The 901,191-nt window shown below is 63.8% G+C and carries 820 protein-coding genes, 5 tRNA genes, 4 rRNA genes, 1 other RNA gene and 9 pseudogenes (1 of these 839 cut by a window edge); 424 read left to right on the top strand and 415 right to left on the bottom strand.

The window, feature by feature from the left end; translation table 11 throughout:
- Positions 1-84 precede the first annotated feature (84 nt).
- Positions 85-522, bottom strand: a complete 438-nt coding sequence (locus ACMGG8_RS05480) for a DUF4399 domain-containing protein (protein ID WP_060841596.1) — start codon at positions 520-522, stop codon at positions 85-87.
- A gap of 132 nt (positions 523-654) precedes the next feature.
- On the opposite strand from ACMGG8_RS05480, the gene ACMGG8_RS05475 reads away from it, so the two are divergent.
- Positions 655-1,440 carry a transporter substrate-binding domain-containing protein gene (locus ACMGG8_RS05475; RefSeq protein WP_060841597.1) on the top strand — a complete coding sequence of 262 codons (786 nt, stop codon included), beginning with the start codon at positions 655-657 and terminating at the stop codon, positions 1,438-1,440.
- A 151-nt stretch (positions 1,441-1,591) separates the two neighbouring features.
- Here ACMGG8_RS05475 and ACMGG8_RS05470 read toward each other — a convergent pair whose 3' ends face one another.
- Together ACMGG8_RS05470 and ACMGG8_RS05465 are read right to left on the bottom strand one after the other, a co-directional pair.
- Positions 1,592-2,080, bottom strand: a complete 489-nt coding sequence (locus ACMGG8_RS05470; protein WP_414159277.1) for a DUF523 domain-containing protein — start codon at positions 2,078-2,080, stop codon at positions 1,592-1,594.
- Between the two features lie 2 nt (positions 2,081-2,082).
- Positions 2,083-2,715: a 2OG-Fe(II) oxygenase gene (locus ACMGG8_RS05465; protein WP_060844906.1), complete on the bottom strand. Its 633-nt coding sequence runs from the start codon at positions 2,713-2,715 to the stop codon at positions 2,083-2,085.
- Between the two features lie 162 nt (positions 2,716-2,877).
- Between ACMGG8_RS05465 and ACMGG8_RS05460 the strand changes: the two genes are divergently transcribed.
- Entirely contained in the window at positions 2,878-3,630 is a 753-nt protein-coding gene (locus ACMGG8_RS05460; protein ID WP_016963463.1) for a DUF2059 domain-containing protein, read from the top strand.
- Positions 3,631-3,723: 93 nt separating this feature from the next.
- On the opposite strand, the gene ACMGG8_RS05455 is transcribed toward ACMGG8_RS05460, so the two are convergent.
- Positions 3,724-4,662: an alpha/beta hydrolase gene (locus ACMGG8_RS05455; protein ID WP_414159276.1), complete on the bottom strand. Its 939-nt coding sequence runs from the start codon at positions 4,660-4,662 to the stop codon at positions 3,724-3,726.
- Between the two features lie 110 nt (positions 4,663-4,772).
- On the opposite strand from ACMGG8_RS05455, the gene ACMGG8_RS05450 reads away from it, so the two are divergent.
- Positions 4,773-5,351 carry a DUF6436 domain-containing protein gene (locus ACMGG8_RS05450; protein ID WP_060844908.1) on the top strand — a complete coding sequence of 193 codons (579 nt, stop codon included), beginning with the start codon at positions 4,773-4,775 and terminating at the stop codon, positions 5,349-5,351.
- 105 nt (positions 5,352-5,456) lie between these two features.
- Positions 5,457-7,865: a penicillin acylase family protein gene (locus tag ACMGG8_RS05445; protein ID WP_108545043.1), complete on the top strand. Its 2,409-nt coding sequence runs from the start codon at positions 5,457-5,459 to the stop codon at positions 7,863-7,865.
- A gap of 187 nt (positions 7,866-8,052) precedes the next feature.
- On the opposite strand, the gene ACMGG8_RS05440 is transcribed toward ACMGG8_RS05445, so the two are convergent.
- The 8 genes from ACMGG8_RS05440 to ACMGG8_RS05405 all read right to left on the bottom strand — a co-directional run bounded on the left by ACMGG8_RS05440 (position 8,053) and on the right by ACMGG8_RS05405 (position 17,236).
- Complete coding sequence (locus ACMGG8_RS05440) at positions 8,053-8,943, bottom strand: ABC transporter permease subunit (protein WP_060841603.1); 891 nt, start codon at positions 8,941-8,943, stop codon at positions 8,053-8,055.
- On the bottom strand, positions 8,940-9,821 hold the full coding sequence (locus ACMGG8_RS05435) for an ABC transporter permease subunit (RefSeq protein WP_414159920.1): 882 nt from the start codon (positions 9,819-9,821) through the stop codon (positions 8,940-8,942). The genes ACMGG8_RS05440 and ACMGG8_RS05435 overlap by 4 nt, the downstream gene beginning before the upstream one ends.
- Before the next feature lie 35 nt (positions 9,822-9,856).
- Positions 9,857-10,999, bottom strand: coding sequence for an ABC transporter ATP-binding protein (locus ACMGG8_RS05430; protein WP_060841604.1), 1,143 nt, complete (start codon positions 10,997-10,999; stop codon positions 9,857-9,859).
- A gap of 71 nt (positions 11,000-11,070) precedes the next feature.
- Positions 11,071-12,165 carry a polyamine ABC transporter substrate-binding protein gene (locus tag ACMGG8_RS05425; protein WP_414159275.1) on the bottom strand — a complete coding sequence of 365 codons (1,095 nt, stop codon included), beginning with the start codon at positions 12,163-12,165 and terminating at the stop codon, positions 11,071-11,073.
- Between the two features lie 189 nt (positions 12,166-12,354).
- Positions 12,355-13,452, bottom strand: a complete 1,098-nt coding sequence (locus tag ACMGG8_RS05420) for a polyamine ABC transporter substrate-binding protein (RefSeq protein ID WP_060841606.1) — start codon at positions 13,450-13,452, stop codon at positions 12,355-12,357.
- Positions 13,453-13,635: 183 nt separating this feature from the next.
- Positions 13,636-15,000: an aspartate aminotransferase family protein gene (locus ACMGG8_RS05415; protein WP_129405907.1), complete on the bottom strand. Its 1,365-nt coding sequence runs from the start codon at positions 14,998-15,000 to the stop codon at positions 13,636-13,638.
- A gap of 56 nt (positions 15,001-15,056) precedes the next feature.
- Positions 15,057-16,415 (bottom strand): glutamine synthetase family protein, encoded by a 1,359-nt coding sequence (locus ACMGG8_RS05410; protein ID WP_060841608.1) that lies wholly within the window; start codon positions 16,413-16,415, stop codon positions 15,057-15,059.
- A gap of 38 nt (positions 16,416-16,453) precedes the next feature.
- Complete coding sequence (locus ACMGG8_RS05405) at positions 16,454-17,236, bottom strand: gamma-glutamyl-gamma-aminobutyrate hydrolase family protein (protein WP_414159274.1); 783 nt, start codon at positions 17,234-17,236, stop codon at positions 16,454-16,456.
- A gap of 278 nt (positions 17,237-17,514) precedes the next feature.
- Here ACMGG8_RS05405 and ACMGG8_RS05400 point away from each other — a divergent pair, with 278 nt between their 5' ends.
- A complete protein-coding gene (locus tag ACMGG8_RS05400; RefSeq protein WP_047306546.1) occupies positions 17,515-18,891 on the top strand; it encodes a glutamine synthetase family protein in 1,377 nt (458 codons plus the stop codon).
- Between the two features lie 135 nt (positions 18,892-19,026).
- Complete coding sequence (locus ACMGG8_RS05395) at positions 19,027-19,665, top strand: TetR/AcrR family transcriptional regulator (RefSeq protein WP_060841610.1); 639 nt, start codon at positions 19,027-19,029, stop codon at positions 19,663-19,665.
- 4 nt (positions 19,666-19,669) lie between these two features.
- Here the strand turns inward: ACMGG8_RS05395 and coaA are convergent, their stop codons facing one another.
- The 11 genes from coaA to argE all read right to left on the bottom strand — a co-directional run bounded on the left by coaA (position 19,670) and on the right by argE (position 31,157).
- Complete coding sequence (gene coaA, locus ACMGG8_RS05390; protein WP_060841611.1) at positions 19,670-20,587, bottom strand: type I pantothenate kinase; 918 nt, start codon at positions 20,585-20,587, stop codon at positions 19,670-19,672.
- Between the two features lie 117 nt (positions 20,588-20,704).
- On the bottom strand, positions 20,705-20,920 hold the full coding sequence (locus tag ACMGG8_RS05385; RefSeq protein WP_011064106.1) for a TOBE domain-containing protein: 216 nt from the start codon (positions 20,918-20,920) through the stop codon (positions 20,705-20,707).
- A gap of 109 nt (positions 20,921-21,029) precedes the next feature.
- A complete protein-coding gene (gene ssuB, locus ACMGG8_RS05380) occupies positions 21,030-21,836 on the bottom strand; it encodes an aliphatic sulfonates ABC transporter ATP-binding protein (RefSeq protein WP_414159273.1) in 807 nt (268 codons plus the stop codon).
- A complete protein-coding gene (ssuC, locus tag ACMGG8_RS05375) occupies positions 21,833-22,621 on the bottom strand; it encodes an aliphatic sulfonate ABC transporter permease SsuC (RefSeq protein ID WP_060841613.1) in 789 nt (262 codons plus the stop codon). Before ssuC ends, ssuB begins: the two co-directional genes overlap by 4 nt.
- A 9-nt stretch (positions 22,622-22,630) precedes the next feature.
- Positions 22,631-23,779 carry an FMNH2-dependent alkanesulfonate monooxygenase gene (gene ssuD / locus ACMGG8_RS05370; RefSeq protein WP_060841614.1) on the bottom strand — a complete coding sequence of 383 codons (1,149 nt, stop codon included), beginning with the start codon at positions 23,777-23,779 and terminating at the stop codon, positions 22,631-22,633.
- Between the two features lie 24 nt (positions 23,780-23,803).
- Positions 23,804-24,769, bottom strand: a complete 966-nt coding sequence (locus ACMGG8_RS05365) for a sulfonate ABC transporter substrate-binding protein (RefSeq protein WP_060841615.1) — start codon at positions 24,767-24,769, stop codon at positions 23,804-23,806.
- A 91-nt stretch (positions 24,770-24,860) separates the two neighbouring features.
- Positions 24,861-25,454, bottom strand: a complete 594-nt coding sequence (ssuE, locus tag ACMGG8_RS05360) for an NADPH-dependent FMN reductase (RefSeq protein WP_060841616.1) — start codon at positions 25,452-25,454, stop codon at positions 24,861-24,863.
- Positions 25,455-25,765: 311 nt separating this feature from the next.
- On the bottom strand, positions 25,766-26,404 hold the full coding sequence (locus ACMGG8_RS05355; protein WP_060841617.1) for a peroxiredoxin: 639 nt from the start codon (positions 26,402-26,404) through the stop codon (positions 25,766-25,768).
- A 273-nt stretch (positions 26,405-26,677) separates the two neighbouring features.
- On the bottom strand, positions 26,678-28,063 hold the full coding sequence (locus ACMGG8_RS05350; RefSeq protein ID WP_414159272.1) for an OprD family porin: 1,386 nt from the start codon (positions 28,061-28,063) through the stop codon (positions 26,678-26,680).
- A gap of 499 nt (positions 28,064-28,562) precedes the next feature.
- Positions 28,563-29,861, bottom strand: a complete 1,299-nt coding sequence (gene argA, locus ACMGG8_RS05345; protein WP_016967643.1) for an amino-acid N-acetyltransferase — start codon at positions 29,859-29,861, stop codon at positions 28,563-28,565.
- A 141-nt stretch (positions 29,862-30,002) separates the two neighbouring features.
- Positions 30,003-31,157: an acetylornithine deacetylase gene (argE, locus tag ACMGG8_RS05340; RefSeq protein WP_060841619.1), complete on the bottom strand. Its 1,155-nt coding sequence runs from the start codon at positions 31,155-31,157 to the stop codon at positions 30,003-30,005.
- 159 nt (positions 31,158-31,316) lie between these two features.
- On the opposite strand from argE, the gene ACMGG8_RS05335 reads away from it, so the two are divergent.
- On the top strand, positions 31,317-32,684 hold the full coding sequence (locus tag ACMGG8_RS05335) for an inorganic triphosphatase (protein WP_060844914.1): 1,368 nt from the start codon (positions 31,317-31,319) through the stop codon (positions 32,682-32,684).
- A gap of 10 nt (positions 32,685-32,694) precedes the next feature.
- On the opposite strand, the gene ACMGG8_RS05330 is transcribed toward ACMGG8_RS05335, so the two are convergent.
- Positions 32,695-33,165 carry an Lrp/AsnC family transcriptional regulator gene (locus tag ACMGG8_RS05330; RefSeq protein ID WP_016967645.1) on the bottom strand — a complete coding sequence of 157 codons (471 nt, stop codon included), beginning with the start codon at positions 33,163-33,165 and terminating at the stop codon, positions 32,695-32,697.
- Positions 33,166-33,289: 124 nt separating this feature from the next.
- On the opposite strand from ACMGG8_RS05330, the gene ACMGG8_RS05325 reads away from it, so the two are divergent.
- The 7 genes and pseudogenes from ACMGG8_RS05325 (at position 33,290) to ACMGG8_RS05295 (ending at position 39,088) form a co-directional block, all read left to right on the top strand.
- Positions 33,290-33,619 (top strand): hypothetical protein, encoded by a 330-nt coding sequence (locus ACMGG8_RS05325; RefSeq protein ID WP_060841621.1) that lies wholly within the window; start codon positions 33,290-33,292, stop codon positions 33,617-33,619.
- A gap of 111 nt (positions 33,620-33,730) precedes the next feature.
- On the top strand, positions 33,731-35,509 hold the full coding sequence (locus ACMGG8_RS05320) for a GspE/PulE family protein (RefSeq protein ID WP_414159271.1): 1,779 nt from the start codon (positions 33,731-33,733) through the stop codon (positions 35,507-35,509).
- A 77-nt stretch (positions 35,510-35,586) separates the two neighbouring features.
- Positions 35,587-36,339: pseudogene (locus tag ACMGG8_RS05315) on the top strand (HAMP domain-containing protein); the annotation flags it as partial.
- Positions 36,331-37,194: a methyl-accepting chemotaxis protein gene (locus tag ACMGG8_RS05310; protein WP_372840608.1), complete on the top strand. Its 864-nt coding sequence runs from the start codon at positions 36,331-36,333 to the stop codon at positions 37,192-37,194. The pseudogene ACMGG8_RS05315 and the gene ACMGG8_RS05310, both read left to right, overlap by 9 nt.
- Before the next feature lie 124 nt (positions 37,195-37,318).
- Positions 37,319-38,239 (top strand): SPFH domain-containing protein, encoded by a 921-nt coding sequence (locus tag ACMGG8_RS05305; protein WP_047306628.1) that lies wholly within the window; start codon positions 37,319-37,321, stop codon positions 38,237-38,239.
- A 10-nt stretch (positions 38,240-38,249) separates the two neighbouring features.
- Positions 38,250-38,699 (top strand): NfeD family protein, encoded by a 450-nt coding sequence (locus ACMGG8_RS05300; protein WP_060841624.1) that lies wholly within the window; start codon positions 38,250-38,252, stop codon positions 38,697-38,699.
- Between the two features lie 71 nt (positions 38,700-38,770).
- A complete protein-coding gene (locus tag ACMGG8_RS05295; RefSeq protein WP_016966055.1) occupies positions 38,771-39,088 on the top strand; it encodes a DUF2388 domain-containing protein in 318 nt (105 codons plus the stop codon).
- A gap of 70 nt (positions 39,089-39,158) precedes the next feature.
- On the opposite strand, the gene ACMGG8_RS05290 is transcribed toward ACMGG8_RS05295, so the two are convergent.
- Complete coding sequence (locus ACMGG8_RS05290; RefSeq protein WP_060844918.1) at positions 39,159-39,833, bottom strand: TetR/AcrR family transcriptional regulator; 675 nt, start codon at positions 39,831-39,833, stop codon at positions 39,159-39,161.
- Between the two features lie 142 nt (positions 39,834-39,975).
- Between ACMGG8_RS05290 and phlG the strand changes: the two genes are divergently transcribed.
- Positions 39,976-40,860, top strand: a complete 885-nt coding sequence (phlG, locus tag ACMGG8_RS05285; RefSeq protein ID WP_414159270.1) for a 2,4-diacetylphloroglucinol hydrolase — start codon at positions 39,976-39,978, stop codon at positions 40,858-40,860.
- Positions 40,861-40,913: 53 nt separating this feature from the next.
- Here phlG and ACMGG8_RS05280 read toward each other — a convergent pair whose 3' ends face one another.
- Positions 40,914-41,516 carry a TetR/AcrR family transcriptional regulator gene (locus ACMGG8_RS05280; protein WP_016966053.1) on the bottom strand — a complete coding sequence of 201 codons (603 nt, stop codon included), beginning with the start codon at positions 41,514-41,516 and terminating at the stop codon, positions 40,914-40,916.
- A gap of 462 nt (positions 41,517-41,978) precedes the next feature.
- On the opposite strand from ACMGG8_RS05280, the gene ACMGG8_RS05275 reads away from it, so the two are divergent.
- From ACMGG8_RS05275 to ACMGG8_RS05250, 6 genes are all read left to right on the top strand, one after another.
- The gene (locus ACMGG8_RS05275) at positions 41,979-43,067 is read left to right on the top strand and encodes a hydroxymethylglutaryl-CoA synthase (protein WP_060841627.1); all 1,089 of its coding nucleotides are present in this window, start codon (positions 41,979-41,981) and stop codon (positions 43,065-43,067) included.
- 29 nt (positions 43,068-43,096) lie between these two features.
- Complete coding sequence (locus ACMGG8_RS05270; protein ID WP_016966051.1) at positions 43,097-44,293, top strand: thiolase family protein; 1,197 nt, start codon at positions 43,097-43,099, stop codon at positions 44,291-44,293.
- Between the two features lie 12 nt (positions 44,294-44,305).
- Complete coding sequence (locus ACMGG8_RS05265; protein WP_060844923.1) at positions 44,306-44,746, top strand: Zn-ribbon domain-containing OB-fold protein; 441 nt, start codon at positions 44,306-44,308, stop codon at positions 44,744-44,746.
- 207 nt (positions 44,747-44,953) lie between these two features.
- The gene (locus tag ACMGG8_RS05260) at positions 44,954-46,003 is read left to right on the top strand and encodes a type III polyketide synthase (protein WP_060841629.1); all 1,050 of its coding nucleotides are present in this window, start codon (positions 44,954-44,956) and stop codon (positions 46,001-46,003) included.
- A gap of 111 nt (positions 46,004-46,114) precedes the next feature.
- Positions 46,115-47,392, top strand: a complete 1,278-nt coding sequence (locus tag ACMGG8_RS05255) for an MFS transporter (RefSeq protein ID WP_414159269.1) — start codon at positions 46,115-46,117, stop codon at positions 47,390-47,392.
- A 6-nt stretch (positions 47,393-47,398) separates the two neighbouring features.
- Positions 47,399-48,331 carry a fumarylacetoacetate hydrolase gene (locus tag ACMGG8_RS05250; protein ID WP_060841631.1) on the top strand — a complete coding sequence of 311 codons (933 nt, stop codon included), beginning with the start codon at positions 47,399-47,401 and terminating at the stop codon, positions 48,329-48,331.
- Positions 48,332-48,338: 7 nt separating this feature from the next.
- On the opposite strand, the gene gcvP is transcribed toward ACMGG8_RS05250, so the two are convergent.
- Entirely contained in the window at positions 48,339-51,212 is a 2,874-nt protein-coding gene (gene gcvP, locus ACMGG8_RS05245) for an aminomethyl-transferring glycine dehydrogenase (protein ID WP_414159268.1), read from the bottom strand.
- A gap of 188 nt (positions 51,213-51,400) precedes the next feature.
- On the opposite strand from gcvP, the gene ACMGG8_RS05240 reads away from it, so the two are divergent.
- Positions 51,401-52,540, top strand: coding sequence for a DegT/DnrJ/EryC1/StrS family aminotransferase (locus ACMGG8_RS05240; RefSeq protein WP_414159267.1), 1,140 nt, complete (start codon positions 51,401-51,403; stop codon positions 52,538-52,540).
- Between the two features lie 61 nt (positions 52,541-52,601).
- On the opposite strand, the gene gcvH is transcribed toward ACMGG8_RS05240, so the two are convergent.
- From gcvH to ACMGG8_RS05195, 9 genes are all read right to left on the bottom strand, one after another.
- A complete protein-coding gene (gcvH, locus tag ACMGG8_RS05235) occupies positions 52,602-52,985 on the bottom strand; it encodes a glycine cleavage system protein GcvH (protein WP_060841634.1) in 384 nt (127 codons plus the stop codon).
- 52 nt (positions 52,986-53,037) lie between these two features.
- Positions 53,038-54,120, bottom strand: a complete 1,083-nt coding sequence (gene gcvT / locus ACMGG8_RS05230) for a glycine cleavage system aminomethyltransferase GcvT (protein WP_060844927.1) — start codon at positions 54,118-54,120, stop codon at positions 53,038-53,040.
- A 154-nt stretch (positions 54,121-54,274) separates the two neighbouring features.
- On the bottom strand, positions 54,275-55,891 hold the full coding sequence (locus ACMGG8_RS05225; protein WP_060844928.1) for an ABC transporter permease: 1,617 nt from the start codon (positions 55,889-55,891) through the stop codon (positions 54,275-54,277).
- 241 nt (positions 55,892-56,132) lie between these two features.
- The gene (locus tag ACMGG8_RS05220; protein ID WP_016962908.1) at positions 56,133-57,134 is read right to left on the bottom strand and encodes an extracellular solute-binding protein; all 1,002 of its coding nucleotides are present in this window, start codon (positions 57,132-57,134) and stop codon (positions 56,133-56,135) included.
- Positions 57,135-57,271: 137 nt separating this feature from the next.
- On the bottom strand, positions 57,272-58,489 hold the full coding sequence (locus ACMGG8_RS05215) for a 2-octaprenyl-3-methyl-6-methoxy-1,4-benzoquinol hydroxylase (protein ID WP_164990729.1): 1,218 nt from the start codon (positions 58,487-58,489) through the stop codon (positions 57,272-57,274).
- 9 nt (positions 58,490-58,498) lie between these two features.
- On the bottom strand, positions 58,499-58,984 hold the full coding sequence (locus ACMGG8_RS05210; RefSeq protein ID WP_108545031.1) for a DUF4442 domain-containing protein: 486 nt from the start codon (positions 58,982-58,984) through the stop codon (positions 58,499-58,501).
- Entirely contained in the window at positions 58,977-60,164 is a 1,188-nt protein-coding gene (ubiH, locus tag ACMGG8_RS05205) for a 2-octaprenyl-6-methoxyphenyl hydroxylase (protein ID WP_414159266.1), read from the bottom strand. Before ubiH ends, ACMGG8_RS05210 begins: the two co-directional genes overlap by 8 nt.
- The gene (gene pepP, locus ACMGG8_RS05200; protein ID WP_414159265.1) at positions 60,161-61,495 is read right to left on the bottom strand and encodes a Xaa-Pro aminopeptidase; all 1,335 of its coding nucleotides are present in this window, start codon (positions 61,493-61,495) and stop codon (positions 60,161-60,163) included. The genes ubiH and pepP overlap by 4 nt, the downstream gene beginning before the upstream one ends.
- Before the next feature lie 23 nt (positions 61,496-61,518).
- Positions 61,519-62,076, bottom strand: a complete 558-nt coding sequence (locus tag ACMGG8_RS05195) for a YecA family protein (RefSeq protein ID WP_016962903.1) — start codon at positions 62,074-62,076, stop codon at positions 61,519-61,521.
- Positions 62,077-62,311: 235 nt separating this feature from the next.
- Here ACMGG8_RS05195 and ACMGG8_RS05190 point away from each other — a divergent pair, with 235 nt between their 5' ends.
- The 4 genes from ACMGG8_RS05190 to ACMGG8_RS05175 all read left to right on the top strand — a co-directional run bounded on the left by ACMGG8_RS05190 (position 62,312) and on the right by ACMGG8_RS05175 (position 63,738).
- Positions 62,312-62,521 (top strand): TIGR02449 family protein, encoded by a 210-nt coding sequence (locus ACMGG8_RS05190; RefSeq protein WP_011064144.1) that lies wholly within the window; start codon positions 62,312-62,314, stop codon positions 62,519-62,521.
- The gene (locus ACMGG8_RS05185; RefSeq protein ID WP_016962902.1) at positions 62,518-62,841 is read left to right on the top strand and encodes a cell division protein ZapA; all 324 of its coding nucleotides are present in this window, start codon (positions 62,518-62,520) and stop codon (positions 62,839-62,841) included. Before ACMGG8_RS05190 ends, ACMGG8_RS05185 begins: the two co-directional genes overlap by 4 nt.
- 23 nt (positions 62,842-62,864) lie before the next feature.
- A non-coding RNA gene (gene ssrS, locus ACMGG8_RS05180) (6S RNA) lies at positions 62,865-63,043 on the top strand.
- A gap of 89 nt (positions 63,044-63,132) precedes the next feature.
- A complete protein-coding gene (locus tag ACMGG8_RS05175; protein ID WP_060841641.1) occupies positions 63,133-63,738 on the top strand; it encodes a 5-formyltetrahydrofolate cyclo-ligase in 606 nt (201 codons plus the stop codon).
- Positions 63,739-63,771: 33 nt separating this feature from the next.
- Here the strand turns inward: ACMGG8_RS05175 and ACMGG8_RS05170 are convergent, their stop codons facing one another.
- The gene (locus ACMGG8_RS05170; protein WP_085984450.1) at positions 63,772-63,918 is read right to left on the bottom strand and encodes a hypothetical protein; all 147 of its coding nucleotides are present in this window, start codon (positions 63,916-63,918) and stop codon (positions 63,772-63,774) included.
- Positions 63,919-64,115: 197 nt separating this feature from the next.
- Between ACMGG8_RS05170 and ACMGG8_RS05165 the strand changes: the two genes are divergently transcribed.
- The 4 genes from ACMGG8_RS05165 (at position 64,116) to ACMGG8_RS05150 (ending at position 69,547) form a co-directional block, all read left to right on the top strand.
- Positions 64,116-64,565, top strand: coding sequence for an EVE domain-containing protein (locus ACMGG8_RS05165; protein WP_060844934.1), 450 nt, complete (start codon positions 64,116-64,118; stop codon positions 64,563-64,565).
- Between the two features lie 181 nt (positions 64,566-64,746).
- Positions 64,747-65,712 carry an HlyD family secretion protein gene (locus ACMGG8_RS05160; protein ID WP_060844935.1) on the top strand — a complete coding sequence of 322 codons (966 nt, stop codon included), beginning with the start codon at positions 64,747-64,749 and terminating at the stop codon, positions 65,710-65,712.
- Complete coding sequence (gene rbbA / locus ACMGG8_RS05155) at positions 65,709-68,429, top strand: ribosome-associated ATPase/putative transporter RbbA (protein ID WP_414159264.1); 2,721 nt, start codon at positions 65,709-65,711, stop codon at positions 68,427-68,429. The genes ACMGG8_RS05160 and rbbA overlap by 4 nt, the downstream gene beginning before the upstream one ends.
- Positions 68,429-69,547, top strand: a complete 1,119-nt coding sequence (locus ACMGG8_RS05150; protein ID WP_060841645.1) for an ABC transporter permease — start codon at positions 68,429-68,431, stop codon at positions 69,545-69,547. The genes rbbA and ACMGG8_RS05150 overlap by 1 nt, the downstream gene beginning before the upstream one ends.
- Positions 69,548-69,648: 101 nt before the next feature.
- Here the strand turns inward: ACMGG8_RS05150 and ACMGG8_RS05145 are convergent, their stop codons facing one another.
- Positions 69,649-70,056 (bottom strand): flagellar basal body-associated protein FliL, encoded by a 408-nt coding sequence (locus ACMGG8_RS05145; protein WP_060841646.1) that lies wholly within the window; start codon positions 70,054-70,056, stop codon positions 69,649-69,651.
- Positions 70,057-70,214: 158 nt separating this feature from the next.
- Between ACMGG8_RS05145 and ACMGG8_RS05140 the strand changes: the two genes are divergently transcribed.
- On the top strand, positions 70,215-71,192 hold the full coding sequence (locus tag ACMGG8_RS05140) for an NADPH:quinone oxidoreductase family protein (protein ID WP_414159263.1): 978 nt from the start codon (positions 70,215-70,217) through the stop codon (positions 71,190-71,192).
- A gap of 12 nt (positions 71,193-71,204) precedes the next feature.
- On the opposite strand, the gene ACMGG8_RS05135 is transcribed toward ACMGG8_RS05140, so the two are convergent.
- The 6 genes from ACMGG8_RS05135 to ACMGG8_RS05110 all read right to left on the bottom strand — a co-directional run bounded on the left by ACMGG8_RS05135 (position 71,205) and on the right by ACMGG8_RS05110 (position 77,288).
- Positions 71,205-71,855: a gamma-glutamylcyclotransferase gene (locus tag ACMGG8_RS05135; protein WP_060844938.1), complete on the bottom strand. Its 651-nt coding sequence runs from the start codon at positions 71,853-71,855 to the stop codon at positions 71,205-71,207.
- 212 nt (positions 71,856-72,067) lie between these two features.
- Complete coding sequence (locus tag ACMGG8_RS05130; RefSeq protein ID WP_060841649.1) at positions 72,068-73,036, bottom strand: CDP-6-deoxy-delta-3,4-glucoseen reductase; 969 nt, start codon at positions 73,034-73,036, stop codon at positions 72,068-72,070.
- Complete coding sequence (gene ubiD, locus ACMGG8_RS05125; RefSeq protein ID WP_060841650.1) at positions 73,036-74,502, bottom strand: 4-hydroxy-3-polyprenylbenzoate decarboxylase; 1,467 nt, start codon at positions 74,500-74,502, stop codon at positions 73,036-73,038. The genes ACMGG8_RS05130 and ubiD overlap by 1 nt, the downstream gene beginning before the upstream one ends.
- 125 nt (positions 74,503-74,627) lie before the next feature.
- The gene (rho, locus tag ACMGG8_RS05120) at positions 74,628-75,887 is read right to left on the bottom strand and encodes a transcription termination factor Rho (RefSeq protein WP_016967176.1); all 1,260 of its coding nucleotides are present in this window, start codon (positions 75,885-75,887) and stop codon (positions 74,628-74,630) included.
- A 246-nt stretch (positions 75,888-76,133) separates the two neighbouring features.
- Positions 76,134-76,463, bottom strand: a complete 330-nt coding sequence (trxA, locus tag ACMGG8_RS05115; protein WP_060841651.1) for a thioredoxin TrxA — start codon at positions 76,461-76,463, stop codon at positions 76,134-76,136.
- Between the two features lie 120 nt (positions 76,464-76,583).
- The gene (locus ACMGG8_RS05110; protein WP_060844939.1) at positions 76,584-77,288 is read right to left on the bottom strand and encodes a FadR/GntR family transcriptional regulator; all 705 of its coding nucleotides are present in this window, start codon (positions 77,286-77,288) and stop codon (positions 76,584-76,586) included.
- A 254-nt stretch (positions 77,289-77,542) separates the two neighbouring features.
- Between ACMGG8_RS05110 and ACMGG8_RS05105 the strand changes: the two genes are divergently transcribed.
- The 5 genes from ACMGG8_RS05105 (at position 77,543) to ppx (ending at position 82,043) form a co-directional block, all read left to right on the top strand.
- Positions 77,543-78,328, top strand: coding sequence for a transporter substrate-binding domain-containing protein (locus ACMGG8_RS05105; RefSeq protein WP_060841653.1), 786 nt, complete (start codon positions 77,543-77,545; stop codon positions 78,326-78,328).
- 21 nt (positions 78,329-78,349) lie between these two features.
- Positions 78,350-79,018 carry an amino acid ABC transporter permease gene (locus tag ACMGG8_RS05100; protein ID WP_108545026.1) on the top strand — a complete coding sequence of 223 codons (669 nt, stop codon included), beginning with the start codon at positions 78,350-78,352 and terminating at the stop codon, positions 79,016-79,018.
- A complete protein-coding gene (locus tag ACMGG8_RS05095; RefSeq protein WP_060844941.1) occupies positions 79,015-79,665 on the top strand; it encodes an amino acid ABC transporter permease in 651 nt (216 codons plus the stop codon). The genes ACMGG8_RS05100 and ACMGG8_RS05095 overlap by 4 nt, the downstream gene beginning before the upstream one ends.
- On the top strand, positions 79,652-80,386 hold the full coding sequence (locus ACMGG8_RS05090; RefSeq protein WP_414159262.1) for an amino acid ABC transporter ATP-binding protein: 735 nt from the start codon (positions 79,652-79,654) through the stop codon (positions 80,384-80,386). The genes ACMGG8_RS05095 and ACMGG8_RS05090 overlap by 14 nt, the downstream gene beginning before the upstream one ends.
- Before the next feature lie 154 nt (positions 80,387-80,540).
- Positions 80,541-82,043 carry an exopolyphosphatase gene (ppx, locus tag ACMGG8_RS05085; protein WP_060841657.1) on the top strand — a complete coding sequence of 501 codons (1,503 nt, stop codon included), beginning with the start codon at positions 80,541-80,543 and terminating at the stop codon, positions 82,041-82,043.
- Between the two features lie 168 nt (positions 82,044-82,211).
- Here ppx and ppk1 read toward each other — a convergent pair whose 3' ends face one another.
- Positions 82,212-84,425 carry a polyphosphate kinase 1 gene (gene ppk1 / locus ACMGG8_RS05080; protein ID WP_016965639.1) on the bottom strand — a complete coding sequence of 738 codons (2,214 nt, stop codon included), beginning with the start codon at positions 84,423-84,425 and terminating at the stop codon, positions 82,212-82,214.
- Positions 84,426-84,443: 18 nt separating this feature from the next.
- The gene (hemB, locus tag ACMGG8_RS05075; protein ID WP_060841658.1) at positions 84,444-85,457 is read right to left on the bottom strand and encodes a porphobilinogen synthase; all 1,014 of its coding nucleotides are present in this window, start codon (positions 85,455-85,457) and stop codon (positions 84,444-84,446) included.
- 207 nt (positions 85,458-85,664) lie between these two features.
- Between hemB and ACMGG8_RS05070 the strand changes: the two genes are divergently transcribed.
- Positions 85,665-86,291 carry a DedA family protein gene (locus tag ACMGG8_RS05070; RefSeq protein ID WP_060841659.1) on the top strand — a complete coding sequence of 209 codons (627 nt, stop codon included), beginning with the start codon at positions 85,665-85,667 and terminating at the stop codon, positions 86,289-86,291.
- Positions 86,292-86,342: 51 nt separating this feature from the next.
- Positions 86,343-87,008 (top strand): isoprenoid biosynthesis glyoxalase ElbB, encoded by a 666-nt coding sequence (gene elbB, locus ACMGG8_RS05065; RefSeq protein WP_060841660.1) that lies wholly within the window; start codon positions 86,343-86,345, stop codon positions 87,006-87,008.
- Between the two features lie 144 nt (positions 87,009-87,152).
- Here elbB and ACMGG8_RS05060 read toward each other — a convergent pair whose 3' ends face one another.
- Positions 87,153-87,608, bottom strand: a complete 456-nt coding sequence (locus tag ACMGG8_RS05060) for a YaiI/YqxD family protein (RefSeq protein WP_060841661.1) — start codon at positions 87,606-87,608, stop codon at positions 87,153-87,155.
- 77 nt (positions 87,609-87,685) lie between these two features.
- Complete coding sequence (locus ACMGG8_RS05055; protein WP_414159261.1) at positions 87,686-89,584, bottom strand: FTR1 family protein; 1,899 nt, start codon at positions 89,582-89,584, stop codon at positions 87,686-87,688.
- A 385-nt stretch (positions 89,585-89,969) separates the two neighbouring features.
- Here ACMGG8_RS05055 and ACMGG8_RS05050 point away from each other — a divergent pair, with 385 nt between their 5' ends.
- The 4 genes from ACMGG8_RS05050 to ACMGG8_RS05035 are packed head-to-tail and all read left to right on the top strand — an operon-like array spanning position 89,970 to position 93,215.
- Positions 89,970-91,463, top strand: coding sequence for a COG3014 family protein (locus ACMGG8_RS05050; protein WP_414159260.1), 1,494 nt, complete (start codon positions 89,970-89,972; stop codon positions 91,461-91,463).
- Between the two features lie 12 nt (positions 91,464-91,475).
- Positions 91,476-91,847, top strand: a complete 372-nt coding sequence (locus ACMGG8_RS05045; protein WP_060841665.1) for a YcfL family protein — start codon at positions 91,476-91,478, stop codon at positions 91,845-91,847.
- A 33-nt stretch (positions 91,848-91,880) separates the two neighbouring features.
- On the top strand, positions 91,881-92,468 hold the full coding sequence (lpoB, locus tag ACMGG8_RS05040) for a penicillin-binding protein activator LpoB (protein WP_060841666.1): 588 nt from the start codon (positions 91,881-91,883) through the stop codon (positions 92,466-92,468).
- 3 nt (positions 92,469-92,471) lie between these two features.
- The gene (locus ACMGG8_RS05035; RefSeq protein WP_060841667.1) at positions 92,472-93,215 is read left to right on the top strand and encodes a penicillin-binding protein activator LpoB; all 744 of its coding nucleotides are present in this window, start codon (positions 92,472-92,474) and stop codon (positions 93,213-93,215) included.
- A gap of 58 nt (positions 93,216-93,273) precedes the next feature.
- Here the strand turns inward: ACMGG8_RS05035 and ACMGG8_RS05030 are convergent, their stop codons facing one another.
- The 3 genes from ACMGG8_RS05030 to ACMGG8_RS05020 all read right to left on the bottom strand — a co-directional run bounded on the left by ACMGG8_RS05030 (position 93,274) and on the right by ACMGG8_RS05020 (position 96,589).
- Complete coding sequence (locus ACMGG8_RS05030; protein WP_060841668.1) at positions 93,274-93,906, bottom strand: LysE family transporter; 633 nt, start codon at positions 93,904-93,906, stop codon at positions 93,274-93,276.
- Positions 93,907-94,097: 191 nt separating this feature from the next.
- Complete coding sequence (locus tag ACMGG8_RS05025; RefSeq protein ID WP_025130900.1) at positions 94,098-94,679, bottom strand: mechanosensitive ion channel family protein; 582 nt, start codon at positions 94,677-94,679, stop codon at positions 94,098-94,100.
- Complete coding sequence (locus tag ACMGG8_RS05020; RefSeq protein ID WP_060841669.1) at positions 94,679-96,589, bottom strand: ATP-binding cassette domain-containing protein; 1,911 nt, start codon at positions 96,587-96,589, stop codon at positions 94,679-94,681. Before ACMGG8_RS05020 ends, ACMGG8_RS05025 begins: the two co-directional genes overlap by 1 nt.
- Before the next feature lie 50 nt (positions 96,590-96,639).
- Here ACMGG8_RS05020 and ACMGG8_RS05015 point away from each other — a divergent pair, with 50 nt between their 5' ends.
- Positions 96,640-97,104, top strand: coding sequence for a TIGR02444 family protein (locus tag ACMGG8_RS05015; protein WP_414159259.1), 465 nt, complete (start codon positions 96,640-96,642; stop codon positions 97,102-97,104).
- On the opposite strand, the gene ACMGG8_RS05010 is transcribed toward ACMGG8_RS05015, so the two are convergent.
- On the bottom strand, positions 97,101-98,201 hold the full coding sequence (locus tag ACMGG8_RS05010) for an AlgP family protein (protein ID WP_414159258.1): 1,101 nt from the start codon (positions 98,199-98,201) through the stop codon (positions 97,101-97,103). The genes ACMGG8_RS05015 and ACMGG8_RS05010 overlap by 4 nt on opposite strands.
- 193 nt (positions 98,202-98,394) lie before the next feature.
- Between ACMGG8_RS05010 and ACMGG8_RS05005 the strand changes: the two genes are divergently transcribed.
- A complete protein-coding gene (locus ACMGG8_RS05005; protein ID WP_060844944.1) occupies positions 98,395-99,060 on the top strand; it encodes an FKBP-type peptidyl-prolyl cis-trans isomerase in 666 nt (221 codons plus the stop codon).
- Positions 99,061-99,119: 59 nt separating this feature from the next.
- On the opposite strand, the gene ACMGG8_RS05000 is transcribed toward ACMGG8_RS05005, so the two are convergent.
- From ACMGG8_RS05000 to ACMGG8_RS04970, 7 genes are all read right to left on the bottom strand, one after another.
- Complete coding sequence (locus ACMGG8_RS05000; RefSeq protein WP_060841672.1) at positions 99,120-99,578, bottom strand: Rsd/AlgQ family anti-sigma factor; 459 nt, start codon at positions 99,576-99,578, stop codon at positions 99,120-99,122.
- A gap of 209 nt (positions 99,579-99,787) precedes the next feature.
- On the bottom strand, positions 99,788-100,309 hold the full coding sequence (locus tag ACMGG8_RS04995) for a disulfide bond formation protein B (RefSeq protein ID WP_060841673.1): 522 nt from the start codon (positions 100,307-100,309) through the stop codon (positions 99,788-99,790).
- A gap of 166 nt (positions 100,310-100,475) precedes the next feature.
- Positions 100,476-101,714 (bottom strand): heme biosynthesis protein HemY, encoded by a 1,239-nt coding sequence (locus ACMGG8_RS04990; RefSeq protein WP_060841674.1) that lies wholly within the window; start codon positions 101,712-101,714, stop codon positions 100,476-100,478.
- Positions 101,711-102,850, bottom strand: coding sequence for a uroporphyrinogen-III C-methyltransferase (locus tag ACMGG8_RS04985; RefSeq protein WP_108545020.1), 1,140 nt, complete (start codon positions 102,848-102,850; stop codon positions 101,711-101,713). The genes ACMGG8_RS04990 and ACMGG8_RS04985 overlap by 4 nt, the downstream gene beginning before the upstream one ends.
- A gap of 16 nt (positions 102,851-102,866) precedes the next feature.
- Positions 102,867-103,634, bottom strand: a complete 768-nt coding sequence (locus ACMGG8_RS04980) for a uroporphyrinogen-III synthase (RefSeq protein ID WP_414159257.1) — start codon at positions 103,632-103,634, stop codon at positions 102,867-102,869.
- The gene (gene hemC / locus ACMGG8_RS04975; protein WP_108545019.1) at positions 103,631-104,572 is read right to left on the bottom strand and encodes a hydroxymethylbilane synthase; all 942 of its coding nucleotides are present in this window, start codon (positions 104,570-104,572) and stop codon (positions 103,631-103,633) included. Before hemC ends, ACMGG8_RS04980 begins: the two co-directional genes overlap by 4 nt.
- 126 nt (positions 104,573-104,698) lie before the next feature.
- Entirely contained in the window at positions 104,699-105,445 is a 747-nt protein-coding gene (locus ACMGG8_RS04970; protein WP_414159256.1) for a LytR/AlgR family response regulator transcription factor, read from the bottom strand.
- A 625-nt stretch (positions 105,446-106,070) separates the two neighbouring features.
- On the opposite strand from ACMGG8_RS04970, the gene argH reads away from it, so the two are divergent.
- The gene (gene argH / locus ACMGG8_RS04965; protein WP_060841679.1) at positions 106,071-107,465 is read left to right on the top strand and encodes an argininosuccinate lyase; all 1,395 of its coding nucleotides are present in this window, start codon (positions 106,071-106,073) and stop codon (positions 107,463-107,465) included.
- A gap of 64 nt (positions 107,466-107,529) precedes the next feature.
- Here argH and ACMGG8_RS04960 read toward each other — a convergent pair whose 3' ends face one another.
- Complete coding sequence (locus ACMGG8_RS04960; protein WP_060844949.1) at positions 107,530-108,189, bottom strand: glutathione S-transferase family protein; 660 nt, start codon at positions 108,187-108,189, stop codon at positions 107,530-107,532.
- A 125-nt stretch (positions 108,190-108,314) separates the two neighbouring features.
- On the opposite strand from ACMGG8_RS04960, the gene ACMGG8_RS04955 reads away from it, so the two are divergent.
- The 3 genes from ACMGG8_RS04955 to ACMGG8_RS04945 all read left to right on the top strand — a co-directional run bounded on the left by ACMGG8_RS04955 (position 108,315) and on the right by ACMGG8_RS04945 (position 112,054).
- Entirely contained in the window at positions 108,315-108,599 is a 285-nt protein-coding gene (locus tag ACMGG8_RS04955) for a hypothetical protein (protein ID WP_060841681.1), read from the top strand.
- 193 nt (positions 108,600-108,792) lie between these two features.
- Positions 108,793-109,038 carry a TIGR02647 family protein gene (locus tag ACMGG8_RS04950; RefSeq protein ID WP_016966944.1) on the top strand — a complete coding sequence of 82 codons (246 nt, stop codon included), beginning with the start codon at positions 108,793-108,795 and terminating at the stop codon, positions 109,036-109,038.
- A 169-nt stretch (positions 109,039-109,207) separates the two neighbouring features.
- Positions 109,208-112,054 (top strand): class I adenylate cyclase, encoded by a 2,847-nt coding sequence (locus ACMGG8_RS04945; RefSeq protein ID WP_414159255.1) that lies wholly within the window; start codon positions 109,208-109,210, stop codon positions 112,052-112,054.
- A gap of 6 nt (positions 112,055-112,060) precedes the next feature.
- Here ACMGG8_RS04945 and rnk read toward each other — a convergent pair whose 3' ends face one another.
- The 3 genes from rnk to cyaY all read right to left on the bottom strand — a co-directional run bounded on the left by rnk (position 112,061) and on the right by cyaY (position 113,187).
- On the bottom strand, positions 112,061-112,474 hold the full coding sequence (gene rnk / locus ACMGG8_RS04940; protein WP_011064182.1) for a nucleoside diphosphate kinase regulator: 414 nt from the start codon (positions 112,472-112,474) through the stop codon (positions 112,061-112,063).
- Positions 112,475-112,616: 142 nt separating this feature from the next.
- On the bottom strand, positions 112,617-112,850 hold the full coding sequence (locus tag ACMGG8_RS04935; protein ID WP_016966946.1) for a DUF1289 domain-containing protein: 234 nt from the start codon (positions 112,848-112,850) through the stop codon (positions 112,617-112,619).
- 4 nt (positions 112,851-112,854) lie between these two features.
- Positions 112,855-113,187, bottom strand: coding sequence for an iron donor protein CyaY (gene cyaY, locus ACMGG8_RS04930; protein ID WP_060841683.1), 333 nt, complete (start codon positions 113,185-113,187; stop codon positions 112,855-112,857).
- 239 nt (positions 113,188-113,426) lie between these two features.
- On the opposite strand from cyaY, the gene lptM reads away from it, so the two are divergent.
- Genes lptM through ACMGG8_RS04900 form a run of 6 tightly spaced genes read left to right on the top strand, consistent with a single transcriptional unit; the run spans position 113,427 to position 118,010 of the window.
- Positions 113,427-113,585, top strand: coding sequence for an LPS translocon maturation chaperone LptM (lptM, locus tag ACMGG8_RS04925; protein ID WP_082729310.1), 159 nt, complete (start codon positions 113,427-113,429; stop codon positions 113,583-113,585).
- A gap of 9 nt (positions 113,586-113,594) precedes the next feature.
- Positions 113,595-114,842, top strand: a complete 1,248-nt coding sequence (gene lysA / locus ACMGG8_RS04920; RefSeq protein WP_060841684.1) for a diaminopimelate decarboxylase — start codon at positions 113,595-113,597, stop codon at positions 114,840-114,842.
- 4 nt (positions 114,843-114,846) lie between these two features.
- A complete protein-coding gene (gene dapF, locus ACMGG8_RS04915) occupies positions 114,847-115,677 on the top strand; it encodes a diaminopimelate epimerase (RefSeq protein ID WP_047306595.1) in 831 nt (276 codons plus the stop codon).
- A gap of 13 nt (positions 115,678-115,690) precedes the next feature.
- On the top strand, positions 115,691-116,416 hold the full coding sequence (locus ACMGG8_RS04910) for a DUF484 family protein (protein ID WP_060844951.1): 726 nt from the start codon (positions 115,691-115,693) through the stop codon (positions 116,414-116,416).
- Positions 116,417-116,418: 2 nt separating this feature from the next.
- Complete coding sequence (gene xerC, locus ACMGG8_RS04905) at positions 116,419-117,315, top strand: tyrosine recombinase XerC (RefSeq protein WP_060841686.1); 897 nt, start codon at positions 116,419-116,421, stop codon at positions 117,313-117,315.
- Positions 117,315-118,010 (top strand): HAD family hydrolase, encoded by a 696-nt coding sequence (locus ACMGG8_RS04900; RefSeq protein ID WP_414159254.1) that lies wholly within the window; start codon positions 117,315-117,317, stop codon positions 118,008-118,010. Before xerC ends, ACMGG8_RS04900 begins: the two co-directional genes overlap by 1 nt.
- Positions 118,011-118,152: 142 nt before the next feature.
- On the opposite strand, the gene sutA is transcribed toward ACMGG8_RS04900, so the two are convergent.
- From sutA to glnK, 4 genes are all read right to left on the bottom strand, one after another.
- Positions 118,153-118,476: a transcriptional regulator SutA gene (sutA, locus tag ACMGG8_RS04895; RefSeq protein WP_016965454.1), complete on the bottom strand. Its 324-nt coding sequence runs from the start codon at positions 118,474-118,476 to the stop codon at positions 118,153-118,155.
- 102 nt (positions 118,477-118,578) lie between these two features.
- Positions 118,579-119,004, bottom strand: a complete 426-nt coding sequence (locus ACMGG8_RS04890; protein ID WP_060841688.1) for a secondary thiamine-phosphate synthase enzyme YjbQ — start codon at positions 119,002-119,004, stop codon at positions 118,579-118,581.
- Positions 119,005-119,214: 210 nt separating this feature from the next.
- Positions 119,215-120,552: an ammonium transporter gene (locus tag ACMGG8_RS04885; RefSeq protein WP_060841689.1), complete on the bottom strand. Its 1,338-nt coding sequence runs from the start codon at positions 120,550-120,552 to the stop codon at positions 119,215-119,217.
- Between the two features lie 33 nt (positions 120,553-120,585).
- Complete coding sequence (gene glnK / locus ACMGG8_RS04880) at positions 120,586-120,924, bottom strand: P-II family nitrogen regulator (protein WP_002555808.1); 339 nt, start codon at positions 120,922-120,924, stop codon at positions 120,586-120,588.
- A 415-nt stretch (positions 120,925-121,339) separates the two neighbouring features.
- On the opposite strand from glnK, the gene ACMGG8_RS04875 reads away from it, so the two are divergent.
- Together ACMGG8_RS04875 and ACMGG8_RS04870 are read left to right on the top strand one after the other, a co-directional pair.
- Entirely contained in the window at positions 121,340-121,600 is a 261-nt protein-coding gene (locus tag ACMGG8_RS04875; RefSeq protein WP_016965457.1) for an accessory factor UbiK family protein, read from the top strand.
- A gap of 187 nt (positions 121,601-121,787) precedes the next feature.
- Complete coding sequence (locus ACMGG8_RS04870; protein WP_414159253.1) at positions 121,788-123,281, top strand: YifB family Mg chelatase-like AAA ATPase; 1,494 nt, start codon at positions 121,788-121,790, stop codon at positions 123,279-123,281.
- 4 nt (positions 123,282-123,285) lie between these two features.
- Here ACMGG8_RS04870 and ACMGG8_RS04865 read toward each other — a convergent pair whose 3' ends face one another.
- Positions 123,286-124,500 (bottom strand): aldose 1-epimerase family protein, encoded by a 1,215-nt coding sequence (locus ACMGG8_RS04865; protein WP_060841692.1) that lies wholly within the window; start codon positions 124,498-124,500, stop codon positions 123,286-123,288.
- A gap of 113 nt (positions 124,501-124,613) precedes the next feature.
- The gene (locus ACMGG8_RS04860) at positions 124,614-125,192 is read right to left on the bottom strand and encodes a TetR/AcrR family transcriptional regulator (protein ID WP_060844953.1); all 579 of its coding nucleotides are present in this window, start codon (positions 125,190-125,192) and stop codon (positions 124,614-124,616) included.
- A gap of 113 nt (positions 125,193-125,305) precedes the next feature.
- On the opposite strand from ACMGG8_RS04860, the gene ACMGG8_RS04855 reads away from it, so the two are divergent.
- The gene (locus ACMGG8_RS04855) at positions 125,306-126,232 is read left to right on the top strand and encodes an ABC transporter six-transmembrane domain-containing protein (RefSeq protein ID WP_414159252.1); all 927 of its coding nucleotides are present in this window, start codon (positions 125,306-125,308) and stop codon (positions 126,230-126,232) included.
- A gap of 26 nt (positions 126,233-126,258) precedes the next feature.
- Here ACMGG8_RS04855 and ACMGG8_RS04850 read toward each other — a convergent pair whose 3' ends face one another.
- Both ACMGG8_RS04850 and ACMGG8_RS04845 read right to left on the bottom strand, forming a co-directional pair.
- Positions 126,259-128,235, bottom strand: coding sequence for a methyl-accepting chemotaxis protein (locus tag ACMGG8_RS04850; RefSeq protein WP_108545015.1), 1,977 nt, complete (start codon positions 128,233-128,235; stop codon positions 126,259-126,261).
- A gap of 193 nt (positions 128,236-128,428) precedes the next feature.
- Positions 128,429-129,349 carry a LysR substrate-binding domain-containing protein gene (locus ACMGG8_RS04845; RefSeq protein WP_060841696.1) on the bottom strand — a complete coding sequence of 307 codons (921 nt, stop codon included), beginning with the start codon at positions 129,347-129,349 and terminating at the stop codon, positions 128,429-128,431.
- A gap of 159 nt (positions 129,350-129,508) precedes the next feature.
- On the opposite strand from ACMGG8_RS04845, the gene ACMGG8_RS04840 reads away from it, so the two are divergent.
- On the top strand, positions 129,509-130,909 hold the full coding sequence (locus ACMGG8_RS04840) for a NorM family multidrug efflux MATE transporter (RefSeq protein ID WP_173655966.1): 1,401 nt from the start codon (positions 129,509-129,511) through the stop codon (positions 130,907-130,909).
- Between the two features lie 41 nt (positions 130,910-130,950).
- Here the strand turns inward: ACMGG8_RS04840 and ACMGG8_RS04835 are convergent, their stop codons facing one another.
- Positions 130,951-132,624: a putative bifunctional diguanylate cyclase/phosphodiesterase gene (locus tag ACMGG8_RS04835; protein WP_060844955.1), complete on the bottom strand. Its 1,674-nt coding sequence runs from the start codon at positions 132,622-132,624 to the stop codon at positions 130,951-130,953.
- Between the two features lie 267 nt (positions 132,625-132,891).
- On the opposite strand from ACMGG8_RS04835, the gene rep reads away from it, so the two are divergent.
- Together rep and ACMGG8_RS04825 are read left to right on the top strand one after the other, a co-directional pair.
- Positions 132,892-134,901 carry a DNA helicase Rep gene (rep, locus tag ACMGG8_RS04830; RefSeq protein WP_060841699.1) on the top strand — a complete coding sequence of 670 codons (2,010 nt, stop codon included), beginning with the start codon at positions 132,892-132,894 and terminating at the stop codon, positions 134,899-134,901.
- A 55-nt stretch (positions 134,902-134,956) separates the two neighbouring features.
- The gene (locus ACMGG8_RS04825) at positions 134,957-135,529 is read left to right on the top strand and encodes a xanthine phosphoribosyltransferase (protein WP_016968070.1); all 573 of its coding nucleotides are present in this window, start codon (positions 134,957-134,959) and stop codon (positions 135,527-135,529) included.
- 113 nt (positions 135,530-135,642) lie between these two features.
- Here ACMGG8_RS04825 and ACMGG8_RS04820 read toward each other — a convergent pair whose 3' ends face one another.
- The 6 genes from ACMGG8_RS04820 to dadA form a co-directional block, all read right to left on the bottom strand.
- A complete protein-coding gene (locus tag ACMGG8_RS04820) occupies positions 135,643-137,574 on the bottom strand; it encodes an acetyl-CoA hydrolase/transferase C-terminal domain-containing protein (protein WP_414159251.1) in 1,932 nt (643 codons plus the stop codon).
- A 136-nt stretch (positions 137,575-137,710) separates the two neighbouring features.
- Positions 137,711-138,127, bottom strand: a complete 417-nt coding sequence (locus ACMGG8_RS04815) for a c-type cytochrome (protein WP_011064205.1) — start codon at positions 138,125-138,127, stop codon at positions 137,711-137,713.
- Positions 138,128-138,308: 181 nt separating this feature from the next.
- Entirely contained in the window at positions 138,309-138,857 is a 549-nt protein-coding gene (locus ACMGG8_RS04810; RefSeq protein ID WP_015637462.1) for a cupin domain-containing protein, read from the bottom strand.
- Between the two features lie 132 nt (positions 138,858-138,989).
- The gene (gene alr, locus ACMGG8_RS04805; protein ID WP_060841701.1) at positions 138,990-140,063 is read right to left on the bottom strand and encodes an alanine racemase; all 1,074 of its coding nucleotides are present in this window, start codon (positions 140,061-140,063) and stop codon (positions 138,990-138,992) included.
- A gap of 92 nt (positions 140,064-140,155) precedes the next feature.
- A complete protein-coding gene (locus tag ACMGG8_RS04800; RefSeq protein WP_060841702.1) occupies positions 140,156-140,509 on the bottom strand; it encodes a RidA family protein in 354 nt (117 codons plus the stop codon).
- Positions 140,481-141,782, bottom strand: coding sequence for a D-amino acid dehydrogenase (dadA, locus tag ACMGG8_RS04795; RefSeq protein ID WP_060841703.1), 1,302 nt, complete (start codon positions 141,780-141,782; stop codon positions 140,481-140,483). The genes ACMGG8_RS04800 and dadA overlap by 29 nt, the downstream gene beginning before the upstream one ends.
- Positions 141,783-141,939: 157 nt before the next feature.
- Between dadA and ACMGG8_RS04790 the strand changes: the two genes are divergently transcribed.
- On the top strand, positions 141,940-142,428 hold the full coding sequence (locus ACMGG8_RS04790) for an Lrp/AsnC ligand binding domain-containing protein (protein ID WP_011064210.1): 489 nt from the start codon (positions 141,940-141,942) through the stop codon (positions 142,426-142,428).
- A gap of 57 nt (positions 142,429-142,485) precedes the next feature.
- On the opposite strand, the gene ACMGG8_RS04785 is transcribed toward ACMGG8_RS04790, so the two are convergent.
- A complete protein-coding gene (locus tag ACMGG8_RS04785) occupies positions 142,486-142,839 on the bottom strand; it encodes a YkgJ family cysteine cluster protein (RefSeq protein WP_060841704.1) in 354 nt (117 codons plus the stop codon).
- 148 nt (positions 142,840-142,987) lie between these two features.
- Between ACMGG8_RS04785 and ACMGG8_RS04780 the strand changes: the two genes are divergently transcribed.
- The gene (locus ACMGG8_RS04780) at positions 142,988-144,280 is read left to right on the top strand and encodes an NAD(P)/FAD-dependent oxidoreductase (RefSeq protein WP_414159250.1); all 1,293 of its coding nucleotides are present in this window, start codon (positions 142,988-142,990) and stop codon (positions 144,278-144,280) included.
- Between the two features lie 27 nt (positions 144,281-144,307).
- On the opposite strand, the gene ACMGG8_RS04775 is transcribed toward ACMGG8_RS04780, so the two are convergent.
- Entirely contained in the window at positions 144,308-144,550 is a 243-nt protein-coding gene (locus ACMGG8_RS04775; RefSeq protein ID WP_060841706.1) for a DUF1127 domain-containing protein, read from the bottom strand.
- Positions 144,551-144,730: 180 nt separating this feature from the next.
- On the opposite strand from ACMGG8_RS04775, the gene ACMGG8_RS04770 reads away from it, so the two are divergent.
- Positions 144,731-146,155: a PLP-dependent aminotransferase family protein gene (locus ACMGG8_RS04770; RefSeq protein WP_414159249.1), complete on the top strand. Its 1,425-nt coding sequence runs from the start codon at positions 144,731-144,733 to the stop codon at positions 146,153-146,155.
- A gap of 66 nt (positions 146,156-146,221) precedes the next feature.
- Positions 146,222-147,787 carry a phospholipase D family protein gene (locus tag ACMGG8_RS04765; RefSeq protein ID WP_414159248.1) on the top strand — a complete coding sequence of 522 codons (1,566 nt, stop codon included), beginning with the start codon at positions 146,222-146,224 and terminating at the stop codon, positions 147,785-147,787.
- A gap of 15 nt (positions 147,788-147,802) precedes the next feature.
- Here ACMGG8_RS04765 and ACMGG8_RS04760 read toward each other — a convergent pair whose 3' ends face one another.
- The 3 genes from ACMGG8_RS04760 to ACMGG8_RS04750 all read right to left on the bottom strand — a co-directional run bounded on the left by ACMGG8_RS04760 (position 147,803) and on the right by ACMGG8_RS04750 (position 151,052).
- Entirely contained in the window at positions 147,803-148,216 is a 414-nt protein-coding gene (locus tag ACMGG8_RS04760) for a hypothetical protein (protein ID WP_148659681.1), read from the bottom strand.
- A gap of 34 nt (positions 148,217-148,250) precedes the next feature.
- Positions 148,251-149,399, bottom strand: coding sequence for an MFS transporter (locus ACMGG8_RS04755; protein WP_060841710.1), 1,149 nt, complete (start codon positions 149,397-149,399; stop codon positions 148,251-148,253).
- A gap of 159 nt (positions 149,400-149,558) precedes the next feature.
- Positions 149,559-151,052 carry an aldehyde dehydrogenase gene (locus tag ACMGG8_RS04750; protein ID WP_060841711.1) on the bottom strand — a complete coding sequence of 498 codons (1,494 nt, stop codon included), beginning with the start codon at positions 151,050-151,052 and terminating at the stop codon, positions 149,559-149,561.
- 238 nt (positions 151,053-151,290) lie between these two features.
- On the opposite strand from ACMGG8_RS04750, the gene ACMGG8_RS04745 reads away from it, so the two are divergent.
- Positions 151,291-151,653, top strand: coding sequence for a cupin domain-containing protein (locus tag ACMGG8_RS04745; RefSeq protein ID WP_060841712.1), 363 nt, complete (start codon positions 151,291-151,293; stop codon positions 151,651-151,653).
- A gap of 58 nt (positions 151,654-151,711) precedes the next feature.
- Here ACMGG8_RS04745 and rpmG read toward each other — a convergent pair whose 3' ends face one another.
- Positions 151,712-151,867, bottom strand: coding sequence for a 50S ribosomal protein L33 (gene rpmG / locus ACMGG8_RS04740; RefSeq protein WP_003177274.1), 156 nt, complete (start codon positions 151,865-151,867; stop codon positions 151,712-151,714).
- Between the two features lie 11 nt (positions 151,868-151,878).
- Positions 151,879-152,115, bottom strand: a complete 237-nt coding sequence (gene rpmB, locus ACMGG8_RS04735) for a 50S ribosomal protein L28 (protein WP_011064219.1) — start codon at positions 152,113-152,115, stop codon at positions 151,879-151,881.
- Between the two features lie 476 nt (positions 152,116-152,591).
- Here rpmB and ACMGG8_RS04730 point away from each other — a divergent pair, with 476 nt between their 5' ends.
- Entirely contained in the window at positions 152,592-154,175 is a 1,584-nt protein-coding gene (locus ACMGG8_RS04730; RefSeq protein ID WP_414159247.1) for an ABC transporter substrate-binding protein, read from the top strand.
- A gap of 48 nt (positions 154,176-154,223) precedes the next feature.
- Here the strand turns inward: ACMGG8_RS04730 and radC are convergent, their stop codons facing one another.
- Entirely contained in the window at positions 154,224-154,898 is a 675-nt protein-coding gene (radC, locus tag ACMGG8_RS04725; protein ID WP_060841714.1) for a RadC family protein, read from the bottom strand.
- 132 nt (positions 154,899-155,030) lie between these two features.
- On the opposite strand from radC, the gene coaBC reads away from it, so the two are divergent.
- The 4 genes and pseudogenes from coaBC (at position 155,031) to argB (ending at position 159,292) form a co-directional block, all read left to right on the top strand.
- The gene (coaBC, locus tag ACMGG8_RS04720; protein WP_060841715.1) at positions 155,031-156,239 is read left to right on the top strand and encodes a bifunctional phosphopantothenoylcysteine decarboxylase/phosphopantothenate--cysteine ligase CoaBC; all 1,209 of its coding nucleotides are present in this window, start codon (positions 155,031-155,033) and stop codon (positions 156,237-156,239) included.
- A gap of 5 nt (positions 156,240-156,244) precedes the next feature.
- Positions 156,245-156,700, top strand: a complete 456-nt coding sequence (gene dut, locus ACMGG8_RS04715; RefSeq protein ID WP_060841716.1) for a dUTP diphosphatase — start codon at positions 156,245-156,247, stop codon at positions 156,698-156,700.
- Between the two features lie 285 nt (positions 156,701-156,985).
- A pseudogene (locus tag ACMGG8_RS04710) lies at positions 156,986-158,362 on the top strand (phosphomannomutase/phosphoglucomutase); the annotation flags it as partial.
- 24 nt (positions 158,363-158,386) lie between these two features.
- Positions 158,387-159,292, top strand: a complete 906-nt coding sequence (gene argB, locus ACMGG8_RS04705; protein WP_011064225.1) for an acetylglutamate kinase — start codon at positions 158,387-158,389, stop codon at positions 159,290-159,292.
- 87 nt (positions 159,293-159,379) lie between these two features.
- Here the strand turns inward: argB and pyrE are convergent, their stop codons facing one another.
- Positions 159,380-160,024 carry an orotate phosphoribosyltransferase gene (gene pyrE / locus ACMGG8_RS04700; protein ID WP_414159246.1) on the bottom strand — a complete coding sequence of 215 codons (645 nt, stop codon included), beginning with the start codon at positions 160,022-160,024 and terminating at the stop codon, positions 159,380-159,382.
- Positions 160,025-160,105: 81 nt separating this feature from the next.
- On the opposite strand from pyrE, the gene ACMGG8_RS04695 reads away from it, so the two are divergent.
- Positions 160,106-160,885, top strand: coding sequence for an exodeoxyribonuclease III (locus tag ACMGG8_RS04695; RefSeq protein WP_011064227.1), 780 nt, complete (start codon positions 160,106-160,108; stop codon positions 160,883-160,885).
- A 61-nt stretch (positions 160,886-160,946) separates the two neighbouring features.
- Here the strand turns inward: ACMGG8_RS04695 and ACMGG8_RS04690 are convergent, their stop codons facing one another.
- Positions 160,947-161,315, bottom strand: a complete 369-nt coding sequence (locus ACMGG8_RS04690; protein ID WP_016964144.1) for a DUF4870 domain-containing protein — start codon at positions 161,313-161,315, stop codon at positions 160,947-160,949.
- Positions 161,316-161,345: 30 nt separating this feature from the next.
- Complete coding sequence (gene rph / locus ACMGG8_RS04685) at positions 161,346-162,068, bottom strand: ribonuclease PH (protein WP_016964145.1); 723 nt, start codon at positions 162,066-162,068, stop codon at positions 161,346-161,348.
- A gap of 270 nt (positions 162,069-162,338) precedes the next feature.
- Here rph and ACMGG8_RS04680 point away from each other — a divergent pair, with 270 nt between their 5' ends.
- The 6 genes from ACMGG8_RS04680 (at position 162,339) to ACMGG8_RS04655 (ending at position 167,629) form a co-directional block, all read left to right on the top strand.
- A complete protein-coding gene (locus tag ACMGG8_RS04680) occupies positions 162,339-163,202 on the top strand; it encodes a YicC/YloC family endoribonuclease (RefSeq protein ID WP_414159245.1) in 864 nt (287 codons plus the stop codon).
- 10 nt (positions 163,203-163,212) lie between these two features.
- The gene (gene gmk, locus ACMGG8_RS04675; protein WP_016964147.1) at positions 163,213-163,833 is read left to right on the top strand and encodes a guanylate kinase; all 621 of its coding nucleotides are present in this window, start codon (positions 163,213-163,215) and stop codon (positions 163,831-163,833) included.
- A 168-nt stretch (positions 163,834-164,001) separates the two neighbouring features.
- Positions 164,002-164,265, top strand: coding sequence for a DNA-directed RNA polymerase subunit omega (rpoZ, locus tag ACMGG8_RS04670; protein ID WP_007921129.1), 264 nt, complete (start codon positions 164,002-164,004; stop codon positions 164,263-164,265).
- A gap of 57 nt (positions 164,266-164,322) precedes the next feature.
- Positions 164,323-166,428, top strand: a complete 2,106-nt coding sequence (gene spoT, locus ACMGG8_RS04665) for a bifunctional GTP diphosphokinase/guanosine-3',5'-bis pyrophosphate 3'-pyrophosphohydrolase (protein ID WP_060841721.1) — start codon at positions 164,323-164,325, stop codon at positions 166,426-166,428.
- Between the two features lie 24 nt (positions 166,429-166,452).
- Positions 166,453-166,833, top strand: a complete 381-nt coding sequence (locus tag ACMGG8_RS04660; protein ID WP_047306620.1) for a RidA family protein — start codon at positions 166,453-166,455, stop codon at positions 166,831-166,833.
- Between the two features lie 55 nt (positions 166,834-166,888).
- Positions 166,889-167,629, top strand: a complete 741-nt coding sequence (locus ACMGG8_RS04655) for a hypothetical protein (protein ID WP_060841722.1) — start codon at positions 166,889-166,891, stop codon at positions 167,627-167,629.
- Positions 167,630-167,671: 42 nt separating this feature from the next.
- Here the strand turns inward: ACMGG8_RS04655 and ACMGG8_RS04650 are convergent, their stop codons facing one another.
- Positions 167,672-168,529 (bottom strand): SDR family oxidoreductase, encoded by an 858-nt coding sequence (locus tag ACMGG8_RS04650; RefSeq protein ID WP_414159244.1) that lies wholly within the window; start codon positions 168,527-168,529, stop codon positions 167,672-167,674.
- Positions 168,530-168,718: 189 nt separating this feature from the next.
- Here ACMGG8_RS04650 and exbB point away from each other — a divergent pair, with 189 nt between their 5' ends.
- From exbB to ACMGG8_RS04620, 6 genes are all read left to right on the top strand, one after another.
- On the top strand, positions 168,719-169,729 hold the full coding sequence (exbB, locus tag ACMGG8_RS04645) for a tonB-system energizer ExbB (protein WP_414159243.1): 1,011 nt from the start codon (positions 168,719-168,721) through the stop codon (positions 169,727-169,729).
- 6 nt (positions 169,730-169,735) lie between these two features.
- A complete protein-coding gene (gene exbD / locus ACMGG8_RS04640; protein ID WP_016963705.1) occupies positions 169,736-170,164 on the top strand; it encodes a TonB system transport protein ExbD in 429 nt (142 codons plus the stop codon).
- Entirely contained in the window at positions 170,161-170,913 is a 753-nt protein-coding gene (locus ACMGG8_RS04635; RefSeq protein WP_060844965.1) for an energy transducer TonB, read from the top strand. The genes exbD and ACMGG8_RS04635 overlap by 4 nt, the downstream gene beginning before the upstream one ends.
- 149 nt (positions 170,914-171,062) lie before the next feature.
- Positions 171,063-171,983: a hydrogen peroxide-inducible genes activator gene (locus tag ACMGG8_RS04630; RefSeq protein ID WP_016963703.1), complete on the top strand. Its 921-nt coding sequence runs from the start codon at positions 171,063-171,065 to the stop codon at positions 171,981-171,983.
- 9 nt (positions 171,984-171,992) lie between these two features.
- Positions 171,993-174,068: an ATP-dependent DNA helicase RecG gene (gene recG, locus ACMGG8_RS04625; RefSeq protein ID WP_414159242.1), complete on the top strand. Its 2,076-nt coding sequence runs from the start codon at positions 171,993-171,995 to the stop codon at positions 174,066-174,068.
- 79 nt (positions 174,069-174,147) lie between these two features.
- Positions 174,148-175,548: an aminoacyl-tRNA deacylase and HDOD domain-containing protein gene (locus ACMGG8_RS04620; RefSeq protein WP_060841727.1), complete on the top strand. Its 1,401-nt coding sequence runs from the start codon at positions 174,148-174,150 to the stop codon at positions 175,546-175,548.
- Between the two features lie 67 nt (positions 175,549-175,615).
- On the opposite strand, the gene ACMGG8_RS04615 is transcribed toward ACMGG8_RS04620, so the two are convergent.
- The 13 genes from ACMGG8_RS04615 to tagH form a co-directional block, all read right to left on the bottom strand.
- A complete protein-coding gene (locus ACMGG8_RS04615; RefSeq protein WP_042940722.1) occupies positions 175,616-175,999 on the bottom strand; it encodes a hypothetical protein in 384 nt (127 codons plus the stop codon).
- 140 nt (positions 176,000-176,139) lie between these two features.
- Positions 176,140-177,078: a type VI secretion system-associated lipoprotein TagQ gene (gene tagQ / locus ACMGG8_RS04610; protein WP_060841728.1), complete on the bottom strand. Its 939-nt coding sequence runs from the start codon at positions 177,076-177,078 to the stop codon at positions 176,140-176,142.
- An 83-nt stretch (positions 177,079-177,161) separates the two neighbouring features.
- Positions 177,162-178,874: a formylglycine-generating enzyme family protein gene (locus ACMGG8_RS04605; RefSeq protein WP_414159241.1), complete on the bottom strand. Its 1,713-nt coding sequence runs from the start codon at positions 178,872-178,874 to the stop codon at positions 177,162-177,164.
- Positions 178,867-180,069, bottom strand: coding sequence for an ABC transporter permease (locus tag ACMGG8_RS04600; RefSeq protein WP_060841730.1), 1,203 nt, complete (start codon positions 180,067-180,069; stop codon positions 178,867-178,869). Before ACMGG8_RS04600 ends, ACMGG8_RS04605 begins: the two co-directional genes overlap by 8 nt.
- Positions 180,069-180,785, bottom strand: coding sequence for an ABC transporter ATP-binding protein (locus ACMGG8_RS04595; protein WP_060841731.1), 717 nt, complete (start codon positions 180,783-180,785; stop codon positions 180,069-180,071). The genes ACMGG8_RS04600 and ACMGG8_RS04595 overlap by 1 nt, the downstream gene beginning before the upstream one ends.
- The gene (locus ACMGG8_RS04590; protein WP_414159240.1) at positions 180,785-183,886 is read right to left on the bottom strand and encodes a serine/threonine-protein kinase; all 3,102 of its coding nucleotides are present in this window, start codon (positions 183,884-183,886) and stop codon (positions 180,785-180,787) included. The genes ACMGG8_RS04595 and ACMGG8_RS04590 overlap by 1 nt, the downstream gene beginning before the upstream one ends.
- A gap of 2 nt (positions 183,887-183,888) precedes the next feature.
- Positions 183,889-184,623 carry a PP2C family protein-serine/threonine phosphatase gene (locus ACMGG8_RS04585; RefSeq protein ID WP_060841733.1) on the bottom strand — a complete coding sequence of 245 codons (735 nt, stop codon included), beginning with the start codon at positions 184,621-184,623 and terminating at the stop codon, positions 183,889-183,891.
- Positions 184,624-185,277, bottom strand: a complete 654-nt coding sequence (gene tagF, locus ACMGG8_RS04580; RefSeq protein WP_414159239.1) for a type VI secretion system-associated protein TagF — start codon at positions 185,275-185,277, stop codon at positions 184,624-184,626.
- A complete protein-coding gene (gene tssM / locus ACMGG8_RS04575) occupies positions 185,274-188,780 on the bottom strand; it encodes a type VI secretion system membrane subunit TssM (RefSeq protein WP_060841735.1) in 3,507 nt (1,168 codons plus the stop codon). Before tssM ends, tagF begins: the two co-directional genes overlap by 4 nt.
- Complete coding sequence (locus ACMGG8_RS04570) at positions 188,777-190,102, bottom strand: DotU family type VI secretion system protein (protein WP_060841736.1); 1,326 nt, start codon at positions 190,100-190,102, stop codon at positions 188,777-188,779. The genes tssM and ACMGG8_RS04570 overlap by 4 nt, the downstream gene beginning before the upstream one ends.
- Positions 190,103-190,108: 6 nt before the next feature.
- Positions 190,109-191,443 (bottom strand): type VI secretion system baseplate subunit TssK, encoded by a 1,335-nt coding sequence (tssK, locus tag ACMGG8_RS04565; RefSeq protein ID WP_060841737.1) that lies wholly within the window; start codon positions 191,441-191,443, stop codon positions 190,109-190,111.
- A 15-nt stretch (positions 191,444-191,458) separates the two neighbouring features.
- Positions 191,459-191,968 (bottom strand): type VI secretion system lipoprotein TssJ, encoded by a 510-nt coding sequence (gene tssJ / locus ACMGG8_RS04560; protein WP_060841738.1) that lies wholly within the window; start codon positions 191,966-191,968, stop codon positions 191,459-191,461.
- Positions 191,969-192,031: 63 nt separating this feature from the next.
- Positions 192,032-193,546: a type VI secretion system-associated FHA domain protein TagH gene (tagH, locus tag ACMGG8_RS04555; RefSeq protein WP_414159238.1), complete on the bottom strand. Its 1,515-nt coding sequence runs from the start codon at positions 193,544-193,546 to the stop codon at positions 192,032-192,034.
- A 393-nt stretch (positions 193,547-193,939) separates the two neighbouring features.
- Between tagH and tssA the strand changes: the two genes are divergently transcribed.
- The 13 genes from tssA (at position 193,940) to ACMGG8_RS04490 (ending at position 212,175) form a co-directional block, all read left to right on the top strand.
- On the top strand, positions 193,940-194,959 hold the full coding sequence (gene tssA, locus ACMGG8_RS04550) for a type VI secretion system protein TssA (RefSeq protein ID WP_414159237.1): 1,020 nt from the start codon (positions 193,940-193,942) through the stop codon (positions 194,957-194,959).
- A gap of 81 nt (positions 194,960-195,040) precedes the next feature.
- Positions 195,041-195,556 (top strand): type VI secretion system contractile sheath small subunit, encoded by a 516-nt coding sequence (tssB, locus tag ACMGG8_RS04545; RefSeq protein ID WP_047289994.1) that lies wholly within the window; start codon positions 195,041-195,043, stop codon positions 195,554-195,556.
- A gap of 16 nt (positions 195,557-195,572) precedes the next feature.
- Positions 195,573-197,066: a type VI secretion system contractile sheath large subunit gene (gene tssC, locus ACMGG8_RS04540; RefSeq protein WP_016963864.1), complete on the top strand. Its 1,494-nt coding sequence runs from the start codon at positions 195,573-195,575 to the stop codon at positions 197,064-197,066.
- A gap of 118 nt (positions 197,067-197,184) precedes the next feature.
- Positions 197,185-197,673, top strand: a complete 489-nt coding sequence (locus ACMGG8_RS04535; protein WP_011064257.1) for an Hcp family type VI secretion system effector — start codon at positions 197,185-197,187, stop codon at positions 197,671-197,673.
- 160 nt (positions 197,674-197,833) lie between these two features.
- Positions 197,834-198,349, top strand: a complete 516-nt coding sequence (gene tssE / locus ACMGG8_RS04530) for a type VI secretion system baseplate subunit TssE (protein WP_060841741.1) — start codon at positions 197,834-197,836, stop codon at positions 198,347-198,349.
- Positions 198,346-200,205 carry a type VI secretion system baseplate subunit TssF gene (gene tssF / locus ACMGG8_RS04525; protein ID WP_060841742.1) on the top strand — a complete coding sequence of 620 codons (1,860 nt, stop codon included), beginning with the start codon at positions 198,346-198,348 and terminating at the stop codon, positions 200,203-200,205. The genes tssE and tssF overlap by 4 nt, the downstream gene beginning before the upstream one ends.
- Positions 200,169-201,221, top strand: coding sequence for a type VI secretion system baseplate subunit TssG (gene tssG / locus ACMGG8_RS04520; protein WP_108545005.1), 1,053 nt, complete (start codon positions 200,169-200,171; stop codon positions 201,219-201,221). The genes tssF and tssG overlap by 37 nt, the downstream gene beginning before the upstream one ends.
- Positions 201,214-203,889, top strand: a complete 2,676-nt coding sequence (gene tssH / locus ACMGG8_RS04515; protein ID WP_129405887.1) for a type VI secretion system ATPase TssH — start codon at positions 201,214-201,216, stop codon at positions 203,887-203,889. The genes tssG and tssH overlap by 8 nt, the downstream gene beginning before the upstream one ends.
- A 130-nt stretch (positions 203,890-204,019) precedes the next feature.
- On the top strand, positions 204,020-205,957 hold the full coding sequence (locus ACMGG8_RS04510; protein ID WP_060841745.1) for a type VI secretion system Vgr family protein: 1,938 nt from the start codon (positions 204,020-204,022) through the stop codon (positions 205,955-205,957).
- Positions 205,958-205,975: 18 nt separating this feature from the next.
- The gene (locus tag ACMGG8_RS04505) at positions 205,976-206,401 is read left to right on the top strand and encodes a DcrB-related protein (RefSeq protein ID WP_060844974.1); all 426 of its coding nucleotides are present in this window, start codon (positions 205,976-205,978) and stop codon (positions 206,399-206,401) included.
- A 9-nt stretch (positions 206,402-206,410) separates the two neighbouring features.
- The gene (locus tag ACMGG8_RS04500; RefSeq protein ID WP_414159236.1) at positions 206,411-210,868 is read left to right on the top strand and encodes an RHS repeat-associated core domain-containing protein; all 4,458 of its coding nucleotides are present in this window, start codon (positions 206,411-206,413) and stop codon (positions 210,866-210,868) included.
- A 4-nt stretch (positions 210,869-210,872) separates the two neighbouring features.
- Positions 210,873-211,517 carry a hypothetical protein gene (locus ACMGG8_RS04495; protein ID WP_146189190.1) on the top strand — a complete coding sequence of 215 codons (645 nt, stop codon included), beginning with the start codon at positions 210,873-210,875 and terminating at the stop codon, positions 211,515-211,517.
- 52 nt (positions 211,518-211,569) lie between these two features.
- Positions 211,570-212,175 carry an imm11 family protein gene (locus ACMGG8_RS04490; protein ID WP_129405884.1) on the top strand — a complete coding sequence of 202 codons (606 nt, stop codon included), beginning with the start codon at positions 211,570-211,572 and terminating at the stop codon, positions 212,173-212,175.
- Positions 212,176-212,193: 18 nt separating this feature from the next.
- Here ACMGG8_RS04490 and ACMGG8_RS04485 read toward each other — a convergent pair whose 3' ends face one another.
- Positions 212,194-212,331 carry a hypothetical protein gene (locus tag ACMGG8_RS04485; RefSeq protein ID WP_162492864.1) on the bottom strand — a complete coding sequence of 46 codons (138 nt, stop codon included), beginning with the start codon at positions 212,329-212,331 and terminating at the stop codon, positions 212,194-212,196.
- A 27-nt stretch (positions 212,332-212,358) separates the two neighbouring features.
- Between ACMGG8_RS04485 and ACMGG8_RS04480 the strand changes: the two genes are divergently transcribed.
- Together ACMGG8_RS04480 and ACMGG8_RS04475 are read left to right on the top strand one after the other, a co-directional pair.
- Positions 212,359-213,207: a hypothetical protein gene (locus tag ACMGG8_RS04480; RefSeq protein WP_414159235.1), complete on the top strand. Its 849-nt coding sequence runs from the start codon at positions 212,359-212,361 to the stop codon at positions 213,205-213,207.
- Positions 213,208-213,289: 82 nt separating this feature from the next.
- Complete coding sequence (locus ACMGG8_RS04475; protein WP_414159234.1) at positions 213,290-213,916, top strand: hypothetical protein; 627 nt, start codon at positions 213,290-213,292, stop codon at positions 213,914-213,916.
- 19 nt (positions 213,917-213,935) lie between these two features.
- Here the strand turns inward: ACMGG8_RS04475 and ACMGG8_RS04470 are convergent, their stop codons facing one another.
- The 7 genes from ACMGG8_RS04470 to ACMGG8_RS04440 form a co-directional block, all read right to left on the bottom strand.
- The gene (locus ACMGG8_RS04470) at positions 213,936-214,199 is read right to left on the bottom strand and encodes a hypothetical protein (RefSeq protein WP_108545003.1); all 264 of its coding nucleotides are present in this window, start codon (positions 214,197-214,199) and stop codon (positions 213,936-213,938) included.
- A gap of 35 nt (positions 214,200-214,234) precedes the next feature.
- Positions 214,235-214,660 carry a DcrB-related protein gene (locus tag ACMGG8_RS04465; protein ID WP_414159233.1) on the bottom strand — a complete coding sequence of 142 codons (426 nt, stop codon included), beginning with the start codon at positions 214,658-214,660 and terminating at the stop codon, positions 214,235-214,237.
- 127 nt (positions 214,661-214,787) lie between these two features.
- Entirely contained in the window at positions 214,788-215,159 is a 372-nt protein-coding gene (locus ACMGG8_RS04460) for a hypothetical protein (RefSeq protein WP_060844981.1), read from the bottom strand.
- A complete protein-coding gene (locus ACMGG8_RS04455; protein ID WP_231978989.1) occupies positions 215,147-215,641 on the bottom strand; it encodes a hypothetical protein in 495 nt (164 codons plus the stop codon). The genes ACMGG8_RS04460 and ACMGG8_RS04455 overlap by 13 nt, the downstream gene beginning before the upstream one ends.
- A gap of 184 nt (positions 215,642-215,825) precedes the next feature.
- Positions 215,826-216,101: an HU family DNA-binding protein gene (locus ACMGG8_RS04450; protein ID WP_011064269.1), complete on the bottom strand. Its 276-nt coding sequence runs from the start codon at positions 216,099-216,101 to the stop codon at positions 215,826-215,828.
- A gap of 189 nt (positions 216,102-216,290) precedes the next feature.
- Positions 216,291-217,439 carry an NAD(P)/FAD-dependent oxidoreductase gene (locus ACMGG8_RS04445; protein WP_060841755.1) on the bottom strand — a complete coding sequence of 383 codons (1,149 nt, stop codon included), beginning with the start codon at positions 217,437-217,439 and terminating at the stop codon, positions 216,291-216,293.
- Between the two features lie 42 nt (positions 217,440-217,481).
- Positions 217,482-217,649, bottom strand: coding sequence for a rubredoxin (locus tag ACMGG8_RS04440; RefSeq protein WP_025130776.1), 168 nt, complete (start codon positions 217,647-217,649; stop codon positions 217,482-217,484).
- Between the two features lie 202 nt (positions 217,650-217,851).
- On the opposite strand from ACMGG8_RS04440, the gene ACMGG8_RS04435 reads away from it, so the two are divergent.
- On the top strand, positions 217,852-218,415 hold the full coding sequence (locus ACMGG8_RS04435) for a chorismate--pyruvate lyase family protein (protein ID WP_129405880.1): 564 nt from the start codon (positions 217,852-217,854) through the stop codon (positions 218,413-218,415).
- On the top strand, positions 218,415-219,305 hold the full coding sequence (gene ubiA, locus ACMGG8_RS04430; protein ID WP_060841757.1) for a 4-hydroxybenzoate octaprenyltransferase: 891 nt from the start codon (positions 218,415-218,417) through the stop codon (positions 219,303-219,305). Before ACMGG8_RS04435 ends, ubiA (ACMGG8_RS04430) begins: the two co-directional genes overlap by 1 nt.
- Before the next feature lie 104 nt (positions 219,306-219,409).
- Here ubiA (ACMGG8_RS04430) and ACMGG8_RS04425 read toward each other — a convergent pair whose 3' ends face one another.
- Entirely contained in the window at positions 219,410-219,793 is a 384-nt protein-coding gene (locus ACMGG8_RS04425) for a hypothetical protein (protein WP_060841758.1), read from the bottom strand.
- A gap of 151 nt (positions 219,794-219,944) precedes the next feature.
- Between ACMGG8_RS04425 and phoB the strand changes: the two genes are divergently transcribed.
- The 3 genes from phoB to ACMGG8_RS04410 all read left to right on the top strand — a co-directional run bounded on the left by phoB (position 219,945) and on the right by ACMGG8_RS04410 (position 223,517).
- Positions 219,945-220,634, top strand: a complete 690-nt coding sequence (gene phoB, locus ACMGG8_RS04420; protein ID WP_003177195.1) for a phosphate regulon transcriptional regulator PhoB — start codon at positions 219,945-219,947, stop codon at positions 220,632-220,634.
- A gap of 96 nt (positions 220,635-220,730) precedes the next feature.
- The gene (gene phoR, locus ACMGG8_RS04415; RefSeq protein ID WP_414159232.1) at positions 220,731-222,059 is read left to right on the top strand and encodes a phosphate regulon sensor histidine kinase PhoR; all 1,329 of its coding nucleotides are present in this window, start codon (positions 220,731-220,733) and stop codon (positions 222,057-222,059) included.
- Between the two features lie 117 nt (positions 222,060-222,176).
- Entirely contained in the window at positions 222,177-223,517 is a 1,341-nt protein-coding gene (locus ACMGG8_RS04410) for a hemolysin family protein (protein ID WP_016964953.1), read from the top strand.
- 48 nt (positions 223,518-223,565) lie between these two features.
- On the opposite strand, the gene ACMGG8_RS04405 is transcribed toward ACMGG8_RS04410, so the two are convergent.
- The 10 genes from ACMGG8_RS04405 to ACMGG8_RS04360 all read right to left on the bottom strand — a co-directional run bounded on the left by ACMGG8_RS04405 (position 223,566) and on the right by ACMGG8_RS04360 (position 235,276).
- Complete coding sequence (locus ACMGG8_RS04405) at positions 223,566-224,444, bottom strand: peptidoglycan DD-metalloendopeptidase family protein (RefSeq protein WP_414159231.1); 879 nt, start codon at positions 224,442-224,444, stop codon at positions 223,566-223,568.
- Positions 224,445-224,505: 61 nt separating this feature from the next.
- Positions 224,506-224,820: a helix-turn-helix domain-containing protein gene (locus tag ACMGG8_RS04400; RefSeq protein ID WP_414159230.1), complete on the bottom strand. Its 315-nt coding sequence runs from the start codon at positions 224,818-224,820 to the stop codon at positions 224,506-224,508.
- Positions 224,813-225,148, bottom strand: a complete 336-nt coding sequence (locus tag ACMGG8_RS04395) for a type II toxin-antitoxin system RelE/ParE family toxin (protein ID WP_235759404.1) — start codon at positions 225,146-225,148, stop codon at positions 224,813-224,815. The genes ACMGG8_RS04400 and ACMGG8_RS04395 overlap by 8 nt, the downstream gene beginning before the upstream one ends.
- A 435-nt stretch (positions 225,149-225,583) precedes the next feature.
- Entirely contained in the window at positions 225,584-226,543 is a 960-nt protein-coding gene (locus tag ACMGG8_RS04390; protein ID WP_060841762.1) for a response regulator, read from the bottom strand.
- 169 nt (positions 226,544-226,712) lie between these two features.
- A complete protein-coding gene (phoU, locus tag ACMGG8_RS04385; RefSeq protein WP_016964958.1) occupies positions 226,713-227,474 on the bottom strand; it encodes a phosphate signaling complex protein PhoU in 762 nt (253 codons plus the stop codon).
- A gap of 111 nt (positions 227,475-227,585) precedes the next feature.
- Entirely contained in the window at positions 227,586-228,419 is an 834-nt protein-coding gene (gene pstB / locus ACMGG8_RS04380; RefSeq protein WP_060841763.1) for a phosphate ABC transporter ATP-binding protein PstB, read from the bottom strand.
- A gap of 104 nt (positions 228,420-228,523) precedes the next feature.
- Complete coding sequence (gene pstA, locus ACMGG8_RS04375; RefSeq protein ID WP_060841764.1) at positions 228,524-230,194, bottom strand: phosphate ABC transporter permease PstA; 1,671 nt, start codon at positions 230,192-230,194, stop codon at positions 228,524-228,526.
- A gap of 15 nt (positions 230,195-230,209) precedes the next feature.
- Positions 230,210-232,243 (bottom strand): ABC transporter permease subunit, encoded by a 2,034-nt coding sequence (locus ACMGG8_RS04370; RefSeq protein ID WP_173655967.1) that lies wholly within the window; start codon positions 232,241-232,243, stop codon positions 230,210-230,212.
- Positions 232,244-232,731: 488 nt separating this feature from the next.
- Positions 232,732-233,715, bottom strand: coding sequence for a phosphate ABC transporter substrate-binding protein PstS (locus ACMGG8_RS04365; protein WP_016964962.1), 984 nt, complete (start codon positions 233,713-233,715; stop codon positions 232,732-232,734).
- 262 nt (positions 233,716-233,977) lie between these two features.
- Positions 233,978-235,276, bottom strand: a complete 1,299-nt coding sequence (locus ACMGG8_RS04360) for an MFS transporter (protein WP_129405873.1) — start codon at positions 235,274-235,276, stop codon at positions 233,978-233,980.
- 393 nt (positions 235,277-235,669) lie between these two features.
- Here ACMGG8_RS04360 and ACMGG8_RS04355 point away from each other — a divergent pair, with 393 nt between their 5' ends.
- Entirely contained in the window at positions 235,670-236,074 is a 405-nt protein-coding gene (locus tag ACMGG8_RS04355; protein ID WP_003229628.1) for an acyl-CoA thioesterase, read from the top strand.
- Positions 236,075-236,132: 58 nt separating this feature from the next.
- Positions 236,133-237,032, top strand: a complete 900-nt coding sequence (locus ACMGG8_RS04350) for a D-hexose-6-phosphate mutarotase (protein ID WP_060841767.1) — start codon at positions 236,133-236,135, stop codon at positions 237,030-237,032.
- 216 nt (positions 237,033-237,248) lie between these two features.
- Here ACMGG8_RS04350 and ACMGG8_RS04345 read toward each other — a convergent pair whose 3' ends face one another.
- The 5 genes from ACMGG8_RS04345 to ACMGG8_RS04325 all read right to left on the bottom strand — a co-directional run bounded on the left by ACMGG8_RS04345 (position 237,249) and on the right by ACMGG8_RS04325 (position 241,084).
- Positions 237,249-237,785: a DUF3299 domain-containing protein gene (locus ACMGG8_RS04345; RefSeq protein WP_060841768.1), complete on the bottom strand. Its 537-nt coding sequence runs from the start codon at positions 237,783-237,785 to the stop codon at positions 237,249-237,251.
- A 138-nt stretch (positions 237,786-237,923) separates the two neighbouring features.
- A complete protein-coding gene (locus ACMGG8_RS04340) occupies positions 237,924-238,169 on the bottom strand; it encodes a GlsB/YeaQ/YmgE family stress response membrane protein (RefSeq protein ID WP_060841769.1) in 246 nt (81 codons plus the stop codon).
- A gap of 107 nt (positions 238,170-238,276) precedes the next feature.
- Positions 238,277-239,359, bottom strand: coding sequence for a 5-(carboxyamino)imidazole ribonucleotide synthase (locus ACMGG8_RS04335; protein ID WP_060841770.1), 1,083 nt, complete (start codon positions 239,357-239,359; stop codon positions 238,277-238,279).
- 11 nt (positions 239,360-239,370) lie between these two features.
- On the bottom strand, positions 239,371-239,862 hold the full coding sequence (gene purE, locus ACMGG8_RS04330; protein WP_016967060.1) for a 5-(carboxyamino)imidazole ribonucleotide mutase: 492 nt from the start codon (positions 239,860-239,862) through the stop codon (positions 239,371-239,373).
- A gap of 307 nt (positions 239,863-240,169) precedes the next feature.
- Positions 240,170-241,084: a LysR substrate-binding domain-containing protein gene (locus tag ACMGG8_RS04325; RefSeq protein ID WP_060841771.1), complete on the bottom strand. Its 915-nt coding sequence runs from the start codon at positions 241,082-241,084 to the stop codon at positions 240,170-240,172.
- 181 nt (positions 241,085-241,265) lie between these two features.
- Between ACMGG8_RS04325 and aspA the strand changes: the two genes are divergently transcribed.
- The gene (aspA, locus tag ACMGG8_RS04320; protein ID WP_060842033.1) at positions 241,266-242,690 is read left to right on the top strand and encodes an aspartate ammonia-lyase; all 1,425 of its coding nucleotides are present in this window, start codon (positions 241,266-241,268) and stop codon (positions 242,688-242,690) included.
- Positions 242,691-242,841: 151 nt separating this feature from the next.
- Here the strand turns inward: aspA and ACMGG8_RS04315 are convergent, their stop codons facing one another.
- On the bottom strand, positions 242,842-243,186 hold the full coding sequence (locus ACMGG8_RS04315; protein ID WP_414159229.1) for a type II toxin-antitoxin system RelE/ParE family toxin: 345 nt from the start codon (positions 243,184-243,186) through the stop codon (positions 242,842-242,844).
- Between the two features lie 12 nt (positions 243,187-243,198).
- Positions 243,199-243,447: a prevent-host-death protein gene (locus ACMGG8_RS04310; RefSeq protein WP_025131512.1), complete on the bottom strand. Its 249-nt coding sequence runs from the start codon at positions 243,445-243,447 to the stop codon at positions 243,199-243,201.
- A gap of 603 nt (positions 243,448-244,050) precedes the next feature.
- Between ACMGG8_RS04310 and ACMGG8_RS04305 the strand changes: the two genes are divergently transcribed.
- The 28 genes and pseudogenes from ACMGG8_RS04305 to ACMGG8_RS04170 all read left to right on the top strand — a co-directional run bounded on the left by ACMGG8_RS04305 (position 244,051) and on the right by ACMGG8_RS04170 (position 272,846).
- Entirely contained in the window at positions 244,051-244,404 is a 354-nt protein-coding gene (locus tag ACMGG8_RS04305; protein WP_414159228.1) for a DUF6124 family protein, read from the top strand.
- 412 nt (positions 244,405-244,816) lie between these two features.
- Complete coding sequence (locus ACMGG8_RS04300) at positions 244,817-245,596, top strand: hypothetical protein (protein WP_414159227.1); 780 nt, start codon at positions 244,817-244,819, stop codon at positions 245,594-245,596.
- 98 nt (positions 245,597-245,694) lie between these two features.
- Positions 245,695-246,339, top strand: coding sequence for a hypothetical protein (locus ACMGG8_RS04295; protein ID WP_414159226.1), 645 nt, complete (start codon positions 245,695-245,697; stop codon positions 246,337-246,339).
- A gap of 36 nt (positions 246,340-246,375) precedes the next feature.
- Entirely contained in the window at positions 246,376-247,395 is a 1,020-nt protein-coding gene (locus tag ACMGG8_RS04290; protein ID WP_414159225.1) for a beta-ketoacyl-ACP synthase 3, read from the top strand.
- Positions 247,395-248,402: an NAD-dependent epimerase/dehydratase family protein gene (locus ACMGG8_RS04285; RefSeq protein WP_414159224.1), complete on the top strand. Its 1,008-nt coding sequence runs from the start codon at positions 247,395-247,397 to the stop codon at positions 248,400-248,402. Before ACMGG8_RS04290 ends, ACMGG8_RS04285 begins: the two co-directional genes overlap by 1 nt.
- Positions 248,399-249,253, top strand: coding sequence for an MBL fold metallo-hydrolase (locus ACMGG8_RS04280; protein WP_108544992.1), 855 nt, complete (start codon positions 248,399-248,401; stop codon positions 249,251-249,253). The genes ACMGG8_RS04285 and ACMGG8_RS04280 overlap by 4 nt, the downstream gene beginning before the upstream one ends.
- Entirely contained in the window at positions 249,243-250,601 is a 1,359-nt protein-coding gene (locus ACMGG8_RS04275; protein ID WP_414159223.1) for a F390 synthetase-related protein, read from the top strand. Before ACMGG8_RS04280 ends, ACMGG8_RS04275 begins: the two co-directional genes overlap by 11 nt.
- Positions 250,589-251,743, top strand: a complete 1,155-nt coding sequence (locus ACMGG8_RS04270; protein ID WP_414159222.1) for an ATP-grasp domain-containing protein — start codon at positions 250,589-250,591, stop codon at positions 251,741-251,743. Before ACMGG8_RS04275 ends, ACMGG8_RS04270 begins: the two co-directional genes overlap by 13 nt.
- The gene (locus ACMGG8_RS04265) at positions 251,707-252,879 is read left to right on the top strand and encodes a hypothetical protein (RefSeq protein WP_414159221.1); all 1,173 of its coding nucleotides are present in this window, start codon (positions 251,707-251,709) and stop codon (positions 252,877-252,879) included. The genes ACMGG8_RS04270 and ACMGG8_RS04265 overlap by 37 nt, the downstream gene beginning before the upstream one ends.
- Complete coding sequence (locus tag ACMGG8_RS04260) at positions 252,876-253,892, top strand: Rieske 2Fe-2S domain-containing protein (RefSeq protein WP_414159220.1); 1,017 nt, start codon at positions 252,876-252,878, stop codon at positions 253,890-253,892. The genes ACMGG8_RS04265 and ACMGG8_RS04260 overlap by 4 nt, the downstream gene beginning before the upstream one ends.
- A 386-nt stretch (positions 253,893-254,278) precedes the next feature.
- Entirely contained in the window at positions 254,279-255,115 is an 837-nt protein-coding gene (locus tag ACMGG8_RS04255; protein WP_060845191.1) for an ABC transporter ATP-binding protein, read from the top strand.
- 39 nt (positions 255,116-255,154) lie between these two features.
- The gene (locus ACMGG8_RS04250) at positions 255,155-256,156 is read left to right on the top strand and encodes an ABC transporter substrate-binding protein (protein ID WP_060844999.1); all 1,002 of its coding nucleotides are present in this window, start codon (positions 255,155-255,157) and stop codon (positions 256,154-256,156) included.
- Positions 256,157-256,185: 29 nt separating this feature from the next.
- Positions 256,186-256,962, top strand: a complete 777-nt coding sequence (locus ACMGG8_RS04245; RefSeq protein ID WP_060845000.1) for an ABC transporter permease — start codon at positions 256,186-256,188, stop codon at positions 256,960-256,962.
- Complete coding sequence (locus tag ACMGG8_RS04240; RefSeq protein ID WP_060845192.1) at positions 256,962-257,726, top strand: SDR family oxidoreductase; 765 nt, start codon at positions 256,962-256,964, stop codon at positions 257,724-257,726. The genes ACMGG8_RS04245 and ACMGG8_RS04240 overlap by 1 nt, the downstream gene beginning before the upstream one ends.
- Positions 257,727-257,738: 12 nt before the next feature.
- A complete protein-coding gene (locus ACMGG8_RS04235; protein ID WP_060845001.1) occupies positions 257,739-258,275 on the top strand; it encodes a cupin domain-containing protein in 537 nt (178 codons plus the stop codon).
- A 4-nt stretch (positions 258,276-258,279) separates the two neighbouring features.
- A complete protein-coding gene (locus tag ACMGG8_RS04230; protein WP_060845002.1) occupies positions 258,280-259,158 on the top strand; it encodes an alpha/beta fold hydrolase in 879 nt (292 codons plus the stop codon).
- A complete protein-coding gene (locus ACMGG8_RS04225) occupies positions 259,155-259,988 on the top strand; it encodes an IclR family transcriptional regulator (protein WP_060845003.1) in 834 nt (277 codons plus the stop codon). The genes ACMGG8_RS04230 and ACMGG8_RS04225 overlap by 4 nt, the downstream gene beginning before the upstream one ends.
- A gap of 1 nt (position 259,989) precedes the next feature.
- Positions 259,990-260,787: an SDR family oxidoreductase gene (locus ACMGG8_RS04220; RefSeq protein ID WP_060845004.1), complete on the top strand. Its 798-nt coding sequence runs from the start codon at positions 259,990-259,992 to the stop codon at positions 260,785-260,787.
- Positions 260,780-262,462, top strand: a complete 1,683-nt coding sequence (locus tag ACMGG8_RS04215) for a thiamine pyrophosphate-binding protein (RefSeq protein ID WP_060845193.1) — start codon at positions 260,780-260,782, stop codon at positions 262,460-262,462. Before ACMGG8_RS04220 ends, ACMGG8_RS04215 begins: the two co-directional genes overlap by 8 nt.
- 10 nt (positions 262,463-262,472) lie before the next feature.
- The gene (locus tag ACMGG8_RS04210; protein WP_060845005.1) at positions 262,473-263,276 is read left to right on the top strand and encodes an aspartate dehydrogenase; all 804 of its coding nucleotides are present in this window, start codon (positions 262,473-262,475) and stop codon (positions 263,274-263,276) included.
- Between the two features lie 102 nt (positions 263,277-263,378).
- On the top strand, positions 263,379-264,875 hold the full coding sequence (locus ACMGG8_RS04205; RefSeq protein ID WP_414159219.1) for an aldehyde dehydrogenase: 1,497 nt from the start codon (positions 263,379-263,381) through the stop codon (positions 264,873-264,875).
- A complete protein-coding gene (locus tag ACMGG8_RS04200; RefSeq protein WP_414159218.1) occupies positions 264,872-265,837 on the top strand; it encodes a VOC family protein in 966 nt (321 codons plus the stop codon). The genes ACMGG8_RS04205 and ACMGG8_RS04200 overlap by 4 nt, the downstream gene beginning before the upstream one ends.
- Positions 265,838-265,864: 27 nt before the next feature.
- A complete protein-coding gene (locus ACMGG8_RS04195; protein WP_060845008.1) occupies positions 265,865-266,092 on the top strand; it encodes a recombinase-like helix-turn-helix domain-containing protein in 228 nt (75 codons plus the stop codon).
- 21 nt (positions 266,093-266,113) lie between these two features.
- Positions 266,114-267,148 carry a Rieske 2Fe-2S domain-containing protein gene (locus ACMGG8_RS04190; protein ID WP_414159217.1) on the top strand — a complete coding sequence of 345 codons (1,035 nt, stop codon included), beginning with the start codon at positions 266,114-266,116 and terminating at the stop codon, positions 267,146-267,148.
- A 58-nt stretch (positions 267,149-267,206) separates the two neighbouring features.
- Positions 267,207-268,166, top strand: coding sequence for a PDR/VanB family oxidoreductase (locus ACMGG8_RS04185; protein ID WP_414159216.1), 960 nt, complete (start codon positions 267,207-267,209; stop codon positions 268,164-268,166).
- Positions 268,167-268,626: 460 nt separating this feature from the next.
- A pseudogene (locus ACMGG8_RS04180) lies at positions 268,627-269,856 on the top strand (hypothetical protein).
- A 444-nt stretch (positions 269,857-270,300) separates the two neighbouring features.
- Positions 270,301-271,740: an alanine/glycine:cation symporter family protein gene (locus ACMGG8_RS04175; RefSeq protein WP_060841781.1), complete on the top strand. Its 1,440-nt coding sequence runs from the start codon at positions 270,301-270,303 to the stop codon at positions 271,738-271,740.
- Between the two features lie 104 nt (positions 271,741-271,844).
- Complete coding sequence (locus tag ACMGG8_RS04170; RefSeq protein WP_414159215.1) at positions 271,845-272,846, top strand: asparaginase; 1,002 nt, start codon at positions 271,845-271,847, stop codon at positions 272,844-272,846.
- A 72-nt stretch (positions 272,847-272,918) separates the two neighbouring features.
- Here ACMGG8_RS04170 and ACMGG8_RS04165 read toward each other — a convergent pair whose 3' ends face one another.
- Complete coding sequence (locus ACMGG8_RS04165) at positions 272,919-273,464, bottom strand: hypothetical protein (RefSeq protein WP_041120452.1); 546 nt, start codon at positions 273,462-273,464, stop codon at positions 272,919-272,921.
- 198 nt (positions 273,465-273,662) lie between these two features.
- Between ACMGG8_RS04165 and ACMGG8_RS04160 the strand changes: the two genes are divergently transcribed.
- The 5 genes from ACMGG8_RS04160 to ACMGG8_RS04140 all read left to right on the top strand — a co-directional run bounded on the left by ACMGG8_RS04160 (position 273,663) and on the right by ACMGG8_RS04140 (position 280,978).
- Positions 273,663-274,655, top strand: a complete 993-nt coding sequence (locus tag ACMGG8_RS04160; protein ID WP_060841784.1) for an AraC family transcriptional regulator — start codon at positions 273,663-273,665, stop codon at positions 274,653-274,655.
- A 71-nt stretch (positions 274,656-274,726) separates the two neighbouring features.
- Positions 274,727-276,649, top strand: a complete 1,923-nt coding sequence (locus ACMGG8_RS04155; protein ID WP_414159214.1) for an ankyrin repeat domain-containing protein — start codon at positions 274,727-274,729, stop codon at positions 276,647-276,649.
- A 95-nt stretch (positions 276,650-276,744) separates the two neighbouring features.
- Positions 276,745-278,670: an ankyrin repeat domain-containing protein gene (locus tag ACMGG8_RS04150; protein WP_414159213.1), complete on the top strand. Its 1,926-nt coding sequence runs from the start codon at positions 276,745-276,747 to the stop codon at positions 278,668-278,670.
- 163 nt (positions 278,671-278,833) lie between these two features.
- Positions 278,834-279,865 (top strand): histone deacetylase family protein, encoded by a 1,032-nt coding sequence (locus tag ACMGG8_RS04145; RefSeq protein ID WP_060841787.1) that lies wholly within the window; start codon positions 278,834-278,836, stop codon positions 279,863-279,865.
- Positions 279,866-279,877: 12 nt separating this feature from the next.
- Positions 279,878-280,978, top strand: a complete 1,101-nt coding sequence (locus ACMGG8_RS04140) for a polyamine ABC transporter substrate-binding protein (protein ID WP_060841788.1) — start codon at positions 279,878-279,880, stop codon at positions 280,976-280,978.
- 170 nt (positions 280,979-281,148) lie between these two features.
- Here ACMGG8_RS04140 and ACMGG8_RS04135 read toward each other — a convergent pair whose 3' ends face one another.
- Positions 281,149-282,360, bottom strand: a complete 1,212-nt coding sequence (locus ACMGG8_RS04135) for a YeeE/YedE family protein (protein ID WP_060841789.1) — start codon at positions 282,358-282,360, stop codon at positions 281,149-281,151.
- A 40-nt stretch (positions 282,361-282,400) separates the two neighbouring features.
- A complete protein-coding gene (locus tag ACMGG8_RS04130) occupies positions 282,401-283,951 on the bottom strand; it encodes a PLP-dependent aminotransferase family protein (protein ID WP_129405858.1) in 1,551 nt (516 codons plus the stop codon).
- 103 nt (positions 283,952-284,054) lie between these two features.
- Here ACMGG8_RS04130 and ACMGG8_RS04125 point away from each other — a divergent pair, with 103 nt between their 5' ends.
- From ACMGG8_RS04125 to ACMGG8_RS04115, 3 genes are read left to right on the top strand one after another with little or no spacing between them, the layout of a single operon-like run.
- Positions 284,055-284,678, top strand: a complete 624-nt coding sequence (locus tag ACMGG8_RS04125; protein WP_060841791.1) for an FMN-binding negative transcriptional regulator — start codon at positions 284,055-284,057, stop codon at positions 284,676-284,678.
- A gap of 30 nt (positions 284,679-284,708) precedes the next feature.
- Complete coding sequence (locus ACMGG8_RS04120) at positions 284,709-285,155, top strand: N-acetyltransferase family protein (protein WP_414159212.1); 447 nt, start codon at positions 284,709-284,711, stop codon at positions 285,153-285,155.
- A 19-nt stretch (positions 285,156-285,174) separates the two neighbouring features.
- Positions 285,175-285,846 (top strand): GNAT family N-acetyltransferase, encoded by a 672-nt coding sequence (locus ACMGG8_RS04115; protein ID WP_060841793.1) that lies wholly within the window; start codon positions 285,175-285,177, stop codon positions 285,844-285,846.
- A gap of 173 nt (positions 285,847-286,019) precedes the next feature.
- Here the strand turns inward: ACMGG8_RS04115 and ACMGG8_RS04110 are convergent, their stop codons facing one another.
- Complete coding sequence (locus ACMGG8_RS04110) at positions 286,020-286,919, bottom strand: homocysteine S-methyltransferase family protein (RefSeq protein WP_129405857.1); 900 nt, start codon at positions 286,917-286,919, stop codon at positions 286,020-286,022.
- Positions 286,920-287,029: 110 nt separating this feature from the next.
- On the opposite strand from ACMGG8_RS04110, the gene ACMGG8_RS04105 reads away from it, so the two are divergent.
- Entirely contained in the window at positions 287,030-287,851 is an 822-nt protein-coding gene (locus tag ACMGG8_RS04105) for an ABC transporter substrate-binding protein (protein WP_108544980.1), read from the top strand.
- Positions 287,848-288,684, top strand: coding sequence for an amino acid ABC transporter permease (locus tag ACMGG8_RS04100; RefSeq protein WP_060845021.1), 837 nt, complete (start codon positions 287,848-287,850; stop codon positions 288,682-288,684). The genes ACMGG8_RS04105 and ACMGG8_RS04100 overlap by 4 nt, the downstream gene beginning before the upstream one ends.
- Positions 288,685-288,774: 90 nt before the next feature.
- On the opposite strand, the pseudogene ACMGG8_RS04095 reads toward ACMGG8_RS04100, so the two are convergent.
- The 4 genes and pseudogenes from ACMGG8_RS04095 to ACMGG8_RS04080 form a co-directional block, all read right to left on the bottom strand.
- Positions 288,775-289,038 (bottom strand): annotated as a pseudogene (locus tag ACMGG8_RS04095) (helix-turn-helix domain-containing protein); the annotation flags it as partial.
- Positions 289,029-290,309: a type II toxin-antitoxin system HipA family toxin gene (locus tag ACMGG8_RS04090; RefSeq protein WP_414159919.1), complete on the bottom strand. Its 1,281-nt coding sequence runs from the start codon at positions 290,307-290,309 to the stop codon at positions 289,029-289,031. The gene ACMGG8_RS04090 and the pseudogene ACMGG8_RS04095, both read right to left, overlap by 10 nt.
- A gap of 271 nt (positions 290,310-290,580) precedes the next feature.
- On the bottom strand, positions 290,581-292,389 hold the full coding sequence (gene oadA, locus ACMGG8_RS04085) for a sodium-extruding oxaloacetate decarboxylase subunit alpha (RefSeq protein WP_060841798.1): 1,809 nt from the start codon (positions 292,387-292,389) through the stop codon (positions 290,581-290,583).
- Between the two features lie 100 nt (positions 292,390-292,489).
- A complete protein-coding gene (locus ACMGG8_RS04080) occupies positions 292,490-293,905 on the bottom strand; it encodes an acetyl-CoA carboxylase biotin carboxylase subunit (RefSeq protein ID WP_047306688.1) in 1,416 nt (471 codons plus the stop codon).
- Between the two features lie 190 nt (positions 293,906-294,095).
- Here ACMGG8_RS04080 and ACMGG8_RS04075 point away from each other — a divergent pair, with 190 nt between their 5' ends.
- Positions 294,096-295,058: a LysR family transcriptional regulator gene (locus ACMGG8_RS04075; protein WP_414159211.1), complete on the top strand. Its 963-nt coding sequence runs from the start codon at positions 294,096-294,098 to the stop codon at positions 295,056-295,058.
- Here ACMGG8_RS04075 and ACMGG8_RS04070 read toward each other — a convergent pair.
- The 3 genes from ACMGG8_RS04070 to ACMGG8_RS04060 all read right to left on the bottom strand — a co-directional run bounded on the left by ACMGG8_RS04070 (position 295,000) and on the right by ACMGG8_RS04060 (position 299,331).
- Entirely contained in the window at positions 295,000-295,212 is a 213-nt protein-coding gene (locus ACMGG8_RS04070) for a PA3496 family putative envelope integrity protein (protein ID WP_016966283.1), read from the bottom strand. The genes ACMGG8_RS04075 and ACMGG8_RS04070 overlap by 59 nt on opposite strands.
- A gap of 219 nt (positions 295,213-295,431) precedes the next feature.
- Positions 295,432-296,298: a transcriptional regulator HexR gene (gene hexR / locus ACMGG8_RS04065; protein WP_011064325.1), complete on the bottom strand. Its 867-nt coding sequence runs from the start codon at positions 296,296-296,298 to the stop codon at positions 295,432-295,434.
- Between the two features lie 168 nt (positions 296,299-296,466).
- Entirely contained in the window at positions 296,467-299,331 is a 2,865-nt protein-coding gene (locus tag ACMGG8_RS04060; protein ID WP_060841800.1) for a GGDEF domain-containing phosphodiesterase, read from the bottom strand.
- 247 nt (positions 299,332-299,578) lie between these two features.
- Here ACMGG8_RS04060 and uvrD point away from each other — a divergent pair, with 247 nt between their 5' ends.
- The 4 genes from uvrD (at position 299,579) to ACMGG8_RS04040 (ending at position 303,910) form a co-directional block, all read left to right on the top strand.
- Positions 299,579-301,762 (top strand): DNA helicase II, encoded by a 2,184-nt coding sequence (gene uvrD, locus ACMGG8_RS04055; RefSeq protein WP_414159210.1) that lies wholly within the window; start codon positions 299,579-299,581, stop codon positions 301,760-301,762.
- 106 nt (positions 301,763-301,868) lie between these two features.
- A complete protein-coding gene (locus tag ACMGG8_RS04050; RefSeq protein ID WP_060841802.1) occupies positions 301,869-302,309 on the top strand; it encodes an EamA family transporter in 441 nt (146 codons plus the stop codon).
- Positions 302,310-302,490: 181 nt separating this feature from the next.
- Positions 302,491-303,366: a Tim44 domain-containing protein gene (locus ACMGG8_RS04045; protein ID WP_047306692.1), complete on the top strand. Its 876-nt coding sequence runs from the start codon at positions 302,491-302,493 to the stop codon at positions 303,364-303,366.
- Between the two features lie 136 nt (positions 303,367-303,502).
- Positions 303,503-303,910 (top strand): SMI1/KNR4 family protein, encoded by a 408-nt coding sequence (locus ACMGG8_RS04040; protein WP_007927598.1) that lies wholly within the window; start codon positions 303,503-303,505, stop codon positions 303,908-303,910.
- A gap of 53 nt (positions 303,911-303,963) precedes the next feature.
- Here the strand turns inward: ACMGG8_RS04040 and ACMGG8_RS04035 are convergent, their stop codons facing one another.
- Positions 303,964-305,727 (bottom strand): cation:proton antiporter, encoded by a 1,764-nt coding sequence (locus ACMGG8_RS04035; RefSeq protein WP_414159209.1) that lies wholly within the window; start codon positions 305,725-305,727, stop codon positions 303,964-303,966.
- A 288-nt stretch (positions 305,728-306,015) separates the two neighbouring features.
- Between ACMGG8_RS04035 and ACMGG8_RS04030 the strand changes: the two genes are divergently transcribed.
- Together ACMGG8_RS04030 and ACMGG8_RS04025 are read left to right on the top strand one after the other, a co-directional pair.
- A complete protein-coding gene (locus ACMGG8_RS04030) occupies positions 306,016-306,501 on the top strand; it encodes an acyl-CoA thioesterase (RefSeq protein ID WP_060841804.1) in 486 nt (161 codons plus the stop codon).
- A gap of 262 nt (positions 306,502-306,763) precedes the next feature.
- Positions 306,764-308,158, top strand: a complete 1,395-nt coding sequence (locus ACMGG8_RS04025) for an APC family permease (RefSeq protein WP_414159208.1) — start codon at positions 306,764-306,766, stop codon at positions 308,156-308,158.
- A gap of 21 nt (positions 308,159-308,179) precedes the next feature.
- On the opposite strand, the gene pdxY is transcribed toward ACMGG8_RS04025, so the two are convergent.
- Positions 308,180-309,052, bottom strand: a complete 873-nt coding sequence (gene pdxY / locus ACMGG8_RS04020) for a pyridoxal kinase PdxY (RefSeq protein WP_060841806.1) — start codon at positions 309,050-309,052, stop codon at positions 308,180-308,182.
- A 117-nt stretch (positions 309,053-309,169) separates the two neighbouring features.
- On the opposite strand from pdxY, the gene ACMGG8_RS04015 reads away from it, so the two are divergent.
- Positions 309,170-309,562, top strand: coding sequence for a DUF3301 domain-containing protein (locus ACMGG8_RS04015; RefSeq protein ID WP_060841807.1), 393 nt, complete (start codon positions 309,170-309,172; stop codon positions 309,560-309,562).
- A gap of 7 nt (positions 309,563-309,569) precedes the next feature.
- Here the strand turns inward: ACMGG8_RS04015 and ACMGG8_RS04010 are convergent, their stop codons facing one another.
- The 4 genes from ACMGG8_RS04010 to dksA all read right to left on the bottom strand — a co-directional run bounded on the left by ACMGG8_RS04010 (position 309,570) and on the right by dksA (position 313,044).
- The gene (locus tag ACMGG8_RS04010) at positions 309,570-310,532 is read right to left on the bottom strand and encodes a CobW family GTP-binding protein (RefSeq protein ID WP_108544975.1); all 963 of its coding nucleotides are present in this window, start codon (positions 310,530-310,532) and stop codon (positions 309,570-309,572) included.
- A gap of 168 nt (positions 310,533-310,700) precedes the next feature.
- Positions 310,701-311,402, bottom strand: a complete 702-nt coding sequence (locus ACMGG8_RS04005; RefSeq protein ID WP_414159207.1) for a DUF1826 domain-containing protein — start codon at positions 311,400-311,402, stop codon at positions 310,701-310,703.
- Complete coding sequence (zigA, locus tag ACMGG8_RS04000) at positions 311,402-312,610, bottom strand: zinc metallochaperone GTPase ZigA (RefSeq protein ID WP_060841810.1); 1,209 nt, start codon at positions 312,608-312,610, stop codon at positions 311,402-311,404. Before zigA ends, ACMGG8_RS04005 begins: the two co-directional genes overlap by 1 nt.
- A gap of 29 nt (positions 312,611-312,639) precedes the next feature.
- Positions 312,640-313,044: an RNA polymerase-binding protein DksA gene (dksA, locus tag ACMGG8_RS03995; RefSeq protein ID WP_060841811.1), complete on the bottom strand. Its 405-nt coding sequence runs from the start codon at positions 313,042-313,044 to the stop codon at positions 312,640-312,642.
- Positions 313,045-313,164: 120 nt separating this feature from the next.
- Here dksA and ACMGG8_RS03990 point away from each other — a divergent pair, with 120 nt between their 5' ends.
- Positions 313,165-313,545, top strand: a complete 381-nt coding sequence (locus ACMGG8_RS03990; RefSeq protein ID WP_060841812.1) for a hypothetical protein — start codon at positions 313,165-313,167, stop codon at positions 313,543-313,545.
- 83 nt (positions 313,546-313,628) lie between these two features.
- On the opposite strand, the gene ACMGG8_RS03985 is transcribed toward ACMGG8_RS03990, so the two are convergent.
- Positions 313,629-314,852: an N-acetylmuramoyl-L-alanine amidase gene (locus ACMGG8_RS03985; protein ID WP_414159206.1), complete on the bottom strand. Its 1,224-nt coding sequence runs from the start codon at positions 314,850-314,852 to the stop codon at positions 313,629-313,631.
- 129 nt (positions 314,853-314,981) lie between these two features.
- Here ACMGG8_RS03985 and folE2 point away from each other — a divergent pair, with 129 nt between their 5' ends.
- From folE2 to thrS, 8 genes are read left to right on the top strand one after another with little or no spacing between them, the layout of a single operon-like run.
- Positions 314,982-315,875: a GTP cyclohydrolase FolE2 gene (folE2, locus tag ACMGG8_RS03980; RefSeq protein ID WP_235759363.1), complete on the top strand. Its 894-nt coding sequence runs from the start codon at positions 314,982-314,984 to the stop codon at positions 315,873-315,875.
- Positions 315,875-316,540: a metal ABC transporter ATP-binding protein gene (locus ACMGG8_RS03975; protein WP_414159205.1), complete on the top strand. Its 666-nt coding sequence runs from the start codon at positions 315,875-315,877 to the stop codon at positions 316,538-316,540. The genes folE2 and ACMGG8_RS03975 overlap by 1 nt, the downstream gene beginning before the upstream one ends.
- Positions 316,540-317,406, top strand: a complete 867-nt coding sequence (locus ACMGG8_RS03970) for a metal ABC transporter permease (protein WP_414159204.1) — start codon at positions 316,540-316,542, stop codon at positions 317,404-317,406. The genes ACMGG8_RS03975 and ACMGG8_RS03970 overlap by 1 nt, the downstream gene beginning before the upstream one ends.
- Before the next feature lie 11 nt (positions 317,407-317,417).
- Positions 317,418-318,302, top strand: coding sequence for a metal ABC transporter substrate-binding protein (locus ACMGG8_RS03965; RefSeq protein ID WP_414159203.1), 885 nt, complete (start codon positions 317,418-317,420; stop codon positions 318,300-318,302).
- Complete coding sequence (gene hisI, locus ACMGG8_RS03960) at positions 318,299-318,742, top strand: phosphoribosyl-AMP cyclohydrolase (RefSeq protein ID WP_414159202.1); 444 nt, start codon at positions 318,299-318,301, stop codon at positions 318,740-318,742. Before ACMGG8_RS03965 ends, hisI (ACMGG8_RS03960) begins: the two co-directional genes overlap by 4 nt.
- Complete coding sequence (locus ACMGG8_RS03955) at positions 318,732-319,292, top strand: DapH/DapD/GlmU-related protein (RefSeq protein ID WP_060841819.1); 561 nt, start codon at positions 318,732-318,734, stop codon at positions 319,290-319,292. Before hisI (ACMGG8_RS03960) ends, ACMGG8_RS03955 begins: the two co-directional genes overlap by 11 nt.
- A 2-nt stretch (positions 319,293-319,294) precedes the next feature.
- A complete protein-coding gene (locus tag ACMGG8_RS03950; RefSeq protein WP_060841820.1) occupies positions 319,295-320,629 on the top strand; it encodes a dihydroorotase in 1,335 nt (444 codons plus the stop codon).
- Between the two features lie 26 nt (positions 320,630-320,655).
- On the top strand, positions 320,656-322,545 hold the full coding sequence (thrS, locus tag ACMGG8_RS03945) for a threonine--tRNA ligase (protein WP_414159201.1): 1,890 nt from the start codon (positions 320,656-320,658) through the stop codon (positions 322,543-322,545).
- 82 nt (positions 322,546-322,627) lie between these two features.
- On the opposite strand, the gene ACMGG8_RS03940 is transcribed toward thrS, so the two are convergent.
- On the bottom strand, positions 322,628-323,152 hold the full coding sequence (locus ACMGG8_RS03940; RefSeq protein ID WP_016966262.1) for a DUF3617 domain-containing protein: 525 nt from the start codon (positions 323,150-323,152) through the stop codon (positions 322,628-322,630).
- A 132-nt stretch (positions 323,153-323,284) separates the two neighbouring features.
- Here ACMGG8_RS03940 and cls point away from each other — a divergent pair, with 132 nt between their 5' ends.
- Complete coding sequence (gene cls, locus ACMGG8_RS03935) at positions 323,285-324,724, top strand: cardiolipin synthase (protein ID WP_060841822.1); 1,440 nt, start codon at positions 323,285-323,287, stop codon at positions 324,722-324,724.
- A 19-nt stretch (positions 324,725-324,743) separates the two neighbouring features.
- Here the strand turns inward: cls and cfaB are convergent, their stop codons facing one another.
- The 8 genes from cfaB to hflK (ACMGG8_RS03895) all read right to left on the bottom strand — a co-directional run bounded on the left by cfaB (position 324,744) and on the right by hflK (ACMGG8_RS03895) (position 334,031).
- Complete coding sequence (cfaB, locus tag ACMGG8_RS03930; protein ID WP_060841823.1) at positions 324,744-325,931, bottom strand: C17 cyclopropane fatty acid synthase CfaB; 1,188 nt, start codon at positions 325,929-325,931, stop codon at positions 324,744-324,746.
- A gap of 85 nt (positions 325,932-326,016) precedes the next feature.
- A complete protein-coding gene (locus tag ACMGG8_RS03925) occupies positions 326,017-326,805 on the bottom strand; it encodes a DNA-binding domain-containing protein (protein WP_060841824.1) in 789 nt (262 codons plus the stop codon).
- Entirely contained in the window at positions 326,796-327,641 is an 846-nt protein-coding gene (locus ACMGG8_RS03920) for a DUF692 domain-containing protein (protein ID WP_235759354.1), read from the bottom strand. Before ACMGG8_RS03920 ends, ACMGG8_RS03925 begins: the two co-directional genes overlap by 10 nt.
- 65 nt (positions 327,642-327,706) lie before the next feature.
- Positions 327,707-327,958, bottom strand: coding sequence for a membrane protein (locus ACMGG8_RS03915; RefSeq protein WP_016966257.1), 252 nt, complete (start codon positions 327,956-327,958; stop codon positions 327,707-327,709).
- Between the two features lie 139 nt (positions 327,959-328,097).
- On the bottom strand, positions 328,098-329,999 hold the full coding sequence (locus ACMGG8_RS03910; RefSeq protein WP_414159200.1) for a cation-translocating P-type ATPase: 1,902 nt from the start codon (positions 329,997-329,999) through the stop codon (positions 328,098-328,100).
- Positions 329,996-331,054 (bottom strand): protease modulator HflK, encoded by a 1,059-nt coding sequence (hflK, locus tag ACMGG8_RS03905; RefSeq protein WP_060841827.1) that lies wholly within the window; start codon positions 331,052-331,054, stop codon positions 329,996-329,998. Before hflK (ACMGG8_RS03905) ends, ACMGG8_RS03910 begins: the two co-directional genes overlap by 4 nt.
- A complete protein-coding gene (gene hflC, locus ACMGG8_RS03900; RefSeq protein ID WP_060841828.1) occupies positions 331,051-332,091 on the bottom strand; it encodes a protease modulator HflC in 1,041 nt (346 codons plus the stop codon). The genes hflK (ACMGG8_RS03905) and hflC overlap by 4 nt, the downstream gene beginning before the upstream one ends.
- Positions 332,088-334,031, bottom strand: a complete 1,944-nt coding sequence (hflK, locus tag ACMGG8_RS03895; protein WP_414159199.1) for a protease modulator HflK — start codon at positions 334,029-334,031, stop codon at positions 332,088-332,090. Before hflK (ACMGG8_RS03895) ends, hflC begins: the two co-directional genes overlap by 4 nt.
- A gap of 245 nt (positions 334,032-334,276) precedes the next feature.
- Between hflK (ACMGG8_RS03895) and ACMGG8_RS03890 the strand changes: the two genes are divergently transcribed.
- Genes ACMGG8_RS03890 through ACMGG8_RS03865 form a run of 6 tightly spaced genes read left to right on the top strand, consistent with a single transcriptional unit; the run spans position 334,277 to position 340,026 of the window.
- Positions 334,277-334,900, top strand: coding sequence for a CDP-alcohol phosphatidyltransferase family protein (locus ACMGG8_RS03890; RefSeq protein ID WP_414159198.1), 624 nt, complete (start codon positions 334,277-334,279; stop codon positions 334,898-334,900).
- A gap of 10 nt (positions 334,901-334,910) precedes the next feature.
- Complete coding sequence (locus ACMGG8_RS03885; protein ID WP_414159197.1) at positions 334,911-336,668, top strand: bifunctional alpha/beta hydrolase/class I SAM-dependent methyltransferase; 1,758 nt, start codon at positions 334,911-334,913, stop codon at positions 336,666-336,668.
- Positions 336,668-338,014: a phosphatase PAP2/dual specificity phosphatase family protein gene (locus ACMGG8_RS03880; protein WP_414159196.1), complete on the top strand. Its 1,347-nt coding sequence runs from the start codon at positions 336,668-336,670 to the stop codon at positions 338,012-338,014. The genes ACMGG8_RS03885 and ACMGG8_RS03880 overlap by 1 nt, the downstream gene beginning before the upstream one ends.
- Positions 338,004-338,459: a hypothetical protein gene (locus tag ACMGG8_RS03875; RefSeq protein WP_060841831.1), complete on the top strand. Its 456-nt coding sequence runs from the start codon at positions 338,004-338,006 to the stop codon at positions 338,457-338,459. Before ACMGG8_RS03880 ends, ACMGG8_RS03875 begins: the two co-directional genes overlap by 11 nt.
- 9 nt (positions 338,460-338,468) lie before the next feature.
- Positions 338,469-339,092, top strand: a complete 624-nt coding sequence (locus ACMGG8_RS03870; RefSeq protein ID WP_060845043.1) for a lysophospholipid acyltransferase family protein — start codon at positions 338,469-338,471, stop codon at positions 339,090-339,092.
- A 1-nt stretch (position 339,093) separates the two neighbouring features.
- Positions 339,094-340,026, top strand: coding sequence for a phosphatidate cytidylyltransferase (locus tag ACMGG8_RS03865; protein ID WP_047290136.1), 933 nt, complete (start codon positions 339,094-339,096; stop codon positions 340,024-340,026).
- A 172-nt stretch (positions 340,027-340,198) separates the two neighbouring features.
- Here ACMGG8_RS03865 and ACMGG8_RS03860 read toward each other — a convergent pair whose 3' ends face one another.
- On the bottom strand, positions 340,199-340,672 hold the full coding sequence (locus tag ACMGG8_RS03860) for an Lrp/AsnC family transcriptional regulator (RefSeq protein WP_016966246.1): 474 nt from the start codon (positions 340,670-340,672) through the stop codon (positions 340,199-340,201).
- Between the two features lie 132 nt (positions 340,673-340,804).
- Here ACMGG8_RS03860 and ACMGG8_RS03855 point away from each other — a divergent pair, with 132 nt between their 5' ends.
- Positions 340,805-341,446, top strand: coding sequence for a LysE family translocator (locus ACMGG8_RS03855; RefSeq protein WP_375136258.1), 642 nt, complete (start codon positions 340,805-340,807; stop codon positions 341,444-341,446).
- Positions 341,447-341,617: 171 nt separating this feature from the next.
- Here the strand turns inward: ACMGG8_RS03855 and ACMGG8_RS03850 are convergent, their stop codons facing one another.
- The 6 genes from ACMGG8_RS03850 to ACMGG8_RS03825 form a co-directional block, all read right to left on the bottom strand.
- On the bottom strand, positions 341,618-343,768 hold the full coding sequence (locus ACMGG8_RS03850; RefSeq protein WP_414159195.1) for a hypothetical protein: 2,151 nt from the start codon (positions 343,766-343,768) through the stop codon (positions 341,618-341,620).
- Positions 343,755-344,960 (bottom strand): DUF3142 domain-containing protein, encoded by a 1,206-nt coding sequence (locus ACMGG8_RS03845; RefSeq protein WP_414159194.1) that lies wholly within the window; start codon positions 344,958-344,960, stop codon positions 343,755-343,757. The genes ACMGG8_RS03850 and ACMGG8_RS03845 overlap by 14 nt, the downstream gene beginning before the upstream one ends.
- A 136-nt stretch (positions 344,961-345,096) precedes the next feature.
- A complete protein-coding gene (locus tag ACMGG8_RS03840; RefSeq protein ID WP_414159193.1) occupies positions 345,097-347,136 on the bottom strand; it encodes a pyridoxamine 5'-phosphate oxidase family protein in 2,040 nt (679 codons plus the stop codon).
- Between the two features lie 25 nt (positions 347,137-347,161).
- On the bottom strand, positions 347,162-347,791 hold the full coding sequence (locus tag ACMGG8_RS03835) for a glutathione S-transferase family protein (protein WP_108544957.1): 630 nt from the start codon (positions 347,789-347,791) through the stop codon (positions 347,162-347,164).
- 125 nt (positions 347,792-347,916) lie between these two features.
- Positions 347,917-348,819 (bottom strand): LysR family transcriptional regulator, encoded by a 903-nt coding sequence (locus ACMGG8_RS03830; RefSeq protein WP_060841838.1) that lies wholly within the window; start codon positions 348,817-348,819, stop codon positions 347,917-347,919.
- Positions 348,820-348,889: 70 nt separating this feature from the next.
- On the bottom strand, positions 348,890-349,210 hold the full coding sequence (locus ACMGG8_RS03825) for a hypothetical protein (RefSeq protein ID WP_060841839.1): 321 nt from the start codon (positions 349,208-349,210) through the stop codon (positions 348,890-348,892).
- Positions 349,211-349,472: 262 nt separating this feature from the next.
- Here ACMGG8_RS03825 and ACMGG8_RS03820 point away from each other — a divergent pair, with 262 nt between their 5' ends.
- Together ACMGG8_RS03820 and ACMGG8_RS03815 are read left to right on the top strand one after the other, a co-directional pair.
- Positions 349,473-350,699, top strand: coding sequence for a PAAR domain-containing protein (locus ACMGG8_RS03820; protein ID WP_060841840.1), 1,227 nt, complete (start codon positions 349,473-349,475; stop codon positions 350,697-350,699).
- Positions 350,700-350,704: 5 nt separating this feature from the next.
- A complete protein-coding gene (locus tag ACMGG8_RS03815) occupies positions 350,705-351,166 on the top strand; it encodes a hypothetical protein (RefSeq protein ID WP_060841841.1) in 462 nt (153 codons plus the stop codon).
- Between the two features lie 149 nt (positions 351,167-351,315).
- On the opposite strand, the gene glmS is transcribed toward ACMGG8_RS03815, so the two are convergent.
- The 18 genes from glmS to ACMGG8_RS03725 all read right to left on the bottom strand — a co-directional run bounded on the left by glmS (position 351,316) and on the right by ACMGG8_RS03725 (position 370,279).
- Positions 351,316-353,148 carry a glutamine--fructose-6-phosphate transaminase (isomerizing) gene (glmS, locus tag ACMGG8_RS03810; RefSeq protein ID WP_060841842.1) on the bottom strand — a complete coding sequence of 611 codons (1,833 nt, stop codon included), beginning with the start codon at positions 353,146-353,148 and terminating at the stop codon, positions 351,316-351,318.
- 10 nt (positions 353,149-353,158) lie between these two features.
- The gene (locus tag ACMGG8_RS03805) at positions 353,159-353,926 is read right to left on the bottom strand and encodes a DeoR/GlpR family DNA-binding transcription regulator (protein ID WP_047306719.1); all 768 of its coding nucleotides are present in this window, start codon (positions 353,924-353,926) and stop codon (positions 353,159-353,161) included.
- A gap of 187 nt (positions 353,927-354,113) precedes the next feature.
- The gene (gene glmU / locus ACMGG8_RS03800; RefSeq protein WP_060841843.1) at positions 354,114-355,481 is read right to left on the bottom strand and encodes a bifunctional UDP-N-acetylglucosamine diphosphorylase/glucosamine-1-phosphate N-acetyltransferase GlmU; all 1,368 of its coding nucleotides are present in this window, start codon (positions 355,479-355,481) and stop codon (positions 354,114-354,116) included.
- A gap of 116 nt (positions 355,482-355,597) precedes the next feature.
- The gene (locus ACMGG8_RS03795; protein WP_058438442.1) at positions 355,598-356,023 is read right to left on the bottom strand and encodes a F0F1 ATP synthase subunit epsilon; all 426 of its coding nucleotides are present in this window, start codon (positions 356,021-356,023) and stop codon (positions 355,598-355,600) included.
- Between the two features lie 45 nt (positions 356,024-356,068).
- Positions 356,069-357,445 carry a F0F1 ATP synthase subunit beta gene (atpD, locus tag ACMGG8_RS03790; protein ID WP_007924510.1) on the bottom strand — a complete coding sequence of 459 codons (1,377 nt, stop codon included), beginning with the start codon at positions 357,443-357,445 and terminating at the stop codon, positions 356,069-356,071.
- Positions 357,446-357,472: 27 nt separating this feature from the next.
- Positions 357,473-358,333, bottom strand: a complete 861-nt coding sequence (gene atpG, locus ACMGG8_RS03785; RefSeq protein WP_016964880.1) for a F0F1 ATP synthase subunit gamma — start codon at positions 358,331-358,333, stop codon at positions 357,473-357,475.
- A gap of 50 nt (positions 358,334-358,383) precedes the next feature.
- Positions 358,384-359,928, bottom strand: coding sequence for a F0F1 ATP synthase subunit alpha (atpA, locus tag ACMGG8_RS03780; protein ID WP_016964879.1), 1,545 nt, complete (start codon positions 359,926-359,928; stop codon positions 358,384-358,386).
- A 21-nt stretch (positions 359,929-359,949) separates the two neighbouring features.
- A complete protein-coding gene (locus tag ACMGG8_RS03775; RefSeq protein WP_016964878.1) occupies positions 359,950-360,486 on the bottom strand; it encodes a F0F1 ATP synthase subunit delta in 537 nt (178 codons plus the stop codon).
- Positions 360,487-360,498: 12 nt separating this feature from the next.
- Positions 360,499-360,969 carry a F0F1 ATP synthase subunit B gene (locus ACMGG8_RS03770; protein ID WP_011064385.1) on the bottom strand — a complete coding sequence of 157 codons (471 nt, stop codon included), beginning with the start codon at positions 360,967-360,969 and terminating at the stop codon, positions 360,499-360,501.
- 57 nt (positions 360,970-361,026) lie between these two features.
- The gene (gene atpE, locus ACMGG8_RS03765) at positions 361,027-361,284 is read right to left on the bottom strand and encodes a F0F1 ATP synthase subunit C (RefSeq protein ID WP_002555987.1); all 258 of its coding nucleotides are present in this window, start codon (positions 361,282-361,284) and stop codon (positions 361,027-361,029) included.
- 133 nt (positions 361,285-361,417) lie between these two features.
- Entirely contained in the window at positions 361,418-362,290 is an 873-nt protein-coding gene (gene atpB, locus ACMGG8_RS03760) for a F0F1 ATP synthase subunit A (RefSeq protein ID WP_060841844.1), read from the bottom strand.
- Between the two features lie 16 nt (positions 362,291-362,306).
- The gene (locus ACMGG8_RS03755; protein ID WP_414159192.1) at positions 362,307-362,714 is read right to left on the bottom strand and encodes a F0F1 ATP synthase subunit I; all 408 of its coding nucleotides are present in this window, start codon (positions 362,712-362,714) and stop codon (positions 362,307-362,309) included.
- Between the two features lie 148 nt (positions 362,715-362,862).
- Positions 362,863-363,735 (bottom strand): ParB/RepB/Spo0J family partition protein, encoded by an 873-nt coding sequence (locus ACMGG8_RS03750; RefSeq protein WP_047306723.1) that lies wholly within the window; start codon positions 363,733-363,735, stop codon positions 362,863-362,865.
- 9 nt (positions 363,736-363,744) lie between these two features.
- Positions 363,745-364,542 carry a ParA family protein gene (locus tag ACMGG8_RS03745; RefSeq protein ID WP_060841845.1) on the bottom strand — a complete coding sequence of 266 codons (798 nt, stop codon included), beginning with the start codon at positions 364,540-364,542 and terminating at the stop codon, positions 363,745-363,747.
- A gap of 18 nt (positions 364,543-364,560) precedes the next feature.
- The gene (gene rsmG / locus ACMGG8_RS03740; RefSeq protein WP_173655969.1) at positions 364,561-365,196 is read right to left on the bottom strand and encodes a 16S rRNA (guanine(527)-N(7))-methyltransferase RsmG; all 636 of its coding nucleotides are present in this window, start codon (positions 365,194-365,196) and stop codon (positions 364,561-364,563) included.
- A 5-nt stretch (positions 365,197-365,201) separates the two neighbouring features.
- Positions 365,202-367,094, bottom strand: coding sequence for a tRNA uridine-5-carboxymethylaminomethyl(34) synthesis enzyme MnmG (mnmG, locus tag ACMGG8_RS03735; protein WP_060841847.1), 1,893 nt, complete (start codon positions 367,092-367,094; stop codon positions 365,202-365,204).
- A 943-nt stretch (positions 367,095-368,037) separates the two neighbouring features.
- A complete protein-coding gene (locus ACMGG8_RS03730) occupies positions 368,038-368,862 on the bottom strand; it encodes a phytanoyl-CoA dioxygenase family protein (RefSeq protein WP_414159918.1) in 825 nt (274 codons plus the stop codon).
- A gap of 10 nt (positions 368,863-368,872) precedes the next feature.
- On the bottom strand, positions 368,873-370,279 hold the full coding sequence (locus ACMGG8_RS03725; RefSeq protein ID WP_414159191.1) for an amino acid permease: 1,407 nt from the start codon (positions 370,277-370,279) through the stop codon (positions 368,873-368,875).
- A gap of 293 nt (positions 370,280-370,572) precedes the next feature.
- On the opposite strand from ACMGG8_RS03725, the gene ACMGG8_RS03720 reads away from it, so the two are divergent.
- Complete coding sequence (locus ACMGG8_RS03720) at positions 370,573-371,406, top strand: AraC family transcriptional regulator (RefSeq protein ID WP_414159190.1); 834 nt, start codon at positions 370,573-370,575, stop codon at positions 371,404-371,406.
- Positions 371,407-371,465: 59 nt separating this feature from the next.
- Here the strand turns inward: ACMGG8_RS03720 and mnmE are convergent, their stop codons facing one another.
- From mnmE to rpmH, 5 genes are all read right to left on the bottom strand, one after another.
- On the bottom strand, positions 371,466-372,836 hold the full coding sequence (gene mnmE / locus ACMGG8_RS03715; RefSeq protein WP_060841852.1) for a tRNA uridine-5-carboxymethylaminomethyl(34) synthesis GTPase MnmE: 1,371 nt from the start codon (positions 372,834-372,836) through the stop codon (positions 371,466-371,468).
- A gap of 79 nt (positions 372,837-372,915) precedes the next feature.
- Positions 372,916-374,616, bottom strand: a complete 1,701-nt coding sequence (gene yidC, locus ACMGG8_RS03710; RefSeq protein ID WP_060841853.1) for a membrane protein insertase YidC — start codon at positions 374,614-374,616, stop codon at positions 372,916-372,918.
- A gap of 2 nt (positions 374,617-374,618) precedes the next feature.
- Complete coding sequence (gene yidD / locus ACMGG8_RS03705) at positions 374,619-374,864, bottom strand: membrane protein insertion efficiency factor YidD (protein WP_003213574.1); 246 nt, start codon at positions 374,862-374,864, stop codon at positions 374,619-374,621.
- The gene (gene rnpA, locus ACMGG8_RS03700; protein ID WP_197662869.1) at positions 374,857-375,258 is read right to left on the bottom strand and encodes a ribonuclease P protein component; all 402 of its coding nucleotides are present in this window, start codon (positions 375,256-375,258) and stop codon (positions 374,857-374,859) included. Before rnpA ends, yidD begins: the two co-directional genes overlap by 8 nt.
- Before the next feature lie 16 nt (positions 375,259-375,274).
- The gene (rpmH, locus tag ACMGG8_RS03695; RefSeq protein WP_003213577.1) at positions 375,275-375,409 is read right to left on the bottom strand and encodes a 50S ribosomal protein L34; all 135 of its coding nucleotides are present in this window, start codon (positions 375,407-375,409) and stop codon (positions 375,275-375,277) included.
- Between the two features lie 566 nt (positions 375,410-375,975).
- Here rpmH and dnaA point away from each other — a divergent pair.
- From dnaA to ACMGG8_RS03670, 5 genes are all read left to right on the top strand, one after another.
- Positions 375,976-377,514 carry a chromosomal replication initiator protein DnaA gene (gene dnaA, locus ACMGG8_RS03690; RefSeq protein WP_060836807.1) on the top strand — a complete coding sequence of 513 codons (1,539 nt, stop codon included), beginning with the start codon at positions 375,976-375,978 and terminating at the stop codon, positions 377,512-377,514.
- 38 nt (positions 377,515-377,552) lie between these two features.
- The gene (dnaN, locus tag ACMGG8_RS03685; protein ID WP_009046209.1) at positions 377,553-378,656 is read left to right on the top strand and encodes a DNA polymerase III subunit beta; all 1,104 of its coding nucleotides are present in this window, start codon (positions 377,553-377,555) and stop codon (positions 378,654-378,656) included.
- 20 nt (positions 378,657-378,676) lie between these two features.
- On the top strand, positions 378,677-379,780 hold the full coding sequence (gene recF / locus ACMGG8_RS03680) for a DNA replication/repair protein RecF (protein WP_060836808.1): 1,104 nt from the start codon (positions 378,677-378,679) through the stop codon (positions 379,778-379,780).
- A gap of 4 nt (positions 379,781-379,784) precedes the next feature.
- Positions 379,785-382,202 (top strand): DNA topoisomerase (ATP-hydrolyzing) subunit B, encoded by a 2,418-nt coding sequence (gyrB, locus tag ACMGG8_RS03675; protein ID WP_011058394.1) that lies wholly within the window; start codon positions 379,785-379,787, stop codon positions 382,200-382,202.
- Positions 382,203-382,316: 114 nt separating this feature from the next.
- Positions 382,317-382,832: an Imm21 family immunity protein gene (locus tag ACMGG8_RS03670; RefSeq protein WP_414159189.1), complete on the top strand. Its 516-nt coding sequence runs from the start codon at positions 382,317-382,319 to the stop codon at positions 382,830-382,832.
- Between the two features lie 3 nt (positions 382,833-382,835).
- On the opposite strand, the gene ACMGG8_RS03665 is transcribed toward ACMGG8_RS03670, so the two are convergent.
- Positions 382,836-382,991, bottom strand: coding sequence for a hypothetical protein (locus ACMGG8_RS03665; protein WP_414159188.1), 156 nt, complete (start codon positions 382,989-382,991; stop codon positions 382,836-382,838).
- 22 nt (positions 382,992-383,013) lie between these two features.
- Here ACMGG8_RS03665 and ACMGG8_RS03660 point away from each other — a divergent pair, with 22 nt between their 5' ends.
- Genes ACMGG8_RS03660 through ACMGG8_RS03645 form a run of 4 tightly spaced genes read left to right on the top strand, consistent with a single transcriptional unit; the run spans position 383,014 to position 384,562 of the window.
- Positions 383,014-383,526: a DUF4265 domain-containing protein gene (locus tag ACMGG8_RS03660; protein WP_414159187.1), complete on the top strand. Its 513-nt coding sequence runs from the start codon at positions 383,014-383,016 to the stop codon at positions 383,524-383,526.
- Positions 383,527-383,565: 39 nt separating this feature from the next.
- Positions 383,566-383,703, top strand: a complete 138-nt coding sequence (locus tag ACMGG8_RS03655) for a hypothetical protein (RefSeq protein WP_414159186.1) — start codon at positions 383,566-383,568, stop codon at positions 383,701-383,703.
- Positions 383,704-383,759: 56 nt separating this feature from the next.
- Positions 383,760-384,245 carry a DUF4265 domain-containing protein gene (locus tag ACMGG8_RS03650; protein WP_414159185.1) on the top strand — a complete coding sequence of 162 codons (486 nt, stop codon included), beginning with the start codon at positions 383,760-383,762 and terminating at the stop codon, positions 384,243-384,245.
- The gene (locus ACMGG8_RS03645) at positions 384,242-384,562 is read left to right on the top strand and encodes a hypothetical protein (protein WP_181321588.1); all 321 of its coding nucleotides are present in this window, start codon (positions 384,242-384,244) and stop codon (positions 384,560-384,562) included. The genes ACMGG8_RS03650 and ACMGG8_RS03645 overlap by 4 nt, the downstream gene beginning before the upstream one ends.
- A 27-nt stretch (positions 384,563-384,589) precedes the next feature.
- Here the strand turns inward: ACMGG8_RS03645 and ACMGG8_RS03640 are convergent, their stop codons facing one another.
- A complete protein-coding gene (locus tag ACMGG8_RS03640; RefSeq protein ID WP_060842042.1) occupies positions 384,590-385,318 on the bottom strand; it encodes a response regulator transcription factor in 729 nt (242 codons plus the stop codon).
- Positions 385,319-385,551: 233 nt separating this feature from the next.
- Here ACMGG8_RS03640 and ACMGG8_RS03635 point away from each other — a divergent pair, with 233 nt between their 5' ends.
- The 3 genes from ACMGG8_RS03635 (at position 385,552) to ACMGG8_RS03625 (ending at position 389,574) form a co-directional block, all read left to right on the top strand.
- Positions 385,552-385,839 (top strand): hypothetical protein, encoded by a 288-nt coding sequence (locus tag ACMGG8_RS03635; RefSeq protein ID WP_060836817.1) that lies wholly within the window; start codon positions 385,552-385,554, stop codon positions 385,837-385,839.
- 399 nt (positions 385,840-386,238) lie between these two features.
- On the top strand, positions 386,239-387,237 hold the full coding sequence (locus ACMGG8_RS03630; protein WP_060836818.1) for a FecR domain-containing protein: 999 nt from the start codon (positions 386,239-386,241) through the stop codon (positions 387,235-387,237).
- Between the two features lie 18 nt (positions 387,238-387,255).
- Positions 387,256-389,574, top strand: coding sequence for a CHASE2 domain-containing protein (locus ACMGG8_RS03625; RefSeq protein WP_414159184.1), 2,319 nt, complete (start codon positions 387,256-387,258; stop codon positions 389,572-389,574).
- Between the two features lie 179 nt (positions 389,575-389,753).
- Here ACMGG8_RS03625 and ACMGG8_RS03620 read toward each other — a convergent pair whose 3' ends face one another.
- From ACMGG8_RS03620 to glyQ, 4 genes are all read right to left on the bottom strand, one after another.
- Positions 389,754-390,524, bottom strand: a complete 771-nt coding sequence (locus tag ACMGG8_RS03620; RefSeq protein WP_060836820.1) for a lysophospholipid acyltransferase family protein — start codon at positions 390,522-390,524, stop codon at positions 389,754-389,756.
- 82 nt (positions 390,525-390,606) lie between these two features.
- The gene (gmhB, locus tag ACMGG8_RS03615) at positions 390,607-391,140 is read right to left on the bottom strand and encodes a D-glycero-beta-D-manno-heptose 1,7-bisphosphate 7-phosphatase (RefSeq protein ID WP_060836821.1); all 534 of its coding nucleotides are present in this window, start codon (positions 391,138-391,140) and stop codon (positions 390,607-390,609) included.
- 17 nt (positions 391,141-391,157) lie between these two features.
- Positions 391,158-393,212, bottom strand: coding sequence for a glycine--tRNA ligase subunit beta (gene glyS / locus ACMGG8_RS03610; RefSeq protein WP_108544945.1), 2,055 nt, complete (start codon positions 393,210-393,212; stop codon positions 391,158-391,160).
- On the bottom strand, positions 393,209-394,162 hold the full coding sequence (glyQ, locus tag ACMGG8_RS03605) for a glycine--tRNA ligase subunit alpha (protein ID WP_003177094.1): 954 nt from the start codon (positions 394,160-394,162) through the stop codon (positions 393,209-393,211). Before glyQ ends, glyS begins: the two co-directional genes overlap by 4 nt.
- 81 nt (positions 394,163-394,243) lie before the next feature.
- Here glyQ and tag point away from each other — a divergent pair, with 81 nt between their 5' ends.
- The 3 genes from tag (at position 394,244) to ACMGG8_RS03590 (ending at position 396,051) form a co-directional block, all read left to right on the top strand.
- The gene (gene tag / locus ACMGG8_RS03600) at positions 394,244-394,807 is read left to right on the top strand and encodes a DNA-3-methyladenine glycosylase I (protein WP_060842049.1); all 564 of its coding nucleotides are present in this window, start codon (positions 394,244-394,246) and stop codon (positions 394,805-394,807) included.
- A 44-nt stretch (positions 394,808-394,851) separates the two neighbouring features.
- Positions 394,852-395,739, top strand: coding sequence for a lysophospholipid acyltransferase (locus ACMGG8_RS03595; protein ID WP_060836824.1), 888 nt, complete (start codon positions 394,852-394,854; stop codon positions 395,737-395,739).
- Positions 395,740-395,811: 72 nt separating this feature from the next.
- Positions 395,812-396,051 carry a PilZ domain-containing protein gene (locus ACMGG8_RS03590; protein ID WP_060836825.1) on the top strand — a complete coding sequence of 80 codons (240 nt, stop codon included), beginning with the start codon at positions 395,812-395,814 and terminating at the stop codon, positions 396,049-396,051.
- Positions 396,052-396,203: 152 nt separating this feature from the next.
- On the opposite strand, the gene ACMGG8_RS03585 is transcribed toward ACMGG8_RS03590, so the two are convergent.
- The 5 genes from ACMGG8_RS03585 to def form a co-directional block, all read right to left on the bottom strand.
- On the bottom strand, positions 396,204-396,521 hold the full coding sequence (locus ACMGG8_RS03585) for a tetratricopeptide repeat protein (RefSeq protein WP_060842050.1): 318 nt from the start codon (positions 396,519-396,521) through the stop codon (positions 396,204-396,206).
- A 106-nt stretch (positions 396,522-396,627) separates the two neighbouring features.
- Positions 396,628-398,001 carry a Trk system potassium transporter TrkA gene (gene trkA, locus ACMGG8_RS03580; protein WP_060836827.1) on the bottom strand — a complete coding sequence of 458 codons (1,374 nt, stop codon included), beginning with the start codon at positions 397,999-398,001 and terminating at the stop codon, positions 396,628-396,630.
- 22 nt (positions 398,002-398,023) lie between these two features.
- A complete protein-coding gene (gene rsmB / locus ACMGG8_RS03575) occupies positions 398,024-399,349 on the bottom strand; it encodes a 16S rRNA (cytosine(967)-C(5))-methyltransferase RsmB (RefSeq protein WP_414159183.1) in 1,326 nt (441 codons plus the stop codon).
- Complete coding sequence (gene fmt, locus ACMGG8_RS03570) at positions 399,346-400,305, bottom strand: methionyl-tRNA formyltransferase (RefSeq protein ID WP_414159182.1); 960 nt, start codon at positions 400,303-400,305, stop codon at positions 399,346-399,348. The genes rsmB and fmt overlap by 4 nt, the downstream gene beginning before the upstream one ends.
- A 69-nt stretch (positions 400,306-400,374) precedes the next feature.
- Positions 400,375-400,881, bottom strand: coding sequence for a peptide deformylase (def, locus tag ACMGG8_RS03565; RefSeq protein WP_011058411.1), 507 nt, complete (start codon positions 400,879-400,881; stop codon positions 400,375-400,377).
- 400 nt (positions 400,882-401,281) lie between these two features.
- Here def and dprA point away from each other — a divergent pair, with 400 nt between their 5' ends.
- On the top strand, positions 401,282-402,394 hold the full coding sequence (gene dprA / locus ACMGG8_RS03560; protein ID WP_414159181.1) for a DNA-processing protein DprA: 1,113 nt from the start codon (positions 401,282-401,284) through the stop codon (positions 402,392-402,394).
- A 94-nt stretch (positions 402,395-402,488) separates the two neighbouring features.
- On the top strand, positions 402,489-403,046 hold the full coding sequence (locus ACMGG8_RS03555) for an L-threonylcarbamoyladenylate synthase (protein ID WP_414159180.1): 558 nt from the start codon (positions 402,489-402,491) through the stop codon (positions 403,044-403,046).
- A gap of 67 nt (positions 403,047-403,113) precedes the next feature.
- Here the strand turns inward: ACMGG8_RS03555 and ACMGG8_RS03550 are convergent, their stop codons facing one another.
- A complete protein-coding gene (locus ACMGG8_RS03550) occupies positions 403,114-404,091 on the bottom strand; it encodes an NADPH:quinone reductase (RefSeq protein WP_414159179.1) in 978 nt (325 codons plus the stop codon).
- Between the two features lie 167 nt (positions 404,092-404,258).
- On the opposite strand from ACMGG8_RS03550, the gene hemF reads away from it, so the two are divergent.
- Both hemF and aroE read left to right on the top strand, forming a co-directional pair.
- Positions 404,259-405,176 carry an oxygen-dependent coproporphyrinogen oxidase gene (gene hemF / locus ACMGG8_RS03545; RefSeq protein WP_060836833.1) on the top strand — a complete coding sequence of 306 codons (918 nt, stop codon included), beginning with the start codon at positions 404,259-404,261 and terminating at the stop codon, positions 405,174-405,176.
- A 95-nt stretch (positions 405,177-405,271) separates the two neighbouring features.
- The gene (gene aroE / locus ACMGG8_RS03540) at positions 405,272-406,093 is read left to right on the top strand and encodes a shikimate dehydrogenase (RefSeq protein ID WP_108544940.1); all 822 of its coding nucleotides are present in this window, start codon (positions 405,272-405,274) and stop codon (positions 406,091-406,093) included.
- Positions 406,094-406,216: 123 nt separating this feature from the next.
- Here aroE and ACMGG8_RS03535 read toward each other — a convergent pair whose 3' ends face one another.
- The 3 genes from ACMGG8_RS03535 to betC form a co-directional block, all read right to left on the bottom strand.
- Complete coding sequence (locus ACMGG8_RS03535; RefSeq protein ID WP_414159178.1) at positions 406,217-407,785, bottom strand: SulP family inorganic anion transporter; 1,569 nt, start codon at positions 407,783-407,785, stop codon at positions 406,217-406,219.
- 108 nt (positions 407,786-407,893) lie between these two features.
- Positions 407,894-408,811, bottom strand: a complete 918-nt coding sequence (gene choX, locus ACMGG8_RS03530) for a choline ABC transporter substrate-binding protein (protein ID WP_414159177.1) — start codon at positions 408,809-408,811, stop codon at positions 407,894-407,896.
- Between the two features lie 15 nt (positions 408,812-408,826).
- The gene (betC, locus tag ACMGG8_RS03525) at positions 408,827-410,341 is read right to left on the bottom strand and encodes a choline-sulfatase (protein WP_414159176.1); all 1,515 of its coding nucleotides are present in this window, start codon (positions 410,339-410,341) and stop codon (positions 408,827-408,829) included.
- Positions 410,342-410,455: 114 nt separating this feature from the next.
- On the opposite strand from betC, the gene ACMGG8_RS03520 reads away from it, so the two are divergent.
- Positions 410,456-411,406, top strand: a complete 951-nt coding sequence (locus ACMGG8_RS03520; protein ID WP_060836838.1) for a choline sulfate utilization transcriptional regulator — start codon at positions 410,456-410,458, stop codon at positions 411,404-411,406.
- Here the strand turns inward: ACMGG8_RS03520 and ACMGG8_RS03515 are convergent.
- Together ACMGG8_RS03515 and ubiA (ACMGG8_RS03510) are read right to left on the bottom strand one after the other, a co-directional pair.
- A complete protein-coding gene (locus tag ACMGG8_RS03515) occupies positions 411,372-411,833 on the bottom strand; it encodes a DoxX family protein (RefSeq protein WP_414159175.1) in 462 nt (153 codons plus the stop codon). The two genes, ACMGG8_RS03520 and ACMGG8_RS03515, sit on opposite strands and share 35 nt — an antisense overlap.
- A 53-nt stretch (positions 411,834-411,886) precedes the next feature.
- Complete coding sequence (ubiA, locus tag ACMGG8_RS03510) at positions 411,887-412,795, bottom strand: 4-hydroxybenzoate octaprenyltransferase (protein WP_060836840.1); 909 nt, start codon at positions 412,793-412,795, stop codon at positions 411,887-411,889.
- Positions 412,796-413,023: 228 nt separating this feature from the next.
- Here ubiA (ACMGG8_RS03510) and ACMGG8_RS03505 point away from each other — a divergent pair, with 228 nt between their 5' ends.
- A complete protein-coding gene (locus ACMGG8_RS03505; RefSeq protein WP_060836841.1) occupies positions 413,024-414,022 on the top strand; it encodes a LysR family transcriptional regulator in 999 nt (332 codons plus the stop codon).
- 104 nt (positions 414,023-414,126) lie between these two features.
- Positions 414,127-414,453: a DOPA 4,5-dioxygenase family protein gene (locus tag ACMGG8_RS03500; protein WP_060836842.1), complete on the top strand. Its 327-nt coding sequence runs from the start codon at positions 414,127-414,129 to the stop codon at positions 414,451-414,453.
- 57 nt (positions 414,454-414,510) lie between these two features.
- On the opposite strand, the gene ACMGG8_RS03495 is transcribed toward ACMGG8_RS03500, so the two are convergent.
- The 3 genes from ACMGG8_RS03495 to trpB all read right to left on the bottom strand — a co-directional run bounded on the left by ACMGG8_RS03495 (position 414,511) and on the right by trpB (position 417,121).
- Positions 414,511-414,966 (bottom strand): anti-virulence regulator CigR family protein, encoded by a 456-nt coding sequence (locus ACMGG8_RS03495; protein WP_060842060.1) that lies wholly within the window; start codon positions 414,964-414,966, stop codon positions 414,511-414,513.
- Positions 414,967-415,088: 122 nt separating this feature from the next.
- Positions 415,089-415,901, bottom strand: coding sequence for a tryptophan synthase subunit alpha (gene trpA / locus ACMGG8_RS03490; protein ID WP_060836844.1), 813 nt, complete (start codon positions 415,899-415,901; stop codon positions 415,089-415,091).
- The gene (trpB, locus tag ACMGG8_RS03485) at positions 415,901-417,121 is read right to left on the bottom strand and encodes a tryptophan synthase subunit beta (RefSeq protein WP_060836845.1); all 1,221 of its coding nucleotides are present in this window, start codon (positions 417,119-417,121) and stop codon (positions 415,901-415,903) included. The genes trpA and trpB overlap by 1 nt, the downstream gene beginning before the upstream one ends.
- A 130-nt stretch (positions 417,122-417,251) precedes the next feature.
- Between trpB and ACMGG8_RS03480 the strand changes: the two genes are divergently transcribed.
- Positions 417,252-418,145, top strand: a complete 894-nt coding sequence (locus ACMGG8_RS03480; protein ID WP_060836846.1) for a LysR family transcriptional regulator — start codon at positions 417,252-417,254, stop codon at positions 418,143-418,145.
- On the opposite strand, the gene ACMGG8_RS03475 is transcribed toward ACMGG8_RS03480, so the two are convergent.
- A complete protein-coding gene (locus tag ACMGG8_RS03475; RefSeq protein WP_016965135.1) occupies positions 418,142-418,468 on the bottom strand; it encodes a DUF883 family protein in 327 nt (108 codons plus the stop codon). The two genes, ACMGG8_RS03480 and ACMGG8_RS03475, sit on opposite strands and share 4 nt — an antisense overlap.
- Before the next feature lie 157 nt (positions 418,469-418,625).
- Here ACMGG8_RS03475 and ACMGG8_RS03470 point away from each other — a divergent pair, with 157 nt between their 5' ends.
- A complete protein-coding gene (locus ACMGG8_RS03470; protein ID WP_016965134.1) occupies positions 418,626-418,841 on the top strand; it encodes a dodecin in 216 nt (71 codons plus the stop codon).
- Positions 418,842-418,975: 134 nt separating this feature from the next.
- On the top strand, positions 418,976-419,200 hold the full coding sequence (locus tag ACMGG8_RS03465; RefSeq protein WP_060836847.1) for a DUF1161 domain-containing protein: 225 nt from the start codon (positions 418,976-418,978) through the stop codon (positions 419,198-419,200).
- Positions 419,201-419,262: 62 nt separating this feature from the next.
- On the opposite strand, the gene ACMGG8_RS03460 is transcribed toward ACMGG8_RS03465, so the two are convergent.
- Positions 419,263-420,264 (bottom strand): LLM class flavin-dependent oxidoreductase, encoded by a 1,002-nt coding sequence (locus ACMGG8_RS03460; protein ID WP_060836848.1) that lies wholly within the window; start codon positions 420,262-420,264, stop codon positions 419,263-419,265.
- A gap of 241 nt (positions 420,265-420,505) precedes the next feature.
- On the opposite strand from ACMGG8_RS03460, the gene ACMGG8_RS03455 reads away from it, so the two are divergent.
- Positions 420,506-420,937: an OsmC family protein gene (locus ACMGG8_RS03455; RefSeq protein WP_060836849.1), complete on the top strand. Its 432-nt coding sequence runs from the start codon at positions 420,506-420,508 to the stop codon at positions 420,935-420,937.
- A gap of 151 nt (positions 420,938-421,088) precedes the next feature.
- Positions 421,089-421,322: a DUF1161 domain-containing protein gene (locus tag ACMGG8_RS03450; protein WP_060836850.1), complete on the top strand. Its 234-nt coding sequence runs from the start codon at positions 421,089-421,091 to the stop codon at positions 421,320-421,322.
- A 6-nt stretch (positions 421,323-421,328) separates the two neighbouring features.
- On the opposite strand, the gene ACMGG8_RS03445 is transcribed toward ACMGG8_RS03450, so the two are convergent.
- Positions 421,329-421,748, bottom strand: coding sequence for a hypothetical protein (locus ACMGG8_RS03445; protein ID WP_060836851.1), 420 nt, complete (start codon positions 421,746-421,748; stop codon positions 421,329-421,331).
- Positions 421,749-421,912: 164 nt separating this feature from the next.
- On the opposite strand from ACMGG8_RS03445, the gene ACMGG8_RS03440 reads away from it, so the two are divergent.
- Positions 421,913-423,001: an aminopeptidase gene (locus ACMGG8_RS03440; protein ID WP_414159174.1), complete on the top strand. Its 1,089-nt coding sequence runs from the start codon at positions 421,913-421,915 to the stop codon at positions 422,999-423,001.
- Between the two features lie 128 nt (positions 423,002-423,129).
- Here ACMGG8_RS03440 and ACMGG8_RS03435 read toward each other — a convergent pair whose 3' ends face one another.
- Both ACMGG8_RS03435 and ACMGG8_RS03430 read right to left on the bottom strand, forming a co-directional pair.
- Positions 423,130-423,786: an HAD family hydrolase gene (locus ACMGG8_RS03435; RefSeq protein ID WP_414159173.1), complete on the bottom strand. Its 657-nt coding sequence runs from the start codon at positions 423,784-423,786 to the stop codon at positions 423,130-423,132.
- Between the two features lie 27 nt (positions 423,787-423,813).
- Entirely contained in the window at positions 423,814-424,359 is a 546-nt protein-coding gene (locus ACMGG8_RS03430; RefSeq protein WP_235759320.1) for a gamma carbonic anhydrase family protein, read from the bottom strand.
- A 114-nt stretch (positions 424,360-424,473) separates the two neighbouring features.
- Between ACMGG8_RS03430 and prlC the strand changes: the two genes are divergently transcribed.
- A complete protein-coding gene (gene prlC / locus ACMGG8_RS03425) occupies positions 424,474-426,525 on the top strand; it encodes an oligopeptidase A (RefSeq protein WP_060841854.1) in 2,052 nt (683 codons plus the stop codon).
- Positions 426,522-426,800: a YheV family putative zinc ribbon protein gene (locus tag ACMGG8_RS03420; protein ID WP_060836855.1), complete on the top strand. Its 279-nt coding sequence runs from the start codon at positions 426,522-426,524 to the stop codon at positions 426,798-426,800. The genes prlC and ACMGG8_RS03420 overlap by 4 nt, the downstream gene beginning before the upstream one ends.
- A 121-nt stretch (positions 426,801-426,921) precedes the next feature.
- Here the strand turns inward: ACMGG8_RS03420 and ACMGG8_RS03415 are convergent, their stop codons facing one another.
- On the bottom strand, positions 426,922-427,581 hold the full coding sequence (locus ACMGG8_RS03415) for a tyrosine-protein phosphatase (protein ID WP_060836856.1): 660 nt from the start codon (positions 427,579-427,581) through the stop codon (positions 426,922-426,924).
- A 290-nt stretch (positions 427,582-427,871) separates the two neighbouring features.
- Between ACMGG8_RS03415 and ACMGG8_RS03410 the strand changes: the two genes are divergently transcribed.
- From ACMGG8_RS03410 to ACMGG8_RS03400, 3 genes are read left to right on the top strand one after another with little or no spacing between them, the layout of a single operon-like run.
- Positions 427,872-428,624 carry a gluconate 2-dehydrogenase subunit 3 family protein gene (locus tag ACMGG8_RS03410; RefSeq protein WP_108544931.1) on the top strand — a complete coding sequence of 251 codons (753 nt, stop codon included), beginning with the start codon at positions 427,872-427,874 and terminating at the stop codon, positions 428,622-428,624.
- Positions 428,625-428,626: 2 nt separating this feature from the next.
- Entirely contained in the window at positions 428,627-430,411 is a 1,785-nt protein-coding gene (locus ACMGG8_RS03405) for a GMC family oxidoreductase (protein ID WP_060836858.1), read from the top strand.
- A 12-nt stretch (positions 430,412-430,423) separates the two neighbouring features.
- Positions 430,424-431,728: a c-type cytochrome gene (locus ACMGG8_RS03400; protein WP_060836859.1), complete on the top strand. Its 1,305-nt coding sequence runs from the start codon at positions 430,424-430,426 to the stop codon at positions 431,726-431,728.
- On the opposite strand, the gene ACMGG8_RS03395 is transcribed toward ACMGG8_RS03400, so the two are convergent.
- Positions 431,715-432,131 (bottom strand): hypothetical protein, encoded by a 417-nt coding sequence (locus ACMGG8_RS03395; RefSeq protein WP_414159172.1) that lies wholly within the window; start codon positions 432,129-432,131, stop codon positions 431,715-431,717. The genes ACMGG8_RS03400 and ACMGG8_RS03395 overlap by 14 nt on opposite strands.
- A 196-nt stretch (positions 432,132-432,327) precedes the next feature.
- On the opposite strand from ACMGG8_RS03395, the gene ACMGG8_RS03390 reads away from it, so the two are divergent.
- From ACMGG8_RS03390 to ACMGG8_RS03380, 3 genes are all read left to right on the top strand, one after another.
- Complete coding sequence (locus ACMGG8_RS03390) at positions 432,328-433,386, top strand: PA0069 family radical SAM protein (protein ID WP_060836860.1); 1,059 nt, start codon at positions 432,328-432,330, stop codon at positions 433,384-433,386.
- A gap of 241 nt (positions 433,387-433,627) precedes the next feature.
- Entirely contained in the window at positions 433,628-434,362 is a 735-nt protein-coding gene (locus ACMGG8_RS03385) for a carbonic anhydrase (RefSeq protein ID WP_011058446.1), read from the top strand.
- Positions 434,363-434,454: 92 nt separating this feature from the next.
- Entirely contained in the window at positions 434,455-435,990 is a 1,536-nt protein-coding gene (locus ACMGG8_RS03380; protein ID WP_060836861.1) for a SulP family inorganic anion transporter, read from the top strand.
- A 65-nt stretch (positions 435,991-436,055) separates the two neighbouring features.
- Here ACMGG8_RS03380 and ACMGG8_RS03375 read toward each other — a convergent pair whose 3' ends face one another.
- Positions 436,056-436,706, bottom strand: coding sequence for a hypothetical protein (locus tag ACMGG8_RS03375; RefSeq protein WP_103740832.1), 651 nt, complete (start codon positions 436,704-436,706; stop codon positions 436,056-436,058).
- A 370-nt stretch (positions 436,707-437,076) separates the two neighbouring features.
- Here ACMGG8_RS03375 and coxB point away from each other — a divergent pair, with 370 nt between their 5' ends.
- The 4 genes from coxB to ACMGG8_RS03355 all read left to right on the top strand — a co-directional run bounded on the left by coxB (position 437,077) and on the right by ACMGG8_RS03355 (position 441,460).
- Positions 437,077-438,204: a cytochrome c oxidase subunit II gene (coxB, locus tag ACMGG8_RS03370; protein ID WP_060836863.1), complete on the top strand. Its 1,128-nt coding sequence runs from the start codon at positions 437,077-437,079 to the stop codon at positions 438,202-438,204.
- 82 nt (positions 438,205-438,286) lie between these two features.
- A complete protein-coding gene (gene ctaD / locus ACMGG8_RS03365) occupies positions 438,287-439,882 on the top strand; it encodes a cytochrome c oxidase subunit I (protein ID WP_060836864.1) in 1,596 nt (531 codons plus the stop codon).
- Positions 439,883-439,981: 99 nt separating this feature from the next.
- Positions 439,982-440,539, top strand: coding sequence for a cytochrome c oxidase assembly protein (locus tag ACMGG8_RS03360; RefSeq protein ID WP_060842072.1), 558 nt, complete (start codon positions 439,982-439,984; stop codon positions 440,537-440,539).
- A 33-nt stretch (positions 440,540-440,572) separates the two neighbouring features.
- Positions 440,573-441,460 (top strand): cytochrome c oxidase subunit 3, encoded by an 888-nt coding sequence (locus ACMGG8_RS03355; RefSeq protein WP_060836866.1) that lies wholly within the window; start codon positions 440,573-440,575, stop codon positions 441,458-441,460.
- A 25-nt stretch (positions 441,461-441,485) separates the two neighbouring features.
- Here the strand turns inward: ACMGG8_RS03355 and ACMGG8_RS03350 are convergent, their stop codons facing one another.
- Positions 441,486-441,689 (bottom strand): twin transmembrane helix small protein, encoded by a 204-nt coding sequence (locus ACMGG8_RS03350; RefSeq protein ID WP_060836867.1) that lies wholly within the window; start codon positions 441,687-441,689, stop codon positions 441,486-441,488.
- Between the two features lie 70 nt (positions 441,690-441,759).
- On the opposite strand from ACMGG8_RS03350, the gene ACMGG8_RS03345 reads away from it, so the two are divergent.
- The 5 genes from ACMGG8_RS03345 to ACMGG8_RS03325 are packed head-to-tail and all read left to right on the top strand — an operon-like array spanning position 441,760 to position 445,668.
- The gene (locus ACMGG8_RS03345) at positions 441,760-442,500 is read left to right on the top strand and encodes an SURF1 family protein (protein ID WP_414159171.1); all 741 of its coding nucleotides are present in this window, start codon (positions 441,760-441,762) and stop codon (positions 442,498-442,500) included.
- Positions 442,466-443,056, top strand: coding sequence for a hypothetical protein (locus tag ACMGG8_RS03340; RefSeq protein WP_060836868.1), 591 nt, complete (start codon positions 442,466-442,468; stop codon positions 443,054-443,056). Before ACMGG8_RS03345 ends, ACMGG8_RS03340 begins: the two co-directional genes overlap by 35 nt.
- Positions 443,057-443,066: 10 nt before the next feature.
- Positions 443,067-444,146: a COX15/CtaA family protein gene (locus tag ACMGG8_RS03335; RefSeq protein ID WP_060836869.1), complete on the top strand. Its 1,080-nt coding sequence runs from the start codon at positions 443,067-443,069 to the stop codon at positions 444,144-444,146.
- Complete coding sequence (gene cyoE / locus ACMGG8_RS03330) at positions 444,134-445,036, top strand: heme o synthase (protein ID WP_060836870.1); 903 nt, start codon at positions 444,134-444,136, stop codon at positions 445,034-445,036. Before ACMGG8_RS03335 ends, cyoE begins: the two co-directional genes overlap by 13 nt.
- Positions 445,033-445,668, top strand: a complete 636-nt coding sequence (locus tag ACMGG8_RS03325) for an SCO family protein (protein ID WP_060836871.1) — start codon at positions 445,033-445,035, stop codon at positions 445,666-445,668. The genes cyoE and ACMGG8_RS03325 overlap by 4 nt, the downstream gene beginning before the upstream one ends.
- A 243-nt stretch (positions 445,669-445,911) precedes the next feature.
- Here ACMGG8_RS03325 and ACMGG8_RS03320 read toward each other — a convergent pair whose 3' ends face one another.
- From ACMGG8_RS03320 to ACMGG8_RS03310, 3 genes are all read right to left on the bottom strand, one after another.
- The gene (locus ACMGG8_RS03320; RefSeq protein WP_060836872.1) at positions 445,912-446,685 is read right to left on the bottom strand and encodes a MetQ/NlpA family ABC transporter substrate-binding protein; all 774 of its coding nucleotides are present in this window, start codon (positions 446,683-446,685) and stop codon (positions 445,912-445,914) included.
- 63 nt (positions 446,686-446,748) lie between these two features.
- Positions 446,749-447,423, bottom strand: coding sequence for a methionine ABC transporter permease (locus ACMGG8_RS03315; RefSeq protein WP_060836873.1), 675 nt, complete (start codon positions 447,421-447,423; stop codon positions 446,749-446,751).
- Positions 447,423-448,430, bottom strand: coding sequence for a methionine ABC transporter ATP-binding protein (locus ACMGG8_RS03310; protein WP_414159170.1), 1,008 nt, complete (start codon positions 448,428-448,430; stop codon positions 447,423-447,425). Before ACMGG8_RS03310 ends, ACMGG8_RS03315 begins: the two co-directional genes overlap by 1 nt.
- Positions 448,431-448,642: 212 nt before the next feature.
- Between ACMGG8_RS03310 and katE the strand changes: the two genes are divergently transcribed.
- Positions 448,643-450,838 carry a catalase HPII gene (katE, locus tag ACMGG8_RS03305; protein WP_414159917.1) on the top strand — a complete coding sequence of 732 codons (2,196 nt, stop codon included), beginning with the start codon at positions 448,643-448,645 and terminating at the stop codon, positions 450,836-450,838.
- A 56-nt stretch (positions 450,839-450,894) separates the two neighbouring features.
- Here katE and ACMGG8_RS03300 read toward each other — a convergent pair whose 3' ends face one another.
- Genes ACMGG8_RS03300 through zur form a run of 4 tightly spaced genes read right to left on the bottom strand, consistent with a single transcriptional unit; the run spans position 450,895 to position 453,700 of the window.
- Entirely contained in the window at positions 450,895-451,614 is a 720-nt protein-coding gene (locus tag ACMGG8_RS03300; protein ID WP_060836876.1) for a PA5502 family lipoprotein, read from the bottom strand.
- Positions 451,615-451,651: 37 nt separating this feature from the next.
- Positions 451,652-452,440: a zinc ABC transporter permease subunit ZnuB gene (znuB, locus tag ACMGG8_RS03295; protein ID WP_060836877.1), complete on the bottom strand. Its 789-nt coding sequence runs from the start codon at positions 452,438-452,440 to the stop codon at positions 451,652-451,654.
- Entirely contained in the window at positions 452,433-453,218 is a 786-nt protein-coding gene (gene znuC / locus ACMGG8_RS03290; protein ID WP_414159169.1) for a zinc ABC transporter ATP-binding protein ZnuC, read from the bottom strand. Before znuC ends, znuB begins: the two co-directional genes overlap by 8 nt.
- Positions 453,218-453,700: a zinc uptake transcriptional repressor Zur gene (gene zur, locus ACMGG8_RS03285; protein ID WP_060836879.1), complete on the bottom strand. Its 483-nt coding sequence runs from the start codon at positions 453,698-453,700 to the stop codon at positions 453,218-453,220. Before zur ends, znuC begins: the two co-directional genes overlap by 1 nt.
- Positions 453,701-453,766: 66 nt before the next feature.
- On the opposite strand from zur, the gene ACMGG8_RS03280 reads away from it, so the two are divergent.
- Positions 453,767-454,687, top strand: coding sequence for a zinc ABC transporter substrate-binding protein (locus tag ACMGG8_RS03280; protein ID WP_414159168.1), 921 nt, complete (start codon positions 453,767-453,769; stop codon positions 454,685-454,687).
- An 85-nt stretch (positions 454,688-454,772) separates the two neighbouring features.
- On the opposite strand, the gene ACMGG8_RS03275 is transcribed toward ACMGG8_RS03280, so the two are convergent.
- Together ACMGG8_RS03275 and ACMGG8_RS03270 are read right to left on the bottom strand one after the other, a co-directional pair.
- Positions 454,773-455,723: a homoserine kinase gene (locus ACMGG8_RS03275; protein ID WP_060842080.1), complete on the bottom strand. Its 951-nt coding sequence runs from the start codon at positions 455,721-455,723 to the stop codon at positions 454,773-454,775.
- Between the two features lie 65 nt (positions 455,724-455,788).
- Positions 455,789-456,076: a DUF2782 domain-containing protein gene (locus tag ACMGG8_RS03270; RefSeq protein ID WP_047306771.1), complete on the bottom strand. Its 288-nt coding sequence runs from the start codon at positions 456,074-456,076 to the stop codon at positions 455,789-455,791.
- 74 nt (positions 456,077-456,150) lie between these two features.
- Here ACMGG8_RS03270 and polA point away from each other — a divergent pair, with 74 nt between their 5' ends.
- On the top strand, positions 456,151-458,943 hold the full coding sequence (polA, locus tag ACMGG8_RS03265) for a DNA polymerase I (protein WP_060836882.1): 2,793 nt from the start codon (positions 456,151-456,153) through the stop codon (positions 458,941-458,943).
- A 411-nt stretch (positions 458,944-459,354) separates the two neighbouring features.
- Here polA and yihA read toward each other — a convergent pair whose 3' ends face one another.
- Entirely contained in the window at positions 459,355-459,996 is a 642-nt protein-coding gene (yihA, locus tag ACMGG8_RS03260; RefSeq protein WP_060836883.1) for a ribosome biogenesis GTP-binding protein YihA/YsxC, read from the bottom strand.
- 193 nt (positions 459,997-460,189) lie between these two features.
- On the opposite strand from yihA, the gene ACMGG8_RS03255 reads away from it, so the two are divergent.
- The 7 genes from ACMGG8_RS03255 to ACMGG8_RS03225 all read left to right on the top strand — a co-directional run bounded on the left by ACMGG8_RS03255 (position 460,190) and on the right by ACMGG8_RS03225 (position 467,625).
- Positions 460,190-460,480: a c-type cytochrome gene (locus ACMGG8_RS03255; protein WP_016963939.1), complete on the top strand. Its 291-nt coding sequence runs from the start codon at positions 460,190-460,192 to the stop codon at positions 460,478-460,480.
- A 45-nt stretch (positions 460,481-460,525) separates the two neighbouring features.
- On the top strand, positions 460,526-461,131 hold the full coding sequence (locus tag ACMGG8_RS03250; protein WP_016963940.1) for a c-type cytochrome: 606 nt from the start codon (positions 460,526-460,528) through the stop codon (positions 461,129-461,131).
- Positions 461,132-461,326: 195 nt separating this feature from the next.
- On the top strand, positions 461,327-461,956 hold the full coding sequence (locus ACMGG8_RS03245) for a thiol:disulfide interchange protein DsbA/DsbL (RefSeq protein WP_016963942.1): 630 nt from the start codon (positions 461,327-461,329) through the stop codon (positions 461,954-461,956).
- A gap of 8 nt (positions 461,957-461,964) precedes the next feature.
- Positions 461,965-462,843: an endonuclease/exonuclease/phosphatase family protein gene (locus ACMGG8_RS03240; RefSeq protein ID WP_060836885.1), complete on the top strand. Its 879-nt coding sequence runs from the start codon at positions 461,965-461,967 to the stop codon at positions 462,841-462,843.
- Positions 462,840-465,047 (top strand): diguanylate cyclase, encoded by a 2,208-nt coding sequence (locus ACMGG8_RS03235; protein ID WP_414159167.1) that lies wholly within the window; start codon positions 462,840-462,842, stop codon positions 465,045-465,047. The genes ACMGG8_RS03240 and ACMGG8_RS03235 overlap by 4 nt, the downstream gene beginning before the upstream one ends.
- 103 nt (positions 465,048-465,150) lie before the next feature.
- On the top strand, positions 465,151-465,930 hold the full coding sequence (locus tag ACMGG8_RS03230) for an N-acetylmuramoyl-L-alanine amidase (RefSeq protein WP_414159166.1): 780 nt from the start codon (positions 465,151-465,153) through the stop codon (positions 465,928-465,930).
- A 75-nt stretch (positions 465,931-466,005) separates the two neighbouring features.
- The gene (locus ACMGG8_RS03225; protein WP_414159165.1) at positions 466,006-467,625 is read left to right on the top strand and encodes an EAL domain-containing protein; all 1,620 of its coding nucleotides are present in this window, start codon (positions 466,006-466,008) and stop codon (positions 467,623-467,625) included.
- Between the two features lie 4 nt (positions 467,626-467,629).
- On the opposite strand, the gene ACMGG8_RS03220 is transcribed toward ACMGG8_RS03225, so the two are convergent.
- The gene (locus ACMGG8_RS03220) at positions 467,630-469,414 is read right to left on the bottom strand and encodes an ATP-binding protein (protein WP_060836889.1); all 1,785 of its coding nucleotides are present in this window, start codon (positions 469,412-469,414) and stop codon (positions 467,630-467,632) included.
- Positions 469,415-469,424: 10 nt separating this feature from the next.
- Entirely contained in the window at positions 469,425-470,771 is a 1,347-nt protein-coding gene (gene algB / locus ACMGG8_RS03215; RefSeq protein ID WP_016963951.1) for a sigma-54-dependent response regulator transcription factor AlgB, read from the bottom strand.
- Positions 470,772-471,211: 440 nt separating this feature from the next.
- Between algB and ACMGG8_RS03210 the strand changes: the two genes are divergently transcribed.
- From ACMGG8_RS03210 to ACMGG8_RS03190, 5 genes are all read left to right on the top strand, one after another.
- On the top strand, positions 471,212-471,496 hold the full coding sequence (locus ACMGG8_RS03210) for a hypothetical protein (protein ID WP_060836890.1): 285 nt from the start codon (positions 471,212-471,214) through the stop codon (positions 471,494-471,496).
- 81 nt (positions 471,497-471,577) lie between these two features.
- Positions 471,578-471,742, top strand: coding sequence for a DUF1328 domain-containing protein (locus ACMGG8_RS03205; RefSeq protein WP_003170804.1), 165 nt, complete (start codon positions 471,578-471,580; stop codon positions 471,740-471,742).
- Between the two features lie 2 nt (positions 471,743-471,744).
- Entirely contained in the window at positions 471,745-472,212 is a 468-nt protein-coding gene (locus ACMGG8_RS03200) for an inhibitor of vertebrate lysozyme family protein (RefSeq protein WP_060836891.1), read from the top strand.
- A gap of 744 nt (positions 472,213-472,956) precedes the next feature.
- On the top strand, positions 472,957-474,288 hold the full coding sequence (gltP, locus tag ACMGG8_RS03195; protein WP_060836892.1) for a glutamate/aspartate:proton symporter GltP: 1,332 nt from the start codon (positions 472,957-472,959) through the stop codon (positions 474,286-474,288).
- A 176-nt stretch (positions 474,289-474,464) separates the two neighbouring features.
- On the top strand, positions 474,465-475,694 hold the full coding sequence (locus ACMGG8_RS03190) for a nucleoside recognition domain-containing protein (RefSeq protein ID WP_060842083.1): 1,230 nt from the start codon (positions 474,465-474,467) through the stop codon (positions 475,692-475,694).
- Positions 475,695-475,766: 72 nt separating this feature from the next.
- On the opposite strand, the gene ACMGG8_RS03185 is transcribed toward ACMGG8_RS03190, so the two are convergent.
- The 9 genes from ACMGG8_RS03185 to ACMGG8_RS03145 all read right to left on the bottom strand — a co-directional run bounded on the left by ACMGG8_RS03185 (position 475,767) and on the right by ACMGG8_RS03145 (position 485,998).
- A complete protein-coding gene (locus tag ACMGG8_RS03185) occupies positions 475,767-476,396 on the bottom strand; it encodes an ABC-type transport auxiliary lipoprotein family protein (protein ID WP_060842084.1) in 630 nt (209 codons plus the stop codon).
- On the bottom strand, positions 476,393-477,331 hold the full coding sequence (locus tag ACMGG8_RS03180) for an MlaD family protein (protein ID WP_414159164.1): 939 nt from the start codon (positions 477,329-477,331) through the stop codon (positions 476,393-476,395). Before ACMGG8_RS03180 ends, ACMGG8_RS03185 begins: the two co-directional genes overlap by 4 nt.
- A gap of 1 nt (position 477,332) precedes the next feature.
- On the bottom strand, positions 477,333-478,136 hold the full coding sequence (locus tag ACMGG8_RS03175; RefSeq protein WP_060836896.1) for an ABC transporter ATP-binding protein: 804 nt from the start codon (positions 478,134-478,136) through the stop codon (positions 477,333-477,335).
- Positions 478,133-479,281: an ABC transporter permease gene (locus ACMGG8_RS03170; RefSeq protein ID WP_060842086.1), complete on the bottom strand. Its 1,149-nt coding sequence runs from the start codon at positions 479,279-479,281 to the stop codon at positions 478,133-478,135. The genes ACMGG8_RS03175 and ACMGG8_RS03170 overlap by 4 nt, the downstream gene beginning before the upstream one ends.
- A gap of 54 nt (positions 479,282-479,335) precedes the next feature.
- On the bottom strand, positions 479,336-480,379 hold the full coding sequence (locus ACMGG8_RS03165) for a DUF5924 family protein (protein ID WP_060842087.1): 1,044 nt from the start codon (positions 480,377-480,379) through the stop codon (positions 479,336-479,338).
- Positions 480,380-480,529: 150 nt separating this feature from the next.
- On the bottom strand, positions 480,530-481,924 hold the full coding sequence (locus ACMGG8_RS03160; RefSeq protein ID WP_414159163.1) for a M16 family metallopeptidase: 1,395 nt from the start codon (positions 481,922-481,924) through the stop codon (positions 480,530-480,532).
- A 56-nt stretch (positions 481,925-481,980) separates the two neighbouring features.
- A complete protein-coding gene (locus ACMGG8_RS03155; RefSeq protein ID WP_060836900.1) occupies positions 481,981-483,639 on the bottom strand; it encodes a Na/Pi cotransporter family protein in 1,659 nt (552 codons plus the stop codon).
- Positions 483,640-483,855: 216 nt separating this feature from the next.
- Entirely contained in the window at positions 483,856-484,623 is a 768-nt protein-coding gene (locus ACMGG8_RS03150; RefSeq protein ID WP_060836901.1) for a TerC family protein, read from the bottom strand.
- A 67-nt stretch (positions 484,624-484,690) separates the two neighbouring features.
- A complete protein-coding gene (locus ACMGG8_RS03145; RefSeq protein ID WP_414159162.1) occupies positions 484,691-485,998 on the bottom strand; it encodes a CitMHS family transporter in 1,308 nt (435 codons plus the stop codon).
- 319 nt (positions 485,999-486,317) lie between these two features.
- Here ACMGG8_RS03145 and ACMGG8_RS03140 point away from each other — a divergent pair, with 319 nt between their 5' ends.
- Positions 486,318-486,719 (top strand): GFA family protein, encoded by a 402-nt coding sequence (locus tag ACMGG8_RS03140; protein ID WP_414159161.1) that lies wholly within the window; start codon positions 486,318-486,320, stop codon positions 486,717-486,719.
- A 101-nt stretch (positions 486,720-486,820) separates the two neighbouring features.
- On the opposite strand, the gene ACMGG8_RS03135 is transcribed toward ACMGG8_RS03140, so the two are convergent.
- The 11 genes from ACMGG8_RS03135 to ACMGG8_RS03085 form a co-directional block, all read right to left on the bottom strand.
- The gene (locus ACMGG8_RS03135; protein ID WP_414159160.1) at positions 486,821-488,782 is read right to left on the bottom strand and encodes a DUF4105 domain-containing protein; all 1,962 of its coding nucleotides are present in this window, start codon (positions 488,780-488,782) and stop codon (positions 486,821-486,823) included.
- A complete protein-coding gene (locus ACMGG8_RS03130) occupies positions 488,779-489,099 on the bottom strand; it encodes a DUF2388 domain-containing protein (RefSeq protein WP_016963715.1) in 321 nt (106 codons plus the stop codon). The genes ACMGG8_RS03135 and ACMGG8_RS03130 overlap by 4 nt, the downstream gene beginning before the upstream one ends.
- Positions 489,100-489,126: 27 nt before the next feature.
- On the bottom strand, positions 489,127-489,435 hold the full coding sequence (locus tag ACMGG8_RS03125; RefSeq protein WP_060836905.1) for a DUF2388 domain-containing protein: 309 nt from the start codon (positions 489,433-489,435) through the stop codon (positions 489,127-489,129).
- 100 nt (positions 489,436-489,535) lie between these two features.
- Positions 489,536-489,853, bottom strand: a complete 318-nt coding sequence (locus ACMGG8_RS03120; RefSeq protein WP_060842091.1) for a DUF2388 domain-containing protein — start codon at positions 489,851-489,853, stop codon at positions 489,536-489,538.
- Between the two features lie 167 nt (positions 489,854-490,020).
- Positions 490,021-490,230: a DUF1127 domain-containing protein gene (locus tag ACMGG8_RS03115; protein WP_060836907.1), complete on the bottom strand. Its 210-nt coding sequence runs from the start codon at positions 490,228-490,230 to the stop codon at positions 490,021-490,023.
- Between the two features lie 282 nt (positions 490,231-490,512).
- A complete protein-coding gene (locus ACMGG8_RS03110) occupies positions 490,513-490,728 on the bottom strand; it encodes a DUF1127 domain-containing protein (protein WP_003220409.1) in 216 nt (71 codons plus the stop codon).
- Between the two features lie 319 nt (positions 490,729-491,047).
- On the bottom strand, positions 491,048-492,541 hold the full coding sequence (locus ACMGG8_RS03105; protein WP_060836908.1) for an acetyl-CoA hydrolase/transferase family protein: 1,494 nt from the start codon (positions 492,539-492,541) through the stop codon (positions 491,048-491,050).
- A gap of 179 nt (positions 492,542-492,720) precedes the next feature.
- Positions 492,721-494,157, bottom strand: a complete 1,437-nt coding sequence (locus ACMGG8_RS03100; RefSeq protein WP_414159159.1) for an NAD(P)(+) transhydrogenase (Re/Si-specific) subunit beta — start codon at positions 494,155-494,157, stop codon at positions 492,721-492,723.
- The gene (locus ACMGG8_RS03095) at positions 494,157-494,480 is read right to left on the bottom strand and encodes an NAD(P) transhydrogenase subunit alpha (protein WP_005783507.1); all 324 of its coding nucleotides are present in this window, start codon (positions 494,478-494,480) and stop codon (positions 494,157-494,159) included. The genes ACMGG8_RS03100 and ACMGG8_RS03095 overlap by 1 nt, the downstream gene beginning before the upstream one ends.
- A 15-nt stretch (positions 494,481-494,495) precedes the next feature.
- A complete protein-coding gene (locus ACMGG8_RS03090) occupies positions 494,496-495,617 on the bottom strand; it encodes a Re/Si-specific NAD(P)(+) transhydrogenase subunit alpha (RefSeq protein WP_060842093.1) in 1,122 nt (373 codons plus the stop codon).
- Positions 495,618-496,068: 451 nt separating this feature from the next.
- Entirely contained in the window at positions 496,069-496,968 is a 900-nt protein-coding gene (locus ACMGG8_RS03085) for a LysR family transcriptional regulator (protein ID WP_060836910.1), read from the bottom strand.
- A gap of 158 nt (positions 496,969-497,126) precedes the next feature.
- On the opposite strand from ACMGG8_RS03085, the gene ACMGG8_RS03080 reads away from it, so the two are divergent.
- From ACMGG8_RS03080 to ACMGG8_RS03035, 10 genes and pseudogenes are all read left to right on the top strand, one after another.
- On the top strand, positions 497,127-498,308 hold the full coding sequence (locus ACMGG8_RS03080; RefSeq protein ID WP_016963707.1) for an acyl-CoA dehydrogenase: 1,182 nt from the start codon (positions 497,127-497,129) through the stop codon (positions 498,306-498,308).
- Between the two features lie 13 nt (positions 498,309-498,321).
- Entirely contained in the window at positions 498,322-499,542 is a 1,221-nt protein-coding gene (locus ACMGG8_RS03075; protein ID WP_108544913.1) for a CaiB/BaiF CoA transferase family protein, read from the top strand.
- Between the two features lie 642 nt (positions 499,543-500,184).
- Positions 500,185-501,723, top strand: a 16S ribosomal RNA gene (locus tag ACMGG8_RS03070).
- 123 nt (positions 501,724-501,846) lie between these two features.
- Positions 501,847-501,923 (top strand) — tRNA-Ile (locus ACMGG8_RS03065).
- Between the two features lie 10 nt (positions 501,924-501,933).
- Positions 501,934-502,009 (top strand) — tRNA-Ala (locus ACMGG8_RS03060).
- A 221-nt stretch (positions 502,010-502,230) separates the two neighbouring features.
- Positions 502,231-505,122: ribosomal RNA gene (locus tag ACMGG8_RS03055) — 23S ribosomal RNA — on the top strand.
- Positions 505,123-505,270: 148 nt separating this feature from the next.
- Positions 505,271-505,386 (top strand): 5S ribosomal RNA (rrf, locus tag ACMGG8_RS03050).
- Positions 505,387-505,498: 112 nt separating this feature from the next.
- Positions 505,499-505,614 (top strand): 5S ribosomal RNA (gene rrf, locus ACMGG8_RS03045).
- The 16S, 23S and 5S rRNA genes sit together here with 2 tRNA genes alongside, the layout of an rRNA operon.
- Before the next feature lie 362 nt (positions 505,615-505,976).
- Positions 505,977-507,002, top strand: a pseudogene (locus ACMGG8_RS03040) (cache domain-containing protein); the annotation flags it as partial.
- Between the two features lie 69 nt (positions 507,003-507,071).
- Complete coding sequence (locus ACMGG8_RS03035) at positions 507,072-507,857, top strand: methyl-accepting chemotaxis protein (RefSeq protein WP_372841324.1); 786 nt, start codon at positions 507,072-507,074, stop codon at positions 507,855-507,857.
- 69 nt (positions 507,858-507,926) lie between these two features.
- On the opposite strand, the gene ACMGG8_RS03030 is transcribed toward ACMGG8_RS03035, so the two are convergent.
- Positions 507,927-508,691: a thioesterase II family protein gene (locus tag ACMGG8_RS03030; RefSeq protein ID WP_060836913.1), complete on the bottom strand. Its 765-nt coding sequence runs from the start codon at positions 508,689-508,691 to the stop codon at positions 507,927-507,929.
- Positions 508,692-508,990: 299 nt separating this feature from the next.
- On the opposite strand from ACMGG8_RS03030, the gene lapG reads away from it, so the two are divergent.
- The gene (gene lapG, locus ACMGG8_RS03025; RefSeq protein WP_060836914.1) at positions 508,991-509,683 is read left to right on the top strand and encodes a cysteine protease LapG; all 693 of its coding nucleotides are present in this window, start codon (positions 508,991-508,993) and stop codon (positions 509,681-509,683) included.
- Between the two features lie 14 nt (positions 509,684-509,697).
- Positions 509,698-511,644, top strand: coding sequence for a cyclic di-GMP receptor LapD (gene lapD / locus ACMGG8_RS03020; RefSeq protein WP_060836915.1), 1,947 nt, complete (start codon positions 509,698-509,700; stop codon positions 511,642-511,644).
- Between the two features lie 56 nt (positions 511,645-511,700).
- Here lapD and ACMGG8_RS03015 read toward each other — a convergent pair whose 3' ends face one another.
- Together ACMGG8_RS03015 and ACMGG8_RS03010 are read right to left on the bottom strand one after the other, a co-directional pair.
- Positions 511,701-512,039, bottom strand: coding sequence for a hypothetical protein (locus ACMGG8_RS03015; RefSeq protein ID WP_016962584.1), 339 nt, complete (start codon positions 512,037-512,039; stop codon positions 511,701-511,703).
- A 161-nt stretch (positions 512,040-512,200) separates the two neighbouring features.
- Positions 512,201-528,160: a LapA family giant adhesin gene (locus tag ACMGG8_RS03010; RefSeq protein ID WP_414159158.1), complete on the bottom strand. Its 15,960-nt coding sequence runs from the start codon at positions 528,158-528,160 to the stop codon at positions 512,201-512,203.
- Between the two features lie 363 nt (positions 528,161-528,523).
- Here ACMGG8_RS03010 and ACMGG8_RS03005 point away from each other — a divergent pair, with 363 nt between their 5' ends.
- The 14 genes from ACMGG8_RS03005 to ACMGG8_RS02940 all read left to right on the top strand — a co-directional run bounded on the left by ACMGG8_RS03005 (position 528,524) and on the right by ACMGG8_RS02940 (position 547,206).
- On the top strand, positions 528,524-529,876 hold the full coding sequence (locus tag ACMGG8_RS03005) for a TolC family outer membrane protein (protein WP_060836916.1): 1,353 nt from the start codon (positions 528,524-528,526) through the stop codon (positions 529,874-529,876).
- Positions 529,877-529,913: 37 nt separating this feature from the next.
- On the top strand, positions 529,914-532,070 hold the full coding sequence (locus ACMGG8_RS03000; RefSeq protein WP_060836917.1) for a type I secretion system permease/ATPase: 2,157 nt from the start codon (positions 529,914-529,916) through the stop codon (positions 532,068-532,070).
- Complete coding sequence (locus ACMGG8_RS02995; RefSeq protein ID WP_060836918.1) at positions 532,060-533,427, top strand: HlyD family type I secretion periplasmic adaptor subunit; 1,368 nt, start codon at positions 532,060-532,062, stop codon at positions 533,425-533,427. The genes ACMGG8_RS03000 and ACMGG8_RS02995 overlap by 11 nt, the downstream gene beginning before the upstream one ends.
- 327 nt (positions 533,428-533,754) lie before the next feature.
- Positions 533,755-534,642, top strand: a complete 888-nt coding sequence (locus ACMGG8_RS02990) for a TauD/TfdA dioxygenase family protein (RefSeq protein ID WP_060842097.1) — start codon at positions 533,755-533,757, stop codon at positions 534,640-534,642.
- 26 nt (positions 534,643-534,668) lie between these two features.
- On the top strand, positions 534,669-535,706 hold the full coding sequence (locus tag ACMGG8_RS02985; protein WP_060836920.1) for an ABC transporter substrate-binding protein: 1,038 nt from the start codon (positions 534,669-534,671) through the stop codon (positions 535,704-535,706).
- Between the two features lie 5 nt (positions 535,707-535,711).
- Positions 535,712-536,572 (top strand): ABC transporter ATP-binding protein, encoded by an 861-nt coding sequence (locus ACMGG8_RS02980; RefSeq protein WP_414159157.1) that lies wholly within the window; start codon positions 535,712-535,714, stop codon positions 536,570-536,572.
- Positions 536,573-536,605: 33 nt separating this feature from the next.
- The gene (locus ACMGG8_RS02975) at positions 536,606-537,472 is read left to right on the top strand and encodes an ABC transporter permease (RefSeq protein ID WP_060836922.1); all 867 of its coding nucleotides are present in this window, start codon (positions 536,606-536,608) and stop codon (positions 537,470-537,472) included.
- Between the two features lie 215 nt (positions 537,473-537,687).
- Positions 537,688-538,614: a LysR family transcriptional regulator gene (locus tag ACMGG8_RS02970; RefSeq protein ID WP_060836923.1), complete on the top strand. Its 927-nt coding sequence runs from the start codon at positions 537,688-537,690 to the stop codon at positions 538,612-538,614.
- Between the two features lie 266 nt (positions 538,615-538,880).
- Positions 538,881-540,425 (top strand): MFS transporter, encoded by a 1,545-nt coding sequence (locus ACMGG8_RS02965; RefSeq protein ID WP_414159156.1) that lies wholly within the window; start codon positions 538,881-538,883, stop codon positions 540,423-540,425.
- Positions 540,426-540,439: 14 nt separating this feature from the next.
- Positions 540,440-541,510, top strand: coding sequence for an HlyD family secretion protein (locus ACMGG8_RS02960; protein ID WP_414159155.1), 1,071 nt, complete (start codon positions 540,440-540,442; stop codon positions 541,508-541,510).
- Entirely contained in the window at positions 541,507-543,117 is a 1,611-nt protein-coding gene (locus ACMGG8_RS02955; protein WP_414159154.1) for an efflux transporter outer membrane subunit, read from the top strand. The genes ACMGG8_RS02960 and ACMGG8_RS02955 overlap by 4 nt, the downstream gene beginning before the upstream one ends.
- A gap of 70 nt (positions 543,118-543,187) precedes the next feature.
- Complete coding sequence (locus ACMGG8_RS02950; protein ID WP_414159153.1) at positions 543,188-543,697, top strand: sigma-70 family RNA polymerase sigma factor; 510 nt, start codon at positions 543,188-543,190, stop codon at positions 543,695-543,697.
- Positions 543,694-544,647 (top strand): FecR domain-containing protein, encoded by a 954-nt coding sequence (locus ACMGG8_RS02945; RefSeq protein WP_414159152.1) that lies wholly within the window; start codon positions 543,694-543,696, stop codon positions 544,645-544,647. The genes ACMGG8_RS02950 and ACMGG8_RS02945 overlap by 4 nt, the downstream gene beginning before the upstream one ends.
- A gap of 93 nt (positions 544,648-544,740) precedes the next feature.
- Positions 544,741-547,206: a TonB-dependent siderophore receptor gene (locus ACMGG8_RS02940; RefSeq protein ID WP_414159151.1), complete on the top strand. Its 2,466-nt coding sequence runs from the start codon at positions 544,741-544,743 to the stop codon at positions 547,204-547,206.
- 18 nt (positions 547,207-547,224) lie between these two features.
- Here ACMGG8_RS02940 and ACMGG8_RS02935 read toward each other — a convergent pair whose 3' ends face one another.
- From ACMGG8_RS02935 to ACMGG8_RS02925, 3 genes are all read right to left on the bottom strand, one after another.
- The gene (locus tag ACMGG8_RS02935) at positions 547,225-547,914 is read right to left on the bottom strand and encodes an NYN domain-containing protein (protein WP_060842105.1); all 690 of its coding nucleotides are present in this window, start codon (positions 547,912-547,914) and stop codon (positions 547,225-547,227) included.
- A gap of 262 nt (positions 547,915-548,176) precedes the next feature.
- Positions 548,177-548,944, bottom strand: a complete 768-nt coding sequence (locus tag ACMGG8_RS02930) for a DUF3142 domain-containing protein (RefSeq protein ID WP_414159150.1) — start codon at positions 548,942-548,944, stop codon at positions 548,177-548,179.
- The gene (locus ACMGG8_RS02925) at positions 548,914-551,112 is read right to left on the bottom strand and encodes an outer membrane assembly lipoprotein YfiO (RefSeq protein WP_414159149.1); all 2,199 of its coding nucleotides are present in this window, start codon (positions 551,110-551,112) and stop codon (positions 548,914-548,916) included. Before ACMGG8_RS02925 ends, ACMGG8_RS02930 begins: the two co-directional genes overlap by 31 nt.
- Before the next feature lie 331 nt (positions 551,113-551,443).
- Here ACMGG8_RS02925 and ACMGG8_RS02920 point away from each other — a divergent pair, with 331 nt between their 5' ends.
- The 3 genes from ACMGG8_RS02920 to ACMGG8_RS02910 all read left to right on the top strand — a co-directional run bounded on the left by ACMGG8_RS02920 (position 551,444) and on the right by ACMGG8_RS02910 (position 553,885).
- Positions 551,444-553,054, top strand: a complete 1,611-nt coding sequence (locus tag ACMGG8_RS02920) for a glycosyltransferase family 39 protein (RefSeq protein ID WP_414159148.1) — start codon at positions 551,444-551,446, stop codon at positions 553,052-553,054.
- Between the two features lie 109 nt (positions 553,055-553,163).
- Positions 553,164-553,625 (top strand): aminoacyl-tRNA deacylase, encoded by a 462-nt coding sequence (locus ACMGG8_RS02915; protein WP_019093517.1) that lies wholly within the window; start codon positions 553,164-553,166, stop codon positions 553,623-553,625.
- A gap of 14 nt (positions 553,626-553,639) precedes the next feature.
- Positions 553,640-553,885 (top strand): DUF2789 domain-containing protein, encoded by a 246-nt coding sequence (locus ACMGG8_RS02910; RefSeq protein ID WP_047300786.1) that lies wholly within the window; start codon positions 553,640-553,642, stop codon positions 553,883-553,885.
- Here the strand turns inward: ACMGG8_RS02910 and ACMGG8_RS02905 are convergent.
- Positions 553,882-554,163, bottom strand: coding sequence for a type II toxin-antitoxin system RelE/ParE family toxin (locus tag ACMGG8_RS02905; protein ID WP_108545790.1), 282 nt, complete (start codon positions 554,161-554,163; stop codon positions 553,882-553,884). The genes ACMGG8_RS02910 and ACMGG8_RS02905 overlap by 4 nt on opposite strands.
- On the bottom strand, positions 554,160-554,438 hold the full coding sequence (locus tag ACMGG8_RS02900) for an antitoxin of toxin-antitoxin stability system (RefSeq protein WP_414159147.1): 279 nt from the start codon (positions 554,436-554,438) through the stop codon (positions 554,160-554,162). Before ACMGG8_RS02900 ends, ACMGG8_RS02905 begins: the two co-directional genes overlap by 4 nt.
- Positions 554,439-554,635: 197 nt before the next feature.
- Between ACMGG8_RS02900 and ACMGG8_RS02895 the strand changes: the two genes are divergently transcribed.
- The 12 genes from ACMGG8_RS02895 (at position 554,636) to ACMGG8_RS02840 (ending at position 570,003) form a co-directional block, all read left to right on the top strand.
- The gene (locus ACMGG8_RS02895; protein ID WP_414159146.1) at positions 554,636-555,064 is read left to right on the top strand and encodes a MarR family winged helix-turn-helix transcriptional regulator; all 429 of its coding nucleotides are present in this window, start codon (positions 554,636-554,638) and stop codon (positions 555,062-555,064) included.
- Positions 555,061-557,148, top strand: coding sequence for an FUSC family protein (locus ACMGG8_RS02890; RefSeq protein ID WP_414159145.1), 2,088 nt, complete (start codon positions 555,061-555,063; stop codon positions 557,146-557,148). Before ACMGG8_RS02895 ends, ACMGG8_RS02890 begins: the two co-directional genes overlap by 4 nt.
- A complete protein-coding gene (locus ACMGG8_RS02885; RefSeq protein WP_011058538.1) occupies positions 557,145-557,354 on the top strand; it encodes a DUF1656 domain-containing protein in 210 nt (69 codons plus the stop codon). The genes ACMGG8_RS02890 and ACMGG8_RS02885 overlap by 4 nt, the downstream gene beginning before the upstream one ends.
- Positions 557,351-558,241: an HlyD family secretion protein gene (locus ACMGG8_RS02880; RefSeq protein ID WP_060836937.1), complete on the top strand. Its 891-nt coding sequence runs from the start codon at positions 557,351-557,353 to the stop codon at positions 558,239-558,241. The genes ACMGG8_RS02885 and ACMGG8_RS02880 overlap by 4 nt, the downstream gene beginning before the upstream one ends.
- Entirely contained in the window at positions 558,238-559,686 is a 1,449-nt protein-coding gene (locus ACMGG8_RS02875; protein WP_060842111.1) for an efflux transporter outer membrane subunit, read from the top strand. The genes ACMGG8_RS02880 and ACMGG8_RS02875 overlap by 4 nt, the downstream gene beginning before the upstream one ends.
- Before the next feature lie 92 nt (positions 559,687-559,778).
- Positions 559,779-560,414, top strand: coding sequence for a hypothetical protein (locus ACMGG8_RS02870; protein ID WP_060836939.1), 636 nt, complete (start codon positions 559,779-559,781; stop codon positions 560,412-560,414).
- A gap of 190 nt (positions 560,415-560,604) precedes the next feature.
- Positions 560,605-562,107 carry a YdgA family protein gene (locus ACMGG8_RS02865; RefSeq protein ID WP_060836940.1) on the top strand — a complete coding sequence of 501 codons (1,503 nt, stop codon included), beginning with the start codon at positions 560,605-560,607 and terminating at the stop codon, positions 562,105-562,107.
- Between the two features lie 304 nt (positions 562,108-562,411).
- On the top strand, positions 562,412-564,898 hold the full coding sequence (gene pgaA, locus ACMGG8_RS02860; RefSeq protein WP_414159144.1) for a poly-beta-1,6 N-acetyl-D-glucosamine export porin PgaA: 2,487 nt from the start codon (positions 562,412-562,414) through the stop codon (positions 564,896-564,898).
- 14 nt (positions 564,899-564,912) lie between these two features.
- The gene (gene pgaB / locus ACMGG8_RS02855) at positions 564,913-566,910 is read left to right on the top strand and encodes a poly-beta-1,6-N-acetyl-D-glucosamine N-deacetylase PgaB (RefSeq protein ID WP_060841857.1); all 1,998 of its coding nucleotides are present in this window, start codon (positions 564,913-564,915) and stop codon (positions 566,908-566,910) included.
- A 3-nt stretch (positions 566,911-566,913) separates the two neighbouring features.
- Positions 566,914-568,263: a poly-beta-1,6-N-acetyl-D-glucosamine synthase gene (gene pgaC, locus ACMGG8_RS02850; RefSeq protein ID WP_060836942.1), complete on the top strand. Its 1,350-nt coding sequence runs from the start codon at positions 566,914-566,916 to the stop codon at positions 568,261-568,263.
- Positions 568,263-568,775, top strand: a complete 513-nt coding sequence (gene pgaD, locus ACMGG8_RS02845; protein WP_060842113.1) for a poly-beta-1,6-N-acetyl-D-glucosamine biosynthesis protein PgaD — start codon at positions 568,263-568,265, stop codon at positions 568,773-568,775. Before pgaC ends, pgaD begins: the two co-directional genes overlap by 1 nt.
- Positions 568,776-569,307: 532 nt before the next feature.
- Positions 569,308-570,003 (top strand): hypothetical protein, encoded by a 696-nt coding sequence (locus ACMGG8_RS02840; protein WP_414159143.1) that lies wholly within the window; start codon positions 569,308-569,310, stop codon positions 570,001-570,003.
- 1,029 nt (positions 570,004-571,032) lie between these two features.
- On the opposite strand, the gene ACMGG8_RS02835 is transcribed toward ACMGG8_RS02840, so the two are convergent.
- Complete coding sequence (locus tag ACMGG8_RS02835) at positions 571,033-571,617, bottom strand: DUF4291 domain-containing protein (RefSeq protein WP_414159142.1); 585 nt, start codon at positions 571,615-571,617, stop codon at positions 571,033-571,035.
- A 48-nt stretch (positions 571,618-571,665) separates the two neighbouring features.
- A complete protein-coding gene (locus tag ACMGG8_RS02830; RefSeq protein WP_414159141.1) occupies positions 571,666-571,935 on the bottom strand; it encodes a hypothetical protein in 270 nt (89 codons plus the stop codon).
- Positions 571,936-572,355: 420 nt separating this feature from the next.
- Here ACMGG8_RS02830 and ACMGG8_RS02825 point away from each other — a divergent pair, with 420 nt between their 5' ends.
- The 7 genes from ACMGG8_RS02825 (at position 572,356) to ACMGG8_RS02795 (ending at position 577,056) form a co-directional block, all read left to right on the top strand.
- The gene (locus ACMGG8_RS02825; protein WP_414159140.1) at positions 572,356-572,634 is read left to right on the top strand and encodes a BrnT family toxin; all 279 of its coding nucleotides are present in this window, start codon (positions 572,356-572,358) and stop codon (positions 572,632-572,634) included.
- The gene (locus tag ACMGG8_RS02820; RefSeq protein WP_016966295.1) at positions 572,612-572,875 is read left to right on the top strand and encodes a BrnA antitoxin family protein; all 264 of its coding nucleotides are present in this window, start codon (positions 572,612-572,614) and stop codon (positions 572,873-572,875) included. The genes ACMGG8_RS02825 and ACMGG8_RS02820 overlap by 23 nt, the downstream gene beginning before the upstream one ends.
- 222 nt (positions 572,876-573,097) lie before the next feature.
- Positions 573,098-573,658 (top strand): YbhB/YbcL family Raf kinase inhibitor-like protein, encoded by a 561-nt coding sequence (locus tag ACMGG8_RS02815; protein ID WP_060836947.1) that lies wholly within the window; start codon positions 573,098-573,100, stop codon positions 573,656-573,658.
- A gap of 89 nt (positions 573,659-573,747) precedes the next feature.
- The gene (locus tag ACMGG8_RS02810) at positions 573,748-575,517 is read left to right on the top strand and encodes a vWA domain-containing protein (protein WP_414159139.1); all 1,770 of its coding nucleotides are present in this window, start codon (positions 573,748-573,750) and stop codon (positions 575,515-575,517) included.
- Positions 575,518-575,554: 37 nt separating this feature from the next.
- A complete protein-coding gene (locus ACMGG8_RS02805; protein ID WP_108545799.1) occupies positions 575,555-576,136 on the top strand; it encodes an RNA polymerase sigma factor in 582 nt (193 codons plus the stop codon).
- Positions 576,133-576,795, top strand: coding sequence for a hypothetical protein (locus tag ACMGG8_RS02800; protein WP_414159138.1), 663 nt, complete (start codon positions 576,133-576,135; stop codon positions 576,793-576,795). The genes ACMGG8_RS02805 and ACMGG8_RS02800 overlap by 4 nt, the downstream gene beginning before the upstream one ends.
- A gap of 72 nt (positions 576,796-576,867) precedes the next feature.
- A complete protein-coding gene (locus tag ACMGG8_RS02795; RefSeq protein WP_060836951.1) occupies positions 576,868-577,056 on the top strand; it encodes a hypothetical protein in 189 nt (62 codons plus the stop codon).
- Positions 577,057-577,074: 18 nt separating this feature from the next.
- Here ACMGG8_RS02795 and ACMGG8_RS02790 read toward each other — a convergent pair whose 3' ends face one another.
- The 3 genes from ACMGG8_RS02790 to ACMGG8_RS02780 form a co-directional block, all read right to left on the bottom strand.
- On the bottom strand, positions 577,075-577,539 hold the full coding sequence (locus ACMGG8_RS02790; RefSeq protein WP_414159137.1) for a hypothetical protein: 465 nt from the start codon (positions 577,537-577,539) through the stop codon (positions 577,075-577,077).
- Positions 577,523-578,374, bottom strand: a complete 852-nt coding sequence (locus tag ACMGG8_RS02785) for a hypothetical protein (RefSeq protein ID WP_414159136.1) — start codon at positions 578,372-578,374, stop codon at positions 577,523-577,525. The genes ACMGG8_RS02790 and ACMGG8_RS02785 overlap by 17 nt, the downstream gene beginning before the upstream one ends.
- 166 nt (positions 578,375-578,540) lie before the next feature.
- A tRNA-Arg gene (locus tag ACMGG8_RS02780) sits at positions 578,541-578,617 on the bottom strand.
- A 188-nt stretch (positions 578,618-578,805) separates the two neighbouring features.
- Here ACMGG8_RS02780 and ACMGG8_RS02775 point away from each other — a divergent pair.
- From ACMGG8_RS02775 to ACMGG8_RS02735, 9 genes are all read left to right on the top strand, one after another.
- Positions 578,806-579,348 carry an RNA polymerase sigma factor gene (locus ACMGG8_RS02775; protein ID WP_082729158.1) on the top strand — a complete coding sequence of 181 codons (543 nt, stop codon included), beginning with the start codon at positions 578,806-578,808 and terminating at the stop codon, positions 579,346-579,348.
- Positions 579,349-579,467: 119 nt separating this feature from the next.
- A complete protein-coding gene (locus ACMGG8_RS02770; protein ID WP_011058560.1) occupies positions 579,468-579,695 on the top strand; it encodes a RebB family R body protein in 228 nt (75 codons plus the stop codon).
- Between the two features lie 24 nt (positions 579,696-579,719).
- Entirely contained in the window at positions 579,720-580,361 is a 642-nt protein-coding gene (locus ACMGG8_RS02765; RefSeq protein ID WP_235759283.1) for a hypothetical protein, read from the top strand.
- Positions 580,362-580,531: 170 nt separating this feature from the next.
- On the top strand, positions 580,532-581,053 hold the full coding sequence (locus tag ACMGG8_RS02760) for a hypothetical protein (protein WP_231978995.1): 522 nt from the start codon (positions 580,532-580,534) through the stop codon (positions 581,051-581,053).
- Positions 581,054-581,166: 113 nt separating this feature from the next.
- Positions 581,167-581,481 (top strand): RebB family R body protein, encoded by a 315-nt coding sequence (locus tag ACMGG8_RS02755; protein ID WP_025128569.1) that lies wholly within the window; start codon positions 581,167-581,169, stop codon positions 581,479-581,481.
- A gap of 55 nt (positions 581,482-581,536) precedes the next feature.
- Complete coding sequence (locus ACMGG8_RS02750; protein ID WP_060836956.1) at positions 581,537-581,851, top strand: RebB family R body protein; 315 nt, start codon at positions 581,537-581,539, stop codon at positions 581,849-581,851.
- Positions 581,852-582,228: 377 nt separating this feature from the next.
- Positions 582,229-583,671, top strand: a complete 1,443-nt coding sequence (gabD, locus tag ACMGG8_RS02745; RefSeq protein ID WP_060836957.1) for an NADP-dependent succinate-semialdehyde dehydrogenase — start codon at positions 582,229-582,231, stop codon at positions 583,669-583,671.
- Positions 583,672-583,848: 177 nt separating this feature from the next.
- The gene (gabT, locus tag ACMGG8_RS02740; protein WP_047283408.1) at positions 583,849-585,126 is read left to right on the top strand and encodes a 4-aminobutyrate--2-oxoglutarate transaminase; all 1,278 of its coding nucleotides are present in this window, start codon (positions 583,849-583,851) and stop codon (positions 585,124-585,126) included.
- 140 nt (positions 585,127-585,266) lie between these two features.
- On the top strand, positions 585,267-586,481 hold the full coding sequence (locus ACMGG8_RS02735; RefSeq protein WP_060836958.1) for an HDOD domain-containing protein: 1,215 nt from the start codon (positions 585,267-585,269) through the stop codon (positions 586,479-586,481).
- A 106-nt stretch (positions 586,482-586,587) separates the two neighbouring features.
- Here ACMGG8_RS02735 and ACMGG8_RS02730 read toward each other — a convergent pair whose 3' ends face one another.
- Positions 586,588-587,580 (bottom strand): GGDEF domain-containing protein, encoded by a 993-nt coding sequence (locus ACMGG8_RS02730; RefSeq protein ID WP_060836959.1) that lies wholly within the window; start codon positions 587,578-587,580, stop codon positions 586,588-586,590.
- 187 nt (positions 587,581-587,767) lie between these two features.
- Entirely contained in the window at positions 587,768-588,952 is a 1,185-nt protein-coding gene (gene desA / locus ACMGG8_RS02725; protein WP_414159135.1) for a delta-9 fatty acid desaturase DesA, read from the bottom strand.
- Between the two features lie 146 nt (positions 588,953-589,098).
- On the opposite strand from desA, the gene dibA reads away from it, so the two are divergent.
- The 9 genes from dibA to ACMGG8_RS02680 all read left to right on the top strand — a co-directional run bounded on the left by dibA (position 589,099) and on the right by ACMGG8_RS02680 (position 600,081).
- The gene (gene dibA / locus ACMGG8_RS02720) at positions 589,099-591,018 is read left to right on the top strand and encodes a phosphodiesterase DibA (protein WP_414159134.1); all 1,920 of its coding nucleotides are present in this window, start codon (positions 589,099-589,101) and stop codon (positions 591,016-591,018) included.
- 308 nt (positions 591,019-591,326) lie between these two features.
- On the top strand, positions 591,327-591,509 hold the full coding sequence (gene oscA / locus ACMGG8_RS02715; RefSeq protein ID WP_016965985.1) for a sulfur starvation response protein OscA: 183 nt from the start codon (positions 591,327-591,329) through the stop codon (positions 591,507-591,509).
- 171 nt (positions 591,510-591,680) lie between these two features.
- Positions 591,681-592,691, top strand: a complete 1,011-nt coding sequence (locus ACMGG8_RS02710) for a sulfate ABC transporter substrate-binding protein (RefSeq protein ID WP_414159133.1) — start codon at positions 591,681-591,683, stop codon at positions 592,689-592,691.
- A gap of 149 nt (positions 592,692-592,840) precedes the next feature.
- Positions 592,841-593,659, top strand: a complete 819-nt coding sequence (gene cysT, locus ACMGG8_RS02705; RefSeq protein ID WP_060836963.1) for a sulfate ABC transporter permease subunit CysT — start codon at positions 592,841-592,843, stop codon at positions 593,657-593,659.
- Positions 593,660-593,672: 13 nt separating this feature from the next.
- Entirely contained in the window at positions 593,673-594,542 is an 870-nt protein-coding gene (cysW, locus tag ACMGG8_RS02700; RefSeq protein WP_060836964.1) for a sulfate ABC transporter permease subunit CysW, read from the top strand.
- Positions 594,543-594,545: 3 nt separating this feature from the next.
- On the top strand, positions 594,546-595,535 hold the full coding sequence (locus ACMGG8_RS02695; protein ID WP_414159132.1) for a sulfate/molybdate ABC transporter ATP-binding protein: 990 nt from the start codon (positions 594,546-594,548) through the stop codon (positions 595,533-595,535).
- 495 nt (positions 595,536-596,030) lie between these two features.
- A complete protein-coding gene (locus ACMGG8_RS02690) occupies positions 596,031-597,338 on the top strand; it encodes a hypothetical protein (RefSeq protein ID WP_060836966.1) in 1,308 nt (435 codons plus the stop codon).
- Entirely contained in the window at positions 597,335-597,847 is a 513-nt protein-coding gene (locus tag ACMGG8_RS02685; RefSeq protein WP_060836967.1) for a sorbitol dehydrogenase, read from the top strand. The genes ACMGG8_RS02690 and ACMGG8_RS02685 overlap by 4 nt, the downstream gene beginning before the upstream one ends.
- Positions 597,844-600,081 (top strand): GMC family oxidoreductase, encoded by a 2,238-nt coding sequence (locus tag ACMGG8_RS02680; RefSeq protein ID WP_108545808.1) that lies wholly within the window; start codon positions 597,844-597,846, stop codon positions 600,079-600,081. The genes ACMGG8_RS02685 and ACMGG8_RS02680 overlap by 4 nt, the downstream gene beginning before the upstream one ends.
- 44 nt (positions 600,082-600,125) lie before the next feature.
- Here ACMGG8_RS02680 and ACMGG8_RS02675 read toward each other — a convergent pair whose 3' ends face one another.
- Positions 600,126-600,650, bottom strand: coding sequence for a DUF962 domain-containing protein (locus ACMGG8_RS02675; protein ID WP_060836969.1), 525 nt, complete (start codon positions 600,648-600,650; stop codon positions 600,126-600,128).
- 102 nt (positions 600,651-600,752) lie between these two features.
- On the opposite strand from ACMGG8_RS02675, the gene ACMGG8_RS02670 reads away from it, so the two are divergent.
- Positions 600,753-601,442 (top strand): Crp/Fnr family transcriptional regulator, encoded by a 690-nt coding sequence (locus tag ACMGG8_RS02670; protein WP_414159131.1) that lies wholly within the window; start codon positions 600,753-600,755, stop codon positions 601,440-601,442.
- 495 nt (positions 601,443-601,937) lie between these two features.
- Here the strand turns inward: ACMGG8_RS02670 and uraH are convergent, their stop codons facing one another.
- Complete coding sequence (uraH, locus tag ACMGG8_RS02665; RefSeq protein ID WP_414159130.1) at positions 601,938-602,348, bottom strand: hydroxyisourate hydrolase; 411 nt, start codon at positions 602,346-602,348, stop codon at positions 601,938-601,940.
- Positions 602,349-602,446: 98 nt separating this feature from the next.
- The gene (locus tag ACMGG8_RS02660) at positions 602,447-602,935 is read right to left on the bottom strand and encodes a GlcG/HbpS family heme-binding protein (RefSeq protein WP_414159129.1); all 489 of its coding nucleotides are present in this window, start codon (positions 602,933-602,935) and stop codon (positions 602,447-602,449) included.
- 136 nt (positions 602,936-603,071) lie between these two features.
- On the opposite strand from ACMGG8_RS02660, the gene ACMGG8_RS02655 reads away from it, so the two are divergent.
- A complete protein-coding gene (locus ACMGG8_RS02655; RefSeq protein ID WP_060836973.1) occupies positions 603,072-603,752 on the top strand; it encodes a heavy metal response regulator transcription factor in 681 nt (226 codons plus the stop codon).
- Positions 603,739-605,127 carry a heavy metal sensor histidine kinase gene (locus tag ACMGG8_RS02650; protein ID WP_414159128.1) on the top strand — a complete coding sequence of 463 codons (1,389 nt, stop codon included), beginning with the start codon at positions 603,739-603,741 and terminating at the stop codon, positions 605,125-605,127. The genes ACMGG8_RS02655 and ACMGG8_RS02650 overlap by 14 nt, the downstream gene beginning before the upstream one ends.
- 124 nt (positions 605,128-605,251) lie before the next feature.
- Here ACMGG8_RS02650 and ACMGG8_RS02645 read toward each other — a convergent pair whose 3' ends face one another.
- Complete coding sequence (locus tag ACMGG8_RS02645; protein WP_060836975.1) at positions 605,252-606,256, bottom strand: AraC family transcriptional regulator; 1,005 nt, start codon at positions 606,254-606,256, stop codon at positions 605,252-605,254.
- Positions 606,257-606,355: 99 nt separating this feature from the next.
- Here ACMGG8_RS02645 and ACMGG8_RS02640 point away from each other — a divergent pair, with 99 nt between their 5' ends.
- Both ACMGG8_RS02640 and ACMGG8_RS02635 read left to right on the top strand, forming a co-directional pair.
- Positions 606,356-607,429, top strand: a complete 1,074-nt coding sequence (locus tag ACMGG8_RS02640) for a fatty acid desaturase (RefSeq protein WP_414159127.1) — start codon at positions 606,356-606,358, stop codon at positions 607,427-607,429.
- A 113-nt stretch (positions 607,430-607,542) separates the two neighbouring features.
- Complete coding sequence (locus ACMGG8_RS02635) at positions 607,543-607,989, top strand: hypothetical protein (protein ID WP_414159126.1); 447 nt, start codon at positions 607,543-607,545, stop codon at positions 607,987-607,989.
- A gap of 274 nt (positions 607,990-608,263) precedes the next feature.
- Here ACMGG8_RS02635 and ACMGG8_RS02630 read toward each other — a convergent pair whose 3' ends face one another.
- The 3 genes from ACMGG8_RS02630 to ACMGG8_RS02620 are packed head-to-tail and all read right to left on the bottom strand — an operon-like array spanning position 608,264 to position 612,296.
- Positions 608,264-609,874, bottom strand: coding sequence for an arylsulfatase (locus ACMGG8_RS02630; protein ID WP_414159125.1), 1,611 nt, complete (start codon positions 609,872-609,874; stop codon positions 608,264-608,266).
- A 14-nt stretch (positions 609,875-609,888) separates the two neighbouring features.
- Positions 609,889-610,704: an ABC transporter ATP-binding protein gene (locus ACMGG8_RS02625; protein ID WP_414159124.1), complete on the bottom strand. Its 816-nt coding sequence runs from the start codon at positions 610,702-610,704 to the stop codon at positions 609,889-609,891.
- A complete protein-coding gene (locus ACMGG8_RS02620; protein ID WP_414159123.1) occupies positions 610,701-612,296 on the bottom strand; it encodes an ABC transporter permease in 1,596 nt (531 codons plus the stop codon). Before ACMGG8_RS02620 ends, ACMGG8_RS02625 begins: the two co-directional genes overlap by 4 nt.
- A 387-nt stretch (positions 612,297-612,683) precedes the next feature.
- On the opposite strand from ACMGG8_RS02620, the gene ACMGG8_RS02615 reads away from it, so the two are divergent.
- On the top strand, positions 612,684-613,706 hold the full coding sequence (locus ACMGG8_RS02615; RefSeq protein WP_060842141.1) for an ABC transporter substrate-binding protein: 1,023 nt from the start codon (positions 612,684-612,686) through the stop codon (positions 613,704-613,706).
- Positions 613,707-614,191: 485 nt separating this feature from the next.
- Here ACMGG8_RS02615 and ACMGG8_RS02610 read toward each other — a convergent pair whose 3' ends face one another.
- Positions 614,192-615,112 (bottom strand): LysR family transcriptional regulator, encoded by a 921-nt coding sequence (locus ACMGG8_RS02610; protein WP_060842142.1) that lies wholly within the window; start codon positions 615,110-615,112, stop codon positions 614,192-614,194.
- Positions 615,113-615,294: 182 nt separating this feature from the next.
- On the opposite strand from ACMGG8_RS02610, the gene ACMGG8_RS02605 reads away from it, so the two are divergent.
- Positions 615,295-616,200 carry a TauD/TfdA dioxygenase family protein gene (locus ACMGG8_RS02605; protein ID WP_414159122.1) on the top strand — a complete coding sequence of 302 codons (906 nt, stop codon included), beginning with the start codon at positions 615,295-615,297 and terminating at the stop codon, positions 616,198-616,200.
- A gap of 592 nt (positions 616,201-616,792) precedes the next feature.
- Here the strand turns inward: ACMGG8_RS02605 and ACMGG8_RS02600 are convergent.
- Together ACMGG8_RS02600 and ACMGG8_RS02595 are read right to left on the bottom strand one after the other, a co-directional pair.
- Positions 616,793-618,409: an alkaline phosphatase family protein gene (locus ACMGG8_RS02600; RefSeq protein WP_414159121.1), complete on the bottom strand. Its 1,617-nt coding sequence runs from the start codon at positions 618,407-618,409 to the stop codon at positions 616,793-616,795.
- Between the two features lie 266 nt (positions 618,410-618,675).
- Complete coding sequence (locus ACMGG8_RS02595) at positions 618,676-619,620, bottom strand: LysR family transcriptional regulator (protein WP_060836983.1); 945 nt, start codon at positions 619,618-619,620, stop codon at positions 618,676-618,678.
- A gap of 154 nt (positions 619,621-619,774) precedes the next feature.
- Between ACMGG8_RS02595 and ACMGG8_RS02590 the strand changes: the two genes are divergently transcribed.
- Together ACMGG8_RS02590 and ACMGG8_RS02585 are read left to right on the top strand one after the other, a co-directional pair.
- Complete coding sequence (locus ACMGG8_RS02590; protein WP_414159120.1) at positions 619,775-622,147, top strand: TonB-dependent receptor; 2,373 nt, start codon at positions 619,775-619,777, stop codon at positions 622,145-622,147.
- A gap of 66 nt (positions 622,148-622,213) precedes the next feature.
- Positions 622,214-623,563 carry an aryl-sulfate sulfotransferase gene (locus ACMGG8_RS02585; RefSeq protein WP_414159119.1) on the top strand — a complete coding sequence of 450 codons (1,350 nt, stop codon included), beginning with the start codon at positions 622,214-622,216 and terminating at the stop codon, positions 623,561-623,563.
- A 104-nt stretch (positions 623,564-623,667) separates the two neighbouring features.
- Here ACMGG8_RS02585 and ACMGG8_RS02580 read toward each other — a convergent pair whose 3' ends face one another.
- The 5 genes from ACMGG8_RS02580 to ACMGG8_RS02560 form a co-directional block, all read right to left on the bottom strand.
- Positions 623,668-624,009, bottom strand: a complete 342-nt coding sequence (locus ACMGG8_RS02580) for a hypothetical protein (protein WP_414159118.1) — start codon at positions 624,007-624,009, stop codon at positions 623,668-623,670.
- Positions 624,006-624,434 (bottom strand): SMI1/KNR4 family protein, encoded by a 429-nt coding sequence (locus ACMGG8_RS02575; RefSeq protein ID WP_414159117.1) that lies wholly within the window; start codon positions 624,432-624,434, stop codon positions 624,006-624,008. The genes ACMGG8_RS02580 and ACMGG8_RS02575 overlap by 4 nt, the downstream gene beginning before the upstream one ends.
- A 105-nt stretch (positions 624,435-624,539) precedes the next feature.
- A complete protein-coding gene (locus ACMGG8_RS02570; RefSeq protein WP_060836986.1) occupies positions 624,540-625,205 on the bottom strand; it encodes a hypothetical protein in 666 nt (221 codons plus the stop codon).
- 75 nt (positions 625,206-625,280) lie between these two features.
- A complete protein-coding gene (locus ACMGG8_RS02565) occupies positions 625,281-625,496 on the bottom strand; it encodes a helix-turn-helix domain-containing protein (RefSeq protein ID WP_016963103.1) in 216 nt (71 codons plus the stop codon).
- Positions 625,497-625,505: 9 nt separating this feature from the next.
- Positions 625,506-626,084, bottom strand: coding sequence for a hypothetical protein (locus ACMGG8_RS02560; RefSeq protein ID WP_060836987.1), 579 nt, complete (start codon positions 626,082-626,084; stop codon positions 625,506-625,508).
- 304 nt (positions 626,085-626,388) lie between these two features.
- Here ACMGG8_RS02560 and ACMGG8_RS02555 point away from each other — a divergent pair, with 304 nt between their 5' ends.
- On the top strand, positions 626,389-626,640 hold the full coding sequence (locus ACMGG8_RS02555) for a helix-turn-helix transcriptional regulator (protein ID WP_016963101.1): 252 nt from the start codon (positions 626,389-626,391) through the stop codon (positions 626,638-626,640).
- On the top strand, positions 626,640-627,836 hold the full coding sequence (locus tag ACMGG8_RS02550; protein ID WP_414159116.1) for a type II toxin-antitoxin system HipA family toxin: 1,197 nt from the start codon (positions 626,640-626,642) through the stop codon (positions 627,834-627,836). The genes ACMGG8_RS02555 and ACMGG8_RS02550 overlap by 1 nt, the downstream gene beginning before the upstream one ends.
- Before the next feature lie 179 nt (positions 627,837-628,015).
- On the opposite strand, the gene ACMGG8_RS02545 is transcribed toward ACMGG8_RS02550, so the two are convergent.
- Positions 628,016-628,492: a DUF6392 family protein gene (locus ACMGG8_RS02545; protein ID WP_414159115.1), complete on the bottom strand. Its 477-nt coding sequence runs from the start codon at positions 628,490-628,492 to the stop codon at positions 628,016-628,018.
- 251 nt (positions 628,493-628,743) lie between these two features.
- On the opposite strand from ACMGG8_RS02545, the gene ACMGG8_RS02540 reads away from it, so the two are divergent.
- On the top strand, positions 628,744-629,013 hold the full coding sequence (locus tag ACMGG8_RS02540) for a hypothetical protein (RefSeq protein ID WP_414159114.1): 270 nt from the start codon (positions 628,744-628,746) through the stop codon (positions 629,011-629,013).
- Positions 629,014-629,075: 62 nt separating this feature from the next.
- Here the strand turns inward: ACMGG8_RS02540 and ACMGG8_RS02535 are convergent, their stop codons facing one another.
- From ACMGG8_RS02535 to ACMGG8_RS02525, 3 genes are read right to left on the bottom strand one after another with little or no spacing between them, the layout of a single operon-like run.
- Positions 629,076-630,281, bottom strand: a complete 1,206-nt coding sequence (locus tag ACMGG8_RS02535; RefSeq protein WP_414159113.1) for a CynX/NimT family MFS transporter — start codon at positions 630,279-630,281, stop codon at positions 629,076-629,078.
- Positions 630,268-630,729 (bottom strand): nucleoside deaminase, encoded by a 462-nt coding sequence (locus tag ACMGG8_RS02530; protein ID WP_060836992.1) that lies wholly within the window; start codon positions 630,727-630,729, stop codon positions 630,268-630,270. The genes ACMGG8_RS02535 and ACMGG8_RS02530 overlap by 14 nt, the downstream gene beginning before the upstream one ends.
- A gap of 24 nt (positions 630,730-630,753) precedes the next feature.
- On the bottom strand, positions 630,754-631,416 hold the full coding sequence (locus tag ACMGG8_RS02525) for an ankyrin repeat domain-containing protein (protein WP_414159112.1): 663 nt from the start codon (positions 631,414-631,416) through the stop codon (positions 630,754-630,756).
- A gap of 108 nt (positions 631,417-631,524) precedes the next feature.
- On the opposite strand from ACMGG8_RS02525, the gene ACMGG8_RS02520 reads away from it, so the two are divergent.
- From ACMGG8_RS02520 to ACMGG8_RS02470, 11 genes are all read left to right on the top strand, one after another.
- Positions 631,525-632,388: a LysR substrate-binding domain-containing protein gene (locus ACMGG8_RS02520; RefSeq protein ID WP_060842154.1), complete on the top strand. Its 864-nt coding sequence runs from the start codon at positions 631,525-631,527 to the stop codon at positions 632,386-632,388.
- Positions 632,389-632,900: 512 nt separating this feature from the next.
- Positions 632,901-633,716 (top strand): energy transducer TonB, encoded by an 816-nt coding sequence (locus ACMGG8_RS02515; RefSeq protein WP_414159111.1) that lies wholly within the window; start codon positions 632,901-632,903, stop codon positions 633,714-633,716.
- A 55-nt stretch (positions 633,717-633,771) separates the two neighbouring features.
- Positions 633,772-634,497 carry a MotA/TolQ/ExbB proton channel family protein gene (locus ACMGG8_RS02510; protein ID WP_060836996.1) on the top strand — a complete coding sequence of 242 codons (726 nt, stop codon included), beginning with the start codon at positions 633,772-633,774 and terminating at the stop codon, positions 634,495-634,497.
- A 1-nt stretch (position 634,498) separates the two neighbouring features.
- A complete protein-coding gene (locus ACMGG8_RS02505) occupies positions 634,499-634,900 on the top strand; it encodes an ExbD/TolR family protein (protein ID WP_011058607.1) in 402 nt (133 codons plus the stop codon).
- Positions 634,901-635,257: 357 nt separating this feature from the next.
- Entirely contained in the window at positions 635,258-635,839 is a 582-nt protein-coding gene (locus tag ACMGG8_RS02500) for an alpha/beta hydrolase (protein WP_060836997.1), read from the top strand.
- A gap of 58 nt (positions 635,840-635,897) precedes the next feature.
- Entirely contained in the window at positions 635,898-636,818 is a 921-nt protein-coding gene (locus ACMGG8_RS02495; protein WP_414159110.1) for a sigma 54-interacting transcriptional regulator, read from the top strand.
- A gap of 304 nt (positions 636,819-637,122) precedes the next feature.
- Entirely contained in the window at positions 637,123-637,905 is a 783-nt protein-coding gene (locus tag ACMGG8_RS02490; RefSeq protein WP_060836999.1) for a MetQ/NlpA family ABC transporter substrate-binding protein, read from the top strand.
- Positions 637,906-638,429: 524 nt separating this feature from the next.
- Entirely contained in the window at positions 638,430-639,095 is a 666-nt protein-coding gene (locus ACMGG8_RS02485) for an amino acid ABC transporter permease (RefSeq protein WP_414159109.1), read from the top strand.
- Positions 639,076-639,735: an amino acid ABC transporter permease gene (locus tag ACMGG8_RS02480; RefSeq protein WP_011058612.1), complete on the top strand. Its 660-nt coding sequence runs from the start codon at positions 639,076-639,078 to the stop codon at positions 639,733-639,735. Before ACMGG8_RS02485 ends, ACMGG8_RS02480 begins: the two co-directional genes overlap by 20 nt.
- The gene (locus tag ACMGG8_RS02475; protein ID WP_108545822.1) at positions 639,732-640,514 is read left to right on the top strand and encodes an amino acid ABC transporter ATP-binding protein; all 783 of its coding nucleotides are present in this window, start codon (positions 639,732-639,734) and stop codon (positions 640,512-640,514) included. Before ACMGG8_RS02480 ends, ACMGG8_RS02475 begins: the two co-directional genes overlap by 4 nt.
- On the top strand, positions 640,511-641,368 hold the full coding sequence (locus ACMGG8_RS02470) for a transporter substrate-binding domain-containing protein (RefSeq protein ID WP_414159108.1): 858 nt from the start codon (positions 640,511-640,513) through the stop codon (positions 641,366-641,368). Before ACMGG8_RS02475 ends, ACMGG8_RS02470 begins: the two co-directional genes overlap by 4 nt.
- A 453-nt stretch (positions 641,369-641,821) precedes the next feature.
- Here the strand turns inward: ACMGG8_RS02470 and ACMGG8_RS02465 are convergent, their stop codons facing one another.
- On the bottom strand, positions 641,822-643,018 hold the full coding sequence (locus ACMGG8_RS02465) for an AAA family ATPase (RefSeq protein ID WP_060837003.1): 1,197 nt from the start codon (positions 643,016-643,018) through the stop codon (positions 641,822-641,824).
- 179 nt (positions 643,019-643,197) lie between these two features.
- On the opposite strand from ACMGG8_RS02465, the gene ACMGG8_RS02460 reads away from it, so the two are divergent.
- The 4 genes from ACMGG8_RS02460 to ACMGG8_RS02445 all read left to right on the top strand — a co-directional run bounded on the left by ACMGG8_RS02460 (position 643,198) and on the right by ACMGG8_RS02445 (position 649,836).
- A complete protein-coding gene (locus ACMGG8_RS02460; RefSeq protein WP_414159107.1) occupies positions 643,198-644,292 on the top strand; it encodes an efflux RND transporter periplasmic adaptor subunit in 1,095 nt (364 codons plus the stop codon).
- A complete protein-coding gene (locus ACMGG8_RS02455; RefSeq protein ID WP_060837005.1) occupies positions 644,289-645,359 on the top strand; it encodes an efflux RND transporter periplasmic adaptor subunit in 1,071 nt (356 codons plus the stop codon). The genes ACMGG8_RS02460 and ACMGG8_RS02455 overlap by 4 nt, the downstream gene beginning before the upstream one ends.
- Entirely contained in the window at positions 645,356-648,436 is a 3,081-nt protein-coding gene (locus ACMGG8_RS02450; RefSeq protein WP_060837006.1) for an efflux RND transporter permease subunit, read from the top strand. The genes ACMGG8_RS02455 and ACMGG8_RS02450 overlap by 4 nt, the downstream gene beginning before the upstream one ends.
- 264 nt (positions 648,437-648,700) lie before the next feature.
- Positions 648,701-649,836, top strand: a protein-coding gene (locus ACMGG8_RS02445; protein WP_414158119.1) for an IS3 family transposase whose coding sequence is annotated in 2 segments (ribosomal slippage) — positions 648,701-648,974 and positions 648,974-649,836 — 1,137 coding nt in all. Because the reading frame shifts where the segments join, the coding sequence is not laid out codon by codon here.
- 572 nt (positions 649,837-650,408) lie between these two features.
- Here the strand turns inward: ACMGG8_RS02445 and ACMGG8_RS02440 are convergent.
- The 12 genes from ACMGG8_RS02440 to ACMGG8_RS02385 all read right to left on the bottom strand — a co-directional run bounded on the left by ACMGG8_RS02440 (position 650,409) and on the right by ACMGG8_RS02385 (position 662,483).
- A complete protein-coding gene (locus ACMGG8_RS02440; RefSeq protein WP_414159106.1) occupies positions 650,409-651,035 on the bottom strand; it encodes a class I SAM-dependent methyltransferase in 627 nt (208 codons plus the stop codon).
- A gap of 161 nt (positions 651,036-651,196) precedes the next feature.
- Positions 651,197-651,841, bottom strand: a complete 645-nt coding sequence (locus ACMGG8_RS02435; RefSeq protein ID WP_060842160.1) for a methionine ABC transporter permease — start codon at positions 651,839-651,841, stop codon at positions 651,197-651,199.
- Positions 651,831-652,955 carry a methionine ABC transporter ATP-binding protein gene (locus ACMGG8_RS02430; protein WP_414159105.1) on the bottom strand — a complete coding sequence of 375 codons (1,125 nt, stop codon included), beginning with the start codon at positions 652,953-652,955 and terminating at the stop codon, positions 651,831-651,833. Before ACMGG8_RS02430 ends, ACMGG8_RS02435 begins: the two co-directional genes overlap by 11 nt.
- Position 652,956: 1 nt before the next feature.
- Positions 652,957-653,766, bottom strand: a complete 810-nt coding sequence (locus ACMGG8_RS02425) for a MetQ/NlpA family ABC transporter substrate-binding protein (RefSeq protein WP_129406238.1) — start codon at positions 653,764-653,766, stop codon at positions 652,957-652,959.
- Between the two features lie 209 nt (positions 653,767-653,975).
- On the bottom strand, positions 653,976-655,343 hold the full coding sequence (locus ACMGG8_RS02420) for an LLM class flavin-dependent oxidoreductase (protein ID WP_414159104.1): 1,368 nt from the start codon (positions 655,341-655,343) through the stop codon (positions 653,976-653,978).
- Positions 655,343-656,542: an SfnB family sulfur acquisition oxidoreductase gene (locus tag ACMGG8_RS02415; protein WP_414159103.1), complete on the bottom strand. Its 1,200-nt coding sequence runs from the start codon at positions 656,540-656,542 to the stop codon at positions 655,343-655,345. Before ACMGG8_RS02415 ends, ACMGG8_RS02420 begins: the two co-directional genes overlap by 1 nt.
- A gap of 39 nt (positions 656,543-656,581) precedes the next feature.
- Positions 656,582-657,823: an SfnB family sulfur acquisition oxidoreductase gene (locus tag ACMGG8_RS02410; protein ID WP_414159102.1), complete on the bottom strand. Its 1,242-nt coding sequence runs from the start codon at positions 657,821-657,823 to the stop codon at positions 656,582-656,584.
- Positions 657,824-658,196: 373 nt separating this feature from the next.
- Entirely contained in the window at positions 658,197-658,577 is a 381-nt protein-coding gene (locus tag ACMGG8_RS02405) for a DUF2750 domain-containing protein (RefSeq protein WP_414159101.1), read from the bottom strand.
- Between the two features lie 55 nt (positions 658,578-658,632).
- The gene (gene tcyN, locus ACMGG8_RS02400; RefSeq protein ID WP_060837015.1) at positions 658,633-659,385 is read right to left on the bottom strand and encodes an L-cystine ABC transporter ATP-binding protein TcyN; all 753 of its coding nucleotides are present in this window, start codon (positions 659,383-659,385) and stop codon (positions 658,633-658,635) included.
- Positions 659,386-659,389: 4 nt separating this feature from the next.
- Positions 659,390-660,055, bottom strand: a complete 666-nt coding sequence (tcyL, locus tag ACMGG8_RS02395; protein ID WP_060837016.1) for a cystine ABC transporter permease — start codon at positions 660,053-660,055, stop codon at positions 659,390-659,392.
- Positions 660,055-660,852: a cystine ABC transporter substrate-binding protein gene (tcyJ, locus tag ACMGG8_RS02390; protein ID WP_414159100.1), complete on the bottom strand. Its 798-nt coding sequence runs from the start codon at positions 660,850-660,852 to the stop codon at positions 660,055-660,057. Before tcyJ ends, tcyL begins: the two co-directional genes overlap by 1 nt.
- Positions 660,853-661,487: 635 nt before the next feature.
- Positions 661,488-662,483, bottom strand: a complete 996-nt coding sequence (locus ACMGG8_RS02385) for a D-cysteine desulfhydrase (protein WP_414159099.1) — start codon at positions 662,481-662,483, stop codon at positions 661,488-661,490.
- A gap of 189 nt (positions 662,484-662,672) precedes the next feature.
- Here ACMGG8_RS02385 and epsC point away from each other — a divergent pair, with 189 nt between their 5' ends.
- Together epsC and betT are read left to right on the top strand one after the other, a co-directional pair.
- The gene (gene epsC, locus ACMGG8_RS02380) at positions 662,673-663,599 is read left to right on the top strand and encodes a serine O-acetyltransferase EpsC (RefSeq protein ID WP_041115170.1); all 927 of its coding nucleotides are present in this window, start codon (positions 662,673-662,675) and stop codon (positions 663,597-663,599) included.
- Between the two features lie 488 nt (positions 663,600-664,087).
- Complete coding sequence (gene betT / locus ACMGG8_RS02375; protein WP_162492852.1) at positions 664,088-666,049, top strand: choline transporter BetT; 1,962 nt, start codon at positions 664,088-664,090, stop codon at positions 666,047-666,049.
- 9 nt (positions 666,050-666,058) lie between these two features.
- On the opposite strand, the gene ACMGG8_RS02370 is transcribed toward betT, so the two are convergent.
- Positions 666,059-666,316, bottom strand: a complete 258-nt coding sequence (locus tag ACMGG8_RS02370; RefSeq protein ID WP_060837020.1) for a hypothetical protein — start codon at positions 666,314-666,316, stop codon at positions 666,059-666,061.
- A 261-nt stretch (positions 666,317-666,577) separates the two neighbouring features.
- On the opposite strand from ACMGG8_RS02370, the gene ACMGG8_RS02365 reads away from it, so the two are divergent.
- Together ACMGG8_RS02365 and ACMGG8_RS02360 are read left to right on the top strand one after the other, a co-directional pair.
- Positions 666,578-666,760: a type II toxin-antitoxin system HicA family toxin gene (locus ACMGG8_RS02365; protein ID WP_414159098.1), complete on the top strand. Its 183-nt coding sequence runs from the start codon at positions 666,578-666,580 to the stop codon at positions 666,758-666,760.
- 29 nt (positions 666,761-666,789) lie between these two features.
- Positions 666,790-667,191, top strand: coding sequence for a type II toxin-antitoxin system HicB family antitoxin (locus ACMGG8_RS02360; RefSeq protein ID WP_060845058.1), 402 nt, complete (start codon positions 666,790-666,792; stop codon positions 667,189-667,191).
- 2 nt (positions 667,192-667,193) lie between these two features.
- Here ACMGG8_RS02360 and ACMGG8_RS02355 read toward each other — a convergent pair whose 3' ends face one another.
- Positions 667,194-668,240, bottom strand: a complete 1,047-nt coding sequence (locus ACMGG8_RS02355) for a LacI family DNA-binding transcriptional regulator (protein WP_414159097.1) — start codon at positions 668,238-668,240, stop codon at positions 667,194-667,196.
- A 205-nt stretch (positions 668,241-668,445) separates the two neighbouring features.
- On the opposite strand from ACMGG8_RS02355, the gene ACMGG8_RS02350 reads away from it, so the two are divergent.
- From ACMGG8_RS02350 to mgrA, 3 genes are all read left to right on the top strand, one after another.
- Entirely contained in the window at positions 668,446-670,704 is a 2,259-nt protein-coding gene (locus tag ACMGG8_RS02350) for a TonB-dependent receptor (RefSeq protein WP_414159096.1), read from the top strand.
- A 102-nt stretch (positions 670,705-670,806) separates the two neighbouring features.
- A complete protein-coding gene (locus ACMGG8_RS02345) occupies positions 670,807-672,135 on the top strand; it encodes an LLM class flavin-dependent oxidoreductase (RefSeq protein ID WP_060842168.1) in 1,329 nt (442 codons plus the stop codon).
- 102 nt (positions 672,136-672,237) lie between these two features.
- On the top strand, positions 672,238-673,275 hold the full coding sequence (mgrA, locus tag ACMGG8_RS02340) for an L-glyceraldehyde 3-phosphate reductase (RefSeq protein ID WP_414159095.1): 1,038 nt from the start codon (positions 672,238-672,240) through the stop codon (positions 673,273-673,275).
- A 90-nt stretch (positions 673,276-673,365) separates the two neighbouring features.
- On the opposite strand, the gene ACMGG8_RS02335 is transcribed toward mgrA, so the two are convergent.
- Entirely contained in the window at positions 673,366-674,565 is a 1,200-nt protein-coding gene (locus tag ACMGG8_RS02335) for an HlyD family secretion protein (protein WP_235759238.1), read from the bottom strand.
- Positions 674,566-674,641: 76 nt separating this feature from the next.
- Here ACMGG8_RS02335 and ACMGG8_RS02330 point away from each other — a divergent pair, with 76 nt between their 5' ends.
- Both ACMGG8_RS02330 and lpdA read left to right on the top strand, forming a co-directional pair.
- Complete coding sequence (locus tag ACMGG8_RS02330; RefSeq protein ID WP_414159094.1) at positions 674,642-676,237, top strand: DHA2 family efflux MFS transporter permease subunit; 1,596 nt, start codon at positions 674,642-674,644, stop codon at positions 676,235-676,237.
- A 157-nt stretch (positions 676,238-676,394) separates the two neighbouring features.
- Positions 676,395-677,849 carry a dihydrolipoyl dehydrogenase gene (lpdA, locus tag ACMGG8_RS02325; protein ID WP_414159093.1) on the top strand — a complete coding sequence of 485 codons (1,455 nt, stop codon included), beginning with the start codon at positions 676,395-676,397 and terminating at the stop codon, positions 677,847-677,849.
- A 60-nt stretch (positions 677,850-677,909) separates the two neighbouring features.
- Here lpdA and tauD read toward each other — a convergent pair whose 3' ends face one another.
- The 7 genes from tauD to ACMGG8_RS02290 form a co-directional block, all read right to left on the bottom strand.
- On the bottom strand, positions 677,910-678,749 hold the full coding sequence (tauD, locus tag ACMGG8_RS02320) for a taurine dioxygenase (protein WP_414159092.1): 840 nt from the start codon (positions 678,747-678,749) through the stop codon (positions 677,910-677,912).
- Positions 678,750-679,010: 261 nt separating this feature from the next.
- A complete protein-coding gene (gene tauC / locus ACMGG8_RS02315) occupies positions 679,011-679,850 on the bottom strand; it encodes a taurine ABC transporter permease TauC (protein ID WP_108545837.1) in 840 nt (279 codons plus the stop codon).
- Positions 679,847-680,641, bottom strand: a complete 795-nt coding sequence (gene tauB / locus ACMGG8_RS02310) for a taurine ABC transporter ATP-binding subunit (RefSeq protein ID WP_414159091.1) — start codon at positions 680,639-680,641, stop codon at positions 679,847-679,849. Before tauB ends, tauC begins: the two co-directional genes overlap by 4 nt.
- Positions 680,642-680,668: 27 nt before the next feature.
- Positions 680,669-681,646, bottom strand: coding sequence for a taurine ABC transporter substrate-binding protein (gene tauA, locus ACMGG8_RS02305; protein ID WP_060842176.1), 978 nt, complete (start codon positions 681,644-681,646; stop codon positions 680,669-680,671).
- Positions 681,647-681,820: 174 nt separating this feature from the next.
- Entirely contained in the window at positions 681,821-683,404 is a 1,584-nt protein-coding gene (gshA, locus tag ACMGG8_RS02300) for a glutamate--cysteine ligase (RefSeq protein WP_060837033.1), read from the bottom strand.
- Between the two features lie 215 nt (positions 683,405-683,619).
- Positions 683,620-684,003, bottom strand: coding sequence for a PaaI family thioesterase (locus tag ACMGG8_RS02295; protein WP_060837034.1), 384 nt, complete (start codon positions 684,001-684,003; stop codon positions 683,620-683,622).
- Positions 684,003-686,327, bottom strand: coding sequence for a Tex family protein (locus ACMGG8_RS02290; protein WP_060837035.1), 2,325 nt, complete (start codon positions 686,325-686,327; stop codon positions 684,003-684,005). Before ACMGG8_RS02290 ends, ACMGG8_RS02295 begins: the two co-directional genes overlap by 1 nt.
- Positions 686,328-686,689: 362 nt before the next feature.
- On the opposite strand from ACMGG8_RS02290, the gene ompR reads away from it, so the two are divergent.
- Both ompR and ACMGG8_RS02280 read left to right on the top strand, forming a co-directional pair.
- Positions 686,690-687,430 (top strand): two-component system response regulator OmpR, encoded by a 741-nt coding sequence (gene ompR, locus ACMGG8_RS02285; RefSeq protein ID WP_016966992.1) that lies wholly within the window; start codon positions 686,690-686,692, stop codon positions 687,428-687,430.
- Between the two features lie 105 nt (positions 687,431-687,535).
- Positions 687,536-688,849, top strand: a complete 1,314-nt coding sequence (locus ACMGG8_RS02280; protein ID WP_060837036.1) for an ATP-binding protein — start codon at positions 687,536-687,538, stop codon at positions 688,847-688,849.
- Positions 688,850-688,978: 129 nt separating this feature from the next.
- Here the strand turns inward: ACMGG8_RS02280 and rimK are convergent, their stop codons facing one another.
- From rimK to ACMGG8_RS02265, 3 genes are read right to left on the bottom strand one after another with little or no spacing between them, the layout of a single operon-like run.
- Positions 688,979-689,884 carry a 30S ribosomal protein S6--L-glutamate ligase gene (gene rimK / locus ACMGG8_RS02275; RefSeq protein WP_007931744.1) on the bottom strand — a complete coding sequence of 302 codons (906 nt, stop codon included), beginning with the start codon at positions 689,882-689,884 and terminating at the stop codon, positions 688,979-688,981.
- The gene (locus tag ACMGG8_RS02270; protein WP_375136271.1) at positions 689,881-690,345 is read right to left on the bottom strand and encodes an ATP-dependent zinc protease; all 465 of its coding nucleotides are present in this window, start codon (positions 690,343-690,345) and stop codon (positions 689,881-689,883) included. The genes rimK and ACMGG8_RS02270 overlap by 4 nt, the downstream gene beginning before the upstream one ends.
- A 35-nt stretch (positions 690,346-690,380) precedes the next feature.
- Positions 690,381-691,160: an EAL domain-containing protein gene (locus ACMGG8_RS02265; RefSeq protein ID WP_108545841.1), complete on the bottom strand. Its 780-nt coding sequence runs from the start codon at positions 691,158-691,160 to the stop codon at positions 690,381-690,383.
- A gap of 115 nt (positions 691,161-691,275) precedes the next feature.
- Between ACMGG8_RS02265 and ACMGG8_RS02260 the strand changes: the two genes are divergently transcribed.
- Positions 691,276-691,680, top strand: coding sequence for an RNA-binding S4 domain-containing protein (locus ACMGG8_RS02260; RefSeq protein ID WP_016966989.1), 405 nt, complete (start codon positions 691,276-691,278; stop codon positions 691,678-691,680).
- 77 nt (positions 691,681-691,757) lie between these two features.
- On the opposite strand, the gene ACMGG8_RS02255 is transcribed toward ACMGG8_RS02260, so the two are convergent.
- The gene (locus ACMGG8_RS02255) at positions 691,758-692,570 is read right to left on the bottom strand and encodes a phosphatase PAP2 family protein (RefSeq protein WP_060837039.1); all 813 of its coding nucleotides are present in this window, start codon (positions 692,568-692,570) and stop codon (positions 691,758-691,760) included.
- Between the two features lie 99 nt (positions 692,571-692,669).
- Between ACMGG8_RS02255 and hslO the strand changes: the two genes are divergently transcribed.
- Together hslO and ACMGG8_RS02245 are read left to right on the top strand one after the other, a co-directional pair.
- Positions 692,670-693,572, top strand: coding sequence for an Hsp33 family molecular chaperone HslO (hslO, locus tag ACMGG8_RS02250; RefSeq protein WP_060837040.1), 903 nt, complete (start codon positions 692,670-692,672; stop codon positions 693,570-693,572).
- Between the two features lie 179 nt (positions 693,573-693,751).
- The gene (locus tag ACMGG8_RS02245) at positions 693,752-695,296 is read left to right on the top strand and encodes a phosphoenolpyruvate carboxykinase (RefSeq protein WP_060837041.1); all 1,545 of its coding nucleotides are present in this window, start codon (positions 693,752-693,754) and stop codon (positions 695,294-695,296) included.
- Between the two features lie 72 nt (positions 695,297-695,368).
- On the opposite strand, the gene ACMGG8_RS02240 is transcribed toward ACMGG8_RS02245, so the two are convergent.
- From ACMGG8_RS02240 to ACMGG8_RS02225, 4 genes and pseudogenes are all read right to left on the bottom strand, one after another.
- A complete protein-coding gene (locus tag ACMGG8_RS02240; protein ID WP_060837042.1) occupies positions 695,369-695,647 on the bottom strand; it encodes a hypothetical protein in 279 nt (92 codons plus the stop codon).
- A gap of 198 nt (positions 695,648-695,845) precedes the next feature.
- Positions 695,846-696,700 (bottom strand): DMT family transporter, encoded by an 855-nt coding sequence (locus ACMGG8_RS02235; RefSeq protein ID WP_235760274.1) that lies wholly within the window; start codon positions 696,698-696,700, stop codon positions 695,846-695,848.
- 62 nt (positions 696,701-696,762) lie between these two features.
- Positions 696,763-697,068: pseudogene (locus tag ACMGG8_RS02230) on the bottom strand (HipA domain-containing protein); the annotation flags it as partial.
- Complete coding sequence (locus ACMGG8_RS02225; RefSeq protein WP_414159090.1) at positions 697,069-697,422, bottom strand: DUF1493 family protein; 354 nt, start codon at positions 697,420-697,422, stop codon at positions 697,069-697,071.
- 232 nt (positions 697,423-697,654) lie between these two features.
- On the opposite strand from ACMGG8_RS02225, the gene ACMGG8_RS02220 reads away from it, so the two are divergent.
- From ACMGG8_RS02220 to ACMGG8_RS02205, 4 genes are all read left to right on the top strand, one after another.
- Positions 697,655-698,827, top strand: coding sequence for a tetratricopeptide repeat protein (locus tag ACMGG8_RS02220; RefSeq protein ID WP_414159089.1), 1,173 nt, complete (start codon positions 697,655-697,657; stop codon positions 698,825-698,827).
- 67 nt (positions 698,828-698,894) lie between these two features.
- A complete protein-coding gene (locus ACMGG8_RS02215; RefSeq protein WP_060837047.1) occupies positions 698,895-700,025 on the top strand; it encodes a polysaccharide deacetylase family protein in 1,131 nt (376 codons plus the stop codon).
- 177 nt (positions 700,026-700,202) lie between these two features.
- On the top strand, positions 700,203-702,137 hold the full coding sequence (locus tag ACMGG8_RS02210) for an ATP-dependent DNA helicase RecQ (RefSeq protein WP_414159088.1): 1,935 nt from the start codon (positions 700,203-700,205) through the stop codon (positions 702,135-702,137).
- A 112-nt stretch (positions 702,138-702,249) separates the two neighbouring features.
- Positions 702,250-702,684, top strand: a complete 435-nt coding sequence (locus ACMGG8_RS02205; protein ID WP_060837049.1) for an acyl-CoA thioesterase — start codon at positions 702,250-702,252, stop codon at positions 702,682-702,684.
- Positions 702,685-702,863: 179 nt separating this feature from the next.
- On the opposite strand, the gene ACMGG8_RS02200 is transcribed toward ACMGG8_RS02205, so the two are convergent.
- From ACMGG8_RS02200 to ACMGG8_RS02190, 3 genes are all read right to left on the bottom strand, one after another.
- Positions 702,864-703,337, bottom strand: coding sequence for a YMGG-like glycine zipper-containing protein (locus tag ACMGG8_RS02200; RefSeq protein ID WP_060837050.1), 474 nt, complete (start codon positions 703,335-703,337; stop codon positions 702,864-702,866).
- 298 nt (positions 703,338-703,635) lie between these two features.
- Positions 703,636-705,984 (bottom strand): FdhF/YdeP family oxidoreductase, encoded by a 2,349-nt coding sequence (locus ACMGG8_RS02195; RefSeq protein WP_414159087.1) that lies wholly within the window; start codon positions 705,982-705,984, stop codon positions 703,636-703,638.
- Positions 705,985-706,263: 279 nt separating this feature from the next.
- Positions 706,264-707,151 carry a LysR family transcriptional regulator gene (locus tag ACMGG8_RS02190; RefSeq protein ID WP_414159086.1) on the bottom strand — a complete coding sequence of 296 codons (888 nt, stop codon included), beginning with the start codon at positions 707,149-707,151 and terminating at the stop codon, positions 706,264-706,266.
- A gap of 136 nt (positions 707,152-707,287) precedes the next feature.
- Here ACMGG8_RS02190 and lysM point away from each other — a divergent pair, with 136 nt between their 5' ends.
- On the top strand, positions 707,288-707,728 hold the full coding sequence (gene lysM, locus ACMGG8_RS02185) for a peptidoglycan-binding protein LysM (RefSeq protein ID WP_060837053.1): 441 nt from the start codon (positions 707,288-707,290) through the stop codon (positions 707,726-707,728).
- Positions 707,729-707,777: 49 nt separating this feature from the next.
- Here lysM and yrfG read toward each other — a convergent pair whose 3' ends face one another.
- Entirely contained in the window at positions 707,778-708,440 is a 663-nt protein-coding gene (gene yrfG, locus ACMGG8_RS02180) for a GMP/IMP nucleotidase (RefSeq protein ID WP_060837054.1), read from the bottom strand.
- 65 nt (positions 708,441-708,505) lie between these two features.
- On the opposite strand from yrfG, the gene nudE reads away from it, so the two are divergent.
- Together nudE and cysQ are read left to right on the top strand one after the other, a co-directional pair.
- The gene (gene nudE, locus ACMGG8_RS02175; protein ID WP_060837055.1) at positions 708,506-709,072 is read left to right on the top strand and encodes an ADP compounds hydrolase NudE; all 567 of its coding nucleotides are present in this window, start codon (positions 708,506-708,508) and stop codon (positions 709,070-709,072) included.
- Between the two features lie 11 nt (positions 709,073-709,083).
- A complete protein-coding gene (gene cysQ, locus ACMGG8_RS02170; protein ID WP_414159916.1) occupies positions 709,084-709,911 on the top strand; it encodes a 3'(2'),5'-bisphosphate nucleotidase CysQ in 828 nt (275 codons plus the stop codon).
- 142 nt (positions 709,912-710,053) lie between these two features.
- On the opposite strand, the gene ACMGG8_RS02165 is transcribed toward cysQ, so the two are convergent.
- From ACMGG8_RS02165 to rfbB, 7 genes are all read right to left on the bottom strand, one after another.
- Positions 710,054-710,509 (bottom strand): YiiD C-terminal domain-containing protein, encoded by a 456-nt coding sequence (locus ACMGG8_RS02165; RefSeq protein ID WP_060837057.1) that lies wholly within the window; start codon positions 710,507-710,509, stop codon positions 710,054-710,056.
- 37 nt (positions 710,510-710,546) lie between these two features.
- Complete coding sequence (locus ACMGG8_RS02160; RefSeq protein WP_060837058.1) at positions 710,547-711,953, bottom strand: sigma-54-dependent transcriptional regulator; 1,407 nt, start codon at positions 711,951-711,953, stop codon at positions 710,547-710,549.
- 74 nt (positions 711,954-712,027) lie between these two features.
- A complete protein-coding gene (locus tag ACMGG8_RS02155) occupies positions 712,028-713,836 on the bottom strand; it encodes a sensor histidine kinase (RefSeq protein WP_060837059.1) in 1,809 nt (602 codons plus the stop codon).
- 34 nt (positions 713,837-713,870) lie between these two features.
- Positions 713,871-714,752 (bottom strand): dTDP-4-dehydrorhamnose reductase, encoded by an 882-nt coding sequence (gene rfbD, locus ACMGG8_RS02150; RefSeq protein ID WP_060837060.1) that lies wholly within the window; start codon positions 714,750-714,752, stop codon positions 713,871-713,873.
- Positions 714,749-715,294: a dTDP-4-dehydrorhamnose 3,5-epimerase gene (gene rfbC, locus ACMGG8_RS02145; protein WP_129406258.1), complete on the bottom strand. Its 546-nt coding sequence runs from the start codon at positions 715,292-715,294 to the stop codon at positions 714,749-714,751. The genes rfbD and rfbC overlap by 4 nt, the downstream gene beginning before the upstream one ends.
- Entirely contained in the window at positions 715,291-716,166 is an 876-nt protein-coding gene (gene rfbA, locus ACMGG8_RS02140; RefSeq protein WP_414159085.1) for a glucose-1-phosphate thymidylyltransferase RfbA, read from the bottom strand. Before rfbA ends, rfbC begins: the two co-directional genes overlap by 4 nt.
- Positions 716,163-717,245 carry a dTDP-glucose 4,6-dehydratase gene (gene rfbB, locus ACMGG8_RS02135; RefSeq protein WP_414159084.1) on the bottom strand — a complete coding sequence of 361 codons (1,083 nt, stop codon included), beginning with the start codon at positions 717,243-717,245 and terminating at the stop codon, positions 716,163-716,165. Before rfbB ends, rfbA begins: the two co-directional genes overlap by 4 nt.
- A 240-nt stretch (positions 717,246-717,485) precedes the next feature.
- Between rfbB and ACMGG8_RS02130 the strand changes: the two genes are divergently transcribed.
- The 4 genes from ACMGG8_RS02130 to ACMGG8_RS02115 all read left to right on the top strand — a co-directional run bounded on the left by ACMGG8_RS02130 (position 717,486) and on the right by ACMGG8_RS02115 (position 723,103).
- Positions 717,486-720,404, top strand: coding sequence for an aminotransferase (locus ACMGG8_RS02130; RefSeq protein WP_414159083.1), 2,919 nt, complete (start codon positions 717,486-717,488; stop codon positions 720,402-720,404).
- A 269-nt stretch (positions 720,405-720,673) separates the two neighbouring features.
- The gene (gene aguB, locus ACMGG8_RS02125; protein ID WP_016963615.1) at positions 720,674-721,552 is read left to right on the top strand and encodes an N-carbamoylputrescine amidase; all 879 of its coding nucleotides are present in this window, start codon (positions 720,674-720,676) and stop codon (positions 721,550-721,552) included.
- A gap of 5 nt (positions 721,553-721,557) precedes the next feature.
- Positions 721,558-722,664: an agmatine deiminase gene (aguA, locus tag ACMGG8_RS02120; protein WP_060837065.1), complete on the top strand. Its 1,107-nt coding sequence runs from the start codon at positions 721,558-721,560 to the stop codon at positions 722,662-722,664.
- Positions 722,665-722,902: 238 nt separating this feature from the next.
- Positions 722,903-723,103, top strand: a complete 201-nt coding sequence (locus ACMGG8_RS02115) for a hypothetical protein (protein ID WP_016963613.1) — start codon at positions 722,903-722,905, stop codon at positions 723,101-723,103.
- Positions 723,104-723,163: 60 nt separating this feature from the next.
- Here the strand turns inward: ACMGG8_RS02115 and ACMGG8_RS02110 are convergent, their stop codons facing one another.
- A complete protein-coding gene (locus ACMGG8_RS02110; RefSeq protein ID WP_414159082.1) occupies positions 723,164-725,263 on the bottom strand; it encodes a TonB-dependent receptor in 2,100 nt (699 codons plus the stop codon).
- 263 nt (positions 725,264-725,526) lie between these two features.
- Here ACMGG8_RS02110 and ACMGG8_RS02105 point away from each other — a divergent pair, with 263 nt between their 5' ends.
- From ACMGG8_RS02105 to ACMGG8_RS02095, 3 genes are all read left to right on the top strand, one after another.
- Positions 725,527-726,222, top strand: coding sequence for a DsbA family protein (locus ACMGG8_RS02105; RefSeq protein ID WP_060837067.1), 696 nt, complete (start codon positions 725,527-725,529; stop codon positions 726,220-726,222).
- 27 nt (positions 726,223-726,249) lie between these two features.
- Positions 726,250-726,639, top strand: a complete 390-nt coding sequence (locus tag ACMGG8_RS02100) for a nuclear transport factor 2 family protein (RefSeq protein ID WP_060842195.1) — start codon at positions 726,250-726,252, stop codon at positions 726,637-726,639.
- A gap of 239 nt (positions 726,640-726,878) precedes the next feature.
- Complete coding sequence (locus ACMGG8_RS02095; RefSeq protein ID WP_108545855.1) at positions 726,879-728,162, top strand: OprD family porin; 1,284 nt, start codon at positions 726,879-726,881, stop codon at positions 728,160-728,162.
- Between the two features lie 80 nt (positions 728,163-728,242).
- On the opposite strand, the gene ACMGG8_RS02090 is transcribed toward ACMGG8_RS02095, so the two are convergent.
- Complete coding sequence (locus ACMGG8_RS02090; RefSeq protein ID WP_146189223.1) at positions 728,243-729,091, bottom strand: hypothetical protein; 849 nt, start codon at positions 729,089-729,091, stop codon at positions 728,243-728,245.
- Positions 729,092-729,227: 136 nt separating this feature from the next.
- Here ACMGG8_RS02090 and ACMGG8_RS02085 point away from each other — a divergent pair, with 136 nt between their 5' ends.
- Both ACMGG8_RS02085 and ACMGG8_RS02080 read left to right on the top strand, forming a co-directional pair.
- Positions 729,228-729,893 (top strand): hypothetical protein, encoded by a 666-nt coding sequence (locus ACMGG8_RS02085; protein WP_235759225.1) that lies wholly within the window; start codon positions 729,228-729,230, stop codon positions 729,891-729,893.
- Between the two features lie 5 nt (positions 729,894-729,898).
- Positions 729,899-730,594, top strand: a complete 696-nt coding sequence (locus ACMGG8_RS02080; protein WP_108545858.1) for a tetratricopeptide repeat protein — start codon at positions 729,899-729,901, stop codon at positions 730,592-730,594.
- 70 nt (positions 730,595-730,664) lie between these two features.
- Here the strand turns inward: ACMGG8_RS02080 and ACMGG8_RS02075 are convergent, their stop codons facing one another.
- The 3 genes from ACMGG8_RS02075 to ACMGG8_RS02065 form a co-directional block, all read right to left on the bottom strand.
- Positions 730,665-731,795: a lysozyme inhibitor LprI family protein gene (locus tag ACMGG8_RS02075; RefSeq protein WP_414159081.1), complete on the bottom strand. Its 1,131-nt coding sequence runs from the start codon at positions 731,793-731,795 to the stop codon at positions 730,665-730,667.
- A gap of 31 nt (positions 731,796-731,826) precedes the next feature.
- Positions 731,827-732,213: a c-type cytochrome gene (locus ACMGG8_RS02070; protein ID WP_414159080.1), complete on the bottom strand. Its 387-nt coding sequence runs from the start codon at positions 732,211-732,213 to the stop codon at positions 731,827-731,829.
- A gap of 136 nt (positions 732,214-732,349) precedes the next feature.
- A tRNA-Thr gene (locus ACMGG8_RS02065) sits at positions 732,350-732,425 on the bottom strand.
- 232 nt (positions 732,426-732,657) lie between these two features.
- Here ACMGG8_RS02065 and ACMGG8_RS02060 point away from each other — a divergent pair.
- Entirely contained in the window at positions 732,658-733,302 is a 645-nt protein-coding gene (locus ACMGG8_RS02060; RefSeq protein ID WP_414159079.1) for an amidase, read from the top strand.
- A 49-nt stretch (positions 733,303-733,351) separates the two neighbouring features.
- Here ACMGG8_RS02060 and ACMGG8_RS02055 read toward each other — a convergent pair whose 3' ends face one another.
- The 9 genes from ACMGG8_RS02055 to ACMGG8_RS02015 all read right to left on the bottom strand — a co-directional run bounded on the left by ACMGG8_RS02055 (position 733,352) and on the right by ACMGG8_RS02015 (position 744,056).
- Positions 733,352-733,573 (bottom strand): formate dehydrogenase subunit delta, encoded by a 222-nt coding sequence (locus tag ACMGG8_RS02055; RefSeq protein ID WP_060837073.1) that lies wholly within the window; start codon positions 733,571-733,573, stop codon positions 733,352-733,354.
- Positions 733,570-736,467 (bottom strand): formate dehydrogenase subunit alpha, encoded by a 2,898-nt coding sequence (gene fdhF / locus ACMGG8_RS02050; RefSeq protein WP_414159078.1) that lies wholly within the window; start codon positions 736,465-736,467, stop codon positions 733,570-733,572. The genes ACMGG8_RS02055 and fdhF overlap by 4 nt, the downstream gene beginning before the upstream one ends.
- Entirely contained in the window at positions 736,464-738,023 is a 1,560-nt protein-coding gene (locus tag ACMGG8_RS02045; protein ID WP_414159077.1) for a formate dehydrogenase beta subunit, read from the bottom strand. The genes fdhF and ACMGG8_RS02045 overlap by 4 nt, the downstream gene beginning before the upstream one ends.
- Positions 738,023-738,499, bottom strand: coding sequence for a formate dehydrogenase subunit gamma (locus ACMGG8_RS02040; protein WP_108545862.1), 477 nt, complete (start codon positions 738,497-738,499; stop codon positions 738,023-738,025). Before ACMGG8_RS02040 ends, ACMGG8_RS02045 begins: the two co-directional genes overlap by 1 nt.
- Before the next feature lie 524 nt (positions 738,500-739,023).
- Positions 739,024-739,839 carry an ABC transporter permease gene (locus ACMGG8_RS02035; RefSeq protein ID WP_414159076.1) on the bottom strand — a complete coding sequence of 272 codons (816 nt, stop codon included), beginning with the start codon at positions 739,837-739,839 and terminating at the stop codon, positions 739,024-739,026.
- 7 nt (positions 739,840-739,846) lie between these two features.
- Positions 739,847-740,683: an ABC transporter permease gene (locus ACMGG8_RS02030; protein WP_060842203.1), complete on the bottom strand. Its 837-nt coding sequence runs from the start codon at positions 740,681-740,683 to the stop codon at positions 739,847-739,849.
- Positions 740,684-740,693: 10 nt separating this feature from the next.
- On the bottom strand, positions 740,694-741,806 hold the full coding sequence (locus tag ACMGG8_RS02025; RefSeq protein WP_414159075.1) for an extracellular solute-binding protein: 1,113 nt from the start codon (positions 741,804-741,806) through the stop codon (positions 740,694-740,696).
- 91 nt (positions 741,807-741,897) lie between these two features.
- Positions 741,898-742,989, bottom strand: coding sequence for an ABC transporter ATP-binding protein (locus tag ACMGG8_RS02020; protein WP_060842205.1), 1,092 nt, complete (start codon positions 742,987-742,989; stop codon positions 741,898-741,900).
- A gap of 149 nt (positions 742,990-743,138) precedes the next feature.
- Positions 743,139-744,056, bottom strand: coding sequence for a LysR substrate-binding domain-containing protein (locus ACMGG8_RS02015; protein ID WP_060842206.1), 918 nt, complete (start codon positions 744,054-744,056; stop codon positions 743,139-743,141).
- 293 nt (positions 744,057-744,349) lie between these two features.
- Here ACMGG8_RS02015 and ACMGG8_RS02010 point away from each other — a divergent pair, with 293 nt between their 5' ends.
- Positions 744,350-745,933: a peptidase M20 gene (locus tag ACMGG8_RS02010; RefSeq protein WP_060842207.1), complete on the top strand. Its 1,584-nt coding sequence runs from the start codon at positions 744,350-744,352 to the stop codon at positions 745,931-745,933.
- Positions 745,934-746,314: 381 nt separating this feature from the next.
- On the opposite strand, the gene ACMGG8_RS02005 is transcribed toward ACMGG8_RS02010, so the two are convergent.
- The 6 genes from ACMGG8_RS02005 to ACMGG8_RS01980 all read right to left on the bottom strand — a co-directional run bounded on the left by ACMGG8_RS02005 (position 746,315) and on the right by ACMGG8_RS01980 (position 752,488).
- Positions 746,315-747,946, bottom strand: a complete 1,632-nt coding sequence (locus ACMGG8_RS02005; protein ID WP_060837082.1) for a BBE domain-containing protein — start codon at positions 747,944-747,946, stop codon at positions 746,315-746,317.
- Positions 747,947-748,240: 294 nt separating this feature from the next.
- Positions 748,241-749,452, bottom strand: coding sequence for a methyltransferase (locus tag ACMGG8_RS02000; RefSeq protein ID WP_060837083.1), 1,212 nt, complete (start codon positions 749,450-749,452; stop codon positions 748,241-748,243).
- Between the two features lie 49 nt (positions 749,453-749,501).
- Positions 749,502-750,191: an ABC transporter permease gene (locus tag ACMGG8_RS01995; RefSeq protein ID WP_060837084.1), complete on the bottom strand. Its 690-nt coding sequence runs from the start codon at positions 750,189-750,191 to the stop codon at positions 749,502-749,504.
- Positions 750,191-750,883, bottom strand: coding sequence for an ABC transporter permease (locus ACMGG8_RS01990; protein WP_060837085.1), 693 nt, complete (start codon positions 750,881-750,883; stop codon positions 750,191-750,193). Before ACMGG8_RS01990 ends, ACMGG8_RS01995 begins: the two co-directional genes overlap by 1 nt.
- Before the next feature lie 65 nt (positions 750,884-750,948).
- Positions 750,949-751,701: an ABC transporter substrate-binding protein gene (locus tag ACMGG8_RS01985; RefSeq protein WP_011058718.1), complete on the bottom strand. Its 753-nt coding sequence runs from the start codon at positions 751,699-751,701 to the stop codon at positions 750,949-750,951.
- Between the two features lie 13 nt (positions 751,702-751,714).
- A complete protein-coding gene (locus ACMGG8_RS01980; RefSeq protein WP_016964770.1) occupies positions 751,715-752,488 on the bottom strand; it encodes an ABC transporter ATP-binding protein in 774 nt (257 codons plus the stop codon).
- Between the two features lie 565 nt (positions 752,489-753,053).
- Between ACMGG8_RS01980 and gabP the strand changes: the two genes are divergently transcribed.
- Both gabP and ACMGG8_RS01970 read left to right on the top strand, forming a co-directional pair.
- Complete coding sequence (gene gabP / locus ACMGG8_RS01975) at positions 753,054-754,445, top strand: GABA permease (RefSeq protein ID WP_414159074.1); 1,392 nt, start codon at positions 753,054-753,056, stop codon at positions 754,443-754,445.
- A gap of 386 nt (positions 754,446-754,831) precedes the next feature.
- Positions 754,832-755,152 carry a hypothetical protein gene (locus tag ACMGG8_RS01970; protein ID WP_060837087.1) on the top strand — a complete coding sequence of 107 codons (321 nt, stop codon included), beginning with the start codon at positions 754,832-754,834 and terminating at the stop codon, positions 755,150-755,152.
- An 81-nt stretch (positions 755,153-755,233) separates the two neighbouring features.
- Here ACMGG8_RS01970 and ACMGG8_RS01965 read toward each other — a convergent pair whose 3' ends face one another.
- From ACMGG8_RS01965 to ACMGG8_RS01955, 3 genes are all read right to left on the bottom strand, one after another.
- Positions 755,234-755,644 carry a hypothetical protein gene (locus ACMGG8_RS01965; protein WP_060837088.1) on the bottom strand — a complete coding sequence of 137 codons (411 nt, stop codon included), beginning with the start codon at positions 755,642-755,644 and terminating at the stop codon, positions 755,234-755,236.
- Positions 755,645-755,769: 125 nt separating this feature from the next.
- Complete coding sequence (locus ACMGG8_RS01960) at positions 755,770-756,738, bottom strand: alpha/beta fold hydrolase (RefSeq protein WP_060837089.1); 969 nt, start codon at positions 756,736-756,738, stop codon at positions 755,770-755,772.
- 48 nt (positions 756,739-756,786) lie between these two features.
- Positions 756,787-757,116 carry a hypothetical protein gene (locus ACMGG8_RS01955; RefSeq protein ID WP_060837090.1) on the bottom strand — a complete coding sequence of 110 codons (330 nt, stop codon included), beginning with the start codon at positions 757,114-757,116 and terminating at the stop codon, positions 756,787-756,789.
- A gap of 122 nt (positions 757,117-757,238) precedes the next feature.
- On the opposite strand from ACMGG8_RS01955, the gene ACMGG8_RS01950 reads away from it, so the two are divergent.
- The 5 genes from ACMGG8_RS01950 to ACMGG8_RS01930 all read left to right on the top strand — a co-directional run bounded on the left by ACMGG8_RS01950 (position 757,239) and on the right by ACMGG8_RS01930 (position 760,782).
- On the top strand, positions 757,239-757,559 hold the full coding sequence (locus tag ACMGG8_RS01950) for an isochorismate lyase (RefSeq protein ID WP_047301081.1): 321 nt from the start codon (positions 757,239-757,241) through the stop codon (positions 757,557-757,559).
- A gap of 104 nt (positions 757,560-757,663) precedes the next feature.
- Complete coding sequence (locus tag ACMGG8_RS01945; protein ID WP_235759208.1) at positions 757,664-758,245, top strand: hypothetical protein; 582 nt, start codon at positions 757,664-757,666, stop codon at positions 758,243-758,245.
- Between the two features lie 258 nt (positions 758,246-758,503).
- Complete coding sequence (locus ACMGG8_RS01940; RefSeq protein WP_129406277.1) at positions 758,504-758,962, top strand: carboxypeptidase regulatory-like domain-containing protein; 459 nt, start codon at positions 758,504-758,506, stop codon at positions 758,960-758,962.
- Between the two features lie 210 nt (positions 758,963-759,172).
- Positions 759,173-760,213, top strand: coding sequence for a DMT family transporter (locus tag ACMGG8_RS01935; RefSeq protein ID WP_129406278.1), 1,041 nt, complete (start codon positions 759,173-759,175; stop codon positions 760,211-760,213).
- A 290-nt stretch (positions 760,214-760,503) separates the two neighbouring features.
- Positions 760,504-760,782, top strand: a complete 279-nt coding sequence (locus ACMGG8_RS01930; protein ID WP_414159073.1) for a hypothetical protein — start codon at positions 760,504-760,506, stop codon at positions 760,780-760,782.
- A 73-nt stretch (positions 760,783-760,855) separates the two neighbouring features.
- Here the strand turns inward: ACMGG8_RS01930 and ACMGG8_RS01925 are convergent, their stop codons facing one another.
- The 5 genes from ACMGG8_RS01925 to ACMGG8_RS01905 all read right to left on the bottom strand — a co-directional run bounded on the left by ACMGG8_RS01925 (position 760,856) and on the right by ACMGG8_RS01905 (position 766,071).
- The gene (locus tag ACMGG8_RS01925) at positions 760,856-762,010 is read right to left on the bottom strand and encodes a Fic family protein (RefSeq protein ID WP_060837095.1); all 1,155 of its coding nucleotides are present in this window, start codon (positions 762,008-762,010) and stop codon (positions 760,856-760,858) included.
- Positions 762,011-762,331: 321 nt separating this feature from the next.
- Positions 762,332-762,407, bottom strand: a tRNA-Phe gene (locus ACMGG8_RS01920).
- A gap of 105 nt (positions 762,408-762,512) precedes the next feature.
- Entirely contained in the window at positions 762,513-762,785 is a 273-nt protein-coding gene (locus tag ACMGG8_RS01915) for an oxidative damage protection protein (protein WP_047301095.1), read from the bottom strand.
- Positions 762,782-763,849 carry an A/G-specific adenine glycosylase gene (mutY, locus tag ACMGG8_RS01910; RefSeq protein WP_047301098.1) on the bottom strand — a complete coding sequence of 356 codons (1,068 nt, stop codon included), beginning with the start codon at positions 763,847-763,849 and terminating at the stop codon, positions 762,782-762,784. The genes ACMGG8_RS01915 and mutY overlap by 4 nt, the downstream gene beginning before the upstream one ends.
- Positions 763,846-766,071 (bottom strand): AsmA family protein, encoded by a 2,226-nt coding sequence (locus ACMGG8_RS01905; protein ID WP_414159072.1) that lies wholly within the window; start codon positions 766,069-766,071, stop codon positions 763,846-763,848. Before ACMGG8_RS01905 ends, mutY begins: the two co-directional genes overlap by 4 nt.
- A gap of 342 nt (positions 766,072-766,413) precedes the next feature.
- Here ACMGG8_RS01905 and ACMGG8_RS01900 point away from each other — a divergent pair, with 342 nt between their 5' ends.
- The 7 genes from ACMGG8_RS01900 (at position 766,414) to ACMGG8_RS01870 (ending at position 772,330) form a co-directional block, all read left to right on the top strand.
- Complete coding sequence (locus tag ACMGG8_RS01900) at positions 766,414-768,075, top strand: OFA family MFS transporter (RefSeq protein WP_108545872.1); 1,662 nt, start codon at positions 766,414-766,416, stop codon at positions 768,073-768,075.
- A gap of 236 nt (positions 768,076-768,311) precedes the next feature.
- A complete protein-coding gene (gene hisB, locus ACMGG8_RS01895; RefSeq protein ID WP_011058736.1) occupies positions 768,312-768,905 on the top strand; it encodes an imidazoleglycerol-phosphate dehydratase HisB in 594 nt (197 codons plus the stop codon).
- On the top strand, positions 768,905-769,543 hold the full coding sequence (hisH, locus tag ACMGG8_RS01890; protein WP_060837099.1) for an imidazole glycerol phosphate synthase subunit HisH: 639 nt from the start codon (positions 768,905-768,907) through the stop codon (positions 769,541-769,543). Before hisB ends, hisH begins: the two co-directional genes overlap by 1 nt.
- Complete coding sequence (locus ACMGG8_RS01885) at positions 769,544-769,807, top strand: DUF2164 domain-containing protein (RefSeq protein ID WP_060837100.1); 264 nt, start codon at positions 769,544-769,546, stop codon at positions 769,805-769,807. It abuts the gene before it with no gap.
- A gap of 91 nt (positions 769,808-769,898) precedes the next feature.
- Entirely contained in the window at positions 769,899-770,648 is a 750-nt protein-coding gene (gene hisA, locus ACMGG8_RS01880) for a 1-(5-phosphoribosyl)-5-[(5-phosphoribosylamino)methylideneamino]imidazole-4-carboxamide isomerase (protein WP_060837101.1), read from the top strand.
- A gap of 92 nt (positions 770,649-770,740) precedes the next feature.
- Positions 770,741-771,511, top strand: a complete 771-nt coding sequence (gene hisF / locus ACMGG8_RS01875) for an imidazole glycerol phosphate synthase subunit HisF (RefSeq protein WP_060837102.1) — start codon at positions 770,741-770,743, stop codon at positions 771,509-771,511.
- Between the two features lie 63 nt (positions 771,512-771,574).
- Positions 771,575-772,330: a substrate-binding periplasmic protein gene (locus ACMGG8_RS01870; RefSeq protein WP_414159071.1), complete on the top strand. Its 756-nt coding sequence runs from the start codon at positions 771,575-771,577 to the stop codon at positions 772,328-772,330.
- A gap of 78 nt (positions 772,331-772,408) precedes the next feature.
- On the opposite strand, the gene ACMGG8_RS01865 is transcribed toward ACMGG8_RS01870, so the two are convergent.
- From ACMGG8_RS01865 to gpmI, 5 genes are all read right to left on the bottom strand, one after another.
- Positions 772,409-773,215, bottom strand: a complete 807-nt coding sequence (locus ACMGG8_RS01865) for a divergent polysaccharide deacetylase family protein (RefSeq protein WP_108545877.1) — start codon at positions 773,213-773,215, stop codon at positions 772,409-772,411.
- A 116-nt stretch (positions 773,216-773,331) separates the two neighbouring features.
- Positions 773,332-774,642, bottom strand: a complete 1,311-nt coding sequence (locus ACMGG8_RS01860; RefSeq protein ID WP_016963303.1) for a S41 family peptidase — start codon at positions 774,640-774,642, stop codon at positions 773,332-773,334.
- 31 nt (positions 774,643-774,673) lie between these two features.
- Positions 774,674-775,960 carry a murein hydrolase activator EnvC family protein gene (locus ACMGG8_RS01855; RefSeq protein ID WP_060837105.1) on the bottom strand — a complete coding sequence of 429 codons (1,287 nt, stop codon included), beginning with the start codon at positions 775,958-775,960 and terminating at the stop codon, positions 774,674-774,676.
- Positions 775,961-776,122: 162 nt separating this feature from the next.
- On the bottom strand, positions 776,123-777,043 hold the full coding sequence (locus ACMGG8_RS01850; RefSeq protein WP_414159070.1) for a DUF1460 domain-containing protein: 921 nt from the start codon (positions 777,041-777,043) through the stop codon (positions 776,123-776,125).
- A 183-nt stretch (positions 777,044-777,226) separates the two neighbouring features.
- The gene (gene gpmI, locus ACMGG8_RS01845; RefSeq protein ID WP_060842225.1) at positions 777,227-778,768 is read right to left on the bottom strand and encodes a 2,3-bisphosphoglycerate-independent phosphoglycerate mutase; all 1,542 of its coding nucleotides are present in this window, start codon (positions 778,766-778,768) and stop codon (positions 777,227-777,229) included.
- A 165-nt stretch (positions 778,769-778,933) separates the two neighbouring features.
- Here gpmI and ACMGG8_RS01840 point away from each other — a divergent pair, with 165 nt between their 5' ends.
- From ACMGG8_RS01840 to secB, 3 genes are read left to right on the top strand one after another with little or no spacing between them, the layout of a single operon-like run.
- Complete coding sequence (locus tag ACMGG8_RS01840) at positions 778,934-779,347, top strand: rhodanese-like domain-containing protein (RefSeq protein ID WP_060837108.1); 414 nt, start codon at positions 778,934-778,936, stop codon at positions 779,345-779,347.
- On the top strand, positions 779,347-779,601 hold the full coding sequence (grxC, locus tag ACMGG8_RS01835; RefSeq protein WP_060837109.1) for a glutaredoxin 3: 255 nt from the start codon (positions 779,347-779,349) through the stop codon (positions 779,599-779,601). Before ACMGG8_RS01840 ends, grxC begins: the two co-directional genes overlap by 1 nt.
- A gap of 42 nt (positions 779,602-779,643) precedes the next feature.
- Positions 779,644-780,126: a protein-export chaperone SecB gene (secB, locus tag ACMGG8_RS01830; RefSeq protein WP_016963308.1), complete on the top strand. Its 483-nt coding sequence runs from the start codon at positions 779,644-779,646 to the stop codon at positions 780,124-780,126.
- Between the two features lie 184 nt (positions 780,127-780,310).
- Here secB and trmL read toward each other — a convergent pair whose 3' ends face one another.
- Positions 780,311-780,766 (bottom strand): tRNA (uridine(34)/cytosine(34)/5-carboxymethylaminomethyluridine(34)-2'-O)-methyltransferase TrmL, encoded by a 456-nt coding sequence (trmL, locus tag ACMGG8_RS01825; RefSeq protein WP_016963309.1) that lies wholly within the window; start codon positions 780,764-780,766, stop codon positions 780,311-780,313.
- On the opposite strand from trmL, the gene ACMGG8_RS01820 reads away from it, so the two are divergent.
- Positions 780,765-781,205, top strand: a complete 441-nt coding sequence (locus ACMGG8_RS01820; RefSeq protein ID WP_108545880.1) for a hypothetical protein — start codon at positions 780,765-780,767, stop codon at positions 781,203-781,205. The genes trmL and ACMGG8_RS01820 overlap by 2 nt on opposite strands.
- A gap of 857 nt (positions 781,206-782,062) precedes the next feature.
- Here the strand turns inward: ACMGG8_RS01820 and ntrC are convergent.
- Complete coding sequence (gene ntrC, locus ACMGG8_RS01815) at positions 782,063-783,499, bottom strand: nitrogen regulation protein NR(I) (protein ID WP_016963311.1); 1,437 nt, start codon at positions 783,497-783,499, stop codon at positions 782,063-782,065.
- On the bottom strand, positions 783,496-784,581 hold the full coding sequence (gene glnL, locus ACMGG8_RS01810; RefSeq protein ID WP_060837111.1) for a nitrogen regulation protein NR(II): 1,086 nt from the start codon (positions 784,579-784,581) through the stop codon (positions 783,496-783,498). Before glnL ends, ntrC begins: the two co-directional genes overlap by 4 nt.
- A gap of 363 nt (positions 784,582-784,944) precedes the next feature.
- On the opposite strand from glnL, the gene ACMGG8_RS01805 reads away from it, so the two are divergent.
- Positions 784,945-786,039, top strand: a complete 1,095-nt coding sequence (locus ACMGG8_RS01805; RefSeq protein ID WP_414159069.1) for a bifunctional transcriptional activator/DNA repair enzyme AdaA — start codon at positions 784,945-784,947, stop codon at positions 786,037-786,039.
- Between the two features lie 19 nt (positions 786,040-786,058).
- On the opposite strand, the gene ACMGG8_RS01800 is transcribed toward ACMGG8_RS01805, so the two are convergent.
- The 3 genes from ACMGG8_RS01800 to glnA form a co-directional block, all read right to left on the bottom strand.
- Positions 786,059-786,409 carry a hypothetical protein gene (locus ACMGG8_RS01800; RefSeq protein WP_414159068.1) on the bottom strand — a complete coding sequence of 117 codons (351 nt, stop codon included), beginning with the start codon at positions 786,407-786,409 and terminating at the stop codon, positions 786,059-786,061.
- Positions 786,410-786,484: 75 nt separating this feature from the next.
- Entirely contained in the window at positions 786,485-787,039 is a 555-nt protein-coding gene (locus ACMGG8_RS01795) for a chorismate mutase (protein WP_414159067.1), read from the bottom strand.
- A 136-nt stretch (positions 787,040-787,175) separates the two neighbouring features.
- Positions 787,176-788,582, bottom strand: coding sequence for a glutamate--ammonia ligase (gene glnA, locus ACMGG8_RS01790; RefSeq protein ID WP_016965623.1), 1,407 nt, complete (start codon positions 788,580-788,582; stop codon positions 787,176-787,178).
- Positions 788,583-788,914: 332 nt separating this feature from the next.
- Between glnA and thiI the strand changes: the two genes are divergently transcribed.
- Positions 788,915-790,369 carry a tRNA uracil 4-sulfurtransferase ThiI gene (gene thiI, locus ACMGG8_RS01785; protein WP_060837114.1) on the top strand — a complete coding sequence of 485 codons (1,455 nt, stop codon included), beginning with the start codon at positions 788,915-788,917 and terminating at the stop codon, positions 790,367-790,369.
- 139 nt (positions 790,370-790,508) lie between these two features.
- Complete coding sequence (gene typA, locus ACMGG8_RS01780; RefSeq protein ID WP_060837115.1) at positions 790,509-792,329, top strand: translational GTPase TypA; 1,821 nt, start codon at positions 790,509-790,511, stop codon at positions 792,327-792,329.
- A 275-nt stretch (positions 792,330-792,604) separates the two neighbouring features.
- On the opposite strand, the gene ACMGG8_RS01775 is transcribed toward typA, so the two are convergent.
- Positions 792,605-793,048 (bottom strand): YkgJ family cysteine cluster protein, encoded by a 444-nt coding sequence (locus ACMGG8_RS01775; RefSeq protein WP_173655882.1) that lies wholly within the window; start codon positions 793,046-793,048, stop codon positions 792,605-792,607.
- 266 nt (positions 793,049-793,314) lie between these two features.
- On the opposite strand from ACMGG8_RS01775, the gene ACMGG8_RS01770 reads away from it, so the two are divergent.
- The 5 genes from ACMGG8_RS01770 to ACMGG8_RS01750 all read left to right on the top strand — a co-directional run bounded on the left by ACMGG8_RS01770 (position 793,315) and on the right by ACMGG8_RS01750 (position 802,787).
- A complete protein-coding gene (locus ACMGG8_RS01770) occupies positions 793,315-795,765 on the top strand; it encodes a glycogen/starch/alpha-glucan phosphorylase (protein ID WP_414159066.1) in 2,451 nt (816 codons plus the stop codon).
- 238 nt (positions 795,766-796,003) lie between these two features.
- Complete coding sequence (locus ACMGG8_RS01765; protein WP_414159065.1) at positions 796,004-799,633, top strand: DUF2339 domain-containing protein; 3,630 nt, start codon at positions 796,004-796,006, stop codon at positions 799,631-799,633.
- A complete protein-coding gene (locus ACMGG8_RS01760) occupies positions 799,630-801,009 on the top strand; it encodes a DUF3999 domain-containing protein (protein ID WP_060837118.1) in 1,380 nt (459 codons plus the stop codon). Before ACMGG8_RS01765 ends, ACMGG8_RS01760 begins: the two co-directional genes overlap by 4 nt.
- A gap of 161 nt (positions 801,010-801,170) precedes the next feature.
- On the top strand, positions 801,171-802,181 hold the full coding sequence (locus tag ACMGG8_RS01755) for a class 1 fructose-bisphosphatase (protein ID WP_060837119.1): 1,011 nt from the start codon (positions 801,171-801,173) through the stop codon (positions 802,179-802,181).
- A 3-nt stretch (positions 802,182-802,184) separates the two neighbouring features.
- Positions 802,185-802,787, top strand: coding sequence for a DUF924 family protein (locus ACMGG8_RS01750; RefSeq protein ID WP_414159064.1), 603 nt, complete (start codon positions 802,185-802,187; stop codon positions 802,785-802,787).
- Positions 802,788-802,856: 69 nt separating this feature from the next.
- Here ACMGG8_RS01750 and ACMGG8_RS01745 read toward each other — a convergent pair whose 3' ends face one another.
- Both ACMGG8_RS01745 and ACMGG8_RS01740 read right to left on the bottom strand, forming a co-directional pair.
- The gene (locus ACMGG8_RS01745; RefSeq protein WP_371826192.1) at positions 802,857-803,621 is read right to left on the bottom strand and encodes a methyl-accepting chemotaxis protein; all 765 of its coding nucleotides are present in this window, start codon (positions 803,619-803,621) and stop codon (positions 802,857-802,859) included.
- Positions 803,622-803,714: 93 nt separating this feature from the next.
- A pseudogene (locus ACMGG8_RS01740) lies at positions 803,715-804,614 on the bottom strand (cache and HAMP domain-containing protein); the annotation flags it as partial.
- A 417-nt stretch (positions 804,615-805,031) separates the two neighbouring features.
- Between ACMGG8_RS01740 and ACMGG8_RS01735 the strand changes: the two are divergent.
- Together ACMGG8_RS01735 and ACMGG8_RS01730 are read left to right on the top strand one after the other, a co-directional pair.
- The gene (locus tag ACMGG8_RS01735) at positions 805,032-805,286 is read left to right on the top strand and encodes a hypothetical protein (RefSeq protein WP_011058771.1); all 255 of its coding nucleotides are present in this window, start codon (positions 805,032-805,034) and stop codon (positions 805,284-805,286) included.
- A gap of 33 nt (positions 805,287-805,319) precedes the next feature.
- Positions 805,320-805,889, top strand: coding sequence for a lipocalin family protein (locus tag ACMGG8_RS01730; protein WP_060837123.1), 570 nt, complete (start codon positions 805,320-805,322; stop codon positions 805,887-805,889).
- Between the two features lie 77 nt (positions 805,890-805,966).
- Here the strand turns inward: ACMGG8_RS01730 and ACMGG8_RS01725 are convergent, their stop codons facing one another.
- On the bottom strand, positions 805,967-807,331 hold the full coding sequence (locus tag ACMGG8_RS01725) for a formimidoylglutamate deiminase (RefSeq protein ID WP_060837124.1): 1,365 nt from the start codon (positions 807,329-807,331) through the stop codon (positions 805,967-805,969).
- Between the two features lie 107 nt (positions 807,332-807,438).
- Here ACMGG8_RS01725 and hutC point away from each other — a divergent pair, with 107 nt between their 5' ends.
- From hutC to ACMGG8_RS01630, 19 genes are all read left to right on the top strand, one after another.
- On the top strand, positions 807,439-808,188 hold the full coding sequence (gene hutC / locus ACMGG8_RS01720) for a histidine utilization repressor (RefSeq protein ID WP_016968643.1): 750 nt from the start codon (positions 807,439-807,441) through the stop codon (positions 808,186-808,188).
- Positions 808,185-808,757 carry a HutD family protein gene (locus tag ACMGG8_RS01715; protein ID WP_414159063.1) on the top strand — a complete coding sequence of 191 codons (573 nt, stop codon included), beginning with the start codon at positions 808,185-808,187 and terminating at the stop codon, positions 808,755-808,757. The genes hutC and ACMGG8_RS01715 overlap by 4 nt, the downstream gene beginning before the upstream one ends.
- Positions 808,758-809,174: 417 nt before the next feature.
- Positions 809,175-810,857 (top strand): urocanate hydratase, encoded by a 1,683-nt coding sequence (gene hutU / locus ACMGG8_RS01710; protein WP_047301154.1) that lies wholly within the window; start codon positions 809,175-809,177, stop codon positions 810,855-810,857.
- Positions 810,858-811,001: 144 nt separating this feature from the next.
- Positions 811,002-812,471, top strand: coding sequence for a purine-cytosine permease family protein (locus ACMGG8_RS01705; protein ID WP_060837126.1), 1,470 nt, complete (start codon positions 811,002-811,004; stop codon positions 812,469-812,471).
- Positions 812,472-812,546: 75 nt separating this feature from the next.
- Positions 812,547-813,512, top strand: coding sequence for an ABC transporter substrate-binding protein (locus ACMGG8_RS01700; protein WP_235759181.1), 966 nt, complete (start codon positions 812,547-812,549; stop codon positions 813,510-813,512).
- A 72-nt stretch (positions 813,513-813,584) separates the two neighbouring features.
- Positions 813,585-814,436 (top strand): ABC transporter permease, encoded by an 852-nt coding sequence (locus ACMGG8_RS01695; RefSeq protein ID WP_016968647.1) that lies wholly within the window; start codon positions 813,585-813,587, stop codon positions 814,434-814,436.
- Positions 814,433-815,263, top strand: coding sequence for a quaternary amine ABC transporter ATP-binding protein (locus ACMGG8_RS01690; protein WP_016968648.1), 831 nt, complete (start codon positions 814,433-814,435; stop codon positions 815,261-815,263). The genes ACMGG8_RS01695 and ACMGG8_RS01690 overlap by 4 nt, the downstream gene beginning before the upstream one ends.
- A 69-nt stretch (positions 815,264-815,332) precedes the next feature.
- Entirely contained in the window at positions 815,333-816,856 is a 1,524-nt protein-coding gene (locus ACMGG8_RS01685; RefSeq protein WP_414159062.1) for an HAL/PAL/TAL family ammonia-lyase, read from the top strand.
- Positions 816,857-816,972: 116 nt separating this feature from the next.
- Positions 816,973-818,511 carry a histidine ammonia-lyase gene (gene hutH / locus ACMGG8_RS01680; RefSeq protein WP_102862768.1) on the top strand — a complete coding sequence of 513 codons (1,539 nt, stop codon included), beginning with the start codon at positions 816,973-816,975 and terminating at the stop codon, positions 818,509-818,511.
- Positions 818,512-818,667: 156 nt separating this feature from the next.
- On the top strand, positions 818,668-820,080 hold the full coding sequence (locus tag ACMGG8_RS01675; RefSeq protein WP_060837129.1) for an amino acid permease: 1,413 nt from the start codon (positions 818,668-818,670) through the stop codon (positions 820,078-820,080).
- Positions 820,081-820,092: 12 nt separating this feature from the next.
- The gene (hutI, locus tag ACMGG8_RS01670) at positions 820,093-821,298 is read left to right on the top strand and encodes an imidazolonepropionase (RefSeq protein WP_108545895.1); all 1,206 of its coding nucleotides are present in this window, start codon (positions 820,093-820,095) and stop codon (positions 821,296-821,298) included.
- 10 nt (positions 821,299-821,308) lie between these two features.
- Positions 821,309-822,109, top strand: a complete 801-nt coding sequence (hutG, locus tag ACMGG8_RS01665; protein ID WP_414159061.1) for an N-formylglutamate deformylase — start codon at positions 821,309-821,311, stop codon at positions 822,107-822,109.
- Positions 822,110-822,324: 215 nt separating this feature from the next.
- Positions 822,325-823,296: a prolyl aminopeptidase gene (gene pip, locus ACMGG8_RS01660; RefSeq protein ID WP_060837132.1), complete on the top strand. Its 972-nt coding sequence runs from the start codon at positions 822,325-822,327 to the stop codon at positions 823,294-823,296.
- Positions 823,293-823,730 carry a D-aminoacyl-tRNA deacylase gene (gene dtd, locus ACMGG8_RS01655; RefSeq protein ID WP_060837133.1) on the top strand — a complete coding sequence of 146 codons (438 nt, stop codon included), beginning with the start codon at positions 823,293-823,295 and terminating at the stop codon, positions 823,728-823,730. The genes pip and dtd overlap by 4 nt, the downstream gene beginning before the upstream one ends.
- 276 nt (positions 823,731-824,006) lie before the next feature.
- Positions 824,007-825,830: a glucan biosynthesis protein G gene (locus ACMGG8_RS01650; protein WP_060841865.1), complete on the top strand. Its 1,824-nt coding sequence runs from the start codon at positions 824,007-824,009 to the stop codon at positions 825,828-825,830.
- Positions 825,823-828,393, top strand: a complete 2,571-nt coding sequence (mdoH, locus tag ACMGG8_RS01645; RefSeq protein ID WP_060837134.1) for a glucans biosynthesis glucosyltransferase MdoH — start codon at positions 825,823-825,825, stop codon at positions 828,391-828,393. The genes ACMGG8_RS01650 and mdoH overlap by 8 nt, the downstream gene beginning before the upstream one ends.
- Positions 828,394-828,617: 224 nt before the next feature.
- Positions 828,618-829,415, top strand: coding sequence for a transporter substrate-binding domain-containing protein (locus ACMGG8_RS01640; protein WP_060837135.1), 798 nt, complete (start codon positions 828,618-828,620; stop codon positions 829,413-829,415).
- Between the two features lie 145 nt (positions 829,416-829,560).
- Positions 829,561-830,523 carry an amino acid ABC transporter permease gene (locus ACMGG8_RS01635; RefSeq protein ID WP_060837136.1) on the top strand — a complete coding sequence of 321 codons (963 nt, stop codon included), beginning with the start codon at positions 829,561-829,563 and terminating at the stop codon, positions 830,521-830,523.
- Complete coding sequence (locus tag ACMGG8_RS01630) at positions 830,516-831,250, top strand: amino acid ABC transporter ATP-binding protein (protein ID WP_060842242.1); 735 nt, start codon at positions 830,516-830,518, stop codon at positions 831,248-831,250. The genes ACMGG8_RS01635 and ACMGG8_RS01630 overlap by 8 nt, the downstream gene beginning before the upstream one ends.
- A gap of 63 nt (positions 831,251-831,313) precedes the next feature.
- On the opposite strand, the gene ACMGG8_RS01625 is transcribed toward ACMGG8_RS01630, so the two are convergent.
- The 11 genes and pseudogenes from ACMGG8_RS01625 to ubiE all read right to left on the bottom strand — a co-directional run bounded on the left by ACMGG8_RS01625 (position 831,314) and on the right by ubiE (position 839,420).
- Positions 831,314-832,018, bottom strand: coding sequence for a methyl-accepting chemotaxis protein (locus ACMGG8_RS01625; protein ID WP_409258961.1), 705 nt, complete (start codon positions 832,016-832,018; stop codon positions 831,314-831,316).
- A 201-nt stretch (positions 832,019-832,219) separates the two neighbouring features.
- A pseudogene (locus ACMGG8_RS01620) lies at positions 832,220-833,230 on the bottom strand (methyl-accepting chemotaxis protein); the annotation flags it as partial.
- A 123-nt stretch (positions 833,231-833,353) separates the two neighbouring features.
- Complete coding sequence (locus tag ACMGG8_RS01615) at positions 833,354-834,061, bottom strand: 16S rRNA (uracil(1498)-N(3))-methyltransferase (protein ID WP_414159060.1); 708 nt, start codon at positions 834,059-834,061, stop codon at positions 833,354-833,356.
- Entirely contained in the window at positions 834,058-834,852 is a 795-nt protein-coding gene (gene tatC, locus ACMGG8_RS01610) for a twin-arginine translocase subunit TatC (protein ID WP_060837140.1), read from the bottom strand. Before tatC ends, ACMGG8_RS01615 begins: the two co-directional genes overlap by 4 nt.
- Positions 834,849-835,301 (bottom strand): Sec-independent protein translocase protein TatB, encoded by a 453-nt coding sequence (tatB, locus tag ACMGG8_RS01605; protein ID WP_414159059.1) that lies wholly within the window; start codon positions 835,299-835,301, stop codon positions 834,849-834,851. Before tatB ends, tatC begins: the two co-directional genes overlap by 4 nt.
- Before the next feature lie 10 nt (positions 835,302-835,311).
- Positions 835,312-835,593: a twin-arginine translocase TatA/TatE family subunit gene (locus tag ACMGG8_RS01600; RefSeq protein WP_011058797.1), complete on the bottom strand. Its 282-nt coding sequence runs from the start codon at positions 835,591-835,593 to the stop codon at positions 835,312-835,314.
- 25 nt (positions 835,594-835,618) lie between these two features.
- Positions 835,619-835,951: a phosphoribosyl-ATP diphosphatase gene (locus tag ACMGG8_RS01595; RefSeq protein WP_060837142.1), complete on the bottom strand. Its 333-nt coding sequence runs from the start codon at positions 835,949-835,951 to the stop codon at positions 835,619-835,621.
- A gap of 1 nt (position 835,952) precedes the next feature.
- On the bottom strand, positions 835,953-836,345 hold the full coding sequence (gene hisI, locus ACMGG8_RS01590; protein ID WP_060837143.1) for a phosphoribosyl-AMP cyclohydrolase: 393 nt from the start codon (positions 836,343-836,345) through the stop codon (positions 835,953-835,955).
- A gap of 80 nt (positions 836,346-836,425) precedes the next feature.
- Complete coding sequence (gene ubiB, locus ACMGG8_RS01585; RefSeq protein ID WP_108545900.1) at positions 836,426-838,030, bottom strand: ubiquinone biosynthesis regulatory protein kinase UbiB; 1,605 nt, start codon at positions 838,028-838,030, stop codon at positions 836,426-836,428.
- A complete protein-coding gene (locus tag ACMGG8_RS01580; protein WP_414159058.1) occupies positions 838,027-838,650 on the bottom strand; it encodes an SCP2 domain-containing protein in 624 nt (207 codons plus the stop codon). The genes ubiB and ACMGG8_RS01580 overlap by 4 nt, the downstream gene beginning before the upstream one ends.
- Positions 838,650-839,420, bottom strand: coding sequence for a bifunctional demethylmenaquinone methyltransferase/2-methoxy-6-polyprenyl-1,4-benzoquinol methylase UbiE (gene ubiE / locus ACMGG8_RS01575; RefSeq protein ID WP_011058802.1), 771 nt, complete (start codon positions 839,418-839,420; stop codon positions 838,650-838,652). Before ubiE ends, ACMGG8_RS01580 begins: the two co-directional genes overlap by 1 nt.
- Positions 839,421-839,575: 155 nt before the next feature.
- On the opposite strand from ubiE, the gene ACMGG8_RS01570 reads away from it, so the two are divergent.
- The 3 genes from ACMGG8_RS01570 (at position 839,576) to ACMGG8_RS01560 (ending at position 841,313) form a co-directional block, all read left to right on the top strand.
- Positions 839,576-839,851, top strand: a complete 276-nt coding sequence (locus ACMGG8_RS01570; RefSeq protein WP_060842246.1) for a polyhydroxyalkanoic acid system family protein — start codon at positions 839,576-839,578, stop codon at positions 839,849-839,851.
- A gap of 201 nt (positions 839,852-840,052) precedes the next feature.
- Positions 840,053-840,475 (top strand): phasin family protein, encoded by a 423-nt coding sequence (locus ACMGG8_RS01565; protein ID WP_060837147.1) that lies wholly within the window; start codon positions 840,053-840,055, stop codon positions 840,473-840,475.
- Positions 840,476-840,485: 10 nt separating this feature from the next.
- Positions 840,486-841,313 carry a phasin family protein gene (locus tag ACMGG8_RS01560; RefSeq protein ID WP_060837148.1) on the top strand — a complete coding sequence of 276 codons (828 nt, stop codon included), beginning with the start codon at positions 840,486-840,488 and terminating at the stop codon, positions 841,311-841,313.
- An 81-nt stretch (positions 841,314-841,394) separates the two neighbouring features.
- On the opposite strand, the gene ACMGG8_RS01555 is transcribed toward ACMGG8_RS01560, so the two are convergent.
- From ACMGG8_RS01555 to ACMGG8_RS01510, 10 genes are all read right to left on the bottom strand, one after another.
- Complete coding sequence (locus ACMGG8_RS01555) at positions 841,395-842,015, bottom strand: TetR/AcrR family transcriptional regulator (RefSeq protein ID WP_108545903.1); 621 nt, start codon at positions 842,013-842,015, stop codon at positions 841,395-841,397.
- A 64-nt stretch (positions 842,016-842,079) separates the two neighbouring features.
- A complete protein-coding gene (gene phaC / locus ACMGG8_RS01550) occupies positions 842,080-843,762 on the bottom strand; it encodes a class II poly(R)-hydroxyalkanoic acid synthase (protein WP_414159057.1) in 1,683 nt (560 codons plus the stop codon).
- A 108-nt stretch (positions 843,763-843,870) separates the two neighbouring features.
- Positions 843,871-844,731 carry a poly(3-hydroxyalkanoate) depolymerase gene (gene phaZ, locus ACMGG8_RS01545; protein WP_060837151.1) on the bottom strand — a complete coding sequence of 287 codons (861 nt, stop codon included), beginning with the start codon at positions 844,729-844,731 and terminating at the stop codon, positions 843,871-843,873.
- Between the two features lie 130 nt (positions 844,732-844,861).
- Positions 844,862-846,541 carry a class II poly(R)-hydroxyalkanoic acid synthase gene (gene phaC, locus ACMGG8_RS01540; protein ID WP_060842250.1) on the bottom strand — a complete coding sequence of 560 codons (1,680 nt, stop codon included), beginning with the start codon at positions 846,539-846,541 and terminating at the stop codon, positions 844,862-844,864.
- Positions 846,542-846,799: 258 nt separating this feature from the next.
- Positions 846,800-847,177 carry a gamma-butyrobetaine hydroxylase-like domain-containing protein gene (locus tag ACMGG8_RS01535; protein WP_016962743.1) on the bottom strand — a complete coding sequence of 126 codons (378 nt, stop codon included), beginning with the start codon at positions 847,175-847,177 and terminating at the stop codon, positions 846,800-846,802.
- 79 nt (positions 847,178-847,256) lie between these two features.
- Positions 847,257-848,594 (bottom strand): ATP-dependent protease ATPase subunit HslU, encoded by a 1,338-nt coding sequence (hslU, locus tag ACMGG8_RS01530; RefSeq protein ID WP_060837153.1) that lies wholly within the window; start codon positions 848,592-848,594, stop codon positions 847,257-847,259.
- A 57-nt stretch (positions 848,595-848,651) separates the two neighbouring features.
- Positions 848,652-849,182, bottom strand: coding sequence for an ATP-dependent protease subunit HslV (hslV, locus tag ACMGG8_RS01525; protein WP_003186641.1), 531 nt, complete (start codon positions 849,180-849,182; stop codon positions 848,652-848,654).
- 199 nt (positions 849,183-849,381) lie between these two features.
- Positions 849,382-850,089 (bottom strand): SPOR domain-containing protein, encoded by a 708-nt coding sequence (locus ACMGG8_RS01520; RefSeq protein ID WP_016962745.1) that lies wholly within the window; start codon positions 850,087-850,089, stop codon positions 849,382-849,384.
- Position 850,090: 1 nt separating this feature from the next.
- Positions 850,091-851,827 (bottom strand): arginine--tRNA ligase, encoded by a 1,737-nt coding sequence (gene argS / locus ACMGG8_RS01515; protein WP_060837154.1) that lies wholly within the window; start codon positions 851,825-851,827, stop codon positions 850,091-850,093.
- A 210-nt stretch (positions 851,828-852,037) separates the two neighbouring features.
- Complete coding sequence (locus tag ACMGG8_RS01510) at positions 852,038-854,257, bottom strand: primosomal protein N' (protein ID WP_060837155.1); 2,220 nt, start codon at positions 854,255-854,257, stop codon at positions 852,038-852,040.
- 298 nt (positions 854,258-854,555) lie between these two features.
- Between ACMGG8_RS01510 and rpmE the strand changes: the two genes are divergently transcribed.
- The 3 genes from rpmE to ACMGG8_RS01495 all read left to right on the top strand — a co-directional run bounded on the left by rpmE (position 854,556) and on the right by ACMGG8_RS01495 (position 857,054).
- The gene (gene rpmE / locus ACMGG8_RS01505; RefSeq protein ID WP_016962748.1) at positions 854,556-854,777 is read left to right on the top strand and encodes a 50S ribosomal protein L31; all 222 of its coding nucleotides are present in this window, start codon (positions 854,556-854,558) and stop codon (positions 854,775-854,777) included.
- 41 nt (positions 854,778-854,818) lie between these two features.
- Positions 854,819-855,598, top strand: coding sequence for a thermonuclease family protein (locus ACMGG8_RS01500; RefSeq protein WP_414159056.1), 780 nt, complete (start codon positions 854,819-854,821; stop codon positions 855,596-855,598).
- A 187-nt stretch (positions 855,599-855,785) separates the two neighbouring features.
- Positions 855,786-857,054, top strand: a complete 1,269-nt coding sequence (locus ACMGG8_RS01495) for a malic enzyme-like NAD(P)-binding protein (RefSeq protein WP_060837157.1) — start codon at positions 855,786-855,788, stop codon at positions 857,052-857,054.
- A 138-nt stretch (positions 857,055-857,192) separates the two neighbouring features.
- Here ACMGG8_RS01495 and ACMGG8_RS01490 read toward each other — a convergent pair whose 3' ends face one another.
- Positions 857,193-859,625: a penicillin-binding protein 1A gene (locus tag ACMGG8_RS01490; RefSeq protein ID WP_375136272.1), complete on the bottom strand. Its 2,433-nt coding sequence runs from the start codon at positions 859,623-859,625 to the stop codon at positions 857,193-857,195.
- A gap of 217 nt (positions 859,626-859,842) precedes the next feature.
- Here ACMGG8_RS01490 and pilM point away from each other — a divergent pair, with 217 nt between their 5' ends.
- The 11 genes and pseudogenes from pilM (at position 859,843) to hemE (ending at position 875,045) form a co-directional block, all read left to right on the top strand.
- Positions 859,843-860,904, top strand: a complete 1,062-nt coding sequence (gene pilM / locus ACMGG8_RS01485) for a type IV pilus assembly protein PilM (protein ID WP_414159055.1) — start codon at positions 859,843-859,845, stop codon at positions 860,902-860,904.
- Positions 860,904-861,470 carry a PilN domain-containing protein gene (locus tag ACMGG8_RS01480; protein ID WP_060842253.1) on the top strand — a complete coding sequence of 189 codons (567 nt, stop codon included), beginning with the start codon at positions 860,904-860,906 and terminating at the stop codon, positions 861,468-861,470. Before pilM ends, ACMGG8_RS01480 begins: the two co-directional genes overlap by 1 nt.
- Positions 861,467-862,090 (top strand): type 4a pilus biogenesis protein PilO, encoded by a 624-nt coding sequence (locus tag ACMGG8_RS01475; protein WP_414159054.1) that lies wholly within the window; start codon positions 861,467-861,469, stop codon positions 862,088-862,090. The genes ACMGG8_RS01480 and ACMGG8_RS01475 overlap by 4 nt, the downstream gene beginning before the upstream one ends.
- A complete protein-coding gene (locus ACMGG8_RS01470; protein ID WP_414159053.1) occupies positions 862,087-862,614 on the top strand; it encodes a pilus assembly protein PilP in 528 nt (175 codons plus the stop codon). Before ACMGG8_RS01475 ends, ACMGG8_RS01470 begins: the two co-directional genes overlap by 4 nt.
- Positions 862,615-862,805: 191 nt before the next feature.
- Positions 862,806-864,062 (top strand): annotated as a pseudogene (locus ACMGG8_RS01465) (type IV pilus secretin PilQ); the annotation flags it as partial.
- Between the two features lie 4 nt (positions 864,063-864,066).
- Complete coding sequence (gene aroK, locus ACMGG8_RS01460; protein ID WP_016966152.1) at positions 864,067-864,585, top strand: shikimate kinase AroK; 519 nt, start codon at positions 864,067-864,069, stop codon at positions 864,583-864,585.
- Between the two features lie 146 nt (positions 864,586-864,731).
- Complete coding sequence (gene aroB / locus ACMGG8_RS01455; RefSeq protein ID WP_060842257.1) at positions 864,732-865,832, top strand: 3-dehydroquinate synthase; 1,101 nt, start codon at positions 864,732-864,734, stop codon at positions 865,830-865,832.
- Between the two features lie 10 nt (positions 865,833-865,842).
- Positions 865,843-867,426 carry an SPOR domain-containing protein gene (locus ACMGG8_RS01450; protein ID WP_060837165.1) on the top strand — a complete coding sequence of 528 codons (1,584 nt, stop codon included), beginning with the start codon at positions 865,843-865,845 and terminating at the stop codon, positions 867,424-867,426.
- Between the two features lie 348 nt (positions 867,427-867,774).
- The gene (gene gltB, locus ACMGG8_RS01445) at positions 867,775-872,220 is read left to right on the top strand and encodes a glutamate synthase large subunit (RefSeq protein WP_060837166.1); all 4,446 of its coding nucleotides are present in this window, start codon (positions 867,775-867,777) and stop codon (positions 872,218-872,220) included.
- A 121-nt stretch (positions 872,221-872,341) separates the two neighbouring features.
- Complete coding sequence (locus ACMGG8_RS01440; RefSeq protein ID WP_016966156.1) at positions 872,342-873,760, top strand: FAD-dependent oxidoreductase; 1,419 nt, start codon at positions 872,342-872,344, stop codon at positions 873,758-873,760.
- Between the two features lie 217 nt (positions 873,761-873,977).
- Positions 873,978-875,045: a uroporphyrinogen decarboxylase gene (gene hemE / locus ACMGG8_RS01435; protein ID WP_060837167.1), complete on the top strand. Its 1,068-nt coding sequence runs from the start codon at positions 873,978-873,980 to the stop codon at positions 875,043-875,045.
- Between the two features lie 581 nt (positions 875,046-875,626).
- Here hemE and ACMGG8_RS01430 read toward each other — a convergent pair.
- The gene (locus ACMGG8_RS01430; RefSeq protein ID WP_414159052.1) at positions 875,627-876,886 is read right to left on the bottom strand and encodes an MFS transporter; all 1,260 of its coding nucleotides are present in this window, start codon (positions 876,884-876,886) and stop codon (positions 875,627-875,629) included.
- A 122-nt stretch (positions 876,887-877,008) separates the two neighbouring features.
- Here ACMGG8_RS01430 and ACMGG8_RS01425 point away from each other — a divergent pair, with 122 nt between their 5' ends.
- Entirely contained in the window at positions 877,009-877,908 is a 900-nt protein-coding gene (locus ACMGG8_RS01425; protein ID WP_060837169.1) for a LysR family transcriptional regulator, read from the top strand.
- Positions 877,909-878,053: 145 nt separating this feature from the next.
- On the opposite strand, the gene ACMGG8_RS01420 is transcribed toward ACMGG8_RS01425, so the two are convergent.
- From ACMGG8_RS01420 to ACMGG8_RS01315, 22 genes are all read right to left on the bottom strand, one after another.
- The gene (locus tag ACMGG8_RS01420) at positions 878,054-878,500 is read right to left on the bottom strand and encodes a hypothetical protein (protein ID WP_060837170.1); all 447 of its coding nucleotides are present in this window, start codon (positions 878,498-878,500) and stop codon (positions 878,054-878,056) included.
- Between the two features lie 63 nt (positions 878,501-878,563).
- A complete protein-coding gene (locus ACMGG8_RS01415) occupies positions 878,564-879,013 on the bottom strand; it encodes a hypothetical protein (RefSeq protein WP_414159051.1) in 450 nt (149 codons plus the stop codon).
- Positions 879,014-879,038: 25 nt separating this feature from the next.
- Positions 879,039-880,265: a beta-ketoacyl-ACP synthase gene (locus tag ACMGG8_RS01410; protein WP_060837172.1), complete on the bottom strand. Its 1,227-nt coding sequence runs from the start codon at positions 880,263-880,265 to the stop codon at positions 879,039-879,041.
- A complete protein-coding gene (fabG, locus tag ACMGG8_RS01405; protein WP_060837173.1) occupies positions 880,265-880,993 on the bottom strand; it encodes a 3-oxoacyl-ACP reductase FabG in 729 nt (242 codons plus the stop codon). The genes ACMGG8_RS01410 and fabG overlap by 1 nt, the downstream gene beginning before the upstream one ends.
- On the bottom strand, positions 880,990-881,463 hold the full coding sequence (locus ACMGG8_RS01400) for a hotdog family protein (protein ID WP_060837174.1): 474 nt from the start codon (positions 881,461-881,463) through the stop codon (positions 880,990-880,992). Before ACMGG8_RS01400 ends, fabG begins: the two co-directional genes overlap by 4 nt.
- Complete coding sequence (locus tag ACMGG8_RS01395; protein WP_414159050.1) at positions 881,460-882,656, bottom strand: beta-ketoacyl-[acyl-carrier-protein] synthase family protein; 1,197 nt, start codon at positions 882,654-882,656, stop codon at positions 881,460-881,462. Before ACMGG8_RS01395 ends, ACMGG8_RS01400 begins: the two co-directional genes overlap by 4 nt.
- Complete coding sequence (locus ACMGG8_RS01390; RefSeq protein WP_060842268.1) at positions 882,653-883,138, bottom strand: DUF3261 domain-containing protein; 486 nt, start codon at positions 883,136-883,138, stop codon at positions 882,653-882,655. The genes ACMGG8_RS01395 and ACMGG8_RS01390 overlap by 4 nt, the downstream gene beginning before the upstream one ends.
- Complete coding sequence (locus tag ACMGG8_RS01385; RefSeq protein WP_414159049.1) at positions 883,135-883,896, bottom strand: class I SAM-dependent methyltransferase; 762 nt, start codon at positions 883,894-883,896, stop codon at positions 883,135-883,137. The genes ACMGG8_RS01390 and ACMGG8_RS01385 overlap by 4 nt, the downstream gene beginning before the upstream one ends.
- A complete protein-coding gene (locus ACMGG8_RS01380; protein WP_414159048.1) occupies positions 883,893-885,140 on the bottom strand; it encodes an NAD(P)/FAD-dependent oxidoreductase in 1,248 nt (415 codons plus the stop codon). The genes ACMGG8_RS01385 and ACMGG8_RS01380 overlap by 4 nt, the downstream gene beginning before the upstream one ends.
- Positions 885,127-886,317 (bottom strand): sodium:proton antiporter, encoded by a 1,191-nt coding sequence (locus ACMGG8_RS01375; RefSeq protein WP_414159047.1) that lies wholly within the window; start codon positions 886,315-886,317, stop codon positions 885,127-885,129. Before ACMGG8_RS01375 ends, ACMGG8_RS01380 begins: the two co-directional genes overlap by 14 nt.
- Complete coding sequence (locus tag ACMGG8_RS01370) at positions 886,311-888,653, bottom strand: MMPL family transporter (protein WP_414159046.1); 2,343 nt, start codon at positions 888,651-888,653, stop codon at positions 886,311-886,313. Before ACMGG8_RS01370 ends, ACMGG8_RS01375 begins: the two co-directional genes overlap by 7 nt.
- Positions 888,637-889,317 (bottom strand): outer membrane lipoprotein carrier protein LolA, encoded by a 681-nt coding sequence (locus ACMGG8_RS01365; RefSeq protein WP_060842273.1) that lies wholly within the window; start codon positions 889,315-889,317, stop codon positions 888,637-888,639. Before ACMGG8_RS01365 ends, ACMGG8_RS01370 begins: the two co-directional genes overlap by 17 nt.
- Complete coding sequence (locus tag ACMGG8_RS01360) at positions 889,314-889,739, bottom strand: acyl-CoA thioesterase (RefSeq protein WP_060837182.1); 426 nt, start codon at positions 889,737-889,739, stop codon at positions 889,314-889,316. Before ACMGG8_RS01360 ends, ACMGG8_RS01365 begins: the two co-directional genes overlap by 4 nt.
- Positions 889,732-891,276 (bottom strand): HAL/PAL/TAL family ammonia-lyase, encoded by a 1,545-nt coding sequence (locus ACMGG8_RS01355; RefSeq protein WP_060837183.1) that lies wholly within the window; start codon positions 891,274-891,276, stop codon positions 889,732-889,734. Before ACMGG8_RS01355 ends, ACMGG8_RS01360 begins: the two co-directional genes overlap by 8 nt.
- Positions 891,257-892,201 carry a glycosyl transferase gene (locus ACMGG8_RS01350; protein WP_060837184.1) on the bottom strand — a complete coding sequence of 315 codons (945 nt, stop codon included), beginning with the start codon at positions 892,199-892,201 and terminating at the stop codon, positions 891,257-891,259. The genes ACMGG8_RS01355 and ACMGG8_RS01350 overlap by 20 nt, the downstream gene beginning before the upstream one ends.
- A complete protein-coding gene (locus ACMGG8_RS01345; RefSeq protein WP_060841866.1) occupies positions 892,198-892,932 on the bottom strand; it encodes a glycosyltransferase family 2 protein in 735 nt (244 codons plus the stop codon). The genes ACMGG8_RS01350 and ACMGG8_RS01345 overlap by 4 nt, the downstream gene beginning before the upstream one ends.
- Positions 892,933-892,987: 55 nt before the next feature.
- Positions 892,988-894,661: an AMP-binding protein gene (locus ACMGG8_RS01340; protein ID WP_108545919.1), complete on the bottom strand. Its 1,674-nt coding sequence runs from the start codon at positions 894,659-894,661 to the stop codon at positions 892,988-892,990.
- Positions 894,658-895,203: a hypothetical protein gene (locus ACMGG8_RS01335; protein WP_060837186.1), complete on the bottom strand. Its 546-nt coding sequence runs from the start codon at positions 895,201-895,203 to the stop codon at positions 894,658-894,660. Before ACMGG8_RS01335 ends, ACMGG8_RS01340 begins: the two co-directional genes overlap by 4 nt.
- On the bottom strand, positions 895,200-895,454 hold the full coding sequence (locus ACMGG8_RS01330; protein WP_060837187.1) for an acyl carrier protein: 255 nt from the start codon (positions 895,452-895,454) through the stop codon (positions 895,200-895,202). Before ACMGG8_RS01330 ends, ACMGG8_RS01335 begins: the two co-directional genes overlap by 4 nt.
- A gap of 9 nt (positions 895,455-895,463) precedes the next feature.
- Positions 895,464-895,736 carry a phosphopantetheine-binding protein gene (locus ACMGG8_RS01325; protein WP_011058851.1) on the bottom strand — a complete coding sequence of 91 codons (273 nt, stop codon included), beginning with the start codon at positions 895,734-895,736 and terminating at the stop codon, positions 895,464-895,466.
- Positions 895,705-896,526 carry a lysophospholipid acyltransferase family protein gene (locus ACMGG8_RS01320; protein WP_060837188.1) on the bottom strand — a complete coding sequence of 274 codons (822 nt, stop codon included), beginning with the start codon at positions 896,524-896,526 and terminating at the stop codon, positions 895,705-895,707. Before ACMGG8_RS01320 ends, ACMGG8_RS01325 begins: the two co-directional genes overlap by 32 nt.
- A complete protein-coding gene (locus tag ACMGG8_RS01315; RefSeq protein WP_235759148.1) occupies positions 896,502-897,221 on the bottom strand; it encodes a beta-ketoacyl synthase chain length factor in 720 nt (239 codons plus the stop codon). The genes ACMGG8_RS01320 and ACMGG8_RS01315 overlap by 25 nt, the downstream gene beginning before the upstream one ends.
- 345 nt (positions 897,222-897,566) lie before the next feature.
- Between ACMGG8_RS01315 and ACMGG8_RS01310 the strand changes: the two genes are divergently transcribed.
- Positions 897,567-898,337, top strand: a complete 771-nt coding sequence (locus tag ACMGG8_RS01310; RefSeq protein WP_060842278.1) for a ParA family protein — start codon at positions 897,567-897,569, stop codon at positions 898,335-898,337.
- Positions 898,338-898,388: 51 nt separating this feature from the next.
- On the opposite strand, the gene trxC is transcribed toward ACMGG8_RS01310, so the two are convergent.
- From trxC to ACMGG8_RS01290, 4 genes are all read right to left on the bottom strand, one after another.
- Positions 898,389-898,823 (bottom strand): thioredoxin TrxC, encoded by a 435-nt coding sequence (gene trxC, locus ACMGG8_RS01305; RefSeq protein WP_060842279.1) that lies wholly within the window; start codon positions 898,821-898,823, stop codon positions 898,389-898,391.
- Between the two features lie 91 nt (positions 898,824-898,914).
- Positions 898,915-899,865 (bottom strand): hypothetical protein, encoded by a 951-nt coding sequence (locus ACMGG8_RS01300; protein WP_414159045.1) that lies wholly within the window; start codon positions 899,863-899,865, stop codon positions 898,915-898,917.
- A gap of 26 nt (positions 899,866-899,891) precedes the next feature.
- Positions 899,892-900,836 (bottom strand): hypothetical protein, encoded by a 945-nt coding sequence (locus tag ACMGG8_RS01295; RefSeq protein WP_060842281.1) that lies wholly within the window; start codon positions 900,834-900,836, stop codon positions 899,892-899,894.
- Between the two features lie 84 nt (positions 900,837-900,920).
- Positions 900,921-901,191 carry the 3' portion of an IgaA/UmoB family intracellular growth attenuator gene (locus ACMGG8_RS01290; RefSeq protein WP_414159044.1) on the bottom strand. Its footprint extends 170 nt past the window's final position, so the window shows 271 of its 441 coding nt (coding positions 171-441); the start codon falls outside the window, past its right edge; its stop codon occupies positions 900,921-900,923.

The raw sequence follows: 901,191 nt of genomic DNA, 5'->3' as shown, positions 1-901,191 counted from the left end.
AAGCCAGAGCCCGCTCTGACTCGCAGCCAGCCGGACAAAAAAGGGAGCCTTTCAAGGCTCCCTTTTTTTGCGCGGTATTTACGATTATTTCACTGTCACTGTGATTTTCTTGGAGACGATGACCGGGTCGAACGGCACGTGGTTCTTGTCTCCCAGCTCCAGTTGCAGGGTGTGCTTGCCGGGAGTCAGGGTCACTTCGGTTTCGGTCTGGGCCTTGCCGAAGTGCAGGTGGTTGGCGTCCATCGGGATCGGCAGGTTTTCCGCCGGCAGCTGGTCGACGTCGATCAACAGGTGATGGTGGCCGGTGTTGGCGGTTTGATCGCCGGCTGGGGCCAGGGCGATGCCCTCAACGCCGAACTTGACGGTAAAGGTCTTGTCCACAACGGCCCCGTCAGCGGGAGAAACGATAAACACCTTGGCGCCGGCGGGGGCTGCAGTCCGCGGTATTTCCGCTGCGCCGGCCAGCATCGAGGCACCAAGCAACAGCCCGGCCAGGGCCGCACGAGACATAAAAATTTTCATTATCTTCTCCAGTTTTTCCGCAATTCTTTTACGGTTATGACAACTTCGTGGCGATTCGTTGTCGAAGGCACTCAACACCTTAGCAAAGCGAGCCTGAACGGCGCATCGCTCATATAAATTCAAGGAGTGACCATGCGTTTCCTGCCTGGCCTGATACTTTTGCTGCCCCTTGTGAGCACTTACGCTCAAGCCGAACTGATGGACGACATCAATGACCGCGGGGAACTGCGCATCGCCCTGGAAGCCAATGCGCCACCCTTCAACTTCAAGGATGACGGCAAACTCACCGGTTTCGAGGTGGAGCTGGGACAGTTGCTGGCCAGTGAACTGGATGTGCGCCCGGACTTCGTGGTGACGGCTGCCGCCGAACTGCTGCCCGGTGTGGAAAGCGGCCGCTTCGACGTGGCCATCAACCACATAGCAGTGACCCCGGAACTCAAGGATCGTTTCGATTTCAGCGAACCCTACAGCTACTCCAGCGCCCAATTGATCGTGCGCAAGGAAGAGCAGCGCCCGCTGTTTTCCCTGCAGGCCCTGCGCGGCCAGGCCCTGGGCGTGGCTCAGGGCAGCCAGTTCGTCGACCAGGCGCGCACCGTGGAAGGGATCAACCTGCGCAGCTATGCCGATGCCCAGCAGCCGATCAAGGACGTGGCGGACAAACAGATCGACGCCGCCATCAGTGATCGCCTGTTGATTCCCTACGCCATTCGCGACAGCCGCCTACCGGTGAAGGAAGGGGCCAAGGTGGGGCCGACCCTGAGCCTGGCGATTCCGTTCCAGAAAGGTAACCCGGCGTTCCAGGCCAGCCTGGACAGCGCCCTGCAGCGGATCAAGGCCGATGGTCGGCTGATGGCCCTGTCGGAAAAATGGTTCGGCATGGATGCCAGCAAACCGCCCAAGAGCGACGCCGGGCAGTAAACGACACAACCTGCCGGATTGACCTGTAGCCGCTGCCGCAGGCTGCGAACGGCCCGAAGGGACGCAGGGATTTGCCCGCTAGAGGTCGGCGAGAGACCGCCAGGCAAGGCTCTGCGAGCCTTTTCGCAGCCTCGCCGGGGCTCGGCAGCGGCTACAAGGACAATGCGGCGAGGGCGCTGGCGGCTTCGGACAGTTGCAACTCACTGAAGACGTGCACGCCGTGCTGCTTGAGCAACGCCGCGGTGACGCCCTCTCCCGAGACCTTGACCCCACTGAAGGTGCCGTCGTAGGTCAGCAGGTTGCCGCAGGATGGGCTGTTGGCCTTGAGCACGGCAACGCGAATCCCGTGCTGTTCCACCAGCTCCAGCGCCTGGCGCGCCCCCGAGAGGAACTGGGCGCTGACATCGTCGCCTTCCGTGGTCATCACCGGTGCCCGCCCTGCAAGCACATCGCCGCCCTGACCACCGGGAATCTCCGCCGCCGCCCGTGGCGTCGGCAAGCCACCGGCCACTTCCGGACAGAGCGCAACCACCCGCCCCTCTTGCAGCCAGGCGGCCAGTTGATCGAACGGCCCGCTGGCGCCGCCGTCGTAGCGTACGCGGTGGCCCAACAGGCAGCGGCTGACCAGGATCTTGTGCATGTTCAGAACGGCTCGTTGCCACGACGCCGGAACCAACCGGTCAGGGACAGGCGTTCCCGGGTCGCGGGCAGGACTTCATGGGGCACCTCGCCGGAAAGAAACACCACCAGCCGGCCCCCGACGGGGACCACGTCGTATTGCCCCTGGTCATTGAGGTACATGCGCAACTGCCCGCCATGCTCGGGCAGCCACTGTTCATTGAGGTAGATCACCGCCGACACCATGCGCCGGTCATCGTCGCGAAAACGGTCCACATGGCGTTTGTAGAAAGCCCCTGGCGGGTACATCGCAAAGTGACACTCGAAGTCCTCCAGCCCCAGGAACAGGCCGCGATTGAGGGCCTCGCGCAGGCTGTCCATCAACCCCAGATAGGTATCGCTGGCCTCGGCCTGACCGGGCTCGAGCCACTGGATATGGTCACCGCGAATCGCCTCGCGTATTTCCTGGGCCGGGCCACGCCCCACCGCCGCAGGCGCCAGTTCACCTTCGAGTGCACGTTTACGGCACTCAGCCGCCAGTTCGAGGGTCAGAGCCTCGGACAGAAAGACATTTTGCTGCGACCAGCCACGGGTGGCCAGGTCGTCGACAATGTTCAACAACAGCGGATGATCAGAGGGTATTTGCATGGCGCGCATAGTATCCAGCATCAGATAAATCTGACAGAGCCGCAGAGCGGAGGATCGAGCATTTTTTTCCAATGCACTTTCCACTCATGACTTTAGCTGGCGATCCTGATACGAATTCTCGACAACCATCGCCTTGCCCCGGAGAATAGTCGCCTGCTGACAGGAGTCCTTATGCGCCGTTTGCTTTTCTCACTGTTGATGTTCTGCGCCTTGCCTGCCTGGGCAGACAGCCACGACCAGTTGTACAAGGTCGCCGGTTGGCCGGAACAGCGCGCGCATTTCAACGATGCCCTCAGCGCCGCCCAGCAGCGCTACCAGAACAGCTTGCCGCCAGCGGTCTACCAGGCCCTGGTGGACAACAGCAATCAGCGCTTTGCGCCCCAGGCCGTGGACCGCCGTGCCGAAGCCCAACTGCGCCAGCACCTGGCCGATCCCGCACCGGCCCTGGCTTTCTTCCAATCGCCCCTGGGACGCAAGATCGTTGCCGCCGAACTGCTGGCCACCCGTCGCGACCAGTTGGCCAAGAACGCCCAGGGCCTGCCCAAGATGCAGGCCAGCGACACCCGCCAGTTGATCATCGGCCACCTGGCCCAGGCCCTGCCGGCCAAGGAAGCCGGGGCGGAAGTCAGCCTGGCGATTGCCGGGGTCGCCGCCGACAGCCTGAGCCAGATGATTCCCGGACTGCTGGGAGGCGGCCAGGCCCAGGGCATGCTCAATGGCCAGCGCCAGCGATTGATGCAGCAGATCGGCAACGACCTGAACAACACCTTGCTCTACGTCTATCGGGATCTGTCCGACACCGAACTCGAAGAGTTCGCCACCTTCGCCGAATCCAGCGAAGGCAAGGCCTACTACCAGGCGGCCCTGGCAGCGATTCGCGCCGGCCTGGCGGTCGGCCAGAGCACCTCCAGCCTCGCCCCCTGAGCCCGGCACGCAAAGCCCCCTCGTAGCGACTGCCCAGGGCCGCGCAGCAGATTGCTGCTGCACGCAACGCTCGCGGGCGGTCGCCGCGGCGACTCAGAAATACCGGTCAAGAAAGGCGAAATACTGGTCGCGGTATGACGCAATTTCATTGGCCAGGTGGTGCCGCGCTTGCGCCAGCATGAGGATTTCGGGCGCGGCGAACTTGCCGCGTATCACCTGCAGGTTGTGCTGCCAGTCCACGGTCATGTCCGCGTCGCCCTGGACGATCAGCGGCTGCCTGGAGCTGTGTGGCGCCGCTTCCAGGCGCTTGATCCAGCGCGACAGCGCCCCCACCCAGGCCGTTGGCAAGCGCTGCGGTTGCAAGGGGTCAGCCTGGAGGAAGGCAAGGAAATCCGGGTCATTGGAGTTCTCGCTGAAGCGTCGGGCAATGCCAGTGACGAAGGGCCGCAGCACGTAGTAGCTGAGCATCGACCAGCCCCAGGCCCGCGGCCGCACCAGGGGCGAGAGCAACACTACCCGCCCCTGGGCCGGACTCTCGGCGCCCTGGTTGAGCAGGTGATCCATGATGATGGCGCCGCCGGTACTTTGCCCGAACAGGTGCCAGGGCTGGGGCAGGTCCAGGGCCCGGGCCTCGCCGAACAGGCCTTGCAGCACCCGCTGATACACCGCGAAGTCATCGATGCTGGCGCGCTCGCCGCTGGACAGGCCATGCCCTGGCAGATCGCAGGAGATCACCACGAAGCGGCGCTGCAGCGCCCATTCGATCACATGCCGGTACAAGCCCATGTGATCGTAGAAGCCGTGGAACAGAAACAGCGTCGCCCGCGGCTGCTCCGGCCACCAGACCTGGCAGACCACCTCGTAGTCGTCCACCTGGATACGGCCCAGGCGACTGCGGGGCACCAGCGCCCGTCCGGCAAAGTCCAGCCCGTAGAAGCGTTGATAGGCCTGAGCCTCGGCCGACAAGGGCTGCCCGGCCACCAGGGGTTGCAGGCTGGCACGCAGATGGTCGGGGTCGAAGTTCACGGACATGGGGTTTTCCAAAACGGAGGGCATTGAGACAAAACGGGCTTTCTGGGCCTGCGATATTCATCTGTCGCGACAAGCATGGCAAGCTACGCGACCTTCGAGGACCGATCTTAATGCGCCAGTCTTACCGCACGCCCCTGCTTGCCAGCCTGCTCGTCCTGATGTGCGCCGTTGTGCTGTGGAGCGCCTACGACTGGTTCCAGGGGCGCTATCTGCGGGCGTTCAGTGAACACACCGCGGTATTTTCCGGCGACCCGCTGCAACTGCCCGCCGAACTGGCCGGCCCTGGCGCCATTCGCCTGGTGCACTTCTGGGATCCGGCCTGCCCCTGCAACGTCGGCAATCAGCAGCACCTGGCCGAACTGATCGCCACCTACGGCTCGCAAGGCGTGGAGTTCTATTCGGTGCAGAAACCCGGCAGTCACGGCCAGTTGCCCGCGACCCTGAGCGCCCTGAAGCCCCTCGACCACCTGCCCGGCGCCGAACAGATCCCCGCCAGTCCGGCGGTGGCGATCTGGGATCGCAACGGCAAGCTGGCCTACTTCGGGCCCTACAGCGAAGGCCTGACCTGCAATTCCAGCAACAGCTTCATCGAACCCATCCTCCAGGCCTTGGCCAGCGATCGCCAGATCAATGCCACCCATACCCTGGCGGTAGGCTGCTATTGTCCCTGGCCGGCCAGTACCCACTAGGGCATTCGCGACTATTCAAGGACCTCCTCCTGCCCGAGGCCCAAGACTTGTGCTAAATCTCTGCAGCTCTCAAGGCGGCACTGACAACAACAGCAAGGAGCCCGCATGAAACGCAGCCTGACTCTGGTCGCCGTTCTGATCCTCGCCCTGCTGGCGGGTGCCGCCGGTTATCTGTACAGCAAGCAGCCGACGCGTCAGGGCCAGGTGGAAATCCGTGGCCTGCAGGGCTCGGTGACCGTGCGCTACGACGAGCGCGGGGTCCCGCACATCCGTGCGGAAAACGAAGCCGACCTGTATCGCGCCCTGGGTTACGTCCACGCCCAGGACCGGCTGTTCCAGATGGAAATGCTGCGCCGCCTGTCCCGGGGCGAGCTGGCAGAAGTCCTCGGCCCCAAGCTGCTGGACACCGACAAGCTGTTCCGCAGCCTGCGCATCCGCGAGCGCGCCGACAGCTACGTGGCCGGCCTCGACCGCCAGTCTCCGGCGTGGAAGGCCCTGGAAGCCTATCTGGACGGCATCAACCAGTATCAGGACAGCCACGCCAGCCCCATGGAGTTCGATGCCCTGGGCATCCACAAGCGGCCGTTCACCGCCGAGGACACGGTCAGCGTCGCCGGCTTCATGGCCTACAGCTTCGCCATGGCCTTTCGCACCGAACCGCTCTTGACCTACATCCGCGATCAGCTGGGCAACGATTACCTGAAAGTCTTCGACCTCGACTGGCAGCCCAAGGGCGTGCTGGCCAAGGGCAAGCCGCAACCGGCGCTGCCCCTGGCCGCGGTCGACTGGCAGGACCTGGGCCGGATCTCGCGCCTGAGCCAGGATGCCCTGAGCGACGCCGGACTGCCGCAATTCGAAGGCAGCAACGCCTGGGCCGTGGCCGGCACGCGGACCAAAAGCGGCCGCCCCCTGCTGGCCGGCGACCCGCACATCCGCTATTCCCTGCCGTCGGTGTGGTACGAGGCGCAGCTGTCGGCGCCGGGCTTCGAGCTCTATGGCCATCATCAGGCCCTGGTGCCCTTCGCCTTCCTGGGCCACAACCTGGATTTCGGCTGGAGCCTGACCATGTTCCAGAACGACGATCTCGACCTGATCGCCGAGAAGGTCAACCCGCAGAACGCCAATCAGGTCTGGTTTCGTGACCAGTGGGTCGACCTGATCAGCAGCGAGCAGCAGATTGCGGTCAAGGGCCAGGCCCCGGTCACCCTGACCCTGCGCCGCTCGCCCCACGGACCGATCATCAACGACATGCTCGGCACCACCGTGGGCAAGGCCCCGGTGGCCATGTGGTGGGGTTTCCTGGAAACCCCGAACCCGATCCTCGACGGTTTCTACCAGCTCAACCGCGCCGACACCCTGGCCAAGGTCCGCGCTGCGGCGGCCAAGGTCCATGCCCCCGGTCTCAACATCATCTGGGCCAACGCCAAGGGCGATATCGGCTGGTGGGCGGCGGCGCTGCTGCCCAAACGCCCGGCCGGGGCCAAGCCGGCGTTCATGCTCGACGGCAGCACGGCCATGGCCGACAAGGAAGGCTTTTATCCCTTCAGTGCCAACCCTCAGGAAGAGAATCCGGCCCGGGGCTACATTGTCTCGGCCAATTTCCAACCGGTTTCCCCTACCGGCATGGAGATTCCCGGCTACTACAACCTCGCCGACCGCGGCCAGCAACTGGATCGCCAGCTCAGCGACAAGAGCGTGAAATGGGACCTGGAAAACACCCAGAAGCTGCAGCTGGGCACGACCACCGCCTACGGGCCGCGCCTGCTGGCACCGCTGCTGCCCGTGCTGCGGGACGTGGTCGGCGACCCCGAGGAACTGAAGCTGGTGGAGCAACTGGCCAAGTGGCAGGGCGACTACCCGCTGGACTCCACCAGCGCCACCCTGTTCAACCAGTTCCTGTTCGAGCTGGCCAACGCCACCTTCCATGAAAAACTCGGTGACGCCTACTTCGACGCGCTGATCCAGGCCCGGGTGGTGGATGCCGCCCTGCCCCGGCTGGCGGCCGATCCCGACTCGCCCTGGTGGGACAACCGCACCACGCCACAGCGCGAAAGCCGGGCCGACACGGTCAGGGTGGCCTGGCGCGCCAGCATCGACCACCTGCGGCTGACCCTCGGCGCCAACCCGGCCCAGTGGCGCTGGGGCAGCGCCCACACCCTGACCCACGGCCATCCCCTGGGGATGCAGAAGCCTCTGGACCGGGTATTCAACGTCGGCCCCCTGGACGCTCCCGGCAGCCATGAGGTGCCGAACAACCTCACCGCCAAGATCGGACCGGCGCCCTGGTCGGTGGTCTACGGTCCCTCGACCCGACGCATCATCGACTTCGCCGACCCGGCCCACAGCCTGACCATCAACCCGGTGGGCCAGAGCGGCGTGCTGTTCGACAAGCACTACGACGACCAGGCCGAGGCCTACATCGAAGGCGTCTACCAACAGGCTCACTTCAGCGACGAGGAAGTCACCGCCAATACCCGCAGCACCCTGAAGCTGCTGCCGGCGCGCCGCCCCTGAGCACCCCGCCCCGTAGGAGCTGGCTTGCCAGCGAAGAGGCTTGCAAGCCTGGCGTGCATCTCGCGAACGCTTTCGCCGGCAAGCCGGCTCCTACGGCGAAACAGGCGGCATGAGGCAATAAAAAACCTCGCTCCCGGTTACGGGGCGAGGTTTTTTATTGCGAACCTGAGGTGTTGCGAACCTGAGGTCAGACCGCTTCCGGCGCTTGGGCTCGGCGCACGTCCGGCTGCTTCCACGAGTCGGCGGCGCTTTCTTCGATGGCCTGCTGGATCGCGCGCTTGCGGGATTCTTCGGCGCGACGGCTGAAGAACCAGACCAGGAAGGTCACCAGGGACACCGCCAGCAGGATCAGGCTGGCCACGGCGTTGATCTCCGGCTTGACCCCCAGGCGCACCGCCGAGAACACCTCCATCGGCAAGGTGGTGGAACCCGGGCCGGAAACGAAGCTGGCCAGCACCAGGTCATCCAGGGACAGGGCAAAGGACATCATGCCGCCAGCCGCCAGCGAGGGCGCGATCATCGGGATGGTGATCAGGAAGAACACCTTCCACGGCCGCGCGCCCAGGTCCATGGCCGCCTCTTCGATGGACAGGTCCAGCTCGCGCAGGCGAGCCGACACCACCACCGCCACATAGGCCGCGCAGAACGTGGTGTGGGCGATCCAGATGGTGACGATGCCGCGCTCCTGCGGCCAGCCCACAGCCTGGGCCATGGCCACGAACAGCAGCAACAGCGACAGACCGGTGATCACCTCGGGCATCACCAGCGGCGCGGTCACCAGGCCACCGAACAGGGTGCGCCCCTTGAAGTGGGTGATCCGGGTCAGCACGAACGCCGCCAGGGTGCCCAGGGCCACCGCCGCCACCGCGGTGTAGCAGGCGATCTCCAGGGAACGCACCACCGAGCCCATCAGCTGGGTGTTATCCAGCAGGCCGACGTACCAGTTGATCGACCAGCCGCCCCAAACGGTCACCAGTTTCGAGGCGTTGAACGAGTAGATCACCAGGATCAGCATCGGCAGGTAGATGAACAACAGGCCCAACACCAGCATCAGGCTGGAGAAACTGAAGCGCTTCATTCCTTGCCCTCCATTTCCTTGGCCTGACTGCGGTTGAACAGGATGATCGGCACAATCAGGATCGCCAGCATCACCACCGCCAGGGCGGACGCCACCGGCCAGTCACGGTTGTTGAAGAACTCTTGCCACAGCACCTTGCCGATCATCAGGGTTTCCGGGCCGCCCAGGAGTTCCGGAATCACGAACTCGCCCACCACCGGGATGAACACCAGCATGCAGCCGGCGATGATGCCGTTCTTGGACAGCGGCACGGTGATCTTCCAGAAGCTGTTGAAGGTACTCGAGCCCAGGTCGGCAGCGGCCTCCAGCAGGCTGGTGTCGTGCTTCACCAGGTTGGCGTACAGCGGCAGGATCATGAACGGCAGGTAGGAATAGACCACGCCGATGTACACCGCGATGTTGGTGTTGAGGATCTGCAGCGGCTCGTTGATCCAACCCATGGACAGCAGGAAGCCGTTGAGCAGGCCGTTGTTGCTGAGGATGCCCATCCAGGCATAGACGCGGATCAGGATCGCGGTCCAGGTCGGCATCATGATCAGCAGCACCAGCACGGTCTGCAGCTCTTTGCGGGCACTGGCGATGGCATAGGCCATCGGGTAGCCGATCAGCAGGCAGAGGATGGTGCTGAAGAACGCCATCTTCAGCGAGCCGAGGTAGGCGGCGATGTACAGCTCGTCGTCCCCCAGCATGGCGTAGTTGCCCAGGTTGAGCAGCACCTGCAGCTTCTGGTCGATGTAGCTGTAGATCTCGGTGTACGGCGGAATGGCCACGTCCGCTTCGGCGAAGCTGATCTTCAGGACGATGAAGAACGGCAGCATGAAGAACAGGAACAGCCAGATGAACGGAACCCCGATGACCATCTGACGGCCACCGGGAATTATTCGATTGAGTCGGCGCTTGAGCTTTCGCATGTTCATGAGCGCAGTACCACGCCGCTGTCGTCTTCCCACCAGACGTAGACCTGGTCACCCCAGGTCGGCCGCGCGCCACGGCGCTCGGCGTTGGCGACGAAGGATTGCACCAGCTTGCCGCTCGGCAGCTCGACGTAGAACACCGAATGCCCGCCCAGGTAGGCGATGTCATGCACCTTGCCGCTGGACCAGTTGTATTCGCAGGTCGGCATTTCGGCGGTGACCAGCAGCTTCTCCGGACGAATCGCGTAGGTCACCGACTTGTCCTGCACCGAGGTACTGATGCCGTGGCCGACGTAGATGTTGCGATCCAGGTCCTTGCAGGTGATCAGCGCGTGACCCTCGGCATCGTCCACCACTTCACCCTCGAAGATGTTGACGTTGCCGATGAATTCGCAGACCAGGCGGCTGACCGGGGTCTCGTAGATGTCGATCGGGCTGCCGATCTGAGCGATCCAGCCCAGGTGCATGATGGCGATGCGCTCGGCCATGGTCATGGCCTCTTCCTGGTCGTGGGTCACCATCACGCAGGTCACGCCGACGCGCTCGATGATTTCCACCAGCTCCAGCTGCATCTGCGAACGCAGTTTCTTGTCCAGGGCGCCCATGGGTTCGTCCAGCAAGAGCAGCTTGGGACGCTTGGCCAGGGAACGGGCCAGGGCCACGCGCTGGCGCTGGCCACCGGACAGCTGGTGCGGCTTGCGCTTGGCGTACTGGCTCATCTGCACCAGCTTGAGCATTTCTGCCACCCGTGCGTCGATTTCCGCCGGCGGGATCTTGTCCTGCTTGAGGCCGAAGGCGATGTTCTGGGCCACGGTCATGTGCGGGAACAACGCATAGGACTGGAACATCATGTTGATCGGCCGCTCGTAGGGCGGCATGTCGGTGATGTCCACGCCATCGAGGAAGATTCGCCCCTCCGTTGGCCGTTCGAAACCGGCCAGCATCCGCAGCAAGGTGGACTTGCCCGAACCCGAACCGCCGAGCAGGGCGAAGATCTCGCCCTTCTTGATTTCCAGGGACACATCGTCCACGGCAACCGTCTCGTCGAACTTCTTCGTGACCCGGTCGATTTTGACCAGCACCTGCTTAGGTGTCTGGTCGCCCTCGAGGGCTTTCTTATAGGCGCCGGAGGCAACTGCCATTTGCGAAACTCCCAACAAAATTTGCAGCCCGCCCCATGCGGGCGGACCTTGGATAGTTTGAGCCTGTGGAACTATTTACCCGTCTTGACCTTGGTCCAGCTGCGGGTCATCAAGCGTTGGATATTGGGTGGCAACTCGATGGACACGTAGGTCTTGTCGAGTACGGCTTGCGGTGGATAAACCGCTTCGTCGGTGCGAATGGACTGCTCCATCAGCTTGTCCGACCCGGGGTTGGGGTTGGCATAACCGACGTAGTCACTGACCTGGGCAATCACCTCAGGTTGCAGCAAATAGTTGATGAAGGCGTGAGCCTCCTTGATGTTGGTCGAGTCCTTGGGGATCGCCAGCATGTCGAACCACAGGGCACCGCCTTCCTTCGGAATGGCGTAGGCGATGTTCACGCCCTTGCCGGCGTCGGCGGCCCGGGCCTTGGCCTGGAACACATCGCCGGAAAAGCCGATGGCCACGCAGATATTGCCGTTGGCCAGGTCCGAGATGTACTTGGACGAATGGAAGTAGGTCACGTAGGGACGCACCGCCAGCAGCTTGGCCTCGGCCTTCTTGTAGTCCTGGGGGTTGGTGCTGTTGGCATCCAGGCCCAGGTAGTTGAGGACCGTGGGCAGCATTTCATCGGCGGAGTCGAGGAAGGCCACGCCGCAGCTGTTGAGCTTCTTGATGTTCTCCGGCTCGAACAGCACGCTCCAGGAGTCGATCTTGTCCACGCCCAGAACGGCCTTGACCTTGTCGACGTTGTAGCCGATGCCGTTGGTGCCCCACAGGTACGGCACTGCGTACTGGTTGCCCGGGTCGTTCATTTCCAGGCGCTTGAGCAGCGCCGGATCGAGATTCGAGTAGTTCGGCAGCAGGCTCTTGTCGAGCTTCTGGAACGCGCCGGCCTTGATCTGCTTGCCCAGGAAGTGGTTGGACGGCACCACCACGTCATAACCGGTACGACCGGCCAGCAACTTGCCTTCCAGGGTTTCGTTGGAATCGAAAACGTCATACACCGGCTTGATGCCCGTGGCCTTTTCAAACTCGGCCAGGGTGTTTTTCCCAATGTAGTCGGACCAGTTATAAATATGCACGGACGGTGCAGCCTGGACGCCAGCCACCAGCGTCAGGCTGGCGGCGACCAGCATGGCTTTGCGAAATAAAGAAATAGGCAAGTGGAGGTCCTCTTCAATAGTTGGGCCCAAGTTGCCCCGCGCTACCTGACAGCCTCCGAGCTGCCCAGCAACAAAACCGGCGCGCAACTTACCCTCGATAAACCAATCCAGCAAAACTTTCTGTCATTTAATTGTTTCCTGTTGCCGCCCTCGCCATGACGACGGCAACAGGTTGTGCTGCAAATCGGCTTATTTGCCGGATTTGATCTTGGTCCAGCTGCGGGTCAGGATGCGCTGGGTCGCGGCCGGCAGGTCGGCAATCGCGTACAGCTTGGCCTGGACTTCAGCTGGCGGGTAAACGCCCGGGTCGCTGGTGATGTCTTTATCGACCAGTGGGGTTGCAGCCGCGTTACCGTTGGGGAAACGCACGGCGTTGGTGATTTCGGCCATGACTTCAGGCTTTTGCAGGAAGGTCATGAACTTGTAGGCGCCTTCGACGTTTTCCGCGTCTTTAGGGATGGCGACCATGTCGTAGAAGCTGCCAGCACCTTCTTTCGGAATGTTGTAGCTGACCTTGACCTTGTCACCGGCTTCGGCAGCACGGGCCTTGGCCTGGTAGATATCGCCCGAGTAGCCCACGGCGACGCAGATGTTGCCGTTGGCCAGGTCGGAGATGTACTTGGAGGAGTGGAAGTAGGCGATCGAAGGACGGATCTTGAGGAACAGCGCTTCGGCTTCAGCCAGTTGTTTCTTGTCCTGGCTGTCGGTCGGGTAGCCCAGGTAGTGCAGCGCCACCGGAATCATCTCGGTTGGCGAATCGAGGAAGCTGACGCCGCAGGCCTTCAACTTCTCGGCATTTTCCGGCTTGAACAGCAGGTCCCAGGAGTTGGTCGGTGCGTCGGCACCCAACACCGCCTTGACCTTCTCGGCGTTGAAACCGATACCGATCGAGCCCCACATGTAAGGGAATGCGTGCTTGTTGCCCGGGTCGCTCACCGATACCGCCTTGAGCAGCGATTCGTTGAGGTTCTTCCAGTTCGGCAGCTTGGACTTGTCCAGCTCCTGATAGACGCCGGCCTTGATCTGCTTGGCCAGGAAGTTGTTGGAAGGCACTACCACGTCGTAGCCGGATTTGCCGGCGAGCAACTTGGCTTCCAGGGTTTCGTTGCTGTCGAACACGTCGTAGACCACTTTGATGCCCGACTCGGCTTCAAACTTCTTGATGGTGTCCGGAGCGATATAGTCGGACCAGTTGTAAACGTGCAGCACTTTATCGTCCGCCTGTGCTGCCGCCGCCATCACGCCCATCAGGGACATGGCGAGGAGGGTCTTGCCAGCTAACTTCATACCTAATGCCTTCATGCGTAATGCTCCAATTATTCTTTTTAACCACTCGTTCAGCGGCCAATATCCGGGCAACCAAAACGGCGGGTAGTCTGGCAAGATCCAAGGCCGGCTTTCAAGGAAAGACCGGCCTTTATGCCTGCTTCGAACAGGGCGCCCGCAAGCACCGCGATCAAAGCCTAGCACTCAGCCCTGCAGGGCACTCAAGGTCAGGTCCAGGCACTTGCGCGCCTTGGCTACCAGCTCGTCGATCTCCGCTTCGCTGATCACCAGCGGCGGGGCAATGATCATGGTGTCGCCCACGGCACGCATGATCAGACCGTTGTCGAAACAGAACTGCCGACAGATCATGCCCACGCCCCGGCCCTGATAGCGCGCCCGGGTGGCCTTGTCCTTGACCAGCTCGATCGCCCCCAGCAGACCCACCCCGCGAACCTCGCCCACCAACGGATGGTCGTTCAGCTCACGCAGACGTTTCTGCAAATAAGGTGCCGTTTTTTCATGGACGCGCTGGATAATTTTTTCCTCGCGCATGATGCGGATGTTCTCCAGAGCCACGGCAGCGGCTACCGGATGCCCGGAATAGGTGAAACCGTGGTTGAAGTCGCCGCCCTCGTTGAGCACCGCCACCACTTCGTCACGCACGATCAGGCCACCCATGGGGATGTAGCCGGAAGTCAGTCCCTTGGCGATGGTCATCATGTCGGGCTTGAGGTCGTAGAAATCGCTACCGAACCACTCACCGGTACGACCAAAGCCACAAATCACCTCGTCGGCGACAAACAGGATGTCGTACTTGGCGAGAATCTCCTTGATCCGCGGCCAGTAGCTGTCTGGCGGCACGATCACGCCACCGGCGCCCTGGATCGGCTCGGCGATAAAGGCACCGACGTTGTCCACGCCCAGTTCCAGGATCTTTGCTTCGAGTTGATTGGCCGCCCAGATGCCGAACTCGTCGGGGCTCATGTCGCCGCCCTCGCCGAACCAGTAGGGTTGCGGGATATGGACGATGCCCGGGATCGGCAAGTCGCCCTGTTCGTGCATGTAGGTCATGCCGCCGAGGCTGGCGCCGGCCACGGTGGAGCCGTGGTAGCCATTGACCCGGCTGATGATGGTTTTCTTGTTCGGCTGGCCCTTGATCGCCCAGTAATGGCGGACCATGCGCAGCATGGTGTCGTTGCCTTCGGAACCGGAACCGGTGAAGAACACATGATTCATGCCTTGCGGCGCGATCTCGGCAATCACCTTGGACAACTCCAGCACCGGTGGATGCGCGGTCTGGAAGAACAGGTTGTAGTACGGCAGTTCGCGCATTTGCTGGCTGGCGGCCTCGGCCAGCTCATCACGGCCATAGCCGATGGCGACGCACCATAGACCGGCCATGCCGTCGAGAATCTGATTGCCTTCACTGTCCCAGAGATACACGCCTTTGGCGTGGGTGATGATCCGAGGCCCCTTTTCTTTCAATTGCTTGAAATCACTGAAGGGCGCCAGGTGGTGATCACTGCTGAGGGTTTGCCACTCGCGGGTTTGCGGGTTTTTTTGAGTCATCAATCTCTCCTAAGTGTCAGTGAAGGCGCCACTGGCGGGCAGTGGCGCCCGGCGAATCAGACGGCGAACAACAGGAATTCCCGCTCCCACGAACTGATCACGCGCTTGAAGTTTTCATGTTCGGCCCGCTTCACCGCGACGTAGCCGGTGATGAACTTCTGGCCCAGGTACTTCTCGATGGTCTTGCTGTTTTCCATGCGTTCCAGGGCGTCCTCGATGGTCAGCGGCAGACGCAGGTTGCGGCGTTCATAGCCGCGCCCGACCACCGGCGCACTCGGGTTGTGGCCCTCGACCATGCCGATGTAGCCACACAACAGACTGGCGGCGATCGCCAGGTAGGGGTTGGCGTCGGCACCCGGCAGGCGGTTTTCCACCCGACGGTTCTGCGGACCGGCATCCGGCACCCGCAGGCCCACGGTGCGGTTCTCCTCGCCCCACTCGACGTTCACCGGTGCCGAAGTGTCCGGCAGGAAGCGGCGGAACGAGTTGACGTTGGGAGCGAACAGCGGCAGCAGCTCGGGGATGAACTTCTGCAAGCCGCCGATGTGGTTGAGGAACAGCTGGCTCATGGTCCCGTCCTCGTTGGAGAAGACGTTCTTGCCAGTGTTGATGTCGATGATGCTCTGGTGCAGGTGCATGGCACTGCCGGGCTCGCCGGTCATGGGCTTGGCCATGAAGGTGGCGGCCACATCGTGCTTGAGCGCGGCTTCGCGCATGGTGCGCTTGAACACCAGGATCTGGTCGGCCAGGGACAGGGCATCGCCGTGACGGAAGTTGATTTCCATCTGCGCCGTGCCGTCCTCGTGGATCAGCGTATCCAGGTCCAGCTCCTGCAGTTCGCACCAGTCGTAGACGTCCTCGAACAGCGGATCGAATTCGTTGGCCGCTTCGATGGAGAACGACTGGCGACCGGTTTCCGGGCGGCCGGAACGGCCGATCGGCGGCTGCAGCGGGTAGTCGGGGTCGTCACTGCGCTTGGTCAGGTAGAACTCCATCTCCGGCGCCACGATGGGCTGCCAGCCATGGTCGGCGTAGAGCTTGAGGACTTTCTTCAGGACGTTGCGCGGCGACAGCTCGATGGGATTGCCCTGCTTGTCGTAGGTGTCATGGATCACCTGGGCCGTAGGCTCGATGGCCCAGGGCACCAGGTACACCGCGTTATGGTCCGGACGGCAGACCATGTCGATATCCGCCGGGTCCAGCAGCTCGTAGTAGATGTCGTCTTCGACATAGTCGCCGGTCACGGTCTGCAACAGCACGCTCTCGGGCAGGCGCATGCCTTTTTCGGCAATGAACTTGTTGGTCGGCGAGATCTTGCCCCGGGTGATACCGGTCAGGTCGCCGATCATGCATTCGACTTCTGTGATCTTGTGGTCTTTCAACCAATCGGTGAGCTGGTCGAGGTTGTTACTCATAAATGCCTCTAGGCTGAGTTTCCTGACTCTCTATTAAGTCAGGCGTTGTGTGACGCTTCGGCGTCGCGTTGTTTTGCCCGCTGGCGGCAGGCATCACCAAAAGCCTGGAAAATGGCCAGGTAGTGAGGGTTGCAGCTTACCTGCCATTCGGGGTGCCATTGCACCCCCAACGCAAAAGCCTTGCTTGCTTCGACCGAAACGGCCTCGACCAGGCCGTCGACAGCCAGCGCCTCGATCCGCAGCCCCGGCGCCAGACGTTCAACGCCTTGAGCATGAATCGAGTTGACCTGGATCGTCTGCGGCAGGCCCAGTCCCGCCAGGACACCACCGGCCTGGACATGCACGTCATGGGCCGGTGCGTACCAGGCATCCAGGGGCTGGTCGGCCTCTTCATCATGGCGGTGGTCCATGAACGGCGGCACTTCATGCACGTTCTGGTGGAGGCTGCCGCCCAGGGCGACGTTCATTTCCTGAAACCCGCGGCAGATGCCCAGCACGGGAACGCCCGCGGCAACGGCAGCGTCCAGCAGGGGCAGGGTCGCTGCATCCCGTGCAGAATCATGAGCAGTGCCGGGCGCGCTGGCGGGCCCCTGGTAATGGAAAGGTTCGATATTGGAGGGAGAGCCGGTAAAGAGGATGCCGTCCAGACCGTCCAGAATATCGGACGGGGAAAGCAGCTGCGCCAGGGATGGAAGAATCACCGGCACGCCCTGGGCTGCGCTGGCTACTGCCTGGACATACTCGTCGCCACTGATGTGATAAGCATGCAGACCGATCTGCCTGGAGCAGGCGGTGATGCCGATTAACGGCAGGCGAGACATGAAACACCCCGGTATTATTGCTGTTATGGGTTTGATTCGAGCTTAGCCTTGTTCATTTTTTTACACAACACCCCCGTAAAAAATACAACACGGCCCGCTCAAGCCTGCGCTACCCGAGGCAGTCGAGTCCCAAAAAATGCCCTGTTTTGCCCCAAAAGAGCCTTGGTAGCCCTTTATTAGGGCGTAAAGAGCCTTACTTGACTTCGGCATGCCGTTCGGGTTGACTGAAACCAGAAAAGATCAATGATTGATATTTTTAACAACAAAGGTGTTGCATCATGTCGGTACCCCCGCGTGCCGTTCAGCTTAACGAAGCGAACGCGTTCCTTAAGGAACATCCTGAGGTTCTGTACGTTGACCTTCTGATTGCGGATATGAATGGTGTGGTGCGCGGCAAGCGCATCGAACGCACCAGCCTCCACAAGGTTTACGAGAAAGGCATCAACCTGCCGGCCTCCCTCTTTGCCCTGGATATCAATGGCTCTACGGTGGAAAGCACCGGCCTGGGCCTGGACATCGGCGATGCTGACCGAATCTGCTATCCGATCCCCGATACCCTGTGCAATGAACCCTGGCAGAAGCGCCCAACCGCGCAGCTGCTGATGACCATGCACGAGCTGGAAGGCGATCCGTTCTTCGCCGATCCACGGGAAGTGCTGCGTCAGGTCGTGACCAAGTTCGACGAACTGGGACTGACCATCTGCGCAGCCTTCGAACTGGAGTTCTACCTGATCGACCAGGAGAACGTGAACGGCCGTCCACAGCCTCCACGCTCACCGATCTCCGGTAAACGCCCGCATTCCACTCAGGTCTACCTGATCGACGATCTCGACGAATACGTCGACTGCCTCCAGGACATTCTGGAAGGTGCCAAGGAGCAAGGCATCCCGGCCGACGCCATCGTCAAGGAAAGTGCCCCGGCGCAGTTCGAGGTGAACCTGCACCACGTGGCCGACCCGATCAAGGCCTGCGACTACGCGGTACTGCTCAAGCGCCTGATCAAGAACATCGCCTACGACCATGAGATGGACACCACCTTCATGGCCAAGCCTTACCCGGGCCAGGCGGGCAACGGTCTGCACGTCCACATTTCGGTTCTGGATAAAGATGGCAAGAACATCTTTGCCAGCGAGGATCCCGAGCAGAACGCCGCACTGCGTCACGCGATCGGCGGTGTGCTCGAGACCCTACCGGCGCAGATGGCCTTCCTCTGCCCGAACGTCAACTCCTACCGTCGTTTCGGCGCCCAGTTCTATGTGCCGAACTCGCCGAGCTGGGGCCTGGACAACCGTACCGTGGCCATTCGCGTACCGACGGGCTCCGCTGATGCGGTGCGCATCGAGCACCGGGTCGCCGGTGCCGACGCCAACCCGTACCTGCTGATGGCATCGGTCCTGGCGGGCGTGCACCACGGCCTGACCAACAAGATCGAGCCGCCGGCACCGACCGAAGGCAACAGCTACGAGCAGAACGAACAAAGCCTGCCGAACAACTTGCGCGATGCCCTGCGCGAGCTGGACGACAGTGAAGTGATGGCCAAGTACATCGATCCGAAATACATCGATATCTTCGTGGCCTGCAAAGAGAGCGAGCTGGAGGAGTTCGAACACTCCATCTCCGACCTCGAGTACAACTGGTACCTGCACACCGTGTAAGCGGTTGTCGCAAAATAAAGAACGCCGCGCAGCTCACCGCTCGCGGCGTTTTTTTTGGGCTCGGATCCATGGTCGGCGGATTCAGGAATCCTCGCACTGTCGCGTACAATGCCCGCTGCCCAGTAGGAGACACCGATGACGCGCACCGCCCCGCTTCGCAAACCCCGTGCACGTAGCCAGGCCCGGATCGACTCGATACTCGAGGCCGCCCGGACCCTGCTGGCCAGCGAGGGCGTGGCCAGCCTGTCGATCTACAGCGTGGCCGAACGGGCGCAGATTCCACCCTCATCGGTCTATCACTTCTTCGCCAGCGTCCCGGCCCTGCTGGAGGCCCTGACCGCCGATGTGCACGCTGCGTTTCGTGCCTGCCTGCAAGCCCCCATCGACCACCACCGGCTCCAGGGCTGGCGTGACCTGTCACGCCTGGTGGAACAGCGCATGCTCGACATCTACGGCGCGGACGCGGCGGCCCGCCAGCTGATCCTCGCCCAGCACGGGCTGACCGAAGTCACCCAGGCCGATCGCCAGCACGACCTAGAGCTCGGGGACCTGATGCACACACTGTTCAATCAACACTTCGAACTGCCGAGATTACCCGCCGACGTGGACGTGTTCGCCCTGGCCATGGAGCTCGGGGACCGGGTGTATGCCCGCTCGGTGCAGCAGCACGGGCAGATCACCCCGCGCATGGCCGAGGAAGGCATGCGCGTGTTCGATGCCTACCTGAGCCTGTATCTACCGCCCTACCTGCCCAAGCGCCCAGCGCCACTCTGAGCGCTCAAGCTTGCCGCAGTAGCAGCCTGTCGATGCTGTGATCCGCTGATTTGTGAATGATCAGGTTGGCCCGTTCCCGGGTCGGCAGGATGTTTTCGATAAGGTTCTTCAGGTTAACCCTATCCCAGGTATCGGACGCCACCGACAACGCCTCGGGGTCCGAAAGCCCCTTGTACTTGTTGAAATAGGAATCTGCCGCTTGGAAAGCGGTGTTCTTCAAGTAGACAAAACGCTCCAGATACCAGGCCTTGATCGCTTCCTCGGACGCGTCGACATAGATGGAGAAGTCGATGAAGTCCAGGGGATTCAAGCCCTGGCCCCGCTCCCCCTGCAGCACATTCAGGCCTTCGAGGATGATGATGTCCGGCGCCTCCACCGACTGCGCCTCATCGGCCAGGATGTCGTAGCGGACATGGGAATAGATGGGAATCCGCGCCGCCTCGCCCCTGCGGCACACGGCCTGGAGAAAATCCACGAACAGCGGTTCATCGTAGGACTCGGGAAACCCCTTGCGATGCAGGATATTTTTTTCCTGCAGGGTGGCCAGGGGGAACAGAAACGAATCCGTGGTCACCAGGTGCACATTGGGCTTGCCCGGCCAATAGGCCAGGAGCGCCGCCAGGACCCGGGCAAAACTGCTCTTGCCCACCGCCACGCTGCCGGACACACCGATCACATAGGGGGCCTTGAAGCCGGCCTGGGGCACCTTGAGCGACTGCACCTGGGCTGCATGCAAATGCAGCAGGCGCGACAGGGGCAGCAGGATCTGCCGCACCTCTTCGGACGCCATGGGCTGGGTCGGGCTGGTCAGCGAGTCCATCTCGGACGGCGACAGGTTCATGGGTTCTCCGGCCCGCAACGCCGACCAGTGGTCGCGATCGAACTCCAGATACCCTGCGTTTGGACCCTGCTCTGTTGTCATGTTTACTGTTCAGGTCTTGCCGAAAGCAGGGAAAGTATCAAATCTGACCGGTATTTACAGCGCCCATGAAAAAGCCCCGAAGGGCTCGCACCCTTCGGGGCTGATCTCTGGCATCGCTCATAGCTTGGCGATCGACACCTCGGTGGACTTCACAAAGGCAATCACTTCGCTGCCGATGGACAGTTCCAGCTCCTTGACCGAACGGGTGGTGATCACCGAAGTGACAATCCCGGAAGCGGTCTGGACATCGATTTCCGAGAGCACGTCGCCTTCGACGATTTCCTTGATGGTGCCCTTGAACTGGTTGCGTACGTTGATGGCTTTGATGGTCATGGTATTTCTCCTAGGGTCGAAAAACAGAGCTGCAAGCTTCAAGCGCTCAGCGGCAAGCACAAGCGCGACGCTCTTGCTTGCCGCTTGCAGCTGAAAACTTGCCGCTGCTCTAAAGCGCCCAACGCAACTGCGTGGGCAAGGGTGAAACAGGTTCCGGTTCCGGCGGCGAGCCGGGCAGTGACAGCACGCGGTTGAGGACTTGGGTTTCCAGGGCCGCCAGGCGATGGGAACCGCGCACGCGCGGACGCGGCAGCTCGACGTGCAGGTCCAGCCCCACCTCGCCGTCCTCGATCAGGATCACCCGATCGGCAATCGCCACCGCCTCGCTGACATCGTGGGTCACCAGCAACACGGTAAAACCGTGCTGCTGCCAGAGGCGTTCGATCAACTGCTGCATCTCGATCCGGGTCAGGGCATCCAGCGCCCCCAGCGGTTCGTCCAGCAGCAACAGCCGCGGTTGATGGATCAGGGCCCGGGCCAGCGCCACACGCTGCTTCTGGCCACCGGACAGCGCCGCCGGCCACTCATTGGCGCGATCGGCCAGGCCCACCGCCTCAAGGGCTTCCAGGGCCTGGGGCCGCCAGTGGCCCACCAGACCGAGTCCGACGTTGTCGATGACTTTCTTCCAGGGCAGCAAACGCGCTTCCTGGAACATCAACCGGGTGTCTTCGATGGCGGCGCTCAAGGGCGCGGAGCCCGCCAGCAACTCCCCGCCCGAAGGCTGGTCGAGTCCGGCCAGCAGGCGCAGCAAGGTGCTCTTGCCGCAACCGCTGCGCCCCACCACCGCGACGAACTGGCCGGCGGGAATGTGCAGGTCGATTTCCCGCAGCACCTGGCGCGAGCCGAAGGTCTTTTGCAGTTTGCGCACGGCCAGGGGAATGCCCCGCAGCAGCCGTGGAGGTTGTTGAGCCGTCATTGGGCACCGCCTTTGGCCACTTGGTAGGCCGGATGCCAGCGCAGCCAGACCCGTTCCAGGCCACGTGCGGCCAGATCCGCCAGCTTGCCGAGCACCGCGTACATGACGATGGCCAGCACCACCACGTCGGTCTGCAGGAACTCCCGGGCGTTCATCGCCAGGTAGCCGATGCCGGAGCTGGCGGAGATGGTTTCGGCGACGATCAGGGTCAGCCACATGAAGCCCAGGGCAAAGCGCACGCCCACCAGGATCGAGGGCAAGGCCCCCGGCAGGATCACCTGGCGAAACAGCGCAAAGCCGGACAGGCCATAACTGCGCGCCATCTCCACCAGCGCCGGATCGACGTTGCGGATGCCGTGGTAGGTGTTGAGGTAGATGGGAAACAGGGTGCCCAGGGCCACCAGGAAAATCTTCGCCGACTCATCGATGCCGAACCACAGGATCACCAGGGGGATCAGCGCCAGATGCGGCACGTTGCGGATCATCTGCACCGAACTGTCCAGCAGCCGCTCGCCCCACTTCGACAGGCCGGTGATGAAGCCCAGCGCCAGGCCGATACCGCCACCGATGACAAACCCCAGCCCCGCACGCCAGCCACTGATGGCCAGGTGGGTCCAGATATCACCGCTGCGCACCAGACTGATCCCGGCTTCGATCACCGCGCTGGGAGCCGGCAGGATGCGGGTCGACAGCCAACCCGCCGACACCGACAGTTGCCACACCGCGAGCAGCAGCAAGGGCAGGGCCCAGGGCGCCAGACGCTGCACTATGCGTTGTCCATTCATGGCCGCACCTCAGCTCTGGGACGCGGCTTTGGGAATGATGTCGTTGGCGACCATCTCCCCGAACGGGCTGACGTAACCGGCGGCTTCGGGCAGCTTGGGCCGTTCGATATCCAGGTGCGGGAACAGCAACTCGGCCACGCGATAGGACTCTTCCAGGTGTGGATAACCGGAGAAGATGAAGGTATCGATGCCCAGGTCCGCGTACTCTTTCATCCGCGCCGCCACGGTCGGGCCGTCTCCCACCAGGGCGGTGCCGGCCCCGCCACGCACCAGGCCGACACCGGCCCAGAGGTTGGGGCTGACTTCCAGCCGGTCGCGACGGCCGCCGTGCAGGGCCGCCATGCGCTGCTGCCCAACGGAGTCGAAGCGCGCCAGGGACGCCTGGGCCCGGGCGATGGTGTCGTCGTCCAGATGGGAAATCAGGCGTTCGGCGGCCTGCCAGGCTTCGGCATTGGTTTCCCGCACAATCACGTGCAGGCGGATGCCGAAGCGCACGCTGCGCCCAAGCTTGGCGGCCTTGTCGCGCACCTGCCGGATCTTCTCGGCCACGGCGGCCGGCGGCTCGCCCCAGGTCAGAACCATGTCCACCTGCTCGGCGGCCAGGTCCTGGGCGGCTTCCGAAGAACCACCGAAATACAGCGGCGGGCGCGGTTGCTGCAGCGGCGGATAGAGCAACTTGGCGCCCTTCACACTGATGTGCTGGCCGTCGTAATCCACGGTTTCGCCTTCCAGCACCCGGCGCCAGATACGGGTGAACTCCACCGACGCCTGATAACGCTCTTCATGGTCGAGGAACAGGCCGTCACCGGCCAGTTCGTCCGGATCGCCACCGGTCACCAGGTTGAACAGCGCCCGGCCGCCGGACAGTCGATCCAGGGTCGCCGCCTGGCGCGCCGCCACCGTCGGGGAAATGATCCCGGGGCGCAGGGCGACCAGAAACTTCAGGCGCTGGGTCACCGGAATCAGCGAAGCCGCCACCAGCCAGGAATCCTCGCAGGAGCGTCCGGTGGGGATCAGCACGCCACCAAACCCCAGGCGGTCGGCGGCCTGGGCGATCTGCTGCAGGTAAGCATGATCCACGGCGCGGGCGCCTTCGGCGGTGCCAAGGTAATGGCCGTCGCCGTGAGTGGGCAGAAACCAGAAGATGTTGAGGCTCATGGAGTTGTCTCCTAAGGGGTCGATTTACGGCGCTTTGGCCACGGCGGCGGTGGGCGTCCAGATCACGTCTTTGATGCTCAGCGGCTTGGGAATCAACTTGAGCTGATAGAAGCTGTCGGCGATTTTCTGCTGCGCGGCGATCACCTCCGGAGTCAGGAAGCCCGCGCCGTAGCCCTGGCGCTTCACCGAGGTCAGGGTGATCTCAGTGGGCAGGCCGAGCAGCGGCGCCACCTGCTCGGTGACCTCCTGCGGATTGGCCTTGGACCACTCGCCCACCGCCCGCACTTCTTCCACCAGGGCCTTGATCACCTCGGGGTGCTGTTGCGCATAGGGTTTGGTCGCCAGGTAGAACTGGTGGTTGTCGACGATGCCGCTGCCATCGCGCAGCGTGCGCGCCTGCAGTTGCTGCTCGGCCGCCGCCTGGTAAGGGTCCCAGATGACCCAGGCGTCGACGCTGCCACGCTCGAACGCAGCGCGGGCATCGGCCGGCGGCAGGAACACGGTCTGGATATCGCTGTACTTGAGGCCGGCGTCTTCCAGGGCGCGGACCAGCAGGTAATGAACGTTGGAGCCCTTGTTCAGCACCACTTTCTTGCCCTTGAGGTCCTGCACCGACTTGATCGGCGAGTCCTTGGGCACCAGGATCGCCTCGCTATGGGGCGCCGGTGGTTCGTAGGCCACGTAGAGCAGGTCGGCACCGGCGGCCTGGGCGAACACCGGCGGGGTTTCGCCGGTCACGCCGAAGTCGATGGAACCGACGTTCAGCCCTTCCAGCAACTGCGGCCCCCCCGGAAACTCGGTCCACTTCACGTCCACGCCTTGCTGCGCCAGGCGCTTTTCCAGGGTGCCCTTGGCCTTGAGCAGCACCAGGGTGCCGTACTTCTGATAACCGATACGCAGGGTTTCGGCTTGAGCTTGAACGATGGCGCCGAAGGACACAGCCGCAGCAAACAGAGCGACCAGACCGCGACGCAAAATGACAGGGCGCATGGCGCTCTCCTTTTTGCTGTGGGGGTTGTGGCTGCACCTGCTTGCCCGTTGGCGGGCGAGTAAGGTCAGTACTTCACATCAGGGGTGTGGCTCAAATGCTCCAGCGAGCACTCAACAGACGTTCATTCAACAGGTGTGGATCCAGCGGCTTGGGGCGGCGCGCCATGGCGCTGTGGAACTGCTCCAGCGCTTCACGCAGGCGCAGTTCCAGGGCCTCGGCCAGCTGCGGCTGGACACTGCCTTCGCCGTAGGCGATCTGGCTGTCCTCGGCAAAGATGCCCTGGAGCATTTCCTGGGCCTTGAGCGCCGAGAGCACGGGCTTGAGGGCGTAATCCACCGCCAACATATGGGCGATGCTGCCGCCGGTCGCCATGGGCAATACCACCTTGTGGCTCAGGGCACGCTCCGGCAGCAGGTCGAGCAGGGTTTTCAATGCCCCGGAAAACGACGCCTTGTACACCGGCGTAGCGATCAACAGGCCATCGGCCTGGTCGATCTGTTGCAGCAAGTCGATGACCTTGGGGCTGTCGAAGCGGGCGTGAAGCAGATCCTCGGCCGGGAAGTCCCGCACCTGGTAACTGACCACTTCCACGCCGTTGTGCTGTAACCAGCGCTTGGCCAACTCCAGCAGCACCCCGGAACGGGATCGCTGACTGGGACTGCCACCGAGAGAGACCACCAGCATTCGGGGGATTCCTTGAACTAGATAAGCGATTCGCGGGATGCGATCTCGCCGGACTGCACAGACCTTAACAGCCTATTTATATATCCATAAATCTTATTTTTTCATTTGTTTATTCCTTAAATGAATATAAGTAATGGTGATTTCCAGGCAAAAAAATAGGCCGTCGAAACGGCCTTAAAACCCCTGCTTTATGGTTCTGTTACCCCTGCATTCAGCGCAGGAGCGGGCTTGCCCGCGAAAGGATCGGCGAAATTTGCACCGGTCTCACCGCCGCCTTCGCCGGCAAGCCGGCCCCTGCAGCGGTGAGCGGGTCAGCGATTGGGTTGTGGAGTCAGGCGCAGGTAAGGCTTCACTGCGCGATAGCCTTTGGGAAAGCGGCGCTTGATCTCGTCTTCATCCTTGAGCGAAGGCACGATCACCACTTCGTCACCGTCCTGCCAGTTGGCCGGCGTGGCCACCTTGTAGTTGTCGGTGAGTTGCAGCGAGTCGATGACCCGGAGAATTTCGTTGAAGTTGCGCCCGGTGCTGGCCGGATAGGTAATGGTCAGGCGAATCTTCTTGTTCGGGTCGATGATGAACAGCGAACGCACGGTCAGGGTGTCGCTGGCATTGGGGTGGATCAGGTCGTAGAGGTCCGACACCTTGCGATCGGCGTCCGCCAGGATCGGGAAGTTGACCCGGGTGTTCTGGGTTTCGTTGATGTCTTCGATCCACTTGTGATGGGAATCCACCGGGTCCACCGACAGGGCAATGGCTTTCACCCCGCGCTGGGCGAATTCATCCTTGAGCTTGGCGGTGAAGCCCAGCTCGGTGGTGCACACCGGGGTGAAGTCCGCCGGATGGGAAAACAGCACGCCCCAGCTGTCGCCCAGCCACTCGTGGAAACGAATCTTGCCGGCACTGGAATCCTGTTCGAAGTCGGGGGCGATATCGCCCAGTCTGAGGCTCATGGCTGCTGCTCCTGTGAGTGCGTGATGGAGCTACTCTGCCTGCGCCTGAGCTTATTTAAAAAGAATAAATATCGATTTATTAAGAACTACAAGGAATATTAAAAATCTCTTCACTGGACGCGCGCGCCGGCGAAGACCACCCTTCTCAACAAGGTTCGAGAAGGCCTTGAGTCGCTGTACAAAGAGGGGAAATCAGGAAGGGCTCACGGGGGTGGGCCTGACTTGAAGCAATACCTCGCCCGGCATTGCGCCGGGCGAGGCTTGAACCGCGAATTACTTCAACGGGATCGAGTAGCTGACGATCAGACGGTTTTCGTCCTGGTCGCGCTGGCCCGGAATGTCGTTACGCCACATGGCGTTTTTCCAGGTCAGACCCAGGTTCTTCAGCGGACCTTGCGGAACCACGTAGGACAGGGTCAGGTCGCGTTCCCACTCGGTGCCACCAGTGCCCAGAGTCGGGTTTTTATCAGCGCCGATTTTGCCGGCGGTGTCGATGTTGTTGCCGCGCAGGTAGATGATGCCGGCGGTCAGGCCAGGCACGCCAACCTTGGCGAAGTCATAGGCGTAGCGAGCCTGCCAGGTACGCTCGCCGGCACGGGCGAACTTCTGGATCTGCATGTCGGTGATGGTGCTGTTGGACGAGCCGTCACCCTGGTTCAGCCAAGGGAAGTCGCTGTCACCGTTGCTGTACTGGTAGCCGCCACCGAAGGTGTGACCTTCAACCGAGTACAGAGCCAGGTAGCTGTACAGGTTGTTATCAACTTTACCTTTGGTAGTAGTGCCACCGTAGTAGCCCGACGTGAAGTAAGCAGAGGTATCGCCGTTAGAGCCATTGTCGCGGCTGCGATAGTAGCGCAAGTCACTCTTAAGTACGCCAGGACCGATGGACCAGTTGTGTACCAGGCCCAGGAAGTTCTGCGAGTAGAAGTCTTTCAGCTCACCGTAGTAGTACGAAGCGGTCAGATCCTTGGTGATCTTGTAGTCAGCACCACCGTAGTAGAACTTGTTGCTGAACTTGCCCTTGCTGAAGTCAGAACCACCGTTGGCACCCGCAATCGACAAACCTTCGTTATTAGTCGAGTTACGACCTTTAGCGTGTTCGATCTGACCTGCGGTCAGGGTCAGGTCCTTGATCTCGTTCGAAGTGATCTGGCCGCCCTGGAAGGTTTGTGGTAACAGACGACCGTCGTTGTACTTGATCACCGGGTTGTTCGGTTGCAGGGTGCCGATCTTCAACTCGGTCTGGGAAACCTTGACCTTGCCGGTCAGGCCCAGGCTGGAAAAGTCGTTGACCGCCTCAGCGTTGTTGCCGTTGGTAGAGTGAGTCGGGAATACGGTACCGCCGTAAGAAGTCTTGGTCGCTCCATTAGTACCACCGCCGGAGTCCAGACGAACGCCCAGCAAGCCGATCGCATCCAGACCGAAACCTACAGTGCCTTCGGTGTAGCCAGAGGTGAAGTTGAAGATGAAGCCTTGGCCCCACTCTTCCTGCTTGTTCTGGGCTTTGGCGGCTTTGGTATCACTGTCACGGTTATCGGTATTGATATAGAAGTTACGCAGCCCCAAGGTGGCCTTGCTGTCTTCGATGAAACCGGCGGCGCCTGCCTGCTGCGCCAAAACCCCTACGGCCACAGCCAGGGCCAAGGTGGACTTGTTCATGTTTCGCTCCTCTCGTTTCTAATTCTTGTGGTTCCTGGCCCCGGATCGAACGCCCGGGTGCCACAGATGCGCGATTAGCGCCAGACCGTGACTGATAAGTCAATCGTAACGATCTGTGTCTACGACCATGGTCTAATCGCCGTAATTTGGTCCCTGCAGGGTAATGAATTACTCATAAACCCAAAAAGAATTGTTTAATTCTTTTTCATGCCTTTCAGGAATAAAGCTCGCCACTAATACGCTGAACGTCCCAGCGTAGACGCTCACGAGCTTATGACTGAAAAGATTTTTCCCACTCCCGCGGCCCATGATCCGATGCGTTTTGGGCGCAAAACGTCAAACAGGATCAAAAAAGCGACGCAATCATGGCTAAGAGCCTATCCTCCCGTCAATTTGTTACAGTTTTTGTATCGAAATGAAATTTTTCTGACATGTCCATAAAGCACAACGCCTCGATCCGGGGACCGAGGCGTTGCAGTTTGCGGGACGAGCGGAAGGCTCAGAGAGCCTTCTCGAAGATCTTCGAGTTGCGCTGATAGTTGTACAGCGAAGCCCTGGCCGACGGCAGGCGCTCGACGCTGCTGGGCACAAAGCCCCGCTCACGGAACCAGTGCGCGGTGCGGGTGGTGAGAACGAACAAGGTTTTCAGGCCCTGGGCCCGGGCCCGGGCCTCGATCCTTTCCAACAGTTCATCGCCACGTTTGCCATGGCGATATTCCGGGTTTACCGCCAGACAGGCCAGTTCGCCGGCATCGGAATCGGCAATCTGATACAAGGCCGCGCAGGCAATGATCATGCCCTCGCGCTCGACCACGCTGAACTGTTCGATCTCGCGCTCCAGCACCTCGCGGGAACGCCGCACCAGGATGCCCTGCTCTTCCAGCGGACTGATCAGATCCAGCAACCCGCCGACGTCTTCAATCGCCGCCTCGCGCACCCGCTCGAACTGCTCCTGGGCCACCAGGGTGCCGCCACCATCACGGGTGAACAGCTCGGTCAACAGCGCGCCATCTTCGGCATAGCTGACGATATGGCTGCGCCCCACCCCGCCACGGCAGGCCTCGGCGGCGGCATCCAGCAGTTCGGCCTGGTAGTTGCTGCCCAGGCGCTGCAGGTGGGCCGGCACCTGTTGCGGACGCAGTTCGCGCACCAGCTTGCCGTTTTCATCCAGCAACCCGGGGTCGGCACCGAACAGCAGCAGCTTGTCGGCACCCAGGTCGATGGCGGCGCGGGTCGCCACGTCCTCACAGGCCAGGTTGAAGGTTTCACCGGTGGGCGAATAACCCAGGGGCGACAGCAGCACGATGGAGCGTTCATCCAGCAGGCGGTTGATGCCCTTGCGATCGACCCGGCGCACCTCGCCGGTGTGATGGAAATCGACGCCTTCCAGCACCCCGATCGGACGCGCCGTCACCAGGTTGCCGCTGGCCACCCGCAACCGCGAGCCCTGCATCGGCGAAGAAGCCATGTCCATGGACAGGCGCGCCTCGATGGCAATGCGCAGCTGGCCGACGGCGTCGATCACGCACTCCAGGGTCGCGGCATCGGTGATGCGCAGGCCGTGATGGTAATGCGGCGTCAGGCCACGAGCCGCCAGGCGCGCTTCGATCTGCGGGCGGGAACCGTGCACCAGCACCAGACGCACCCCAAGGCTGTGCAGCAGCACCAGGTCGTGAACGATATTGCCGAAGTTGGGGTGTTCAACACCGTCGCCGGGGAGCATGACCACAAAGGTGCAATCCCGGTGAGCGTTGATGTAGGGAGACGCGTGGCGAAGCCAATTGACGTATTCGGGCATGAACCTGAGCCTGTAAATAAATAGCAGCCTATAAAAGGACGAAACGGAAAACGCACAGCGGGCTGATGGTTATCGTCGGAACAGGCTTGGCAACACGCTTACTCTCCTCAATGGGTACGGACAGGAACACCGGCAATTTACTTAAAGCTGGGCCGGTGTCAGGCAGTAATGTTCGATCAATTCTCGTAATAGATGCACGGTAGGCTGCAAGCGTGACATTTCGAGGTATTCCCCCGGCTGGTGGGCACAGGCGATATCACCCGGACCGAGCACCAGGGTCTCGCAGCCAAGGCGCTGAAGATAAGGCGCTTCGGTGCCAAACGCTACTGCTTCGGCGCGATGCCCGGTCAACCGCTCCGCCACCCGCACCAGCTCCGCGTCCTCGGGCTGCTCGAACGGCGGCACGGCGGGAAACAGCGGGGCATAGTCGATCTGCACTTCATGGCGCTGGGCAATCGGCGCCAGCTTCTGACGAATGGCCTCGCGCAACAGTTGCGGGTCCATGCCCGGCAAGGGGCGCAGGTCGAACTCCAGGGAACACTGGCCACAAATGCGATTGGGATTGTCGCCACCATGGATGCAGCCGAAGTTCAGGGTCGGCTGCGGCACGCTGAACTGCGGATTGCGGTACTCGCGTTGCCACAGCAGCCGAAGCCCGCGCAGCTCGCCGATGGCGTCGTGCATCGCTTCCAGGGCACTGCGTCCCAGGCTCGGGTCGGAGGAGTGCCCGCTGCGCCCGAGGATATCGATGCGCTCCATCATCACCCCCTTGTGCAGGCGGATCGGCTTGAGCCCCGTGGGTTCGCCGATCACCGCCGCGCGCCCCAGGGGACGCCCGGCTTCCGCCAGGGCCCGCGCCCCGGCCATGGAGCTCTCTTCGTCGCAAGTGGCCAGGATCAGCAGCGGCTGCTTGAACGGCTGCTCGAGCAACGGCCGCACTGCTTCGATGATCAGGGCGAAGAAGCCCTTCATATCGCAACTGCCCAGACCGACCCAGCGGCCGTCGACCTCGGTCAGTTTCAGTGGATCGGTCTGCCACAACGCGGCGTCGAACGGCACGGTGTCGCTGTGCCCGGCCAGCACCAGTCCACCAGGACCACTGCCGTAGCTGGCCAGCAGGTTGAACTTGCCGGGGCTGACCGGCTGGATATCGCAGTTGAACCCCAGGTCGCCGAGCCAGCCGGCCAGCAAGTCGATCACCTCACGGTTGGACTGGTCCAGCGCAGGCTGGGTGCAGCTCACCGACGGCGCGGCGATCAGTGCGGCGAACTGCTCCTTCAAGGACGGCAATGGCATGAGCTGGCTCCGGAAATCCCAAGATGAGCAGCATCATAGAGGCATCGGGCGAGAGGAAGGAACCGTCGTGGCGCCTCCACGCGCCCGGTCCTGTACACTGCACGGCCTTGGCAGCCAACTCTTCCTCCGGCTGCACTCCCGATCCTGGATTTTCCGGCCATGCAGAAAGAAACCGAAATCAAACTCCGCGTCAGCCGCGAAACCCTCGCCGCCCTGCGCGAGCACCCGCTCCTGAAAAAACGCAACAAAAGTGGCTGGGAACGCCGTGAGCTGATGAACCAGTACTTCGACACCCCAGAACGCGATCTGGCCCGGGCCAAAGTCGCCCTGCGCCTGCGCCGCGACGGTGACGCGGTGATCCAGACCCTCAAGACCAGCGGCCAGAGCGTCGCCGGCCTGTCCGAGCGCAACGAATACGACTGGCAACTGGCCAAGGCCAAGCTCGACCTGAAGAAACTCGACGGCGAATGCTGGCCCGAAGCCCTCGCCGAGCTGGACAAAAAGACCCTCAAGCCGCTGTTCACCACCGACTTTGTCCGCGAGCGTGCAGAAATCGCCTGGGGCCGGGGCAAGACCAAGGTGGTGATCGAAGCCGCCCTGGACCTGGGCCAGGTGATTGCCGGCAAGCACAAGGAAGAAATCTGCGAGCTGGAGCTGGAACTGCGCGAAGGCGAACCGGCCGCGCTGCTGGAACTGGCCGCGGAACTGGCCCTCACCCTGCCGTTGATGCCCTGCGACATCAGCAAGGCCGAGCGCGGCTATCGCCTGTTCGATGCCGGCAGCTACTCCCTGAGCCTGCCGGCGCCACAGCTGAGCGCCGAAACCCCGCTGGACGACGCTTTCGCCGCCCTGGCCTGGCATCTGCTGGGCAGCAGCCAGCGCCTGGCCGAACAGTATCGTTTCAACGGCCACTGGCGCCTGCTGCAGGACTGGGTGGACAACCTCGCCGAACTGCGGGCCCTGGCCAGTAGCCTGGGCCAGGCCGCGCCGCGCCAGTCCACTGCCGAACTGCGCAGTGCCCTGGATGCCCTGCTGGAAGACTGGCGCCCGCTGGTGCAAGCCGGCCTCGACGATGAAGACGTGCGCAAGGCCGCGCCGGAGCAATTCATCGAAGAGCTGCAGGACGTGCGCTGGGGCCTGTTCTCCCTGAACACTTCGCGCTGGCTGCTGGCCCGCTCCTGGACTGCCGAGCGCAACACCCGTGGCAACCGCCAGGGCGCGGCGCAACTGGGCAGCTGGCTGCCACGCCTGCTGGCCGAAGAAGCCACCTCGCTGCAACTGCCGCGCTACCAGCAGCAGCCCGAAGACCTGGCCGAGCAACTGCCACGGATCGAACGCATCCAGGCCTGGTTGCACCATGCCCGCGCCGCACTGGACATCGCCGAGCTGGACCGCCTCTACGGTGAACTGAACAAGCTGGCCCAACTGGCCAACGAACCGATCACCGACGAAGCCCTCGATGCTCGCAAGCAGCAAGCCATCGCGGTGTTCCAGAACCGCGCCTGGAAGACCCTGCTGCGCCTGTAATCGCTCGCCCTCAGCGCAATACCGGCAGGCTGGTGGTGGACTTGATCTCCGACAGGGCGACGATCGAGTTCACCTCCTGAATGCCGGGCACCATGGACAGCTTCTCGAAGAAGAACCGCTCGTAGGCTTCGATATCCGCCGTCACGATGCGCAACAGGAAGTCCACCGCCCCCATCAGCACATAACACTCCAGCACCTCGGGAAAACCGCGAATGGCTTCGGTGAACTCGGTGAAGTTGGAGCGTCCATGGGCGTTGAGCTTGACCTCGGCAAAGATCTGCGTGTTCAGGCCGATCTTCTTGCGGTCGAGCAAGGTCACCTGGCCGCGAATCACCCCTTCATCCTTCATGCGCTGAATCCGTCGCCAGCAAGGCGACTGGGACAACCCCACCTGTTCGGCAATCTGGGCGCTGGAAAGCGACGCGTCGTCTTGCAGCAACGCCAGGATCCGGCGATCGTAGGCATCCAGCTCGCTTTGCATAATCAACCCCCAAAATTATTAAAAGTCGAATTATCTAATTCGAAAACAGGCGAATTGTCTGCATCTTAGATAAGAAAAACCCGAAACCGAATGTAAAAATTTCTCCACTGACCTGGAGACCGCCATGCCCTTTCACAGCCCCGCCCCGAGCCCTGCGACCCGCGCCGATGTCTGGAACCCCGACAATGCCCCGTGCCACGTGCACTACCAGCTGCTCGCCGATGTCGAGGCCGACGTGCTGTGCCGGGTACTCAACCATTTCGCCCTGCAGCTCCTGGTGCCGCACCGGGTCGCGGTCATCCAGCAGGACGACACGCTGCATATGGAAGTGGAGCTCGCGGGCCTGAGCTGGCACCGGGCCCGGGTGATCGGCGACAAGCTGCGCAACCTGATCAGTGTCAGCTCGGTGGAGCTGCAATTGGTGGAGGCCTCGCGCCTGCAGGCCGCTGGCTGAGGCCGGTAAAACCCTGCAACCCTTGGCCGGCGGCGATGCCGTCCGATGCGACTATTCTTGGCAGTTTGCGACCAGAGACCCGACTCTGGGCCACGCTGCCGAGGAGTCCCCATGAACGCCGCCCAGGTGTCCCCGGACCGCTGGCTGGATCTCAGCGAGCTGCTGAGTGAGCTGCTGGCCCAGCAGCGCATCAGCCAGGACGCCGCCGAACAGGCCATGAGCGCCGCTCGCCAGGGGGCCGACCCGAGCCTGCATCCTCTTGAGTTCATCGCCAGCCGGCAGTTGCCCGACCGACAGCACCCTGGGCAACACCTGGATCTGGACAGCCTCACCGCCTGGCTGGCGCGGCAGGCGGGGCAGCCCTACCTGCGCATCGATCCGTTACGGATCGACGTGGCCGGCATCACCCCCTTGATCTCCTTCGCCTTCGCCCAACGGCACAAGATCCTTGCCGTGGCGGTGGATGCCCACAGCGTTACCGTGGCCAGCGCCCAGCCCTATGTCAGGGGCTGGGAGGCCGATCTGGTCCATGTGCTCAAGCGCCCGATCCGCCGGGTCGTGGCCAGCCCGGCGGATATCCAGCGCCTGACCCTGGAGTTCTATCGCCTGGCCAAGTCGGTTAGCGGCGCCAGCAGCGAACAGAAGACCAGCGGCCCGGGCAGCTTCGAACAACTGCTCAAGCTGGGAGCCAACGATCAGGCACCGGATGCCGACGACGCCCACATCGTCAACATCGTCGACTGGCTGTTCCAGTACGCCTTCCAGCAACGGGCCAGCGACATTCATATCGAACCACGCCGCGAACACGGCACCCTGCGCTTTCGCATCGACGGTGTGCTGCACAACGTCTATCAGTTTCCGCCCCAGGTCACCCTGGCCATGGTCAGCCGCCTCAAGAGCCTGGGACGCATGAACGTCGCAGAAAAGCGCAAGCCCCAGGACGGCCGGATCAAGACCCGCCCTCCCGAAGGCAGCGAAATCGAGCTGCGCCTGTCGACCCTGCCCACGGCCTTCGGCGAAAAACTGGTCATGCGCATCTTCGATCCCCAGGTGCTGCTCAAGGACTTCGACCAACTGGGCTTTGGCGCCGACGACCTGAGCCGCTGGCAGGCGATGACCTCCCAGGCCCACGGCATCATCCTGGTCACGGGGCCCACCGGTTCGGGCAAGACCAGCACCCTCTACACCACCCTCAAGCAGCTCGCGACGCCTGAAATCAACCTCTGCACCATCGAGGACCCGATCGAGATGATCGAACCGGCATTCAACCAGATGCAGGTCCAGCCCAACATCGACCTGAGTTTTTCCAGCGGCGTACGGGCCCTGATGCGCCAGGACCCGGACATCATCATGATCGGCGAGATCCGTGATCTGGAAACAGCGGAAATGGCCATCCAGGCCGCGCTCACCGGGCACCTGGTGCTGTCCACCCTGCACACCAACGACGCCCCGGCCGCCATCAGCCGCCTGCTGGAACTGGGCGTGCCGCACTATTTGCTCAGGGCCACCCTGGTCGGGGTCATGGCCCAGCGCCTGGTGCGCACCCTGTGCCGACACTGCAAGGCCCCCGCCGCACTCGCCAGCGACGACTGGCAGAACCTGATCCATCCCCGGCAAGCGCCACCACCGCGCCAGAGCATGCGCGCCGTGGGCTGCGCCGAGTGTCGGGGCACCGGCTACCACGGACGCACTGCGGTCTACGAAGTCATGCCCTTGAGCGCCGCGCTCCGGGCCCTGATCCGAAGTGACCTCGATCTCGCCGATCTGCGCCGCCAGGCCGCCGAGGACGGCATGCACAGCCTGCGCCAGGCCGCCGCACGCAAACTCGCCGAAGGCCTGACCAGTTTCGAGGAGGTATTGCGGGTCACGCCGCAGAACCCGGACGGATAACCGAGCACTCGACCAGCGGCGAACCGCGAGCGCTGGACTACGCTTCAGTTACCGCCAAAACGAGCAGGAAGCCAGGCATGAATATTCGTCAAAACATGATCGCCTCCGGGGTTCTCAGCCTACTGGCCATTGCCCTGGTGGCGGGCCTCGGTCTGTGGGGACAATCGCGCCTGGCCGGCGCCCTGCAGGACAATGAACTCAATGCCAGCGCCCTGCGCAACCACCTGGAAGCGGACATGATGCACGACGCCCTGCGGGCCGATGTGCTGGAGGCGCTCAGCAGCGAACCCGGCGACACTGCGGCCGGCGAGGAGGTGCGTAGCAGCCTGCGGGAACACGGCGACTGGTTCCGCAAGGCTCTGGCGGAAAACGCCAAACTGCCCCTGGCGCCGGATATCCGCGATGCCATCAGCGAGCTGCAGCCGGTCCTGGAGAGCTACATTCATGCCGCCGAAAGCATCGCCGAACAGGCCCTCAAGGATCCGCAGGCGGCACGCCAGCACATGCAGGAGTTTTCCCAGCGCTTCAGCGAAGTGGAATCCCGCAACACGGCACTGAGCAGCAAGATCGAAGCCAGCTCCGCCCAAACTCGCCAGGACAGTGAACATGCCGTGCGCCAGGCGGCCGGGTGGCTGATTGGCGGCAGCCTGATTGCCGCCCTGATCCTGTGCCTGCTGACCCGCCAGTTGCTCATCCGGGTACTCAAGCCCCTGGAGAAGTCCGTCGCCACCGCCCGGGCCATCGCCCAGGGCAACCTGACCACCGTCATCAGTATCGACAGCCGGGACGAAGCGGGGCAGTTGCAGCAAGCCCTGGGTGAAATGCAGGACAACCTGCGGCAGATGATCACCACCATCCGCCACGAGAGCGAGGAGCTGCGAGGACGCTCCCACAGCCTCAGCGACACCTCACTGGGCATTGCCGACGGCGCCACCGAGCAGGCCGACGGCGCCACCAACATGGCCGCCGCCATGGAACAGATGATCAGCAACATTGCCCAGGTTGCCGAGCATGCGCGCAACGCCCAGAGCATCGCCGCCCAGTCCGAATCCCTGGCCGGCAGCGGTGGCCAGGTCATCCTAGGGGTGGTGGACGGCATGAGCCACATTGCCGAAGCGGTGAACAATTCGTCCCAGAGCATCACCGCCCTGGGACAGTCCTCGGAAGAGATCCACTCGATCATCCAGGTGATCAATGGCATTGCCGAGCAGACCAATCTGCTGGCCCTGAACGCCGCCATCGAGGCGGCCCGGGCCGGCGAGGCCGGACGCGGATTTGCCGTGGTCGCCGACGAGGTGCGCAACCTGGCGGCGCGCACCGCGCAATCCACCCGGGAGATCACCGGCATGATCCAGCGCATCCGCGAAACCACCGAGCAGGCGGTCAGCAGCATGCAAACCGGAGTCAGCCGGGTCAACGACGGGGTGCACATGGCCCAACAGGCGGGGACGTCGATCAACGAGATTCGCCAGGGCGCCCAGCGCTCGGCACTGATGGTGGAAGAGATTTCCCACACCATCGGCGAACAGTCCAAGGCCGGCAGCGAAGTGGCCCAGCGGGTGGAAATGATCAGCCAGGTGGCACGGCGCAACAGCCAGGCCATGCGGGACCTGACCCTCACGGTGGAGCAGATGGAAAACTCCGTGGCCACTTTGCAGACGTCGGTCACCCGCTTCCAGCTTTGAGCGGATCGAAGCGGTGTTGTGTGTCCTGATGATGCAAGGGCCCAGGTATCCCAACGCCAGAACGGGCAGCCCCCTACACTCGTGCTCGCCGTCCCCTTGAGCAATGACTGAGCAGGTGAATGTGATGCAGATCGGAAGCGTACTGTTACTTTTCGTCGCCCTGGCGGTGGCCCTGGTGTTCATGGGCTTCAAGGTCGTGCCCCAAGGCTATCAATGGACCGTGGAGCGCTTCGGCCGCTACACCAACACCCTCAAGCCGGGGCTGAACATCATCATTCCGGTGATGGACCGCATCGGTCGCAAGATCAACGTCATGGAAAGCGTGCTGGACATTCCCCCCCAGGAAGTCATCACCGCCGACAACGCCACGGTGCAAATCGACGCCGTGTGCTTCTTTCAGGTGGTCAACACGGCCCAGGCCGCCTACGAGGTCAACAACCTCGAGCACGCCATCCGCAACTTGCTGCAGACCAACATCCGCACCGTGCTCGGGTCCATGGAACTGGACGCGATGCTCAGCCAGCGTGACGGCATCAACGAGAAACTCCTGCGCACCGTCGACGAAGCCACCGCGCCCTGGGGCATCAAGATCACCCGGATTGAAATCAAGGACATCAGCCCTCCTGCCGACCTGATGGCGGCCATGTCCGGGCAGATGAAGGCCGAACGGGTCAAGCGCGCACAGATCCTCGAAGCCGAAGGCCTGCGGGCGGCGGCCATCCTCACGGCCGAAGGCAAGAAACAGGCGCAGATTCTGGAAGCCGAGGGCGAGCGCCAGGCGGCGTTCCTCGAATCCGAAGCCCGGGAGCGTCAAGCCGAAGCCGAAGCCCGGGCGACCCAGGTGGTGTCCGAGGCGATCGCCAGCGGCAACGTTCAGGCGATCAACTACTTCGTGGCGCAAAAGTACATCGATGCCCTGGGCAAGCTGGCGGCGGCCAACAACAGCAAGGTGATTCTGATGCCGCTGGAGGCCAGTCAGGTGATCGGCGCCGTGGGCGGCATTGGCGAAATCGTCAAGGCCACGTTCGACGGCAAGAAAGGCTGAGGCACGCACCATGCTGGCATACCTGCAAACCCTGTCGTTCTGGGACTGGCTCGCCCTGGGCACCCTCCTGCTGATCTTCGAGGTGTTCGGCGCCGGCGGCTACCTGCTGTGGATCGGACTGGCAGCCGCTTTCGTCGGGGCCCTGACCTTCCTGATTCCCGGGCTGTCCTGGGAGGTGCAGTTTTTCCTGTTCGGCCTGCTGTCGGTGCTGACGGCCCTGTACTGGTGGCGACGCCAGCGCAGCGTGGTCCGCCCCAGCGACCAGCCGAACCTGAACCTGCGGGGCCAGGAACTGATCGGCAAGACCTTCGTCGTGCACCAGGCGATCATCGACGGCCGCGGCCGGATCAAGGTCGCCGACGGGGTGTGGATCGCCAAGGGCGCCGACGCGCCGGTGGGGGCCCGGGTGCGGGTGATAGGCCAGGAGGGCGCCGTCCTGCTGGTCGAAAACCTTGACTGACGGGTCACGGAACTCCGCTGGGGTATCTAGAATCAAACTGTGCAGATACCCCCCAGTTGGAGTCACCCATCATGCGTCTGAAAATAGCTGTCGCCACCCTTGCCCTGCTTTCCCTTCCCGTTGGTTCGGCAATGGCCGACACCTTCTGGCGTAACGTCATTTCCTCCGGTGCCACCACCGGTTCCACCTACCTGACCTTCAAGGATCACAAACTGATCGTCGCCGCTCAGGACGACGCCGGTAGCTTCGTGGCCAGCGAAGGCAGCATCCGCGGCCCTTACCTGGAAGCCGCCATGCAGAAAGTCCGCGCCGACAACCCCGGCCTCAAAGCCACCGACATGGAGCTGGCCAACGCCATCCTGGCCAAGAACGCCGTCGCCCAGGAGTAAGAACCGGCCCGGGAATCGCCGAACAGCAACGCCGACCTCTGGGTCGGCGTTTTTTTGCCCGGACAACGGCCTATACGGGGGTCGAAGCCCGAGACACGGCAGCCAGGCCGGCCAGGGCGTAACTCATCATGTGCTCGATCAACGCCGGCGGATCGAGCGCCAACCCGGGCAACACATGGCGCGTCAGCGGCTCATGGGCAATCAGCAGGAACAGGCAGGGCGCAAACACGCTGACCGCGCTGCGCAGCGTGGCCGGGTCGTCCGGTGGCAATTGCATGATCTGCCCGAGAATGTTGCGCACGATCTGCGCCTTGGGAAAGGCCTGCTGCTCCAGCACCTCCGGCAACACCGAGGAGGGCGACAGCAGCTCGCGGGTCAGCACCTTCAGCGCCCAGCCCTCGCGCTGGTTGGCCAGCCCCTCGATCAGCACGGTGATGATGGCTCGCAGCTTGTCCTCGGCACGCTCCTGGCTCTCGCTCAGGGTGATCATGGTCTCGATCCGCAGCAGGCGGTCATGGGCCTCGCGCAACACCGCCCGATACAGGCCGTCCTTGTTCTCGAAGTGATAATTGACCGAGGCGTTGTTGGCCTTGGAGTTCTCGCAGATCTGCTTGCTGGTGGTGTTGGCGTACCCCAGCTCGGCAAACAGCTGGCCGGCCGTTTCCAGGATCTGCTGGCGAGTCGCCTGACCATCCTGGCGCGGTGCACGGGCCGCAGGCGTCTGCGGGGAAGCGGAAAGAGCCATGGCTTTCTCACTAAGTTAAATTCAAATTTGACTTTTGTTTATGCACTGCTTAGCTACAAAGCGCCAGTTTCTCGTGCAACCACGTTTGAGGGAGTACAGGAAGATGCCGGCCACTCGTCTAGTCAAGCCAAAGGATATCAGCATGGAAGCGCGCGTCATGACCCCCTTCACCTACTTCTCCCTGCCCATGCAGAAGCTGTTCCTACGCAACCAGGCCGCAGTCAGGAACAAGCCCTATGCCAAATATTTCCGCTCGGAAATGCGCGTGCCGCTGTCCGCCGTGCGCAAGATCCAGCAAGGCCCCATGGACCTCAAAGACACCCTGACCCCGAGTGTGGAGGACATCAATCGCTTGCTCGACCCGGACTTCGTCAGCGAAGAATCCGGCTACGCCCTGCTGCCGGGCCCGATGGCCTATGTGCAGAGCCGCAAGTTCTTCCCCGGCTGCAGCGCGCAGATGTTCAAGTGGTGGTTCATGTGGCACCCCGCGGAAGCGGAGCGCTACACCCTGTGGTTCCCCTACGCTCACGTGAGCAATCCATGTGTGAACCACCAGCGCCTGGGTGACGCGTCCTTGAGTTTCGAAGAGCGTTTGTACGGCAACACCTTCTGCGCCTCGGAATATGTCGGCGACCGCCTGATGCACCTGCATATCGATTTCAAGGAGCCGGCCAGCCTGGGCCTGGACCCCGACCTGTATCGCGAAGCGAAAATCGATGGCAGCGTCAGCGCCCTGATGAGTCTGGCCGAACATCCGCAGGTGCCGGTGTCACTGATGGTGCATCTGTTCAAGGAGGTCCCGGGCGGCATGTACCTGACCAGCCGCTACTGGGTCGGTTCGCACCCGTCGATGGCCCGCTTTCCCGGGGCAGAAAAAGCCTCGGCGCTGCTCAAGGAAAGTGGTTTCGGCGAAGCCGAGCTGGAAACCCTGGCCTATGAGTTCGCCGTTCACGACATGTGCGAGTTCAATCACCTGGCCAGCTTTCTGCCGGACCTGTATCGCGAGTTCGGTACCGCTGCAGCCTGAGAGTCCCATGTCATTGAGCCCGCATCATGTGCGGGCTCAATGCTGTAAAGGGATCAACGTTGTGCGCCAGAACAGACACCGTTGATCAGTAAATCAGTGAATTCCTCAATATCCTGTTCTGCAGTCAACTGCTCAGTCAGCAACCGATACCAGCAAAAACCGAAAATCATATCGAGCAGCAATTCGCGATTGGTGTCCTTGGGCAGCTCACCATTGCTGATGGCATTTTCCACCAGCTTTTTCGGCATCTCCCTTCTGCGCTCCATGAACTGATCCTTGAGCTGAGTCAGCGTCGCAGGATCCAGCTGGGCTTCGGCAATGACACAGCGAAACGCCTCGCCGCAAATGGTTTCCCGCCAGACTTTCCAGAGATTACGCAGCAAAAAGTCGAGATCGGCCTTGAACGAGCCGAGATCAGGAAACTTTCTCACCTGCTCGCTCTCGTTTTCATAGACTTCCGCGATCAACGCCGCTTTGTTCGACCACCACCGATAGATCGTCGGCTTGCTGGCACCCGCCCGGCGCGCGACCGACTCAATGCTGAGCCCGGAATAACCGCATTCCTTGAGGATCTCGATGGTGGAACTGAGGATGGCTTTGTGGGTATGCGGACTTCGCAAAGAGCCGATGGAGCTGCGAGATGGGGTACGAGCCACAATAAAAAATCTCCAGGCAGGGCGCTTGACAAACGCAACGCAGGGTATAGGATTCCCTCGAATCGAAATGAAACGGTCCGTTTCGTTTCATTCTTGAAAGAATCATGAAATTCTTGCACCGATCCATCTAGTTCTTGAAATTTCTCGTAAGGGTTGAGCGGATCAGGCCTTGTAACTCTGAGTTCCTCGAATTCGAGACTTGAAGCCTTTCCTCTCAAGAGACTGGATCGTCTGAAATTATTATTAAACGAAACGTTCCGTATCATAGCACAGAGAGGTGAAGAAAAACAGCTTTCGAGTGGGTTTTCCCCTCTTTGGAGCCTGCTGCAAAAACCCTCTGGGCTGAGGGTTTACGCGGTGCTGGCCAGAGTCGGGCAGCAAAAACTGTTTTCCGTATGTTTCAAGGGTGCTTCTGAGCAAGCACGACCCAGTTTTCTCAAAAAGAATGGAATCAAGAGGAAAATGAACGTGAAAAAAGTAGGCATTGTCAGCTATGGCGCGGCTGTTCCGGTATGCCGTCTCAAAGTTCAGGACGTCATCAACGTCTGGAAAAACACTGATCTGAAGCTGGTAGAGGAAAACCTCGGCGTCAGCGCAAGAGCGGTGCTGCAGCCGGATGAAGATGTCATCACCCTCGGCGTGCAAGCAGCGCAACGGGCCCTGGACAAAGTCCCCGGCCATGAGCTCCAGGCCCTCTATCTGGGCACCTGCACCAACCCCTACGATTCACGTGCCTCGGCCTCGATCATCCTGGAAATGCTCGGCAGCGGTTACGACGCCTATTGCGCCGACGTCCAGTTCGCCGGCAAGTCCGGTACTTCCGCCCTGCAGATCTGCCAGGCCTTGGTGGGATCCGGCATGACCAGCAGCGCCCTGGCCATCGGCGCCGACACCATCAACCGCAATACCGCACCCGGCGACCTGACCGAGTCCTATGCCGGGGCCGGAGCCGCGGCATTGCTGATCGGCAATCAGAACGTCATCGCCGAGTTCGACGCCAGCTTCTCCTGCGCCGCCGATATCGCCGACAACATCCGCCCCCAAGGCGATCGCTACATCCGTTCCGGAATGGGCCTGGGCTCGGACAAGAACAGCATCGGCCTGGAAGACCAGACCCGCCGCGCCGCCGAAGGCCTGATGGCCAAGCTGCATACCAGCGCCGCCGACTATGACTACGTGGTGTTCCAGCAGAACCTGGTGTCCACGCCCTACTCCCTGGGCAAGCACCTGGGCTTCAACACCAAGCAGATCGAACCGGGCATCTATGCCGGCGATGTGGGCGACACTGGCTCCGCCAGCCCGCTGCTCGGCCTGATCAACGTGCTGGACCAGGCCCGTCCGGGGCAGAAAATCCTCATGGTGTCCTATGGTTTCGGGGCCGGCAGTGACGCCATCGCCCTGACCGTCACCGACGCCATCGAGCAGTACCAGAAGCACAACAAACCCCTGCGCGAACTGCTCGAAGCCAAGACCTACGTCGATTACGGCACCTCCATCAAGTACGAATTCAAGTACCTGCGGGCTGACTACGCCCTGACCGCCTATCTCTGATTACGCCTGTCTACGCAAGGAGCATGCACATGTGCGCACGTCGTGTTGCAATCGTTTCGGCCGCCTATACGCCGAAGCCCGGAAGTTCACGAGTTCGGCAGACGTTCAAGGAAATGATCGTCGAGTCCGCCTATAAAGCCCTCAAGGACGCCAAGATGCACCCCCGGGAAATCCAGGGGGTCGCCTACGGCTATCACGGTGAAGGCATTTCCGAATATGGCGGCCTGGGGCCGACCATTTCCGACGCCCTGGGCATCAGTCCGGCGCCGACCTTCATGAGCACCGCCAACTGCACCAGCAGTTCGGTGTCGTTCCAGATGGGTCACCAGATGGTGGCATCCGGTGAGTACGACATCGTCCTGTGCGGTGGCTTCGAGAAAATGACCGATCACTTCAACTACGCCGAGTACATCGGCTCCAGCACTGAATGTGAATACGATTACTTCCTCGGCATCTCCCATACCGACGCCTTCGCCCTGGCCACCGCCGAATACTTCCAGAAGTTCGGCTATGCCGGTCGCGAGGCCGATGTCCTGGCCACTTTTGGCCGGCAGATGCGCGTCTATGCCCACAACACCCCGACCGCCACCCGCTACGGCCAGCCGATTCCCACCCTGGAAGCGCTGAAGAACAGCGAAGCCTGCGGCTCGATGCTGGCCTGGGGCGAAGCCAGTGGCTGCGCCATCCTGGTGGCCGAACACCTGGCCCACAAGTACACCGACAAACCGGTGTTCGTCCGCGGCTGCGCCTACACCGGGGTCTCCCACTACTTCGGCACACGCTTCCACAACCCGACCCTGCACCATCCGGGCCTGCCCAAGGACGTGGGCATGGCCGTCTCGGCCAACTCCATCGCCTGCGCGGAAATTGCCTACAAGAAAGCCGGGATCACCGCCAAGGACATCGACGTGGCCCAGGTCTACGACCTGCTCGGCGCCGGGCTGATCCAGATGGAATCCATGGGCATCTGCGGCAAGGGCCAGGCCGGCGACTTCGTGCTCGAAGGCGGCATCGCCCTGGACGGCCAACTGCCGCTGAACACCGACGGCGGCAACATCGGCCGCGGCCACGCTTCCGGCTGCGACGGCATCCTGCACATCACCGAGCTGTTCCGGCAGCTGAGGGGTGAATCCGACAACCAGGTCAAGGGCGCACGCATCGGCGTGTCGCAGAACCTTGGCGGTTATGCGGCGCACAACTCAGTGATTGTCCTCTCGAACGACTAAGGAGCCCGGACCATGTCCATGTACCCAGAACAGATCCACAGAATGACCACTGCCAGCATGCTTCGCGAATGGCGCGAGCATGGCGGCAAATACCGTCTCGAAGGCAGCCAGTGTGAAGAATGCAACGAGATCTTCTTCCCCCGGCGTACCGTCTGCGGCGCCTGCAACTCCCTGAGCGTGAAGCCTTACCGCTGCAAGCGCACGGGCAAGATCGAAGTCATGGCCCACGCCGAGAACCCGGTCCTGGCCGCCATGGGTTATGGCGAAACCGTGCCGCGCATGATGGCCATGGTGCGCCTGGATGACGGTCTGGTGATCGCCTCGGAAATCGTCGACGTCTGCGACCCGCAACAGCTGAAAGTTGGCGCGCCGGTGCGCATGGTGATTCGCAAGCACGTGCGCGAAAGTAACCTGGCCTGGCAATACGCTTATAAGTTCGTACTGGATATATAAGTTGTTGTTCAAGGTGCCTTTATATAAGGCACCTTGAAGTTAGCCATTAAAATAAAATCCAACTTAAAAGTTACATCAACGGCCGCTTCACGCCTCGAAGTTGCCTTAAGGTCCTGATTTCCTTTAGGGCCTACAGATTCCTGTGCCTATGAACGGGGACTTTCCCCACCCTTAACTTATTGGCTTACTTAGAGCCAAGGACCCATCATGTCTACTCTTTGCCTCCCACACGTCATGTTTCCGCAACACAAGATCACTCAACAACAGATGATTGATCACCTGGAGAACCTGCACGGCGACCATCCGCGCATGGCCCTGGCCAAGCGCATGATCGCCAATACCGAAGTCAACGAGCGCCATCTGGTGCTGCCGATCGACGAACTGGCGGTGCACACCGGTTTTACCCACCGCAGCATCGTCTACGAGCGTGAAGCCCGGCAGATGTCGTCCGCTGCGGCACGCCAGGCCATCGAGAATGCCGGCTTGCAGATCAGCGACATCCGCATGGTGATCGTCACCTCCTGCACCGGCTTCATGATGCCGTCGCTGACCGCGCACCTGATCAACGACCTCGGCCTGCCCAACTCCACCGTGCAACTGCCCATCGCCCAGCTGGGCTGCGTGGCCGGCGCTGCGGCCATCAACCGGGCCAACGATTTCGCCCGGCTCGATGCGCGCAATCACGTGCTGATCGTGTCCCTGGAGTTCTCTTCGCTGTGCTATCAGCCGGACGACACCAAGCTGCACGCCTTCATCTCCGCGGCCCTGTTCGGCGATGCGGTGTCGGCCTGCGTGCTGCGCGCCGATGACCAGGCCGGCGGCTTCAAGATCAAGAAGACCGAGTCGTTCTTCCTGCCCAAGAGCGAGCACTACATCAAGTACGACGTGAAGGACACCGGCTTCCACTTCACCCTCGACAAGGCGGTGATGAACTCCATCAAGGATGTGGCGCCGGTGATGGAGAAGCTCAACTACGACAGCTTCGAACAGAACTGCGCGCACAACGACTTCTTCATCTTCCACACTGGCGGCCGCAAGATCCTCGACGAACTGGTGATGCACCTGGACCTGGCCTCGAACCGGGTGGCGCAATCGCGCAGCAGCCTGTCGGAAGCCGGCAACATCGCCAGCGTGGTGGTGTTCGACGTGCTCAAGCGCCAATTCGATTCCAATCTGAATCAGGGCGACATCGGCCTGCTGGCGGCCTTTGGCCCGGGCTTTACCGCAGAAATGGCGGTGGGCGAGTGGACCGCCTGAGGTAGCGCCCTGCGTCTGTCCGACCCGAGGTTGCCGGGCTGCATGGCCACCTCGGGTCGCACCCTCACGGCGCACCGCGCCGGGTTCATGGTTTCACAAGGAAGCTGAGCGATGAACGCTGGAATACTGACCACGGCTGCCGACAGCCGTTACGAAAGAACCATGGTGCTGCTGCTGTCACTGAGCTTCGGGCTGGTGGGGCTGGACCGCTTCATCATCCTGCCGCTGTTCCCGGTGATCATGCACGACCTGCAACTGGACTATCAGGACCTGGGCAACCTGTCCGCCGCACTGGCCTTCACCTGGGGACTGTCCGCCCTGGGCATGGGCAGCGTGATCGAGCGCCTGGGCACCCGCCGCGTGCTGGTGATCTCCATCACCGTACTGTCGCTGCTGTCCGGCTTCTCCGCGCTGGCCACCGGGGTACTCGGGCTGGTCATCTTGCGCGGGCTGATGGGCATCTGCGAAGGCGCCTTCACCCCGACCAGCATCATTGTCACCAACGAAGTCTCGCGCCCCGACCGGCGCGGACTGAACCTGGGCATCCAGCAGGCGCTGTTTCCGATTCTCGGCCTGTGCCTGGGGCCGCTGATCGCTGCCGGCCTGCTGCAACTGACCGGTTCCTGGCGTGCGGTCTTCGCCATCATCGCCCTGCCCGGCCTGCTCCTGGCCGGCTACCTGTGGAAGGCCTACCGGCCGCTGCCGGCAACGCCCCGTACAGGGGCCGACGCCAGCGCCGGGCGCCAATGGCTGGCGGCCTTCAAGAGCGGCAACGTCAGCCTGAACATCCTCATCATGTTCTGCATCCTCACTTGCCAGTTCGTGCTTTGCGCCATGCTGCCCAGCTACCTGACCGACCATCTGCACCTGCAGAACCTGTCCATGGCCCTGGTCATCTCGGCCATCGGCCTGGGCGGCTTCATCGGCCAGCTGATCATTCCCGGCCTGTCCGACCGCCTCGGGCGCAAGCCGGTGGTGTCGGTGTGCTTCATGACCAGCAGCACCCTGGTGGGCCTGCTGATCGTCAGCCCGGCGATTCCCTGGCTGCTGTTCCTGCTGCTGTTCCTGCTGTCGTTTTTCAATTTCAGCCTGATCTGCATGACGGTCGGCCCGCTGACCAGCGAATCCGTGGCTCCCGCCCTGTTGCCGACGGCGACCGGGATCGTCGTGGGTTTCGGCGAGATCCTCGGCGGCGGATTGTCCCCGGCGGTGGCCGGGTTTGCCGCCAGCCATTTCGGCCTGCCGTCGATCCTGTACGTGGCCCTGAGCGGCAGCCTGGCCGGCCTGTTCCTGTCATTGCTGCTCAAGGACAGTGCGCGCCAGCCCCAACGCGCGCTGGCCTCCGGGCCGTTGCCTATCCTCCCCGCCCGCTTGCCCCTCAAGGACTAGAGAATCATGGACGATTACCTGCTGTTGCTGGATGTCTGCCACAAGGATCAGCGCGCCATCGGGCTGTTCGATTTTCACAATGGCCAGAGCCTGCGCGCCCTTTCCGAACATGGCGGACTGTACGAAACCCTGCAGTTCTGCGCCCGTCGCCATCTGAGCTGGAGCGAGCACCTGCGCAGCCTCCCGGCCCATCCCCGGCTGCCTGTCGAAGGCCTCGTGCAAGGACCGCTGCGCCCGCCACTCAAGCCCAGCGACAACCTGCTGGCCCAGGTCTGCGAGGTCACCCTGAACACCCCGCACACGCACCAGGGCTGGTTCTACAAGGGCAACGGCAACCTGCTCAAGACCGATGGCGAGGCGCTGACGATCCCCTACCACGCCCTGAGCATCAGCAGTCAGCCGGGGGTGGTCTGCGTGTACCTGGTGGATCACTTCAAGCAACTGCGGTTTGTCGGATTCAGCCTGGGCCAGGACATCCACGACCCGCTGCTGAGCCGCCAGGACGCCAGTTCCTGCGCGCAATCGCGGCTGCGCCAATGCGCCATCACCCCGGCGCTGATCCTTGGCGAACTGCAGCACAGCCTGTCACTCAATGTCCGGGTGGAACGCCAGGGCGCGCAGTTGTCCTACCTCAGCTACCACCTGGATCTGCAGAACTGGTGGGCGATCCGCAAGTACTCCCAGACGTTCCTCGAACAGCACGAGCAGTTCCTGCAACCGGGCATGGTCCACTATGTGTTCCACAGCGCCAGCCGGCGCGAGAACGAACTGCAGTTGCAGCACGGCGACTGGCTGGACCTGGACTGCCCGGAGCTGGAGCTGGGCCTGAGCAACCAGGTCAGCGAAGAAGAGCTGCTGCACCTCTACCCTCTGGAGAGCCAGCCACACCGGGGCCGCGCCCACGGCACCCGCCCGACGCGGCTACGCCAGCACTACTGAGGCGGACTCAGCGATAGGCCGCCACCGGGACACAGGCACAGAACAGGTTGCGGTCACCGTAGACGTTGTCCACCCGGTTCACCGTCGGCCAGTACTTGTGGGCCCGCGTGTGGGCACTGGGCAGCACCGCCTGTTCGATGCTGTAAGGCCGCTCCCAGGTCCCGGCGATATCCGCCAGGGTATGGGGCGCGCCCTTGAGCGGATTGTCCTCGGCCGGCCAGTTGCCCTCCTGGACCTGGGCGATCTCGGCGCGGATGCTCAGCATGGCCTCGACAAAGCGATCCAGCTCGGCCTTGGACTCGCTTTCGGTGGGTTCCACCATCAAGGTGCCCGGCACCGGGAACGACATGGTCGGGGCATGGAAACCGTAGTCCATCAGGCGCTTGGCCACATCCTCCTCACTGATGCCGGTCAGGGCCTTGAGCGGTCGCAGGTCGAGAATGCATTCATGGGCCACCCGGCCATTACGCCCGCTATAGAGCACCGGGAAGGCCCCGCTCAGCTGATCGGCGAGGTAATTGGCGGCCAGAATCGCCACTTCGCTGGCATCCGCCAGTTGCGGCCCCATCAGGGCGATGTACATCCAGCTGATGGGCAGGATGCTGGCGCTGCCCCAGGGCGCCGCGCTGACCGCGCCGTTGTCCGCCAGCGGTCCGTCGATCGGCACCACCGGGTGATTGGCGACAAAGGGCGCCAGATGGGCGCGCACGCCGATCGGCCCCATGCCCGGCCCACCACCGCCGTGGGGAATGCAGAAGGTCTTGTGCAGGTTCATGTGGGAGACGTCGGCACCGATGTCCGCCGGCCTGGCCAGGCCCACCTGGGCGTTGAGGTTGGCGCCATCCATGTACACCTGGCCGCCGTGGCTGTGGATAACTTCGCAGACCTGGCTGATGCCCTCCTCATAGACACCGTGGGTCGACGGATAAGTCGCCATCAGGCAGGACAGGCTATCGCCGGCTTCGGCAGCCTTGGCTTTCAGGTCCTGGAGATCGACGTTGCCGGATTCGTCGCACTCGACGATCACCACCTGCATCCCGGCCATCTGCGCCGACGCCGGATTGGTGCCATGGGCCGAGGCCGGTATCAGGCAGATGTGCCGCCCGCCTTGCTGGCGGCTCTCGTGGTAGCGACGAATCGCCAGCAACCCGGCGTACTCGCCCTGGGCCCCGGAGTTGGGCTGCATGCAGACCGCATCGAAACCGGTGATGGCGCACAGCCAACGCTCCAGTTCCTCGATCATCAAGGTGTAACCGACGGCCTGCTCCCGCGGGGCGAAAGGGTGCAGGTTGGCGAATTCCGGCCAGGTGATGGGGATCATCTCGCTGCTGGCGTTGAGCTTCATGGTGCAGGAGCCCAGGGGGATCATCGATTGGTTGAGCGCCAGGTCCTTGTTCTCCAGCTGCTTGAGGTAGCGCAGCATCCGGGTTTCGCTGTGATGGCCGTTGAACACCGGATGGGTCAGGCAGGGGCTGCGCCGCAACAGTTCGTCGGGCAGCCCCGACTCCAGCGCCTCGGCGTCCAGTTCAGCGACGTCCAGCCCGTGGTCGGCACCGAGAAACACATCCAGCAACCGGGCCACGGTGGTTTCGTCGCAGGTTTCATCCAGGCTCAGGCCCAGCCGGCCGCGCCCGAGAATCCGCAGGTTGATCTGCAGCGCCCTGGCGCTCTCGATGATCGCCGTCTGGCTGCCCCCGACCTCCAGGGTCAGGGTGTCGAAGAAGTGCCGGTTGACCCGGGTGATCCCCTTGCGCTCAAGGCCGGCGGCGAGAATGCAGGTCAGCCGGTGCACCCGCTGGGCAATGCGCTTGAGCCCCGCCGGACCGTGATAGACCGCATAGAAGCCGGCGATGTTGGCCAGCAGCACCTGGGCGGTGCAGATGTTGGAGTTGGCCTTTTCGCGACGAATATGTTGCTCGCGGGTTTGCAGGGCCATGCGCAGCGCCACCTGGCCCCGGGCATCCTTGGACACGCCGATGATGCGCCCGGGCATGGCGCGCTTGTACTCGTCACGGCAGGCGAAAAACGCCGCATGCGGACCGCCGTAGCCCATGGGCACGCCGAAGCGCTGGGAGGACCCCAGCACCACGTCGGCCCCCAGCTCGCCGGGCGGGGTCAGCAACAGCAGGCTGAGCAGATCGGCAGCGACACAGGCCAGGGCCTGCTGTGCGTGCAGGTGGTCGATCAGCGGCCGCAGATCGACGATCTCGCCGTGGGTATCCGGGTATTGCAACAGCGCGCCGAACACCTGGTGCGCGGGCAGGTTATCCACAGCGTCGACGATCAGTTCGAAGCCAAACCCTTCGGCCCGGGTACGCACCACGGAAATGGTCTGTGGATGGCAGTGTTCATCGACAAAGAACAGATTGCTTTTGGACTTGGTCACGCGCTTGGCCAGGGCCATGGCTTCGGCGGCCGCCGTCGCCTCGTCGAGCAACGAAGCGTTGGCCAGGTCGAGGCCGGTGAGGTCGATGGTCATCTGCTGGAAGTTGAGCAGCGCTTCGAGCCGGCCCTGGGCGATTTCCGGCTGGTAGGGCGTGTAGGCGGTGTACCAGCCGGGGTTCTCCAGCACGTTGCGCAGGATCACGGTGGGCGTCAGGGTGCCGTGATAGCCCATGCCGATCAGACTGGTCCAGACCTGGTTCTGCGCGGCATAGCCCTTGAGCCGGGCCAGGGCGGCCTGTTCATCCAGCGCCGGTGGCAGCTCCAGGGGGCGATTGAAGCGGATTCCCGGCGGCACGGTCTGCTCGATCAGCTCGGTGCGGCTGCCCAGCCCGAGGCTGGCGAGCATCGCCTGCTGCTCCTCGGCATCGGGACCCAGGTGCCGGTTGAGAAAAGCGTTGGGCTCGCGTAACTGGCTCAGGGATGGCGACTGGGACATGGCAGGCTCTCCGATAAGCGGCGCTCAGCGTCGATGCAACAGGGTGCAAAGCAGCATAGCAGCCGATTCCACCGCTCGACGCACTGGCGTCCCGAGGCAATCGGTACCATCATGCAGGGCGTTCGCGCGCCAGCCCCGGCGCGCCTCAACCCTGCTTCCATCGTCCGCTTATCGGGTGTCCCACTGTCATGAGCCAACTGCCATTCCTGCCGTTCTCCAAACCCACCATCGATGAATCCACCATCGCCGCCGTCGGCGAAGTGCTGCGTTCGGGCTGGATCACCAGCGGTCCCAAGGTCCAGGCTTTCGAAGCCCAGCTTTCGGAGTTCTTCGGCGGACGCGCGGTACGCACCTTCAACTCCGGCACCTGCACCATGGAGATCGCCCTGCGCATCGCCGGCATAGGCCCCGGGGATGAAGTCATCACCACACCGATTTCCTGGGTTGCCACCGCCAACGTGATTCTCGAAGTGGGCGCCACGCCGGTGTTCGCCGACATCGATCCGGTCACCCGCAACATCGACCTGGCCCAGGTCGAAGCGGCGATCACCCCGCGCACCAAGGCCATCATCCCGGTGTTCCTGGCCGGCTTGCCGGTGGATATGACTCGCCTGTACGCCCTGGCCCAGAAACACGGCCTGCGGGTGGTGGAAGACGCGGCCCAGGCCCTGGGCTCCAGCTGGAATGGCCAGCACATCGGCGCCGCTGGCGACTTCGTGTCCTTCAGCTTCCAGGCCAACAAGAACGTCACTTCGTCCGAGGGCGGCTGTTTGGTACTCAATACCCCGGAGGAAGTGCGCCTGGCGGAGAAGTACCGCCTGCAAGGCGTGACCCGCAGCGGCTTCGACGGCCTGGACGTGGACGTGCTCGGCGGCAAGTTCAACATGACCGACGTGGCCGCGGCCATCGGCCTGGGGCAGTTTGCCCATATCGAGGCGATCACCGCCCATCGCCGTGAGCTGGCCCGGCACTATTTCGAATGCTTCGGCAGCGACTTCGAGGCCCGCTATGGCGCCCAGCTACCGCCGGCGGATTTCAGCAACAGCAACTGGCACCTGTTCCAGCTGGTGCTGCCGGAGCGCAAAGACGGCAAGCCGGCCCGCGCCACCTTCATGGAGCAGATGCAGGAACGGGGGATCGGCATCGGCTATCACTACCCGCCGATTCATTTGCTGAGCCTGTACCGCGAGCGCGGTTTCAAGGAAGGGATGTTCCCGGTGGCGGAACGGGTCGGTCGACTGATCGTCTCGTTGCCGATGTTCACGGCCATGAACAAGGCCGACGTCGAACGTGCGGTGGCGGCCGTAAAAGAGGTGTTGCAGGCTTAAGCACCTGCGCGGGCCTGCCCGCTCCTGCAAAAACGGGAGCGGGCCTGCCTGCAGGAATGCCTTACTCGCCGATGGCGGCCTTGTAGCCGGCGGCATCCAGCAGTTTCTCCAGATCGGCCGGGTTGCTTGGCTTGAGCTTGAAGATCCAGGCGTCGTAAGGCTCGCTGTTGAGCAGCTCGGGGCTGGTGCTCAGCTCTTCGTTGACCGCGATCACCTCGCCGGCAACCGGCGCATAGATGTCGGAAGCGGCTTTCACCGACTCCACCACACCGGCCTGGTCCCCTGCGCCAAACACGTTGCCGACTTCGGTCAGCTCGACGAACACCACGTCGCCCAGGGCTTCCTGAGCGTGGTCGCTAATACCCACGGTCACGCTGCCGTCGGCTTCCAGACGGGCCCATTCGTGACTATCGGCAAAACGCAGGTGGGCAGGGATATCGCTCATGTTCTGTGTCCTCAAGAAGAAGTGTCAGCGGCGCAATGCCGGCTGGAAATAGTTAGATCAAGGTCTTGCCGTGGCGCACGAAGGTCGGTTTGACCACCCGGACCGGGTACCACTTGCCGCGGATTTCCACTTCGGCACGGTCGGCGGTGGCCATCGGCACCCGCGCCAGTGCGATCGATTTACTCAGCGTAGGGGAGAAACTACCACTGGTGATCTCACCTTCGCCAACATCCGCGATGCGAACCACCTGATGCGCGCGCAAAACCCCACGCTCCTCCAGCACCAGGCCCACCAGTTTCTGCTTCACCCCGGATGCTCGCTCGGCCTCCAGGGCCGTGCGCCCGATGAATTTGCGCGAAGAAGGCTCCCAGGCAATGCTCCAGGCCATATTTGCCGCCAGGGGCGAGACATCCTGGTGAATATCCTGACCGTAGAGGTTCATGCCGGCTTCCAGGCGCAGGGTATCCCGAGCGCCCAGGCCGATGGGCGAGATCCCCGCGCCCACCAGGTCGTTGAAGAAGCCCGGCGCCTGGTCGGCGGGCAGGACAATCTCCAGACCGTCCTCGCCGGTATAGCCGGTGCGGGCAATGAACCAGTCGCCGTCGCTGCCGGCTTCGAATGGCTTGAGCTGCTGGATCAGGGTGCCGCGGGACTGGGTCACCAGCTCGGCAATCTTGTGCCGCGCCTGGGGCCCCTGGATGGCCAGCATCGCCAGTTCCGGGCGCTCGCGCAGTTGCACCTGGAACTCGCCCAGTTGCGCCTGCATCCAGGCCAGGTCCTGATCACGCGTGGCGGCGTTGACCACCAGACGGTAAGCGTCTTCGAGGCGATAGACGATCATGTCGTCGACGATGCCGCCGCGTTCATTGAGCATGGTGCTGTACAAGGCTTGGCCAGGGTGCTGCAAACGTTCGACATCATTGGCCAGCAAGTGCTGGAGCCAGACCTTGGCCTGAGCGCCGCTGACATCGATCACGGTCATGTGGGATACATCGAACACACCGCAATCACGTCGCACCTGATGGTGCTCCTCGACCTGCGAACCGTAATGCAAAGGCATATCCCAACCGCCAAAATCGACCATTTTCGCGCCGAGGGCGAGATGCAGGTCATACAGAGGCGTACGCTGTCCCATGGGTTTCTCCTTCCGGGCGTGGCGAGGGTGCGGACTGGCGCTGCTAGGGTGAAAGCCTTGAAATAGATGGCTTGCAGCCGACTTCAGCGTCCCGGCCAAACAACAGGCCGCACCGAATGCCGCGCATTGTAGCTGCAAGGTGCAAGGCTGGCACCTAACCGATTCGATGGGCCGAGCGGCGGATCAGGCCAATCACCGGCAGCAGGCCAACCAGCACCAGGGTCAGCGCCGGCAACGACGCCCGGGCCCACTCCCCTTCGCTGGTCATCTCGAAGATCCGCACCGCCAGCGTGTCCCAGCCGAACGGGCGCATCAGCAGGGTGGCGGGCATTTCCTTGAGCACATCGACGAACACCAGCAGGGCGGCGCTCAAGGTCCCGGGCAGCAACAGCGGCAGATACACTTTGAAAAACAGTCGCGGCCCACCCACCCCCAGACTGCGCGCGGCTTCAGGCAGCGACGGGCGAATCCGCTCCAGGCTGTTTTCCAGCGGTCCGTAGGCCACAGCGATGAAGCGCACCAGGTAGGCCAGCAGCAGGGCCGAGAGACTGCCCAGTAACAGCGGCTTGCCGGCCCCGCCCAACCAGCCGGACAACGGGATCACCAGTTCGCGATCCAGGTAACTGAAGGCCAGCATGATCGACACCGCCAGCACCGAACCGGGCAAGGCGTAGCCCAGGTTGGCCAGGCTGACCCCGGCGCGGATTCCCCGGGTCGGTGCCTGGCGACGGGCGAAGGCCAGCAGCAGGGCCACGCTGACAGTGATCAACGCCGCCATGCCCCCCAGGTACAGGGTATGCACGATCAATCCGGCGTAGCGCTCGTCCAGATCGAAGCGCCCGCGCTGCCAGAACCACGCCAGCAGCTGCAGCAGCGGAATCACGAAGGCGCAAGCAAAGACCAGAAGGCACCAGCCCGTGGCCGCCACGGCCTTGATCCCCCGCAGGTGATACAGGGCCTTGCCCCGGGGCCGCTCGTTGCCGGTGCGGCTGGCGCCCCGCGCGCGACGCTCGCCGTACAGCACCAGCATCACCGCCAGCAGCAACAGGCTGGCCAGCTGCGCTGCGCTGGAAAGGCTGAAGAAGCCATACCAGGTCTTGTAGATGGCGGTGGTGAAGGTGTCGAAGTTGAACACCGCCACCGCGCCGAAATCCGCCAGGGTCTCCATCAGCGCCAGGGCCACGCCGGCACCGATGGCCGGCCGCGCCATGGGCAGCGCCACGCGCCAGAACGCCTGCCAGGGCGATTGGCCGAGCACCCGCGCGGCCTCCATCAACCCCTTGCCCTGGGCCAGGAAGGCGTTGCGCGCCAGCAGGTAGACATAGGGATAGAACACCAGCACCAGCACCAGGATCACCCCGCCAGTGGAACGTACCCGCGGCAGTCGCAGGCCGCTGCCGAACCATTCCCGCAGCAGGCTTTGCACCGGCCCGGAAAAGTCCAGCAGGCCGACGAAGACGAACGCCAGGACATAGGCCGGGATCGCGAAGGGCAGCATCAGCGCCCAGTCCAGCCAGCGCCGCCCGGGAAACTCGCAGAGGCTGGTGAGCCAGGCCAGGCTCACCCCCAGCAGGGTCACGCCAACGCCCACCCCGAGCACCAGGGTCAGGGTGTTATTCAGCAACCGTGTCATCTGCGTGTCCCACAGGTGGGACCAGATCTGCGCATCGACCGCCTGCCAGGACAGCAGCAGCACACTCAGCGGCAGCAGGACCAGGGCCGCTACGGCAAAGACCAGGGGATACCAGCGACGTTGGGCGGGATGGGCCACAAAGAACTCTCGGGCAGGTGGAACAGACAAAAATACTTGCGCAAAACGCGTGGGGTGATGGAGCTTGCTCCCGCTGGGTGCCATGGCCGCCCCAACGGCTGCAACCACGTTACGCCAGTTGAATCACGTATTCAGGGCTTGCCACCGCTACGCGGTGGAACGGGAGCAAGCTCCCTCGCCACAAAAGCCCAACCGTTAAACAAAACGCCCCGCAAAAGCGGGGCGCAGTATAACGGCAGGCTCAGTTCCAGCCAGCGCGGTCCATCAAGCGAATGGCTTCGGCCTGGCGCTTGCCGGCGATTTCAACCGGCAGGGTGTCGGCCACGAACTTGCCCCAGCTGGCCACTTCTTCCGAAGGTGCCACCGCCGGGTTGGCCGGGAACTCCTGGTTGACGTCGGCGAAGATCTTCTGCGCCTCGGGCGTGGTCATCCACTCCACCAGGGCCTTGGCCGCTTCCGGGTGCGGCGCGTGCTTGGTCAGGCCGATGCCCGACAGATTGACGTGCACCCCGCGGTCGCCCTGGTTCGGCCAGAACAGCTTCACCGCCAGGTTCGGCTTCTGCTTGTGCAGGCGACCGTAGTAGTAGGTGTTGACGATGCCGACGTCGCATTGCCCGGCGTTGATCGCATCCAGTACGGCGATGTCATCGGAGAACACATCGGTGGACAGGTTGTTGACCCAGCCCTTGACGATCTCTTCGGTCTTCGCCGCGCCGTGGGTTTCGATCAGGGTGGCGGTCAAGGACTGGTTGTAGACCTTCTTCGCGGTGCGCAGGCACAGGCGACCTTCCCACTGCTTGTCGGCCAGGGCTTCGTAGGTGGTCAGCTCGGAAGGCTTGACCCGCTCGGTGGAGTAGGCCAGGGTCCGCGCCCGCAGGCTCAGGCCGGTCCAGGCGTGGTTGGAAGAGCGATATTGCAGGGGAATGTTGCTGTCGATGACCTTGGAAGTGAACGGCTGGAGGATGCCCATCTGCTCGGCCTGCCACAGGTTGCCGGCATCCACGGTGAGCAGCAGGTCGGCGGTGGCGTTCTCGCCTTCGGCCTTGATCCGCTGCATCAGCGGCGCTTCCTTGTCGGTGATGAACTTGATCTTCACGCCGGTCTTCTGGGTGTAGGCATCGAACACCGGCTTGATCAGCTCATCGATACGCGAGGAGTAGACCACGACTTCATCGGCGGCCTGGGCGGCGCTGCCGATGAGGGTGAGGGCCAGGGCGGTCAGTAGACGCTTCGGTGCCAACATGGGAGCAGTCTCTCGATTTCAAAATGAGGCGAAATGATAAGGACTCCCATTTGCCATCTCAACCGAACCCGGCGCCGAGGCGTTACCAGATGTTGCGTGGAACCCTCCTCCGGCACGCTTCGCCGGCGAACCGACTCCTAGGCTCTGGCCAGCTCAGGGAGATCGCCGCTCAGGCCCAGGGCCTGGCGCACAAAGACCGCCTTGGCCTCGGGCATTTGCTCGATCACCTTGAGGCCGGTGTTGCGCAGCCAGCGCAGTGGCAGCGGATCGGCCTGGAACAGCCGTTCGAAGCCTTCCATGGCCGCCATCAGCGCCAGGTTGTGAGGCATGCGCCGGCGCTCGAAACGGCTGAGGACCTTGACCTCGGCCAGGCGCTCGCCACGATCGGCCGCTTGCAGCAGCACTTCGGCCAGTACCGCGGCATCGAGGAAGCCCAGGTTGACCCCCTGCCCCGCCAGCGGATGGATGGTGTGGGCAGCGTCGCCGATCAGCGCCAGGCCTTCGGCCACATAGCGCTTGGCATGCCGCTGGCGCAGCGGTACGCAGAGCCGCGGGTCGGCACCGAGCACCTTGCCTAAACGGCCTTCGAAGGCGCGCTCCAGTTCAGCGCAGAAGCTCTCGTCGTCCAGGGCCATCAGGCGCTCGGCTTCAGTAGGCGTGGTGGACCAGACAATCGAGCACCAATCCTGCTGCCCATCCCGCACCAGGGGCAGGAAGGCCAGCGGGCCGGTATCGGTGAAGCGCTGCCAGGCGGTCATTTGGTGAGGCCGGCTGCTGCGCACGCTGGTGACAATGGCGTGGTGCAGGTAGTCCCACTCGCGGGTGGCACAACCGGTGAGGCGGCGTACCGCCGAGTTGGCGCCGTCGGCGGCGATCACCAGCGGTGCCCGCAACACCCGGCCATCGGCCAGGGTCAGTAGCCAGTCATCGCCGGAGCGGCGCATCTGCTCCAGGCGGGCATTGGCCAGCAGGCCGATATCGCATTCGTGCAGACGTTCGAGCAGGGCGTCCTGCACCACCCGGTTCTCGACGATATGCCCCAGCACCTCGGCATGCACGCTGGACGCCGAGAAGTGGATCTGCCCGGTGCCGCTGCCATCCCAGACCTGCATCTCGCAGTAGGGGCTGCTGCGACGCCGGACGATGCCGTCCCAGGCGCCAAGGCGTTCGAGGATACGCTGGCTGGCCGCCGACAAGGCGCTGACCCGGGGTTCGAACGCCGACTCGGCGGCGAAGGGTTTGACACTCAAGGAGCCGCCATCGAGCAGCAGCACTTCCAGGCCGCTGCCCTGCAACGCCAGCGCCAAGGCACTGCCGACCATTCCGGCTCCGACAATCAGCACATCTGCGCGCATTTCCATGCTTTAGGCCTGTCTCGCTTGCGGCTTGCGCCGCACATAAAGGGTTTTATCGACCCGCGCCACCAGGGTGCCGGAGCCGTCATGAATCTCGACCTGCAACTGCGGCAGGTACTTCTCGCCACTGGCGGTCTGCCGGCGGATCTCGTCAAGCAGCGCCGGGTCGAGACTGAACCGGGCAAATACCGGTCCCCTGCCCGGGGCGATGAAATCGATGGCTGCCGCCTTGTCCCAGACGATGTAGTCGCGCCCCAGGTTCTCCATCAGCATCAGCATGAAAAACGGGTCCACCATCGAATACAGGCTGCCGCCGAACTGGGTGCCGACATAGTTGCGGTTGTACCAGCCCAGGCCCATGCGAACCTCGACCTCGCGAAAATCCGCGCTGATCCGGCGGACCCGCACTCCGGCTCCCAGGTAGGGTGGATACAGGCTCATCAAGCAGCGCAACAGGCGGGCCTTGCCGAACCGTCGGGTCAGCCACTCACGCATCCGGGCGAGTACCCAGGCCCATGGCCTGGCGCGCAAACCAGCGCTTGGCCGGGGGCAGCAGGTCCAGTCCGAGCAAGCCGAGGTTGCGCCCCACCGACAGCAGCGGCAGCTTGCTGCCGAACAGCCGGGTGACCTGGTCGGAAAAGCCCACGGTCAGGCTCTGGTCCAGGCGCTGGCGCTCGCGATAGGCCTGCAGCACGGCAAAATCCCCCGGCAAGCGCTCGCTGGCCAGCAAGGCATCCGCCAGGGCCTGAGCGTCACGCAGCGACAGGTTGAAGCCCTGGCCGGCAATCGGATGCAGGCTGTGGGCGGCGTTGCCCAGTACCACCAGATGGGGGCGCACCTGCTCTTCGGCCTCCACCAGGGACAGCGGATACAGATGCCGCGCCCCTACTTGTTTCAGGGTGCCCAGGCGGTAACCGAACACGCCCTGCAGTTCGCTGAGGAAACTGCGCTCATCCAGATCGGCCAGACGCTGGGCGTCCATGCCCTGGCGGGTCCAGATCAGCGCGCAACGGTTGTCCGGCAAGGGCAGCAGCGCCATCGGGCCATCATCGGTGAAGCGCTCGAAGGCCATGCCGTTGTGGGCTTCACTGGGGGTGATGTTGGCAATCAGCGCGCTCTGGTTGTAAGGGCGATTCCTGACCCCGATCCCCAACTGTTCGCGCAAGCCGGAGCGACCGCCATCGGCGAGCACCGCCAGGTCGCATTCCAGGGTGGTTTCGTCATTCAGGGTCAGGCGATAGCCGCCCTCCAGGGGCTCAAGGCGGGTGACTTCCGCCGGGCAGCGCCAACTGATCACGTCCTTGTCCAGGCCCTGCCACAGGCATTGGCCGAGCCAGGCGTTTTCCACCACATAACCCAGGGCCGGAACGCCTTCTTCCATGGCCGACAAGCGCGCCGTGGAGAAGCGCCCGCGGTCAGACACGTGAATCTGCTTGATCGGCTCGGCCCGCCGGGAAATCGCCTGCCACAGGCCCAGGCGCTGGTAGATCTGCCGGGCGCCAAAGGACAGCGCCGAAGAGCGTGCATCGTAGCTGGGCTGGAAGCTGTCGCCGGGGGCGAACGGCTCGATCAGCACGATCGTCCAGCCCCGGGCCTTGGCTCCGGCCTGCAGGGCCAGGGCCAGGCTGGCTCCGACCAGGCCGCCACCGATGATGGCCAGATTGACCCGGCTCATGACGCCTGGACCCAGGCAGCGGCCATCAACGCCTCGATCTCGGCGACGCTTTTCGGCACGCCGCCCGTCAGAATTTCACAGCCCTGCTTGGTCACTACCACGTCGTCCTCGATGCGCACGCCAATGCCGCGCCACTTCTTAGCCACCTGCTGGTTGTCCGGGGAGATATAGATGCCCGGCTCCACGGTCAGCGCCATGCCGACCTCCAACACCCGCCACTCGCCGCCGACCTTGTACTCGCCGACATCGTGTACATCCATGCCCAGCCAGTGTCCGGCACGGTGCATGTAGAACGCTTTGTAGGCCTCGCTGGCTATCAGCTCATCCACCGCGCCTTCCAGCAGGCCCAACTTCACCAGACCGGCGGTGATGACCCGAACCGTCGCCTCGTGCGCCTGGTTCCAGTGCTTGTTCGGGGCGATCTCGGCAAACGCCGCTTCCTGGGCCGCCAGCACCAGTTCATAGATCGCCTTCTGCTCGGGCGAGAACTTGCCGTTGACCGGCCAGGTCCGGGTGATATCGCTGGCGTAGCAGTCGATTTCACAACCGGCGTCGATCAGCACCAGATCGCCATCCTTGAGCAGGGCGTCATTCTGTTGGTAGTGCAGGATGCAACTGTTGCGCCCCGCCGCGACAATGGAGCCATAAGCCGGCATCTTCGCCCCGCCCTTGCGGAACTCGTAATCCAGCTCGGCCTCCAGACTGAATTCGTGCAATCCGGGGCGACTGGCCTGCATGGCGCGGATATGGGCCTGGGCGGATATCCGCGCGGCTTCGCGCATCACCTTCACTTCCGCCGCCGATTTATACAGGCGCATGTCGTGCAGCAGATGATCCAGGGCAACGAATTCGTTCGGCGGCTGGGCGCCAAGGTGCGCTTTAGAGCGGATCACGTTGATCCACTCCATCAAATGACGATCGAATTCAGGGTTGCTGCCCATGGCCGAATAGACCCGGTCGCGACCTTCGATCAGGCCCGGGAGAATGTCGTCGATGTCGGTGATGGGGAACGCATCGTCCGCGCCATAGTCGCGAATCGCGCCTTCCTGGCCTGCCCGCAGGCCATCCCAGAGCTCGCGCTCGGCATTGCGCTCGCGGCAGAACAGCACGTACTCGCCATGCTCGCGACCGGGCATGAGCACAATCACGGCCTGGGGCTCGGGGAAGCCGCTGAGGTACTGAAAATCGCTGTCCTGGCGGTAGACGTGCTCCACATCGCGGTTGCGAATGGCCACGGCTGCCGCCGGCAGGATCGCAATGCTGTTGGGCTCCATCTGCGCCATGAGCGCCTTGCGGCGACGACTGTATTCCGTTTTAGGGATATGAATCATGGGCAGATGCAGTTCCCTGTCGATCAGTGCAGAGAAGGCTTGGCAGCCGGTGCAACGGTCTTGTTGGTTTCGGTGAACAGCAGCAACGGCGCGACCCGCAGGTACTCCATCACTTCCATGTAGTCGCTTTCACCGTCGTCGGACTCTTCCAGCGCATCCTGGACCTGAGCGATGGCGGCAAGGTCCTGCAACACTTCAGTGGCCTCGGCGCTCAGGGCGCTGCTGTCACGGGAGTTGAGGCCGAAACCGGCGAGGAAGCCCTGGCACCACTGGCCCAGGGCCGCGGCACGCTCGGTCAGGGGAGCGTCGTCGCTGGGCAGCAGCAGGACCACGGTCATGTCGTCGCTGGTGAGTTCGCCCTTGACCATTTCCTGCAGGCCGATCAAGGCGTTGCGCACGTTGTCCTGCGGCTCGCCTTCGAGCAGCTCGGCGGCGTCAACCAGCCAGCCGTCGACCTCGAACCCGGCGCCGGCGCAGCTGCGACCCAGCAACAGGCCGTGCAATTCGGCAGGAGAAACAGGATGGCCACTGCTGCTGAGCAGGGTGGCGAAGGCGTTGTACGGGGAATTCTGAATGGGCATGGGCAGCTAGGCGCCAAGCGGCGCAATGTCTAGAATGAAGGCCTTGTATCGTAGGGCGTGTCATCATTCATTGCCAGCGCCGCGTTGCGCCTAGCGCCCCGTTACAGCGGTCCGCCGGGCCTTGGGCGACGGACAGATTGCCGACCGGACAGCACCGAATGCGCAAGGACCGTTCAGGCCACCCAGGCGCTGTCCAGCCAGTTGCCACTCATCAGACCAACTTCAGTGGGACACAATGGAAGACACCGACCTGCACGCACTGATGGCCAGACTCGAACTGCTTATTACCCGGGTCGAGCAACTAAAGAGTCAAAACGCACTCTTATTAGCTCAGGAAAAGACCTGGCGCGAGGAACGCGCGCACCTCATTGAAAAAAACGAAATCGCCCGGCGTAAGGTCGAATCGATGATTTCGCGCCTCAAGGCCCTGGAGCAAGACTCATGAGTTCAAGCAATAGCGTTACCGTGCAGATCCTCGACAAAGAATATTCGATCATCTGCCCCCAGGAAGAACGCAGCAATCTGGTGAGCGCCGCCCGTTACCTGGACGGCAAGATGCGCGAGATCCGCAGCAGTGGCAAAGTCATCGGCGCCGATCGCATTGCGGTCATGGCCGCGCTGAACATCACCCACGATCTGCTGCACCGCCAGGAGCGTCCGGATGTGCAGGCCAGCGCCACCACCCGCGAACAGGTACGGGATCTGCTGGAACGTGTTGACCTGGTCCTGGCCACCGATTCGGACGCAAGCAAAGCTGATTCCTGACAGCGGTTGCGGTATACTCGCGCCACTCCCTGGGGTGCTTGCCAGTTGGCGATGTCCCTGAGCCGATTCGCACTACCCTGGAAGTTGCACGTTGGGCTGGTGTGCATGTCCGCTAGACGGAAAGCCTTAAAGCCTGCTGCATCTTCCGCCTTGAACTTTCGGGTTCAAGGGCTAAGTCGACAGCGGTTCGCCTGGGGAGCCTGAATTGTCGGCCAATGCCAGTTATCCATGCTGGCATTGGTTTTTCCGGGTAGGCTGTTCTGCCATGTCCGACTCTCCATAGCCTCCTCCATGACCGAACCTGCGCCGCTTTCCCGCCCGCAACTTCGACGCATGCTGCGTAAAGCCCGTCGTGCCCTCACACCAGCCCAGCAACGCCAGGCCGCCCGTGACCTGTACCGCCAACTGGCGCAGAACCCGGTGTTTCGTCGGGCCCGACACCTGTCCCTGTATTTGCCCACCGATGGCGAAATCGATCCGCGCCTGCTGCTGCGTGCCGCCCAACGCCGGGGCAAGGCTACCTACTTGCCTGTGCTCAGTGCCTGGCCACGAACCAAGATGGTGTTCCAGCGCATCCGCCCCGGAGAAAAACTGCGCCCCAACCGCTTTCGCATTCTCGAACCGCGGATCAACGCCGCGCGCCAGCGCAAGGTCTGGGCACTGGATCTGGTGCTCCTGCCCCTGGTGGGATTCGATGAAGAGGGAGGTCGCCTGGGAATGGGCGGTGGCTTCTACGACCGCAGCCTGGCGTACCTGGCGCGCCGCCAGAACTGGCGCAAGCCGACACTGCTGGGCCTGGCTCATGAGTGCCAGAAAGTCGCGAGACTGGATCAGGCCAGCTGGGATGTGCCGCTACAAGGCACCGTGACGGATCAGGGATGGTACTGCGCCCGATAGACGTCGCGTTCGCTCAGCGACGCCCGGGCAGGTTCAGCGCTTGAAGGGTTGCGGCTGTTGGGCGATCTCGATCGGAGCATCGGTCTTGTTGGCCCACAAGCTTTGCGCATAACCGGTGGTTACAACGCCCAAACCGAACAAAATAACCAAAATCCATAGTAAATCCGGTTGGCGTTTCATCGATTGCCCCCCCTCGGGCAAGTCACACACGATGACAGCAACGGTTTCCATAACAGGCCGTGCAGCAGCGTCAAGCTTAAAATCCCGGCATTTTGCGATAACGTGAACCGACACGCAAACGCTGGCGTCAACCGACCGTCGGTTTGTCATAAAATCCTCCGGCAACCTGCCCAATCACCCTTTGGAGGGTAAGAAACATGGCCTATTGGCTGATGAAATCCGAGCCGGACGAACTCTCGATCCTCGGCCTGCAGCAGCTAGGCCAAGCCCGTTGGGATGGCGTACGCAACTATCAGGCGCGCAATTTTCTGCGCACCATGACCGTCGGTGATGAGTTCTTTTTCTATCACTCCAGTTGCCCGGAACCCGGCATCGCCGGTATCGGCCGGATCATCAAGGCGGCCTACCCGGACCCGACCGCCCTGGAACCGGACAGCCACTACTTCGACCCCAAGGCCAGCGCCGAAAAAAATGCCTGGAGCGCAATCGACGTGGCCCACGTGCAGACCTTCGACAAGGTCCTGCGCCTGGACTACCTCAAGCAGCAGGCCGCCCTCGCCGAGATGCCCCTGGTGCAAAAGGGCAGCCGCCTGTCGGTGATGCCGGTCACCGCCGAGCAATGGGCTGCCGTCCTCGCCCTGCTCTGAGCCTTCCCCGAGTCGCCGGGCCTGATCCGGGCCACGGCGGCAGTGGCGGTTATTTTGCCCCGATCGCCATGCAGCCTGCGGACAATAGGTTTAGTCTTGCCCCTTTCATTTGACGAGCATCAAGCGGGCGAGAGCCTGGCTCTGTCAGACTTGGACGCTATAGCCGCAGGACGCAGAATACATGTCGACGAACCACCGTTCTTCCCGCATTTTCGCTGTTTCCCTCTTGATTCTGTTGCTCGCCGCCGGTGGCTTCGGCTACTGGAAGTCCCTCCAGGATCGCCTGCCGGAAGGCCTGAGCATGGGCAATGGCCGCCTTGAGGCCACCGAGGTGCAGATCGCCAGCAAGATCCCCGGACGCCTGGCGGAAGTGCGTGTCAACGAAGGCGACAAAGTGCTCCAGGGGCAACTGCTGGCCCGCATGGATACCCGCACCCTGGAGGCCCAGCGCAACCAGGCCGAGGCCGAGGTGCTGCGGGCGCGGGAGAACCTGTCGGCCGCCGAAGCCAACGTCCAGTTGCGCCAGAGCGAACAACTGCTGGCCAACCAGGAGCTCAAGCGTTCCCAGGAACTGTTCCGCCGCGGCTTCGCCAGCCAGCAACTCATCGACCAGCAGCAAGCCCGCCTGACCACCGGCAACGCAGCGGTGCTGGCCGCCCAAGCCCAGGTCGCGGCGGTCAAGGCCGCCATTGGCGCCGCTCAGGCCCAGGTGGCCCAGCTCACCAGCGAGATTGACGACAGCAGCCTGCGGGCGCCCATCGACGGCATCATTCAGTTGCGCCTGGCCGAGCCCGGCGAAGTCCTGGGTGCCGGTGGCCGGGTGCTGCTGCTGATCGACCCCAACGATCAATACATGAACCTCTATCTGCCGGCCTCGGTGACCGGTCGCCTGACCGTTGGCGATGAGTCGCGAATCCTCCTCGACGCCCTGCCCAACCAGCCACTGCCGGCGAAGATCAGCTTCGTCGCCGCCAAGTCCCAGTTCACCCCCAAAGAAGTGGAAACCCGGGACGAGCGCCAGAAGCTGGTGTTTCGGGTCAAGGTGCGCCTGACTCAACCTGCCACCGTGCCCCAGGCCAAACCGGGAATGCCCGGTGCCGGCTATGTGCGCACGGCTCCCGTGGACTGGCCGGCCAACCTGAAATGAGCGGCCTGGCGCTGCAGGCAAGCGGCATTGGCCATCGCTACGGCTCACAGCAGGCCCTGATCGATATCAGCTTCAACCTGCCGGCGGGCACCCGCTGCGGCTTGATCGGGCCGGACGGCGCCGGCAAGTCGAGCCTTCTGGGCTTGATCGCCGGGGTCAAGAAGCTCCAGCAGGGCGAGCTTGAAGTGCTCGGTGGGGCCATTTCCCAGCGCCGCCACCGCCGCAGCCTTTATCCGCGCATCGCCTTCATGCCCCAGGGCCTGGGGGGCAACCTGTACCCCGACCTGTCCATCAGCGAAAACATCCGTTTCTTCGCCACCCTGTTCGGCCTGCCCCGTGACGAATGCGAACAGCGCATGCACAGCCTGCTGCTGGCCACCGACCTGCTGCGCTTCGCCGAGCGCCCGGCGGGCAAGCTGTCCGGCGGGATGAAACAGAAACTCGGCCTGTGCTGCGCGTTGATCCACGAACCGGACCTGCTGATTCTCGACGAGCCCACCACCGGGGTCGACCCGTTGTCCCGGCGGCGCTTCTGGGAACTGGTGGAAGACGTGCGCCAGCAGCGTCCGCAACTGACCCTGCTGGTGGCCACCGCCTACATGGAGGAAGCCGAGCAGTTCGAACACTGCCTGATGCTCGACAAGGGCCGGATGATTGCCCAGGGCCTGAGCCAGGAACTGGCGAAAGTCACGGCCAGCGGCAAGCTGGATGACGCCTTCACCCACTTCCAGGGCGACACGGGCCACGACAATCAGCCGCTGGTCATTCCGCCCCGCTCCGGCGACAACCACGACATCGCCATCGAAGCCCACGAACTGACCCTGCGCTTTGGCGACTTCACCGCGGTCAACAAAGTCAGCTTCGCCATCGGGCGCGGGGAGATATTCGGCTTCCTCGGCTCCAACGGCTGCGGCAAGACCACCACCATGAAGGTCCTCACCGGACTGATGCCCGCCACCGAAGGCAGCGCCAAACTGCTGGGCAACCCGGTGGACGCCAAGGACCTGGACACCCGTAAACGGGTCGGCTTCATGTCCCAGAGCTTTTCCCTGTACGGCGAGCTCAGCGTGCGCCAGAACCTGGACCTGCATGCCCGCCTGTTCGACTTGCCACCGGCGCAAAGCGGCCCGCGCATCGAGGAACTGATCCAGCGCTTCGATCTCGGGGCAATTGCCGAGCAACAGTCCGGCGCCCTTCCCCTGGGCCTGCGCCAGCGCCTGTCCCTGGCAGTGGCGGTACTGCACCGGCCGGAAGTGCTGATCCTCGACGAGCCCACTTCCGGGGTCGACCCGGCCGCCCGTGACGACTTCTGGCGCCTGCTGATCGAGCTGTCCCGGGAACAGGGCGTGACCATCTTCCTCTCCACTCACTTCATGAACGAAGCCCAGCGCTGCGACCGCATTTCGTTGATGCACGCCGGCAAGGTACTGGCCTGCGACACGCCCGCGACGCTGCAACAGCAGTTTGCCGGCGACACCCTGGAAGCCGCCTTCGTCCGCTGCCTGGAAGACGCCCAAGGAGCCGCGGATGCAGCGCCAGCGCCGCCTCCGGCGGTTGCCTCGAGCCACGCCATCGCCCCTCCGCGCTCGGGCCTGAGCCTGGCCCGGCTGCTGGCGGTGGCCACCCGCGAAGGCAAGGAACTGCTGCGGGACAAAGTACGCCTGGGCTTCGCCCTGCTGGGGGCGATCTTCATGATGGTGATCTTCGGCTACGGCATTTCCCTGGACGTGGAGAAACTGGCCTTCGCCGTCTACGACCAGGACCAGACACCGCAAAGCCGCGCCTATCTGGAGGCTTTTCGCGGCTCACGCTACTTCGAGGAAAAACCGAGCATCCGCAGCGCCCCTGAACTGCACCAGCGCCTGCAGCGTTCGGAGATCAAGCTGGCCCTGGAAATCCCTCCCGGCTTTGGCCGCGATCTGTATGCCGGGCGCCAACCGACAGTGGCCGCCTGGCTGGACGGCGGCATGCCGTTTCGCGCGGAAACCAGCCGCAACTATGTCGAGGCGGTCCACCAGGCCAACCTCGAACTGCTGGCTGAACACAGCAGCCCGGCACTGAACTCAAGACCTGCCGCCAAGCTGGAAACGCGCTTTCGCTACAACCAGGATGTGGTCAGCGTGAACGCCATCGGGCCCGGGGTCATGGCGCTGATCCTGGCGTTCATTCCGGCCATGCTCACCGCCCTGGGCATCGTGCGCGAGAAGGAACTGGGCTCGATCACCAACTTCTATGCCACGCCCCTGACCCGCCTGGAATTTCTCCTGGGCAAGCAGGCGCCCTACCTGGTGGTGAGCCTGATCAACCTGGGCTTGCTGGTGGCCATGAACCGCTGGCTGTTCGGCGTACCCTTCAAGGGCAGCGGCCTGACCCTGGCCCTGGGCGGGGTGCTCTACGTGCTGGCCACCACCAGCATGGGCCTGCTGATCTCAGCCTTCACCCGCACCCAGATCGCGGCAATCCTCGGCACCATGATCATCACCAGCCTGCCGACCATCCAGTTCTCCGGGTTGATCGTGCCGCGCTCGTCCCTGGAAGGAGCGGCGGCGATCATGGGCCAGCTGTTCCCCGCCGGGCACTTCCTCGACATTGCCGTCGGCACCTTCACCAAGGCCCTGGACCTGCGTGAGCTCTGGCCTCAATGCCTGGCCCTGATCGGGTTCTTCCTTGGCTTCACCGGGCTCAGCCTGGTCATGTTGAAAAAGCAGGAGGTCTGATGAACCGGCTCGCCCATATCCTGCGCCTGGGTCTCAAGGAGCTCACCAGCCTGCGCCACGACAGCGTCCTGCTGCTGTTCTTGATGTATGCCTTCACCGTGGCCATCTACATGCCCGCCGCCGGCTCGGTGATCGGGGTGCACAATGCCAGCGTGGCGCTGGTGGACGAGGACCACAGCGCACTGTCGCGACAGCTGGCCGAAGCCCTGCAGCCACCGGAGTTCCAGGCCCCGGTGTCGCTGCCCTACAACCGACTGGACGAAGTGATGGACAGCGGCCAGTACACCTTCGTGATCAACATTCCCGCCAACTTCCAGAGTGACCTGCTGGCCGGCCGCCAGCCGGCGGTGCAGGTCAACGTCGACGCCACCGCCATGAGCCAAGCGTTCATGGGCGCCGGCTACATCGGTCGGATCTTCCAGCGCGAGCTGCTCAGCTATGCCAATCAGGCGGATGCCGCAAGCAAGGCCCCGGCCCTGCTGACCACCCGCGCCCTGTTCAACACCAATCTGGAAGGCGGCTGGTTCCTGGCGGTGATCCAGATCGTCAACAACATCACCATCCTGGCCATCGTGCTCACCGGCACCGCGCTGCTGCGCGAACGCGAACACGGCACCCTCGATCATCTGCTGGTGCTGCCGCTGACGGCGCTGGAAATCATGCTGGCGAAGGTCTGGAGCAACATGCTGGTGGTGGTGCTGTGCACCTGGATATCGCTGGAGGTGATCGTCAAGGGCGTGCTGGGGGTGCCTCTGGCGGGCTCGATGGCGCTGTTCCTGATGGTCACGGCGCTGTATCTGTTCGCCAGCACCGCTTTGGGCATCTTCCTCGCCACCCTGGCCCGTTCGACCCCGCAATTCGGCTTGCTGGCGATCCCGGTGATCATCCCGATGCTGCTGCTGTCCGGCGGCAGCACACCGCTGGACAGCATGCCGCAGTGGCTGCAGTGGGTGATGCAGGGCTCGCCATCCACGCACTTCGTCAGCCTCAGCGCGGCGATCCTGTTTCGTGATGCGGGCGTCAGTGTGGTCTGGCCCGACCTGCTGGCCCTGGCGACAATCGGGCTGGTGTTCTTCGCCATCGCCCTGGCGCGCTTTCGCAAGAGCCTGGCCTCGTGAGCCACGCCTTGTAGGAGCCGGCTGGCCGGCGAAGGGGCCTCAGCCCTGCGTCGCCCTCTCGGGCGTCTTCGCTGGCCAGCCAGCTCCTACGGCGGGCAGGGTTACTGGATGATCAGGTTGTTGAACAACAGGTCTTCCACTACCGGCTTGCCGGTTTCATCGCTCATCACTTGCTGCACCTGCTTGAGGGCTTCCTGGCGCAGCTTCTCCTTGGCCTCGACGTTGTTCATGGTCTCGGTGGTCTGCTGGGCAAACAGCGCCACCAACTGATTGCGAATCAGCGGCTCATTGGCCTTGACCGCCTGGGCCGAGGCATCGCCGGTCACTCGCAGGGCCACGTCGGCCTTGTAGACCTTGAGCTTCGGGCCGCCATCCAGGCCGTAGTTGCCGACAAAGGGCGGGCTCAGGCTGATGTAGCTGACTTTCGGTGCTTCACCTTCTTTGGCCTCTTCGGCCATCGCTGCCATCGGCAGAGAGAGGGCCAGCAGCAACATGATCCACGCTTTCACAATTCGCTCCTTAATCCGGTTTGCGGCCTAGCATAAAGGCCCGCCCGCCTGAGCCCAAGCACAAGCTTATGGCTGCCCATCAGGGCCGGGCATGCTCGTTGACCGCCTGATTCACGCTCCTACACTTATCGGCCACCAACCCCAAAGGAATAGCCCTGATGAAAGCCGTGCTGTGCAAAGCCTTCGGCCCCGCCGAAACGCTGGTGCTGGAAGAGGTCGCAAGTCCCGTGCCGAAGAAGAACGAGATCCTCCTGGACGTGCATGCCGCTGGGGTGAATTTTCCGGACACCCTGATCATCGAGGGCAAATACCAGTTCAAGCCCCCCTTCCCCTTCTCCCCGGGTGGCGAGGCGGCCGGGGTCGTCAGCGCGGTGGGCGAGAAGATCAGCCATCTCAAGGTCGGTGACCGGGTCATGGCCCTGACCGGCTGGGGCAGCTTTGCCGAACAGGTGGCGGTGCCGGGCTACAACGTGCTGCCGATTCCCGCCGCCATGGACTTCAACACCGCCGCCGCGTTCAGCATGACCTACGGCACCTCGATGCATGCCCTCAAGCAGCGCGGCAACCTGCAGCCCGGTGAAACCCTGCTGGTGCTCGGCGCCTCGGGCGGAGTCGGACTGGCGGCGGTGGAAATCGGCAAGGCCATGGGCGCCCGGGTGATCGCTGCCGCCAGCAGCGCGCAAAAGCTCGCCGTGGCCAAGGCCGCCGGCGCCGATGAGTTGATCAACTACAGCGAAAGCAGCCTGAAGGACGAGGTCAAGCGCCTGACCGACGGCAACGGCGCCGACGTGATCTACGACCCGGTGGGCGGCGACCTGTTCGATCAGGCCGTTCGCTCCATCGCCTGGAACGGTCGCCTGCTGGTGGTGGGCTTTGCCAGCGGACGCATTCCCGAATTGCCGGTGAACCTGGCGCTGCTCAAGGGCGCGGCGGTGGTGGGCGTGTTCTGGGGCTCCTTCGCTCAGCGCCAGCCTCAGGACAACGCGGCGAACTTCCAGCAGCTGTTCGGCTGGTTCGCCGAAGGCAAGCTCAAGCCGCTGGTGTCCCAGGTCTATCCTCTGACGGCAGCCGCCCGGGCCATCGATGATCTGGGGCAGCGCAAGGCAGTGGGCAAAGTGGTGGTGCAGGTCCGCTGAGGCCGGCTTTCGTCAATGGGCCGCAACGCCCTTGCAGCGCTTGAGCCGTGCCTCCAGATTGCGATCCGGCATGGCGTGGCTGCGCAGGGCCTGGACCGTTTGCTCGACATAATCGCGGGTGGTGCCATAACGCCCGCAAGCGCTCTCGAACACCTGGCTCAGCACATGATCCGGCAGGTTGCCGGCATAGCTGGGCAGGTGCCGCTCCAGCACGAATCCCAGGGCCTGGACCTGGCTGCCATCCTCAAGACGGCAGTTGAGCCAGTGCGGACGGTAAGAGGGATAAGGCATTTCACGTTGCCACAGGGCATACAGCGAGGCGTCCAGATGCTCCTCCGGCAGGCGGTAGGCGAAGCCGCTGCAGGAGCCGCCACGATCCAGGCCGAACACCAAGCCCGGCATTTCCGGCGTGCCGCGATGCTCGTGTGACCATAGATACAGACCGCGATGATAGCCGTGCACCCGTCCGCGCATGCGCTCGACCGCCGAACACTCCGGGCGCCAGATCAATGAACCGTAGGCGAACAGCCAGACCGGACCACCCTTGTGCCGGGCCATGGTGGATTGCATGGAGCTGCGAAGTTGTTCGTGGGTCAGCTGCGGCCCCAGATCGAGCCGCGGAGGGTAAGCCAGATTCAGATAACTGGATTCAAGGGCTGTCATGGCGAATAGCGTTCAGCTCCCCGCGTAAAAGAAGTTACTTAATAGAACGCCTGGCAGTAACTACAAGACACAAAAGTTTCAAGGCAAGTTAAGTGCCATTAGAGCGGCACTCAAGTTGAAAGCTTATATATAACCTACCGGAATTTATTTAATTAGATAAATACCGATGGGCTATATACAGAGTTATAAAGAACAGCCCCGATCAGATGCCGTCAGGGCCGCGGAGCGTAGGCGAACACGTCGGCCCGCATCTGATGGGCGTCCATCCCGGCATTCACCAGTGCGTCCAAGGTGGCGTAGATCATGGCCGGCGAGCCGCTGGCATAGACATGCACCGAGGACAGGTCGGTGATGTCCTCGCACACCGCCTCGTGCAGCATGCCGCAGCGTCCCTCCCAGCCGCACAGGTCGCTGACCACCTTGTGCAGATACAGGTTGGGCAACTGCTGCCATTCATCCCAGTGTTCCAGCTGGTAGAAGTCTTCCGGCCGGCGCACGCCCCAATACAGATGCACCGGGTGCTTGAAGCCCTTGGCCCGGCAGTGCTCGATCAGGCTGTGCATCTGCGCCATGCCGGTCCCGGCGGCGATCAGCACCAGCGGACCGTCCGGCAGCTCGGCCAGGTGGGTATCGCCGAACGGCATCTCGATCCGCGCCATGCGCTCGCGTTGCAACTGCTGCATCAGGCTTTGCGCACTGTTTTCGCGCACCAGTACGTGCAACTCCAGATCCCGCCCGCAATGGGGCGCCGAAGCCAGGGAGAACGCCGACTTCTCGCCGTTATCGCGCTCCAGCATCAGGTACTGGCCCGCGTGATAGCGCGGTGGCTTGCCGGCCGGAGCCCGCAGCCTGACCCGCCAGACATCGCCGCCGACTTCCAGGCATTCAGTGAGCTGACACGACAGGCTGCGCACCGGCAACTCTCCCAGCGCAAGGACGCCATCCCACAGCACGATGCAGTCTTCCAGCGGCTCTGCAATGCAAGTGTAGAACTCGCCGTGATCACGCACATCGCCGGCTTGCTGCACGCTGCCCTCCACCAGCAGCGCGGCACACACATGACAGTTGCCATTGCGACAGCTTTGCGGGCATTCATAGCCCAGGCGCCGCGCCGCATCGAGAATCCGCTCGCCGGGCAGCGTCTCAAGCACTGCTCCGGAGGGCTGCAAGGTTACACGCATCAATCTATTCCTAACTGATTCCAGATGGCATCGATCCGGCGGGTGACCGCCTCATCCTTGACAATGACCCGGCCCCACTCTCGGGTGGTTTCTCCGGGCCACTTGTGAGTGGCGTCGAGCCCCATCTTCGAACCCAGGCCGGACACCGGCGAGGCGAAGTCGAGGTAATCGATCGGGGTGTTGTCGATCATCACCGTGTCGCGCTTGGGGTCCATGCGCGTGGTGATGGCCCAGATCACGTCGTTCCAGTCCCGGGCATTGATATCGTCGTCGGTGACGATAACGAACTTGGTGTACATGAACTGTCGCAAAAACGACCAGACACCCAGCATCACGCGCTTGGCGTGGCCCGGGTACTGCTTCTTCATGGTCACCACCGCCATGCGGTAGGAGCAGCCTTCGGGCGGCAGGTAGAAGTCGGTGATCTCCGGGAACTGCTTCTGCAGGATCGGCACGAACACTTCGTTCAACGCCACGCCGAGGATCGCCGGCTCATCCGGTGGCCGGCCGGTGTAGGTGCTGTGGTAGATCGGCTTGGTGCGATGGGTGATGCGCTCCACGGTGAACACCGGGAAGCTGTCGACCTCGTTGTAATAACCCGTGTGGTCGCCATAGGGACCTTCATCGGCCATCTCGCCGGGATGGATCACCCCCTCAAGAATGATTTCGGCAGTGGCCGGCACTTGCAGGTCGTTGCCGCGGCACTTCACCAGCTCCGTGCGGTTGCCCCGCAGCAGGCCGGCGAAGGCGTATTCGGAGAGGCTGTCCGGCACCGGGGTCACCGCGCCGAGAATGGTTGCCGGATCCGCGCCCAGGGCCACGGACACCGGGAACGGCTTGCCCGGGTGCTTCTCGCACCATTCGCGGTAATCCAGCGCGCCGCCACGGTGGCTCAACCAGCGCATGATCACCTTGTTGCGGCCGATCACCTGCTGACGATAGATGCCCAGGTTCTGCCGGTCCTTGTTCGGCCCCTTGGTCACCGTCAGGCCCCAAGTGATCAGCGGCCCGACGTCGCCGGGCCAGCAGGTCTGCACCGGCAGCATGCCCAGGTCGACGTCGTCGCCCTCGATCACCACTTCCTGGCAGACCGCGTCCTTGACCACCTTGGGCGCCATGGAAATGATCTTGCGGAAGATCGGCAGCTTGGACCAGGCGTCCTTGAGCCCCTTGGGCGGTTCGGGCTCCTTGAGGAAGGCCAGCAGCTTGCCGATTTCCCGCAGTTCACTGACGGCTTCGGCGCCCATCCCCAGGGCCACGCGCTCGGGGGTGCCGAACAGGTTGCCGAGCACGGGAATGTCATAACCGGTGGGGTTTTCAAACAGCAGGGCCGGGCCTTTGGCACGCAAGGTGCGATCGCAGACCTCGGTCATTTCCAGCACAGGGGACACCGGGACCTGGATGCGCTTGAGTTCCGAGCGCTGTTCCAGGCCGCTGATAAAGTCGCGCAAGTCGCGATACTGCATGCGTGAGCCTCGTTTTCGCCGTGGCATTCGGGGCAGGCAGTTTAGCGCCGAACCCACAGGTTCAGAATAGAGAATGTCAGATAGCAAAAAGCCGGGTTTCCCCGGCTCTTGCTGGCCTGATCGATTTACTTGCGCTTCATCGACAGGAAGAACTCATCGTTGGTCTTGGTCTGTTTCAGCTTGTCGACCAGGAACTCGATGGCAGCGACTTCATCCATGGGATGCAGCAGCTTGCGCAGGATCCACATGCGCTGCAGCTCGTCATCGGCGGTCAGCAGCTCTTCGCGGCGGGTGCCGGACTTGTTGATGTTGATGGCCGGGAATACGCGTTTCTCGGCAATACGGCGGTCCAGGGGCAGCTCCATGTTGCCGGTACCCTTGAACTCTTCGTAGATCACTTCATCCATCTTCGAGCCGGTTTCAACCAGCGCGGTAGCGATGATGGTCAGCGAGCCGCCTTCTTCGATGTTGCGCGCAGCACCGAAGAAACGCTTCGGCTTCTCCAGGGCGTGGGCATCGACACCACCGGTCAGGACCTTGCCGGAGCTCGGGATCACGGTGTTGTAGGCGCGGGCCAGACGGGTGATGGAGTCCAGCAGGATCACCACGTCCTTCTTGTGCTCGACCAGGCGCTTGGCCTTCTCGATCACCATCTCGGCCACTTGCACGTGACGGGTTGGCGGCTCGTCGAAGGTGGAGGCGACCACTTCGCCGCGCACGGTGCGCTGCATCTCGGTCACTTCTTCCGGACGCTCGTCGATCAACAGCACGATCAGATGAACTTCTGGGTTGTTGCGCGTGATGTTCGCAGCAATGTTCTGCAGCATGATGGTCTTGCCCGCCTTCGGCGGAGCAACGATCAGACCACGCTGGCCCTTGCCGATCGGCGCGCACAGGTCGATGACACGACCGGTCAAGTCTTCGGTGGAACCGTTGCCGGCTTCCATCTTCATGCGCACGGTCGGGAACAGCGGCGTCAGGTTTTCGAACAGAATCTTGTTCTTGGCGTTCTCGGGACGGTCGTAGTTGATGGTATCGACCTTGAGCAGCGCGAAGTAACGCTCGCCTTCCTTGGGAGGGCGGATCTTGCCAACGATGGTGTCACCGGTGCGCAAGTTGAAGCGACGGATCTGGCTTGGCGAGACGTAGATATCGTCCGGGCCGGCCAGGTAGGAGGCGTCGGAGGAGCGAAGGAAGCCGAAGCCGTCCTGGAGGATCTCCAGCACGCCATCACCGGAGATTTCCTCACCGCTTTTCGCGTGCTTTTTCAGCAGGGAGAAAATCACGTCCTGCTTGCGCGAACGGGCCATATTTTCTATGCCCATCTGTTCGGCCAATTCGAGCAGTTCGGTAATCGGCTTTTGCTTGAGTTCAGTCAGATTCATATAGGAATGACGTAATCATTTATAGAGGGGGGAAATTAAGCTTTTGGCTTAATGAGGCCGCGCCGCAGAGAAGGCGACAGGATCGCGTACTTATTCGAAAAGGAGAGCGTCGGCGACAGCTTGCAGGGGGCACTGGAGAAACCAGTGCGGGGCCGAATGTAACACCTGAGTTTCGGAGCGTCTAGCCCTCAATTACGAAAAAGCCCCGCATTTTGCGGGGCTTTTCCAGGGCACTGAAATCGACGCTTAGATGTTGGCGTCGAGGAAAGCGGCCAATTGCGACTTGGACAGTGCGCCGACCTTGGTGGCCTCGACGTTGCCGTTCTTGAACAGCATCAGAGTCGGGATACCACGCACGCCGTGCTTGGCCGGGGTTTCCGAGTTTTCGTCGATGTTCAGCTTGGCAACGGTCAGTTTGCCTTTGTAGGTTTCAGCAATTTCGTCCAGAACCGGAGCGATCATCTTGCATGGGCCGCACCACTCAGCCCAGTAGTCGACCAGTACAGCGCCTTCGGCTTTGAGTACGTCGGTCTCGAAGCTGGCGTCGCTGACGTGTTTGATAAGATCGCTGCTCATGGAATTCTCCAGGTTGTAAGCAAAAAAACGTGGCCCATCATATCTGCCCTTCCCGCGTTCAGGAAGCCGGAGATGATTGACTCTCACTATGGTCCCCCATGAGTTTGGGTATAGCTCAGCTCAGGAAGATGCGGGGGTGACAAAGGCGATTCCAGTGCGCAGGGCAGCATTGCGCACATGCTCCTGCATGGCCTTGTGTGCCGCTCCGGAAGCGTGCCGGACCAGGGCACGGAGGATCTTGCGATGCTCCTGCCAGGTTTCCATGGCCCGCTCGGGTCGGATGAACGGTAGCTTCTGACTCTCCAGGAAGATCTCGGCACTGGCGCTGAGGATGCTCAGCATCGCCTGATTGCCGCTGGCCAGGAGGATCTTCTGGTGAAACTCGAAGTCCAGCCGCGCCGCCGCCTCGAAATCCCCGGCCCGCAACTCACGGCGCATGGCCTGCACATTATCTTCCAGGGCATCCAGCTCATCGGCGGTCAGGGTCACCGCCGCCAGGCCCGCAGCGAACCCCTCCAGGGCATAGCGCAACTGAAAGATATCCACCGGCGAGGCCTGGGCGGCGAACGGCCAGCTCAATCCGGCACCGGCCGGAACCGTTTCAGGTGCCTGGACGAACACCCCCTTGCCCGGCTGCACACTGATCAGCCCCAGGGCGCTCAAGGAGGACAGAGCCTCGCGCAGCGACGCCCGGCTGACCCCCAATTGCACCGCCAGCTCCCGCTGCGAGGGCAGCGCATCCCCCGGACCGAAGCCCCGTTCGATGATCAATTGGCGAATGGCTTGCAGGGCCAGTTCGGGTACGGCACGGGTGATCGAATTCATGGATTGGCGGCTGACCGGTGCAGGAAAAGCTCCCTTGTAAAGCTATTCGCCGAACCCGGCAAGTCGTGCCCCACGGGGGTTCGGCGCGGCCCCGCGATGCTCGATCCAGGTGCGAAAAAAAGCCCAACTGTTCAGACCAGTAAGACCGAAAAAACCACTGAAAACCGCGTATCCACGGCCTTTTCCCGGTATTGGCATGGCCTGTGCTCTGTCGCCACACAGCATTCACTTCCCAAGACTTGCGGAGATTCGCCATGACCAAACGCTGTTGCGCCCTGCTCTCTGCCCTGTTCGCCAGCCTGCTGCTGAGCCAGGCCCCGGCCCAGGCCAGCGCCCTGGACGACGTGATCGCCCGCGGCACCCTCAAGGTGGCCGTGCCCCAGGATTTCCCGCCGTTCGGCTCGGTAGGCCCGGACATGCAGCCCCGCGGCCTGGACATCGACACCGCACGCCTGCTGGCCGAACAGCTCAAGGTCAAGCTGGAGCTGACTCCGGTCAACAGCACCAACCGCATCCCGTTCCTCACCACCGGCAAGGTCGACCTGGTGATTTCCAGCCTCGGCAAGAACCCGGAACGGGAAAAGGTCATCGACTTCTCCCGGGCCTACGCGCCCTTCTACCTCGCGGTGTTCGGCCCGCCCGACGCCGCCATCGCCAGCCTCGACGACCTCAAGGGCAAGACCATCAGCGTCACCCGCGGCGCCATCGAGGACATCGAGCTGACCGCCGTGGCGCCCCAGGGCGCGACCATCAAGCGCTTCGAGGACAACAACTCGACCATCGCCGCCTACCTCGCCGGCCAGGTCGACCTGATCGCCAGCGGCAACGTGGTGATGGTCGCCATCAGCCAGCGCAACCCGAAACGCATCCCGGCGATGAAGATCAAGCTCAAGGACTCGCCGGTCTACGTCGGGGTCAACAAGAACCAGCCGGAGCTGCTGGACAAGGTCAACCAGATCCTCACGGCCGCCAAGGCCGACGGCGCCCTGGAGAAAAACTCCCAGCAGTGGCTCAAGGAGCCGCTGCCGGCCGACCTTTGACCGCCCTCCCGGAGCTTGAGCATGGCTTACCAGTTCGACTTCCTGCCGGTGCTGGAAAACACCGGCCTGCTGCTGCGCGGCGCGTTGTTCACCCTGGAGCTGACCGCCATCGGCACGCTGCTCGGGGTCAGCCTGGGGATCATCGGCGCCCTGGTGCGGGCCTGGAGGATTCAGCCCCTGGCGGCGGTGTTCGGCGTCTACGTCGAGCTGATCCGCAACACCCCGTTCCTGGTGCAGCTGTTCTTCATCTTCTTCGGCCTGCCGTCCCTGGGCCTGCAGATTTCCGAGTGGCAGGCGGCCGTGCTGGCCATGGTGATCAACCTTGGCGCCTATTCCACGGAAATCATCCGCGCCGGCATCCAGGCGATCCCCAAGGGCCAGCTGGAAGCCGCCGCGGCGCTGGCCATGAGCCGTTTCGAGGCGTTTCGCCACGTGGTGCTGCTACCGGCCCTGGGCAAGGTCTGGCCGGCCCTGTGCAGCCAGATCATCATCGTCATGCTGGGCTCGGCGGTGTGCTCGCAGATCGCCACCGAAGAGCTGAGCTTCGCCGCCAACTTCATTCAGTCGCGCAACTTCCGCGCCTTTGAAACCTACGCCCTGACCACCCTGATCTACCTGTGCATGGCCTTGCTGATCCGTCAGTTGCTGAACTGGATCGGTCAGCGCTACATCCTGAGGAACAGCCGATGAGCGACTTCAGCTTCTGGGACATCCTGCGCAACCTGCTCAGCGGCCTGCAGTGGACCCTGCTGCTGTCCCTGGTGGCCTTTATCGGCGGCGGCCTGATCGGCCTGCTGATCATGACCCTGCGGATCTCCGACAAGGGCTGGGCCCGCTCCTGCGCCCGCACCTATATAGAACTGTTCCAGGGCACACCGCTGCTGATGCAGCTGTTCCTGGTGTTCTTCGGCATCGCCCTGCTGGGGGTGGATATCTCGCCCTGGCTGGCCGCCGCCATCGCCCTGACTCTGTTTACCAGCGCCTACCTGGCGGAGATCTGGCGCGGCTGCGTCGAGTCGATTCCCCACGGTCAGTGGGAGGCCTCGTCAAGCCTGGCCCTGAGCCCTTATGAACAGCTGCGCCACGTGATCCTGCCGCAAGCGTTGCGCATCGCCGTGGCGCCCACCGTGGGCTTCTCGGTGCAGGTGGTCAAAGGCACCGCGGTGACCTCGATCATCGGTTTCACCGAGCTGACCAAGACCGGCAGCATGCTGGCCAACGCCACCTTCGAGCCCTTCATGGTCTACGGCTTGGTGGCCCTCGGTTACTTCCTGCTCTGCTACCCCCTGTCCCTCAGTGCCCGCTACCTGGAAAGGAGACTGCATGCCTCTGCTTAGAATTTCCGCCCTGCATAAATACTACGGCGACCACCATGTGCTCAAAGGCATCGACCTGAGCATCGAGGAAGGTCAGGTGGTGGCGATCATCGGACGCAGCGGCTCGGGCAAGAGCACCCTGCTGCGCACCCTCAACGGCCTGGAGTCGATCAACGACGGGGTCATCCAAGTCGATGGCGAATACCTGGATGCCGCCCGCGCCGACCTGCGCAGCCTGCGACAGAAGGTCGGCATGGTGTTCCAGCAGTTCAATCTGTTCCCCCACCTGAGCGTGGGCGAGAACGTGATGCTGGCCCCGCAGGTGGTACAGAAGGTGCCCAAGGCCCGGGCTGCCGAGCTGGCGCGGCAGATGCTGGCGCGGGTCGGCCTGGCGGAGAAGTTCGACGCCTTTCCAGACCGGCTGTCCGGTGGCCAGCAACAGCGAGTGGCGATTGCCCGGGCCCTGGCGATGTCGCCCAAGGTGCTGCTGTGCGACGAGATCACCTCGGCTCTGGATCCGGAACTGGTCAATGAAGTGCTCAGCGTGGTGCGCCAACTGGCCCGGGACGGCATGACCCTGATCATGGTCACCCATGAAATGCGCTTTGCCCGGGAGGTCGGCGACAAACTGGTGTTCATGCACCAGGGCAAGGTGCACGAAGTGGGCGATCCGAAGCAATTGTTCGCCCACCCGCAGACGGCCGAGCTGGCGAACTTCATTGGCAGCACCGAGCAGGCTTGAGGCGGCCCGGTCGCAGGGGCCGGCTGGTCGGCGAACAGTGACAGCAGCGCCTGGCGCAGGTTTTGTGCGTTGAATCAACGCATTGGACACTGCGCGTTGGCGCAGGCCGTTGATCGTGGCAGGATGGCGAGGTTATCGACCGAGACCCCCAACCATGCCCCAATCCCAAGCCAAGAATCTGTCCCTGATCGCCGCGATCGATCTGGGCTCCAACAGCTTTCACATGGTCGTGGCCAAGGCCCGGAACGGTGAAATCCGCATTCTCGAGCGGCTCGGTGAAAAGGTTCAACTGGCCGCCGGCATCAACGAAGAACGCCAGCTCAACGAAGAATCCATGCAGCGCGGGCTCGACTGCCTCAAGCGCTTCGCCCAACTGATCAATGGCATGCCGCCGGGCACGGTGCGCATCGTCGGCACCAACGCCCTGCGCGAGGCGCGCAACCGTGGCGAGTTCATTCGCCGCGCCGAAGAGATCCTCGGCCACCCGGTGGAGGTCATCTCCGGCCGTGAAGAGGCCCGGCTGATCTACCTCGGGGTGTCCCACACCCTGGCCGATACCCCGGGCAAGCGCCTGGTGGCCGACATCGGCGGCGGCAGTACCGAATTCATCATCGGCCAGCGCTTCGAACCGCTGCTGCGCGAAAGCCTGCAAATGGGTTGCGTGAGCTTTACCCAGCGCTACTTCCGCGACGGCAAGATCACCCCGGCCCGCTACGCCCAGGCCTACACCGCCGCGCGCCTGGAGATCATGAGCATCGAGCATGCCCTGCATCGCCTGACCTGGGACGAAGCCATCGGCTCGTCCGGGACCATCCGCGCCATCGGCCTGGCCCTCAAGGCCGGCGGCCAGGGCAGTGGCGAAGTCAACGCCGAAGGCCTGGCCTGGCTCAAGCGCAAGCTGTTCAAGCTGGGGGATGCCGAGAAGATCGACTTCGAAGGCATCAAGCCCGATCGCCGGGCGATCTTCCCGGCGGGCCTGGCGATTCTCGAAGCGATCTTCGACGCCCTGGAACTGCAACGCATGGACCACTGCGAAGGCGCCCTGCGTGAAGGCGTGCTCTACGACCTGCTGGGCCGTCACCACCACGAAGACGTCCGCGAACGCACCCTCAGCTCGCTCATGGAGCGTTACCACGTCGACCTGGAACAGGCCTCGCGAGTCGAAGGCAAGGCCCTGCGCGCCTTCGACCAGGTCGCCGCGGACTGGGACCTGGAAGACGGCGTCTGGCGCGAACTGCTGGGCTGGGCGGCCAAGGTCCACGAAGTGGGCCTGGACATCGCCCACTACCACTACCACAAGCACGGCGCCTATCTGATCGAGCACTCGGACCTGGCCGGATTCTCCCGGGAAGACCAGCAAATGCTGGCGCTGCTGGTACGCGGCCACCGCCGCAACATTCCCAAGGAGAAATTCGCCGAGTTCGGCGACGACGGCATCAAGCTGATCCGCCTGTGCGTGCTGCTGCGTTTCGCCATCCTGTTCCACCACATCCGTGGCACCCAGCAGATGCCCCAGGTGAGCCTGCGCGCCCAGGGCGACCACCTGGATCTGGAGTTCCCGGAGCACTGGCTGGATGAGAACCAGCTGACCCAGGCCGATTTCGCCCTGGAAGCCGAATGGCTGACCCGGGTCGGCATCGTGCTCAACGTCCGCTGACCTGCCACGGACCTGTAGCAGCCGGCTTGCCGGCGAAGAGGCCGCGAAACCTTGCATCACTCGCAGGGACGTCTTCGCTGGCAAGCCAGCTCCTACAGCTCTTGCAAACCGCACAAAAAAGGCCAGCCCGGTGATCGGGCTGGCCTTTTTCATTGACGCCTGCCGCGCTTAGCGCACCGGCAATACCGGGCTGCCAAGACGCTCCAGCAAGGTCGCCTGGGCGCTGCGCGGGTTCTGGTTGCCGGTCGGCGTGTTGCGAATGTAACGGCCGTCGGACTGCAGGCTCCAGCTGTGGGTGTTATCGGTGAGATAGCTTTCCAGCTCTTTCTTGACCCGCAGGATCAGCTTCTTGCCTTCCACCGGGAAGCAGGTCTCGACTCGTTTATCGAGGTTGCGCTCCATCCAGTCGGCGCTGGAGAGGAACATCTGCTCCTCGCCGCCGTTGAGGAAGTAGAACACCCGGGTGTGCTCCAGGAAGCGACCGATGATCGAGCGCACGTGGATGTTGTGCGATACACCGGCAATCCCCGGCCGCAGGCAGCACATGCCACGCACCACCAGATCGATGCGCACGCCGGACTGGCTGGCCTTGTACAAGGCGCGAATGATCTTCGGATCGGTCAACGAGTTGAACTTGGCAATGATGTGCGCGGGCTTGCCGTCCAGGGCGAACTGAGTCTCCCGGGCGATCATGTCGAGCATGCCCTTCTTCAGGGTGAACGGCGCATGCAACAGCTTCTTCATGCGCAGGGTCTTGCCCATGCCGATCAGCTGGCTGAACAGCTTGCCGACGTCTTCGCACAAGGCGTCGTCGGAGGTCAGCAGGCTGTAGTCGGTGTACAGACGGGCGTTGGCCGCGTGGTAGTTGCCGGTACCCAGGTGGGCATAACGCACGATCTCGCCGGCTTCGCGACGCAGGATCAGCATCATCTTGGCGTGGGTCTTGAAGCCCACCACGCCATAGATCACCACCGCGCCGGCCGCTTGCAGGCGGCTGGCCATCTGCAGGTTGGACTCTTCGTCAAAGCGCGCACGCAGCTCGATCACCGCGGTGACCTCCTTGCCGTTGCGCGCCGCGTCCACCAGGGCGTCGACGATCTCCGAGTTGGCGCCACTGCGGTACAGGGTCTGGCGCACCGCCAGCACGTGCGGGTCCTTGGCGGCCTGGCGCAGCAGGTCGACCACCGGGGTGAAGGATTCGAACGGGTGCAGCAGCAGGATGTCCTGCTTGCTGATGACGCTGAAGATGTTCTCGCTGTTCTGCAGCAGCTTGGGAATCTGTGGGGTGAACGGGGTGTATTGCAGCTCCGGATGACTGTCCAGGCCGGTGATGCTGAACAGCCGCGTCAGGTTCACCGGACCATTGACTTGGTACAGCTCGGTCTCGTGCAGGTTGAACTGCTTGAGCAGGTAGTCCGACAGGTGTTTGGGGCAGGTGTCGGCCACTTCCAGGCGTACTGCGTCGCCGTAGCGCCGGGAGAACAGCTCGCCGCGCAGGGCGCGGGCCAGGTCTTCGACGTCCTCGGTGTCCACCGCCAGGTCGGCGTTACGGGTCAGGCGGAACTGATAGCAGCCTTTGACCTTCATGCCCTGGAACAGGTCATCGGCGTGGGCGTGGATCATCGACGACAGGAACACATAGTTGTCGCCAGGGCCGCCGACTTCTTCCGGCACCTTGATGATCCGCGGCAGCAGGCGTGGTGCCGGGATAATCGCCAGGCCCGAATCGCGACCGAAGGCGTCGATACCCTCCAGCTCAACGATGAAGTTCAGGCTCTTGTTCACCAGCAACGGGAACGGGTGCGTCGGGTCCAGGCCAATCGGGGTGATGATCGGCGCGATCTCGTCGCGGAAGTAGCGGCGTACCCAGGTCTTGAGCTTGGTGGTCCAGTAGCGGCGACGGATGAAGCGGATCTGGTGCTTCTCCAGTTCCGGCAACAGGATGTCATTGAGGATCGCGTACTGGCGGTCGACGTGACCGTGCACCAGCTCGCTGATCCGCGCCAGCGCCTGATGCGGCTGCAGGCCGTCGGCCCCGGCCTGCTCACGGGCGAAGGTGATCTGCTTCTTCAGGCCGGCGACGCGGATCTCGAAGAACTCGTCCAGGTTGCTGGAAAAGATCAGCAGGAACTTCAGGCGCTCCAGCAGCGGGTAGGACTCGTCCAGCGCCTGTTCCAGCACGCGGATGTTGAATTGCAGCTGCGACAGCTCGCGGTGAATGTACAGGCTGCTGTCATCCAGGTTGGGGATGACAATGGCCGGCGCCGGTGGCGCCTCGGCCACCGCAGGCGCGGGTTCGAGCTCCGGCGGGGTTTCAACCACTGGCTCGACCACCGGCTGAGCGTCTTTTACGGCAACTTCTGAGAGTCCTTCAGTATTCATCGCGTGTTCCTGGGAGGGCTATTTTTGCTCTCGTAACAATTGAGCAGCACGGACGGCAAAGTAAGTCAGGATGCCATCGGCACCCGCACGTTTAAAGGCGGTCAGGGATTCAAGAATAACCCCTTCACCCAACCAGCCATTCTGGATCGCCGCCATGTGCATGGCGTATTCGCCGCTGACCTGATAGACAAAGGTCGGCACCTTGAATTCATCCTTGACCCGAAAAAGGATATCCAGGTACGGCATGCCTGGCTTGACCATGACCATGTCCGCCCCTTCCGCCAGGTCCGCCGCCACTTCATGCAGGGCTTCGTCACCGTTGGCCGGGTCCATCTGGTACGAGGCCTTGTCGGCCTTGCCCAGGTTCAACGCCGAACCCACCGCATCGCGGAAAGGGCCGTAGTAGGCGCTGGCGTACTTGGCCGAGTAGGCCATGATCCGCACGTTGACGTGCCCCGCCAGCTCCAGGGCCTCGCGGATCGCCTGGACCCGCCCGTCCATCATGTCCGACGGCGCCACCACCTGGGCGCCAGCCTCGGCGTGGGACAGCGCCTGACGCACCAGGGCATCGACGGTGATGTCGTTCTGTACATAACCCTGTTCATCGAGGATGCCGTCCTGGCCATGGGTGGTGAACGGGTCCAGAGCGACGTCGGTGATCACCCCCAGTGCCGGAAAGCGTTCGCGCAGGGCACGGGTGGCGCGCTGGGCGATGCCCTCCGGGTTCCAGGCTTCGGCCGCGTCCAGGGACTTGAGCCCGGCCGGGGTCACCGGAAACAGCGCCAGGGCCGGAATCCCCAACTCGACCCAGTGCGCCGCCTCTTCCAGCAGCAGGTCGATGGTCAGGCGCTCGACGCCGGGCATCGACGCCACCGCCTCGCGACGGTTCTCACCGTCAAGCACGAATACCGGCAGGATCAGGTCGTCGACGCTCAGCCGGTTTTCCCGCACCAGACGGCGAGAGAAATCATCGCGACGATTACGCCGCAGACGAGTGGCTGGAAACAGGCGGCTGGCAGGGGTAAAGCTCACGGCGGACTCCAGGGCCCGCGCTGGCGGGCGAGCGGAACAGTTATAAGCGGGCATTATGACGAACAGATGACAGTTGTGCTCAAGCTGTTGACCGGCAGCAACACTCATTGTCATTGGCCCAATTGTTCACGTCGAGACACATTTCGATACTTTCCCGAACGTCGTCGAAGGGGTAGGCTGCGCGTTCATTTCGCCAGCATCCAGACAATGCTCCAACAATTTCTTCAGGATTTCGGCTACTTCGCCCTCTTTCTCGGCACGTTTTTCGAAGGTGAAACCATTCTGGTTCTCGCCGGGTTTCTTGCGTTCCGCGGATACATGGATATCAAGCTGGTGATGATCGTCGCCTTCCTCGGCAGCTACGCCGGCGACCAGCTGTGGTACTTCCTGGGGCGCAAGCATGGCCGCAAGCTGCTGGCGCGCAAGCCGCGCTGGCAAATGATGGGCGATCGAGCGCTGGAACATATCCGCAAGCATCCGGATATCTGGGTGCTGAGCTTCCGCTTCGTCTATGGCCTGCGCACCGTGATGCCGGTGGCCATTGGCTTGTCCGGCTATCCGCCGGGCCGCTATTTGCTGCTCAACGGCATTGGCGCGGCCATCTGGGCCGTGGCCCTGGCCCAGGCCGCCTATCATTTCGGCGCGGTCATGGAAGGCATGCTCGGCAGCATCAAGAAGTACGAGCTGTGGGTCCTGGGCGCCCTGCTGGTGCTGGGCTTCGGCCTGTGGGTGCGTCGGCGTTTCAAGAACGCCCGCCTGGCCAAGCAGATCTACGAGGCCGAACAAGCCGCCGCGCAAGACAAGACCAAGGCTTCGACCACACCGGTGGAGTGACACGCCCGTCATTTGGCATGCTCTCGGCACCCTTAACCTGGAGAAACAACCATGAGCAAAAAAGTTGCAGTGATCCTTTCCGGTTGCGGCGTGTTCGACGGTGCCGAGATCCACGAGAGCGTGATCACCCTGCTGCGCCTCGACCAGCGGGGAGCCCAGGTGCAGTGCTTTGCCCCGAACATCCCGCAGATGCATGTGCTCAACCACCTGACCGGCGAAACCATGGCCGAGACCCGCAACGTGCTGGTGGAATCGGCGCGCATTGCCCGGGGCCAGGTCAAGGACCTGGCTGAAGCCAGCGTCGACGACTTCGACGCGCTGATCATTCCCGGCGGCTTCGGCGCAGCCAAGAACCTCTCCAGCTTCGCCACCGAAGGTGCCGCATGCACGGTCCAGGCCGACGTCCTGGCCCTGGCCGAAGCCTTTGCCGAAGCAGGCAAGCCGGTAGGCCTGATGTGCATCGCCCCGGCCCTGGCGGCGAAGATCTACGGTCCGGGCGTGACCTGCACCATCGGTAACGACGCCGATACCGCGGCGGCCCTGGGCAAGATGGGCGCCAGCCACGCCGAATGCGCGGTGGGCGACATCATCGAAGACAAGGCGCGCAAGCTGGTGAGCACCCCCGCCTACATGCTGGCGCAGTCCATCAGCGAAGCCGCCTCGGGCATCAACAAGCTGGTGGACCGGGTGCTGGAACTGACCCACGAAGGCGAATAACCGCCCCGCCACAAGGACAGCCTCCTGTGGCGAGCACAGGGGTTCAAGCCAGGCCGCTAAACGGCCGCATACCCGAACACCGCACTGCAGCCGGCTCCCCGCCGGCTGCACATACCCCCAGACTCCCCCGGCACATCAGGCCCTTCAGGCCTGACGCGACAGCCGGGTCAGAATCCGATCCAGCGCATTGGCAAATGCCTGCTTCTCCCGATCGCCATAGGGCGCCTGCCCGCCGCTGACCTGCCCCTGCTCCCGCAGATCGGTAAACAGATTGCGCACCGCCAGGCGCTCGCCCATGTTCTGCGCGTCGAACTCCTTGCCCCGCGGGTCCAGGGCGGCCACGCCCTTTTTCACCAGGCGGTCGGCCAGCGGCACATCGCTGCAGATCACCAATTCGCCCGGCACCGCGTGCTCCACCAGGTAATCGTCGGCGGCATCCGGACCGCTGGGCACCACGATCAGCCTGACGCAGGCAAACGCCGGCTTGATCTGCGCCTGCCCGGCCACCAGCACCACCTCGAACTGACGCTTCAGGGCGAAGCGCACCACCTGATCCTTGGCCGCCTTGGGGCAAGCGTCGGCATCGATCCACACACGCATCGAGTGTTCTCCTTCCAGAATGCAAAACGGGCAAGCCGCCCCGTGGAGCTGGCTTGCCCGCGATCAACCGCGCAGCGTCAAGAAGCCTGCAAACGCCGCTTCTCACTCAGGCGACTGCGACTATAAAGCACCACGATCGCCAGTATCGCCACCACCTGGGCTCCCAGCGAGTAGGCGTCGGCATGGATCCCCAGCCAATCGAAGTCGAAGAACGGCACCGGCCGGGTGCCGAAGATACCGGCTTCCTGCAAGGCCTTGACCCCGTGCCCGGCGAATACCACAGACAAGGCGCAGAGCAGCGCCGCGTTGATGCCGAAGAACAGCGCCAGCGGCAGCTTGGCCGAACCCCGCAGGATCACCCAGGCCAGGCCCACCAGCAGCACCAGGGCGGTGGCGCCGCCAGCCAGTACCGCGTTGTGCCCCGCAGGTCCCGCCTGCAGCCACAGGGTTTCGTAGAACAGGATCACCTCGAACAGCTCGCGATACACCGAGAAGAACGCCAGGACGGCAAAGCCGAAACGCCCGCCACCGCCCACCAGACTGCTCTTGATGTAGTCCTGCCAGGCCGCCGCATGCCGGCGGTCGTGCATCCACACCCCGAGCCATAGCACCATGACGCTGGCGAACAGCGCGGTAGCGCCTTCCAGAAGCTCGCGCTGGGAACCGCTGACGTCGATCACATAAGCCGCCAGAGCCCAGGTGCCCAAGCCCGCCAGCAGCGCCAGGCCCCAGCCGACGTTGACGCTGCGCACCGCCGATTGCTGGCCGGTGTTGCGCAGGAAGGCAAGGATCGCCGCCAGCACCAGGATCGCTTCCAGGCCTTCGCGCAGCAGGATCAGCAAACCGGAGATAAAGCTCAGCGACCAACTCAGGCTGTCGCCGCCCAAAAGCCCGGCCGACTCCTTGAGCTTGGCCTTGGCCGCATCCAGGCGCTGCTCGGCCTGAGCCACCGGCAAACCGTCCTGCAACGACTGACGGTAGGCCATCAGGGCTTTTTCCGTGTCCTTGCGCATCGTGGCATCGACGTTGTCCAGGGAGCTTTCCACCAGCTCGAAACCTTCCAGGTACGCCGCTACCGACAGGTCATAGGCCTGTTCATGATCGCCGTTGCGATAGGCCGCGAGACTCTTGTCCAGGGTCGATGCGGTGTAGTCGAGCAACTGCCCCGGACCACGCTTGACCTGAGGCGGCTGGGCCCGCTGGGCGCGGAAGGTGGCGGCTGCCTGCGGGCCTTGGGCGGCCAGCACTTCAGCGGGCGTCTGCCGGGCCAGATCGGCCAGGTTGAAGCCCTGCTCGCCCTTGGCCGCCGCCGGGTCGGCGCTGAACCCGGCAATGTAGGTGGCCAGATCCCAACGTTGACGGTCATCCAGCTGATCGGCGAAGGCCGGCATGTCCGTGCCTTCGACCCCCAGCCCCAGGGTGTTGTAGACCGCGTACAGGCTCAGGCGATCAAGACGCTCGGCATCCCGCAGGTTGGCCGGTGGCGGGGTCATGCCGACGCCGGCCGGACCATCGCCGGCGCCTTTCTCGCCGTGGCACACCGAGCAATGCTGGGCATACAGCGGCGCACCGCGGCTCGGATCCGGGGTGATCACCGGCGCCTGGCTGACCTCATAGGCCACCGCCAGCTTGGCCCCCATCTGCCGCGCCAGACGTGCCACCTGGCTGCCTTCGACACGCTCGTCCACCGCCTTGCGCAGGCTGGCGATGCCCTGCTCCAACTCGGCCTTCTCCGGCTTGGCCGGCAGCTCGACGATCAGCCCCTGCAAGACCCCGAGAAACTCCACCTGCTCGCGGTATTCGGACTCGTCGACGACCTTGCCGGCTTCAACCGTGGGCGGGTAATCGGCGCCGATGTAATCCAGCAAATGCAGAGCCTTGGGCGCGCCATCGACAGTCTCGGCCAGCAGGTTGAAGCTGCAGAGCGCGAGTACCGGCAGCACCAGCAAGGCCAGTAAACGGGAAGGGCCAGTCATGAACGAATCTCAAATGGAAATACGAAGTAACATATTGTTCACTCCCAGTGAGTTTCACTCAAGGCTTATCCGTCTGTTGAAACACTTCCGCTGATCGACTGTGCCTCCTGGCTCCCAGCCCTGCGCCAAACACCCCACTGCAAAACGTCTTGAGCCATCAATGCGCAGCCGCTCACATAGTGGCCAACTACATATCAATCTGACCTTAAAAAGCCATTACATCACCCGGAACCACGTTTATAATGCCGCGCCCTCGTTATCGCGAGATGGCATTTAAGCTCCTCTTTTTATGAGGAATTGGCATGGTAGCCAGCGCTCCTGCCAGTGGGTTCGTCCAGCCCGACCCGCACGCCCGGCTGTCTCATTCAGGGAAGAAGAAGTACCCATGGCATCCCGCGCCCTCACTTCGATTGCGCTTGGCGCAGTCACTCTGCTTGCAGGCTGTTCGGCCTTCCGCAGCTACGACAACGAGCTCCAGGAAACCAACCAGCAACTGCGCGCCGGCAACCTCGATGCCGCCCTGATCCTGCTGGAAAAGAACAACAAGGGCGAAGACAAGGACCTGCTCTACTACTTCGAAAAGGGCGAGTTGCTGCGGGCCAAGGGCGACCTCAATGGCAGCCAGGCCGCCTGGGGCCATGCCGATCAGGTGGTGGCCAGCTGGGAAGACTCGGTCAAGCTCGATACCGACAAGTACCTGGCCCAGTTCGGCAGCTTCCTGGTCAACGACAAGGTCCGCCGCTACGAAGGCTATGACTATGAAAAGGTCATGCTGACCACCCAGATGGCCATGAACCTGCTGGCCGGCAATGACTTCGACGGCGCCCGCATGGCGATCAAGAAGACCCACGAACGCGAAGCGGTGATCGCCGAACTGCGCGACAAGGAATACCTCAAGCGCGAGGACGAAGCCGAGAAGCAAGGGGTCAAGACCGAGTACAAGGACCTCAAGGGCTATCCGGTGGAAGCCCTCGACGCGCCGGACGTGGTCAACCTGAAAAACAGCTACCAGAGCGCCTTCAGCCACTACCTGGCCGGCTTCGTCTACGAAGCCCTGGGCGAGAAGGACCTGGCCGCGCCCGGCTACCGCAAGGCCGCCGAACTGCGCCCCAACACGCCCCTGCTGGAACAGGCCCTGCTGAACCTGGACGCCCCGGCGGAGCCGGTCAAAGCCGAGGCCCCGAGCAAGTCTTCGACCAAGTCCAAGCGCAAGACTGCGGCCAAGGCCCCCGCCAAGGCGCCGGTGGTGCCAGCCCTGGCTGAAGATGAAAGCGACGTACTGATCGTGGTGCAAAGCGGCCTGGCCCCGGCCCGGGATTCGGTGCGCATTCCCCTGCCGCTGCCGATCAACGGCAATCTGGTGATCACCCCGCTGTCGTTCCCGGTGATCAAGCCCGACACCTCGACCCAGACCCTCGCCCAGATCGGCATCGACGGCCAGCCGCAGAACCTGACCCTGCTCAACAGCACCACCGCCATGTCCCGCCGCGCCCTGCGCGACGACATGCCGGGGATCATCCTGCGCACCACCGTGCGCGCCGTAACCCGTGGCGTGGCGCAGAAGAACCTCAATGAGGTCAACCCGCTGGCCGGCCTGGCCGTGGGCCTGGCTTCAGCGGTGACCGAAGGTGCCGACACCCGCACCTGGCGCACCCTGCCGGACAACACCCAAGTGGCCCGCCTGCGCCTGAAGCGGGGCGAACACCGCCTGAACCTGGCCAACGCCCAGGGCGGCACCCAGGTGCAGGTCAAAGTGGACCAGCGCTACCAGGTCATCGCCCTGCGGGTCGTCGGCAACCAGGTATTCAGCAGCGGTCTGGCCGCACAAGTGATCCCGAACAACGCCGGCCAGAACATGGCCAGCAACCAACGTCCTTAAGCGGAGCCCCCCATGCGCTTGAAACTTCTCGCTGTCGCCGCACTGGCCCTACTGGCCGGTTGCGCCACCCCGCCTCCTCCCGCCCCCGGCAGTGCCGCGAGCAAGGTGGTGGTGATGAACAAGTTCAACAACATCGCCATCGGCGCGATGCGGGTCGCCCGTGAAAACGGCTTCCTGACGGTCAAGGTGGCGCTGAACAACACCAGCCACACCAACATGACGATGTACTACCGCTTCGTCTGGCTGGGCGACGACGGCTTCCCGGTGGCCGACGAAGAAAGCTGGAAAGTCTTCAACCTGTACGCGGCCCAGGCCACCTTCCTGCCGGCCATTGCGCCGGTGCCCAAGGCCACCGACTTCCGCCTGGAAGTCAAAACCCAATAAGCCGTCCCTGAACCCGATCAAGAGAGCACTTCCATGTTTGCACGCTTTTCCTTCCTCGCCGTGGTCGCCCTGCTGGCCAGCGGCTGCGCCAACAACTCCCCCGTCCTGGGCGGCAAGAACATCAGCTACGGCGACAGCAAGGCCGTGGAGCTGGTGACCAACGAGTTCGGTTCCACCGACCTGCAGATGATCGCCGAATCCATGACCCGCTCCCTGGCCCAGTCCGGCATCCTCCAGGGCCGCCCGGTGGTGCAGGTCTACGACGTGAAGAACAAGACCAGCGAGTACATCGATACCCGCGAGATCACCACCTCGATCAAGACCCAGCTGATGAAATCCGGCACCGCCCGCTTCGCCAGCGACAACACCGCGATGCAGAGCCAGGTCGACCAGCTCAAGCTGCAGAACCAGAGCGGCCTGTACAAGAAGTCCACCGTGGCCAAGACCGGCAACATGGTCGCCGCCAAGTACCGTCTTGAGGGCTCCATCAGCTCCATCGTCAAGCGCAGCAGCGACTACAAGGACGTCTTCTACAAATTCAGCCTGCAACTGATCGACGTCGAGAGCGGTCTGGCCGAGTGGATGGACGAGAAAGAGATCCGCAAGACCACGGAGCGCTAAGCAATGCGTGCATGGATTGGCATCCTGGCCCTGGCCTGTGCGTTCAGCGCGCAGGCGGCCCCGAAAGTCGCAGTCATGGACCTGGCCTACCAGGAACGTGTGCAGGAATACATTCACGTGGTCTCGGCCCAGCAGAGCTACCGCGAGGGCTACTACAGCTCCAGCGGCTCGGCCAGCTACAACGAACTGGAATCGAGCACCAGCTACATCGAGGAAGGCGAACTGCGCAAGTTCACCGGTGATATCAAGGGCGGGATTCTCAAGTCCGGGATGTTCCAGCTGGTGCAGGGCTCGCCCCACACCGACGCGTCCAAGACCAACGTCTACGACATCATCAAGCGCATCAAGGCCGGCAACTTCAAGGGTGCCGACTACGTGCTGTTCGGCACCGTGTCGGACATCGACTTCACCCAGGACATCAACGAGCTGGCCAATACCGACAGCTACTCGGCGGTGCTGGGCCTGACCCTGGTGGCGGATTTCAGCCTGATCAACACCCGCACCTTCGAGATCACCTCGGCGTTCACCGCCATGGGCGAAGGCCAGGACACCAAGCTGGTGAACAGCCGGGACATCCGTGTCTCGCTAAACCGTCCGCGGGTGGTGCGTGAAGTCTCCAAGGCCCTGGGCGAGGACGTCACCCGGCAAATGGCCGAGCAGTTGGGTCGCGGTGGCTACGAGCAACCGGGGCAGGCGCCGATGCGCAACAACCTGCCGCGGGACACTGCCCCCGTGATCCTGCGTTAAGCCTTATGCAAACGAAAAAGGCGACCCGCTGGGTCGCCTTTTTTTGTTCCTGCAAAACCTAGGTCGCCGCTTTGCGGATGGTCGCCAGAAAGCCCGCGGCACCGAGGAACAGGCCGGCGAAGGTGCGGTTCATGCGCCGCTGCTGGACCGGGGTGCGCAACAGGCGCAGGACCTTGGACGCCAGCCCGGTGTAGCCGGCCATGACGATCAGGTCGACCACGATCATGGTGGCGCCGAGGATCAGGTACTGCTTGACCAGGGGCGCATGGGGGTCGATGAACTGCGGCAGCACCGCCAGCATGAACACCAGGGCCTTGGGGTTGCTGATGTTCACCAGGAAGCCGCGGAACATCAGGGCCAGGGGCTTGCCGATGGGACGGACCGCGGCGTCATCGCTCAGATCGCTGGGCAGCGCACGCCATTGCTTGACCGCCAGGTACACCAGGTAGGCCACACCGAACCACTTGATGGCATAGAAAGCGGTAGCCGAGGCCGCGAGGATGGCACCGACACCGGCGGCGACAATGGCAATCTGCATGGCCAGGCCCAGCTGCAGGCCCAGGGCGTTCCAGTAACCGCGCCAGAAGCCGTATTGCAGGCCGCAGGACATCGACGCAATCGCGCCGGCTCCCGGAGAAAGACTGATTACCCAACTGGCGGCAAAGAACGCCAGCCATGTCTCAAGCACCATTGCACACCTCGGATCGAATTGGTCGTGACTGCCTAAGCTAATCCTCCGACCCGCGGCTGACTATATTTTTTTCGCCCAAAGCTGATTCACGGCCCTGTAGCCGCTGCCGCAGGCTGCGATAGGTCCGCAGAACCAGGGGCAATAGCTGCGCAGCCGTTCGCAGCCTGCGGCGGCGGCTACGGAGGAAGGGATTACTTTTCGCCAGTTCCTACCGGCAGCACATCGCTGCCGCGCCAGCGACGTACCGAGCGCTGGAAGAACAGGCTGTTGGGCACCTGGACCATGGCGCTGCCGGTACCGGCTTCTTCGGACTCGATCAGGGTGGTGTACAAAAGGTTGATCGCCACTACCCGGCCCTTGACCCCGGGCTTGTCGACGGTGTCCACCAGCTCCACCACGTCGCCCAGGCGGAACGGGCCGACGGTGAAGATCAGGATCGCGCACAGCAGGTTGGAGAGCACGCTCCACATGGCGAAGAACGCCACCGCCGCCACGGCGACGAAGCCGGACAGTGCGGTCCACAACACCGTGGCGGAAACCCCCAGGCGCTCCAGCACGAAGATCACCGCACTGCCCATGATCAGCCAGCGCAAGCCACCGCGCAGGGGCATCAGCAACTGCGGGGGAAACGGGTAACGCTCGCCCAGACGGGTCAGGCCGCGAGCGACAAAGCGCTGGGCCAGGTAGCCCGCCAGGAGAATCAGCAGGATCTGCACACCCACCCACAGCGGACCGATCCACTGCGCCGGCAACGGCAACTGCAGCGCTTCCATCAGGAGAGCGCCTCCAGCTCCGCCTGCATGCTTTCCAGCAGCTCCAGGGCCTCCATCCAGGCTTCTTCCAGCTCGGACTCACGGGTCTTGAGCTTGGCTTGTTCAGCCAACAGATCCCGCAGTTCATCCTTGCGCGCAGCCTCGTACAGACCGCTGTCGCCCAGGCTGGTCTCGATCCTGGCCAGGCGCTCATGCACCTTGCCCAACTCGGCTTCCAGCTTGTCGGCCTCGCGCTTGTGCGGCGCCAGTTGCTGACGCAACGCCGCGGCGGCCTGGCGCTGGGCCTTCTTGTCGGTCTTGTCCGGGTTGACCGGGGTGTTGCTGACCGGGGCATTGCGCTGGCGGTAATCCACCAGCCAACGGGTGTAGTCGTCCAGGTCGCCGTCGAACTCCTCGACCTTGCCGTCGGCCACCAGGAAGAAGTTGTCCGTGGTGCTCTTGAGCAGATGGCGATCGTGGGACACCACCAATACCGCGCCACTGAACTCTTGCAGGGCCATGGTCAGGGCCAGGCGCATCTCCAGGTCCAGGTGGTTGGTGGGTTCGTCGAGCAGCAACAGGTTCGGCCGCTCCCAAGCGATCAGCGCCAGGGCCAGGCGGGCTTTTTCGCCGCCGGAGAAGTTCAGCACCGGCTCGTCGATCCGGGCGCCACGGAAGTCGAAACCGCCGAGGAAGTCACGCAGAGTCTGCTCGCGCTCGGTGGGGGCCAGGCGCTGCAAGTGCAGCAAGGGGCTGGCCTTGGAATCCAGGGAGTCGAGCTGATGCTGGGCAAAGTAGCCGACCACGGTGTTCTCGCCCCGGGTCAGGCGTCCGGACAACGGCTGGAGTTCGCCGGAGAGGTTCTTGATCAGGGTCGACTTGCCGGCACCATTGGGGCCCAGCAGACCGATCCGCGCGCCCGGGGTCAGTTGCAGTTTGACCTTCTCCAGGATCGTGCGCTCGCCATACCCCAGGCGGGCATCGGAGAGGTCGATCAGCGGGCTGGAAATCTTCGTCGACTCACGGAAGGTGAAGTCGAACGGCGAATCGACGTGGGCCGCCGACAGCTCCTCCATGCGCTCCAGGGCCTTGATCCGGCTCTGGGCCTGACGAGCCTTGGTGGCCTGAGCCTTGAAGCGGGCGATGTAGCTTTCCATATGCGCGCGCTGCGCCTGCTGCTTCTCGTAGGCCTGCTGTTGCTGGGCCAGCCGCTCGGCACGGGCGCGCTCGAAGGCGCTGTAGCCACCGCGATAGAGGGTGATCTTGCGTTGATCGACATGGGCGACGTGATCGACCACGGCATCGAGGAAATCCCGGTCGTGGGAGATCAGCAGCAAGGTGCCGGGGTAACCCTTGAGCCAGTCTTCGAGCCAGATGATGGCGTCGAGGTCCAAGTGGTTGGTCGGTTCGTCGAGCAGCAACAGGTCCGAGGGACACATCAGCGCCTGGGCCAGGTTCAGGCGCATCCGCCAGCCCCCGGAGAAGTCGCCGACCTGGCGGTCCATCTGCTCGTTGGTGAAGCCCAGGCCGGCCAGCAGCTTGCGCGCCCGGGCGTCGGCGGTGTAACCGTCGGCGCTGTCCAACTCGGCATGCAGACGTGCTTGCGCGGCGCCGTCGTGGGCCGCTTCCGCGGCGGCCAGGTCGCGTTGCACCTGGCGCAGGCGCAGGTCGCCGTCGAGCACATAGTCCACCGCCAGGCGCTCGAGGGTATCGACCTCCTGACGCATGTGGGCAATGCGCCAATCGGCGGGCAGGAAGCAGTCACCCGAATCCGGGTGCAGCTCCCCACGCAGCAGGGCGAACAGGCTGGATTTGCCGGCGCCGTTGGCACCGATCAGGCCGGCTTTCTGGCCGGCGTGCAGGGTCAGCTCGGCGTCTTCTAGCAGACGTTGCGGGCCACGCTGTAAAGTCAGGTTCTGAAGTCGAATCATAATGGCGGCGGAGTCTACCAGCTTCGTTCGCAACTGGCGCGAGTAGCACTATGTCCTCTGACCTGTGGAGTTTTTCCCTTAGCACCTATGCCCTTCCCGGCGTGCAGGAGGCCTGCCTGCAACTGCAGGACAGTGGCGCCAATGTCTGCCTGTTGCTCTGTGGCGCCTGGCTTGGCCAGCGAGGCGTCAGTTGCGACGCTCAGCGTTTGCAGCAGTTGCAGGCGCTGGCGGCGCCCTGGCAGCGCGACGTGATTCAACCCTTGCGCGACTTGCGCACCGGCTGGCGCCAGGCGGCCCGCGAGGACAGTGAATTGAGCGCCTTGCGCGAACAGGTCAAGACCCTGGAGCTGGAAGCCGAACGGCAATTGCTGTTGCGCTTGCAGGAGCGGGTACGGCCATGGCAGGACTCTCAGGCAAAGAGCCTGGACGACTGGCTGGAGGGATTGGCGGCCGAAGCCGCCGAACGCAACCGCAACGCGCTGCAGGTGCTGCGCGTCGCGGTGACCGGCGCTTAGGAAGCGCTGGAGGGAGTGCCGGCAGCAGCCGGTGCAGGCGCGGCGGCTGGGGTGCTCGCCGGAGCAGCTGAAGACGCCGCGGGCGCCGGAGCAGCAGGTTTGGCCGCAGCAGGCGCAGGTGCAGCCGGCTTGGCCGCTGGAGTTGCGGTTTTGGTGGCGGCTGGCTTGGCGACCGCCGGTTTTTTCGCGGCAGGTTTTGCCGCTGGTTTCGCTGCTGGCTTGGCTGCTGGCTTGGCTGCTGGCTTGGCCGCAGGTTTCGCTGCCGATGCCGCCGCAGGCTTGGCCGCCGCTGCCGGTTTGCTGGCAGGCTTGGCCGCAGTTTTTGCCGGGGCTTTTGCTACCGCAGGTTTAGCGGCAGTTTTGCTGGCTGCCGGTTTGGCAGCAGCGGTTTTGGTGGCTGCTGGCTTGGCTGCAGGTTTAGCTGCAGGCTTGGCGGCTGGTTTAGCGGCCACGGGTTTGGCAGCAGGCTTGGCGGCGGTTTTGGCTGCTGGCTTGGCGGCAGCGGTCTTGGTGGCAACCGGTTTGGCAGCAGCAGGCTTAGCCGCTACGGGCTTGCTCGCCGCAGGTTTGGCGGCGCTGGCGGCAGCAGGTTTTTTCGCAGCGGGTTTGGCTGCTGGCTTGGCAGCGGATTTGGCCGGCGCCTTGGTCGCAGGCTTGGCTGCCGGCTTCTTCGCCACCACGGTGTCCGGCTTGGCATCACGAGTGCTCAATGCCTTGGCAACCGCTTCCTTCACACGACCAACGCCTTGAGCCAATTTCAGGCTTTCCTGGGCATCGCGCTTGAGTTGCAGAATGTAGCTGCGGGTCTGGGCCTGGCGTTCTTTCAATGCGTCCAGCAGGTCTTCGAGTTCCTTGACCGCGGTCTTGGCCTTGGCTTGTGCCTTGGCCTTGCCGGCCGCCGCGGCATCCTGCAATTTGGTGCGCGACTTGTGCAGTTTTTCCTGTGCCTTGCCTCGTTGTTTTTCCAGCTTGGCGAGCAGTTTTTCAGCATCAGCCAAGGCTTGGGAACAAGCGTTTTCCAAATGTTCGAGCAAGCTGCCCGACAACTGTTGGAGCAAATGCAACGGAGTATTTACAGGCTTCTTATTGGCCGACATGGTTTACCTCCTGGCTGACGTGAGTTGCGGCTCATACTAGACCTCTGCTGTTACCGCCGCTAGGGCATGTTGACAGTATCGAAAGCCCGGCGTTGCAGCCGACGGAAAATGTTCTTCGCCACCATCGAAGTTGCTCACCAACCCGCCCTTTGTCGCTGGCATAATCCACCGCTACTCAGGCCGGAGAGTGCCCATGTCGCGTTACCTGTTTTTGTCCTTGAGCCTGTTCTTGCCCCTGGCGCAGGCTGCTGCCGAAGCACCGCCCAACGACGCTCATGATCTTGCCTACAGCCTGGGCGCGAGCCTCGGCGAACGACTGCGCGACGAAGTCCCCGACCTGCAGATCCAGGCGTTGGTGGAGGGATTGAAAGCCGCCTACCAAGGCAAGCCGCTGGCCCTCAAGAGCGAGCGCATCGAGCAGCTCCTGGCCCAGCACGAAGCGCAGATCAGCGAACAGTCGGCGCGGTCGCAGATCGAGACGGCGCTGGAGAACGAACGACGCTTTCTCGATCAGGAAAAAGCCAAGCCCGGCGTGCGCCAGCTGGCTGACGGCATCCTGCTGACCGAGCTGGCACCGGGCAGCGGCAACAAGGCCAGCCCCAACGGTTCGGTCCAGGTGCGCTACACCGGGCGCCTGCCTGACGGCACCGTGTTCGATCAGACACAACAGCCTCAATGGTTTCGCCTGGACAGCGTGATTGCCGGCTGGCGCATCGCCCTGGCGCAGATGCCCACTGGTGCCAGATGGCGGCTGGTGATTCCTTCGGACCAGGCCTATGGAACCGAAGGCGCCGGCGACCTGATCGCGCCCTACACGCCGCTGGTGTTCGATATCGAATTGCTGGGCGTTGCCGGCTGAGTCGCAGAAACAAAAACGGCACGCCTTGGCGTGCCGATTTCTGCTGCTCGAACCTGTATTCAGGCCTGAGCGACCGCGTCCTGCTTGTGGGCGTTGTGCAACACTTCGATCAGGCAATCTTCCAGTTCGAAGCGTTCGTGCAACAGGCCGCCCAGCTCCTTGAACTTCTGCGCCACACACTGACCCGCATCGCACAGATCGTTGAACGCCAGGAGCTTTTCGGTGATCACGTCGATACGCGGATAGAGGGTATCGGCCAGTTCCAGACCGCGCTTGTCGCCAAAGGCCTTGGCTTCGCTGGTCAGCTGTTCGTAGATTTCAAAATGTCCTGCGGAAACATAGTCCACCAGAATCCCGCAGAACTCCTGCAGGGGCTTTTTGCTCTCGCTCAACGCCTCCGGCTCGGCGCCCAGCGCATCATAGGCTCGAACCAGTTCGTGACGCTCCTGCAACCAGCGATCGATCAGCAGATGCACTCCACCCCAGCGTTCCTGAGCATTCTGACAACTTTCGAGCATGGTGATCTCTCTTCCCTTATGGGTCATGCCGTCTGCCCGCCGCCCCCCTTGTTGGAGACTCTGGATCCGGTCGGACACAACAGCATCGAGCAACATAATTCCGGTGACAGGTGCGGGCCAGATTATGCCCGCTCGACAACAGCATCAAGGTACGCAGGAGATAAAGTTCATACAAGCGTTTAATCCGCGGCCTGCCACCAAACACTGACTCAGGGCAACGCCTCAACCCTGCGTGCAGCCCGCATCATGCACAGCAGACGATAACCGCTGAAGATCAGCATGATCAGGAAAAACAGCAGGCTCCATTCGGGCAGGCTCATGTCCAACAGCGTCCAGGTGACCTCGGCGCAATCCGAGGTGCCCCTGAAGGTCAGCTGCAGCGCCTGCCACCAGGACAGCTGGCGCAGCATGAAAGGCATGTCCGGCAGACAGGCCAGGAGTTGCTCGGACGGAATGTTCTGCAACAGCACATGACGCCCGGCGGTGATCACCCCTAGCAGGCCCAGCACCAGGTTGAATCCCCAGTAGAGCGCTCGCCCGACACGCCCCGGCCCTTGCACCACAGCCAGCAGGTTGACCCCGCCGAACATCAGCAGCAACAAGCGCTGCACGCCCCACAACGGGCAGGACTCAAGGCCGCCACCGGTTTGCAGGTTGAATGCCGCCCATGAGGCCAAGGCCCCCGCCAGGAACACCAGGGAGAACAGCACGCGGGAGCCTGCCAGCGACATGAGATATCCGTAACACAAAGAAACAGGCAGCCACGGTAGAGAAAGCGCTCGCGGCTTTCAAGAAGCGCTATGCCGCAGTCGATCGACGAGAGTCAGCGAGCAAGTTCTGCAAACCGGGCAAAAAAAGGCCGGTTGCCCATTACAGGCAACCGGCCCTGACAGCGCTTCAGGCCCGCGCCGGAACCGGCAACGGTGAGGCCAACAGACGCTCGTCGAGCATGCCCAGGCCCTCCTGGAACAGTTGGTTGCTGCGATCGGTATCGCCCAACTGTGCCAGCAACCGGGCCAGCTCGGCACAGGTTTCAGGATTGCGCTGCAGACGCAGGCTGCTTTCCAGGTAGTCCCGGGCCTTGCCCCACAGGCTGTTCTGCAGGCACAGGCGCCCCAGGGTCAGCAGCAGACCGGGATCGTCAGCATGCTCCTTCAGCCAGTGCTCGGCGGTCTGCAACTGACGGGACGGGTCGCTACCACGCACCAGGCCGTAAAGCCGCGCCAGATGGCTTTCGTATTTGCGCTTGATGGCGGTACGCAGCGCCTCTTCGGCTTCGGCACCAGCCCCCAGCTGACGCAACTGCTCGGCGTAGGCCAGCACCAGTTGCGGCTCCTGACGTTGCGCCGAGGTCAGTTGTTGCCAGGCGCGATTGAGAGACTGCAAGCCCGCCACCTGATCCTCTTCACGACGCGCCGCCAGGCTCAGGTTCTCGCCCCAGGCCCGACGTTCCAGCTCCTGCAACTCGCTGGCCGGCAGCGCCTTGTCCTTGCGCAATTCGGGCAGCAAGCGGATCAGCGCCGACCAGTCGCCACGCTGCTGATGCAAACGCTGCAACTGACGCAACACCTGAACGCTGTGCGGATGACGCTCGTGCATGGCTTGCAGGGTGCTCAGGGCGCCTTCGGTGTCGCCCCGATCGGTCTGCAACTGAGCATGACTCAAGGCCACCGCCAACTCCGCCTGGGGCTGCCGGGTCAGCGCCCGCTCCAGTAACCGGTCGCACTCTTCGTAGTGCCCTTGCTCGTTGGCGGCACGGGCCGCACCGAGGTAGTACAGCAACGGCTGGCGCTCGGCCTCGGCGGCACGGTGCAGGTGCTTTTGCGCGCTGGCCCAGCGACCTTCGGCCAGGTCCATCTGGCCCTGCTCGATGGCGATCTGCACCCGGCGACTGCGGTTGCGGCGCGACCAGGGATTGACCACGCCACCGGAAACCATCACCAGCTCGATCAACAGCTTGATACCCCAGATCACCAGCCAGATCAGCGCCACCAGGGCCAGGGTCGCCCACAAGCTCGATTCATAACGGAAATTGCTGTAGGCGATCAGCACGTAGCCGGGATGCTCGGCGATGGCCAGCCCCAGCAAGCCGATGGCGGCGATGACCAACAGCACAATCACGTAGGCGCGTTTCATGGGCTGGTCTCCTGGGCGGTGTTCGCCGCAGGCTTGGCCAGAGGCTTGATGGAGTCCTCTGCGTTGAAGTTGCGCCGCTCAAGATAGGCCTGGACCGCGCTCAGGGTCTTGGCCAGGTCTGGAGTGACCACGGTCACCGGCTGCTTGCTCAGTTCGGACAGGCGCTCGAGCATGATCTTGCTCTGCGGATTGTCCTGATTGAAGTTACCGACCAGCACATCCCGGGCCTCGGTCAGCGCCTGGGTATAAACCGGCGCCTGACCATTCAAGGCCGCCCACTGGGCCTGTTCCAGCGCCAGACTCAGGGCCAGGCGCACCTGAGTCAGGCCCTGCCCCGCCAGCAGCGGACGGATGTTCTTGTCGGCATTGAAGTCGATACGGAAGTAGCGGGAGATCTGATCCCACCACTGCGCCCAGCGGCTTGCGCCATCGCCGTCGGCGGTCAGCCCCAGTAATGATTCGCCGCGGTCCTTGAATTCCGGTGCCACCGCACTCAGCTCCAGGACTTGATCGCGCAGGGCGCCCAACTGCAGGAACAGACCGGTGCGATCCGGCTGCTCGGTGCTGCGCAAGGCCGCCAGGCTCTTGGCCAACTGCTCGCGTGCAGCGAAAGAGCCCGGGTCGTTCTGCTCACGCAGGATATCGTCGGCGCCCTGGACCAGGGCCTGGGCACTGCTGATGTCCTGCAGCGCGGACAGACGCAGACTGGCCAGGCGCAACAGGTGTTCGGCTTCGGCCAGGCGCCAGTCCTTGCGGCTGGCCCCCAGCACGGTTTCCAGGCGCTGACTCAGACGCTGCTGATCACCTTGCAGCTGGGCCACGAGACGCCGCCGGTCTTCCAGCTCGTCGGCGGGCGGCAACTGCTCAAGGCGCGCACTCAGGCGCTGTTCACTGAGTTTGAAGCTCTGGGCCTGATCCCCCAGGGCCTGCAACTGACTCAGTTGCTGCTGGTGATTGGCTTGCAGGCTGCGCACCTGCCAGATCCCCCAGCCACCGGCCGCGACACCCGCCGCCCCCAGCAGCAGGGCCAGCAGCGCCAACCCGTTGCCACGACGCTCAACGGTTGGGGTCGTGGGCTCAGCAGGTGTTTCGGACACCGGCTGGACTTCATCTTTAGGCAAGGCTGTTTCGCTCACGTATCCATCCTTTGCGTTAGAGAACGGGCACGGGTTGCTCCCGTAACGCCGTTAGCAAAGCCGCGGCACTGGCGCCGCGACAATCCACAACTTTTTCCGCCCCGGCGGCACGTGCCATGTCGGCGACCCGGGGGCTTGGAACAAACAACGGCATCCGCGCCAACTGCGGCCAGTCCGCTCCGGCCAGCTGCAGCAAATGGCTGAAACCCTGTCCACTGCTGACCACCAGCCCGTTCAAGCGTTCCCCCGCAATCTTGCGCAACAGCGCGTCCTCGGCGTAACGCGGGAGGCACCGGCGGTAGAGTTCCAGATAATCGACACTAGCACCTAGGTCGCGCAAGCGCTCAGAGAGCAGCTCACGACCACCCTCGCCACGCACGATCAGCACCCGGGGATCGGGCCGGCAGATAGCCTCGCGCAATTGGGGAAGGGCAAGCAAGGCTTCACTGTCATCCCCCGCCTGTGGGTAGAACACCTGCAAACCGGCGTCCGCAAGGATCTGCCCGGTACCGGCGCCCACGGTAAACCAGCTCTGGGACGGGGGCTCTGGCCAATAGGCGCGCAGCAGTTTCAGGCCAAGATGGGCCGCCGGCTTGCTGACCACGATCAGCGCACAGTAACGATCCAGTTCAAGCAGGGTTGCGCGTTGCGCGTCAGTGACGGGCAAGGCCTGAATCTCCAGCAACGGCAGGCTGCTGCTGAACACCTGGGCGTCGGCCAGGATCGCTGCCAGTGCAGCACAATCCTCGCTCGGCCGGGTCAGCAGCAGGCGCCAGCCGATCACTCTTGCTCCGCCTCGCCGTACACCGCGCGCAGGATGTCATCGGCGCCCTGGGCCAGCAGGTCGTCCGCCACTTGCACCCCCAGCTCGCTGGCAGATGCTCTAGGGCCACGGGCTTCGGCGCTGAGCAGCAGGCCGCCGCTAGGCTCGCCCACCAGACCGCGCAGCCAGATCTGTTCGCCTTCGAGCACCGCGTAACAGGCGATCGGCACCTGACAACCACCGTTGAGGTGCTTGTTCAGCGCGCGCTCGGCCGTGACCCGGCTGGCGGTATCGGCATGATGCAGAGGGGCCAGCAGAGCGTGGATTTCAGTGTCGGCACTGCGACATTCGATGCCGACCGCGCCCTGGCCACCGGCAGGCAGGCTATCGTCGACACTGATGGAGGAGCTGATGCGCTCTTCGAATCCCAGACGGATCAGACCGGCTGCAGCCAGGATGATGGCGTCGTATTCGCCGGCGTCCAGCTTGGCCAGCCGGGTATTGACGTTGCCCCGCAGAAAACGGATCTGCAGGTCAGGGCGACGGGTCAGCAACTGGGCCTGGCGGCGCAGGCTGGAGGTGCCCACGACGCTGCCTGGCGGCAACTGCTCAAGGCTTTCGTAAGTATTGGAGACAAAGGCGTCGCGCGGATCTTCGCGTTCACAGATGCAGAACAGGCCCAGGCCTTCGGGGAAGTCCATGGGCACGTCCTTCATCGAGTGCACGGCGATGTCGGCCTGGTTCTCCAGCAGTGCGGTTTCCAGCTCCTTGACGAACAGCCCCTTGCCGCCAATTTTCGACAGGGGCGAGTCCAGCAGTTTGTCACCGCGGCTGACCATGGGCACCAGGGTCACGACAAGGCCCGGATGGGCCTCTTGCAGACGGGCTTTGACGTATTCGGCCTGCCACAAGGCCAGAGCACTTTTGCGGGTAGCGATGCGGATTTCGCGAGAGGACATGGATCAATCCGTACTGAATAGATACGGCAGATAATAACAGCTCAGCCAAAGCAGCTTTGACTTGTATCAGAAACGCAGCGTCCTCCCGACGCCGGGCCTGCTTTGATAAGCGAGCAAACGAGCGCGCTAGAGCTGTTGCATCATCTTGCGCACGCCCGCTACGTGGCGCCGGCTGACGATCAGGGCATCGCCATTGAGCCCCTTGAGGTACAGCTGGAAATGCCCCAGCGGCGTTCGTTGCAGGCGCTCGATCCGCTCGCGGGCCACCAATGCATTGCGGTGAATACGCACAAAGCGATCACCGAATTCGTCTTCCAGGGCCTTCAAGGGTTCGTCCAGAAGCACTTCGCCACTTTCGTGACGCAAGGTCACGTACTTGTGGTCGGCAATGAAATACACCACCTGAGCCAGGGGAATCAGTTCGATGCCCTTACGGGTTCGCGCGCTGATGTGGCTACGCGGACCGTTGCCGCTCTCCGCTGCCGGCCGAGTCAGGGCCGCCAGTTGCACACGGTTGGGCTTTTCGGCCGCTTTCAACGCTTCGAGCAACAGCTCGGGGCGCACGGGCTTGACCAGATGGCAGACGCCACTGGCATTGAAGGCCTCAAGGGCGAATTCATCCGGAGCCGCACAAAACACCAGCGCCGGAGGCGTCTCGCGTTCGCACAATTTACCGGCAACCTGCAGCCCATCCAGACCCGGCATGCGGACATCGAGCAAAACGACATCCGGCTTCAGGCTGTCGATCAGGCTCAATGCCTCTTCGCCATTGGTGGCGCTGGGCTCCAGGACACTGTACCCCTCAAGCTCACTGACCATCCGGCTCAGGCGCTCGCGGGCTTGGGGTTCGTCATCAACGATCAGGACATTCATATTGCGCTGGATTCCTGCGTGAGTCTCGCACAAGGATAGCGTAGACAGGTGGAGTGACGTCCGTCACCGCGATCCACGCTAAGACTAGTGCGAAGGCCAAAAAGTGCCGCAAGTCGGGCACCAATATTTACCCGTACCTGCCCGATACCGCCCAAGGTCGGTGGCTGCGCGACGGTGCCGCAGGGAATGCTGGTATTCAACACAAAGCCCCCCTCGTGACTGTGGTCGGCGTCCACCTTGTCCGCACCCGCCTCGTTTCATGGGCGGATTGCCAGGACCTGCGCGGTGTGAACTCGATGGACAGGCCCACTGCGAACACGCGAGGGGGTGTTACGCAATTGTGCCGGTCCTCCTGTCCAACTGTAGACGGTTGCCAAGACGATATTGCTCAATCGACAAATATCGTTTGATCGATATCACCTTCCGCACTCAAGGCTTCCTGCCCCTGATGCGCCACGGATTGTCCCGGTGCCAGTCTCTGCGCCCTCATGACCGGCGACAAGCCATGCGGCGGCGCCCCGAAGAAAAAAGCTGCCGACCAGTGCCAGCGACAGCCGAGGCAACCCTGTTATCATCGGTGCCTGTTTTTCACGCCATCTTCCTTCAGCAGATCACGAGCGAATTCATGAGCACTGACAAGACCAATCAGTCCTGGGGCGGCCGCTTCAGTGAACCCGTCGACGCCTTCGTCGCCCGCTTCACCGCCTCTGTCACTTTCGACCAGCGCCTGTATCGCCACGACATCATGGGCTCCATCGCCCACGCCACCATGCTGGCCAAGGTCGGCGTGCTCACCGACGCCGAGCGCGACAGCATCATCGACGGCCTGAAGACCATCCAGGGCGAGATCGAGGCCGGCAGCTTCGACTGGCGCGTGGACCTTGAAGACGTGCACATGAACATCGAGGCGCGCCTCACCGATCGCATCGGCATCACCGGCAAGAAGCTGCACACCGGTCGCAGCCGCAACGATCAGGTGGCCACCGACATCCGCCTGTGGCTGCGGGACGAGATCGACCTGATCCTGGCCGAGATCACCCGCCTGCAAAAAGGCCTGCTGGAGCTGGCCGAGCGCGAAGCCGAAAGCATCATGCCGGGCTTCACCCACCTGCAGACCGCCCAGCCCGTGACCTTCGGCCACCACATGCTGGCCTGGTTCGAAATGCTCAGCCGTGACTACGAGCGCCTGGTGGACTGCCGCAAGCGCACCAACCGCATGCCCCTGGGCAGCGCCGCACTAGCCGGCACCACCTATCCGATCGATCGCGAGCTGACCTGCCAGCTACTGGGCTTTGAAGCCGTGGGCGGCAACTCCCTGGACAGCGTTTCGGACCGCGATTTCGCCATCGAATTCTGCGCCGCCGCCAGCGTGGCAATGATGCACCTGTCGCGCTTCTCAGAAGAACTGGTGCTGTGGACCAGCGCGCAATTCCAGTTCATCGATCTGCCGGACCGCTTCTGCACCGGCAGCTCGATCATGCCGCAAAAGAAAAACCCCGACGTACCGGAACTGGTGCGGGGCAAGAGTGGCCGGGTGTTCGGCGCACTGATGGGCCTGCTGACCCTGATGAAGGGCCAGCCCCTGGCCTACAACAAGGACAATCAGGAAGACAAGGAACCGCTGTTCGACGCCGCCGACACCCTGCGCGACTCGCTGCGGGCCTTCGCCGACATGATCCCGGCCATCAAGCCCAAGCACGCCATCATGCGCGAAGCGGCACTGCGCGGTTTCTCCACCGCCACCGACCTGGCGGACTACCTGGTGCGCCGTGGCCTGCCATTCCGCGACTGCCACGAAATCGTCGGCCACGCGGTGAAGTACGGCGTGGAAACCGGCAAGGACCTGGCAGAAATGAGCCTGGATGAACTGCGCCAGTTCAGCGACCAGATCGAGCAGGACGTGTTCGCCGTGCTGACCCTGGAAGGTTCGGTGAATGCCCGTAACCACATCGGCGGCACCGCACCGGCCCAGGTCCGGGCGGCCGTGGTTCGCGGACAGGCCTTGCTGGCCAGCCGCTAAGCCGTCGCCGGTGAGCCTGCTGCATCAGCAGGCTCACCAGTCACCCGCGCCGCCTTGAGCGACGCTACTTCCTGGCCGCCACCATGGCCAGGAACTGCGGCATCGCCGCCTCTCTATCCGCTGCTACTCGCTGGGCATTGGGCAACTGTTCCAGGCGCTCCAGCAAGGCTTTCGCCGCCGGCATCCCCTCCAGAAAGTCCACCCCGAACAGCTTGTGTCCGACCGCCCGGGCCAGGGTCACGCTGTAGAGAAAATACAGATCCGCCACACTCAGGCTGTCGCCGGCCACATAAGGCGCAAATTTGCCGTGCCGCGCCAGGGAGGCAAACCCTAGCAGCAACTCAGCCTTGGACTTTTCCTGGATCGCCGGGGCCACCGACATACCGAAGAACGCCTCGGGGTAACAGGCCCGCGCCGGCAGCTCGATATACAGTTCGATCTCCCTGGCCAGCGCCAGCACCTGGGCACGCTGGTATGGATCGCTGGGCAACAGCGCCCGACCTGGTTGGGTGTGCTCCAGGTATTCGAGAATCACACTGGTTTCGTTCAGGTACCCCTGCTCGACCTCAAGCACCGGAACCTTGCCCCGTGGACTGATGGCCAATGCCTCAGGAGTCTGGCCACCGGAAAAAGGCACCTCTTCGAAAGGCAGGCCTTTCTCCAGCAACGCCAGCTTGACCATGTTGTAGTAGTTGCTGACAGAGAAACCGTAAAGCTTGAGCATCACATAGCCTCCAGGCCGTGCAGGGGGTTGGCAGCATTTTTTATAGAAGCCCAATGCACTTCTGGCCAGCAGCATCACCACCCTGAATACGAGTAAACTGGCGACCTTTCCTTGAGGAGCCTGCCATGAGCGAGCCAACCGATATCGACAACGACGAAGAAGAGTTCGCCGAAAACACCCTGATCGAAGCGATCGAAAACCAGATCGAAAGTGACAACCCGCCGGCAGCCAAAGCCACGTTCAACAAACTGACCCTGGTGGGTTACGAACGGGAAGAAATCCTCAATCTCATGGCTCACGTCCTGGCCATCGAGATCGACGCGATTCTCGAGGAAGACCGCGCCTTCGATACTCAATGGTACGAAGCCGCCTTGCGCGCCCTGCCGCAACTGCCGCCCGAGAAGTCCTGAGCCCGCAGCACCGGAGCGCTGCCCGCCGCAACGCTCCGGCGCCGCGCTCCCACCCCGACTACACTGCAGGCACCCTGCAGCCAAACACCGCCACCCCCAGGTACAAAAGTCCTCAGCGAACGCTGGACACGCCGCCGTTCTGCGGTCACCTTAGGAACGCTGACCTCTCATTCCTAGAAAGTCTGGAGTCCTTATGTCGTATACCCCTGAGTTGGTTGCCGAACTGGAAATCCTTGCACTCTTCAATCTGGACAACTCCCAGGAAGGCCTGAAAATCCATCAGACCGCTGCCCCTTCCGCCATTGCCGCTGCCCAACGCCTGTTCGACAAAGAACTGATTACCCAAGCCGATGGAGGCTACCTGACCAGTCTTGGCCGCGACGCCGCCGAGCACGCCCAAGGCCTGCTGACCATCCTGAGCGTCAAAGAAACCGCCTGAACATCGTTCCTCGGCCTGCGGGGTTCCCGTCTGTCGGATTCCGTAGGCACCCTCCCGCCAATACGCTAGAAATCTGGCGTCAAAAAAATAAATTGAGCTTAAGACTAGGCCCTGTCTGACGCTAAACTGCTGCCGTTCCGAACCCCGTCACCTTCGAGCTCCGCTTGAAATGCCCCATACCCATGAAATCCGTCCCGTTCTGGATGAAGGAATCGATCGCAAGGTTCTCAGTCGACTGCGCACGCGCTTCCTTACCGTCAATCAAGGACGCCTGGCTCGGGCAATGGAGGGGTTGTCGGCACGCCAGCAACTGGTCCTCAACCTGCTGCCGCTGTTCTTTCACGTCAATCACCCGCTGCTGCCCGGCTATGTCTCCGGCGCTACCCCGGCGGGGCTGTCCAACTATGAACCCGATCCGCAGGCCCTGGCCGAAGCCCAGCGCCTGACCCGATCCTTTTCCTACAAGCCGCGCCATGGCAACCCGCCGCGGCCGATTCACGGGCTGTTTCTCATGGGCAGCCTGGGCACCCTGGCCCAGGCCGACCAGAGCGATATGGATGTCTGGGTCTGCCACGCCGCAGACTTGAGTGAAACCGAGCTGGCCGAACTGCAGAAGAAATGCCAGCTGCTGGAAGCCTGGGCTGCCAGCCAGGGCGCCGAAGCTCATTTCTTCCTGATCGACCCCAGCCGCTTTGTCCGCGGCGAACGCGACACCCAGCTCAGCTCGGATGATTGCGGCACCACTCAGCATTACCTGCTGCTGGACGAGTTCTACCGCACCGCCATCTGGCTGGCCGGACGCACGCCGCTGTGGTGGCTGGTGCCGGTGTACGAGGAGTCCCGCTACGAGCGCTACATCCACACCCTGCTCTCCAAGCGCTTCGTACCCGCCGAAGAGAATCTGGACCTGGGCCACATGGCACGCATTCCGCCCGGCGAGTTCATCGGGGCCGGACTCTGGCAGTTGTTCAAGGGCATCGAGTCTCCCTACAAATCGGTACTCAAGCTGCTGCTGATCGAGGTCTATGCCAGCGAGCATCCCAGGGTCCAGTGCCTGAGCCTGCGCTTCAAACAGGCGGTGTTCGCCAACCGCCTGGACCTGGACGAGCTCGACCCCTACATCGTGGTCTACCGGCGCATCGAGGAGTACCTCAAGGCCCGGGGAGAACCGGAACGCCTGGAGCTGGTCAGACGCAGCCTGTACCTCAAGGTCAATCGCAAGCTCACCCATGGCAATGGCGCCCGCAGCCCGAACTGGCAGCGGGCCCTGCTGGAGCGCCTGGCCAGCGAGTGGGGCTGGGATCAGCGCCAGCTGGCCCTGCTGGACAGCCGCAGCCAATGGAAGGTGCGCCAGGTCAGCAGCGAACGCCGGGCCCTGGTCAACGAGCTCAACTACAGCTATCGCTTCCTGACCCAGTTCGCCCGCACCGAACAGGCCGCCAGCCTGATCAACAAGCGTGATTTGAACGTGCTGGGCCGACGCCTGTACGCCGCCTTCGAACGCAAGGCCGGGAAGATCGAGTTCATCAATCCCGGCATCGCCCCGGACCTCGCGGAAGACACCCTGACCCTGGTGCAGTCGCCGAACAAGAAAGAACCGGGACAAACCTACTGGGGCCTGTACAACGGCAACCTGACCGCACTGGAATGGGAACATTTCGCCCCGATCAAGCGCAGCCGGGAACTGCTGGAGCTGCTCACCTGGTGTCATCGCAACGGAGTGATCGACAGCAGTACGCGCCTGGCCTTGCACCCTGGCAGCAGCGATCTGAGCGAGTTCGAACTGTTCAACCTGCTGGGCAGCCTGCAGCAGACGGTGGCCCTGCCACTGGCCACGGCGGACGAAGACCAGCTACTGCACGCCAGCGTCCCCAGCGAAGTACTGATTCTGGTGAACGTCGGAGTCGACCCCCTCAAGCATCACCGCGACCTGAACATCCTCATGACCACCGAACGCACCGACTCCCTGAGCTATGCCGGGGTCCGGGAGAATCTGGTGCTGACCCTGGATCAGGTCACCCTCAATAGCTGGAACGAGGTCATGGTCGACCGCTACGACGCCGAGCATGCACTGCTCGATTGCCTGCGCGATTACCTGAACAGCCTGCCTGCCGGACCCCAGCCGCGCCTCAGGGTCCGCTGCTTCTGCCACAACCGCGCGCAATTCATCGCCCGGCGGGTAGAGGAGCTGTTCGAAACCGCGCAGCACCTGTTGCTCAGCCAGCTCAACTACCGCTACCTGATCCAGGTGCAGCAGCACTATCACGTCCTGGAACTGGTGGCTGGCCAGGTACGGCACCAGGCCATGGCCAATCCTGCCGCGCTGCTGGAATACCTGGGCCAGGAACAGGCCTGCTACAGCCCCCTGCACCTGGACCCGATGGCCCTGGAAGATCACGACCTGGCGCTGATCCTGCCCATGGGCCAGCCGGGCTGCATCCAGGTGTTCTACCGAATCGTCGACGAGCAGGCCGAGCTGTATCTGCTCGACGAGCACAATGCCCTGTGGCAGCAGACCCTGCCCTATCACGACGAGCACAGCCTGCTGGTGCCACTGCAGCGTTTCCTGCAGTCGATTCTCTACCGTCGCGATGCGCTATTGCCGATGAGCAGCAACCCAGGCGAGAAACCTTTGGACACACTCTACTTTCAGGTATTGCCCTCGGGCAGCGGCCGGGCACGCCGGGTTGAGGCGCGCCCGGCACCGCCGACGCCGGTCGACAAGGCTTTTTATGACGTGCAGGCGATCATCGGCAAGGCCGCACCGGGTCAGGTGCAAGTCTCGCTGTACTGCAATCAACGGGAGTTTTCCGAGCTGGAATATGGCGATCAGCTGTTTGGCGCAGTGGCTCAGGACATCGTCGCCCAGCGCCGCGAACCGCAGCGCTATCGCTGCTACATCACCGACCTGGACCTGTCCGGCCTGCTCGGTGATGGACAGAGTCCGAGCATTCTCTACCTGCGTTACAAGGCCAGCCTGGAGCGCGCGCTGAATGACGCGCTCGAGCAGGTCTAGCCGCTATCAGAGGTGGTAGTCGCCGGCGGCTTCCGGCTGGTATTCCACTTCCAGCAGCGTCAGCTTCAGGGTCTTGCCGCCCGGGGCCGGCCAGTCGATGTATTGACCGACCTGCAGGCCCAGCAAGGCACTGCCCACTGGCGCGAGGATCGAAATCTTGCCCTCGTCGGCATTGGCGTCCTGTGGATAAACCAGAGTCAGGTGATAGTCCTTGCCGCTGCTTTCTTCACGGCAGTGCACACGCGAATTCATGGTGACGACACCGGCCGGAACTTCATCGTGACCCACCAGCGTTTCGGCACGATCCAACTCGGTTTGCAGTGCGATGACGCCTGGCAGCGAGTCGTCCAGGCTGTCGATCAGACGCTCCAGACGTTGCACGTCAAGGCGGGTAAGGATGATGGATGGTGCAGTACTCATGATCCTGGCTGACTCCTATTTTTTCTGCACAAAAAAGCAAAACCCCGCCAAATAAGACGGGGTTCTCACCGGCCTCGATGTAGCGAGGCGAAGCCGGACACTATCACAGCACACTGAATAAACAAACCGTACGAGTACGAACCTAAAGTCCCTCCGCGGCCACGCTCTGCTTGCGCAGCAACGCCTGGGCACAGATCACTCGCCGACGCTGATCATCGGCCGAGCGCCACTCGCGAATGTCCTCGACATGACGAAAGCAACCGCGACAGACCTTCTGCTCATCGAGACGGCACAGGCTGATGCACGGCGAACTCACCGCCGGACTGACGTTGCTGTAGAGGGGCTTGGGCGGGCGCACGGCAGCGGGCTCGGTCACGATCTCAGAGCCCTTCGAACTCAAGCTTGATGTCCGCCTGTTCGAAGACGATACGTTCCAGCATCTCGCCCAACTGCTCCTCGCTCTTGTCGCACATCCAGCGCTCGCTTTCCTCGTCGTAGTCGAAGTGGAAACCACCGGATCGGGCCGCCAGCCACAGTTGGCGCAGAGGTTCCTGGCGGCTGAAGATCACCTGGCTGCCGTTGTCGAACTTGACGGTGAGCACACCGGCCGAGCTTTCCAGGTCGATGTCCAGGTCGCTCTCATCGAAAATATCCTCCAGCGTCTGCTGGGTAGCGTCCACCAGGTCGTGAAAACGGGCTTCGGTCAAACTCATTGCGGGAACCTCGAATAGTGTCTACTCACGCTCAAGCGCCGCAAGATACGGGCGCTCCCCGGCGAATGCAAAGGATACCGAACAGGCGGACAAATGCGACGTCCATTGCGCCGCCAGCCATCCAAAGCCCCTGAACAGGGCCTGGCAAAGGCCCGCTGGACGGGAGTTACGCTGCATAGGCAAGCTGCCGGGTGGCCGGTATACTCGGGCGCAATTTACGCATTCTCAAGGATTTCGCCATGAAGCGCCTGATCTCTTCCCTTGCTGCGCTCGTCGCGGTTGCCTGCCTTGTTACTGCCTGTGGCCAGAAAGGCCCGCTGTATCTGCCTGATGACAGCAAATCCCCTGAAGAGCAGGCCAAGTCGCAATCGAAGTCGCACAAGCACGACACCTACTAAGGGCTCACCATGGACGCTTTCAACTACCGCGACGGTGAGCTGTTCGCGGAAGGCGTAGCCCTGTCCGCCATTGCCGAGCGTTTCGGCACGCCGACCTACGTCTATTCCCGAGCGCATATCGAGGCCCAGTACCTGGCCTATGCCGAGGCACTTGCCGGCATGCCGCATCTGGTCTGCTTCGCGGTAAAGGCCAACTCCAACCTGGGCGTGTTGAATGTCCTGGCCCGCCTGGGCGCCGGTTTCGACATCGTCTCCCGGGGCGAACTGGAGCGGGTCCTGGCCGCCGGTGGCCAGGCCGACAAGATCGTCTTTTCCGGTGTCGGCAAGACCCGTGACGACATGCGTCGCGCCCTGGAAGTCGGCGTCCACTGCTTCAACGTCGAATCCGCCGAAGAACTGGAGCGCCTGCAACAGGTCGCCGCCGAGCTGGGAGTTCGCGCGCCGGTCTCGCTGCGGGTCAACCCCGACGTCGACGCGGGCACCCACCCCTACATCTCCACCGGGCTCAAGGAAAACAAGTTCGGCATCGACATTGCCACGGCCGAGGATGTGTACATCCGCGCCGCGCAACTGCCGAACCTGGATATCGTCGGGGTCGACTGCCATATCGGCTCGCAACTGACCACCCTGGAACCCTTCATCGACGCCCTCGACCGCCTGCTGGACCTGGTGGATCGCCTTGGCGAGTGCGGCATCTACCTGCGCCACATCGATCTGGGTGGTGGCCTGGGCGTGCGTTATCGCGACGAAGAGCCGCCGCTGGCCGCCGACTACGTCAAGGCGGTGCGCCAGCGCCTGGATGGCCGCGACCTGGCCCTGGTGTTCGAACCGGGCCGTTTCATCGTCGCCAACGCCGGCGTGCTGCTGACCCGGGTCGAGTACCTCAAGCACACCGAACACAAGGATTTCGCCATCGTCGACGCGGCCATGAACGACCTGATCCGCCCGGCGCTGTACCAGGCCTGGATGGACGTCAGCGCCGTGCAACCACGCGACGCCGAACCCCGTACCTACGACATCGTCGGCCCGATCTGTGAAACCGGTGACTTCCTCGCCAAGGAACGCTCCCTGGCCCTGGCCGAGGGCGACCTGCTGGCGGTGCATTCCGCTGGCGCCTATGGTTTCGTCATGAGCTCGAACTACAACACCCGCGGCCGTGCCGCTGAAGTGCTGGTCGATGGCGACCAGGCTGTTGAAGTGCGTCGCCGCGAGACGGTAGCCGAGTTATTCGCTGGCGAAAGCCTGCTGCCGGAGTAAGACCATGCTGCTGCGTTTTACCAAGATGCACGGCCTGGGCAATGACTTCATGGTTCTCGACCTGGTCAGCCAGCACGCGCATATTTTGCCCAAGCACGCCAAGCAATGGGGTGATCGCAACACCGGGATCGGCTTCGATCAGTTGCTGATCGTCGAGGCCCCGAGCAACCCGGACGTGGATTTCCGCTATCGGATCTTCAACTCCGATGGTTCCGAAGTGGAACAGTGCGGCAACGGTGCCCGTTGCTTCGCCCGCTTCGTGCTGGACAAGCGCCTGACCACCAAGCGCCAGATCCGCGTCGAGACCAAGAGCGGCGTGATCGAACTGGACGTGCGCAACGACGGTCAGATCAGCGTCAACATGGGGGCGCCACGCCTGGTGCCGGCGGATATCCCGTTCCAGGCACCGGCCCAGGCCAACAGCTACACGCTGGACGTCGATGGCGTCCAGGTCGAGCTGGCCGCCGTGTCCATGGGCAACCCCCACGCCGTGCTGCGGGTGGATGACATCAACAGCGCGCCGGTGCACGAGCTGGGGCCGAAGATCGAGCATCACCCGCGCTTCCCGGCGCGGGTCAATGTCGGTTTTCTCCAGGTGCTGGACCGTCAGCGCGCGCAATTGCGGGTCTGGGAACGCGGTGCCGGGGAAACCCAGGCCTGCGGCACCGGTGCCTGCGCAGCTGCAGTGGCCGCGATCAGCCAGGGGTGGATGGATTCGCCACTATTGATCGACCTGCCAGGCGGGCGCCTGTCCATCGAATGGGCAGGTCCAGGCCAACCGGTGATGATGACCGGCCCGGCAGTACGCGTATACGAAGGACAGGTGCGTCTTTAAGTGAGCGAAACCCATGACTGATCAGCCCCAGGCTCCCGCCGCAAAGCCCGACCCAGTGCCTTCTGCCGACCTGGACGCAGCCGCCGTCGCTGCGTACCTGGAGGCCCATCCGGACTTCTTCGTCGACCACGACGAGCTGCTCCCGGCCTTGCGCATTCCCCACCAGCGCGGCGATACCGTGTCGCTGGTGGAGCGACAGATGAAGATCCTGCGCGAGCGCAACATCGAGATGCGCCACCGCCTGTCGCAACTGATGGACGTGGCCCGGGACAACGACCGCCTGTTCGACAAGACTCGCCGCCTGATTCTGGCGCTGATGGACGCCAGCAGCCTGGAAGAAGTGGTCATGAGTGTCGAGGACAGCCTGCGCCAGGACTTCCAGGTACCCTTCGTCAGCCTGATCCTGTTCAGCGACAACGCCATGCCGGTGGGTCGCTGGGTCTCGGCCGCCGAAGCCCAGGGCGCCATCGGCGGCCTGCTCTCGGAAGGCAAGAGTGTCAGCGGCAGCCTGCGCGAACATGAACTGGACTTCCTCTTCGGCGAAGAACAGCGCAAGCAGATCGGCTCCACCGCGGTGGTCGCTCTGGCGCATCAGGGCCTGCATGGAGTCCTGGCCATCGCCAGCCGTGACCCGCAGCACTACAAGAGCTCGGTCGGCACCCTGTTCCTCAACTACATCGCCGAAGTCACCGGCCGGGTCCTGCCGCGCTTCACCCACTCGCTGCGCTCGGTACGCTGACCATGCAGCAGCAACTGGATGCCTACTGCGCACACCTGCGCAGTGAGCGCCAGGTGTCGCCCCACACCCTGCAGGCCTATCGACGCGATCTCGACAAGGTGCTGGGGTTTTGCGAGAAACAGCAGGTCCGCAGCTGGACCGACCTGGATGTCCAGGGCCTGCGCAGCATGATTGCCCGTCTGCACCAGCAGGGTCAGTCGTCCCGCAGCCTGGCCCGCCTGCTGTCCGCGGTGCGCGGGCTCTATCACTACCTGAACCGCGAAGGGCTGTGCGATCACGACCCGGCCAACGGCCTGGCGCCGCCCAAGGGCGAACGCCGCCTGCCCAAGACCCTGGACACTGATCGCGCCCTGCAGCTGCTCGATGGCGCAGTGGAGGATGACTTCCTGGCCCATCGCGACCAGGCGATCCTGGAGCTGTTCTACTCCTGCGGGCTGCGTCTTTCCGAACTGACCAGCCTGAACCTCGAGCAACTGGATCTGGCGGACGGGCTGGTGCAGGTCCTGGGCAAGGGCAGCAAGACCCGCGTGCTGCCCGTGGGCAAAAAAGCCCGGGAGGCCCTGGCACTGTGGCTACCGCTGCGCGCCCTGAGCAACCCGCCGGACGGCGCCCTGTTCGTCAGTCAAAAGGGCCGGCGCCTGGGGCCGCGCGCCATCCAACTGCGGGTCAAGGCCGCCGGAGAGCGCGAGCTGGGGCAGAACCTGCATCCGCACATGCTGCGTCATTCCTTTGCCAGCCACCTGCTGGAGTCTTCCCAGGACCTGCGTGCCGTGCAGGAGTTGCTCGGGCACTCGGATATCAAGACCACACAGATCTACACCCACCTGGACTTCCAGCACCTGGCAGCGGTCTACGACAGCGCCCACCCTCGGGCCAAACGCAACAAAGGCGGTGAGTAATGACCATCAAACTGATCACCTTCGACCTTGATGACACCCTCTGGGACACCGCCCCGGTGATTGTCAGCGCCGAGGCCACCCTGCGTCAGTGGCTGACCGAGCATGCACCGAATCTCGGCGGCGTGCCGGTGGAGCATCTGTGGAGCATTCGCGAACGCGTGCTGCTCGAACAACCGCACCTCAAGTACCGAATCAGCGCCCTGCGCCGCCAGGTACTGTTCCATGCCCTGGAAGAGGCTGGGTACGAGCACAGTCAAGCCAGCCAACTGGCCGATCAGAGCTTCGAAGTATTCCTGCACGCGCGGCATCAACTGGAGATCTTTCCCGAGGTGCTGCCGACCCTGGAAGCCCTGGCCAATCACTTCGCCCTGGGGGTGGTCACCAATGGCAATGCCGACGTGCGCCGCCTGGGCCTGGCGGACTACTTCAAGTTCGCCCTGTGCGCCGAAGACATCGGGGTCGCCAAGCCGGATGCCCGACTGTTCCATGAAGCCCTGCAGCGCGGTGGCGCAACGGCCGATACCGCCGTGCATATCGGCGATCACCCGGGCGACGACATTGCCGGCGCCCAGCAGGCGGGCCTGCGCGCGATCTGGTTCAATCCCAGCGGCAAGACCTGGGAAGCCGATCGCGCACCAGATGCCGAGATCCGCAGCCTGATTGAACTGCCACGACTGCTGGCCAGCTGGAAATAGGCGGCCGGCCGCCGCAGCCTCAAGCCTCAAGCCTCAAGCCTCGAACTTATAGCTTGCAGCTCGTAACTTGCCGCTGCCTGTCTTTCTTCCATGAAAAAGCCCGCAGCGACGGCGGGCTTTTTCAGCAAGCAAGTAGCAAGGCTCAGATAGGCCGGCTGCCGTACTTGTTATCAGGCTTCTTGGGCGGATCGGCGACCACATTGGCCTCGACTTCCTGCACTTTGCCGCCACGGGCCAGGAACTCTTCCATGGCACGCGCCAGTGCATCACGCTCCTTGTTCTTGGCTTCGACACTCGGCAGCTCGTCTACCGAAACGGCAGCCTTGGCCTTGCCTTTGGCGGTCGGAGCAGGAACATCACTGCCATCGTCTTCCACCACATCGTCGGCGGCCGCTTCAAGACCTTCTTCGGTATCGTCTTCGTCACCTACTTCGAGGTCGTCGTTTTCCAGATCATCGTCGCTCATGTTCTACCTCATGACTTGCGAAAAGCAGATTAGTTATAGCCCAGCTGCGCCGACTGTCGAAGGCCGCCGGAAAAAAATCAACGTCCACTGATACTCAGCGGCTTATGCCCTATCACCCTGCAGGGTGGCAAGGACTTTGCGAGCACCGCCATGATCGCGATGCTCGCCCAGATAAACACCTTGCCAGGTGCCTAGCGCCAAGCGTCCCGCCGCTACCGGCAAAGTCAGCTGACAGCCTAGCAAACTGGCCTTGAAGTGCGCCGGAAGGTCGTCTTCGCCTTCGTCGTTATGTTCGTACCCGGCCATGCCTTGAGGCACCAGGGTGTTGAAGAAACGTTCGAAGTCACGCCGGACCGCCGGATCGGCGTTCTCGTTGATGGTCAACGAGGCCGAGGTATGTTGCAGCCATAAATGCAGCAGACCAACCCGACACGCCCTCAACTCGGGCAGGCCGGCGAGCAACTCGTCCGTCACCAGGTGAAAGCCCCGGGGCCTGGCCCGCAAGGTAATCAGGGTCTGCTGCCACATACCGATCTCCACGCTTCGGCGCGCATTCTAGCGCGCTCAGTGAAAAAACAAAGCGCCGAATAATCCTGCTTTAGTGTAAGCATTTGTCCTGCTGGAAATCGCCACGGCAAACACGCCAATGCTTGTCAGAAAATCCTTTCAGCCATTTTTCAATGACAAACGTCAGGCAAAAAAATGCCCGGCCGGAGCCGGGCTTTTTTCCCCACGCGATTACAGGTTGTAACCACGCTCGTTGTGTTGCGCCAGGTCGAGGCCGACCGCTTCTTCTTCCTCGGTGACACGCAGCCCCATGACCGCATCCAGGACCTTGAGGATGATGAAGGTGACGATCGCGGTGTAGATCACGGTGAAGCCGACGCCCTTGGCCTGGATCCAGACCTGTGCCGCGATATCGGTGACGGTGCCGAAGCCGCCCAGGGACGGTGCAGCGAACACGCCGGTGAGGATCGCCCCGAGAATACCGCCGATGCCGTGAACGCCGAAGGCATCCAGGGAGTCGTCATAACCCAGCTTGCGCTTGAGGCTGGTGGCGCAGAAGAAGCACACCACACCTGCCGCCAGGCCAATGATCAGCGCACCCATCGGGCCCACGGTACCGGCGGCCGGAGTGATGGCGACCAGGCCGGCCACCACGCCCGAAGCGATGCCCAGCGCGCTTGGCTTGCCGTGGGTCATCCACTCGGCAAACATCCAGCCCAGGGCGGCGGCAGCCGTTGCGATCTGCGTGACCAGCATGGCCATGCCGGCGGTGCCGTTGGCAGCCGCCGCGGAACCGGCGTTGAAACCGAACCAGCCGACCCACAGCATGGCCGCGCCCATCAGGGTGTAGCCCAGGTTATGCGGCGCCATGGGCGTGGTCGGGAAGCCTTTGCGCTTGCCCAGCACCAGGCAGGCCACCAGCCCGGCGATACCGGCGTTGATGTGGACCACAGTGCCGCCGGCGAAGTCCAGCACGCCCCAGTCGCCCAGCAGAGAACCCGGACCGCTCCAGACCATGTGGGCAATTGGCGCGTACACCAGGGTGAACCAGACGCCCATGAAGATCAGCATCGCGGAGAACTTCATCCGCTCGGCGAAGGCACCGACGATCAGTGCCGGAGTGATGATGGCGAAGGTCATCTGGAAGGTGACGAACACCGCCTCGGGGAACAACGCCGCCGGGCCGGTCAGGCTGGCCGGGGTGACCCCCGCCAGGAAGGCCTTGGACAAGCCGCCCACGAAGGAATTGAGATTGACGACGCCAGCTTCCATCCCGGTGGTATCGAACGCCATGCTGTAGCCATAGATGAACCACAGGACAGTGACCAGACCGGTGATGGCGAAGCACTGCATCATCACGGAAAGAATGTTTTTCGAACGCACCATGCCGCCGTAGAACAGCGCCAGCCCGGGGATGGTCATGAACAGCACCAGGGCCGTGGAGGTCAGCATCCACGCGGTGTCGCCGGAGTTGAGCACTGGAGGGGGCACCGGATCTGCCGCCAAGGCCAGGCCAGGCATTACGAGGGACAACAGGGCTCCTAGCCCTGCGAATTTACGCAGAGTCATATTGTTTTCTCCTGGGGCGTTGGGTTTGGCGGCTTAGATGGCGTCGGTATCGGTTTCGCCGGTACGGATGCGAATAGCCTGTTCCAGATTGACCACGAAGATCTTGCCGTCACCGATCTTGCCGGTGTTGGCGGCCTTGGTTATCGCCTCGATAACCCGGTCAAGATCCTTGTCGTCAATGGCGACATCGATCTTCACCTTGGGCAGAAAATCCACCACGTACTCCGCACCGCGATACAGCTCGGTGTGACCTTTCTGCCGGCCGAAGCCTTTGACCTCAGTAACGGTAATGCCCTGCACGCCGATTTCGGACAGCGACTCGCGCACGTCGTCCAACTTGAACGGCTTGATGATGGCAGTGACTAGCTTCATGAAACTCTCTCCCGAATTGGTGGACTTGCCCCAGGAAAACAAACCCGACTCAAGTCTAAGCGCAGTGCCTGGCTTTGTAACGCATCGTCGGCCTTACTCAGCCAGACCGACGCCAGCTAACCGCTCCTGACGAAACACCCCCCGCGCAGGCTGCCGCACTGCATTCGTCACAGCGACTGCATCAGTGCATGGGTCACCAGGGTCTAAGCAGAAAGCTTGCCAGCTCGGGAAAATTCAGTGATTTCAGTCCTTTGCCTGGCGCTGGCGGCGAATACCGGAAAACCGGGCCCGGCATACGCACAAAAACAGTGCGTCGGCGCCCGGCCGGATGCGCGAAAAACGTGCAACCCAGGCTCGCCTGGAGCGCTGTTGCTGCGTGATACACTGCGGGCCGACTGCAATTCAGGACTCTCCCATGCTCGCGCCCAAAGACCTTCTCGATGCCCTGAGCGGCCACGCCTCGCGTTTGCTCAGCGGTGACACGCCCCTGCCCCGCAACGAAATCGAAAGCCAATTCAAGGCCCTGCTGCAAAGCGGCTTCAGCAAGCTCGACCTGGTCAGCCGGGAAGAATTCGACAGCCAGATGGTGGTCCTGGCCCGCACCCGCGCACGCCTGGAAAGCCTCGAAGCCAAAGTGGCGGAGCTGGAAGCGCGGCTGAATCCGGCACAAGACTGAGCTGAACCGCCGGTTCGCCGGCAAGCCGGCTCCTGCAGCCCCGTGCCGCAGGCGCCGACTGGCCAGCCAAAGCCGCAGCGCCGGCGACATATCCTGTGCCCATTCAAGCACCTCTGCCGCCCCCCCTCATCTATCCTTGCAGCAGCCCCGTAGGAAGCGGTTCCGCTGTCTCAAGGAAGAACTCCCCATGTCCCTGGCGATCATTCACAGCCGTGCCCAGGTCGGCGTGCAGGCACCGGCGGTCAGCGTTGAAGTGCACCTGGCCAATGGCTTGCCAAGCCTGACCCTGGTGGGCCTGCCGGAAGCTGCAGTCAAGGAAAGCAAGGACCGGGTGCGCAGCGCCATTCTCAACGCCGGGTTCGATTTCCCCGCGCGCCGCATCACCCTCAACCTGGCTCCGGCGGACCTGCCCAAGGATGGCGGGCGCTTCGACCTGGCCATCGCCCTGGGCATCCTCGCCGCCAGCGTGCAAGTACCGGCGCAGGCCCTGGACAACATCGAATGCCTGGGGGAACTGGCGCTGTCCGGAGCAGTAAGGGCGGTGCGCGGCGTACTCCCTGCCGCACTGGCGGCGCGCGACGCCGGACGCACCCTGCTGGTGCCCCGCGCCAATGCCGAAGAAGCCTGCCTGGCCAGTGGCCTGGAGGTGATCGCGGTCGAGCATCTGCTGCAAGCCGTGGCCCATCTCAACGGCCAGGCACCGATAGCGCCTTACATCAGCGACGGCCTGACACAGAGCCACTCCCCCTACCCCGATCTTCGCGAAGTACAGGGCCAGCTCGCCGCCAAGCGCGCCTTGCTGATCGCCGCGGCCGGTGCCCACAACCTGCTGTTCAGCGGCCCGCCAGGCACCGGCAAGACCCTGCTGGCCAGCCGCCTGCCCGGCCTGTTGCCCCCCTTGCAGGAGGACGAGGCCCTGGAAGTGGCGGCGATTCAATCGGTGACCAGCCACACGCCCCTGCGCCACTGGCCCCAGCGGCCGTTTCGTCAGCCTCATCATTCGGCTTCGGGGGCGGCGCTGGTCGGAGGCGGCTCCAAACCCCAACCCGGGGAAATCACCCTGGCCCATCACGGCGTGCTGTTTCTCGATGAGCTACCGGAGTTCGATCGCAAGGTATTGGAGGTCCTGCGCGAGCCCATGGAGTCCGGGCAGATCATCATCTCCCGGGCCCGCGACCGGGTGCAGTTCCCGGCACGCTTCCAACTGGTCGCGGCGATGAACCCCTGCCCCTGCGGATACCTTGGCGAACCCAGCGGACGCTGCCGCTGCACGCCGGAACAGATCCAGCGCTATCGCAACAAGTTGTCCGGCCCGCTGCTCGATCGCATCGACCTGCACCTGACCGTGGCCCGCGAGGTCACCGCCCTCAACCCCAGGCCACAAACGGGCAACGACAGCGCCGAAGCCGCCGCCAGAGTCGCCCGGGCACGCCAGCTGCAAGGCCAGCGCCAGGGCTGTGCCAACGCCTTTCTCGACCTGCCCGGCCTGCGGCGCCATTGCCAGTTATCCACAGCCGACGAGCACTGGCTGGAAGCGGCCTGCGAACGCTTGAACCTGTCGTTGCGCGCCGCTCACCGCCTGCTCAAGGTGGCCAGGACCCTGGCCGACCTGGAGCAGGCGGCAAGCATCAGTCGCGACCATCTGGCAGAGGCGCTGCACTATCGTCCCGGCGCCGATTGAAGGTTCACTCCTTGGACAGATCCACCAGCGGCGTTGGCCGCACTTCGGTCTGACGCCCTTGCTGGATCTGACTGACACGATTCAAGGCGTTGTCCACCGCAACCTTGTCCGCCAACAGGCTGTAGCGGATCTGAAACTCCCGCTGCTCCTTGGGACCAATCGTCGGCACCAGATTCAATGGACGCTGATAACGGCGGTTGTAGGAAAAACTGGTGCCCGGCTCCAACCCGGTCACATAGCCCTGGCCCTGGGTGTCGGTGTTTTTCCACAGCGAGAACACCGGCAACTGTCGGGTATTGAAGCCCAGGGACACCCCGAGGCTGCCCGCCTTGTTGTGCAGCACCGCCAGGGTCTCGCCCTGGGCATCGGCATAAGGCACCACGTTGTACACGGTTTCGTCATAGTCGCGGGTCGGGCCGCGGTAGGTCTGCCAATCGCCCAGATCGGCCTTGGCCTTGTCGTTGAACGGCGACACCTGTTTGACCGGCGCGGCAAATTTTGCCCCCTGTTCAAGGAACGGGGTGCTGAAGTTGCTGTGGTACAGCGCCTGATATTCCTTCGCATAATCGCCGTTGTTGGTCAGGCGATCGTTGAGGGTGAAGCTGGTGCTGCCGGGCTCGGTGACCAGCTCGGTGGCCACGCTGAAGTCGACCTTCTTGAACGCCTGCTCCTTGAGTTCGCCTCGCAGATGAATCGCATAGGGCGGCTGTTCGTCGATGTGCAGGGTGACTTTGCTGGCCGGAATGTTCGCGGCGCGGCCATGCAGGGTCAGCAATTCACCGTTGTCCATGCCCGGGTGCCCGACCCACTCGTAACCGCAGCGCGTCACCAGCTCGTTGAAGCCTTCCAGCCAGCCCAGGCCACCGCGGCCATTGAGTTCGATGAAGGCCGGATTGACCACTTCCTTGACCGGTGAATCCCACCCCAGGCGCACGTCGCCCACCGAGGCCTGCAGCACATTCATGCCTCGGGTCGGCACCAGCGAAAGCTTCATCTGGCCGTTGTCGATATCGACGATGCTGACCCCTTCCTGGCGGCCGCCATGCAAGGTGCGCAAGGTCACGGAGAAGGGTTGCGCGGTCTTCAGACCCAACTGCTCGCTGGTGATATGCAGGTTTTCAGCGGCCTTGTCGGTGTCGAGCAGCACATAGTCCCAGGCCATGGCGTGGGAGGCGGCGGTCAGCGCGCCGAGGGTGACCAGCAGTTTGAGGGATGTCATGGAAGGGCTGCCTTTATTGGAGTTGTGCGGTTTTTATAGCGCTGAAGAATCGTTTCAGCAAGCTACAAATTCGCGATTGACCGCACAACTCCGCCACTGCCCGGCTTTGCCTTTCAGGCCTTGAATCCCAGCAGCAGGCCCGCCACTTCCATGACTTCCTGCAACGCAGCCCGGGCCGACTCGGGAGAAGCCCGCAGCAGCAGGTCATCGGTGTAGCCCATGGTCTGCGCAAGCAACTGCCGGGCCGCGCGCTGGGGGTTGGCGCAGTGAAACACCCCCGTCTCGACTCCATCGACAATGATGCCGGCCAGCATTGCCTGCCACTGGCCATTGATCCTCAGGTAAGTCTCGGCCAGCTCGGCGTCGTGCATGGCTTCGTCCCAGGCATCGAGCCACAAGGCCCAGCCGTCTTCGGCACAATCGGGCAGACAGTCACGGATGAATCCTTGCAAAGCGTCCATCGGCGCCGCACCGCGCAGGGGCCCGCCCACCGCTTCCAATTGTTGATTGGCGAAATGGACGAAGGCTTCGCGGCGCAGCTCTTTGAAATCACTGAAGTAGTGATAAACGTGGCTGCGGGACAGGCCGGCATGCTCGGCCAGGTCCCGGGTGGAAACCTCGGCGAAACCCTTGCTGCGGAATAATTCCAGGGCGGCCTGGATGATCTGGTCTTTGCGGTCGTTACGCGACATGGGCAATCGGGCCTCTTGGCGCCAGGATGGACGGCGCTTGCATTTTGAGCGATCGCTCAAAGATAATTGAGCAGTCGCTCAATATTAACCCCAATCATTCTTGTGGTGCACTCATGCCCGCCGCTACCCCACTCATTGCCGTGGATCCAAAGCAGAAAATCGGCCAACAGTCCGCCGGCCAGACTCTCAAGGCCATAGCCAGGGCCTATCCGGGCAAGCTGTTCGGCACCCTGTCCCTGGTGGCCCTGGAGAACGCCCTGTTGCTGGCCTATCCGCTGTTCGCCGGCTTTGCCGTGGACTCGATCCTGAGCGGCGACGCCGCCCATGCGCTGATCTACGCCTTGGTGGTGCTGGGCTTCTGGGTGGTGGGCGCGGCGCGGCGAGCAGTGGACACCCGCACGTTCACCCGCATCTACGCCGACCTCGCGGTGCCGGTGATCCTCAACCAGCGCCTGCAACAGCAGGACACGTCCACCGCCGCGGCGCGGGTGGTGCTGGCCCGGGAGTTCGTCGACTTCTTCGAAAAGCACGTGCCGACCATCGCCACGGCCCTGGTGTCGATCGTCGGCGCAGCGGTGATGCTGCTGGTGATCGAACCCTGGATCGGCCTCGCCTGCCTCACGGCGCTGCTGCTGTGCGTGACCCTGCTGCCGCGTTTTGCCCGCCGCAACCAGCAACTGCACGAACGCCTGAACAACCGGCTGGAAAAGGAAATCGGCCTGGTGGCCAAGGTCGGTGCCGTCTCGCTACAGCGCCACTATCGCCTGCTGTCGCGGCTGCGCATCGGCCTCTCGGACCGGGAAGCGACGGCCTATCTGTTCCTTGGTGCGGTCGCCGCGCTGCTGTTCGTCATCGCCATCAGCCAGCTGGCGCTGGCACCCGAGGTCAAGGCCGGCCACGTGTATGCGGTGATGACTTACCTGTGGACCTTCGTCAGCAGCGTCGATGAGGCGCCCACCATGGTCGACCAGCTGGCGCGCCTGCGGGATATCGGCAAGCGCGTGGATCCGGGCCTGGCTGAGTCGGCCGAGCCCCGCTGAGCCCCGGCCCAGCCGGCTGGGCCAGATCAGCGGAAGCGGTCGACCTCCTGGCGCAGGTCGGCGGCCAGGGTTTCCAGCTCACGGGCGGTGAGCGCCAGGTTGGACACCACTTCACGCTGCTCGCTGTTGGCCTGGGCAATGCTCTGCAGGTTGCTGCTGAGCACCGTGGCGGTGCTGCTCTGTTCCTGAGTCGCGGTGGTGATGGCGGCGAACTGTTCACCGGCGCTGCGGCTCTGCTCGTCGATCAGGGCCAGGGCCGAGGCGACATTGGCGTTGCGCGACAAGCCTTCCTGCATCAGGCGGTTGCCCTGTTCCATGGTTTCGATGGCGTTGCCGGTTTCCTGCTGGATGCTGTTGATCATCTGCGAGATTTCATCAGTGGCCTCGCGGGTGCGCGACGCCAGGTTGCGCACCTCATCGGCGACCACGGCAAACCCGCGCCCCTGCTCGCCGGCACGCGCGGCCTCGATGGCGGCGTTGAGGGCCAGCAGGTTGGTCTGATCGGCAATGGCGGTGATCACCCCGACAATCCCGCCAATCTCCTGGGAACGCTGGCCCAGGGTATTGATCACCGTGGCCGTGCTGTTGAGGGCCCCGGCAATCTGCTCCAGGGACGCCGAAGCCTGCTGCATGGATTCGAGGCCGATATGGGTCTGCTCGGCGTTTTCCTGAGCCAGACGCTGGGTGCTGCCCATGTTGTCGGCGATGTTCAGCGAAGTGGCGCTGAACTGCTCCACCGCCCCGGCCATGCTGGTGATCTCGCCGGACTGCTGCTCCATGCCTTCATAGGCGCCGCTGGACAGACCGGACAAGGCCTGGGCCCGGCCATTGACCTCGGCAGCGGAACGGCGAATGTGCTCGACCATGGTCGACAGGGCTTCGCCCATCTGGTTGAAGCTGCGGGCCAGCTGGCCGATTTCGTCATGGCTGGAGACATTCAGCCGCGCGCTCAGGTCGCCGCCCCCCAGGGCCTGGGCCTGGCGCACCAGATCGCTCAGGGGCGCCAGCTTGCTGCGCAGCAGCCAGACCGTGGCCCCCACCGCCAGCAGCATCGCCAGCAGGCTGCCGATCACCAGGCGAATCCCCACGCTCCAGGTCACCGCACGGATCTCGGCCTTGGGCATGCTGGCCACCACCGACCAGGGACCACCGGCAAACGGCACCGCCAGGCTGTAGAAGTCCTCGCCCTGATCGCTCCAGAAGCGGCCCTTGCCCGGTTCCTTCGCCGCAGTGGCCATGACCTGCGCAGCCTGGTCCAGCCCCTGCACACCGGCCGGCGGCACCAGCCACTTGTCCTGCTCGTCGAGCAGGGCCAGGGAACCGCTCTGGCCGATGCGAAAACGCTTGAGATTGTCGAACTGGGCATTCTGCGCATCGGTGTAATCGAAACCGACAAACAGCACCGCGATGACCTTACCGCCGCGATCCATCACCGGGGTGTACTGGGTCATGTAGAAGCGTTCAAAGAGCAGGGCGCGACCGACATAGCCCTGGCCCGCCATGAGTTTCTGATAGGCCGGGTGGGCATGATCGAGCAAGGTGCCGATGGCCCGGCTGCCGTCCTGCTTGCTCAGGGAGGTACTGACCCGGATGAAGTCATCGCCGCTGCGCACGAACAGGGTCGCCACCCCGGCAGTCATCTGCTTGAACTCGTCCACTTCCTCGAAGTTGTTGTTGAGCACCACGTCCCCCAGGTGCAGGCCCGGGGTCTGGACCCCGGCCACACTCACCGGTTGCTCGGGGTGCAGGCTCAGGCCGCCGCTGAAGCGGTTTTCGAACAGGCCGCTCAGGCGCTGGGTGCTCTCGCGCAGGCTGCCGTGGAAGGTGTTGAGCTGGTCCGCCAACAGCCGCGCCTCGCTGGCCAGGTGCTCTTCCCGGGTATCGAGGTTCGCCGAATCCAGTGAGCGCAGGGCAAACAGGGTGCTGCCACTGATGACCAGGGCAAGAATCAGGGCAAGGGCAAGCCCAAGCTGGGAGGCTATGCGGGCACGGGGTTGGGACATGATGGCTCCTTGCCGAGAAGGCGGATCATCCTGATCGGTCAGCACGCTCGGCAGTCATAATTCTAGGATTTTTAGTAATTTAGGACCTTCCTGAACGCTGGTTCCATAACCCATGGATTCGGCGGCGCCGGCAAATACTTGAGCGCCTTGCAAGGATATCTGCGCGCCCCCGCCGGCCGGGCACTGCATCGTTTCAGCCGAGGCGCTCTACCTCGGGCAATTGCATGGCCTGGACCTCGCCCTGGAGAAAGTCGCTGAGGCGACGCAAACGTTCGCCTCCCGGCCGGGTCTTGGGCCACACCAGGTAATAGTTCAAGCCACTGGCGACGGCGGTCGGCCAGGGCAGGCTCAAGCGACCCTGAGCCACATCTTCGGCCACCATCAGCAGATCCCCCATGGACACGCCGTAACCCCGAGCCGCCGCGATCATCCCCAGCTCCAGGGTGTCGAACACCTGCCCGCCCTTGAGCGAGACCTGATCGGTGAGCCCCATGTGCTCCAGCCAGCTGCGCCAGTCACGGCGGTCCGGCGTAGGGTGCAAGAGCTCGGTGGCCGCCAGCCGCGCCACATCCCAGGGCTGGTCGTTGAGCAGGTTCGGCGCCCCCACCGGGATCAACAGCTCGGGGAACAGGTAGCTGGCTTCCCAGTCCGGGGGAAAGTGGCCATTGCTCAGCAACACCGCGCAGTCGAAGGGTTCCTGGTTGAAATCCACCGAGTCCACGTCCATCCAGGCGCTGGTGAGCTGTACCTCGTTGCCCGGCTGCAGGTGGCGGAAGCGGCTGAGGCGCGCCAGCAGCCAGCGCATGGTCAGGGTCGAGGGCGCCTTCATGCGCAGGATGCCGTCTTCGGCGCGCAGGGTATTGCAGGCCCGTTCCAGCGCGCCGAAGCCTTCACGGATGCCCGGCAACAGCAGGCGCGCCGCCTCGGTCAGTTGCAGGTTGCGCCCGCTGCGCTGGAACAGTCGGCAGGCGAAATGCTCCTCCAGGGTGCGGATATGCCGGCTGACGGCGCTTTGGGTAATCGACAGCTCTTCGGCGGCACGGGTGAACGAGCTGTGGCGTGCCGCCGCTTCAAAGGCACGCAGGGCATACAGAGGAGGCAGACGACGAGACATGGATGTGCTCCGGACAACACCAGGGCGCCAGACTGGCAGAAAATGGCTTCGCATGAGTTTTTATCATGCCAGCAAGTATTTTTATCCTTTTGTGCTATGCGCTGTAAGCACCGAGAATCAGCGCTCTTCCCGAATTTTCAAGAATCGAGCCTGATGACCATGCAGCATCCAGCACGCACCGAACTCTGGGCCATCCTGCGGCTGGCGGGGCCGTTGATCGCCTCGCAACTGGCGCACATGCTGATGGTCCTCACCGACACCCTGATGATGGCCCGCATCAGCCCGCAAGCCTTGGCCGGCGGCGGCCTGGGCGCCGCCAGCTATTCCTTTGTCTCGATTTTCTGCATCGGCGTGATTGCCGCGGTAGGCACCCTGGTGGCGATTCGTCAGGGCGCCGGAGACATCGAGGGCGCCGCGCGCCTGACCCAGGCGGGACTGTGGCTGGCCTGGATCATGGCCCTGGTCGCCGGCCTGCTGCTGTGGAACCTCAAACCGCTGTTGTTGCTGTTCGGCCAGACCCCGAGCAACGTCCAGGCCGCCGGCCAGTTCCTGCTGATCCTGCCATTTGCCCTGCCCGGCTACCTGAGTTTCATGGCCCTGCGCGGCTTCACCAGCGCCATTGGCCGGGCAACCCCGGTGATGGTCATCAGCCTGGCGGGGACGGTGGCCAACTTCCTGCTCAACTATGCGTTGATCACCGGCATGTTCGGCCTGCCGAAACTGGGCTTGGTGGGGATCGGCCTGGTGACTGCCATCGTCGCCAACTGCATGGCCCTGGCCCTGGCCTGGCACATCAAGTGCCATCCGGCCTACGCCGCCTACCCGCTGCGCCGGGGCCTGGCCCGCTTGAATACCCGGTACCTGCGGGAGCTGTGGCGCCTGGGCCTGCCCATTGGCGGCACCTATGCCGTGGAAGTCGGGTTGTTCGCCTTTGCTGCGCTGTGCATGGGCACCATGGGCAGCACCCAGTTGGCGGCGCACCAGATCGCCCTGCAGATCGTGTCAGTGGCGTTCATGGTGCCGGCGGGTATCTCCTACGCCATCACCATGCGCATCGGCCAGCATTACGGCGCCGGGCAACTGCCCGATGCGCGGCTGGCCGGGCGGGTGGGCATCGCCTTCGGCGCGGTGGCGATGCTCGGGTTCGCCATGGTCTTCTGGCTGCTGCCCAACCAACTGATCGGGCTGTTCCTCGACCACAACGACCCGGCGTTCGCCGAGGTGATCCGACTGGCGGTGAGTCTGCTGGCGGTGGCGGCCTGGTTCGAGCTGTTCGATGGCACCCAGACCATCGCCATGGGCGCGATTCGCGGCCTCAAGGACGCCAAGACCACCTTCCTGGTGGGGCTGGGCTGCTACTGGCTGATCGGCGCGCCCGCGGCCTGGCTGATGGCCTTTACCCTGGGCTGGGGACCGACCGGTGTCTGGTGGGGACTGGCCCTGGGCCTGGCCTGTGCGGCCATCAGCCTGACCCTGGCGTTCGAATGGCGGATGCACCGCATGATCAAGCGCGAGCCCCGCGTCACGACCGCGAGCCTGCCGGCCGGCGCGGCGGAGTGACAGGCGCCGCGCACCGCCGGCCATGGCGGTGAAGCGGCGCCTCAGGCCCTGCCGTCCCGCAACGACTGCTGGCTGCTGCCGAAGGTCAGGTAATCCATCAGTTGCGCCAGGGGCAACGGCTTGCTGATCAGGTAGCCCTGGACCTGATCGCAGCCAAAGCCCCGCAGCAGCGCCAGTTGCTCTGCGGTTTCCACCCCTTCGGCCACCACATCCAGGTTGAGGTTGTGGGCCAGGTTGATCATGGCGTGTACCAGCTTGCGGTTCTCCTCCCGCTGCTCCATGCCGCCGACAAAGCTCCGGTCGACCTTGAGCAGCGTGATCGGCAGGCTGTTGAGGTGGACGAAGGAGGAAAACCCGGTGCCGAAGTCGTCCAGGGAAAAACGCACCCCCAGGCGCCCGAGGGCATCCATGGTCTGCTTCACCAGATCGCTGCGGCGCATCACTGCGGTTTCCGTCAGTTCGAACTCCAGCCACTGCGCCTCGACGCCGCGTTCGGCAATCAGCCGGCTCAGGGTCGACAGCAACTGACTGTCCTGGAACTGGCGGAACGACAGGTTGACCGCCATGTGCAGCGGCGGCAGCCCGCGCTCGCGCAGGGCCTGCATGTCGCGCAGGGCCCGGGAAATCACCCAATAGCCCAGGGGCACGATCAGCCCGCTCTGCTCGGCCAGCGGCACGAACTCGCTGGGGGGCAGCAAGCCGCGCTCGCCGTGGCGCCAGCGCACCAGAGCTTCGAGGCCGACGATCTTGCCATCGTGCAGGTTCAACCGGGGCTGGTAGTGCAGCTCCAGCTCGTCACGGCGCAGGGCCCGGCGCAGTTCGCTTTCCAGGTCGGCGAGGCTGCGGGCATTGCGGTTGATCCGCTCGTTGAAGATGTGAAAGGTGCAGCCCTGGGTGCTCTTGGCCTGCTGCATGGCGATGTGCGCATGCCACATCAGCGGGTCGGCGCCGGCATTGGCCCGGGCATGGGCAATCCCCAGGCTGCAGCCGATCAACAGGCTTTCACCGTCGACCCAGTAGGGTTCGGCCATGGCTTCGGTGATGCGCTCGGCCATCCACTCGGCACGCTGGGGAGCGCGGCGGGTGTCGATGAGCAAGGCGAATTCGTCGCTGCCCAGACGGGCCAGTTGATCACCGGCCTCCAATTGGCTCTTGAGCCGCGACACCACCTGCAGGATCAGGCGGTCACCGGCCTGATGACCGAGGGCATCGTTGGCGTGGCGAAAGTTGTCCAGGTCCAGATGCCCCAGGGCCAGGCCGCGACCGTCGTTTTCCGCCAGGCGTGCGGCCAGCAGGGTCTGGAAGCCCTGGCGGTTGGCGATGCCGGTCAGGGGGTCCTGCTCGGCCAGGCGCTGCAGGGTGGTTTCCAGCACGCCGCGCTCGCGCACGTGGCGCAGGCAGCGGCGCAAGGCATCGGTGCTCAGGCAGGAACCCACCAACCAATCGCTGACGCCCACCGGGGCCACTTCGGGCTCCTGGTCCAGCAACAGAATGGTCGGCAGGCTGCAACGCCCGGGGCCGGGCTGCAGTTGGGCAATGGTCAACAAGACCGCATTGCGGTCGTCTTCAAACAAACGGCTGACCGACTCCCAGCTGGGAGCGCTGATCAATACCACCGAGTCTCCCAACGGAGCGACACACTCGCGCAACAACGCTGTCCACACAGGCTCTTCGGCCAGTAGCAGCAAACGCAAGGGTTCGACAGGCTTAGACAAGCTAGCTCCCTAGACTCTGCAAAATAAGTTGGCGGCGGGCATTATGGCGCGCGAATAAACAATAACAAATGATATTGATTATCATGCGCAATTTCTTGTACCGCTCTAACTCGAACATTAGGCGCATATTCAGCGAGCATCCTGAGGGAAAGTATCAAAACCGGCAAATTTAGATCGCGTTGTGCGTCACAAGTCGGAGACAGCAGCAGAATCCGTCCAGCCTGTTAAAATGCCCGCCCTTTTCGCAACCGATCTCCTTTTACTGTCATGTCCCGACTCAATCCCCGGCAGCAAGAAGCCGTGAACTATGTCGGCGGCCCTCTTTTGGTGCTCGCCGGTGCAGGCTCCGGCAAGACCAGCGTGATCACCCGCAAGATCGCGCACCTGATCCAGAACTGCGGTATCCGCGCCCAGTACATTGTCGCCATGACCTTTACCAACAAGGCCGCGCGAGAAATGAAGGAACGGGTCGGCACCCTGCTGCGCGCCGGCGAAGGCCGCGGCCTCACGGTGTCGACCTTCCACAACTTGGGCCTGAACATCATCCGCAAGGAGCATGCGCGGCTGGGCTACAAGCCGGGCTTCTCGATCTTCGACGAAACCGACGTCAAGGCCCTGATGACCGACATCATGCAGAAGGAGTACTCCGGGGACGACGGCGTCGACGAGATCAAGAACATGATCGGCGCGTGGAAGAACGACCTGATCCTACCGGCCCAAGCCCTGGAGAATGCCCGCAACCCCAAGGAACAGACCGCAGCCATCGTCTACACCCACTACCAGCGCACGCTCAAGGCGTTCAACGCGGTGGACTTCGACGACCTGATCCTGCTGCCGGTGAAGCTGTTCGAAGAACACGCCGACATCCTGGAGAAATGGCAGAACAAGGTGCGCTACCTGCTGGTGGACGAATACCAGGACACCAACGCCAGCCAGTACCTGCTGGTGAAAATGCTCATCGGCAAGCGCAACCAGTTCACCGTGGTGGGCGACGACGACCAGTCGATCTACGCCTGGCGCGGCGCGCGGCCGGAAAACCTGATGCTGCTCAAGGACGACTACCCGTCGCTGAAGGTGGTGATGCTGGAGCAGAACTACCGCTCCACCAGCCGCATCCTGCGCTGCGCCAACGTGCTGATCTCCAACAACCCCCACGAGTTCGAAAAGCAGCTGTGGAGCGAGATGGGCCACGGCGACGAGATCCGCGTGATCCGCTGCCGCAACGAAGATGCCGAGGCCGAGCGAGTGGCCATGGAGATCCTCAGCCTGCACCTGCGCACCGACCGGCCCTACAGCGATTTCGCCATCCTTTACCGGGGCAACTACCAGGCCAAGCTGATCGAACTCAAGCTGCAGCACCATCAGGTGCCCTATCGCCTGTCCGGCGGCAACAGCTTCTTCGGACGCCAGGAAGTCAAGGACCTGATGGCCTACTTCCGCCTGATCGTGAACCCGGACGATGACAACGCCTTCCTGCGGGTGATCAACGTGCCGCGCCGGGAAATCGGCTCCACGACCCTGGAAAAACTCGGCAACTACGCCACCGAACGCAAGATCTCGATGTACGCCGCCACCGACGAGATCGGCCTGGGCGAACACCTGGACAGCCGCTTTACCGATCGCCTGGCGCGCTTCAAGCGCTTCATGGACCGGGTCCGTGAACAATGCGCCGGCGAAGACCCGATCTCCGCCCTGCGCAGCATGGTCATGGACATCGACTACGAGAACTGGCTGCGCACCAACAGCTCCAGCGACAAAGCCGCGGACTACCGGATGGGCAACGTCTGGTTCCTGATCGAGGCCTTGAAGAACACCCTGGAAAAAGACGAAGACGGCGAAATGACCGTCGAGGACGCCATCGGCAAGCTGGTCCTGCGGGACATGCTGGAACGCCAGCAGGAAGAGGAAGAAGGCGCCGAGGGTGTTCAGATGATGACCTTGCATGCCTCCAAGGGCCTGGAGTTTCCCTACGTGTTCATCATGGGCATGGAAGAGGAAATCCTTCCCCACCGCTCCAGCATCGAAGCCGACACCATCGAGGAAGAACGCCGCCTGGCCTACGTGGGCATCACCCGCGCCCGCCAGACCCTGGCCTTCACCTTTGCCGCCAAGCGCAAGCAATACGGTGAAATCATCGACTGCGCGCCCAGCCGCTTCCTCGATGAACTGCCCCCGGACGATCTCGCCTGGGAAGGCAACGACGACACGCCGACCGAAGTCAAAGCCGTTCGCGGCAATAGCGCTTTGGCGGATATACGCGCGATGTTAAAGCGCTAAAATCGACTATTTTTAACTGACCTTTGGCGCAATTGGCGCTATTTGAGGAAGCTCCGTGGAAGCACTGCACAAGAAAATTCGCGAAGAAGGCATCGTGCTTTCCGATCAAGTACTGAAAGTCGACGCCTTTCTGAACCATCAGATCGATCCGCAGTTGATGAAGCTGATCGGCGACGAATTCGCCACGCTGTTCAAGGATTCGGGCATCACCAAGATCGTCACCATCGAAGCCTCGGGGATTGCCCCGGCCATCATGACCGGCCTCAATCTGGGCGTGCCGGTGATCTTCGCCCGCAAGCACCAGTCCCTGACCCTGACCGAGAACCTGCTGTCGGCCACCGTGTACTCCTTCACCAAGCAGGTGGAAAGCACCGTGGCCATCTCGCCACGGCACCTGACCAGCAGCGACCGCGTGCTGATCATCGACGACTTCCTGGCCAACGGTAAGGCGTCCCAGGCGCTGATCTCGATCATCAAGCAGGCCGGCGCCACCGTGGCCGGCCTGGGCATCGTCATCGAGAAGTCCTTCCAGGGCGGCCGCGCCGAACTGGACGCCCAGGGCTACCGCGTGGAATCCCTGGCCCGGGTCAAATCCCTGGCCGGCGGCGTGGTCACCTTCATCGAGTAAACCCGCCCGCCAGCCTTGCGTAGAGGCTGGCTTGTGTAGGAGCTGGCTTGCCAGCGAAGACGCCCTTGAGAGCAATGCTAGACTTAATGGCCCATTCGCCGGCAAGCCGGCTCCTACGACAGCGTTGGCGAAGTGGCCTGCAGACCGGCCAGCAGGAAGCGCTGATACAGCTCCTCGCGCAGCCCATCGGGCTGCTCCAGCCCCATGCGCTCAAGGTGCGCCGCAAAGGCCTCAGGCTCCGGCGCATCGAGTGCCGCCTTGCCCAGTTCGAGGATCTCGCTGAGCTTGAACTTGCTCTTGAGCCAGTTCAGCGCCCGCAGCAGATCACGCTCCTCGTCGCTGAAATCGCTGCCCAACGGATACTCCGGAAACAGGTGGCGATGACGCGCCTGAATCCTCTGCAGACGCTGTGGGCTGTTGTCGGTAAAACGCGGATCCAGACGAAAATCCTTCGGCAGCTTTCCGGCTTTCTGCGCCTGCTCCAGCAACCCGGGCTGAAAGCGTGAATCGCTGATATTGAGCAGCGCCTCGATCACCTTCGCATCCGTCTTGCCTCGCAGGTCGGCGATGCCGTACTCGGTGATCACGATGTCCCGCAGATGACGGGGGATGGTGCAATGGCCGTACTCCCAGACGATGTTTGAGCTCACCTCCCCCGCCGACTCGCGCCAGCTGCGCAGAATCAGCACCGAGCGAGCATCCGCCAGGGCATGGCCCTGGGCAACGAAGTTGTACTGTCCACCCACGCCACTGAGCACCTTCCCGCCCTGCAACTGATCGGACACGGCGGCGCCCATCAGGGTCATGGTGAAGGCGCTGTTGATAAACCGCGCATCCCGGCGTTGCAGGCGCTTGAGCTCTTCATGGCCATACAGCTCGTTGATGAAGCTGATGGCGGTCATGTTGAACTCCGCCAGCTTGGACTTGGGCAGTTCCCGCAGACGCTGATAGAAACTGCGCGGCCCGAGGAAGAATCCGCCGTGGATCGACACCCCGCCAGGCGCGGCCGTCGGATCCAGAGTGCCGGCGTTGGCTTGCCGTTGCAGCTCCAGCGTCGGGTAGACCTTGCGCCGCACAACCCCGGCATCCGCCAGGGCCAGCAGGCCGTTGACGAACATTTCGCTGCAACCGTAGAGCCCCTGGGCAAAGGGCTGGACGCCGCCTTCGCGGTCGATCAGCGCCTGCCAATGGTCCACCTGCAGATCCGCCAGCAGGGCGCGATACCCTTGGTTGTCGGCCTGCCGCGCCAGCAAGGCTGCGGTCAGCGCATCACCCATGGAGCCAATGCCGATCTGCAAGGTGCCACCGTCGCGCACCAGGGTGCTGGCATGCAGACCGATGCAATGATCCTGAATGCCCACCGGCATGTTGGGCGTGGAGAACAGGGTGCTGCGTTCTTCGTCATCGATCAGCAGGTCGAGGTCCGCGGCGTCGATTTCGGAGTCCCCCGGCATGTAAGGCAGGTCGCTGTGGACCTGGCCGAGGATCAGGATGGTTTCCCCCGCCGCACGGCGCTTGGCAATCATCGGCAGCAAGTCGAGGGTGATGTCCGGGTTGCAGCTCAGGCTCAGGCGTTCGGGGTGGTGCGGATCACGGGCCAGCAGTTGCGCCACCAGGTTCAGGCCGGCGGCATTGATGTCGCGGGCGGCGTGGCTGTAGTTGCTGCTGACATAGTCCTGCTGCGCCGAGTCGCTGTGCAAAAGGCTGCCGGGCTGCATGAAGAACTGCTGGACACGGATATTCGGCGGCAGGCGGTCGCGATGCAGATCGGCGAGGAAGTCCAGTTCCGGGTAATCGCCGAACACCCGCTCGACAAAAGGCTCGAGAAAGCGCTTCTGCAAACCGTCGCCCAGGGACGGCCGACCCAGGCTCAGGGCGGTGTAGATCGTCAGTTGGCGTTCCGGCAACTGGGCAATGCGCCGGTACAGGGCGTTGGCGAAACGATTGGGTTTGCCCAGGCCCAGGGGCATGCCCAGGTGAATGTGTTGCGGCAAACGGGCAAGCACTTCATCCACCGCATGCTCGATAGAACAGGATTGCAGCATCTGACCCTCCAGGGACCGTCCATGTATTGAGGTTGGACCGAGCTTGCCGGGAGTTTGCTGCGTTGAACAGTGCGCCGGGCGAATTGCGCCCACAAAAAAGCCGCTCGTAAGCGGCTTTTTCGCTGCAGATGGCGGCTTATTTCAAACCGGACATCTTCTGGATTGCGCCTTTGAGCTCGTCATCGGAGCAATCGGCGCAAGTGCCTTTAGGCGGCATGGCGTTGATACCGGTGATGGCCTTGGCCAGGATGCCGTCGAGGCCGCCCTGGTGATCGGCGCGCTCTTTCCAGGCCGCGGTGTCACCGATTTTCGGTGCGCCCAACAGGCCAGTGCCATGGCAAGCGTTGCAGTGTTTGGCAATCACGTCATCCGGGGACTTCGCGCCACCGCCGCCGCCCGCAGAGGCGGCCACTTCCATACCCTTGCATTCCTGCCCCTGGACGCAGACCTGGCCGACAGGCTCAAGACGCTTGGCAATGTCGTCATTAGTCGCAGCTTGAGCGCTGACTGCCCAAAGGGCCAATACGGTTGCTGGTGCGGCCAGCATTTTCATAATTAGGTTCACGCGTACACCCTCAATGGTGGCTAGTCACGCCTGCGGCCACGGTTTCGCAGGCGGGCGAAAGTATAACGGTTAGCCCGCCACACTGAAACAACCCCAAAGTCGAAGGGGTCTTATTCGCGGCAAAATGTCGCTGGGGCTTCATGGCAAGCCTTGCAGGACGCCTCTTGAGCTAGAAGTTCGCCGGAGTGGCTGCGCTGATTAGTCGCGCCGGAACATCGAACGGATTGCGGAAACGATGTGGCTTCGTACTCTCAAAGTAGTAGCTGTCACCGGCTTCGAGGACAAAAGTTTCCAGCCCTACCACCAGCTCCAGGCGACCTTCGAGAAGAATGCCGGTTTCCTCGCCGTCGTGGGTGAGCATCTCTTCGCCGGTGTCGGCACCTGGCGGATAGATTTCATTGAGGAAGGCAATGGCACGGCTCGGATGAGCCCGGCCCACCAGCTTCATGGTGACCGCGCCATCGGAGATGTCGATCAGTTCATGAGCCTTGTAGACGATCTGAGAAGGCGTTTCCTGGAGGATTTCCTCGGAAAAGAACTCGACCATGGACATGGGAATGCCACCCAGCACCTTTCGCAGCGAGCTGATCGAAGGACTGACGCTGTTCTTTTCGATCATTGAAATGGTGCTGTTGGTGACGCCCGCACGCTTGGCGAGCTCACGCTGGGAAAGACCTTTCAGTTTACGGATGGATTGCAGTCGTTCACCGACGTCCAATGCGGCAGCCTCCTAGGCGGGAATCAGGCGTTGTTGTAATTGAGCGTTATCATGGCGACAGCGTTCAGTATTTACAACACTTGGTCCCGATTCCCCCAAAGGCAGGCGACTTTCGGTACAGGCCGCGTAATCTCAGCCTTCGCAGTACACCAGGGGCACCCGGCGCAGGTTGCAAAACAGCTGATAAGGAATGGTCCCGGCGGCCAGTGCGACCTCGCTGGCGAGGATGTTCTTGCCCCACAACTCCACCCTGGAACCCAACCCGGCCTGCGGCACATCCGTCAGGTCGATACACAGCATGTCCATGGAGACGCGCCCCAGCAGGCGGCTGCGCTGGCCTTCCACCAGCACCGGCGTGCCGGTCGGCGCATGGCGCGGATAGCCGTCGGCGTACCCCATGGCGACCACGCCGACGCGCATCGGCTTGTCGGTGACGAACTTGGCGCCGTAGCCCACTGGCTCGCCGGCGGGCAGTTCACGCACGCAGATCACCTTGGATTCCAGGGTCATGACCGGCTGCAGCCGCTCGGCCACGGAGTTGTTTTCTTCGAACGGCGTAGAGCCATAAAGCATGATGCCGGGACGCACCCAGTCACTGGGCACGCTCGGCCAGCCCATGACCGCCGGCGAGTTGCGCAAGCTGATTTCAGCCCCCAGGCCCTGACGAGCCGCCTCGAAGACCGCGACCTGCTCGCTGCTGCGCGGGCAGTCCAGCTCGTCCGCGCGGGCGAAGTGGCTCATCAGCACAATCTTCTCGACCTTGCCGCTGGCCTGCAGGCGCTGATAGGCCGCCTGATAATCCTTGGGATGCAGGCCGACCCGGTGCATGCCCGAATCCAGCTTGAGCCAGACCGTCAGCGGCTTGGCCACGGCTGTCTGCTCGATCGCTTCCAGCTGCCACAGGGAATGCACCACGCACCAGAAATCATGCTCGACAATCAGCGCCAGCTCGCAGGGTTCAAAGAAACCTTCCAGCAGCAGGATCGGCGCACGAATACCGGCGGCGCGCAGTTCCAGGGCTTCTTCGATGCAGGCCACGGCAAAGCCGTCGGCCTCGGCCTCCAGCGCCTGGGCGCAACGCACCGCGCCATGACCGTAGGCATCGGCCTTGATCACCGCAAGGGCGCGGACACCCGAGACTTCACGGGCCAGTTGGTAGTTGTGACGCAGGGCTTGGAGATCGATCAGGGCACGGGCAGGACGCATGGCGGCAGACTTCTAGGCGGTCATGGGGGAATAAAAAACCGGTGCTGGATGACGGCTGGCCGCCACCGGCACCGGGAGAGGGATCTTGTCGCTTAAGGCAGAGCGGCCACCACGGAAAGCTCGATGAGGATTTCCGGCTCGCAGAGCTTGGCCTCCACAGTGGCCCGGGCCGGGGCCACGCCTTTTGGCAGCCACTGGTCCCAGACACTGTTCATGCCCGCGAAGTGGGCATCGATGTCCTTGAGGTAGATGGTCACCGACAGCAGCTTGCTCTTGTCGGTGCCCGCCAGGTCCAGCAGACGCTCGATGTTGGCCAGGGTTTCCCGGGTTTGCTGTTCGATCCCGGCACTCATGTCATCGCCGACCTGCCCGGACAGATACACCGTACCGCCGTGAACGACGATCTGGCTCATGCGCTCATTGGTGAGCTGGCGCTGGATTGACATGTTTAGCTGACTCCTGAGGGTTGCCATAACGGGAAATATCGAGGCCTTCGGCGCTGATCTGCGGCTTTTTCTTGGCCATCAGATCCGCCAGCAAACGACCGGAACCGCAAGCCATGGTCCAGCCAAGGGTGCCGTGACCGGTATTGAGGAACAGGTTCTTGAACGGCGTCGCGCCAACAATCGGCGTGCCGTCCGGCGTGGTCGGACGCAGGCCGGTCCAGAAACTGGCCTCGGCCAGATTGCCGCCCTGAGGATAGAGATCGTTGACGATCATCTCCAGCGTTTCACGCCGGCGCGGGTTCAGCGACAGGTCAAAACCGGCGATCTCAGCCATGCCGCCAACACGGATGCGGTTGTCGAAACGGGTGATCGCGACCTTGTAGGTCTCGTCGAGGATGGTCGACGTCGGGGCCATGGCCGGATTGGTGATCGGCACGGTCAGGGAATAGCCCTTGAGCGGATACACCGGAGCCTTGATGCCCAGCGGCTTGAGCAGTTGCGGCGAGTAGCTGCCCAGGGCCAGCACGTAGCGGTCGGCGGTTTCCAGCTTGCCGTCGATCCACACGCCGTTGATCCGGTCACCGGCGAAGTCGAGGCGCTGGATGTCCTGGCCAAAACGGAATTCCACACCCAGTTTGCTGGCCATTTCCGCCAGGCGCGTGGTGAACATCTGGCAGTCGCCGGTCTGGTCGTTGGGCAGGCGCAAGGCGCCGGCAAGGATATCGGTGACGCTGGCCAGGGCCGGTTCGACCCGGGCAATGCCGTCACGATCCAGCAACTCGAACGGCACGCCGGACTCCTTGAGGACGGCGATGTCCTTGGCTGCGCCATCCAGTTGCGCCTGGGTACGGAACAGCTGGGTGGTGCCCAGGCTGCGGCCTTCGTAGGCGATGCCGGTTTCCGCCCGCAGTTCGTCGAGGCAGTCGCGGCTGTACTCGGACAGACGCACCATGCGCTCTTTGTTCACTGCATAGCGGCTGGCGGTGCAGTTGCGCAGCATCTGCGCCATCCACAGGTATTGATCGATATCGGCGGTGGCCTTGATCGCCAGCGGCGCGTGGCGTTGCAGCAGCCACTTGATGGCCTTGAGCGGTACGCCCGGGGCAGCCCAGGGCGAAGCATAGCCAGGCGATACCTGGCCGGCGTTGGCGAAACTGGTTTCCATGGCTGCAGCCGGCTGGCGGTCCACCACGGTCACTTCAAACCCGGCCCGGGCCAGGTAATAGGCACTGGTAGTTCCGATAACGCCACTGCCCAAGACCAGAACGCGCATTTTCATTTCCCTCATCGCGGCATGACCGCTGACGTTTGTTATTCAGAGCACAGATGGGCGCAGTGTAAGAAACATTGAGCAGTGATTTTCACTATATAACCGCCTATATTTGGCGAGAATTCTCGGCAATATCGCTTTTCACGGAGGGGCATCCCCTATGCGCACCAATCATCAGACTCGTCGTGCCCTGGACAAGATAGATCGCAATATCCTGCGGATTCTCCAGGCCGATGGACGCATTTCCTTCACCGAGTTGGGAGAGCGGGTCGGACTGTCCACCACCCCCTGCACCGAGCGAGTGCGGCGCCTGGAGCGCGAGGGAATCATCATGGGCTACAACGCCCGCCTCAACCCGCAGCACCTCAAGGGCAGCCTGCTGGTGTTTGTCGAGATCAGCCTGGACTACAAGTCCGGCGATACCTTCGAGGAGTTTCGCCGGGCGGTGCTGAAGCTGCCCCACGTGCTGGAGTGCCATCTGGTCTCCGGCGACTTCGACTACCTGGTCAAGGCGCGGATCTCGGAGATGGCGTCCTATCGCAAGCTGCTGGGGGACATCCTGCTCAAGCTGCCCCACGTGCGCGAATCCAAGAGCTACATCGTCATGGAAGAAGTGAAGGAGAGCCTGAGCTTGCCGATTCCGGACTGAGTCGAGGCGGCGCCAGGCGCTGTCGCCGGTAAGCCGGCTCCTACGAAGTGCGAGCGGCTAGACCAGGACCTGGCGATTGCCAGCCATGTAGGCGTGGATCTGCTTCTCGACCCGAGGGTGGATCATCTCCACCGGGCGCCGACCGTTGGGGCACGGCAGGCTCGGCGTAGTGCCGAACAGACGGCAGATCAGCGGACGCTCGTCATACACCGTGCAACCATCGGGTCCCAGGTGCACACAGTTGAGCTCGTCCATGGCAGCCTCCTGCTCGGCGGCGGTCTTGCGCGGCAGTCGGGACATTTCCTCTGGCGAGGTGGTCACCGGGCCGCAGCAGTCGTGACAACCGGGAACGCACTCGAAAGAGGGAATCTGCTGACGCAGGCTGCGAACGATTTGACGGTTACAGCTCATGAAAAAGGCTACCGGGACTGGAATAGCCGGGGATTCTGCCTCAAATGCCCCGCAGCAGACAGGGCCGGGCGTCCCGCGGTTGCCGCGACGGAAAGCCCCGGCTTATGCTCCGTGCATTTTTCCAGACGCCACAATCAGGACGCTTTCCATGCCCGCCAGCCCTCAGCACGCCGCTTCCTACTACGCCGCCAGCAGCCTGCCGCAGCCCGACTATCCGGTGTTGGCGGGCGAGCTGACGGCGGACGTATGCGTGGTCGGCGGCGGGTTCTCCGGGCTCAATACCGCACTGGAACTGGCCGAACGCGGGTTCAGCGTGGTCCTGCTGGAGGCCCGCAAGATCGGCTGGGGCGCCAGTGGACGCAACGGCGGCCAACTGATCCGCGGGGTCGGCCACGGCCTCGAGCAGTTCACCAAGGTGATCGGCAGCGACGGCGTTCGACAGATGAAGCTCATGGGGCTGGAAGCGGTGGACATCGTCCGCCAGCGCATCGAGCGCCTGCAGATCCCCTGCGACCTGACCTGGGGCTACTGCGACCTGGCCAACAAGCCGGCGGACCTTGAAGGCTTCGCCGCAGATGCCGACGAGCTGCGCAGCCTGGGCTATCGCCATGAAACCCGCCTGTTGCAAGCCGATGAGATGCACAGCGTGGTGGGCTCCAAGCGCTACGTTGGCGGCCTGATCGACATGGGCTCGGGCCATCTGCACCCGCTCAACCTGGCCCTGGGCGAAGCCCGGGCGGCGCAGCAGATGGGTGTGCAACTGTTCGAGCATTCGGCCGTCACTCGCATCGACTACGGCCCCGAGGTCAAGGTGCACAGCGCCCAAGGCACGGTCCGCGCCAAGACCCTGGTCCTGGGCTGCAACGCCTACCTCAACGACCTCAACCCGGAGCTGGGGGGCAAGGTCCTGCCCGCCGGCAGCTACATCATCGCCACCGAGCCCTTGAGCCCGGCCCAGGCCCGGGAACTGCTGCCACAGAACATGGCGGTCTGCGACCAGCGCGTGGCCCTGGACTACTACCGGCTCTCGGCCGACCGCCGACTGCTGTTCGGTGGTGCCTGCCACTACTCGGGACGCGACCCCAAGGACATCGCAGCCTACATGCGGCCCAAGATGCTGGACGTGTTCCCGCAACTGGCCGCAGTGAAGATCGACTACCAATGGGGCGGCATGATCGGCATCGGCGCCAACCGCCTGCCGCAGATCGGCCGGCTCAAGGACCAGCCCAATGTGTATTACGCCCAGGCCTATTCCGGTCACGGCCTGAATGCCACGCACCTGGCGGGCAAACTGCTGGGCGAAGCCATCAGCGGCCAGCACGGCGGTGGCTTCGATCTGTTCGCCAAGGTGCCGCACATCACCTTCCCCGGCGGCAAGCACCTGCGCTCGCCCCTGCTGGCCCTGGGCATGCTCTGGCATCGCCTGAAGGAACTGGTCTGACGCCCAGCTCCAAACAGTCGCCGCCGGTCACAGACGCCAGAACGGCTTGAGGCCCTCGGCCCGTGCCTGCTCGGGGCTGAGTCCGACATCACGCAACTGCTCGGCGCTCAGCTCCAGCAACGCCTTGCGGGTGCGCAGCCGATGCCAGTACAGCCCCCAGGTGCTCAAGCCCGGCGGCGCGCGGCGCGGCAGAGTCGCCGCCGACCATTCCTGCTCCGCCTCCAGCTCCTGACCGCGTAACGACAGCCGCACATCGCTCAAGCCGTTCATTTGCATTGCTCCTGTTTGCTCAAATTGCCATGAGCAGACATGATGCGTGGCGCCACAAAACCATTACAGACTCAAAACAGCGGTATTAACTCCATACAGTTTTGCCAAAAATGGCGCTGAATCCTGTATTTTTGCCCAATCTGTACTGGTTCTCTGCCACCGTCACCTCGAGCCCACCCCATGACCCTCTATGTGAACCTCGCCGAACTCCTGGGCACCCGCATCGAACAGGGCTTCTACCGACCGGGAGATCGCCTGCCCTCGGTACGCGCCCTGAGCGTCGAGCATGGGGTCAGCCTGAGCACCGTGCAGCAGGCCTATCGTTTGCTGGAAGACAACGGGCTGGCGATGCCCAAGCCCAAGTCCGGGTACTTCGTCCCCCCCAGTCGCGAGCTGCCCGCCTTGCCGGCGGTCGGGCGTCCGGCGCAAAGGCCGGTGGAAATCTCTCAATGGGACCAGGTCCTGGAGCTGATCCGCGCCGTACCGCGCAAGGACGTGGTGCAGTTGGGCCGCGGCATGCCGGACATCACCACGCCGACCATGAAGCCCCTGCTGCGAGCCCTGGCCCGCCTCAGCCGGCGCCAGGACATGCCCGGCCTGCACTACGACAACATCTACGGCGTGCTTGAGCTGCGCGAGCAGGTGGCGCGGCTGATGCTCGATTCCGGCTGCCAGCTGGGGGCCGGTGACCTGGTGATCACCACCGGCTGCCACGAGGCGCTGTCCACCAGCATTCGCGCCATCTGTGAGCCGGGGGACATTATCGCCGTCGACTCGCCGAGCTTTCACGGCGCCATGCAGACCCTCAAGGGCCTGGGCATGAAGGCCCTGGAAATCCCCACCGACCCGATTACCGGCATCAGCCTGGAAGCCCTGGAACTGGCCCTGGAACAGTGGCCGATCAAGGCCATACAGTTGACCCCCAACTGCAACAACCCCCTGGGCTACATCATGCCGGAGTCCCGCAAGCGGGCACTGCTGACCCTGGCCCAGCGCTTCGACGTGGCAATCATCGAGGACGATGTGTACGGCGAGCTGGCCTACACCTACCCGCGCCCGCGCACCATCAAGTCCTTCGACGACGACGGCCGGGTGCTGTTGTGCAGCTCCTTCTCCAAGACCCTGGCCCCGGGCCTGCGCATCGGCTGGGTTGCCCCAGGCCGCTACCTGGAGCGGGTGCTGCACATGAAATACATCAGCACCGGCTCCACGGCCCCGCAGCCGCAGGTGGCCATCGCCGAGTTTCTCAAGAGCGGCCACTTCGAGCCCCATTTGCGCAAGATGCGCACTCAGTACCAGCGCAATCGCGACCTGATGCTCGACTGGGTCAGCCGCTACTTCCCCGCCGATACCCGCGCCAGTCGCCCACAAGGCAGTTTCATGCTGTGGATCGAACTTCCCGAGGGGTTTGATGCTCTGAAGCTCAATCGGGTGCTGCTGGACCAGGGCGTGCAGATCGCCGTGGGCAGCATCTTTTCCGCCTCGGGCAAGTACCGCAATTGCCTGCGGATGAACTACGCTGCCAAGCCAACCGCGCAGATCGAAGACGCGGTACGCAAGGTCGGAGCCGCGGCCATCAAGCTGCTCAGCGAGACCCCGGACTGATCCCGAGCCGTTGCAGGAAGCCGGCCGCCCCATGCCAACCCGTGCCGTGATGCGAGATGACCTGACTTGAGCCGTTTACAGGCATTCACCTGGCTTTTGCTGCTGAGCCTCGGGCTGGGCGGCTGCGCCACCCTGGAAGTGCCCTACCAGCCCAGCCAGGCCCTGCCCGCCAGCGACTACAGCTTTGCCCAGTCGATCCGGGCCCAGGCCGCCCCCCACCAGGGGCGCTCGGGCTTTCGCCTGCTGTCCAACAGCACCGAAGCCTTCATGGCCCGCGCCGAGCTGATCCGCAGCGCGCAGAGCAGCCTCGACCTGCAGTACTACATCGTCCACGACGGGGTCAGCACGCGCATGCTGGTGGACGAGCTGCTCAAGGCCGCCGACCGTGGCGTGCGGGTGCGCATCTTGCTCGACGACACCACCAGCGACGGCCTGGACCAGATCATCGCCACCCTGGCCGCCCACCCTCAGATCCAGATCCGCCTGTTCAACCCGCTGCACCTGGGCCGCAGCACCGGCCTGACCCGGGCCATGGGGCGCCTGTTCAACCTGTCGCAGCAGCACCGGCGGATGCACAACAAGCTGTGGCTGGCGGACAACAGCGTGGCCATCGTCGGCGGGCGCAACCTGGGGGACGAGTATTTCGATGCCGAACCCAACCTGAACTTCACCGACATCGACATGCTCAGCGTGGGGCCGGTGGCCGAGCAGCTGGGCCATAGCTTCGACCAGTACTGGAACAGCGCCCTGAGCCGGCCCATCGGCGAATTCCTGTCCAGCGCCCCTTCGGCCAGGGCCCTGGACAACACACGCCAGCGCCTGGAGGAGTCGCTGCAGGACAACCGCCGGCAAAACCAGGCGCTGTACCGGCAACTGAAGACCTACCAGACCCGGCCGCGCATGGACATCTGGCGCAAGGAGCTGATCTGGGCCTGGAACCAGGCCCTGTGGGACGCACCGACCAAGGTCCTGGCCAAGGGCGATCCCGACCCGCACCTGCTGTTGACCACCCAGCTGGCGCCGGAGCTCAAGGGGGTCAGCAAGGAGCTGATCATGGTCTCGGCCTACTTCGTGCCCGGCCAGCCGGGCCTGGTGTACCTCACTGGACGCGCCGATGCCGGGGTGCACGTGAGCCTCCTGACCAACTCCCTGGAAGCCACCGACGTGCCCGCGGTGCACGGCGGCTACGCGCCTTACCGCAAGGCCCTGCTGGAGCACGGGGTGCGGCTGTTCGAATTGCGCCGCCAGCCCGGCGACCACGGCGGCAGCGGCCCGCATCTGTTGCGCAGTACCTGGCGCGGCTCGGACTCGAGCCTGCACAGCAAGGCGATGATTTTCGACCGGCAGAAATCCTTTGTCGGCTCGTTCAACTTCGACCCACGCTCGGTGCTGTGGAACACCGAAGTCGGGGTCCTGGTGGACAGCCCGGAACTGGCCGGACACCTGCGCGCCCTGGCCCTGCAAGGCATGGCTCCGGCCCTGAGCTACGAGGCCAGGCTGCAGGACGGCAAGATCATCTGGGTGACCGAAGACAACCAGCAGTTGCACAGCCTGAGCCGGGAACCGGGCAACTGGTGGCGGCGCATCAACGCCTGGCTGAGCAACCGCGTCGGCCTGGAGCGCATGCTCTAGGCCGACGCGGGCCGGTCAGCGCTTGAGCAGCTGGTTCTGGATAAAAGCCTCCAGCCCCGGCGAGTGATAGAAGCCCATGCAGCGCTCGAAAATCGCGTTGATCGGGTAACCGGCCTCGTTCTTCATCGGCGGCCCGCCGACATGGAAGTGGCCCGTCTGCCGCTTGACGAAGTGGCTCAGGGCCTGGGGGCGCCGGCCGGAGCCGTCGTGGTCCAGTTGCACCCGATCGACGAAGTAGGACGCGTCGTGCAGGTCGAACGCCTTGTAGAACTGCAAACGCTCGTAGTTATCGTCCAGGCACTCCTTGAGCGCCAACTGCTTGAGCCGCTCCACCGACGGGCCCTTGGGCGCCGCCTCGGCGAAGCCGGCGAGCGAAAACGTCAGCACCCACAGCGCTGCGCCGAACCCCATCCTTGTCTTGAGCGTCATCTGAGCGTCCTGATTGAACCAGCAGCCCAGAAGCCTATACCGATTGCGGCATCGCAGCACCCAATGCCCCCTGGCGCAGCAACAGCACGATCAGCCCCAGGGCCCCGGCCGCCATCAGCCACAGCAAGGCATGGCCGCTGACCCACTGGCTGCCCGCCCCCGCCACCAGCGGCCCGATCAGGCAACCAATCCCCCAGAGCTGCGCCACATGCGCGTTGGCGCGCACCAGGGCGTCATCGCGATAACGCTCGCCGATCAGAATCAACGACAGGGTGAACAAGCCCCCGGCGCTTGCACCGAACAGCACCCACAACGGCCAGATCAGCACCGTGTGGAGCAACAGCGGAATCGCCAGGCTCGACAACAGCAGTGCCACCGCGCAACCGGTGAACAGGGAGCGCCGCGACAAGCGATCGGCCAAGGCGCCAATCGGCAGTTGCAGCACCGCATCACCGACGACCACGGTGCTGACCATCGCCAGGGCGATGTCTTCGGCAAAGCCCTGGCGCAGGCAATACACCGGCAACAGCGTCAGGATCATCGCCTCAAAGGCGGCAAACAGCGCCACGGCCCAGGCGATCGCCGGCAGCCCACGGCAAAAGCGCCCCAGGTCGACCAGGGTCACGCTGCAGGCTTCGGTGACCGGTGCGCCGCTGCGGCCGATCAACAGCAAGGGCGATACCACCAGCAGCCCGACCCCGACCCAGAAGCCGTGGTCGGTCTCGGTGCCCAGGACTCCCAGCAGCAAGGGCCCGGCCAACTGGCTCAAGGCATAACAACTGCCATACAGCGCAACCAGCCGCCCACGCCACTGCTCGACCACCAACTGGTTGATCCAGCTTTCACCCAGGATGAAGACGATGGTCAGAACCGTGCCCAGGCCCAGGCGCAGCACCAGCCACAGCGGGTAATTGGGCAACAACGCCAGCAACGCAATCGACAGCGCCCCGCCCCACAGGCACAGGCGCATCAGGCCCGCGGTGCCGAAACGCGCCGCCAGGCGGCTGGCGAGCTTGGCCCCAAGCAACACGCCAAAGGCCGGCATCGAGGCCATGACGCCAATGGCAAAGGGCCCATAACCCCAGCTTTCCAGGCGAAACGACACCAGCGGCATGCTGACGCCCAGGGCCAGGCCGACACTCAGGACAGCGGCCAAAACGGCGAAATAGGTCGCCCAACGCATTTCCACGCTCCTGTGGATCATTGTTCTGCAAGGCACAGACAACACAGCCGGACTCCCCTGGCGGAAAGTCCGGCTGCGCTGTGGATCGAGGGCTGCGGCTGGAAGCCGGCTGGCCGGTGAAAGCGCCCCCGGGGGGCGCATCACCTCAAACCCGAAGGCTCAGAGCTTGATCCAGGTCGCTTTCAACTCGGTGTACTTGTCAAACGCATGCAACGACTTGTCGCGACCGTTGCCCGACTGCTTGAAGCCGCCGAAGGGCGCAGTCATGTCGCCGCCGTCGTACTGGTTGACCCAGACGCTGCCGGCACGCAGGGCCTTGGCGGTCTGGTGGGCCTTGGAGATGTTCGCGGTCCACACGGCGGCCGCCAGTCCGTAAGGGGTGTCGTTGGCGATCTGGATCGCCTCTTCCACGCTATCGAAGGCAATCACCGACAGCACCGGGCCAAAGATCTCTTCCTGGGCAATCTTCATGGCGTTGCTGACGCCATCGAAAATCGTCGGCTCCACGTAGGTGCCGCCGGTTTCCTGCAGGGTGCGCTTGCCACCGGCCACCAGCTTGGCGCCATCGGCATGACCGGCCTCGATGTAGGACAGCACGGTGTTCATCTGCTGGGTGTCCACCAGGGCACCGACGTTGGTGGCCGGGTCCAGCGGATTGCCCGGCTTCCAGGCTTTCAGGGCCTCGATCACCAGCGGCAGGAATTTGTCCTTGATGGAACGTTCCACCAGCAGGCGGGAACCGGCGGTGCAGACTTCGCCCTGGTTGAAGGCAATGGCGCTGGCGGCCGATTCGGCGGCGGCCTGCAGGTCCGGGGCATCGGCGAACACGATGTTCGGGCTCTTGCCACCGGCTTCCAGCCAGACACGCTTCATGTTGGATTCACCGGAGTAGACCAAGAGCTGCTTGGCGATCTTGGTGGAACCGGTGAACACCAGGGTGTCCACGTCCATGTGCAGGGCCAGGGCCTTGCCCACGGTGTGGCCGTAGCCGGGCAGCACGTTGAACACGCCTGCCGGGATCCCGGCTTCCACGGCCAGGGCGGCGATGCGGATGGCGGTCAGCGGGGATTTTTCCGAAGGCTTGAGGATCACCGAGTTGCCGGTGGACAGCGCCGGGCCCAGTTTCCAGCAGGCCATCATCAGCGGGAAGTTCCACGGCACGATGGCCGCGACCACGCCCACTGGCTCACGGGTCACCAGGCCCAGCTGATCATGGGGGGTGGCGGCCACTTCGTCGTAGATCTTGTCGATGGCCTCGCCGCTCCAGCTCAGGGCTTGCGCCGCGCCGGGAACGTCGATTTGCAGGGAGTCGCTGATGGGCTTGCCCATGTCCAGGGTTTCCAGGAGCGCCAGCTCCTCGGCGTGCTGCTTGAGCAGGCCGGCAAAACGGATCATCACGGACTTGCGCTTGGCCGGCGCCAGGCGCGACCAGACGCCGGAATTGAAGGTGGCGCGGGCATTGTCCACGGCGCGCTGGGCGTCGACGGCATCACAGCTGGCAATGCTCGCCAGTACACGGCCGTCGACCGGGCTGATGCACTCGAAAGTGTCGTTGGAAACGGCTGCGGTGTATTCACCGTTGATGTAGGCGCGGCCTTCGATTTTCAGGTCGCGGGCACGTTGTTCCCAGTCGGCACGAGTCAGGGTGGTCATACGAGTGTCCTCCTCTTATTTGAATACAAGCGCCACGCGAACTACGCCGGCACTCATGAAGAATTCTGCCCGGCCAGCCTGTTTTCGGCCAAAGGCACCCGCCACCCTAAACCAGCGACACCTGTACTTTCAATATATTTGACAAAGCCCGGGCAAACGCCATTGCTATGTGCATTTTAATAAACATAGACTTTGACCTTCATAGCCACTCGCGCCGCAATCACGGGGGATTACAAGAATGAGCATCCACAACGTCGTCGACTTCAGCCAGGCCAACACCGAGGGCGAACGCTACCGCCCTGCTCCGGAGAAAGTCCTCAAGGGCGATCCCGAGCAAGCGGTGTTCAACCATTACGGCAGCCCCTGCGGGCAGCTCAACGCCGGGATCTGGGAAGGCGCCGTGGGCCAATGGACGGTGAACTTCACCGAACACGAATACTGCGAGATTCTTCAGGGCGTGTCGGTGCTGCGGGACAACGATGGCAACGCCAAGACCCTGCGTGCCGGCGATCGCTTCGTGATTCCGGCCGGCTTCAAGGGCACCTGGGAAGTGCTGGAGCCCTGCCGCAAGGTCTACGTGGCCTTCGAACAGAAAGCCTGAATGCCAGGCACAAAAAAACCCGCTTGAAGGCGGGTTTTTTTGTCAGAAGAAAAATCAATTACTTGATTTTGCCTTCCTTGTAGATCACGTGCTTACGAACAACCGGATCATATTTCTTGATCTCGATTTTGTCCGGAGTAGTACGCTTGTTCTTGTCGGTAGTGTAGAAGTGACCAGTACCGGCGCTCGAGATCAAACGAATCAATTCACGCATGATTAGCTCCCTTAAACCTTGCCGCCATCGCGACGGATTTCGGCCAGCACGACATCAATGCCGCGCTTGTCGATGATACGCATGCCTTTGGCAGATACGCGCAGACGCACAAAGCGTTTCTCGGACTCAACCCAGAAGCGGTGATGCTGCAGGTTCGGCAGGAAACGACGACGGGTTTTGTTGTTTGCGTGGGAAATGTTATTCCCAGTCACCGGACCCTTACCGGTAACTTGACAGACTCTAGACATGCCTCAGCCCTCTAAAACCACATGCCCAACCCGGCATGGGTTGGCCGCTTAATCTCTCAGTCATTTGGCGCCAGGCGCCGCGTTTCTTTAGGGTCTTACCGGCTACACCTACAAGCGAAGGAACCGGGCCCCTAGAAAAGAGCGCTGCTTTATACCAGAAAGACCCCATAGCAACAACAGCCGCTGTGCGCAGGATGATGAAAAGTCCTGATTTTCTTGCGCCGGACGCCTGCGGCAAAGGCTACCGCAGAAATCTACCGCTCGTCGCAGAATATATTTGCGACATTCTCCAACAGAGAATTCGCCACGCCCGCGACGCCAGATCGACCCGGAAATGCCTCCGGAGCGCAGGCGCAACCCCAGATTTTGGCCCCGGATACAAAAGGGGATAGTCATTTCATAAAGAGGTCACTAGGGTAGGGCATTTCCAGACTGCACTCGCAGATGGGCCTTCGATCTGCACAAGGAACCCGACCATGCGTCTCGCCGCCCTCCCGCTCCTGCTCGCCCCACTTCTGAGCCCATTGGCCCAGGCCGCTGCACTGAGCGTCTGTACCGAAGCCAGCCCGGAAGGCTTCGACGTGGTGCAGTACAACTCGCTGACCACCACCAATGCGTCCGCCGACGTGCTGATGAATCGCCTGGTGGAGTTTGATGCCGCCAGCGGCAAGGTGGTCCCCAGCCTGGCCGACAGCTGGGAGGTGTCCGCCGACGGCCTGAGCTATGTCTTCAAGCTGCACCCCAAGGTCAAGTTCCACCGCACCGACTACTTCACCCCCAGCCGCGAGCTGAGCGCCGAAGACGTGAAGTTCAGCTTCGAGCGCATGCTCGATCCGGCCCACCCGTGGCACAAGGTCACCCAGAGCGGTTTCCCGCACGCCCAGTCCCTGCAGTTGCCCAGCCTGATCAAGAGAATCGACGCCCTGGATCCGCTGACCGTGCGCTTCACCCTGGATCACGCCGACTCGACCTTCCTCGCCACCCTGAGCATGGGCTTTGCCTCGATCTACTCTGCGGAATACGCCGACCAACTGCTCAAGGCCGGCACCCCGGAGAAGCTCAACAGCCAGCCGATCGGCAGCGGCCCCTTCATTTTCGGGCGCTTCCAGAAGGACGCGTCGATCCGCTACAAGGCCAACCGCGACTACTTTGCCGGTAAACCGGCAGTGGACTCGCTGATCTTCGCCATCACCCCGGACGCCAACGTGCGCCTGCAGAAACTGCGGCGCAACGAGTGCCAGATCGCCCTGTCACCCAAGCCCCTGGACGTCCAGGCGGCCAGTGAAGACCCCATGCTGAAGGTCGAGAAAACCGCGGCATTCATGACCGCCTTCGTCGCGATCAACAGCCAGCATCCACCCCTGGACAAGCCAGAAGTGCGCCAGGCCATCAACCTGGCCTTCGACAAGCCCCATTACCTCAAGGCCGTGTTCGAAGACACCGCCGAGGCCGCCAACGGCCCGTATCCACCCAACACCTGGAGCTACGCCAAGGAATTGCCCGGCTACGCCCACGACCCGGAAAAAGCACGCCAACTGCTGGCCAAGGTCGGCCTGAAAAACGGTTTCGAGACCACCATCTGGACCCGCCCCTCCGGCAGCCTGCTCAACCCCAACCCCAGCCTGGGCGCCCAACTGCTGCAAGCCGACCTGGCCCAAGTGGGGATCCAGGCAGAGATCCGCGTGATCGAATGGGGCGAGCTGATCCGCCGGGCCAAGGCTGGCGAGCATGACCTGCTGTTCATGGGCTGGTCCGGCGACAATGGCGACCCGGATAACTTCCTCACACCGCAGTTCACCTGCGCAGCCGTCAAGTCCGGCACCAACTTCGCCCGCTATTGCGACCAGAACCTGGACAAGCTGATCACCGCCGGCAAGACCACCAGCGAACAGGGTGTGCGCAGCAAGCTGTACCAGCAGGCCCAGACCCAGATCCAGCAGCAGGCGCTGTGGCTGCCCCTGGCCCATCCGACCGCTTTCGCCCTGACCCGCCAGCAGGTCGAGGGCTATCAGGTGAGCCCCTTCGGCCGCCAGGACTACTCGAGGGTCAGCGTCAAATGAACCCCGGGGGCGCCTCGGGGCCAACACCGGCCTTGAGGCGCACCGGGCTCATATCCAGCCGTACTCGGCCATGGACAACGGATCACCCTCGCCAACGATGAAGTGGTCCAGCACCCGGACATCGATCAACTCCAGCGCCTCCTGCAAGCGCCGGGTGACGATCCGATCGGCCGGGCTGGGCTCACAGATGCCCGACGGATGGTTATGGCAGAGAATCACCGCCGCCGCGTTATGCGCCAGGGTGCGCTTGAGCACCTGTCGCGGGTAAACCGTGGTGCTGTCGATCGACCCTTGAAACAACACCTCAAAGGCCAGGACCCGATGCTTGGTGTCGAGAAACAGACAGCCGAACACCTCGTGGGGCTGGTGTCGCAGCATCGACTTCAGGTAATCGCGCACCACCAGCGGGCTCTCCAGCGCTGACTGGCGGTGGAGCCTTTCCGCCAGATGCCGGCGCGCCATCTCCAGCACGGCCTGCAGCAGAGCGTACTTGGCCGGGCCTAGCCCCAGTTGCCGGGTGAAGGTCACTTGATCCGCCTCCAGCAGCCGACGCAGGCTGCCGAAACGCTGCAACAAGTGCCGCGCCAGGTCCACCGCGCTTTTTCCGGCCACCCCGCTTCGCAGGAAAATAGCCAGCAGCTCGGCATCGGAAAGACTGATGGCGCCCTGCTCCAGAAGCCGCTCCCGCGGGCGCTCCGCCGCGGGCCAATCACGAATGCTCATCACACCTCCCTGTGCATGGCGCCGCTGTTCCACAGCGGGCGCTGTGCTATCTTAGCCACCCTCTTTTTGCGTGGTATTTCACCTGGGGAGGGGGCATGCCACGCAGCAATCACTGAACGGAAAGACAGGCCTATGCAGCGGCTGTATCGGAAACGCATCGTGCTCGGCGTCGGCGGCGGCATTGCCGCCTATAAGAGCGCGGAGCTGGTTCGCCGACTCCTCGACCAGGGCGCCGAAGTGCGCGTGGTCATGACCCGGGGCGGCAGTGAATTCATCACCCCGCTGACCATGCAGGCCCTCTCCGGGCACCCTGTTCACCTCGACCTGCTGGATCCGGCCGCTGAAGCCGCCATGGGCCATATCGAACTGGCCAAATGGGCCGACCTGGTCCTGATCGCTCCCGCTACCGCCGACCTGATCGCCCGTCTGGCCCAGGGCATCGCCGACGACCTGCTAACGACCCTGGTCCTGGCGACCGACGCCACAGTCGCCATCGCTCCGGCCATGAACCAGGCCATGTGGCGCGATCCTGCCACCCAGGCCAACACCCAACTGCTGCAAAGTCGCGGCCTGCGGGTCTTCGGCCCGGCCTCCGGAAGCCAGGCCTGTGGCGACGTCGGCCTGGGCCGCATGCTGGAAGCCAACGATCTGGCGCTGTGCGCCGCCGACTGCTTCCAGCACCAGGCACTGACCGGCAAACACCTGCTGATCACCGCCGGACCGACTCAGGAAAACATCGATCCGGTGCGCTACATCACCAACCATAGCTCAGGAAAAATGGGCTTCGCCCTGGCCGAGGCCGCTGTCGAGGCCGGTGCCCGGGTCACTCTGATCACCGGACCGGTGCACCTGCCAACCCCCGACAGAGTCACGCGGATCGACGTGGTCAGCGCTCGCGACATGCTCGCGGCCTGTGAAGCGGCCATCCCATGCGACGTTTTCATCGCCTCGGCGGCGGTCGCGGACTACCGCCCGGAAGTCGTCGCCCCACAGAAATTAAAGAAAGACCCTACGAAAGGTGACGGCCTGCTACTACAGATGGTGCGCAACCCAGACATCCTGGCCACCATCGCCAGCCGGCCGGATCGCCCTTTCAGTGTCGGTTTCGCCGCCGAAACCGAGAATCTGCTCGACTACGCTGCACGCAAATTGAAGGACAAGAACCTCGACCTGATCGTCGCCAACGACGTGGCCAACCCGAGCATTGGCTTCAACAGCGAGGAAAACGCCTGCAGCGTGATTGACCGGGAGTTGCACGCAACTCTCTTCGCCCAGACCAGCAAGGGCAAGATCGCCCGCCAACTGATCTCTTTCATCGCCGAACGGCTGAACCAGGTTTAACTCGCATGCACGCTTTACAAGCCAAGATCCTCGACCCACGCATCGGCAACGAATTCCCCCTGCCGCAGTACGCCACGCCGGGCTCCGCCGGGCTCGACCTGCGGGCCATGCTCCAGCAGGACACCGTCCTGGAACCGGGCCAGACCCTGCTGATTCCAACCGGCCTGTCGGTCTATATCGGCGATCCGGGCCTGGCGGCACTGATCCTGCCGCGTTCGGGCCTCGGCCATAAGCACGGGATTGTGCTGGGCAATCTGGTGGGCCTGATCGACTCGGATTACCAGGGCGAACTGATGGTGTCCTGCTGGAACCGTGGCCAGACCGCCTTCAATATCGCCGTCGGCGAACGCATTGCCCAACTGGTGCTGGTGCCGGTGGTCCAGGCGCATTTCGAGGTGGTCGAAGCCTTTGACGAAAGCCAGCGCGGCGCCGGCGGTTTCGGTCACTCCGGCAGCCACTGACGACTCCGCCTCGGGTCGGGCCCCTCGCCCGGCCCGACAATCACTGCCGGGGCATTTAAGGGCCAATAACCGCTGCTGTCTGCATCACGCTTCGGGCCCGCCAGGCCGGGCCTTTGAGCCGCCAAGGCCCGGCCGGCCCGGGGCAGATAGCACTTTCACACTACGAACTCTATGCTGAAACCGCCGTCATACCCTTGAGTTTGAGCCTGCCGGCCCGCCACTTACCGGCCGTACTGCCCCCCTTCAGATGGAGCACCCTCAGTGATGAGCAACGTAGCTAACGTCGCCCCGACATTTCCTGACAGCATCTTCCGTGCCTACGACATCCGCGGCGTTGTACCGCAATCCCTGACCGCCGAAACCGCGTACTGGATCGGCCGCGCCGTCGGCTCCCAGAGCCTGGCTCAGGACGAACCCAACGTCTGTGTAGGCCGGGATGGCCGCCTGTCCGGCCCGGAGCTGGTGGAGCAACTGATTCAGGGCCTGCACGACAGCGGCTGCCACGTTTCCGATGTTGGCCTGGTGCCGACTCCAGCCCTGTACTACGCCGCCAATGTCCTGGCCGGCAAGTCCGGGGTGATGCTCACCGGCAGCCACAACCCGTCGAACTACAACGGCTTCAAGATCGTCATCGCCGGCGATACCCTGGCCAACGAACAGATCCAGGCCCTGCACGAGCGCCTCAAGAGCAACAACCTGAGCAGCGCCCAGGGCAGCATCACCCGGGTCGACATCCTGCCGCGCTACGCCGAGGAGATCACCCGTGACATCAAGCTGGCCCGACGCCTGAAGGTCGTGGTGGACTGCGGCAACGGCGCCGCCGGGGTCATCGCTCCGCAGTTGATCGAAGCCCTGAACTGCGAAGTCATCCCGCTGTTTTGCGAGGTGGACGGCAACTTCCCCAATCACCACCCGGATCCGGGCAAGCCTGAAAACCTCGAAGACCTGATCGCCAAGGTCAAGGAAACCGGGGCCGACCTGGGCCTGGCCTTCGACGGCGACGGCGATCGCGTCGGCGTGGTCACCAACACCGGCAGCATCGTCTACCCCGATCGCCTGCTGATGCTGTTCGCCAAGGACGTGGTGGCGCGCAACCCGGATGCGGAGATCATCTTCGACGTCAAATGCACTCGGCGCCTGATTCCGCTGATCAAGGAATACGGCGGTCGCCCGCTAATGTGGAAGACCGGTCACTCGTTGATCAAAAAGAAAATGAAACAGACCGGCGCACTGCTGGCTGGCGAAATGAGCGGCCATGTGTTCTTCAAGGAGCGCTGGTTCGGTTTCGACGACGGCATTTATAGCGCCGCCCGGTTGCTGGAGATCCTCAGCAAGGAAAAATCCACCGCAGAAGAGTTGTTCGCGACCTTCCCGAACGATATTTCTACGCCGGAAATCAATATCCATGTGACCGAAGAGAGCAAATTCAGCATCATTGATGCCCTGCACGACGCGCAGTGGGGCGCAGGCGCCGACCTGACCACCATTGACGGCGTGCGAGTCGACTATGCCAAGGGCTGGGGCCTGGTTCGCGCCTCCAACACCACCCCTGTGCTGGTGCTGCGCTTCGAGGCTGATGACGAAGCCGAGCTGCAGCGGATTAAGGACGTGTTCCACGTCCAGCTGAAACGTGTTGCACCTGATCTCCAACTACCGTTTTGACTGTTTGAAGCACCGGAGCCCTGAATGACCATCGAACGCGATGCCGCCGCCAATACCGCCAAGGTCCTATCCGAAGCGCTGCCCTACATCCGCCGCTATGTCGGCAAGACCCTGGTGATCAAGTACGGCGGCAACGCTATGGAGAGCGAGGAGCTGAAAACCGGCTTCGCCCGCGACATCGTGTTGATGAAGGCTGTCGGGATCAATCCGGTGGTGGTGCACGGCGGAGGCCCGCAAATCGGCGACCTGCTCAAGCGGCTGTCGATTGAAAGCCACTTCGTCGACGGCATGCGCGTGACTGACGCGCAGACCATGGACGTGGTGGAGATGGTCCTGGGCGGCCAGGTCAACAAGGACATCGTCAACCTGATCAACCGTCATGGCGGCAGCGCCATCGGCCTGACCGGTAAAGATGCCGAGCTGATTCGTGCGAAAAAGCTCACCGTGACCCGCCAGACCCCAGAGATGACCACTCCGGAAATCATCGATATCGGCCATGTGGGCGAAGTGGTCGGGATCAACACCGACCTGCTGAACCTGCTGGTCAAGGGTGACTTCATCCCGGTGATCGCGCCGATTGGCGTTGGCGCCAATGGCGAGTCCTACAACATCAACGCCGACCTGGTGGCCGGCAAGGTGGCCGAAGCGCTGAAAGCCGAGAAGCTGATGCTGCTGACCAACATCGCCGGCCTGATGGACAAGTCGGGCAAGGTCTTGACTGGCCTGAGCACCCAGCAAGTCGACGAGTTGATCGCCGACGGCACCATCTACGGCGGCATGTTGCCGAAAATCCGCTGCGCCCTGGAAGCGGTGCAGGGCGGCGTCGGCAGCTCGCTGATCATCGACGGCCGCGTGCCTAACGCGATTCTGCTGGAGATCTTCACCGATACCGGCGTCGGCACTCTGATCAGCAATCGCAAGCGCCCCTAAGCGCCAGCAACAAAAAAGCCCCCGCCCGGTATCCCGGGCGGGGGCTTTTTTATCGACGCAATCTTTGCAGGAGCCGGCTCCTACAGGTCAGATGCCGTATTGCGCGCGGTAGGCTTCCACTGCGGGAAGATGTTGCTTGAGCGCCGGATCGTCTGCCAGGAACTGCAGGACCTGGGTCAGGGAAACGATGCTCACCACGGGAATACCGAAGTCACGCTCGACTTCCTGGATCGCCGACAGCTCGCCGTTGCCGCGCTCCTGGCGGTTCAGGGCAATCAATACCCCGGCCGCCTTGGCGCCTTCCTGGGACTCGATGATCTGCATCACCTCGCGAATAGCAGTGCCTGCGGTGATCACGTCATCAATGATCAGCACATCGCCGGTCAATGGCGCGCCTACCAGGCTGCCACCTTCGCCATGCGCCTTGGCTTCCTTGCGGTTGAAGCACCAAGGCAGATCGCGCTGATGATGCTCAGCCAGAGCAACGGCCGTAGCCGCCGCCAGAGGAATGCCTTTATAGGCCGGGCCAAACAGCACATCGAAGGGAATGCCGCTTTCGATGATCGCCGCGGCATAGAAACGCCCCAGCTGGGCCAGGGCCGAACCGCTGTTGAACAGGCCGGCATTGAAGAAGTAAGGGCTGGTACGCCCGGACTTCAGGGTGAACTCACCGAAGCGCAAAACCCCGCGATCGATGGCAAAACGAATGAAATCGCGCTGATACGCCTGCATGAAAAAACCCCAGATACCACGGATTTAGCTAATTAGGTAGAGCTCGGGTATCATACACGCACGTGATTTTTGGGGCCATTTATGCGGATCATCAGTGTGAACGTCAATGGTATTCAGGCTGCAGTGGAGCGTGGTTTGCTCAGTTGGCTGCAGGCACAGAATGCCGACGTCATCTGCCTGCAGGACACCCGCGCCTCTGCCTTTGAACTGGACGACCCAGCCTTCCAACTGGATGGCTACTTCCTTTATGCCTGCGATGCTGAAGTCCCTGCCCAAGGCGGCGTGGCTTTGTATTCGCGGTTGCAGCCGAAGGCGGTCATCAGCGGCCTCGGCTTCGAGACAGCCGATCGTTACGGGCGCTACCTGCAAGCCGATTTCGACAAGGTCAGCATCGCGACCTTGCTGCTTCCATCAGGGCAGAACGGCGATGAAGACTTGAACCAGAAGTTCAAGCTAATGGACGACTTCGCCCGTTATCTGGATAAACAGCGGCGCAAACGTCGCGAGTACATCTATTGTGGCTCGCTGTACGTGGCGCAACAAAAGCTGGATATCAAGAACTGGCGTGACAGCCAGCAATCTCCAGGCTTCCTGGCACCCGAGCGTGCCTGGATGGACGAGATCATTGGCAACATGGGCTATGTCGACGCGCTGCGCGAAGTCAGCCGCGAAGGCGATCAGTACAGCTGGTGGCCGGACAACGAACAGGCTGAGATGCTCAACCTGGGCTGGCGCTTTGACTACCAGCTGCTGACTCCTGGCCTGCGCCGCTTTGTCCGTAGCGCTCGCTTGCCGCGTCAGCCACGCTTCTCACAGCACGCACCACTGATCGTGGACTATGACTGGACGCTGACCATCTAAGCGTCTTTTCAGAGCCACAAAAAAGCCGACAGCGATGTCGGCTTTTTTGTGGCTGCCCACCCTACTTGATCAGGCGCCAGGTAAAGGGATACCGATACGGCACACCCTCACCCGCCTTGACCCCACCAATGATGGTCAGCACCAGGGCGCCAATCGCCAGCAGGCCGAACATAAAGAAACCGATGACCACGATCATCAGCAGGAAGCAGACCGCTGACGCAATGGCGACCGTCAGCTGGAAGTTCAGCGCCTCCTTGCCCTGGGCATCGATAAAGGGATCCGTCTCGCGCTTCATCTGCCAAAGAATCAGCGGCCCGATCAGCGTACCGAAGGGAACCCAGATCCCCAGCAAGGCAGACAGGTGACAAAACATCGCCCATTGCCGGACTTCATGGCTCGGCGCAGGTTGTGGCAGTTGCTCATCACTCATGGTGCTCTCCTTGCTGAAGACCGGCGCCCATCAATCGGCGAGTGCCGCCTGCTGCAGTTGGAAAATCTCGTTCATGCCTTGCTGGGCCAGGGCCAGCATCGCATTCAGTTCGGCCGGCTGGAACGGCGCGCCCTCGGCAGTACCCTGCACTTCGATGAAACCGCCAGTGCTGGTCATGACGACATTGAGGTCGGTTTCAGCGGCCGAGTCTTCCAGATAATCCAGGTCCAGGACCGGCTCACCTTGGTACATGCCCACCGATACTGCAGCAATCATCTGCTTCAATGGATCGCCGCCTTTCAGGCCGCCGCGCTTCTTGATCACTTTCAAGGCGTCGACCAGCGCCACCATCGCGCCAGTGATCGACGCGGTACGGGTGCCGCCATCAGCCTGGATCACATCGCAGTCGACATACAGGGTGATGTCGCCCAGCTTGGACATGTCCAGTGCGGCGCGCAGGGAGCGACCGATCAGGCGCTGGATCTCCAGGGTGCGGCCGCCTTGCTTGCCACGGCTGGCTTCACGCTGGTTACGTTCGCCGGTGGACCGCGGCAGCATGCCGTATTCGGCCGTCAACCAGCCTTGACCCTGGCCCTTGAGGAAGCGCGGTACGCCATTCTCGACGCTGACCGTGCAGATCACTTTGGTATCACCGAACTCGACCAGTACAGATCCCTCGGCGTGTTTGGTGTAGTTGCGGGTAATGCGGATCGAGCGGAGCTGATCGGCAGCGCGACCACTTGGACGTTTCATAGGGAAATACCTGTACGAGGACGGAAAACTGCCGGGCATTATAAAGCCCGCAACCGCGCCAGGGCACGCCTAAAAAGGCCAAAGGCGCATTTGTGCCTCAGATTGATCCTGTTGCGACGACCTGCGCCCCATTGTCTGCAGCAGGGTTTGGGGACGCCTGCCGCACTGCGCTACAATCCTGCGCCTTCGCCGCCTACCGGCTTTAATTCATCTATCAGGCCTGCTCAGCCCGCTTGCGGTTGGCGTCGGCACTGAATCGGAGGTACCTCCATGGTGCATAGCATGACCGCCTTCGCACGGGTCGAACAGGCCGGAACCCGGGGCACGCTGAGCTGGGAGTTGCGCTCGGTCAACAGCCGTTACCTGGAGCCGCACCTGCGGTTGCCGGAAGCCTTCCGCGACCTTGAAGGCGCAGTCCGCGAAGCACTGCGCCAGGGTTTGTCCCGGGGCAAAGTCGAATGCACCCTGCGCTTCACCGAGGAAACCACCGGCAAGCCATTGCAGGTCGACCGTGAGCGCGCAGCACAGCTGGTCGCGGCGGCCGAGACGGTTGCCAGCCTGATCAAGCAGCCGGCAGCCCTGAACCCACTGGAAGTCCTGGCCTGGCCCGGTGTACTGGTGGCCGACGCCAGTGACCCGCAAGCCTTGAACAGCGATGCCTTGGCCCTGTTCAACCAGGGCCTGAAGGAATTGAAGAGCGGTCGCGAACGCGAGGGCGCCGAACTGGCCCGACTGATCAACGAGCGCCTGTCCGCCATGAAGGAAGACGTGGCGACACTGCGCGAGCTGGTTCCGCAGATGCTCGCGACCCAGCGCCAGAAAGTCCTCGACCGTTTCGCCGACATGCAGGTCGAGCTGGACCCGACCCGTCTCGAGCAGGAGATGGTCCTGCTGGCACAGAAAAGCGACGTCGCCGAAGAACTGGATCGCCTGAGCACCCACATCATCGAAGTACGTCGCGTGCTCAAGTCCGGCGGCGCTGCCGGTCGGCGCCTGGACTTCCTGATGCAAGAGCTCAACCGCGAAGCCAATACCCTGGGCTCCAAGGCCTTCGACCCACGCAGCACTCAGGCTGCGGTCAACCTCAAGGTGTTGATCGAGCAGATGCGCGAACAAGTGCAGAACATTGAGTAAGGCAACTGACATGACCCACAGCACCGGCACCCTGTACATCATTTCCGCCCCATCGGGCGCAGGCAAAAGCAGCCTGGTCAAGGCTCTGACCGACGCCAACCCGGAGATCCGCGTCTCGATCTCCCACACCACCCGCGCCATGCGCCCGGGCGAAGTGAATGGCGTGAACTATCACTTCGTCGAACGCAGCGAGTTCGTGAAGATGATCGAGCATGGCGACTTTCTGGAGCGCGCCGAAGTCTTCGGCAACCTCTATGGCACCTCGCAAAGCCACCTGCAGCAGACCCTGGACGAAGGTCACGACCTGATCCTGGAAATCGACTGGCAAGGCGCCGAGCAGGTGCGCAAGTTGATGCCACAGGCGCGTTCGATCTTCATCCTGCCGCCATCCTTGCAGGCCTTGCACCAGCGCCTGACCAACCGCGGGCAAGACAGCGACGAGATCATCGAAGGGCGGATGCGCGAAGCCGTCAGCGAAATGAGCCACTACGTCGACTACGACTACCTGATCATCAACGACGATTTCGCCCACGCGCTGGACGACCTGAAGGCCATTTTCCGCTCCAATCAACTGCAGCAGAAACGTCAGCAGCAGCGTTTCGGCAAGTTGCTGGCTGAACTGCTGGGCTAAAACAGCACTTCCCAAAACCGCTGCAAGCGCTTTACATTGGCACTTGCAGCGCGTTGAAGAGCTTGGTCAAAAAATCAGCGCTTCCCTAAACGCTGGTGATTTTTTAAACTGTTGAGTCCGCTCGCCCATCCGGGCAGCGCGCATATTGCATTTGCTACGAGGAAGACCATGGCCCGCGTAACCGTTGAAGACTGTCTAGAACACGTGGATAACCGCTTTGAGCTGGTCATGCTCTCTACCAAGCGTGCCCGTCAACTGGCAACCGGCGGCAAAGAGCCGAAAGTAGCATGGGAAAACGACAAGCCTACCGTTGTCGCCCTGCGCGAAATCGCTGAAGGCCTGATCGACTATGCAGCCATCGCCGAAGCCGAAATCGTTGAAGACGAGCCGCTTTTTGCTGCTTTCGAGGACGAGTCCAACGAGGCCGTCTGAGCCTATGCCTGGTCGACGTAGCACGGCGCGGGATCACAGCTTACGGCAGGAGACATCATGCCGAGCATAGACGCCCTCGCCGATCGCTTATCGACCTATCTCGGCACGGACCAGGTCAATCTGGTCCGCCGAGCGTATTTCTACGCCGAACAAGCCCATGACGGTCAGCGCCGTCGCAGCGGCGAGGCGTACGTCACGCACCCACTCGCGGTAGCGAACATTCTTGCCGACATGCACATGGACCATCAGAGCCTGATGGCCGCGATGCTGCATGACGTGATCGAAGACACCGGCATCGCCAAGGAAGCGCTCAGCGCGCAGTTTGGTGAAACCGTGGCCGAACTCGTGGACGGGGTCAGCAAACTGACCCAGATGAACTTCGAGACCAAGGCCGAAGCCCAAGCGGAAAACTTCCAGAAAATGGCCATGGCCATGGCTCGCGATATTCGCGTGATCCTGGTCAAGCTGGCCGACCGCCTGCACAACATGCGCACCCTGGAAGTGCTCTCCGGCGAGAAACGCCGGCGGATCGCCAAGGAAACCCTGGAGATCTACGCCCCCATCGCCAATCGCCTGGGCATGCACAGCATCCGTATCGAATTCGAAGACCTGGGCTTCAAGGCGATGCACCCGATGCGTTCCGCGCGGATCTACCAGGCGGTCAAGCGCGCTCGGGGCAATCGCAAGGAAATCGTCAACAAGATCGAAGAATCCCTCAGCCACTGCCTGGCCATCGACGGCATCCAGGGCGAGGTCAGCGGTCGCCAGAAGCACCTGTACGGCATCTACAAGAAAATGCGCGGCAAACGCCGGGCCTTCAACGAGATCATGGACGTCTATGCGTTCCGCATCATCGTCGACAAGGTAGACACCTGCTACCGGGTACTTGGCGCTGTGCACAATCTGTACAAGCCGCTGCCGGGACGCTTCAAGGACTACATCGCCATTCCCAAGGCCAACGGCTATCAGTCGCTGCATACCACGCTGTTCGGCATGCACGGAGTACCGATCGAGATCCAGATCCGTACCCGGGAAATGGAAGAAATGGCCAATAACGGTATCGCCGCCCACTGGCTGTACAAATCCAGTGGCGACGAACAGCCCAAAGGCACCCACGCCCGCGCCCGCCAATGGGTCAAGGGCGTCCTGGAAATGCAACAGCGCGCCGGCAACTCCCTGGAATTCATCGAGAGCGTGAAGATCGACCTGTTCCCGGACGAGGTCTACGTGTTCACGCCCAAAGGCCGGATCATGGAGCTGCCCAAAGGCTCCACCGCCGTGGACTTCGCCTACGCGGTGCACACCGACGTGGGCAACAGCTGCATCGCCTGCCGGATCAACCGCCGCCTGGCACCGCTGTCGGAACCCCTGCAAAGCGGCTCCACCGTGGAAATCGTCAGCGCCCCGGGGGCACGCCCCAATCCGGCCTGGCTGAATTTCGTGGTCACCGGCAAGGCCCGCACCCACATTCGTCACGCCCTCAAGCTGCAGCGCCGCTCCGAATCCATCAGCCTCGGCGAACGCCTGCTGAACAAGGTGCTCAACGGTTTCGACAGCTCGCTGGAAAAAATCCCGACCGAACGTATCCAGGCCATCCTCCAGGAATACCGCCTGGAACTGATCGAAGACCTGCTGGAAGACATCGGCCTGGGCAATCGCATGGCCTACGTCGTGGCCCGACGCCTGCTGGGTGAAGGCGAACAGCTGCCAAGCCCGGAAGGCCCGCTGGCGATCCGCGGCACCGAAGGCCTGGTGCTGAGCTACGCCAAATGCTGCACGCCGATCCCTGGCGACCCGATCGTCGGCCACCTGTCCGCTGGCAAAGGGATGGTGGTGCACCTGGACAACTGCCGCAATATCAGCGAAATCCGCCACAACCCGGAAAAATGCATCCAGCTGTCCTGGGCCAAGGATGTCACTGGCGAGTTCAACGTCGAACTGCGCGTCGAGCTGGAACACCAGCGCGGCTTGATCGCGCTGCTGGCCAGCAGCGTCAACGCCGCCGACGGCAACATCGAGAAAATCAGCATGGACGAACGCGATGGTCGCATCAGCGTGGTCCAACTGGTGGTCAGCGTGCACGACCGCGTGCACCTGGCCCGCGTGATCAAGAAACTGCGCGCCCTGACCGGGGTCATCCGCATCACCCGCATGCGCGCGTAGCCCGTACATTACAAGGAGTCATTCATGACCAAGACCGTTATCACCAGCGAAAAGGCCCCGGCCGCCATCGGCACCTACTCCCAGGCCATCAAGGCGGGCAACACCGTCTACATGTCGGGCCAGATTCCCCTCGATCCAAAAACCATGGAACTGGTGGAAGGCTTCGAAGCCCAGACCGTCCAGGTCTTCGAGAACCTCAAGTCGGTAGCCGAGGCCGCTGGCGGTTCGTTCAAGGACATCGTCAAGCTGAACATCTTCCTCACCGACCTGAGCCACTTCGCCAAGGTCAACGAGATCATGGGCAAGTACTTCCAGCAGCCTTACCCAGCCCGCGCCGCCATTGGCGTGGCAGCCCTGCCCAAGGGCGCACAGGTTGAAATGGATGCCATTCTGGTCATCGAGTAACACCCGCGGCGCAGCTCTTCAGGCTGCGCCGTTTTCGTTCTGAAAGGATTTCGTCATGCGCCAAGCGCTAGCTGTTTCGCTGCTCGCCGTATTGCTCGGCGGTTGTGCCAGCGACCCCGCCAAAAACGATGTCGGCGGCATCTGGATCAATCAGGTAGCGATCGACGCAGCCTCCAAGGGCGGCCCTTTGCGTGAAGCCCTCCAGGCTTACGGCCCGAACCTGGAATGGGAACTCAACACCAAGGCAGGCCAGGCCCGCTACACCAATGGTTTCGAGACCATCGAAGGCAAGATCGTCAACGACGGTTCAAATACTGCAAAGGTCGAGTTCTATGGCAGCGCCGCCACGGAGCTGAAACGCAACGGCAAGCAATTGCTGCAAGTGGCCAACGACAACGAACCCGAACAGGTATTCGTCCCGCCCAAGGACCCGGCACCTGAAGGCGCGCCACTGGGCGCCAACTTCGAGCGCGCGCTGTACTCGGCCTACCTGGGCGGCACATGGAAAATCGTCAGCGGTCCGGGACTGGGCAACGAAGTCCAGTTCCAGGCCAACGGCGCCGTGCAAGGCCTGCCGGGAGCCGATCGCTACGCCCTGTGCCTGGCGGGCGACTGCGCTTCCATGAGCGGCGGCAACGACAGCATCTGGTTGCAGCTCAATGGCCAGGGCAATTCCTGGATCTTCGTGCGCAAGGACCAGCAGCTGGAGATCTTCCAGGCGGTGAACAGCGCACTGGCGGATGAAGTGCCGTCGCTGATGCCAGGCAACCAGCAATGGCTGCTGCAAAAGCAATGACCCGGAGGTAGCCGCTGCCAACCGCAGCGGCTACGGTCCGATTCAGCCTTGCGCCTGAAGAATCGCCGCATAGCCCTGTCGATAACTCAGATAACGCGGCACCCAGCCCAACGCCCGGGCCCGGGCATTGCTGCAGCGCTTGCTACCGGTGCGGCGCACGCTGGCATCATCCGCCCACTCGGTCACACCCAGGTATTCACGCAGCCAGCCGACCACTTCCGCCAGCGGCGCGGGCGCGTCATCGACCCCGATATAGCAATCATCCAGCGCGGTGCCGCGACGGTCCGCCTCAAGCAGGAACGCCAGCAGGCCCGCCGCATCGTCGGCATGAATGCGATTGCCATACAACGGCGGATCAATCGCCACCCGATACCCGCGCCGCACCTGGGTCAGCAACCATTCACGGCCCGGCCCGTAGATGCCGGTCAGGCGCACCCGCGTTGCAGGCAGCCCACTGTTCAAGGCCACCTGCTCGGCTTCCAGCATCAAACGGCCCGAGTAGCCGCTCGCCAGGGCCGGCGAATTCTCATCGACCCATTCACCGCCCTTCTGCTCGTAGACACTGCTGCTGGAGACGAACAACAGGCGCTTGGGCTGCTGGCCATGCTGCTTGAGCCAGCTCAGCACATGCTGCAGGCCCTCGACATAGGCCGCGCGATACCCGGCTTCGTCATGCTCGGTGGCCGCCGCGCAGTACACCAGATAATCCAGGGGCGCCTGTGGCCAGTCCATCGGGCATTGTTCGCTGAACAGGTCTCCGGCGACGCCAATCACTCCCTGAGGCAGGCGCGATATCGTGCGGCGCAAGCCATAAACCCGCCATTGCTCAGCCAGCAGTTGAGTCGCCAGGCGACTCCCGACATCACCGCAACCGGCGATCAAAACAGAGGGGGAGGACATCAGAAAACTCCTTTCAGAAAGGCCAAGACTAGCCTCGGCTTTGGATGAACGGCTAGAAATCGAGGAAAAATAGTTACTGTATTACTTTTGTTAACAAGAATTAATTGCAATAATAACCGCCCAATTGTTCTCGGCCCAGCGAGGCCTAGAAGGACATTCAACCCTTTCCTCCTCTCAGGTCCGGCCAGCATGACAAGCAATCCACTCTCCGCCTCGCCAACCAAACGCCCAAGCCCACTGCGCGCCGCAAGCGCGGTTGCTGCGCTGCTGTGCAGCCTGCTGCTGGCTCCGACCGCAGCCTTCGCCGACCAGCACGCGCCGGCCACCGCGCCGGCCACCGCGCCGGCCGCCAGCGCTCCAGCCGCCGAACACCCTCAGACTGACCCGGCAGCCCCCCTGGCCACTGCGCCAGCCACCGATCCGGCCCAGGCCGAAGGCCTTCCGGTAGCGGGCCAGGACACCCCCGAAGTCCTCGAAGCCGACAACAGCCTGGGCATGGCCCATGACCTGTCGCCCTGGGGCATGTACCAGAACGCCGACATCATCGTGAAACTGGTGATGATTGGCCTGGCCATCGCCTCGATCATCACCTGGACCATCTGGATCGCCAAAGGCTTCGAACTGCTGGGCGCCAAGCGTCGCCTGCGCGGTGAAATCGCTGCCCTGAAAAAGGCCACCACTCTCAAAGAGGCCAGCGCCACGGCCGCCAAGGAGGGCACCCTCGCCCACCTGCTGGTCCACGACGCCCTGGAAGAAATGCGCCTGTCGGCAAACAGCCGTGAGAAAGAAGGCATCAAGGAGCGGGTCAGCTTCCGTCTTGAGCGCCTGGTGGCTGCCTGCGGTCGCAACATGAGCAGCGGCACCGGCGTGCTCGCCACCATCGGTTCCACCGCGCCATTCGTCGGTCTGTTCGGCACCGTGTGGGGCATCATGAACAGCTTCATCGGCATCGCCAAGACCCAGACCACCAACCTCGCCGTGGTAGCCCCAGGCATCGCCGAAGCCCTGCTGGCCACCGCCCTGGGTCTGGTTGCAGCGATCCCGGCGGTCGTGATCTACAACGTCTTCGCTCGCTCCATCACCGGCTACCGCGCCCAGGTGGCCGATGCCTCGGCAGAAGTCCTGCTGCTGGTCAGCCGCGACCTGGACCACCAGCCAGCCGAGCGCTCCGCACAACCGCACATGGTGAAAGTGGGGTAATCAGCCATGGGCTTGCATTTGAAAGAAGGCGCAGGCGACGACCTGGCCGAAAACCACGAAATCAACGTCACGCCGTTCATCGACGTGATGCTGGTATTGCTGATCATCTTCATGGTGGCCGCCCCGCTGGCCACCGTGGACATCAAGGTCGACCTTCCCGCCTCCAGCGCCAAACCGGCGCCGCGTCCGGAAAAACCGGTATTCCTCAGCGTCAAGGCCGACCAGCGCCTGTTCATCGGCGAAGAGGAAGTCAAGGCCGAGACCCTGGGTGCCATTCTCGACGCCCGCACCCAAGGCAAGAAGGACACGACCATCTTCTTCCAGGCCGACAAGGGCGTGAACTACGGCGATCTGATGAGCGTCATGGACAACCTGCGGGCCGCCGGCTACCTGAAAGTCGGCCTGGTCGGACTTGAGACGGCAGCCAAGAAATGATCACGACGCGCCAAAGACTGACGCGTTACAGCGGTAGCCTGGCGGTGGTGCTGGGTGTCCATGCGCTGGCGATCCTCCTCGCCCTCAACTGGTCCAAACCACAACCAATACCCATTCCGCCCCAGGCCATGGTGGTGGAACTGGCGCCTGCCCCTGTGCCGCCTCCGCCGGCACCACCGAAAGTGGTGACCCCGCCGCAACCGCCTGCGCCGGTGGAAGAACTGCCGCTGCCCAAGCTCGCCGAAGCGCCGAAACCGACTATTTCGGTGCCCAAGCCGGCCAAGCCGAAGCCCAAGCCACAACCGCCAAAACCGGTGGTCAAGCCCGAGCCGCCCAAGGAAAAGCCTTCCGAGGAAAAGCCCAGCGACGCCCCGGTCACACCCGCCCCGTCCCAGCAGCCCGCCCCCGCGACTGCAGGCCCGTCACCGGCCCAGGCGGCCGCCAAGGCCAACTGGCAGGGACTGGTGCAGGCGCATCTGGCCAAGCACAAGCGCTACCCGAGCGAGGCTCAACGTCGAGGCAAGGAAGGCACCAACTCCCTGCGCTTCGTGGTTGATGCCGAAGGCAAGGTGCTGTCCTACGAGCTGATCAGCCGTTCGGGCAATGCGGATCTGGACCGGGCCACCCTGGACATGATCCGTCGCGCACAGACTCTGCCCAAGCCGCCGGCCGACATGCTCACCAATGGCACCGTGGAAGTCACCGCGCCCTTCAACTACGAAATCGACAGAAGCCGCGGCCGCCGCTGATACCCCGCCAGGGCACCTGCAAAGGTGCCCTAGGCGTTTGTGCAGCCCGAAGCAGGCATTGGCGGGTGTCGCATTCCACCCTCCGTCTGATAACGTGCGTCTATCGATTGCAGCCGTTATGCTTGGCCGCATCCTCATGGACGCCCGCTATGACCCTCACAGAATTACGCTACATCGTCACCCTCGCCCAAGAGCAGCACTTCGGCCACGCCGCCGAGCGTTGCCATGTCAGCCAGCCGACCCTCTCGGTGGGCGTGAAAAAGCTTGAAGACGAACTCGGTGTGCTGATTTTCGAGCGCAGCAAGAGTGCGGTGCGCCTGACCCCGGTCGGCGAAACCATCGTCGCCCAGGCACAGAAGGTCCTGGAACAGGCCCAGGGCATCCGTGAACTGGCCCAGGCCGGCAAGAACCAGCTGACCGCGCCGCTCAAGGTGGGCGCCATCTATACCGTCGGTCCCTACCTGTTCCCGCACCTGATTCCCCAGCTGCACCGGGTCGCGCCGCAGATGCCGCTGTATATCGAAGAGAACTTCACCCACGTACTGCGGGACAAGCTGCGCAATGGCGAGCTGGACGCGATCATCATCGCCCTGCCGTTCAATGAAGCCGATGTCCTGACCCTGCCGCTGTACGACGAGCCCTTCTACGTGCTGATGCCCAGCGGCCACTCCTGGACCAAGAAGGAAACCATCGACGCCAACCTGCTCAACGACAAGAGCCTGTTGCTACTGGGCGAGGGCCACTGCTTCCGCGACCAGGTGCTGGAGGCCTGCCCGACCCTGACCAAGGGCAACGACGGCGCCAAGCACACCACCGTGGAATCCAGCTCCCTGGAGACCATCCGCCACATGGTCGCCTCCGGCCTGGGCATCTCGATCCTGCCGCTGTCGGCAGTGGACAGCCATCACTACGCCCCCGGGGTGATCGAAGTGCGCCCACTGACCCCGCCGGTACCGTTTCGCACCGTAGCCATCGCCTGGCGCGCCAGCTTCCCGCGGCCCAAGGCCATCGAGATCCTCGCCGACTCGATCCGCCTGTGCTCGGTGGCCAAGCCGCCCGCCGCGAGCTAAGCAAGCGCAATGACTGAGCTGTCGAAAGTGCCGGTCACGGCACTCAAGGGCGTCGGCGAAGCCATGGCCGAGAAGCTGGCCAAGGTCGGCCTGGAAAACCTTCAGGACGTGCTGTTCCACCTGCCCCTGCGTTACCAGGACCGTACCCGCGTGGTGCCGATCGGCGCCCTGCGCCCGGGCCAGGATGCCGTGATCGAAGGCACCGTCAGCGGTGCCGACGTGGTCATGGGCAAGCGCCGCAGCCTGCTGGTGCGCCTGCAGGATGGCACCGGCGGCCTGAGCCTGCGCTTCTACCATTTCAGCAATGCCCAGAAAGACGGCCTGAAGCGCGGCACTCGCGTGCGCTGCTACGGCGAAGCCCGGCCCGGGGCCTCGGGCCTGGAGATCTACCACCCGGAATACCGCGCCATCAGTGGCGACGAACCGCCGCCGGTGGACCAGACCCTGACCCCCATCTACCCGCTGACCGAGGGCCTGACCCAGCAGCGCCTGCGCCTGCTCTGCCAGCAGAGCCTGGCCCTGCTCGGCCCCCGCAGCCTGCCGGACTGGCTGCCGGAGGAACTGGCCCGGGACTATCAACTGGCGCCCCTGGACGATGCGATCCGCTACCTGCATCACCCGCCGGCAGACGCCGATGTCGATGAGCTGGCCCTCGGGCACCACTGGGCCCAGCACCGCCTGGCGTTCGAGGAACTGCTGACCCACCAGCTGTCCCAGCAACGCCTGCGCGACAGCCTGCGCTCCCAGCGCGCCCCAGTGCTGCCGCTGGCCCGGAACCTGCCGGCCAAATACCTGAAGAACCTCGGCTTCGCTCCCACGGGCGCGCAACAACGGGTCGGCAACGAAATCGCCTACGACCTGAGCCAGCCGGAACCCATGCTGCGCCTGATCCAGGGCGACGTCGGCGCCGGCAAGACCGTGGTCGCCGCCCTCGCCGCCCTGCAGGCCCTGGAAGCCGGTTACCAGGTGGCGCTGATGGCGCCCACCGAGATCCTCGCCGAGCAGCACTTCATTACCTTCAAGCGCTGGCTCGAACCCCTGGGCCTGGAAGTCGCCTGGCTGGCGGGCAAGCTCAAGGGCAAGAACCGCGCGGCAGCCCTGAAACAGATCGCCGGCGGCGCGCCCATGGTGGTGGGAACCCACGCCCTGTTCCAGGACGAGGTGCAATTCAAGAACCTGGCCCTGGTGATCATCGACGAACAGCACCGCTTCGGCGTCCAGCAGCGCCTGGCCCTGCGCCAGAAAGGCGTCGGCGGCCGCCTGTGCCCGCACCAGCTGATCATGACCGCCACTCCGATTCCGCGAACCCTGGCGATGAGCGCCTACGCCGACCTGGACACCTCGATCCTCGACGAACTGCCCCCGGGTCGCACGCCGGTCAATACCGTGCTGGTCACCGACAGCCGCCGCGTCGAGGTGATCGAACGGGTGCGCGCCGCCTGCGCCGAAGGGCGCCAGGCCTACTGGGTCTGCACCCTGATCGAAGAATCCGAGGAGCTCACCTGCCAGGCCGCCGAAACCACCTTCGAAGACCTCTCCAGCGCCCTGGGCGAACTGCGGGTGGGGCTGATCCACGGCCGCATGAAACCGGCGGAGAAAGCCGCGGTGATGGCCGAGTTCAAGGCCGGCAACCTGCAACTGCTGGTGGCCACCACGGTGATCGAAGTCGGGGTCGACGTGCCCAATGCGAGCCTGATGATCATCGAGAACCCGGAACGCCTGGGCCTGGCACAGCTGCACCAGCTGCGCGGCCGGGTCGGGCGCGGCAGCGCCGCCAGCCACTGCGTGCTGCTCTACCATCCACCGCTTTCACAAATCGGTCGCCAGCGCCTGGGCATCATGCGTGAGACCAACGACGGTTTCGTCATCGCCGAAAAGGACCTGGAACTGCGCGGCCCCGGGGAAATGCTCGGCACCCGCCAGACCGGTCTCTTGCAGTTCAAGGTCGCCGACCTGATGCGCGACGCCGACCTGCTGCCTGCGGTACGCGATGCCGCGCAGGCTCTGCTGGAGCGCTGGCCGGACCACGTCAGCCCGTTGCTGGAACGCTGGCTGCGCCATGGCCAGCAATACGGCCAAGTGTGAACCACCACTCAGTTAGTGAACCCTCGCCATAACCAAGCTGGTTATACTCGTCAAATTGTAGAAAAACGGATACCAGACCATGACAGAAGTTGCCCTCGACATTGCAACCCCACACGCTCCGTCTGTTATCCGGTTGCTGCTCGGCAAGCTGGCCATCAGCTACAACGAAGTGCTCGACCAGCCGGGCCTGCCGGCTGCGCGCAAGGTCCAGGCGGTGCTGCTGGACGACGCCGTCGGCGCGCTGATGGTGCTGTTCCCGCAGAGCCAGCTACTGGACCTCAACCGCCTCGCCGAACTCACCGGCCGCCGCCTCACCGCCGTGTCCACCGAGCGCCTGGAGCGCATGCTCGGCAAGCACAGCCTGAGCCTGTTGCCCGGCCTGCCGGCGCTGACCAGCTCGCCGTGCCTGTATGAAGAAAGCCTGCTGCGCGAACCCAGCCTGCTGATCAATTCCGGCGAGCCCGGCGTGCTGCTGGAGATCACCAGCGAAGCCTTCAAGAGCATGCTCAACAAAGCCAGTGCCGGGCATTTCGGCGAGCCCCTGAGCAGCATCCGCCCCAACCTCGACCGCCCGGACGACGACCGCGAGGAAATCACCCAGGCCATGCAGGCGTTCACCGCGCGGCGCATCCAGCAGCGCCTGGAAGCCACCATCGAGATCCCGCCGCTGGCGGAAACCGCGCAGAAGATCATCAAGCTGCGGGTCGATCCCAATGCCACCATCGACGACATCACCGGCGTGGTGGAAACCGACCCGGCCCTGGCCGCGCAGGTCGTGAGCTGGGCGGCCTCGCCCTACTACGCCTCGCCGGGCAAGATCCGCTCGGTGGAAGACGCCATCGTCCGTGTGCTGGGCTTCGATCTGGTGATCAACCTGGCGCTGGGGCTGGCCCTGGGCAAGACCCTGAGCCTGCCCAAGGACCAGCCGCAACACGCCACGCCCTACTGGCAGCAATCGATCTACACCGCCGCGGTGATCGAGGGTCTGACCCGCGCCATGCCCCGCGCCCAGCGCCCGGAAGCCGGCCTGACCTACCTCGCCGGCCTGCTGCACAACTTCGGCTACCTGCTGCTGGCCCACGTGTTCCCACCGCACTTCTCGCTGATCTGCCGGCACCTGGAGGTCAACCCGCACCTGTGCCACAGCTATGTCGAGCAGCACCTGCTGGGCATCAGTCGCGAACAGATCGGCTCCTGGCTGATGCGCTACTGGGACATGCCGGACGAGCTGTCCACCGCCCTGCGCTTCCAGCACGACCCGAGCTACGACGGCGCCTTCGCCGAATACCCCAACCTGGTGTGCCTGGCGGTGCGCCTGCTGCGCAGCCGGGGCATCGGTTCCGGCCCCCACGAAGAGATCCCCGACGCCCTGTTCGAGCGCCTGGGCCTGAGCCGTGACAAGGCCGAAGACGTGGTGAGCAAAGTGCTGGAAGCGGAAGTACTGCTGCGGGAACTGGCGTCGCAATTCAGCCAGGCCTGAGCCCCTTCGGCGGTCAGTCGGCTCCTGCGCAGCACCGAGGAGCCGGCTGGCCGACCCAGGTCCCCAGTCAAGCCTTGGGCTTGGCCTTCTTCGGTTTCAAATACTTGGTCAGGCCCTGGAACCAGATCACCAGCGCCGGATTGCCCTTGATCTGAATCGACTTGTCCTGAATCCCGGTCATGAACGCCAACTGCTTGTTCTTCGCCTGCATCGTGGCGAAGCCGTAGGCGGCATCCTTGAAGGCAATGGCGAACGCAGGCTCCGGGTAGAACCCCGAGCGGCTGGTAATGCGCTGGTCCTTGACGAAGAAATGCCGAGCAACCTTGCCGTCAAGGGTCTGCAGCTGGAACACCAGCTCCTTGTCGCCCAACTGTTGCTGGAAAGCGGGATTGTTGCGGCTGGCCTTGCCCATCAACAGGCCAAGCATCCAGAGAAGAAAACGAAATTTCATGCACGGCGCCTCAGTGGAATTATTGGGTGGCCGGCGCAGTTTAACCTGTAACGTGAAGAGCGCCAGTCGATCTGGCCAATTACTCGGAGATCGACTGGCGTTCAACGCTTATCGCGACATCTTGTCAGACAATCACTGACTCAGACGTTAGGGCAAGGCACCGGTGCCCAGTCACCCAGGTCCGGGTTCTTGCACATGCTGTTGACCTGGGTCTGGCCGGTGGTAGCGACCTTGTTGCTCTCGGCCTGCTTGGTCTTGGCCTGCTGGATCGACTTCTCGGTGCTCACCGCTTCGGCCGGCACGCTCGGCAGCTTGGGTTGCTTGACCTTCTGCGCCGGCTGCTTCTTCTTGCCACCGCTGGTGGTGGTCACCGGGGTGGTATCGGCGGTGGCGACCTTGACCACGTCGGTACGCTGCACGCCCACCTGCTGCAGATCCTGCTCGTAGGCCTGGTTGTACTTGTTCAGGTCTTCGCTGGCCCGGCCGTTCACCGCAGCGATCAGGTCGTTGGACTCTTTCAGGCCGCTGACGATTTCCGCCAGGCGCTTGCGCCCTTCCACGTCATTGATGCTGTTGGCCTTGCGCGCGCTGATCAGGCTGTCGAAGGCACGCTGGTAGCAGGTTTGCGAGGCACGGGCGTAGGCGGTGCTGCGGTCGATGTCGGCCGCGCTCTTGTTGACGTCGGTGGCGTAGGAAGCGATGCGCTGATTGTCGTCGGCGATCTGTTTCTGACGCTCGGTGTAGTAACCGGCGGCGCCACCGGCCAGGGCACCGCCTGCGGCGCCGATGGCGGCGTTGCGGCCACGGTGGTCGCCGTCACCGGTCAGGGCACCGAGCAGGGCGCCACCGGCGGCGCCCAGGGCAGCGCCGGTCACCACCGACTTGGTCATGTCCGAGTCGGTGGCACGCAGGTGCTGTACCGGTTCGTAGCAGCTCGGGTAGTACTCGACCTTGGTGGTCGAGGCGACCTTGGACACCGGAGAGGTCGCGCAACCGGTCAATACGGTGCTGAACCCGGCGGCAACCAACAGCAGGTGACGCTTGGATGTTGAAGCAAATGGCTTGCGGGAAAAAAGCATGTTGATGATCTCGATTAGTGTTGACCTACTCGGCACGACACCAGGTCGCCCGAGCTCCTCCAGGCTCGACAGACAGCGGCCGGTCATGACTTCTGACCGGTCGATGCGAGCAGTTCCTTCAAAATCGTCGCCGGGTCGGCTCGCCGTTTCTGGCGATAATCCCCGACATGGCGGACGAATAACGTAGCGCGCGTCACCAGGCTCTTGCCGAGCACCGGCTTGCGATTGAGCTCTTCCTTGATCCGTTGAAATTGCGCCTGGATCACCGCGTCGGTGTAACGGGTGCCCGTGGCCAGGTTGTCGATGTAGATCGCCACCGCCCCGTCCAGCGCGCTGCGGCCGTTGTCGATGGCTTCGGCGAACAGCTTGGCGCTGGGTTCGTCCTTGGCATCGATGGCCTGCTGCTGGCTCTTCTTCAGGTTGGTCAGGCGGATGTTGTAGTTGTTGACGGTTTCAGCCACCAGCGCCGCGGACTGGATCAGGTTGCCGGCCGCCTCCTCGCGCTGCTGGGCGATCAGCGAAACGTTGCGCTTGAGCTCTTCATTGACCAGCCCCAGCTCCGCCTGCAGGCGCGGGTCGACACTGGTGGCAATGATGCTGTCCAGGCGCTTGGTGGGGTCCTGGGCTTCGTCGATGGCATCGGTCAGGGACGCCAGGCGACCCTCCTTCTGCCACTGGGCGAACAGTTCCTTGTAGCGCGAACGCGGGGCCGACAAGGCGCCGATGGCCACCCGGAAGCCCGTGGTTTCGTTGCTCTGCTCAGTGCCGTCGGCACCGAACAGCGGGTACTCGCGGCGCATCCCGGTGAACAGCGTGCCCTCGCCTTCCAGGTAGTTGCCGCCCTTGACCACGAAGCCGCCGTAGGTGCCCTGGCGGCGCCCGGCACGCACCAGCTGGAAGGACTCCTGGACCATCTCGGCGGCGTTGCCGATCACGTCGAACATACCGATGGGGTTGGGCAGCTTGGTGCCGATCGGCATCAGGCGCGCCGCCTGACCGGTGCCGCCGGCCACCTGGTTGAACACCGCCCAGTCCGCCAGCGGGCCGTCTTCCTCGCTGCCCTCCAAACGACGCGGGAACAGCCGGCCCTCCAGCTCCTGGCGACTGACGGCCTGGCCGCCGCGAGCGGCGTACTCCCATTCGACTTCGGTGGGCAGGCGCACGAACCCCAGGCCACCGTCTTCCGAGGAACTGCCACGGCCGCTGACCGGCAGCAGGTCACGGTGATGCTTCATCAGCCAGGCGCTGTACACCGCGGCGAAACGCTCGGCCTCGAAACGCGACAGCTTGACCTTGGGCAGGCGCCCCTGCAGGCCGTCCGGCGCCTCGCAGGCCGGGGCCGGCTCGCCGCTGGCCAGGGACTGGGCCTGAGCCATGACCTGGGCGTACTGGCGGGCGGTGACTTCGTACTTACCGATGAAATACAGCATCGGCTTGAGGGGCACCCCGCTGCCGGTTTTCGGCAAGGCCGGGCCGATGGTCTTGCCCCAGGCCGCAGGCAGGTCCTTGAGGGTGAACTGACCGTTGATGTAGTCCCGGCGATAGCCGGAAATGAACGATTGCTGATAGCCGCTCTCGCCTTCGCTGAAGGGGTAGCCGAGGTTGACCTCGCGGTCGTCCAGGGTGCCCTGGGCCAGCACGTAGACGTAGCGGAACACCATCTCGCCGTCACAGGGCAACGGCAGGCTGACGTCGTCCGCCAGGGGCTTGGGATTGTCCATCTTGTTGCCGGGCTCTTCGGCCCACACGGCGCCGGCCAGGGTCATGGCCAGCACGGTGCCGATCAACTTATACATCGCGAATTCCTTCACAGGCTTCAATGCGCGACACCCGCCAGCCGCCCAGCGCCGCGGCCAGGGTGCTGACGCCCAGTGTCGCCAACAGGGCCAGCCCGTAATGGGCCGGCAGCAAATGACTGGCGTACTCGCCGGGCACCTGCATGAACAAATGATTCAGCCCGGCCTGGGCCAGGCCATACAGGGCGCCACTCAACAGCGCGGCAAGCCCGGCGCTGTACAGCGCCTGGGCCACCACGAACAGCAGCAGCGCGCCGGTGGAAAACCCCAACAGGCGCAGCACCGACAACTCCCGACGCTTGCGCTCCACCGCCGCCAGGGCCCCGGCGAAGATCGCCGCGAAGGCACCGGCCAGGGCCAGCCCGGCGATCACCCAGAAGACGATGGACAGGTTGCGGCTCAAGGACTGCACCTGGGCGATGGTCTGCGCCTGGGTCGCCACCAGCAGGCCGCGCTCGGCGAAATACAGCCGCAGCGGCTCGACGTCATCCAGATCCCGGGCATACAGGCGAAACGCCGGGTAGACCCGCTGCGCGGATGCCGCCTGGACCTCGCCGAGCCAGCCCAGGGCCGCCACGGCGCGACCGTCGCGGTAATCCTCGGCGGCCTCCAGCAGTGCCAGCGGAGCGAACAGCGCGTCACGGGCAAAGGCTTCCAGGGGCAGGATGCCCTCCACCTGGACCCGGGTCCGCTGCACCTCGCTGCGCCCCGCCACCTGCCGGCCAAAGCTCGCCTGCAACCAGTCCCCCGGCTGCGCCCCGAGCTTCTCGGCGGCGGTGCGGCTGAGCAGCACGCCGCTGATGCTCCGGGGTGACGACAAACGCCCGAGCAACGGGTCGCCCACCGCGGTCGGCAGCATCTCCACGGTCAGGCCGATATCCGCCGTGCCCCGGGACAGGTCCGCCGTCGCGGCGATCTGCCGGGTGCGCGGCAAGGCAAAGGCCACGTCCGGGCGCTGCCCCAGCTCGGCAATGAACGCGGCGCTGAAGCGTCCGCCGCCCAGGGGAATGATCTCGCGCACCGCCGGGTCCTTTTCCAGGCGCTCGGTGAGGCTGCTGACCAGCCCGAACTTGAGCCCGAACAGCACCAGCAACGGCGCGATCACCGCCACCAGGGCCAGCACCGAACAGGCCGACAGCCAGGAATCGGCGCGGTAGTCCTGCCAGGCCAGCGCAGCCGTCAGGGACGCACGCATCAGCAGGCCTCCCCCAGGGTCGCGGTGACCCCGCCGTCGGCATCGCGCCGGCAGGCAATGCGCCGGACCTGCAAGCCGTTGGCCCGGGCCAGCACCTCATCGTGGGTGGCGATCACGCAGCACACCCCCTGATCGCGGGATTGCTGCACCAGCAGTTGCATTACCCTTTGCGCGTTCAACGGGTCCAGGGCCGCGGTCGGCTCATCCGCCAGCAGCACCTGCGGGCCGTGGGCCAGGGCCCGGGCGCAACTGACCCGCTGGCGCTGGCCCACCGACAGGGCAGCGGGCTTCTTGTGCAGTTGATCGGCGATTTCCAGGCGCTCGGCCAGCCGCCGGGGAATGCCGTCGTCGGGCAGCCCCAGCAGTTTGCGCGGCAGGCCGATATTCCCCCGCACATCGAGAAAGCCCAGCAGGCCGCCGGTCTGCAGCACATAGCCCAGGTGCCGGCTGCGCAATTGCGCCAGGGCACTGTGGCCCGCGCCGCGCCAGATCCCGAGGATGTCGATGGCGTCTCTGGCCGGGGCAAATTCGAAGCGCGCCGCCGAATCCGGAGCCAGCACCAGCGCCAGCAGATCGAGCAGGGTGCTCTTGCCGCAACCACTGGGGCCGACCACCGCCAACTGGTCGCCCGCGCGCAGTTGCAGCCTTGGGATCTCCAGGCTGTAGCGTTGGCGACCCTCGCCGCGGCTCTTGCGTACCTGCGCCAGATCGAGCATCACGGCAGCGTCGACAACGGAACGCGGTACAGGGCATCACCCGGCTCGGCATCGCCGAAGCGCACCCAGTTGGCCAGGTCGTTGTGGAAGGTTTCGTAGAGGCGGATCTTCGAATCCAGCTCGTCGATGAAATCCTCCTGCTCGGCCACGCTCAACGACAGCCACAGGTCCTGGGTCATGTTCAGCGACTTGCTGCGGTACGGCAGGCCTTCCAGGTATTCGCCAAGCACACCGCCGTCGGCCAGGTTGCCGCCCTTGCGCAGGGCCGACGGGTCGCGGCTCATGTAGGCACTGGCACTGGCGATTTCCTGGAAGAAGTCCTTGGGCGAGGTCTGGGTCTTGCGCGCCGCATCGACGATCAGTTTCAGCGACTGCTGCAGGTCGTTGAGCTGCAGCTTGGTCAGCATCACGCAGACCTGGAACGCCGGCAGCGCCGGGTTGGTCAGGTCGCGGTCGGCGGTCCAGGCGCTGACCAGCTGCGGCGCCTGGCTGGCGGCCTTGCGTCCGAGAAAGTCCATGTGCATGGCGTAGCCGATGGCTGCCGATTTCTGCGCGATGCTCGGTGCCGCCGCCAGCAGCGGGACTTCCTGGTGCTGGTTGCTGCGCACCTGATGCACCAGATCGGCGAACACCGTGCCGATCTCGTCGACCCGCTCGCCGAACTTGCGCACATCGCCGCCGGGCACCGGAATGTACAGGTCGCCGATCTTCGGGTTGGCGTCGGCGGTCAGCACCCGGTACTGGGTTTCCGCCTGGGCGTGGTTCTTCTTGCCGGCATCGGTGCGCAGGTGCAGGGCGTAGATCTTGATCTGCTTGCCCAAGGCCGCCTGGCGCACTTCCGCCTCGTTCATCTGGGTGCGGCTGTAGGGATCGTTCTTGCGCAGGGCCCCGGCATCGCTGACCAGCAGGATCAGGCGACCGCCGTAGCCCTTCCAGTCCATGCCTTCCACGGCCTGCATGACCCCGGCAAAGGCGTCTTCGTTGAACGAGTGGCTGGAGACGCTGGTGGCCTTGACCTGGCTCACCAGTTCCTGGAAACGCTGGGGATCGCGGCCCTGGTCCAGGGTCACCAGGGTCTTGGTCACGTACTCCAGGCCCGGGGTCTTGCTGGTGTTGTTGCGAAAGCCCACCAGGCCGAAGCTGACACTGTCCAGCTCGCCGCGCTCGGCGATCTTGCTCTGCAGCTCGTGCACCACGTCGCGCACCTGATCGATGTACGGCTGCATCGACACCGAGGTGTCCACCACCAGCACCACCGCGGTGCGGAAGGCATCGGCGGCCGCCGGCGGGCTGTTCGCCGGCAGCGGCTTGCCGCTGCTGTCGCTGATGCTCTGCGGGCTGTTGCCCGGATCGATCGAGGCGACGTTGAGCAACTGCACCGGCTGGCCGTTCTCGTCGAAGCTTTCCTTGGAATCGAAGATCGGCAGCAGGTAGAACTGGTCCTGGGGCACCGCGCTGGCATTGGGCTCCAGGGCCAGTAGCTGCTGCTCGTCCTGGGGATTCTTCTGCGCCCTGAGCAGCAGGTTCTTGGCCGCCGCCGGGTCCGCCAGCAGGCGCTCCAGCTCGCTGGCCTGGCGCACGAACATCACCGGCGCGCGGCCGGAACGCTCGGTGAATTTCAGCACCAGGCTCTGCTTCCAGTCGCTGACCTGCTCGGCCGGCAGCCAACCGGCGCTGCGTCCATCGCTGGCGGCGCCCAGGCGCAGCCAGGAGCGGCCGTCGAGGTTCTTGCGCTGGTACACGTAAAGCACCGAGAACGCCGGCACCGGCTTGTCCGGCGTGGCCCCCGGCGCGCTGGAGAAACTCGCCCCCGGCTTGCTCAGCACCCGCTGGAACAGGGTCTTCTTGCCCGGCATCAGCAGCGGCCGCTGGCCGCCATCGACATCCGCGGCCAGCGCCTGCTCCACCGGCGGCGCCACCACGGCAGGCGGGGTGCCGACCGTGGCCGGGCTCTTGGGTTGCGGCGCCGGGCTGTCGCCGGACAACCACCAGTAACCGCCCCCCGCCACGGCCAGGGCCACCGCCACGGCAACCCCGGCCAGGGCCAGCAGCGGGCCGCGGCGCTGTTCGGACGCCCCGCTGCCGGCTGGCGGCAGGTTGGACGCGCGCGGCGGCACTGGCGGTTCCTGGGGCGGCTCGCGGCGCGGCGCCGGTTGGGGCGCCGGCGCCTGTTGCGGAATCTCGATCGACACCGGGGTCAGCCCGGCCAGGTCGTGGCCCTGAGTTACAGGCTGAGTTACAGGCTGGGGGGCTGCCTGAGGGGGCAGCGGCAACGGCTGGATCAGCGTCGCCTCGACCTCGGCCGTCTCCGGCGGCAGGTTGTCCAGGGCCGCCAGCAAGGCCGCCGCGTCCGGGTAACGTTCCGCCGGGTCCTTGGCCAACAGCTTGCGCAGGATGTGCTGGTAGCGCCCGTGGTGCAGCGGCAGCTCCGGCAAGGGCTCGGTGAGGTGGGCCAGGGCCGTGGACAGCGCGTCGGTGCCGTTGTACGGCAACTCGCCGACCAGGATTTCATACAGCACCACCCCCAGGGCATACAGGTCGGCGCGACCGTCGATGTCCTGGCCACGGGCCTGTTCCGGGCTCATGTAGCTCGGCGTGCCCACGGCGAAACCGGCCTGGGTGAACTGGGTGCGGTCGTCCAGGGACTTGGCGATGCCGAAGTCCGAGAGCACCGCCGTGCCATCGGCACGGAACAGGATGTTGGCCGGCTTGACGTCGCGGTGCACCAGCCCCTGGGCATGGGCATAGCCCAGGGCCGAGGCGATCTGGCGGATGTAGGCCAGGCCCTGCTCCGGGGTCAGCCCGGCAGCGATGCGCTCTTTGAGGGTGCCGTTGGGCAGGTACTCCATGGCCATGTAGTACAGCTCGCCGACATTGCCGATGTCGTGGATGGTCACGGTGTGCGGATGCGACAGCCGCGCCAGGGTCTTGCCCTCGCGCAAGAAGCGCTCGCAGAAGCTCGGGTCGGCGGCCAGCGCCGCGGCCATCACCTTGAGCGCCACCTTGCGCTCCAGGGAACGCTGGGTCGCCAGGTACACGGTGGCCATGGCGCCTTCGCCAATCTCGCCCTGAATGTCAAAACCGGGAATCAGAATGTCCATGGTCAGTATCCTGCGGCCTTGATCACGATGGCGGTGATGTTGTCCGGCGCGCCCCGGGTCAGGCCCAGGTGGATCAGGCTGCGCACCACATCGTTGGGCTCGCTGTGGCTCAGCACATCGCGCAGTTCGAAGTCTTCGGCGGTCTTGTTCAGACCGTCGCTGCACAGCAGGAAGGTATCGCCGTCCTGCACCTGCAGATCGACCTGGGACAGCTGCAACTGAGCCTCGACGCCAATCGCCCGGGTGACGATATTGGCCCGCGGATGCACCCGCGCCTCGGCCTCGCTGAGCAGGCCGCTGTCCTGCAGGTCCTGGACGTAGCTGTGATCCCGGGAAATGCTTTCCAGCTGCTCGTCCCGCAGCCGGTACAGGCGACTGTCGCCGGCCCACAGGCACACGCCCCGAGCGCCGCGCACCGCCAGCAGGACCACGGTGCTGCCCATCATGGTCACCCCGCGATTGGCAGTTTCCTCGCGCACCGCGGCGTTGACCGCGGCCAGGCCGTTGCGCAGCGCGGCGACGTACTGCTCCAGGCTCTCGGCCGCCGGCACCGCCCGCAGGCTGTCGACGATCAGGCTGCTGACATAGTCCCCGGCGGCGTGCCCACCCATGCCGTCGGCCACCAGCCACAGGCCGGTCTCCGGGGCTTCGAGCCAGGCGTCTTCGTTGATTTTCCGCACCATGCCGACATGGCTGTAGCTGGCGGACTGGTAGGACAGTTGCGGCGCTGAACCCATTTAGACGGCACCCTCTTGTCCGAGCAAAAATTGCGCAAATTCACTGGCTGGCGGCAGGCCCTGGCAGCGCAACAGCATCGGGCTGATGTACTGCGACCCCCGGCCCCACCACAGACTCGTCCCCTCGCCGGCCTGGGCCGCGAGCACCGCGCCCCGGGACTGAGGATCATTGACGTAGAACCGTTGCAGGCCGGCGTAGTGGCTGACCTCGACCCGCCGCGCCGGGTTCGGCGCGCCCAAGGCCTGCAGGCCCTGCTCCAGGGCCTCGAAACGGGCGCCTTCATCCAGGGTCGCCAGCAGCAACGCCTCCACCTGTTCGAACCACTGCTCCGAGCCGGTGACCAGGGACGTCAACTCCGTCTCGGGCTCCAGCAGCGCGGCCACGGTCAGGGGGAAATAGCGCCCGACCCGGTCGATGCTCGGCATCACCACCCCCACCGCCGCCTGGGGCCCGCAGACTCCCGGGGCCAGGGCGAAGCGCCACAACGGGCTGATCAGGTAGGCGTTGAGCCACTGCTCGCCCAGGGCGTTCTGGCTGGCCAGCAACCCCGCCGCCAGCCAGCTGTCCCAGGGACCGATAAAACTCTGCGGCAGGCCACGGCTGACAAAATCGCCGCGGCTGGCCAACTTGCCGTACAGGCCGGGCGCGGTCATAGCCGCTCCGGCAGGCTGAAGCCGCTGAGCACCCGGCTCTTGAACGGGTTGAAGGCGCTGCTGGCGCGCAGCTCGTAGGAGATGCTCGCGCCATCCACCCGCAGCCGCAGGTTGAAGCGGTCCGGCGAGTTGGTGGCGGTCAGGTCCGATTGCTCCAGCAGGCGGAACCAGGCCCAGGGGCCGTCCAGGGTCACCCCGGAACGCCCGGTGGCCGACGGCGGCATGATCGACAGGCGCACCACGCCGATGCTTCCCGGGTTCGGCCACTGCATGGCCACCGGCCGGCTCGGGCCGTGGTCGTAGCTCAGTTGCTGGCCGTCCAGGTCGAGCAGGAACTGGCTGATGTTGGCGTCCATGGCCACCGGCTTGAGCTCGAAGCGCACCGCCGGCTGGGTGCCGCCGCTGGAGCGGAAGAACGCATCGCGGATATTCGCCGCGCGCTGGAAGGTTTGCAGCACGCCGGGAGAAATCCCCAGTTTCTGCGCCGCGCCCGGCTGCCAGCTCCAGGTGGTGGTCGAGGTGTTGACGTAAGGCTGCAGGTACTTGCGGAAGTAGTTGTCCATCACCCCGCCGGTGCCGAAGAACTGGCCGAAGTCTTCCAGGGTCGCGTCCCGCGAACTGCCCGGCGACATCGGATAACGCCCGCTCAGGGACTGGCGATAGACGTTCACCACTTCGCTGACCCAGGCCGCGTTCAGTTGATTGCGCACCCCGCCCATCATGGTGTTGGTGGTGGAACCGACCACCGACTTGACCAGCCCCTGGACCAGCGGCGGCTGACGCTCGGCGGTCAGGCTGACCCGGGCGGCCGCGGCGCTGGCCTGGTTCTTGGCCTCGCCCAGCAGCGCGTCGCCGCTGGCCCCGACCATGGCGCTGACCTGTACGTACAGGGCGTTCATGTCCGAGAGCAGGCCGTCGATGGCCGCCGGCTCGCCCTCGCCCTTGCTTACCAGGCTGTTGAGGTCGGCAAAGTGCGCACTCACCGGGTCTTCGCTGCTGGCCACGGCGGCGGGGTTGGCCGCCTGCTCCTGACCCAGCAGCGAACCCAGGCGCTGCTTGAGCTGATCGACACCGCCCTCGACCTTCTGGCCCTGGGCCGCCAACAGGCGTTCTTCCTGTTGCAGATCGGTTTCCTTGGCCACCGCCACCAGCAGTTTCTTCAACGGCGAAGTTGGCCCGGAGAGAATCCGCAGCACGTCGGCGGCCTGGGCCACGCTGGTGATCGGTACGAAGTCGATGTCCGCCAGCAAGGCATCCCACTGGCGCAGGTAGTCCTGGAAGTACAGGCGACGCACGTCGGCGGCGAGGCTGGCGACGTTCTGCTGGTCGGCCTGATCGCGGCCCAGGACCCACTGCTCTTCCGCCAGGGTGCCGGCCTGGTTGAGGCTGGCCAGGAGGAAGGCCTGGCGATAGCCCTTGGCGGTGAACAGGCCGCTCAGGGGTTCGCTCAACGGCTTGCCGCTCTTGCGAGTGAACACCAGCGCCGCGTCGCGGCCACCGGCTTCGCTGAGGCGGAAGTCCGGAACGCCGTCCGGCAGCTTGGCGCGCTTGACCCGGTCATACACCCGCTGGGCCACCGGCAGCTGTTGCAACTGGCGGCGCAGGTCGTCGATCAGGCGCTGGTCCAGCCGCGCATTCGGTGGATGTTTTTCGAACAGCGCCTGCAGGTGCCCGGTCAGGGCCTGACGCTGGTCCGGCGGCAGATCGCGGGCCAGGGTGCGGTCCCAGTCCAGGGTGATCCAGGCCTTGATGAAGTCCGGGTCGTAATGCTCGCTGTCCGCCAGCATCAGGTAGGCCTTGAGCCCCTCGTAGAGGAAGTCCGAGTTGCCGCCGCTGTGCAGCTGCTCCTCGATGCGGGTCATCAGCCGTGGGGCGAACACCGCCACCAGCAGCTTGCGATAGACGCTGGCGGCCTCGGCTTCGAGCATGTCGCCCTGATACAGGCCCAGGCCCTCGGCCCAGCCCGGCGCATCGCCGGCCAGATGGCGGGTGGCGTTGAGCAGCGGCAGCACCGCCAGCACATCGCGCTGGGCCGAGCTGAGGCTTTGCACGTCCTGGCGCACCGGCGCGACACGCTGGTCGACCTGGGCGATGTAGCTCTGGTTGGCCCGGTAGCTGATGATCCACAGGGTGCTGACCACCAGCACCAGGGCCACGGTGGCCGCCAGGGCGCCGCGGGCGATCCATTTGCGCCGGCGCTCGACCTTGGGGTTGACCCCCACCAGCCCGCGCTCGGCAAAGGCCACGGCGCTGAACAGCTTCTCGATGAAGTAGCTGCGCCCGGTGCCGGTCTGCCGCGCCAGGTGCTGGCGGTCCAGGTTCATGCTCTGGGCCATGGCGCCGATCAGGCGATCGATCGGGCTGCCTTCCTGGGTGCCGCTGGTGAAGTACACGCCGCGCAGCAGCACCCGCTCTTCGAAGGCGTTGGGTTTGAACACGCCTTCGAGGAAGCCCTGCAAGGACTCCTTGAGCGCCGCGAATTGCTGCGGGAAGCCGTAGATCAGGTCGCGCCGCGCCGGGTCGCGTTCCTGTTGCAGGCGCTCCACCAGACGCTCGTTGAGGCGCTGCTCCAGGGCCGCCAGCTCCGCCGGCAACTGGGCCAGGGGGCTGTCGCCGCTCTTGCCGTCGTCCAGGGCGAAGGTCATGCCCCAGACCTGGGCCCGCTCTTCCTTGCTCAGGGAGTCGAAGAACTCCATGAAACCCGGCACCAGATCGAGCTTGGTGAGCATCAGGTAGATCGGGAAGCGCACTCCCAGCTGGGTGTACAGCTCCTGGATACGCAGGCGGATCGCCGCCGCGTGGGCCGCGCGCTCGGCGTCACTGCCGAGCAGCAGGTCGGAGAGGCTGATGGCGACGAAGGCGCCATCGATCGGCCGCCGCGAACGCTGGGTTTTCAGCAGGTCGAGAAAACCCAGCCAGGCCGCCTTGTCCACCGTGGCGTGGCTGTCCTGGGTGGTGTAGCGCCCGGCGGTGTCCAGCAATACCGCCTGGTCGGTGAACCACCAGTCGCAGTTGCGGGTGCCGCCCACGCCGCGCACGGCGCCGGCGCCCAGCTGCGCGGCCAGGGGGAAATGCAGGCCGGAATTGACCAGCGCGGTGGTCTTGCCCGAGCCCGGCGGGCCGATGATCACGTACCACGGCAACTCATAGAGGTTGCGCCGCTCGTCACCGCCCAGCTTGGCCTTCTTCAGCAGCGCCAGGGCTTCGTCCATGCGCTGGCGCAGGGCCGCCAGTTCTTCGGCGGTGGCCACGCTGTCCGGGTCCGGCGGGGTATCGGCGGCCAGGCTCTGCAGCACCTTGGCTGCGTGCCGGCGGGCCTGGATGATGCGCCACACCCGGTAGCCGATCCACAGCGCGAAGATGCAGATGATCAGCGCCCAGCGCCGGCCTTCCGGCACCAGGAACTCCAGCAGCGGGCCAATGAACCAGATGATCAGACTCAGGGCGATCAGCCCCAGCAGCGGGATCACCCAGCGAATCACAAAACTGAAAAACGCCTTCACTCGACCCCCTCCGCCAATACGCTGATTTCGACCCGACGATTACGCGCCCGCCCTTCGGCGGTGGCGTTGCTTGCCAGCGGCTCGGTGTCGCTGCGGCCTTCGGCGCTGAAGCGCTCCGGCTGGCCGGTCTTCGCCGCGAGGATCTGCAGCACCGATTCGGCGCGGGCCTGGGACAGCTTCCAGTTGGACGGGAAGCGCAAGGTGGCGATCGGGCGGTTGTCGCTGTGGCCGGTGATGCGCACCTGGCCCTTGACCTTGCGCACCGCGTCGGCGATGCGCAGCATCAGCGGCTGGTAGTCGTCGAGGATGCTGGCGCTGGCCGAGGCGAACAGCTCGTCGCCACGGATGGTCACCACCGAACGGTCGACGGCGTCTTCCACCGCCACCCGCCCGGCCTTGATGTCCTCGGCGAGGAAGCCCGCCAGGCGCGGACGCTCGACGATCTTCGGCTGGATCACCGGGCGATCCAGGGTCTGCACCGGGATCTCGCCCAGGGCATGGATGTTCTTGAACACCGGCTCGGCGTCCGCCGCCAGCTTCAGGCGCAGGCCGAACAGCAGCGCCAGGAGCAGCGCCACGCCAATCGCGATACCGACCCAGGGCGGCATGAACTGGGCCAGCCGGTCACGGGCCACGCTGACCCCGCGCCAATGCGGCGACAGCTCGCGCTCGTGCTCGCCACGGGCGCTGCGGATGGTCGCCGCGGTGCGCTCGCGCAGGGCTTCGAGCTGGCTACGGCCATCGATCATCACCCGGTAGCGGCCCTCGAAACCCAGGCACATGCACAGGTACAACAGCTCCAGCAGGTACAGGCGCTCGCGGGGGCTCTGCAGGCAGTGCTCCAGCAACTGGAAGACCTTCTCGCCGCCCCAGGCTTCGTTGTGCACGGTGATCAGCAGGCTCTGCTTGCCCCAGTCGCTGGTGCTGCCCCAGGGGGTGCTGAGCACCGCTTCATCCAGGGCGGTACACAGCGCATAGCGCGCCAGCAGCACGTCGTTGCGCGGCACGCCGGCGGCTTCCGCACGCTCTTCGAACTGGCGCAGGTAGGCCAGCAACTGCGCCCGCAGGCTGGCCGGCGCCGGGTGCGCCAGGGTGCTGCGCAGCCTCGTGAGCAAGGCCAGCAACGGGCCGGCGGCGCTTTCCAGGGGGTTCAGGCCCCGGGCCTGGCCGGCCGGCAATGGCGCTGCCGGCATCGCCAATGACGGCGACGCTGCAGCCGCCGGACGGCCGGGCTCGGGCGCGCGGCCACCGGGGCGCGGCATGAATTGGGTGCGGTCATTGGCCGGGGACGGCTGCCCTGCCGAATCGTCGAAAGGATGCATCGCGACTTATCCTCGAATGGCCCAGAAGGCCAGGTTCAAGCCCGGGAATTCCCCGGCGACGTGGAATGCGAAGCCGCCGGAATGAACCAGTTGTTTCCAGTGCTCGCTGCCACGGTCGAGCTCGTAGTAGGTCGAGCCGGCGTGATACGGCAACTGCCGTGGCGCCACCGGCAGCGGCAACAGGCCGATGCCCGGCAGTTGCAGGTTGACCAGGTCGCGGATGTGCTCCACCGAACCGACCTTGCTCTGCTGGGCAAAACGCCCGCGCAGGGTTTCCCCGGGCACGTCGGCGCGCACCACCAGGATGAAGCTGGCGCTCTCCAGCAGGGTGCGGTCGGCCAGCATCGCCACGTGCACGCCGTAGGCTTTCTCGACGATCGGGATCGGCGTCGCCTTGCTGTCGATCAGCATCGACAGCGCTTCGCGCAGGGCCTGCATCACCGGGGCGAAGCTCAGGGCCAGCTCGTCATGCTGGTACTGCGGGTATTGCGCCGGACGCCGGGCGCTGCTGGAGAAGGTCGAGAACTCACCGGCCAGGCTCACCAGCTCGCTGTACAGCCGCTCGGGGTGCAACGGACTGATCTGGTTCAGATGGCTGATCAGCGGCTGGGCGCGGTTGACCAGTTGCAGCAGCATGAAGTCGGCGATTTCCGAGGCGCCACCGGCCCCCGATGCCACCACCCGGCCGGCCAGGGCCTCGCCGCGCTGGTGCAGCAGGCCCAGCAGTTCGCTGCGAAAGGCACTCAAGGGTTTGGACGCGGCCACATCCAGCAGCGGCGGGATGTAGCTGTCATCCAGCACCAGGGCGCGGTCGGCGCGCTTTTCCTTGATCAGCACCACGCCGATGGCGGCGTAGTCGCTCAGGCCGTCCGCGGCCGTGAGCAGGCGCAAGGCGCGGGAGCCCACGGCCACCGGCGCACGGTTTTCGAAGGGGGCGTTGTCGTCGCGCACTTCGCGCACCTGGCTCAGGTAGCGGGCGCCGCCCAGTTCCTCGCCTTCGTCCACGGTATCCCGGGCACCGGCGCGCTTGAGCGGCAGCGCCAGGTACACCAGGCCGTCGCGCAGGTTGTCGTCGATGCTCAGCGGGCTGGGCGCCAGATCGTCATGGGGAATGTTGAACGGCGTACCGTCGGGCAGCAGGCCGCGGGCGCTGACGATGGCCAGCTTGCCCTGGGCCAGCAGCCCCTGATCGATCCGCAGTTCGGAAAAGCCCCAGGCCCCCGCCGACAACGGACGGCTGCGGGCGTCGATGAGGTTTTCCAGGTAACGGTCATGCTGCTGGAAGTGCTGGGTTCCAATGAACATGCCTTCCGACCAGACCACGCGATTGTTCCAGGACATGGTTGCTCCGATTGCCTATTGGGCAGGGCTGGATGGGGACGCCGCGAGCTCGGCGCTGACTGCGCGGACATCGAGGCCGATCTGATAGCTGTTGTTCAGGTGCGCGGCGGTATTGACGCTGACCCGCCACAGGGCCTGATCCACTTCGCGATAGCCCACCAGCAGGCCGACCTGACGGGTGGCCGGATCCAGGGTGCGCTTGAGGCTGAACTGGTCGCCGGGCTTGACCAGCACTTCGTCCTGGTCGATCAGGTCCGGGCCGAGGGTGGCCGGGGCCCGCTCCGCCAGGGCGAAGTAGTCGGCGCGCATGAAGGTCGCCGGGTTCTTCAGTTCGAAGATCCGCACCCGCACCGGCGTGCCCTGGCCGTCAGGGCCGGGGTTGAGGCCGGCCACGGCCTGGAAATGCAGCTCCACGGTGGTGGCGCCCGGCTGGGTTTCCTGGGTCGGCTCGGCAGGTGCCGGGGCGTCCTTGGCACAGGCCGCCAGTACCAGCATGGCGACCAATGTCAGCAATCGTTGAATCATCCTGCGTCCTCAATGACGTATCAGCTGTCCGTGTATCCGTGGGTTCGGGGGTTCCAGGTGCGCTCAGGAACGGCGCAGACGCTGGGTGTGTTCTTCGTAGGCGCGACTGAACTCGCGACCGAAGAGGTCCTGGAAATCGTCCTGGGCCTCTTGGGAAATCTGCTTGTAGAGCGCGGTGAACTGCTGCCAGTTCTGCGCCTGACGCGAACCGCTGAACAGGTTGCCCAGGCCACCGGGACGGGCCATGCGCGCTTCCAGCTCGGCGGGTTCGAAACGCCCCAGCAAGTGCTTGATGGCCGCTTCCACGCCGGCCATGACCGCCAGTTGGTGGGCCCGCAGGTCATCGAAGCTGTCCTGCACCGCCTGGTCCGGGGCCATGAACGCCTGGTTGCTGTGGCGCAGCAGCAGGAGCATGGCCTCGTCGACATTGGGGGCGAACTTCAGCGGGTTGTTCTCCACCGGGCGGATCATGGTCTGCTGCATGCGGAACTCGCCCTTGAGGCTGCTGCGGGCCCGCAACACGTCGATCAGGCCCTCGACCATCAGCCGGTAGCTGCGCCCGAGGCTTTCCATCTGCGCCTGGGCCTGCTGCGGATCGATGCGCAGCTGATCCAGCCCGGCGCCGCGCAAGAATGCTTGCAGCAGGTCGGGCTGCGGCGCGACCGGTGCCGGGGCGGGTGCCGCGACCGGCGGCTGCGGTGCCTGGGCCGTGGGCGGCGGAGCGACCGGAGCAGGAGGAACCGGCGGCGCCGCGACCTCGACCGGTTGCGGTTGCGGCTGTGGCTGTGGCTGTGGCGGTTCTGCAGCGAACAGGCCGATGCCGGCAAACGGGTCCGGCGCGACAGGCGCGGCCAGAGGCGCCACCTCCGGCACGGGCAGCGGGGCCGGGGGCGGAATCGGGCGCGCAGGCGTGTCGCCGAACAGGTCCCAGTCTTCCGGAATCAGCGCCCCACCCTGGGGCGCCAGGGGCTGGGGCGGTTGCACGGGCTGGGGCACGGCGGTGGGCGTTGGCGGGCGGAAATCGTGCTGCTCGGCGGGCACATGATCCGGCTGGGTGGCCGGAGGCGTGGCGCTCGGGGCCAGGAAATCGAACAGGTCGGGGAAGGTGTCCTGGGCCGATGCGCCCTGAAAATGCGCCACCGGCGCCATGGCGATCGGCTCGATGGGTGTCGGGGCTACCGCTTGTCGGCCCATCAGCGCTTCGAAACTGTTGGAGCTGTCCCCGGAAAAGGCTTCAGCCTGAGCGCGATTGAGACTGAAATCGATCCGCGCGCTGATCTCATAATCGCCAATGCGAATAACCTCGCCATCTTCCAGCGGCTCGCTGTTACCCCGGCGCATGCGAATACCGGCACGGACTAACTCCACACCGTTAGTACTGTTATCGGTCAAGTAATAACGGCCATCCTTGTATTGGATGACACAATGTCGCGCCGAAACTAAGCGCTCGGGATCGGGAAGTACCCAGTCATTATCGGAACTGCGGCCAATTGCCATCACTCCCTGATCCATTAGTTTCTCAGGGCATTGACCAGGGGTGATCTTGTGATAACTAGTGATAGTCAAACACAGCGACATCTCGCCTCCTTGCTGTACTTCCGCGTGCGAACCGGTGCCGGGAAAAAAGTTCCGTAAAAAAATGAAAAGTCCGCAAAAAATCCTTTAAACAGCACCGCTCACAGCATGATCGCTTAACTTAAACCGCACAGATGACAAAAGCCCTGCGCCCCGCCTCAATCTGACTCGCCGGTCAGGGAACTAAGTAAGTCGACATAACAGTGTCACGCGGGGCGAATAGCTTACCTTGACAAGCCACAACTACTACACCAAAAATGCACAACTTCTTGAACACGGATGATGGCTCACTAATATCAATGAGTCCATGTTTACCAAGAAATGTGCGCGAGTTCACAAACAACTAGTGCATTAATTGCCTGACTGTCCTGCAGGCTGATAGGGAGATCGAACCAGGTGGATGTACCGATGTTGCTCGCCGCGATTTCAGCAACTTCGCCTTGTGGCGAAGACCTGGAATATGACGCGGATTTCTTGCACTTGGAGCGGGCCGCACAAGGTCAGCCCGAGCGCAGCATGGGCGACTCGATCCTCCCGGCCGAGCCGCCGGACTGGCGCAGCATCCAGCAGCAGAGCCTGGACTTGCTGGCCCGCAGCAAAGACCTGCGCATCACCCATTTTCTCGTGCAGAGCACCCTGGCCCTCGAAGGCCTGCCGGGCCTGGCCACCTGCCTCGAACTGATCAACGGCCTGCTCCGCGATTACTGGGCGGACCTGCACCCGCGCCTGGACGCCGATGACGACAACGACCCCACGGTGCGCATCAACGCCCTGGCCGGCCTGGCCGGCGACACCACCATCGGCCTGCTGCGCGAAGCCCAGCTGACCCGTTCCCGGACCTTCGGCCCGGTGACCGTGCGCGCCGCGCTGAACGCCGCCGGCCTGCAGCATTTCTCCGGTGAAAGCCTGGGTTCCGACCACCTGGCCGGCGCCCTGCAAGACAGCGACCCCGAACACCTGGAGGCCATTCGCACCGCCTTGAGCAACGCTCGCTCGGCCGTCGAAGCCATCGAAAAGCAGGTCAGCGAACAAGTGGGTTCCGCCAGTGGCGTGGACCTCAGCGCCCTCAAGCAACCGCTGCGCCTGGCGCTGCAGGTGCTAAGCCTGCATGCCCCGCAAACCAGCGACAGCCCGGCCGATGAACCCGCCGACGCCCCTGCCAGCGAAGCCGGCAGCGCGCCCGCAGCGCCGGCCGCAACGCGAATGTCCGGCGAGATCAACAGCCGCGACGACGTGCTGCGCAGCCTCGACCGGCTGCTGGCCTACTACAGCCGGCATGAGCCATCGAGCCCGTTGCCGGTGTTGCTCAACCGGGCCAAAAACCTGGTCAACGCCGATTTCGCGGCCATCGTGCGCAACCTGATTCCCGATGGCATGTCCCAATTTGAAAACCTGCGCGGCCCCGAATCCGACTAACCCCGAAGCGGCCGAACAGTATCGTCAGCGGCAACCACCGACCGACGCCAACACCGTCGCAGCAGCGACCAGGAGCACAACGTGGCGAAGCAAAGTTCTCAAAAGTTCATCGCGCGCAACCGCGCGCCCCGGGTGCAGATCGAGTACGACGTCGAACTCTACGGCGCCGAGAAAAAGGTCCAGCTGCCCTTCGTCATGGGCGTGATGGCTGACCTGGCCGGCAAGCCCGCCGAACCCCTGGCGGCCGTGGCCGATCGCAAGTTCCTGGAAATCGACGTCGACAACTTCGACTCGCGCCTCAAGGCGATGCAGCCCCGGGTGGCCTTCCACGTGCCCAACGAGCTGACCGGCGAAGGCAACCTGAGCCTGGACATCACCTTCGAGAGCATGGACGACTTCAGCCCTGCCGCGGTGGCGCGCAAGGTCGACTCGCTGAACCAACTGCTGGAGGCCCGCACTCAGCTGGCCAACCTGCTGACCTACATGGACGGCAAGACCGGCGCCGAAGAAATCATCATGAAAGCCATCAAGGATCCGGCGTTGCTCCAGGCCCTGGCCAGCGCGCCAAAGCCTGCTGACTCCGAGCCGAACGCGTAACTCAGGACCAACGATCATGACCGAATTGATGCGTGACAATCAGGCCCAACCCGGCGCCACCGAGCAGGCCAGCGAATTCGCTTCGCTGCTGCTGCAGGAATTCAAGCCCAAGACCGAGCGCGCTCGCGAAGCCGTGGAAACCGCCGTGCGGACCCTCGCCGAGCAGGCCCTGGCGCAGACCGACCTGGTGTCCAACGACGCCATCAAGTCGATCGAATCGATCATCGCCGCCATCGACGCCAAGCTCACCGCCCAGGTCAACCAGGTGATCCATCACCCGGAATTCCAGAAACTGGAAAGCGCCTGGCGTGGCCTGCATTACCTGGTCAACAACACCGAGACCGACGAGCAGCTGAAGATCCGCGTGCTCAACATCTCCAAGCCGGAGCTGCACAAGACCCTGAAGAAGTTCAAGGGCACGGCCTGGGACCAGAGCCCGATCTTCAAGAAGATGTACGAAGAGGAATACGGCCAGTTCGGCGGCGAGCCTTACGGCTGCCTGGTGGGCGACTACTACTTCGACCAGTCGCCACCGGACGTGGAACTGCTGGGCGAGCTGTCCAAGGTCTGCGCGGCCATGCACGCACCGTTCATCGCAGCGGCTTCGCCGACCGTGATGGGCATGGGTTCGTGGCAGGAACTGTCCAACCCACGCGACCTGACCAAGATCTTCACCACCCCGGAATACGCCGGCTGGCGCTCGCTGCGTGAATCGGAAGACTCGCGCTACATCGGCCTGACCATGCCGCGCTTCCTGGCGCGCCTGCCGTATGGCGCCAAGACCGACCCGGTGGAAGCCTTCGCCTTCGAAGAGAACACCGACGGCGCCGACAGCTCCAAGTACACCTGGGCCAACGCCGCCTACGCCATGGCGGTGAACATCAACCGTTCGTTCAAGCATTTCGGCTGGTGCTCGCGGATCCGCGGCGTGGAATCCGGTGGCGAGGTGGAAAACCTCCCGGCCCACACCTTCCCCACCGACGACGGTGGCGTGGACATGAAGTGCCCGACCGAGATCGCCATCTCCGACCGCCGTGAAGCGGAACTGGCGAAGAACGGTTTCATGCCGCTGCTGCACAAGAAGAACACCGACTTCGCTGCCTTCATCGGCGCCCAGTCGCTGCAGAAGCCCGCCGAGTACGACGACCCGGACGCCACCGCCAACGCCAACCTGGCCGCGCGCCTGCCGTACCTGTTCGCCACCTGCCGCTTCGCCCATTACCTGAAGTGCATCGTGCGCGACAAGATCGGCTCGTTCAAAGAGAAGGACGAGATGCAGCGCTGGCTGCAGGACTGGATCCTCAACTACGTCGACGGTGATCCGGCGCACTCCACCGAAACCACCAAGGCCCAGCACCCGCTGGCCGCGGCGGAAGTGGTGGTCGAGGAAGTCGAAGGCAACCCGGGCTACTACAACTCCAAGTTCTTCCTGCGCCCGCACTACCAGCTCGAAGGGCTGACCGTGTCGTTGCGCCTGGTATCCAAACTGCCGTCCGCCAAGGGCGCCTGACCCATAACCGACTCAAACCTGGCGTCGCGGCCCCAGGGCGCGCAAGGCCCACAGGGCCCTGCGCTGCGGCGACAGAAGCTGAATCAACATCGTGGCAAGTGCCACACAGGGAGAAAACATGGCTGTTGATATTTTCATCAAGATCGGTGACATCAAGGGCGAGTCCATGGACAAAGCCCACAAGGACGAGATCGACGTGCTGAACTGGAGCTGGGGCATGTCCCAGTCCGGCAACATGCACGTCGGCGGTGGCGGCGGCGCGGGCAAGGTGAACATCCAGGACCTGTCGCTGACCAAGTACGTCGACAAGGCATCGCCGAACCTGATGATGCATTGCTCCAGCGGCAAGCACATCGACAAGGTGCGCCTGACCGTGCGCAAGGCCGGCGGCGAAAGCCAGGTCGAGTACATGATCATCGACCTGGAAGAAGTGCTGATCACCTCGCTGAGCACCGGCGGTTCGGGCAGCGATGACCGCCTGACCGAAAACATCACCCTGAACTTCGCTCAGGTGATGGTCGAGTACCAGCCACAGAAAGCCGACGGCACCAAGGACGGCGGCCCGATCAAGTACGGCTGGAACATCCGCTCGAACACCAAGCGCTGATCCGCTGCGGTCGCGGCCTGCGGGCCGCGACCGACCCGCCCCGCCCTTCGTGCCCGGCACGAGGCGGGGACGGCTGGCGAGGACCAGGTCCTCGTGAGTCTTTGGTTATGCCCCTTTTCGTGACGTCATGCCTGCGCCATCCGATCCTGGAGCGAACCCTTTGGTAACCGACATCGCCGCCCGCGATCGCTTGCAACCCTCTTTGCTGGATCGTCTGACCGACGATGAACCCGGCAACCTGAAAGAAAGCCCGGACAAACGCGTGCTGTCCCTGAGCCAACTCAAGGCCTCGGTACTGCGCGATCTGGCATGGCTGCTCAATACCACGTCGCTGCTGGAAGCCGACGCCACCCTGCACACCCCCGCCGGTACGTCGGTGGTCAACTACGGCCTGCCGGCCCTGGCCGGGTACAGCGCGTCGAGCATCGATATCCCGGCCCTGGAGACCCTGATCCACCAGGCCATCGCCACCTTCGAACCACGCATCCTGCGCAGCACCCTGCGGGTTCGCGCGCGCACCGCCCCTGGCGAGATGAACCACAACGCCCTGAGCTTCGAGATCGAGGGCGATCTGTGGGCCCAGCCGATGCCCCTGCGCCTGCTGCTGCAAACCGACATGGACCTGGAATCCGGCCATGTACGGGTGGTGCATGCCGATTCCCGGAGGCGCCCATGAATCCGCGCCTGTTGGAGCTGTACAACCAGGAACTGCACCACGTGCGCGAAAGCGCCGCGGAGTTCGCCAAGGAATACCCGAAGATCGCCAGCCGCCTGACCCTGTCGGGCATGGACTGCGCCGACCCTTATGTCGAGCGCCTTCTAGAGGGCTTCGCCTATCTGACGGCACGGGTGCAGCTCAAGCTCGATGCCGAGTACCCGACCTTCACCCACAACCTGCTGGAGATCGCCTACCCGCACTACCTGGCACCGACCCCGTCGATGACCGTGGTGCAATTGCAGGCCGATCCCGACGAAGGCTCCCTGAGCAGCGGCTTTACCCTGGAGCGCAACACCAGCCTGCGCGCCGCCCTGGGTCGCGACACCCAGACCTGCTGCGAATACCGCACCGCGCACCCGGTGACCCTGTGGCCGCTGCAAGTCACCCAGGCCGAGTACTTCGGCAACCCGGTGGCGGTGCTCGGGCGCCTGGCCGCCAGCGAGCCCAAGGCCAAGGCCGGGCTGCGCCTGACCCTGCGCACCGGCGCCGAACTGCCGTTCAACAGCCTGGCCCTGGAGCAGTTGCCGCTGTACCTCAACGGCAGTGACGAATTGCCGTTCCGTCTCTACGAGCAACTCCTGGGCAACGCCTGCGCGGTGTTCGCCCGGGCTCCGGGTGGCGACTGGGTCGAGCGCCTGCCCCAGGACGCCCTGCGCTCACGGGGGTTCGATGACCGCGACGCGGCGCTGCCGGTGGTGCCCCAGGCGTTCCAGGGCTACCGCCTGCTGCAGGAATACTTCGCCCTGCCCAACCGCTTCCTGTTCGTCGAGTTCGCCCAACTGGGCCGCGCGGTGCAACGTTGCGCCGGCCAGGAACTGGAGCTGATCGTGCTCTTCGAGCGCTTCGAGCAGAGCCTGGAAGGCAGCGTCGGCGCCGCCCAGTTCGTGCCCTTCTGCACCCCGGCGATCAACCTGTTTCCCAAGCGCCTGGACCGCATCCACCTGTCCGATCGGGTCAACGAGCACCATGTGATCGCCGACCGGACCCGGCCGATGGATTTCGAAGTGCACTCGCTGAGCGCCATCAGCGGCCACGGCACCGGGCCGGAACAGCCGTTCCTGCCGTTCTACGCGGTGCGCGACCCGTCCCGCTACGGCCGCGACCAGGCCTACTACATCGTCCGCCGCGAGCCGCGGGTGCTGTCCAGCGACCAGCGCCGCAACGGTCCACGCTCGACCTACATCGGCAGCGAGTCGTTCGTCAGCCTGGTGGACAGCCGGCAGGCGCCCTACCGCCACGACCTGCGCCAGCTCGGGGTCAGTGCCCTGTGCACCAACCGCGATCTGCCGCTGTTCATGAACGTGGGCAGTGGCAAGACCGATTTCACCCTGGCCGACAGCGCCCCGGTGCAGGCCATCCGCTGCCTGGCGGGACCGAGCCGGCCCCGGCCCAGCCACGCCCACGACGGCAAGGCCTGGCGCCTGATCAGCCAGCTGTCGCTGAACTACCTGTCCCTGAGCGAACAGGGCCAGGGCGCGGCCGCCCTGCGCGAGCTGCTGCGCTTGTACGGCGACAGCAACGACGCGGCCCTGCAACTGCAGATCGAGGGCCTGCGGGACGTCAGCAGCAAGGCGGTGACCCGGCGCCTGCCGATGCCCGGGCCGATCGTCTTTGGCCGAGGCCTGGAGATCACCCTGGAATTCGATGAAAACGCGTTTCGCGGCACCGGGGTGTTCCTGCTCGGTGCGGTCTTCGAGCGCTTCCTGGCACGTTACGTGTCGATCAACAGTTTTACCGAGACGGTGATCCGTACCACCGAACGCGGCGAGATCATGCGATGGAAAGCCAAGCCCGGACGGCGTCCGACTCTTTGAATACGCTGACGGCGATGCACGCCGAGCCCTGGGAGTACGACTTCTTCCAGGCCCTGCGGCGTATCGAATGCCTGTCGCCGCAACTGCCGCGCTTCGGTCACTCCCTGCGCCTGGCGGACGATCCTCTGCGCCTGGGCCAGCAGGCCGACTGCACCTTCGCCCCCTCGACCCTGGCTTCGGTGACCCCCGGCAGCGACGGCGCGACCACCCGCCTGGAGCAGTTCTTCTTCGGCCTCGGCGGGCCCAACGGCCCCTTGCCGCTGCACATCACCGAGTACGTGCGCGAGCGCCAGCGCAACAACGCCGACAGCACCAGCAAGCGCTTTCTCGATGTGTTCCACCATCGCCTGCTGAGCCTGTTCTACCGGGCCTGGGCCGAAGCCCGGCCAACGGTGAGCCATGACCGCCCGGACGACGACTACTGGTCCGCGCGCCTCGCCGCCCTGAGTGGCCGGGGCATGCCCAGCCTGCTCAGGCAGGGGCTGATCCCCGACACCGCCAAGCTGCACTACAGCGGCCATCTGGCGGCCCAGACCCGCTACCCCGACGGCCTGCGAGCGATCATCGGCGAGTACTTCGGCCTGCCGGTGGCGATCGAGGAATACGTCGGCCAGTGGCTGGAGCTGCCCGAGCGCAGCCGGCTCGGGGTGCAGTCCCATCAGCTGGGGGTGGACTTCTGCCTGGGCAGCCACGTCTGGGACCGCCAGCACAAATTCCGCATCCGCCTGGGTCCGCTCAAGCTCGACGAGTACCTGGGGATGCTGCCCGACGGCCAGCAGTTCAAGGAACTGGTGGCCTGGGTCGCCGAATACCTGGGGCATGAACTGGACTGGGACCTGAACCTGGTCCTGCTCAAGGACGAAGTGCCCAAGCTGCAACTCAACGGCCGCCAGCGCCTGGGTTTCAACACCTGGCTCGGTCAACCCGGCAGTGATGCCAAGGACCTCATTCTGGCCCGGCACTACGCCGATCAGGCCACTACCTCACGTACACCAAGGAGCACAGAGCATGGGTGAAATCAGTCGCGCGGCGCTGTTCGGCAAACTCAACAGCGTTGCCTACAAAGCCATCGAAGCCGCCACGGTCTTCTGCAAACTGCGGGGCAACCCCTATGTGGAACTGGCCCACTGGCTGCACCAGTTGCTGCAACTTGCGGACTCGGACCTGCACCGCATCATCCGCCAGTTCAACCTGGAGCCGGCGCGCCTGGCCAAGGACCTGACCGAAGCCCTGGACCGCCTGCCACGGGGCTCGACCTCGATCACCGACCTGTCGTCCCACGTCGAGGAAGCCGTGGAGCGCGGCTGGGTCTACGGCAGCCTGATGTTCGGCGAAAGCCAGGTGCGCACCGGCTATCTGGTGATCGGCATCCTCAAGACCCCGAGCCTGCGCCACGCGCTGCTGGGGTTGTCCCGGGAGTTCGACAAGATCAAGGTCGAAACCCTGTGCGAGCGCTTTGACGAATACATCGGCGACTCGCCGGAAAACGCCCTCGGCGCCAGCGACGGCTTCAATGCCGGGGCGGTGCCCGGCGAAGCCAGCGGCGCCATGGCCCCCAGCGCCCTGGGCAAGCAGGAAGCCTTGAAGCGCTTCACCGTCGACCTCACCGAGCAGGCCCGCAGCGGCAAGCTCGACCCGATCGTCGGCCGTGACGAAGAGATCCGCCAACTGGTGGACATCCTCATGCGCCGCCGGCAGAACAACCCGATCCTCACCGGCGAGGCCGGGGTCGGCAAGACCGCGGTGGTGGAAGGCTTCGCCCTGCGCATCGTCGCCGGCGACGTGCCGCCCGCGCTCAAGGACGTCGAGCTGCGCAGCCTCGACGTCGGCCTGCTGCAGGCCGGCGCCAGCATGAAGGGCGAGTTCGAACAGCGCCTGCGCCAGGTCATCGAAGACGTCCAGGCCTCGCCCAAGCCGATCATCCTGTTCATCGACGAAGCCCACACCCTGGTGGGCGCCGGTGGCGCCGCCGGCACCGGCGACGCGGCCAACCTGCTCAAACCCGCCCTGGCCCGCGGCACCCTGCGCACCGTGGCCGCCACCACCTGGGCCGAGTACAAGAAGCACATCGAGAAAGACCCGGCCCTGACCCGGCGCTTCCAGGTGGTGCAAGTGGCCGAGCCTTCGGAAGACAAGGCGCTGCTGATGATGCGCGGCGTGGCCTCGACCATGGAACAGCACCATCAGGTGCAGATCCTCGACGAAGCCCTGGAAGCCTCGGTCAAGCTGTCCCACCGCTACATTCCGGCGCGCCAGCTGCCGGACAAATCCGTGAGCCTGCTGGACACCGCCTGCGCCCGCGTCGCCATCAGCCTGCACGCGGTGCCGGCCGAAGTGGACGACAGCCGCCGGCGCATCGAGGCCCTGGAAACCGAGCTGCAGATCATCGCCCGGGAACAGGCGATCGGCGTGGCCATCGGCAACCGTCAGGTCAACAGCGAGAACCTCCTGGCCGCCGAGCGCGAGCGCCTGGCCGAGCTGGAAAGCCGCTGGGCGCAAGAGAAGACCCTGGTCGACGAACTGCTGGCGACCCGCGCCCAACTGCGCGAGAACGTCGGCCTGGTGGACAGCGACGTCGGCGACGACAGCCACGGCCTGCGCGAGAAGCTGGTGGACCTGCAGCAGCGCCTGAGCGCCCTGCAGGGCGAAACCCCGTTGATCCTGCCGACCGTGGATTATCAGGCGGTGGCCTCGGTGGTCGCCGACTGGACCGGGATTCCGGTGGGGCGCATGGCCCGCAACGAGCTGGAAACCGTGCTCAACCTCGACCAGCACCTGAAGAAACGCATCATCGGCCAGGACCACGCCCTGCAGATGATCGCCAAGCGCATCCAGACCTCCCGCGCCGGCCTCGACAACCCGAACAAGCCGATTGGCGTGTTCATGCTGGCGGGCACCTCCGGGGTGGGCAAGACCGAAACCGCCCTGGCCCTGGCCGAAGCCATGTACGGCGGCGAGCAGAACGTCATCACCATCAACATGAGCGAGTTCCAGGAAGCCCACACCGTGTCCACCCTCAAGGGCGCCCCGCCAGGCTACGTCGGCTACGGCGAAGGCGGCGTGCTCACCGAAGCGGTGCGACGCAAGCCCTACAGCGTGGTGCTGCTGGACGAGGTGGAAAAGGCCCACCCGGACGTGCACGAGATCTTCTTCCAGGTGTTCGACAAGGGCGTCATGGAAGACGGCGAAGGCCGCATGATCGACTTCAAGAACACCCTGATCCTGCTCACCACCAACGCCGGCACCGAGCTGATCGCCAACGTCTGCAAGAACCCGCAGGCGGTGCCCGAGCCCGAGGAAATCGCCAAGGCCCTGCGCCAGCCGTTGCTGGAGATCTTCCCGCCGGCGCTGCTAGGACGCCTGGTGACCATCCCCTACTACCCGCTCAGCGACGAGATGCTCAAGGCGATCACCCGCCTGCAACTGGGGCGGATCAAGAAGCGCGTGGAAAGCACCCACAAGGTGGATTTCGACTTCGACGACGCGGTCATCGACCTGATCGTCTCGCGCTGCACCGAGACCGAAAGCGGCGGGCGGATGATCGACGCCATCCTCACCAACAGCCTGCTGCCGGACATGAGCCGCGAGTTCCTCACCCGCATGCTCGAAGGCAAGGCACTGGCCGGGGTGCGCATCAGCCAGCGCGACAACGAACTGCACTACGACTTCAGCGAGCCGGCCTGAGCCCGCTCCCGCCGTAGGAGCTGGCTTGCCAGCGAAGCGCGCGCCACAGTGATGAGCCTGGCGCCTTCGCGAGCAAGCTCGCTCCTACAAGGGGCTGGCCTGGCACACCACGCATTCAACGAGACTGACGATGTTATTTCAGCAATCCACACGACTGGCACAGGTCAACTGCCCCCTGGGACCGGACGTCCTGCTGCTCAAGAGCATGGGCGGCGGCGAGGAGCTGGGGCGGCTGTTCGACTACCAGCTGCAACTGACCTCCAGTGACGCCAACATCGACCTCAACCAGTTGCTGGGCAAGCCCATGGGCCTCAGCGTGCAGCTGGACGGCGGTGGCCAGCGGCACTTCCACGGCATCGTCGCGCGCTGCAGCCAGAACATCGACAGCGGCCAGTTCGCCAGCTACCAGGTCACCCTGCGGCCCTGGCTGTGGCTGCTCAGCCGCACCTCCGATTGCCGGATTTTCCAGCACCTGAGCATCCCGCAGATCATCAAGCAGGTGTTCCGCGACCTGGGCTTTTCCGATTTCGAAGACGCCCTCAGCCGCCCCTACCGGGAGTGGGAGTACTGCGTGCAGTACCGCGAAACCAGCTTCGATTTCGTCAGCCGGCTGATGGAGCAGGAAGGCATCTACTACTTCTTCCGCCACGAGAAGGACCGCCACGTGCTGGTGCTGGCCGACGCCTATGGCGCCCACAGCAGCGTGCCCGGCTATGCCACCGTGCCCTACTACCCACGGGACGAGCAGCAGCGCGAGCGCGACCACATGTTCGACTGGCACCTGGCCCAGGAGGTGCAGCCGGGCTCACTGGAACTCAACGACTACGATTTCCAGCGCCCCAGCGCGCGCATCGACGTGCGCTCGGCCATGCCCCGGCCCCACGCCGCCGGCGACTACCCGCTGTATGACTACCCGGGCACCTACGTGCAAAGCAGCGACGGCGAGCACTACGCGCAGACCCGCATCGAAGCCCTGCAGAGCCTGCACGAGCGCATCGAGCTCAGCGGCAACGCGCGGGGCCTGGGCGTGGGCAACCTGTTCACCCTCAGCGGTTTCAGCCGCCAGGACCAGAACCGCGAATACCTGATCGTCGGCATCCGCTACTACGTGGTCCAGGAGAGCCTGGAAACCGGCGGTGGCGGCGGCTCGGCGCAGTTCGAAAGCCACCTGACCTGCATCGATGCCCAGCAGAGCTTCCGGCCCCTGGCCAGCACCCACAAGCCAATGGTCCAGGGCCCGCAGACCGCGCGGGTGGTGGGCCCGGCCGGGGAGGAGATCTGGACCGACCAGTACGGCCGGGTCAAGGTGCACTTCCACTGGGACCGCCACGACCAGTCCAACGAAAACAGCTCGTGCTGGATTCGCGTGTCCCAGGCCTGGGCCGGGAAGAACTGGGGCTCGATGCAGATCCCGCGCATCGGCCAGGAAGTGATCGTCAGCTTCCTCGAAGGCGACCCCGACCGCCCGATCATCACCGGCCGGGTGTACAACGCCGAGCAGACCGTGCCCTACGACCTGCCGGCCAACGCTACCCAGAGCGGCATGAAGAGCCGGTCGAGCAAGGGCGGCAGCCCGGCCAACTTCAACGAAATCCGCATGGAAGACAAAAAAGGCGCCGAGCAGCTGTACATCCACGCCGAGCGCAACCAGGACATCGTGGTCGAGGTCAACGAAAGCCACTCGGTGGGCAACAACCGCAACAAGAGCATCGGCCACGACGAGTACGTGACCATCGGCAACAAGCGCACGCGCATCGTCCAGCACGTGGATGAGCTGACGGTGGGCGAGAAGAAGCTCGACAGCATCGGCCAGAGCTACGTGATCGAGGTCGGCGAACGCCTGCGCCTGGTGTGCGGGGCCAGCATCCTGGAGCTCAATGCCAGCGGCCAGATCAACCTGTGCGGGGTCAACATCAGCGTGCATGCCTCGGCCGATGCCGAGATCAATACCGGTGGCGTGCTGCACCTGAACAACGGCGGCGGCCCGGGCACCACCACCGAGGGCCAGGGTGTGCAGGGCGCCATCAGCGCCAAGGCCAAAGCCCCCTTTTCCGCCCCCAAAGGCTAACGAACGGATGCCCATGCCATGACCTATCGCCTCAATGAATTGCAGTTCCAGCCCCCTGCCGGCGAACTGCAGGACGCCTCGATCAACATCCTCAAGTTCCCGGCCCTGGGCACTTCGCTGATCGTCAGCCGCAGCCTGCTGGGCGACGGCGAAACCCTGGAGAGCAGCCTGGCCAGCCAGCTGCAGCGGCTGGAACAGCAAGTGCAGGAACTGCGGGTCAAGGGTCCGCAGCCGGTGCTGCTGGGCCCGGCCCAGGACATTCCGGGCCTGGAGCTGCGCAGCCAGTTCAGCAAGGGCAGCGAAAAGGTGTTCCAGTTCCAGCTGGCCCTGGTGCTGCCGGGCACCCGGCAGATGCTCGCCATGAGCTACGTCAAGGCGCAGAAACTCGGCGACGCCGAAGCCGCGCATTGGGCGCAGATCAAGCACAGCCTGGTGCTGGGCTGAGACCGGGGCATGTCTGACGCGCTGTGGGCCGCCCGACTGGGCGACGGGCTGGAACACACCTCGATGATGGCCGACATCCTCGGCGGTGTGCTGGAGGTGGCGGCCAACGTCGCCATCGGCGCCCTGGCGACCATGGCGGTGGCCGCGGCGGCGGGCATCACCGTGGCCACCGGCGGCCTCGGTGCCTGCGTACTGGGGCTGGTGGTGGGCGTGGTGGTCGGCGTGGTCATGAGCAAGACCGGCGCCGACAAGGGCCTGAGCAATTTATGCGAGGGCATCGCCAATGCCCTGTTCCCGCCCTCGATCCAGGCCACCATCGCCAGCGGTTCGAAAAAGGTCCTGACCAACAACAAACCGGCGGCCCGCGCGGCCGGTATCGCCCCGCCGTCGCATATCAACGGCGACGGCGCCGAAGAAGGCGAAGCCACCGACACCCCTTCGGCGACCCCGGAAGAAGGCCCGGGCTTTCTCGACATGGCCAAGGAATTCTTCTCGCAGATGTGGCGGCCCACCGTGGCCTCCCCGGCGCCCGGCTCGCAGACCAAGGAACTGGACCTGGTGACCTGCACCAAGCACCCGCCGATGCCCCTGCAGTACCTGGCCGAAGGCTCGGAGAAGGTCAGCATCGACGGCCAGCCGGCGGTGCGCAGCGGCGACCGCAGCACCTGCGACGCCAAGGTGGTGTCCGCCGGACCGATCTCCCCCGACGTAACCATCGGTGGCGGCTCGGTGGTGGTGCGCGAGATCCGCAGCGGCAAGACCCCGGGGGTTGGCCTGGCGGTGAGCGCGCTGATGATGCTCAAGGGCGGCAAGGGCAAGTTCCTCAGCAACCTGCCGTGCATGCTGATGGCCGGGGTCAATTCGTTTGTCGTCAGCCAGGCGACCAATGCGCTGACCCAGGCTATCGCCGGCTCGCCGAATCCGGTGCATGCCGCGACCGGGGCCAAGGTGCTAGGTGGCGAGGATGACCTGGACTTCGTCCTCCCCGGCATGCTGCCGATCACCTGGCAGCGCTTCTACAACAGTCGCGATGAACGCCAGGACGGCCTGTTCGGGACCGGCTGGAGCGTGCCCTTCGAAGTCAGCGTACAGATCGAGACGCATCCCGAGGGAGGCGAACGGCTGCTTTACACCGATGAGCAGGGACGCCAGATCGACATGGGCTCGATTGCTCCGGGTGGCGCCATGTTCAGCCCCGGAACCGGCCTGAGCGTAAGGCGCAATACCGATGGCCGCTTGCTGATCGAAAGCAGCGATGGCGTGTATCGGCTGTTCGAGCCCAGCCCCGGCAACCCGTTGCGACTGCGCCTGAGCCTGCTGGGGGATCGCAACGACAACCGGATCCATCTCGAATACGACCCGAGTGGACGCATCACCCGCCTGCGGGACAGTTTCGACCTGCTCCAGGTGGAGCTGATTCCCAGCAACCAATGGCCAGGACGGCTGGCGCGGATCGAGCGGCTGCACGCCGACCAGCAGCGCGAGGTCCTGGCCAGTTATGACTACGATACCCAGGGCAATCTCGTCCAGGTGCGCGATACCAGTGGCCAAGTCAGCCGACGCTTTGCCTATGACCCGCAGCGGCGCATGGTGGAGCATCAACTGCCCACCGGCTTGCGTTGTTTTTATGCCTGGGCCCGGGTCGATGAGCGCGAATGGCGCGTAGTCCGGCACTGGACCGACGCCGGTGACGAGTACCATTTCGACTACGACCTGCAAGCCGGTATTACCCGCATCACCGATGGTCTGCAGCGTCAGAGCCTGCGCAAATGGAACCCTCAGCACCAGATCACCGAATACCAGGACAAGCTTGGCCAGGTCTGGCGGTTCCAGTGGAACGAAGAGCGCCAGTTACTCGGCGCCACGGACCCGCAAGGCGGCCAGTACCAATACGGCTACGACGAAACCGGCAACCTGTGTAGCCATATCGATCCCCTGGGCCGCAACGAATCGACCCTGTGGCTTGAGCATTGGTCGCTGCCGCTGACAGAAACCGATGCCGCCGGCAACAGCTGGAGCTACCAGTACGACAAGCGTGGCAATTGCATTGGCGAAACCGACCCGCTGGGCAATAGCACCCGCTATCGCTACGACCATCATGGGCGGGTGGTGGAAATCATCGATGCCGGTGGCAAGCGCAAGCAACTGACCTGGAATGACCTGGGCCAGTTACTCAAATACGTCGACTGCTCGGGCTACCCCACACGTTTCAGTTATGACCGCCACGGCTATCTTCAGGTGGCGACCGATGCCCTCGGTGAGCGCCAGACCTTCGAACACGACCCACAGGGGCGCCTGCTAAGCATTCAACTGGCCGACGGCCGCATCGAGCAGTACCAGCGCAACACCGCCGGTCAATTGCTTTGCTACACCGATCCGGCGGGACACAGCAGCCGCTACGAATACGATCGGCGCGGCAAGCTCCAGGTGCGCATCGATGCCCATGGCCGGCGCGTCCACTTCACCTACGACACTTACGGGCGCCTGCAGACGCTGACCAACGAGAACGCCGAGAGCTACCGCTTCACCTGGGACGCCGCCGATCGACTGCTGGAGCAGCGCGACCTCGACGGCAGTGCTCGGCGTTTTGCCTACGACCCCCTGGATAACGCCGTCAGGATGGAGTTCGCCCCAGCGCCCCAGGACGGTGATTCAGCCTCACCCCCCAGCCCCCCTATCGTCCACCTGTTCGAACGCGATGCGGTGGGGCGCATGGTCGCCAAGGTCACCGACGATGGCCGCAGCGAGTACCTCTACGACCCGCTGAATCAACTACTCGGCGCCACCTTCACCGACCAGCATGGCCAGAGCCGCTCATTGGGCTTTACCTACAATGCCCTGGGCCAGCTTCTGACGGAGCAAAGCGCAGCGGGTGAGTTGCGCCACCATTACGACGAACTGGGCAACTTGACCCAGACCCAACTGGCCGATGGGCGCTGGATCAACCGGCTGTATTACGGCAGCGGTCATCTGCATCAGATCAACCTCGACGGCCAGCTCATCAGCGACTTCGAGCGTGATCGCTTGCACCGCGAAGTCCTGCGCACCCAGGGGCGGATCAGCACCCACAGCGAATACGACCGCACCGGCCGCTTGCGCTCGCGCATGCGGCGCCCCACGGGCCAGCAGCAACTATTGTCGGCCTCCCGAGAACGGCAGTTCGCTTACGATCCCGCCAATCAGCTGGTGGGGCGCGTCGATCGCCTCCCCCAGGGCGAGCACCGGCAGTTGCTGCACTACGATGCCACTGGCCGCATCATGGCCAGCCAAGACAGCCCACAAGGCACCAGCGAAACTTTTGCCTACGATGCCGCGGCCAACCTGCTGGACGGACCGCAAGCCGGGGCCGGGCTGGTGGTCCACAACAAGCTGCTGACCTACCAGGACAAACGCTATCGCTACGACGCCTTTGGCCGGGTAGTGGAAAAGCGCAGCGGCAGCCGACGCATCCAGCACCTGCGCTATGACGCGGAACATCGACTGGTGGAAGTACGTACCCAGGATGGCGCCCGGGAAACCCTGGTGCGCATGGGCTATGACCCACTGGGGCGGCGGACCGAAAAGATCGAACTCGACCCTCAGGGTCAGGTACTGAACGAAACCCGTTTCACCTGGAACGGCTTACGCCTGCTGCAGGAGCAGAAAAACGGCCTGAGCAGCCTCTATCTGTATGCCGACGAGGGCTATGAAGTGCTGGCGCGAGTCGATGGTGTCGGCGCACAACAAAAGGTCCGCTATTACCACAATGACCTCAACGGCCTACCCGAGCAGTTGACGGAAGTCGATGGGCAGGTGCTGTGGCAGGCTCGTTATCAGGTCTGGGGCAACTGTCTCGAAGAACAGCGCGAAGCCCATTTCCTCGAAGAGCAGAACCTGAGATTCCAGGGACAGTACCTGGATCGGGAAACCGGGTTGCACTACAACACCTTGCGTTTCTATGACCCGGATATTGGTCGCTTTACCACACCTGACCCGATTGGCCTGGAAGGTGGGTTCAACCTCTATCTCTATGGGCCTAACACGGCCATCTGGATTGATCCCCTGGGCCTGACCGCCGAGGAACTCGGCAAGAACATGGCCAATGCCGGGCGACCGCTGGCACCGGGACAAACCCCGCACCATGCGATCAAGGAGAATGCGACCAATATCTACGCCAAGAACTCACGCAAGATCCTCGAAGACGCCAAGCTGCACCCGGATATCCCAGAGAACGGTGCAAGGCTCTGGGGCACGCACCCCAACCAACTGGCCCAGCCTGGGCACCCAGGCAAGGACGCGGCGAAGGCGGCAGGCAACTATCACGGTGGAACCCATATTCACGGCAAGGAAAACGACAAGCTGCTGTACAAGATCCTCAAATCCGCCAAGCGCAAGAATCTGAACATGAGAAACGTGCTTGCCAACATCACGGGAAGAATGGAAAACGGCTCGTGGAAAAAATCCTTCAACGCCTGCGGGGGGAAATAACCCAATGAATGTCATGCACAACCCGGAGCTTGAAAGCCGGCGCAACACCCTCGGCGAGCTGTTCAAGCGTTATGAGCCGCAAGTTCACCAGCACTATCAGGCGATCAGGCAAGCCGTGGTCCGCTGGGAGTATTCCCTAGGCCCGACCCTGGAGCTCATCCCCTTTGAACGCTTGATACCCAGCGTCAGCAAGGAGGGAAAACCCCTGGCGTCGCTGAGCAAGGCCAGCCGTGAATCGAAGAATCTGCAGGCCTATGGTTTCGATGCCGACGGACAACTGATCCTGAGCATCAGCCGCTTTGACAAGGACGTGACCACCTACGGTGAAAACGTCCGCTATCGCCATCTGTTCGATGGCAAGGCCCTGATCGTCAGCGCGCACATTTATGAAGCACGACCGGCGGAGTCGCGCCTGCTGTCCCTGTGCTGGACCTTTAGCGCCGACAACCTGAACCACTACCTGTCCGTCACGCCACCCAACAACTGGTACGTCCGCGTCGACCAGTTGCAAGCCGGGCGTGTCGCCAGGGCCTCGACCTTCGCCACCAGTTGGTTCAAGCAGCTCGACTATGACCTCGGCTATGACCCGGATCAGAACCTGTCGACGGTCATGATCGGTGAGCACCTGCATTGGCAGCGCGGCAGCTGACAGGGTTCAAGGCTGGCCGGGAGTCTATTACCAGTAGGAACAGATGATGATCTTGAGCTGGAAACCTCCGATCCAATACAACCCGAAGTTGATCGGCTCCTACGACGTCGAGAGCGGTGCCTATCAAACCCCGGGCTCCAGTTTCGATTACCTGGCCCTGCTCGCCGGGCAGCCGTATCCAAAGGCAATGGACACGCCGCCGGTGTTTTTCCAGTGCAAGGCCAAGAAGCTGCTGGAGCATGATTGCCTGTGGCTGCTGGGGGGCATTCCCCTGGTGTCGGCGCGCCTGGCGGACTTTCTCCGCCAGCAGGCGCCGGCCGATGTCGAGCTGATCCAGCCCTTGCGCCTGGTGGCCGACCACCAGGAGGTCAGCCAGCCGTACTACATCGTCAACGCCATCCAGGCCGTCAAGGCCATCGACCACGCGCGCTCCGAAGCGGAGCGCGACGATGACGGCACCCTGCTCTACTTCAACAAGACCTGGTTTCTCGAAAGCGCCCCAGGCATGGGCCAGATCGCCCGGGAGCCGGAGTCCGGCGACTTGTTGATCAGCGCAACCCTGGCCGACCGCTTGATCGACACTGGCTTCAAGGGTGACAAGGGACTGGGGCTGTACAGCGCCGAACGGCGTTTCGTGCCTTATCGGAACAATGCCTGAGCGCCTGGGGGCATCCGATCAGATCGCCGAGCCGCGATTCTTGCCCGGCTGGATGATCAGCAACCGATCCAGATCGCGCCTTCTGGCGCGGGTGACCAATGCCAGCGCGGCGGGCAGGTCCTGCTTGAACCGCTCGAAGTTGGGCAACCACTTCAAGAAATCCGGATCATGTGGGAGCAAGTCATGAAGCAATTCAGCTACAACGAGGACATAAACGCCCTGGAAATACCGGCCCAGCAGTTCGCCGCAGGTATCGAATACGCCAGCAAGAAGGGCTACGCCAACCTCCGGGTCATGGGCTCTGCCAAAGCGGCCAAGGGTGCGCCGCTGGACCTGAGTGCGCTGAATGGGCACAGCGGCGTGCAAGCGCTGGACCTGTCGGACGACCTCGACCTGAAGCAGGTGGATTTGAGCCCGCTGTACGCGTTGCCGCAGCTGAAGCTGCTGTCGATCCCCTACCTCAAGGAACGTATCGACTTCTCGCGACTGCCCAGCCTGGAGACGCTCTACATCACCGGCGCCGACGAAGCGCTGGAGCCCCTGGAACTGCCCCGGCTCAAGCACCTGCTGCTGGTGGCGGTGAAGAATCAGGATTGCGGGTTTCTCTCGAAGCTCAGCGCGCTGCAGGAACTGCGAATCAGCGGCGGCAACATCGAGCGACTGGCCGGCCTCGAGACGCTGGACGAGCTGGCATCGATTCAGATCCAGCACAGCCCGAAGATGCTCGATATCAGCGCCATCAACGCGCTCAAGAGCCTGAAGACCCTGCACGTCGAAAAATGCAGCCAGTTACGGGACGACGGATTCCTGTCGGAAAACAAGACCGTTGAGGAGGTGTTCATTTCCGAGCTCGACTCGGTGTCGTTCGCCCCGGCAATGGAGCGCCTGAGCTCACTGCAATTCTGGGACCTGAAAGACGGCGACATGAGCCCGCTGCTGACCTCCAAGAGCCTGAAAGAGGTCTACTTCCATCCGAAGAAAAAGCACTACAGCCATAGCCTCAAGGAGATCAATGCCGCGTTCGGCAAGTGAGCAGAGGCCTGTACATCGGGCTCAACGACGGTCGTGGCGGATCGTCGTACCGCCGTTTCATGATTGAAGGACCCATTAAGAAATGAAAGCAGGCACCCATCAATTGCGCAGCCACTTCGAAAAGGCGCTCCAGCTTTTCTTGAAGCGCGAGCTCGCGGGTTATCCCGGGGTGAAAGTCACCCGGAACAAAGTGCTGATTACCCAGAAAGAATCGGGCGCCGTGGCGACCTTGCATTTCGAGTACCTGGCCAACACCCGCGCCTACGAAATCATCATCTTCGTCGAACACCCAGCCCTGCAGGCGGAGATCGAGCGGATAAGCCCACCCTACCCGTCCAACCTGGCCAATCCGAAATTGCTCTACTGCATGTCGACGGTCAGCGAAAAAGACGGCTGCCCACTGCTGCCCGTGACAGAACAAGGCATTGAAAATACCTGCCAGGTGATTCTGCGCCAGCTCCAGGATGTTCACCTGCCTGCCCTGTTCAACCTCTTCAACGTCAGCCCCGCACTGGTGAGCGATGTCATCGAGAGGCCAAAGTATTACGCCTATCCGGTTCCACTGATTTTTATCGCCTTGAAAACCAACGCAATCCAACCGGACGACGCAACGCTGGCGAAGATTCTGAGCGAGCAGACCCTGGGCTACACCAGCCACCAGGAACTGAAAGAGTCGTTCAACAAGCAACTCCTGGCAGCGCTGAGCTGAGCGCTTGCTGGAGAGCGGCTCAGATCGCCGAGCCGCGATTCGTGCCCGGCTGGATGATCAGCAACCGATCCAGCTCACGCCGTCTGACGCGGGTGACGAACGCCAACGCGGCGGGCAGGTCCTGCTCGAATCGCTCGAAGGTCGCGCGATCGATGGCGTAGTACTCCTCGTAGTCGACCACGCCGAGGCTGACTGGGAAGGAGACGTAGTACTGGCCGCTGAGCTCTTCGATGCCCATGGAGAACATCTCTTCGCGGTTGACAAACAGATCGATGAATTTCATCTGGGTCCCGTGTCTCAGCGAAGGGATCAGGCCCGCTAAGGCTGAGGCTTGAGGCTCTGCATGGCCTGTTTCCACGCCGGCTCGTGGTGCACCAGGTCTTGCTGCGTGGTGGTCAGGGTGGTGATCAGCACCGCCGGCTTACGCTCGATGAACACCTGACGCAGCATCAGCTCGCGACCTTCGCGTTTCCAGCTGTAGTCCAGCAGGACCGAGGCGTGGCCGTGCATGTCGAAGTCCCAGCGCTTGATCAGGGTGAAACCCGGCAGTTGCTGTTCGGCGGAGCGCAGTTGTCCGGCGACATAATCGGCGAAGGCGGCATCGCCCTGGCTCGGGTCGCGGCTGATGACGAAACTGGCTTCCTGGGCGCCGCCCACGGCCGGCAGCTTGAAGATGTTGATGCTCTGGTCCTGCCAGGCGTCAGGAATATCGAGATCGGCTTCTTGAATACGGTAGGAGGACAAGGGGTAGGCGTTCCATGCTTAGGGGTCGGACAGCGGCGGATTTTCAAGCAATGACCGGCAACAATCAAGGAACCCGTCGGCAACTCTGAACAATCGCTTTCGCCCCCGCGGGGCACCCGGATCGCCCTCAGCGCGCCTTCAGGCAGGACGCGTAGGCCTGGGCAAAACGCCGGTCGAACCGGAGGGCCTGAGGCTCCTCGGGATCGATGCTGACATTCCACAGGGCCTGCTGCGGCACGTCGTAGCGGACCCAGCCGATGATTCCGCTGCCGGAGGTTTCGTAGAACAGCTGCAGGCTCAGCTGGTCGCCATCATCGCGGTCGATCAGCAGCTTGAGGCGCTCCGGGGTGGTGAAGTCGCGGTAGGGAAAATCGCTGCTCCTGACCATTTCGGTGAGGTGGCCGTAGCAGCCCTGGCCCGGGTTGGCGTCGTCGGCCAGGGCCGGCAGGCTGGGGCCGGTGAGCAGCAGACTCAGGCCCAGGGAGCTCAAGTACCGCATGACTGGCCCTTGAGGGTGAGGGTTTCGACCTGGTCGTTCATCTCGATCTTCGCCAGCACCTGGCGGTCGTGGGACTCCTGGTACTCGCTGAAATTGTTGCGCTTGAGGATGTTCAGGGTCACGCGGATGTGGGCACCGGCATTCTGGTACTCGCTGCGCTCGGGGCCCTGGGCGCCACCGGTGAGTTCCAGCAGTTGGCCGCCGCTCTTGAGGTACAGATAGCGCTCGTCCACTTCCACCAGCAGGCGCGGGGCCTTGGCTGGCACGCTGTAGTCCTCGCGGGCCAGGGAGTAGCCACAGAGCCAGGAGCCGCGACTGTCGTATTGCTGGCTGTGGAACCAGCTGAGGGCTTCGCGGTAGCCGATCTGGCCGAGGCGCGAATCACCGGCGGCCCAGGCCGCTGGCAGGTTCAGGGCGAGGATCGAGCCCAGCGCCATGGCGGCTGCGCCGGAGCGCCCCAGGCAGCGAAGGGCGGCTGCCAATGCTGGGGTTTTGTCAGGGGTGCGGGTCATCCTTGGCCTTGGGTCGCGAGCGAACAATCGCGCATCCTAGCCACGCCACTACAGCTGCGCAAGGGCCAGCGGCGGGCAAAAAAAATAGGCACCCGATGCGCTCGGCGTGCCTATTTTCCCCTGCGCGCTCCCGCTGTGGGAGCCCGCGCAATGCTTATGGGTTGACGCTGTCTTTCAGCGACTTGCCCGGTTTGAATGCCACGGTGTTGCTGGCCTTGATCTTTACCGGCTCGCCGGTTTGCGGGTTCTTGCCGGTACGGGCGCCACGGTGACGTTGCAGGAACGTACCAAAACCGACCAGGGTGACGCTGTCTTTACGGTGCAGAGCCCCGGTGATTTCCTCAAGGATGGCGTTGAGCACGCGATTGGCCTGCTCTTTGGTCAGGTCCGCTTTTTCAGCAATGGCTGCGGCGAGTTCTGGTTTACGCATAGTGTGAAGCCTCTTTGACGGTTTTTTGTTGTTATGTCCGTGCTGTTCACGGGAACAGCGCCCAAGGCGCCGCAGGCTCTACGCTGCGGCAGACGGGTGTGAGGATGGCACGCGCTTGAAGGTGGCGCCAGTCTTGGCGCGACCTTTGTAGGGGCAAAATCCCGGTTATTCCGACAGAACGACCGGTATTTAAGCCAGCAGGGCCGGGAGTTCCTTGTTCAGGGCCAGTTTTTCCATCACCGCCGCCCCGGTCAGGGCGTAGCCCAGCAACCGGCCGCTGGCGTCACGGCACAGGACCTTGATGTCGGCGCCCTGCCCTTCGACGCTCCAGACGCCTTCGGCGCCCCGCGGTGGCGGCGACACCACCAGTGGACAGACCGGGGTCTTCACGGTGATCGGCATCGGTCCATAGCTGACTGCCGTCGGCGTGCCGGCAAGGGTCTGCGCCAGCGCCCGGGCACAGCTCATCAGCGGCATCACGTACAGCAGGTTGAGGCCATCGACCTCGGCGCAATCGCCCAGGGCGTAGATGTTGGCGTGGGAGGTTTTCAGCTCGCGGTCCACCACCACGCCGCGATTGACCACCAGCCCGGCCGCCGCGGCCAGATCGATGCGCGGGCGCAGGCCAATGGCCGAGACCACCAGGTCGCAGGCGATCACCTGGCCATCGGACAGATGGGCCTCCAGGCCATCACCGCTGCGTTGCAGGCGGTTGAGCACCGGCCCCAGGTGGAAGCGCGCGCCGAGGCTTTCCAGCCCGGCCTGGACCGCCGCGGCGGCGGCCGGGTGCAGCAGGGTCGGCATCACCTGTTCGCACGGGGCCACCAGGTCCACGCTGTAGCCGCCGAGGATCAGGTCGTTGGCGAACTCGCAGCCAATCAGCCCGGCCCCCAGCAACAGCACCCGGCGCTTGCCGGCGGCGGCGTTGCGAAAGCGTGCGTAGTCTTCCAGGTCATTGATGGGAAAAATCAGCTCGGATGCGTCGCCCTGCACCGGTACGCGCACGGTCTCCGCGCCCCAGGCCAGGATCAGGTCGCGATAGGTCACCGCCTCTTCACCGATCCACAGGCGCTTGTGGCCCGGGTCGATGCCGCTGATGCGGGTGTGGGTGCGCACCTCGGCCTTGAGCTGCTCGGCCATGGCGCCGGGCTCGGCCATGCTCAGGCCGTCGGCATCCTTGTTCTTGCCGAAGCCGGTGGAAAGCATCGGCTTGGAATAGGAACGGCCATCATCGGCAGTGATCAGCAGCAACGGCGTCTGGCCGTCGAGCTTGCGAAATTCCCGGGCCAGGTTGTAACCCGCCAGGCCTGTCCCCACGATCACCACCGGTGCGCTCATTCCCTGCTCCTTGTCATTGGTCGTTCAAGCCACAAAAGTCGATCAAGCGATCTCGATCATTTCGAAATCCATCTTGCCCACGCCGCAGTCCGGGCAGAGCCAGTCTTCGGGCACGTCTTCCCAACGGGTCCCCGGCAAAATACCGTCGTCCGGCCAGCCTTCCGCTTCGTTATAGATCAGGCCGCAGACCACACATTGCCACTTTTTCATTGCTGCATTTCCTCGGGAGTTCAGGCTCGGTCGATGAATCGACTCTAAAGGCCACGCTGATCAGCGTTCGGCACTGGGGTTTTTTACTGATCACTACCGGCAGATGCAAGCAGGTTCGTGTCGCCGGACGTCCTGGATCAATCAAAATCGCCGATCGTCATGCTAAGCTCGCCGCCTCATTTGCTGCCAATACTGACCCACTGTGCCGCACTCAATGCCCCCCGCTCCGGCCCCCACCTGGCTGGCGCAAAGCCGTCTGTCCCCCTTCCCCGGCGCAGCCGTGGCCAACTGGCTGTTCGATGAAGGGTCGCTGACCCGGCGCCTGACCCGCCTTTCGCAAAACGGCTTCAGCGTCACGCCGCTGGTGGAAGAATGGCAAACCCTGCGCCACGACGAATGCGTCGCCCTGGACCTGCCCGAACACAGCATCGGCTGGGTCCGCGAGGTGTACCTGCGGGGCCACGGTGAAGCCTGGGTCTTCGCCCGCAGCGTCGCCGCCCGCAGTGCCCTGGAAGACGGCGGCCTGAACATCGATGAGCTGGGCAGCCGCTCCCTGGGTGAACTGCTGTTCTGCGACCAGGCCTTTGCCCGCCGTCCCATCGAGGTCTGCCGCTATCCACAGGCCTGGCTGCCCGACGCGGTGGCCAGCGACGGACTCTGGGGCCGTCGCTCGCGCTTCGATCGCGGCCCCTTGAGCCTGCTGGTGGCCGAAGTCTTCCTGCCCAGCCTGTGGCGCGCCATCCAAGCCCAACCGGAGGCCTGCTGATGTACCTGAGCCTGCTCAAATCCCTCAATCGCCTGCACCCGCGGGCCTGGGACTTCCTGCAACTGGCGCGCATGGACAAGCCCATCGGCATCTATCTGCTGCTGTGGCCGACCCTGGTGGCCCTGTGGATCGCCGCCGAGGGCAAGCCGTCCCTGAGCCATGTGCTGATCTTCACCTTCGGCGTGGTCCTGACCCGCGCCGGCGGCTGCGCCATCAACGATTTCGCCGACCGCAAGGTCGACGGCCAGGTCAAGCGCACCGACCAGCGGCCCCTGGCCACCGGCAAGGTCAGCGCCAAGGAAGCCCTGGCGCTGTTCGCGATACTGATGGGCGCCGCCTTCCTGCTGGTGCTGTGCACCAACGCCACCACGGTCTGGCTGTCGTTCGGCGCCCTGGCCCTGGCCGCCTGCTACCCCTTCATGAAGCGCTACACCTATTACCCGCAAGTGGTGCTGGGGGCCGCGTACTCCTGGGGCATCCTGATGACCTTCACCGCGCAGAACGGCGAACTGCCGGCCACTGCCTGGCTGCTGTACATCGCCAATCTGCTGTGGACCGTGGGCTATGACACCTACTACGCCATGACCGACCGCGACGACGACCTGAAGATCGGGGTCAAGTCCACGGCGATCCTGTTCGGCGACGCCGACCGGGTGATCATTCTCACCCTGCAGGGCCTGTCACTGGGCTGCCTGCTGCTGGCCGGGGCGCGCTTTAACCTGGGGGGCTGGTTCCACCTGGGGCTGCTGGTGGCGGCGGGGTGTTTTGCCTGGGAGTTCTGGTACACCCGGGATCGCGACCGGATGAAGTGCTTCAAGGCCTTCCTGCACAACCACTGGGCGGGCATGGCGATCTTTATCGGCGTGGTGCTGGATTACGCGTTGCGCTAGCGCGTCAGGCAAGGCCCTGCGGGCCTTTTCGCAGCTTCGCCATGGCTCAGCAGCGGCTACAGAGATCGGTGTAGCCGCTGCCGCAGGCTGCGAACGGCCCGAGGTCAGTCGGACTTGGCGACCTTCCAGGCGCCGTCCATCTTGCCGTCACCGGTCATGTCGCCGGCCTTCTTGTCCATCACGAAGCTGTACAGCGGCTTGCCGTCATAGGCCCATTGCATCTTGCCGTCGTCACGCTTGATCACCGTCCACTTGCCCATGGCCTTGTCGCTGCCTTCGGCCATCAGCGGCGGCCAGTTGGCGGCGCATTTGTCGTTGCACATGGACTTGCCACCGGTGTCCTTGGCAAAGGTGTAGAGGGTCATGCCCTGGAGATTGACCAGCACGCCGTCCTTGCTCATCGCCGGGTCGGCGGCCAGGGCGAATGTCGGCAGGGCCAGGACAGCGCCCACCAGCAGGACTTTCAACGATTGCTTGAACAGAGTCATGGAAACCTTCTTTTGTGGTTGTCAGGAATCGGACTCAAAGCTTAGTCGACGAACAAGCACCGCGCTGCGCCACCTGAAATACTGTCACACGACTGCAATAATTCCGTTATCTAATGCGGCGCAAGACAGTTAAATGACAAGAGGTTCCAGCATGGTTGGCAGAAGCATTCTGATCGTTGACGACGAAGCGCCGATTCGCGAAATGATCGCCGTCGCGTTGGAAATGGCCGGCTATGACTGCATGGAGGCAGAGAACTCCCAGCAGGCCCATGCCATCATCGTCGACCGCAAGCCGGACCTGATCCTGCTGGACTGGATGCTCCCCGGCACCTCCGGCATCGAGCTGGCGCGACGCCTCAAGCGCGACGAACTGACCGGTGACATCCCGATCATCATGCTCACCGCCAAGGGCGAAGAGGACAACAAGATCCAGGGCCTGGAAGTCGGCGCCGACGACTACATCACCAAGCCGTTCTCCCCCCGCGAGCTGGTGGCGCGCCTCAAGGCCGTGCTGCGCCGCGCCGGCCCCACCGACGGCGAAGCACCGATCGAAGTCGGCGGCCTGCTGCTGGACCCCATCAGCCACCGGGTGACCATCGACGGCAAGCCGGCGGAAATGGGCCCCACCGAATACCGCCTGCTGCAGTTCTTCATGACCCATCAGGAACGCGCCTACACCCGCGGCCAACTGCTGGATCAGGTCTGGGGCGGCAATGTGTACGTCGAGGAACGCACCGTGGACGTGCACATCCGCCGGCTACGCAAAGCCCTGGGTGACGCCTACGAGAATCTGGTACAAACCGTGCGCGGCACCGGCTATCGTTTTTCCACCAAGGCCTAACAACAGCGGCAAGCTATAAGCCACAAGCGGCAGGTTGATGACCGACCGCCTCTGAACTTGCAGCTTGCGGCTTACAGCATGGAGCTGCTTTTCAACGTGAATCAAAACTGGCATGGCACCCTGATTCGCCACCTGTTGCTGTTGATCACCGGCTGCCTGCTGGTGGGCCTGATCAGCGGCTACTACGGTTGGAGCCTGGCCGCCGGCTTGGGGCTCTACCTGGCCTGGACCCTCAAGCAGCTGCTGCGCCTGCACGAATGGCTGCGCCTGCATCAACCCGATGAAGCGCCGCCCGATGGCTATGGCCTGTGGGGCGAAGTCTTCGACAGCATCTATCACCTGCAACGCCGCGATCAGCGGGTACGCGGGCGCCTGCAGGCGGTGATCGACCGGGTCCAGGAGTCCACTGCGGCGCTGAAAGACGCGGTGATCATGCTCGACAGCGACGGCAACCTGGAATGGTGGAACCGCGCCGCCGAAACCCTGCTGGGGCTCAAGACACCCCAGGACAGCGGCCAGCCGGTGACCAACCTGGTGCGCCACCCGCGCTTCAAGGAGTACTTCGAGCAGGACAACTACGCCGAACCGCTGGAAATCCCTTCTCCGGCCAACGACCGGGTGCGCATCCAGCTGTACATCACCCGCTACGGCAACAATGAGCACCTGATGCTGGTGCGCGATGTGACCCGCATCCACCAGCTGGAACAGATGCGCAAGGATTTCATCGCCAACGTGTCCCACGAGCTGCGCACCCCGCTGACGGTGATCTGCGGCTACCTGGAAACCCTGCTGGACAACGTCGACGAAGTGAACCCGCGCTGGAGCCGCGCCCTGCAGCAGATGCAGCAGCAAGGCGGACGCATGCAGACCCTGCTCAACGACCTGCTGTTGCTGGCCAAGCTGGAAGCCACCGACTACCCGTCGGACAACCAGCCGGTGCCCATCGACGCGCTGCTGCAATCGATCAAGAGCGATGCCCAGGCGCTGTCCGGGGAGCGCAACCAGCGCATCAGCCTGGAGGCCGATGGCTCGGTGCAACTCAAGGGCAGCGAAGCGGAACTGCGCAGCGCCTTCTCCAACCTGGTGTTCAACGCGGTGAAATACACCCCGGCCGAAGGCAATATCCGCATTCGCTGGTGGGGTGACGACCAGGGCGCGCACCTGAGCGTGCAGGATTCGGGGATCGGCATCGACAACAAGCACCTGCCGCGCCTTACTGAACGCTTCTACCGGGTGGACTCGAGCCGCAACTCCAACACCGGCGGCACCGGCCTGGGCCTGGCCATCGTCAAGCACGTGCTGCTGCGCCACCGCGCGCGCCTGGAAATCAGCAGCGTGCTGGGCCACGGCAGCACCTTTACCTGCCATTTCGCCCCGGCCCAGGTGAAAAAAACCGCGACCCCCAGCCTGACCGAACAGCGCTGACCGTGGCGTGCCCCTAGGCAATCGCCCTGTCAGCCGCTACATTGCGTAGCTTGTGCCTGCCCTTCAGGCACCGCCTTTCCTTCTTTTTCGAATACACGGAACCCGCAAAACTCCATCATGGACCCTTCCCCTGGTTTTACCCTCGCGTCTCTGTTCGCCGACTTCGGCATGATTCTTTTTGCTCTGATCCTGGTCCTGCTCAACGGTTTTTTCGTTGCCGCAGAGTTCGCCATGGTCAAGCTGCGCTCGACCCGGGTCGAAGCCATCGCCCACAAGAACGGCTGGCGCGGGCAGATCCTGCGCACCGTGCACAGCCAGCTCGATGCCTACCTTTCGGCCTGCCAGCTGGGTATCACCCTGGCCTCCCTAGGCCTGGGCTGGGTCGGCGAGCCGGCCTTCGCCCACCTGCTGGAGCCACTGCTGGGCGCGGTGGGGGTCAACTCCCCGGAAGTGATCCGCGGCGTGTCGTTCTTTACCGCGTTCTTCATCATTTCCTACCTGCACATCGTGGTCGGCGAGCTGGCGCCCAAGTCCTGGGCGATCCGCAAGCCCGAGCTGCTGTCGCTGTGGACCGCGGTGCCGCTGTACCTGTTCTACTGGCTGATGTACCCGGCCATCTACCTGCTCAACGCCAGCGCCAACACCATTCTGCGCATCGCCGGCCAGGGCGAGCCCGGCCCGCACCACGAGCACCACTACAGCCGTGAAGAACTCAAGCTGATCCTGCACTCCAGCCGCGGCCAGGACCCCAGCGACCAGGGCATGCGCGTGCTGGCCTCGGCCGTGGAAATGGGCGAACTGGAAGTGGTGGACTGGGCCAACTCCCGGGAAGACCTGATCAGCGTCGAATTCAACGCGCCGCTCAAGGAAATCCTCGCCCTGTTCCGCCGCCACAAGTTCAGCCGCTACCCGGTCTACGACAGCGAGCGCAACGAGTTCGTCGGCCTGCTGCACATCAAGGACCTGCTGCTGGAACTGGCGGCCCTGGACCACATTCCCGAGTCGTTCAACCTGGCCGAGCTGACCCGCCCGCTGGAGCGCGTGTCGCGGCACATGCCGCTGTCGCAACTGCTGGAGCAGTTCCGCAAGGGCGGTTCGCACTTCGCCCTGGTGGAAGAAGCCGACGGCAAGGTGATCGGCTACCTGACCATGGAAGACGTGCTGGAAGTGCTGGTGGGCGACATCCAGGACGAACACCGCAAGACCGAGCGCGGCATCCTCGCCTATCAGCCGGGCAAGCTGCTGGTGCGCGGTGACACCCCGCTGTTCAAGGTCGAGCGCCTGCTGGGCATCGATCTGGACCATATCGAAGCCGAAACCCTCGCCGGCCTGGTGTACGAAACCCTGAAACGGGTGCCGGAAGAGGAAGAAGTGCTGGAAGTCGAAGGCCTGCGCATCATCATCAAGAAGATGAAAGGGCCGAAGATCATCCTGGCCAAGGTGCTGATGCTGGATTGACGGGCCCCTCGGCCCGTTCGCCGGCACGCCGGCGCCTACAGCAGCGGGTCATTTCTTGCCCAGGGTAAAATTCGGCAGATCCCCCAGCGGCTGGTTGAATTGATAGGGAATCGACACCAGCCCCAGCCCGGTATTGCGCTGCACCACGAAATGCAGGTGCGGCCCGCTGCTGTTGCCGGTGTTGCCCGACAACCCCAGCGGGCTGCCCACCGCCACCCGCTGCCCTTCCCGCACACTCACCGAACCTTGCTTGAGGTGCAGGTACACGCCCATGGTGCCGTCGTCGTGCAGCACCCGGACGAAGTTGCCCGCCGGGTTGTCGCCCCGCCCGTTCTGGGCGTTCTCGGTCTTGACCACCACCCCGCCACGCGCAGCAATGATCGGCGTGCCCACCGGCATGGCGATGTCCATTGCGTATCGGCTCCTGGGCCCGAAATGGCTGTATTGGCCATTGGCCCCCTGGGTCAGGCGAAACGGCCCGCCGCGCCAGGGCAGCGGGTAGCGATAGGCCTGGGCGGCGCCTGCCGGGTCGCCCAGGGAATAACGGAACCTGGGGACATAGCTCAAGGGCTGGTCGGCACGAGTCGCCGTGAGCAGCGCCAGACGCTGCCTGCTGCGGGCCGGCAGCACCTGGCGAATCGGCTGCCCGGGCGCGCCACTGACATTGTTCAGCCCGGTAAAACCCAGCTCGATCTGCACCGGGGCGTACAGGTCATTGCGCACATACAGCGCCTCCACACCCTTGTGCTTGTGGATATCCAGGTGCTCTTCCATGCGGTCGTGAAACACGAACGCCTGGGCTCCCGGCGCAGGCCGATCGCTGTAGGACACCACGCCATCGGCGTCGACGGATTTGTAGACGGTCATCGCCGCCAGCGAGGTGGCCAGCAGGGACAGTCCGCACAACAGCAGCAGGCGCACAAGCATTGGGCAGCCTCTTGGCAGGTTATGCAGGCACGCTAACAGCCGGATATGGAGCTTGTGTGAATCAGGCCGGGGCCAGAGGGTGCGGGCCCGACGCGTCGAAATGGATATCCACCCTCAGTTGCGCGGCCTCCGACAGGTTGACCAGGGCATCAAGGGAGAACTTGTTGATCTTGCCGCTGAGCACGTCATTGAGGCGTGGCTGGGAGATGTTGAGGCGCTTGGCCGCCTCCTTCTGCGATACCCCCCAGGCTTGCACGGTCTTGCCCAGTTCAAGCATCAGCTTGGCCCGCAGGCGCATGTTGGCGGCCTCCTGGGGCGTGGCTTCAAGGGCGTCCCAGACGCTGGCAAAGCGCTGGTTGATCGGTTGGTCAGTCATGGCGTGAACCTGCTTCTTGATATCTGGCACGAGCCAGCTCGATATCCCGCGCTTCGGTCTTGCGGGTGGTCTTGCGCACCGCGTGCAGCACATAGATGGCTGCGGGCCGCCTGACCACATAGAACACCCGAAACGCCCCTGAATCCTCATGGATCCTGATTTCGAAAACGCCCGGACCGATGGTTTTCACCGACCTGCAATCGTAGGGCTGTTCCCCCTGCTGCAGCAGATCCAGCTGGTAACCGGCGGCCCGGCGGGCATCTTCGGGGAACGCCCGGAGATCCCGCAGCGCGCTCCCGACAAACACCACATCCTTGTGCCTGGGCATCGAACCTCTCCTGTGAATGACCAGGAACAAGGCTAATCAACATGGCCAGGAGCGACCGCGCCGGGTTGTTTCAAGGCATGGCCGCAAGCGCTTAAAGACACGGAGCGCTATGAGCAATCTATATCCAAACAGATATAAATCAAGGGCAAAAAAATCAATCGGACGTACGGCAGAACGTATCGAGGGGGACGGCGAAGGCCTTGCGGCCTGAGGGTTACGGCCTAGGTTGCGAGTGGTTCGCTCGATAGCGGGATGGTGCAGCAGGCCGTCTCAGCGCAAGGCAAAAATCCGCAACGGGAAAAGTGTTTTCCGCAGATTTCCGCAGCTTTGATCCTCGTAGGAGCCGGCTTGCCGGCGAAGAGACCCGCAAGCCTTGTGTTGCTCTTGTGGACGCTTTCGCTGGCAAGCCAGCTCCTACGAAGCGGACTGGGAGGATCAGGCGCCGGGAACGAAATGCTTCTGCGCGGTACCGCGGGCGATCAGGCGCGAGATGTAGTCGAGCTTCTGCGCGTCCTGGTCGACGAAACGGAAGGTCAGTTGCAGCCACTCGCTGTCCGGCTTGGGCTCCAACGCCACCACCGCATGCAGGTAGCCATTGAGCCGTGCCACTTCGGCGTTGTCGCCCTGCTCCAGGTCCAGCACCGCGCTTTCCAGCACCTGGGGCAGGCTGTCGGTACGCTTCACCACCAGCAACGCTTCCTTGATGCTCAGGGCCTTGATCACGCACTGCTGATTGCCGCTGGACAGGCGCAACTGGCCCTGGCCACGACCGCCACTGGCCGCTGTCGCGGGCGCCGGAGCCTTGACCGGAGGGCTGTTGAGCAAGCCGCGCGCCGGCGCTGCGGCTGCAGGGGCCGGTGCAGGGGCCGCAGCCGCCGGTTTGGCGAACGGATTGACCGGAGCCGAAGCCGCCCCCACCACCGCCGGCTTGCCACCGGTCAGGGCGCTCAGGGAGTCATTGCCGAAAGCCGAGTTCATCTTGGTCGGAGCGCTGTTCATCAAGGTGTCGAGCTTGCCGACCTTGTTCAGCGCCTGCTTGACCTTGGTCAGCAGCTGTTCGTTGGTGAAAGGCTTGCTCACATAACCGGACACCCCGGCCTGGATCGCCTGCACCACGTTTTCCTTGTCGCCACGGCTGGTGACCATGACGAAGGGCATGGCTTTGAGCGCCTCTTGCCCACGGCACCAGGTCAGCAGCTCAAGGCCGGACATTTCCGGCATCTCCCAGTCGCACAGGACCAGGTCGAAGGCTTCGCGGGCGAGCATCGCCTGGGCCTTCTTGCCGTTGATCGCGTCTTCGATCTTGATGCCAGGGAAGTAGTTGCGCAGGCACTTCTTCACCAGGTCACGAATGAACGAAGCGTCGTCCACCACCAACACACTTACCTTACTCATCGACCACCCCTTTAAAAATCCCGGCAAGCATAACGCTGGCTGATGGCACTTTGCCAAAACTCTTCAGTCACGCCGGGACTTTTCGTTCGCGGGTGCTGCTTTTTTTCAAATGTGAGGGGCCCAAACAAAAACGCCCGGCCAAAGGGCCGGGCGCTCTTCTCGGGCACTCTTACTTATCGTCAGCTTGATCCGGAACATTAGCGGATTCGCCACTTGTGCCTTCAACTTCTTCCTTCATGCGCTTGAGTCCCAGATGGCGTACATCGGTGCCGCGCACCAGGTAAATCACCAGCTCGGAAATGTTGCGCGCGTGATCGCCGATCCGCTCCAGCGAGCGCAGCACCCAGATAATGCTCAGGACCCGCGAGATAGAGCGCGGGTCTTCCATCATGTAGGTGGCCAGCTCGCGCAACGCGGTCTTGTATTCGCGGTCGATGATCTTGTCGTACTGGGCCACGGAAAGTGCCAGGTCGGCATCGAAGCGGGCAAACGCGTCGAGGGCGTCGCGCACCATGTTGCGCACCTGGTCGCCGATATGCCGCACTTCCACGTAGCCGCGCGGGGCCTCGCCCTCTTCGCACAGCTGGATGGCCCGACGGGCGATCTTGGTGGCTTCGTCGCCGATGCGCTCCAGGTCGATCACCGACTTGGAGATGCTGATGATCAAGCGCAGGTCGGAGGCCGCCGGCTGGCGACGGGCGAGGATACGCAGGCATTCCTCGTCGATGTTGCGCTCCATCTGGTTGATCTGGTCGTCGATCTCGCGCACCTGCTGGGCCAGGCCGGAGTCAGCCTCGATCAGCGCGGTGACCGCGTCGTTGACTTGCTTCTCCACCAGCCCGCCCATGGCCAGCAGGTGGCTGCGCACCTCTTCCAGCTCGGCATTGAACTGTTGGGAGATGTGATGGGTTAACCCTTCCTTCGAAATCATGGTTTGCTCCGCAAAAGCTGTGAGCTGCAAGCTACAAGCTGCAAGCTATCTATGTCGTTACCCTGAACCGCTCTCACTTGCCGCTTGAAGCTTGCGGCTTGCAGCTGCTTTCTAGCCGTAACGCCCGGTGATGTAGTCTTCGGTCTGCTTCTTCGCCGGGTTGGTGAACAGCGTGTCGGTGTCACCGAACTCCACCAGTTTGCCCATGTACATGAACGCGGTGTAGTCGGAAACCCGCGCCGCCTGCTGCATGTTGTGGGTCACGATGACGATGGTGAACTTGGACTTGAGCTCGTAGATCAGCTCTTCGACCTTCAGGGTCGAGATCGGGTCCAGGGCCGAGCAGGGTTCGTCCAGCAGCAGCACTTCCGGCTCCACGGCGATGGTGCGGGCAATCACCAGACGCTGCTGCTGGCCGCCGGACAGGCCCAGGGCCGAATCATGCAGGCGGTCCTTGACCTCGTCCCACAACGCCGCGCCCTTGAGCGCCCATTCCACGGCCTCGTCGAGCACGCGCTTCTTGTTGATGCCCTGGATGCGCAAGCCGTAGACCACGTTTTCATAGATGGTCTTGGGGAACGGGTTGGGCTTCTGGAACACCATGCCGACCCGGCGACGCAGCTCGGCCACGTCTTCGCCCTTGCGGTAGATGTTGTTGCCGTAGAGGTTGATCGCTCCCTCCACGCGGCAGCCGTCCACCAGGTCGTTCATGCGGTTGAAGGTCCGCAGCAGGGTCGACTTGCCGCAGCCGGATGGGCCGATGAAGGCGGTCACGCGCTGCTTGGGGATGTTCATGCTGACGTCGAACAGCGCTTGTTTCTCGCCGTAGAACAGGCTCAGGCCGGGCACTTCGATGGCCACGGTTTCCTGTTCCAGGCTCAGGCTCTGCTTGTCGCGGCCCAGGGCGGACATGTTGATGCCATGGGAATGGGTTTCGTGTTGCATGGTCTCACTCCGTTCGTAGCTGCAAGCTTTTAGCTGCAAGCCGCAAGTTAGGGCAAAGCGGCGCTCCGCCTGGAGCTTGCCGCTTATGGCTTAAAGCTTGAGTGTTAGCTGTCCAGCGCCTTGTATTTCTCGCGCAGGTGGTTACGGATCCACACGGCCGACAGGTTCAGGGTGGCGATCACCAGCACCAGCAGCAGCGCGGTGGCGTAGACCAAAGGCCGCGCGGCCTCGACGTTGGGGCTCTGGAAGCCGACGTCGTAGATGTGGAAGCCCAGGTGCATGATCTTCTGGTCCAGGTGCAGGTACGGGTAGTTGCCGTCCAGCGGCAGCGACGGTGCCAGTTTCACCACGCCCACCAGCATCAGCGGCGCCACTTCACCGGCGGCGCGGGCCACCGCGAGGATCATCCCGGTCATCATCGCCGGGCTGGCCATCGGCAGGACGATCTTCCACAGCGTCTCGGCCTTGGTCGCACCCAGGGCCAGGGACCCTTCGCGCACGGTGCGGGGAATTCGCGCCAGGCCTTCCTCGGTGGCCACGATCACCACCGGCACCGCCAGCAGCGCCAGGGTCAGGGACGCCCAGAGCAGGCCCGGGGTGCCGAAGGTCGGCGCCGGCAGGGCCTCGGGGAAGAACAGCCGGTCCACGGAACCGCCCAGCACGTAGACGAAGAAGCCCAGGCCGAACACCCCGTAGACGATGGCCGGAACCCCCGCCAGGTTGTTCACGGCGATGCGGATCACCCGGGTCAGGGTGTTCTGCTTGGCGTATTCGCGCAGGTAGACCGCCGCCAGCACGCCGAACGGGGTGACGATCATGGCCATGATCAGGGTCATCATCACGGTGCCGAAGATCGCCGGGAAGATCCCGCCTTCGGTGTTGGCTTCACGGGGGTCGTCGCTGAGGAATTCCCAGACCTTGCTGAAGTAGAAGCCGATCTTGGTGAAGGTGCCCATGGCGTTCGGCTGGTAGGCGTGCACCACCTTGCCCAGGCCGATCTCGATTTCCTTACCGTTGGCATCGCGAGCGGTCAGGCTGTCACGGTTGAACTGGGCGTGCAGGTCGCTCAGGCGCGCCTCGATCTCCTGGTAACGGGCATTGAGTTCGGCGCGCTCGGCGTCCATGTCGGCCTGGGCGGCGGCGTTCATCTTGCCGTCCAGTTCCAGCTTGCGACCGTGCAGGCGGATGCGTTCCAGACCGGCGTTGATCGCGCCGATGTCGGATTTTTCCAGGGTCTTGAGCTGGGCCGCCAGCTGGTTCACCCGGTTGATCCGCGCTTGCAGCTCGGGCCAGGCGGCCTCGCCTTCGGCGATCACCTTGCCGCTTTCCTTGACGTTGACCAGGTAGCCGTAGAAGTTGCCCCACTCACGGCGCTCGATGGCCATCAGCTCTTTCGGGTAGCTCTGGTTGGTCAGCCACTCGCCGACGATCCAGGTGAAGTCGTTGCCGTTCAGGTCACGGTTGCCGACCTTGATCAGCTCCCGGGTCATGAACTCCGGGCCCTGGTCGGGCACCGGCAGGCCGGCGCTCTTCAGGCGTGCCCGGGGCACTTCTTCCTTCTGCACCACTTCACCGATGACCAGGTGGTTGGCCTGGCCCGGCACGTCATAGCTGGCATGCACCAGGTCCGCCGGCCAGAAGTGGCCGAGGCCGCGCACGGCAATCACCGCCAGCAGGCCGATGGTCATGATGACCGCGATGGACACCGCGCCACCGCTGATCCAGACGCCCGGGGCGCCGCTCTTGAACCAGTCTTTTAGGGAGTTCTGTTTCACAGACTTCTACCTTTCTTAAAGCGACGAGTATTTCTTGCGCAGACGCTGACGAATCAGCTCGGCGAGGGTGTTCATGACGAAGGTGAACAGCAGCAGCACCAGCGCCGAGAGGAACAGCACGCGGTAGTGGCTGCCGCCGACTTCCGATTCGGGCATTTCCACCGCGACGTTGGCGGCCAGGGTGCGCAGGCCTTCGAACAGGTTCATTTCCATGACCGGGGTGTTGCCGGTGGCCATCAGCACGATCATGGTCTCGCCCACGGCGCGGCCCATGCCGATCATCAGCGCCGAGAAAATCCCCGGGCTGGCGGTGAGAATCACCACCCGCGTCATGGTCTGCCACGGCGTGGCGCCCAGGGCCAGGGAGCCCAGGGTCAGGCCGCGGGGCACGCTGAACACGGCGTCTTCGGCGATCGAGTAGATGTTCGGGATCACCGCAAAGCCCATGGCCAGGCCGACCACCAGGGCGTTGCGCTGGTCGTAGGTGATGCCTAAGTCATGGGAGATCCACATGCGCATGTCGCCGCCGAAGAACCAGTTCTCCATGAACGGGCTCATGTACAGCGAGAGGAAGCCCACCAGGATGATCACCGGGATCAGGATCGCGCTCTCCCAGCCGTCCGGCACTTTCAGGCGCAGCGACTCGGGCAGGCGGCTCCAGGCGAAACCGGCCACCAGGATGCCGATCGGCAGCAGGAGCAGCAGGCTGAAGATGCCCGGCAAGTGGCCCTCGACATAAGGCGCGAGGAACAGGCCGGCGAAGAAGCCGAGGATCACCGTCGGCATCGCTTCCATCAGCTCGATCACCGGCTTGACCTTGCGGCGCATGCCCGGGGCCATGAAGTAGGCGGTGTAGATCGCCGCCGCCACCGCCAATGGCGCCGCCAGCAGCATGGCGTAGAACGCCGCCTTCAGGGTGCCGAAGGTCAGCGGCGACAGGCTCAGCTTGGGTTCGAAATCGGTGTTGGCCGCGGTGGATTGCCAGACGTATTTAGGCTCGTCGTAGTTCTCGTACCAGACCTTGCTCCACAGCGCGCTCCAGGACACTTCCGGGTGCGGGTTGTCCAGCAGCAGCGGTTGCAGCTTGCCGCCGGCCTCGACGATCACCCGGTTGGCCCGTGGCGACAGACCGAACAGGCCCTGTCCGTCCACCACCTGGTCCACCAGCAGAGTGCGATGGGCGGTGCTGTGGAACACCCCGAGCTTGCCAGCGGCGTCCAGGGCGACGAAGCCCTTGCGACGCTCTTCGGCGGTGATCTCAACGATGGGCGTGGTGCCCATCTGGAAGGTGCGGATCTGCTTCAGGCGCAGCTCGCCATCCGCATCGCGGGCCATGAACCACTGGGCCAGGCCGCCCTTGGAGGTGCCGATGATCAGCGAGATGCCACCCACCAGCTGGGTGCTGGCGGTGACTTCGGCATTGGCGTCGTCCAGCAGTTTGTAGCGACCGTTAAGGCTCTTGTCCCGCAGGCTGAACACGTCGGCCAGGGCCCGGCCATTGATCACATACAGCCATTGCTGGCGCGGATCGATGTACATCGCCTTGACCGGCTCGGTCATCTGCGGCAGCTCGATGCGGCTCTGCTCGCTGGTGACTTCGCCGGTCATCATGTTTTCTTCGCGGGTCAGCTTCAGCACATGCAACTGCGCCCCGGTGGAACCGGCGACGATCAGCGACGAATCGCTGGCATTGAGATTGACGTGCTCCAGGGCACCGCCCTGCTCGTTCAGGGTGATCGGGGTTTCGCCGTAGGGGTACTCGATGGCTGGCGAGATGGTCTTCTTGCCGTCCGGGTAGCTGACCTTGTAGGTGTGGCGGAACACCAGGGCCTGGCCGTTGGACAGACCGACCACCACCAGCGGATTGCCGGGCTGGTCCTTGCCGATGGAGGTGACGCTGGCGCCCGCCGGGATCGGCAGGTCGACCTTGCGCAGCTCGGCGCCGCTGTCGATGTCGAAGAACAGCGCCTGGCCCTTGTCGGAGACGCGCATGGCCACCTGGTTCTGCTCTTCCAGGGAGAACATCAGCGGCTTGCCGGCGTCCTGCATCCAGGCGGGGGTCAGCGGGTCCTTGGCGGTCAGCTCGGCACCCTGGAACAGCGGCGCGACGACATAGGCGAGGAAGAAGAAGATCAGGGTGATCGCACCCAGCACGGCCAGGCCGCCCACCAGGACGTACCAGCGGGTCAGACGGTCTTTGAGCGCGCGGATACGGCGCTTGCGTTGCAGCTCAGGCGTATTGAAGTCAATGCGCTTGGGGGGAGAAGTCGTAGTCATGGTGGAGTTGGCCAGATCATTCATGCGCACACCCTAGCGATCCTGTATGACAGAAAGATGACAATGCAGTGACGCAACAAATCCGCCGCGTGGCAGCGCCGGCAGCGGACAGAAAATGAGGTTGTAAGAGCTGGCCGGTCGACGACCAGCGCCTTGAGCCCTGGTCGCCCTTGCGGGCGCTTTGGCTGGCAAGCGCAACGCCGCCCGGCCAGCTCCTACGGATACGACAGGGTCCGGGGGCCGGACCCTTGTGCGGCGGCTTATGCGCCTTCTTTCAGGCCCAGGTCAGCCAGGGCCTTGGCGGCCACCTTGGCAGGCAGTGGGATGTAGCCGTCTTTGACCACCACTTCCTGACCCTGTTTGGACAGGACCAGTTTCACGAACTCGGCTTCCAGCGGGGCCAGAGGCTTGTTCGGGGCCTTGTTGACGTAGACGTAGAGGAAGCGCGACAGCGGGTACTTGCCGTTCAGGGCGTTTTCTTCGGTGTCTTCGATGAAGTCGCTGCTGCCTTTCTTGGCCAGGGCCACGGTCTTCACGCTGGCGGTCTTGTAGCCGATGCCCGAGTAGCCGATGCCGTTCAGCGAGGAGCTGATGGACTGCACAACGGACGCCGAGCCGGGTTGTTCGTTGACGTTAGGCTTGTAGTCGCCTTTGCACAGGGCTTCTTCCTTGAAGTAGCCGTAGGTGCCGGATACCGAGTTGCGACCGAACAGCTGGACCGGCTTGTTGGCCAGGTCGCCCTTCACGCCCAGGTCGCCCCAGGTCTTCACTTCTTCCTTGGCGCCGCACAGACGAGTCGAGGAGAAGATCGCATCGACCTGTTCCATGGTCAGGTGCTGGATCGGGTTGTCCTTGTGCACGAACACTGCCAGGGCGTCCACGGCCACCGGGATAGCGGTTGGCTTGTAGCCGTACTTCTGCTCGAAGGCCGCGAGTTCCGTGTCCTTCATCTTGCGGCTCATTGGGCCCAGGTTGGAGGTGCCTTCGGTCAGGGCGGGTGGCGCGGTGGCGGAGCCGGCGGCCTGAATCTGAATGTTGACGTTCGGGTATTCTTTTTTGTAGTTCTCGGCCCACAGGGTCATCAGGTTCGCCAAGGTATCGGAACCGACGCTGGACAGGTTGCCCGACACACCAGTGGTCTTGGTGTAGCTCGGGATAGCAGGGTCAACAGCGGCAACCGCGTGGGCAGTCGCAACGCCAGCGGCGACAAAGGTCATTGCCGCCATCAAACGCTTCAGTTTCATGCCTTACTCCTAGCAGATAGGGTGTGTTAAGTCGGGGCCAAGTATCTGTAGGCCGTGTGAACACTCTATGTCCGGAATATGACAATTAGATGAAAGGCCAGCACTCCTGAACGGAAGCTGGCCTTTCTTTATACGGCGATAAAAAACTCTGTAGCCGCTGCCGCAGGCTGCGACCGACCCGCAGGGTCGCGACACTCTTCAGCGCCCAGCAGGGCCTGCGGCCCTGTCGCAGCCTGCGGCAGCGGCTACAAGCTGGTGGCGATCAGCGGCCCTTGGCCCACAGGTACAGGCCGACCAGCAGGCCGATGCCGCAGATGATTGCAACGTAATAGGCCGGCCCCATCGGGCTTTCCTTGAGCAACCAGGTCACCACCATTGGCGTCAGGCCGCCGAAGATCGCGTAGGCCAGGTTGTAGGAAAACGACAGGCCACTGAAACGCACCACCGCTGGGAACGCCTTGACCATCACATAAGGCACCGCGCCGATGGTGCCGACAAACAGACCGGTCAGGGCATACATCGGGAACAGCCACTGCGGGTTATCCAGCAAGCCGTGATAGAAGGTCCAGGAGGTGGCCAGCAGCAAGGCACTGCCGAACACGAACACCTTGCCAGCGCCGAAACGATCCGCCAGAACCCCGGAGATCACGCAGCCCAGGCTCAGGAACACAATGGCCAGGCTGTTGGCTTCCAGGGCGGTGATGGCCGGGAATTTATAGACCGTCTGCAGCACGGTGGGGGTCATCAGGATCACCACGATGATCCCGGCGGACAGCAGCCAGGTCAGCAGCATGGAAATCACGATGGCGCCGCGGTGATCGCGCAGCACTGCGCGCAGCGGCAGCTCTTCGGCCAGGGCCTTGCGCTGTTGCAGCTCGGCGAACACCGGGGTTTCGTGCAGCAGGCGGCGCAGGTACACCGAGAACAGGCCGAACACCCCGCCCAGCAGGAACGGGATCCGCCAAGCGTAGTCCGCCACTTCCACCGGGGTATAGATGCTGTTGATCGCCGTGGCCACCAGCGAGCCCAGGAGAATCCCGGCGGTCAGGCCCGACGTCAGGGTGCCGCAGGCATAGCCGATGTGCCGCTGCGGCACGTGTTCGGAAACGAAGACCCAGGCCCCGGGCACTTCGCCGCCAATGGCCGCGCCCTGGATCACCCGCATCAGCAACAGCAGGATCGGCGCCCACATGCCGATCTGCGCGTAGGTCGGCAAGAGGCCCATGATCAGGGTCGGCACCGCCATCATGAAGATGCTCAGGGTGAACATCTTCTTGCGCCCCAGCAGGTCGCCGAAGTGGGCCATGACGATCCCGCCCAGGGGACGAGCCAGGTAGCCGGCGGCGAAGATGCCGAAGGTCTGCATCAGGCGCAGCCACTCGGGCATGTCCGCCGGGAAGAACAGCTTGCCGACCACGGTGGCGAAGAACACGAAGATGATGAAGTCGTAGAACTCCAGCGCCCCGCCCAGGGCGGACAGGGACAAGGTCTTGTAGTCACTACGGGTCAGCGGACGGGCGGGTTGCGCAGATTGCGCGGCGCTCGCGGGCACAGTGGTCATGGCAAGGGCTTCTCTTATTAGTCGGTTCTGGAAGCCGCAACAGCGCTGGTTGGGGCCTGGCAGGTTCGGCACGATAGCAAATTGTTCGAATGCGTACACAGCAGCGCACAAATGACTCACAAATTTGCGAACTGAGTGGGTCGTCGCGGAGTCTATCGACCGATATACTCGCAAACCGCGGAGCGCAAAGCCGCTCCTGGCAAGGGTTGTTGTGCGAAAACGCTGCTGCGCGCCCCAGTCCCTGGACAGTGCCAGTCGATTTCGCAGAGTTTCCCTTTAGCACGCCTTGGAAAGAACGTGACGAACGCAGTGTGTTCGGGCTGAATCGTTTTTCCTGAAGACGGCTATTCACCTGAAGTACCCATGAAGCGTCACGGGTCAGAGGCCCCTCGCATGATAGAGCTCGAACAAGAAGATCCAATCCCGCAAGGCGACCTGGCCCTGCAAATCACCGCCTTGCCCCGTGAAACCAACGGCTTTGGCGATATTTTCGGCGGCTGGCTGGTGGCGCAGATGGACCTGGCGGGCACCGCCATGGCCAGCCGCGTCGCCGGTGGCCGGGTGGCCACGGTGGCCATCGACCGCATGGCGTTCCTGGTGCCGGTGGCCGTGGGCGCGCAGCTGTCCTTCTATACCCAGACCCTGGAAATCGGCCGCAGCTCGATCCAGATGATGGTCGAAGTGTGGAGCGACGACCCGTTGTCCAGCGAATGGCGCAAGGTCACCGAGGCGGTATTCGTGTTCGTCGCCATCGACGGCAGCGGCCGCACCCGCTCGGTTCCACCCCGCGCCCGTTAAACCTGGAGGCGGTCATGCGCGCCATGCCCGCCCAAACCTTGCGAACGAGAACAGCAGCATGCCTACGCCCCAGGTCGAAACCGTCAAACTGGATGAACTGAACTGCTGGCGCATCCGCCACGGTGACGCCGAACTGCTGGTGGCCCAGCAAGGCGCGCACATCCTCAGTTATCAGGTGGCTGGGCAACAGCCGCTGATCTGGCTCAACGACGAGGCCGTGTTCAAAAGCGGCAAGAGCATCCGCGCCGGGGTTCCGGTGTGCTGGCCCTGGTTCGGCAACCTGGCGCGCAACCCGCAAAGTGTGCAGGCCATGCGCCAGAGCGCTGAACCGGCACCGGCCCACGGCCTGGTGCGAGCCACCGACTGGGAGCTGCTGGGCATCGAAAGCCAGGGCGACAGCCTGCTGGTAGAACTGCGCCTGCCCTGCCCCGCTGGCGGTTTTCCCGGCTGGCCCCATACAGTGGAACCGCGCCTGAGCATCCGCCTCGACCAGCAACTGCACATCAGCCTCAGCAGCCACAACCTGGGTACTGAAAGCGTGAGCATCAGCCAGGCGTTGCACAGCTATTTCGCCGTCAGTGATGTGCGCAATGTGCAGGTCGAAGGCCTGGACGGGCTGAGCTACATCGAAACCCTGGAAGACTGGACCACCAAGGTCCAGCAAGGCGCCCTGCACTTTAGCGGCGAGACTGATCGCATCTATCTGAACGTCCCGGCGCAGTTGGAGATCGTCGACCCCGAGTGGCAACGACGGATTCGCCTGACCAGCGCAGGCTCGCGCACCGCGGTGATCTGGAACCCCTGGATCGACCGCGCCGCGCAGTTCAGCGACATGGCCGACGACGGCTGGCAGCGCATGCTGTGCATCGAGACCGCCAACGTGATGGACGACATCGTCACCCTGGCCCCCGGCGCCCGCCACACCCTGAGCGTGAGCATCGGCGCCGCCCCGCTCTGACCCACGATTGCGCTGATGGGCCCTGTGTTCAGGCTGGGCGTGGCGAGGGAGCTTGCTCCCGCTGGAAGGCGCAGCCTTCCCAAGTCCTGAATCCGCGGTCTGTCAGGCAGAACGCGTACTCAGGTCTTGCGGCCGCTACGCGCCCGAGCGGGAGCAAGCTCCCTCGCCACAACAGCCCTCCTGGCCCCAAATTCCTGGCTAATCCCCTCAGTCCCGCTACAGGTCGGATTCCTGCACCACCCGTACCTTCGCCGCATCCAGGGCGTAGGCCGCGTCAGCCAGGTCATTGCTGACCTTCTCGATCTTCAGGGTTCCGGTCACCCACAGCGGCGTGTAGATATCGTCCAGCTTCACGCCCTTGGGAAAGCGCACCAGCACCAGCTGGTTGGGCGGCGGTGGCGGCACGTGGATGCAGGCACCCGGGTACGGCACCAGGAAGAACAGCGTGCTGCGGCCCTTGGCATCGGCTTCCAGCGGCACCGGGTAGCCGCCCAGGCGGATCTGCTTGTCGTTCATCGCCGGCACGGTCTTGGTGGAATACATCACCGCCGGCAAGCCCTTGCTCTGCTTCAGGCCGCCCTTGTCGGTGAAGGTGCCGTTGGCTTCGGGGGAGTTGTGGTCGATTTCCGGCATCTGCTCCAGGGCCTTCTGGTCCGACTTGGGCATCAGCTCCAGCCAGTCGGTTTCCGGCAGTTCGCCAGCGTGGGCCAGGCCGCAGCCCAGCAGAACAAAGGTCAATAGAAGACGGCGCATGAGAGGCTGGCTCGGTCAAAAAGGAAGGACGGAAAAACCCGGGCATTCTAGTGCCCAAACCGTCGGCTGCGTTGAAGTTTCAGATGAAGAAAAGGGCTCCCCTCTGCCCGAGCGGCAGAGGGGGCTTGCAGGGGGGAATCAGCTTTTCTTGATAAAGCCGTAGATCACCAGCAGGACGATCGCGCCCACCAGCGCACCGATGAAACCGGCACCCTGGCCCGCATGGTAGATACCCAGCGCCTGACCGCCATAAGTGGCCGCCAGCGAACCGCCGATACCCAGCAGGATGGTCATGATCCAGCCCATGCTGTCGTCTCCCGGCTTGAGGAAACGCGCCAGCAGACCAACGATCAAGCCGATGAAAATGGTTCCGATAATGCCCATGGCTGTTCCTCTGTAAGGGGGGATCAAGCCAAAGCCTAGTCAGCGCTCTGGCCTCCCGCTATCAGAGAACGGCGGGAAACGAAGGTTCCCGCCAGCCGGTGGATTTGTTACTCGGCGATCAGCGCTTGCACCTTGAGGATCTGCGCTTGCAGGGTCGCCTGATCGGCGCAACGCAGGTTGGCGTGGCCGACCTTGCGCCCGGCCTTGAAGGCCTTGCCGTAGTGATGCAGGTGGCAGTCGTCGATGGCGATGACCTGGTCCACCGGCGGCACCTGGCCGATGAAGTTGATCATCGCGCTCTCACCGACCTTGGCCGTGGAGCCCAGGGGCAGGCCGGCCACCGCCCGCAGGTGGTTTTCGAACTGGCTGCACTCGGCGCCTTCGGTGGTCCAGTGCCCGGAGTTGTGCACCCGCGGGGCGATCTCGTTGGCCTTGAGGCCACCGTCGACTTCGAAGAACTCGAAAGCCATCACGCCGACATAATCCAGCTGCTTGAGCACGCGGCTGGAGTAGTCCTCGGCCAGAGCCTGCAGCGGGTGATCGCTGCTGGCCACCGACAGGCGCAGGATGCCGCTGTCGTGGGTGTTGTGCACCAGCGGGTAGAAACGGGTTTCCCCGTCACGGGCACGCACGGCGATCAGCGAGACTTCGCCGGTGAACGGCACGAAGCCTTCCAGCAGGCAAGGCACGCTGCCCAGTTCGGCGAAGGTGCCGGCAACGTCGGCGGCGCTGCGCAGGACCTTCTGGCCCTTGCCGTCGTAACCCAGGGTGCGGGTCTTGAGCACGGCCGGCAGGCCGATGCGCGCCACGGCGGCGTCGAGATCCGCCTGGGACTGGATGTCGGCGAACTCGGGGGTAGGAATCCCCAGGTCCTTGAACATGCTCTTCTCGAACCAGCGATCGCGGGCGATGCGCAAGGCTTCGGCGCTCGGGTAGACCGGCACGAACTGCGAAAGGAAGGCCACGGTTTCCGCCGGCACGCTCTCGAATTCGAAGGTCACCAGGTCCACTTCATCGGCCAGCTGGCGCAGGTGGTCCTGGTCGCCGTAGTCGGCCCGCAGGTGTTCGCCCAGGGCAGCGGCACAGGCGTCCGGCGCCGGGTCGAGAAAAGCGAAGTTCATTCCCAGCGGAGTCCCCGCCAGGGCCAACATGCGGCCCAACTGGCCGCCACCGATTACACCGATCTTCATCGTCAACAACCTCAGGCGACGCGCGGGTCTGGATTGTCCAGGACGCTGTCTGTCTGTTCAGCACGGAATTTTTTCAGCACCGCATGAAACTGCGGGTGCTTGGCGCCCAGGATGCTCGCCGAGAGCAGGGCCGCGTTGATCGCGCCAGCCTTGCCGATGGCCAGGGTGGCCACGGGGATGCCGGCGGGCATCTGCACGATGGACAGCAGCGAATCCACGCCCGAGAGCATCGACGACTGCACCGGCACGCCCAGTACCGGCAGGTGGGTCTTGGCCGCGCACATGCCCGGCAAGTGCGCCGCGCCGCCGGCACCGGCGATGATCACCTCGATGCCACGCGCCTCAGCCTCTTCGGCGTACTGGAACAGCAGGTCCGGGGTGCGGTGAGCGGACACCACCTTCACCTCGTAAGGGATGCCGAGCTTTTCCAGCATATCGGCGGTGTGGCTAAGGGTGGACCAATCGGACTTGGAGCCCATGATCACGCCAACCAGTGCACTCATCGTCGTGCCTCTTCTCTCTGGGCGCCCGCAGGCGCGTCAAAAACAACAAGCCACGCGAAAATGCGTGGCTTGACTGTACGAATTATGGCCGGACGAACCGGCCGAAGGCCGCGCAGTATACCGAAAAAGCCGCGCTAAACGCACTTTCGCCGACCATCTGTCGAACAAAGTATTTCCGGCGCAAAACCCCGGTTTTATTGACTCCCAGGTCAATCCCGTACCCCTCGTAGGAGCTGGCTTGCCAGCGAACAGGCCAGCCCTGCGATCACCACCCTCCCGACCGACGCTTTCGCCGGCAAGCCGGCTCCTACGTGGCCGCGGCTTGTGCGGCGGCGCCTTCAAGCTTGCGCCAGAGCAAACGCACGTTGGCCTTGCGCACCAGGGCGCAGCGGTACAGGCGGATCTCCAGCGGCACATGCCATTGCGCGCCGCCGCACACCACCAGCTCGCCCCGGGCCAGCTCGGCCCGCACGCTCAACTGCGGCACCCAGGCAATGCCCAGCCCTTCCAGGGCCATGCTTTTAAGGCTGTCGGCCATGGCAGTTTCATAGACCGTGGTGAATCGCAGGTTGCGCTGGCGCAACAGCAGGTTCACCGAACGCCCGAGAAAGGCCCCGGCGCTGTAGGCCAGCAGCGGCACGCTGGATTCCCCTTCCAGGTCGAACAGCGGCTTGCCCTGGGGGTTGGCGGCGCACACCGGCAGCATCTCGGTGTGCCCCAGGTGCAGCGAGGGGAAGATTTCCGAGTCCATCTGCAAGGCCGCGTCCGGGTCATAGAAGGCCAGCATCAGGTCGCAGCCGCCTTCGCGCAGGGCGTGCACCGCGTCACCGACGTTGGTGGCCACCAGCCGCGTGGCGATGTTCAGCCCTTCGTTGCGCAGTTGCGCGATCCAGCGCGGGAAGAAGCCCAGCGCCAGGGAGTGAGCCGCCGCCACCTGCATCACCTCGCCCTGGCCACCTTCCAGATGATGCAGGTGACGCACCACCTCGCCGAGCTGTTCGACCACGGTGCGCGCGGTGACCAGGAACAGCTGCCCCGCCGCCGTCAGTTCCACCGGCGTGCGCGAGCGGTTGACCAGGGTCAGGCCCAGGGCCGCTTCCAGGCTGCGAATGCGCCGGCTGAAGGCTGGCTGGGTCACGAAACGTCGCTCGGCAGCCTGGGAAAAGCTGCGGGTGGCGGCCAGGGCACTGAAGTCCTCGAGCCATTTGCTTTCCAGATTCATCACGTCCTCCCGGACACGCACCATTTTAGGTCACACGCTCGCCGACAAAGCGGCGTCACACCGGCATTATGCCGAATATGCATAGCCCAGTGTTTAACAGCATTGGCCCAAAAAATCCCTTCGGCCTAGGATTCGCAGCGTTCCCGGCACAGACCGGGTCCCTAACGAGATGATCTCCGTCATGTCCTCCGCTGCATCTTTCCGCACAGAAAAAGACCTGCTTGGCGTACTCGAAGTACCGGCTCAAGCGTATTACGGCATCCAGACCCTGCGAGCGGTGAACAACTTCCGTCTCTCCGGCGTTCCGATTTCGCACTACCCAAAACTGGTCGTGGCCCTGGCAATGGTCAAGCAGGCAGCTGCTGACGCCAACCGCGAACTGGGTCATCTGAGCGAAGCCAAGCATGCCGCCATCAGCGAGGCCTGTGCCCGCCTGATCCGCGGCGACTTCCACGAAGAGTTCGTGGTGGACATGATTCAAGGCGGCGCTGGCACTTCGACCAACATGAATGCCAACGAAGTCATCGCCAACATCGCGCTGGAGGCCATGGGCCACAGCAAGGGCGAATACCAGTACCTGCACCCGAACAACGACGTGAACATGGCGCAGTCCACCAACGACGCCTACCCGACCGCGATCCGCCTGGGTCTGCTGCTGGGTCACGACGCCCTGCTGGCCAGCCTCGACAGCCTGATCCAGTCGTTCGCCGCCAAGGGTGACGAATTCAGCCACGTCCTGAAAATGGGCCGTACCCAGCTGCAAGACGCCGTGCCGATGACCCTCGGCCAGGAATTCAAGGCCTTCGCCACCACCCTGGGTGAAGACCTGGCCCGCCTGAAGACCCTGGCGCCGGAAGTGCTGACCGAAGTCAACCTGGGCGGCACCGCCATCGGCACCGGCATCAACGCCGACCCGCGCTACCAGGCCCTGGCCGTACAACGCCTGGCCACCATCAGCGGCCAGCCGCTGGTACCGGCGGCCGACCTGATCGAAGCCACCTCCGACATGGGCGCCTTCGTGCTGTTCTCCGGCATGCTCAAGCGCACTGCGGTCAAGCTGTCGAAGATCTGCAACGACCTGCGCCTGCTGTCCAGCGGCCCACGCACCGGCATCAACGAAATCAACCTGCCAGCGCGTCAGCCCGGCAGCTCGATCATGCCTGGCAAGGTCAACCCGGTGATCCCGGAAGCGGTCAACCAAGTGGCGTTCCAGATCATCGGCAACGACCTGGCCCTGACCATCGCGGCCGAAGGCGGCCAGCTGCAACTGAACGTGATGGAGCCGCTGATCGCCTTCAAGATCTTCGACTCGATCCGCCTGCTGCAACGCGCCATGGACATGCTGCGCGAGCACTGCATCACCGGCATCACCGCCAACGAAACCCGTTGCCGCGAACTGGTGGAGCACTCCATCGGCCTGGTCACCGCGCTGAACCCGTACATCGGCTATGAAAACGCCACCCGTATCGCCCGCATCGCCCTGGAAAGTGGCCGTGGCGTACTGGAACTGGTGCGCGAAGAAGGCCTGCTGGACGACGCCATGCTCGACGACATCCTGCGTCCGGAAAACATGATTGCCCCGCGCCTGGTTCCGCTGAAAGCGTAACCGCCGCGCCCCCGAAACATGCAACACCGCTCACCAGGTTGAGGGACTAGACACCTCTCACCTTTTGAGGGCTTGGAGATACGTCTCCAGGCCCTTTTTTTTGGTTCTTCACCGAGCCCCGGGAATCCAAAAATAAGACCGCCCTCAATCGTCAATCGGTATGCAGCAGGCAGTAACGAATAAGTGCCTGTTCGACGCTTTGCTTATCCCGCAGCACCAGCCCGACCACGATCGCCCGATCCGCGTCTACGATTTCGTAGAACACCCGGTATCCATCGGTGTTGAGCTCACGGTAATGCAAGATGCCCAGGTCGCTTGCTTGAGGGCTGACTGGGTAACCTAACGGGGCGGACAAGAGCTTGTCCTGAAGAGCGTCAATCACAGCATCCAGCCGCTCAAAGGCGGACTTAAGGTCGCTATAGTCGGCCAGATGCACAATCTGGTCTTCAATGCTTTGCTGTGCGGTTTCGGTGTAGCGGATGGTCAGTGTTGGCATCTATCCCACCATTTACTTGTGGGCAAACCTCTTGCTTAAGCGGGCCTTCAGCTCATCGGTCGAGCAATGCTTGCCTTGGGCGTACTCGCGCGAACTGACGGCGAGCAATTTCACCAACGCCACTGCCTCGTCGCGGCGCTTACGCTCAACGTAAGACTCGACAACGTAAACAGGCACACCGTTTTGCGTAACGACCATTGGCTCCTCTAAAGGCAGGTCGGATGCGTATCGTTTTAAAAAGCTGACCGTTTCAACTCGCATGAGTGAAACCTCCTACATTTGGCGACGTGCTCGCCGCTCTGCTACGAACTGATCCTGTGCGACTTCGCCGCTCAGGATGCCTGACGCTCACTATGCAAGATCGCAATCATCCTGCCGGCTTGAACCCTACACTATATTCAGCCCAAATATAGACCGATTATCGAATCCTGATTTCACTGAATATCAAATCATTTCTCTGCTCCTTGGATCGGTCGGCGTGCCGTTTTTTTGCCTGGAAAAAAGCCGCGATTTGTCAGGCGATGCCGCCCGGCATCGAAGCGGATTCGCTTTGTTTTGTAGGGCAAATCCGAGAGAATCCCCCACGCCTTTGAGCGCCTTGTACCCCTTCGAACGATCAGGCAGTCTCCCGGTGCCGCTGCCAAATCAGCGGCCCGGATGTGGAAGTTCGGACCTGAGTAAGCATGAGCGCTCATGAGCATGGCTCGACGTATTTTCGTTGGCATCGCTTTATGGCGGTTGTGCGCGGGACACCTTCGGGTGTGCTGGGTTACTCAGTCCCGGTCTTCCACACCCTCGCACAACTGCCACCCCTCATGTGGAAGTGAGCTCGGCAGTCCGTTAACTACTGAGTGAGTGACCGTCATGAAAAAGCTCGTCCCCGATCCGCCACTAACAACCGATCACCCACGCCGCGACCCGGAGCTGGACCGCGCCAACGCCAACCTGCTGGCCGCCTTGCACGGCACCCGCCATCGCCCCTTCGGCCTGCGCGACGCCCAGGGCCACCCGCTGTTCGCCGTACAGCCCCAGGTGAATGCCGAAGACGCCCTGATGCACGTTTCCTTGCTGCTCAAATGCGCCGAAGAGGTGTCCGATGAAATCACCGAACGGGCCAGCGGCATCGAGCGCGGGCTGATCTGGTCCATGGTGCATTCCGTGGAAATGGCCCGCGCCGTGGTGGACGCCCTGCTCGACGGCGCCCGCCCCACTCCCTGACGCAACCTGTAGCCGCTGCCGAGCTCGCGAGGCTGCGAAAAGGTCCGCAGGACCTTCAGCGACCTTGAGAACCCCGCGTCCCTTCGGGCCGTTCGCAGCCTGCGGCAGCGGCTACCCCCCCAACCTGAACTGCGGCCGCAACCTCCTTGTAGCCGCTGCCGAGCCCGCTAGGCTGCGACAAGGTCCGCAGGACCTTCAGCGACCTTGAGACCCCTGCGTCCCTTCGGGCCGTTCGCAGCCTGCGGCAGCGGCTACACCCCCAATCTGAACTGCGACCGCCACCTCTTTGTAGCCGCTGCCGAGCCCGCGAGGCTGCGACAAGGTCCGCAGGACCTTCAGCGATCTTGAGAACCCCGCGTCCCTTCGGGCCGTTCGCAGCCTGCGGCAGCGGCTACAGGTTTTGCCCGGCGCAGTGGATAATCAGCCTCCCGCCGCAGCCGGCAATGACGACCAAGGCACCCTGTCGATGGACCCGACGCACACCCAGGCCCTGCAACAACTGCGCAAGCTGATCCCCATCGGCCTGCGCCACGCCCAGGCCCTGCTCGAACGTTGCGCCGGCAATCCGCAACTGGCCGCCGAGCTCTACAGATCCGATCTGCTGCAAGTGCTGGTAGAAAAGTCCGGCCTGCCCCCCGAGCAAGCCCGGGAACACTTGCTCAACGCCGCTTACGACCTGAACCGCGCCCTGCACGCTATAGAAGAAGCACGCTTCACCCTGACCCAGCGCATTCTGCGCAAGCATCACCGGGACCCGGGCCAGGCCCTGGACCTGATCGCCCAGGCCATCGAAACCGCCGAGCACCTGCCCCGCCAGTACTGGCTGGATTTCGCGCGACTGGAGGCGCTGGCCCCGGCACCGCGCTGCTTCATGATCCTGCACGAGTGGCTGGCCTTCGAGGGCTGGGAAGGCTTCGACAGCGCCCTGCACTTTCACCTGTCCCAGGCCATCGCCCAATTGCGCCACCTGCAACTGGATACCCTGGCGGACACCCTGGAGCACGCCGATCAGCGCCAGCAGCAACTAAGAGCGGCCCACGCCGAAAGCGAAAGCCCCAGCGAGTTGAGCATGCGCATCAACCAGGACCCGCTGTTCAACCGCTACCAGGACCAATTCAACCAGCAGCGGCCGCAGCTGGAGCAACACCTGTATCAATGGGTGGAGCAATACATCGAACAGTTCCCAACCTGAGCAGCGAACGGGTGCCGGCGCACACGTCGCAGATACCCGCCCCCGAGAAATCGGTAAACTGCCGCCCTCACCGAACACGGACCTCGGATTCAGCCGCCATGGAATTGCAGTACCGCCTCACCCCGGCCCACACCGAAGCCCGGCTTGCCGAAAAACTGCCCCAGGCGCTGCTTGAGCATGACCAGTTAGAGACGCGGATCTCCAGCGCCACCTCGCGCTGGCAGGGGCGCCTGCTCGGCCCGCTGATCCTGCTGCTGTGCCTGATCGCCGCGCCCCTGGCGCTGTATTTCCCCGAGCGGCGCTTTACCCCGGAAAAGATCATCGCCCTGGTGCTCTGCGCGCTGATCTTCATCCCGCTCTGGTGGCGCTTTTCCGGGCGCCTGATCCAGCGCCTACAGGCCCGCACCCGGCACCGGACACCGCTGCGCGGCCTGAACCACCGCCTGATCGAGGCCCGCCTGCGGGTGCCCTTGAAGGCTGTCGAGGGCACTTACCACCTGAGCTTCGACGACCAGGGTTTCACCCTGAGCAAACCTCCCAGAGCCAAGAGCAGCATGACCTGGGAGCAGGTCGTGTACCTGCGTGAAGCGGCCAACTTCTATGACGTGGCCAGCGCCGAAATGCAGCGCAAAGACCAGGCCTGCCGCATCGCCAAACACAGCGAACTGATGGACGCCGAGGAGTATCAGCAAGGGCTGCAAGCCTTTCTGAGCCAATGCCCGGTCCCGCCGTCCGCCACCTGACCAAGCCTCCCCCGACGCCCCACACACGGAATTTGCATGCACACATCAGCGTCCTCCCCTCGCCCGGCCCGCGCCCTGGCCATCCTCGGCACCGGCCACGCCCTGCCGCAGCGAGTGGTCACCAGTGCCGAGCTGGACCGCCAGCTCGGCCTGGAAACCGGCAGCGTGGCGCGCATCAGCGGAGTGCAGCAGCGCCACGTCGCCGATCCTGCGGACACCGCCGCCAGCCTCGGCGCCCGTGCCGCGCGCCAGGCCCTGCAGGCGGCCGGCCTGGAGCTTGGCCAGCTGGACCTGATCGTCTGCGCCAGCGGCACTCAGGACCAGGGCATGCCCTGCAACGCCGCGCTGCTGCAACGGGAGCTGGGCCTGGGGCAGTCGGGCATTCCGGCCATGGACATCAACGCCAGTTGCCTGGGCTTTATCGCCGCCCTGGATACCTTGTCCTGGCCGATCCAGGCCGGGCATTACCGGCGCGTGCTGCTGGTGTGCGCCGATATCGCTTCCTGCGGCCTGGACTGGCAGCAGGTGGAGGTCTGCGGCATCTTCGGCGACGGCGCGGCGGCGGTGGTGCTGGGCCCGGGCCATGGCGGGCAGAAGCTCCTCGCCTCACGCCTGAAGACCTACGCCGAAGGCGCGGCGCTGTGCCAGATCCCCGCCGGCGGTTCGCGCTTTCATCCCCGGCGCATCGACGTGCCGTTCGAGCCGCTGACCAGCTTCGCCATGCAGGGCAAGGGCGTGTTCCGCCTGGCGGCCAAGCACCTGCCCGAGCTGCTGGACGACTTGCTGCAGCAAGCCGCGCTGCCCCTGGCACGGATCGACTGGGTGATCCCTCATCAAGCCAGCCAGCAGGCCATGCAGCACGCGGCCAAGCGCCTGAGCCTGGGGCCGGACAAGGTCATCGATATCTTTGCCCAGCACGGCAATCAGGTGGCGGCCTCGCTGCCCACCGCCCTGGACATCGCGGTGCGCGACGGGCGCATTCAACGTGGACACACCTTGCTGCTGATCGGCACCGGCGCGGGCCTGTCCCTCGGCGGCATGATCCTGGAGTTCTGATGAAGATCCTGGTCACCGGCGGCACCGGTTTTATCGGTCGGCATCTGGTCTGGAAGCTGGCCGCCGAAGGCTGTGAGGTGCAGTTCAGCGGGCGCAACCCCGAGGCGGCGGCCGAGGTGATTGCCCACAGCCCGGCGCCGGTGCGCTGGCTGCCGCTGGAGCACGGCAGCCCGTTGGCCAAGCGCCTGCTGGCCGACGCCAGCCGCGAGCATGACGCCATCGTGCATTGCGCCGCCCTGTCTTCACCCTGGGGGTCGCCCCAGGCGTTTGCCCGGGCCAACCTCGACTCCACCGCCGAGGTGATCCACGCCTGCGGCAAGAACCGCATCCCGCGGCTGGTGCACATCTCCACCCCCAGCCTGTACTTCGACTTCAGCGACCGCCTGGGCATCCGCGAAGACCAGCCGCTGCCAAACCCGGTGAACGACTACGCCCGCAGCAAGGCCCAGGCCGAAACCCTGCTGGCAGACGCCAAGCTGCCCGAGTGCGTGATCCTGCGCCCCCGGGCGGTGTTCGGCCCCTGGGACGCAACCCTGATGCCGCGCCTGCTACGGGTGATGCAGCGCGGGGCGATTCCGCTGATGCGCGGCGGTCGGGCCCAGCTGGACCTGACCTGCGTCGACAATCTGGTGCACGCGGTGTGGCTGGCCCTGACCCGGCCCCTGCCGCGCCCGCTGTGCGTCTACAACCTGAGCAACGCCACACCCCTGGCCTTCAAGGACCTACTGCAACAGATGGCCGAGCACTTCCAACTGCCGCTGCGCACCCGCCGCCTGCCCTGGCCCCTGGTGCACGGCGTGGCGCACCTGCTGGAGCTCAAGGCGCGCCTGGGCAACGGCGCCGAACCCTTGATCACCCGCTACGGCGCCGGCGTCCTGGCCTTCAGTCAGACCCTGGACATCAGCGCCATCCAGCGCGAGCTGGGCTACCGCCCGGTGATCAGCCAGGACCAGGGCATCGCCCAGCACGCCCAATGGTGGCTGGCCCAACAGAGGCAACGAGCATGAGCCGCAGCGTGAGCTTGAAGATCCTCCGGGCCGGCTGGTGCCAGCACCTGGAATGCATGGCCGACCGTGGCGGGCGCCTGGCGCCGGTGCAGTTTCCGGCCCTGTGCGGGCTGATCCAGCACCCGGACCACGGCTGGATTTTGTACGACACCGGCTACGCCGAGCACTTCTTCCAGGCCACCCGCGCCCTGCCCGAGCGCCTGTACCGCAGTGCGGTGCCGGTGCAGTTGCCGGTGGTCGAACAATTGGGCGCGCAGTTGCATGAGCTGGGCATCGGCCCGGGGGATATCCGCCATGTGATCATTTCCCACTTTCACGCCGACCATGTCGCCGGGCTGCGGGACTTTGCCAACGCGCGTTTCATCGCCCTGGAAGCCGATTACCGGCATATCGACAGCCTGCGCGGCCAGCGTTGGCGCGCCACCCTCGGCGGCCATCTGCCGGGCTTGCTGCCGGACGACTTCAGCGCCCGCCTGCGCCTGGCCGAAGCCAGCCCCAGCTGTGCGCTGCCAAGCTGGATGGCGCCCTTCGAGCAGGGCCTGGACCTGTTCGGCGATGGCAGCCTGATCGGCGTGCCGTTGCCCGGGCACAGCGAAGGCCAGCTGGGCCTGTTCATCCCCGATGCCCAGGGCCGACCGGTGTTCCTGGTGGCCGACGCCTGCTGGTCGGTGCCGGCCTGCCGCGCCGAACGCCTGCCCGCCGCCCCGGCACTGTGGTTTGCCAGCGCCGACCGTCAGCAATATGTGCGCACCTACAGCGGCCTGGGCCAACTGATCCGCCGCGAACCGGCGGTGGCGGTGCTGCCGTCCCATTGCACCCAGGCCTGGGAGGCGTTCGCCCATGAACAGTGAACGCCTGCTGGGCACCCTGCGCAGCATCGGCGCCTTCGTGTTCAGCCGCTACGCCCTGCGCTTTCGCCGCCGCGAGCGCCTGGAAGCCTGGCAGGCCCGACGCCTCAAGCACTTCATGGCGCGGATCATGCCCCGTGGCCAGCGCTTCAACGGGCTGACCCACGATGGCCTGCACAGCTTGCCGATCATGGACAAGGCCAGCCTGATGAGCGATTTCGCCGCCTTCAACACCCGCGCCCTGAGCCTGGAACAAGTGTTGCCGGTGGCCCTGCAGGCCGAGCGTTCCCGGGACTTCAGCCCGACCCTGGGGGACATCACCGTGGGCCTGTCCAGCGGCACCTCGGGGGCCCAGGGGGTGTTCCTGGTCAGCAGCGCGGAGCGCCAACGCTGGGCCGGCATCCTGCTGGCACGGACCCTGCCCCGGGCGCTTTTGCCCCGGCTGCTGTGCCCCTGGCTGGCGCCGCTGCGCATCGCCTTCTTCCTGCGAGCCAACAGCCGCCTGTACACCACCCTGGCCAGCCGCCGCATCGACTTCGCCTTTCATGACCTGACTCTGGGCCTGAGCGCCTCCCTGCAACGCCTCAACCAACAGAACCCGGACGTGCTGGTGGCCCCGGCCACGGTGCTGCGCGGGTTGGCCCAGGCGGCCCTGGCCGGGCAGCTGACGATCCGCCCCCGGCACATTCTGTCGGTGGCCGAAGTGCTGGAAAGCACTGACGCCGAAGTGGTGCAGCAGGCCTTCGGGCTCAAGCCCCGGCAGATCTATCAGGCCAGCGAAGGCTTCCTCGGCTACACCTGCGAGGCCGGCACCCTGCACCTGAATGAAAGCCACCTGCACATCGAACCGCAGTGGCTGGACCCTGAGCGCACACGCTTTCAGCCGATCATCACCGACTTTTCCCGGCGTACGCAGCTGATCGTGCGTTATCGCCTCAACGACATCCTGCGAGTGGCCGAAGCGCCCTGCCCCTGTGGCCGCGCGGAACGGGCCATCGCCGCCGTGGAAGGCCGCGCCGACGAGATCCTCTGGCTGCCGCGGCTCGACGGCCAGCAATTGGCACCGCTCTACCCCGACGTATTGCGCCGCGCCTTGCTGATGCTCGGGGCGACGCTTGAGGAATATGAAATCCACCAGCGCGGGCTGCTCTGGCAGGTCAACCTGCGCACCTCGGGCGACTACCACGGGCTGTGCCAACGCTTGAGCGAGGCCCTCGCCGAGCTCTGCGTGCAACAGGGGCTGCAGGCGCCACAGCTGAGCTTCGGCCACTGGCAGGCGCCGCCGCCACAGACGAAAAGACGCCGCCTGCTGATGCTGCAACTACCCGAGGGACTGCCATGCGTGTATTGATTCTCGGCGCCCGGGCCCCGGCCTGCCTGGAGTGGGCCCGGGCCTTCAGCCAAGCCGGCTGGACGGTGACCGTGGCCGATTCCCTGGCCCAGCCCCTGAGCCGCTTCAGCCGCGCCGCCGAGCACTTCGTGCGCCTGCCGGAGCCGCGCCACGACCCGGATGCCTGGATCGAGGCCCTGGCCGTGGTCATCCGCCAACAGGCCATCGACCTGCTGCTGCCGACCTGCGAAGAGGTGTTCTACCTGGCCCACGGCCTGGAGCGTCTGCGGCCTTTGTGCCGGGTGTTCACCAGCGATTTCGAGCTGCTGCACCGCCTGCACCACAAGGGCGATTTCGCCGCCATGACCCAAGGTTGGGATGTGGCCGCGCCGCCGACCCGAGTGCTGCATGACCCGGCCGCGTTGCAGGCACTGGCCGCCGAGCACGACGCCCTGGTGTTCAAGCCGGCCTATTCGCGCTTCGCCTCCCAGACCCTGATCCGCCCGAGCCCGGCGCAACTGGCGAAAGTCCGGCCCAGCAGCGAGGCGCCCTGGGTGGCCCAGCAGTTTGTCCCCGGCCAGGAATACTGCAGTTTCAGCGTGCTGGTGGACGGCCAATTGCGCGCCCACAGCAGCTACCAGCCGCGCTACCGGGTCGGACGTGGCTCGGGAATCTACTTTCACAGCTGCGCCCCGGCGCCGATCCGCGCCTTCCTGGAGCAGTTCGGCCGGGCCACCGGCTACACCGGGCAGGTGGGTTTTGACTTCATCGAGGACCCGCACGGCCGCTTCCACGTGCTGGAGTGCAACCCCAGGGCCACCAGCGGCGTGCACCTGTTCGACGACCAGCGCGTGCCGTTGGTAGCGGCGCTGGGCAGCGAAGCCGGCGCTGCGCTGGAGGCGACCCTGGAACCCAGGATGATCGCCCTGGCCATGCTGCTTCTGGCCGCGCCGCAACGGGCCTTGAGCCGGGCGTTCTGGCACGACTACCGGCAAGCCCGGGACGTGATCGTCCAGGACGGTGACCGTGGCCCGCTGACCGCCCAGCTGCTGAGCCTGAGCGAGATCATCGGCCGCGCCCTGACCCGCCGCTGCGGGCTGCTGGCCGCCTCCACCGCCGATATCGAATGGAACGGCCAACCCCTGGGGGCAACGCGCCGATGAAGCTGTGGATGCCCGAGCAACTGGCCCTTGAGCCCCCGAGCGCCGACGACAGCCACGCCCGGCAGTACGTGCGCACCTGCGCCGGCGGCGCCCTGATCGGCAACGTCAGCACCGCCCTGGCCCTGCTGGACACCGGCCATCATCAGTTCCCGGTGAGCATCAACCATGGCCACGACCCTGTGGATAACTGTTACGTGGTGTCGCCGCAAACCGCCTACAGCGGCTACGCCCGGGAAGAACTGCAGCGCCTGAAACGGCCCTGGCTGGCCCGGCCGCTGAGGCTGCTGACCCAGGGCGTGGACCGGCTGCTGAGCGCGGCCAAGGTCGACCGGCTGGTGCAGGTCAACAACTGGCTGCTGTCCACCAACCTGTACCCGGCCGACTGGGACGGCGCGGACTTGCCGGCGATCACCGAGCTGCTGCGCCGGGCGTTTCCCGACCACGGCTTTGGCTTTCGCTCGCTCAACGACTTCAGCAACCGCGCCCTGCGCAAGCGCCTGCAAGCCCTGGGCTACCTGGCGATTCCCAGCCGCCAGGTGTACCTGTTCGACGGCCGCCAGGGCGAAAATTCAGCCTTCCTGCGCCACCACAACACCCGCCTGGATGCCACCCTGCTGCGTCGCAGCCCGTATACGGTGGTGCCCGGCAGCCAGCTGAACGAAGCCGACTTCCAGCGTATCGAGCAGCTGTACAACCTGCTGTACCTGGACAAATACAGCCGCCTCAACCCCCACTACAGCGCCCAATGGCTGCAACGCGGGCAGGCCGAAGGCTGGTTGGACGTGCGCGCCCTGCGCAACGCCGAAGGCCGCATCGACGGCGCCCTGGGCTGGTTCGCCAACAGCGCGCTGATCAGCACCCCCATTGTTGGCTACGACACCGCCCTGCCCCAGCGCGCCGGGCTGTACCGGCAACTGACCAGGCTGTGCCTGCAAGAGGCGGTGAACCGCCGTCAGGTGCTCAACTTCAGCTCCGGCGCCGCCGCCTTCAAACGCCTGCGCGGCGGCCAGCCCGAAATCGAATACAGCCTGATCCACGTCGCCCACCTGCCCTGGCCGCGCAGGCTGGTGTGGCAACTGATGGGGATGCTGCTGCAACGGATCGGCGTACCGCTGATGAGGAAGCTCAAACTGTGAACAGTCACTCGGGCTGGTGGCCCGTCGCCCTCAGCCGGCAGCTGCACAAGCAGCCCCTGGCCTGCACCCTGCACGGCGTGCCGCTGGTGCTGTTTCGCGACGCCGAGGGCGCCCCTGCCGCATTACCGGACCGCTGCCCCCATCGCTTTGCGCCGCTGAGCGCCGGCCGGGTGCGCGACGGGCAGATCCAGTGCCCCTACCACGGCTGGCGCTTCGATCCCCAGGGCCGTTGTACTCAACTGCCCGGGCTGGAGCAGCAGCGTTGCAGTCAGCCCTTGCTGCAGCCGCTGCACAGCTGCGAAGCCCAGGGACTGGTGTGGGCCAGCCTTGCCAGCGAGCGGCCGCATGCGCCACCGGTGGCCGCCGCCGAACAGGCCCAGGCCCTGGATGTGTTCTGGATCAGCGACCGGGTGCAGTGCAGCTTGCAGGACGCCGCGGAGAACTTCCTCGACGGTTTCCACACCCACTTCGTGCACGCCGGCTGGATTCGCCACGATCGCCAGCGCCAGCGCATTAGCGCCTGGGTGCATCGGCTCGAAGACGGGGTTGAAGCGCAGTACAGCGAAGAAGGCACCCAATCCGGGCTGATTTCCCGGCTGTTCGAAGGCGAACGCGGCCTGAGCATGGGGCGCTTTCGCCTGCCGGGGCTGGCGGAAATCGAATACCGCGACCGCCAGGGCCGGCTCAACCTGCTGGTGAGCGCCTGGCTGAGCCCGGCCGCCGAGGGCCAGTTGCGGCTGTTCGCGCGCATCGCCACGGCCCGCGGCCGCCTGCCGGGCTGGATCAAACGCGGCGTGCTGCAGCCGCTGTTCAAGGTGATCCTCAAGCAGGACCGGCAGATCCTGGAGAACGTCAGCGCCAACCAGCAACGCTTTGCCCGGGTGCCGCTGCGCTGGCAGCGGCCCACGCCTCTGGACAGCTCGCTGGATCTGCTGGGGCCGTGGATTCGCCAGTTGCTGGAGCAGGGTGAAATACACAACTTCCAAGAGCGGCATGAAACCTTCTGGCTGTAACCCGATACGTGTTGCAACCCGATACTTTCGGCAATAGATCATTGCGGGGCCGCGGCTCTTATATGAAGAGCCGCTGACTAGCGCGCGCCATGTTTCATATATAAAACAAACAAGGCATTTATCGCGTTTTTCCCGTTACCCGCAAAGCCTTCTTTTCTCGCAACTTCCCAGGCCACTTCCAAGTGTTGGGCAGTTTCGTGCCAGATAATAAACATCGTTTCATATATAAAACAAAGAAAAAATCAAATTACTTATTACAAGTAACTGATTAATAACGATTTTTATAACTTGAAACCGAATCTTAAATTCACTGGCATTGTTCATGCACTAAACGACGTATCACCTATAAAACAGACTTGAGAATTATCCCAATGGCTGTGAAAGAGATGTACGCCGTCGTGCCGCAATGGAATGCCCCTCTTCCTCAGGAAGAGTTGGCGCCGACTGAAATCGAATTTCGCCAAGTCGGTAAGTGTTTTCCGAGCAAGGGTCAGTCCAGCGCGCCCTTTGCCATTCGTGACGTGAGTTTCAAGATCCGTCGCGGCGAGGTGGTGTCGATCATCGGCCCTTCCGGTTGTGGCAAGAGCACCCTGCTCAATATGGGCTCGGGCCTTTACCTGCCCAGCGAAGGCGAGGTGCTGGTGGGCGGCGAGGCGGTGACCGGGCCGGTGCGCCGGGTGGCCTTCATGCTGCAAAAAGACCTGCTGATGCCCTGGCGCAGCATTCGCCGTAACGTCGAGCTGGGCCTGGAGATCCAGGGCGTGGCGGCCAGCGCCCGGGAAGCAGTGGCCAATGATTTGCTCGAACGCTGCCACCTCAAGGGCTTCACCGAGCACTACCCGTTCCAGCTGTCCGGCGGCATGCGCCAGCGCGCCGCTCTGGCCCGGACCCTGGCCATCGACCCCCAGGTGCTGTTCCTCGACGAGCCGTTCTCGGCCCTCGACGCCCAGACCAAGATGATCCTGCAACAGGACATGGCGCGGATGCTGGCCGACACCGGGAAGACCGCGCTGTTCATCACCCACGACCTGGTGGAAGCCATCGCCATGTCCGACCGGCTGCTGGTCATGAGCGCCCGCCCGGGAACCATCGTCGAGGAAATCAGCGTCGACCTGCCCCTGCGGGACAACCCCCTGGAGCGCCGCAAGCTGCCGGAGATCGGCCCGCTGGTTGGACGCCTGATGGAGCTGCTGCAAGTCGGCCAGGACCTCGAACTGCATTGATCAAGGCCCTAGCGGGCCGCAACCGATTCAGGAGTACCCATGCTCAAGTCGCTGTTTCAAAGACTCGGCCGCACCGCTACTGTCGCCCTCGGCCTGACCCTGGCGCACGGCGCGCTGGCCGCCCCGCAGGAGGTCACCTACCTGCTGCCGGCGCCACCCAACCTGCCGGCGTTCGCGCCGTGGATCATCGCCAAGGAAAAGGGCTACTACGCCGCCCACAACCTCAACCTGACCTTTATCGCCGCCAAGGGCGGGGTCGACGTGGCCAAGCAGATCGGCGCCGGCAACGCGCTGATGGGCGGCGCCATTGGCGACACTCCGATCGTGGTCCGGGCCAATGGCATTCCGGTGCGCGCGGTGGCACTGCTGGGGGCTGGAGGGGTGACCCTGATCGCCACCCCGCACAGTGCCGGGATCAAGGCCATCGACGACCTCAAGGGCAAGACCCTGACCGTGATGTCCTACTCGGACACCACCTACTACGCGCTGCTCGCCTCCCTGCGCAAAGCCGGCCTGAGCAAGAGCGATGTGGACATCCAGGCCGCTGGCCCGTCCGGGGTCTGGCAGCTGTTTTCCGCCGGCAAGGCCCAGGCCATGGCCGCCGTGCCGGACTGGGTGATCAATGCCGAGGACGCCGGGATCAAGGTGCAACTGATTCCCCGGGAGCAGATCTTCGAAAGCATGGCCCAGGCGATCCTCGCCTCCGACACGGCGATCCGCGACCAGCCGGAACTGGTGCGCGGGGTGGTCCAGGCCACCCTGCAAGGCATGCGCGACATCATCCAGGACCCGCGCGCCGCGGCCCGGACCTTCGCCCAGGCAGTACCGGCCTACGCCGGCAAGGAGGATGCCCTGGAGCGAATCTTCAAGCTCTATGTCGAGCACGTCTATGCCGGTCAACAGGTGCTGGGGCGCATCGATCCCCAGCGCCTGGAGCAGGTGCGCCAGTTCTATGTCAGCGAAGGCATCGTCAACCAAGAGCCCAGGCTCGACGACCTCTACACCAACCAGTTCATCGACAGCCCGGTGGCTGCGCAATGAGCACCGCCCCTTGCGAGGTACAACCCCGGATGAAAACCCTCAATCACTCCGTGCTCGGCAGCATCGCGCTGCTGCTGGTGTTCCTGCTGCTCTGGCAGTGGGGCCCGAGCCTGCTGGGCATGCCCGAATTCGTCATGCCCAGGCTCAGCCGCGTGGCCCAGGAAAGCCTGGTCATGTGGCAAAGCGGCAACCTCTGGCAGCACACCCTGGTCACCGCCCTGGAAATCATCGTCGGCTTCGCCCTCGGCGCCTTCCTCGGGCTGACCATCGGTGTGTCCCTGGGCCTGTCGCCCACCGCCGAAGCCGTGCTCTCGCCCTACATCCTGGCCTTGCAGATCGCGCCGAAGGTGGCCTTCGCCCCGCTGTTCGTGATGTGGCTGGGCTACACCGTCTACCCGAAGATCCTGATCGCCATCCTGATCGTGTTCTTCCCGGTGATGATCAACGTGCTGTCGGCGATCCGCACCGTGGACCCGGACATGATCAACCTGGTGCGCACCATGAGCGCCAGCCGCTGGCAGATCTTCCGCCTGGTGGAGTTTCCCTCGGCCATGGCCGCGCTGTTCTCCGGCCTGCGCATCGCCTCGACCCTGGCGGTGATCGGGGTCACGGTGGGCGAGCTGGTGGGCGGCAACCAGGGCCTGGGCTTCCTCCTGGTGGACGCCGAGGGCCAGGGCAACACCGCCGGGGTGTTCGTCGCCATCGTCATGCTGACCCTGATCGGGGTGATCGCCTACGGCGCCGTGGTCTGGGCGGAAAAGCGCGTCCTGCACTACCTGCCCAAAGCCATGTTGAGTAGCCAATGATGAACGCCCCAAGTGATCTGCTGCAGGACCGTCGGGTCCTGATTACCGGTGGCGCCCGTGGTCTGGGCTACGCCTTCGCCGAAGCCATTGCCCGCGCCGGAGCCCGGGTAGTGATTGCCGATGTGCTGGAACAGCGGGTGCAACAGGCGGCCATCGACCTGCGCCACCAGGGCCTGGATGTCCGCGCCCTGAGCCTGGACCTGGCGAACCCCGACGCCATCGACACCTGCATCAACGCCGCCGTGGAGCTGCTCGGCGGCCTCGACGGCCTGGTGAACAACGCCTCGATCACCCATTCCGGGGGCAAGAGCTGCGAGCAACTGACCCTGGACACCTGGGATCAGGTGATGCAGGTCAACGTGCGCGGCACCTGGCTGATGACCAAGGGCTGCCTGCCGGCCCTGCGCGCCAGCGGCCGCGGGGCCATCGTCAACCTGGCCTCGGACACCCCGCTGTGGGGCGCGCCGAACCTGTTGGCCTACGTCGCCAGCAAGGGCGCCATCATCGCCATGACCCGCAGCCTGGCCCGGGAGCTGGGCGGCGACGGGATCACCGTCAACGCCATCGCCCCGGGCCTGGTGCAGGTGGAAGCCACCGCCTATGTGCCCGAGGCGCGCCATCGCCTGTACCTGGAACAGCGCGCCCTGCAACGCCCGCAACTGCCCGAGGACGTCAGCGGCGCGGTGCTGTTCGCCCTGTCCGACCTTGCCCGTTTCATCACTGGACAAACCCTGCCGGTCAACGGCGGGTTCGTCATGCCCTGAATGGAGACTGCCATGACCGATCTATCCGCCAACTCGCAAGCCAAAAGCTGGGAGCGCCCGGCCGGGGCCAGCCTGGAAAGCTGGATGAACACCCGCATCGCCCGCTACGCAACCCGCCAGTACGACTGGGATGCGCTGAAGTTCCAGGCCGACTACGACCCCAAGTACCGTCGCGCGCAGATGCGCTACATCGGCACCGGCGGCACCGGGGTCAGCAACGACAGCAACACCGTCCCGGCCGAGCACTTCACCTTTTCCACCATGGTCATCCCCGCCGGCCATGAGGGCCCGTCGCACCTGCACATCGATGTAGAGGAAGTGTTCTTCGTCCTGCGCGGCAGGCTCAAGCTGGTGCTGGAAAAGGACGGCGAGCGCTTTGAAACCATCCTCAACGAACGTGACCTGGTGTCGGTGCCGCCAGGGGTGTACCGCGAGGAGATCAACATCGGCGATGAAGACGCGCTGATGTGCGTGATGCTCGGCGCGAAGAAGCCGATCACCCCGACTTACCCGCCAGAGCACCCTCTGGCCTCGATCAAGCGCGGGTAAGGCCATGTTCCCAGGCCTCTCTCAACCGGTAGCGACGGCGGACCTGCAAGCCCAGCTGGCCCGGGACTTTCCCCAGCGCCTGGTGACGGCCAGCGGCGGCCTCCAGGCCCTGCGTGAAGGCGGCGCGGGGCCGGCGCTGGTGCTGCTGCACGGCATCGGCTCCGGGGCGGCCTCCTGGCTGGAAGTCGCACAGCACCTGGCGCCCAAGGCCCGGGTCATTGCCTGGGACGCGCCCGGCTACGGTGATTCCAGCCCGCTGGAATCCCCCGCGCCGAAGGCCGAGCACTACGCCGCCCGGCTGCTGCAGATGCTCGACGCGCTGGAGATCGAGCAATGCGTGCTGGTGGGGCACTCCCTGGGCGCGTTGCCGGCCCTGGCCTTGGCCCGCAGCGCCCAGGCCCGGCGGGTCAGCCGCTTGCTGCTGATCAGCCCGGCCCAGGGCTACGGCGCGCCAGCGCTGGCCGAACAGGGCCGGCAGGTGCGCCAACAACGCCTGGACACGCTAGAGCGCCTGGGCATCGCCGGCCTAGCCGATCAGCGCAGCGCCCAGATGCTTTCGCCCACCGCCACGCCCCAGGCCCTGGCCTGGGTGCGCTGGAACATGGCCCGCCTGAACCCCACCGGGTATCGCCAGGCCATCGAGCTGTTGTGTGGTGACGACCTGCTGCGCCATGGCCCACCCGGCATGCCCTGCGAAGTGCATTGCGGCGCAGCCGACCGCATCACCCCGGCCGAGGGTTGCCTGACCCTGGCCAAGGCACTAGGCGCACGCTTCAACCTGATCGCCAACGCGGGCCACGCCAGCCCCGTCGAACAACCGCTGGTGGTGGCGGGCCTGCTGGCCCGCGCCATCGAAGAATCCCTGACAGGTAGACCCCTATGAACGACGCCGATCTGCTGAAGGACCCTCAGGACAAGTACATCGTCCCAGGCCTGGAACGGGGCCTGTTGCTGCTGTGCGAATTCAGCCGCAGCAACCGCACCCTCACCGCCCCGGAGCTGGCCCGGCGCCTGGCCCTGCCGCGCTCGACCATCTTCCGTCTGCTGACCACCCTGGAAACCATGGGTTTCGTCACCCGCAGCGGCAATGAATACCGCCTGGGCATGTCGGTGCTGCGCCTGGGCTTCGAATACCTGGCGTCGCTGGAGCTCACCGAGCTGGGCCAGCCGCTGCTGGCGCGGCTGTGCGACCGCCTCAACTACCCGAGCAACCTGGTGGTGCGCGACGGTCGCTCGATCGTCTACGTGGCCAAGGTTTCGCCACCTTCGGTGTTCTCCAGCGCGGTCAGCGTCGGCACCCGCCTGCCGGCCCACGCCACGGTGCTCGGCCGGGTGCTGCTGGGGGATTTGTCCCTGGCCGAGCTGCGCGAGCTGTACCCGGAGGAACACCTGGAACAGCACTCCCCCAGCACGCCAAACACCGTGATGGCGCTGTTCGACATGGTCCAGGCCGACCGCCAGCGGGGCTTTGTCAGCGGCGAAGGCTTCTTCGAGCCGAGCATTTCCACGGTGGCGGCCCCGGTGCGTGATCAGAGCGGCAGCATCGTCGCCGCCTTGGGAGTGACCATCGCCACCGCCCAGGTCGGCCACATCAACTACAACGAACTGCTGCTACAGGTACGCCGCAGCGCCGACGAGCTGTCGCGCCTGCTCAACTACAACAGCGCGGCCCATGACGGGCAGCCGCGGGTCACCGCCTTGATGAGGGATTGAAATGAGCCCTTATCAACTGCAAGGCCGCACGGCCATCGTCACCGGCGGCTCGTCGGGCATCGGCCTGGCCTGCGTCGAACTGCTGCTGCAGGCGGGCGCCAAGGTGGCCTTCTGTGGCCGCGACCCAGAGCGCCTGGAGGCGACGCAACAGCGCCTGCGCGAACGCTTCCCCGAGGCGCAGCTGCTGGCGCGGGTTTGCGATGTGCTCGACGCCGACGCCGTGGGCGCCTTCGCCAGCGCCAGCCTGAAGGCCCTGGGCCCGGCCAGCGTGCTGGTCAACAACGCCGGGCAAGGCCGGGTGTCGACCTTTGCCGACACCAGCGCCGCGGCCTGGAGCGAAGAGCTGAACCTCAAGTTCTTCTCGGTGATCAACCCGGTGCAAGCCTTCAAGCCCCAGCTCGACGGCCAGCCCGAGGCGGCAATCGTTTGCGTCAACTCGCTGCTGGCGCGCCAGCCGGAACCGCACATGGTGGCCACGTCCGCGGCCCGCGCCGGGGTGCTGAACCTGGTGCGCTCATTGGCCAGCGAGTTCGCCGCCGATGGCATCCGGGTCAACGGCATCCTCGTGGGCCTGGTGGAGTCCGGGCAATGGCGCCGGCGCTTCGAAGCCCGGGAAGAACGCCACCTCGACTGGACGCAATGGACCGCCCAACTGGCCCAGCGCAAACAGATTCCCCTGGGACGCCTGGGCCTGCCGATCGAGGCAGCCCAAGCCATCCTGTTCCTGGCCTCGCCTCTAAGCGCTTACACCACAGGCAGCCATATCGATGTTTCCGGAGGCCTCTGCCGCCATGCGTAACGAACCAATGGTCACCGTCGGAGCGGTCATCACCGCTTTTCTCGAACAATGCGACGTCAAGGCCGCCTTTGGCGTGATCTCGATCCACAACATGCCGATCCTCGATGCCTTCGCGGTGCGCGGCAACATCCGCTTCGTCATGGCCCGGGGCGAAGCCGGGGCGGCCAACATGGCCGACGCCTATGCCCGGGCCAGCGGCGGCCTGGGGGTGTGCCTGACCTCCACCGGCACCGCGGCCGGCAATGCCGCCGGCGCCCTGGTGGAAGCCTTGACCGCCGGCACGCCCTTGCTGCACCTGACCGGGCAGATCGAAACCCCCTACCTGGACCAGGAACTGGCCTATATCCACGAAGCCCGGGACCAGCTGAGCATGCTCAAGGCGGTATCCAAGGCGGCCTTCCGGGTGCGCAGCGTGGAAACCGCCCTGAGCACCCTGAAGCTGGCGGTGCAGACCGCCCTGACCGCGCCCACCGGGCCGGTGAGCGTGGAGATTCCCATCGACATCCAGTCGACCCTGATCCCCATGCCCACGGACCTCTCGCCCTTGCCAGTGGCCGTGGCGGTGCCCGCCGCCGAGGCCCTGGACCAACTGGCCGAACGCCTGGCGCAAGCCCATCGGCCGCTGCTCTGGCTGGGCGGCGGGGCGCGGCACGCCGGGCCTCAGGTCAAGCGCTTGATGGACCTGGGGCTGGGGATCATCACCTCGACCCAGGGCCGGGGCGTGGTCAACGAGGACGATGAACGCTGCCTCGGCGCTTTCTCGCAGAACAAGCAGGTCGAGCAGTTCCTGCAAAGCTGCGACGCGCTGTTGATCGCCGGCTCGCGCCTGCGCAGCAACGAAACCTTCAAGTACAGCCTGAAGCTGCCCCACAACACCCTACGCATCGACGCCAACCCGGCCATCGAAGGGCGCAGCTACCCCAGCGAGCGGTTTGTCTGTGGCGATGCCGCCCTGGCCCTCGAAGGCCTGGCCGACCGCCTCGAAGGCCGTTTGCACGGCAACCCGGAGTTCCTCGCCGAACTCAAGGCGGTGCGCGCCGCCTCGCGCCAGCAGTTGCTGGCGGACCTGGGGCCCTACTCGGCCATGGTCGAGCAGTTGCAGACCCACACTGGCCGCGACTTCACCTGGGTGCGCGACGTGACCCTGTCCAACAGCCTCTGGGGCAACCGCCTGCTGACCCTCTATCACCCGCGCTGCGGCATCCACGCCCTGGGCGGCGGTATCGGCCAGGGCCTGGCCATGGGCATCGGCGCCGCCATTGCCGCAGCGGTCAATGCGCCACAGCGCAAGGTCTTTGCCCTGGCCGGCGACGGCGGTTTCATCCTCAACCTGGGTGAGCTGGCGACCCTGGTCCAGGAGCGCGTCAACCTGGTGATCCTGCTGATGAACGACCAGCGCTACGGGGTCATCCGCAACATCCAGGACGCGGTCTACGGCAGCCGTCACTGCTACGTCGACCTGCACACACCGGACTACAGCAAGCTCGCCGAATCCATTGGCCTGCGCCACGGCCGGGTCCGCGACCTCAAGGATTTCGGCGGCCTGCTGGACCGTGCCCAGCGCGAGCCCGGCCCCTTCCTGCTGGAGGTGGACATGCTCAGCGTCGGCAACTTCGCCACCGCGTTCGCCGGGCCGCCCAACAGCGAAACCCAAGCCCAGAAAGCCAATGCCTGAGGAATGCGCCATGTTGCACATCACCATGATCGGCTGCGGGGCCATTGGCCTCGGCGTACTGGAACTGCTGGAACAGGACCGGCAACTGCGGGTGGACCGAGTGATCGTTTCGCCCGGCTCCGAAGCCGCCGCCCGCCAGCGCCTGGCCCGCTTGCAGCATCCGCCCCAGGTGCTCACCGCCCTGCCGGCCGAGGCCCGGCCCGACCTGCTGCTGGAGTGCGCCGGCCACCAGGCCCTTGAGGAACATGTGCTGCCCGCGCTGGAGCGAGGCATCGCCTGCCTGATCGTCTCGGTGGGCGCGCTCTCGCAGCCGGGCCTGGTGGAGCGCCTGGAAGCCGCGGCCGAGCACGGTCGTACCCGCATCGAGCTGCTGCCGGGGGCCATCGGCGGCATCGACGCGCTGTCGGCGGCCAAGGTCGGCGGCCTGGACTCGGTGGACTACACCGGCCGCAAACCGGCCCGGGCCTGGAAAAACACCCCTGGCGAACAGGCCTGCGACCTGGAGCGCATCAGCGAAGCGACGGTGATTTTCCAGGGCAGCGCCCGGGAAGCGGCGCGGCTGTACCCGAAGAACGCCAACGTCGCCGCCACCTTGTCCCTGGCCGGGATCGGCCTGGACCGCACCCGGGTGACGCTGATCGCCGACCCGCACAGTGACGAGAACGTCCATCAGTTCCAGGCCCGGGGCGCCTTTGGCGGTTTCGAACTGAGCCTGCGAGGCAAGCCGCTGGCGGCCAATCCGAAAACGTCGGCGCTGACCGTGTACAGCGTGATCCGGGCCCTGGGCAACCACGCTCACGGCCTATCCATCTGAGGAGCAGCGGCAAGGAGTGAGCGGCAAGCGGCAAGTCAAGGCGTGAACAGCGCGCTTGCCGTCACTTGCAGCTTGCGGCTTGCCACTGAAGCTGAGGTTTTTATGAGTGTTGAACAGTCGTTACCGATTTGTGTTGCCGGTGATTGGCGCCTGGGCCGGGGGGCCCGGTATGCCAGCCGCTATCCCGCCACCAACGAGGCGGTGGCGTGGCTCAATGCCGCCGATCTGCAGGATGTCGAGGAGGCGGTGCAAGGCGCCCATCAGGCGTTTCTGCACAGCGGCTGGGCCCAGCGCAAGCCCCATGAACGGGCGGCGGTGCTGTATCGCATCGCCGGGCTGATCCGCGAGCGCGGCGAGGATCTGGCGCAGTTGCAACGCCAGGACAACGGCAAGCCGATCAATGAAACCCGGGCCCTGGTGGCCAGCGCGGCCGCGACCTTTCAGTTCTTCGCCGCCGCCTGCGAAACCCTGGAAGAGACCATCACCCCGTCCCGAGGGGATTTCGTCAGCATGAGCGTCTACGAACCCATGGGCGTGATCGCCGCGATCACCCCTTGGAACTCGCCCATCGCCAGTGAGGCGCAGAAGCTGGCGCCGGCCCTGGCCGCTGGCAACGCGGTGGTGATCAAGCCGGCGGAAATCACCCCGCTGCTGGCCCTGCAACTGGCGCGCATCTGTGACGACGCCGGGTTGCCCAAGGGGCTGGTCAGCGTCCTGCCGGGCAAGGGCTCGCTGCTGGGGGACGCCCTGACCCGCCATCCCCTGGTAAAAAAGGTCTCGTTCACCGGTGGCACACGCACTGGCAAGCACATCGCCCACATCGCCGCCGACAAGATGATGCCGGTGTCCCTGGAGCTGGGGGGCAAGTCGCCGACCATCGTGCTCGACGACGCCGACCTCGACCACGCCGTGGCCGGGGTGTTGTACGGCATCTTCAGTTCCTCGGGCGAGGCCTGTATCGCCGGGTCGCGGCTGTTTGTCGCCCAGCGCCTGTACCAGCCGTTCATGGACAGACTGGTGGACGCGGCGAGCCGGCTGCGGGTCGGCGACCCGGCGCACGAGCGCACCCAGATGGGACCGCTGATCAGCGCCGAGCACCGTGAGTCGGTAGAGCGCTATGTGGCCCTGGGCCTGGCCGCCGGCGGCCGCCTGCGCCTGGGCGGCGAACCCTTGGCGGGAGCGGCCTACGAGCGTGGCTTCTACTACCCGCCGACCATCCTCGAAGGCCTGCACAACCGGCAGCAGGTGTGCCAGGAGGAGATCTTCGGCCCGGTGCTGGTGGCCCTGCCCTTCGAGGACGAAGCGCAGTTGCTGGAGCAGGCCAACGACAGCCTGTATGCCCTCGCCGCCGGGATCTGGAGCCGCGACTACAAGCGCGCCTGGGCCCTGGGCCGCAAGCTCCAGGCCGGCACGGTGTGGATCAACACCTACAAGCAGTTTTCGATTTCCACCCCCTTCGGCGGCTGGCGCGACAGCGGCCTGGGCCGGGAAAAGGGCCGCCTGGGAATCCTGCAGTACATGGAACAGAAGAGCCTCTACTGGGGCATGAACCCACAACCACTGGCCTGGGCCGGTCTGGGCAACGAGGTAGCGCAATGAGTGTTCTGGGCATTGATGAAGTCACTTACGGCGTCGAGGACCTCGACACCTGCGTGCGGTTTTTCCGCGACTGGGGCCTGCAGCAGGTCAGCGCCCGGGAGGATGAGGTGGTCTTCGAAACCCTCAACGGCTGTCGCGTGGTGCTGGCGGACCTGAACCGGCCCGGCCTGCCGCCGGCGATCGAAGCCGGCTCCACGGTGCGCGAAGTGGTCTGGGGCGTGGAAAACGCCGCCGACCTAGCGCTGTACCGCCAGCGCATCGCCGCCGACCCGGGTTTCGTCGAAAGCGACGGGCGCATCGGCTGCACCGACCCCAACGGCCTGGCCATCCGCTTGCAGGTGACCCGCAAGCGCGCCCTGGACATCGAGTGCAGCGGCCACAACACCTGGCAGACCAAGGGCCGGATCAACAAGCCAGCACCGATCTACGAACGCGCCACACCGATCGAGGTCGGCCACGTGGTGTTTTTCGTCAAGGACGTGAACGCCTGCGAAGCCTTCTACAGCGAGCGTTTCGACTTCCAGGCCTCGGACCGTTACCCGGATCGTGGGGCCTTTTTGCGCAGCGCCGAGGAAGGCGGCCATCACGACCTGTTCATGCTGCAACTGCCGACGCCTCGGGCCGGGCTCAACCATGTGGCCTTCACCGTGCGCGATGTGCACGAGGTGTTTGGCGGCGGCATGCACATTTCCCGTTGCGGCTGGAGCACGGAAATCGGCCCGGGCCGGCACCCGGTGTCGTCGGCGTTCTTCTGGTACTTCAAGAACCCCGCCGGGGCCCTGGTGGAGTATTACGCCGATGAAGACCAACTGACCGGGCAATGGCAGCCCCGCAGCTTCGAGCCCGGCCCCACGGTGTTTGCCGAATGGGCGATTGCCGGTGGCATCGACGGCCACACCCGCCGCCAGCAACACGTCGAGGCGCCCCAGGGCAAATTCCTCACCGACAAACCCAAAGCCTGAGCAGAAGCCGAAAAGGAGATCCATGACATGACCGCCCGCGCCCCTTACCTGGAGCCGCATCAGGCTCGCAAACGTCCCAGCACGCCCTTCGAGGACCTGCTGGGAGACGCCATCGAACGCGCCTTTGGCAATGGCATCAGCGAACTGCCGGCGCTGCTTGAACACCTTGACCGGGCCGGCCCGCCCTGCCCGCTGACCGAGGGCCAGTGGACGGCGGATGCCTACAAAACCCTCATGGCTCGATTGGGCGAATGACCCGTCGGAGGACAATAAGAAATGAACCTGCAACTGACCGTCGATCCTGTTGAGCAACACCTGGCCAATGGCCTGAAAGACCTGTGGTTCCCGGTACTGCCGTCGGAGCATCTGGGGGACAAGCCCGTGTCCATCCGCCGCCTGGGCTACAAGATCGCCCTGTGGCGCGACAACGATGGCCGCGTCCATGCCCTGGAAGACCACTGCCCGCACCGTGGCGCGCCGCTGTCCCAGGGCCCGGTGCTGGGCGATCGCCTGCAATGCCCTTATCACGGCATCGAAGTGCGCTGCGACGGCACCGTGCTCAAGGTGCCCGGCAGCCCCGGGTGCAAGCTTGAAGGCAGCCGGCCGACGCGGATGTTCCATGCCCGCGAGGCGGCCGGGGCGATCTTCCTGTTCAACGCCAGCGACCCGCACCTGGACCAGGCGCCGGAGCTGGTGCTGCCGGAGCAACTGACCGACCCCGAATGGAGCCACTTCCTCTGCTACACCGAGTGGCAGGGCGACTACCGCTATGTGCTGGACAACGTCATGGACCCGATGCACGGCACCTACCTGCACAAAATGTCCCACTCCATGAGCGAAGGCGAAGCCACCGCGTGCTTCGTCACCCGCGACACCGAGCAGGGCTTCGTCTTCGAGAAGGAAGGCCAGCGCGGGGTCAACTTCGACTGGACCGAGTTCCTCGACAACGGCTGCCACTGGCTGCGCCTGGAAATTCCCTACCCGAAAACCGGCGGCCCGGGGGGAAACTTCACCATCATCGGCAGCTACACCCCCAGCAGTCGCGCCCTGGCGGCGGTGTTCCACTGGCGCTGCCGCCCGCTCACCGGCTGGCAGCGCGACACCTGGCGCTTCCTCTACAAGAACCGCCTGGAGGCGCGCCACTGGGCGGTGCTGGAGCAGGACCGGGTGCTGCTCGAATTCATGGAGGCCGACGCCAACCAGCGGGAAAACCTCTACCAGCACGACCTCGGAGTGGTGCGCCTGCGGCGTTACCTGAAGAACGCCGCCAAGGCCCAGCTGGAACTGATCGACGCCAGGCAACTGGCGTGAACCCGACCGGCGGGGATCGAGCCCGATCCCTGCCGCGCTGTCTTGAAAGAGGTGAATGATGTGCACATCCCCGCTCCTCACCGCCCGGGTGCAAAGCCTGCACTATGAAGCCGAGGGCATCATCAGCGTCGAGCTGCGGCCCTTGGGCGACACCCGGTTCCCGGCCTTCGAGGCCGGCGCCCATATCGACCTGCACCTGGCCAACGGCCTGGTGCGCAGCTACTCGCTGCTCAACGCCCCGGGCGATCCCGGGCATTACCGCCTGGGCATCCTGCGCGACCGCAACAGCCGCGGCGGCTCGGAATACATCCACAGCCAGTTGCGGGTCGGCATGGCGTTGTCGATCTCGGCGCCACGCAATAACTTCGCTCTCGATCTGGGTGCCGAGCACAGCGTGCTGGTGGCCGGCGGCATCGGCATCACGCCGATCTACTGCATGTTCCTCCAGCTGCTGGCCCTGGGAAAATCCGCCGAGCTGATCTACTGCGCCCGCTCGCGCCAGGAAGCGGCGCTGGTGGCCAGCCTCGACAGCCTCGGGGCCCCGGTGCGTTACCACTTCAACGACGAGCAGGGCCTGCCACCAGATCTGGGGGACTACCTGACCGGCTACCCCGGCGACACCCACTTCTATTGCTGTGGCCCGACGCCAATGCTCGATGCCTTTGAAAGCACCTGTGAACGCCTGGGCTACGTTCACAGCCATGTCGAGCGCTTCAGCGCCGGCGAAATCGCTGCCAGCGCCGACGCCCAGAGCCACTACAGCGTGGAACTTAAAAAGTCCGGGCGGAGCCTGGCGGTGGAGCCGACCCAGAGCTTGCTGGACGTGCTGCTGGAGGCCGGTTGCGCCATCGACCACAGCTGCCGCGAAGGGGTGTGCGGCTCCTGCGAAACCCGGGTCCTGGAAGGCGAAATCGACCACCGCGACGGCGTCCTGAGCAAGGCCGAACGGGCGGCCAACCGTTCGATGATGGTCTGTGTCTCGGGCTGCAAGAGCCAGCGCCTGGTGCTGGATCTGTAATCTGCCCGGCTAAAAAAACCTGTGGCGAGGGAGCTTGCTCCCGTGGGACCGGCCGGCGCTCCGGGGTGTAGCAGTCCCATTTTTGGGGTCGCTGCGCGCTGGTACGCCAGCCCGGCCCAGCGGGAGCAAGCTCCCTCGCCACCCGTACAGTGCTTGTGCCTAACTGATCGGCCTCAGCCTTTTTCAACCCGTTTTTTCGCCAACAAGCCCGCGCCATGGGGCTGCGTCCCGCGGTTCACCCATAAAACACCCCGCCCGCCCAATACCCCCAAGGTGCAATAAAGACGCACCGGACAAGGCCCCCTGTAACCTCTGTAACCTGCTGTTCCAAGGGTTGTACAAGGGAGCCTTGTTTCCCATATAAATCATTGATTTGAAAGTATTTTTCCATAAGCAAGTAGCGTGGCGACTGGCATGGTTTCTGCTCTTGCCCTCCTCACTTCATAAGGAGGAGATCAAGATGAAGCGTCACGCCCTGGGTGCCACCCTGCTAGTGATCAGTTGCGCCGGTTTCGCCGTTGAACCGGTGCCTTCCGAACCGGTGCGCGCCAACGCCGCCAACAAGCCTTTCCCGCATGTTTCCTGGCGCAGCACGGACGGCGACAGCAGCCTGGACATCGGCGGCGCCTTGCGCCTGAATTATCGCGACGAGCATTGGCAAACCACGGAAAACAACGGTCGCCTGCTGTTCGACACCTTTCGCCTGGACGTCCAGGCCCGCTACCAGAACCTCTACGGCGACCTGGGCTACTGGTTCCAGGATGACGGCAAGCGCGCCATCGACCGGGGCTTCGTCGGCTATCGGCTGAACAGTCAATCGACCCTGCAACTGGGAGCGCCCTTCAAACCCTTTGGCCTGGAGCCCTACCCGCAATTTGGCTGGAGCTATCACATCCCGTTTTTTCTCGGCTACGGCTCCAGCGCCGGCAGTGGCTTGAAGTACAGCCACAAGGACACGGACTGGGATGTGCAACTGGCCTACTTCCCGCGGATGCTGCCCAGCGGCATCCGCTACTCGCCGGAAGTCGGCCGCTAAGCCGACTTGAACGACAACGCAATCGCCGCTGTGCAGTCGCGCCAGGACGATGAAAAACGCAACCAGCTCAATGCCCGGGTCGCTCGGACCTTCAACCTCGACGACTGGAAAACCGAGCTGGGCGCCTCCCTGGCCACGGCCCAGCTGTACAACGCCAGCACCCGGGACAACGGCGACTACTGGGCGGCGGGGCTGCACGCGGTGATCAATCATGGCCCCTGGACCCTGACCAGCCAGGCCATTCGCTACCAATTCGATCCAAAGAACCCCGGTGGCGTCAGCAAAGATTCGGTGCTGATGGGCGGCAACGGCCTGACCCCGGCCTACCTGATCGCCTCCCGGGCCAGCGTGGCCTCGCTGAACCTGGGGTACGACATCGACACTCCCGGGCTTGGGCAACTCAAGCGCATCAAGCTGTACAACGACTACAGCCGCATGCGCAAAGACAAAAGGAGTTGGGACGACTCGCAGATGTACACCATTGGCGCGCAGTTCCTGGCACTACCGGTGATGGCCTGGCTGGACCTGACCTGGGCCAGGAACGCCAACCCCTATGGCGGCGCGGAGAATGGCAGCGGCTTCACCAGCACCACCTCCAGCGGCAGCAACCAGTGGTATTACCGGACCAACATCAACATCGGCTACTACTTCTGATCCCGTCGCAGGAGCCGGCTTGCCGGCGAACAGGGCTTCAAGACGGACACCGCTCAAACGGGCCCCTTCGCTGGCCAGCCAGCTCCTACGGTTGGCAACGGTATCGCGGGGATGATGTGGGCCCCTTGGAGCCTCTGTTCGCGGGATTTTCCGGGCAGGACAAGAACCGTTTCAGCCCACCGTCGGCACTGCCGTTCCTCGGCTCGACACGCAACATGCAGACGGCGAGCCCGCGCACCGGTATAGTGCGCCCCCTCTTCACGTGGACAGCCGTCGGTAACGAGGCTCAACCCCACGGGAAACCCGAACTAATAACAACCCGCGAAATATAGAACCGGGACGAACGCTCGCCCCACCGCATTGCCGTGCGTGCAATCAGCGGTGTAACTGAATGTTTCCGTCCGTTCTGCTTTTGCCTACACAAAAAACAGCGAGGAATAATCCATGCTCGAAGTCATCAACGACTTCCTCTCAGGGAAAGTGCTGATCGTGCTCATTGTCGGGCTCGGCAGCTACTTCACGATCCGCTCGCGTTTCGTTCAATTGCGCCACTTCCTCCATATGTTCGCGGTGTTCCGCGACAGCCTGAAAAGCAGCGGCGGCCAGCTCAGCTCGTTCCAGGCGCTGATGCTCAGCCTTGCTGGCCGGGTGGGCGCGGGCAACATCGCCGGCGTCGGCATCGCCGTGACCCTGGGCGGCCCTGGCGCGGTGTTCTGGATGTGGGTGACCGCACTGGTCGGCATGTCCAGCAGCTTCTTCGAGTGCACCCTGGCCCAGGTCTACAAGCGCGCCGACGGCGACGGCCTGTACCGCGGCGGCCCGGCCTACTACATCCAGCACGGCCTGAAGCTCAAGGGCATGGCGGTGGTGTTCTCCATCCTGCTGCTGGTCACCTACGGCTTCGCCTTCATCGGCCTGCAGTCCTACACCGTGACGCACTCGCTGCAGGACGCCTTTGCCTTTGACCCACGCCACACCGGCATCGTCCTGGCGGTGCTGCTGGCCATCACCTTCATCGGCGGCATCAAGCGCATCGCCGCGGTGTCCGACCTGCTGGTTCCGATCAAGACCCTGGCCTACATCGCCGTGACCCTGTACGTGATCGGCACCCAGATCGAACACGTGCCGGCCATGCTGGAAACCATCATCAAGAGCGCCTTCGGCCTCGATCCGGCCTTCGGCGGCCTGCTGGGCAGCGCCATCGTCATGGGCGTGAAGCGTGGCGTGTTCGCCAACGAAGCGGGCCTGGGCAGTGCGCCGAACGTCGCCGCCGTGGCCGCCGTGAAGCACCCGGGCGCCCAGGGCGTGGTCCAGGCCTTCAGCGTGTTCCTCGACACCTTCGTGATCTGCACCTGCACCGCGCTGCTGATCCTGCTGTCGGGCTTCTACACTCCTGGCTTCGAAGGCGATGGCATCGTCCTGACCCAGAACTCGCTGGCCGCCGTGGTCGGTGACTGGGGCCGCCTGTTCGTCAGCGTCGCGCTGTCGCTGTTCGTCTTCACCTGCATCCTCTACAACTACTACCTGGGCGAGAACAGCCTGCAGTTCCTCAGCCGCAACCGCGCCGTGCTGATGCTGTTCCGCGGCCTGGTGCTGGCGCTGGTGGTCTGGGGTTCGATGCAGGACCTTTCGACCGTGTTCGCCTTCGCCGATATCACCATGACCTGCCTGGCCTTCGTCAACCTGGTGGCCCTGGCCATGCTGTTCAAGGTCGGCCTGCGGGTGATGCGCGACTACGACGAGCAGCGCCGCGCCGGCGTCGACCAGCCGGTGTTCGACTCGCGCAAGTTCGCCGATCTGGACCTGGACCTGAAGGCCTGGCCTGCCGAACCTTCGGCCGCCACCCAGGCCGAGCCGCAAGGCGTACCCGCAGCGCAACGCTGACGGGTGAACGACGGGGGCATCCTCTGCACCCGTCGGTTACAGTTCGATAAATGTGCGAGCGGGCTTGCCCGCTCCCACAGGAACTCACCGTTTCGGAGAATCCCATGAACCCTTCGACCTACCCTGTCGCCCAGCACGTCATGGTGCTCTATACCGGTGGCACCATCGGCATGCAGGCCAGCGCCGACGGCCTGGCCCCGGCGTCCGGTTTCGACGTGCGCATGCGCGCCTACCTCGACAGCCAGCCCGAACTGGTGGTGCCGGCCTGGCGCTTTCGCGAGATGGCGCCGCTGATCGACAGCGCCAACATGACCCCCGACTACTGGCAGCGCCTGCGTGCAGCGGTGGTCGAGGCCGTGGACCAAGGCTGCGACAGCGTGCTGATCCTGCACGGCACCGACACCCTGGCCTACAGCGCCGCCGCCATGAGCTTCCAGTTGCTGGGCCTGCCGGCGCCCGTGGTGTTCACCGGCTCGATGCTGCCGGCCGGCGTGCCCGACAGCGACGCCTGGGAAAACCTCAGTGGCGCCCTGTTGGCCCTGGGCCAGGGCCTGGCACCGGGGGTGCACCTGTACTTCCACGGCGAGCTGCTGGCGCCGACCCGCTGCGCGAAAATCCGCAGTTTCGGCCGTCACCCGTTCGCCGCCCTGCAACGCAATGGCGGCGGCGCCAAGGCCGAAGCGATTCCGTCGGCGCTGGACTACCGCCAGGCCAAGCAACTGGCCAAGGTCGGCGTGTTGCCGCTGTTTCCCGGCATCGGCGCCGAGCTGCTGGACGGCGTGCTCGACAGCGGCATCCAGGCCCTGGTGCTGGAATGCTTCGGCAGCGGCACCGGGCCTAGCGACAACCCGGCGTTCCTGGCCAGTCTCAAGCGCGCACAGGAGCAAGGCATCGTGGTGGTGGCGGTGACCCAGTGCCATGAAGGCGGTGTGGAGCTGGACATCTACGAAGCCGGCAGCCGCCTGCGCGGCGTGGGCGTGCTGTCCGGTGGCGGCATGACTCGCGAAGCGGCGTTCGGCAAGCTCAATGCGCTGCTCGGTGCCGGGCTGGAAAGCGCCGAAGTGCGGCGCCTGGTCGAACTCGATCTGTGTGGCGAGTTGAGCTGAAGCTCGCGCTCGGGAGCCGGTGGCTACTGCGGTAGCTGCCGGCTCGACGACGAGCAGAGGGTGGCTGTCAGGTTACTTTTTGACCGAGTAATCCTGGCCCCAGACCCGCACCGAACTCGAGCTCTCGATCGGCCCTTCAAACACGAACTTCTGCCGCACTGCCGCCTTGGCCGGGATGGTGACTTCGTCCGGGTTGTCGAGGCTGACAGTCAGATTGTTGGCGTAACCGTCCTGGTCGATCGCCAGCAGGGCGCCGGTCTGCTTGAGGTTGATCAGTCGCAACTGGCTGTCGCTGCTGTTCTTGAAGCCCAGGGTAACGTTGAAGCTGTCGCCGACGGCTTCGGTCTTCAACACCTGAACATCGACGCGGCCTTTCATTTGCTCACGGGAGGAAATGATCGAGGCACCGTCGACGCCTTGCGCCGATTGGCGACCATCGAGCACACCTTCGCTGACGCCGCCCAAGAGGTTCTTGCCTGCCGAAATGGCTGATGAGACGGCTGACTTGGCAGAGTCCTTGATGGTGCTTTCGCTGCCTGGCTCAGCCTCGGCCAGGCACAACGAACTCAGGAGCAAGCCGGAGACCAGAAGCAGGGAACGCGCAGGGATGAGGGTCATACATAGTCCTTTATCGAGGTTGCTGCACCGCCACTTCAGGCGATGAATGGCAGGCAGGTTGCACCAATCAAAGCGCCAAGTCACTAGCCACACAACGCTCGCAATGCCCCGTGCAGCGGGCCGGCAAACCGCAGGTCTGATCGCGGGCGGCATGCAACTTGCTCCGGTTAAGGGTCCTCCCCTGGCTGGAATCTGCGCATGCTGCACTCGCACCTCACCACCCTCAACGCCGTTTCCCTGGTGCTCAACACCTTCAAGGAACAGGGCCAGGACAGTGAAGCCCTGTTGGCCGGCAGCGGGATAAACCCCGCCGACCTGAGCCGCGCCGATACCCGCATCACCACCAATCAAGAGATGCTGGTGTGCGCCAATGCCGTGGCCCTGCAACGGGACATCGGCCTGGAACTGGGCCGGCGCATGCACGTTTCCTCCTACGGCATGCTCGGCTATGCCCTGCTCACCAGTGCCACCTTAGGTGACGCTTTGCGCCTGGCCATGCGCTATCCGGCGCTGTTGGGAACACTTTTCGAACTGAGCCTGGAAGCCGACGGCCCGCGCATCTGGTTCACCGCCGCCGGCTACCGCGAAAGCCCGGCCCTGGCGGCGTTCAATACCGAGTTCTGCCTGGTGTCGCTGAAGGTCATCTGCGACGACTTGCTGGGCCACCCGCTGCCGCTGCTGGGGGCGCGCTTCGACTACCCGGCGCCGGACTATCAACAGCGCTACCGCGAGCCCTTCGACTGCCCGCTGCAGTTCAACGCACGCAGCAACGCCTTCGCCTTCGACCAGCAATGGCTCGAACACCCCCTGCCCCTGGCGGATGCCATCACCCACCAGGCCATGGCCGAGCGCTGCCGCAAGCAGAACACCGAGTTCACCGGACGCCAGGCCTGGCTCGGGCGCATCCGCCAGTTGCTGGCGGCGCAACTGGACGCCGCGCCGGGGCTGGAGGGGCTGGCGGAACAGATGAACTGCTCGGCCCGGACCTTGCGCCGCCACCTGCGCGACCTGGGCTGCAGCTATCAGGAGCTGCTGGACGAGCTGCGCTTCGAGCGGGCCAAGCAGATGCTCTGCGAAGACCAGATGCCCATCTACCGCATCGCCGAGGCCCTGGGCTTCAGCGAGACCGCGAGCTTTCGCCATGCCTTCATCCGCTGGAGCGGCGTGGCGCCGAGCCAGTTCCGGCCCTGAGACAAACCCCGGCATAAAGACGCCGATTGCATTACATTGCCGAGCTTTGAAACCGGCAAGGGACTGCAAGCTTGAACCCAATCACAGGCGCCATCGCCCGGCGCATCGGTATTCGCGGGCTGTGTCTGGCACTGGCGCTGCTGGCGGGCGGCCCCGTTGCCCAGGCCTTCGACCTGTCGAAGATCCGCTGGTGGGAGATGCAGGGCGACATCCTGCTGGACGACCCGGAAACCGCCACGCTGCAACTCGAACCCTTTCCCCTGCCCGGGCTGGCCCAGCCGCCGGCCCGGCTGATCCTCAGCCAATACCAAGGGCTGTTCTACCTCAACGGCTATGGGGATGGGCAGTTCCGGCAGCGGGTCTACAAGTCACCGCCCTTGCCGCTGTTCGATGCCCAGGCGCTCCAGGACTGCACGCCCGAGCAGCGCCCCGTAGAGGCCACCGACAACTGGCCGCCGAGCAAGCAGCTGGAAGCCGCCCTGAGCCTGATCAAACTGAGTTTCGACTGCCAGAGCCCGGGCTGGGAGTTGAGCAATCGCTATCTGCTGGTGGACAGCCGCGATCCCCAGCGGCCGTTGCTGGCCATCGGTCAGCGCCAGGGGGAGGCACGGATCGACTTCATCCCGCAGCAACCAATCACCCCCGAACTGCAGCAGCAATGGCTGCAAGCCCTGCACAAATACCCGAAGCTGCTGGAACCCTTTGACGCCAGCAGCGGCCAGCTGAGCGTCAAGCCCTATGCGCCGCCGCCCGGCGCGGATCAGGTCTGGGCGGAGTTCCGCCAGTTGCACGCGCAATTGCGCGACGCCAAGGACAAGGCCCCGGGCATCGCCCGGGCGGAAGCCTTCTTCACCCGCCATGACTTTCGCGCCATCGCCCCCGAGCGCAGTACCTACCCGGGCCTGCTCAACGACATCGCCTATTGGGCCACCGAGGCCGGCCAGTTGCAGAGCGCCCGGCCCTGGCTGGCCTACGTGCTGCGTCGCGACCCGGGGCGCATGCCGACCTACCTCAACCTGGCGGACCTGGATTGGCGCCTGTACGAGCAGCAGCCCGCAGACACCCGGCACCGGGGCCGGGCCATGGAGAACTATCGGCTGTACTGCGGGCTGCGCCTGCAACGCCAGCTTGGGGTCCCCGCCAGGGTCACCCAGCGCCTGAGCCTTGAGGCACCCAGCGAACAGGCGTGCCAGAGCGCCTGGCCGCTGGTGACGGCGGTGGACCAGGGTGACGCGGGCGAAGTCCGGCGCCTGCTGCAAAGCGGCCTGCGCGGCGACGTGATCGCCGCCGACGGACGCCCGGCGCTGTTGCACGCCCTGGACAAGCCCGACCTGGACATCGCCCGGCTGTTGCTGGCCCATGGCGCCCGCCCACAGGGCCAGTACAACGGCCGCACCCAGGTGTTCCTGGCCATGCGCCGCGACCTCAAGGACAACCCCGACCTGAGCCAGGCCAAGCGCCTCAACTTCCTGCTGCAGGCCGGTGCCGCCATCGATGAACAGGATGCCCAGGGCGGCACCGTGCTGCAGGCAATGGCCAAGGAGCGCGACGACATCGAGCGCTTCAATTGGCTGTTGCAACACCCGCAGGACCTCGACAAACGCAGCGGGCCAGACGGCGAAACCGCGCTGTTCCTGGCGCTCAAGGGCGGCAACTACGCCGCCGCCAAAGAACTGATAAAGGCCGGTGCCAACCTCAACCTGAGCTACGGCCGCAATGCTTGCGCAGGGCAGCCGATTCGCGAAAGCCTGCTGATGATCGTCGCCGAACAGGGCTCGCCCGAGGTCATCAATCCCTGGGTCAGCCAGCAACAGAGCCTGGACATGTTCACCCTGCTGCTGGAAAAAGGCGCCGACCCCAACCTCGGCCGCTACTGCAAGAACAACGGCTACACCTGGCTGCTGGAGATCATGGCCCGGCGCAAGCGCGACGACATGCTCAAGGTGCTGCAAGGCTTTGCGCCACCACCGCCGGCGACGGCGTTTCGTCTTTGACGCGTGGCGCCCGCTGCGCCCCTGAAACAAAGCCCGGCACAACGGCGCCGATTGCATTACATTGCCGGGCTTTCTACCGGCAAGGGACTGCAACGTTGAAGCTACTCTCAGGCGCCATCGCCCGGCGCATCGGCATTCGCGGGCTAGGCCTGGCGCTGGCACTGCTGACGGCCGCCCCCGTGGCCCAGGCCTTCGACCTGGACCTGGCCTGGTTCAAATGGTCGGGAATGCGCCGCAACTTCGTCCTCGACTCCCCGGAAACCGCCACCCTGGAGCTCAAGCCGTTCCCCCTGCCGGGCCTGGAGCGAGTGCCGCTGCGGATTGTCCTGAGCCAGTACCGCGGGCTGTTCTACTTCAATGCCTACCAGGACCTGAAGTACCGGGAACGGATCTACAAGTCGCCGCCGATCGCCCTGTTCAGCCCCAAAGAGCTGCGGGCCTGTGTAGCCCCGGGCGATGACATCCCGGTCAGTGACATCTGGCCCACGAGCAACACCCTGGTCCCCGGCATCAGCCTGACGCCCCTGAGCTTCCAGTGTAAGGAGCCAGCCGAGTGGCAACTTAGCGGGCGCTACCTGCTGGTCGACCAGCGCGATCCGCAGCACCCGCTGCTGGCCATCAGTCACCGCCGGGACCTGAGCCAGATGGAATTCACCCCCCTGCAACCCATCAGCGAGGAAACCGGGCAGCAATGGTTGCAGGCCCTGGAGACATTCCCGCGGTGGTTCCGCCCCTTCACCCAAGGCAGCGGGCCGATCACCATCAACGCCTATGTGCCAGCGCCAGCCTCGAACCCGGACAGACTCTGGAAAGAGTTCCGCGCGCTGCACGAACAACTGCGCACGGCCAAGGACAAACTGCCGGGCATCCGCGCAGTGGAAGACTTCTTCGTTGTCCATGACTTTCGCAGCATCGCCAGCGACCGCCGCGAATACCCCGGCCTGCTGAATGACATCGCCTTCTGGGCCAGCCAGGCCGGTCAGCTGCAAACTGCCCGCCCCTGGCTCCGGGAAGTGCTGCGCCGCGACCCTGGACGCATGCCGACCTACCTCAACCTGGCGGACCTGGACTGGGCGCTGTTCGAACAGCGGCCATTGGACAACGCCCATCAGGGCCGGGCCATCGAGGGCTATCGGGTGTATTGCGGCCTGCGCCTGCGACGCCAGATGAGCATCCCGCCCCGGGTCCTGCAGCGCCTGGGCCTGAGCGCCGCCAACCCACAGGCGTGCCAGGGCTTCTGGCCGCTGGTGGACGCGGTGGATGCCGGCGACCTGACCCAAGTGCAGCGCCTGCTGGCCAGCGGCATCAGCGGCGAGGTCATGGCCGACGATGGCCGCAGTGCCCTGTTGCACGCCCTGGACGCGCCGCACCTGGACATCGCCCGGCTGCTGCTGGAGCACGGCGCCCACACCAGCGGCCTGTACAACTGGACCACCCTGGCGACCCTGGCCATGCGCCGCGATCTGGGCGACAGCCCCGACCTGAGCCAGGGCGGACGCCTGAAGTTCCTCATCGAGGCCGGTGTCGCCCTCGACGAACCCGACAGCCAGGGCGTGACGCCCCTGATGCAGATGGCCGAGAACAAGCGCAGCCTGCAAGGCTTCACTTGGCTGCTGCAACACCCGCAAAACCTCGACCGGCGCACAACCGACAATGGTGAAACCGCGCTGTATCGGGCGTTTTCGGGCAACAACCAGGTGGCCATGAGGCAGCTGATAGAGGCCGGTGCCAACCTCAACCTGAGCTACGGCCGCGGCACCTGCTACAACCAGCCCGTCGGCGAAAGCCTGCTGACCCTGGTGGCCGACAAGACCTCCGCCGACGCCCAGTCGCCCTCCGTCAGCCAGCAGGACACCCTGGAGCTGTTCGCCCTGCTGCTGGAGAAAGGCGCCGACCCGACTGTCGGCCAGCACTGCGAGAAAAAGGGCTACACCCTGTTGCTGGAAGCCATCGCCCGGAACAAACGCGAGGACATGCTCAAGGTGCTGCAGCGCTACGTTCCCGCCCCACCTGCCGGCTGAAACCCGTGGCGCCCCGCAATGGGGCGCCACGCCTCTTTAAGGGGCGAATTTCGGTCAAACACTTTGGCCAGATCAATCCCCTTTTGGCCGCTCCTGCCGTTCTCCGAAACCCCGCGCCCCGCAAGACTGTGAGCCACCGAATCAGCCTGCGGAGAACAAGAAAATGCTGACGATCTACTCGGACGATCACCACCTGCACCACGGCCGTTGTGAACTCATCGACGGGCAACTGATGCCCTGTTTCGAAATGCCTTCCCGGGCCGACCACGTGCTGGACCGGGTGCAACAGCGCAACCTCGGTCCGGTCGAGGCACCCAGGGACTTCGGCCTGGAGCCTATCGAGCGCATCCACAGCCGGGCCTACCTGGACTTCTTCAAGGGCGCCTGGGAACGCTGGGCGGCACAGGGCATCGACGGCGACCTGCTGCCCTACACCTGGCCGGCGCGCACCCTGCGCAGCGTGATTCCCACCAGCCTCCACGGCCAGCTGGGCTACTACAGCTTCGACGGCGGCGCGCCGATCACCGCCGGCACCTGGCAGGCGGCCTACAGCGCAGCACAGGTGGCGCTGACCGCCCAGGCCCATATCCAGAACGGCGCCCACAGCGCCTTCGCCCTGTGCCGGCCACCGGGACACCACGCCGCCAGCGACCTGATGGGCGGTTACTGCTACCTGAACAACGCTGCCATCGCCGCCCAGGCGTTCCTCGACCAGGGCCACCGGAAAGTCGCGATCCTCGATGTCGACTACCACCACGGCAACGGCACCCAGTCGATTTTCTATGAGCGCAGCGACGTGCTCTTCACCTCGATCCACGGCCACCCGGAAGCCGAGTTCCCGTTCTTCCTGGGCTATGCCGACGAATGCGGCGAAGGCGCCGGGGAAGGTTTCAACTTCAACTACCCACTGGCCGCCGGCAGCGGCTGGGACCTGTGGAGCGCGGCCCTGGAGCAGGCCTGCGACGAGATCCAGCGCTTTGGCGCCGACATCATCGTGGTGTCCCTGGGCGTGGACACCTTCAAGGACGACCCGATCTCGCAATTCAAACTCGACAGCCCGGATTACCTGGCCATGGGCAAGCGCATCGCCGCCCTCGGCAAGCCGACGCTGTTCGTCATGGAAGGCGGTTACGCGGTAGCAGAAATCGGCATCAACGCCGTGAACGTTCTCGAAGGTTTTCAAAGCGCCCAGTGAGGGATTCGCATCATGCAAAGACTCAAACGCTTAGTGATTCCCGCCCTGTGCGCCAGCCTGCTGGGCACCGCCGCCCACGCCGAAGAGCGCACGCTGCGGGTGTACAACTGGTTCGACTACATCACCCCCAAGGCCCTGGAGGATTTCAAGGCCCAGAACAGCCAGGTGAAGCTGGTCTACGACATCTTCGACACCAACGAAGCCCTGGAGGCCAAGCTGCTGACCGGCAACTCCGGGTATGACGTGGTGGTGCCGTCCAACGTGTTCCTGGCCAAGCAGATCGAGGCCGGGGTGTTCCAGCCCCTGGACCGCAGCAAGCTGCCCAACTGGAACCACCTGGACCCCAAGCTGATGAAGCTGATCGAGGCCAACGACCCGGGCAACCAGTTCGCCGTGCCCTACATGTACGGCACCATCCTGATCGGCTTCAACCCGGACAAGGTCAAGGCCGCCCTGGGCGACCAGGCGCCGGTGGACAGCTGGGACCTGATCTTCAAGGAAGAGAACATCAGCAAGCTCAAGCAGTGCGGCGTGGCCCTGCTGGATTCGCCGTCGGAAATCCTGCCCCTGGCCCTGCAGCACCTGGGCCTGGACCCCAACAGCAAGAAGCCGGCGGACTACGAGAAAGCTGAAGCGCTGCTGATGAAGATTCGCCCGTACATCACCTACTTCCATTCGTCCAAGTACATGGCCGACATCGCCAACGGCGACATCTGCGTGGCGGTGGGTTATTCGGGGAGCTTCTCCCAGGCCGCCAACCGCGCCAAGGAAGCCAAGAACGGCGTGACCGTGGACATGCGCCTGCCCAAGGAAGGCGCGCCGATCTGGTTCGACATGCTGGCGATCCCCAAGGGCGCCAAGGATCCGCAAGACGCCTACACCTTCATCAACTACCTGCTGCAACCCCAGGTGATCGCCCCGGTCAGCGACTTTGTCGGTTACCCGAACCCGAACAAGGACGCCACGGAGCTGGTGGACCCTTCGATCCGCAACAACCCCAACCTGTATCCGACAGCAGCGGCGATGAACACCCTGTATACCCTGCAGCCGTTGCCCCGTGATGCGGAGCGGGCGCGGACCCGGGCCTGGACCAAGATCAAGTCCGGCACCTGACCCTCATCCAGGACGGGAACCGCGCGCCCTGTGGCGAGCGAGCTTGCTCGCGCTGGATGGCGCAGCAAGCCCAAGAGCGGGTTCCCGGCTCTGCCTGATACACCGCAACCGTCGGCGTTACGACCGCTGCGCGGCCGAGCGGGAGCACGCTCCCTCGCCACGACAAGTGATTAGCAGCCGCTGAGGCCTTGGGGGCTGCGCTCTGCGGCGAAGAACCAGGGCCGCAGGCGCACGCCGACGCCGTTGCCGATAAAGGCCGCCACCAGCCACAGCCAGCCATGCAGGCTGCCGGAGGCGATGCCGCTGAAGTAGGCGCCGATGTTGCAGCCATAGGCTAGGCGTGAGCCGTAGCCCAGCAGCAGCCCGCCGATCACCGCCGCCACCAGGGAACGGGCGGGGATCTTCAGGCTCGGGGCAAAACGTCCCGCCAATCCGGCCGCCAACAAGGCCCCCAGGACGATGCCGATGTCCATGACGCTGGTGATGTCCTGCCACACCGGGGCCGCCAGGGCCTTGGCATTCGCCGCGCTCTGCCAGAACACCCAACTGCCCACGTCCACGCCCAAGCCACTGGCGACTTTCGCCCCCCACAGGGCGAACGCCGAGGTGATGCCCCACGGGCGCCCGGCCAGGGCCAGGGTGGCGAAGTTGAGCAACGCCAGGGCCACCGCGCCCCAGACCAGCGGCCAGGGGCCGCGCAGCAGGCGGCGCCAGCCCTGGTGCGGGCTGGCGACCGGGGCTTCGAGGCGGCCATGGCGGCGTTTTTCCAGGGTCTGGGTGAGCAAGGCGATCAGCGCGAACAGGCACAGGCTCAAGCCCAGGGCCGGGCCGACGCCGAAGCTCTGGACGATGGAAATCGGCGGCAGCGACGGCAGGGCGAACCACCAGTCCACATGCTGGGTGGCGAGCAGCGAACCGCAGATGAAGAACGCCAGGGTCACCAGCATCCGCGCATTGCCGCCGCCGACGGTGAACAGGGTGCCCGACGCGCAGCCGCCACCCAGTTGCATGCCGATACCGAAGATAAAGGCGCCGACGATCACCGACACCCCGGCCGGCGCCACCAGCCCCACCACCGGCTGGCCGAACAGGCTGCCCGCCCCCAGCGCCGGGAAAAACAGCAGCACCGCCAGGGCCAGCATGACCATCTGCGCCCGCAGGCCGGCGCCACGCCGATCACGGATAAACACCCGCCAGGCCGAGGTGAAACCAAAGGCCGCGTGATACAGGGTCAACCCCAGGGCCGCCCCCAGCAGCAACAGCAGCACCTGCCGAGCCCCGACCTGGACCTGCAGGAACAAGGCGCCAAGCACCAACAGCAGCAAGGCGCACAGCGGAGCGCCGAACTTGCGTTCAGGCGCCAGGGAGAGGGTCTGGCTCATGGGAATGCTCGGGCAGGAAAGGACCCGCGAGTATACCCGCTCAAACCCTCCAGGCCTGGCGCAAACGACCCAGCGCAGCCTGGATATCGGCTTCGGGCACCGCAGCAAACCCCAGCACCAGTCCGGCCCGCCGATCCTCGGGCAAGGCCGTTTGCGGCAACCAGTAGGTGCTCAGACCGTTGACCTCGACATCGACACTGGCCGCCTGCTCCAGCAGTTGCTGCTCCCGGGCCAGGCTGTCCACGCGCACTGTCAGGTGCAAACCTGCGGCCACCGTGGGCAGCGGCCCGACGCCCGGGATCGCCTCGGGCCAGCCGGCGAGCAAGGTGTTGCGGCGGCTCAGGGCGGCGCGGCGCATGCGCCGGATATGCCGCTGGAAGTGCCCGGCGGCCATGAACTCGGCCATCACCGCCTGGGTGCTGACTTCGGAATGGCGCACATCCACCGCCCGGCGCCGGGCAAAGGCCTGCACCAGATGCGGCGGCAACACCAGGTAGCCCAGGCGCAGTGCCGGGAACGCGACCTTGCCGAAGGTGCCGACATAGATCACCCGTCCCTGCCGGTCCAGCGCCGCCAGCGGGGCCAGGGGCGCGCCGCTGTAGCGGTATTCGCCGTCGTAGTCGTCCTCGACGATCCAGCCTCCACTGCGCTCGGCCCAGGCCAGCAACTCCAGGCGCCGGGCCAGGCTCATGATCACCCCGGTGGGGTACTGATGGGACGGGGTGACATAGGCCAGGCGGCAGTGCTCCAGTTGCTCCAGCTGACGGCAGTCGATGCCCTCCTGGTCCACCGCCACGCCCTGCAATCGCGCCCCGGCCACGGCAAAGGCGTGACCCGCCGCCCGATAGCCTGGGTTTTCCACAGCCACCACGTCACCGGGCTCCACCAGCAGCTGTGCACAAAGGCTGATGCCCTGTTGCGCACCACTGGTGATCACAATTTGTTCAGCGGTGCACTGCAGCCCCCGGGCACTGCGCAGGTAAGCGGCGATCAGGCCGCGCAGCCGCGAATCGCCGGCGGAGTCGCCGTAGCACAGCTGGTGCAGGTTCGGCCTGCGCCAGAAAGCCGCATTCAGCTTGGCCCAGACCTCGAACGGGAACAGATCGAAAGCCGGCACGCCGACCCGAAAAGCCCGCGGCGGACCACTGGGCGGCGTACTCAGATGGTGCTCTTGCAGGCGCTGCACACCACTGCTGTGGATAACTTTACTGGATGTATCACCAGTTATTTCCGTCGATTTTGTGGATAAACCTGTGGGTAAGCCTGTTGACAACCCTGTGGATACTTTTGTGGATAGTTTTTTGATGGGTAACCGGGTTTCCGGCAATTGGGCCACGTAGGTGCCATCGCCGACCCGCCCTTCGATAAACCCCTCGGCATACAGCTGGTCATAGGCGCGCACCACGCTGTTGCGGGAAATCCCCAGCGCCGCCGCCAGGTCGCGGCTGGCCGGCAAGCGCGTGCCGCTGGCCAGCCGCCCGTCCAGCACCCGCAGGCGCAGGGCCTGGTACAGCTGGCGGCTAAGGCCCTGGCGCCGATCCAGCTGGATCCCGGCAGGGTTGAAAGACAGCGGAGGCAAGGCACTGTTCATCGCGGGGCACCCGGGAATTGGACCTATGAAATAGACCAGAGATGGCTCTTACAACGAACCATTAGCCTGCCTAGGATGCAGCCACTCGCCAAGGAGTTTTTCCATGTACCTGCCTCGCGCTTTCGTCGATGAAGACCTTTCCCGCCTCCACGGTGTGATGCATCACAGCCGTCTGGCCACCCTGGTGACCTGGGGCGCCCTGGGCTTGCAAGCCAGCCACCTGCCGTTGCTGCTGGACCCCGGGCAAGGTGCCAGCGGCACGCTCTATGGGCACCTGGCCAAGGCCAACCCGCAATGCGCCGAGCTGGCCAGCGGTGCCGAGGCCCTGGTGATTTTCAGCGGCGAAGACGCCTACATCAGCCCGTCGTTCTATCCGGGCAAGGCCGAACACGGCAAAGTGGTGCCCACCTGGAACTACGTGGCAGTGCACGCCTATGGCCAGCCCGAAATATTCAGCGACCCGCAGCGGTTGCTGCAGGTGGTCGAGGGCCTGACCGAACGCCATGAGGCCGGCCGCCCGCAACCGTGGAAGGTGGCCGATGCTCCGGCCGACTATGTCGATGGCATGCTCAAGGCGATTGTCGGTTTCGCCCTGCCGATCCAGCGCCTGGAGGGCAAGCGCAAGCTCAGCCAGAACCGCAATGCCGAAGACATCGCCGGGGTCCGTGAAGGCCTGGCGGCCAGCGCCGACCCGCGTGACCAGCAACTGTCGCAACTGATGGGCTGAGCGCCCGTCCAGAACAATAAAGGAGCTTTCATGAGCCAGATTCAGATCCGCCCCGTCACCGCTGCCGACCACGCCGCCTGGCTGCCGTTGTGGCAGGCCTACCTGCGCTTCTACGAAACCGAACTGCCGGACACCGTGACCCAGAGCACCTGGCAGCGTTTTCTCGATACCCGCGAACCGACCCACGCCGCCCTGGCCTGGGACGGCGAGCGCGCCGTGGGCCTGGTGCATTTCATCTACCACCGCTCCAACTGGAGCATCGAGAATGCCTGCTACCTGCAGGACCTGCTGGTGACTGCGGACCAGCGCGGCACCGGTGTCGGCCGCCAGTTGATCGAGTTCGTCTACACCCGGGCCAAGCAGGACGGCTGCGCCAAGGTGCATTGGCTGACCCACGAAACCAATGCCACGGCCATCCAGCTCTACGAGCGCATCGCCGAGCGTCCGGGCTTTATCCAGTTCCGCAAACCCCTCTGAACCCGCAAGGAGCCACTGCATGTCGATTTCTCTCGCCGATTGGAAAGGCGTCCCCGCCCCTTCGGCCACCCTGCTTGAAGGGCGCTTCATCCGTTTGGAAAGGCTCGACCCGGCGCGCCACGGCGATCAGCTGTTCCAGGTGCTGCAAGGCCCCGGCGCCGACCCGGTGCTGTGGAACTACCTGCCTTACGGCCCCTTCCCCGAGCGCGCGGTGTTCGACGCCTGGCTCGGCAATCATGCCCTGGCCAGCGATCCGTATTTCTTCACCGTGATCGACCGCGCCAGTGGCCAGGCCCAGGGCCTGATCAGCCTGATGTCCATCGTTCCGGCCCAGGGCCGCATCGAGATCGGTCACGTCACCTTCGGCGCGCCGATGCAGCGCTCGCCCAAGAGCACCGAGGCGGTGTACCTGCTGGCCAGGGAAGCTTTCGCCCTGGGCTACCGGCGCCTGGAGTGGAAATGCAACAACGACAACGCCCGCTCGCGCTATGCCGCCGAGCGTTTGGGTTTCAGCTTCGAGGGGGTGTTTCGCCAGCACATGGTGGCCAAGGGGCAGAACCGCGATACCGCGTGGTTCTCGATCCTGGATGGGGAATGGCCGGCGATCGCCAAGGGCTTCGAGCAATGGCTCAGCGATGAGAACCAGAGCGGCTCGGGGCAGCTCAAGTCTCTGGCGGAGTGTCGCGGGTAACCGGGGGGTCGCCGGCAAGCCGGCGCCGAAAAGAGGGCGGTGAACCCGGCCTGGTAGAAGACCTGTAGCCGCTGCCGCAGGCTGCGACCGGGCTGGGCGCACTCCGACGTAGCGGGCGCCGCCGTTGAAGGTCCTGCGGACCTTGGCGCAGCCTGCGGCAGCGGCTACAGGGGTCAGCCCAGCTTCTGCGCCAGCACCGCAATGTGCTCCGGGCCGATGCCGCAGCAACCGCCGACATGGCTGGCACCGCGCTGGTGCCAGTCCGCTACCCATCGCAGGTAACCCGGCGGATCCAGGTCTTCGCGCAGCGGGCACAGGCCGTCGTTGGCGGTGGCATCCTCGGGTTGCGGCGGGAAGGCGTTGGCGTACACGCCAATATGGATCTGCACCCCCAGGCGCGCGAAGGTGTCACGGGCCGCATCCACCGCCGCGCCTATCACTTCCGGCTGGCTGCAGTTGAACAGCAGGGTCTGCACCCCCAGTTGCGCCGCCACCGCCGCCGCGTCAGCCACCGGCTCGCCGGAACGCAGGCGTGGCACTTCATCGACGTCTTCATCCTTCAGGGTGAAGGACAGCCAGAACGGCTTGCCGTCCTTGGGCAATCCTGCGTGGATGGCCCGCGCTTCGGCGATCGAGCTTTGGGTTTCTGCGAGCCACAGGTCCACGAACGGCGCCAGTCCTTTAACCAGCGGGCTCAGCACTTCCTCGACCCGGGACGCATCGAACAGGTCCGGGCGATAGGAGCCGAACAGCGGCGGCAACGAACCCGCCACCCGCACCGGCTTGCCGGAGGCCTCCACCGCGCGGCGCGCCAGCTCACCGGCCAGGGCCGCCAGGGCCTGGCCTTCGGCGGCAAAGCGCTCTTCACCGATGTGGAACGGCACCACGGCGTAGCTGTTGCTGGTGATCACGTTGGAACCGCTGGCGATATAGGCCGCATGCACCGCCTCCACCGCCTGGGGGTCTTCGCTCAACGCCAGGGCTGACCACTCGGGCTGCCGGAACGGCGCACCACGGCGCTGCAACTCACGACCCATACCGCCATCCAGAATTACCGTGCTACCTGCGCCCATATGCTTTTTACTCATATGCTTATGAAAATAACTCACTACCGGAGTCGTTCTTATAACTATTAAATACGCACCATTCGGTTAATAACAACTCTTTTTCAGTCAGGATTCCGATGAATTTCAAACCGCTGCTGGCCCTCGGCCTGACCGTACTTGCCGCCTCCTCCCAAGCCTTCGCCGGCGCCACCTTGGAGCGTATCGAGCAGAAAAAGGAACTGGTCGGGGTGCTGATGGAAAGCTACCCGCCCTTCTCCTTCCTCAATGAGCAGAACCAGCTGGACGGTTTCGACGTCGACGTGGCCAAGGCCGTGGCCGACAAGCTCGGGGTCAAGCTGCGCCTGGAAACCCCGTCCTGGGACGTGATCGCCGCCGGACGCTGGAGCGGGCGCTATGACATCTGCATCTGCTCCATGACCCCGAGCAAGGCTCGCGCCGAGGTCTTCGACTTCCCGGTGCAGTACTACGCCTCGCCGGCGGTGATCGTGGTCAACGCCAAGGATGATCGTATCCATAGCGCCAAGGACCTGAGCGACAAGAAGGTCGGCCTGACCGCCGCCTCCAGCTACGAGAGCTACCTGAACAAGAACCTGGTGATCGAAGGCGCTGAAGACACCCAGCTGCAATACCCCTTCGAGAACGTGCAGATCGCCCCCTACGACACCGACAACGTGGCCTTTCAGGACCTCGGCCTGGGCCCGGGCGTGCGCCTGGATGCGATCCTCACCAACCTGGTCACCGCGCAACCGCGGCTGACCCAGGATGCGCGCTTCAAGCTGGCCGGCGAGCCGCTGTACGCCGAGCCCAATTCGGTGGCCATCGAGAAAGGCGATGCGCAGTGGAACGCCAAGGTGCGTGAAGTCTTCGCCCAGTTGAAGCAGGACGGCACCCTGAGCAAGCTGTCGCAGAAATGGATCGGCGCCGACATCAGCCAATGACTGCCTACACACCACCGCCGCAGCCACCACAAGCGGTGGCTGAACCGCTGCTCAAGCGCCTGCTGGGCTTTCGCAGCCGCCTGTACCTGACCTGGGCGGCGCTGCTGGGGCTGTTCGCCAGCTTCTTCCTGAGCTTCGACCTGAAGTTCTCGATCATCCTCGACAAGCTGCCAAACCTGCTGGGCCTGCACCTGTCGCCCAGCGGCTTTCTCCAGGGCGCGGCGCTGACCCTGTTCCTCTGCGCCTGCTCCATCGTCGCCTCGTCGCTGCTGGGCTTTGTCACCGCCCTGGCGCGCCTGTCGTCCAGCGCCGTGGCGTTCGGCATCGCCAGCTTCTACGCCTCGTTCTTTCGCGGCACGCCGCTGCTGATCCAGATCCTGCTGATCTACCTCGGCCTGCCGCAACTGGGCGTGGTGCCGGGCGCCATCACCGCCGGGATCATCGCCCTGTCGCTGAACTACGGCGCCTACCTCAGCGAGATCTTCCGCGCCGGCCTCCTCGGCGTGCCCCACGGCCAGCGCCAGGCGGCCCTGGCCCTGGGCATGAGCGACAGCGTGATCTTCTGGCAGGTGACCCTGCCCCAGGCCATGCGCACCATCATTCCGCCGACCACCAACCAGTTCATCTCGATGCTCAAGGACTCGTCGCTGATCTCGGTGATGGGGGTCTGGGAAGTGATGTTCCTGGCCCAGTCCTATGGCCGTTCCAGCTACCGCTACATCGAGATGCTGAGCACCGCGGCGCTGATCTACTGGCTGCTGTCCATCGGCCTGGAACTGATCCAGGCGCGGATGGAAAGGCATTACGGCAAGGGTTACGCCAAGCGCGGCTGAGGCTCAGGCGAGCGCCGAAGGCCCGGGAGCACCCGGGCCCCTTTGCCCCCGCTCCGGCTCATCGAGCAGCGAACGGGCGCGGCTGGTCTTCTGCACCTTCACCACCCCCATCTGCAGGCCGAATGGCTTGAACACCGCCGTCAATGACTTGAGGGTCGGGTTGCCGTCACCGTGCTCGATGTGGATCAGGGTGCGCAGGGAGATCCGGCACATGCGGGCGAACTGGCTCTGATGCAGCCCCGTGACTTCAGTCCGCAGGCGCTTGACCGCCTCGCCAATCGGCAGGCGACCGGCCGCCATTTCCTGCTGGATGTCGTCGATCAGGGCCCCGCGTTCTTCCAGCGTCATGTGCATCGCAATCCCCACTCCTGCAGGCGTCGGTCCAGGTGGCGCAGGTGAATGCGCGGATGATTCAAGGTGGCTTCGGGCAGGCCGCCGGCACTCAGCAGGTCCGGCAGGGCCCGCAGTTGTTCGGCGTCTGCGCGCAGGCGCGTGAGGGCGGCCTCGGGGTCGAGCAGCGGCTTGAGACTGGCGCACACCAGGCGCCAGTCGACCTCACCGGCCACTTCCATGCGCCCGGGCCATTTGGTGGTGCGGGCAATCCCCTGGTCATCCATGACCTTGGGCGCCAGGTCATGGATCGGCGCCAGGCGCACCCCAGCCTCAGTGCGCAGCACCGACAGCGTGCGCCCATGATTGTCGGTGTTGCCGAGGATCCTGTTGAGCAGGTCGCGCCGCAGGTAATCCGCCACCAGCTCGGGGATCAACGCCTCCTGGCCGGCGGCGCGCCACAGTTCGGCGAGGATCCCCAGGACCTCGGTATGGCGCATGCCTTGGCCATGGCCCACCAGAGCGGCCAGGGAATAGATCGACTCCACCGCCAGACGCTCGACCCCGGCGGACGTCAGCTGGCGGTCAAAACGCTGCATCCACAGGCTTGGCCGACGCCCCTCTTCCAGCGCCAGCCCAGGCGCCGGGAACGTCTCGATACCCAGCTGCTGCAGTGCCCGGTAGTAATGGAACTCGCTTCTGAGGATGTCGCAGGCATTCGGCGAAGCCGGGTTACGGGGAAACTTCACCCACCAGTGACGCGCGGCATGGGCGTCATCGAGCAGCGCATCGGGGTACAACAAGCCCTCGCGGTTTTCCGTCAGCAACAGCTTGGGCGCTTCGTCGCCGATGCTCGCCGTGCCACCAAAGGCCGCCGCCTGCTCATGGGCGTATTCCAGAAAACGGTTATCCAGGGTCACCACCTGTTCCCGGGTAAAACCCAGGGCCGGACGCCTGTGCAGCCCTGCCAGGGACTCCTTGATCCGCAGATGGCCAATGGGCGCCGCGGTGCTTCGAGCCAGGAGGAACAGCTCGCTGCCCATGCCATCGGGCCGCTCATGGCCGATCTGCCGCAGCAAAAAGCGGCGCGCCGCCGGCGTGGCGACCAGGTCATAAAGAAAGGCCGGCGCCCGCTCTTCTCGCCAGGGCTCCCAGCCCAAGGGTATCTGCGCACTGACCGAGCGGCTCAGCGGGCTGGCAACCGCGTCCAGGTTGTCCACCAGGTACTGCGGGACATAACCAAAGCTGCAAGGGCTGGCAAAGCCCGCTTCGGGGTTGTCGAAACTCAGGGTCATGGCATCGGTCCACGCCCCTGCGCCGTAGAGCTGCAACGTCAGCCGGAGCATTGGGTTACCTGTATTTGCTGCACGTGTATAGAGACTCCGCCTCAATCATCCGTGCATTATATTGCAGTTATTCCAATCCTCCGAGCCAATAAGTGCATCTAAATGCATTTCAATAAACTATTAGCTGCATAAAATGCATTAAATGACACTTCAAAAAAAGCCAAAAAAAAGGGGAGCCGTAGCTCCCCCGAGGTAAACCGTTGCCGATGAGGGCCTGAACTCAGCCCTCGATCTCGATCAGGATTTCGCCCGGGTTGACCCGGTCGCCCTTGGCCACATGAATCGCCACCACCTTGCCGGCCACCGCGGCCTGGACTTCGGTTTCCATCTTCATGGCTTCAGTGATCAGTACCGCCTGACCTTCCTTGACCACGTCGCCTTCCTTGACCAGCACATCGACGATGTTGCCCGGCATGGTGGTGCTGACATGGCCCGGCGCACTGGCCTGCTTGCGCTTGCTGCCACCGCCGCCGACGAATTCGTTGAGCGGCTCGAACACCACTTCTTCCGGCATGCCGTCGATGGACAGGTAGAAGTGACGCTTGCCTTCGGCCTTGACCCCGACACCGGTGATGTCGACGCGGTAGGTTTCGCCGTGGACGTCGATGACGAACTCGGTAGGCACGCCTTCACCGCCCGGCTTGCTGACGCCACCGGCTTCGGGGATCGGCAGCAACACTTCCGGAACCAGGGTGCCGGCCTCACGCTCTTCGAGGAATTTGCGCCCGATGTCCGGGAACATGGCGTAGGTCAGCACGTCTTCCTCGGAATGGGCCAGGGCACCGATTTCGCCGCGCAGCTTGGTCATTTCCGGCTTCAACAGGTCGGCCGGACGCACGTCGATCACGTCCTCGCTGCCGATGGCCTGGCGCCGCAGGTTTTCGTCCACCTGACCCGGGGCCTTGCCGTAGCCGCCCTGCAGGTAGAGCTTCACTTCGTTGGTGATGGTCTTGTAGCGCTCGCCGGCCAGGACGTTGAAGAACGCCTGGGTGCCGACGATCTGCGAGGTCGGGGTCACCAGCGGCGGGTAGCCCAGGTCGTGACGCACCCGCGGGATCTCCGCCAGCACTTCACCCATGCGGTTCAGCGCGCCCTGCTCTTTCAACTGGTTGGCCAGGTTGGAAATCATCCCGCCCGGCACCTGGTTGACCTGCACCCGGGTATCGACCGCGGTGAACTCGCTTTCGAACTGGTGGTACTTCTTGCGCACGGCGTAGAAGTACAGGCCGATCTCTTGCAGCAGCTCCAGGTCCAGGCCGGTGTCGAATTCACTGCCTTTGAGGGCCGCGACCATGGACTCGGTGCCCGGGTGGCTGGTGCCCCAGGCGAAGCTGGAGATGGCGGTGTCGATATGGTCGGCGCCGTTCTCGATGGCCTTGAGCTGGCACATGGCAGCCAGGCCGGCGGTGTCGTGGGAGTGGATGAACACCGGCAGCGACAGCTCGGCCTTCAGCGCCTTGACCAGCTCGCCGGTGGCGTAAGGGGTCAGCAGGCCGGCCATGTCCTTGATCGCGATGGAGTCGCAACCCATGGCTTCCATCTGCTTGGCCTGGGCCACGAAGGCCTCGATGGTGTGCACCGGGCTGGTGGTGTAGGCGATGGTGCCCTGGGCGTGCTTGCCGGCGGCCTTCACCGCTTCGATGGCAACCCGCAGGTTACGCACGTCGTTCATGGCGTCGAAGATGCGGAACACGTCGATGCCGTTGACCGCGGCCTTGGCCACGAAGGCCTTGACCACGTCGTCGCTGTAGTGGCGGTAGCCCAGCAGGTTCTGCCCGCGCAGGAGCATCTGCAGGCGAGTGTTGGGCAGCGCCGCGCGCAGTTTGCGCAGGCGCTCCCACGGGTCTTCCTTGAGGAAGCGCACGCAGGCGTCGAAGGTGGCGCCGCCCCAGACTTCCAGGGACCAGTAGCCGACTTTGTCGAGCTTGTCGCAGATCGGCAGCATGTCTTCGGTGCGCATGCGGGTGGCCAGCAGCGACTGGTGGGCGTCACGCAGGATGGTGTCGGTAACGAAGATCTTTTTAGTCATTGGTATCTCCTCATGGCGGCAAGCTCCAAGCTACAAGCCGCCAGTAAAAGCCGATCCGCTTCTACTTGGCGCTTGCCGCTGACAGCTTGCGGCTGCTTATTCATAGGCCTGCGTGGGCGGCGATGGCGGCGGCGATGGCCAGGGCCAGCTCTTCGGGTTTGCGCTTGATCGAGTAGTTGGTCAGTTCCGGATGGCTTTCAACGAAGCTGGTATTGAACTGACCGCTACGGAATTCCGGATTGCGCAGGATTTCCTGGTAGTAGGCGGCGGTGGTCTTGACCCCTTGCAGGCGCATGTCGTCGAGGGCGCGCAGGCCACGGTCCATCGCTTCTTCCCAGGTCAGGGCCCAGACCACCAGCTTCAGGCACATGGAGTCGTAGAACGGCGGAATGGTGTAGCCGGTGTAGATCGCCGTATCGGTGCGCACGCCGGGGCCGCCGGGAGCGTAGTAACGGGTGATCTTGCCGAAGCTGGGGAGGAAGTTGTTCTTCGGGTCCTCGGCGTTGATCCGGAACTGCAGGGCAAAACCGCGGTGGTGGATGTCTTCCTGCTTCACCGACAGTGGTAGGCCCGAGGCGATGCGGATCTGCTCGCGAACGATGTCGATGCCGGTGATTTCCTCGGTGATGGTGTGTTCCACCTGCACCCGGGTGTTCATTTCCATGAAGTACACCTCGCCCTCGGCGAGCAGGAACTCCACGGTGCCGGCGTTCTCGTAGCCCACGGCCTTGGCCGCGCGCACCGACAGGTCGCCGATGTAGGCGCGCTGTTCCGGAGTCAGCTGCGGGCTCGGGGCGATCTCGATGAGCTTCTGGTTGCGGCGCTGGATCGAGCAGTCGCGCTCGAACAGGTGCACCACGTTGCCAAAGCTGTCACCGAGGATCTGCGCTTCGATGTGCTTGGGATTGACGATGCATTTTTCCAGGAACACTTCCGCCGAACCAAAGGCCTTGGTGGCTTCGGAAATCACTCGGGGGAACGCTTGCTCCAGCTCTTCACGGCTGTTGCAGCGACGAATGCCGCGGCCGCCACCACCGGAGGTGGCCTTGAGCATCACCGGGTAGCCGATGCGGTCGCCTTCGGCCAGGGCTTCGTGGATATCCGCAACGTTGCCTTCGGTGCCCGGGGTCACCGGCACGCCGGCCTTGATCATGCTGCGGCGGGCTTCGGTCTTGTCGCCCATGCGACGGATGACTTCCGCCGAAGGACCTATGAACTTGACTCCACGTTCGGCACAGATGTCTGCCAGTTCGGCATTTTCCGAAAGGAAGCCATAGCCGGGATGCAGGGCATCGCAGCCGGTTTCCACCGCCAGGTTCACCAGTTTGCGCGGGTTCAGGTAGCCGGCCAGCGGCTCGGCGCCAATGCTGTGGGCCTCATCCGCGCGCTTCACATGCAGGGCATGGCGATCGGCGTCGGAGAAGATCGCTACCGAACGGATGCCCATCTCGGCGCAGGCACGCACGATTCGTACGGCGATCTCACCACGGTTGGCGATCAGGATCTTTTTTATCACTTGGAGGTTCCCTTGAGCCGTTGGAACAAACGACCCGCTAGACCGAGTCGGCGCGTGACCAAATGTTTCAGGTCAGTCGCCGCGTCACACTAGCTCTGAAGAGGGATTAACAAAAATCAATAATTATTGGGTTGGGCATAAGTAAAGACTTATAGTCGTGCCACAAGCCCCAGGCGCGAGCACTCCAGAAATGCGTAAGTCCTTGATGAGACTGACATTGCGTCAGTTGCAGATTTTCAATGAAGTCTGCGATCTGCGCTCCTACAGCCGCGCCGCCGACGAAATGAATCTCACCCAGCCGGCGGTCAGCCTGCAGATCCGTCAGCTGGAGGAACTGATCGGCCAACCGCTGTTCGATTACGTCGGCAAGAAGCTCTACATGACCGAAGCCGCCGAAGCCCTGCAACGGGCCAGCCGGGACATCTTCGGACGCCTGGAAAACCTCGACATGCAGCTCTCGGACATGCAGGGCTCGCTGCAGGGCCAGCTCAAGCTGGCGATCGAGTCCAGCGCCAAGTACTTCGTCCCGCACCTGTTCGCCGCCTTCAAGCGCCAGCATCCGGAAGTCCACCTGCAGCTGACCGTGGTCAACCGCGCCCAGGTGATCCGCCGCCTCTCGGACAACCGTGACGACCTGGTGATCATGTCCATGGTGCCCCAGGACATGGAGCTGGAATTCCTGCCGTTTCTCAACAACCCCATCGTCGCCGTAGCGCCACCGGATCATCCCCTGAGCCACATGGGCCCGCTGCGTCTGCAGGACCTGGAGCCCTACACCCTGGTGCTGCGCGAATCGGGCTCGGGCACGCGCCTGGCCTGCGAGGAGTACTTCAAGGAGAAGCGCGTGCACTTCACCCAGATCCTCGAAGTGTCGTCGGCCGAGGCTCAGCGCGAGTGCGTGCGGGCGGGCCTGGGCGTGGCCTTGCTGACGCGCCACGCCCTGAACCTTGAGTTGGCGACCGGCGGGTTGATCGAGTTGCCGGTCGAAGAGCTGCCATTGCTTCGCAGCTGGTGCCTGGTGCAGGCCAAAGCCAAACGCCTGTCACCGGTAGCGCATGCGTTCCTGGGATTCATCCGCAGCGAACGGGTGCAGATCAGCGGGCTGGTTGAACGCTTCGACGGGAAGCCGCGGGTGCCGCCTGCCAGTAATTGACGGCCTCAAGCTCGGGGTAATCGTTGATTTCCTGCTGCAACTGACGCAGCTCGAAGCGGTGTTCGATCGCACGCCGAAATTCCATGCGGCGCTGGTCTTCCTGCTGACGACGGGTCTTGACGGCGCTGTTGCTCTCTTCGTAAGGCCGGGCCATTTCGAGTCTCCCAATGCGAGTACGGAAGCTTCACGATGGACGTCGGCAGTTACGGTTTGGCGGCGACTCGGTTACAGGACGATGAACATTCGCCTGCCCAACACCGCTCTGGGCGCTGGCTGGCTTGCGCAAGAGCCGGCTTGGCGGCGAAAGCGTGGGTCACCCAAGCCCCTGTCGTCAGCCAGCGCAAACCCGCCCAGCCGCTCCTGACAGGCAGGCTCAGTCGTCCAGGGCTTTGACCGACTTGGGCGACAGGCGCAGGCTGCGCAGACTGCGCTTGACGCTCTTGAGGTGGTTGACCAGGCTCGGCCCGCGGGCCATCGCAACGCCCATGGCCAGCACGTCGATCACCACCAGGTGGGCGATGCGCGAAGTCAGCGGGGTGTAGATCTCGGTGTCTTCGTGGACGTCGATGGCCAGGTTGACCGTGGACAGCTCGGCCAACGGCGTCTGGCTCGGGCACAGGGTGATCAGCGAGGCGCCGCTTTCACGCACCAGGTTGGCGGTGATCAGCAGGTCCTTGGAACGCCCGGACTGGGAAATGCAGATGGCCACGTCGGTGGGCTTGAGGGTCACCGCCGACATCGCCTGCATGTGCGGGTCGGAATAGGCCGCCGCGGTCAGCAGCAGGCGGAAGAACTTGTGCTGGGCGTCCGCCGCCACTGCGCCCGAGGCGCCAAAGCCGTAGAACTCCACGCGCTGGGCCTGGGACATGGCGGTCACCGCCTGCTGCAGGGCCACCGGATCGAGCTTCTCGCGAACCTCCATCAGGGTGTGCAGGGTGGTGTCGAAGATCTTCAGGCTGTAGTCGGCGACGGAATCGTCTTCATGGATCGCGAACTGGCCGAAACTGGCCCCGGCCGCGAGGCTCTGCGCCAGCTTGAGCTTCAGGTCCTGGAAACCGGAACAGCCGATGGCCCGGCAGAAGCGCACGATGGTCGGTTCGCTGATGCCCACGCTGTGGGCCAGGTCCGCCATGGAACTGTGCATCACCGCCGCAGGATCAAGGAGCACGTGATCGGCGACCTTGAGTTCCGATTTGCGTAACAAATGACGTGACTGGGCAATGTGCTGCAACAGGTTCAAAGGGCTGGACTCATTGTTATTGGCTGACGCCGGAGATGTAGCAAGCTTGTAGTTATACTACAGGAATCGTCTTTTTGCCTGCTCAATGCATCACGAAGTTGCCGGCCTACCCCCCCATTTTCAGCCGGGTACGACTTATGTAGCCGTTGTGGCGCACGCCGATAAAGGCTAGCGAGTCTGGGCCTGCAACAGCAGCGCCAGGCCCTCGGCGTTCACCGGACGACTGATCAGATAGCCCTGCACTTCATCGCAGTGCTCGGCCCGCAGGAACGTCAGTTGACCGGGCTCTTCGACGCCCTCGGCCACCACCTTCAGCGACAGCCCGTGGGCCATGGCAATGATCGCCCGGGTGATGGCGGCGTCCTCGCCTCCGTCGGCCAGCCCACGGATAAAGGCCTGGTCGATCTTCACGTAGTCCACCGGAATCCGCTTGAGGTAGCTCAGGGACGAATAACCGGTGCCGAAGTCGTCAATGGCCAGCTTCACCCCCAGGGCGCGCAGTTGCCGGAAGGTGGCGATGATGTGCTCGACGCTGTCCAGCAACTGGCTTTCGGTCAGCTCCAGCTCCAGCAGGTGCGGCTCCAGGCCGGTCTCCTCCAGCACCTGGCGCACCAGACTCACCAGCTTGCCCTGGCGCAACTGATACACCGACAGGTTGACCGACACCCGAATCGGCTCCAGGCCCTGGCGCTGCCATTCACAGGCCTGTCGGCAGGCCTGGCGCAAGACGAATTCGCCGATGGGACCGATCAGCCCGGTTTCTTCCGCCAGCCCGATAAAGTCTCCCGGCGGCACCCGGCCCATGGTCGGGTGGTCCCAGCGCACCAGGGCCTCGGCGGCATTCAGGCGGCCCGTGGCCAGGCACAGTTTGGGCTGGTAGAAGACCATCAGCTGGTCTTCTTCGATGGCCTTGCGCAACTGGTTCTCCAGTTGCAACCGCTCCAGGGTGCTGGCTTGCAGGCTTTCGGTATAGAACTGGAAGTTGTTGCCGCCCAGGTGCTTGGCGTGGGCCATGGCCATGTTCGCCTGGCTGACCAGGGCGGCGATCTCCCGGGCGCTGTCCGGCAGCATGCTGATGCCCATGGAGGCGCTGACCACCAGTTCGTGGCCCTCGACGGTGATCGGCAGGCGCAACTTGCTGAGCAAGCGGGTCGCCACCCGGGTCAGGCTGGACAGGCTGCCGTAGGCATCGAACAGCACGGCGAACTCGTCACCGGACAAGCGCGCGATGGTGTCGGCTTCCGGCAGCGCGTTGACCAGCCGTCGCGCCATTTTCTGCAACAGCTGGTCGGCCACTTCATGGCCGAGGCTGTCATTGAGCAGCTTGAAGCGATCCAGATTGATGTGCAGCAAGGCCAGGCTGCGGCTGCCCTGGCGCACCCGCTGGTGGGCCTCGCGCAGGCGCTCGCGGAACAGCGAGCGGTTGGCCAGCCCGGTGAGCTCGTCATAGTGGGTGAGGTAGCGCATGCGCTCCTCGGATTCACGCCTAGCCGACAGATCGGCGAAGAAGCCCACGATATGCCGGACTTTTCCCCGCCTGTCGCGCACCACGTTCAGTTGCAGCCACTGCGGATAAAGCTCGCCATTCTTGCGGGTTTCCACCAGTTCGCCCTGCCAGCTGCCGTGCTGCTCCAGGGCCTGGTGAATCATCGGATAGTGACGACGGGCATCGCGGCTGCAGGACAGCTCCACCACATTGCGCCCGAGCATGTCTTCGACCTGATAGCCGGTGACCAGACTGAAGGCCTGGTTGGCGGCGATCAGGGCGTAATCGGGGTCAAGGATGACTATCCCTTCGCTGGCCGCCTCGAACACTGTGGCGGCCAGGTCGCGCTGCACTTCCAGCTCCTTGTCGGCACTGATATCGCGCCGCGTGCCCACCATGCGCAGCACCCGTCCGTCGGGGCTGCGTTCCACCGCCCGACCACGGTCCTCGATCCACACCCAGCGGCCATCGCCATGGCGCACCCGGTATTCCACCTGATAGTCCTCGCTGCGGCCCTTGAGGTGCTCCACCAGGGCACGCTTGAGCACGGGCAGATCCTCGGGATGCAGCCGCGGCTTGAGGTGGCTGAGCATCGCCGTGACGTCTTCCGGCTCCAGGCCGAACAGCTCCTTGAGCTGGGTGTGATGGACCTCGTCGGTCTGCAGGTTCCAGTCCCACAGTCCGAGCTCGCTGGCGTCCAGGGCCAGGGCCAGGCGTGCCTCGCTCTTGCTCAGGGCCTGGTTGGCCGCGTCCAGCTCCAGGCTGCGCTGAGCCACCCGCTGCTCCAGCCCGGCCTGGGCTTCGCGCAACTGTTCCTCGGCGCGGCGGCGTTGCTCCACTTCCCGGGCCAGCTCGCGGTTGAGCTGGTTGCTGCGGCTCTGGGCGTCCTGCAGGTGCTCGATCAGGGCCTGATTCTGAAAGCGTCGCAGCAAGCCGCGCTGGATCAGGCGATTGACCTGCCATGCCACCACGCTCAAGGACACCAGGAGAATCAGCCCCAGCCAGCCCCAGCCCCGCTGCTGCTCGTCGCCGCCCCAGAACAGGTAGGCAATCGCCGGCAGCAGGCACGGCAAGGTGAAGGAAAGAAAGGCCTGCAGGCTGACCGCATAGGCCACGCTGGCCGAAAGAATGGCCGCGCCGATCAGGCCGAAGACCCACGCCTGCTGGAGAAAACTGTCGGTGGGCACCAGAGCGATGCCGGCACAGGCCAGGGTCAGGCCGCTGACCGTCGAGCCCAGAAGAAACATGCGCTGCCAGACCGGCTGCGCCTGGCGGCTGGGGATGGCCGAGTCGAAGGCCGCCACCTGGATCACCCGCAAGGCCACCAGGGCCAGCAGCCAGACCATCCACACGCTGAGCAACAGATAGCGCGCCGGGCTCCAGAGCAGCCAGGTGCACACCAGACCATTGAGCAGCATGAACAGCGTCGGCAGCAGCGAGCCCTGATACAGCAGACGCGTGCGTTCCACCGCCATCTCGACGGCGTAGCGCAGAAGGATAACCCGCGGTTCCACCAAGGGGCCGGACAGGTCGGGATTATGGGTCATAGGCAGTGTTCTTATAATGGTTGAGCCCGAAACGTCGGCGGAGCATACACAAGCAAAGGCGCGAGCCAAACTGCTCCAAGTCATAAAATCGATAAAACCGATCCCCCATCAATCCACAGCGCAACAGCCCGGACTTGAAGCGCCGAAGGCTGGGACCTGTGACCGACCGGTCGTCACCCGCGGTTGTTTTATCGGCTAATGCAAAGCCGGGTTTGCCCGGGGTGACGCGGGCCCCTAGAATGCCCCGATGCGCGATGATCTCTCCCTCCTGTTGAACTCCCTCAACGATGCCCAACGCCAGGCCGTAGCCGCCTCCGTGGGTCGTCAGTTGGTCCTGGCCGGTGCTGGCTCCGGCAAAACCCGTGTGCTGGTGCACCGTATCGCCTGGTTGATCCAGGTCGAGAACGCCTCGCCCCACTCGATCCTGTCTGTGACCTTCACCAACAAGGCCGCCGCCGAGATGCGCCACCGCATCGAGCAATTGCTGGGCATCAACCCGGCAGGCATGTGGGTCGGCACCTTCCACGGCCTGGCGCACCGCCTGCTGCGGGCCCACTGGCAGGAAGCCGGCCTGAGCCAGACCTTCCAGATTCTCGACAGCGACGACCAGCAACGCCTGGTCAAGCGGGTGATCCGCGAGCTGGGCCTGGATGAGCAGCGCTGGCCGGCCCGTCAGGCCCAGTGGTTCATCAACGGACAGAAGGACGAAGGCCTGCGCCCGCAACATATCCAGGCCAGTGGCGACCTGTTCCTGGCCACCATGCGCAGCATCTATGAGGCCTACGAGGCCGCCTGCCAGCGCGCCGGGGTCATCGATTTCTCCGAGCTGCTGCTGCGCGCCCTGGACCTGTGGCGCGACCACCCCGGCCTACTGGCGCACTACCAGAAGCGCTTCCGCCACGTGCTGGTGGACGAGTTCCAGGACACCAACGCCGTGCAGTACGCCTGGCTGCGACTGCTGGCCCAGGGTGGCGACAGCCTGATGGTGGTGGGCGACGACGACCAGTCGATCTACGGCTGGCGCGGGGCGAAAATCGAGAACATTCACCAGTATTCCGCCGACTTCCCGGACACCGAAGTGATCCGCCTGGAGCAGAACTACCGCTCCACCGCCGGCATCCTCAAGGCCGCCAACGCCCTGATCGCCAACAACACCGGGCGTCTGGGCAAGGAGCTGTGGACCGACGGCGGCGACGGCGAAGCCATCAACCTGTACGCCGCCTTCAACGAGCACGATGAAGCCCGCTATGTCGTGGAAACCATCGAGAGCGCGCTGAAAACCGGCCTGGCCCGCAGCGACATCGCCATTCTCTACCGCTCCAACGCCCAGTCCCGGGTGCTGGAAGAGGCCCTGCTGCGCGAGCGCATTCCGTACCGCATCTATGGCGGCCAGCGTTTCTTCGAACGGGCCGAGATCAAGAACGCCATGGCTTACCTGCGCTTGCTGGAAGGCCGTGGCAACGACGCGGCCCTGGAGCGGGTGATCAACGTTCCAGCCCGGGGCATCGGCGAGAAGACCGTCGAAGCCATCCGCGAACACGCGCGCCACAGCGACGTATCAATGTGGGAAGCCATGCGCCAGCTGGTGGCCAATAAAGGCCTGACCGGTCGCGCGGCCAGCGCCCTCGGGGCCTTTATCGAACTGATCGAGAACCTCGCCGCCAAGACCCTGGAAATGCCCCTGCACCTGATGACCCAGACGGTGATCGAGCAGTCCGGGCTGATCGCCTACCACGAAGCGGAAAAAGGCGAGAAAGGCCAGGCCCGGGTGGAAAACCTTGAGGAACTGGTGAGCGCCGCGCGCAACTTCGAGAACAGCGAGGAAGACGAGGACCTGACGCCGCTGGCGGCCTTCCTCGGCCACGCCTCCCTGGAAGCCGGCGATACCCAGGCCGACGAGCACGAAGACAGCGTGCAACTGATGACCCTGCACAGCGCCAAGGGCCTGGAGTTCCCCTACGTGTTCCTGGTGGGCATGGAAGAAGGCCTGTTCCCGCACAAGATGAGCCTGGAAGAACCCGGCCGCCTTGAGGAAGAACGCCGTCTGGCCTATGTCGGCATCACCCGGGCGATGCAGAACCTGGTGATGACCTATGCGGAAACCCGTCGCCTGTACGGCAGCGAAACCTACAACAAGGTGTCGCGCTTCGTCCGCGAGGTGCCCAAGGGGCTGATTCAGGAAGTGCGCCTGTCCAACAGCGTCAGCCGGCCTTTCTGCGGTGGCCAGTCGCAGAGCACCAGCAGCCTGTTCGGCGGCAGCGAGATTCCGGACACCGGCTTGAGCCTGGGCCAGGCGGTGCGGCACTCGGTGTTCGGCGACGGGGTGATCCTCAATTTCGAAGGCGCCGGTGCCCAAGCCCGGGTCCAGGTCAACTTCAGCGAAGGCAGCAAATGGCTGATGCTCGGCTACGCCAAGCTGGAAGCCATCTAACCCGACCCGACCCTAGGCGCCGGCTTGCCGGTGAAGCTCACTGGCGAACCACCTCTTCGCCAGCAAGCCGGCTCCGCCAGGTCAGTGCAGAAAAGGCAGCGCGAACATGGGTTCAGGCTTTTTTTCCTCGTGGACATTCTGGGCGCTGCTCTCGGCAACTTTCGCCGCTTTGACGGCGATCTTCGCCAAAGTCGGGATAGAAAACGTCAATTCAGACTTCGCCACCCTGCTGCGCACCGTGGTGGTCCTGGTCAGCCTGGCCTTGATTTTGTACGCAACGGGCCAATATCAGTCCCTGGGATCGATTTCCACCAGGAGCTATCTGTTCCTGCTGCTGTCGGGACTGGCCACCGGGGCCTCCTGGCTGTGCTATTTCCGCGCCCTGAAACTCGGCCCGGCCTCTCTGGTGGCGCCGGTGGACAAGCTCAGCGTGGTGTTGGTCGCAGTCATCGGCGTGGCCCTGCTGGGCGAGAAACTCGATCTGCGCCAGTGGGGCGGAATCGGCCTGATCACCGCCGGCGTCGTGCTCCTGGCACTGCGTCGCTGAACGGCGACGCAATTGAACCAAAGCCGCGTCCTTGAGGACAAAAAACCTATCGGCGAGCATGCCGGCGAACGGAGCTGAACCGAGCCTGTCAGGCAAAAGCCCGAAACATTATGCCGCTCGCTACTGACACTTCACCTGTGCAATATGGCGCGCGTGCCATCCACAAATGGGAACCCCCTTTATGAAACGTTTTCTTAGCATCGCCATGGCGCTGTGCATCGGCCTGACGATGAGCCTCGACGCCAACGCCAAGCGCTTCGGCGGCGGCAAAAGCGCCGGCGCTGCCCCGACCCACCAGACTCGCCAGGCGGCGCCCGCCACTCCGGGCGCGCCTGCCGCTGCCGCCACCGCTGGCGCAGCCGGTGCTGCAGGTGCCGCGGCCAAGGCCGGTGGCGCTTCGCGCTGGCTCGGCCCTCTGGCCGGCATCGCGGCCGGTGGCCTGCTGGCCTCCATGTTCATGGGCGGCGGCTTCCAGGGCATGCAGATCTTCGACATCCTGATCATGGCGGTCATCGCCTTCGTGATCTTCCGCTTCATCGCCGCGCGTCGCCGCAAGCAGCAGGAGCAGTTCGCTCCCGCCGGTCACGCGCCCATGCAGCGCGAGGCGTTCGAACCTCAGCAGCCTGCCGGCGGCTCGATCTTCGGTGGCTCGGCAGCCCCTGCCGCGCGCCCGGTGATCAACGCTCCGGCCTGGTTCAACGAAGAACGCTTCATTGAAGCGGCGCGCAACCACTTCCAGTCCCTGCAGCAACACTGGGACGCCAATGAAATGGACAAGATCGCCGAGTTCGTGACCCCGCAAATGCTGCAGTTCCTCAAGCAGGAACGTGCCGATCTGGGCGACGGCTTCCAGTCCACCTACATCGACAACCTGCAAGTGCAGCTGGAAGGCGTGGATGACCGCGCCGACAAGACCATCGCCACCCTGACCTTCAGCGGTGTGTCGAAGACCTCGCGCTTCGACCAGGGCGAAGTGTTCAGCGAAAGCTGGAACATGGAACGCGCCCAGGGCGACAACCAGCCATGGCTGGTGGCAGGTATCCGCCAGAACGGTTGATTCATGCCGTTGTCACAGCAGTAAGGCAAAACCCCGACTCAAGTCGGGGTTTTGCATTTCACGATTGCACTTATAGCGAGCTACTGTATAAACCGCCGTCAAACAACCGCGCCATAGAGCTAAGAGGACCCAGGCCGTGGAAGAAGTCATCGAACAACTCCGAGAAGCCAACGAACCGGTACCCGTCCCCCTGGAACTGCCGGACGAAGACCTGCTGGTGGAAATTGAGGAACAGCTGTTCATCAATATCCCGTTCGTCTTCAAAGAGTTCCTGTTGACCGTCAGCGATGTGGTTTACGGCAGCCTGGAGCCGGTCACCGTCACCGACCCGCAATCCCACACTTACCTGCCGGAAGTGGCCGCGACCGCCTGGGACATGGGCGTGCCGCGCGAGCTGATCCCGATCTGCCAGGACGGCGACGACTACTACTGCGTCGAAGAGGACGGCACCGTGGTGCTGTGGTCCGGCGAAGAAGAGCTGATCACCGAGGAATCCTGGGAATCGGTGTGGCACTGGGCGCGGGACGTCTGGCTGGAAAGCTGAGCCGGCTAAAGGCATGAACAGGCTCGCCAGCACCCTGCTGGCGAGCGGCAAGGTCAATGCCCGCCGTTGTCCTTGCTGTGATCGAAGGTTTCGATCAGCGCCACCTGCATTCGCGTGTGCACGCGGATGAACCAGCGCCACAGCACCGCGGCCACCGCCGCCGCCACCACCGCAATCAGCACCAGCAACTCCAGCGTCGGCAGGATGCTCGACGACAACGCCGCCAACAGCAGAAAGATCACCAGCAGCGACAGGATCGGAATCACCTCGGCGATGACCCGCCGCACCCGCTGGGTATGGCGCCCGGCCATCTCCGCCTTGACCCCCATCTCCGCCAGCAGCATCGACAGCGCCTTGAGCTTGCGATAGGCAGCGATCAGGAACGGCAGCGACAGCAGCAGGGCTGCGCCCCAGATCAACGCCTTCTGCCAGCTCGGATCACTGACCCAGCCCTCCAGGTAAGCACCAATGCGCCCGGCGAAATAGCCGCCGGAAAAGAAGATCGCCACCACCAGCGCCAGATTCACTCCCACTTGCAGGAGGATCTTGCGAATCATCGACGCCAGCAGCGCGCCCTCGCCCTGAGACTGGATGCTGCGCAGCCACTCGCCGTACATCCCCAGCACCCGGCTCAGGCGCTGGGGCACAATCCTCGCCAACTTCAGCGACAAAGGATCGGCAGCGCGGATCAGATAGGGCGTGAGCAAAGTGGTCATGGCCGACACCGCCACCGCCACCGGGTAGAGAAAGTCGCTGGTGACCTGCAGGGTCATGCCCAAGGCGGCGATGATGAAGGAAAACTCGCCAATCTGGGACAGGCCCATCCCCACGCGCAACGAGGTTCGGCCGTCGTTGCCGGCGATAAAGGCCCCCATACCGCAGGAAAACAGCTTGCCCAGGACCACCGCCACGGTGATCACCGCAATGGGCCAGGCGTATTGCAGGAGAATCTGCGGATCGATCATCAGACCGATGGCCACGAAGAAGATCGCGCTGAACAGATCGCGAACCGGTTCGATCAAGCGCTCGATCTTCAGCAACTGGCGGGACTCGGCCATGATCGCGCCAATCAGGAAGGCCCCCAAGACCATGCTGTACTCCAGCTTGACCACCAACAGGCAGAAGCCGAAGCACAACCCCAGCACGGTGATCAGCAGCATCTCGTTGCTGTCGAATCTGGCCACGTAGGCCAGCAGGCGCGGCACCAGCAGAATGCCGATCACCAGGGCCACGATCATGAACAGCGAGAGCTTGCCGACCGTGGAGAACACCTCGCCGGAACTCACCGTGCCGCTGACCGCGATGCTCGACAGCAAGGCGATGATGCCAATGCCGAGAATGTCCTCGACGATCAGCACACCGAAGATCAGCTGGGCGAAGCGCTCGTTCTTCATCTTCAGGTCATTGAGCGCCTTGACGATGATGGTGGTGGAGGAAATGGCCAGGATCGCCCCGAGGAACAGCGAGTCCATGGTGCTCCAGTCGAACCAGCGGCCAATTTCATAGCCGATCCAGATCATCAGGACGATTTCCAGGAAGGCTGCGATAAAGGCCGTGGCCCCCACCTTGAACAGCTTGCGCAGGCTGAATTCCAGCCCCAGACAGAACATCAGGAAGATCACCCCCAGCTCGGCCAGGGTCTTGATGGTCTGCTCATCGTGGATCAGGCCGAAGGGCGGCGTGTGCGGGCCGATGAGGAAGCCGGCGACGATATAGCCCAGCACCACCGGTTGCTTGAGTCGATGAAAGAGAATGGTCACCACGCCTGCGACCAACATGATCACGGCCAGGTCCTGAATGAAGCTGATGGCATGCATGGCCAGGGTTCTCCTTGAAAGCTGGGCGGCGCAGATCGCCACATTAGAAAGCTCTGATCGGCAGTAGGAAAAATCCTTAAGGAGTGTCGGAAAATGCCCTGGAACGGGTGTTTTGCAGGTTAACACCGCGACTTCCGGCAGAAAGGCGGTGCAATATTAGGAAACAGATCCACCGGGGCGTGACGGCGTGGCCCGGCCCGGCGTCCCGTTATCGATGGTTTGAAAACCCTTGAACCCAGCACCCGCAGAGGTGCTCCAGCAACCCCTGCCCAGAACCGTGAGCGTGCTATGGAACCCGGAAACGCCCAGCTGTCGATGACGGTATTGATGACCCCTGACATGGCCAATTTCTCTGGCAATGTGCACGGCGGCACCCTGCTCAAGTACCTCGATGAGGTCGCCTATGCCTGCGCCAGCCGTTATGCCGGTCGCTACGTGGTGACCTTGTCGGTGGACCAGGTAATCTTCCGCGAGCCGGTGCATGTCGGCGAACTGGTGACCTTCCTGGCCTCGGTCAACTACACCGGCAACACCTCCATGGAGGTGGGCATCAAGGTGGTGACCGAGAACATCCGCGAGCGCTCGGTGCGCCACACCAACAGCTGCTTCTTCACCATGGTGGCGGTGGACGACCAGCGCAAACCGGCCCCGGTGCCGCCGCTGCAGCCGGAAACGGCCGATGGCAAGCGTCGCTATATCCAGGCCCAGCAGCGCCGGCAGATCCGCCAGGAACTGGAAAAGCGCTACCAGGAAATCAAGGCCGACGGCCCGTGACCCTCAGGCACATGCGCTGATTCAGCCGGACCACGGACGGTCCCATCAACACGCCCCTGCTGAGCCTCCTGCGCTCGCCCTGCTCTACCCCTGTCGCTCCAGGCAGTCTTCTGCGGTCATCCCGAATGGCCACATCCATCCCTTTTTGACCACATAGAGAGTTATGCCCCGGAGGCGCCGCTGCCAGAATCGCTGGGCAAGGCACAAGCGCACTCCCCGTTTGGGGAGCCTTCGAACCCACGAACGCGTGAGAACAATAACAATGCCCAGCGCCAATACACTCTCCGACAATCCCGCCCTCGTCCCCGGCGATTTCACCCACAGTGCCCAGGGCACCTCCCTGCGCCGCATCCTCGGGCTGCCGGCCCTGGTGTTCTTCGGCCTGGTGTACATGGTCCCGCTGACCGTCTTCACCACCTACGGCGTGGTCACCCAGATCACCGGCGGCAGGACCGCCGCTGCCTATGTAGTGACTCTGCTGGCCATGCTCTTCACCGCCCTGTCCTACAGCGTCATGGTGAAAAAATACCCGATTGCCGGCTCGGCCTATTCCTACGCCAGCCTCAGTTTCGGACCGGGCATCGGCTTTCTTGCCGGCTGGTCGCTGCTGCTGGATTACCTGTTCCTGCCGATGATCAACTACCTGGTGATCGGTCTGTTTCTCAACCTGGCCTTTCCCGCGGTGCCGGCCTGGGTCTTCGTGGTGGCGACCATCAGCCTGGTGACGCTGCTGAACATTCGCGGCATCGGCTCGGTGTCGAGCATGAGCAACCTGATCGTCTGTGCGCAGATGGTGTTCGTGGTGGTGTTCGTGGCCCTGGTGATTCGTCAGCTGGCCGGGGCCGATAGCCTGGACCTGAGCGCGCCCTGGGTCGGCGACGGCAGTCAGGGCGGCCTGCTGCCATTGATGGCCGGGGCGGCGGTGCTGTGCCTGTCGTTCCTCGGTTTTGACGCGGTATCGACCCTGGCCGAGGAAACCCGCGACCCGCGCCGCGACATCCCCCGAGCCATCGTCATCACCACCCTGGGCGCGGGCCTGCTGTTTATCCTGCTGGCCATGACCAGCCAGCTGGCCTTCCCCGGTAGCAGCTTCAAGGACGCCGATTCGGCAGCCAGCGAGGTGATGCTGCACGCCGGCGGACGCTTCCTGGAGATGTTCTTCACTGCCACCTATGTCGCTGGCGCTGCCGGTTCGGCCCTGGCGTCACAGGCCTCGGTGTCGCGCATCCTGTTCAGCATGGGCCGCGACGGCATCCTGCCGCGGCGAATGTTCGGCACCTTGTCCGAGCGCTACAAGACCCCGGTGCTGGCCATTGTCCTGGTGTCGCTGGTGTCCTTGCTGGCCGTGGTCATCGACCTCACCACCCTGGCGTCGATGATCAGCTTCGGCGCACTGGTGGCGTTTTCGGTGGTCAACCTGGCGGTGATCAAGAGCCATCTGGGACAGGGTCAGCCGCACACCGGTGCACGGCTGCTGCAATACGGCATGCTGCCGCTGATCGGCTTTGGCCTGATCGTCTGGCTGTGGACCAGCCTTTCGGCCCTGACCCTGGGGATTGGCCTGGCCTGGTTCGCCCTGGGCGCGCTGTACCTGGCGGCGCACACCCGCGGTTTCCGGCAGCCGGCGCCGACGGTGCAGTTCTCCGAGCAGGCCTGACACAGCGACCCGCCGTTTAAGTCAGAAACCGATCGGCGTGGCCTCGAACCGCACCCGCGGATGGGCAATGCGATCCTGGGCCCGCACCAGCTCCAACTCGTAGCTGGCGCAGGCCTGGGTTTCCAGCAGCACTTCATGCACCGCCGCGGCGGTGAATTCGAACGCCGCCACCAGGCTGTCACCCAACAGCACCCGGGCCAGGAACAGACCCGACGTCAGGTCGCCCACCCCCACCGGCTGCCGCGGAAACGCCAGCAGCGGACGCCGCAGGTGCCAGCTGCCCTCGGCGGTCACCAGCAGCATCTCGAAGCCTTCCGCCAGCTTGCCCGGGTAGTCCAGGTGCTTGACCAGCACGGCCTTGGGGCCTTTCTCCAGCAGCGAACGGGCCATGCCCAGGCAATCGAACAGCGACTGCGGCTTGCGCCCGCAAAAGCTGTCCAGCTCCAGCTGGTTGGGGCACAGCAAGTCGGCCATGGCGACCGCCTCGTCCAGCAGGAAGTCGCTGACTTCCGCCGGTACGCTGCAACCCTTTTCCGGATGGCCCATCACCGGGTCGCACAGGTACAGGGCCTTGGGATTGATCGCCTTGATCCGCGCCACGCCGCTGAGAATCGCCCGGCCCTGGGCCGCGCTGCCCAGGTAGCCGGAGAGGATCGCGTCACAGTTGCCCAGCTCGCCGATGGCGGCGATGCCTTCCACCAGCTCGGGAATCTGCTGAGGCGCCAGCACTTCTCCGGCCCAGTGGCCATACTGAGTGTGGTTGGAAAACTGTACGGTATTCAGGGGCCAGACATTCACCCCGACCCGCTGCATGGGGAACACCGCAGCACTGTTACCGGCGTGGCCGAAAACCACATGGGACTGGATCGCAAGCAGGTGGGGCGTACGTTTCATGCAGGATTTTCCATAAAACCGGTGGAATTCAAGCCGCGCAGTATGCGACTAAACGCAGCCTGTACGACAGACCGGAGACGCAGTTAAGCTGATGCCACTTCGTTGGAGCAAACCTTCATGCTGACCCTTGGAAACATCTTTGTGCTGATGCTCCTGGCGACCGGCGCCGCCTGGCTGTGGCACAACCACGGCCTGCGCGAGCGCGCGCTGGAGCGGGTCAAGCAGCACTGCGCGCGGCTCGATATCGAGCTGCTGGACGGCAACGTCGCGCTCAAGCGCATCGGCCTGGTCAAGGACGCCAATGGTCGCCGGCGCCTGGCGCGAATCTACAACTTCGAGTTCACCGTGACCGGCGAAACCCGCCACGCCGGGACCATCACTCAGTTCGGCGCCCACAGCGCCCATATCGAGCTGGCGCCTTATCCGTTCGAGGCCAAGGAGCCGCTGCCCAGCGCCGAGGTGATCGAGCTGAGCCAGTGGCGCGAAGAGCATCGCAAGTTCAAACCGTGAGATGCGCCTACAGGCGGCAGGCAGCGAGGCTGGCTTGTAGGGCGGCCATGTCCTGAGGGGTGCTGAAGATCAGCTCCAGGCGCGAATCCCGGCGCCATTCGCTGGGCAGCCAGTTCAGCGGCGAATTATCCAGCCCGTTGCCCGAGCGCCAGCCCTGGTCGCTGTGGATCACCAGCTTGGCCCGACGCCAGTCGAGGTTCTGCAACCAGTGCTCGACCCGGACCAGATCGAAGCGCTGGCTCGGGTGCCAGCGCCAGCCAATGCTCCAACCCTCCTGCTGAGACTGACTGAGGCAGATCGGCTGCGTCGGATCGCTCCACACCGCCGGTAACTGTGCCAGGCCCTGGGGAACATCCAGTTGCTCCAGCGCCGCCCCGGCGCTGACCTCCAGGCCCGGCAACTCGGCCAGGGGCAAGGTGGCGTGGCGAGTCCAGAACAGCGGCAGGTCCGGCAGTTGCTCCAGTACCCGCAGCCGATCGCTGTCGCTGAGCAGTTCGTCCTTGTTCAACACCAGCAAACCGGCGCTGGCCAGGGCGTCCTGTTGCGCCTGGGGCAGCGGCTTGCCGGCGGCCAGGGCCTGGGCATCCAGCACCAGCACACAGGGCTGCAGCGCCAGCACGCCTTTCCAGGGTGCAACACTCAGTTGCTTGAGCAACTGCGCCGGGTGACCAAGGCCGGAAGGCTCGATGAACAAACGGTCCGGCTTGGCCTTGCGTAGCAGACGCCCCAAACCCACCTGAAACGGCGCGCCGTTGACGCAGCACAGGCATCCACCGGCCACTTCGCCCAGAGCGATGCCGTCTTCATCACGAGTCAGCAAGGCCGCATCCAGGCCGATCTGGCCGAACTCGTTGATCAGCACCGCCCAGCGCTCCTCGGCCGGACGCTGGCTCAGCAGGTGACGGATCAGGCTGGTCTTGCCGGCGCCCAGAGGGCCGGCGATCACATGGGTGGGAATGTTCTGCAGCATGGGAAGGGGGTCCGGAAAGCCTGTGAAGTGATGCTACGCCCTTCCCGAGCAGGGCGAAAATCCGCGCGCTCAAGAACGACGCCGCAGCAGACGCCGTTCTTGAGCGCACTGAGGGTCCTGCGGACCTTGGCGCAGCCTCGCAGGCTCGGCAGCGGCTACATGCCTGGATCAACCCAGCCAATCAAGGGTAAGGATCAGCCGGCGCTCCCCCGGCGCCGGTTGCGGCGAGCGGTGGATCAGGCCGAACCCTTGGTTGCCATGCCACTTCTCGCCCTTGAACAGCGCCACCTCACCGCTGCCGATCTGCTGGATCAGCGTCGGGTCACGGGGTTCAGCGCTGGCCTGTCCCAGTTGCCGACGGTCCATCGCCCCTTCGCGCAACCACTGGCTGCCAATCCCGGCGTAGGTGGTGATCAGGCGCACCGGCACATGGTCGACGTGAAAGCGCGGGCACATGGCCTTGTCCAGAACCCGCAGGCGCAAGCCCACGCGCTTGGCGCCCAACAGGCAGGCAAAGGCGCTGACCAGCCAGGAAACGTCGGCGATAAAGCCGTCATAACCGTGCAAATCACTGAAGCCCGACGCCAGGCCCTGCAGGTTCGGCAGGGCCTCCTCGTCCGGCAGATCCAGCGCCAGCGACTCCGCCAATGGCTGGTTCAGGGACAGCAGCAACTCGCCGAAATCGGCGATATGCGCCGGCAACCGCCGCTGCCATAGGCCGAGGTTGACCTCGTCCTGCAACACCTCGGCCAGTACCGCCGGGGTTGCGCCGATGGCCTGGCGACGAGAAACCAGGGGCACCACGCCGGGCAGCAGCAGCGCCGGCAGCGGCTTGGCCAGCGGGGTCACCGGTGAATTCAGGGTCAGCATCAGGCCGCCTCCTCTGCATGCCAGGGACCGAAAGGATCGCTCATCAGGCTCCAGGCCTCGGTGCCGAGGGCCATTTCGTCGTCATCCAGCAGGCACAGATCGAGCTCGGCGCAAAGCCGGGCAAAGTCGATGTTCTGGCCGATGAACACCAGCTCCTGGCGGCAGTCGCCCGTGGCCGGGGTCCAGTTGTGCAGGATCGCGGCGGTGCTTTCCTCGTCCTGGGGCCATTGCTGCTTGGGCACGAAGCGCCACCAGCGCCCGGCAAAGCCGTGGCGCATCAAGCCCCCGGCCTGGGACCAGCTGCCCGCCTCCTGGTACTTGCTGGCCAGCCAGAAGAAGCCCTTGGAGCGCAGCAGCTTGCCGTTGACCCAGGGCCGGTTGATGAAGTCGAAGAAGCGCTGCGGATGAAACGGACGCCGGGCGCGGTACGCCGTGGAGGCGATGCCGTACTCCTGGGTTTCCGGCACATGTTCGCCGCGCAGTTCCTGCAGCCAGCCCGGCGCCTGGGCCGCCCGCTCGAAGTCGAAACGCCCGGTGTTGAGGATCTTGGCCAGGGGCACCTGGCCCATGACCATGGGGATGATTTCTGCCTGGGCGTTGAGCCGCGCCAGGATCGCCAGCAGCTCCTCGCGCTCGGCGCTGCCGATCAGGTCGATCTTGCTGACCAGGATCACGTCGGCGAACTCCACCTGCTCGATCAGCAGGTCGGTGATCGAACGCTCGTCCTCCTCGCCCAGGGTTTCACCGCGGCTGGCGAGGCTTTCCGCCGCCTGGTAGTCCAGCAGGAAGTTCATGCCGTCGACCACGGTGACCATGGTGTCGAGACGGGCAATATCGGCCAGGCTCTGGCCCGACTCGTCGCGAAAGGTGAAGGTCTCCGCCACCGGCAGCGGCTCGGAGATCCCGGTGGACTCGATCAGCAGATAATCGAAACGCCCGTCGCGGGCCAGCTTGCCCACCTCTAGCAGCAGGTCTTCGCGCAGGGTGCAGCAGATGCAGCCGTTGCTCATTTCCACCAGTTTTTCTTCGGCGCGGTTGAGGCTGACATCGCGTTGCACTTCGCTGCCGTCGATGTTGATTTCGCTCATGTCGTTGACGATCACCGCCACCCGCAGGTTGTCGCGGTTACGCAGGACGTGATTGAGCAGGGTGCTCTTGCCGGCGCCGAGAAAGCCGGACAGCACGGTAACGGGAAGACGCTCGGTCATGGGGGATTCCTCATCAGGTTCGCGGCGGGTCAAGGCGCCCGTTGGTGGCGTTCGCGCAGCTCTTGGCGCTCTTTGGCTTCGATGCACAGGGTGGCGGTGGGTCGCAGCAGCAAGCGCTGCAGGCCAATGGGCTCGCCGGTGTCGGCGCACCAGCCGTATTCACCACGGGCCAGGCGCTCCAGGGCCTCGTCGATCTTGTCCAGGAGCTTCTTTTCCCGCTCCAGCAGGCGCAGTTGCCACTGGCGCTGCTCTTCGGCGCTGCCGATGTCGGCGGGGTCGCTGTGGGGTTCCTGTTCGCGCAGCTGGTCGAACTCTGCGGCGATGCGCTCCTGCAGCTCAGTGCGCTGGGCCAGCAGCCGTTCGCGGAAGAAGCCCTGTTGGGCCTCGTTCATGTAGTGCGCTTGGGGTTCGGCGAGGAGCTCTTGTTCAGTCATGGCGGGTCACGGATCAGGCTTTATTTAATGTTATATTATAACAACACAAATTAGCCAACCCTCCCTTGCCGCCCACGACGAAGGGCGCGATGCTGCGCCCCTGCCGCCACGAGAATCGCCATGCGCCTTGCCCTGCCGCTCCTGCTTTCCAGCCTGATCCTGACGTTTGCCGGCCAGGCCGGTGCAGCCGTGCCCAACCCCCTGGCCACTTGCACCCGCAGCGCTACCCTGCTGGCCTGCGTCGATCCGTTGGGCAACGCCTACAGCGTCGCCACGGCAGGCAGCACCACCTACTTGCGCGGGTTCGAGGTGATCGGCAAACGCTATTGGGTGCAGACCAACAGCCGCTACGGCCAACTGACCTTCTTCACCGGCCTGGCTTCCGATGGCGAAGCCTGGGTGGGCTACAGCCAGCGCGTGGGCTGGACCACTCGCAACCGTTTCTCCAGCTCCGGCGGCAGCCGCGGCCAGTTCACCTGCAGCCGTATCAGCGGGTGCTAGCGGCCCTGACCCGCCCCTTTGGCGGAGCCGACTGGCCAGCGCAGGCAAACTCGGTAACGACCCAACACGCACCGGCCTGTTCGCTACGCGGAGTGGGTGCTCCCGGTTTCCTGGCGCCAGGCCAGATAGCTGTTGGCCGGCGGGTTCTTCTCGAAATAACGTTGCAGGCCGTTGAACAGGCCATCGGCAAGCGCTTGCTGGTGCCGCGCGGTGACCAGGCGCTGGCGGTCGCGGCTGTTGGAGATGAAGCCGGTTTCCACCAGGATCGACGGCACGTCCGGTGACTTGAGCACCGCAAAGCCCGCCTGCTCCACACGCTTCTGGTGCAAGGTGGTGATCCCCGCCAGGCTCTCCAGCACGGTGCTGCCCAATTGCAGGCTGGCGGCGATGGTGGCGTTCATCGACATGTCCACGATCACCCCCGCCAGCATCGGGTCCTTGTCCTTGAGGTTGAGCAACGTGCTCGCCCCCAACAGATCGGCGCCGTTTTCCCGCTGGGCCATCAAACGCGCGGTGGCCGAAGTCGCACCGCCTTCGGACAGGGCGTACACCGAGGCACCGGACGCGGTCAGGCGCGGCGCCGCGTCGGCATGCACCGAGATGAACATGTCGGCCTGATGCTTGCGGGCAATCTCCACGCGCTTGCGCAACGGCACGAAGAAGTCGTCGTTGCGCACCAGCTTCACGTCGAATCCCTTCTCGCGCTTGAGCCGCTTGGCCAGCAAGCGGGCGATGGCCAGCACCACATCCTTCTCCCGCTCGCCCTTGGCCCCGACCGCGCCGGGGTCCTTGCCGCCATGGCCGGGGTCCACCACCACGATGATGTCGCGCTTGGGATGAGGCTTGCCCGGCGCCGCCTCGGGTCTGACCACGGGCGCGCTGGCCACGACGGTCGGCAGCGCTGCCTTGCCGGGGGCGGACAGGTCCAGCACCAGCCGGTGCCCCTGCCCATCCTGGGGCGGGAGGAGAAAGCTGTTGAGCTGCAGCGGCTGAGTCAGGTCAAGGACGATCCGCGTGTCGCCCCGGCCAAAAGGCCCGGAGCGGATCGCGCGGATCGGGGTGTTGGCCAGGTTCAACTGGCTGAAGTCACCCACCAGGCGAGCGCTGCCGACATCGATGATCAGACGCTCCGGGGCGCTGAGGCTGAAGGTTTTGTACTGCACCGGGCCACTCAGATCGAGCACCAGCCGCAGCTTTTCGGCGTCTTTCCACAAACGCGCATGGCGAATCTGCGCGGCGTGAACACTCCAGGGAAACATCAGGGCCGTACCGGCCAACAGCAGGTTGAGCAATTGACGTCTGTGCATGGCAAATACCGCAAAAAAAGGAGCGTCCGTACTCACAAGGCAGGATGAACAACCGTCGAGGAAAAACTTCCCATCGGACGCATTGTTATAATATAACATGTCGAATTATTTCCCACGACGGACCTGTCCATGAACGCGCTGACTCTGCCGGATATCGCCGCGCAGGCCTCACGCCAAGCCTTGCCCCTGGAATGGGTGGGCATGTGCGGCATTGCCTTACCTGTAGTGATCGACGGCCAGCGAACCGCTGCCAAGGCCGATGCCGGTGTCAGCCTCGACGATGGCGAAGCGCGAGGCATTCATATGTCGCGCCTGTACCTGGCCCTGGAAATGCTCGAACAGGAAAGCCTCACCCCGGCGCTGCTGCGCCGGGTTTTGCAGCGTTTCCTTGATAGCCATGAAGGTCTGGCGCATAGCGCCTACCTGAGCATTCAGCTGGATCTGCTGCTGAAACGCCCGGCATTGGTCAGCCCTTTGGCCGGCTGGAAAAGCTACCCGCTAAGCATTGAAGCGCGGCTGAAAAACGCGATGTTCCACGTGGAACTAAAAATCGACGTGCCTTATTCCTCAACCTGCCCCTGCTCGGCGGCATTGGCGCGGCAACTGATCCAGCAGCAATTCATTGATGATTTTGCCGATCGGCCACTGCAACACACCGACGTCCTGGCTTGGCTGGGTTCGTCCCAAGGCATCGTCGCCACGCCCCACAGCCAGCGCAGCAACGCGGCATTGCATTTGCGCCTGGATGATTTCATTGACGAACTGCCGCTGATGGCCTTGATCAACGATGCAGAAAGCGCCCTGGGCACCGCTGTGCAAACCGCAGTCAAGCGCGCCGATGAGCAAGCCTTTGCCCTGGCCAACGGACAGAACCTGATGTTCTGCGAAGACGCCGCCCGCCGCTTGAACCTGGCCCTGCGTCGCTCACCCGGAATCAACGCCTTCCACCTGCGGGTGGTGCATGCCGAAAGCCTGCACGCCCATGACGCCGTGGCGGAAAGCCGCTGGAACTGGGAGGCCTGATGATCCGCTGCGAAAACCTGCGCTGGGGCGCCCCGGGGCAACCGCTGACCCCGGCGCTGGATCTGCACCTGCCCAAGGCCAGCCTGAGCGCGATCATCGGCGCCAACGGGTCGGGCAAGAGCAGCTTGCTGAAAGTCTTCGCCGGGTTGCAGAAGCCACTCTCGGGCAAGGTCCACCTGGGTACGCCGCGCGGCGGTCTGTCGTTCCTGCCACAGCAGCAACACCTGGACCGGCAGTTCCCCATCAGCCTGGAAGAACTGGTGGCCGGTGGCTTCTGGGGCAAACGTGAACCGGCCAGGGCCCGGGGAGAAAAGCTGCGCACGGTACTCGACGACTGGTGCCTGAGCGGCCTGGAAAAACGCCCGTTGATGGCCCTTTCCGGCGGCGAATTGCAACGCGCCCTGCTCGCCCGCTTGAGCCTGACCGAAGCACCGATACTGCTGTTGGACGAACCCCACGCCGCCCTCGACGAAACAGGCCAGGCCCTGCTCTGGCGCCACCTGCACAAGTGGCACGCTCAGGGCCGGACCCTGGTGGTGGTCTGCCATGACCTGGCCGCCGTGCGCCAGCACATCCCCCGGACCCTGCTGGTAAAAAGCAGCGGCTGCGTCTTCGGCCCCAGCCAAGAGCTGATCGCCCAACCACCCTGCGCGCAGGTGGCTTGATGCAGTTCGCCGCGCATTTCTGGCAGCCCTTCAGCGAGTTCCTGTTCATGCGCCGGGCCCTGCTCGGCGGCCTGGTCCTGGCCTGCAGCATCGGGCCTCTGGGGGTGTTTCTGATCCTGCGGCGCATGAGCCTGATCGGCGACGCGGTGGCCCACGGCATTCTCCCCGGCGCGGCCCTGGGCTTCTGGTTCGCCGGTCTCAGCCTGCCGGCCCTGACCCTCGGCGGGCTCGGCGCCGGCCTGGGCATGGCCGGGCTGGCCGCCTGGATCACCCGCCGCACCGGCCTGCGGGAAGACGCCAGCATCGCCGCTATCTACCCCATATCCCTGGCCAGCGGCGTGCTGATTCTCGGGCTGGCGGGCAAACGCCTGGACCTGTTGCACCTGCTGTTCGGCTCGGCCCTGGCGGTGGACGGGCCGACCCTCAACGGCATGCTCCTGGTCTCGACCTTCAGCCTGCTGGCCCTGGCCCTGATCTACAAGGCCCTGTTGCTGGACACCCTCGACCCGCTGTTCCTGCACAGCGTCAGCCGCCTGGGCCCCCTGGCCCATGGCCTGTTCCTGACCCTGGTGGTGCTCAATCTGGTGATGGGTTTCCAGGCCATCGGTGCGCTGATGGTGGTCGGCCTGACGATGCTGCCGGCCGCCGCCGCACGCTTCTGGAGCCGACGCCTGCCAAGGCTGCTGGGCATCGCCGCCCTGCTCGGCTGCCTGTCGGTCTGGCTCGGCCTGCTGCTGTCGTTCCATTACTCGCTGCCCAGCGGCCCGGCCATCGTCCTGGTGGCCGGCGGCCTGTACCTGCTGTCCGTGGTGTTCGGTCCGGTGCACGGCCTGCTGCACCGCCCACCCCTGCTCACATCCCCATGAGGTGTTTCCCGATGCGCGCTCTACTCGTGCTGTTCAGCCTGCTGCTGCCATTGTCCTGGTCCAGCGCTCAGGCCGCGGACAAGCTGGCCGTGGTGACCAGCTTCAGCATCCTCGCCGACCTGACCCGCCAGGTCGGCGGCGAGCATGTACAGATCACCAACCTGGTGGGCGCCGACGAGGACGCCCACACCTACGAACCCACGCCGGACGATGCCAAGGCCCTGCTCAAGGCCCGGCTGATCATCAAGAACGGCCTGGGTTTCGAGCCCTGGCTGGATCGCCTGGTGGCCAGCTCGGCCAGCAAGACGCCGGTGATCACCGCCAGTCGCGGGGTGATTCCACGCACCCTGGACGAGGACGGTGAACAGATTCCCGATCCGCACGCCTGGCACAACCTGGCCAATAGCGAACTCTACGTGCACAACATCACCCAGGCGCTGATCGCCGCCGACCCGACCCACCAGGCCGACTACCAGCGCAACAGCCAGGCCTACCTGCAGCAGATCTATCGCCTGCTGGCCGAAGCCAAGGCCAAGCTCGGCGCCCTGCCTGCGGGCAACCGCAAGATCGTCACCTCCCACGACGCCTTCGGCTACCTGGGTCAGGCCTACGGCATCGACTTCATGGCGCCCCAGGGCCTGTCCACCGAGCGTGAACCCTCGGCCGCCGAAGTCGCGGCGCTGATCACCCAGATCCGCAACGCCAAGGTCAAGGCGGTGTTCATGGAAAACATCAAGGACGCCCGCCTGCTCCAGCAGATCGCCGAGGAAAGCGGCGCCCGCATCGGCGGCACCCTGTACTCCGACGCCCTGGCGGCCAGCGGCCCGGCCAGCACCTTCATCGGCTTGTTCGAATACAACCTCAACACCCTGTACGACGCCTTGAGCCGGCCATGATCCAGCGCCCGCCGCTATCGCTGCTGGACCTGGAAAGCGCTGCCATGGGCAGTCGCTGGCCACTGACCGCGGTGCTCGATGCCCTGCCCTGGAACAGCGACGGCCTGATCGCCGCCATCGCCCAGCAACACGACAGCGGCGAGGTGCTGATGCTGGCCTGGATGAACCGCCGGGCCCTGGCCGAAACCCTGGCCAGCGGCCAGGTCTGCTACTGGTCGCGCTCGCGCCAGTGCCTGTGGCGCAAAGGCGAAAGCTCGGGCCACCGCCAGCGCCTGATCGAAGCGCGCCTGGACTGCGACGGCGACGCCGTACTGCTGCAGGTGGATCAGCACGGCCCGGCCTGCCACACCGGCCGCCCCAACTGTTTCTACAACGCCATTCGCGATGGCGCGGTGGAAGTCATCAGTTCCCCCTTGAAGGACTCGCGCCATGATTCGTAAAAACCCTTCCGGCGACCTGCCGGTGATCGCTGAATCCGCCTACGTCGACAAGACCGCCATCATCTGCGGCAAGGTGGTGATCGGCGACAACGTGTTCGTCGGCCCCTACGCGGTGATCCGCGCCGATGAAGTGGACGCCAGCGGCCAGATGCACGCCATCACCATCGGCGCCAACTCGAACATCCAGGACGGCGTGGTGATCCACTCCAAATCCGGTGCGGCGGTGACCATCGGCCAGCACACCTCCATCGCCCACCGCTCCATCGTCCATGGCCCCTGCGTGGTCGGCGACCGGGTGTTCATCGGCTTCAACAGCGTGCTGTTCAACTGCGAGGTGGGCGACGGCAGCGTGGTCCGGCACAACTCGGTGGTGGACGGTCGCGACCTGCCGCCGGGCTTCTATGTGCCCTCCACCACCCGCATCGGACCCAAGACCGATCTGGCGCAATTCCCTCCGGTGAGCATCAGCGCTTCGGAGTTTTCCGAAGACGTGGCCCGCACCAACGTCGATCTGGTGCGTGGCTACAAGGCCCTGCAGAACGAGTTCTGAGCATGAGCCGAATCCTTATCCGCAATGCCCGGCTGGTGAACGAAGGGCGCGAATTCGACGCCGACCTGCTGGTCAGCCATGGGCGTATCGACACCATCGGCAGCCTCGACCACCTCAGCGCCGACCTGGAAATCGACGCCCGGGGCCACTGGCTGCTGCCGGGAATGATCGACGATCAGGTGCACTTTCGTGATCCCGGCGCGCCGGAAAAAGGCAGCATCCACAGCGAGTCGCGGGCAGCGGTGGCCGGGGGCATCACCAGCTTCATGGACATGCCCAACACCTCACCGGCGACCCTGACCCTGGCCGCCCTGGCGGACAAGAAGCGTCGCGCGGCGGCCACCTCGGTGGCCAACTACGGCTTTCACTTCGGCGTCAGCAACGACAACCTGGACACCGTCGCCGCTCTGGACCCGACCCAGGTCGCCGGGGTCAAGGTGTTCATGGGGGCCTCCACCGGCAACATGCTGGTGGACGACCCCGAGGTACTGGACCGGCTGTTTCGCCAGGTGCCAACCCTGCTCCTGGCCCACTGCGAACACACCCCGAGCATCCAGGTCGTGCAACAACGCTGGCAGCAACTCTACGGCGAACAGATTCCCGCCGCCGCCCACCCGCGCATTCGCGACGCCGAGGCCTGCTACCGCTCCTCGTCCCTGGCGGTGGAACTGGCAAGGAAACACGGCACCCGCCTGCACGTGCTGCATTTGACCAGCGCCCGGGAACTGGCGCTGTTCGAGGATCGGCCACTGGCGCAAAAGCGCATCACCGCCGAAGTCTGCCTGCACCACCTGCTGTTCGATGACCGCGACTATCCGCGCCTGGGCCACCTGATCAAATGCAACCCGGCGATCAAGACCCAGGCCGATCGCGATGCCCTGCGCCAGGCCCTTAACAGCGAGCGCCTGGACGTCATCGGCAGTGACCACGCGCCCCACACCTGGGAGCAGAAGCAGCAGCCCTACACCCGCGCGCCAGCGGGCCTGCCCCTGGTGCAGCACGCCCTGCCGGCCCTGCTGGAGCTGGTGGCCGACCGGATCCTGCCGCTGACCACCCTGGTGGCCAAGACCAGCCATCGGGTGGCCGATCTGTTCGCCATTCCCGACCGCGGCTACCTGCGCGAAGGCTATTGGGCCGATCTGGTGCTGATCCGTCCCGAACCCGAAGGGCTGGCCGTGGACAGCCAGCCGATCCTGGCCCAATGCGCCTGGACGCCGTTCGCCGGCCGGCGCTTTCGCCATAGCGTCGCCACCACCCTGGTGTCCGGGCAGCTCGCCTGGCACCAGGGCCGCCTGTACGACCACTGTCAGGGCCTGCCCCTGCGCTTCACCCGTTAACCGCCTGATACCAAGGACCACCGAAGATGATCCGCATCACCCTGCCTGATGGCGCGTGCCGTGAGTACGACCAGCCGTTATCCGTGTTCGAGGTGGCCGCCAGTATCGGCAGTGGCCTGGCCAAAGCCGCCGTGGCCGGGTGGGTCGATGGCCGCCTGGTGGACTGCGACCACCTGCTGACCGGCGACGCGCGGCTGAGCCTCGTCACCGCGAGCGATCCCGAGGGACTGGAGGTGCTGCGCCACTCCTGCGCCCACCTGCTGGCCATGGCGGTCAAGCAGCTGTATCCCACGGCCCGGGTGGCCATCGGGCCACTGATCGAGGACGGCTTCTTCTACGACTTCGCCCATGAACGCCCCTTCACCCCCGAAGACCTGGCGCTGATCGAGGCGCGCATGCACAGCCTGGCCGCCACCAACCACCGCGTGCACCGCCGCGAGCTGTCCCGGGAGCAGGCGCTGCAACACTTCCAGGACCAGGGCGAGCCATACAAGGTCGAGCTGATCCGCGACCTGCCCGAGGACGCCGTGCTGTCGCTGTACCGTCAGGGCGACTTCGAAGACCTGTGTCGCGGCCCCCACGTGCGCAGCACCGGCCAGTTGCGCGCCTTCAAACTGACCAAGGTGGCCGGCGCCCATTGGCGTGGCGACGTCGACGGCGTACCGCTGCAACGAATCTACGGCACCTGCTGGGCCACCCACCAGGACCTGGACGCCTATCTGGCGCGCCAGGAACAGGCGGCCAGACGCGACCATCGCAAGCTCGGGCAACAGCTGGACCTGTTCCATTTCGACGACTGCGCCCCCGGCTCGGTGTTCTGGCACGCCAAGGGCTGGACCCTGTTCACGCAGTTGATCGGCTACATGCGCCAACGCCAGGAACAGGCCGGCTACCAGGAAGTGAACACCCCGGACGTGATGGACCGCAGCCTCTGGGAAACCTCCGGGCACTGGCAGAACTACCGCGACCACATGTTCACCACCAGCACCGAGGACCGGCGCACCTTCGCCCTCAAGCCGATGAACTGCCCCGGCGCGGTGGCGATCTTCGGCCACGGCAGCAAGAGCTACCGCGACCTGCCGCTGCGCCTCGCCGAATTCGGCAAGGTCCATCGCTACGAACCTTCGGGGGCGCTGCACGGCCTGCTGCGGGTGCGCCACTTCACCCAGGACGACGCCCACATATTCTGCACCGCGCAACAGATGCAGGACGAATGCGCCCGCATCATCGCCCTGGTGTTCGACATCTATAAGGAGTTCGGTTTCGACGAGGTGGCGGTGAAACTCTCCACCCGCCCGGCCCATCGCATCGGCAGCGATGACATCTGGGACCAGCTTGAAGGCGCACTGATCGGTGCCCTGCAAAGCATGCGGATCGACTATCGGCTCAACCCGGGAGAAGGCGCCTTCTACGGTCCCAAACTGGAGTTCGTACTGCGCGACGCCATCGGCCGCGACTGGCAGTGCGGCACCCTGCAGGTGGACCTCAACCTGCCCGAGCGCTTTGCCATCAGCTACGTCGACGACCACGGCGAACGGCGCCAGCCGGTGATGCTGCACCGAGCGCTGTTCGGTTCCCTGGAACGTTTTATCGGCATTCTCCTCGAGCACCATGGCGGTGCCCTGCCCCTGTGGCTGGCGCCGCAGCAAGTGGCGGTGCTGAACATCAGCGCGGCCCAGGCGGACTATGCCCAGGCCATCACCGAACGCCTGCGCCGGCATGGACTGCGGGCCCGTGCCGACCTGCGCAACGAAAAGATCGGCTACAAGATCCGCGAGCACAGCCTGCAGAAAGTGCCTTATCTGCTGGTGATCGGGGACAAGGAGCAAGCCGGAGGCTATGTCAGCCTGCGCAGCCGCAAGGGCGAAGACCTGGGGCAACTGACCCTGGAGCAGGCGGTGCAACGCATGGTCTAGGCGTGGCGCCGGCTTGTCGGCCAGGGCCCGGCGCCCGGTTTCTGGCGGGCTCCTGCACCGGCAAACCGGCTACGGGGCGGGATCAGGAAGCCCGGGGCTTGACCGTGCCGCAGTCCTGGCCGAGCCACACGGCGCGGGTGTCCATGCTGCCTTTTTGCTGTATGCCGGTGGCATTGAAGGTGCCGATCACGTTGGTGGTGAACTCGCGATCACTGATGAACCTGGCCACCCCGTTGCCCTGGGCCTTGGGACAACTGAAGCGAAACTTCCACTGGTTGCCGTTGCGCTCGGTGACCTGCTGCTGGCAGCCCGACTGCGGGTCCTGCAGCGGAATGGTATCGGACTTGACCTGATCCGGCGTCAGGCACACGCGAATGCCCTTGCCGCCCATGGTCACTCCCTGTTTCTCCAGCATGGCCCGTTGCTCAGGGGTCATCTGCTGCTGCAACTGGCCGAGGATCAGCGATAGATCCGGCAGGTTCTGGTCATCGACCTTCATGTTGCTGCTGGTCAGTTCCCACAAGCCCGGTTGCAGCATCTGCGCCTGCGCCGCCAGTGGCAGCGCCATTCCCGCCGCCAACGCCCAACCCAGTAAACGAAGTTTCATCGAATGACTCCTAGACAGTAGTGGCCGTTAGACTTCAAGCAAGGCACGGCGTTGCATGCAGAATAAAATAGCGACATTCGCCGTGGAACATGGTCTGTTAGGCATTGAATCTTCAGGAGCAAGGCTGCCCCCATGGATTATTTTGGCCCGCACATCTTCGGCTATCTCATTGCGCTGCTGCATTTTCTCGGGTTGATCGCCGCGATCCACGCGGTGTTCACCGTCAGGACCGCCCAGGGCGCCATTGCCTGGGCCCTGTCGCTGATGTTCATGCCCTACCTGACCCTGATCCCCTACCTGGTGTTCGGCCGCAGCACCTTCGACGCCTACATCAAGGCCCGGCGCCAAGCCAACGTGGAAATGCACAAGGCCATCAACGAGCTGAACTGGCGCCCCTGGGTCGAAGAAGCCCTGACCGCCCGGGCCTCCCAGGCCTATGCCTCGCTGCGGGCCATGCCCAAGCTCGGTCGCATGCCGTGCCTGGCCAACAATCGGCTGCGCCTGCTGGTCAATGGCGATGCCACCTTCGAAGCGATCTTCAACGCCATCCGCCGTTCCCACACGGCGGTGCTGATCCAGTTCTTCATCATCCACGACGACGAGTTGGGCCGGCGCCTGCAACGCCTGCTGCTGGAAAAGGCCGCCGAAGGCGTGTCGATCCACCTGCTCTACGACGGTATCGGCAGCCACTCCCTGCCCGCCAGCTACGTGCAGACCCTGCGCGACGCCGGGGTTCAGGTGCACGCCTTCGCCACCCGCAGTGGCTGGCTCAATCGCTTTCAGGTGAACTTCCGCAACCACCGCAAGATCGTGGTGGTGGACGGCATGCTGGGGTTTGTCGGCGGGCACAACGTCGGCGACGAATACCTGGGCAAGAAGCCGCCCCTGGCCCCCTGGCGCGATACCCACGTGCAGGTCAGCGGCCCGGTGGTGGCCTGCCTGCAGGAGTCCTTTGCCGAAGACTGGTTCTGGGCCGCACGGCAACTGCCACCGCTGATCCTGCCGGACGCCTACCCCGACGGCGGCGTGCTCTGCCAACTGCTGGCCAGCGGCCCGGCGGATGCCTACGAAACCTGCTCGCTGTTCTTCGTCGAGGCGATCCACGCCGCCAGCGAACGGGTGTGGATCACCAGCCCGTACTTCATTCCCGACGAGGCGGTGTTCGCCGCCCTGCGCCTGGCGGTGCTGCGCGGTGTGGACGTGCGCATCCTGCTGCCGGCGCGACCGGACCATCGCATCGTCTACGCCGCCTCCAGCCTCTATGCCTTCGAGGCGGTGCGCGCCGGGGTCCGGGTCTTCCGTTATCAGCCCGGGTTCCTGCATCAAAAAGTAGTGTTGATCGACAACGAGATCAGCGCCATTGGCAGCGCCAATCTGGACAACCGCTCCTTCCGCCTGAATTTCGAAGTGATGTTGCTCACCGTGGACGACGACTTCGCCACCGAGGTGGAGGACATGCTCAAGGCCGACTTCGCCAAGGCCCGGGAAGTCGCCAAGGAAGAAAGCCGCCAGACCCACCGCCTGCAACAACTGGGCATGCGGGTCGCGCGGCTGATTTCACCGATTCTGTAAGTCGCCGCTCAGGGTCGGCCTAAGGGTGGTAGAGGTCGTCGCGGGTCCAGGGCAACTCATGGCTGCCATCGGCATGGGCCTTGACCGCGAGGATCTGGTGCAGGTTGATCCAGCCCTTGGCGAACGCATAGGCGCACCCCGCCAGGTACAGTCGCCAGATCCGTAGCGCCTGCTCGGGAACCAGCCGGGCGGCGGCCTCCAGGTTGTCCTCCAGGCGTTCGCTCCAGTGGTCCAGGGTGCGGGCGTAATGCAGGCGCAGGCTTTCGACATCGACGATTTCCAGCCCGGCGTCGCTGATCTGCGCGGAGATCATCGCCAGGTGCGGCAGCTCGCCATTGGGGAACACGTAACGCTCGATGAAGTCACCGGCGCCCCGGCCCACGGGACGTCCATCGATGTGCTTGGCGGTGATCCCGTGGTTCATCACCAGGCCGCCTTCGCGCACCGCGTTGAACAGGGTCCGGCAATACTGCGCCAGGTTGGCGTGGCCCACGTGTTCGAACATGCCGACGCTGACCACCTTGTCGAAGCGGCCATCCTGGGGCAGATCGCGATAGTCCAACAGCTGCAGTTCCACCAGATCGTCCAGGCCCTCGGCACTTACCCGCTCCCGCGCCAGGGCCAGTTGCTCCTTGCTCAGGGTGATGCCGAAGACCCTGGCGCCGAACTCGCGGGCCGCGTAGCGGGCCAGTCCGCCCCAGCCGCAACCCACGTCCAGCAGGTAGTCCCCCGGTTGCAGGCGCAGCTTGCGGCACAGATGGCGGAACTTGGCTTGCTGGGCCTGCTCCAGGGACTCGCTGCCGGTCTCGAAATAGGCACACGAATAGGCCATGTCACTGTCGAGCCAGAGCTGATAGAAGGCGTTGGAAAGGTCGTAGTGATAGGAAATGGCGGCCGCGTCCGTGGCCTTGTCGTGCAGGGTGCGCACCGGCTGATTGTCGCCGTCCTCATCCAGCAGGGCCTGGCTCAGCTCGTCGCAGACCCGGATGACTTCGCTGATGGAACCTTCGAGTTCCAGCTTGCCCTCGACAAAGGCGCCCCCCAGCGCATCGAGGCTGGGATGGGTGAATTGCGCGACCAGCTGCGGGTCCTTGACCACGATGGTGACGCTGGGCTCCGGCCCAAGATTGAATTCATGGCCATCCCAAAGCCGCAGGCGCAAGGGCAATTGCAGATTCTGTAAGGCCGGTGGAAGTTGCGCGAGCATGAAAAATCCCCCCTGTTTCAGACGTCTGAAATGAGGGTAGACCATCTTGAAAAAATAGCTGGCTATCGAATTTCCAGCGTTTTTTTCAGGATTCGCGGCGAACCACCAGGCCCTCTTCGACCCACTGTTTCAGCCAGGTAACCGCCTGCAACGGGGCCCCCTCAGAGCAAGTGACGGCCAGCTCGGCGCAGAGTTCCGCGAAATTCCACTGTTGCTCGATCATGCCCCGCAGTGCTGCGGCTTCTTCGGCTGTCAGGCTGCGATACCGACAGACCCGCTCCGCTCGCCAGACCAGGCACACCTGTTGCTGATCGAGTAAGGCACTGTCGGGGAAATCCCCCTGCTCCTTGACCGCGCGCCACTGGGCCAGGCTGTTGTAGCGACAGTCGAGCCACTGCACACAGGGCGCCAGGCGCAGTTGCAGCAGCGGCCATTGTTCGGCCTCCAGCCCGGCCATGGCGGCCACTGTCAGCACCTGGGCTTCGGCGGCATCGAAGGCCAGGGTGAAGGCCCATTCCAGGCGTGCCAGTTCCGCCAGGGGCGCGCCCTGCTCCGGCACCAGATGGCCCTGGATAAACTCGGCAAAACCCTGCCCCAGCCAGCGCAGGCTGAAATGCCGGGACGGGCATTGGCGAATATAGGCGCCGGTCAGTGCCTGGAATTCAGCGTCCCCCAGCCAGTGCCAGATGGCCGGGAAGTCGCTGCCCATGACCTCCTGCAGCCGGGCCAGGTAGGCGTTGTGATAGATCGCCAGGCCCGTCTCGACATCCAGGGTCGGGCCACCGATCAGGCTCTCTTGCAGAGCCGCGCGAGCCTGGGCCTGTTCACCCAGCAGATAGCTTTCGAAAGCCCGTTGCCAGTCATTCAGGCGCATCGCTGCCTCCCGGCCAGAGCCTGTTGCCCGAGCGCGCGGGCCTTGTGCAGTTCGGTGAGCAGCTCTTGCAAGGGTGGAAAATGATCGTCGCGCTCCAGCAGGGTCGCCACCGGCCCCAGGTGTTCAAGGGTGCGTTGATACAGTGCCCAGACCGGATCGCACACCGGATGGTCGTGGGTGTCGATCACGTAATCGCCGTAGTCCTGGTGCCCGGCCAGATGCAGTTGCCGCACCCGCTGCGCCGGCAACCCCTGGATGAACTGCCAAGGATCGAAACCGTGATTGCGCGCACTGACATAGACGTTGTTCACGTCCAGCAGCAGCTCGCAGCCGCTGAGCTGGCTCAAGGCCGCGAGAAACTCCCATTCGCTGAATTGATCAGCCGCGGCGCGCACGTAACTGGAGACGTTCTCCAGCACCAGGGGCCGCTCCAGCACGTCCTGTACCTGACGCACCCGACCCGCCACGTACTCCAGGCTTTCCTCGGTGTAGGGCAAGGGCAGCAGATCGTGCAGTTGATGAGCGTTGCCCCGGCTCCAGCACAGGTGATCGGAGACCCAGGCCGGGTCCACCTGTCGGGCCAGTTGCTTGAGTTGCTTGAGGTAGTCCAGGTCCAGGGCGTGGGGGCCGCCAATGGACAGCGACACCCCATGCATCACGATGGGGTAACGCTCGGCAATGGCGTCCAGGTAATACAGAGCCTTGCCGCCCTCGACCATGAAGTTCTCGGACACCACTTCAAACCAGTCGATATCCGGTGCTTCTTCGAGAATCTGCTGGTAGTAGGCGCTGCGCAAACCCAGGCCGTAGCCCAGGCAGGAAGAAAGATCAGACATAGCGAACTCCTCGCAACGTGGCCGCAGTGGTGGTCAGCCCCACTGCGGCAGCACGGATTCGCCGCTTACTCGCCGACTTTGCCGCCGGCTTTTTCGCACGCCGCCTGGGTCATGGCCTTGAACCCCTGGCCCTTGCAGGCGCCCATGCCTTTGCAGGCGTGGTCCTTGGTCTTGCAGTCGTTCTGGCCTTTGCAGGCGTTGACGCCGTAGCAGTGCACCTGGGCATCGGCAGCAGACACTTGAGTCACGACACCGGCAAACATGGTGGCGGCAGCAAAGGCCAGGGCAGCACCGGCAGCGGTTTTCTTCATGTTCATTTTTTATTCCTCAATAGTCGCAAGGGGGCGACGGGCAGCTTGTGCAATCCCGTCATAGCACTAGAGAGAGGAGGCATCCCGGCGTTACAGCCGGGATGAAAAAAAACTGCACAGCCGCGTTTCGCCGGCAAGCCGGCGGCTACAGCTTGAGCAGCGGCTCCTGGAACCGCAGCAGACGACCGGCATTGCCCAGCACCAGCAAGGTGCTGAGGTTATGCAGCAGCGCAGCGATCATGGCCCCCGCCGCTCCCAGCCAGCCAAAGGCGGCAAAGGCGACGATGGCCAGGGTCCAGCCCAGGCCGATGATCACATTGACCTGCAAGGTGCGCCGGCATTCGCGGCTCAGGCGCACGCAGGTGCCCAGGCGTCGCAGGTCGCTGCCGATCAGCACCACGTCCGCCGAGGCCAGGGCGATGTCGGCGCCACCGGCCCCCATGGCCACGCCCACCACCCCGGCTTTCAGCGCCAGGGAATCGTTGATGCCGTCCCCCACCACCATCGGCCGGAAGCCCTTGTCGATCTCCCCCAGCACGCGCTTGAGTTTGTCTTCCGGCAGGGCCTGGGCCTGGACATCGCTGATCCCCACCTCCAGGGCCAGACTGTCCGCCACGCTCTGCCGGTCGCCGGTGAGCAACAACTGCCGCCCCAGCCCCAGCTCGCGCAACTCCTCCAGCGCATGCTGAGCCTCGGGCTTGACGCTGTCGGCCAGCAGCAACCAACCGAGGAACTCGCCATTCAGCGCAAGCCCGGCAATCGGTCCGTCATGCCTCGGCACCGGGCTGGTAGTGATGCCCAACTGGCTGAACAGCTCTGGGCGCCCAAGGGCCGCTTCGCCCTCCCCGGTACGGGCCACCACGCCCAGACCCTGACGTTCATGGATGTCGCCGAGCGGCCATTGGTCTTCCTGGGGCACCAACCCGGCCAAGGCCCGGCTGACCGGGTGACTGCTGGCCGAGCCGAGGCTGGCGGCCAGATTGAGCAGGTCCCGCTGGTCTTCCCGAGGGCTGTCGATGGCCTGCAGGCGCAAGGTGCCGAACGTCAGGGTGCCGGTCTTGTCCACCACCAGGGAGGTCAGGTCCGCCAGTTCTTCAAGAAACGCCGAGCTGCGGATCAGGATGCCGTGGCGCGCGGCCACGGCGATCCCGGCAATGGCCGTGGCCGGTGCCGACAGCACCAGGGCACAGGGACAAGCCGCCACCAGCACCGCGAGCATGGCCTGGGCATCGCGGGTGATGAACCAGGTCACCGCCGCCAACAGCAGCACCAGCACCAGGTAACTGCCGGCATAGCGTTCCAGCAAACGGGTGATGGGCGGCTTGGCCCGTTCAGCGCTCTGCATCAGGCCGATGACCTTGCCCAGGGTCGACTCTTCACCCGTGCGGGTCACTTGCAGGCGCAACAAGCCATCCAGGTTGATCGCCCCGCCGAATACCTGCATGCCCACCGTGGCTTCCAGGGGCACCGACTCGCCGGTGATCGGCGCGGTGTCCAGGCTGGCCTGGCCGGACAGCACCACGCCGTCGGCGGGCACTCGGTCGCCGGCGCGCACTTCCACCCGATCACCGGCCTTGAGGCTGGCGTTGTCCACTTCCAGCACACTGCCGTCGGCCTGGACCTTGCGCGCCAGGCTGCGGGTCAGGCGTCCCAGGGCGTCGATGGCTTCCTGGGAGCCGATCACGCTGCGCTCCTCCAGCACGTGGCCGAAGATCATGATGATCGGCAGCAAGGCGGCGGTCAGCAGATCGCCGGTGGCCCAGGCGCCGAGCATGGCCAGGGCGATCAGTTGATCGGTGATGCCGTGCAGGCTGGGATAACGCAGGCTGAACCAGGCCGAGCGCATCACCGGCACCGCCACCAGCAAGGACGCCACCCCCAGCAGCAACTGGCTCACGCCCTCCTGCTGCGGGGCCTGCCAGCGCCACAGCAGTCCCAGCCCCAACAGCCCCAGGGCCAGCATGGCCAGGGTCAGTTGGCGCGCGGCGCTGCGTTGCTCGGCGGTGGTCAGCATGCTGGCGGGGGCCGCCTGGGTTGAAGCAGTCATTGTTCGGCTCCCTGAATGATCAGGCGGGAATCGTCTTTGGGGTCGACCGTGGTCAGCGAGCCGGCCTGCCCGAGAATCTTCGGCAGGCGCTCGCGGTAGATGCGCAGGAGCATTTCCGGATCGGTGCCATCGCGTTGTGCCTGGGCCAGGCTCTGCACCGTGGCGGTCTGGGCCCGGGCCAGGGCCAGGCGTTCGCTGGCCTGGGCATGGGCCACCTGCAGGCTGTGATCGGCTTGCTGGTTGGCGCTCTGGGTCAGCTTCTCGGCCTCGGTACGGGCATTGGCCACTGCCTTGTCGGCTTGCTGGCTGGCGGTCAGCACCGCATTGAAGGCACTCACCGCCGGTTGTGGCAGGCTCGACTGCACGTCCACCCGCGTCACTTCCAGGCCAATGCCCTGGCCGCTGGCGGTCAGTTGCGCCAGCCGCTGGTTGATGCTTTGCAACAGATCGCCCCGCAGCCGCTCACGGCGTTCGGCGGCCTGATTGTCCGTGCCCATCAACTCCGGACGCGCCACCAGGATGGTGTCCAGATCACGGGCGGCGGCCAGGGCCAGGGCACTGCGGGTCACCAGGCGATCCAGGGCCGGCAGCACATGCTCGCCCTGCAGCACATAGGCGAAAGGGTCACTGACCTTGTAGAAGACCCGCACATCCAGTTGCACCACCCCGGCATCGCCGGTAAGCAGATAGCCCGAACCGGCCAGGGCGTCGTTCAAGGGGGTGGCCAGACTCGCCACCCGGTCCCCTTCCAGGGCAGCGTCGGAACGCAGCAAGCCTTCGACCCGGCGTTCCAGCACCCGGTCGGCGGCGGGCAACAGCACCACCTGTTCGAAGGGCTGCGGCCAGGCCAGGAGCAAACCAGCGTTCTGCACCCGCTGCAGCGCGCCAAAGTGCAACACCAGGGCCCGGTTCTGCGGATCGATCTGCCGCACATTGGATATCGCCCAGGCCACCGCCGCCAGCACCGTGACCACGTACAGCGCGATAAACGCCAGACGACCGGCCTGGATCCACGGGCTGCTCAGTTCATTTGTTCCACGTGGAACCTTGTTCATGGCTGCGATCCGGAGGCTTTGTTCGGCAGGCTCGGCGGGCCGTCCACCAGTACCCGGAACGGCGCGGCATCGGTGCGCAGGATCAGCTTGGTGCCCGGCGTCACCACGGTGCCCAGGGTGTCCAGGGAGCGCAGCAGGTTGTACAGCTGGGGCGAGCTGGCGTAGGCGCGACCATAGATCTGCGCCGCTTCCACCCGCGACTGGGCTTCGATATCCGCGGCTTTCACCCTCGCATCGGCCTGGACAATCCGCGCGTCGCGCTCGGCAGCGGAACGGATCTGCGCCGCCTCGCGCTTGCCAATGGCGGTGCGCTCGGTGGCGATGGTTTCCCGCTCGGCGCGCATGCGATCCACCGTGGCAGTGAGGGTCACCGACGGCAGGGTCAGGCGCTCGATGCCCACCTGCACCACCTGCACGCCATATGTCGCCAGCAGTTGCTGATCGATCTGCTTGCGCAATTGCGCTTCAAAGTCAGCGATCCGCACCTGGCCGGCATCAGTGTTCACCAGATTGGCCAGATCGAAACTGCTGGCGGTGGTTTCCAGCGCGGAGCCGACGAAGGTGCGGATCTGCCGCGCCGCTTCATCGGGCTGGTTCTGCACGGCACGCATGAAGCGCTGCACGTTGTCCGGGTCGCCCTTGACCCGCCACGCCACATAGGCCTGGACGATGATGCGCAAACCGTCGCGGGTGCCCACATCCTGCAAACCGCTGGAGGTGGTGCGCAGACGCAGATCCACCGGAATCGCCGCTTCGAACGGCGCCGGCCAGCGCCAGCTCAGGCCCGGTTCCAGCAGCACCCGTGCCGGGTTGCCGAAACGGGTGATCACCGTGGCCTCGCCGGAGCGCACCTGCACCAGGCTCGCGGCGGCGACGGCGAACAGCACCAGCAGCAGCGCCCAGCTCATGCGCCGCCAGGGGAAGGGCCCGGCCTCGGCCGGCGCGCCGTGATGATGGTGGTGATGACCATGATGGTGATGATGGCCGTGCCCATGGTCATGAGCGGCGTGATCGTGGGAGTGGGCAGACTGGCTCAATGGACGGCTCCTGGCTGAGCGGCTTTGCCCCGCGCCACAGGGTCGGCGGGCGGGGTGAATGTACGCAGATCGAGGGTCGGCGCGCTGGCGCCCCCCAGACGATGATCGAGAATCAGCAATTTGGCCTGGCTCAGGCCCAGGCTCAGCTGGCTCAGGTATTGCTCCAGCACGAAGGCCTGCCCGGCGCTGGCGTAGGCCTGCTGCTCGGCGGCAAAGCGCAGGTCGGCGGCCTGGGCCGTGGCCTGCACTTCACGGGCATCGGCCCGGGCCTGGTCATTCGCCACACTGGCCTGCAATTGCGCCTGATTGGTTTGCTCGGCGGCCGCACCCCGCTCCCGGGAGATCAGCGCCTGGGCAGCAATCTGCGCCGCTTGCACGCCGTGATAGGCATTGGCGGCACCGGCCGGTGGATGGATGGCCTCCACCACGGTGGCGAGGATTTCCACGCCGCTGTCCAGCTGGCTCAGGTCGGCCTGCACGGCCTTGCCGATGTCGTCCGCCAGCCCGGTGCGGTCCTCGCCCAACAGGCCGTCGAGGGTGCGCGAAGCGAAGTCGTGCACCAGCACCCGGCTGGCGGTGCTGCGGATCAAGGTCGGCACATCGCTGCTGTTGTAGGTCGCGGCCAGCGCCGCCCTGTCATCCAGGCCGATGCGGTAGACGAAACGCACGTCCATGTTGACGATCTGAAAGCTCTGTTGCTGGCCGCTGCCACTGGCGATGACCTGGGATTTGTCATTCACGTGGCTGGCGTCCCACAGGCGGTTGGCAATTGCTGGCGCCGGGCCTTCGGCCGGAGCCAGCTGGACCGGCTGCGGGCTGTCGCCGACGCTGGTGGCCAACTCGTGGACCACGCCGTTTTCCACCCTGATGACCCGGCCCAGCGGCCAGGGCAGCCCCACATGCAGACCTGGGCCGAAGACTTGCACCGGCTTGCCAAAGCGCTCATAAATGCCGCGATTTTGCAGCGAAAGCTCATGAACGCCGGTCAACAGCCAAGCGATTGCCAGCACCACCGCCAGCACCGGCAACAGCGCCCGGCGCATGTAGGTAAACGCCCAAATCTGCCGCAGATCGATGCCGAACCGGTTGTGCAACTCATGCTGCAGACTGAGCAGCGGTTGCGGCGGCCAGCGCAGCATGTCGGCGATCACGCTGTGGGCCAGCAAGCGCGGTTCAAGCTGTTCACGTTGCGGACTGAACAGCGACAACAGCGCCCGCAGCAGCAACTCCCCCGCCACCAGCGCCGGCAGCAGCCCGGTCAGCACCGCCAGGCGCACCGGCCACAGCGCCGTGTCGCTGCTGAACAACAGGCACAGGGCGCTGACCAGCAGGCACAGGATCGACACCCGCAACAGTTGCGCCAGGGCGCCGGCCTCCGGCCACTCCAGGGCCGGTTCCTGGGCCAGTTGGCGCTCCAGCACCAGCAGGGCAAAGGCCAGCAGCAGTGCCAGCACCGCGGCGACACTGGCACTCAGGCCCAGAGCGGTGGCGGGCAAGCTCAGGTTGAACACCTGCGACAGGCTATACAGGATCAGCAGCGACCAGCCGGCGAGCCACAAGGTCGGGGCGCCGATCTGCCGCAACAGGCGTCGCCAGCGCAGCGCCAGGGTCGCCGAGAAGCCGGTACGCGGCGGCTCCTCGGGCATCTGCGGCGCCGCCGGCGCAGGGTTGATCGCCTGCTCCCGCCAGCGACTGAGCCAACAGGCCGACTGCAAACCCGCCACCGCCACCAGCAAGGCGCAGGACAGGTTCACCAGCAGCGCCGGCCAGATCGTCTGCGCGGCGAACAGGTCGACGAACACCGCCGACACCAACCCCAGCACCGCCAGCCCGAGCAGGCCCGTGCCCCAACGCTGCAAGCGCCCGGCGTGAACAGCCGCCCGCTGAAACCGTGGCAAGGCGGCCACTTCGGCGCCCTGTGTCTGAAGATCGACTTGCATACCACCCCGCCGCTCTGGCCCGGCCCTGTGGATAAGTCCCGGGCCGAAAAAAGTTGAAACAATTCGTTACTGTATAACCCATCGGGTGAAATTTTTGTCGCACGCCATGCCTTTTCATCTATGGCGTGCGTCGAAGACACAACTGGCAGCCATTTGCCTGTGCAGAAACTTCTGATGTCAGCCCCCTGGCATTTGTGGCAATAATCCAGCCCTGCTCACCGCGTGCGACAAGGAACCGTCCCATCATGCTCTCGATTTACCAGCTCAAACCGCGCTTTCAGAACCTGCTGCGGCCGTTGGTGCAGCGCCTGTACGACAACGGCACCACCGCCAACCAGATCACTATCCTGGCCGCCGTGATCTCACTCCTGGTCGGCACCGTCATCGCCCTGTTCGCCAGCCACGCCTGGCTCTTCGCCCTGATTCCGCTGTGGATGATCCTGCGCATGGCGCTCAATGCCATCGACGGCATGCTGGCCCGGGAATTCGGCCAGCAGTCGCGCCTGGGCGCCTACCTCAACGAACTGTGCGACGTGGTCGCCGACAGCGCGCTGATCCTGCCCTTCGCCCTGCTCCCGGGTGTCAGCCTGCTACTGGTGCTGGCCGTGACCCTGCTGGCGCTGTTCAGCGAATACGCCGGGGTGCTCGGGCCGATGGTCGGCGCGTCACGGCGCTACGACGGCCCCATGGGCAAGAGCGACCGCGCCTTCATTCTTGGCGTGCTGGCCACCGGCATCGCCCTGGGCTGGCTCGGCGCCCTGTGGATCAACGGAGTGCTGGCACTGGTTGCCGCTTTGCTGGTCTACACCCTGATCAATCGGGTCCGCCAGGGCCTCAAAGAAGTTCAGCACAACGCTCCCTCTGCATAAGGAAATGGCAATGCGCGACGCTCAACACCAGACGTTCCGGACCCATGACGGCGTCGAACTGTTTTACCGCCACTGGCCGGCCACTGAAGTGGCCCCCGGCGAACCGCGGCAGGCGGTGATGCTGTTCCATCGCGGGCACGAACACTCCGGGCGCATTGCCCACCTGGTGGACGAGTTGAACCTGCCGCAGTTCGACTTCTTCGCCTGGGACGCCCGCGGCCACGGCCAATCCCCGGGTGCCCGCGGCGACAGCCCGAGCTTCGCCACCAGCGTGCGCGACGTGCAGACCTTCTGTGACCACCTGGGCAGCGCCCACGGCATCGATGAAGAACACATCGCCGTGGTGGCCCAGAGCGTCGGCGCGGTGATCGCTTCCACCTGGGTCCACGACTACGCGCCGCGCATCCGCTCCCTGGTGCTGGCCTCGCCGGCGTTCAAGGTCAAGCTCTACGTGCCCTTCGCCCGTCCCGGCCTGGCGCTGATGCGGCGTTTTCGCGGCAACTTCTTCGTCAACAGCTACGTCAAGGCGCGCTTCCTGAGCCACGACCCGGAACGGGTGCGCAGCTACGATGCCGACCCGCTGATCACCAAGGCGATCTCGGTCAACGTGCTGCTGGGCCTGTATGAAGCGGCCGACCGGGTGGTGGCCGACGCCCAGGCTATCCAGGTGCCGACCCAAGTGCTGATCTCCGGCTCGGACTTCGTGGTGCACCGCAAGCCCCAGGAGCAGTTCTTCGAGCGCCTGGGCAGCCTGCACAAGGAAAAACACATCCTCCCCGGCTTCTTCCACGACACCCTGGGGGAAAAGAACCGCGCCCCGGCCGTGGCCAGCATCCGCCGCTTCATCCTGCAGAACTTCGCCCGCCCGCTGAACCGCCCTGCCCTGCTGGACGCCGACCGCCTGGGCGTCACCTGCGCCGAGTCCGAGGCCCTGGCCGCGCCGCTGCCGCACAACTCCCTGCGTGACCTGTACTGGCGCGCCACCCGCGCCAGCATGCGCCTGGGCAGCCAGCTGTCGGCGGGGGTCAAGCTGGGCTTCGACACCGGCTTCGACTCCGGCAGCACCCTGGACTACGTCTACCGCAACCAACCCACCGGGCATTCCGCCCTGGGCCGGCTGATCGATCAGAACTACCTGAACTCCATCGGCTGGCGCGGCATTCGCCAGCGCAAGCTGCACGTGGAAGAGCTGCTGCGCCTGGCCATGGAAAAGCTCCGTGAGCAGGACAGCGAAGTGCGCATCGTCGACATCGCCGCCGGCCACGGCCGCTACATCCTCGAAGCCCTGCAAGGGGTCAGCCCGCTGCCGGAATCGATCCTGCTGCGCGACTACAGCGACATCAACGTGCGCGACGGCAGCGCATTGATCCAGGAAAAGGGCCTGGGCGAGATCGCGCGCTTCGTCAAAGGCAACGCCTTCGATCGCGAGGACCTGGCGGCCCTCGATCCCAAGCCGACCCTGGCGGTGGTCTCCGGGCTCTATGAACTGTTCGCCGACAACCAGATGGTCGGCGGCTCCCTGGCCGGCCTGGCCAGCGCCGTGGAACCCGGCGGCTACCTGGTGTACACCGGCCAGCCGTGGCACCCGCAGCTGGAACTGATCGCCCGTGCCCTGACCAGCCACCGCGAGGGCCAGGCCTGGGTCATGCGCCGCCGTACCCAGGCGGAAATGGACCAGTTGGTGGAGGCCGCGGGCTTTCGCAAGATCACCATGCGCGTGGATGAATGGGGGATCTTCAGCGTGTCCCTGGCGCAACGGGTGCAATGATGAGCACGGGCGCCTTGCCGGCGCGGGAGCCGGGCCTGCTGAAACCGGCGGTGCTCTGGCTGCTGCTCTTGGCACCGCTGTTCTTCAGCACCTACGGCTTCGCCACCTGGGTCACCGCCCAGCGCGACGACGTCGGCAGCCTGGTCTTCGACTGGGAGCGGCATATGCCGTTCTGGGCCTGGACCATCGTGCCCTACTGGTCCATCGACCTGCTCTACGGCTTCTCCCTGCTGCTGCCGCGCAGCCGGGTGGAGCTCAAGCGCCACGCCCTGCGCCTGCTCACCGCGCAACTGATCGCGGTCAGTTGCTTCCTGCTCTGGCCGCTGCGCTTCACCTTCCCCCGGCCGGAGCTGGACGGGGTGTTCGGCTGGCTGTTCGAGGTGCTGGCCGGCTTCGACAAGCCCTTCAACCAGGCGCCGTCGCTGCACATCGCCCTGCTGGTGGTGCTGTGGGTCTGCTACGCCCGGCATAGCCAGGGCTTCTGGCGCTGGCTGGTGCATGGCTGGTTCGGCTTGATCGGGGTGTCGGTGCTCACCACTTATCAACACCACTTTGTCGATGTGCCCACCGGCGCCCTGGCCGGCTGGCTGTGCGTCTGGCTGTGGCCGCTGGATCGCCCCAGCCCGCTGTTCAGCGCACAACCGGCCCAGGACCCGCGGCGGCGCCAGCTGGCCTGGCGCTACGCCCTGGGTGCGGCGCTATTGGCGGTGGCCGCCTTCACCTGGGGCGGCACCGGGCTGTGGTTGATCTGGCCCGCCGTGGCGCTGTTGCTGGTGGCCCTGAACTACGCCCTGCTCGGCGCCGCAGGGTTCCAGAAGCGCCAGGACGGCAGCCTGAGCCCCGCCGCCCGCTGGCTGCTGGCGCCCTACCTGGCAGCGGCCTGGATCAACTCGCGGCTGTGGACAAAAAACCATCCACAGCCGGATCAGGTTGTGGATAACCTCTGGCTCGGCCGCCTGCCGACTCCGGCGGAGCTCAAGGACAGCCCCTTTGTCGCGGTGCTCGACCTGTGCGCCGAGCTGTCCCTGGACAGTCGCGGCTTGCAGGCCTACCAGAGCCTGCCGGTACTGGACCTGTGCGCCCTCAGCCCCGAGCAATGCCTGGCTGCGGCGCAAGCCGTTGAACGCCTGCGCCAGCAAGGCCCGCTGCTGGTGTGCTGCGCCCTGGGTTATTCGCGCAGCGCCACGGCGATTGCCGCCTGGCTGCTGCACAGTGGCCGCGCCGCCACGGTGGACGCGGCCGTGGTGCAGATCCAGCGCGCACGCCCGCAGATCGTCCTGCAAGCAGCCCAGCGGCAGGCGCTGGAAACCCTGATCAGTACCAAGAGACCGGCTCATGTCCAGTGAGATGCAGCTCTACAGCGTCGCCAGCCTGCTGCGCCGGGGCCGGGCCCTGGATCAGTTATCCACAGGCCTGACCCTGCTCGGTGCGCTGTATGGCCTGGGCCAGTACCTGCTGGCCAGCGTCACGCTGGGTGGGCTGATCCTCAGCCTGGCCCTGGTGCTGCTGGGGCTGGTGGAAAAGTACCTGGCGCTGCGCGTGGCCTTCGACGCCGACCTGTTTCAACGCGTGGCCGATAGCCCCGCGTCCCTCGAACACAGCACCCAGGCCCTGGATCAGGCCCTGGGCGCCCTCGGCCTGCAGCCTGTGGAAAAAGGCGGCCGGCCCTGGGACCAACGCAGCCGCGGAGCCCTTGGCCTGCTGCGCCGCCAGGCGTTGCTGCTGGCGGCACAAGTGCTGGTGCTGTTGAGCTTGATCCTGGCCAGCCCCTGGCTGACCTTCGCCGGATAAGGAATGCCCATGTTCGAACCCCTGGTTGCCAACCTCATCACCTCCGCCGCCCGCAGCATCACCGGGGCCCGCAGCCTGTGGCTCGGCTCCGCGCCGCAGCCGGTGCAACGGATCTACTTCGCCAACCACAGCAGCCACGGTGACTTCGTGCTGCTCTGGGCCTCACTGCCGCCGGCCCTGCGCAAGCTGACCCGGCCCGTGGCCGGTGCCGACTACTGGCAGAAAAGCCCCCTGCGCCGCTACATCATCAACCGGGTGTTCAACGGCGTGCTGATCGACCGCGAGCGCAAGGAGGCTGTGGATAACAATCCCATGCAGCCGATGCTCGATGCCCTGGACAACGGCGACTCGCTGATCATCTTTCCGGAGGGCACGCGCAACCTGGAAGACGGCCTGCTGCCGTTCAAGAGCGGGATCTACCACCTGGCCAAACGTTATCCACAGGTGGAGGTGATTCCGGTGTGGATCGCCAACCTCAACCGGGTCATGCCCAAGGGCCGCTTCCTGCCCCTGCCCCTGCTGTGCACCACCAGCTTCGGTGCGCCGCTGAGCCTGGAAGAAGACGAAACCAAGGAACACTTCCTCGAACGCAGCCGCGCCGCGCTGCTGGCCCTGGCTCCGGAGCACAGCTGACATGGATAAGCAGACCCTGATGTTGTTCGGCGGCATTGGCGCCATTCTGGTGCTGGCCTCGCTGATCGGTTTCATCCTCCAGTGGCGCACCCGCGGCACGCCCAACCCGGTGATCGACAACCTCAACGCGCGGATCAACGCCTGGTGGGTGATGGTGCTGGTGATCGGCATCGCCTTCTGGCTCGGCACCGCAGCGGTGATCCTGCTGTTCTACGCGGTGTCGTTCTACGCCCTGCGCGAGTTCCTCACCCTGACCCCGACCCGGCGCAGCGATTACCCGGCCCTGGTGGCGGCCTTCTATCTGGCCCTGCCCCTGCAATACCTGCTGATCTACTCCGACTGGTACGGATTGTTCTCGATCTTCATCCCGGTCTACGTGTTCCTGCTGCTGCCGATCCTGGCGTCCCTGGGCGGTGACAGCACGCACTTCCTGGAACGCGCCTCCAAGGTCCAGTGGGGCCTGATGATCGCGGTGTTCTGCGTGTCCTTCGTGCCGGCCCTGCTGACCCTGGACATCGCCGGCTACGAAGGCCGCAACCTGCTGCTGATCGCCTATCTGGTGATCGTGGTGCAGCTCTCGGATGTGCTGCAGTACGTCTGTGGAAAACTCTTCGGCAAGCGCAAGATCGCCCCCAACCTGTCGCCGTCCAAGACCGTCGAGGGCTTTGTCGGTGGCATCCTGCTGGCGTCCTTGATCGGCGGCGCGCTGTTCTGGATCACCCCGTTCAATGTCTGGCAGTCGTTCCTTATCGCCCTGCTGATCAACCTGCTGGGCTTTGCCGGCGGCATCGTCATGTCGGCCATCAAGCGCGACCGCGGGGTCAAGGACTGGGGCCACATGATCGAAGGCCACGGCGGCATGCTCGATCGCCTGGATTCGGTGTGCTTCGCCGCGCCGATCTTCTTCCACCTGGTGCGCTACTGGTGGACCTGAGCCCCTGTGGCGAGCGAGCTTGCTCGCGCTGGGCTGCAACGCGGCCCCAGGCCCGGCCAACGCAAAGCACATGACACCCCGCGTAGCCAGATTCTGCGGCCGCTGCGCGACCGAGCGGGAGCAAGCTCCCTCGCCACAGTAGCTTGAGCGCTGCCCCGGCTGGCCAGGATCATCAGCCGGGCAAGTGCCCCAATGGCAAGGGCCCCGGGGTTTTCACCGTGTGAATGGCGAAGTTGCTGCGGATGTCGCTGACCCCGGGGATCTTCAGCAGGCAGCCGGTGAGAAACCGGTCGTAACCGCGCAGGTCCGGGACCACCACCTGCAGCAGGAAGTCCGACTCGCCGGACACCAGGAACGCCGAGATCACCTCCGGCAACTGCAACACCGCCTGGCGGAACGCTTCGGCCTCGGCGTCGTTGTGCCGCTCCACCTTGACCCCGACGAACACCGTCAGCCCCAGCCCCACTTCGTCGCGGTCCAGGGTCGCCTGATAACCGCGGATCACCCCGGCCTCTTCCAGCATGCGCACCCGGCGCAGGCAGGGTGACGGCGACAGGCCGATCTCCTCCGCCAGTTGCACGTTGCTCAGGCGGCCATCGCGTTGCAGCGCGGCGAGAATCTTGCGGTCGTAGGCGTCGAGTTTCATGTTTGGCATATCCGGATGGCCATCGCAGTAAAAGCTGGAAGGTTATGCCAATTTTCGCCGTTTTGCTGGCGGATTACGCAAGCACCTGCCGCCCCCTGTGGCCCTAAACTGGGCGCACCGACTCGACAACGAATGGGGTGCAAGGTGGCGCAATTGTGGATGTATTTCCTGGCTCTGGCGGTGGTCTACCTGCTGCCCGGTCCCGACATGATCCTGCTGCTGCAGACCGGTGCCCGCCAGGGCAAGGCCCAGGCACTGGCCACGGCCCTGGGGCTGGCGATCTCCCGCGGCTGCCACGTGGCCCTGGCCGCCCTGGGCCTGGCGGCGCTGTTCAAGGCCGCGCCCTGGACCTTCGACGTGGTACGCCTGGCGGGCGCCGCCTACCTGCTGTGGATCGGCATCCAGTGCCTGCGCGCCAACCTGCTGCCCAATCTCGACAGCGCCGGCGCGGCAGCCACGCCCCTGCGCTGGCGCCAGGCGATCCAGCGCGGCCTGCTGACCAACCTGCTGAACCCCAAGGCACTGTTGTTCTGCTCGGTGCTGTTGCCGCAGTTCATCGATCCCCAGGCCGGGGCGGTGGTCCCGCAGTTCGTCACCCTGGGGGTGCTGCTGGTAGCGGTGGGCGGTTTGTTCGACGGCTGCTACGCCCTGGCCGGTGCCGGGCTGGGCCGCTGGATGCAGCGCAGTCCTTCGGCCCAGCGCGTGCAGCAATGGCTGTTCGGCAGCCTGCTGATCGGCTTTGCCTTGCGCCTGACCTTCGTCCAGCAGGCCTGACGGCATCTGTAGCCGCTGCTGAGCCTCGGCGAAGCTGCGCGAAGGTCCGCAGGACCTTGCCTGGCGATCCCTCGACAAAATGTACGCCCCAGAGATCGCCGCGACCGCTGCGTCGGAGTGCCGCCCAGCTCGTACGCCGCCTGCGGCAGCGGCTACAGGCGGGGCACGCCTTTATGTCGCCTTGTGCGAGGACACCGCGCGGCGGCGTCGGAACAGGTAGGCCGCCCCCAACAGCAGCACGCCGGCACCGGCGCCGGCAACCAGCCTGTGCTCGGCCACCGCGGAACGGGATGCGTCCAGCCACTGGGTCAGGTAGCGCTTGTTGGCGCTGCCGAAGTCCGGCTCCTGGCAGTTCATGCCGAAATTGCCGGCCCATTCCACAAAGGGTCCGTTTTCCACGTAGCGTCGGTAGTAGTCGATCTCGACATCGCTGCCGCGGGTCCAGCGCGCCGCCTTGCACAGCACCGCGGCATAGGCCTGGCTGGTGTGAGGCAGGAAATCCGCCGCCCGGTTGCCCAGTTCCCCGGCCACGTAGCGGTAGTGGTAGCGCACGTCGGGCTCGGCGGTGGTGGCTTGCTGGCGCTGCACTTCATCGGCGCTGACAAAGGGCCCGGCCTGCACCGGCGGGATCTCCAGGCTGTAGCTGCCCCAGAGGCTGTGAAAATCAGGGCCCATTTCGTACCCCAGGATCTCCATCCCCGAGGCCCGCGCCAGCTTGCCGGCCTGGTAATAGGCCTCGGCCCGGCGCGTGGGAAGCCAGGCCGACTCGGCACGGCGTCGATACTCGCCGTAGGCCTTGGCGATGGCCTGGCGTTCCGGGCTGTCGAAATAGCCCCAGCCTTCTTCGTAACGTCCTTCACGCAACAGGCGTCGGCCAAGCAGTTCGCGTATCTGGGCGGCAATCGGCAGGGTTTCGTAATAGGCATCCGGCTGCTTGGGAGTCGGCGCTGGCGCCGGAACCCGGGCATCGACGAACTGCTTGAGTTCATCCAGGGTCAGCACCCGCTCCGCCACCGTGGCCGCGTCGTGCCAGTAGATGTCGCCGCTGCGGTAGAGCAGCTCGAAGGCTTGCACGTAGTCGCCCCGATCCAGGGCCAGCACGGCGCTTTCGCCTTCGACCCGGCACCCGGGCTTGAGGTCTTCGTAATTGCCGTCGTAATCGCCGCGAAAGCCCCAGCTCTCGTCGCGGGGGAAGGCCGCGGCGGCCTTGGCGTAAGCCGCGGCGGCAGCCACCTTGTCGCCATCACGCAGGGCCATCTTGGCCCGCAGCCACCAGGCCAGGCCGCCGTCGCCGGCCTGTTCCAGCAACTGCCGGGTGGTGGCGAAATCGCCATTCTGATAATTCAGCGCCGCCAGCCGGTCGGCATTGTCGAAGCTGCCGGCGGTGCCCTGGCTCAGCAGCTTGATCAGTTTCACCTCCGACTCCGGCCGCTCGCCGAAGGACCAGCCCTGATGGGAGATCAACGAAGCGGTGAGCAAGCGGGCTACGGAAGGATGCTTGAGCTGCTCCAGCAATTGCGCGTCCGGCAGGCCGCTCAGTTCGCCCACTACCTGTTTCAGGGAGCTGTAGCCGACCTCCGAACCCAACTGGTTCTGCACGGCATACAAGTCGATGGCCTGGCTCCAGTCGTTCTGATCCTTGAGGAGGCGGGCCTCCTCCCCCAGGCTGGCGACGCCCAGGCTCAGGGGGTCGCTGAAGGCGTCGATGCTCAGCTGCCGGGTCTGGGCGAAGGCCTGGCGCGCCGACTGGCGCATGTCGCGCCGGCCCTGATCGTCCAGTTCGTTGGCTTGCTCGCTGATAAAGGACAGGGCCCGACCCAGGGAATAGGCGGCCCAGGTACTGCGCAGGGCACGCTGCTCGGCGGGCAGCGCCAGCACCTTGCGGAAATACTCCGCCGCCAGCTCATGATCCCCGGCGCTGAAGGCCACGGCGCCAGCGGTGTAGAACTTGATCTCCAGCGGCAGGCCGGCCCCTTGTTGCTCCGCCACCCGTGCGTCATTGAGCTTGCGCAGCTGGGCCACCAGGGTTTGCTGAGCCTGATCCAGCCCTTGCCGTTCTGCCCAGTTGCGCTCTTGCACCGCGTAGCTCTCAGGCAGGCTGTAATCGACACTGAAGCCGTTGTTGGCGACCGGCATGAGCCCGACGATGGGCTGACCCAGGCGGCTGATCTCGAACTGGAAACTGCCTTCGGGCAGTTGCGCCAGCGTCTGTGGGCGGTCGTCCAGCAGGCGCATGGGGAAAGTCGGCCCACAGGCCAGGGCCGGAGCCAGGGGCAGGCACAGGCTCAGGCACAGCAGGTGACGGGATCTAGGGACGAACATGCGCAGCTCCTTGGTCAATTTTTGTACAGCGGGCCCAGCCCACGGCGCGGCTGGCGCCTGCGGCCAGACGGCCGCTGCGTTGCCGGGTCAACAGCAGCTGGCCGTCGCGCAGCTGTGCGGAATAGCCGCCCAGCCCGTCGAATCCGTCGCATTGGGCAACGGCCAGGGTCAGTTGTTCAGGCAGCGGCCGGTCTAGGTTGCCCGCGTTGCTCAAGCGGATGTCGAACAGGCCGTCCTGTTGTTCCTCCAGACGGATACCCAGCTCAGCGCTCAGGGCATCGCCCCGGGCCACCGCCCGCAGGGTTTCCAGGCTCCAGGCCCGCACATCGCCCTTGAGCGGCAGGCGAAACCAGATCAGACCGGCCAGATGGGGCGGCGGATCGGCACGCAGGGCGCGGCCCAGCTGGCTCAGTTGCTCGGGGTCGGCCATCAGTTCCTGACGCTCTCCAGCCCGCCGCAGCGGCGCCTCGCTTTCCACCAGGGGCGCGCCCTCGGCCCCGGGGAGCACCGCGACACCGTAGGCGGGCAAGGCCAGATAGAAGGGTTTGGCGCTGATCCGCGCCCAACGCCGGGCCCATTGCTCGGCTTGCCGCGGATCGAACAGGCCGCGCCGTGGATCGCTCACGGCGTGCACCTGGAGCACGCTGCTGTCGACCTTGGCCAGCAGGCCCGGCAACTCGCGACTGTCGAGCCAGGCCGGCAAGGCGGTGATGCTCAGGGCCAGGTGAGCGGGCAGCGCCGCTCGCAAGCGCTGCAGCAGCCCGGCGTAGGCGGGCAAGCGCGCGCTGCCGGCATCGTGGTCGATCTCGACCCCGGCCGGAGTCAGGCCCTGCTCCTGCCAGTCCACCAGCAGTTGCTGGACCTGACGGATGATCTCGTCCTGATCCAGGGACGGCAGTTGACCGTCGAGACGCACCACCGCGATCAACGGCCGCCCATCCTGCTTGAGCGAGGCGGCGTCGATCCGGGCACGGCTCCAGCCGGCCTGTGGAAAAGCCTGCAGGGCCAGGACCCGGACTGTGGAAAAGTCGGCCCGCGAGCCTGCCAGGGCGTCGGCGTGGGCCGGGGTCCACTGGCGTTGCCAGATGTAGAGTTGCTGGTCCAGCACCGGCTGAGGGTCATTGCCGCAGGCGCTGAGCAGCAAGGCACTGAGCCACAGGGCAAAGAAACGGAGAACGGCCCGGGGGAGCATGAATCGTTGATTCCCTTTAACGCGAAAAAGACCCTGGAGTGCCGGGTGCGAGGCCAATGCCCGGCCTTGAGATCGCGCCAGCCTACGCAGGGCCGGGGCCGGCGGCAATCGCTGGCGAGGAGTTTTTTTTGCCCTGCTACAGGTCGAGGATCAACGGCGCGGCGTCGTTATCCACAGCCGCCGGAACGGCGCAGCAAATCAGCACCTGACCGGGTTCGGGCTTGTACGCCGGCACCTGTGGATAACTGACCTGGCCGCTGATCAGCCGGGTCTGGCAGGTGCCACAGGAACCGCCACGGCAACTGAACTCCGGGTGCAGGCCGGCGCTTTCCGCCAGTTGCAGCAGGCTGCCGCTGGCGGGCTGCCAGCTCAGCGCTCTGGCCGCCTGCTGGAAACGCACCGGCACAGCGGCGGTGGCCGCGGGCGGCTGGTCGAAGGCCGGCGCCAGGGGATCGGGCCGGCGGCGCAGGGTCGAGGGGCCGAAGGTTTCGGCGTGGATCTGCTCATCGTTGATGTCCAGGTCCCGCAGGCTGTCGTACAGATCCTGAGTAAAGGCGCCGGGACCGCAGAGCACGAAGTCGGCACTGTCGACGTCCAGATCCGGCTGTGCCAGTAGCCGTTGAACGTGCAGGCGGCCAACCAGATCGAAGTCGACGCCCGGCCGTGCCTGCGCTTCCGGCTGGCTGAGCAGGCGCAGCACCCGCAACGCTCCCCCGGCCTGCGCTTGCAGGGCTTGCAGCTCGGCGGCAAAGGGTTGCTCGGCGAGACTGCGCGAACTCTGGATCAGCCAGCAAGGCCGGCTGCGGCGAGTGCGCAGGCCCTGGTACACCACCTCCCGCAACATCGATAGCAAGGGAGTGATACCAACCCCGGCCGCCAGCAGCACCAGCGGCCGCGTTGCCAGCGGATCGGCGCTGAAGCGGCCCTGGGGCGACCGCGCCTCCAGCAGATCGCCCACCTTGAGCTGGCGGTGCATATGGCTGGAGAAGCGCCCTTCACGCTTGACGCTGATCCGCAGGAAAGCGTCAGAAGGCGCACTGGACAGGCTGTAGGTACGGATCAGCGGCTGGCCATCGATCGTCAACCGCAACGGCAGGTGCTGGCCCGCCAGGAAGCCCGGCGCTCCGGCAGTGTCGGCCGGCTCCAGGTAGAACGAACGGATGCTGCGGCTTTCGTCCTCGATGCGCGTCACCCGCAGGGGTCGCCATTGCTGACCCAGGGCTGCCGCCCGCAGCCGGGCCTCGGCCTGGGGCCAATTGCCGGTCAGCAGGCTGTTGGGGGAGAAGGCCTGCAGCTCGCCGCGCAGGGACAGGGCGCCCGGTCGGCGGATCATCTGTTCCGGGTAAAAGCGCCACACCCGCTCGGCACCCTGAAAGGCGGCGATCAGCGGCCCGTCGAGAATCAGCTCGGTGCGCCCGCTGAGCTGCAACAGCTCGCCGCTGCGAAAATCGATGAACAACAAGCCCGCCCGCGGATTGAGCAGCAGGTTGCCCAGGGTGTTGAAGTGCAGGTTGCCGGCAAAGTCGGGAATGGTCAGGCAGTTGCCCTCGACCCGGACAAACCCCGCCTGCCCGCCCCGGTGCGACACGTCCACCGAACGCTGGCCATCCAGGTCGACGTAGCTGGCCACGAAGAAGGTGTCGGCAGCGCCGATCAGCGCCCGGGCCGCCGGGTCCAGGTCCTGGCGACGCTGGGCCGGGCGGCTGGCGGGGTCGCTCAGGGCCACCTGCTGCAGCTCGCGCAGCTGGATGTACTGCGGGCAATTGCCGAAGGACTGCTCCACGTTCACGCTGAAACCGTCGCGGTCCAGGTTGCCGATCCGGCCATTGAGGCGGTTGCGCCGCCGGGTATGCAGCTCGATCCCCAGCAAGCCCACCGCCGCCCCCTCGTGCAAGACCAGCGGATCATCGGCGGCGGGCAGGCTGTCCAGGCGCAACAGATCGGCCTGGGGCGCCTGAGCGAAGCCGGGTGGACCTTCCAGCACGCTCGCCCAGGGATGGCCCTGGTCATCCACCGCCCCCACCAGGATGAACGGCAGTTGCTGGTAGAACTGCCGGTGCTGGTCGGGCATTGCCGGACGGATGACCTTGGCGCCGAAGGCTTGCATGCGCTCGGCCACCCCGGTCAGGGTCTGAAGCTGCCGTTCGCCGGCATGCCAGGGTGATTGGGTGTTCATGGGCAAGCCTCCGCCGGATCCGCCGTCAGGCGCTTTTCAAACCCGCCGCAGTGGACGGCATGGGGACAAAACCGGGCAGCGCCTCGATCCGCGCCAGCCAGGCCCGTACATGGGGGTAAGGCTCCAGTGACACGTTGCCTTCCGGGGCGTGGGCGATGTAGCTGTAGCCCGCGACATCGGCAATGGTTGCCTCCTGTCCAACCAGGAAGGGCCGGCTCGCCAGCTCCTGGTCCATGATCTTGAGCAGGGCGTGGGCCCGGGCGATGACTTCCTCGGCATTGAACGAGGCGCCAAACACCGTGATCAGCCGCGCCGCGGCCGGTCCAAAGGCGATCTGCCCCGCCGCCACCGACAGCCAGCGCTGCACCTGGGCCGCGCCCACGGGGTCGCTGGGCAACCAGCGGCCCTGGCCATAACGCTGGGCCAGATACACCAGGATGGCGTTGGAATCGGCCAGCACCACGCCCTGATCATCGATCACCGGCACCTGGCCAAAGACGTTGAGGGCGAGGAAGTCCGCCTGCTTATGAGCGCCCTTGGCCAGGTCGACAAAGATGGTTTCGCTGGGCAGGTCCAACAGGGACAGCATCAGTTCGACCCGATGGGCATGCCCGGAACGGGGAAAGTTGTAGAACTTGATAGGTGGCTGAGACATGGTCGACTCCGCTAACGAGGCGCGGTCGAAGTGCCGCGCTGGGAGCCCTATCTTGATCCCCGGAGAAAAACAACAGAATCACCAGGAATCGCAATCCATCATTTCATCCAGCGCAATAAAGCCGATCAGGGATTGAGCGAGGGGTGTTGCCGCAGGGTCTGCACCGCGAAGTCGACAAAGCTGCGCACCCGCGCCGGCGCCTTGCGCCCGCCCTGGTACACCACATGAATCGGCAAGGGCGCCAGCTCGAAGGCCTCGAGTACGATTTCCAACTGCCCCGCCGCCACCTTGTCGGCGACCTGATAGGACAGCACCCGGGTCAGCCCCAAGCCCAGGCAGGCGGCACTGATGGCCGCCTGATTGGCGCTGACCAGCAACCGCGGTTCGGGGCGCACACTCAGTACCCGGCCGTTGTCATTGAACTGCCAGTTGCGCGTCTGACCAATGGACGAGGGCGCGATCACCGGTGCCTGGCGCAGCTCATCGGGGTGTTGCGGACGCCCATGGGCCGCCAGGAACTGCGGCGCGGCGCACACCACCCGGCGCACCTCGCCGACACGGACACTGTGCTGACCGCTGTCGGCCAGCTCGCCGATGCGCACCGCCACATCGATGCCCTCCTCCACCATGTTCGCCACCCGGTCCAGCAGCAGGGCGTTGACGCTCACCTGTGGATAACGTTGCAGGTAGCGCACCAGCAAAGGCGTGACGAACAGATCGCCGAACAGCACCGGCGCCGTCAGGGTCAACTGGCCCCGGGGCTGGGCATGGACGCCGGCGGCCGAGGCCTCGGCATCCTGGACCTCGGCCAGAATGCGTCGGCAATCCTCCAGGTAGCGTTGCCCGGCATCGCTCAGGTGCACACGGCGGGTGGTGCGCAGCAACAGCTGAGTGCCGATGCGCTGCTCAAGCGCGGCAACGGCCCGGGTCACGCTGGCGGCCGACAGGTTCAGGCGCCGGGCCGCAGCGGCGAAACCCTGCTCCTGAGCGACGCACACGAATACCTGCATTTCCTGGAACCTGTCCATGCCCCACCTCAGCTGCCGGCGCCTGCCCGGTGGGCGCCGCGAGCCCGCAGCATAATCCAGGGCCCGGGCTTCAGGGGATACACCAGGTGCCAACATCGTGCCTATCGAATCCCGGGCACGGGTTGTTCTTGGCAATCAGCCGGTAAGGCTGATCTTCGGTGTAAGAAAAATAGAAGTAGTAGTGCCGATCTTCCCCGTACAGCCAATAGGAAGAAGAGCCCTGGTTGATCCGTGTTGGCTCGAAGGTCCAGATGGACGATTCGGCGGGAATGAAGTTGGCCCGATCCATCAACAGCAAGAGGCTGTTGGACAGCACTGGGGTCAGGGCTCCCAGCATCAGGACAGCCAGCATCAGCAGGAGCATCCATCCATGAATCAGGCGAAGTTTCATTGGTTTTCCATTAGCGGGATAAAAATCCAGGCCTGCGCACAGGTTGGGATTCCTCGGGCCGTCCACTGACATTCGCCGCGGACTCGGAGCATGCAAAACTGTCGCACAAAAATAACCTTGCGCGTGAAGCTCCCGCCCTCCTTCGCCGCAGACTGCCTTTTTGGGCCTTGCCCCTGCCCTGGCGACTCTTTGATAATCCGCGCCCCGGGCCAACCACTGGCCCCAGGGAAGATGCTTGTCGTATCGGAGGCTCAATCTCAGCATGGATGTACAGGCCGCGGCACGTTTGGGCGACGAAATCGCTCATGGATTCGGAGTTGCAGCCATGCTCGCCGGTGCGGTGGCAGGCGCTCTCATTGGCGCGGCCATCATCGCCGCGACCGCGGCAACGGGTGGCCTGGCGGCTGTGGTCCTGGCGGGTTCGGTCGCCGCCGGTGGCCTGTCAATGTTCCAGTTGGTGAAGGGACTGTCGACCATTTTCGATCTGCCCGAACCCGCCACCGGTGAACTCATAAGGGGCAGTCCCAACGTCTTAGTCAATCTGCGCAATGCCATGCGGGCCGGCGAAGACGTGTCCAGTTCCTGCAGCGGCTTTCCCGTCGCGCATCCGCCCTGGCCCTTCCCGGTCACCATCGCCGAAGGCAGCGCCACGGTGTACATCAACGGCAAGCCGGCGGCGCGACTGAGCAGCAAGATGACTTGCGGTGCGCATATCAAGTCCGGCAGCCATAACACCTTCATCGGCGGTCCGACGCTGCAGGTGGAGTTCGTGCTGGATATCGAGGGCTGGCTGCACACCGGCCTTGAGGCGCTGGGCCTGGTCGCCGCCGCCGGTGCACTGGTGCTGGCCGCCATGGCCGGCCTGGCGGCCCTGCTGACCACAGTGGCGGTGGGCGCCGCGATCTATGGCGGCATGGAATTGCTTGGGCAGCTCGGCGACCGGCTCGGCCCGGGCTACCGTGACCTGCTGCAAGGCATGGCCGGCCTGGCGCTGCTCGGCGCCGGGCCGAAAATGGCCAAGGTAAGCGCCGAACGCAATGCGGCGCGACTGGCCAACCAGTCGCAAGTGCTAGAGGTGCGAACGGCCGCGCAGGTCAACGAGGCGATGATCGCCGAGGGCAACTTGCCGGCGTGGTTGGAAGGCACCCAGGTCAAGACCGAGATAGTGCCGCCGGGACGGCAATACCAGATGGTTGTCGCCAAAGGCCAGGCCGAGGCCATCATGCAGGGCAAGCCGGCCTTCGGTGGCTTCGCCGCTCCGGAGCCGATTCCCAGCCAGGCCTATGCGCGGGATAAACTGGTGATCCTCGATCGGTTCAAGACAGATGTGTCCCATGTGATCACCGTCGAAACCACGGCACCGCAAAAGATTCACAGTGGCCTCACCGGTCCGCTGGAGAACTACAAGGGCGGCGTGCAGCAAGTGGAGTTCGTCGGTGACAGGAATCTGAAAATTGTCGGCACGCCTAGTTTGCTGCCTGTGGAGTGAAAGTTGTGATTAGTGATTTCGAGCGAATCCGCGAAGACGGCAAAGTCATCGACGAACACATGACAGTGGACCAGATGATCGCTCTGGGCTGGGGTCCCTGCCGAGTCGTCGAAGCTTGCTGGCGCTGGCAGGATCAGCCCCTGAGCGTGGTCAACAGCCGCGGCCTGCTGGCGATCGTGGTGCCGGATCGGCAGCACCTCGCCATCCTGTGGAACGATGATGACTCCGGGGTGGCGGCGACGCTTTACGTGGTTTCCGGCGACCGCCAGCAACAGATCAGAATTGCCGACCAGTTGCTGATCAATGGCCAGCTTGAGGCAGGTGTCTACAGCTGGTTCGAACAGTTTGCGCACGATTCGCCCAGCATCTTTACCTGCATGTTCAGCCGTCAGCGTGACCAGGCGATGTTCAGGGTGGATATCGACGCATCGACTGGCGACATTGTTTCGGTACAGCATTCGCGCTGAAGGCCATGCCGTCCGCCAGCCAGGCTGCCGGACACGACAAGCGCAGCCGGAAGGTCAAGGCGCATGGCAAAAGGGGAGCCTGGACAGGCTCCCCTTTTTGTTTGCAGTTGCGGTTATCCAAAGCCAGGCACTGCCCGACTGTGGATAACTCACTCCACGGTGACTGACTTGGCCAGGTTACGCGGCTGGTCGACGTCGGTGCCCTTGAGTACGGCAACGTAGTAGGACAGCAGCTGCAGCGGGATGGTGTAGAGGATCGGCGAAAGGATGTCGTGGATGTGCGGCATCTGGATCACGTGGGTGCCTTCGCCATTGGTCATGCCGGCTTGTTCGTCGGCAAACACGATCAGCTCGCCGCCACGGGCACGCACCTCTTGCAGGTTGGATTTGAGTTTTTCCAACAGCTCGTTGTTCGGTGCCACGGTGACCACCGGCATGTCGTTATCCACAAGGGCCAGCGGGCCGTGCTTGAGCTCACCGGCCGGGTAGGCTTCGGCGTGGATGTAGGAAATCTCCTTGAGCTTGAGCGATCCTTCCATCGCCACCGGGTACTGGGCGCCACGGCCGAGGAACAGGGTGTGGTGCTTGTCGGCGAACAGCTCGGCGGTCTTCTCCACCACGCCGTCCATGGCCAGGGCTTCGCCCAGGCGGATCGGCAGGCGGCGCAGCTCTTCCACCAGTTCGGCTTCGACGCCGGCGGCCAGGGTGCCACGCACCTGGCCCAGGGAAAGGGTCAGCAGCAACAGGCCCACCAGCTGGGTGGTGAAGGCCTTGGTCGAAGCCACGCCGATCTCGCGCCCGGCCTGGGTCAGCAGGGTCAGGTCGGATTCGCGCACCAGGGAGCTGATGCCGACGTTGCAGATCGCCAGGCTGGCGAGGAAGCCCAGCTCCTTGGCATTGCGCAGGGCCGCCAGGGTGTCGGCGGTTTCGCCGGACTGGGAGATGGTCACGAACAGGGTGTCAGGCTGCACCACCACCTTGCGGTAACGGAACTCGCTGGCCACTTCCACCTGGCACGGAATGCCGGCCAGTTCTTCCAGCCAGTAACGGGCCACCATGCCGGCGTGGTAGCTGGTGCCACAGGCGACGATCTGGACATTGCGCACCTTGGCGAACAGCTCGGCGGCTTGCGGACCGAAGGCCTGGACCAGCACCTGATTGGCGCTCAGGCGGCCTTCCAGGGTGCGTTGCACCACGGATGGCTGCTCGTGGATTTCCTTGAGCATGAAGTGGCGGAACTCGCCCTTCTCCGCCGCTTCGGCACCGTCACGGTACTGCACCGCTTCGCGCTCGACGGCCTGGCCCTCGATGTCCCAGATCTGCACGCTGTCACGACGGATCTCGGCGATGTCGCCTTCTTCCAGGTACATGAAGCGGTCGGTGACCTGGCGCAGGGCCAGTTGGTCGGAGGCGAGGAAGTTTTCCCCCAGGCCCAGGCCGATCACCAGCGGGCTGCCGCTGCGGGCAGCGACCAGACGATCCGGCTGGCTGGCGCTGATCACCGCCAGGCCGTAGGCGCCATGCAGTTCCTTGACCGTGGCCTTGAGGGCAGTGGTGAGATCGCCCAGGTCCTTGAGCTTGTGGTCCAGCAGGTGGGCGATGACTTCGGTGTCGGTGTCCGAGGTAAACGTGTAGCCCAGGGCGCTGAGCTGCGCGCGCAGGGCTTCGTGGTTCTCGATGATGCCGTTGTGCACGATCGCCAGGTCGCCGGAGAAATGCGGGTGGGCATTACGCTCGCACGGCGCGCCGTGGGTGGCCCAGCGGGTGTGGGCGATGCCCAGGCGGCCCACCAGCGGCTCGCTGGCCAGGGCCTGTTCCAGTTCGCTGACCTTGCCCGGACGGCGCAGGCGCTCGAGCTTGCCGGCGTTGGTGTAGACCGCGACACCGGCGCTGTCGTAGCCGCGGTATTCGAGGCGCTTGAGGCCTTCCAGCAAAATGGCGGTGATATTGCGTTCAGCAACGGCGCCAACAATTCCACACATGGTTTCTCTCCTAGCTGACAGCCGCGCAAATCAGAGTTATGCCGCGGGCCTGGATTTGGTCGCGGACCTCTAAGGGCAGGCGATCATCGGTAATTAGGGTATGGACGCTGCTCCATGGCAGTTCCAGATTGGGAATTTTGCGGCCGATCTTGTCGGATTCGACCATCACCACCACTTCACGAGCCACTTCGGCCATGACCCGGCTCAACCCCAGCAGTTCGTTGAAGGTCGTAGTGCCGCGGGCCAGGTCGATGCCATCGGCACCGATAAACAGCTGGTCGAAGTCGTATGAGCGTAGAACCTGTTCGGCCACCTGGCCCTGGAACGACTCGGAATGGGGGTCCCAGGTACCGCCGGTCATCAGCAGCACCGGCTCGTGCTCCAGCTCGCTCAGGGCGTTGGCCACATTCAGCGAGTTGGTCATCACCACCAGGCCCGGCTGCAGGCCCAGTTCGGGGATCATCGCGGCGGTGGTGCTGCCGCTGTCGATGATGATCCGCGCGTGTTCGCGGATGCGCTGCACTGCGGCGCGCGCGATGGCCTGCTTGTAGAGAGACACCGGTTGGCCGAGGTCGCTGACCAACTCCTGGGGCATGGTGATGGCGCCACCGTAGCGACGCAGCAGCAAGCCATTGCTTTCCAGGGCGGCCAGATCCTTTCGAATCGTAACTTCTGAGGTTTCGAAACGCTTGGCCAAGGCATCAACACTCACTTCGCCCTGTTCGTTGAGCAAGGCGAGGATGTTGTGGCGGCGTTGGGGTGTGTTGCGTTTCGACATGGCGACTTAAGTTTCGATTCGAAAGATAACAGGCGCAATAGAAACCTATGATCGAAACTTCGTCAAGCGGAGGAAGTGAAAAAATCGCAGTTGTCGGGTGGGAAGTTATCCACATTCAGCCAGCTCCTACCGCTGAGCGTAGGAGCCGGCCGACCGGCGAACAGGTCCGCTGCGGTTGTGGATAACCTCAGTCCTTCTTGATCTTCTCCGGCCGTTTCCAGCCGTCGATGTTCTTCTGTCGTGCCCGACCCACCGCCAGCTGGGCTGGCGCCACGTTCTGGGTGATGGTGGAACCGGCCGCGGTGGTGGCACCGGACAAGATATCCACAGGCGCCACCAGGGAGTTGTTGGAGCCGATGAACACGTCTTCGCCCAGCACCGTCTTGTGCTTGTTCACCCCGTCGTAGTTGCAGGTGATGGTGCCGGCGCCGATGTTGGTGCGGGCGCCGATCACTGCGTCGCCCAGGTAGGTCAGGTGGCCGGCTTTGGCGCCCTGGCCCAGGTGAGCGTTCTTCAGTTCGACGAAGTTACCCACATGGGCACGGGCCTCCAGCACGGTGCCGGGACGCAGGCGAGCGAACGGGCCGGCATCGCTGCCCTCGCCCAGTACCGCGCCATCCAGGTGGCTGTTGGCCTTGATCACCACGCCCTTGCGCAGGGTGCTGTCCTTGATCACGCAGTTGGGGCCGATCACCACGTCGTCCTCGATCACCACCCGGCCTTCGAGAATCACGTTGATATCGATCAGCACGTCGCGGCCGACCGTGACTTCGCCACGCACGTCGAAACGCGCGGGGTCACGCAGGGTCACGCCCTGGGCCATCAACCGGCGCGCGGCGCGCAGCTGATAGTGGCGCTCCAGCTCGGCCAGTTGCTTGCGGTCGTTGGCGCCCTGCACTTCCATGGCGTCGTGGGGCTGTTCGGTGGCAACGATCAGGCCGTCGCTGACCGCCATGGCGATCACGTCGGTGAGGTAGTACTCGCCCTGGGCATTGTTGTTGGACAGACGGCCGGTCCAGTCACCGAGGCGTTGGCCGGGGACCGCAAGAATCCCGGTGTTGCCCTCGGTGATCGCGCGTTGGGCCTCGTCGGCATCCTTCTGCTCGACGATGGCGGTGACCTTGCCACTGGCGTCACGGACGATGCGCCCGTAGCCGGTCGGGTCATCCAGCTCGACAGTGAGCAGGCCCAGTTGCTCCGGCCCCGCTTGCTTGAGCAGGCGCTGCAGGGTCTCGACTTCGATCAGTGGCACATCGCCGTAGAGGATCAGCACCGTGTCGGCCGTGATGAACGGTACGGCCTGGGCCACGGCGTGGCCGGTGCCCAACTGCTTGTCCTGCAGCACGAAATTCAGATCATCGGCCGCCAGGCGCTCGCGCACCGCATCCGCACCGTGGCCGATCACCACGTGGATGCGCTGTGGATCGAGTTGCCGGGCGCTGTGGATAACATGCCCGAGCATGGAGTTGCCGGCGACCGGGTGCAGCACCTTGGGCAGCGCCGAACGCATACGAGTGCCTTGACCCGCGGCGAGGATAACGATTTCGAGAGACATGACTGGCTACCAATCCTGGGGGGTCGGCGACTGCGACCAAGGGGGGGTGAATGGCGGAAAATAAAAAGGGTAGCCGAGGCTACCCTTTTTAAGCAATCACACAGAAAGCCTGCGACTTAGCCGCCGAACTTCTTGCGGATCTGCTGGACGGTACGCAGCTGAGCTGCGGCCTCGGCCAGACGTGCAGCAGCAGAACCGTAGTCGAAATCTGCGCCTTTTTCATTCAGGGCCTTCTCAGCAGCCTTGACGGCTTCCTGAGCGGAGGCTTCGTCCAGGTCGGCAGCACGTTGCACGGTGTCGGCAAGAACCTTGACCATGTTCGGCTGAACCTCGAGGAAACCACCGGAGATGTAGAACACCTCGGTTTCCCCGCCCTGCTTGATCAAGCGGATCGGACCTGGCTTCAGGTTGGTGATCAGCGGTGCGTGACCCAGAGCGATACCAAGATCACCCAGCTCACCGTGCGCAACCACCATCTCCACCAGACCGGAGAAGATTTCCCCTTCCGCGCTGACGATATCGCAATGGACTGTCATAGCCATCTGCTTGCCTCAACCTAAATTAGCGCCCGTTGCCGGGCGCCGGGATTACAGTTTCTTGGCTTTCTCGATCGCTTCTTCGATGCCGCCGACCATGTAGAACGCTTGTTCTGGCAGGTGGTCGTAGTCACCGTTGAGGATGCCTTTGAAGCCAGCGATGGTGTCTTTCAGGGAAACGTATTTGCCTGGAGAACCAGTGAAGACTTCAGCCACGAAGAACGGCTGCGACAAGAAGCGCTGGATCTTACGAGCACGGGATACCAACTGCTTGTCGGCTTCCGACAGCTCGTCCATACCCAGGATCGCGATGATGTCCTTCAGCTCTTTGTAACGCTGCAGTACGTACTGAACGCCGCGAGCGGTCTCGTAGTGTTCGTTGCCGATCACGTTCGGGTCCAGCTGACGGGAAGTCGAGTCCAGTGGGTCTACCGCTGGGTAGATACCCAGGGAAGCGATGTCACGGGACAGAACGACGGTGGCGTCCAAGTGGGCGAAGGTGGTCGCTGGCGACGGGTCGGTCAAGTCGTCCGCAGGTACGTATACCGCTTGGATCGAGGTGATCGAGCCTTGCTTGGTCGAAGTGATACGTTCTTGCAGAACGCCCATCTCTTCAGCCAGGGTCGGCTGGTAGCCTACTGCGGAAGGCATACGGCCCAGCAGTGCGGATACTTCGGTACCGGCCAGGGTGTAACGATAGATGTTGTCGACGAACAGCAGAACGTCGTTACCTTCGTCACGGAACTTCTCGGCCATGGTCAGGCCGGTCAGCGCTACGCGCAGACGGTTTCCTGGTGGCTCGTTCATCTGGCCGTAGACCAGAGCAACCTTGTCCAGAACGTTGGAATCCTTCATCTCGTGGTAGAAGTCGTTACCCTCACGAGTACGCTCACCCACACCGGCGAACACGGAATAACCGCTGTGCTCGATGGCGATGTTACGGATCAGTTCCATCATGTTTACGGTCTTGCCCACACCGGCACCACCGAACAGACCCACTTTACCGCCCTTGGCGAACGGGCAAACCAGGTCAATTACCTTGATCCCGGTTTCCAGCAGGTCGTTGCCGCCTGCCTGTTCTGCGAAGGAAGGAGCTGGACGGTGGATGCCCCAACGCTCTTCTTCACCGATAGGACCGGCTTCGTCGATTGGGTTGCCCAGTACGTCCATGATCCGGCCCAGGGTCGCTTTACCGACCGGTACGGAGATGGCTGCGCCAGTGTTGTTGACGTCCAGACCGCGCTTCAAGCCTTCGGTGGAGCCCATCGCAATGGTACGCACCACGCCGTCGCCCAGCTGTTGCTGAACTTCCAGAGTGGTTTCGGCGCCTTGAACCTTCAAGGCGTCGTAGATGCTCGGTACGCTGTCGCGTGGAAATTCCACGTCGATAACGGCGCCGATGATTTGAACGATACGTCCGCTACTCATAGCTGGATCCTCTGAATATTTGAACCGTTAAACCGCGGCAGCGCCGCCGACGATTTCCGAGATCTCTTGGGTGATCGCAGCCTGACGCGCCTTGTTGTAGATCAGCTGCAAATCGCTGATCAAGTCACCGGCGTTGTCGGTAGCGTTCTTCATTGCGATCATCCGCGCGGCTTGTTCAGCTGCGTTGTTCTCGACCACCGCCTGGTAGACCTGCGACTCCACGTAACGGACCATCAAGCCGTCCAGCAGCTCCTTGGCATCCGGTTCGTAGAGATAGTCCCAGTGGTGCTTGAGTTCTTGATCCGGGGTTGCCTCCAGTGGAATCAACTGCTCCACGGTCGGCTGCTGAGTCATGGTGTTGATGAACTTGTTGGATACCACGGACAGGCGGTCAATCCGGCCTTCCAGGTACGCATCCAGCATCACCTTGACGCTGCCGATCAGATCGTTGATCGACGGCTCTTCACCCAGATGGCTGATAGCTGCAACGACGTTACCGCCGAAGTTGCGGAAGAAGGCCGCACCCTTGCTACCGACCACACACAGATCGATCTCGACGCCTTGTTCGCGGTTTACCGCCATGTCCTTGACCAGGGCCTTGAACAGGTTGGTGTTCAAGCCACCACACAGACCACGGTCACTGCTCACCACGATATAACCGACGCGCTTGATAGCACGGTCGATCATGAACGGGTGACGATATTCCGGGTTGGCGTTGGCCAGATGACCAATAACCTGGCGGATGCGCTCCGCATAAGGACGGCTAGCAGCCATGCGCATTTGTGCCTTGCGCATTTTGCTGACCGCCACTTTTTCCATGGCGCTGGTAATTTTTTGCGTGCTTTTGATGCTCGCAATCTTACTGCGAATCTCTTTTGCGCCTGCCATGTAACACCTATCAGGTTAGCAAGCGGGAGCCTTGCGGCTCCCGCTGCGGCTTACCAGGTTTGGGTGGCTTTGAACTTCTCGATACCGGCTTTCAGGCCAGCGTCGATTTCGTCGTTGAAGTCACCCTTCACGTTGATCTTCGCCATCAGGTCGGCGTGATCGCGGTTGAAGTAAGCAATCATGGCCTGTTCGAAGCTACCAACTTTGGCAATCTCGACGTCCGTCAGGAAGCCACGTTCAGCGGCGTACAGGGACAAGGACATGTCGGCGATGGACATCGGCGCATATTGCTTCTGCTTCATCAGCTCGGTAACGCGCTGACCATGCTCAAGTTGCTTACGGGTCGCTTCGTCCAGGTCAGAAGCGAACTGGGCGAATGCCGCCAGTTCACGGTACTGAGCCAGAGCGGTACGGATACCACCGGACAGCTTCTTGATGATCTTGGTCTGAGCGGCACCACCCACACGGGATACCGAAACACCGGCGTTCACAGCAGGACGGATGCCCGAGTTGAACATGGCCGATTCCAGGAAGATCTGACCGTCGGTGATGGAGATCACGTTGGTCGGAACGAACGCGGAAACGTCGCCAGCCTGAGTTTCGATGATCGGCAGAGCGGTCAGGGAACCGGTCTTGCCAGTCACTGCGCCGTTGGTGAACTTCTCTACGTACTCTTCGGAAACGCGGGATGCGCGCTCCAGCAGACGGGAGTGGAGATAGAACACGTCACCTGGGTAGGCTTCACGGCCTGGTGGACGGCGCAGCAGCAGGGAAATCTGGCGGTAAGCCACTGCTTGCTTGGACAGATCGTCATAAACGATCAGCGCGTCTTCACCGCGGTCGCGGAAGTATTCGCCCATGGTGCAACCGGAGTACGGTGCCAGGAATTGCAGTGCAGCCGATTCCGAAGCACTGGCCGCCACGATGATGGTGTTGGCCAGAGCGCCGTTTTCTTCCAGCTTGCGAACCACGTTGGCGATGGTCGATTGCTTCTGACCGATCGCTACGTATACGCAGAAAATGCCGCTGTCTTTCTGGTTGATGATCGCGTCGATCGCCAGAGCGGTCTTACCGATCTGACGGTCACCGATGATCAGCTCACGCTGGCCACGGCCGACTGGGATCATGGCATCGACAGCCTTGTAGCCAGTCTGTACAGGCTGGTCTACCGACTTACGCCAGATCACGCCTGGAGCAACTTTCTCGACCGCGTCGGTCTCGGTGTTGTTCAGCGGACCTTTGCCGTCAACTGGGTTACCCAGTGCGTCGACTACGCGACCCAGCAGTTCCTTACCAACCGGAACTTCGAGGATGCGGCCGGTGCACTTGGCGCTCATGCCTTCAGCCAGAGTGGTGTATGCGCCCAGTACTACGGCACCTACAGAATCTTGCTCAAGGTTGAGGGCCATACCGTAGACGCCGCCCGGAAACTCGATCATCTCGCCGTACATAACGTCGGCCAGACCGTGAATCCGCACGATGCCGTCAGATACGCTGACGACAGTGCCTTCGTTACGGGCTTGGGAGGTCACATCGAGCTTGTCGATGCGGCCCTTGATAATTTCACTTATTTCGGAAGGATTGAGTTGCTGCATTGCTCTGCTGCCCCTTCAAACTCAAGATTTCAATGCTTCGGCAAGGTTCGCGAGTTTGCCGCGAATCGAGCCATCGATAACCAGGTCGCCGGCGCGGATTACGACACCACCAATAAGGCTGGCATCCTCCGCAGCGTGCAGTCGCACTTCCCGGCCGAGCCGTGCACTGAGAACCTTGGCGAGTTTGTCTTGCTGTTCTTGGTTCAATGCGAACGCACTGGTCACATCCACATCCACCGATTTCTCTTGCTCGGCCTTGTACAGGTCGAACAGAGCGGAAATCTCCGGCAACAGCAGGAGACGGTCGTTTTCGGCGGCAACGTGAATGAAATTCTGTGCCTGTGCATCAAACTTGTCGCCACACACTTCGATAAAAGTGTTGGCCTTTTCTGCGCTCGTCAGTCGCGGGGCCTTAAGCACGCGCTGCATGGTGTCATCTTGTGACACCGCTGCAGCCAGGCCGAGCATGGCTGACCAAGAGGCCAGCTGCTGGTGGGCCTGAGCGTGCTCGAAGGCCGCCTTAGCGTAAGGTCGGGCCAACGTGGTCAGTTCTGCCATGATCGCCCTCGCTTAAATTTCAGCAGCCAGTTTGTTAACCAGCTCTGCGTGCGCGTTTTGATCGATTGTGGCACCCAGGATCTTCTCTGCGCCGTTGACTGCCAGGCTACCCAGTTGGGCACGCAGCGCGTCTTTGACACCGTTCAGTTCCTGTTCGATCTCGGCCTGAGCCTGAGCCTTCACACGTTCAGCTTCGACACGAGCCTGTTCACGGGCTTCGTCGACGATCTGAGAACCGCGCTTCTTGGCTTGCTCAATGATTTCAGCTGCCTGAGCTTTAGCTTCGCGCAGTTGCTGACCCGCTTTGTCTTGGGCCAGTTCCAGGTCACGAGCTGCTCGGCTGGCAGCGTCCAGTCCATCCGCGATCTTCTTTTGACGTTCGTGCAAAGCAGCAATGACCGGAGGCCAAATGAACTTCATGCAGAACAATACAAAAATTAAGAACGCAACGGACTGGCCAATCAGGGTTGCATTAATGTTCACGCCAACACCTCGCTCGTTCGTTGTCCGTCACACCAATCAACTCGAATACTCGAGTGATTAGCCAGCGAGTTGACCAACGAAGGGGTTTGCGAAGGTGAAGAACAGAGCGATACCAACACCGATCATGGTTACGGCGTCGAGCAGACCGGCAACGATGAACATTTTAACTTGCAGCATTGGAACCATTTCTGGTTGACGCGCAGCGCCTTCCAGGAACTTGCCGCCCAGCAGGCCGAAACCAATTGCGGTACCCAGTGCGCCCAGGCCGATCAACAGTGCAACAGCGATAGCGGTTAGACCAACTACAGTTTCCATCTTTCCTCCCGACTTTTACGTCGTATGGTTTAGGTTTTTTAGATTAAAGCGGTAAAACAAATCGTTTCATCAAGCCCGAGAAGGGCCCCCTCTCGCCGCAACGAGAGGGACATCAGACTAGTCGAGACTGGTCTTAATGGTTCTCTTCGTGTGCCATCGACAGGTAGACGATGGTCAGCATCATGAAGATAAAGGCCTGCAGGGTGATGATCAGGATGTGGAACACAGCCCACGCCCATTGCAGAACCACACCCATGCCGCTGAGCCACAGCAGGCCGCTGCCGAACATCACAGCGATCAGGATGAACACCAGTTCGCCGGCATACATGTTGCCGAACAGACGCAGTGCCAGAGAGATAGGCTTGGCTACCAGGGTCACGAACTCCAGCAGGAAGTTCACCGGAATCAGCAGCGCCTGAACCAGAATGTTCTTGCTGCCGAACGGATGCAGGGTCAGTTCGCCGATGAAGCCGCCGAAACCCTTGACCTTGATGCTGTAGAAAATGATCAGCGCGAACACCGACAGGGCCATGCCCAGGGTGGCGTTCGGGTCAGTGGTGGACACAGCACGGAATGGAATGTGCGGATCGCCCGAGATCAACATGGCCAGTTGTGGAATCCAGTCCACCGGTACCAGGTCGATGGCGTTCATCAGGAACACCCAGACGAAAATGGTCAGTGCCAGCGGTGCGATCACCGGGCTGCGACCGTGGAAACTGTCCTTCACGCTGCCATCGACGAAGCCAACCATGACTTCAACGAAGTTCTGCAAAGCGCCCGGCACGCCGGAAGTCGCCTTCTTGGCCGCCATGCGGAACAGAAGAATGAAAATCACACCCAGTGCGACAGACCAGCCGAGGGTATCGACGTGGAATGCCCAGAAGCCCATTTGCTTGGCTTCTGCTGCGGAGTGGGCAAAGCCCCAGCTCCCATTGGGTAGCTGACCGAAGGTCAGGTTCTGCAAGTGGTGCTGGATATAGCCCGAAGCGGTTGTTTCTGCTGACATGGTTGCCTCAAACGCCCTAAGGTCTCGAAAGTCTTGTTCTCATTAGCAGGGGAGCGAACCAGCTGACCAGTTGGGTCAGCACGAAGACGCCGAATACAGCCAGCGGCGCCAATGGCTTCACACCTGCGAACGTCAGTGCAAACAGCACAGCCGTCAAAATCAGTTTGCCCGCCTCACCGGCATAAAAAGACCGGACGATGGCTTGGGCCGCTCGGGCGCCGGAAAACCGAAATGCCCTGTGAGCGAAATACACATTGGGTAGCAAGGCTATCAGTCCTCCGCAAAGGCCTGAGTATCCGGCTACGACTCCACGCCATTGCCAGAGCGCCAGAGCGGCTATCAGTAGAATGACCAACTGAGCCAGTAACACCGGAAAAACCGCCAAGCGATGAAACGGCAAGCGGTTTGGCGTGCAGGTTTCCATCGCTCTTGCTCCTCAAGGGTCGGCTGCCAGAATTCAATAACTTGGCATAATTTGTGCCGACAAAATGCGCGCAGAGTATAGGGGCGGTTCAGCCCCTATTCAACTGCCGGGTAGTGATTTCCGACTGCACGCTACATAAGGAAATGTTTCAGCGGATGTGGGCAAGGACACCTTGCAGCTCGTCCAGGGAGTTGTAGCCGATCACCAACTGTCCCTTGCCCTTCTTTCCGTGGCGGATCTGCACCGCAGAGCCTAGGCGCTCGGCCAGGCGTTGCTCGAGACGGGCGATATCCGGGTCTGGCTTGACCGGTTCAGCAGGCTCCTGTTTTCCACTCAGCCACTGGCGAACCAGGGCTTCGGTCTGGCGTACGGTGAGGCCTCGTGCGACAACGTGTCGCGCCCCTTCAACCTGTTGATTTTCCGGCAATCCGAGCAAGGCCCGGGCATGACCCATTTCCAGGTCGCCGTGGGACAGCATGGTCTTGATCACCTCAGGCAAGGCAATCAGGCGCAGCAGGTTGGCCACGCTGACGCGGGACTTGCCCACGGCCTCGGCGACCTGCTGCTGGGTCAGTTGGAACTCCTGTTGCAGACGCTGCAGGGCCACCGCTTCCTCGATGGGATTGAGGTCTTCGCGCTGGATGTTCTCGATCAACGCCATGGCGATGGCGGTTTCATCCGGCACATCGCGAACCATCGCCGGGATGGTTTCCTGGCCAGCCTGCTGGCTGGCACGCCAGCGACGTTCGCCGGCGATGATCTCGAAACGACCACCACCGATAGGGCGCACCACGATCGGCTGCATCACGCCCTGGGTCCTGATGGAGTTCGCCAGTTCTTCCAGCGCCTGAGGGTCCATGTCCCGGCGCGGCTGGTACTTGCCGCGCTGGATCAGGTCCAGGGGCAGGTGCTGCAACTCGCGCTGGTCGGCCTGCACCGCTTGTTCTTCAAGGGCGCTGACAGTCGGACCACTCAACAGTGCATCCAGTCCACGTCCGAGACCACGTTTCTTGACGGCCATGGGGATTCCTTAAGTTGGCTGGGCGGCTGCGGCGCGGGATTGTTTACGTTGCCGGCGAACCATCTCGCCCGCCAGGGCCAGATAGGCCAGCGCGCCACGGGATTGTTTGTCGTACGCCAATGCCGGCATGCCGTAGCTCGGCGCCTCGGCCAAACGGATGTTGCGCGGAATCACGGTGTCGTACAGCTGATCACCGAAGTGTTCCTTGAGCTGTGCGGAAACATCGTTCATCAGGCTCAGCCGCGGATCGAACATGGTCCGCAGCAAGCCTTCGATCTTGAGTTGCGGATTGAGCAGTTCAGCGATGCGCTTGATGTTATCCACAAGGTCGCTCAAGCCTTCCAGCGCGTAGTACTCGCACTGCATGGGGATAATGACCCCATCGGCGGCCACCAGCGCGTTGAGGGTGAGCATCGACAGCGACGGCGGGCAGTCGATCAGAATGTAGTCGTAGTTCTCGCGGATCGGCGCCAGGGCGCTGCGCAGACGGCTTTCCTTCATCTGCATTTCCAGCAGAACCACTTCCGCCGCGGTCAGGTCGCGGTTGGCCGGCAGCAGTTGATAACCGCCGTGCTCGGAGAAGTGCATGGCCTGGGCCAGGTCGCATTCGCCGATCAGCAGGTCATAGACCGAGTTTTCCAAACCATGTTTATCCACACCGCTACCCATGGTGGCGTTGCCCTGTGGATCAAGATCGATCAACAGCACCCGGCGCTTGGTCGCTACCAGGGATGCTGCGAGGTTGATGCAGGTGGTGGTCTTGCCCACGCCACCTTTCTGGTTCGCTATCGCGAATACCTTAGCCATTCTTGCTTGTGTTCCCAATCATGCCGTGCGGCGCAGTATCAGCAGATGGCGTTGGCCTTGGCAACCGGGTACGGCCAAGGCGTGTTCGCTATCGAGGTGGAAGTCTGCCGGCAATGCTAACAGCTCATCAGAGGGATGGACGCCCTTCATTGCCAGCCAGCGTGTATCGCGGTCGCCCAGGTGGCGGGTCCAGCTGGTGAAGTTCTCCATGCTGCTGAATGCCCGGGAAATGATCCCGTTGAACGGCAATTCAGGGGTGAAGGCTTCGACCCGGCTGTGGATAACTTGCAGGTTATCCAGCTTGAGTTCGAGTTTGACCTGAGTCAGAAAGCGGGTTTTCTTGCCGTTGCTGTCCAGACAGGTGACTTGCGACTCGGGAAACAGGATCGCCAGAGGGATACCGGGCATCCCGCCGCCGCTACCGACATCCAGCCAGCGACCGTTTTCGATGAACGACATCACGCTCAGGCTATCGAGCAAGTGACGAGAGACCATTTCGTCGGGATCGCGTACCGCGGTCAGGTTGTAAGCCTTGTTCCACTTGATCAACAGGGCCAGGTAACCCAGCAGCAGTTCGTGCTGGGTTGCGCTCAGATTGACACCGAGCTGGCGTGCACCTGTGGATAACTCGTCCGCGTGTTGCGAGGTGACCATTGAACTCAAGCGCTTTGCTCCAACTGACGGCCGGCGCCGCGTTTTTTCAGGTGAATCATCAACAGGGAAATGGCCGCCGGGGTAACGCCCGGGATCCGCGACGCCTGGCCCAGGGTTTCCGGACGGGTCGCGCCGAGCTTGCTCTGGATTTCCTTCGACAGTCCGGAAATGCCGGTGTAATCGATATCCACAGGCAGTTTGGTGTCTTCACTGGCGCGCAGACGGGCAATTTCGTCCTGCTGACGATCGATGTAGCCGGCGTACTTGGTCTTGATTTCGACCTGTTCGGCCACTTGTGGATCTTCAGCGCCCTGCCCGGTCACTTCGACCAGACCAGCGTAGTCGATTTCCGGACGGCTCAGCAGATTCAACAGGTTGTACTCATGAGTCAGCGGCGTGCCGAATTTCTGGGCGATCGCATCGCCCTGTTCGGTGCCCGGACGGACCCAAGTGGACTTCAGGCGTTGCTCTTCCTGGGCAATGCCTTCGCGTTTCTTGCAGAACGCCGCCCAGCGCACGTCATCCACCAGCCCCAGTTCGCGGCCCTTCTCGGTCAGGCGCAGATCGGCGTTGTCTTCCCGCAGAATCAGGCGGTATTCGGCCCGGGAAGTGAACATCCGGTACGGTTCCTGGGTACCCAAGGTAATCAGGTCATCGACCAGCACACCGATGTAGGCCTCATCGCGACGCGGGCACCAGCTGTCTTTGCCCTTGGCGCGCAAGGCGGCGTTGGCCCCGGCCAGCAGACCTTGGGCACCGGCCTCTTCATAACCGGTGGTGCCGTTGATCTGGCCGGCGAAGAACAGACCGCCGATCACCTTGGTTTCCAGGCTGTACTTGAGGTCGCGGGGATCGAAGTAGTCGTATTCGATGGCATAGCCGGGACGCACGATATGGGCATTTTCCATGCCGCGGATCGATTGCACGATCTGCAACTGCACGTCGAACGGCAGGGATGTGGATATCCCGTTCGGGTACAGCTCATGAGTGGTCAGGCCTTCAGGTTCGATAAACACCTGATGGCTTTCCTTGTCGGCAAAACGATGGATCTTGTCTTCGATCGACGGGCAGTAACGCGGGCCAATGCCTTCGATCACGCCGGAGTACATCGGCGAACGATCGAGGTTCGAGGCGATGATCTCGTGGGTGCGGGCGTTGGTGTGGGTAATCCAGCAACTGACCTGTTGCGGATGCTGTTCTTTCGAGCCGAGGAACGACATCACCGGAATCGGTGTATCCCCAGGCTGTTCGGTCATGACCGAGAAATCCACAGATCGGCCATCGATGCGTGGCGGAGTACCGGTTTTCAAGCGGCCAACCCGCAGTGGCAACTCCCGCAGACGTTGTGCGAGGGCGATAGAGGGCGGATCACCCGCACGGCCGCCGGAGTAGTTCTGCATGCCAATGTGGATAAGTCCGCCGAGGAAGGTCCCGGTGGTCAGTACCACGGACTCGGCGAAGAAGCGCAGTCCCATCTGGGTGACCACGCCCCGCACCTGATCCTGTTCCACGATCAGGTCATCAGCGGCTTGTTGAAATATCCACAGGTTGGGCTGGTTCTCGAGAATCTCGCGCACCGCGGCCTTGTACAGAACGCGGTCGGCCTGGGCGCGGGTTGCGCGCACGGCTGGGCCTTTGCGGCTGTTCAACACACGAAACTGAATACCACCTTTATCGGTAGCCATGGCCATCGCGCCGCCGAGGGCATCGATCTCCTTGACCAGATGGCTTTTGCCGATCCCGCCAATCGCGGGGTTGCAGCTCATTGCTCCGAGGGTTTCCACGTTATGCGTCAGCAACAGGGTTTTGGCCCCCATGCGTGCTGATGCAAGTGCTGCCTCGGTACCGGCATGACCGCCGCCGATGACGATCACTTCAAAACGGGAAGGGAAATCCACCACGCACCTCGTGCCTGCTTCAAGTAGGAGTAATTAGGAGTAGTTGTCGGGTTGGTTTTTGGACCAAGGCGGCAAGTATAGGGACTTAGCCCTTCCTAAAGAACCCTTTGCACAAAATTTAACCAGCTGTGGATGAATCACGGTCAATAGAAATTAAAAGAGAGAAATTTATTAAATCCTTGTTTTTATGTTTATTCTTATGCACATGCCTTTCTGTGGATAGATCGCTACAGCCCTTCATATTCAATATGTACAGAGGTTTTAAACTCTGTGGTTAGGTGGCCAGGAGGCCCTTGGATAAGCGGTTTAAACCTGTGGATGAATGGGGTGGTTATCCACAGAGCGGTTTTTCCTCAGTTTTGAAGCCCGGTTATCAACCGAGCTGGAGGGCAGTTATTCACAGGGCTTAATCCACAGAAAAAAGCCGTGCCCGGGGTCATCCGGACACGGCTCTGGCTTGCAGCGCATTCAATGGTTATCAGAGAGGGAGCAGAAACAGACAGGCCGCAGGAGCCTGTCTGTGGATAAGCGGTATTACTCGGGCCGTTTGACCAAGCGCCCCTGGACCCACCAGCTCAATCCCAGCAGCACAACCACCAGCAGTGCCCAATACTGCTTGGTGCCGCTTGGGGTCGCTTCGCTCACCGGCGCGTCCACTGCTCTATCGGCGGATGCAGACGGCCCAGCCACTCTTCCATCGTCGAGAGGGGCGACTTCAGTTTCTGCGGTGACAGACGTGGCCACCTGCTCTGGCGCAGGGGCCTGATTCGAAGAAAGCTGAGCCCAGGTGCCTTGGCAGACAAGGCTCAGACCGAGTACCGCGAGATAGCTAAAAAAGCGCATAAACACCTTCCATCCATTTGAGGCAGCGATCGCGCATGCTGGTCGGGGTTTGGTTGTATGCCTATCAGCTGATTCCGATTCTGCCGCGGGCCACAACGGCTTAAAACCGCGACCGCTCCGTCCATAGGCAAGGAAAGAGTTCATGTTCCATCGGCGCCCCGGCCGGCAGTTGCGAGGCCAGCCCGGGAAACTCCGGTGACGTGCGCCAGGGCCTGGGGGCATGTCGCATGTCCTCCCCCAGAAAGCGCAGGGAGAAGGCACGTCGTCGCCGATCGCCACCGACACCACCGGCCGCATGCAAGGTCAGCATGTGGAAAAACACCGAATCCCCGGGCTGCAGGTCCCAGCCAAGAATGTTCCATGCGCCTCGATTGGCCTCGATGTCCGGAAGATCCGCGAGGCTGCCTTCGGGGAACCACTTGGCCTGGTTATCCAGGAAGGTTCGGGGCATCAGCCAGGGCCCCAGGTGCGAACCGGCGACAAACTCCAGGGTCGACTCCCGCGCAACCGGGTCCACAGGCATCCACATGCTGCAGTTCTGTCGCCCCTCGACGTTGTAGTAGGGCTGGTCCTGATGCCAGGGAGTGCGCTGCCGGGTATTGGGTTCCTTGACCAGCAGATGGTCGTGATACAGCCGAGCCTGTGGACAACCCATCAACTGCGCGGCCACATGGCCAACCCGGCTGTCGAAGATGAAGCGTCGATAATCGGGATTCTCTTGCCAGTTGCAGAAGTCCTCGAAAAACCAGCCGGGATCGTCGGGCTGGCTGGCGACCTTGGCCCGCTCGCTGGGTTGCGCCAGATTGTGTTCGATACCCCGCTCCAACAGCGCCACTTCATCTGCGCTGAACAACTGGCGAATGCACACCGCTCCATCACGCTGGAAGGCTTCCACGGTGGCAGGCGGCAACTCGAATGTTCGCATGGACATGTCCCTATTCATGAGTTTCAAGGCCAGGCTCGGTCGCAACCCCGTGCACAGCGACCGGTCTGATCCAGATCCAGTAGGCCAGTGACAGCAGTGCGAGCCAGCCCACTCCCACATACAGCGCCAGGCGTGTGTCGGCAAAAGCCCCCAGCACGACAAAGATGAACAGCATGAAAACCACGGCGCAGGCCTGGCCGGCGATTCCCAGGGGCACCGGAAACTGCAGCTCGCGGACTTCCCGGGTTGTCAGGCTCCGGCGCATGGCAATCTGCGACAGCAGAATCATCAACCAGACCCAGACCACGGAAAACGTCACCAGGGAAGCAAAGATCAGGAACAGTCGCTCCGGCACCCAGTAATTGAGGAGCACTCCCAGCAGCAGCGCCAGCGACATCACCAGCACCGTCATCCAGGGCACGCCGAAGCGTGAGGTTTTGGCAAATACCGCCGGCGCCTGACCGATGGCGGCCATGCCGTACATCATGCGGCCGGCACTGAAGATATCGCTGTTGATGGCCGACACCACCGCCGAAATCACCACGATGTTCAGCACCGTGGCCGCCGAATCTATCCCCAGGCTGCTGAAGATCTGCACGAACGGGCTGCCATGGCTGCCGATGCTCGACCAGGGGGCCAGCGTCAACAGGATCAGCAAGGTGAACACGTAGAAGATCAGGATCCGCAATGGCACCGAGTTGATGGCCTTGGGAATCATGCGTTGCGGATCCTTGGCCTCGCCGGCAGTGATGCCTATGACTTCGATTCCGCCAAAAGCGAACATGACAATGGTGAAGGAGGCGATCATGCCCTCGACGCCATTCGGGAAAAAACCGCCGTATTCCCAGAGATTGCCCAGCCCCCCACGGCTTTGTTCGCCTCCGAGCTGGATGCCGAAGAACAGCAGGGTAAAACCGCCGACGATCATGGCCACGATAGCGCCCACCTTGAGCATCGACAGCCAGAACTCCAGCTCGCCGAACACCCGGACGCTGCACAGGTTCAAGGCGCCGATCCCCAGGACGATGCTCAGTACCCAGATCCACCTGGGGGTTTCGGGAAACCACAGGCCCATGTAGACGCCAAAGGCGGTGACATCCGCCAGGCACACCATGAGCATCGAGAAGGCGTAGCTCCAGCCGGTCAGGAAACCCGGGAAACGCCCCAGGTAGGTGCTGGCGTATTGTCCGAAGGAGCCGGAAACCGGTGTCCTCACCGCCATTTCCCCCAGGGCGCGCATGGTCAGGTAGATGGCCGCTCCGCCAATCAGGTAGGCCAGCAGAACCGAAGGGCCGGCCCGTTGGATCGCCGCCGCCGAACCGTAGAACAGGCCCGTGCCGATGGCAGAACCCAACGCAATGAAGCGGATATGCCGGGTACTCAAGCCACGGTGCAATGCAGAATTCGCGTTAGCCATTTCTATTCCTTGAATGCCGGACCGTTTCCTCAGGTGTACAAACCTGTCCATCCACCAGGATGCAAATCAGGTACCACTTGGGAAACTCACTAAAAAACCGCAAAAAGACCGTTTTTTGCGGAAAAACAAGGAAAAATGCCCCATCTTCGAAAGAGGGTTGTTACTCAAGACCGCAGCTTAGTCAGCTGACGCGCGGGAGGGGAGGCAAAGGTAACGTCGCTCTCCCCTGAGTCGGTAAAAATCGCAAAATCTGCAAATCTGCCGTCGCTACAGTGGAGTGCCAAGGAGGCCTTATGAAACCTGCAACCCGAATCCATTACGGCCAGCGCATGGAGCCGGTGCTGCGTTGGCTGGCAAGCCATCCACACAGCGATCCGGACCTGTACCACCTGGCGGACCTGGCCTGTATGTCGGCTTACCACTTTCACCGCATTTACCGCGCGATGATGGGAGAAACGCTGAACGCCACGGTGCAACGGATGCGCATGCATCTGGCCGCCGCGGCGCTGGCAGGTACCCAAGAGGACCTGGCCGAGGTGGCCTTGCGTGCCGGGTACGAATCGGGAGCAGCCTTCAACCGGGCATTCTCTGGCGTTTTCGGGTTGCCACCAGGGCGTTATCGCGCAACCCGTTCCCGTCCTTTCGACCCCAAGGAGTCAAATATGTACCCCATTACCGTTGAACATTTCCCCGGCGTTGTCCTGGCGGCATTGCCTCATCAGGGTTCCTATCAGGAAATCGGTCCGGTGTTCGCCCGTGTGTTCATGTTGGCCGCCAGCCAGGGGCTCATGCACCCGACCGCCTGCGGGTTCGGTGTGTACTTCAACGATCCCGAGCAGGTTCCGACCGAGCAATTGCGTTCCCTGGCCGGAGTTTGTGTCGCGCCTGATGCCGATCTGGGTGAAACGCTGGAAAGGTTCGAAATCCCTCAAGGGCGCTACGCCATCCTGAATTACGTTGGCCCCTACAACGAGATGGGCAAAGCCTATGCCTGGATGTTCTCCGAGTGGCTGCCGGACAGTGGCCTGACACCGGGGAATTTTCCGATGTTCGAAGAGTACGTAAACGATCCGCGCACCACGCCGCCCGCACAGCTGCAGACACGAATCTACCTGTCAGTGGAGTAAATCCGAGCGCTACCGGCAGGGCTGTGGATAACCTCTGCCGGAGCCCTTTGCGGGCGACTCTACTTGCCGATGCAGAAACTGGAGAAGATTCGCCCCAGCAGGTCATCGGAACTGAAGGCACCGGTAATTTCCCCCAGCGATTGCTGAGCCTGGCGCAGGTCCTCGGCCAGCAGTTCGCCGGCACCGGCCAGGGTCAGCTGTGCCCGGCCATGTTCCAGGGCGGCACTGGCGTAGCGCAGTGCCTCCAGGTGCCGACGGCGTGCGCTGAAACTGCTTTCGGACGTCTGTTCATAACCCATGCAGGCTTTCAGGTGGTCGCGCAGCAGCTCGAGCCCGCTACCGGCAGCCATGGCACTGAGGCTGATGGTGACGTGGCCGTCATCACAGGTTTCCAGGGCGATGGGTTCGCCGGTCAGATCGGCCTTGTTGCGAATCAGGGTGACCTTGGCCGGGTCTGGCCGCTGCTCGAGAAACTCCGGCCACAGGGCGAAGGGGTCCGCCGCTTCCGCCGCGGTGGCGTCCACCACCAGCAACACCCGGTCGGCCTCGCTGATGGCCTTGAGTGCCCGTTCGACACCGATTTTTTCCACCTGGTCCTCGGTATCCCGCAGGCCGGCAGTATCCACCACATGCAGTGGCATGCCATCGATGTGGATATGTTCGCGCAGGATGTCCCGGGTGGTGCCGGCGATATCGGTGACGATTGCCGCCTCGCGTCCGGCCAGGGCATTGAGCAGGCTGGATTTGCCGGCATTGGGACGACCGGCGATGACCACGGTCATGCCGTCACGCAGCAAGGCGCCCTGCCCGGCTTCACGCAGTACTGTGGATAACTCATCGCGCACCGCATCGAGCATGCTCAACACATGGCCATCGGCGAGGAAATCGATTTCCTCCTCGGGAAAATCAATCGCCGCTTCGACATAGATCCGCAAAGCGATCAGCTGCTCGGTCAAGTTATGCACACGCTGGGAGAAAGCCCCCTGCAACGAACGCAAGGCGTTGCGCGCAGCCTGTGCCGAACTGGCTTCGATCAGGTCGGCAATGGCTTCGGCCTGGGCCAGGTCGAGCTTGTCGTTGAGGAATGCACGTTCACTGAATTCTCCCGGCCGGGCCAGGCGGCAGCCCAGTTCCAGGCAACGCTGCAGCAGCATGTCGAGAACAATCGGGCCGCCATGGCCCTGCAGTTCCAGGACGTCTTCCCCGGTGAAGGAGTTCGGCCCCGGAAAATACAGGGCGATGCCCTCGTCCAGAACTTCTTCCCCTGCACTGAGAAACGGACCGTAATGGGCAAACCGCGGCTTGAGTTCACGGCCGCTGATGGCCTTGGCCGCCATGCCCGCCAGGGGGCCGGAAATCCTTACGATACCCACGCCGCCGCGGCCTTGGGCGGTGGCGATGGCGGCGATGGTTTCACGAGGGACATTCATAACCCGACATCCAGACAAAAGTGACAGATAGCAAAACGCCCCACTAGGGGGCGTCTTGTGTGGTTATCCACAGCGTAGGTCAGGCAGCCGCTTTCTTGGTGGCCGCTTCGATCTTACGAGTGATGTACCACTGTTGAGCGATCGACAGGCAGTTGTTCACTACCCAGTACAGCACCAGACCGGCCGGGAACCACAGGAAGAAGAAGGTGAAGATGATTGGCATCATTTTCATCACCTTGGCCTGCATCGGATCCGGAGGCGTCGGGTTCAACTGCTGCTGGATGAACATGGTAGCGCCCATGATGATCGGCAGGATGAAGAACGGATCCTTGATCGACAGGTCGGTAATCCACAGCATGAACGGCGCCTGGCGCATTTCCACGCTTTCCAGGAGAACCCAGTACAAGGACAGGAAGACCGGCATCTGCACCAGGATCGGCAAGCAGCCGCCCAGCGGATTGATCTTCTCCTTCTTGTACAGCTCCATCATCGCCTGGGACATTTTCTGACGATCGTCGCCGAATTTTTCCTTCAGCGCGGCCAGTTTCGGAGCCACGGCACGCATGCGCGCCATCGACTTGTAGCTGGCAGCCGACAGTGGGAAGAAGATCCCCTTGATCAGCATGGTCAGGAAGATGATCGACCAGCCCCAGTTACCCACCAGGCTGTGGATATGTTGCAGCAGCCAGAAAATCGGCTGAGCGATGAACCACAGGAAGCCGTAGTCGACAGTCAGTTCCAGACCTGGGGACAACTCTTTCAGCACGGCCTGGCTTTTCGGACCGGCGTACAGGATGGCGCTGGTTTCGGCCTTGGCGCCTGGAGCAACGGTCATCGAAGGGCCGGTGTAGCCGATGATGTAGTTGCCTTTGCTGTCCTTGCGCGCCAGAACCTGGTTGTTTTCGCCCTTAGGTGGAATCCAGGCGGTCACAAAGTAGTGTTGCAGCCAAGCGACCCAGCCACCCTGAACATTTTCAGTGATCGGGGCCTTGGTTTTATCCTCGTTCACCTTGTCCATGTCTTTCATGGACACTTTTTTGTACGGCTCGGAACTTGTCCACAGGGCGGCGCCCAGGTAAGTCGCGGTGCCGGTGGCGGTGCTGGAGGATGGATCGGAACTGGCGTCACGCTTGAGCTGGGCAAACATTGCACCGGTCCAAGGTTGTGCGCTTTCGTTGTCGATCAGGTAGGAAACGGTGATGTCATACAGGCCACGTTTCAGGGTGAAACGCTTGATGTAGTGGACGCCGTCCTTGCTGAACTTCAGGTCGACCACCAATTGGTCCTGACCGTCAGCCAGTTGATAACTTTTCTTTTCTGCCGAGTAGATCGGGCGACCGGCCGGGTTGGCATCCGGGCCGCTGCTGCCAATCAGGCCGCTCTGCGCCAGGTAAGTCCGCTCGTTGCCGTTATCGAACAGCTGGAATGGGATTTCCGGGTGGTCTTGACGACGTGGATACAGTGGCAGACGCAGTTGCGCGATATCCCCACCTTGTGGATCGACAGCCAGGTCGAGCACATCCGTTTTGATCTGAATGAGATCTTTGCTTGCAGCAACGGGCGCTTCAGCCGGTGCAGTGGTGTCGCTTGCTGCGCGCGGAATATCGTCGTTGGCAGCGGAAGTGCCATTTGGCGTGTCCGGCAAGCCCGGAGTGGTCGTGCTGGAAGCAACATTCTGAGTCGGCAGGGCAGCCTGGCCATAATCCTGGTTCCATTTAAGAACCATGACATAGGACACGATTGCCAGGGCGACGATCAGGATCGTGCGTTTGATATCCATGATTACTCGGCCATCGAAGAAGAACGGGAGGTAGGGATAGGTGGAACCGGGTCATAACCACCGGGATTCCACGGATGACAGCGACCTAAACGACGAAAGGTCAGCCAGCCACCGCGCAGAAGGCCATGATTTTCGATGGCTTCTAACGCGTAGCAGGAACAACTGGGGTAGAAACGACAGTGATTGGCCATCAGAGGACTAATGGCATAGCGGTAAAACTGGATCGGAACGAGTGCCAGTTTACGCATCAGGACTGTCTACCCCTACAGTTTCGGATTTGACTGCTGGTTCCGGCTTGTTGCGTGCCAGACGTTTCCAGAGCTTGCCGAAATGCTGAATCAATTCGGGGTTTTCTACATCGCCCAAACCTTTGCGCGCGACGATAACGATATCCCATCCGACCAGTGAATCCTGGTGGAGACGAAACGATTCGCGCATCAGACGCTTGAGGCGATTGCGCTCAACGGAGAGCTTTACGCTCTTTTTCCCGATCACGAGCCCCAGACGGGGATGATCCAGGTCGTTGTTGCGCGCAAGGAGCAGGAGATTTTTCCCCGGAACCTTGCCGGTAGGGGAGTCAAAGACCGCCTTGAAGTGCCGGGGTGTAAGCAGACGCTTTTCCCGACTGAAGTCCTGACTCACCTCCAGTGCCGGATTATCAAACTGCCAGACGCGCACGACCTTTGGCGCGACGACGCGACAGGACGGCACGACCGTTCTTGGTAGCCATGCGAGCACGGAAACCGTGGGTACGAGCGCGTTTGATAGTGCTTGGTTGGAAAGTACGTTTCATGTCGTGTTACCTGGTTCGTCCACAACGGGCCGGAATGGCCCCCGTTTTAAGAGATCGGCGATTCTAGAGAAAGCAAGCCTCTAGGTCAATTTCCAACCAGCTTTTCCTTTATCTATGTATGTCCGGGGACGGGGTTGTGAGCCAGGGTCAGGTAGATATAAAAATAAAGAAGGAAAGTATTTAAAGCTTTTCTGTAAAGCTTATAAAGACTAGGGACGGCACCTTCTGTGGATAACTGGCTTAAGCCCTTCTATTCCGTACTGTACAGAGAATGACAACACGGTTGAGAAACGGTGTCCTGCCTGTGCTGCGCTATCGGAAAACCTGTGCGTGGAACGAGCAGTTATCCACAGGCGACTTACCCACAGCGTTTCGACCCGAGTTGTGCAACGACCTCAAGTGGGGTTATCCACAGAGCTTATGCACATACCGCTGGTCGTGTTTATTCGGGGTAAGACGTTGATTCTTAGTGTCCTGAGGGCACGCTACATGTGGATAAGTGGGCGGCTGATCGCTACAATGGCCGCTTGTTTTTGCCTCACCGGCTTTCAACTTAGGGGATATCCGTGTCAGTGGAACTTTGGCAGCAGTGCGTGGAGCTTCTGCGTGATGAGCTGCCTGCCCAGCAATTCAACACTTGGATCCGTCCGCTACAGGTCGAAGCCGAAGGCGACGAGTTGCGTGTTTACGCACCGAATCGTTTTGTTCTCGATTGGGTCAACGAAAAGTACCTGGGGCGCGTGCTCGAGCTGCTGGATGAACACGGCAACGGCAGTGCGCCGGTTCTTTCCTTATTAATAGGCAGCAAACGCAGTTCGGCGCCTCGCGCTGCACCTAATGCGCCACTGGCCGCCGCTGCCTCGCAAGCGCTGCAAGCGGCAGCGGCCAATGCCACCCCGGCGGCTCCTGCGCCCACTCCGGCACCCACTTCCGCTCCGGCCAAGAAAGCCGCGGCGCAGAAGAGTGCCGAGGTCAGCGAAGAACCCTCTCGTGACAGCTTCGACCCGATGGCGGGCGCCAGCTCGCAGCAGGCACCGGTACGCGCCGAGCAACGTACCGTCCAGGTGGAAGGTGCGCTCAAGCACACCAGTTACCTGAACCGCACCTTCACCTTCGAGAACTTCGTCGAGGGCAAGTCCAACCAGCTGGCCCGCGCGGCGGCCTGGCAGGTGGCAGACAATCCCAAGCATGGCTACAACCCGTTGTTCCTGTATGGCGGCGTCGGTTTGGGTAAGACCCACTTGATGCACGCTGTGGGTAACCACCTGTTGAAGAAGAACCCGAATGCCAAGGTCGTGTACCTGCATTCCGAGCGCTTCGTGGCGGACATGGTCAAGGCGTTGCAGCTCAATGCCATCAACGAATTCAAGCGCTTCTACCGTTCGGTCGATGCGCTGCTGATCGATGACATTCAGTTTTTCGCCCGCAAGGAGCGTTCCCAGGAAGAGTTTTTCCACACCTTCAACGCCCTCCTCGAAGGCGGCCAGCAGGTGATCCTCACCAGCGACCGTTATCCCAAGGAGATCGAGGGCCTGGAAGAGCGCCTCAAGTCCCGCTTCGGCTGGGGCCTGACGGTGGCGGTCGAGCCGCCGGAACTGGAAACCCGGGTCGCGATCCTGATGAAGAAGGCCGACCAGGCCAAGGTCGAACTGCCTCACGATGCGGCGTTCTTCATTGCCCAGCGGATCCGCTCCAACGTCCGTGAACTGGAAGGCGCGCTCAAGCGGGTCATTGCACACTCGCACTTCATGGGCCGCGACATCACCATCGAGCTGATTCGCGAATCCCTGAAGGACCTGTTGGCCCTGCAGGACAAGCTGGTGTCTGTGGATAACATCCAGCGCACCGTCGCCGAGTACTACAAGATCAAGATTTCCGATCTGCTGTCCAAGCGACGTTCGCGTTCGGTGGCCCGCCCGCGTCAGGTGGCCATGGCCCTGTCCAAGGAACTGACCAACCACAGCCTGCCGGAAATCGGCGATGTGTTCGGCGGCCGCGACCACACCACGGTGCTGCACGCCTGCCGCAAGATCAATGAACTTAAGGAATCCGACGCGGACATCCGCGAGGACTACAAGAACCTGCTGCGTACTCTGACCACTTGATGACTCCAACGCAGCTTATTAAGGCAAGGGACTAGACCATGCATTTCACCATTCAACGCGAAGCCCTGTTGAAACCCCTGCAACTGGTCGCCGGCGTCGTCGAACGTCGTCAGACCTTGCCGGTGCTTTCCAACGTGCTGCTGGTTGTCGAAGGCCAGCAACTGTCGCTGACCGGTACCGACCTGGAAGTCGAGCTGGTCGGTCGTGTGCAACTTGAAGAGCCGGCCGAACCGGGGGAAATCACCGTTCCCGCGCGCAAGCTGATGGACATCTGCAAGAGCCTGCCCAACGACGCCCTGATCGACATCAAGGTCGACGAGCAGAAGCTGGTGGTGAAGGCTGGGCGTAGCCGCTTCACCCTGTCGACCCTGCCGGCCAACGACTTCCCGACTGTGGAAGAAGGCCCGGGCTCGCTGACCTGCCAGCTGGAACAGAGCAAGCTGCGTCGCCTGATCGAGCGCACCAGCTTCGCCATGGCCCAGCAGGACGTGCGCTACTACCTCAACGGCATGTTGCTGGAAGTGTCTGCCGGGATCATTCGCGCCGTGGCCACCGACGGTCACCGTCTGGCCATGTGCTCGATGCAGGCGGATATCGGTCAGCCCGATCGTCACCAGGTGATCGTGCCGCGCAAAGGTATCCTGGAACTGGCACGCCTGCTCACCGAGCCGGACGGCAACGTCAGCATCGTCCTGGGCCAGCACCATATCCGCGCCACCACCGGCGAGTTCACCTTCACTTCCAAACTGGTGGACGGCAAGTTCCCGGACTACGAGCGCGTGCTGCCAAAAGGCGGTGACAAGCTGGTATTGGGCGACCGTCAGGCCCTGCGTGAAGCCTTCAGCCGCACCGCGATCCTGTCCAACGAGAAGTACCGCGGCATCCGTCTGCAACTGGCCAATGGTCAGCTGAAGATCCAGGCCAACAACCCGGAGCAGGAAGAAGCGGAAGAAGAAGTGGGCGTGGAATACAACGGCGGCTCGCTGGAAATCGGCTTCAACGTCAGCTACCTGCTGGACGTACTGGGCGTGATGACCACCGAACAGGTTCGCCTGATCCTGTCCGATTCCAACAGCAGTGCGCTGGTGCAGGAATCCGACAACGACGACTCGGCTTACGTTGTCATGCCGATGCGCCTGTAATCATGCTCAGCAGAAGCTAGATGTCCCTCAGTCGCGTCTCGGTCACCGCGGTGCGCAATCTGCACCCGGTGACCTTCTCCCCCTCTCCTCGCATCAACCTTCTCTACGGCGCCAACGGCAGTGGCAAGACCAGCGTGCTGGAAGCCATCCACCTGCTGGGGCTTGCCCGCTCGTTCCGCAGCGCCCGCCTGTTACCGGTGATCCAGTACGAGCAACTGGCCTGCACCGTGTTTGGCCAAGTGGAGTTGGCCCAGGGCGGACACAGCAACCTGGGAATATCCCGGGATCGCCAGGGGGAGTTCCAGATCCGCATCGACGGGCAGAATGCCCGCAGCGCGGCGCAGCTGGCGGAAATCCTTCCGCTGCAGTTGATCAACCCGGACAGCTTTCGCCTGCTGGAAGGCGCTCCCAAGATCCGCCGGCAGTTCCTGGACTGGGGAGTGTTCCATGTGGAACCGCGCTTCATGTCCACCTGGCAGCGCCTGCAGAAGGCCCTGCGGCAGCGGAACTCATGGCTGCGGCATGGTACACTTGACGCCGCTTCGCAAGCGGCCTGGGACCGGGAACTGTGTCAGGCCAGCGCTGAAATCGATGAATACCGCCGCGCTTACATCAAAGCCTTGAAACCAGTCTTTGAGCGGACCTTGGGCGAGCTGCTGCAGCTCGAGGGCCTGACGCTTAGCTATTACCGTGGTTGGGACAAGGACCGAGAGCTCAGTGAAGTGCTCGCGACCGCCCTGCACCGTGATCAGCAAATGGGTCATACCCAGGCCGGTCCACAACGTGCTGATTTGCGTCTGCGCTTAGGCGGACACAACGCCGCGGACATCTTGTCCCGTGGCCAGCAGAAGTTGGTGGTCTGTGCCTTGCGCATTGCCCAGGGGCACCTGGTGAGCCAGGCCCGTCGCGGTCAGTGTATTTATCTGGTGGATGACTTGCCGTCCGAGCTGGACGAGCAGCACCGCCGCGCACTTTGTCGCTTGTTGGAAGACTTACGCTGCCAGGTGTTCATCACCTGTGTAGACCACGAATTATTGAGGGAAGGCTGGCAGACGGAAACGCCAGTCGCTTTGTTCCACGTGGAACAAGGCCGTATCACCCAGACCCACGACCATCGGGAGTGAAGGCATGAGCGAAGAAAATACGTACGACTCGACCAGCATCAAGGTGCTGAAAGGTTTGGATGCCGTACGCAAACGTCCCGGTATGTACATTGGCGACACCGATGACGGCAGCGGTCTGCACCACATGGTGTTCGAGGTGGTCGATAACTCCATCGACGAAGCGCTGGCCGGTCATTGCGACGACATCAGCATCATCATCCACCCGGACGAATCCATCACCGTGCGCGACAACGGTCGCGGCATCCCGGTGGATGTGCACAAAGAAGAAGGCGTCTCGGCGGCCGAGGTCATCATGACCGTGCTTCACGCCGGCGGTAAGTTCGACGACAACTCCTACAAGGTTTCCGGCGGCCTGCACGGCGTGGGTGTATCGGTAGTGAACGCTCTGTCCGAAGAGCTGATCCTCACCGTGCGCCGCAGCGGCAAGATCTGGGAACAGACTTACGTCCACGGTGTTCCGCAAGAGCGGATGAAGATCGTTGGCGACAGCGAAACCACCGGTACCCAGATCCACTTCAAGCCTTCGGCTGAAACCTTCAAGAACATCCACTTCAGCTGGGACGTCCTGGCCAAGCGGATTCGTGAACTGTCCTTCCTCAACTCCGGTGTCGGCATCGTCCTCAAGGACGAGCGCAGCGGCAAGGAAGAACTGTTCAAGTACGAAGGCGGCCTGCGTGCCTTCGTTGAATACCTGAACACCAACAAGACTGCGGTCAACCAGGTGTTCCACTTCAACATCCAGCGTGAAGACGGCATCGGCGTGGAAATCGCCCTGCAGTGGAACGACAGCTTCAACGAGAACCTGTTGTGCTTCACCAACAACATTCCTCAGCGCGACGGCGGCACCCACCTGGTGGGCTTCCGTTCGGCCCTGACCCGTAACCTGAACAACTACATCGAGCAGGAAGGCCTGGCCAAGAAACACAAGGTCGCCACCACCGGTGACGACGCACGTGAAGGCCTGACCGCAATCATCTCGGTGAAGGTGCCGGATCCGAAGTTCAGCTCCCAGACCAAGGACAAGCTGGTGTCTTCCGAAGTGAAGACCGCGGTCGAACAGGAAATGGGCAAGTACTTCTCCGACTTCCTGCTGGAAAACCCCAACGAAGCCAAGTTGGTGGTGGGCAAGATGATCGACGCTGCCCGTGCTCGTGAAGCGGCGCGTAAAGCCCGTGAAATGACCCGCCGCAAAGGCGCGCTGGATATCGCCGGCCTGCCGGGCAAATTGGCGGACTGCCAGGAAAAAGACCCGGCCCTGTCCGAACTCTACCTGGTGGAAGGTGACTCTGCTGGCGGTTCCGCCAAGCAGGGACGCAACCGCAAGACCCAGGCGATCCTGCCGCTCAAGGGCAAGATCCTCAACGTCGAGAAGGCACGCTTCGACAAGATGATCTCCTCGCAAGAGGTGGGCACCCTGATCACCGCGCTGGGCTGCGGCATCGGCCGCGAAGAGTACAACATCGACAAGCTGCGCTATCACAACATCATCATCATGACCGATGCTGACGTTGACGGTTCGCACATCCGTACCCTGCTGCTGACCTTCTTCTTCCGTCAGTTGCCGGAGCTGATCGAGCGTGGCTACATCTACATCGCCCAGCCGCCGCTGTACAAGGTCAAGAAAGGCAAGCAAGAGCAATACATCAAAGACGACGACGCCATGGAAGACTACATGACCCAGTCGGCTCTGGAAGATGCCAGCCTGCACCTGAACGAAGAAGCCCCGGGGATCTCCGGCGAGGCGCTGGAGCGCCTGGTCAACGATTTCCGCATGGTGATGAAGACCCTCAAGCGCCTGTCGCGCCTGTACCCGCAGGAGCTGACCGAGCATTTCATCTACCTGCCGGCCGTGACCATGGAGCAACTGTCCGACCACGCCGCCATGCAGGATTGGCTGGCCAAGTACGACGCCCGCCTGCGCACGTCCGAGAAGTCCGGCCTGGTCTACAAGGCCAGCCTGCGGGAAGACCGTGAACGTAATGTCTGGCTGCCAGAGGTCGAGCTGATCTCCCATGGCCTGTCCAACTACGTCACCTTCAACCGCGACTTCTTCGGCAGCAACGACTACAAGACCGTCGTCTCCCTCGGCGCTCAACTGAGCACCCTGCTGGACGAAGGCGCGTATGTTCAGCGCGGCGAACGCAAGAAAGCCGTCACCGAGTTCAAGGAAGCCCTGGACTGGCTGATGGCGGAAAGCACCAAGCGCCACACCATCCAGCGATACAAAGGTCTGGGAGAGATGAACCCTGACCAGCTGTGGGAAACCACCATGGACCCAAGCATGCGCCGCATGCTCAAGGTGACCATCGAAGACGCCATCGGCGCCGACCAGATCTTCAACACCCTGATGGGTGATGCGGTCGAGCCTCGTCGCGACTTCATCGAAAGCAACGCCCTGGCGGTGTCCAACCTGGACTTCTGATCCGCAGCGGCACCTCAAAAGCCAACGCCTAGCGTTGGCTTTTTTTTGCGCGGACATCACGGTGTTGTCTGTGGATCATGTCGCTGTTCTGCTTAACAGGAAGGCAAGGAGCCTATGAGTCGATTCAAGATTTCTCCATGGCTGTCCAGTTCCGGTGGCCCCTTGGTGGTGATAGGTGAAGGCTTGGCCGGTATGTGGCGTGGCCTCGACGGCCATCCCTCGGATTACCACAGGGCGTGTCAGATTGATGACTATGCCGGCCGGCTGGAGGGTGTCGATGGCGACATTCTTGTCCTGGGTGACGAGCCTTTGGACACGGCGATTGCCACGGCAGACAACGCCTTGCTGATTATCCGATGGATTTGCGCCCCTTCTGAGGCCGAGGTGCTGGCGCAGCTTGAGCGGCTTGAGTTTGGATCACTTACCCCGATCGAGCGGTTGAGTATTGATTGGTCAAGCGACGCGCTGGTGCTGTTTGATGGAGTCGACTGGTTTGATCCACAGGCTTGTCTGCGCCTTCAACTGCTGTCGCCGTACAACGAGGTATCGACATTTCGCTACCAACCCACGCCCGATACCGCCCTGTTGATCCACCAGATAGTGCCTTGTCAGCGGGCCCATCCGTACTGAGGTTCAGGTGCTGCGCAGGTGCCCAGGGATATTTTTATAAAATGCTGGGACGACTTTTTCTATCCGTCCGATGAGAATACGGTCCTGGTCATGCCGGGCCGCGCAGAGGTCATAATTTCCTTCGAGGAAAACCTCTTTTACGGACAGTGTGAGGCCCATGGCGGCGACTCTGTGAGATGCAATGGATAACTCGACAGCACAGTTTCACAAGATCATTTTCAAGCTCACCGTCGACGCCGACGGTTACCCACCGGTGGAGTATGAATCGCTGTGGGGCATTCAACGGGGTGCAGGTGTCTATGAGTTGGATAACACGCCCTGCTATCTCTACGGCGTGAGCAAGGGGGACTGGGTGCTGACTCGCGCCGATGCCCACGAGTTGATCGCGACTGGCGTGGTGCGGCAATCCGGGCACTCGACGCTACGGGTTTTTGCCGAGCGCGAGTCGGAGCGCTCGAGCATTGTGCAGCACCTGCGCAGCCTCGGTGCCCGATGTATGGTGACCCGGGGCCTGTCGCTGTTCGCTGTGGATATCGCGCCCGAGGTCAGTTTTTCTGCAATTGACCAGTACCTGTCCTCCATCACCGACGACCAACATATCGCCTATGAAGATGCCTGCTTGCAGCACGGGGCCATTGAGCCTGGGCGCATGAGCGAGTGCTTGTCGCTGGCTTCACTTGAGGTTCAGGCATGACGGCTGAAGGGCCTGCCCGTTGTTTCAGCCACGACCGCAATGGCCAGCCCCGTCACCTGGTGTGCGGGCCTGGATCGGCTGGTGCTGTTGCTGGCACCTGAACTGCAGGACGACCCGGCCATCGAACAGGCGCTTCGAGACGTGTTCATCGAGCAGTTGACCCCGCTACGCGGCTGAGCACGGCTCGGTTCCCTTCACCCTTGGTAAAAACAGCAATCGCTCGGGAATGCGTTATGGATGATGAAAACCAGGAAATATCGATTCGCGTGGTCGCGGGGCAAAACGACCGTGGCCCGGTCTATGAGCCGCTGCATGTGCGGCGGATCGATGACGACAGCTACGAGATTCTCTACTCACCGGGGCTGACGCTGAACCTGGCCAAGGGCGACATTATCTCGATCAAGGACCCACAGGCTCCCGCCGTGGTGCTCAAGCGTGGCGGCAACTTCTGCATTCATATTTATGCGGATTACATCCCCGAGGACGACATTACTGCCCTGGCGGCGGATGTGGCGTCCGAACTGGGCGGCATGCTCGACGGGCGCTACAAGGGCAATCTGACACTGTCGGTGCCGGCGCAAAACGGCATGGACAACATCGCCCGGTTCTTCAACCGTTTCCGCGAGACCACGGGCATCGAGTGGTACTACGCCAACATCTACAAGAACCTCGATGACACCGATGACGAGACCTTGCTCGATTGGTGGCTGGACCAATGAACGAAAGACAGCAGCTTGTCTGTGAGCGCTACGACCTCGCTCCCCAGGCGCCGGAGCCGATGATCGCACTGGCCACTCATTCCCTGGCGCAGTCGCCCATCTACGGCACCCGGGTCGAGTTGCCGGAGAACGGCACGATCAGTTGGTTTATCCACTGCGGCGAACATTCCACCGCCGTGGATTTCTACCAGCCTCTGTGCACCGAGCATCTGCTGGAGCTGTTGCCGGAGGTGATCGATTACCTGTATCTGCCGAGCGGGACGCGTTTCATCATCGACCGCGACGGCTATGAAGATGTCTGGCAGGACCCGGAGTGATATCCAGCCGCTTTTGACGGCCAGCGGTCAGTGGCCCTGCTGGTCGGGCGACGCGACGCTTTCCAGGCGGTAGCCATAGCCGTAGATGGTCAGCAGTTGCCAACCGCGATCCGCGGTCAGCCCCAGCTTGTTGCGCAGGCGGTAGATGTGGGTGTCCAGGGGCCGCGAGGAGGCGATTTCCTCATGGGTCCAGAACCGTTCGTACAGGTACTCCCGCGACAGTGGCCGGCCCAGGTTGGCGAACAGGCAGCGGGCCAGGCGGTACTCGCGCTCGGTCAGGCTGATGGGGGCTCCGGCGCGGGTCACGGTCAGTTCGGCATCGTCGAAGGTCAGGTCGTTGAAGCTCAGGAGCTCTTCACTGCTGCTGCGCTGCAAGCCGTGGCGACGCAGCACCGCATTGACCCTGGCCTTGAGTTCGTTGGGACGAAACGGCTTGCTCAGGTAGTCGTCGGCGCCGGTATTCAGGGCCTGGACAATATCGCTCTCGGCGTCGCGGCTGGTGAGCATGATGGCGGCCGGAGGGGCATCCATGTGTTCCCGAGTCCAGCGCAGCAACGACAGACCGCTGAGGTCCGGCAGTTGCCAGTCGAGTATCAGCAGGTCGAAGGTTTCCCGCCGGAGCTGACGTAGCAGGTCTTCGCCCCGTTCGAAGCGATGCAGAGTCCAGGCGGCTTCACCGGGGCCGGGAATTTCTCGCAGTGTCTGTTCAACCCGTGCCAGTTCTGCGGGTTCGTCATCCAGTATCGCGACACGCATGCCAGGCAGTTCCTTATGGTTCGAAGAGCCCCTGAGGCAGAGATCCAAGCGGCTTCAGGCTGGGGGAAGTTTAGGTGTCTTGCCTGATTCTGAACAATTATGGCGATTTGCTCTTGAGCCCCTGCTCCCTCGGTACGCTGATATCAAATAGCCGGTAAGGCACCTGGAGCACGGGTGCCTGGGGGGCTATCGCAGCAGCACGATACCGGCTCGCTCAAGCAAGGAAAAGAACCATGGGGAACATGTTCAGTAAAGGCCAGGTCGCGCTGGTCAGAATGTTCAACGGCGATGATCCGCTGCGCCTGGTCAGCTTGATGCTGGCGGCTTATCTGGGGATCAGTGCCAGCGGGTTGCCGTCGTCGTCCGCCTCCTGCTGTGAGGCCGCCAAGGTCGAGGCTTACTCGACGGCGGCCTCGCCCGCCCGCCATGAAACCAGCCAGACCCTGGATGCCGAACCGCTACTGGACCGGACAGCCCTGCCCGCGGATTGGCAGTCACCGGCACCCCGCTGGGTCTTTTAGAGGGCGAGGCGATGATTCTGAACAAATATTGCAAAACCGCCCCGACCGCTCCCGCGGCGCTACATTGGCTCTCGCTGAGTGGCACACGGGGGCACCTGGAAGTGCTCCGACACAGGGAGTGTCAACCGCCAGGCTGGCGGCACAACGCGCGCTTGCGTGCGTCGTTGAAGGGGAATACAGGGAGTGCCTCCTCAGGACTTTGGGCCGGGCGACCTGTCGCCCCGGTTCCGACACAGGGACGTGTCACTTTCTTTGCTTGCTGTGCTCTTCCCTCCCGGTGCCGATTCGCCCCCTCTGCCTGGGCGATGCCCTGCAGCACCCGGCTTTCTGCCCATGCGCTGCCTCAGGTATGGTGCGTAGGATTTCGCCGTGGTTTTCCCAAAGGCTCAAAGCATATTCATGAATGACCTCTGCCCTTCTCCGTCCGTTGGCCGGTTGCAGGTGGCGTGCGCCGCAGTGCTGCTAGCGGGGCTGATCCTGCCATCCTGTGCCTTGCAGGCTGCCCCGCAACGCCTTCCCTACCTGGATGACAACCAGCAATGCCGAGGCCAGCCCTTGCCGGCTACCGTCGAGCACCTGACGGGCGATGCCTGGAAACTGGACGCCAAGGGCCGCGAGGTGGCCCTGGAGGAAGGCATGAGCATCGATGAGAAAGAAGGGGTGAAAACCTCGCCATCGGCTTTCGTCAGCCTGTCCCTCGGGGACGGTTCGCGCGTGGTACTGCCCTCCAGTTCCCAGGTCACCCTGCAACTGAACACGCAATACAGCATTCCTCAGGTGGTCCTGGAACAGGGCCAGATCGAATCCTATGTGATCAAGCGCAACAGCGACCACGACCGTTTCCAGATCGTGACCCCCGTAGGCGTGTTGGGGGTGCGGGGGACTCACTTCCGAGTGCGCAATGACGATCAGCAATCCCTGGTGGAAGTGCTCAACGGCCAGGTGGCGGTGAGCCGCGACGAGCAGCCGCCGAGCAAGACTGCTCGGCGCTCCGGCAAGCATGTTGTGGATAAACCTGCCGGCCCGCTGCCGGGGGAAGTCCAGGTCATGGCGCGCCAGGGATTGCGCATTCAGAAGCAGGGCGAGCTCAAGCCGGTGGAGCTGCTGGCTGCGCCCCGGCTGCTGGGACAGGCCGGGCAAACCGGCGCCCTGCCCGTCTGGCAACTGATCCTGCAACCGTTGCCGGGTGCCCGTCGCTATCGGGCCCAGGTGGCCACCGACAAGGATTTCCTCAACATCAAGCAGGAACAGTTCTCCAGCACCCCGGAAGTGAACTTCACTGGCCTGAAGGCGTTTTTCTATCATGTACGGCTCTCGGCGTTCGACGAGCATGGCCTGGAAGGAGAAACCGGGGTCTATGACATCTTCTACTACCCCAGGACCACTCGTGTTCAATAAGCCGTCGGCGGGCCGTCGATGAGTTTCTGGAAGCAGAGGGCCAACGGCCGTGAACCGACCCAGGCCCAGCGTCTGTTTCGCCGCCTGGTACGTGAATGGCTGTGGGTTGGCCTGATACTGCTGCCCCTGACGGCCTTGCTGTCCCTGAGCCAGGGCCTGGCGTTGAACAACCTGTTCTATGACAACCTGCGACGCTTTACCCCGCTGCCGGTCGATCCGCGCATTCTGTTGGTGACCATCGACGACTACAGCCTGCAGCAACTGGGACGCTGGCCCTGGCCCCGGACGATGCATGGACAGTTGCTGGACCGGCTGACGGACGCCAAGGTCAAAGGCGTGCTGTTCGATGTGATCCTCAGCGAGCCCGGCAGCTCTGTGGAAAACGACACCCGGTTGGCCACCGCCCTGTGCCGCGCCGGCACGGTGTTCCTGCCGGTGCTGCGCGAGGGGGTCGCTCGCTATGGCCAGGACCTGGAGGAAATCCCTCCGGTGCCGGTGCTGCGTCACTGCGCCCGGGGCCTGGGGCATATCAACGCGCAAGCGGATGCCGACGGTACCGTGCGCAGCGTCTACCTGCGCGAAGGTCCGCAGCAGGCGCCGCGGGCGCAGCTGACCTGGTTGCTCTACCAGCTCACCGAAGCCGATCCGCTGTCGCCGCTGATGCCGGGCCCGGAGACTCCGCAGGTGGCCCGGGGCTGGCTGCGAGCCAACCCGGTACGTATTGCCTTTATCGACAAGGCGGCGGGCTTTCCCAGCGTGCCCTATGTCAGCGTGCTGCGTGGCGAGGTGCCCGCCGAGTTGCTGCGTGACCGGCTGATCCTGGTCGGTTCCACCGCCCCGGGGCTGGGCGACCGTTATGTCACCCCGCAATCCGGCAGCCAGGGCACCACGCCGGGGGTGGAGATCCAGGCCAACCTGCTCAATGGGCTTTTGCAGCATCGCAGCATCGTCGACCTGGGCCAGTGGTCGGGGATGCTGTTGTCCATGGCCCTGACCGCAGCCTTGCTCGGGTTGTTGCTCTGGCGGCCGCGTCACGCCTTGTGGATCACCCTGGGTTGCATGGGCCTGGCGCTCTTGGGATCGGTGCTGATGCTGCGCCTGGGCTACTGGTGGTCGCCGGTGGCCAGCCTGCTGGGCATGCTGCTGGCTTACCTGATCTGGAACTGGCGGCGGCTGAGCGTGATCCTGGCCTACTTCGGCTGGGAGTTGGAGCGCCTGGACAGCGAGCCCAAGGTGTTGCCGGAGCGCCGTCGTAGCCAGACCCCCGCCGGTGATGTGCTGCAAGGGCAGATCGTTGCCTTGGAACAGGCCCTGAGCCGGACCCGGGATACCCGGCGCTTTATCGCCGATGGCCTGGAGTACCTGCCGGTGGCGACCCTGATCAGTGATCCGGACGGCAAGATTCTGCTGGCCAACCGCAATGCCCGGGACGTGTTCGCCCACTCCCTGGTGGGGCAGCCCTTGATTGCGCAGTTGGCCGCCCTGGGTTACCCGGGCCTGACGGACGGGGCCCCGGTCCCGAGCCTGGGACAGTTGCCGGCCCTGGAGTTTCGCGACGTCCGGCAGCGCAGCCTGCGCATGGAACTGGCGCCCCTGCTACCGGTGGACAGTGACAACGCCATCGGTTGGTTATTGAGCCTTACCGACCTCAGCGTCGAGCGGGACGCCGAGCAGCAGCGTGGCGTGCTGCTGCGCTTTCTGTCCCACGATTTGCGCGCGCCTCACTCGGCGATCCTCGCGCTGCTGGATGTGCAAAGCCGCCAGCCCTCGCCGCCCGGGCAGGTCTACAACCAGATCGAGCAGCAGGTGCGCCGGGCCCTGGAGCTGACCGAGGCTTTCGTGCAATTGGCCAAGGCCGAGTCGGAGGCCTATCAGTTCGCACCGAGCATGTTCGCCATGTTGGTGCTGGATGCCTTCGACCAGGCCACCACCCTGGCCCAGCTGAAGCAGATCCGCCTGCTGCATGACCTGGATGAAGACAATGAAGGCATGATCCTCGCGGACCAGTCGCTGCTGACCCGGGCCCTGTTCAATCTGCTGGAGAACGCCATCAAGTACAGCCCGCAGGGCTCCACGGTTCATGTTGCGGTGAGCTGTGCCGAGGGCTGGCTGCGCTGCGAGATCGCCGATCAGGGCCAGGGGATTGCCGCGGCGGACCTGCCCCAGCTGTTCGGCCAGTACCAGCGCTTTGCCTCGGCCCAGGGCATCGATGGCCTGGGCCTGGGGCTGGCCATGGTCAAGGCGGTGGTGGACCGGCACCAGGGGCGGATCAGCTGTCGCAGCGAGGTCGACCAGGGCTCCTGTTTCATCCTTGAGCTGCCTTTGTTGCAGGACTGAAGCCATTGGGATTGAACGGGCGAAAAAAACCGGCAGCGAGGCCGGTTTTTTTGTGTCTGAAAAACTTATGCACGTTTTTCCACATTTTATTAGCTTGGGAAATATGCATATAAATCAGTGATTTATAGGTTGATTTCCGCCGTTGTGAGAAAAGTCGTACACAGGTTATCCACAGAAGCTCATACAGCAACCTTATCCGTGGAAGTGGCCAATGGTGGCAATGAGCCCATATCCCGCTGGGCCTGTTCATTCCAGGCCGCCACCCGGTCATTGAGCTCGGCGATGGCACGCGGCCCGCTGCCTTCGGCGTACATCGGCGCGCCAATGGTCACGGTGATGGTGCCCGCGCGCTTGGCCCAGCCGGTCTTCGGCCAGAACTTGCCGGCGTTGTGGGCCACCGGCAGCACCGGCAGGTCGGCGTTCACCGCCAGGGCGCTGCCACTGCGGGAGAACTTGCCAATGGTGCCGTAGGGGACGCGGGTGCCTTCCGGAAAGATCAGCACCCAGACATTGTCCTTGAGCAGTTCGTCGCCCTTGCTCGCCACCTGCTTGAGCGCGGCCTTGGGGTTGTCGCGGTCGATGGCGATGGGGCGCAGCATGGCCATGGCCCAGCCGAAGAACGGCACATAGAGCAACTCACGCTTGAGGACCTGGCTCAAAGGCTCGAAATAGGCCGAGAGGAAGAAGGTCTCCCAGGTGCTCTGGTGATTGGAGACGATCACGCAGGGCCGCTCCGGGACGTTTTCAGCGCCCTGCACTTCTACGCGAATGTTCAGAAATACCTTGGTCAGCCACAGCGCGCAGCGACACCAGTAGACGTTGATAAAGCGATAGCGCGCCTTGAATGGCAGGAACGGCGCGATAAAAAAGCTCAGGGAGCACCACAGCAAGGAACTGGTGCCCAACAGCAGGTAAAAGAAGAAGGTTCTGATGGCCTGCAGGATCGACATAGCGGCATTTACCATTGCGGGCATGCCCGCCTGTTAAAAAGCGCTCTCCCGAACAGTCCTTGGTCAGGATGCCAGAAGGGGCCTAATTGTGGATAAGTTCAGCGGCAACGGCCGCCAGGTCGTCAAAAATCAAGGTGCCAACCGGCAGGGTTTTCCCCAGAGTCTTTTCGCCTTTCCCGGTCTTTACCAATACTGGCTGAGAGTCGACGGCTTTTGCGGCCTCCAGGTCACCGAGACTGTCACCGACAAACCATAGACCTGTCAGTTCTGCCTGGTAATGCTCGGCAATGGTTTGCAGCATGCCCGGTTTCGGTTTGCGGCAGGCGCACCCTTCGTCGGGGCCATGGGGGCAATAGACGATCAGCCCGACCTCGCCGCCCTGCTCCGCCACCAGCTCGCGCAGGCGCGCGTGCATGGCATCCAGGGTGGCCAGATCGTAGTAGCCGCGAGCGATGCCGGACTGGTTGGTGGCGACCGCCACCGTCCAGCCGGCCTTGCTCAACTGCGCAATGGCTTCGATCGAGCCGGGGATTGGAATCCACTCCTGCACCGATTTGATGTAGGCGTCGGAGTCGTGATTGATCACGCCGTCCCGGTCGAGTATCAGCAGTTTCACAGCCTTTCCTTACCTGATCAGCTCAGCACCGAAATATCCGCCACACCCAGGAACAGGCCCCGCAGACGCGCCAGCAGCGCATAGCGGTTGGCCCGCACCTTGGCGTCCTCGGCATTGACCATCACCGCCTCGAAGAAGGCGTCCACCGGCTCGCGCAGGGCGGCCAGGCGGGCCAGGGTCTCGCTGTACTGACGCGCTGCGGCCATCGGCTGTACGGCCTGGTCCGCCTGCTGGATCGCCGAGTACAGGGAGAACTCGTTGGCGTTGTCGAAGTACTTGGCTTCGACGGTGGTTGGCACATTGCCTTCGACCTTGCTCAGCAGGTTCGACACGCGCTTGTTCACCGCGGCCAGGGCGGCGGCTTCCGGCAACTTGCGGAAGGCCTGCACGGCTTGCACGCGCTGGTCGAAGTCCAGGGCCGAGCCCGGCTTCAGGGCACGTACCGACAGGTAGGTGGCCACATCCACGCCTTCGTCTTCGTAACGGGCACGCAGACGGTCGAAGATGAACTCCAGCACCTGGTCGGCCAGGCCGGCGGCCTTGACCTTGCTGCCGAAGGCGCTGACGGCGAAGGCCACGGCGTCGTTCAGGTCGAGATCGAACTTCTTCTCGATCAGGATCCGCAGCACGCCCAGGGCCGCGCGACGCAGGGCGTAGGGGTCCTTGCTGCCGGTGGGCAGCATGCCGATGCCGAAGATCCCCACCAGGGTGTCCAGCTTGTCGGCGATGGCCACGGCGGCACCGGTCACGGTGCTTGGCAGCTCGGCGCCGGCGCCACGGGGCATGTACTGCTCGTTGAGGGCCAGGGCCACATCTTCCGGCTCGCCGTCATTGAGGGCGTAGTAGTAGCCGGCGATGCCTTGCATCTCCGGGAACTCGCCGACCATTTCGGTGGCCAGGTCGCACTTGGACAGCAGGCCGGCACGGGCCGCGCGCTGGGCGTCGCCGCCGATGCGCGGGGCAATGAAGGCCGCCAGCTTGGACACCCGCTCGGCCTTGTCGTAGACGCTGCCGAGTTTTTCCTGGAAGACCACGTTCTGCAGGCGCAGGTTGAAGTCTTCGAGCTTCTGCTTCTTGTCCTGCTTGAAGAAGAACTCGGCGTCGGTCAGGCGTGGGCGCACGACTTTCTCGTTGCCCTCGATGATCTGGCGCGGGTCCTTGCTCTCGATGTTGGCCACGGTGATGAAGCGCGGCAGCAGCTTGCCGTCGACGTCCAGCAGGCAGAAGTACTTCTGGTTGTCCTGCATGGTGGTGATCAGGGCTTCCTGGGGCACTTCAAGGAAACGCTCCTCGAACGAGCACACCAGCGGCACCGGCCATTCCACCAGGGCGGTCACTTCGTCCAGCAGGTCCGCCGGGACGATCGCCGTGCCTTCCTGCAGGGTGGCCAGCTCGGCGGTGCGCTTGCTGATCAGCTCGCGACGCTCGTTGGCATCAGCCAGCACGTAGGCGGCACGCAGGTCGGCCAGGTAGTTGGCCGGCGAGGTGATGCGCACGCTTTGCGGATGATGGAAGCGGTGGCCACGGGAATCGCGGCCGGCCTTCTGGGCCAGGATGGTGCAGTCGATGACGTCGTCGCCCAGCAGCATCACCAGCCATTGGGTCGGACGCACGAACTCTTCCTTGCGCGCGGCCCAGCGCATGCGCTTGGGAATCGGCAGGTCGTTCAGCGAGTCTTCGACGATGGTCGGCAGCAGGCTGGCGGTCGGCTTGCCCTTGATGCTCTGGCTGTAGCGCAGTTTCGGACCGCTCTGATCGATCTCGCTGAGTTCGACGCCGCACTTCTTGGCAAAGCCCAGGGCTGCCTGGGTCGGGTTGCCTTCGGCGTCGAACGCCGCCTGGCGTGGCGGGCCGTCGAGGTTGATGCTGCGATCCGGCTGCTGGGTGGCCAGCTGGGTGATCAGTACCGCCAGGCGCCGTGGCGCGGCGTACACGTGCTTGGCCTGAAAGCTCAGGCCGGCGCTCTGCAGGCCTTTCTCGATGCCGGCCAGGAAGGCTTCGGCCAGGGTGTTCAGGGCTTTGGGTGGCAGTTCTTCAGTGCCCAGTTCAACCAGAAAATCTTGCGCACTCATTGTGCCGCCTCCAACTTAGCCAACACTTCATCACGCAGGTCCGGGGTTGCCATGGGGAAGCCCAGCTTGGCCCGGGCCAGCAGGTAGGCTTGCGCCACGGAACGCGCCAGGGTGCGCACACGCAGGATGTACTGCTGGCGCGCAGTCACCGAGATCGCCCGGCGTGCATCCAGCAGGTTGAAGGTGTGCGAGGCCTTGAGGACCATTTCATAGCTCGGCAGCGGCAGCGGCTGATCCAGCTCGATCAGGCGCTTGGCTTCGCTTTCGTAGAAATCGAACAGTTCGAACAGCTTCTCGACGTTGGCGTGTTCGAAGTTGTAGGTCGACTGCTCCACTTCGTTCTGGTGGAACACATCGCCATAGGTGACCTTGCCGAACGGGCCGTCGGCCCACACCAGGTCGTACACCGAGTCCACGCCCTGCAGGTACATGGCCAGGCGTTCCAGGCCGTAGGTGATCTCGCCGGTCACCGGGTAGCACTCGATGCCACCGGCCTGCTGGAAGTAGGTGAACTGAGTCACTTCCATGCCGTTGAGCCAGACTTCCCAGCCCAGGCCCCAGGCGCCCAGGGTCGGCGATTCCCAGTTGTCCTCGACGAAGCGGATGTCGTGCACCAGCGGGTCCAGGCCCACGTGCTTCAGGGAACCCAGGTACAGCTCCTGGAAGTTCTCCGGATTGGGCTTCAACACCACCTGGAACTGATAGTAGTGCTGCAGGCGGTTGGGGTTTTCGCCGTAGCGGCCGTCAGTCGGGCGACGACTGGGCTGCACATAAGCGGCGTTCCAGGTTTCCGGGCCGATGGCCCGCAGGAATGTGGCGGTGTGGAAAGTGCCGGCGCCTACTTCCATATCGTAGGGCTGAAGTACCACACAACCTTGCTCGGCCCAGTACTGCTGGAGGGCGAGGATCAAGTCTTGGAAGGTACGCACGGCTGGCGTAGGCTGGCTCACGAAATTCACCTGTTACTTGGGCTGCGATTTAAGGAGCGGGAGTATACCCGATTCAGTCCTGCGCACGCCCCCTGGAGCCTTATGCCACGCTGCTTTTGGTGTTCCGACGATCCGCTGTACATGGCTTATCACGATCAGGAGTGGGGCGTGCCGCTGCGGGATGGGCAGCGTCTGTTCGAGTTGTTATTGCTCGAAGGGTTCCAGGCCGGGCTGTCCTGGATCACCGTGCTGAAGAAGCGCGAGCGCTATCGCCAGGTGCTGTTCGGCTTCGATGTGCAGCGCGTGGCGCAGATGAGCGACGCCGAGATCGAAGACCTGATGCAGGATCCCGGCATCATCCGCAACCGCCTCAAGCTCAATGCCGCCCGGCGCAACGCCCAGGCCTGGCTGGAGCTGGAAGACCCGGTGGCCTTTCTCTGGTCCTTCGTCGGCGGCGAGCCGAAGATCAATCATTTCAACGACCGCAGCGAAGTGCCGGCGGTGACCCCGGAGGCCGAAGCCATGAGCCGCGGCCTGCAAAAAGCCGGCTTCACCTTCGTCGGACCGACCATCTGTTACGCGCTGATGCAGGCGTCGGGCATGGTCATGGATCACACCCGCGACTGTGATCGCTACGCCATCCTGGCCCACGCGCGGTTAGAATAGCCGGCTCGCGACACGCTTCATGACCGACAGATCAGGAGTCATTTGTGGATAAGTTCAAAGGCGCCCTGCTGGTGGGCGCTCTGCGGTTGTTTGCCCTGCTGCCCTGGCGCGCGGTGCAGGCGGTCGGCGCGGCCATCGGCTGGATCATGTGGAAGACCCCCAATCGTTCCCGCGACGTGGTGCGCATCAACCTGGCCAAATGTTTTCCACAGATGGACCCCGCCGAGCGCGAGCGCCTTGTAGGCCAGAGCCTGAAAGACATCGGCAAGTCCCTGACCGAAAGCGCCTGCGCCTGGATCTGGCCGGCGGAGCGTTCCCTCGCCCTGGTGCGCGAAGTCGAGGGCCTGGACGTACTCAAGGACGCCCTGGCCTCGGGCAAGGGCGTGGTCGGCATCACCAGCCACCTGGGCAACTGGGAAGTGCTCAACCACTTCTACTGCAGCCAGTGCAAACCGATCATTTTCTACCGTCCGCCCAAGCTCAAGGCGGTGGACGAACTGCTGCGCAAGCAGCGGGTGCAACTGGGCAACCGCGTGGCGGCCTCCACCAAGGAAGGCATCCTCAGCGTCATCAAGGAAGTGCGCAAAGGCGGTGCCGTGGGCATTCCCGCCGACCCGGAACCGGCCGAATCCGCCGGGATCTTCGTGCCTTTCTTCGCCACCCAGGCCCTGACCAGCAAGTTCGTGCCGAACATGCTGGCCGGCGGCAAGGCAGTGGGCGTGTTCCTCCATGCCCTGCGCCTGCCCGATGGCTCGGGCTACAAGGTGATCCTCGAAGCGGCGCCGCAAGAGATGTACAGCACCGATACCGAAACCTCCTGTGCGGCCATGAGCAAGGTGGTCGAGCGCTATGTCGGGGCGTATCCGAGCCAGTACATGTGGAGCATGAAACGCTTCAAGAAGCGCCCTCCGGGCGAGGCGCGCTGGTACTGACAGCGCTGGCACGATCTGTGGATAACCTTCGCGCAGGCGTTATCCACAGCACACAGAACAAGGGCGCAGAAGATGTCCGAGCACCGCAAATCGTTTCGCATCAAGATTTCCCACGAGAGCATTGGCGAATGCCTGGGGCAGACCCGCAACCTGTCTGCCAGTGGCGTCTATGTGCAAAACCCGGCTCTGGCGCAATTGCCCAAGGGCGCGGTGGTCTATGGCCAGGTGCAGGGCCTGCCGGCGGCGGCGCCCCGGGTGCGCATGGAAGTGGTCCAGGCGGACGCGGAAGGGATCGCCCTGCGCTACCTGTGAAATCGTCCCGTAGCCGCTGCCGAGCCTGCGAGGCTGGGAAAAGGACCGAAGGGCCTTGTTTGGCGATCTCTTGTCGAGCCTGTGTCGTCTCAAGATCTTTGCGTCCCTGCGGGCCGTTCGCAGCCTTCGGCAGCGGCTACAGGGGATAGAGGTCAGCCTTGAGACTGGCGGTCGAGTTTTTTCAGGAACACGGTCATTTCCTTTTCTGCCTGTTTGTCGCCGTGGCCCCGGGCCGCTTCCAGGCCCTGTTCCCAGGCCTGGCGTGCCCCTTGAAGATCGCCCTGCCCCTGGCAGGCCTTGCCCAGCAGCTTCCAGGCCGCTGAATACTTGGGATCGAAACTCACGCAGCGTTGCAGGTGCTCGGCGGCCCGGGCGAATTCACCCTGATCCAGGTAACCCTTGCCCAGGCCGAAGCGCAGCAGAGCGTTATCCACACCCTTGGCGAGCATTTTTTCCAGCGATTCAAGCATCGTTGTCACTCCTGTGGGCTCATGTAGCCGCTGCCGCAGGCTGCGCAAGGGCAGCGCCTGTGGCGCAGTCGATCGCAGCCTGCGGCAGCGGCTACACAGTGGTTGATCAGAAAAAGCTCAGGCCCACGTGGAACAGCTTCTCCACGTCGCGAATGTGCTTTTTATCCACAAGGAACAGGATCACGTGGTCGCCGGCTTCGATCACCGTATCGTCGTGGGCGATCAGCACTTCTTCGTCACGAATGATGGCGCCGATGGTGGTGCCCGGCGGCAGGCCGATGTTCTCGATGGCGCGACCTATCACCTTGCTCGACTTGGCGTCGCCGTGGGCGATGGCCTCGATGGCTTCCGCCGCGCCGCGGCGCAGGGAGTGCACGCTGACGATGTCGCCGCGGCGCACGTGGGCCAGCAGGGTGCCGATGGTGGCCAGCTGCGGGCTGATGGCGATGTCGATGTCGCCGCCCTGGATCAGGTCGACGTAGGCCGGGTTGTTGATGATGGTCATGACCTTCTTCGCCCCCAGGCGCTTGGCCAGCAGCGAGGACATGATGTTGGCCTCGTCGTCGTTGGTCAGGGCCAGGAAAATGTCGGCGTCGGCGATGTTCTCTTCCAGCAGCAGGTCGCGGTCCGAGGCGCTGCCCTGCAGCACCACGGTGCTGTCCAGGGTGTCGGACAGGTAGCGGCAGCGGGCCGGGTTCATCTCGATGATCTTCACCTGGTAGCGGCTTTCGATGGCCTCGGCCAGGCGCTCGCCGATCTGCCCGCCACCGGCGATGACGATGCGCTTGTAGGATTCCTCCAGGCGGCGCATTTCGCTCATCACCGCGCGGATGTGGGCCTTGGCGGCGATGAAGAACACCTCGTCGTCGGCCTCGATCACCGTATCGCCCTTGGGCATGATCGGCCGGTCGCGCCGGAAGATCGCCGCCACCCGGGTGTCGACGTTGGGCATGTGCTCGCGCAGCTGACGCAGTTGCTGGCCCACCAGCGGGCCGCCGTAGTAGGCCTTGACCGCCACCAGTTGCGCCTTGCCTTCGGCGAAGTCGATCACTTGCAGGGCGCCGGGGTGTTCGATCAGGCGCTTGATGTAGAGGGTTACCACCTGCTCGGGGCTGATCAGCACGTCGACCGGGATCGCGTCGTTGTCGAACAGCCCGGCGCGGGTCAGGTAGGCGGATTCGCGCACCCGGGCGATCTTGGTCGGCGTGTTGAACAGGGTGTGGGCGACCTGGCAGGCGATCATGTTGGTTTCGTCGCTGTTGGTCACCGCCACCAGCATGTCGGCGTCGTCGGCTCCGGCCTGGCGCAGCACCGTGGGAAAGGAGCCGCGGCCTTGCACGGTGCGGATATCCAGGCGATCGCCGAGGCCGCGCAGGCGTTCGCCGTCGGTGTCCACCACGGTGATGTCGTTGGCTTCGCTGGCCAGGTGCTCCGCCAGTGTGCCGCCCACTTGCCCGGCGCCGAGGATGATGATTTTCATCCAGTCACTCCCTTAAAACCGTTTAGCCGCGTGCGGCGGCGATCTTGATCAGCTTGGCGTAGTAGAAACCGTCATGGCCGCCCTCTTGCGCCAGCAACTGGCGCCCGTGGGGCTGCTTGAGGCCGGCCGCAGGCTGCCCCAGTTGGCCGCCGATGTCCAATTCACGGGCGCCCGGGGTGCGCCCGAGGAAAGCCTCTATGACTTCGGTGTTCTCGGTGGGCAGGGTCGAGCAGGTGGCGTAGAGCAGGATGCCGCCCACTTCCAGGGTCTGCCACAGGGCGTCCAGCAGTTCGCCTTGCAGCTGCGCCAGGGCGGCGATGTCTTCCGGCTGGCGGGTCAGCTTGATGTCCGGGTGGCGACGGATCACCCCGGTGGCCGAGCACGGCGCGTCCAGCAGGATGCGCTGGAACGGCTGGCCGTCCCACCAGGCCTGGGTGTCGCGGCCGTCGGCGGCGATCAGCTGGGCATCGAGCTTCAGGCGATCAAGGTTTTCCCGCACTCGCACCAGGCGCTTGGCTTCCAGGTCCACTGCCACCACGCCAGCCAATTGCGGCTGCACTTCGAGGATGTGGCAGGTCTTGCCGCCCGGGGCGCAGCAGGCATCCAGCACCCGTTGCCCCGGGGCCAGTTCCAGCAGATCGGCAGCCAGTTGTGCGGCTTCGTCCTGGACGCTAATCCAGCCTTCGGCAAAGCCCGGCAGGCCGCGAACGTCGCCGGCTTCATCGAGGACGATACCGTCCTGGCTGTAGACGCAGGCCCTGGCCGCCACACCCGCTTCGCTCAGCAACTGCAGGTAGGCGTCCCGCGAATGATGCCGGCGATTGACCCGCAGGATCATCGGCGGGTGGGCGTTGTTGGCGGCGCAGATGGCTTCCCAGTGCTCGGGCCAGAAGGCCTTGAGGGACTTTTGCAGCCAGCGCGGGTGGGCGGTGCGCACCACCGGGTCGTGTTCCAGCTCGGCCAGCAGCGCCTCGCTTTCACGCTGGGCGCGGCGCAGCACGGCGTTGAGCATGGCCTTGGCCCAGGGCTTTTTCAGCTTGTCGGCGCAACCCACGGTTTCGCCGATGGCGGCGTGGGCTGGCACCCGGGTGTAGAGCAGTTGATAGAGGCCCACCAGCAGCAGCGCCTCGACATCGGCGTCGGCGGCCTTGAATGGCTTCTGCAGCAGTTTGGCCGCCAGCGCCGACAGCCGTGGCTGCCAGCGCGCGGTGCCGAAGGCCAGGTCCTGGGTGAAGCCGCGATCCCGGGCCTCGACCTTGTCCAGCTGGATCGGCAGCGAGCTGTTGAGCGAGGCCTTGCCGTTGAGTACCGCGGTCAGGGCCTTGGCGGCGGCCAGGCGCGGGTTCATTGGGCGTCCGCCGCTTGGCCGAGGACGGTGCCGAGGGCGAACTTCTCGCGGCGGCTGTTGAACAGGTCGCTGAAGTTCAGCGCCTTGCCGCCGGGCAGTTGCAGACGGGTCAGGCACAGCGCCTGCTCACCGCAGGCGACCAGCAGGCCGTCCTTGCTGGCGCCGAGGATCTCGCCCGGGGTGCCCCGGCCTGCGGCCAGGGTGGCGGCCAGGACTTTCAGGGCTTCGCCGTTCAAGGTGCTGTGGCAGATCGGCCAGGGGTTGAAGGCCCGGATCAGGCGTTCCAGCTCCACGGCCGGGCGGCTCCAGTCGATGCGCGCCTCGTCCTTGTTCAGCTTGTGGGCGTAGGTGGCCAGGCTGTCGTCCTGGACCTCGCCTTGCAGGGTGCCGGCGGCCAGGCCTTCGATGGCTTGCAGCACGGCCGGCGGGCCCAGCTCGGCCAGGCGGTCGTGCAGGCTGCCACCGGTGTCTTGGGCACTGATCGGGGTGCTGACCTTGAGCAGCATCGGCCCGGTGTCCAGGCCGGCTTCCATGCGCATCACGGTCACGCCACTGGTTGCATCACCGGCTTCTACGGCGCGCTGGATCGGCGCGGCACCGCGCCAGCGCGGCAGCAGCGAGGCGTGGCTGTTGATGCAGCCAAGACGCGGAATATCCAGTACCACCTGAGGCAGGATCAGGCCGTAGGCCACCACCACCATCAGGTCCGGCTTGAGCGCCGCCAGTTCGGCCTGGGCCTCGGCATTGCGCAGGGTGGGTGGTTGCAGCACCGGGATCTGGTGCTCCAGGGCCAGTTGCTTGACCGGGCTGGGCATCAGCTTCTGCCCGCGCCCCGCCGGACGGTCCGGCTGGGTGTAGACCGCGACAATCTGGTGAGGGCTGTCGAGCAGGGCCTTGAGGTGTTCGGCGGCGAATTCGGGGGTGCCGGCAAAGACGATGCGCAGTGGCTCAGTCATGAGAATTCTCGATGTTAAACATGCGGAAAAGAAAAAGGCTTGCCGTGGCAAGCCTTTGCAAGACGGTCATCAAGCCTGCTGGCGATGCTGCTTTTCCAGCTTCTTCTTGATCCGGTCACGCTTGAGCGTGGACAGGTAATCGACGAACAGCTTGCCGTTGAGGTGGTCGCATTCGTGCTGGATGCACACCGCCAGTAGTCCTTCGGCGATCAGCTCATAGGGCTGGCCGTCGCGGTCCAGTGCCTTGATCTTGACCCGTTGCGGGCGGTCGACGTTTTCATAGAAACCCGGCACCGACAGGCAGCCTTCCTGATACTGGTCCATCTCGTCGGTCAGGGCTTCGAATTCGGGGTTGATGAACACCCGGGGCTCGCTGCGATCTTCGGACAGGTCCATGACCACGACGCGTTTGTGCACGTTGACCTGGGTCGCCGCCAGACCGATGCCTGGGGCCTCATACATTGTTTCAAACATGTCGTCGACCAACTGACGCACTTCGTCGTCCACTACGGCCACGGGTTTGGCGATAGTGCGCAGGCGCGGATCAGGGAATTCGAGGATGTTTAAAATGGCCATAAGCGTAATTGCTACACGTGTGAAGTAAGGGCGGAGTCGGCGCCCTGACAGGTCCTGGACCTGGGCCGCCGATGCAAAACGTGCTCTGCAAAGGAGCGAGCCGCGCAGGCTCTGGCGTTTTACGCGAGCGCACATAATAAAGGGATTCAGCCCCCGAGGAAATGACTGTTCGCCTTGCCGCCGTTGGGCTGGACCGCCATCGGTCGCCGCTGCAGGCCTGCTCCTGGGGGCGTGACCGAGGTCTGCTCAGCGAGCGCGACCAGCGTTTGGGCGCAGCGTCGGCGAAGTTGGCGGACCGTTTCCCGAGGGCGTCGGGAAACTTGTCCTCAACAAGTTACCAACAGACTTATCCACAGCTTGTTCCGGCGCTGACCGGACCTATGACGATCAAGGATGATCCATGTCGCACTCGATTAGTGCCGCCATTTCCCCCGCGGAACTGGAAGCCCGTTTACGTTTGCATGGCCTGCCCGGTCTGGGACCCAGGCGCTTTCAGCGCCTGCTCCAGGCCTTCGGTTCAGCCGCCAAAGCCCTCAGTGCACCGGCCGGTGCCTGGCATGCCCTGGGCCTGCCGGCCGCCTGCAGCGATGCCCGGCGCAGCGCCGAAGTGCGCGAGGGCGCTCGGCGTGCCTTGGCCTGGATAGACAACCAGGCCCAGCATTTACTGATGTGGGACCAGCCCGGCTACCCGGCCTTGCTGGCCCAGTTGGAGGATGCGCCGCCGCTGTTGTTCGTGGCCGGCGACCCTTCGATTCTGGAACGGCCGCAGCTGGCGATGGTGGGCAGCCGCCGCGCTTCGCCTCCGGGACTGGACACCGCGGCGGCGTTCGCCAGGAGCCTGGCCGGAGCCGGATTCGTGATCACCAGTGGTCTGGCCCTGGGCATCGATGGCGCAGCCCATCAGGCGGCACTGGCCGTTGGCGGGCACACGGTGGGGGTGCTGGGCACCGGCCTGGAAAATTTTTATCCACAGCGCCACCGAGCCTTGGCCCAGGCGATGATTGACCAGGGCAGCGCAGTGGTTTCCGAGTTCGCGCTGGACACCGGTCCGCGGGCGGAGCACTTCCCCCGGCGCAACCGGATCATCAGCGGCCTGTCCCTCGGCGTGCTGGTGGTGGAAGCCAGCGTGGCCAGCGGTTCCCTGATCACCGCCCGCCTGGCGGCAGAACAGGGCCGCGAGGTGTACGCGATTCCCGGTTCCATCCATCACCCCGGTGCGCGGGGCTGTCACCAGCTGATCCGTGATGGCGCGGTATTGGTGGAAAGCGTGCAGGACATTCTCGAAACCCTCAGGGGCTGGCAACACGTGGCACCGCCGGCCGCCATGCCGGCCGAAACCGCCAGGCATCCGCTGCTGGCCCTGCTCCTGGCCGCGCCCCACAGCAGCGAGGCCCTGGCGCGGGCCAGCGGCTGGCCCCTGCCGCGGGTGCTGGCGGCCTTGAGCGAGTTGGAGATCGACGGCCTTGCGGTCAATGAAAACGGCCGCTGGCTGGCGCGCCCGGGGTCGAGTTGAGGGCGGTTGCGCCCTGTCGCCAAACCGCAACAGGCCCTAGGTTTTATAGGCAGGATCGGTAAACTGCGCACAGCTTTTATCTGGAGATTCGGCAATGGTCAGCAGTTGGCGTGTGCAACAAGCCGCACGAGAGATTCGCGCAGGGGCGGTGATTGCCTACCCAACCGAAGCGGTCTGGGGCCTGGGGTGCGATCCGTGGAACGAAGAGGCGGTGGATCGCCTGCTGGCGATCAAGTCACGCTCGGTGGACAAGGGCCTGATTCTGATCGCCGACAACATCCATCAGTTCGACTTTCTCTTCGAGGACTTCCCCGACACCTGGATGGAGCGCATGTCCAGCACCTGGCCGGGTCCCAACACCTGGCTGGTGCCCCATCAGAACCTGCTGCCGGAGTGGGTCACCGGGGTGCATGACACGGTGGCGTTGCGGGTCAGCGACCATCCGCTGGTGCGTGAACTGTGCGCGCTGGTGGGACCGCTGATTTCCACCTCGGCCAATCCCCAGGGGCGGCCGGCGGCGCGCACGCGGCTGCGCGTCGAGCAGTACTTCCGTGGGCAACTGGACCTGGTACTCACCGGCAGCCTGGGCGGGCGCAAGAACCCGAGCCTGATCCGCGATCTGGCCACCGGCAGGGTGGTGCGGCCTTCCTGATTGCTGCGCCGGCTCCCACGGGTCATCGCGACGCGTGTTGCAGGAGCCGGCTGGCCGGCGAAGGCGCTTAGGGCAAGAGCACCGTCGAACCGGTGGTGCGCCGTGCCGACAGCTCGACATGGGCCTTGGCGGCATCCGCCAGGGCGAAGCGCTGGCCAATCTCGATCTTCAACTGGCCGCTGGCGATCATGGCGAACAGATCGTCGGCCATGCGTTGCAGGTTCTCGGCATTGTTGGCGTAGCTGGCCAGGGTCGGCCGGGTGACATACAGCGAGCCCTTGGCCGAGAGAATCCCCAGGTTCACCCCTTCCACCGCGCCCGAGGCGTTGCCGAAGCTGACCATCAGCCCGCGGGGTGCCAGGCAATCCAGGGAAGTCAGCCAGGTGTCCTTGCCCACGCCGTCGTAGACCACCGGGCACTTCTTGCCGTCGGTCAGTTCCAGCACTCGCTGGGCCACGTCTTCATGGCTGTAATCGATGGTTTCCCAGGCACCCAGGGCCTTGGCGATGGCGGCTTTTTCCGGTGAGCTGACGGTGCCGATCAGTTTCACTCCCAGGGCCTTGGCCCACTGGCAGGCCAGGGAACCGACGCCGCCGGCGGCCGCGTGAAACAGCACGGTCTCGCCGCCCTTGAGTTCATAGGTCTGGCGCAGCAGGTACTGCACGGTCAGGCCCTTGAGCATCACCCCGGCGGCCTGTTCGAAGCTGATGGTGTCCGGCAGGTGCACCAGGTTGGCTTCGGGCAGCACGTGCACATCGCTGTAGGCACCCAGCGGGCCGCTGCCATAGGCCACCCGATCGCCCACCTTGAAGCGGGTCACCGCGCTGCCCACGGCTTCCACGACCCCGGCCCCTTCGGCGCCCAGGCCCGACGGAAGCGCCGGCGGTGCGTACAGGCCGCTGCGGAAATAGGTATCGATGAAGTTCAGGCCGATGGCCCGGTTGCTGACGCGAACCTGCTGCGGGCCCGGTTCGGCGGGCTGGTAATCCACATACTCGAGTACTTCGGGGCCGCCATGGGCGCGGAACTGGATACGTTTGGCCATCTGTACTCACTCCTTGGTCGTCGCGTGAAAGGGTTCTATCGGACTCCTCTGCTTGACCTTCGTCAACTGCGAGTGGACACAGTGCGGTGTTATGCTACGCGCCCATTTGCGCCGGCCCCGGTTTCATCCCTGGCGCCGCCTAGCTTTGCCCGATTCAAGGTGATGCCATGACTACCCGCACCGAGGCCGTAAAAGCCTACCTGCTCGACCTGCAAGACCGTATTTGCACTGCCCTGGAAAACGAAGACGGCGGCGCGCGCTTCATCGAGGATGCCTGGACCCGGCCTGCCGGCGGTGGCGGACGCACCCGGGTGATCGGTGGCGGTGCAGTGATCGAAAAGGGCGGGGTCAACTTCTCCCACGTGTTCGGCAGCGGCCTGCCGCCTTCGGCCAGTGCCCATCGTCCGGAACTGGCCGGTCGGGGTTTCGAGGCCCTGGGCGTGTCCCTGGTGATCCACCCGCACAACCCCCATGTGCCGACCTCCCACGCCAACGTGCGTTTCTTCATTGCCGAGAAGGAAGGTGAAGAACCGGTCTGGTGGTTCGGCGGCGGTTTCGACCTGACCCCCTACTACGGCAATGAAGAAGACTGCGTGCACTGGCACCAGGTCGCCGAACGCGCCTGCGCGCCTTTTGGCCCGGACGTCTACCCGCGCTACAAGGCCTGGTGCGACAGCTACTTCCACATCAAGCACCGCAACGAGCCCCGGGGCATCGGCGGCCTGTTCTTCGACGACTTGAACGAGTGGGACTTCGACACCTGCTTCGCCTTCATGCGCGCCATAGGCGATGCCTATATCGAGGCTTACCTGCCCATCGTCCAGCGCCGCAAGGCCGCGGCCTACACCGAGCAGCAGCGCGAGTTCCAGGAATTCCGCCGTGGCCGCTACGTGGAGTTCAACCTGGTCTACGACCGTGGCACCCTGTTCGGCCTGCAATCGGGCGGGCGTACCGAATCGATCCTCATGTCGTTGCCGCCGCAAGTGCGCTGGGGCTACGACTGGAAGGCCGAGCCGGGCACCGAAGAGGCACGCCTGACCGAATACTTCCTGCAGGACCGCGACTGGCTGGCGGCCAGCCACTAACCCGCACCCACCGTGTAGGAGCCGGCTTGCCGGCGAAGAGGCCTTCAAGGCGGACGCGGCTCCTACCCGTGTGTGTTGAGCAAATGGGATGAGAGATGGACCAGTACGTTGTCTTTGGTAATCCGATCGGCCATAGCAAATCACCCTTGATCCACCGGCTGTTCGCCCAGCAGACCGGCCAGCAACTGGAATACAACACCCTGCTGGCGCCCCTGGACGACTTCGCCGGCGCTGCCCGCGATTTCTTCGCCCAGGGCCGCGGGGCCAACGTCACCGTGCCGTTCAAGGAAGACGCCTATCGCCTGTGCGACAGCCTGACCGAGCGTGCGCAGCGGGCCGGCGCGGTGAACACCCTGAGCAAGCAGGCCGACGGCAGGCTGCTGGGAGACAACACCGACGGTGCCGGACTGGTGCGCGACCTGACGGTGAACGCCGGGGTCAGCCTCAAGGGCAAGCGCATCCTCCTCCTGGGAGCCGGGGGCGCCGTGCGCGGGGCCCTGGAGCCTTTGCTGGCGCAACAGCCGGCGTCGGTGGTGATTGCCAATCGCACCGTGGAAAAAGCCGAGTTGCTGGCCGAGCTGTTCGCCGATTTGGGGCCGGTGTCGGCCAGCGGCTTCGACTGGCTGGAGGAGTCGGTGGACCTGATCATCAATGCCACTTCCGCCAGCCTGTCTGGGGACTTGCCGCCGATTGCCAGCAGCCTGATCGAACCGGGCAAGACGGTGTGCTACGACATGATGTACGCCAAGGAGCCAACGCCGTTCTGCCGCTGGGCCAGCGATCACGGAGCGGCACTGGTGCTCGATGGCCTGGGCATGCTGGCCGAACAGGCGGCGGAAGCCTTCTTCCTGTGGCGCGGCGTGCGCCCGGACAGCGCCCCGGTGCTGGCCGAACTGCGCCGCCAGTTGGCGCAGTAACCCCTCTCCCCTCGTAGGAGCTGGCTTGCCAGCGAAGGCGGCCTCAAGACCGGCGCCAGGTCCAAGGGCCTCTTCGCCGGCAAGCCGGCTCCTACGTCGAGTGTGGGCAAGACGCCTGCGGGTTCAGTCTTCGAAGTGGATCGGGCAGTGCTCCGGTCCTTCGAGCTTGATCAATTCCTCTTTCACCGCCTGCCGGGCTCGGCGCAGGGTCAGGCTGCGGTCCTGGCGTTTCAGTCGGCGCGCCTCCTGATGCAGCATCGCCACCCCTGAATAGTCGATGAAGTTGATCTGCCGGGCGTCGATCACCAGTTTCGGTGCGTGGCAGCGTTGCATGCGCACTTGCAGGTAATGACTGGCGCCAAAGAAGATCGAGCCGCCGACCCGCAGGACGTCGGCATCGCCCTCGCTGGACTGCTGCACCCGTGGCTGCGACGTGCGCTTGAGGTAGAAGAACAGCGACGCCAGGACCCCGGCATAGATCGCCGTCTGCAGCTCCAGGAGCAAGGTGGCGATGCAGGTCAGGCTCATCACCACAAATTCGGCGCGGCTGACCCGGAACAGCGCGCGTATGCCCCGATGGTCCACCAGCCCCCAGCAGATCAGCAGGATGCTGCCGGCCATGGCCGGAATCGGGATATGGGCGATCAGCCCGGCGCCGGCCACCGCGAACAGCGCCACCCACAGCGCCGAGAACACCCCGGCCAGGGGCGAGCGGGCACCGGCTTCATAACTCAAGCCCGAGCGGGTGAAAGAGCCGGAGGACAGGTAGCCGGAGAAAAACGCCCCGACCATGTTCGACAGGCCCTGGGCGCGGACTTCCTGGTTGGCGTCGAGCAGTTGTTCCGAACGTGCCGACAGCGAGCGGGCAATCGACAGGCTGGTGACCAGCCCCAGCATCCCCACCGCCACGGCACTGGGCAGCAGCCGCAGGACCAGATCCAGGTCCAGTGGCAACGGGCTCAAGGGCGGTAGCCGGCCCACGAAGGCGCTGACCAATTTGACGTGGCCGAACACCCCCGGCAGCAGCCAGACCACCAGCGCACTGAGCACCAGGCTGAGCAACAGGCCGGGCCAGCGCGGCGCCAGCAGCTTCAGGCCGAGGCCGACGATCAGGCTGCCCAGCCCCAGCAACAGCGAAGGCTTGTCCACAGCGTCCAGGTGTTCCAGCAGCAAGCTCAGGCTATTGAGGGCGGTGGCCTGGTTCGGCAGCTCCAGGCCCAGGAGGTTGGGCAATTGCCCCAGGGCAATCACCACCGCGGCACCGAGGGTGAAGCCCAGCACCACCGAATGCGAGACGAAGTTCACCAGGGCGCCGAAACGCAGCAGCCCCAGCAGCCACTGGAAGATCCCCGCCAGCAGGGTCAGCAGCAGGATCAGGGTGATGTAGTCCTCGGACGCCGGCACCGCCAGGGGGCTGACGCTGGCATACAGCACGATGGAAATCGCTGCCGTGGGCCCGCAGATCAGGTGCCAGGACGAGCCCCAGAGGCAGGCCACCAGCACCGGGACTATGGCCGCGTACAGCCCGTACTCCGGCGGCAGGCCGGCAATCAGCGCATAGGCGATCGATTGCGGCAGGGCGAGGATCGCGCCACTGAGCCCCACCAGCAGATCACGACCGACGCTGGCGCGGGTCTGCTGGGGCAGCCAGCCGAGAAAAGGCAGGAGTGAATGGCGGTTGGGCCAGGCCATGGTTGCTCACGGAAGGGGGAATTCGAGGGGGCCAGGGTAATGCATTGTCAGGCTTCGGGCATGTGGCGAGGCTGGCCCCTGATCCCGCAGGAGCCGGCGCACCTTGGGCTACAACTTGGCCTTCACCGCCGCCAGGGCCTCTTTGTCATCAAGGGTCCGGACCCCTTGCAGCCACTGCTCCAGCACCGCCGGGTTGGCCTTGATCCAGGCCTTGGCGGCATCGGCGTTGCTGAGCTTGTTGTTCACCACCTCGGCCATGATGGCGTTCTCCATGTCCTGAGTGAACCGCAGGTTGCTCAGGAGCTTGCCGACGTTCGGGCAGGCCTGTGCATAACCCTTGCGCGTCAGGGTGTAGACGCTGCCGCTGGCGCCGAAGTACTGCTCGCCCCCGGTCAGGTAACGCATGTTCAGCTGCACGTTCATCGGGTGCGGGGTCCAGCCGAGGAAGGTCACGAAGCGCTGTTTTTTCGTGGCCCGGGACACCTCGGCGAGCATCGCCTGCTCGCTGGACTCGATCAGCTTCCACTGGCCTAGATTGAACTCGTTGTTCTTGATGATCGCCTGCAGCGACAGGTTGGCCGGAGCACCGGAGCCGATGCCGTAGATCTTCCTGTCGAACTTGTCGGCGAATGTGTTCAGGTCGGCGAAATCATGCACCCCGGCGTTCCACACGTAGTCCGGAACCGCCAGGGTGAACTCGGTGCCTTCCAGGTTCTTCGCCAGCTGGATCACCTCGCCATTGGCCACGAACTTGTCGTAGAAGCCCTGCTGCGCCGGCATCCAGTTGCCCAGGAACACATCCACCTGGCCGTCCTTGAGGCCGCCGTAGGTGATGGGCACCGCCAGGGTGTCGATCTTGGCCTTGTAGCCCATGCCCTCCAGCAGAAAGCTGGCGATGGCGTTGGTGGCGGCGATGTCGCTCCAGCCCGGATCGGCCATCTTCACGGTTGCGCACGAGTCGGCCCAGGCGGTTGCGCTGCCCAGAGCCAGGAACCCGACGGCCAGCGCTGTGGATAACGTTTGCATGCTCTTCCCCTTGGATTATTGGTGTTGGCAGGGTTGTGGATAACGCGCCTTGCGCTCCAGATCGTCGAGGTCGATGTGGTTGCGCATGTATTGCGCACTGGCGTCGACCAGGGGCTGGTGATCCCAGCTCTTGCGCGTGCCCCGGTTCAGGGCGTCGGCCACCAGGCGGCGACGGCGCTGGCTGGCCAGGACCTGTTGGTGAATGGCCGGGATGTCCCACCTGGCCCGGGCCTCGGCGAGGAAGGCGTCGAACAGCGCTCGATGCTCGGCCGACTGGCTGAGGTCGATGCGCTCTTGCGGATCGTGGGCGACATCGAAGAGCAGGCACGGGTCGTCTTCGCTGTAGATGAATTTGTAGGCGCCCCGGCGAATCATCATCAGCGGGCTGATAGTGCCTTCGGCCATGTATTCGCCGAACACCTCATCGTGGCCACCCTGCCCCAGCAGATGGGGGACCAGGGAGCGGCCGTCCAGGGGCAGGTTGGGCTCCACATGGCCGCCGGCCAGTTCCACCAGGGTCGGCAGCAGGTCGGCGGTGGACACCGCGGCGCCGACCCGCCCGGCGGCGAACTGCCCCGGCGCGCAGATCAGCAGCGGCACCCGGGCGGCCATCTCGAACCAGTGCATTTTGTACCAGAGGCCACGCTCGCCGAGCATGTCGCCGTGGTCGCCGGAAAACACGATCAACGTGTCGTCCGCCAGCCCGGTGTCTTCCAGGGTCTGCAGCAGCTTGCCGACGTTGCTGTCGATGTAGCTGCAGGCGCCGAAGTAGGCCCGCCGCGCGTCGCGGATCTTATCCACAGGCAGCGGCTTGTCCCACAGGTCGTAGACCTTGAGCAGGCGCTGGGAGTGCGGGTCCAGCTCGCTCTGGGGCGGGGTCTGGGGCAGTGGAATGTCGTCATCGCGGTACAGGTCCCAGAACGCCTTGGGAATGGTGTAGGGATCGTGGGGATGGGTCATGGACACGGTGAGGCAGAACGGCTGGTCGCCGCCCGCGCGAACGTGGTCGAACAGGTATTGCCGGGCCTTGAACACCACCTCTTCGTCGAAATCCAGTTGGTTGGTGCGCACGCAAGGGCCGGCCTGCAGCACCGAGGACATGTTGTGGTACCAGCTAGGGCGCACCTGGGGCTCATCCCAGTTCACCGCCCAGCCGTAGTCGGCGGGGTAGATGTCGGTGGTCAGGCGTTCTTCGTAGCCGTGCAACTGGTCCGGACCGCAGAAGTGCATCTTGCCCGACAGCGCGGTGCGATAGCCCAGGCGCCGCAGGTAGTGGGCATAGGTGGGCACGTCGGCGGGAAAGTCCGCGGCGTTGTCGTAGGCGCCGATCTTGCTCGGCAACTGGCCGCTGACCAGGGTGAAGCGCGAGGGCGCGCACAGCGGGCTGTTGCAGTAGGCGGCGTCGAACACCACGCCCCGGGCGGCCAGGCGGCTGAGGTGCGGCAGCTGGATCGGCGATGGACCGTAGAACGGCAGCAAGGGCGCGGCCATCTGGTCGGCCATGATGAAAAGAATGTTCTTGCGCTTCATGGGTTCGCGGCATTCCATAGTCGACGGTTATGCGAAAGTGCTGCGATCGAGCATGGATTCCATGTCTTTGGCGGTAAAGCCCATGTGCGGCAATGACTAGGATAAGCACCGCTTATGTATGAAGCCCTTGGTGACCTGTCCCTGGACCTGCTCCGGGTGTTTGAAGCGGCTGCTCGTCTGCGCAGCTTCACCGCAGCGGCGGTGGAACTGGGCACTACCCAGCCGGCCATCAGCCAGCAGATCAAGCGCCTGGAAGAGCAGTTGCAGGTGCGCCTGTTCGACCGCATCTACCGCGGCATCGAACTGACCGAGTCCGGCGCGCTGTTGCTGGAACAGGTGCAGGCCGGCCTGCAGAGCATCGACGCCGGCCTCACGGCCCTGGCCCAGCAGCATCAGCATGAGGTGTTGCAGGTGGCCACGGATTTCGCCTTCGCCGCCTACTGGCTGATGCCGCGCCTGCATCGTTTCCATCAGGCCAACCCCCAGGTGGACGTCAGCCTGGTGACCAGCGAGCGCAGCCACAGCATGTTGCGCAGCGATATCGATGTGGCGGTGCTGTTCGGCGACGGACGTTTCAAGCATGGCGAAAGCCACTGGCTGTTCAGCGAGGAAGTGTTTCCGGTGTGCAGCCCGCTGCTGCTCAAGGAGCGCCTGGCGCCCCTGCCCGCCCAGGCCCTGCTGGAGATGCCGCTGCTGCACCTGCGGGGGGAAAACGCCAGTCACTGGTTCGACTGGAGCGGGGTGTTCCGCGAACTGGGCCTGGCCGGCGCCCCGCCTCCGGGGCAATTGCGTTTCGACAATTACACCCTGCTGATCCAGGCGGCCATCGGCGGCCAGGGCGTGGCCATCGGCTGGCGCCATCTGGTGGACGATTTGCTGGCACAGGGGCTGTTGTGCCGGCCGATCGCCCAGAGTGCGCTGTCCGCCTACGGCTATTACGTGGTGCTGCCGCCGCGCAAGCGTCGCGGACCGTTGATCCAGCGCTTCGTCGACTGGCTGATGGCCGAGCAGGCCGGCAGTGCCCAGTCCCTCAGGGGGCTGGCGTTGCCGTCCATTGCCTTGTAGACGGCACCTTGAACAGGCTCCACAGGGACAGCGCGCCGTTGCCCAGGCACACCAGCGCCAGCGACACCACCGCGAGGAAGGCCAGGTATTCCCAGCCGCCCCCCGGGCTGGTGTAGATCCAGCCGTGGGCGCCGTGGACGAAGACGATCGCCCCCAGCAGCATCGGCATCAGCCCCAGGGCGATCCAGCGCACGCCGACTCCGAGGATCAGCAGCAAGCCCCCCACCAGCTCGGCGCACACCGCCGGGTAGGTCAGCCACTCGGGCATGCCGGTGGCGCCGAACAGCTTGAGGGTGCCCGGCCAGCCCAGGACCAGGATCTTGAACAGGGCGTGGGCGACGTACATGGCGCCCAGGGCCAGGCGCAGGAACAGGGCGGCCCATTGTTCCGGTGCCTGGAGCGGCGATCTGATTGGGAGTGCAGGCATATGACAAGTCCTTGTGTGGTTGGGAAGGTTGCGGATTGCTGAGTGTCCAGCGGTCAAACGATGGCCACCGAGGCGCCGACCAGTAACAGCACGCCGATGTGGACGTTGCTGCGAAACAGGTGGTTGCAGGGCTCCGGGTGGTCCGGACTGAACAGGCTGAGCTGGTAGGCCAGGGCCAGGGCGATCGGCAGCAGCAGGATGAAAAAGCCCGGGTTGGCACCGGCCAGCAGGCCCGCGCCGCACCAGCACAGCAGGGTCATGGCGTAGAACCCGGCGATCCAGGTCCTGCCCCGTTCGGCGAACAGCGTGGCGGTGGAGCGCAGGCCCATGTTCAGGTCGTCCTCACGGTCGCTGTAGGCATAGAGGGTGTCGTAGCCCAACTGCCAGAACAGGCAGCCCAGCCACAGCGCCAGTGCACTGGGTTGCAGGCTGCCGGTGGTTTCCACGCTGGCCATGAGCACGCCCCAGTTGAACACCGCGCCGAGAAACGCCTGGGGCCAGTGGGTGAAGCGCTTGAACAGCGGGTAGACCAGGGTCAGGGGCACGCAGCACAGGGCCAGCAGCACCGTCGCCGGTTGCAGAAGCGGCAGCAACCCGGCGGCCAGCAGCAACGTCACGGTCAGGCAGGCCAGGGCTTGGGCGAGGCTCAGCGAACCCTGGGCCAGCGGCCGCTGGCGGGTGCGGTTGACCCGGGCGTCGAAGCCGCGATCGAGGATGTCGTTGATGCAGCAGCCGGCACTGCGCATCAGCAGGGCGCCGAGGGCGAACACCAGCACGGTGCCGACCGGGGGAATGCGCCCGGCGCAGAGGATCAGCGCGGCCAGGGCCGGCAGCAGGGTCAGCCAGGTGCCGATGGGCCGGTCCAGGCGCATCAGGCGGGCGTAGGCCTGCCAGGATCGCGGCAGGCGGGTCGCGACCCAGTCATGGGCGCGGATGTCATTGAGGTCGGGGCTTGCGGGCATCTTCGGTCCCTGAATGTGAGCACGGTGTTGATCACGACCCAGCGCTTTCAAGTGTTCAAAAAACACGCAGGCCGGTGGCGGTCACTGAACGTCGGGCAAGCCGCTGCCGTGATCGCACGGGTTGATTTTCAGTGCCATCTGCTTGCTGGTCGGATGCGCTAAAGTTGCCCGCCCCCGCCCGTTGCGGCAAGGGAACAATCCGCAATAGCCTCCTGCAGGATCTGCAATATGCTCCGTGATGAAGTGCCCCGCGTTCCGCGTATCGACCTCAACCTGCTGCGGGTTTTCGATGCGGTCTATGAGGACCGCAGCATCCTGCTGGCCAGCAAGCGCCTGCATCTGAGCCAGTCGGCGGTCAGCCATGCTCTGACCCGGCTGCGCGAGTCCTTGCAGGACGAGCTGTTCATTCGCACGGCCAAGGGCATGCAGCCGTCGGCCCGGGCCGAGGCGATTGCCGGCCCGTTGCGCGAGGCGCTGCTGACCATTCAACACACGGTCGGCGTGGAGCCATTCGACCCCGCCCGCGCGACGCGTACCTTCACCCTGGCGGCCAACGACTACCTGAGTTCGGTACTGTTGGCGCCCTTGCTGCGGCGCCTGGCCCAGGTGGCGCCGGGGGTGGATCTGGTGGTGCGTCCGGCGACCCGCCTGGACCTGGCCGAGCAGATCGATGTCGGACGTATCGATCTGGCCGTCGGGGTGTTTGCCGAGTTGCCGCAGCGGGTGCACAGCGCCTGTCTCTGGCGGCAGCAGGATGAGTTGCTGATGTGCCCCGAGCATCCCTTGCTCGACCTGCCCGTACTGACGCTTGAGGCCCTGGCGGACCAGCCGTTGATCACGCTGTCGGTGGGCGGGCAGGAGGAAGGCGCGGTCAACGGCTACATTCTCGAGCGCGGCATTGCCCGGCAGTCGGAGATGTTCGATCGCCAGCGCCTGGAGCAGGCACTGGCGGCGATTGGCCGGCGTCCCCAGTACAAGGTCACCCTGCCCCATGCCCTGGTGCTGCCGCAGTTGCTGGAGCAGTCGCGCCTGGTGGCGATTGTGCCGGAACCCTTGGCCCGGGCCTTCGAGCAGCGTTTTGGCCTGTGCCGGCGGGCGCTGCCGCTGGCGGTCGAGCCCTCATCGCTGCTGGCGATCTGGCACGGGCGCAACAGTGCCGACCCGGCCCATCTCTGGCTGCGCCAGCAACTGCTGGAGGTGGCGGCGACGCTGGCGCAAGCGCTTTGAGCCGGTCGGCTTTCGGTGTTTTCATGGGGCCGGTGTTTTCTTCACAGCGGGTGTTCTGCATCTGTGGCGAGCCTTGAGGGCTCGTCTTTATCGCGAGGCTTTGCATGCAACGGATCAAGGGCTATCACGCCCATGTCTACTTTGACGCCAGCACCCTCGAGCGCGCCCGGGCCTTGTGCGAACAGGCGGCGCAGTTGTTCGAGTTGAAAATGGGCCGGGTGCACCAGCGGCCGGTTGGACCGCACCCGGACTGGAGCTGCCAGCTGGCGTTCGCGCCAGAGGTGTTTGCCCAGGTGGTGCCGTGGCTGGCCCTCAACCGTCAGGGGCTGGTGGTGTTCCTGCACCCGGACACCGGGGACGATCTGCGGGATCACACCGATCATGCGATCTGGATGGGGGCCATGCGGCCGCTGGATCTGACAGGGTTCTGAGGGGGCGCCTGGCCGGGCAGCCGGCTCCCGCGGGGGAGTCGGCTGGTTGAAAAACGATCAGTAGAGCACGCCGTCGAGGATCTCGTAGACGATGCCGGTGCCCACGGCCATCAGGAAGATATCGCCGCCCATGCGTCGCCATTCATAGCCCGGGTAGACCGGCAGGCGTGACAGGGCGCGCCCATCCAGGCGTTCGCCGTAGTAACCGCGGGGCAAGGGTTGGCCGCGCACCAGGCGGATGCCGGGAGGTGGAGGGGCGCCCCGCACGAAGTAGCCGCGATTGTCGTGGATGGTCTGGCGTACCGGGCCGAAGTCCCGCGGTGGGCCACCGCGCCGGTCGTTGTCCGGACCGCGGTGTTCGTTGCCTCGATTGTCCCAATGGCCCGGCGGTGGTCCTCCACGATCATCGCCATGGCCATGGTCGCCGCGTTCGTCGGCCATCACGTGCAGCAACGGGCTGGCGCCGAGCAGCAGCACCACGGCTCCGGCAATCAGACGTTTGGGCATTTTCATCAGGCATTCCTCGCAGCACAAACAACAAAAAGGGTTTCAGAACAGCGGTTCTGAAACCCTCGGTCTTGTCTGTTTAGTGTGCGTCCAGAGGCGCTAATTCCTCTGTATCAGGAACTTTACCCTCAGCTGACCCGGGCCTTACGTACGCCTTCGGCCAGGGCCGCGCACAGGCTCAGGACACCGTCCACCGCTTGCTCGGAAGACTCGGCATGGGCGATGTGGTCGATCAGCGCCGAGCCCACCACCACGCCGTCCGCCAGACGGGCGATGGCGGCCGCTTGCTCCGGGGTACGGATGCCGAAACCGATGCTGATCGGCAGCTCGGTGTGGCGGCGCAGGCGGGCCACGGCTTCTTCCACGTGTTCCAGGGTGGCGGCGCCGGCACCGGTCACTCCGGCCACCGAGACGTAGTAGACAAAGCCGGAACTGCCGTCGAGCACCTTGGGCAGGCGTGCGTCGTCGGTGGTTGGGGTGGTGAGGCGGATGAAGTCGATGCCGGCGGCCTGGGCCGGGTCGCACAGCTCGCTGTTATGTTCCGGCGGCATGTCCACCACGATCAGGCCATCGACCCCGGCGGCCTTGGCGTCGGCAATGAAGCGCGGCACGCCGTAGTGGTGGATCGGGTTGAAGTAGCCCATCAGCACCAGCGGGGTGTCGCTGTTGCCTGCGCGGAACTCGCGGACCATCTGCAGGGTTTTCGCCAGGTTTTGCTTGGCGCCCAGGGCGCGGATGTTGGCCAGCTGGATCGCCGGGCCGTCGGCCATCGGGTCGGTGAAGGGCATGCCCAGTTCGATCACGTCGGCACCCGCCGCGGGCAGGCCCTTGAGGATCGCCAGGGAGGTGTCGTAATTGGGGTCGCCGGCGGTGACGAAGGTCACCAGGGCCGCGCGGTTCTGTTGCTTCAGCTCGGCAAAGCGGGTTTGCAGGCGGCTCATCAGTGTTTCTCCTGCTGGGACTGTTGCATGTGGTGCATGACGGTCTGCATGTCTTTGTCGCCACGGCCCGAGAGGTTGACCACCATCAGGTGATCCTTGGGCAGGGTCGGCGCGCGCTTGAACACTTCGGCCAGGGCATGGGCGCTTTCCAGGGCCGGGATGATGCCTTCCAGGCGGCAGCACTGGTGGAACGCGGCCAGGGCTTCGTCGTCGGTCACCGAGGTGTATTCGACGCGGCCGATATCGTGCAACCAGGCGTGTTCCGGGCCGATGCCGGGGTAGTCGAGGCCGGCGGAAATCGAGTGGGCGTCGATGATCTGGCCATCGTCGTCCTGCAGCAGGAAGGTGCGGTTGCCGTGCAGCACGCCCGGTACGCCGCCGTTGAGGCTGGCGGCATGCTTGCCGGTCTCGATGCCGTAGCCGGCGGCTTCGACGCCGATGATCTGCACGCTTTTATCGTCGAGGAACGGGTGGAACAGGCCCATGGCGTTGGAGCCGCCGCCGATGCACGCCACCAGGCTGTCCGGCAGGCGGCCTTCCTGGGCTTGCAGCTGTTCGCGGGTTTCCTTGCCGATCACCGCCTGGAAGTCGCGGACCATGGCTGGGTACGGGTGCGGACCGGCCACGGTGCCGATCAGGTAGAAGGTGCTGTCGACGTTGGTCACCCAGTCGCGCAGGGCTTCGTTCATGGCGTCTTTCAGGGTGCCGGTGCCGGCCACGACCGGGATCACTTCGGCGCCCAGCAGCTTCATGCGGAACACGTTGGCCTGCTGGCGCTCGATGTCGGTGGTGCCCATGTAGATCACGCATTCCAGGCCAAAGCGCGCGGCCACGGTGGCGGTGGCCACGCCGTGCATGCCGGCGCCGGTCTCGGCGATGATGCGTTTCTTGCCCATGCGCCGGGCCAGGAGGATCTGGCCGATGCAGTTGTTGATCTTGTGCGCGCCGGTGTGGTTCAGCTCTTCGCGCTTGAGGTAGATCTTGGCGCCGCCGCAGTGTTCGGTCAGGCGTTCGGCGAAGTACAGCGGGCTTGGGCGGCCGACGTAGTCGCGCTGGAAGTAGGCCAGCTCCTTGAGGAACTCGGGGTCTTCCTTGGCCTTTTCGTATTCGCGGGCCAGGTCGAGGATCAGCGGCATCAGGGTTTCGGCCACGTAACGGCCGCCGAACGCGCCGAACAGGCCGTTGTCGTCTGGACCATTACGCAATTGGGACTGAGTCATTGCAGCGCTCCCGGGCAAGGGTGGGGAAAGACAAATTCGTGGAAAGACAATGGGGCTCACTCTACCCCTGACACCGAAGGCTGAAAACCGATAAGATCGCCGCAACCTGTCAGGAAAACTCACCTATCCCATGAGCCGTGACCTGCCCCCCCTGAATGCCCTGCGGGCCTTCGAAGCCACCGCCCGGCTTAACAGCGTCAGCCAGGCTGCCGAACAACTGCATGTCACCCATGGCGCGGTGAGCCGGCAGTTGAAAGTGCTGGAGGAACACCTGGGCCTGAGCCTGTTCGTCAAGGATGGACGTGGCATTAAACTCACAGATGCCGGGGTTCGGCTGCGCGATGCCAGCAGCGAGGCCTTCGAGCGGCTGCGGGACGTCTGCGGCGAGCTGACCCGGGGCAGCGCCGACGCGCCGTTCGTCCTGGGTTGCTCCGGCAGCCTGCTGGCGCGCTGGCTGATTCCGCGTCTGGGGCGCCTGAATGCCGACCTGCCGGACCTGCGCCTGCACCTCTCCGCCGGTGAAGGGGACCTGGACCCCCGGCGCCCGGGGCTGGATGCCCTGCTGGTGTTTGCCGAGCCGCCGTGGCCGGCGGACATGCAGGTCTATGAGCTGGCCTGCGAGCGCATCGGGCCGGTGCTCAGCCCGCGCTATGCCGGTTACTCGCGGTTGCGCACGGCGCCGGCCACGGCCCTTGGCGCGGAGTCGCTGCTGCACACCACGTCGCGTCCCCAGGCCTGGCCCAGCTGGGCTCGACATAACGGCATCGCCGCCGAGGCGCTGAAGTACGGGCAGGGGTTCGAGCATCTGTATTACTTGCTGGAAGCGGCGGTGGCCGGGCTGGGCGTGGCAATCGCGCCGGAGCCGTTGGTGGCCGAGGACTTGCTGGCGGGCAGGCTGGTTGCCCCGTGGGGGTTTTCCGACACCCCGGGGCAACTGGCACTGTGGTTACCCAAGCGCGCCGCGGATGGGCGCGCCCGACAGTTGGCGCAGTGGTTGAAAAACGAACTGCGCCAGCCGGTTTAGTTGCCGCGCTTGCACAGCAGGTAGGCGGCCAGCAGGCCGATGGCCCCGACCGCGACACCGGCGGTCGCCCACGGGTGTTCCTGGGCGTAGTCGCGGGTGGCGATACCGGTTTCCCGGGTTTTCACTTTGACTTCTTCATAGGCATCGCTGATCAGGCTGCGGGAATGCTTGAGGGCATTCTCGGCGTTGCTCTTGAGGGCCTTGAGGGTCTTGCGCGATTCGTCGGTCGCATCGTCCTTGAGGCTTTCCAGGGATTTGAGCAGGCTTTCGATCTCGGCTTCCATACTTTCCAGTGAGGCTTTGCGTAACGAGGTGTTGGCCATGTCGGCTCTCCTGCAGGGTAGTGAACGGACTCTGTAGGTTCCGACTGCGGCCTGTTCGGAAAGTGCAGAAAATCTGAACTAGCCGTGAGCAATGGCGCCCCAAGTAATAAGAAAAATCACTGCTAGGCTGTATTTCACAGCAAAAAAGGAGAGCGCCATGACTGATCATCACACCTACAAGAAAGTCGAACTGGTGGGTTCGTCGCCGAACAGCATCGAAGAGGCAATCAATAACGCGCTGGCCGAGGCGCATAAAAGCATCAAGCACCTGGAGTGGTTCGAAGTGACCGAAACCCGGGGCCATATCAAGGACGGCAAGGCCGCGCATTTTCAGGTCACCCTCAAGGTCGGCTTCCGGATTGCCAATAGTTAAAAGCTTGAGCTAGGCTCTGGAACTTGTGCGCTGGCCGAGTGCCATAGGAAATGGCAAAGCGCTACAACTGTCTTGAGCCTCTGTCAGGCTGGCGTCAACGCCGCCTCTTTTGATCCGACCAGGGAATGCGACCGATGAAAAAACTAGTATTAGCAGCTGCTTTGTTGAGTCTTGCGGGAACAGCCCTTGCCGCCGGCAAGCCGTGCGAGGAACTGAAAAGCGAGATCGCCGCGAAGATCGACGCCAAGGGCGCCAAGCATTATTCGCTGGAAGTGGTCGACAAAGGCGCGGCGGCGGATGGCAAAGTGGTTGGCACCTGCGAAGCGGGTTCCAAGGAGATTGTCTACAAGCGCGGTTGAACCCCTGTAGATGTTCGATAAAAAGCCGACGCCTGGGCGTCGGCTTTTTTATGCCTGTCAATTTAGCCTTGCATCACCTGTGACAGCAGCTCGTAGGAGTGCAGCCGATCGGCGTGCTCGTACAGATCGCAGGTGAAGATCAGCTCATCGGCGCCGGTCTGTTCGATCAGGACTTCGAGCTTGGCGCGGATTTTCGCCGGGCTGCCGATCATCGCCAGGCCGAGGAAACTCGACACCGCTTCCTTCTCGTGGGGCAGCCACAGGCCGTCCATGCTGGTCACCGGCTTGCGCTGTACCAGGCTCTGGCCGCGCATCAGCGCCAGGATCCGCTGGTACACCGAGGTCGCCAGGTAGTCGGCCTGTTCATCGCTATCGGCCGCCACCAGCGGCACCCCCAGCATCACATAGGGCTTGTCGAGCACTGCCGAAGGCTCGAAGTGATTGCGATAGACGCGAATCGCCTCATGCAGGTAGCGCGGTGCGAAATGCGAGGCGAAGGCGTAGGGCAAACCCCGTTCCCCGGCCAATTGCGCACTGAACAGGCTGGAGCCCAGCAGCCACACCGGGACGTTGGTCCCGCTGCCCGGCATCGCGATCACCCGTTGTTCCGGGGTCCGTGGGCCGAGATAGGACATCAGTTCCGCCACGTCCTCGGGGAAGTCGTCGGCGCTGCCGGAGCGCTCCCGACGCAGGGCCCGGGCGGTCATCTGGTCGGAACCCGGCGCCCGGCCCAGGCCGAGGTCGATGCGTCCCGGGTACAGGCTTTCCAGGGTGCCGAACTGTTCGGCGATCACCAGCGGCGCATGGTTGGGCAGCATCACCCCGCCGGAGCCGACGCGAATGGTCGAGGTGCCACCGGCCAGATAGCCGATCAGTACCGAGGTGGCGGAGCTGGCGATACCGTCCATGTTGTGGTGCTCGGCGACCCAGAAGCGCGTGTAGCCGAGCTTTTCCACGTGTTGCGCCAGGTCCAGGGAGTTGCGCAGAGACTGCGCCGGGCTGCCGTCTTCACGCACGGGCACCAGGTCGAGGGTCGAGAATTTAACAGCGGACAGCGGTTTCATAAGCCTGCTTCTCCTTGAGGGTGCGCAGGCCTTTGTCATGAGCCAAAACCTGCCGAAATCTGTAAGTCAGATCTATGCAATGTGGGCATATACCCGAGATTCAATAGTCAGAGTGAATTTGTCGGGTAAAGAGCGCCGCTGCACACCGGCTGAACTTTGCCGTCAGATCTATCCTCAGAACCCTTAGGCAACAGAAACCAGCGTGGTGCGAGCTTTCGCATCGGTTCTTGAGGAGAAAGAGATGAGTATCAAAAAGAAAGCCTCGGCGCATTGGGAAGGTGATCTGAAAACCGGCATCGGCTCGATCTCGACCGAAACCGGGGTATTGCGCGAGGCGCCCTACGGCTTCAAGGCCCGTTTCGAGGGCGGCAAGGGCACCAATCCGGAGGAGTTGATCGGTGCCGCCCATGCGGGGTGCTTCTCCATGGCCTTTTCGATGATTCTCGGCGAGGCCGGGCTCAAGGCGGACAGCATCGACACCCAGGCCGAAGTGACCCTGGATCAGGTCGACGGCGGCTTCGCCATCACAGCGGTGCACCTGATCCTCAAGGCGAAGATCCCCGGCGCCAGCCAGCAGCAGTTCACCGAACTGAGCAACAAGGCCAAGGAAGGGTGTCCGGTGTCCAAGGTGCTCAATGCCAAGATCAGCCTGGACGCGACGCTGCTGGGCTGATGGTTTTGCTGGCAAGTCGGCTCCTGCAGCGGTCTGCGGGAACCGGCTTGCCGGCAAAGGCGTCTGTGCGACGCACAAGCACCTGTGGTCGAATACGCGACGGCGGCTTCAGTGCACCCTCGTGCGCGCCGCAGCAAGGGAGCTTTAGATCATGAAACGTTTTGCCTTGGCGGTTGCAAGTTGCGCGCTGGCCACATCGGCCCTCGCCGCCCCCAAGCCTTGTGATGAACTCAAGGCCGAGATCGAAGCCAAGATCCAGGCTCAGGGCGTGCCTTCCTACACCCTGGAAATCGTCACCAACGACGAAGTCCACGACAACAACATGGTGGTCGGCAGCTGTGAGAACGGCACCAAGAAGATCATCTACCAGAAGAACGATCGCTGAGCCGCGTCAGGGCACGCAGTTGATCATCCGCTCCTCGGCCACGATCTCGCCCTGGGCGTTGTACAGCCGGGCGCTGGGGGTGAAGGCCAGGTTGCGCGCCTCCAGGCGATAGCGCTGGCCGGCCTGGAAATGGTCGTAGCGCAGGCTCAGGTAGCACAGGCGCTCCTGGGGGTCGTTGTTCATGCCCATGCCGCCGCTGAACACTTCGAAATCGAAGCGCACCATCAATTCGTGGCTGCCGGGGCTGACCTGGAAGTAGCGACCGTCCCTCAGGCGCTGGTTGTCCAGGCGCTCGGCCATGACCAGCTTGCCACCCGGGGTCGGCGTGGCCAGGTCGATCCAGGCCTGCTGGGGATCGACGTTGGGCAAGGGGCTGGAGCAGGCGCCGAGGGCGGCGAGGCTGAGGGCGAGCAGTAAGTGGCGCATGACAGTGGCCGATTGAGCGTGGGGAATCCGAGCATAACGCTGATCAGCGACCTTGGCAGCCCTCTGCTCGTGTTGCGGGCCTTTGCGCTGGCGTCACGGGTGCCTGGCGCAGCGTCGGGCTGGCGAGATAGTCTTGCCGGCAGATTTTCTGTGGATGATGCACATTGAACAGGCCGCCTTCATGCCATCGGATACGTGATGCCGTTTCGCGTGTCCTGCTGCCGATCCTGGTGCTTGGCCTGCTCAGCGGCTGCAGCAGCCTGGGTTACTACGGCCAACTGGCCAGCGGCCAGTTGCAACTGTTGCGGGCGCGCACCCCGGTGGCCGAGGTGCTGGCAGATCCCGCCCGTGACCCGACCCTGCGGGCCCACCTGGCCCAGTCGCAAAAGGCCCGGGACTTTGCCAGCCGGCACCTGCACCTGCCGGACAACCGCAGCTACCGGCTGTATGTCGACATCGGCCGGCCCTATGTGGTGTGGAATGTGTTCGCCACGCCGGAGTTCTCCCTGAGCCCGCAGACCCACTGCTTTCCCATTGCCGGTTGCGTGGCCTATCGCGGCTATTACAGCCAGGGCGCGGCTCGCGGCGAGGCAGCGCTGCAGCGGCAACAGGGCATGGACGTGGCGATTGGCGGGGTGGAGGCCTATTCGACCCTGGGCTGGTTCGATGACCCGATCATCAGCTCGATGATGCACTGGGGCGATGAACGCCTGGCGACCCTGATCTTCCATGAGCTGGCGCATCAGCGCGTCTATGTGAAGGACGACACCCAGTTCAACGAATCCTTCGCCACCTTCGTCGAGCAGGAAGGCACCCGGCAATGGCGGGCCTATCGCGGGCTGGCGCCCCAGGACAATACCGACGTGCGTCAGCGCGATCAGTTCATCCAACTGTTGCTGGACACCCGCCAGCGCCTGGAGCGCCTGTATGCCCTGCCCTTGCCCGCCGAGCAGATGCGCCAGCGCAAGGCGCAGGCCTTCGAGACGTTGCGCCGGGATTACCGGCAGATGCGCGACAGTCAGTGGGCCGGTTCCAAGCGCTATGACGCCTGGATCGACCAGCCGCTGAACAACGCCCGCTTGCTGCCTTTCGGCCTGTACGACCAGTGGGTGCCGGCGTTTGCCGGGTTGTTCAAGCAGGTGAACGGGGATTGGCCGGCTTTCTTTCGCGCCGTGGAAACGCTGGGGCACTTGCCGGCCGAGCAGCGCAAGGCCGCTTTAGTGCGGCTGCAAGACACTGCACCCGCTTCGTAGGAACCAGGGCGAATACCTTGTGGCGAGGGAGCTTGCTCCCGCTGGACTGCGGAGCAGTCCCATTTCTAGGACCGCTGCGCGCGCCAGCGGAAGCAAGCTCTTACAGCGCTGTCCTTAACTGATCGGCATTAACCCTGGGAGCGCAAAAATGCCTGATGCAGCTCGGCCAGCGTCTCGAAGTGATAGGCCGGCGCCTCGGCGCTCAACTCCTCGCGGCTGCCAAAGCCATAGCCCACCGCCGCCGCGTCCAGGCCGTTGCGCTTGGCACCAATCAGGTCGTGCTTGCGGTCGCCGATCATCAGGGTCGTGGCCGGGTCCAGCTGTTCCTGTTCCAGCACGTGGGCGATCAGATCCACCTTGTCAGTGCGGGTGCCGTCCAGTTCGCTGCCGTAGATCACCTTGAAGTGGTGGGCGAAGTCGAAGTGGCGGGCGATTTCTCGGGCGAAGACCCAGGGCTTGGAGGTCGCGATGTACAGCTGGCGCCCTTGCCCGCCGAGGGTTTCAAGCAGCGGCGTGACGCCGTCGAAGACGCGGTTCTCGTACAGGCCGGTGACCTTGAAGCGTTCGCGATAGAAGTTCAGCGCCTCCCAGGCCCGGGCCTCGTCGAAACCGTAGAACTGCATGAAGGCCTGCAACAGCGGCGGGCCGATGAAATGCTCCAGGCGGGTCAGGTCCGGTTCGTCGATACCCAACTGGCCCAGGGCGAACTGGATCGAGCGGGTAATGCCTTCGCGCGGGTCGGTCAGGGTGCCGTCGAGGTCGAACAGGACGGTTTGGTAATGCATGGCGGTTCCTCGGCAGTCAGTAGCGGATCAGGGCCGGTCGTAGCCTTCGGCCAGGTGCAGGTCCTTGAGTTTCACGTAGTTGCCGGCGCTGTAGGTGAAGAACGCCCGTTCCTTGTCGGTCAGCGGGCGCGCCTGCTTCACCGGGCTGCCGACATACAGGAAGCCGCTTTCCAGGCGCTTGCCCGGTGGCACCAGGCTGCCGGCGCCGACGATCACCTCGTCTTCCACCACCGCGCCGTCCATGACGATGCTGCCCATGCCGATCAGTACCCGGCTGCCGATGCTGCAGCCGTGGAGCATGACTTTGTGGGCGATGGTCACGTCGTCGCCGATCAGCAGCGGGAAGCCGTCGGGGTTGAAGGGGCCGGCGTGGGTGATGTGCAGCACGCTGGCGTCCTGCACGCTGGTGCGCGCGCCGATGCGGATGCGGTGCATGTCGCCGCGGATCACCGTCAGTGGCCAGACCGAGCTGTCGGCGCCGATTTCCACATCGCCGATGACCACGGCCGAGTGGTCGACAAAGGCCCGTTCGCCCAGGCTCGGGGTGTGGTTCTGATAGCTGCGAATGGCCAAGTGCGAATGCCTCTCTGAGATTTATTAATGGGGGCTATAGCTGCGGTGGCCGCTCATTGTAATTAAGATGGTGCTACGTTTCCCTGCATGTTTCTTCCAGCCAAGGTGCCCACCGTGAGTGTGAACAACCCTCTTCTGCAGCCCTACGACCTGCCGCCGTTCTCGGCGATCCGCGCCGAGCATGTGCAACCGGCCATCGAACAGATCCTGGCTGACAACCGCGCCGCCATCGCTGAAATCCTCAAGACCCAAGCCACCCAGCCCACCTGGGCCGGGCTGGTATTGGCCATGGACGAGCTCAATGATCGCCTGAGCGCGGCCTGGAGCCCGGTCAGCCACCTCAACGCGGTGTGCAACAGCGCCGAACTGCGTGAAGCCTACGAGGCCTGCCTGCCGGCCTTGAGCGCCTACTCCACGGAAATGGGCCAGAACCGCGAGCTGTTCCAGGCTTTCGACGCCCTGGCCAAGAGCCCCGAAGCCGCCGGTTTCGACGTGGCGCAGAAGACCATCCTCGAGCACTCCCTGCGGGACTTCCGCCTGTCGGGCATCGACCTGCCGCCGGAGCAGCAGCAGCGCTACGCGCAGGTGCAGAGCAAGCTGTCCGAGCTGGCCAGCCGTTTCTCCAACCAGTTGCTGGACGCCACCCAGGCCTGGACCAAGCACATTACCGACGAAGCGGCCCTGGCCGGCCTGACCGATTCGGCCAAGGCGCAGATGGCCGCCGCGGCCCAGGCCAAGGGCCTGGACGGCTGGCTGATCACCCTGGAATTCCCCAGCTACTACGCGGTGATGACCTACGCCCAGGACCGTGCCCTGCGTGAAGAGGTCTATGCCGCCTACTGCACCCGGGCGTCGGACCAAGGCCCTAACGCCGGTCAGCACGACAACGGCCCGGTGATGGAAGAGATCCTCGACCTGCGTCAGGAATTGGCCAAGCTCCTGGGCTTTGCCAGCTTTTCCGAACTCAGCCTGGCCACCAAGATGGCCGAGTCCAGCGATCAGGTGCTGAGCTTCCTGCGGGACCTGGCCAAGCGCAGCAAACCCTTTGCCGCTCAGGACCTGGAGCAGCTGCGGGCCTATGCCGCCGAACAGGGTTGCCCCGACCTGCAAAGCTGGGACAGCGGTTTCTATGGCGAGAAGCTGCGCGAGCAGCGTTACAGCGTGTCCCAGGAAGCCCTGCGCGCCTACTTCCCCATCGACAAGGTCCTTGGCGGCCTGTTCGCCATCGTCCAGCGCCTATACGGCATCGAGATCGCCGAGCAGCAAGGTTTCGACAGCTGGCACCCGGACGTGCGCCTGTTCGAGATCAAGGAAAACGGCCAGCACGTCGGTCGCTTCTTCTTCGACCTCTACGCCCGCTCCAACAAGCGCGGCGGTGCCTGGATGGACGGCGCCCGTGACCGTCGCCGCACCGTGGGCGGCGTATTGCAGAGCCCGGTGGCCAACCTGGTGTGCAACTTCACCCCGGCCGACAGCGGCAAGCCTGCACTCCTGACCCACGACGAAGTCACCACCCTGTTCCACGAATTCGGCCATGGTCTGCACCACCTGCTGACCCGGGTCGAGCATGCCGGGGTTTCCGGCATCAATGGCGTGGCCTGGGACGCGGTGGAACTGCCGAGCCAGTTCATGGAGAACTGGTGCTGGGAGCCCGAAGGCCTGGCGCTGATCTCCGGTCACTATGAAACCGGCGAGCCGCTGCCCCAGGACCTGCTGCAGAAGATGCTGGCGGCGAAGAACTTCCAGTCCGGGCTGATGATGGTGCGCCAGCTGGAATTCTCGCTGTTCGACTTCGAACTGCATGCCACCCACGGCGACGGCCGCAGCGTGCTGCAAGTGCTGGAAACCGTGCGTGACGAAGTCTCGGTGATGCGTCCGCCGGCCTACAACCGCTTCCCCAACAGCTTCGCCCACATCTTCGCCGGTGGTTACGCAGCGGGTTACTACAGCTACAAATGGGCGGAAGTGCTGTCGGCCGATGCCTTCTCCAGGTTCGAGGAAGAGGGTGTGCTCAACCCGGCCACCGGGCGCGCCTTTCGCGAGGCGATCCTGGCCCGTGGCGGTTCCCAGGAGCCGATGGTGCTGTTCGTCGACTTCCGCGGACGGGCGCCGTCGATTGACGCACTCTTGCGCCATAGCGGCCTCAGCGAGGACGCGGCAGCATGAGTGACGCACCCGTGAAGACCAAGAAACGCTTTATCGCCGGGGCGGTGTGCCCGGCGTGCAGTGAGCAGGACAAGCTGATGATGTGGAGCGAGGACGACGTGCCCCATCGCGAGTGCGTGGCCTGTGGCTATGCCGACACCCTCAACGCCCAGGGGCTGTCGGTGCCCAAGGAACTGGGAACCCGGGTCAACCACGCGGCCCCCAAGGCCGCCGATACCAAGGTGCAATCGGTGCAGTTTTTCCCCAACCCCAAGTTGAAGAAAAAAACCGACTGACCAGGCAAGAAAAAGCCGGCTCCCTCGCAGGAGCCGGCTTGCCGGCGAAGCAATTCGCCACCCCCTTCCCTCACCACCTGCGCTTTCGCGAGCAAGCTCGTTCCTACAGAGGGGGCGGTGCTTAGTGGCTCAGCGGCTTGGTCGCGCCCACCGTCTCGAACCAGCTCTTCACCGAACAGGTGGCGAACACGCTGGTGCTGCAGTCGCCATTGGCCAGCGCGGTGCGCAACTTGTCGACATCGGCCTGCATCATGTAGCGAATGCCGTCCTTGAAGTGGGAACTGTCGCCAAATCCGCCTTGAGTCATTTCATTCAGGGCTTCCTCTTTGCTCCAACCCTGGACCACCACCCGGTACATGGCCGACATCAGGCCGGTGCGGTCCGAGCCATGTTTGCAGTGCATCAGCACCGGGCCCTGGGCTTCGGCGCTCTGGATGGCGCGCAGGGCCTTGAGCACGTCGGCGTCATCCACATGGTTGGTGCGGTAGGGCAACTGCACCTGATTGATGCCCGGACTCGACAGCCAGCTGGAGTCGGACTCCGGAAGGAAGTTGATCACGGTCCCGACCTTGAGTTTTTCCAGCAGGGGCACCGCGCCCTTGTCCGGCAGGGCGCTGCGGTACAGGGTCGGCGACATCTGATACAGGTTGTATTGCTTCTCCACCGGCTGCGCCCATTGCTCCGGGCGATTGGCGGAAGTATCGGCGGCCCGGGCCTGTGGCCCGGCGATCAGTGCCAGCAGCGACAGACAAAGTGCAGCAATGAATCGGGTTCTGGACATGTGAGGGTCACTGAATGAGGGCATTGAATGTCATCCAGTGTCCGCCACGCTCGGTCAAAGCCCTGTGAGCCGGCCGTCAAAGAAATGTGAAGCGGATGGGCCATATCCGGCTGCCTGCGATCTTTTTCGCCTGAAACGATTCATCCAGATGCTTAGCCTGCTACCATTTGTAACCAAAGTTTGCTGATGTGTTCATCCACCGGGCCTGGCCCGGCTTTTTGCGTTGCCCAAACATAAAGTCGCGCCATGACGCGGCTGACCAATCCATCAATGCCTGATGAGGTGCACCGATGTCCGATCAAGATCGAGACAACCCGCGGCGTGAGTTCTTGCGTAAATCCCTGACCCTGATCCCCGTGGTCACTGTCGCCAGTACCGGCCTGGGCAGTTCCATGCTGGCGGCGGCTCCCGAAGCGGCGGCCCCAGCCAGGCCGGCGGCGCCGGGCAAGCTGCCCACGGGCAGCCCGAGCTATGAACCGAGCTACTTCAGCGCCGAAGAGTGGGCCTTCATCAAGGCCGCAGTGGAACGCCTGATTCCCGCCGACGACATGGGCCCGGGTGCCCTGGAAGCCGGGGTGCCGGAGTACATCGACCGGCAAATGAACACCCCCTACGCCGCCGGTGCCCTGTGGTACATGCAAGGCCCGTTCAAGGCCGACGCCGCGCCGGAGATGGGCTGGCAGAGCAAGCTGGTGCCCAAGGACATCTATCGCCTGGGCATTGCCGCCGTGGATGCATGGTGCAAAGACCTCAAGGGTCAAGTTTTTGCCGCGCAAGACAGCGCTACCCGAGACGCTTTGCTCAAGCAGCTGGAAGCCGGAACCCCGCAGTTCGAGGCGGTCCCGGCCAAGCTTTTCTTCAATCTGCTGTTGCAGAACACCAAGGAAGGCTTCTTCAGCGACCCGATCCATGGCGGCAATAAAGGCCTGGTGGGCTGGACCCTGATCGGCTTTCCCGGCGCACGCGCCGATTTCATGGACTGGGTGGAACGCAACGAACAGTACCCCTTCCCGGCAGTATCGATTCGCGGCGAGAGGGCTTGAACATGACCACAGTGATGAAGAAGGTCGACGCGGTGATCGTCGGTTTCGGCTGGACCGGCGCGATCATGGCCAAGGAGCTGACCGAGGCCGGGCTCAACGTGCTGGCGCTGGAGCGCGGGCCGATGCAGGACACCTACCCTGACGGCAGCTATCCCCAGGTGATCGACGAGCTCACCTACAGCGTGCGCAAGAAACTCTTCCAGGACATTTCCAAGGAGACGGTGACCATTCGCCACAGCGTCAACGAGGTGGCCCTGCCCAACCGGCAACTGGGCGCCTTTCTGCCGGGCAACGGCGTGGGCGGTGCCGGCCTGCACTGGTCCGGGGTGCACTTTCGGGTCGACCCCATCGAACTGCGCATGCGCAGTCACTACGAAGAGCGCTACGGCAAGAGCTTCATCCCCAAGGACATGACCATCCAGGACTTCGGTGTCAGCTATGAAGAGCTGGAGCCGTTCTTCGACTTCGCGGAAAAGGTCTTCGGCACCTCCGGCCAGGCCTGGACCGTGAAGGGCCAGCGGGTGGGCGAAGGCAAGGGCGGCAATCCCTATGCCCCGGATCGCTCGGACCACTTCCCGCTGGAGTCGCAGAAGAACACCTATTCCGCACAGCTGTTTCAGAAAGCCGCCAGTGAGGTGGGCTACAAACCCTACAACCTGCCGTCGGCCAATACCTCGGGACCCTACACCAACCCCTATGGTGCGCAGATGGGGCCGTGCAACTTCTGCGGTTTCTGCAGCGGCTACGTCTGCTACATGTATTCCAAGGCCTCGCCCAACGTGAACATTCTGCCGGCCCTCAAGCCGCTGCCGAATTTCGAGTTGCGCCCCAATTCCCACGTGCTCAAGGTCAACCTCGACAGCAGCAAGACCCGCGCCACCGGCGTCACCTATGTCGACGGCCAGGGCCGGGAGATCGAGCAGCCGGCGGACCTGGTGATCCTCGGCGCCTTCCAGTTGCACAACGTGCGGCTGATGCTGCTGTCGGGCATCGGCAAGCCCTACGACCCGATCAGCGGCGAAGGCGTGGTGGGCAGGAACTTCGCCTACCAGAACATGGCCACCATCAAGGCCTACTTCGACAAGGACGTGCACACCAACAACTTCATCGGCGCCGGCGGCAACGGCGTGGCGGTGGACGACTTCAACGCCGACAACTTCGACCACGGCCCGCACGGCTTCGTCGGCGGCTCGCCGATGTGGGTCAACCAGGCCGGCAGCCGGCCGATTGCCGGCACCTCGAACCCGCCGGGCACTCCGGCCTGGGGCAGTGCCTGGAAGAAAGCCACCGCCGACTACTACACCCACCAGGTGTCGATGGACGCCCACGGCGCGCATCAGTCCTACCGTGGCAACTACCTGGATCTGGACCCGGTGTACCGCGATGCCTACGGCTTGCCGCTGCTGCGGATGACCTTCGACTGGCAGGAAAACGACATCAAGATGAACCGTTTCATGGTCGAGAAGATGGGCAAGATCGCCGAGGCGATGAACCCCAAGGCCATTGCCCGGCTGGGCAAGCAGGTGGGTGAGCGCTTCAACACCGCGTCCTACCAGACCACCCACCTGAACGGTGGCGCGATCATGGGCACCGATCCCAAGACCAGCGCCCTGAACCGCTACTTGCAGAGCTGGGACGTGCACAACGTCTTCGTTCCCGGGGCTTCGGCCTTCCCCCAGGGCCTGGGCTACAACCCCACCGGCCTGGTGGCGGCGCTGACCTACTGGTCGGCCCGGGCGATCCGCGAGCAGTACCTGAAGAACCCCGGCCCGCTGGTGCAGGCATAAGGAGCGATGACCATGAAAGCACTCGTTATCGCCACCCTGGCCCTGCTGGGCAGCGCCTCGGTCGGCGCCGCCGAAGCGGATCAGCAGGCCCTGGTGCAACAGGGCGAATACCTGGCCCGCGCCGGAGACTGCGTGGCCTGCCACACCGCCAAGGACGGCAAACCGTTCGCCGGCGGGCTACCGATGGAAACCCCCATCGGCGTGATCTATTCCACCAACATCACCCCGGACAAGACCGGCATCGGCGACTACAGCTTCGAGGACTTCGACCAGGCCGTGCGCCATGGCGTGGCCAAGGGCGGCAGTACCCTGTACCCGGCCATGCCCTTCCCGTCCTATGCCCGGGTCAGCGACGCCGACATGCAGGCGCTCTACGCCTACTTCATGAAGGGCGTGGCGCCGGTGGCCAGGGACAATCAGGACAGCGACATTCCCTGGCCCCTGAGCATGCGCTGGCCGTTGTCGATCTGGCGCTGGATGTTCGCCCCCAGTGTGGAAACCCCTGCACTGGCGACCGGCAGCGACCCGGTGATCAGTCGCGGCGCCTACCTGGTGGAAGGCCTGGGCCACTGCGGCGCCTGCCATACACCACGGGCCCTGACCATGCAGGAGAAGGCCTTGAGCGCCAGCGACGGCAGTGCTTTCCTCTCCGGCAGCGCACCGCTGGAAGGCTGGATCGCCAAGAACCTGCGGGGCGATCACCAGGACGGCCTGGGCAGCTGGAGCGAAGAGCAGTTGGTGCAGTTCCTCAAGACCGGTCGCAGTGATCGCAGCGCGGTGTTCGGCGGCATGAGCGATGTGGTGGTGCACAGCATGCAGTACCTGAGCGAGGCCGACCTGACGGCGATTGCCCGCTACCTCAAGTCACTGCCGGCCAAGGACCCCAAGGACCTGCCGCACACGTATGACCAGCAGGTGGCCCAAGCCCTGTGGAACGGTGACGACAGCAAGCCCGGCGCGGCGGTGTACATCGACAACTGCGCGGCCTGCCACCGTACCGACGGCCATGGCTACACCCGGGTGTTCCCGGCGTTGGCGGGCAACCCGGTGCTGCAGTCGGCGGATGCCACCTCGCTGATCCACATCGTGCTCAAGGGCGGCACCTTGCCAGCCACCCACAGCGCGCCGTCGACCTTCACCATGCCGCCCTTCGCCTGGCGCCTGTCGGACCAGGAGGTGGCCGACGTGGTCAACTTCATCCGCAGCAGTTGGGGCAATCAGGCTTCGTCGGTCAAGCCCGGGGACGTGGCGGCGCTGCGCAAGGGCGACCTGCAGAGCAGGTCCAACGACGATTTGGGGCCCTTCACTCGTCACTAGCGTCAAGGCCGGCGCCCGCTGCGGGCGTCGGTCCGGCGCTGGCTGTTGCGCCCTGGGTGAAGCGCTGGATGCCCAAGCGGCTTTGCAGCTGATAGCCGGCGATGCAGTCCGCCAGCCCGGCGTTCATCAGGTCTTCCCAGCTTGCCGGGAGCAGGCCGATGCCATCGTGGTGGGGGCTCCAGCGCACTTCGGCGAACTTCGGGTCCGCTTCATCGAAGGGTTGCTGGACGCTCACCGCGGCCTTTTCGATGTCCTGGGTGCACAGCTCGAATTCGCAGGCCAGGCCCCAGAGCTGGCCATCGGGCGCCCTGACGATGATCAGGTCGGCGCCTTGTTCGTAGCTGGGGAGGTAGGCATCTGCCGCGTAGAAGATCTTTTCCAGCGTGCCGGGCGTCCTGGGCATGTTTGCGCTCCTGTTGTTTGAGCCTGCCTTATACCCTAACGCCACAAACCTGTAGGAGCCGGCTTGCCGGCGAAGGTGCGTTAAGGCCTGCGTCGCGCGGGGGTAGGTTTGCTTGCGGGGGTGTTTCGGTCCGGCGGTGCTGGTCAGATAAATCCGACTCCATTACTGTATGCGCATACAGTAATGGAGCGCTCCCATGATCACCCCCCTGCCTCCCCGTGGTCGCGGCACCGCGAGCAATCCGCACAACCGTTTCGCGCCCAAGCGTTCGGTGGCCGAGGACGACGGCTGGTATCAGGAGGTGCCGCTGACCCAGGGCACCGAGGTGCGTTTTGAAACGGCCAAGTCGATCATCACCCGCAACAGTTCGCCGGACCTGCCCTTCGACCGTTCGATCAATCCCTATCGCGGTTGCGAGCATGGCTGCATCTACTGCTACGCGCGGCCCAGCCACGCTTACTGGGACATGTCGCCGGGGCTGGACTTTGAAACCAAGCTGATCGCCAAGAGCAACGCTGCCGCCCTGCTGGAGCAGCAGTTGTCCAGGCCCGGCTATCGCTGCGCCCCGATCAACCTGGGGTCCAACACCGATCCCTATCAGCCCATCGAGCGCGAGCAGCAACTGACCCGGCGCACCCTGGAGGTGCTGCTGCGCTACCGGCACCCGGTGACCATCGTCACCAAGGGCTCGCTGATCCTGCGCGACCTGGACCTGCTGGCCGAGCTGGCCCGGCAGCGGCTGGTGGCGGTGATGATCAGCCTGACCACCCTGGACGATGAGTTGAAGCGCATTCTCGAACCCCGGGCGGCGGCGCCCAAGGCGCGATTGCGGGCAATCCGGGTGATGCGTGAAGCAGGCATTCCGGTCGGGGTGCTGTGTTCGCCGATGATCCCGATGATCAACGACAGCGAGCTGGAAAGCCTGCTCAACGAGGCCCATGCCGCCGGGGCGCAGAGCGCCGCCTACATGATGCTGCGCCTGCCCCTGGAGGTGGCGCCGCTGTTCGAGGAATGGCTGGCAGCGCATTACCCGCAACGGGCTGCCCATGTGCTCAGCCTGATCCGCCAGAGCCGCGGCGGCGAGCTGTATGACAGTCGCTTTGGCAGCCGCATGCGCGGCGAGGGACCCTTCGCCGACCTGCTGGCCCAGCGTTTTGCCAAGGCTCTCAGGCGTCTGGGGCTCAACCGCCGCGAGGGGTTCGATCTCGACTGCTCGGCCTTCTGTCCGCCCGGCGGACAGATGTCGTTGCTCTGAGCGGCATTGGCCTATCTTGAGGGGTGGGCGGCGTTGGCCGAGGGCCGCCGGTCACCTTTTGCTATCGCCAATAGTGGCGTTCTAGAGCCTTGCATTCAGTTTGAGTTAAGTTTTTGTGGCTACTTTGTTCATCGAGTGACCCATTGGTCGCGTTCGGCGGCTCGGTTGTTTTTTAATCGATTGCTGGCGTCGTGCCGGATAATTCTGGAAAATTCACCAAATCCGACAGAGAGGCTGAATCATGAGTGACAAGGATAAACAGCCGTTGGCTGCGTCGGCTCCCGCACCCACCGAGGTTGCCGAAACCGCCGATGCAGCGCTGCAGCATATCGTTGACGGCTTTTTGCATTTTCATCATGAAGTCTTCCCGCAGCAGGAAGAGTTGTTCAAGAAACTGGCCACGGCCCAGCGGCCACGGGCGATGTTCATTGCCTGTGCCGATTCGCGCATCGTTCCCGAACTCATCACCCAAAGCTCCCCGGGCGACCTGTTCGTGACCCGCAACGTGGGTAACGTGGTGCCGCCTTACGGGCAGATGAACGGTGGTGTGTCCACGGCGATCGAGTACGCGGTGCTGGCCCTGGGGGTGCATCACATCATCGTCTGCGGGCATTCGGACTGCGGCGCCATGCGTGCGGTGCTCAATCCCCAGAGCCTGGAGAAGATGCCCACGGTCAAGGCCTGGCTGCGCCATGCCGAAGTGGCGCGGACCATGGTCCACGAAAACTGCGATTGCGCCGACGAGTCGTCCAGCATGCATGTGCTGACCGAAGAGAACGTCATCGCCCAGTTGCAGCACCTGCGCACCCACCCTTCCGTGGCCTCGCGCATGGCCAACGGCCAGTTGTTCATCCATGGCTGGGTCTACGACATCGAAACCAGCTCGATCAAGGCCTACGACGCGGACAAGGGTTGCTTCCTGCCGCTCGATGGCAGCCATCCGATCCCAGTGGCGACGCCCAAAGCGCGCTTCTGAATCCCCCTAAATCCCCCTGAGTGGTTGTAGCCAGGGCTGCCGTTTGGCAGCCCGGCTTTGCCACGCCTGAAGAAAATGTCGGGAGATGCGTCATGCGTGCAGCACAGCTGAAAAATGTCCTGCCCCGGGAGCTGCTGGCTTCGGTGGTGGTGTTCCTGGTGGCCCTGCCCCTGTGCATGGGGATTGCCATCGCTTCCGGTCTGCCACCGGCCAAGGGGCTGATTACCGGGATCATCGGTGGCCTGGTGGTGGGCTGGCTGGCGGGCTCGCCGTTGCAGGTCAGCGGCCCGGCCGCCGGGCTGGCGGTGCTGGTGTTCGAACTGGTGCGCCAGCACGGCGTGGCCATGCTCGGGCCGATCCTGCTGTTGGCCGGGTTGCTGCAATTGCTCGCCGGGCGCCTGCGTCTGGGCTGCTGGTTCAGGGTCACGGCGCCGGCGGTGGTCTACGGCATGCTGGCGGGCATCGGGGTGTTGATTGTGTTGTCCCAGGTGCATGTGATGTTCGATGCCGCGCCCCTGGCTTCGGGGCTGGACAACCTCCTCGGCTTGCCCCGGACCCTGGCCCAGGCCTTGCCGAGCCTGGGCTGGCAGGCCGGCCTGCTGGGGCTGTCGACCATGGCGCTGATGTGGGGCTGGGACCGGTGGCGGCCCCGGGCACTGCGGTTCATTCCCGGTGCCTTGTTGGGGGTGGGACTGACGACCCTGGCCAGCCTGCTCCTGGCCCTGGAAGTGAAGCGGGTCGAGGTGCCTGCCAACCTGGCCGAGGCCATCGACTGGCTGCGCCCTGCCGACCTGCTCGATCTGGCGGACCCGACCCTGCTGGTGGCGGCCTTCGCCGTGGCCTTCATCGCCAGTGCCGAAACCCTGCTCTCGGCGGCGGCCGTGGATCGCATGCACAGCGGGGTGCGTTCGGATTTCGACCGGGAACTCTCGGCCCAGGGCGTGGGCAACATGCTCTGCGGCCTGCTGGGCGCCCTGCCGATGACCGGGGTCATCGTGCGCAGCTCGGCCAACGTCCAGGCCGGGGCCCAGACCCGTTTCTCGACGGTGTTCCATGGTCTGTGGCTGCTGGCTTTCGTGTTGCTGCTGTCCAGTGTGCTGCAGAGCATTCCGGTGGCGAGCCTGGCCGGGGTGCTGGTCTATACCGGCTGCAAGCTGGTGGACCTGAAGGCCTTTCGCGGCCTGGGGCGTTACGGGCGCATGCCGATGTTCACCTACGCGCTGACGGCCCTGGCGATTGTCTTCAGTGATCTGCTGACCGGGGTGCTGATCGGCTTTGCCCTGACTCTGGCCAAGCTGGCGTTCAAGGCTGCGCGCCTGAAGATCAGCCTGATCGGGCTGGAGCGCGAGGGCGAGCTGGAGTTGCGCCTGGTGGGCGCGGCGACCTTTCTCAAGGTCCCGGCCCTGACGCGGGTGCTGGCGACGATTGCACCGGGCAGCACCGTGCATGTGCCGCTCAATCACCTGAGCTATATCGATCACGCCTGTCTGGAGTTGCTGGAGGAATGGGCACGGGCCAACAGCGCCAGGGGCTCGAAGCTGTTGATCGAGGCGCGGGGTTTGCGGCGGCGTCTGGAGGGGCGGCTGAGCCCGGCCGGTGTCGTGGGCGCGGTGCCGGTACGCAGTTGAGTCGGCGAGGAGGTTGGCCCCTTCGCCACAAGGCCCGGAGCGAGCCTTGCTGGCGAGGAGTGGGGTCAGGCGGCGGGCTGGTCCAGTTCCAGTTCCACGCCCAGCTGGCGCGACAGGCAGGGCCAGCGCTTCCAGGCGGCCTCGGTGTCCGGGCTGTTGAGTGTGTCGCGGTAGGCTTCCACCGATTCCAGGGCGAAGCTCTCTTCGTTGAGCATGGCGTCGACGGCGTGGTGCACCGCTTCATCCAGCTGGTTGGCGAAGGTTTCGCCGATCAGTTGGTGGGCGATGAGGTTGGCGACCGTCATGTCCAGGGGGATCAGCGGACGGCCGAAATGCTTGATGTACAGGTCGTTGACTTCCTCCACCAGGCGCAGGGCCAGGTAGGCTTCGTCCAGCAGGCTGTCGAGGCCGACGTGGCCGTCCATGATGGCCGGCGGCTGGAGGAAGAATTGCTCGGCGATCTTCAGTACCGGCTTGATCTGCGACTCGATGCCGGCTTCGCGGGCCACCGCGTTGGCGGCGTCCAGCAGGTCCGGAACCTGGTCGATGTAGGCGCTGACGAAACGGGTCAGGACGCCCTTGGCGTCGACTTCGGGCAGCTGGATGGAGGGGTGCAGGTGAGGCAGTTGCGTTTCCAGCTGACGGGTCAGAAGGCCCGTGCTGGCTTCGTGTTGCTGGGCCAGCTGGATCTGCTCGCGCAATGCGACGGTGTTCATGAAAACTCCAGGGACAAGGACATGAATAGGGAGCACATAAGTTAGCGTGCTTACAAAAGCGGTTAAGACGCATTTGTCATAATTATTTCATGCTTAGTCATCGCGGTTATATCGTGGTGTGCGCCCCTGCTCCCGACCCCTTTCGCGCCGTGGCCTGCAAAGGCCTTTTCCGGCGTTTCAGGTGATTTTCGCCAGCGCGTTGCGAGGTGAGAGTCGCTGTCTATACTCGCCAAGGAATGAAGTTAGCTGATGACGCTCGACTGCAAACGCAGCGAGGCCCCGGCCGGTTTAAGTTCGTAGTCTAGGCAGCCGCTCCCTTGCCGCAGGTGTTGAGCCTCCGGGATAACAAGAACGATAAGGGGAACCCGCAATGATGCGACATCCACATGTCTGGATGGGCCTCCTGTTGTGGTCGGTATTCAGCCAGGCGCAAGCCGCCTGGACGGTGAATATGACGCCTGGGGCGACCGAGATAAGCCACGCGGTATTCGACCTGCACATGACCATCTTCTGGATCTGTGTGGTGATCGGGCTGATCGTCTTCGGCGCGATGTTCTGGTCGATGATCGTGCACCGTCGCTCCACCGGCCAGGTCCCGGCCCGCTTCCACGAAAGCACCACGGTGGAAATCCTCTGGACCATCATTCCCTTCCTGATCCTGGTGGCCATGGCCGTGCCTGCCACGGCAACGCTGATCAAGATGTACGACACCAGCGAGCCGGACGTGGACATCCAGATCACCGGCTACCAGTGGAAGTGGCACTACAAGTACCTGGGCCAGGATGTGGAGTTCTTCAGCAACCTGGCCACTCCCGCCGAGCAGATCCACAACAAGACCGCCAAGGGCGAGCACTACCTGTTGGAAGTCGACCAGCCGCTGGTGCTGCCGGTGGGGGCCAAGGTGCGCTTCCTGGTGACCGCCGCCGATGTCATTCACTCCTGGTGGGTGCCGGCCTTCGCGGTCAAGCGTGACGCCATCCCCGGCTTCGTCAACGAGGCCTGGACCCGGGTCGACAAGCCCGGAATCTACCGCGGCCAGTGCGCCGAGCTGTGCGGCAAGGACCACGGCTTCATGCCGATCGTGGTCGAGGTCAAGAGTCAGGCCGACTACGACACCTGGCTCGGCGAACGCAAGGCCGAGGCGGCCAAGCTCAAGGAGCTGACCAGCAAGGAATGGACCCTGGACGAGCTGGTGGCCCGTGGCGACAAGGTCTACCACACCACCTGCGTCGCCTGTCACCAGGCCGAGGGCCAGGGCCTGCCACCGATGTTCCCGGCGCTCAAGGGCTCGAAGATCGCCACCGGTCCCAAGGAGGCTCACCTGAGCCTGGTGTTCCACGGCAAGCCGGGCACCGCCATGGCGGCGTTCGGCAAGCAGCTCTCGGAAGTCGACATCGCCGCCGTGGTCACCTACGAACGCAACGCCTGGGGCAACAACAAGGGCGACATGGTGACGCCCAAGGATGTCCTGGCGCTGAAACAGGCGGAAAGCAAATGAGCCGGTTCATCGAGTATTTGCGCAAGCGGTCGCGGCACGTCGCTGCCGATCATCCCGTCCATTCGCTCGCAGGAGACAGGACATGAGTGCTGTGATCGATGACCACGGCCACGCCGGCCATGATGACCACGCCCATGGTCCCGCCAAGGGCCTGATGCGCTGGGTACTGACCACCAACCACAAGGACATCGGCACCCTGTACCTGTGGTTCAGCTTCTGCATGTTCCTCCTCGGCGGCTCGTTCGCCATGGTGATCCGCGCCGAACTGTTCCAGCCCGGGCTGCAGATCGTCGAGCCGGCGTTCTTCAACCAGATGACCACCATGCACGGCCTGGTGATGGTCTTCGGTGCGGTGATGCCGGCCTTCGTCGGCCTGGCCAACTGGATGATCCCGCTGATGATCGGTGCCCCGGACATGGCCCTGCCGCGGATGAACAACTTCAGCTTCTGGTTGTTGCCGGCGGCCTTCCTGCTGCTGGTCTCGACCCTGTTCATGCCCGGTGGCGGGCCGAACTTCGGCTGGACCTTCTACGCCCCGCTGTCCACCACCTACGCCCCGGAAAGCGTGACCTTCTTCATCTTCGCCATTCACCTGATGGGCATCAGCTCGATCATGGGCGCGATCAACGTGATCGCCACCATCCTCAACCTGCGTGCCCCGGGCATGACCCTGATGAAGATGCCGCTGTTCGTCTGGACCTGGCTGATCACCGCCTTCCTGCTGATTGCGGTGATGCCGGTGCTGGCCGGTTGCGTGACCATGATGCTGATGGACATCCACTTCGGCACCAGCTTCTTCAGTGCCGCCGGCGGCGGCGACCCGGTCTTGTTCCAGCACGTGTTCTGGTTCTTCGGCCACCCCGAGGTGTACATCATGATCCTGCCGGCCTTCGGCGCGGTCAGCTCGATCATCCCGACCTTCAGCCGCAAGCCGCTGTTCGGCTACACCTCGATGGTCTATGCCACCGGGGCGATCGCCTTCCTGTCGTTCATCGTCTGGGCGCACCACATGTTCGTGGTCGGCATCCCCCTGGTGGGCGAACTGTTCTTCATGTACGCCACCCTGCTGATCGCCGTGCCCACCGGGGTCAAGGTGTTCAACTGGGTGAGCACCATGTGGCAGGGCGCGCTGACCTTCGAGACGCCGATGCTGTTCGCCGTGGCCTTCGTCATCCTGTTCACCATCGGCGGTTTTTCCGGGCTGATGCTGGCCATCGCCCCGGCGGACTTCCAGTACCAGGACACCTACTTCGTGGTGGCGCACTTCCACTACGTGTTGGTGCCGGGAGCGATCTTCGGGATCTTCGCCTCGGCCTATTACTGGCTGCCCAAGTGGACCGGGCACATGTACGACGAAACCCTGGGCAAGCTGCACTTCTGGCTGTCCTTCGTCGGCATGAACATGGCGTTCTTCCCCATGCACTTCGTCGGGCTGGCGGGCATGCCGCGGCGGATTCCGGACTACAACCTGCAGTTCGCCGACTTCAACATGGTGTCCTCCATCGGCGCCTTCACTTTCGGCGCCACGCAGATCTTCTTCCTGTTCATCGTCATCAAGTGCATTCGCGGTGGCAAACCGGCCCCGGCCAAGCCGTGGGAAGGCGCCGAGGGCCTGGAGTGGAGCATCCCTTCGCCGGCGCCCTACCACACCTTTGTCACCCCGCCGGAAGTGAAATGAACAGCCGTGTTGTAGGAGCGAGCTTGCTCGCGAAGGCGCCAGAGGGTGGTGCCCGGTTCGCCGGCAAGCCGGCTCCTACAGGTTCGGGAGGAGGTTGAGATGGCCGAGATCTCGCTGAAGAAACTGGTGACCCGCCTGTTGCTGGTGGTGACGGCGATGTTCGTCTTCGGTTTTGCCCTGGTGCCGATCTACGACGTGATGTGCAAGGCCCTGGGGATCAATGGCAAGACCGGCGGGCAGTACGCGGACCAGAGGCAGCAGGTGGATGAGTCGCGCCAGGTGCGGGTGCAGTTCCTGTCCACCAACGCCATCGACATGGTCTGGGATTTCTATCCCAAGGCCGATGACATCGTGGTCCATCCGGGGGCGGTGAACGAGATGATCTTCATCGCCCGCAACCCCAGTGATCATCCGATGAGCGCTCAGGCCATCCCGAGCATTTCCCCCAGCAGCGCGGCCATGTACTTCCACAAGACCGAGTGCTTCTGCTTTACCCAGCAGGTGCTGCAGCCCGGGGAGAAGATCGAGATGCCGGTGCGTTTCATCGTTGACCGCGACATGCCCAAGGATGTGAAGCACCTGACGCTGGCTTACACGCTGTTCGATATCACCGCGCGTCATCCACCGGTGGCGGCGGCCGCCAAGACCGGTGGATAGACGATCTGGCGTGCCCGATAAGGAGAACGACCCATGGCGACTCATGAGCACTATTACGTTCCGGCCCAGAGCAAGTGGCCGATCATCGCGACGGTGGGCATGTTCGTCACCGTGTTCGGCCTGGCGACCTGGTTCAACGATCTGAAGGCGGCGCGCCCGGAATCCCATGGGCCACTGATCTTTTTCGTTGGCGGCCTGCTGCTGGCCTACATGCTGTTCGGCTGGTTCGGCGCGGTGGTCAAGGAGAGTCGCGCCGGGCTGTACAGCGCCCAGCTCGATCGCTCGTTCCGCTGGGGCATGAGCTGGTTCATCTTTTCCGAAGTGATGTTCTTCATGGCCTTCTTCGGTGCGCTGTTCTATGTGCGGCACCTGTCCGGGCCCTGGCTCGGTGGTGAGGGGCACAAGGGCATCGCCCATATGCTCTGGCCGAACTTCGAGTTCGTCTGGCCGCTGCTCAACAACCCCGATCCGAAACTCTTTCCACCGCCCAAATCCACCATCAGCCCCTGGGGCCTGCCGCTGCTCAACACCGTGCTGCTGGTCAGTTCCAGCGTCACCGTGACCATCGCCCACCATGCCCTGAAGAAAGGCCATCGCGGTGCACTGAAAATCTGGCTGGCGCTGACCGTGCTGCTGGGCTGCGCCTTCCTCGGTTTCCAGGCCGAGGAATACATCCACGCCTATCACGAACTGGGGCTGACCCTGGGCTCGGGGATCTACGGCGCGACCTTCTTCATGCTCACCGGGTTCCACGGGGCCCACGTGACCATCGGCACCTTGATCCTGTTCGTAATGCTGATGCGCATCATGCGCGGGCATTTCGACGCCGAGCATCAGTTCGGCTTCGAGGCGGCCAGTTGGTACTGGCACTTCGTCGACGTGGTGTGGATCGGCTTGTTCGTCTTCGTCTACGTGCTCTGAGGCGCTGTTCAGGAGTTGCTGCGCCCTACCAGGGCGCGTGAGAAACCAGCTGGCCGCTGAAGAAACCCCAGGCGATCAAGCCCAGGGTGATCGCGGCCAGGCACACCCGAACACTCAGGGCGGTCACCAGGCGCTTGGATTGGCTGTCGTCCTTGACCAGAAAGAACAGGCCGCTGAACAGGCTGATCACCGTGGCAATCAGCATCAGGACGATGGCTGCTTTGAGCATGCTGGGACTCCGGGGGGAACGCGATGTACAGCAGTATAGCGAGTGGATTTCTCAAGCTTGCGGGCCGGTCATGAAAGGCTTCCGGCCCGGCGTCGTGCCGACCCTGGTGGTGCTGTTGCTGCTGCCGGTGCTGGTTTACCTGGGCTTCTGGCAACTGGGGCGCGGCGAGCAGAAGCGCCAGCTGCTGGCCAGTTACGCCGAGCGCCGTGTGGCCCCGCCGGTGCCGCTGCTGGAGTTGCTGGGCGCCGAGGATCCGGCCTTTCGCCGCCTGCGCCTGTACGGCCATTTCGATGCCGAGCACAGCCTGCTGCTGGACAACCGCCTGCACGACGGCCAGGCCGGGGTCGAGTTGCTGCAACCCTTCCTCGACCAGACCAGCGGGCGCTGGCTGCTGGTCAATCGGGGCTGGCTGCCCTGGCCCGACCGGCGCACGCCACCGGTCTTCAACACCCCGGAGCAGAGCCTGAGCCTGGATGCCTGGGTCTACGTTTCTCCGGGAGCGGTGTTCCAACTGCATGCCGACCCGGCCGCTGCGCGCTGGCCGCGGCTGATCACCGCCGTGGCTCCGGAGGCGCTCTGGGCCGAGCTGGATCGCAGTGGCTTCAACCACGAGGTGCGCCAGGAGTCCGGTCCGGGCGCCTACCTGACGGCTTGGCCGGTGGTGGCCATGGGACCGGAAAAACACCAGGGCTACGCCGTGCAGTGGTTTGCCATGGCCCTGGCGCTGTTTGCCCTCTACCTCTATTTCGGTTGGCACAACGCACGGGAGAAACGCCATGGGAACGGCCATGAATCCACCCAACATCTCTGAAGCTCCAGCAGCCAACCGGCGCCGCGGCCGCTGGCAGCTGATCCTGATCCTGCTGATGGTGATCGGTCCGATGATCCTGGCCACCGGCATGTACAAGCTGCAGTTTTGGGTGCCGGAAAGCCGCAGTTATCACGGCGAGCTGATCGGCAACGGCCAGACCCGCGCGCAGATCGGCGTGCAGTCCGAGGAGGATCGCTGGCAGATCCTGGTCACCGCGCCCAAGGCCTGCGAGGCGGACTGCCAGCAACTGGTGTACCTGGCGCGGCAGATCCAGGTGGCCCTGGGGCGCGACGCTTCCCGGGCCAGCCATGCCCTGGCCAGTGCCCAGCCGCTGAGTGCCGAGTACGCCGCCAGGCTGCAGCGTGAATACCCGCAGCTGCAACGCTATCCCCTGGACCTGGCGACCTTCGCCAAGGGGGTTCACGACCCGGAGGCGCCGCAGCTGTGGATAGTCGATCCCCACAGCAACCTGGTGCTGCGTTATGACGCTCGGGTCAACGGCAAGGACCTGCTCAACGACCTGCGCCATCTGCTGAAACTGTCGAACATCGGATAAGGGCATCGTCATGGCCAAACCTGGATTTCGCCTCGCGTTGTTAGCCACCTTGCTGGCCCTGATCGTGGTGTTGCTCGGCGCCTACACCCGGCTGACCCATGCCGGGCTGGGCTGTCCGGACTGGCCCGGCTGCTACGGCTTTATCAGCGTGCCGCAAAGCGAGGCGCAGCTGGCCCATGCCGAGCGGCACTTTCCCGATACCCCGGTGGAGGCCCACAAGGGCTGGAACGAGATGATCCACCGCTACTTCGCCGGCACCCTGGGGCTGTTGATCGTGCTGCTGGCGGCCCGCGCCTGGAGCCATCGCCGGCATCCCGGGCAGCCGCTGAAGCTGCCGCTGTTCCTCCTCGCGGTGGTGTTCGCCCAGGCGGCCTTCGGCATGTGGACGGTGACCCTCAAGCTCTGGCCCCAGGTGGTCACCGCGCATCTGCTGGGGGGCTTTGCCACCTTGAGCCTGCTGTTCCTGCTGACCTTGCGCCTGTCCGGTGTGCTGCCGGCGCTGATCGTGCCGCGGCGCCTGCAGTACTGGGCCACGGCCGGGCTGGTGCTGGTGATCGGGCAGATCGCCCTGGGCGGCTGGGTCAGTTCCAACTACGCCGCCGTGGCCTGTATCGACCTGCCCACCTGTCACGGCCAGTGGTGGCCGAACATGGACTTTGCCAACGGCTTTCACCTGACCCAGCACATCGGCCCCAACTACCTGGGCGGGCAACTGGACAGTGACGCCCGCACCGCCATCCACATGACCCACCGGGTGGGCGCGGTGTTGGTGACCCTGGTGTTGCTGGGCCTGGCCTGGCAACTGCGACAGACCGGCATGACCCGTCTGGCCGGGCTGGTGCTGCTGGCTCTGGGGGCGCAGATCAGCCTGGGCCTGAGCAACGTACTGTTCCACCTGCCTCTGCCGGTGGCGGTGGCGCACAACGCCGGCGGCGCGGCGCTGCTGCTGACCCTGGTGCTGGTCAACTATCACGCTCGTACCAGCCTGGTGCAGGCCCGGGATCGCCTGCCCCTGGGCTGGCGTCTGAGCCCGCGCAAACAGGTGGCCGGTCCCATCACCATCAAAGGAGAGATGCCATGGCGACTCTGATTGGCGAACGTCAGCAGCCCCGGGCGATCTGGCGTGATTATCTGGAGCTGACCAAACCCAAGGTGGTGGTGTTGATGCTCATCACCTCCCTGGTGGGCATGTTCCTTGCCACCCGCGCCGGGGTGCCGTGGACGGTGCTGGTGTTTGGCAACCTGGGCATTGCCCTGTGCGCAGGTGGCGCGGCGGCGGTGAACCATGTGGTGGACCGGCGCATCGATGCGCTGATGGCCCGGACCCACAAGCGGCCCCTGGCCGAAGGCCGGGTTTCACCCCGGGCCGCCCTGGCGTTTGCCCTGTGCCTGGCCCTGGCCGGGCAGGCCCTGCTGCTGGCCTTCACCAATCCGCTGACGGCCTGGCTGACCCTGGCCTCCCTGCTGGGCTATGCGGTGGTCTACACCGGCTTTCTGAAGCGCGCGACGCCGCAGAACATCGTGATCGGCGGGCTGGCCGGCGCGGCCCCGCCGCTGCTGGGCTGGGTCGCCGCCACCGGGCACCTGAGCGCCGAACCGCTGTTGCTGGTGCTGATCATCTTCGCCTGGACCCCGCCGCACTTCTGGGCCCTGGCGATCCATCGCAAGGAGGAGTACGCCAAGGCCGATATTCCGATGTTGCCGGTGACTCACGGCGAGCATTACACCAAGGTGCACATCCTGCTCTATACCTTTGCCCTGCTGGCGGTGAGCCTGCTGCCCTATGCCATTCACATGAGCGGCGTGCTGTACCTGGTGTGCGCCCTGGTCCTGGGCGGGCGCTTCCTGCAATGGGCCTGGGTGCTGTACCGTGGCACTCGGCCGCACGCGGCGATCAACACCTTCAAGTACTCTATTTATTACTTGTTCCTGCTGTTCATCGCCCTGCTCGTAGACCACTACCTACTGTTGAACCTATGACTCGAACTCAGAAAACCGTCTTTATTCTCGTTGCACTGGTGGCCCTGGTCCTGGGGCTGACCGTCAACAAAGTACTGTCCGGCAAGGGTCAGGGTGATCCCACCGCATTGATCGATGCCGGCATCATCCTCCTGCCCCAGAGCCGCACGCTGCCGGCGGTGAAGATGCTCGACCAGGATGGCCAGCCCGTGGTGATCGATGAGTTGAAGGGCAAATGGTCGCTGCTGTTTTTCGGCTACACCTTCTGCCCGGACATCTGCCCCACCACCCTGGCGCAACTGCGGCAGATCAAGAGCGAGCTGCCCAAGGAGGCGGTGGACAAGCTGCAGGTGATCCTGGTCAGCGTCGACCCCAACCGCGATACGCCGCAACAGCTCAAGCAGTACCTGGGCTACTTCGACAAGGACTTCAAGGGACTGACCGCCGCTTCGGTGGAAGACCTGCAGAAGCTGGCCAATGCCGTGAGCATTCCGTTCATTCCGGCGGACACCAGCAAGCCCAACTACACCGTGGACCACAGCGGCAACCTGGCGGTGATCGGCCCGGACGGCCGCCAGCGCGGCTTTATCCGCGCACCGCTGAACAACCAGAAGCTGGTGGCGCAGCTGCCGGTGATGTTGCAGCGCCAATGACGCGGCATGCTTGAACTGCTGAACTGCTGAACTGCTGAACTGCTGAACTGCTGAACTGCTGAACTGCTGAACTGCTGAACTGCTGAACCCTGTAGCCGCTGCCGCAGGCTGCGATCGGCCTCGAAGAGGACGCGTGCTCTTCGAGGCCCTCGGAAGGCGCTTCGCGCCTTATCGCAGCCTTCGGCAGCGGCTACAAACAAAACGGGGCGCCCCAAGGCGCCCCGTTTGTGTTTCTGCAACCGATCAGAATGCCGGCACGATCGCGCCTTTGTACTTCTCGATAATGAATTGCTTCACTTGCGGGCTGTGCAGGGCCGCGATCAGTTTCTTCATGGCGTCCGAGTCCTTGTCGTCAGGACGGGCCACCAGGATGTTCACGTAAGGCGAGTCCTTGCCTTCGATCACCAGGGCGTCCTTGGACGGGTCCAGCTTGGCTTCCAGGGCGTAGTTGGTGTTGATCAGGGCCAGGTCGACCTGGGTCAGCACGCGCGGGATGGTGGCGGCTTCCAGTTCACGGAACTTCAGGTCCTTGGGGTTCTCGGTGATGTCCTTGACGGTGGCGAGGATGCTGTTGGAATCCTTGAGCTTGATCAGGCCGGCCTTGTCCAGCAGCAGCAGCGCGCGGCCGCCGTTGGTGGCGTCGTTGGGGATCACCACGGTGGCGCCGCCCGGCAGTTCGGACAGTTGCTTGTACTTGCTGGAGTAGGCGCCCAGGGGCTCCACGTGCACGCCGGCCACGCTCACCAGCTTGGTGCCCTTGGTCTTGTTGAACTCATCCAGGTACGGCTGGTGCTGGAAGAAGTTGGCGTCCAGGCGTTTCTCGGCCACTTGCACGTTGGGCTGCACGTAGTCGGTGAAGACCTTGACCTTAAGGTCCACGCCTTCTTTGGCCAGGGCCGGTTTGACGAACTCCAGGATCTCGGCGTGGGGCACCGGTGTGGCGGCCACGGTCAGGGTTTCGGCGGCGTGCGCGGAGAACGCGGCAACGGCTGCGAAAGCGACGAGTAGTTTTTTCATCGAACAAGCTCCTTGTAAGTCGCCCGACCCCGGGCACCTGCCGGCCAGGGCCGGCGTTTGCAATTATTTGCGGGAAAAATGCACCACCAGCTTATCGCCGACGGTTTGCAGAACCTGAACCAATACAATCAGCAGCACCACGGTCACCACCATCACATCGTCCTGGAAGCGCTGGTAGCCATAACGGATAGCCAGATCGCCGAGGCCGCCGGCACCCACGACACCGGCCATGGCGGTGTAGCCGACCAGGGCGATGGCGGTGACCGTGATCGCCGCGATGATACCGGGGCAAGCCTCGGGCAGCAGGGCGTTCATGATGATCTGCCGGGTGGTGGCGCCCATGGCCTGGGTGGCCTCGATGATGCCGCGATCCACTTCACGCAGCGCGGTTTCCACCAGTCGGGCGAAGAAGGTGGAGGCGCCCACCACCAGCGGCGGAATGGCCCCCGCCACACCCAGGGAGGTGCCGGTGATGAGGATGGTGGTGGGAATCATCACGATCAGCAGGATGATGAACGGCAGCGAGCGGATGGCGTTGACCACGAAGCCCAGGACCGAATAGACATTTTTCTGTTCCAGCAACTGCTTCGGGCTGCACAGGAACAGCAGGACGCCCAGTGGCAGGCCCACCAGTACGGTGAAGAACAGGGACGTGCTGAGCATGACCATGGTGTCGCTGGTCGCCACCCCGATATCGGCCCAGTCAACGTTGTCGAAGTAATGCAGTAAGCCGCTCATTAGCGCAGCACCTCCATGTGGACATCCGCTGCGGTGAAGCGGGCGAAGGCCGCTTCCATGTCACCGCCGGTGATGGCCAGGGTCAGTTGCCCGTAAGGGGTGTCTTTGATGCGGTCGATGCGTCCGGCGAGGATGCTGTAGTCGACCCCGGTCTCCCGGGCCACGGTGCCCAGCAACGGCGCGTAGGTGGCCTCGCCCTGGAAGGTCAGGCGCACGATGCGCCCCGGCACATGGGCGAAGTCGTCGCGCTGCTCGTTCTCGTCGATCTGCTCGTCTTCCTGGACGAAACGCTTGGTGGTCGGGTGCTTGGGGTGCAGGAACACCTCGGCCACCGGCCCCTGTTCGACGATGCGGCCGGCGTCCATCACCGCCACCTGATCGCAGACGCGACGGATCACGTCCATCTCATGGGTGATCAGGACGATGGTCAGCTTCAGCTCGCGGTTGATCTCGGCCAGCAGTTGCAGGACCGAGGCGGTGGTCTGCGGATCGAGGGCGCTGGTGGCTTCGTCGCACAAAAGGATCTTCGGCTTGGTGGCCAGGGCGCGGGCGATGCCGACGCGCTGCTTCTGGCCGCCGGACAGCTGCGCCGGGTATTTCTTGGCGTGGTCGGCCAGGCCGACCCGATCCAGCAGCTCGGCTACGCGACGCTCGATGTCGCTGCGTGACAGCTCGCCGGCCAGGGTCAGGGGCAGCGCGACGTTGTCGGCCACGGTCTTGGACGACAGCAGGTTGAAGTGCTGGAAGATCATCCCGACCTGCTGGCGGAAGCGGCGCAGGCCATTGGTATTCAGTGCGGTGACCTCTTCGCCGTCGACGATGATCTGACCGCCGCTGGGGTTTTCCAGGCGGTTGATCAGGCGCAGCAGGGTACTTTTGCCCGCCCCGGAATGACCGATCAGGCCGAACACCTGGCCATTCTCGACCCGAAGACTGGTCGGGTGCAGGGCGGGAATATCCTTACCGGCGACCCGGTAGGTTTTATGGACGTTTTGAAACTCGATCACGTAGCGAACCTTGTGGGGCGCGTTAGAAAAGGATCAGCGGTTAGCCGGGCGCGCATTTTAGCCTGTCCGTATAGAGGTTCTTAGCATTTATTTCGCGAACATCCTGCCATTTGGCGATAACGCGATCAAAGGTCATAAAAAAGGAACGCTCGCCGTTTCTCGTCAGTCACTACTTAAGCCACTCGAAAGCCCCAGGTACCGTGCCTGTGGGCCTGTGTTCACGAAGCCCCGGCGCGCCAGGGATTTCGCCAACGAGGAGTTCTTGCCTGATGAGTACGAAAAAGCCCAATGCCCCGAAAAGCCAGATGGCCGGGACCGATACCCTGGACCGCGACAACAGCAACCGCAAGTTGCAGAGCCTGGAGCCGTTCCGCTCCGATGCCACCGGCCAGGCCTTGCGGACCAATCAGGGGGTGAAAGTCGCCGACAACCAGAACAGCCTGAAACTGGGCGCCCGCGGGCCTTCGCTGCTGGAAGACTTCATCATGCGGGAGAAGATCACCCACTTTGACCATGAGCGGATCCCCGAGCGCATCGTCCATGCCCGCGGCGTCGGTGCCCATGGTTACTTCCAGAGCTACGACAATCATTCGGCGCTGACCAAGGCCGGTTTCCTGCGTGATCCGCAGAAGAAGACCCCGGTGTTCGTGCGCTTTTCCACGGTCCAGGGGCCAAGAGGCTCCGGCGATACCGTGCGCGATGTCCGGGGTTTTGCAGTGAAGTTCTTCACCGATGAGGGCAACTTCGATCTGGTGGGCAACAACATGCCGGTGTTCTTCATCCAGGACGCGATCAAGTTTCCCGACTTCGTGCATGCCGTGAAGCCCGAGCCCCACAACGAAATCCCCACCGGCGGCTCGGCCCACGACACCTTCTGGGACTTCGTCTCCCTGCAGCCGGAGTCGGCGCACATGGTGATCTGGGCCATGTCCGACCGGGCCATTCCGAAAAGCCTGCGCAGCATGCAGGGCTTTGGCGTGCACACCTTTCGCCTGATCAACGCCGAGGGGCGTGCAAGCTTCGTCAAGTTCCACTGGCGGCCGACGGTGGGCACCTGTTCCCTGGTCTGGGACGAGGCGCAGAAGCTCGCGGGCAAGGACACCGACTTTCATCGCCGCGACCTGTGGGACGCCATCGAAACCGGGGATTACCCGGAGTGGGAGTTCGGCGTGCAGATCATCGCCGAAGAGGACGAACACAATTTCGACTTCGACATTCTCGACCCAACCAAACTGATCCCCGAGGAGCTGGTGCCGATCACGCCCCTGGGCAAGATGGTGCTCAACCGCAACCCCGACAATTACTTCGCCGAAACCGAGCAGGTCGCCTTCTGCCCGGGGCACATCGTGCCGGGGATCGACTTCTCCAATGACCCGCTGCTGCAAGGGCGGCTGTTTTCCTACACCGATACCCAGATCAGTCGCCTGGGCGGGCCGAACTTTCATGAACTGCCGATCAACCGTCCGTTGACCCCGCTGCACAACGGGCAGCGCGACGCCATGCACCGCAGCACCATCGACAGGGGGCGGGCAGCCTATGAGCCGAACTCCATCGATGGCGGCTGGCCCAGAGAAACCCCGCCGGCGGCCCAGGACGGTGGCTTCGAGAGCTACAACGAGCGCATCGATGCCCACAAGATTCGCCAGCGCAGCGAGTCGTTTGGTGATCACTTCTCCCAGGCGCGGCTGTTCTTCAACAGCATGAGCAAGCACGAGCAGGAACACATCATCGCGGCCTACAGCTTCGAGTTGGGCAAGGTCGAGCGGCCGTGGATCCGCGAGCGGCAGGTCAACGAGATCCTGGCCAACATCGATCTGCAACTGGCCGCGCGCGTGGCGGAAAACCTCGGCTTGGCGGCGCCGAAGCAGGCCACGGTGGCCGAGCGCAAGACCGCATTGACCCGCTCGCCGGCCCTGAGCCAGGCCAACCTGCTGTCGGGGGATATCAAAACCCGGAAAGTGGCGATTCTGGCGGCCAACGGCGTCGATGGTGCGGCGATCGAAGGGTTGAAGAAGGCCCTCAAGGCCCAGGGTGGTCACGCCAAGCTGCTGGGGCCGACCTCGGCGCCGGTGACCACCGCGAATGGCCAGCGCCTGGCGGTGGATGCCTCCATGGAGGGCTTGCCTTCAGTGGCTTTCGACGCGGTGTTCGTGCCGGGTGGTGCGCAATCGATCAAGACCCTGAGCGGCAATGGCGTGGCTTTGCATTACCTGTTGGAGGCCTACAAGCATCTCAAGGCCATCGCCTTGCACGGCGAAGCCCGGGAGTTGCTGGACGTGCTCAGGCTGGAGGCGGATGACGGCTTGATTCTGGGGGGCGATGCCAAGGCGCTGAAGGCGTTCTTTGCCGCCATGGCTCAGCATCGGGTGTGGAGTCGGGAGGAAAGGGCCAAGGCGATCCCGGCCTGAACACGCTTTCGCCGGCCAACCCGCTCCCGTAGGGAACCGGCTGGCCGACTGAGGCTTTACTGCGCCTTGCGTGGGCTCAAGACCATTTGCGCCGGGACATGGCGCACGATCTGTCTGCTGATTTTCTGTTCGAAGTCCGGATCGAGCTTCTTCACCCGCTTGCTCAGCAGGGTCGACAGCCAAGGGTAGTCCTCGGTGCGCGGCACCTGAATGTGCACATCGCACTGGTAATTCACCACGTCGGCGGCCAGCGCATCGAGCTGCTTACGCAGCTTGCGGATATCGGTGACATTCAGGGCAATGGTGCTGCTCTGGGCGGAAGGATCGATCAGCCGGGCCGCTGGACGCGCCTCGGCGGCCTTCAAGGCGGCTTCGGCCTGTTCCAGCTCGGCCTTGCGCGCATGGGCAATGGCGTTGTTGACCCCTCCGGTCAGCGCCGGTGCCTTGGGCATCAGCGCCCGGGCCCGGCTCAGGGCGGTGGCGGCGGCATTCACGTCACCCTTTTGCAGGACGATCTGGCTGCGTTGCAGGTAGGCCTCGGCAATCTGCCGCTGGTATTGCACCAGCTGCGGGTCGTCAGGGGTTTGTGCCTGCAATGCACTGAGCTGATCTTCCGCTGTCGCCAGCTCGTTGCTGGCAATGTTTTGTTCCAGCTGCGCGATGGCCGTGGCCCGCGCATCGGGGACCTCGGTGGTCGCCGGTGGCGTGCTTTGGCAGGCCCCCAGCAGCAGGGAGAATGCGACAAGGAGCAGATAACGGGAGGCGAACGGCTTCATTCCTGCGACTCTCTAATTGCGCAAAAAGCGAGCAAGTCTACACCCCTCGACGGGGCAGAACAAAACTCAGCAGAAACAGTGCGGCGGCCACCACCACGATCGACGGTCCGGCCGGGGTGTCCTTGAACCAGGACAGCGCCAGTCCGCCACAGACCGCGAGCATGCCCAGCAGGCTCGCGCCCAGGGCCATCTGCTCCGGCGAGCGGGCGTGACGCTGTGCCGCAGCGGCCGGGATGATCAGCAACGAGGTAATCAGCAACACCCCGACAATCTTCATCGCCACCGCAATGACCACGGCGATCAGCAGCATCAGCGCCAGGCGCAGCGATGCCACGGGCAGGCCTTCGACCCTGGCCAGTTCCTCGTGCACGGTGATTGCCAGCAGAGGGCGCCACAGGGCCACCAACAGCAGGAGCACCGCCGCGCTGCCGCCGAGAATCCATGCCAGGTCGCCGGGGCTGATCGCCAGCAGGTCACCGAACAGGTAGGCCATCAGGTCGATTCGCACTTCATGCATGAAGCTTAGTACCACCAGGCCCAGGGACAGGGTGCTGGGAGCAAGAATACCCAGCAGCGTGTCGGATGCCAGGGGCTGGCGTTGTTGCAGGGTCACCAGCAGCACCGCCAGCAACAGGCAGCCCACGGTGACCGCCACCGCCGGGCTGACATCCAGCAGGAAGCCCAGGGCCACCCCTAAGAGCGCGGCATGGGACAGGGTGTCGCCAAAATAGGCCATGCGCCGCCAGACCACGAAGGACCCCAAGGGGCCGGCAACCACCGCCAGGGCCAAACCTGCGAGCAGGGCGTACAGCAGAAAATCAGCCATGCTTGCAGTTTTCTCCGTGGACATGGGGGCGGCCCGCGGCGGGCTGGGTGACCACTGACCCATGCAGGTCATGGGCGTGATCGTGGTGATGGTGGTAGATCGCCAGGCTCGGCGCGTTCTTGCCGAACAGCTCGACGAAGGCCGGGTCGCCACTGACCTGCTCGGGGTGCCCGGAGCAGCAGACGTGGCGGTTGAGGCAGACCACCTGGTCGGTGGTGCTCATCACCAGATGCAGGTCGTGGGACACCATCAGCACGCCGCAACCGTGACGGTCCCGCAGGCGGGTGATCAGGCTGTAGAGCTCGGCCTGGCCGGCCACGTCGACGCCTTGCACCGGTTCGTCGAGCACCAGCAGTTCGGGCTCGCGCAGCAGGGCCCGGGCCAGCAGCACGCGCTGCATCTCGCCGCCGGAAATGCTTTGCACCGGGCTGTCGATCACCTGTTCGGCGCCGACTTCCTTGAGGGCCGCCAGCGCTCGGTTGCGATCCACCCCCGGCACCAGGCGCAGAAAGCGCAGCACCGACAGCGGCAGGGTCGGGTCGACGTGGAGTTTCTGCGGCATGTAGCCCACCCGCAGCCGCGGTTTGCGCCAGACACTGCCGGTATCGGGCTTGAGCAGGCCGAGCACGGCGCGCACCAGGGTGGTCTTGCCGGCGCCATTGGGGCCGATCAGGGTCACGATCTGCCCCGGCTCGACGCTGAGCTGGATGTTGTCCAGCACGCTCTGCCCGGCAAAGGTCACCCCGACCTGCTCGAGGCGGATCAACGCTGTGCTCATCAAGCCCCCTGGCAGCCCGAGCAGAGCCCGACCACTTCGACGGTCTGGCCCTCGACCACGAAGCCGACGTCGCGGGCGCTGGTGATGATGGCGTCGCTGATGGATTTCTGTTCCAGCTCGATGGCTGCGTGGCACTCGCGGCAGATCAGGAACTGGCCCTGATGCGCGTGCTCCGGGTGGTTGCAGCCGACGAAGGCGTTGAGCGAGGCAATGCGGTGCACCAGGCCGTTTTCCAGGAGGAAATCCAGCGCCCGGTACACCGTTGGCGGCGCGGCGCGGCGGCCGTCCTGCTCGCTGAGCACGGCCAGGATGTCGTAGGCCCCCAGGGGCTTGTGGCTTTGCCACACCAGCTCCAGCACCCGCCGGCGCAGGGCGGTCAGGCGCAGGCCTTGCCGTGCGCACAGAGCGTCGGCCTCAGACAGTGCGCTGTGCACGCAGTGAGAGTGGTCGTGGGGACGGCTGGCGAGGGGTGTTTTAGGCATGAGCGGCGACGAGGTTTGTGAGAGACGTTATTATGTTACCCGTTCTCGCCTCTTCGAGTGTCCATCGTGTCCAGACTTTTTCGCTTTTTTGTCGCTTTTACCTTCAGCCTGTTCGCGATCGGCTCGGCCCAGGCCGAAGTCCGGGTCCTCACCAGCATCAAACCCTTGCAACTGATTGCCGCGGCGGTGCAGGACGGCGTGGCGGTGCCCGAAGTGCTGTTGCCGCCGGGAGCCTCGCCGCACAACTATGCGCTGCGCCCTTCGGACGTGCGCAAGGTGCAAAGCGTCGACCTGCTGTACTGGATCGGCCCGGACATGGAAGGTTTCCTGCCGCGGGTGCTGAAGGGCCGCAGCCTGCCATCGGTGGCGGTGCAGGACCTGCCGGGCATGAAACTTCGCCACTTCGCCGAAGATAGCCATTCTCACGCCGAAGATGCCGACGAACATGACCATGACCACCGCCCTGGCACCCTGGATGCGCACCTGTGGCTGTCGCCGGTCAATGCTCGGGTGATCGCCAGCCGCATGGCCGCCGACCTGAGCGCCGCCGACCCGGCCAATGCCGCTCGCTACCAGAGCAACCTGAAAGCCTTCAATGAGCGTCTGGATGCCCTGGACGCCCGCTTGAAAACCCGTCTGGCAGGCATCGCCGGCAAGCCTTACTTCGTCTTCCACGAAGCCTTCGACTACTTCGAAGACGCCTATGGCCTCAAGCACACCGGGGTCTTCAGCGTTGCCGCGGAAGTGCAGCCGGGGGCCCAGCATGTCGCCGCCATGCGCGCGCGGTTGCAGCAAGTGGGCAAGACCTGTGTGTTCAGCGAGCCGCCTCTGCGTCCGCGGTTGGCGGAAACCCTGGTGGCCGGGCTGCCGGTGACGCTGGCGGAGCTGGATGCGCTGGGCGGGTATACGCCCGCGACCGCTCAGGGCTATGAGCAGGTGCTGGAGAAATTGGGGAACGATCTGGCGGGCTGTCTGGAGCAGCTTTAAGCAGGGATTGTTGCGGGGTGTCTTTCGCGGGCAAGCCCGCTCCTACAGGTGCGCTCTGTAGGAGCGGGCTTGCCCGCGAAGCGTTTTACAGGGCGAACGGCAGCGCGATGTTGATCCGTTGCCGCTGTGCCAGGCGCTGCTGGAACTCCATCGGATCGTGAATCAGCACGTCCTGTCCGGCGAAGCTCTCGGCGGCAATCAGCCGTGACAGCCAGAAGCGCACGCAGGCGACCCGCAGCATGGTCGGCCAGAGCTCGGCCTCTGCCGCAGTGAAGGGCCGCAAGCTGGCGTAGGCACCGAGCAGGGCACGGGCGCGCTGGCCGTCGATCACGCCTTCGGCGTCGGAGCACCAGTCGTTCAGGGCAATGGCCACGTCGTAGAGCATCGGTCCCGAGCAGGCGTTGTAGAAGTCGATCAGGCCGGTCAGGTGGGTGCCTTCGAACATGGCGTTGTCGCGGAACAGATCGGCGTGGATGTTGGCCCTGGGCAGGGCGAGGATCCGGGTCTTCTGTGCGACGATTTCATCCAGCGCCCGCTGCAGCAGGTCTTGAGCGGCGGCATCCAGGTGCGACAGCAGTTGTGCGCCCTCTTCCTGCATCCAGTCCAGGCCACGATCGGTCTTGCGCTTGATCATGTTGTCCTTGGTGGCCACGTGCAGGTGGCCGAGCAACTCACCAACCTGGGCGCAATGCTGGGCGTTGGCTTCCTTGATGTGCTTGCCCGCCAGCCGCGGTTGCAGCAGCGCCGGCTTGCCCGCCAGCTCCCGCAGGGCGACGCCATCGGTGGTGCGCAGGGCGTAGGGCACCGGCAGGTTGGCTTGGTGCAGCACGTCCAGCAGCTCGATGAAGAACGGCATTTCCTGGACCGGGCCGCGTTCCACCAGGGTCAGGACGAATTCGCCCTGTTCCAGGCTGATGAAGAAGTTGGTGTTTTCGCTACCAGCGGCGATCCCCTGGAAGTCAAGCAGGCGGCCGAGCCCATACGGGGCGAGAAAGGTTTCCAGCTCGGGCCGAGCCAGGGGGGTGAACACAGACATGGTTAAAAACTGCCAGTACGGGCGCCGCTATTCAGCCAGCGCCATTGAGTTGAAGTCGGAGTGGCTTACCACTCAAAGATTTTCCACGCAGGGATCAGCATATCCGGCTGATCCGAACGGATGAAGTTACCGTCGGAGCCATCAGCGCGCACCAGGAAATAGGGCTTGCCGCCCTTGGGCGTGACCTTGATGGCGTACAGAAAGCCATTTTGCCGGTATTCCTGGATGGTCTTGTCGCCTTCCGTGCGAATGGTGACTTGCGGGTCCGCTGACGGCGCATCTTCTGCGGCGATCACGGCCATTGGAGCGATTGCAATCAAGCCGGCCAGCAGCAAGCGATTTAGTGTGCGCATGATAACCTTGTCCCTTTGTCGTCAACGGTCCCGCTATTCTAGCGCCGGACCCGCCGAAAAGGTTGATCCCGCTCATGAGCCAAGCCCCCCTCGTCCTGGTGGACGGTTCTTCTTATCTGTACCGCGCGTTTCATGCGTTGCCACCGCTGACCACTTCCAAAGGCCTGCCCACGGGCGCGGTCAAGGGCGTGCTGAACATGCTCAAGAGTCTGCGCAAGCAGTACCCGGACAGCCCGTTCGCCGTGGTCTTCGACGCCAAGGGCGGGACCTTCCGCGACGACATGTATGCCCATTACAAGGCCAACCGTCCGAGCATGCCCGACGATATGCGGGTGCAGATCGAGCCCTTGCACGCCAGTGTGATCGCCCTGGGTTTCCCGTTGCTGTGTGTGGAAGGGGTCGAGGCCGACGACGTGATCGGCACCCTGGCCCGCAGCAGCGCGGCGGCGGATCGTCCGGTGGTGATCTCCACCGGTGACAAGGACATGGCCCAGTTGGTGGATGGGCACATTACGCTGGTCAACACCATGTCTGGTAGCAGCATGGATGTGGAAGGCGTGAAGGAGAAATTCGGTGTCGCTCCCGAGCAGATCATCGATTACCTGGCATTGATGGGCGACTCTTCCGACAACATCCCTGGGGTGCCGGGTATCGGTCCGAAGACGGCTTCCGGGCTGCTGGTAGGGGTCAACGGTGGGCTCAAGGAGCTGTACGAGCAGCTCGATATCGTGCCGACCCTGCCGATTCGCGGGGCCAAGACCCTGCCGGCCAAGCTCGAAGAGCACAAGGAAATGGCCTTCCTCTCCTATCAGTTGGCAACCATCAAGGTGGACGTGCCGCTGGATATCGGGCTCGACGACCTGCACCTGGGCGAGCCGGATCGCGAGAAGCTGGTGGAGCTCTACAGCCTGCTGGAATTCAAGAGCTGGCTTGACGAGTTGCAGCGCGACGCCAAGCGCGTCGAGCTCAGTGAAGCCGAGCCGGCGCCGGCCGCTGCGCCGCAGCCGCCGGCTGCCGAACAGCCAGCGCTTGAGCTGCAGTACGAAACCATCCTCGACCAGGAGCGTTTTGCCGTCTGGCTGGAAAAACTGAAGAACGCCAAGCTGATTGCCTTCGATACCGAGACCACCGGCATCGATGCCCAGCAGGCGCAACTGGTGGGGCTGTCGTTTGCGGTCAAGGCCGGGGAAGCGGCCTACATCCCGCTGACCCACTCCTACATGGGCGTGCCGGAGCAACTGGACCGCGACACCGTGCTGCTGGCCCTGAAGCCGTTGCTGGAGGACCCCAAGCTGCTCAAGGTCGGTCAGCACGCCAAGTTCGACATGAACATCCTGGCCAATTGCGCGATTGGCGGCGATCAGGCCAATGGCATCACTGTGCGCGGCATCGCCTTCGACACCATGCTTGAGTCCTACGTGCTCAACTCCACCGCCACCCGCCATGACATGGACAGCCTGGCGCAGAAGTACCTGGACCACACCACCGTGAGCTTCCAGGACATTGCCGGCAAGGGTGCCAAGCAGCTGACTTTCGATCAGATTCCGCTCGAGCAGGCCGGTCCCTACGCCGCTGAAGACGCCGATATCACCCTGCGTCTGCATCAGACGCTCTTCGAAAAACTGACCGCCATCCCGAGTCTGGCCAGCGTCCTCACCGATATCGAGATGCCGCTGGTGCCGGTCCTGGCACGCATCGAGCGCCAGGGCGCACTGGTGGATGACAAGCTCCTGGGCGTGCAGAGCATCGAGCTGGGGGACAAGATGGTGGCCCTGGAGCGCGAAGCCTTCGAGATCGCCGGTGAGGAGTTCAACCTGGGCTCGCCCAAGCAATTGGGCAGCATCCTCTACGACAAGCTTGGCCTGCCGGTGCTGAAAAAAACCGCCAAGGGCCAGCCTTCCACGGCTGAAGAGGTGCTGGCCAAGCTCGCCGAGGACGACTATCCGCTGCCGCGGGTGCTGATGCAGTACCGCTCCATGAGCAAGCTGAAGAGCACCTACACCGATCGTCTGCCCGAGCAGATCAATCCGCGTACCGGGCGCATCCACACGTCCTATCACCAGGCGGTGGCTTCCACCGGCCGGTTGTCCTCCAGCGATCCGAACCTGCAGAACATTCCTGTGCGCACCGCCGAGGGCCGGCGCATTCGCCAGGCCTTTATCGCGCCGCCCGGCTACAAGCTGCTGGCGGCGGACTATTCGCAGATCGAGCTGCGGATCATGGCTCACCTGTCCCGGGACGAAGGCCTGCTCAATGCCTTCCGCAACAACCTGGATGTGCACACCGCCACTGCGGCCGAAGTGTTCAAGGTGGAGCTCAAGGATGTGACGTCCGATCAGCGTCGCAGCGCCAAGGCCATCAACTTCGGCCTGATCTACGGCATGGGCGCGCAGAAGCTGGGCAAGGACATAGGGGTCGATACCAAAACGGCCAAGGCCTATATCGATACCTATTTCGCCCGCTATCCGGGGGTTCGCCAATACATGGATCGAACCCGCGCCCAGGCGGCGGATCAGGGCTATGTCGAGACCATCTTCGGTCGTCGGCTGTACCTGCCGGAGATCAACTCCAACAAGCCGCAGGAGCGAGCCGGCGCCGAGCGTACGGCGATCAACGCGCCAATGCAGGGCACGGCGGCGGACATCATCAAGAAAGCCATGGTGGCGGTGGACAACTGGCTGGAGTCTTCGCAGCTGGATGCCCGGGTCATCCTTCAGGTGCACGACGAACTGGTGCTGGAAGTGCGTGAGGACCTGGTGGACCAGGTGCGCGACGAGATTCGTGGCTACATGAGCGGTGCCGCGACCCTGGATGTGCCGTTATTGGTGGAAGTCGGGGTGGGAAATAACTGGGATGAGGCCCATTAAGGGCACTTTTCAGTGCTTTTTGCCGCGGCATAGTGTCGCGGCAAAAACTGGCGACTGGCTATTAGCACGGAAAATTTCATCGCTTATTGCCAATAGTTTTTGCAACCCGCTGGAACTAATCCAGTGAAAGCCCACTCAGAGTTACTGAATGGCTGGTGAAGCCCTTCGATGCTCCTATGTTGTGTTAAGTGTTGGCAGATATCTGGACCCCGCCCTAGCGGTCTAGAACTTGAACCCCGAACTTCCCCCTCCCCATACGAAGTCCGGGGTTTTTTTTGCCTGAAAATTGCCTGCGCAGCGCCCATGCTGCGTTAAAAAACGGCGGGAAATGCTCATTTAGGCCCCTAAACTCCGCTTTCCCGCCGCTTTTTGCCTTGCCTGATCACCGCGCAGACAATTTTTATCTACCGCTCAGGCCTCGGTTTCAGCGCCTTTGTCGGCCAGTTCCATCCAGCCCGCCAGTACGGTGTAAGCCTCTTCCAGGCCCATGCGCTTGGGGGCCGAGAACAGTTGGATGGTGACCGCTTCGCCCCAGCCCTTGCGGATCTGCGACTGGACCTTGAGCAAGGTGTTCTTGGCCGCGCCGTAGGTCAGCTTGTCGGCCTTGGTCAGCAGGATGTGCATCGGCATGCCGCTGGCCACGGCCCAATCCAGCATCAGCAGGTCGAAATCGGTCATGGGATGCCGGATGTCCATCATCAGGATCAGGCCTTTGAGGCTCTCGCGGCTGCCCAGATAGGCTTCCAGGTGGCGCTGCCAGTGCTGCTTCAAGGGGATCGGCACTTTGGCGTAGCCGTAGCCCGGCAGGTCGACCAGACGGCGATCGTCGTCTAGCTTGAAGAAGTTCAACAACTGCGTGCGCCCCGGGGTTTTCGAGGTGCGTGCCAGGCTGGCATGGGTCAGGGTGTTCAGGGCGCTGGACTTACCGGCGTTGGAACGCCCGGCGAAGGCCACTTCAAAGCCGTCATCGTCCGGGCATTGGTCGACCTTGGCGGCGCTGAGCATGAACGTAGCCTGTTGGCACAGACCGAGGATGGGGTTCTTGAGTTGCATGGGATTTCCGAGATAGGGGCGATGCCGAGAGTGGACGCGGCGAGCGGTGTCGTTTCCGTTTCAGTAGCGCCAGTATATAATGCCGCAGATTTTGTGTGCGCTTTGTCCCAGCGTAGGATGAAGTTCACGAGAGCGATAAACCTTGACTGCGCGCTAGAACGCAGCACGCTCTCAACCCTGAAAAGGTCGTTTTATGACGAAATGGCTGCTAGCTGCCGGTGTCTTGATGCCGCTTTACAGCGCTCAGGCTACACAGGATCCGGAAGCTGTGTACAACCGTGTTTGTGGGGCTTGTCATTCCGGCCAACTACCCACGGCGCCCCGCAAGGGCGACCAGGAAGCTTGGGCGCCGAGGTTGGCGCAAGGTATGGAGACGCTGGTGCAACACGTGACCCAGGGTTTCAAGGCGATGCCGCCGCGTGGTTTGTGCATGGACTGCAGTGCCGAGGATTACCGAGCCATCATCCACTGGATGAGCGAGTGATCCCGGCCCATAACTCTTAACCCTTAGCCGTAGTTGGATTAGCTGATGAACAAATTACTCGTGAGTCTGCTGTTGACCTTGGGCATCACAGGTGTAGCCCATGCCGCAGGCGACGCTGCTGCCGGTCAGGCGAAAGCCGCAGTCTGTGGCGCATGCCACGGTCCTGATGGGAACAGCATGGCGCCAAACTTTCCCAAGCTGGCCGGCCAGGGGGAAAAGTACCTGGACAAGCAGCTGCACGATATCAAGTCCGGCAAGCGCCAAGTGCTGGAGATGACCGGCCTGTTGACCAACCTGAGCGATCAGGACCTGGCTGACATCGCCGCTTACTTCGCCAGCCAGAAAGGCAGCGTCGGTGCCGCCGATCCCAAGGTCGTGGCCCGCGGCGAAGAGCTCTTCCGTGGTGGCAAGCTCGACCAGGGCATGCCTGCCTGCACCGGCTGCCACTCGCCAAATGGCGCGGGTAACGCAGCGGCCGGTTTCCCGCATCTGGGTGGCCAGCACGCACAGTATGTGGCCAAGCAACTGACCGACTTCCGCGAAGGCAACCGTACCAACGACGGCGACACCATGGTCATGCGCAGCATCGCCGCCAAGTTGAGCAACAAAGACATCGAGGCGGTGTCCAGCTATATTCAGGGCCTGCACTAAGCCGGCTCGATCAAGTTGCCGAGGGTGTTGAGCCGCGGCAACGTTAATGATCGATTAATCTGACGGTGCAAGCATAAAGGGTGGCTCAGGCCGCCCTTTTTTATGGCGTCTGCCGCTACACTAGCGAACTCAAGCCCGCCATGATCTGTCTGAATTCAGGTCGCGCGAGGCGCCAAAATTGTCCAGGAGTAAAGCATGCGTAATCTGATTCTCAGCGCCGCTCTCGTCACCGCCAGCCTGTTTGGCGTGACCGCTCAAGCTGCCGAGCCGCTTGAAGCCGGTAAAACCTACGTCGAGCTGAGCAGCGCCGTTCCGGTTGCCGTGCCTGGCAAGATCGAGGTCGTAGAGCTGTTCTGGTATGGCTGCCCACACTGCTATGCCTTCGAGCCGACCATCAATCCCTGGGTTGAGAAACTCCCTGCCGACGTCAACTTCGTGCGCATTCCAGCCATGTTTGGTGGCATCTGGAACGTTCATGGCCAACTGTTCATCACCCTGGAAGCCATGGGCGTCGAGCACAAGGTTCACAAAGCCGTATTCGAAGCTATCCACAACGGCAAGAAGCTCGCCACTCCCGAGGAAATGGCCGAGTTCCTGGCCGCCGAAGGCGTCGACAAGGACAAGTTCCTGAGCACCTACAACTCCTTCGCCGTCAAAGGCAAGGTCGAGGACGCCAAGAAGAAGGCCCAGGCCTATCAGATCACCGGCGTACCGACCATGGTGGTCAACGGCAAGTACCGTTTCGACCTGGGCACCGCCGGTGGTCCTGAAGGCGCGCTGAGCGTGGCCGACCAGCTGATCGCCAAAGAGCGCGCAGCCAAGTAAGCGCCGCCATGCCGCGCTGGGGCTCGGAACGCATCGTTGGCCTGCATGATCCGCAGGTCAACGAACACCATTTGGCGTCGACCGGCCTGCCAGCGGACAGTCGCCTGCGTTTGCTCAGTTTCAATATCCAGGTCGGTATCAGTACCGAGCGCTATCGCCATTACCTGACGCGTGGCTGGCAGCACCTGCTACCTCACAACGGGCGTGCCGAAAACCTGCAGAAGATCGGCAACCTGCTGGGGGACTTCGACCTGGTAGCCCTGCAGGAAGCCGATGGCGGCAGCCTGCGTTCGGGCTACGTCAATCAAGTGGAGCACCTGGCTCAGCTGGGCGCCTTCCCCTACTGGTATCAACAGCTCAATCGCAACCTTGGACGCCTGGCACAGCACAGCAACGGCGTGCTCAGCCGCTTGCGTCCCTGGGCCATTGAAGACCATCCGCTGCCCGGCCCCAAGGGGCGCGGAGCGATCCTCCTGCGTTTTGGTGAAGGCCCCGAAGCGCTGGTGGTGGTGATGATGCACCTGGCATTGGGTGCCCGGGTCCGAACCCGGCAACTGGCGTATATCCGCGAGTTGATCGGCGGCTACAAACATCAGGTGCTGATGGGGGATATGAACACCCACGCCAGCGATCTGCTGGAGCACTCCCCTTTACGCGACCTCAGCCTGTTGGCGCCGCAACTGCAGGCGACCTTCCCCAGCTGGCGTCCGCAACGCTGCCTGGACCATATCCTGCTCAGCCCCAGCCTGACCCTGGAGCGAGTCGAAGTCCTGGCCCAACCCATATCCGATCACCTGCCGGTCGCGGTAGAGATTCGTCTGCCGGGTTCGCTCACGGCCGATGCATTGCCCGCGTTGAGTCCTGCACCTCGCGGAACCGATGAATGAGCGACGACGCCCAGCGCTGGAAAGAGAAGTACCTCAAAAGTATCGAACAGCAGGAAAAGCTTGAGCGCCGTTGGGCCGCTCGCCTGGACTTGCTGCGTCGCGGCCTGGTGCGCAGCACCCTGGCGGCGGAAGGCACCGACCGCGCGGTCGACCAGTGCATGAAGGAAATGCGCGAGGTGGTGCGCACCGACGACATGGATGCGGGGCTTGCGGCCCTGTTGCCGCGCCTGGAAAAGGCCGTGCTGGATTCCGAGCAACGGCGTGAAACCAGGATCGAACAGATGAGCAGCGCCTTGACGGCGCTGGTGACCCAATTGCAGTCCCTGCCCTTGCCCCGGGAAGTCAGCCGCCCGTTGAAGGCCTTCGCCAAGCAGTTGGATGGGCGGGTCGGCCAGGCGCGGGAGATTCCCCTGTTGCTGGGGGAGCTCAGCAGCCTTCAGGGCAAGGCCCTGAGCCAGCTGGAAACCCCGGCCGAGCCAGGTCGCCCGAGTCTGCTGCAGCGCCTCTTCGGGGGACGAGACGCCGGTGAAGCGCCCCAGGCCGAAACGGCCCCGCCCGCGGCGCCTGTTCCCGCTGCGAGCGTGCAATCCCCTCCTCCGGCCGAGGCAGTTGCAGAACCAGAGGCAGTGGCTCGCGAGCACTACCAGACCCCGACCACGGACTTGCCGGAAGTCGCCGCCATTCCTCCGGCACCCTTGGCCGTGGCCCCCGCCCCGGCCGAACCCGAGGCGCTCGTGCTTGCGGAGCCTGCATCCGACGCGCCGGCCAGGATTGAGGCCGAAGCTGTCGGCGCCTCGGCCGCGCCTTCGGTGGTGGCATTCGTGCCCCCTGTCCTGGCGCAGGAACAGCCGCAGGAGCCGGCGCCCCAGGTCGAGATGCAAGCGCCCGTTGCGCTCGAACTGGCAGATCAGGCTCCGGCATCCGTCGACGCCGCTCCGGTCGCGCTCGCCGAGTCGCCGGCAGAGGCTCCTAGCGAGCCTCAGAGCGAGCCGGTTGCGCCCAACCCCGATGAGTTGCTGCCTCTGCCTGCGGTTTCCCCGGCGGTGCTGCTCGACAGCCTGCCCTTGCCGCCGGTCATGGCCGAGGCCCTGGCCGCCATCGATCCGGAGCAGTCCGAGCACGATGTGCTCTACGCCCTGCCGGACTCCCCCGAGCCGTCCTATAGCTCGGTGGCCAAGCATATCGAGCACACCTTGCTGGGGCTGCTCGACGACCTGAGCCTGCCGGAGCGCCATCGACCCCAGGCGGAAGCCATGCGCGATCGTCTGCAGCATGGGTTGAACTGGTATGAATTGCTGCCGATCCTCGATGATCTGGCGGTATTGATGCTGGCGATCACCGACTCGGGCCAACACGAGTTCGAGGCCTACCTCAAACAGCTCAACGAGCGTCTGGAAGCCTTCCAGAGCAATCTGCAGGCGGCCAGCGACGGCCATGCCGACAGCAGCTCGGCGGCGCGGGCCATGGACTCGCAGATCCGCCAACAGGTCGATGGCCTGCAAAGCAGTGTGCAGGAAGCGGCGGACCTGGATGACCTCAAGCAGGTGCTGGAAAGTCATCTGGAAGGTCTGCTGGGCACCATGGATCAGCACCAGAAGCAGCGCGACGAGCGCGAGAAGGAAGTGGCCGCCCGCCTGCAAAGCCTGGCAGAACGCGTATCGAGCATGGAGCAGGAAGCCCAGGGCTACCGTGAACACCTCGAAGAACAGCGGCAGAAGGCGCTGATCGACCCCTTGACCGGCTTGCCCAACCGCGCGGCCTGGAGCGAGCGCCTGGAGCACGAGATCGGCCAATGGCAGCAACATGGCAACAGCCTGCTGCTGGCCATGCTCGACCTCGATCACTTCAAGCGGATCAACGACAACTACGGTCATCTGGCCGGGGACAAGGTGTTGAAGATCATCGCCAACGTGCTGCGCAAGCGTCTGCGGGGCAGCGATTTCATCGCTCGCTTCGGTGGCGAGGAGTTCGTCCTGCTGCTGCCCAATACCCCCTGGCCGGTTGGTGCGCGAATCGTGGAAGCGCTGCGGGCGGCGATTGAGGCTTGCCCGTTTCATTTCAAGGGAGAGCGGGTGACCATCACCGTGTCCGTCGGCCTCAGTGCGTTCAAGCCCGGTGATCGCAGCGAACTGGTGATCAAACGAGCCGATCAGGCGCTGTATCGGGCCAAGGACGCCGGTCGCAACCGGGTGGAGGCAGGCTGAGGCGCAGGCCGATTCCTGTCTCAAGCCACGGTTTTTGCCCATGGTGGCGCGGGCAGTACGTTACACTGTTGCATTCTTTGTCTTCAGCGTATTGCCTTTTGCCATGAAACGCCTTGCTCTTGCCTTCTCGCTCCTGCTCCTGGCCGGCTGCGCCAGCGGTCCGCGTATCGACACCGGCCACCCCTCGGTGAATTACGATCAGCGGGCCCAGTTCATCATCGTTCACTACACCTCCGCGTCCCTGGAGCGTTCCCTGGCCCTGCTGACGCGCGGCCAGGTCAGCAGCCACTACCTGATCGGCGATGACAAGTCGGCCACCATCTACAAGCTGGTGGACGAGCAATACCGCGCCTGGCACGCCGGCGAAAGCCAGTGGCAGGGGCGTACCTGGCTCAACTCCAGCTCGATCGGCATTGAGATCGTCAACCCGGGCTTTCGCGATGGTCCCAACGGACGGCTCTGGTATCCCTACAGCGAAGCGCAGATCCAGAATCTGATCGTGCTGCTCAAAGACATCAGCAAGCGCAACAACATCTCCCCGCGTCACATCATCGGTCATAGCGACATCGCGCCGTCGCGCAAGCTCGATCCGGGACCGCTGTTCCCCTGGAAACGCCTGGCCGACGCCGGCCTCGGCCTGTGGCCCAATGCCCAGGCGGTGGCCCGTCAGCAGGCGTACTTCGCGGTGAGCCTGCCGAGCATCGGCTGGTTCCAGCAGCAACTGGCCCAGCTGGGCTACGCCACCCCGCAGACCGGCGAGCTGGATCAGGCCACCCGGCACGTGCTGGCGGCTTTCCAGATGCACTATCGCCCGAGCCGTTTCGATGGCATTCCGGATGCCGAAAGTGCTGCGATGCTCCAGGTCCTCAATCAGACAAAATAATGACGCCGCCGGACGGTCCGGGCCGATTACCCAATCAGTTGCTATAACTCATTGGTATCCCTCGGATCCTCCACGATGCCCGTCCCTCGTGAGCCCCTGCGCACCTGGTTCCATCGCCCCTGGTTGTTGGCGACGCTGGCGGCTGCGCTGAGCGCGGCGCTGCTGGTGCTCGGCAGTGCCGGGGTGGCCATGCATCAGGTCCAGCAACGGGAAAGCGAACAGATGAATGCCCAGGGCAAGCGCTTCCTGGAGCGTCTGGAACAACTGTTCGGGCAACTGCGTGAAGGACTGGACGAGCTCGAAGCCCAGCCGCTGCGCGAGTGCAGCGCCGAGCTGATCAGCGCCCTGCAGCAGGTCAGCTTCAACTACCGCTTCATTTATGAAGCGGCCTACATGGACGCCACCCAAAGCTGCTCCAACTCGCCGCGCCAGAGCCTGATGCCCTCGCTCAGGGCTCCGGATATCCGCGGGCCGACCTACAGCTACTGGCTCAACACCTCTGCCCAGCCCAATGAAAACCTGGCCGCGCTGATGCTGGGCCGGGGCGATTTTCGCGTGGCCACTTCCCGCGGGCACCTGACCGATGTGGTGGACCTGCCGGCCGGTGGCAGCCTGATGGTGGTGGTGGAGCATGGTGCCCGGGCGATTCCGGTACTGGGCCAGGCCCATGCCTGGCCGCCGGTGGAACCTTGGCGCGCCGGTCGCGACGGGCCGCTGCAAGTGACCCCGGACCTGCTGATCTATCGCATGCCGACCCAGAATCCCGAGTACCAGTTGGTGCTGATCACGCCCCGGGCCAGCATGCAGGCGGAAATGCTCGATGGCTGGTGGTGGCTGTTGCCGATCAGCCTGTTGCTGGCGCTGTGTATCGGCGGGCTGGTGTATCAGCTGGCGCGTCAGCGCCAATCCCTCGGGGCGGAGCTGCAAGGCGCTCTGCGCCGTGGCGAGTTGCAGGTGCTGTACCAGCCGATCTTCGACCTCAGCAGCCGGGTCTGCGTCGGGGCCGAAGCCTTGCTGCGCTGGCGCCGTCCGGATGGCACCCTGACCAGCCCCGACCTGTTCATTCCGCTGGCGGAAAACACCGGGCAGATCCGCCAGATCACCGACTTTGTCCTGCAGCGCCTGCTGGAACAACTGGGGCACGTGCTGCGGGCCAATCCGCAGTTGTACATCTCGGTCAACCTGGCGGCCTGTGATGTCATGGTGCCGCGCATCGGCCAGGTCATGGCGCGGCTCCTGGCCTTGCACAAGGTGGCCGCGCGGCAGATCGCCTTCGAGGTCACCGAGCGTGGCCTGATCGATGTGGTGGTGGCGCGGGACAACCTGCAGGCGCTACGGGACGTGGGGCATCAAGTGCTGATCGATGATTTCGGCACCGGCTACTGCAGCCTGGCCTACCTGCAAAGCCTGCCGGTGGATTGCCTGAAGATCGACAAGGCGTTCATCGACGCCCTGGGGCATGACGCCGCCAGCAGTGGCGTGGCGCCCCACATCATCCGCATGGCCCATGCCCTGAAGCTCAAGGTGATCGCCGAGGGCATCGAGTTCGAAGACCAGGCATCGCTGCTCAACAGTGAAGGCGTGAGCTACGGTCAGGGCTGGCTGTTCGCCCATGCCCTGAGCGCGTTGCAGTTCACCGAGCTGATTACCCGGGGGCGGCGCCTGGTGCCCCGGCGCCTGGACGACGAAGCCTGATGCCCTACAGGGGCAAGGCCAGGTAGAACTGGGTGCCTTGTCCGGGCCTTGAGTAGACCCCCATGCGGCCGCCGTGGAGCTGGACGATTTCCTTGCACAGCGCCAGCCCGAGCCCGGCGCCGCCTTTCTTGCGCCCGACCTGGACGAAGGGCTCGAAGATCCGTCCCTGCTGGCCGTAGGCAATGCCCTCGCCGTTGTCCTCGACGCTGATGATGACCCGCTCGCCATGGCGCCGGGCCTGCAGGCGGATCTGGCCGCCGCTGGCGGTATGGCGCAAGGCATTGTCGATCAGGTTGTCCAGGACCCGTTCCAGCTGCGGCCGGTCGGCGTGCAGGCGCGGCAGCGGCGCCTGGAGGTCCAGCAGCAGGTCGATGTCCTGGCGCTGTGCCTGTTCGCGAAAGCGCTCCAGAGCCTGCTCCAGCAGCTCTTCAAGGGAACAGGGAGCGAGGGTGAGCTTCTGCAGGCCGTTCTGGTAGCGCGAGAAGTTCAGCAGATCATTGATCAACTGCATCAGGCGCTGCATTTCTTCGTTGACCGTATTGAGCAGGTCGGTTTCCCGGGACTCTTCGGCAAAGTGCAGGCGTTCCTGGAGCAGGCCGAACGCCATGTGCATGCCGGTGACCGGGGTGCGCAGCTCGTGAGAGGCGCGCAGCACGAATTCACTGCGCACCCGCTCGAAGGCACGCTGTTCGGTGACGTCGTGGAGCACCATCACCGCCCCGAGAATATGACCTTGGGTGTGGCTCACCGGGGTCAGGCTGTAGGTCAGCAGACGGGACTCGCCGTCGACCTCCACATCCAGGTCTTCCGGGGCCCGCTCCAGGGTGCCGCCGCGCAGCACCAGCTGCAGCTGTTCGTCCAGTTCCGGGCGTTGCAGGGCGCTGCCCAGGCCTTGGCCGAGGCGCTCCTGATCCCAGCCCAACTGGCGCTGGGCCACCGGATTGAGGTGCTCCAGGCGGCCTTGGCGGTCGATCATCAGCAGACCGTCGTCGATGCTGTCGAGCACCGCCTGCAGGCGCTGCTGGCCGGCCAGCAGTTCGTCGACATTGGTTGCCTGATGCTGGCGCAGGGCCTCGGCCATGATGCCGAAGCGCCGGGTCAGCAGGTTCATTTCCGCGGCCGCGGAGATGGGCAGGGTGACGTCGAAATTGCCTTGGCCAATCTTGTCCGCGGCCTTGGCCAGGGCCTCGATGGGGCCGCCAAAACGCCGGGCGATGGCATGGGCGGTGATAAAGCCGATGATCAGCACCGCCAGGGCCACCAGGCCCAGCAGGCCGGCCACCAGCAGGGCGCGGTCACGGGCCTGGCGTTCCACCTGGCTGATGTTGTCCAGGGCGCTCTTGTGTTCGTTGATCAGGCCGTTGCGCAAGGCATTGAAGCGCTCGGTCAGCGCTTGGTTGTCGCTGATTCCGGGGGCGCCGCTGATGCGTTCGAAGGCCTGGAAGAAACTCAGGTAGTCATCGCGGGCCTGCTGAAAGTGCTGGCTGCCCTGGTTCTGCTGTTCCTGGGCGATGCCCTGGTCGAGCAATGCCAGGTAGTGCTCCCGGGAGGTTTCCAGGGCGGCGCGGTCGGGCTCCTTGCTGAGCATGATGATCAACTGGTCGCCCAGGGTCTGGCGCAGCTTGAGCCCCAGGTCCAGGGTGATGAAGTTGTTGCGGATCAGCGACTCCTGGGTATTGGCCATCTGCATCACGCTGACCAGCCCGAGCACCAGCCCCAGCAGGGCGACGGTGATCAGGGCCGAGATGCTCAGAAACAGCCGGGTTCGCAGTTTCATCGCTAACTTCATGGGGGAGCGCTCACAGGTTGTACTGTTTGCGTTTGCGGTACAGGGTCGAGGCGTCGATGCCCAGGGTCTTGGCCGCTTGGTCCAGGGTGTCGCTGGTGGCCAGGACCGCGCCGATATGGGCCTTTTCCAGCTCGTCCAGGCTCAGCGCTGCACCGATCCGCGGGGCATTGTTGGTGGGTTGTTCGGCCATGCCCAGGTGGATGATCTCCACCCGTTCCTGGGGACAGATGATGCTCGCCCGCTCCACCACGTTGCGCAGCTCGCGGATGTTGCCCGGCCAGCGATAGTTGAGCAGGGCTTCCCGGGCCTCGTCGCAAAAGCCCCGGGCCGGTCGCGAATACTCCTTGACGAAGCGTGCGAGGAAGCGATCGGCCAGGGTCAGGATGTCTTCGCTGCGTTCGCGCAGGGGTGGCAGGTGCAGGGTGATCACGTTCAGGCGGTACAGCAGGTCTTCGCGAAAGCGCCCGTCGCGCACCATGTCCTCGAGGTTGAGGTTGGTGGCGGCAAGAATCCGCACATCGGCCCGGCGGGTCACCGGGTCACCGACGCGTTCGTATTCCTTGTCCTGGATGAAGCGCAGCAGCTTGGGCTGCAGGGTCAGGGGAAAGTCGCCGATCTCATCGAGGAACAGGGTGCCACCGTCGGCCTGATTGACCCGGCCCAGGGTGCTTTCGCTGGCCCCGGTGAACGCCCCGCGGCTGTGGCCGAACAGCTCGCTTTCCATCAGTTCGGCGGTCAGGGACGGGCAGTTGATGGTCACGCAGGACTTCTTCGCCCGCTTGCTCCAGCCGTGGATGGCCCGTGCCAGCTCGCCCTTGCCGGTGCCCGATTCACCGAGAATCAGAATGTTGGCGTCGGTGCCGGCCACCTGGCGCGCGGTTTCCAGCACCACTTTCATGGCCGGGCTGTGGGAGTCCAGGCCGTCCTTGGGCTTGCGTACTTCACCTTCCAGGGCTTCCAGGCGCGCCGAGAGCTGGCGCACTTCCAGTTGCTTGGCGGTGGCCAGGCGCAGTTGATCAGGGCTGCAGGGCTTGACCAGGTAATCGGCGGCACCGGCCTGGATCGCATCTACCGCGGTATCCACGGCGGAGTGGGCGGTGACGATCACCACCCGCATCCAGGGCGCCTGGGTGCGCATCTGCGCCAGCACGTCCAGGCCGTTGTCTTCGCCCAGGCGCAGGTCGAGGAAGCACAGGTCGAACACCTGGCGTTGCAGCAGTGCATCGGCCTGGGCTGCGCTGTTGGCGGTGGCCACGGTGTAGCCCTCGTCTTCCAGGCAGTAACGGAAGGTGCGAAGGATTGCGGATTCGTCATCCACCAGAAGGATGCGGCCTTGATTCTCCGGCGCTGACTCCATTTCGCAGGCTCCTTTATGAATGATCTTATTTAGTCCCGGATAAATCGGGCAAGTTGCAAGGTTGATTCTGATCCATTCCACGGCATGCAGGTTAGATATCTCCGGCCGAAATGGCTAACCGACTGAAACTCAATGGCTTTTACAGCTGCTGGGCATGGGCCTGGTCTGTATCAGGCCGTCCGCCGCTCGGCAAAGTTCCCCCTCATATCAAAAAGCCCTCCAGGCGGTCCGCGCCGATCGTGCATTTCGCACGGTCGGCCAGCGTGCATCGTGCAGGATGCGTGTGGGGTGGTACTTTTGAATGGCATTAAGTTGTTGATTTTATTGATATTTATTCCTTGGTGAAAGCTGGCATGCAGACTGCAATAACCCTCCTATCAGCGAAGCACGAGCCATGGCTTCCATAACAACATCACCACCAGTGTGGGAGGAGTTTCAGGATGAATCGCCAACGTCTTGCCCAATTGCGTATTGCGCCACTGCACCTTCAGCAAGGTCTGTTCGCCAGTCTGGCGTTGCTGGTCACTCTGATCGCCGGGCAACAGTACCAGCGCTGGCAGGACAGTCAGGCGCCCGCCCCGCGGGTGCCGGCCCATCACTTCACCCAGACCCATTTCAGCTCGGTGAGCAGCCAGCTCAACGATGCGACACCCGTGCAACTGATGGCCGTCGATCAGGCGCAGCCGGCGCTTGAGGCGCCACGTCAGGAACGCTGGGTGTTCTAGGCACCAAGGGTCGGCCCGCCTTAGGCGGCGTCCGGCGGCTCCACCGGCACCATCACTAATAGAAGAGTAAGGAGAATCATCATGCTGAGCTGGGCAATCACATTCCTGATCATTGCCATTGTCGCTGCGGTACTGGGCTTCGGTGGTATCGCGGGCACCGCCACGGGTATCGCCAAGATTCTCTTTGTGGTGTTCCTGGTGATGTTCATCGCTTCGTTCTTCTTTGGCCGTCGTGGCCGAGGCTGACCATGAGTCCCTCGTTGAAGACCTTGGCCGCCGCGCTGTTGCTGGGCGCCAGCGCCCTGGCGGTGGCCGCCAATGATGGCCAGGCCCGTGCCAACCAGCTGCTGGGTTCCGATCCGCAGTTTCGTGAAACCTGGCAGAAGGTCGTGCAAAAAGAGGAGCGTCTGCCCGAATGGGTGATGAACCTGTCGGGCGATGCGCCGCAACAGATGAATGCAGTGACCGAAGGGGGCGACCAGTACCTGGTCGGACCGCTGTGTGAAACCGCGCAGAGCTGTCAGAACCAGCGGCTGGTCGTCGCCTTCAGCTTCAACAAGAAGCATGCCTACGCCCTGTGGGTCGAAGTGCCGGCCGGCTTGCCCGCGGACAAGTCGCCGACGCGGCATGCCAGTTACCGTTTCCTCGGTAAGCCGGACGACGGCATGCAGGCTTTGCTGCAAGAGCAATTGCGCAAAGATCCGAACTGGTACTGAGTCCGGTATTGCCGATATTGCATAACAGATAGGCGAAAGGGCCTCCCAGGCGCTTTCGACTTTGCACCGCCCGAGGAAGGCGCGTGCATGACCAAGGGGCCGGGATGTTCTGATGCTTGCATGATCGGAGTGACCTAGGGGTACAGGGAGTGCCTCCGCAAGGGCCGGGTCAGGAAAGAGCGGCGGCGCAAGCTCCCAAGTCGTCATCGACTTGAAGAGCTTGCGGCGTGCTTGAATGAGCAAAGTCCTGTTCTAGAGCTGTTGCTACATCTGCGCCGAAGCGTATCCCGAAAAAAATCTTCCTTTGACCCCGATCAAACGTTTCCGGGTGTTTCTCTGCGACCGTATATCGAGAAACTTTGCGGAATAATCGCAGCGTTTCCAGGCGACCGAATCAGAACATTCCCATGTTTTTTACGACCTTTTCCTGACCTCTCCGACATGCCTGCACGCCGCCTGAAATGGCTGTTTCACGGCATTTATGCCTGCCGAAATGTCGTATTCGAACCGGTTGGGACGTTCGTTTTATTTGGAAAAACTCATGCCGATTCGGCATAGGGTAGGCGTTTACGGCATTAGACGTTCCCCCCTTGCATCGGAATAGTTGCGCCTTTTTTCGCCCGCACAGAGCTGTAAATGCTCGCTCGGGATGACCTTATACGGGGGCCGATGCACAAACTTTTCCGCCATTGAGCGTTCCAGTTCGCGCATCAGCCCGAGTCCAACTGAAGTAAGGGTAATGATATGAAGAAGGCAAAATTAAGCCTCGCCTGGCAGATCCTCATCGGTCTGGTCCTTGGGATTGCGATTGGCGCGCTACTCAATCATTTCAGTGCTGAAAAAGCCTGGTGGGTCAGCAACGTCCTGCAACCTGCGGGCGATATCTTTATCCGCTTGATCAAGATGATCGTGATCCCGATCGTCATCTCCTCCCTGATCGTCGGCATTGCCGGGGTCGGCGACGCCAAGAAACTTGGCCGCATCGGTCTGAAGACCATCATCTACTTCGAAATCGTCACCACCATCGCCATCGTCGTCGGCCTGCTGCTGGCCAACCTGTTCCATCCGGGCGCAGGCATCGACATGAGCACCCTGGGCACCGTGGACATCTCCAAGTACCAGGCCACCGCCGCCGAAGTGCAGCATGAACACGCGTTCATCGAGACCATCCTCAACCTGATTCCGTCGAACATCTTCGCGGCCATGGCCCGCGGCGAGATGCTGCCGATCATTTTCTTCTCGGTGCTGTTCGGCCTGGGCCTGTCGAGCCTGCAGTCCGATCTGCGCGAGCCGCTGGTGAAGATGTTCCAGGGCGTCTCCGAGAGCATGTTCAAAGTCACCCACATGATCATGAACTACGCCCCCATCGGCGTATTCGCGCTGATTTCGGTGACCGTCGCCAACTTCGGCTTCGCTTCCCTGCTGCCGTTGGCCAAGCTGGTGATCCTGGTCTACGTGGCCATTGCCTTCTTCGCCTTTGTGATCCTCGGCCTGATCGCCCGCCTGTTCGGCTTCTCGGTGCTCAAGCTGATGCGCATCTTCAAGGATGAGCTGGTGCTTGCCTACTCCACCGCCAGCTCGGAAACCGTGCTGCCGCGGGTCATCGAGAAGATGGAAGCCTACGGCGCGCCGAAAGCCATCTGCAGCTTCGTGGTGCCGACCGGCTACTCCTTCAACCTCGACGGTTCGACCCTGTACCAGAGCATCGCGGCCATCTTCATCGCCCAGCTGTACGGCATCGACCTGTCCATCAGCCAGCAATTGCTGCTGGTGCTGACCCTGATGGTCACCTCCAAAGGCATTGCCGGGGTTCCGGGCGTGTCTTTCGTGGTGCTGCTGGCCACCCTGGGCAGCGTGGGCATTCCGCTGGAAGGCCTGGCCTTCATCGCCGGTGTCGACCGTGTGATGGACATGGCGCGTACCGCCCTGAACGTGATCGGCAACGCCCTGGCGGTACTGGTCATCGCTCGTTGGGAAGGCATGTACGACGACGCCAAGGGCCAGCGCTACTGGAACTCCCTGCCGCACTGGCGCAGCAAAGAGAAGCTGCCTGCCGGCGAAATCACCAAGGGCTAAGCGCCTACTGCGTAGGAGCTGGCTTGCCAGCGAAGAGCCCCCAAGCCCTGCACATGCCTGAGGCTCGCCTTCGCCGGCAAGCCGGCTCCTACAGATGACAGACCCCGGTTAATCCGGGGTTTGTCGTTTCTGCCCGCCCCGCTATCATTCGCCGCATCTTTCGAGGGGTATGACCGATGCTCAATGGCCTGTGGCTTGGCTTCTTTGTCGTGGCGACCGTGTCGGCCCTGGCCCAGTGGCTGGTGGGCGGCAATGCCGGGATTTTCGCCGCCATGGTGGAAAGCATCTTCGCCATGGCCAAGCTGTCGGTGGAGGTGATGGTGCTGCTGTTCGGCACCCTGACCCTGTGGCTGGGCTTTCTGCGGATCGCCGAGAAGGCCGGCATCGTCGAATGGCTGGCCAAGGTCCTGGGTCCGCTGTTCAAGCGCCTGATGCCGGAGGTGCCGCCCGGCCACCCGGCCCTGGGCCTGATCACCCTGAACTTCGCCGCCAACGGCCTGGGCCTGGACAACGCCGCCACGCCCATCGGCCTCAAGGCCATGCGTGCCTTGCAGGAGCTCAATCCCAGCGCCACCACCGCCAGCAATGCGCAGATCCTGTTCCTGGTGCTCAACGCCTCGTCCCTGACCCTGCTGCCGGTGACCATCTTCATGTACCGCGCCCAGCAAGGCGCGGCGGACCCGACCCTGGTGTTCCTGCCGATCCTCCTGGCTACCAGTGCCTCGACCCTGGTGGGCCTGCTGTCGGTGGCGGTGATGCAGCGCCTGCGTCTGTGGGACCCGGTGGTGCTGGCCTACCTGATCCCCGGGGCCCTGGCCCTGGGCGCCTTCATGGCCTTGCTGGCGACCCTCTCGGCCACGGCCCTGGCGTCGTTGTCGTCGATCCTCGGCAACCTCACGCTGTTTGGGCTGATCATGCTGTTCCTGGTGATTGGCGCGCTGCGCAAGGTCAAGGTCTACGAGGCCTTTGTCGAAGGCGCCAAGGAAGGCTTCGAGGTGGCCAAGAACCTCTTGCCGTACCTGGTGGCGATGCTCTGCGCCATCGGCGTGCTGCGGGCTTCCGGGGCGCTGGACTTCGGTCTTGACGGCATTCGCCACCTGGTGGCCTGGGCCGGTTGGGACACGCGCTTCGTCGACGCCCTGCCCACCGCCATGGTCAAGCCGTTCTCCGGCAGTGCCGCCCGGGCCATGCTGATCGAAACCATGAAGACCCAGGGCGTGGACAGCTTCCCGGCCCTGGTGGCGGCGACCATCCAGGGCAGCACCGAAACCACCTTCTATGTGCTGGCGGTCTACTTCGGCGCGGTGGGCATCCAGCGGGTGCGGCACGCCGTGGGCTGTGCCTTGCTGGCGGAGTTCGCCGGCGTGGTGGCGGCGATTGCGGTTTGCTACTGGTTCTTTGGCTGAGTTGACCGAGTCTTCGCCAGCAAGCCGGCTCCTACACCACCCGTAGGAGCCGGCTTGCCGGCGAATGGGCGCTCAATGCTTGAGCGCCCGATTGCCCTGCCCCACCGCCCAATCCACCACCTGGCGGGTCAGCGCATCGCCGGCCTGGCCAAATCCCGTCACCACCGCCGGCACCGCGGTTTCAGTCAGCGGCTGGCGCACTTCAAAACGTCGACTGGCGAGAATCTTCTGGTCATTGCCACGAATCAGCCGCGCATCCAGGCGGATCACCACTTGGGCGGCACTGCCCTGGTATTCGGTCTGGAAGGCTTGCAGGTCGCCGCCCAGGGCCAGGTCGGTCTGCAGGTTGCTGTCATCGGTACTCAACAGCTGCACCCGGCCATCGCGCTGGAAGCCGTCCAGCAGGCGGTTGCGCAGCAGGATCGGCGCCGGGTCGCTCCAGCGCGAAGCCTTGTAGCTGCTGATCAGATTGCCCTGGGGAATCACCGCGATCCGCGCGCTGTTCAGCGCATCGCTGGCCTGGGGCTTGAGCAGCTGCAAGGACCACGGCAGGGCCTGGCTCGGGGCCGTGGCAGCGGCCTGGCCCACTGGTAGCCGATAGATGTCCAGCGGCTCGCCCTTGGGCAGGATCGAGCAGGCGCTGGTCAGGGCCAGTACGGCACTCAGGGCCAGGGGGGCAAACAGGCGATCGGCACGCTTCATGGCGTGAACTCCTTGTTCTTCTCGTTACCCAGCAAGTAACCGCCGGGGTTGGCTTCCAGGCGGCGGGTGATGCTTCGCAGCGAGCTCAGGGTCTCGCGCAGTTCGCGTACCGCTGGCGCCAGGCCGTTGAGGCCCTGCATGCCGTTGTTCAGCGAGTCCTGATTGTTGCTCAGCAAGGTGTTCAGGGTGGCGCTGCTCTGCTCCAGGTTGCGCATGGCCTGTGCGGCGCTGCCAACCATCTGTTTGCCCTGGTCGCTGAGCAGGCCGTTGGCGTTGCGCATCAGCGCGGTGGTCTGTTCCAGCATGGCGCTGGTCTGCTTGCTGATGGTGCCCAGCTGCTGCATCAGCTGGCGCAGGTCATCACGTTGCCCGGCGATGCTCGCCGAGGTTTTCTGCAGGTTGTCCAGGGTGCTGCTGACCCGTTCCACGTTGTCCGGGGAGAACATGCGGTTGGCGTTGTGCAGCAGCAGGTTGACCCCGGTCATCAGGTCGTTGCTGTTGTTCAGCAGGCGGGCAATGGGCGATGGCGAGGCGGTGATGGTCGGCAGGTGGCCGTCCTTGCCCTTGAGGGGCGGGCTTTGCGGCGTGCCGCCGCTGAGCTGGATGATCGAGGTGCCGGTGATGCCGGTCAGGGCCAGCTTGGCCTGGGTGTCTTCCTTGATCGGGGTTTCACTGCCCAGGCGGATCTGCGCCAGCACCCGGCGCGGGTCCTTGGGGTCCAGGCGCAGGTTGACCACATCGCCGACCTTGATCCCGCTGTATTGCACGGCACTGCCCTTGGACAGGCCGCTGACCGCCTCGTTGAAGACGATCTCGTAGTCCTGGAAGGCGCTGTCGACGCTGGACTTGGCCAGCCACAGGCCGAACAGCAGGGCGCTGGCCACCACGATCACGGTGAACAGGCCGATCAGTACATGATGGGCTCGGGTTTCCATGTCATCCCTCGTTGGTCTGTGTAGCGGCCTGGTAGGCCGCGCGGCCGCGAGGGCCATGGAAGTACTGGTGGATCCACTCGTCCGGGGTTTCGGCGACCACGTCGATGGCGTCCGCCACCAGCACCTTTTTCTGCGCCAGCACCGCCACCCGGTCGGTGATGGTGTAGAGCGTGTCCAGGTCGTGGGTGACCAGGAACACGCTCAGGCCCAGGGCATCGCGCAGGGTCAGGATCAACTGGTCGAAGGCGGCGGCCCCCACCGGGTCGAGGCCGGCGGTGGGTTCGTCGAGAAACAGGATGTCCGGGTCCAGGGCCAGGGCGCGGGCCAGGGCCGCACGCTTGATCATGCCGCCGGAGAGTGAGGCCGGGTATTTGTCCGCCGCCGACAGCGGCAGCCCGGCCAGTGCCAGCTTGACCGCCGCCAAGTGCTCGGCGTCGGCGCGAGACAGCCCGGCATGTTCGATCAGTGGCAGGGCGACGTTCTCGGTCACTGTCAGCGAGGTGAACAGCGCACCCTTCTGGAACAGCACGCCAAAGCGCCGTTCGATCAACGAGCGTTGTTGTTCCGGCAGGCTCGGCAGGTCCTGGCCAAACACCCGTACCGAACCTTCGCTGGGCTGGCGCAGGCCGACGATGCTGCGCAGCAGCACCGACTTGCCGCTGCCCGAGCCGCCGACCACGCCAAGAATCTCGCCCTTGTACACGTCCAGGTCGAGGTTCTCGTGCACGCTCTGCTTGCCGAAGCGATTGCACAGGCCCCGGACCTCGATCACTGCCTCGGCAGGTGCCCGCGGTGCCCGGCTCACCAGCCCATCTCCATGAAGAACAGCGCGGCCACGGCGTCGATGACGATCACCACGAAGATCGACTGCACCACGCTGGAGGTGGTGTGGGCCCCCACCGACTCGGCGCTGCCGCTGACCTTGAAACCCTCCAGGCAACCGATGGCGGCGATCAGGAAGGCGAAGATCGGCGCTTTCACCAGGCCCAGCAGGAAGTGCTTAACACCGATGTCCGAATGCAGCAGGGAAAGGAACATCGCCGGCGAGATATCCAGGGACAGGGCACAGACCACGGCGCCGCCAATGATCCCCGAGAGCATCGCCAGGAAGGTCAGCATCGGCAGCGCCACCAGCAATGCCAGGACCCGGGGCAGTACCAGCAGCTCCATCGGGTCCAGGCCCAGGGTACGGATCGCATCGATCTCTTCGTTGGCCTTCATCGAGCCGATCTGTGCGGTGAAGGCACTGGCGGTGCGTCCGGCCATGAGAATCGCGGTGAGCAGGACGCCGAACTCCCGCAGAAAGGAAAACGCCACCAGGTCCACGGTGAAGATGCTGGCGCCGAAATTGGCCAGCACCGTGGCCCCGAGAAAGGCCACCACCGCGCCCACCAGGAAGGTCAGCAAGGCGACGATGGGGGCGGCGTCGAGGCCGGTCTGTTCGATATGCGCCACCACCGGGGTGATGCGCCAGCGTTTGGGGCGCAGCAGGCCGCGGGCCAGGGTTTCGAGAATCAGGCCGATGAAGCCGAGGGCTTTCAGGGTGTCCTGCCAGACGGTGTAGACCGCGCTGCCGATGCGCGAGAGCAATTGCACGCTGACGGAAATCTCCGGCTCCCTGACCGGCACACAGAAATCGTTGAGCGAGCTATAGACCGTGTGCAGCAGCGCGCGGTCGGCGCTGGACAGGGTGCAGCCCGGGTGTTCGGCGGACTGGCCCAGGCGCTCGGCGCCCAGCAGCTCCACCAGCAGCGAGGCGCCGGCGGTGTCCAGGGCTCCCAGGCCGTTGAGGTCGATGTGGGTGCTGCTGTCGTAGTGGCCGTCGAGGCTCTGGCAGAGACGCTTGAGGTCGCTGTAGTGGGCCAGCGTCCAGTCGCCGCCGATGCGCAGTTGCGCCGGAGAGTGGGCGTTGTCCAGTTGAGCGGTGCCGGGCGTCATGCGGGTATTCATAAGCTCCGAGCTTGCGTGGCGATTGCGCAGTGCTACGTAATAGCACGATCGCCGTTACTTTGCCTCGCCGCTCTTGGCCGCATCTTGATCTGGATCGGTGATCTCGAAACGCAGCACACCGATCACCTGCCCGTCCTCGGTGATGACCCGCACCTGCCAGTTGCCCGTCGGGTTGGCCGGGAAATTCTGCTTGTGGGACCAGGCGCGGTAGCCCTCCTTGCGCCCGCCGTGGATATCCAGGGCGATGCGGTCCACTTCGTTGCCGTTGAACTGCCAGACGTGATAGATGCGCTCGTCCAGGCCCCGGGGAGCGTTGATCGCGGTGTAGGCGTACAAGCCGTCGCTGCGCACCTGGCGGCTGCTGACCTGTTCCAGGCTGTCTCCCGGCGTGCGGTCCTGAAGCTGGGTGCTGATGGCGTCCTCGGTCAGCCACAGGGTGGCCGGCGGCACCCAGGAGCGCAGCAGCCAGCCGGTGCTGCCGATGGCCAGGGTGATGCACAGCACCGCCAGGGCACTGCGCAGGCTGCGGATCGGCAGGATCGACGCCAGGCTGGGGAAGGACAGGAGCATGGCGATGCCCAGGGCCAGCTTGAAGCTCTGGGCCGTGGTCAGGTGCAGGATCAACGGCAGCGCGGTGAGCAGTGCGGCGAACAGCGTCAGGGTGTGCAGGGCGAGGAACAGCCAGCGCCGCGGGGCCAGCCATTTGTAGTACAGCGGGTCGGTGATGGAGATCAGTGCCGCCGCCCCCAGCAAGCCGGTGAACACCAGTTGGCCGCTGTTCCAGCTGGTGGTGATGAAGAAGAACGGCAGGACGAAGAACAGGCTTTCCTGATGGATCATCTGCGTGGCGTAACGCAGCAGCGGCTGGGGGATCTCGCGCTTGAAGACCTTGGTGAACAGTTGGGTCAGGCTGTTTTCCAGCATCAGCCAGACCCAGCTCACCAGCAGGATCACGGCGATCCACGAGGCCAGGCTCTGCTGTCGGTCCACCAGGATGAAGCTGCCGACTCCGGAGATGAAACCGCCGAGCGCAATGACCCCCGGGTAGCGCTTGATCAGTTCCAGAACGCGCTGAATATAGAGGGTCAGGTTAGGCATCGGGCGGGGTCACAGTCTGGGCAGGGAAAAACCGCGACAGGATACCGTTGGCCGCTGCTCGTGGCGAGGGAGCTTGCGCGGGCTGGAGCCTGCAACGCGGCCCCGCTCCGCCGTCGGATGCAAGCTGCGGGGCCAATGCCTGTGCTCCTGCTACAGCCGGCTGGCGGGGCGCCGACGGTGCCACAGGCAGGTGCCGAGGCTGGCGCAGAGGATCAGGCCCAGCAGGCCGGCGCCCAGCCACAGCAGTTGTTCATCGCCCAGCAGCGGCTTTTCGATGCGCAGGTAGCCCGGCTGTTGCAGCAGTTGCTTCAGGGCCCGATTGGCCTGGTCCAGGCTGACTGCCCGCAGGCGCTTGGCCGGGTCGCTGAAACGGCCGTTGTCGAAGTCTCCCAGGGCGCTCCAGTAGTAGTCCGCCAGGGCGCTGTTGCCTTGCACTGACCAGGCCTGGCGGTCGATGGCGGCCTGTTTCAGGCGCTCGAAGGTGGCCGGGTCGAGGCCGTCCTTGAGCAGGCTCGCCTTGAGCTGTTCGACCACGTGCCGGGCCTGGGGCAGCGCATCACGCTCCAGGTCGGCGTTGAGGCTGAGAAACCCTACCCCACCGAAGACTTCCCGATCGCTCCAGGGGCCGTAGGACAGTTCGTGCTCCAGGCGCAGCTGACGGTACAGCGCCCAGTCCAGGTAGTCCTTGAGCAGGTCGAACGTCTCGTCGTGTTGCTGTTCCAGCAGGGGTTCGGGAAACAGCCAGTGCAGCTGTGCGCTCTGCCCGACCCAGCCATGGATCAGGTCGCGCTCGGCGGCGGCCGTGCCCTGGATCTGCGGCAAATCGGGGTGCTCGCTGGGCTCCACCGGAACCAGGGCACCGTAGGTGCGCTGCAGATAGGCCGGCAGCAGGCGGTCGAGTTCGCCGACCACGATCAGGGTCATGTTGTTGGGGGCGTACCAGTCCCGGCGCACCTGCTCCAGGCGAGCCAGGGTCAGGTGCCCGACCTCGGCGCGCTCGGCACATTTGAGCCCCAGCTCCACCGCCAGCTGGTTGCCGGCCTTGTGGCCCAGGTCCTGGCGGTCGAGCCAGCGCTGCAGGTGCGAGTAATGGCCACCGTCTTCGCGCTCCACCACCTGTTTGGCGGCGGCCACGGCGTTGTCGTTAAGGCGGGTGCGGGTCAGCAGTGACAGCAGCAGGTCGAGGACCTTGCGCTGGTTTCTCGCCGGGGCCTCGATGACGAAAGTGGTGTCGGCATTGCTGGTGTAGGCATTCCATTCGCCGCCCAGGGCTTGCATGCGCTCTTCCAGGCCGCCTTCGCCGCTGGCGTCGATGCCGCTGAACAGCAGGTGTTCCAGCAGGTGCGGCAGTTCCTTGTCGGCACAGGCGAAATCGTCCAGGCCGACCCCCACCACCAGGCGGATCGCCACGTGGCCGCGTTCGCTACCGGGCTTGAGCAGCAGCTGCAGGCCGTTGGGCAGGGTGTAGCCTTCGACCTGGAAACGATCCAGGGCCCAACCTTGTGCGCTGCCCAGCAGCAGGCAGGCGAATAACAGACAACGCATAACAAGCTTCCTTACGGCGTGCGTAAGTTTTAGAGACTGCATGTAACTCTGGACGTTCAGGGTGAATGGGTGATGTCAGCCATGTCTTCGACTTGCAGGGCTCCGGTGTCCGAGGTTTCCAGGACCACGTAGGCGCTGCTGCAGAACAGCGAGTTGAGACGCTTCATGTCGGCGATCAGTTCCAGGTGCAGGGAGCTGGTTTCGATGCTTTGCACGATCTTGCGCTGCAGGCGGCTGACGTGGGCGTGGGCCAGGCGCCGTTCCTGGGCGCGGAAGCGGCGTTTCTCCCGCAGCAGTTGCCGGGCGCTTTCCGGGTCGGCGCTGAGGAACACCGAAAGTCCCAGGCGCAGGTTGGCGATCAGCTGGCCATGCAGCCCGGTCAGTTCTTCCAGGCCGACGTCGGAGAAGGATCGGCGTTGCGAGGTCTTTTGCTGCTGGACCTTGCGCAGCATGCGTTCGATCAGGTCGCTGGCCAGCTTGAGGTTGATCGCCAGTTCGATGATTTCCGCCCAGCGCCGACTGTCCTGCTCGCTCAGGTCCTCCCGGGGCATCTGCGCCAGGTACAGCTTGATGGCGCTGTACAGCGCTTCGACATCATCGCTCAGGGCACGCAACTCCTGGGTGATGGCGGTCTGTTTGCCCCGCAGCACATCACGCATGGCTTCCAGCATGTTGTCGATCAGATCGCCGATGCGCAGGGTCTCCCGGGCGGCGTTGGCCAGGGCCAGGCTCGGGGTGGCCAGGGCGGCCGGGTCCAGGTGCCGTGGGCGCGCGCGGCCATTGTCCTGGGGTCGTTCCGGCAGCAGCCAGGTGCAGAGCCGGGCCATGGGGCCGACACTGGGCAGCAGCAACAGGCAACGCGCGGTGTTGTACAGCAGGTGGAAGCCGATCACCACTTCCTGGGGGCTGAAGTCCAGGCTGTCCATCCAGTGGGCCAGGGGGTCGAGCACCGGGATGATCAGCAGCAGGCCGATCAGTTTGTACAGCAGGCTGCCCAGGGCCACCTGGCGGCCGGCGGCGTTTTGCATGCTGGTGCCGAGGAAGGCCAGCACCCCGCTGCCGATGTTGGCGCCGATCACCAGGCCGATGGCCACCGGCAGGCTGATGACGCCGGCCCCGGCCAGGGTGGCGGTGAGCAACACCGCCGCCAGGCTGGAGTAGGACACCATGGCGAAGACCGCGCCCATCAGGGCATCCAGAAGGATGTCGCCGGTCAGCGAGGCGAACAGCACCTTCACCCCCTGGGCGTGGGTAATCGGTGCGGCGGCTTCGACGATCAGTTGCAGGGCCAGGATGATCAGGCCCAGGCCGATGCCGACCCGGCCCAGCTGCCCGGCGCGGGTCTGCTTGCGCGAGAGGAAGAAGATCACCCCGAGGAAGATCAGCAGCGGCGACAGCCACGACAGGTCGAAGGTCAGCACCCGGGCCATCAGCGCGGTGCCGACATCGGCGCCGAGCATGGTCGCCAGCGCCGGGGTCAGGGCCATCAGGCCCTGGCCGACAAAGGAGGTCACCAGCATCGCCGTGGCGTTGCTGCTCTGGACCATGGCCGTCACCAGGATGCCGGCAACGAAGGCCAGCGGTCGTCGGGCCATGTTCTGGCCGATCACATGGCGCAGGTTGGAACCGTAGACCCGCAGGATGCCGGTACGAACGATGTGCGTGCCCCAGATCAGCAGGGCCACGGCGGAAAGCAGATTGAGCAGGGTCAGCATGAGAGGGCCCCCCTGGGGTGAAGAGCCCCAAGCGGGGCCAGTGGACGTTGTTGCGCGAGGTTCTACGTTATGTATTTAAGCTGTAGTTGGCTAACGCACAGGGCGCCAGCATCGCATAGCTCAAGCGGTGTTTGAAACAAAACTGTCATGAAAACAACCGGCTGCAGACGTGAAAAAGGGGCTCGAAAGCCCCTTGTTCCTGACGCGCATTCGCGGTTATTGACCGGGAACGTCCTTGCGCAGTTTCACCGGATCCTGCTGTTTTTTCTTCTTCGCGATGGCGGTGCGCATCTTGATGTTGATGGCTTCCACCGCCAGGGAGAAGGCCATGGCGAAGTAGACGTAGCCTTTTGGCACGTGCACGTCGAAGGCCTCGGCGATCAGAACCGTACCCACCACCAGCAGGAACGACAGCGCAAGCATCTTCAGCGACGGGTGCTTGTCGATGAACTCGCTGATGGTCCCGGCGGCCAGCATCATCACCAGCACCGCGACAATGATCGCCGCCACCATCACCGGTACGTGGGAGACCATGCCCACCGCGGTGATCACCGAGTCCAGGGAGAAGACGATGTCGATGATCGCGATCTGGATGATGGTGTAGAAGAAGTTGCCGCCCTTGCCTTTGGGCTCATCCAGGGTTTCGTCCTCGCCTTCCAGGGCGTGGTACATCTCCTGGGAGCTTTTCCACAGCAGGAACAGGCCGCCGAAGAACAGGATCAGGTCACGCCCGGAAATGCCCTGGCCGAAGACCACGAACAGGTCGGCCGTGAGGCGCATGACCCAGGTGATCGACAGCAGCAACAGAATGCGCGTGACCATGGCCAGCGCCAGGCCGAAGATCCGGGTGCGCGGCTGCATGTGCTTGGGCATGCGGCTGACCAGGATCGAGATCATGATGATGTTGTCGATGCCCAGGACGATTTCCAGGGCGGTCAGGGTGAAGAAGGCAACCCAGATTTCCGGGTTGGTCAGCCATTCCATGTGTAGTCCTTTGCGCGAGTGTTATGGCCCGGGCCGTGACGCCGGCCCGGGCGGGGAATCATTGCCTTTAAAGCGTGCTGAACAGCGGAAAGATCCCCATCAGCAAAGCGGCGAACATTATGCACAGGCAGACCAGCACTGCCCACTTGAGGGTGAAGCGTTGATGGTCGCCAAACTCGATGCCGGCCAGGGCCACCAGCAGGTAGGTCGAGGGTACCAGCGGGCTGAGCAGGTGCACCGGTTGGCCGACGATTGACGCCCGGGCCATTTTCACCGCGGTGATGCCGTAGTGGCTGGCGGCTTCGGCCAGCACCGGCAGCACGCCGTAGTAGAAGGCATCGTTGGACATGAAGAAGGTGAACGGCATGCTCACCAGCGCGGTAATCACCGCGAGGTACGGCCCCAGGGCGTCCGGGATCACCGCCAGCAGGCTCTTGGACATGGCGTCGACCATGCCGGTGCCCGACAGGATGCCGGTGAAGATGCCCGCCGCGAAGATCAGCCCGACCACCGCCAGCACGCTGCCGGCGTGGGCCGCGACCCGGTCCTTCTGCTGCTGCAGGCAGGGGTAGTTGACGATCATGGCGATGCTGAAGGCCACCATGAACAGCACCGGCAGCGGCAACAGGCCGGCGATCAGCGCGCACATCAGGGCGAAGGTCAGGGCGCCGTTGAACCAGATCAGCTTCGGCCGGCGCGCATCCGGGTACTGCGACACGCTGATTTCGCTGTGGTCGATCTCGTCGCCCGCCAGGTGCAGTTCGCCCAGGCGCGCCCGCTCACGCTTGCCGTACAGGTAGGCGATCAGCAGGATCGCCACCACGCCGGCGAGCATCGCCGGGATCATGGGCACGAAGATGTCCGAGGGGTCCACGTGCAGGGCGCTGGCGGCCCGAGCGGTGGGGCCGCCCCAGGGAGTCATGTTCATCACGCCGCCGGCGAGGATGATCAGCCCGGCCATGATCCGCGGGCTCATGCCAATGCGGCTGTACAGCGGCAGCATGGCGGCCACGCAGATCATGTAGGTGGTGGCGCCGTCACCGTCCAGGGACACCACCAGGGCCAGCACCGCAGTACCCACCGAAACCTTCAGCGGGTCGCCCTTGACCAGCTTGAGGATCTTGCGCACCGCCGGGTCGAACAGCCCGGAGTCGATCATCAGGGCGAAATACAGAATGGCGAACATCAGCATCACGCCGGTGGGCGCCAGCTTGGTGATGCCTTCGAGCATCATCGGGCCGATTTTCGGCGCGAAACCGCCGAACAGGGCGAACAGAATAGGCACGATGATCAGCGCGATCAGCGCCGACAGGCGCTTGGTCATGATCAGGAACATGAACGTGATGACCATGGCAAAGCCAAGGAAAGTCAGCATGGGAATACTCCAGGCGTAGCGCGGCTAGGGAATGGCGAACCGGGTGGGATCAGCGCAGAACGGCAAGCACGAGGCGTACGGGAGGAGTTGTAGCGAACAGGCGGGTACGAGCGGACATCAGAATCACCATTGTTGTTGTTAATAGGGCCGGGAGCGCGAGAAACGCCCGCTGTGGCCAACCGGTCTGTTGCCGGTAGTGGAGGCGATGCTAATCGGGGAAGCTTTCAGCCAGCTTTCGCCGTTGAAAGGAAAGGCTGGATGTTCCACCAGGCGACCAGTGGCATACAGTGACGGGCATTGGCCCACAGGAGGGATGCACATGAGTGAGTTGCACACCGGAGGCTGCCACTGCGGGCGGCTGCGCTACCAGTTCAGCGGGCCGCTGCGGGATATCGCCCACTGTCATTGCTCGATCTGCCGCCGGACCAGTGGCGGCCTGGTGACCACCTGGATCACCCTGCCCGCCTCGGCTTTCACCTGGCGGGAGGGGGTTCCCGCCCGCTACGACTCTTCTGCAAGTTGCGCGCGCTATTTCTGCAGCAACTGTGGGGCTCACCTGGCGTTGGTCACCCACCTGAGCCCGGACAGCATCGATGTCACCATCGCCACCCTGGACCACCCGGAGCTGGCGCCGGCGGACCGGCACATCTGGACCGACAGCCGCCTGCCCTGGCTGCACCTGGACCAGCACCTGCCGCAAGAGCCGCAAGAAACCCTGTAGGCCCTGCCGCAGGCGCGCAGCGTTAGCGCGGTTCTCAAGGCTGCCGATGGCTTGGCAGGAGGCTTCCAGGCCGGAGCCTTGGGCCCTTTCGCCGCCGGTGGCTACGGCAGTTCCAGCCCGCCCGCCGCCTTGTGCAGAGCCCGCAGATGCTCGCCCACCTGCTTCAGGTTGGCCTCGTTGGCGGCAATCTCAGCGGCCCGCTCCGGCTCCAGCAGGGCTCGCACTTCCTTGTCCAGTTCACCGGTCAAGGATTGCAGCTGCTTTTGCCGCTCGCTGCTTTCGGACTCCAGGCGTTGCCATTCACCGGGTTGTGGCAATCCATAGCCGCTGCTGCCCAGCAGTTCCGCCGGGCGGCTGAGGAAGCCGCTGTTGGCGAGAATTTCCTGCAAGGTCTTGTTGGCCTTTTCCATGCCGCCGTTCTTCAGCTCGCGAGCGCCCAGGTAGCGCTGCTTGACCTCGTCCTGGGCCAGCAGCAGTTGCCGGCGATAGCTGGCCTGCTCCAGCAGCAGCAAGGCAGCGCTGGTGCGCAAGTCGGCCTGGTCGAACCAGCGCCGGCGCTCCTCGGCGCTCAGCGACAGCCAGTCTTCGACGCTGGCCTGCTTGATCGGCAAGTGCTTCCTGATCACCTCGAACATCGCCTGATAGCGGTCGCGGAAGGAGTCGAAGCGATAGCCCAGGCGCAGTGCCTCGCGTGGGTCGTCGAGCACGCTGGTGTCCGCCAGTCCCCTGCCCTTGAGCACTTCCAGCAGGCCGTTGGGCATGATGCTGTCGAGGCCGATCAGTTGCTTGTTGTTGCTGCCGCTGCGCAGCAGCTTGAGGCTTTCCACCGCGCAGTTGTTGGACAGGAAGTAATAGTTGCCGTCGTAGCTCCAGTGCATTTCCGCGGCGTGCTCCACCACCTCCTCGATCTCGCGGCGCGACAGTTTCAAGGGCACCGAGGCCAGGCTGCGCAGTTCGGTCTTGGTGTATTCGTCGATGACTTGCGACAGCGGCAGGACAAACAGTCGCGACGGGTACTTGCCCACCAGGCCGTCCCAGCTGGACAGCTGCACATCGCCGACAAAGGCGCGGTAGGACAGCACCAGGTGCTGGTCCAGGTCGAGGCGGCAATCCGGCCCACGGGGACGGCCCGGGGCGCAGATCACCAGGCGCAGCATGCTGTGGCCCCAGCGACTGACCCAGTTCTGGTTGGCTTCGGCCAGCAGATAGTCCACGGCGTAGACCCGTTCCGGGTCCACCTTGCCCAGCGGCGTCTTGGCGAAGTCGTTGCCGGCGTTGAGAAAGGCGAAGGACTGGGCGCAGTGGTCCTTGGCGGCCGGGGCCCAGCCGAAATGTTCCTGGTAGTAGCGGTACAGCGCCGGGCGGCGGCAGGCGTAGCTCGGGTCGAGGAGGAAGTACTCCATGTTCACCGCGACGAATTCCTTCGGGTTGGTGATCTCGTAGAGGTCCGGGCTGCGGGCGATCTGGCGGTTGTGCTGCTCCCGTTCTCCGCGACGCCCGACATATTGCGGCCAGCCGGCCAGGTCCAGCAGGCGCGGGTCATCGCTGAGGGTGAAGCGCCGGTCGTTCTGGCCGCGGCACTCATCCGGCAGGCCGATCGGACCGGAGGTGCTGTTCTTGCGGGTACAGCGCTGGATCAGGCTGCGTTCGGCACTGGGCCATAGACGCGCGCGATCGTAAATGTGGGTCAGTTCGTGGAGCACCGTGGCAAGCATTTCCCGGCGCACGGTGCCGTGGGGGCGGCTGGTCTTCTGGGTAGCGGCGGAGCCGTCGGTCAGGCTTGGCAAGAGGGCGCGATTGAGGTCCAGTGCCGATACCAGGGATGCCTCGCCATAGGCGTTGTCGGGCATCTGGTCGGTCCAGCCGACGTCGATGGTGCGGTCCAGTTGCTGGATGAAGCGCGGCGGCAGTGCCTGCATCGCTTCATCCAGCAGCGCCTGGCTGGCGTGTTGTTGCGCGGGGCTCAAGCCATCGGTCTTGAGGCGCAATTGCAGGTCGGCCTGGGCGTTGCCGCAGAGCAGCGCCAGGGTCCCGGCCAGCAGCCAGGCGAGGACGGGTTTCACAGAGCGAGGATGGCTTCGGCGAGGACCTGATCGCTGGCGTCGCGGGCTTCCGGCAACTGGGTGCGCAGGGCCGTGAACGCCGCTTCCAATTGGGCGCCACGGATATCGCCATTGCTGGCGACGAAGCTGGCGGCATCGTCATGGGCTTCACGCACGACTTTGGAGTCGCGGATCGAGGTGGTGGTGTCCGAGGTGAAATCGATCGTGCGGCCAGAGGCACGGACGATGATGTTACTGGTGGCCACCAGGGTGTGTGCCTGGGCCACGTCGGCCAACAACAGCAGGCCAAGGGTGGCGGCAATCAGCGGGCTACGCATGGAACGACTCCGGAATAACAGGGGTGACTATTGGACGAGAATTGCCTGCGCCAGTTCAAGGTCGCTGGCATGAAGTTTTGCCCGGTGGTGCCGCAGATAGCTCAGGGCGGACTCCAGGCGCGCGCCACGCAGTTGGCCGTCGGTTGCCACGAAGGCGGCGGCGTCGTCTTGGGCGGCGAGCAGCAGTTTATGGTCGAAGGGCGCCGAGGTCACCTGGCTTGTGGCGTAAACGGTGACGACCGAGCTTTGGGTGGTCAGGTCGAATGCCTGCACCGAGCCGGCCCAACAGACGGCGATGAATACTGGAGCAAAAAGCGAAATTCGGAACAAACCCATGAGTCTCGACAGCTGAAAAACAGCGCCAAGGCTAGCGCAATGGTCCGGACAGGGCCAGCGCAGAGGGTTTCAGGTGCGTAGGCGCACCTGAAATCTTCGTTCAGATCGCCAGGATGGCCTGGGCCAGCTGGGCGTCAGTGGCCTGCAGTTGGGGGGCCTGTTGGCGAATGTGGTCGAAGGCGCTTTCCAGTTTCACTCCACGAATGGCGCCGTCGGTGGCGACGAAGCTGGCGGCGTCATCCCGAGCGGCACGTACGATCTTGTTGTCGCGCAGGGAGGAGGTGGCGTCGGAGGTGGCGTCGGTGGTGGCCTTGAGCGCGCCGACGATGGCGTCGGTGGTCACGATCAGGCTGGTGGCGTTGGCATTGGCAGCCAGGGTCAGCAATGCGGCAGCGCCGAGCAGGCGAAGACGGGACATGGGGAACTCCTGTGAATGGACAGACAGATTAAGGGCGCTGAGTGAGACGCCGGGCAGCCACTGCGAGGTGCTGTGTCTGATTGTTCTGACGCAGCTTAGGTAAAAATCGCTACGTCGCTGCAGATATTAGGCTGAGCTGTTGCGTTCGCACAGCGTGGTGTCGGGCCTTAGCGCCAAAAGGGCTTGTGCAGTTCTGCTGCCCTGTCGCCATGGCTGATGCCGCTGTCCGACAGTTGTCGTTCGTCCATCTGTGCCAGCAACCGGCGGGTGCGGGCCCGCTCCATCATGCTGGCGAGGGCCGTGATCCAGCGCTTGAAGGCTGTGCTGCATGAGGTGGCCGGAAGGTCGGTGTCGGGTTTGCCGGAACATGAGTCCATGGTGCTTTCCTCCTTGAGCAGCCTAGCGATGGGCTTGCTGCAGCGTCATGGTGCGACGGTTGGAGGGCAGTCATACAGATACACCAGGGCAAAATTGTACTGGTTAATTGTTATGTTTGATAAAACTGTACCTGTCGCAATCAACTTGGCTGTATTTGTGTTGCGAACCATTTTTTCCAGGCCAGAACGACAAGACCCGTCGCGGTTTCCCGCGACGGGTCTTGTGTGTGCAATTCGGGGTGCTGGCGGTGGACCCGGTGGGTCAGAGCCAGCGACGCTGAGTTAGCGCCAGAACGGCTTGCTCAGCTCTTCGTAGCGTTGTGCTTCGCTGATCCCGGCATCGGCCAGCAGACGCGAATCCAGGCGAGCCAGTTGGTGGCGGCTGGAGATGCGGCGCTGCCACAGCATCAGGTTGGCGATAACGCGCAGAGGCAGGGAAGCCTGGGTTTTTGCAGCTTTGTCTTCGAAGAACAGTTCGGAACTGAGTGTACGTTCCATGGTTGACATCCTTCCGCTTGTGGCGGGATCAGGTAGTGGTTTAACTGGTGCCCATGATCCTCTTCCGGTGCAAGACTCTGTAGATACAGTTCACCTGTATTGTGAGGGACCAGTTAACTGTTTATAGGGGCTGTACTGTTCCGAAAAGGCGCAACTGTACCTGTCAGCACCTTTTTGGTGCATTTATGCGCTTTTGAGTGAGGAAGTGGCGGTTTTAGGCGGGGAAAATACCGGTACAGCAGTACAGTTTTTGAAGATCATTGGCGGGTGGTCGGCCAGCTGACGAAACGGTGTTTGCGTCAGCTGCCAACTGTATCAATCACTCGGCGAGCATTTTCCCGGTTTCTTCCAGGTTGATGTGCCAGCTCAGGGCATCGCGCAGGATGTGTGGCGTGTGGCCGCCCAGGGCGCAGGCCTTGGTGAAGTAGTCGTTCAACGCTTCGCGGTAGGACGGATGCACGCAGTTGTCGATGATCACCCGGGCCCGTTCACGTGGCGCCAGGCCGCGCAGGTCGGCCAGGCCGATCTCGGTGACCAGGATGTCGACGTCATGCTCGGTGTGGTCCACGTGGCTGACCATTGGCACCACGCTGGAAATCGCCCCGCCCTTGGCAATCGACTTGGTGACGAAGATCGCCAGGTGCGCGTTGCGGGCGAAGTCGCCGGAGCCGCCGATGCCGTTCATCATCCGCGTGCCGCAGACGTGGGTGGAGTTGACGTTGCCGTAGATGTCGAACTCCAGCGCGGTGTTGATGCCAATGATGCCCAGGCGGCGCACCACTTCCGGATGGTTGGAGATCTCTTGTGGGCGCAGCACCAGCTTGTCCTTGTAGCGCTCCAGGTTGCCGAACACATCGGCGTTGCGCCGGCTCGACAGGGTGATGGAGCTGCCGGAGGCGAAGCTCAGCTTGCCGGCGTCGATCAGGTCGAAGGTCGAGTCCTGCAGCACTTCGGAGTACATGGTCAGGTTCTCGAACGGCGACTCGATCAGGCCGCACATCACCGCGTTGGCAATGTTGCCGATACCGGCCTGCAGCGGGCCGAGCTTGTTGCTCATGCGCCCGGCATCGACTTCCTGCTTGAGGAAGTCGATCAGGTGATTGGCGATGCCCTGGGTTTCGCTATCCGGGGTGGAGACGGTGGATGGCGAGTCGGACTGGTTGGTGATGACGATGGCGACGATCTTTTCCGCCGGGATCGGAATCGCCGTGCTGCCGATGCGATCGTCGACCTTCACCAGGGGAATAGGTGTACGGGTCGGACGATAGGTCGGGATATAGATGTCGTGCAGGCCTTCCAGGTTCGGGTTGTGCGCCAGGTTGATCTCGACGATCACCTGCTTGGCGAAGATCGCGAAACTGGCGGAGTTGCCCACCGAGGTGGTGGGCACGATATGGCCCTGTTCGGTGATGGCCACGGCCTCGATCACCGCGATGTCCGGCAGCTTGAGCTGCTGGTTGCGCAGCTGCTCGACGGTTTCCGACAGGTGCTGGTCGATGAACATCACTTCGCCGGCGTTGATCGCCTTGCGCAGGGTGCTGTCGACCTGGAACGGCATGCGCCGGGCCAGGACCCCGGCCTCGGTGAGTTGCTTGTCCAGGTCGTTGCCCAGGCTGGCGCCGGTCATCAGGCTGATTTTCAGCGGGGTCACCTTGGCCCGTTCGGCCAGGGCATGGGGCACGGCCTTGGCTTCACCGGCGCGGGTGAAGCCGCTCATGCCGACGGTCATGCCGTCCTCAATCAGAGCGGCAGCGTCGGCGGCGCTCATCACCTTATCCAACAACGAAGGCAAGCGGATACGATCACGGTACATGGATTGTTATCTCGGGCAACGGAAGCAAGAAGCGCAGTCTAGTGATTTCAAAAAAAAACACCGCGCGACAAAGGTCGAATGAAAGGTCCTGATCTAGAGCCTTCTGTCGGCTTCATGAGGTCAATAAAAAACCCCAGCCTACTAAAGGCTGAGGTTTTGGGTATTGCGCTACAGCAGCTTTACTCGACGGCTTTGACCATGTCTTCGATGACCTTCTTCGCGTCACCGAAGACCATCATGGTCTTGTCCAGGTAGAACAGTTCGTTGTCCAGGCCGGCATAGCCGCTGGCCATGGAGCGCTTGTTGACGATGATGGTCTTGGCCTTGAAGGCTTCGAGGATCGGCATGCCGGCGATGGGCGACTTCGGATCGTTCTTCGCTGCCGGGTTGACCACGTCGTTGGCGCCCAGTACCAGCACCACATCGGCCTGGCCGAACTCGGAGTTGATGTCTTCCATCTCGAACACCTGGTCGTAAGGCACCTCGGCCTCGGCCAGCAGTACGTTCATGTGCCCGGGCATGCGCCCTGCCACCGGGTGGATCGCGTACTTCACGGTGACGCCACGGTGGGTCAGCTTCTCGGTCAGCTCCTTCAACGCGTGCTGGGCCCGGGCCACGGCCAGGCCGTAACCGGGAACGATGATCACGGTGTCGGCGTTGGTCAGCAGGAACGTCGCATCGTCCGCCGAGCCGGATTTCACCGGGCGGGCTTCTTGAGCCCCGGCCGGGCCGCCAGCGTCGGCACTGTTGCCGAAACCGCCGAGCAGCACGTTGAAGAACGAACGGTTCATCGCCTTGCACATGATGTACGAGAGGATCGCGCCGCTGGAGCCCACCAGGGAGCCGGCGATGATCAGCATCGAGTTGTTCAGGGAGAAACCGATCCCTGCTGCTGCCCAGCCCGAGTAGCTGTTGAGCATCGACACCACCACCGGCATGTCGGCGCCGCCGATCGGGATGATGATCAGCACGCCCATGACGAAGGCCAGCGCCAGCATCAGGGCAAAGGCGCCGAGGTTGCCGGTGGCCATGAAGGTCACGCCCAGGCCGAGGGTGGCCAGGCCCAGCACCAGATTGAGCTTGTGCTGGCCGGCGAACTGTACCGGTGCGCCCTGGAACAGGCGGAACTTGTACTTGCCCGAAAGCTTGCCGAAGGCGATCACCGAACCGGAGAAGGTAATGGCACCGATGGCGGCACCGAGGAACAGCTCCAGGCGGTTACCAGCGGGGATCGCGTCGCCCAGGTTTTTGACGATGCCCAGGGACTGGGGCTCGACCACGGCGGCAATGGCAATGAACACCGCGGCCAGGCCGATCATGCTGTGCATGAAGGCCACCAGTTCCGGCATCTTGGTCATCTCGACGCGCTTGGCCATGATCGAACCGGCGGTGCCGCCGATCAGCAGGCCGACGATGACGTAGCCGATACCGGCGGTCGCCAGTTCCGCGCCCAGCTTATAGATGAGGCCGATGGTGGTCAGGACCGCCAGGGCCATGCCCAGCATGCCGAACAAGTTGCCGCGTCGGGACGTGGTCGGGTGCGAAAGCCCCTTGAGCGCCTGGATAAAGCACACCGAGGCGATCAGATAGAGGGTTGTTACCAGGTTCATGCTCATTATTTCTGCACCTCTTCTTTCACGGCTTTGGGCGCTTTCTTCTTAAACATTTCCAGCATGCGACGGGTCACCAGGAAGCCACCGAACACGTTGACCGCGGCCAGGGCTACGGCCAGGGTGCCCATGGTCTTGCCCAGCGGGGTCACGGTCAGGGCGGCAGCCAGCATGGCGCCGACGATGACGATCGCGGAAATGGCGTTGGTCACCGCCATCAGTGGCGTGTGCAGTGCGGGTGTCACGTTCCAGACCACGTGGTAACCGACATAGATCGCCAGCACGAAGATGATCAGGTTGTAGATACCGGGGGAGATAAGCTCTTCCATCGTCTGAATCCCTGCTTAGGCGTTTTTGCGGATGACTTGGCCGTCGCGGCACATCAGGCACGCGGCGACGATGTCGTCTTCTAGGTTGACTTCGAACTGCCCTTCTTTGGTGAAGACAAGCTTCAGGAAGTCCAGCAGGTTGCGGGCGTACAGCGCCGAGGCGTCAGCAGCGACGGCGCCGGCCAGGTTGGTCGGGCCAACGATGGTCACGCCGTTTTCCACCACCACCTGGTCCGCCACGGTCAGCGGGCAGTTGCCACCCTGGGCGGCTGCCAGGTCGATGACCACCGAGCCGGGCTTCATCTGGGCCACGGTGTCGGCGCTGAGCAAGGTCGGCGCCTTGCGGCCTGGAATCAGTGCGGTGGTAATGACGATATCCGCCTGCTTGGCGCGCTCGTGCACTGCCAGGGCCTGGCGCTGCATCCAGCTGGCGGGCATGGGGCGGGCATAACCGCCGACGCCGACGGCGCATTCGCGCTCCTCATCGGTTTCGTAAGGCACGTCGACGAACTTGGCGCCCAAGGATTCGATCTGCTCTTTCACCGCCGGACGCACATCCGAAGCCTCGATCACTGCCCCCAGGCGCTTGGCCGTGGCGATGGCCTGCAGCCCCGCCACGCCGGCGCCGAGAATCAGCACGCGGGCCGCTTTGACGGTACCGGCGGCGGTCATCAGCATCGGCATGAAGCGCGGGTAGTAGTGGGCGGCCAGCAGCACGGCCTTGTAACCGGCGATGTTGGCCTGGGACGACAGCACGTCCAGGCTCTGGGCCCGAGAGGTACGTGGCGCCGCTTCCAGGGCGAAGGCGGTAATGCCGCGCTCGGCCAGCTTGGCGATGGTTTCATTGCTGAACGGATTGAGCATGCCCACCAGCACGGTGCCGCTCTTGATCAGGGCCAGTTCGCTGTCGCTGGGGGCGACGACCTTGAGAATCAGTTCGGCGCCAAAGGCATCGTTGGCGCTGCCAATGGTGGCTCCTGCCGCTTCATAGGCACTGTCGACCACGCTGGCATTGATGCCCGCGCCGCTTTGCACAGTGACTTTATGACCCTGGCCGATCAGCTTCTTGATGGTTTCCGGGGTTGCAGCAACCCGTGTTTCACCCGTCTGGGTTTCGAGAGGAACACCAATGTGCACGTCAAATCTCCTGCTTGATCTTATTGCTTTCGATCTTTCTTAGAAGGCCAGCGCACTGCGGAGGGTGCGACTGGGGCGGCCGATCAGCACGATCCCGCTGAAATCGCAGCGGGGCGCGGCATTTTGCAGGCGAACTTTGAGGCCTTCAAGGGATTCTGACTAGTGACGGAAAATTAACTACAAGTCACCCCGTGACCGAATGTCGCAAGGGGTGGGGTTAAACCCTTGTAAGCCGTGCCTTTCAAGGCTTTTATCGTCTAAATAAGATTTTTCTCATCCGCTGTGTGAATAGTCTTACATTGCTGTCAAATAAACCCTACAGGCCGCGTGGTTAGGCGCTTTTAGGACTATTGTCCGAGGTGTCGGTACAGTCTGTTGAAATGCGACAAATACTTATATCTGTAGGGCTTTTGTTTTTCTGACTACGGGGTCAGCTAATCGCTGGAGGCCCCTACCCTTCTAGGTTGTAGCTGTGTGCCTGATTCACCAGCCAATCGCGAAATGCCCGTAAAGAGGCGGATTCCACCTTGCGCTCGGGAATCATCAGGTAATACGCCTTGATGCTGGTCAGAGCCTGCGGGTTGGCAATGACCAGACGTTTTTCCGCCAGTTCGCGCTGGATCAGGAAGGCTGGAATCAGCGCGATACCCATGTCGTGCATGGCTGCCTGGGCGAGCATGGAGAATAGCTCGTAGCGCGGGCCTGTCATGTCGCGGGGGACGTTCAACTGCTGTGAGTTGAACCATTGGCGCCAGGCATAGGGTCGGGTGGTCTGTTGCAACAGGGGCAGCTCGGCGATGGCTGCGGCGCTCAGTTGCTGCCGATCAGCCAGTAGGGCCGGGCTGCACACCGGTACCGGGTGCTCGCCCATCAGGCGATGGGACTGGGTGCCGGACCAATCGGCATCACCAAAGTAGATGGCGGCGTCAAAAGGCGTGTCGGCAAACAGGAAGGGGCGCGTGCGGTTGGTCAGGTTGACGGTGACTTCGGGGTGTTGCTGCTGGAAATCCTTGAGGCGCGGCAGCAGCCACTGGGTGCCGAAGGTCGGGACCACTGCCAGCTCGATGACATTGGCGCCCTGCTGTCCCATCACGGAGAGCGTGTCGCGTTCCACCGCATCCAGTTGTGTCGCTACCCGGCGGCTGTAGGAAAGCCCGGCTTCGGTGAGTTTGACGCCCCGCCGCGAGCGTCGGAACAGCTCCACGCCGAGAAACTCTTCCAGGCTGGCGATCTGTCGGCAGACGGCGCCCTGGGTCAGGGAAAGCTCCTGCGCCGCCTTGGTGAAGCTTTCGTGGCGGGCGGCGGCCTCGAAGCTGATCAGGGCGGCGGTGCTGGGGATCTTCCTGCGCATGTACGGCAATCTCACTAATAGACGCTGTAAAAGGTAATTTTGGCCATTACGGAGTGAGAAATTAGCACAACAACTTGCGAAATCCTCGTTTGCCCGCGAGCTCCTGTCAGGCCTAGGATCTGCCCACGATAGTTGACCTACTTCACGAGGATTCACTCATGGGCGGCAAAGCAAGCTTCAACTGGATCGATCCCCTTCTGCTGGACCAGCAACTCACCGAAGAAGAGCGCATGGTCCGCGACAGCGCCGAGCAGTTCGCTCAGGACAAGCTGGCGCCTCGGGTGTTGGAAGCTTTCCGCCATGAGCAGACCGATCCGGCCATTTTCCGTGAAATGGGTGAAGTCGGCCTGTTGGGGGCGACCATTCCCGAGCAGTACGGCGGCAGCGGCCTGAACTATGTGTGCTACGGCCTGATCGCACGGGAAGTGGAGCGCGTCGATTCCGGCTATCGCTCGATGATGAGTGTGCAGTCGTCCCTGGTGATGGTGCCGATCAATGAGTTCGGGACCGAGGCGCAAAAACAGAAGTACCTGCCGAAGCTGGCGTCCGGCGAGTGGATTGGTTGCTTTGGTCTGACCGAGCCGAACCATGGTTCCGACCCGGGTGCGATGATTTCTCGTGCACGCAAAGTGGATGGGGGCTACAGCCTGACCGGCAGCAAGATGTGGATCACCAACAGTCCGATCGCGGATGTGTTTGTGGTCTGGGCCAAGGATGACGCCGGCGATATCCGCGGTTTCGTTCTGGAGAAGGGCTGGAAAGGCCTGAGCGCGCCGGCCATTCATGGCAAGGTGGGGCTGCGTGCGTCGATCACTGGGGAAATCGTCATGGACAACGTGTTCGTGCCGGAAGAGAACATCTTCCCGGACGTGCGCGGTCTCAAAGGCCCATTCACTTGCTTGAACTCGGCCCGTTACGGCATCTCCTGGGGTGCTTTGGGTGCGGCGGAGTTCTGCTGGCATACCGCGCGGCAATACACGCTGGATCGCCAGCAGTTCGGTCGGCCCCTGGCGGCGACTCAACTGATCCAGAAAAAGCTGGCGGACATGCAGACCGAGATTACCCTCGCCCTTCAGGGGTGCCTGCGTCTGGGGCGGATGAAGGATGAAGGAACGGCGGCAGTGGAAATCACTTCGATCATGAAGCGCAACTCCTGCGGCAAGTCCCTGGACATCGCCCGTATGGCTCGTGACATGTTGGGTGGCAATGGCATCTCTGATGAGTTCGGCATCGCCCGGCACCTGGTGAACCTGGAAGTGGTCAACACTTACGAAGGCACCCATGACGTTCATGCGCTGATTCTGGGGCGCGCGCAAACCGGCATCCAGGCGTTCTATTAATAGGAGAGCGACCATGGGCGCGTTATCGCATCTGCGGGTACTGGATTTATCGCGGGTATTGGCCGGGCCCTGGTCCGGGCAGATCCTGGCGGACCTGGGGGCCGAAGTCATCAAGGTCGAACGTCCGGGCAATGGTGACGATACGCGCGCCTGGGGGCCGCCCTTCCTGAAGGATGCTGATGGCGAGAACACTACGGAGGCCGCTTATTACCTGTCGGCCAACCGTAACAAGCAGTCGGTGACCATAGATTTCACCCGCCCTGAGGGCCAGCAGTTGGTGCGTGAGCTGGCGGCCAAGTCGGATATCGTCATCGAGAACTTCAAGGTGGGTGGACTGGCGGCCTATGGCCTGGACTATGAGTCGCTCAAGGCGATCAATCCGCGCTTGATCTATTGCTCGATCACCGGGTTTGGGCAGACGGGGCCTTATGCCAAGCGTGCCGGCTATGACTTCATGATCCAGGGGCTGGGCGGATTGATGAGCCTGACCGGTAGGCCTGAAGGGGATGACGGGGCCGGGCCGGTGAAGGTGGGGGTGGCCTTGACCGACATCCTGACGGGGCTGTATTCGACGGTGGCGATTCTGGCTGCCTTGGCTCATCGGGATCAGGGCGGCGCCGGGCAGCACATTGATATGGCGCTATTGGATGTGCAGGTTGCATGTCTGGCCAACCAGGCGATGAACTACCTGACGACGGGGATTGCTCCGAAGCGCTTGGGGAACGCTCACCCGAACATAGTTCCCTATCAGGATTTTCCGACCGCAGATGGTGATTTCATTCTCACCGTGGGGAATGACGGGCAGTTTCGCAAGTTTGCCGAGGTCGCAGGCCAGCCCCAGTGGGCGGACGATCCTCGGTTTGCCACTAATAAGCTGCGGGTGGCCAACCGGGCTGTGTTGATTCCACTGATTCGTCAGGCGACGGTGTTCAAGACCACTGCCGAGTGGGTGAGTCAGTTGGAGCAGGCAGGTGTGCCCTGTGGGCCGATCAATGACCTGGCTCAGGTGTTTGCCGATCCGCAGGTGGTGTCACGGCGGCTGGCGTTGGAGTTGCCTCATGCGTTGGCGGGGATTGTGCCTCAGGTGGCCAGTCCGATTCGTCTTTCCGAGACGCCGGTGGAGTATCGCCATGCCCCTCCTCTATTGGGTGAGCACACGGCGCAGGTTCTGCAGCAGGTTTTGGGAATGAAGGGCGAGGCCGTTGAGGCATTGAGGCGGTCGGGGGTGTTGTAGGCCTTCTCTTATATAGAGAGGCGTGCGGCCGTATCTATGCATCGCCTGCCAAAGCGGCTCTTCTGGGGTTGTCTGCTCTTATTCATAGAAAATTCAAATTAAAGGTTGACGGCAGATTCTACAGGTCTATAATTCGCCCCACTTCCGGCGCAGTCGAAACGGAAAACTCCTTGAAATTCAACGAGTTACGCAGCTTTCGGCGGCGGTTACGCTTCAGTTCATCGAAGCCAGAAGCAGTTAGTAAGGCAGTGTGTTTTCGCCTTATTAACGATTCGATCGTCTCGGTCGAAAGCGGTTGAAAAGAGGTGTTGACAGCAGCGTGTAACGCTGTAGAATTCGCCTCCCGCTAACGAGAGATCGAAAGCGCAAGTGGTTGAAGTTGTTGAGGAAATCTTCAAAAACTTCTAAAAAAATCGCTTGACAGTAAATGAGGTTGCTGTAGAATGCGCGCCTCGGTTGAGACGAAAGATCTTAACCAACCGCTCTTTAACAACTGAATCAAGCAATTCGTGTGGGTGCTTGTGGAGTCAGACTGATAGTCAAAAAGATTATCAGCATCACAAGTTACTCCGCGAGAAATCAAAGATGTAACCAACGATTGCTGAGCCAAGTTTAGGGTTTTCTCAAAACCCAAAGATGTTTGAACTGAAGAGTTTGATCATGGCTCAGATTGAACGCTGGCGGCAGGCCTAACACATGCAAGTCGAGCGGCAGCACGGGTACTTGTACCTGGTGGCGAGCGGCGGACGGGTGAGTAATGCCTAGGAATCTGCCTGGTAGTGGGGGATAACGTCCGGAAACGGGCGCTAATACCGCATACGTCCTACGGGAGAAAGTGGGGGATCTTCGGACCTCACGCTATCAGATGAGCCTAGGTCGGATTAGCTAGTTGGTGAGGTAATGGCTCACCAAGGCTACGATCCGTAACTGGTCTGAGAGGATGATCAGTCACACTGGAACTGAGACACGGTCCAGACTCCTACGGGAGGCAGCAGTGGGGAATATTGGACAATGGGCGAAAGCCTGATCCAGCCATGCCGCGTGTGTGAAGAAGGTCTTCGGATTGTAAAGCACTTTAAGTTGGGAGGAAGGGTACTTACCTAATACGTGAGTATTTTGACGTTACCGACAGAATAAGCACCGGCTAACTCTGTGCCAGCAGCCGCGGTAATACAGAGGGTGCAAGCGTTAATCGGAATTACTGGGCGTAAAGCGCGCGTAGGTGGTTTGTTAAGTTGGATGTGAAAGCCCCGGGCTCAACCTGGGAACTGCATCCAAAACTGGCAAGCTAGAGTATGGTAGAGGGTGGTGGAATTTCCTGTGTAGCGGTGAAATGCGTAGATATAGGAAGGAACACCAGTGGCGAAGGCGACCACCTGGACTGATACTGACACTGAGGTGCGAAAGCGTGGGGAGCAAACAGGATTAGATACCCTGGTAGTCCACGCCGTAAACGATGTCAACTAGCCGTTGGGAGCCTTGAGCTCTTAGTGGCGCAGCTAACGCATTAAGTTGACCGCCTGGGGAGTACGGCCGCAAGGTTAAAACTCAAATGAATTGACGGGGGCCCGCACAAGCGGTGGAGCATGTGGTTTAATTCGAAGCAACGCGAAGAACCTTACCAGGCCTTGACATCCAATGAACTTTCCAGAGATGGATTGGTGCCTTCGGGAGCATTGAGACAGGTGCTGCATGGCTGTCGTCAGCTCGTGTCGTGAGATGTTGGGTTAAGTCCCGTAACGAGCGCAACCCTTGTCCTTAGTTACCAGCACGTTATGGTGGGCACTCTAAGGAGACTGCCGGTGACAAACCGGAGGAAGGTGGGGATGACGTCAAGTCATCATGGCCCTTACGGCCTGGGCTACACACGTGCTACAATGGTCGGTACAAAGGGTTGCCAAGCCGCGAGGTGGAGCTAATCCCATAAAACCGATCGTAGTCCGGATCGCAGTCTGCAACTCGACTGCGTGAAGTCGGAATCGCTAGTAATCGCGAATCAGAATGTCGCGGTGAATACGTTCCCGGGCCTTGTACACACCGCCCGTCACACCATGGGAGTGGGTTGCACCAGAAGTAGCTAGTCTAACCTTCGGGGGGACGGTTACCACGGTGTGATTCATGACTGGGGTGAAGTCGTAACAAGGTAGCCGTAGGGGAACCTGCGGCTGGATCACCTCCTTAATCGACGACATCAGCTGCTTCATAAGCTCCCACACGAATTGCTTGATTCATTGAAGAAGACGATAGAAGCAGCTTTAAGCTCCAAGCTGATAGCTCCAAGCTAACAGTTACAAGCTCGAAATTGGGTCTGTAGCTCAGTTGGTTAGAGCGCACCCCTGATAAGGGTGAGGTCGGCAGTTCGAATCTGCCCAGACCCACCAATTTTGTTATGGGGCCATAGCTCAGCTGGGAGAGCGCCTGCCTTGCACGCAGGAGGTCAGCGGTTCGATCCCGCTTGGCTCCACCATAAACTGCTTCTGAAAGCTTAGAAATGAGCATTCACATTGAATGTTGATTTCTAGTCTTTTGATTAGATCGTTCTTTAAAAATTTGGGTATGTGATAGAAAGATAGACTGAACGTTACTTTCACTGGTAACGGATCAGGCTAAGGTAAAATTTGTGAGTTAAATTGCAAATTTTCGGCGAATGTCGTCTTCATAGTATAACCAGATTGCTTGGGGTTATATGGTCAAGTGAAGAAGCGCATACGGTGGATGCCTTGGCAGTCAGAGGCGATGAAAGACGTGGTAGCCTGCGATAAGCTTCGGGGAGTCGGCAAACAGACTTTGATCCGGAGATCTCTGAATGGGGGAACCCAGCCATCATAAGATGGTTATCTTGTACTGAATACATAGGTGCAAGAGGCGAACCAGGGGAACTGAAACATCTAAGTACCCTGAGGAAAAGAAATCAACCGAGATTCCCTTAGTAGTGGCGAGCGAACGGGGACTAGCCCTTAAGTGGCTTTGAGATTAGCGGAACGCTCTGGAAAGTGCGGCCATAGTGGGTGATAGCCCTGTACGCGAAAATCTCTTAGTCATGAAATCGAGTAGGACGGGGCACGAGAAACCTTGTCTGAATATGGGGGGACCATCCTCCAAGGCTAAATACTACTGACTGACCGATAGTGAACTAGTACCGTGAGGGAAAGGCGAAAAGAACCCCGGAGAGGGGAGTGAAATAGATCCTGAAACCGTATGCGTACAAGCAGTGGGAGCAGACTTTGTTCTGTGACTGCGTACCTTTTGTATAATGGGTCAGCGACTTATTTTCAGTGGCGAGCTTAACCGAATAGGGGAGGCGTAGCGAAAGCGAGTCTTAATAGGGCGTCTAGTCGCTGGGAATAGACCCGAAACCGGGCGATCTATCCATGGGCAGGTTGAAGGTTAGGTAACACTGACTGGAGGACCGAACCGACTACCGTTGAAAAGTTAGCGGATGACCTGTGGATCGGAGTGAAAGGCTAATCAAGCTCGGAGATAGCTGGTTCTCCTCGAAAGCTATTTAGGTAGCGCCTCATGTATCACTGTAGGGGGTAGAGCACTGTTTCGGCTAGGGGGTCATCCCGACTTACCAAACCGATGCAAACTCCGAATACCTACAAGTGCCGAGCATGGGAGACACACGGCGGGTGCTAACGTCCGTCGTGAAAAGGGAAACAACCCAGACCGTCAGCTAAGGTCCCAAAGTTATGGTTAAGTGGGAAACGATGTGGGAAGGCTTAGACAGCTAGGAGGTTGGCTTAGAAGCAGCCACCCTTTAAAGAAAGCGTAATAGCTCACTAGTCGAGTCGGCCTGCGCGGAAGATGTAACGGGGCTCAAACCATACACCGAAGCTACGGGTATCACGTAAGTGATGCGGTAGAGGAGCGTTCTGTAAGCCTGTGAAGGTGAGTTGAGAAGCTTGCTGGAGGTATCAGAAGTGCGAATGCTGACATGAGTAACGACAATGGGTGTGAAAAACACCCACGCCGAAAGACCAAGGTTTCCTGCGCAACGTTAATCGACGCAGGGTTAGTCGGTCCCTAAGGCGAGGCTGAAAAGCGTAGTCGATGGAAAACAGGTTAATATTCCTGTACTTCTAGTTATTGCGATGGAGGGACGGAGAAGGCTAGGCCAGCTTGGCGTTGGTTGTCCAAGTTTAAGGTGGTAGGCTGGAATCTTAGGTAAATCCGGGGTTCTAAGGCCGAGAGCTGATGACGAGTTACCTTTTAGGTGACGAAGTGGTTGATGCCATGCTTCCAAGAAAAGCTTCTAAGCTTCAGATAACTAGGAACCGTACCCCAAACCGACACAGGTGGTTGGGTAGAGAATACCAAGGCGCTTGAGAGAACTCGGGTGAAGGAACTAGGCAAAATGGCACCGTAACTTCGGGAGAAGGTGCGCCGGTGAGGGTGAAGGACTTGCTCCGTAAGCTCATGCCGGTCGAAGATACCAGGCCGCTGCGACTGTTTATTAAAAACACAGCACTCTGCAAACACGAAAGTGGACGTATAGGGTGTGACGCCTGCCCGGTGCCGGAAGGTTAATTGATGGGGTTAGCTAACGCGAAGCTCTTGATCGAAGCCCCGGTAAACGGCGGCCGTAACTATAACGGTCCTAAGGTAGCGAAATTCCTTGTCGGGTAAGTTCCGACCTGCACGAATGGCGTAACGATGGCGGCGCTGTCTCCACCCGAGACTCAGTGAAATTGAAATCGCTGTGAAGATGCAGTGTATCCGCGGCTAGACGGAAAGACCCCGTGAACCTTTACTATAGCTTTGCACTGGACTTTGAATTTGCTTGTGTAGGATAGGTGGGAGGCTTTGAAGCGTGAACGCCAGTTTGCGTGGAGCCATCCTTGAAATACCACCCTGGCAACTTTGAGGTTCTAACTCAGGTCCGTTATCCGGATCGAGGACAGTGTATGGTGGGTAGTTTGACTGGGGCGGTCTCCTCCTAAAGAGTAACGGAGGAGTACGAAGGTGCGCTCAGACCGGTCGGAAATCGGTCGTAGAGTATAAAGGCAAAAGCGCGCTTGACTGCGAGACAGACACGTCGAGCAGGTACGAAAGTAGGTCTTAGTGATCCGGTGGTTCTGTATGGAAGGGCCATCGCTCAACGGATAAAAGGTACTCCGGGGATAACAGGCTGATACCGCCCAAGAGTTCATATCGACGGCGGTGTTTGGCACCTCGATGTCGGCTCATCACATCCTGGGGCTGAAGCCGGTCCCAAGGGTATGGCTGTTCGCCATTTAAAGTGGTACGCGAGCTGGGTTTAGAACGTCGTGAGACAGTTCGGTCCCTATCTGCCGTGGACGTTTGAGATTTGAGAGGGGCTGCTCCTAGTACGAGAGGACCGGAGTGGACGAACCTCTGGTGTTCCGGTTGTCACGCCAGTGGCATTGCCGGGTAGCTATGTTCGGAAAAGATAACCGCTGAAAGCATCTAAGCGGGAAACTTGCCTCAAGATGAGATCTCACTGGGATCTTGAATCCCCTAAAGGGTCGTCGAAGACTACGACGTTGATAGGTTGGGTGTGTAAGCGCTGTGAGGCGTTGAGCTAACCAATACTAATTGCCCGTGAGGCTTGACCATATAACACCCAAGCAATTTGCTTAAGAAGCGAGTTGCGGTGTGTGAAGACGAAACAAACCGAAAGTTTGCACCGCTCACAAAGCACACAAACCTATTACATACCCATTCGCTGGCACGTTGCATAAGCAACGGACTGGCTACCGAATTTCTTGACGACCATAGAGCGTTGGAACCACCTGATCCCATCCCGAACTCAGAAGTGAAACGATGCATCGCCGATGGTAGTGTGGGGTTTCCCCATGTGAGAGTAGGTCATCGTCAAGATTAAATTCCGAAACCCCAATTGCGAAAGCAGTTGGGGTTTTGTCTATTTGTAGAAACGACTGATTTTGCTGACACGTTCGACGTTGAGTCCAACGGATCGGCCACAGAATTTCTTGACGACCATAGAGCGTTGGAACCACCTGATCCCATCCCGAACTCAGAAGTGAAACGATGCATCGCCGATGGTAGTGTGGGGTTTCCCCATGTGAGAGTAGGTCATCGTCAAGATCAAATTCCGAAACCCCAATTGCGCAAGCAATTGGGGTTTTGTTTTTGTGCTCGATAAAGTGCTGAGCAACGATCCGCCATGCATGAGCACCGTCGCTGCTCTATCCATGGCCCAAGGTCTCCATCGTTTTGCTTGCTGACGCGCCGCTGAAAAGGCTTGGCTAAGGCTCTGGAACACCGTTCGGCGGGATTCGGCAAATTTAGGCGAGTAATTCGGATAAATCTCTAAGGGTTCGGGTGTTCTTGCCGAAAGACTGATAAGACATGCGTGCACCAAAGTAGAGCGGCTCGTCGCCTGCACTGTTACATGGAATGTTGCTATACGGACGCATCCCCATTTTCGGCATAAGAAGTCCCATGAAATGAATCTCAAGTTCAGCCATAAAATCCTTTTGGCCGCCTCCGGCGTAGTGGTTCTGGCTTTTGCGTTGTTCACTTTGTACAACGACTACCTGCAACGAAACACTATCCGACAGAATCTCGAATCATCCATTCAGCAGGCCGGTGAGCTCACCTCCAGCAGCGTGCAGAACTGGATGAGCGGGCGCATCCTGGTGCTCGAGAACCTGGCGCAGAACGTTGCTCACCAAGGCCATAACGCAGACTTCCCGGGCCTGGTGGACCAGCCGGCCTTTACCTCGAACTTCCAGTTCACCTACGTTGGCCAGGCCAACGGCACCTTCACCCAGCGTCCCGACGCGAAAATGCCCGATGGCTACGATCCGCGCCAACGGCCCTGGTACAAACAGGCCGTAACCGCCGACAAGACCATGCTGACTCCGCCCTACATGGCGGCGGTCGGTGGCCTGGTGGTGACCATCGCCATGCCGGTGAAAAAGCAAGGCGAACTGCTGGGCGTGGTCGGTGGCGACCTGAGCCTGGAAACCCTGGTGAAGATCATCAACTCCGTGGACTTCGGTGGCCTGGGCCATGCCTTTCTGGTCAGCGCTGATGGTCAGGTGATCGTCAGCCCGGACAAGGACCAGGTGATGAAGAACCTCAAGGACATCTACCCCGGTGCCAACGTGCGTATCGCCAGTGGCAACCAGGAAGTGGTCCTGAACAAACAGGAACGCATTCTGTCCTTCACCCCGGTGACCGGCCTGCCGAATGCCGAATGGTACATCGGTCTGTCCATCGACAAGGCCAAGGCCTACGCGCCGCTGAGCCAGTTCCGTACATCTGCCTTGATCGCCATGTTTATCGCCGTGGCGGTGATTGCGGTACTGCTGACCCTGCTGATCCAGGTCCTGATGCGTCCACTGATCACCATGGGCCGTGCGATGCAGGACATTGCCCAGGGCGAGGGTGACCTGACCCGCCGCCTGGTGGTGGAAAGCAAGGACGAATTTGGTGAGCTAGGCAGCTCCTTCAACCAGTTCGTGGAACGGATTCACGCCTCGATTTCCGAAGTGTCCTCCGCCACCCGCCAGGTACATGACCTGTCGCAACGGGTGATGGCCTCGTCCAACGCGTCGATCATCGGTTCCGACGAGCAGAGCGCCCGCACCAACAGCGTGGCAGCGGCGATCAACGAACTGGGGGCCGCCACCCAGGAAATCGCCCGCAACGCCGCTGATGCCTCGCAACACGCCAGCGGCGCCAGCGAGCAGGCCGATGACGGTCGCCAAGTCGTGGAGCAGACCATCCAGGCCATGACCGAGCTGTCGCAGAAGATCAGCCTGTCCTGCACCCAGATCGAAACCCTGAACGCCAGCACCGACAACATCGGGCACATTCTCGACGTGATCAAGGGCATCTCCCAGCAGACCAACCTGCTGGCCCTCAACGCTGCCATTGAAGCGGCCCGTGCCGGTGAAGCCGGTCGCGGCTTCGCCGTGGTCGCCGATGAGGTGCGCAACCTGGCCCACAGAACCCAGGAATCGGCGGAAGAGATCCACAAGATGATCACTTCCCTGCAGATCGGTTCGCGCGAAGCAGTATCGACCATGAACGCCAGCCAGCTTTCCAGTGAAGAGAGCGTCGAGGTGGCCAACCAGGCCGGTGCCCGGTTGATCAGCGTGACCCAGCGGATCGGCGAGATCGACGGCATGAACCAGTCGGTGGCAGCGGCAACCGAGGAGCAGACGGCAGTGGTGGAGACCCTCAACGTCGACATCAACCAGATCAACCTGCTCAACCAGCAGGGCGTCGCCAACCTCAATGAAACCCTGAAGGACTGCGATGCGCTGTCGCAGCAGGCCAGCCGCCTGAAGCAACTGGTGGACAGCTTCAAGATCTGAGCCCTCTCCGGTCCTTTCCTCAAGCCCGCTTCTGCATCACTGCAGGGCGGGCTTTTTCATGGGCGCGGTTCAGATCCGGTGTTCACCCAGCAGGCCCAGGTGAGTATTGATCACCTGCAGCAGGCGCTGACGTTGGGACTTGATGAAGAAGTGGTTGCCGACCACTTCGATCAGTTCGAATTCACGCTCGGTGAATTCGCGCCAGTTGAGCATATGGTTGGCCGTCGCCAGAGGGTCCTCGCTGCCGTAGAAGGCCGTCAGCGGGATATCGAGGCAGCCGCTCGAGGTGTCGTACCAGGTTTCGAAGAGCTTCAGGTCATTGCGCAGCAAGCGTTCGTAGGATTGCAGGTCGCTCTGCCCCCGCGGCATCTCCAGCGGGCTGGCTCCCAGGGTCAGGATGGCCTCGCGAAACGCCTCGATGGGCAGTGAGTGCAGCAAGGGGCGGCGAGGCGGACTGTCGGGGCTGCGGCAGCCGGAAACGAACAGGTGGCGCGTCTGCTGGGGAAAGCGCTCTTGCGCGTACTTGCAGGTCTCGTATGCCAGCAATGCGCCCAGACCGTGGCCGAACAGCGCGTGGGGTTCGCCGAGCCAGGGATCGAGGGCTGTGAACATGTCTTTCAGCAGGCTCGGCCAGTTGTCGCAGGGCGCCTCGTCACGACGCGGCCCGTGCCCGGGCAGGTTGATCAGCACCAGCTCGATATGATCGGCCAGGCTGTTGGACCATACCCGCAACTGCTCCGCAGCCGCCCCGGCCTGTGGAAAGCAGATCAGGCGAATTCGGGTGGCCTGCCCTGAATTGATCACCAGCGTCCATTGTCGGGTGTCGGTGTACACAGCTTTTCCTTAAGCAAGGTGGCCCGTGGGTCGCTTCCTGGTGCAGACAAGAGGCTGTTCGACGGGGGACGTCCTGTCCGAATGGTTTCTAACATAGTGGCTGGCGCGGCTGAATGCACGTAGTGACAGGGGGAAATTCGTCGGCTGCCGCACAGGGTGCAAACATGGCTTGAGGCTATTCTGTGAATGAACCGTGCAGGCCCTTCCCCGGCGGTCAGTGATTGTAAGGTGCCATTGTCTTTTGCCGGGCCAGCCTTCACCATCAGCCGATTTACGACAGCTCCCATGGACTCATCGCATTGGCGGCACGTTTAGCTCTTTCTCGGACCCTGCGCTGGTTCTGCTCGGCATTGCTGCTGGCCGGCGCGCTGCTGGGCAGCCTGCACGCCGACTGGGATTTTTCCCTGATCAGTCGCCGTGCCACGGCGCTCTACGGTCCCCTGGGCGAAGGCCAGCAACGTATCGATGCCTGGCAGCACCTGCTGGCGACGCAAAAGCAGGTCCCCGAGCGTGAGCAGTTGAAAGTGGTCAACCTGTTCTTCAACAAGAACATGCGCTACGTGGAAGACATCGATCTGTGGGGCCAGGTGGACTACTGGGAAACCCCGATCCAGGGCCTGTGGAAGGGCGCCGGCGATTGTGAGGACTACGCGATCGCCAAATACTTCAGCCTCCGCCACCTCGGGGTGTCCAGTGACAAACTGCGCATCACCTACGTCAAGGCATTGCGCCAGAATCGCGCGCACATGGTCCTGACCTACTATTCCACTGCGGACGCCATGCCGCTGGTGCTCGACAGCCTGGAGGACACGATCCGCCCGGCCAGCGAGCGGACCGACCTGTTGCCGGTGTATTCCTTCAATGCCGAAGGCTTGTGGCTGCCGGGCGCCAAGGGCAACAAGCGGGTCGGGGACACCAAGCGCCTGTCCCGTTGGCAGGATGTGTTGAAAAAAATGCAGGCCGAAGGTTTTCCGGTCGAGACGACTAACTAGGAGCACGAGCTCAGATGTCTTTGTTCAAACAGCTGTTGATCGCAATCTGTGTGTTCCTGGTGGTCGCCTTCAGCGGCAGCTTCATGGTCAGCCTGGAAAGTTCGCGTACCCAGTATGTCAATCAACTGCGCTCCCATGCCCAGGATGCGGCCACGGCCCTGGCCTTGTCGTTGACACCGAACATCGATGACCCGGCGATGGTCGAGCTGATGGTCAGTTCGATCTTCGACAGCGGCTACTACGCCAGCATCCGGGTAGTGGACCTGGCCACCGACAAGACCATCGTCGAGCGCAGCGGCATTCCCGAGGTCGGCAATGTGCCCCAGTGGTTCGTCAAGCTCATCGGCCTGGAGCCGGCCGGCGGCGACGCCATCGTCAGCCGTGGCTGGGAGCAGGCGGCACGGGTCGAAGTGCTCAGCCACCCGATGTTCGCGGTGGCCAAGCTCTGGCAGAGCGCCCTGGGCAGCCTGGGCTGGCTGCTGATCTGCGGCGCGGTGAGCGCGGTGCTCGGTGCCCTGTTGCTGCGGCGCCAGCTCAAGCCGCTGGACTACATGGTCCAGCAGTCCCACGCCATTGCCCGGCGCGAATTCCTCAGCCTGCCGCAATTGCCTCGCACCCCGGAACTGCGGCGGGTGGTGCAGGCCATGAACCAGATGGTGGAGAAGCTCAAGGCGCTGTTCCAGGAGCAGGCCGAACGCAGTGAAAAACTGCGCATCGAGTCGTATCAGGACAGCCTGACCGGGTTGGCCAACCGACGTTATTTCGAAATGCAGCTGCATGCCCGCGTCAGCAACCCGGAGCAGGCGAGCTCCGGTTACCTGTTGCTGTTGCGGGTCAAGGATCTGGCCGGCCTGAATCAGCGCCTGGGGGGCCAGCGCACCGACCAACTGCTGCAGGCGGTGGGTGAGCAACTGCTGCGCGAATGCAACAAGTACCCCGAGACCCACAACCTGGTGACCCGGGTCCGCGGTGGCGAGTTCGCCGTACTGGCGCCGGGGCTGGTGCGCAATGAAGCCATCCAGCTGGCCCAGAGCCTGGAAAGCGCCCTGGGCAACCTGCATGCCACGGGCGCTACCGATGTTGCCGCGGTGGCTTCCATCGGCCTGGCCGCCTTCAACCACGGTGATTCGCCCCAAGCGGTGCTCAGCCTCGGCGATCAGGCCCTGGCCCAGGCCGAAGGCCAGGGCGACACCCACTGGGCCTGCCTGGACCAGGGCGCCGGTTCCCAGGTCGGGGATGATCACCATGCCTGGCATACCTGGTTGGACCGGGCGCTGTCGGAGCAACGCTTCCAGCTGTACTTCCAGCCGGTGGTGGCGGCCCAGGACACTGCGCGGGTGCTGCATTACAAGGTGCTCTCGCGGCTGCTGGACGAGCAGGGCCAGACCATTCCCGCCGGCCGCTTCCTGCCGTGGCTGGAACGCTTTGGCTGGACCTCGCGCCTGGACGTGCTGATGCTCGAGCAGGTCCTCAAGCAGATGACCGGACATGGCGACAGCCTGGCCCTGAACCTTTCGGCGGCCACCCTGGAAGATCCCCAGGCCTTGAACCGGGTCATGGATATCCTGCGCCAGTATTCCGACCTCGGGCCGCGCCTGACCCTGGAGATCGGCGAGGAACAGCTGCCCGAGCAGGTCCAGCTGGAACAGCTGACCCGGCGCCTGCGGGAGTTGGGGTTCTCCCTGAGCCTGCAGCGCTTTGGTGGCCGCTTCAGCATGATCGGCAACCTGGCCCGCCTGGGCCTGGCCTATCTGAAGATCGACGGCAGCTACATCCGCAACATCGACCAGGAAAGCGACAAGCGCCTGTTCATCGAAGCCATCCAGCGCGCAGCCCACAGCATCGACCTGCCGCTGATTGCCGAGCGGGTCGAAACGGAAGGCGAGCTGCGAGTGATTCGCGAGATGGGCTTGTACGGCGTGCAAGGGCAACTGTTCGGCGAACCGGCGCCCTGGAGTTGAACGCTGCGCCGGCCAGCCGGCTCCTGCAGTAGGAGCCGGCTGGCCGGCGCAGCGTTTCAGATCAATCCGGTTTCATCATCGTTGATCAACCGGCTCAAGCCACCCAGCGCCACCCGCGCCTGGGTCCGATCCATCAGCTTGGCCTGGGCCGCCGCCGGCAGATCGGTGACGCGAATCACGCCCTTGCTGGTCAGCACCTGAATCAGGTCGTCCAGCACCCGGATCATCTCCAGGTCGCTCTGCTTGAGCTGCTTGAGACTGACCTCAACCGCTTCGTTGGCAAACCAGGTCTGGATCTCGAGGTGATCGGCAGGCAGCGTCTCGGTAGCCTCGGCGTAAGCGGCGGCTTCCACGCGAATCAGCTGACCTTGCGCATCGCGTTGCACGTAGAACATGGCAAATCCCTCAGGCTTTTTATTCGGCGTCCGGCACTCGGCGACATAGGCCAACGCCACATCCAGCGCGTGAGTATGCGGTGCGGCGCGACAATCGTCACGGCGCAGGTTGTCCGCCAACAGCCGGCAACCACCCGCAAGGGGTGGCTGCCGGGAGCCCATCAGCTGTTGTTGTGATCGATCTTGATGGTCGGGTCGCTACCGGCGATCAACGAATGGATGTTGGCGTTGGACCAGTTGTTGCCTTCCAGCTTGATCGTCACGTCGGCGTTGGCCAGGCCTCCGGCCGCGTTGAGCTTGCCTTCGGAGCTGACCTGCAGGGTCGAGACCCCGTCCACGGTGGTGATCTTGAGGAAGTTGTCGATGGTGCTGGCGCTCTCGCCCTGCAACAGATCCCGCAGGTCGATACGGTCACCTTCGCTGGCCTTGAAGTCCTTGATCACGTCGTTGCCGGTATCGCCGGCCTTCCAGACGAAGGTATCGGCCCCCGAACCGCCAATCAGGATGTCATTGCCCTTGCCACCGATGAGGGTGTCGTTACCGGTGCCACCCAGCAGGATGTCATTGCCCCGGCCACCGTCCAGGAAGTCGTTGCCGCCCTGGCCGAAGAGAATGTCATTGCCATCGCCACCCAGCAGGGTGTCGTTGCCGTCATGGCTGCCAGACACATCGAACTCGGTGTAGTGCTCGGTGATGTACTGGTGCACGTTGCTGGTGCTGACCTGGCTCACATCGACCCCGGTCTGCTTGGCCACATAGGCCTGCATGGCCTGGTAGCCCTCGCCGGCGACGCCGTTGAAGCTCACCAGGTCGCCGAACAGGATGTCGTTGCCGTTGCCGCCGCTGACGGTGTCGGCGCCGGGCATGGTGGCTTCGGTGTGGCCGATGATCGAGTTGGCCAGGTCGTTCGGGTCGATGTTGGTCTGCGGCTTGCCGTCGCTGTCGTAAGGCTTCAGGTCGTTGAGGCTGACGTCGTTGTTCAGGCCGATGGCTTCCACCTGGGACAGCTTGCTCAGCAGTACGAAGCCCTCATTGGAGTTGTTGATGCTGGCCGAGTTGGTGGTGCTGCCATTACCCGCCAGGGTGGACAGCTCATAGGTGCCGTCGCCCTGGGCGTGCAGGGTGCCCAGGGTCGCGCTGTTCCAGCCGCTGCCCCACCAGTTGCTGCTGTAGGTCTGCAGGACCACGGTGCCGTTGGCGTTCACGGTCAGGGCGTGAGTGTTGTCGATGTAGGTGCTGAAGGTGTCCCCCAGTTTGTAGTTGCTGGTGGTCACCACATCGTCGAGGCGCACGTTGCCGTACAGCGTCGGGTTGGTCTGCTCGCCGGTCTGGTAGTAGGTCGGCTTACCGTCGGTGATGAAGTAGGTCAGGTTGGTGGCATTGGTGTTGCTGGTGGCCAGGCTGCTCTGGAAGAAGTTGGCCGTGGTCTTGAACACGTCTTCGTAGTTGGTACCGCCGCCGGAGCTCATCGAATCCAGCACGGCCTTGAGCTGGGCCAGGGCGTTCGGATCGTTGAGGTTCACCGATACCGACTTGTTGACCTGGGAGTCGAAGTCGGCCAGGAAGATGTTCACGGTGCCCGAGCCGGCGCCGCCGATGCTGTTCTTCAGGGTATTGAAGACGGCGGTCAGGGAGTTCTTGGCCGCGGCGATGGAGCTGCCCATGCTGCCCGAGCTGTCCACCATGAAGGCGATGTTGTAGTTGGTGCCCGGGACCACGGTCAGGCCGCCGATGTCGGCGACCACGATGTCGTTGCCGTCGGTGCCGGTGACGGTATCGTCGCCGGAGGTGGCGACCACGGCGTTGTAGGTGGCCGGGTAGACCTTGACCGGGATCTGCGCCGTGGAGCTGGCAGAACCGCCCAGGGACTCTGTTGAGGTCGAGGTCACGTTGAGGTTGAACGAGCCGTTGTAGTAAGGCGGCGGCGTGACGGTCAGGTTGCCCAGGTTCCAGCCGGTGACGTTGGCTTCGCCGGAGCTCGCGGTGGCGGTGAAGGTATGCCCGGCACCATCGCTGAGCACGGAGCCTGCAGGAATGCCGCTGATCTTCACGCTCAGGGTTTCCGAACCGTCGGTATCGGTCAGCCCGGTGCTGATCTTCGACAGATGCACGCTGCCGCCTTCGCCGCCTTCGTTGAGCTTGTAGCCGTCGTAGTAACCCTCGCCGTTGGTGCCGTGCAGGTCGGACACCGAAACCCCGGCGTTGGTCAGGTCAGTGACGCCGGTGTACAGCGGCACACCGGCATTGCTCAGGTCCACCGCCGTTGCGCCGTTGACCGACAGGTTGACGTCGTAGCTGCCCGGGCCGCTCTGGTTGTGGTGGTAGATATCGATGGTGTAGTAGCCGCTGGTGGTCGGGGTGAAGGTACCGTTGAGGTTACCGCCCGCGCCCCAGGTAGTGCTGGCCACGTTCTTGCCGCCGATGGTCACCAACAGGCTGTCGTCGCCGGTGCCGGAGAAGGTGTAGGACTTGCCGGCTTCCAGGTAGATCAGGCCGGAGGTCTTCGACGCAGTGCCCGGGGTGATGTTGCCGTCGGACTGGACGTTGGTCGCCAGGCTGCTGCTGTTTGGCGTGCCGGCGGCGTCGATCACCGATTTCAGGGTGCTGGCGGACGCGCCGCTGCCGTCGGTGCCCAGGCCGCTGAGGCCGGTCCAGACTTCCTTGAGCAGGCCCACCGAGTTCACGTTGTTGCCGGCCACGCTCAGGGTCGGTGCATCGGCCACTGGGGTGATGTCGACCGTGACCGTACCGGTGCTGCCCAGGGCCTGGCCATCGGTTGGCTGGAATTTGATCTGGGCGTAATCGGCCTGTTGGTTGCCCACGCCGCTGCCGCCGTAGCCGTTGGTGCCGGATTCGTTGGCGTCCGGGGTGAAGCGCAGCTTGCCGGCATCGATATCGGCCTTGCTGATGGTCTGGTTGTTGGCCACGTCCTTCCAGGTCGAACCGTCCAGGTACTGCAGTTTGCCGTCACTTGGCAGCTGGGTGATCTTCACTCCGAGGCTGGACGCCGGGCTGTCGACGTCGCTGACGCCGAAGTTCGACCAGGTCAGGGCCAGCGGGGTGTCTTCGCTGCCGGTCACGGCGCCGCCGGTGGCGGTTGGCGCGTCGTTGACCGCCACCACGTTGACCGTGGTGGTGGCGACGTTGGAGTAGTTGCCACCGTCGGTCACGGTCACGGTGATGGTCCGTGGCGTGGTGCTCGGATCTTCACTGTTGTTGGTGAAGGTGATGTTCTTGATCTGCTGCATGTAGTCGGCCAGCGTCGCGTTGCCCGACAGGGTCAGGGTGATCGAACCGTCCTTGCTGTTGGCATTGATGTTGATGCCGTTGACGCTGTTGCCCAGGTTCAGCGAGTCCCCTGGCTGACGGTTGGTCAGCACAATGGTCGCGCCGGTGAGCATGGTGCTGTCCGGATCGGTGATGCTCAGGTCGGTGTCGGCGATCGACACGCCAGGGCCCGCGGTGCCTTCGGTGAAGGTGACCTTGTAGTCGGCCCCGGTGGCGCCGCTGGAGTTGTTGGCGTCCAGGTCGATGACCGGTGGCGCATCGTTGTCGATGATCGAGGTGGTGACGCTGTTGTTGCTGCCCACCACCAGGTTCTCGAAGTTGCCACCGGTGGCCGAGTCGATCTTGACCACGAAGTTTTCCGTCCCTTCGGTGATCTTGTCGTCAATGGTGGCGACGTTGAAGGTGGCGCTGCTGGCGCCGGCCGGAATCTTCACGGTGTACACGCCGCTGAAGTCCGAGCCGTCGGTGGCGGTGCCGCTGTAGCTGATCTTCAGGGTGACTTCGGTCTGTGCCGGGTGGGTCAGGCTCACGGTGTAGCTGGCGGTCTGGCCTTCAGTGACCGAGGTGCTGCCGGTGATGCCCACCGAGGTGGTATCCACGGTGTCGGTCACGTTGGTTACCGCTGGGGTGGTGTCCGGCACCAGTTTCTCGAAGTTGCCTCCGGTGGCGCTGGTGATCGAGGCATTGACCTTGCCGGCGTCGATATAGACGTCGTCTGCCGGTGCCGCGACGGTGACGGTACCGGTGGTTTTGCCGGCGGCGATGTTGATCACCGCACCATTGGACAGGGTCACGGTGACCGGCGTACCGGCGGCGTTGGTCAGGGTGGCGGTGTAGATGATCGAGCCGCCTTCGGCCACGGTGCCGGTGGCGCTGAGGCTGACGCTGGTGGTGTCGACGGTGTCGGTCACGGTGGTGCTGACTGGCGATTTATCCGCCACCAGGTTCTCGTAGTTGCCGCCGCTGACATTGGTGATGGAGTTGGTCAGCGGGGTGTGACCGACCAGTACATCGTTAGGCGCAGTGATGCTTACCGAGCCGGTGGTTTCACCGACCGGGATGGTGATTTTTTCACCATTGGCCAGGGTCACCACGACCGGCGAGCCAGTCACTGGAGCGGTGACGGTAGCGGTGTAGGTGACGTTGCCACCTTCGGCCGCCGAAGGCGTGGCCTTCAGCGTGACGGTGGAGTTGTCGATGGTGTCGGTGACGTCAGTCACTGCTGGCGTGGTGCTTGGTACCAGCTTCTCGAAGTTGCCGCCTTCAGCCTTGGTGATGGTCGCTTCGACCTTGCCGGCGTCCTTGTACACGTCATCGGCTGGCGCGGCGACAGTCACCTTCCCGGAAGTGGCGCCTGCGGCAATGGTAATCACTGCCCCGTTGGACAAGGTCACGGTCACTGGCGTACCGGCAGCATTGCTCAGGGTCGCTGTATAGGTGATCTGGCCACCTTCGGCGACAGTGCCGGTGGCGCTGAGGCTGAGGTTTGTGGTGTCGACGGTATCGGTCACGGTGGTGCTGACCGGGGTCTTATCGGCCACCAGGTTCTCGTAGTTGCCGCCGCTGACATTGGTGATGGAGTTGGTCAGTGGGGTATGACCGACCAGCACATCGTTAGGCGCAGTGATGCTTACCGAGCCGGTGGTTTCACCCACTGGAATGGTGATTTTTTCACCATTGGCCAGGGTCACCACGACTGGCGAGCCGGTCACTGGAGCGGTGACAGTCGCGGTGTAGGTGACGTTGCCACCTTCGGCCGCCGAAGGCGTGGCCTTCAGCGTGACGGTGGAGTTGTCGATGGTGTCGGTGACATCCGTGACGGCTGGCGTGGTGCTTGGTACCAGCTTCTCGAAGTTGCCGCCTTCGGCCTTGGTGATGGTGGCTTCGACCTTGCCGGCGTCCTTGTACACGTCATCGGCTGGCGCGGCGACAGTCACCTTCCCGGAAGTGGCGCCTGCGGCAATGGTAATCACTGCCCCGTTGGACAAGGTCACGGTCACTGGCGTACCGGCAGCATTGCTCAGGGTCGCTGTATAGGTGATCTGGCCACCTTCAGCGACAGTGCCGGTGGCGCTGAGGCTGAGGTTTGTAGTGTCGACGGTATCGGTCACGGTGGTGCTGACCGGGGTCTTATCGGCCACCAGATTTTCGTAGTTGCCGCCGCTGACATTGGTGATGGAGTTGGTCAGTGGGGTATGACCGACCAGCACATCGTTAGGCGCAGTGATGCTTACCGAGCCGGTGGTTTCACCCACTGGAATGGTGATTTTTTCACCATTGGCCAGGGTCACCACGACTGGCGAGCCGGTCACTGGAGCGGTGACAGTCGCGGTGTAGGTGACGTTGCCACCTTCGGCCGCCGAAGGCGTGGCCTTCAGCGTGACGGTGGAGTTGTCGATGGTGTCGGTGACGTCAGTCACTGCTGGCGTGGTGCTTGGCACCAGTTTTTCGAAGTTGCCGCCTTCAGCCTTGGTGATGGTGGCTTCGACCTTGCCGGCGTCTTTATAGACGTCATCAGCCGGAGCCGCGACGGTAGCGGTGCCCGAAGTGGCACCGGCAGCGATGGTGATCACCGCGCCGTTGCTCAGCGTTACGGTGACCGGAGTCCCGGCAGCATTGCTCAGGGTCGCGGTGTAAACGATCGAACCGCCTTCCGCTACCGAAGGTGTAGCCGCCAGGGACAGATTGGTGGTGTCAACGGTGTCGGTCACGGTGGTGCTGACCGGGGTCTTATCGGCCACCAGATTTTCGTAGTTGCCGCCGCTGACATCGGTGATGGAGTTGGTCAGCGGTGTGTGGCCGACCAGTACATCGTTCGGCGCGCTGATGCTCACCGATCCCGTGGTTTCACCAACAGGGATGGTGATTTTTTCACCATTGGCCAGGGTCACCACGACCGGCGAGCCAGTCACTGGAGCGGTGACGGTAGCGGTGTAGGTGACGTTGCCGCCTTCGGCCGCCGAAGGTGTGGCCTTCAGTGACACGGTGGAGTTGTCGATGGTGTCGGTGACATCCGTGACGGCTGGCGTGGTGCTTGGTACCAGCTTCTCGAAGTTGCCGCCTTCAGCCTTGGTGATGGTCGCTTCGACCTTGCCGGCGTCCTTGTACACGTCATCAGCTGGGGCTGCGACGGTAGCGGTACCTGAAGTGGCGCCCGCTGCAATGGTAATTACCGCACCGTTGCTCAAGGTCACGGTGACCGGTGTACCTGCGGCATTGCTCAGCGTGGCGGTGTAAACAATCGAGCCACCCTCGGCTACCGAAGGTGTGGCACTGAGGCTGAGGTTTGTGGTGTCGACGGTATCGGTCACGGTGGTGCTGACCGGGGTCTTGTCGGCCACCAGGTTCTCGTAGTTGCCGCCGCTGACATCGGTGATGGAGTTGGTCAGTGGAGTGTGGCCAACCAGCACATCGTTCGGTGCGCTGATGCTTACCGAGCCGGTGGTTTCACCCACTGGAATGGTGATCTTCTCGCCATTGGCCAGGGTCACTACGACTGGCGAGCCGGTCACTGGAGCGGTGACGGTAGCGGTGTAAGTGACGTTGCCACCTTCGACCGCCGAAGGTGTGGCCTTCAGCGTAACGGTGGAGTTGTCGATGGTGTCGGTGACATCCGTGACGGCTGGCGTAGTGCTTGGTACCAGCTTCTCGAAGTTGCCGCCTTCGGCCTTGGTGATGGTGGCTTCGACCTTGCCGGCGTCCTTGTACACGTCATCAGCTGGGGCTGCGACGGTAGCGGTACCTGAAGTGGCGCCCGCTGCAATGGTAATTACCGCACCGTTGCTCAAGGTCACGGTGACCGGTGTACCTGCGGCATTGCTCAGCGTGGCGGTGTAAACAATCGAGCCACCCTCGGCTACCGAAGGTGTGGCACTGAGGCTGAGGTTTGTGGTGTCGACGGTATCGGTCACGGTGGTGCTGACCGGGGTCTTGTCGGCCACCAGGTTTTCGTAGTTGCCGCCGCTGACATCGGTGATGGAGTTGGTCAGTGGAGTGTGGCCAACCAGCACATCGTTCGGTGCGCTGATGCTCACCGAGCCCGTGGTTTCACCCACTGGAATGGTGATTTTTTCACCATTGGCCAGGGTCACCACGACTGGCGAGCCAGTCACTGGAGCGGTGACGGTAGCGGTGTAGGTGACATTGCCGCCTTCGGCCGCCGAAGGCGTGGCTTTCAGCGACACGGTGGAGGTATCGATGGTATCCGTGACGTCCGTGATGGCTGGAGTCGGATTGGTCTCCAGGTGTTCGAAGTTGCCGCCCTCTGCCTTGGTAATGGTGGCTTCGACTTTGCCGGCGTCCTTGTAGACGTCATCGGCCGGAGCCGCGACGGTAGCAGTGCCGGAAGTGGCGCCGGCAGCGATAGTAATTACCGCACCGTTGCTCAGGGTCACGGTGACAGGAGTACCAGCAGCATTGCTCAGGGTCGCGGTGTAAACAATGGAACCACCTTCGGCCACCGAGTCAGTAGCGCTCAGGCTCAGAGTGGTGGTGTCCGGCGTATCGGTAACGCTGGTTTCGGCTGGCTTGTCATTGATCTCCAGCTTCTCGTAGTTACCGCCGTCCGCTTTGGTAATGGTGGTGCTCAGGGAGCTACCGCCAGCCAGGGCATCGTTGGGTGCAGTGAAATTCACGGTGCCGGAAGACTCGCCAACCGGGATGGTGATGGTCTGTCCGTTGGACAGGGTCACCACAACTGGCGAACCGGTCACAGGTGCCGAGACCGAAGCGGTGTAAACCACGATGCCGCCTTCGGCGACGCTCGGCGTAGCGGTCAGGCTGACAGTCGACGTATCGATAGTGTCAGTGACGTCAGTGACGGCTGGAGTCGGATTGGTCTCCAGGTGTTCGAAGTTGCCGCCTTCAGCTTTAGTGATGGTGGCTTCGACCTTGCCGGCGTCTTTGTAGACGTCATCGGCTGGGGCTGCGACGGTAGCGGTACCGGAAGTAGCGCCCGCGGCGATGGTGATTACCGCACCGTTGCTCAGGGTCACGGTGACCGGAGTACCAGCGGCGTTGCTCAAGGTGGCGGTGTAGACGATGGAGCCACCCTCGGCCACGGAATCGGTGGCAGTGAGGCTCAGAGTGGTGGTGTCTGGTGTATCAGTAACCGAGGTTTCAGCCGGCTTGTCGTTGATTTCCAGCTTCTCGTAGTTACCACCGTCCGCTTTGGTAATGGTGGTGCTCAGCGAGCTACCGCCAGCCAGGGCGTCGTTTGGCGCGGTGAAGTTCACAGTGCCGGAAGACTCGCCAACCGGAATGGTGATGGTTTGACCGTTGGACAAGGTCACCACAACCGGCGAACCAGTCACAGGTGCCGAGACCGAAGCGGTGTACACGACGATGCCGCCTTCGGCGATGCTCGGTGTGGCCGTCAACGAAACGGTGCTGGTGTCGATGGTGTCGGTGACGTCAGTGACGGCTGGAGTCGTGCTTGGCACCAGGTTTTCGAAATTGCCACCTTCAGCCTTGGTGATGGTGGCTTCGACTTTGCCGGCGTCCTTGTACACGTCATCAGCTGGCGCAGCCACGGTCACGGTACCGCTGGTTGCCCCGGCGGCGATGGTGATCACTGCGCCGTTGCTCAGCGTTACGGTGACCGGAGTCCCGGCAGCATTGCTCAGGGTCGCGGTGTAAACGATCGAACCGCCTTCCGCTACCGAAGGTGTAGCCGCCAAGGACAGATTGGTGGTGTCGACGGTGTCGGTCACTGTGGTGCTGACCGGAGTCTTGTCGGCCACCAGGTTCTCGTAGTTGCCGCCGCTGACATCGGTGATGGAGTTGGTCAGCGGTGTATGGCCAACCAGCACATCATTTGGTGCGCTGATGCTCACCGAGCCCGTGGTTTCACCGACCGGGATGGTGATTTTTTCACCATTGGCCAGGGTCACGACTACCGGCGATCCGGTCACCGGAGCGGTGACAGTCGCGGTGTAAGTGACGTTGCCACCTTCGGCCGCCGAAGGCGTGGCTTTCAGCGTGACGGTGGAGTTGTCGATGGTGTCGGTGACGTCAGTCACGGCTGGAGCAGGGTTGGTGACCAGGTTTTCGAAGTTGCCGCCTTCAGCCTTGGTGATGGTGGCTTCAACTTTGCCGGCGTCCTTGTACACGTCATCGGCGGGTGCTGCGACGGTGACGGTGCCAGTGGTCTTGCCTGCTTCAATAGTGATCACTGCACCGTTGCTCAGGGTCACGGTGACCGGCGTGCCGGCAGCGTTGGTCAGGGTTGCGGTGTAAGTGATCTGGCCGCCTTCGGCCACGGAGCCAGTGGCGCCAAGGCTGAGGTTGGTGGTGTCTACGGTATCGGTCACGCTGGTTTCAGCGGGCTTATCGCTGAACTCCAGCTTCTCGTAATTGCCGCCTTCTACCTTGGTGATGGTGGTGCTCAAGGAGCTGCCGCCAGCCAGGGCATCGTTAGGCGCCGTGACATTGACCGTCCCGGAAGATTCACCCACCGGGATGGTGATGGTCTGACCGTTGGCCAGGGTCACTACGACAGGCGAACCGGTAACCGGTGCGGTGACCGAAGCGGTGTAAACCACGATGCCGCCTTCGGCGACGCTCGGCGTAGCGGTCAGGCTGACAGTTGACGTGTCGATGGTGTCAGTGACGTCAGTCACAGCTGGAGTCGGATTGGTCTCCAGGTGTTCGAAGTTGCCGCCATCGGCTTTGGTGATGGTGACTTCAACCTTGCCGGCGTCCTTATAGACGTCGTCGGCCGGGGCCGCGACGGTGGCCGTACCCGAGGTAGCACCTGCAGCGATAGTAATCACCGCACCGTTGCTCAGAGTTACGGTGACCGGAGTGCCGGCAGCGTTGGTCAGCGTCGCGGTGTAAACAATCGACCCGCCCTCAGCTACGGTATCGGTGGCAGTGAGGCTCAGAGTGGTAGTGTCTGGTGTATCAGTAACCGAGGTTTCAGCCGGCTTGTCGTTGATCTCCAGCTTCTCGTAGTTACCACCGTCCGCTTTGGTAATGGTGGTGCTCAAGGAGCTACCGCCAGCCAGGGCATCGTTGGGTGCAGTGAAATTCACGGTGCCGGAAGACTCGCCAACTGGGATGGTGATGGTCTGTCCGTTGGACAGGGTCACTACGACCGGGGAGCCGGTGACTGGTGCAGACACCGAAGCGGTGTAAACGACAATGCCGCCTTCGGCCACGCTCGGTGTGGCAGTCAGGCTGACAGTCGACGTATCGATGGTGTCAGTGACGTCAGTCACGGCTGGAGCTGGATTGGTCTCCAGGTTCTCGAAGTTGCCGCCATCGGCTTTGGTGATGGTGACTTCGACCTTGCCGGCGTCCTTGTAGACGTCATCAGCAGGTGCAGCAACGGTGACGGATCCAGTGGTTTTACCGGCTTCAATGGTGATGACTGCACCGTTGGACAGGGTCACGTTGACCGGAGTGCCGGCAGCGTTGGTCAGTGTGGCGGTGTAAACAATCGAGCCACCCTCGGCCACGGTATCGGTGGCCGTTACGCTCAGAGTGGTGGTGTCTGGTGTATCGGTAACCGAGGTTTCAGCCGGCTTGTCGTTGATCTCCAGCTTCTCGTAATTACCGCCGTCTGCTTTGGTAATGGTGGTGCTCAGTGAGCTACCGCCAGCCAGAGCATCGTTTGGCGCGGTGAAGTTCACGGTGCCGGAGGATTCACCGACAGGAATGGTGATGGTCTGGCCATTGGACAGAGTTACTACCACTGGGGAGCCGGTGACTGGCGCCGAGACCGACGCGGTGTACACCACGATGCCGCCTTCAGCGACGCTCGGCGTAGCAGTCAGGCTGACAGTCGACGTATCAATGGTGTCAGTAACGTCAGTCACAGCTGGAGCAGGGTTGGTCTCCAGGTTCTCGAAGTTGCCGCCATCGGCTTTGGTGATGGTGACTTCGACTTTGCCGGCGTCCTTGTAGACGTCATCAGCTGGAGCCGCGACGGTCGCAGTGCCCGAAGTGGCGCCGGCAGCGATAGTAATCACCGCTCCGTTGCTCAATGTCACGGTGACAGGAGTACCAGCAGCATTGCTCAGGGTCGCGGTGTAAACAATGGAACCACCTTCGGCCACCGAGTCAGTAGCGCTCAGGCTCAGAGTGGTGGTATCCGGAGTGTCTGTAACCGAGGTCTCGGCTGGCTTGTCGTTGATCTCCAGCTTCTCGTAATTACCGCCGTCAGCTTTGGTGATGGTGGTGCTCAAGGAGCTACCGCCAGCCAGAGCATCGTTTGGCGCGGTGAAATTCACGGTACCGGAAGACTCACCAACCGGGATGGTGATGGTCTGTCCGTTGGACAGGGTCACTACGACCGGAGAACCGGTGACTGGTGCAGACACCGAAGCGGTGTAAACGACAATGCCGCCTTCAGCCACGCTCGGCGTGGCCGTCAACGAAACGGTGCTGGTATCGATAGTGTCGGTGACATCGGTAACCGCTGGAGCTGGATTGGTGACCAGGTTCTCGAAGTTGCCACCGTCGGCTTTGGTGATGGTGACTTCAACCTTGCCGGCGTCCTTATAGACGTCATCGGCCGGGGCCGCGACGGTGGCCGTACCCGAGGTAGCACCGGCAGCGATGGTGATCACCGCGCCGTTGGACAGGGTCACGGTGACTGGCGTGCCAGCAGCGTTGGTCAGCGTAGCGGTGTAAACAATGGAACCGCCTTCGGCCACTGAGTCAGTAGCGCTCAGGCTTAGAGTGGTGGTGTCCGGAGTGTCGGTAACTGAGGTCTCGGCTGGCTTGTCATTGATCTCCAGCTTTTCGTAGTTGCCACCGTCAGCCTTGGTGATGGTGGTACTCAGTGAGCTACCACCAGCCAGTGCATCGTTTGGCGCGGTGAAGTTCACGGTGCCGGAAGACTCACCAACCGGGATGGTGATGGTCTGTCCGTTGGACAGGGTCACTACGACCGGGGAACCGGTGACTGGTGCAGACACCGAAGCGGTGTACACCACGATGCCGCCTTCGGCCACGCTCGGTGTGGCAGTCAGGCTGACAGTCGACGTATCGATGGTGTCAGTGACGTCAGTCACGGCTGGAGCAGGGTTGGTCTCCAGGTTCTCGAAGTTACCGCCATCGGCTTTGGTGATGGTGACTTCAACCTTGCCGGCGTCCTTATAGACGTCATCGGCCGGGGCCGCGACGGTGGCCGTACCCGAGGTAGCACCTGCAGCGATAGTAATCACCGCACCGTTGCTCAGAGTTACGGTGACCGGAGTGCCAGCAGCGTTGGTCAGCGTAGCGGTGTAAACAATGGAACCGCCTTCGGCCACCGAGTCAGTAGCGCTCAGGCTCAGAGTGGTGGTGTCTGGTGTATCAGTAACCGAGGTTTCAGCTGGCTTGTCGTTGATCTCCAGCTTTTCGTAGTTACCACCGTCAGCCTTGGTGATGGTGGTGCTCAGGGAGCTACCGCCAGCCAGTGCATCGTTAGGCGCGGTGAAGTTGACGGTGCCGGAGGATTCGCCGACAGGAATGGTGATGGTCTGGCCATTGGACAGTGTCACTACGATCGGGGAGCCGGTGACTGGCGCAGACACAGACGCGGTATATACGACGATGCCGCCTTCGGCGACGCTCGGTGTGGCTGTCAACGAAACGGTGCTGGTATCGATGGTGTCAGTGACGTCAGTCACAGCTGGAGCAGGGTTGGTCTCCAGGTGTTCGAAGTTGCCGCCCTCTGCCTTGGTAATGGTGGCTTCAACTTTGCCAGCGTCCTTATAGACGTCATCAGCTGGAGCCGCGACGGTAGCAGTGCCCGAAGTGGCGCCGGCAGCGATGGTGATCACCGCGCCGTTGCTCAGGGTCACGGTGACAGGAGTACCAGCAGCATTGGTCAGCGTAGCGGTGTAAACAATGGAACCGCCCTCAGCCACGGTATCGGTGGCCGTTACGCTCAGAGTGGTGGTGTCTGGTGTATCGGTAACCGAGGTTTCAGCTGGCTTGTCGTTGATCTCCAGCTTTTCGTAGTTACCACCGTCAGCCTTGGTAATGGTGGTGCTCAGTGAGCTACCGCCAGCCAGTGCATCGTTAGGCGCGGTGAAATTCACCGTGCCGGAGGATTCACCGACTGGAATGGTGATGGTTTGACCGTTGGACAAGGTCACCACAACCGGCGAACCAGTCACAGGTGCGGACACCGAAGCGGTGTACACCACGATGCCGCCTTCAGCGACGCTCGGCGTAGCAGTCAGGCTGACAGTCGAAGTATCGATGGTGTCAGTAACGTCAGTCACAGCTGGAGCAGGGTTGGTCTCCAGGTTCTCGAAGTTGCCACCTTCAGCCTTGGTGATGGTGACTTCAACCTTGCCGGCGTCTTTGTAGACGTCATCAGCTGGAGCCGCGACGGTCGCAGTGCCCGAAGTGGCGCCGGCAGCGATAGTAATCACCGCACCGTTGCTCAGGGTCACGGTGACCGGAGTGCCAGCAGCGTTGGTCAGTGTGGCGGTGTAAACGATCGACCCGCCCTCTGCCACGGTATCGGTGGCCGTTACGCTCAGAGTGGTGGTGTCTGGTGTATCAGTAACCGAGGTCTCAGCCGGCTTGTCGTTGATCTCCAGCTTCTCGTAATTACCGCCGTCAGCTTTGGTGATGGTGGTGCTCAGAGAGCTACCGCCAGCCAGGGCGTCGTTTGGCGCGGTGAAATTCACCGTGCCGGAGGATTCACCGACAGGAATGGTGATGGTCTGTCCGTTGGACAAGGTCACCACAACTGGCGAACCGGTGACTGGTGCGGACACGGAGGCGGTGTAAACGACAATGCCGCCTTCAGCGACGCTCGGCGTAGCGGTCAGGCTGACAGTCGACGTGTCGATGGTGTCAGTGACGTCAGTCACGGCTGGAGCAGGGTTGGTCTCCAGGTTCTCGAAGTTGCCACCTTCAGCCTTGGTGATGGTGACTTCAACCTTGCCGGCGTCTTTATAGACGTCATCAGCTGGAGCCGCGACGGTCGCAGTGCCCGAAGTGGCGCCGGCAGCGATAGTAATCACCGCACCGTTGCTCAGGGTCACGGTGACCGGAGTGCCAGCAGCGTTGGTCAGCGTAGCGGTGTAAACAATGGAACCGCCCTCAGCCACGGTATCGGTGGCCGTTACGCTCAGAGTGGTGGTGTCTGGTGTATCGGTAACCGAGGTTTCAGCTGGCTTGTCGTTGATCTCCAGCTTTTCGTAGTTACCACCGTCAGCCTTGGTAATGGTGGTGCTCAGGGAACTACCGCCAGCCAGTGCATCGTTAGGCGCGGTGAAGTTGACGGTGCCGGAGGATTCACCGACAGGAATGGTGATGGTTTGGCCATTGGACAGGGTCACTACGACCGGGGAGCCGGTGACTGGTGCAGACACCGAAGCGGTGTAAACGACAATGCCGCCTTCGGCCACGCTCGGCGTGGCAGTCAGGCTGACAGTCGACGTATCGATAGTGTCAGTAACATCGGTAACCGCAGGAGCTGGATCGGTGACCAGGTTCTCGAAGTTGCCACCCTCTGTCTTGGTGATGGTGACTTCGACCTTGCCGGCATCCTTGTAAACGTCATCAGCTGGAGCCGCGACGGTAGCGGTACCGGAAGTAGCGCCTGCGGCGATGGTGATCACCGCGCCATTGGACAGGGTGACGGTCAGCGGCGTACCGGCCGGATTGGTCAGGGTCGCGGTATAGACGATGGAACCGCCCTCGGCCACGGTGCTGGTGGCCGACAGGCTCAGGCCGGTGTCGTCGATGGTGTCGGTGACCGTGGTGACGGCTTTATCGGTGCTTGGCTGCAGGTTCTCGAAGTTGCCGCCTTCGGCTTTGGTTATGCCGACTTCGATGGTGCTGCCGTTCTTGTAGACGTCATTGGCCGGGGCCGCTACGTCGACCGAGCCGCTGGACTTGCCCGCTTCAATGGTGATCACCGCGCCGTTGGACAGGGTGATGGTCACTGGCGTCTGCGCCGGATTGGTCAGGTTGGCGGTGTAGGTGATCTGCCCGCCTTCGGAGACGCTGGCATCGGCGGTCAGGGTGACGGTGGTGGTGTCGATGGTGTCGGTGATCTGAGTCACCGCCGGAGTGGGGTCAACCGTAACCAGCAGGCCGCTGCCGCCGGTGGTGCCGGTGACGCTCACACTGATCTGGCCGGGATCGATGTAGACGTTGTCCTGGGGCGCCAGAGGGACTTGCACGCTGCCAGTGGTCTGGCCAGCGCTGATCACGATGACCGCGCCATTGGACAGGGTCACGGTCAGGTCGGTCAGCGGAGCCTGGGTCAGGGTGGCGGTGTACACCAGCACGCCACCGGCCTCGGTGATGGTCGGAGTGGCGCCCAGGGTCAGGGTTGCCGGACGCAGCGAATCACTGCCGCTGCCATTGGTGGTGGCCAGGCCGTTGTTGGTCAGTCCGCCAAGGTTGTTGTCCACGGCCGAAGTGGCTTGACCCAGGCCGGCGGTCGGGAAGCCGATGGTCGGGTCTACCCGGCCTGCGGTTTCTTCCAGCTGGACGAAGCTGTGGCCGCCGCCCGCGGCGCCTCCGGTGCCGGCAGCGGTCGGGCCAGCGGCAGTGGCTTCCAGATCGGTGGTCGGGTCGGCGCCGGCGGCGATCGCCTGCTGCAGTTCTGCCACCGAGGGGGCGGCTTGTGCGCTTGCCTGGGCCAGGTCGGTGCCGGAATCAGGCGCGGCGCCGCTCCACTGAGTGTCACGGCCAAGATCGAGTGTGCGCCCGTCGGTCAATTCCAGGGTGACCGCACCGGCCGGACCGGTATCGACCTGGTCACCCACGAACAGGCGGTCGCCTTCGATGAGTACGCGCCGGATTCCTTCCGGGGAAACTACGAAAACCTGACCGACAATGCTTTTGACGATGGCAACAACACTGCTCATTGGGGACTCTCCGATGTACCGCTTAGTCGACTTCCATGTACCGGCTTGGGCGCGGGCCGCAACTCAGTCAGGAGGCACATTGCTGTGTAATTGAAAACGGGTAATTGACAGTATAGCCGTCAATAATTTGGCTAGTTTTTTTCGAGATTAACTTTATGCCAAACTATTGACCTTATGGGTGCCATCCTAAACAATCGCCGAATTAATGTCACATTGATATTCGTGCAGTAACCTGACTTGAAGTATGTGAACCAGTTCTTAGTTTGAACTTTCCGACGGACGGTCATTAATGGTTGTAATCATTCGATGTGGCGCCACGTTTTGACGTGTTTCTGGACAAGCTGTCCGAGGGAAATTTCTATCATGCGTTTTCACCTGTTAAAGGCCCTGCCGTTCGCCTTAGCCGCGAGTTTCGTGCAGGCACAAACACTCCCCGAAGCCATGCAGAAAGCACTGGATGTGCACCCGGAAATTCAAGCCGGGGTCAACAGCCGTCTAGCCGCTGACTATCAGCTCAAAGCCGCCAAAGGTGGCTATCTGCCACGGGTCGACATGCTCGCCGGCTACGGTCGCGAGGGCACCGATAACCCCAGTACTCGCGCGGGTACTGGCAGCAATCACTGGGAAACCTTGAATCGCGGAGAGTCAAGTTTACGTCTCCAACAGATGGTTTTTGACGGTTTTGCCACGTCCAGCGAAGTCGGGCGTCAACAAGCCACCGTCAATTCCCGGGCTTATTCCCTGCTCGGCACCTCCGAGCGCACCGCGCTGACCGTGGCCCAGGTGTACCTGGACGTGCTGACCCGCCGTCAATTCGTGCAGTTGGCGGAAGACAACCTGCGCAACCACGAACGCATCTACGACCAGATCAAGCTGCGCACCCAGCGTGGCGTGGGCAGCGGCGCCGACCTCGATCAGGCCGAAGCGCGTATGGCCCAGGCCCGCAACAACCTGATCACCGAGCAGACCAACCTGGCCGACGCCCAGACCAACTACCTGAGTGCGGTAGGGCAGATGCCGGATCAGCTGGAGCGTCCTGCCAGCTTCATGGCAATGATGCCGGCCAACCTCGATGAAGCCCGGCGCCAGATGCTGGAAAACAGCCCGATCCTGCGCTCCGCGGAATCCGACATCGTGGCTGCCGAGAAGCAGTACGACGCCGCCAAGTCGGCGTTCTACCCACGTTTCGATGCCGAGCTGGGACGCACAGCCGACAACGATCTGGACGGTCAGAACGGCCACAACAATGAATGGCAGGCCATGTTGCGCATGCGCTTCAACCTGTTTGCCGGTGGCAGCAACAAGGCCGACCTTGAGTCCAAGGCCTACCAGTCGAACCAGGCCCTGGATATCCGCAACAACGCCTTGCGGGTCTTGAACGAGGAACTGGGCCTGGCCTGGAACGCCTTGAACAACGCCAACGCCCAGGTGCCGATTGCCCAGCAATACGTTGATCGCAGCACGGCAGTGCGCACCGCCTACCAGAAGCAGTTCAGCCTGGGCGAACGTACCCTGCTGGACTTGCTCGACAGTGAAAACGAACTGTTCACCGCATCCCGGCGTTTGGCCGAGATCAAGAACATTCAGTTATTTACTCAGTATCGAATCAAGGCGACCATGGGCGAGTTGCTCAAGAGCCAGGGAGTGGTCGCACCTATGGCTTCCGTCGTGCAGAACGATGCGAAGCCCAAGGTCCAGCTGCCTGGGATGAATTGAGCTATTTTCATCCAACAGCCAGCCAAGAGTGTCCAGCGTGGAATCAGAAGCCAGTCGAGCGCAATTTAGTCATGATCCACGCGGTATGCATGACGACCCCTTGCTGGATGGATTGCTGACCCTCTGCTTCCTGCATCAGAAGCCCGCCAGTGCGGCCATGCTGACCACCGGTCTGCCATTGCCGTCACAGCGCCTGAGCGCCGAGTTGCTGCCCCGCGCGGCAGCTCGGGCCGGGTTGCAGGGGCGCGTGCTGCGCCGCAAGCTCGAGCAGATTCCGACCATCGCCATGCCCGCCCTGTTGTTGCTCAAGAACGGTCGCAGCGCCGTGCTCCTGGGCTGGCAAGGTGAAGACCAGGCGCGCCTGCTGCTCAGCGAAAGCGATGGCGGCGAAGTCTGCGTCGATCGCCAACTGGTGGCCGACGACTACAGCGGGCAGGTGTTCTTCGCCCAGCCCCAGCACAAGTTCGACGTCAACCACGGTTCGCTGATTCCCCGGGCCCGCTCCTGGTTCCGCGACACCCTCAAGCGCTCGCGCTGGCTGTATGCCGACGCCATCGCCGCCAGCCTGTTGATCAACATCATCGCCATGGCCGCGCCGCTGTTCGTGATGAACGTCTATGACCGGGTGGTGCCCAACCAGGCCACGTCGACCCTGTGGGTACTGTCCATCGGCATCATGGGTGCCTATATCTTCGACCTGATCCTCAAGAGCCTGCGCAGCCTGTGCCTGGATCTGGCGGGGAAGAAGACCGACCTGATCATTTCCGCCACCTTGTTCGAGCGCATCGTCGGCATGGCCATGAAGTACCGCCCGGCCCGGGTCGGCAGCTTCGCCCAGAACATCCATGAGTTTCAGAGCCTGCGGGACTTCCTCGCGTCCCTGACCCTCACCAGCCTCATCGACCTGCCCTTCACCCTGCTGATCTTCCTGGTGATCGCCATCCTCGGTGGCCACCTGGTGTGGATCCCGGTGCTGGCCTTCCCGATCGCCCTGGGCATCGGCTACGCCTTGCAGAAGCCCCTGGTGGCGACCATGGAAAAAACCATGGCCCTGGGCGCCGAGCGCCAGTCGAGCCTGATCGAAACCCTCGCCGGGCTGGACGCGGTGAAGGTCAACAACGCCGAAAGCGAGCGTCAGTACCAGTGGGAGCAGACCATCGGCACCCTCAGCCGCCTGGAACTGCGGGTGAAGATGCTCTCCAGCCTGGCGATGAACATCACCCTGCTGATCCAGCAACTGGCCGGGGTGACCATGATCATCTTCGGTGTGTACCAGATCATCGACGGCAACCTCAGCATGGGCGGCCTGATCGCCTGCTACATGCTCAGCGGCCGGGCCCTGAGCCCGCTGGCCTCGCTGTCCGGCTTGCTGACCCGTTACCAGCAGGCGCGCGTCACCATGACCTCGGTGGACCAGATGATGGAACTGCCCCAGGAGCGCAATTTCGACGAGCGCCCCCTGAGCCGCAGCGTGCTGCAGGGCGCCATCGAATGCCGGCTGCTGAATTTCACCTACCCGGGGCAGCAGAACCCGGCGCTGAAGAACATCAACCTGGTGATCAAGCCGGGCGAGAAGGTCGGCATCATCGGCCGCAGCGGCTCAGGCAAGAGTTCCCTGGCCAAGCTGCTGGTGGGGCTCTACCAGCCGGACTCCGGGGCCTTGCTGGTCGATGGCGTGGACATCCGCCAGATCGACGTCAGCGAATTGCGCCACAACATTGGCTACGTGCCCCAGGACATCCAACTGCTGGCCGGCACCTTGCGTGACAACCTGACCTCCGGTGCCCGTTACGTCGAAGACGAACTGGTGCTGCAAGCCTCCGAACTGGCAGGGGTGCATGAATTCGCCCGGCTGCATCCGCAAGGCTATGAACTGCAGGTCGGCGAGCGCGGGCAGAACCTCTCCGGCGGCCAGCGCCAGAACGTCGCCCTGGCCCGTGCCCTGTTGCTCAATCCACAGATCCTGCTGCTCGACGAGCCCACCAGCGCCATGGACAACACCGGTGAAGAGCGCCTGAAGCAGCGCCTGGAATCGGTGGTGCAGAACAAGACCGTGGTCTTGGTCACTCACCGGGCGTCGCTGCTGTCGCTGGTGGACCGGCTGTTGGTGGTGGACCGTGGACAGATCCTGGCCGATGGCCCGAAAGCGGTGGTGATGGAAGCGTTGAAGAAGGGGCAGATCAGTGTTGCTTAAGTCGGGATTCAAGGACGCGATCCGCCGCTATTTCAAAGGCGGCGATTCCCTCAAGGGGCAGCCGCTGCCCGAAGTCAACAAGGCCCTGATCGAGGATGCGCCTCGGGTCATTCGCCTGACCATCTGGGGCATCATCGCCTTCTTCCTGTTCCTGGTGCTGTGGGCCAACTTCGCGGTGATCGACGAAGTGACCAAGGGCGAGGGCAAGGCCATTCCGTCGTCCAAGGTGCAGAAGATCCAGAACCTGGAGGGCGGGATCGTCTCCGAGCTGTACGTCAAGGAAGGTCAGGTGGTGGAGGCCGGTGCGCCGCTGATTCGCCTGGACGACACGCGCTTCCAGTCCAACGTCGGTGAAACCGAGACCGTGCGCCTGTCCATGCTGCTGCGGGTCGAGCGCCTGAGCGCCGAGGTGGATGAGCGCGAACTGAACTTCCCCGCGGACGCGGTCAAGGACGCGCCCGGCCAGGCGGCCAGCGAAAAGTCCCTGTACCAGAGCCGTCGCCAGCAATTGCACGACGAGATCGGCGGCCTTCAGGAGCAGTTGATCCAGAAGCAGCAGGAATTGCGTGAGTTCACCTCCAAGCAGGCCCAATACCGCCAGCAACTGGGCCTGCAGCGCCAGGAAATCGCCATGTCCGAGCCCCTGGTGGCCCAGGGCGCGGTGTCGCCGGTGGAAGTGCTGCGGCTCAAGCGCGCTGAAGTGGAAACCCGTGGCCAGCTGGACGCCACCACCCTGGCCATTCCCCGCGCCGAGTCGGCGATCAAGGAAGTGCAGCGCAAGATCGATGAAACCCGCGGCAAGTTCCGCAGCGAGGCCCTGACCCAGCTCAACGAGGCGCGCACCGAACTGAACAAGGCCAGCGCCACCGGCAAGGCCCTGGAAGACCGGGTCAGCCGGACCCTGGTGACCTCGCCGGTGCGCGGTATCGTCAAGCAGCTGATGGTCAACACCATTGGCGGGGTGATCCAGCCGGGCAGCGACATGGTGGAAATCGTGCCGCTGAACGACACCTTGCTGGTGGAAGCCAAGATCCGTCCCCAGGACATCGCGTTCCTGCACCCGGGGCAGGAAGCGATCGTCAAGTTCAGCGCCTATGACTACACCATCTATGGCGGCCTCAAGGCCCGTCTGGAGCAGATCGGCGCCGACACCATCACCGACGAAGACAAGAAGACCACCTACTACATGATCAAGCTGCGCACCGACCGCAGCCACCTGGGCACCGACGAGAAACCGCTGCTGATCATCCCCGGGATGGTGGCCTCGGTGGACATCATCACCGGCAAGAAAAGCATCCTCAGCTACCTGCTCAAGCCGATCATCCGCGCCCGCGCCGAAGCCCTGCACGAGCGCTGATCCGTGTAAAAGGCGACCTTGCCAGCCTTGTAGGAGCTGGCTTGCCAGCGAAGGGGCCCGTGAGAGCGCCTTCGCCGGCAAACCGGCTCCTGCAGTTCGTCTCATCGAGCCGTCGACGGCGCCGCGTCCCCAGGCATCGCGCCAGTCGAATCAACATATCGTTATTCACTAACGGTATTTAAATTCGTTTTCTTATATCTATAAAGTCAACTCCCTGCGTACCTGCCGACCAATCGGCGCGCCGCACGAAATGAACCCACACGGGATCTCCGTGAGTTTCTGATCGACGCGCGCGCCTTGGGCGCGCCTGCGCGGGAGTTTTAAGTCATGTCTGCATCAGCCAGTGCCGCCGCCGTTGCCGCACAAGCCTTCGAAATCCGTCCTTTCAACGGCGCCGTCGGCGCCGAGATCATCGGCCTGGACTTGTCCCGGCCGCTCAACGACCAGGACTTCGCCCGCATCCACCGCGCCCACCTGGATCATCACGTGGTGGTGTTCCGCGACCAGCGCATCAGCCCCGAGCAACAGATCGCCTTCAGCCGCCGTTTCGGCGTGTTGCAGATCCATGTGCTCAAGCAGTTCCTGCTGGCCGGGCACCCGGAAATCCTCATCGTTTCCAACATCATCGAGAACGGCCAGTCCATCGGCCTGGGGGATGCCGGCAAGTTCTGGCACTCGGACCTGTCCTACAAGGAACTGCCGAGCCTGGGCTCGATGCTGCACGCCCAGGAACTGCCGGCCGAAGGCGGCGACACCCTGTTCGCCGACATGCACCAGGCCTGGGACAAGCTGCCCGAGGCACTGCGCAAGGCGGTGGAGGGTCGCAGTGCCGCGCATTCCTACACGGCGCGCTACAGCGAAACCAAGTTCGAGGGCAACTGGCGCCCGACCCTGACCCCGGAGCAACTGGCCCAGGTCGCCGAAGTGGTGCACCCGATTGTCCGCACCCACCCGGAAAACGGCCGCAAGGCACTGTTCGTCAGCGAAGGTTTCACCACCCGCATCATCGGCCTGCCGGAGGACGAAAGCGCCCAGGTGCTGGCCGAGCTGTACGCCCATAGCGTGCTGCCGGACAACGTCTACCGCCACCAATGGCAGCCCCATGACCTGGTGTTCTGGGACAACCGCTCGCTGATCCACCTGGCCGCCGGTTGCCCGAGTCACCTGCGCCGCAAGCTGTATCGCACCACCATCCAGGGCGACGCCCCTTACTGATCGGCCGGCTCGGCAGGAGAAACACCATGTCCTTATCCATTCCCTTCATTCCCCGCCTCGGTCAACTGGCCACGGCCATCGGCCTGGGTTTCAGCCTGCTGGCCGGCAGCCTGGTCGCCCCTACGGCGGCCCATGCCGAGGGCGAGATCCGCATCGCCGAACAGTTCGGCATCGTCTATTTGCTGCTCAACGTAGTGCGCGATCAGCACCTGATTGAAAAGCACGGCAAGCAAGAGGGCATCGACATCAAGGTCGACTGGACCCAGCTGTCCGGCGGCGCAGCGGTCAACGACGCGTTGCTGTCGGGCTCCATCGACATTGCCGGAGCCGGCGTCGGCCCGCTGTTGACCATCTGGGATCGCACCCACGGTCGGCAGAACGTCAAGGCCGTGGCCTCCCTCGGTAACTTTCCCTACTACCTGGTGAGCAACAATCCCAAGGTCAAGACCATCGCCGACTTCACCGAGAAGGACCGCATCGCGGTGCCGGCGGTGGGTGTCTCGGTGCAGTCGCGCTTCCTGCAGTACGCCGCCGCCAAGCAATGGGGCGACCAGGAATTCAATCGCCTGGATAAGTACACCATCGCCGTGCCTCACCCGGATGCCACTGCCGCACTGATTGCCGGCGGTACCGAGCTGACCGGGCACTTCTCCAACCCGCCGTTCCAGGATCAGGCCCTGGAGAACCCCAACGTGCATGTGGTGCTCAACACCTACGACCTGCTGGGCCCGAACTCGCCGACGGTGCTGTTCGCCACCGAGAAATTCCGCAACGACAACCCGAAAACCTACAAGGCCTTCGTCGAGGCCCTGGCCGAGGCGGCCGAGTTCGCCCAGAACGACAAGGGCGCGGCCGCCGACACTTACATCCGAGTGACCAAGGCCAAGATCGATCGCGCCGCGCTGCTGAAGATCATCGACAACCCGCAGTTCGAATTCAGCGTGACGCCGAAAAACACCTACCCGCTGGCGGAGTTCCTGTACCGGGTGGGCGCCATCAAGAACAAGCCGGAATCGTGGAAGGACTACTTCTTCCAGGACGCCACACCGCTGCAAGGGAGCTGACAGCCATGAACGCCCCCTTGCCAGGCCACACGGCCAGCAATCCCACGGCCATCGCCGAAGCGCTGTTGGCGGTGGATCAAGTCAGCCTGGAATACCGCACCCCGCAGCGCGTGGTGCGGGCCACCCACCAGGTGAGTTTCGAAATTGATCCGGCTGATCGTTTTGTCCTGCTGGGGCCTTCGGGTTGCGGCAAGTCGACCCTGCTCAAGGCGGTGGCCGGATTCATCCAGCCCTGCGAGGGGGAGATTCGCCTGCAAGGCCAGCGCGTCAGCCAGCCCGGGCCGGACCGCATCGTGGTGTTTCAGGAGTTCGATCAACTGCCGCCCTGGAAAACCGTGAAGCAGAACGTGATGTTTCCCCTGCTGGCGTCCAACACCCTCGGTCGTCGCGAAGCCGAGGAGCGCGCTCTGCATTACCTGGAAAAAGTCGGGCTGGCAGCTTTTGCCGATGCCTACCCGCACACGCTGTCCGGTGGCATGAAGGCCCGGGTGGCAATCGCCCGGGCCCTGGCCATGCAACCGAAGATCTTGCTGATGGACGAGCCCTTCGCTGCCCTCGACGCCCTGACCCGGCGCAAGATGCAGGAGGAGTTGCTGCTGCTCTGGGAGGAGGTGCGCTTCACCTTGCTGTTCGTCACCCACTCCATCGAGGAGGCGCTGGTGGTGGGCAATCGCATTCTTTTGCTGTCGCCCCATCCGGGGCGGGTGAGGGCGGAGGTCCACAGCCACCAGTTCGACCTGCAAAGCCTGGGTGGCGTGGCTTTCCAGCAGACGGCACAGCGTATACATCGCTTGCTGTTCGATGAAGGCCAGGGGCCTGACACCGAAACCGAACTGGATTTCGCCGATATCCGCATCGCCTATTGAGCCGTCAGGCCACCGTTGAACGAGGAACGCCCGATGAGCCAGTCATCCCCCGTGCGCGAAGAATACGAAGTTGTCCTGCAACCCTTGCTGCAAGTCCCGCTGGAGCGAGAGCTGCCCCTGGGCCAGCGTCTCTGGCAACAGGGCTGGCTGCGCAAGGGCCTGATCCTGATCCTTTTGGCGCTGCTGTGGGAGGCCGTGGCCCGCTACCAGAACAACGACCTGCTGCTGCCCAGCTTTGTGCAAACCGCCAGCGCCCTGTACCAGGGCCTGCTCAGCGGCGAATTGCTGGGCAAGGTGGGCATTTCCCTGGTGGTGCTGCTCAAGGGCTACCTGATCGGCATTGTCCTGGCCTTTGCCCTGACCACCCTGGCGGTGTCGACCCAGTTCGGCCGCGACCTGCTGAGCACCCTGACCTCGATGTTCAACCCGTTGCCGGCCATTGCCCTGCTGCCCCTGGCGCTGCTGTGGTTCGGCCTGGGGCAGAACAGCCTGATCTTCGTGCTGGTGCATTCGGTGCTCTGGGCCCTGGCCTTGAACACCTACGCCGGGTTTCTCGGCGTCTCGGAAACCCTGCGCATGGCCGGGCGCAACTACGGCCTCAAGGGCCTGCGCCTGGTGCTGTTCATCCTGATCCCGGCGGCGCTGCCGTCGATCCTGGCCGGGCTGAAGATCGGCTGGGCCTTCGCCTGGCGCACCCTGATCGCCGCCGAACTGGTGTTCGGCGCCACCAGCGGCAAGGGCGGCCTGGGCTGGTACATCTTCCAGAACCGCAACGAGCTGTACACCGACAAGGTCTTTGCCGGGCTGGCGGTGGTGATCCTCATCGGCCTGCTGGTGGAAAACCTGATCTTCGACACCCTGGAGCGGATCACGGTGAAACGCTGGGGCATGCAACGCTGAGCGGCCTCGTGCGCCAGACCCCTCGACTGTAGGAGCGGGCTTGCCAGCGAAGGCGTCCTCAAGGGCGATGCAAGGTTAGAAGCCCATTCGCCGGCAAGCCGGCTCCTACGCGGGTAGTGGGTTTACGGGGCAGGATTGATCTCCCGCATTTTTCTGGACGGCGAGCCTGCTAGCATTGCGTGCAGATCAATCTTGATCGGCCATGAGTGCTCAGCATGCAACTTCCGGACATGAACCTTCTGGTGGCCCTCGATGCCCTGCTCGACGAGGGCAGCGTGGTCGGCGCCGCACGGCGCATGAACCTCAGCCCGGCGGCCATGAGCCGGACCCTGACACGAATCCGCGACGCCCTCGGCGATCCGGTGCTGGTGCGCGCCGGGCGTGGCCTGGTGCCCACCCCCAAGGCGCTGGAGCTGCGCAGCCAGGTGCGTGATCTGGTGGAGCAGGCGGCGCTGCTGTTTCGCTCGGCGGATCAGGTCGACCTGTTGACGTTGCGCCGGCGCTTCAACGTGCGTGCCAACGACTTTTTCATCGGTGTCTACGGCGGGCGCCTGATCGACACGCTGGAGCGTCAGGCACCGTTGTGCGAGCTGCGCTTCGTGCCCGAAGGCGACGGCGACGATGAGGCCCTGCGGGAAGGGCGGATCGATCTGCGAATCAGCAACACCCGGCCGCTGACCCCGGAAGTGAAGGTGCAGAACCTGTTCACCACCGCCTTTGTCGGCCTGGTGCGGGAAGATCATCCGTTGCTCGACGAAGAGATCACCGCCGAGCGCTTTGCCGCGTTCCCCCATATCAGCATGTCGCGCCGCGGCATTGCCCGCGGACCGATCGACGCGGCCCTGGCGGAGCAGGGCCTGGAGCGACGGGTGTCGCTGATTGCCCCGAGCTTTCATGCGGCCATGTTCATGCTGCCGGATTCGGACCTGATCCTGCCGGTGCCCCAGGAAACCCTGCTCAGTGTCTCGCGCCTGGGCTTGCGCCTGCGCTCGTTCGTGCTGCCGATTTCTCTGCCGACCCTGGTCCTGACCCAGGCCTGGCACCCGCGCTACGACAAGGACCCGGCGCACAAATGGTTCCGTGAAACCCTGCGCAGTTCCTGCCAGGCCACTTGGCAGGAAGCCCAGCCTGCCACCTTGTAGGCGCCGGCTTGCCGGCGAAGCGATCTTGAGGGCCCCTTCGCTGGCAAGCCAGCTCCTACGGTGCATCTGCAATCTGCGTCGCCCCTGTGGGAGCCGGCTTGCCGGCGAAAGCGGTCTTGATGGCCTCTTCGCTGGCAAGCCAGCTCCTACGGTCAATAGGGTTAATTGTTGTGTTTGACGCACTTATAAACTGTCGATAAGTCAGTTTTCGTCAGCATTGGCTGTTCATAAACTGCTCTGGTTTTCTTGTCTGGAGCAGTATTTCCATGAGTTCCCTCGCTGTCGCTGCGCCTGCTTCGGTTGAAGCCGCCAGTAAGCCGGCAGCCATTGCGCCGCCGGTGTTCGGGCCGCGGATCATCATCGGCTTGGTGGGTGTGCTGCTGGCGGTGCTGGTCTGCGGTCTCAACGAGATGGTGACCAAGATCGCCCTGGCGGATATTCGCGGTGCACTGTTCATCGGCTTCGACGAAGGCACTTGGCTGGTGGCCTGCTACACCGCCACTTCGGTGGCGGCCATGGCCTTCGCGCCCTGGTGTTCGGTGACCTTTTCCCTGCGCCGTTTCACCCTGTGTGCCATTGCGCTGTTCACCCTGCTGGGGGTGCTGTGCCCCTTCGCCCCCAACTATCAGAGCCTGTTGCTGTTGCGCACCCTGCAAGGCCTGGCCGGGGGCGCGCTGCCGCCGATGCTGATGACCGTGGCCCTGCGCTTCCTGCCGGCCAACTTCAAGCTCTACGGCCTGGCCGGCTACGCCCTGACCGCCACCTTCGGCCCCAGCCTGGGCACGCCCCTGGCGGCACTCTGGACCGAGTACGTGGGGTGGCAGTGGGCCTTCTGGCAGGTGGTGGCGCCCTGCCTGCTGGCCATGGCGGCGGTGGCCTACGGCCTGCCTCAGGATCCGCTTCGCCTGGAGCGTTTCAAGCAGTTCAACTGGCGGGGCCTGCTGCTGGGCTTCCCGGCGATCTGCATGCTGGTGATCGGCATTCTTCAGGGCAATCGCCTGGACTGGTTCCACTCGCCGCTGATCAGTGTGCTGCTGGGGAGCGGGCTGGTGCTCTTGGTGCTGTTTCTGATCAACGAATGGTCGCAGCCGATCCCGTTCTTCAAGCTGCAGATGCTCGGCATCCGCAACCTGTCCTTCGCCTTGCTGACCCTGGCCGGGGTGCTGGTGGTGCTGACCGCGGTGATCATCATCCCCTCGGCCTACCTGACCCAGGTCCAGGGCTATCGCCCGTTGCAGACGGCGCCGGTGATGCTGGTGATGGCCCTGCCGCAACTGCTGGCCCTGCCCCTGGTGGCGGCCCTGTGCAACTTGCGCTGGGTGGATTGCCGCTGGGTGCTGGGGATCGGCCTGGGCATGCTGGTGCTGTCCTGCCTGGGCGGCACGCACCTGACCGCGGCCTGGATCCGTGACGACTTCTATGTGCTGCAACTGCTGCAGATCTTCGGCCAGCCCATGGCGGTGCTGCCGTTGCTGATGCTTTCCACCGGCAGCATCACCCCGCTGGAAGGTCCCTTTGCCTCGGCCTGGTTCAACACCGTGAAAGGCCTGGCGGCGGTGATCGCTACCGGGGTGCTGGATGTGCTGACCACCCACCGCCTGCATTTTCACTCGACGATGCTGGTGGACAGCCTGGGCAACTCGCCCCTGGTGGACGACCGGCTGGCCGGGCTGGCCCAGCGCCTGCACCAGCAAGCCGTGGTGCTGACGTCCGCCGATCTCTATTTCTGCATGGCGGGAGTGGCCGCTGCGCTGATCCTGCTGATTTTCTGGATGCCGACGCGGATCTATCCACCGCGGGCAGCCACTTGAACGAGAAGGTTTTTATGACACTCCAGAGCAAAGACAAAATCGCCATCGCCGTGGTGACGGTGGCCGCCCTCGGCGCGCTGGCCTATGTGGCCGCGCCGGGCCTGTTTGGCCGCTCCAGCGCGCAGAGCACCAACGATGCCTTCATCGCCGCCGACTACACCCTGGTGGCACCACGGGTGGCCGGGTTCATCAAGGAGGTGCTGGTGGAGGACAACCAGCAGGTCAAGGCCGGGCAACTGCTGGCGCTGATCGATGACCGCGACCTGCGGGCCGCGGCCCAGGCGGCGGATGCCGAAACCCTGGTGGCCAAGGCCCAGTTGCAGAACGCCCGAGCGACCCTGGATCGGCAGAGCTCGGTGATTGCCCAGGCCCAGGCGGCCTTGAGCGCGGCCCAGGCCGAGCGCGCCTTTGCCGAGCATGAGCTGAACCGCTACAACCACCTGGCCGGGGTCGGCGCCGGCACGGTGCAGAACGCCCAGCAAGCCAAGACCCGCATCGACCAGGCCAGTGCCCGCTTGGCCACCGCCACCGCGGCACTGGCGGCCGAGCGCAAGCAGGTGGAGATCCTCACCGCCCAGCGCGACGCCGCCGAAGGTGGCCTGAAACGGGCCCAGGCGGCCCTGGAAATGGCCAGCTACGAGCTGTCCTACACACGCATCGTGGCACCGGTGGACGGCATGGTCGGCGAGCGCGCGGTACGGGTCGGCGCCTATGTCACCCCGGGCAGCAAGATCCTCGCCGTGGTGCCCTTGCAGCAGGCCTATGTGCTGGCCAACTTCCAGGAAACCCAGCTCACCGCCATGCATCCCGGGCAAACGGTGGAGGTGCGGGTCGACAGCCTGGGTGACGAGACCCTGCGCGGCCGGATCGAGAGCCTGGCACCGGCCACCGGTGTGACCTTCGCCGCGGTGAAACCGGACAACGCCACCGGCAACTTCACCAAGGTGGTGCAGCGCATTCCGGTGAAGATTGTCCTGGAGCCCAACCAGCCCATGGCCGAGCGCCTGCGGGTCGGCATGTCGGTGGAGGCCAGCGTGGACACCCGCAGCTCGGCCACCAGCGTCCGCGAGGTGACTCAGCGATGAGTAGCCTATGCCGCAAGCACAGACGCTCTGCGTGGCGAGGGAGCTTGCTCCCGCTGAGGTGCGCTGCAACCCCGGAACCCTCCGACACCCTTGCCCCCGCCACTGGCGAAGGCGGTTTTGCGAGTGCTGCGCACTCGAGCGGGAGCAAGCTCTCTCGCCACGGGGGCCGTGCATTGCTGACACTGAGTGCGCTGGCACTGGCCGCCTGCAACGTCGGCCCGGATTTCCAGCGACCCCAGGCGACCCAGGTCCAGGCCTGGTCGGTGCCTGCGCCAGGCGCCGCCAGCCGGGCGGTGGACAGCCCCATGCAGGAGCGCTGGTGGGAAGTGTTCAACGACCCGCAACTCTCGGCCCTCAGTCGTCGGGCCCTGAGCGACAACCTCGACCTGCAACTGGCCAGCAGCCGTTTGCAGCAGAGCCGGGCGGCACGTCAGGTGATCAGCGCCGAGCGCTACCCGAGCACCTCGGCCAATGGCGGCTACGCACGCAAACGCAACAGCGCCGAAGGCCTGAACGACCCGTCGGGGAACAACGGCAAGTCGGCGTTCAATCTCTGGGAAGCGGGTTTCTCCGCGGCCTGGGAGCTGGATATGTGGGGCCGGGTTCGGCGTGAAACCGAGGCTGCCGACGCGACCCTGGAAGTGGCGGAAAACGATCGCCGTGGGGTGCTGCTGTCGGTGCTGGCGGAAACCGCCCAGGACTACATCCAATTGCGGGGCGTACAGAACATCCTGGCAGTCACCGAGCAGAACCTGGAGGTCGCCCGACACAGCCTGAAGCTCTCGCAATTGCGTCTGGCCGACGGCGTGGCCACCGACCTCGACGTCGCCGAGGCCGCCGCCCAGGTGGCCACCATCGAGGCGCAACGGCCTTCGCTGCAACAGCGCCAGGCGCAGTTGATCAATGCCCTGAGCCTGCTGCTGGGGGAGCCGCCCCAGGCCCTGCACCAGCAGCTGGCCAGTGCCGCCCCCGTGCCGCAACCGCCGTCTCGTGTGGCGATCGGCCTGCCTTCGCAACTGGCCGAGCGGCGCCCGGATATCCGTCAGGCCGAGGCCCGGCTGCACGCGGCCACGGCCAGCATCGGCGTGGCCAAGGGCGACTTCTATCCGCGCATTACCCTGTCCGGCAACGTCGGCTCCCAGGCCCTGCAATTGGCGGATTTCGGCACCTGGGGCTCGCGCCAGTTCGGCATCGGCCCGCAGTTCAGCCTGCCGCTGTTCGACGGTGGTCGCCTGCGGGGCATGCTCCAGTTGCGCGAGGCCCAGCAGCAGGAAGCGGCCCTGGCTTACCAGCAGACCGTGCTGCGGGCCTGGCATGAAATCGACGATCAGCTGACCCGCTACAACGCCAGTCAGTTGCGGCGCGACAGCCTGGCCGAGGCGGTGCGGCAGAACCAGATCGCCTTGCGTACCGCGCAGCAGCAGTACGTCGAGGGCGTGGTGGATTTCGTCAACGTTCTGACCGTGCAGGGCGCCTTGCTGGCCACCCAGGAGCAGTGGGTGGAAAGCTCCGCCGCGGTGTCCCTGGCCATGGTCGGGCTGTACAAGGCGCTGGGCGGTGGCTGGGAGTCGGTGTACCCGTTGCAGGTCGCCAGCCAGAGGCATTGAAAGGCGTTTTGCCTGGATTGAGAAAAAAGTGTAATGATAATTGCTCTCAATCATGTGTGCAGTTTGATTCATGCCAGCCACCACTGACGGCAACACCCAGCTCCATCGTCTGTATCAGGATCACCACGGCTGGTTGCAGGGCTGGCTGCGCAAGCGCCTGGGCGATCGCGAGCATGCGGCGGATGTGGCGCAGGACACCTTTCTGCGCCTGTTGCTGTCGGGGCGCTTTCCCGGGCAGCAGGAAAGCCGCAGTTACCTGGCGCAGATCGCGCGCAATCTGGTGATCGACCAGTGGCGCCGGGCACGCATCGAGCGCGCCTACCTGGACAGCATCGCCCACCTGCCGGAGCCGCAGACCCCTTCCCTGGAAAGCCGCGCGCTGATCCTGGAAACCCTGATGCAGATCGACACCATGCTCGATCGCATGCCGGACAAGGTGCGCCAGGCCTTTGTCATGTCGCAGTTCGAAGGCATGGGTTATGCGCAGATCGCCGAGCGCCTGGAGGTGTCCGTCAGTTCGGTGCAGAAGTACATGACCCGCGCGATCCAGGCCTGCTATCAGGTGCTTTACGCAGAATGAAACCCCATCAGGCCCCCATTGCCCCCAGCGTCGTCGAGCAGGCCAGCGAGTGGCTGATGTTGCATTGGGGCGGCGAACTGAGCCCGCAGCAGCGCGCGGCCTTCGAGGCCTGGCAACAGGCCGATCCCGAGCACCTGCGGGCCTGGCAACGCTTGCAGCACCTGCAACAGACCTTGCAAGGCGTACCGGAGCAGGGCGCCCATGTGCTGCTGGCCAAGGCCCCGGACCTGCAGCGCCGGGCGGCGTTGAAGCTGCTCGGCTTGCTGCTGGTGGCCGGTGGCAGTGGCTATCTGCTGCAAGGCAGCCAGCCCTGGCGCGCGACCTTTGCCGGGGAGCGCAGCGCCACCGGGCAGGTACGTCATCTGACCTTGAGCGACGGCAGTCGCCTGGACCTCAACAGTGCCAGCGCCGTCGATGTGCTGTTCACCGCCAGCGAACGGCGGATTCGCCTGATCCAGGGCGAGATCCTGCTGACCAGCGGGCATGACTCGTCGCGGCCGCTGATCGTTGAAACCGCTGCCGGCGACATCCAGGCCCTGGGTACGCGCTTTGCCGTGCGCGAGCTGGAGGGCGGCACCCGGGTCGATCTTTACCAGGGCGCGTTGCGCGTCAGCCCGCGGCAGGCCCAGGCCCTGTACCTCAATGCCGGCGAGCGCCTGTGGTTCAGCGCTGATCGGGTTGCCCCCCGGCAAGTGGCCGAGGTCAATGCCAGCAGCTGGAGCGAGGGCCGGCTGATTGCCGAGCGCCAGCCCCTGGGGCAGTTCATCTCCGAGCTGGCGCGCTATCGACCAGGGGTGCTGCGCTGCGACGAGCAGGTGGCGGGCCTGTTGCTCACCGGCGTCTTTCCCCTGGCGGACAGCGACGCGGTGCTCGCGGCCCTGGAGCATGCGTTGCCGGTGCGGGCGCACGCGGTGACGCGCTACTGGGTGACCCTCAAGCCACGCGAGTAAATAAAAATCTGCCGGGCCGTTGTCGGTTCTGCCGAGCTGTTCGGGATACTCCATGAAAGCCGATCAAGACGCATTCTCATGGGGAGTTCAGGAATGCCTTACCCGACCACAGCATCCATTTTGACCCTGGGCACCACCGCCCGCCGCCACGCCCTTGTCGCGCTGCTGGCCATGGCTCCGGTGTGCCCGGGCATTGCCCAGGCCGCCGGCGACAGCCACCACCAGGCACGGGACTACCAGATTGCTGCCGGCAGTCTGGACCAGGTCCTGAACCGTTTTGCCGGTGCCGCGGGGATTCTCCTGTCGGTGGATGCGAGCCTGACCGCCGGCAAGCACAGCGCCGGCCTGCAGGGACGCTACGAAGTGGCGCAGGGCCTGCAGACCCTGCTCGCCGGCAGTGGCCTGCAGGCGGTGCAAAGGGGGGGTAGCTGGGGCCTGCAACCTCTGCCCCAGGACGGCGCCCTGCAACTGGCACCGACCCGGATCGGCGTCACCCAAGTTGATGAGCATGCCTGGGGCGCGGTCCCGGGAATCGTCGCCAAGCGCAGCGCCACCGGGAGCAAGACCGACTCGGCGCTGGTGGAGATTCCGCAGACCATCAACGTGATCGGCGCCAAGGAAATCAAGGCCCGTGGCGCCCAGAGCGTGACCGAGGCGCTGCTCTATACCCCGGGCATGACCGGCGGCGGTTTTTCCGATCGGGTGAAGATTTTCGACGAGCCCACCTCCCGGGGGTTTTCCCCGACGCCGATGTACCTCGATGGCCTGCATCTGCCCTACGGCGGCGGCAGCACTGGCGGTGCCCTGCAGATCGAGCCCTATGCGCTGGAGCGCATCGAAGTGCTCAAGGGCCCGGCCTCGGTGCTCTACGGGCAGAACCAGCCGGGCGGGATCGTCAACATGGTCAGCAAGCGGCCCACCGAAACCCCTTTGCATCAGCTGGTGCTGGAAGCCGGCAGCTATGACCACAAGAGCATCGCCCTGGACCTGGGCGGGCCGCTGGATGAGCAGGGGCAGTTCCTCTATCGCCTGACCGGGCTGGCCAGCGACAGCCAGGACGCCATCGATTACGTCCAGCGCCAGCGCCAGTTCATCGCCCCGAGCCTGACCTGGCGGCCCGATGACGACACCCAGCTGACACTGTTCGCCCAGTTCCAGAAAGATAACGACGTACCCGAGGCCCAGGGCCTGCCCAGCGTGGGCACGGTGTTCGCCAACCCCAATGGCAAGATCGACCGCGACCTGTTCCTCGGCGAGCCCGGGGTCAATGCCTACGACCGCGACCAGTTCGTCCTCGGCTACGAGTTGTCCCATCGCTTGAACGATGTCTGGACCCTGAAGCAGAACGCCCGCTACGCCGACGTCGATGACCGCTACCGCGCGCCGCTGCACGGCTACAAGTTCGTCAGCAATCCCAAGACCGGCCTCAACGACCAGCGCTACATGACCCGCTACGGGGTGGACTGGAAGCAGCACAACAAGGTCTATGGCGTGGATAGCATCGCCCAGGCCGAGTTCGACACCGGGCCCTTCAGCCATACCCTGCTGGTGGGGCTGGACTACTACCACTTCAATTCAAAATTCGACGGCAAGTACGACTTCAACCCGCCGATCCTCGACATGTTCACCCCCACTTACGGCCAGTCGCTGAATTTCGGCAATCCTTACCAGTGGGACAACACCATCATCCAGACCGGCCTGTATGTGCAGGACCAGATCAAGTACGAGCAGTGGGTGCTGGTGCTCGGCGGTCGCAACGACTGGGCGGAAACCGATAACAAGACGCCGCTCAATGGGGGGCATACCAACGCCAAGAGCCAGTCCTTCACCGGTCGCGGCGGGCTGGTGTACCTGTTCGACAATGGCCTGGCGCCCTTTGTCAGTTATTCGGAATCCTTCCTGCCCTTGAGTGGCACCAGCGTCGGGGGCAGCGCTTTCAAGCCGTCCAGCGGCAAGCAGTACGAAGTGGGGATGAAATACCAGCCGCCGGGCCAGGAGAGTTTCGTCCAGGTGTCGGCCTACCAGCTGGATCAGGAGAACATCCTGACCTCCGACCTGGCCAACCCCGGGTTCAGCATCCAGAGTGGCGCGGTGCGTTCCCGTGGCATCGAGCTGGAAGCCAAGGCCAGCCTCAGCGAATCGCTGGACGTGATTGCCTCGGCGTCACGCAACGACATCAAGTACACCAAGGACAACGACGGGCGCGAAGGGCGTCACCCTGCCGGCATGCCGCCGCTGACCGCCTCGCTGTGGCTCAACTACACGATCCTTGGCGACACGCCGCTGGCGGGCCTGGGCGCGGGCGTCGGCACCCGCTACGTCAAGGGCAGCTATGGCACCGATTACGAGGGCGCGTTCCAGATCCCGTCCTACACCGTGTACGACGCCAGCCTGACCTACGACCTGGAACAATCGCCGCTGCAATGGAAGGGCGTGAAGCTGGCGCTGAACGTGAAGAACCTCACCGACAAGACCTACGTCGCCAACTGCACCAGCATCTGGGACTGCTACTACGGTGAGGGGCGGACCCTGGTGTCGAGTTTGACCTATGACTGGTAAGCCCGTTGTCGTCGGGGCTCACCAATAGTCCGGTTTGATTGCGGGCGCCTTGCGGGTCGCGACTCGTTCGGGGAACTGGTGTTTTTGCAGTTCCTCGGCGGTGACGACCCGGCGCATCCAGTGGGCCTGCGCTTTCAGGGAGCCGGGTTGCGGACGCGGGTACTGTGGCCGGTGAGGCAGGATCACGCCAAGGGTCACGTCCGGAAAGTCTTCGCGAATGGCCCGCAGCGCCGGTGTCATGTCGGTATCCCCCGAGACCAGAACCAGTTGCTCGATGCGCTCGCCTGGAGGATGCAGAAGCTGTCGGGCCGCGAGGCGATACATGCTGATTGCCAGGTGGACATCGGTTTCCTTTTCCTCGAGTTTCCAGATGTCCACCGTGTCTTGGCGCGAAGCTCCCACGGCTTTATCGATGAAGCGCGGGGCTTTGGCCGGTTCAAGCTGGTGGCGACCCAGGTGCACATTGACCTGACGCGCTTTCAAGGCCCGCAAGTAGGTGTCTTGTGCTTCCTTGGAGGCTCGGCCGCGGGTGGCCAGCCGGGGTTTGACCGAAGAGGTGAAGTAGTCCACCGAGACCAGTCGGCTGGCGGGGTTCTCGATCTGCACGATATGGGTCAGCAACCCGGGCAGGTCGAGCCACTTGAATGGGGTGTCAGCCAGCAACCCGTAGAACAGGTTGTAGCCGTCGACAAAGAAAGCCGTGCGCACTATTCCATTCCCTGGAAACGAAAAAACCGGCCTGGGCCGGTTTTTTCACCCCAACGGCCAGCGAACTTAATCTCTGCGTACGGGGTTGAGTTGTGAGGTCGAGCCTAGTGCCTGTACTCGTGGGGGTCAATCCTTGTCCGACGAGTGAGGAATGGCAAATGGCTGCCTGGTGCATCAACTCCGCAGGGACCGTTTTGCCCCAGCAGGCTCCGAGGATCAAGGGTATCGAAGGGTATTACTGTGAGCACTTATTGCGCCGGATTCAGGGCTCAGGCTGAGGATTCTGCAAGAACACCACATAGCCCCTGAACCAGGGGCTGTCGCGCAGGGCCTGGGGTTCCTGCCAGTCGCCGCCCTGGATCAGGCCGACCTTGTAGGGCAGGCCCATGCGGTCCAGGCGCGGCAGGTAGCTGGCGTAGTTGGGGATGCTGCGGCGGCCCTGGTAGGTCTGCACCACCACTTCGTCCACCACGCCCTTGAGCTGGCCGATGGCTTGCGGGTCGGCGTTGCTGCCCCAGTCCATCAGGCCGGTGATGCTCAGGCGGTAGTGCGCGGGCAGGCGCTGGCGCAGGTCACGGAGGAAATTGCCGTAGCGTTCGAGGTCGCGGGTGCTGCTGTCAAAGTCGATCTGGATGCCCACCACCGGGCTGCCCGTGGACTGCCAGCGCTGCAACTGGCCGAACAGCTGGCGATACACCGGCTCAGTCCAGGCCAGGGTGTGGGCGCGGTATACCACCCACACCTGTTCCTGGGGCAGGCGCGACACCGGCAGGCCTTGGGCGATGAGCTGGACGCCGCTGGCCGGATGGCGCCGCGAGCGGCTGATCTGGCCCTGGAGGATGTACAGGGTCTTGGCCCGGGCCAGCACTGGCTGGGTCTTGACCCCGCTCCACAGCCAGAAGGCGTCGTGGTCGGCGGCCTGCACTGGCGCCGCGCCGGCCGCCGGGGTGGCCCACCACAGCCAGAGCGGCAGCAGGCCGTAACCCAGGGACTTCATTCTCACCAGTAGTAGCGCAATGACTGGCTCCATTGGGTATCCCCCAGCTTGGTCTTCAACTGACGGAACCAGGCCTTGCGCACGGCCGGTTCGACGCCGGCGCCGCCACAGTTGTTGTGGCCCGAGGAGGCGTAGCAGTTGATGGCCCGGTACAAGGCGTAGGCCCGGTCGTCACGGCTGGCCTTGGGGTTGTTGATCACCACCTGATAGCCGTCGAGCCGCGAGAACGGCTTGCCCGGGAACGCATCCGGGGTGCCGCCCAGGTTCTGGGCCGGTGGCGGGGTGTCCAGGGGCATGCGGTCGAAGCCGCTGAAGCGCATGAACTCGCCGAGGCAGATCAGCCCGGCCGGAGCCTTGGGATCACGCTGCAGGAGGGCGGCCGTCTCCACCAGGTTCGGGCAGCGGTAGTCGGGGGTTTGCGCTTCGGGCTGTGCGCCATTCCAGTGGAAATCCTGCAATGGCGTGGTACTGAGGTAGATGTAGCCCAGGCTGGCGGGAAGACTGGCGTCGGGCAGGGTGGGCGGCAGTTGCTCGTAGTCCTGGCCGAAGGCCGCGTACTGGCCGCGAGTCAGGTCCTTGTACAGCAGGATAAAGCGCGCGGCGTTGCGCTCTTCTGCCGAGTCGGCCTTCTGCGCCTGTTGGCGCAGCAGTTTGGGCGAGGCCACCTGGCGCAGGAGAATGGCGCGCACCTGGGCGGTCTTGATCGGCGAGTCGGCGGCGAACACCTTGTCCAGTTGGCCGCTGCGCTCGTAGGTGTAGGCCAGGGCCAGTTCCAGCTGTTCGCGTTGCAGCGGTTGCTGGGCCAGGGGCAGCAATTGCAGCCACAGCGCCTCGGCGCCTTTCCAGTCCTGTTGGGCCTGCATTGCCAGGCCACGCAGGGTCTGCTGGCTGAAGCTCAGGTAGTCCAGGTGTGCTGGCAACTGGCTGGGCAGTTGCTTGAGCGCCGTGGCCGGTTGCTGCTCGACATACAGGCTGAAGGCGGCCTGCAGATAATCGAACAGTGCCGGTTGCCCTTCGAACAGGGCTTTTTGCTGTTGCAGGGTGTCGCGGGTCAATGCCGCCGGCGTGGCGCCGCGCATGTGCATCAGGTCCTTGACCGCCAGCAGCAGCGGGGCCTTGAAGTTGTCTTCGGGCAGGCTCAGCAGTTTGTAGTCGACTTCTTCCACCAGGTCGTCCAGACGCATGTTGCGCGGGGTGCCCGGCGCCTGGGTCAGTTGCCAGGCGTAGTCGTCGGCCAGGGCCGGGGTGTCGCCCGTCAGCCAGTGCACACGCCGGATCAGGCCTTTGGCGGACACGGCGTAACGGCCCTGTGGATAAGCCTTCAGGTAGGCCTCGAAACCGGCGCCGGCCTGTTGCAGGACGGCTTTGTCCACATGCTCCAGATTGACCATGCTCCATTCATCGAAGGCGTTCTGCTGGGCCAGGTTGAGGGTGGTGCGCGGGCTCATGTAGGCCGCGGTTTCGGCCAGCCAGGGCTGGGGATTGTCCTTGAGCGCGGCAAAACCGTTGCCGGCTTCGCTGAAGCGGCCGCTGTAGAAGTCGGCGGCGGCCTGCAGGTAGCTGGCGAACGCCTTGGCCGCCGCCGAGTTCAGGTTGCCCGGCAGCAGCTTGCTCATTTCGCTGGCGTTCCAGCTGCAGCTGGCCAGCAGTTGCACCCGGGCTTCGGCCAGGGCCTGGCGTTCTTCCGGGCTCAGTGGCGCCTGGTTGAGCTGCTCGACAAAGGCCAGGGCACTGGCGTCCGAGTTGCTGCGGCAGCGGCTGCCTTCTCCGGAGAGAAAGCCGTCCCCGGCGGTTTCCTTGCTGTCGCGACGCAGGCCCACGGCCTCCAGCAGGCTGTCGAGTTGCTCGGTGGCGGGCGAGGGGCCGGGCTTGGGTGGGTTGCCCGTGTCGGGGTCGAGTTCAGGGGCCGCCGGGTACAGGCGATAGTGCATGAAGGGTACGGGACCGTAGCCCATGCCCAGTTCATCCTGGGTCAAGGCCCTGGGAGTCAGAGGCAGACTGCCCTGGTCGGCCAGCAGCAGCCGCAGGTTGACCCGGCTGTCGTTGCCCGGGCTGAGAAAGGGCAGGTTGCTGCAACCGTCCAGCTGGTTGGTATACAGCTTCCAGGTCGGTGAGCAGGTGTCATCCGAGCTGGCCTGGGCCTGGCCGGCGCAGAGCGCCGCGAGGGCCAGGGTCAATGACGAGAGCAGAAGCTTGCGCATGAATTGTCCTTAATTCAGAAAAGCCGGGAGGGCAGGTTCCGAGTGTGGCGAAAATCATACAGAAGGCGCCGGCTGGCACCTACGTTGCTGGTTAGAAAATCTGCCGTTCTGTGACGCGACTTTGCTGTCCTCCGGTCTATGTTCATCCATTGCCGGGGAGGGCCGGGCCTGACCCCGGAGCGCGGTGCCCGAGGGCAATCGTCAGGAGTCGCACAAGACATTCGATGAGCGGCTTTTTGCCCGCGTGTCTGAGCTTTGCGGTTTTCCAGGCAAAGGACGATGCTGTCGGGGTTTTAGCGACCAGATCATGCGAATTTATGGGGAGCAAGGAATGGATTTTCGCAGAGCGCCGGAGTTGATCGGGCGTTTGCAAGAGCAGGCCGTCGTGCCTCAGGAGCAGGGCGTGCAACGGCTGATGCGCCGGGTGCTTGAGTACTGGTTGCTGCCGGTATTGCTGCTGGCGGCGGCCGTCCGCTTTTATGACCTGACCGCGGCGGCCATCTGGGGCGATGAAGGCTCCAGCCTGGTGCTCAGTCAGTATTCGCTGAGCGATATCTGGGTGCATGCGGCCCGTGACGTGCATCCCCCGCTGTATTTCATGCTGTTGCGCGGCTGGATCGAACTGTTTGGCGACGGGATCTTTTCCATTCGCACCTTCAGCGCGCTGCCGGGGATCGTCACCGTAGGGCTGGGCGTCTGGCTGGTGGCGCTCCTGGCGACCCGCCGCGCGGCGATTCTCGCCGGTGTGCTGCTGGCGCTGCTGCCCACGGCCGTGCGCTACAGCCAGGAAGTGCGCATGTATGCGCTGCTCGGCCTGTTGCTGTTGGGGGCGACCCTGGCCCTGGTGTACTGGCTGCGCCAACCCTCGCGCCGGGGCTATCTGGTGAGCTACGCGTTGCTGATGACCCTGGCCTTCTACACCCATTACTTCACGGCCTTCTGCGTGCTGGCGCACTGGCTGTACCTGGCGCTGTCGGGCGTGCGCGGCGAGGGCGACAGGCGTCTGATCGTCCGGCCGGCCTGGTGGCTGGCGAATGCGGCGATCGTGCTGCTGTACCTGCCCTGGGTGCCGGAGTTGCTGGACCTGCTGCGGCATATGGACGAATTGAAGGCCAACGGCGATGTCGGCTGGGAACCTCCGGTGACGTGGACGTCGCTGCCGGCGATGGTCTGGCAATTGCTGATCCAGGACGAGGGCGACAACCTGCCCGGGGCGCTGTTCGTGGGCATGCCGCTGCTGTTGCTGGCGCTCTGCAGCGTACCGGCCTGGCGTAAGTGGGCGCCGGTACGCTTTGGCGGGCTGCTGGCGAGTTTCACCCTGCTGCCGTTGTTGCTGGTGTTTGCGGTGTCGTTCGCCTCCCCGGTGTTTATCGAGCGCTACCTGACCGCCTATGCCCTGGGGGTGCCGATGATCATCGCGGTACTCGTCGATCGCTGGCTGAAATCGGCCCGGCTGGTGGCGCTGGCGCTGCTGGTGGGGTTTGTCGGGCTGGAAGCGGTAGGGCTGAAAAACAACATCGATGTCGACGCCAACGACCAGGTCAGCGTGATGGTCGACTACGTCAACCGGCATTACGTGGCCGGTGACCGCATCGTGATCAGCGACATGCTTTGGTACCTGAGCTACCTCTACTACAACCGCACCGATGCCCAGCCGATGCTCTATACGCCGCCGCTGCCGGGAGGCGCCTCCAGTAGGCCGAACGCCTACGGCTTTGGCACCCTGATCGACCAGCCGGACCAGGTCTACCTGGACCAGTTGAGCCGTTTGCCGGCGGGCAGCGGGCGCTATTGGCTGGTGGGGGCGGACGATCCGGCCGAAGAGTTCGCGCCGTTGCCGCCGGGGTGGCGCAAAGTCAGTCAGTTCGCCGCGGGCGGTACCCGGGCGCGGCTGTTTGTCCTCTGTGGCCCGGCAACGGGCGTGCCCTGCACCGGGCAATGAGCGCGCAGGGTGCCGTTCGGAAGTTCGGGGCATTGAGTTGCGCCGTGCGACCTAGACTTGCATCAGGAGTCACAGTCCTGTCCCCGTTCGCGGGGCACCGAGGTGCATCATGCGTATGGCAAGAACCGTGCAGCGCAGCCTGGAACAGGCCGCTTGCGAGTTTGATCTGGTGACCCATCCCCATTCCGCCAGCAGCCTGGAAACGGCGCGGGTGGCGGGGGTGCCGGCGGAGCGGGTGGCCAAGTCGGTGATTCTCGACGATCACCACGGCCACTACCTGATGGCGGTGTTGCCGGCCAGCCGTCACCTGGACCTCGGCAAGGTGCGCGGCAGCGGCGAATGGCAGATCACCCGGGAAAGCACCCTGGCCCATCTGTTCAACGATTGCGAGCGCGGCGCGGTGCCGGCCCTGGGCGAGTCCTATGGGCTGGACGTGGTGATCGACCCGCTGCTGACCCGGCAGAAAGACATCTATCTGGAAGCCGGCAACCACCACAATCTGGTGCACATGAGCATGGCCCAGTACCTGAAGCTGGTGCCCCACGCTGAAGTCTGCGAAGTCTCGCACTGATCAGGAGCCTGACCATGGAAGCACCGACCCACAACCTGCCGGCGCTGTTCAAGCAGTTGGGGCTGGCCGATGACCCGGAGAGTATTGATCGTTTCATCGCCACTCATTCGCCGCTGAAACCGGAGTTGCACCTGGCGGACGCGTTCTTCTGGAGCAAGAGCCAGGCGGACTTCCTGCGCACGGAAGTGCTCGATGATGCGGACTGGGCGGAGGTGGTGGATCAGTTGGATGTGTTGTTGAGGAAGGGGCGCGGGGGTTAGGTCGGTGGCGGCCATTGGCGAGCGGTGTGGACCAGGGCCAGGATCCAGGCTCGGTCCTGGCTTATCTGATAGACCAGGCGATAGCTCGGGTGGGGGATCAGTTCGCGGGTTCCGGCCACCAGCCCTGCTGAGCCGATCTGCGGGTTGAGGATCAGATGGTTGACGCATTCGCTGAAGCGCCTGTCCATTTCAACCGCAGCCCTCGGGTTGAGCGCATGCAGGTAATCCCAGATATCCATGCGGTCCTGTAGGGCTTCTGGAACCCAGACAACCTTCATTCCAGCCTCGATGCCCGAGCGCGTCTGGCTGCGAACTCTGCCTCGACCTCTTCATGGCTGTGCCCGCGTTGAGCGTCTAAGGAGGCTCGAGCCAGTTGGACTTTCTGTTGCAGGAACGCCTCGTATTCCCGGGATTCGTGCTGTTTCTGCACAAATTCGCGCATCAACTCACGCACGATCTGTGAGGCCGGGCGATGTGCGGCCAGTGCCTCCGCCATAAACTGATCCCGCAATTCAGTTTCCAGTTTCATCGTAAAGATGGCGTGCTTGGGCATGAGCGTTCTCCTCAAAAAGTACTGAAAAAGTATATACCTTTTCAGTACTTTTCCTGTTTTGAAGGTGCTGGATCCAGGGCTTGATCGAGGTATTTGTTACAAAACTTGACTGGATTTATTCGTCGATGCCATATTGATAGTTAGCAAACTAACAGTGTGCGAACAGTCTTGTGCCCAACTCCCTTGAATCACTCCACATGAACATCAGCAGTGGCATGGTGGTCGCGTCCCGGCATTGGCGGCGGATCTGCCAGAGCACCCTGGTCAATTTCGGCATTTCCGAAGCCTGTGCGGTGCCCCTGCTGATGATCGGGCGCCTCGGCGAGGGCGTGCGCCAAGTCACCGTGGCCCAGGCCGCTGGGATGGAAAGCCCATCGCTGGTGCGCCTGTTGGATCAACTGTGCAGTGCCGGCTACGTGTGCCGCAGTGAAGACCCCAACGATCGTCGGGCCAAGTGCCTGAGCCTGACCGACAGCGGCCGCGAGCTGGTGCAGGCGGTGGAAAGCGAGCTGGTGCGGCTGCGCAATGACGTTCTGGAAGGCATCAGCAGCAGCGACCTGGAAGCGGCGCTGCGGGTGATCCGCGCCTTCGAGTCCGCCAGCCATGTGCCGGTGTTGTCCTCTTGAAAGGCTTCTTTACCGGCATGCCCCCCGCGCGGGACTGGTTCTACGGTGTCCGCACCTTCGCGGCATCGATGATCGCCCTGTACATCGCCATGCTGATGCAGATGCCCCGTCCCTATTGGGCCATGGCCACGGTGTACATCGTCTCCAGCCCCTTTGTCGGCCCCACCAGTTCCAAGGCGCTGTACCGGGCGATCGGGACCTTTCTCGGCGCGGCGGCGGCGGTGCTGCTGGTGCCGATGTTCGTGCAGAGCCCCTATGTGCTGGTGCTGATCATTGCCCTGTGGACCGGGATCCTGCTGTTTCTGTCCATGCACCTGCGCACCGCCAACAACTACGCGCTGATGCTGGCCGGCTACACCCTGCCGCTGATCGCCCTGCCGGTGGTGGACAACCCTCTGGCGGTGTGGGACGTGGCCGAGGCGCGCACCGAGGAAATCTTCCTCGGCATCATTTGCGCCGCGGTCATCGGCAGCCTGTTCTGGCCCCGGCGGCTGGCCCCGGTGTTCGTCGATTCCGCCGGCAAGTGGTTCGCCGATGCCGCGCTCTACAGCCAGCGCTTCCTGGCCCGCGACGTCCAGCCCGAAGAGGTCAGCGCCCTGCGCACATCGATGGTGGGCACCTTCAACACCCTGGAGTTGATGATTGGCCAGTTGCCCCACGAAGGCGCCCGGCCGCAGACGGTGCGCAACACCAAGGAGTTGCGCGGGCGGATGATCCACCTGCTGCCAGTGGTGGACGCCCTGGATGACGCCCTGTATGCCCTGGAGCGGCGGACCCCGGAGCTGGTGGCGCAATTTGCCCCGGTGCTGGCCAAGGCCGAAGCCTGGCTGCAAGGCACCGCCCGGGACGCCTCGGTGGAACACTGGCAGGCCCTGCGCAGTGAGCTCGAAGCCCTGCAGCCCAGCGCTGAAGCGCTGGACGATCGACGCCAGTTGCTGTTCTCCAATGCCCTGTATCGCCTCGGCGAGTGGATCGACCTCTGGCAGGACTGCCGCAGCCTGCAGCACGCCATCCAGTGCGAAAGCCAGGACACCTGGCGCGCGGTCTACCGGCATTGGCGCCTGGGCCGGCTGACGCCGTTTCTCGACCGCGGGCTGATGCTGTATTCGGCGGGCTCGACGGTGCTCGCGATCATCGTCGCCTCGGTACTGTGGATCCTCCTGGGCTGGACCGACGGCGGCAGCGCGGTGATTCTCGCGGCGGTGGCCTGCAGCTTCTTCGCCTCCATGGACGACCCGGCGCCGCAGATCTACCGGTTTTTCTTCTGGACCGCGATGTCGGTGCTGTTCGCCAGCCTCTACCTGTTCCTGATCCTGCCCAACCTGCACGATTTTCCGATGCTGGTGCTGGCCTTCGCCGTGCCCTTTATCTGCGTCGGCACCCTGACGGTACAGCCGCGCTTCTATCTGGGCATGCTCCTGACCATCGTCAACACCTCGTCCTTCATCAGTATCCAGGGGGCCTACGACGCGGATTTCCTGAGCTTTGCCAACTCCAACCTGGCCGGGCCCATGGGCCTGCTGTTCGCCTTTGTCTGGACCCTGATCGCCCGACCGTTCGGCTCGGAGCTGGCGGCCAAGCGCCTGACCCGCTTCAGCTGGCGCGACATTGTCAGTCTTTCCGAGCCTGCAACCCTGGCCGAGCACCGGCACATGGCCGCGCAGATGCTCGACCGGCTGATGCAGCACCTGCCGCGCCTGGCCATCACCGGCCAGGACACCGGCGCCGCGCTGCGCGAGTTGCGCGTGGCGCTCAACGTGCTGGACCTGCTGGCCTACGCGCCGCGGGTGCGGGGCGTGGCCCAGGCCCTGCTGGGCCAGGTGGTGGCCGAGGTCGGCGACTACTTCAAGGCCTGCCTCAAGGCCGGTGAACGCCTGCCGGCCCCCGGCGGCCTGCTGATGACCCTCGATCGTACCCGCCGGGCCTTGGGCAGCCAGGGCCTGCAAGGCGACGACGAAACCCGCCTGCACCTGTTGCACGCCCTCAGCGGCCTGCGTCTGGCACTGCTGCCGGGGGTGGAGTTCGTCGCCACCGGCGAGCTTGAACACCCCCTTCCCCATGGCATTGATGGAGCGCCCTTGTGATCGGTGATCTGGATATCAGCGGGGTGTTCCTGCCCACGCTGCTGGTGCTGATGGGCATCACTTATGGCTTGTACCTGCTGGTGCACGGGGTGCTGACGCGCTTGCACTTTTATCGTCTGGTCTGGCACCGGGCGCTGTTCAACGTGGGTCTCTACGCGCTGCTGCTGGGCGCGGTGGACTCTCTGAGTCGATACCTGATGACATGAAAAAACCCTTATTGACCATTGGCCGTGTGGTCCTGACGTTACTGGTGGTGACCTTCGCGGTCGTGGTGGTCTGGCGCATGGTGATGTACTACATGTTCGCGCCCTGGACCCGGGACGGGCACATCCGCGCCGATATCGTGCAAATCGCCCCGGACGTGTCCGGGCTGATCCAGCAGGTGGAGGTGCGCGACAACCAACTGGTCAAGCGCGGCCAGGTGCTGTTCAGCATCGACCAGGACCGCTTCAAGCTGGCCCTGCGCCAAGCCAGGGCGGCCCTGGCCGACCGCCAGGAAACCCTGGCCCAGGCCCAGCGCGAGGCCAAGCGCAACCGCGGCCTGGGCAACCTGGTGCCGCGCGAGCAACTGGAAGAAAGCCAGTCCCGCGAGGCCCGTGCCCAGTCGGCCCTGGCCGAGGCCCAGGTGGCGGTGGACAGCGCCCAGCTCAACCTCGACCGCTCGGTGGTGCGCAGCCCGGTGGACGGCTACGTCAACGACCGCGCGCCGCGCACCCAGGAGTTCGTCACCGCCGGGCGCCCGGTGCTGTCGGTGGTGGACAGCAATTCCTTTCATATCGATGGTTACTTCGAAGAAACCAAGCTCGACGGCATCCATGTCGGCCAGGCGGTGGATATCCGCGTGATCGGCGACCGCGCGCGGCTGCGCGGGCATGTGGAAAGCATCGTCGCCGGGATCGAGGACCGTGATCGCAGCAGCGGCTCCAACCTGCTGCCCAACGTCAACCCGGCCTTCAGCTGGGTGCGCCTGGCGCAACGGATTCCGGTGCGGATCGCCTTTGATGACGTGCCGGCGGACTTCCGCATGATTGCCGGGCGCACCGCCACGGTGTCGATCCTCGACGACCAGGCCAAGCGGGAGCCCGGGCAATGAAGCCGGGCGCATGTTTGGCCCTGGCCGGGCTCGGCCTGCTGCTCTCGGCCTGCCAGATGGTCGGGCCGGACTACCGGCTGCCCAAGGACGCGGCGCTGCAACGCCAGGACTTGCAGGGCGAGTTGAGCGCCAAGGACGCCAACGTGGTGTCGGCACCGGTGCCCGCCGACTGGTGGCGGCTGTACCAGGACCCGCGCCTGGACCAGCTGGTACAGCAGGCCCTGGCGTCCAATACCGACTTGCGGGTAGCCGCGGCCAACCTGGCCCGCGCCCGGGCCCAGGTGGATGAAGCCCAGGCCGCCGGCGGCTGGAGCGGTGGGGTCAAGGCCGGGGTCGAGCGCCTGCAGGAATCCGGCGAGGCCTTCCTGCTGCCGGAAAAAGTGCCGGTGGCCAACGTCGGCAACCTGTCCATCAGCACCTCTTACCAATTCGACCTGTTCGGCACCCTGCAGCGCGGCATCGAGGCGGCCCAGGCCAATGCCGACGCGACCCAGGCCGCGGCCGATACCGCGCGCATCACCCTGGTGGCGGATGTGGTGCGGGCCTACACCCAGGTCTGCGCGGCCAACGAAGAGCGGGAAATCGCCGAGCACTCCCTGAGCCTGCAAGCCCAGAGCACCGAACTGACCCAGCGCCTGCGCGATGCCGGGCGCGGCGACGAAACCCAGGTCACCCGCTCCCAGACCCAGTTCAAATCCCTGCGCGCCGAGCTGCCGCGCTATGAAGCCGCGCGCCAGTCGGGGCTGTTTCGCCTGTCGATGCTGCTGGCCAGGCCGGTGGATCAATTGCCCGCTGGCACCGGTACGTGCGCCGAGTTACCGCACATCGCCCAACTGTTGCCGGTGGGTGACGGCGCGGCACTGCTCAAGCGCCGTCCCGACGTACGCCAGGCCGAGCGCCAGCTGGCCGCCGCCACCGCGCGCATCGGCGTGGCCACCGGGGCCCTGTACCCGGACATCAGCATTGGCGCGACGGTCGGCACCGTGGGCATCCTCGACAACCTCGGCAAGCCGTCCACCAACCGCTGGGGCTTCGGCCCGCTGATCAGCTGGACGGTGCCGGCCAACGGCGCCCGCGAGCGCATTCATGAGGCCGAGGCCGCGAGCCAGGGCGCCCTGGCGCATTTCGATGGCGTGGTGCTCAACGCCATTCGTGAAACCCAGACCGGCCTGGCCCAGTACAGCGCGCAACTGCAACGCCGCGAGGCCCTGGCAGATGCCGAGCAGTCGGCGCAACAGGCGGCGGACCAGACCCACCGCTTCTTCCAGGCCGGACGCGTGTCCTTCCTCGCCGACCTGCAAGCCACCCGCACCTACACCGATATGCGCGCGCAACTGGCGGCGGCCAACACCCAGGTGGCAATGAGCCAGATCGATCTGTTCCTGGCCCTGGGTGGCGGCTGGGAAAGCGGACGAACGCAAGCTTCGCCACCGATCAAACCCTGAGGCCGTTGCTATGCTTTGAACAGTTGCAAAGCCTGTGGTGCAACGGGTTTTGCAACCGATCAAAGCATGTGATGGTCATGGGGATTCCAATAATGAAAAACCCTTATGCTCCGGGCTTCTGGTGCGCGCTCTGTGCGCTGGTGCTGCTCTCTGCCACCTACTTCTACGGCATCATGCTGGCCCATCAGATCGACAAGGCCATGGTCTTTCTCGACAGCGCCAGTGCGCTGATCGCGGTGCTGGCCATTGGCGTGGTGGCCTGGGCCTCCTGGCAGAATCAGAAAATCAGGAAACGACAGCTCGAACAGAGCAAGACCCTGGTGGTGATCTGGGACACCAAGGTTGCCCTGCGCCGGGTCGAAACCGTGTTCGACCGCTATTTCTGGGGCAGCTACTGGCAACCGGGGCGCACCTTCGCCGAAGTCATGGGCGAACTGACCGGCACCCCGCTGGAAAAGAGCCTGGAAGCCCTGAAGAAGCAGTGCATGCTGCTCGACAAGCAGGCCGACGACGGCCACCACTGGCTGAGCAACGCCCGCGAGCTGTCGGACGTCGCCACCGCCATGGCCCGGGAACGCTATCAGCTGGACTTCTGCGACCCCCGGGGCGAGTCCCGGGGCAACAGCACGGTGATCGACCGGGATTTCGAGGTCCTGGTCTACACCTGGAGCGCGCGCCTCAAAAGCTTCGACCATCAACTCGATGCCCTGGAAGTCCAATACTCCTGAGCTGCAAGCCTCAAGCCTCAAGCCGCCTGCTGCCGCTAGCTTGCAACTTGAGGCTTGTAGCTTGCTGCTGGTTTAGCTTTGGCCGCCAGTGGTAATCTGCGCCGTTTTTACGCGGAGTCGAGCCGCGACCCGTCATGGGTTCAGGGAAGACCAGCACACCTTCAAACAACGGATATTGATCGGGTCAGACATGAATAAATCAGCAGGCGTACTGTTAGGAATCGTCGTCGCAGTAGGTGCCATCAGTGCCGGCGGCGCCTGGTACACCGGCACCAAGCTGGAAGGGGTCCTGCAGCAGCAGGTGATCGAGAGCAACAAGGAGCTGCAGACGGCGCTGATCGGCTACGACGCCACCGCTACCCTGGAACTGGTGTCCCTGGAGCGTGGCGTGTTCAGCAGCAACGCCCGCTACCGCCTCAAGGGCCAGGGTGAAGTGTTCGGTGGCGATCTGGAACTGATGATCGCCGACCACATCGAACACGGCCCGCTGCCGTTCTCGCGCCTGATCCGTCTCAAGTGGCTGCCCGTCATGGCGTCCAGTCATTTCCAACTGGAAAATAATGCCCAGACCGACAAGTTGTTTGCCGCCACCAAGGGTGCTGCACCGTTCAAGGGCGTGGTCAATGTTGGCTATGACCTGTCCGCCGAGGGCACTGTGGATTTCGCTCCGATGGAGCTGGCCCGGGATGAGCTGAACAACCTCAAGTTCTCCGGCCTGAACGCCACCTTCAGCGTCAGCGAAAACCGCCAGAAAGCCAAGGTCGACGGCTACATGGACAGCCTGAGCCTGTTCCTCAGCTCGCCGGATAAAGCACCGCTCAAACTGGAAATCAACGGCCTGACCCTGGCCAGCAACCTGCAAAAGAGCAGCTTCGACTACTACCTGGGCCAGAACACCCTGGAGCTCACCAGCACCAAGGCCACCTTCGGTGACAAGCAGTCGGTGCTGACCCTGAAGAACTTCGAACAGAAGACCTCCAGCGAAGAAACCGGCAGCACGTTAGCGGGCCGCGCGGATTACCGAGTGGGCGAAATCGCCTTCGACGGCAAGACCGTGGGTTCGGCCGAGATGCTCTGGAGCATGAAGAACCTCGACAGCCAGGGCATGCTCGATCTGCTCCAGATCTACCAGACCGTGCTGCAGCCGTATCAGCAGGCTGCCACCGCGGCCACTGCCGAGGGCGAGCCGGCGCCGGAACTGCAAATGAGCGAAGCTCAAGAGGTCAAGGTGCGTGCGGCGGTGAACAAGGTCCTGGAAGCCAAGCCGCAGATCGCCCTGGAAAGCCTGGCATTCAAGACCGCCGGTGGTGAAAGCCGTTTCAGCCTGAGCCTGGATCTGGCCAAGCCGCAGAGCCTGGAGCTGCCGCCGGCCGAGCTGGGCAAGCAACTGGTCAGCCAACTGGACGCCAAGCTGTCGCTGTCCAAGCCGATGGTGGCGGACGTGGCGGCCTTGCAGGCCCAGGCTGAAGGCCTGACCGACGCCAAGCAGATTGCCGAGCAGAGCGCGGCCACCGCGGAAATGCTCAGCGCCATGGCCCTGGCCACTCAATTGGCCAAGCTGGAAGGCAATAACGTGGTATCAGCGCTGCACTACGCCAACAACGAGGTGAATTTCAACGGCCAGAAGATGAGCGTTGAACAGTTCGTGGGCTTTGTCATGAGCAAGATGGGCGGTGCTGGCGCCCTGCAATAAGCCGTTAAAAGGGGCGCTTTGCCCGCCCCTGAATCCCCCTCGACGCCCGGTGCTGTGTGACGCAGCCCGGGCGTTGTGCTGTCTGCAGCACCTGGGCGGTGACGGGCGAACGCCGACCGCTCTGACGCGGTGCCTGCACAGGTCTTGAAAACTGATTCTGAATAAAGATGGGGATTCAAATTCTCGACTACCCTTCGTGGAAGAATTTCCCGGAAAGCTATGCCGGGTCATGCATTCCCGCTACCTGACGTCTGCAAGGGCGAGCGGGTTGAGCTCCGGCTTGCTATGTAAGGATGCTGACGAAATGCCACATATTGCTCATCCCGCTCGCCGTTGTGGTCTGCGCCCGCTTTTTGGCCTGGCGCTGTGCAGCCAACTGCTCTGGTCCGGGGGAGCCTGGGCCGATGCCGCCTATGACCAGTTGATCATCCAGGCCCGGGCCGGCAGTTATGCACCGGCACTCGACCATCTGCGGCAGGTGCCGGACAGCGCCTTGAACAACGGGCTGGTCAGTGATCACTTGCAGATCGCCAGCTGGGCCGGGCTCGACGCCGAGGTGGTGAAGGTCTATGAAACCCAGGGACGCAACCGCGTGCTGCCGCTGCAGGCGCTGACGGCCACGGCCCGGGCCTATCGCAACCTCAAGCAGTTTGACAACGCCACCCGGCTTTATCGCCAGGCCCTGGAGCGCGAGCCGCAGAATGCCGACCTGCAACTGGGCCTGGCCCTGACCCAGGCCGACGCCAACCAGCCGGCGGAGGCGGTGGCCCGGACCCGGGCTCTGGTGGCGGCCAAGCCCGATGATCCGTCGCGGCGCCTGGCGCTGGGCTATGCACTGACCCGGGCCAATCAGCCCTACGACGCCCTGGCCGAGTACGACCAGGCCTTTGTTCGCGCCGGCGACAAGCCCGAGGTCCTGCGTGAATACATCTACGCCCTGCAACGGGCGCGCTTGCCGGAGCCGGCCCTGCGCCTGGCCCGGCAGCATCCGGGGCTGATCGATCCGGTCATTCAGCGGCGGATCCAGGCCGATCTGGCGGCTGAACGGGTGCGCCTATCGGAGCTGGCCAGCCGTGGCGAGAAGGAACGTTTTGTGGTGGCCGACCGCGCCCTGGCCGACTATGACGCCCTGCTCGCGGCCTGGGAGCATGACCCTCAGGCTCAGGAAGACCTGACCCGCTGGCGCATCGACCGGTTGGGGGCGCTCAAGTCCCGGGCGCGTACCGCAGAGGTGATCAGCGAATATGAGCAGCTCACCGCTGCCGGTGTGGCCATTCCCCTCTATGCCCTGCGCTGGGTGGCGGCTTCCTACCTCGACCAGCGCCAGCCGGAAATGGCCGCGGATCTGTATCGGCGCGTACTGTCGGCCCCGGATGGCGATGCCACGTACCGTCTGGAAGACACCACCGCCCTGTATTACGCGCTACAGGAGAGCGAACAGCCGGAAGAGGCGCTGAAGCTCGCCAATGACCTGGCCGACAGCACGCCACGGCGGATTCAACTCACCGGACAAACCGTCGGCGACCCCAATGACGATTGGGTCGATGCGCAACTGCTGGCGGCCCAGGCCGGTGCTGCCGGTGTGTCGGGGGCGGACCTGCCGGGCACCGAACAACGGCTGGAGGCCCTGGCCGAGCAGGCCCCGGGCAATATCAGTGTGCGTCTGGCCCAGGCCGACCTGTACCGGGTGCGGGACTGGCCGCGGCGCTCGGAAAGCCTGCTCAAGGAAACCGAAAGCGTGGCCCCCCGCGATGTCAGCCTGGAAGTGTCCCAGGGGCACACCGCCCTGGAACTGCAGGAATGGCGGCAACTGGATGCCTTGACCGACGATGTGCTCGAGCGCTTCCCGGAAAGTCGCCAGGTGCAGCGCCTGGCCCGCGAGCGCGAAGTGCATGACATGGCCGAGTTGCGCGTCTCGACCTACGGCGGCAAGAGCTACGGCGGCGGCAGCAGCGGTGCCGGCGCAGTGGCCGGGAGCCGGGATTTCGGCATCGAAAGCCGGCTTTATACGCCGCCCATTGCCGAGGACTGGCGCCTGTTCGGCGGGATCGGCTACGCCATGGGCGATTTTCCCGAAGGCATCGGCCATCACCGCTGGCAGGTCCTGGGGGTGGAGCGGCGAACCCGTGACATGACCCTGGAAGCCGAAGTCTCCAACCACTCCTACGGCTATGGCGACAAGACCGGTGCCCGGGTGTCCCTGGCCCGAGACATCGACGATCACTGGCAATACGGCGGCAGCCTCGACTACCTCTCGGCCAACACCCCGCTGCGGGCGTTGAACAGTGACATCAGCGCCAATGGCGGCAGCGCTTTCCTGCGCTGGCGGGCCAATGAAAGCCGGGAATGGAAACTGTCCCTCAGTCCGTCGCATTTCAGCGACGGCAACAACCGTTTCGAAGCGCTGCTCACCGGCCGTGAAGGGGTCTACCGCTCACCCAAGGTGCAGGTCGACCTCGGCCTGGAAGTGGGCGCCAGCCACAACACCCTGCAAGACACGCCCTACTACAACCCCGAGGCGGATCTCAGCGTGCTGCCCACGGTCACCGTCAACCACGTGCTCTATCACCGCTATCAAACCGCCTGGAGCCAGCAGTTCCAGGCCGGCGCCGGGACTTACAGCGAACGCGGCTATGCCACCGGCGCGGTGGGGCTGCTCAGCTACGGCCAGCGCTACAGCTGGAATGACGTGTTCGATATCGCTGGCGTCTTGAGCGTGATCAACCGGCCCTACGACGGCGATCGGGAAACCGATCTGCGTCTGGCGGTCGACCTTACCTATCGTTTCTAGAGACGAGCGTGATGATGCGCCTGATCAACCGTTGCATCCTCCTGCTGGGAGTCCTGGTTCTCAGCGCCTGTTCCCAGCCCGCGGCGGAGTTTGTCGCCCCGGCGCAGCGCCCCTTGCCTCACAGCGAGGCACCGTGGCCGAAAAACCACGTGCTGGGCATTGCCTACCACGACATCGAGGATCGCGACCCGGACCAGCGGGTGGTGGCGGTGCGCACCGAGCGGATGATCGAGCAACTGGCCTGGCTGCGGGAGAACGGCTACCGGCCGGTGACCGTGGACCAGATCCTGGCGGCGCGCAAAGGGGGGCCGGAACTGCCGGCCAAGGCCATCCTGCTGACCTTCGACGACGGTTATTCGAGCTTCTACACCCGCGTGCTGCCGGTGCTGCGCAGCTATCGCTGGCCCGCGGTGCTGGCACCGGTGGGCGTGTGGATCGACACCCCGGCCAACCAGCCGGTGGATTTCGCCGGCGAGCTGCGGCCCCGTTCGCAGTTCCTGACCTGGGCCCAGGTGCGCGAGATCTCGCGCTCCGGGCTGGTGGAAATTGCCGCCCATACCGACCACAGCCACCTGGGCATTCTCGCCAACCCCCAAGGCAACCTGCAGCCGGCGGCGGCCACCCGACGCTATGACGCCGCCACCGGTCGCTATGAAAGCGAGGCGGATTTCCAGGCGCGGATGCGCCACGACGTGACCAGCATCTCGGACAAGATCCTGGCGGTGGCCGGCTATCGCCCGCGGATCTGGGTCTGGCCTTATGGCACGGCCGACGGCTCGACCCTGCAAGTGGTCGACAGCCAGGGCTTCAAGATGGCCCTGACCCTGGACGACGGCCTGGACACCCTCGACAACCTGATGAGCAGCCCGCGCTTCCTGGTGGTTTCCGACCCGGACGGCATGCACTTCTCCAACAGCATCGTCGGCACCGAGGCCAGCGCCCCGATGCGGGTAGCGCACGTGGACCTGGACAATGTCTACGACCCGGATCCCAAGCAGCAGGAAATCAACCTCGGCAGGCTGGTGCAGCGCATGGCCGACCTGGGGGTCAATACCGTGTTCCTCCAGGCGTTTGCCGATCCCAAGGGGGATGGCCTGGTGCAGTCGCTGTACTTCCCCAACCGCCACCTGCCGATGCGCGCCGACCTGTTCGACCGGGTCGCCTGGCAACTGCGCACTCGGGCCCACGTCAAGGTCTACGCCTGGATGCCGGTGCTCAGCTTTGCCCTGGATGCCCACCTGCCCCGCGTCACGCGCTGGGACCCGGCCAGCGGCCAGACCGGCGTCGATCCCAAGCAGTACCAGCGGCTGTCGCCCTTCGACCCGAGCGTGCGGCGCCTGATTGGCGACCTGTATGAAGACCTGGCGCGGCTGACCTCGGTCGACGGCATCCTGTTCCACGACGACGCCGTGCTTTCGGACTTCGAAGACGCCAGCCCCGCGGCCTTGCGCGCCTATGCCGCCCAGGGGCTGCCGGATTCCATCGCCGGCCTGCGCGACGATCCGGCGACCCTGCAGCGCTGGACCCGTTTCAAGAGCCGCTACCTGATCGACTTCACCCATGAGCTGACGGCCAAGGTCCGGGCAATCCGCGGGCCCCAGGTGCAGACCGCGCGCAACCTGTTTGCCGAACCGATCGTCAATCCGCAGAGCGAAGCCTGGTTCGCCCAGAACCTCGACGACTTCCTGGTCAACTACGACTGGACCGCGCCCATGGCCATGCCCCTGATGGAAGGACAGAGCCTGAAACAGTCCGGGCCCTGGCTGGAGGCCCTGGTGGATCAGGTGCGGGCCCGACCCGGCGCCCTGCAGCGCACGGTGTTCGAGCTCCAGGCCCGGGACTGGCGGCAGAAGCCCGCCAGCGAGCTGTCGGCCCAGCAGATGGCGGACTGGATGGGCCGGCTCAAGCGCCGAGGGGCGACCCACTTCGGTTACTACCCGGACAACTTCCTCGAGAACTCACCGGACCTGAAAACCCTGCGGCCCGCGCTCTCCAACAAATGGAGCCCCTGAATCATGATGGATCGTATATTCGCCCTGGTGGTGCTGGCGCTGGTCCTCGGAGTGCCCCTGGGGCTGATCTTCCTGGTAACTGGCGAATTCCTCATGGACTTCGTCTTCTACTACCCGCTGTTCATGTCGGCGCTGTGGATCGCCGGCGGCCTGTATTTCTGGCTGCACTGGGAGCGCCACTGGCCCTGGTCCGATGACACCTTGCCGCCGCCGCTGGCCGGGGAGCCGCTGATCAGCATCCTCATCCCCTGCTACAACGAAGGGGACAACGTCGCCGACACCCTTCACGCGGCGCTGGCGCAGCACTACCCGAACATCGAAGTGATCGCCATCAACGATGGCTCCAAGGACAACACCGCCGAGGTCCTCGACGCGATCGCAGCCCAGGACCCGCGCCTGCGGGTGCTGCACCTGGCGCAGAACCAGGGCAAGGCCGTTGCCCTGCGCATGGGGGCGGTGGCGGCACGCAGCGAGTACCTGGTGTGCATCGATGGCGACGCCTTGCTGGCGCCCAATACCGCCGCTTACCTGGTGGCGCCAATGCTGGACAACCCGCGCCTGGGCGCGGTCACCGGCAACCCGCGGATCCGCACCCGCTCGACCCTGGTGGGCCGGGTTCAGGTGGGTGAATTCTCCTCGATCATCGGCCTGATCAAGCGCACCCAGCGGGTGTTCGGCAAAGTCTTCACCGTCTCCGGGGTGATCGTCGCCTTCCGTCGCACGGCCTTGCACCGAGTGGGCTACTGGAGCCCGGACATGGTCACCGAAGACATCGACATCAGCTGGAAGCTGCAACTGGACCACTGGTACGTGTTCTACGAGCCCCGGGCGTTGTGCTGGATCCTCATGCCGGAGACCTTGCGCGGCTTGTGGAAGCAGCGGCTGCGCTGGGCCCAGGGTGGCGCCGAGGTGCTGTTCAAGAACATCCGTGGCATCTGGGAGTGGCGCCACCGCTACCTGTGGACCCTGCTGTTCGACTACTGCCTGTCCACCGGCTGGGCCTTCACGTTCCTGCTGTCGATGATTTTCTGGGTGCTGGGCAAGTTCATCGTCATGCCCGAGGCCATCGCGGTGCACTCCATTTTGCCGCCGGCCTTTACCGGCCTGGTACTGGCGATGGTGTGCCTGGCCCAGTTCGCGGTGAGCATCCTGATCGACCGGCGTTATGAGAAGGACCTGTGGAAGACCATGTTCTGGGTGGTCTGGTATCCGTTGGTGTTCTGGTTCATCAGCCTGCTCACCACCCTGGTGAGCTTTCCCAAGGTGCTGTTTGGCGAGCATCAGAAACGGGCGCGCTGGGTCAGCCCGGACCGGGGTATCAAACCCATCGATGACGAAGAGGAGGCGCGCTGATGAAAATCATTCGAACCCGCCAGCGACCGTTCATGGTGGTCGTCGACGTTGTCCTCACCGTACTGGCCTGGGTTGGCTTGCTGTACCTGCTGATTCGCGGGCTCATCCCCCTGCTGGACACCCATGAGGGGCCGCGTTTCGAATCCGGCATGCTCGGTGCCCTGACCACCTTGCAGTTCTACGCCTGGGTGGCGGTGCTCAATGCCCTGCTGCTGATTTCCTGGGCCCGTTATCGCCAGCGTCGCAACCGCAACTACCCGCCACGGCTGCCGGCACCGGTGGTGGACGACAAGCGCTTGAGTGACAGCTTCAAGCTCAGCGACGAAACCTTCGCCCAGATGCGCCAGCCCGGGATCATGACCGTGCACAACGATGAAGAGGGGGGCATCACCCACGTCACCACACAGTTCTACCGTATCCGCCCCGAGGATCAGCAGCACCCTCCACTGGTGGTGGAACCGCCGCCGCGGGTGATTCATCTGCATTCGGAGGTGGATGAAGGCAAGAGGTAATGGAGGTGGGTTAATGACGTAGCTGATGTGAGCGCCGGATGGCTACCATTCGTCTGAATCTGTGGGTGGAATTTTCTGATTATATTTTCAATAGATAGATCAATAACTTATTTGGCTTTTTGAGGTTTTTTATATGGGCTGATGGTATGAATGTTGTGGTGTGAGCGTTGTTTTTATCGTGAAGAGTGATTGAGATTTAGTACTCTTTGGTATTGGTTTTGATACTTCGAAACATGCGATATCGAGTTTGTTTCTCGAACGCCTGAATACATCGGGGGGGCTTGATTCCAAAGGCTTTCAAGTGCAATGAACGTTTGGATAGAGCAAGTATTCAAATGGGTCGCCCAGTGATGTAGCGGTGTGTGATTTATCTCTGAGAATGCTTTTTAGATACGGCTTAATCGCCACTGGCGATTAACCGGCAGTTATTTGACGACACAATAGTGGCTTATTAGTATCTCCCCCTTCGTAACTCTTGCAGTCACGGTTTCGAAGGATCGAATATGTCTCTCTCCACCCTCGGGATGAGGTTGTGCTGTGCGCTGTCTTGCCTGCTAAGGAAGTATTTAGTGAAGACAGTTTGAAGGGATACGCCACTGGAGCTGTGATCGCTGGTTTTGGCGCTGCCTTTACCAACGAAATGGGGCGGACTTTAAGTGCGGAAGGTAACTATGTTTATGGCGATGACTATGCCGGGCGCTTGAAGGCTTATGCAGCCAATACCGCACTGAAGGGGGCCTTGAGTGGTAAAGACAGAGACACCTGGCTGAGTATTGCAGCGACTGGGGCGTTGATGGAGTTATATCAGTATTCAGCTGGGCGAGAGCCGGATGTTAGACCAGGGGTGGAGAGACCTGGAAGTAATGTTTTTCAAGAGTTAGACGGAGGGTTTGTGCCACGCGTTACTGTCGGTGGAATAGAGCGAGAAGGAAATAACGTTGGTTTAAATGAGGTATGTACTTCGTTGTTGGCTATTTGTCATGGAATGCCTATTAGTAATTTTCTAAGTGATATTCCCGGTGTTAATGCGTTTGCAACTTTACATGATACTTGGATGAATAGGTTGATTGAGCTGAAGAAATTGAACTGGCAGTTTGGCGGTTCTTTAGGCGAAAAGCCTGATATGAGCATTTTTGAAAATATCGGTAGTATGCCGCCTGCGTTATTGGTTAATTATGGGGCAATAATTGATAAATACAGACCTCTAATTGAAGCGGTGAAAAAATGAAAAAAATAATTAATGTGTTTTTGGTTTCTCTCTTTGCTGTAGGATGCTCGTCACCTTTTTATTCGACTTGGGTGAGTGCTACAGACGGGCTTGTTGGAACTCCGTTTGAGTCGCACTTTTGGCCTCCTAGATGTCTGCCAAATTGTTTGCATCAATACTGGTCGCCCAGTAATAAGAATGCAGTCTTTGACGACGTCGTGGAGGAAGAAGCAGGTGAAAAGCGCTACTATATTACGTGGCTTATGGATTGTCGCTACTCAATACTTGTCTCGAAAGATCGCATTATAAAATCTTGGCGTTATGAGACGGAGGACAAAAGAAGTTGTTTTGTTTTTTAGAGGCAAGCAAATAAATTTTAGAGTATGGAAGGTGGCGACTTTCAGAAGAGTTCAAGTTGCGCCAATGTGTTGTTTTATATGTTGAGTATGGATTGTGTCTTCAGGTAGTACCATTCAGGTGTCTGAAGTATAGATTTAGAGAGCTAGATGTGCGAACAATCGGGGCTGTTTGCACAGTGATGAGGTGATTGGGATGCAGGGCTATGCCAATGGATAGTTGGAATGAATTGGGAGTTTGTATGGCGTTCGTATCAGCGGTCAGCTAAAATCGTTCCTGTTTTAAATGAGCGAAGTGATAGCGGATTGATTGGAGAGCCATTCATTCAGTTGTATTGCCCTTCTTGGGGCGGGCTTATCTACTCTTTCAAGTAGATTTTTTAATTAGATACAAAAACCGAGCATTATGCGTTTCTGAACAAACCATTTATTTTGCCGCGGGTTTCATAGACTCAATACTATTTTTTCAAATTTCGCTCGCTGATGATGCGATTTATCATTTCGGCTCAAACGTAGACTGTATTGTAAAAGCCGATTAGACCTGTGTGGTTTCTTGAGAATGCTGGCACATGAAAACGACGGCGATACCAAGGCGGTTGTTGGCGATTTGAGCCGTGAAAGGGCACAGAGAGCAAGGAGGGGTGTACCTGTGCTGCGCGTTGGATGCGGTGAGGCAGCAGATCAACCCGTTTGATCAGCCTACGGTTGGGTACTCCCGCTCCTCAGGAAGCAGGCTGTACGCCTTTTTCAGATCCCCACCCTCAATCAGTCGATGAATCTCGTGAGCCAGGGGCGTGACATCGGTGATGCGCTTGATCCACTGGTTCACGTACAGCTGTACGGCCTCCTTGCTCAGGCCGATCTGGATCGCGCGGTGTTCCTGGGGCCGCAGGTACAGGTCGCGCTCCGGGTCCCACTGGATCCGTACCGGTGACTGGTCTTTCAACTTCAACCACTCTTCCTTGCTCATGGACTCGTCGGCATGGCTCAGGCAGCCGTTGGCCAGGGCCCATTCAAAGCCTTCGCGGCTGATGTCGATGGCCAGGATGCGGGTCTGTCCGGCGTCTTTGTAGCCCCAGCCGGCGCGATACATCATCCACAGGAAAGACGGCTTTATCCAGGTCATGCGCTCCATCTTGAAGGGTGGGGAGACGAAGGTGCCGTGGGCCAGGGCGGCGTCGGCGATGCTGTCGGAGTAGGCCTGGTAGACGCGGATGGTGTCGGCGTCGTAGAGCGTGCGGATCTGGCGCTGGGGGCGTTCTGTCGGGGGTTTATGCATGGCATTTCCTTATGAAAAGCGGGCGGCCGGGAAGCCGCCCGGGGGTGTTTAGAGCATGGCCTGCGGTTGCAGGCGCCGTGATGTCACATCCAGCAGATCACAGCCATCGCGCAGCAGGATGCTGCACACCAGGGTCAGTTCCTGCAGCACCACCGGTTCGCTGCGCAGGGTCTCGGCGGCGAAGTGCTCCAGCAGTTGGGTCGCGGCGCGGATGCGAAAGGCTGCGGCGTCGTGCAGCACGTCGATGGGCGCCTGGGTGTCGATCAGCAGGGAAGGAATCAGGCAGTCGTGGCCGGTGAGCGGCATGTAGCGGTTCATGATCAGTTCTCTCTATTCCGTTAGTTGAGCGGCTGTCCACTTACCGTCGCCAAACAATAGGTGGCAGTTGTGCGCAGGTTGGCGAGCCGGCAATAGAGAAAACCGACAGACCCGAAGGTCTCCCACGCACAACCGCCATAGAGCAATCATGCGGGCGCAAAAAAACCTGCAAGCAGGTTGTTTGCATTCTCTATTGCCAGGTCGCCAAACCCGAATCGCCATCTGGGCGACGGCCGGACTATAAGCCGCCGGCTTCCAGCGGTGCAAGGCAAGTCCGGCGAAGTCTTTTCCGAGAACGCTGTAGGGCTTTTTCCGTACACACCCATCCCGCTTGCGACTGTATTTCCAGGTGTTTACCCAGGGCGCTTTTGGCGAACGGTCGGCTAGCCTGTATGTACATTTGTAAATACGGAATTGCTCATGTACGTTGCATGGGACGAGGCCAAGAACCACGCCAACCTGCTCAAGCACGGCATCGATTTCAACGATGCGGTGCTGATGTTCCAGCGTCCGGTGCTGTCCTTGCGCGATGAGCGCCTGGACTACGGCGAGGAGCGCTGGGTCAGCCTCGGTTGGATCAGGACCCTGGTGGGCGTGGTGGTTCATACCGAGCGGCGGGGTCATGCGGTGCGCATCATCTCGGCGCGCAAAGCCACTAAGCGGGAGGCTAAATATTATGTCCAACGGATCGAAAACTGACGGATCGAAAACGGATTGGGAGCGCCTGGCGAAAACCGATGACCAGGGCATCGATACTTCTGATATCCCCGAGCTGGATGACGATTTCTTTCGCCGCGCCGAGGTGCACCTGCCGGGCAAGAAGGCCGTGACCATCCGCCTGGACGCCGATGTGCTGGAGTGGTTCAAGGGCCAGGGCGCGGGTTACCAGACGCGGATCAACCAATTGCTGCGTCAGTACATGCAGGCCCATCGGGATTGAGGTCTGCGCATCATTTCCGGTGGCGGGCGGATGGCCCGTCGCTCTTTCTTGCCGGCCGTGGAGGGTGGTCGCCATCGCGATGATTGTCTGAAATATCCATTTACAACTACCCCTGTCCTCAAGCTCAATCTGCACCGCGCCGTGCACGAAGCGGCGCGCTCTGTCGTGCAGGCTATAGTCTTTTGGCTCACCCCGATCTCATCCGCAAAAAGGTGCTTTCGTATGTCTCGCTTTGCCTCCCGCAATACTTGGCTGGCCGCTGGTGCCGTGCTGCTGTGCCTGCAGTTTCCCGTGCAGGCCCAGGAGCGTTTTACCCTGAACATTCCCGGGGTCTCGGATGACCGGCTGTTCACCACCGGCAATGCCAGCGATGCCAAGGGCTGTGGCGGGCATAACAATTCTCCGGCCTTGAGCTGGACCGCCGGGCCCGAGGGCACCTTGAGCTACGCCATCGTCATGCACGATCCGGACGGCGCCAAGGGCCAGGGCGTGGACCACTGGGTGCATTACGGGATCAAGCCGACCACCCGCCAGCTGCCGGCCGGCGCCGGCACCAAGCCGACCCTGGAAGGACTGGCCGGGCTCAACAGCCGCAATGGCACGTTCTACATGGGCCCGTGCCCGCCGGTGGGCGATAGCGCTCATCACTACATCATCCAGATCTTTGCCCTGGACCTGGCGCCCGACGTGCTGCCCGCCGGACTGACCCGCGCCCAGTTGCTGGAGAAGATCAACGGTCACGTGTTGCGCAATAGCAGCGTGGTGCGCCGCTATTCGCGCTAAGTGAAATTTTTTTTCGGGGCTTAACCCGAATCGCCCAGGGGCTTCGTCTGAAGGGGGGAATAGATCATTTCTTCCCGAGGTCAGCCCCCATGTCCCTTCCCCTGCATTTTCTTCGTCCGGCCGCCCAGGGTTTCGCCGCCGGCTTGCTGCTGGCGGTGGCCGGTTGCGGTGTATCGTCCAAGCCTGAATCCGCCGCCGGGGCGTCGCCCCAGGGCGCGCTGCAGGCCGAGCCCGAAATACAGTACGAGGTGCAGCGCGCCGATGCCGCGATGATCAAGCGCAATGTGCGTCCGGTCGGCTTGTCCGCGCCCATGCCGGCGCCGATGGCCGCCCGCGATTCGAGCATGGCCGGCTACCGTGACGAGGCCCGGGAGCAGTATCAGAAGCTGGCGGACAACCCGATCCACAGCGTTGCCGAAGCGCCGGTGTCCACTTTCAGCGCCGACGTCGACACCGGCGCCTATGCCAATGTTCGCCGTCTGCTCAACCAGGGCAGCCTGCCGCCGGAAGGCGCGGTGCGCCTGGAGGAACTGGTCAACTACTTCCCCTACGATTACGCCCTGCCCACCGACGGTTCGCCCTTCGGCGTGACCACCGAGCTGGCGCCCTCGCCGTGGAATCCCCACACCCGCTTGCTGCGCATCGGCATCAAGGCTTCGGACCGTGCAGTGGCAGAGCTGGCCCCGGCCAACCTGGTGTTCCTGGTGGACGTCTCCGGCTCCATGGACCGCCGCGAAGGCCTGCCCCTGGTGAAAAGCACCCTCAAGCTGCTGGTGGATCAACTGCGGGATCAGGACCGGGTGTCGCTGGTGGTCTACGCCGGCGAATCGCGAGTGGTGCTGGAGCCCACCTCCGGACGCGACAAGGCGAAGATTCGCACCGCCATCGACCAGCTCACCGCCGGCGGTTCCACGGCCGGTGCCTCGGGCATCCAGCTGGCCTACCAGATGGCCCAGCAAGGCTTTATCGACCAGGGCATCAACCGCATCCTGCTGGCCACCGACGGCGACTTCAACGTCGGCATCAGCGACTTCGACAGCCTCAAGGCCATGGCCGCCGAGAAGCGCAAGAGCGGCGTGTCCCTGACCACCCTGGGTTTTGGTGTGGATAACTACAACGAGCACCTGATGGAGCAACTGGCCGATGCCGGTGACGGCAACTACGCCTACATCGACAACCTGCGCGAAGCGCGCAAGGTGCTGGTGGACCAGCTCAGCTCGACCCTGGCAGTGGTGGCCAAGGACGTGAAGCTGCAGGTGGAGTTCAACCCGGCCCAGGTCAGCGAATACCGCCTGCTGGGTTATGAGAACCGTGCCCTCAAGCGTGAAGACTTCAGCAACGACAAGGTCGACGCCGGGGAAATCGGCGCTGGGCATACGGTGACCGCCTTGTATGAAATCGTCCCGGCGGGGGAGAAGGGCTGGCTGGAGCCGCTGCGTTATGCACCGGCCAAGGCGCCGCAACAGAGCGGTAAGCAGGGCGAGTTGGCGATGCTGCGGGTGCGCTACAAGGCGCCGCAAGGGGGCAGCAGTCGCTTGATCGAACGGCCGATCAGCGCGCAGCAGCCGGCCAGCCTTTCCGCCGCCAGCCCGGACCTGCGCTTCGCCGCTGCGGTGGCGGCGTTCTCCCAGCAACTCAAGGACGGCCGCTACACCGGCAACTTCAGCCTGAGCGACACCGCCAAGCTGGCCCGCGGCGCCAAGGGCGAGGATCCTTACGGGCTGCGGGGCGAATTCGTGCAACTGGTGGAACTGGCGCAAAGCCTGCAAACTCAGGCGCCGAAAACCCAGGCGGGAAATGCGCCCCAGGCCGAGGCGCAGCCCGTGGACATGAGCCAGGTGCAGAGCCGCCTTGAATAGCCACATCACGAGCAGTGAACAGGAGTTCATCCGCCCCATGTCTGCTCCCCAAATGTCCACCGATGCCAGCAGCGATGAAGCGCTGCTGGCGCGTTATCGCGCCGGAGATCCGACGGCTTTCGAGGTGCTGTACCAGCGCCACCGCCAGGGGCTGTACGGCTTTGTGCTGGGCCTGTGCGGCAAGGCCGAGCTGGCGGAAGAGGTCTACCAGGACACCTGGCTCAGCCTGATCCGCAGCACCAGCCAACCCCAGGGCCGGGCCAGCTTTCGTACCTGGCTGTATCAGATCGCGCGCAACCGCCTGATCGATCACTGGCGCAAGCACGGCCAGCGCAACCCGCTGCACGACAGCTACGACGAACAACTGCACGGCGAAACCGACCAGGCTCCCGGCCCCGAACAGCAACTGAGCCTGTGCCGCGACCAGCAGCGTATCGAAGCCGCCTTGCAGGACTTGCCCGAAGACCAGCGCGAAGTGTTCCTGCTGCGGGCCCACGGCGACCTGGAACTGCCAGAAATCGCCAGCCTGACCCAGGCGCCCCTGGAAACGGTGAAAAGCCGTTTCCGTTATGCGCTGAAAAAATTGCGTCGGCTCCTGGCCGAGGAGGTACTCACATGACTGACGCCCGACAGACCCCGTCCCCTGAAGAGCAGATGCTGGCGCACATCCGCCAACACGGCGCCCAGGAGCCACCGGCCCATCTGGATGCCCTGATCCTGGCCACTGCGCGCCGCGAAGCCCCTGCGCCTAAGCCGAGTCTTTGGCAGCGCTGGATGCGCGCCTGCCAGCGGCCGCGCTATCAACTGGCCTTTGCCAGCCTGTTTGGCGTGGCCCTGGTCATTGGCTTGCTGCGGCCTTCCCCGGAGCACTATCCACAAGAGCAGGCCTTTGTTCCCGCTCCAGCCCCAGCGGCGCCCATGGCGCGTCAGGCGGCGCCACGCTCCGCCGAGCTGGCCGGGGCTTTGAGTGTCCCTGAGCCCCTGACTGCGGCAGCCCCTGTGGGCAGTTTTGCCGCGGCGCCAGAGCGGGAAGCGCTAAGCGACGCAGCGCCACCTGCGATGGCCAAGCCCAGGGCTGAGTCGAGCAAGTTGGCCCAACGCATGTCGGCCCCGGCCGAGCCGCGGACCATCAAGCGGCTGGATAAGCAGCTTCAGGCGGTCTTGCGCCTGTGGGAAGGCGGCCAGAGCCGCGAGGCGGCCGAGCTGCTGCTGCAGCTGCATGAACAGTATCCACAGGAGGATCTGGACGCGCGCCTGCAAGCCTTGCGTCGTCAATAAAGCGCGGGGGTTGGCTGTCGCCGGGGAAAGCGCGCACTATCTGCGCAGTTTCCAGAAAGTGAGAGGCCGGTCATGGCACCCCGCATCGACCGTATAGCGGCAATGTTGAACTGCCCGATCAAGGGCGCGGATATCCGTCAGGCCATCAAGGAAAGTCGCAAGGACTTTGGCCTGGAAGAGGCCGAAGAGGGCGCCGACCCCGAGGCGCAGGACGATGCCGCGCTAGCGCCGCAGGACGCCGAAGCCGCCGAGGATGAATAACTCAGGCGGCCGCCGGATTCAGTTGTAGGGCAAGGCCGGCAGGTCGATGAACTCGGCGCAGGCACCGTCCGCGGTCATGCGTCGGGCCCGTTCCGGCAGCAGCCGGGCATGGTTCTCCACCTGCCAGCGATACCAGCTCAAACGCTGCACGATGCGTCGCCGGCAAGGCTCCGGCAATTGCGCAAGCAGATCGACGCTCTCGGGCGCCCAGCCGCTCCGAGTCGAGTAGTAACAGAACAGGTTTTCCCGCAGGCCGAAGCAATCCTCGATGGTTTCCACAACGCTGTAGGCGTAGAGCTCGAAGGCGCTGCTCAGTTGCTCTGCGCCGTCGGCGTGGTCCCGCAGGTAAGCGAAGATCCCCGGCCAGTTGATGCAGTACAGGTGCTCGTCCCAATCGCCATCCCGGGTCAGGTACTGGCCCTGGCCGCGAAAGAACTGGAGCATTTCCTGACGCTCCAGGGCCACTTCAAAATTGCTTTTCATCGCGTATTCCTTCGACGTCGCTGATGTTCACGGACAGCGCCACGCATTCGATCACGCAGTCGAAGCCGATTTCCAGACGCAGGTGATAACCGGGGTTGAGAGGGGTGAGCTGGGTGCGCATGCGCCCGTCGAAGCGCGTACCGCTGAGCGCCAGTTCGCTGATGCCCTGCACCTTGAGCAGCAGGCGGCAGTGGGTCGGGGCCTGGCTCGCCGGCCAGTTGTAAGGCACGGACAGACGCCCCAGGTCGCCATACAGTTGCAGGCTCAGTTGCTCGCCTTGAAACACTGGGCCCGGGGTATTGAAGTCATAGGGCGTGGCCGCCTCATTGAAGACCGCTCGCCAGGCCTCGGCGTTGTCGATGTTGAACAGCCAGTCGCGGGTGCCCCGATCCCGCTCCGGGATCGCCCGGCACTCTGCCAGTGAAGGTAACCGGGCGCGGGTCAGATCTTCGTGCCACAGCTCCCGGGCCGCGACCAGCAGGCGCTGGAAGAAGTCCCGGCTGTCGTCGATCACCGCCGGCCAACGGTTGGGCCATTGATCGTATTCGTCGTCATCCTCGAGCGGTTCCCAGACCTGCTCGAAATCGTGGTCCGGGTCATCCAGGGCCGCTTCCAGGACCTGCACCAGCCGGTGCCGATGACGGAAGTTCTGCTGGGGGTAGTCGCGCCGCAACGCGTAATGACGGATCAGGTATTCGCGGTCTTCGGGATCGTTGGGGTTGAAGCGGCTCAGTTCGGCATCCCGCTCCGGGGGCATGTCATAGCCCATGAAACAGCTGACCCAATCACGGAGTTCTGGCTTGAAGGGCTGGTTGCACAGCGGATGGCAGAGCATGGGGACCTCCTGTCCGGGGGAGGCGAATGTAGCAAGTTGCGCCCCGCCAGGACAGCCGCCCGGCATCGCCCTGGTTCGGGTAATCGATCAAGGCTGTCGCCGGGAACGTGGAAGCCGCAAACAAAAAAGCCCCAGGCCATCAGGCCAGGGGCTTTTTCGCTAAAGATGGCGCACTCGGCGGGATTCGAACCCACGACCCCTGCCTTCGGAGGGCAGTACTCTATCCAGCTGAGCTACGAGTGCAGTGCGGGCGACATCATACCTATGTCGACTCGGGGCGTCCACGCCGGTTTTCATTGGCGTGCGGTTGTCCGTCGCTACCCGAGGCAACCCGGGCCGTAGCGGCAGTTTTTCCCGCTGCATCGGTCGTTCGGCCCAGCGCAACCTGCAGCCATATCCGTGCAGTCACGGGGCACAGGGAGGTGCGGGAGATGAACTGTTCGATGCAAGAGGGCCTGCCGTCAGCCTTGGCGGATCATCTGTTCGAGGCGAGCTGGAAGGCGGTGTTGCCCGGGTTGCAGCGTCGTGCCCGGCAGTTGGCGCGGGGCAACGCCGATGGCGCCCAGGAGTGGCTGGCGGCCACGGCGATCAAGGCGCTGCTGTTCTTTCGCCGTTCGCCGGAGCGGATTCGCGACCCCCAGGGCTTTCTGTTCCTGGTGCTGGACCATGTGTTTGTCGACAGCTGTCGGCGGCGGGCGCGGGAGCAGCGGCTGTTCGTGGATTTCGCCGATTTCGAGGACGACCCGCTGCAGCAGCTGGAGGCGCCGCAGATGTCGGTGCTGGAGCAGGTGGAGCTGCTGGAAACCCTGGCCCTGCTCAGTCGGCGGGTGGCGCAATTGCCCCTTAAAAAACGCCGCTTGTTTGAACTAAAGTTTGTCGACGATCTGCCCTACCCGAACATTGCCGCCGAGCTGGGGATGAACCAGCCCCTGGCGCGCAAGCACGTGCAATTGTTGCGTGAGGCCCTGCGTTGAGGGGGTGGCAGGATTCACAGCGGGCGCGTCGGGACGTTCTTGTTCAGTGAGCCTGTTTTCGATGCTGTAGCCGGTGCCGCCGCCTTCTGCGGTGGGCCATTCCATCTAAGGAGAGATGTATGCCCGATCCAATGGTCAATTCGCAGATCACCGACGCCGTCACCCAGACCAACGTCAAGGTGGTGGCCGAGGCTCCGGCCCAGGCCATCGCCTCGCTGTACCAGGTGGCCAGCCACTCGGCGGGCCTGTCGTTGCAGAACGCGGTCAACAGCCAGCAGGCGCTGAATCAGATCTCCAACGCGGTGGTGTCCAAGGCCGTGGCGTTGATCATGGCGATCGGCGAGTAGGGCTGACAGCCCGGGAGAATCGTCATGGCATGGTTCAAGAAGAAAACCCCACCCGCGGCCGCGGCCGATGACACCGCGAGCGCGGCGGCCGGCCCCAGTCCGGAGGCGGCCGAGCCTCGGGCGGCACCCCGCAAGACCGCGGCGGCCGACCCTGCGCCTGCAGCGCCGCCCGCCGCTGCCGCGCAACCTTCGGTGATGGAGACGATGAACGCGCAGTTGCTCAAGCAGGCCGGCACCCCTGGCACCGACAGCACCGATGCACTCAACAGCCAGATTGTCCAGGCGGTGCAGTTCACCAATGCCCAGACCTTCAGTTATGCCCCGGCGCAGATCGCCGCGGCGCCGGACATGATGATCAGCCAGGCCGCCGGCCTGGTGGCGCAGTCCGCGGCGGGGTATTTCGACGGGGTCAGCAAGCTGGCCCTGGCGGCGCAGTCGGTACTGCTCAAGCAGATGACCGAGAACATCGTCAAAGAGAACGTGAAAGGCGCCGCCGAGGATGCCCTGGGCGCCCTGGTCACGGATCTGCTGGTGGGTGCCGCCGCGGCCGTCGCGGCGGCGGCCGGTGCCATGGAAGCCGATGCGGCGAGCATGGCCATCGACAAGATCGATGAAAGCATCACCAAGTACAGCGACGTTCTGGCCAATCGATCCTCGTCCTCCTGAGTGCGACCCTCGGGCGCGCAAGGCGCCCGGGGTTGTCGTGCAAGAGGCGCCGGCGTTCGCCGGCCGCTCTGTTCACCCCAGGCGTTGAAGTTCGACGGACCCGGTGCCCAGCCCTTCAACGCCATTCATCGAGAAAGGAGCAAGCAATGGCGAATGAAGAGCCAACCCCGATGGCGACGATACTTCTCTTTGCCGAGAAATATCTGAGGCGTCCATTGACCCAGGTCGAGCGCCAGGTACTGGAGGCGTTTGCCCAGGACAAGCCGCTGGACATGTCCAGGTCTGCGCAACAGAGCGTTGATCAGGCGCGGCTGCGGGCTGCCGAGCTGATACAGGCCGATGAACAGCGCACGCGCAAGATCATCGAGCAGTTGGCGGGGGCCGGTGCCGGCAAGGCTGATCCCCAGGCGCGCGAGCTGGTGCTGCGTCAGCTGCTGGCGGCGGCCGAGCACCAGTCCGCGGCCGCCACTCCAGCGCCGACTGGCGCAGCGGAACCGGCAGCGGCGCCGAGTGCGGACAAGGCCGCGGCACCCGCCCCAGCTCCTGCCCCTGCCGACGATCCAGCCCTCAAGGCAACGATCAGCGCCCTGGTGCAGCAGGAGGTGAAAGCCGCCGTCGAGGCGCGCATGGCCGAGTTGTCGCAGAAAGTCGAGGACACCCTCAAGCAGGTGCTCGCCGCTGCCGGGCAATGAGTCCCCCCTGAAATAAGCCGAGGGTCCCGGGCAACACGGTTCACAGCAAAACGGCTGCCACGTTCACTCAAAGACACGGAATGCTCCGTGTGCCTAACAAAGGAAGTTGAGCCATGCCACTTGTAAACGAACAAATCACCGATGCCGTCACCCAGACCAACGTCAAAGTCGTCGCCGAAGCGCCGGCCATGGCGATGGGCACCATCTACCAATCCATGGCCCAGGCCACCGCGATCCTGTTCCAGAACTCGGTGTCGGCGCAGCAGCAGCAAAACACCCTGGCCCAGGCCGCGACCAACCAGGGCGTGATGCAGATCTACAGCGTCGACACCACCGCCGGCGCCGCGGCCACCGAGAAGGTTGCCCAGGGCGGCGTATCCGACAACCTCACCAGCCTGCTGACGGTGCTCAAGTCCTTCCAGGGCTGAGTGGTTGAACGTCTGAGTTCCCGTTGAACTTTCCTGCTGAAAAAATGGAGTTTTTATGAGCACAGTCAGTCCGCAAATCACCGATGCCGTGACCCAGACCAACGTCAAGGTGGTTGCCGAAGCGCCGGCCATGGCCATGGGCACCGTCTACCAGTCCATGGGCCAGTCCGTGGCCATCCTGTTCCAGAACTCGGTGTCGGCACAGCAACAGCAAAACACCCTGGCCCAGGCCGCGACCAACCAGGGCGTGATGCAGATCTACAGCGTCGACACCACCGCCGGTGCGGCGGCCACCGAGAAAGTCGCCCAGGGCGGTGTGGCCGACAACCTCACCAGCCTGCTGACGGTGCTCAAGTCGTTCAGCGGCTGACCCTTCTCCAGGCGTCATGCCAACGCCCCCGCGGTCTGCAGGCCGCGGGGGCGTTGTCTTTTGCCCGGCGGCATGGGAGGTTGAGGCGGATTTTTTACCGCTAGGCGCCTTTACGTTCTTTTTTTCGAACAGCCTATTGTCCTTTACCCCTGTTGACCCTAGGATTCGTTTGAGATTTCAAACGCTCTTGCCTGGGTGCCCAAGCGCACGTCTATCCTTGTGTGCGACATTTTCGTGCTTTTACCCAGTGAACGATTTTCCTGACGGCAGCTTTGTCCCGGCTTTCGGACGCGCCAGCGCGGTCCGTGTCTGACAGGGCGCCTTTTTTACAATCACAATTCGCCCCGCGTATGCGCGGTGCTGTTAAGGAAGCCGACATGCAGCTCAAAGACGCCCAGTTGTTCCGCCAACAAGCCTTCATCGATGGAGCTTGGGTCGACGCGGACAACGGCCAGACGATCAAGGTCAACAACCCCGCTACCGGTGAAATCCTCGGTACCGTACCCAAGATGGGCGCCGCCGAAACCCGCCGCGCCATCGAAGCCGCCGACAAGGCCCTGCCGGCCTGGCGTGCCCTGACCGCCAAGGAGCGCGCCACCAAGCTGCGCCGCTGGTATGAACTGCTGATCGAAAACCAGGACGACCTGGGTCGCCTGATGACCCTGGAGCAGGGCAAGCCGCTGGCCGAAGCCAAGGGCGAAATCGCCTACGCCGCCTCCTTCATCGAATGGTTCGCCGAAGAAGCCAAGCGCATCTACGGCGACGTGATCCCCGGCCACCAGCCGGACAAGCGCCTGATCGTGATCAAGCAGCCGATCGGCGTGACCGCGGCCATCACCCCGTGGAACTTCCCGGCAGCGATGATCACCCGTAAAGCCGGCCCGGCCCTGGCCGCCGGTTGCACCATGGTCATCAAGCCGGCGTCGCAAACCCCGTTCTCGGCCCTGGCCCTGGTAGAGCTGGCGCACCGCGCCGGGATCCCCAAAGGCGTGCTGAGCGTGGTGACCGGCAGCGCCGGCGACATCGGCGGCGAGCTGACCAGCAACCCGATCGTGCGCAAGCTGTCGTTCACCGGCTCCACCGAAATCGGTCGCCAGCTGATGGCCGAATGCGCCAAGGACATCAAGAAAGTCTCCCTGGAGCTGGGCGGCAACGCGCCGTTCATCGTGTTTGACGACGCCGACCTGGATAAGGCCGTCGAAGGCGCGATCATCTCCAAGTACCGCAACAACGGTCAGACCTGCGTCTGCGCCAACCGCCTGTACATCCAGGATTCGGTGTACGACGCCTTCGCCGAGAAGCTGAAAGTGGCCGTGGCCAAGCTGAAGATCGGCAACGGCCTGGAAGAAGGCACCACCACCGGCCCGCTGATCGACGAAAAAGCCGTGGCCAAGGTCCAGGAACACATCGCAGACGCCCTGAAAAAAGGCGCGACCCTGCTGGCCGGCGGCAAGCCGATGGAAGGCAACTTCTTCGAGCCGACCATCCTGGTCAACGTGCCCAAAGACGCGGCCGTGGCCAAGGAAGAAACCTTCGGCCCGCTGGCACCGCTGTTCCGCTTCAAAGACGAAGCCGAAGTCATCGCCATGTCCAACGACACCGAATTCGGCCTGGCGTCGTACTTCTACGCCCGCGACCTGGGTCGTGTGTTCCGTGTGGCCGAGGCCCTGGAATACGGCATGGTCGGGGTCAACACCGGCCTGATCTCTAACGAAGTGGCGCCGTTTGGCGGCATCAAGGCCTCGGGCCTGGGCCGCGAAGGTTCCAAGTACGGGATCGAGGATTACCTGGAAATCAAATACCTCTGCCTGGGTATCTGATCCGGTTTCAAGCGCCGGGGGCACGAGAGCGCTGTCCCCCTGCGCCGCTTAAAAAAACGCACTTTTCAAGGTGGCCCGGGAAGGCTCCGACAGTCGATCAACGCATGCTGTCGCAGCCGCTTCCCCGCCCCGCAACCCTTGAATCACACCGCTGTAGCCGCGGTGAATGAGGACACTATGAGCAAGACCAACGCATCCCTGATGAAACGCCGTGAAGCCGCTGTACCGCGCGGTGTTGGCCAGATTCACCCGATCTTCGCCGACAGCGCGAAGAACGCCACCGTCACCGACGTTGAAGGCCGCGAGTTCATCGACTTCGCCGGCGGTATCGCGGTACTGAACACCGGTCACGTGCACCCGAAAGTCATCGCCGCGGTGACCGAGCAGTTGAACAAGCTGACCCACACCTGCTTCCAGGTGCTGGCCTACGAGCCTTACGTGGAACTGTGCGAAAAGATCAACGCCAAGGTCCCGGGTGACTTCGCCAAGAAAACCCTGCTGGTGACCACCGGTTCCGAAGCCGTGGAAAACGCCGTGAAGATCGCCCGTGCCGCCACTGGCCGCGCCGGCGTGATCGCCTTCACTGGCGCCTACCACGGCCGCACCATGATGACCCTGGGCCTGACCGGCAAGGTCGTGCCTTACTCGGCCGGCATGGGCCTGATGCCAGGCGGCATCTTCCGCGCGCTGTACCCCAACGAACTGCATGGCGTGAGCATCGACGACTCCATCGCCAGCATCGAGCGCATCTTCAAGAACGACGCCGAGCCCCGTGACATCGCCGCGATCATCATCGAGCCAGTGCAGGGCGAAGGCGGTTTCTACGTCGCGCCCAAAGAGTTCATGAAGCGCCTGCGCGCCCTGTGCGACCAGCACGGCATCCTGCTGATCGCCGACGAAGTGCAGACCGGCGCTGGCCGTACCGGCACCTTCTTCGCCATGGAACAGATGGGCGTTGCCGCCGACCTGACCACCTTCGCCAAATCCATCGCTGGCGGCTTCCCGCTGGCCGGTGTCTGCGGCAAGGCCGAATACATGGACGCCATCGCTCCAGGCGGCCTGGGCGGCACCTACGCCGGTAGCCCGATCGCCTGTGCAGCTGCCCTGGCGGTGATGGAAGTGTTCGAGGAAGAGCACCTGCTGGATCGCTGCAAGGCGGTGGGCGAGCGTCTGGTGACCGGTCTCAAGGCCATCCAGGCCAAGTACCCGGTGATCGGCGAAGTGCGTGCCCTGGGCGCGATGATCGCGGTGGAACTGTTCGAAAACGGCGACAGCCACAAGCCGAACGCCGCTGCCGTGGCCCAGGTCGTGGCCAAGGCTCGCGACAAGGGGCTGATCCTGCTGTCCTGTGGCACCTACGGCAACGTGCTGCGGGTGCTGGTGCCGCTGACCTCGCCAGACGAGCAGCTGGATAAAGGCCTGGCCATCATGGAAGAGTGCTTCGCTGAACTCTGAGTGGTTGCTGTGACCTGATCGACAAAAAAACCCGCTTCGGCGGGTTTTTTTTCGTCCCCGGGCGGTCCGTGGGGGATTTGCGCTGTATGGAAGCCCGCGCATTGACTAAGGTGCAAAGGATTGCCTAGGGAGCGTGCTGCATGACCGCTGTTGATTTACCCGCTGTACCTCGTGTGCTGATTGCCGAGGCCGACCCCTGGTCCCGCGATTTGCTCAAGCAAGTGCTGCTCAACGTGCGCTGTGATGCGCGTGTGGACCTGTGTGCCGACGGTCAGGAAGCCTTGGAGCTGTTGAGCGAAAAACCTTACGACCTGATCATTGCCGACTGGGAGTTGCCCGGGGTGGATGGTCTCGCCTTGCTGCGCTCCGTGCGCCAACGCAAGCGCAACCCGCTGCAGCCGTTCATTCTGCTCAGCGCTCGCAACGACAGTGCCAGCGTGCGCGAGGCCCTGCCCCTGGCGCCCACCGCCTACCTGACCAAACCCTTGAACATGGAAGGCCTGACCCAGCGCCTGCAGGGCTTGCTGCTGGACGCCGGCCAGGAAGTCTCCTGCGAGGTGCCGGCCCTGGCCCCGGGCATGAGCCTGTGGACTTTTCTCGAACGCCGGCGCGAGATCGCCGACGGCGCACCGTTGCTGACCGACGTGCAGTTGGCGGTCAAGCGCAGCCTCAATCCTGAAGGTCTGGACCTCAAGCTGTTGGAGGAGGAGCTGCGCACGGACCCGCAGGTCACCGCGGTGCTGATCGCGGCCGCCAACAGCGCCGCGCAGCACCACGGCGACGGCGTGCAGACCCTGTCCCAGGCCCTGCACCGGCTGGGCACCGGGCAGAGCATGAACCTGATTCTCGGGCTGACCCTCAAGCGCAGCGCGCGCCTGAGCGACCCGGCCCTGGCCGACTACGCCGAGCGCTACTGGGAGCTGTCGCTGCACACCGCGGAATACGGCCGCACCCTGGCGCGCTTGCTGGATTTGGACCAGGAGCGCTGCTATTGCGCCGGGCTATTGCATCGCCTGGGGGATCTGGCGCTGCTGCGCTGTCTGCAGGAGTGGAAACAGGCCGGGGGCGAGCTCGACGATCAGGAAGAGATCGGCGATGCCCTGGAGCGTTTTGGCGCGGCCTACGGTTCGGCCCTGCGCACCCGCTGGCGCATGCCCCTGGAACTGCGGGATCTGATTGCCTCGAGCTATCAGTTGGGCGGTGGGGTGTACTCCCGCGAGGCGCTGGTGATGAACCTGGCGGCGCAGCTGGCGCGCTTGACCGAGCATGAGGGGATCGAGGAACTGGCCCGCAGCAAGACCGCGCGCCTGCTGAAAATCGGCTTGCCGGAGCTGACCCGCCTGCGCAAAGGCTGACCCGACATTGGAGCCGGCTTGGCGGCGAAGAGGCCCCCGGGCCTTGGGCAAGCCGTGGGAGTGTCTTGACTGGCAAGCCCGCTCCAACGAGCGGGGGCGCGGGTGATTATCCGCTGACGATGCGGTTCTTGCCCTGGCGCTTGGCCTGGTACATCGCCGCGTCGGCGCGGGCGAACAGGCTGTCGAGGCTTTCATCTTCGCGGCGCCGGCTGCTCAGGCCCTGGCTGATGGTGATGTTGAAGGTCTGGCCCTGGCAGCTGAAGGTCTGCCGCTGAATCTCTCGCTGCAGGCGTTCGGCGACCTTATGGGCCATGTCCGTGGCGCAGCCGGGAAACACCGCCGCGAACTCTTCACCACCGATGCGCCCGAACAGATCGCCGCGGCGCAAGGCGGCACGCCCGCTTTCGGCAATGCGTTGCAGCACGATGTCGCCTTCGGGGTGACCGTAGGTGTCGTTGATCACCTTGAAGTCATCGATGTCCAGCAACAGAAAGACCAGGGGCAAGCCGTGCAGGCGCGCCTGTTCGAACTCGCGATGGGCGCATTCGAAGAAGTGCCGGCGGTTGCTGCTCTGGGTCAGCACGTCGGTGGTCGCCAGGCGTTGCAGTTCGGCTTCCAGCTGCTTCTTCTCGGTGATGTCTTCGGCAATGCCCACCACGATCAGCCGTTGCCCGGGCTCGGCGTTGCGGTTGATGAAGCATTTGTCGCTGAGCCAGCGCACCTGGCCATTGGCGTCGATGATGCGGTACTCGCGGTCTTCCACCGCGCCCTTTTCCAGCACCTGGGCCAGGCTGCGCTCGGCGTATTCCAGATCGTCGGGGTAGATGCTGTCGCGCCACTGCTTGCTGTCCGCCAGCAGCAGTCCGGCGGGGCGTCCGAATATGCGTTCATAGGCCGGGCTGACGTACAGCACCTGGCGGCTGTCCCAGTCATAGGCCCAGAGCACCGCGTTGACGCTGACCAGCAGGGAGCTGAACAACTGCTCGCGCTCGGTCAGGCGCGCGACCTCGCCCTGGGCGTGCATCAGGGCCAGTAGGGTTTGCGCGGCTTCGGGCCACTGCACAAGCGAAGATGGAGTGTGTGAATTCTTATTGACCATCGGCACAGATCTCAAGAGGTCTGCCGCGCGGTATTGAACAGCGGCTACGACCAAGCCCGCCTGGGTGGCGAAGTGTTGCTTGAGATAGGGGATCGGACGCTAAGTTCCCAGCCATTGCGGCGATACTTGGCGCGCCCGCCGGACGGTCGCAGGCGCCCCTCGCCCGCCGCGGGCGAGGGGCTCCGGCTCAGGCTGCGGTGGGCCGCAGAGAGTAGGTTTTCAACTGATGGGCAAAGTCCCGCAGGGACTGGATGCCGCTGGCTTCGGCCTCGTGCACCCAGTCCTTGATCGCCGCCAGCATGTCGTGGCCGTTGGCGCTGGTCTTGACCCAGATCTGCTGCAGGGCCAGGCGTTTTTCGTAGATCACCTTCAAGGCCTGGCTGTGTTCCAGAATGTTCTGGATCCGCAGGTGGTGGCGGTCTTCCAGCAGGCTGGTCTCACGGGACAGCAGGCGCTTGGCGCGGTGGAACTGGTGGCGCACCGAGTGATCGACCTTGGCCAGTTCCTGTTTCACCAGCGGGCCGATCACCAGCTTGCGGTACTGGGCCATGATCTGGAACCGGTTGTTGAGGATGGCCATGGCGGTGTCCATGTCCAAGTGCCCCTTGCCTTCGACCCGATGGGCGATCGGCGCCACCCGCTGGACCTTGGCCAGCCCCAGCAGGCTGAACAGCTTGATCCAGGCCCAGCCCATGTCGAACTCCCACTTCTTCACCGAAAGCTTGGCCGAGTTGGGGTAGGTGTGATGGTTGTTGTGCAGCTCTTCACCGCCGACGATGATGCCCCAGGGCACCAGGTTGGTGGCGGCGTCACGGCATTCGAAGTTGCGGTAGCCCACGGCATGGCCCAGGCCGTTGATCACGCCGGCGGCCCAGAACGGAATCCACATCATCTGGATCGCCCAGATGGTGATGCCGATGGTGCCGAACAGCAGCAGGTCGATGACCGCCATCAGCGCGATACCACCCAGCTTGTAGCGGCTGTAGAGGTTGCGCTCGATCCAGTCTTCCGGGCAGTTCTTGCCATAGATGCGCAGGGTTTCCGGGTTTTTCGCCTCTTCGCGATACAGCTCGGCGCCCTTGCGCAGCACGGTGGACAGGCCCTTGATCACCGGGCTATGGGGATCGTCGACGGTTTCGCATTTGGCGTGGTGCTTGCGGTGGATGGCGGTCCACTCGCGGGTGTTCTGCGCCGTGGTCAGCCACAGCCAGAAGCGGAAGAAGTGTTTCAGGCCGGCGTTGAGTTCCAGGGAACGGTGTGCGGAATAGCGATGCAGATAAATGGTGACCGCGACAATGGTCACGTGGGTCATCAACAGGGTGACTGCCACCAGTTGCCAGGCGGACAAGCCAAGTAAACCTTCGTACCACATAGGCGATAAGGCCCTCGATAAAGAAAAAAACAGCTCAGGCATTATCACCAAGCTCACTGAGAAAACCAGTCGCCCTTTCAGATAAGAGTGGCGGCATGTTTCTTCCTCTATAATCCCGAACTTTTCGTGTGGAAATAGACGGACTTATGTCGGTTTCTTATCGCAATGGCTTGCGTGCCGCGCTGCTCTATCTGCTGCTGTCCCTGATCTGGCTGCAGTTCAGTGGTTATTTACTGAGCAGTTTCTTCGATGGATTCACCGATCAGGCGCACTGGCACCAGGTCAGTGGCTACGCCTGGGCACTGGTCAGCGCGGTGCTGATTTTCTTTGCCCGGGCCCGCCTGTTGCGAGTCATGGGGGCCGATCGCTGGTTGCGCCATCAACAGAAGGATCGCGAGCGCCTGCGCCAGGCGGCGGCGGTGTTCGACTGCACCCGCGAAGGGGTACTGGTCAGCGACACCCAGGGCCAGATCGTCCACGTCAATCGCGCCTTCATCGAGATCACCGGCTACCAGAGCGAAGAGGTGCTGGGGCGTCAGCCGAGCCTGTTCAAGTCCGGCCATCATTCGGCGGACTTCTACAAGGCGATGTTCGACTCGCTGGAGAAAACCGGAGAGTGGAGCGGCGAGATCTGGAATCGGCGCAAGAGCGGCGAGATCTACCCGCAGTGGCAGAGCATTCGCGCGATCCGTGATGAACAGGGCGAGCTCACCCACTATGTCGCGGTGTTCTCCGACATCAGCGCGATCAAGGATTCCGAGCACGAACTGGCGCACCTGGCCCACCACGATCCGCTGACCGACCTGCCCAACCGCCTGCTGTTCACCGACCGTGCCGAACAGGCCCTGGCCTCGGCGCAGGTCCACAAGCGCGGCTGCGCCATGCTGATGATCGACCTCGATCACTTCAAGATGATCAACGACAGCCTTGGCCACAACGTCGGCGACCAGTTGCTCAAGGCGGTGGCCGAGCGCCTGGGGGACCTGTCCGGACAGGGCATCACCCTGGCACGACTGGGGGGCGACGAGTTCGCGGTACTGGCCGAAAGCTGCCCGCAGCTGGTGCAGGCCGCCGCCCTGGCCCAGCGCATCATCGACGGCCTCAAGGAGCCTTTTTTGCTGGGCGAGCAGCAGGTGGTGATCAACGCCAGCATCGGCATCAGCCTGTTTCCCAGCGATGCCCTGAGCGCCAGCCAGCTGCTGCGCAACGCCGACGCGGCGCTGTTCAAGGCCAAGAGTGCCGGACGCAACGGCTATGCCCTGTACACCGAAGAACTCACCGCCCATGCCCAGCAACGGGTCGAAATCGCCTTCGAGCTGCGCCGGGCCCTGGAGCAGCAGGAACTGCGGGTCTACTACCAGCCGGTGCACGATCTTGAAACCAGCCACCTGATCGGTGTCGAGGCCCTGGTGCGCTGGGAGCATCCCCAGCGTGGCCTGGTGTCCCCGGCGGAGTTCATCCCCATCGCCGAGCGCACCGGGATGATTGCCGAGATCGATGCCTGGGTCATGCAGCAGGCCTGCCGGCAGATGTGCCAGTGGCAGGCCGATGGGGTGATGCTGTCGTTCATCGCGGTGAACGTCTCGACCCGGCTGTTCGCCCGCAGCGAGCTGTACCAGCAGGTGGCCCAGGTGCTGCACGACACCGGCCTGGACCCGGCCTACCTGGAGCTGGAAGTCACCGAGAGCGCGGTGATGGATGACCCGGAAGTGGCCCTGGAACAGATGCACCGGCTGCGCGAGCTGGGCATTCGCCTGGCCATCGACGACTTCGGCACTGGCTATTCGTCTCTGCTGCGGCTCAAGCGTCTGCCGGTGCAGAAACTCAAGATCGACCAGGGCTTTGTCGCCGGCCTGCCGTTCGATGAAGACGATGCGGCCATCTCCCGGGTGATCATCGCCCTGGCCCAGAGCATGGGCATGCAGGTGCATGCCGAAGGCATCGAACAGGCCGAGCAGGCGCGCTTCTTGCTCGAACACGGCTGCGACCTGGGGCAGGGCTACTGGTTCGGCCGGCCGATGCCGGCGGAGCAGCTCGACTGGAGCAATGCTCCCGCCATCCGCTGATCCCCTGTAGCCGCTGCCGCAGGCTGCGAACGAGTTGGGCGGCACTCCGACGCAGCGGTCGCGGCGAAGTCAGGACGCCAAGGGTTCGTCTATCGATCGCCAGGCAAGGCCCTGCGGGCCTTGTCGCAGCCTCGCGAAAGCTCGGCAGCGGCTACAGGGGCTAAGCTGCTGTCAGGTCGAATAATATTTTCTGGTTATATAAACATTCTTAAACAGTATTTTTAAGAATATCCGCGCCTATCTACTATTGCTCCCACGCCGCAAGCAGTGCCGCCACTGCCAGGCACATCTCACTCAGGAGCAGCACCATGAGCGCATCTCTACGTAGCGTTGACGGCCAGGACGAAGCAACCATCTTGCGTGAAATTCAAAGCGCCCTGCGCGACCTGCGCTTTGGCGCGGTGGAAATCACCGTGCACAACGCCCAGGTCGTGCAGATCGAACGCAAGGAAAAATTCCGCCTGCAACAGCCCGGCCACAAGCCCGGCTAATGCCGCCTCGCGCAATACCGCATTACCCTCTCGCCATCGAGAGGCCCGACTGGACAACCGGAGGGCGTCATCCATGACCCCCAGTCTGAACCCCAGCGTTCACCCACGAATGCGGGCCTGATTCGCCATAAGAAAAATGCCAGCACTTTAAAAAATTTCGGGAGCTCCACCATGTCGTCGATTCGCCGTTATGCCCTGGCCGCCCTCGCCAGTGCCGTTTTTGCCGGTTCCGCCGTTGCCAAGGATTACGAGCTGCTCAACGTGTCCTACGACCCGACCCGCGAGCTGTACCAGGACTACAACGCCGAGTTCTCCAGCTTCTGGAAGCAATCGCATCCCGGCGACAACGTGAAGATCCAGCAATCCCACGGAGGCTCCGGCAAACAGGGACGGGCGGTGATCGACGGCCTGCGCGCCGACGTGGTGACCCTGGCCCTGGCCGGTGACATCGACGAAATCGCCAAGCTCGGCAAGACCCTGCCGGCGGACTGGCAAAAACGCCTGCCCGACGCCAGCACGCCCTACACTTCGACCATCGTGTTCCTGGTGCGCAAGGGCAATCCCAAGGGCATCAAGGACTGGGGCGACCTGATCAAGAAAGACGTCTCGGTGATCACCCCCAACCCGAAAACCTCCGGCGGCGCGCGTTGGAACTTCCTCGCTGCCTGGGCCTATGGCCTGAAGGCCGGCGGTAGCGAGGCCAAGGCCCAGGAATACGTCAAGGAGCTGTTCAAGCACGTACCGGTGCTGGACACCGGTGCCCGCGGCTCGACCATCACCTTCGTCAACAACGGTCAGGGCGACGTGCTGCTGGCCTGGGAAAACGAAGCCTTCCTGGCCCTCAAGGAAGAAGGCGGCGCCGACAAGTTCGACATCGTCGTGCCTTCGCTGTCGATCCTCGCCGAGCCGCCAGTGGCGGTGGTGGACAAGAACGCCGAGAAGAAAGGCAACACCGAGATCGCCGAGGCCTACCTCAAGCACCTGTACAGCCCGGCCGGCCAGGAAATCGCCGCGAAGAACTTCTACCGTCCGCGGGACAAGGACGTCGCCGCCAAATACGCCCAGCAGTTCCCCAAACTGGACCTGGTGACTATCGACAAGGACTTCGGCGGCTGGAAAACTGCCCAACCGAAATTCTTCAATGACGGTGGCGTGTTCGACCAGATCTACACGGCCCAATAAGCCTGTTGTAGGAGCTGGCTTGCCAGCGAAGGCGCCCTCAAGGGCCACACCAGGCTGCTGGCCCCTTCGCCGGCAAGCCGGCTCCTACCAGGTAGAGCCCGCATTTGGTTGCGGGCTTTGCGTATCCGTTCCGTTAACCAAGGACTTTTATGTCGCGTCGTATCTCCCCCGTCATACCCGGCTTCGGGCTGACGCTGGGCTACACCTTGGTGTACCTCAGCCTGATTGTGCTCATTCCCCTGGCGGCGATGTTCGTGCATGCCGCGCAACTCACCTGGGAACAGTTCTGGGCAATCGTTTCGGCGCCCCGAGTGCTCGCCGCACTCCAGCTGAGTTTCGGTACCGCGTTGTACGCGGCCATCATCAACGGCGTCATCGGCACCCTGCTGGCCTGGGTCCTGGTGCGCTACACCTTCCCCGGGCGCAAGATCATCGACGCCATGATCGACTTGCCGTTCGCCCTGCCCACCGCCGTGGCCGGCATCGCCCTGACGGCGCTCTACGCGCCCACCGGCCTGGTGGGCCAGTTCGCCACCGACCTGGGCTTCAAGATCGCCTACACGCCCCTGGGCATCACCCTGGCGCTGACCTTCGTCACCCTGCCGTTCGTGGTGCGCACGGTGCAGCCGGTGCTGGCGGACATCCCCCGAGAGGTGGAAGAGGCCGCCGCCTGCCTTGGCGCCAAGCCCTGGCAGGTGTTCCGCCATATCCTGGTGCCGGCGTTGCTGCCGGCCTGGCTCACCGGCTTTGCCCTGGCCTTCGCCCGGGGCGTCGGCGAGTACGGTTCGGTGATCTTCATCGCCGGCAACATGCCGATGAAAACCGAGATCCTGCCGCTGCTGATCATGGTCAAGCTCGACCAGTACGATTACACCGGCGCCACCTCCATCGGCGTGCTGATGCTGGTGGTTTCCTTTGTCCTGTTGCTGCTGATCAACCTGCTGCAGCGGCGCATCGAACGTCCATAAGGAGGCGCGATCCATGTCTCAATCGTCTATCGCCGCCTCGTCGGCCAACGCCGCCCGCCGTGGCAGCGCCACCTCGCGGCGGGTGCTGATTGGCCTGGGCTGGCTGATCTTCGCCCTGTTCCTGCTGTTGCCGCTGTTCATCGTGGTGTCCCAGGGCCTGAAGCTGGGCATCGGCGCCTTCTTCGAGGCGATCTTCGAGCCCGACGCGCTGTCGGCGCTCAAACTCACGGTGATCGCGGTGCTGATCTCGGTGCCCCTGAACCTGGTGTTCGGGGTCAGCGCCGCCTGGTGCGTGAGCAAGTACTCGTTCCGCGGCAAGAGCATCCTGGTGACCCTGATCGACCTGCCGTTCTCGGTATCGCCGGTGATCGCCGGCCTGGTCTACGTGCTGATGTTCGGCGCCCAGGGCCTGTTCGGCCCGTGGCTTTCGGCTCACGACATCCAGATCGTCTTCGCCTTGCCGGGCATCGTCCTGGCGACCATCTTCGTCACCGTGCCCTTCGTCGCCCGGGAGCTGATTCCGCTGATGCAGGAGCAGGGCACCCAGGAAGAGGAGGCCGCCAGGTTGCTGGGGGCCAACGGCTGGCAGATGTTCTGGCACGTCACCGTGCCCAACATCAAATGGGGCCTGATCTACGGCGTGGTGCTCTGTACCGCTCGGGCCATGGGCGAATTCGGCGCGGTGTCGGTGGTATCCGGGCACATTCGCGGGGTCACCAACACCCTGCCGCTGCACGTGGAAATCCTCTACAACGAGTACAACCACGTGGCCGCGTTTGCCGTCGCCAGCCTGTTGCTGATCCTTGCGCTGTTCATCCTGCTGCTCAAGCAGTGGAGCGAATCCCGAATCAACCGCCTGCGCGCCAGCGCCGCGGAGGAATAACTCATGTCGATCGAAGTCCGTAACGTCAGCAAGAACTTCAACGCCTTCAAGGCTCTGAACAGCATCAACCTGGATATCCAGAGCGGCGAGCTGGTGGCCCTGCTGGGCCCGTCCGGCTGTGGCAAGACCACCCTGCTGCGGATCATCGCCGGTCTGGAAACACCGGACGACGGCAGCATCGTGTTCCACGGCGAAGACGTTTCCGGCCACGACGTGCGCGATCGCAACGTCGGTTTCGTGTTCCAGCACTACGCCCTGTTCCGCCACATGAGCGTGTTCGACAACGTCGCCTTCGGCCTGCGCATGAAGCCCAAGCACCAGCGCCCCAGCGAGAGCAAGATCGCCGAGAAGGTCCACGAACTGCTCAACATGGTGCAGCTGGACTGGCTCGCCGACCGCTACCCGGAGCAGCTGTCCGGCGGCCAGCGCCAGCGTATCGCCCTGGCCCGCGCCCTGGCGGTGGAGCCCAAGGTGCTGCTGCTGGACGAACCCTTCGGCGCCCTCGACGCCAAGGTGCGCAAGGAGCTGCGGCGCTGGCTGGCGCGGCTGCACGAAGACATCAACCTGACCTCGGTGTTCGTCACCCACGACCAGGAAGAAGCCATGGAAGTGGCCGACCGCATCGTGGTGATGAACAAGGGTGTGATCGAACAGATCGGCTCCCCGGGCGAAGTCTATGAGAACCCGGCCAGCGACTTCGTCTACCACTTCCTCGGCGACTCCAACCGCCTGCACCTGGGCGAGGACCAGCACGTGCTGTTCCGTCCCCACGAAGTGTCGCTGTCGCGTTCGGAGCTGGAGGACCACCATGCCGCCGAAGTGCGCGACATCCGTCCCCTGGGCGCCACCACCCGGGTGACCCTCAAGGTGGAAGGGCAGAGCGAGCTGATCGAAGCCGAAGTGGTGAAGGACCACGACAGCCTGATCGGCCTGGCCCGTGGCGAGACCCTGTTCTTCAAGCCCAAGGTCTGGCAGAAGCACAGCAGCCTCTGACCCCGCCGACCTCAGGCCTGCTGTAGGAGCTGGCTTGCCAGCGAAAGCGTCCTCCAGGTTTGCACCTGGCTCGAAGGCTCCTTCGCCGGCAAGCCGGCTCCTACGGGGGCTTGATTGTTGGCCGCAGTATTTCTCCTCAACCTCGCGTCCTGTAGGAGCTGGCGTGCCAGCGAAAGCGTCCTTCAGGTTTGCACCCGGCTTGAAGGCCTCTTCGCCGGCAAGCCGGCTCCTACGCAGAGGATGTCGCGTATCGAGGGTGGGTGATGGCGTTCGGCTATTGCTGCTAGCTCGATTCGATCTATGGCCCGTCCCCTGGCCGCGACATTCCTTATCTACTCTGGAAATGGTGCCAGGAGGGCGCAATTGAAGAGTCCTTGAAGGACCGGCGTTCTGTCTCCTGGCCAGCCTGATGCCAAGGAGACAAGCATGAAAAAGGAACTCCATCGGCCCGGTCCGAGGTTCGGTTGTGCACTATGCGGTGCACTGCTCAGCCCTATGGCCCTGGCGCTCGCGCCCCCTGACCTGTCCTCGCACATACCCTACGACGTCGCAGTGACCGCCCCCCCGACACCAACCCTGGAAAGCCTGCAGCGGGATTTTGACGTGCTGTCCTGGCAGACCTTCATCGCCCTCAACTGGCCGGCCCAGGACGACGGCAGTCCCGGCATCGGGCCCATCGGCAAGGAGGACGGCCCCACCGTCTGGGAAGGCTGGAAAGAGAGCTATCAGATCTTCCGGGCCAAGGGCGAGAAGCCTTTGGCCTGGGATGCCCCGGCGATTCTTCCCAAGCCCTGTGAAGGGCTCAAATCCGGGCGCCTGCTGCAACAGATGGGCAAGGTCGCGGGTGTCCTCGATGAGTTCATCCAGCCGTTCCAGAGCGGCCCGCTGGTGGACCAGAGCGGCACCTACACCCGCAACGAAATCGTGGTCAACCGGCCGATGTTCAACGATATCGTCGACAAGGGCCTGTACAGCGTCCAGGGCCAGCAGGCGTATTTCGCCGCCAGCCCGAACAACCGCGTGGCCTTCAGTTGCAGCTCCAATCCCCACCAGAAACTCGGCGCAATCATGGTCAAGGCCTCGTGGAAGGTGCTGGACGGCAACGACCAGCGCAGCCGCTTCCATACGGTGGACGCTCTGGTCTATACCCCCGGCAACAGCGACCCGACCCATGGGCCCATCGTGGAAGAGTCGTGCAAGGCGGAGTCGGTGGGGCTGGTGGGCCTGCATATCGTGCACAAGACCGCACTGGCGCCGCAGTGGGTCTGGTCGACCTTCGAACACGTGGACAATGTGCCGGAAAAAACCACCCCACCGGAGCAGCGCAAAGGTCCGTACCTGTTCTACAACGCTGCCAGCCCGGCCAAGGTCAACGAGCCACCGCCCCGGCCCTGGAACCCGGCGGTCAAGGCCACGCCGTCGCAAATTGTCCGTGAGATCCCGCTGACCGAGGCCGCCAAGGCACTGAACAGCACCTACCAGGCGCTGCTGCGCACGGCCAACCCTCAGAGTGTCTGGGCCAACTACCAGATGATCGACACCCAATGGCCCGCCGATCCGGCCACGGACTGCGAGACGCCGTCGCCGACCAACCCCCTGGGCAGCCCGGCCCCGACCTTCCTCGCCAACGCCACCCTGGAAACCTTTATCCAGGGCACGGTGCCCCAGGCGTCCTCCAGTTGCATGGACTGCCACAACAACGCGACGACCCGGGTCACCCAGAACCCCCGCACCACTTTCGCCGACTTCACCTATCTGTTGGAGCGTGCCCAATCCACTGGCGCCGCAGGGAGCAAACCATGAGCACCGAGCGTGAGAACTTTGTCGGCCTGTCCACGGCGTTGCTGGGGATCGGCAAGGCCTTGCTGGCGCCGTCGATCGACCCCATCGACCTGCCCAGCCAGTTTCTGGCCTATATCCGCCCGAAGCTGACCGAGGCCCAACTCAATGACCTGCTGAGCCAGTACGCCAGCCTGGTGGCTGACCAGCAGAGCCCGGAACAGATCGCCCGGGCGCTGCTGATGGACAACGGCCAGCCAGCGGCCACACCTGCGGCCAAGGCCTGTCGTTCGATCATGAAAATGTGGCTGCTGGGGGTCTGGTACCAGCCTTATGACGCCAGCAGCTTCAAGGCCGGGCAACAGTGGGTCGTGTCCGACCTGGCGTACCAGCAAAGCTGGGCCTGGAAGGTCGCCCAGGCTCATCCCATGGGCTACAGCCAGTTTCATTTCGGCTACTGGAACGAGACGCCGCCGAGCCTGGAGGCCTTTACCGGTGTACCCGCCAAGGGGCAGCAAGGAGCTTCGTCATGAGCACAGAACAAGCGGATGTGGTGATAGTCGGCGCCGGCCTGGCCGGTAGCATCATTGCCTATCAACTGGGTCTGGCCGGGATCAAGGTCCTGGTGCTGGAGTCCGGGCCGAGCATTCCGGCCAATCGCACGCAATACATGGAGCGCTTCTACAACGCCACCCTGAAGACCCCGGAGTCGCCCTATCCTCCGGCCAGCAACCTGCAGCCGCAGCTTTATCCGGAACTGCAGCCGGCCCAGCAGAATGCGCCACGGCCGACCATTGCCGACCTGATCAACGGCTGGCAGAACCCGCAGACCAGCTATCTGGTGCAGAAAGGCCCGCTGGCCTTCACCAGCACCTATGAGCGCGTGGGCGGCGGCACCACCTGGCACTGGGTCGCCACCTGCCTGCGCATGCTGCCCAATGACTTTCGCCTCAAGTCGCTGTACGGCGTCGGGGTCGACTGGCCCATCGGCTACCAGGATCTGCAAAGCGCCTACTGCCGCGCCGAGGCGGAGATCGGCGTGGCGGCGGATGTGGGTGACCAGGACTACCTGGGCATGACCTTTCCCGAGGATTATCAATTCCCCATGCACAGCATTCCGCTGTCCCTGGTGGACGAGCGTTTCGTCAAGGCGCTCAAGGGCCATTCGTTCGCCGGCATGCCGCTGCTGGTGAGCCCGACGCCGGCCGGGCGCAACTCCGAGCCTTACGCCGGGCGCCGGGTCTGTGCGGGCAATACCAACTGCACGCCGATCTGCCCGATCCAGGCCAAATACGATGCCACGGTGACCCTGAACAAGGCGCTGGAGACCGGCAATGTCCGGGTGCTGTACAAGAGTGTGGCGAGTAAGGTCAGGGTCGATGGCAAGTCCAGCATCAGCGGTATCGAGTTCATCCAGTACCAGCTGGGGGACGGCCCGCCCACCGCCAATGGCGTGGCCCTCGGGCAGCACTATGTGATCGCTGCCCACGCCATCGAGACCCCCAAGCTGTTGCTCAACTCAGCCTGTCCCGAGGCACCCCAGGGCGTGGCCAACAGCAGTGGTCAGGTCGGTCGCAGCCTGTCGGACCACCCGATCTACCTGGCCTGGGGGCTGATGCCGCCGGGGCAGACGGTGTTCCCTTATCGTGGGCCGGTGTCCACGGCGGGCATCGAGAGCCTGCGCGATGGGGCCTTTCGCAGCCGCCGGGCGGCTTGGCGCATCGAGATCGGCAACGAGGGCCTGAACTGGCCGATCGGCGATCCCTACACCACGGTGTGCGACCTGATCGACGGCCAGAACAACAGCCACACCAACCCGTTGCCGGGGGACAAGCAACCGCCCCTGGCGCTGTATGGCGGTGATTTGATCCGTGCCCTCAACGACCGCCTGATCCGCCAGTTCCGCATCGCTTTTCTGGTGGAACAGGTGGAGCAGGACCCGGATCGGGCCGACTGCTACATAGTTCCCTCCACCGAGTACAAGGACCGTTTGGGCATCCCCCGTCCGGAGATTCACTACAACCTGTCGGACTACACCAAGGAGGGTTTCAAACAGGCCCGGCAGGCCGCCACCTACATCATCACCGAGTTGCTGGGGGCCACCGAGCTCACGGACCTCAAGCCGGACCCCAAGACCAACCCCGGGTTCTTCGTCTACGACGGCGAGCCCTACAGCTTCCAGGGCGCCGGACACCTGATGGGGACTTACCGCATGGGGGCCAATCCCAGGAACTCGGTGGTGGACAAGCATCAACGCAGTTGGGATCACCGCAATCTGTTCCTGGTGGGAGACGGGGTGTTTCCCACCAGCGGCACCTCCAACCCGAGCCTGACCATCGCCGCGCTGTCGTTCCAGGCCGCCGATGTGCTCGCCAACGAGCTCAAGGCCAGTACCGTGACGGTCCAGGCCAATCAGCCCTGGCAAGGCACCGGGGTGCAACTTAATGGGATCAGTGCGCAGCGGGTGTGCTACGTCAGCGGGCACTGGTCTGCCAGCCCGGCGGGGGGCATGGTGGACGGCCGGGGCAATCCGGCCTACATCGCCAAGTCCGGCTATACCTTGCCTGGGGCCAATGAGGGGGCGCTGATCGGCCGCGTCGGGAGCGCTGGCACGCCCTTTCTGATCGGCGATCTGGCGCAGATACCGGCGGGCCAGCGAGGAGAGTTGCAGCTGTGCATCAATGACGACCTGGACGGACGTTATGGTGTCGGCCTGCAGGACAACCAGGGCGCACTGACGGTGCGAGTGGAGTTTGGCGGCTTGTGACCCATCCTGGCCGGGCGTGCAGTCGGCACGCCCGGCCGGGGACTTCAGATCATGGCTTTTTTCTGGCGCAGGGCCACGGGGCCCGAGCGCTGCTCGATCGCCTGCTTCAAGTCATGGCGCAGCCCCAGCAGGAACGCCAGCTCGGCCACCACGAACAGCGGACCGACAATCAGCCCGGAAAGATCATCGACAAAGGCCGGCTTGCGGCCCTCGTAGTAATGGCCGATGAACTGGATCACCCAACCGATCACGAACAGGCCCAGGCCGCTGCTCAACCAGAGCCCGGTGCTTTGCGCTGCCAGCGCCTGCCCGGCCCAGACCGACAGACCCATCAGCACACTCATCAACACGCCCAGGCGCAACTCCAGGCGCAGGTAGAACACGGCCGAGGCCAGGGCCAGCAGCACGGCCGGCGACACCACCATCCCCGCCAGTGGCCAGGTGGGACGGGACAGCAGCACCGCCACCGCCAGTACGATCATGGGAATGCCGATAAAGTGGCTGGCGATGTTGCGCGGGTCGCGGTGGTAGGCGGCGTATTGACTGAGATGATCAACGAGGCTTTTCATTGTTGTTCCTCCGTTAGGGTGGCCCGATCATGCCCGGCCGCCGATCACGGCACTGTCAGCTAGGCGACAATCACGCCGATGCCTTGAGGAAAAGACCTGTTCATGGACATGCAGCAGTGGCGTGAATGCCTGATGACCGGCCAGTGGTTCAGCCACCTGCCGGACTCCTTACAGAATAGTTTGCTCGCCGGTGCCCGCCTGCGCCGATTGGCGCCGGGGCAATGCCTGTTCCTGCGGGGTGATCCACCCTGCGGTTTGTATGCGGTGCTGGAAGGAACGGTGCGGGTGGGAGCGGTCAGCGAACAGGGCAAGGAAGCCTTGCTCAGCCTGATGCAGGCGCCCCACTGGTTCGGCGAGATCTGCCTGTTCGACGGTCAGCCGCGCACCCACGATGCCTACGCTGAGGGTGCCTGCACCTTGCTCCAGGTGCCGCAGTCGAGCTTGTTGCAACTGCTGGAGCAACAGCCGCAGTACTGGCGTCAGTTTGCCCTGTTGATGAGCCACAAACTGCGCCTGGCCTTTATCAACCTGGAGCAGCTGAGCCTGATGCCGGCGCCGGCCCGTGTGGCCAGCCGCCTGCTGGCGATCGCTGCCGGCTACGGCGAAGTGACCCAGCGCCGCAACCTGCTGCAACTGCCCCAGGAGCAACTGGCACTGATGCTCTCGCTCTCGCGCCAGACCACCAACCAGATCCTCAAGGACCTGCAGAACCAGGGCATCCTGCGCCTGAGCTACGGCGAGATCGAAATCCTCGACACCGACCGCCTGCGCGCCCTCGCCGGCCCCGCGTAGGGGCCCGCAAGACCGCTTTCGCCGGCAAGCCGGCTCCTACAAAGTCCCGCGCGATTTCTCTGTCGACCGTAGGAGCTGGCTTGCCAGCGAAGAGGCCCTCAAGACCGCTTTCGCCGGCAAGCCGGCGCCTACAAAATCCCGCGCGATTTCTCTGCCGACCGTAGGAGCTGGCTTGCCAGCGAAGGGGCCCTCAAGACCGCTTTCGCCGGCAGGCCGGCGCCTACAAAGTCCCGCGCGATTTCTCTGCCGACCGTAGGAGCTGGCTTGCCAGCGAAGAGGCCCTCAAGACCGCTTTCGCCGGCAAGCCGGCGCCTACAAAGTCCCGCGCGATTTCTCTGCCGACCGTAGGAGCTGGCTTGCCAGCGAAGAGGCCCTCAAGACCGCTTTCGCCGGCAAGCCGGCTCCTACAAAGTCCCACGCGATTTCTCTGCCGACCGTAGGAGCTGGCTTGCCAGCGAAGGGGCCCTCAAGACCGCCCTCGCCAGCAGTCCGCTTCTACGAACCACGATAGGTCGAGAACCCATAAGGGCTGAGCAACAACGGAATGTGGTAATGCTGCTCGGTCTGCTTGACCTCGAAGATCACCGGAATCTCGGGGAAGAAGGTGTCGCGCTTGGCCTGCTTGAAGTATTCGCCGGTCTTGAACACTACCCGGTATTCACCCGCCGTCAGCGCCTGGCCCGAGGGAAACAGCTCGCTGATCCGCCCCTGTTCGTTGGTGACGCCGCTGGACAAGGCTTTCCAGTCCTGGCCCACATGCTGCTCCAGGGTCACCTTGACCCCCGGCGAGGGCAAACCGTTTTCCAGGTTCAGCACGTGCACGCTCAAGGGATTGCCCGCCGCCAGGGCCAGGCTCGACAGGCCGCAGAAGCCGATAGCGGCCAGGCCATTACGCAAAACGTTCATGTATCACTCCTTTCTCGATTGAACAAACAACAGACTCTGTAGCCGCTGCCGAGCCCGCGAGGCTGCGCATTAGCGCAACGCGGGCGCGGCTCTCCCGTTCACTGACGTCCGGCCTCGGCCGCCAACCCCACCCGCTGTGCCGCCTGTAACGCGCACGCCTCGTCCTGCGCCGCGCCGCCCGCACCGGCAATACCCATCGCGCCCACCAGCTGGTTATCGGCAAACAATGGAATGCCGCCGCCGAGCAACAGCAGCTCCGGCAAGGTGTTGAGATTGGCCGCCTCGGGGTTGTTGCGCGCCCGTTCGGCGAACAGCCGGCTCGGGGTCTTGGTGGACAGCGCGGTGTAGGCCTTGCGTTGGCTGGCCAAGGTGTTGTGCGGGCCGACGCCATCGGCGCGCAGGGTCACCAAGAGGTTACCGCCACGGTCCAGCACCGACACCACGGCCGTGCACTGGGCCAGGCTGGCGTCGGCCAGCTGACGGGCGGTGGCCAGGTCCAGTTCGGCGTGACGGGGCAGGTCCGGTGCCGCCAGGGCGCTGCCGGCAAGGCCCAGGCCAAGACTTAGAAGAAGGGTTTTGCACATCATGGGGAAGGCTCCGCAAAGACAGGCCGCCACCTTAGCCAGCGGTCCTCGTCAGAACCTCGTCAGTTGGATTACAAGTTTGTAATGGGCAAGCGCGCGCCGGGCGCCTAGCCTGTGCCGATCATTTCCGAGGTGCGCCATGCGTTTGCTGGTAGTTGAAGACGAAGCCAAGACCGCGAATTTCCTTGCCAAGGGCCTGGGAGAGTCCGGATTCGCCGTGGACGTGGCCCTGAACGGCCTGGACGGGCGCTATTTCATCGAGCAGCAGGAATACGACCTGATCATCCTCGACGTGATGCTCCCGGGCCTCAATGGTTGGCAGTTGCTGCAACTGATCCGCCAGCGCGGCGCCACCCCGGTGCTGTTCCTCACCGCCAAGGACGCCATCGAAGACCGGGTGCGCGGCCTGGAACTGGGCGCCGACGACTACCTGCTCAAGCCCTTCGCCTTCGCCGAACTGCTGGCCCGGGTGCGCACCCTGTTGCGCCGTGGGCCGCTGCGCGAGGCCGAGTCCTTCAGCATCGCCGACCTTGAGATCGACGTGCTGCGCCGTCGGGTCAGCCGCGGTGGCCAGCGCATCGCCCTGACCAACAAGGAGTTCGCCCTGCTGCACCTGTTGGCCAGCCGCCAGGGCGAAGTGCTGTCGCGGACCCTGATCGCTTCCCAGGTGTGGAACCTGAATTTCGACAGCGACACCAACATGGTGGAAGTGGCGGTGCGTCGGTTGCGGGCCAAGGTCGACGATCCCTACATGCCCAAGCTGATCCACACCGTGCGTGGCGTCGGCTACCAGCTGGAAGCCCCGGATGAAACGCTCTAGCTCCATCGCCTGGCGGCTGGCCCTGGCCTTTGCCGCGGTCTGCGCCCTGGTGCTCAGCGTGATCGGGGTGTTTCTCTACCGCTCCCTGGCCGGGGAAATCGCCTACCGCGACGACCTCGCCCTGCTCGGGCGCCTGGAGCAGGTGCGGGCCCTGCTCCAGGACAGCGACAGCCTGGACGCCCTGCAAGCCCGGCCCCGGCTGTACCAGAACATGCTGGGCAACCAGGACAGCCTGCTGCTGGTGCTGCGGGCCGATGGCTCGACGGTGATCGGCATCAACCCCCGGCAACAGCGCTTGCCCGAGCTGCTGCCGATCGCCCAGGAGCGGCGCCCGCAACGCGGCGACATCCGGCTCTGGCCGGGCAGCGACCACGTCCCGGTGGCGCTGCTGGCGGGGCAGGCCAGCGGCCCCAAGGGCGAGGCCCTGACGGTGATTGCCGGAAAGATCCTCAGCGAGCGCGAGCAGATGCTCGCCAGCTATCGCCTGCGCCTGTACCTGGCGGTAGGCCTGGGGGCCTTGCTGGCCTTCGCCCTGGGCCTGCTGCTGTTGCGCCGGGGCTTGCAGCCCCTGCGCCAGCTCAGCGAGTCGGTGCGCGAGATCGATCTGCGCAGCCTCGACCGACGCCTGCAGACCACCGGCATCCCGGCCGAATTCCACGAGCCGGTGCAAGCCTTGAACGCCATGCTGGCGCGCCTGGAAGAGAGCTTTCAGCGCTTGTCGCAGTTCTCCGCCGACCTGGCCCATGAAATCCGCACGCCGTTGCACAACCTCCTGGGCAGCAACGGCCTGGCCCTGAACCAGCCGCGCAGCGCCGCGGAGTACCAGGAAGTGCTGGCCTCCAACATGGAGGAGTTCGAGCGCCTGGGACGCATGGCCGAGAACCTGCTGTTCCTGGCCCGGGCCGAACAGGCCGATGCGGCGCTGGACCGCCAGCTGCTGTCACTCTCGGGCGTCGGCGCGCAGTTGTGCGACTACTTCGAGGCCCTGGCCGATGACCGGCAGATCCGTCTGGAAAACGGCTTTTTCGGTGAGCTGCAGGCCGACCAGCAACTGCTGCAACGGGCCCTGGGCAACCTCCTGGCCAACGCCGTGCGCCACGCCGACGCGGGTTCGCTGATCCGCCTGCGGCGCCGCGACGAAGCGGGCTGGTGCTGGCTGCAGGTGCACAACCAGGGCCCGGCGATTGCCCCTGAACACCTGCCCCGATTGTTCGACCGCTTCTACCGGGTCGACCCCTCTCGCGCCGAACCGGGGGACTCCGGCGGCCTGGGGCTGGCCATCGTGCGCTCGATCATGCTGCTGCATGGCGGTCAGGTGCAGGTGGCGAGCGATGACCGAGGCACGGTATTCGAACTGGGCTTCCCCCTCCTGTAGCCGCTGCCGAGCCTGCGAGGCTGCGACAAGGCCGCCAGGCCTTCAGCGGTCTGCAGTATTTGCGCCCGCGTTGCGCTCGTTCGCAGCTTCGCAGGCTCAGCAGCGGCTACAAGGCTGCAGGGGCTCAGCGCAAACCGTCGCGAAACTGCCCCGGGGTCATCCCGGTCCAGCGCTTGAAGGCCCGGCTGAAGCTGCTGGCATCGGCAAAACCCAGCAGGTAGCTGATCTCGCTCAGGGAACATTCCAGGTCCCGCAGGTGCAGCAGGGCGAGGTTCTCCCGGCATTCGTTGAGCAGGGTGTCGAAGCGCGTGCCTTCATCCGCCAGGTGCCGTTGCAGGCTGCGCAGACTCAGGTGCAGGGCCTGGGCCACCCGTTCCGCGGAGGGCTCGCCTTCCGGCAATTGGGCTTCGATCACCCCGCGCACCTTGCGCTCCCAGGTCAGGGGCCGCAGTTGCAGCAGGGTGCGCTTGAGCACCGCTTCGTTGTGTTCGGCCAGTTCCGGGTTGGCGTCGTCCAGGTGGCTGTCGAAATCGTGCAGGCCGAATTCCAGGCAATCGTCGGCCGCGGCAAAGTGCACCGGGCAGCGGAACACCTTGTGCCACTGGCTCGGGTCCGCCGGGGCCGGGCGCCGCAAATGCACGGCCAGCGGCGCGTAGTCGCGGCCCAGGCGGTTGCGGCAGGTGCGCACGTAGATCGCGGCAAAGGCGTCGATCGCCTCGATGGCCGGCCGCGGCGCGCCTTCGGGCACCTTGAGGAAGAAGCGGTAGCGGTCCGGCTCCCGGGTCAGGGCCAGTTCCAGGGCGTCGCTGACCACCTGGTGATACCGCACGATTCGCTCGAACACTTCCCGCAGGCTGCCGCTGGCCACCAGGGCGTAGCCCAGGGCATGGAAGGTGGTGGGGCTGACAAAGCGCGACACCCGCAGGCCAATGGCCGGATCGCCGCTGGCCTGTACCGCCAGATGCCACAGGCGGGTGGTGGCCGACAGCGGGTAGCGGGCGTTGGGGTCGTCCATCCATTGCGGGTCGAGGCCGGCCTCGCGGCACAGCGCGTCGCTGTCGAGGTCGAGGGCGTCCAGTTGCTTGCGCAAGGCGCGGGTCCAGCTGGCGAGGGAGGTGGCTTCGGTCATGCGATTGGCGCGTCCGGTCAACAGGTTGGCGTTTACGGCTAGCGCCCGGAGCCGGGGCTCGGGGCAGGATGCACACATCACTGACCAGAGGATGGAATCATGCAGGGTATTTCTGCAAGCCCCGAGCGGATGAACGCACAACAGCGAGCGGCGCACATTCGCCAGGTGGTCCTGGCCCGGGGCGATGAACTGCGCCGGCGCTTCCCCTTGCTGCGGCACCAGGACGCCCTGGGCGCGGGGATCCTGATAGTCGCCCTGTCCGGGATGCTGGGGTCAGCGGCGCTCTATGTCGGTGGCTACCTGGCCTGGTGGGCGTGCCTGCTGCTCAACGCGTTCTTCGCGTCCCTGACCCACGAGCTGGAACACGACCTGATCCACAGCATGTACTTTCGCAAGCAGCGCCTGCCCCACAACCTGATGCTGGCGCTGGTCTGGCTGGCGCGGCCGAGCACCATCAACCCCTGGGTGCGGCGTCATCTGCACCTCAATCACCACAAGGTGTCCGGCAGCGAGAGCGATATCGAAGAGCGCGCCATCACCAACGGCGAACCCTGGGGCATCGCCCGCCTGCTGATGGTCGGGGACAACATGATGGCGGCCTTCATCCGCCTGCTGCGGGCACCGGGGGCCAGGCGCAAGCTGCGCATCCTCGGCCGCACCCTGGCCGTCTACGCGCCCCTGGCCTTGCTGCACTGGGGCGCCTGGTACCTGTTCCTCGGTTTTCATGGGGCCAATGGCATCGCCGCGTGGCTCGGCAGCCCGATCCAGTGGTCACCGGACACCCTGGCGCTGATGCACGGCATCGATATCGCCGTGGTGGTGATCATCGGCCCCAACGTGCTGCGCACCTTCTGCCTGCACTTCGTCAGCTCCAACATGCACTACTACGGCGATATCGAACCGGGCAACGTGATCCAGCAGACCCAGGTGCTCAACCCCTGGTGGATGTGGCCGCTGCAGGCCTTCTGCTGCAACTTCGGCAGCACCCACGGCATCCACCATTTCGTGGTCAAGGAACCCTTCTACATCCGCCAGTTGACGGCGCCGGTGGCGCATAAAGTGATGGCCGAGATGGGCGTGCGCTTCAACGATTTCGGCACCTTTGCCCGGGCCAACCGCTTTCATCCCGTGGAGCAGGTGGCGACGCAACCTGCGCGTAACGCCCGGGCTTGAGGGGGCGGACTGTCTTTCTGGCTAAATATCCAAGGACCGATGACGTTAAGCCAAGGTCACGCGGCGCCGGGAAACGCCCGGAATCCGCGAAGGGGCAACGACAGGGAGACAGTATGAACAGTGCGGTAAGGCGATTGATCGCCGTTGCCTTGATGAGTGTGGGCGGTCTGTCGCTGGCCGACCCGGTGGCGCAGGGCCGCGACGAGGCGCTGGCGCTGAGTATCTTGAAGCATCTGGAAGTGAACGGTTTTCGCAATTCCTTAAGGCCGCGGCACTATCCGGACGGCACCACGCTGGGCCAGACGCCCTATCGGATCTACGAGAAGGCCGCAGGCGCCGAGGGCACCTACAACGCGACGGACGAAGAACAAAGCTGGGTCTACAGCGTCAGGGTGATGGAGCAGGGGAAGCAGGGCATTGCCATCTGTTTTGTCGACCAGAACCTGCACGGTAGCTACCTGGCCGCTTCGCCGTTGCGGGTCGAGAAAAACCGGGCGGGGCATTACGTCGTGGTCAAGGAACTGCCAACAACCCCGGCTTGCCGCATCACCCGAGGCTGAGGCCAGCGCCATGGCGCAGCCCGGTGTATTCACCGAGGATCGATACCGGGTTCTGTGGCACGCCGCCCGTTGAGCAGCGAGGCGGCGGTCTTGCCACCTTATCCCCACTGTCATGCCGGACTTGCCGACAACCCAAACGCACCGCGTAGGAGCCGGCTTGCCGGCGAAAGGGCCCTGGAGACTGGTGTTGTTCTGGAGGACGCTTTCGCTGGCGAGCCAGCTCCTACACAGGCCCGCTCTTGCACGGTCCGGTTCATAGCCAGCGCCTGCAAGCTCAATCCGGCTGGAACGGCGATTCGCTGAGGATCACCCCGGTTTCATCCACGTAGCGCTGCCATTCCTCCAGCAGGGTGCGCAGTTTGTCCGGTTGGCTCTGGGCCAGGTCGTGAATCTCCCCCGGATCCTGGCTCAGGTCGTACAGCTGCCAGGTCGCCGGGCCCACGGGGCCGGGGATGTACACCGCTTTCCACTGGCCCTGGCGGATCGCCCGGCGACCGAACAGCTCCCAGCCGGTCACCGTGTGCTGGTCATGCACCTGGGCGGTTTCGCCGGAGAGAAAGCCCAGCCAGGACTTGCCCCGCAGCGGCGCCACGTCTCGCCCGCGCCAGCGCTTGCCGGGGTGGCGCACGCCGGCCAGGTCGAGCAGGGTCGGGGTGATGTCCATCACCGTGCCGAAGCCGTGGCTGATCTGCCCCTTGAGCGGCAGTTGCGGGTAATGCAGCAGCGCCGGCACGCGAATCCCGCCCTGGGTGGTGAAGGCCTTGAACAGCCGCGACGGCGCCGTGGCCGCCTGGGCCCAGGCCGGGCCGTACCAGACGTAGGAGTTGGCCCGGCCGATGTTCTCCAGGCGGTTGTCGTAGTGCTGGTTGAGGTAGGTCAAAAGCTCCGGCCCGAACTTGGGAAAGGCCTCCAGCAGCGCGCCCTCGGCGCCGTTGTCGGACATGAACAGGATCAGGGTGTTGTCCAGCTGGCCCTGCTGGCGCAGGTAATCCACCACCCGGCCGATGTTCCAGTCCATGCGCTCGACCATCGCCGCGTACACCTCCATGGCCCGCGCCGAAACCTGCCGCTGTTCATCGCTCAGGGCATCCCACTCGGCGTTCAGGTTGATCAGCGGATGGGGCTCTATCGCGGCATCGATCAGGCCCAGGGCCTTGAGTTTTTCCAGGCGCTCGCGGCGCAGCACCTCGGGGCCGGCGTCATAGCGGCCGCGGTACTTGGCGACGATTTCCTCGGGGGCCTGCAGCGGCCAGTGGGGCGCCGAGAACGGCAGGTAGGCGAAGAACGGCCGGCTCTGGTCGCGCTCCTTCAGGTACTGCAAAAGCTTGTCGCCGAAGGCGTCGGAGGAATAGAAATCCGCCGGCAGCTCATCGATGAAGCGGTCGTCCTCGATGTACAGCGCCGGGGTGGATTTGAGCAGCCCGGGGGTGCGTTCGTCGTAGGTCGGCTCGAAGCCGTAGTGGTTGGCCGCCCCCGGCAGCAGCGAGAACGAACGCTCGAAGCCCCGGGCATGGGGCGCGCGCTCGGCGGTCAGCCCCAGGTGCCACTTGCCGCTCATCAGGGTCTGGTAGCCGGCTTCGCGCAGCAGCTCTGGCAGGGCCACCACGCGGTCGTTGAGGTAACCCTCGTAGCCCGGCTTGCCGATCAGCTCGGGGGTCAGGGCCTCGGCCATTGTGCCGATCCCGGCAATGTGGTGGTCGGTGCCGGTGAGCAGCATGGAGCGGGTCGGCGAGCAGGTCGGGGCGGTGTGGAAATCGGTCAGGCGCAGGCCGTTGAAGGCCAGGGCGTCGAGGTTCGGCGTGGCGATCTCGCCACCGAAGGCGCCGAGGTCGGAGAAGCCCAGGTCGTCGGCCAGGATCACCAGAAAGTTGGGGCGTTGCGGCATCGCGGCACTCCTGTTCAGCAAGCAATGAAGGTCAAGGGCAGGTCGCGGATCTGCACCGGCTGCGGCGCCTGGTAGTGATCATCGCTGGTCAGTTCGTGGAGCAGTTCTTCGCGCAGTTGGTGGAAGTCGAAAGCACTGCGCTGGCGCGGGTGTGGCAGGGCCACCTCGACCACGCGCTTGATGCGGCCCGGGCGCGGCTCCATCACCACCACCCGGTCGGCGAGGAAGATCGCTTCCTCGACATCGTGGGTCACCAGCACCGTGGTGATCCTGGCCCGCTCGCGGATCGCCAGCAGCTCGTCCTGCATCTGCTGGCGGGTCAGGGCGTCGAGGGCGCCGAAGGGCTCGTCCAGCAGCAGGATGCGCGGGCTGGCCACCAGCCCGCGAGCGATGGCCACCCGCTGCGCCATGCCGCCGGACAGTTGGTGGGGATAGGCCCGGGTAAAGTCCTTGAGCCTCACCAGCTCGATGAAGTCGTCGATCCGCCGCTGGCGCTCGGCGGCGCTCAAGGGTTCGTTGACCAGGCCCAGGCCGATGTTCTCGGCCACCGTCAGCCAGGGAAACAGGCGGTGCTCCTGAAACACGATGCCGCGTTCGCTGCCGATGCCGCTGACCCGCTGGCCGTCGACCCGGATCTCGCCGCGAAACTCGGTGTCCAGGCCGATCAGCAAGCGCAGCAGGGTGGACTTGCCGCAGCCGCTGGAACCGACGATGGCGACGAACTCGCCCTCGGCGATGTCCAGGTTGAATTCGCGGATCGCCTCCACCTCGCCACCGGCGACGGCGAAGGTCTTGCCCACGTGATTGAAACTGACCAGGGGTGCGTTCATGCGTGTCTCCAGCGGGTGGCGCGGGTTTCGAGTTGTTGGCCCAGGCGATTGAGCAGGGCCCCGGTCAGGCCCACCAGGAGCATGCCGGCCATGATCAGGTCCATGCGCAGCAGCTGCTGGGCGCTGATCATCTGACTGCCGATGCCGCCGTTGGACGGCATGAAGTATTCCGCGCCGATGGTGCCCATCCAGGCGTAGATCAGGCTGATGCGCAGGCCGGCGAAGATGCCCGGCGCCGCCCCGGGCAGCACCAGCCGGCGCAGCCGTTGCCAGAGGTTCAGGCGCAGCACCTGGGCGGCTTCCGCCAGTTGCGGCGAGAGCTGGGCGACGCTGCGCTGGGTGGCGATGAACAACGGGAAGAACGCGGCCAGGGCGACGAACACCCATTTGGCCAGTTCCCCCAGGCCGAACCAGGCGGTGAGCAGCGGCACCCAGGCGAAAATGGCGATCTGGCGGATGGCGGCCAGGGTCGGTCCCAACAGCCGTTCAGCGAGGCGCGACAGCCCCAGCAGCAAGCCCAGGACCAGGCCCAGCCCGCCGCCCAGGGCCAGGCCGCCCAGGGCGCGTCCCAGGCTCAGCCCCATGCCCCCGAGCAAGCTGCCGTCCCGCAGGCCGTCGACGGTGGTGCCCAGCACCACCAGCGGGCTCACCAGAATATTGGCGTCCACCCATTGTCTTGCGCTCGCCACTTGCCACAGGCCCAGCAAGGCCAGGGGCAGCAGCCAGGGTTGCAGGCGCTGCCAGCCCTGATAGCGCGGACCGCGGCGCAGGGCGGCGGTGGCCGGGTGCGGCCAGTGCACCAGGGTGCGATCCAGCCAGCCGATGCCGCGGTCCATGCACACCCCCAGCACGCCGATCACCAGGATGCAGACGAAGACGATGTCCAGCATGAACAGCTGGCGCGCCCAGACCATCAGGTAGCCGATGCCTTCGCTGGAGGCCAGCAGTTCCACCGCCAGCAGCGAGGTCCAGCCGGTGGCCAGGGCCAGGCGCACCCCGGCCATGAAGGCCGGCAGCGCGGCGGGCAGCACCAGGCGGCGCACCAGCAGCGCCGGAGGCAGGCGCAGCACCGCGGCGGCTTCCCGCAGCCGGGGCTGGGCGTCGCGCACGCCCACCAGGGTGTGCAGGGTCACCGGCACCACCACGGCCTTGACCAGTACCACCAGCTTGAGCACTTCGCCAATGCCGAAAAACACCATGAACAAGGGAATCCAGGCCAGGGTCGGAATTTGCGCCAGGGCGCCGAAGGAGGGGTACACCAGACGCTCCAGGCGCCGACTGAAACCCAGGGCGCCCCCCAGCAGGGCGCCGGCGGCGATGCCCGCCAGCAAGCCCCAGAACAGCCGTTGCAGGCTGATCGCCAGATGGCTCCACAGCTCGCCGCGGCCCAGCTCCAGGGCGCTGCTCCAGACCAGCGCCGGGGCCGGCAGGATCTGTTCGCTCATCCACAGGTTGCGGCTGGCCAGCCACCACAGGACGAACAGGCTCAGGGGCAGCAGCCAGGGCAGCAGGCGCTGATGGATTGCGGGCCAGCCCGGGCGTCCGGTGGACGGTGCCGCCAGGGGCAGGCTGAGCAGGGAAACACGGGCCATGGATGACCTCCGTCGTCGGGTTCTGCATGGCATGGGTCGACGCTGTAGGAGCAGGCTTGCCAGCGCATCGGCGCTTGCCGGCGATGCGGGGCTGGCGGGCCTGTTCGCCGGCAAGCCGGCGCCTACGTGATATGCGTTTGTGGTCTATTAAAATTCTTATCGATTCTATTAAGAGATAAGAGAAGCCATTTAAGGCTGGTTGGCCGACACGCATCCAATGCATTTGAAGAATATTTTTCATGCATTTCATGCATGTCCCCGGAGGCGCCCGTGGCTGCTGGGTTATTCAATATGGTTATTAAAATGTGAATTTATAGTATTTAAAGGTTGATCGATTCCGTGCCTACCTTCTGCTCCTCACAGCCTTTGCCATCAGGAGCCGCACCCATGAACCTTCCCTTCAAACGCGTCATCAGCCTGTTCGCCGCGCCGGCCCTGGCGGGGCTCCTGGGTTGCCTGCCGCTGCTGGCCCAGGCCGCCGAACTCAAGGAAATCCGCATCGCCGTGCCCGACCTCAGCGCCGGCACCCAGCACAGTGGCGGCGGGGTGGTGGACGTGCTGCGTCAGCAACAGATCTTCGAAAAGGCCTTTGCCGACCAGGGCATCCAGATCCAGTGGAATTTCTTCAAGGGCGCCGGGCCGGTGATCAACGAAGCCTTCGCCAACGGCCAGGTGGACCTGGCCTATCTCGGCGACCTGGCGGCCATCATCGGCAAGTCCAACGGCCTGGATACGCGTTTGCTCAGCGCCTCGGCCCGTGGGGTCAAGCATTACCTGGGGGTGGTGCCGGGCTCGGGGATCAAGACCCTGGAAGACCTCAAGGGCAAGCGCGTGGCGGTGTTCCGGGGCACCGCCACCCAGCTGTCGTTCGACGCGGCCCTGGCCAGCCGGGGCCTGAGCGAGAAGGACCTGAAAGTGGTCAACCTCGACTTCAACGCGGCGGTGGCGGCCCTGGCGGCCAAGCAGATCGACGCCTCCTGGGGCAGCACCGGGCTCTCGGCCCTGCGCAGCAAGGGCCTGGCCGAACTGCCCCTGAGCACCAAGGACCTGGGCGGCGCCGGCAGCGTGCAGAGCGTGCTGGTGGGCGCCGGCAAGTTTGTCGACGAGCACCCCGAGGCCGTGGAAAAACTGCTCAAGGCCCAGCAGCAGGCCGTAGAGTGGCTGACCCAGGACAGCAACAAGGACGCCTACATCCAACTGGTGTCGGGCCTGGCCAGCTACCCGCCGGTGATCCTGCAGGAAGACCTCAAGGACCAGCGCCTGAGTGAAATCTTCCCTTCGACCCTGGACCCGGTGTTCCTCGGCAAACTGCAGGACTCGGTGGACCTGGCGGCCAAGGAACGCTTGATCCGCAAGCCGTTCAAGGTAGACGCCTGGGTCGCCCCGCAACTCGCCGCCGCCGGCCTGTAACCTCCTCCCTGTAGCCGCTGCCGCAGGCTGCGCCCGGCACCGTAGGGGCCGCTGGGGCCGGCAACGCGGTTTATCTGGAGGAACCGGGTGCTTCTTGCGCCGACTGCGTCGTCGTTCGCAGCCTGCGGCAGCGGCTACAAGGCTGGGTTCGGCACCGTGGGGGGCGCTGGGCCGGCAACGCGGTTTATCTGGAGGAACCGGGTGCCTCTTGCGCCGACTGCGTCGTCGTTCGCAGCCTGCGGCAGCGGCTACAAGGCTGCGTTCGGCATCGTGGGGGGGCGCTGGGCCGGCGACGTGGTTTATCTGGAGGAACCGGGTGCCTCTTGCGCCGACTGCGTCGTCGTTCGCAGCCTGCGGCAGCGGCTACAAGGGTGCGTTCGGCATCGTGGGGGGCGCTGGGCCGGCGACGCGGTTTATCTGGAGAAACCGGGTGCCTCTTGCGCCGACTGCGTCGTCGTTCGCAGCCTGCGGCAGCGGCTACAGGGTTAGACGGCGATGCCGTGGCTTTGCTGGTCGACCGCCACCAGCACTTCGATCAACTTGCGCGCCGCCGGCGACAGGCGAAAACCGCTGCGGCTGACGATGCCGCAGCGGGCGTTCAGGCTGTCGATGTTCTGCGGCAGGTTGCGCCAGTGCAGCAGCACCAACGACCCCTGCTCGATGTCTTCGGCAAAGGCCTCGGCGGTGCCCACGCCAATGGCATTGGACTGGCGGACGATCTTCACCAGCGCTGGAAAGTGTTCAGTCTCGATGGTCGGTGAAAAGTCGATGCGTCCGCTGAGGTTGGCCAAAAGCTTGCGAATCCCCGGAGGGATCAGGGTGGTGGCCAGGGGGTAGTCGAACATGTCGTTGGTGGACAGGCTTTCCTTGGCCAACAGCGGGTGCCCGGGGCGGCAGAAGAACACCCCGCGCTTGGGCGTCAGCGCCTGGGTCTGGTAGTTCGGATCGGCTTCGAAATGGCGGATGTCGGCGATGAAGAACTCGATCTCTTCGCGGTTCAGGCTGCGGCTGAGTTTCTCCCAGTTATCCACGGCAAAGCAGGTGCGCACCTTGGGGTGGGCGCTGCTGAACTGCGCCACCGCGTCGGGCACCAGCTTCACCGCCGGCGCCGGGCCGCAGCCGAAGCGCACCTCACCGGCGTCGAGCTTGGTCATCTGGGTCACTTCGCTGCTGAGCAAGGCCGCGCCCTGCACCAGGCTCAAGGCGTGCTGCAGCACCACCTGGCCTTCCGGGGTGGGGCGCAGGTCCTTGTTGCCTCGGTCCACCAGCACGCAGCCGAACTCCTGTTCCAGGCCCTGGATACTGCGGCTGAAAGCCGGCTGGGTGATGCCCATGGCGTCGGCGGCGCGGACAAAACTGCGGTGTTCATTGAGGGCGATGAAGTAACGCAATTGGCGAAGATCCATATGCTTTCCCGGCATCCGAAAAATAGCTCGAAGGCATTTGCGACGAGTGAGGCTGAGGTTTTAAATGCAAGCTCTTATTCCGTCAACGAAGCATGTAGTTATCTATTAGATCTAAATTGAATATAGATAGAGCGTTGTTTCGCGGCGGTTCCAACCGTAAGCAGTCGATGAGGGTGTACCTGATGAGCAATGCCGCCTTAGCCGTTAAACCCGCTGTTGATGCCCTTGAGATCCACCCGGTGGCCGGTCGCATCGGCGCCGAGATCCGTGGCGTGCAACTGTCCGGCGACCTTGATGCCGCCACCGTGGACGCCATCCAGCAGGCGCTGGTGCAGTACAAGGTGATCTTCTTCCGTGGCCAGACCCACCTCGACGACCAGAGCCAGGAAGCCTTCTCCCACCTGTTGGGCGAGCCGGTGGCCCACCCCACCGTGCCGGTGCGCGACGGCACCCGTTACCTGCTGGAGCTGGACGGCGCCGAGGGCCAGCGGGCCAACTCCTGGCACACCGACGTGACCTTCGTCGACGCTTACCCGAAAGCCTCGATCCTGCGCTCGGTGGTGGCCCCGGCCGCAGGCGGCGACACGGTGTGGGCCAACACTGCCACCGCCTACAACGAACTCCCGGCGGAACTGCGAGAGCTGGCGGACAAACTCTGGGCGGTGCACAGCAACGAATACGACTACGCCGGGGCCAAGCCCGACGTCTCGGCGGAGAAGCTGGAGCGCTACCGCAAAATCTTCACCTCCACCGTATTCGAGACGGAACACCCGATCGTCCGCGTGCACCCCGAAAGCGGCGAAAAGAGCCTGGTGCTGGGGCACTTCGTCAAGCGCATCAAGGGCTATTCCCAAGCCGATTCGGCGCACCTGTTCAACCTGCTGCAAAGCCACGTGACCCGCCTGGAAAACACCGTGCGCTGGCGCTGGAGCGCCGGTGACGTGGCGATCTGGGACAACCGCTCGACCCAGCATTACGCCGTGGACGACTACGGCACCCAGGACCGCATCGTGCGCCGCGTGACCCTCAAGGGCGACGTCCCGGTGGGCGTCCACGGCCAGCGCAGCCAGACCATCAAAGGCCTCTGACCCGCCCCCTCAAGCCCCTACGGGCATTTACCCGATGCACCTGCCCACTGTAGGAGCTGGCTTGCCAGCGAAGGCGCCCCCGAGAGCACTGCAAGGCTCAAGGGCCTCTTCGCCGGCAAGCCGGCTCCTACGAGAATTCACGCGATGGACTTGCCCGCTGTAGGAGCTGGCTTGCCAGCGAAGGCGCCCCTGAGAGCGCTGCAAGGCTCAAGGGCCTCTTCGCCGGCAAGCCGGCTCCTACGAGAATTCACGCGATGCACCTGCCCACTGTAGGAGCTGGCTTGCCAGCGAAAGCGCCCCCGAGAGCGCTGCAATACTTGAGGGCCTCTTCGCCAGCAAGCCGGCTCCTACGAGAATTCACGCGATGCACCTGCCCACTGTAGGAGCTGGCTTGCCAGCGAAGGCGCCTCTGAGAGCGCTGCAATACTTGAGGGCCTCTTCGCCGGCAAGCCGGCTCCTACGAGAATTCACGCGATGGACGTGCCCGCTGTAGGAGCTGGCTTGCCAGCGAAGGCGTCCCTGAGAGCGCTGCAATACTTGAGGGCCTCTTCGCCGGCAAGCCGGCTCCTACGGGATGGAAGGTTGTCGGGGGTTACCACACGCCGATCTGCACCAGCTTTTCGCTTTCCGGTTCGCCGTAGCGAAAACGCTGGCCACGCAGATCGATCTCTTCATGGCTGATGGTGGTGCGGCGTTTCAGGCCGCGCAGCCATTCCAGCAAGTACCCCAGGTGTTCTTCACGCACCGCGGCGTAGGCCGGGTCGGCCCCCAGGTCATGCAATTCCTGGGGATCGTTGTGCAGGTCGAACAGCTGCGGGCGGAAGCCGTCATAGGCCAGGTACTTCCAGCGTTCGCTGCGCACCATGGTCATGCGGCAACGGTCGATGGGCTGGCCCAGGCGCTCCCGGGCCGGGGCCTGGAAGGCGTAGTCGTATTCGCTGATGGCGTAGCGGCGCCAGTCCGGTGTCGCGCCGTGCAGCAGCGGGATCAGCGAGCGGCCTTCCAGGCGGTGTTCGGCCCCCGGCAGGCCCAGGGCGTCGAGGAAGGTTGGCAGGGCGTCGATGGTTTCCACCAGGCGCTCATCCACGCTGCCACGGCGGCTGTCCGCCGCCGCCCGCGGGTCGCGGACAATCAGCGGCACGCCCACCGCCGGCTCCAGCAGGAACTCCTTTTCCCCCAGGTAGTGGTCGCCGAGGAAGTCGCCGTGGTCGCTGGTGAAGACGATCAGGGTGTCGTCCCAGCGGCCGTTGCTTTGCAGGACATCCAACAGCCGGCCGAGCTGGTCGTCCACCTGTTTGATCAGGCCCATGTAAGTGGGCACCACGTTCAGGCGCACTTCGTCCCGGGAAAAGTTCAGGCTCTCTTCATGCTGGCGGAAGGCGGCGTAGACCGGGTGATCGCTGAGCTGCCCGGGCGCGGCGCGCACCGCCGGGATGACCTGCCCGGGGCCATACAGGGCGTGGTACGGGGCCGGCGCGATGTAGGGCCAGTGCGGCTTGATGTAGGACAGGTGCAGGCACCAGGGCTGCTCGCCCTGTTCGCCGATGAAGTCGATGGCGCGGTCGGTGGTGTAGACGGTTTCCGAATGGGCTTCGGCGACCCGGGCCGGCAGGTGGGCGTTGCGCATTTTCCAGCCGCTGAGGATCTGCCCCTGTTCGCCGGCCCCGGCGTTGGCCCAGTCGTGCCAGGGGTTGAGCCCGTCGTAGCCGAGGTTGCGCAGGTAATGGGTGTAGGGCGCGGCATCGCGCTTGTCGTCGAAGATCGGGTCGTCGGGGTAGATGCCGTCGTGGCGCAAGTAGGGCTCGAAGCCGACCTCGTTGAGCGCCTCGGCCTGGGGGCTGTCGGGGTCGATGGCCAGGCGCTGCAAGGCGTCGAGGTTGGGCGTGGCGTGGGTCTTGCCCACCAGCGCGGTGCGGATGCCGTGGGGCCGCAGGTAGTCGCCCAGGGTCAACTCTTCCAGGGGCAGGGGCACGGCGTTCCAGGCCACCTGATGGCTGCTGACATAGCGCCCGGTGTAGGCCGACATGCGCGACGGGCCGCAGATGGTGCCCTGGGTGTAGGCGCGGCTGAAGCGCACCCCGGCGGCGGCCAGGCGATCGATGTTCGGGGTGTGCAGGTGTGGGTGGCCGTAGCACGAGAGGTAATCCCGGCGCAGCTGGTCGCACATGATGTAGAGCACGTTGCGCACGGGGGAAGGGGTATTGGACATGGGGTTCACCGAGGGGAAGACAGGCGCGTTTTTTCGCCTCCGGCGGGGCCTCCCGGCAAGCGCATTTGCCGAATAGTTTCGATGCAGGGCGTGCATCGCTCAGGTCCTTGTAGCCGCTGCCGCAGGCTGCGATCGGCCGCGCAGCGGCCGCCGGGGATTTGCCGTGGATGGCCGGGGCGAGGACTGCGTCCTCGTTCGCAGCCTCGGCAGCGGCTACGGGTGCAAGTGCAGGGGGCGAGTGTCGGGGCAGGACGCCAGTCAGGGGCTCAGACGGCGAGGTTGTCGAGGGACGGCAGCGCTTCGTCCTGTTCGTCGATGGCCTTGATCTCTTCGATCATCGCCGCCGCCAGGGGCGAGAGGCGGTAGCCGGCGCGGCTGACGATGCCGTAGCGGGTGTAGAGCTCTTCCAGGTCGTCGGCCAGGCCGTCGATCTTCAGGCACACCAGTTCGCCCTTGGCGTTGTGCAACGCGTCGCTGTAGGAGCCGACGATGCCGATGGCGTCCGAGCGCAGCACCACCCCCAGCAGGCTGTAGCTATTTTCGCATTCCACATTGGGCGTGAAGTCCGGCTTGCCGCAGAGGTCGACGATGACCTTGCGCAGGTTCGGCGGGCGGATGGTCACCGCCAGCGGGTAGCTCATCAGTTCGCTGGCGCTGACGCTGTCGCGCTGGGCCAACGGATGCCCGGCGCGGCAGCAGAAATGCCATTTGCGCGGGCGCAGGCGCTGGGTCAGGTAATCCGGGTCGGCCTCGAAGTGGCGGGTGTCGGCCACGAAGAATTCGAACTCTTCGCTGAGCAGGCGCTTGCTGAGGCTTTGCCAGTCATCCACCTGGAACTGCACCCGGGCCTTGGGGTAGCGCCCGATAAAGCTGCCGATGGCCCGGGGGATCAAGCCCGAGGCCGGCGCCGGGCCACAGCCGAAGCGCAACTCTCCCGCCTCCAGGCCATTGAACTGGCTGATCTCGTTGGCCATCTGCTGGGCCCCACTGACCAGCCGGCGCGCATGTTCCAGCAGTAACTGGCCCTGCTTGGTCGGGGCCAGGTCCTTGCGCCCGCGATCCACCAACTGGCAGCCGACGCTGTGTTCCAGGGCCTGGATGCTGCGGCTGAAGGCCGATTGCGAAAGGTTCACCGCCGCCGCAGCCGCGACAAAGCTGCGCTGTTCGGCGAGGGCGATGAAGTGACGGAGCTGGCGCAGGTCGATATGCATTTTTCACATAAAAAATATCGGGGAAATGCATTGGCTATGCATTAGGTCGACTCCTTATAAAGGCAATCTCTTATGCAGTAAATCTTTGTAAAAACATAAATAAATAACTTTAAGGAATATACGAGGCTGTATATTTTCTGACCAGGAGCCGCCCATGAGCCCGTTGTCCCTCGCTTCACCCCTCTCGCCCCGGCGGCTCAAGCGCCTGCCCCTGGCGCTGTTGCTGGCCGGCAGCGCGAGCTGGACGCCGACCTGGGCCGAAGACGCCCCGGCGCCTGATGCCGCGCCGGCCAAGAGCAGCGCCAGCAAGGCCAAGGCCGATGACGGCCAGTTGCAGACGGTGACCGTGACCGCCCGGCGCCGCGAGGAAAGCTCGCAGAACGTGCCCACGCCCATGAGCGTGGTGGGCGGCCAGGCCCTGGAGAGCCAGCGGGTGTACCGCATTCAGGATCTGCAGCAGCTGGTGCCCAGCGTCAACGTCGCCTACATGCATGCGCGCCAGTCCAGCGTGTCGATCCGCGGCCTGGGCAACAACCCGGCCAGCGATGGCCTGGAAGGCAGCGTTGGGCTGTACATCGACAACGTCTACCTGGGAAGGCCGGGGATGGCGGTGTTCGACCTGATGGACATCGAGCAGCTGGAAGTGCTGCGCGGTCCCCAGGGCACCCTGTTCGGCAAGAACACCTCCGCCGGGGTGATCAACATCAGCACCCGGGCGCCGAGCTTCACCCCGGAACGCAGCATCGAAACTTCCCTCGGTGAGGACGGCTACTTCCAGACCAAGGGCACGATATCCGGGCCGCTGACCGATGAGCTGGCCGGGCGTTTTTCCGCCTATCGCACCCGCAGCGACGGCGACATCAAGAACGAATTCGACGGCCATGACCTCAATGGCGGATCGCGCCAGGGCTTTCGCGGGCAACTGCTGTACAAGCCCAACGACAGCTTCAACCTGCGCTGGATCGGCGACTACAACGAAGAGGATTCCAGCGCCGGCACCCGGGTGCTGTACAGCACCGGGCCGACCATCAACGGCACCAACGTCTACGAGTCCCGCGCGGCGGCGGCCGGGGCGACCCTGGTCAACGGTTCGCACCGCAAGGTCAACCTGGACAACGACCAGCATGTCACGGTGTTCCAGGGCGGCACGTCCCTGGAGGCCAACTGGACCCTGCCCAGCGACTTCACCCTGACCTCGGTCAGTTCCTACCGCTGGTGGAACTTCACCCCGCGCAACGACGACGGCCTCAACGTGCCGGCCAGCTACAACGCCGGGGTGTCGGTGGAAGACAAACAGTGGTCCCAGGAATTCCGCCTGGCCTCGCCCACTGGCGGCTTCTTCGACTACGTGCTGGGCGCCTACTACTTCGGCTCCGACCTGGACAACAAATCCTTCGCCTATTACGGGCCCAAGGCGGACATCTGGAACGGCACGCCGGCCGGGGCCCTGAGCAACGTCACCAGCATCGGCAACGGGCATATCCAGACCAACAGTTTCGCCCTGTTCGCCCAGGGCACCTGGCACCTGACCGAGCGCCTGGATTTCACCGCCGGGCTGCGCGGCACCTACGAGGAAAAAAGCGCCTGGGTCAGCCGCAACGCGCCGCTGGGTGGCGCCGCGGTGGCCGGTGCCGCCGCCAACGCCCGTCGCGGTCGCGCCGGAGCCTATGATTCGGGCGACCTCAACCAGTACAGCACCAGCCCTTCGGGCCTGCTCAACCTCAGCTACCGCTTCACCGATGACCTGCTGGGCTACGCCACCCTGTCCCACGGCGAGAAGTCCGGCGGGGTCAACCTGGCGGTGGGCTCGGCGCCGACCGCCGGGGCCGACTCGCTGCTGATCGGCACCGAGCGCGCCAACAACGCCGAGCTGGGGTTCAAGAGCACCCTGTGGGACCGCCGCCTGCAACTCAACGCCAACCTGTTCTGGACCCAGGTCAACGGCTACCAGACCAACGCCTACGACAATGCCAACCGCGTGCAGTACCTGACCAACGCCGGGTCGGTGCGCTCGCGCGGGGTGGAAGTGGAAAGCACCCTGGTGCCGATCCGCGGCCTGACCCTGAACCTCAACGGTTCCTACAACGACGTGCGCTACCTGTCCTACAAGGATGCGCCGTGCCCGCCGGAAGTCAGCCTGCGCCCGGGAGCACCGGCCTCCTGCGACCTCAGCGGCCACCAGGTGGTGGGCGCCTCGAAATGGATCGGCAACGCCAACGGCGAATACAAGTGGAACCTGGACAACGGCCTGGAAGAGTACGTCACCGCCAGCTACGCCTTCCGCTCCAAGGCCGTGGGCACCGTGGAAGATTCCGCTTACGGGCAGATCCCCAGCTACGCCGTGGTCAACCTGTCCACCGGCCTGCGCGGCAACTACGAACAGGGCCAGTGGGACGTCTCGCTGTGGCTGAAGAACGCCTTCGACAAGACCTACTACACCACCCTCTGGACTGCCGGCAACGGCGGTTACGAAGGCCTGCTGGGCACCCCGCGAACCCTGGGCGTGACCGGACGTTACGACTTCTGAAACCCGGCTTCACGTATCTCGCGCCGGGTCTGCCGGCGCCCTTCGACCTGAACAGGAGTGCTCGTCATGCTGCGTGTCAAAAGCGTTTTGCCCTGGCTGATTGCCGCCAACCTGCTGGCTTCGGCGGTGCAGGCCGCCCCCAGCGTCTACCCCACCGGAGTGACCCGCTACGATCCGGCCAGGGCCTATAACCAGTACGTGATCTTCAGCGGCGCCGACAAACAGACGCACCTGATCGACATGAACGGCAACGAGGTGAAGCACTGGCCGCAAGCCGGTTTCCCCTCGGCGATCATCGACCCGCAACTGGTGAACGGCGAGCGCGGCCGGGTGCTGTTGCAGCTCAAGGACAAGGAGCCCGGGCCCCTGGGTTCGGCGGGCAATGGCCTGGGCAACCAGAGCGTCGGCGAGCTGGACTGGAACGGCAAGGTGCTCTGGCAATGGGGCGACCAGGCCCCGGGCGGCGCCGCCCAGCAGCACCACGACCAGCGCCGCCTGGGCAACGGCAACACCCTGGTGCTGGCCAACAAGGTGCACAAGGTGGCGGGGTTCAAGGTGCCCCAGGTGATCGACGATGCGATCTATGAGGTCAGCCCCGACGGCCAGGTCAAATGGCAGTGGCTGGCCTCCGAGCACCTCAGGGAGTTCGGCTTTACCCCGGCGCAGTTGAAGCTGGTGTACGGCAGCGACAACCCGGACTACCTGCACATCAACAACCTCAGCGTGGTGGGCCCCAACCAGTGGTTCGACGGCGGCGATAAACGCTTCGCCCCGGACAACCTGCTGATCGATTCACGCAACGCCAACTTCATCGCCATCCTCGACAAGCACAGCGGCAAGGTGGTCTGGCGCCTGGGGCCGAACCTGTTGCCGATCAACCCCAAGACCGCGGCCAAGGTGCCGCGCCCGGTGGACCAGTTCGTCGGCCAGCATGACGCCCACATCATTCCCGCCGGCTTGCCGGGCGCCGGGCACCTGCTGGTGTTCGACAACCAGGGCACGGCCGGCTACCCCTCGGTGCCTTTGGGGCTGATTGCCGGTTCCCGGGTGCTGGAGATCGACCCGATCAAGAACGAGATCGTCTGGCAGTACAGCGCCGCCAGTTCCCGGCAGCCGGGCTGGGCCTTCTACAGCTCGTTCATCAGCAGCGCGCGGCGTTTGCCCAACGGCAACACGCTGATCGATGAGGGCATGAACGGGCGCTTCTTCCAGGTCACCGCCGGCGGCGAGATCGTCTGGGAATACGTCAGCCCCTACCTGGGCAAGGCCCCGGGCGGCGAGGCCATCAGCAACTGGGTGTACCGCGCCTTGCCGGTGAGCTACGACTGGGTGCCCCAGGGCACACCGCGTTCGGAAACCGCGGTGAGCGTGCCGGAGTCGGGGTTGAAGCAGGCCAGTGCCAGCGCGGGGATCTGAGCTTGTGAGGCCGTGCCGTGGCCCGGCTTGGGTCGGACTGGCGCCCTAGCGGGAGCAAGCTCCCTCGCCACCAATGAGGCGCGGGAGCCGCTCTGGGGAGGACCTCAGAAGTAGAAGAACAGGCCGGTGTCCCGTTCCAGGGCCAGTCGATTCAGGGCGATGAGCCTGTGGATAAGTTCATCCTCCGCCGTCGCGGTCCGGGTGAGGATCGACAGCGCCGTGGCCAGGGCGGCCTGGCCCTGGATCGAGGCGTCTTCGTAGTCATCGATCAGGCTGCCCAGGGCGCGGTTCAAACGCGGTAGCAGGTCGCTGCGGGACAGTAGCGCCCACTGCTCCGGGGACAGCGCCAGTTCCTCCAGGTCGCCCGGCAGGCACTGGTCCAGATCCAGGCGCTGCATGGCGGCCTTGCTGGTGGGCACCACTATCCATTTTTGCGGTGCGCTCATGGCTGCCACAGTTCGACAAAGGCCTTGAAGTCGGCGGCCACCGGGTAGCGGCTGGCACTGTCGGGATCGAAGATTTCCACCGCCACGCCCGGGCTGTTGAAGTCCAGGCAGATCAGCAGGCCACCGGCATCCCGGGCAATCGGCACGCAGCCTGCGGGCAGTCCCGGCACGCGGCCCGGACTGGCATACCAGAGCAGGCTCCAGGGTTGGTTGCTCAGGCCGAACTCGAAGAACTCGCTGATGCAGGTGTAGTCGTTGCCATAGGGGAAGGTGCCGATCCCCGGGGTGGCGGCCGCGGCGTATTGCACCAGCTCCAGGTACAGCGACGGAAACTCAAGGCCGAGGCGTTGCTGCACCTGGGCGATCAGCTGTTCGTTCACCGCCGATCCGGGTTCGATTTCCCAGGCAGTCCAGTCCAGGGGCATGTTCGATCTGCGCCTTGTCGTTGAGGGGGTTGCGCCCGCGCGAGGGGGGATCGGGCGGGCGGCGAGGGGCGATTGTAAGCGTGTCGCTTGGTGCGCGGTAGGCGCTTAGTTGCAGCTGTGGCCTTCGGGCAGGGTGACCGTGTATTTGCGCTGCACGCGGTTACGGAAGTCCAGGTTGTCCAGGCTTTCCTGCACCAGGAAATCCTCGACCTTGGCGTCCTGGCAATCCTCGTTGTAGGACGAGGCCCGCAGCAGGAACACCGTGCGCCGGCTCTGCTCGTCCTTGGCCTTGATATTGAAGGTCGACAGGGTGGTGTAGCCGGTGCGCTCCGAGGAGCCGATGGCACGGTAGGACATCGTTGGGGTGCTGGTGCACACGGTCTGTTGGTTCTTGCCGGGCATGCACGTGGTTTTAGTGCTGCTGGGCACCTGGCCGTAGTCGGTGGCGGTGTAGCGGTAGCTGGTCTTTTTACTGCCCACGTCCAGGGCAATGTTCATGCGAAACGGCGGGTGGTTTTTCGGCAACGACGACTCGGTGTACACCTGGGTGAAACCCATGCCGTGCAGGGCGGCGACCATGTCGCGCAGGTAGTAGCTGGCCTTGAGGCCCTGGGCGTCCTTGGCGCTGTTGACGGTCACCAGCACTGGAGCCTTGGGGTCGAAGTAATAGTCTTGGGCCGGGGTGGCGTCGATGGCCACTTCGAGTTTGTTGGCGCAGCCGGTCAAAAGCAGGACGAACAGAAACAGCGGGCAGAGCAGGTAGCGAGTCATGAATAAGCCAATGTGCAACGTGAGGAATGGATAAGGCTTTAACGATCGAGACTCGGTTCGAACAAACGCGGGGGGTTACGCAGGCTCGCTGGCCTGATACTCCAGCAGGTCGCCGGGTTGGCAGTCGAGTGCAGCGCAGAGTTTGTCCAGGGTCTCGATTTTCATCCCCTTGACCTTGCCATTTTTCAGCAACGACAGATTCGCCTCGGTAATGCCCAGGATGGCGGCCAACTCTTTGGAGCGAATCTTGTTTTTAGCCATGACAACGTCAAGCCGAACGATAATGGTCATCTCATTGTTCTATATGTAGTGACTGTGCTCATCACTGAGGACTTTGGCGTCGCGCATGATAATGGAAAACGAGCAGAGCAAGATTCCTTTGACCACCTCGTAAGCGGCGTAGGACGAGAAGCCCGCGGAGATCTGCAGGATGCGCTGGCCGGGCGGCAGGTCGAGGGACAGGGCCAGGCCTTGCAGGGTTTCCATCATCGGGAAAGTCGCCGGGGCGACGATCCACAACATGCCCACGCGCCAGAGGATGCGGATGTTGCGATCGCTCCAGGTTTCGCCGCGCGACAGGCGCAGGAAGAACACCCCGGTCAGGTACAGGGCGAAGCTCGACAGCAGCAGGGGCAGGAAGTCGAGAATCACCAGCAGGGTGAAGCTTGCCGACGACAGTTTGAAATCGGCTTCCAGCAGGCGGGGCGAGTGGTCGGCGAAGACGCTGAGCAGGGCGCCCAGGACCTGGTCCTTGTTGTAGATCCACATTCCGGCATTGCCACCGACCTCGACGACACCCATGACCCAGGCCAGGATCGCGGCCAGCAGGCCGACCCGTCGCAAGCGGTATTGGGCCGAGCCGTTGATTTGGGAGTGCATGCGTTATTCCTTGCAAAACTTGGGGGTGGCTGATTATTGATAAATAATTATCGAATTACAATAATTTATTTCTCTAGGATTGTTCTCGTCTAGCCGCCTGGAATGATGTTGTGGCGAGGGAGATTGCTCCCGCTCGGGCGCGCAGCGGCCGTAAAACCTGTGCTTGCGACAGTCAGGGAGTACATATCCACTATCGAAGCCTTTCACTCGCCGCCACGGAGTGTGAGCCCCCACCGCGTCCCTTTGATTTTTCGCCATGTCAGGTATACGTTACATTCAATTAATTTTGTTGCGTATACAGAACATGGACTACCTTCTTATCACCGCGCGCCTCGGCGAGCAGGTTCGCCAGCGCCGCCTGCATCGTGGCCTGACCCAAGCCAGCCTGGCCGCCTTGGCCGGCGTGACCCGGCAGAAGGTCATCGCCATCGAGCGGGGCGACTTGTCGGTGGGCATGGCGGCCTATGCGCGGGTGCTGGGAGCCCTGGACTGTGAATTCACCCTGGTGCCTGCCGCGATGCCCACATTGGACGAGATCCAGGGAGTGTTCGACTGATGGCCACGGTGCTGCAGGTAGCCACCCCAGCCGGTGACAGCGGGAAAATCCACCGTGGCGCTGGCGATTATCTGTTTCGCTATCACGATGATGCTCGGGCACAGGCGGCAATCAGTCTGCTGATGCCTGTGCGGCTGGATGAATACCGTTATCGGGAGTTGCACCCGATCTTTCAGATGAACCTGCCCGAAGGCTATGTGCTGGAGCAACTGCGCAACCGCCTGGCCAAGGTGGTGAAGGTCGACCCGATGTTACTGCTGGCGCTGTCCGGCAGCAGCGCGCCGATCGGGCGGGTCGCGGTGAGCTCGCCCGAAGTCGATGGGCTGTTGCAGCGACAGCAGTTTCCCGGGGAAAAACTTGAAGAAATCCTCGCGTGGGATGGCGCCGAGGACATCTTTGCCGACCTGGTGGACCGCTACATCCTGCGTGCCGGGATATCCGGCGTGCAGCCCAAGGTCATGGTGCCGGAGCGGCATGACGCCGCGTCGCAGCGTTTTACCTCGAACACCTCAGAGTTGATCATCAAGAGCGGCCGGGACGAGTTTCCGGGATTGGCGATCAACGAGTTCCTGTGCATGTCGGTGGCCAGGGAGGCGGGGATGGCGGTGCCCGAGTTCTACCTCTCCGATAACGCCAAACTGTTTGTCATGCGCCGCTTCGACCGGGACGAGCAACTCGGTTGCCTGGGGTTTGAAGACATGGCGGCGTTGATGGGGCTGGGTGCGGAGCAGAAATACAGCAAGAGCTATTCGGCCATTGCCAAGGCCGTTCGCCTGTTCTGCCCGCCTGAGCAGGTGCCGGGTTCACTGGCGCAGTTGTTTGCCATGGTCAGCCTGAGCTGCATGGTGGGGAATGGCGATGCCCACCTGAAGAACTTCGGGCTGTTGTATTCCGATCCTGGCCAGCGCGATGCGCGGTTGGCGCCGGCCTACGACATCGTCAACACCACGGCCTACATCCCGCAGGACGTGCTGGCTCTGGATCTGCTGGGCAACAAGTCCCTGTTTGCCTCGCGGCAGGGGTTGCTGGAGTTCGCCAAGGTCTGTGACGTGGCTCGTCCGCAAGAGGTCATTCGCGGTCAGTTGGACGCACTGGAGCGGGTGTTGAGCCGATCGGCCGAATGGGGCGAACGGGCACCGCATGTCGTCGCGGCGATCCGGCACTGTGCCGAGCCGTTTATGAAAACCTTTGGCTAGTGCCTGTGTTGTCGGGCCGTGCGTTGCGGCGGCCTACCGGCCGCAACGTACCCTGTAGCCGCTGCCGAGCCTGCGAGGCTGCGAAAAGGACCGCAGGGCCTTGCTTGGCGATCTCGCGCCGGTCCTCTGACGCCTGGCGGATCGCCGCGAATCCTAAAGAGCTACGTGGTGCGGTCGAATCAGTCGCGCTGCGGCTCCAGCAAGTCGAACGACAGGACCTTGATTCGCCCATCGACGCTATAGACGAAGCCCACCCGCGCACCGGGATGCAGGTGCTCCGCCAGGCGGTAGCTCTCCCAGGCGTTGAGCATGCGTTGCCCATCGGCTGATGGCCTGCGTTCCCCCGAGCGCAGGGGCGTGCCCAGCAGGTCGTGAATGTCGGTGCGGGTCATGCTGCGTGAGAACGGGGCGGGCAGTTCGCCGCTGTAGAACGAGCGCCCCTGTTCAAGGGGCACCAGCTCGATCAATACCTTTTCCAGGGCCAGGCTGTCTTCCCGGAAGTCCAGCATCAGGCCGGGCTCGACGATCACGGTCAGCCATTCGAATTCGTCGTAGAGCTTGCCCGTCGGGCGCTCGATGCTTTCGCCTTGGGCGACCAGCTCTTCGTAGGTGAGGCCCATGCCCTGTACCAGGCGGCTGATCGTTGCGGCGTCCATGGGGGCTTCGTGTCCTTGATTGAGTGCGTGCTGATTGTCGCGAAGGGATTCTACGTGGCGCCGGGGTCGATGGAAGGGAATGGCAATACTTCGGCGATTGTTCCGCCAGGACCTCCTGCCTATAGTCCGGCCTGTCACCGACGCATCGGTGACCGATCTTAGCCGGTCGAAAACAAATAATGGACGCATCAACTGTCCATCAGACGTTGGGGCAGTTCCTGATTTTCATGATGGTCGCGTTCGGCTAAGGAGTGTTATCCAAGTCCGAGTTCACCCCGCTACAAAGCAATCTCACCCACACCCCGGTGCTCTACCTCAACCCTGCCGCCCCTCCGGCCGATCTCTATGGCTGCGCTGTGCAGCGGATCAAGGCCACTCGCGATCTGATGCACAGTCTCAACTGCCTGAGCATCAAGGGTGTTGCCGATCAAGACCTGAGCCATTTGGCCAATGCCGCCCATCTGCTGCTGCAGGACGGCTGCGATGTGCTGGATGCATTGCAGTGGCGGATCGAGGGCTGATCCGTACCTTGACGCTTGTCCGCCTGCGAGCCCTCGCAGGCGGCATCGATTGACGGTCGTGCTCAGGTCGCTGGCGCGACAGTGCCGATAGTGACCCTGGCCTGATAACTGGCTGGGCTGAAAATTCGCGTCAACAGCAGCATCGCCAGGACACCCACGATCAGCACCCACCAGGCGCTGGCAAAGCTACCGGTGACTTGCCGCAGCCAGCCGCTCAGCCACGGCGAGACGGCGTTGAGCAGAAAACCCACGCCCTGGACAAAGGCCGCCAGTTGCCCGGCTTCCCGGGGATCACGGCGGTGATCCAGGGTCAGGATCAGGCTCAGGGCAAAGCAGGCTCCGAGGCCGAAGCCGATCAGCGCCACCCACAGGTGCGGGCTTTGCAAAGGCCACAACACCAGCCCGAGAAAACCTGCTGCCTGGGCCGCGAGGCTGATGCCCAGCAGTGGGCGGCGGTCGCTGCTGCGCTGGGCCAGGGCCGGCATCAGCAGGGCGGCGGTGACTTGGAAAATCGTCATGAAGGCCAGCAGCGAGCCGCTCTGGGTAGCACTCCAACCCAGTTGCAGGTAGTAGGCCGGCAGCCAGGCCACCATGCTCATGTAGCCGCAGTTCACCAAGCCGAAATACAACGCCAGCAACCAGGCGCGGCGGTTGTTCCAGAGTCCGGCCCCGGAGGGCTGGGCGCCGTTGCGGCGGCCGGCGCCCAGGGGCAGGCACAGCCACAGCAGCAGGGCGGCCATGGCCGGCAGCACCCAGACGCCAAGCCCCACCTGCCAATTGGCGAAGTGGCTGGCCAGCTGCGGGCTGAGCAGGGCGGCGATGCCACCACCGCCCATCAGCGAGGCCGAGTAGACGCCCATGGCCAGGGCCACCCGCTGTTGGAACTGGCGCTTGATCAGCGCCGGCACCAGGGCCTGGATCAAGGCCACGCCGGCGCCGCCGAGCAGGGCGGTGGCGAGCAAGGCCGCGGCCTGGCCGAAGAACAGCCGCACCAGGCAAGCCAGCAACACCAGCAGCAAACCCAGGGACACACCGCGGCGTTCGCCGAGTCGGGCTTCGATGCGTACACCGAGCAAGGCCACCAGGCCCATGCAGATCACCGGCAGGCTGGTGAGCCAGGCGCTGCTCTGGAAGCTCATGCCGGTGGCGCCGCGAATCTCGTTGAGCAGCGGGCTGACTGAGCTGAGGATCGGTCGCAAGTTCAGGCCCAGGCACACCAGCAGCGCCCAGCCGGCCCAGTGCCGGAAGGTGGATTCAGTTCGCGGCATGGTGCGCCTGCCAATCCTGGTACAGGGCGATCATCGCCGCCTGGGGCAGGTGCAGCAGCGGCAGGCGCTGGGCTTCCAGGGGCTTGCCCAGTTGCTGGTAAATGGCCGCGGTGGACAGGCCGAACGGCTCTGCCTGTTCATTGCTGGCGGCGAACACCGCGCGGGACACGCCGCACAGGTACATGGCGGCCAGGCACATGGGGCAGGGTTGGCCGCTGGCGTAGATCACGCAGTCGTCCAGGCGCGGGCCCAGTTGCCGGCTGGCGGCGCGGATGGCGAGCATTTCGGCGTGGGCGGTGGGGTCCTGGCTGAGGTGGATTTCATTCACCGCCTCGGCCAGCACCCGGCCGTTGCGCACCAGCAGTGCGCCGAACGGGCGGCCGCCCTGCTGGACATTGTGCCGGGCCAGTTCAACGGCCCGTTGCAGGTAGTGTTGATCGTCGTGCATGCAAGGTTCCTAAAAAGGGGGGCTTCAGGTGGCGCCGGCCTCGCGCAGCAGCTTGGCGATGGCCCGCTGGCCACGGCGTTCGGCCTGTTGCAAAGGGCTGAGGCCGGCGCGGTCCGGCAGGTTCAGGTCGGCGCCGGCGGCAATCAGCTGGGCGACGATCTGCTGGTGCGCCGGACCGCCGTCGGACAGCACGATGGCTTCCATCAGGCAGGTCCAGCCCAGGTGGTTGACGTGGTCCAGCTCGACGCCGGCTGCGATCAGCAGGCGCACGGTTTCCACATGGCCGCGTTCGCAGGCCGGGATCAGCGCGGTGCCGCCGTAGCGGTTGGTGCTCTTGAGGTCGGCGCCGTGGGCCAGGGTCAGCTTGAGGATTTCGTTGTGGCCGCTGGCGCCGGCCAGCAGGTAGGGGCTGTCCTGGATCAGGTTCTTGCGGTTGACGTCGGCCCCGGCTTCGATCAGCGCCCGGGCGATGTCGATGCGGTTGTCGCGGGTGGCCAGCAGCAGCGGACTGCTGCCGTCCAGGCCCCGGGCGTCGGGTGCCGCGCCCTGTTCAAGCAACCGTTGCACCTGTTGCAGCTGACCCTGGCGCACCGCCTCCAGCAACGAGCTATCGCTGGCCATGACCAGCCCCGCCGTGAGCAGACCGGTGGCGATCAGGCCGCATTTCAGAAAGCGCTTGAGTTGCATCAGAACCTCCCGTTCCTGCCAATGAAAGGCGAGTATGGTGATGGCCCTGGGTATTCTGAAATTAAATATAACCATGCCAATCAGTGGCATTGAGGATGGTAGATCGCGATGCTGGATCCCGTGTTGCTTCGCAGTTTTGTCGCGGTGGCCGACAGCCAGAACTTCACCCGCGCCGCCGAGCGCCTGCACCTGACCCAGTCCACGGTGAGCCAGCAGGTGCGGCGCCTGGAAGAGAGCCTGGGCTGCCAGTTGCTCGACCGCGACCAGCGCCGGGTGGTGGCCACGGTGGAGGGCGAGCGCCTGCTGGCTTATGCCCGGCGCATCCTGGCGCTGCATGAAGAGGCCTGTGATGTGCTGGTCAACCAGCGCGGCGAAGAGGTGCTGCGCCTGGGCGTGCCGGAAGACTTTGCCGCCGAGCGCCTGATGCCCTTGCTCTCGCGCTTTGGCCTGGACTATCCGGCGGTGCGCCTGGAGGTCACCAGCGGTCTGGGACCTGAGCTGCTGCGCCAGTTCCGCCGTGGCGAGTTCGATCTGTTGCTGGTCAAGCAGATGGGCCACAGCGACGACTGCCTGGAGTCCTGGCCCGAGCCTTTGTGCTGGGTCGACAGCCTGCGCCAGCCAGCCTTGGGCCGCGATCCGCTGCCGCTGGTGGCGTTTCCGGTGGGCGGGTTGTATCGCCAGGAAATGCTTCACCACCTGGAGGTCGGCGGCTGGCCGTGGCGCATCGCCTACTCCAGCGCCAGCCTGGCCAGTGTCTGCTCGGCGGTGGCGGCGGGGCTGGGCATCAGCCTGTTGCCGGTGCGGGTGCTGGGCAAGGGCCACCGGATACTCGACGCCGCCAGCGGCCTGCCGGATATCCAGGGCGTGCGCCTGGCGCTGTATGCCGGCAATGGCTTGAGTCGCGCCGGCAAGGCGTTGCAAGAGCAGTTGAGAGCCGTGGCCAGCGTCAAGCCGCCAGTGGCCAGGCCATGACTGTCTGTCGCTTGCCCAGGTTCGTTATGCACAGGGCGGCCCATGGCGATCATCCGGGAGCTGAGGGGCAGAGCGCGTTGGGCGAGCCGCCCCGGATTGGATAACGGACAGTCGCTGGACGCTCGTCGCCTGATGCCGGTGGCGCAGTGATCCAGCGGCCTTGTGCCGCCGGTTTATCAGGTTGCGCAAGTGGCCCAAGGGCTGGTCTGCGTGGTCGCTGCCGCCTGGCGAGTGGGCTCCTTCCCTCGCCAGGCGTCTGGTTTCGATGCTCTGCGGGAATATTTTCAATGCCCGCAAGGCATGCTGTTTGTCCCTCTTGGCTGCAGCCCTTGAATCACGGGGCCTGGGGCATTCCTGTGAAATCATATATTCGATTTCGGTCTATGTATAACTTGAAAGATTACTTTAAGAGATAAGCATGGGGCACTGATCATTGAGTCCCCGGCAGCGTTGCGTGGGGGGTGTTCAAACGCCGCTGCCGGGTTATTCAAAAGATCGTAGGGAGTGAATCCATGGGCAATGTCCAGACCGCCGCCAGTGCACACGAGGTGCTGTGGCGCCAGGCACCGAGCGGCGAGTTGGTCGACCTCGGCCGGCCTCACCGCTCGCCGCTGGGCCAATTGCGTCTGCAACGCACGCCCAAGGGGGTATTGCGCCGTCGTGAGGCGATTCTCCTGGGCGTCGCGGCTCTGGTATTGCACGGTGCAGTGATCTACTGGCTGAGCCAGAAACCGACCCCGGTGCTGCCCATCGTGCCGCCGGAAATCCCGCCCATGACCATCGAGTTCTCGCACCCGGCGCCGCCCGTGGTCGAGCCGCCTCCGCCTGTGCCGGTACAGCCGGTGGTGGAGCCGCCGCCTCCGGTGGAGGACGAGCTGGCGGTCAAGCCGCCACCGCCCAAGCCGGTGCCCAAACCTAAGCCCAAGCCGGTGCCCAAGCCCGAGCCGAAACCCGCGCCCAAGCCGGTGCAGCAGACCCCGGCGCCGCCGCAACCTGCGGCGCTGGTAGCCGCCCCGGCAGCGCCCGCGCCACCGGCCCCGGCCCCCGTGACCCCGGCTTCGGCCAGCGCCGCGTACCTGAAGAACCCGGCGCCGGAATACCCGTCCCTGGCCCAGCGCCGGGGTTGGGAAGGCACGGTGCTGCTGCGGGTGCATGTATTGGCCAGCGGCAAGCCCGGAGAGATCCAGATCCAGAAGAGCAGCGGTCGCCAGCAGCTCGACGATGCGGCCCTGGCTGCGGTCAAGCGCTGGAGTTTCGTTCCGGCCAAGCAGGGCGACGTGGCCCAGGACGGCTGGGTCAGCGTACCCATCGACTTCAAGATTCATTGAGCCGCAAGGCCGATCAAATAACGCGCGCTAAACGCTTACACAGAGGGAACACATCATGACGTTACTGGCATCTCCACTGGAATCCATCGAAAGCGCGGTGATCTGGCTGTTGGTGGTCTTCTCCGTCGCCACCTGGGGCCTGGCCCTGGTCAAGGGCGTGCAGTTCGCCCGCCTCAAGTCCCAGGATCGCAAGTTTCACAATCAGTTCTGGGCCGCCTCCAGCCTCGATTCCGCCGCCCCCCTGAGTGAAACCCAGCCCGGCGCGGCGGCCCGGGTGGCCCAGGCCGGCTATGCGGCGATCCAGGTCGGTGATGCGCCCCATGCGGCGGACCTGAGCCAGGCGATCAACCACCAGGACCGTCTCGAACGCGCCCTGCGCCAGCAGATCGTGCGTGAGCGCCGCTCCCTGGAAACCGGCCTGGCGGTGGTCGCCAGTATCGGCAGCACCTCGCCCTTTATCGGTCTGTTCGGCACCGTGTGGGGGATCATGGAAGCCCTTAAAGGCATCAGCGCGGCGGGCTCTGCCAGCCTGGAAACCGTGGCCGGGCCGATCGGCGCGGCGCTGGTGGCCACCGGTGTGGGGATCGCCGTCGCGGTGCCGGCGGTGCTGGTCTACAACTACTTCCTGCGGCGCCTGAAGCTCACGGCTGCGGACCTGGACGACTTTGCCCACGACTTCTACAGCCTGGCGCAGAAGAACTCGTTCCGTGTGCTGATCCACCCGAGCGTGCACAAGGCTGCGGCCCAGGGCAGCCAGCAGAAAGTCAAGGAGGCGTCCTGACATGGCCTTCTCCACTCAAGACAGCGATGAGGTGCTGAGCGAGATCAACGTCACCCCGCTGGTGGACGTGATGCTGGTGCTGCTGGTGGTGTTCATCGTCACCGCGCCGCTGCTGACCAACGCCATCCCGATCAACCTGCCCAAGACCGAGGCCGTGGCCCCGGTGGAGCAGAAGGACCCGCTGGTGGTGAGCATCGACGGCGCCGGCAAACTCTTTATCAACAAGGACGAGATCCAGCCCGACCTGCTGGAAACCAACTTGCAGGCGGCCAAGGCCAAGGACCCGCAAGTGCGGGTGCAGCTGCAGGCCGACGATGGCGTCAATTACGGAGAAGTGGCCCGGGCCATGGCCTCCATCGAGCGGGCGGGCATCACCAAGCTTTCAGTGATTACCGCGCGCTGACACCGAGCAACAAAGCCACGACTTTTCAGGCCGTCTCCTTGGCAGGGTGCGGCCTTTTTTTTGCCTGGCAAAAATGCCCCCCGCAAAGCCCTCCACCGAAATCGCCCTCCCGTTACCCCCTTCGCCGGCAAGAACACCCGCGCAATCGTGCCAACTGTAGGAGCTGGCTTGCCAGCGAAGGCGTCCTCAAGGTTGCGCAAGAGCTGATGGCCCTTTCGCCGGCAAGCCGGCTCCTACGGAGAGCGGGGATGTTTGATATTCATTTAAGGTATTAATAAATAGCTTCTTATTCCTTAACGAATATAAATCCCCTCCCTATACTCGTTCGGGAACAGACACGCAGCAGGAGAGTTCCCCATGCGCAACGAATCCATTCGCTACTTGATTGTGCCGGGCTGGCAAGGATCGCCAGAAGATCATTGGCAAACCCATTGGCAGAACAGCCTGCCCAACAGTGCGCGGGTGGAGCAGGCCGATTGGCTGACGCCGCGTCGCGAAGACTGGGTAGCGGCCCTGGCCGAAGCCATCGCCGCCGACGACACCCCGGTGATCCTGATTGCCCACAGCCTGGGCTGCATCACCGTGGCCCACTGGGCCGCTCGCGCGCCCTTGGCGGCCCTGCGCCAGGTGCGCGGCGCGCTGCTGGTGGCGCCGGCGGACGTCGAGCGTCCGGCCTGCGCCCCGGCGCTGCGCAATTTCGCGCCGATTCCCCGGGACCTGCTGCCGTTCCCCAGCCAGGTGGTCAGCTCGGACAACGACAGCGCCGTGAGTGCCCCGCGAGCCCTGGAACTGGCCCGTGACTGGGGCGCCGAAGCCGGGATCCTGGCCGGCGCCGGGCATATCAACGTCAAGTCCGGCCACCAGCGCTGGGAGCAGGGCTTTGCCTATCTCTACCGCCTGCAGAACCGCATGGAGCAGCACGCGCTGCGTCGTGCCTGATCGTCCTTTTCCTGTTTAAGCGCCCCCGTCCCCAGGCGGCCTGGGGCGGGAGTCTGCCATGAGTTCTCACACCCCTTTCGGCCAGCCGTTGCTGACCTTTCCCGATGCGGAAAAAAGCCCCCTGAGCATCCGCGCCAAGGCGCTGGTGTTCGTCGACCCGCGTTCGCGGCAACTGCGTGAAGAGCTGGAGCAACTGGCGCCGCGTGCGGTGTCGGTGCTGATCCGCGGGGAAACCGGCACCGGCAAGGAACTGCTGGCCCGGCACATCCACCGCGCCAGCGACCGCAGCGGCCTGTTCGTCTCGGTCAACTGCGGCGCCATCAGCCCGACCTACGCCGACGCCGAACTGTTCGGCTATGCCGCCGGCAGTTTCAGCGGCTCGGCCAGCAGCCGCGCCGGCTGGTTCGGCTCGGCCAATGGCGGAACCCTGTACCTGGACGAGATCGGCGACCTGCCGCTGCCGATCCAGACCAAGTTGCTGGCGGCCCTGGAAAACCACGAAGTGACCCGGGTCGGTGCCCAACAGCCGAGCCCGGTGGACGTGCGCCTGGTGGCGGCCACCAGCATCGACCTGGCCCAGGCGGTGGCGGCGGGCAAATTCCATGAGCGCCTGTATCGCTACCTCAGCGAGGGCCAGTTGGAACTGCCGGCGCTGCGCGAGCGGGTGGGGGACATCGAGTCCCTGGCCGAGTACTTCCTGGGCATTTACAGCCAGCGCCTGGACCTGCCGGTGCCGCTGATCAGTGAAGCTGCGCAGCAGGCCCTGGAGCGCCACAGCTGGCCGGGCAATACCCGGGAGCTGGAGAACGTCATTCACTTTGCGCTGCTGGTCAGCAGCGGCGAGGAAATTCTTCCCGAGCACCTCAACCTGCCGCCGACGCCTTCGCCGCTGGAGCAGGTCGAGCAACTGCTGCGGCAGATCGCCGAGAGCGGTTCAGACGCGGACCGCCAGGCCCTCAAGCGCCTGCTGGCGGTGTAGCCGCTGCCGCAGGCTGCGACCGGCTGCGCAGCAGACGCAAAACCGTTCACCAGGATCCTGCTGGATAGCCACGGTACCCCTGGCGCCGACTGCGTCGTCGTTCGCAGCCTGCGGCAGCGGCTACAGGGCGCGGTGGTGGGGCGGGATGTATGAACAAAATGGAATATGAACGTGAATAAAAGATATTGTTCGGGAATAAAAAATCTCGGTATTGTCCGCTTCACGCCAGCAGTGGCACATCACTGGCACCCCGATACGCACCTCATTTGACGCCGTCGTCGATCCCGACACCTAAGGACATCGCATGAAAAAAGTTCTGTTGTTCACCGCACTGGCGGCAGCCCTGAGCGCCGGTATTGCCCAGGCCGCCGAGAAGCTGGTGGTCGCCGCGACTCCGGTGCCCCACGCCGAGATTCTCGAGCTGATCAAGCCGACCCTGGCCAAGGAAGGCGTGGACCTGGAAATCAAGGTCTTCACCGACTACGTGCAACCCAACGTGCAGGTCGATCAGAAGCGCCTGGACGCCAACTACTTCCAGACCCTGCCGTACCTGAAGAACTTCAACGAAGGCAAGGGCACGCACCTGGAAACCGTGATTGGTGTGCACGTCGAACCCTTCGGCGGCTACTCGAAGAAGGTCAAGTCCCTGGCCGAGCTGAAAGATGGTGCCACCATCGCCATCCCCAACGAAGGCAGCAACAGTGGCCGGGCCCTGATCCTGCTGCAGAAGGCCGGGCTGATCGAGCTCAAGGATCCGAAGAACGCCGTGTCCACGCCCAAGGACATCGCCAAGAACCCGCACAACTTCAAGTTCAAGGAACTGGAGTCGGCCATGCTGCCGCGGGTCCTGGATCAGGTTGACCTGGACATGATCAACACCAACTACGCCCTGGAAGCCGGCCTGAACCCGGCCAAGGATGCGCTGGTGATCGAAGGCGCCGATTCGCCCTACGTGAACTACCTGGTGGCGCGTCCGGACAACAAGGACAGCGCGGCGATCCAGAAGCTGGCCAAGGCCCTGACCAGCCCCGAGGTGAAAGCCTTCATCGAGAAGAAGTACAACGGCGCGGTATTGCCGGCGTTCTGATGAACTAGGCTACTGATGCGATAAACCCCTTCAAGGTTTGAACGCCGACGGCTGGCACAGCGTCGGCGTTTTTTATTGCGCCGGCAAAAGCCGCAGGCGCCGGCCGGGCGGCGTTGTGCTTGCCGGCGAGGAGGCCCTCAGGCCGGGTGCAAAGCTGATGGACGCCTTCGCTGGCAAGCCGAGGCCTGCACCCGCCGGCTCCTGCAGTGGAGCGCTATTGCCAGTGGCTTGGAGGGCTCGGCGCAAGGCCGTCAGCCATTTCACCAGCTCATGGGGATCCAGCGGTTGCGGGGTCTTCGCGTTGGCCATGGTGATTGTCCTTGTCAGGCTCAAGGGCAGAAAAGGTAGTAGCTCGGCGCCAGCCCGGCAAATCCGCGGGTTAGGTTTTTGGGTGATATCAATATGCCGTAACGGTATTTAAATTCTGCTTTTTATAGCTATAAAGTCGCGGCAGCCGGGCGGTTACCCACTGCCCCACGGACTGCACCACCGCCGCTGTACCCCAGCGGCGTCCAGGATGATTCATGACCCTCGATTACGCGTTTATCCTCAGCACCCTGCCGGCCTTTCTCAAAGCCGTGGGGGTGACCCTGCAGGTCGGCCTGATCGCCATCGGCACGTCTTTGCTGGTGGCCCTGATCAACGCCACTGTCCTGGTGTTTCGCACCCCTTACCTGCACCGGCTGATCGGCCTGTACGTGGAACTGGCGCGCAACACACCGCTGCTGATCCAGCTGTTCTTCGTCTACTTCGCCTTGCCGGCCCTGGGGATCAAGGTCTCCGGCTTTACCGCGGCGATCATCACCATGACCTTCCTTGGCGGCGCCTACCTCACCGAAGTACTGCGCGCCGGGGTCGAAGCCGTGCCCCAGGCGCAGCTGGAATCGGGGCGCAGCATCGGCCTGTCGCAATGGCAACTGCTGCGCTACGTGATCCTGCCCCAGGCCTGGATCCTCAGCCTGCCGTCGCTGTTCGCCAATTTCATTTTCCTGCTCAAGGAAACCACCGTGGTCTCGGCGGTGGCGGTGCCGGAGATTCTCTACACCACCAAGAGCTACATCGCCCTGTACTACAAGACCTACGAAATGCTCGCGGTGCTGACCCTGATCTGCGTGCTGCTGTTTCTGCCGCTGTCGCTGTTGCTCAGCCGTCTGGAAAGGAGGTTGCAACATGGCCAGTTCGGGTCTTGAGCTGTTGCTGGTGTCCCTGCCGCAACTGGCCCGGGGCGCAGCACAGACTTTGTCGATTTCGCTGTTGAGCATTGCCTTCAGCACCCTGGGCGGGGTGCTCTACGGCGTGCTGCGCAGCCTGCAGCGCAAGGTGCTGGACGTGCCGCTGCGGATCTACCTGGAGCTGTTCCGGGCGATTCCGGTGCTGGTCTGGCTGTACCTGCTGTTCTTCGGCTTTCCGATCTTCTTCGGCCTCAGCATTCCCAGCTTCACCTGTGCGGTGCTGGTGCTGTCGCTGTGGGGCGCCAGCGAGGTTGGCGAGGTGGTGCGCGGCGCCCTGCAATCCCTGCCCCGGGGCCAGCGTGAAGCGGGCCTGTCCATCGGCCTCTCCGGTGCCCAGCTATACGGCTACGTCTTGCTGCCCCAGGCGCTGAAGCGCATGACGCCGCCAACCATCAACGTCTACACGCGGATCATCAAGACCAGCTCCCTGGCGGTGCTGATCGGCGTGGTGGACGTGATCAAGGTCGGCCAGCAGATCATCGAACGCACCTACGAGTCGGTGCTGATCTACGGCGTCCTGTTCCTGTTTTTCTTCTTTATCTGCTACCCGCTGTCGGCCGCCTCCCGCGTGCTGGAGCGGCGCTGGACGCAAGCATGAGCGCATTGATCGAGTTCCAGGGTTTCAACAAGTTCTTCGGCCCGCAGCAGGTGCTCAAGGAGGTCGACCTGCGCGTGGCGGCGGGGGAGGTGATCGTCATCCTCGGTCCCAGCGGCTGCGGCAAGAGCACCCTGCTGCGCTGCCTCAACGGCCTGGAAACGGCCCACAGCGGGCACCTGCGTTTCGCCGGGCGCGAGCTGCTGAGCCCCGCTACCGACTGGCGCCAGGTGCGCCAGGAGATCGGCATGGTGTTCCAGAGCTATCACCTGTTCCCCCACATGAACGTGCTGGACAACATCCTCCTGGGGCCGCTCAAGGTGCAAAAGCGCGAGCCCCGGGAGGCCCGGGCCCAGGCCGAAGCGTTGCTGGAGCGGGTGGGCCTGCTGGACAAGCGCGAGGCCTATCCCCGGCAGCTGTCCGGCGGCCAGCAGCAACGCATCGCCATCGTCCGCTCGCTGTGCATGAACCCCCAGGTGATGCTGTTCGACGAGGTCACCGCAGCGCTGGACCCGGAGATGGTCAAGGAAGTGCTGCAGGTGATCCAGGGCCTGGCCCGGGACGGCATGACCCTGTTGATCGTTACCCATGAAATGGCCTTCGCCCGGGCCGTGGCCGACCGCATCGTGTTCATGGACGGCGGGCGCATCGTGGAACAGAACACCCCCGAGGCTTTCTTCACGAACCCGCAGAGCGCACGCGCGCAGCAGTTCCTGGAGAAGTTCTCCTTCGTTGAAGCACTGCCCAAGAAAGCCCCCAAAAAGGAACTGGAGCTCTTATGAAAACTGCCAAGTCTTCGCTGTTGTTACTGCCGCTGTTCGGTCTGGCCCTGCTGGCCGGCTGCGATAAATCCAATGATGCGCCCAAGCCGGCGGCCGGTTACCTGGACAAGATCAAGGCTCGGGACAAGCTGATCGTCGGCGTGTTCACCGACAAGCCGCCGTTCGGTTTCGTCGATGAAACCGGGCGTTATGTGGGCTTCGATACCGACATCGGCCGCCAGTTCGCCAAGGACTTGTTGGGGGACGAGAACAAGGTGGAGTTCGTCGCCGTGGAACCGGCCAGCCGCATTCCCTTCCTGCAGAGCGACAAGGTCGACCTGATCCTGGCCAACATGACCGTGACCCCGGAGCGCAAGCAGGCGGTGGAGTTCACCAACCCCAACCTCAAGGTGGCGGTGCAGGCCCTGGTGCCTGAAGGCAGCGCGGTGAAGAGCCTGGATGACCTGGCAAGCCGCACCACCATCGTCACCACCGGCACCACCGCAGACATCTGGCTGACCCAGAACCACCCGGACTGGAAACTGCTCAAGTTCGAGAAGAACACCGAGTCCCTGCAAGCCCTGGCCAATGGCCGTGGCGACGCCTATGCCCAGGACAACCTGATTCTGTTCAGCTGGTCCAAGCAGAACCCGGGCTACCGCGTATTGCCCCAGACCCTGGGCGAGCAGGCGCCGATTGCCCCGGCGGTGAAGAAGGGCAACCTCGAACTGCGGGACTGGGTGAATGCCGAACTGGCCAAGCTGGGCGAAGAGAAATACCTGCTCAAGCTGTATGACCAGTACGTGCGCAAGGAACTGAGCGACGACACCCCGCCTGAGAGCGTGATCGTCGAAGGCGGCAAATGGCAGGGTTGACCCCTCCTTCCTCCGTGTAGGAGCTGGCTTGCCAGCGAAGGCGTCCTTGAGGGCGATGCAGGGCTTGAGGGCCTCTTCGCCAGCAAGCTGGCTCCTACAGAGGGTGTATTGCGCATGAGCCTTGTAGGAGCTGGCTTGCCAGCGAAGGCGTCCGTGAGGGCGGTGCGGGGCTTGAGGGCCTCTTCGCCAGCAAGCTGGCTCCTACAGAGGGTGTATTGCGCATGAGCCTTGTAGGAGCTGGCTTGCCAGCGAAGGCGTCCGTGAGGGCGGTGCGGGGCTTGAGGGCCTCTTCGCCAGCACGCTGGCTCCTACGGGGGGCGTATTGCGTTTGAGCCTTGTAGGAGCTGGCTTGCCAGCGAAGGCGTCCGTGAGGGCGATGCAGGGCTTGTGGGCCTCTTCGCCAGCAAGCTGGCTTCTACGGGGGGCATGGCAATCGGGGCCGGCGGGGAGGGTTCAGTCGGGCCAGTACCAGGCCGGTTCGTCGAGCATGCGCTGGCCGACGATGCCGGTCTGGCCCAGCTCTTTTTCCAGCACGATGCAGTTGCATTCGGGGTCTTCCTGCAGGGCCGCGATCAGGCGCCGGGCGTGGGACACCACCCACACCTGGCACTGCTGCGAGGCGCGAATGATCAAGCGCGCCAACGCCGGCAGCAGGTCCGGGTGCAGGCTGGTTTCCGGTTCGTTGAGCACCATCAGGCTCGGCGGGCGCGGGGTCAGCAGGGCGGCGACCAGCAGCAGGTAGCGCAGGGTGCCGTCCGACAGTTCCGCCGCCGACAGCGGCCGCAACAGGCCTTCCTGGTGGAGCTGCACCCCGAACAACCCTCCGGGAACGGCATCGATCTGCAGCCGCGAATCCGGGAAGGCATCGGCGATGCTCTCGTGCAACGCCTGCTGATCGCCCACCTCGATAATGGTCTGCAACGCCGCGGCCAAGTCCCGGCCATCGTGATGCAGTACCGGGGTGCGGGTGCCCAGCTGGGGTCGGCGTGCGGGTGCCTGGCTGTCGGTACGCAAGTGGTCATAAAAACGCCAGCCACGAATCTGCTCGCGCAGATGCAGGACCTCGGGCGATGAGCTCAGGTTGCCCACCCGGTCGAACAGGCTGTCGCCGCTGCTCGTATGCTGCGCCAGCACCTCCCATTGACGCCCCGCGCGGGCTCGTACCATCGGTCCCTGGCGGTCCACCAGCGCGCTTGCCGGGCGATACAGGGGTCCGCCCCAGATACTCTCGCGCTTGATCCACGGGTCGAGAGTGAAGCGCGAGGCAATCGGCGAGCTGTGCCCGGGCAACATGAAATGACCGCTGGAGTCCGGTAACCCCAGGCTGATCGCGTAACCGAAGTCTTCACCGGCAAAGCCCAGTTGCAGGCGTCTGGCGGCCTTGCGCGGTCCACCCTGGATCGCGACCTCGCCCTGGCTCATGCGCCGGCTGATCTGTTCCGGCCCGGCCCAGAAGGTCGAGTCCAATCCGCCTTCCTTGGCCAGGGCGTTGACCACCCCGCCCTGGGCCGTCTCCGCCAGCAGGCGCAGGGCGCGATACAGGTTGGACTTGCCGCTGCCGTTGGCGCCGGTGATCAGGTTCAGCCTCCCCAAGGGCATCACCAGTTTGTTGATGGAGCGGTAATTGGCCACCGCCAGGGTCTTGAGCATGTCGAGTCTCCTGTTGCGTGGCGCGCAGTGTGCCTCATTTGTCGAAGGGCGGCTGGTTCGCCGCCGCCTCTGCGGCCACCAGGACCCTGTGTTTCAGGAGCCCCGTGCAAGGGTTGAACCCTGTTCTAAGCTCACAGTCGTAACGTCACGGGCGCTACGAACACGCACAAGGAGTCTGCATGACCGGTCTCAATTCGAAGTGGATGGTGGGGCTGGGGCTGCTGGCTCTGCTCGGTGGCTGCGGGGCGGAAAAACCGACCGAGAAGGAGCACCCGCGGGTGCGGATCCAGTCGGTGCAGAGCAGCGATTTTGCGCCTTCGGTGACCCTCACCGGCGATATTCAGGCCCGGGTGCAGACCGAGTTGTCGTTCCGTGTGGGCGGCAAGATCATCCAGCGCCTGGTGGATGTCGGCGACCGGGTGTCTGCCCGGCAGGTGCTGGCCCGGCTCGACCCCAAGGACCTGCAGACCCAGGTCGACTCCGCCGCCGCCTCGGTGTTCGCCGAGCAGGCCCGGGTCAAGCAGGCCGGTGCGGCCTTTGTCCGCCAGCAGAAACTCTTGCCCAAGGGCTACACCAGCCAGAGTGAATACGACTCGGCCCAGGCCGCCCTGCGCAGCAGCCAGAGCGCCTTGAGCGCGGCCCAGGCGCAATTGGCCAATGCCCGCGAACAGTTGGGCTACACCGAACTGGTGGCCGAGGCCCCGGGGGTGATCACCGCGCGCCAGGCCGAGGTCGGCCAGGTGGTGCAGGCCACCATGCCGATCTTCAGCCTGGCCCGGGACGGCGAGCGCGACGCGGTGTTCAACGTCTACGAGTCGCTGTTGATGGAGCCGCCGGGCCAGGAAACCATCCACATCAGCCTGCTGGACAACCCCAAGGTCACCACCACCGGCAAGGTCCGCGAAGTGACCCCGGTGGTTTCGGCCCAGAGCGGCACGGTGCAGGTCAAGGTGGTGCTCGACGCATTGCCGGCGGGCATGGACCTGGGGTCGGTGGTCAGTGCCACGGCCCGGGCCAACGGCAAGGCCAGCGTGGTGCTGCCCTGGTCGGCGTTGACCAAGAACCTCAGCGAACCGGCGGTGTGGCTGGTGGGCGAAGACGGCAAGACCGTGCTGCACAGCGTCAAGGTCGGGCGTTACCTGACCGGCAAGGTGATCATCAGTGATGGCCTCAAGGGCGGCGAAAAAGTGGTGGTGGCGGGCGGGCAGTTGTTGCATCCGGGGATGAAGGTGGAGATTGCCGCCAGCCACAATGATCAGGGAGCGCAACCATGAAGCGCCTGCTGCCACTGTTGTGCGCCGCCGCCCTGCTGCCGGGCTGCTCCAGGGAAGAACCGGCGCCGGAGCCGGTGCGTCCGGTGCTGTCGATCCGGGTGGTGTCGCAGTCCGAGGAAAGCCTGGGGCGCTTTGCCGGCAACATCCAGGCCCGTTATGAAACCAACCTGGGCTTCCGGGTGCCGGGGCGCATCGCCAACCGTGCTGTCGATGTCGGCGCCGAAGTCGGCCCCGGTGACCTGCTGGCGACCCTCGATCCCACCGATCAGCAGAACCAGCTGCGGGCCGCCCAGGGCGACCTGGCCAAGGTCGAGGCGCAGTGGATCAACGCCCAGGCCAATGCCCGACGCCAGCAGGAACTGTTCGATCGCGGCGTCGGCGCCCAGGCGCAACTGGATATCGCCCAGACCGACCTGAAGACCACCGGCGCCGCCCTGGATCAGGCCAAGGCCGCGCTGCGCCAGGCCCAGGATCAGCTCAACTACAGCCAGCTGCGCAGCGATCACGGCGGCGTGGTCACGGCCTGGAACGCCGAGGCCGGGCAGGTGGTGACGGCCGGCCAGCAGGTGGTGACCCTGGCCCGGCCGGAGATCAAGGAAGCGGTGATCGACCTGCCGGCGACCCTGGTGGACCAGCTGCCGGCGGACGTGGAATTCAAGGTCGCGGCGCAACTGGATCCGAGCCTCAGCACCACCGCCACGGTGCGCGAGATCGAGCCCCAGGCCCAGAGCGCGACCCGCACCCGTCGCGCGCGCCTGACCCTCAAGGACACCCCCGAGGCCTTCCGCCTGGGCACCGCCATCAGCGTGACCCTGAGCTCGGCCATCGAACCGCGTACCGAGCTGCCCCTGAGCGCCCTGCAAGAGGTGGCGGGCCAGACCCGGATCTGGGTCATCGATCCGCAGAGCCAGACCGTCGCCCCGCGTGAGGTCAGGGTGCTCAGCCGCGACAGCGATTCGGCGCTGATCGGCCAGGGCGTCAAGCCCGGCGAGCGGGTGGTCAGTGCCGGGGTCAACAGCCTCAAGCCGGGGCAGAAAGTCAAAATCGACGAGGATCGCGCGCAATGACCCCTGCCAGCAAAGGAAGCTTCAACCTCTCCGAATGGGCGATCAGGCATCAGTCCTTCGTCTGGTACCTGATGTTCGTCGCGTTGCTGATGGGGGTGTTTTCCTACCTGAACCTGGGGCGCGAGGAAGACCCGTCCTTCACCATCAAGACCATGGTCATCCAGACCCGCTGGCCCGGCGCGACCCAGGAAGAAACCCTGAAGCAGGTCACCGACCGCATCGAGAAAAAACTCGAAGAACTGGATTCGCTGGACTATGTGAAAAGCTACACCCGCCCCGGCGAGTCGACGGTGTTCGTCTACCTGCGCGACACCACCAGTGCCAAGGACATTCCCGAGATCTGGTACCAGGTGCGCAAGAAGATCAACGACATTCGCGGCGACTTTCCCCAGGGCTTGCAGGGCCCGGGCTTCAACGATGAATTCGGCGATGTGTTCGGCTCGATCTATGCCTTTACCGCCGACGGCCTGAGCATGCGCCAGCTGCGTGACTACGTGGAGCAGGTACGCGCCGAGATCCGCGAAGTGCCGAACCTGGGCAAGGTGGAGATGGTCGGCGAGCAGGACGAAGTCATCTACCTGAACTTTTCCACGCGCAAGCTGGCGGCCCTGGGCATCGACCAGCGCCAGGTCCTGCAAAGCCTGCAAGCGCAGAACGCGGTGACCCCGGCCGGGGTGATCGAGGCCGGGCCGGAGCGGATCTCGGTGCGCACTTCCGGGCAGTTCGCCTCGGAGAAGGACCTGGCCACGGTCAACCTGCGGCTCAATGACCGCTTCTATCGCCTGGCCGACATCGCCGACATCAGCCGCGGCTACGTCGATCCTTCCACGCCGCTGTTCCGCTTCAACGGCCAGCCGGCCATCGGCCTGGCGATTGCCATGAAGAAGGGCGGCAACATCCAGGACTTCGGCAAGGCCCTGCATGCGCGCATGGATGAGCTGACCGCCGACCTGCCGATCGGCATCGGCGTGCACAAGGTGTCCGACCAGGCCGAGGTGGTGCAGGAGGCGGTGGGCGGCTTCACCAGTGCCCTGTTCGAGGCGGTGATCATCGTCCTGGTGGTGAGCTTCATCAGCCTCGGGGTGCGCGCCGGGCTGGTGGTGGCCTGCTCGATCCCGCTGGTGCTGGCCATGGTCTTCGTGTTCATGGAATACAGCGGCATCACCATGCAGCGGATCTCCCTGGGGGCCTTGATCATCGCCCTGGGGCTGTTGGTGGACGACGCCATGATCACCGTGGAAATGATGGTCACGCGCCTGGAAAAAGGCGAGAGCAAGGAGCAGGCGGCGACCTTCGCCTACACCTCCACCGCCTTCCCGATGCTCACCGGGACCCTGGTCACCGTGGCCGGTTTCGTGCCCATCGGCCTCAACGCCAGCTCCGCTGGTGAGTACACCTTCACCCTGTTCGCGGTGATCGCCGTGGCCATGCTGGTGTCGTGGATCGTCGCGGTGCTGTTCGCCCCGGTGATCGGCCTGCATATCCTCAGCAGCAACGTCAAACCCCACTCCGAGGAGCCGGGCCGCGTCGGCCGGGCCTTCAATGGCGGCCTGCTGTGGGCCATGCGCAACCGCTGGTGGGCGATCGGCATCACCGTGCTGTTGTTCGCCGCCTCGGTGTTCGGCATGCGCTTCGTGCAGAACCAGTTCTTCCCGTCTTCCGACCGGCCGGAAATCCTGGTGGACCTCAACCTGCCGCAGAACGCCTCGATCAACGAGACCCGCCTGGCCGTGGACCGCCTGGAAGCGACCCTCAAGGACGACCCGGACATCGAGCGCTGGAGCACCTACATCGGTGAAGGCGCGATCCGTTTCTACCTGCCCCTGGACCAGCAACTGCAGAACCCCTACTACGCCCAGCTGGTGATCGTCAGCAAGGGCCTGGAGCAGCGCACGGCCCTGACCGAGCGTTTGCGCAAGCGCCTGCGCGAAGACTTCGTCGGCATCGGCAGTTACGTGCAGGCCCTGGAAATGGGCCCACCGGTGGGGCGGCCGATCCAGTACCGGGTCAGCGGCAAGGACATCGATCAGGTGCGCAAGCACGCCATCGACCTGGCCACCGAACTGGACCAGAACCCGCACATCGGCGAGATCATCTACGACTGGAACGAGCCCGGCAAAGTGCTGCGCATCGACATCGCCCAGGACAAGGCGCGCCAGCTTGGGCTGTCCTCGGAGGATGTGGCGCGGCTGATGAACAGCATCGTCAGCGGCTCCACCGTGACCCAGGTACATGACGACATCTACCTGATCAACGTGGTCGGCCGCGCCGACGACAATGAACGCGGCTCCCCGGAAACCCTGCAGAACCTGCAGATCGTCACCCCCAGCGGCACGTCGATTCCGTTGCTGGCTTTCGCCACCGTGGGCTACGAGCTGGAGCAGCCGCTGGTATGGCGTCGCGATCGCAAGCCGACCATCACCATCAAGGCCGCGGTGCGCGACGCGATCCAGCCCACCGACCTGGTCAAGCAGCTGAAACCGACGATCGACCGCTTCGCCGCCAGCCTGCCGGCGGGCTACTCGGTGGCCACCGGCGGCACCGTGGAGGAAAGCGGCAAGGCCCAGGGCCCGATCGCCAAGGTGGTGCCGCTGATGCTGTTCCTCATGGCGACCTTCCTGATGATCCAGCTGCACAGCGTGCAGAAGCTGTTCCTGGTGGCCAGCGTGGCGCCCCTGGGACTGATCGGCGTGGTCCTGGCCCTGGTGCCCACCGGCACGCCCATGGGCTTTGTGGCGATCCTTGGGATCCTCGCGCTGATCGGCATCATCATCCGCAACTCGGTGATCCTGGTGACCCAGATCGATGATTACGAGCGCGAGGGCTATCACCCTTGGGATGCGGTGCTGGAAGCCACCCACCACCGGCGCCGGCCGATCCTGCTGACCGCGGCGGCGGCCAGCCTGGGGATGATCCCGATTGCCCGGGAAGTGTTCTGGGGGCCGATGGCCTACGCCATGATCGGCGGCATCATCGTCGCCACCTTGCTGACCCTGCTGTTCCTCCCGGCGCTGTACGTGGCCTGGTACAAGATCAAGGAGCCGAGCCAAGACACCCCCCGCCCCACAGCCATGTAGGGGCTGGCTTGCCAGCGAAGAGGCCCGGGAGGCGGGCGCCTGATCCGGAACCGCCTTCGCCGGCAAGCCGGCTCCTACGAGGTTGGCGGTAGTGCGAATGGCGTCGGCAGCCCACGGCCATGTAGGAGCTGGCTTGCCAGCGAAGAGGCCCGGGAGGCGGGCGGCTGATCCGGAACCGCCTTCGCCGGCAAGCTGAACTGGCCTAATAATTTTGGACACCCCAATCGGGCGCTATGATGGCGCCCAAATCTGAGGTGTTTGGATATGCGTAATTCTTATTCGGGTGAATTCAAGCTCAAGGCAGCCAGCATGGTGTTGGACGAGGGACTATCGGTTCCCGAGGTTTGCGCCAGTTTGAGTGTTGGTCCTACGGCGCTGCGTCGCTGGGTTGAACAAGTTCGTCAAGAGCGCCAGGGATCAACTCCGGTCGGGGCCAAAGCGATTACCGCCGATCAGCGAGAAATCCAAAAACTCAAAGCCTTGCTCAGGCAAAAAGATCGGGATATCGAAATCCTAAAAAAGGCCAGTGCTCTCCTGCTGTTGGACGCCAAAGATCACTCTCGCTGATCGATGAGCTGGGTGAGCAATACGGCGTGAACAAGTGCTGCCGCGTGCTGGGAATTAGCCGCAGCAGCTTTTACGCATGGCGCGAGCGCCAAGGCCGAGCTCGGCCCGAACGAGAGAAACTCAAAGCCTTGCTGGTCAAGCACCATAAGGCTTCCAGGGCATCTGCCGGCTCGCGCACCCTGGCCAAGGTGCTGCAAGCCAATGGGCATAGTGTCGGACGGTACATGGCTCGCAGCCTGATGCGAGAAGCCGGTATCGCCAGTCGTCAGCGTCGACGCCACAAGTACAAGTCCTCCGGCGTGGAAGCGCTGGTGGCGCCCCACGTGCTCAAGCGTCAGTTTGAGGTTACGGCGATGAATCAGGTGTGGTGCGGCGACGTCACGTACATCAAGGTCGGCAAGCGCTGGCTGTATTTTGCCGCAGTTCTGGACTTGTTCGCCCGCAGGATCGTGGGCTGGTCGTTTTCGATGATCTCTGATGCCTCGCTGACCTGTGAAGCCTTGCGGATGGCCGTCGAGCTACGGGGGCGTCCCAAAGATGTGTTGTTTCACTCCGATCAAGGTTGCCAGTACACCAGCCATAAGTTCAGGAATGAGCTGCTGGAACATGGGCACCGGCAAAGTATGAGTCGTAAAGGTGAATGCTGGGACAACGCTCCGATGGAACGTTTCTTTGGCAGTTTGAAGTCGGAGTGGGTACCTGAAACAGGCTACAACTCGGAGCATGAGGCCCGAACGGATGTACAGCGCTACGTCATGCGCTACAACACCATCAGGCCTCACAGTTATAACGACTATTGGTCGCCGGTGGCGATGGAGAAACTGGCGGCGTAGAACCTTAATCGGTGTCCAGGATTACTTGACCAGTTCAAGCCGGCTCCTACGAGGTTGGCGGTAGTGCGAATGGCGTCGGCAGCCCACGGCCATGTAGGAGCTGGCTTGCCAGCGAAGAGGCCCGGGAGGCGGGCGGCTGATCCGGAACCGCCTTCGCCGGCAAGCCGGCTCCTACGAGGTTGGCGGTAGTGCGAATGACGTCGGCAGCCCACGGCCATGTAGGAGCTGGCTTGCCAGCGAAGAGGTCCGGGAGGCGGGCGCCTGATCCGGAACCGCCTTCGCCGGCAAGCCGGCTCCTGCGAGGTTGGCGGTAGTGCGAATGGCGTCGGCAGCCCACGGCCATGTAGGAGCTGGCTTGCCAGCGAAGAGGCCCGGGAGGCGGGTGGCTGATCCGGAACCGCCTTCGCCGGCAAGCCGGCTCCTACGAGGTTGGCGGTAGTGCGAATGACGTAGGCAGCCCACGGCCATGTAGGAGCTGGCTTGCCAGCGAAGGGGCCCGGGAGGCGGGCGCTTGATCTGCAAGCGCTTTGGCCGGCAAGCCGGCGCCTACGGGGGGAGTGGGGCGGGAGGGCTCAGGCCTTGCGCCAGACGCTGGCCAGCCAGGGTTGCTGTTCCCGGGGCAGGCCGGCGGGGCGGTAGTAATGCTCCAGCTCGACAAAGCCTGCCTCGGTCAGCAGCGCCTGCCAGGCCGCGAGGTCGTGGTAGGCGCCATAGCGCGGGCCGTTCCAGCCTTCCTGGTTGTCGCCGCGCGGGTTGGAGCTGAACAGCACGCCACCGTCCTTGAGGCTGGCATGCAGTTGCTTGAGCACCCGCGGCAGTTCCTGGCGGGGAATGTGAAACAGCACCGCGTTGGCGAAGATGCCGTCGAAGCGCTCCGCGGGCAGGTCAAGCTTGAGAAAGTCCTGCTGCCAGACCTCGCAGCCGCTGTCGTCCCGGGCCATCTGGGCGAAGCGCTCGCAACCGTCGAGGCCGATGGCGACATGGCCCAGGCGGGTGAAGGTCTGCAGATCGCGCCCCGGACCGCAGCCAAAATCCAGCACGGTGAAGGGCGCCGGGCCCTGGATATGCCGCAGCAGCGCGTCGATGTTCTGGCTGACGTCGTGGTCGCGGGTGCCTTCACGAAAGTCTTCGGCCACCTGCTGGTAGTGGCCGAGGGTAGTGGCGGTGATGGTGTCTAGGTCGTCTGGAGCAAGTTTCATGGCGGGCTGCATGGCGTGAAGAGGAATGGCCCGAATATACCCCATGCACCCTGTAGCCGCTGCCGCAGGCTGCGAACGGCTCCGCAGGAGACGCCGCTCTTGAGGGCCTCGCAAGGTCCTGCGGACCTTGTCGCAGCCTGCGGCGGCTACACGGGGTGCCACTAGCGCTTGTTCAGCACCCGCGCCAGTCGGTCGCCGCCCAGTTGGATCGCCGCCACCAGGATCACCAGCAGCACGATCACCGTGAGCATGATCTGGCTGTCGAAACGCTGGTAACCGTAGCGGTAGGCAATGTCCCCCAGCCCGCCCGCGCCAATCGCCCCGGCCATGGCCGAGGAGTTGATCATGGTCACCAGGGTGATGGTGAAGCCGCCGACGATGCCCGGCAGCGCTTCCGGCAGCAGCACGTGCCAGACAATGTGCCAGCGTCGGCAGCCCATGGCCTGGGCCGCTTCGATCAGGCCGTGATCGACTTCCCGCAGGCTCACTTCGGCGATGCGCGCAAAGAACGGCGTGGCGGCGATGGTCAGCGGCACCACCGCCGCCCACACACCGTAGGTGGTGCCGACGATCAGCCGGGTAAAGGGGATCAGCGCCACCATCAGGATCAGGAACGGGATCGAGCGGAACAGGTTCACGAAAGCCCCCAGGGCCCGGTTCAGGTGCGGCGCCTCGTAGATCCCGCCCTTGCCGCTGGTGACCAGGATCACCGCCAGGGGAATCCCCGCCAGCAGGGCGATCAGCGAGGACACGCCGACCATCAGCAGGGTGTCGAGGACGCCCTGCAACAAGCGATCAAACCACATAGCCCAGTACCTCCACTTGCTGTGCCCATTGCCCGGCACGTTGACGCAGTTCCGCCGCCCCCAGGGACGAGCCCTGGACGGCCAGCAGCAGGTGCCCCAGGGCGTGGCCCTGGATGCGTTCGACGCCACCTTGCAGCAGGCGCACGCGGCCGCCCAGGGCGCCGAACAGCGCCGCCAGGTCCGGCTCCTCTGTCTGGCTGCCGGTAAAGCGCAGGCTCAGCACCACGGCGGCCTCGGACGATTGCGCATGACTGCGCAGGCGGCTTTGCAGCTCGGGCGGCAGGCCGTGCTGCAGGGGCGCCAGCAGGGTCTTGCTGACCTCGTGTTGCGGGTGGCCGAAGACTTCCCAGACCGGCCCCTGTTCGACGATGCGCCCGTGCTCCAGCACCACCACCCGGTCGCAGATCTCGCGGATCACCGCCATCTCGTGGGTGATGAGGATGATGGTCAGGCCCAGGCGCTGGTTGATCTCTTTGAGCAGGGCGAGGATCGACTGGGTGGTTTCCGGGTCCAGGGCCGAGGTGGCTTCGTCGCACAGCAGGATCTCGGGGTCGTGGACCAGGGCCCGGGCGATGCCCACCCGCTGCTTCTGGCCGCCGGACAGTTGCGCCGGGTAGGCCTGGTGCTTGTCCTTGAGGCCCACCAGTTCCAGCAGTTCGCGGACCTTGCGCTGGCGCTCGGCCTTGGGCACCCCGGCCACCTTCAGCGGCAGCTCGACGTTGTGCCACACGGTCTTGGCCGACATCAGGTTGAAGTGCTGGAAGATCATGCCGATGCGTCGGCGCAGGGCCACCAGGCGGTCTTCGTCGAAGTCGCCGATGTCCACCTGATCGATCAGCACCCGGCCGCTGCTGGGTTGCTCCAGGCGGTTGATGGTGCGGATCAGCGACGATTTGCCGGCGCCGCTGCGGCCGATGATGCCGAACACCTCGCCGCGCTGGATCGAAAGGTCGATGCCGTGCAGGGCCTGCACCGGACCCTGCTGGCCCTGGTAGGTCTTGCCCAGGCCGATGAAGCGCACCTGGGCGCGGTTCAGCTCGGGGTGCAGCTCGGTCTGCTCGGCGCTCTTTGGCGCAGGTTCCGGCAGCTTGCGCTGCAGCGTCGCGGCACTCATCTCAACCTTCCCAGCCGGCTTGGTAGAGCTTGCCGTGGGCTTTATCCAGGGCGGCGCGAACGGCAGGCGAGTGCTGGTAGATATCGACGAACTTGATCAGCCGCGGGTCGTTCTTGCTCTTGGGCTGGATCACGAACTGGATCACGTATTCCTTGTGGTCCAGGCCGTCGAACAGCAGCGCCGAGCCGGCGTCGAAGGTCTTGGCCAGACGGATGTAGGCCGGGTAGCCCTGGACCAGGTCGGCGTCGTCATAGGCGCGCACCAGTTGCACGGCTTCGACCTGGAGGATCTTGATCTTCTTCGGGTTGCTGACGATGTCGTCTTCGGTGGCCTTGTAGCCCACGCCCGGCTTGAGGGTGATCAGCCCGGCCTTGGCCAGCAGTTGCAGGCCGCGTCCGCTGTTGATCGGGTCGTTGGCGATGGCCACGCTGGCGCCTTCGGGCAGCTCGGCGAAGCTTGTGTATTTCTTCGAGTACAGGCCGACGTTGTTGATGATGCCCGGGGCGAAGGGCACCAGATCGAAACCGGCGGCGGCCTTGGCGTTTTCCAGGAAGGGGATGTGCTGGAAGTAGTTCACGTCGATGTCGCCGGCAGCCAGGCTGACGTTGGGCGCGATCCAGTCGGTGAACTCCACCAGCTGCACCTTCAGGCCCTGCTTGCCGGCCTCTTCCACGGCGGCCTCCAGGGGAATGGCGAAGGCGGCGGTGGTGCCGACCTTGAGTGGTGCGTCGGCGGCGAACACGGCGCTGCTGAACAGGCCGAGGGCGAGGGCCAGGGCTTTGACCGGGTGGCGCAGGGGCTTGGTTTTCATGGTGGTTACTTCCAGTCAATCCGAGTCAGGAGGTTGGACAGTTGCGTTTGGTGGGGCGAAGACCGTTTTGTGTGGTGAGGGCGCTTGCTCCCGTTGGGCCGCAAAGCGGCCCCAGATCCAGGCGGCGCGGTGTTGCAGGCATACCGCGCCGTCCGGGTTTGGGCTTGCTGCGCAAGCCAGCGAGAGCAGGCTCCCTCGCCACAGGGTGGTCAGCGGCGGTAGGCCGCGCCGGTGTGTCGTTCGGGTAGTTTGCGGCCTTCGTGGAACAGTTTTTCCCGCAGGGTGCCCTCGTCGTAGGCGGTCTTGTAGGAGCCGCGTCGTTGCAGTTCGGGGATCACCAGGTCGATGAAGTCGACGTAGCTTTCCGGGGTGACGATGCGGGTCAGGTTGAAGCCGTCCAGGCCGGTTTCGCCGATCCAGGATTCCAGCTCGTCGGCCACCTGCTGCGGCGAGCCGACCACGGTGAAGTAGCGGCCGCCCAGGGCGTGCTGCTCCAGCAGTTTGCGCCGGGTCCAGTCGTTGTTCTGCAGGTGCTTGGTGGCCGACTGGATGGCGTTGCTCTTCACGTACTGGATAGGTTCGTCGATCTCGTATTGGGAAAAGTCGATCGCGGTGGACGCGGAAAAATGCGCCACCCCGGCCTCGGCGCTGGCGTAGCGGCGGTACTCGGCGTGCTTCTGCCAGGCCAGTTCCTCGGTCTGGCCAACGATCACGTTGAGGCCCATGAACACCTTGATGTCCTCGGGATTGCGCCCGGCGGCCACGGCGCTGGCGCGAACCTTGTCCACCTGTGCCCTGGTCGCCGCCTTGTTCTGCCCGCTGATGAACACGCACTCGGCGTGGCGCCCGGCGAACAGCAGGCCGCGGTCCGAGCTGCCGGCCTGGAACAGCACCGGGGTGCGCTGTGGCGAGGGCTCGCACAGGTGATAGCCGCTGACCTGGTAGAACTCGCCCTGATGCTCGACCTTGTGCACCTTGTCCGGCTGGGCATAGACGCGCTGCTCGCGGTCATCAAGCACCGCGTCGTCTTCCCAGCTGCCTTCCCAGAGCTTGTACAGCACCTCCAGGTACTCATCGGCCTGGTCGTAGCGACGGTCGTGCTCGATCTGCTGCTTCAGGCCCATGGCCTGGGCGGCGCTGTCCAGGTAGCCGGTGACGATGTTCCAGCCGACCCGGCCACGGCTCAGGTGGTCGAGGGTGGAAAGGCGCCGGGCGAACAGGTAGGGCGCCTCGTAGGTGAGGTTGGCGGTGAGGCCGAAGCCCAGGTTCTTGGTCACTGCCGCCATGGCCGAAACCAGCAGCAGCGGGTCGTTGACCGGCAACTGGATCGACTCCTTGAGGGTCACGTCCACCGAGTTCTGGTAGACGTCGTAGACCCCGACGATGTCAGCGATGAACAGCCCGTCGAACAGCCCGCGCTCCAGCAGCTGGGCCAGTTCGGTCCAGTACTCGAGGGTCTTGTACTGGGTCGAGTTGTCCCGCGGGTGGGTCCACAGGCCGTGGTTGATGTGCCCGACGCAGTTCATGTTGAAGGCGTTGAGCAGGATCTTCTTCTTGGCGGTTTCGGCAGCGGCCATCAGATGGTCCCCCGCAGTGGCGGGTTCTGCTGGTTGAGGTAGTAGTTGCCCACCGCGTGGTACTTCCAGCGCACCGGGTCGTGCAGGGTGTGCACCCGGGCGTTGCGCCAGTGGCGGTCCAGGCCGTGCTCGGCCAGGGTCGCCTGGCTGCCCGCCAGTTCGAACAGGGTGCTGCCGGCGGCCAGGGAGATTTCTGTGCTCAGGGCGCGGACCTCGGCCACGGCGATGGAGGCGGCGGCCACGGTGTCGGCGTTGGTCTCGGCCTGGGCCCGGTCGAGGAACTCCCCGGCGCGCTCCAGCAGGGCTTCGGTGGCGTGCAGGCGGATGCTCAGCTGGCCGAAGCTCTTGAGGGTCAGCGGGTCGTCGGTGGCCTTGTCGGTGCCGGAGTCGATCCACGGCCGGGTCTTGGTGCGCACGAAGCGCAGGGCGTCTTCGTAGGCGGCGCGGGCGATGCCGGTGTCGATGGCGGCGTGGAGGATCTGCGCCAGGGGACCGACCGGGGTCGGGCGTTCGAAGGCGCTCTGGAACGGCACCACGTCGGCCTCGTCCACCGCAACGTTTTCAAACAGCACCGAGCCGCTGCCGGTGGTGCGCTGGCCGAAGCCGCTCCAGTCGTCGATCACGCTCAGGCCCTGGGCGTCGGCGGGGACGAAGGCCAGTTGCTGCACGCCGTGCTCATCCACCACCGAGGTGGGGATGCGCTGGGCGTAGATGGCGCCGGTGGCGTAGAACTTGCGCCCGTCGATGCGGTAGCCCTGGCCGCTGCTGTCGCGGCTCAGGCGGGTGGTGCGGTCATGGGCGGTCTTGGTGCCCAGCTCGGCCAGGGCGTTGCCGAAGCGGCGGCCGGCCAGGACCTCGGCGTACAGCCGTTTTTTCTGCGGCTCGCTGCCGTTCACCCGCAGCACTTCCAGGGCGTAGAAATGGTTCTGCGGGATCTGCCCCAGGGAGGCGTCGGCCTCGGCGATCAGGGCGATGACCTTGGCCAGGGTGACGTTGGACACCCCGGCGCCGCCGTATTCCTTGGGCACGCTGATGCCCCACAGGCCGGAGCGGCTGAAGGCTTCCAGCTCGGGATGGGGCAGGCGCCGTTCACGGTCGCGCAGGGCGCTGTCGCGCTTGAAGTCTTCCGCCAGGTCGCTGGCGACAATCAGGGCTTGTTCGTCGCTGGTGATGACCGCGACGTGTTGAGCAAGAGACATGTGTTTCTCCAGAGATCTGGTCAAAAGCGTTCTGGGCGGTTAAATCCAGGAATGCCGGGCCGGCAGCGTGCCGTTCAGGTGGTAGGCGCCGACGGCGTGGTACTTCCAGCGCACTGGGTCGTGCAGGGTGTGCACCCGGGCATTGCGCCAGTGGCGGTCGAGGTTGAATTCGGCGAGGGTGGCGCGGCTGCCGGCCAGCTCGAAAAGCTTTTCGCTGGCCAGCAGCGAGATCTCGGTGGTCAGTACCTTGGCTTCGGCCACGGCGATGGAGGCGCGGGCGGCGGACTCGGCGGTGATCGGCGCCGCGCTGACCTGGTCCAGCACTTGCCCGGCCTTGCGCAGCAGGGCCTCGGCGGCGTGGAGTTCGATCTGCAGCTTGCCGATGTCGGCGATCACATACAGGTCGTCGCTGGCGCGCTCGACGTTGGCGTCGATCCACGGGCGGGCCCGTTCACGCACGAAGCGGATAGCGTCGGCCACGGCTTCCCGGGCGATGCCGGCATCGATGGCGGCCTGGATCAGTTGCGACACCGCGCCCTGGATATTCGGCGACTCGTTGATCCGCCAGTTGTCCAGCACCAGCTCGGACTCGACCCGCACATCGTTGAGCAGGATGGTGCCGCTGGCGGTGGTGCGCTGGCCGAAGCCCGACCAGTCGTCGACGATGCGCAAGCCTGGGGTGCCACGGCGGACGAAGGCCAGCACCTGGCGGCCTTCCTCGTTGAGTGCCTTGACCGCTACCCAGTGGGCGAACAGGGCGCCAGTGGAGTAGAACTTCTGGCCATTGATCACATGGCCGTCGCCATCCCTGGTGATCCGCGCCTTGAGTTCCAGGGTGTTCTTGGTGCCGCGCTCCGGGCCGGCATTGCCGATGCGCCAGCCTTCCAGGACGCTCTGCAGCAGCTGTTTCTTCTGCCGCTCGGTGCCGCAACCGAGGATCAGGCCGAGGATGCCGAACTGGTTCTGCGGGATCTGCCCCAGGGCCGGGTCGGCCGCGGAAATGATCGCGAAGACCTCGGCCAGGGTGACGAAGGACACCTGTGGCCCGCCGTAGGCGCGGGGCACGGCAATGCTGCCCAGGCCGCTGCGGGTGAATTGTTCGATCTGCGCCCAGGGCAGCTTGCGCTGGCGGTCGCGTTGAGCGGCCTGCTGGCGGGCCGCGTCGGCCAGTTCATGGGCGGCTTGCAGGGCTTCGGCGTCGTTGCGCAGTACCCGAGCGGGCAGCAAAAGGGGAGCAATATCCAGGTCACTCTGGACCTGGGCTTCGATCAGACTGGACATCAGCGCCACTCCTTGGCTGCACGCAATGCCCTGGCGATCTGCACTGGGGTGATTGTGTTCCGGACCATACCTACCTCACATCTTTTGGATAGGCCGCGTCATGCGGCGAAATCAGAATCAAGAATGTCCGGTGGTCCGGTGCATATACCCTAAGCGCGTATAAAAATTAAATAAACTAACTTTTAGGAATATGAATAGAAGGGCTTTACGTATACGGCAGGATGGCCGGTTGCGGCCCAGTGGCTGCGGGCTGGCGCGGTGTGCGGCAGACGCCGGCGAGCATTTTTCGTCGGTGCAAAAGAACACGGGCAGGGGGATGCAAGCACGCGAAGTGAGGCGATCGGCGCTGAGCGTTCAGGCGCCGCCGCAGGCGTTACTGGTACTGATCCAGCTCGTGGGTGAGCGATTGCAGCAGTGACTCGGGGGGCAGCAACAGGCCTTGTCCGTCCGCATCCGCAAACACCAGGCAGAGCCTGGCGTCGCGCTGCATGCCAGGCAGCCAGTGGGAGAGGAAATGGCCCAGCTCAATGGGCTTGGGTTCAAAGCCGTGCCATGGGCCGTGGGCGCACCAGGCGGCGAACTCCGCCTCTGGCCAGAAGGCGATGGCGCTGGCCTGGGCGGAGCCGGCGGTGGCCCAGCCGTCAGCGAACAGCCCCCAGATGACCTGGAAATCCGCCACCTTGCGAATCAGGTAGTCACACCGCGCCTGGGGCGAGAGCCGGAGCAGGTTATGGATTTTCTGCGGCGCCAGCATCAGGCCTCCATGGTCTGGAAGGGGAGCGGGCAGCCGGCTAGGGGAGTTTCAAGCTTCATGTGCCGGGGTGGAGAAACTTGCTGAGGAACTGGCGGGTGCGCTCGTGCTGGGGGTTGGCGAACAGCGCCTTGGCTTCGCCCTGTTCGACGATCACCCCCTTGTCGAAGAAGATCACCCGGTTGGCCACGTCCCGGGCGAAGCCCATTTCGTGGGTGACGATGATCATGGTGCGTTTCTCTTCGGCCAGGCTGCGGATGGTGGCCAGGACTTCGCCCACCAGTTCCGGGTCCAGGGCCGAAGTCGGCTCGTCGAACAGGATCACTCGCGGTTCCATGGCCAGGGCCCGGGCGATCGCCACCCGTTGCTGCTGGCCACCGGACAGGCGCCTCGGGTAGCTGTCTTCCTTGCCCGCCAGGCCGACCTTGGCCAGCAGCGCACGACCCAGGGCAACGGCCTGTTCCCGTGGGGTCTTCTTCACCACCAGCGGGCCTTCGATGACGTTCTCCAGGGCGGTGCGGTGGGGGAACAGGTTGAAGTTCTGGAACACGAAACCCACTTGCTGGCGCAACTGGCGGATCCGGCTTTGTTGCTGGTTCAGGGGGATGTTGCTGTCGATGGCGATGTCGCCGATGCGGATGCGTCCGCTGGTCGGTTCTTCAAGAAAGTTCAGGCAGCGCAGGAAGGTGGTCTTGCCCGAGCCACTGGGGCCGATGATGGCAATCACTTCGCCTTCCTTGACCTGCAGGTCGATGCCATCGAGCACCGTCTGGCCCTTGAACTGCTTGGTCAGTTTTTCCACCACGATCATGGCTTCAGGACTCCTGGTCGTGCCGATTGACCCGCTGCTCCAGGCGGTTCTGCAGGTGCGCGAGCACGCTGGCCAGAACCCAGTAGATCAGCGCGGCGGCAAGATACATGGTGAAGATTTCGAAGGTACGGGCGGTGATCAGCTGCGCCTGGCGGAACAGTTCCGGCACCTGGATGGTGGCAGCCAGGGCGGTGTCCTTGACCAGGGAAATGAAGCTGTTGCCCAGCGGCGGCAGGGCCGTGCGCATGGCTTGCGGCAGGATCGCCCGGCGCAGGGTCTGGGCCCGGGTCATGCCGATGCTGGCGGCGGCCTCCCATTGACCGCGTTCGATCGAGCCGATGGCGGCCCTGAGGATTTCACAGGCGTAGGCCGCCATGTTCAGGGAGAAGCCGATCAGCGCGGCGGGCAACGGATCCAGTTCCAGCCCCAGTTGCGGCAGGCCGTAATAGATCACGAACAGCTGCACCAGCAGCGGTGTACCGCGAAAGAACGACACGTAGACCCGGGCAATCCAGCTCACCAGGGTCAGGCGCGACAGGCGCATCAAGGCCAGGCCGAAGCCCAGCAGCAGCCCGAAGAACATGCCGCCGAGGCTGAGGATGACCGTGTAATACGCGCCCTTGAGGAGAAATGGCGCTGAATCCAGCGCCAGTTGCAGACCTGCTTCCATTATTGGGTGACGTCAGCGTTGAAGTATTTTTCCGAGAGCTTTTTCAGCGTGCCGTCGGCCCGCAGTTCCTCGATCGCCTTGTTCACCGCGGCCAGCAGTTCGGGTTCGCCCTTGCGCAGGGCCACACCGGCTTCCTGGCGGGAGAAGGGTTCGCCGGAAACCACCAGGGTGTCCTTGGTTTTCTTGATCAGCTCGAAGGCCGCCAGGCGGTCCACCAGAATGGCGTCGATACGGCCTACGCGCAGGTCCTGGTACTTGGTCGGATCATCGTCATAGGTCTTGATGATGGCGTTGGGGACGTTGTCCTTGAGCCATTGCTCGTAGTTGGTGCCCAGGCCCACGCCGACCTTGTGGCCACCCAGGTCGGCGGCCGTCTTGAACTTGCCTTGATCCTTTTTCTGGGTCAGGGCCTGGATCCCGGAGACGGTGTAGGGGGTGGAGAAGTCGTACTTTTTCTTGCGCTCCTCGGAGATGGTCACCTGGTTGATCACCGCGTCCAGGCGCTTGGATTCCAGGGCCGCGAGAATGCCGTCCCACTTGGTCGGCTGCAGCTTGACCTTGACCCCGAGCTTGTTCGCCAGGGCTTCGGAGAATTCCACTTCGAAGCCGGCCAGCTTGCCGTTTTCATCGACGAAGCTGAACGGTGGGTAGGTGCCTTCCAGGCCGACGTTGATCACGCCTGCATCCTTGATCTTCTGCAGTTGCTCGCCGGCAACCGCTTGCCCCATCAGTCCGGCACCGAGGGCCAGGCCCAGTGTGCCAATCAGCAGATTGCGACGCAGTACGGAAAGATTCATGACAAGCCCCTGTGATTTTCTTATGCACGATGCGGGTGGGAGATGCAGGCCAATCGGTGAGCCGAGAGTGACGCCTTATCCTGCCTTAATGCAGCGTATGCGTCTTTTGGCAAATCGGCCTGCGGCGCGACTATAAGGCGACTTTTATAGGTTTAAAAATAATATAAATTCACTTTGTTATTCTTTTTAGTTTGGTTGTCCACGAGCAATCCCCTTCCTCGTAGGAGCTGGCTTGCCAGCGAAGGCGCCGTCGAGGGCGGCGCAAGGCTTGCGGGCCTCTCCGCCGGCAAGCCGGCTCCTACGCACAACGTCACGGCATTCACCCCGCAGGTGCTGGCTTGCCAGCGAAGGCGCCGTCAAGGGCGGCGCAAGGCTTACGGGCATCTTCGCCGGCAAGCCGGCTCCTACGCACAACTTCACGGCATTCACCCCGCAGGTGCTGGCTTGCCAGCGAAGGCGCCGTCAAGGGCGGCGCAAGGCTTACGGGCCTCTTCGCCGGCAAGCCGGCTCCTACGCACAACTTCACGGCATTTACCCCGCAGGTGCTGGCTTGCCAGGGAAGGCGCCGTCAAGGGCGGTGCAAGGCTTGCGGACCTCTTCGCCGGCAAGCCGGCTCCTACACAAAATTTCACCTTCTACGCGAAGGCGCCGGGGTAGGCGAACAGCGCCGGGGCGCCACCGGTGTGCAGGAAGATGATCGGGCCCTCTTCGAAGCGCTGGCGACCGACGCCGTCCAGCAGGCCTGCCATGGCTTTACCGGTGTACACCGGGTCCAGCAACAGGCCTTCCTGGCTGGCCAGCAATTTGACCGCGGCCAGGGTGCCGGCATTGGGTTCGCCGTAACGGGGGGCGAAGTATTCGTCCCACAGCTGCACGTTGAACGCCGCCGGCAGATTCACTCCCAGCAGCTCGGCGGTGCGTTCGGCCAGGCCCTGGACCTTGGGCCGCTGATCCTCGTCGCTGCGCGAGACGGTCACGCCGATCACCGGCAACTGTGGCAGCACTTCGCTCAAGGCCAGGGCCAGGCCACTGTGGGTACCGGCGCTGCCGGAGGCCAGGACCACCGCGGCGAAGTCCAGGCCGCTGTCTTCGATCTGCTGCGCCAGCTCCAGGCCGGCGCGCACGTAACCCAGGGCGCCCAGGGCGTTGGAGCCGCCAATGGGCACCAGGTAGGGTTTCTTGCCGTTGCTGCGCAGGCGCGCGGCCAGGGCCTGCAATTGTTCGTCGGCCTGGTCGAGGTTTTCCACCAACTCGACCTTGGCGTCGAACAGCTCCAGCAGCAGGCGGTTGCCGTTGCCCAGGTAGCTGGGGTCTTCGGTGCCGATGGGGTTTTCCAGCAGGGCCACGCAACCCAGCCCCAGCTTGGCGGCCAGGGCCGCGGTCTGGCGCACGTGGTTGGACTGGATGGCCCCGGCGGTGATCAGGGTATCGGCGCCCTGGGCCAGGGCATCGGCGGCCAGGTATTCGAGCTTGCGCAGCTTGTTGCCGCCCATGGCCAGGGGCGTGGTGTCGTCGCGCTTGACGTAGACATCGCGCCCGATCCAGGCCGACAGGCGTTCGAGTTTTTCCAGGGCGGTGGTGTGCCCGAGCAGGTCGAGACGGGGAAAGCGGGCAAGCTGTTGTTTGATCATGAGGCCGCACGGAACAGGGAAGGTGCAAGGACTATAGGCAGCGTTATTTGCCCGGGCAACCGCAAATCGCTTATGCGAAAAAGTGCTGTAAACCGAACAATTAGTTCTTAAACCTCGCCCTGGCGGGGCGTAAAGTGATCGCCGTTTGCGCGGCCCGATTGTCCGGCCGCCCGAGTAAGGAGTCTTATCGTGAGCGAGCGTTCCAGCCATTGGCAATTGCAGACCATCGTTGGCCAACTGCGCGATGCCCGTGATCAGTGGCGTACCCGCAACGGTCGGGTCAGCGGCGAGCAGGGCGGGCGTGAGCTGCCGTCGCGAGCGGCCATGGCGGAGATCCTCGAGGCCCTGTGCGGCGCCCTGTTCCCCATGCGACTGGGGCCGGTGGACCTGCGCGAAGAGAGTGAGGACTTTTACGTCGGCCATACCCTGGACGCGGCGCTCAATGCGTTGCTGGCCCAGGCGCGCCTGGAGCTGCGTTACGTGGCCCGGCAGAACGGCGAGGCGGATGCCGAAGTCAACGCCCGGGCGATTCGCCTGATCCAGGATTTCGCCCTGGCCCTGCCGGGCCTGCGGGTGTTGCTGGACACCGACGTACTGGCCGCCTACCACGGTGACCCGGCGGCCCGCAGCGTCGATGAAGTGCTGCTGTGCTACCCGGGCATCCTGGCGGTGATTCACCACCGCCTCGCGCACCATCTGTACCGTGCCGGCCTGCCGTTGCTGGCGCGGATCAGCTCGGAAATCGCACACTCGGCCACCGGCATCGACATTCACCCCGGGGCGCAGATCGGCCGCAGCTTCTTCATCGACCACGGCACGGGCGTGGTGATCGGCGAGACCGCGATCATCGGTGAGCGGGTGCGCATCTACCAGGCGGTGACCCTGGGGGCCAAGCGCTTCCCGGCGGACGAAGACGGCCAGTTGCAGAAGGGCCACCCGCGCCACCCGATCGTCGAGGACGACGTGGTGATCTACGCCGGCGCGACCATTCTCGGGCGCATCACCATCGGCAAGGGTTCGACCATTGGCGGCAACGTCTGGCTGACCCGCAGCGTGCCGGCCGGTTGCAACCTGACCCAGGCCAACCTGCAGCACGACGACGGCTCGCAAAAGTAGGACTGGCCTTCTGTAGCCGCTGCCGCAGGCACCGCAGGGGCCTCGGCGGTGGTGAGATCGCCGGCGAGCCTGCGGCTCGTTCGCAGCCTGCGGCAGCGGCTACAGAGGCGCCCATGCCTCCCGCCGCACCGGCCTCTTGTAGCCGCTGCCGAGCCTGCGAGGCTGGGAAAAGGTCCGCAGGACCTTGCTTGACGATCAACCGCCACACACAGCTGGCAGCGTTTTTTCTGCTGAACGATTCCGTTCGCCATCCGTCATACCCTTCCCTGAGCTAGCGTACTGAACAGTACCGCTGAGCCCTGCGATTAGTCCTCGACCGCCTATCCATGTTTAACTTGAACGCTCGTTCAAGTTAAACCGGTGGTTCGCTGCCCGCTCACAACAGGAGGCTTGCCTTTGCTGAGTCCGTACATTTCAGCCGTGTTTCATCCCTTCGAGGTGCACCGTTCATGAGTGCGCCATCCAGCTCCGCGAATACTCTGATTCGCATGAACCCTCCGGTGTTCTACTTCGCCGCGAGCTTTATCCTGATCTTCGGCGTGGTGGTGATTTCCATGCCGGAACAGGCCGGCGCCTGGCTCCTGGCGGCGCAAAACTGGGCGGCCAATACGGTCGGCTGGTACTACATGCTGGCGATGACCCTGTACCTGGTCTTCGTGGTGGTCACCGCCTTGTCCGGCTACGGCAAGATCAAGCTCGGTGCCGACCACGACGAACCCGAGTTCAGTTACCTGTCCTGGGCCGGCATGCTGTTCGCCGCCGGGATCAGCATCACCCTGTTCTTCTTCTGCGTTTCCGAACCCCTGACCCACATGCTGCAACCGCCCCAGGGCGAGGCCGGCACCGCCGAGGCGGCGCGCCAGGGCATGCAGTTGCTGTTCCTGCACTGGGGCCTGCACGGCTGGGGGGTGTTCGCCTTCGTCGGCATGGCCCTGGCCTACTTTGCCTACCGGCATAACCTGCCGCTGGCCCTGCGTTCGGCGCTGTACCCGCTGATCGGCAAGCGCATCAACGGCCCCATCGGCTATGCGGTGGACGGCTTCGGCATCATCGCCACGGTGTTCGGCCTGGGCGCCGACATGGGCTTTGGCGTGCTGCACCTGAACTCCGGCCTCGACTACCTGTTCGGCATCGCTCACACCCAGTGGATTCAGGTTGGCCTGATCACCCTGATGATGGGCGCGGCGATCATTGTCGCGGTGTCCGGAGTCGACAAGGGCGTGCGGGTGATGTCCGACATCAACATGCTGCTGGCGGTGGCGCTGCTGCTGTTCGTGCTGTTCGCCGGTCCGACCCAGCACCTGCTCAACACCCTGATCCAGAACCTCGGGGACTATTTGGGCGCGTTGCCGACCAAGAGTTTCGACGTCTACGCCTACAACAAGCCCAGCGACTGGCTGGGCGGCTGGACGGTGTTCTACTGGGCCTGGTGGATTGCCTGGTCGCCGTTCGTGGGGCTGTTCATCGCACGTATTTCCCGCGGCCGGACCATTCGCGAATTCGTCTTCGGCGTGCTGCTGATTCCCCTGGGCTTCACCCTGGCGTGGATGTCGATCTTCGGTAACAGCGCCATCGACCAGGTGCTCAACCACGGCATGAGCGCCCTGGGTCTGTCGGCCATCGATAACCCGTCGATGACCCTCTACCTGCTGCTGGAAACCTACCCCTGGAGCAAGACCGTGATCGCGGTCACGGTGTTCATCAGCTTCGTGTTCTTCGTCACCTCGGCGGACTCCGGCACCGTGGTGCTCTCGACCCTGTCGGCCAAGGGCGGCAATGCCGACGAGGACGGGCCGAAATGGCTGCGGGTGTTCTGGGGCGCGATGACCGCGCTGGTCACCAGTGCGTTGCTGTTCGCTGGCAGCATCGACTCGCTGAAGTCGGCGGTGGTGCTGACCTCGCTGCCGTTCTCGCTGATTCTGCTGTTGATGATGTGGGGGCTGCACAAGGCGTTCTACCTGGAGTCGCAGCGGCGCATTGCCCAACTGCACTCCCTGGCCCCGGTGGCGCCTTCGCGGCGCGGCAAGGGTGGCTGGCGCCAGCGCCTGAGCCAGGCGGTGCACTTCCCGTCCCGGGATGAGGTGTATCGCTTCCTCGACCAGACGGTGCGCCCGGCCATCGAAGAGGTGACCGCGGTGTTCGCTGAGAAGGGCCTGAACGTGGTGACCCAGCCCGACCCGGCCAACGACAGCGTGAGCCTGGAAATCGGTCATGGCGACCAGCACCCGTTCATCTACCAGGTGCAGATGCGCGGCTACTTCACCCCGTCCTTCGCCCGTGGCGGCATGGGCCCCAAAGAGCTGCGCAACCGCCGCTACTACCGGGCCGAGGTGCACCTGGCCGAGGGCAGTCAGGATTACGATCTGATGGGCTACAGCAAGGAGCAGATCATCAACGACATCCTCGACCAGTACGAACGCCACATGCAGTTCCTGCATCTGGTGCGCTGAGCCAGGCGCTCAGGCCCTGGTGAACAGCAGGTAGAGCACCAGGGCCAGCACCGGCACGGCAAACACCAGGCTGCCGACCATCAGTTCCGATCTCAGGGGCTGATGGGCGGTAACCATTCCCACCGCGCCGTTGATCACCGTCAACGCCAGCCACAACCCGGTAAATCCAAAGCCCAATATCGATCGGGAAAAGCCCAGCCGCTCGCCGATGAACAGCAGCAGCGCCAGCAGAATCAGGCCGAAGGTGATGATGATGGTGGTGTGCATGGAAAGCGTCTCCTGCAGGAGCGGTCGGACGATGTCGCGCTGGCCGGCACGGGGTGTTTGTCGACCTGTCCATGGAGCATAGGCGGCAAACCAGACCATCTGATGCAAGGAGACGGGGTTCTTGGTCGGCCAGCCGTCTCCCGTGCTCATGAGCAGGCATTGGGCTATCAGCGTATTGATTAACCAAGTGTGTATAGTGTGTATCGCTGCGTGCTGGAGTGGATAAGGTGCCTGATGGTTCGGTATCCACAGGGCAGGGTTATGCGCAGTCGGGAGATGATCGGCAAGATTGAGGCGGATGGTTGGTACCTGATTGCCGTGAAGGGCAGTCACCATCAGTACAAGCATCCCTGGAAACCAGGGCGCGTCACTATCAAGCATCCGGATGCGGAACTGCCCAGGGGCACGCTCAACAGCATCTTGAAACAGGCGGGCTTGAAATGAGCCCGTTACTGCATGAGGAGTCCAACGACATGAAATTCCCGGTGGTTCTGCACAAGGATGCCGACTCTGAATACGGGGTGATCGTTCCGGATGTGCCGGGCTGTTACTCCGCTGGTCACACGGTGTCCCAGGCGTTCGAGAACGTGAAGGAGGCGTTGTCCCTGCATTACGCAGGGCTGGTGGCCGATGGCGAGCCTCTGCCGCAGGTGCACGAGATCGATGAGCACCTGGACAACCCCGACTACGCCGGGGGTGTATGGGGCGTGGTGGAGTTCGACGTGACGCCGTATTTCGGCAAGTCGGTGCGCTTCAATGCCACCCTGCCGGAACACCTGCTGGAGCGCATCGATCAGACGGTCAAGCGTGACCAGCGCTACAACTCGCGTTCCGGGTTCCTGGCCGCCGCGGCGCTGCGCGAACTGTCGGCCTGAGGCTAGGTGCTTTCGCGCTCGATCACTCGGCATTGCAGCAGGTTCAGGCGCTGCACCGGCGTGCGGGTCGGCAGCACCCCAAGGCTTTCCAGGACCCGGGTCGCGGCCAGTACGCCGATCTCCAGCGCCGGTGGCTGGATGGTGCTCAGGCTCGGCAGCAGCATCTGGGCAAAGGGGTAGTCGCCAAAGCCCAGCACTGCGCAGTCCTCTGGAATCTTCAGCCCGGCGCGTTGCCCCGCCAGCAGGCCGCCGGCGGCCAGGTTGTCGTTGGCGAAGATGATGGCGTCGGGGCGCGGTGAGGCGCTCATCAGGGCCTCCATGGCCTGCTTGCCCGCTTCGAAGGGAGGACGGTCGGGATCCGGGGCAAACACTTGGGGTGGCAACTCCAGCTCTTTCAGGGTGGCGAGATAGCCGTCGCGGCGCTCCAGCGCGCTGTAGTCGCCGGGGGCGCTGTTCTGCACGAAGGCGATGCGCCGGTAGCCCTTGGCGTGCAGGTGGCGAACCGCGCTGACCCCCACTTGAAAGTGGCTGAAGCCAATCTGCATGGGCTGGCGCTGGGGCTGGTAATCCCAGGTTTCGATCAGCGGGATCTCGGCTTCGGCGAGCATCTTTTCCGTGCCCGGGCTGTGGAAGTGGCTGGTCAGCACCAGGGCTGCCGGCGACCAGCCGAGAAAGGCCCGTACCGCGCTCTCTTCCTGTTTCTCGTCGAAGTAGCTGGAGGCCAGCAGCAGCTGATAGCCGTGGCGGCTGAGGGTGTCGCTGAAGCCTTGGATGGTCTGGGCGAAGATCGGTCCGGAAATGTTCGGGATGACCATGGCGACGATTCTGCCCCGGGCCGAGGCCAAGCCGCCGGCCACCAGATTGGGCACGTAGCCGAGTTCGGCCACCACGGCGGCGATGCGTTCCCGACGTTCGGCGGAGACGCTCTCGGGCTGGTTGAAGTAGCGCGACACGGTGATCGCCGACACCCCGGCCTGGCGCGCCACGGTGTTCAGGGTCACGCGGCCGGCGCCGCGGCGCTTGCGGCCAGGTGCTGGGTCAGTGGTCATGAGCGCGCTCCTTGGACTGAACCAAAAGGCATATAAAAGTAATTTTTCAGTATTGGACGCTCTATGCGGAGCGTGTCGATACTGGCGATGTTAGCGCTAACAAAGCGTCATGTCTGCTACTCGCTCGAGCGAATGCCCAAGACAGATTTCAGGCGCTGCCGGCGCAGATCGGCAGCGGTTCGGGGCATTTTTCAGCAGGTGCAGCATGCAGATATTTCATGGGGAGCAACACCGACTCGCGCATTCGATCCGTGGCACCACGGCCTCGCGCCCGCATCTGGGCTGGCTGTTGGCGGGCCTGGCGGCATTGCCGTTGCCAGCGGCCCTAGCCAGTGAAAGCGCGGCCACGGCGCAGGATCAGGAGCCGACCCTGAAGTCGGTAACGGTCACCGCCACGCGCCGCGAAGAGTCGCTGCAGAAGGTCCCGGTGGCGGTGTCGGTGGTGGATGGCGAGCAGTTGGAGCGCGACAACCGCAACGGCGTGGCGAGCATCGTGCAGCAGGTGCCGTCGCTGAACTTCCGCACCGGGGCTTCGAACAAGGACACCTCGCTGTTCATCCGCGGCGTGGGCACCATTTCCACTTCGCCGGGGGTGGAGCCGACGGTCGCGACGGTGATCGACGGTGTGGTCTACGGGCGACCCGGCCAGGCCACCCTGGACCTGCTGGACCTGGAGCGCATCGAGGTGCTGCGCGGGCCTCAGGGCACGCTGTTCGGCAAGAACGCTTCGGCCGGGGTGCTGAATATCGTGACCAAGGCGCCTTCCGCCGAGACCCACGGCTACATCGACCAGTCCTATTACAGCGGCAATGAAAGTCGTACCCGCTTCGGCATTGGCGGCAGCCTGGTTCCCGATGTCCTCAAGGGGTCTGTCACCACCTTGTTCGGCAGTTACGACGGCAATGTGGACAACCGCCACAACGGCCAGGAGGTCAACGGCTACAACCGCAAGGGCGTGCGCGGCAAGCTGGAATTCACCCCTAGCGCCGACCTCAAGTTCACCCTGGCGGCGGACTACATGCAGTCCCATGACGACGCGCCCAATGGCGTGGTCAGCAAGGCCCTGACTCCGGCCTTCGCCAATGCCCTGAGCCCGGTCCGGGCCAGCAGCGACAACCGCGATATCAACACCGATACCCGCACCCATGTGCAGGACATCAACAAGGGCCTGTCCGGCCAGCTGGACTGGAACCTCGGCGACTACACCCTGACCTCGATCACCGCCTGGCGCGGCTGGAACAACACCCAGTACCAGGATGGCGACCGTCTTGGCACGGTCAGCACGGCGTTTCCCGGGACCGCCGACAAGGGCGACCTGGACTACAACCAGTATTCGCAGGAACTGCGCCTGGCCTCGCCCAAGGGGCAGTTCCTGGAGTACGTCGGCGGCCTGTTCTACCTGCATGGCAAGGACGAGGAAACCTACCAGCGCACCCTGACCACCACCACCGGCGTCAACCGCGGGATTGCCGACTACAGCACCACCAACGACAGCTACGCGGTCTTCGGCGAAAGCACCTTGAATTTCACCGAGGACTTTCGCGCTATCGCCGGTTTGCGCTGGACCCATGACGACCTGAAATACGACCACCGTCGGGTGTCGACCTCGGCCACCACGGTCAGCGGGATCCAGCCGGGCACCCGCAGCTCGGGTTCGGTGGACGAGGACGGCTGGTCCGGTCGCCTGGGCCTGCAATACGACCTCAGCGACAGCGTCACCAGCTACCTGACCTATTCCCGCGGCTACAAGGGCCCGGCCTACAACGTGTTCTTCAACATGCAGCCGCGGGACACCAATGCGCTCAAGCCCGAGACGTCCAACACCTGGGAGGCGGGGATCAAGGCCAGCAGCTGGAACAACCGCCTGACCACCAACCTGGCGGTGTTCCACAGCGAGTACGACAACTACCAGGCCAACTTCTTCGACACCGTGGCCGGGCAGGTGGTGACCCGCCTGATCAACGCCGGCCGCGTCAGCAGTGAAGGCGTCGAGCTGGACTACGCCCTGCAGGCCACCCAGCAATTGAAGTTCTCCGGGGCCCTGGCCTACACCCGGGCGCGCATCGATGCGTTCGCCTGCCCGGCGGGCGCCGCCGCTTCCTGCAACGTCAACGGCAAGCCATTGCCCTTCAGCCCGGATTGGAAAAGCTACGTGCGGGCCGACTACAGCATTCCCCTGGATAACGGCCTGGATCTCGAATTGGGCACCGACTACAGCTGGCAAAGCCAAGTGCAGTACGACATCAGCCAAAACCCCGACACCCGGCAGGGCGCCTACGGCATCTGGAACGCCAGCATCGCCCTGGCCGATTACAACGACGGCTGGCGCGTGGCATTGCTCGGCAAGAACCTGGCCGACAAGTCCTATTCGCCGTTGCTGGCCAGTGGCGGCAACTACATCTACCGCGCGGTGCCCCGGGACGACGAACGTTATTTCGGTGTGCAGTTACGCAAGGACTTCTGACCCTTTGCAGGCGCCGGCTTGGCCCAGGCCTTGCGGGCGCTTGCGCTGGCAAGCCAGCTGCTGCGGAGGGTGTTTTTTTGCAGTGTGAAACAGGAGTTGCCCATGTCTCGTTCCACTCGCCAGCTCAAGCTCGGCGCCTTTCTCATGGCCACCGGTCACCACGTTGCCGCCTGGCGTCATCCGCAGGTCCCGGCCCAGGCAGGACTGGACTTTGCGGTCTATAAAGAACTGGCGCAGATCGCCGAGGCCGCGCGCTTCGACGCGCTGTTCGTCGCCGACAGCCTGGCAGCGCCGACCGGCACCATCGCCAGCCGCATGGCCCGTTCCGATTACTTCGAACCCTTGACCTTGCTGTCTGCCCTGGCGGCCGTGACCGAGCGGATAGGGCTTATTGCCACTACCACTACGAGCTATAACGTACCGTACCACGTAGCACGTAAATTCGCTTCGCTGGACCATCTTTCAGGGGGCCGGGCGGGGTGGAACCTGGTGACGTCGGACAATGCCGCCGAAGCGCAGAATTTCGGGCGGGATGAACATTTCGGGCATGCCGAACGGTATCGCAGGGCCCGGGAATTCCATCAGGTGGTGACCGGGTTGTGGGACAGTTGGGAGGACGACGCCTTTGTCCGGAACAAGGCCAGTGGCGAGTATTTCGACCCGAAAAAGCAGCATTTACTGGATCATCGCGGCGAATTCTTCCAGGTCAAAGGGCCCTTGAATGTGCCGCGCCCACCCCAGGGTTACCCGGTGATCGTGCAGGCCGGCTCCTCGGAAAGTGGCCGCGACCTGGCGGCGCAGACGGCCGAGGTGGTGTTCACCGCGCAACCGTCCCGGGCCGCCGCACAAGCCTTTTATGCGGACCTGAAAGGGCGTCTCAAGCAGTACGATCGTAGTACGGAATCGCTGAAAATCATGCCCGGAGTGTTCGTGGTGGTGGGCGACAGCGAAAGCCAGGCCCGGGAGAAGTTCGAATCGTTCCAGGCACTGGTGGAACCCGAAGTGGGGGTGGCCCTGCTCGGACGGATGCTGGGCAATTTCGATTTGTCCGGTTATCCGCTGGATGGACCTTTGCCGCAGTTGCCCCTGACCGAGAGCGGTCAGCAAAGCCGCCAGCAGTTGCTCACCGAACTGGCCGGCAAGGACAACCTGACCCTGGCTCAGCTGGGGCGCAAGATTGCTGGCGGGCGTGGGCACTACAGCCTGATCGGTACGCCCGCGCAGATTGCCGACGAACTGCAGGCCTGGTTCGAGGAGGGCGCGGCCGATGGCTTCAATGTGCTGGTGCCCCATCTGCCGGGCGGCCTGCGGGATTTTGCGGCGGGGGTGATTCCGGAACTGCAGCGGCGCGGGCTGTTCAGAACAGAATACGAGGGCCGCACGCTGCGCGAGAACCTGGGGCTGGAGCGGCCGCAGAATCAGTTTGTGTAACCACCGCCTGCTGCAGGCGCTGGCTCGCCCGCAAGCTGGCGCCTACGGGGCGTAATGATCGACGTTAGTTGTTTTGCAAAGACCTGACCCAGAGAGGATTCGATGACTTATATCGCTGCCGAAAATCGCTACGACTCCATCCCTTATCGCCGTGTCGGCCGCAGTGGCCTGGTGCTGCCGGCGCTGTCCCTGGGGCTTTGGCACAACTTCGGTGACAGCACGCCGATCGACACCCAGCGTGCCCTGTTGCGCACGGCCTTCGACCTGGGGATCAACCACTTCGACCTGGCCAACAACTATGGCCCGCCCTATGGCAGCGCCGAGATCAATTTCGGTCGTCTATTGCGGGAGGACTTCAAGTCTTATCGCGATGAGCTGATCATCTCCAGCAAGGCCGGCTGGGACATGTGGCCCGGGCCTTACGGCCAGGGCGGCGGTTCGCGCAAATATGTGCTGGCCAGCCTCGACCAGAGCCTGCAGCGCCTGGGCCTGGACTATGTGGATATCTTTTATTCCCACCGCTTCGACCCGGATACGCCGCTGGAGGAAACCGCCAGCGCCCTGGCCAGCGCGGTGCAGCAGGGCAAGGCCTTGTACATCGGCATTTCCTCCTATTCCGGGGCCAAGACCCGGGAAATCGCCGCGTTGCTCAAGGAGTGGAAAGTGCCGCTGCTGATCCATCAGCCGGCTTACAACATGCTCAATCGTTGGGTGGAGAAGGACCTGCTGGAGACCACCGATGAGCTGGGCGTGGGGGTGATCGCCTTTACTCCCCTGGCTCAGGGGCTGCTCACCGATAAATACCTCAATGGCATTCCCGAGGATGCGCGGGTCAATCGTCCGGGTGGAGGCTCGCTGCAGGCTTCGCACCTGTCCGAGGCCAATCTGGCCCATGTGCGGGCCCTCAACGAGATCGCCAGGAACCGCGGCCAGAGCCTGGCGCAACTGGCCCTGGCCTGGACCTTGTGCGATCCGCGGGTGACTTCGGCCTTGATCGGTGCCAGCCGTCCCGAGCAGATCGTCGAGAACGTCGGGGCCTTGCAGAACCTGAGTTTCAGTGTGGAGGAGCTGGCGCAAATCGATCATTTCGCCAAGGAGGGGCGGATCAACCTGTGGGAAAAACCGTCGTTGGCGGAGTAACGTCGCCAGGTCCCGCGCCCCCGGCAGAGTGATTTGCCGGGGGCTTTTTTTACCGGGCAGGGCAGGAGCGGCGAGTTTTTTGGCGGGCGCTCATTGCACCGTTGCGGACGCGTTGCTGCTCACCTTGAGCGTGGTCCGGGTGCTGGCCACGGCGCCTTCCCCCGGGTTGTCCAGATCGACTTTTGCCGTGACCGACAGGCCCGGCCGCAGGCGTTCGAGGCCGGATTGATCGGCATTGAAGCGGATGCGTACCGGAACCCGCTGCACGATCTTGGTGAAGTTGCCGGTGCCCGGCTCGAAGGGCAGCAGGGCGAAGGTCGAACCCGAACCCGGTGCCAGGCTTTCCACGGTGCCGACGAGGCTCACCCCCGGCAGGGCATCGATCTTGATCCGGGTCGATTGGCCGGGGGACATGTGCTGGGTCTGGGTTTCCTTGAAATGGGCCAGTACATAGAGGTCGTGCAGCGGCACCAGGGTCAGCAGGCGCGAGCCGGGTTGCACGTAATCACCCACCTGGACCTGCCGATTGCCGACGGTGCCGTCCATTGGTGCATGGACGGTGGTGTGGCGCAGGTCCTGCTGCGCCAGTTCGAGTCGGGCCTGGGCGCTCACCACCCTGGCCTTGGCCATCTGCAGCTGTGCTTGCAGGCGTTCGCGTTGGGCTGTGGTCACCGCCAGGTCGTTTTCCGCCACTTGCAGCATGGCCTGGGCGTAGGCGTGGCCTTGTTCGGCGGAGATGGCCTGGGTGCTGTATTTCTCCACTTCGTTGCGCGCCACGGCTCCGGTGGTGACCAGGGTGTCGAAACGGTTGCGCTCGGCGTCGGCGCGTTTGGACTCGGCCTGGGTGGTGCGGATCGACGTGCGGGCTGCGAGGACGCGGGTGTCGGCCAGGCGTTGTTCGGCTTGTTGAATCTTCAGCGCCGCCTCGGCCAGGGCCACCTGGGCCTGATTGTCGGCCAGGTCGCCGGCGGCCAGGGTCACCCGGCTGTCGAATTCCTCGCTGTTGATGCGTACCAGGGGCTGGCCGGCGGTGACGTTTTGGTGGTCCTTGACCAGCACCTCGGTGATCAGGCCGTGGACTCGCGGCGCGACGGAGGTCGCATCGGCGGCAATGTAGGCGTCGTCGGTGGTTTCGGTCGAAGGCGCCATCAGTACCCAGGCCACCCCGACCGCCACCAGTGTCAGGGCGATAGCGCCGGCGATCACGGGGCGCTTGGAGCGCTTGCGCGGCTTTTCCATCTCGTGTGCGGCTTGCAGGATGGCGTTCTGAGTCTGGTTGCTCTGCTCCATGTTGAAGCTCCACGCTGTTTTGAATTACGATCATAATATTCACATGATGGTTGCAATACTACAGGGAGCACCGAACGTGACGACAAGCGCATCCGAGCTCCCTGATGTGGGCGCCCAGCCTGGTCAACAGTCCGCCCGCCGCAAGCTTCTGGTGTTCACCATCATGGCCTTTGGCATGTTCATGGCGCTGATCGATATCCAGATCGTAGCGGCTTCCCTCAATGATGTGCAGGCCGGCCTCAGTGCCGGTCCCGATGAGGTCAGCTGGGTGCAGACCGCCTATCTGATCGCCGAACTGATCATGATTCCTTTCTCGGCCTTCCTCGCCCAGGCGATCTCCACCCGCTGGCTGTTCGCTGCCGGTGCGGCATTTTTTACCCTGTTCAGTGTCGGCTGCGGGATGGCCTGGAACATCGAGTCGATGATCGTGCTGCGAGCACTACAAGGCTTCGCCGGAGGTGCCATGGTGCCCACGGTGTTTGCCGTGGGCTTTGTGCTGTTCGAAGGCAGGCAGCGGGCGATGGTCCCGGCCATTCTCGGGATGACCGCGGTTCTGGCGCCGACACTGGGTCCTACGGTGGGCGGCCTGGTGACCTTCTACCTGGACTGGCGCTGGATCTTCTTCATCAACGTGCTGCCGGGGCTGTTGGTGTGCATGGGCGCTGCGCTGCTGATCGATGTGGATCGGCCCGAGCTGTCCATGCTGCGGCGCATCGACTGGCTGCACTTTGCGGCCATGGCGCTGGCACTGGGGTGTTTCGAGTATGTGCTGGAGGAGGGGCCGCGCAAGGACTGGTTCAGTGATAGCGCGATTGTCATCGCCGCCTGGGTTTGCCTGGTGTCCTTTGGACTGTTCATCGAGCGCTCGCTGTATTCGAACAACCCGATTGTGTCGCTGCGGCCCTTTCGCGACCGGACCTTTTCCATTGCCTGCCTGCTGAACCTGGTGATCGGTTTCGGACTGTATTCCTCGACTTATCTGGTTCCGGTGTTTCTCGGGCGAGTGCGCGGTTTCGACAGCCTGGAAATCGGCACCACGGTGTTTGTGGTGGGGATCGGGCAACTGGTGAGCACGATCATCGCGGCTCGGGCTTCGGAGAGGGTCGATCGGCGCTTGATCATCTCGGTGGGCTTTGTGGGCCTGGCCCTGAGCCTGTGGCTGACCTCCCGGGTCACCGCCAACTGGGGGTTCGACGAACTGCTGGTTCCCCAGGTGGCCCGCGGCCTGTTCCTGATGCTGTGCATCGTACCCAGCGTCAACATGGCCTTGAGTTCATTCCAGGGCGTCGAGCTGCGCCAGGCCTCGGGGTTGTTCAACCTGATGCGCAACCTGGGTGGCGCGATCGGCATTGCAACGGTCAACACTTGGCTGCAGGACGATGCCCGCACCCAGGTGCTGCGCTTGTCCGAATCCTTGGGCGCCAAGGCTGTCGCCGCGCAGGAACTGATGGGGCAACTGGCCTTGAAGATCGCCGCCGAGACTCCGGATTCCGGCCATGCCTATCTGATGGCCCAGGGCATGCTCGGCCGGCTGGTGGCACGTGAAGCCCTGACCCTGGCGTTTGGCGATGTGTTCCGGCTGATGGCGCTGCTGTTCGTGGTGGCGCTGCTGCTGGTGCCGTGGTGCAAGGCGGCCCCGGCGCTGACCTCGCCGGTGGCGAAGGAAAAGTGATTGCCCGTGCCGGGCCCCTTCACGGTCCAGGCGCCGGACTGGGCGTTGCGCCGGTGGCTTTCGGGAGGTTGGCCGGGCACGGCCAGCTGAAAATTCTCAAGGACAACGGGACCATGGGAGCCGTGGTCGATGTTGTCTCTACAAAGGAAGGCAACCTATGAGTGAGCAATACGATGTGATCGTGATTGGCGCGGGTCCCGGCGGCTATGTCGCGGCGATCCGGGCGGCGCAGCTGGGACTGAAGACGGTCTGCATCGAGCGCTACAAGGGCAAGGACGGCAAGACCGCCCTGGGGGGCACCTGCCTCAATGTGGGCTGCATTCCTTCCAAGGCGCTGCTGGACAGCTCCCATCACTACGACGAAGCGCGCAACGGCTTTGCCGTGCATGGCATCGGCATCAGCAACCCGCAGATCGATGTACCGGCCATGCTGGCGCGCAAGGACAGCGTGGTGCGCAATTTCAACGGTGGCATCGCCTCGCTGTTCAAGGCCAATGGCGTGGCCTTGCTGGAAGGTCACGGCAAGCTGCTGGCCAACAAGCAAGTGGAAGTCACCGCGGCCGATGGCAGCACCCGGCGCATCAGCGCCACCAGCATCATCCTCGCCCCCGGCTCCCGGCCCATCGATATTGCCGCAGCGCCGCTGACCGACCAGGTGATCGTCGACTCCACCGGAGCCCTGGAATTCACCCGCGTGCCCCAGCGCCTCGGTGTGATTGGCGCCGGCGTCATCGGCTTGGAACTGGGCTCGGTCTGGGCTCGCCTGGGGGCTGAAGTGACGGTGCTCGAAGCCCTCGACAGCTTCCTGCCGGCAGTGGACGTGCAGATCGCCAGGGAGGCGCAGAAGATCCTCGGCAAGCAAGGCCTGGATATCCGCCTGGGGGCCCGGGTGACGGCCTCCGAGGTGCAGGGCGACAGGGTCAAGGTCCGTTTCAGCGAAGGCGGCGAGGACCAGCAGCAGACCTTCGATCGCCTGATCGTCGCCGTGGGGCGTCGGCCCCTGACCACCGACCTGCTGGCCGCCGACAGCGGCGTGCAACTGGATGAACGCGGCTTCATCCACGTCGACGGGCAATGCCGCACCAGCGTGCCTGGGGTGTTCGCCATTGGCGACGTGGTCCGCGGCCCGATGCTGGCGCACAAGGCGTCGGAAGAAGGCGTGATGGTGGCCGAGAGCCTCGCCGGGCATCGGCATCCGCTCAATTACGAGCTGATCCCTTCAGTGATCTACACCCACCCGGAAATCGCCTGGGTCGGCCAGACCGAGCAGGCCCTCAAGGCCCGGGGCATCGAGCTGAACATCGGCACCTTCCCGTTCTCCGCCAGCAGCCGGGCCATGGCGGCCAACGACACCGCCGGGCTGGTCAAGGTGATTGCCGATGCCGCCACCGACCGGGTGCTCGGGGTGCATGTGATAGGACCGGGCGCTGCGGAACTGGTCCAGCAAGGCGCAATCGGCATGGAATTCGGCACCAGCGCCGAAGACCTGGGGATGATGGTGTTCTCCCACCCGACCCTGTCCGAAGCCCTGCATGAAGCCGCGCTGGCGGTGAATGGCCAGGTGATTCACATCGGCAATCGCAAGAAGAAAGCTCCCGCCAGCGTCAAATAGCCTGCTGTGCCCGGCTTCGCTCATCCAGCGCGGCCGGGGCCTGTTGCATCTCCCCGCGTCTCAGCGAAAAAACGGCACATCCCCAAGAATGGTCGCGCGGTGCATGACTCGACGCTGTGGGCGGTAGTCGTCCACGGCGTAGTGCTGGGTCACGCGGTTGTCCCAGAAGGCCACGTCGTTTTCCTGCCAGCGCCAGCGAATGGTGAATTCCGGGCGGGTGGCGTGGGCGAACAGCAGCTTGAGGATGGCCTCGCTTTCGCTCTCGGACAGTTCGTTGATCTTGGTGGTGAAGCCGTCGTTGACGAACAGCGACTTGCGCCCGCTCACCGGGTGGGTGCGGATCACCGGGTGCGACAGCGGCGGGTTCTTGCGTCGGGTTTCCTCCCAGCGCGCCAGGTCCTCGGGGGTGTTGCCGAAGCGCTCCAGGGGGAAGGACTTGATGAATTCGTGGGTCGCGGTCAGGCCCTGCAGCAGGTTCTTCATGGGCTCGGACAGCGCCTCGTAGGCGGCGATGCCGCTGGCCCACAGGGTGTCGCCGCCGAACGCCGGCAACAGCTTGGCGCTGAGCACCGCGCCCAGGGCCGGGGTCGGCAGGAAGGTCACGTCGGTGTGCCAGATGGCGTTGTCGCGCACGTCGGTTTCGGCGGTGTCGAGAATCAGCACTTCCGGCTGCTCCGGCACATTGGGGTAGATCGGGTGGATGTGCAGGTCACCGAAGCGGGCGGCGAAGCGCGCCTGCTGCTGTGGGGTGATCGGCTGGTCGCGGAAGAACAGTACCTGATGCTTGAGCAGCGCCTGCTCGATGGCGTCGCGCTGTTCGACGCTGAGCGGCTGGCTGATGTCGATGCCGCTGATCTGGGCGCCGAGGGCAGAGCTTAAAGGGGTGATGGTCAGGCTCATGGTGGTTCTCTTGTACGGCGCCGAACGCTCGGCGTGGTCGGATTCGGTTTATCGGCATCAAACTAAAAAAACGGGTGCGCTGGCGGTGTCGTGACCCTGTAGCCGCTGTCGAGCCTTGGCGAGGCTGCGAACGGCGGCGCAGTAGAGCAAACCCATGCAACGAGGTCTTCCTCATCGATTGCTGCGAGCGCTACGCGCTCGGTCGCAGCCTCGCCAGGGCTCGGCAGCGGCTACAGGTAAGCCGCGTGCGGGGCATGCAGGTCAGTGGGATTGGCCGTGCCATGGCACCAGCTTGCGTTGCAGGGCGCGCAGGCCCATCTCCATGGCGAAGGCGATCAGGGCAATCACCAGTATCCCCAGCACCACCACATCGGTGACCAGGAACTGCGCGGCGGACTGCACCATGAAACCCAGGCCGCTGGTGGCGGCAATCAGCTCCGCGGCCACCAGGGTCGACCAGCCCACGCCCAGGCCGATGCGCACGCCGGTGAGGATGTCCGGCAAGGCGCTGGGCAGGATCACGTGGCGAATCAGCTGGGCCCGGGTGGCGCCCAAAGACTGTGCGGCGCGCAGCTTGGCCGGGTCGACGGTGCGCACGCCGGTGGCGGTGGCAATGGCGATCGGGGCGAAGATCGCCAGGTAAATCAGCAGCACCTTGGACAGCTCGCCAATGCCGCACCAGATGACGATCAGCGGCAGGTAGGCCAGGGGCGGAATCGGCCGGTAGAACTCGATCAACGGGTCGAGCACGCCGCGGGCAATGCGGTTGGCGCCAATGGCGATGCCCACCGGAATCGCCGTCAGCACGGCAAAGCCCAGGGCCAGGCCGATGCGCTCCAGGCTCGCCGCCAGGTGCTGCCAGAGGGTGGAATCCATGTAGCCGCTGGTGGCCAGCAACCAGCCTTTTTGCAGCACGGCGGCAGGCGGTGGCAGGAACAGCGGTTCGATCAGGCCGCTGGCGGTCACCGCCCACCACAGGGCCAGCAGGGTGATCAGGGTCAGCACGCTGATCCAGCGGGTGCTCAGGCTGCGGCGCACGGTGTGTGGCGCTTTCGGCTTGGCATTGCGGGTGGCGGTGGCGGGAATCTCGTAGCTGCTCATGGGCGCTCCTGCTGCTGGGTGGCGCTGCGTTGGGAGAACACCCGGGACAGCACGTGTTCGCGGGTTTCGATGAACAACGGGTCGGACTTGATCGCCCGGGCCGATTCGCCGGCGGCGTAGCGCTGGCCGAAGTCCAGGTTCAGGCGCTCGACGATCTGCCCCGGGTTGGGCGCCAGGAGGATCAGGTCAGTAGCCAGGAATACCGCTTCCTCGATGTCGTGGGTAATCAGGAACACCGGTTTGGCGGTGCGCCGCCAGACTTGCAGCAGCAGCTCCTGCATCTGTTCGCGGGTGAAGGCATCCAGGGCGCCGAAGGGTTCATCCATCAGCAGCACGCGCGGGTCGGCGGCCAGGGCGCGGGCCAGGCCCACGCGCTGTTTCTGTCCGCCGGAAAGCTGCCAGATGCGGCGCTTGTCGAAGCCGGCCAGGTCCACCAGGGCGAGCATCTCCCGGGCCCGGGCTTCACGCGCGGCCCGGGCCACGCCGGCCAGTTCCAGGCCGAAGGCGACATTGCCCAGCACGTCCTGCCAGGGCAGCAGGGCGTCATCCTGGAACACCACGCCACGTTCGGCGCTGGGGCCCTTGACCGGCACGCCGTCGAGGCTGATGCGCCCGGTGCTGGGGTCGACGAAGCCGGCAATCAGGTTCAGCAGCGAGGTCTTGCCGCTGCCGGAGGGGCCCAGGGCGACCAGCAGTTGCTGTGGCCCCAGGGTCAGGGAAATATCCGCCAGCACCGGTTCGGCGGCGCCGGGGTACTGTGCGCTGATGCGCTCCAGTTGTAGCAAGGCCATGACGGCTATCTCCTGTCCGGTCGCGGGTTATTCAGGGATGAACTTGGCACTGACGTAGGGGGCGTAGTCCGGCAGCACCGCTTCGACCTTGCCTTGCTCCTTGAGGAACACCGCGGTGTCGGTGATGGCCTTGGTGGTCGGGGCGCCGAGGCTGACCACCTGGTCGGCGGCCAGTGGGTAGACGTTGCCTTGCAGCAGCAGCGGGATATCGCTGGCCTTGGCCCCGGAGAGCTTGACCAGCTTGTCGACGTTGCCCTGGTTGGCCAGCCAGGCTTGCGGATCCTTGCGGTACTGGGCGTAGGCATCCAGGGTCACCTTGGCAAAGGCCGTGACGATTTCCGGGTGCTTCTCGGCGAAATCCTTGCGCACGATCCAGGCGTCGAAGGTCGGCGCGCCGAACTTGGCCAGCTCGCCGGAGGTGATCAGCACCTTGCCGTTTTCCTTGGCCACGCCCAGGGCCGGGTCCCAGACGTAGGTGGCGTCTATATCGCCGCGCTTCCAGGCGGCGATGATCGCCGGTGGCGCGAGGTTGAGGATCTGCACTTTCGAGGGATCGATGTTCCAGTGCTTCAGCGCTGCCAGCAGGCTGTAGTGGCCGGTGGAAACGAAGGGCACGGCGACTTTTTTACCGATCAGGTCCTGGGGGTTGGTGATCCCGGAACCGTCCCGGGCCACCAGGGCTTCGGCGGCGCCGATCTGGGTGGCGATCAGGAAGGTCTGCACCGGCACCTTGCGGGTGATGGCCGCGGTCAGGGGGCTGGAGCCCAGGTAGCCGATCTGCACGTCGCCGGAAGCGATGGCGGCGATGACGTCGGCACCGTTGTCGAATTTGCGCCAGTTGATCTTGGCCTGGGTGGCTTTTTCATAGCTGCCGTCGGCCTGGGCGACCTTGGCCGGATCGACGGTGGTCTGGTAGGCGACGGTGACGTCGGCCGCCTGGGCGAAGAAACTCGCAGCGGCCAGGGATGCGGCCGCCAGGAGGCGAAGGGGGAAGTGCAGTTTCATGGGGGGGCTCCTCATAGGCGGCCGGTGATCGGCGTGGGAGGAGACTAAATGATCTAAGAATGCAGAAATAAATAACTTATTTGCATTAGCTTATGAGGGGAATAGGCAGCGTGCTGTTCGCCGGCAAGCCGGCTCCTACGGTATGGGTGCAGGAGCCGGCTTGGCGGTGAAGCGTCAGTTGCTGATGGCCAGGATGCTGGCCTGGTAGGCGCCGACGAACACGTCGAAATCACCCACTTCGTTCTGCTCAAGCTCGGTCTGCTGCTCCAGGGATTTGCGCGCCGCGTCTTCGAAGGCGGCTTGCTCTTCCTTGCTCAGGGCCTGGCTGCGGAAGTGCTCGGCATGCGCCTGGCTCTGGCGCAGGGAGAACTGGCTGAAGCTCTCCTTGTGCTCGCTCATGGCCGCCAGCACCTGGGCCGATGGGGTCAGGGACGAGTCCTTGACCTTGGCCAGTTGGGCGTCCAGCGCCTTGCTGTGCACGTCGCTGCCGTGGCTCTGGTCGAGCAGGGCGGCCAGTGGCGCGATCTGCTCCAGGAGTTCGGCCGCCCATTCCTTCATCTCCACCGGCTGGCCCTGACGCTGCAGTTGCAGGCCCGGACGCCGGCCTTCCTTGACCACGGCGAGGAAGTTCGAGGTGGCGTTGCCGCACTCGTTGTTCGCAAACAGCGGGCTGTCGTTGAGCGCGCAATACAGCAGGAAGGCGTCGAGGAAGCGGGCTTCCTGCAGGTCGATGCCCAGGGGCAGGAAGGGGTTGATGTCCAGGCAGCGCACTTCGACGTACTGGATGCCCCGGGCCATCAGCGCCTGGATCGGTCGCTCGCCGGTGTAGGTCACGCGTTTGGGGCGGATGTTGGAGTAGTACTCGTTTTCGATCTGCAGGATGTTGGTGTTCAGTTGCACCCACTCGCCATCCTTGTGGGTGCCGACGGCCACGTAAGGCGCGTAGGGCGTGGCCACGGCCTTGCGCAGGCTGTCGGTGTAGCTGTTCAGATCGTTATAGCAGGGGGTCAGGCCGGCCTGGGCCTTGCTCTGGTAGCCCAGGTCGCTCATGCGCAGGCTGGTGGCGTAAGGCAGGTACAGGGTGTCGGCGTCCAGCTGTTCCAGCTGGTGCGAGCGGCCGCGCAGGAACCCTGCGTCCAGGGCTGGCGAGGCACCGAACAGGTACATCAGCAGCCAGCTGTAGCGGCGGAAATTGCGGATCAGCGCGATATAGGCCGAGGACTGGTAGTCACGGTCGCTGCCGACGAAGCCCTCGGCTTCCTTGAGCCGCGGCCACAGCTGTTCTGGCAGGGAAAAGTTGTAGTGGATCCCGGCAATGCACTGCATGGTCTTGCCGTAGCGCAGGGCCAGGCCCTTGCGGTACACGTACTTGAGCTGACCGATGTTGGAGGTGCCGTAGTAGGCGATCGGGATGTCTTCCTCGGCCGGCAACGGGCACGGCATCGATGGACTCCACAGGTACTCGTTGCCGAGCTTGCTGTAGGCGAAGCGATGAATCTTGTCGAGGCTGGCCAGGGTATCCGCCGGGTCCGCGAGGGCCGGGGTGATGAACTCCAGCAGCGACTCGGAGTAGTCGGTGGTGATCTGTTCGTTGGTCAGCGCGGAACCCAGTTCTTCCGGGTGTGGGGTCTGTGCCAGGCGGCCTTCGCCGGTGACACGCAGGCATTCACGTTCGATACCGTGCAGGCACTGCTCGAGCAGGGAGAGGTTAGCGCGCTCGCCGAGCAGAGCCAGGCGGCGGTTGAGAAGTTCGCTCAAGTTGGATTCCTTCACGCGTCAGTCGCCCCAATATGGGGGTGGGCAGGACGGTCTACAAGGGTGAAGTTAAAACTGGCGTTTTCGCCTGGTTTTTGAGTCAAGCCGACTCGCTTGAAAACGCCAATCCTTCATCCCTGAATCTGGCTTTAGCGCGGGCAGAAAACTCCGACGCCGCTTTCGCAGCGCCGAAATTAACCCAAATTCATGACGGGGAGCTATAGGACCGCGAAGGTGCCTTGTGCTTTTGCGACCAGTTTGTCGCCCTGGATCACATCCGCTTCCACCACCAGGGTGCGGCGGCCGGGGTGGATCACTTTGGCCCGGCACAGCACCTGGCCCTCGCTCACGGCGCGGATGTAGTTGATCTTGCACTCGATGGTGGCGCTCTGCTGGTCAAAGCCGTGGGTGCTGGAACAGGCCAGCCCCATGGCAATGTCCACCAGGCTGAAGATCGCCCCGCCGTGCAGCTTTTGCCCGCGATTGCGCAACTGCGGGGTCAGCTCCAGGGCAACGTCCGCCTCGCCGGTTTCCAGGCGTTGCAGACGGCAGCCGAGCAATTGGCTGAAGGCGCTTTCGGTCAGGCCGGCAGGGATCTGCATCAGCGCTTCTTCAACTGCTTGGCGTTGGCGAACAGCGAGGCCATGGCGTTGTTGCTCGGGGCTGCAGTCGCGGTTTCCTTGCGCGGTGCGCTGCCCTGGGACGAGCGTGGCGCCGAGCCCGGACGGGAGCCGCGAGCGCCGTCGATCTTCTCGCCCGGGGTGTCGCTCATGCGCATCGACAGGCCCACGCGTTTACGCGGGATGTCGACTTCCATGACCTTGACCTTGACCACGTCGCCGGCCTTCACCGCTTCACGCGGGTCCTTGATGAACTTCTCCGACAGCGCCGAGATGTGCACCAGGCCGTCCTGGTGCACGCCGATGTCGACGAAGGCCCCGAAGTTGGTGACGTTGGTCACCACGCCTTCGAGGATCATCCCCAGTTGCAGGTCCTTGAGGTCCTCGACGCCGTCCTGGAACTCGGCGGTCTTGAACTCCGGACGCGGGTCGCGGCCGGGCTTGTCCAGTTCCTGAAGGATGTCGGTGACGGTGGGCAGGCCGAAGGTTTCGTCGGTGAATTTCTTCGGATCCAGGCGCTTGAGGAAGCCGCTGTCGCCGATCAGCGAGCGGATGTCGCGGCCGGTGTCGGCGGCGATGCGCTGCACCAGCGGGTAGGCTTCCGGGTGCACCGCCGAAGCGTCCAGCGGGTTGTCGCCGTTCATCACGCGCAGGAAGCCGGCGGCCTGTTCGAAGGTCTTTTCACCCAGGCGCGCGACCTTTTTCAGCGCGGCGCGGGTCTTGAAGGCACCGTGTTCGTCGCGGTGGCTGACGATGTTCTGCGCCAGGGTCGCGTTGAGGCCGGAGATCCGCGCCAACAGGGCCACGGAGGCGGTGTTGACGTCGACGCCCACGGCGTTCACGCAGTCCTCGACCACCGCGTCCAGGCCACGGGCCAGTTTCAGCTGCGAGACGTCGTGCTGGTACTGGCCGACGCCGATGGATTTCGGATCGATCTTCACCAGCTCTGCCAGTGGGTCCTGCAGGCGGCGGGCGATGGATACGGCGCCACGGATCGACACGTCCAGGTCCGGGAATTCCTTGGCCGCCAGCTCCGAGGCCGAGTACACCGATGCACCGGCTTCGGAAACCATGACCTTGGTCATCTTCATGGCCGGGTATTTTTTGATCAGTTCGGCAGCCAGCTTGTCGGTCTCGCGGCTGGCGGTGCCGTTGCCGATGGCGATCAGGTCCACCGAGTGCTTGGCGCACAGCGCGGCGAGGATGCCCAGGGTCTGGTCCCACTTGTTGTGGGGTACGTGGGGGTAGACCGTGGCGTGGTCCAGCAGTTTGCCGGTGGCATCCACCACCGCCACCTTGCAGCCGGTGCGCAGGCCCGGGTCCAGGCCCAGGGTGGCACGCGGGCCGGCCGGAGCGGCCAGCAGCAGGTCGTGCAGGTTGTGGGCGAAGACGTTGATCGCCTCGGTTTCCGCGTTGTCGCGCAACTCGCCCAGCAGGTCGGTTTCCAGGTGGGTGTAGAGCTTGACCTTCCAGGTCCAGCGCACCACTTCACCCAGCCATTTGTCGGCGGCACGGTTCTGGTTCTGGATGCCCACGTGCTGGCCGATCATGCCTTCGCAGGGGTGCATGGTGCCCGGCAGCTCGTCACCGACTTTCAGCGCGGAGCTGAGAATGCCTTCGTTGCGGCCGCGGAAAATCGCCAGGGCGCGGTGCGACGGCATGCTTTTCAGCGGTTCGTCATGTTCGAAGTAGTCGCGGAACTTGGCGCCTTCCTCTTCCTTGCCAGCCACCACGCGGGCGCTGAGGGTGGCTTCCTGCTTGAGGAAGTTGCGCAGCTTGTCCAGCAAACCCGCGTCTTCGGCGAAGCGCTCCATGAGGATGTACTTGGCGCCTTCCAGGGCCGCCTTGACGTCGGCCACGCCTTTGTCGGCGTTGACGAAGCGCGCGGCTTCGGCTTCCGGAGTCAGGCTTGGGTCGTTGAACAGGCCATCCGCCAGTTCGCCGAGGCCGGCTTCCAGGGCGATCTGGCCCTTGGTGCGGCGCTTCTGCTTATAAGGCAGGTACAGGTCTTCGAGGCGGGTCTTGGTGTCGGCCAGCTTGATGTCGCGAGCCAGCTCCGGGGTCAGCTTGCCCTGCTCTTCGATGCTGGCCAGGATGCTGATCCGCCGTTCGTCGAGTTCTCGCAGGTAGCGCAGGCGCTCTTCCAGATGACGCAGTTGGGTGTCATCGAGGCTGCCGGTGACCTCTTTCCGGTAACGGGCGATGAAGGGCACGGTGGAGCCTTCATCCAATAGAGCGACGGCCGCTTCGACCTGTTGTGGGCGTACGCCGAGTTCCTCGGCAATGCGGCTGTTGATGCTGTCCATAAAACCACCTGACAAATGTGTGAAAGCAGGCCCGCGGGCACGGAAGTTGAGGCCCGGCGGGTCTGGTTGAGCGGCCTGGCACGCGCCGCCACCTGGATCAAAAGGCTGGCTGTTGACCCGTGAAATCGAAAAAATACTGCCGGCCCAGGCAAATAAAAAAAACCGGCCGCAGGCGTACTGATCAGATATTGCCCAACACAAAAGGCGGCGCATTATACCCAGCGTTAGGGTCTTCGGGGTGATCGCCGGCCTCAGGCCGACAGCGGGTTTGCTGGCGATAGAGGAAAAATCTGCTAACAATGCACACGGTGCGTATAACGGCAGCTACGCCATAATGCGCACCGAGATTAGAGGAGCATCCAATGAGCAGCACTGCACAAACTGCTGAAGGCGAAAAAATTCTTATTGTTGACGACGATCCGGGGCTGAGCAGCCTGCTGGAGCGTTTTTTCGTCAGCAAGGGCTACCGTGCCCGCGCGGTACCGAACACCGAGCAAATGGACCGTCTGTTGGGTCGCGAAGTGTTCAACCTGGTGGTCCTCGACCTGATGCTGCCCGGCGAGGACGGCTTGACCGCCTGCCGCCGTCTGCGCAGTGCCAACAACCAGATTCCGATCATCATGCTCACCGCCAAGGGCGATGAGCTGAGCCGCATCAAGGGCCTGGAGCTGGGCGCCGACGATTACCTGGCCAAGCCGTTCAACCCTGACGAGCTGATGGCCCGGGTCAAGGCCGTGCTGCGTCGTCAGTCGGCTCCGGTGCCGGGTGCGCCGGGCAGCGAAGACGAAAGCGTGACCTTCGGTGACTACGAACTGTCCCTGGCTACCCGCGAGCTCAAGCGTGGCGATGAAGTGCACATGCTCACCACCGGTGAGTTCGCGGTACTCAAGGCCCTGGTGATGAACGCCCGCCAGCCGCTGACCCGCGACAAACTGATGAACCTGGCCCGTGGCCGCGAGTGGGATGCCCTGGAGCGTTCCATCGACGTGCAGATCTCCCGCCTGCGGCGGATGATCGAGCCCGACCCTTCCAAGCCGCGTTATATCCAGACCGTCTGGGGCGTGGGTTATGTCTTCGTGCCGGATGGCACCGCGACCAAGTGATAGGTGATTTGTAGGAGCGAACGCCCGGGCCGGTAACGACCCGGGCGTTCGCATTCCGCAACTCCGCGAGCGCGAGCCGCTCCTGCAAAGTGTGTATTGGCTGTTATGAAAACCCCGCTGTGGTTCCCCCAGAGTTTCTTCTCCCGCACCCTGTGGCTGGTGCTGATCGTGGTGCTGTTTTCCAAGGCATTGACCCTGGTTTATCTGTTGATGAACGAGGACGTGCTGGTGGACCGGCAGTACAGCCACGGTGTGGCCCTGACCCTGCGCGCCTACTGGGCCGCCGATGAGTCCAACCGCGACCAGATCGCCGAGGCCGCCGGGCTGATCAAGGTGGTGGGCAGCGGCGTGCCGGCCGGCGAGCAGCACTGGCCCTACAGCGAGATCTACCAGCGACAGATGCAGGCCGAGCTGGGCGCCGACACCGAAGTGCGCCTGCGCATGCATGCGCCGCCGGCGCTCTGGGTGCGGGCGCCGAGCCTGGGGGATGGCTGGCTCAAGGTGCCGCTGTATCCGCATCCGCTGCGGGGGCAGAAGATCTGGAGCGTGCTGGGCTGGTTCCTGGCCATCGGCCTGCTGTCCACCGCCTCGGCGTGGATCTTCGTCAGCCAGCTCAACCAACCGCTCAAGCGCCTCGTCTACGCCGCCCGGCAACTGGGCCAGGGACGCAGCGTGCGCCTGCCGATCAGCGATACGCCGAGCGAGATGACCGAGGTGTACCGCGCCTTCAACCAGATGGCCGAGGATGTGGAGCAGGCCGGGCGTGAGCGGGAACTGATGCTGGCGGGTGTGTCCCACGACCTGCGCACGCCGCTGACCCGCTTGCGCCTGTCGCTGGAGCTGATGGGGGCGCACACCGACCTGACCGACGACATGGTGCGGGACATCGAGGACATGGACGCCATTCTCGATCAGTTCCTGGCCTTCATCCGCGACGGCCGCGACGAGTCGGTGGAAGAGGTGGACTTGAGCGATCTGGTGCGTGAAGTGGCCGCGCCCTACAACCAGAACCAGGAACGGGTGCACCTGCGCCTGGAGCCGATCCAGCCGTTCCCGCTGCGCCGGGTATCGATGAAGCGCCTGCTCAACAACCTGATTGGCAACGCCTTGAATCACGCGGGAACCGATGTCGAGGTGGCGGCCTATGTGTCCGGTGACATCAATGCACCGTATGTGGTGCTGAGTGTGATGGACCGTGGCGCAGGGATCGACCCTTCGGAGCTGGAAGCGATCTTCAACCCCTTCACCCGTGGCGACCGTGCCCGGGGTGGCAAGGGCACCGGCCTGGGCCTGGCCATCGTCAAGCGGATTGCCGCCATGCACGGCGGCAACGTTGAGCTGCGCAACCGTCCCGATGGCGGCCTCGAAGCGCGAGTGCGCTTGCCGTTGGGCTTGTTGCTGCCACGCGATGCAGACTGAACACCTGTAGCCGCTGCCGCAGGCTGCGATAAGGGCCGAAGGCCCTTGCGCGGCCCACAAGCGCGACTGCTGCACAGCCGGTCACAGCCTGCGGCAGTGGCTACAGGGGCCGCCGATCGAGCGTACCCCTTAGCCCTTGCCCTTGGTCCGGGTCATGTTCGGCCCGCCATTTTTCTCGATGTGTTCGATGATGATCCCTGCCACGTTCTTGCCGGTGGTGGTCTCGATGCCTTCCAGGCCCGGCGAGGAATTGACTTCCATCACCAGCGGCCCGTGATTGGAGCGCAGGATATCCACCCCCGCCACGCTCAGGCCCATGACCTTGGCCGCCCGTAGCGCGGTCATGCGTTCTTCCGGGGTGATCTTGATCAGGCTGGCGCTACCGCCGCGATGCAGGTTGGAGCGGAACTCACCCGGCTTGGCCTGGCGCTTCATCGCCGCGATCACCTTGTCGCCCACTACGAAGCAGCGAATGTCGGCGCCGCCAGCTTCCTTGATGTATTCCTGAACCATGATGTTCTGCTTCAGGCCCATGAAGGCCTCGATCACCGATTCCGCTGCGGTGGCGGTTTCACACAGCACCACGCCGATGCCCTGGGTGCCTTCCAGCACCTTGATCACCAGGGGCGCGCCGTTGACCATTTCGATCAGGTCGGGAATGTCGTCCGGCGAATGGGCAAAACCGGTCACTGGCAGGCCGATGCCACGCCGCGACAGCAGTTGCAGCGAACGCAACTTGTCCCGGGAGCGGGCGATGGCCACCGATTCGTTGAGGGGGAAGACACCCATCATCTCGAACTGGCGCAGCACCGCGCAGCCATAGAAGGTCACCGAAGCACCGATCCGCGGGATCACCGCATCGAAGCCTTCCAGGGGCTTGCCGCGGTAATGGATCTGCGGTTTGTGACTGGCGATGTTCATGTAGGCGCGCAGGGTATCGACCACTACCATTTCATGGCCACGCTCGGTGCCGGCCTCGACCAGGCGACGAGTGGAATACAGACGCGGGTTACGCGACAGCACAGCGATCTTCATGCAACACCTGTGGCAGAGGTAGTGGATACCGGGAACACCGGTTTGTCTTGTACGTATTTGAGGCCCGGATTGACCACCAGTTGGCCGTCGATCAGGGCCTTGGAGCCCAGCAGCAGGCGATAGCGCATGGCCTTGCGGCAGGCGAGGGTGAATTCCACCCGCCACACGCGATCGCCCAGGGCCAGGGTGGTGCTGATCACATAGCGCACCTGAGCCTGGCCGTTGGAACTCTTGATGGTCTTCATCGCCACCAGTGGCGCTTCGCACCGTCGGTGACGCAATTGCACCACGCTGCCCAGATGGGCATTGAAACGCACCCACTGTTCACCGTCGCGCTCGAAGGGCTCGATCTCGGTGGCGTGCAGGCTGGAGGTACTGGCTCCGGTGTCGATCTTGGCGCGCAGGCCGGCCACTCCCAGATCAGGAAGCGCCACCCACTCGCGCAGACCGACAACGGTCAAATGGTCAAAAGTCTTCAAATAGGGGAAATCCGCAATTAGCTTTTCCAGGCCGCGGCCGGAACCTCGGCCAGGGCTTTGAATGCAGGTTTGGCGAACCAGTAACCCTGCATCAGGTAAATTCCACAGTCGCTCAGAAAGTCTCGTTCACCAGCGCTTTCAATGCCTTCGGCAATGACTGTAACCCCCAACTCCGCACAGATTGTGACAATCCCGCGGACGATCGCCTGGCGTACGCGATCCTGGTCGACATCGCGAATCAGCGCCATGTCGAGCTTGATCAGGTCGGGTTGGAAATTCGCCAGCAAGTTCAGCCCCGAGTATCCCGCGCCGAAGTCATCGATGGCGGTCTTGAAGCCGAATTCGCGGTATTCACGCAGAATATGGGTCAAATGGCGACTGTTATCTACGTGCTGGCTTTCCAGGGTTTCGAAAATCAGCCGGTCCAGGGGAAAGTGCTGGGCGCGGGCGGCTTCCAGGGTGCTGCGGATGCACAGTTCCGGGCGGTACACGGCGTTGGGCATGAAGTTGATCGACAGGTGGCTTTGCATCCCCAGCTGTGCGGCCGTGGTGATGGCCAGGGTCCGGCAGCGTTGGTCGAAGCGATAGCGGTTGCTGTCGTCGATCTGCTCCAGCACGGTGTGGGCGCCTTCGCCATTGACCCCGCGCACCAGGGCCTCATGAGCAAAGATCGAGCGGTCGCGCAGATCGACTATGGGCTGATAGGCGAAGGAAAAATCGAAGCCTAGCGGCTGGCTTTGCTGACAGCCTTCGCAGCGGTTGCCCGGCGAGGTCAGGGATGTGGGGAAATCAGTCACGGTGACTCCTCGCGTATCAGGGCGCAACCTGGGTTATTTTAGGTGAGCGGCAGGGTATATGAGAGCCCGTTTGCAGGCTCTACCGTTGCGACATTTTTCAGCAAGAGGAATTCCAGTGGCGCACAAGCAGGAAGAAGAGGACAAGGTTCGTCTGGATAAATGGCTGTGGGCGGCGCGCTTCTACAAGACCCGCGCCCTGGCCAAGGCGGCCATCGAAAGCGGCAAAGTGCATCACCGTGGCGAGCGCTGCAAACCGGGCAAGGAGCCGCGGGTAGGTGATGAATACCAGATTCGCGCCGGCTTCGACGAGCGCACCGTGGTGGTCCAGGCCCTTTCCATCGTTCGCCGGGGGGCGCCCGAAGCGCAGACGCTCTACACGGAAACCGAAGCCAGCATCGCCAAACGCGAAACCGCCGCGGCCCAGCGCAAGGCTGGCGCCCTGGGCGTCAGTACCGATGGCAAACCGAGCAAGAAACAGCGCCGCGATCTATTCAAATTCCACGGCAGCAGCCACGAATGAAAGCGTAGGAGCCGGCTTGCCGGCGAATGGGCCCTTGAGGACGCCTTCGCCGGCAAGCCGGCTCCTACAAGGTCTGATCAGCGCAGCAGGCTGCTGGCGCGGACCACGTTCATGCGCGAGAGCAGCGGCATCCGGCTCATCAGCTTGAACAGCGGGTGCGTCAGGCGCAGCAGGAAGTTCGACATCCGCGCCGCATACGGCGTGTAGTAACCCCAGCCCAGGGCCAGCAGCGCCAGCAGCACGCCGCCGATGTAGTCGTCCTGGCCCCAATGCGCGCCGGCCACCAGGCGCGGCATCATGAACAGCAGGGTCAGGCACCAGACGATCAGGAACTGGCCGACGCTGCGGCTGAAGATCCCCATGAACAGCCCCCAGATCAGCAGCACCGAAGCGTGGTCGCCGGGGAAGCTCTGGCTGGAGCGGTCCTTGAGTTCCCAGGTCTTCTCCCAGCCTGGGAAGTAGTCGCTCATGTGCACGGCGCCTTCGAGCACCATGGACGGGCTGTTGTGTTGCCAATTCATCAGCGCCACCAACTTGGAAAACAGCGCGCGAATCACCACCATAAGAATCAGGATCGACAGGAAGCCGAAAAACGCCCGGCGCACGTCCACCGCCTTGAACACCCAATCACCGCGAATCAGCAGGCCGAGCATGATCAGCCCCACCACGATATCGAAGGGGCGCAGGCTGGCCACCGCCCAGATATGCAGCCAGGTGGGGTTGGTTGCCAGGGGGGTGTTGAGGTGACGGAACAGCCACTCGTCGAACATCAGGCAGTACATCTGCCCGGTTGGCCACAACCAGAATCCCAGCAGGGCCAAAGGGAGTAAATTGCACAGAACCAGCTTGCCGAGGTTCCACCTTGCTTGGAACAAACCCGGATTGTTCATAAAATATCTCCAATCACCGCAAAAACTGCACCCTTATGGTGCAAAACCGCAATTTTCGGTGCTTGTAACCTTTTTGTCATCATTCAGATACCCAGACCTATGACTGATTTGCCGGATACCGACTTCACTCAACGCTTCATCTTTGATGAGAGCGACGCCCGCGGCGAGCTGGTGGCGCTGGAGCGCAGTTACGCTGAAGTCCTCGCCAAACACGCCTATCCCGAGCCGGTGGCACAGCTGCTCGGCGAGCTGATGGCGGCGGCGTCGTTGCTGGTTGGCACCTTGAAGTTCGATGGCTTGCTGATTCTCCAGGCCCGCTCCGAAGGCCCGGTGCCGTTGCTGATGATCGAGTGCTCCAGCAACCGCGAGATCCGCGGCCTGGCCCGCTACGACGCGTCGCAGATCGCCCCTGACGCGACCCTTGCCGACATGATGCCCAACGGCGTCCTGGCCCTGACCGTGGACCCGACCCAGGGCCAGCGTTACCAGGGCATCGTCGACCTGGACGGCGCCACCCTGGCCGAATGCTTCACCAACTACTTCGTCATGTCGCAGCAGACCGGCACCCGTTTCTGGCTCTACGCCGACGGCCGCAATGCCCGCGGCCTGCTCCTGCAACAACTGCCTGCCGATCGCCTGCGCGATCCGGAAGAGCGCGAAGCCAACTGGCAGCACCTCACCGCCCTGGCCAGCACCCTGACCGCCGATGAACTGCTGAGCCTGGACAACGAAACCGTGCTTCACCGCCTGTACCACGAAGAGGCCGTGCGCCTGTTCGACGTGCAACCGCTGCGCTTCCGCTGCAGCTGCTCCCGCGAGCGCTCGGGCAATGCGCTGGTCAGCCTGGGGCTGGAAGATGCGCAGAAACTGGTGGTGGAACACGGCGGCAGCATCGAGATCGATTGCCAGTTCTGCAACGAACGCTACCTGTTCGATGCCGCCGATATCACGCAATTGTTTGCCGGTGCGGGCGTCGACACGCCGTCAGATACTCGTCACTAAAACGGTTCAGCGCAGGTAAATCACCTGGCAAACGCCGGAATTACGCCGTACTGACGGGAGGACCCTACTATTTTTGGGCTTTTCTGGCATAATCCGGCGCACTTTTTTCGCGGTAGTAGTGCGCGAGTTTCTACTACAAAACGTTTGGAGCACTCGGCCAATGGCCGACGGGGAACCTCATGACGCAAGCCAATAACGCCGTGTACACCGATCTGAGTGTGGATGATCTGGTCAAAGAAGCCCTGAACCGCGGTGAGGGCGAACTGGCCGATACCGGCGCTCTGGTGGTTCGCACCGGTCATCGTACCGGCCGTTCGCCAGTGGACCGTTTCATCGTTGAAGAGCCCACCACCCAGGACGCTATCGCCTGGGGCCCGATCAACCGCAAGTTCCCGGCGGCCAAGTTCGACGCCCTGTGGGACCGCGTCGAAGCCTACCTGGGCGAGCGCGAGCGTTTTGTTTCCCATGTGCATGTAGGTTCCGATCCGGCGCACTACCTGCCAGTGAAAATGACCACCGAGACTGCCTGGCACAACCTGTTCGGCCGTTGCCTGTTCATCAACCCCGAGCAGTACAACGCCGGTGGCAAAGACGAATGGCAGATCCTCAACGCGCCAAACTTCGTTTGCGAGCCTGAGCGCGACGGCACCAACTCCGACGGCACCGTGATCCTCAACTTCGCGGCCAAGAAAGTGCTGATCGCCGGCATGCGCTACGCCGGTGAGATGAAGAAAGCCCTGTTCTCCGTGCAGAACTTCCTGCTGCCAGCTGCCGACGTGCTGCCAATGCACTGCGCCGCCAACATGGGCGAAGACGGCGACGTGACCCTGTTCTTCGGTCTGTCGGGCACCGGCAAGACCACCCTGTCGGCCGACGAAAGCCGTTACCTGATCGGTGACGACGAACACGGCTGGGGCGTGGGCGTGGTGTTCAACATCGAAGGCGGTTGCTATGCCAAGTGCATCGACCTGTCGGAAAAGAACGAGCCGGTGATCTGGAAAGCCATCCAGCACGGCGCCGTACTGGAAAACGTGGTGATCGACCCGGTCACCAAGAAAGCCGACTACGCCGACGACAGCCTGACCCAGAACAGCCGCGCCGCCTACCCGCGCGAGCTGATCGAAAAACGCGCACCGAAGAACCTCGGTGGCGAGCCTAACGCGGTGATCTTCCTGACTTGCGACCTGACCGGCGTACTGCCACCGGTGTCGATCCTCAGCGAAGAACAAGCCGCCTACCACTTCCTGTCCGGCTACACCGCGCTGGTGGGCTCGACTGAAATGGGTTCGGGCTCGGGCATCAAGTCGACCTTCTCCACCTGCTTCGGCGCCCCGTTCTTCCCGCGTCCGGCTGGCGAATACGCCGAGCTGCTGATCAAGCGCATCCGCGGCTTCGGCTCCAAGGTCTACCTGGTCAACACCGGCTGGACCGGCGGTGGCTACGGCGTGGGCAAACGCTTCAACATCCCCACCACCCGTGGCGTGATTGCAGCGATCCAGAGCGGCGCGCTGATCGGTGCCGAGACCGAGCACCTGGACATCGTCAACCTGGACGTGCCAAAAGCCGTACCGGGCGTCGAAACCGGCCTGCTCAACCCACGCAACACCTGGGCTGACAAAGCCGCCTACGACGAAGCCGCCAAGGCCCTGGCCGGCCTGTTCATCGAGAACTTCAAGAAGTTCGACGTGAGCGACGCGATCAAGGCTGCGGGTCCGAAGCTGTAAGCCTCGACCTGCCATGAAAAAGCCGCCCTTCGGGGCGGCTTTTTTGTACCTGCTATTTGAGATCGGAGTGGCTCAGGGCATGCGCAGGTGGGCGTGCTCCAGCAGATCACAGCCGTCCTGCACCAATAGATAAAGCGCGTTGACGACGTGGGTGGTGTCTTTGCTGTCCGCCTGATCAAAGCTCAGGCAGGTGAGGGTTTCCAGTAAGTCGGAGGCCGCCCGTAGGCGTTGTCTTGCGCAGCTATACAGGTCCAGGGCATCGGCCTGGGTATCGATTACCAGGGCCGGAGTGTCGGTGAAGTTGCTCTTGAGCGGTTGATAGCGGGTTCGATCAAGGTTCATTGCGTTCATGGGATGGGTCACTTCAGGTCGTAAACAGATGCACCCGCGAGGTGTGGTGCGTTTTGCTGTTCTCGGGTGACCAAACCCGCTCGCTGTATCTTTCAGCGATGTCCGAACTATAGGTTCGATCGCTCAGTGCTCTCCATCAGCCGAATTCGATGCTTTCTGTAGGGCGTGTCTTTTATGGGGTGCGAATAGCCGTTCGCTTCACGTCTTCAAGTGCAACACCAACGCCCCCAACAACACCAGCACCACTCCCGTCACCTGTACCGCCGTCAGCCGCTCCTTGAAGAACACATAGCCCAGCACCGCAGCAATGCCGCCGGACAGCGTACTGATCACCGTCACCACCGACACCGAGCCGCTCATGGCGCCCCAGGAAAAGGCGAAGAACGCGCCCAGGTTCATCAAGCTGGTGGAGGCCAGCAGGCCGCAGTTTTTCAGCGGCGGGATCTTCAGCCCGTCCACGACTTTGAGCACCATCAGCAGCATCACGCCGCTGCCCACCGCGTAACCCAGCCAGAGCATGCTGATCGGCCCCAGTTGCGGCAGGGTGTAGCGGCCCTGCAGCCAGAAGCTGGTGCCATACAGAATGGCCGAGAGCAGGGCGAAGAAGATCGAGCGGCCGGCGGCGGTGCTGTGGGGCAGTTTACTGTCCGAGTGCAGGCTGGAGAGGATGACGCCGATCACGCACACGAGGATGCACAGCAGTTGCAGCAGGCTGATCTGTTCGCCGCTGGCCCAGGACAGCAGGGTGGTGACCACGCCGTAGGAGGTCACCAATGGGGCGACGATGGAGGCCTTGCCCAGGGCGAAGGCCTTGCCCAGGGCCAGGGCGCCGGAGACGGTAAAGGCTGCGGCGAGCACGCCCATCAGCCAGACTTGCGCGGGCGCGGCCATGGCCTTGTAGAGGATGGCGGGAAAGATCACCAGCAGCAGGCTCATCAGGGTGAAACCCAGGCTCTGGCTGAAGAACACTGCCCGTTTCACGCCCACGGCGCGGACGTTGAGCCCCACGAGAAAATCGGTGCCGCCCCAGAGCAGGGCGGCGAGCAAGCCCATCAATACGTCCACTGACTGTCCTTGTCGATTGACGGGTTGGAGGAGTCCAACGGCCGCGCTGTTTACTGCTGTGCGAGTCGAAACGCCGGCGCCATGCGTTCTTGTTCACGCCGGGACAGCCCCAGGGCCTGGGCCAGGGTGGGCCATTGGCGAACCACGCTCTGGCAGTGTTCGATGATGCCTTCTGCCTCTGCACGACCGAGGCGGAAATATGCCGCTACTTCCCGTGCCAGTTCAAGGTCCAGCGCATTGTCGGCTTCGCTGATGTTGAGTTTCAGCCCGCTGGCGTGGGCACAGGGGTTCATGTCGTAGGCCGGTGACAGGTGCCAGCCGCGTCCGGGTTCGAGCATGAATCCATGGTTGCGCAGTTAGAGCGCTTCCAGCACCTGGGTGTCCCAGCGTTGTTGCCTGATCGCCTGGTACAGCATGCCGATGGTCAGCGGCACCTTGTCGCCCCGGCCCTTGGCCCGGCGTTTCTGGAACGGGTCGAAGCCTTCGGGCTGGAAGTAGCGGTAGCTGTCGAAGTCGACAAAATCGATGCCGAACTGCTCTTCCAGGGCCAGCAGCAAATGCCGGGCGTCGGCGCCGTCGCAGCCCAGATCGAGGTTGATGGCGGTGCTCAGGCGCAGGGTCTTGCGCTCGGGCAGGCCGATTTCCTCATGCAGCAGCTGCAGCAGTTGGCGCATGGCGAGGTCGTCGGGAAAGCCGGGGGCCAGTTGCATGATCGGGTTCACTTGCGGTGTTTGAGAAGGGGCAGTGTACGGCGATTCTCCGGCAGCGTCGCAAGTCGGCGGGCGGCTGCGCAAGCCGCTCGCCCCGAGACGACGTGCGGGCCTTTTTACCCGCGATTTCCCGGGTGGAACCGAGCATTGCCGGGCAAAACTGTGTATGGTTCGCCGCTGGCTGGTGGGCCGGGATAGAGGCCCGGTCATCCTTATCTACAGGGATTTTGTTATGGCTTTTTTTCGCCTCGCGGCGCTGTTGTGGCTAGGGATGCTGGCGGGTTCGGTACAGGCTCAGGCCCTGTCGATTCAAGTGCTGGACGCGGTGGCCAAGGGCGCGCCACTGGCCGATGTCCAGGTGCAGCTGCAACAGGGCGCGACTCAGGTAGCAGGTAGCACCGATGCCCAGGGCCGGGTCACCCTGGCGGCCCAGGTGGCCGATTCGCCGGCCAGTGAGCTGCTGATCCGTAAGGCCGGTTACGCCGACCTGCGGGTCAAGTGTCCTTGCCAGGGGCTCAACTACGCCCTGAGCCCGGTGCTGGACAACCCGGAAAGCCTGCGGATAGTGCTGAGCTGGAGCGCGCCGGGGGAGGACCTCGATGCCCACCTGAGTTATCCCCACAAACTGTTGTACTTCGCCACCGGCAAGGGACCCGGAGCTCGTCTGGAATCGGACAGCAGCGACAGCAGCCGGCCGGAGACCATCACCATCGACCAGCGTGTGCCGGGCGACGCCTACGTTTTTGCCGTGCACGACTTCACCAACAGCACCACCTACGAAGCGTTGCGCCTGGGCCGCAGTCAGGCGCGGGTCTTTGTCTATAAAGGCGCTGCGCTGATCCGCAGCTACCGCGTGCCGCAGAACCGCAAGGGCAATCTGTGGGTGGTGTTTCGCCTGACCGCCGATGGCCGCCTGCAGGATATCGATCGGCTGCTGCTAGGCAGCGAGGAGCCGGAATCGGTCATGAGCGCGCTCGACCCGCTGCTGGAAAATGCCAAGTCCATCGATGAAGTGGTGGGTGCGGACTTCGGGCCGGTGGATGCCAAGAGCCTCAACCTCAAAGGCGAGGAGTCCTACCGCAAGGGCGATTTCGGCGGGGCGCGGATCTTCTACAGCGAAGCCATCGAGCTCGACCCGGGCTTTGCCCAGGCCTACAGCAACTTGGCCCTGGCCAATCGCAAGAACAGCCGCCCCGACGAGGCCATTGCCGCGGACCGCAAGGCCATCGCCCTGGCCAGTGGTCTGGCCGCGTCGACCATTCGCGCCAGTGCCTACTACGACATGGCGCGCATCTACGAGGACGCCGGGCAGTTGGCCACGGCGCTTGAGCACTACCAAAAGGCCCGGGAGCAGAAGGCCAACCCGGTGTACGACAAGGCCATAGAGCGGCTGCAAAACCGCTGATCACACAGGCAGAAGTTATCTCCACAACGCGCCGGCAGTGGCGCGTTGTGCATTTATGGAGGTTGATATGCGATTTCGTGTTTTCCCCTGGTTGCTGGCGCTGTGCCTGTCCGGCGGTGTGGCACAGGCGGCCGGGCCGCAGATGTTCGCCACCATCGACCGCAGTGGCTGGCCCAATTCCCTGACCCGGCCAGAGGATTTTGACAGCGCTTCACGGGGCGAGATCCTGATGTTCGGCAAGGCGTTGCTGGACAGTGAAGCCTTGGACGAGCCGGCCTTGAAGCAGCGCCTGGGCGTCAGGCAACTGGACCTGAAGTCGGTGAATCAGGTGCGCCAGCGCTTCTGGGAACTGTTGCTGAACAACTATCGCCTGGCCAGCCAGGACTGCGAGGGCATGCCGTTCTGCCTGCCGGTGCGCAACCTGGGGGAGCTGCGGCAGTTGGTGGCCAGCCTCACCGCTGGCAGCAAGGCCAGCTATGAGCACTGGGCCGAGGCCAGCGCAGTGTTTCACCAGCAGTACCTGAACGAGCAGTTGCGTCTGGCGGCACTGTTTCCCACCGTCAGCAGCGAAATCCGGCGGATGGATCCGGCGGAGCAACTGGGGGACGAGCTGGCGGACCGGCAGTTCCTGCTGACGTTCGATGACGGCCCGACTGCGCGCGATGGACGTACCGACCCGTTGATCGATGTGTTGCGTGCCCAGGATCTGCACAGCCTGTTCTTTGTGTTGGGGGACTCGTTCCAGGCACGCCTGAGCCAGTCCTCGGCCTTGCAGATGCGCGAGCTGTATGACGGCCAGTGCGTGGGCATACATGGCTGGGAGCACAAATCCCACGCCTCATGGCGCGAGTGGCAGAACTCGGTGATCCACAGCGCCAACCTGGCCAATCGCACTCTGGCGGACCAGTACCTGCCCTTGTTTCGCCCGCCCTACGGCCAGCGTCGCAGCGACAGTGCCGGGTTCTTCAAGGCTCAGGGGCTGCAGCTGATGCTGTGGAACATCGACTCCCAGGACTGGAGCAAGAAGGTCAGTGCCACGGCCGCCGCCCAACGGGTGCAGACCCTGATGCTGCTCTGGCGCCGCGGCATCATTCTGTTTCATGACACCCACGCCAAGGCCGCCCGGGCGGTGCCGGCACTGCTTGAGGCCAATCGGCACAATGGCGTGCAATGGCTGGACTGTCGGAACCTGCGTTAGGGTTGGCCACTTGCTTCGCCCCTGGGCGCCGGCCAGCCGGCGCCCAGGGGCGGGGCTGTGAGGCAAAGCGCTATCGCCCGGTAGCATCCGGTATCCGTTTTTGCGCGACCTTTTCTCGACCCGCCGACCTGTGCCGCTAGTCTTCAACACAGGTCAGCGGTCAAAGGAGTGACCCTTATGCACAGCACCCTCGAACAGGTCTTCGGTTATCCACAGTTTCGTCCGGGCCAGGAGGCCGCGGTCAGCGCGGTACTGGCCGGACGCTCGGCGGCGGCGATCTTCCCCACCGGCTCCGGCAAGTCCCTGTGCTACCAATTGCCGGCCCTGCTGCTGCCGCACCTGACCCTGGTGGTCTCGCCGCTGCTGGCGCTGATGCAGGACCAGTTGGCCTTTCTCCAGCGTCACGGCATTGCCGCCGCCAGCATCGACTCGGCCCAGGGCCGCGATGAGGCCAATGACGTCATGGCCCGGGCCCGCTCCGGTGAGCTGAAGATCCTGATGATCTCGGTGGAGCGCCTGAAGAACGAGCGCTTCCGCAACTTTCTGCAGCAGGTGCCCATCTCCCTGCTGGTGGTGGATGAGGCTCACTGCATCTCCGAGTGGGGCCACAACTTCCGTCCCGACTACCTGAAGCTGCCGGACTACCAGCGCCAGTTCAGGATTCCCCAGGCCCTGTTGCTCACGGCCACCGCGACGCCCAAGGTGATCGCCGACATGCAGGCCAAGTTCGCCATTGATGCCGCTGACGTGGTGACCACCGGCTTCTACCGGCCCAATCTCAACCTGCTGGTGGAGCCGGTGCGCGGTGCGGACAAGCGCCGGCGCCTGGTGCAGTGGATGGGCGAGCGGGCCGGGCAGCCCAGCATTGTCTACGTGACCCTGCAAAAGACCGCCGAGCAGATCGCCGAGCACTTGAGCCGCCAGGGCATCGCCGCCGAGGCCTACCACGCCGGTCTGCCCCACGAGCAGCGCGAGTCGATCCAGCGGCGGTTCATGGAAGGGCGCAGCCACTGCATCGTTGCCACCATCGCCTTCGGCATGGGCATCGACAAGAGCGACATCCGTAACGTGGTGCACTTCGACCTGCCCAAGTCCATCGAAAACTACAGCCAGGAAATCGGCCGCGCCGGGCGCGACGGCCAGCCTTCGGACTGCCTGGTGCTGGCCAACCGCGACAGCCTCAACGTGCTGGAGAATTTCGTCTACGGCGATACCCCGGAACTGAGCGGCATCCGCTGCGTGCTGGATGAGTTGCAGGCGTCGGCGCCGGAAGGTCAGTGGGAGTTCCTGCTCGGGCCCCTGGCGGATCAGAGCAACATTCGCCAGTTGCCGCTCAAGACCCTGCTGGTGCAACTGGAACTGCGCGGCCTGATCGCTCCGCGCTACGCCTATTTCGCCGAATACCGTTTCAAGCTTCTTGAGGAGCCCCAGGCCCTGCTGGCGCGTTTCGAAGGCGAGCGCCGGGACTTTGTCGAAGCCATCATCAACACCTCGAGCCGGGCCCGGACTTGGGCCACGGTGAATTTCGACGCGCTCTACGAGCAGTACCAGGCACCGCGCACCCGGGTGGTCAAGGCCCTGGATTATTTCCAGGAGAAGGGTTGGGTGGCGCTGGAAAGCAAGCAGATGACCGAGGTCTACAGCCTGCTGCAAACCGACTTCGACGCCGGGGCCTTGAGCACGGACTTGCACGCTTATTTCACCCGGCATGAGGGCGGCGAGATTGCGCGGATTCACGCCATGCTCGACCTGTTCGCCACCGAGCAGTGCCTGGGGCACCGCCTGGCGCAGTATTTTGGTGACGATCAGGCGCCCCAGCGTTGTGGGCATTGTTCGGTCTGTCACGGCCAGGTGGCGCGACTGCCGGAGCCACCCGCACTGCCGGCGCTTGTGGATAAAAACTTCGACGGGCTGTGCGGCGATTTTATCCACAGGCATCGGCAGCACACCGGCGATGTACCCGGAGCCGAGCGGCTGACGCGCTTTCTCTGCGGCATCAGCGTGCCGCTGTTCACCAAGCTCAAGGCCCGCAGCATTCCCGGTTTCGCGGCATTGGAGGATTACCCTTACGCCGCGGTGCGTGAGTGGTGCGAGGCTCATCTGGCGGCGTGACTGGCCCCCGGGGCGATCGCTGCAAAAGGGTTTGCCCAGGCTTGGCCGTCTGCGGTGAAATGCCCGGCGATCAGCCGATCGTCCGGTCTGCAATCCAAGGGAGAGAGCCCCGATGTCCGAGCCTATGCCGCAACGCGGCGACTATCGCCATTTCCAGCCGATCATCACCCGCTGGCACGACAACGACGTCTACGGCCATGTGAACAACGTCACCTACTACAGCTTCTTCGACACGGCGGTGAATACCTACCTGATCGAACAGGGCGGCCTGGATATTCATGGGGGCGAGGTGGTGGGATTCGTGGTCAGCTCGGCCTGCGACTACTTTGCGTCCGTCGCTTTCCCCGAGCGAATCGAGATCGGCCTGCGGGTCGGTAAACTGGGCAACAGTTCGGTGCAGTACGAACTGGCGGTGTTCAAGGCGGGAGAGGCGGATGCCTGTGCGGCGGGGCGTTTCGTCCATGTGTTCGTGGATCGGGAGTCAAACCAGCCGGTGCCGATTCCGCCCGCATTGCGAGCGGCTCTGGAGCGTCTGCTGCTGGCGTGAACTTCGATACTCGATCTCAACCCCGGCACTGGCATTTGTAGCCGCTGCCGAAGGCTGCGATCGGCTCCGCAGGAGACGCCAAACCTCAATCCACGGGGCAACTGACCCACCGCGGCGCCTGGCTTGGCGCCGCCTGCGGCCTCGTGCGCCGCCTGCGGCAGCGGCTACAGGGCGCTGGGTCAGTCGCGATAGTGATGGTGTTTGCGATGCCCGTAGGCGTGGCCACGGCCACGGTGGCCGTCGCGGTAGTAGCGGCGGTCGTCGCGGCCACGGTAGTCGCGATCTTCCCGGGCGCTTTCGTTGCCCATGTAGTTGCCCAGTGCACCGCCGGCGCCACCGCCTGCCGCGGCACCGATCAGGCTGCCGGAATTGCCGCCCATGCTGCGGCCCACCACGTTGCCGCCGGCTGCGCCCAGGGCGCCGCCAATGGCCGCCTGGCCACGGCTGCGTTTGTCCGCACCCACTGCGCTGCCGCCGGCGCCGCCCAGGGCCGCACCAATGGCCGAACCGGTGTTGCCGCCGATCTGCTGACCGACCACCGAGCCTAGAACCCCGCCCAATGCGCCGCCCACACCGGCTTCAACGGTGCCACCGGCAGAGGCGACGCCGCTGACCAGGCCAAGGGACAACAAGAGAATCGAGGAGAACTTCATACAGGAGCCTCAAAGGGATGACGGCGCGATCCTGAGGCTGTACCGCGATGCTTACAAACGAAATCCGACGAATAGCACGAGTTGTACACAATCTCGTAACTTACTGTTTTTATTACGGAACTTAAGTGAATTTCGCAGGTCTTTAACTACTTCGCAATGGCCGCTTTGTTAGCAAAGCGGCCTTTTTTGTGCCTGCGATTCAGGCTCGGGAGGGGCTGTCGCCGGCAAGCCGGCTCCTACGATTCACGCGCTAACCGTAGGAGCTGGCTTGCCAGCGAAGAGGCCCTCAAGACAGGAATCAGGCCGAGCGAGCCATGATCAGACCATTGTCGCTGGCCGCCTCCAGGCGGATGGCGATGAACTTCGAGGTCGGTGTATGGCTGCCGTCGCCGGTGCTTTCCAGGGGCACCAGTGGGTTCACTTCCGGGTAGTAGGCTGCGGCCTGGCCGGCTGGAATGTCGAAGGCCAGCAGGGTGAAGCCCTTGACCCGACGCTCGCGGCCGTCATCCCACAGGGAAACGATGTCGGCTTTCTGCCCCGGCTTGAAGCCCAGGCGGATGATGTCCGCTTCGTTGGCGAACAGCACGTCGCGCTGGCCCTTGACCCCGCGGTAGCGGTCATCGAGGCCGTAGATGGTGGTGTTGTACTGGTCGTGGGAGCGCATCGATTGCAGGATCAGGTCCGGCAGTTGACCGGTGGCCCGGGTGCGTTCGTGGATCAGGTCCTTGGGCAGCAGGTTGGCGCGGAAGTTGGCCCGACCCGAAGGGGTGTTCCACTGGCGCGAACCGGCGCTGTTGCCCAGGTAGAAGCCACCCGGGTGCTTGAGCCGTTCATTGAAGTCCTTGAAGCCGGGAATGGTGTCGGCGATCAGGTCGCGGATGCGCCCGTAATCCGCCGCCAGCCAGTTCCAGTCCACCGGCTGGCTGCCCAGGGTCGCGGCAGCGATACCGGCCACGATCCACGGCTCGGAGCGCATCTGCGATGACAGTGGCTGCAACTGGCCATTGGAGGCGTGAACCATGCTGAAGGAGTCTTCCACGGTCACCGCTTGCGGGCCGGCGGCCTGCTGGTCAATGTCGGTGCGGCCCAGGCACGGCAGGATCAGCGCGTCCTTGCCGTGGGCCAGGTGGCTGCGGTTGAGCTTGGTGCTGATCTGCACGGTGAGGTCGCAGTTGCTCAGGGCCTGGAAGGTTCGCGGGCTGTCCGGAGTGGCTTGGGCGAAGTTGCCGCCCAGGCCGATGAACACCCTGGAGCGGCCTTCGAGCATGGCGTGGATCGCCTCGACCACGTTGTGGCCGTTGTCGCGCGGCACCTTGAACTGGAAGCGCCGCTCCAGGGCGTCAAGGAAGGCCACTGGCGGGCGTTCGTTGATGCCCATGGTGCGGTCGCCCTGCACGTTGCTGTGGCCACGCACCGGGCACAGGCCGGCACCGGGCTTGCCGATGTTGCCGCGCAGCAGCATCAGGTTGGCGATTTCCTGGATGGTCGGCACCGAGTGGCGGTGCTGGGTGATGCCCATGGCCCAGCACATGATCACGTTCTTGCCCTTGGCGTACATGCGCGCCGCCTGCTCGATCTCCACCAGGGTCAGGCCGGACTGCTCGACAATCTGCTCCCACGGGGTGTCGTCGAGGGTGCCCAGGTAATCCAGCACATGGGCGGTGTGGGCGTTGAGGAAGTCGTGGTCGAACACCGATTCTGCGCCGGCTTTCTGCGCATCGCGTTCCCACTGCAGGAGGAACTTGGCCATGCCCCGCAGCAGCGCCATGTCGCCGCCCAGGGCCGGGCGGAAGTAGGCGGTGTTGGTCGGGCGGTTGCCGTTGGTGAGCATTTCGAGCGGGTTCTGCGGGTGCTGGAAACGTTCCAGGCCGCGCTCCTTCAACGGGTTGATGCAGACCACCTGGGCGCCGCGCTTCACCGCTTCACGCAGCGGTTCGAGCATCCGCGGGTGGTTGGTGCCGGGGTTCTGGCCCCAGACGAAGATCGCATCCGCGTGTTCGAAGTCGTCGAAGGTCACGGTGCCCTTGCCGACTCCGACGCTTTGCGCCAGGGCCACGCCGCTGGCTTCGTGGCACATGTTCGAGCAGTCGGGGAAGTTGTTGGTGCCGTAGGCGCGGACGAACAACTGATACAGGTACGCCGCTTCGTTGCTGGCCCGGCCCGAGGTATAGAACTCGGCCATATTCGGGCTGGGCAGGTTGTGCAGGTGCTGGGCGATCAGGTTGAAGGCGTTTTCCCAGCTGATGGGCCGGTAGCGGTCGGTGTCGGCGTCGTAGCGCATCGGCTCGGTCAGCCGGCCCTGGTACTCCAGCCAGTAGTCGCTTTGTTCCAGCAGGGAGGTGACGCTGTGCTTGGCGAAGAAGGCCGCGTCCACCCGGCGCTTGGTGGCTTCCCAGTTCACCGCCTTGGCGCCGTTCTCGCAGAACTTGACCATGCCGCTTTCCGGCGAGTCGCCCCAGGCGCAGCCCGGGCAGTCGAAGCCGCCGTTCTGGTTGGTCTTGAGCATCATGCGGATGTTCTTCAGGGCGTTGTCGCTGGTCAGCCAGGCCTGGGCCACGCTGATCAGGGCGCCCCAGCCACCGGCCGGGCCCTTGTAGGGCTTGTAGCGGGCTACGGGGGGCTGATCGGCTTGGTGGTGTGTACTCACTGGGGATTCTCCAACGCGGGGCTGTGGACCCGCGGCGCACGGTTCTGCGGCAGGTGGGCAGGGTTGAGGCAGTGATGACGCGGCCATTGCGCGGCCTGGCTGGTGTCATCCGCTAACGGGCGCTCAAGGATGCAGTGGGTCTGGCTGGCGTCGAGCGCGGGTGCGGGAGTTGCCGGGGCTGGCATGGGTGAGGGGCCGGCGGCCATCGGGTCCCAAGCCTAAGCGCGGCATTGTGTCGCGTCTAATTGCTAGTACTGATCTATTGATAGATGGCGTCGATCAAGGGCCGGGGAAGGATTGTCGGTAGAGATCGAAGCAGGCTTGTGCCAGGGCCGAGCGTGGCGCGCTGCGGCGCATGATCAGGCCCAGGCGGGCCAGGGTCTGGGCGTCGGCGATCGGCTGCAGCCGCAGGTGCTCGGTGAGGATCTCCAGACCGCTGTCCAGGGGCATCACCGCGCAACACAGGCCGCCGTGGACCAGGCGCAGCAGCTGATGGACCGCGTCGGTCTGCAGCAGTGGCTGTGGCTGCAGGCCGCGAATGTGGAAGTGATGGTCGATGGACTGGCGAAAGTGCATGCCGCTGGTGAGCAGGCCCAGGGGCAGTTCGATCAGCGACTCCCAGCTCAGGGGGTGTTCGCCGAAGCTGAAATGCCGCTGGTCATAGAGCAGGCCCATGTGGGTGGGTTCCAGGGGCAGGGAGTCGAAGAGCTCGCTGTCCAGGCGCTCCAGGTAGGACACGCCGAGGTCCAGGCGATTGCTCGCCAACTGTTCGAGGATCTGCTCCGAGCTCAGGGACGAGAGTTCAAAGCGCAGGTTGGGGTGTTCGGCGTGCAGGTGCTGCAGCAGCGGCAGCGGATCGAAGCTCGACAGCGGCACCACCCCCAGACGCAGGGTGCCCACCAGATTGCCGCGGCAGGCTGCGGCTTCGGCCAGCAGGCCGTCATAGGCGGTCATCACGCTGCGGGCCCAGGCCAGGACCCGCTCGCCGGGGGCGGTGAAGCCTTCGAAGCGCTGGCCACGGTTGACCAGGGGCAGGTCGAGTTCTTCCTCCAGGCTGCGCAAGCGCATCGACAGGGTCGGCTGGGTGATGTGGCAGCGCGCGGCGGCCTGGCCGAAGTGGCGGGTTTCGTCGAGGGCGATGAGGAATTTCAGCTGCTTGAGGTCCATCGTCGCTCCGGCGCGGCAAAAGGCCGGGATTCTACCCTGTAGGCGCGGGCCTGGGTCACTCGTCGTCCGGGAACCTCATGGTCCGGGGCTGGTCTAGTCTTTCGCGTCTGGATCTATCAACCAAGGAGTGTGCGACATGAGCATTTTCAGCTTTGTGAAGGAAGCGGGCGAGAAACTGATCGACCTGTTGACCCCGGGTAACACCAATGCCAGCGAGCAACTCAAGGAGCACATTGAAAAGGTCGGCCTGGGCAATCCCAATGTCCATGCCACGGTGGAAGGCGACAAGGTGATCGTCAGCGGTGAAGTGGCGAGCCAGGAAGAAAAGGAAAAAATCCTCCTGGCCCTGGGCAACATCGCCGGAGTCGGCAGTGTCGAGGACCAGATCAGCGTGACCGGCCCGGTGCTGGTGTCCGCCGTGTTCGTCACCGTGAAGAAGGGCGATACCCTGAGCGCCATTGCCAAGGTGCAATACGGCGACGCCAACCAGTACCACAAGATTTTCGAGGCCAACAAACCGCTGCTGTCCCACCCGGACAAGATCTATCCGGGCCAGGTGCTGCGCATTCCCGAGTAACCCATCGAGCCGTTGCCGGGCGCAGGAGCGGGCTTGCCCGTGAAGGGCCTCACAGCCCTTCGATCAACGCCCGGTAATCCTCCAGCGCCGCGAACTCCGCGGTGTCCTTTGGTCCTTTGCGACTGTCCGGCCGGCTGACCGCCAGCAACTGCGCCACACCGAAATCCCGTGCACTGCGCAGGATGGGCAAGGTGTCGTCGATGAACAGGCTGCGGGCCGGATCGAACTGGATATCGGCCCGCAGCGCATCCCAGAACTGTGGATTTTCCTTGGGGAACCCGTAGTCGTGGGAGCTGATCAGGCGCTCGAAGTAAGGCGCCAGCTCGATTCGTTCCAGCTTCAGGGACAGGGAGTCACGATGGGCGTTGGTGATCAGGATCACCCGCTTGCCGGCGTTCTTGATGGCGGCGAGAAAGGTGTCGGCATCCGGACGCAGGGCAATCAGGTGGGCCGTTTCCAGCTTCAGCTCGCGTACCGGGAGTTTCAGTTCGGCGCTCCAGAAGTCCAGGCAATACCACTGCAACTGACCGGCATTGCGTTCGAACAGCGGTTGCAGCTCAAGCTCGGCCATGGCCCGGCTGACCCCATGCAACTCGGCGTAACGCTGGGGCAAGTGTTCCATCCAGAAGTGGTTGTCGTAGTGCAGATCCAGCAGGGTGCCGTCCATGTCCAGCAGGACGGTATCGATATCGCACCAGGGCAGCAGGGCCATTGAACACTTCTCCAGCGGTAAGAAAACAGCCTGTATAGTAACCCGCTATCGCCAAGGAGCCCGCTATGCGCCAGAAACCCACTGTACTCGCCCGCGAGATCGTCGCCACCAGTCGTCTGTTCTGTGTCGAAGAGGTGCAGTTGCGGTTTTCCAATGGCGTGGAGCGCACTTATGAGCGCCTGGTGGGCAAGGGGGCGGGTTATGGCGCGGTGATGATCGTGGCCATGCTCGACGCCGAGCATGCGGTGCTGGTGGAGGAGTATTGCGGCGGCACCGACGCCTACGAGCTGTCACTGCCCAAGGGCCTGATCGAGCCGGGGGAAGATGTGCTGGCAGCGGCCGAGCGTGAACTCAAGGAAGAAGCCGGGTTTGGCGCGCGGCAACTGGAGCATCTGACCGAGCTGTCGTTGTCCCCGGGCTACATGAGTCAGAAGATCCAGGTGGTATTGGCCACCGACTTGTATGAAGAGCGCCTGGAGGGCGATGAGCCGGAGCCGATGCGGGTCGACAAGATCAACCTGCGCGAGCTGGCCAGCCTGGCGCAAAATCCTCAGTTCAGCGAAGGCCGGGCCCTGGCCGCGCTGTACCTGACCCGCGACCTGCTGAGCCAGCGCGGAGCCTTTCCAGCATGAGCATGACTTCGATGAATTTTCCCCATCCTTTATTGGCGCCGGTGGCCGAGCTGGCCTTGCGCGCTGGCGAGGCGATCCTGCCGTTCTGGCGCGCCGAGGTAGCGGTCAATCACAAGGCGGACGAGTCGCCGGTGACCGCCGCGGACCTTGCGGCCCATCACTTGATCGTCGCTGGCCTCAGGGCCCTGGACCCCAGCATCCCGGTGCTCTCCGAGGAGGATGCCGACATCCCCCAGGACATCCGCGCCGGCTGGCAGCGCTGGTGGCTGGTGGACCCGCTGGACGGCACCAAGGAGTTCATCTCCGGCAGTGAAGAGTTCACCGTCAACATCGCCCTGATCGAACAGGGGCGGGTGGTGTTTGGCGTGGTATCGATGCCCACCAATGGCCGTTGCTATCTGGGTGGCGCAGGCCTTGGCGCCTGGCGCGTGGATCGGGGGCAGGTGCCGCAGGCGATCCGGGTGCGTGAGCAGCCAGGTGTTGGCGAGGCCTTTACCGTGGTGGCCAGCCGGCGCCATTCGAGTCCTGAGCAGGAGCGTCTGCTGGGTGGCTTGAGCGCGGCCCTGGGTGAATTGCAATTGGCCAATATCGGCAGTTCGCTGAAATTCTGCCTGCTGGCCGAAGGCGCGGCCGACTGTTATCCGCGCCTGGCGCCCACTTCCCAATGGGACACCGCAGCGGCCCAGGGCGTGCTCGAAGGGGCGGGTGGCGAAGTGCTGGATCTTGCCGGTGCGCCGTTCTGCTATCCCCCCCGGGAGTCGTTGCTCAACAGCTTCTTCCTGGCGCTGCCGGCCAAGGCGGCGTGGCGCGGCAAACTGCTGGAGCTGGCCCGCGCCTGATCGCCCCACGGCGACTTGCCTCTGCCACCTTTTGTGTAGGAGCCGGCTTGCCGGGGAAGGGGCCCTTGAGCCCTGTGCAAGAATTTCCGGCCTCTTCGCTGGCAAGCCGGCTCCTACAGATTTGAGCTGGTTCCGAAACGGGTCAGCGGTGCAGGACGTACTGCCCGGCAAAGCGCACGGCGTCTTCTTCGCTGCCGGCGTTGACCACTCGGGTGTGCAAGGTCAGGCGGGCGCGGCCGTAACGCTGGTACGTCGCAAGGAATTTCTTCCAGACCTTGTCTTCCGGTGCCGGGCAGATGGCCACGGCATCGCCGGTGACCGGCAGCGGGTAGCTGATCTGGCCTTCCTGGATGACGATATGCCCGTCCTCAATCCCTTCTTCCTTGAGCCGCAAATGCAGCCAGCCCCAACCGGCCAGTACCGCGCCGCAATACAGGCTGCCACCGAACATGGTGCTCTTGTGGTTGACGTTGGCCTCCAGCGGCAGTTGCAGGCGCAGTTGTTGCGCCTGCCAGTCGAGTACCTTCAGGCCCATGTCCCGGGTCAGGGGAATGTCGTGGTGGAGGATGGATTCCAGGTATCGACTGTCGCGGTTCATGCACGGGCCTCAAGGGTGGAAGGGTGGATGGTACGGTTCATTCGGACTCATCGCCGGGCTGGCTGGCACCGCTGTCGGCGAAGCTCAGGCCGTGTTTGCGCAGCTTGTCGTGCAGGGTCTTGCGCGGAATGCCCAGGGCTTCGGCAAGGCTGCGCAGGGAGCTGTGGGGCTGGGCCATTTCGGCGGCGATCAGGCTCTTTTCGAAGTGTTCCACCTGCTCGCTCAAGCCGCCGCTGATCAGGGGCGGGGCGGCGACGGCGCCATGTTCCGGTTCGTTGTTGTCCAGGGCCAGTTCCAGGCCCAGGGCAAAGCGCTCGGCGGCGTTTTGCAGCTCGCGCACGTTGCCCGGCCAAGGGTGTCGCAACAGCAGGGCACGATGCCCGGGCTGCAGCTCCTGGAGCGGCAGGCCGTGGCGGGTACTGGCCTCGTCGGCAAAATGCTGGAACAGCATCAGTACGTCCTCGCCGCGTTCGCGCAGTGGCGGAATGCGCAAGGGGGCGACGTTCAGGCGGTAGTAGAGGTCGGCGCGAAAGCGTCCCTGGTCCGCGGCCAGGCGCAGGTCTTCCTTGGTGGCGGCGATGATGCGGATATCCAGGGGAATCTGCTGGTTGCCGCCCAGGCGCTCGACCACCCGCTCCTGGAGCAGGCGCAGCAGCTTGACCTGGACATCCAGGCTCATGCTTTCGATTTCATCAAGGAACAGGGTGCCGCCGTTGGCGAATTCGAACTTGCCGATGCGGCGCTTCTGCGCGCCGGTAAAGGCCCCGGGTTCATGGCCGAACAGCTCGCTTTCCACCACCGACTCGGCCAGGGCTCCGGCATTGATCGCCACGAACGGCCCGTTGCGCCGCCCGGAAAGGTCGTGCAGGGCGCGGGCCACCACTTCCTTGCCGGCACCGGTTTCGCCGAGGATCAGCACATCGGCGCGGGTCGCCGCCAGGGCGCCGATCTGCTGGCGCAGGCGCAGCATCGGCGCCGACTGGCCCACCAGCCGCGCACTGAGCTCCTGGCGATCGCTGAGGGCCAGGCGCAGGCTGCGGTTGTCCAGGACCAATCGCCGCCAGTCCAGGGCGCGGCGCACGCTGTCCAGCAGGGCGTCGCTGGCGAAGGGCTTTTCCAGAAAGTCATAGGCGCCGGCGCGCATTGCCTGCACCGCCAGGGGCACATCTCCGTGTCCGGTGATCAGCAGCACCGGTAGTTCCGGATCCTGGGCGTGCAGCTGGTTGAGCAGTTCCAGTCCATCCATGCCGGGCATGCGGATGTCGCTGACCACCACCCCCGGCCAGTCCCGCTCCAGGCGCGGCGCCAGGCCCTGGGCCTCGGCCAGGGACAGCACCTTGAGCCCGGCCAGGTCCAGGGTCTGGCTCAGGGCCTGGCGCAGGTGCGGATCGTCGTCGATCAACACCACTTGCAACTGAGGGTCGAGGCTGTCGGGACGGGTCATCGCTCACTTTCCAGGTCGTGTCGTGGCCGGCAACGCCGGGCCGGGCGTGGTTGCCAGGTGATTGCCGCTGCGCGTCATACCCCGCGGTCCTCGGAGGGCTGCAGGCTGACTCCGGGGGCGCCGGCGCGCAGGCGCAGGGTGATCAGGGCGCCGCCTTCGCGGTGATTGGCGAACGACAGCTCGCCGCCGAAGGCGCGCATCAGGGTGTCGCAGATCGCCAGCCCCAGGCCCAGGCCCTGGGTCCGTGTCTTGGTGGTGTAGAACGGCTCCCCGGCGCGTCCCAGGGCTTCCATGCAGAAACCGGGACCGTTGTCGCGGATGTACAGGTTGACGCCCGTGGCGGTGGATTCGGCACTCAGCCAGAGTTTACGTGGCGGGCCTTTTTCGGTCAGGGCGTCCAGGGCGTTGGCCAGCAGGTTGCCCAGCACCTGGCGCAAGCGGGTTTCCCCGGCCTCGACCCACAGGGTGGCGGCCGGCAGGTCGCGGATCAGTTCCACTTCCATGGCCCGGCGACGCTTGGCCAGCAGGGCCAGGGCGTCATCCAGCGCCGGCTGCAGGGCCACGCTCTCCGGGGCGTGATGATCGCGTCGGGCGAAGGCCCGCAGGTGGGCGATGATCGAGGCCATGCGCCCGGTCAGTTCGCTGATCAGCTTGAGATTGCCCCGGGCATCGTCGGTGCGCTGATGGTCCAGCAGCACCTCGGCGTTTTCCGCGTAGCTGCGGATCGCCGCCAGGGGCTGGTTGAGTTCGTGGCTGATGCTCGCCGACATGGTTCCCAGGGCCGAGAGCTTGCCGGCCTGGACCAGATCGTCCTGGGCGCGCACCAGTTCCTGCTGGGCGGTTTCACGCTCCAGCACTTCCTGTTTCAGGCGCCGGTTGAGGCTTTCCAGGTCGCTGGTACGTTCGGCCACGCGCATTTCCAGTTCACGCCGGGCCTTGGCTTCGAAGGCGATCCGTTCCAGATAATGGCGGCGGCGCTGCATCATCAGCCCCAGCAGCAGCATCAGCGCCAGCAGCGCCGCAGCTCCGACCGCCACCACGGTGCGCACCGGGCGATCGATCAGGGTACGCGGAGCGAGGATGCTGACACTCCAATGGGTTTCCTCGATCGGCTGGGTCTGGGTCAGCCAGGCATCGGGATTGAGGTTCAGCGGGCGTGGATCCTGGGTCGGGTAGGGCTGGATGGCGACGATCGCCTGGCGTTCTTCGTCGCTCAAAGGGCGGGTCGCGCGAAAGCGCCATTCGGGGCGCGAAGTGATGATCACCACGCCATTGTGGTCGGTCAGCAGCAATTGTTCCGGGGTCCGTCCCCAGAGGCTTTCGGTGTGGTCCAGGTCGACCTTGACCACCAGCACGCCGAGAATCCGCTCGCCATCGCGTACCGCGGCGGCGAAAAAGTAGCCGCGTTTGGCCGAGGTGGTGCCCAGGCCGAAGAAGCGTCCGAGGCGACCGGCCATGGCTTCGCTGAAGTACGGGCGGAAGGCGAAATTGCGGCCGACGAAGCTGTCGCGCTTGTCCCAGTTGGAGGCCGCCAGGGTCTTGCCGCTGGCGTCCATCAGGTACATGACTTCGGCCCCGGTCTGGGCGCTGATGTTTTTCAGCAGGCGGTTGGCGTTGCCCTGGGTCACGCCGTCGTCGGGCGCGCCCAGCACGGCACGCAGGGCCGGCAGGTCGCCGAGAATCTGCGGCAGCACTTCGTAGCGGTGCAGGGTGCCCAGCAGGTTGGCCACGTACAGATCGAGGGTCTGGCGATTCTGACTGGTCAGCTCGTTGCGGTAGTAGCGTTCGGCCAAGTGCTCCAGCGGCCACAGCAACGGCGCCAGGCACAGGGCCAGCAAGGCCAGGCTGCGCCAGCGGGGACGACGGGGAAGGGGTGCGGTCATGGAAATGGCGCCTGTGGATACAGGCGCATTATGCCTAGCCCTGCTCGGCAAGACACTCGCGCAGTGCGCTGTGCCAGTCAGGCTGGGTCACGCCCCATTCCCGCGCCAGGCGGCTGCAGTCCAGGCGCGAGTTCGACGGCCGCGGGGCCGGCGTCGGGTAGGCGCTGGCGGGGATGGCTTGCAACACGGCGCAGGGCTTGCCGTTGGCCAGCAATTGCTCGCCGATGGCCTGGGCGAAACCGAACCAGGAAGTCTCGCCCTGGGCAGTCAGATGGTAGGTGCCCCAGGCGCCCGGCCTGCCGGCCAGCCAGCGTTCGATCAGGGCCCGAGTGCTGTTGGCGATGCTCCCGGCCCAGGTCGGCGCGCCGATCTGGTCGGCCACCACCCGCAGCTCGGGGCGCTCCTGCAACAGGCGCTGCATGGTCAGCAGGAAGTTCTTGCCATGGCTGGCATAGACCCAGCTGGTGCGCAGGATCAGGTGCTGCCCCTGAACCTGAAGAATCGCCCGCTCGCCGGCCAGTTTGCTCTGGCCGTAGACCCCCAGTGGATTGGGCTCGTCGTCTTCCACATAAGGCGTGTCCTTGCGCCCGTCGAACACGTAGTCGGTGGAGTAGTGGATCAGCGGCACGCCCAGAGCCTTGGCCTCCTCGGCGAAGATCCCCGGGGCCCTGGCGTTGATTGCAAAGGCCAGCTCCGGCTCGCTTTCGGCCTGATCGACAGCGGTGTGGGCGGCCGCGTTGATGATCAGGTCCGGCCGCACGGCTCGGACTTGCTGGCGGATCTGTTCCGGGTGGCTCAGGTCCAGCTGCTCGCGGCCCAGTACCACCAGCTCGCCCAGGTCGCCGAGTCGCTGCTGCAGCTCCCGGGAGACCTGGCCGTGCCGGCCGCTGATGAGGATTTTCAAGGGGGTGGTCATGGGAACAGGTCGGCTTCCTTCAGACTTTTGCCATTCTGGTCCTTGGCTGAGAGGGTCGGTGGTTCCTGCAGTTGCCAATCGATCGCCAGAGTCGGATCGTCCCAGCGAATGCAACGCTCAGCCGAGGGGGTGTAGTAATCGGTCGTCTTGTAGAGAAACTCGGCGAAGTCGCTGAGCACCACGAAACCATGGGCGAACCCTTCGGGAATCCACAATTGACGATTGTTCTGCGCAGACAGGCGCACGCTTGCCCAGCGGCCAAAGTTCGGGGAGCTGCGGCGGATATCGACGGCGACGTCCAGTACCTCGCCAGCAATCACCCGGACGAGTTTCCCCTGGGGGTGTTCGAGCTGGTAGTGCAAGCCGCGCAGGACGTTCTTGACCGATCGTGAGTGATTGTCCTGCACGAAGCTCTTTTTCAAACCGGTAGCCTCTTCAAAGGCCTTGGCATTGAAACTTTCGTAGAAGAAACCGCGCTCGTCGCCAAAGACCTTGGGCTCGATGATCAGCACGCCGGGCAGGTCGGTGGGGATCACCTTCATTGCGACTCCCCTGCCAGAGTGAACAGGTACTGCCCATAGCCGGTCTTGCCGAAATAGGCGGCGCGCTCCAGCAGGTGCTCACGGCTGATCCAGTGGTTCTCGTAGGCGATTTCTTCCAGGCAGGCGACTTTCAGGCCCTGGCGGTGCTCGATGGTCTGCACGTACTGCGAGGCTTCCAGCAAGCTGTCGTGGGTGCCGGTATCGAGCCAGGCGAAGCCTCGACCGAAGCGCTCCACATGCAAGTCGCCACGCTTGAGGTAGGCGTTGTTGACGTCGGTGATCTCCAGTTCGCCGCGGGGCGAAGGCTTGACCTCTTTGGCGATCTGCACCACGTCGTTGTCGTAGAAATACAGGCCGGTGACGGCGTAGCTGGATTTTGGCTTCTTGGGTTTTTCTTCGATGGACAGGGCGCGGCCTTCGCTGTCGAAATCGATGACACCGAAACGCTCCGGGTCCTTGACCCAGTAGCCGAACACCGTGGCCCCGGAGTTGCGCTTGGCGGCATCGCGCAGTTGTTCGCCGAAGTATTGGCCGTGGAAAATGTTGTCACCGAGGATCAGGCACACCGGGTCATTGCCGATGAACGCCTCGCCGATCAGGAACGCCTGGGCCAGGCCATCCGGCGAAGGCTGCTCGGCGTAGCTGAAGCGCACCCCGAACTGGCTACCATCGCCCAGCAGGTTGCGATACTGCGGCAGGTCCTGGGGGGTGGAGATGATCAGGATGTCCCGGATGCCGGCCAGCATCAGCACCGAGATCGGGTAGTAGATCATCGGCTTGTCGTAGATCGGCAGCAGCTGCTTGGAAACGCCGAGGGTGATGGGGTGCAGACGGGTGCCGGAGCCGCCCGCCAGAACAATGCCTTTGATCATGCAATCAGATCCTTGATGTCGGTGGAACCCAGGCGTTCGCCCTGGTAGCTGCCGTCCTGTACCCGGCGGCACCACTCGAGGTTGTCCAGGTACCACTGCACGGTCTTGCGCAGGCCGCTGGTGAAGGTTTCTTCCGGTACCCAGCCCAGGTCCCGCTCGATCTTGCCGGCATCAATGGCGTAACGCAGGTCGTGGCCAGGACGATCCTGGACGAAGGTGATCAGGTCGGCGTAGTGCGCGACGCCCTGGGGTTTTTGCGGGGCCAGCTCTTCCAGCAGGCTGCAGATGCCGCGCACCACGTCGATATTCTTCTGCTCGTTATGGCCGCCGATGTTGTAGGTCTCGCCGACCACACCCTCGGTCACCACCTTGAACAGGGCCCGGGCGTGATCCTCGACGTACAGCCAGTCGCGAACCTGCAGGCCGTTGCCATACACCGGCAGGGGCTTGCCGGCCAGGGCGTTGAGGATCACCAGCGGGATCAGCTTCTCGGGGAAGTGGAACGGGCCGTAGTTGTTGGAGCAGTTGGTGATCAGCACCGGTAGCCCGTAGGTGCGCTGCCAGGCGCGGACCAGATGGTCGGACGCGGCCTTGCTGGCGGAGTAGGGCGAGCTGGGGGCGTAGGGCGTGGTTTCGCTGAACAGGTCATCGACGCCATGCAGGTCGCCGTAGACCTCGTCGGTGGAAATATGGTGGAAGCGGAAGGCCTGCCTTTGCGCTTCGGGCAGGCCGTGCCAGTAGGCGCGGGTCGCTTCCAGCAGGCTGTACGTGCCGACGATATTGGTCTGGATGAAATCCGATGGCCCGTCGATGGAGCGGTCGACATGGGACTCCGCCGCCAGGTGCATGATCGCCTGGGGCTGGAAACGTGCCAGCACGGCGCTGACGGTGGCCTGGTCGACGATGTCCGCCTTGACGAACTCATAGCGGCTGTTACTGGCGATGCTCTGCAGCGACTCCAGGTTGCCTGCGTAGGTCAGCTTGTCCAGGTTCAGCACTTCGTGTTCCGTGTGCTGGATCAGATGGCGGACCAAAGCCGAGCCGATAAAACCGGCTCCGCCGGTGACGAGAATGCGCATGTTGGAGGGCCTGTGTCCTTGAAAACGGTCATTTGCTGCAAAAAAGCAGCATAGCTTGTCGACATGGCGTCTGAGGTGCAATAGGCACCATCAGCCGATTTCACCGCAAGCGGTCGGAAACTTTGCGAAGTGAAGGTTCGGGGCAGGGACGGTTACTGTCTGTTTCCCCGTTTTTTGGCTTGCACAACGCCTTGCGCAATGGCGATATAAGCGGCCGATAACAATTCCAGGGGTCGTTGTATGTTGCTCGCCACCTTGATCCACCGTGCCAGTCTGCCCAGTCCCCAGGTTAGCGCGCAGCAAGCGCTGGACCTGCTGGAAACCCATTACGGCCTGCAGGGGACCCTGCAGTCCCTGGGCAGCCAGCAGGACCTCAACTATCGCCTCGACTGTCCCCAGGGGCGCTTTGTCCTGAAGATCTGTCGCGGCGACTATTCGGTCCTGGAGTTGCAGGCGCAGCACGCGGCTCTCAAGCATCTGCAGCAACATCCCGAGCTGCGAGTGCCGAGGGTGATTCCGGCGAAGAACGGTGCGGACCTGCTGTCCCTGGAGATAGCCGGGCAAGCGCTGCACGTCCGTCTGCTGGACTATATAGAAGGGCGCTCCCTGACCCACCTGCCGCACCTGAGCGTGGAGCTGGTGGCGGGCCTGGGTCGGCTCTGCGGGCAGATGGACCTGGCCCTGGCGGACTTCCAGCACCCGGGCCTGGAGCGCACCCTGCAGTGGGATGCGCGGCATGCCCAGGCGCTGATCGGGCATCTGTTGCCGGTGATCCGCGACCCGCAGCAACGGGTCTTGATCGCCGACAGCGCACAGCGGGCCGAGCGACGGCTGCAACCTTTGCTGGCGCAGTTGCCGGTGCAGGCGATCCATATGGATATCACCGATGACAACGTGGTCTGGCAGCGCGATGCCCTGCGTCACTGGCAGTTGCAGGGGGTGATCGATTTTGGCGACCTGATCCGCACCTGGCGCATCACCGATCTGTCGGTGACCTGCGCGGCACTGCTGCATCACGCCGAGGGCGATCCGCTGCGCATCCTTGCGGCGATCCAGGCCTATCACCAGGTCAATCCCTTGCAACGGGCGGAGCTGCTGGCGCTCTGGCCTTTGATCGTGGCGCGTGCCGCCGTGCTGGTGCTCAGTGGCGAGCAGCAGGTCAGCATCGATCCGGGCAACGACTATTCCCGCGCGAACCTGGCCCATGAGTGGGAAATTTTCCGGGTGGCCAGTTCCGTGTCTTTCGAGTTCATGGAAGCGGCCATCCTCAGCGCCGTCGGCCAGTCGCTGCCTGCGATCGGTAGCGAGGGTTTTGCCCCGCTGTTGCCGAGCCTGGTGGGCCGCGAGTTTGCCCTGATCGACCTGGGCGTGCTCAGTCCGCACTTCGAAGCGGGCAACTGGGAGCAACCGGGGATCGATGATCGGCTGCTGGCCGAAGCCGGCGCCGCCCATGGCCTGGCCGCCAGCCGTTACGGCCAGTACCGCCTGTCGCAAACCCGTCCCGACAGTGCCGAGGAGCCCTCCACCTGCGCCCTGCACGTGCAACTGCAAGTACCGGCGGGCACCGCAGTGGAAGCGCCGTTCGCCGGGGTCCTGCACCGTGGCGAGCAGGGCCTGTTGCGTCTCGATGGTCCGACCTTGAGCGTGCATCTGTGGGGTGTCGAGCCCTCCCTGCACCCGGGCGCGGCCCTGGTCAAGGGCCAGGTGCTGGGCGCAGTGGCGGCCGATGGCCGGCTCAGGGTCCAGCTGTGCCGGGGGGCCGAACTGGACCCGCCACTGTTTTGCAGCCCGTCCCGGGCCCCGGCCTGGCAAGCCCTGTGCCCCTCGCCGGCGGCGCTGCTGGGGCTGGCCTGCGATGCCGAACCGGAGCTGGATCCACAGACCCTGCTGGAGCGTCGCGATGCCAGCTTTGCGCGCTCGCAGAAGCACTACTACGTCGACCCGCCGCGGATCGAACGCGGCTGGCGCAATCACCTGATCGACATGCAGGGGCGTTCCTACCTGGACATGCTCAACAACGTCGCGGTGCTCGGCCATGGCCACCCATGCATGGCGGCCGTGGCGGCGCGTCAATGGTCGCTGCTCAATACCAACTCGCGTTTTCACTATGCGGCGATCGCCGAATTCTCCGAGCGCCTGCTGGCCCTGGCGCCGGACTCCATGGACCGGGTGTTCCTGGTCAACAGCGGCACCGAGGCCAATGACCTGGCGATCCGCCTGGCCTGGGCCTACAGCGGCGGGCGCGACATGCTCAGCGTGCTGGAGGCCTATCACGGCTGGTCAGTGGCGGCCGATGCGGTGTCCACTTCCATCGCCGACAACCCCCAGGCCCTCACCAGTCGCCCGGACTGGGTGCACCCGGTGACGGCGCCCAATACCTATCGTGGCGAGTTCCGCGGCGCGGACAGCACACCGCAGTACCTGCGCAGCGTCGACCAGCAGTTGCACAAGCTGGAGCAGCAGGATCGCCAGTTGGCTGGCTTCATCTGCGAACCGGTGTATGGCAACGCGGGGGGCATCTCCCTGCCGCCGGGCTATCTGCAGGCCGTCTACGAACGGGTCCGGGCCCGGGGCGGGGTGTGCATCGCCGATGAGGTCCAGGTGGGTTACGGGCGCATGGGCCAGTTCTTCTGGGGCTTTGAAGAGCAGGGCGTGGTGCCGGACATCATCACCATGGCCAAGGGCATGGGCAACGGCCAGCCTCTGGGCGCAGTGATCACCCGGCGCGAGATCGCCGAGGCGCTGGAGGCCGAAGGCTATTTCTTTTCCTCATCCGGCGGCAGCCCGGTCAGTTGCCGCATCGGCCTCGCGGTGCTGGATGTGATGCAGGAGGAGGGGCTCTGGGAGAACGCCCGGGTGGTGGGTGAACACTTCAAGCAACGCCTGGAAGCGCTCAAGGAGCGGCATCCGCTGGTGGGGGCGGTGCACGGTTCCGGTTTCTACCTGGGGCTGGAGCTGATCCGCAATCACCAGACCCTGGAGCCGGCCACCGAGGAAACCACCCTGCTGTGCGATCGCCTGCGGGAACTGGGGATCTTCATGCAACCCACCGGCGATCACTTGAACATCCTCAAGATCAAGCCGCCGATGGTCACCACGCGCCAGAGCGTGGATTTCTTCGTCGACATGCTGGACAAGGTGCTGGGCGAGGATCTGTAGGGGCTCGTCGTTCGCTTGCGTTGATCTCCATTCGCCGGCAAGCAGGCTCCTACACGCCTCAGTAGGAGCCGGCTTGCCGGTGAATGTGTCTATGGTTACTCGATTGTTATCGGTATTTTGTCGGATATTTTTCACGGAAAAGATTTATATGGCTTTTTAAGTCGATATTTATCGGATATAAAGTGACCGTCGTCAGGCGCGACCTTGTCGTGCCCCGTCCTTTTCCTATCCGTTGTCATCGACCGCGTCCATTGCCCTGGAGTTGTTCCATGAGCCGTATCGTTACCGTCGCCGCTACCCAGATGGCCTGTTCCTGGGACCTTGAGGCCAACCTCGAAACCGCCGAAAAACTGGTCCGCGAAGCCGCCGCCAAGGGCGCGCAGATCATCCTCATCCAGGAGCTGTTCGAGGCCCCGTACTTCTGCCAGAAGCCCAACCCGGACTATCTGCAACTGGCCACCACGGTGGACAGCAACGTCGCCATCGCGCACTTCCAGAAGGTCGCCCGGGAGCTGCAAGTGGTGCTGCCCATCAGCTTCTACGAGCTGGCCGGGCGGGCGCGCTTCAACAGCATCGCGATCATCGATGCCGACGGCAGCAACCTGGGGATTTATCGGAAAAGCCATATCCCGGACGGCCCCGGCTACCACGAGAAGTACTACTTCAACCCGGGCGATACCGGCTTCAAGGTGTGGAACACCCGCTACGCGAAAATCGGCGTGGGCATCTGCTGGGACCAGTGGTTCCCCGAGTGCGCCCGCAGCATGGCCCTGCAAGGCGCGGAGCTGCTGTTCTATCCCACCGCCATCGGCAGCGAGCCCCACGACAGCAGCATTTCCTCCCGCGATCACTGGCAGCGTGTGCAGCAGGGCCATGCCGGGGCCAACCTGATGCCGCTGATTGCCAGCAACCGCATCGGCAACGAAGAGCAGGACGGCTACGACATCACCTTCTACGGTTCGTCCTTCATCGCCAATCAGTTCGGCGAGAAGGTTCAGGAGCTCAACCAAACTGAAGAAGGTATCCTTGTGCACCGCTTCGACCTCGACGAGCTCGAACACATCCGCAGCGCCTGGGGCAGTTTCCGTGACCGTCGTCCGAACCTCTATGGCGCGCTGAAAACCCTCGACGGTTCCCTGGAGTCCTGAACACTATGAGCACTTTGCACAGCACGCCGCGCGCCGACGGTTTCTACATGCCGGCCGAATGGGCGACCCAGACCCAGACCTGGATGATTTGGCCCGAGCGTCCGGACAACTGGCGCCTGGGCGGCAAGCCGGCCCAGGCCGCCCACGCCGCGGTGGCCAAGGCCATTGCACGCTTTGAACCGGTGACCGTGGCGGTGTCCGCGGCCCAGTATGAAAACGCCCGGGCGCGCCTGGATGTGCCCAATATCCGCGTCGTGGAAATGTCCAGTGACGATGCCTGGGTTCGCGACACCGGTCCGACTTTCGTCATCAATCACAGCGGCGAAGTGCGCGGTGTGCACTGGGGCTTCAATGCCTGGGGCGGTTTCGAGGGCGGCTTGTATTCGCCTTGGAACCGTGACGAACAGGTGGCCAGCAAGGTGCTGGAAATCGAGCGTTGCCAGGAGTACCGCACCGAGGGCTTCGTGCTTGAGGGCGGCTCGATTCACGTCGACGGCGAAGGCACCCTGATCACCACCGAGGAATGCCTGCTCAACCACAACCGCAACCCGCACCTGTCCCGCGAGCAGATCGAGGCGGTGCTGCGCGAGCATCTGTCAGTGGAGCGCATTGTCTGGCTGCCGGACGGCCTGTACAACGACGAAACCGACGGTCATGTGGATAACTTCTGCTGCTACGTGCGTCCTGGTGAAGTGTTGCTGGCCTGGACCGATGACCCCCAGGACCCCAACTATCCACGTTGCCGGGCGGCCATGCAGGTGCTGGAAAACACCCTCGACGCCAAGGGCCGCACCTTCAAGGTGCACAAGATGCCGATTCCCGGCCCCTTGTATGCCACCGAAGAGGAATGCGCCGGTGTCGATGCGGTGCAGGGCAGTCAGGAGCGCAATCCCTCCGTGCGCCTGGCCGGTTCCTATGTGAACTTCCTGATCGTCAATGGCGGGATCATTGCGCCGAGTTTTGACGACCCGATGGATGCTCAGGCCAAGTCCATCCTCCAGGCGCTGTTCCCCGAGCATGAAGTGGTGATGGTGCCGGGGCGCGAACTGTTACTGGGGGGCGGCAATATCCATTGCCTTACCCAACAACAGCCTGCGCCACAGCGAATTTGAGTGCCGTTGTAACAGTGACTGTGCAAGGCCGTTCGTTGCATCGCTCCTGAGGCATTTCAGCGAGCCCGCAGCCCAGATGGGTTGCGGGCTTTTTCATGGCCGTATATCGGCCCATCCGACACATTGGCATAGCTCTTGTATCTGCTTTGTGGTGATTCTGAGACATGTGGAACATTTGTTGTTCTGTCATAAACCTTGGATAAGTTAGGCCGCTCAGATACCAGGAGAGAGCGCTGGAATGAACATGGTCAGCGAGCGGACGTCCCATCCCTTGGCAATGAGTAACGAGTCGCTGCAGGCTCTGGCGCAATGGTTGAAGTCCAATGGAACGCGTCAGATCAGGGAACCTGATCCGCGCCGGATCATCGTTGAGCGTTACCCCGCTGGATTGCTCAGCGAGGCGGAACTGCAGGCACTGTGGGATGTGGTCAAAGGATAGAAAACGACGGATTGTAAAAAGCGCTGCCGGGATGGCAGCGCTTTTTTTTGGCTGGGCGTTTTAGAAGCGGTAGTTGCCAGTGACCACCAGGCTGCGCGGATCTCCCGGCTGGATCTGATAGGCGCTGGTGGCCGAGCTGTAGTACTCGCGGTCGGCGATGTTGTTCAGCGCCGCGCGCACGTCCCAGTCCTTGTGCCGGTAGCCGGCCAGGGCGTCCCAGCGGCCGTAGCCCGGCAGCACCACGGTGTTGCTGCTGTCGGCGTAACGGTCGCCCACCAGGGTCAGGCCGGTTTCGGCGTACCAGCCCAGTTCCGGTTTCCAGGTGATGAACAGGCTGCCATTGCGCTTGGCCACGTTGTTCACCCGCTTGTCTTCGAAGCCGTTGTTGTCCTTGACCACTACCGCGTCCTGCAGGCCGATGCCGCCACGCAGGTACCAGTTGCCGACGAGCTTGCCGCTGGCGGTCAGCTCGACACCCCGGGAGCGTTGCAGGCCGGTGAGCAAGGTGATGCTGCGGTCCTGCGGGTCAGGGGTACGACGGTTGTAGAGCTCCAGTTCGTACACCGCGAGGGTGGTACTCAGGCGCTCGTCCAGCCAGTCGCTCTTGACCCCGACTTCCTTCTGCCGGGTCAGCTCCGGGCTCAGGTCGTTGCCGTTGCCGGCGGCGTTCGGGGTGATGCCGATCAGGCCGCCACCCACCGGCGCGAACGACTTGCTCCAGGAGGCATAGAACGAGTGGTGCTCCAGCGGCGTCCAGACCACCCCCAGGCGCGGGCTGACGCTGTGGCTATCGCGACTGTCGGAGATGCCGTTCTTGCGATTGGTGGTCTGCACTTCGAAGTAGTCGTAACGCAGGCCGGCCAGCAGTTGCCACTGATCGTTCAGGCGCAGTTGGTCCTGCACATAGAGCGCCCGGCTTTGCACCTCGGTGTGGTTGTTGCTCCAGACCTGCATGCGCCCGGTATGGCTCTGGTACGGATTGGGGTTGTACAGGTCCACGGCGGGCACTGCCTGACTGCCGGGCCCCGAGGTGGCGGCGTTGTAGAGGATCGGGTCGCGGCGCTGGCTGCCGAATTCCAGGCCGGTGAGCAGGCGGTGCTCCAGTCCGAAGGTGTCGAAACGACCCTCCAGCTCGCTGTTGTTGTAGACGTTGCGGGTCTTCAGATCCTGCTGCCAGCGCTGACGCTTTACCTTACCGGTAGCAGCGTCGTAGTCGAACTGGTAGGTGTTGTCGAAATCGCTGTCGAGCTTGAACACCCCCAAGGTGTGGCGCAGCTGCCAGCTGTCGCTCAGTTCGTAGCTCAGTTTGGAGCGCAGGGACTGGGACTTGTCATCGATGTAGTCGCGGTGGTCGCCGTAGGTGGTGTCGCGGCCGACGTCCGCCGGGCGCCCGTTGAGGCTGGTGATGCCGCGGTCCGGGGTGCGGTTGTAGCGGCTGTACTCGTATTGCACCAGCCAGTTCAGCTCCGGGGTGAGTTGCCAGCTCATGGACGGTGCGAACAGCTGGCGATTGCCACTGACGCCGTCGCGGAAACTGTTCTGGTCCTGGTTGCCCAGGTTCAGGCGCAGGCTGAGGTTCTCTGTCGGATCGGCACTGAGGTCGGCGTACAGGCTGCGCAGGTCCTGGCTACCGCCCTGGACTTCGACGCTGGAACGGCGGCCGAACTCCGGCAGCTTGCTCACCCGATTGACGATACCGCCCTGGCTGCCACGGCCATAGAGCACCGCCGCCGGGCCCTTGAGCACTTCGATGCGCTCGATGTTGTGCAGGTCGCGCACGTACTGGCTGTCGTCGCGGATGCCATCCAGATAGAAGTCGTTGCTGGCGTCGAAGCCGCGGATCCGCAGGCTGTCGAAGCGCGTGTCCGAGCCGCTGCTGACGTTGGGTATGCCGCTCAGGGCGCGGCCCAGGTCATTGACGCTGTAGTCCAGCACGTTGGCGGTCTTGAGCGTGTTGATCGCCTGGGGCACGTAGCGCGCGGCGGTGGCGGTGCGGGTGGCGGTACTGACTTCCTTGACTCGGGGATCGTCGGGATCGGCCTCGGCTTCGGCGCTGATGGAGGTGGTTGGCAGGGCGGTGCTGGCGGCGCAGGCAAAACCGGCGGTCAGCAGGGTGCAGAGTCCCAGGGACAGGGGCGTAAGGCGGAAATGGGCAGGCATCTGGAGCGCATCCGAAAGCAAGGTGAGTCGAAGGATGCAAATGGTAATGCGTGCTATTTACTAACGTTAATTATTATCTAATAGTTCCCCGGCTCTATTGTTTCTAATTGTGTCGCTGCCGTATCTGCCCACATACACGGACTAAACAGAGGGATTCGTCCGGTTCGCGCAACAGACTAAAAACCATTTCGAGGTTTTTCCCCTGGCGCCCGGGGCATAGTCTGCGTGCCATCGAATACTCAAGACCCTGTTGGAGTCCCCCCATGTCCTCGGCCACCCTTCACTACATCTATGACCCGTTGTGCGGCTGGTGCTACGGCGCCAAGCCGCTGGTGCAGGCGGCCCTGGCCGTGTTGCCGGTGCAGGCCCATGGGGGCGGCATGATGACCGGCCGCAACCGCCAGCCGGTGTCGCCACAGCTGCGCGATTACGTCATGCCCCATGACCGGCGTATCGCCGAGTACACCGGGCAGCCTTTCGGCCAGGCCTATTTCGAAGGCTTGCTGCGCGACCATTCGGCGGTGTTCGATTCGGCGCCGCCGATTGCCGCGGTACTGGCGGCCGAGGCCCTGGATGGACGCGGACTGCAATTGCTGGGACGCCTGCAGACCGCCCATTACCTGGAAGGCCGGCGGATTGCCGATCGCGAAGTCCTGCTGGAACTGGCGCAGGACCTGGGCTTGGCTGTCGAGGCATTCGCCGCGGCGCTGGATCGGGTTACCGCCACTGAGCTGGATGAACACATAAAGACCAGCCGCGCGCTGCTGGCCAAAGTCGGCGGTCAGGGTTTCCCGACCCTGGTGCTGGAGCGGGATGGCCGCTATCAGTTGCTCGATATCAGCCCCTGGCTGGGCAAACCCGAGGCTTTCGCCCACTGGCTGAAAACCTCACTGGGCGCCGGTTCCGGCCCGCAAGACGGCGCGTTCCAGGCCTGTGGCCTGGACGGTTGTGCGCTCTGATCCCACCTGACCTGCATGGAGTCACCCATGGATAACCTCGCGTTGATCAAGAGCACCTACGAAGGTGCCAACTCCCAGGAAAATGCGCGCAACACCGCCGCGGCCCTGGCCCCCGACGCACGTTGGACCGAAGCGGCGGGCTTTCCCTATGCCGGCACCTACGTCGGTTTCGAGGCGGTGCTGGAGCATGTCTTCAAGCGCCTGGGCTCGGAATGGCAGGACTTCACCTTCAAGGTGGAAAACTACGTGGCCCAGGGCGACAAGGTGTTCGCCTATGGCAACTACCAAGGCATCTACAAGGCCTCGGGCAAGCCGATCGATGTGCGAGTGGCCCATTTGTGGACCCTCAAAAACGGCAAAGTCACCCACTTCGAACAATTCGTCGACAGCCATAGCGTGCAGCTGGCAATGCTCTAGCCCGCAGTTCTTAGAATATTTTCAGCTATTCAAAGACGATTCACGAAATTGACACGTTGTTCAGGGCGCAGATAGGATTCGCCCCCAACGCCTGTGGCCAAGAGCCATATTTAAGAATAATAAAAGGCCCGCCGCGATCCTTCGCGGGCGGGTCTTTTTGTTTCGTCGGTAGAAGAGCGTTTAAACGCCATAGCCGTGAGTGCTCACAGCGCGTCTCTAACCGTAATAAGGAAAATAAAATGTTGAAACAGCGGATTTGCTTGATTGCACTGGGGATTTTGAGCGCTACACAAGCCATGGCCGACGGCCAGGCCGATGCCAAGGGTTTTGTCGAAGACAGCAGCCTGAAAGTGCTGCTGCGCAACGCCTACATCAACCGTGACTACAAAGACCGTAACAAGGACAAGGCCGAGTGGGGCCAGGCTGCCATCGGCACCTTTTCTTCCGGTTTCACCCAAGGCACCGTGGGCGTGGGCGTTGATGCCTTCGGCCTGTACGCACTGCGCCTGGACGGCGGCAAGGGCCGCAGCGGCGCTGGCGGTATCGACTTCTTCAAGCAAGGCGACAGCGGCAACGCCGCCGATGACCTGAGCAAGTTCGGTGCGGCGGTCAAGTTCCGCCTGTCCAACACTGTGCTGACCTACGGTGACCAGATGCCGGCCCTGCCGGTACTCAACTACGACAGCTCGCGTCTGCTGCCGGAAAGCTACACCGGCACCCTGATCACCTCCAAGGAGATCAAGGGCCTGGAGCTGAACGCCGGTCACTTCACCGCCGAATCGCGCAAGAGCGCCGAAGGCCGTGACAGCGGCGGTCTGAAGTCGATCAACGTATTGGGCGGTAGCTACCAGTTCACCGAACAGTTCAAGGGCGCGCTGTACGCTTCCGACGTCGAAGACGTGCTGAAGAAACAATACGTGAACCTCAACTACGTGTTCCCACTGGCCACCGACCAGTCCCTGACCCTGGACTTCAACGGTTACCGCACCAAGCTGGACAAATCCTTCGCCAAGGGCCTCAACGCCGGCGGCCAGGACAACAAGATCTGGAGCCTGGCGGCGACCTTCGCCACTGGCCCGCACTCGTTCACCGTCGCCCATCAGCGCAGCACCGGCGACAGCCACCTGGGCTACGCCTATGGCGGTTATCAGAAGTCCGGCTATGTGGGTGATGGCGGCAACACCATCTACCTGGCCAACTCCTACTGGTCCGACTTCAACGCGGAAGACGAACGCAGCTGGCAACTGGGCTACGGTCTGGACTTCGGCGCCTTCGGCGTACCGGGCCTGACCTACAACGTGGCCTACGTGCGTGGCGACAACATCACCACCGTCAACAGCACGGGTGGCAGCGAGCGAGAAATCTTCAACCAGCTCAAGTACGTGGTGCAGAGCGGCCCGGCCAAGGACCTGAGCGTCAAAGTGCGCAGCTCGGTTCTGCGTGTGTCGCAGAAGTCGTATGAGTACAACAAAGGTGGCAACGAACTGCGCGTGTTCGTCGACTACCCGATCAACGTGTTCTGATGAGCGCTTGATCACCACCTGACTCTGGGTGGTTGTCGTGCAAAAAAGCCCCGACTGGTTCGGGGCTTTTTCATGTTCGGTTATCGCTTGCGGGGTTTTGCCAGAGAGGGCAGGTGGATGTTTTCGTACCACTGTCTTTTCAAGGCGTCGCCTTCGCGCTTGTAGGCAAACATTTCTTGCCAATGTTCGCTGGCGAGATGAAGCATTTTCCCTGGAATGTGTTCCGTCAGGTAGGTGAAGTAGCGCAGGTGGTGAGGGGCCAGAACCTTCATGAGCTTGTTGAGCTGTATGGTCTCCGCGTTTTCGTCAGTGTCTTTCAATGCTTCATTCAAGATGAAGGTCGGGATCACCATGATGTAGGTGCCGGTAGCGCCCGTGAAGTCCGGAATACCGTCGTCGAGTTGGTAGAGGATATAAACGTAGAGGTCTGCCCAGCGTCGTTTGAGCTGATTACTGGTTAATTCCTTGCCATTGCGGGTCTGCATCCAGGCTGCCTTGGGAGACACCGGTAGCGCAGTTTTCAGTTCGTTGGCATGGGCCAGGTGACGAAGAGGTCGCTCTGTCTTGTCGACGAGCTTGGTTTTGACCTCCACCGCCCAGCCGTTCCAGGTGGTTCGGCAGAACCAGTCTGTGTCTTCGTTCAGGCGGTCAGTGGTGACCTTGCACGAATCCAGGAGCGGTTGCGGATAGCCAAAGTAAATATCCGCCACATCGCTTTCGCCATTGTCTTCGCTGACCGGGTCGAACAGCTTGTTGTGCAGGTAACCGTAAGGCCTACGGTTGGTCTCTGGCTTAAAGTCAGGGCTATGGACCGGCGGATTGTTGCGCTCGAAGTCCTTGATCGCCGAAATGATGAATGACTCATACACCCGCCCGATCCAGCTGGGGTTGTTCTTGAGGATTTTCAGTAGTCTTTCTGACAGTTCCATCTGCGGGTGGTCCTTGGGGGGCAGGCAGGTCTGGCCATGAATGGCCTGGTCACGGGGCACCGGGATTTTCGGCGAGTGGTTGGTCGATATCAATCTTGCTACAGTCCGCGGCTCCTTCCTGTCACGGATGATTTCGATGTTCCGTACCCTGTTATCCGGCCTGTGCCTGCTGGGCGTCGCCAGCATCGCCCACGGCCAGCCAGCGACTGCATCCGAGCAGTTGCTCAGCCAGTTCTCACGCTGCGATGCGCAGTTTTTCCAGAGCCTGAACACCGCCCAACTGCCGGCCGCGACCTTGACCGTGGCCAAGTACGGTGCGGTGAGTGCGCCCAAGATCCTGAACCCCTTGCAGGAAGGCGGCCGCTACCAGGCGTTCGAACAGCCGCTGCTGGTCAACGGCGTGCGCTTGCTGGGCTACTACAACGAAGCCCAGTCGCTGAAGTCGGTGGGTAACCTGCTGTTCTGGGGGTTTATTGCCGAGGGTGAGCCCCGTGAAGTGGCCGCAGCGCTCAAACCTCTACTGGTGGACAACCACCGCCTGAAGGCAGACCGCAGCGCCATGGTCCGGGTGGAGATCCGCCGGGTGGGCGACCCTATCGACAGCTGGCGCACCGAAGGTCTGGTCGGCGGCGGCGTGGCCACGCCGTTCGGTTTCGTCGAGCGGGTATTGAGCATCGACAAAGGCATCGCCAGCGCGCCGATCTCAGGTCGCACCACGATCTTCTGCAGCCTGCAGGGCACGGTTACCGCGCCACTGCTGCAGGTCTATCGCCCTGACCTCAACGCTCACCTGCTGGATTGAACAACATGCCTTCATTGTCTGTACGCGGGTCGATCCTGCTTGTGTGTGCCCTTGCCGTCACTGGCTGTGCCAGCCTGCAGAGCCAGGACCAGATCAACTACGCCCATTGCCGCCTGGTGGGCCAGGCCTCCAAGGCCGAGAAGTTCGATGTGGTGCTGCAAGAGGCCGACCTGTGCCTGTCGAAAAACCAACTGTCCAAGCCGATGCAGAGCCTGGTGTACTGGCTGAAGTCCGACGCCTACGCCAGCTTCAAGCGTTACCCGGAAGCCATCAGCGCCAAGGAAAAATCCATCGAACTGGGGCCCAAACCCGATGCCCGTGCGGTGCTGGACCTGAGCCGTCTTTATCGTGAATCGGGCAACCCGCAAAAGGCCCTGCAACTGGTGCAGTCCAACCTCGACGCCAACCTGGGCGAGGCGGGCAAGGGCAGCGGGTTCAACATGCCGACCTACTACCACCTGGGCCAGGCCCTCTACGACCTGGGGCGATACCGTGAGGCGGCTGAAGCCTATAGCGCCGGTCTGCAAAAGCAGCCGGACTATGCCTGGGCCTTCTACCATCGTGGTTTGGCCTACGAAAAACTGGGCCTGACCGACGATGCTCGCGCCGACTTTACCCAGTTCGCCAAGCGGGTGGACCAGAAGTACGTCGAACCGCAGCACCAGGCCAAACTGGCCGAATACCAGATCAGCCTGCCCTGAGCAGAGCCTTGCCGACGCAATAAAAAAGGCTCGCCGTATGGTGAGCCTTTTTGTTCAGCAACCTTGCCCATCAGTCATCCGGATTGATCGCGAACTTCAGCTGATCGCCTTCCAGGTACACCACCGCCTCACGGCCATGGATATCCACAGGACGGGCGGAGATCGCTTCATGCTCCGGGACGATCTTGGACAGCACCTTGTGCTGCACGTCGACCCGCCAGATACAGGCCCGCGGCCCTTCGTTATCGAAATACATCACCGGGCGGGTTTCGCTCCAGGTGGGATTGACGATGCTCCAGCCGGACTCGACTTCGTTGTGTTCGGTGACGTTCTCGGAGTAGGTGTTGTTGCTCTGCCGGTCGTAGTCCAGGGACAGGCTGTAGTTCTCCTGATTCAGATCCTGGCCGACCCGCGCTCGGGCATGGTGCAGGGTGTTGGAGAGCGACTGGAACACCTGCTGGCTGGCCTCGGGAGCACTGCGTGAGCCCAGGCGATAGCGCATGCCCTGCTGCAGCTCGCCGCCGCTGCGCTGGCGGTAGTAAAACACCCCGTCAACGATGCCGGCGAAGCGCTGGCCCTGATCGTTGCCCCCCGGCAGGGCCCAGCCGACAAAACCGATATCCCGAGCGATGGGGTGCAGGCCGGGCTGGTCGTCGGCGTATTCGTAGAGGGTGCCGACATAGCCTTCCTGCCCCTTCTGGTACTGACCGACGAACAGCACCACATGCAGCACGCCCTCCAGCACCTGGGCGTCGACGATCTGCTGATCGCCCTGGGGCGGGGCGGCGGTGAACCTGGCCAGGGTGAAGCGCTGCCAGTCATCAGGGTCCTGCAGGCGGTACTGACGGGTGGGATCCATGGGCAGCAGCTCGTCCTTGCCGGGCGCCGGAGGGATCGGCAACAGCCCGAGCATCTTCACCTGGGCCCGGTAGGCGGACTCCAAGCAGTCGCTGTCGATGCAGGTGTCGCGCACTTCCCGCAGCCACTGGGTTTGCAACAGGCGAAACACCTGCAGGTGCTTGAGGGCCTGGTAGCGGCGGTTCAACTCATCGTCCTTGGCGGACAGGGTCGGCGTGGCGCAGACGGTTTTTTCCACCAGGGTCGAGGCTTTGGCGCAGTCAAAACCGGCGGCCTGCACCTGGGACATGCACGCAGCCAGGGCCAGGCCCGTGACGACGAGCGACGGCAGAGCAAATTTCATCAAAACATCCTTGTAGGCAAGCGAGCGCAGATCAGGGGGTAGGGAAGGTCTGCAGATAGGCCAGCAGATTATCGATTTTTTCCTCATCGCTCAGCCCCCAGAAAATCATCCGGGTGCCAGGCACCACGGCTTTTGGATCTTCCAGGTACTGGATGAGCTTGTCCCGGGTCCAGACAATGCCCGACGACTTCATGGCGGTTGAATATTGATAGTCCGCGGCACTGCCGGCCGGGCGATCGATGATGCCGTTGAGCTGCGGCCCGAACGAACTGCGCACCGAAGGACCGATATTGTGGCAGCCGCTGCACAAGCGCTTGAACAGCTTGGCGCCGGCTTCGGCATCGCCGGCCAGGGTCGGAGTGCTGAACAGTGTTGAACTGACCAGCAAGGTCAGGAGCGAGAGGGCCGTGCGCTTCATGGAATGCCTGTGTGCTGCGGGAGACGGCGGGTATTGGAGCATGAAGTGCGAGTGCTGGGGAGTTATGGCAGTTTGCTGTGGTGCAAGTGCCAGAAACAACAAAGCCCCTGCATTGCTGCAGGGGCTTCGTTTTGTATGGTGCCGGCACCAGGAGTCGAACCCGGGACCTACTGATTACAAGTCAGTTGCTCTACCAACTGAGCTATACCGGCGTGTTAGGGCGACGATTATAGCGATTGGCGGGGTTCTGTAAACCCCTGAAATCTGACTATTTTTGCGTGGGCCTGCGCCAGCTCTGTCGTAGGGCTTCCCGGCACTCGGGGCTCAGGCGCGATGAGGCGGTGAGCCAGTGGCGGATCGCGGAAGGTCCAGTGCAGACTGCCGGCACGCGGCCGATAGCCTGCTCAGCCGCTCATGCCGCTGCAAACAAAGGAAAGATCAGTCATGCAACTCAGAAATATCGCTTCGCTGGCGCTGTTGTCGTTACTTGGTGCCTGTAGCGTCAAACCGGTGTTGCCCTATTCGGAACCGCCCCTGAGCGTGCCGACCGCGCAGTTGCGGGTGATCACCAACGGTGAAGTGCGTGGGGAGGCTTATGCCGGTTGCCTGGGGGACAGCAAGCGCCTGGCCAAGGCCGGGCGTTTTGGCAGCAATCAGCAAGCCAATATCAATTACCCGCAGTTTCCGTTGCAGCCGCGGCAGATCGATATGCTGCCGCGCTTCGCGCCGAAGCTGCCGGCCTACGTCGGCTCGATCCGCATGGGCGAGGGCGCGTACCACGAGATTGTCACCGAGTATCGGGTGCCGGCGGGTCGGCCTTTCCTGCTGGAAGGGGGCGGGGTGTCGGCCGCTGGATCCGGCAGCAGCTATCGCACCTGTCCCGAGGTGAAGAAGGTGGTGATGTTCGAGCCGGGCAAGAGTTACGAAGCCTACGTCGGCCTGAACTACATCCCCCAGGCCAGTGGCGAAACTGCTGCGATGTGTGTCTTTGCGGTGTACCAGCTGTTGCCTCTGGGCAAGCCGGGGGCGGTGATGCCGCTGGCGCTCCAGACCAAGCCACCGGTGGACAGACGGTGCCCGGGTAACTGAGTCGCTGCAGGGTTCCCCGGCCTGCTGCTACAGGCCGGGGCGTACGGGGTCAGGCCTCCCAGCCGGTGTCGCGCAGCGCTTGCTGCACCAGTGGGTGTAGTTCGGCACCTTGCTGCTCGGTCTGCCAGGCCAGCAGGTCCTTGCGCATGGCCGGGGTCCAGAACATCTGCATGTGGTTGCGCACGCTCAGCACCGCCTGTGCCTGATCCGGCTCGTTGGCAAAGTACGCGGCGATCTGGTTGGCCATCTTGATCAGGTTGGCGGTGCTCATCGGCGCACCTCCGCCTTGCCGCCCCGGGAGCGCCGGCGTTCATCCAGCAGGCGATGCTGTTCGTCGCTGAATGCCTGGTAGCGCTTCTGCCATTCGGAAGGGTGGTAGACGCGGCTGACTTCCACCGCCGTGACCTTGTACTCCGGACAGTTGGTGGCCCAGTCGGAGTTGTCGGTGGTGATCACGTTGGCCCCCGATTCGGGGAAGTGGAAGGTGGTGTAGACCACCCCCGGCGCCACCCGCTCGGTGACCCGGGCGCGCAGCACGGTCTGCCCGGCGCGGCTGCCGATGCCCACCCAGTCGCCTTCGTTGATGCCCCGGCTCTCGGCGTCGGTGGGGTGGATTTCCAGGCGGTCCTCGGCGTGCCAGGCAACGTTGTCGGTGCGTCGGGTCTGGGCGCCGACGTTGTACTGGCTGAGGATCCGGCCGGTGGTCAGCAGCAGCGGGTAGCGGCCGTTGACCTTCTCGTCGGTGGGCACGTAGCCGGTGAGCATGAAGCGCCCCTTGCCGCGCACGAACTCGTCGATGTGCATGGTCGGCGTGCCGTCCGGCGCGGCGTCGTTGCACGGCCATTGCAGGCTGCCGTGGCGATCCAGGCTGGCGTAGCTGACGCCGGTGAAGGTCGGGGTCAGGCGGGCGATTTCATCCATGATTTCCGAGGGATGGTTGTAGTGCATCGGGTAGCCCAGGGCCGCCGCCAGGGCCAGGGTGCCTTCCCAGTCGGCCTTGCCGCCCAGCGGCTCCATGACCTTGCGCACCCGCGAGATGCGCCGTTCGGCGTTGGTGAAGGTGCCGTCCTTTTCCAGGAACGAGCTGCCCGGCAGGAACACGTGGGCGAACTTGGCGGTTTCGTTGAGGAAGATGTCCTGCACCACCACGCACTCCATGGCCGACAGGGCCGCGGTCACGTGCTGGGTGTTGGGGTCGCTCTGGGCGATGTCTTCGCCCTGGCAGTACAGGCCCCTGAAGCTGCCGCCCAGGGCGGCTTCGAACATGTTGGGAATGCGCAGGCCGGGGTCGGCTTGCAGGGTGACGTTCCAGGCCTGCTCGAACTCCTGGCGCACCGCCTGGTTGGAGATGTGCCGGTAGCCCGGCAGCTCGTGGGGGAAGGAGCCCATGTCGCAGGAACCCTGGACGTTGTTCTGCCCCCGCAGCGGGTTCACCCCCACCCCTTCGCGACCGATGTTGCCGGTGGCCATGGCCAGGTTGGCGATGCCCATCACCGAGGTGCTGCCCTGGCTGTGTTCGGTGACGCCCAGGCCGTAGTAGATCGCCGCGTTGCCGCCGGTGGCGTACAGGCGCGCAGCGGCGCGGATGTCGGCAGCGGGCACGCCGCAGATGGCGCCGAGCACTTCCGGCGAGTTGTCGGCGCGGCTGACGAAGGCGCTCCACTGGGCGAAGGCTTCCGGCTCGCACCGGGCCTCGACGAATGCCTGGTTGACCAGGCCCTCGGTAACGATCACATGGGCCAGGGCATTGAGCATGGCCACGTTGGTGCCCGGGCGCAGGGCCAGGTGCAGTTCGGCGCGGGCGTGCACCGAGTCCACCAGATCGATGCGCCGTGGGTCGATGACGATCAGCTTGGCCCCTTCACGCAGGCGCCGCTTGAGCTGGGAACCGAACACCGGGTGCGCGTCGCTGGGGTTGGCGCCCATCACCAGGATCACGTCGGCCTGCATCACCGAGTCGAAGCTCTGGGTGCCGGCGGATTCCCCCAGGGTCTGCTTGAGGCCGTAGCCGGTGGGCGAGTGGCAGACCCGGGCGCAGGTGTCGACGTTGTTGTTGCCGAAGGCCGCCCGCACCAGTTTCTGCACCAGGTAGGTTTCTTCGTTGGTGCAGCGACTGGAGGTGATGCCGCCGATGGAGTCGCGGCCGTACTTGAGCTGGATGCGCCGCAGCTCGCTGGCGGCGTAGGTCACTGCCTCGTCCCAGCTGACTTCCTGCCACGGATCGCTGATGTGCTTGCGGATCATCGGCTTGGTGATGCGGTCCGGGTGGGTGGCGTAGCCCCAGGCGAAGCGGCCCTTGACGCAGGAATGGCCGTGGTTGGCCTGGCCGTTCTTGTCCGGAACCATGCGCACCAGCTGGTCGCCCTTCATCTCGGCGCGGAACGAGCAGCCGACCCCGCAGTAGGCGCAGGTGGTGATCACCGCCCGTTCCGGCTGGCCCATTTCCACCACGCTTTTTTCCATCAGGGTCGCGGTGGGGCAGGCCTGCACGCAGGCGCCGCAGGATACGCATTCGGAATCCAGGAAGTTGTCGCCACCGGCCGCCGCGACCCGGGATTCGAAGCCGCGGCCGCTGATGGTCAGGGCGAAGGTGCCCTGGGTTTCCTCGCAGGCGCGCACGCAGCGGTTGCAGACGATGCACTTGCTCGGGTCGTAGTCGAAGTAGGGGTTGGAGGTGTCTTTCTGATCGTCCAGGTGGTTGGCACCGTCATAGCCGTAGCGCACTTCCCGCAGGCCCACCTGGCCGGCCACGGTCTGCAGTTCGCAGTTGCCGTTGGCCGAGCAGGTCAGGCAGTCCAGCGGGTGGTCGGAGATGTACAGCTCCATCACGTTGCGCCGCAGGGTCGCCAGCTTCGGCGTTTGCGTATGCACCACCATGCCTTCGCTGACCGGGGTGGTGCAGGAGGCCGGGTAGCCGCGCATGCCGTCGATCTCCACCAGGCACATGCGGCACGAGCCGAAGGCTTCCAGGCTGTCGGTGGCGCAGAGCTTGGGGATGGTGGTGCCCAGCAGGGCCGCGGCGCGCATCACCGAAGTGCCCTGGGGCACGCTGATGCTGCGCCCGTCGATGTTCAGGCTGACCTGCACCTGGCTGTCGCGGGCCGGGGTGCCGAAGTCCACGGCATTGAGGTCGATGTCTGTGGCTGGGTCGAAAATACTGATCATTGCTCGGCCTCCGAGGGCGCCAGACCGAAGTCGGCGGGGAAGTGCTTCAGGGCGCTGGCCACCGGGTAGGACGTCATCCCGCCCAGGGCGCACAGCGAGCCGTATTGCAGGGTGTCGCACAGGTCTTTGAGGATCAGCGCCTGCTCGTCGCGGCGGCCTTGATCGGGGGCCGCCAGCAGACGGTCGATGACCTCCACGCCGCGGGTCGAACCGATGCGGCACGGGGTGCATTTGCCGCAGGATTCCTCGGCGCAGAATTGCAGGGCGAAGCGCGCCATGTGGGCCATGTCCAGGCTGTCATCGGCCACCACCACGCCACCGTGGCCGAGCATCGCGCCCATGGCGGCGAAGGCTTCGTAATCCAGCGGCGTATCGAACTGCGCCGGCGGCACCCAGGCGCCCAGCGGGCCGCCCACTTGCGCGGCCTTCAGCGGCCGGCCGCTGGCGGTGCCGCCGCCGTAGCCTTCCACCAGCTCGCGCAGGGTCAGGCCGAAGGCCCGTTCCACCAGGCCACCGTGACGCACGTTGCCCGCCAGCTGGAAGGGCATGGTGCCCAGGGAGCGGCCCATGCCGTAGTCGCGATAGAAGGCTGCGCCCTTTTCCAGGATCAGCGGCACCGAGGCCAGGGTCAGCACGTTGTGCACCAGGGTCGGCTGGCCGAACAGGCCTTGCAGCGCCGGGATCGGCGGCTTGGCGCGGACGATGCCGCGCTTGCCTTCCAGGGAGTCCAGCAGGGCGGTTTCCTCGCCGCAGATATAGGCCCCGGCGCCGACCCGTACCTCCAGGTCGAAGGCCAGGCCGCTGCCACCGAGATTGGCCCCGAGGTAACCGGCGTCCCGGGCGATGTCCAGGGCCTCGCGCAGGGTCGCCACCGCCTGGGGGTATTCCGAGCGCACGTAGATGTAGCCGTAGCTGGCGCCGACCGCGAGGCCGGCAATGGCCATGCCTTCGATCAGCAGGAAGGGGTCTCCTTCCATCAGCATGCGGTCGGCGAAGGTGCCGGAGTCGCCTTCGTCGGCGTTGCACACCACGTACTTCTGCTGCGGCGGTGTGTCGCGCACGGTGCGCCATTTGATCCCGGCGGGGAACGCCGCGCCGCCACGGCCACGCAGGCCGGAATCGAGCACCGCGGCCACGGTCTGCTCACCGCCCAGGGCGATGGCGCGGCCTAGGCCCTCGAAGCCGCCATGGGCCCGATAGTCCGCCAGGGACAGCGGCCGGGTTATGCCGGCGCGGGCGAACAGCAGGCGTTGCTGACTTTTCAGATAGGGCAGGTCTTCCACCCGGCCCAGGGCCAGGGGATGGCTGGCGGGATCGCCTTGCAGGGCATCGAGCAACGAAGGCACGTCGGCGACGCTCAGCGGACCAAAGCCCAGGCGTCCGTCCGGGGTGTCGACTTCCAAAAGCGGCTCCAGCCAGTACAGGCCACGGGAGCTGGTGCGTTGCAGTTGCAACGGCAGGTGGCGCTGCTCGGCCTGGGCGGCGATGGCCTCGGCCACCGCGTCGGCGCCCACGGCCCGGGCCAGGGAATCACAGGGCAGATAGAGGCTCGGCATTACGCGTCCTCCCGACAGCTGTCCAGCAGCGCGTCCAGGCGTTCGGCGCTGACCCGGGCGTGCAGTTGCCCGTCCAGCTCCAGGGCCGGCGAACAGGCGCAGGCCCCCAGGCAATACACCGGTCGCAGGCTGATGGAACCGTCGGCGCTGCTGCCGTGGTCATCCAGGTGCAGACGCTCGCGCAATTGCGCCGCCAGCTGCTCGGAGCCACGGCTCTGGCAGGACTCGGCACGGCACAGGCGCAGGATGTGCCGCGCCGGCGGCGCGGTACGAAAATCATGGTAGAAGCTGATCACCCCGCGCACTTCCGCCTGGCTTTGATTGAGCGCGTGGGCGATCTCGGGGATGGCCAGATCGGGGATGTAGCCGAGCTCTTCCTGGATCTGGTGGAGAAGGGGCAACAGCGCACCCGGGACGCCTTTGTGGCGCTCCAGCAGGGTGTGGATCAACGGCAGATGCAGCGTTTCATCAGGCATACAGCAATTCCTCACGGTCACGGACACACCTGATGGTTGTCGGCTGTCCGAAAGTGTCGGCTGCGGCACTGCTTGCCACGTCACGGTAGCGCGGCGTTTCAGGCCGTTGGCCATGCACCCTGAATGGGCATCTTGTTGGACCCGGTGCGGTCGTTGCCGCACCTGTTCAGGGCATAAAGGGCAGCTTGACACGCTGCCTCTGATTGAACCGCACGAAAGCGACGTGTCCGGTTCCGAATGCGACCACCCCTTGAGTCTAGAAGAGCCCGGGCAAGCGGATGGAGCGAGCTGCGCACTATCGGATAAAACGCGGGGCCGGGGCATGACATCGGTCAGCTTGAACGCCAATAGCCGGGGAGGTTGGCAGGAGGAGGGTGGGCACCCTGGCGAGGGAGCTTGCTCCCGCTCGGGCGCGCAGCGGCCGTAAAGCCTGTGCCTGCGACTCGTCGATGGGAGCCGGGACTCAGGCATTGGGCTGGCTTCGCCAGCCAGCGGGAGCAAGCTCCCTCGCCACACAGCGGTGGCTAGGGGCGGGCGCGGCGCTGGGCGGCGTACTGCAAGGCCAGGCGGCCCATGAGCACCAGCAGGGTCAGGCCGATCAGCAGCACCGAGATCGCCGCCACGCTGGGGTCGACGTTGTCCCGCAGGCCGCTCCAGATCCGCCGGGGCAAGGTGTTGACGTCGACGCTGGTGATGAACAGGGTCACCGCCACCTCCTCCCAGGACAGGGCAAAGCTCAGCAGCGCGGTGGAGAAGATCCCCAGCTTGAGGTTCGGCAGCATCACCAGGAAGGTGGTCTGCATCAGGCTTGCCCCGAGGTTGCGCGAGGCCAGCTCGATGCGCCGGTCCACCTGGCTCAGGGCCACCAGCATGGTCACCACGCCGTAGGGCACCACCATCACCACGTGGGCGATCACCACCCCGGGCAGGGTGTCGTAGCCCCAGCCCGGGGCGATGCGCCCCAGGTTGGTTTCCATGAAGTACAGCACCAGCGCCGAGATCACCGGCGGAATGGCCATGGGCAGCAGCACCAGGCCGATCAGCAAGGTCGCCAGGCGCGAGCGCAGGTACCAGATGCCGAGGCTGAAGCTCACCGCCAGCAAGGTGGCGATCAGGCTGGTGGCGCTGGCAATCGCCAGGCTCTGGCCGATGCTCGACAGCCAGTCGGGGTTGCTCAGCAGCGCCTCGTAGTGGCGCAGCGACCAGTTGCCGTCCGGCATCGACAGGTAGCGCTTGGCGGTGAACGACACCGGGATCACCGTCAGCAGCGGGAACAGCATGAAGGCCATGGCGACCACGGCGACCAGTCGGGTACTCAATGCAGTGCGATGTGTATTCATAGTGACCTCAACCCACCAGTCGATTGACACGGGTGACGCGCAGCAGCAGCCAGATCAGCGCGCTGACCAGGGTCAGCAGCACCAGGCTCAGGGCCGCGCCCAGGCCCCAGTTGCTGGTCTGGAACATCTGCAGGAACACGTACTCGGCGATCATCACCGTCTGCCCGCCGCCCAGCAGCACCGGGGTGATGAAAAAGCCCAGGCAGAACACGAAGACCATGATGAAGGCCCCCAAGAGCCCCGGCAGGGTCTGGGGCAGCAGCACTTGCCAGAAGGTCCGCAGCGCGCCGGCGCCCAGGCCGCGGGAGGCCAGCAGCACCCGTTGATCCAGCTGGCGCATGCTCGACAGCAGCGGGAACAGCGCATACGGAATCATGAAGTGCAGCATGCCGATCACCACCCCCAGCTCGTTGCGGGTCAGCTGCAACGGGTGGTCGATCCAGCCCAGGGACAGCAGGCTGTCATTGACCACGCCGTTGCTGCGCAGGGCGATCAGCCAACCGAAGGCCCGCACCAGCACCGAGATCCAGAACGGGATGAACACGCAGATCTCCACCATGCGCTGCCAGAACGGCGGGCTGAACACCCAGCAGTAGGCCAGCAGGTAGCCGATCACCAGGGCCAGGAGGCTCACGGTCAGGCACAGGCGCAGGGTGCGCAGGAGCATGTCGTGGATCGCCGGGTCCGTGGCGATGCGCTGGTACTGCTCGATCCCGGGCTCGGGCAGGGTAAAGCTCCAGCTCACCACGCCGAAGAACGGCAACAGGTAGAACACCACCAGCAGCAACGGCAGGGGAAACAGCAGCAGGCTGCGTTCCAGGCGCGCGGTTCGGGTTGCACTCATGGTCGACGGCTCACTTGGACAGGTGGGTCAGGTACTGCTCCAGGGTGCTGGAGTAGTGGTCGGCGTACCACTGGGTATTGAGGAAGATCTGCTTCTTCATGTTGGCTTCGGAGGCGCAGTTGATCTCTCGCTGTTCGGCGCTCATCAGTTGCTGGGTGGCGGCGTTGGACGGGCCGTTGCCCAGGGCTTCGAACAGCTTCAACTGGCCGGCCGGCTGCAAGGCGTGCTGGATGAACTGCATGGCCGGTGCGGCGCCTGCCGGGTTGTCCTTGAGCACGCCCCAACTGCTGGCGTTGAGGAAGGCATGGTCGAAGCCCCACTGGATGCGGCCGCCGCTGTCCTCGTGGAGCAGGGTGGCGCGGGTGTGCCAGATGGCGCCCATGGAGGCTTCGCCTTCGATCATCAGTTGCTGGCTTTCCGCGCCCGAGCCCCAGAACGACAGGACGTGGGGCTTGAGTTCATCGATCTTGCGCAAGGCCCGGGGCACGTCCAGCGGGTACAGCTGGTCGGCGGCCACGCCATCGGCCAGCAGCGCGGCTTCGAGCATGCCGTTCATCCATTTGTAGAGGGTGCGCTTGCCGGGGAATTGCTCCACGTTCCAGAAATCCGCCCAGTTCTTGGGGCCGTTGTTGCCGTATTTCTGGCTGTCCCAGGCGATCACGTAGCTGAACAGGTAGCCGGCGATGCCGTGCTCGTGGGACAGCTCCGGGGCCACCAGGTCCCGTTGCACCACGCTGTAGTCCAGGGGTTGCAGGACCTTGTCGCGGCCCAGGGTCATGGCGCTGTAGCTGTCCACATCCACCACGTCCCAGCTCGGCCGGCCGCTGGCCAACTGTGAGCGGATCGCCCCTTCGGTGGGGCCGGCGCCGTCGATGCGCACCGGTATGCCAGTGCTCTTGGTGAAGCTGTCGGTCCAGGCGCTGCGGAAGGCGTTGAGCGCATCGCCGCCCCAGTTGACCACCACCAGCGGCTTGTCCGCCGCCCAGCTGATGCCGCTGCGCAATGCCAGGGGCACCGCCGCCAGCAGGCCCATGGCCTGGAGGAAGGTGCGGCGGCTGACCTGCCCGCCACGGGCTTTTTCGATGAGGATTTCGATGCAGTCGCGTTGGTGGTGCTGGCTCATGGGGCAAGTCCTCGCGAGGCCGATGCGCCAGGCGCCGGCCGATAGTGTGATTGGCTTTCTACGCAAACGCTCGACAGCGAGCGTGGTCGGCTCAGGCTTCCAGCAGGAAGCTGTGGCGTACCGGCCAGCTCAGCCACACCGGGGTGCCGCTGGGCAAGCGGGCACCGGGATGATCGCCGGGCACCGAGAGGTTGACCGGTGCCAGTTCCGGGCTGATGTTCAGCGCCAGATGAGTGCTGGACCCCTGGTAGACCCGCTCGCCAAGGCAGGCGGGCAGCACGTTGTGTTCGCCGGCTTGTGGGCGCTCGGTGTGCAGGGTCATATGTTCCGGGCGCACCGCCAGCAACTGCGGCTGGTTGCTGATGTCCCCGGTCGTGGTGGCGTGCAGCGGGCTGTCGCCAAAGCGGCCGCTGGCCTGGCTGCCATTGCGGGAAAGACCCTGTAGCGGGAACAGGTTCATCTTGCCGAGGAACTCGGCGACGAAGCGGTTTTTCGGTCGGTCGTAGATGGTTTCCGGGGTATCGATCTGCGCCAGCCGTCCCTGGTTGAAGATGGCGATGCGGGTCGACAGGGCCAGGGCTTCGCCCTGGTCGTGGGTGACGAAGACGAAGCTGGTGCCGACCTGGCGGTGGATGCGTTGCAGCTCGGTCTGCAGTTGCTCGCGCAGGTTCTTGTCCAGGGCCGACAGCGGCTCGTCCAGCAGCAACATGTCCGGCTCGAACACCAGGGCCCGGGCGATGGCCACCCGTTGCTGCTGGCCGCCGGACAGCTCGGAGGGTTTCTTGTGCAGGTGAGCCCCCAGGCCCACCACGTCGAGGATGTGCTTGACCCGGCGCTGGCGCTCCTCGGCCTTCACTCCACGAATGCGCAAGGGATAGGCGACGTTGTCGGCCACGCTCATGTGCGGGAACAGGGCGTAGCCCTGGAACACCATGCCGTAGTTGCGTTTTTCCGCCGGGCGCCGGCTGATGTCGACGCCACGTTCCAGCAGCTTGCCGGCGCTGGGGCTGAGGAAGCCCGCGAGGATCATCAACAGGGTGGTCTTGCCTGAGCCGGAGGGGCCCAGCAGGGTGAGGAATTCGCCTTGGCGAACGTCCAGATCGATGCCGTCCAGGGCGGTGAAGTTGCCGTAATACTGGCTGATTCCTTGGGCGCTGAGTTGAGTCGAGGGGCTGCTGGACACTACAGAGATCTCCCGGAAACCCACCTGCACGATTGAATTTTTATTGTGAGTGCAGCAGGTGGTGGATTCATTATTGTGAAAAGCAACGCCACATCAATGGAATAATTTTTGCCTCATTGGTGAGTGAAATTTCCCATTCGACCCGGCTTTCAGGGCTCGATCAGCGGGCTGTCACTGATGCTTTGGGCACTGGCCTGCAGCTGGTTTTTCAGCCAGTCACTGAAGGCCTGGACCGCTGGCCGCTCGGCCTTGGCCGGATCGATCACCAGGAAATAACCGCGCAGGGCGCTGATGCTGATATCGAACGGGCGCACCAGCAGCCCCCGGGCCAGGGCATCGCCGCTGAGCAGGTTGTCGCCGATGGCCACGCCCTGGGCGGCGATGCAGGCGGACTGCGCGCAATGGGCGTCGGAGAAGGTAATGCCACGATCGGGATTGACCTGGCTGGCCCCGGCGGCCGCCAGCCAGACCCGCCAGTCGCTGGTGTCGCTCATGTGGATCAACGGAAAGTCCTTGAGGTCCAGCGGGCTCTTCAGGCCGCCGATGGCGTTGATCAGGCGCGGGCTGCACACCGGCGAGAAGCGCAGGGTGACGATCTGCTCCACCAGCAGCCCCGGCCAGTCGCCGATGCCATAGGCAATGAACAGATCGGCCTCGGCGTCGCTGGTGTCGTCCTGGGCCCGAGGGCTGACCACCTGCAGCTGCACCTGGGGGTATTGGCGCAGGAAGCCGTTGATGTGGTTGCACAGCCAGAAACTGGCAAAGCCCGGATTGCAGCTGATGCGCAATTTGCCCGACACCGCCTGGCCGTCGAAACGCCGCCCGGCGTCCTGGATGTCCGCCAGGATGCGCCGTACTTCCCGGGCGTAGCACTCGCCCTGGTAGGTCAGGCCGATGCCGCGCCCGACCCGTTCGGTGAGGGCAAAACCCAGGCTCTGTTCCAGGCTGATGATCTGGTGGCTGATGGCGCTGCGGGTCAGGCTCAGTTGCTGGGCGGCGGCGGTCACGCTGCCTAGCCGGGCGACCGCGTCGAGGGCGCGCAGGGCGGTGATCGAGGGATAACGCATACAACCTCCGAGTCGGGGGAACCTGTGTACGACGGCCCCAGGCAAGGCGCCGAGGCGCGGCTGGCCGCGTCGCAGTATGGGCCGCGGTGGCGTCGAACTGGTCAATTTTCTTTGACATTGCTGGCGAAAAAATTCGATTGATGTCGCAGCCGCTTCACCAATACTGGACCTCGATCCGGGCCGCAATCGACCGGACCATCCCTATAACAACAAGAGGTCCTGCAGGTCTTGCGCGGGCGCCGAGGCGTCCGGGCAGCGGCCGGCCGGAACCTGGATAACCAGGAGTGCCGCGCATGTCCCGCTACAAAGCATTCGCCCTCGATTGGGTTGAGCGCCACCGCCAGCAACTGTCGGACTGGCACCAGATCATCTGGCATTACGCCGAGCCGGCGTTCCGCGAGTACAAGTCCTGTGCCTGGTATGTCGAACTGCTGGAGGCCGAGGGCTTCACCGTCGAGCGCGGCAGCGGCGGCATGCCCACGGCCTTCTGCGCCACCTTCACCCAGGGCCAGGGGCCGCTGCTGGCCACCTACGGCGAGTACGATGCGGTGCCCGGCAACTGTCAGGCGGCCACCACCCGCAAGCAGCCGCGCGAGGGCCTGTCGCGCTTCGCCCCGGGGCACACCGACCCGCATTCGGCCCTGGGCATCAGCGCCCTCGGCGGGGCCCTGGCGGCCAAGGCGACCATGGTGGAATTCGGCCTGCAGGGCAGCATCAGGTTCTTCGGCGAGCCGGCGGAAAAACTCCGCGCCTCCAAACCGGTCCACGCCGCCAAGGGCTACTACGATGACCTCGACGCGGCCATCAGCTTCCACCCGACCTACATGCTGCCGCTGAACAACACCACCACCTGGGACACCCACTGCGGCATCGCCTACGCCTACATCTACAGCTTCACTTGCGAGGATCCGCAGAACTGGATCGCCGCTGATCGCTACAGCCCGATCCCGCAGAACCACCTGGCGGCCCGGGCCCCGGGGGCCAATGACGCCCTGGTGCATTTCTACACCCTCAACGAAAGCCTGCGCCGCTCGACCCTGCCGTTCACCGGCCTGTGGAGCTACAACGAGGCGATCCTCACCGCCGGCCAGGCCACCGCCGACAACCTGCCGCCGCACCTGTCGCAGATCCAGTACCTGCTGCGTTGCGACTCCATCGAACAGGCCGAAACCATCTCCCAGGTGATGGACAACAACGCCGCCGCGGCGGCCATGGCCACCGGCTGCCGCTGGAAAAAGACCTGGGTCTGCAAGTCCCGGGGCGGCTTGCCCAACCACGTCATGGCCCAGGCCACCTACGACAACCTGGCGGCGGTGGGGGCCCCGCAGTGGGATGAAGAAGCGCGGGAGATTGCCCGCGAGATCCAGCGCAACCTCGGCCTGGAAGCCATGGACAAGCCCTTCCTGCCGGCCACCGAAGAACTGATCGAGCCCCAGGAATGCGAGCGCCAGATGCGCCTGCAAATGCCCGCCTGGCAGCAGTACCTGACCTCCGACGACTACCCGGAATACACCTGGCACTGCCCGACCGTGCGCCTGCTGGTGGCCCGGCCGATGCTCAGCGCGCCGCCGGGCACGGTCTACCCGGACTGGGTGTCCAACGCCCTGGGCGGCATTCGCCAGACCATCGACCCGATGATCGAGGTGGCGGCCAAGACCATCGCCGCGACCCTGGTCGACCTGCTGACCGACGAAGCCCTGCTCAGCGCGGCCAAGGCCGAGTTCGTCGAACGTACCGGCGGCGGCATCGGCGGCAGCCGCTGGCAGGCGCCGTTGCTGCCCGAGGACTTCAAGGTGCCCCATGATTTCCGCTGGCCGGAGTACATCAGCACCGCCCGGGGCGAAGAGTGGTGGATCCCGGCGCGGGCCGATGAGTAAGGGGCACTATCAGGCCCTTGCCTGAGGTCGCTCCCTGGCACCTGGGCGCAGGGCGTTATGCCCGTTCGCTCAGGTGTTTATGCACAACGGATGGGTCGCCAGGGCCGGGAACTGTCGGATTTGTGGAGCCGTTCTCATCTTTATGCAACTGGCTGTTTTTTCGGGCTTTTATTTTGTGAACAAAAAATGACCAGCTGATGATGGGGGCTAAGCACCCTGCAATCCCTGGCTTTGCCGGAATTCCATCAACAGACTTATCCACAGGTCGCGGCAGCCTGTCGCACGGCTCCACAGCCTGCTCTTCGAGCCCGCGGCCCAGGGTTGCCGAAGGCTCAGCCGAGCAGGCGCTGGTCATGCCGCAGGGGGTGGCCAGGCGGCGACCTACTCGGCCTTTGTGGCCGGGATGGACAGTTCATGACGAAACAGGTTGTTGGGGTCGATGGCGGCTTTCAGTTTGGACAGTCTGTTGATGAGTTCGCTGTTCCAGCCGTAGTACAAGTTCAGCCAGTCGGGGTCCACCGCGCCGGTGGCGGTGTATTTCATGTCGACATCGGGGTAGTTGATGTAGCAGCCATCGTAGGCGGGGCGCTTGGGCTTGCCGCCGTGCGCGGCGGTGAAGATGTTGCGGATCCAGGCGATTTGCACCGCGTCGTCGGCAGCGTGGGCCCAGTACGTCTGGTATTGGGCTTTGAGCAGGGAGCTTCTTTGCGGAACCGCGGTGGTGCCCATGCCCTTTTTATTGATCGCCCCGCCGTAGGAGTCGATCTGTACCAGCGACTGGCTGAAGCGTTTGTCTGGCGTGGCTTCGGTCAAGTGCGTCAGCAAGGCGTTGCAGGCCTGTTCGGAGAACTGTTCGACCTGATAGTCAGACTTGTATTTGCCCCGCTGATTGTTGCCCGAGCCGTTGATCATTTGCGTGACGTACAGCCAGTCCATCGCCGTGTGCTCAGGCACCGCGCCTCTGAACTTCCTGCCGGCGAGCGGGTGCCTGAGCGGGGCAATGTTGGGCGCGATGAAGCCGTCATGCAGGGTCGGCGTGATGCCCGCCGCGGCGTTCATCTTGCTGATGAAGTCGTTGAGCGGGATATCGTTGGCGCCGCCGACCCGGCCATTGGGGCCGGTGTACTGGATCGCCAGCACCACATGGTCGGAGGTGTCCACGTGGTTGAGTTTCAGCAGGGTGAACAAGCCACCGTTGCCAACGCCTTCCACCGGGCTGGTCGCGTTGGCGTCGTTATCCGAGAACCATTGCCAATAGGCCCGCAGGAAGTTCGAGAAGTTGGGAATCAGCTCCTTCCACGGGTAGGCCAGGGGAATCCAGTAGGCTTGTCGCGGGGCTTGGGGCAGTTGCTCGAAGTAGTAGCCGATGATGATGCCGAAGTTGCCACCGCCGGCGCCGCAACAGGCGGTGAACAATGCCTTGTCGTTGTTCGACGGGCTGTCCGCGCGAACATGCCGGAACTCCAGTTGCCGCGAGTTTTCCACAGGCACAAGAAGGTCGACGCCGGTGACCCAGTCCACGGTCAAGCCCTGAAGGCGCGATAACAAACCGTAACCGCCGCCGCTGATGTGCCCGCCCAAACCGACCGAATAACATGAGCCGCCAGGAAGGGTGCGCCCGGCCTGCTTGTACAGCGACAGGTAGCCGTCCCAGTTCTGATTGCCGGTCAATGCCATGAAACGATACGTCTTGTTCTGGCGATCCCAGGGCGAAGTGATGGTTTGGCTCTCGTCGTACTTCAGGCCTTTCATTTCACCGAGGTCGATAATCGCCAGGTTTTGTGTCTCGCCGCTCAACTTGTTGGAAACAAAGCCCTCGTAGCAGTGGCCGCCACTGCGCACCGTGATGCGATAGCCATCATGCAGTGCTGTATTGGCTGCCGTCAGAACTTCATCAGGTGTCGTACACACATAAATTCGGTTCGCGCCCTGTTCGATACTGGGTGGCCAACGCAAGTTGAAACCCTTTTGCAGGGTTTCGTAGGTGGGTGCCTGAGGGTCGATGATGTTCATGGTTGACTCCCTGTCAGTGATGGTGAGCTTGGCGACTTCCTGTCGAAACATGACCGCTTGAGTTGCGCCAGAGCTGTGGCTTGAGTGCGGCATATGCCCTGCACGTCTTAGAGACTAGTAGGCGTCATGAGCTTGGTTTTTTTCTTTTGTGAAGTTGCGGACATCCCCCGGCCTGATCGGCGGCTTTCAATGGGTTGTGGCTTTCCCATGGGGTGTCCGATGTCCGTTTTACAAGGTCACTGGCCGCAGGGGGCCTGCACGACGAACTTCGGCTAGAGCCGGTGCAGCGGCAGGTTATGGGCGCTCTGCCAGCAGGAGCAGATTGCGCGGGGTCAAGGGAGCCTGGCAGAAGGTTCCGAGGCGCACGGCGTAGCCCTGTTCTTGCAGGAACAGCGCACGGTCCAGCACCAGCCACAATTCCAGCGGGCGGCGGAACAGGCCCCGCAGCAGTTCCAGGTTGCGCACCTGGGCCAGGCGCTGCCAGCCGGCGGCTTCGAGGGCGGCCCAATCCTGGCAATCGACTGTGGATAAGTCCTTGAGGGCGGCCAGGTCGCGGCAGTAGTCGGCGAAGGGTTTGTCCAGCCAGTGGCTGGGCAGCGAAGGCGTTGGCAGGTATTGGTCGACCCCGCGCACTTGCCGTTGCAGCAGGTCGAAGGCCAGGCGCCGGGCCATGGAGCGGTCGCGCTGGCGCCGCACCCGGGCGCCGGCGGTGACGGTTTCGCTCATGGGCAGGGCCAGGTCTTCCAGGGACAGTTCCAGGTGCGATGCCTGGGCCGCTGTGGATAAGCCCTGGTAGTGGCTGGCGCGGGTGCGGTTGTAGCAGCAAGGGGCAATCGCCAGCTGTGGACAACCCTGCTGGCTGGCCAGCTGGATCAAGCGCACATGCAGATCGCCGCACGCGTGCAGGGCCACCGGGCTGTGCTCGGCGCAGAGCTGCTGGAGCGTGTCATCGGCCAGCACGTCCTGTTGCACATGGCGCGCGGGCAGGCCGTGCTGCCGGCTCAGTTGCTCGCCACTGTCGATCAGCGCCGGGTCGTATTCCAGGCAGGTCAGTTGTTGCCCGGGTTGCAGCAGGCGCCGGCCGAGGTGGCCCTTGCCGGAGCACCAGTCGAGCCAGTGAGTGGGGGGGCGCTGGAATTGCAGGCAGGCGGCGAAGGCTTCGATCTGCTGCCATTTGCGCCCGGGCACGTCGACCTTGAGGCGCGGGTGAGGCGCGCGCAGTGCCTTTATGGGGAGGTCGCCCAGTGTGCCGAGCGCTCGGGCCTGCTCCGCCAGCTGGGCAAAGGGCGCCGGCGCCTGGAGCTGCTGCGGATGGTTGTGGGCGGCTTCGGCGTCTTCCAGGGAGCGTTGGCGTAGCCACTGGGCCAGTTGGGGATGAGTGGATTCCCACGGCAGTTGCAGATGGTTGAACGGGCGCGGGCGCCAGAGCGCCTGGTGTTCAAGCAGGAAGCCGTCCAGGGCCTGGAAACGATCGAGCAGCGCGGGGCCTTGGAGGATCGAGGGCATGGGCGGTGAGTCCGGGGCAGGCCCGCTCCCGGGCGGGAGCGGGAGTAGGTCAGCGTCCCTGGCAGGCGTCGACCCGCAGCCAGCGTTCCAGTTGGCGGAAGGCCTGGACCAGGATGAACGACATCAGCAGGTAGAACACCCCGGCGGTGAAGAACATGTCCACTGTCAGGTAGTTGCGGGCAATGATGGTGCGCGCCATGCCGGTCAGTTCCAGCAGGGTCACGGTGCTGGCCAGGGAGCTGGCCTTGAGCATCAGGATCACTTCGTTGCTGTAGGCCGGCAGGCCGATGCGCGCCGCCCGCGGCAGGATGATGTAGAACAGCGCCTTGGGCCGGGACATGCCCAGGGCCCGCGCGGCTTCGATCTCACCGGGGGGAATGGCCTGGATCGCACCGCGCAGGATCTCGGCGATGTAGGCCGCGGTGTGCAGGGTCATGGTGGCAGTAGCGCACCAGAACGGGTCGCGCAGGTAGGGCCACATGAAGCTCTCGCGCACCGCATCGAACTGCGCCAGGCCGTAATACACCAGGAACAGCTGCACCAGCAGCGGCGTGCCGCGAAAGAAGAAGATGTAGGCGTAGGGCAGGGCGCGCACGTACCAGAGCTTGGACGAGCGGGCGATGCCCAGCGGGATGGCCAGCAGCAGGCCGAGAATCACGGCGATGCCCACCAGTTCCAGGGTCAGCGTCGCGCCCTGGATGAACTTCGGCAGCCATTTGTAGATGACTTCCCATTCCATTACGTCGTCCTCACAAAGCCGCGGGCGGCGCGTTTTTCCAGGAAGTGCATGCCGATCATGGACAGCACGGTCAGGCCCAGGTACATGACGGCCGCAACCATGTAGAAGGTGAACGGATGCCGGGCGAAGGTCACGGCGTTCTGCGCCTGGCGCATGATTTCTTCAAGGCCGATCACCGACACCAGGGCGGTGTCCTTCATCAGGATCATGAACAGGTTGCCCAGGCCTGGCAGGGCGATGCGCCACATCTGCGGCAGGATCAGGCGGCTGAAGATCCGCCACTTGGAAAGGCCCAGCGCGATGCCGGCTTCGCGGTGGCCCTTGGGGATGGCCAGGATCGCGCCACGAAACACTTCCGTGGCATAGGCACCGAAGCACAGGCCGAGGGCGATCACCCCGGCAACGAACGGGCTGAGGGCCAGGTCGGGGTTGCCGAATTGCTCCCCCAGCGCGTTCATCATGTTCACCGTGCCCAGGTAGATCAGCAGCACCCACAGCAGTTCCGGGACGCCGCGCACGATGGTCGAATAGGTTTCGCCAAGCCAGCGCAGTGGCTTGTACGGGGAAGTCTTGGCCAAGGCGCCGAGCAGGCCGAGCACCAGTCCCAGGCATAACGCCGAGAGGGCCAGCTTGACGGTCATCAGCGCGCCGGCGGCGAGCACCGGGCCGAATCCGAAGAGATCGATATTCATGGGGTCTGGATGGCTTTGCTAAGGACCGGCGCCCAGGGGGCGGGCGCCGGTCAGGCAAGTCAGTATCAATAGATGCTGAACGGGAAGTACTTGTCGTTGATCTTCTTGTAGGTGCCGTCGGCCACGATTTCCTTCAGGGCGGCGTTCAGCTTCTCGCGCAGAGGATCTTTCTTGCGCACGGCAATCCCGATCTTGTCGCTTTCCACCATCGGCTCGCCCTTGAACTCATAAGGCTTGCCGGCGTCGCTCTTGAGCCACTCGTAGTTGACGTACTTGTCGGCCAGGATCGCGTCCAGGCGGCCGGAGGTCAGGTCCAGGTAGGCGTTTTCCTGGGTGTCGTAGAGCTTGATGGTGATGTCGTCGCCCAGGTTGTCTTCCAGCCAGGTGCCGGCCAGGGTCGCCCGCTGTGCGCCGATGATCTTGCCCTTGAGCGAGGCCTTGTCGGTCTTGAAGTCGGTCTTGGCCTTGGGGGCGATGAACTGCAGCTTGTTGGAGTAGTACGGGTCGGTGAAGTCCACCGCCTGCTTGCGCTCGTCGGTGATCGACAGCGAAGAGATCAGGAAGTCGAATTTCTTCGCGTTCAGGGCCGGGATGATGCCGTCCCAGTCGGAAGTGACCACGGTGCATTCGACCTTCATCTTGGCGCACAGGGCGTCGCCGATGTCCTTGTCGAAGCCGACCACCTGGCCGCTGGCATCCTTGTTGTTGAACGGTGGGTAGGCGGCCTCGATCCCCATCTTCAGGGTTTCGGCGGCAGCGCTGGCGCTGAAAGCCAGAGTGACGGCAGCGGCCAGGAGGATTTTCTTATAGCTCTGCATGCGTGTAGCTCCGTTAGCGGTTGCTGGACATGAATTGTTTGCAGCGTGCCGAAAGCGGGTTCTCGAAGACCTGCTGTGGCGATCCCTGCTCCTCGATCAGGCCCTGGTGAAGGAACACCACTTCACTGGAAACCTGGCGGGCAAAGCTCATTTCATGGGTGACCAGCAGCATGGTACGGCCTTCTTCGGCCAGGGCGCGGATCACGTTGAGGACTTCCTGGACCATTTCCGGGTCCAGGGCCGAGGTCGGCTCGTCGAACAGGATGACTTTGGGTTGCATCGCCAGGGTGCGGGCGATGGCGGCGCGTTGCTGCTGGCCGCCGGACAGCTGGGCCGGGTAGGCGTGGCGCTTGTCGGCGATGCCGACCTTGGCCAGCAGCGCCTCGGCCACTTCGATGGCCTCGGCCTTGCTTTGGCCCAGTACCCGGCGCGGCGCCTCGATGATGTTGTCGAGCACGCTCATGTGTGGCCAGAGATTGAAATTCTGGAAGACGAAACCGATTTCGCTGCGCAGGCGGTTGATCTGCTTGCCGTCGGCGGCCACCAGCTCGCCGTTTTTCGCGGCCTTGAGCTTGAGCTCTTCGCCGGCGACCAGGATCTGCCCCTGGTGCGGGTTTTCCAGCAGGTTGATGCAGCGCAGGAAAGTGGACTTGCCGGAGCCGGAGGAACCCAGGATCGATATCACGTCACCGTCGCGTGCGGTCAGCGAAATACCTTTGAGTACCTCCTGAGAGCCGTAGCGTTTGTGCAAGTTGCGGATTTCAAGCGCGGGCGTGGCCTCAGCCATGTGCGGTCCTCATAGAGTTCATTGTGCTCCTGCTGTTGGCGGCCTTCCTGGCGAGGCGCCAAGCTAGCATAGGGTTCCAAGCGCAGCCAACAGCGCTACCGGAGGTAAACAGACGGCGTGTGGCAGGTTGTCGCATCAGCACAGAAGACTGTCGCCCCATCAACAACCGAACGCCCGTTTGAACCCGGAATCCGCCTGGAATCCGGTAGGTGTCGCGTAAAAAAAGGCGCGATGGTGCCAGCTTTGGCCGGGTGTTGGAAGGGTTAACGGGCCAAAGGTCATGGATCTGCCACCTAATTGTGCATCGGGTACTTTCGGGGTGTGTTTCTGGTGCGCAGTTTCGTCCTACAAAGTGAGTCGGCCAGTAACGAAATGGCGAAATGCCATTGAACTCAATGACTTGAGATTTCCGCCGGTCGGTTCGCCAAGCCTTGTTTCCCGGGACTCTGTAACATTTTGGCGCAAATCTTGCGTGCGAAATAAAGAACGCCCCGTTGAATTCTTTTTACGAGAACGAATGCCGACCGGGTGGAGTGACTCTTTTTTCGTTGCAAAGGTGCTTTTCATGAGCGGTACGCAACTCTCCAATGACCTCGAACAGGGGCTCAAACCACGGCATGTGACCATGCTGTCGATTGCCGGCGTGATCGGCGCGGGTCTCTTTGTCGGCTCCGGCCACGCCATCGCCGAAGCCGGCCCGGCGGTTCTCCTGGCCTATGCCGCTGCCGGCACCCTGGTGGTGCTGGTGATGCGCATGCTGGCGGAAATGGCCGTCGCCTCGCCGGATACCGGGTCGTTTTCGACCTATGCCGATCGCGCTATCGGCCACTGGGCCGGCTTCACCATCGGCTGGCTGTACTGGTGGTTCTGGGTGCTGGTGATCCCGCTGGAGGCCAACGCCGCCGCGACCATCCTGCATGCCTGGTTCCCCAACGTGGCGATCTGGGTCTTCACCCTGGTGATCACCCTGCTGCTGACTGCCACCAACCTGTTCAGCGTGAAGAACTACGGCGAGTTCGAGTTCTGGTTCGCCCTGATCAAGGTGGTGGCCATCATCGGTTTCGTGATCCTCGGCCTGGCGGCCATTTGCGGCTTGCTGCCCAATAGCCAGGTCAGCGGTGTCTCGCACCTGGTGGACACCCAGGGCTTCATGCCCAATGGCCTGGGCGCGGTGTTGGCGGCCATGCTGACCACCATGTTCTCCTTCATGGGCACCGAGATCGTCACCATCGCCGCGGCGGAATCCCACAACCCGGGCAAGCAGATCTCCAAGGCCACCAACTCGGTGATCTGGCGCATCGGCCTGTTCTACCTGGTGTCGATCTTCATCGTCGTGGCCCTGGTGCCATGGAACGACCCAAGCCTGGCCCAGGTCGGCTCCTACCAGACCGTGCTTGATCGCATGGGCATTCCCAACGCCAAGCTGATCGTCGACCTGGTGGTGCTGGTGGCGGTGACCAGTTGCCTGAACTCGGCGCTCTACACCGCCTCGCGCATGCTCTTCTCCCTGGGCAAGCGGGGCGACGCTCCGGCTGTGGCCAAGCGCACCAACGCCAGCGGCACGCCTTACTGGGCGGTGATCCTGTCCACCGCTGCAGCCTTCCTTGCGGTGTTCGCCAACTATGTAGCGCCGGCGGCGGTGTTCGAGTTCCTGCTGGCCAGTTCCGGCGCCATCGCCCTGCTGGTGTACCTGGTGATTGCCGTATCGCAACTGCGCATGCGCCAGAAGCGCATGGCCGCCGGCGAGAAGATCGCCTTCCGCATGTGGCTGTTCCCCGGCCTGACCTACGCGGTGATCGTGTTCATCGTGGCGATCCTGGGCATCATGCTGTTCCAGCAAGAGCACCGGGTGGAGATCCTCGCCACCGGCCTGCTGAGTATCATCGTCATCGCTGCGGGGCTGTTGGTGGCTCGTCGGCGCAAGGCCCAGCGCAATGGTGCCCTGGTACTGAACTGACGGTTTGACGCTTTGCCATACAAAAAGGCCGCCGTCAGCATTGACCGCGGCCTTTTTTATCGGATTTGTGAATTGTTACCTGGCGTTTCGTGGACAGCCCGCTGGCGAAATAGTAGCCTGCGCGCTCTTCGATAAGAGCTCTTGCGTGCCTGCGTGAGAGGAGCTATGGAATAGCGCTGTCATGCCAGGGATTGAACGCTTGTCGGGACTCTGAATCCGTCTTCTGCTTCCCTCCCCCTGATCCATCCGCGCCGGCCCATGCTCCTGATTTGTCCGCACTTGCCCATGGCATGGCTGACGGTCCCGGTTCGAAGAATGAGCATTCAGGGCCCAATGGCGATCGCCCGGTCGTTGGTTCCTCAAAATGGGGCGGCAAGGAGACGCGCATGGCGTTCACTAAAATCATCTTCAAAAACCCGAACACCGGAGCCATCAAGGAAGCGCCAGTTGGTTTCTCCTGGACCGTGTTCTTCTTCGGCTTCATCCCGGCCCTGTTCCGCGCTGACTGGAAATGGGCGGCCATCATGTTCCTGCTGTCGATGTTCACTTTCGGCCTGAGCAACCTGGTGTTCATGTTCATGTACAACAAGCTGTATGTTCGCGACCTGATCGGCTCGGGCTTCAAGGCCCAGTCCATCGCCAGCGGCGACCTGAACTTCGCCAGCTCGCGCATCGGCATGGAAATCCCTCGGCTGGAAGCGGCCTGAGTCTAGGCCCGGCTTCTGTAGCTGAAACAAAAAGGGCGCATTCATTGCTGAATGCGCCCTTTTTTCATGCCCGTTTGCGGCTCAGTCCTTGGTGCTGAACAGGGCCTGGGACGCGGCCATGTAGTCGTTGCGGAAGGCTTCGGACTCGATCCACTCCAGCGCCGCCGCCTCGTCGGCCTCGGTGGACCAGTTGCGGTACTCGATCAGCGCCGCAAGGATGAAATCCGTGGCGCCTTCGTCGCCCTCCTGCTCATACACCAGCTCCAGCAACGGGTCCGAGAGGAACACGGTGCACATGGCCTGCAAGCTGGTTTTCTCGGCGTCGCGCATTTTCACGAACAGCTCGGTCAGGTCCACCGACTCGAAGTCGATGCGGCTGTCGTTGGGGTCCAGTTCCAGCTCCGAGGTGGGAGCGGTGCGCTTGGCGCGGTTTTGCTTGGCCTTGGTTTTCGCCCGCTGGGCCCGTTTGTGTTGCTTGTTCGCAGATGCCATGGGCGCCTTACCTTGATGCTGGGAGGTGTATCGCGTGGGTCGCCGGGCAGCGGCGACCTTTTCAGGCGGCCAAGGATGCCAGCAAATCGAGGTCGGAGCACCTGCCGCCGGGCGAGCGGGGCGGCTCAGGCGCGCGGTACCAGCCGTCCCGGGCTGCTGCGGTCGAGTTCGCCGTGGCGCAGCCAGCCCAGGATGATGGGCCAGAGCCGGGTGTCGAAACGGCTGTGGAAAAAGGCGAAATGGCCGACCTCGGTTTCGCCGATATCCTGCGGGGCGATGCGCAAGTGGGTGCGCGGACTGTTACTGAAGTACGCCAGCAGGCGCTCGATGGCCGCCACCGTGCCGAAGGGATCGTCGCTGAGGCTGATGGCGAGCACGGCGGCGCTGACCTGGGCGAAGGGCTGGCCATTGCGCGCAGCGGCCAGCCTGCGGCCGCTGGGACGGCCTTCGTAGCGTGGGTGCGGGGTGGCCCAGTCGCGGACCACGCCGGCGGGCGTGTCTTCCATCCAGCCCAGGCGCTTGCCGGGGAAGTAGCCGTGAAGGCGGGTCAGCAGGGGCATCAGCACATGCCATTTGCCCAGCATGCGCCAGCGCAGCCGGGGCTCGTAGTCGCGCCAGTAGGCGAACTGCGCGCCCATGGTCGCCACACGGCGGATTTCCCCGGCGGAGGCCGCCAGGCCCACGGCACAGCCACCGAAGCTGTGGCCCACCACATCGATCGGCTGCCCGGGAAACTCGCGCCGGGCCCGTTGCAGCATGGCTTCGAAATCCAGTGCGCCCCAATCCGACCAGGACGCCTTGAGCCCCTTGAGCGAGGCCGGACGCGACTCGCCGATGCCGCGATAGTCGTAAGTCATGACGTCGAAGCCATTGGCGAACAGGTAGTCGGCGAAACGCACGTAGTAGCGGCAGCGCACCGAGGTCGCGGGGTTGATGATGACCACCGGTCTGCTCGGATCGGCTTGCGGGTGGCGCCAGGCAAAACCGCCAAGCACAAAGCCATCCGCCGCCGGTTCGCTGAAGGTTTCGCTGGGGTCTGGGCCGGCCGTGGCGAGGCGCGTGGCAGGCAGGTCGGGAGGGGACAACAGGGACATGGGCGCTTGTTCCTGGGCGGCTGCACTATGCCGGAGCGGCATCCGGCATCAGCGATGTTTTTTTTGTGCGCCCATTAATACCCGGCCGATCCACAGCGCGGCAACTGCCAGTGCACCCAGCAACAGGGTGCTGATGCTTTGCCAGAGCAGCTCGATATAGAACTGGGTCGGCTGTTGTGCCTGGCTGTAGACGAGCTTCGGGCCGGCGCGGTTGCGGGTGACGATCAGGCCGTCCTGCAGCGCGCTCACCAGGGTCCAGCCCAGCAGTGCGGTGAGTGCCAGCAGCACGCCACCGATCAGCAGGAATACCCAGGCGCCCCTGCCGGTCTTGCCGGGCTTGGGGTGGGGCAGGCGGACTCGGGTTCTCTTCTGGTTCACGCGAGCAGTTCCTTGGCAGTCGAATGGGCGCGAGCCCGCAACTTTACTCCCCTGCGCCGTCATGGGAATAATCCGGGCCCGGCCAAAGCCGGGTATCCCCAGACGTCGATGGAGTCTTGAGCATGGAAGTGAAGCAGCAGATGAGCCCGGAACAATGCCAGGGCATGGAAGACATCCGTCGGGAAATCGACCACCTGGATCGGGCGGTCATTGCCCTGCTGGGCGCGCGTTTCAAGTACGTGCTGGCGGCGTCGAAGTTCAAGACCTCGGCGGCCACCGTGCGGGCCGAGGAGCGCTTCAAGGCGATGCTCGCCACCCGCCGCGAATGGGCCGAGGCCGAAGGCCTGAGCGCGGATGCCATCGAGAAGCTGTACAGCGATCTGGTGCAGCACTTTATCGCTGAGGAGATGAAGCATTGGCAGGCGGCGCAGGCGCCAGCTTGAGCTTATAGGCCGGCGTTCGGCGTTGATCGAATTGGGCAGCGTCCTTGATCTGTGTCGGCGCGGGTATGCTGGCGACCTTTTTCGATCGATCAGGAACCACAACCATGCAATTTCGCTCATGGACAGGGCTGGCGCTGGCAGCGCTATTGGCGGCGACCGGGCAGGCGCAGGCGAGCGAGCCTTCCTCGGTGTATCTGCGCTGCAGCATGACCCCCGAGCAGTACGCCAAGGCCATGGCGGCAGCGCCACGCCCGGCGATTTCCTACAGCGATTGGCAGAAGTGGTTCGACAGCAAGGACATGTACGGCTCGGCCCGGGTCGATGCCGAGTGGTTGCAGGATTCCGGAGCGCGCAGCCTGCAGGAGGTGGTGCAGATCTGGGCCGGGCCGGGCAGCGCTTCGCACTATGATCCGCAGACCGGTCGCTGGCAGTTCGCCCTGCTGGAGTTCACCGACAACTATGGCGAGATGATCCAACTGCTGGCACCACTGCGCAGCGTCGCCCCTTACTGCCAGCCCGGCTCCGACAGTTTCCTGCTGATCTACTCCTACATCTGGGGCGATGGCGATAACGCCTACTTGACCCTCAACAAGCAGCGCAGCCAATTTGCCGGCAAACCCACCAAGGCCCAGCGTGCCGAGGCCGATGCGGCGCTCAAGGTGTTGATGGATGCCAGTTCGCAGTGAACAAGTGGCTGGGCGGGCAAGGTCTCCGCGTCGGCGAGCCTAGATTCCTTTGGTTAAAGACTTCACGCCGAATCGTTCTAAACCGCTCTCTGTCGCGGCATACACTTAAAACAGGAGCTGCAAGCACAAGGCTGCTTGCCTGAGAGGGGCTGGTCATTCAGAGACAGTAGGGGAGACCCAGTCACCGCCATCCTGGGGCTGAAGACATGGCGGTGGTGTTCTGTTCACCGGTTCGAGACGAACCCGGGAGTGGTCATCATGAAGTCCTTTCCTATGAGTGTCATATCCGGCGTTGTGGCGGCGCTGCTGTCAGTGGCGCCACTTGGCCTGCAGTCTGCCGCCATCAGCAGCGAGCCGATCGATCCGGCCGGCGTGCAGTTGGAGCCGCAACAACAGAATGGCATCACCTATCTGTGCGGCGGTATTGGCCTGGACGAGTCGCGGGCTATCCAGCTGGTCAAGGGTTACAACCTGCACATGACCTTTTCCGTGGGGCCGGCAAACCAATACACCTCGGATATCGACGTGGCGATCCAGAACCTGCAAGGGCGGTCGGTGCTGAACCTGAACCAGGTGGGCCCGTTCGTCTATGTGCAGTTGCCGGCCGGCAAATACCAGGTCGTCACCACGCGCAACGGGCATGTGCAACACAGCATGGTCGATACGCGGATGGCGGCCACGCGCGACCTCAACCTGCACTGGAATGACGCCTACTGAGTGAGGGCGGGAGTGTTGCCCGGCGTTGAACAGGGGCAATGCCCCATTCCAGGCCTGAAAAACCCTGAGTCGAAAGATTCAGGGTTTTTACTATGGGCTGGCAGAAACGGGGTCATGCGCTTGTTCGTTGCGGGGTGATTCACATCCTTTCCACATGGGCAGAGCCATCATGCACAACCGCATGCAACCAGTCTGAAAGGCGATCCGAATATGAATCTGAGTGTGCTCCATGCCTTGGCGGCCGCCGCCTTGTTCGGCGCCAGTACGCCGCTGGCCAAGCTGCTGGGGCTGGATGTTCCGCCGATGCTCCTGGCGGGGCTGCTGTACCTGGGCAGTGGCGTCGGCCTGGCCATTGTCCGTTGCGTTCGCGATCGGGGTTGGCGACCGACGGGGCTGACGGCGCGCGAGTGGCCGTGGCTGCTGGGGGCGATCTTGTTTGGCGGAGTGCTGGCGCCGGTCGCGCTGATGTTCGGCCTGACGCGGACCGCGGGCGCCACCGCTTCGTTGCTGCTCAACCTGGAGTCGGTACTCACCGCGGTGCTGGCGTGGCTGGTGTTCAAGGAGAACGCCGATCGCCGGATCGTGCTCGGCATGCTCGCCATCGTGTTGGGCGGGATCGTTCTGTCATGGCCGCAGCAGCACGCCGGCGCTGATGACTGGCTGGGGCCACTGGCGGTGGCCTGCGCTTGTCTGTGCTGGGCCATCGATAACAACCTGACCCGTAACGTCTCGGCGTCCGATGCGCTGTTCATCGCAGGCAGCAAGGGGTTGGTGGCGGGTGTGGTCAATGCTGGCCTGGCGTTGCTTGTTGGCGCGCAACTGCCTGCTGCTGCCACGCTGGGGCCGATACTGCTGGTGGGCTTTTTGGGTTATGGCGTCAGCCTGGTGCTGTTCGTCCTGGCCCTGCGAGGGCTGGGCAGTGCGCGCACCGGGGCCTACTTCTCCACGGCGCCTTTCCTTGGCGCAGCGCTCTCGATTCTGATCCTCGGCGAGTCGGTTTCCCTGTGGTTTCTGCTGGCTGCGGCACTGATGGCTATCGGCGTGTGGATTCACTTGATGGAGCACCACGTTCACGAGCATCAGCACGAGCCTCTCGCGCACAACCATCGCCATCGGCATGACGAGCACCACCAGCATGAACACGGCTTTGAGTGGGACGGCTCGGAGCCCCACAGCCATCCCCATGAGCACGCGCCGATCCGGCATAGCCATGCACACTTCCCCGATGTTCATCATCGGCACAAACACTGAGTGGGCTGGTTACTTTCAGTCACCAGGTGAGGGCTTGCGCTGATCCGACCTGCTCTTTACTCTGCGCCGGTCGCTGCCAAATCAGCGGCCGGGCGTAGGAACCCGATCATGAGATGCGTACCAGCACCCAACTCTTTGGGTGCTGTTTGCTGCCTATGCGTTATGGCGGCTGTACGCGGGCACGCTTCGGCGTGGCCGGATCTTGTGACCGGTTCCTACCCCCGCGTGCAGCTGCCACCTGGCCGGTAGGAAGTTGGGTGGTAGCTCCTCATACACAAGGAGTGTCACCAATGAACGGATATATCCCTCTTCAACACACGCCAGCGGACAACCCCGTCCTGCTGATCAATTCCCATGCGCCGCTGGTCGATCTTCTGGCCTGTGCCGATCAGCGCATCCGCGCCCTTCACAAACTGATGAACAGCCTGTCCGGCATGACCGCGCAAACGGCTGACGCCAGCGACCTGTTCCAGATCGCCGACATCGCCTCGCTGCTGCTCGGTGATGGCGTGGCCCTGCTCGATGTGGCCCAGGGGCAGGCGCTGGAGTGGGCGAATAAGGCCTTCTGATCGGCGCAGGCGGTGCGTGAGTGCGGCCAGGATCAGTTTGATTCTGGTCGCCCTCGCAGAGCCTGAGTGAGTGTCATGGCGCCTCAAGCGGTGCCGGTATGAACCCTTGCTCTCGAAGTGCCTTGATCATTCCTCTGATGAGGTAGCTGTTGGAGAAGCCGATGGTGTATTGCCGGGCGTTGGTGCTGATGGGCAATAGCATGCCCTGGTCCACCAGTTTCTTTATTTGATAGGTCCTTTGTCCGGCAGTCAGTTTGGGCAGTGCCTGGGCGATGTCGCTCGACTTAACAACGCCTGACTTGATCGCTGTGGTCAGTACCGTTTCTTCCGCAGCAGTGATCCATTGTCGATCCCGAGCAAAGGTAATGGCGGGAGCGAGGATGTGCCGGCTCAGGTAGCGGTAGTCGGTGAGGCGATTGACCTTTTCCAGGTCGTCCCTGATGCCCTCCAGAACATAAGTGCACCAGGTCTCCAGCCCGGCCTTGGTTCCTTGGTCCGCGGTGGCGAGCATGGCGTAGTAGCGTTCCCGATCATTGAAGAAAACGGCAGTGGGGTTGAGTACGCGGCCACCCGTATCGACGTTGAAGCCATATTTCATCAGCTGTGCATAAGTCAGGAGGCGCACCACGCGGCCATTGCCGTTGCCAAATGGGTGAATCCAGGCAAACCGGTGATGGGTCAAGGCCACTTTCATCAGGTCGTATTTGGGCAGGTCCTCCCGATTGACGAACTCCACCAGCTCTTGCATGTAGCTGGGCACCATCAGGGCATCAGGAGGTAGGTGAGCGGCCTGAGCGATCTGTACGGCGCCCTGGCGATACGCTCCAGGCGTCTTGTCGCCCTCTCGGCCCAGGTCCTGGACGGTCATCGCGTGCAGCTCTCTGATGATGAGGTCGGTGATTGGTGTTCCCGGGCCAATGGTTTGCTCGATGTAGTCCATGGCTTTTTCGATGTTCGCCACTTCGCGTAGCTGGTCCGTGTCCTCGGCTGTGCCTTCCACCTTGCTCTCGATGTAGTCGGCAAGCGTGGTGTGGTTGCCCTCGATGCGCGCCGAACCCAGGCTTTCCAGGATGTGGAAGATTGTTTTCAGCTGATAGAAGACCGCAGGAGGCGTATCGCCTTCCAAGCGCAAGCGCCGAAGGTGCTCAAGCTCGCTCAGCACGTCCACCAGAGGGGAGTCGAAGGATGGGTTTAGCAGCTCAAGGTCTTGATGGAGGAATGCAGGCATTGTGCAAACATCTCGAAGGCCGGAAAAATTATCTATGATTTTTTTGCTGTAGGCCCTGTTCTATATGGGGTCTGCTCGAATATCAAAAGATGATTATCTCTAAATGGTTCTTCACTTAAGTGAACACTTGAGAAAAGCCGAGGCGTGATGCGCTGTGTGGGTGGCGCGATGATCGCGCAGCGGTTGGGTTGTGCAGGAAAGAAAGCCAGGGTGTCGAGCGGGGAGGAAGGGAAGGGCTGAATGGCAGGCAACAAAAAACCCGCACTAGGCGGGTTTTCTGGTTGCTTTCACGTGATGTAAACACCACCTGAAAGCTGAAGGTGGTGCCCAGAGACGGAATCGAACCGCCGACACGGGGATTTTCAATCCCCTGCTCTACCGACTGAGCTATCTGGGCAACGGGGCGCATTAAACGGGTTTTTCAGGGGGGCGTCAAGCAAGTTTTGAAAAAAAGTTTAATTATTACCGCCGCTTACGTTCCGCCCCCGATTTTGTGCGGGTTTTACTCAGCCGGCGGCACGTAGCCTTCGGCCTTGGCGTATTCCTCGCCGGAGAAAAATTTGTCCATCTCGCCCTGCAGATATTTGCGGTCTTCGGCATTCATCATGTTCAGGCGCTTTTCGTTGATCAGCAGGGTCTGGTGTTTCTGCCAGTCAGCCCAGGCCTTGGCCGAGACGTGTTCGAAAATATCCTGGCCTTTGGCGCCCGGGTACGGGGGGCGTTCCAGGCCCGGCAGTTCTTCCTGGTATTTGCGGCACATTACGGTGCGGGTCATGACGACTCTCCTGCATTCAAGACTTCGGCCGCGCGTTTGAGCAGTGTCTTCACCGGGGCGGCAAGGCCCAGGCGCGGCGGGGTGGCGAGGTTATACCAGAGCCAATCGGCCTCGGCGACGTGCAGGGCCGACTCTTCGACCCGGATCAGCCAGGGCTCGATGGCCAGTTGGAAGTGACTGAAGGTGTGGACCAGCTCCGGCATCTGCTGTTGCTGGCCCAGTTCCAGGGCGTGCTGCGAGGCCAGGTGCGGAATGTCGTCCAGGCCGTCCAGTTCCGGCAGGCTCCACAAGCCGCCCCAGAGGCCGCTGGAGGGCCGCCGGTAAAGCAGGATGGCGCCTTCGCGGTTGGCCAGCAACGGCATCAGGGTGCGCTTCTGCGGCACCTCCTTGCGCGGCTTGGGAATCGGGTAGCGGGTTTCCAGGCCAAGCATGTGGGCTTCGCAGCCGCGCTCCAGGGGGCACAGCAGGCAACTGGGCTTGCTCCGGGTGCAGAGGGTCGCCCCCAGGTCCATCATCGCCTGGGTGTAGTGGTTGACCCGGCTGTGGGGCGTGAAGCGCTCCGCAGTGGCCCACAACTGCTTGGCCACCTTGGGTTCTCCCGGGTAGCCCTCCTGGGCGGTGAAGCGTGCCAGCACCCGCTTGACGTTGCCGTCGAGGATCGGCGCCCGCAGGCCCATGCTGATGCTGGCGATGGCGCCGGCGGTGGACAGGCCGATGCCCGGCAGCTCGGTGAGTTTTTCCACGTCCCGGGGAAACTCGCCGCCGTACTCGGCCATGACGATCTTCGCGGTCTTTTGCAGATTGCGCGCCCGGGTGTAGTAGCCCAGGCCGGTCCACAGGTGCAGCACTTCGTCTTCCGGGGCTTCGGCCAGGGCCTGCACCGTGGGCAGCGAGGCCATGAAGCGGTCGAAGTAGTTGAGCACGGTGCTGACCTGGGTCTGTTGCAGCATGATCTCCGACACCCACACCCGATACGGGTTGATGTCCTGCTGCCAGGGCAGGTCATGGCGGCCGTGGCGGTCGTACCAGTCCAGCACCGCCGGTGCAAAGGCCTCGGCTCTCATCGTTTGAACAGCCCCTTGAGCGCGTTTTTCAGTTCCGGGCTGACCTTGTCACCCAGCTTTTCGTCGATTTTCTGCTGCAGCCGGTCACCGGCCAGCTTGGCCGCGACCTGGCCCAGGCCGTCCTTGTCCAGGCGGCAGGCCTTGGCCCCCAGCTCCAGCGGTCCGCGGCAGCGCAGCGGCAGTTCAACGCCGGTGAAGCGTTCACCCACCTGGCAGGCCGGGTCTGGGTTATCGCTGAGGTCGCCCTCGACGACGATGCCGACTCGGTAGTCCATGCCCAGTACCCGCAGGTCGATGTCGCCATTGCCGTTGACGCTCAGGCCGGGGATGCGCACTTTCAGGTCCGGGTTGCTGGCCACGCCGTTGCGCAGCGTCAGGTTGCCCTTGAGCTCCTGGAAGGGGGTGTCCTTGCCCCGGGGCGTGCTGCTGAGGTTCTTGCGGTTGAGCACGGCGATGCCCTGGCACAGCTGCTGTTCGATGTTGGCGTTGAGCAGCACGCCGTTGTTGATGACGAAACTGGCGCTGCCGTTGAGGCTGTCGATCAGCGCTTTCTGGCTGTTGCCATTGCCGCTGAGGTTGCTGTTGAGGGTCACCAGGCCCTTGACTGGAGGCGTCTGGCCCTGGCTTTCGAGGATGCGTTCCACCGGCACCCGGTTGATCTTGGTCTGCAGGTTCAACTGCGGTGTGCTCTGGCGCACATCGAGGGTGCCGTTGGCCTCGAAGCTGCCGTTGTACAGCTCGCCGCGCAGGCTGGACAGTTTCAGCAGGCCGCCCTGGCCGCTGGCCTTGAGCGCGGCATTCTGAATCGGCAGCTTGTCCAGGGTCAGTTGGCCGAAGCTCAGGTCGGCGTCGACGTCGAGCTTGTTCAGGCGTTCCACCGGCAGCAGTTTGTCGGTGCTCCAGGCGCCCTTGGTCGGCGAGTTGGGCAGCGGCGTGGTGCCGGCGCCGGCCATGGCGTCGGCTTCGCTGCTCTGCACTTCGGCCTTGCGCGCAGTGGCGGCACTGTTGGCTTCGGCGGACTTGGGCGGCAGGTAGCGGTCGACATTGAAGGTGTCGGCCTTGAGCTGGGCGCGCAGTGACTGCTTGTCGAAGTCCTCGATGGCCAGGCGGCCGCTGAAGGTGCTGTCGTCGAGCTTCAGGTTCAGGTCTTCCAGGGCCAGGCTGCTGGGCGTACCTTGCAGGCGGCTGACCAGTTCGACCTTGCTCAGGCTGCCTGCGGCCATGGCCGGCAGGGTCTGGCCGATGCTGTCGACGAATTTCGCCAGGTCGAACTGGGCAATGGAAATCCCGCCACTGATCTGCGGGGTCTTGTCCAGGTCGTTGACCTTGAGTTCGCCGAGGGCCCGCAGTTGGTTGAAGGAAACCTTGAGGCCGGTCCACTGGCCGACGTTGGCGGCCTTGTCCAGCAGCAACTGGCCCTGGGCGGCGAAGGTCACGGTCTTGCCCTGCAACGGATCGCCGGTGGCCTCGCCGGACAGGCGCATGTCTTCGAACTGATAGCGCTGCAGGGCGCGGTCGAAGCGCAGTTCGCCGTTGAGTTCGGTGCGCACGCGCACGGCGGGCTGGCTGCTGGCCAGGAACGCGGTGAGCTTGAGCGGCGTGTTGGTGGCTTCGTGTATCGGCCCGGTGCTCAGTTGGATGCTTTCGGCGGTGAACTGCTTGCCGGTCTGTTCATCGTTGTACTCAACCCGGGCGTTGTTCACGGTCAGGCTGTCGATGTCCAGGCGGATCGGCTGTGACGACTTGTCCGGGGCGCCGCTGGGCGGGCTCGCTTCGCCGGTGCTGGTGGCCGGGGTTTCGGCCTGCTTGTCGGTCGGGGCGGCCTTGCCGATGTCCTGCCAGTTGCCGTGGCCTTCCTTGTTGCGGTTCAGGCGCAGGTTCAGGCCTTCGACTCGCACATCGCTCATCTGCACTTCGCGGCGCAGCAGCGGCAGGACTCGCACCGACAGGCCGAGCATTTGCAGGTCGGCGAAAGGCTGGGTCGGATTGGCCAGGGTGGCCACGCCCGCGTCATGCAATTCCAGGCCAAGCCAGGGGAACAGGCTCCAGCCGATGTCGCCATTGAGCGTCAGCTCGATGTGGGCCTTGTCGCGGGCTATCTGGCGAATCTCTTCTTTGTAGTCGTTGGGATCAAACAGGTGGGTCAGGGCAAAGCCGAGAGCCACGATGATCAGCAACAGCCCGAGAATTACCAGACCCAGGATTTTGCCGAACGCTTTCATGGGCGAGTCCTTGTATGTCGAATTCAAAATTTAGCGAGGGAGTATAACGCTCTGAACCTGACGGCTGGTCACCCATTGCAGTTAGAGGTTTTTTCGTTTTGGCGGGGCTCTTTTGGCCACTGGCCAGGCTTGCGGCCAATACAGTTGCCGGAAAAAAGGTGGGGGCAGTTTGGTTTTTTAGTTTGTCGCAAATGGTAACCTCTCGCGGTTCGTCCGTCCTTCCGCGACTTAATGTCGCGCCTGCCAAAAGGAAGCTTTACTCATAAAACGACCGTGCCCATGGGCCAAGGTCGTCGCAGAGGAGTGGCCGATGAACAATTCTAATAATTGGGGGAAACAACCATGAGCTCCAGCATCGCGTCCGCCAGTTCGGGCGCTCAGCCAGCGTTCTTGTCCAAGGAACGCATCATTGCCAAGCCCGGTTTCAACCGTTGGCTGGTTCCGCCGGCCGCTTTGGCCATTCACCTGTGCATCGGCATGGCCTACGGCTTCTCGGTGTTCTGGCTGCCGCTGTCCAAGGCGCTGGGCATCAGCGCGCCGGTGGCGTGCGCACCGGACATGGGCTTCATTGCGCAGATCTTCTCGTCCCAGTGCGACTGGCCGATCTCCATGCTCGGCTGGATCTACACCCTGTTCTTCATCTTCCTCGGCTGTTCGGCGGCGATCTGGGGTGGCTGGCTGGAACACGCCGGGCCGCGCAAGGCCGGTGTGGTTTCGGCGCTGTGCTGGTGCGGTGGCCTGCTGATCTCGGCCCTGGGGGTCTATACCCACCAGATCTGGCTGATGTGGATCGGCTCCGGGGTCATCGGCGGTATCGGTCTGGGCCTGGGCTACATCTCCCCGGTATCGACCCTGATCAAGTGGTTCCCGGACAAGCGCGGCATGGCCACCGGCATGGCGATCATGGGCTTCGGCGGCGGTGCCATGGTGGGCGCGCCCCTGGCGGCGGCGCTGATGAGCCACTTCGCCACCCCGACCAGCGTTGGCGTGTGGCAGAGCTTCCTGGTGATGGCCGCGATCTACTTCGTGTTCATGATCGGCGGCGCCCTGGCGTACCGGGTCCCGCCTACCGGCTGGAAGCCTGAAGGCTGGACGGCACCGGCGAAGAAAGCCGCCAACTCGATGATCACCCACCGCCATGTGCACGTGAACGTGGCCTGGAAGACCCCGCAGTTCCGCCTGGTCTGGCTGGTGCTGTGCCTCAACGTCTCGGCCGGTATCGGCATTCTCGGCATGGCTTCGCCGCTGCTGCAGGAAGTGTTCGCCGGCAAGCTGCTGGGCAACGGCCTGACCTTCAGCCAGCTGGATGCCGGGCAACTGGCGCAGATCGCCGCCATCGCGGCCGGCTTCACCGGTCTGTTGAGCCTGTTCAACATCGGCGGGCGGTTCTTCTGGGCGTCGTTCTCCGACTACCTGGGGCGCAAGAACACCTACTTCGTGTTCTTCGCCCTGGGCTTTGCCCTGTACGCGCTGATTCCGAACCTCGGCCACCTGGGCAACATCGCCCTGTTCGTGGCGGCGTTCTGCATCATCCTGTCGATGTACGGCGGCGGCTTCGCCACGGTGCCGGCCTACCTGGCCGACCTGTTCGGCACGCAGATGGTGGGGGCGATCCACGGTCGCCTGCTGACCGCCTGGGCGGCGGCGGGGGTGCTGGGCCCGGTGCTGGTGAACTACCTGCGCGAGTACCAGCTGAGCATCGGCGTCGAACGCGCCGCGGCGTATGACATCACCCTGTACATCCTCGCCGGCCTGCTGGTGCTGGGCTTCCTGTGCAACCTGCTGGTGCGCCCGGTGGCCGACAAGTACTTCATGACTGACGAGCAACTGGCGGCCGAGCAGGCCCTGGGCCACGACAAGGGCGCCGACAGCAGTGTCGTGCTGGAGTGGAAAGCGTCATCCGCCAGCCTGCCGCTGGTGATCGCCGCCTGGCTGGCAGTGGGCATTCCGCTGGCGTGGGGCGTGTGGGTCACCCTGCAGAAAACGGCGGTGCTGTTCCATTAAGGGCTTTGCCGGCAGCCCGGCTCCTGCGTAGGGGCCGGGCTGCCGGCGAATCCGGCGTCTGGGTCGGCAAGCCCTGGCGCCTTCACCGGCAAGCCATTTCCTGAAGTTGTCATGACAGGTACAGCCCGTATTCATTGGCTGGCGCCCGTCAGGATATTGTCCTGCGTGTTTCTGTTTGGCCGCCGTCGGGCCTATACTATTCGCCTTTTTCGCCCAATGATTTTGCGGAGCTGGTGATGGCCGAACGTAAGGCATCTGTCGAGCGCGACACTCTGGAAACCCAGATCAAAGCCTCGATCAACCTGGATGGCACCGGAAAGGCCCGATTCGATATCGGCGTGCCCTTCCTTGAGCACATGCTGGACCAGATCGCCCGGCACGGGCTGATCGACCTGGACATCGAAAGCAAGGGCGACCTGCATATCGACGACCACCACACCGTGGAGGATGTCGGTATCACCCTCGGCCAGGCGTTCAGCAAGGCCATCGGCGACAAGAAGGGCATCCGTCGCTACGGCCACGCCTATGTGCCGCTGGATGAAGCCCTGTCCCGCGTGGTGATCGACTTCTCCGGCCGTCCCGGCCTGCAGATGCACGTACCCTTCACCCGCGCCACCGTCGGCGGTTTCGACGTTGACCTGTTCCAGGAATTCTTCCAGGGCTTCGTCAACCACGCCAACGTGACCCTGCACATCGACACCCTGCGCGGCACCAACACCCACCACCAGATCGAGACCGTGTTCAAGGCCTTCGGCCGTGCACTGCGCATGGCGGTGGAGCTGGACGAGCGCATGGCCGGCCAGATGCCCTCCACCAAGGGCGTGCTGTAATGCAGACCGTCGCCGTTATCGACTACGGCATGGGCAACCTGCACTCGGTGGCCAAGGCCCTGGAGCACGTGGGCGCCGGCAAGGTACTGATCACCAGCGATGCCGGCGTGATTCGCGAAGCCGACCGGGTGGTGTTTCCCGGCGTGGGCGCGATTCGCGACTGCATGGCCGAGATCCGTCGCCTGGGCTTCGACTCCCTGGTGCGTGAAGTCAGCCAGGATCGGCCGTTCCTCGGGATCTGCGTGGGCATGCAAGCTTTGCTCGACCACAGCGAAGAGAACGAGGGCGTCGACTGCATCGGCCTGTTTCCCGGCCAGGTGAAGTTTTTCGGCAAGGGCCTGATCGAGGACGGCGAGCACCTGAAGGTGCCGCACATGGGCTGGAACGAAGTGAAGCAGGCGGTGGACCATCCGCTGTGGCACAGCATTCCGGACCGGGCGCGCTTCTACTTCGTGCACAGCTACTACATCAACGCCGGCAACGCGCGGCAGGTGGTGGGCAGCGGTCATTACGGGGTGGATTTCGCCGCGGCGCTGGCCGATGGCTCGCGTTTCGCCGTGCAGTTCCACCCGGAGAAGAGCCATACCCACGGCCTGCAGTTGCTGCAGAATTTCGCCGCCTGGGACGGTCGCTGGTAAATGGCGATCAAGAAATCCAAGCCGCCGATCCTGAGCCTCACTGCCGAACAGGAGAGTGAGGCGACGCACAAGATCAAGCGCTTCATGGCCGAGCGCTTCGAGCTCGACCTGGGCTCGTTCGAGGCGGCGGAGATTCTTGAACTCTTTACCCGGGAAATTGCTCCGCACTATTACAACCGGGCGATTTTCGATGTGCAGACCCACCTCAAAGAGCGGTTTGAAAGCATCGAAAGCGACCTATGGGCATTAGAGAAGAGCAGCTGAAAGCACCAAGCTTCGAGCTGCAAGAACAACAGACACGCATGCTTGCAGCTTGTGGCTTGCAGCTTGCAGCTCTTTTGACGAAGGAAAAAGCATGCTGATTATTCCCGCTATCGATCTCAAGGACGGCGCCTGTGTGCGTCTGCGCCAGGGCCGCATGGAAGATTCCACGGTGTTCTCCGATGACCCGGTGAGCATGGCCGCCAAGTGGGTTGAAGGGGGTTGCCGGCGTCTGCATCTGGTGGACCTCAACGGCGCCTTCGAAGGCCAGCCGGTCAACGGCGAGGTGGTCACCGCGATCGCCAAGCGCTACCCGAACCTGCCGATCCAGATCGGCGGTGGTATCCGTTCCCTGGAAACCATCGAGCATTACGTCAAGGCCGGCGTGAGCTACGTGATCATCGGCACCAAGGCGGTCAAGGAGCCGGAGTTCGTTGCCGAGGCCTGCCGCGCGTTCCCGGGCAAGGTCATCGTCGGCCTGGACGCCAAGGACGGTTTCGTCGCCACCGACGGCTGGGCTGAAGTCAGCAGCGTGCAGGTGATCGACCTGGCCAAGCGCTTCGAAGCCGACGGCGTGTCCGCCATCGTTTATACCGACATCGCCAAAGACGGCATGATGCAGGGCTGCAACGTGCCGTTCACTGCGGCCCTGGCGGCGGCCACCAAAATTCCGGTGATCGCCTCCGGCGGCATCCACAACCTGGGCGACATCAAGGCCCTGCTGGATGCCAAGGCTCCGGGAATCATCGGCGCCATTACCGGCCGCGCCATTTATGAGGGCACGCTGGATGTGGCAGAAGCCCAGGCCTTTTGTGATGGCTACGCGGCCAGCTGCAAGTCATAAGCGGCAAGCGGCCTGTCAACGCCCGACCGCGATCGGCTCTGACTTGCCGCTTGTAGCCCGCAGCTTGCAACTCTTCATCGGAGATTAAGCCCATGGCCTTAGCCAAACGCATCATCCCTTGCCTGGACGTGGACAACGGCCGGGTGGTCAAGGGCGTCAAGTTCGAGAACATCCGCGACGCCGGCGACCCGGTGGAAATCGCCCGTCGCTACGATGAGCAGGGTGCCGACGAAATCACCTTCCTCGACATCACCGCCAGCGTCGACGGCCGTGATACCACCTTGCATACCGTCGAGCGCATGGCCAGCCAGGTGTTCATCCCGCTGACCGTGGGCGGTGGCGTGCGCACCGTGCAGGACATCCGCAACCTGCTCAATGCCGGCGCGGACAAGGTTTCGATCAACACCGCGGCGGTGTTCAACCCCGAGTTTGTCGGTGAAGCGGCGCAGCATTTCGGCTCGCAATGCATCGTGGTCGCCATCGACGCGAAGAAGGTCTCCGGCCCGGGCGAACCCCCGCGCTGGGAAATCTTCACCCATGGCGGGCGCAAGCCCACCGGTCTGGACGCGGTGGAGTGGGCGAAGAAGATGGAAGGCCTGGGCGCCGGCGAGATCCTGCTCACCAGCATGGATCAGGACGGCATGAAAAACGGCTTTGACCTGGGCGTGACCCGGGCCATCAGCGATGCCCTGGGAATCCCGGTCATCGCCTCCGGCGGCGTCGGCAACCTCCAGCATCTGGCCGACGGCATCATCGAAGGCCACGCCAGCGCGGTGCTGGCGGCGAGCATTTTCCACTTCGGCGAATACACGGTTCCCGAGGCCAAGGCCTACATGGCGCAGCGCGGGATCGTGGTGCGATAGCCACTGGACAGCATGGCGTGCTCGCGGCACTCTTGAGCACGCCATGGATTCTGGTATCCCGTCATGTTCAAACGTCTTCTTGTGGTTGTCGCCAGCGCGACCCTGCTCCTGAGCACTCTGGCCCGCGCCGCTGAAACTGCCGACACCGCCCTGGTGCTGCTGACGGAAAACTTCCCCCCCTACAACATGGCCAAGAACGGCAAGAACTTCGCGCAAGGCGAGAACATCGACGGCATCGCCGTGGATATCGTCCGCGAAATGTTCAAGCGCGCCGGGATCAATTACAGCCTGACCCTGCGTTTCCCCTGGGAGCGCATCTACAAGATGGCCCAGGAACAGCCGGGCTATGGCGTGTTCGTCATGGCCCGGCTGCCGGAGCGCGAGCCGCTGTTCAAGTGGGTCGGCCCCATCGGCCCGGACGACTGGATCATGCTGGCCAAGGCCGGCAGCAAGATCACCCTCGAATCCCTGGAGCAGGCACGCAGCTACAAGATCGGCGCCTACAAGGGCGATGCCATTGCCCAGACCCTGGCCAAGCAGGGCCTGGCGCCCCAGGTGGTGCTGCGGGACCAGGACAACGCCAAAAAGCTGGTGGCGGGGCAGATCGATCTCTGGGCCACCGGCGATCCGGCGGGACGTTACCTGGCCAAGCAGGAAGGCATCACCGGCCTCAAGACCGTGCTGCGCTTCAACAGCGCCGAGCTGTACCTGGCCCTGAACAAGGACGTGTCCGATGACGTGGTGGCCAAGCTCCAGGCAGCCCTGGATGCGATGCGCGAAGAAGGGCTGGTGGAGGAAATCATGGGGCGTTATCTCTAGAAGCAGCCGCAAGCCGCAAGCTACAAGTCACAGCAGGTCGGCGGCGCTTTGGCTTGCAGCTTGAGGCTTGCGGCTGTCCTATCTGTACTTGCCGTTCTTGCCGTGCCCGGCCATCGCTTCGTTGCTGCGCAGGCTGATCATCGACTTGATATCGATCCACTCGATGCCCTGGGCCTTGAGCGTGGGCAGTTCGCGTTCGAGCACGGCCAGGGTCTGTGGATAAGGGTGGCCGATCATCACCGCCGAACCCTGTTTGCGCGCCAGTTTGATGGCTGTCTGCAACTGTTGGCTGATCGCCGCCTCCGTCCGTTCGTCGTCCAGGAACACATCCCGGGAAACGCTGGCCAGACCGATCTTCTGCGCTTCGGCGGCGGCGACCGTCTGGGCGCTGGTGCGGCTGTCGACGAAGAATTTGTGGCGTCGCTGCAAGTCGGCCATCAGCCAGGCCATGGCCTGGGGCTGGGCGGTCATGCGGCTGCCCATGTGGTTGTTGATGCCGCTGGTGTAGGGCACGGCCTGGAAGGCAGCCTCCAGGCGCTTTTGCAGCTCTTCGATGGGCAGCTCGGGGTGCCAGGCGAAGGGGCCGGTGGCCGGGTCCATGGGCATGTGCAGGATGACGATCTTGCCGGCCCGGTGAGCTTCGCGGGCGAACTCGGCGGCGTGGGGCGTGTCGGGCATGATCGCCGTGGTCACCGGGCCGGGCAGGGCCAGCACGCGGCGGTCGCGGGGCAGGTTCTGCCCGAGGTCGTCGATGATCAGGCTCAGGTAGGCCTTGGGTGCCGCAGGTGCCGGTTCGGCAGCGTGGGTCGCAGCAGTGAAGAGGCACAGCAGGGCCAGCAGCGGGGCCCAGAGCGGGCGGAACAGGGATGGGCGGTGGGAAATCATGGGGGGCGGGATCAAGCCTTATAGGGGAATGGGCGCCCTGGCGGGCGCTTCGCTGGCGAGCCAGCTCCTACACAAGCCGGCTCCTGTAGGAGCCGGCTTGCCGGCGAAGGGTTCAATCACTTGCCGCGGGTGATGCTCAGCCCCTTGAGCAGGCTCAGGGCCTGGGCCAGCTGGTAGTCGTCATCCTGTGGCATCGGTTTGGCCTTGCTGGTCGAACCGCTCGGCTTGTCGGCGCCGCCGTTGCCATTGCCCAGGTGACCCTGCAGGTCGGCTTCCTTGAAGTACTCGCCGTCCTGGGCCTCGCTGGTGATCTTGGCGCGGCGCACTTCGATGTCCGGAACGATGCCCTGGGCCTGGATCGAGCGGCCGTTGGGGGTGAAGTACAGCGCGGTGGTGATCTTCAGCGCGCGGTCGTTGTTCAGCGGCAGCACGGTCTGCACCGAGCCCTTGCCGAAGCTGGTGGTGCCCATCAGCACCGCGCGTTTCTGGTCCTGCAGGGCGCCGGCGACGATTTCCGAAGCCGAGGCGCTGCCGCCGTTGATCAGCACCACCATCGGCACGGCTTCGCTTTCGTCCTTGCCGGTGGCAGAGAAGCGCAGCTCGGAGTTGGCGATGCGACCCTTGGTGTAGACGATCAGGCCCTTGGTGATGAAGTGGTCGACCACTTCCACCGCGGCCTGCAGCACGCCGCCCGGGTTGTTGCGCAGGTCGAGGATGATGCCGTTGAGCTTCTTGCCGTTGTCCTTGCGCAGCTTGGCCAGGGCCTTGGAGACTTCCTCGCCGGTCTTGACCTGGAACTGGGTGATGCGGATGTAGCCGTAGCCCGACTCCAGCAACTGGCTCTTCACGCTCTTCACCTGGATGGTGGCGCGGGCCAGGGTCACGTCGAACGGCGTGCCGCCGTCGCGCACCAGGGTCAGGGTGATTTTCTGGCCGATCTTGCCGCGCATCTTGTCCACGGCTTCGGTCATGGTCTGGCCACGGGTCGGCTGGCCGTTGATCTTGACGATCAGGTCGCCGGCCTGGATGCCGGCCTTGGACGCTGGCGTGTCGTCGATCGGCGACACCACTTTGATAAAGCCGTCTTCGGCGCCCACTTCGATGCCCAGGCCGCCGAATTCGCCGCTGGTGCTTTCCTGCAGTTCGGCGAAGTCTTCCGGGCCCAGGTAGGCCGAGTGCGGGTCGAGGTTGCTGAGCATGCCCTTGATGGCATTCTCCAGCAGGGTCTTGTCATCCACGGGTTCGACATAGGCCGCCTTGATCCGGTCCATGACCTCGGCAAAGGTGCGAAGTTCTTCCAGCGGCAAAGGTGCCTTGGTGGTCGCGGCGGTCGCTGATTGAGCGGTTTCGGCGGCAAACGCCAGAGGCGCTCCGATCACCAGGGCGATCGTCAGGGCCAGCGAGGTAAGGCGGGACAAATGCAGCATGTCGAACGAACTCCTAATTTAGATGCAGCGCTTATCCTTGCGCGTGGCACCACTGTGCCGGGTCGCTGGGGCGGCCCTGCTGACGAATTGCAAAGTACAGCGCAGGAGTGTCCTGTCCGCCACTATTACCCACGGTGGAGATGGACTCTCCGGCCTTGACCACATCACCGGCTTCCTTGAGCAGGGTCTGGTTGTGCCCGTAGAGACTCAGGTAGCCGTTGCCATGGTCGAGGATCACCAGCAGCCCGGCGCCGCGCAGCCAGTCGGCGAACACCACCCGGCCACCATGCACGGCGTGTACCTGGCTGCCGGCGGCGGCGCTGATCATCACCCCGTCCCACTTGGAACGGGAGTCATCGCCACGGGTTTCACCAAAGCGTGCCAGCAATCGACCATCAACCGGCCATGGAAGTTTTCCCCGGGCGGCGGCAAATGCACCGCCGAAGGAAGGGCCGGCGCTGGAAACCAAGGCGCCCGGGCTTGATCTGACGGGCTTGCGCGGGGCATCGCTGGCGTCGGCCTGGGCCTCACGTAAACGCTTTTTTTCGGCTTCTTGCTGGGCGATCAGCGCTTTCTGGCGCGCTTCTTCTGCCTCGCGGGCCTGGCGGGCCAGGGTTTCTTCAATGGTCTTGAGCACCTTGGCCAGGTCGGCCTGGTCCTGCTCGCGGGCCTTGAGCTTGTCGTCCCGGGCCTTCACGTCGTCGTTGAGCTTGGCCAGGGCCAGTTGCCGCTCCTTGCGGACCTTGTCGAGTTCTTCACGCTGGGTGTCGAGGCTGCTCTTCTGCACCAGCAACTGGGCCTGCTGCAGGGAGATGTCCTTTTCCACATTGGCCAGCTGGCGCAGGGTCTCGTTGAAACTCTTCAACTGCTCCAGGCGCGCCTGGCTCAGGTAGTCGTAGTAAGTCAGGGTACGGGCGAATTTTTCCGGATTCTGCTGGTTGAGCAGCAGCTTGAGGTATTCCTGGCGCCCGTTCTGGTAGGCGGCGCGGGCCTGGATGGCGATCAGTCGCTGCTGTTCAGTGCGCGCGCTCTGGAGTTTTTTTTTCTCCTCATCGAGTCGCTGCAGCTCGGCTTCGCTTTTCTTCAGCTCTTTCTGCAGGGCTTCGACCTGCTTTTCCAGCTTGCCCATCTCGGTTTCGGTGCCGCGCAGTTCTTTCTGCACCCCGGATTTTTCTTCCTGCAGCTTGCCCAGCAGTTTCTTCAGCTCGGCAATGTCCTGACGCGTGGCGTCCAACTGTTGTTGGGTTTGCGCGCGCTCGTCGGCAAAAGCCGGTTGGAGCAGGCAGATCAGAGCAAGGGCAATCAGGGCGCGAAGCATAGAGGCGGGCGACACCAGGGAAAGGGACGGCCTAGTATGCCCGCCCATCGCGGCAAAAAAAACGCCTCAAAGCCAACTGCTTTGCGGCGTTCGTCATAAAAAGCCCTTTCCGGGCGGTTATTGGGCCATTTGCTATCAGCCTGCCAGCGGTTTCTGCGGCGATCAGCCAGGCGCTTGCGCGTGGGGCGGATGCTGGTGCGCCTGGGCGCTGCTCTGGGAGGTGGATGCAGGGTGATCGGCCAGGTCGGTTGGCCGGGCGCGCAGGACCACGATGCCCGGGACATCGCGGACGTACTCCATGAACGGCGAGTCGATCACCACGCGCTGGTTCTGCTTCGAGGACGCATTGCGCAGGACAGGCCCCTGGGCGGTCCTGATGAACAGCCCGGTGTGGGTGACGTCCAGGCCCGAGAGCGGGGTGTAGATGCCGATGTAGTCGCCGGTGCGCAGGCTGCCGAGCACATGCCGGTCAATCCGCGCGCTGGGAATGTAGGTGATGTCGCGGTCGGCCACGGGCAGCCCCGCCAGGTAATGGCCGCCATCGGCCTTTTGATTGAGGTGCTTGGCGACGGTCACCGCATCGGCACCCAGCAGGGCGGTGACGTCATCGGCCAAGGGCTGTCCGGCATGGGCCCAGTCGGTGAAGAAGTGGCGGCGGTTGAGGAAATTGACGTCGCCGTTGACGTAGCGAATCTGCACCAGGTTGTGGATGAAGCCGGCCTCGTCGCGGGACTGGCGCAATGCCTCGACGTAATCCAGGTAGGTAAAGCAGTCCAGGCCCCTGAAGTCGACGATCAGTTTTTCGGCCAGGGTCGCAGAGCCCTGCAGCTTGTTCGGCGCATAAGGCGTCTGCAGGAACTCCCGGGAAATGAGGTCGTTCATCTGCCCGATGTCGGCAGCGTGCTGCTGGTGCTGGATGCTCAACAGCGTGCGCAATTTGCCGGCGGTCAGCGGGTCCATGGCCACCCGGGTGTGTGGCTGTTCGGGGGCGCTGGCCCCGGGGGCCTGCGACTGTTGGGCAGGAACCTGGCTTGCGCAGCCTGACAGGAGGGAGGCTAGAAACAGCGTAGCCATCTTGTTCATGGGATTCTCTCTGCGGGCAGTTCTGATAACGATAATCATTATTCAGCAAGTGGCAGGTGTTTGTCTGGTGGCGCTGTCTTGCGCTTGGGCCTTCGCGCCGCGCCTGGAGCGGGGCGAAGCCGCAATGAAAAACGCCCGATGGACTGCATCGGGCGTTTTTCATGCAACGGCGACCTGAGAGTTTCAGTGCGCAGGATCGACCAGGATCGAGGTGCCGGTCATTTCCTCAGGCTGAGGCAGGTCCAGCAGCTTGAGCATGGTCGGTGCCACATCCGCCAGCACCCCGCCTTCGCGGACTTTCAGGGCGCGCTTGCCGTAATAGATGAAGGGCACTGGCTCGGTGGTGTGAGCGGTGTGGGCCTGACCGGTGGAGGCGTCGGACATCTGCTCGACGTTGCCGTGGTCCGCGGTGATCAGGGCTTCGCCACCGACCTTTTCCAGGGCGTCGACGATGCGCCCGACACACAGGTCCAGGCATTCCACGGCTTTGACCGCGGCGGCGAACACGCCGCTGTGGCCGACCATGTCGCCGTTGGCGTAGTTGACGATGATCACGTCGTAGCGCTGGTGCTCGATGGCGTCGACGATCTTGTCGGTGACTTCCGGAGCGCTCATTTCCGGCTGCAGGTCGTAGGTGGCGACTTTCGGCGACGGGATCAGGATGCGCTCCTCCCCCGGGAACGGCTCTTCACGGCCGCCGGAGAAGAAGAACGTCACGTGGGCGTACTTTTCGGTTTCGGCGATGCGCAGCTGGGTCTTGCCGTTTTTCGCCAAATAGTCGCCCAGCACGTTTTCCAGGCTGCCCGGAGCAAAGGCTGCCGGCGCGGGGATGCTGGCGGCGTACTGGGTGAGCATGACGAAGCCGGCCAGCTTTGGCTGGCGCGCGCGCTCGAAGTCCTTGAAGTCGTCCTCGACGAAGACCCGGGTCAGCTCGCGAGCCCGGTCGGCACGGAAGTTCATGAACACCACGGCATCGCCGTCTTCGACCTTGACCGGCTCGCCGATGGTGGTGGCCTTGACGAACTCGTCGCTCTCTTCACGGGCGTAGGCCGCTTGCAGGCCTTCCTGGGCGGTGGCGGCGTTGAACTGCCCCTGGCCGTCGACGATCAGGTTGTAGGCCTGGGCCACGCGGTCCCAGCGATTGTCACGGTCCATGGCGAAGTAGCGGCCGATCAGGCTGGCGATGCGGCCCTTGCCCAGGGTCTTGAAGCTTTCGTCCAGCAGTTCGATGAACGACTGGGCGCTCTTGGGCGGGGTGTCGCGACCATCGAGGAAGGCGTGCAGGTAGATCTTCTCGGCACCGCGCTTGAAGGCCAGTTCGGCCATGGCGATCAGGTGGTCCTGGTGACTGTGCACGCCGCCGTCCGACAGCAGGCCGAGGATGTGCACGGCCTTGCCGGCGGCCACGGCCTTGTCCACGGCGGCGCACAGGGTCGGGTTCTCGAAGAACTCGCCGTCACGAATGGCCTTGGTCACCCGGGTGAAGTCCTGATACACCACGCGACCGGCGCCCAGGTTCATGTGGCCCACCTCGGAGTTGCCCATCTGCCCATCCGGCAGGCCGACGTCCATGCCCGAGCCCGAGATCAGGCCGTTGGGCATGCTGGCGCACAAGCGGTCCAGGACCGGCTTCTTGGCCGCATAGACGGCGTTGGATTCGTGGCTCTCGCTGTGACCGAAGCCATCCAGAATCATCAGGACCAAAGGTTTAGGCGTGGTAGTCATGGCGTCCACTCGTGGCTGGATAGGAAAGTGTTGAAAAAGGAGGTGTTGAAAAACGGAGTGGCAGTTTAAAGCGAAGTTCCGGTGGCGTCACCGCCGGGCGGGGTTTGGCCGACCTTGAGGGCTGTGTATACTGGCCGACATTTTAACGCCCTGGAACCTCCTTAGATGGTTGCTCACCTGATTCAATTCGCCACTGAACACTACTTGCTCGTCGGCGCCTTCGCCATCCTGCTGGCTCTGTTGATCGCTCATGAATTGAGCCGCGGTGGCCGCAGCCTCAGCACCCGTGAACTGACCGCGCTGGTCAACAGCGAGCAGGGCGTAGTGATCGATATCCGTCCGTCCAAGGACTATGCCGCCGGCCATATCGTCGGCGCGCTGAACATTCCCCAGGACAAGCTGGCCGCCCGTGTCGGCGAACTGGAGAAGCACAAGGCCAAGACTATCATCCTGGTGGACGCTCAAGGCCAGCACGCCGGCACCCATGCCCGTGAACTGATGAAGTCCGGTTTCACTGCCGCCAAACTGTCCGGCGGTGTTTCCAGCTGGAAAGCCGACAACCTGCCATTGGTGAAGTAATGCCCCAGGTCATCGTCTACTCCAGTGATTACTGCCCTTACTGCTCGCGGGCCAAGCAACTGCTCGGGAGCAAAGGCGTAGCCTTCGAAGAGATCAAGGTCGATGGCAAGCCGCAGGTGCGCGCCGACATGGCCCAGAAAGCCGGACGCACGTCCGTGCCGCAGATCTGGATCGGTGCCACCCATGTAGGTGGTTGTGATGATTTGTTTGCCCTGGAGCGCGCCGGCAAGCTCGACGCGCTGCTGGCGGCCTGAAACTCCTAACCCTATTAGACCCAAGATCAAGAAGGATCTGAGATGACTGACCAACAGAACACTGCTGCTGCCGAAGACGAAAGCGCACCGCAATTCTCCCTGCAGCGCATCTACGTGCGTGACCTGTCCTTCGAAGCGCCGAAAAGCCCGGCCATCTTCCGTCAGCAGTGGGAGCCAAGCGTCGGCCTGGACCTCAACACCCGTCAGAAGGCCCTGGAAGCCGACTTCCACGAAGTGGTGCTGACCCTGTCCGTGACCGTGAAGAACGGCGACGAAGTGGCCTTCATCGCTGAAGTGCAACAGGCCGGTATCTTCCTGATCAAGAACCTGGACGAAGCTTCCATGAGCCACACCCTGGGTGCCTTCTGCCCGAACATCCTGTTCCCTTACGCTCGCGAAGCGCTGGACAGCCTGGTGACCCGTGGTTCGTTCCCGGCCCTGATGCTGGCCCCGGTGAACTTCGACGCGCTGTACGCCCAGGAACTGCAACGCCTGCAGTCCGCCGGCGAAAACACCGTTCAGTAAGTACTGGCTGTGGTACGAAAAAAGCGCCTGTCACGGCGCTTTTTTCATGCTCGGGCGTCAGCTGTCCAAACCCTGGCGCCGGCGCCGCAGGCTGTGATCGACCACGAGGTGGGTGCCGTGATCGCGCATACAGGAAGGCCCTTCGGGCCTTGTCGCAGCCTGCGGCAGCGGCTACAGAGAATGGTTACTTGAAGCCCAGTTGTCGCCAGCCTTCATAGACCGCCACCGCCACGGTGTTGGACAGGTTCAGGCTGCGGCAGCCTTCGCGCATGGGCAGGCGCAGGCGCTGCTCGCCCGGCAGGGCGTCCAGCACGTCCGCCGGCAGGCCACGGCTCTCGGGGCCGAACAGGAAGGCGTCGCCCTCCTTGAAGCTGGCGTCATGGAAGGGCCGCGAGCCCTTGGTGGTGAAGGCGAACAGGCGCGGATGGCCGAGGCTTTCCAGGCAACTGGCGAGGTCGGCATGGCGTTGCAGGGTGGCGTATTCGTGATAGTCGAGGCCGGCACGGCGCAGGCGCTTGTCGTCCATTTCGAAACCCAGTGGCTCGATCAAATGCAGGTGGCAGCCGCTGTTGGCGCACAGCCTGATAACGTTGCCGGTATTCGGCGGAATTTCTGGTTGAAAGAGGATGACGTGAAACATGCACGGCTCCGAAGAAAAAGATGGGCTGCATTCTACGCCTGAAGAGGACCCGCGACCGAAGCTTATGCTGCGGGTGTTCGGCTCCCTGGCGATTGTCGGGATGATGGTGGGGCTGATGATCGGCCGACTGACGCAGCCCGATCCGATCGAGTTGCAACAGGTCGAGGTGGCGGCCGATGGCCTGGTGGTCTGGTTCAGCCAGGAGCCCAAGGTTCACGGCGAACATATCGATGGCACCATCGCCTTGCTGTTCGATGCGCAAGGACGGGCGCAGAACGGTCAGTTGCAGGTCAATCAGAAGACGGTGAACTGGCGGGTGCGGCTGGCGGATCAGGGCTTGCTGCTGAACCTGGTGGCGGCCCGGCCGCTGCGGGGCGAGTGGAGCGCCAGCCAGGTGGACGGGCGCTGGCGCCTGGCGATCCACCTGCGGGAGGAATAAAAGAGGGAAACCCCGGCCTGCCTGTACCAAGGCCCCCAAAAGCGGGAGGGGCTGATCGCCTGTCGGGGCGATGAGTCCCGGTGTAAAGAGGGGGATTCCCGGCCTGCCTGTACCAGGGTCCCCGAAAGGGTTGTGGGCGCGTCGCTCAAAGCGTGATGGGCCCGGTGTTAAAGAGGGAAGCCCTAGCCTGCCTGTACTGAGGTTCCCGAAAGCTTGGGCTCGTCGCGATGCGCGTGATGAGCCCGGTATTAAAGAGGGAAGCCCCAGCCTGCCTGTACCGAGGTTCCCGAAAGCTTGGGCTCGTCGCGATGCGCGTGATGAGCCCGGTATTAAAGAGGGAAGCCCCAGCCTGCCTGTACTGAGGTTCCCGAAAGCTTGGGCTCGTCGCGATGCGCGTGATGAGCCCGGTGTTAAAGAGGGAATTCCCGGCCTGCCTGTACCGAGGTTCCCGAAAGCTTGGCCCGTCGCTGTGAGCGTGGTGGGCCGGGTGTTAAAGAGGGGAATCCCCGGCCTGCCTGTACCAAGGTCCCCTAAACTGGGTAGTGATGGAGGTATTGCAGGGGGCGTGCCAACTTTGGCCGGTCCTGTATGAATTGCCTGGATAAAAAGCCGAAAGCCCCGAATTCCGGGGCTTTTGCGTTTTCGAAGGGCAAATATTCAGATTTGAAGGCCAGGCCTCGAATGATCGCGCTGTGCTCGATTGCGGTTCATCGCGCCTTCGGCCAGTGCATGCACCCCATCCTGGTGCATGCCCATCCTCGTCGTAGGAGCCGGCTTGCCGGCGAAGCGCCGGTCAGCGCTCTGCAAGGCTCAAGGGCCTTTTCGCTGGCAAGCCAGCTCCTGCACAGGGGGAGGGCTCAGCCTTCCTCGCTTTCGTCCTCGTCGCCTCCGTCCACCTTCATCCCCAACTCCTTGATCTTGCGGGTCAGGGTGTTGCGGCCCCAGCCCAGCAGCACGGCGGCGTCGCGGCGGCGGCCGGCGGTGTGCTTGAGGGCGGTTTCGATCATGATCCGCTCGAAACTCGGCACCGCGCTGTCCAAAAGGCTCGACTGGCCGCGGGCCAGGGCCTGATCGGCCCACTGGCGCAGGGCCTGTTCCCAGTTGGTCACCGGCGCCGAATCCTGGGGCAGGCTCAACAGCTCCGGCGGCAGGTCGCTGATGTGCACCTCGCGCCCCGACGCCATGACGGTGATCCAGCGGCAGGTGTTCTCCAGCTGGCGCACGTTGCCCGGCCACGGCAGGTTCTTCAGGTATTCCTCGGTTTCGTTCTTCAGCAGCTTGGGTTCCACCGCCAGTTCCTGGGCGGCGCGGCTGAGGAAATGCTTGGCCAGGGTCGGGATGTCTTCGCGACGGTCCGACAGGCGCGGAATATGGATGCGGATCACGTTGAGGCGGTGGAACAGGTCCTCGCGGAACTTGCCGGCGTGCACCAGGGTTTCCAGGTTCTGGTGGGTGGCGGCGATGATCCGTACATCGACCTTGACCGGCGTGTGGCCACCGACCCGGTAGAACTCGCCGTCGGCCAGAACCCGCAGCAGGCGGGTCTGGGTATCGGCCGGCATGTCGCCGATCTCGTCGAGGAACAGGGTGCCGCCGTCGGCCTGTTCGAAGCGTCCGCGGCGCAGGTTGGCGGCGCCGGTGAAGGCGCCTTTTTCATGGCCGAACAGCTCGGATTCCATCAGGTCCTTGGGGATGGCGGCCATGTTCAGGGCGATGAACGGCGACGCCGCCCGCGGGCTGTGGCGATGCAGGGCGTGGGCCACCAATTCCTTGCCGGTGCCGGACTCGCCGTTGATCAGCACGGTGATGTTGGAGTGGCTCAGGCGCCCGATGGCACGGAACACCTCCTGCATCGCCGGCGCTTCGCCGATGATTTCCGGGGTGCGGGCCAGGGTCGGCGCCACTTCCAGGCCCTGCTGCTCCTGGGCATGCTGGTTGGCACGCTTGACCAGGGACACCGCCTCATCCACGTCGAACGGCTTGGGCAGGTACTCGAAGGCCCCGCCCTGGTAGGAGGCGACCGCGCTGTCCAGGTCCGAATGCGCGGTCATGATGATCACCGGCAGGCGCGGGTGCAGCTCGCGAATCCGCGCCAGCAGGTCGAGGCCGCTGGCGCCGGGCATGCGAATGTCGGAAATGATCACGTCCGGCTGCTGGCGTGCCAGGCGGCTCATCACCCCGTCGGCACTGTCGAAGCTCTGGGTGGTCATGCCTTCCTGCTGCAGGGCTTTTTCCAGGACCCAACGGATAGAACGGTCGTCATCGACGATCCACACGGTTTCACTACGGCTCATGTCGATGGGGCTCCTTGTTCCAGAGGCAGAAAGATCGAGAAGGTGGTGTGGCCGGGATGGCTGTCACATTCGATCAGGCCCTGGTGCTGGCTGATGATGTTCTGGGTAATGGCCAGGCCCAGCCCGGTGCCGTCCGGGCGGCCGCTGACCATGGGGAAGAAGAGGGTGTCCTGCAGCTCGGCAGGGATGCCCGGGCCGTTGTCGATGATCTCGATCTTGGTCACCAGGCGATGACGCACATGGCCGATGGTGAACTGGCGCATGGTGCGGCTGCGCAGGGTGATGCGCCCCAGGCGCATTTCGTTCTGGCTGCTGATGGCCTGCATGGCGTTGCGCACGATGTTGAGCACCGCCTGGATCATCTGCTCGCGGTCGATCAAGACGTCGGGAATGCTCGGGTCGTAATCGCGCACCAGGGTGATGCAGCCCTGGCTTTCGGCTTCCACCAGGCTACTGACCCGCTCCAGCACTTCGTGGATATTGGTCAGCGCCAGGGACGGCAGCTTGTTCGAGCCGAGCATGCGGTCCACCAGGTTTCGCAGGCGGTCGGCCTCTTCGATGATGACGTTGGTGTAGTCCTTGAGGCTTTCCTCGGGCAGCTCGCGGGCCAGCAGTTGGGCGGCGCCGCGAATCCCGCCCAGGGGGTTCTTGATCTCGTGGGCCAGGCCGCGCACCAGCATCTTGCTGGTTTCCTGCTTGGACAGTTGGGCCTCTTCCTTGGTGATGCGCAGCAGCCGGTCCCGGGGGTGGACCTCCAGCAGCAGCAAGGTATCGCCATTGCTGAGGATCGGCGTCACCGCGTAGTCGACGGTCAGGGTCTGGCCGGTCAGGGCGGTGAGCATGGCCTCGCGCTTGGTGAAGGGGTGCGCCTGTTCCACCGCCTGGCGCAGTGAGCTCAGGGCTTCGGCGGACTCGGTGAACAGCTCACTGATGAATTGCCCATGGCTGCGCTGGCCGCTGATGGCCAGGAGCATCTCCGCCGCCGGGTTCATGTACTCAAGGCGCAGGTCGGCGTTGAGCAGAATGGTGGCGGTGGTCAGGTTGTCCAGAAGCAGACGGTGCAGTGGGTCGCTGATGGTCATTCGGACCTCTTTTGGAGCAGGGCGAGCCGGAGCCGGTCCGGGATCGCGCGCGGGGTTAAAGCGCTGATGTGGAGAAAATGCAAAAACCAAACCAAGGCTCCGAAAAGAAGCGTTCGCGGCCTGAAACAGGCGTTTGAAGCCCGCTTGCGTGGCGCTTTGCCAGCTTTGCCGGGTATTTTCGAACCAAAATGGGCTGGGAATGGTCTGTGGGTGCACGGTGTTGCACCAATATAGTGCATGAATCTGCAGGGCGCTGGCTGGTTGCCCGAGTCGGCGAGAATCAACGCCCGTTTTTCAGCGGCAGCGCGCAGGGCGCGGGTTTAGAGTGCTCGAACCCGACGCTTCAAGGTTTAGGATGCGGCCATGGAAAACGCCACTCTGCTGTTTCAGCTCCCCGATGACGACACCCTGTATCAGGCCCTTCTGGACCGCGACCCGGCCTATGAGGGCTTTGCGTTCGTCGGGGTCAAGAGTACGGGAGTGTTCTGCCGCCTGACCTGTGCCGCGCGCAAGCCCAAGCGTGAGAACACGGTGTTTTTCGGCTCGATCAAGGGCTGTGTCGAAGCGGGATTCCGTGCCTGTCTGCGGTGTCGCCCTCTGGAGCGGGCCGGGGTGCAGGAACCCTGGGTGCAGACCCTGCTGGAGCAACTGCACGGTGATCCCGAGCGGCGCTGGTACGAAGATGATCTGACCCGGCAGGGGCTGGATCCGTCCACCGTGCGTCGCGCCTTCAAGCGCTACTTTGGGGTGACTTTTCTGGAAATGGCCCGGCTGCGGCGCTTGGGCCAGGGCATGCAGCAGCTGGCGGGCGGAGAGTCGGTGATCGCGGCGCAGATCAGTGCCGGCTTTGATTCCGACAGCGGCTTTCGCCGGGCCTTTTCCCGTCTGGCTGGCCAGCCACCGTCGAACCTGCGGGGGCGCGAGCTGCTCAAGGTGGACTGGCTGCAAACCCCTATCGGCGTGATGCTGGCGGTGGCTGATGCCCAGGTCCTGCACCTGCTGGAGTTTTTCGATCGTCCGGCGCTGGCCAATGAGCTGCAGGCCCTGCAAAAGCGCAGCGGTTCGAGCATAGGTTTCGGGCGTTTTGCTCCGATCGACCAGATCGAGGCCGAATTGCAGCGTTATTTTGCCGGTGAGCCGGGTGGCTTCCACACGCCGCTGGCGATGAACGCCTCGCCGTTCACCCGCACGGTATGGCAGGCCCTGCGCGCCATTCCCCTGGGCAGCACCTGCAGTTATGCCGAGGTGGCGAGCCGGATCGGCTCGCCGTCGGCGGTGCGCGCGGTGGCCCGGGCCAACGGTGCCAATCAGATCGCCATCGTCATTGCCTGCCACCGGGTGATCGGCAGCGACGGTGCCCTCACCGGCGACGGTGGCGGACTGTGGCGCAAGCGCTGGCTACTGGAGCATGAGCGCCGCATGGGCACTGCGCTGTTTCACTCAGCGAGCGGGCTGTAGCGGTTCGCTTGAAGTGGGCTCAACGGCGATGGGCCCGCAGCAGGGTGAAGGTGATCTGCGCGCTCTGCTGCAGGACCCGCTCGCCGTCGAGGATCTGCACCGCCAGGCGATGTTGGCCACGGCCGATAGCGACCAGCGGCAACTCGGGGCCCCGGCTCGGGGCTCCATAAGCCTGGTCGTCCAGCAAGAGGCGCAGGCGGTGGTGCGGCTGCAAGGCCGGCGCTAGCACCACCTGCACGGTGAAGCTGCCGTTGTTGGCTCGCAGCGCGCCGTGGTCCGGCACGCCCTGCAACCGCAGTTGTGTGTAGGGCTCTGCGCTGGCAGGCAGCGCCGTTAGCCACAGCAGGCAAAAGACAGCGATGCGCGTCACGGTGATTCCAGCCCTTCACAGGTGTGCGGTTGAAGGGCTCAGCATAGGGCGGCGCGAGGCTGGGCGCGGGCGCGGTTAACCTTTGAACACACATAACTCGGCGGTGGCGCGGATCATTGCCAGCTGCCGCAATGGGTCGCTGCTGGCGGCCTGAGTGGCCTGGGCCAGCCATTGCGGGCATTGGCGATCACCGCGATGGGGGCTGAAGTCGGCCAGTTGCTGCAGCAGGCGTTTTTGTAACTGATCGAGTTGTGGGCGGATCTGTCCGGCCAGGTCCTGGCGTGGGGTGTCCGGTGCCTGGCCTTGCAGGTGCCAGCTGGACAGCCGGGCGTACTGCACCAGTTTGTTGGCTTCGATCTGGGCGGCGAAGAACTGCCCGACCGTTTCTTCATTCAGGTGATAGGTGGCGGCCTGGGCCGTGGCGCCGGCAATCACCTGCTGTTCCCGCGGACGGTCCTCCACGGCCTTGTGGCTGTCCCATTTGCTCAGGGCCACCTGATCGGCAATGCTCAGGCGCTCACCGATGCTTTGCAGCAGCGGGGCAAGGGTGGGCGGGGCATCGTTGGCGCAGGCTGCGCCGGTGAGCAGGCTACAGGCAAGGGCGAGGCACAGGTTGAGGTGCGAAGTCATGGGCGGGCTCGGCTGCTGATGGGAAGACGGCGCCCATGATGCACGCAACCACCCCGGGCCTGGCAAATGCGCGGGCATAAAAAAGGCCTCCCGAAGGAGGCCTCTTGATCACGCGGCTTGCGCCGGCGCTACCGGATCAGCAGCTGTAGTACAGCTCGTATTCCAGTGGGTGTACGAAGGTACGGACCTTGATCTCTTCTTCGCTTTTCAGGGCGATGTAAGCGTCGATGAAGTCGTCGCTGAAAACGCCGCCTTTGGTCAGGAACGCACGACCTTTGTCCAGCTCTTCCAGGGCTTCCTTCAGGCTGCCGCAAACTTGTGGGATCTCTTTGGCCTCTTCAGGCGGCAGGTCGTACAGGTTTTTGTCAGCAGCGTCGCCAGGGTGGATCTTGTTCTGGATACCGTCCAGGCCGGCCATCAGCAGAGCAGCGAAGGCCAGGTATGGGTTGGCAGCCGGGTCCGGGAAGCGGGCTTCGATACGGCGGGCTTTAGGGCTCGACACGTAAGGAATGCGGATCGAGGCGGAACGGTTGCGTGCCGAGTAGGCCAGCATCACCGGGGCTTCGAAGCCTGGAACCAGACGCTTGTAGGAGTTGGTGGCCGGGTTGGTGAAGCCGTTCAGGGCCTTACCGTGCTTGATGATGCCGCCGATGAAGTACAGGGCGGTGTCGGACAGGCCGGCATAGCCTTCGCCAGCGAAGGTGTTCTTGCCGTCTTTCCAGATCGACATGTGCACGTGCATGCCCGAGCCGTTGTCACCGTACAGTGGCTTAGGCATGAAGGTGGCAGTGCGACCGTAGGCGTCGGCCACGTTGTGCACCACGTATTTCAGGGTCTGGGTTTCGTCGGCCTTCTTCACCAGGGTGTTGAACTTGACGCCGATTTCGTTCTGGCCGGCAGTCGCCACTTCGTGGTGGTGAACTTCGACGGTCAGGCCCATTTCTTCCAGTGCGTTGCACATGGAGGTACGGATTTCGTGGTCGTGGTCGAACGGTGGAACCGGGAAGTAGCCGCCCTTGACGCCTGGACGGTGGCCCTTGTTGCCGCCTTCGATGTCCTGGTCGGACATCCAGGAACCTTGTTCGGAGTAGATCTTGAACATGGAGCCGGAGATGTCGGACTTGAATTTCACCTGGTCGAAGATGAAGAACTCTGGCTCTGGACCGGCGAATACGGTGTCGCCGATACCGGTGGCCTTCAGGTGCTCTTCAGCGCGCTTGGCGATGGCACGTGGGTCGCGGTCGTAACCTTGCATGCTCGAAGGTTCGATGATGTCGCAGACCAGGATCAGGGTCGGTTCTTCGGTGAACGGGTCCAGCACAGCGGTTTCGTCGTCCGGCATCAGGATCATGTCGGAGGCTTCGATGCCTTTCCAGCCAGCGATGGAGGAGCCGTCGAACATCTTGCCGGATTCGAAGAAGTCTTCATCCAGCGCATCACGGGCCGGCATGGTCACGTGATGTTGAGTGCCCTTGGTGTCAGTGAAGCGCAGATCAATCCATTTGACGTCATGATCTTTGATGAGTTGAACCGACTTCGACATAGTGTCCTCCGGGGTGGCTTCGGGCTTGGTGTTGGAGTGCCCTTAGAATGTGGGTGATGCCGGCGCGAATACTCTGCCATGGCAACCTGCCTCACAAGGGAGCAAATTGCATGCCAGTGCCCTGTGATGGGTTTTCTGCCCCAAAATCAGGCTTTGTGCGGCGGATTCGGCTAAATTTCGGCCTCTGGCGCACTGCAATGTAGCGCCTGGCTCGATAAATGACCTGTTTTGGTGCACTGAAAACCTTCTGCACATTAATTGGTTAAACCTTGAGCAATTTCCGCTATAATCCGCGCCCCCCTTTTTCGGCTGGCCCAGCGCGCACAGTTTTCATGAAACTAATCGTTAAAGTTTTCCCGGAAATCACCATCAAGAGCCGCCCGGTACGGATGCGTTTCATCCGTCAGTTGGCCAAGAACATCCGTGCCGTGCTCCGCGATCTGGACCCGGCTGTGGTGGTCGGTGGTGTGTGGGACAACCTTGAGCTGGAAACCACCCTCAGCGAGCCCAAGGCCCTGAAGGAGCTGGCCGACCGCCTCTGCTGCATGCCCGGTATCGCGCACTTCCTGCAGGTCGACGAATACCCGCTGGGCGACTTCGACGACATCGTCGCCAAGTGCAAGCAGCACTTCGGCGAGGCCTTGCCCGGGAAGATTTTCTCCGTGCGCTGCAAGCGTGCCGGCAAGCATGAATTCAGCTCCATGGACGTGGAAAAGTACGTCGGCAGCCAACTGCGTCGGCAGTGCGGCGCCGCCGGAATCTCCCTGAAAGAGCCGGAAATCGAAGTGCGGATGGAAATTCGCGACCAACGGTTGTTCGTGATCCACAGCCAGCACAACGGCATCGGCGGCTACCCGCTGGGCGCCCTGGAACAGACCCTGGTGCTGATGTCCGGCGGTTTCGATTCCACAGTGGCGGCCTACCAGATCATGCGCCGCGGCCTGATGGGGCACTTCTGCTTCTTCAACCTGGGTGGGCGTGCCCACGAACTGGGCGTGATGGAAGTCGCGCACTACCTATGGAAGAAGTACGGCAGCTCCCAGCGCGTGCTGTTCGTCAGCGTGCCGTTCGAGGAAGTGCTCGGGGAAATTCTCGGCAAAGTCGACAACAGTCATATGGGCGTCATTTTGAAGCGTATGATGTTGCGTGCCGCCTCGAGCATCGCCGATCGCCTGCACATCGATGCACTGGTGACCGGCGAGGCGATTTCCCAGGTGTCCAGCCAGACCCTGCCGAACCTGTCAGTGATCGACTGCGTGACCGAGAAGCTGGTGCTGCGTCCGCTGATCGCCAGCCACAAGCAAGACATCATCGACCTGGCCGAACAGATCGGCACCGCCGACTTCGCCAAGCACATGCCGGAGTACTGCGGGGTCATCTCGGTGAACCCCAAGACCCATGCCAAGCGCCATCGCGTCGAGCATGAAGAGAAAGAATTCGATATGGCGGTGCTCGAGCGTGCGATCGAGCGGGCCAAACTGGTGCCGATCGATCGGGTGATCGACGAGTTGGGCCAGGATTTGCAGATTGAAGAAGTCAGCGAGGCGCTGGCCGGTCAGATCGTCATCGACATCCGTCACCCGGATGCCCAGGAAGACGACCCGCTGGAGCTTGCTGGCATCGAAGTACAAGCGCTGCCGTTCTATGCATTGAATGCCCGCTTCAAGGAACTGGACCCTACGCGCCAGTACCTGCTGTATTGCGACAAAGGCGTCATGAGTCGCCTGCATGCTCACCATCTGCTCAGTGAGGGACATGCCAATGTGCGCGTTTATAGACCGAGCTAAGTGCCCGGGGATGTTCGCCTGTGGCTTGCGTCACCGGCCCCCCGACGCCGCCGTCCAGCTGTAACGGCCAGGCCTGACTCTATTGTTAATCGCTGCCAGCATTTGTCAGCACACCGAATCCTCTGATCGAGATACACAAGTGATCGAAAATCTACGCAACATCGCCATCATTGCCCACGTTGACCATGGTAAGACCACCCTGGTAGACAAACTCCTGCGTCAATCCGGCACCCTGGAGCGCAACGAGCTCAACGACGAGCGCGTGATGGACTCCAACGACCAGGAAAAAGAGCGCGGCATTACCATTCTGGCGAAAAACACCGCCATCAACTGGAACGGCTACCACATCAACATCGTGGACACCCCGGGCCACGCCGACTTCGGCGGCGAAGTTGAGCGCGTCATGTCCATGGTCGACTCCGTGCTGCTGCTGGTCGACGCTCAAGACGGCCCTATGCCGCAAACCCGTTTCGTGACCAAGAAGGCGTTCGAAGCCGGCCTGCGTCCAATCGTGGTGATCAACAAGGTTGACCGTCCGGGCGCGCGTCCTGACTGGGTTCTGGACCAGATCTTCGACCTGTTCGACAACCTGGGCGCCACCGAAGAACAGCTGGACTTCAAAGTCGTCTACGCCTCGGCCCTGAACGGTATTGCCGGTCTGGACCACAGCGAAATGGCTGAAGACATGACCCCGCTGTACCAGTCGATCGTCGACAACGTGCCAGCGCCAAGCGTTGACCGTGACGGTCCGTTCCAGATGCAGATCTCCGCTCTGGACTACAACAGCTTCCTGGGCGTGATCGGCGTTGGCCGTATCGCTCGCGGTCGCGTCAAGCCGAACACCCCGGTTGTGGCCATCGACGTCGACGGCAAGCGCCGCAACGGTCGTATCCTCAAGCTGATGGGTCACCACGGCCTGCACCGCGTGGACGTTGAAGAAGCGGCTGCCGGCGACATCGTCTGCATCAGCGGTTTCGACGAGCTGTTCATCTCCGACACCCTGTGCGACCCGACCGCTGTTGAAGCGATGAAGCCGCTGACCGTCGACGAGCCGACCGTTTCCATGACCTTCCAGGTCAACGACTCGCCATTCTGCGGTAAGGAAGGCAAGTTCGTGACGTCCCGTAACATCAAGGAACGTCTGGACAAAGAGCTGCTGTACAACGTTGCCCTGCGCGTTGAAGAAGGCGACTCGGCCGACAAGTTCAAGGTCTCCGGCCGTGGTGAGCTGCACCTGTCGGTACTGATCGAAACCATGCGTCGCGAAGGCTTCGAGATGGGCGTTGGCCGTCCTGAAGTGATCATCCGTGAAGTGGATGGCGTGAAGCAGGAACCGTTCGAAAACGTCACCATCGACATCCCTGAAGAATCCCAGGGCAAGGTCATGGAAGAGATGGGTCTGCGTAAGGGCGACCTGAGCAACATGGTTCCGGATGGCAAGGGCCGTGTACGCCTGGAATACAACATTCCAGCCCGTGGTCTGATCGGTTTCCGTAACCAGTTCCTGACCCTGACCAACGGTGCAGGCATCCTGACCTCGATCTTCGACCGTTACGCTCCGATGAAGTCCGGCAGCATGTCCGGCCGTCAGAACGGCGTACTGGTATCGGTAGAAACCGGCAAGGCCCTGACCTACTCCCTGGAAACCCTGCAGGCGCGCGGTAAGCTGTTCGTCGAGCACGGCCAGGAAATCTACAACGGTCAGATCGTCGGCCTGAACAGCCGCGACAACGACCTGGGCGTGAACCCTACCAAGGGCAAGAAGCTCGACAACATGCGTGCTTCGGGCAAAGACGAAACCATCGCCCTGGTTCCACCTGTTCGCTTCACCCTGGAACAGGCTCTGGAATTCATCCAGGACGATGAGCTGTGCGAAGTGACTCCTAAGTCCATTCGTCTGCGCAAGAAGATCCTGGACGAAGGCGAGCGTACCCGCGCTGCCAAGAAAGCCAAGAACTGAGTCTTTAGTTCCGGCTGAATGAAAACGCCCCCGGTCGCGAGACCGGGGGCGTTTTTTTGCGCCTGGAGAAAACCTGTTCATGTAGCCGCTGCCAAGCAGCGCGAGGCTGCGACCGGCTGCACAGCAGCCGCAAGACGGCCATCGCAGCCGTTCAGGCATTACGCGCCACCTGGATTTACGGCCGCTGCGCAGCCGGTCGCAGCCTCGCAAGCTCGGCAGCGGCTACAGCAGCGGTAGTAGCGGTAGTAGCGGTAGTAGCGGTGAGGCGCGGTGGCTCAGAAGCGTTCCAGGGTCCGACTGCTGGTGTTGGTCGGACGCTCCAGGGGTTTGGGCTTGTAGGCGCAGTAGCCCGGACGCGGGCCGATCTTCGGATGGTTGCGGCAGGTGTCCGGGCGCTTGTCATAAATGGTGCACAGGCGGCTTTTACGATCCAGATACAGGCAATCGTTGTTGCTCATGCGCTGCAGCGTGAAGATTTCCGATTTCTGGTTGTAGCGCTCGACGATGCCTTCTTTCTGCAGGCGCTTGGCGATGTTCTTCGCCGGCTCGCCGCGCTCGAATTCATCGACGATGCCGATGCGGATCAGGTCCTTGATCTTCACTTCCACCGGCAGGGTGCAGCAGCTGGACATGCAGGAACCGCACATGGGCGCGGAGTATTTGGCCCAGGTATCGAGACGATCGATTTCCGCGGCGGCGATCAGGTTGGACTTCATCAAGGTGGTTTTTCCGGCATGTTCCAGGGCGCGCGATCATACCGGGACTGGTGGATTTTTGAACGACTTTGGGTCGGATTTTTCTTAATGGTCGTCGGATTTATGCCTGGCGGCACGGCATCTGCATCTTTTTTCCCGCAGGCGCCGAAGACTCCCCCCTTGAGCCGAGCCATTTGCAGCAGCGCCGAACCAGAGCCTTCGCCTCGTGTCAGACCGACTAGGCTCAGACCATTCCATGCTCACTGTGTATCTCGTCAGAGGTCGTATCGATGACTCAGGAACCCCTAGCTCGTGACGCTGAGGTGGCCGCTTTTCGCGAAGCCGTCTTGACCAAACTCACCTACGCGGTCGGCAAAGATCCGGACCACGCCTTCGACCACGACTGGTTCGAGGCCATTGCCCTGGCCGCGCGGGACCACATGGTCGACCACTGGATGGATCACACGCGGCAGATGTACCGCAAGGGCCAGAAGCGGGTGTACTACCTGTCCCTGGAGTTCCTGATCGGCCGGCTGCTGTTCGACAGCCTGAGCAATCTCGGCCTGCTGGACGTGGCCCGCGAGGCTCTGACCGATCTGGGGGTGGACCTGGAGCGCATCCGCCTGCTGGAGCCCGATGCGGCCCTGGGCAATGGTGGCCTGGGGCGCCTGGCGGCGTGCTTCATGGAAAGCATGTCGACCCTGGGCCTGGCCGGTCACGGCTACGGCATTCGTTACGAGCACGGCCTGTTCCGCCAGGCGATCGTCGACGGCTGGCAGCAGGAGCAGACCGAGCACTGGCTGGATTTCGGCAACCCCTGGGAGTTCGAGCGCCCCGAGGTGATCTACTCCATCGGCTTTGGCGGCAGCGTCGACAGCGTGACCGACGAGACGGGCAACACGCGCCAGGTCTGGTGGCCGGCGGAGACGGTGCGTGCGGTGGCCTACGACACCCCGGTGGTGGGTTGGCGCGGGGCCAGCGTCAACACCCTGCGCCTGTGGCGGGCCCGGGCCATGGAAGACCTGCACCTGGAGCGTTTCAACGCCGGCGACCACTTGGGCGCGGTGGCGGAAGTGGCCCGGGCCGAAAGCATCTCCCGGGTGCTGTACCCGGCTGACAGCACCGAGGCCGGCCAGGAACTGCGCCTGCGCCAGGAGTACTTCTTTGTCTCGGCGTCGCTGCAGGACCTGCTGCGGCGTCACAAGAACATGCACGACTCGGTGCTCAGCCTTGGCGAGCACGCGGCGATCCAGCTCAATGACACCCACCCGTCGATCGCCGTGGCCGAGCTGATGCGCCAATTGGTGGACCTGCACGGCATCGCCTGGGACGCGGCGTGGCAGATCACCGTGGACACCCTGGCCTACACCAACCACACCCTGCTGCCCGAGGCCCTGGAAACCTGGCCGGTGGGGCTGATGGAGCGCATGCTGCCGCGGCACATGCAGATCATCTACCTGATCAACGCCCAGCACATCGATGCCTTGCGGGCCAAGGGCCTGCACGATTTCGATGTGCTGCGGGCGGTGTCGCTGATCGAGGAGGACAACGGCCGCCGGGTGCGCATGGGCAACCTGGCGTTCCTCGGCTCCCACAGCGTCAATGGCGTGTCCGGCCTGCACACCCAGCTGATGCGCAGCACGGTGTTTTCCGAGCTGCACAAGCTCTACCCCGAGCGGATCAACAACAAGACCAACGGCATCACCTTTCGCCGCTGGCTGTACCAGGCCAACCCGCCCCTCACCGACATGCTGGTGGACGCCCTGGGCCCCGGGCTGCTGGACAACCCCGAGCAGTTGCTGCTGGGGCTGGAGCCCTTTGCCGAGAAGCCGGCGTTTCGCAAGCAGTTCGCCGAGCAGCGCCTGCACAGCAAGCGCGCCCTGGCCGCGCTCATCCACGAGCGCCTGGGGATCGCGATCAACCCGGCGGCGCTGTTCGATGTGCAGGTCAAGCGCATCCACGAGTACAAGCGCCAGTTGCTCAACCTGCTGCACACCGTGGCGCTGTATCAGGCGATCCGCGCCGAGCCGGAAACCGACTGGGTGCCTCGGGTGAAGATCTTCGCCGGCAAGGCGGCGGCCAGCTATCACCAGGCCAAACTGATCATCAAGCTGACCAACGACATCGCCCGCACGGTGAACAGCGATCCGACCGTGCGCGGTTTGCTCAAGGTGGTGTTCCTGCCCAACTACAACGTCAGCCTGGCGGAAAGCATCATTCCCGCCGCCGACCTGTCGGAGCAGATTTCCACCGCCGGCTTCGAGGCTTCGGGCACCAGCAACATGAAATTCGGCCTCAACGGCGCCCTGACCATCGGCACCCTGGACGGCGCCAACGTCGAGATGTGCGAGCAGGTCGGTGCCGAGCACATGTTCATCTTCGGCCTCAGTGCCCAGCAGGTTGAGGCGCGCAAGCGCAATGGCGAATTCAGCGCGGTGCCGGACATCGCCGCCTCGCATCGGCTCAACGATGTACTGCAGGCGATTCGCGGCGGGGTGTTCTCCCCGGACGATCCGTCGCGCTACACCGGGCTGATCGATTCGCTGATCGACTATGACCGGTTCCTGGTCTGCGCCGATTTCGACGCCTACTGGGACGCCCAGGCCCGGGTCGAAGCGTGCTGGCACAACTCCGCGCAATGGTGGCGTTCGGCGGTGCTCAACACTGCGCGCATGGGCTGGTTCTCTTCGGACCGGACTATCCGCGAATACGCCACGGAGATCTGGAAGGCCCTGGACTGAGGGGGCCGGGAAAATGTTCGAACTGTGCACAAGGCCCAACGTTTGTTGGGCCGGATCGATATACTGAGCGGCGATTTTATCTCCCGGATGGTGTCTTTTGGGCCGCGCTCGGCTTCCAATCGGGGAGATATCTGCGTCGGCAGGCCGGCTCCCGCACTGGGTGGTTGGGCCCGCTTGCCTGCCAAGTCTCGACACCGCCGTACCCGTCCGTCAGTGGACCGCTTAGGGATATCGACACATGCAATGGATGTTCATGCTGCTGGGTGCCTTGCTGGGCTGGATCGTCGACCAGTCCATCAGCGATGCCCTGATTGGCGCGCTACTGGGCCTGGTGCTTGGCCTGGCCATTCGTTTCGGTGCCCTGCAGCGACAGGTGCTCGACCAGCACCGTGAGCTGGAGCAGGCGAAAAGCACCCTCGCCACCCTGGGTCAGCGCCTGGCCCAGCTGGAACCCCCCGGCGGTGCTGCCCAGGCGCTTGCCGAACCCCAGCACAGCACCCCGCCTGCCGAGGCAAGCAGCGGCTTGAGCGCCGCGCCCGAGCTGCAGGACCTGCCTGAATTCATCCTTGACGAAGTCCGGCCCGTGGAACCGGCACCGGCGGCGGCCGAGCTGGTCTGGGAGTTGCCCGCTGCGCCGCGTGCCGGCGCGGCGCTCGACGCCAGCCAGCCGCTGCCGGAGTCGGTCTGGCAGCCCCAGGCGCCGGCCGCTGAGCCTGCCGTGGCGCAGCCGCGGGAGCCGAACCTGATCGAGCGCGCCATCAGCGGGGCGCGCAACTGGCTGTTCGGCGGCAACACCGTGCTGCGGGTCGGCGTGGTGCTGTTGTTCCTCGGCCTGGCCTTCCTGCTGCGCTACGCCACCGAAGGCATGGTGGTGCCTATCGAACTGCGTTACGCCGGCGTCGCGGCCAGCTCCCTGGGCCTGCTGGGGCTGGGCTGGTGGCTGCGGCGGCGCAACAGCAACTACGCCCTGATGCTGCAGGGCACGGGCATCGCCGTGCTTTACCTGACGGTGTTCGCCGCCATGCGCCTGCACCCGTTGCTCGACCCTTCCGCGGCCCTGGGCCTGCTGGTGGCGGTCACGCTGTTCTCGGCGATTCTGGCCATCACCCAGGATGCCCTGGGGCTGGCGGCCGCTGCGGCCCTCGGCGGTTTCGCCGCGCCGATCCTGACCTCCACCGGTGCCGGCAGCCATGTGGCGCTGTTCAGCTACTTCGCGCTGCTCAATGCCGGCATCCTGGCCATCGCCTGGTTCAAGGCCTGGCGCCTGCTTAACCTGATCGGTTTTGTCGGCACCTTCGGCATCGGCTTTGCCTGGGGCCTGCGTTCCTACACTCCGGAGCTGCTGTGGAGCACCGAACCCTTCCTGATCCTGTTCTTTGTCATGTACCTGGCCATCGGCCTGCTGTTCACCCGGCGCAAGCTGCTGGAGACGCGCGATGCGCCAGCGGACGACAGCCGCCAGGCGTTGCTGCACTGGTCGGCGCGCAAGGGCGATTACGTCGACGGTAGCCTGCTGTTCGGCCCGCCGCTGGTGGGCTTCGGCCTGCAACTGGCGCTGGTCCAGCACCTGGAGTTCGCCGCCTCCTTCAGTGCCCTGGCCCTGGGTCTGATCTACATGGTCCTGGCACGGCTGCTGATGGGCGGCCGCGCTCTGTTGCTGGGTGAAACCTGCCTGGCGCTGGGGGTGATTTTCGCCACCCTGGCCATTCCCCTGGGCCTGGATGCGCGCTGGACGTCCGCGGCCTGGGCGGTGGAGGGCGCGGGGGTCTTCTGGCTCGGCCTGCGTCAGCAGCGTCCCCTGGCCCGGATCTTCGCCTTGCTGCTGCAGCTGGGCTCGGCCCTGGCCTTCCTCAGTGAGCTGCGCCCCGGCGATTCCAGCCTGCTGGACGGTGCGCCGTTGGGCGCGCTATTGCTCGGTGCTGCGCTGCTGTTCAGCTTCGACCAGTTGCGCCGGGCCGATAAGGCCTGCTCGGCGAGCTGGGAGCAGGGCATTGCGCCGGTCCTGGCAGTGGCCGGGCTGGGCTTCCTGTACCTGCTGGCGCCGCTGTTCTTGTTCACCCAGGGCACGGCCATCAGTTGGGCCCTGGCTGGGCTGGCGACCTTGTTTGTCGGCCTGCGCCTGCAATCGCGGACCTTCCTGTTCACGGCCTTTGCCGTGCAACTGTTGGGCGGTGGGCTGTTTTTGATGCGCCTGCAAGGCGCGGGCGGCGATGCCGGCGCGGTGTTGAGCGCCGGCTGGAGCGGCCTGATGAGCGCCTCGCTGATTGGCCTGACCCTGATCGGTGGCATGCTTCTGGCCGCGCGCAACGACATGGTGCGCCATGACCCGCGCCTGCTGCGGGGCTTGTCGGTGGTGCTGCTGGCCGGGTTGATGATGATCAACCTGGCGGTGCTGTTCGTGCTGCCCTGGCGCACCGCCAGCGGCGTCTGGGCCGCCAGTGGCCTGTTGATCATCTGGCTCAGCCTGTATCTGCAGCAGCGGGCCAGTTTTGCCTTTGGCCTGCTGTTGCAGGTGATTGGCGGCAGCACGTTCCTGCTGGCCGGCGCAGACGGGCTCTTGGGGGGCGTGGTCGAGGGCGTGCGTCCGTTGGCCAATGGCGATTTCTGGACGCCGATGGTCCTGGCCCTGGCGGCGCTGCTGGGAGCCTGGCGCTTGCAGCGGGGCAATCACGGCTCGGCCTTCGACGCCTTGAGCCTGGGGCATCTGTCCGATCTGCTGCTGGCCTGGGGCGCTTGCTGGTGGGCATTTACCTGGTTCAAGGAAGTGCTGCGTTTCGCCCCGGCGCATTGGCAGGCGAGCCTGTTGCTGCTGATCACGGCCCTCAGCGTGCTGCTCTGTGCACTGTTGGCCCGGCGCCTGCAATGGAAGTCCCTGGGGCTGGTGTGCAGCCTGCTGATACCGGCGGGGGCCCTGGTGCTGCTGGCGTCCTGGACGTCGCGCTATCACCCGGCGGCGGATCTGGGCTGGCTGGCCTGGAGCCTGTTGTTCGTCGTGCACTTCTTCAGTTTGCGGCGCCTGGAGGCCTGGCTGCCGGCGCGAGTCTTGAGCACGGCCCATGTGCTGGGCTGCTGGTTGCTGATCGGCGTGCTGGCGCTGGAGCTGCGCTATGGCTTGCTGCTGTTGTCCGAGCAGTACAACGCCTGGCGCTGGCTGGGCTGGGCGATCCTGCCGAGCCTGTACCTGGTGGCGATGGCCGCGCCGCGCCCCTGGCCGTGGCCGGTCAGTGCGCATTCCCGTGAATATCGCCTGTATGCCGCGCTGCCCCTGGCGCTGCTGATGCTGGGCTGGTTCTGGCTGGCCAATACCTTCAGCGATGGCCGCGCCGAACCGCTGCCGTACCTGCCGCTGCTCAACCCCCTGGAACTGGGGCTGCTGTTTGCCCTGTTCGGCGTCTATGTCTGGTCGCGCAGCGCGGTGCAGGAACTGGCGATCCGCGCCGATTACGCCGAGCGTGGCACGCAGTTGCTGGCGGGAATTTCCCTGTTCGCCTTCTTCACCGTGCTGGTGATGCGTGCGGCCCATCATTGGAGCGGCGTGCCGTTCCAGCCGGATGCCTTGCTTGAGTCGATGATGGTCCAGGCCGGGCTGTCCATCGTCTGGACCCTGATTGCCCTGGGCCTGATGATCGGCGGGCATCTGCGCCATCGGCGCGAAGTCTGGCTGATCGGCGCGGTGCTGATCGCGGTGGTGGTGGCCAAGCTGTTCCTGGTGGAGTTGAGCAACCGTGGTGGGCTGGCGCGGATCGTCTCGTTCATCGGGGTGGGGGGACTGCTGTTGGTGGTGGGCTATTTCGCGCCGTTGCCGCCCAAGCGCGCCGAGGCCGAATCCGCGCCCGGAAAACCGTTGGATGAAGGAGTGTCATCGTGAGTTCGAAGCTGAGCCTGGGCTGGTGGGGCGCTGTGAGCCTGTGTGTGGCGCTGTCCGCCGTGGCCCAGGACAAGCCGGGGGACTTCAAGTCCCAGGCCCCCTTGACCCTGAGTGGCGAGGGGCCCTGGTATCGCCTGGAGCTGCCGCTGGAGGTGCAGCTGCATGCCAGCCAGACCGATCTGCGGGATGTCCGCGTGTTCAATGCCGCCGGCGAGCCCCAGGCCTATGCCCTGGCCCGCCAACAGGCACAGACCCGCGAGCAGCAGAGCCTCACCGAGGTGAAGTGGTTCCCGCTGTACAGCTCGGCGCAAGCCGGCGACAGCACCCCCAGCGTGCGGGTGCAATCCAGCGCCAACGGCACTCTGGTGGAGGTGCAGCCGGCCACGCAGTTGGAAGCGGGCGAGGAAGTACTGCGCGGCTGGCTGCTCGATGCCAGTGGCATCAAGGCCCCGCTGCAGCAACTGCTGCTGGACTGGACCAGCGAGCGCGACGGTTTCCAGCGTTTCAGCATCGAGGCCAGCGACGACCTGCAGCACTGGCAATCCTGGGGGGACGGCCAGGTGGCGCGCCTGTCATTTGCCGACGAGCGGATCGAGCAGCATGAAGTGGCCTTGCCCGGGCAGTCGGCGCGCTACCTGCGCCTGCTGTGGAACACCCCGCAATCGGCGCCGGTGCTGACCTCGGCGCAACTGCAGAGCAGCAGCACTACCAGCCTGCCGTCGCCGCTGGTGTGGTCCCAGCCCCTGCGCGGCACCGCCGCCAAGGCCGGCGAATACACCTGGCAACTGCCCATGGGGCTGAATGTCGAGCGGGTGCGCATCGACCTCAAGGAGGCCAACACGCTGGCACCGGCGACCCTGTATGGCCGCCGTGACAGCAGCCTGCCCTGGCAGACCCTGAACAACGGCCTGCTGTACCGCCTGACCCAGAATGGCCAGGACGTGCAGCAGAACGAACTGCAACTGCCGGGGCAGACCGTGCAACAGTTGAAACTGACGGTGGACGAGCGTGGCGGCGGCCTGGGGGCCGAGGCGCCGACCCTGGCGTTTGCCGTGCGCGGCACGCAACTGGTGTTCCTGGCCCGGGGCGCCGGGCCTTACACGCTGGCGCTGGGCAATCCGAGCGCGGTGGCGGCCAACCTGCCGCTGACCACGCTGATTCCCGATTACAGCCCGCAGCGCCTCAAGGAACTGGGCCAGGCCAAGGTCGAGGGCGCGGCGCCGTTGACGCCAGTCGCGGCCACGGCACCCGCCGGCGCCGCGGCCGTGGGGCCGGACTGGAAGAAGATCGGCCTGTGGGCCGTGCTGCTGCTGGGGGTGCTGGCCCTGGCCGGGATGGCGGTGAGCCTGCTGCGCAAACCGGCGGCCAAATCCTGATCACTGTGGCGGGGGCAAGTGCCCTCGCGACAAATCCGTCTACGCTGAAAACCGCTGCCTGAACTCTATCTGGCAGTTCCCTGTCTGAGAGGAGGAAATGCGCCCCGACTCGCGTTAAACTGCGCGGGTTTTCAACCTCCCCCATTCCTCCGGAGCCGTCCATGTCCCGCGTTACCCTGAGTCGCTATTTGATTGAGCAGACCCGCAGCAACAACACTCCTGCCGATCTGCGCTTCCTGATCGAAGTGGTGGCGCGTGCTTGCAAGGAGATCAGCCACGCCGTGTCCAAAGGCGCCCTGGGTGGTGTTCTGGGCAGCATGGGCACGGAAAACGTGCAGGGCGAAGTGCAGAAGAAGCTCGATGTGATCTCCAACGAGATTCTCCTGGAAGCCAACGAATGGGGCGGTCACCTGGCCGGCATGGCGTCCGAGGAAATGGACAATGCCTACCAGATTCCCGGCAAATACCCCAAAGGTGCCTACCTGCTGGTATTCGACCCGCTGGACGGTTCGTCGAACATCGACATCAACGCCCCGGTCGGTACCATCTTCTCCGTGCTGCGCTGCCCGAACGAGTACCTGAGCCAGAACGAAGCCTTGAACGAAAAGGCCTTTCTGCAGCCGGGCACCCAGCAGGTCGCTGCCGGTTACGCCATCTACGGTCCACAGACCATGCTGATCCTGACCCTGGGCCACGGCGTCAAGGGCTTCACCCTGGATCGTGAGATGGGCAGCTTCGTGCTGACCCACGAAGACATCAAGATTCCGGAATCCACCCAGGAATTCGCCATCAACATGTCCAACGAGCGTCACTGGGAAGCCCCGGTCAAGCGCTACGTGGACGAGCTGCTGGCCGGCGATACCGGTCCGCTGAAAAAGAACTACAACATGCGCTGGGTCGCGGCGATGGTTGCCGACGTGCACCGTATCCTGACCCGTGGCGGCCTGTTCATGTACCCACGCGACAGCCGCGAGCCGGAGAAGCCGGGCAAACTGCGCCTGATGTACGAAGCCAATCCGATGTCCTTCCTCATCGAGCAGGCCGGCGGTTCTTCCACCGACGGTCACCAGCGCATCCTCGACATTCAGCCTGAAGGCCTGCACCAGCGTGTTGCGGTATTCCTCGGCTCGAAAGAAGAAGTGGCTCGCGTGACGGGCTACCACAAGGAGTAAGACATGGCCGCGCCCTGGCAGCCTCTGCTTGATTGGTGGTTCGGCTCAGCCGAAAAGCCGGCGGAGATTGTCGCTGCCAAGGGCCGGCTGTGGTTCGGCAAGCGCGACAGCCAGGACCTCGAAGCGCGCCAGCGCTTTGCGGGTCTGGTGGAGCAGGCACTGGCCGGCGGATTGACCGAGTGGACGCAAAGTCCCCAAGGTTGGCTGGCCCTGGTGCTGCTGCTCGATCAGTTACCGCGGATGATCCACCGCGACACCCCCAAGGCATTCTCTGGCGACGCCCGTGCCCAGGCACTGGTGGCGCAAGGCATCGCCGCGGATTTTGACCGGCGCCTGCCGGCCATGCAGCGCTGCTTCATCTACCTGGTGTTCGAGCATTGCGAGCACCTGGCGGTGCAGAACGAAGGGGTTTCGCGCTTTGCTGCTCTGCATGACGAACAGCCCGAGGATGATCGTCCGGTATTCGCCGATCACCTGGACTACGCCGAGCGGCACCAGAAGGTCATTGCCCGCTTCGGGCGCTTCCCCCATCGCAACGCCATCCTCGGCCGTGAATCCACTGCCGAGGAACTGGCCTTCCTGCGCGAGCCTGGTTCGCGTTTTTAAGCGCGCGTTCGCCGGCAAGCCGGCTCCTACGCAAGAGTGGTAGGAGCCGGCTGCCGGCGAAGCTGCTCCTCAGATACGGAAGCTGCCCACCAGATGCTGCAGGCGCTTGGCCTGTTGTTCCAGGTCGGCGCAGGCACGCAGGGTGGCTTGCAGGTTTTCCACCCCTTCCTGATTCAGGGTGTTGATCTCGGTGATGTCGACGTTGATCGACTCCACCACCGCGGTCTGTTCCTCGGTGGCGGTGGCCACCGACTGGTTCATGCCATCGATCTCGCCGATGCGTTGGGTCACGCTGCCCAGGCGTTCGCCGGCCTGGTTGGCGATGCCGACGCTGCTTTCGCTCTCGCGCTGGCTTTCGGTCATGGTGCCCACCGCTTCGCGGGCGCCCACTTGCAGCTCCTCGATCATTTTCTGCACTTGCTGCGCCGAATCCTGGGTACGGTGGGCGAGGTTGCGCACTTCGTCCGCCACCACCGCGAAGCCGCGCCCGGCCTCACCGGCGCGGGCCGCTTCAATGGCGGCGTTGAGGGCCAGCAGATTGGTCTGCTGAGAGATGCTGGTGATCACCTCAAGGATCTGCCCGATGTTCACCGTATTGCTGTTGAGCGTCTCGATGTTGTCGCAGGAGCTGCTGATCTTCGCCGACAGCTGATGCATGGCGGCGATGGTCTGATCCACCACTTGCTGGCCGTCTTGCGCCAGGCTGCGGGCCTCGCTGGAGTGCTGCGAGGCGAGGGCGGCGTTCTGGGCGATTTCCTGGGCGGCGGCGCCCAGCTGGTTGATGGCCGCGGCCACGCTGCTGGTGCGCGAAGCCTGTTGGTCGGAGTTGAACATCGACGAGTTGGAGGCGGCGACTACGCGCAGGGCCACTTCGTTGACCTGGCCGGTGGCCGAGGACACTTCGCGGATCGAGCTGTGGATGCGTTCGACGAAACGGTTGAACGACAGCCCCAGGGTGCCGAATTCGTCGTGGCCATGGATCACCAGGCGCTTGGTCAGGTCGCCTTCGCCTTCGGCGATGTCGTGCATGGCCCGACCCATCACGTGCAGCGGCTGCATCAGCATGCGGATCAACATGCCCAGCAGACTGATGATGATCACCACCGCAATCAGCATGGCGATGATCGCCGAGGTGCGAAATTCACTGAGCACGGCGAAGGCGGTGTCCTTGTCCAGGACCAGGGCCACGTACCAGTCGGCCGAAGGCACACCGTTGACATGGGTGAAGGAGATCAACTGGGTCTTGCCATTGAGCTGCACTTCTTTCAGCCCGGGGCTGATGCTCGGGGCGCCCGCGGGGTAGGCCTCGGCGAGACTCTTGAGCACCAGCTTGCTGTCGGGGTGGATCAGGATCTTGCCATCGGCGCTGACGATGAAGGCCTGGCCATGACCGCCGAAGTTCAGCGAGTTGATGATGGCGCTGATGCTCGACAGATCGATGTCGGCGCCGGCAACGCCGATCATCTGGTTCTGATGCTGCACCGGGGTGGCCACGGTGATCACCAGCTTGCCGGACGAAGCGGCGATGTAGGGTTCGGTGACGATGGTCCGTTGCGCGCCGGTGGCCGCCTTGTACCAGCCGCGGGCGCGGGGGTCGTAGTCGGCGGCGCGATTGCCGGCCGGCACCGAAAACATCACGCCGTCCTGGCCGCCGAAGTAGCTGAGCTGGAAGTTGCCGGTGTAGGCGGGCAGGCCGACGCTGCGTTTCAGGCTCTCGGCGCCGCTGCCGTCCACGGCAATCTGCTGGGCCAGAGACTGCAGGAGCTGGATGCGGCTTTCCAGCCAGGTCTGGATATTGCTGGTGGTCAGGCTGCCCAGTTCCTGCATGGTTGACTCGGTGCTATTGCGCAGGGCTTCGCGCTGTCGGTAGTCGTTGAACAGAATAAAACAGGCGAACGCGACGGCCACCACCAGGGCGGCGGCGAGCAGGATCTTGTGGCTGAACTTCATGTTTCTGGTCATTAAGTGAACTACCGCGATGGGCTGGTCAACGAGGGGGCGTCAATTTGCCACAGTGGAAGGTTTTGCGCTGCAGTTATGTCGACTGGCCATCAAGGAAGATGAGGAGCGGGCGGGGAAAACCGACGAACTGCAGGGCCGGGTGAAAAGGTGCTTGATTTGCCGGGAAAATGCCTCGCTCGCCGGGCAACAAATACCCGGTCGCGCGGGGAACCAGAAGGGGGTTTTCTCTTCTAAGCTTCTGGTTGGCTGACAGGCCTTCCCCCCTTCGTCCAGGAGTTCACCATGTCCCTGCGTTCTCTCGCTCTGTTGTCCTTCTGCGTGCTGCTGGCCGCGTGCAGCAAGGTCAATCAGGAAAACTATTCCAAACTCTCGGCGGGCATGCCCAAGGCCGAGGTCGAACAACTCCTGGGTAAGCCGACCGACTGTTCGGGCGCGCTGGGTATGTCCAGTTGCACCTGGGGCGACAAGAACAGCTTTATCAGCGTGCAGTATGCCGGTGACAAGGTGCTGATGTTTTCCGGGCAAGGCCTGAAGTAAGAACCGGGGCCTCGGGCCCACGGGAGAAAAATAATGATGCGTTTTGTTTTCACTCTTCTGGTCGGCCTGCTCTTGGCCGGCTGCGCCACGTCCCGGGACGATTCGCTGGCGCCCAAGACTGTCAACCATGTCGATCTCAAGCGTTACCAGGGGACCTGGTACGAGCTGGCGCGGTTGCCGATGTATTTCCAGCGTAACTGCGCGCAATCCGAGGCGCGTTACACCCTGTTGCCGGAGGGCAACGTGGCGGTGCTCAATCGCTGCCTGACCCCGGAGTGGAAGTGGGAAGAGGCCCGGGGTACCGCCACGCCTCAGGTGCCGGGCAAGACCGACAAGCTGTGGGTCGAGTTCGATAACTGGTTCTCGCGGCTGCTGCCGGGAGCGACCAAGGGCGACTACTGGGTGCTGTATGTCAGCGATGACTACAAGACCGCGATTGTCGGCAACCCCAACCGGCGCTACCTGTGGTTGCTGTCGCGCACGCCCGAGGTCAACGAGACGGTGCGCGAAGAGTTGCTGAGTAGGGCGCGTCAGCAGGGTTATGACACCACGCGATTGATCTGGCGGGTGTCGGACTCGGCCATGGCCAAGACCTCGAAGTAGACCTGTAGGAGCCGGCTTGCCGGCGAGGGCGCTTTCATGGACGCTTTCGCCGGCAAGCCGGCTCCTGTGCCTATGGGTCAGTTGAGCAGGTCGCGCAGGACCTGGGTGAAGGCCCGGCTGCTGTCTTCTTCGGCGCCATGGTGTCCGTCGCGCACAACCCACTGGCCACCCACCATCACATCCCGTACCTGACGGTCGCCACCGGCAAACAGCCAGCGGTTGAGAATGCCATCGCCCTCGGCCGTGGCCAGGTAGGGGTCGTTGCCATCCAGCACCAGCCAGTCGGCACGCTTGCCCACGGCCAGGGCACCCATGTCTTGCCCCAGGGCCTGGGCGCCGCCGTCCAGCGCGGCGTCGTACAAGGTCCGCCCCACCATGGGCTGGTCGGCGCGGTACAGGCGGTTGCGCCGTTGATCCCGCAGGCGCTGGCCGTATTCCAGCCAGCGCAGCTCTTCCACCACGCTCAGCGAAACATGGCTGTCGGAGCCGATGCCCAGGCGCCCGCCCTGGGCGAGGAAATCCACGGCCGGGAAGATGCCGTCCCCCAGGTTGGCTTCGGTGGTCAGGCACAGGCCGGCAATGGCCCGGCTCTTGGCCATGAGGCTGACTTCTTCCGGGTTGGCGTGAGTGGCGTGAACCAGGCACCAGCGCTGGTCCACCGCGACGTTTTCGTACAGCCATTGCAGGGGACGGCGTCCGCTCCAGGCCAGGCAGTCGTCAACTTCCTTCTGTTGCTCGGCGATGTGGATATGCACCGGACACTGGCGGTCGCTGGCGGCCAGCACTTCGCTGATCTGCTGGGGCGTGACTGCGCGCAACGAGTGGAAGCACAGGCCCAGTTGCTGGTTGGCCTGTTGCGCCAGTACGGGTTGCAGGCGCTGTTGCAGCTGGAGGTAGTTTTCCGTGCTGTTGATGAAGCGGCGCTGGCCGTCATTCGGCGCCTGGCCACCAAAGCCCGAGTGGCTGTAGAGCACGGGTAGCAGGGTCAGGCCGATGCCGCTGGCGGCGGCCGCCTGGCTGATGCGTCGGGACAACTCGGCAGGGTCGGCGTAGGGCCGGCCATCGCTGTCGTGGTGCACGTAATGGAATTCGGCCACCGAGGTGTAGCCGGCCTTGAGCATTTCGATGTACAGCTGGCGGGCGATGATCTCCAGCTGTTCGGGGCTGATCTTGCCCACCAGGCGGTACATCAGGTCGCGCCAGGTCCAGAAGCTGTCGTTGGGGTTGCCGGCCACTTCCGCCAGCCCGGCCATGGCCCGCTGGAACGCGTGGGAGTGCAGGTTGGGCATGCCGGGCAGCAGCGGGCCCTTGAGCCGTTGTGCACCTTCGGCGCTGGCGTTGGCCTGGATCTGTGTCAACAGGCCATCGGGGCTGACTTCAAGACGTACATGGTTGGCCCATCCATCAGGCAGCAGCGCGCGTTCGGCGAAGAAGGCGGACATGGTTCAAGCACCCCATCGTGTGTTATTTGTATATACATATACAGACGTTTGCCTGCCCGGTAAACTCCGGCAAGCTAGTCACCTTTTTTCCTCAACAAGGATTTCCTGTGCCGACTCCGCCTGCCAAATCGCCGCTGGCTGCCCATCTGGGCGATAGTCCGGCGCCCTTGTATGCCCGCGTCAAACAGATGATCACCCAGCAGATCGAGAGCGGAAACTGGCCACCGCATTACCGGGTTCCCTCGGAAAGCGAGCTGGTCAACCAGCTGGGTTTCAGCCGCATGACCATCAACCGCGCGCTGCGTGAGATGACCGCCGAAGGCATGCTGGTGCGCATGCAGGGCGTGGGCACTTTCGTCGCCGAGCCCAAGAGCCAGTCGGCCCTGTTCGAAGTGCACAACATTGCCGACGAGATTGCTTCCCGCGGTCATCGCCACACCTGCCAGGTCATCACCCTGGGTGAAGAGGCCGCCGGTTCCGAGCGTGCCCTGGCCCTGGACATGCGTGAAGGGCAGAAGGTCTTCCACTCGCTGATCGTGCATTTCGAGAACGACATCCCGGTGCAGATCGAGGATCGCTTCGTCAACGCCCTGGTGGCGCCGGAGTACCTCAAGCAGGACTTCACCCTGCAAACCCCTTACGCCTATCTGTCCCAGGTGGCGCCGCTGACCGAGGGCGAGCATGTGGTCGAGGCGATCCTCGCCGAGCCCGAGGAGTGCCGGCTGCTGCAGATCGAGCGCGGCGAGCCGTGCCTGCTGATTCGCCGTCGCACCTGGTCCGGACGTCAGCCGGTGACCGCTGCCCGCTTGATCCACCCCGGCTCCCGTCATCGTCTGGAAGGACGCTTTCACAAATGATCCAGTCCACTCTGTTACGCGCCGCCGACTACCCGCGCATGCCCTGGAAAAACGGCGGCGGCAGCACCGAAGAAATCACCCGTGACGCCGGCACCGGCCTGGAAGGCTTTGGCTGGCGCCTGTCGATTGCCGACATTGGCGAGTCCGGCGGCTTCTCCAGCTTTGCCGGTTATCAGCGGATCATCACCGTGCTGCAAGGCGCGGGCATGCAACTGACGGTGGATGGTCAGGCCGTGCGGCCGTTGCTGCCGCTGGACCCCTTCGCCTTCAGTGGCGCCAGCCAGGTGAGCTGCGCACTGCTGGACGGGGCGATCCGCGACTTCAACCTGATTTACTGCCCTGAGCGTTATGCCGCTCGTTTGCAGTGGTTCGATGGTCAGCAGCGCTTCTTTACCCAGGCCCACACCGTGCTGGTGTTCAGTGCCGCCGAGCAAGCCTGGGTGGACACGGGCAGCAGCCCGTTGCAGGCCCTGGGTCGTTACGATTGCCTGCGCCTGGATGGCAATGCCGGAGTACTGGAGATCGCCACCGACGGACGCTGCTGCGTCATCGAGCTCACCGCCCGCTGATGTCCATGGGCCGTCGCAGTCCGGGATACGGACCGCGACGGCTGCAGGTTTCCCCTCCTTATAGCTTCCCTTCGATGACCCGCGGATGCTGGTCCGCGGCACTGGTGTGTGCGGCGCATCTTTCCCGGCCGGGGCGATGTCTCCCGCGCACCCATTTGTTACCGAACGCCCCAGGACAGCGCAAAACCGTTGTTTGGTAACAGCCTGGCGGCTGAGCAAAATCCTCTTCTCGAAAAATCTCGCTTGTTTGAAAGCCTTGTTCCACAAGGCCCGCGGTTTTATCCACGGGCTTTTCAGGGATGTCTCATGCAAGTTGGCCGCTTGATTGCATATGCTTGTATGTACAAGTAAATATGTGTGCGTAAGAGTCGATGGAATCCTCTTCGCACCTTGGACTCATCGCCGAGGAGTTTTTCCGTGACTGACAGCAAACCCACCAAATTCCGCAACGTCGAAATCCGTGCCGCACGTGGCAACAAGCTGACCGCCAAGAGCTGGCTGACCGAAGCGCCGCTGCGCATGCTGATGAACAACCTCGATCCGGAAGTTGCCGAGAACCCCAAGGAACTGGTGGTCTACGGTGGCATTGGTCGCGCCGCGCGCAACTGGGAGTGCTACGACAAGATCGTGGACGCCCTGACCCAGCTGAATGACGACGAAACCCTGCTGGTGCAGTCCGGCAAGCCGGTGGGTGTGTTCAAGACCCACAGCAACGCGCCACGGGTGCTGATCGCCAACTCCAACCTGGTGCCGCACTGGGCCAGTTGGGAGCACTTCAACGAGCTGGACGCCAAGGGCCTGGCCATGTACGGCCAGATGACCGCCGGTAGCTGGATCTACATCGGTAGCCAGGGCATCGTCCAGGGCACTTATGAAACCTTCGTCGAAGCCGGTCGTCAGCATTACGACTCCAACCTCAAGGGCCGCTGGGTCCTGACCGCCGGCCTGGGTGGCATGGGCGGCGCGCAACCGCTGGCCGCAACCCTGGCCGGGGCCTGCTCGCTGAACATCGAGTGCCAGCAGACCAGCATCGACTTCCGCCTCAAGACCCGCTACGTCGACGAACAGGCCACCGATCTGGACGACGCCCTGGCGCGGATCAAGAAATACACCGCCGAAGGCCGCGCGATCTCCATCGCCCTGTGTGGCAACGCTGCCGAAATCCTGCCGGAACTGGTGCGTCGCGGCGTGCGTCCGGACATGGTCACCGACCAGACCAGCGCCCACGACCCGCTCAACGGCTACCTGCCCAAGGGCTGGACCTGGGAGCAGTACCGCGACCGCGCCAAGACCGAGCCGGCTGCCGTGATCAAGGCCGCCAAGCAGTCGATGGCCGAACACGTCAAAGCCATGCTGGCGTTCCAGAAGATGGGCGTCCCGACCTTCGACTACGGCAACAACATCCGCCAGATGGCCCAGGAAGAGGGCGTCGAGAATGCCTTCGACTTCCCGGGTTTCGTGCCGGCCTACATCCGTCCGCTGTTCTGCCGTGGCGTTGGTCCATTCCGCTGGGCGGCGCTGTCCGGCGACCCGCAGGACATCTACAAGACCGACGCCAAGGTCAAGGAACTGATCCCTGACGATGCCCACCTGCACAACTGGCTGGACATGGCCCGCGAGCGCATCAGCTTCCAGGGCCTGCCGGCGCGGATCTGCTGGGTCGGCCTGGGCCAGCGCGCCAAGCTCGGCCTGGCGTTCAACGAGATGGTCCGCAGCGGCGAGCTGTCGGCGCCGATCGTCATCGGTCGCGACCACCTCGACTCCGGCTCCGTGGCCAGCCCGAACCGTGAAACCGAATCCATGCAGGACGGCTCCGACGCCGTGTCCGACTGGCCGCTGCTCAACGCCCTGTTGAACACCGCCAGCGGTGCGACCTGGGTTTCCCTGCACCACGGTGGCGGTGTCGGCATGGGCTTCTCCCAGCATTCGGGGATGGTCATCGTCTGCGACGGCACCGATGAAGCGGCCGAGCGGATTGCCCGGGTGCTGCACAACGATCCGGCCACCGGGGTCATGCGCCATGCCGACGCCGGTTACCAGATCGCCATCGACTGCGCCAAGGAACAGGGCCTGAACCTGCCGATGATCACCGGCAAGTAACCGGAGCGTCGGTTCACCCACTCTCCCTGTAGGAGCCAGCTTGCTGGCGAAGCAAGCACCGCGCGGCATCAGATGCACCGCCTCGCGAGCAAGCTCGCTTCTACAGTGGATATCGTCAGTAGTGCCCATAGAGGTTTGACGTCCATGGCTTTAGCGAATGATCGTGCCAACAACAAACCGTTGATCGAAAGGCGTTCGATCGACTACATCCCGGAAGCGGAAAGACACGGTCGTCTACTGAGCCAGTTCACCCTGTGGCTGGGTGCCAACCTGCAGATCACGGCGATCGTCACCGGGGCTCTGGCGGTGGTGCTGGGCGGCGATGTGTTCTGGTCATTGATCGGTCTGTTGATCGGGCAACTGCTGGGTGGCGCAGTGATGGCGCTGCATGCGGCGCAAGGGCCGAGGCTCGGCCTGCCGCAGATGATTTCCAGCCGGGTGCAGTTCGGCGTCTATGGCGCCGCCATCCCGATGGTGCTGGTGTGCCTGATGTACCTGGGGTTCACCGCCACCGGCACGGTGCTGTCCGGCCAGGCGCTGGGCCAGATGTTCGGTGTCAGCGACAGTCTCGGCATCCTGATCTTCGCCAGCGTCATTGTGCTGGTCACCGTGCTCGGTTATCGGGTGATCCACTACATCGGCCGGGTCGCCAGCGTGATCGGCGTGGTCGCCTTCTTCTATCTGTTCAGTCGGCTGCTGGAGCAGACCGATGTCAGCGCCTTGCTGGCGATTCGGCACTTCAGCTGGAGCAGCTTCCTCCTGGCGGTGTCGTTGGCCGCGTCCTGGCAGATCGCGTTCGGACCCTACGTGGCCGACTATTCGCGCTACCTGCCGAGCAAGACGTCGCCGTTGAAGACGTTCTTCGCCGCTGGCGCAGGCTCGGTGATCGGTGCCCAGGTGGCGATGGTGCTCGGCGTGTTCGCCGCGGCCCTGTCCCAGGGCCAGTTCGCCGGTCGTGAAGTGGCCTACATCGTCGGCCTGGGCGGTAGCGGCGCCATTGCCGCGATGCTCTATTTCAGCATCGCCTTCGGCAAGGTGACCATCTCGACGCTGAACTCCTACGGCAGCTTCATGTGCATCGCCACCATCATCAGCGGCTTTCGCGGCGAGCTGAAAGTGACGCGCTTGCAGCGGCTGATCGCGGTGTTGCTGATTGTCGGCACCGCGACCCTGATCGCACTGCTGGGCCAGCACTCGTTCCTCGGCGCCTTCAAGTCTTTCATCCTGTTCCTGCTGGCGTTCTTCACGCCCTGGAGCGCGATCAACCTGGTGGATTTCTACTGCATCACCAAGGAGCGCTATGACATCCCGGCACTGTCCAACCCGGACGGTCGCTACGGTCGCTGGAATGTCATGGGCATCACTATTTATGTGTTCGGCGTGCTGATCCAGATGCCGTTCATTTCCACCCACTTCTATACCGGCCCCCTGGTGGCGAGTCTGGGCGATACCGATATCTCCTGGATCATCGGCCTGCTGGTGCCGGCGGCGTTGTACTACGTGTGCGCGAAGAAGTGGCATGGCGCGGTGCCCGAGCACCTGATCCTGCCGCAAGAGCAGGGTGCGCCGATCGAACAAGAACTGAGTGGGACCGGCCGCGCTGCAGCGGTGTGAGTCTTGACGGGACGTGGACAGGGCTGGATGCCTCTTAACTGCCGTAAGCCAACTTATGATTAGGAGCGTCACACAATGAAAATGCATAAGACCCTGCTGACCACGTTGCTGTCCATGGGCTTGCTGGCCGCTTCCGGCGCCCAGGCGGCCGGCTGGTGCGAGTCGGGCAAACCGGTGAAGTTCGCCGGCCTGAACTGGGAAAGCGGCATGTTGCTGACCGACGTCCTGCAGTTCGTCCTGGAGAAGGGCTACGACTGCAAGACCGACAGCCTGCCGGGCAACTCCATCACCATGGAAAACGCCCTGGGCAGCAATGACATCCAGGTCTTCGCCGAAGAGTGGGTGGGCCGCAGCGAGGTGTGGAACAAGGCCGAGAAGGCCGGCAAGGTGGTGGGCGTCGGCGCGCCGGTGGTGGGAGCCGTCGAAGGCTGGTACGTGCCGCGCTATGTGATCGAGGGCGACGCCAAGCGCAAGCTCGAAGCCAAGGCGCCAAACCTGAAAAACATCGCCGACCTGGGCCAATACGCCAGCCTGTTCAAGGACCCGGAAGAACCGGGCAAGGGCCGCTTCTACAACTGCCCGGCGGGCTGGACCTGCGAGCTGGACAACAGCGAGATGCTCAAGAGCTACGGCCTGGAAAGCCACTACACCAACTTCCGTCCGGGCACCGGCCCGGCCCTGGATGCGGCGGTGCTGTCGAGCTACAAGCGTGGCGAGCCGATCCTCTTCTACTACTGGTCGCCGACGCCGCTGATGGGCCAGGTGGATCTGGTCAAGCTGGAGGAGAAACCCGGCGTCGACAAGAGCGTGAGCATCAAGGTCGGCCTGTCCAGGACCTTCCACGATGAGGCCCCGGAACTGGTGGCGGTGCTGGAAAAGGCCAACCTGCCCATCGACCTGCTCAATCAGAATCTGGCGCGGATGACCCGCGAACGCATCGAGTCGCCGAAACTGGCGAAACTCTTTCTCAAGGAACATCCTGAAGTCTGGCACCCATGGGTCAGCGAAGACGCGGCCAGGAAAATCGACGCGGCCTTGTAGGTCGAGCCTTTCCGGCGGTTCGCAAGCACCGCCGGAAGCCGGACCACAACCTCCTTTGATCGAGAATTTCTTATGTTTCCAGACCGCTTCACTTTTTCCATCGCCGACTGGGTCAATGGCTGGGTCGACGCCTTGGTGACCAACTACGGCGATGTGTTCCGGCATATCTCCGACACCCTGCTGTGGGCCATCGTCAACCTGGAGGGCCTGCTGCGCCTGGCGCCCTGGTGGCTGATGCTGGCGATTGTCGGCGGCATCGCCTGGCATGCGACCCGCAAGCTGCTGACCACGGCGGTGATCGTCGGCCTGCTGTTCCTGGTGGGCGCCGTCGGCCTGTGGGACAAGCTGATGCAGACCCTGGCCCTGATGCTGGTGGCCACACTGATCTCGGTGTTGATCGGCATCCCCCTGGGGATTCTTTCGGCCCGCAGCAACCGCTTGCGCTCGGTGCTGATGCCGCTGCTGGACATCATGCAAACCATGCCCAGCTTCGTGTACCTGATCCCGGTGCTGATGCTGTTCGGCCTGGGCAAGGTGCCGGCGATCTTCGCCACGGTGATCTACGCTGCGCCGCCGCTGATCCGTCTCACCGACCTGGGGATCCGCCAGGTGGACGGCGAGGTGATGGAGGCGATCAACGCCTTTGGCGCCAACCGCTGGCAGCAGCTGTTCGGTGTGCAACTGCCCCTGGCCCTGCCGAGCATCATGGCCGGGATCAACCAGACCACCATGATGGCCCTGTCGATGGTGGTGATCGCCTCGATGATCGGCGCCCGCGGCCTGGGCGAGGATGTGCTGGTGGGCATCCAGACCCTCAACGTCGGGCGTGGCCTGGAAGCGGGATTGGCGATCGTGATTCTGGCGGTGGTGATCGACCGCATTACCCAGGCCTACGGTCGTCCACGTCATGAGGTGAGCAAATGAGCAGTGCTGCCGTGAGCAAGATCGAAGTCAGGAACGTCTTCAAGATATTCGGCAACCGCCCCTCTGATGCCCTGGCGATGATCCGCCAGGGCCAGAGCAAGGATCAGGTGCTGGCCCAGACCGGCTGCGTGGTGGGGGTCAATGACCTGTCGCTGAGCATCGGCACCGGTGAGATCTTCGTCATCATGGGCCTGTCCGGTTCCGGCAAGTCGACCCTGGTGCGTCACTTCAACCGTCTGATCGACCCCACCAGCGGCGCGATCCTGGTGGACGGCGAAGACATCCTGCAATACGACATGGAGGCCCTGCGCCAATTCCGCCGGCACAAGATCAGCATGGTGTTCCAGAGCTTCGGCCTGCTGCCCCACCGCAATGTGCAGGACAACGTCGCCTATGGCCTCAAGGTGCGTGGCGAGAGCAAGGCACTGTGCGCCGAACGGGCCCTGCACTGGATCAACACCGTGGGCCTCAAGGGCTATGAGAAGAAGTACCCGCACCAGCTGTCCGGCGGCATGCGCCAGAGGGTCGGCCTGGCCCGGGCCCTGGCCGCGGACACCGACATCATCCTCATGGATGAAGCCTTCAGCGCCCTGGACCCGCTGATCCGCGCCGAGATGCAGGACCAGTTGCTGGAGCTGCAGAAGACCCTGCACAAGACCATCGTCTTCATCACCCACGATCTGGACGAGGCCGTGCGCATCGGCAACCGCATCGCGATCCTCAAGGACGGCCGCCTGATCCAGGTGGGTACGCCGAAGGAGATCCTGCATTCGCCGGCGGATGAGTACGTCGACCGTTTCGTCCAGCGCCGCGCCGCCACCGTGTAGGAGCCGGCTGGCCGGCCAAAGGTCCGGCAAAGCGGCAGACAACCCAAGGTTTGCAAGAAGAGGTCCCCGATGTCCCAGGCTGAAAAAATCGTTATCGCCGACGCCCCCCTGGGTTGGCAGGATGTAGTCGCCGTCGCCCGTCATGGCGCGCAGCTGGCGCTTTCGGCCCAGGCCTGGGCGCGTATCGACAATGCCCAGGCCATCGTCCGCCAGGTGGTGAACAGTGGCGAACGCGCCTATGGCATCAGCACGGGGCTGGGCGCCTTGTGCAACGTGGTGCTGGCCGGTGAGCAACTCAGCCAGCTGTCGCGCAACACCTTGCTCAGCCATGCCTGCGGCGTGGGCCCGGCCTTGGCCGATGAGCAGACCCGGGCGATCCTCTGCGCCGCCATCATCAACTACAGCCACGGCAAATCCGGCATCCACCGCCAGGTGGTCGAGGCGCTGCTGGCCCTGCTCAATCGCGGCATCACCCCCCAAGTACCGTCCCAGGGCTCGGTGGGTTACCTGACCCACATGGCCCACATTGGCATCGCCTTGCTGGGCGTCGGTCAGGTCAGCTATCGCGGTCGTGTAGTCAGCGCCGAACAGGCCCTGGCCGAAGAGGGGCTGCAGCCGGTGCAACTGGGGGCCAAGGATGGCCTGTGCCTGGTCAACGGCACGCCGTGCATGACCGGCCTGAGTTGCCTGGCCCTGGCCGACGCCAGCCGCCTGCTGCAGTGGGCCGATGTGATCGGTGCCATGAGTTTCGAGGCTCAGCGGGGCCAGATCGACGCCTTCGATGCCCAGATCATTGCCCTCAAGGCGCACCCCGGCATGCAGGTGGTGGGCAGCAACCTGCGGGCCTTGCTCGACGGCAGTGAAGTCATCGCCGCCAGCCGCGGCATCCGTACCCAGGACGCCTTGAGCATCCGCTCCATTCCCCAGGTGCACGGCGCAGCCCGGGATCAACTGGCCCATGCCGCCAGGCAGGTGGAAACCGAGCTCAATGCAGCTACCGACAACCCGTTGCTGCTGGGCACCCCGGAGCAGTACCGCGTGGTGTCCCAGGCCAACCCCCACGGGCAATCGGTGGCGCTGGCGGCGGACCTGCTGGCCATCGCCATGGCCGAGATCGGCGCCATTGCCGAACGTCGCCTGGACCGCTTGATCAACCCTCATGTCAGCGGCTTGCCGGCGTTCCTGGTGAGCGAGCCCGGGGTCAACTCCGGAATGATGATCGTGCAATACGTAGCGGCCTCGCTGTGTGCCCAGAACCGTCAACTGGCACAGCCGGCGGTGCTGGACAACTACGTGACCTCGGGCCTGCAGGAAGACCACCTGAGCCTGGGCACCAATGCCGCCCTGAAGCTGCATCAGGTACTGGAGAACTGCACCCAGATCCTGGCCATCGAGTACCTGCTGGCGGCCCAGGCTTTCGAATTTCTCAAGGCGCAGCGCTTCGGCACCGGCACCGGTATCGCCTGGTGCCTGTTGCGCGAGCGGGTCCCGGCCTATGACCAGGACCGCTGGCTGGCGCCGGACATTGCCAGCGCAGCGGCTCTGCTCAGGGATCCGGAGCTGCTGCACAAACGCTTTTCCAAGGTGCAATAAACCGTTTTTTCCATCACCAGCGTGCCAAGGCGTCACTCGTGCAAAACCGCGAATGACGACGGATAACGGAAGCTTCCGGAGCGACTGGTAGTTATTACAAAACTCTCAAAAGGAGCATGAATGTGACTGCGCTTAACCTGATTCCCGGCCAACTGACCCTGGCCCAACTGCGGGCCATCTATCAGCAGCCGCTGACCCTGACCCTGGATGACAGCGCCTCGGCGCAGATCGACGCCAGCGTCGCTTGTGTCGAGCAAATCCTTGCCGAGAACCGCACCGCCTACGGGATCAACACCGGTTTTGGCCTGCTGGCCTCGACCCGCATCGCCAGCGCCGACCTGGAAAACCTGCAGCGCTCCCTGGTGCTGTCCCATGCCGCCGGCGTCGGTGAGCCCATCAGCGACGATCTGGTGCGCCTGATCATGGTGCTCAAGGTCAACAGCCTGAGCCGCGGTTTCTCCGGCATCCGCCGTCAGGTGATCGATGCCCTGATCGCTCTGATCAATGCCGAGGTCTATCCGCATATCCCGCTCAAGGGCTCGGTGGGCGCTTCCGGCGACCTGGCGCCTCTGGCGCACATGTCCCTGGTGCTGCTGGGTGAGGGCAAGGCGCGCTACAAGGGCCAGTGGCTGGAAGCGACCGCGGCCCTGGAAGTCGCCGGTCTCAAGCCGCTGACCCTGGCCGCCAAGGAAGGCCTGGCGCTGCTCAACGGCACCCAGGTGTCCACCGCGTTCGCCTTGCGCGGGCTGTTCGAAGGCGAAGACCTGTTTGCCGGTGCTCTGGTGTGCGGCGGCCTGACGGTGGAAGCGGTGCTGGGTTCGCGCTCGCCGTTCGACCCACGGATTCACGCCGCTCGCGGTCAGCGCGGGCAGATTGACACCGCTGCGGCCTATCGCGCCTTGCTGGGGGACAGCACCGAGGTGTCCGCCTCGCACCAGAACTGCGACAAGGTCCAGGACCCGTACTCCCTGCGTTGCCAGCCACAAGTGATGGGCGCCTGCCTGACTCAGTTCCGTCAGGCCGCCGAAGTGCTGGTGGTCGAAGCCAACGCGGTGTCCGATAACCCACTGGTGTTCGCTGCCGAAGGCGATGTGATTTCCGGTGGCAACTTCCACGCTGAACCCGTGGCCATGGCGGCCGACAACATGGCCCTGGCCATCGCCGAGATCGCGTCCCTGAGCGAGCGCCGTATCTCGCTGATGATGGACAAGCACATGTCCCAGCTGCCGCCGTTCCTGGTGGCCAATGGCGGGGTCAACTCCGGCTTCATGATCGCCCAGGTGACCGCTGCGGCCCTGGCCAGTGAGAACAAGGCCCTGGCCCACCCGCACTCGGTGGACAGCATTCCCACTTCCGCCAACCAGGAAGACCACGTTTCCATGGCGCCGGCCGCCGGCAAGCGCTTGTGGGAAATGGCCGAGAACACCCGCGGTGTGCTGGCCGTGGAATGGCTGGCGGCCTGTCAGGGCCTGGACCTGCGCGAAGGCCTGAAAACCTCGCCGACCCTGGAAAAAGCCCGCGCCACCCTGCGCGAGAAGGTGGCGTACTACGAGAAGGACCGTTTCTTCGCACCGGATATCAACGCGGCCAGCGAGTTGTTGGCTTCGCGCTGCCTGAATGGGCTGCTGCCAGCCCAGTTGTTGCCGAGCCTGTAATGCACGCCGGGCCACCCGATCACTCCGCGCTCGGCCGAGAGCGGTGGCCCGAGTGGGTTCGCTTCACCTGCAAGACGGGCGCGGAGCGCCCGCTGATGTCGCCCCGCGCTCTGGCGTGGGGCGCACTTGTCCGATAACAATAAAAGGGACGATGACATGCAATCGCAAGAAACAGGATTACGTCGGGGGCTGACGGCTCGCCATATTCGCTTCATGGCCCTGGGGTCGGCCATTGGCACCGGATTGTTCTACGGCTCGGCCTCCGCCATCCAGATGGCCGGCCCGGCGGTGCTGCTGGCCTACCTGATCGGTGGCGCTGCCGTGTTCATGGTGATGCGCGCCCTGGGGGAGATGGCGGTACACAACCCGGTGTCGGGTTCCTTCGGGCAGTACGCCAGTCAGTACCTGGGGCCCTTGCCGGGCTTCATCCTGGGCTGGACCTACGCCTTCGAGATGCTCATCGTCTGCCTGGCGGACGTCACGGCCTTCGGCATCTACATGGGCTTCTGGTTTCCCGAGGTGGCGCGCTGGATCTGGGTGCTGGGCATCGTCCTGCTCATCGGCGGGTTGAACCTGTGCAGCGTCAAGGTCTTTGGCGAGATGGAGTTCTGGCTGTCGCTGCTCAAGGTCGGGGCGATCATCGCCATGATCCTCGGCGGCTTCGGCATCATGCTGTTCGGCATGGGCAGCGCGCTCACCGAGCAGGCCACCGGCGCCAGCAACCTCTGGGCCCATGGCGGCTTCATGCCCAACGGCATTGGCGGGGTGATCGCCTCCTTTGCGGTGGTGATGTTCGCCTTTGGCGGCATCGAGATCATCGGTGTCACCGCCGGTGAGGCCAAGGACCCACAGCGGGTCATTCCCAAGGCGATCAACGCGGTGCCTCTGCGCATCCTGCTGTTCTACGTACTGACCCTGTTCGTGCTGATGTCGATTTTCCCCTGGCCACAGATTGGCACTCAGGGCAGCCCGTTCGTGCAGATCTTCGACAGCCTGGGTATCAGCTCGGCGGCCACCATCCTCAATATCGTGGTGATTTCGGCGGCGGTGTCGGCCATCAACAGCGACATCTTCGGTGCCGGGCGCATGATGTACGGCCTGGCCCAACAAGGGCAGGCGCCCAAGGGCTTTGCCCAGGTGTCCAAGGCCGGCGTGCCGTGGATGACCGTGGTGGTGATGGCGGTGACCCTGTTGGGCGGCGTGGTGCTGAACTACCTGATCCCGGAAGACATCTTCCTGCTGATCGCTTCCCTGGCCACTTTCGCCACGGTCTGGGTGTGGCTGATGATTCTGCTGACCCATGTGGCCATGCGGCGCTCCATGACCGCCGAGCAAGTGGCCCGGTTGCAGTTCAAGGTGCCGTTCTGGCCTTGGGCGCCGGCGGCGGCGATTGCCTTCATGCTGTTCATCTTTGGCGTGCTGGGCTATTTCCCGAAAACCCAAGCGGCGCTGATGGTGGGCGTGGTGTGGATCGTTCTGCTGGTGGTGGCCTATCTGTTGTGGGTCAAGCCGGCGGCGGGGCAGGCTCAGCAGATTCGCGTCGATTCTTCTTTACCTACTGATCATTAACGGAGGCCTTGGATGAGAACTCTTTGGCAACACTGCAACGTCGCCAGCATGGCCCAGGGCACTTACTCGATCATCGAGGACGCGGCCATCGTGACGTCAGGGGCGCACATCGAGTGGATCGGCCGGCGCCAGCAGGCGCCGGTCGCCGATGACTACCAGGTCCAGGACCTGGGCGGCGCCTGGGTCACCCCGGGGCTGATCGATTGCCACACCCACATCGTGTTTGGCGGCAACCGCAGCGGCGAGTTCGAACAGCGCCTGCAGGGCGTGAGCTACGCGGAGATCGCCGCCGCCGGTGGCGGTATTGCCAGCACCGTGCGGGCGACCCGCGAGGCCACCGAAGAGGCGTTGTTCAGCAGCGCCCGCAAGCGTCTGCTGAGCCTGCTGCGCGATGGCGTCACCAGCGTCGAGATCAAGTCCGGCTACGGCCTGGACCTGGCCAGCGAGCGCAAGATGCTGCGGGTGATCCGCCGTCTTGGCGAGGAGTTGCCGGTCAGTGTGCGCAGCACCTGCCTGGCGGCCCATGCCCTGCCGCCGGAATACGCCGAGCGCAGCGACGACTACATCGAGCACATCTGCACGGAAATGCTCCCGGCCCTGGCGGCTGAAGGGCTGGTGGATGCGGTGGATGCCTTCTGTGAATACCTGGCGTTCTCCCCTGAGCAGGTGGAGCGGGTATTCATCGCTGCGCAGAAGCTCGGACTGCCGGTCAAGTTGCATGCCGAGCAGCTGTCGTCCCTGCACGGATCGAGCCTGGCGGCGCGCTACCGGGCGCTGTCCGCCGATCACCTGGAGTTCATGACCGAGGACGATGCCATTGCCATGGCGGCCTCGGGAACCGTCGCGGTGCTGTTGCCGGGGGCGTTCTATTTCCTCCGGGAAACCCAACTGCCACCGTTGGCCGCCCTGCGCAAGCATGGGGTGAAGATCGCCGTGGCCAGCGACCTCAATCCCGGCACCTCGCCGGCGCTGTCGCTGCGCTTGATGCTGAACATGGCCTGCACCTGCTTGCGCATGACCCCCGAGGAGGCGCTGGCCGGGGTGACCTTGCACGCGGCCCAGGCCCTGGGCATGGACACGACCCATGGCTCGCTGGAAGCGGGCAAGGTGGCGGACTTCGTCGCCTGGCAGATCGAGCGTCCCGCCGACCTGGCCTACTGGCTGGGCGGCGACCTGGAAAAACGTGTCGTGCGACACGGCATTGAAGTGACTGTCTAGGAGAAGGCTTGTGGATAAGGTTCTGACTTTCAAACAAGGCCGGGTGCCGCTGCTGATCAGCATGCCCCACGCCGGTACGCGCCTGACCCCGGAAGTGGCGGCCGGGTTGGTGCCCCAGGCGCAGAGCCTGCCGGATACCGACTGGCACATCCCGCGGCTGTATGAATTTGCCGAGGAGATGGGGGCCAGCACCCTGGCCGCCGAGTACTCGCGTTTCGTCATCGACTTGAACCGGCCCTCCGATGACAAGCCGCTGTACGCGGGCGCTACCACCGGGCTGTATCCGGCGACGCTGTTCGATGGCCAGCCGTTGTGCGTCGAGGGGCAGGCGCCGTCCAGTGAGGAACGGCAGCAGTACCTGCAGCAGGTCTGGGTGCCCTATCACCGCACCCTGCAGGAGGAGCTGGCGCGGCTCAAGGCCGAGTTCGGCTACGCCTTGCTGTTCGATGCCCATTCCATCCGCTCGCTGATTCCGCACCTGTTCGAGGGCAAGCTGTCGGACTTCAATCTCGGCACCTTCAATGGCGCCAGCTGCGATCCGCAACTGGCCGGTCGTCTGGAGAGCATTTGCGCGGCCCACGGCGATTACACCCACGTGCTCAACGGCCGCTTCAAGGGCGGGCACATCACCCGGCATTACGGCAACCCGGCCGCGCATATTCATGCAGTGCAACTGGAGCTGGCGCAGAGTGCCTACATGGAGGAGTTCGAGCCGTTCCGCTATCGCGAGGATCTGGCGGCGCCGACCCAGGTGGTACTCAAGGCATTGCTGCAGGGGCTGCTGACCTGGGGCCAGGAGCGTTACCGCTGACAGGGCTGTCGCCAGCAAGCGCGCTCCTGGCGCCGATGCCGCCTTCCTGCCGGAGCGCGCTTGCTGGCGAAACGCTCTGCGCTACGCGTCGCTATCCCCTGAACAACCCTGTTTTCTTCAAGGACATGCTGATTGCGTGATTCGGGTTTATGATGCCGAACGGCAGAATAAATGAAGTCCCACCAGGGATGAACCCGACCTCCACGGAGCGCGTAATGCAGACTTTGTACCCGCAGATCAAACCCTATGCCCGGCACGATCTGGCCGTCGACGAGCGCCATGTGCTGTATGTCGACGAAAGCGGTTCACCGGAAGGGTTGCCGGTGGTGTTCATTCATGGCGGGCCGGGGGCCGGCTGCGATGCGTCCAGCCGCTGCTACTTCGATCCGAACCTGTACCGTATCGTCACCTTCGACCAGCGCGGTTGCGGGCGCTCCACCCCTCACGCCAGCCTGGAAAACAACACCACCTGGGACCTGGTGGCCGACCTTGAGCGGATTCGCCAGCACCTGGGCATCGACAAATGGGTGCTGTTTGGCGGCTCCTGGGGTTCGACCCTGGCCCTGGCCTACGCGCAAACCCATCCCGATCGGGTGCTGGGGCTGATCGTGCGCGGGATCTTCCTGGCCCGTCCCCAGGAAATCCAGTGGTACTACCAGTGTGGCGCCAGCCGCCTGTTCCCCGACTACTGGCAGGACTATGTGGCGCCGATTCCCCTGGAGGAGCGTCACGATCTGGTCAGCGCCTTCCACAAACGCCTGACCGGCACCGACCAGATCGCCCAGATGCATGCGGCCAAGGCCTGGTCGGGCTGGGAAGGGCGCACCGCGACCCTGCGTCCCAATCCGTTGGTGGTGGACCGTTTCTCCGAGCCGCAGCGAGCGCTGTCGATCGCCCGGATCGAATGCCATTACTTCATCAACAATGCGTTCCTCGAACCTGACCAACTGATCCGCGACATGGGCAAGATCGCCCATCTGCCCGGGGTCATCGTCCATGGTCGCTACGACGTGATCTGCCCGCTGGACAATGCCTGGGAGCTGCATCAGGCCTGGCCCAACAGCGAGTTGCAGGTAATTCGCGACGCCGGTCACGCCGCTTCCGAACCGGGCATCACCGATGCTCTGGTGCGTGCCACTGATCAGATGGCACGTCGCCTCCTCGATCTGCCGCCCGAAGAAGCATGAAGGGGCTGTTGCAACGCGTAACCGGCGCGCGGGTCGAGGTGGCCGGAGAAATCGTCGGTGCGGTGGACCAGGGGTTGCTGGTGCTGGTGGCGGTGGAGCCCGAGGACACTCGGGCCAGCGCCGACAAACTTCTGCATAAGCTGCTTAACTATCGGGTGTTCAGCGATGCTGAAGGCAAGATGAACCTGTCCCTGAGCGATGTGCAGGGCGGCTTGCTGCTGGTGTCGCAGTTCACCCTGGCAGCGGACACCAAGAGCGGGTTGCGCCCGAGCTTCTCCACGGCTGCGCCGCCGGCCCTTGGCGAGGCGCTTTTTGACTATCTGGTAGTGAAGGCGCAACAGTTGCATGGCAAAGTGGCATCAGGGCGTTTCGGCGCGGACATGCAGGTGCATCTGGTCAATGACGGCCCGGTAACCTTCCTGTTACAGACCTGAAAACGCCTGAAACAGCTTTTTCCACCGAATTGCGGCGCAAACAGCTGTTTTTCGCGATAAATACTTTGTTACCCCTGATGCGTTGTAACGCGGGCTACTAGATAATCGCGCGCTACGGGGATCAGCGTTCGTTGGTCCATTTTGACTTAAGTAGAGACTTGTCCACGGCCGCTTGGGGAATCATTTAGCCCCATCGGAGTCGGAACAATGCTCGCCAACCTGGCATATAGATAGCTGGCCGTTGGTTTTTTGATCTGTTTTCGGCGAGGGTTGCTCGTGATTGTTAGTCCCTGTAATGCACCAAACTTGTTTGCCAAACGGTTACGAAACGCACTGGTGACGGGCTCTGCGCTGGTCTGCCTGTTCGGTGCCGGTCAACTCATGGCATTCAATCTGGATGATGTATCGGCCAAGGCCAAGGACCTGGCCGGGCAGAAGTACGAGGCCCCGCGCAGTAACCTGCCGAACGAGTTCCGTGAGATGAAGTTCGCGGACTACCAGAAAATCCGCTTCCTCAGCGAAAAAGCCGAATGGGCCGATCAGAAGACCCCGTTCAAGCTGTCGTTCTATCACCAGGGCATGCACTTCGACACGCCGGTGAAGATCAACGAGATCAGCGCCAACACCGTATCCGAGATCAAGTACGACCCGAACCGTTTCGATTTCGGCGACGTGAAGTTCGATCCCAAGGCCACCGAGAAGCTGGGCTATGCCGGTTTCCGCGTGCTGTACCCGATCAACAAGGCTGACAAGCAAGACGAAATCATGACCATGCTCGGCGCCAGCTACTTCCGCGTCGTTGGCAAGGGCCACACCTATGGCCTGTCCGCCCGGGGCCTGGCAATCGACACCGCCTTGCCGTCCGGCGAAGAGTTCCCGCGTTTCAGCGAGTTCTGGATCCAGCAGCCCAAGCCGACCGACAAGCACCTGGTGATCTACGCCCTGCTCGACTCGCCACGGGCCACCGGTGCCTATCGCCTGACCCTGCGTCCGGGCGCCGACACCATCGTCGACGTCAAGGCCCGGGTATTCCTGCGGGACAAGGTCGGCAAGCTGGGCCTGGCCCCGCTGACCAGCATGTACCTGTTCGGCGCCAACCAGCCGTCGAAAGTCCTCAACTACCGTCGCGAGCTGCATGACTCCAGCGGCCTGTCGATCCATGCCGGCAATGGCGAGTGGATCTGGCGTCCGCTGAACAACCCGAAACACCTGGCCGTGAGCAACTTCTCGGTGGAAAACCCGCGTGGTTTCGGCCTGCTGCAGCGTGGCCGCGACTTCAGCCACTATGAAGACCTCGACGACCGCTACGACAAGCGTCCGAGCGCCTGGATCGAGCCGAAGGGCGACTGGGGCAAGGGCACCGTCGACCTGGTAGAGATCCCGACCGCGGACGAAACCAACGACAACATCGTGGCCTTCTGGAACCCGGAAAAACAGCCGGAGCCAGGCCAGCCGCTGGACTACGCCTACCGCCTGCACTGGACCATCGACGAAGCTGCCCTGCATTCCCCGGACAGCGCCTGGGTGCAACAGACCCTGCGTTCCACCGGTGACGTCAAGCAGTCCAACCTGATCCGTCAACCCGATGGCAGCGTGGCTTATCTGGTGGACTTCCAGGGCCCGTCCCTGGCGGCATTGCCGGAGAACGCCGAAGTTCGCAGCCAGGTCAGTGTCGGTGACAACGCCGAACTGGTGGAAAACAGCGTGCGCTACAACCCGGAAACCAAGGGCTGGCGCCTGACCCTGCGGATGAAGATCAAGGACGCGAGCAAGTCCACCGAGATGCGCGCCGCCCTGGTCCGTGACATTGCGCAGCCCGAGCCGGCCAAGGCGTCGATGCCGAACTCCAACTCTTCTGTGGCCAAGGCCGACAAGCTCGCCGCCAAGCAGCAGGAGAAGAAGGACAAGGAAGCCGCCGCAGCGGCCGCCAAGCAGGCTGAAGCCAAGCCGGTCAAGGATGCCAAGAGCACCAAGGACAAGGACCACAAAGACGCCAAGCAGCCTGCTGCTGCCGAAGCGGCCCCTGCCACACCGGAACCGGTTAAAACTGAACAAGTCCTGACCGAGACCTGGAGCTATCAGTTGCCTGCCGATGAGTAACTCTCAACTACAGCCAGAGTCTCTTGCCGAGTACCTGGCGCACCTGCCGATGTCGGACCAGCAGCGCGCGGAACTCGCGGGCTGCCAGTCCTTCAGCGAATTGCACCAACGCCTGTCGTCCAGCACCTTCGACGCCCCCACCGATGCCGCCCAGGCCTCGGTGGGCCAGCGCCTGAACATGAGCACCGCCGCCGAACTTGAAGAAGCGGAAATGCTCGGTGTCGACGCCGAAGGCCGGGTCTGCCTCAAGGCCACGCCGCCCATCCGCCGTACCAAGGTGGTACCGGAGCCGTGGCGCACCAATATCCTGGTGCGTGGCTGGCGGCGCCTGACCGGGCGCAGCAACCCGCCAGCGCCGAAGAAGGACGAGCGCGTGCTGCCGGCTGCCCGCTGGCGCACCGTGGGTTCGATCCGTCGCTACATCCTGCTGCTGTTGATGCTTGGCCAGACCATCGTCGCCGGCTGGTACATGAAAGGCATCATGCCGTACCAGGGCTGGTCGTTCGTCGACCTGGAAGAGGTCATGCATCAGCCGCTGATGCAGACCGCCCAGCAAGTGCTGCCCTATGCCTTGCAGACCAGCATCCTGATTCTGTTCGGGATTCTCTTCTGCTGGGTGTCGGCCGGTTTCTGGACCGCCCTGATGGGCTTCCTGGAACTCTTGACCGGTCACGACAAGTACCGCATTTCCGGGGCCAGCGCCGGCAACGAGCCGATCCCCAAGGATGCGCGCACCGCCCTGGTCATGCCGATCTGCAACGAAGACGTGCCGCGGGTGTTTGCCGGCCTGCGGGCGACCTTCGAGTCGGTGGCAGCCACCGGCGACCTGGACCGCTTCGACTTCTTCGTCTTGAGCGACAGTAACGACAGCGATATCTGCGTCGCCGAGCAGCAGGCCTGGCTGGATGTCTGCCGGGAAGCCAAGGGCTTCGGCAAGATCTTCTATCGCCGGCGCCGGCGCCGGGTGAAACGCAAGAGCGGCAACCTCGACGACTTCTGCCGTCGCTGGGGCGGCGACTACAAATACATGGTGGTGCTCGACGCCGACAGCGTGATGAGCGGCGAATGCCTGACCAGCCTGGTACGCCTGATGGAAGCCACGCCGGACGCGGGGATCATCCAGACCGCGCCACGGGCCTCGGGCATGGACACGCTGTATGCGCGCATGCAGCAGTTCGCCACCCGGGTCTACGGCCCGCTGTTCACCGCCGGCCTGCACTTCTGGCAGTTGGGTGAATCCCACTACTGGGGCCATAACGCGATCATCCGCATGCAGCCGTTCATCGAGCACTGCGCCCTGGCGCCGTTGCCCGGCAAAGGCGCCTTCGCCGGTGCGATCCTGTCCCACGACTTCGTCGAAGCCGCGCTGATGCGTCGTGCCGGTTGGGGCGTGTGGATTGCCTACGACCTGCCGGGCAGCTACGAAGAGCTGCCGCCGAACCTGCTGGACGAGCTCAAGCGTGACCGTCGCTGGTGCCACGGCAACCTGATGAACTTCCGCCTGTTCCTGGTCAAGGGCATGCACCCGGTGCACCGCGCGGTGTTCCTCACCGGGGTGATGTCCTACCTGTCGGCGCCGCTGTGGTTCTTCTTCCTGGTGCTGTCCACGGCCCTGCTGGCGGTCAACACCCTGATGGAGCCGCAGTACTTCCTCGAACCACGGCAGCTGTATCCGCTGTGGCCGCAGTGGCACCCGGACAAGGCCATCGCGCTGTTCTCCACCACCATCGTGCTGCTGTTCCTGCCGAAGCTCCTGAGCATCATCCTGATCTGGGCCAAGGGCGCGAAAGAGTTCGGCGGCAAGTTCAAGGTGACCCTGTCGATGCTCCTGGAGATGCTGTTCTCCATGCTGCTGGCGCCGGTGCGGATGATTTTCCACACCCGTTTCGTTCTGGCCGCGTTCCTTGGCTGGGCCGCGACCTGGAACTCGCCGCAGCGTGACGACGACTCCACGCCATGGAGCGAAGCGGTGCGCCGCCATGGTCCGCAGACCCTGCTGGGCTTCTGCTGGGCACTGCTGGTGATCTGGCTGAACCCGAGCTTCCTCTGGTGGCTGGTGCCGATCGTCGGTTCGCTGATGCTGTCGATCCCGGTGTCGGTGATCTCCAGCCGGGTCGGCCTGGGCCTGAAGTCCCGTGACGAGAGCCTGTTCCTGATCCCCGAGGAATACGCTCCGCCCCAGGCGCTGCTGGCCACCGACCAGTACACCCACGAGAACCGCTGGCACGCGCTCAACGACGGCTTTATCCGGGCCGTGGTCGATCCGCAGCAGAACGCCCTGGCCTGTGCCCTGGCGACGTCCCGTCACACCCAGGCCGAGCCGATCGAATGGCTGCGTCAGGAGCGGGTCCGCCATGCCCTGAAAGCCGGTCCGGCGGCCTTGAACAACAGCGAGCGCCTGGCGCTGTTGAGCGATCCGGTGGCCCTGGGACGCCTGCACGAGCAGGTCTGGAGCGAGGGGCACAGCGAATGGCTGAGCGCCTGGCGCCAGTCGGTGGATACCGATCCCCATGCTCCCCTGCTGCCGTTGCAGCCGCTGAACGCGGCGCCGCAACCCGCCTGAAGCCAACGCCCTTGAGCTCCTGCTCAAGGGCGTTTTGCTGTATGCGGCCAATAGTCTCCATCCCCTGGGCAAGCAACAAAAATCCTTGTGCAAATGGCCGAGTGCGTTAGCATCGCACCCGCAAATTTCTGTGCGTGATCGATAACGCCTTGATCGTCGAAGACTTTCCTTTCCGGGCCCGCCGCGTGCAGACACCACAATAAAATGGCTTCAGGGGACTTGAGATGAAGAAGTATCTTTCGCTGCTGCTGGCAGGCGCTGCCGCCCTGCTGGCGGTCAATACCGCCCAGGCCGGCGCCATCGATGATGCGGTCAAGCGCGGCACGCTGAAAGTCGGCATGGACCCGACCTACATGCCGTTCGAAATGACCAACAAGCGTGGCGAAATCATCGGCTTCGAAGTCGATCTGCTCAAGGCCATGGCCAAGTCCATGGGGGTCAAGCTGGAGATGGTTTCCACCGGCTATGACGGCATCATCCCGGCCCTGCTGACCGACAAGTTCGACATGATCGGCAGCGGCATGACCCTGACCCAGGAACGCAACCTGCGCCTGAACTTCAGCGAACCCTTCATCGTGGTCGGCCAGACCCTGCTGATCCGCAAGGAGCTGGAAGGCACCATCAAGTCCTACAAGGACCTGAACAGCGCCGATTACCGCATCACCTCCAAGCTGGGCACCACCGGTGAAATGGTTGCCAAGAAGCTGATCGCCAAGGCCAAGTACCACGGCTACGACAACGAGCAGGAAGCGGTGCTGGACGTGGTCAACGGCAAGGCCGACGCCTTCATCTATGACGCCCCGTACAACGTGGTGGCCGTCAACAAAGTGGGCAATGGCAAGCTGGTGTTCCTCGACAAGCCGTTCACCTACGAGCCGCTGGCCTTCGGCCTGAAGAAGGGCGACTACGACAGCATCAACTTCATCAACAACTTCCTGCACCAGATCCACGAAGACGGCACCTACGATCGCATCCATGACAAGTGGTTCAAGAGCACCGAGTGGCTCAAGGACATGGAATAGGCGTCAGGCAACTGATTTGCGGTTGATCGCGAGCAAGCTCGTTCCTACAGGGCGTACAGCGTTTTTGTAGGAGCGAGCTTGCTCGCGATGATGCCCACCCAGGCTCTGCCGAACCTCCCCGCTGCAACCCGCTGGAACCTGCAAAGTGAACAAACAGAAAAAAGCCCAATGGCCCTGGCACGTGCTGACCGTGCTGGTGCTGATCGGTCTGGCCGGCGCGCTGTACTACGCCACCTCGTTGATGTCCTACGAGTGGCGCTGGAACCGTGTCCCCCAGTACTTCGCCTATCAGGCTGAAGAGTCCCAGCGGGCGGCGGAGATCTCCACCGTCGCCGAGGTTGTGCGCCAGGGCGGCAAGGCTCAAGTCACCCTGCGCGGTGATTCGGGTGCCGAGCAGCATCTGAGCGTCGATGAAAGCAGCCTGCAAGTGGCCAACGGCGATGACGTGGGTGAGGGCGACGTGATCGGCGTAACCCGGCACTGGGCCGCGGGGCCGCTGTTGTGGGGCCTGTGGACCACCCTGTGGCTGTCGGTGGTGTCCGGGGTGCTGGGGTTGATCATCGGCCTGGGCACCGGCCTGTGCCGCCTGTCGAACAACCCGACCCTGCGCGATCTGTCGACGATCTATGTCGAACTGGTGCGCGGCACGCCGCTGCTGGTGCAGATCTTCATCTTCTATTTCTTCATCGGCACGGTGCTCAACCTGTCCCGGGAGTTCGCCGGGATCGCCGCACTGTCGCTGTTCACCGGGGCCTATGTGGCGGAGATCGTCCGTGCCGGGGTGCAGTCCATCGCCCGCGGGCAGAACGAAGCCGCCCGCTCCCTGGGGCTCAGCGCCGGCCAGTCGATGCGCCATGTGGTGCTGCCCCAGGCCTTCAAGCGGGTGCTGCCGCCCCTGGCCGGGCAGTTCATCAGTCTGGTCAAGGACACCTCGCTGGTGTCGGTGATCGCCATCACCGAGCTGCTCAAGAGCGGTCGGGAAGTCATCACCACCTCGTTCTCGCCGTTCGAGATCCTGTTCTGTGTGGCGGGCCTGTATTTGTTGATCAACCTGCCGCTGTCGAAGATGGCCAGCCGGCTTGAGCGGAGGCTCGCGCAAAGTGATTGAAGTCCGCGATCTGGTAAAAGTCTTCGACACCCGCGGCCAGGTGGTGCGCGCGGTGGATAACGTCACCACCCGAGTGGCCAAGGGCGAGGTGCTGGTGGTGATCGGTCCTTCCGGTTCCGGCAAGTCGACCTTCCTGCGCTGCCTCAACGGCCTGGAAGAGTTCGACTCGGGCTCGGTGAGCATCGACGGCCTGCAACTGGCCGATCCCAAGACCGACGTGAACGCCTATCGCCGTGAAGTCGGCATGGTGTTTCAGCATTTCAACCTGTTTCCCCACATGACCGTGCTGGAAAACCTCTGCCTGGCGCAGAAGGTGGTGCGCAAGCGGGGCAAGCAGGAGCGCGAGGCCAAGGCCCTGGCGCTGCTGGAGAAGGTCGGTATCGCGCAGAAGGCCCATGAGTTTCCTTCACGGCTTTCCGGCGGTCAGCAGCAGCGGGTGGCGATTGCCCGGGCCCTGGCGATGGAGCCCAAGGTGATGCTGTTCGATGAGCCGACCTCGGCCCTGGACCCGGAAATGGTCGGCGAGGTGCTGGACGTGATGAAGACCCTGGCTCTGGAGGGCATGACCATGGTTTGCGTCACCCACGAAATGGGTTTCGCCCGGGAAGTGGCGGATCGGGTGCTGTTCTTCGATCACGGCAAGCTGCTGGAAGATGCGGCGCCGGATGTTTTCTTCGAGGCGCCGAAAGACCCGCGGGCCCAGGCTTTCCTGCGTCAGGTGCTGTAAGGCCTGTGCCGACAGGCCGGCTCCTGCATTTCCCTGTAGGAGCCGGCTTGCCGGCGAAGCGGCTCAGACCCGGAAGCGCCCCACCAGGCTCTGCAAGTGAATCCCCAACCGCGCCAGCTCGGCGCTGGAGGCCGCGGTTTCCTCGCTGGCCGATGATGTCTGTTCGGACACATCCCGCACATTCAACACACTGCGATTGATCTCTTCGGCGACGGCACTCTGCTGCTCGGCGGCGGCGGCGATCTGCTGGTTCATCGCCTGGATCGCCGACACGGTACGGGTGATGTTCTCCAGGGAACCGCCGGCTCGGCGGGTCAGCTCGACGCTGCTGTCGCTCAGGCTGCGGCTGGTGTCCAGGGTGCTGGCCACTTGCTGGGTGCCGCTTTGCAGGCCGACGATCAGCTCGGCGATTTCTTCGGTGGATTGCTGGGTGCGTTGGGCCAGGCTGCGCACCTCGTCCGCAACCACGGCGAAACCACGTCCGGCCTCGCCCGCGCGGGCGGCTTCGATGGCGGCGTTGAGGGCCAGCAGGTTGGTCTGCTGGGCCACGGATTTGATCACGTCCAGCACGCTGCCGATCTTGTCGCTTTCCTGCTTGAGGTGGCCCATGGCTTCGGTGGAGTTGCCCACCTCGCTGGCCAGGCGCTCGATCTGGGCGATGGCTTCGTTGACCACCCGATCACCTTCGCGTGCCTGCTGGTCGGCGGCTACTGCGGCCTCCGACGCCTCTTCGGCGTTGCGCGCCACTTCCTGCACCGTGGCGGCCATTTCATTCATGGCGGTGGCCACTTGGTCGGTCTCGACTTTCTGGCTGTTGACCCCGGCGCTGGTCTGTTCGGTGACGGCGGACAGCTGTTCGGCGGCGCTGGCGATCTGGGTCACGCCGTCGCTGATACCGCCGATCAGCTCCCGCAGGCCCAGGGTCATGCGCTGCATGGCGCGTTGCAGCTGGCCCAGTTCGTCGCGGCGATCGACTGTCAGGTCCTGGCTGAGGTCGCCGGAAGCCACGCGCTCGGCGGCCTTGAGGGTCTGTTGCAAGGGCTGGATGATCTGCCGGGTGATGGCCCAGGCAGCGACCATGCCGAATACCAGCGCCAGTAGCGTGGCGATCAGCAGGGTGCTCTTGGCCTGGCCGGCCTCGCTGTCACGCTTGGCGGTCTGAGCGGTGGTCAGTTGCTTGCTCAGGGTCATCAGGTGGTCGCCCTGGGTGGCCATGCGCTTGAGGGCGGCGGCGCTGGCTTCCTCGGAGTCGCTGAAGGCACTGACCGCGGCGCGGTAGGTCTTGAGCGAGTCGCTGGCCTGTTGCAGGTTGGCGATGTGCTGTTCCGGCAGGCGCGAGGGCAGGCCGGTGAGGTTGTTCAGGGCGTTGTCGATGGCGTCCAGGGCCGGCTGCTTGGCCTCGGGCTTGGCGCTGTAGGTGTAGCCGCGAACCTGGAAGCGTGCCTGCTGGATCAGCCTGGAAAGTTCGATGACGTTGTTGAACTGGGCCACGCTGTCGCCTTGCAGCAGCGATTTCTCGACTTCGGCTACCCGGGCCGCGGCGTTGTCCGCGCTGGCGCCGAGCTGGGAGCGGGCGGCTTCGCGGGCGGCGGTGGCGCGGGTCATGTCGTTGAAGGCCCGGTGATACTCGGCAACGGCTTCCAGTTGCTGCTCGAGCATCGCGATGCTTTCGGGTTGCTGCAACTGTTGACGGGCAGCCTGCAGGCCTTCGTCGAGCTGCTGGAGTATGCCGTTGACGGCATCGGGACCTTGTTCGCCATGGAGCATCTCGTAGTTGAGGCGAGCGATGCGCAGGTCCTTGGTCATGGCGTAGAGGGTGGAGATGTTACCCAGCTTATCGCCACGATCGATGACCCCCGCCAAGCCCGTCCAGCCGGTGGCGGTGATCAACAGGGTCAGCAGCAGTACCAGGCCGAAGCCGATGCCGAGCTTGAGGCTGACGCTCAGGTTTCCCAGGTTTTTGGCTAGCCAACCGTACATGCTGCGAACTCCCTATTAGCAATATGGCTTAACCATAGGCTATCGGCGGGAACCCTGGATTCTGTAGCGGTAATGGCGGTTTGATATTGCTCGCGACAGACCCGGCTGTGGCCGGGTCCATCCTCAGAACAGGCGGGCGAGAAGGGCGGTGACGGCGGTTTCCACCCGCAGGATGCGTTCGCCCAGTTGCACCGGTTGCAATCCGGCCTTGCCCAGCAGGTCGATCTCGTAGGGAATCCAGCCGCCTTCCGGGCCGATGGCCAGTGTCACCGGTCGATCCACGTCGCGTGGGCAGGGCGGGTACTGGCCCGGGTGACCCACCAGTCCCAGGGTTCCGGCGCAGAGGGCCGGCAAGCGGTCCTCGACGAAGGGCTTGAAGCGTTTCTCGATCAGCACTTCGGGCAGCACACTGTCGCGTGCCTGCTCCAGGCCAAGGATCAGTTGTTCGCGAATGGCTTCGGGTTCAAGGAACGGGGTCTGCCAGAAGCTCTTCTCGACCCGGTAGCTATTGACCAGCACCAGCCGCGGCACACCCATGGTGGCGACGGTCTGAAACACCCGGCGCAGCATTTTCGGCCGCGGCAGGGCCAGCACCAGGGTCAGTGGCAGCTTGGCCGGTGGCGCTTGCTCCAGGCTGATTTGCAGTTCGGCTTCGGCTGTTTCCAGGCGCAAGACCCGGGCGCTGCCCATCAAGCCGCCGATGCGCCCCACGCGCAGGCTGTCGCCCACGGCTACCCGATGCACTTCCTGCATGTGGGTCAGGCGTCGATCGCGCAGCACCACGCGGTCGGCCGCGATGAAGTCGGCCTCCTCCAGAAGCAGCAGGTTCACGCTTGGGTCGCTGGCGGCTGGTCGTTGTGATCGTCGGCCGGGGCGTCGTCCGGATGCTCGCCGCGCTTGCTGATCAGCCCGCCGAACAGCACGCCGATCTCGAACAGCAGCCACATGGGCACGGCCAGCAGGGTCTGGGAGAAGATGTCCGGCGGCGTGAGGATCATGCCCACCACGAAGCAGCCGATGATCACGTAAGGCCGGATCTTCTTCAGGTAGGCCACGTTGACCACGCCGATCCACACCAGCAGGACCACGGCCACCGGGATCTCGAAGGCCACGCCGAAGGCGAAGAACAGGGTCATGACGAAGTCGAGGTAGCTGGTGATGTCGGTCATCATTTCCACGCCGGCTGGGGTGGCGGCAGCGAAGAACTTGAAGATCAGCGGGAACACCAGGAAGTAGGCGAAGGCCATGCCGACGTAGAACAGCAGGATGCTCGACACCAGCAAGGGCACGGCAATGCGTTTCTCGTGCTTGTACAGACCGGGTGCGATAAAGCCCCAGATCTGGTGCAGGATCACCGGAATGGCCAGGAACAGCGAGACCATCATGGTCAGCTTCAGCGGCGTCAGGAACGGCGAGGCGACGTCGGTGGCGATCATCGTCGCGCCGACCGGCAGGTACTGGCGCAGTGGCGTGGAGACGATGGTGTAGATCTGCTGGGTGAAGGCGAACAACCCGGCGAAGATGATGAAGATCGCCGCTACGCAGCGCAGCAGGCGGGTACGCAGCTCGGTGAGGTGCGACACCAGCGGCATGTGTTGGTCGTTCTCTGGGATATCGCTCATGGTGCTCGCGGCGGCAAGGTGGAGTCGTGGGTGGCCGTGGTGGCGGGTGTTGCCACCGGGGCCGCTGGCTCTGCGGTCGGTGCCGATGTCGGTGTCGCGGGGGCGGGCACCTCGCTGGCTGGCGAGGCTTCGGCCAGCGGCGCGGTGCCTGGCGCGTGGATCGTCTGCTCGGCCACAGGCTCCACCGGAGTCGGTTGCTGCTGGGTCGGGGCGAGGATCTTCCGCGCCTCCTGTTCCAGGGACAGAATGTGCTCGTTGTGCAGTTGCCGACGAATTTCATCGGCCCCGATTTCACGTTCAACTTCCTGTTTTATCGCGTTGAAGCTGCGCTTGAGGCGCCCGACCCACAGGCCGGCGGTGCGCGCAGCGCCGGGCAGGCGCTCGGGGCCGAGCACCAGCAGGGCCACGAGGCCCACCAGCAGCAGTTCAGAGAAGCTGATACCAAACATTAGTCAGTGCTCACGAGTCTTTGCGGGTCGGCTCTTCGACTTTCTGGGCCTGCACGTCGATGGTGTGCGGCTGGTTCAGCGGTGCGCTTTGCTGGGGCTGAACCGGTGGCACCGGTTGGGCCGCTGGAGGAACCACTGGCTCGGCCGGTTTTTCGTCGTCGTTCATGGCCTTGCGGAAGCCCTTGATCGACTCGCCGACGTCAGTGCCCAGGTTCTTGAGTTTCTTGGTGCCGAATACCAGTACCACGACCACCAGGATGACGATCCAGTGTTTCCAGTCAAAAATGCCCATGCTGCGTTTCCTCTTAGAAAGTTGTTCAGGCGGACGGGCGCGAGGCTTTCTCGGCGTGTCCGGACAGACCGAAGCGGCGGTCCAGCTCATCGAGCACGGCCTGGGGATGCTGCCCCAGCTGCGCCAGCATGACCATGGTGTGGAACCACAGGTCCGCGGTTTCGTAGATCAGGTCGCTGCAGTCGCCGCTGATGGCGGCGTCCTTGGCGGCGATGATGGTTTCCACCGACTCTTCGCCGACCTTTTCCAGGATCTTGTTCAGGCCCTTGTGATACAGGCTGGCGACGTAGGAGCTGTCGGCTGCGGCGTCTTTGCGCTCTTCCAGCACCTGGGCCAGACGGGTGAGGGTATCGCTCATGTCAGTGTCCTGCAGAATAAATCGCGTGCGGGTCCTTGAGGACCGGTTCGACGGTTTTCCACTCGCCGTCTTCGTAGACGCGGTAGAAACAGCTGTGGCGGCCGGTGTGACAGGCGATGTCGCCGATCTGCTCGACCATCAGGATGATCACGTCGGCGTCGCAGTCCAGGCGCATTTCATGCAGTTTCTGCACGTGCCCGGACTCTTCGCCCTTGCGCCATAGCTTGCCACGGGAACGTGACCAATAGATGGCGCGGTGCTCGGCGGCGGTCAGGCTCAGGGCCTCGCGGTTCATCCAGGCCATCATCAGCACGCGCCCGGTCTTGTGGTCCTGGGCGATGGCCGGCACCAGGCCGTCTGCGTCCCATTTGATCTGGTCCAGCCAATCTTTCATGTTCGACTCCGACAACCGGGCGCAACCCGCTGGTGGCGCCTCGGCGATTGCGACAGTTTGCCAGCAGGTCGCGCCACTGGCTATCGGCGCACGATCAGATACAGACCCACTGCGATCATCACGCCGGCCGGCCAGTGCCCCAGATCCTGCAGTGGGCCGCCGGCGGCCAGAACAGCGCCGCCGCCCAGATGGGCAGTGCCCAGCAAGCGCAGGAACCAGTCGTCCTTGCGTCGGTGCCAGGGGGCCGGCGGATCGGCGGCGTGGGGCTGCGACATGCGTTCCAGCAGGTCGCGGGTCATGTTGGCCAGGTGCGGCAATTGCTCGATCTGGCTGTGGATATTGCCGAGCACGGCCTTGGGGCTGACCCGCTCGCGCATCCAGCGTTCGAGGAAGGGTTGCGCGGTGTTCCACAGGTCCAGGTCCGGGTACAGCTGGCGGCCCAGGCCTTCGATATTGAGCAGGGTCTTCTGCAGGAGCACCAGTTGTGGCTGCACTTCCATGTTGAAGCGCCGGGCGGTCTGGAACAGGCGCATCAGCACCTGGCCGAAGGAAATATCCTTCAGCGGCTTTTCGAAGATCGGCTCGCACACGGTGCGGATCGCCGCCTCGAATTCGTTGAGCTTGGTTTCTGCCGGGACCCAGCCGGAGTCGATGTGCAACTGGGCCACGCGACGGTAGTCGCGCTTGAAGAAGGCGAACAGGTTGCGTGCCAGGTAGTCCTGGTCTTCCGGGGTCAGGCTGCCGACGATGCCGCAGTCGATGGCGATGTACTGCGGGCTCCAGGGCTGCACGGTACTGACGAAGATGTTGCCCGGGTGCATGTCGGCGTGGAAGAAACTGTCGCGGAACACCTGGGTGAAGAAGATCTCCACGCCGCGCTCGGCGAGCATCTTCATGTCGGTGCGCTGGTCGGCCAGGGTCGCCAGATCGGTCACCTGGATACCGTAGATGCGCTCCATCACCAGCACTTTCGGCCGGCACCAGTCCCAGTAGACCTGGGGTACATACAGCAGCGGCGAGCCTTCGAAGTTGCGCTTGAGCTGGCTGGCGTTGGCCGCCTCGCGCAGCAGGTCGAGCTCGTCGTAGATGGTTTTCTCGTAGTCGCTGACCACGTCCACCGGATGCAGCAGGCGCGCGTCGGCGGAGAGCTTTTCCGCGGCGCGGGCGAGGATGAACAGCCATGCCAGGTCCTGGGCGATGATCGGCTTGAGCCCGGGGCGGATCACCTTGACCACCACTTCTTCACCGGTCTTGAGCTTGGCGGCGTGAACCTGGGCCACCGAGGCCGAGGCCAGGGGTTCGATGTCGAAGCGGCTGAACACGTCGCTGATCTTCTTGCCCAGTTGCTCCTCGATCAGGGCCACGGACTTTTGTGAGTCGAAGGGCGGCACCCGGTCCTGCAGCAGCATCAGCTCGTCGGCGATGTCTTCCGGCAGCAGGTCGCGGCGGGTGGAGAGGATCTGCCCGAACTTGATGAAGATCGGGCCCAGGTCCTGCAGCGCCAGGCGCAGGCGGGCTCCGCGGCTCAGGTCCAGCGGTTTGCGCGGGAACCAGCGCCAGGGCAGGGCAAAGCGCAGGGCCAGGAGAAACCAGGGCAGGGGCAGGGCGAACAGCAGGTCATCGAGGCGGTAGCGGATCACGACGCGCTGGATGCGCAACAGACGGCGGACGGCAAGCAGCTTCATGCGTTATCGCTTGGGTCAAGGGAGCGGGAAAGGCGCTCGAAGCGCGCCTCGAGACGTTCCAGGTCGAGTTTGGCCTGATCCAGCTCGCGAAAGCGTGCTTCGGCTTCGCGCTGACCCACCAGGGCCCGCGACTCTTCGGCAAGGAATTCGGCAAGGTTCTGATTCAGGCTGGCAAAGCCTTGTTGATACCAGCGTGCACGGCTGCGCACATGGCCACTGAACAGCTGGGTGGCCACCGGCCCCAGCCAGCGCGACAGTTCGTATTCCCAGTCCAGCTCCAGATCCTGGAGGATGGCTGCCAGGTCCAGCAGCACGCCGCTGTCGCCTTCCAGCTCCACGTCCGGCGCGTGCAGAACAGCGGTCTTGTCCTTGCTCAGGGCCAGGCGTACCAGGCTCGATGCCGGCGCGCGGAGGATGCAGTCAGGGTCGGCGGCCCACTGGCTGGCCAGTATCAGGCCTTCATCGCTGGGCAGGATGAACAGCTGCAATGCCGGGCTGCGGCAGTCGACGGCGATCACCTTGCCATTGAGGTGCTGCAGGCGCGGCAGGGCCGTGCTGTCCAGACGCAGCACCCGGTTGATGCCGGTCTCGACGCTGGCGAGCAGGCCGCTGAGCAACATCAGGGCTTGATGCCGCGGTGCAGGGCGACGATGCCTGCGGTCATGTTGTGATAGGTCACGCGGTCGAAACCGGCCTCGACCATCATCGACTTCAGGGTTTCTTGGTTGGGGTGCATGCGGATCGACTCGGCCAGGTAGCGGTAGCTTTCCGAATCGTTGGTGATCAGCTTGCCGGCCAGGGGCATGAAGGCGAATGAATAGGCGTCGTAGACCTTGGACATCAGGGCGTTGGTCGGCTTGGAGAATTCCAGCACCAAGAGGCGGCCACCGGGCTTGAGCACCCTCAGCATGGAGCGCAGGGCGTCTTCTTTGTGGGTGACGTTGCGCAAGCCGAAGGCGATGGTCACGCAGTCGAAATGGTTGTCCGGGAAGGGCAGTTTTTCCGCATCGGCCTGGACGAATTCGACGTTGCCAGCCACACCCAGGTCCAGCAGGCGGTCACGGCCGACCTTGAGCATGGATTCGTTGATGTCCGCCAGCACCACTTGGCCGGTAGGCCCCACCAGGTGGGAAAAGCGCTTGGTCAGATCGCCCGTGCCACCGGCGATATCCAGCACGCGGTTGCCGGCGCGCACGCCGGAGAGCTCGATGGTGAAGCGTTTCCACAAACGGTGCATGCCGCCCGACAGTACGTCGTTCATCAGGTCGTACTTGGCCGCTACCGAGTGGAACACCTCTGCGACTTTTTCCGCTTTCTGGCTTTCAGGAACGTTCTTGAAGCCGAAGTGCGTGGTGGGTTCGGCATCGCTGCCTTTGCGCTGATCAGTCATATCGCTGTCACCAAAAGAGAATGCGCGACATTCTAATCCCGGTGGCGGCCTTTGTCTTGGCAAGGCTGAATGTAAGATAGCGAACCGCCGGGACGTTTTGACGCACACAGGGTCAAGATGCTTCAGGCAAGTCCGCAAACAGCAGGAGTCCTTCGATGGCCCGTATTAGTGTTGAACGCGCCCATGGCCTGGGTAAGCAGGTAGCCCGTGAAAAGGCCGACAAACTGGCGCAGAAACTCGCCGATCAATATGGCCTGGAGCCGCAATGGGCGGGGGATACGCTGAACCTCAAGCGATCCGGGGTCAAAGGCGCTGTGCATGTGGGTGAGGCGTCGATCCGGATCGATGTGGAACTGGGTCTGTTGATGTCGGCCATGAGCGGCACCATCAAGTCCGAAATTGAAAAAGCCCTGGACAAGGCCCTGGCCTGAGCCCCGATCCCCAGGCGCCGGCTTGCAGGCGAATCGCAGGCACTGCAACGGCGCCACGCTCAAGAGCCTCGCCGGCGAGTCGGCCCCTACATCAATTGATGACATTCGTTAGGGTGCCGATTCTAATTTTTCTCTCTAGGTTGTGCCTCAGGTCCTCGTTCCGAGGACAGTTCCTCAAACCTTCCGCGCGTGAGGTGCACCATGGCCAAAGTGATTCTGAAGAAAAAAGTTGATGTTCAATCGACTGCTCTGAGCGAAGTCAAATCCTATGCCCGCAAGATCTGGCTGGCTGGCCTGGGTGCCTACGCCAAAGTCGGTCACGAGGGCAGCGAATACTTCCAGGAGTTGATCAAGGCCGGTCAATCCGTTGAAAAGAAAGGCAAAAAAGTTGTCACTGAACAACTTGAAGCGGCCAATAGTCAGATAGACAGCGTTAAAGGGGATGTCAGTACTCTTAAAGGCAAAGTCGAAGTGCAACTGGACAAGGTCGAAAAGGCCTTTGACACGCGCGTCGCCAGTGCCTTGAATCGCATCGGCATTCCGTCTAAACATGACGTCGAGACACTCTCTGCTAAGCTCGATGAGCTGACGGCGTTGCTCGAACGTGTCGCGCGTAAACATTAAGGAGAACGGGATGGCTGGTAAAAAGAATACTGAAAAAGAAGGCAGCTCGTGGATCGGGAAAGTCGAAGAGTACTCCCGTAAAATTTGGCTTGCTGGTTTAGGCGTGTACTCGAAAATCGACTCTGACGGCAGCAAGCTTTTCGAGACATTGGTCAAAGATGGTGAGAAAGCCGAGAAACTGACCAAGAGTGTAGTCGGCAAGAAAGTTGATGCCGCCAAAGACTCCGCCAGTTCGGCCAAGTCGCGCATCAGCGACGTCAAGGACCGCGCCCTGGGCAAGTGGGACGAACTGGAAGGCGCTTTCGACAAGCGTTTGAACAGTGCCATCTCGCGCCTGGGCGTACCGAGCCGCAATGAGGTGAAAGCGCTGCATGACAAGGTCGATACCCTGACCAAGCAGATTGAAAAACTCACAGGTGCCAAGGTTGCGCCGGTTGCGGCCAAAACCGCCGCTGCCAAGCCTGCGGCTAAACCTGCAGCCAAGCCTCTGGCCAAACCGGCGGCCAAAGCTGCAGCTAAACCCGCCGCCAAGCCTGCCGCGAAAACCGCTGCCGCCAAGCCGGCTGCCAAACCCGCTGCCAAGCCGGTTGCAGCAAAACCTGCGGCCAAGCCCGCCGCCAAGCCAGCGGTGAAAGCCGCCGCCAAACCCGCGGCCAAGCCGGCGGTGGCGAAAAAACCTGCCGCCAAGAAGCCTGCCGCCAAGCCCGCGGTAGCGGCCAAGCCTGCAGCGCCAGCGCCGACGGCTTCGGCCAGTTCGGCAAACTCCGCCGCAGCCCCCAGCCCGGCGGTAGCGCCAACGGCTGCGCCAGCTCCAGCGACGCCAAGCAGCCAGTCCTGATTGCATCGGGCTCAAAGAACGCCCGGTCTGTAAAGGCCGGGCGTTTTTTATTGGGCTGCGTTCGGTACTCGCCAGACCCGCCTATCCCTGTTCTTCCAGGTAGCGCAACGCCATCTGCTCGGTGGCCAGCTTCGCCGGCGGCAACAGGTGCGGTGCCACCAGCATCATGATCTGGTAGACCACCAGGCGCACTTCCCCCTCGCGATCAAGGATCCGCTGGTAATCCAGGGAGAACAGCAGGGTCAGGGTGATCTGCTCCACCAGTTGGCCCAAGGCCTGGGTCCCGCTGACCAGCTGTCCACGGGTCTTGAGTCGGGCCAGCAGCGAGGCCAGGGTCCGCTTGAGGGCGTTGAGCAGGTTGCGAATGCCCTTGGCCAGTTTCGGCAAGCGTCCCGCCAGGTTGGACAGATCCTGGAACAGGAAGCGGTAGTGGGCCAGGCGTTCGACAATCAGGTGCAGGAACAGCCAGTAGTCCTCCGGCGCCAGCCGGGCATCGGACGGTGGATCCAGCAGCGGTGTCAGCTCGTTCTGGAAACGTTCGAACAGGCCGAGCACCAGGGGCTCCTTGCCATGGAAGTGGTAGTAGAGGTTGCCGGGGCTGATGCCCATCTCATTGGCCACCTCCATGGTGGAGACATTGGGCTCGCCCTTCTGGTTGAACAGTTGCAGGGCACATTCGAGTATCCGGTCGCGGGTCTTCATCCTGACTTCTTGTCGGTCCATTGGCGGGCACGACTCCAGCGTGGAGTCGTGGAGCAAAGTGTTTTCAGCGCACGCGCACGTAGGTGCCCGGAGCATCCTCCATGGGTGGATAGTTCTGATTGCCGAGGGTGGTCAGGGTTTCCCGCTGCGCTCCTGAGCGCTCCTGGACCCAGCTCAGCCACTGGCCCCACCAACTGCCGTCGACATGTTTGGCGTCGTAATACCAGGCTCGCGGATCGCTGCTGAGCTTGTGGTTTTCCACGTAGTTGGCCTTTGGGTTGCTCGGCGGATTGAGAATGCTCTGCACATGCCCGCTGTTGGACAGCACGAAGCGCCGCTCTCCGCCCAGCAGCAGGGTTGAGCGATACACCGCATCCCAGGGGGTGATGTGATCGTTGATACCGGCCACGCTGAAGCTGTCCACCGTGACCTTCTGCAGATCGATCGGGGTGCCGCAGACTTCGAGTCCGCCTTCGTGGCTCAGCGGGTTGTGCTTGAAAAAGTCCAGCAGGTCGCCGTGCAAGGCGGCGGGCAGGCGGGTGCTGTCGTTGTTCCAGTAGAGAATGTCGAAGACCGGCGGCTCCTTGCCCAGCAGGTAGTTGTTGACCCAGTAGTTCCAGATCAGGTCGTTGGGCCGCATCCAGGCAAACACCTTGGCCATGTCGCGGCCATCGAGCACCCCTTGCTGGTAGGAGCGACGCTTGGCCGCTTCCAGGGTTTTCTCATCGGCAAACAAGGTGGCCGGGCTGTCCAGCTGGCTGTCCAGCAGACTCACCAGGTAAGTGGCGCTGGCCACCCGGCGCAGCTGGCGCTTGGCCTGGAGGTGACCTTGCAGGGCGGCGATGGTCAGGCCGCCGGCGCAGGCACCTACCAGGTTGACTTCCCGACTGCCGGTGATGGCCCGGGCGACATTCAGTGCCTCTTCGGTAGCCTCTACGTAGCTCGACAGGCCCCACTCGCGATGGCGCACGTCCGGGTTGCGCCAGCTGATCATGAATACCTGCAGGCCGTTCTTCAGGGCGTACTGGACGAAGCTGTTGTGCGGGCTGAGGTCGAAGATGTAGTACTTGTTGATTTGCGGCGGCACGATCAGCAACGGCTTGGCGTACTGTTTTTCGCTCATGGGGCTGTACTGGATCAGTTCCAGCAGCTCGCTGCGAAACACCACCGAGCCTGGGGTCACGGCCAGGTTCTTGCCGATCTCGAAGGCGTGCTTGGTCACCTGGCTGGGCAGTCCGTTGTTGTGCAACAGGTCGTCCAGCAGGTTGCCGATGCCGCGCACCACGCTGTTGCCGCCGGTGTTGAAGATTTCCTTGAGGGCCAGGGGATTGAGCAGGGTGTTGGAGGGCGACACCGCGTCGTTGAGTAGGGAGAAGGCGAAGTGCGCCCGGGCCCGATCGTCCTCGTTCATGCCGCTGTCGTCGATCCAGTGCCGAACCTGCTTCTGCCAGCTGAGGTAGGCCTGCAAGCCTCGTTTGTAAAAGGGATTGAGGGTCCAGGCCGGGTCGGCGAAGCGGTTGTCCTTGGGGTTGGGTTTATGCAGGGTTTCCCCCAGCAGCACACGTCCCAGCTGGCCACCCAGGGCCAGGGTGTGGCGGGCGCTGTGCAACGGGTTGCGCAAACTGTGGGCCGCAATGCTGCGCAGTGTCGAGAGCAGATCCCGGCCGCGCAGACCGGTGATCGCGCTCTGTGCGTTGATGTAGGCCGCAGGGGCCGGAAGCGAACCCTGTGCAGGCTTGTCTTGCATGAGTCAACACTCCTTCGTCAAACCACTAACAAGCAGACCAATCCAAGACAGACAACATAGTCGCTCCTGGCCTTTCTTGCGCGCGACGATCCTGTCGGCAGCGTTGTTTTATTTCGTTGGGTGCGATGGCAGTGGATGCGGGTGCATCACGGCGCGTTGTCGCTCTTCCTGGAGGAATTTCATGATGATCGGGGCGACGGCCTCGGCCCGGGTGATCAGGAACAGGTGGCCGTCGTCGATGATGTGCAGCTGCGCGTTGGGAATCCGCCAGGCCAGCATGCGCATGTTGATCAGGGGGATCAGCGGGTCATCGTCGCCGGCCAGCACCAGGGTCGGCTGGTGGATCTTGTGCAGCCAGTGGATGCTGGTCCAGCCCACTCCGGCGAACAGTTGCCAGTAGTAGCCCAGCTTGCCGGCCGAGCGGACCTTGGCTGCGTGTTCGGCGGCCAGGTTCGGATCGCGCCGGAAGGCACCGCCATAGATCAGCGGCGCGATGCGCATCACATGGGAAGGCTGCACGTAGCGTCGTGGACTGGCCATCATCCACAGCACCTTGGGCTTGCCGGGGACCATGAAGGCGCCGGCGGCGGTGGCCGCCAGTACCAGTTTCTTGCAGCGTTCGGGGTAGTCGTAGGCGAACTGCTGGGCCAGGGCTCCGCCCCAGGACACGCCCACGGCGTTGACCTGGCCGTAGTCCAGGTAATCGAGCATGCGGGCGGTCAGCTTGGCCAGGCCGGGAAAACGATAAGGCCGGCTTGGGGTCGAGGAGCCGCCCACGCCGGGGACGTCGAAGGCAATGACCTCCAGGTCCGGATCCAGGGCCTGGACAAAGGGAAAGACCAGCTCCAGGTTGGCGCCGATACCGTTGAAGATCAGCAGCGGCGTCAAGTGCGGCTTGCCGGGGCGTACCGCCGTGCGGATGGTCTGTCCATCCAGATCAACGGTGCGAAAGATGAAAGAGTGTGGCATGCCGTAGCCCTGTGAATTGAACCATGGGCAACGCCGTCCTGGGCGTCGTCCGGATTTTCCGAGGCCGGGCCTCGTACCAAGCATAGGGCGTGGCGACGCCTCCTGGCGTCGCATCGTTCAATGCCCGGACTCAGCGCTCGTGGACGTAGGTCCCTGGTGCGGCCTCGGCGGCGGCGTACTTTTTGTTGCCCAGCGTGCTGGGGGCCGCTTTCAGCTCGCCGGAACGCTCCGCCTGCCAGGCTTGCCAGTGCAGCCACCAGGAATCGGTGTGCTTGATCGAGTTTTCCTGCCATTGATCGGGGCAGACCGGGATCTCGGTGCTGGTCATGTAGCGCGCCTTGGGATTGCCCGGCGGATTCAGGATGCTCTGGATATGCCCGCTGCTGGACAGCACGAACTCCACGTTGCCGCCAAACAGTTGCGCCGACTTGTAGCAGGACTTCCACGGGGTGATGTGATCGTTGGTGCCGGCCAGGGAAAAGATATCGGCGGTCACCTGTTTCAGGTCGATGGGTGTGCCGCACACTTCCAGTGCATTGGGGCGCACCAGGGGATTGTTTTTGAACATCTCGATCAGGTCGCCATGGAACGCTGCGGGCAGGCGGGTGGTGTCGTTGTTCCAGAACAGGATGTCGAACACCGGTGGTTCGTTGCCCAGCAGGTAGTTGTTGACCCAGTAGTTCCAGATCAGGTCGTTGGGGCGCATCCAGGCAAACACCTTGGCCATGTCGCGACCTTCGAGCACACCGGCCTGGTAGGAATGGCGCTTGGCCGCTTCCAGGGTCTGCTCGTCGACAAACAGCGCCACCTGGGTATCCAGGGTGGTGTCGAGGACGCTGACCAGCAGGGTCAGGGCATTGACCTTCTTTTCTCCGAGCGCGGCGTAGTGGCCCAGCAGCGCGGTACAGGTGATACCGCCGGAGCAGGCCCCGAGCATGTTCACATCCTTGCTGCCGGTGATGGCGGTGACCACGTCGACCGCCTCCTTCAGGGCCTCGATGTAGGTCGACAGGCCCCATTCCCGTTGTGCCTTGGTGGGGTTGCGCCAGCTGACAATGAAGGTCTGCACGTTGTTGCGCAGGCAGAAGCGCGCCAGGCTCTTGTCCGGGCTGAGGTCGAAGACGTAGAACTTGTTGATCTGGGGCGGCACCACCAGCAGCGGGCGCTCATACACCTGTTCGGTGATCGGCCGGTACTGGATCAGCTCCAGCACATCGTTGCGGAACACCACCGAACCTTCGCTGGTGCCGAGGTTCTTGCCCACTTCAAAGGCGTCCATGTTGACCTGGCTGGGCATGCCGCCGTTCTGCACCAGGTCCTTGGCCAGATGGGACAGGCCGTCCAGCAGGCTCTTGCCGCCGGTTTCGAAGAAGCGCTTGACCGCGGCGGGGTTGGCCATGCTGTTGGTCGGGGCCATGGCTTCGGTCATCAGGTTGATCACGAAGTGGCCGCGGCTGATGTCCTGATCGGACAGGTTGCTGTCGCCGATCCACTCGTGGAGCTCCTTGCGCCACGCCAGGTAGGTTTGCAGATAGCGTTTGTACAGCGGGTTCTGGCTCCAGGCCGGATCGTTGAAGCGACGGTCGTCGCTCTCCGGTTGCAGGGTCGATTTGCCGAATATCACGTTCTTCAGCTCAAGGCCGAAATGGGCGACATGCTTGACGCTGTGGATGGGTTGTTTAATGGCCTGGGTGAGCACCATTCGAGCAGAGGTAAGCAGATCCTTTCTACGCAAGCCGATGACCGGATTGAGCCCCAGTGTGTTTTCCGAGGCTTGGCGTTTCAGGTCATCGATATTCTTGTTACTCATCTACGACGCTCCATTGTCCTGAGACGAGTACCGGACCTGCTGTGCAGTCACACAGCACGATGCCAGGTACTACTGCTCGGGTGACCGTTGATTGCGTACCGCTGCTTTAAAAGTGCAGAGAACTCTGCAGGGAACTTGCCAGTTCCATTGGTTACCCGAGTTTAATTTTTTTCGCAAGCAGGCCATTCATTGGCCATACAGCCCAGCATTCAAACAGATGGAATTAGAAAATGCCCTCTAAACAGCCGGAGGCTCGGACTAGAGCATCAGCTTGATTATCGACTCATTCGGATCGCGGGATTTTCCGGCGGCTTTGAGCTCTGCCAGATAATCGCTCCACAGTTCGTCCTGACGCAGAGCCAACTGATACAGGTAGTCCCAGGTGAACAGTCCACTGTCATGGCCGTCGTCGAAGGTCAATTTCAGTGCGTACTGGCCAGCCGGTTCTACCTTGCTCAGGCCCACGCCGAGCTTGCCGAACTGCAGGATGGGTTTGCCGTGGCCCTGGACCTCGGCGGAGGGGGAGTGCACCCGCAGGAACTCTGCAGGCAAGTGATAGACCTCGTCCGGCCCGTAGGTCAGGGTCAGGGTTTTCGAGGCTTTGTGCAGGTTGATGCCAGAGGGGAGTTTAGTCATGAGGGCAGCTTAAAGCTGCAAGCTACAAGCTACAAGATGACCGCGATCAACTTGCAGCTTGAGGCTTAAAGCTTGTCGCTTAGAGGATATAGCGGGACAGATCTTCGTTCTGCGCCAACTCGCCCAGGTGGCTGTTGACGTAGGCCGCGTCGATGCGGATCGGCTCTTCGCTGTGGGCGCTGGCCAGGTCGCCGGCGCTGAACGACACCTCTTCCAGCAGGCGCTCGAGCAGGGTGTGCAGGCGACGGGCACCGATGTTCTCGGTCTTCTCGTTGACCTGCCAGGCAATCTCCGCCAGGCGCTTGATGCCTTCAGGCAGGAACTCGATGTTCAGGCCTTCGGTCTTGAGCAGCTCACGGTATTGCTCGGTCAGCGAAGCGTGAGGCTCGCTGAGGATGCGCTCGAAATCTTCCGGCGACAGGGCCTTGAGTTCGACGCGGATCGGCAGGCGCCCTTGCAGCTCCGGAACCAGGTCGCTGGGCTTGCTCAGGTGGAAGGCACCGGAAGCGATGAACAGGATGTGGTCGGTCTTGACCATGCCCAGCTTGGTGTTGACGGTGCAGCCTTCGATCAGGGGCAGCAGGTCGCGCTGCACGCCTTCGCGGGACACATCGACGCCGCCGGAGTTGCCGCGCTTGGCCACTTTGTCGATTTCGTCGATGAACACGATGCCGTGTTGCTCGACGGCTTCAAGGGCCTTGGTCTTCAACTCTTCGTCGTTGACCAGGCGGCTGGCCTCTTCATCCCGTACCAGCTTCAGCGCTTCCTTGACCTTGAGTTTGCGGCTCTTGCGCTTGCCCTTGCCCATGTTGGCGAAAAGGTTCTGCAGCTGGTTGGTCATTTCTTCCATGCCCGGTGGCGCGGAGATGTCGACGCCGGTGACTTCCGCCACTTCGATCTCGATCTCCTTGTCGTCCAGCTGGCCTTCGCGCAGGCGCTTGCGGAACAGCTGGCGGGTGTTGGAGTCCTGGGCTGGCGCTTCATCGCTGCTGAAGCCCATGCGGGCCGGTGGCAGCAGGGCGTCGAGGATGCGTTCTTCGGCGGCGTCTTCGGCGCGGTGGCGAACCCGGATCATCTCCTGTTCGCGGAACATCTTGATCGCCGCATCGGCCAGGTCACGAATGATCGATTCGACATCGCGACCGACATAACCGACTTCGGTGAACTTGGTGGCTTCGACCTTGATGAACGGTGCATTGGCCAGCTTGGCCAGGCGGCGGGCGATTTCGGTCTTGCCGACACCGGTGGGGCCGATCATCAGGATGTTCTTGGGCGTCACTTCAACGCGCAGTTCGGCCGGCAGTTGCATCCGGCGCCAGCGGTTGCGCAGGGCGATAGCGACGGCGCGCTTGGCATCGTCCTGGCCGATGATGTGGCGGTTGAGTTCGTGGACGATTTCGCGGGGTGTCATGGACATAGTAATTGGCGGTCCTCAAGCAAGAATGAATGCCGTGGCGCGAGCGCCGCAACAGGCTTATTCCGCGAGATCCTGCTCCTCGATGGTTTGAGTGTGGTTGGTGAATACGCAGATGTCGCCGGCGATGCCCAGGGCCGTCTCGACGATTTCGCGAGCCGACAGGTCGGTCTTTTTCAGCAGGGCGCTGGCTGCGGCCTGGGCGTAGGCGCCACCGGAACCCATGGCGATCAGGCCGTCCTCCGGCTCCACCACGTCACCGTTGCCGGTGATGATCAGGGAGGCGTCCTTGTTGGCCACGGCCAGCATGGCTTCCAGGCGGCTCAGGGAGCGATCGGTACGCCATTCCTTGGCCAGCTCGACAGCGGCGCGCACCAGATGGCCCTGGTGTTTCTCCAGTTGGCCTTCAAAGCGCTCGAACAGGGTGAAGGCGTCGGCGGTGGCCCCGGCAAAGCCGGCGATGACCTGGCCGTGGTACAGGCGGCGGACTTTTTTCGCGTTGCCTTTCATCACGGTGTTGCCGAGAGAAACCTGGCCGTCGCCGCCCATGACGACTTTGCCGTGGCGGCGGACTGAAACGATGGTGGTCAAGGGGGGAGTCTCCACACAGCGGGGCGAAAGTGCCCTGATGGAAACTCATATGGGGGTGGCTGGGAGTTTTTCAACCGGAGGCTGTAGCGGGGGACCAGCGGTCTTTGTTGCAAGCTGCAAGCGCTTCGCGGGCAAGCCCGCTCCTACGAGGCGTCGTGTAGGAGTGGGCTGGGCCGCGATCAATCGCGTAGCGGTCGGCTTAACGGCTCTGGCGCTGTTGTAACAGCAGATTGCTAAAGCCGGCGCCGGCCAGTTGTTTCTGCGCCACGGTCAGCTGTTCGCGGTTGCTGAACGGGCCCACCAATACCCGGTACCAGGTTTCGTCCTTCACCGTGCCGGATTCCACCGCCACCGACTGGCCCAGCAGGATGATCTGCGCTCGTACCTTGTCGGCATCGGCTTGCTTGCGGAACGAGCCGGCCTGGAGGAAGAACTTGGTCACCGGCGCCGCCTTGGCCACCGGTGGCGCCGGCGGTGGGGTGATGCCGGCCAGGGCCGCCTGGGCCCGGGCGGTGTCGATCTTCGCGGCTTCCGCCGGGGTGACCGGGGTGGTCGGCACCGGCGGCACTTGAGGCGTCGGCAGGGTTTTCTCCGGCACCGCTTCCGGCGGCACTATGACCTCCGATTCCGGCAGCAGGGTATAGAAGTCGTACTTCGGCTTCACCGGTTGCTGCGGGCTCGGCGGGGTCTTGTTGGCCTCGGCGATCTTGCTGGCTTTCTGCTGTTCGATCTTCTCGCGCTTGACGCTGTCGCCGCCCTTGCCTGGTTCGAGCTTCATCAGGAACACGATGAAGGCGCCGATGGTCAGGCCGATGGCCAGCCACAACCAGCCCGGGATCGGCTTCTTGGCCGGGGCCTGGTAGCGGCTGGCGCCACGCTTGGGTGCAGGTTTTTTCTTGGCAGCCAACTTACATTTGCTCCAGGACTTTGAGGCCCAGCAGTTCCAGACCTTGCTTGAGGGTGCGGCGGGTCAGCTCGGTGAGGCGCAGGCGGCTGTGCATCTGCGTCGGAGTCTCGGCCGCCAGGATCGGGCAGTTCTCGTAGAAGCTGGAGAACAGACCGGCCACGTCGTACAGGTAGGTGCAGAGGATGTGCGGGGTGCCCTTGTCGGCGACGTTGTTGAGGATCTCGCCGAACTGCGCCAGCTTGGCCGCCAGCTCCAGTTCCTGGGCCGCGTGCAGTTCGATCTGGCCGCCGACTTCGCTGAAGTCCTTGCCCAGCTTGCGGAACACGCCGGCGGCACGGGTATAGGCGTACAGCAGGTACGGCGCGGTGTTGCCTTCGAAGTTGAGCATCAGGTCGAAGTTGAAGCTGTAGTCGCTGGTACGGTGCTTGGACAGGTCGGCGTATTTCACCGAATCGATGCCCACCACCTTGGCAATGCCGCGCAGATCGGCTTCCGGCAGTTGCGGGTTTTTCTCTTTGACCAGGGCGTAGGCGCGTTCCTCGGCTTCGGTCAGCAGGTCGATGAGCTTCACGGTGCCGCCGTCGCGGGTCTTGAACGGACGGCCGTCGGCGCCGTTCATGGTGCCGAAGCCCATGTGTTCCATCTCCATCGGATGGGTCACGAAGCCGGCCTTGCGGGCCACGGCGAACACTTGCTGGAAGTGCAGGGCCTGGCGCTGGTCGACGAAGTACAGGGCGCGATCGGCCTTGAGCTTGCCACTGCGGTAGCGCACGGCGGCCAGGTCGGTGGTGGCGTACAGGTAGCCGCCGTCGGCCTTGACGATGATTACCGGCAGCGGCTCGCCTTCGGCATTCTTGAACTCGTCGAGGAACACGCACTGGGCGCCGTTGCTCTCCACCAGCATGCCCTGGGCCTTGAGGTCGTTGACCACGTTGATCAGGTCATCGTTGTAGGCGCTCTCGCCCATGACGTCGGCCATGGTCAGCTTGACGTTGAGCAGCTCGTAGATCTTCTGGCAGTGGGACAGGGAGATGTCCTTGAACTTGGTCCACAGCTCCAGGCAATCCGGGTCGCCGGCTTGCAGCTTGACCACCAGGCCGCGGGCGCGGTCGGCAAAGGCTTCGGATTCGTCGAAGCGCTGCTTGGCGGCGCGGTAGAAGTTCTCCAGGTCCGACAGCTCATCGCTGGTGATCGGGTTCTCTTCCAGGTACGCCATCAGCATGCCGAACTGGGTGCCCCAGTCGCCGACATGGTTCTGACGGATCACGGTGTCGCCGAGGAACTCCAGGACCCGTGCCACGCCGTCACCGATGATGGTGGAGCGCAGGTGGCCGACGTGCATTTCCTTGGCCAGGTTGGGGGCCGACATGTCGATCACGGTGCGCTGCGCCGGGCCGGCCTTGCGCACGCCCAGGTGCTCGTCGCCGAGGGCGGCGTCCAGGCGCGCGGCCAGGGCCTGGGTGTTCTGGAAGAAGTTGATGAAGCCCGGGCCAGCGATTTCCGCCTTGCTCAGGTCCTCATGGGCCGGCAGCGCGGCGATGATTTTTTCTGCCAGGTCGCGGGGCTTCATGCCGGCGGGCTTGGCCAGCATCATGGCGATATTGCTGGCGAAGTCGCCGTGGGTCTTGTCGCGGGTGTTTTCGACCTGGATCGCCGGCGTCAGGCCTTCTGGCAACACACCTTCGGCGACGAGTTGGGTGATGGCTTGCTGGATGAGCTGGCGAATGGTGTCTTTCATGGTCTTCTCGTTCGACCGCTGGCGCGGCGGCGCGTTGGTGCGCGGGTGGAAAAACTGGGCATTATCCGTTGCTGGAACGGCCTTGCCAACTATAGAGGGCTGCTTGGGGATCGGTGGCGGCATTCGAGTGCCTTCGCCGGCAAGCCTGCTCCTGCGGGTTTGATGCAGCCCATTGTAGGAGCGGGCTTGCCCGCGAAAACGCGATATCGATCAATACAAATCCACCGGGTCCACATCCAGCGACCAGCGGACCTGGCGTCCGCTGGGCATCTGCTCCAGCACCAGCAACCAGCTGCTCAGCAGTCGATGCAGCGGTGCCCGGGCATTGGCTTGCAGCAGCAACTGCGCACGATAACGCCCGGCGCGCCGCTCCATCGGCGCCGGAACCGGCCCCAGCAACTCGATGCCCCCCAGGTTCTGTTCCGCCAGCAGGCGCTCGGCCTCGCTGCACGCCTCATCGAGAAAACCTTCGGCCTGCCCCGGCTTGTGGGCCTCGGCCCGCAGCAGGGCCAGATGGGCGAAGGGCGGCAGGCCGGCGGCGCGGCGCTCGCTCAGGGCCTGTTCGGCGAAGGCGAAGTAACCCTGCTCGGTCAGTTGCACCAGCAGCGGGTGGTCGGCGAGGTGGGTCTGGATGATCACCTTGCCCGGTTCTTCGGCACGCCCGGCGCGCCCGGCGACCTGGACGATCAGCTGCGCCATGCGCTCGCTGGCGCGGAAGTCCCCGGAAAACAGGCCGCCGTCGGCGTCGAGGATCGACACCAGGGTGACCCGGGGGAAGTGATGCCCCTTGGCCAGCATCTGGGTGCCCACCAGGATGCACGGATGCCCCTTCTGGATGGTGGCGAACAGCTGGTTCATCGCGTCCTTGCGCGAGGTGCTGTCGCGGTCCACCCGTAGTACCGGGTAGTCGGGAAACAGGATGCCCAGGCGTTCTTCCGCGCGCTCGGTGCCGGCGCCCACGGGGCGCAGATCGACCTTGCCGCATTGCGGGCAGTGCCGGGGCACTCGCTCCACATGGCCGCAATGGTGACAACGCAGTTCGCCGGAGCGCTGGTGCACGGTCATGCGGGCGTCGCAGCGCTGGCATTCGGACATCCAGCCGCAGTCGTGGCAGAGCAGGGTCGGGGCGAAACCGCGGCGGTTGAGGAATACCAGGACTTGCTGGCCGGCGGCCAGGGTCTGGCCGATGGCCTGCTGCATGGGGCCGGAAATGCCGCTGTCCAGAGGGCGGCTCTTCACATCCAGGCGCAGGAAGCGCGGTTGCTTGGCGCCGCCGGCGCGCTCGTTCAGGCGCAGCAGCCCATAGCGGCCGGTGTAGGCGTTGTGCAGGCTTTCCAGGGACGGTGTGGCCGAGCCCAGGACAATGGGGATGTCTTCCTGGCGGGCGCGCACCAGGGCCAGGTCGCGGGCATGGTAGCGCAGGCCTTCCTGCTGCTTGTAAGAGCCGTCGTGCTCCTCATCGATGATGATCAGCCCGGGGTTCTTCATCGGCGTGAACAGCGCCGAGCGGGTGCCGATGATGATGTCGGCCTCGCCATCCCGGGCGGCGAGCCAGGCATCCAGGCGTTCGCGGTCATTGACCGCCGAGTGCAGCAGGGCGATGCGGGCGTTGAAGCGCTGTTCGAAACGCGCCAGGGTTTGGGGCCCCAGGTTGATCTCCGGGATCAGCACCAGGGCCTGTTTGCCGGCTTCGAGGGTTTCGCGGATCAACTGCAGGTAGACCTCGGTCTTGCCGCTGCCAGTGACCCCGGCCAGAAGAAAGGCGTGATAGCTGTCGAACCCGGCGCGGATCGCTTCGTAGGCGGCGCGCTGCTCGCTGTTGAGCGGCAGCTCGGGCTGGGCCAGCCAGTGTTCATGGCGCACGCCTGGCGCGTGCTTGCGCACTTCTACCTGCACCAGATCCTTGGCCAGCAACAGGTCCAGGCTGTCCTTGCTCAGCATCAGCTTGCTCAGCAGAGCGTGGGGCACGCCATGGGGGTGTTGGGCCAGGGTGGCCAGTGCTTCGCGCTGACGCGGGGCGCGGGCGATGCGCGGGTCATCCAGGCGGGCGCCGGGGGCTATCGACCAGAAGCGTTCCTGGCGGGCCTCGGCCAGCTCGCCCTGGCGCAGCAGCACCGGCAAGGCCCAGCTCAGGGTGTCGCCGAGGCTGTGCTGATAGTACTGGGCGGTCCACAGGCACAGCTTGAACAGGGCCGGGGGCAGCGGTGGCGTGGGGTCCAGCAGGGCCAGGGCCGGCTTGAGCTTGTCGGCCGGCACTTCACTGTGATCCGCCACTTCCACCAGGATGCCGATCATTTCCCGGCGACCGAAGGGCACTCGCAGGCGCATCCCCGGATGCAGCTGGGCGCGCAGCACACCGGCCGGGGCACGGTAGTCGAAGAGGCGGCGCAGAGGCGAAGGCAGGGCGAGGCGCAGAATGGCGTCGGGCACGCGGGACAATCTCGATGAGCGGACGGTAAATAGGCTCCGGAGCCTAACAGACGAGCCGTGGGGTGTCCTGTATAAGCGTGCGTGCTCCCCGGTCTGCGGAGGTTTTGCCGCGGCCGAGCAGGCACCGCAGTGCAGTGCGTGGCAAAGCCGGGGCTGTCAAGGTTGCGCCGGCTTTTTCTGATGGGGGGTACTCAGGATCTCTTGCGCGTTTGACGCGGTCTGGTAGAATCCGCGCCCTAATTCGTGCGGTATTCAACAATAGTGTTGGGTGGCGGCACGCTAGCCTGAGGAATACACCATGAAAGCCGATATCCATCCAGTATACGAAGCCGTTACCGCTACCTGCAGCTGCGGTAACGTCATCGAAACTCGCTCCACCCTGGCCAAGCCTCTGAGCCTGGACGTGTGCAACGAGTGCCACCCGTTCTACACCGGTAAGCAAAAGACTCTGGACGTTGGCGGTCGTGTCGACAAGTTCAAGTCGCGCTTCGGTGCTTTCGGCGCAACGAAAAAGGCCTGAGGCTGATCGTTCTGGAAAGCCGATACCGACTTTCCTCGCTGATGAAAAAGGCGTCCCATGTGGGCGCCTTTTTTGTGTCCGCGATTTGGCTGACCGCCGCCCAGGCGTTTTGCCCGGCCCCCGAGGGGCTGATTCCCGCAACGGTCCAGCGGGTGGTGGATGGCGATACCCTGCGTCTCAAGGATGGTCGCAGCGTGCGCATGATCGGCCTCAATGCGCCGGAGCTGGCCAGTCGGGGGCGCCCGGCCGAGCCATTTGCGGTGGCGGCGCGGCAACGTTTGCAGCGCCTGGTGGCGCAGAGCGGTGGTCGGGTCGGCTTGTTGCCCGGCCGCGAGCGGCACGATCGCCATGGGCGGACGCTGGCCCATGTCTACGACGTCAGCGGAACCAATCTGGAAGCCCGGTTGATTGCCGAAGGGCTTGCCTATCAGATCGCCATCGTGCCGAACGTCGCTCTGGTCGCTTGTCAGCAGGCTGCGGAAAACCACGCGCGTCGAGCGGGGCTGGGCCTCTGGCGCCGTTCAGCTGTACTGAAAGCGGAGCAGATCCGCCGTTCCGGCTTTGTCGTGCTCGAGGGGCGTGTGAGCAAGGTCGAACGCAATCGTGGCGGGGTTTGGATCACATTGCGCGGTGCAGTTGTATTGCGTATTGCACCCAATGTTCTGGGACGTTTCGATCGTCAGTGGCTCAAGGGGCTTTCCGGGCGGCGGATCGAGGCTCGGGGCTGGGTGCTGGCACGTTCGCGTTCCGGCGGTTTCAGGTCGAGCGGGGCAGGCTGGATGTTGTCGCTGACCGACGTTTCCATGCTCAGACTTCTCTGATAAAGAAAAATTGTAGACATTTTTTAATTGGATTGTGAACAGTTGAAAGCCTTGTACCCCGTGGCTCTTGGCCCAAAGTCGTACGCTACGGGCCTTGACAGGGGTGACTGGGCAGTCTTGTAGGGACTATGCGACACGCGTATCCTCGGCGGTCCGTCTGTCCAACAGTAAAAAGCGGAATGCCCACATGTCTGATTTGAAAACTGCCGCTCTCGAATATCATGCCAATCCTCGTCCAGGAAAGCTGAGTGTCGAGCTCACCAAGGCCACTGCTACCGCTCGTGATCTGGCGCTGGCCTACAGCCCCGGCGTAGCCGAGCCGGTACGCGAAATCGCTCGCGATCCGGAACTGGCCTACAAGTACACCGGCAAAGGCAACCTGGTTGCCGTCATTTCCGATGGCACCGCGATTCTCGGCCTGGGCAACCTCGGCCCACTGGCCTCCAAGCCGGTGATGGAAGGCAAGGGCGTGCTGTTCAAGCGTTTCGCCGGCATCGATGTATTCGACATCGAAGTCGATTCCGAAAGTCCGCAGGCTTTCATCGACACCGTCAAGCGCATCTCCATCACCTTCGGTGGCATCAACCTGGAAGACATCAAGGCGCCAGAGTGCTTTGAGATCGAACGTGCTCTGATCGAGCAGTGCGACATTCCGGTGTTCCACGATGACCAGCACGGCACCGCGATCGTGACCGCTGCCGGCATGATCAACGCCCTGGAAATCGCTGGCAAAACCCTGGCCGATGCCAAGATCGTCTGCCTGGGCGCCGGTGCGGCCGCCATCTCCTGCATGAAACTGCTGGTGAGCATGGGCGCACAGATCGAGAACATCTTCATGGTTGACCGTACCGGCGTTATCCACGCTGGCCGTGACGACCTGAATCAGTACAAGGCAGTCTTCGCCCACACCACCGACAAGCGCACCCTGGCCGACGCCCTGCAAGGCGCCGACGTGTTCGTCGGTCTGTCCGGTCCGAACCTGCTGAGCGCTGAAGGCCTGAAGTCGATGGCGCCGAATCCGATCGTGTTCGCCTGCTCGAACCCGGATCCGGAAATCGCTCCAGAGCTGGCTCACGCCACCCGTGACGACGTGATCATGGCCACCGGCCGTTCGGACTACCCGAACCAGGTGAACAACGTGCTGGGCTTCCCGTTCATCTTCCGTGGTGCCCTGGACGTTCGCGCCAAGCGCATCAACGAAGAAATGAAGATCGCCGCGGCCAATGCCCTGCGTGAACTGGCCAAGCTGCCAGTGCCTCAGGAAGTGTGCGACGCCTACGGCGGCATCAAGCTGGAATTCGGTCGTGAGTACATCATTCCGAAGCCGATGGATGCCCGTCTGATCACCGTGATCTCCGATGCCGTGGCCAAGGCCGCTATCGAGACCGGCGTGGCGACCCTGCCGTATCCGAAGAACTACCCGCTCAAGAGCGTGGACGATGTGTTCAACGGCTAACAGCCGCCCATAAAAAAACCCGGCCATCGAGCCGGGTTTTTTTATGGGCAGGCAATCAGCGGCTAGTTGCAAGTTTCCAGCTGCAAGAGCGGGGCGCGCTCTTGCTTGCCGCCGATCACTTGCAGCTTGCCACTGCTCTTAGAAGAGGTCGATCGGCGCCGCTTCGTCCGCCGGCAGCGGGCTGCCCGGTGCGACGCCGTTGCCCAGCTCGTTGACCGAGGGTGGGGTGTCTTCGCTCTTGAACAGCTCGAAGTAGGCATTCGGTGTGCCCGGGGTGGCGGCGCGGCCGCTGACCGGGTCGACCCGCAGGCTGAGGATGCCTTCCGGTTCGGCCTGGGTGTGCGGCGGCTTGCCCTTGAGGGCGGCGCCCATGAAGTTCATCCAGATCGGCAGGGCCACAGTGCCGCCGTATTCGCGACGTCCGAGGCTTTCCGGCTGGTCGAAACCGGTCCAGACCGTGGTCACGTAGTCGGCGTTGTAGCCGGAGAACCAGGCGTCCTTGGACTCGTTGGTAGTACCGGTCTTGCCGGCCAGGTCCGAACGGCCCAGGGCCAGGGCTCGGCGCCCGGTGCCCAGCTTGATCACATCCTCGAGCATGCTGTTGAGGATGTAGGTGGTGCGTCCGTCGATGATCCGTTCGGCGACGGCGGGCGTCTGTACCGGAGCCTGTACCGGGTTTTCGCCGGCCACGGTGTTGACCGTGAAGTTGTGCTCTGGCGCCGCGATGCCGCTGCTGGCGGTGTTCCCGGTGGGGACGCTGGGCGGGTTGGCGCTGAACAGCAGCTCGCCGTTGCGGCTTTCGATCTTGTCGATGATGTACGGGGTGATCTTGTAGCCGCCGTTGGCAAAGGTGCTCCAGCCGGTGGCGATCTCCATGGGGGTCAGGGTCGCGGTGCCCAGGGCCAGGGACAGGTTGCGCGGCAGGTCCTGCTTGTTGAAGCCGAACTTGCTGATGTAGTCGATGGTGTGGTCCACGCCCATGCTCTGCAGCAGGCGGATCGACACCAGGTTGCGCGACTTGTACAGCGCTTCGCGCATGCGGATCGGGCCGAGGAAGGTGTTGGTGTCGTTCTTCGGCCGCCAGACCTTGTCCAGGTATTCGTCGACGAACACGATCGGCGCGTCGTTGACCAGGCTGGCCGCGGTGTAGCCATTGTCCAGGGCCGCGCTATAGACGAACGGCTTGAAGCTCGAGCCGGGCTGGCGCTTGGCTTGCATCGCGCGGTTGTAGTTGCTCTGCTCGAAGGCAAAGCCACCGACCAGGGCGCGGATCGCACCGTTTTGCGGGTCCAGGGTCACCAGGGCGCCCTGGGCGACCGGGACCTGGCTGAACTTCAGGGAGTTGTCCGCCTGGCGCTGCACGCGAATCAGGTCGCCGACCTGGGCCACGTCCGCCGGCTGGCGAGGAGCGGCGCCCATGCTGTTGGTGTTGAGGAACGGCCGGGCCCATTTCATGCTCTCCCAGGCCACATGTTCCTCGCCGTTGCGGGTCAGCACCTGTAGGCCGTTCTTCTCGACCTGAGTGACGATCGCCGGTTCCAGGCTGCTGATGGTCCGCTGCTTGGTCAACTCTGTGGCCCAGGCGGCATGGGTCTTGCCGGGCAGGCGCGACTCAGGACCACGGTAGCCGTGGCGCTGGTCGTAGGTCATCAAGCCTTCCTGGACCGCGGTATTGGCCATCTCCTGCAGGTCGCTGGGCACGGTGGTGGTGACGCGGAAACCTTCGGTATAAGCGTCGCTGCCATAACGGCCGACCATCTCGGCGCGGGCCATCTCGGCGATGTACGGCGCGTTCACTTCCGGCGTCGGCACGTGGTAGCTGGCGTTCAGCGGCTCGTTGATGGCTTCGGTGTAGGCCGCTTCGGTGATCTTGCCCAGCTTGTACATGCGGCCGAGGATCCAGTCGCGGCGCTCCTTGCTGCGCGCCGGATTGGCCAGCGGGTTGAAGCGCGAAGGGGCCTTGGGCAGGCCGGCGATCATCGCCATCTGCGCCAGGCTCACGTCGCGAATGGACTTGCCGTAGTACACCTGGGCTGCCGCCTCGATCCCGTAGGCGCGGTTGCCCAGGTAGATCTTGTTGACGTAGAGCTCGAGGATCTCGTCTTTGGTCAGCTGCCGCTCGATCTGCAGGGCCAGGAGAATCTCGGTGGTCTTGCGCGAAAAGCTGCGCTCACTGCTGAGGAAGAAGTTCTTCGCCACCTGCATGGTGATGGTGCTGCCGCCGGACTGGATGTGTCCGCTCTTGACCAACTGGGTCGCGGCGCGCATCAGGCTGCTGGGGTCAACTCCGTAATGGTTAGCGAAGTTGTCGTCTTCAGCACTTAGTAACGCATTGATGAAGTTGGGTGGAATTTCGGCGAAACGTATGGGGGTACGGCGCATTTCGCCAAATTCTGCGATCAACTTGCCGTCGCTGCTGTACACCCGCAGAGGAATCTGCAACTGGATGCTTCTCAGGGCCTCAACCGATGGAAGGCCGGGACTAAGATAAAGAAACGCACCGGAGAGGGCGAGAAGCAGCCCGCAGAACACAGCGACGATGGACCACCCGAAAAACTTCAGCAGACGAATCAAGGCTTTTGGATTTCCAGAGAAAGGAATGAATTAGGCGTCAGGGCATTCAAGGTAATCAGGGACCGACCCACGCAGCAGGAAAAGCGGGAAAAAACGCTGGGCATTATAAGCATTTTCCGCCGAGAGCGTCATTTGCCCGTCTGTCAAGGTGTGGCGATTGAATGCGCTGCTGCTCCTGGGGTTCGTAAGTCACGGATAGGCAAAGGGAATTGGTGTGCTTGGAGTCTTCAGCAGAAAGTCGAGTTCCCTGTTGGGGATCGATATCGGCGCCACATCGGTCAGGCTCCTGTCCTTGAGCCGGGAGGGCCGGGGCTACCGGGTCGAGGCGTATGCCCGGCAAGACCTGGCACCCGACTCATTTCTCGAATCGGGCGGTGTCGACGCCGAGGCCCAGGCCGGGGCGTTGTGCCAGGCCTGGCGCACAAGCGGCAGTCGCCTCAAGGCGGCCGCGGTGGCGGTGCCCGGTGAAGCGGTGATCAGCAAACTGATCGACATGCCGGCGGAACTGGATGAAGCGGAGTTGGAGTACCAGCTCAGTCTGGAAGCGGGCCAGTACATTCCCTATCCCTTGGAAGAGGTGGCCACCGACTTTGAGGTGCAGGGCAGGGTGCCGGGCAATCCCCGGCGGGTCCAGGTGTTGCTGGTGGCCTGTCGCCACGAGACGGTCGAAGCCCGGGAGGCGCTGCTGGCCCGGGCCGGCTTGACGCCGCAGGTGGTGGAGAGCGCGCCCCTGGCCCTGGAGCGTTGCCTGGCGCTGTTGACGGCGCAGAGTCCGGCGGCCACGCAGTCTGCGGTGGCGCTGTTGGACGTGGGGTCGGGCGTCAGCAGTTTCAGTGTGATGCGCGACCGGCGAATCATTTACAGCCGCGAGCAGCTGTTCGGTAGTCGGCAACTGACCCAGGTCCTTGGGCAGCGTTTCTCGTTGACCCTGGATCAGGCGCTGCGAGCCGAGCGCCAGGGAGGTTTGCCGTCAGTCTGTCTCGAGGAGGCGCTGCGGCCCTTTGAGCAGGACTTGCTGCACAACGTCCAGCGCGCCTTGCAACAGTTCTCCGAGTCGCCACAGCGGCAACCGGTGCAGTGGTTGCTGCTGGCTGGCGAGGGCATGCGCCTTGCCGGGCTGGAGCGGCGGATCGAACAGCAACTGGGGATAGCCACGGCCCTTGCCAATCCGTTCGTCGGCATGAGTGTCGGGCCCCGGGTCGATGCCCAGGCGCTCGCCGAACAGGCGCCTGAGCTGCTGCTGGCCTGCGGTCTGGCCCTGAGAGGGTTCGACTGATGGCCCGGATCAACTTTCTTCCCTGGCGGGAAGCTGCGCGGGCGCAGCAACAGCGGCGCTTTTTGCAGATAGTGGCAGTCATCCTGCTGCTGGGCTTGGGGCTGGTGCTGCTGATTGATGTCGGCATCGAGCGCGTGAGTGCTCGGCAGCAGGCCCGCAACCAGTACCTGGAGCAGGCGAACGTGGACCTGGATCAGCAGATCGCCGCTGTTCGCGAGCTCAAGGCTCAGCGCCAGCAACTGCTTGAGCGCATGCAGGTTATCGAGGCCCTGCAAGACAGCCGCTCGACCCGGGTACGGATGTTCCAGGAGTTGACCCGCAGCGTGCCCGATGGCCTGCATTTCACCGAAGTCGATCTGCAGGGGCAGAACTTGAGTATCAGTGGAGTTGCCCAGGCCAATGGCCGGATCTCCGATTTGCTGCGCAATCTGCAGGCGACCGCAGGATTTGCCGCTCCCAGCCTGGCCGAAGTGAAAAAGACCAGCGAGGTGCAGCCGCAGCCGAGCCATCTGTTTCGGCTCAGTGTCGGGTTGATGCCGCCGCTGCCTGAGGAGACGACGCGATGAGGCCGAGCGGGTGGCTGGCGCAGCTGCGTGGCACCGATCTTCGAGAGCTGGAGCTGAGCAACCTCGGCTCCTGGCCTGCGCCTTTGAGGGCGCTGACGGCGGCCTTGCTTCTGCTGGTGATCCTGGCAGCAGGTTACGGCCTGTACCTGAGCCCTCATCTGCGGCAACTGCAGCAGATGCGTCACGAAGAAACCCGCCTCAAGCAGCAGTTCGCCAGCAAGGCCCGGCAAGTGGCCAAGCTCGAGCTGTATCGGGCGCAGCTCGCGGCCCTGCGCAGCCGTTTCGAGCAGTTGCTGCATCAGTTGCCCAGCGACGGCGAAGTCCCGGGGTTGCTTGAAGACATCAGTCGCCTGGGCTTGGGCAGCGGTCTGGCGCTCGAAGAGATCAAGTTGCAACCGCCCGTACCGCGTCCGTTTTATGTCGAGCTGCCGATCCAGATCACGGTGACAGGTGGCTATCACGATCTGGCGACCTTCGTCAGCGGCGTCGCCGGCCTGCCGCGAATCGTCACCTTGCATGATTTTCAGCTCAGGCCCCTGGAAGCGGGTGATCCTGCGCGCTTGCGCTTGAGCATCGGGGCGCGAACCTACAGCTACGACAGCCCGGAACCGCACTCATGAAGGCCTGGCGCTGGCTGATGTGGGCCTGCTTTGGTCTGGGCTTGTGCGGGTGCGAAGGGGCCGCCGACTTCGCTGAAACCCAGGCTTTTATGAAGCAGATGCGCCGGCAAGCGCCGGAGCCGATTGAGCCGCTGCCGGTTGTCCGCTCCAGCCCCGCTTTCACCTATGACGGCAGTGGGCTGCGCAGCCCGTTCCAGCCCCCGCAGAGCGTCGAACGCGTCGAGCGTCGATGGGGCGAGCAGGCAGTCCGGCCGGATCCGCAGCGACCCCGGCAGTATCTGGAGGGCTTTGATATCGAGCGGTTGCAGATGGTCGGAACCATGTCCGGCACCAGCGCCAGCTTCGCCCTGTTGCGCAGTGCCGAGGGTGTCCACCGATTGCAGATCGGCGACTACCTGGGGCGAAGCGAAGGTCGGATCGTGGCGATCAGCGAGTCACGGGTCGAGGTGTTGGAAATTGTTGCCGATGGGGCGGGGGGCTGGCAGGAACGACCACGGACGCTGCTGCTGAAAAAACACTCTTAGGTGGAGTCTGCACAATGAACAGGACTGTTTCAGCCATCGGTGTGGCGCTATGGATGGCGCTGCTGGCACCGCTGGTCGGCGCCGCCGAACTCAAGACCACCCCGGCCGCTGAGGCCGCTCGGGCATCCGCGCCGCTTCAGGTGGGGGACCCAGCCCCGACGCACTCGCTCGGCGGCGCTGTGGCCGGGCCTGCTTATGGCGGCGCCAAGCTTTCGTTGAACTTCCAGGACATCGAGGTGCGTTCGGTGCTGCAACTGATCGCCGACTTCACGGGCCTCAACCTGGTGGCCAGCGACACGGTGCAAGGCAGCATTACCCTGCGCCTGCAGCGTGTGCCCTGGGATCAGGCCCTGGATCTGGTGCTCAAGACCAAGGGCCTGGACAAGCGCCAGGTGGGTGATGTCTTGCTGGTGGCCCCGGCGGATGAAATGGCCGCCCGGGAACGTCAGGAACTGGAGTCGCAGAAGCGGTTGCAGGATCTGGCACCGCTGCGCCGGGAGCTGCTACAGGTCAACTACGCCAAGGCTGCGGACATCGCCAAGCTGTTCCATTCGGTGACCGGCACCGAGGACCAGGCTGGCGAGCGGGGCTCGATCACCGTGGACGAGCGCACCAACAACATCATTGCCTACCAGACCCAGGAGCGCCTCGATGAGCTGCGGCGTATCGTTGGCCAGCTGGACGTTGCGGTACGCCAGGTGATGATCGAGGCACGGATCGTCGAGGCCAACCTCGATTACAACAAGAGCCTGGGAGTGCGCTGGGGCGGTTCGCTGGGCAACAGGGGCCATTGGCAGGCTTCCGGGGTGCAGGGCGGCGGTTCATCGGCGGTCGGGGCGCCGGGCAGTGGCAGCGCGCCGTTCGTCGATCTTGGGGCTGTGGCCAATACCTCGGGCATCGACATCGCCTACCTCTCCGACAACGTGCTGCTGGACCTGGAACTGAGCGCCATGGAAAAGACCGGCAATGGCGAGATTGTTTCCCGGCCCAGGGTGGTCACCTCCGACAAGGAAACCGCGAGGATCCTCAAGGGCACCGAGATTCCCTATCAGGAAGCCAGTTCCAGTGGCGCCACGTCCGTGTCGTTCCGGGAGGCTTCGCTGTCCCTTGAGGTGACGCCGCAGATCACCCCCGACAACCGCATCATCATGGAGGTCAAGGTCACCAAGGACGAGCCGGACTACCTGAACAAGGTCCAGGATGTGCCGCCGATCAAGAAGAACGAGGTCAATGCCAAGGTCCTGGTTCGTGACGGAGAAACCATCGTCATTGGCGGGGTTTTTTCCAATACCCAGAGCAAGGTTGTAGATAAAGTGCCATTTCTTGGCGATGTGCCGTATCTTGGCCGCCTTTTCCGGCGTGACGTGGTGTCGGAGAAAAAATCCGAGCTGCTGGTATTTCTCACTCCGCGTATCATGAACAACCAGGCGATTGCTGTGAGTCGTTGATTCTGTGCGAAATTTGATTCTTGTTGGGCCGATGGGGGCTGGAAAAAGCACCATAGGCCGCTTACTGGCCAAAGAGCTGCGCCTGCCATTCAAAGATTCCGATAAGGAAATTGAACTGCGTACAGGCGCGAACATCCCGTGGATCTTTGATAAGGAAGGCGAACCGGGCTTTCGCGATCGCGAGCAGGCAATGATCGCCGAGCTCTGTGGCACCGACGGCGTAGTGCTGGCCACCGGTGGTGGCGCGGTCATGCGCGAGGCCAATCGTCGGGCACTGCATGCCGGCGGACGAGTGGTCTATCTGCATGCCTCGGTGGAGCAACAGGTTGGTCGGACTGCCAGGGACCGCAATCGTCCCTTGCTGCGCACCGCCGATCCGGCCAAGACCCTGCGCGACTTGCTGGAAGTCCGCGATCCGCTTTATCGGGAAATCGCCGATCTGGTGGTGGAAACCGATGAGCGGCCGCCTCGAATGGTGGTGCTGGACATCCTGGAGCGCCTGCAGCAGCTGCCACCCCGTTAATGCGCCGAGCGAAATGCGCTATTCTCGGCGTCGCGCCATGACCGCCAGGGTGTGGCGCAGAGCTATCGGGCAGCGTCAGAAGACCTGACGAGGCCCATCGTCAATACAAGGCACAACGCCTGCTTCCATCTTCACTGTGGGGACACATGCAGACACTTAAGGTCGATCTAGGCGAGCGCAGCTACCCGATTCACATTGGTGAAGGATTGTTGGACCGGCCCGAGCTGCTGGTGCCACATATCGCCGGACGGCAAGTGGCGATCATTTCCAATGAAACGGTCGCGCCGCTGTACCTTGAGCGCCTGACCCGCAGCCTGGAGCAATACTCGGTGATCTCGGTGGTCCTGCCCGATGGCGAGGCCCACAAGAACTGGGAGACCCTGCAGTTGATCTTTGATGGCCTGCTGACCGCGCGTCATGATCGGCGCACCACCCTGATTGCCCTCGGTGGCGGCGTGATCGGCGACATGGCCGGCTTTGCCGCTGCCTGCTATCAGCGCGGCGTGGACTTCATCCAGATCCCGACCACTCTGCTGTCCCAGGTGGACTCTTCGGTGGGCGGCAAGACCGGTATCAACCATCCACTGGGCAAGAACATGGTCGGCGCCTTCTACCAGCCGAACGTGGTGCTGATCGACACCGCCAGCCTCAATACCCTGCCCAGCCGCGAGTTGTCGGCGGGCTTGGCGGAAGTGATCAAGTACGGCCTGATCTGCGACGAACCCTTCCTCACCTGGCTGGAAGAAAACGTCGATCGCCTGCGGGCCCTGGACCAGCAGGCGCTGACTTACGCCATCGAACGCTCCTGTGCGGCCAAGGCTGCCGTGGTGGGTGCCGACGAGCGTGAGTCCGGGGTGCGCGCCACCCTCAACCTGGGGCACACCTTTGGCCATGCCATCGAAACCCACATGGGCTACGGTGTCTGGCTGCATGGCGAGGCGGTTGCCGCGGGCACCGTCATGGCCCTGGAAATGTCTGCACGCCTGGGCTGGATCACCTGCCAGGAGCGTGACCGCGGTATTCGCCTGTTCCAGCGCGCGGGCCTACCGGTCATCCCGCCTGAAGAGATGACTGAAGCGGATTTTCTCGAACACATGGCAATTGACAAGAAAGTGATCGACGGTCGTTTGCGTCTGGTGCTGTTGCGCCGCATGGGCGAAGCCGTAGTGACCGACGATTATCCGAAAGAGGTTTTACAGGCCACGCTGGGAGCGGATTACCGCGCCCTGGCTCAGCTTAAAGGTTAATAAAATCCCGATGACTAGTTTGCACGCCGACGAGGCTTTCCTCGGCCATTACCAGTTGAGCCATGATCCTTTCGCTCCCCGGGTTCCTGGCTTCAAATTCTTTCCTGCCCAACGCAAGCCTGTGTTGGGGCAGTTGCATCACCTGGCTCGCTATAGCCAGTTATTGCTGGTGGTGACCGGCCCCCAGGGCAGCGGCAAGACCCTGCTGCGCCAGGCGCTGGTTGCCAGCACCAACAAGCAGTCGGTACAGAGCGTGGTGGTTTCCGCCCGCGGTGCCGGCGATGCCGCCGGCGTGTTGCGCCAGGTGGCCCAGGCGCTGAATGTGGCCCAGGCCGAGATCGGCGCGATTCTGGCCCAGGTGGTGCAACTGGCCCTGACCGGCCAGGAAGTCTATCTGCTGGTGGATGATGCCGAGCAGCTCGACGAGTCCGCGCTCGAGGCCCTGCTGGCTCTGGCGGCAGGGGCTCCGGAAGGCCGCCCTCATGTCTTCCTGTTCGGCGAGTCGTCGCTGATCGCCACCCTGGATCAGTTGAGCACCGAGGAAGAACGCTTCCACGTCATCGAACTGCAGCCCTACACCGAAGAGGAAACCCGCGAATATCTGGCCCAGCGCCTCGAAGGCGCGGGTCAGGGCATCGAACTTTTCTCCGCAGATCAGATCAGTGATATTCACGAAAGCTCCGATGGCTGGCCGGGCAACATCAACCAGGTCGCCAGGGATGCAATGATCGAAGCCATGATCGCCAGCCGCTCTGCGGTCAAGCGTCCAAGTATGGGGTTCAACATGCCGAAGAAACACGTATTGGCCATTTCCGCTGTAGTGGTGGTGGCCGTGGCTGCCGCCTGGCTGATGCCGGGGCGCAGCAAGGCACCGACCAGCGGTACGCCGACCAATGAACAGGCGCAGTTGCCGCTGGGGCAGACGCCGACGCCAAATGCCAATGGCAGTCCATCTGTGGAGTTCGCCGGTTCATCCCAACCGATGCCTCTGCCGTTGGTCGGCCAGTCGCAGCCAGTGATGCGTGGTCCTCTGGCGGAAGCCGCAGGCGGCATTACCGAGGGGGATGACGGGGTTCCGGTGGAAGGCTCCAGCGCGGTTCCGCCCACCGTGACCACCACCGCGCCACCTGCCGGCGCCGTGGCCGGTCCGGCACCGACTCCGGCTGCGCGGCCAACCCCGGCGCCGACCCAGGTCGCCACCGCCAAGCCGACGCCAGCGCCCAAGCCGGTGGAAAAACCGGTTGCCGCCAAGCCTGCTCCAGCCGCCAAGCCGGCGGAGAAGCCGGTCACCGTGGCCAAGGCCGCCGGTGGCAGCTGGTACGCCGGTCAAGCGCCGGGCAACTACGTGGTGCAGATCCTTGGCACCAGTTCGGAAGCCACGGCCCAGAGCTTCGTCAAGGAGCAGGGCGGCGAGTACCGTTACTTCAAGAAAGTCCTCAATGGCAAGCCGCTGTATGTGATCACCTACGGCAACTTCTCCAGCCGCGATGCCGCGGTCAGCGCCATCAAATCCTTGCCAGCGAAGGTTCAGGCTGGTAAACCTTGGCCTCGCACTGTCGCTAGCGTTCAACAAGAACTGGCAACAACTCGCTGAAGATTCGGCGGCCTTACCCAGGCCGCCTCTCCCGGCAACCTCAAATTTCCGCATCGGCATGCTGCCTTACAGGCCGCGTGCCTTGTGGTGTCTGCGTCACAGTAGTTTTTGAGTCGCGGCAGTCAAAAGCAAAACTTTTTGACTAGCACAGCATATCGCTTTAAAACGTTCATAAATGCGACATAAATTTGCGACAGATCGTCGCCAAATTTGTGGGGCTTTGTGTCGGTGTGTACAATGACCTCCCTTTTGCCCCCGCAAAGTCGGCGTACGTTCGGCGTGGATGGTAAGTGGTTGAATTGAAAAGAAATTTGTCTCGATAAGAGGCAGCCTGGTGAGAAAGTGTCTATGAAAGCAGGTCTGTACCAACCAGATGAATTTAAGGATAACTGTGGTTTCGGCCTGATAGCCCATATGCAGGGCGAACCCAGTCATACCCTGTTGAAAACGGCCATTGAGGCCCTGACCTGCATGACCCACCGCGGTGGGATCAACGCGGACGGCAAGACCGGCGACGGTTGCGGTCTGCTGATGCAAAAGCCCGACCTGTTCCTGCGCGCCGTCGCCAAGGAACATTTCGGCACCGATCTGCCCAAGCAATATGCAGTGGGCATGGTGTTCTTCAACCAGGATCCGGCTAAGGCCGAAGCCGCTCGCGAAAACATGAACCGCGAGATCCTGGCCGCTGGCCTGCAACTGCTGGGCTGGCGCAAAGTGCCGATCGATACCAGTGTGCTCGGGCGTCTGGCCCTGGAGCGCCTGCCGCAGATCGAGCAAGTGTTCATCGGTGGCGAAGGCCTGAGCGATCAGGATTTCGCCGTCAAGCTGTTCAGCTCCCGTCGTCGCTCCTCGGTGGCCAACGCTGCCGACACCGATCACTACATCTGCAGCTTTTCCCACAAGACCATCATCTATAAAGGCCTGATGATGCCGGCGGACCTCGCCGCCTTCTATCCGGACCTGGGTGATCCGCGCCTGCAAACCGCGATCTGCGTGTTCCACCAGCGCTTCTCCACCAACACCCTGCCGAAATGGCCGCTGGCCCAGCCATTCCGCTTCCTCGCCCACAACGGCGAGATCAACACCATCACCGGCAACCGCAACTGGGCCCAGGCCCGGCGCACCAAGTTCAGCAACGATCTGATGGATCTGGAAGAACTCGGGCCGCTGGTCAACCGCGTGGGTTCCGACTCCTCGAGCATGGACAACATGCTCGAACTGATGGTCACCGGCGGCATCGACCTGTTCCGCGGCGTGCGCATGATCATTCCGCCGGCGTGGCAGAACGTCGAGACCATGGACCCGGACTTGCGGGCGTTCTACGAATACAACTCCATGCACATGGAGCCCTGGGACGGCCCGGCCGGCGTGGTCATGACCGACGGCCGCTATGCCGTCTGCCTGCTGGACCGCAACGGCCTGCGTCCGGCCCGCTGGGTCACCACCAAGAACGGCTTCATCACCCTGGCTTCGGAGATCGGCGTCTGGAACTACCAGCCCGAAGACGTGATCGCCAAGGGCCGGGTCGGTCCGGGGCAGATCTTTGCCGTGGACACCGAAACCGGGCAGATCCTCGACACCGACGCCATCGACAACCGTCTGAAGTCGCGCCATCCGTACAAGCAATGGCTGCGCAAGAACGCCCTGCGCATCCAGGCCACCATGGAAGACAACGACCACGGTTCGGCCTTCTACGACGTCGACCAGCTCAAGCAGTACATGAAGATGTACCAGGTCACTTTCGAAGAACGTGACCAGGTCCTGCGTCCGCTGGGCGAGCAAGGCTACGAAGCAGTGGGTTCGATGGGCGACGACACGCCGATGGCGGTGCTGTCCCAGCGCGTGCGCACCCCTTACGACTACTTCCGCCAGCAGTTCGCCCAGGTCACCAACCCGCCGATCGACCCGCTGCGCGAAGCCATCGTCATGTCCCTGGAGATCTGCCTCGGTGCCGAGCGCAACATCTTCCAGGAATCGCCCGAGCACGCCTCGCGCGTGATCCTCAGCTCGCCAGTGATCTCCCCGGCCAAGTGGCGCTCGCTGATGAACCTCGACCGCCCGGGCTTCGAGCGGCAGATCATCGACCTCAACTACGACGAAAGCGTCGGCCTGGAAGCGGCGATCCGCAATGTCGCCGATCAGGCGGAAGAGGCCGTGCGCGCCGGTCGCACCCAGATCGTCCTCAGCGACCGCCATATCGCTCCGGGCAAGCTGCCGATCCACGCTTCCCTGGCCACGGGCGCGGTACACCACCGCCTGACCGAAAAAGGCCTGCGTTGCGACTCCAACATCCTGGTGGAAACCGCCACTGCCCGCGATCCGCATCACTTTGCGGTGCTGATCGGTTTCGGTGCCTCGGCGGTCTATCCGTTCCTGGCCTACGAAGTGCTGGGCGACCTGATCCGTACCGGTGAAGTGCTGGGCGACCTCTATGAGGTGTTCAAGAACTACCGCAAGGGCATCACCAAGGGCCTGCTGAAGATCCTGTCGAAGATGGGCATCTCCACCATCGCGTCCTACCGTGGCGCGCAGCTGTTCGAAGCCATCGGCCTGTCCGAGGAAGTCTGCAACCTGAGCTTCCGTGGCGTACCGAGCCGGATCAAGGGTGCACGTTTCGTCGACATCGAAGCCGAGCAGAAAGCCCTGGCGACCGAAGCCTGGAGCCCGCGCAAGCCGATCCAGCAAGGCGGCCTGCTGAAGTTCGTCCACGGTGGCGAATACCACGCCTACAACCCGGACGTGGTCAACACCCTGCAAGCCGCCGTGCAGCAGGGCGACTACGCCAAGTTCAAGGAATACACCGCGCTGGTGGACAACCGCCCGGTGTCGATGATCCGTGACCTGTTCAAGGTGAAGACCCTGGACACGCCCATGGACATCAGCGAAGTGGAGCCCCTGGAGTCGATCCTCAAGCGCTTCGACTCCGCGGGCATCTCCCTGGGCGCCTTGTCCCCCGAGGCCCACGAAGCCCTGGCCGAAGCCATGAACCGCCTCGGTGCGCGTTCCAACTCCGGTGAAGGCGGCGAAGATCCGGCGCGCTACGGCACCATCAAGAGCTCCAAGATCAAGCAAGTGGCCACTGGCCGTTTCGGCGTGACCCCGGAATACCTGGTCAACGCCGAAGTGCTGCAGATCAAGGTGGCCCAGGGCGCCAAGCCCGGCGAAGGCGGCCAACTGCCCGGCGGCAAGGTCAACGGCCTGATCGCCAAGCTGCGTTACGCCGTGCCTGGCGTGACCCTGATCTCGCCACCGCCGCACCACGACATCTACTCCATCGAAGACCTGTCGCAGCTGATCTTCGACCTCAAGCAGGTCAACCCTCAGGCCCTGGTTTCGGTGAAGCTGGTGGCGGAAGCCGGTGTCGGCACCATCGCCGCCGGTGTGGCCAAGGCCTATGCCGACCTGATCACCATCTCCGGCTATGACGGCGGTACCGGCGCTTCGCCGCTGACCTCGATCAAGTACGCCGGTGCGCCGTGGGAACTGGGCCTGGCGGAAACTCACCAGACCCTGCGCGGCAACGACCTGCGCGGCAAGGTCCGGGTGCAGACCGACGGCGGCCTGAAAACCGGCCTCGACGTGATCAAGGCGGCCATCCTCGGCGCCGAAAGCTTCGGCTTCGGCACCGCGCCGATGATCGCCCTGGGCTGCAAGTACCTGCGCATCTGCCACCTGAACAACTGCGCCACCGGCGTCGCCACCCAGAACGAAAAGCTGCGCAAGGATCACTACATCGGCACCGTCGACATGGTGGTGAACTTCTTCACCTACGTCGCCGAAGAAACCCGTGAGTGGCTGGCCAAGCTCGGCGTGCGCTCCCTGGAAGAGCTGATCGGCCGCACCGATCTGCTGGAGGTGCTGGAGGGCCAGACGGCCAAGCAGCACCACCTGGACCTGACCCCGTTGCTGGGCAGCGATCACGTCCCGGCGGACAAGCCGCAGTTCTGCCAGGTGGACCGCAACCCACCGTTCGACCAGGGCCTGCTGGCCGAAAAAATGGTCGACATGGCGCGTTCGGCGATCAACGACAAGAGCGGCGCCGAGTTCGAGCTGGATATCTGCAACTGCGACCGTTCCATCGGCGCACGCATCTCCGGCGAGATCGCCCGGCTCCACGGCAACCAGGGCATGGCCCAGGCGCCGATCACGTTCCGCTTCAAGGGCACTGCGGGCCAGAGCTTCGGCGTGTGGAACGCCGGCGGCCTGAACCTGTACCTGGAAGGCGATGCCAACGACTACGTGGGCAAGGGCATGACCGGCGGCAAGCTGGTCATCGTTCCGCCCAAGGGCAGCGTCTACAAGACTCAGGACAGCGCCATTATCGGCAACACCTGCCTGTACGGCGCCACCGGCGGCAAGCTGTTCGCCGCTGGCACCGCGGGCGAGCGTTTCGCTGTGCGCAACTCCGGTGCCCACACCGTGGTGGAAGGCACCGGCGATCACTGCTGCGAGTACATGACCGGTGGTTTCGTCTGCGTACTGGGCAAGACCGGTTACAACTTCGGCTCGGGCATGACCGGCGGTTTCGCCTACGTGCTCGACCAGGACAACACCTTCGTTGACCGGGTCAACCACGAACTGGTGGAAATCCAGCGGATCAGTGGCGAAGCGATGGAAGCCTATCGCAGCCACCTGCAAAACGTGCTGAACGAGTACGTCGCGGAAACCGACAGCGAGTGGGGGCGTGAACTGGCCGAGAACCTCGACGACTACCTGCGTCGCTTCTGGCTGGTCAAACCCAAGGCAGCGAACCTGAAGTCTCTGCTCACCAGTACTCGTGCGAGTCCGCAATAAAGCAGCTGCAAGTGGCAAGCCTCAATCTGCAAATGAAGCAGTGCGAGGTTTGCCGGGCATACGTGATCGACTTGCGGCTTGCAGCTTAGAGCTTGCAGCTGCTGTATAGAGGTTTTTGAAAATGGCTGAACGTCTGAATAACGACTTCCAGTTCATCGATGTCGGGCGCAAGGATCCGAAGAAGAAACTGTTGCGTCAGCGCAAGAAAGAGTTCGTGGAAATCTACGAGCCCTTCAAACCCCAGCAGTCGGCCGACCAGGCCCACCGCTGCCTGGGTTGCGGCAACCCGTACTGCGAATGGAAGTGCCCGGTGCACAACTTCATTCCCAACTGGCTCAAGCTGGTGGCCGAGGGCAACATCCTCGCCGCCGCCGAGCTGTCGCACCAGACCAACACCCTGCCGGAAGTCTGCGGCCGGGTCTGCCCGCAGGACCGGTTGTGCGAGGGTGCCTGCACCCTCAACGACGGCTTCGGCGCGGTGACCATCGGTTCGGTGGAGAAGTACATCACCGACACCGCCTTCGCCATGGGCTGGCGCCCGGACATGTCCAAGGTCAAGCCCACCGGCAAGCGCGTGGCGATCATCGGCGCAGGCCCGGCGGGCCTGGGCTGCGCCGACGTGCTGGTGCGCGGCGGGGTGACCCCGGTGGTGTTCGACAAGAACCCGGAAATCGGCGGTCTGCTGACCTTCGGCATCCCCGAGTTCAAGCTGGAAAAGACCGTGCTGAGCAATCGTCGCGAAGTCTTCAGCGGCATGGGCATCGAGTTCCGCCTCAACACCGAGGTGGGCAAGGACGTGACCATGGAGCAACTGCTCGCCGAATACGACGCGGTGTTCATGGGCATGGGCACCTACACCTACATGAAGGGCGGCTTTGCCGGCGAGGACTTGCCGGGGGTGTATGACGCCCTGGACTTCCTGATCGCCAACGTCAACCGCAACCTGGGCTTTGAAAAGTCGCCGGAAGACTTCGTCGACATGAAGGGCAAGAAGGTGGTGGTGCTGGGCGGTGGCGACACCGCGATGGACTGCAACCGCACTTCGATTCGCCAGGGCGCCAAGTCGGTGACCTGCGCCTACCGCCGTGACGAAGCCAACATGCCCGGCTCGCGCAAAGAGGTGAAGAACGCCAAGGAAGAAGGCGTGAAATTTCTCTACAACCGCCAGCCGATCGCGATTGTCGGTGAAGACAAGGTCGAAGGTGTGAAGGTGGTCGAGACCCGTCTCGGCGAACCGGACGCCCGTGGCCGCCGCAGCCCCGAGCCGATCCCCGGTTCCGAGGAGATCATCCCGGCCGACGCCGTGGTCATCGCCTTCGGTTTCCGCCCGAGCCCGGCGCCGTGGTTCGAGCAGTTCCAGATCCAGACCGACAGCCAGGGCCGGGTCGTTGCACCTGAACAAGGTCAGTACAAGCACCAGACCAGCAACCCGAAGATCTTCGCCGGTGGCGACATGGTGCGTGGTTCTGATCTCGTGGTGACGGCGATCTTCGAAGGGCGCAACGCCGCCGAAGGCATCCTCGACTACCTGGGCGTCTGACCGCCATCCCTTGTAGGAGCGAGCTTGCTCGCGATAGCGGTGTATCAGCCAACCACCGATGTTGCCTGATGCGCCCCCATCGCGAGCAAGCTCGCTCCTACAGGTACGTAGGTTGTGGCGCGACAAATTGACCTCATAGACATAAAGAAACGGCTCTTGCCGTGCCTTTTATGCCCGGCTCTGAGAAAATGCCCCCACTTTTTTTCCGGATGCCGACATGACTGCCCTGAAGAACGACCGTTTCCTTCGTGCCCTGCTCAAGCAACCCGTAGACGTCACCCCGGTGTGGATGATGCGTCAGGCTGGGCGCTACTTGCCTGAATACCGCGCCAGCCGTGCCAATGCCGGTGACTTCATGAGCCTGTGCATGAACCCGGCGTTCGCCTGCGAAGTCACCCTGCAGCCTCTGGACCGCTATCCCCAGCTGGATGCGGCGATCCTCTTCTCCGACATCCTGACCATTCCCGACGCCATGGGCCAAGGCCTGTACTTCGAGACCGGCGAAGGCCCGCGCTTCAAGAAAGTGGTCAGCACCCTGGCCGACATCGAAGCCCTGCCGATTCCCGATCCGCAAAAGGACCTGGGTTACGTGATGGATGCGGTCAGCACCATTCGTCGCGAACTCAATGGCCGCGTGCCGTTGATCGGTTTTGCCGGCAGCCCCTGGACCCTGGCCACCTACATGGTCGAAGGCGGTTCGTCGAAAGACTTCCGCAAGTCCAAGGCCATGCTCTACGACAACCCGCAAGCCATGCACCTGCTGCTGGACAAGCTGGCGCAGTCGGTCACCTCCTACCTCAACGGGCAGATCCTGGCCGGTGCCCAGGCGGTGCAGATTTTCGACAGCTGGGGCGGCAGCCTCTCGGCGGCGGCCTATCAGGAGTTCTCCCTGGCCTACATGCGCAAGATCGTCAGCGGCCTGATCCGCGAGCACGACGGGCGCAAGGTGCCGGTGATCCTGTTCACCAAGGGCGGCGGCCTGTGGCTGGAAAGCATTGCCGATGCCGGCGCCGATGCCCTGGGCCTGGACTGGACCTGCGACCTCGGCGAAGCCCGCCGCCGCGTCGGCAGCAAGGTCGCCCTGCAAGGCAACATGGACCCCACCGTGCTCTACGCCAACCCGCAGGCGATCCGTGGCGAAGTCGCGCGTATCCTCGCCAGCTATGGCCAGGGCAGCGGCCATGTGTTCAACCTGGGCCACGGCATCACCCCGGAAGTGAAGCCGGAGCACGCCGGGGCCTTCCTGGAAGCGGTGCACGAGTTGTCGGCGCAATACCACGCATAAGCGTCACCCCATACAAACGCCCGGCACCTGCCGGGCGTTTTCATTGGCGAACACTTTTTTGTAGGAGCCAGCTTGCTGGCGAATAGGCCCTCGAGACCTGCACCTGTCTGGTGGCCGCCTTCGCTGGCAAGCCAGCTCCCACAAGGGCCTGCCGGCACAGACCCAATCCGTGTAGTAGCCGGCTTGCCAGCGAATAGGCCCTCGAGCCCTGCACCTGCCTGGCGGTCGCCTTCGCTGGCAAGCCAGCTCCTACAAGGGCCCGCCGGCACAGACCCGATCCGTGTAGGAGCCGGCTTGCCGGCGAATAGGCCCTTGAGACTTGCGCCTGCCTGGTGGCCGCCTTCGCTGGCAAGCCAGCTCCTACAAGGGCCCGCCGGCACAGACCCGATCCGTGTAGGAGCCGGCTTGCCGGCGAATAGGCCCTTGAGACTTGCGCCTGCCTGGTGGCCGCCTTCGCTGGCAAGCCAGCTCCCACAAGGGCCCGTCTGCACAGACCCGATCCGTGTAGGAGCCGGCTTGCTGGCGAAAGGGCCCTAGAAGACCTGCACCTGCCTGACGAACGCCTGCACACAGGCCAGGCGTCACAACGGCGGGAGTTTCGCCAGTTTCATGGCAATCAGCAGTGCCCCGAGCAACAGGGTGCCGATGAACAGGCCAATGCCGTTCCACCCCGCCAGGTGCCAGAACACCCCGCCCGCGGTGCCGGCAATGCTCGACCCGGCGTAGTAGCTGAACAGGTACAACGAAGAGGCCTGGCCCTTGGCCTTGGTGGCGCGGCGGCCGATCCAGCTGCTGGCCACCGAGTGGGCGCCGAAGAAGCCGAAGGTGAACAGCAACATTCCGACCAGCACCAGGGCCAGTGGGGCGAGCAGGGTCAGGGCAATGCCCGCGAGCATCAGCACGATGGTGCCCCACAGCACCCGGCGCCGGCCCAACTGGTCGGCCAGGGCACCGATCTTCGCCGAGCTGTAGATGCCCGACAGGTAGACCACCGACAGCAGGCCGACCAGGGCCTGGCTCAGGTGATAGGGCTCGGCCAGCAGGCGATAGCCGATGTAGTTGAACAGGGTGACGAAGGCCCCCATCAGCAGGAAGGCTTCGAGAAACAGCCAGGGCAGGCCGGCGTCGCGAAAGTGCATGGTAAAGCCGTCCAGCAGGCTGCGCGGGTGCAGCGAGCGCGGGCGGAAGTTGCGCGACTCCGGCAGGATGCGCCAGAACACGGCCGCCGCCAGCAGGGCCAGGCCGCCAATCACCAGCATCGCCGTGTGCCAGCTGACAAAATCGATCAGCACCCCGGTGATCAGTCGTCCGCTCATGCCGCCAATGGCGTTGCCGCCGATGTACAGGCCCATGGCCAGGCCGATGTGCTGAGGGTGGATCTCTTCGCTCAGGTAGGTCATGGCCACTGCCGCCAGCCCGCTCAGGGACAGCCCCACCAGCGCCCGCATCAGCAGCACCCCGTGCCAGCTGGGCATCAGCGCACTGGCGATGGTGCACAGGGCGGCGGCCAGCAGGGCGGCGAGCATCACCGGCTTGCGGCCGATGCGGTCGGAAATCGGCCCGGTGATCAACAGACCGATGGCCAGCATGCCGGTGGCGACCGAGAGGATCAGGCTGCTCTGGGCCGCATTGATGGAAAACTCCGTGGACAGCAGCGGCATCATCGGTTGCACGCAATACAGCAGGGCGAAGGTGGCAAAGCCCCCGGAGAACAACGCCAGCACCGTGCGCATGAACAGCGGCGTGCCTTTTTCGATGTACACCTCGTTGAGCTGGGCGAGCACCTCGTCCGCGGACGTGGAGGGGATTTCGTGGGCAAGGGGGGCGACAGCGATTTTCACGGGAACCTCGGGGGGAGCGCAGCCGGTCAGGCAATGGAAAAAAGCATATAGCTGGCTAATGTTCCTTTCCAATATATTGTTCGACCTGTTTGATAGCTTTAACGACTCAATGGAGCCGCCCCATGGAATTGCGTCACTTGCGCTACTTCATCGCCGTCGCCGAAGAGCTGCATTTCGGCCGCGCAGCCCAGGTCCTGGGCATTTCCCAGCCACCGCTGAGCCAGCAGATCCAGGCCCTGGAGCAGGAGGTGGGCGCCCGCCTGTTCGAGCGCACCAATCGTCGGGTCGAGCTCAGCGAAGCCGGACGCCTGTTCCTCGAAGAGGCGCGCCTGGTGCTGGCCCAGGTGGACAAGGCGGCGGACGTGGCCCGGCGCGCGCAATTGGGTGAGCTGGGGGAACTGAAGATCGGCTTCACCTCGTCGGCGCCGTTCAACTCGACCATTCCCCAAGCGATCTTCGCCTTTCGCCAGCGCTTTGCGGCGGTGCACCTCAAGCTCAAGGAAATGAGCAGCACCCAGGTGGCCGAGGCGCTGGTGGACCAGTCGATCCAGGTCGGTATCATGCGGCCCCTGCCGTTGCCGGACTCGCTGTCGGTGGTGGAGCTGCTGCGCGAGCCGCTGGTGGCGGTGCTCAGTTCCAAGCACCCGCTGGCAGGCGGCACTGAAGAGGGGCTGCACCTGGCGGCGCTGGCCCAGGAGCCCTTTGTGTTCTTCCCCCGCAGCTACGGCAGCGGCCTGTATGCCCAATTGCTCAGCCTGTCCCGGGACGCCGGCTTCACCCCGCATTTTGCCCAGGAGGCGGCGGAAGCCATGACCATCATCGGCCTGGTGGCGGCGGGCCTCGGTGTTTCGGTGCTGCCGGCGTCCTACCAGCGCATGCGCATCGACGGCGTGGTCTACCGCCGGCTGCTGGACCCCGAAGCCATGACCGCGGTGTGGCTGGTGCAGCGCAAGGATCAGTGCTCACCTATGGCCAGGGCCTTTGTCGAACTCCTGACGCGCAAGACCGGGGCCGCGTCCTGAGTCTGGGCGTGCCGGCGCTGGTCACGCAGGGGTTATCCGCGCGTTGTCCTGCACACTCGGGTCCCAGGCGGAAGTGAAGGCTACCGGCTAGAGGCACGCCCACAAAAAAGGGCGCCCCAAGGCGCCCTTCGCGGTCCGCAACGGTTCACTGAACCTTGGACAGATCCCCGCGCAGCGCCACGCCCGCCATGATGGCGCCGGCATGGCACTCATAGGTGCTGGCGTCCTTGCGCTCACGGCTCTTGTAGAAGCTGGCGATGTCGGTCACGGCGTTGGCCCCGACTTTCTTCGCCGCTTCATGCAGGGTGATCAGCGCCGATTGCAGGGCCCACTCGCAGGCCACCTGATCGGCCTTGCCGAAGGCGTTGGTCTTCTTGTTGGTCACCGCGCCCGGGCTGAGCACGCTGACCTTGCCGGCCGGCTTGTTGCCCGCCAGGTAGAACTTCACGCTGCCGTCGATCTTGCCGGTGCTGATGGCCTCGGCGACCACCTTGTCGAACGGCAGGAACAGGGTGGTGTCGCGGGCCTGGCTGACGCCGGGCAGGGTGCACAGCAGCAGGGTGGCGGTTGCCGCCAGGGTCTTCAAACGCATCGCAGTCTCCTTGACTTGAAAAGGGGGCAAAGCAGCCCGGTGACCGGGGTCACAGGGGGATGATCATTGGCCGGCCGGGAAGCTCTTGGTCGCAGCGTCTGACAGTTGTTGCGCGGTCCGCTCGTTCTGGTTGTCCCGCAGCTCGCGCAGGATGCCCTTGTCCAGCAGGCGCACCCAGCGGATGTAGTTCTTGTGGATCTTGCCGTCCTTGTAGTCCAGGTCGCGGCTGTCGCGGTAGACGATCTTGTAGGCGCTGGCGCTGTACGGAATATCGATCTCGGCGTGGAACTGCCCGCGCACGGTGATCTCGGCCTGGATCAGCTCCGGGCTGATGCGCTGCACGGTCCACTTGCGGGCCACCAGGTTCTTCAGGATCGCCTGTTTGACCTGCTCCTGGCTGGCCTGGATGGTGGTCGGGATCACCCGGTTCGGGGTGTACATCGGTTTGCTGGTGCAGGCGGCCGTGCTCAGCAGGGCCAGGAGGATCAGCGTCGTGCGAAACAGGGAGGACATTCCATTTCTCCAGTGGGGTTGGGCGTTAAGGCCAGCGGCGGAAGATCAACGAGGTGTTGACCCCGCCAAAGGCAAAGTTGTTGTTCATCACGAATTCGTGGCTCATGGCCCGGAAGCCGTCCTGCAGGTAGTCCAGCTCGCCGCAGCGTGGGTCGACCTGGTCCAGGTTGCAGGTGTGCACGTACAGGTCGCGGTTGAGCATCTCGATGCTGAACCAGGATTCCAGCGCGCCGCAGGCGCCCAGGGTGTGGCCGAGAAAACTCTTCTGCGAACTGATGGGCATGCGGCTGCCGAACAGGCTGTTGGTGGCCAGGGTCTCGGCGATATCGCCCTGCTCGGTGGCGGTGCCATGGCCGTTGACGTAGCCGATGGCCGAGGGGGCCAGGGCCGCGTCTTCCAGCGCCAGCTCCATGGCCCGGCGCATGGTGCTCTGCTCGGGACGGGTGGTGTGCTGGCCGTCGGCGTTGCTGCCGAAGCCGACGATTTCCGCGTGAATCCGCGCGCCCCGGGCCAGGGCGTGTTCCAGCTCTTCGAGCACCAGCATGCCGCCGCCTTCACCGATCACCAGGCCGTCGCGGTCGGTGTCGTAGGGCCGGGGGCTGGTGTGGGGCGCATCGTTTTTCAGGCTGGTGGCGTAGAGCGCGTCGAACACCATGGCTTCGGTGGGGCACAGCTCTTCGGCGCCGCCGGCGAGCATCAGCGGCAGACGGCCGAACTTGATCGCTTCGTAGGCATAGCCGATGCCCTGGCTGCCGCTGGTGCAGGCGCTGGAGGTGGGAATCAGGCGCCCGGTCAGGCCGAAGAAAATGCTGATATTGGCCGCGGTGGTGTGGGGCATCATGCGCACGTAGGAGTTGGCGTTGAGCCCTTCGGCCACCGAGTTCAGCAGCATGTTGCCGAAGGCCTTGATCTCGTCGGTGCTGCCGGTGGAAGAGCCGCAGGCCACCCCCATGCGCCCGTCCTTGATCGACGGGTCGCCCAGCAGCCCGGCATCGGCCAGGGCCTGCTCGGCGGCACCGACCGCCAGCCGCGAAACCCGGCCCATGCTGCGCAGTTGCTTGCGGGTCCAGTGCCCCGGCACCTGGAAGTCATCGATGGGGCCGGCCAGGCGGGTGTTGAGTTCGCTGAAGCGGTCCCATTCGTCCATGCGCCGGATGCCGCTGCGGTTGGCGGCAAAGCGCTCGGCGATGCTGGCCCAGTCGCTGCCCAGGGAGGTGATGCCGGCCATGCCGGTGACGACCACGCGTTTCATCAGCACAGGCCCCCGTTCACCGCCAGCACCTGGCGGGTGATGTAGGCGGCCTCGGCGGACATCAGGAAGTTCACCGCCCCGGCCACCTCTTCCGGGGTGCCCATGCGCTGGGCGGGAATCATCTTCATCAGCTCGTCCACCGGCACGTTCTCATCGAGCATGGCGGTGTCGATCAGCCCCGGGGCCACGCAGTTGACGGTGATCTTGCGCTTGCCCAGCTCGATGGCCAGGGCCTTGGCGGCGCCGATCAGGCCGGCCTTGGAGGCGCTGTAGTTGACCTGGCCGCGGTTGCCGATCAGCCCCGACACCGAGGTGATGCAGACAATGCGTCCGGCGGCGCGGCGGCGGATCATCGGCATCATCACCGGGTGCAGGACGTTGTAGAAACCGTCGAGGTTGGTGCGCAGCACCTGATCCCAGTCGTCTTCGCTGAGGGCCGGGAAGGCGCCGTCGCGGGTCAGCCCGGCATTGAGTACCACGCCGTAATAGGCGCCATGGGCTTCGACGTCGGCCTCCAGGGCGGTCCGGCAGGCCTCTCGGTCCGATACATCGAATTGCAGGATGCGGGCGCCGCGGCCCAGGGCTTCGATCTCGCCCTTGACGGCTTCGGCTTCGCTGCGGCCGCTGCGGCAGTGCAGCACCAGGTCATAACCGGCCCGGGCCAGACGCAGGGCGATGGCACGGCCGATGCCACGGCTGGAGCCGGTGACCAGTACGGAGTCAGTCATGAGGGAGTTCCTGTAGAAGAGGCAGGTGTTTCATGCAGATAGTCGGCGGCCTGGGGCGGACGGTACACGTTCAGGCGCGCCGTGGCGGCAATGCCGGGGCCGCTGAGGTGGCATTCGAACACGCCCATGCCGTTGTCGTCTTCGAGGGAGCGCAGGGCGTGGATCTCCAGCAGGCTGTCGACCGGGAAGTGCTCGACATTGCATTCGAACTTGCGAGTGCCCAGCAAAAAGCCCAGCTCCACCGGCAGGCCTTGCTGGCGCGCGCGACAGCCGGCGTAGGCGGCCACGCTCTGGGCCATCAGCTCGATCCCGACCCAGGCCGGCAGGCTGCCGTCGGGGCGATTGAACAGGCCACCGGGGCGAACCTGGAGGCGGGTGCGGATCTGTTCTTCATCAAAGTCCAGGACCTGATCGATGAGGATCATGTCCCCGGCGTGGGGCAGCAGTTCGGCGAGCGGCCAGTCGATCATGGGGCGTCTCCGATTATCAGGCTGACATTGTTGCCACCGAAGGCGAAGGAGTTGCTCATCAGGTGGCGTGGTGAATGCGCCGCCAGGCGGTCGGCCGGGGTCACCCAGTGCAGGGGCGGCAGGGCCGGGTCGGCCGCGCCGTCCCAGACATGGGGCGGCAGCGCCTGGTCGGGGTTGTCGGCACTCAGGGCCAGCCAGCAGAACGCCGCTTCCAGGGCTCCGGCGGCGCCCAGGGTGTGGCCGCTCATCGGCTTGGTCGAGGAGCAGGGCAGGCCCTCGGGGAACAGCTGGGCCACCGCCAGGCTTTCCATGGCGTCGTTGTGCTGGGTGGCGGTGCCGTGCAGGTTCAGGTAGTCGATCTGCTGCGGCTGCAGGCCGGCGCTGCGCAGCGCCAGGCTCATGGCCTGCAAGGCACCGCGGCCATCGGGGGCCGGGGCGGAAATATGGTAGGCATCGGAGCTGGCGCCACCGCCGAGCAGGGCCACAGGGGCGGCGCCGGCGGCCTCCCTGCTCATCAGGAACAGCACTGCCGCCTCGCCGATGTTGATCCCGTCACGGTTGCGCGAGAACGGATTGCAGCGCTGCCCGGACACCGCTTCCAGGGCGCTGAAGCCGTTCAGGGTGAGCTTGCACAGGCTGTCGACCCCGCCGCACAGCACGGCGTCGCACAGGCCCAGGTCCAGCAGGCGCCGGGCGCTGATCAGGGCCCGGGCGCTGGAGGTGCAGGCGGTGGAAATCACATAGGCCGGGCCGCACAGTTGCAGCCAGTCGGCAAGAAAGTTGGCCGGCGCGCTGAGTTCCTGCTGGCGGTAGTCGTAGTCCGCCGGGAATTGCCGGTCCTGCAGATAGCGGGCAATGCCGCGGCTGGCCTCGTCGATGCCCGAGGTGCTGGTGCCCAGGACGATGCCGATGCGGCCGCGGCCGTAGCGCCGGATCGCCTGGCGGATGTCGTCCTCGATCTGCAGCGTGGCCTCCAGCAACAGCTGGTTGTTGCGGCTGCTCTGCGCCTGCAGCCCGGCGGGCATGCTGGCCAGCGCGCCGCGCACCGCCGCCACCGGCAGGCTGCGGTCGGGTACCCAGTGGCTTTCGGCGCGCAGGCCCGAGCAGTCCCCGGCCCACAGGCTGCGGGCGACTTCCCGGCGATTGCGCCCCAGGGCGCAGATCACTCCGAGGGCATTGAGGTAGGCCGTCATGGCATGCCCCCGGTGCTCAGTGGGCTGATGTGGTAATGCGGGCCTTGGGGCAGGTTCAACTCGAAATCCAGAGGTTGTTGATAGTCAATCCGCCAGCGTGGGCCGAGGGTGCGTCGAGTGCCTTGCTCAAGGGCGCCGGGGTAGTTGGCCCGCAGTTCGGCCTTGGGGGTGAGGGCGAACAGCAAGGCGGCGAACAGCTCCCGAGCTTCCGGGTTGGGCGGCAGCAGACCGTCGGCCTGCCAGTGGCCGGCCACCAGGCGCTGGCGGGCCTGGGGGATGCCCAGGGGGTCCATCAGCGACCAGCGCAGGTCCGGGCCTTCGGCCTGGATCACCAGCAGCCAGTCCTGGCGTTGTCCGTCGGCCTGGCGCTCGACATGCAGCTGCAATGGCAACGCCAGGGTGGGCATGCGCTCGGGCAGCGGAGCCTGACTGACGCAAGCGCTCAGCAACAGGACACAACCGAGCAGCAGAGCGCGGATCATGCCGACTCACCTGCCCCGGCAACGCTGGCATCCAGAGGCTTGCGCGCCACCACGTTGACCAGGGTTTCCTCGCGTTGGCCCACCGGCGGCGGCTGGCGCAGACCGAGGCGCTCCAGCAGGCCGAAGTCCTTGGCGCGGCTCCACCACAGGTAGGGATAAGACACGTTCTGCGGGCCGAATTCAAAGCCCTGCCGACGAATCATCTGCAAATATTCGGCGGCGCTTTTCTGCACATGCATCGGATGGCGGAACAGCCAGCGGATCACCCAGGTATCGATGTAGGCCTCGGTGGATTCGGCGAACAGCAGGTAGCCCCCGGGCTTGAGCACCCGGTGGAACTCGGCCAGGGCCTTTTCCTGTTCCACCAGGTGATGGAAGGTCTGGTGGCAGAACAGCAGGTCGACACTGGCGTCGGCCAGTTGCAGGGTCGCGCAGTCGCTGCCGATCAGCTCCACCTGCAATTGCTGGCGCCGGGCTTCTTCGGCGCTGAGCTTTAGGCTGTGAGGGTCGGCGTCGATGCCGATCAGGCGCTGCGGGGCGAACACCTGGCGCAGGTGCTGGAACGACTTGCCCTGGCCGCAGCCGGCATCCAGCAGCACCGGATGGGCGGGCGGCTCGCCGTCGAACAGCGAGCGCAGGTCGTTGATCGCCACCCGCAGCACATGGTGCTGCCAGGTGTGGCTGCGCAGGAACCAGAAACCGAAGCGGGTTTCCTCGACGTAGCTGGGGCTCAGGTACTGGCCGCTTTGCTCGCTCATGCCACGTCCCTCGCGCAGACTTCCGACAGGGCCTTGAGCCGGCGCTTGGGCTCGCTGACGAAGGGGTTGCGTTCATCCCAGGCGTAACCGGCGAGGATCGAACTGATCATGCGGCGGATTTCCGGCGAGCTGCCCGGGTGGTAGATCACGTCCTGGAAGGTGCCGGCGTACCAGCCCTCGACGTAGCAGCGGAAGGTGTCGACGCCGCGCTTGAGCGGCTCGGCGAACTCGCTCGCCCAGTCGACGCTTTCGCCCTGCAACTGCCGGTGCAGCACGGCGGCGGCCATGCTCGACGAGCGCATGGCGATGGTCACCCCGGAGGAGAACACCGGATCGAGGAACTCCGCGGCATTGCCCAGCAGGGCGAAGCCAGGGCCGTGCAGGGTGGTGACGTTGGCCGAGTAGCCGTCGATGGTCCGCGCCGGGGTGTCCCATTCGGCGTTTTCCAGGACCCTGGCCAGGCTCGGGGTTTGCTCGATGAAACCGCGCAGGCAGGCGTCCAGGTCGCCATCGCGCCCGGCGAAGTGTTCATCGGCGGCCACCACGCCCACCGAACAGCGGCCGTTGCTGAAGGGGATGCTCCAGAACCAGATGTCGCGGTGTTCCGGGTGGGTGGTGATGAGGATCTTGTTGCGGTCGAAATGCTCGCAGTCGATGCGGTCTTCGACATGGGTGAACACCGCCCGGCGTACCGGGAAGTTCGACGGCGCCTCCAGCTCCAGCAGGCGCGGCAGCACCCGGCCGTAGCCGCTGGCGTCGAGGATGAAGTCGGCTTCGATGCGGTACTGGCTGCCGTCCTCGCGACGGCAGTCGAGCTGCGGCAGCGGCCGCGCCACGTCCACCGCGATGATCTCCTCGCCGTAGCGGATCTCGACCCCTTGCAGCGCCGCCTGATCGGCCAGCAGCTTGTCGAAGTCGGCGCGCTGCACCTGGAAGGTGGTGGGCTTGCCGTGGCTGAAGGTGTCGCCGAAATCGAAGGTGCTGTAGTGCTCGCCCCAGGCGAACGCCGCGCCGTTTTTCAACTGGAACCCGGCGGCCTGCACGGCCTCCAGCATCCCGGCTTCCTCGACGAAATCCAGGCAGTGGGACAGCAGGCTTTCGCCGATGGAGAAACGCGGGAAATGTTGCCGCTCGACGATCAGCACGTCGTGGCCCTGGCGCTTGAGCAGCGCGGCCGCGATGGCCCCCGAGGGGCCGGCACCGATCACCACGACCTGGCGACGTTGCATTTCAACTGTTGGCACTGGGGCTCCTTGCCGGTTTGGCGATGTTCAGATTCAAGGGGGCAGCGTGGGTCGCTGCCGGGGGCGTTCGGTGCATCCCGGCCAGGGCCGGCAGCAGGGTGGCGATCAGGCCCATGAGCATCAGCGCGAAGTACAGCGCCGGGCTGATCAGTTGTTGTTGCAGCAGCAGGTTGAGAAAGACGATCTCGCTCAAGCCGCGAATGTTCAGCAGCAGGCTTTCCCGCCAGCGGCTGGCGCCCGTGAAGGAGGCGCCGGCCCAGCGCAGGCCCAGCCAGTTGCCCAGCAGCTTGCTGGCAATCGGCAGCACCAGCAGCGCTGCCAGTTGCACCCAGCCGAGGCTGTCCATGGCGCTGTGCACATTGATCTGCACGATGCCGAACGTGAGGATCAGCGGGATGGCGATGCTGCTCTGCAAGCGGTTCATCCAGGCAGCCTTTAACGGCAGCACCAGCGGCAGCTTGAGGGCGGCCATGCACAGCAGGTAGCCGATGCCGAAGATCAGCGCATTGAGCTTGTAGTGCTCGGCCACCACCAGCAGGCCGAAGAACCCCAGGCTGTGCAGCAGCGGCTGGCGCAGGCCCAGGCCACGCAGCAGCAACGGCAGGCAGGCGCCGGCCAGGGGCAGCAGCAGGCTGCTCAGGTGCAGGCTGCCCTGGGCCAGGGCGAACAGGCTCCAGCAGGTCAGGTCGATGAGAATCGCCGTCTGCACCAGGCGCCGGGTGGCGGCGGGCGGGTACTGGATGTGCCGCAGGTACAGGTAGAGCACCGGGATCGCCGTGATGGCGAACAGCAGGCCCACCGCCAGGGAGCTGATCCAGGGTTGCGCCGGCAGCAGCCAGAAGGCCGTGGCCAGGCCGCAGGCGAAGGGAATGCCGAAGCTCGGCACGGCGATCTTCAGGCTCTGGCGATCCAGGCGCAGGTCGATCACGTCGCTGAGGATATGCCCCAGCAACAGGGCGAAGCTCAGGCCGTACAGGTGCTTGAGCCACTGCGGCGCCACCAGTTGCGCGCCGTCAAGCTGCCAGTGCGGCTCGATCCATAGCAGCATCAGTAACGGCAGGCCGAAGGTCGCCAGCAGCAGTTGGCTGACAATCGGAATCAGGCCCAGGTGGCGCCCGATGTAGGTGGCCAGGGCGAACAGGGCCAGGGCCAGCAGCCAGAACAGCAGGATCAGCATGGGCCGCGCTCCGCCTCGGGCGTCGGGTGCGGCGTGTGGCCGGCCCAGGGCGCGAGGATAAAGCTGAAGGCCAGCCCCAGGCTCACCGCCAGCCCGAAGTTGCTCACCGCCGGGGTGCTGGACACCGCCAGCAGGCCGAACGACAGCCAGGTGGTCAGGGCCGCCAGCAGGGTGCCCAACAGGCTCACCGCGGCACCGCCGATCTGCTCGCGCATGAGGATCGCGTAGTCGACACTGATGGCCGTCACCAGCAACAGGCCGAACAGGCTGAACAGGGTCAGGGGCTGGCCCAGCCAGCCGAGGCTGGCCAGGCTGCACAAGGCGGCCAGCAGCGGCAGCGCCACCAGGCGCAAGGCGCCCCCGAAGCCGAAGGGCAGGATCAGCAGCAGCACGATCAGCACGCAGGAGGCCAGCTTGAGTTCGGCGGCGCTGACCTGGGTCGCGGCGAACACCCGGTTCAATTCACCGAGGCGGTCCACCAGTTGCACCCCGGGCAGATCGTCGGCCTGAACCCGCAGCAGGGCGGCGTCGTTCAACCCTTGCAGGCTGACCATGGCGGCCACGCCGTCGGCATTGGGCCCCAGCCACAATGGACGATAGGGTTCGGCCAGGGGGCCGTTGAGGGCGCTGTCGATATCGCTGGGCGGCAGTTCCTGCAGTTGCTGCAACTCGGCCTGCAACGCCTCCAGGGGCACGCCCAGGGCCAGCAGTGGCTGCCAGAACTGCGGCAGTTGCTGCAGCGCCTGGCGCAGCCGCTGCTGGTCCCGGGCCTGGCTGAGCAGTTGCTCCAGGGACAGGTAGCCCTTGAGCTTGCCCAGGTTCACCAGTTGCTGCAGGCGTTCGTCCAGGGCGCCCAGACGTTGCAGCAATTGCTCCTGGCTGGCCGCGCGCACCAGAAAGAACTGGCTGGTGGGTTGATAGCCGGTGATCCGGGCAATGGCCTGGGCCTCTTGCAGCAGTTGCGGCGGTGCGCCGACCCACTGGCGGATATCGTTCTTGCTTTCCAGTTGCCACAGGCCGCCCGCGCAGAACAGCGCCAACAGGGCCAGCAGCGCCGGGCTCGGCACACGCTTGAGCAGCGCTTCACGCACCCTGAGCAACGCTTCGGCGACCCGCAGCGGCCATTGCGCCGGATGCAGTTCGACGCCCTTGAGCAGCGCCGGCAGCAGGCACACCGCGGACAGGTAGGCCCCCAGCAGGCCGGCGGCGGAGAACGCGGCGATCTGGGTCAGGGCCGGGAACGGAGTCCAGGCCAGGGCCAGGTAACCGATGCAACTGGTGATCAGGCTCAGGCTCAGCCCCGGCAGGGTCAGGCGCAGGGCCGGCCAGCTGCGCCAGGGCTTCAGGCTCCAGCTCTTGGACAGGTAGTGCAGCGGGTAGTCGACGGCCACGCCGATCAGGCTCGACCCCAGCACCAGGGTCATCACGTGCATGTGGCCGAACAGGGCGACACAGGCCACCGCGCCGAACAGCATGCCCACCAGCACCGGAACGAAGGCCAGCAAGGCCCGCCAGCGGCGGAAGGCCAGGAGCAGCAGCAACAGGATTCCCAGGGTCGCGCCACCGCCGACCCAGGTGATCTCGCGGCTGGCCTGCTGCTGACCGTTGGCGGCGTACAGCAGGCCACTGGCGGCCAGCAGCTGGACCCCGCCCTGGCTTGCCTGTTCCCGGCTGTGGCGCAGCAGCTCGGCCACTTGCAGGGGCAACTGCATGTCGAACGCGTTGCCGCGGGTATGGGCCCGCAGCAGCACCCAGTGCCGGCCCTCGGCTTCGGCCACCAGGGCGCCGCTGCCGATATCCAGTTGCACCGCGCCATGTTGCGGCTGGCTGTTCTGGATGCGTCCGGTCAGGCCCAGCCAGTCATCCTGGCTCGGCACCAGGGAGAAGCCGGCAAAGGGGTCGAACAGGCTTTGCACCCGCTGCTCGATGAACGCCTGGGGCTGGTTGATCAACTGCTCCCGGTCCTTGGCCGCGAGCATCGCCAGTCGTCCTTGGAGCAATTGCTTGCGCAAGGCCGGCAGGTCGGCCTCAAGGTTCCACTGCACCTTGTCGAACAGCCCGCTGGCCTGCCACTGCTCGGCCAACTGGCGGGCCATGTTCAGCGCCTGCGGGCGCTCGGCGTGACCCACCAGCACCAGGATTTCCCGGTTCAGCGGCTCTTGCATGCGTTGTTCGGCCTGCAGCTCCAGGGCATCGGGAGCGGTGCCGGGCACCAGTTCCATGAGGTTGGCCGACAGCGGCGCGCCGTGGCGCCATTGCCAGGCCCCCAGGGCCAGCACCGCCAGCAGCAGGATCAGGAAAGCACGGGGCAGCCAGCGTTCACTCGGCAAAGTCATGTTGCTCCGTCGCGCTCAGCGGCTCGGCGCTGCTGCTGTCCTGCATGATCAGCAGGGTGCGGTCGCCCTGGGCTTCCAGCAGTTCGATGCGTTGCACCAGTGCGCCGCCGTCGATGTTGATCTGGTTGAAGATCTGTTTCAGCAGCAGGGAGCGGGGGATCAACTGCAGGTGCCAGTCTTCGGCGCTGCCTTGCAGCTTGAGCTCGAAGTCCCGTTGCAGGCCGCTGCTGTCGCCTTGCAGCACGGCCAGGAACAGGCGGTTCTGCTCGGCCCCGGCGCTCTTGCCGGGGAGCATCTGCCAGCCGCCGGCATCGCGCCGGGCAATGCCCTGGGCGGTGATGCGGTAGTCCTGTTGCAGCGGGGTTTGCAGCAGCCACAGCAGGCCGTGGTTTTTCGCCAGGACGAAGTGGCCCTTGCTGGTCAGCGGCTGGGGCAGGGCGCGCAGGTGTTTCTCCTGGACGAAGCGGCCGTGGATCACCTCCGGCCGCGCCAGCTGATCGCTCAGCTGTTGCAGGTCGAAGGCCTGGGCCAGGCCCGGAACACAGCACAGCACCCAGAGTGCAGGCGCGAGCTTGCTCGCGAACCGCCGCAGCACGGTGCGCAGCGCCGTGCACTGGGCAGACAGGCCGACCCTCTTCGCGAGCAAGCTCGCTCCCACGGTCACGGCAGGGCCCTCGCGACGGCGTCGGTGAAGACCTTGGGCGAGGCCAGCTGCATCTCCCGGCTGGCGATCTCCACCGCCACCTGCACCGAGCTGGCGCGGGTCAGGCGCTCGCCACTGGCCAGGTCGGTGATCAGGTAGTTGATCTTCAGACGGTTCTCCCACTCCACCAGGCTGGCGCGCACGTTCAGGGTCTGGCCGAACACCGCGCCGCGCACGTAGCGCAGTTGCAGGTCGATCACCGGCCAGGCGTAGCCGGATTCAAGCATCTGGTTGTAGTTGTGGCCGAGCTTGTCCAGCAGGGCGCAGCGGGCCACTTCCAGGTACTTGACGTAATGCCCGTGCCAGACGACGTGCATGGTGTCGACGTCGAAGAACGGCACCAGCACCTGGGTGTCGGCGTGGATCACTCCCTTGCTACGCATGCAGCCTCCAGTGTTGTTCGGCGATGCGCTGCAGGCACAGGCGCAGTTCGCGCTCCAGGGCGCGGTCCTCGATCACCGGTGGGAAGTCCGCGGCCAGTTGCCGGTGCATGGCATCCAGGGCCGGCGGCAACGGCCGGGCATCGGCTTCCTGGCGGCGCAGCCAGACGCCCTGGTTGGCCGCGAGCAAGGTGGCGGCGGCCACTTGTTCGGTCAGTTCCAGCACCCGGATCGCGTCGCGGGCGGCGATGGTGCCCATGCTCACCTTGTCCTGGTTGTGGCATTCGGTGGAGCGCGAGAACACGCTGGCCGGCAGGGTGTTCTTCAGGGCTTCGGCGGTCCAGGCGCTGGCGCCGATCTGCACCGCCTTGAAGCCGTGATTGAGCATGGCGCGTTCGGCGCTGGCGCCGGACAGGTTGCTCGGCAGGCCGTGGTTGTAGCGCACGTCCACCAGCAGCGCCAGTTGCCGGTCCAGCAGGTCGGCGACGTTGGCCACCAGGTTCTTCAGGCTGTCCATGGCAAATGCGATGTGGCCGCCATAGAAGTGCCCGCCGTGCAGCACGCGCTCGGCTTCGGCGTCGATGATCGGGTTGTCGTTGGCGCTGTTGAGTTCGGTTTCGATAAAGCTACGCAGCCAGTTCAGGCTGTCGGCCAGCACCCCGAGCACGTGGGGCGCGCAGCGCAGCGAGTAGCGGTCCTGCAGGCGGTGCAGGGGCGCGGTCGGTGCATCGATCGCCAGGTCCTGGCGCAGCCACGCGGCCACTTGCATCTGCCCCGGGTGCGGCTTGGCGGCGAACAGGCGCTCGTCGAAGTGCTCCGGGTTGCCTTGCAGGGCCACCACGTTGAGGGCGGTGATGCGGGTCGCCAGGCGCAGCAGGTAGTCGGCCCGGGCAAAGGCCAGGCAGGCCAGCCCGGTCATCACCGCGGTGCCGTTCATCAGCGCCAGGGCTTCCTTGGGCCGCAGCACCAGGGGCTCCCAGCCCAGCTCGCGGTGCACGTCGGCGGACTCACGACGCTCGCCACGGAACAGCACCTCGCGTTCGCCGGACAGGGTCGCCGCCACATAGGACAGCGGCGTCAGGTCGCCGCTGGCGCCCACCGAACCCTCTTCGGGGATCAGCGGCAGGATGTCCTGGTCGAGGAAGGCCTGCAGGCGTTCCAGCAGTTCCACCCGCACCCCGGACACGCCGTGGCACAGCGACTGCAAGCGCGCCGCCAGCACCGCGCGGGTGGCCTGGGCGTCCAGCAGCTTGCCCAGGCCGCAGCCGTGGAAGGTGTACAGATGCCGGGGCAGGGCCTCGACGTGCTGCAGCGGCACGGCCACCACGCAGGAGTCGCCATAGCCGGTGGTCACGCCATAGATCACCCCTTCCTTGTCCAGCAGGGAATCGAGGAACTGCGCGCCCTTGGCGATCCGCTGGCGCCAGGCGGCGTCGTCTTGCAGGCGGGTCGGCGCCTGGCGGTTGGCCAGGGCCAGCACGTCTTCGATGCGCAGGGGGTGTTCGCCGAAGGTTACCGGCTCATGGGTCGAGGTCGTCATCGGTCTTCCAGAATGGGTAAAAGTTGAACCATTGTTGCGGTGCCTGCAGGCAGTACTGGCCCAGGCGCTCGGCGTAGCGGGCGGTCCACTGGGCGATCACCTGCTGGCGGTCGTTGCGCTTCCACTGCACGGCCTCGGCGAAGGGTTCCAGGGTCACCTGGTAGCGGCCCTGCTGTTTCAGGCACAGCAGCAGGTTGACCGGGCACTTGAGCAGCCCCGCCAGCAGCCAGGGGCCCTGGGGGAAGGCCGCCGGATGGCCGAGGAAATCCACCCGCACATTGCGCCCGCCGTGCAGCGGCACACGGTCGCCGGCAATCGCCAGCCACTCGCCGCGATCCAGGCGCTGGCTCAGTTGCAGCATGATCGCCGGGTCCAGCTCGCTGACCTGGATCAGCCGCAGGTTGCTGGCCCCGGCTTCGCCCAGCAGGCGGTTGAAGCGTTCGGCGTGCTTGGTGTGCACCAGCACGTTCATGGTCACCTGCTCCCCCAGCTCGGCCAGGGCCCGGCAGACTTCCAGGTTGCCCAGGTGCGCGCCCACCAGCAGTTGCCCGCGTTCACCGCGCAGTTGGTGGCGCAGCATCGCCGGGTCGATGATCTCGATCTGTTCGATGCGCAGCTTGCCGTTCCACACGTCGAGCTTGTCCAGCAGGGCATCGGCAAAGGCCATGAACTGAGCGAACACCCGCCCGTGGCTGGGGCGCAACTCTGCGCGCCCGCTCCATTGCGCCAGACGCTGCTGGTACTGCCAGATGCTGCGCCGGGCGCGGCGGCCGAACAGGAAGAAATAGAACACGATGACGTACAGCACCGGGCTCAGGACGCGGCGTCCCAGGACCCGCACGCCGAAGGCGGTGAGCTTCATCAGCCAGAAGCTGCCGCGCTCCTGGTGCTCGGCCCAGTGTTCGTTGGGGGGCGTCTGGCTCATGGGCGCCACCGGCGCCAGAGGATCAGCGGCAGGCGCGCCAACATGCCGCAGAACAGCTTGGCGTGCATCTTGGAAATCAGCGCGTTGTCGTGGAACAGGCGAAAGTGCGAGAGGCCGTCCTGCGGGTAGTGCACCCGGGTCGGCAGCCAGTGCATGGGCTGGTTGCGCCAGGACAGGCGCACCAGGATCTCCGGGTCGAAGTCCATGCGCCGGCCCAGTTGCACCGAGTCGATCAGGGCCAGCGCCGCAGGCAGGGGATAGACCCGGAAGCCGCACATGGAATCCGGGATCTGCAGCGACAGGCTGTTGATCCAGACCCAGACATGGGTCAGGTAGCGGGCGTACAGGCGGCCCTTGGGCACGCTGGCGTCGTACTGTGGATAACCGCAGATCAGCGCTTCGGGATGGGCTTGGGAGCGTTGGATGAAGTGATCCACATCCGTGAGGTCGTGCTGGCCGTCGGCGTCCACCTGCAGGGCGTGGCTGAAGCCCAGCCGCGCGGCTTCGCGCAGGCCGGCCATGACCGCGCCGCCCTTGCCCTGGTTGACCGCCAGGCGGATCAGGAACACCTGCTCGCGCCCGGCCATTTGTTCCAGCACCGCCGCACAGGCCGGGCTGCTGGCATCGTCCACCAGCACGCAGGGCAGGCCCCGGGCCAGGAGCGCATCGATCACCGCGGGCACGGCGGTTTCATGGTTGTACACCGGAATCACCGCACAAGGCCTATGCATGGCCGCAGGCCCCTGCACGGCAGGAGCCGGGGTGCCGGGTTCCATCGCCTGCAACTTATCCACAGCTGGCCTCCAGAACGATCCGCCCACTGGAGCAAGGAGCGCCGTCATTGAGGTAGGCGAAATACAGTTTCTGGCGCTGGGCATCGAAGCGCAGGTTGAGCTGGATACGATCACCGGGGCGCACCAGTTGCTGGAACTTCAGCACTTCCATGCCGGCGAAGCGGCCCGGCAGGTCGAGCAGTTGCTGGCCCAGGGCCAGGGCCCAGTCCACTTGCACGACCCCCGGCAGAACCGGGGTGGCGGGGAAGTGCCCGCTGAAGTAGGCCAGGTCCGGCGGAACCGCCAGTTGCAGTTGCCATTCGTCGGCGTGCTGCAGCTGTTCCAGCACCTCCGGCGCTTTGGGGCGCGGCGCCAGCAGCAGGGCCTGGACCTCGGCCTGGGGCAGCTTGCCCTGGTTGTTCAGCGGCAGTTGCCGCACCAGGCGCCAGCGTCGCGGCAGGGCCAGGGCCTCACAGTGCCGGGACAGGTGCTGGCGCAGGGTCTGGGTCAGGTGACGCCGACCCTGATTGCGCAGGGCATGCAGGCCGGATTCGCTGAGCACCAGCAGGGCGCCGAGGTAGGCGCGGTTGTCTTCGACCACCCCCAGGCGCGCTTCCGCCACCCAGTCGTGACTTTCCAGGGCCTGTTCCAGCATGGGCAGGGAGAGGCGCTTTTCTTCCAGTTTGACGATGCGGTCCAGGCGGCCCAGCAGTTCGAAGCGGCCGTCGGCGGCAATGCGCGCGGCGTCGGCGGTGTGTTCGACATGCCCGGGCGGCAGATAGGGCGAGGCGATCAGCAGTGCGCCGTCAGGGTCCTGGCTCAGGCGGACGTCGGCGAAGGGTTGCCACAGGTCCGCCCCCTGGCGCCAGGCGATACCGCCGGTTTCCGAGCTGCCGAGGATTTCCGTCGGCCACTGCTGCAGCCGTTGCTGCAGGCTGTCGGCGGCTTCGGCCGGCAGGGCGCCACCGGAAGAGAACACCCGGCGCACCGGGCTCAGGGCCGGCCAGTCGAGGTTGTCGCCCATGCGTTTGAGCAGCGCGGGGCTGGCCACCCAGGCGAAGGCCGGGCATTCGCGGCTGGCCCGTTGCAGGTCTTCGGGGAAGGGCAACTGGCGGCGCACGAAGGGGCGCCCGGCGCACAGTGGCCAGAGCACGCGGAACAGCAAACCGTAGATGTGCTGGGTGGCGACGCTGCCGATGATCCAGGCCGGTCCCAGGTCGGCGCCCCACAGGTGCTCCAGGGCCTGGACCTCGTTGGCCAGCTGGCGCAGGCTTTTGTCGATGCGCTTGGGCTCGCCGCTGGAACCGGAGGTGCACAGGCTCAACCGGCAGGCGTCCAGGTCCAGCTCGGCCGGCTCCAGGGGCTGGGCCTGCAACTGCTGCAGCGGCGTGTCCTGATCGGTCAGCCACAGGTCGACGTCCGCCGCCCAGCGTTGGCGGGTCTGGGGCTGCAGGTCGGCGGGCAGCAGCACGCTGACCCCGGCGCGCCAGGCGCCGAGCAGGGCCACGGCCAGGTCCACGGCGTCTTCCAGGTGCAGCGCCAGGCGGCTCACGCCGCGCTGCTGCAGGGCGCCGGCCAGGCTCAGGGCCTGTTGCTGCAGACCCTGCAGGTCGATCCCGGGCTGGGCACTGACCACGCGCGGTGCTTGGGTCTTGAGCAACAGCCGCTCAAGGGCAATCCAGTTCATCTACGGCCTCGTACCCGTTGTCGTAAAAGCCATTCAATGGCAAACAGCAGACCCATCAGCCCATAGGCGATCAGGCCGTTGTACAACGTCCACCAGCTCAGCGGCGCCCACAGGGTCAGGGCCGCGGCGAGCACGCCGTTACAGAGAAAAAACACGCTCCAGGCGATGGTCACCTGGCGGGTATAGCGGATGGCTTTTTCCGGCAGGTCCGGCTCGCCAAGGCGTGCCAGGCGTTCCGCCACCGGGGGGCCATATTTCAGGCTCAGGCCGAACAGACCGAGCATGAAGCTGCTGATCAGCACCGGGTACCAGCGCAGCAGCGCCGGGTTGTCGAACCAGGCCAGGAGCAGGCAGAACGCGATTGCCACAATGGCCATCCACAGGCTGCCGGGGCGGCGTTCGCCGGTCAGCGCCCGGGCCAGCCACAGGCCGCCCAGCAGCAGACCGAACTGCCAGGGCGCGAAGTGCTCCATGCCGAAGTACACCGCGAAGGGGTAAAGCAGGCCGGCCAGCAACAAGCCCAGGCCGATCAGCCGGCTCATGCGGCCGGCTGGACCAGACGGTAGACCGCCTCGACCACGTCGTTGACGGTGCGCACCGACTTGAATTCCTCGGCGGCGATTTTCTTGCCGGTCTGACGCTTGATGTGGTCGATCAGGTCGACGGCGTCGATGCTGTCGATTTCCAGGTCCTGGTACAGGTTGGAGTCCAGGCTGATGCTGTCGGGGGCCAGTTCGAAGAGTTCGACCAGGGCATCGCGCAGGGTGTTGAAGATGTCGTCACGGGTTTGCATGGTCGGTTCTCAAGCTGCCTGTTTTGCAGTGACGAACGCCGCAAGGCTCGCCACGTTACTGAAGTGGTTGCGGGTGTCCTTGGCGTCGGCATCGATCTTGATGCCGTACTTTTTCTGGATCGCCAGGCCCAGTTCCAGGGCGTCCACCGAGTCCAGGCCGAGGCCTTCGCCGAACAGCGTCTGATCGTTGCCGATGTCCTGGGCGCTGATGTCTTCGAGGCCCAGGGCGTCGATGATCAGCAGTTTGATTTCAAGCATCAGGTCCGGGTGTGTATCGCTCATCTCTGGCGAGCTCCTTAATGAAGTAGTGGTGCAAGTGCTCATTGAGCTTGCGCGAAGCCTGGGGCGCCGGGCCTTGGGCTGCAAAGGTCTGTGGGTCTATATCGGCACCGACGTGAAAACTGAAGTGCACACGGCGTTGTGGAATGCGGTACCAGGGCTCGGCCTTGGTCAGGGTGGTGGGGCTGACCCGGATCACCACCGGCGTGATGATTTTCGCACCGCGCAGGGCAATGGCCGCAGCCCCCCGATGAAAGGCGGGGGCGCTGCCGGGCTGGGTGCGGGTGCCTTCGGGAAAGACGATCAGGGTCTGGCCTTCCTGCAGTGCCCCGGAGGCCGCATCGAGCATGTCCAGGCTGCCGTCGTTGCTGATGTACTGGGTAGCGCGCACCGGGCCGCGGGTGAAGGGGTTGCTCCACAGGCTCTGCTTCACCACGCAGTTGGCGTCGCGCACCAGGCCGATGAGGAACACCACGTCGATCAGCGACGGGTGGTTGGCGATGATCATCTGCCCCGGTCGTCCGAGCCGCTCGGCGCCCTGCACCTCATAGGTGAGCACGCCGCTCTTGGCCATGAAGCGGATGAACAGCCAGAACAGCCGGCTCACGGTGTTGCGCGCCCGCTGGCGGTGGCTGTGGGCATCGCCGGGCAGGCAGGCAAGCAGCGGGAAAATCACCAGGCGCAGGCACAAACCACCTATTCCGAACAGTGCAAAGCTCAGAGCGGTGGCCATCAGGCGCCAGTGGTAGGCATTGCGGCCCTTGGCGCTCAGTGCTTGTGTTGCCAGGTCCATACACGATTCATCCAGGCATGTTGGCAAGTGTTCTGTGCACCGAGCAGCAGGCGCAGCAGGTTCAGGGCGTGGGGCCACGGGGCCTTGGGGGTTTGACCGTCGTCGCTGCCCAGCGACAGCTGCCAGTCGTCGCCCGGCGTCAGCAGCAGGCCCAGGGCGTAGGGGAACGGCACGTCGTCGATCCAGCTGGCATAGGCTTCGGGCGGCTGCTCCTCGGTGATCACCAGCAACACGTGGGGCGCGCCGTCGGCCAGCAGGCTGGCGGCTTCCAGCAGGCCGTGTTCCAGGCCATCGCCGGCGGCGGCCAGAGCGGTCATTTCGCTGGTTTCGCCGCGCATGATCGACCACAGGCCGATCACCGCGTTGTGCACCGACAGGCTGAACTGGGTGGGCGACAGCGGCTGCTCGGCGGCCAGGTCGCTGAGGATGTCGAAGGTGCGCGGGGTTTCGCCATGCCGGGAAATGAACACCAGCGGCAACTGCTCCAGGCCCTCGGCCAGGGGCCAGCCGACGCTGAAGGCCATGCGCGCCAGGCGGCTGAGGCGCCGGCGCTGCATGGCGGGCAGAAAGGACACATCGGGAGCGGCATCGCTGCTTTCCGGCAGGGTCGGCTGGTGGCTCCAGGCCTGCCAGGCGTCCACGCTTTCGAGCCCAGGGGCCCACGCACGCCATTGAGCGATGTTGAACTTGATCACTTGATTTCATCCCGCCCCTGCGGGCTTCCTTGACGCGGTGTATCGCTTCGATTGGCGATTGACCTGGGTGACGCGAAGGCGTCAGTGGCGCGCATTATCCCGGTGCGACTGGCTTGTAGCAAATGCTGCTTGGGTTGTTGGTCGCAAAAACGCCGAATCTGATCTAAGGGAAGGTGTCTATTTGCCACTATTGCGGACCGCTCCGAGCGCAAGCCGCCGTGGCCAAGCCTTGGTCCGGCCCGACCCGGCGCTGCCAGGACTGCGCAAAGTCTTGCGCTGTCGAGGTAGCTAAGGGCCGACGTGGCCTACTACACTCGGTGATCTTTGATACAGGGAGGTCTAGACATGCGGCGTGTGGTGTTCAATCAGAAAGGTGGCGTCGGCAAATCCAGCATTGCCTGCAATCTGGCGGCGGTCAGCGCCAGCGAGGGCTATCGCACCTTGCTGGTGGACCTGGATGCCCAGGCCAACTCGACTCAGTACCTCACCGGCCTGACCGGCGAGGACATTCCCATGGGCATTGCCGATTTCTTCAAGCAGACCCTGTCGTCCGGGCCGTTCGCCAAGAAGAACCAGGTGGATATCTACGAAACGCCTTTCGACAACCTGCACGTGGTGACCGCCACCGCCGAGCTGGCGGACCTGCAGCCCAAGCTTGAGGCCAAGCACAAGATCAACAAGCTGCGCAAACTGCTGGACGAGTTGGCCGAGGATTACGACCGGATCTACCTGGACACCCCGCCGGCCCTGAATTTTTATGCGGTATCGGCGCTGATCGCCGCTGATCGCGTGCTGATTCCCTTCGACTGCGACAGTTTCTCCCGTCAGGCGCTGTACGGCCTGCTGGCGGAGATCGAAGAGTTGAAGGAAGACCACAACGAGGGCCTGGAGGTCGAGGGCATCGTGGTCAATCAGTTCCAGGCCCGGGCCAGTCTGCCGCAGCAGATGCTCGATGAGTTGATCAGCGAAGGTCTGCCGGTGCTGCCGGTTTACCTGGGCAGTTCGGTGCGCATGCGTGAATCGCACCAGGCCAGCATGCCGCTGATCCATCTCGACCCACGGCACAAGCTGACCCAGCAGTTCGTCGACCTGCACAACCTGCTGGAAAACGCCTGACCCTCAAGTCCTCGTGAGCGCAGGCTGTGTCCTGCGGCTCATGACGTCGCGTTAGATCCCCTGGCTGCGCAACCAGCCCAAGAGTTGTGGCAATGGCAAGGCGCCGCTTTGCCGGGCCACTTCCCGGCCGTTCTTGAACAGGATCAGGCTGGGAATCGAGCGAATGCCCAATTGCCCCGATAGCTGCGGGTTGGCTTCACTGTCCAGCTTGGCCAGCCGGCACTTGCCACTCAGTTGCGTGGCGGCCTGCGCGAAGATCGGCGCAAAGGATTTGCACGGCCCGCACCAGTCGGCCCATACGTCCACCAGCAGCGGCAGGTCGCCCTTGATCTGGCTGGCGTAGTCGCCCTGTTTCAAGTCAAAAGGCCTGCTCAGCAAGACCTCGGCCTTGCAGCGTCCGCATTTGGGGTGATCGCCCAGGCGTTCGCCGGGGATGCGGTTGAGGCCGTTGCAGTGCGGGCAGGGAATCAGCAGTGGCTCGGACATGATGGGCTCCGCAAATAGGTGGAGCGCCTTAGATGGCGGCGCCCGGGGTGAATATCAAGTTGGCGTCCGCCGGGCAGGTGTCGGCATGGCCTCACGTGCTGGGCGGGGCCAGTTCGACGCTGAGCAGACGGTCCATGGAGCGGCCGATGTAGAAGGTAAAGGGCCGGCCCAGGTCCATGGCCATGCCCTCGCACCTGCCCATGAAGCCTATGTGCTGAAACGGAGAAATCTCCCCATCCTCGTGGTACTGCAAGCCCAGGGAACCGACACTGAAGCCGACGCGGTCGGCGCGGCGATCCACTCGCGAGCCCCAGGAGGTCTTGATCGCGGACAGTTGGATGCGGTTGTCGAACAGCATCTGGTTGAGCGTGGGGTTGGCGAATCTGATGTTGCCGAACAAGAACTGCGCCGGTTCGCGCTTGTGGTCTTTCCACTCCAGATACACGTTGTAGTCCCCTGGTCCGCTCCCGGCCTTGCTGCCCATCTGGCTGAACGGCATGCCCGGCGCCTGGAGGGTGGCCTGGTATTGGCAAAACGCCTCGTTGGGCGTGCCGGTGGCCGAGAGCTTGCCGCTGATCAATTCCTCCATCGAGTAATGAAACATCACCGCGGCGTACTTCACCGGCTCCAGCGCCAGGGAGAAGTGGCGCGGCAAGGCCATGGCTCTTTTGCGGTACTCGGGGCTGGTGTATTTCCCGGTTTCCGGAGCGATCTCCAGAACGGCCTCGAAGGTGCCGGCTGCGCGCGCCTCGACAATTTCGTTGAACAGCGCCCGCAGACGCTGGCGCTGGCTGTCGGGCACGCTGCTGTCCAGGCTGATATGCAGGGTCTTGTCGTCCTTGCGGTCCATCTCCAGGCCGATGGCGTCGGGCTCGATGCCGATCCCGGTGGCCATCTGAGTGATGGTCTCTGCAAAGTACGGCACGATCCGGGCCTGCTTGGGGTCGCCCACTTCGTCCTGGAAATGCAGGGTCAGGTAGGTCTGCTTGCAGCCGGTCAGCAGCATCAGCAGCAGGGCTGCCGTGTAGAGGCGTCGGTTCAATGGAGGTCCTTGTTGCGCAATGGCGCTTAGCGGAAGTCGACGCTGGTCAAGCGATCCAGGGTCCGGCCTATTTGAAAGGTGAATGGCCGACCCAGGGTCTGCATCTTTTGATCGCACAGCGCTTGCAGCTCGTCCTTGCGGGTGTCGAAGGGCAGGGCCGAGGTCAGGGTCTGGACGCCGATGGAGCCGATGACGATGGCGAATTCGTCGAGGGGCACCGGTGCGGGCCGGGTGATCTTCGAGCTGGATGGCCAGGCCTGGACGGTTTTCTGCTGCAGGAGCCGGTTCAGGTCAGGGTCATCGAAATGCACCTTGAGTGGCACCTTGGCAATGCTGCCGCTGCGGGTCAGCAAGGAGATCAGGCCGCGCTCGCTGTTGTCCTGTTCAAGGGCTTCGTAGGCGATCAGTTTCAAGGGCATGGGCAGCGTCAGGCGCGCGGTGATCTTGCAACTGACCGGGCCTTGGATTTCGCTCGCGTTGACGATGGCCTGCATGCTGTCTTCGTAGCTGCGGTCCAGCAGCATGCCGAACTCCGGCTCGAACGCCAGGCCGGCGTCGAGGCTGTCCGGCAAGTCGCTGCTGCCCGACGGGGTGACCTTGGCTTGGGCGTTGTCCAGTTCCAGGTGCAGATTCATCGAGCTGGCCTTGCGCGCCTCGGTGACCTGCTCGAAGACGGCCCTGAGGCGGCCCCGTTGTTCCGGGCTCAGGGAGTAGTCCACCAGGCGCAGCTGGATCACCTTGTCATCCTCCTTGTCGCGCTCCAGGGCAATGGCATCCGGGTCCAGGCCCTGGGCGCGGAGCGCCGTGTAGATACTCTGCTTGTACGCCTCGTGCACCAACTGGTCGGAGTATTGCGGGCCGGCCTTGGGATCGGAGCGCACCGAGTCCTGGAAGTGCAGGGTGGCGAAGTCTTCCTTGCACCCGGTCAGGGCGAACAGCAGGGGCAACAGCAGCAGGTAGCGAGGTTTCATGGCGGACTCTTGCAGGGTGTCGACGGGGGGACAGGGCTCGTGGCATGGGCGAGTGGTGAAGGTGGCAGTCGGGCCGCCGGTGCGTCACAGGGCCAGGCGATGCCCGTTGAGGCCGATGACCACGGCGAACGTCTTGGCGATCACCACTTCGGCCTGGTTGCTTTCAGCCAGGAAGCTGGCCATCGGGTAGGGGAATTCCACGGGAATACCGGCGATCGACACGTGTTTTATCGACAGCGCCTGCAGTTCCAGCCCGTCGCTCGCGGTGCCGCCGCTAATCAGATAGACGCAGTCGCTGATCGGCTCGTAGGAGATGCCGCCGCTGCCCTGGATACGTTGCAGGCTGGCGGTCTGT

The organism is Pseudomonas sp. BNK-45 (assembly GCF_047456255.1).
In the GTDB taxonomy this organism is placed as follows: Bacteria; Pseudomonadota; Gammaproteobacteria; order Pseudomonadales; family Pseudomonadaceae; genus Aquipseudomonas.
The sequence above is the reverse complement of the archived record's forward strand: the minus strand, read 5'-3'. Positions and strand labels throughout refer to the sequence as shown.

What these genes read in the sequence shown, in the direction of transcription:
- trpA (WP_060836844.1), bottom strand. Translation starts at nt 415,901, where the DNA reads ATGAGCCGCCTGCAAACCCGCTTTGCCGAGCTGAAGCAACAGAACCGC.
- ACMGG8_RS02985 (WP_060836920.1), top strand. Translation starts at nt 534,669, where the DNA reads ATGTCCTTATCCATTCCCTTCATTCCCCGCCTCGGTCAACTGGCCACG.
- ACMGG8_RS03220 (WP_060836889.1), bottom strand. Translation starts at nt 469,414, where the DNA reads ATGAAGTTAGCGATGAAACTGCGAACCCGGCTGTTTCTGAGCATCTCG.
- ACMGG8_RS04230 (WP_060845002.1), top strand. Translation starts at nt 258,280, where the DNA reads ATGTTCCCAGGCCTCTCTCAACCGGTAGCGACGGCGGACCTGCAAGCC.
- ACMGG8_RS05395 (WP_060841610.1), top strand. Translation starts at nt 19,027, where the DNA reads ATGACGCGCACCGCCCCGCTTCGCAAACCCCGTGCACGTAGCCAGGCC.
- ACMGG8_RS05035 (WP_060841667.1), top strand. Translation starts at nt 92,472, where the DNA reads ATGCGTGCATGGATTGGCATCCTGGCCCTGGCCTGTGCGTTCAGCGCG.
- fdhF (WP_414159078.1), bottom strand. Translation starts at nt 736,467, where the DNA reads ATGATCAGTATTTTCGACCCAGCCACAGACATCGACCTCAATGCCGTG.
- ACMGG8_RS03475 (WP_016965135.1), bottom strand. Translation starts at nt 418,468, where the DNA reads ATGGCCAACACCTCGTTACGCAAAGCCTCACTGGAAAGTATGGAAGCC.
- ACMGG8_RS05030 (WP_060841668.1), bottom strand. Translation starts at nt 93,906, where the DNA reads ATGGTGCTTGAGACATGGCTGGCGTTCTTTGCCGCCAGTTGGGTAATC.
- ACMGG8_RS04655 (WP_060841722.1), top strand. Translation starts at nt 166,889, where the DNA reads ATGCGCCAAGCGCTAGCTGTTTCGCTGCTCGCCGTATTGCTCGGCGGT.
- ACMGG8_RS03505 (WP_060836841.1), top strand. Translation starts at nt 413,024, where the DNA reads ATGCTCCGTGATGAAGTGCCCCGCGTTCCGCGTATCGACCTCAACCTG.
- ACMGG8_RS02945 (WP_414159152.1), top strand. Translation starts at nt 543,694, where the DNA reads ATGAAACCCCATCAGGCCCCCATTGCCCCCAGCGTCGTCGAGCAGGCC.
- ACMGG8_RS03650 (WP_414159185.1), top strand. Translation starts at nt 383,760, where the DNA reads ATGGATGATGAAAACCAGGAAATATCGATTCGCGTGGTCGCGGGGCAA.
- ACMGG8_RS02880 (WP_060836937.1), top strand. Translation starts at nt 557,351, where the DNA reads ATGAAAAAACCCTTATTGACCATTGGCCGTGTGGTCCTGACGTTACTG.
- ACMGG8_RS04480 (WP_414159235.1), top strand. Translation starts at nt 212,359, where the DNA reads ATGAAGCAATTCAGCTACAACGAGGACATAAACGCCCTGGAAATACCG.
- ACMGG8_RS02115 (WP_016963613.1), top strand. Translation starts at nt 722,903, where the DNA reads ATGAACATGGTCAGCGAGCGGACGTCCCATCCCTTGGCAATGAGTAAC.
- ACMGG8_RS02130 (WP_414159083.1), top strand. Translation starts at nt 717,486, where the DNA reads ATGTTGCTCGCCACCTTGATCCACCGTGCCAGTCTGCCCAGTCCCCAG.
- ACMGG8_RS03140 (WP_414159161.1), top strand. Translation starts at nt 486,318, where the DNA reads ATGAGTGAGTTGCACACCGGAGGCTGCCACTGCGGGCGGCTGCGCTAC.
- ACMGG8_RS04620 (WP_060841727.1), top strand. Translation starts at nt 174,148, where the DNA reads ATGACAGAAGTTGCCCTCGACATTGCAACCCCACACGCTCCGTCTGTT.
- ACMGG8_RS05460 (WP_016963463.1), top strand. Translation starts at nt 2,878, where the DNA reads ATGCGCCGTTTGCTTTTCTCACTGTTGATGTTCTGCGCCTTGCCTGCC.
- ACMGG8_RS03100 (WP_414159159.1), bottom strand. Translation starts at nt 494,157, where the DNA reads ATGAGCATGAACCTGGTAACAACCCTCTATCTGATCGCCTCGGTGTGC.
- ACMGG8_RS02970 (WP_060836923.1), top strand. Translation starts at nt 537,688, where the DNA reads ATGCAACTTCCGGACATGAACCTTCTGGTGGCCCTCGATGCCCTGCTC.
- ACMGG8_RS04360 (WP_129405873.1), bottom strand. Translation starts at nt 235,276, where the DNA reads ATGACCACTGTGCCCGCGAGCGCCGCGCAATCTGCGCAACCCGCCCGT.
- ACMGG8_RS02235 (WP_235760274.1), bottom strand. Translation starts at nt 696,700, where the DNA reads ATGGGCTTGCTCGCCGCCCTGCTCTGGGGCGGCACCGATTTTCTCGTG.
- ACMGG8_RS02830 (WP_414159141.1), bottom strand. Translation starts at nt 571,935, where the DNA reads ATGAACCGCTACATGCCGCTCACCGGCCACGACTGCCTGATTCCTTCC.
- ACMGG8_RS03500 (WP_060836842.1), top strand. Translation starts at nt 414,127, where the DNA reads ATGCAACGGATCAAGGGCTATCACGCCCATGTCTACTTTGACGCCAGC.
- ACMGG8_RS04900 (WP_414159254.1), top strand. Translation starts at nt 117,315, where the DNA reads ATGACCATCAAACTGATCACCTTCGACCTTGATGACACCCTCTGGGAC.
- purE (WP_016967060.1), bottom strand. Translation starts at nt 239,862, where the DNA reads ATGAGTGCACTGGTTGGCGTGATCATGGGCTCCAAGTCCGATTGGTCC.
- ACMGG8_RS05170 (WP_085984450.1), bottom strand. Translation starts at nt 63,918, where the DNA reads ATGAAACGCCAACCGGATTTACTATGGATTTTGGTTATTTTGTTCGGT.
- ACMGG8_RS05440 (WP_060841603.1), bottom strand. Translation starts at nt 8,943, where the DNA reads ATGAAGCGCTTCAGTTTCTCCAGCCTGATGCTGGTGTTGGGCCTGTTG.
- ACMGG8_RS02975 (WP_060836922.1), top strand. Translation starts at nt 536,606, where the DNA reads ATGAGCCAGTCATCCCCCGTGCGCGAAGAATACGAAGTTGTCCTGCAA.
- ACMGG8_RS01855 (WP_060837105.1), bottom strand. Translation starts at nt 775,960, where the DNA reads ATGCTTCGCGCCCTGATTGCCCTTGCTCTGATCTGCCTGCTCCAACCG.
- ACMGG8_RS03315 (WP_060836873.1), bottom strand. Translation starts at nt 447,423, where the DNA reads ATGAGCGGCTTACTGCATTACTTCGACAACGTTGACTGGGCCGATATC.
- ACMGG8_RS02510 (WP_060836996.1), top strand. Translation starts at nt 633,772, where the DNA reads ATGACGTTACTGGCATCTCCACTGGAATCCATCGAAAGCGCGGTGATC.
- ACMGG8_RS04010 (WP_108544975.1), bottom strand. Translation starts at nt 310,532, where the DNA reads ATGCTGCAGAACATTCCCACCCATGTGATCGCCGGCCCTCTGGGCGCC.
- ACMGG8_RS03445 (WP_060836851.1), bottom strand. Translation starts at nt 421,748, where the DNA reads ATGCGCCACTTACTGCTCGCCCTCAGCCTCGCCGCCCTCGGCGCCTGC.
- ACMGG8_RS02370 (WP_060837020.1), bottom strand. Translation starts at nt 666,316, where the DNA reads ATGCACACCACCATCATCATCACCTTCGGCCTGATTCTGCTGGCGCTG.
- ACMGG8_RS03095 (WP_005783507.1), bottom strand. Translation starts at nt 494,480, where the DNA reads ATGGAAGAGCTTATCTCCCCCGGTATCTACAACCTGATCATCTTCGTG.
- tauC (WP_108545837.1), bottom strand. Translation starts at nt 679,850, where the DNA reads ATGAGCAGCTACGAGATTCCCGCCACCGCCACCCGCAATGCCAAGCCG.
- ACMGG8_RS03630 (WP_060836818.1), top strand. Translation starts at nt 386,239, where the DNA reads ATGAATGACCTCTGCCCTTCTCCGTCCGTTGGCCGGTTGCAGGTGGCG.
- ACMGG8_RS05215 (WP_164990729.1), bottom strand. Translation starts at nt 58,489, where the DNA reads ATGCGCGCAGATGTGCTGATTGTCGGAGCCGGAATGGTCGGCAGTGCC.
- ACMGG8_RS03635 (WP_060836817.1), top strand. Translation starts at nt 385,552, where the DNA reads ATGGGGAACATGTTCAGTAAAGGCCAGGTCGCGCTGGTCAGAATGTTC.
- ACMGG8_RS01730 (WP_060837123.1), top strand. Translation starts at nt 805,320, where the DNA reads ATGATGCGTTTTGTTTTCACTCTTCTGGTCGGCCTGCTCTTGGCCGGC.
- ACMGG8_RS04650 (WP_414159244.1), bottom strand. Translation starts at nt 168,529, where the DNA reads ATGTCCTCCCCCTCTGTTTTGATCGCCGGTTGCGGTGATGTCGGGAGT.
- ACMGG8_RS01420 (WP_060837170.1), bottom strand. Translation starts at nt 878,500, where the DNA reads ATGCGTTTGAAGACCCTGGCGGCAACCGCCACCCTGCTGCTGTGCACC.
- ACMGG8_RS03130 (WP_016963715.1), bottom strand. Translation starts at nt 489,099, where the DNA reads ATGCGTAGCCCGCTGATTGCCGCCACCCTTGGCCTGCTGTTGTTGGCC.
- tssC (WP_016963864.1), top strand. Translation starts at nt 195,573, where the DNA reads ATGACCGAATTGATGCGTGACAATCAGGCCCAACCCGGCGCCACCGAG.
- ACMGG8_RS03465 (WP_060836847.1), top strand. Translation starts at nt 418,976, where the DNA reads ATGAAAAAACTAGTATTAGCAGCTGCTTTGTTGAGTCTTGCGGGAACA.
- ACMGG8_RS03190 (WP_060842083.1), top strand. Translation starts at nt 474,465, where the DNA reads ATGCTCAATGGCCTGTGGCTTGGCTTCTTTGTCGTGGCGACCGTGTCG.
- ACMGG8_RS02870 (WP_060836939.1), top strand. Translation starts at nt 559,779, where the DNA reads ATGAAAAACCCTTATGCTCCGGGCTTCTGGTGCGCGCTCTGTGCGCTG.
- ACMGG8_RS04200 (WP_414159218.1), top strand. Translation starts at nt 264,872, where the DNA reads ATGAGTGTTCTGGGCATTGATGAAGTCACTTACGGCGTCGAGGACCTC.
- ACMGG8_RS01335 (WP_060837186.1), bottom strand. Translation starts at nt 895,203, where the DNA reads ATGAGCCGGCTGATCGGCCTGGGCTTGTTGCTGGCCGGCCTGCTTTAC.
- ACMGG8_RS02480 (WP_011058612.1), top strand. Translation starts at nt 639,076, where the DNA reads ATGGCCAGTTCGGGTCTTGAGCTGTTGCTGGTGTCCCTGCCGCAACTG.
- ACMGG8_RS04365 (WP_016964962.1), bottom strand. Translation starts at nt 233,715, where the DNA reads ATGAAACTGAAGCGTTTGATGGCGGCAATGACCTTTGTCGCCGCTGGC.
- ACMGG8_RS01480 (WP_060842253.1), top strand. Translation starts at nt 860,904, where the DNA reads ATGGCCCGGATCAACTTTCTTCCCTGGCGGGAAGCTGCGCGGGCGCAG.
- tssH (WP_129405887.1), top strand. Translation starts at nt 201,214, where the DNA reads ATGGGTGAAATCAGTCGCGCGGCGCTGTTCGGCAAACTCAACAGCGTT.
- ACMGG8_RS01745 (WP_371826192.1), bottom strand. Translation starts at nt 803,621, where the DNA reads ATGTTCAACTCCGACCAACAGGCTTCGCGCACCAGCAGCGTGGCCGCG.
- ACMGG8_RS03915 (WP_016966257.1), bottom strand. Translation starts at nt 327,958, where the DNA reads ATGAACATGAAGAAAACCGCTGCCGGTGCTGCCCTGGCCTTTGCTGCC.
- ACMGG8_RS05270 (WP_016966051.1), top strand. Translation starts at nt 43,097, where the DNA reads ATGTGCGCACGTCGTGTTGCAATCGTTTCGGCCGCCTATACGCCGAAG.
- ACMGG8_RS02770 (WP_011058560.1), top strand. Translation starts at nt 579,468, where the DNA reads ATGCCCGATCCAATGGTCAATTCGCAGATCACCGACGCCGTCACCCAG.
- gabP (WP_414159074.1), top strand. Translation starts at nt 753,054, where the DNA reads ATGAGCGGTACGCAACTCTCCAATGACCTCGAACAGGGGCTCAAACCA.
- ACMGG8_RS02355 (WP_414159097.1), bottom strand. Translation starts at nt 668,240, where the DNA reads ATGACCACTGACCCAGCACCTGGCCGCAAGCGCCGCGGCGCCGGCCGC.
- ACMGG8_RS02920 (WP_414159148.1), top strand. Translation starts at nt 551,444, where the DNA reads ATGGATTTTCGCAGAGCGCCGGAGTTGATCGGGCGTTTGCAAGAGCAG.
- ACMGG8_RS02490 (WP_060836999.1), top strand. Translation starts at nt 637,123, where the DNA reads ATGAAAAAAGTTCTGTTGTTCACCGCACTGGCGGCAGCCCTGAGCGCC.
- ACMGG8_RS02630 (WP_414159125.1), bottom strand. Translation starts at nt 609,874, where the DNA reads ATGCCGCAACGCCCCAACTTTCTGGTGATCCTGGCCGACGACCTGGGC.
- ACMGG8_RS04370 (WP_173655967.1), bottom strand. Translation starts at nt 232,243, where the DNA reads ATGCAGGACGCCGGCAAGCCGCTGATGTTCTCCCTGGAAGAGCAGAAC.
- ACMGG8_RS04045 (WP_047306692.1), top strand. Translation starts at nt 302,491, where the DNA reads ATGAAACGTTTTCTTAGCATCGCCATGGCGCTGTGCATCGGCCTGACG.
- ACMGG8_RS04400 (WP_414159230.1), bottom strand. Translation starts at nt 224,820, where the DNA reads ATGACTGACCAACCGATCAACCAGCGCTTTGCCAGCGTCTGGGACGCC.
- ACMGG8_RS04595 (WP_060841731.1), bottom strand. Translation starts at nt 180,785, where the DNA reads ATGCTCGATCTGGCGCAGGTACGCAAGAGCCGCGGCGAGGGTCGCCAA.
- ACMGG8_RS04015 (WP_060841807.1), top strand. Translation starts at nt 309,170, where the DNA reads ATGCTGACCCTTGGAAACATCTTTGTGCTGATGCTCCTGGCGACCGGC.
- tcyJ (WP_414159100.1), bottom strand. Translation starts at nt 660,852, where the DNA reads ATGAATCTTTCCGTACTGCGTCGCAATCTGCTGATTGGCACACTGGGC.
- ACMGG8_RS04950 (WP_016966944.1), top strand. Translation starts at nt 108,793, where the DNA reads ATGTCGTATACCCCTGAGTTGGTTGCCGAACTGGAAATCCTTGCACTC.
- ACMGG8_RS04325 (WP_060841771.1), bottom strand. Translation starts at nt 241,084, where the DNA reads ATGAATCTGGAAAGCAAATGGCTCGAGGACTTCAGTGCCCTGGCCGCC.
- ACMGG8_RS03720 (WP_414159190.1), top strand. Translation starts at nt 370,573, where the DNA reads ATGAAACCTGCAACCCGAATCCATTACGGCCAGCGCATGGAGCCGGTG.
- ACMGG8_RS02650 (WP_414159128.1), top strand. Translation starts at nt 603,739, where the DNA reads ATGAAACGCTCTAGCTCCATCGCCTGGCGGCTGGCCCTGGCCTTTGCC.
- ACMGG8_RS03965 (WP_414159203.1), top strand. Translation starts at nt 317,418, where the DNA reads ATGCGCGCTCTACTCGTGCTGTTCAGCCTGCTGCTGCCATTGTCCTGG.
- ACMGG8_RS05400 (WP_047306546.1), top strand. Translation starts at nt 17,515, where the DNA reads ATGTCGGTACCCCCGCGTGCCGTTCAGCTTAACGAAGCGAACGCGTTC.
- hisF (WP_060837102.1), top strand. Translation starts at nt 770,741, where the DNA reads ATGGCCTTAGCCAAACGCATCATCCCTTGCCTGGACGTGGACAACGGC.
- ACMGG8_RS03940 (WP_016966262.1), bottom strand. Translation starts at nt 323,152, where the DNA reads ATGAAACTTCGTTTACTGGGTTGGGCGTTGGCGGCGGGAATGGCGCTG.
- coxB (WP_060836863.1), top strand. Translation starts at nt 437,077, where the DNA reads ATGATGCGACATCCACATGTCTGGATGGGCCTCCTGTTGTGGTCGGTA.
- ACMGG8_RS02045 (WP_414159077.1), bottom strand. Translation starts at nt 738,023, where the DNA reads ATGCCGAGCCTCTATCTGCCCTGTGATTCCCTGGCCCGGGCCGTGGGC.
- ACMGG8_RS02420 (WP_414159104.1), bottom strand. Translation starts at nt 655,343, where the DNA reads ATGGCCGCTGCCGAAACCGCCAAGAAGAAGATCCTGCTCAACGCCTTC.
- ACMGG8_RS02000 (WP_060837083.1), bottom strand. Translation starts at nt 749,452, where the DNA reads ATGCCCTCGATCCTCCAAGGCCCCGCGCTGCTCGATCGTTTCCAGGCC.
- ACMGG8_RS02055 (WP_060837073.1), bottom strand. Translation starts at nt 733,573, where the DNA reads ATGAGCACCGCCAACCTGATCAAGATGGCCAACCAGATCGCCGCGTAC.
- ACMGG8_RS05255 (WP_414159269.1), top strand. Translation starts at nt 46,115, where the DNA reads ATGAACGCTGGAATACTGACCACGGCTGCCGACAGCCGTTACGAAAGA.
- ACMGG8_RS02465 (WP_060837003.1), bottom strand. Translation starts at nt 643,018, where the DNA reads ATGCTCAAGACCCTGGCGGTGGCCAATTACCGCTCCATCAACAAACTG.
- ACMGG8_RS05330 (WP_016967645.1), bottom strand. Translation starts at nt 33,165, where the DNA reads ATGCAAAGCGAGCTGGATGCCTACGATCGCCGGATCCTGGCGTTGCTG.
- aroB (WP_060842257.1), top strand. Translation starts at nt 864,732, where the DNA reads ATGCAGACACTTAAGGTCGATCTAGGCGAGCGCAGCTACCCGATTCAC.
- ACMGG8_RS04535 (WP_011064257.1), top strand. Translation starts at nt 197,185, where the DNA reads ATGGCTGTTGATATTTTCATCAAGATCGGTGACATCAAGGGCGAGTCC.
- ACMGG8_RS02570 (WP_060836986.1), bottom strand. Translation starts at nt 625,205, where the DNA reads ATGACTCGCTACCTGCTCTGCCCGCTGTTTCTGTTCGTCCTGCTTTTG.
- rsmG (WP_173655969.1), bottom strand. Translation starts at nt 365,196, where the DNA reads ATGGTCACCTCGCAACACGCGGACGAGTTATCCACAGGTGCACGCCAG.
- dksA (WP_060841811.1), bottom strand. Translation starts at nt 313,044, where the DNA reads ATGACTGAACAAGAGCTCCTCGCCGAACCCCAAGCGCACTACATGAAC.
- ubiB (WP_108545900.1), bottom strand. Translation starts at nt 838,030, where the DNA reads ATGAAGCTGCTTGCCGTCCGCCGTCTGTTGCGCATCCAGCGCGTCGTG.
- ACMGG8_RS03880 (WP_414159196.1), top strand. Translation starts at nt 336,668, where the DNA reads ATGAGCACGGGCGCCTTGCCGGCGCGGGAGCCGGGCCTGCTGAAACCG.
- ACMGG8_RS04160 (WP_060841784.1), top strand. Translation starts at nt 273,663, where the DNA reads ATGCTGCACTCGCACCTCACCACCCTCAACGCCGTTTCCCTGGTGCTC.
- uraH (WP_414159130.1), bottom strand. Translation starts at nt 602,348, where the DNA reads ATGAACGTTTTGCGTAATGGCCTGGCCGCTATCGGCTTCTGCGGCCTG.
- tauA (WP_060842176.1), bottom strand. Translation starts at nt 681,646, where the DNA reads ATGAAACTGCACTTCCCCCTTCGCCTCCTGGCGGCCGCATCCCTGGCC.
- ACMGG8_RS02155 (WP_060837059.1), bottom strand. Translation starts at nt 713,836, where the DNA reads ATGACCGCACCCCTTCCCCGTCGTCCCCGCTGGCGCAGCCTGGCCTTG.
- pip (WP_060837132.1), top strand. Translation starts at nt 822,325, where the DNA reads ATGCAGACTTTGTACCCGCAGATCAAACCCTATGCCCGGCACGATCTG.
- ACMGG8_RS04145 (WP_060841787.1), top strand. Translation starts at nt 278,834, where the DNA reads ATGCTGACGATCTACTCGGACGATCACCACCTGCACCACGGCCGTTGT.
- ACMGG8_RS02655 (WP_060836973.1), top strand. Translation starts at nt 603,072, where the DNA reads ATGCGTTTGCTGGTAGTTGAAGACGAAGCCAAGACCGCGAATTTCCTT.
- ssuC (WP_060841613.1), bottom strand. Translation starts at nt 22,621, where the DNA reads ATGAATGGACAACGCATAGTGCAGCGTCTGGCGCCCTGGGCCCTGCCC.
- ACMGG8_RS04845 (WP_060841696.1), bottom strand. Translation starts at nt 129,349, where the DNA reads ATGTCTCGTCGTCTGCCTCCTCTGTATGCCCTGCGTGCCTTTGAAGCG.
- ACMGG8_RS01700 (WP_235759181.1), top strand. Translation starts at nt 812,547, where the DNA reads ATGAAAATGCATAAGACCCTGCTGACCACGTTGCTGTCCATGGGCTTG.
- ACMGG8_RS02515 (WP_414159111.1), top strand. Translation starts at nt 632,901, where the DNA reads ATGGGCAATGTCCAGACCGCCGCCAGTGCACACGAGGTGCTGTGGCGC.
- ACMGG8_RS02785 (WP_414159136.1), bottom strand. Translation starts at nt 578,374, where the DNA reads ATGCTCTGCCATCCGCTGTGCAACCAGCCCTTCAAGCCAGAACTCCGT.
- trpB (WP_060836845.1), bottom strand. Translation starts at nt 417,121, where the DNA reads ATGACTCAGTCCCAATTGCGTAATGGTCCAGACGACAACGGCCTGTTC.
- tagF (WP_414159239.1), bottom strand. Translation starts at nt 185,277, where the DNA reads ATGACCGCGCCCGGCCTGTACGGCAAGTTGGCCAGCCGCGGCGATTTT.
- ACMGG8_RS02930 (WP_414159150.1), bottom strand. Translation starts at nt 548,944, where the DNA reads ATGGAGCCAGTCATTGCGCTACTACTGGTGAGAATGAAGTCCCTGGGT.
- ACMGG8_RS02095 (WP_108545855.1), top strand. Translation starts at nt 726,879, where the DNA reads ATGTTGAAACAGCGGATTTGCTTGATTGCACTGGGGATTTTGAGCGCT.
- ACMGG8_RS04120 (WP_414159212.1), top strand. Translation starts at nt 284,709, where the DNA reads ATGAGCCAGATTCAGATCCGCCCCGTCACCGCTGCCGACCACGCCGCC.
- ACMGG8_RS04170 (WP_414159215.1), top strand. Translation starts at nt 271,845, where the DNA reads ATGAACCCTTCGACCTACCCTGTCGCCCAGCACGTCATGGTGCTCTAT.
- ACMGG8_RS04060 (WP_060841800.1), bottom strand. Translation starts at nt 299,331, where the DNA reads ATGACCCATAATCCCGACCTGTCCGGCCCCTTGGTGGAACCGCGGGTT.
- ACMGG8_RS02435 (WP_060842160.1), bottom strand. Translation starts at nt 651,841, where the DNA reads ATGTGGTTTGATCGCTTGTTGCAGGGCGTCCTCGACACCCTGCTGATG.
- ACMGG8_RS02790 (WP_414159137.1), bottom strand. Translation starts at nt 577,539, where the DNA reads ATGAAAAGCAATTTTGAAGTGGCCCTGGAGCGTCAGGAAATGCTCCAG.
- pstB (WP_060841763.1), bottom strand. Translation starts at nt 228,419, where the DNA reads ATGCAACACGAAACCCATTCCCATGGCATCAACATGTCCGCCCTGGGC.
- spoT (WP_060841721.1), top strand. Translation starts at nt 164,323, where the DNA reads ATGCCGAGCATAGACGCCCTCGCCGATCGCTTATCGACCTATCTCGGC.
- ACMGG8_RS03775 (WP_016964878.1), bottom strand. Translation starts at nt 360,486, where the DNA reads ATGGCAGAACTGACCACGTTGGCCCGACCTTACGCTAAGGCGGCCTTC.
- ACMGG8_RS02240 (WP_060837042.1), bottom strand. Translation starts at nt 695,647, where the DNA reads ATGAACGCAATGAACCTTGATCGAACCCGCTATCAACCGCTCAAGAGC.
- ACMGG8_RS02425 (WP_129406238.1), bottom strand. Translation starts at nt 653,766, where the DNA reads ATGAAAACCAAGCCCCTGCGCCACCCGGTCAAAGCCCTGGCCCTCGCC.
- aguB (WP_016963615.1), top strand. Translation starts at nt 720,674, where the DNA reads ATGAGCCGTATCGTTACCGTCGCCGCTACCCAGATGGCCTGTTCCTGG.
- ACMGG8_RS02060 (WP_414159079.1), top strand. Translation starts at nt 732,658, where the DNA reads ATGCAACTCAGAAATATCGCTTCGCTGGCGCTGTTGTCGTTACTTGGT.
- ACMGG8_RS05000 (WP_060841672.1), bottom strand. Translation starts at nt 99,578, where the DNA reads ATGCTCGAAAGTTGTCAGAATGCTCAGGAACGCTGGGGTGGAGTGCAT.
- ACMGG8_RS04885 (WP_060841689.1), bottom strand. Translation starts at nt 120,552, where the DNA reads ATGACTCTGCGTAAATTCGCAGGGCTAGGAGCCCTGTTGTCCCTCGTA.
- ACMGG8_RS02455 (WP_060837005.1), top strand. Translation starts at nt 644,289, where the DNA reads ATGAAGCGCCTGCTGCCACTGTTGTGCGCCGCCGCCCTGCTGCCGGGC.
- ACMGG8_RS04210 (WP_060845005.1), top strand. Translation starts at nt 262,473, where the DNA reads ATGTTGCACATCACCATGATCGGCTGCGGGGCCATTGGCCTCGGCGTA.
- ppx (WP_060841657.1), top strand. Translation starts at nt 80,541, where the DNA reads ATGCCCCAATCCCAAGCCAAGAATCTGTCCCTGATCGCCGCGATCGAT.
- ACMGG8_RS01535 (WP_016962743.1), bottom strand. Translation starts at nt 847,177, where the DNA reads ATGACTAAACTCCCCTCTGGCATCAACCTGCACAAAGCCTCGAAAACC.
- ACMGG8_RS03670 (WP_414159189.1), top strand. Translation starts at nt 382,317, where the DNA reads ATGAGTCGATTCAAGATTTCTCCATGGCTGTCCAGTTCCGGTGGCCCC.
- ACMGG8_RS01985 (WP_011058718.1), bottom strand. Translation starts at nt 751,701, where the DNA reads ATGCAGAGCTATAAGAAAATCCTCCTGGCCGCTGCCGTCACTCTGGCT.
- ACMGG8_RS04760 (WP_148659681.1), bottom strand. Translation starts at nt 148,216, where the DNA reads ATGACGCTCAAGACAAGGATGGGGTTCGGCGCAGCGCTGTGGGTGCTG.
- ACMGG8_RS05190 (WP_011064144.1), top strand. Translation starts at nt 62,312, where the DNA reads ATGGAAGACACCGACCTGCACGCACTGATGGCCAGACTCGAACTGCTT.
- ACMGG8_RS03380 (WP_060836861.1), top strand. Translation starts at nt 434,455, where the DNA reads ATGCGTGCAGCACAGCTGAAAAATGTCCTGCCCCGGGAGCTGCTGGCT.
- ACMGG8_RS04510 (WP_060841745.1), top strand. Translation starts at nt 204,020, where the DNA reads ATGTTATTTCAGCAATCCACACGACTGGCACAGGTCAACTGCCCCCTG.
- ACMGG8_RS02475 (WP_108545822.1), top strand. Translation starts at nt 639,732, where the DNA reads ATGAGCGCATTGATCGAGTTCCAGGGTTTCAACAAGTTCTTCGGCCCG.
- ACMGG8_RS02015 (WP_060842206.1), bottom strand. Translation starts at nt 744,056, where the DNA reads ATGCGTTATCCCTCGATCACCGCCCTGCGCGCCCTCGACGCGGTCGCC.
- ACMGG8_RS03725 (WP_414159191.1), bottom strand. Translation starts at nt 370,279, where the DNA reads ATGGCTAACGCGAATTCTGCATTGCACCGTGGCTTGAGTACCCGGCAT.
- ACMGG8_RS04110 (WP_129405857.1), bottom strand. Translation starts at nt 286,919, where the DNA reads ATGGGCGCAGGTAGCACGGTAATTCTGGATGGCGGTATGGGTCGTGAG.
- ACMGG8_RS01770 (WP_414159066.1), top strand. Translation starts at nt 793,315, where the DNA reads ATGACTCAGGAACCCCTAGCTCGTGACGCTGAGGTGGCCGCTTTTCGC.
- ACMGG8_RS01725 (WP_060837124.1), bottom strand. Translation starts at nt 807,331, where the DNA reads ATGTCCGCCTTCTTCGCCGAACGCGCGCTGCTGCCTGATGGATGGGCC.
- ACMGG8_RS04475 (WP_414159234.1), top strand. Translation starts at nt 213,290, where the DNA reads ATGAAAGCAGGCACCCATCAATTGCGCAGCCACTTCGAAAAGGCGCTC.
- ACMGG8_RS01960 (WP_060837089.1), bottom strand. Translation starts at nt 756,738, where the DNA reads ATGTCCCTGTTGTCCCCTCCCGACCTGCCTGCCACGCGCCTCGCCACG.
- ACMGG8_RS04280 (WP_108544992.1), top strand. Translation starts at nt 248,399, where the DNA reads ATGAGCCGCAGCGTGAGCTTGAAGATCCTCCGGGCCGGCTGGTGCCAG.
- znuC (WP_414159169.1), bottom strand. Translation starts at nt 453,218, where the DNA reads ATGAGCACAGCGTTGATCCGCCTCGAGCAGGTCGGGGTGACCTTTGCC.
- tcyN (WP_060837015.1), bottom strand. Translation starts at nt 659,385, where the DNA reads ATGATCGTGGTGGAAAAACTGACCAAGCAGTTCAAGGGCCAGACGGTG.
- ACMGG8_RS01400 (WP_060837174.1), bottom strand. Translation starts at nt 881,463, where the DNA reads ATGATCGACTGGCCGCTCGCCGAACTGCTGCCCCACGCCGGGGACATG.
- ACMGG8_RS02350 (WP_414159096.1), top strand. Translation starts at nt 668,446, where the DNA reads ATGCAGATATTTCATGGGGAGCAACACCGACTCGCGCATTCGATCCGT.
- ACMGG8_RS02905 (WP_108545790.1), bottom strand. Translation starts at nt 554,163, where the DNA reads ATGAAGGTTGTCTGGGTTCCAGAAGCCCTACAGGACCGCATGGATATC.
- ACMGG8_RS01375 (WP_414159047.1), bottom strand. Translation starts at nt 886,317, where the DNA reads ATGCTGATCCTGCTGTTCTGGCTGCTGGCCCTGGCCCTGTTCGCCCTG.
- ACMGG8_RS01390 (WP_060842268.1), bottom strand. Translation starts at nt 883,138, where the DNA reads ATGATCCGCGCTCTGCTGCTCGGTTGTGTCCTGTTGCTGAGCGCTTGC.
- ACMGG8_RS02610 (WP_060842142.1), bottom strand. Translation starts at nt 615,112, where the DNA reads ATGGATCTTCGCCAATTGCGTTACTTCATCGCCCTCAATGAACACCGC.
- rpmE (WP_016962748.1), top strand. Translation starts at nt 854,556, where the DNA reads ATGAAAGCCGATATCCATCCAGTATACGAAGCCGTTACCGCTACCTGC.
- lysA (WP_060841684.1), top strand. Translation starts at nt 113,595, where the DNA reads ATGGACGCTTTCAACTACCGCGACGGTGAGCTGTTCGCGGAAGGCGTA.
- ACMGG8_RS01370 (WP_414159046.1), bottom strand. Translation starts at nt 888,653, where the DNA reads ATGACTTTGCCGAGTGAACGCTGGCTGCCCCGTGCTTTCCTGATCCTG.
- ACMGG8_RS01565 (WP_060837147.1), top strand. Translation starts at nt 840,053, where the DNA reads ATGGCCAAAGTGATTCTGAAGAAAAAAGTTGATGTTCAATCGACTGCT.
- phoB (WP_003177195.1), top strand. Translation starts at nt 219,945, where the DNA reads ATGGTTGGCAGAAGCATTCTGATCGTTGACGACGAAGCGCCGATTCGC.
- ACMGG8_RS03835 (WP_108544957.1), bottom strand. Translation starts at nt 347,791, where the DNA reads ATGTCTCAGCCACCTATCAAGTTCTACAACTTTCCCCGTTCCGGGCAT.
- pgaC (WP_060836942.1), top strand. Translation starts at nt 566,914, where the DNA reads ATGATGGATCGTATATTCGCCCTGGTGGTGCTGGCGCTGGTCCTCGGA.
- ACMGG8_RS03450 (WP_060836850.1), top strand. Translation starts at nt 421,089, where the DNA reads ATGAAACGTTTTGCCTTGGCGGTTGCAAGTTGCGCGCTGGCCACATCG.
- ACMGG8_RS04785 (WP_060841704.1), bottom strand. Translation starts at nt 142,839, where the DNA reads ATGAGCTGTAACCGTCAAATCGTTCGCAGCCTGCGTCAGCAGATTCCC.
- ACMGG8_RS04405 (WP_414159231.1), bottom strand. Translation starts at nt 224,444, where the DNA reads ATGCTTGTGCGCCTGCTGCTGTTGTGCGGACTGTCCCTGCTGGCCACC.
- ACMGG8_RS04745 (WP_060841712.1), top strand. Translation starts at nt 151,291, where the DNA reads ATGAGCATCCACAACGTCGTCGACTTCAGCCAGGCCAACACCGAGGGC.
- ACMGG8_RS04600 (WP_060841730.1), bottom strand. Translation starts at nt 180,069, where the DNA reads ATGCGTGCGTCCCTGACGGCTGCGCTGGCCTGGCAGGACTACCGCGCC.
- ACMGG8_RS04875 (WP_016965457.1), top strand. Translation starts at nt 121,340, where the DNA reads ATGCTCGCGCCCAAAGACCTTCTCGATGCCCTGAGCGGCCACGCCTCG.
- alr (WP_060841701.1), bottom strand. Translation starts at nt 140,063, where the DNA reads ATGCGTCCTGCCCGTGCCCTGATCGATCTCCAAGCCCTGCGTCACAAC.
- zigA (WP_060841810.1), bottom strand. Translation starts at nt 312,610, where the DNA reads ATGACCGAGCGTCTTCCCGTTACCGTGCTGTCCGGCTTTCTCGGCGCC.
- ACMGG8_RS05365 (WP_060841615.1), bottom strand. Translation starts at nt 24,769, where the DNA reads ATGCGCCCTGTCATTTTGCGTCGCGGTCTGGTCGCTCTGTTTGCTGCG.
- ACMGG8_RS04135 (WP_060841789.1), bottom strand. Translation starts at nt 282,360, where the DNA reads ATGAGCCAGACCCTCTCCCTGGCGCCTGAACGCAAGTTCGGCGCTCCG.
- ACMGG8_RS02660 (WP_414159129.1), bottom strand. Translation starts at nt 602,935, where the DNA reads ATGATGTGCAAAACCCTTCTTCTAAGTCTTGGCCTGGGCCTTGCCGGC.
- ACMGG8_RS03415 (WP_060836856.1), bottom strand. Translation starts at nt 427,581, where the DNA reads ATGTCCAGAACCCGATTCATTGCTGCACTTTGTCTGTCGCTGCTGGCA.
- ACMGG8_RS04175 (WP_060841781.1), top strand. Translation starts at nt 270,301, where the DNA reads ATGCTCGAAGTCATCAACGACTTCCTCTCAGGGAAAGTGCTGATCGTG.
- ACMGG8_RS05385 (WP_011064106.1), bottom strand. Translation starts at nt 20,920, where the DNA reads ATGACCATCAAAGCCATCAACGTACGCAACCAGTTCAAGGGCACCATC.
- tagQ (WP_060841728.1), bottom strand. Translation starts at nt 177,078, where the DNA reads ATGCTTTTTTCCCGCAAGCCATTTGCTTCAACATCCAAGCGTCACCTG.
- ACMGG8_RS02030 (WP_060842203.1), bottom strand. Translation starts at nt 740,683, where the DNA reads ATGAGTGCAACCCGAACCGCGCGCCTGGAACGCAGCCTGCTGCTGTTT.
- ACMGG8_RS02505 (WP_011058607.1), top strand. Translation starts at nt 634,499, where the DNA reads ATGGCCTTCTCCACTCAAGACAGCGATGAGGTGCTGAGCGAGATCAAC.
- ACMGG8_RS03035 (WP_372841324.1), top strand. Translation starts at nt 507,072, where the DNA reads ATGGCCTCGTCCAACGCGTCGATCATCGGTTCCGACGAGCAGAGCGCC.
- xerC (WP_060841686.1), top strand. Translation starts at nt 116,419, where the DNA reads ATGCAGCAGCAACTGGATGCCTACTGCGCACACCTGCGCAGTGAGCGC.
- atpD (WP_007924510.1), bottom strand. Translation starts at nt 357,445, where the DNA reads ATGAGTAGCGGACGTATCGTTCAAATCATCGGCGCCGTTATCGACGTG.
- ACMGG8_RS02410 (WP_414159102.1), bottom strand. Translation starts at nt 657,823, where the DNA reads ATGTCCAGTCTGATCGAAGCCCAGGTCCAGAGTGACCTGGATATTGCT.
- hisB (WP_011058736.1), top strand. Translation starts at nt 768,312, where the DNA reads ATGGCCGAACGTAAGGCATCTGTCGAGCGCGACACTCTGGAAACCCAG.
- ACMGG8_RS04850 (WP_108545015.1), bottom strand. Translation starts at nt 128,235, where the DNA reads ATGTCCCAACCCCGTGCCCGCATAGCCTCCCAGCTTGGGCTTGCCCTT.
- ACMGG8_RS02025 (WP_414159075.1), bottom strand. Translation starts at nt 741,806, where the DNA reads ATGAGCCAGCACCACCAACGCGACTGCATCGAAATCCTCATCGAAAAA.
- hutH (WP_102862768.1), top strand. Translation starts at nt 816,973, where the DNA reads ATGAATGTGACTGCGCTTAACCTGATTCCCGGCCAACTGACCCTGGCC.
- ACMGG8_RS04460 (WP_060844981.1), bottom strand. Translation starts at nt 215,159, where the DNA reads ATGCGGTACTTGAGCTCCCTGGGCCTGAGTCTGCTGCTCACCGGCCCC.
- ACMGG8_RS03360 (WP_060842072.1), top strand. Translation starts at nt 439,982, where the DNA reads ATGGCCGAGATCTCGCTGAAGAAACTGGTGACCCGCCTGTTGCTGGTG.
- ACMGG8_RS03320 (WP_060836872.1), bottom strand. Translation starts at nt 446,685, where the DNA reads ATGAAAAAACTACTCGTCGCTTTCGCAGCCGTTGCCGCGTTCTCCGCG.
- ACMGG8_RS01640 (WP_060837135.1), top strand. Translation starts at nt 828,618, where the DNA reads ATGAAGAAGTATCTTTCGCTGCTGCTGGCAGGCGCTGCCGCCCTGCTG.
- ACMGG8_RS05110 (WP_060844939.1), bottom strand. Translation starts at nt 77,288, where the DNA reads ATGAATTCGATCACCCGTGCCGTACCCGAACTGGCCCTGCAAGCCATT.
- ACMGG8_RS03005 (WP_060836916.1), top strand. Translation starts at nt 528,524, where the DNA reads ATGCGTTTTCACCTGTTAAAGGCCCTGCCGTTCGCCTTAGCCGCGAGT.
- ACMGG8_RS03225 (WP_414159165.1), top strand. Translation starts at nt 466,006, where the DNA reads ATGCCCGTCCCTCGTGAGCCCCTGCGCACCTGGTTCCATCGCCCCTGG.
- ACMGG8_RS03355 (WP_060836866.1), top strand. Translation starts at nt 440,573, where the DNA reads ATGGCGACTCATGAGCACTATTACGTTCCGGCCCAGAGCAAGTGGCCG.
- atpG (WP_016964880.1), bottom strand. Translation starts at nt 358,333, where the DNA reads ATGGCAGGCGCAAAAGAGATTCGCAGTAAGATTGCGAGCATCAAAAGC.
- ACMGG8_RS04345 (WP_060841768.1), bottom strand. Translation starts at nt 237,785, where the DNA reads ATGCGCCGTCTTCTATTGACCTTTGTTCTGCTGGGCTGCGGCCTGGCC.
- ssuE (WP_060841616.1), bottom strand. Translation starts at nt 25,454, where the DNA reads ATGCTGGTGGTCTCTCTCGGTGGCAGTCCCAGTCAGCGATCCCGTTCC.
- ACMGG8_RS02915 (WP_019093517.1), top strand. Translation starts at nt 553,164, where the DNA reads ATGCGTATGGCAAGAACCGTGCAGCGCAGCCTGGAACAGGCCGCTTGC.
- ACMGG8_RS02565 (WP_016963103.1), bottom strand. Translation starts at nt 625,496, where the DNA reads ATGACCATTATCGTTCGGCTTGACGTTGTCATGGCTAAAAACAAGATT.
- ACMGG8_RS02005 (WP_060837082.1), bottom strand. Translation starts at nt 747,946, where the DNA reads ATGAACATCATCGACCCTCAGGCACCCACCTACGAAACCCTGCAAAAG.
- trxC (WP_060842279.1), bottom strand. Translation starts at nt 898,823, where the DNA reads ATGTCCGAGCCACTGCTGATTCCCTGCCCGCACTGCAACGGCCTCAAC.
- ACMGG8_RS05095 (WP_060844941.1), top strand. Translation starts at nt 79,015, where the DNA reads ATGAGCGACTTCAGCTTCTGGGACATCCTGCGCAACCTGCTCAGCGGC.
- ACMGG8_RS02585 (WP_414159119.1), top strand. Translation starts at nt 622,214, where the DNA reads ATGCTGCGTGTCAAAAGCGTTTTGCCCTGGCTGATTGCCGCCAACCTG.
- gyrB (WP_011058394.1), top strand. Translation starts at nt 379,785, where the DNA reads ATGAGCGAAGAAAATACGTACGACTCGACCAGCATCAAGGTGCTGAAA.
- ACMGG8_RS04855 (WP_414159252.1), top strand. Translation starts at nt 125,306, where the DNA reads ATGCCCGCCGCTACCCCACTCATTGCCGTGGATCCAAAGCAGAAAATC.
- ACMGG8_RS03645 (WP_181321588.1), top strand. Translation starts at nt 384,242, where the DNA reads ATGAACGAAAGACAGCAGCTTGTCTGTGAGCGCTACGACCTCGCTCCC.
- ACMGG8_RS04205 (WP_414159219.1), top strand. Translation starts at nt 263,379, where the DNA reads ATGAGTGTTGAACAGTCGTTACCGATTTGTGTTGCCGGTGATTGGCGC.
- ACMGG8_RS01625 (WP_409258961.1), bottom strand. Translation starts at nt 832,018, where the DNA reads ATGGCCGCCACGGTGCAGGAAGTGGCGCGCAACGCCGAAGAGGCGTCG.
- ACMGG8_RS02575 (WP_414159117.1), bottom strand. Translation starts at nt 624,434, where the DNA reads ATGCCCCTGGACTGGACTGCCTGGGAAATCGAACCCGGATCGGCGGTG.
- fabG (WP_060837173.1), bottom strand. Translation starts at nt 880,993, where the DNA reads ATGACTGACTCCGTACTGGTCACCGGCTCCAGCCGTGGCATCGGCCGT.
- mdoH (WP_060837134.1), top strand. Translation starts at nt 825,823, where the DNA reads ATGAGTAACTCTCAACTACAGCCAGAGTCTCTTGCCGAGTACCTGGCG.
- ACMGG8_RS02460 (WP_414159107.1), top strand. Translation starts at nt 643,198, where the DNA reads ATGACCGGTCTCAATTCGAAGTGGATGGTGGGGCTGGGGCTGCTGGCT.
- ACMGG8_RS04090 (WP_414159919.1), bottom strand. Translation starts at nt 290,309, where the DNA reads ATGACCCTGAGTTTCGACAACCCCGAAGCGGGCTTTGCCAGCCCTTGC.
- ACMGG8_RS03155 (WP_060836900.1), bottom strand. Translation starts at nt 483,639, where the DNA reads ATGCTGACCCTGCTCAATCTGCTTTCCGCCGTGGCCCTGCTGATCTGG.
- ACMGG8_RS04615 (WP_042940722.1), bottom strand. Translation starts at nt 175,999, where the DNA reads ATGAAATTTCGTTTTCTTCTCTGGATGCTTGGCCTGTTGATGGGCAAG.
- rimK (WP_007931744.1), bottom strand. Translation starts at nt 689,884, where the DNA reads ATGAAGATCGCTGTGCTGTCGCGTAACCCGCGTCTGTATTCCACTCGT.
- atpB (WP_060841844.1), bottom strand. Translation starts at nt 362,290, where the DNA reads ATGTCAGCAGAAACAACCGCTTCGGGCTATATCCAGCACCACTTGCAG.
- ACMGG8_RS02450 (WP_060837006.1), top strand. Translation starts at nt 645,356, where the DNA reads ATGACCCCTGCCAGCAAAGGAAGCTTCAACCTCTCCGAATGGGCGATC.
- ACMGG8_RS03730 (WP_414159918.1), bottom strand. Translation starts at nt 368,862, where the DNA reads ATGCGAACATTCGAGTTGCCGCCTGCCACCGTGGAAGCCTTCCAGCGT.
- ACMGG8_RS01865 (WP_108545877.1), bottom strand. Translation starts at nt 773,215, where the DNA reads ATGATTTCCCACCGCCCATCCCTGTTCCGCCCGCTCTGGGCCCCGCTG.
- ACMGG8_RS05260 (WP_060841629.1), top strand. Translation starts at nt 44,954, where the DNA reads ATGTCTACTCTTTGCCTCCCACACGTCATGTTTCCGCAACACAAGATC.
- ACMGG8_RS04220 (WP_060845004.1), top strand. Translation starts at nt 259,990, where the DNA reads ATGAGCCCTTATCAACTGCAAGGCCGCACGGCCATCGTCACCGGCGGC.
- ACMGG8_RS05220 (WP_016962908.1), bottom strand. Translation starts at nt 57,134, where the DNA reads ATGTTGGCACCGAAGCGTCTACTGACCGCCCTGGCCCTCACCCTCATC.
- ACMGG8_RS03745 (WP_060841845.1), bottom strand. Translation starts at nt 364,542, where the DNA reads ATGGCTAAGGTATTCGCGATAGCGAACCAGAAAGGTGGCGTGGGCAAG.
- ACMGG8_RS02040 (WP_108545862.1), bottom strand. Translation starts at nt 738,499, where the DNA reads ATGCCTGATGAAACGCTGCATCTGCCGTTGATCCACACCCTGCTGGAG.
- ACMGG8_RS02925 (WP_414159149.1), bottom strand. Translation starts at nt 551,112, where the DNA reads ATGCGCAAGCTTCTGCTCTCGTCATTGACCCTGGCCCTCGCGGCGCTC.
- trkA (WP_060836827.1), bottom strand. Translation starts at nt 398,001, where the DNA reads ATGAAAATCATCATCCTCGGCGCCGGGCAAGTGGGCGGCACACTGGCG.
- ACMGG8_RS05265 (WP_060844923.1), top strand. Translation starts at nt 44,306, where the DNA reads ATGTCCATGTACCCAGAACAGATCCACAGAATGACCACTGCCAGCATG.
- ACMGG8_RS01705 (WP_060837126.1), top strand. Translation starts at nt 811,002, where the DNA reads ATGGCTTTAGCGAATGATCGTGCCAACAACAAACCGTTGATCGAAAGG.
- gabT (WP_047283408.1), top strand. Translation starts at nt 583,849, where the DNA reads ATGAGCAAGACCAACGCATCCCTGATGAAACGCCGTGAAGCCGCTGTA.
- ACMGG8_RS04350 (WP_060841767.1), top strand. Translation starts at nt 236,133, where the DNA reads ATGCCTACGCCCCAGGTCGAAACCGTCAAACTGGATGAACTGAACTGC.
- phlG (WP_414159270.1), top strand. Translation starts at nt 39,976, where the DNA reads ATGGAAGCGCGCGTCATGACCCCCTTCACCTACTTCTCCCTGCCCATG.
- hisA (WP_060837101.1), top strand. Translation starts at nt 769,899, where the DNA reads ATGCTGATTATTCCCGCTATCGATCTCAAGGACGGCGCCTGTGTGCGT.
- ACMGG8_RS03480 (WP_060836846.1), top strand. Translation starts at nt 417,252, where the DNA reads ATGAGCCGTGACCTGCCCCCCCTGAATGCCCTGCGGGCCTTCGAAGCC.
- ACMGG8_RS03535 (WP_414159178.1), bottom strand. Translation starts at nt 407,785, where the DNA reads ATGGCCTGGCCCAACCGCCATTCACTCCTGCCTTTTCTCGGCTGGCTG.
- ACMGG8_RS04970 (WP_414159256.1), bottom strand. Translation starts at nt 105,445, where the DNA reads ATGAATGTCCTGATCGTTGATGACGAACCCCAAGCCCGCGAGCGCCTG.
- ACMGG8_RS02835 (WP_414159142.1), bottom strand. Translation starts at nt 571,617, where the DNA reads ATGCATAAACCCCCGACAGAACGCCCCCAGCGCCAGATCCGCACGCTC.
- ACMGG8_RS02190 (WP_414159086.1), bottom strand. Translation starts at nt 707,151, where the DNA reads ATGGACCTCAAGCAGCTGAAATTCCTCATCGCCCTCGACGAAACCCGC.
- ACMGG8_RS02345 (WP_060842168.1), top strand. Translation starts at nt 670,807, where the DNA reads ATGTCTCGTTCCACTCGCCAGCTCAAGCTCGGCGCCTTTCTCATGGCC.
- ACMGG8_RS04820 (WP_414159251.1), bottom strand. Translation starts at nt 137,574, where the DNA reads ATGCTGCAATCCTGTTCTATCGAGCATGCGGTGGATGAAGTGCTTGCC.
- rbbA (WP_414159264.1), top strand. Translation starts at nt 65,709, where the DNA reads ATGAGCGGCCTGGCGCTGCAGGCAAGCGGCATTGGCCATCGCTACGGC.
- ACMGG8_RS01755 (WP_060837119.1), top strand. Translation starts at nt 801,171, where the DNA reads ATGTCCCGCGTTACCCTGAGTCGCTATTTGATTGAGCAGACCCGCAGC.
- ctaD (WP_060836864.1), top strand. Translation starts at nt 438,287, where the DNA reads ATGAGTGCTGTGATCGATGACCACGGCCACGCCGGCCATGATGACCAC.
- ACMGG8_RS03300 (WP_060836876.1), bottom strand. Translation starts at nt 451,614, where the DNA reads ATGAAGCCGTTCGCCTCCCGTTATCTGCTCCTTGTCGCATTCTCCCTG.
- ACMGG8_RS03875 (WP_060841831.1), top strand. Translation starts at nt 338,004, where the DNA reads ATGTCCAGTGAGATGCAGCTCTACAGCGTCGCCAGCCTGCTGCGCCGG.
- rfbA (WP_414159085.1), bottom strand. Translation starts at nt 716,166, where the DNA reads ATGATCAAAGGCATTGTTCTGGCGGGCGGCTCCGGCACCCGTCTGCAC.
- hemE (WP_060837167.1), top strand. Translation starts at nt 873,978, where the DNA reads ATGACTGCCCTGAAGAACGACCGTTTCCTTCGTGCCCTGCTCAAGCAA.
- exbD (WP_016963705.1), top strand. Translation starts at nt 169,736, where the DNA reads ATGGGCTTGCATTTGAAAGAAGGCGCAGGCGACGACCTGGCCGAAAAC.
- ACMGG8_RS04240 (WP_060845192.1), top strand. Translation starts at nt 256,962, where the DNA reads ATGAACGCCCCAAGTGATCTGCTGCAGGACCGTCGGGTCCTGATTACC.
- tcyL (WP_060837016.1), bottom strand. Translation starts at nt 660,055, where the DNA reads ATGGAAGCAGGTCTGCAACTGGCGCTGGATTCAGCGCCATTTCTCCTC.
- ACMGG8_RS03015 (WP_016962584.1), bottom strand. Translation starts at nt 512,039, where the DNA reads ATGTTCTACGTGCAACGCGATGCGCAAGGTCAGCTGATTCGCGTGGAA.
- ACMGG8_RS02815 (WP_060836947.1), top strand. Translation starts at nt 573,098, where the DNA reads ATGTCTCGCTTTGCCTCCCGCAATACTTGGCTGGCCGCTGGTGCCGTG.
- ACMGG8_RS04425 (WP_060841758.1), bottom strand. Translation starts at nt 219,793, where the DNA reads ATGACTCTGTTCAAGCAATCGTTGAAAGTCCTGCTGGTGGGCGCTGTC.
- ACMGG8_RS02590 (WP_414159120.1), top strand. Translation starts at nt 619,775, where the DNA reads ATGAGCCCGTTGTCCCTCGCTTCACCCCTCTCGCCCCGGCGGCTCAAG.
- ACMGG8_RS01840 (WP_060837108.1), top strand. Translation starts at nt 778,934, where the DNA reads ATGGTTGCTCACCTGATTCAATTCGCCACTGAACACTACTTGCTCGTC.
- ACMGG8_RS03585 (WP_060842050.1), bottom strand. Translation starts at nt 396,521, where the DNA reads ATGCTTGAATCGCTGGAAAAAATGCTCGCCAAGGGTGTGGATAACGCT.
- ACMGG8_RS04910 (WP_060844951.1), top strand. Translation starts at nt 115,691, where the DNA reads ATGACTGATCAGCCCCAGGCTCCCGCCGCAAAGCCCGACCCAGTGCCT.
- exbB (WP_414159243.1), top strand. Translation starts at nt 168,719, where the DNA reads ATGACAAGCAATCCACTCTCCGCCTCGCCAACCAAACGCCCAAGCCCA.
- ubiA (WP_060836840.1), bottom strand. Translation starts at nt 412,795, where the DNA reads ATGCCCGCAAGCCCCGACCTCAATGACATCCGCGCCCATGACTGGGTC.
- dadA (WP_060841703.1), bottom strand. Translation starts at nt 141,782, where the DNA reads ATGCGCGTTCTGGTCTTGGGCAGTGGCGTTATCGGAACTACCAGTGCC.
- betC (WP_414159176.1), bottom strand. Translation starts at nt 410,341, where the DNA reads ATGAAGCGCAAGAACATTCTTTTCATCATGGCCGACCAGATGGCCGCG.
- ACMGG8_RS02955 (WP_414159154.1), top strand. Translation starts at nt 541,507, where the DNA reads ATGAGTAGCCTATGCCGCAAGCACAGACGCTCTGCGTGGCGAGGGAGC.
- ACMGG8_RS02645 (WP_060836975.1), bottom strand. Translation starts at nt 606,256, where the DNA reads ATGACCGAAGCCACCTCCCTCGCCAGCTGGACCCGCGCCTTGCGCAAG.
- ACMGG8_RS03275 (WP_060842080.1), bottom strand. Translation starts at nt 455,723, where the DNA reads ATGTCTGTGTTCACCCCCCTGGCTCGGCCCGAGCTGGAAACCTTTCTC.
- pepP (WP_414159265.1), bottom strand. Translation starts at nt 61,495, where the DNA reads ATGATTCATATCCCTAAAACGGAATACAGTCGTCGCCGCAAGGCGCTC.
- ACMGG8_RS04275 (WP_414159223.1), top strand. Translation starts at nt 249,243, where the DNA reads ATGAACAGTGAACGCCTGCTGGGCACCCTGCGCAGCATCGGCGCCTTC.
- ACMGG8_RS05475 (WP_060841597.1), top strand. Translation starts at nt 655, where the DNA reads ATGCGTTTCCTGCCTGGCCTGATACTTTTGCTGCCCCTTGTGAGCACT.
- ACMGG8_RS04960 (WP_060844949.1), bottom strand. Translation starts at nt 108,189, where the DNA reads ATGCTCAAGCTTTACGGTTTCTCTGTCAGCAACTACTACAACATGGTC.
- ACMGG8_RS03990 (WP_060841812.1), top strand. Translation starts at nt 313,165, where the DNA reads ATGCGCCTTGCCCTGCCGCTCCTGCTTTCCAGCCTGATCCTGACGTTT.
- gcvT (WP_060844927.1), bottom strand. Translation starts at nt 54,120, where the DNA reads ATGGGACAGCGTACGCCTCTGTATGACCTGCATCTCGCCCTCGGCGCG.
- ACMGG8_RS03125 (WP_060836905.1), bottom strand. Translation starts at nt 489,435, where the DNA reads ATGGGTTTGTTCCGAATTTCGCTTTTTGCTCCAGTATTCATCGCCGTC.
- ACMGG8_RS01425 (WP_060837169.1), top strand. Translation starts at nt 877,009, where the DNA reads ATGGAATTGCGTCACTTGCGCTACTTCATCGCCGTCGCCGAAGAGCTG.
- ACMGG8_RS02620 (WP_414159123.1), bottom strand. Translation starts at nt 612,296, where the DNA reads ATGGCCCGTGTTTCCCTGCTCAGCCTGCCCCTGGCGGCACCGTCCACC.
- def (WP_011058411.1), bottom strand. Translation starts at nt 400,881, where the DNA reads ATGGCCATTTTAAACATCCTCGAATTCCCTGATCCGCGCCTGCGCACT.
- ACMGG8_RS04035 (WP_414159209.1), bottom strand. Translation starts at nt 305,727, where the DNA reads ATGCATGCCATCAGCTTCATTCAGGACCTGGCCGTGATCATGTTGGTC.
- ACMGG8_RS01355 (WP_060837183.1), bottom strand. Translation starts at nt 891,276, where the DNA reads ATGACGACCTCGACCCATGAGCCGGTAACCTTCGGCGAACACCCCCTG.
- ACMGG8_RS05025 (WP_025130900.1), bottom strand. Translation starts at nt 94,679, where the DNA reads ATGGAAGCGCTGCAGTTGCCGTTGCCGGCGCAGTGGATCGGTCCGCTG.
- ACMGG8_RS04335 (WP_060841770.1), bottom strand. Translation starts at nt 239,359, where the DNA reads ATGAAGATCGGTGTAATCGGTGGCGGCCAGTTGGGCCGCATGTTGGCC.
- rpoZ (WP_007921129.1), top strand. Translation starts at nt 164,002, where the DNA reads ATGGCCCGCGTAACCGTTGAAGACTGTCTAGAACACGTGGATAACCGC.
- ACMGG8_RS01555 (WP_108545903.1), bottom strand. Translation starts at nt 842,015, where the DNA reads ATGAAGACCCGCGACCGGATACTCGAATGTGCCCTGCAACTGTTCAAC.
- ACMGG8_RS04680 (WP_414159245.1), top strand. Translation starts at nt 162,339, where the DNA reads ATGGTGCATAGCATGACCGCCTTCGCACGGGTCGAACAGGCCGGAACC.
- mgrA (WP_414159095.1), top strand. Translation starts at nt 672,238, where the DNA reads ATGACTTATATCGCTGCCGAAAATCGCTACGACTCCATCCCTTATCGC.
- ACMGG8_RS02070 (WP_414159080.1), bottom strand. Translation starts at nt 732,213, where the DNA reads ATGAAGCGCACGGCCCTCTCGCTCCTGACCTTGCTGGTCAGTTCAACA.
- ACMGG8_RS02010 (WP_060842207.1), top strand. Translation starts at nt 744,350, where the DNA reads ATGTCCCGCTACAAAGCATTCGCCCTCGATTGGGTTGAGCGCCACCGC.
- ACMGG8_RS01795 (WP_414159067.1), bottom strand. Translation starts at nt 787,039, where the DNA reads ATGACTTCGCACCTCAACCTGTGCCTCGCCCTTGCCTGTAGCCTGCTC.
- ACMGG8_RS03255 (WP_016963939.1), top strand. Translation starts at nt 460,190, where the DNA reads ATGACGAAATGGCTGCTAGCTGCCGGTGTCTTGATGCCGCTTTACAGC.
- cyaY (WP_060841683.1), bottom strand. Translation starts at nt 113,187, where the DNA reads ATGAGTTTGACCGAAGCCCGTTTTCACGACCTGGTGGACGCTACCCAG.
- ACMGG8_RS04505 (WP_060844974.1), top strand. Translation starts at nt 205,976, where the DNA reads ATGACCTATCGCCTCAATGAATTGCAGTTCCAGCCCCCTGCCGGCGAA.
- hutI (WP_108545895.1), top strand. Translation starts at nt 820,093, where the DNA reads ATGAGAACTCTTTGGCAACACTGCAACGTCGCCAGCATGGCCCAGGGC.
- pgaB (WP_060841857.1), top strand. Translation starts at nt 564,913, where the DNA reads ATGCGCCTGATCAACCGTTGCATCCTCCTGCTGGGAGTCCTGGTTCTC.
- ACMGG8_RS02980 (WP_414159157.1), top strand. Translation starts at nt 535,712, where the DNA reads ATGAACGCCCCCTTGCCAGGCCACACGGCCAGCAATCCCACGGCCATC.
- ACMGG8_RS04800 (WP_060841702.1), bottom strand. Translation starts at nt 140,509, where the DNA reads ATGTCAATCCAGCGCCAGCTCACCAATGAGCGCATGAGCCAGATCGTC.
- ACMGG8_RS02865 (WP_060836940.1), top strand. Translation starts at nt 560,605, where the DNA reads ATGAATAAATCAGCAGGCGTACTGTTAGGAATCGTCGTCGCAGTAGGT.
- ACMGG8_RS01735 (WP_011058771.1), top strand. Translation starts at nt 805,032, where the DNA reads ATGTCCCTGCGTTCTCTCGCTCTGTTGTCCTTCTGCGTGCTGCTGGCC.
- ACMGG8_RS03470 (WP_016965134.1), top strand. Translation starts at nt 418,626, where the DNA reads ATGACTGATCATCACACCTACAAGAAAGTCGAACTGGTGGGTTCGTCG.
- ACMGG8_RS03170 (WP_060842086.1), bottom strand. Translation starts at nt 479,281, where the DNA reads ATGAATACCCGCATGACGCCCGGCACCGCTCAACTGGACAACGCCCAC.
- ACMGG8_RS04750 (WP_060841711.1), bottom strand. Translation starts at nt 151,052, where the DNA reads ATGACCACCCTGACTCGTGCCGACTGGGAACAACGTGCCCGCGACCTG.
- ACMGG8_RS01935 (WP_129406278.1), top strand. Translation starts at nt 759,173, where the DNA reads ATGAATCTGAGTGTGCTCCATGCCTTGGCGGCCGCCGCCTTGTTCGGC.
- ACMGG8_RS05015 (WP_414159259.1), top strand. Translation starts at nt 96,640, where the DNA reads ATGTCCTCTGACCTGTGGAGTTTTTCCCTTAGCACCTATGCCCTTCCC.
- ACMGG8_RS04315 (WP_414159229.1), bottom strand. Translation starts at nt 243,186, where the DNA reads ATGCCAACACTGACCATCCGCTACACCGAAACCGCACAGCAAAGCATT.
- ACMGG8_RS02810 (WP_414159139.1), top strand. Translation starts at nt 573,748, where the DNA reads ATGTCCCTTCCCCTGCATTTTCTTCGTCCGGCCGCCCAGGGTTTCGCC.
- ACMGG8_RS03240 (WP_060836885.1), top strand. Translation starts at nt 461,965, where the DNA reads ATGCCGCGCTGGGGCTCGGAACGCATCGTTGGCCTGCATGATCCGCAG.
- pgaA (WP_414159144.1), top strand. Translation starts at nt 562,412, where the DNA reads ATGCCACATATTGCTCATCCCGCTCGCCGTTGTGGTCTGCGCCCGCTT.
- ACMGG8_RS01345 (WP_060841866.1), bottom strand. Translation starts at nt 892,932, where the DNA reads ATGCATAGGCCTTGTGCGGTGATTCCGGTGTACAACCATGAAACCGCC.
- rpmG (WP_003177274.1), bottom strand. Translation starts at nt 151,867, where the DNA reads ATGCGTGAATTGATTCGTTTGATCTCGAGCGCCGGTACTGGTCACTTC.
- ACMGG8_RS03245 (WP_016963942.1), top strand. Translation starts at nt 461,327, where the DNA reads ATGCGTAATCTGATTCTCAGCGCCGCTCTCGTCACCGCCAGCCTGTTT.
- ubiE (WP_011058802.1), bottom strand. Translation starts at nt 839,420, where the DNA reads ATGACTGATCAGCGCAAAGGCAGCGATGCCGAACCCACCACGCACTTC.
- ACMGG8_RS02990 (WP_060842097.1), top strand. Translation starts at nt 533,755, where the DNA reads ATGTCTGCATCAGCCAGTGCCGCCGCCGTTGCCGCACAAGCCTTCGAA.
- ACMGG8_RS05005 (WP_060844944.1), top strand. Translation starts at nt 98,395, where the DNA reads ATGTCGCGTTACCTGTTTTTGTCCTTGAGCCTGTTCTTGCCCCTGGCG.
- ACMGG8_RS03855 (WP_375136258.1), top strand. Translation starts at nt 340,805, where the DNA reads ATGGGGTGCAAGGTGGCGCAATTGTGGATGTATTTCCTGGCTCTGGCG.
- ACMGG8_RS03910 (WP_414159200.1), bottom strand. Translation starts at nt 329,999, where the DNA reads ATGACTGCTTCAACCCAGGCGGCCCCCGCCAGCATGCTGACCACCGCC.
- ACMGG8_RS05325 (WP_060841621.1), top strand. Translation starts at nt 33,290, where the DNA reads ATGCCCTTTCACAGCCCCGCCCCGAGCCCTGCGACCCGCGCCGATGTC.
- ACMGG8_RS05090 (WP_414159262.1), top strand. Translation starts at nt 79,652, where the DNA reads ATGCCTCTGCTTAGAATTTCCGCCCTGCATAAATACTACGGCGACCAC.
- pdxY (WP_060841806.1), bottom strand. Translation starts at nt 309,052, where the DNA reads ATGAAACGTACGCCCCACCTGCTTGCGATCCAGTCCCATGTGGTTTTC.
- ACMGG8_RS04660 (WP_047306620.1), top strand. Translation starts at nt 166,453, where the DNA reads ATGACCAAGACCGTTATCACCAGCGAAAAGGCCCCGGCCGCCATCGGC.
- rho (WP_016967176.1), bottom strand. Translation starts at nt 75,887, where the DNA reads ATGAATCTGACTGAACTCAAGCAAAAGCCGATTACCGAACTGCTCGAA.
- ACMGG8_RS03665 (WP_414159188.1), bottom strand. Translation starts at nt 382,991, where the DNA reads ATGGGCCTCACACTGTCCGTAAAAGAGGTTTTCCTCGAAGGAAATTAT.
- ACMGG8_RS04445 (WP_060841755.1), bottom strand. Translation starts at nt 217,439, where the DNA reads ATGAGCGCACCGGTGGTGATCGTGGGGACAGGCCTGGCGGGTTACAAC.
- ACMGG8_RS04570 (WP_060841736.1), bottom strand. Translation starts at nt 190,102, where the DNA reads ATGCATCCTTTCGACGATTCGGCAGGGCAGCCGTCCCCGGCCAATGAC.
- ACMGG8_RS03110 (WP_003220409.1), bottom strand. Translation starts at nt 490,728, where the DNA reads ATGGAACGTACACTCAGTTCCGAACTGTTCTTCGAAGACAAAGCTGCA.
- ACMGG8_RS02710 (WP_414159133.1), top strand. Translation starts at nt 591,681, where the DNA reads ATGTCGTCGATTCGCCGTTATGCCCTGGCCGCCCTCGCCAGTGCCGTT.
- ACMGG8_RS02075 (WP_414159081.1), bottom strand. Translation starts at nt 731,795, where the DNA reads ATGAAATTTGCTCTGCCGTCGCTCGTCGTCACGGGCCTGGCCCTGGCT.
- ACMGG8_RS04185 (WP_414159216.1), top strand. Translation starts at nt 267,207, where the DNA reads ATGTGCACATCCCCGCTCCTCACCGCCCGGGTGCAAAGCCTGCACTAT.
- ppk1 (WP_016965639.1), bottom strand. Translation starts at nt 84,425, where the DNA reads ATGAATACTGAAGGACTCTCAGAAGTTGCCGTAAAAGACGCTCAGCCG.
- ACMGG8_RS02685 (WP_060836967.1), top strand. Translation starts at nt 597,335, where the DNA reads ATGAGCACCGAGCGTGAGAACTTTGTCGGCCTGTCCACGGCGTTGCTG.
- ACMGG8_RS04270 (WP_414159222.1), top strand. Translation starts at nt 250,589, where the DNA reads ATGCGTGTATTGATTCTCGGCGCCCGGGCCCCGGCCTGCCTGGAGTGG.
- ACMGG8_RS05455 (WP_414159276.1), bottom strand. Translation starts at nt 4,662, where the DNA reads ATGTCCGTGAACTTCGACCCCGACCATCTGCGTGCCAGCCTGCAACCC.
- trmL (WP_016963309.1), bottom strand. Translation starts at nt 780,766, where the DNA reads ATGTTTCACGTCATCCTCTTTCAACCAGAAATTCCGCCGAATACCGGC.
- ssuB (WP_414159273.1), bottom strand. Translation starts at nt 21,836, where the DNA reads ATGACGGCTCAACAACCTCCACGGCTGCTGCGGGGCATTCCCCTGGCC.
- ACMGG8_RS01475 (WP_414159054.1), top strand. Translation starts at nt 861,467, where the DNA reads ATGAGGCCGAGCGGGTGGCTGGCGCAGCTGCGTGGCACCGATCTTCGA.
- ACMGG8_RS03655 (WP_414159186.1), top strand. Translation starts at nt 383,566, where the DNA reads ATGGCCAGCCCCGTCACCTGGTGTGCGGGCCTGGATCGGCTGGTGCTG.
- ACMGG8_RS01310 (WP_060842278.1), top strand. Translation starts at nt 897,567, where the DNA reads ATGCGGCGTGTGGTGTTCAATCAGAAAGGTGGCGTCGGCAAATCCAGC.
- ubiA (WP_060841757.1), top strand. Translation starts at nt 218,415, where the DNA reads ATGTACCTGAGCCTGCTCAAATCCCTCAATCGCCTGCACCCGCGGGCC.
- argA (WP_016967643.1), bottom strand. Translation starts at nt 29,861, where the DNA reads ATGCCCGAATACGTCAATTGGCTTCGCCACGCGTCTCCCTACATCAAC.
- elbB (WP_060841660.1), top strand. Translation starts at nt 86,343, where the DNA reads ATGAGCAAAAAAGTTGCAGTGATCCTTTCCGGTTGCGGCGTGTTCGAC.
- ACMGG8_RS04340 (WP_060841769.1), bottom strand. Translation starts at nt 238,169, where the DNA reads ATGGGCATTATCGGAACCATTTTCATCGGCTTGATCGTTGGTCTGCTG.
- ACMGG8_RS01395 (WP_414159050.1), bottom strand. Translation starts at nt 882,656, where the DNA reads ATGACGGCCTACCTCAATGCCCTCGGAGTGATCTGCGCCCTGGGGCGC.
- ACMGG8_RS02895 (WP_414159146.1), top strand. Translation starts at nt 554,636, where the DNA reads ATGAACATCAGCAGTGGCATGGTGGTCGCGTCCCGGCATTGGCGGCGG.
- aspA (WP_060842033.1), top strand. Translation starts at nt 241,266, where the DNA reads ATGTCCTCCGCTGCATCTTTCCGCACAGAAAAAGACCTGCTTGGCGTA.
- ACMGG8_RS05420 (WP_060841606.1), bottom strand. Translation starts at nt 13,452, where the DNA reads ATGAAGTTAGCTGGCAAGACCCTCCTCGCCATGTCCCTGATGGGCGTG.
- ACMGG8_RS02875 (WP_060842111.1), top strand. Translation starts at nt 558,238, where the DNA reads ATGAAGCCGGGCGCATGTTTGGCCCTGGCCGGGCTCGGCCTGCTGCTC.
- lapD (WP_060836915.1), top strand. Translation starts at nt 509,698, where the DNA reads ATGTCTTTGTTCAAACAGCTGTTGATCGCAATCTGTGTGTTCCTGGTG.
- ACMGG8_RS02430 (WP_414159105.1), bottom strand. Translation starts at nt 652,955, where the DNA reads ATGAGTGCCGCGACGCTGCAGCGCAAGCTGCCGGAACCTGCGCCAAAG.
- ACMGG8_RS02900 (WP_414159147.1), bottom strand. Translation starts at nt 554,438, where the DNA reads ATGCCCAAGCACGCCATCTTTACGATGAAACTGGAAACTGAATTGCGG.
- ACMGG8_RS04780 (WP_414159250.1), top strand. Translation starts at nt 142,988, where the DNA reads ATGCCCGCCAGCCCTCAGCACGCCGCTTCCTACTACGCCGCCAGCAGC.
- ACMGG8_RS03410 (WP_108544931.1), top strand. Translation starts at nt 427,872, where the DNA reads ATGTCCGATCAAGATCGAGACAACCCGCGGCGTGAGTTCTTGCGTAAA.
- ACMGG8_RS01990 (WP_060837085.1), bottom strand. Translation starts at nt 750,883, where the DNA reads ATGAATATCGATCTCTTCGGATTCGGCCCGGTGCTCGCCGCCGGCGCG.
- ACMGG8_RS03335 (WP_060836869.1), top strand. Translation starts at nt 443,067, where the DNA reads ATGGCCAAACCTGGATTTCGCCTCGCGTTGTTAGCCACCTTGCTGGCC.
- ACMGG8_RS02215 (WP_060837047.1), top strand. Translation starts at nt 698,895, where the DNA reads ATGCGATTTCGTGTTTTCCCCTGGTTGCTGGCGCTGTGCCTGTCCGGC.
- ACMGG8_RS02500 (WP_060836997.1), top strand. Translation starts at nt 635,258, where the DNA reads ATGCGCAACGAATCCATTCGCTACTTGATTGTGCCGGGCTGGCAAGGA.
- betT (WP_162492852.1), top strand. Translation starts at nt 664,088, where the DNA reads ATGAACCCTCCGGTGTTCTACTTCGCCGCGAGCTTTATCCTGATCTTC.
- gpmI (WP_060842225.1), bottom strand. Translation starts at nt 778,768, where the DNA reads ATGACTACCACGCCTAAACCTTTGGTCCTGATGATTCTGGATGGCTTC.
- argS (WP_060837154.1), bottom strand. Translation starts at nt 851,827, where the DNA reads ATGAAAGACACCATTCGCCAGCTCATCCAGCAAGCCATCACCCAACTC.
- ACMGG8_RS03230 (WP_414159166.1), top strand. Translation starts at nt 465,151, where the DNA reads ATGAAACGCCTTGCTCTTGCCTTCTCGCTCCTGCTCCTGGCCGGCTGC.
- folE2 (WP_235759363.1), top strand. Translation starts at nt 314,982, where the DNA reads ATGAACGCGCTGACTCTGCCGGATATCGCCGCGCAGGCCTCACGCCAA.
- gcvH (WP_060841634.1), bottom strand. Translation starts at nt 52,985, where the DNA reads ATGAGCGATATCCCTGCCCACCTGCGTTTTGCCGATAGTCACGAATGG.
- ACMGG8_RS03850 (WP_414159195.1), bottom strand. Translation starts at nt 343,768, where the DNA reads ATGTTCGTCCCTAGATCCCGTCACCTGCTGTGCCTGAGCCTGTGCCTG.
- sutA (WP_016965454.1), bottom strand. Translation starts at nt 118,476, where the DNA reads ATGAGCGACGATGATCTGGAAAACGACGACCTCGAAGTAGGTGACGAA.
- ACMGG8_RS04840 (WP_173655966.1), top strand. Translation starts at nt 129,509, where the DNA reads ATGCAGCATCCAGCACGCACCGAACTCTGGGCCATCCTGCGGCTGGCG.
- ACMGG8_RS03870 (WP_060845043.1), top strand. Translation starts at nt 338,469, where the DNA reads ATGTTCGAACCCCTGGTTGCCAACCTCATCACCTCCGCCGCCCGCAGC.
- ACMGG8_RS04355 (WP_003229628.1), top strand. Translation starts at nt 235,670, where the DNA reads ATGATAGAGCTCGAACAAGAAGATCCAATCCCGCAAGGCGACCTGGCC.
- ACMGG8_RS04140 (WP_060841788.1), top strand. Translation starts at nt 279,878, where the DNA reads ATGCAAAGACTCAAACGCTTAGTGATTCCCGCCCTGTGCGCCAGCCTG.
- ACMGG8_RS05355 (WP_060841617.1), bottom strand. Translation starts at nt 26,404, where the DNA reads ATGAGCCTCAGACTGGGCGATATCGCCCCCGACTTCGAACAGGATTCC.
- ACMGG8_RS03495 (WP_060842060.1), bottom strand. Translation starts at nt 414,966, where the DNA reads ATGAAAATGCCCAAACGTCTGATTGCCGGAGCCGTGGTGCTGCTGCTC.
- ACMGG8_RS03115 (WP_060836907.1), bottom strand. Translation starts at nt 490,230, where the DNA reads ATGGACTCATGTTCCGGCAAACCCGACACCGACCTTCCGGCCACCTCA.
- ACMGG8_RS05295 (WP_016966055.1), top strand. Translation starts at nt 38,771, where the DNA reads ATGCGTCTGAAAATAGCTGTCGCCACCCTTGCCCTGCTTTCCCTTCCC.
- ACMGG8_RS04255 (WP_060845191.1), top strand. Translation starts at nt 254,279, where the DNA reads ATGTACGCCGTCGTGCCGCAATGGAATGCCCCTCTTCCTCAGGAAGAG.
- ACMGG8_RS03345 (WP_414159171.1), top strand. Translation starts at nt 441,760, where the DNA reads ATGAAAGGCTTCCGGCCCGGCGTCGTGCCGACCCTGGTGGTGCTGTTG.
- algB (WP_016963951.1), bottom strand. Translation starts at nt 470,771, where the DNA reads ATGGAGTCAGCGCCGGAGAATCAAGGCCGCATCCTTCTGGTGGATGAC.
- ACMGG8_RS02385 (WP_414159099.1), bottom strand. Translation starts at nt 662,483, where the DNA reads ATGATCAAACAACAGCTTGCCCGCTTTCCCCGTCTCGACCTGCTCGGG.
- ubiD (WP_060841650.1), bottom strand. Translation starts at nt 74,502, where the DNA reads ATGCAGTATCGCGACTTGCGCGACTTTATCAGCGGCCTGGAACAGCGC.
- ACMGG8_RS05050 (WP_414159260.1), top strand. Translation starts at nt 89,970, where the DNA reads ATGGCATCCCGCGCCCTCACTTCGATTGCGCTTGGCGCAGTCACTCTG.
- hslU (WP_060837153.1), bottom strand. Translation starts at nt 848,594, where the DNA reads ATGTCCATGACACCCCGCGAAATCGTCCACGAACTCAACCGCCACATC.
- ACMGG8_RS05210 (WP_108545031.1), bottom strand. Translation starts at nt 58,984, where the DNA reads ATGCGTGAGTGGCTGACCCGACGGTTCGGCAAGGCCCGCCTGTTGCGC.
- gmk (WP_016964147.1), top strand. Translation starts at nt 163,213, where the DNA reads ATGACCCACAGCACCGGCACCCTGTACATCATTTCCGCCCCATCGGGC.
- ACMGG8_RS04955 (WP_060841681.1), top strand. Translation starts at nt 108,315, where the DNA reads ATGAGCGAGCCAACCGATATCGACAACGACGAAGAAGAGTTCGCCGAA.
- ACMGG8_RS04115 (WP_060841793.1), top strand. Translation starts at nt 285,175, where the DNA reads ATGTCGATTTCTCTCGCCGATTGGAAAGGCGTCCCCGCCCCTTCGGCC.
- hflK (WP_414159199.1), bottom strand. Translation starts at nt 334,031, where the DNA reads ATGCAAGTCGATCTTCAGACACAGGGCGCCGAAGTGGCCGCCTTGCCA.
- ompR (WP_016966992.1), top strand. Translation starts at nt 686,690, where the DNA reads ATGAGCAGCACTGCACAAACTGCTGAAGGCGAAAAAATTCTTATTGTT.
- ACMGG8_RS04125 (WP_060841791.1), top strand. Translation starts at nt 284,055, where the DNA reads ATGTACCTGCCTCGCGCTTTCGTCGATGAAGACCTTTCCCGCCTCCAC.
- ACMGG8_RS02755 (WP_025128569.1), top strand. Translation starts at nt 581,167, where the DNA reads ATGCCACTTGTAAACGAACAAATCACCGATGCCGTCACCCAGACCAAC.
- ACMGG8_RS05445 (WP_108545043.1), top strand. Translation starts at nt 5,457, where the DNA reads ATGAAACGCAGCCTGACTCTGGTCGCCGTTCTGATCCTCGCCCTGCTG.
- rfbB (WP_414159084.1), bottom strand. Translation starts at nt 717,245, where the DNA reads ATGCGCATTCTCGTCACCGGCGGAGCCGGTTTTATCGGCTCGGCTTTG.
- coaBC (WP_060841715.1), top strand. Translation starts at nt 155,031, where the DNA reads ATGCAGCGGCTGTATCGGAAACGCATCGTGCTCGGCGTCGGCGGCGGC.
- ACMGG8_RS03845 (WP_414159194.1), bottom strand. Translation starts at nt 344,960, where the DNA reads ATGCTCCCCCGGGCCGTTCTCCGTTTCTTTGCCCTGTGGCTCAGTGCC.
- ACMGG8_RS04495 (WP_146189190.1), top strand. Translation starts at nt 210,873, where the DNA reads ATGAATGTCATGCACAACCCGGAGCTTGAAAGCCGGCGCAACACCCTC.
- ACMGG8_RS02680 (WP_108545808.1), top strand. Translation starts at nt 597,844, where the DNA reads ATGAGCACAGAACAAGCGGATGTGGTGATAGTCGGCGCCGGCCTGGCC.
- ACMGG8_RS04815 (WP_011064205.1), bottom strand. Translation starts at nt 138,127, where the DNA reads ATGAAAATGCTGGCCGCACCAGCAACCGTATTGGCCCTTTGGGCAGTC.
- ACMGG8_RS03460 (WP_060836848.1), bottom strand. Translation starts at nt 420,264, where the DNA reads ATGAAACCGCTGTCCGCTGTTAAATTCTCGACCCTCGACCTGGTGCCC.
- ACMGG8_RS03455 (WP_060836849.1), top strand. Translation starts at nt 420,506, where the DNA reads ATGAGTATCAAAAAGAAAGCCTCGGCGCATTGGGAAGGTGATCTGAAA.
- rfbD (WP_060837060.1), bottom strand. Translation starts at nt 714,752, where the DNA reads ATGACCACCCCCTTGAAAATCCTCATCAGCGGCCGGCACGGCCAGGTC.
- ACMGG8_RS02825 (WP_414159140.1), top strand. Translation starts at nt 572,356, where the DNA reads ATGTACGTTGCATGGGACGAGGCCAAGAACCACGCCAACCTGCTCAAG.
- ACMGG8_RS05020 (WP_060841669.1), bottom strand. Translation starts at nt 96,589, where the DNA reads ATGATTCGACTTCAGAACCTGACTTTACAGCGTGGCCCGCAACGTCTG.
- hemC (WP_108545019.1), bottom strand. Translation starts at nt 104,572, where the DNA reads ATGTCCTCTCGCGAAATCCGCATCGCTACCCGCAAAAGTGCTCTGGCC.
- ACMGG8_RS04470 (WP_108545003.1), bottom strand. Translation starts at nt 214,199, where the DNA reads ATGAAATTCATCGATCTGTTTGTCAACCGCGAAGAGATGTTCTCCATG.
- ACMGG8_RS01415 (WP_414159051.1), bottom strand. Translation starts at nt 879,013, where the DNA reads ATGTCCTCCCTGTTTCGCACGACGCTGATCCTCCTGGCCCTGCTGAGC.
- ACMGG8_RS03520 (WP_060836838.1), top strand. Translation starts at nt 410,456, where the DNA reads ATGTATGAAGCCCTTGGTGACCTGTCCCTGGACCTGCTCCGGGTGTTT.
- mnmE (WP_060841852.1), bottom strand. Translation starts at nt 372,836, where the DNA reads ATGAATGTCCCTCGTGAAACCATCGCCGCCATCGCCACCGCCCAAGGC.
- ACMGG8_RS01900 (WP_108545872.1), top strand. Translation starts at nt 766,414, where the DNA reads ATGAGCTCCAGCATCGCGTCCGCCAGTTCGGGCGCTCAGCCAGCGTTC.
- ACMGG8_RS04070 (WP_016966283.1), bottom strand. Translation starts at nt 295,212, where the DNA reads ATGGCCCGGCCTTACGAAGAGAGCAACAGCGCCGTCAAGACCCGTCGT.
- tagH (WP_414159238.1), bottom strand. Translation starts at nt 193,546, where the DNA reads ATGTCGCTGTGTTTGACTATCACTAGTTATCACAAGATCACCCCTGGT.
- cyoE (WP_060836870.1), top strand. Translation starts at nt 444,134, where the DNA reads ATGGCGACTCTGATTGGCGAACGTCAGCAGCCCCGGGCGATCTGGCGT.
- ACMGG8_RS04005 (WP_414159207.1), bottom strand. Translation starts at nt 311,402, where the DNA reads ATGCTGACCCTGAATTCACCGGTGACCCCGCTGGCCAAGCCGCTGCCG.
- ACMGG8_RS01350 (WP_060837184.1), bottom strand. Translation starts at nt 892,201, where the DNA reads ATGAGCCAGACGCCCCCCAACGAACACTGGGCCGAGCACCAGGAGCGC.
- rnk (WP_011064182.1), bottom strand. Translation starts at nt 112,474, where the DNA reads ATGAGTACTGCACCATCCATCATCCTTACCCGCCTTGACGTGCAACGT.
- ACMGG8_RS03210 (WP_060836890.1), top strand. Translation starts at nt 471,212, where the DNA reads ATGAATCGCCAACGTCTTGCCCAATTGCGTATTGCGCCACTGCACCTT.
- ACMGG8_RS04755 (WP_060841710.1), bottom strand. Translation starts at nt 149,399, where the DNA reads ATGCGTTGGGCGACCTATTTCGCCGTTTTGGCCGCTGTCCTGAGTGTC.
- tauD (WP_414159092.1), bottom strand. Translation starts at nt 678,749, where the DNA reads ATGAGCCTGACCATCACCCCTTTAAGCTCTGCCCTCGGCGCCCAGATC.
- atpE (WP_002555987.1), bottom strand. Translation starts at nt 361,284, where the DNA reads ATGGAAACTGTAGTTGGTCTAACCGCTATCGCTGTTGCACTGTTGATC.
- ACMGG8_RS04410 (WP_016964953.1), top strand. Translation starts at nt 222,177, where the DNA reads ATGGACCCTTCCCCTGGTTTTACCCTCGCGTCTCTGTTCGCCGACTTC.
- yidD (WP_003213574.1), bottom strand. Translation starts at nt 374,864, where the DNA reads ATGCGTAAACTGGCACTCGTTCCGATCCAGTTTTACCGCTATGCCATT.
- ACMGG8_RS01600 (WP_011058797.1), bottom strand. Translation starts at nt 835,593, where the DNA reads ATGGGCATTTTTGACTGGAAACACTGGATCGTCATCCTGGTGGTCGTG.
- ACMGG8_RS04310 (WP_025131512.1), bottom strand. Translation starts at nt 243,447, where the DNA reads ATGCGAGTTGAAACGGTCAGCTTTTTAAAACGATACGCATCCGACCTG.
- rsmB (WP_414159183.1), bottom strand. Translation starts at nt 399,349, where the DNA reads ATGAACCCGCGCCTGGCCGCCGCCAAGGCCCTGACCGCGGTACTCAAC.
- ACMGG8_RS01940 (WP_129406277.1), top strand. Translation starts at nt 758,504, where the DNA reads ATGAAGTCCTTTCCTATGAGTGTCATATCCGGCGTTGTGGCGGCGCTG.
- ACMGG8_RS05415 (WP_129405907.1), bottom strand. Translation starts at nt 15,000, where the DNA reads ATGACTCAAAAAAACCCGCAAACCCGCGAGTGGCAAACCCTCAGCAGT.
- oscA (WP_016965985.1), top strand. Translation starts at nt 591,327, where the DNA reads ATGAGCGCATCTCTACGTAGCGTTGACGGCCAGGACGAAGCAACCATC.
- ACMGG8_RS05055 (WP_414159261.1), bottom strand. Translation starts at nt 89,584, where the DNA reads ATGACTGGCCCTTCCCGTTTACTGGCCTTGCTGGTGCTGCCGGTACTC.
- ACMGG8_RS02205 (WP_060837049.1), top strand. Translation starts at nt 702,250, where the DNA reads ATGTCCGAGCCTATGCCGCAACGCGGCGACTATCGCCATTTCCAGCCG.
- ACMGG8_RS05290 (WP_060844918.1), bottom strand. Translation starts at nt 39,833, where the DNA reads ATGGCTCTTTCCGCTTCCCCGCAGACGCCTGCGGCCCGTGCACCGCGC.
- ACMGG8_RS02775 (WP_082729158.1), top strand. Translation starts at nt 578,806, where the DNA reads ATGAACTGTTCGATGCAAGAGGGCCTGCCGTCAGCCTTGGCGGATCAT.
- rfbC (WP_129406258.1), bottom strand. Translation starts at nt 715,294, where the DNA reads ATGAAGGTGATCCCCACCGACCTGCCCGGCGTGCTGATCATCGAGCCC.
- ACMGG8_RS02965 (WP_414159156.1), top strand. Translation starts at nt 538,881, where the DNA reads ATGAGTTCCCTCGCTGTCGCTGCGCCTGCTTCGGTTGAAGCCGCCAGT.
- ACMGG8_RS04390 (WP_060841762.1), bottom strand. Translation starts at nt 226,543, where the DNA reads ATGAGTAAGGTAAGTGTGTTGGTGGTGGACGACGCTTCGTTCATTCGT.
- ACMGG8_RS01820 (WP_108545880.1), top strand. Translation starts at nt 780,765, where the DNA reads ATGCACGGCTCCGAAGAAAAAGATGGGCTGCATTCTACGCCTGAAGAG.
- ACMGG8_RS03555 (WP_414159180.1), top strand. Translation starts at nt 402,489, where the DNA reads ATGGTCAGCAGTTGGCGTGTGCAACAAGCCGCACGAGAGATTCGCGCA.
- ACMGG8_RS02105 (WP_060837067.1), top strand. Translation starts at nt 725,527, where the DNA reads ATGTCCTCGGCCACCCTTCACTACATCTATGACCCGTTGTGCGGCTGG.
- ACMGG8_RS04440 (WP_025130776.1), bottom strand. Translation starts at nt 217,649, where the DNA reads ATGAAAAAGTGGCAATGTGTGGTCTGCGGCCTGATCTATAACGAAGCG.
- ACMGG8_RS02940 (WP_414159151.1), top strand. Translation starts at nt 544,741, where the DNA reads ATGCCTTACCCGACCACAGCATCCATTTTGACCCTGGGCACCACCGCC.
- hisI (WP_060837143.1), bottom strand. Translation starts at nt 836,345, where the DNA reads ATGAAAGATTGGCTGGACCAGATCAAATGGGACGCAGACGGCCTGGTG.
- dibA (WP_414159134.1), top strand. Translation starts at nt 589,099, where the DNA reads ATGTCGGTTTCTTATCGCAATGGCTTGCGTGCCGCGCTGCTCTATCTG.
- ACMGG8_RS05100 (WP_108545026.1), top strand. Translation starts at nt 78,350, where the DNA reads ATGGCTTACCAGTTCGACTTCCTGCCGGTGCTGGAAAACACCGGCCTG.
- ACMGG8_RS03165 (WP_060842087.1), bottom strand. Translation starts at nt 480,379, where the DNA reads ATGCCTAACCTGACCCTCTATATTCAGCGCGTTCTGGAACTGATCAAG.
- ACMGG8_RS03250 (WP_016963940.1), top strand. Translation starts at nt 460,526, where the DNA reads ATGAACAAATTACTCGTGAGTCTGCTGTTGACCTTGGGCATCACAGGT.
- ACMGG8_RS04450 (WP_011064269.1), bottom strand. Translation starts at nt 216,101, where the DNA reads ATGCGTAAACCAGAACTCGCCGCAGCCATTGCTGAAAAAGCGGACCTG.
- ACMGG8_RS02520 (WP_060842154.1), top strand. Translation starts at nt 631,525, where the DNA reads ATGCTGGATCCCGTGTTGCTTCGCAGTTTTGTCGCGGTGGCCGACAGC.
- ACMGG8_RS02675 (WP_060836969.1), bottom strand. Translation starts at nt 600,650, where the DNA reads ATGAAAAGCCTCGTTGATCATCTCAGTCAATACGCCGCCTACCACCGC.
- ACMGG8_RS02635 (WP_414159126.1), top strand. Translation starts at nt 607,543, where the DNA reads ATGAACAGTGCGGTAAGGCGATTGATCGCCGTTGCCTTGATGAGTGTG.
- ACMGG8_RS01570 (WP_060842246.1), top strand. Translation starts at nt 839,576, where the DNA reads ATGGCCCGTATTAGTGTTGAACGCGCCCATGGCCTGGGTAAGCAGGTA.
- ACMGG8_RS05060 (WP_060841661.1), bottom strand. Translation starts at nt 87,608, where the DNA reads ATGCGTGTGTGGATCGATGCCGACGCTTGCCCCAAGGCGGCCAAGGAT.
- ACMGG8_RS03890 (WP_414159198.1), top strand. Translation starts at nt 334,277, where the DNA reads ATGCTCTCGATTTACCAGCTCAAACCGCGCTTTCAGAACCTGCTGCGG.
- ACMGG8_RS04265 (WP_414159221.1), top strand. Translation starts at nt 251,707, where the DNA reads ATGGAACGGCCAACCCCTGGGGGCAACGCGCCGATGAAGCTGTGGATG.
- ACMGG8_RS01495 (WP_060837157.1), top strand. Translation starts at nt 855,786, where the DNA reads ATGTCTGATTTGAAAACTGCCGCTCTCGAATATCATGCCAATCCTCGT.
- pgaD (WP_060842113.1), top strand. Translation starts at nt 568,263, where the DNA reads ATGAAAATCATTCGAACCCGCCAGCGACCGTTCATGGTGGTCGTCGAC.
- ACMGG8_RS02530 (WP_060836992.1), bottom strand. Translation starts at nt 630,729, where the DNA reads ATGCACGACGATCAACACTACCTGCAACGGGCCGTTGAACTGGCCCGG.
- aguA (WP_060837065.1), top strand. Translation starts at nt 721,558, where the DNA reads ATGAGCACTTTGCACAGCACGCCGCGCGCCGACGGTTTCTACATGCCG.
- ACMGG8_RS03075 (WP_108544913.1), top strand. Translation starts at nt 498,322, where the DNA reads ATGGGCGCGTTATCGCATCTGCGGGTACTGGATTTATCGCGGGTATTG.
- ACMGG8_RS04695 (WP_011064227.1), top strand. Translation starts at nt 160,106, where the DNA reads ATGCGGATCATCAGTGTGAACGTCAATGGTATTCAGGCTGCAGTGGAG.
- ACMGG8_RS02805 (WP_108545799.1), top strand. Translation starts at nt 575,555, where the DNA reads ATGTCTGCTCCCCAAATGTCCACCGATGCCAGCAGCGATGAAGCGCTG.
- ACMGG8_RS01295 (WP_060842281.1), bottom strand. Translation starts at nt 900,836, where the DNA reads ATGAAACCTCGCTACCTGCTGCTGTTGCCCCTGCTGTTCGCCCTGACC.
- ACMGG8_RS05070 (WP_060841659.1), top strand. Translation starts at nt 85,665, where the DNA reads ATGCTCCAACAATTTCTTCAGGATTTCGGCTACTTCGCCCTCTTTCTC.
- ACMGG8_RS02580 (WP_414159118.1), bottom strand. Translation starts at nt 624,009, where the DNA reads ATGAGCGCACCGCAAAAATGGATAGTGGTGCCCACCAGCAAGGCCGCC.
- rpmB (WP_011064219.1), bottom strand. Translation starts at nt 152,115, where the DNA reads ATGTCTAGAGTCTGTCAAGTTACCGGTAAGGGTCCGGTGACTGGGAAT.
- ACMGG8_RS01440 (WP_016966156.1), top strand. Translation starts at nt 872,342, where the DNA reads ATGGCTGAACGTCTGAATAACGACTTCCAGTTCATCGATGTCGGGCGC.
- ACMGG8_RS05250 (WP_060841631.1), top strand. Translation starts at nt 47,399, where the DNA reads ATGGACGATTACCTGCTGTTGCTGGATGTCTGCCACAAGGATCAGCGC.
- ACMGG8_RS02035 (WP_414159076.1), bottom strand. Translation starts at nt 739,839, where the DNA reads ATGAATACACATCGCACTGCATTGAGTACCCGACTGGTCGCCGTGGTC.
- mutY (WP_047301098.1), bottom strand. Translation starts at nt 763,849, where the DNA reads ATGAGAGCCGAGGCCTTTGCACCGGCGGTGCTGGACTGGTACGACCGC.
- ACMGG8_RS05465 (WP_060844906.1), bottom strand. Translation starts at nt 2,715, where the DNA reads ATGCGCGCCATGCAAATACCCTCTGATCATCCGCTGTTGTTGAACATT.
- ACMGG8_RS03640 (WP_060842042.1), bottom strand. Translation starts at nt 385,318, where the DNA reads ATGCGTGTCGCGATACTGGATGACGAACCCGCAGAACTGGCACGGGTT.
- glnL (WP_060837111.1), bottom strand. Translation starts at nt 784,581, where the DNA reads ATGACCATCAGCGACCCACTGCACCGTCTGCTTCTGGACAACCTGACC.
- ACMGG8_RS01470 (WP_414159053.1), top strand. Translation starts at nt 862,087, where the DNA reads ATGAAGGCCTGGCGCTGGCTGATGTGGGCCTGCTTTGGTCTGGGCTTG.
- ACMGG8_RS03920 (WP_235759354.1), bottom strand. Translation starts at nt 327,641, where the DNA reads ATGTCTGATCTTTCTTCCTGCCTGGGCTACGGCCTGGGTTTGCGCAGC.
- cysW (WP_060836964.1), top strand. Translation starts at nt 593,673, where the DNA reads ATGTCTCAATCGTCTATCGCCGCCTCGTCGGCCAACGCCGCCCGCCGT.
- ACMGG8_RS04235 (WP_060845001.1), top strand. Translation starts at nt 257,739, where the DNA reads ATGACCGATCTATCCGCCAACTCGCAAGCCAAAAGCTGGGAGCGCCCG.
- ACMGG8_RS01595 (WP_060837142.1), bottom strand. Translation starts at nt 835,951, where the DNA reads ATGAGCGATACCCTCACCCGTCTGGCCCAGGTGCTGGAAGAGCGCAAA.
- ACMGG8_RS01805 (WP_414159069.1), top strand. Translation starts at nt 784,945, where the DNA reads ATGGAAAACGCCACTCTGCTGTTTCAGCTCCCCGATGACGACACCCTG.
- glnA (WP_016965623.1), bottom strand. Translation starts at nt 788,582, where the DNA reads ATGTCGAAGTCGGTTCAACTCATCAAAGATCATGACGTCAAATGGATT.
- ACMGG8_RS03805 (WP_047306719.1), bottom strand. Translation starts at nt 353,926, where the DNA reads ATGTCGAAACGCAACACACCCCAACGCCGCCACAACATCCTCGCCTTG.
- ACMGG8_RS03515 (WP_414159175.1), bottom strand. Translation starts at nt 411,833, where the DNA reads ATGCCTGCACTCCCAATCAGATCGCCGCTCCAGGCACCGGAACAATGG.
- ACMGG8_RS02255 (WP_060837039.1), bottom strand. Translation starts at nt 692,570, where the DNA reads ATGAACAATCCGGGTTTGTTCCAAGCAAGGTGGAACCTCGGCAAGCTG.
- ACMGG8_RS02405 (WP_414159101.1), bottom strand. Translation starts at nt 658,577, where the DNA reads ATGCTGGCGCCGCAGAAAATCCATAACCTGCTCCGGCTCTCGCCCCAG.
- ACMGG8_RS04690 (WP_016964144.1), bottom strand. Translation starts at nt 161,315, where the DNA reads ATGAGTGATGAGCAACTGCCACAACCTGCGCCGAGCCATGAAGTCCGG.
- ACMGG8_RS03340 (WP_060836868.1), top strand. Translation starts at nt 442,466, where the DNA reads ATGGGAACGGCCATGAATCCACCCAACATCTCTGAAGCTCCAGCAGCC.
- ACMGG8_RS04775 (WP_060841706.1), bottom strand. Translation starts at nt 144,550, where the DNA reads ATGAACGGCTTGAGCGATGTGCGGCTGTCGTTACGCGGTCAGGAGCTG.
- ACMGG8_RS01930 (WP_414159073.1), top strand. Translation starts at nt 760,504, where the DNA reads ATGAACGGATATATCCCTCTTCAACACACGCCAGCGGACAACCCCGTC.
- ACMGG8_RS02615 (WP_060842141.1), top strand. Translation starts at nt 612,684, where the DNA reads ATGAACCTTCCCTTCAAACGCGTCATCAGCCTGTTCGCCGCGCCGGCC.
- tatC (WP_060837140.1), bottom strand. Translation starts at nt 834,852, where the DNA reads ATGAGCGATATCCCAGAGAACGACCAACACATGCCGCTGGTGTCGCAC.
- ACMGG8_RS01765 (WP_414159065.1), top strand. Translation starts at nt 796,004, where the DNA reads ATGCAATGGATGTTCATGCTGCTGGGTGCCTTGCTGGGCTGGATCGTC.
- ACMGG8_RS05335 (WP_060844914.1), top strand. Translation starts at nt 31,317, where the DNA reads ATGCAGAAAGAAACCGAAATCAAACTCCGCGTCAGCCGCGAAACCCTC.
- ACMGG8_RS02090 (WP_146189223.1), bottom strand. Translation starts at nt 729,091, where the DNA reads ATGGAACTGTCAGAAAGACTACTGAAAATCCTCAAGAACAACCCCAGC.
- ACMGG8_RS05240 (WP_414159267.1), top strand. Translation starts at nt 51,401, where the DNA reads ATGAGCCAACTGCCATTCCTGCCGTTCTCCAAACCCACCATCGATGAA.
- ACMGG8_RS04500 (WP_414159236.1), top strand. Translation starts at nt 206,411, where the DNA reads ATGTCTGACGCGCTGTGGGCCGCCCGACTGGGCGACGGGCTGGAACAC.
- ACMGG8_RS05350 (WP_414159272.1), bottom strand. Translation starts at nt 28,063, where the DNA reads ATGAACAAGTCCACCTTGGCCCTGGCTGTGGCCGTAGGGGTTTTGGCG.
- radC (WP_060841714.1), bottom strand. Translation starts at nt 154,898, where the DNA reads ATGAGCATTCGTGATTGGCCCGCGGCGGAGCGCCCGCGGGAGCGGCTT.
- tauB (WP_414159091.1), bottom strand. Translation starts at nt 680,641, where the DNA reads ATGGCCTTGCTACAACTGGAGCGCATCAGCGCACAGTACCCCGGCGCC.
- ACMGG8_RS05105 (WP_060841653.1), top strand. Translation starts at nt 77,543, where the DNA reads ATGACCAAACGCTGTTGCGCCCTGCTCTCTGCCCTGTTCGCCAGCCTG.
- ACMGG8_RS02730 (WP_060836959.1), bottom strand. Translation starts at nt 587,580, where the DNA reads ATGGTCAATAAGAATTCACACACTCCATCTTCGCTTGTGCAGTGGCCC.
- oadA (WP_060841798.1), bottom strand. Translation starts at nt 292,389, where the DNA reads ATGACTAAAAAGATCTTCGTTACCGACACCATCCTGCGTGACGCCCAC.
- ACMGG8_RS02760 (WP_231978995.1), top strand. Translation starts at nt 580,532, where the DNA reads ATGGCGACGATACTTCTCTTTGCCGAGAAATATCTGAGGCGTCCATTG.
- ACMGG8_RS01330 (WP_060837187.1), bottom strand. Translation starts at nt 895,454, where the DNA reads ATGCAAACCCGTGACGACATCTTCAACACCCTGCGCGATGCCCTGGTC.
- ACMGG8_RS03830 (WP_060841838.1), bottom strand. Translation starts at nt 348,819, where the DNA reads ATGGACAGGTTCCAGGAAATGCAGGTATTCGTGTGCGTCGCTCAGGAG.
- zur (WP_060836879.1), bottom strand. Translation starts at nt 453,700, where the DNA reads ATGCCTAAAACACCCCTCGCCAGCCGTCCCCACGACCACTCTCACTGC.
- aroE (WP_108544940.1), top strand. Translation starts at nt 405,272, where the DNA reads ATGGACCAGTACGTTGTCTTTGGTAATCCGATCGGCCATAGCAAATCA.
- atpA (WP_016964879.1), bottom strand. Translation starts at nt 359,928, where the DNA reads ATGCAGCAACTCAATCCTTCCGAAATAAGTGAAATTATCAAGGGCCGC.
- recF (WP_060836808.1), top strand. Translation starts at nt 378,677, where the DNA reads ATGTCCCTCAGTCGCGTCTCGGTCACCGCGGTGCGCAATCTGCACCCG.
- ACMGG8_RS05045 (WP_060841665.1), top strand. Translation starts at nt 91,476, where the DNA reads ATGCGCTTGAAACTTCTCGCTGTCGCCGCACTGGCCCTACTGGCCGGT.
- ACMGG8_RS05150 (WP_060841645.1), top strand. Translation starts at nt 68,429, where the DNA reads ATGAACCGGCTCGCCCATATCCTGCGCCTGGGTCTCAAGGAGCTCACC.
- ACMGG8_RS01915 (WP_047301095.1), bottom strand. Translation starts at nt 762,785, where the DNA reads ATGACCCGCACCGTAATGTGCCGCAAATACCAGGAAGAACTGCCGGGC.
- ACMGG8_RS03200 (WP_060836891.1), top strand. Translation starts at nt 471,745, where the DNA reads ATGAGTCCCTCGTTGAAGACCTTGGCCGCCGCGCTGTTGCTGGGCGCC.
- ACMGG8_RS04245 (WP_060845000.1), top strand. Translation starts at nt 256,186, where the DNA reads ATGAAAACCCTCAATCACTCCGTGCTCGGCAGCATCGCGCTGCTGCTG.
- recG (WP_414159242.1), top strand. Translation starts at nt 171,993, where the DNA reads ATGACTGAGCTGTCGAAAGTGCCGGTCACGGCACTCAAGGGCGTCGGC.
- ACMGG8_RS02550 (WP_414159116.1), top strand. Translation starts at nt 626,640, where the DNA reads ATGGCCACGGTGCTGCAGGTAGCCACCCCAGCCGGTGACAGCGGGAAA.
- hisH (WP_060837099.1), top strand. Translation starts at nt 768,905, where the DNA reads ATGCAGACCGTCGCCGTTATCGACTACGGCATGGGCAACCTGCACTCG.
- ACMGG8_RS01340 (WP_108545919.1), bottom strand. Translation starts at nt 894,661, where the DNA reads ATGAACTGGATTGCCCTTGAGCGGCTGTTGCTCAAGACCCAAGCACCG.
- ACMGG8_RS05405 (WP_414159274.1), bottom strand. Translation starts at nt 17,236, where the DNA reads ATGTCTCGCCTGCCGTTAATCGGCATCACCGCCTGCTCCAGGCAGATC.
- phaC (WP_414159057.1), bottom strand. Translation starts at nt 843,762, where the DNA reads ATGCAAGACAAGCCTGCACAGGGTTCGCTTCCGGCCCCTGCGGCCTAC.
- ACMGG8_RS04990 (WP_060841674.1), bottom strand. Translation starts at nt 101,714, where the DNA reads ATGAAACGCGCCTACGTGATTGTGCTGTTGGTCATCGCCGCCATCGGC.
- ACMGG8_RS04250 (WP_060844999.1), top strand. Translation starts at nt 255,155, where the DNA reads ATGCTCAAGTCGCTGTTTCAAAGACTCGGCCGCACCGCTACTGTCGCC.
- ACMGG8_RS05130 (WP_060841649.1), bottom strand. Translation starts at nt 73,036, where the DNA reads ATGCGTGTAACCTTGCAGCCCTCCGGAGCAGTGCTTGAGACGCTGCCC.
- ACMGG8_RS01580 (WP_414159058.1), bottom strand. Translation starts at nt 838,650, where the DNA reads ATGTTGCTCAGCGGCCTGCTCGCCAGCGTCGAGACCGGCATCAACCGG.
- ACMGG8_RS04290 (WP_414159225.1), top strand. Translation starts at nt 246,376, where the DNA reads ATGCACACATCAGCGTCCTCCCCTCGCCCGGCCCGCGCCCTGGCCATC.
- ACMGG8_RS03080 (WP_016963707.1), top strand. Translation starts at nt 497,127, where the DNA reads ATGGGCGGCAAAGCAAGCTTCAACTGGATCGATCCCCTTCTGCTGGAC.
- ACMGG8_RS04025 (WP_414159208.1), top strand. Translation starts at nt 306,764, where the DNA reads ATGCCCAGCGCCAATACACTCTCCGACAATCCCGCCCTCGTCCCCGGC.
- lptM (WP_082729310.1), top strand. Translation starts at nt 113,427, where the DNA reads ATGAAGCGCCTGATCTCTTCCCTTGCTGCGCTCGTCGCGGTTGCCTGC.
- ACMGG8_RS01325 (WP_011058851.1), bottom strand. Translation starts at nt 895,736, where the DNA reads ATGAGCGATACACACCCGGACCTGATGCTTGAAATCAAACTGCTGATC.
- ACMGG8_RS05185 (WP_016962902.1), top strand. Translation starts at nt 62,518, where the DNA reads ATGAGTTCAAGCAATAGCGTTACCGTGCAGATCCTCGACAAAGAATAT.
- ACMGG8_RS04165 (WP_041120452.1), bottom strand. Translation starts at nt 273,464, where the DNA reads ATGACCCTCATCCCTGCGCGTTCCCTGCTTCTGGTCTCCGGCTTGCTC.
- ACMGG8_RS02210 (WP_414159088.1), top strand. Translation starts at nt 700,203, where the DNA reads ATGCACAGCACCCTCGAACAGGTCTTCGGTTATCCACAGTTTCGTCCG.
- ACMGG8_RS01695 (WP_016968647.1), top strand. Translation starts at nt 813,585, where the DNA reads ATGTTTCCAGACCGCTTCACTTTTTCCATCGCCGACTGGGTCAATGGC.
- ACMGG8_RS03975 (WP_414159205.1), top strand. Translation starts at nt 315,875, where the DNA reads ATGATCCGCTGCGAAAACCTGCGCTGGGGCGCCCCGGGGCAACCGCTG.
- fmt (WP_414159182.1), bottom strand. Translation starts at nt 400,305, where the DNA reads ATGACTGAGCCACTGCGCATCGTCTTTGCCGGCACCCCCGAATTCGCC.
- ACMGG8_RS04860 (WP_060844953.1), bottom strand. Translation starts at nt 125,192, where the DNA reads ATGTCGCGTAACGACCGCAAAGACCAGATCATCCAGGCCGCCCTGGAA.
- ACMGG8_RS02220 (WP_414159089.1), top strand. Translation starts at nt 697,655, where the DNA reads ATGGCTTTTTTTCGCCTCGCGGCGCTGTTGTGGCTAGGGATGCTGGCG.
- ACMGG8_RS03350 (WP_060836867.1), bottom strand. Translation starts at nt 441,689, where the DNA reads ATGCTCAAAGCAGCCATCGTCCTGATGCTGATTGCCACGGTGATCAGC.
- ACMGG8_RS04050 (WP_060841802.1), top strand. Translation starts at nt 301,869, where the DNA reads ATGGGTTCAGGCTTTTTTTCCTCGTGGACATTCTGGGCGCTGCTCTCG.
- ACMGG8_RS03625 (WP_414159184.1), top strand. Translation starts at nt 387,256, where the DNA reads ATGAGTTTCTGGAAGCAGAGGGCCAACGGCCGTGAACCGACCCAGGCC.
- phaZ (WP_060837151.1), bottom strand. Translation starts at nt 844,731, where the DNA reads ATGCCACACTCTTTCATCTTTCGCACCGTTGATCTGGATGGACAGACC.
- ACMGG8_RS01675 (WP_060837129.1), top strand. Translation starts at nt 818,668, where the DNA reads ATGCAATCGCAAGAAACAGGATTACGTCGGGGGCTGACGGCTCGCCAT.
- ACMGG8_RS03590 (WP_060836825.1), top strand. Translation starts at nt 395,812, where the DNA reads ATGTCCGAGCACCGCAAATCGTTTCGCATCAAGATTTCCCACGAGAGC.
- ACMGG8_RS02950 (WP_414159153.1), top strand. Translation starts at nt 543,188, where the DNA reads ATGCCAGCCACCACTGACGGCAACACCCAGCTCCATCGTCTGTATCAG.
- ACMGG8_RS02290 (WP_060837035.1), bottom strand. Translation starts at nt 686,327, where the DNA reads ATGGACAGCATCAACAGCCGCATTGCCGAGGAACTCGGCGTACGCCCA.
- ACMGG8_RS02335 (WP_235759238.1), bottom strand. Translation starts at nt 674,565, where the DNA reads ATGGAGCAGAGCAACCAGACTCAGAACGCCATCCTGCAAGCCGCACAC.
- ACMGG8_RS01925 (WP_060837095.1), bottom strand. Translation starts at nt 762,010, where the DNA reads ATGCCTGCATTCCTCCATCAAGACCTTGAGCTGCTAAACCCATCCTTC.
- secB (WP_016963308.1), top strand. Translation starts at nt 779,644, where the DNA reads ATGACTGACCAACAGAACACTGCTGCTGCCGAAGACGAAAGCGCACCG.
- ACMGG8_RS03325 (WP_060836871.1), top strand. Translation starts at nt 445,033, where the DNA reads ATGACTCGAACTCAGAAAACCGTCTTTATTCTCGTTGCACTGGTGGCC.
- ACMGG8_RS01385 (WP_414159049.1), bottom strand. Translation starts at nt 883,896, where the DNA reads ATGAGCGAGCAAAGCGGCCAGTACCTGAGCCCCAGCTACGTCGAGGAA.
- ACMGG8_RS03270 (WP_047306771.1), bottom strand. Translation starts at nt 456,076, where the DNA reads ATGCGCACACTAAATCGCTTGCTGCTGGCCGGCTTGATTGCAATCGCT.
- ACMGG8_RS02695 (WP_414159132.1), top strand. Translation starts at nt 594,546, where the DNA reads ATGTCGATCGAAGTCCGTAACGTCAGCAAGAACTTCAACGCCTTCAAG.
- hemF (WP_060836833.1), top strand. Translation starts at nt 404,259, where the DNA reads ATGACTACCCGCACCGAGGCCGTAAAAGCCTACCTGCTCGACCTGCAA.
- ACMGG8_RS03145 (WP_414159162.1), bottom strand. Translation starts at nt 485,998, where the DNA reads ATGCTGACTTTCCTTGGCTTTGCCATGGTCATCACGTTCATGTTCCTG.
- ACMGG8_RS02085 (WP_235759225.1), top strand. Translation starts at nt 729,228, where the DNA reads ATGTTCCGTACCCTGTTATCCGGCCTGTGCCTGCTGGGCGTCGCCAGC.
- ACMGG8_RS05165 (WP_060844934.1), top strand. Translation starts at nt 64,116, where the DNA reads ATGGCCTATTGGCTGATGAAATCCGAGCCGGACGAACTCTCGATCCTC.
- ACMGG8_RS03865 (WP_047290136.1), top strand. Translation starts at nt 339,094, where the DNA reads ATGGATAAGCAGACCCTGATGTTGTTCGGCGGCATTGGCGCCATTCTG.
- ACMGG8_RS01685 (WP_414159062.1), top strand. Translation starts at nt 815,333, where the DNA reads ATGTCCCAGGCTGAAAAAATCGTTATCGCCGACGCCCCCCTGGGTTGG.
- ACMGG8_RS02735 (WP_060836958.1), top strand. Translation starts at nt 585,267, where the DNA reads ATGACCGCTGTTGATTTACCCGCTGTACCTCGTGTGCTGATTGCCGAG.
- ACMGG8_RS01970 (WP_060837087.1), top strand. Translation starts at nt 754,832, where the DNA reads ATGGCGTTCACTAAAATCATCTTCAAAAACCCGAACACCGGAGCCATC.
- ACMGG8_RS03660 (WP_414159187.1), top strand. Translation starts at nt 383,014, where the DNA reads ATGGATAACTCGACAGCACAGTTTCACAAGATCATTTTCAAGCTCACC.
- lpdA (WP_414159093.1), top strand. Translation starts at nt 676,395, where the DNA reads ATGAGTGAGCAATACGATGTGATCGTGATTGGCGCGGGTCCCGGCGGC.
- ACMGG8_RS02525 (WP_414159112.1), bottom strand. Translation starts at nt 631,416, where the DNA reads ATGCAACTCAAGCGCTTTCTGAAATGCGGCCTGATCGCCACCGGTCTG.
- ACMGG8_RS03750 (WP_047306723.1), bottom strand. Translation starts at nt 363,735, where the DNA reads ATGGCCGTCAAGAAACGTGGTCTCGGACGTGGACTGGATGCACTGTTG.
- argB (WP_011064225.1), top strand. Translation starts at nt 158,387, where the DNA reads ATGACCATCGAACGCGATGCCGCCGCCAATACCGCCAAGGTCCTATCC.
- ACMGG8_RS04630 (WP_016963703.1), top strand. Translation starts at nt 171,063, where the DNA reads ATGACCCTCACAGAATTACGCTACATCGTCACCCTCGCCCAAGAGCAG.
- ACMGG8_RS04130 (WP_129405858.1), bottom strand. Translation starts at nt 283,951, where the DNA reads ATGAACAGTGCCTTGCCTCCGCTGTCTTTCAACCCTGCCGGGATCCAG.
- tssJ (WP_060841738.1), bottom strand. Translation starts at nt 191,968, where the DNA reads ATGATTCAACGATTGCTGACATTGGTCGCCATGCTGGTACTGGCGGCC.
- ACMGG8_RS02495 (WP_414159110.1), top strand. Translation starts at nt 635,898, where the DNA reads ATGAGTTCTCACACCCCTTTCGGCCAGCCGTTGCTGACCTTTCCCGAT.
- yihA (WP_060836883.1), bottom strand. Translation starts at nt 459,996, where the DNA reads ATGCAACTCAAGAACCCCATCCTCGGTCTGTGCCAACAGGCTACGTTC.
- ACMGG8_RS02080 (WP_108545858.1), top strand. Translation starts at nt 729,899, where the DNA reads ATGCCTTCATTGTCTGTACGCGGGTCGATCCTGCTTGTGTGTGCCCTT.
- ACMGG8_RS04105 (WP_108544980.1), top strand. Translation starts at nt 287,030, where the DNA reads ATGAATTTCAAACCGCTGCTGGCCCTCGGCCTGACCGTACTTGCCGCC.
- ACMGG8_RS03150 (WP_060836901.1), bottom strand. Translation starts at nt 484,623, where the DNA reads ATGGAATGGCTGACCAACCCGGAAATCTGGGTTGCCTTCTTCACCCTG.
- ACMGG8_RS04635 (WP_060844965.1), top strand. Translation starts at nt 170,161, where the DNA reads ATGATCACGACGCGCCAAAGACTGACGCGTTACAGCGGTAGCCTGGCG.
- ACMGG8_RS05480 (WP_060841596.1), bottom strand. Translation starts at nt 522, where the DNA reads ATGAAAATTTTTATGTCTCGTGCGGCCCTGGCCGGGCTGTTGCTTGGT.
- ACMGG8_RS03840 (WP_414159193.1), bottom strand. Translation starts at nt 347,136, where the DNA reads ATGAACACCCAATCACCCTGGCATGCCGGCGAACGGCAGCTTCAGACC.
- ACMGG8_RS04225 (WP_060845003.1), top strand. Translation starts at nt 259,155, where the DNA reads ATGAACGACGCCGATCTGCTGAAGGACCCTCAGGACAAGTACATCGTC.
- ACMGG8_RS02360 (WP_060845058.1), top strand. Translation starts at nt 666,790, where the DNA reads ATGAAATTCCCGGTGGTTCTGCACAAGGATGCCGACTCTGAATACGGG.
- ACMGG8_RS04215 (WP_060845193.1), top strand. Translation starts at nt 260,780, where the DNA reads ATGCGTAACGAACCAATGGTCACCGTCGGAGCGGTCATCACCGCTTTT.
- ACMGG8_RS01995 (WP_060837084.1), bottom strand. Translation starts at nt 750,191, where the DNA reads ATGGAATGGGAAGTCATCTACAAATGGCTGCCGAAGTTCATCCAGGGC.
- ACMGG8_RS03185 (WP_060842084.1), bottom strand. Translation starts at nt 476,396, where the DNA reads ATGAAGCGTGCCGATCGCCTGTTTGCCCCCCTGGCCCTGAGTGCCGTA.
- ACMGG8_RS03400 (WP_060836859.1), top strand. Translation starts at nt 430,424, where the DNA reads ATGAAAGCACTCGTTATCGCCACCCTGGCCCTGCTGGGCAGCGCCTCG.
- cysQ (WP_414159916.1), top strand. Translation starts at nt 709,084, where the DNA reads ATGAATTTTCCCCATCCTTTATTGGCGCCGGTGGCCGAGCTGGCCTTG.
- ACMGG8_RS01860 (WP_016963303.1), bottom strand. Translation starts at nt 774,642, where the DNA reads ATGCTGCATTTGTCCCGCCTTACCTCGCTGGCCCTGACGATCGCCCTG.
- ACMGG8_RS02100 (WP_060842195.1), top strand. Translation starts at nt 726,250, where the DNA reads ATGGATAACCTCGCGTTGATCAAGAGCACCTACGAAGGTGCCAACTCC.
- dut (WP_060841716.1), top strand. Translation starts at nt 156,245, where the DNA reads ATGCACGCTTTACAAGCCAAGATCCTCGACCCACGCATCGGCAACGAA.
- ACMGG8_RS03395 (WP_414159172.1), bottom strand. Translation starts at nt 432,131, where the DNA reads ATGCCCAGGACGCCCGGCACGCTGGAAAAGATCTTCTACGCGGCAGAT.
- tssG (WP_108545005.1), top strand. Translation starts at nt 200,169, where the DNA reads ATGGAAAGCCAAGCCCGGACGGCGTCCGACTCTTTGAATACGCTGACG.
- ACMGG8_RS03795 (WP_058438442.1), bottom strand. Translation starts at nt 356,023, where the DNA reads ATGGCTATGACAGTCCATTGCGATATCGTCAGCGCGGAAGGGGAAATC.
- ACMGG8_RS04890 (WP_060841688.1), bottom strand. Translation starts at nt 119,004, where the DNA reads ATGTGGCAGCAGACCCTGATTACCTTGCGGGCCAGGCCCCGGGGCTTT.
- ACMGG8_RS05450 (WP_060844908.1), top strand. Translation starts at nt 4,773, where the DNA reads ATGCGCCAGTCTTACCGCACGCCCCTGCTTGCCAGCCTGCTCGTCCTG.
- ACMGG8_RS01690 (WP_016968648.1), top strand. Translation starts at nt 814,433, where the DNA reads ATGAGCAGTGCTGCCGTGAGCAAGATCGAAGTCAGGAACGTCTTCAAG.
- ntrC (WP_016963311.1), bottom strand. Translation starts at nt 783,499, where the DNA reads ATGAGCCGTAGTGAAACCGTGTGGATCGTCGATGACGACCGTTCTATC.
- ACMGG8_RS04865 (WP_060841692.1), bottom strand. Translation starts at nt 124,500, where the DNA reads ATGACATCCCTCAAACTGCTGGTCACCCTCGGCGCGCTGACCGCCGCC.
- tag (WP_060842049.1), top strand. Translation starts at nt 394,244, where the DNA reads ATGCCACGCTGCTTTTGGTGTTCCGACGATCCGCTGTACATGGCTTAT.
- argE (WP_060841619.1), bottom strand. Translation starts at nt 31,157, where the DNA reads ATGCCATTGCCGTCCTTGAAGGAGCAGTTCGCCGCACTGATCGCCGCG.
- ACMGG8_RS05160 (WP_060844935.1), top strand. Translation starts at nt 64,747, where the DNA reads ATGTCGACGAACCACCGTTCTTCCCGCATTTTCGCTGTTTCCCTCTTG.
- gltP (WP_060836892.1), top strand. Translation starts at nt 472,957, where the DNA reads ATGAAGAAGGCAAAATTAAGCCTCGCCTGGCAGATCCTCATCGGTCTG.
- ACMGG8_RS04100 (WP_060845021.1), top strand. Translation starts at nt 287,848, where the DNA reads ATGACTGCCTACACACCACCGCCGCAGCCACCACAAGCGGTGGCTGAA.
- ACMGG8_RS04730 (WP_414159247.1), top strand. Translation starts at nt 152,592, where the DNA reads ATGCGTCTCGCCGCCCTCCCGCTCCTGCTCGCCCCACTTCTGAGCCCA.
- ACMGG8_RS02820 (WP_016966295.1), top strand. Translation starts at nt 572,612, where the DNA reads ATGTCCAACGGATCGAAAACTGACGGATCGAAAACGGATTGGGAGCGC.
- hflK (WP_060841827.1), bottom strand. Translation starts at nt 331,054, where the DNA reads ATGAACAAGGTTCCACGTGGAACAAATGAACTGAGCAGCCCGTGGATC.
- cysT (WP_060836963.1), top strand. Translation starts at nt 592,841, where the DNA reads ATGTCGCGTCGTATCTCCCCCGTCATACCCGGCTTCGGGCTGACGCTG.
- ACMGG8_RS02595 (WP_060836983.1), bottom strand. Translation starts at nt 619,620, where the DNA reads ATGCATATCGACCTGCGCCAGCTCCGTCACTTCATCGCCCTCGCCGAA.
- lpoB (WP_060841666.1), top strand. Translation starts at nt 91,881, where the DNA reads ATGTTTGCACGCTTTTCCTTCCTCGCCGTGGTCGCCCTGCTGGCCAGC.
- thrS (WP_414159201.1), top strand. Translation starts at nt 320,656, where the DNA reads ATGATCCGCATCACCCTGCCTGATGGCGCGTGCCGTGAGTACGACCAG.
- dtd (WP_060837133.1), top strand. Translation starts at nt 823,293, where the DNA reads ATGAAGGGGCTGTTGCAACGCGTAACCGGCGCGCGGGTCGAGGTGGCC.
- tssF (WP_060841742.1), top strand. Translation starts at nt 198,346, where the DNA reads ATGAATCCGCGCCTGTTGGAGCTGTACAACCAGGAACTGCACCACGTG.
- ACMGG8_RS01320 (WP_060837188.1), bottom strand. Translation starts at nt 896,526, where the DNA reads ATGGACCTGGCAACACAAGCACTGAGCGCCAAGGGCCGCAATGCCTAC.
- ACMGG8_RS04870 (WP_414159253.1), top strand. Translation starts at nt 121,788, where the DNA reads ATGTCCCTGGCGATCATTCACAGCCGTGCCCAGGTCGGCGTGCAGGCA.
- ACMGG8_RS03550 (WP_414159179.1), bottom strand. Translation starts at nt 404,091, where the DNA reads ATGGCCAAACGTATCCAGTTCCGCGCCCATGGCGGCCCCGAAGTACTC.
- yidC (WP_060841853.1), bottom strand. Translation starts at nt 374,616, where the DNA reads ATGGATATCAAACGCACGATCCTGATCGTCGCCCTGGCAATCGTGTCC.
- ACMGG8_RS03955 (WP_060841819.1), top strand. Translation starts at nt 318,732, where the DNA reads ATGATTCGTAAAAACCCTTCCGGCGACCTGCCGGTGATCGCTGAATCC.
- nudE (WP_060837055.1), top strand. Translation starts at nt 708,506, where the DNA reads ATGCGCCAGAAACCCACTGTACTCGCCCGCGAGATCGTCGCCACCAGT.
- ACMGG8_RS03860 (WP_016966246.1), bottom strand. Translation starts at nt 340,672, where the DNA reads ATGAAACTCGACGCCTACGACCGCAAGATTCTCGCCGCGCTGCAACGC.
- ACMGG8_RS02960 (WP_414159155.1), top strand. Translation starts at nt 540,440, where the DNA reads ATGACACTCCAGAGCAAAGACAAAATCGCCATCGCCGTGGTGACGGTG.
- ACMGG8_RS05135 (WP_060844938.1), bottom strand. Translation starts at nt 71,855, where the DNA reads ATGACAGCCCTTGAATCCAGTTATCTGAATCTGGCTTACCCTCCGCGG.
- ACMGG8_RS03820 (WP_060841840.1), top strand. Translation starts at nt 349,473, where the DNA reads ATGGATGTACAGGCCGCGGCACGTTTGGGCGACGAAATCGCTCATGGA.
- ACMGG8_RS03235 (WP_414159167.1), top strand. Translation starts at nt 462,840, where the DNA reads ATGAGCGACGACGCCCAGCGCTGGAAAGAGAAGTACCTCAAAAGTATC.
- ACMGG8_RS04305 (WP_414159228.1), top strand. Translation starts at nt 244,051, where the DNA reads ATGAAAAAGCTCGTCCCCGATCCGCCACTAACAACCGATCACCCACGC.
- ACMGG8_RS02750 (WP_060836956.1), top strand. Translation starts at nt 581,537, where the DNA reads ATGAGCACAGTCAGTCCGCAAATCACCGATGCCGTGACCCAGACCAAC.
- argH (WP_060841679.1), top strand. Translation starts at nt 106,071, where the DNA reads ATGAGCACTGACAAGACCAATCAGTCCTGGGGCGGCCGCTTCAGTGAA.
- ACMGG8_RS01410 (WP_060837172.1), bottom strand. Translation starts at nt 880,265, where the DNA reads ATGAAACGCGTGGTCGTCACCGGCATGGCCGGCATCACCTCCCTGGGC.
- ACMGG8_RS01905 (WP_414159072.1), bottom strand. Translation starts at nt 766,071, where the DNA reads ATGAAAGCGTTCGGCAAAATCCTGGGTCTGGTAATTCTCGGGCTGTTG.
- glmS (WP_060841842.1), bottom strand. Translation starts at nt 353,148, where the DNA reads ATGTGTGGAATTGTTGGCGCCGTTGCTGAACGCAATATCACCGCCATT.
- ACMGG8_RS03985 (WP_414159206.1), bottom strand. Translation starts at nt 314,852, where the DNA reads ATGCACAGACGTCAATTGCTCAACCTGCTGTTGGCCGGTACGGCCCTG.
- ACMGG8_RS02800 (WP_414159138.1), top strand. Translation starts at nt 576,133, where the DNA reads ATGACTGACGCCCGACAGACCCCGTCCCCTGAAGAGCAGATGCTGGCG.
- ACMGG8_RS02280 (WP_060837036.1), top strand. Translation starts at nt 687,536, where the DNA reads ATGAAAACCCCGCTGTGGTTCCCCCAGAGTTTCTTCTCCCGCACCCTG.
- ACMGG8_RS02765 (WP_235759283.1), top strand. Translation starts at nt 579,720, where the DNA reads ATGGCATGGTTCAAGAAGAAAACCCCACCCGCGGCCGCGGCCGATGAC.
- ACMGG8_RS03420 (WP_060836855.1), top strand. Translation starts at nt 426,522, where the DNA reads ATGAGTGACGCACCCGTGAAGACCAAGAAACGCTTTATCGCCGGGGCG.
- gcvP (WP_414159268.1), bottom strand. Translation starts at nt 51,212, where the DNA reads ATGTCCCAGTCGCCATCCCTGAGCCAGTTACGCGAGCCCAACGCTTTT.
- ACMGG8_RS02365 (WP_414159098.1), top strand. Translation starts at nt 666,578, where the DNA reads ATGCGCAGTCGGGAGATGATCGGCAAGATTGAGGCGGATGGTTGGTAC.
- ACMGG8_RS02910 (WP_047300786.1), top strand. Translation starts at nt 553,640, where the DNA reads ATGGAAGCACCGACCCACAACCTGCCGGCGCTGTTCAAGCAGTTGGGG.
- ACMGG8_RS04030 (WP_060841804.1), top strand. Translation starts at nt 306,016, where the DNA reads ATGGAACCCGGAAACGCCCAGCTGTCGATGACGGTATTGATGACCCCT.
- ACMGG8_RS03120 (WP_060842091.1), bottom strand. Translation starts at nt 489,853, where the DNA reads ATGTCCCGTCTTCGCCTGCTCGGCGCTGCCGCATTGCTGACCCTGGCT.
- ACMGG8_RS03825 (WP_060841839.1), bottom strand. Translation starts at nt 349,210, where the DNA reads ATGAAACTTCGCCTGATTCATGGATGGATGCTCCTGCTGATGCTGGCT.
- ssuD (WP_060841614.1), bottom strand. Translation starts at nt 23,779, where the DNA reads ATGAGCCTCAACATCTTCTGGTTTCTGCCCACTCACGGCGACGGCCAT.
- ACMGG8_RS04995 (WP_060841673.1), bottom strand. Translation starts at nt 100,309, where the DNA reads ATGTCGCTGGCAGGCTCCCGCGTGCTGTTCTCCCTGGTGTTCCTGGCG.
- ACMGG8_RS04590 (WP_414159240.1), bottom strand. Translation starts at nt 183,886, where the DNA reads ATGGACATTCTGATTCCCGGTTTTGACATTCAGGGCGAGATTGGCGAA.
- rph (WP_016964145.1), bottom strand. Translation starts at nt 162,068, where the DNA reads ATGAAACGTCCAAGTGGTCGCGCTGCCGATCAGCTCCGCTCGATCCGC.
- ACMGG8_RS03375 (WP_103740832.1), bottom strand. Translation starts at nt 436,706, where the DNA reads ATGAACACCGTCGCATTGCGCGAGCAGATCCAGCTGGCCCAGCAACAC.
- ACMGG8_RS04295 (WP_414159226.1), top strand. Translation starts at nt 245,695, where the DNA reads ATGGAATTGCAGTACCGCCTCACCCCGGCCCACACCGAAGCCCGGCTT.
- ACMGG8_RS03405 (WP_060836858.1), top strand. Translation starts at nt 428,627, where the DNA reads ATGACCACAGTGATGAAGAAGGTCGACGCGGTGATCGTCGGTTTCGGC.
- ACMGG8_RS03435 (WP_414159173.1), bottom strand. Translation starts at nt 423,786, where the DNA reads ATGCATTACCAAACCGTCCTGTTCGACCTCGACGGCACCCTGACCGAC.
- ACMGG8_RS05010 (WP_414159258.1), bottom strand. Translation starts at nt 98,201, where the DNA reads ATGTCGGCCAATAAGAAGCCTGTAAATACTCCGTTGCATTTGCTCCAA.
- ACMGG8_RS04190 (WP_414159217.1), top strand. Translation starts at nt 266,114, where the DNA reads ATGAACCTGCAACTGACCGTCGATCCTGTTGAGCAACACCTGGCCAAT.
- ACMGG8_RS02605 (WP_414159122.1), top strand. Translation starts at nt 615,295, where the DNA reads ATGAGCAATGCCGCCTTAGCCGTTAAACCCGCTGTTGATGCCCTTGAG.
- ACMGG8_RS03755 (WP_414159192.1), bottom strand. Translation starts at nt 362,714, where the DNA reads ATGGAAACCTGCACGCCAAACCGCTTGCCGTTTCATCGCTTGGCGGTT.
- rep (WP_060841699.1), top strand. Translation starts at nt 132,892, where the DNA reads ATGTCCCGACTCAATCCCCGGCAGCAAGAAGCCGTGAACTATGTCGGC.
- ACMGG8_RS02560 (WP_060836987.1), bottom strand. Translation starts at nt 626,084, where the DNA reads ATGCACTCCCAAATCAACGGCTCGGCCCAATACCGCTTGCGACGGGTC.
- ACMGG8_RS02670 (WP_414159131.1), top strand. Translation starts at nt 600,753, where the DNA reads ATGGACATGCAGCAGTGGCGTGAATGCCTGATGACCGGCCAGTGGTTC.
- ACMGG8_RS05310 (WP_372840608.1), top strand. Translation starts at nt 36,331, where the DNA reads ATGCAGGACAACCTGCGGCAGATGATCACCACCATCCGCCACGAGAGC.
- ACMGG8_RS01950 (WP_047301081.1), top strand. Translation starts at nt 757,239, where the DNA reads ATGGAAGTGAAGCAGCAGATGAGCCCGGAACAATGCCAGGGCATGGAA.
- cfaB (WP_060841823.1), bottom strand. Translation starts at nt 325,931, where the DNA reads ATGCTCGCGCAACTTCCACCGGCCTTACAGAATCTGCAATTGCCCTTG.
- ACMGG8_RS02470 (WP_414159108.1), top strand. Translation starts at nt 640,511, where the DNA reads ATGAAAACTGCCAAGTCTTCGCTGTTGTTACTGCCGCTGTTCGGTCTG.
- glyS (WP_108544945.1), bottom strand. Translation starts at nt 393,212, where the DNA reads ATGAGTGCGCAAGATTTTCTGGTTGAACTGGGCACTGAAGAACTGCCA.
- ACMGG8_RS03085 (WP_060836910.1), bottom strand. Translation starts at nt 496,968, where the DNA reads ATGCGCAGGAAGATCCCCAGCACCGCCGCCCTGATCAGCTTCGAGGCC.
- ACMGG8_RS03970 (WP_414159204.1), top strand. Translation starts at nt 316,540, where the DNA reads ATGCAGTTCGCCGCGCATTTCTGGCAGCCCTTCAGCGAGTTCCTGTTC.
- ACMGG8_RS03390 (WP_060836860.1), top strand. Translation starts at nt 432,328, where the DNA reads ATGATCACCCCCCTGCCTCCCCGTGGTCGCGGCACCGCGAGCAATCCG.
- ACMGG8_RS02625 (WP_414159124.1), bottom strand. Translation starts at nt 610,704, where the DNA reads ATGAACGCACCCCTGGTCAGTTTCAATCACGTGGGCAAGACCTTCGCC.
- ACMGG8_RS02600 (WP_414159121.1), bottom strand. Translation starts at nt 618,409, where the DNA reads ATGTCCAATACCCCTTCCCCCGTGCGCAACGTGCTCTACATCATGTGC.
- ACMGG8_RS04585 (WP_060841733.1), bottom strand. Translation starts at nt 184,623, where the DNA reads ATGGGTTCAGCGCCGCAACTGTCCTACCAGTCCGCCAGCTACAGCCAT.
- desA (WP_414159135.1), bottom strand. Translation starts at nt 588,952, where the DNA reads ATGTGGTACGAAGGTTTACTTGGCTTGTCCGCCTGGCAACTGGTGGCA.
- ACMGG8_RS02160 (WP_060837058.1), bottom strand. Translation starts at nt 711,953, where the DNA reads ATGACCCGTCCCGACAGCCTCGACCCTCAGTTGCAAGTGGTGTTGATC.
- ACMGG8_RS05275 (WP_060841627.1), top strand. Translation starts at nt 41,979, where the DNA reads ATGAACGTGAAAAAAGTAGGCATTGTCAGCTATGGCGCGGCTGTTCCG.
- lysM (WP_060837053.1), top strand. Translation starts at nt 707,288, where the DNA reads ATGAGCATTTTCAGCTTTGTGAAGGAAGCGGGCGAGAAACTGATCGAC.
- ACMGG8_RS01870 (WP_414159071.1), top strand. Translation starts at nt 771,575, where the DNA reads ATGTTCAAACGTCTTCTTGTGGTTGTCGCCAGCGCGACCCTGCTCCTG.
- ACMGG8_RS03205 (WP_003170804.1), top strand. Translation starts at nt 471,578, where the DNA reads ATGCTGAGCTGGGCAATCACATTCCTGATCATTGCCATTGTCGCTGCG.
- ACMGG8_RS02545 (WP_414159115.1), bottom strand. Translation starts at nt 628,492, where the DNA reads ATGGACGCCGCAACGATCAGCCGCCTGGTACAGGGCATGGGCCTCACC.
- choX (WP_414159177.1), bottom strand. Translation starts at nt 408,811, where the DNA reads ATGCAAACGTTATCCACAGCGCTGGCCGTCGGGTTCCTGGCTCTGGGC.
- ACMGG8_RS01965 (WP_060837088.1), bottom strand. Translation starts at nt 755,644, where the DNA reads ATGGCATCTGCGAACAAGCAACACAAACGGGCCCAGCGGGCGAAAACC.
- ACMGG8_RS04770 (WP_414159249.1), top strand. Translation starts at nt 144,731, where the DNA reads ATGACCCTCTATGTGAACCTCGCCGAACTCCTGGGCACCCGCATCGAA.
- ACMGG8_RS04395 (WP_235759404.1), bottom strand. Translation starts at nt 225,148, where the DNA reads ATGCCCAGGCACAAGGATGTGGTGTTTGTCGGGAGCGCGCTGCGGGAT.
- ACMGG8_RS04285 (WP_414159224.1), top strand. Translation starts at nt 247,395, where the DNA reads ATGAAGATCCTGGTCACCGGCGGCACCGGTTTTATCGGTCGGCATCTG.
- phoU (WP_016964958.1), bottom strand. Translation starts at nt 227,474, where the DNA reads ATGATTTCGAAGGAAGGGTTAACCCATCACATCTCCCAACAGTTCAAT.
- ACMGG8_RS03950 (WP_060841820.1), top strand. Translation starts at nt 319,295, where the DNA reads ATGAGCCGAATCCTTATCCGCAATGCCCGGCTGGTGAACGAAGGGCGC.
- pyrE (WP_414159246.1), bottom strand. Translation starts at nt 160,024, where the DNA reads ATGCAGGCGTATCAGCGCGATTTCATTCGTTTTGCCATCGATCGCGGG.
- ACMGG8_RS05410 (WP_060841608.1), bottom strand. Translation starts at nt 16,415, where the DNA reads ATGAGTAACAACCTCGACCAGCTCACCGATTGGTTGAAAGACCACAAG.
- ACMGG8_RS02485 (WP_414159109.1), top strand. Translation starts at nt 638,430, where the DNA reads ATGACCCTCGATTACGCGTTTATCCTCAGCACCCTGCCGGCCTTTCTC.
- ACMGG8_RS02165 (WP_060837057.1), bottom strand. Translation starts at nt 710,509, where the DNA reads ATGAACCGCGACAGTCGATACCTGGAATCCATCCTCCACCACGACATT.
- ACMGG8_RS02415 (WP_414159103.1), bottom strand. Translation starts at nt 656,542, where the DNA reads ATGTCTCTTGCTCAACACGTCGCGGTCATCACCAGCGACGAACAAGCC.
- ACMGG8_RS01715 (WP_414159063.1), top strand. Translation starts at nt 808,185, where the DNA reads ATGATCCAGTCCACTCTGTTACGCGCCGCCGACTACCCGCGCATGCCC.
- glnK (WP_002555808.1), bottom strand. Translation starts at nt 120,924, where the DNA reads ATGAAGCTAGTCACTGCCATCATCAAGCCGTTCAAGTTGGACGACGTG.
- rpmH (WP_003213577.1), bottom strand. Translation starts at nt 375,409, where the DNA reads ATGAAACGTACTTTCCAACCAAGCACTATCAAACGCGCTCGTACCCAC.
- ACMGG8_RS02245 (WP_060837041.1), top strand. Translation starts at nt 693,752, where the DNA reads ATGACGCAAGCCAATAACGCCGTGTACACCGATCTGAGTGTGGATGAT.
- dapF (WP_047306595.1), top strand. Translation starts at nt 114,847, where the DNA reads ATGCTGCTGCGTTTTACCAAGATGCACGGCCTGGGCAATGACTTCATG.
- ACMGG8_RS03010 (WP_414159158.1), bottom strand. Translation starts at nt 528,160, where the DNA reads ATGAGCAGTGTTGTTGCCATCGTCAAAAGCATTGTCGGTCAGGTTTTC.
- coaA (WP_060841611.1), bottom strand. Translation starts at nt 20,587, where the DNA reads ATGACAACAGAGCAGGGTCCAAACGCAGGGTATCTGGAGTTCGATCGC.
- ACMGG8_RS02200 (WP_060837050.1), bottom strand. Translation starts at nt 703,337, where the DNA reads ATGAAGTTCTCCTCGATTCTCTTGTTGTCCCTTGGCCTGGTCAGCGGC.
- ACMGG8_RS05305 (WP_047306628.1), top strand. Translation starts at nt 37,319, where the DNA reads ATGCAGATCGGAAGCGTACTGTTACTTTTCGTCGCCCTGGCGGTGGCC.
- ACMGG8_RS01850 (WP_414159070.1), bottom strand. Translation starts at nt 777,043, where the DNA reads ATGAACAAGATGGCTACGCTGTTTCTAGCCTCCCTCCTGTCAGGCTGC.
- ACMGG8_RS03385 (WP_011058446.1), top strand. Translation starts at nt 433,628, where the DNA reads ATGAGTGACAAGGATAAACAGCCGTTGGCTGCGTCGGCTCCCGCACCC.
- ACMGG8_RS05300 (WP_060841624.1), top strand. Translation starts at nt 38,250, where the DNA reads ATGCTGGCATACCTGCAAACCCTGTCGTTCTGGGACTGGCTCGCCCTG.
- ACMGG8_RS04075 (WP_414159211.1), top strand. Translation starts at nt 294,096, where the DNA reads ATGCGTAAGTCCTTGATGAGACTGACATTGCGTCAGTTGCAGATTTTC.
- polA (WP_060836882.1), top strand. Translation starts at nt 456,151, where the DNA reads ATGAGCCAAGCCCCCCTCGTCCTGGTGGACGGTTCTTCTTATCTGTAC.
- ACMGG8_RS01500 (WP_414159056.1), top strand. Translation starts at nt 854,819, where the DNA reads ATGAAAAAGGCGTCCCATGTGGGCGCCTTTTTTGTGTCCGCGATTTGG.
- ACMGG8_RS02295 (WP_060837034.1), bottom strand. Translation starts at nt 684,003, where the DNA reads ATGCAGATCCCTGCCGGCCTGACCGAAAGCGCCTTCAGCCAATTGCTC.
- trxA (WP_060841651.1), bottom strand. Translation starts at nt 76,463, where the DNA reads ATGAGCAGCGATCTTATCAAACACGTCAGCGACGCCAGCTTCGAGACC.
- ACMGG8_RS04790 (WP_011064210.1), top strand. Translation starts at nt 141,940, where the DNA reads ATGCGCACCAATCATCAGACTCGTCGTGCCCTGGACAAGATAGATCGC.
- ACMGG8_RS02690 (WP_060836966.1), top strand. Translation starts at nt 596,031, where the DNA reads ATGGCCCTGGCGCTCGCGCCCCCTGACCTGTCCTCGCACATACCCTAC.
- ACMGG8_RS05320 (WP_414159271.1), top strand. Translation starts at nt 33,731, where the DNA reads ATGAACGCCGCCCAGGTGTCCCCGGACCGCTGGCTGGATCTCAGCGAG.
- ACMGG8_RS05175 (WP_060841641.1), top strand. Translation starts at nt 63,133, where the DNA reads ATGACCGAACCTGCGCCGCTTTCCCGCCCGCAACTTCGACGCATGCTG.
- yrfG (WP_060837054.1), bottom strand. Translation starts at nt 708,440, where the DNA reads ATGGCCCTGCTGCCCTGGTGCGATATCGATACCGTCCTGCTGGACATG.
- ACMGG8_RS01980 (WP_016964770.1), bottom strand. Translation starts at nt 752,488, where the DNA reads ATGGCTGAGGCCACGCCCGCGCTTGAAATCCGCAACTTGCACAAACGC.
- ACMGG8_RS02795 (WP_060836951.1), top strand. Translation starts at nt 576,868, where the DNA reads ATGGCACCCCGCATCGACCGTATAGCGGCAATGTTGAACTGCCCGATC.
- znuB (WP_060836877.1), bottom strand. Translation starts at nt 452,440, where the DNA reads ATGGCTGATTTTCTGCTGTACGCCCTGCTCGCAGGTTTGGCCCTGGCG.
- ACMGG8_RS03160 (WP_414159163.1), bottom strand. Translation starts at nt 481,924, where the DNA reads ATGCGTTGTCTGTTATTCGCCTGCCTGCTGCTGGGCAGCGCACAAGGT.
- ACMGG8_RS02640 (WP_414159127.1), top strand. Translation starts at nt 606,356, where the DNA reads ATGCAGGGTATTTCTGCAAGCCCCGAGCGGATGAACGCACAACAGCGA.
- ACMGG8_RS01945 (WP_235759208.1), top strand. Translation starts at nt 757,664, where the DNA reads ATGCAATTTCGCTCATGGACAGGGCTGGCGCTGGCAGCGCTATTGGCG.
- tatB (WP_414159059.1), bottom strand. Translation starts at nt 835,301, where the DNA reads ATGTTTGGTATCAGCTTCTCTGAACTGCTGCTGGTGGGCCTCGTGGCC.
- ACMGG8_RS02555 (WP_016963101.1), top strand. Translation starts at nt 626,389, where the DNA reads ATGGACTACCTTCTTATCACCGCGCGCCTCGGCGAGCAGGTTCGCCAG.
- ACMGG8_RS02225 (WP_414159090.1), bottom strand. Translation starts at nt 697,422, where the DNA reads ATGCAACTGGCCCCCGGCTTTCCCGACGACCTCGCCATGCGCCAACTG.
- hslO (WP_060837040.1), top strand. Translation starts at nt 692,670, where the DNA reads ATGACTGATTTGCCGGATACCGACTTCACTCAACGCTTCATCTTTGAT.
- ACMGG8_RS02110 (WP_414159082.1), bottom strand. Translation starts at nt 725,263, where the DNA reads ATGCCTGCCCATTTCCGCCTTACGCCCCTGTCCCTGGGACTCTGCACC.
- ACMGG8_RS01560 (WP_060837148.1), top strand. Translation starts at nt 840,486, where the DNA reads ATGGCTGGTAAAAAGAATACTGAAAAAGAAGGCAGCTCGTGGATCGGG.
- ACMGG8_RS03925 (WP_060841824.1), bottom strand. Translation starts at nt 326,805, where the DNA reads ATGCGCCTGAATGACTGGCAACGGGCTTTCGAAAGCTATCTGCTGGGT.
- ACMGG8_RS01750 (WP_414159064.1), top strand. Translation starts at nt 802,185, where the DNA reads ATGGCCGCGCCCTGGCAGCCTCTGCTTGATTGGTGGTTCGGCTCAGCC.
- ACMGG8_RS05470 (WP_414159277.1), bottom strand. Translation starts at nt 2,080, where the DNA reads ATGCACAAGATCCTGGTCAGCCGCTGCCTGTTGGGCCACCGCGTACGC.
- dnaN (WP_009046209.1), top strand. Translation starts at nt 377,553, where the DNA reads ATGCATTTCACCATTCAACGCGAAGCCCTGTTGAAACCCCTGCAACTG.
- uvrD (WP_414159210.1), top strand. Translation starts at nt 299,579, where the DNA reads ATGCGCGATGATCTCTCCCTCCTGTTGAACTCCCTCAACGATGCCCAA.
- ACMGG8_RS04945 (WP_414159255.1), top strand. Translation starts at nt 109,208, where the DNA reads ATGCCCCATACCCATGAAATCCGTCCCGTTCTGGATGAAGGAATCGAT.
- cls (WP_060841822.1), top strand. Translation starts at nt 323,285, where the DNA reads ATGGATTATTTTGGCCCGCACATCTTCGGCTATCTCATTGCGCTGCTG.
- thiI (WP_060837114.1), top strand. Translation starts at nt 788,915, where the DNA reads ATGAAACTAATCGTTAAAGTTTTCCCGGAAATCACCATCAAGAGCCGC.
- ACMGG8_RS02535 (WP_414159113.1), bottom strand. Translation starts at nt 630,281, where the DNA reads ATGCCGCGAACTGAATCCACCTTCCGGCACTGGGCCGGCTGGGCGCTG.
- ACMGG8_RS01360 (WP_060837182.1), bottom strand. Translation starts at nt 889,739, where the DNA reads ATGCGTAGCAAGGGAGTGATCCACGCCGACACCCAGGTGCTGGTGCCG.
- ubiH (WP_414159266.1), bottom strand. Translation starts at nt 60,164, where the DNA reads ATGAGCCGGGTCAATCTGGCCATCATCGGTGGCGGCCTGGTCGGAGCC.
- ACMGG8_RS01450 (WP_060837165.1), top strand. Translation starts at nt 865,843, where the DNA reads ATGACTAGTTTGCACGCCGACGAGGCTTTCCTCGGCCATTACCAGTTG.
- ACMGG8_RS05140 (WP_414159263.1), top strand. Translation starts at nt 70,215, where the DNA reads ATGAAAGCCGTGCTGTGCAAAGCCTTCGGCCCCGCCGAAACGCTGGTG.
- ACMGG8_RS03180 (WP_414159164.1), bottom strand. Translation starts at nt 477,331, where the DNA reads ATGGAAACCCGAGCCCATCATGTACTGATCGGCCTGTTCACCGTGATC.
- ACMGG8_RS03620 (WP_060836820.1), bottom strand. Translation starts at nt 390,524, where the DNA reads ATGTCGATCCTGCAGGCCATCAGAACCTTCTTCTTTTACCTGCTGTTG.
- ACMGG8_RS02440 (WP_414159106.1), bottom strand. Translation starts at nt 651,035, where the DNA reads ATGAAACTTGCTCCAGACGACCTAGACACCATCACCGCCACTACCCTC.
- dprA (WP_414159181.1), top strand. Translation starts at nt 401,282, where the DNA reads ATGTCGCACTCGATTAGTGCCGCCATTTCCCCCGCGGAACTGGAAGCC.
- ACMGG8_RS03105 (WP_060836908.1), bottom strand. Translation starts at nt 492,541, where the DNA reads ATGTACCGTGATCGTATCCGCTTGCCTTCGTTGTTGGATAAGGTGATG.
- gltB (WP_060837166.1), top strand. Translation starts at nt 867,775, where the DNA reads ATGAAAGCAGGTCTGTACCAACCAGATGAATTTAAGGATAACTGTGGT.
- ACMGG8_RS04605 (WP_414159241.1), bottom strand. Translation starts at nt 178,874, where the DNA reads ATGTATAAGTTGATCGGCACCGTGCTGGCCATGACCCTGGCCGGCGCC.
- tssK (WP_060841737.1), bottom strand. Translation starts at nt 191,443, where the DNA reads ATGTCCTGGAACAATCGCGTGGTCTGGTCGGAAGGCATGTTCATTGGA.
- gabD (WP_060836957.1), top strand. Translation starts at nt 582,229, where the DNA reads ATGCAGCTCAAAGACGCCCAGTTGTTCCGCCAACAAGCCTTCATCGAT.
- ACMGG8_RS05430 (WP_060841604.1), bottom strand. Translation starts at nt 10,999, where the DNA reads ATGGCAGTTGCCTCCGGCGCCTATAAGAAAGCCCTCGAGGGCGACCAG.
- glmU (WP_060841843.1), bottom strand. Translation starts at nt 355,481, where the DNA reads ATGTCTCTCGAAATCGTTATCCTCGCCGCGGGTCAAGGCACTCGTATG.
- ACMGG8_RS01885 (WP_060837100.1), top strand. Translation starts at nt 769,544, where the DNA reads ATGGCGATCAAGAAATCCAAGCCGCCGATCCTGAGCCTCACTGCCGAA.
- phaC (WP_060842250.1), bottom strand. Translation starts at nt 846,541, where the DNA reads ATGAGTAACAAGAATATCGATGACCTGAAACGCCAAGCCTCGGAAAAC.
- ACMGG8_RS03885 (WP_414159197.1), top strand. Translation starts at nt 334,911, where the DNA reads ATGCGCGACGCTCAACACCAGACGTTCCGGACCCATGACGGCGTCGAA.
- hisI (WP_414159202.1), top strand. Translation starts at nt 318,299, where the DNA reads ATGATCCAGCGCCCGCCGCTATCGCTGCTGGACCTGGAAAGCGCTGCC.
- ACMGG8_RS05195 (WP_016962903.1), bottom strand. Translation starts at nt 62,076, where the DNA reads ATGCCCATTCAGAATTCCCCGTACAACGCCTTCGCCACCCTGCTCAGC.
- ACMGG8_RS04195 (WP_060845008.1), top strand. Translation starts at nt 265,865, where the DNA reads ATGACCGCCCGCGCCCCTTACCTGGAGCCGCATCAGGCTCGCAAACGT.
- grxC (WP_060837109.1), top strand. Translation starts at nt 779,347, where the DNA reads ATGCCCCAGGTCATCGTCTACTCCAGTGATTACTGCCCTTACTGCTCG.